Below are 812,024 nucleotides of genomic sequence, written 5' to 3'. Positions count from 1 at the left end.
CTCCTTCGAATCGGACGAAGCTTGCCTGTCAGGAATCAACCCGGTCTGAATTGTCAGGACTCAGCCCGGTTCATACCCCCGGAGACCCCCACCCCCGACCCCTCCCCGCAAGGGGGAGGGGAGCGCACCGTCGGTGCCGTGAGAGGGGGCCTCAAGCTACGCCAGCCGGTGGTGGCACATTCGCCGCGTACCAGTCGCGCAACGGCTCCAGCACAGGATGGACCAGCGCGCGGTGGAGATAGTCCCAGATGCGAGGCTGGTGCTTGAGGTAGTGCGGCTTGCCGTCACGGCGGTTGAGGCGGGCGAAGGTGCCCAGCAGGCGGGTGTTGCGCTGGGCCGACATGATCGCGTAGTGCGTGCCGAATTCGTCGGCGTCGAAGTCCGTCGACGCAGCTTGGCGCGCGGCGATGTAGCGCTCTCGGAGCGCCCGCTCGATCTCCGCCGACACGTCGATCCGGGCGTCCTGCGCCAGGGAGACCACGTCGTAAGCCGGCGGTCCCATCACCGCGTCCTGGAAGTCGATCACGCCCACGCGGGCGATGCCTTCGCGCGTGGGCAGCCAGAGCAGGTTGGGCGAGTGGTAGTCGCGGATCACCCAGGTCGGCTTAGATGCGAGCGGCGCCTCCAGCAACTCGCGCCATATTTCCAGGAATTCGGCGCGCAGCACCTGCGACAGCTCCACGCCACGGTCGGGCAGGTACCATTCGAGCATCAGGCCGATCTCGATCAGCATCGCATCGACGTCGAAGGTCGGGACCTTGTAGGTCACCTGCGGCGCCAGCGGCAGCACGGCGGGCACGTCCTGCCCATGCAGCGACGCCAGAACATCGACTGCGGCCTCGTAGCGCTCCACGACCGGCCGTGGCGGGTCGCCCTCGATCACGCCCTCGCGTCCGAGATCCTCGGTGATGAGAAAGCCGCGGCCGAGATCGGCGTCGTTGATCTTCGGCGCCGAGATGCCGCGTCCGCGCAAGGCGGCGGCGATCGCGACGAACGGGCGAACGTCCTCGGCGAGATGCACGGCGCCGCTATAGGGCTTGCCGTTGTAGATCGCCGGGCCGTCGGGCCGCTTCGGCGAGTTCATCAGGATGTAGACGCGCTCGCCCTTGTGGAGCCGCGCATAGGAGCGGGTCGAGGCGTCGCCGGCCATGTGCTCGCGGCGCGATCTGGCGTGCCCGGCCTCGGCGAGGAAGTCGCGCAGGGCTTTCAGCCGTGCAACCACCGCGGCTGCCTTGCCGCTGCCGGTGATCTCGGCGCTGCGCGCGGTGTCGCCCTGCGATGGATCGTGGCGCAGCGCGATGTCGACGCGGTCCAGCGGGAGAGTGCCGCCGGCGCGCTCCGGCCATTCGATCAGCACGACGGTCGCCTCCGGCAGCGGCGATAGGCCGATCTCCTCGAGCTCCGATGCATCGCTGATGCGATAGAGATCGGCATGCACCAGCGGGAAGCTCGGCAGGTCGTAGCTCTGCGCCAGAGTGAAGGTCGGACTCGGCACCTCCAGCTCGTCGTCGCCGGCGAGGTACCGGATCATCGCCCGCGCCGCCGCCGTCTTGCCGGCGCCGAGATCGCCCGTGAGCGTGATCAGTGCACCCGGGCCGATCAGCAGCGCGAGATCGGCCATCAGGGCGGCGGTGGCGGCTTCGTCCGCGAGCGCGATCGTGAATGTCAGCTGGTCCGTCATTCCGCGGCGTTGCGTTGCGCGACGTGGTCGGTCGGGAAGTCACAGGTGACCGTGGTGCCCTTGCCGACCACCGAATCCATCCGCACCCTGCCGCCATGCAGCTCGACGAAGGAGCGCACCAGCGACAGGCCGAGGCCGGCGCCGCGATGGCGCGAGCCCTGCGAATGGCTCTCGAACCATTCGAACACCTTGTCCTTCACCTCGGGCGGAATGCCGGGGCCGGAATCGGTGACCGCGAAGATGACGCTGTGATCGGTGCGGCGGGCGCTGACGGCGACGCTCGAATCCGGCGGCGAGAAGCCGACGGCATTGGCGAGCAGATTGTAGAGGACCTGAACGACGCGGCGCTCGTCGCCGACGAAGGAGCCGACATCGGGGTCCACCGCGATCGTCAATCGGATGCGATCCGTGGCGAGCCGGTCCTGCACGCCTTCGGCCGCGGCCTCGATCGCCTTGGCGGCATCGACCGGCCCGAGCTCGAGCTTCATGGCGCCGGCATCGATGGTGGCGAGGTCGAGAATGTTGTTGGTCAGCGCCAGCAGCGCGTTGGTGGATTTGGTGACGTAGTCGAGATACTCGGCCTGCTTCGGCGTCAGCGGCCCGGTCGACGGATCGGAAAGGAAATGCGCGAAGCCGATGATCGTCGTCAGCGGCGCGCGCAGCTCGTAGGACACGTGGTGGACGAAGTCGATCTTCATCTGGCCGGCGGCTTCGAGCGCCTCGTTGCTCTCGCGCAGGGCCCGTTCGACATTCTCGGTGTCGGTGATGTCCTGGAAGGTGAGCATGGTCGCGCCGTCGGGCAGCGGCCGGCTCATGCAGTCGAGCACGCTGCCGTCCTTGCGCTCGAGCTTCAGCGCAACGTCGAGCCGGTTCTCGATCGAGGTGATGGCCTCGCGGATGGTGCGCCAGGCGACCGCGTCGTCATAGAGCTGATGGCACCAGGATTCCACGGTGTCGATATGCGGATGCTCGCGCAGCTGATCCGGCGACAGCCGCCACATCTTGGCGAAGGCCGGATTGAACAGCTCGACCCGGCCGTTCGAGCCGAACACCGCGACGCCTTCGGCGAGGCTGTCGAGCGTCTCGCGCTGGACCCGGATCAGGCCGTCGAAGCGGCGCGCAAGCGCGAAGCTCTCGGTGACGTCGTCGAACAGATAGGTGACGCCGCCTTCCGGGTTCGGCGTGGTGACGACCGACAATGCGCGGCCGTCGGGCAGGAACCAGGTGTCCTTGGCGGCCTCGACGGCGCGATAGGCCTCGTGAAGCTTGGCCTTCCAGGCCCGGAAGTCGGCCTGCTCGGGCAGCTTGCGCGCGGCGCGGAGACGGTCGAGCACCGACGAGTCATCCGGCTGGCTGTCCAGGAAGGCGGGATCGAGACCCCACAGCCGGCGATAGGAGTCGTTGTAGAAGGCGAGCCGGCGCTGGCCGTCGAACACGGCCACGCCCGAGGACAACTGATCGAGCGTGCGCCGGTGTGCTTCCCGCATCCGCACCACGGCCGCATCCAGCGCCGCCGCCTCGCTGGCGTCGATGGCGACGCCGGCGCTGCCGTGGCCCAGCATGAAGGCGCGCACGTCGTACATGCGGCGCTCGCCGCCGGTCACGATCGGCAGCCGGCCCTCGAAACGGCCGTTGGCGCCGAGTGCGCGCTGCAGGTCGGTACGGTCGGCGGAGTCGAGCAGCTCGATGTTGCGGCCGATCGCGTCCGGCACGTCGCGGGCATCGACGGCACGGGCATAGGCGGCGTTGACGTAAGCGAGGGTGCCATTGGCCTGCCGTGCCCAGATCGGCCACGGCAGCGCCGATGCCAGCGCGCGCAGCGACTCCGTCTCCTCGCCGAGCGCCTTGAAGCGGAGCTGCGTCTCGGCGAGCTCGCGGCGCAGACCGGACAATTCGCGGATGCGCACGATGGCCTGGCCGCCGATGGCGCGGCCCATCGCCTCGATGGCATGGCCGTGCGAGGTGGTGAGATTGAGCATGAAGCCCTCGCCCGCCTCGCGCAGCGCGTCGACGGCGCGGTCGAGCTGCAGCGCGGGCTCCGGCGGCAGCCAGGTTCCGAAGGCGAGAATGCGCTGCGGCTGATCCTGCGGGACCAGCATCGCGGTGTCGCCGGAGATCTGCGGGCGGTGGCCGCCGGCCGGCCAGGCGATCAGGATCTGGGGCTCGGCGAACAGCAGCGCGCGGTAGCGATCGGCCTGCAATTGCAGCTCGGCGATGTCGGCGCGCAGCCGCGCTTCCTTCCGGCTGGCCGCCAGACGCGTGCGTACCAGCGCGACCGCGGCGACCACGGAGAAGCCGAGCAGCGCCAGCATCGCCGTCACCTCGGCGACATCAGGACGGCTCAGCTCGAACAGCGTCGTGATCGCATCCGCCGGCACGCCACCGCCTGCGAAGCCCGGCGTCGCCGGCGCAAGCGCAGTCGCAGCGAGACCCATCAGGCCCTTGCGCGCGAGTGACGTGCACGACAGCAGCGTCTGACGCATCACCACGATCACGCCCGACATATTTGCCCCAAACCGCACGAAGTTTCGGGCGGCGCCGATCGCGTCGCCCGCGCCGTCTCACGAATCAATCAACCATAACCGCTTCGGGACTCCAGCGGTAAGAGTCCAGACCGTGAACGATGGTTGCGCCTGAGGAAAATGCGTCCGCCGATCGACTCTTTCGAGTCGGAACAGTGGCAAGCCCGTAGTTCAACGGCCCGTCGAGCCGAAGCCGCCGCTGCCGCGCGCGGTGGTCGGCAAGGTTGTCGCGAGGCTGAGCTCGGCGCGTACCACGGAGGCGATCACCATCTGTGCGATGCGCTCGCCGCGGCGAATCGTAAACGGTTCCTTGCCGTGGTTGATCAGCAGCACGCAGATCTCGCCGCGGTAGTCTGCGTCCACCGTGCCCGGTGCGTTCAGCACCGTGACGCCGTGCCGCGCAGCGAGCCCCGAACGCGGCCGCACCTGGGCCTCGTAGCCGTCGGGCAGCGCGATCGACAGTCCCGTCGGCACCATCGCGTGGCTGCCTGACCCAAGGACGAGCGGCGCATCGGCCGGAACGGCGGCGAGCAGATCGAGCCCCGCGGCATGTGCGGTCTGATAGGCCGGCAGCGGCAGTCCCTCGCCATGCGGCAGGATCTGCACGTCGATCGCGATGGTCTGTGTCACGCAATGGGTCCCATGGTTCTGGCGATCTCGGCGACGAGCGCCGTCGCGACCTCGTCCTTGGTCATGATCGGCCAGGACGCGACATGGACGCCATCGGCATCCCTCGTCAAGAGATGCACGGTGTTGCGGTCGCCGCCCATCACGCCGGTCGAAGGCGAGACGTCGTTGGCGACGATCCAGTCGCAGCCCTTGCGCGCGAACTTGGCTTTGGCGTTGTCGATCAGATGTTCCGTCTCGGCGGCGAAGCCGATCACGAGTGCCGGCCGCTTCTCCTTCAGCTTCGAGATCGTGGCGAGGATGTCGGGGTTCTCGACCAGCGTCAGCGGCGGGATCGCCTTGTCCGTCTTCTTCAGCTTCTGGCCGCCCTCATTGGCGACGCGCCAGTCGGCCACCGCTGCGGCGAAGATCGCGACGTCGGCGGGCAGCTCGGCCTCGACGGCGTCGAGCATCTGCCGCGCCGATTCGACGTGGGTGACGCTGACGCCCTTGGGGTCGGCAAGCTCCACCGGTCCTGCGATCAGCCGCACGTCGGCGCCGGCGGCCTGCGCGGCGGCGGCGATCGCAAAGCCCTGCTTGCCGGAGGAGCGGTTGGCGATGTAGCGCACCGGGTCGATCGGCTCGTGGGTCGGGCCCGCGGTGATCAGCACGCGGCGGCCAGCGAGCGGGCGCGGCGTCGGCGGCTTGAGCATGGCGACGACGGCGTCCGCAATCTCGGTCGGCTCGGCCATGCGGCCGACACCGGCCTCGCCCTTCTCCGCCATCTCGCCGGCGTTCGGCCCGATCATCTGGACGCCGTCGCGCTGCAGGGTCGCGGCGTTGCGGCGCGTCGCCGGGTTGCTCCACATCATCGGGTTCATCGCCGGCGCCAGCAGGATCGGCCGGCTCGCCGCGAGCAGGATGGCGCTGGCGAGGTCGTCGGCGGCGCCGTGCGCCATCTTTGACATCAGGTCGGCGGTCGCCGGTGCCACCACGATCAGGTCGCAGTCGCGCGCGAGCCGGATATGGCCGACGTCGAACTCGCTGCGCGCGTCGAACAGATCGGTGAAGACACGATCTCCCGACAGCGCCGATGCGGCGAGCTCGGTCACGAATTGCGTTGCCGCCTTGGTCAGCACGCAGCGGACGTGGATGTGGCGCTCCTTCAGCCGCCGGATCAGGTCGAGCGATTTGTAGGCGGCGATGCCGCCGCTGATGATCAGGGTGACGCGGGCTTCGCGCACCTGGCCGGGCTGGGGGACGAGCGGGGCAGACGGGTTGGCTGGAGCTGGGGGCGCCATTGGCGGCTCGGACGGATCGACAGGCTCGATCAGCGCGCGCAGGATGACCCGGACTTCCTCCTCGACCGAGCGCCCGTTCTGCGCTGAGCGCAGGCGCAGATAAGTTTTGAGAGAGTCGTCCAGCTTGCGGATGGTCAGGCTCGCCATGACCGCCTCCCCAGCATTGTCGTTGTGAGTGCAATGCTAGCAGAAAATGACAGCAGTGCAATCAGGGTGGGCAAAGCGGCCGCCGCGGGCGGCAGCGTGCCCACCGTCGATGCGCATGCATCGGTAGGACGGTGGGCACGGCGCCACTGCGATCTCGCACGCGGAAACGGTACGGCTGCGCCTTTGCCCACCTCACAACCTGAGCACCGCGAACAGAATGCCGATGAAGGTCAGCGCGATGACCCACAGCGCGATGGCGCGCCAGCGGCTCTTCTTGCCTTCGGTGCGGCCCATGGCGGCGATGGTTTCCGGCGACAGGCGCAGGCCGTCGCGGGTCATGCTCTCCATGTGCTCGAGCACCGCGGCGGCGCGGGCGGCGAGCACCGGTAGGGTCGTGGTCAACCGCACCAGCTCGCCGACGCCGGTGACGGCGCCCTCGATCCGGCCGATCGGCCCGAGATTACGCTCGATCCATTCGCGGACCACGGGATCGGCGACCTTCCAGATGTCGAGCTTGGGATCGAAGCCGCGCGCGACGCCCTCGACCACCACCATGGTCTTCTGCAGCAGGATCAGCTCGGGTCGGGTGCGCATGTCGAACAGGCCGGTGACCTCGAGCAGCAGGGTCAGCAGCTTGGCCATCGAGATTTCTTCGGCCGTGCGGTTGTGGATCGGCTCGCCGATGGCGCGGATGGCTTGTGCGAAATTCTCCACCGAATGATGCGGCGGCACGTAGCCGGCCTCGAAATGCACCTCGGCGACGCGGCGATAGTCGCGGGTGATGAAGCCGAGCAGGATTTCGGCCAGGAAGCGCCGCTCCTTCATGCCGAGCCGGCCCATGATGCCGAAATCGACCGCGACCAGTCGTCCCTGCTGGTCCAGGAACAGGTTGCCCGGATGCATGTCGGCATGGAAGAAGCCGTCGCGCAGGGCGTGGCGCAGAAAGCTCTGGATCACCTTGCGGCCGACGTCGGGCAGATCGACATTCGCCTCCGCGAGCCGGGCGTGATCGTTCAGCGCGATGCCGTCGATCCACTCCATCGTCAGCACGGTGTTGGCGGTGCGATCCCAGTCGACCGCGGGCACGCGGAAGTCCGGATCGTCCTTGATGTTTTCCGCCATCTCCGAGAGCGCGGCGGCCTCCAGGCGAAGGTCCATCTCCATCGCGACCGAGCGCGACATCGTGTTGATGACCTCGACCAGCCGCAGCCGCCGCGCTTCCGACGAATGCGCCTCGGCCTTTTCGGCGACGAAGAAGAAATCGGAGAGGTCGCGGCGGAAGCGCGCGGCGACGTTGGGCCGAAGCACCTTCACCGCGACCGGACGACGAATGCCGTCGTGTTCGACCTCGCCGCGATGCACCTGCGCGATCGAGGCGGCGGCGACCGGCGGGCCGAGATGCGTGAACAGCTGGCTGATCGGACGTTCGAGGGCGGTGGCGATGACCGCCTCGGCCTCGGCCTGCGGGAATGGCGGCAGCCGGTCCTGCAGCGATTCGAGATCGCGCGCCATGATGACGCCGACGACATCGGGCCGGGTCGCCAGGAACTGGCCGAGCTTGAGATAGGCCGGGCCCATCCGCTCCAGCGCGCGCGACAATCTTGGTCCGGATTTGGCGCCGGGGCGCTCGACCAGCCGCGCCAGCTTGAGCGCGAGCTGGCCCGGCGGCGGCGCCAGGCTCGGATCGACAGCGCCGAACACGCCCTCGCGCGCGAACACGAAGGCGGCCCGGGCGAGCCGCGTAATGTGAGTGAGTGCGGAGATCACAAACGCCAGCCGGAATGAAGCGCGACGATGCCGCCGGAGAGAGTCTGCCAGGACACGCGGGAGAAGCCGGCGGCCGAGATCATCTCGGCGAAGGCGCTGGGGCGCGGAAACTGGCGGATCGATTCGACGAGGTAGCGGTAGGACTCGGCATCGCCGGTGACGGCGCGGCCGAGCTGCGGGATCACGTTGAAGGAGAACAGGTCGTAGAGCTTGTCGAGCCCGGGCACCTCGACGGTCGAGAACTCCAGGCACAGGAAGCGGCCGCCATGCTTGAGCACGCGATGGGCTTCTGCGAGCGCCAACTCGATCTGCGGCACGTTGCGGATGCCGAACGCGATCGTATAGGCGTCGAAGGAGCGGTCGGGGAAGGCGAGCTTCTCGGCATTGCCCTCGACGAACGAGACCTTGTCCTCGAGAGCCTGCTTCAGCGCCCGCTGGCGGCCGACCTCGAGCATGTCGCCATTGATGTCGCAGACCGTCGCATGGAAGCCTGAGCCGGCCTTCCTGGCGGCGCGGAAGGAGATGTCGCCGGTGCCGCCGGCGACATCGAGCAGCGCGAACGGCGCATCGCTCTTCGGCGGGTTGAGCGTGTTGATCATGATGTCCTTCCAGACGCGGTGCAGTCCGCCCGACATCAGGTCGTTCATCAGGTCATAGCGCGACGCCACGCTGTGAAACACGTCGTTCACCAGCGTCTGCTTCTCGCCCAGAGGCACATCCCTGAAGCCGAAATGAGTGGTTTGGTCCGGCTGATCCATCACCCTTACTCCGATACAGCACCATAGCGCCGATGCGGCCAAGGCGCTATCACGTCAGCCAGACAAGGTGAATGGTCGCGGATGCAAAAGGTGAAATGAACAGGAATGCCTGAGCTGCCCGAAGTCGAGACCGTCCGGCGCGGGCTGCAGCCGGTCATGGAAGGCGCCGTCATCGTCAAGGCCGAGGCCCGGCGTGGCGACCTGCGGTTTCCGTTCCAGCCCGATTTTGCGAAGCGCCTGCAGGGCCAGACCGTCAGGGGTCTCGGCCGGCGTGCCAAATATCTCCTGGCCGATCTCGGCTCCGGCGACGTGCTGCTGATGCATCTCGGCATGTCCGGCTCGTTCCGGGTGATCAAGCCGGAGCACGAGGAGACGCCGGGCGAGTTTCACACTCCGCGCGGCAAGGACAGCGTGCACGACCATGTCGTGTTTCACATGTCGTCAGGTGCCGACATCGTATTCAACGATCCGCGCCGCTTCGGCTTCATGAAGATCATCGCGCGCGGCGACATCGAGGCGGAGCCGCATCTCAAGGGTCTGGGGCCCGAGCCGCTCGGCAATGAATTCGATGCGGCGATGCTGGCGCACGCCTGCGCCAACAAGAAGACCAGCCTGAAGGCGGCGCTGCTCGACCAACGCGTCGTCGCCGGGCTCGGCAACATCTATGTCTGCGAGGCGCTGTTCCGTTCGCATCTGTCGCCGCGGCGTCTGGCCGCGACGCTGGCCACGAAGAAGGGGGAGCCCACCGACCACGCAAAGCGGTTGGTTGAAGCGATCCACACCGTGCTCAACGAGGCGATCCGCGCCGGTGGCTCATCGCTGCGCGATCACCGCCAGACATCAGGCGAGCTCGGCTATTTCCAGCATTCGTTCCAGGTCTATGACCGCGAAGGCGAGTCGTGCCGGACGGATGGCTGCAGCGGCGTGGTGAAGCGTTTCGTGCAGAACGGACGCTCGACCTTCTGGTGTCCGAAGTGCCAGAAGTGATGTAGCAGCCGACGCGCCGGCACGGCCGGCTGCGCGGGTCCGCTTGTGACGGACGAGGGTGGGCGTATACTGCGGCCATGGCTGTCAGTTCGCCCGATCTGAAAGCATTCCTGCTCGCGACGCCGTTCTTTGGCGGCCTGCCCGACGCGAGGCTCGATCTGCTGGTCTCGATGCTGGTGGAGCGCCGCTTCGACAGGGGCGCCGTGGTCGTCGCCGAAGGCGAGGCGGGCCGCTCGATGTTCGTCGTGCACAGCGGCACGCTGGAGGTGAGCGAGCGCCTGGAGACGGGCATTGCGATCCGCATGTCGTCTCTCGCGCCCGGCGATTTCTTCGGCGAGATGACCTTGCTCGAAATGCAGAACAGGTCGGCCACGGTGGTCGCGGAGACGCCGACCATCTTGTATGAGCTGACGGCACAGAATCTCTACGCGTTCTACAAGGCCGACATCCAGGCCTATGTGATCGTGATGCAAAACATCAATCGCGAGCTGTGCCGCCGCCTGCGTCGCGCCGATGCGCGGATCAAGGCGCTGGAGACGGGCGCGCGGTCGTCGGGTTTATGAACCTCTCCCAGCCTGCGGGGAGAGGGAGCGCACCGCCCGCGCCGTGAAAGCTCAGAGCAAATTCCAACTACAACCCAGCCTTCCAGTTGATGCCATTGTCGGCCCAGGTCGGGTAGGCCCGCGTCACCGGCAGCTTCGCCTCCTCGGCCTGCGGAGTCAGCATGATCGGGAATTCGACCTCGGCGTGCTCGCTCGCGTCCTTCAGCTCGCCCGCGTCGTGCATGACGTGGTCGCCGGCGAGCTTGCCCGCGGTCCAGCGCCACAGGCTGCGAATCTCCTGCGCCGACTTGCCGGCCGCGTCGAACTCGCTGACGCCGAGACCGGCGGCGAGCGCGTCCTGGTGGTCGTTGCGCATCATGATGAAGGGTTGCGCCAGCACCTCGGCGATGTCGCGCGGCGCGTCGGCGTCGAGTGCGGTCGTCGCGTCGGTGATGCGGTGGCCGCTGCGGATCGGGGCCTGGTTGAGCACGAAGGCGAACGGCTTGCGCCAGGCTTTGACGACGCTGAGCGTCGGCGCGGTGGCCTCGATGTCGGCGACGCTCGGACGCGCCGGGATCAGGCACAGGTCGCAGTGGCGGATCGCGGCCGTCGTGGACGCCGTGATGCCGGCCCCGGTGTCGATCATGCAGAGGGTGACGCCATCGCGCTCCAGCGCTTCGAGCCGCGGCTCGATCATCTTGGCATCGTAGACGGCTTCGACGATCGGCTCGCCCGCGGCGCGGCGCGCCTGCCATTTGGTCAGCGTGCCCTGACGGTCGGTTTCGATCACGCGCACCTTGTGGCCGGCCTGCTGGGCCGCCACGGCCAGACCAATCGCCAGCGTGCTCTTGCCGCTGCCGCCCTTCTGCGTGGCCAAAACGATCGTGTACATCGGGAGACAGTCCTTCGGATGTTGACGGAACTTATGAGAACGCCAAAGCTGAGTGCATCGCGATCGCGGTGCAGAGCTATTCTCGCTCAGGACAGTCCCGGCCCGATCCAACTCATGAAGAGCGATCGCGGTGGTCCGAATCAGCACGCCGACAAAACTGTTCGAACCATCTCACGCTCGGCCTGTGCCTGCACAGACCGGTTGACTACGGCGGGAGCCGTTCCGAGTTGATAGCAAGGTGCTAGGAAGTTGAGTGGCAGCGAGCCGCGGGCAAGCGATCGGCATCGCCGAGCATCATCCCATGCAGTCGCGATGCTGCACGTCCGATCCCCGCCGGCCGCCGTTGGGCCCTTAATTTTTTCTAAAACGACATGCTTAACATTGCGTAAACGCTGCCTCGCCGCAGTGCGCAGCGGCATGATCGCGATGCCGAACCGGTTTGGCGCAGGCTCTACTTCCGCACGCAGATCACGCGCACCGTCGCCGCCTTGGCGTCGAGCGAGGTTCCGTCCGGCTTGACGCCCTGCGCCGTGAGAAAGGCGCGCGTCGCATCGGCGCTCACCATCACGACCTGTGTGGACGGGATGAGCGCCGTGCCGGCCATGATTCCTGACTTGAGCAGGGTGACGCCGGCGAACTTGCCGTCGCCGTCGAGCGCCGCCGCGCCGGAGAAGCCGAGGCCGGGCGCCGGCGCCAGCGAGGCGTCACCGGCGCCGTTGGCGGCGAGCTGGGCCTTGACGGTGCTGATCGCGGCACCGCCGCCCTGGCTCTGCGGATCGGCGATGCCGACGATGTCGACCGACGATTTCGCACGGCCGCCCGACAGCGCCAGCGGCTTCAGGCCGCGCGCGCCGTAGATGCGCAGTAGCGCGAGCCCGCGCTCCTTGTCCTCGGCGACGCGCTCGGCATGGCCGAAGCCGGGAACGGTGATCGCGACGCAGCTGTCGGTGACCTCGCGATCGGCGATGATGGCGCCGTCCTGGCTCGCGATGATGCCGGTGCCGTAATCGACGCTGCGCCGTGGCGCGGGCTGCGCGGCCAATGTCGACGGAAACGCGGTGAATGCGCTCGACATCGCGATCACGACCGGCTCGACCGTGTTCTCGGTGGCCTGGTCGTAGAGGATGGTCAGGATACGCACCTCGTCGCCCCGAAAGGTGCCGCGGATGTAGAACTTCTTCAGGTTCTGCAGCCCGGACAGCACGAAGAAGTCGGGCTTCACCACGCTGTAGTCGACGGTGCGGCCAGGCTCCTTCTTCTCTCGGTCGGCAAGCGTCGCGGTAACCGGGTTGGCCTCCTTGCGGCGTGACAGGGCCACCTGCACGGTGCCGGTGGGCGAGGTCCATTTCGAGCCGGTGCCGTCGCTGGTCTGTTGCGGCACCAGCTTGGTGGGAATGCCGAGCCGTGCGCCGCTGACCGGTTCGGTCACGAGCTTCCAGCCGACGCCCTCCTGCTTGCGGCGCGCGGTGTCGGCGAGCACGGCGCGCTCCTGCGGGTTCAACACGCCGGTCGGCTTGCCGCCGGCGAGCTTCTGGTACTCCTTGATCGCGTTGACCATGCGCTCGCTGACGTCGCCGGTGATGGCGCCATTGTACTGGCCGACCCAGGCGAGATCGGATTGCAGCGCGAGCCGCTCGGCCTGGCTCATCGCATTGGCGGTGTCGGCGGGAGCCTGCACGCCCGGGCGCACCGGCTGGGTCGCGACCGGCTTGGGCTTGGCGCCCGGCAACGCGCCCTGCGGCGTCTGGGCCTGCGCCGATGCGCACGCGGCGATGGCGCAGATGAAGGTTGCCGTGGCCAGCCGTCTCATGACAAATCCCGATGCTCTTGCCGCTGACATAAATAAGCACATCTGCTTGGTCGGTCACAATCCGGCGAGGGTTCAGTGTGTTGCGCTTGGCGTTGTCGTGACGTTGAGTGCGATGATGGAGCGGCATCCGAGGTCCACCTCACCTCGTCGGGGAGAGGTGGAGCTTCCGTGCCGAACCACTCGGCCCGAGAGCGCAGTTGCGCGCCTGAGAGGATGTCGAACGTGGAATGGCAGACGAGATGATGCTGAGCGACGAGGAACTGGAGCGCTATGCCCGCCACATCGTGCTGCGCGACGTCGGTGGTCCGGGACAGGCGGCGCTGAAGCGCGCGTCGGTGCTGGTGATCGGCGCGGGCGGGCTCGGTGCGCCGGCGCTGATGTATCTCGCCGCTGCCGGCGTCGGCACGATCGGCGTGGTCGACGATGACGTGGTGTCGCTGTCGAATTTGCAGCGCCAGGTCATCCATGCGACGCCGGATATCGGCAGACCCAAAGTCGAGAGCGCCGCCGAGCGCATCAACGCGCTCAATCCGCATGTGAGCGTCATGGCGCATCGGACCTGGCTCAATGCCGACAACGCGCTCGATCTGATCGGCGCTTATGATCTCGTGCTCGACGGCTCCGACAATTTCGACACCCGCTATCTCGTCTCCGATGCCTGCTTCCTGGCCGCGCGGCCGCTGATCACCGGCGCGCTCGGCACCTTCGATGCGTCGCTGACGACGATCCGGGCGCATGAGCGGGATGAGAAGGGCCAGTTTAATCCGACCTATCGCTGCCTGTTCCCGGAGCCGCCGCCACCCGGCACCGTCCCGGCCTGCGCCGAGGCTGGCGTGATGGGGGCGCTCGCCGGCATGCTGGGGTCGATGATGGCGCTGGAGGCGATCCGCGAGATCGTCGGCTTCGGCGAGGGCCTGGTCGGCCGGCTGCTGATGCTGGACGCGCGGACGATGCGCTTCGAGACCCTGCGCTATGGCCGCGATCCGACGAATCCGCTGAACGGGGATGGGCCGGTGATTGCGGATTTGGGTGCGCATCAGAAGCCGTAATGCGGTGAGAACCGCGCCAAGTCCTCCGTTGTCGTCCCGGACAAGCCCGGCGACGCGAGAGCGTCGGCGGGCGCCGATCCGGAACCCATAGCCACCGCATTCGGTGATATGCGCGGAACGTGCGGCCTGCCTGTTTCAGATATCACGCGGTATGGGTCCCCACGTTCGCGGGGACGACACATGTGATGAGGTGCCGGGCTTGACACCCACTCCGCTGCCGTCGTGGACAAGGTGCAGCGCGATCGCGTCGGGGACACCGACTAAGAGGCTGGCGGATCGATCGGCCTACAGCATGCTCGGCAGCACGCGGTCCGGCGGGCGGTGGTTGTCGAGGAAGGTCTTGATGTTGATGATGACCTTCTCGCCCATCTCGACGCGGCCCTCGATGGTGGCCGAGCCCATGTGCGGCAGCAGCGTCACCTTGCCGGCCTTGGCGAGTCGGACCAGGCGCGGATTGACCGCGGGCTCGTGCTCGAACACGTCGAGACCGGCGCCGGCGATGTCGCCGGCCTCGATCTGCCGCGTCAGCGTCTCCTCGTCGATCACCTCGCCGCGCGCGGTGTTGACGATGTAGGCGTCCTTGCGGATCAGCTTCAGCCGACGCGCCGATAAGAGATGGAACGTCGCCGGCGTGTGCGGGCAGTTCACCGAGATGATGTCCATCCGCGCCAGCATCTGGTCGAGGCTTTCCCAGTAGGTGGCGCCGAGCTCGTCGGCGATCACCGGGGCGACCGGGCGGCGGTTGTGATAGTGGATCTGCAGGCCGAAGGCGCGGGCGCGCCGCGCCACGGCCTGGCCGATCCGGCCCATGCCGATGATGCCCAACCGCTTGCCGCCGATGCGGTGGCCGAGCATCCAGGTCGGCGACCAGCCCGCCCAGTTCTTGCCCTCGGTCAGGATCGAGGCGCCCTCGATCAGCCGCCGCGGCACCGCGAGGATCAGCGCCATGGTCATGTCGGCGGTGTCCTCGGTGAGGACCTTCGGCGTGTTGGTGACGGTGATGCCGCGCGCTACTGCCGCCGCAACGTCGATATTGTCGACGCCATTGCCGAAGTTGGCGATCATGCGCAGCTTGCAATCGGGCTGATTGAGAATGTCGGCGCTGATGTGGTCGGTGACGGTCGGAACCAGCACCTCGGCGGTGCGCACGGCGTCGGCGAGCTGTTCCTGGCTCAACGGCTCGTCGTCGAGATTGAGCCTGGCGTCGAACAGCTCGCGCATGCGGGTCTCGACCGAGTCCGGCAGCTTGCGTGTCACCACGACGAGGGGCTTTTTCCTACCTGACATGTGCTGCTCTCATGAGATCCTTCAGACCTCATTAACCGGGTTCGCCGAAACTACCGTCGTCGCCTGAGAGCGGCGCTTCCCTGGACTGGTCGTGTCGGATCTCGCAGGTGGGCCGATCCGTTCCTGACAGGGCTTCGCGAGCGATTCTCAGGCGCTTCCTGGCCGCTTGTGTTCGGTCCTGTCTAGCAGAAGGCCGGGCCAAGACAAGAAGCCAACGGGGGTCGGGACTGGCGCTTTCGGCAAGCCCTCTCTGTGCACGAAGGGGGGCAGCCGGGCAGTTCGATGGGGATCGGGCGAAGGATCGCAACGCAATCCGCTTTGATCGGAGCGCGCGTCGGTCCTTTCGAGGGAGAGTGAGTTGAGTAATTTGACGTTGTGGCGTTTCGGTGCAGTCGTGGTGCTGCTGGTCTGTCTGCTCGACGTTGCCGTCGGCAGAGGGGGCGTTGCGGCGAAGGACTCCGTTCTCACCACCAGCGGCCTGCCGGTGCCGCGCTATGTCAGCCTGAAGTCGGATCATGTGAACGTTCGCGCCGGTCCGACCAAGGACAACGACGTGGCCTGGGTCTATACGCGCTCCGGCCTGCCGGTCGAGATCACCGCGGAATATGAGAACTGGCGCCGCGTGCGCGATTCCGAGGGCTCGGAGGGGTGGGTCTATCATTCGTTGCTGTCGGGGCGCCGCACGGCGGTGGTCACGATGAAGAACAAGGACGATCTCGCCCCGATCTATGAGAGCGCCGACGCGGCGAGCGCGGTCACGGCGCGGCTGCAGGCCGGCGTCGTCGCGCAGGTGAAGAAATGCGGCAATGGCTGGTGCCGCGTGCTCGGCAATGGTTTCGAAGGCTGGATCCAGCAGCAGCGGCTGTGGGGCGTCTACGCCGACGAACAGGTCAATTGAAGGCCCAGGTCCGCGCAATGCGCTGACCTCTATCCTGACGCGCTCCCGACACAATAATGCCCGTAGCGGGCGCGGGCATGATGCCTCGATGAAGATGTTCCGGAGGCTCAGCGCTTCTTGCGCAGCCGGACGACCATGTCGATCCGGGCGATCTCGTAACCTTCGGGCGCCTCCGGCAGCTTCGACAACGCCAGATGCTGGTCAGGGATATCGACCAGCTCGTGGTTGTTCTCGAGATAGAAGTGATGGTGGGCCGTGACGTTGGTATCGAAATAGGTCTTGGTGCCGTCGACGCTGACCTGACGCAACAGGCCGGCATCGGTCAGCTGGTTCAACGTATTATAGACCGTGGCGAGCGAGACCGGAACCTTGGCCAGCGTCGCTTCCTCGTAGAGCATTTCCGCCGTCAGATGCCGCGCACCCTTGCCGAACAACAGCCAGCCAAGGGCCATGCGCTGGCGGGTCGGGCGCAGCCCGGCCGCCTGCAGCATCTCGTTGACGTCGTGCCATGGGCAGCCGTTGAGGGCTGGCTGCCGGCCGTTCCCGAGATCCGGGTTGCCGCGATCATGACCACTCATCGAGGCGTTGTTGCTGACATCCACTTCAAGCACCGCACAATTCGCTCTCATCTATAACCGATATAGGAAGAAACCCATTCAGATGCAAGCTTATCGCAACTAACGTATCTAGAACGCCCCTAAACTGCATTTACCGCCCGGTTCGGGCGCGGGCCCCGGTGCTGCGTCGATTTACCTGGATACGCGCATTGACGCCGCAATCCTCTATGTTAGAGAGCGCCCGGACCCGATTTGCCCTGCCATGGTGAGCGCCGGCGGCCGTGATGGCCATGTGCGCGAATCCAGGCGTCGTTAGGCCCGCCGCTGACAGCGGTCATGTTCGCCAGGTGCGATGGCCCAGCCTTCGTGCCGACGCGATGACCGGCCAGCGCGGCGCGGAGGGGGGCGGCGCGCGGGAAGGGTCCATGTCGCGCGGCACAAATTCCACCGGGGATCGTTGAGAAAGGCCACCAAGCATGCTGGATCGGCGCAGCGCATATGAATACGAGGACCTGCTGGCCTGCGGCCGCGGGGAGCTGTTCGGCCCCGGCAATGCGCAACTGCCGCTGCCGCCGATGCTGATGTTCGATCGGATCGTCGAGATCTCCGAGACCGGCGGCGAGTTCGGCAAGGGTGTCGTCCGCGCCGAGCTCGACGTGAAGCCGGATCTCTGGTTCTTCGGCTGCCACTTCAAGAATGATCCGGTGATGCCGGGCTGTCTCGGCCTCGATGCGATGTGGCAGATGGTGGGCTTCTACCTCGGCTGGACCGGCGGCGCCGGGCGCGGCCGTGCGCTGGGCCTCGGCGATCTCAAGTTCTCCGGCCAGGTTCTGCCGACCGCGCGCAAGGTTGTGTACAATGTCGACATCAAGCGCGTGATGCGCTCAAAGCTGGTGCTCGGTATTGCCGACGGGTGGCTTTCGATGGATGGCGAGATTATCTATCGCGCCAAGGACCTGAAGGTCGGCCTGTTCAAGCAGGACGCCGCGCCGACTTGAACCAGCGGGCTGCGACCACAGACAGTGCAGCAGGCACGGCTGCAACAGAACACACGAGCAAAGTGAGGCGGACATCATGAGGCGGGTTGTCATCACGGGCATGGGCATCGTCTCATCGATCGGCAACAACACCCAGGAGGTGCTCGCCAGCCTGTACGAGGCGAAGTCCGGCATCTCCCGTGCTGAGAAATATGCCGAGCTTGGTTTTCGTTCGCAGGTGCAAGGTGCGCCGACGCTGAATCCCGCCGACGTGGTCGACCGCCGCGCCATGCGCTTCCTCGGCGAGGGGGCGGCTTGGAATCATGTCGCCATGGAGCAGGCGATCCTCGATTCCGGGCTGGAGCCGACCGACGTCTCCAACGTCCGCACCGGCATCATCATGGGCTCAGGCGGGCCATCGACGCGCACGCTGGTGGAAGCGGCCGACATCACCCGCACCAAGGGCCCGAAGCGCGTCGGTCCGTTCGCCGTGCCGAAGGCGATGTCGTCGACGGCCTCGGCGACGCTGGCGACCTGGTTCAAGATCAAGGGCGTCAACTACTCGATCTCCTCGGCCTGCGCGACCTCCAATCATTGCATCGGCAATTCCTACGAGATGATCCAGTACGGCAAGCAGGACGTGATGTTCGCCGGCGGCTGTGAGGAGCTCGACTGGACGCTGTCGGTGCTGTTCGACGCGATGGGCGCGATGTCGTCCAAGCACAACGACACGCCGGCGACCGCGTCGCGGCCCTATGACGTCACGCGCGACGGCTTCGTGATCGCCGGCGGCGCCGGCGTCCTCGTGCTGGAAGAGCTCGAGCACGCCAAAGCGCGCGGCGCCAAGATCTACGGCGAGATCGTGGGCTACGGCGCAACGTCCGACGGCTACGACATGGTTGCGCCTTCCGGCGAGGGTGCCGAGCGCTGCATGCAGCTCGCGCTGTCGACCGTGAAGACCAAGATCGACTACATCAATCCGCATGCGACCTCGACACCTGCCGGAGATCCGCCGGAGATCGAGGCGATCCGGAAAGTGTTCGGCCGCGGCGAGAAGTGTCCGCCGATCGCCGCGACCAAGGCGCTGACTGGCCACTCGCTCGGCGCCACCGGCGTCCAGGAGGCGATCTATTCGCTGCTGATGATGAAGAACGGCTTCATCTGCGAGAGCGCCAACATCACCGAGCTCGACCCGGCCTTCGCCGACATGCCGATCGTCCGCAAGCGCATCGACAACGCCAAGCTCGGCACCGTGCTGTCGAACTCGTTCGGCTTCGGCGGCACCAACGCGACACTGGTGTTCAAGCAGCTCGACGCCTAAGATTTCCAACAGCACTGGTTTCGTCGGCATCATGGCCGGGCAGCAGCGCGAAGCTCATTCTTCGCACCGATGTCCGGCCATTGGCGTCTCGAAGGCGGAACGATCATCCTGGCTGGGCCGATCCCGGCATGACGAAGGAGAGACATCATGCAGGGTCTGATGGCAGGCAAGCGCGGCCTGGTCATGGGCATCGCCAACGACCATTCGATCGCCTGGGGCATCGCCAAGACGCTGGCGGCGCATGGCGCCGAGATGGCCTTCACCTATCAGGGCGACGCGCTCGGCAAGCGCGTCCGTCCGCTCGCCGACGAGCTCGGCGTCAAGCACGTGCTGTCCTGCGACGTCGAGGACATTGCCAGCGTCGACAGTGTATTCACGGCGCTTCGCGAGGCCTGGGGCGGGCTCGACTTCGTCGTCCACGCGGTCGCCTTCTCCGACAAGAACGAGCTCAAGGGCCGCTATGCCGACACCTCGCGCGAGAATTTTGCGCGCACGATGCTGATCTCCTGCTTCTCCTTCACCGAGATCGCCAAGCGCGCCGCCGAGCTGATGCCGGAGAGCGGCGGCAGCATGATCACCTTGACCTTCGACGGCTCCAACCGGGTGATGCCGAACTACAACGTGATGGGCGTTGCCAAGGCCGCGTTGGAAGCCTCGGTGCGCTATCTCGCCGCCGACTACGGCCGCCGCAGCATCCGTGTCAACGCGATCTCGGCCGGACCGGTGCGCACGCTGGCGGGCTCGGGCATCGGCGATGCCCGCTTCATGTTCGCCTTCCAGCAGAAGCACTCGCCGCTCGGTCGCGGCGTGACTCTGGAGGAGCTTGGCGGCTCGGCGCTCTATCTGCTGTCGGAGCTGTCCGGTGGCGTCACCGGCGAGATCCACTACGTCGATTCCGGCTACAACGTGATCTCGATGCCGCGCCCCGAGGATCTCAAGGCGGACTGACCTCCGCGCGCATCGGCGGTATCAGGGGAACGCGAGACTCCGTCCCCCCGATCGACCCAAATTTTCCCAGTTGAAGACAATGTTCCTGAACGGCTAATCAGGAAGCAATGGCGCAACTCTTGTTGGTTGTTGCGACGACGCTGCGATGCATCATGACCGGTGCATCGGCCGCGGCCGTCAGCCAGCCGCTCGCGCCGGCAGCAAGACAAGTCGTGGGGGCGATTGATGCTGCGTTCGAAGGCCCGCGTCATCGCTCTCTGCGCGATGACCGGCATTGTGCTTGCGGCGGGGAACGCCGGGCCGGCGCAGGCGCAATCGAGCGTCTGGGACTCCACGATCTCCAACACGAACTGGTATGTGCCGACGGCGCAACTGCTCGCCTACATGTCGCCGAAGACGGGCTTCTCCAACCCGATCCCGATCGGTGACCAGACGTTGTGGACCTTGGGCACCGCGACCAACGGCGCCTTCACCGGCACCAGCGTCGCGCAGCTCAGGATCGGCCTGGCGCTGCTGACGGACACCTCGACCATCCAGGGCTTCGTCACCACCAGCGGCCAGATCACCATGCTGTTCACGCCGACCGGCGGCGGCACCGTGACGGTCGGACTCGGCTATATGCGCAACGTCAACGGCGTGACCAGCATGGAAATGCAGATGATCACCGGCGACAGCCTGCTGGTGACGCATTGGGCCTACATGCTGCCCTATGATCCCGCGACCTTCACGCCGCCGCCGTCGGCGCCGGTGCCGGCCAATTCCGTGCCGCAATGGGCGTGGACCGCCGGCACGCCCTGGCGGATCGTCAGTCCGACATTGTTCGGCACGCAGGCGCCGGGCCGTTTCGTCATCACGAGCTATCAGAACGGCTATTTCTGGGGTGCGGGCGTCGCACCGCCCGGCAGCGCCGCGGCGGGCTTCACGCTGCTCGGCTCGGTGACGCCCGAGGGCAGCGTGCTGTTCAACACCCTCTCGCGCGGCACCCTGACCAGCCTCTATGGCACGGCGAGCGGCAACGCCGCGGGCGCGCAGATGCTGGTGTCGACCTACGATCTTACCGGGAGTTTGACGGGAGGACTGGCGACGATGTCGCTGATCCAGCCTTACGCGGAAACGCTGCGGTCTGCAGGCGGCCGCGTCGGCCTGGAAGCGGCTGACGTGTTGTACCGGCTGTCGATGACCTCGGCCGGCTGGACTGGATCGATGGTCTCGGGCTTTGCCGCGCTTGATAATCTCAGCGGTCCATCTCTCAGCGCCGCCGTGAAGCAGACGTTGCCGGTGCTGACCGGGGCGGCCTCGCAGGCGACCCATGTCAGCCAGCAGGTGTTCCGGCAGACGATGACCAACAGGCTCGATGATGTCAGCAGCATCGGCTGGGCCGCTGGTCGCAATGTCTGGATGCAGCCCCTCGGCGGCACCGCGCAGCAGGCGGGGCGCGATGGCGTTCCCGGCTATGACGCCTCCGGCGGCGGTCTGGCGTTGGGCGCCGACGTCGCAGTCTCGTCCCGCGCCATCATTGGCGGCGTTCTCGGTTATTCTCATCACACGATCACCGGAAGCGACGCCGCCGTGCCGAACCGTCTCGCTCTCGCCTCCTATCAGCTCGGGCTCTATGGGGCCTACGCGATCACCCGTGATGTCACCTTCGACTATCAGCTCGATGGCGGATCGAGCGATAACGGCGAAAACCGGTCGCTGAGCTTCATGGGTGCGTCCGCCGGCGGCAGCTATCGTTCCTATAGCGGCCATGCCGGCGCAGGCATCAAGACGCGCATTCCGCTGCAAGATGGCTTCGCCCTCGTTCCAGCACTGCGCCTGGACTACGGCACGGTTCGCAGCAATTCCTACGGCGAGAACGGTGCCGGCGGTTTCAGCCTCAACGTCGATCCTCAGATCTATCAGGAGCTCGTGACGACGGCGCAGCTGAAAGCTGTCTACGCGCCCACCAGGCAGATTCGTCTGACCAGCGATATCGGCGTCGGCTACAACGCGCTGAATCAGCCATTGCAGATCCGCGCGGCGTTCTCGGGCGGCGGTGAGAGCTTCGTCACCCACGGCCTCGGCCTGTCGCCATGGATCTATTCGGCCGGCCTTGGTCTTGTGGCCGCCGGCAACGACCGGCTCGACCTCAGCATCCGCTACGGCATCAACGCGACATCGTCCGGTCTCCTCCAGCAGTCGGGCCACGCGGTGCTGAAGATCAGGCTGTGACGCGCCTGGCTCGTCGTTCTATTCGCGCCCGAAATAGGCCGGCAAGCGCTGGTCGAGCCGGAACTTGAGCATCGAACGCGCCATGTCACGCAGCACATTGTTGTTCGCAGCCTCTGGCGGCGAGGCGGGGAATGCGGAGTTGTCGACGTCTCCGGCGTGAGACGGCGGGCCGACGCCGGAGGTCAGCCGTGAGAGCAGCGACTTCGAGCTCATGCCAGGCTCGCGCGTCTCGAACGTCGCCCCGTCGTAGAGCTGGATATCGAGCATGGTGAAGACGTGGCTGATCCGGCCAAATCCCTCGCCCCTGTTGATGACACCGACGCCGGTAACCTCGTCGTTTGTCGACGGTTCGCTGTCGGTCCGGCGCGTGATCACGAGGTAGCGAGCGCAACCCGCCGTGCCGGCCACCTTCCGGACGATGGGCGTGAGCTTCCCGTTCTCAGCCTTGATCGGGGGCGACTGATAGAACGGATCGAATGCGCCCTTGGGGACGCCGATGCGGCGGATTCCGGCATCACCCGCGGCTGCCTTCACACGCGCGTAGGCGATGTCGTCGAAGCCCCAGGGCACCGGCACTTCGGCGTACTCGTTGCCCAGGCGGGTCATGCCGTTCTTCTGCACCGTGAAGACATCGCCGAGCGCGGCGATCACCCCGATGTCGCACGGTCCGCCCTCGCGGACGGCCATCGCCGGCTTGGCGGCCTTGGCATTGCTGCCTGCTGGCTTCGCGGGCTTGGCATTCAGCGGCGCCGGGGCCGATTGCGCCAGGGCATTGGTGGAGGACCAGAGCATGGCAATGATGAGCGCAGCAAATCGGCGAGAGATGGTCACTGGGAGAGCTCGTCGCAGGGAGGAAAAGGATCAAGCCAAGGGAGTTCGAAGGGAGTTCGTTCGAGTCGTCCGAAGTCTGCGCCCGCATCATTCGATCTTCAGATAGCTCGGCAGGTCGCGATCGAGCTTCGCCGCGACCAAGGTGCGCAGCCGCTCGCGCAGGACGGTGCTGGAGGCCGCAGCCGCGAGAGGCTCGGGGAAGTCGGCATTGTCGAGCTTGTTGAGAGGGTCTTCGGTGAGCCTCATGGTCTCGGCAAGCCTGGCGCCGGTGTCGGCCGAGAACGAGCTGATCTTCTCGTAGGACTGGCCGTCGATGAGCGTGATGTTGACGTTCGCAAACAGATGCGAGTGCCTGAGGATCGATCCGACCCCCTGATTGTAGGCGCCGATGCCTCTGAGCCTCAGGGTGGTGTTGGGAATGGTCGTCTCGAACCTGGTGACGACGAGATAGCGCGCGCAGCTCGCATTCGTCGTGACGTTGCGCACGATCGCGTTCAGGCTCTCCTTCGGATCGGGCAGGAAGCGCGATGTCGGGTGGTAGTAGACCTCGAACGCGCCTTTCGGATAGCCGATCCTGCGCATGGTCGGATCGCCGCCGGTAGCCGCGCGCACGCGCGCCATGGCGAGGTCGTCCAGCCCCCATCCCGGCAACGTGACTTCGTCCTCTTCGGTTTCAAACACGGTGAGACCGAACTTGCTGACGGCGAGCTGGTCGCCGAGTGCGGAAATGACGCCAAGACGGCACGGACCGCTTTCGATGGCGCCTGGTTTCGCCATCGCCTTTGTCTTTCCGGAGGGTTTCTTGACCGCGGGCGCGGCCTTGGGCGCCGTTGTTGACGGAGCCTGGGCCCAAGCCCCGGTTGCGAAGGCAGCGGCGAGGGCGACGAGCGCAAGGCGGCGGATCGACAGGAGCGGCACGGACATGGGTACGGTTCGAGAATGCGAGGTCGTCGCGAACTCGAACTTAGTTCGCCTGCGAAGGCGCACGCAATGGTTTCCGGTCGCCACGCGTAAGATTTGCGCTTGCACGCCCTGCGATCAGGAGCCCGCCGCCTGACCGTCACGCTTCCATCGATAATATTTCATGATCCGGCCGTGCAGCGGGTCAGCTTCCTCCTTTTCCAGCACGAAGCCCTCGCGCTCATACCAGCGCCAAGCCTTGTCATTGCCCTTTGCGCAGCGCAGCCACACTTCGTCCGGCAGCAGCTCGCGGGTGAAGGTGAGCAGCCGGCGGCCGAGCGAGCGGCCCTGATGGGACGGGGCGATCATCAGCTGGTCGAGATAGAGCGTGGGGACGTTGATCGCGAGCATCGCCGCGAGGCCGCTGCGGTCGTCGGCGACATACAGGCTCCAACCGCCAGCGACTTCACGCGGCACGCGCTCCCTGAGGAGCGCGAGCAGCCTCTCGCTCGGGGTCTCCAATCCGGTCGAGCACCAGCTCTCCATCCAGAGCCTGGCGACGGCGTCGTATTCGTCCGGGCGGGCAGGGCGGATGATAGGATGGAGCATGTGTGGTGACCTGAAGCGAGGTGACGGCTTGGCCTCTGCATCCGCAGCCGTGACCTGGGACGCGTGAGGGTGCGCGACCAACAGGACAACAAAAAAGGGCGGCCCGAAAGCCGCCCTTTGTATTTCATTCGAAGGGTGCGCCGGCTTTACTCGCCGGCGGCTTCGCGCGCCTCGGCGGGCGTGTCCTTCTGCTTGGCCTCGAGATCCTCGCCGGTGGTCTGGTCGACCGCCTTCATCGACAGCCTGGTCTTGCCGCGGTCGTCGAAGCCGAGCAGCTTGACCTTGACCTTGTCGCCTTCCTTGACGACGTCGGAGGTCTTCTGCACGCGCTTGTCGGCGAGCTGCGAGATGTGCACGAGGCCGTCGCGGGTGCCGAAGAAGTTCACGAAGGCACCGAACTCCATCACCTTGACGACGGTGCCGTCATAGACCTGGCCGACCTCCGGATCGGAGGCGATCGACTTGATCCACTTGATGGCGGCCTTCATCGCCTCGCCGTCGTTGGAGGCGACCTTGACGGTGCCGTCGTCCTCGATGTTGACCTTGGCGCCGGTCTTCTCGACGATCTCGCGGATCACCTTGCCGCCGGTGCCGATCACTTCGCGGATCTTGTCGGTCGGGATCTTGAAGGTCTCGATGCGCGGCGCGTATTCGCCGAGCTCGGCACGCGCGGCGGTCAGCGCCTTGGACATCTCGCCCAGGATGTGGATGCGGCCGTCGCGGGCCTGGCCCAGCGCAACCCGCATGATCTCCTCGGTGATGCCCTCGATCTTGATATCCATCTGCAGCGAGGTGATGCCGCTCTCGGTGCCCGCGACCTTGAAGTCCATGTCGCCGAGATGGTCCTCGTCGCCGAGGATGTCGGAGAGAACCGCATAGCGGCTGCCTTCGAGGATCAGGCCCATCGCGATGCCCGCGGTCGGCCGCTTCAGCGGCACACCGGCATCCATCAGCGCCAGCGACGAGCCGCAGACGGTGGCCATCGACGACGAGCCATTCGACTCCGTCACCTCCGACACCACGCGCGTGGTGTAGGGGAACTCGTGGTGCGGCGGCAGCACCGGGTGGATGGCGCGCCAGGCGAGCTTGCCGTGGCCGATCTCGCGACGCTTGGTGCCGCCGAGACGGCCGGTCTCACCGACGGAGTAGGGAGGGAAGTTGTAGTGCAGCAGGAACGTCTCTTTGTACGTTCCCGACAGCGCGTCGATGTACTGCTCGTCCTCGCCGGTGCCGAGCGTGGTCACGACCAGCGCCTGGGTCTCACCGCGGGTGAACAGCGCCGAGCCGTGAGCGCGCGGGAGCACGCCGACTTCGCAGACGATGTTGCGCACGGTCTTGGCGTCGCGGCCGTCGATGCGCTTGCCGGTGTCCAGGATGTTCCAGCGAACGATCTTGGCTTCCAGCTCCTTGAACACGCCGGAGAGGCGGAGCTTGTCGTATTTCGGCTCCTGCCCTTCCGGGAAGAAGTGCGCCATCACCTTTTCCTTGACGGCGCCGACGGCGGCGTAGCGCTCCTGCTTCACGGGAATCGCATAGGCCTTGCGCAGGTCCTGCTCGGCGATCCCAAGCATCTCCTTCTCGATCGCGCCGTTGTCGATGATCGCGACGTCGCGCGGCTCCTTGGCGGCCTTCTCGGCGAGCTCGATGATCGCATTGATCACCGGCTGGAAGTGACGGTGACCGAACATCACCGCGCCGAGCATGATGTCCTCGTTGAGCTCCTTGGCCTCCGATTCCACCATCAGCACCGCGTCGGAGGTGCCGGCGACGACCAGGTCGAGCTGGGTGTCGGCCATCTCGTCGAGGGTGGGATTGAGGATGTATTCGTCATTGGCGAAGCCGACGCGGGCGGCGCCGATCGGGCCCTTGAACGGCACGCCCGACAAGGTCAGCGCGGCCGACGCGCCGACCAGCGCCACGATGTCCGGGTCGTTCTCCATGTCGTGCGACAGCACGGTCACGATGACCTGGGTCTCGTTGCGCCAGGCGTCGACGAACAGCGGGCGGATCGGGCGGTCGATCAGGCGGGAGACCAGCGTCTCCTTCTCGGTCGGACGGCCCTCGCGCTTGAAATAGCCGCCGGGAATGCGCCCCGCAGCGTAGGTCTTTTCCTGGTAGTCGACCGTCAGCGGCAGGAAGTCGACGCCTTCGCGCGGCGCCTTGGCGGCGACGACGGTGGCGAGCACGACGGTCTCGCCATAAGTGGCGACGACGGCGCCGTCGGCCTGGCGGGCGATCTTGCCGGTTTCAAGCTTGAGCGGACGCCCGCCCCAGTCGATCTCGACGGAATGCTTGGTAAACATGGGTATCTTCTTTCATGAGATGATCGAAGGCGGACCCCGCAGAAACAAAAAAACCATGCGCAAGATTGCAGGGCGCTGGATTGCGATCAGCGCCCTGCGATCCTGCCATGGTTTTCTTATTTCGGATGGCGTCCATCCTTCTCGTAAGTAACGGGCACCTTGCCCGTCACGCCCAGCGGCCGGATTGCTGCTGAGGCGTACTGCACGGTCCGGGCAGGATCAGTCGAAGGGCGTATCTGCCTCTTTCCAGATCCAGCCAGACCGCATGATCCCGGATTCGCGAACGCCGCGATCGAAGCGGCGTCCTCGGCATCATGCCATCAACGCGCGCAACACCGCGCGCGCTCATTCCCAGTCGAAGCTCAACGGCGAATGTTGTGCTTCTCGAGCAGCGCCTTGTAGCGCGCCTCGTCGTTCTTCTTCAGATAGTCCAGCAGCGAACGGCGGGTCGAGACCAGCTTCAGGAGGCCGCGGCGGGAGTGGTTGTCCTTGCCATGGGTCTTGAAGTGGCTGGTCAGGTTGTTGATGCGTTCCGAGAGGATCGCAACCTGCACCTCGGGAGAACCGGTATCACCGGCCTTGGTGGCATTCGCCTTGATGATTTCCGCCTTGCGCTCTGCGGTCACCGACATCGTCAGTCTCTTTCGTTGCGACCGGAGCTGGCAGTCAGTCCGGTCAGGTTGAACACGCGCTTGGGGATGAGTTCGCCATTGCCAATTTCGGCAAGCGCCAGAAGGCGGCCTGCGACCGTGACATAGACTGTGCCGCTACTATTGGGCGCATCCCGTCCGCGCAACAAGACGGCCTGACCCCTGTGGAGCCTTGCCGCATCAGCCCGAGTGACGGCCAGTGCCGGGATGTCGTCCAGCGCGGTCTCAACGGGCAAGAGTGCGTCGGCGAGGCTTCCCTCACCGGACGCGGCTCTATTGCACAAAGCCTCCAACTGTTCCAGCGGAATCATGTCGTTCTCGGTAAACGGACCCACCAGGGTCCGCCGGAGCGCGCTGATATGGCCGTAACAGCCGAGGATTCGGCCCATGTCGCGGGCCAGCGCCCGGACATAGGTTCCCTTGCCGCATTCCGCCTCGAACACCGAATGGTCCGGGTCGGGCTGGTCGACGAGGGTCAGTTCATGGATCTCGACCGGGCGCGGCTGGAGCTCGACGACCTCGCCGTCGCGGGCGAGATCATAGGCGCGCTCGCCCTGGACCTTGATCGCGGAATAGCGCGGCGGCGTCTGCTCGATCCGGCCGGTAAATTGCGGCAGCAGCGCCCGGATCGCCGCGGCATCCGGCCGGCTCTGGCTGGTCTCGACGACCCGTCCTTCGGTGTCGTCGGTATCGCGCTCCTCGCCCCAGGTCACGGTGAAGCGGTAGCGCTTGCGGCCGTCCATCACGAACGGGACGGTCTTGGTGGCTTCGCCGAGCGCGATCGGCAGGCCGCCGGAGGCGAGCGGATCGAGCGTGCCGGCATGGCCGGCGCGCTTGGCCTGGAACAGGCGCTTCACCACCGCCACGGCCTGGGTCGAGGTCATGCCGATCGGCTTGTCGAGCACGACCCAGCCATGGACGTCGCGGCGATCGCGGCGTGGCTGGTTGCCCTGACCGTTTCCTTGTCGCTGCTTGTTGCGCGGATCGTTGTTGTCGCGCGGCGGGCGTCCGTCGGCAGAATGGATCGTCTTGGCGGCGGTCGGTTCGGCGCTCGGCGCGTCGACAGTGCCGGTTTCGGGGGGAATGGTCATCAGCTCTCTTCCGAATCCGAATTGAGGTCTCTCTGCACCGCGGGTGTTCGCAGTAATTTCTCGATCCGTTCCGCTTCGTCGAATCGCTCGTCGACGCGGAAGCGGATGTCAGGTGCAAATTTCAGGTTAACGCGCCGCGCGATGTCGCCGCGCAGGAACTTCTTGTTGCGCTCCAGCGCAGCGAGCACGACGTCCGTATCCTGTCCGCCGAGCGGCATGATGTAGATCGTGGCGAGCTTCAGGTCGGGCGACATGCGGACTTCGGGCACCGTAATGATGTGTCCCTCCAGGTCCGGGTCGTGCACGTCACCGTGGCTGAGAATGTCGGCGACAGCGTGACGCACGGTCTCGGCCACGCGCAACTGACGCTGCGAGCCGCCGGAAGCGGCGCTTCCCCTCTGGTGATGGCGAGGCATTTTTCAAAAATCCAATGGATCGTCGCCCGGCGTGAGCACGGGCGAGAGGATCATTCTGATTGAGTTCAACGATGCTTCGTTAAGTTCAAGGGACGCAGCGATTCCGCATGCGCACGGAATCGCTGCTCACTCGAATTGCAGCGCGCTCTGTAGGATTCGGACTTACAGCGAGCGCTGGATGGTCTCCACGCGATAACACTCGATGACGTCGCCGACACGCATGTCGCCGTAGCTCTCGAAGGCCATGCCGCATTCCTGGCCGGCCTGCACTTCCTTCACTTCGTCCTTGAAGCGCTTCAGGGTCGACAGCTTGCCCTCGTGAACCACGACGTTGTCGCGGATCAGGCGGACATTGGCGCCGCGCTCCACGGTGCCGTCGGTGACGCGGCAGCCGGCGACCTTGCCGACCTTGGAGATGTTGAACACCTCCAGGATCTGCGCATTGCCGAGCATGGTTTCCCGAAGCGTGGGGGCCAGGAGACCGCTCATCGCCTTCTTCACGTCATCCACGAGGTCGTAGATGATGTTGTAGTAACGGATCTCGATGCCGTTGCGCTTGGCGAGCGCGGCCGCTTCCTTGTTGGCTCGTACCGAGAAGCCGATGATCGCGGCGTTGAAGCCTTCGGCCAGCGTCACGTCGGACTCGCTGATGCCGCCGACGCCGGCATGCAGGATGCGGGCGGCGACCTCCTCGGTGCCGAGCTTCTCCAGCGAGCCGAGAATGGCTTCCAGCGAGCCCTGCACGTCGGCCTTGATGACCAGCGGGAATTCCTTGCGGCCCGCAGTCTTCAATTGCGACATCATCTGTTCGAGCGAACCGCGCATGCCGGAGATCGAGGCTGCCGCGTTCTCGCGCTTCTGGTGCGCGCGATAGCTGGTGACCTGGCGGGCACGGGCTTCGTTCTCGACGACGGCGAGACGATCGCCGGCTTCCGGCGGACCGTTGAAGCCGAGCACCTCGACCGGCACCGACGGGCCTGCCTCCTGCAATGTCTCACCCTGATCCGAGATCAGCGCGCGGACGCGGCCCATCTCGGCGCCGGCGACGATGATGTCGCCGACCCGCAACGTGCCGCGCTGGACCAGCACGGTGGCGACCGGGCCGCGGCCACGATCGAGCTTGGCTTCGATCACGGTGCCTTCGGCCGGGCGATCCGAATTGGTCTTGAGGTCGAGAATGTCGGCCTGCAGCGCGATCATCTCGAGCAGACGATCGAGGTTGGTCTTGTTCTTGGCGGACACCTCGACGTCGACGACCTCGCCGCCGAGCGATTCGACCTGCACCTCGTGCTGGAGCAGCTCGGTGCGGACGCGCTCGGGACGGGCGTCGGGCTTGTCGATCTTGTTGATCGCGACGATCATCGGCACCTTCGCCGCCTTGGCGTGGTTGATGGCCTCGATCGTCTGCGGCATCACGCCGTCATCGGCCGCGACCACCAGCACCACGATGTCGGTGACCTTGGCGCCGCGGGCGCGCATCGCGGTGAACGCGGCGTGGCCGGGCGTGTCGATGAAGGTGATCTTCTTGCCGGAATCCGGCGCGGTCACCTGATAGGCGCCGATGTGCTGGGTGATGCCGCCGGCTTCGCCCGAGACCACGTTGGCGTGACGCAGCGCGTCGAGCAGCGAGGTCTTGCCGTGGTCGACGTGGCCCATCACGGTCACGACCGGCGAGCGCGGCTCGGTGTCGGTCGAATCGTCGACGACGTCGAACAAACCCTCTTCGACGTCGGACGCCGCGACGCGCTTGACGCTGTGGCCGAGCTCCTCGGCGATCAGCTGCGCGGTGTCGGCATCGATCACGTCGGTGATCTTGTGCATCGCGCCCTGGCGCATCAGCAGACGGATCACGTCGACCGCGCGCTCCGACATGCGGTTCGCCAGCTCCTGGATGGTGATGGCTTCCGGAATCGTCACCTCGCGGACGAGCTTCTCCTTCTGCTCGTTGGCGGCATGGCCCTTCAGGCGCTGCGTGCGGCGGCGGAACGAGGCGATCGAGCGCTCGCGCACATCGTCGGCCGTCAGTGCCGTGACCACCGTCAGGCGGCCGCGCTGCTTCTGCGGACCCGGCTTGTGCGTGGTCTTCGGCGGCGGTGCAGGACGTGCGGCTCCGCCGGGACCCCTGCGGATCTGGCGCGGACCCTCATCCTCGTCCGGACCGGCGGCAACCGCCGCTGGCGCGCGGCCGAGCGGACCGCCGGCGGCAGGACGGGCGCCTGCCGGGCGTGCGCCCGCCGGCTGAGCGCCGCCGGGCCGCGAGCTCGGACCACCAATCTGCTGCGGCCGGCTGCCCGGTGCGCCGACGGGCCTGCCGGGGGCGGGCGTCGAGCGGGCCGGTGCGGTCGCCGCGGGCTGCGGCGCGGATGTCGCCGGACGGGGCGCCTCGCCTTCGCCGAACCGCTTCTTGGCCTCGAGCTCGGCCTTGCGCTTGGCTTCCTCTTCGTGGCGGTGCCGCTCTTCCTCGGCCTTGCGGCGCGCCTCGGCAGCCTCGCGCTCGGCGCGTTCGGCGGCTTCGCGCTCGGCACGGCGGCGCGCTTCCTCTTCGGCCTGGCGGCGTTCCTCGATGTCGCGCACGCGGGCATCGGCCAACGCGCTGGCGCGCGCCGACCGCTCGTCCTCCGTCAGGGTGCGCAACACGACCCCGGATCCGCCGCGCTGCGACGAGCCGGATGGGCGCGGTCCGGATGAGCGCGGCGATGGCGGGGGCGGCGGCGCCTTGGCGACGGTCGGCTCCGGCGCATGCGGAGCATCGGGCCCCCCATCGCCGACGCGGCGCTTGCCGCGCTTCTCGACCACCACCTGCTTGCTCCGGCCATGTGGGAAGCTCTGGCGTACCGTGCCGGTCTCGACGCGCGGCTTCAGCGTCAAGGTCTTGCTCGGGACACTCAGTTTCTTGTCGCCCGGAGTGTTGTTGTCGGCCATTCAGTCGTCCTAATCTCGTTACCAGCGTGCGGGCTACCGCACCGTCTCATTCGTGCAATCGTCGCGATGTCTTCGTAGCTATGGCTTCAAAGTGCTATGTCTTCGAAGTCGAAGCAGATTTCGTGGCCGCGGTTCCGGCAATCTTGTCAGCGTCGGCCGACCGGTATCGGACCAGTGTCTGGCTGCGCGACAGGAATGTCCTGCTCGCCGGGCCTGCGAGCACGGCAGCATGTATCACATTTGAGCGCCCAAGTGCCAAATCCAATTCTGCCGAAGTGAGACAGCAGATGATCGGAATTGTCGGGGCTTGGCCCTGGTCCCCGTCGTTCGGCCGCACCAGCGCGTCGAGCTTGCGGATCCCGTCGGCTGCGCCATCCGCGGCATGGACGAGGGCAGCCAATGTCGACCGCGATTGCCGCTGCGACAGCGCCGCTTCCACCTTGGAGAAACCGGAGACGACCTGGCCGGCCTTGGCGGCAATCCCCAGCGCTTCGATCGCGCTGCGGGCCAGCAAGGCTTCCAGGTCTTCGGCAAGGGTCGGCGGGACGCGGACGTTGGTCTTGAAGCCTCGGCTGAAATGGTGACGCCGCACCGCCTCCGCAACCGCCTGGCGCGAGGCGGTGATCCACAATCCCCGACCGGGCAGCTTGCGCTTGATGTCGGGCACGACCTCGCCCGACGGGCCGACGACGAAGCGGATCAGCTCGCCGATCGGCCGCACGTCGCGGCTGACCGCGCACATGCGCATGGTCGCGGACTTCTCGGTCCGCGGTCCATTGTCGAGCTCGGGGTCGGCCAAAGCGAGCATGCGGTGATGCGGCTCCTCATCTCAAGCGAGCTGGGTCAGGGTGGGGGTCATCGTGCCGTCCATGGGGCGAGCCAAACGGGTCAGGCGGGCTGTCCTTCGGTCGCTTCGTCCTCATTCTCGGCTTCCGCTTCGGTCTTGGCGAGGTCGGCCTCACTGATCCAGCCGGCCTTGACGCGAGCCTGCATCACCATGGCTTCGGCGTCGTCGCGGGAGACATCGAGACCGTCGAGAATGCCGGCGAATTTGGTGGCTTCGCCGCCCTCCTTGCGCTCGGTCCAGCCGACCAGATCGTCGGTGGCGCAGCCCGCGAGATCCTCGACCGTCTTGATGTCGTTCTCGCCGAACTTGACCAGCATCTTGGTGGTCACGCCGGGCACATCCTTCACCGCGTCCTCGACGCCGAGCTCCTTGCGCTTGGCCTCGAGCTCGGCTTCCTGCTGCTCGAGGAATTCGCGGGCGCGGGTCTGCAGCTCGGTCGCGGTCTCCTCGTCGAAGCCCTCGATGCCGGCGAGATCCTTGAGGTCGACCAAAGCGAGCTCCTCGACCGAGGTGAAGCCTTCGGACGCCAGCAGCTGGCCGACGACCTCGTCGACGTTCAGCGATTCCATGAATACGCGGGTGGAATTCTCGAAGTCGGCCTGACGGCGCTCCGATTCCTCCTGCTCGGTCAGAATGTCGATGTCCCAGCCGGTCAGCTGCGAGGCGAGGCGGACGTTCTGGCCGCGGCGGCCGATGGCGAGCGAGAGCTGGTTGTTGGTGTCGGGCACCACGACCTCGATGCGCTCGCGGTCCTCGTCGATGACGACCTTGGCGACTTCAGCCGGCGCCAGCGCGTTGACCACGAAGGTCGCGATGTCGGGCGACCACGGGATGATGTCGATCTTCTCGCCCTGCAGCTCGTTCACCACGGCCTGCACGCGCGAGCCGCGCATGCCGACGCAGGCGCCGACCGGATCGACCGAGGAATCGCGCGACACGACGCCGATCTTGGCGCGCGAGCCGGGGTCGCGAGCGACCGCCTTGATCTCGACGATGCCGTCATAGATTTCCGGCACTTCCTGCGCGAAGAGCTTGGCCATGAACTGCGGATGGGTGCGCGACAGGAAGATCTGCGGGCCGCGGGTCTCGCGGCGGACGTCGAACACATAGGCGCGGACGCGGTCGCCGTTGCGGAACACCTCGCGCGGCAACATCTCGTCGCGGCGGATGATGGCCTCGCCGCGGCCGAGGTCGAGGATCACGCTGCCATATTCGACGCGCTTGACGACGCCGTTGACGATGTCGCCGATGCGGTCCTTGAACTCCTGATACTGCCGGTCGCGCTCGGCCTCGCGCACCTTCTGCACGATGACCTGCTTGGCCGACTGTGCGGCGATGCGGCCATATTCCAGCGGCGGCAGGGTGTCGGCGATGGTGTCGCCGATCTGCGCGCCCGGATTGGCGCGGCGGGCATCATCCAGCGAGATCTGGTTGGAGGGGTTCTCGACCTTCTCGACCACCAGCATGTGGCGCGACAGACGCAGCTCACCCTTCTTCGGATCGATCTCGGCATGAACGTCGGTCTCGCTGCCGTAGCGGGCGCGGGCGGCCTTGGCGATCGCGTCTTCCATGGCAGCGATCACGATGCCGCGGTCGATCGACTTTTCGCGTGCGACGGCGTCGGCGATCTGCAGCAGTTCCAACCGGTTGGCGCTGACGGCCATGGCTCAAATCTCCTCTAATCAGGATCGATCTCGCCTCTGCGCGCGCGGTCGGCGGCGAGGCGATGTTTCTTGGTGTTGGTCGGCAGCGGCTTCTTGACCGGCTGCTTGTCCTTCGATTTCGGTTTTGGCTTGGCCTGGGCCGCCGGCTTGGCGTGCGGCGCCAACGGTGGCGCCAGCCCGAGGTCGCGCTTCTTCTCGCGCTCGGCGGCCTTGCCGCGGCGCATGGATTCGGCGATCAGCTCGTCGGTCAGCACCAGCTTGGCGTCGCCGATGTCGGCCATCGGCAGCACGACGTCCGGCTCCTGGTCCTTGGCCACGTCGTCGCGGATGATGCGCACGCCATCGCCTTCGACGCCGGCGATGATGCCGCGGAAGCGTTTGCGGTTCTGATGTGCCACCGCCATCTCGATCTTGACCAGATGACCGGCGTGGCGGGCGAAATCGGAACGGCGGACCAGCGGCCGGTCGATGCCCGGCGAGGAGATCTCGAGCCGGTAGGCGCGGTCGATCGGGTCGGCGATGTCGAGCACCGGCGACAGCGCCCGCGACACGGCCTCGCAATCCTCGATCTGCATCGTGCCGTCGGGACGCTCGGCCATCACCTGGACCGTGCAACCACCTTCGCCCGAAATGCGGATCCGCACCAGGCGGTACCCCATTCCCTGCAGCACCGGGTCGGCCACCGCCGCCACGCGCGCCGCAACGCCCGGCTCGACGACGAGACGGGGCTCGGTCAGGAGGTCGGTGTCAGCGGCTGCGAACGTAGGTTCCGTCATCGAGGCGTCGATCGCGTGTCTTGCTTGGTTGGGCCGTGGGGCCTGTTCGATCGCGCTCACCGGACCGATCCCGCCCGCGGCGGAGCGATCCAGGTAACAAAAAAGAGCGGGTCCGGAAGGGCCCACCCTCACTACGCGATCGTATATGAGATGATGTTTGATGGCGCTCATATAGCCGCTTTGCCGCCTGACGGCAAGGGTCGTGTCGGCTCAAACGGGGCCTGGAACTGGGAATTCATTCCGCGCCGAGACCGCGGATCGGATCGTTTTCCCCGACCGGCAACGGCTGAATGCCGCAGGGTCTAACCCTTCATTCACCAAGATCGCTTAAAAATAAGCTGAGTTCGCGCTTTTCGCCCCGTCGTCATGCCGCAAGGAGCGGAGCGCACGGAAACGTGTCGTGTTGCGTATCGAGTAGACGTCATGACCCCCGCTACCGCGCTGATCCCCGGCCTCGGCGGGATCGTCAGGCATGGCAATGCTGAACGCGGCCTTGAGGCCACGCGCCGCATCGCCGACCTGTTCTTCGAGGATGCGACGAAGCTGCGTCCCGAGCACATCAATCTGTTCGACGGTCTCCTGATCGATCTGGTCCCGTTCGCGGATCTGCCGACGCGGATCGATCTGGCGGAGCGGTTGTCGCGGCTCCTCAGGGCGCCACGTGCCGTCGTCGGCCGGCTCGCGCGCGACGACGAGGTTGCGGTGGCGGGTCCGCTGTTGCGCCGCTCGCTCGTGCTCGACGATCCCGCGCTCATCACTATTGCGCGCGACAAGAGCCAGGGTCATCTGCTCGCGATGGCGGAGCGGCCGCGCCTGTCGGCTGATATGACGGACGTGCTGGTGCGCCGTGGTGATCGCGACGTGGTGCGGCGGACCGCTGCCAATGATGGCGCAGCGTTTTCCCCGCGCGGCTACGCCGCGCTGATCCACCGCGCGAGTTCCGACGGCGTGCTGACCCTCACGGTCGGTCGGCGCGACGATGTTTCCGACGATCATCTGAAACAACTGCTGGCCGGCTCGCTCGATGTCGTCAGGCGGCGGCTGTTCGATGTCGTGCGGCCGGACAAGCAGGCGAGGATCAAGCAGGCTCTCGCCGAGCTTGCCGATGCGGCGCGCGCAACGAACAGCACGCGCAATTTCGTGCCCGCGCAGCGGACCATCCTGTCGCTGTATGAAGCCGACGCCTTGGACCAGTCGGCGCTGTTCCGCTTCGCATCCGAGCACAAATACGAAGAGGTCATCGCGGCGCTCGCCGCAATGACCGGACTTAAGATCGCGACGCTCGACCGGCTGGTGTCGGGCGATCGTCACGATCCGCTTCTGATCCTGGGGCGCACGATCGGGCTCGACTGGCGCACCGTGCATGCACTGATCCTGCTGCGCCTCGGACCGAAACGCGTGCCGGCGCAGCGCGACATCGATGCGATCAGGGTCAACTACGCGCGCCTGCTGCCATCGACCGCCGAGCGTATCGTCGCGTTCTGGAAGACACGACATTGAACGACGTCGCCGGCATAGCGGTCAGCGCCGGCGGAAGATCAGATAGTTGGCGACGCGGCCTTCGCGCGTCGCCTTCCGTCCGTAGCGCGTCATGGTGTAGCCCGGCCAGGGCAGGCGCCAGTCGTCGGCGCGCTCGGCCGTCCAGGCGAAGTCGGGCGAACGCAGCAGATGCCACAGCGTCCAGGCGCAATAGTCGGCGATGTCGCTGACGAAGCGGAACTCGCCGCCGGGCTTCAGGACGCGCGCCATCGCGGCGACCGTTGCATCCTGCACGAAACGCCGCTTCCAGTGCCGCCGCTTCGGCCAGGGATCGGGATGGATCAGGTCGATCCGCTGCAGCGACTGCGGCGGCAGCCAGGCCAGCAGCTCGGCGGCATCGCCCGCCAGCAGCCTGATATTGCCGATGTTGTCGGCCTCGATGGCCGACAGGATCTTGGCCATGCCGTTGACATAGGGCTCGCAGCCGATGAAGCCGGTGGTCGGAAACGCCTTTGCTTCGGCGGCAAGATGCTCGCCGCCGCCAAACCCGATCTCCAGCCGCAGCGCGTCGACCGGCGGATGGTACAGCGTGGGCAGCACGGCTTCCGCGGGCGCGGCGAGATCGAGCGCGAGGTGCGGCAGCAGGTTGTCGACCAGGCCGGCCTGATGCGCCCGCAGCTTGTGGCCCTTGCGCCGGCCGAAGAACGAGCCCTGACCATGCAAGGCCTCGGTGCTGGCGTGATCGTCGTCGACAGGCATGTTGATCGTGGTGCTCATCGCAGGGTTTGATAGAGACGGTAGAGCAGCCTTGTCCGCGGCTCGATCGAGGAGATGTACATCTGCTCGTAATGCGTATGCGCGCCCTTGCCGTCGACGCCGAGCCCATCGAGCGTCGCCGTGAACGGTGCGGTGAAATTGCCGTCGGAACCGCCGCCCGTATAGGTGTCGATCAGCTCGAATCCTATCTCTTCGGCCAGTGATTTCGCATGCTCGAACAAGGCCGCGCCGGCGTTGCCCTTGACGTAAGGCGGCCGGTTCACCTCGCCGCTGACTTCAACCGTGACGCCATCGCTGCGCGAGGTCAGCCCCAGGATCTTGGGCAGGATTTCCTCTGCATCGGCTGGCGTCGGTAGCCGCGCATCCACCTCCGCATGGGCTTCCTCTGCGATGACGTTGGGACGTGTGCCGCCGCGCACCACGCCGACATTCACGGTAATGCCGCGCGCGGGGTCGTTGAGCGCTTCGAGCGCATGGATGACGTTGGCGAGTTCGCGGATCGCACTGCGTCCATCCTGTGGACGCGCGCCGGCATGCGCGGGCACGCCGCGGATGGCCACGTCGAACCGCGCCACGCCCTTGCGTCCGGTCACGATCTTGCCGCCGTCACGCGCCGGCTCGGTGACGAGGACGTATTTGGCCTTGCGGCCCTCATCCTCGATCAGCGCGCGCGAGGTCGGGCTGCCGATCTCTTCATCCGAGACGAACAAATGAGTAATGCCGAGCGGCGATTTTTCACCGCCTGCGCAGAGCTGACGAAAGGCGTGAAAGGCGAGATACGCGCCGCCCTTCATGTCGTAGATCCCCGGACCGTACGCGACGTCACCGTCGACCGAAAACGGCAGCCGCGCGATGAACCCGATCGGGTGCACCGTATCGAGATGGCTGAGGACCAGAATTCCGGGCTCGGCCTGTCCCCATGACGACCGCGCGATGAGATGGTCGCCGCAGCCGTCGCGTCCGGCGATCCGTTCGATCGTGGCATCAAGCCCGCGATAGCCATCCGCGACAAGGGAAGCCAGCTTGTTGACCTGATCAGGCGCCTCGGTTGGGGTCTCGATCTCGACCCATTGGCGGATGCCTTCGAGAATTGTGCGACTATCGAACGGGCTGATGCTGGTGGTCATAGCTTTGTAAATCGTTCTCGATGGTTACGAAGTGGTAGCAGGCGGTGGACGCGTTGGCGCGTCGCGGGGCGGGTTGGCGGCTGGGACGCCGGAGTTCCAGGCCACATGTGCATAAAACGATTTAGAGCGCGATAGCGTTTCCCGAAGGGGAGCCATCGCGCTCTATTGGTCGCAATCGAAGTTGTCTATCGGCCCATTCGTCCTGCGAAGCGTTGCATGCCCAGCGCGACGCTCGCAAAACGCGTTCTGCTAATGGCCCCCCGAGGCGCTGACATTCATATGAGAGGAAATCGCGATAGGAATGTCAGCGCCGGCGCATCAGCTAGCCTTCTTCCGGAGCTTCGCGATCAGCGATCTGCTCGACCAGGTCGACGATGCTGCGACGAAGCTTTGAATCGTGGATCCGCGTGAATGCGCGGGTCAACGCCAGTCCTTCTGAGGTTGCCAGGAAATCAGACACATAGGCGGGCGAAGCGCCTTCGCCGAAAGCTTCACCGTTGGTCCCGCCACTCGGGACCCCTTCGAACAGGAAGGAGACCGGGACCTGCAGAACCTCCGAGATCTGCTGAATCCGGCTGGCGCCGACTCGATTGGTGCCTTTTTCGTACTTCTGTATCTGCTGGAACGTGAGTCCGAGAGCCTCACCAAGTTTTTCCTGGCTCATGCCCAACATGATACGGCGCATCCGCACCCGGCTGCCGACATGCTTGTCAACAGGGTTGGGCGCTTTCGTCGACATCTCTCAACTCCTTAGAATGGGCCTCGGAACGAGGCGGTCGCAGTATGCCTCAGGCGCTCACACCGTCAATTTCTGTTCGCATGCGTACTAACGAAGACGGCCGAGCAACGATCTGGACGGCTCATGCTGCCGCGCGAGAATGCGAATTGCAGCAGCTATCTGTCAACACTTGGGGTTTTGCTTGTCAAAAAAAATCTTACGGACCCGGAAAGAATCGAGATCTTGCTGTCGTCAGGGAAGCTTTTGAGCAACACGTCTGCGAACGACGGTGCTCAGGGCGATCACTAACAGAATCGCAACCGGAATGTCGCCGAGCTTTGCATAGACTGTCGGCTGCAACGCAACAGGCAGCGCGGAATCCAGCACGCCCTCTGCACCGAGTGGCAATTGCTTAACGATACGGCCGACGGGATCGATCACTGCAGAGATGCCGGTGTTCGCAGATCGAACTAATGGAAGTCCTTGCTCGATCGCGCGCCACTGCGCCTGCTGCAGATGCTGATGAGGACCGGTCGAAATGCCGAACCATCCGTCGTTGGTCAAGTTGACGATCCAGCCCGGGCGTTCTTCGCTCGGCACGCTGTCACTCGGAAATATCGCCTCGTAGCAGATCAAAGGAAGAACACGCGGGGCGTGTGGCACGTCCAGGTTGCGTCGCGCCGTGCCCGGGATGAAACCGCCCTGCACCCGCGTCAGCTGCTCGAGCCCGATCCGCTCCAGCAGAGTCTGGAACGGCAGGAACTCGCCGAACGGGACCAGATGGAGCTTGTCGTAGACCGACAGCACGGTGCCGTCGTGGTCGATCACGTAGATCGAATTGTAGGCCCGGGTGATGGGAACGTTCCGAGGCTCGTCGGGGGCGCGGACCGAACCGGTGATCAGCACCGCGCCCGGCGACAGCAGGTCGGCGATCTGGCCCATCGCGTCCGCCTCGCGGGTCAGGAAGAACGGGAACGCCGATTCCGGCCAGATCAGGACATTGGTGTCGCGGACACCGGTGGCTGTCGGACCGGAGGCGCGATCCGACAGCGCCAGATAGCGGCGCATGACGTCGGCCTTGGCGCCATAGTTGAATTTGACGTCCTGCTGCAGGTTCGGCTGCATGATCCGCAGCTTGAGACCGGCGACGAAGGCGGTCGGATGCAGGCCGATCCGGATGACGCCGAACACGCCCATCACCACCAGCAAGGCGGCCGCTGCGGCCGGCACCCGCCAGCGCTCGCGCCAGGTCTTGCCGTCGATCAGCACCGCAGGGCTGGCAAAGATCGCGATCGCCAGGAACGTCATGCCCCAGATCCCGATCAGCGACGTCGCCTGCGCCAGCGCGAGCGGCTGCGACAGGGCATAGCCGAACGTGTTCCAGGGGAAGCCGGTCAGCGCGTGGCCGCGGAGCCATTCGCTCGCGGTCAGGCAGACGGCGAGCGCCAGGATACGGGTTGCACCACGCGTCCAGATCAACCGCGCCAATGCGAAGCCCAGGGCTGGAAACAGCGCGAGATACGCCGGCAGGCCCAGCACGGCGAACGGCATCAGCCAGGCGAAGGTGTCGGCATCGACCAGGAACGCGTTGCCGATCCAGTACAGGCCGGGCACGAAATAGCCCATGCCGAAGCAGAAGCCGCTGAAGGCGGCAGCCGGGATGCCGCGCCGCCGTCCCGCCGCCGCACCATCGATCAGCCAGACCAGCACCGGGAAGGTGATCGCAAGCACCGGCCAGGCGTTGAACGGAGCCATCGCAAGCGAGGAGAGCGCGCCGGCGGCGAGCGCGATCCCCGCGCGCTTCCAGCCCCAGGCCAGGACAACGCCGATGGCGAGGCCGCGAATCGTCGATGGGCGGATCACTGTGAGCTGGCTCCGTCGCCGCGTGGCGGGCTGCTATCGTCATGGCCCGGCGCCGGGCCGGCCTCTGCCGGCGGCGGCTCGGCCGGGACGTCCGTGTCCGGCGGGGTCGCTTCCGGCGCCATTTCGCGGCGCCGGCTCTCGCGCGGCGGGCGGGGTGTGGGACGCTCCTTGCGCGGCGCGATGCGCAGCCGCTTGACCCGGCGCGGATCGGCATCGAGCACCTCGACCTCGAAATTGCCGGGGCCGGAGATCAACTCGCCGCGCACCGGCAGCCGGCCGACATGATTGACGAGATATCCGCCGAGCGTCTCCACCCCTTCGCCTGCCTCTCCGGTCACGAACTCCTCGCCGATCACCCGGCGCACGTCGTCGAGGCTGGCGCGGGCGTCCGCGATGAAGGCGTTGTCGGCCTGCCGCACGATCGCCGGCGGCTCGTCGCTGTCGTGCTCGTCGTCGATCTCGCCGACGATCTGCTCGACGATGTCCTCGATCGAGACCAGCCCGTCGGTGCCGCCATATTCGTCGACGACCAGCGCCAGATGGATGCGCGAGGCCTGCATCTGCGCGAGCAGGTCGATCGCGCGCATCGACGGCGGCACATAGAGCAGCTTGCGGATGATGTTGGCCTCGAACAGCGGCATCGACAGGTCGACGGCCTTCAGGTCGAGACCGGCCGGCAGCGGCTTCTTGCGCCGCGCCTTCACCTCGTCCGAGACGCGCGCCTGCGCGGTGGTGAAGGCGAGCAGGTCGCGGATATGCACCATGCCCTCGGGATCATCGAGCGTGTCGTTGTAGACCACGAGCCGTGAATGCGAGGCGCTCTCGAACAGGCTCATCAGCTCGCCGAGCGTGATGTCGCGCCTGACCGCGACGATGTCGGCGCGATGCACCATGACGTCGGCGATCCGCCGCTCGTGCAGATCGAGGATGTTGCGCAGGAGCGTGCGCTCGACCGCGGAGAAGCCGATGTCGTCGGGTGTCGAGGCGTCGAGCACGACCTGCAGATCGTCGCGCACCGATCCGCCGCCCTTCCATCCGAACAGATTACGCAGCGCGCGCAGGAGCCAATTCTCGCTCGGCGAGCGGCCGAGCTCGGATGCCGGCACCACGGCCGGAAGATTGCGCGTGTTGCGCGGATTGTCGTGAATGGGTTCGGAGTCGGCCATGATCAATTCGTCCGCTCCCGGTCGGCATAGGGATCGGGGATGCCGAGATGGGCGAGGATCTCGCGCTCGAGCGCTTCCATCTCCTCGGCCTCGTCATCGGTCTCGTGATCGTAGCCGACGAGATGCAGGAATCCGTGTACGGTCAGATGGCTCAAATGGTGCGCGAACGGCTTCTGCTCCTCGTCGGCCTCGCGCCGCATCGTCTCGTAGGCGATGGCGATGTCGCCGAGCATGCGCGGTGCGTCGTCCTCGCCGCGCGGCCCGGTCGGCTGCAGCGCCGGAAACGACAGCACGTTGGTCGGCTTGTCGATGCCGCGCCAATTGCTGTTCAGGGTGCGGATGCCGTCGTCGTCCGTCAGCATCACCGCGATCTCGGCGTCTCCGACGTCCGCGTCGACCGTCTCAGCGGCGGCGACGATGGCGCGATGTATGACCTCCTCGGCGTCGGGCTGGTCCTGCCAGCAGTCGGCTGCGACGATCACCTCGGTGGTTGGAATGGGACTTTGTGGCATCCTGGTCGTTCTGTGCGGATGGCGCTCGGATCATGCGCCGATCGGCGAGCTTGCTCCGGGGGTCAGCGCGCCTTTGGGCTCTCATAGGCGGCGACGATACGCGCCACCAATTCGTGGCGAATGACGTCCTCGCCGGTGAACCTGACCTGTGCGATCCCTTCGACGCCGTCGAGCAGCCGCGCGGCCTCGGCAAGGCCCGACGTCTGGCCGTTCGGCAGATCGATCTGGGACGGATCGCCGGTGATGATCATGCGGCTGTTCTCGCCCAGACGCGTGAGGAACATCTTCATCTGCATCGACGTCGTGTTCTGCGCCTCGTCGAGAATGATCGCGGCATTGGTCAAGGTGCGCCCGCGCATGAAGGCGAGCGGCGCGATCTCGATCTCGCCGGCCTGCAGCGCGCGTTCGACGATGCGCGCATCCATCAGATCGTACAGCGCGTCGTAGATCGGACGCAGATAGGGATCGACCTTCTCGCGGAGGTCACCAGGCAGGAAGCCGAGCCGCTCGCCAGCTTCGACCGCCGGGCGCGAGAGGATGATGCGGTCGACTTCCTTGCGCTCGAACAGCTGCGCCGCATGCGCGACCGCAAGCCAGGTCTTGCCGGTGCCGGCCGGGCCGATGCCGAACACGAGCTCGTGGCGCTTCAGCGCGCGGATGTAGGAATCCTGCGCGGCGGTGCGGGCGCGCACCGGGCGCTTGCGCAGGTTGATGCTCTCGAACGCGTTCTTGGCGTTCTTGGCGTCGAACTCGAACAGCGAGCCTTGCGCCACCACGGCGCGGATCGCGCCCTCGACGTCGCCCTGCGCCAGATCCTGGCCCTTGACGGCCTGCGCATAGAGCGATTCGAGCACGCGCCGCGCGGCATCGCAGCCGTCGCGGCTGCCGCCGATGGTGATGTGGTTGCCGCGGGAATCGACGACGACGCCGAGCCTACGCTCCACCAGGGCCAGATTCTGGCCGTAGGGGCCGACCAGGGCGGAAGCGGCGCGGTTGTCGTCGAAATCGATGACGACCTGGGTCTCGGGAGGCATGGACATGTCGCGGTCGAACTTGCGGCTGGGAGCGAGGGAAGACGAATCCGATGCGCTCTTGGGCAAGTGCTCAGCCTCCGATGGATACAAGGGGCGTGGGGGAGATCGCTGCCGGCGCGGCCGTGACGAGCTCGCCGAGCAGGCTGTAGCGTTCGAGGCTGTCGATCCGCACCGGCAGAACCTGACCGATGATGTCGTCGGAGGCCATGACGTGGGCCGGCTGCAGATACGCGGTCCGTCCGACCAGCTGTCCGGGCTTGCGCGCCGCGCGCTCGAACAGCACGTCGACGACCTGGCCGATCGCGGCCTTGTTGAAGGCTGCTTGCTGGCTGTCGATCAAGCTCTGGAGGCGCTCCAATCGCTCGTCCATCTCGGTCGCTGACACCATCTCCTGCATGTCCGCTGCCGGGGTTCCCGGACGCGGCGAATACTTGAACGAATAGGCTGCAGCGTATCCGATTTGATCGATCAGCGCGAGGGTGGCGCGAAAATCTTCCTCGGTCTCGCCCGGGAACCCGACGATGAAATCCGAAGAGAATGCAATGTCGTGACGGGCGGCGCGAAAACGGTCGACGACATCCCGGTAATCGGACGCAGTGTGTTTGCGGTTCATGGCATTCAGGATTCGGTCGGATCCCGACTGAACCGGAAGATGCACGAACGGCATCACCGCTCCGAGATCGCGATGCGCCGCGATCAGGCTGTCGTCGACGTCGTTGGGATGGCTGGTCGAGTAGCGAAGCCGCGCCACGCCCGGAATCTCGGCGATCCTGTAGAGCAGCCGCCCCAGCGTCCAGGGCCGGCCGTCAGGGCCTTCGCCGTGATAGGCGTTGACGTTCTGGCCGATCAGGGTGATCTCGCGAACGCCGTTCTCGGCGAGCTGCGTCACGTCGTCGACAATGCGCGCCACTGCGCGCGACATCTCGCTGCCGCGTGTATACGGCACCACGCAGAAGGTGCAGAACTTGTCGCAGCCCTCCTGCACGGTGACGAAGGCCGAGACGCCGCGGGCGCGGATCGCCTCGCGGCTGGGCTTCGCCAGGAAGCCAAACTTGTCCTGGGCCGGGAATTCGGTCTCGATGGCGCGCTCGCCGCGGCGGGCCTGGGCCAGGAGCTGCGGCAGATGGTGGTAGCTCTGTGGGCCGACCACGACGTCGACGGTGGGGGCGCGGGCGATGATCTCCTCGCCTTCCGCCTGAGCCACGCAGCCGGCCACGGCGATCTGCATCGTCCGGCCGGCCCTTGCGGCGTCCTCCTTCGCGACCCGCAGCCGCCCGAGTTCCGAATAGACCTTCTCGGAGGCCTTCTCGCGGATGTGGCAGGTGTTGAGGATCACGAGATCGGCGTCGCCGGCCTCGGCGGTCTCGACGAAGCCCTCGGATCCCAGCGTGTCCACCATGCGCTGGGCATCGTAGACATTCATCTGGCAGCCATAGGACTTGATGTGCAGCTTGCGCGGCGGCGTCATGAACCCTTGCATGCAGTCGGAGGCGCGCCAACGCGGCGCCGCGCTCAAATATAGGCTAGGGGGCCGAAAATCCAGCGACCGCTGGCTTTTTCTCGGACAGCCGGCCCAGAATCGCCGGCAGCTGCCGCATGTCGTCGAAAACCAGGGTGGCGCCGGCCGCGCGCAGATTGTCGGCGTGCCCAGGCCGGCAGTGGCTTCCGCCATGGAACCCGAGCACCGTCATGCCGGCGGCGACACCGCCCCGGATGCCGGCCAAGCTATCCTCGACCACCACGCAGGCCCCGGGACGTGCCCTCATCTGCGCTGCGGCGAACAGGAACAGATCGGGCGCGGGCTTGCCGTTCTCGACCTGGGAGGACGAGAAGATGTGCGGGGCGAGGCGATCGTAGAGCCGGGTGGCGCCAAGGCTGACGCGCATGCGTTGGTGCGATCCGGAGGAGGCGACGCAGACCGGCACGTCGATGGTGTCGAGCGCCTCCGTGATCCCGTCGATCGCCGTGAGGTCCTGCTCGAAGGCGCGGAACAGGCGGTCCTGCAGTTTCGGGTTGAAATCGTCGGGCAGGCTGTGGCCGAGCTCGGCCTCGACCTCAAGCTTCGCCTGTTTCAGGGAGCGGCCCAGGAACCGCGCGAACACCTGCTCGGTCGTGATCGGATAGCCGCACAGGCTGAGCACGTCGGCGTGGGTCTGACAGGAGATCACCTCGCTGTCGACCAGCACGCCATCGCAATCGAAAATGACGAGATCGAAGCTGGAAGCCGGCGCTGCGTCAGCCATTCGTCTCTTCGTCGAGGGGCACGCAATACAGCTCCAGCCGGTGGTCGACCAGCTTGTAGCCGAGCTTGCGGGCGATCTCGGCCTGCAGCTTCTCGATTTCCTCGGAGGTGAACTCGATCACCTTGCCGTCGCGCAGATTGATCAGATGATCATGATGGCTGTCGCGCATCTGCTCGTAGCGGGCGCGGCCCTCGCGGAAATCGTGGCGCTCGATGATGCCGGCATCCTCGAACAGCTTCACGGTGCGATAGACCGTGGAGATCGAGATCTTGTCGTCGACGGCGACGCAGCGCCGGTACAACTCCTCGACGTCGGGATGGTCGCAGGCTTCCGCGAGCACGCGGGCAATGACGCGGCGCTGCTCGGTCATGCGCATGCCGGTGGCGGCACAGCGGGCCTCGATTCCCGTGGAATTGAGCGCTGGCGTGGTTTTCAAGGAGGTCATCGTGTCTCGCCTCAAGGATGCGCTTTCTGCCACCAAGCGCAGGTTACGACAAGTCCCGGCGCATCAGAAGCGCATTCAACTGTTCCCCGCCGGGCTGAAGGTAATAGCGTTCCCGACGGCCCACGGTCGCAAATCCGGCGCGTTCATAGAGTCGGCGGGCCGGCTGGTTGTTTTCCTCCACTTCGAGAAAGACCGTCCGGACCCCGCGCCCCGCGAGGTGCCCGAGATGCTGCAGCAGCAGATCACGAGAAAATCCGCGGCCGCGCTGATTTGGGTCAAGTGCAACCGACAATATTTCCGCTTCGTCCGCGCCGATTCGCGAGACGATGAGGCCGACGAGTTTCCGCCCGAGCCGCAGCCGATGGATCATGGTGTTGCGCTCGGCCAGCATGGCCTCGAACTCGCCTTCGCCCCAGCCGCGGTGAAACGAGGCGGCGTGGATCTGGGCGAGCCTGGCGGCGTCGCGCGGCGCGGCCGCTTCGATCAACGGTTTGGGGCTGCCGAGCCAGCGGAAGAACATGTTCATGACGAGACGGCCGTCTGCGCCGGCGCGCGCGCCGCGCCGGCAGGCGGCTTGACGTCGGGCGCGCGCAGATAGAACGGCCGCGCCGGCGCGTGCGCCGGGTCCGCGGCCGCGCCGAGCCAGGCAACCCAGGATATGTCGGGTCCGTTTTGCGAGTCGACCGCAACTGGCGCGGCGGCTTCCGGAGGCCACCGTTCGGCCAGCAGCGCTGCGGCGTTGCCGACGAGGTGCGGGGCGCCGAGCCGCGCGACCGCCAAGATGTCGTCGATCGCAGCGACCTGAGGCGCGACCAGCTCTTCGCCGCTGCCGCTCACGACTTGGTAGTAGACATGGTCGTGCCGGGCATCGATCGCCGAGATCACCGGGTTGGTACGGTCTTCGCTGACGATGGGTGCGGCGTAGGCCGAGAGCGTGGTGACGCCGACGACCGGCTTGTGCGCCGCCAATGCAATGCCGCGCGCGGCGGAGAGGCCGACGCGCAGCCCGGTGAAACTACCAGGACCCGTCGTTACCGCGATGCGGTCGAGCTCGTGGAAGCCGACGCCCGACTGGCGCATCACGCGCGCGATCAGCGGCATCAGCGCCTCGGCGTGGCCGCGCTTCATCGGCAGCGTTTCCTCGGCGCGCATCGCGGCCGAATCAGTGTCCAGAACGGCAGCCGCGCAATGGTCGAGGGCAGTATCGATGGCGAGGATCAACATCCGGTCAGATTCGCATTGAAGGGAGCGCCGAATACCTTTTTGGGGCTTTGATAAAGTCGGTTGCCGCTTTCTTACATCCTGATCGGGAAAAACGCATCAAGACGCACGACCGAGAACGCAAACTACTGAATTGGCGCTCATTTAAGCAAATCTTTCCGGGCTATCGGAATGATCGTTCCGTTCGACGTTCAGCCCGCCGCGCCATCCGGTCGCAAAGGCCATGCCCGACGGTCCAGGTCGAGGCGATCAATCGCTCGCAAGCCCGTGCTCAGGATCGGCACCGACGGCATGGCGCGCAGAGCGCGGTAACCAGCGAGGTATCGTGGAGCATTCGGCGGGCGGCGGCCGTGGCCGCCACCGTCGGCAACGCAGCGTGAGCAGAGGCAGATGGCGATTAGCGCGCAGATCTATTCGCCAACCCCGTTCGCCATTGGCTTGCTACATCGGCCGGACTTCGACCACCTCGGGCACGAAGTGCTTCAGCAGGTTCTGGATGCCGTGCTGCAGGGTCGCGGTCGATGACGGGCAGCCGGAGCAGGCGCCCTTCATGTTGAGATAGACGATGCCGTCCTTGAAGCCGCGGAAGGTGATGTCGCCGCCGTCATTGGCCACCGCCGGACGCACCCGGCTCTCGATCAGGTCCTTGATCATGCCGACCGTCTCGGTGTCGGCCTCGTCGTAGAACTCGTCGTCCTCGTCGGCGGATTCGTCATTGGCGGCGCTGCCATCGGCGAGCAGCGGCGCGCCCGACATGTAGTGCTCCATGATCGCGCCGAGGATCGCCGGCTTGAGGTGTTGCCATTCACCGTCGCTCTTGGTGACGGTGATGAAATCGGCGCCGTAGAACACGCCGGTGACGCCGTCGACGGCGAACAGGCGCTCGGCCAGCGGGGAGCGCGCGGCGGCGTCGCGGCTGCCGAACTCCATCGTGCCCGTGGGCAGTACGACGCGGCCCGGGATGAACTTCAAGGTGGCGGGATTGGGGGTGGCTTCGGTCTGGATGAACATGGTTTTCTCCGGCAGCGCCGGTTCAAGGCCGGCCTGTGGTGTCCTCATAGCAGATGGCGCGAACGCGCGCACGATCAAGGGGGCATGGCCGGCGTTTCCGATCTAAGCCTATGAAAGAGCGTCGAGATCGGCGTCACCGAGATCGCCCGGCACGATCACCAGCGGGATCGGGAAGGCGCCGCTCGTCTTGGTGACATGGGTGACCAGCGGGCCGGGGCCCTCGGGGCCGGAATGGGCGGCGAGCACCAGCAGCGCGATGTCGCTGTCGTGCTCGATCGTCTCCAGGATCTGCGCCGTCGGCTCACCCTCGCGGATCACCCGTTCCGGCGCGGTCACGCCGATCGCCGACAGCAGCGCCGCGGCCTGGTCGAGCTCGGCATGCGCCTGCTCCTGCGCCTCGGCCCGCATCAGGTCGGCGACCCCCAGCCATTGCTGGTTCTGGTCCTCCGTTTCGATGACGTGGAGCATGACGATGCGGCCGCCGGAACGGACCGCCCAGCGGCCGGCATAGCGGACCGCGCGGTCCCACTCCTCGCTGTCGTCGACCACGACCAGGCATTTCGGCGCATGGCCGGTCTGGTAGCTCTGCCGCTGCGCCGCCATCGCGTTCCCGCCTGCTGCTGCAAGTCGATCCGGCCGCGATGCTGCCACAGCCCGCCTCCGTTGGGGAGAGGGCTGCGGGTTCCATTGCGCCCGCAATGACAGCGGTGGTGCGGCTCCTAGTAGCCCGGATGTCGCTTCGCTCATCCTGGCTACGGCCGCAAGGCCGACTCCGGAGCGCGCGCCGTGCTGCTCAGGGCTTGCGGATGAAGCCGACGATGTCCTTGGCCGTCTTCATGGTCTCCGCGGCGATGGCCTGGGCGCGGTCGGCGCCGTCGACCAGGACGGACTCGACGTAGCCGGGATCGGCGGTCAGGCGCTTCATCTCGGCGGCGATCGGCCCGAGCTTGGTGACGCACAGCTCGACCAGCGCGTTCTTGAAGCTGGAGAACTGGCCGCCGCCGAAATCCCTGAGCACGTCGGCCTTGCTGCGGTCCGATAGCGCGGCGTAGATGCCGACGAGGTTGTCGGCCTCGGGACGTGCGTCCAGCCCCTTTTCCTCGGTCGGCAGCGGCTCCGGATCGGTCTTGGCCTTGCGGACCTTCTGCGCGATCGTATCGGCATCGTCCGTCAGGTTGATGCGCGAATAGTCCGAGGCATCGGACTTCGACATCTTCTTGGTCCCATCGCGCAGCGACATCACGCGCGTCGCGGGACCGGTGATGAAGGGTTCCGGAAGCGGGAAGAACAGGCCGTCGCCGAAGCCGTGGCTGCGGATCGAGTCGCCGTAGTCATTGTTGAACTTCTGCGCGATGTCGCGCGAGAGCTCGAGATGCTGCTTCTGGTCCTCGCCGACCGGAACATGGGTGGCGCGGTAGAGCAGGATGTCGGCGGCCATCAGCACCGGATAGTCGTAGAGGCCGACCGATGCGTTCTCGCGATCCTTGCCGGCCTTCTCCTTGAACTGCGTCATGCGGTTCAGCCAGCCGATGCGCGCGACGCAGTTGAAGATCCAGGCGAGCTCGGCATGCCCGGAGACCTGGCTCTGGTTGAACACGATGTGCTTCTTCGGATCGATGCCGGCCGCGATGAACGCCGCGGTGACCTCGCGGGTGTTGCGCGCCAGCTCGGCCGGGCCGCCCCAGACATCGATCGGCATGGTGATCGCGTGCATGTCGACGACGCAATAGATGCAGTTGTGCGTCTCCTGCATCTTCACGAAGTTGACGATCGCGCCGAGGTAGTTGCCGAGATGCAGGTTGCCGGTCGGCTGGACGCCCGAGAAAACCCGTTCCACGAAAGCCATGGTCACTGTTCCGGATGATGATTTTGGGGGGTCGTTTGGCACGTGCGCCTCAAAGGTGCAAGTCGCCGGCGGGCTTTTGCCGGATCGCCCGGACGGTTTCGCGCCAGCTCACGGCGCCCAGGGACAATAGAAGCACTCCGTAGAGGATGATGGCGCCGCTGATCAGGGCGGCGAGCAGCACGGCCGCGCCGAGATGGCTGCTGCTCCACGTGCCGGCGAAGCGTCCGGCGACGGTCCAGAGGACGGTGCCCATGATCGCGGCGGCCAGGGTGATGCGCGGCAGCCGGCGCCGCGAGACGGGAGGAAGCGCGAAGCCGAAGCTGGTGGCGCCACGCCGGATCAGGACCGCCGCATTGGCCCAGGCACCGAGCGCGAGCCCTGCCGCGATGCCACTTGCCGCAAACAATTGTGCGAGCAGGAACGCCAGCGCGATCGCGACACCGCATCCGATCAGCGTCGCGCGCAGCGGTGTCTGCGTGTCCTCGCGCGCGAAGAAGGCAGGCTGCAGCGCCTTGGTCAGTACTTGCGCCGGCAATGCCGCCGCGAGCCATGTCAGCACCTGCGCCGTCGCGGCGGCATCGTCCGAGCTGAACGCGCCATGTTCGAACAGCAAACGAATGATCGGCTCGTTCAGGATCATCAGTCCGAGCGCCGCAGGCAGCGCGAGCCCGATCGTCAGCTCGAGGCCGCGCGATTGCACCTCCGCCAGCGCCTGCTTGTTGCCTTCGTGCAGCGCACGCGTCAGCTCCGGCACCAGCACCGTGCCCATGGCAACGCCGACGAGCCCGAGTGGTAGCTCGATGAGGCGGTTGGCGAAATACAGCCACGAGACCGCGGAAGGCGAGGCGGAGGCGATGATCGCGCCGCCGACCGCGATCAGTTGCGGGCCGGCGCTGGCGACCATGCCGGGCAGCGCTTTGGCGAAGAAGCCGCGCATTTCCGCACGGAAGGTGACGCGCACCGGCGAGGCGAGGGGGCCATCGCGGCCTCGCCGCGCGAGGACGGCGAGCTGCAGCAGCCCGGCGACGCCGATCGTTGCGGCGAGCAGCAGCGCGGCGTTCGCAGGATCCGGATGTTGCATCAGCAGCACGATGGTCACGACGATCAGCGCGACGTTGAAGAGCAGCGGCGCAAACGCGGCCAGCGCGAAGCGGCCTCGTGCACTGGAGAGTGCGAGCAGCACGGTCGCGGGGCCGGCGAAGGCGAGATAGGGCAGCATCAGCCTGGCATCATTGACGGCCAGGGTGAGCGTCTCTTCACCGGCGAAGCCTGGTGCGAGCACCGTCATCGCGAACGGCATCAGCAGCGCCAGCACGAGCGTTGCCGCGAGCAGGCCGGCGCTGACCGTGCCGAGCACGCGCCCGGCAAAGGCTGCCGCCTGCATTGTGCCACCGTGCTGGTATATTCGCAGCCAGGCCGGCACCAAAGCTGCATTGAGCGCGCCCTCCGTCAGCAATCGCCTGATGACGTTGACGAGCTGAAACGCCGCGAGAAATGCGTCCGCGACCGGACCGGCGCCGAGCAGCGCGGCCATCAGCGCATCCCGGATGAAGCCGAGCAGGCGCGAGGCCAGTGTTCCTGACAACACAGTCACGAATGAGCGGATCATCAGGCTTCTATAGCAGCGCTGCTTGTGATAGGCCGCAGCGTTTGCAAAACGCCGTAAACGGGGCCAGTGGATGACTGACGCGAAATACGATGTTCTCGGGATCGGCAACGCGATCTTCGACGTGCTGGTGCATGCCGATGAAGCCTTTCTCGCCCGGCACGGCATGACCAAGGGCAGCATGGCGCTGATCGACGAGGCCCGTGCGGCCGCGATCTATGCCGATATGGGCCCGGCCACCGAGATGTCCGGCGGTTCGGGGGCCAACACCATCGCTGGCCTCGCCAGCCTGGGCGCGCGTGCCGCTTACGTGGGCAAGGTCAAGGACGACCAGATCGGCCGGATGTACAGGCATGATATCCGCGCCGCTGGCGTGACCTTCGATACCGCGCCCGCTGCCGACGGCCCGGCGACCGGCTGCTGCTACATCCTGGTGACCCCCGACGGCGAGCGCACCATGAACACCTATCTGGGCGCCGCGCAAAATCTCACCGCCGCGGACATCGATCCCGCGCAGATTGCGGCGGCGCGCTTCATCTATCTCGAAGGATATCTGTGGGACCCGAAGGACGCCAAGGATGCGTTCGTGAAGGCGGCGGCGATCGCGCATGACGCCGGACGCGAGGTCGCGCTGACCTTGTCGGATTCGTTCTGCGTCGATCGCTATCGCGAGGAGTTTCTCGACCTGATGCGCGGCGGCACCGTCGATCTCGTCTTCGCCAACGAGGCCGAGCTGCATTCGCTGTACCAGACCTCGGATTTCGACGGCGCCCTGAAGCAGTTGCGTGAGGACGCCACGCTCGGCATCGTCACCCGCAGCGAAAAGGGCTGCGTCGTGGTGTCGAACGACGGCGTGATCTCGGTGCCGGCGCATCCGATCGAGAGCCTGGTCGATACCACCGGCGCGGGCGATCTGTTCGCCGCCGGCTTCCTGTTCGGGCTGGTGCGCAAGACCGGTTACGAGATGGCCGGCCGCCTCGGCGGCCTTGCCGCGGCCGAGGTGATCCAGCACATCGGTGCAAGGCCGCAGGTGTCGCTGAAGGAATTGGCGGCCCAGAACGGACTGAAGGTGTAGGTCGAAGCTGTGGTCACGCGTTCTTTTTCACCGGAGACACAACTCTCTCCACCGTCATGGCCGGGCTTGACCCGGCCATCCACGTTCTATTGAGCTGCGGGACCGAAGACGTGGATGCCCGGGCCAAGCCCGGGCATGACGCCAACTAACTCATTCCGAGCTCACTCCGGTCAGTTGGCAGTCTGCTCACGCCGCCTTCTGTCCGCCCGCGGCATCGAGTCCGGCATAGACCCCGCGCTCGAAGCCTGCAAACGTCTCCAGGCACAGCCGGTCTGCGAACGGCAGGAGCTGCATCAGGATCACGCCGGTGACGTCGCGCGCCGGATCGATCCAGTAGTAGGTGTTGGCGAGGCCGGCCCAGGCGAGGCTGCCGGCACTGCGGCCTTCCGGCGTCTGCGCCGTCGTGATCATGAAGCTCAAGCCCCATTTCTTGACGATGTCGGGATAGAGATCGACGTCGTTGGTCACGCCGGGCACCGCCGCGGCCATCTTCGTCATCTCCAGCTCGCCGATATGGTTGTCGCGCATCGCCGCGACCGTCTCAGGCTTGAGTACCTGGTTGCCGTTGCCGCGGCCGTTGTTGAGGATCATCCGGGTGAAGCGGACGTAGTCGCCGGCGGTGCCGTAGAGCCCGCCGCCGCCCATGTGGAATTCCGGCTCCTGCTCGAGCTCGAACGGGATCGGCGCCAGGGTGCCGTCGTCGCCGCGGGCATGCATGCCGACCAGGCGGGCGCGCTGCGATGGACCGAGCTTGAAGCCGGTGTCGTCCATGCCGAGCGGCGCGAACAGATTGTCGCGCAGATAGGCGTCGAGCGTCTGGCCGCTCGCGGCCTCGACCGCCTTGCCGACGAAATCGATGTTGATGCCGTATTCCCAGCGCGTGCCGGGATCGGAGGCGAGCGGCAATTTGAGAGCGTCGTTCTTGCAGGTGATGATGCCCGGCGTGCCGGCCTTCTGTACATAGGTGGCCATGTCGCCGTTCCACATGTCGTAGCAGAAGCCGGCGGTGTGGGTCATCAGATGGCGCAGCGTGATCGCGGTCTTCGCCGGCCGCAGGATCGGCTCGCCATTGGCGTCGAAACCGTCGAGCACCTTGGGCGCGGCGAGGTCGGGCAGCACCGCGCCGATCGGGGCATCCAGCGACAACCGGCCCTGCTCGACCAGCTGCATCCCGGCCGCGCAGGTGATGGCCTTGGTCATCGAGGCGATCCAGAACACGCTGTCGGCGGTCATCGGATCGTCGCGGCCGAGGTCGCGCTTGCCGAAGGCGCCTTCATAGATGATGCCGTTGCTGTCAGCGGCGACGGCGACGACGCCGGGAATCTCTCCCGCCTCCGCCTTCTGCCGCAGCACGCCGTCGATGTCGGTCTTGTTCTGCATGGTCTCCTCCGTTCCGTTCTTGATGACGGTAGGCGATTGTTCCTCGGGCCGGCCCGGCCAGCAAGGACAGTCGGTCGAACGGCCGGTCGCGATCTCGTGATGATGCGGCGCGGACGAAGCAGGCGGGGACAACAGCGCCGCGGCAAGGCCACAGCGCTTCAATTTTTCGCCAGAATCATGATTAGTTCCACCCAGCCGCGAGGCCGACACATGGGGGCCATGTTCCCACCATGGGCTTGCGACTGTTGTGAGTTGCAACCATTTTTGCATTAAAGGGTTGAAGGACCGGCCTTTTCGAGCCGATGACGTGTTTTTGGCGGCAATGTCCGCCGTTGGGGGCGATATGATTTCGACGTGGAGCGAGTGGAGGCGGTATCCCCGCCCGGGGCGCGGTGACAATATCGAGGCACCGATCACGCCCGGCATCTATGAGGTGCGCATCGCTGCGACCGGTGCGCTGTATTCGTTCGGTGCGGTCGACAATGTGGCGCAGGCGCTGGCGCTCTTGCCCGTTGGCCACAAATCGTGGTTCGGGCGCCGCGATCCCGCCTCCTTGCCCGATCTCGAATACCGCACCTGCGCGACCTCGACCAAGGCCGACGCCAAGGCGGCGGCGGAGCGCATGATCGGCCGCCGCGAGACTTATTTGAGCGGCGCGGCCTGATCCTGGTCGACTCCTCATCATTCAGCATTTGGTGCCGTACAGGCACGGATCGCCGGATCGAATGTACCGTTGAGGAGGGGCACGAGCCGTGCGCCTCGGCCGGCGCGTGGCTATATTCGGGGGAAAGATCGCTCGTTTTCGAGGAGGAACCCGATGACACCGCCCGCCGCCCGCGCCTCCACTGCCGCTCCGAGCCTGCGTGACCGCCTGAAGGATCCGTCGCTGCTGCGCGAGCAGTGCTACATCGATGGTGCCTGGGTCGGCTCGCCGGTGTTCCCCGTCGTCAACCCAGCCACCGGCGCCGAGCTCGCCAAGGTGGCGCAGCTTGGTGCTGAAGAGACGACGCGGGCCGTCGATGCTGCCGCGCGCGCGTTCCCGGCCTGGGCCAGGCTGACCGCCAAGCAGCGCTCCAATACCTTGCGCAAATGGTTCGAGCTGATCACGGCCAACCGCGAGGACCTCGCGCTGATCCTCACCTCCGAGCAGGGCAAGCCGCTGACGGAGGCGCTCGGTGAGGTCGATATCGGCGCCGCCTATATCGAGTTCTTCGCCGAGGAGGCGCGCCGCGTCTATGGTGAGACCATCCCAACCCAGAAGCCGGATGCGCGCCTGTTGGCGTTGAAGCAGCCGATCGGCGTCTGCGGCGCCATCACGCCGTGGAATTTCCCGAACTCGATGATCACCCGCAAGGTGTCTCCCGCGCTCGCCGCCGGCTGCACCGTGGTGCTGAAGCCGGCCAACGAGACACCGCTATCAGCGCTGGCGCTCGCCGTGCTGGCCGAACGCGCCGGCTTGCCGAAGGGCGCGCTCAACATCATCACCGGCGATGCACCTGCGATCGGCAAGGTGCTGTGCGAGCATCCGTCCGTGCGCTTCGTCGGCTTCACCGGCTCGACCGAGGTCGGCAAGATCCTGTATCGCCAGTCCGCCGGCACGGTGAAGAAGCTCGGTCTCGAGCTCGGCGGCAACGCGCCGTTCGTGGTGTTCGACGATGCCGACGTCGATGCGGCTGTCGAAGGCGCCATGGTCTCGAAATATCGCAACATGGGCCAGACCTGCGTCTGCGCCAACCGCCTCTATGCGCAGGACGGCATCTACGACCAGTTCGTCGAGAGGCTCGCCGCCAAGGTCGCGGCGATGAAGATCGGCGACGGCACCGAGGCCGGCGTGACGCAGGGCCCGCTGATCAACGAGGAAGCGGTCGAGAAGGTCGAGCGCCACATCGCCGATGCGGTCAAAGGCGGGGCGAAGGTCGTCACCGGCGGCAAACGCCATGCGCTCGGCCGCACCTTCTTCGAGCCGACCGTGTTGTCGGACGTGAAGTCGGACGCGCTGGTCGCGCAGGAGGAGACGTTCGGCCCGCTCGCGCCGGTGATCCGGTTCAAGGACGAGGCCGACGTCATCGCGATGTGCAACGCCTCGCCGTTCGGTCTCGCCTCCTACTTCTACGCCCGCGATCTCGGCCGGGTCTGGCGGGTCGCGGAGGCGCTGGAGTCCGGCATGGTCGGCGTCAACACCGGCCTGATCACGACAGAGGTGGCGCCGTTCGGCGGCGTCAAGGAGAGCGGCCTCGGACGCGAGGGCTCGCACCACGGCATCGAGGAATATCTCGAGATCAAGTATGTGATGATGGCGGGGGTGTGAACTTTGGACGCCTGCGCTCAGGCCGTCTTGGGCAGCTTGTCCACCGGCACCATGTAGGACTTGTTGCCGACCTGGTAGATGACCTTGCCGGTCTTGCCGTCGTCGGTCGAGATCTGCGTCTGGCCGAACATGATGACGTTCTTGTAGACGATGCCGGTGCCCTGGCGCGTCACGCCATTGGCGGTGACGCTGACCTGCGCCTCCTTGCCGTTGACGGACAGCACGCGAAAGCTCGCGCTCATGCCGTTCTCGCCGGAATAGCCGGCCCAGCTCCCGGTCAAGTTGCTCTGTTCGGCGGGAGGCGCCTGCTTTTCCAGCATCGCCGTGGCCTTGCCGCCGCCGGCCGAGAACAGCAGCACCGCGTTCTTGCCGTTCTTGGTGCCGAGCGTGACGGACCCGAAGTCGATGGTCGAGCCGTTGACCTGGCCGATGCCGCGCTCGGTCCGTCCATTGTGGGTGTATTCCACCGTCGCCGCGGCGCCGCGAATGTTGACGACCTTGAAGCTCACCGCCTGGCCACTGGCAGTCCAGCTGCCTTTCCATTCGCCGAGCAGGTTGCTCTGGTGATAGACCCGCTCCATCGCGGGAGAGATCTGGCTGGTGCTTTGGACGATCGCCATGTGCTCTTCCGAAAAGTCTGAACGCTCTCTTCTCTATGTTTCTGATCGTTGCCGTCTGTTGCAAGAAGACGTAGGTCGATGAGGTTAACGGGTGATTAATGGCGCCTTGCCGGGCCGATGCGCCGCGCGCGACCTATCGCCTCAGTGCGGGATCTCCTTCAGGCTCAGCCGTCGCGCCGTCATGTCACCGCCGTATCCGGATGAACGCAAGCGCGCGCCGCCACGCGCCGTGCCCATCCAGGACAGCCGCTTGCCGAGAGCCGTCTGATCACCGACCATGCCGAATGTTTCCACTGACCTCGAGATTGCGAGCTCAACCATGACCGCGGCACCCGCGCGCACCGGCGTCGGCCGGCTTTCTGAAGCCGATGCGCATCGGCTGGAGGAGGACGGTTATCTGCTGCTGCGCGGTGCGATCCCGGCGGACTGGATCGCGCCACTGCGCGATGCGTTCGAGTCCGGCACGCTGCCCTCGGAGCAATGGCCGGTGCCGCGCGGCCGCGACTGGCGGCACGCCATGGTCGATCTCGATGCGACGGTGCAACAGGTCTGCCGCCTGCCGGTGATGCTTGCCGCCGTGCATCATGTCCTGAAGGCGCCGTTCTTCCTCGGCTAGGTCGAAGGGCGCGAGCCGTGTGCCGATGGCGGCGCGCAGCCGCTGCATCGCGACAGCGTCGAGCGTTGGCGCACCGACTCCGTCTCTGCGCTGGCCTTTCTCGATTCCTTCGGCCCCGACAATGGCGCCACGCAAGTGGCGTCAGGCTCGCATCGCCCCGACACGGACGATGCGCAGGCCGCGTCCTCGGCGTTCGTCACGGCGGGCGAGGCCGGCGACGTCCTGCTGTTCGACGTCAACATGCTGCACGGCGCCACGCGCAACCGCAGCGGCGCGCGCCGCCGCTCGCTGCTGATCACCTACGCCACCTCGGTGCAACTGGACGAGTGGCAACGGACCCGCGCCTTGCGCGCGGTGCGCATGGACCAGAACGAAATCTTCGGCGCGGAGTAGCCGCGCCATCCGCCGCACCTGCCAACCTTCCAGCCAAAATCCCGCAGAGAGGACGCTCATGAGGCTCTACGATTCCGCCACCGCGCCAAGCCCGCGCCGCGTGCGCATCTTCCTTGCGGAGAAGGGCCTCACGATTCCCACCGTCCAGTTCGACCTGCGCGCCGGCGAGCAGTTTCGGCCGGAATTTCGCGCGCTGAACCCGCAATGCACGGTTCCGGTCCTGGAGCTCGACAGCGGCGCTGCGATCACCGACATCATCGCGATCTGCCGCTACGTCGAGGAGCTGCATCCCGAGCCGGCTCTGATGGGACGCAATGCGGAGGAGCGCGCCGTGATCGAATGCTGGGTCCGGCGGATCGAGTGGGACGGCATCTATGCCATTCAGGAAGCGTTCCGAAACAGTGCGCCGGGGCTGGAGAGCCGCGCACTGCCCGGCCCGCTGCCGCTCGAGCAGATCCCGGCGCTCGCCGAGCGGGGGCGTCTGCGCGTCGCGCACTACTTCGCCTGGCTCGACGCGCGGCTGGCCGATCACGCCTTCGTCTGCGACTCCGACTTCACCATTGCCGACATCAGCGCCATGGTGACGGCGGATTTCGCGGCCCGCGCCAAGCTCGACCCACCGGATCATCTCCGCCATCTCAAGCGATGGTACGGCGAGGTGTCGAGCCGTCCGAGCGCAAAGGCTTAGGCCGGCTGTGCGGCGCGCGAGACCGCAGCGGCAGGTTCGCGCGCCGGGCCTTGAGGTTCCACAGCGCGATGTCGAGCGCCGACAGCGCCAGCACGGTCGGTCCGCCGCGTCCGCCAAAATGCAGGCCCCACCACACCCGGTGCCAGATCGCCTCGGTGTCGTCGGCCTCGTGACGCGTGATCAGTTCGGGAATCTCTCGTCCGAGGATATCGGCGACGGCGCCGCATGGCGGCCGGCCGTATCGGTATAGCCCACGCCCTCCGCGCCGTCGGCATCGCGCACGCGGCAGGTGATCAGCTCGAAGGCCGTCATCTCGCCATGCGTGCTGTCGGACGGCGTCACGCTGAGCGGAATGCGGTAGAGCCCGGTTTCCATCGTCGCGATCTGCGCCATCGGCGCGGGTCCTTCCCTGGAGTTACCTGCCAGGGTAGGCCTGCGGCGGACCGCGGGCAGTTGTTCATGCCATCGGCCTGATGCATCCGTTCGAGCGGCGGAGCCGATGCCTGCGTGAGCGCGGGGCGGAGCGGTCGTTTACGCTGCTCGCGGCCGCCGCTATGATTGGACATGTCTTCGGTTCACTCTGTCCTGCTCGACCTCGACGGCACCCTCATCGACTCCCAGCCCGGCATCGCCGCGAGCACCCTGGCCGCGTTGCGCGCGCTCGGGCATGCGCCGGACGAGACGCTCGATATCCGCAGTGTCATCGGGCCGCCGCTGCAGGACATGTTGCGGACGCTGCTGCTGGCCTATGACGACAACCGGGTCGACGAAGCGGTGACCGCCTATCGCCAGCATTACGGCGAGAGCGGGCTGTTCGGCAGCGAACTCTATCCCGGCATTCGCGACGCGCTGCACGAGATGCATGGCGCGGGCTTGCGGCTCTATCTCGCGACATCCAAACGGGAGGTGTTTGCGCGCCGCATCCTCGAGCATCTCGATCTTGCGTCGCTGTTCGACGCCATCCACGGCTCGGTGCCGTCAGGCATGCTGGACCACAAGCCGGAGCTGCTCACGCATATTCTCACTGAGCGGAATATCGCGCCGTCCCAGGGGATCATGGTCGGCGACCGCCGCCATGACATTGCTGGCGCCCACGCTGTCAGGATGCGCAGCCTGGGTGTGCTCTGGGGCTATGGCAGTCGCGACGAGCTCGAGACGGCCGGCGCCGACCGCCTCGTGGAAAGTCCCGCCGATCTCGCGCGCGTGGTTCTGGCGATACTGAAGGGATAGTTCTTTGGCCAAGCTTCCCGTCATTCCGGGGCAAGGCCGCAGGCCTTGAACCCGCAATCCCGACACGCAGGAGGATGAGTTGGGGACCGGGTCGAGTCTGCGGGACTTGCAATGGCCTCGACGGCCCGATTGGTCAATCTTGCACTGGAACCGGAAAGCCGAGAATATTCCTGGCAGCACAGCAGTCATCATAGGACTACCACGCACATGCAGTTCGACGACGTCATCCTCGGCCGCCGTAGCATCCGCGGCTACAAGCCAGATCCGGTGCCGCGGGCGCTGATCGAGGAAATCATTGCTCTGGCGATGCGCGCGCCGTCGTCGATGAACACCCAGCCGTGGAATTTCTACGTCATCACCGGCGAGCCGCTCAACCGCATCCGCGCCGGCAACACCGAGCGGATGCTGGCCGGCGTGCCGCAGTCGCGCGAGTTTCGCATCGGCCAGCCGTTCGACGGCGCGCACCGCGAGCGCCAGATCGGCGTCGCCAAGCAATTGTTCTCCGCGATGGGGATCGCGCGGGACGACAAGGAGAAGCGCCAGGACTGGGTGCTGCGCGGCTTCCGCCAGTTCGATGCGCCGGTCTGCATCATCGTCACCTATGACCGCGTGCTCGACGGCAGCGACGACACGCCGTTCGATTGCGGCGCCGTGACCACGGCGCTCGTCAACGCCGCCTGGTCGCGCGGCCTCGGCGCCGTCATCAACAGCCAGGGCATCATGCAATCGCCCGTGGTCCGCGAGCACGCCGGCATCGCCGACGATCAGGTCATCATGAAGAGCGTCGCGCTCGGCTGGCCCGATCATGATTTCCCGGCCAATGCCGTCGTGTCGGAGCGGAAGTCGGTGAAGGACGCGACGGTGTTCGTCGGGTTCGAGGACTAGACGGACATTTCGGGGACCGCAGGGGACAACAGACGCCGTGGCTTCGACAGCTCGAAAAATCACAGATGCCTTATTGGATCAGACGGATACTTCTCAAGTCTGGAGAGCTCGTTACCGAGAAGGAGCTCCGCCGGGATGAAAATTATTGCGAAGGTATCGCGCCGATCGTCGGAGAGGTTCTGACCGTGCACTGTCGCGGGCGGACGTTCCGCGCGGAAGTCGTCTGGGGAAACTGGCCCGGACGAGGTCATTCGGCCGATATGGTCGTGCCGCTCCGCGTCAAAGAGATCTAGCAGAAGAAACTCCGGCCAAAAAAGAACCTAGTCAGGGCGTCATTCGGCGCTGCCGATCGAGGCGAGGAGCACACGTCTTGCGTCAGCTATCGAAAAATTTGACGTCGAATTCCTCTTGCAGGATTTTGTTGTTGCTATTTTTCCGAAGTCGTGCTCTTGTCCGCGCATCCCGCCTCATGCAGAGGGACGTACGCGTCGTCACGATGCGTAGAGGCGGGGAGCGGTGGCCGTGTGCCTGTCAGGCGCTCTTGCGCTGACGAATGGCAGCGCGCGGACGGTCAAGCCGTGTGGTCCTGGCGCCCCGATGCTGGCGCCAAGCTCGCGATGACGTTCGTACGTCGTGGCGGGCGACGGGGGCAAATAAGCCGGTCCCCGAGGAGAGTACGGAGCAGCCGTTAAACCCATCGCGCAGGGAGGGCCGGGATGTCTCGGCTGAACCTTGTGGTACCTGCCGCCTGCATTTTTTGAGCAGGCGGGCCATGGGAGCAGCCAGCTCCCGGCCTTCCCTGTGCCCTCGGCATTTTCGAGGGTCTTGATGCGATCAACTCGGGCGCGATGGCGCCGCGGGATGTGTTGATGCGTCTGGGCGCATCATGATGGCCTCGCCGTGTGGGCCCCCACCCCCGACCCCTCCCCGCAAGGGGGAGGGGAGAAGAGAGAGCGAACCTCTCGCCAAATTCACTCGCAGAAGAGCGGAGAAGTATCGTGTCAGCGAAGAACGCGGCCGCGGATTGGCCCCTCCCCCTTGCGGGGAGGGGTCGGGGGTCCCCGAAGCACTCTGTTAGTTCTGAGCTCCTACGAGATAGCTCAAACCCAAGCGCGAACGTCGACGCGTGAACCTGCGATCCTCAGATCTTCAGCTCGCTTCCCGTCACCCGACGGAACGCTTCGAGATAGCGCTGGCTGGTGGCATCCACCACGCTCTGCGGCAAAGGCGGCGGCGGAGCCTCGCCATTCCAGCGGCCGGCCTTGCGTTCGCCGTCGAGATAGTCGCGCAGCGGCTGCTTGTCGAAGCTCGGCTGCGGCCGGCCCGGCTGATAGGCATCGACCGCCCAGAAGCGCGAACTATCAGGCGTCATCACCTCGTCGATCAGGATGATGTGGCCGTCCTTGTCGCGGCCGAACTCGAATTTTGTGTCGGCGATGATGATGCCCTGTTCGCGGGCCAGCGCCTCGCCGAGCGTATAGACCGCGCGCGTCATGCTCTCCAGCGTGTAGGCCGTCTCGTCGCCGACCGCCTCGCGCATCCGCGCGATCGTGATGTTCTCGTCATGGCCGGTCTCGGCCTTGGTCGCCGGGCTGAAGATCGCGGGCTCCAGCTTCTGACTCTCGACCAGGCCCGCAGGCAGCTGCTCGCCGGCGAGCGTGCCGCTCGCCGCGTATTCCTTCCACGCCGAGCCGGAGAGATAGCCGCGGATCACGCATTCGATCGGGAACACATTGGTGCGCTTGCACAGCATCGCCCGCCCGAGAATCTCCTGCCGGTGCGGCTTGAGCTCAGGCACTTGGTCGATGATCTCATCGGTGTCGGCCGAGATCATGTGGTGATGCACCACGCCTTCGAGCGCGTTGAACCAGTAGGCCGAGATCTGCGTCAGCACCGCGCCCTTCATCGGGATGGTTTCGTTCATCACCACGTCGAAGGCGGAGATGCGGTCGGTGGTGAGCAGCAGCACGCGGTCGTCACCGACGGCATAGATGTCGCGGACCTTGCCGCGGCCGATTTTCGGGAGCGGCAGATTGCTGGTGAGGAGCGTGGTCATCGTGCGGGGCTTTCGAAACGGGAGCGTTGCGCTCTCAATAGCCTATTCCGGCAGCGGAATGAACTCGTGCTCCTGGGGAACGGCGGCGAAGCGGCCGGTTTTCCAGTCCTGCTTGGCCTGCTCGATGCGCTCCTTGCTGGAGGAGACGAAATTCCACCACACGTGGCGCGGCCCTTCCAGCGCGTCGCCGCCGAGGAACATCATCCGGGTCGGCTTGACCGTGCGCACGCTGATGGCGTCTCCAGGGCGGAAGACCAGCAGCCGCGGTCCTTCGTGGCGTTCGCGCGCGATCTCGACCTCACCGTCGACGATATAGATCGCGCGCTCCTCGTGGTCGGGATCGAGCGGCACGACCGTGCCGGCCTGCGCGGTGACCTCGACATAGAACCAGGGCGAGACCATCGTCACCGGCGAGACCGCGCCGAACGCGCGGCCGGCGATGATGCGCGCGGAGAAGCCGGTGTCGCTGACCGTCGGCAGCGCGTCGGCCGCATAATGCTGGAAGCTCGGCGCGATCTCTTCGGATTCGACCGGCAGCGCGATCCAGCTCTGCAGGCCCAGCATCTTCTGCCCGTTCTGCCGCTGCAGGTCGGGCGTGCGCTCGGAATGCGCGATGCCGCGGCCCGCCGTCATCAGGTTCATCGCGCCGGGCTGGATCTCCCGCACGTTGCCCTCGCTGTCGCGATGCATGATGGCGCCGTCGAACAGATAGGTGACGGTGGCAAGGCCGATATGCGGATGTGGCCGCACGTCCATGCCCTTGCCGGACATGAACTGCACCGGGCCGAAATGATCGAAGAAGATGAACGGCCCGACCATCTGCCGGCGGCCATGCGGCAGCGCGCGACGCACCGCAAAGCCGTCGCCGAGATCGCGGGTGCGCGGCACGATGACGTGCTCCAGCGCGTCGCAGGATGTGGGATCGCCGAACTCGGGATCGATCGATGGCTGCCAGCTCATGGGGCGCTCCTGCAATGCGGTCGCGCGAGCTTAGCAGCTTTGCTGAGGCGACGGCAGGGCAGGAGGTCGCGGTGGCGGCGCGATTTGAACGAAGCGAAGCTCCGGCCTAGAGTTCCGGCGCTGACAACGGACCCATGACGATGACGCTCGAAAGCCTCGATCTCGCGCTTCGCGCCGCCGCTATCGCGCTGCTGGCCGTGCTCGCCGTCGCGCTGGGACGCGATCTCGGCAGGCAATGGCGCGGCCGGCTCGCGATCGCGCTGGCGCTGGGCTCGGCCGCGCATGCGGCGACCTTCAACATCGGCGGCACGGCTGCGCCATCGCTCGCTTCCGCGCCGCTGATTGCGCTGGCGACCGCCGATATCGTCGTGCTCTGGCTGTTCTGCCGCGCGCTGTTCGACGACGGCTTTGCGTTGCGTTGGCTGCACGGCCTGATCTGGCTCGCGGTGTTCGGCTTCAGCCTGCTGAGCTGTCTCGTGCTGGGGCCTGCCGGACATGGACGGCTCGTGATCGTCGCCAATAATGTGCTGGCTCTCGGCTTCCTTGGCCTGACCTTGGCGCAGACCATCCGCTCCTGGGCGGCGGATCTCGTCGAGGGGCGGCGGCGCATCCGCGCCTTCGTCGTCATCGCGGCGATGGCCTACGGCGGCGTCAACGCGCTGCTGCAGATCGCGTCCGCCGGCAGCGGGCCGTCGGAGCTCGCCAATGTCATCAATGCGGCGATGTTCTTGGGCGTGGTCGGCGCCGTTGCGTTGATGCTGCTCAAGGTCGGTGCCGGCGACGTGCTCGCGCCGGAGACCCCGCAGGTCGAGACGCCGAGCGTGGCAGCGGCTACCGTGGTCGTCCCAGGGGCGGAGACGGCGGCCAACCGCAAGCTGGTCGACGCACTGATGCGGCTGATGGCGAACGAGCGGATCTACCGCCAGGAGAACGTCACCATCGGCATGCTGGCGACGCGGCTCTCCATTCCTGAATACCGGCTGCGGCGGCTGATCAATGGCGAGCTCGGCTACCGCAATTTCAATACCTTCCTCAACGCCCACCGCATCGAGGAGGCCAAGGCCGCGCTGGCCGATCCCGCCCAGGCCGAGGTGCCCGTGATCACCATCGCGATGGACGCCGGGTTCCAGTCGCTCGGCCCGTTCAACCGCGCCTTCAAGGCGGTGACCGGGGTGACGCCGACCGAGTACCGGCGCATGAGGCTGTCGGCGGCGTGATCTGTTCAGCCTTGAAACTGCAGAGGAATTCCAAAATCGGCGAGATCCCGGCGATTCTCGGCTGGGATGATTTCCGAAATCGGCGAGCGTCCGGGCCGCAGCCGCAGTCCGGTCCGGCAGATCCAACTGCCGGAGCTCCTCATGACTCGCCGCCTGCTGATCGCTCTCGTTGCCACCACCGCGCTAGCCGCCCTGGCTGTCGGCAGCGCCCGGGCGCGCGACGTGCCCCAGGTGGCGACAGGCTTCATCGCCAGCGTGCTGTGCTCGGAGACCTTCGTCTCCGGTCTCGACCCGGACCGCACGCTCTCCGAGACGCGGGCCGCGATGCCCGGCGCCGGCCTGCTGAGCTGGGCGATGGATGTCCGCGTCGATCGCGCCGCCAAGGACGTCACCGTGACGCTGCTCGGGCTCGGTCGCAGCCATGCGGTGTTTCGCGACGGGCTCGGCTGCCATATGGATCATGGCGAGAGCCCGGACTGGCCGACCGTCCGGCTGTCCCAGCCGGCCTTGCTGCCCGGCACCGCTCCGCCGCATGGCGTGGCGCCGGCGACACCAGCGCTGACCGCGGCGCTCGATCGCGCCTTTGCCGAGCCGGAGGTGCCGCCGTTCCGGCGCACCCATGCCGTCGTGGTGATGAAGGACGGCAAGGTCATCGCCGAACGCTACGCGCCGGGCTTTGCGGTCGACACGCCGCTGCTCGGCTTCTCCGCGACCAAGTCGATGACCGCGACCTTGATCGGCATTCTCGTCCGCCAGGGCAAGCTCGCGCTGCATGCGCCCGCCCCGGTCGCGGCCTGGCAGAACGAGAGCGATCCGCGCCATGCCATCACCGTCGATCACCTCCTGCGCCACACCGCCGGGCTCGCGCTCGGCAGCTCGCTGCAGGCCTCGTTGGTGTCGGCGCTCGAGCCGGTCAACCGGATGAAGTTCGTCGAGCCCGACCGCGCCGCCTATGCCGAGTCCATCCAGCTCGAAACCACGCCGGGCGCGGCCTGGAACTATCACGATGGCAACACCATCATCCTTTCCCATCTCATCGGCGATGCCGCCGGCGGCAGCGCCGCGGACGTGCTGCGCTTTGCGCATCGCGAGCTGTTCGATCCGCTCGGCATGACCAGCGTCACCCTCGAATTCGATGCCGCCGGCACACCGGAGGGATCGAGCCAGATGCTGGCCTCGGCGCGCGACTGGGCGCGACTCGGCCAGCTGTATCTCGACGACGGCGTCGTGGCTGGCCGCCGCATCCTGCCCGCCGGCTGGGTCGCGTATGTCAGCGCGCCGACACCCGGCGCGTTTGTCGGCCTCGGCGCCGGCTTCTGGACCAACAGTGGCGACAGCTTTGGCGCCAACTACCGCATCTCCCACGGCTGGCCGCGCGACGCGGTCTTCGCCAAGGGCACGCTTGGCCAATATGTCATCGTCATCCCCTCCGAGCGTCTCGTCATTGCGCGCTTCGGGCGCACCGTGAACTGGCCGCCGGAGGCCGACGGCGTGGCGCAGCTTGTGAGCGACGTGATCGCGGCGACCCATGGGGAATGACGCATGCACTACGCTCTCCCCAGCGCGGTGGCCTGCGCGACACGGTCGAACCGCTCCAGCGACAGGATCGCATCGGCAAAGCTCTGCGCGCGGCTGCTCAGCACTGGCTGCGCGAGCGTCAGAAACTTGTCGCTCATCGCCTGCGCGGAGGGGAACGAGGTCGGCTCGCCCGAGGGATCGTCGTGCAGCCGCTCGTGCACGCCGTCTTCCGTGGTGATGGTGACGCGCGCGCCGAACGGATGGCTGCGGCCGACCTCCAGCCTGTCGTCCTGCACGACATCGAACTTGTCGGCGAGCGCATTGATCGCGGTGTCACCCAGCCTGACGTAGTCGTCCCAGCCGAAGCGGCCCTGGTCGAGCGCCAGCGCGCCGGTGAAGAACATCGAGAACTGGCCGCCGACGATCGAGGTCGGATGACGTTTGGTCGCGGCATCGCCCGTCAGCGTGATGCCGTTGCGATGCAGGCCGATCTCGATGCGCTTGACCTGGTCCGGCGTCAGATTGTGCTCGCGGCGCAGCGCGATGATGGCGTCGATCGCTGCATGGGTATAGCGGCAGCTCGGATACGGTTTCACGCCGATCTTCATTGTCTCATAGGTGGAGCCGAGCCCGGCGACCGCCTTGTCGTGATGCGGCGTGTCGGTGTAGCCGACCAGAAGGCCGTGCTTGCCCTCGACGGATTCGATCGCGCCGACGAAGTCGTTCTTGGCGAGCGTCGCCGCGATCACGCCGTTCATCGCCGACGCGCCGACCTGATAGCGCTTGTTCCAGGCGCCGTTGACGAGAAACTGCAGCGAGCCCGCGGCCTGGCTGCCGGACACGCCGAAGGCGTAGATCAACTGCTGCTCCGACAGGCCGAACAGCTTGCCGGCCGCGGCGGCCGCGCCATAGGTGCCGGCGGTCGCCGTCGGGTGGAAGCCGCGGGCATAATGCGAGGTCGGATCGAGCGCGTTGCCGAGCCGACAGCACACCTCGTAACCGGCGACGATCGCGGTCAGCACCTCGCGGCCCGACGCGCCGACCATCTCGCCGACGGCGAACGCGGCCGGCACCACCGGCGCGCTCGGATGCAGCGAGGAATCGGCGTGGGTGTCGTCGAAATCGAGCGAATGGCCCATCGTTCCGTTGAGCAGCGCCGCCACCGCCGGCGTCCAGGTTCTGTTGTCGCCGAATACGGTCGCCTCGCCCGCCGCATCGAGCTTCAGCGCCGCCAGCATCTTGACGATGGACGGCGTCGATTCCGCCTCGCGCCGGGCCCGGATGGCGCTACCGAGGAAGTCCAGCGTCAGCACCTTGGCGCGGTCGAGCACCTCGGGCGGGATATCGTCATATTTCAGCTCCGCGACATAGGCGGCGAGCGTTGCGGTTTCCTGGGCCATCGTGTTTCCTCGCATCGTTGCAATGACCGTAGGCAAGCCGATTCCGCCTTTCAAGCCGGTTCGGCCGGGTGGGGAGCTGCCATGTCGGGATCGCGCTGGTGCTGTTCGAGGTGAGCGACTGATGATGTCCTTGAAGCGGCTGTTTGGCCGGTTGCGCGCCCGCAAGGCGCCGATGTCGCTGGCGGTTCGCGGCACGGTGGCGGCGACGCTTGCCTTCGCCATCGCCACGGCTTTTCAATTGAAGCTGCCGCTGTGGGCGGTGCTGACGTCGCTGATCGTGACGCAAGGCAGCGTCGGGCGCTCGCTGAAGGCAACGCGCGACTACATGTTCGGTACCATCGGCGGTGCCATCTATGGCGGCGCCATCACGGTCTTCATCCCGCATTCGGGCGAGCTGCAACTGCTCGGCATGCTGATCCTGGCGGTGACGCCGCTCGCTTTCGTCGCCGCGATCAATCCCAGCCTCAACGCCGCCACCGTGACGGCGGTCATCGTGCTGCTGGTGCCGACGATGGGCCATCTCGATCCGCTCGGCTCGGCGATCGACCGCGTGTTCGAGGTCGCGGTCGGCGCGCTGACCGGCCTCGCCGTATCGTTCATCGTGTTGCCGTCGCGCGCGCATGTGCAGATGCGTGCCGCGGCGGGGCGTCTGCTCGAACTGATTGCAGCCGCCTTCACCGAGCTGCTGGCCGGCCTGTCGCGCGGCCGCGACAACGACGCGCTGCATCGGATTCAGGACGGCATCGGTACCGCGCTCACCGAATTGAATGCGACAGGAGCGGAGGCCGAGCGGGAGCGCTCGGCGCGGCTGTCCTCCGGCGCCGATACCGGCCCGCTGCTGCGGACGATCCTGCGCCTGCGCCACGACGTCGTGATGATCGGCCGTGCCAGCGTGGTGCCGCTGCCATCCGAGCTGCAGGCGCGCTTGTCGGGACCGGTGGCGCGCGTCAGCGATGCCATCGCGAGCTATCTGCGCGGCTGTGCCGCGGCCATCCGCAACGGCTCCGGTCCGCCGGCGATCTGGCCGATCCACGTCGCGGTGAAGGCCTATGCGGAAGAGGTCGCCGCCGTCCGCAGCGACGGTCTCACGCGGGGCCTGCCGGGTGACGCCGCCGAGCGCTTCTTCGCGCTCGGCTTCTCGCTGGAGCAGATGCGTCAGAACCTGATCGACCTCGAGCGCGTCGTTGCCGAATGGGCGGGCGCGTCGACCGGGAAGCCGCATCGACCGGAGCGCGACGAGACGCCGGATACAGCGGGGGCCTGATCTCCTCATCGCGACAACCGCAGGAAGCGCAGCACCAGCAGGGCCGCATAGATGGCGGTGCCGATCGACAGCCCGATCCAGATTCCGATCGCGCCGAGCTTGGTGTGCAGGCCAAGCACGTAGGATGCAGGAAAGCCGATCAGCCAATAGCCGAGCACGGCGAGCAGCAGCGGCACGCGCGTATCCTTGATGCCGCGCAGCGCGCCGACCGCGATGGTTTGCAGCGCATCGGTGATGAAGAAGGTCGTGCCGACCAGGAGCAGCGTGGCGGCGAGTGCCGCAGTCGCCGCGGCATCGGCGAGGCCGGCGCCAAGAAACAGCTGCACGATCTCGAACCGCGCAAGGATGATGCCGAGCGTGAACAGCATGGCAAGGACGAGGCCGAGCAGCATCGCCATCAGGCCGGCGCGGCGCACACCGTGCGCATCGTTGCGGCCGGCCGCATGACCGACGCGCACCGTCGCGGCCATGCTGATGCCGAACGGCACCATGAACAGGATCGCCGTGATCTGCAGTGCAATCTGATGCGCGGCGAGAGCGGCCGTGCTGATCAGTCCCATCAGGATCGCCGCCGCCGAGAACAAGCCATATTCGAGCAGGAACGACAGCGAGATCGGAGCGCCGATGATCAGGAGCTGCCGCATCAGCCGCCAGTCGATGCGCCCGAGCCGGGCCAGGACATGATAGTCGCGGAACGGCGGGCGCAACGCGGCGAACCACAGACCGGCAAGAAACGTTCCCAGGTTGACGGTCGAGGTGGCGAGGCCGACGCCGGTCAGGCCGAGCTGCGGAAAACCCCAGTGGCCGTAGAGCAGCGGATAGACCAGCAGCGCGTTGAGCGGGATCGCGGCCAAGGTGATCCAAAGCACGGGCTCAGGGCGGTTGACGGCGCCCATGAAGCTGCGCAGCGCCAGGAACCACAGCATCGGCGCAATGCCCCAGGCGAGACCGGCGAGATAGTCCTGCGCGAGATGCGCCACGACCGGCGCCTGTCCGAGTGCGAGCAGGATGACTTCGCCGTTCAGCGCGATCAGCATGATCGGCAACGCGATGAACAGCCCGGCCCACAGCCCGACGCGCAGCGCCCGCCGGACCAGCCCGGCATCGGCCGCGCCGAACGCCTGCGCGGCGAGCGGCGCCACCGCGGACATCAGACCCATGCCGAAGGTCGAGCCGACGAAGTAGACGGTGCCCGCTAACGCGGCCGCTGCAACGGCATCGCCGCCGAGACGGCCGATGAAGGCGAGATCAGTCGACATCATCGCGATCTGCGACAGCTGCGTCAGCGCCATCGGCGCGGCGAGGCGGACCGTCTCCCAGAGTTCGAGCGCGAGAGAAGGTGTCGGCGCCGCCGGCGGCGGCGCGTGGTCGGTTCCGGCTGTGGAGGTCATGATCGAGGCTATAGCAGTCCCCGCAGTATCGTGCACATCACGCCGTCGTCGTCATGGGCGGTGCGAGATGCGAGCGACGCGGCAACATCATCGTTAGAGCTTGGGTTCGCGACGTCGGCCATCGCGGACTGCTCTCGTGCCGAACCAGATCGGATCGGACGGCCACACACGTTCCCGCGGCACGGCATGCCCGGGTGATGCTCGATTTGCTCCCCTCGAACAGGAAGAGGGGCAGGGAAGGCCGGGTGCTTGACCACACCCATGGCCCGCCTGCAAAAGAAGTAGCAGGCGGCAGTCACCACAGGTGGGCCGCACATCCGGCCTTCCCTGCGCCATGGTTGGAACGGCTTATACGTACTCTCCCCGGGGACCGAGCTTGTTTGCCCCCGTCACCTTGCGGATCGCCCGCCGGCTTGACCTCAGCATCGGGAGGCCAGGACCATACGATTTCGCCGTACACGGCCGCTCCTTCGTCCACGCGCCAGCCTCGAGGAAACCTCAAGTGCGCGCTGTGAGCCGCCGCATCCATCGCATCCCACCCTCAACGTCCGTGACGATCGCGAAGCGCCCCTCTCATGAGGACGGGATGGCCGCAGTATTTCTGACTTTCGGAATAAAAGCAAGCGTAAAATTCGGAAAGGCGTGAATAGTGAAATCGCGGCTTGGCTGATAGCTCCGCAGTTCGATGTGTTCACCGTCATTGCGAGCGCAGCGAGGCCAGTCAGATTGCCTCCGCGGAGCTCCGGATTGCTTCGCTGTGCCCTCGCAATGGCGGCGGGAAGTGAGTGAAACGCTTGCGCGGAATCAGGCGGCCGTTGCGACCTGCCGGAGCATCGCTTTCACGACGAGGCGGTGAAACGGCTTGATGACGGTGAGATAGACGCGGCCGAGAACGTTGTGGGTCTGCACCAAAGTGGTCGCTGTCACCTGCGACGTTGCGCGATGAGAGGAGACGTCGACCAGGACGCGAAAGTCCAGATGCTTGTCGTCGAAGCCGAGCACGAGCCGTGCCGGCGTTTCGTCGACGACCGGAAACATCCCGATCAGAGGACGTGGGTTGTCTGGGTCCGCGCCCGAGGTCTTCAGACCGAAGGGCCTGACCAGCAGGTTGCGAAGCTTCAGGAGCGCCGCCATCCACCAAGGCGCGTGGCCGAGCATGCGCTCGGCCGCCGTGCGGGCATCGATGTCCGGCTCGTCAATCGTGATGCGAAAGGCATCGGCGAACTCCGCGCCCGCGAGCCATCTGGTACGGTCGATGTTGGGAGCGATCTCGCTGATGGCCATGTGCAGTGAGCCTCACATGTCACGGTTGTGCCCGCGCTGTGCGCGATGCGGAGCATCATCGCACGCTCATGTTCGCGAAGCCAGCGCGCGAAATGGCATAGCGCTACGGCCGGTCATTCGTCATTGCTTCGCTTCGCGCTTCGCTCGCAACGACGTCGGAGAAATGCTGCGTGAATGGCGCTACCGCCCGCGTTCCGGCACGCGCGTGATCTTGGCGCCGAGCGCGTTCAGCCGCTCGTCGATGCGCTCGTAGCCGCGCTCGATCTGGTCGGCATTGTCGATATACGAGGTACCCTCGGCGCAGAGCGCGGCCAGCAGCATGGCCATGCCGGCGCGGATGTCGGGGGAGACGACGCGGGCGCCGCGCAGGCGGCTCGGGCCGGCGACGATGGCGCGGTGCGGGTCGCACAGCACGATGCGCGCGCCCATCGAGATCAGCTTGTCGACGAAGAACATCCGCGACTCGAACATCTTCTCGAACATCAGGATCACGCCCTCGCATTGCGTGGCGGTGACGAGTGCGATCGACATCAGGTCGGCGGGAAAGGCCGGCCAGGGCTGGTCCTCCAGCTTCGGCACGTGGCCGCCGAAATCGTCCTTGATCCGCAGCGTCTGCTCCGAGGGCACGATGAGGTCGTCGCCGGCAACCTCGCAGACGATGCCGAGCCGCTCGAAGCCCATGCGGATCGAGCGTAGATGCTCGGTGCCGGCGCGCACGATGCGTAAGGGAGAGCGCGTCACGGCGGCAAGGCCGATCAGCGAGCCGACCTCGATGTGATCGGGCTGGATCGAGTAGCTCGCCTGGCCCAGCGTGCTGGCGCCATGGATCACCATCGTGTTGGTGCCGATGCCCTCGATGTTGGCCCCGAGCGCGACCAGGAAATGCGCAAGGTCCTGAACGTGCGGCTCGGAGGCGGCGTTGCGCAAGTAAGTCGTGCCGTGGGCGGCCACCGCGGCCACCAGCGCGTTCTCGGTCGCGGTGACACTGGGCTCGTCGAGGAAGACGTCGGCGCCCTTGAGGCCGGAGGCGCGCAGCTCGATCTTGTCGGTCGCGGTGACGGTGGCGCCGAGCTGCTCGAAGGCGAGGAAATGCGTGTCGAGGCGGCGGCGGCCGATGACGTCGCCGCCTGGCGGCGGCAGCGCCACTTCGCCGCAGCGGGCGAGCAGGGGCCCTGCCAGCAGGATCGACGCGCGGATGCGCGCGCAGAGGTCCGGATCGAGGTCCGCGGCGCGGATCTCCTTGGCATGGATCGTGAGCCTGTTCCGGCCGCGCCATTCGGCGGAGGCGCCGACCGAGCGCACCAGCTCGACCAGCGTCTCGGTGTCGCGGATGCGAGGCACGTTGTCGAGCGTGACCGGATGCTCGGTCAGCAGCGCGGCGGCGATGATCGGCAGGGCGGCGTTCTTGTTGCCGGACGGCTCGATCGCGCCCTTGAGCCGGTGACCCCCCTCGACGATGTATTGAATGGGCGCCATGCGCGAAAAGTCCGTTCTGAGATGGTGATTCGCCCGGGGACCGGCGAAAGCGGAACATCGATCTTCAACGGAATTAACACGGAAGGGACGGGCAGGCCACTGCTCCGCAGACTCAGGGTACGCCTGGTCGTCTATCGCGCCAGTGCGAGGTATCCTCGGGCTGGACGTCGCGACTACACGTCCACGTTCGCCGAAAGCGAGTTGTCCTGGATGAACTCGCGGCGCGGCTCGACCACGTCGCCCATCAGCTTGGTGAAGATGTCGTCGGCCTCGTCGACCTCCTTGACCTTCACCTGCAGCAGGGTGCGCGCGTCGGTGTCGAGCGTGGTCTCCCAGAGCTGTTGCGGGTTCATCTCGCCGAGGCCTTTGTAACGCTGCATGTTGATGCCCTTGCGGCCGGCATCGGTGACCGCCTCGAACAAATCGACCGGGCCATGGATCACGGTCTGGACGTCGCCACGGCGCAAGGCGCCGGGCTTCGCATAGGCCTCCTGCAGGCGGGCCGCATATTCGTCCAGCTTGCGGGCATCGACGGACGCGAGCAATGCGTCGTCGATGACTGCGACGTCCTTGACGCCCCGCACGGTGCGCTCGAAGGTGAAGCCTTGGCCCTCGACGAAGTGGCCGATCCAGCCGCGCTCGACCTCGTCGGCCAGCACGTCGAGCCGTTTTGCGATGTAGGCGGCCGCGGCGTCCGCCGTCGGGATATCGCGGGTGATGTCCGGGCGCAGGACGCCGGCGATCGCGGCCTGCTCGACGACCTTGCGGTCGTAGCGCGTGTGCAGGTTGCGCAGGATGTTGCGCACGAGACGCGCTTCCTCGACCAGCGCCAGGAGGTCACGACCCTTGCGCTCCTCGCCTTCCGCCGTCTTGAACACGCAATCGTCGAGACCGGTGCCGATCAAATAGTCCTCGAGCGCGCGCTCGTCCTTCAAATACTGCTCGGATTTGCCGCGCGTGACTTTGTAGAGCGGCGGCTGGGCGATGTAGAGGTGGCCGCGATCGATGATCTCGCGCATCTGCCGGTAGAAGAAGGTCAGCAGCAGCGTGCGGATGTGGGCGCCGTCGACGTCGGCGTCCGTCATTACGATGATCTTGTGATAGCGCAGCTTGTCGATCGAGAACTCGTCGCTGATGCCGGTGCCGAGCGCGGTGATCAGGGTGCCGATCTGCTCGCTCGACAGCATCTTGTCCGGGCGCACGCGCTCGACATTGAGGATCTTGCCGCGCAGCGGCAGCACCGCCTGGAACTCGCGGTTGCGGCCCTGCTTGGCGCTGCCGCCGGCCGAGTCGCCCTCGACGATGAACAGCTCCGACTTGGCCGGATCCTTCTCCTGGCAGTCGGCGAGCTTGCCGGGCAGCGAGGAGACGCTGAGCGGGCTCTTGCGGGTCAGCTCGCGCGCCTTGCGCGCGGCCTCGCGTGCCGCCGCGGCCTGGATCACCTTGCCGACGATCGTCTTGGCCTCGCCCGGATGCTCCTCGAACCAGGCGGCGAGCGCCTCGTTCAACACGTTCTCGACCACGGGCCGCACCTCCGAGGACACCAGCTTGTCCTTGGTCTGCGACGAGAATTTCGGATCCGGCACCTTCACGGAAAGAACGGCGGTGAGACCCTCGCGACAGTCGTCGCCGGTCAGCGCGATCTTTTCCTTCTTCGCATTGGCCTCGGCGTAGCCGTTGACCTGGCGCGTCAGCGCGCCGCGGAAACCGGCGAGATGCGTGCCGCCGTCACGCTGCGGAATGTTGTTGGTGAAGCACAGCACGTTCTCATGATAGCTGTCGTTCCACCACAGCGCCGCTTCCACGGTGATGCCGTTGACCTCCGAGCGCACCATGATCGGTGCCGGGACGATCGCTTTCTTGTTGCGGTCGAGATATTTGACGAACTCCTCGACGCCGCCGTCGTAGCGCATCTCTTCGCGCTTCTCGACCGCGTGGCGCATGTCGGAGAGCACGATGTTGACGCCGGAATTGAGGAAGGCGAGCTCGCGCAGGCGATGCTCGAGCGTGGCGTAGTCGTATTCGACGTTCTTGAACGTCTCCGTCGAGGCGAGGAACGTCACCTCGGTGCCGCGCTTGCCCTTGGCCTCGCCGACCACCTTCAGCGGCGCAATCGCGTCGCCATGGGCGAACTCGATGAGATGCTCCTTGTTGTCGCGCCAGACCCGAAGCTGCAGCTTGCTCGACAGCGCGTTGACCACGGAGACGCCGACGCCATGCAGACCGCCGGACACCTTGTAGGAGTTCTGGTCGAACTTTCCGCCGGCGTGCAGCTGGGTCATGATGACCTCGGCGGCGGACACACCTTCGCCCTTGTGAATGTCGACCGGAATGCCGCGGCCGTCGTCGCGTACGGTGACCGAATTGTCCGGATTGAGCACCACCTCGACCGCAGTGGCGTGACCGGCCAGCGCCTCGTCGATCGCGTTGTCGACGACCTCGTAGACCATGTGATGCAGGCCGGAGCCGTCATCGGTATCGCCGATATACATGCCCGGGCGCTTGCGCACGGCATCCAGGCCCTTCAACACCCGGATCGATTCTGCGCCGTACTCGTTCGCGGTTGCAGGCTCGTTGTCGGCGATGGTTTGCCGGGCGGGTTCGGTCATGTGGGGCCTTCGGAAGGGGTGGTCGAATCGGCATCGCAGATCGCATGCCGAGAGCGCTCTTTCTCTCACGAAAGAAGCCACGCGCCTAGCGCAAAGTGGTACTTCGTAAGACATTGAAGAGATAGCGCTTTTTAACGGTTTTTCAAGGCCTGGCGAGGGTCGTTTTCGTCCCCTCCGAAAGCCGGATTCAGGCCCTTCTCGCGGCTGGTTTTGAGGCGTGCAGCGGGGCGCTTTCGCGTGCGATTCAAGGCACGAGTCACGCGTGACGCGGCAGGCGCCTCCTCAGTAGAGCGGTAGCGGCAGGGCGGTGCCACCCGGGCCAACCATCAGGCCCGAGGCACGCCGGCGGCGAGCTCCAGCGTGTCGCTCACGGCGGGCCGCCGGGCGATCTTCAGTCGCCGACCTTGCCGAGCACGAGCGTCGCTCTGGGTCTCGGCAGGGATGTGGAGCTCGTCGCCGAGCCCTTGGGCGCCGGCAGGTGCCTGCCGTCCAACGACAGCTCCTTGAACCGGCGAACTGACAGGTTCAGCGGCGGAGCGAGTTACCGCCGCGCGCTGATCCGCCCCGCCTCGACGTCGAAGATCTCGCCGAGCTCGCGTAGTTCGGCGAACGCCGCGGGATCGGCGCCGGTCAGCCATACCTGGGCACCGAGCGTGCCGAGCTCGGCGAACAAAGCGGTGCGGCGGCCGGGATCGAGATGGGCGACGATCTCGTCGAGCAGCAGCATCGGCACGATGCCGGTAGTCTCGGCCACGAGCGTCGCATGCGCAAGGATGAGACCGATCAGCAGCGCCTTCTGCTCGCCGGTCGACGCGTCGCGCGCCGGCATGTTCTTCGGCGCATAGACGACATGGAGATCGGTGAGATGCGGGCCGTCGAGCGTGCGGCCGGCGGCGGCATCGCGCGCGCGATTGTCGCGCAGGACAGCGCGATAGCGGTCCTCCACCGCGAGCGCGGGTTCGGTCAGCAGCGCATTCTCCATCCAGCCGTCGAGCGCAATCTCGGCGGACGGGAACGCGGAGGCAGCACCGCGCTGACGCAGCATCGCAGCGAGCTTCACCGCGGTCTGGCCGCGGCTGGCAGCGACGGCGACCGCGAGCTCCGCAGTCTCGCGCTCGATGGCGTCACACCAATGGTCGTCGAAATTGCGCACCTCGAGCAGCCGGTTGCGCGAGCGCAACGAGCGCTCCAGCGCCGACACCCGGCTCGAATGCGCGCTGTCGATCGCCAGCACCAGGCGGTCGAAGAAGCGCCGTCGCTCCGATGCCGCGCCCATGAACAGGCCGTCCATCGCCGGCGTCAGCCACACCATGCGGATGTGGTCGCCGAAGGCGGCCGCCGAGCCGACCGGCTCGCGGTCGATGCGGCAGCGGCGCGTGGTGTTCGCATCGCTGCGCGGCGGCTCGATGCCGGTGCCGAAGGTCGTCAGCCCCAGCGCGCCCTCGACCTCCGCCGAGACCGCCCACGACCCGTCGCCCTGGTTGTCGGCGACGTCCTCCAGGGTGGCACGGCGCAGGCCGCGGCCCGGCGCGAAGAACGAGATCGCCTCCAGGCAATTGGTCTTGCCGGCGCCGTTGGCCCCGACCAGCGCGACCATGTCCGCCTGCACGCTGACGCTGGCAGCGCGATAGCTGCGGAAATGCGTCAGCGCGAGGCGGTTGATGCGGGAGGGGGTCATCGGGAGGAGCTGGGACCTTGATTCGTCATTGCCGGGCTTGACCCGGCAATCCATCGTCCGCGTCAGCGGACTATTTCATCATATAGATCGCGCCAGTCAGGACTGCTCGCGACGATCAGGTCGATCTTCCATTCACGCGACCAGTGCTTGATATTCTTCTCACGCTGCAGCGCCGCCGCGATTGTTTCATGCGTCTCGAAGTAGACGAGGCGCTTGATGCCATAGCGGCGCGTAAAGCTCTCGGCGAGACCTTCGCGGTGCTCATAGACGCGCCGGACGAGATCATTGGTCCCGCCGACATACAGCGTGCCGCTCGGCTTGCTCGCGAGAATGTAAACCCAGTAGGCCATTTGTAAGGATGGATGGCCGGGTCAAGCCCGGCCATGACGGGTTAAACTCGATCTCGCAGCAGTCTCGCCTCACACCCGCATCGGCATCAGCACATACAGCGCGTTGCGGTTGTCACGGTCCTGGATCAGGGTCGGCGAGCCCGGATCGGCGAGCCGGAGCACGGCGACCTCGCCCTCGATCTGCGCGGCGATGTCGAGCAGATAGCGCGAGTTGAAGCCGATATCGAGCGCGTCCGAGGCGTACTCGACCTCGAGCTCTTCGGTCGCGCTGCCGGAATCCGGGTTGGTGACGGAGAGCACCAGCTTGCCGGGGGAGAGGGCGAGCTTCACGGCGCGGCCGCGCTCGGAGGAAATGGTGGAGACGCGGTCGACGGCGGCGGCGAAATCGGCCTTGTCGACGACCAGCTCCTTGTCGTTGTTCTGCGGAATGACCCGGCCATAGTCCGGGAAGGTGCCGTCGATCAGCTTCGAGGTCAGCACCACCTGTCCCAGCGTGAAGCGGATCTTGCCTTGCGACAGCTCGATCCTGATCTCGCTGTCATTGTCCTCGATCAGCCGCTGCACTTCGCCGACGGTCTTGCGCGGCACGATCACGCCCGGCATCTCGGCGGCGCCGGCAGGCTGGGGCAGGTCGACCTGGGCGAGGCGGTGGCCGTCGGTTGCAACCGCGCGCAGGGTCGGCTGCTTGGCGGTGCCGCCGGCGTGCAGATAGATGCCGTTCAGGTAATAGCGCGTCTCCTCGGTGGAGATCGCGAACTGCGTGCGGTCGATCAGGCTCTTGACGTCCTTGGCGGGAACCCCGAACGCATGCGTCATGTCGCCCGCGGCGAGATCCGGGAAGTCGCTCTCCGGCAGGGTCTGCAAGGTGAACTTGGAGCGGCCGGCGCGGATCGCGAGCACTGCGCGCTCGCCGTCGCTCTCCAGCACGATCTGCGAGCCGTCCGGCAGCTTGCGGACGATGTCGTAGAACATGTGCGCCGGAACGGTGGTTGAGCCCGCGGTGGCAGTCTCGGCGGCCAGGGTTTCCGTCACTTCGAGATCGAGATCGGTCGCGCGCAGCGACAGCCGGGCATTCTCGGCGCGGACCAGCACGTTACCCAGGATCGGGATGGTGTTGCGCCGCTCGACCACACGATGGACGTGGCCCAGCGACTTCAGGAGCTGTGCGCGTTCGACGGTCACCTTCATTGCACTATACCCGCCCGTTCCAACTGAGCTTGTCCTGGAATGCCGGCGGGCTGAGCAGCGCCGCGGCCGATGGCACCTCGCGCCCGAACGGCGCTTGGCCAGCGTCCAGGAGCGTGAGGGGGAGGCGTAAAGTGGCGCGGATGAGGCCCGAGCGCAAGGGATGGCGGGCCGATTTCCCACGTTTCGGCAGGTGCTTCCGCGATCCGCAGGCCGGGTCCGAGAACGACGTCCGAGCATGACGTCCGAGGACAGCGTCGAAGGGCCGGGACAACGGCCCGGCTGGGGGCGAACCTTCTGTCCGCTCCCCTGGCCGTGCGTGCCGTCTAGTCCTGCAACTGGCGCTTGAGCGACTCGACCTCGTCGTTCAGCGCGATGTCCTTGCCGACCAGCGCTTCGATCTTGCGCACCGCATGCAGCACGGTGGTGTGATCGCGTCCACCGAAGCGGCGGCCGATCTCGGGCAGCGAGCGCAGGGTCAGCGTCTTGGCGAGGTACATCGCGACCTGGCGCGGACGCACCACGTTGGCGGTGCGGCGCGACGACAACAGGTCGGAGCGGCTGACGTTGTACTGCCGCGCCACGACGCGCTGGATGTCCTCGATCTTGATGCGCTTCGGTTCCTGCGGCCGCACCAGGTCGCGCACCTCGCGCTCGGCCATGTCGAGCGTGACCGGCTGGTTGTTGAGCTTGGAATGCGCCAGCAGGCGGTTGATCGCGCCTTCGAGATCGCGGCCGTTATGGGTGATGGAGCGGGCGAGATAGTCGAGCACCGGCTCCGGCACGTCGAAGCTCGCATGATGCGCGCGGGCCGCGGCGACGCGCGATTTGAGAATGCCGAGGCGCAGATCCTCGCCGAGCGAGCCCATCTCCACGACGAGGCCGCCGGCAAGCCGCGAGCGGACGCGATCATCGAGGCTTTCGAGGTCGGACGGCGGCCGGTCGGCGGCGATCACCACCTGACGCCCCGCGTCGATCAGCGCGTTCAGCGTGTGGCAGAACTCGGCCTGGGTCGATTTTCCCTGCAGGAACTGCAGGTCGTCGATCACGAGCACGTCGATGCCGCGCAGCGCTTCCTTGAAGGCCAGCGCGGTCTGCGATTTCAGCGCCGCGACGAAGCCGTACATGAATTTCTCGGCGGTGAGGTACAGCACCTTGCGCTCGCCGCCGGCATTGCCGGCCCAGGTGACGGCCTGCAGCAGATGCGTCTTGCCCAGCCCGACGCCGGCATGAATGTAGAGTGGGTTGAACATCACGGGGTCGCCGCGGCGGCCGTCCGCGACCTGGCGCGCTGCGGCATGGGCCAGCGTGTTGGCGCGGCCGACGACGAAGCTCGCGAAGGTCAGCCGCGGATCGAGCGGCGAGCCGCCGAGCGCGTCATGGCTCGTGGCGAGCGAAGCCGCAGCCGACGCAGTTCGCGTGTCGGCGCTCGTCGCCGGCCTGTTGTCGTTGCGCTCGGCCCGGCGGGCTTCGACGGCGACGGGGGCTTCCTTGACCGGCGTCGCGCAGCGCATTGCGGTGCGAACAGACAGATCGATGCGATGCACCTCCGGCATCTCGGCCTGCCAGCACGACAGCACGCGCTCGGCATAATGCGCCTGGATCCAGCTCTTCAGGAAACGCGTCGGCACCGACAGATGGACGCTTTCGTTCTGAACGGCCTCGAGGTCCATGCGGGCAAACCAGCTCGTATAGACGTCCTCGCCGACGGTCGAGCGCAGCCGCCCCTTCACGCGAGACCAGCGATCCTGTTCCGAATTTGTCATGGCAGTCGCAACTTTTCGAATTGAGTGGTGGTGTCGTGTGATCGCCGGGCAGACGTCCCGTGAAAGGACACGTGTGCCGCAGCGAGACCTCGAGCGGTGGCTCAACTCCAGACATGGCTCGCCGTTCGGCGCGGACGCCGTCGGGCCATCAATGCTGGTGGAAGAAGCTTCTCCGCGAGGTCAGCGCATACTCAGATGCGCGATGGACGCGGGAGGGCCGATTGCCGTGCTGGCAATGGCCGGGCTGGAGATGTCGATCACTTCAGTGTTGACCGCCAAGGGTGCGTTATCCGGAACCAGCCTATGGTGTGTGCCCGCAATGTGTCCGTAAAACATGCAACCTCCCCGCCCTGCCGTGATTGCTCACGGCAAGTTGTCATCCCAATGCCGCCGCGCCTGAACCCCAAGATTCAGCCGCACCGCCGTACATCCCGTCCAACTTGTCCACTCGGTGAGCGAAGCCGCCACGAGCTTCAGCCGGGTCGACCGATGTCGTATTTCTCTTGTTCAAAGCGGCGCAACGATGATGCTGCGCCCGAGAAATTTCGACAAAGTTCAGTCGCTCCCCATATTGCTATGGGTACAGATCCGGCCATCGCTTTGGAAAGCGTCGCCAACGCGCACACCGCCGCCGATTTGCACGTCCGCCCCGTTTCTAAAACCGCGCTGGTCTCAAGATCGTGGGCGCCGCGAGTGATTAAAGAAATACACGATGCGTCGGGACTCGCAATCCATAAGATCGGAGCACGCGTTACGAGTCTTCGCGGCGGTTGCGACGCGGTGTTGCGCGTTAAGAAAGCAACGTTTTGAATCATCGCGAGGAATCTCGGATGTGACAAACAACATCGTCTGCCCAAAATTTCTTCATAATTTTTTTATGTTTCGACCGGCCTCACCCGCTTTTCCAATCACTTGGTCGCGCTATGCACTTAAGTCATTTTCGAAACGATGTTTTTCGCGATTGCTCGAAGCGGGTAACTCCCGCGATGCGCGGTGCGCAAAGTGAGCGGCGCATCGCGCGCTCTTGACAGCGATGCGCAAGCGCGGCGCGCAGATTCGCAGCTGTTTCAGATGAGACAATATTGTCACTGCGTAAAAATACGGAACTTCACGTAGTTCCGACGGAACCTGTGTCAGGCGCGCACGATATCGCGCGGGTTCCACCACGCGCGAAGATCGTATTCGCGATGCGATATCACCATCAAGATGTGACCATCAAATGGAGAAGGCGCGGCGAGCGATGGAGGAATGCGCGACAGCGGAACGCGCAATTGAAGACGGCACAAAAGAAAAGCCCGGCGCGAGCCGGGCTGTTTGCATCTTGATAGTTCGTCAGCCGCGCGATCGCGTCACTTCGCGAGCTTGGCGATCTGATGCGTGAGCCGCGACACTTTGCGGCTCGCGTTGTTCTTGTGAATGATGTTGCGCTGCGCGGCGCGCATCAGCTGCGGCTCGGCGTTGGCCATCGCCTTCAGCGCAGCCTCGCGGTCGCCCTTCTTGATCGCGTCCTCGACGGAGCGAACCGCGCCGCGCATCTGGGTGCGGCGCGACTTGTTGATGATGGTGCGGCGGGCAATCTTGCGCGTCGCTTTCTTCGCGGAAGTCGTGTTGGCCATGCTCTCAAATATCCTTCGGCGGCGAGCAGTCGCCGCTCTTGCGGGTACGCGCGCGGCCCGCTTGACGCGGCCCCATCGACGCGGTGGGTTGTTCGGACGCCTCTCTGAGAATGCCATGACCGGAGCAGTTGCTCGGCGGATCGGCGCTGCTCAAAGAACAGCGGCGGCGGGATTGCGCCCACCGCCATTGGCGACCTTATAGGGGCAGGCCTGGCGAGCGTCAACGGTCTCGGAGCGCCCCGCCGCGGCTGGAATCGGCCAAAACCCGGTTCTAAGCCCCTGACGAGGTTGAATTTCTGCGGGGCCCCCGCTATGGCCTTGCTGCCCGAGAGGGCGTGCGAGAGAGGGCAGGTGAGGCATGATCCGCGGTTTTTTCCGTCTGGTGGGGCTGTTGCTGCTGGCCGGAAGCTTCATCTTCCTGGTCTATGACGGCGCGCGCTGGGTGGCCGACCAGACCCTGCAGTTCACCCGGTTCGGCCAGCTCTGGAACGACGTCCACCAGGCGAGCCAAGCCGCCTTCAAGGCCTGGATCGAGGCCAAGGCCCCGTTCTTGTGGGAGTGGATCGTCAAGGTGTTTTTGGACCAGCCGGTGTTTGCGGTGCTTGGCCTGCTCGGAATCCTGCTGATGCTGCTGTTCCGGCCGCGCAAGCCGCTGATCGGCTATGGACGCGACTGAGCGCGGCGGTTCGTCTCGCCGCGCCGGCAGCAGTACTGGATTCCGCTCGGAGCGTGACGCGGGAACCGCTGGCGCGGCGTAACGGCGCTACTGCTCGTCCCGTAGAGCCCTATATATTCCCCTGACAAGAGGTCATCGCGCCGTGGGCCGTCCCGCGGGCGCTGGCCATGAGCGGAGACATCCCATGTTCTTCATGCGCAAAGCCCCTGCCATGCCGTCTGCCGCCGAGGCGCTGCCCGGCCGCGCCCTGCCGATCCCGACCGCCGCGACGCATTTCGTCAACGGTCGCCGCCTGTTGCCGCCCTATCCGGACGGCCTCGAGCAGGCCGTGTTCGGGCTCGGCTGCTTCTGGGGCGCGGAGCGCAAGTTCTGGCAGCTCGGTGACGGCATCCACGTCACCGCCGTCGGCTATGCCGGAGGCCATACGCCGAACCCGACCTACGAGGAGGTGTGCTCGGGGCAGACGGCGCATACGGAGGTCGTGCTGGTGGTGTTCGATCCCAAGATCATGTCCTACGAGCGCCTCTTGAAGACGTTTTGGGAGAGCCACGACCCGACCCAGGGCATGCGTCAGGGCAACGACGTCGGCACGCAATATCGCTCAGCGATCTACACGTTCAGCGATGCGCAGCGCGAGGCGGCCGAGGCGTCGAAGGCGGCCTACGAGTCGGCGCTGCGCGCCAAGGGGCTCGGAGCGATTACGACCGAGATCGTCCCGGCGGGGCCGTTCTATTTCGCCGAGGATTATCACCAGCAGTACCTGGCCAAGAATCCGGCCGGATATTGCGGCCTCGGCGGCACTGGCGTCGCGTGCCCGATCGGTGTCGGCGTGAGCGCATAGGCCGGGCCGAGCGCGCCCGATCACCGTGAACATCGGATCCCTCTCCCACGCCGTGGGAGGTGGATTTTTTTCCGGGCCGCTTTCACCGCGGCCCGTTTGCGACGGGGGGACTACACGCGCCAACGGTTTGTTAACCTTAACCGCGCATGACTAGCGCACATCCTCATTCAAGGATTGTTCGAGTGCGCGCGTTGTTTGTTCCGGTCATTACCGTCCTGTCCGCGATCCTGTTGTCGGGCTGCATGCAGACGATCTCCCCCGTCGCTGCCGTCCAGCCGCAGAGCGATCTCGACGCGATGGCCTATGGAACGCCTTCCACTGGCCCGGTTGCCGCCACCGGGCAGGGTGGAGCGATCCCTACATTGCGCAACTCGTTCGCTGCCGCCACCCGCGCAGACGCCTATGTCGTTCCCGCCGGCTATGCGCCGACGCGCCGCGACTCCGCCTATCATCTCGATGCCGGCGACAAGCTGCGCGTCGTCGTCTACGGCCAGGAGGGTCTGACCAACACCTATGCGATTGATGCGTCCGGATCGATCACGATGCCGCTGATCGGCAGCGTGCCGGCGCGCGGCCGCACCACCGCCGGCCTCGCCGCCGAGATCACCGCCAAGCTGCGCAACGGCTACATCCGCGAGCCCTCGGTGGCGGTCGAGATCGAAGCCTATCGCCCGTTCTTCATCCTCGGCGAGGTGCAGGCGCCCGGCCAGTATCCTTACGTTCCCAACATGACGGTCGAGAGCGCGATCGCGATTGCCGGCGGCTTCTCGCCGCGGGCGCGGCGCGACGTCGTCACCCTGACCCACACCGATGCCTCCGGCGCCGCGCGCTACGAGGTGCCGCTCGGGACCTCGCTCAAGCCGGGCGACACCATCCAGGTCGGCGAGCGCTGGTTCTGACCTCCATAGGAATCGCTGCACGCTCGCGATGACGCGTGGCGCAGAACGATGCGCCCCCCTCTTCTTTCATCGTTGCGAGCGAGGCGAAGCAATCCAGAGTCGCACGCGACGCTCTGGATTGCTTCGTCGCTTCGCTCCTCGCAATGACGGTGGTGCGGTGATCAGCGCAGATGCTGGGCAAAGAACGCCAGGCTGCGCGTCCAGGCGAGGTCAGCGCTCGGCTGGTCGTAGCTGGCGCGCTCGTCACAGCCGAAGCCGTGCTGGGCGCCGGGGTAGATGAAGATCTCGACGTCCGGCCGCTTGGCCTTGATGGTCTCGACGTCGCTTAAGGGAATGCCCGCGTCCTTCTCGCCGAAATGCAGCTGAGTCGGCACCGTCGGCTTGTCGTCGGCGAACCGCGCGACAGCGCCGCCATAATAGCCGACGGCGGCGCGGAGGCCCGACAGCTTGGTCGCAGCCGCATAGGCGATGCTGCCGCCGAGGCAGAAGCCGATGATGCCGACCGGCCCGACATTCTTCACGACGTCGATTGCGGCCTGGGTGTCGCGCAAAAAGGCCGCCCAATCCGGATTGGCGACGAACTTGCGCGCGACCGCGATCTCGTCGGGCGAATAGCCTGAGGTGAAGCCGGGCTCGACGCGGTCGAAGATCGCCGGCGCGATCGCAACGTAACCCTCGGCGGCGAGGCGGTCGCAGACGTTGCGGATGTGATGGTTGACACCGAAGATCTCCTGGATGACGACCAGCGCGCCCTTTGCAGTTCCGGTCGGATCGGCGCGGTAGGCGCCGAGCTGGAAGCCATCAGATGCCGTCAGCTTGATGTCTTGTCCCACGTTCTGTCCTCTTTGCGGTCGTCAGGCGCGTGTCAGCGCCACATCCAGTTGGTGCCGTAGTCCTCTTTCCAGCCGGTCAGCCGTCCCCTGCGGAACTTCAGGTAGAGGCGGTGATGGTGCGAGACCAGTCCGCTGCCGCCGAGATTGCGCAGTGCCAGAAAGGCCTCGTTGCCGGGCGTGCCGTTCAGATAGATCAACGGCTGCTCCAGCACGCGCGATGTCTCACCGACATCCATGCCGAAGGCAAGCGGCGTGACGTTGGATGACGTCGCCGTGAAAGGCGCGTCGGCGACGCCCAGCGTCTGCCCTGCCGCGGCAGGGGGAACGGCCGACAGGCTCGGCAGCATGGCCGCAGCCAGGCACAGCGTCATACGTGCGGATGGTCTCATGGGCTGAAATCTCCTTTCGCTGTCGGCGTTGGCTGCACCTCTTCCTAGCGTGCCCGGCGCCATCAGCCCAGCATCGTTCGCGCTGCACAACGTAAAATGCCAATTCAATTCGCAAGCCGGCGGTCAAATCCCGTTGCGTCGTCGTGGCAACGCGATCATTCTTATGATGGCTGGCATCTATCCGGTGGGTCCCAGCGAATCGATAAAACCGAACTTCGCCCTAAGCGAAGTCGCACGCCGGGCGGGGAAGAAACCAAATGCCCAATCTCACCATCAACGGGCGGACCATGTCCGTCGACGCGGCGCATGACACGCCGCTGCTATGGGTCATCCGCGAGCAGTTGCAGATGACCGGCACCAAGTTCGGCTGCGGCGCCGGGCTGTGCGGAGCCTGCACCGTTCATGTCAACGGCGAGGCCGTGCGCTCGTGCCAGACCATGGTCGGCGACGTCGCGAACAAGAAGATCACCACCATCGAGGGGCTGTCGCAGAAGGGCGATCATCCGTTGCAGAAGGCGTGGATCGCCGAGCAGGTGCCGCAATGCGGCTACTGCCAGTCCGGCCAGATCATGCAGGCGGCCTCGCTGCTCGCCAAGACCACGAGCCCGACCAAGGAGGAGATCGTCGCGCATATGGACGGCAATCTCTGCCGCTGCATGACCTATTCGCGGATCCAGAAGGCGATCCAGCGCGCCGCGTCCGAGATGCGCACCGCGTCCAACACGAGCGACCGGAGGGCGACATGAACCAGCATGTGAAAGCATCGCCGACGATGGCCACCGATCTCAGCCGCCGCTCCTTCCTGGTCGGCACCGCCGCCACCGGCCTCGTGCTCGGCTATGCCGGGCTGCCTGATCACGCGCTCGCAGCAGCGGCACCTGCGAACTTCGAGCCCAGCGTGTGGTACGCGATTGCGCCGGATGGCATCGTGACCGTGACCTGCGGCAAGGCCGACATGGGCCAGCACATTGCGTCGACCATGGCGCAGATCGTCTGCGAGGAGCTCGGCGCCGCCTGGAAGGACATGCGGGTCCAACTCGCCTCCAACGATCCGAAGTTCAACGATCCCGTGCTCGGCGCCCAGATCACCGGCGGCAGCTGGAGCACGATGATGAACTTCGACGCGATGAGCCGGGCGGGCGCCGCGGGCCGCATCGCGCTCACGGAAGCAGCGGCAGCAGCGATGGGCGTGCCGGCAACGGAGCTCGTCGTGCGCGACTCGGTCGTGATGCATCCGAAGACCAAGAAGCAGATGACCTATGCCGAGATCGTCAAGAGCGGCAAGATCACCAAGAGCTTCACGCCGGACGAATTGAAGGCGCTGACTCTCAAGACGCCCGATCAGTACACGATGATCGGCGTCTCGGTGCCACAGCTCGACATCCCCTCCAAGACCAACGGCACGGCGAAATATGGCATCGATACGATGCTGCCGGGCATGGTCTACGGCAAGGTCGTCACCCCGCCGGTGCGCTTCGGCGCCACTGTCACAGCGGTCGACGACTCCGAAGCCAAGAAGGTGCCGGGCTTCATCAAGGCAGTGACGCTCGACGACAAGACCGGCTCGACCTCGGGCTGGGTGGTCGCGGTCGCCAATACCTATGCCAACGCCAGAAAGGCGGCGGACGCGCTCAAGATCAGCTACGACAAGGGCCCGTATGCCAATGTCAGCACCGACACCATCATCACCGAGGCGATGCGGCTGCAGGCGCAGGATGACGCCGGGCAGTTCTTCGTCAAGGACGGCGATGCCACGGCGGCTTTGTCGGGCGCGGCCAAGGTGCTGGAGGCGGAGTACACCACCAGCATCAACATCCATGCTCCGCTGGAGCCGATGAACGCGACCGCCGAGTTCAAGGGCGACATCCTGCACATCTACTCCGGCAATCAGTTCGCGACCCGCTCCGGCGCGATCGCGGCAGGTGCCGCCGGGATCGATCCGAAGTTCGTCGTGATGCACCAGGCCTGGCTCGGCGGCGGCTTCGGCCGCAGGCTCGATGCCGACATGATGGTGCCGGCGGTGCAGGCGGCCAAGGCCGTGGGCAAGCCGGTCAAGGTGATCTATTCTCGCGAAAACGACATGACGATGGACTACTCGCGGCCGCTCACCTACCAGAAGGTCAAGGTGGGCCTCGACAGCAATGGCAAGCTCATCGCCCTGAGCCATGACGTCGTCTCGGCGTGGCCGACGGCGCGCTGGGGCATCCCCGACTTCCTGTCGCCCTCGGTCGACAAGAAGGGGCCGCTCGACTCCTTCACGGTCAACGGCGCCGACTTCTTCTACACGGTGCCCAACCACCATGTGCGCGCGATCAAGAACGAGCTCGCCCACAATGCGACGCCGTCCGGGCAATTGCGCTCGGTGGCGCCGGGTTGGACGTTCTGGGCGGTCGAGAGCATGATCGACGAGATCGCGGTGGCCTCGGGGCAGGACCCGGCGCAGTTCCGCATCGCGCTGCTCGACGGCAAGGGCAAGAACGACGGCGGCGCGCAGCGGCTGCGCAACACGCTGCTGGCGGCGATGGGCCTGTCCGGCTACGGCGCCAAGAAGCTGCCGCCGGGCGAAGGCATGGGCGTGTCCTGCGTGTCGTCGCAGGAGCGCGCCACCGCGAGCTGGACGGCGTGCGTCGCCCATGTCGCGGTTGCCCCTTCGGGGGCGGTCACGGTGAAGAAGCTCACGGTGGCGACCGACGTCGGCACGCAGGTCCATCCCGACAACATCCGCGCCCAGGTCGAGGGCGCGGCGCTGTGGGGCTTGTCGCTCGCGATGTACGAGAAGGCGACCTTGAAGGACGGCGGCATCGAGCAGACCAACTTCGACAGCTACACGCCGCTGAGGATGAGCCAGGTGCCGGAGGTCGCGATCGCCGTGATCGCCAATGGGGAGAAGGCGACCGGCGTCGGCGAGCCCGCGGTGACCGTGGTCGCGCCGGCGCTCGGCAACGCCATCTACAACGCCTGCGGCGCGCGGCTGCGCTCGCTGCCGATCACCGCCGCAGCGGTCAAGGCGGCGATGAAGGCGTAGCGTCGTCGCGAGACCATCGCTGTATCTGGGAACCGCCGGAGCTCGTCTCCGGCGGTTGCTTTTTGCGCCGCAGTCACATCCCCGCGCCGCACGATTTGAACGATTCCCTTAACGTCTCGCTCACCTGAAACGATACAGCTTGAATGATCGGCTTAAGCCGCGACGAACCCGTATGCCGGTAACTTGCATGGGCAGCAAACCGCAGGGGGCGAGCACGTATGAGCGCGACAGCCAAGCAGACCGTGACCCAGACCGCGACCAGGCGCCATCTCCTGCTCGCGTCGGATCGCGGTGACCAGAGCAGCGAGCTGGCGCGCATCCTGCGCTCGGTCGGCGATGTCGACATGATGCCGACCACCGAGATCCCCGAGAACCCCGGCAACCGCTTCTCCGGCGTCATCGTCGACATCAACCTGCGCTCGCCGGAGAGCGTGCAGCGGGTGCGCAAGAAGCTCTCGTCGCGCGCCTATAGCGAGGTGCCCCGCCTGTTCGTGCTCGCCGAGGCGCTGCACCATGCCACCATGCAGGCATGGGCGCTGGGCGCCACCGACACCATTGCGCGTCCGTTCAGCCCCGCCGACGTGCTGCAGCGCATTCGCTCGGCGCTTCCCGCCGACGACGGCTATGACGAGACCGATCGCGGCAAGCTGCTCAATCGCGGCGTCGAGGCGGCGCAGGCCGTCATGGTCAAGATCTTCGAGAAGCTGCCCGCCGGCGTCCAGTTGACGATGGAGGACATCGTCGCGGCCGAGAACAAGATCCTGAAGGCGATCAAGCACTCCTCGCTGCGCGAGTGGATGACCGTGGTCGGCTGCCATCACAACGACACCTATCGGCATTGCCTGTTCGTGACCGGCCTCGCGGTCGGCTTCTCGATTCATCTGGGCATGCGCGACGACGATCAGCGCCGGCTGGTCCGCGCGGCGCTGCTGCACGACGTCGGCAAGGCGTTCATTCCGGTCGCCGTCCTCGACAAGCAGGGCAAGCTGACGGCGGAGGAGATCGCGCTGCTGCGCCAGCATCCGCGCCGCGGCTACGAGGCGCTGTGGCGGCAGGGCGGCTTCCCGCCGGAGATGCTCGACGTGATCCTGCATCACCACGAGTTCCTCGACGGCTCCGGCTATCCCGACGCGCTGCACAACGAGCAGATCAGCGACATCGTGCGCCTCACCACGATCGTCGACATCTACGCCGCGCTGATCGAGCACCGCGCCTATCGACCGGCCTTCACGCATGCGCGCGCGTTTCAGATCATGGAGAACATGGGCCCGAAGCTCGACCAGCAGCTGCTGCAGGCGTTTCGCCCGGTCGCGATGGGCGCGCATTAGGACCGCGTGTCGCAACCTCGGTTCAATCCAGCAACTTGCGCAGCTCGGCCTTTGCGACCTTCTCCAGGGTCGAGCGCGGCATCTCGTCGACCAGCTTCACCTCGCGCGGCACCTTGAAGTCGGCGAGGCCGGCGCGGCAGGCGGCCAGCACCTTCTCGGCTAGCTCCTCGCGCGCGACCCCGGCTTGCGGGATGACGAACGCAACCGGCACCTCGTCCAGCATCGGATGCTTCTTGGCGACGACGGCGGTCTCGCGCACGCCGGGCACGGTGATGATCACCTGCTCGATCTCGGACGCCGCGACGTTCTCGCCACCGACCTTGAGCATGTCCTTGGTGCGGTCGCCGAACTTGATGACGCCGTTTTCCAGCCGCGTGACGCGGTCGCCGGTGAGGAAGAAGCCGTCGGCATCGTAGCTCGTCCGCGTCGCCTCCTCATTGTAGAGATACTCCGCAAACAGCGACAGGCCGGGCACGCCCTTGATGGCGAGATTGCCGGTGGCGCCGACTTCGGTCGGCCGGCCGTCATCGTCGGTGATGCGGATGGTGTATTCCGGCGCGGCGCGGCCGATCGACATCGGCGTGTTCGGCTGGTCGACCTCGCCGACGATGCCGTGGGTGATGGTCTCGGTCATGCCCCACCAGCCGATGATCTTGATGCCAAACTTGGCGAAGGCGGGCGGCTCGGACATCGCCGTACCCCACAGCCGGAATTTGTGATGCTTCGGCACCTCCTGGTCGAGCAGCGCCTTCATGCAGAACGGAATGGTCGAGGTCCAGGTGCAGCCATGCTCGAGCGCCACGCTCCAGAACCGGCTCGCCGAGAAGCGCGGCTGAATCACGCAGGTCGCGCCGACCCAGAGCGTTGCCAGCATCGAGTAGGCCAGCGCGTTGGTGTGGAACAGCGGCAAATAGGTCTGGTGCACGTCGCCCTGATGCAGGTCCTCATGGACGGCGTTGACCTTGGCGCCCCACAGCGCGTTGGCATGCGTCCACAGCACCGCCTTCGGCCGAGACGTCGTGCCCGAGGTATATTGCACGCTGCATGGCGCCAGCGGATCGGCCGGACGGCGCGGTCGGTCGGCGCTGTCGGCAAACAGGGATTCGAAGCGCTCGCCTCGCCCGACGTCCGACGCCTCCGCCTGACCCGGATCGTGCGAGATCACGGCCATCCACTTGAGATCGCGGCAATGCGCCGAGATCATCTCGGCATAGGCCGGCTGGGTGATCGCGGCCACCGCACGGCAATGGTCGGCGAAGTAGCTCATCTCGGCGGCCGCCGAGCGCGTGTTGGTGGTGACGGCGAGCGCGCCCAGCTCGACGCAGGCAAACCAGGCAAGCATCGCCTCGATGCAATTGTCGAGATGGATCAGCACGGCATCGCCAGGCTTGACGCCGCGCTTGACCAGACCGGCCGCCAAGGCGCCGACACGTTCGTGAAACGCGCCGTAGGTCCAGCGGCGCGCCGGTGCATCGAACGGCGCGGAGATCAGGAACGGATGGTCGCGCCGGGTCTCGCTGCGCAGCTTCAACAGCCAGGGCACGTCCATGCCGTCGAACGGCGTCACGGTGCCCGCTGCCATCGTCGTTCCCTTCATCTTCGCTCCCGTCGTTCTTGAGTACGGCCTGTCTCCGGCCGCTTCGTTCTCGTCGTCATCTTCTGCCACCTTGCGTCGCTGCGATCAAATCGGGATTGAACCCGTCTCCGTTCGCGGGCGACCAATGGCGCGGCAAGACACGCCCGGAGGTTTGCATGCAGGCCGAGCCACGATCATGGCGGCTGCCCGATGCCCGCTATTTCCAGATCGCGGCATTGGCGACGTTGCTCGCGATCAATTTCGCCGTGATCGATTTCGGCACGCGTCCCGCAGCGAGCGTGATCGCGGTCGCGGCGGCGCTGCTCACGCAGGCGGCCTGCTGCCGCATCTCCGGCGCCCCGCTCGATCTCAAGTCACCATTGATCACCGGCCTGTCGCTCAGCCTGCTGTTGCGCGCCGATGCACTGTGGCTGCATGCGGCAGCGGCAATGATCGCGATCGGCTCGAAATTCGTGCTGCGCATCGACGGCAAGCACGTGTTCAACCCGGCGGGGCTGGCGATCGTGGTGCTGCTGTTCAACTCCAAGGGCGTGTGGATCTCGCCCGGCCAATGGGGCACGGAGATCTGGTTCGCGAGCCTCGCCGGCTTCTTCGCGATCCTGGTGCTCAGCGCCTCCCGGCGCGCCGACATCGCAGTCTATTTCTTCGCCAGCCATGCCGCACTGCTGCTGCTGCGCGCCGCCTGGCTCGGCGATCCCCTGGCGATCCCCGTGCATCAGCTGCAGAGCGGCTCGTTGCTGATCTTCACTTTCTTCATGATCTCCGACCCGCGCACCTCGCCGGACTCGCGCGTCGGCCGGCTGCTGTTCGCGCTGAGCGTTGCGGTCGCTGCGTACTACCTCACCTTCGTCCTGCAGATGCGGCCGGCGCTCTACGTGTCGCTGATCGCGCTGTCGCCGCTCACGCTGCTGCTCGACCGACTCGTCCCTGAGACCCGCTTTTCCTGGCGTTCGTCCGTTCCCGAAGGAGTGTCGACATGACCCTGCGTTACAGCAAGCTCTTCCGCACCGGCGTCGCGGCCACCGCGACCCTGGCGAACGCGGCGATGGCGCCGGCGAATGCGTTCTGCGGCTTCTATGTCGCCCAGGCGGATGCAAAACTGTTCAACCAGTCATCGAAGGTCGTGCTTGCCCGCGATGGCGAGCAGACTGCGATCACGATGGCCAGCGACTTCGAGGGCGACGTGAAGGAGTTCGCGGTGGTCGTCCCCGTGCCGATCTTCATCGAGCGCAAGCAGATCGGCGTGGTCGAGCCGAAGACGATCGACCATCTCGACAAATACACCGCGCCGCGGCTGGTCGAATATCATGACGCCGATCCATGCGCGCCGGTCGTCGTTGCGGCGCGGGCCATGCCGGCGGCGCCGATGATGGCAGGCGCTGTCTATGAGATGGCCCGGCGGAACTATGGCGTCACCGTCGAGGCCAGCTACGACGTCGCCGAATACGACGTGCTGATCCTGTCGGCGCAGGAGAGCGACGGGCTGACGCGCTGGCTGACCGACAACAATTATCGCATTCCGCAGGGCGCGGACGCGGTGCTCGGCAGCTATATCAGGCAGGGCATGCGATTCTTCGTCGCCAAGGTCAATGTCGAGCGGATGAAGAACATCGGCAACGGCACCCTGCGGCCGTTGCAGGTGCGGTACCAGAGTCTCAAGTTCATGGTGCCGCTGCGGCTCGGCACGGTCAACGCCAGGGGACCGCAGGACCTGATCATCTATGCACTCACCAGGAGTGGCCGCATCGAGGCGGCCAATTATCGCACGGTGAAGATCCCATCCGATATCGATGTCCCGCTCTATGTGAAGGACGAGTTCGGGCCGTTCTACAAGGCGCTGTTTGAGCGGGCCGTCGCGCGCGAGAACATGCAGGCGGTGTTCGTCGAATATGCCTGGGACATGGCGTGGTGCGATCCCTGCGCCGCCGATCCGATGAGCAACAAGGAGCTGGTCGAGCTCGGCGCGCGCTGGATCGGCAGCGACGATGACACCGCCTTCAGCCTCCGCCGGGGCACGGCCGGAGCCAACGCCTTCGTGACCCGGCTGCACGTGCGCTACGATGCGAAGTCCTTCCCCGAGGACATCGTCTTCGCCGAGACCAAGGACCGCAGCAATTTCCAGGGCCGCTATGTCCAGCACCATCCCTGGCGCGGCGAGGCGTCCTGTGCCGCTGCGAAGACCTACCGGGACAGTCTCGCCGCACGTTTCGCCACGCAGGCGACGGATCTCGCGCAACTGACCGGCTGGTCGCGCAGCGAGATCGTCGCGAAAATGGACAAGAGCGGCGAGACCGTGACGAAATGACCTCGGCGCGACCTCGGCTCAATCCTGATACGAGGAGATCTCGATCAGGCTGCCGTCGGGGTCGCGGCAATATACCGAGCGCAGGGTGCCGCGTGCGCCCTGCTTGGCGACCGGACCTTCCTCGACAGCGATGCCGAGCGCCGTGAGATGCGCCACCACCTCGTCTGGGGTGCTGGTGGTGAGGAAACAGAGGTCGTCGCTGCCGGCCGCCACATGGCCGGCCGTGAACCAGTCGACCTTGTCCGCGTCCTTCGGTCGCACGTTGATCTTCTGGTTCCCGAACAGCAACGACGTGCGCCTCACCTTGCCTTGTCCGGGATCGAACACCTGGACCGTCATGCCCAGCACCTGTTGGTACCACGCCGTCGTGCGGTCGACGTCGGCGACATTGATGACCAGATGATCGAGCGCATCGACCTTGATCGGCATGGGGCTCTTCCCTCCTGATTGGATATCGATCTCGCCGCCATCGCGGCACTCTGTTACATTCGATCCCGGCGGCTCGTTAGCCTCCGCTCAACGATAATGCCTGAGGAAACGCATGATTTCACGTCGTACCGCGCTTGGTCTGATCGCCTCCGCCGTTCCGTCCATCGCTGCCGTTGGCAAAGCGTCCGCGGCCGACTATCCCACCCGTCCGGTCCGCTTCGTGGTGGGTTATCCTCCGGGTGGCGCGACCGACATCCTGGCGCGGCTGATCGGCCAGCGGCTGTCCGAGACGCTCGGTCAGCAGTTCATCGTCGAGAACAAGCCGGGCGCCGGCAATAATATCGGCACCGATGCCGTCGTGAACGCGGCGGCCGACGGCCACACCGTGCTGCTGGTCAATCCGGCCAACTACATCAATGCGAGCCTCTACACCAACCTGAAGTTCAATTTCGTTCGCGATATCGCGCCGGTGGCCTCGCTCAACCGCGTCCCCAACGTGATGACCGTCAACAAGGACATCGGGGCCAAGAACGTCGCCGAGTTCATCGCCTACCTGAAGGAGAACCCCGGCAAGGTGAACATGGCCTCGTCCGGCAACGGCACCTCGGTGCATCTGTCGGGCGAGATGTTCATGGCGATGACCGGCACCAAGATGCAGCACGTGCCCTATCGCGGCGCGGCGCCCGCAATCACCGACATGCTCGGCGGCCAGGTGCAGGTCATCTTCGACAACATGCCCTCCATCATCCAGCACATCCGCTCCGGCTCGTTGCGGGCGCTCGGCGTCACCACCCAGCAGCGTTCGCCGCAATTGCCGGACGTCCAGGCCGTCGCCGAGACCGTGCCCGGCTACGAGGCGAGCGCGCTGTTCGGCATCGGCGCGCCGAAGAACACGCCCAAGGAGATCATCGAGAAGCTCAACAAGCAGGTCAACGTCATCCTGGCCGAGCCAGAGATCAAGGCGCGTCTGGTCGACCTCGGCGGCGAGCCGCTGATCCAGTCGCCGGAGCAGTTTGGCGCCCAGATCGTCGCCGAGACCGAGAAGTGGAAGAAGGTCGTCGAGTTCGCCGGCCTGAAGGTCGAATAGGACGACGAAGCGACGCAATCGCTGGTCGGCCGCCGCAACATGTTCTCGATGCGGCGCCGGCCCGCCAGACGGGAGGAGAGGGCTGAAGGCGGCGTGCCGCGCATGCGACACGTCACTGCCTTGGTTGGTGATCCGTTTCGCCGATTTGTCGTTTTTTGACCATGCCGGTGTGGTGCAACCCTCCGGCCAGAAGAGGAACAGATCATGCGCAAGGTGATGATGATGGCAGCCGGCCTCGTCGGCGTTGCACTTGGTGGCGGTATCGCGCCGGCCTCCGCAGGCGGTTACGACTATCCCTGGTGCGTGCAAGGCCGGGGCGTCGGCTATCCCGGCGACTGCTCCTATCACACCTTCGAGCAGTGCCGGGCGAGCGCCTCCGGGCGCAATGCAGGCTGTGGCATCAATCCGCGCGTCGCGTTCGATCCTGCCCGCCGCGGCCCTTCGGTCTATGTCGACATGCCGCCGCCGCGCCGCGTGCACCGCTATTCGTATTACTGACACCCTCGACCGAACTCGGCACGCGCGGCCGATTGGCTGACGCAGGCGCGCTCCGGGTTCGCGCGGGCTTGCATCGACTTTGCGTTCGTATATACTTTGTATTGCAAAGTTGAACGAGCCGGTCCCGGCTTCAGGTGAGACATGCGCGACCTCGACAAGGCGCTGGCGGACATCATTGCGATCCGCAGCCAGCTTGCGGCGGGCACGGCATTTCGCGGCTACGGGCCGGCGACGATGGCCGCGACCTCGGCCGTTGCGCTGGTCACGGCACTGCTTCAGCAGCTGTTTCTGCGCGACCCGACGGCGGACGCGTGGACGTTCCTGCTCGGATGGGCGGCGGCAGCCTGTGTCTCGCTGACGATGATATGGTTCGAGATGCGGGCGCGGTCGCGCCGGCATCATTCCGGCCTTGCGGACGCGATGATCCACCAGGCGGTCGAGCAGTTCCTGCCGGCGGGCATCGCTGGCGTGCTGCTCGCGGTGCTCTTGTGGAAGTTCGCGCCGGAGGCGCTGTGGATGCTGCCGGGTCTGTGGCAGATCCTGATGTCGCTCGGCGTGTTCGCGTCGGTGCGCTCGCTGCCGCGCACGGTGGCGCTGGCCGGCGCGTTCTATTTTCTGGCCGGCTTCGCGGTGCTGCTGGTGGGCAGCGCCACGCATGCGCTGTCGCCATGGACGATGGGGCTTCCGTTCGCGATCGGACAGGGGCTGATGGCGGGCATTCTGTATTTTGCGACCGGAGAGTCTGATGTCGAAGACTGACGGCAGCGCGCCGTTCTCCTATGACGGCCTCGATCGCGTCATCCACGAGAAGGCCCGGCTCGGCCTGCTCACCTCGCTGATGGCGCACCCCAAGGGTCTCGCTTTTGCCGACCTCAAGCAGCTCTGCGGACTGACCGACGGCAATCTGTCGCGGCATCTGCAGGTGCTGCAGGAGGCCGGCCTCGTCGAGGTCACCAAGGGCTATGAGGGCAATCGCCCTCACACCACTTGTCGGCTGACCAAGGCGGGACGCCGCCGCTTCCTCGATTATCTCGCCGTGCTCGAGCGCCTCGTCCGCGACGCTGCGGCCGCTGCCGGCAAGGAGCATACGCCATCGTCGGTCGGCCTGATCCCCGGCCGCGTCTGAATCGCGCATCGCATTTTTTTGACCTGGAGCTTTGCAATGCAAAGTAGTCTGCAACCGAAATCGCCTGCTGTGTCGGATGGCCTGCATGTCGGCATCATCATGGACGGCAACGGCCGCTGGGCGACGCGCAAGGGCCTGTCGCGGCTGCGCGGGCACGAGGCGGGCGTCGAGGCGATCCGTCGCGTCGTCGAAGCCGCGCCCGACCAGGGCATCGGGACGCTGACGCTGTATGCGTTCTCCAGCGACAATTGGCGACGCCCGCGGGCCGAGGTCGCCGCCTTGATGGCGCTGTTGCGGGTCTATCTCGCCAGCGAGGTGGAGTCGCTGGTGCGCAACGGCGTCCGCCTCACGGTGATCGGCCGCCGCGACCGACTGCCCGGCGGCATCGCCGACGCCATCGGCCGGGCCGAAGCGGCAACCCGCAATGGCAGCACCCTGCACCTGCGCATCGCCGTCGACTACTCGGCGCGCGACGCGATCCTCGAGGCCGCAACGAAAGCCCGCGAGATCGACGGCCTGACGCGTGCGGCGTTCTCCGACCTCGTGACGGGCGAAGCCGGCTTGCGCGACGTCGACCTGATCATCCGCACCTCCGGCGAGCAGCGCCTGTCCGATTTCCTGCTCTGGGAAGGCGCCTATGCCGAGCTGCATTTCACCCAGCGGATGTGGCCCGATTTCGATGCCGCAGATCTGGCGCAGGCGCTCGCCTCGTTCCGCGGCCGCGAGCGTCGCTTCGGCGGCCTCGAGGCGGTGCCGCTGGCGCCGGCACCGGTCTCCTGACGCCGACGCAATCTTTCCGCGCATCGGGGAATCATCTACCGCTTGCAGCACGAGCGCAGAGATCCCCTGATGAAGCACAAGCCGCGCCGGCCCGCCGGCAAGCCCCCGGTCAAATCCGGATCGATGGGCCACAGCGATACGCCTGATGCGCTGTGTGCCGCCGCCTTGCGGCTGCTGCGCGCCGGACAGCTCGAGCAGGCCGAGGATGCGTGCCGCCGCGCCCTGACGCTGGACGCGGCTTCCATCGACGCGCTACGTGCGATGGGCCGGGTCTGCCTGGCGCTCAAGCGCGCCGATGATGCGATCGAGTGGTTTGCCCGCGCCGTTCGGCAGGACGTTTCCGCAGCGGAGTCCTTCGTCGGCTTGGCGCAGGCGCTGCGGGACTCCGGCCGCGTCGATGAAGCGATCAAGGCCTATGATCGCGCGCTGCAGCTGCAGCCGGATGCGGTGGAGAGCTGGGATGCGCTTGGCGAACTGCTGCAACTGAGGGAGCGGCACGCCGAGGCGGCGCTGGCCTGCGATCGGCTGCTGCAGCTCGCGCCCGATCGTGCCGCGACGTGGTTTCGTCTCGGCGAGGTGCTCGAAGCCCAGGGCCGGCGTGACGAGGCGGCGCTGGCCTTCGATCAGATGGCACAGCTCAAGCCAGATCATGTCGAGGCGGCCAACAAGGCCGGAGCGCTTCATTTCGATGCTGGCCACTACGAGCAGGCCATCTCGCGCTTCGGGCAGTCGCTGGCGGTGATGCCGGATCAGGCGGGCGTGCTGTACCTGAAGGGCATCGCGCTGCGGCGGCTGCGCCGCTACCAGGAAGCCGAGACTCTCGGCCATCGCGCGCAGGTGCTGGCGCCTGACAATCCCGACTTCGCCAATGGCTATGGATGCATCCTGCAGAACCTCGGCCGTCATGATGACGCCGTCGCCATGTTCGACAAGGCGATCGCGCTCCGGCCGCAGACCGCGGATTTCCACAATCATCGCGGCACGTCGCTGGCCGAGCTGCATCGCTTCGCAGAGGCGTTCGAAAGCTTCGATCGCGCCGTCGCGTTGAAGCCTGATCTGGCCGATGCGCACTGGAACGCGGCGCTGTTCCGGCTGTTGACCGGCGACTTCGCCCGTGGCTGGGCGGCGCGCGAATGGGGACGAAAATGTCGCGCCGTCGGCTTCGTCGAGCGCAGCTTCGAGGCGCCGCTGTGGCTTGCGGATGCGCCCCTCGCCGGCAAGACGATCCTGCTCCATAGCGACGAGGGGCTCGGCGACACGATCCAGTTTTCGCGCTACGCCACAATGGTGGCCGCGCAGGGCGCGCGCGTCGTGCTCGAGGTCGACGCGCCGCTGCAGCCGCTTCTGTCCGGCCTGGATGGCGTGGCGCAGTGTCGTGCCCGCGGCATCGATGCGTTGCCTGCCATCGACTATCACTGTCCGCTGTCGAGCCTGCCGCTCGCGTTTGACACTCGGCTCGACACGATCCCTGCCGCGCCGTGCTATCTGCCGCGCCCTCCCGAGGCGCGCCGGGCGATCTGGGAACAGCGACTTGGTCCGCATGACCGCTTGCGGGTGGGCCTGGTCTGGTCCGGCAACCCCGCGCATCTCAACGATCACAACCGTTCGATGCCGTTGCCGACGCTCGCGCCGCTGTTCGAGATCGGCGCGCGGTTCGTCAGTCTGCAGAAGGAGCCTCGGCCGTCCGACAAGGCCGCACTCGCCGCGCGTGACGACATTCTCGATCTCACCGCTGACATCGGTGACTTCGTCGATACAGCGGCGCTGATCGATAATCTCGACCTCGTCATCACCGTCGATACCAGCGTGGCGCATCTGGCCGGCGCGCTGGGCAAGCCGACCTGGATCATGCTGCCCTTCACGCCGGACTATCGCTGGCTGCTCGGCCGTGACGACAGTCCGTGGTATCCGAGCGTGCGGCTGTTCCGCCAGGATGCGCGACGTGACTATGCCGACGTCGTCGCGCGCGTTCGCGAGGCGCTCGCCGCACAGCTCGCGACGTTCAGCCCCTGATGAACGCTTGAGCATCAACCAACGCCATAACTGAAATGTGATTGGCTGGCTGAGCCGCCGGCGCGTGCCGCCTGATGGCGATTGAGCTGCGTCAACGGATTTCTGCGTGCGTATGGCAAACGGAACGCCTGCTTCAGCGACGAAGGCGTTTTTGGAATGAATCAGCAGGAATCCGAGCTCGTCAGCGACATCCGGCCCGTTCAGGACGTGCGTGCTGAGCCCGGCGCTGTCGTTCCCGCGTCGGCGGTGCCTGTTCCCGTGTCCCATCAGCCGCGGCGCAGGTGGGCGTTGTGGCCGCTTCTGCTGCTCGTGCTCGCCGGCGGAGTCGCCGGCGGTGGCGGTTATGTCTGGTGGCAGCGGCTGCATCCGCCGCTGCCGCTCGGCATCAGCGTCAGCAACGGTCGCATCGAGGCTGACCAGATCGACATCGCGACCAAATTTGCCGGGCGCGTCGCCGAGCTGCGCGCCGATATCGGTGATCGCGTCGAGGCCGGGCAGATCGTGGCGCGGATGGACACGAAGGAGCTGCAGCAGTCGCTGTCGAAGGCGCAGGCCCAGGCCGAGCAGGCGCAGCACGTCGTCGATCAGGCCCGCGCCAATCTCGCGCAATTGCAGGCGCACAAGACGCTCGCCGAGCAGGAGATGGAGCGCACGCGCAGCCTGCTGCAGAACGGCTGGACCACACGCGAGCTGGCCGATCAGCGTCAGCAGGCGCTCGACAATGCCACCGCCGGCCTCGCCGGCGCGCAGGCGCGAATTTTCGAAGCCGAACGCGCGCTCGAAGCGGTTCGTCACGACGTCGCGCTCTACACCGTCCAGATCGCCGACAACTCCCTGATCGCGCCGAAGCCCGGCCGCATTCAATATCGTCTCGCCAACGTCGGCGAAGTCCTCGCCGTCGGAGGTAAGATCTTCACCATGCTCGACATCGGTTATGTCTACATGGACGTGTTCCTGCCGACCGAGGAGGTCGGCAAGGTCAAGATCGGCACCGAGGCGCGCATCGTGCTCGACGCCTATCCGGATCGTCCGATCCCGGCGAAAGTGTCGTTCGTGGCGAGCCAAGCGCAGTTCACGCCGAAGACGGTCGAGACCCGGAGCGAGCGCGACAAGCTGATGTTTCGCATCCGTGTGCGCGTCGATCAGGACAGATTGGCCGCGCACGCCGATGCCGTGAGGAGCGGGTTGCCGGGCGTGGCGTATGTCCGGTGGAATCCGGACGTCGCATGGCCGGCGCGTCTGCAAGTGTCGCCATGACGGCTGACACGATCGGCGATGCGCCTCCGGTCGCGATCGTCAGGAACGTCTCGCAGCGCTATCGAGACGTCGTCGCGCTCGACGATGTCTCGATCGATATTCCCGCCGGCCGCGTTGTCGGGCTCATCGGTCCCGATGGCGTCGGCAAGTCGTCGCTGCTGTCGATCCTGGCCGGCGCGCGCGCGATCCAGGACGGCCAAGCGCGCGTGCTCGGCGTCGACATGGCGGACCGGCGCGCCCGCACCCAGGTGTGTCCGCGGATCGCCTACATGCCGCAGGGCCTCGGCAAGAATCTCTATCCCGATCTCAGCGTGCGCGAGAACATCGCGTTCTTTGCCCGGCTGTTCGGCCAGTCGAGATCCGAGCGCGAGTGGCGCATCGCTGAGCTGATGGAAGCGACGGCGCTGTCCGATTTCGCCGACCGGCCGGCGAAAAAGCTGTCCGGCGGCATGAAGCAGAAGCTCGGCCTGTGCTGCTCGCTGATCCATGATCCCGATCTTCTCATCCTTGACGAGCCAACCACCGGCGTCGATCCGCTGTCGCGCCGGCAATTCTGGGACCTGATCGACCGCTTGCGCGCGCGCAGCGCGGCGGACATGAGCGTCATCGTCGCGACCGCCTATATGGAGGAGGCCGAGCGTTTCGACTGGCTGATCGCGATGAACGACGGGCGCATCCTCGCGACCGGCACGCCGGCGGAGCTCAAGGCGCAGACCAAGGCGGCGTCGATCGAGGACGCGTTCGTCGCGCTGCTGCCCGACCGCCCGGCGCGCGACCGGGCCGAGATGCCGGCGAAGTCCGAGCTCGACGGCAGCCAAGAGACCGTGATCGTCGCGCGCGACCTGACCTGCCGCTTCGGCGATTTCACCGCGGTCGACCGCGTGAATTTCCAGATCCGCAAGGGCGAGATCTTCGGCTTCGTCGGCTCGAACGGCTGCGGCAAGACCACGACGATGAAGATGCTGACGGGGCTGCTGCCGCCCACCGAAGGCGAGGCGCTGATCTTCGGCCGCTCCATGGAGGCCGGCAATCATGAATCGCGCAGCCGCGTCGGCTACATGTCACAGGCCTTCTCGCTCTATGGCGAGCTCACGGTGCGGCAGAACCTGGTGCTGCATGCGCGGCTGTTCCATCTGCCGCTGGCCGCTGCCGGGAAGCGGATTGCCGAACTGGTCGAGCGCTGCGACCTCACCGACCATATCGACAGCCTCGCGGCCGATCTTCCGCTCGGCATCCGCCAGCGCCTGTCGCTCGCGGTGGCGATCGTCCACGGACCCGATCTGCTGATCCTGGACGAGCCGACGTCGGGCGTCGATCCGGTCGCGCGCAATCAGTTCTGGCGCCTGCTGATCGAACTTTCGCGTCAGGATGAGATGACGATCTTCGTCTCCACGCATTTCATGAACGAGGCGGCGCGGTGCGACCGGCTGTCGCTGATGCATGAGGGGCGGGTGCTGGCGACCGATACGCCGGACGGGCTGATCCGCGCCAAGGGCGCGCAGACGCTGGAGCAGGCGTTCATCGCCTTCCTCGAGCAGGATGCCGGCGTCGCCGATCCGCCGGTCACGCTGACCCAGGCGAAGCCCGATCCGCGTCTCGTCGATCGGCCGCAGGACGACCGGGGGCAGGCCGCCCTCAGTCTGCGGCGGCTGCTCGCCTATACGATCCGCGAAGGTCTCGAGCTGATCCGAGACCCGATCCGGCTGATGTTCGCGCTGTTCGGAACGGCGTTCCTGATGATCGTGATCGGCTTCGGCATCTCCACGGACGTCAACAACCTGACCTTCGCCGCGCTCGATCGCGATCAGTCGCCGGAGAGCCGTGCCTATCTGTCGGAGCTCAGAGGCTCGCGCTATTTCGTCGAAAGGCCACCGCTCGCGGGCTATGCCGAGCTCGAACGGCGGATGAAGAGCGGCGACATCAAGGCCTCGATCGAAATCCCGCCGAACTTCGGTGTCGACATCAAGCGCGGCCGGCCGGCCTTCGTGTCGGCCTGGATCGACGGCGCGATGCCGTTCCGCGCCGAAACCATTCGCGGATATCTCGAGGGCACGCATCAGCTCTATCTCTCCGATCCCGCCGTCAAGACGACGCAGCCGTTGCCGGCCTCGTCGGTCAATGTCGAGATCAGGTTCAAATACAACCAATCCTTCGACAGCATCTACGCGATGGCCCCAAGCACGATCGCGCTGCTGCTCGCGCTGTTTCCGGCCATCCTGATGGCGCTCGCGGTCGTGCGCGAAAAGGAGCTGGGGTCGATCACCAATCTCTATGTCACGCCGGTGACGCGGCTCGAATTCCTGCTCGGCAAGCAGCTGCCTTACATCGCCGTTGCGCTGGTGAACTTCGTGCTGATGTATGTGATGGCGACGGTCCTGTTCCGCGTGCCCCTCAAGGGGGCCCTTCTGCCGCTGATGGTCGGTACGTTCGTCTATGTCGTCACCACCACCGGCTTCGGCATGCTGATCTCGACCTTCTGCCGCACTCAGATTGCGGCTCTGTTCGGGACCGCCATCCTCACCGTGCTGCCCGCCACGCAGTTCTCGGGCATGCTGGTCCCGGTGTCGTCGCTGTCCGGTGTGGCCAAGCTGATCGGCATGGTCTTCCCGATGACGTACTACCGCCCGATCGCGGTCGGCACCTTCACCAAGGGGCTGGGCTTTGCCGATGTCGGCGCCGACATCCTGATCCTTTTGATCTTCATTCCCGTCCTGACGGGGTTCAGCCTGGCGATGCTGCCGAAGCAGGAGGCGTGAGCCATGATGCGCTCGCTCTCCAACGTGTTCTGGCTCGGAACCAAGGAGCTGCGCAGCCTGTTCGGCGACGTCGTGCTGATCGGGCTCGTGATCTATTCGTTCACGGTGGCGGTGATCAGCCAGGCGCAGAGCAGCTCGCAGGAGCTGCATCGCGCCTCGATCGCCGTCGTCGATGAGGACAGCTCCGAGCTGTCGCGTCGGATCGCCAGCGTATTCCAGCTGCCTTACTTCCAGCCGCCTGTCTACATCAGCCAGGGCGAGGTGGAGCGGCTCATGAACAGCGGCCGCTTCACGTTCGTGCTCGACATCCCGCCGAACTTCCAGCGCGACGTCCTTGCCGGGCGGAGGCCGTCGGTGCAGCTGAACGTCGATGCGACCGCGATGATCCAGGCGGGAATCGGATCCGGCTATGCGCTGCAGATCATCAACACCGAGGTCGCCTGGTTCGTGGCCCGCTCCGAGACATCCTCGCCCTCCCCGGTCAATCTGGTGACGCGGATCGCGTTCAATCCCAATGTCACGACCGCCTGGTTCGAAGGCGTGATGGGCATCATCAACAGCGTCACCATGCTTGCGATCATCCTGGCCGGCGCGGCGCTGGTGCGCGAGCGCGAGCATGGCACCATGGATCATCTGCTGGTCATGCCGCTGTCGCCATTCGAGATCGCGATGTCGAAGATCTGGGCCAACGCGCTGGTGATCGCGGTCGCCGTCGCCATCGCGCTCTATGCCGTCGTGCGGTGGTACCTGCACGTGCCCATCATGGGCTCGATCCCGCTGTTCATGGTGGGCACCGTGCTCTATCTGTTCTTCGCGACCGCCGTCGGGTCGTTTCTCGGCACCATCGCGCGATCGATGCCCCAGCTGGGCCTGCTCTATATCCTCGTCGCCGTGCCGATGAACCTGTTGTCGGGCGGGATGACGCCAGTGGAAAGCCAGCCGGTGTGGCTCGCCACGATCATGAAGGCGTCGCCGTCGACGCATTTCGTGTCGTTCGCCCAGTCGATCCTCTATCGCGGCGCCGGCATCGATGTGGTGTGGCCGCAATTCGCTGCGGTCGCCGCCATCGGCGCCGTGGTCCTGGCGCTGACCTTGCGGCGCTTCCGGGCGGCGATCGCGGCGGCCTGACCCGCCCTAGACCCCAACAAAAAAGCCTCGGCACTGGGCCGAGGCTTTTCCTTGAATGGCGTCGCTATGGATGACGGCGATCAGTAACGCGCGGCCACCGGGCCACCAAACTTGTAGTTCACGCCGACCCGGACCGTGTGGAATGAGAAGTCCTGGGACAGGCGCTCGACGTAGTTCGAGCCGGGCGGGGCGAAGGTGCTGCCCGGGACGTAGGCCGAAGTGTAGTTGATGCTGCCGAGGTCGGTGTAGAGATATTCAGCCTTGACGGTCCAGTTCGGCGCAAACGCATGCTCGAAACCGGCGCCGACCGTCCAGCCGACCCGCGTCTCGTTGGCCGAGGCGGTCTTGGTGTAGCCGTTTGCCGAGGTCAGATCCCAGCTGCCCTTGACATTGCCGACCGCGAGACCGCCGGTGACGTAGAACAGCGTCGTATCGACCGCGTAGCCGGCGCGGCCGCGCAGGGTCATGAACCAGTCGTTCCGGATGCTCTCGTTGAAGGTGCGGGTCGTGGGCGGGTTGGCTGCCGTGTAGACCGTCCGTTTGTTGAGGTCCGATCCGTTGATGTCGGCCTCGATGCCGAAGACGCCGGCGCCGCTCTGCCAGTTGTAGCCGGCCTGCAGACCGCCGAGCACGCCGGCTGGATTGAGCCGGTTGTTGCTGATGTTGACGAACTGATTCTGGAAGGCGGCGCCTTCGACCGCCCAGCTGCTGGTCTGGTCCAGCGTCGTGTTCAAGTTCGACCGGCCCCAGCCGTAGCCGACGCTGCCGCCGAAGTAGAAGCCGGTCCAATTGTAGATCACGGCCGGGGGAGGAGCCTTGGTGTAGCGGGCCGGCAGATCCGCGGCGAATGCGCCGAGCGAGCTGGCGAGGAGCAAAGAGACGGCTGAGGCAAGGGTCTTCATCGGTCACAATCCTCAATGAATTTCAGCAACATTGAGACAAGCTTTTCTCACAATTCGGCCGACTAGGCTGTAGTCCAACTACAACACTCGTGATCGTAGGTGTCTGTGACGGCGTCACTTTCTGCGCGTATGGTCTTAACCTTAAATCATTGTAAATCCGGATGGGCGGTCAACTGATACCGACCTCTTTCCACGAACCGGACAATCCGCCGCAGTGCGTTAGGCAACGATTCGCCAACCATCCGGACACGCTGTCCCGCCCGCTAACGATTTCGCAAAGCGCGCACGTGCACCTTCGGCGCGTCCTGGAGGACGGAGAGGGGAGTGCATCATGAACGGGGAAGCGGTTCTCGAGAACGTAAGGCGCTATCGGACCATCGCCTCCTTGTACCGCCAGACCGCGGCATTTCGCCCGCATCAGCGCGACTCGCTGCTGACGCAGGCCGCCGAATGGGAAAGCCGTGCGGTCGCCGAGCTCGAGGATTATTTCGTCGCTCGCCAGGCGCCGTCGCAACCGCCGGCGAACATCAACTACAATATGAGCCATCACGGAGCCTCCTCCCGGCCGTCGCACCTGCAGATGGCGGCCGCGTAGTTCTTCGGACACAGCGCGTCATTCCCGCGGCGCGATCGGCGCCCGAGCTACAGCGAGGGAGTTGTCACAGCGCGTCTCCATATCATCTGCCGACCGGGGTCTGGCGCAGGACTTGCTGGGTCTGATTTCAGCCTCCGCCATGGATGGACCTGAATGATATCGCTCGGGCGCGACCGCGGCATGTGTGCCTGGGATGATTTCGCCCGGTCGTCGACCGATGCCCGGCTGTCGCTGGCGCAGGCGCGATCGGGGCAGATTCCGCCATTCCTGCTGCTCTCGGTGCCCGGCATGAGCGCCGGCGAGCATCGCCTTTGCTCCGAGTTGTGGACCCGCGACCGGATCGCCGCCAGCAGCGCCGAGCGGGCGCGGCTGGATTTTCGCTTCGATCTGACATTCCGCGACAAGCTTCGTGTCGGATACCTTTCAAACGACTTCCACGACCACGCCACGGCGCATCTGCTGATCGAAGCGCTCGAGGCGCATGACCGCGATCGCTGCGAGCTGCACGCCTTCTCATTCGGTGCCGACGATCGCGGCGCCATGCGGGGCCGGCTGCACGCCGTCTTCGACGGCTTCCATGACGTGACCGCGCTGAGCGACAGCGCCGCCGCAGCCGCGGTGCATGCCGCGCAGATCGATATTCTGGTCGACCTCAAGGGCTATACGCGCGGTGCCCGGACCGGAATCCTGATGCTGCATCCGGCGCCGGTCCAAGTGAATTTCCTCGGCTATCCCGGGACGCTGGGCGGCGGCATCTGCGACTACATGATCACCGATCCGTTCATGACACCGCTGGCCGTTGCGGCCGACTATTCGGAGAGTTTTGCCTACATGCCGCATTCGTACCAGCCGCACGGCCGGGCAGCGCTGGGCCCGGCGCCGACCCGTGCGGAGGTCGGCCTGCCGGACGCCGGCATCGTGTTCTGCTGCTTCAACCAGGCCTACAAGTTCACGCCCGCGGTGTTCGACCTGTGGTGCCGCCTGCTCGACGCGACGCCGGACAGCGTGCTGTGGCTGCTGGCGTCCGATCGGGCCGAGGGCAATCTGCGCGGCGAGGCGCTTCGGCGCGGCGTGGCGCCCGGTCGCCTGGTGTTCGCGCCGGAAACGACGCAAGGCGAGCATCTGCGCCGGCTCCAGCTCGCCGATCTCGTGCTCGACACCGCGCCCTATGGCGCCCACACCACGGCGAGCGACGCGCTGTGGGCTGGCGTGCCGATCGTGAGCTGCGCCGGGGACACGTTTGCCTCGCGGGTCGCCGGCAGCCTGTTACATGCGGTCGGATGTCCCGAGCTCATTGCATCGGACGAGGCCGACTATCTGGCGGTGGCGCTGACGCTCGCCGCCGAGCCGGATCTGCTGCAGGCGGCCAAGGCCAGGCTCTGGCGCAACCGGCTGGCCGCGCCGCTGTTCGACGCTGCCGCCTATGCCCGGTCGCTGCAGGATCTCTACGACCAGATGTGGCACCGCCGCCGCAGCGGCGGCGCGCCAGGGCCGATCTGGGCGTCGAAGTCTTGAGCAGGGACGAGGCGGGCTTGCTGCGCCTTACTGCGCCGCCATGCGTGCGGCAGCGAGGATCCCGATCAGGGCCGTCAGCGCGCCGACGCTGGTCGCGTTGATCGCGACGAGCGACGCGAAATTGGAGTCGGCGACCTTCATCAGCGGCTCGCCAAGGCGGGGATCGATCAGCAGATAGGACACGAATGGCAGTCCCAACAAAGGCAACGACATCAGGCGCTCCGCTGGCCGGAACAGCAGCGCGCCGAGCAGGGCGCAAGGCAGCAAGAACAGCTCGACGCCGCTCTGCACGCCGAACAGCTTGACGGAGAACACCGTGTTGACCGTGCCGGTCAGGACCATCAGGGCGTGGCCGGCGAACGGATTGCGCCGCGCGAGCATAGGCGCGCTGGCGAACAATGGCGCCGTGAGCAGCGTCAGCCAGGCCGGCCACGCCGCCGTGCCCACGGTGGCATGGAGATAGAGCGGATAGAACGGCTGGTTGGAGACGATGACCAACGCGACCTTGGCGGCGATGTCGGACTGCGGGTCATCGGCCGACGCATAGGCCTGCACGGCGGCCAGCCCGCGTGAAAACATCTCAGCCATTCAAGTCCCTCAGCTCCGCAAGAAGGTGCGCATCACCGCCCGGAAACGCGCGTGCCCGCAAGCCGGATCATGCGTCGCGCATCGCACGGTCAAGAGTTCAGTGCGGTCCGCAGCATGCGTGCGAGATCGGCGCTCTGATACGGCTTGGTGAGCAGCAGCAGGCCGGCATCGAGGCGGCCGTGGTGGACGATCGCATTCTCCGTATAGCCGGACGTGTACAGCACCTTGAGGCTGGGACGCCGCTTCAGCGCCTCGATCGCGAGCTGGCGGCCGTTCATGCCGCCGGGCATGATGATGTCGGTGAACAAAAGATCGATCCGCGCTGCGCTATCGATGAGCGCCAGCGCCTCGTCGGCCTTGCTGGCCGCGAGCGTGGTGTAGCCGAGCCGCTTGATCTGGGCGATGACATATTCGCGCACCAGCGAATCGTCCTCGACGATCAGGATCGTCTCGTCGCCGCGCTCCATGCCCTCGGCGCTGACGGTCGATAGTGCCGCATCCGCATCGGTATTGGCCTGCGGCAGGTACAGCTTGACCGAGGTGCCGTGCCCCGGCTCGCTGTAGATCTTGATGTGTCCGTTGGACTGCTTGACGAAGCCGTAGACCATGCTCAGCCCGAGGCCGACGCCCTTGCCGACATCCTTGGTGGTGAAGAACGGCTCGAACACCTTGTCGAGCAGGTTGGCGGGGATGCCCTCCCCGGTGTCGCTGACCGCGATCATCACGTAATTGCCGGGGATCACCTCCGGGTTCATGCGCGCATAGGCGGCGTCGAGCAGGACGTTCTTGGTTTCCAGGGTCAGCTTGCCGCCGTCCGGCATGGCATCGCGCGCGTTGAGCGCGAGGTTCAGGATCGCGGTCGACAGCTGGCTGGGGTCGATCATGGCCGGCGCCGAATCGTGCGCCAGCATGGATTCGATCTCGATCTGCTCGCCGAGCGTCCGGCGCAGCAGGCGGGCGGTGTCGACCACCATGCCGTTGATGTCGACGCTGCGCGGCTGCAGCGGCTGGCGCCGGGCGAAGGCCAGGAGGTGCTTCGTCAGATCGGCGCCGCGCGCCGCCGCCGAGTTGATCAGGCTGGTGATCTGCACCAGCTGCGGACGGTCCTTCACCGCGTCGGCCAGGATCTCGATGGTGCCGGTGATCACGGTCAGGATGTTGTTGAAGTCGTGGGCGACGCCGCCGGTGAGCTGACCGATCGCTTCCATCTTCTGTGCCTGCCGCACCTGCGCCTCGGTGGCCTCGATCTCCTGGAAGCGCTTGACCATGGCTTCGGCGGTGCGCCGCTGCCGCGTCTCCTCCTCGAGCTGCGCATAGGCGTTCCGCAACTCGGCGCGGGACGGCATCGTCAGCACCCGCGGCAGCATCAGCAGCAGCGCCGAGGCGATGCCGACCGACATGAAAGCCAGGAAGCCCTTGGTGGCCGCCTCCAGGCTGTAGGCCGGAACCCAGATCGTGAGCACCTCGATGAGGCGTGTCATCCCGCACACGGACACCCACAGCGCGAAGGCCCAGAAGATGTAGCTGAACTGAAAGTCGCGGCGGCGATAGACGATGAAGGCGAGCACGAACGCGATGGTGAAGAAGGCGAACGAGATGAGGATGTCGGAGACCGTGTTCACCCAGATCAGCTCAGGTGTCCACAGCAGGCACTCGCCGTGCGGCGTGAGCATCGACATGTCCGATATCCTCAAAAGTGTAGCCGGCGGACCGTGTCGCCCCCGCGGCGCGGTCGGTTCCCTTAGCAGAACATCGAATTTCCGCTGAGCACACAAGGGTTCTGACTGTCGCGGCGCGCGCATTCGGTAGAGGGGCACCGCAGGCATAGGCTTCGCGCGTTGACGCGGATTGCGTACGGCCGAGCTTGTGTCGGGCGCTCCGTTCGACATAAGCGGCTTGACGATCTGTACCAATCGGTACAGAGTATGCGAGTTGGTACACAAGGAGATGTCCCGTGAGCACTCTCGCCCCGCCGTTTACGCTGCAGACCGCGACCCAGAAGGTGCGCATGGCCGAGGATGGCTGGAACAGCCGCGACCCCGAGCGCGCGTCGCTGGTCTACACGCCCGACAGCCGGTGGCGGAACCGGGCCGAGTTCATCACCGGCCGCGCCGAGATCGTCGCCTTCCTCACCCGCAAATGGGCCAAGGAGCTCGACTACCGCCTGATCAAGGAGATCTGGGCCCACAGCGACGACCGGATCGCGGTGCGCTTCGCCTATGAGTGGCACGACGACAGCGGCAACTGGTTTCGCTCCTATGGCAACGAGAACTGGGAGTTCGATGCGCAGGGGCTGATGCAGCGCCGCTACGCCTGCATCAATGACCTGCCGATCAAGGCGGACGATCGCAAATTCCACTGGCCTCTCGGGCGCCGGCCGGACGATCATCCCGGCCTGACCGAATTGGGACTTTGAAGCAGGCAGAGCCATGCGGACGCTCAACGAGCGCGCTGACGTCATCCCGCTGATCGCCGAGGTGTTCCGCGAGTTCGGCTTCGAGGGCACCTCGCTCAGCCGGATCACCGAGACGACGGGACTGGGCAAAGGCAGCCTCTATCACTTCTTTCCAGGCGGGAAGGACGAGATGGGGCGCGCGGTGCTGGCGCATGTCGACGCCTGGTTCGAGCGCGAGATCTATGCGCCGCTGCGCGATGATCCGCCGGAGCAGTCGATCCCGCGGATGTGGCGCGGCGTCGACGGCTACTTCCGCTCCGGCCGCCGCGTCTGCCTCGTCGGGGCGTTTGCGCTCGACGAGACGCGGGATCGTTTCGCGGCCGCCATCGCCAGCTACTTCACGCGCTGGATCGAGGCCTTGCGCGAGGCGCTGGTCCGCGGCGGCTGGCCGGAGGCGCAGGCCGCCGATAGCGCCGAGGAGGTGGTGCTCGGTATCCAGGGCGCACTGGTGCTGGCGCGCGCGACCGGTGATGCGGCCGTTTTCGGCCGCGCGCTGACGCGGTTCCAAGCGCGTCTGCAACGATCATCCGTCATCTGACTCCCGAAACGCCGGCGGGGTATGCCTCCGCAAGCGGCAAATCGCGGGCTGAAATATCGGCGCGCGGCTCTCGTGAAATCGTGGTTGTCTTGGGCAACGTCTCGCGCAGCGGCGACATTCTGGGAGGTCCGGCATGAACGGCTTAGGCGGTCTCAACAAATCCGACAACGGCGTGGTCATCGGGCTGGTGCAGCTTCAGCTTCCCGTGGTCGCGACAAAAGAGGACCTCGCGCGGCAGACCGAGAAGATCGTCTGGATGGTCGGCAAGGCCCGGCGCAATCTCGGCACCATGGATCTCGTCGTCTTCCCCGAGTACTCGCTGCACGGCCTGTCGATGGACACCAATCCGGAGATCATGTGCCGGCGCGACGGGCCTGAGGTCGCAGCCTTCAGGCAGGCCTGCATCGACAACAGGATCTGGGGCTGCTTCTCCATCATGGAGCACAACCCCGACGGCAACCCCTACAATTCGGGTCTGATCATCGACGACCACGGCGACATCAAGCTGTATTACCGCAAGCTCCATCCGTGGATTCCGGTCGAGCCATGGGAGCCCGGCGATCTCGGCATCCCCGTGATCGAGGGACCGCGTGGCGCCAAGATCGCACTCATCATCTGCCATGACGGCATGTTCCCGGAGATGGCGCGGGAATGCGCCTACAAGGGCGCCGAGATCATGATCCGCACCGCCGGCTACACCGCGCCGATCCGCGACAGCTGGCGCTTCACCAACCAGGCCAACGCGTTCCAGAACCTGATGGTCACCGCCAATGTCTGCATGTGCGGCTCCGATGGCTCGTTCGATTCCATGGGCGAGGGCATGATCGTCAATTTCGACGGCAGCATTCTCGCGCACGGCACGACGGGGCGGCCCGACGAGATCATCACCGCCGAGGTGCGCCCCGATCTCGTGCGCGAGGCCCGCATCAATTGGGGCGTCGAGAACAACATCTACCAGCTCTGGCACCGCGGCTATGTCGCGGTGAAAGGCGGCGCGATGGACTGCCCTTACACCTTCATGCACGACATGGTCGCCGGCACCTATCGATTGCCGTGGGAGGATCAGGTCAAGATCACCGACGGCACGTCCTGCGGCTTCCCGGCGCCGACGCGCGTGTTCGGCAAGCTCGGCAAGGCGGCGGAGTGAAGCGCACCGGACGCGGCGGGTCGCGGATGACGCTGCCGGAACCTTGACAAGCCGATCGATCGCCAATTATTTTATACTTAAAATAATCTGGCGGACAGGTCCATCATGAGTGCATCGGCCAAGGTGATCCCCCGCGACTGGCTCGACTGGCCGTTCTTCGAGCCGCGGCATCATCGGCTGTGCGAGGCGCTCGATCACTTCGTCGGCTCGGGCAGCCTCAACGATGTCGATCACAGTGACGTCGATGCCGCCTGCCGCAAGATCGTGCGTGCGCTCGGCCTAGCCGGGCTGCTCGACAGCGCGGTCGTCGCGCCGGACGCGGACGCTACCGCGATCGACTCGCGCGCAATCTGCCTGTCGCGCGAAACCCTCGCTTATGCCGACGGCCTCGCCGATTTCGCCTTCGCCATGCAGGGCCTCGGCTCCGGCGCGATCGCGCTCGGCGGCTCGCCGGAGCTGCGTGCCAGCGTGCTGCCCAAGGTGCGCTCCGGCGAGTGGCTCGCGGCCTTCGCGCTGTCCGAGAAGGAGGCGGGCTCCGACGTCGCCGCGATGGCCTGCGCGGCGCGGCTGGACGGCGATACTTACGTGCTCGATGGCGAGAAAACCTGGATCTCCAATGGCGGCATCGCCGACGTCTACACGCTGTTCGCCCGCACCGGCGAGGCGCCCGGCGCACGCGGCATCTCCGCCTTCGTCGTTTTCCCGGACGACCCCGGCTTCTCCGTAGCCGAGCGCATCGAGGTGATCGCACCGCATCCCCTGGCGACGCTCCGCCTGCAGAATTGCCGCATCCCGGCCAGCCGCCGGCTCGGCGCGCCCGGCGGCGGCTTCAAGCTGGCGATGCAGACGCTCGACATCTTCCGTGCCTCGGTGGCGGCTGCGGCCCTCGGCTTCGGTCGCCGCGCCCTCGACGAGGCGCAGGCGCATGCCTCGAGCCGGCAGATCTTCGGCGGCGCGCTGGCCGACCTGCAGATGACGCAGGCCGCCTTCGGCGACATGGCGACCGAGACCGATGCCGCAGCGCTGCTGACCTACCGCGCGGCCTGGCGCCGCGACGTGCAGAAGCTGCCGACCACGCGCGAGGCGGCGATGGCCAAGCTCGCCGCCACCGAGACCGCCCAGCGCGTCATCGACCGCGCCTTGCAGATGTTCGGCGGCCGCGGCGTCCGCAAGGGCGAGATCGTGGAGAGCCTCTACCGCGAGATCCGCGCGCTGCGCATCTACGAAGGCGCGACCGAAGTGCAGAAGCTGATCGTTGCGCGCGAGTTTCTGAAGGCGCGGGCCGGCGTGGTGCGTGGCTGAGGCGCGCTGCGCGTCAGGCCCGCAGACGCAAGGGCGCCTGCCAGCCGGGATCCCTGTCGCACGCAGCCTCGCCCATGGTCACGCGGCGGCCTCGGTCGTCACGCAGCCGTTGGATTTCGATCTCGTCGAAGGCGAACCGAGCGATCACCTGCAATGGGTCGACCACCCGTTTTCCGAACGTCCACGGACCGGAGTTTCCGCGCGGCATGGGAAACGCGAAAGGACGCGAGGGGATGCGGAAGAGAAGGCGGCCATCCCAGGACTCGCGATCGCGCAGCTCAGGTTGCCGCATCAAGCCGACATGACTCAGATAGGCTTGGTAGGCCTGCTCTCGTAGCGAGACGGTCACCCTGAAGCCCGTGAAGTCGATGTCGCCGCGCATGTACTGATCGTAGACCAGTGCCTCCTTCACCTCGACGCTGCCCAGTGAGCTGCCGCTCTCGTCCGGCCGAAAAGAGAAGAAGCGGTCCGAACACATGTGATCGTAAGGGACGATGTCCTGGCGCGGCGGTCGCTGCGTCAAATCCCGATCCAGGCCGCTGCAAAAGCCGATGTCATCTATGTAGCCGCGGACAGGCTCGAAAAAGAGTCCTTTGGGGGGGGCGACGTTCCATCGAGACGACCGACCACGACCAGGAGCCAGCGTCCCTCGGCAGCGTCCGGCAGGATCAAGGGCGAGGTCGTCATCGTGTCGCTTTCTTGCAGGACTGCGGCGCGCCGGTCAACCTCTCGCCGCGCGTACTGGAGTCTGCACTACGGTTCTGAGCGCAACTTTGCGCTATCGCCGCTGCTCCAGGCCGTGAAGATCGAGATGGTTCGACGCGGCACATCTTCATGCCGCCCTAGGGCTGCTGCGATGGTGGCACGCGACGATCAGAATGCTCGCGCCAGCGAAAAGATACTTCCTGCACATACGTGTTCCCGGGGCAAGGCGATGACAATGCGTTCGGCAGCTTCCCAATCAATGGAAGCACATCTTTGAACACTCCCCGCTATGGGACATCACCCCGCACGTTCTACGTCATAGCTTCGCGAGTATCGCCAACGACCTCGGCTCTACCGAGGTAGCCATTGCTGCGCTCGTGGGCATGCCAAAGGTTCGGTGACCAGCAAGTACATCCATACGCTTGATACGGCGCTCACCATGGCGGCAGACACAATCTCTGGCTACATTCAAGGCCTCCTTGACGGAACGGATTTTAACTAAACGGCGCATGCTTTGGACCGAAGTTCTCGAAAAGCCGCTCTCGTCCGCTTCCTACAGAGGCTTCTTCGTGCAGTGAACTCGAAGAGACCGAGGGAGAGAGCGACTTAGCCGCGTAATCCAACACGTACAACTTGGCAGCTGAGCCAGCGCGCCGTGACGCTGCGACGTCGAGATCCGCTGTCTCGAACCCGACCGCGTCTTCACGTGGAAGTCGGAGGCGTACCTCCTCTGGATACTTCGCCCCCGACCTCTTTCGCAGGAAAATATTTGAGCTCTCCGAGGGCTTGCGATCAAGAAATCTGCGGATCAACGGCACCATCGCCTCCGCTTTATCCTTAAGCAACGTGCGACGCTGAGGTCTCTCCAGGTCGGAATGGCGACGGCTGAGCTCTCCGGTTTGAACAATCATTGCGCGGGATGAGCCGTGGTCTGCGGGTGGTCCTCGCCGGTTGGTTCGGCACGGGTTGGTTGCTCCCCGCGCAAATTCGCGACCGCGCGGGTGGCCGGTTCCCCTTCCGCGCGGCTGCGTCCTTTTCCGGCTTGAAGATCCTCCGGATCCGCAACCATGCCGCCAAGGGCCGCAGCCGTGCTGCAGCCGAGGGCCGGATCGGCAGTATTGTCGGCGAAGATGCCGCGATTGAAGCCATCCGACAGATGGCAGCGAACGGAGCTGATGAGCAGGCGATCGATGTGAACACGCGTCGCGTGGTGCATTGCCGAGGCAACGTCGTGCCTGACGTGGGAGCGATCCACGCCGGCTCGGATGATGGAATGCTCGATCGCCGCCGTGCATGGCCCCGGCGGTCCTTCGATCCAGGCACGGACGCTTTCAGGGCGGCCATTCGCCGTCGCGGCCACGAAGTGTTCGACGCCGGAACTCGCCGCAGAACAGCGTCCTGCAGGTACATCGTAGACGTAATGAACGGTTTCACCTGCGAGCTGCGGTGGCGGTGCCGTCCGGTCCACAGCGCAGCCTGCAGCCAGCACCGCGAGGGCGATGGCGAGGCCGCTTCTGATCGGTGCCATGTTTATCGCTCCTTGGAGGACCGTCATTCGATCAGGAAGCCGGCATCGCCACGCAATCTCCGGCCCGGCACCGGCACCTCGATCGGGCCTGCCCCGGGGCGTGTCGTTCCAAGACGGCCGAATATGATGCGCTCCAGCTCGGAAGGTGGTCCGACGAAGTCGGTCGGGACAGGTATGCGCGCCGACTCGCTGATCGGCCGAACGATCGTCGGCGTGACGATGATGATCAGTTCGGATTCGTTCTTCCGGAACTGTGTCGACCTGAACAGAGCCCCCAGTACCGGCAGGTCGCCCAGCCCCGGCAACATGTCCAGGCCGGTGTTGAACTTGTTCTGCAGCAGTCCGGCGATTACGAAGCTCTCCCCGCTGCCGAGCTCGACTGTGGTCTCCGCCCGCCGGGTAATCAGGCTCGGGACGCGGGCGCCGTTCATGATCAGGGCGCCTTCGTTCGAGAGCTCGCTGACCTCGGGCTTGACCTGCAGGTTGACCAGACGATCGGAAAGCACCGTCGGTGTGAACTCCAGTCCCACGCCGTAGCGACGAAAGTCGATCGAGATGCGGTCCAGCCCTTGGGCGACGGGGATCGGAAATTCGCCGCCTGCCAGGAAGTTCGCCTTCTGACCCGAAACAGCGGTGAGCGTCGGTTCTGCCAGGATTGAAACCAGTCCCTCCTGAGCGAGCGCATCCACGATGGCAGTCACGCTGTAGCTGCCATTTGCCGGCGTATTGATCCTCCCTGAGGCCGCCGACGAGAGCCCAAAGCTGAAGCCACCGGCCGAGCCTGCGGCCTCCCAGTTGACGCCGAGTTGCTTCACCGCGTTGCGCGAGACTTCGGCAATACGGACCCGCAGGTTCACCTGCGTGCTCCCGCCGATCTTCAACTGATTGAGCAGCACCTCGTCCTCGCCGAGGAACTGCGCGCAGGTGGAGCGGACCTTCTCGGCGATGTCGGCGTTGGGCACCAGCCCGCTCAGCACCGCGCCGCGCGGCGTCCGCGACAGCCTGACGTCGAGGTCTGCGAATTGAGCTCGCAGCAGCTGCCGTAGATCACTCTCGTCATAGGCAATCGCAATCCGGAACGTCGCGACGGTCGCGCCGGAATCGTCGAGCGCGAAGAGCGTCGTACGGCCGGGCTTTTTGCCGAAAACGAAGACGCGGTTGGCGGCCGCGACCTGGACGTCCGCAACAGCCGGCTCGGCGACGAAGACCTTGGAAGCCGGACGGGGCAAGGTCAGCATCTCGCCCTGAGACGCGTAGATCCGCACCTGTTGCCGCGCGTTGGATGACGCCGGCGCGCAATGAACCAGCATCATAAGGATCACCACGATCGAGGTCAGCCAGGCGGATGGCGAAATTCGAAACGGTCCCATCGTCAGCGCCGCATCGCCGTGAGCATCTCGAGATTGAGCCTCACGTCCTCTTCCCGAAGGTCGACCCGCGCAAGCTTGGCGGCGCCATCGCGATCTCCGCTCAGCGCCATAGCGATCACGAGGTTCTGGCGTGCACGAGGCGAGGCGCTCTCACCGAGCGCGATCGGCCGCAGAACCGTCATCGCGTCGGCGTACCGGCCCGTCAAGGTAAGCGATAGTCCCAGATTGTTGCTTGCGATCATGTCGGCGGGAGCGATTGCGAGCACCTGACGATAGGCTGTCTGAGCTTCGTCGTGGCGGCCGAGCATGTCGAGAGCCACTCCGAGACCGTTGAGCGCCGGAATGTTCTCGGGGTCCGAGGTGAGCACGCTGGTGAAGATTGCCAGGGCGGGCTCGGCTTGATGTCTGGCGAGCTCGCTTCGCGCTTTTCTGATTCGATCGTCCTTGTCTTCCATCCCGGCGACTTGGTTGGCGGGAGCTGCTGCGGCTGCCGTGGAGGCCGGGAGATTGCGACCCTCGACCGAGGCGCGTGCGGTCGTGGGCGTCGGCACCGGTCCGCCAATGTCTGGGCTCAGCGACGAACAGGCGCAGAGCAGACCGGCGATGCCGCCAGCCAGCGCCATTCGCCTGCAAACACCGGCACTTGGTTTCAGATGGTTGTTGAACGCGGTTTCCCGGCCTTCAGAGCTACGCATGTACTTCCTACGGATATTGCACTGTCTTATAGTTCAGGTCTCGAAACCTCGCAGGTGTCGTCGCGGGTTGACTGGTTCATTGCATCGCCGAGATCGGGGAAGGTTCAGTCTGCTCGCGTGATTCATCCAATCCAAGGACGGCGATCGGCTCGACCCGAAAGTCCTTTGAGATTTCCTGATAGGAGAGCACGACCACATTGAGACCGGACGGCGCAAGCAGCGTCCAGACCACCCGGCGCAGGTCGGCGGAGGCCAGTACAATACTCGGCGATGCGGCAAGATGATCGACGTCGGCAAGCTGCCGGGTCAACGCATCAAGCAGGCGCGTGCTGACGGCAGGATCGAGAGACGTCTGAGCGTTTTCATCGAGGGCGTGCACGGCCGTTCGGATCGCTTCCTCTGTCTGTCGATCAAGCACGAAGCAGCGCAAGGTCCGATCAAAGCCTGAGCTTTCGAAGCAGATCTGCCGGCGCAGCGCCAGCCGCACGTGCTCGACCAGCATGACGCTGCTCTGCTCCCGCATTCCCCACTCGGCCAGCGTCTCAAGAATCAGCCGCAGATTGCGGATGGAGACCCGCTCGTCGAGCAGCCGGCGAAGGACATCGGTGATGCGCTGTGTAGGGACCACACGCAAGGCCTCGCGCACCAAGTCGGCGTAGTCAGCCTCTAACTGGTTGAGCAGGCGCTTGGTCTCCTGTATGCCGAGGAACTCTGGCGCATAGCGGACAAGAACGCGCCGCAGCTCGGCATCGACTGCGGAGATGGCCGGTCCCCCCGCCGTTCGGGCTGCCGGCTGATCCAGTTCACCGGACGAGAGCAGAAGAGGCACGCCATGCAGCTCGATCCTGAAATGACCGGGCGCCAGGGCGCTGCTTTCATCGACTGCCGCTCCTGGACAGGCGCATCCGAGCCAGTCTGCCACGTCCTGTCGTGTCCGCCTGATCCGATCATGAATACCGGCTCTCCGCAGTTCATCGCACAAGGCGGCTTCCGCGAGGATCATGATCGGTGCAGACTTGGCCACCGGGATAGCGATCCGCGAACTTCTCGCGGGCTCTGACGGGTCGGACCGTTGCGCCGTGCCGGAGGTTCGTTGTGCGCGCCGCCGAGCCAAGAGCATCGCAACGCCGGAGCCGCCGAACACGGTGGCCATAAAAAGGAAAATCGGCGCCGGAAAACCCGGTACGAACGCCAGCCCGAGCATCATGAGACCGGCCAGTTGCAGGGATTGCGGCTGCGACGTGATCTGCTCCATGATCTCGGAACCAAGATTGCTCGGCGCTTCTGTCGCAACCCGGGTCACGACCGTTCCCGCCGCCATCGACACGAACAGCGCCGGGACTTGGGAGACCAGGCCGTCGCCGATCGTCAACAACGAGTAGAGCTGGATCGCTTCGCTGATACGCAGCCTGTGCTGCACGGTGCCGACAACGATGCCGCCAACGAGGTTGACGGCGATGATAATGAGACCGGCGATCGCATCACCTTTGACGAACTTCATGGCGCCGTCCATCGCTCCGTAGAGCTGGCTCTCGCGCTCCAGCCGGCGTCGGCGGCGCCGGGCCTCGGCCTGGTTGATGTCGCCGTTGCGAAGGTCGGCATCGATGCTCATCTGCTTACCTGGCAGCGCATCGAGCGTGAATCGGGCAGCAACTTCGGCGACCCGTTCAGATCCTTTGGTGATAACGACGAACTGGACGATCGTGATGATCAGGAACACCACGAGCCCAACCACGACATTGCTGGAAACGACGAACTCGCCAAAGGTCTGAACGATGGATCCGGCATCGGCCTGGCTGAGCACTAGGCGCGTAATGGTGATGGAAATCGAGAGCCGGAACACCGTGGATATGAGAATGATTGCCGGAAGTGCGGAGAACTCGACCGCGGCGTTCAAGTAGAACGCCACCATCAGCAACAGAATCGACGCGCCGATGTTGACGGACACCATGACGTCGACGAGCGCCGTCGGAATCGGCAGGATCATCGCCATGATCGTGGTGACGATCAGGATGACGACGAGAAGCTCGCGCTTGTCGTTCGACCAGCGGGTCAAGCTCTCGACAATGGCCGTCATAGTCTGCGGTTCCATCCAAGCGGGATCGAAACCTTCGTCACATTGATCGAAACGCAGAGCGGCATGGTCTTACAAGCTCACGGCGAGCAGGTCTGCGCCGCGACGCAATACGACCCGGTCTTGTTCGATTCGATCGACGATCCACCCTTCGCTGATAACGGCGCCTGCGAACAGTTTCTGACCGCGTCCATCAATGACATACGGCCCATTTCCGGCCCAAATCGCCTGAACGGTCAAAGGGGCGCTACGCTTTACAGATTTCGCCTCAACCTGGCTCGTCAACACGATGGCAATGCCGAACGTGCCGTCGAACCATCGCTCAATGTCGCGCCACCTGCCTAACGCCGCGGGTTCAATGTTTCCTCTCGCCGTGATGGCGTTTGAGTCGCTGACAATCTCGACGGTCGTGAGGCCTGCAGTCAGCAATCGCTGGCGCAGCGCGTCCGCCGCGCCGTTCAAATCCGCCACCGGCGCGCCGGGCTCCGCGCCGGCCCGTCCCGTTCTGTCTTGGCCGGGCAGTAATGCGGGGGTAAGGGTGGGGGCGGGCGAATTGGGCGCGTGCCTGCTCGGATATTTCGTCGAACAATCGGAGTCGCAGCGCGGGGATCTCAGCCGCTCAGCTGTGGCATAGCCGCCATCGCCGGGCACCTTGTCCGCACCAGCGGGAAATCCCTGCAGAAGCAGGGCTAGACAGACCAGGATCGCGGCGGTGCCGAGTCCATACCTCAAGAAGGTATAGCGGGTCGTTCTGCGCTTGCGGGTGCAGCGGAGCTGAATTCCATTCAGAACGACATCGGCCGGATAACGACTGATCCGTGCTTCTCCGGCACCGAGCAGGGTGCCGTTCAGCAGAACATTATCCGCGGTGCCTTCGATTTCGCAACAGTCCGCCTCTAGCGCGAACCGCGCGTGCAAAGGAGCCAGACAGTCATCCATGAGAACGACATCGGCGTCCATCGAGTGACCCACCAGATAGGTCCCGGCGTCGAGTTCTTGCCGGACGCCGGCATGAAGGCCCGATCGGATCGTGAGTTCGAATGGGGACGGTGATGCCGGCATTCTCTGCCTCTCCATCAGGACCTAGCAGCCATGTTGGCAGCGGAGCGCTCGGTACGAACGCCCCGTGCCGTAAGCGGTTGGTAGCTGTCCGAGGGCGATCGCTGGATCAGCCGACGTTCGGGCGCTGCTGCGCGACCGTCTCGATCGATCCCCAGTGCGTCTTCTTGGTCGTGATCTCGGCATTCGTCTTGATCGCTTCGTCGAAGGCACTCTTCATCTTCGCGATCGCGCTATCGATGCTCGAGTTCGATGACGTCGTCGAAGAAACGGAGCCTGTTGAGTGGGACATCGCTTTATCTCTCTATGCTTGTGTTGCGTTGAGGATTGGGCTGTCGGGGAATGCCCTCCAGCCGGGAAGTGATCGTTAGCGTTGTCTACGCTGATCACCTCTCGGCTGAAGCGGCGGCTTCGATCCCGTCCCGAGGCGCACCTTGCGAGGTGCGCCTCTCGCGGCTTCCTTCAACGTCCTGGTCTCATCGCCCTCGTCGCGTTGCGAGAATGAGGCCTCGTTGCTTTACTCAGCTCTGTCGGTGATATGGTTGTCGGCCGAGAGGTGTTCCGCGGAGCGGTCGCATGGCGATCCCGAGCTTGAATCTGCGAGTTGCAGAATGATCGAGGAAAGCTTGTCGAGGATGTTGTTCTTCGTCGCCTGGTCAAGGCCCTTTGCCTCTGAGACTTGGCTGACGAGCTGATTCAGCGTCTTGAGTATCGAGCTGTTCGCGCCGGGTTGATGGGATGGGCCGGACACGAGTTGCTTCAGGATCTTCGCGATCCCGTCGAGCAGCTGACCTTTGGCGGGATCGCTGGGCCCAGTGGAATTCGTGATCTGATGGGTCAGGTCACCAAGGATCTTGGCAACGCGGCCGTTGTTCCGCGCGTCGCACTGGCCCGGTCCGCCCCTCAGGATGCTGATGGCCGCCGAGATCAGAGCCGCCTTGTCTGCAGGTGTCTTTGCGTCCGCGACCAATCCAAGAACGTCCGATGCTATGGAAGACGTCCGCGGATCTTGCTGCTGCGAGGCGGGCGGCATCGACGACGGCCACCAATCCCCCGCATCACAGCGATGAGCCGGATGAGCTGACGACCCGCCGGACGTGGGCTGAAATCCTGCAAAGCCGGGCCAGGACGACGCGTGTCCGTGCGGACCCATCATGTGACCGGTGTGAGCTTCACGTGAGGATGATGCGTGGGAGCTGACCCTAGACATGCAACTCTCTCCTTGTTTGCGATCCGATGTCTTATCTGTCTTGTTCTGAGCAAAGGGTCTAACGAGGCGTCGGTCGGCATGCTCCGTCACGGATCCGGGGTTGCACTATTCTCGTCGCCGACGGATGCCATCTCCTGAATACCGTCCTGAGCAACAGTCATGAGCATGAACGCGGCCGCCTGCGGCATTGCGCTGAGAAACGCCTCCTCGAACTTTGCTTGATCCTCAGCCGAGACTGCCTCGCTGCTGCTCGGGGCGCTTGCCGTCGCGGTCGTCATGCTCGATGCTTCTACGGCCATTCTGACACTCCTTTGATCCGTCCGGTCGATCTGGCAGGACTTGCGAACCCGTTGATTTGCGTCATGGCACGTCGCCTGGGGCGTTGAGCTTGACCACTTGGACGTGCTCCCCGCGATAGACGGTGACTGACGATGGCTGGTCAGCTCGAGGCTGCAGTGCTGCGAGCGTACGCTCCACCGCTTGGATGTATTGCGGGGGACCCGAGACCAGGGCCATGTCGGCCTGCTTGATGGATCTGAGTGAGAATCGCGCGTCGGAGAGCGCGAGATCGCGAAGTGCGGCTTCGAGACGCTGGAGCGGCACGGCACCGAGTTGAACGAGCCTGCTCGAAGCTTCCTTGTTGCTGGTGACATAGATCCGAAAGCCGTCGAAATACCAGTCGAGTCCGTAGTTCCGGGATAGATGCTCGATGAATTCTCTGGCCTTGAGTTCAGGCAGAGGCCCGCGCACACGTCCCCGTACGTCCGGGCTCACCTCTAACCGCAGGCCGGTATTCCGTCCGAATTCCTGAAGAACGTTGCCAAGGTCTTGGTCGACGATGGTGTACCTGTAGGACTCGGTCGGCCAAGCAGGTTCACCCGCGTCTGCGGACGTGGTGTGGATTGCAGTCGCCGAGAGCGTCAGGCAGACGGTCGCGATCGCAGCCACGCTGCGCAATGGGACCAGAACCCGAGATGCCAAATGGTCGCATGGAAAAACGTGGCCTTCGTGCGACCTTGTCGCGGAACAATCGTGGCAATCGTGTAGTTGATCGCGCGTACCCACGAGCAGACTCACATGTACTTGTTGCTATCAGCTCGTCTCATTCAATCACAGCGGTCGCGGGTGCGTCGGAGAATATATTAGGAAAATATTATGCTCTGCCCCGCCGGGTGCTGTGCAAAGCTCTGTCTGATCTGTTGTGCAAGCCATGGCCCGGCTGTCCTTGTGAGTCATTATTTGTTTGGAGTGAGCAATGGCGAAAGCACGAGGAGTCCTGAGACGGCATGGAGCGGCGATATGACGACGGTTGCGCCGTTGGGTGGCGTCGCAGCTTCCGGAACAGTTGGTGTCAGTTTCGGAGCCGTTGAGCCCGGAGCGGCCGCCCAGCAGTCGTTTCAGGACGCTCTGCATAGATCGGTCACTAAACTGCCTATGGAGCCTGAGCACGCCGTCGACCAACTCGGCGGCAAGGTGATGGAGTGGATGGAGAGCTCGTACGAGCGGGTCCAGCGCAATGCCGCGCCCGAGCTCAATCTCATGCCGGAGCCGGCAGCATCCGGTCCAGCATCTTCCAACATTGGCGGAGCGGCCCTGGGAGTGGACAAGCCAGACGCGGGCCGTCAGGCCCTGCAAATGCTGGAGCACGCATTCTCGTTTGCCATTGAGGCGACGCTGATGTCGAAAATCTCGACCGAGTCGACCCGAATCTTCAACACGTTCTTGAAGGGACAATGAGAATGGTCGGTTGCGGCAAACAATGGCTGGCCGCTCGAGGGCACGGATTGAATTTGGCGCTGGTGCTGGGCTTGGCGTTCATGCTGAGCGGTTGCAAGGGCGAGCTCTATAGCCGCTTGAGCGAGAAGGAGGCTAATCTGATGATGGCCCTTCTGCTGCGCAACGGAATCGCCGCCGACCGACTCCAGGCAAAGGACGGTAGCAATACTGTCAGGGTCGAGCAGGAGCGATTTGCCGACGCTGTGACGCTGCTGAATGCGTCCGGGTTGCCGCATGCGAAGTTCGAAGACATGGGCAGCATATTCTCAAGCAATGGTCTGGTGTCGTCACCCACAGAGGAGCGAGTCAGGTTGATCCACGCGCTCAATCAAGAGTTGGCAAGGACGATCATGGAGATCGACGGAGTCATCTCTGCCCGAGTCCACGTGGTGCTGCCTAAGATAGACCCGTTGCGTCACGATCAGGTTCCGTCGTCGGCGGCATCGGTGTTCATCAAGCATGACGCGCGCGCCGAAATCGCCGTGCTCCTACCGCAGATCAAGACCCTCATTGCCAACAGTGTCGAAGGACTGACGTACGACAGGGTGGCCGTGGTTTTCGTGCGTGGCAGTTCGGATCCCGTCGAAGTCAGCCCTTCCACGTCGATCGAGACGACGGCATCCGTTCTATCTCACGACGGATCTGCCCTGCGTGACGGTCCGCTCATCCTGCAGGTGTCAGCCGCGGTAGGGGCGGGGCTGCTGGGATCGATCGGAATCTTCCAGCTCTGGCGCCGGGCACGCGTGGGATATGCGCAACGCAACGCGCCGCGTCGGGAGGCGCGAAGGCCGGCGCGTGATCCGCTGCGCGTCGTATCCTAGTGCGATTGAAGTGGGCGTGGCCGGCAAATGAGTAGGCTTGTGCAACCTGGAGCATCCCTTGGTTTGCGTGATCCGAAGGGCGGCGGCGGCTGCGAACCCGGCGCGCCGGTGGGGCATCGGCCGGTGATCGATATGGACACGTTTTGCCGATTGCCGGCACGCTACATCCACGTTGAACGATTTCTCGCGTGCGTACCGGGCGTTTCGCCCGGGCTTGCCGCACGGATACTCGCCTGCGACCGACTCCACCGAGATATCTCAGAGCGGATCGTTGTGCATTATGAGCTTGATTGCTGCACGGCAGCCGACGTCGCTGACACGCGCAGTCGCATTGCGCTTCTCGACTGCGAGCAGCTATGCCGCGTCGGTGAGCTGGCCGGCGGTGTTTGGCATGCCCACGCAATTCGTTCCACGGTCCTCAAGACTACGCTCCGGGAGCATCTCGGAGAATTCGATTCCCGACTCCACAAGGTCGCGCTCGCCAATATCGATCTGTCGCCCAAACCCGATCGCCCCCCGAATCCATCTGCGCTTGCGGACGTCATCCGAGGTGATGGGATGCAATGTCTCAATGCCGCAATCTGGCGACTCCCCGCCACCTTGCGCAGCCGCATCCTTCTTCGATTTCCGATTAACTCGCCGCTGGGCTCCTCGGTCTCGCGGCGACACCAACAGCTTGGTCCGGAGATTGTTGATCGCGTTCTAGCCGATGGGATGGTGCCGTGAAAGCCCCCGAGAGTGACAAGCCTGCCGGCACGTTCCATCCGCTCGGACCCGTGGTTCGAGCCGAAGAGGCGGAGACCTGGTTTTCCGCGGCTGCCTCTCTTGCCGACGCCCGGCGGCAATGCGAGCAGATCGCCGCGCAGGCCCGGCTCGCGTTCGAAGAGCAGCGCATGAGAGGCTTCGAGGATGGTCGTCTCGCGGGAGTTGAGGAGGCGGCCCGCCTGATTGCGGAAACGAAGGTCACGGTTGATGATTTCGTCGCCGAACTGCAAGACGAACTTATCACGCTCGTCGTCGAGATCATCAGGGAGATCCTCGGAGGTTTTGAGCCGGACGATCTCGCCGCGCGCGCCATCACCAGAGCACTCGAAGAGATGCGTTCCGGTACGGCCCTCGTGCTGATGACTGCGCCGCAGGAGATGGAGTCCATCCGTGTACGAGTGGCCACGCTGCTGGAGGATGGGGCCGACCAGCTCACCATCGTGTCGGACCCGCAGTTTGCGCCGGGGCGCTGTATGCTTTGGAGCGAGTTCGGGCAGATCGATGTTTCCGTTGACGCTCAACTGGAGCAGCTCGCCTTGGCGCTGCGTGCCGGTTTCGAGGGGGTGGAGCCATGATGCCGGCAGGCTCTGCCACGCACCGACTCGCGCGAATCCTGCCGCAGTTGCGTGAAGCTGCAGGCCGTTCGCAACTGCGCCCGATCCGAGGGCGCGTGGTTCAGGTGTCGGGGGCCCTCATCAGGGCGATCGTTCCCGATGCGCGTGTTGGCGATATCTGTTTGCTCCGTTCTGCCCACGCCTCGGCTGATCTGCAGGCCGAGATCGTGGGCATCGAAGGCGGTGTCGCGTTGCTGACGCCTCTCGGAGACGTGGCGGGTCTCTCAACAAGAACGGAAGTCGTCTCGACAAGGCAGGCCCTCGGCATCATGGTTGGGCCAGCGCTGCTCGGCCGCGTCGTCGACGGGCTCGGGCGCCCTCTCGACGTTCAGGAACGAGGATGGCCCGAGTTCGACCAGATTCGACGAGTCCGCGGAGCTGCGCCGGCGCCCTTGGCCCGGCGGCTCGTTGACGGCCCTTTGTCACTTGGCATCCGGGCGATCGATGGTCTGCTCAGCTGCGGCGAGGGGCAGCGGATCGGCATCTATGGCGAACCCGGCGCGGGCAAATCGTCGCTTGTCGCCCAGATCGTCCAGAACGCGGACGTCGACGTCTGCGTTGTCGCACTGATTGGCGAGCGTGGGCGCGAAGTTCGAGAAATGGTCGAGCGCTGCCTGGCCGGAGCGGCTCGGGCGCGATCAGTCGTGATTGTCGCAACCTCCGACCGGCCGCCGACGGAGCGCGTCACTGCTGCCTATGTCGCCGTGACGATCGCGGAGTACTTCCGGGATTGCAACGCACGCGTGCTCCTGGTGCAGGACAGTGTCACTCGCTTTGCGAGGGCATTGCGTGAGATCGGACTGGCCGCGGGCGAGCCGCCGACGCGCCGGGGCTTTCCGCCGTCGGTGTTTGCGGCATTGCCCGAGTTGCTCGAGCGGTCCGGTCCCGGAGTCGCCGGCTCAATCACTGCATTTTACACCGTGCTGGTTGAGGGGGATGGTACCGCGGATCCGATCGCGGAGGAGACGCGCAGCATTCTGGACGGGCACATCGCGTTGTCACCTAAGCTCGCACAGTCGGCGCATTTCCCTGCGATTGACATCGTGTCCAGCCTCAGCCGCGTCATGGATCAGGTCGTGACGAGCCGTCATCGCTCTGCAGCCAGGAGGATGCGTGAACTCATAGCTCGCTATGCAGAGCTTGAGTTCCTGCTGCAGGTTGGGGAGTACAAGGCCGGATCAGATCCGATCGCCGATGAGGCGATCGCCAAGCAGGATGCTATCAAGTCCTTTCTGCGGCAGGGCCTCGGCGAGGCCGTTCCGTGGGATCGCACGATCCATCAACTCGAGCAGCTCGCGTCATGAGGTACGATCCACTGCTCACGCGCATACGCAGGATGCGGATCGTTCTCGGAGAGAGGGAGCGGCGGGCGAATTCCGCGCTTCAGCGCGGCGTGGAGGCACAGGTCGAAGCGGCTGCAGAATTGACGCAGATCAATCATGCGGTTGCGTTGCAAGCAGCGGCGCGTGGCGCACGCGAACGTCAGATCTACCAGCAGATGGTAGGGCGTCCATTTTCCGCGCGGGAGATCACCCAACTTGACGCGCAACTCAGGCGCCTCGAGTCGCTGGCAATGGCGCTTGCCGAGCAGCGCCTTGCGAGCATCCGTACGCTCGACCAGGCGCGTAACGAAGTTCAGGGTCTACGCCTCGAATTCGTGAAGGCTCATCGGAGGCGTCGCAAGTGGGATGAGTTATCGCAGCAATCACGTCGCCGTCACGAGAGCCGTGAGACGTTGCTAGAGGAGATGGCTAATTCGGACGGCAGGGCGGCGGGGCGGCAAGCATGAACGCGCCATTCCCCGCTCGCGGGCGCGGAGCGCCTGACGGTGAGATCACCGAATTTCATCCGGACGTGCTATCCATTGCTGATGTTCTACGTGCCCGTCGTTGGTGTCGGCGACTGGCTGAACTCACCTGCGAGTTGGCGGGTCTGCCGCTGCGGATTTCCTTCTCGGGCGCCTCCTCGGGCGTTTCGAGTCGGCCGGCGTGTCGTCTGCATTTTACGATCGGCGGTGATCCATGCGCCGTAAGTCTGCCTGTCGAGGTGATCGATGCAACGCTGCAGGCGATTGATGGTCCGCCTCGAACGACGCTCGCCGAGCCCGATCTGCTGCTTCTGATCGAGTTCGCCTGCGCCGCCATACTTGATGCAATCGAGGAGACGCTCGGCCTCCCCGTCATCCTCACGCATGCTTCCTTCGATGGCAGCGTTCCGGACTCGATCGGAATCCCGTGTCGCGGCAGGTTTGGCGAACGATCGTTCAGTGCTTACCTGTCTTTAGCAGAGCCATACGAATCCCGTTTGGCAAATCAAGTTCAAGCATTGGGTCCGGCTGCTGCCGCCGGAGTTCCGATCTGCGCGGCCTTCCGGCTTGGTGCTACGCGCGTCAGCGCCCGCTTGCTTGCGAGCTTACGGCCGGGAGACGTCGTGATCATCGAACACGCGATGCCGGGTGGACGCGTCGCCGCCGTCTTCGGCGAGCGTCGTCTCACCTCATGCCGCTTCGAGGGAGGCGACGCGACAGTGGTGGACACGTTGCACCAGATCAGAGGCGATCTTCATCATCATTGGACGGCTGTGGACATGACGGCACATGAAAGCGTCGATACAGGCGCAGACGATGTGAGCCTGGACGACCTCCAGATCAAGCTCCTATTTGAGATCGGCCAGCTCGAGATACCTCTCGGCGAGTTGCGCATGATCGCGCCGGGCTATGTCTTCAATCTCGGTCGGGATCCGCGACATGCAATTGAGATTCACGCGGGGAATCGGCGGATCGGGCAGGGCGAGATCGTCAGGATCGGCGAGGCAATCGGCGTGCGGATCAACAGATTGTTCAATCACGAATGAGCTGAAGCCGTGACCCAGTTCAATTTGTTCGCTGTTCTCGCGGTCATCGCCGGACTTGGCCTTGTCATCTTTGTCGTCGTGACGATGACATCGTTCGTCAAGATCGCCGTGGTCCTGTTCCTGATCCGGAACGCGCTGGGAGTGCAGCAGACGCCTCCAAACCTCGTGCTCTATGCCATTGCGCTGGTTCTGACGGCCTATGTCAGCGCGCCGCTAGTGCAGACCGTGTATGAGCGCGTCAATGATCGTCCCAGCGAGTTTCAAACCTTTACCGACTGGAAAGATGCTGCTGAGCGGGCAGGCCAGCCAATTCGCGAACATCTGAGCCGGTTCACGACGGTCGCGGAGCGAGAGTTTTTCGTCACTGCCACCGGCAGCTTATGGCCCGATAGCAGCAGGGCCAAGCTGTCGAGCGAAGATCTCGTTATTCTCGTTCCCTCCTTCATGAGCTCGGAGCTCAAGCGCGCCTTCGAGATCGGCTTCCTGCTCTATCTGCCCTTCATCGCGATTGATCTCGTGGTGTCCGCGGTTTTGATGTCCCTTGGCATGTCGATGGTGCCGCCATCGACGATCTCCGTCCCATTCAAGTTGTTCTTGTTCGTGATGGTCGAGGGCTGGTCCAAGCTGATGCATGGCCTGGTGTTGAGTTACGGATAGCCTGCGAGATGGGTAGGGGAAGCAATGGGCCAAGCGACAATCGTCGATCATCTGGTCAGGGGTCTGACGGTCGTTCTCATCTTTGCCATGCCTCCCCTGGGTGTGGCGATGGTTGTTGGCCTCTTCGTCTCAATTCTTCAGGCCGCAACCCAGATTCAGGATCAGGTGCTGCCGCAGACGATCAAACTGATTGCCGTCGTGGCCACGCTGGCGGTGTTCGGCGCAGTGTTGGCGGCACCGCTGATCCAATATGCCGATCAGATCCTTGCGGATTTTCCTGCACTGACGCGTTGACGGGCCTTCCCTTCATCGTGCTCGGAGGGATATGGGCGACGCGGAGTGGCGATGGGGCTTGACCTCATGCCGTTGGACAGCATCGAGGCGGGGGCCAACCTCGTCTTCCGTCATCTTCTTTCGTTGGCGCTCGCCATCGCGCGTCCCAGCGCCTTCGTCATGACCTTTCCCGTGTTTGTTCGCCTCGGGCTGACCGGCTCGATTCGTGGTGCCTTCGTGGTCGCGATCTCGCTACCGGTCATGACCGGACTTGTTGAGGTGCTTCCTCCGATCGGCACGCAAACATTGCGATTGGTCGCGGTCGGGTTCAAGGAAGCGATCATCGGAGGGCTCCTTGGTCTGCTGCTTGGGATCCCGTTCTGGGCCGCCGAGGTCGCGGGCGACCTGCTCGACTACGAACGTCAGGCGCCCGATGCCCAGCTTCAGGATCCCAACGCCATGACCGAGTCCACCGCGTCTGGTACGCTTTTTATGCTCGCTGCGGTGGTTCTGTTCGTCGCAGCCGACGGCTTTCATAGCGTCGTCGAAGCCCTTTATGGCAGCTACAGGCTCTGGCCGGTCATTGAGCTCGCGCCTCTGCTGCGCGCGGAGAGCGGCCTATTGGCGCTGGAAATGCTCGTCCGCGTGCTGCAGTTGGCATTGATCCTGGCATTTCCAGTGCTGGCGGCCATGTTTGTTGCGATGTTCGCGCTGATGGTGATTGCCCGTTTCGCACCGCAGTTGAATGTGTTCGATCTTTCGATGGCGGCGCGCAACCTGGTCTATTTCCTGGTTCTGCCGCTCTATGCGGCCTTTCTGCTCGATCACTTCGGTACTCAGCTTGGAGAGTTGACCGGAATCTTGGACCAACTAGGGCAGTTCCTGCGATGAGTGAGGATGGCGGCACTGAGGAGCGGACGCTGCCTCCGAGCGAGCGGAAGTTACGTAAGGCGCGCGAAAAGGGACAGGTCTTTCGCAGCACCGATATGGTCGCCGGTGCATGCCTGTCGTCCATGCTGCTCTATCTCTGGCTGATCTTGCCGGAGCTTTTCGCGCGGTTACGGGGAGCCATGATGCTCGTGGGCGATGCGGGCGGGCAACCGTTTCGGGAAGCTGCGGGCACGATCGGAACGATGATGTACGAAGCCGCCGTGCCATACCTTGCAAGGGGGGCGGCCATCGTCGTCCTAATGTCCCTCGTCGTTAACGTCGCCGTCACCAAGGGGATCGTCTTCAGCCTTGACCCTATCAAGCCCCGCGCGGAGCGCTTGCATCCCGCAAAGGGTTTGAAGCGGATTTTCGCGCTCAAGAGCCTGATCGAGCTGGTGAAGAGTCTGGTCAAGACGACCCTCCTCGTCACGATCTCGGTTTTCGTCCTCGAGATGTCGCTCAACTCCTTGGTTCACACGCCAGGATGCGGTCTTTCGTGCCTCGTGCCAGTGACCGGGGCGGTCATGGCACCGCTCCTCGTCGCGGCAATAGTCATGCTGATGGTGGGCGGCCTTATCGACGTTCTGGTGCAGCGCGGACTGTTCATGCGCGAGATGCGGATGACACGAAGCGAGGCGAAGCGCGAGCGGAGAGACCAGGAAGGCCTGCCGGAGGTGCGCTCTGCGCAACGCCGTCAGCGGCAATCGCTGGCGCACGGTGGAGGGCGGGGAGGAATCGAAAGCGCAACAGTGGTCATCGAGGGCGACGATGTGATGGTCGGGCTGCGTTATGTTCCGGGCGAGACACAGGTCCCAAGGCTCGTGTGCAAAGGACGTTCCGTCCGTGCGCACAATCTCACCGAAGCTGCGGCTGAGCTTGGCATTCCTCGTTTCCGCAATCCAGACCTCGCAGAGGAACTCGATCGCCGTATCGCTCAGGACCATTACATCACCGAGGAGTTTTTCCAGCCGGTGGTGTCGGCCTTGCGCGCGTGCGGCATGTCCTGAGTGTAGCCGTGCTGCCCCACAGTATTTTCACAATATATTTCGGATCGGCCGCCGGCTGATGCCCTAAACTGTCGTTCGGACATGATCGCCGAGCGGGCTGCATGGCTGACGAACTGCGTCTGCCAGAGCAGAGCCGCCGCCGCTAACGGGGAGACGCACGAATGCGGATAGATGACGCAGGTGGCTCGGTTGTCGCCAGTCCGCCTCCTCCGCCTCCTCCGCCGCCGCCGCCGCCGCCGCCTCCACCCCCGCCACCGCCGCGGCCGAAGTCCGCGGCATCGTCGTCGGGCATGCTCGATCGCAATTCGGCGCTCTTTCAGCCCCCTCGGCCTTTCATAGGTCCGGTTCTGCAGCCGACGCCTGTGTTGCTTGGCCCGCCTGCTCCGCCGAAAGCGGCGGCGACATGTCCGGGAGTTCCCGCCCCGGCGCCGGCGGCGCCGGTCCCGGACGCCGTTTCGCAGGCAAAATCTGTTCAGACAAAAGCGCAGACCACTCTCGACGGTGATGCTGGAAAGCTGCATAAACTGCAGACCGAACTGAATGATGCACAGGGAACGAAGGCTCCGATCGGGTACGGTCGCGGCGCGGGCGCCGCGGTGGCTGCGCATCAAGCCCATATCAGCGATCTGAAGAAGCAGGTTGCGGCCGCTCAGCAGCAAGTCACCGCCGACCAGGCGGTGTTGAGTTCGGCCAAGAGCAATCTGAGTGCCGCACAACGCATCGACGCCGCCGCAGCGAACTACAAGCCGGCACCGCCGCCGGTCACCGTGAAAGATCCGGTCGCGCGGAAAGTTGTCCCGCTCGTCGACGCGGCCTCGGCCCAGGTTTCCGCGGGAAAGGCCAAGGTCACCGCCGATACGGCTGCTCTCGAACAGACCAAATCGCAGCTCGGCCGTCTGGACACCGAGATGGACCGGGGGATCAGCGCCGGAACATTGCACCGTCTGTCGTTGCTGAATCAGCAGCAGGATGCGCAGCAACACAAGCTGGCGACGGACCAGCGCAAGCTTGATGCCGCGAGCGCCGACCTTGCGGCAGGGAAAAGCGTCGTCTACGGGCAGCAGGCCGCGGCGGACAAGAAAGAGCTCGAGAGCGCTTCCACAGCGCTGAAGAAAGCCGGTGTCACGATCGACCAGAACGACAATCCGACCCAGGCGAATTTGACGCCATCGCAGCTGCGCGCCTATGACGACTTCACCGTCGCGCGGAGCAAGCTCAACGCCGATGTCGGCATGGTCGCGCAGGGCAAGGCCCAGCTCCAGTATTATGCTTCGAATTCCGAGAAATACGGGACGGTTGCGAAGGATGCCCAGGATCGGGTGAACGACGCTCTGCATCCATTGGGGTACACCATACGTGCAACGCGCGGCAGCGATCCGCAGCAGGCATCGCTCGATCTCAAGCTCGCGAACGGGAACGCTGATTACCAGAATGCAGGCTGGGCCGCAGCTCAGCACCGGGTGGCATTTGCGGCGGCAGCGCAGACCGATCTTGAGGCAGCGCAGGACTCCGATCTTGCCAAATTGTCCCCGCAAGCCCGGCAGACCGCTACCACGGCGAAGATCGAATACGATCAGGCAAGCGCCTATCAGAACAAAGTCGGGACCGACCTCGCCCTGATCAAGGGCCACCAGGCCGTCTCGGATGCGCAGGCCGCCTATATCAAGAATCCGACGGCCGCCACGGAGCTCAAGCTGAACCAAGCGCAGCATCAGTTGCGCGAGCTCTCGACAATGTCCGACATTGCGACGGCGGGCTTCAAGTCGGCAACCGGGCTTGCCTACGCCGACCAGCGCAATACGACATTGGCTAATCTGGAGCAGACCTATAGCCATGTTCCCTTGCCCTCAAACTCGCCGGTGTTGCAGCAGATTGCGCAGGCAAGAACTGATGCGGCATCGGCAGGCCTGATCACGAAAGAGCTGGCTGCAACGACCAACAGGCTGGTTCAGGATTATCGTGTCACACAGAGCGAGGCGGCGGTCGCAACCGCGCGGCAGTCCGCCAACACTGATTCGGTACAAGCTGGCAATGTACAGGCTGTGGGTTTCACCAAAGCGAGCAGCGCCCTGACGACGGCTCAGCAATCGCTTCAATATGCAAAGCTTCAACAGAAGCTGGCTCAATATCAGCTGCTGGACTCCCAGTTTCGGCTGACATTGCCGCAAAATCTACTTGATCCGCAAACGGCCTCTGACCAGAGCGCGCTCTCGCATGCGTACAATACATTCTTTGCGCAGCATCCGGGTGCCTTGAGCGATGGCGCGGTCGCTGAGCAGCTTGCGAGCCTCAAAGACGCGAACGCGCGAGTGGATATCGGTCAAGGGCTACATGAGCTGCAGGATGCCATCGACAGGGAAGACAAAGCGCTCGGCAACCGCAGCCTTCTGCAGAAGGGCGGCGATTGGGTCGGGGGACTGTTCGGTGCCAACCGGTCTGAGCTCGAGTCGGATTTGCAGGACAAGAAAGAGGCGCTCACGGCCCTGCAGAAAAATCAGGGAGGGATGACTGCCCAGGAGGTCAACGGCGAGTATCTGAACATCATGGGTAATCTGGCCACCCAGAATGACCGGATGTTCGAGAACGAGCGCAAGACCGACGCCAATTGGTCGAGTGCACAGGAAGTCGTGCGCGACGTCGCGATCGCCGCGGCTGCGACCGCGGTTACGATGGCCACGGCCGGAGCCGGCGCGCCAGTATTGGCCGCCCTTGCGGCGGGCACATTGGTGGGAACGGGAACGGCCGAAGCCATCGACACGGCCCAGAATGCAGCAACTGTGTTCGGTGGCGGCGACATTCACAGCGATCCTCACATCTCACTCGACGCAGCGCTGACCAACAACTTCTTCAAGGGTGGCGGCAGCTGGGATGAGGTGAAGCAGGCGGGCGTTGATGCGACCGTATCGGGCGTGCAATCCCTCGGCGCAGCAGGGGGGGCGTTGACGGGCGGAGCCACGGAGGCCTTCCTTACGCGCGGCCTCGACCAGGCTGCAAGCTCGGTCGTCTCGAAGCTCGCAACCGGATCAACGGTCATGGTTGCCAATCAGGGGGTGATGGGTCTCGGCAACGTGGCGGGGACGTATGTCGAGTCCCAATATCAGCTCTCGGAGGGACGGCTCACGCAGGACGAAGCCCAGGCGCAGATGAAGGATGCGTTCTCCGGATACTTCAAGAATCTCGCGGTGGCCGGCGTGACGGGAGGTCTGACGAAGTTTGTCGATGGCAAGGTCGCCGTGCGGACCGCAAGCGCGGCACGGCCGAATGGACTCGTGTCGAACCCGCTCTATCAGACGGCCTCCCAATTGGGCGCGAACACCATGTTGACTGCCGGCCCCGGGCTCCTTTCCGGCAAGGCGCCGACCGCCCAAGACTATCTGTCCATCGGTCTCAATACGGTTTCCGGTGTGGCTTCTCATCACTATCAGCAGAGCAGATCCCGCACCGTGGCCGAAACGGGCCTTGCCGGTCAGCCCGCCGCGTTCGACGCGGGAAGGAAGGTGTTTGACGCCTATCAAGGTCAGGCGAGCGGGACATCGCCGAATGGCATCCGGCTGCAGGCCATGGATCCCGCCGCTTTCGCCCGTGCATATCAAAAAGCCGGCGGCCAGCATGATCCGGTGGCGGTCGATGCTTTCAGCATCTCATCGGATCAGGGGCATCGCGTCTATGTACGGACCGATAGATTGAGCCCGGACGTGGTCGCACACGAGGCGGTGCATGCACTGACCTCGGAATCGTTCAAGAAGCTCGCAAGCACGTTGGTCATTGATTCAAGCCGGCCGCATTCGAACTTGAATGAAGGTGTGACCGAGCTTCTCGCCTCGCAGGTCGTGCCGCGCCGCGGCACATCGGCCTATGCGACGGAGGCAAAGATCGCGGAGGCCATTCGCGACCGGATGGGGGAGACCGACTTCCATAAGGCGGTTTTCGGAGGCGATCCAGCGGCACTCGCATCGTTCCGGCAGACCGCTTTGGCGTTGCACGAAAGACCTGTCAGCGAAGACTCGGCTGCAAATTGGGCCCTAGCCGCCTCGACGGCAGCCCAGCCCGCGGGTGGTGGCGGCGGCAAGCCGCCCGCGAGCGGCGGTGGTGCGGTCTCTCCGGCCTCGCCCCCGCCGGCCTCGAGCGGCTTGACTCTTGTGCTCAGCCCGAAGGCATTCGAACGATTTCAGGACCGGGTCGCTCTCCAACCCTCCAAATACGGCAGTAGCGCCGACAGGTATATCTACGTTGTGGAGACACGAGGAAACAAGCCAAGCCGACCGTTCGCCATGAACGACGCAAACATCAAACGGCGAGGAGTGATCGGAGCAACAGACCGCTTTGTTGACTGGGGCGGAAGTCCGCCGCAATCAGCCAAGACATACAGCCGACGCTACGATCTACCGAAAAAGGATTTTCGTGTCGTGGTCACGGATCAGCCCTACACGGGAGTGGGCGATCGACAAGTGGCACCGCGCAGGTCAGGCCTCCGACAGGCTCTGCCCGTTGCTGCAGGAGTGGCCTCCGATGCGGTTGCCCTTGCAGCAGCCGCGCGGTTCGGATCTCTAGGCATGCTGGCGGCCTGGAACGCCACAGTTCGTGGACCGCTGAACATCGTTCAGCTCAAGCCGAAATTGGCTGCCAAGTTGAGAATACCCGAAAAAGCAGCCCCGTATTTGCGAACCGCAACAGGTGTGAGCTTCATTGCCAACGGCATGGCAAACGACATCGTCAGTGTGACGAGCGGCCACCTGCTGAGCTTCCAATATGGTGGAGCAGCTGTCATCGGCTCCGCGCAAATCGTCTTGGGAGCGCGGAGCTATTTCAGTGGCTATGGCGCGCTTAGATCGCGTGGAGCTACCGATACGGTCCGGTCAACCGACACCAGTCTGAGCGAAATCGCGGACAGGAATAACGTACCGGACGAGGTGATCGGACGCGTCAATGCGAGAGATCCCGCGCATCCGCTTAAACTAATTAATCCAGATAAGTCGATCTCCATCAAGAGCAACGATGAGCAGCTCACTTTCCGCCAGATCGCCAGAAAGGAAAATAAGTCCGTCAGGAAGGTGCTCGAGGATGTCGGGCGTCGCGAGAAACTGGCAATTCCCGGGCGATTCACGTCTAAGGGGAGGCAGATCACCGCTCGGATCAAATCAGGCGAGGACCTGGATGCCTTTGCAGCGAGAAATGGCTCCTCCGCGCGGGCGATCATCAAGGCGCACCGGGATCGGATTCCAAGCACGTATACAAGCAATCCCGATTCGCATGCAGTTTGGACCGGCGCGGGGTTGAGGATTCCCGGGTCGTTTGACAACTCGCGAGGCCTATCTTGGACAGGAATTGCCTGGCGAACCGGCCGTTCTGCGCAGCAGTTGAAGTCCCTTAATGGGGCGGCCAGCGGAACCAACGTCAGAGAGACGGCTCCCGAAATCGTACATATCCCTCCAGCATCTTCCTGGGACACGACTCGACTGTCTCGCCGCATGCAGATAACCGGAAGTGCCGGTTTGATTGCTGGCAATGTTACTGAGCTTGTCTACGATATTCACGGTAATATCGGGGCTATCCCAGGCGCGGTCGGCGTCGCGGTTGGATCCGGCTTATCGATCTACGCGATGCTGCGCCGCAGAGCTCCGGCGAACTATCAAGTAGTAACGTCTGTTTCCTTCTCGCTGAAGGGGCTCAATCGCGCTTGGCCCGCTTTCGGGCACGTCAGCGATGTCGTTGTGACCTTCGTCAAGGATAAAGGGCTGGAAGGACTGAGTTGGTTACAGAGGTGACGGATCCCATGCGTCTCCTCTCTGCAGGGGGCGCCGAGTGGCGGGACGTCGTGGCGACAACGCGCCCTCGGCAACATTGACATACGTCGAGCACCCTCGGCCTAAGTAACCTCAAGCCGGCGACCCCGACGTCGGTGCAGACGCACGAGCAATTCGTCTGGCGCGCTCGAAGCGCCGCGATTCGCGTATATGGTTCTGTAGTGGGAGAGATGCGCAGTCCGCCCGGAGCGCCCAGCCCCGGCGGCTGGCAGGTTTCGATCGACCACACCTTGCCGGCGACCGCAGTACGTCGACGTGTGCCGCGCAGGGGAGCGACGCCCTCGTAAGATTGCTTTAGCCGACTCTCACCAAGCGTCGCAGTCGTATCCTCCCGGCAACCTTTCGGAACTTCACTTTGACAACAACAGCCATGATCGCATCTGCAGGCGAGGGCGCTAAATCTCGCCATAAACGCGAGACGCGAAGCAGGCATCGTCAAGAAAACAACTCGATGATGGTTCGAACCTCAGTTGAGTCGATTTATTGAAAATCGTAATGGTTGTGGACCTTCGGAGCAGGCAATCATTGGCTGAAGTTGACATGGAGATCGTCATCGATCTCGGTCCTTCGACTCTCGCTGGTCGCCATTGCGCGACAGTCTTCGCGAGATGAGCCCAATGTGCGCAGCGCAACATTGATTTGCCGCTTGGTATTATCGTGCCGAGCTGATATTTTCTCAACGCAATCTTAAGTTTCGTGGGCGGTTGAATCGCACAGGCGGCAGTGCGTCTTGCCGCAGCCATGAAAGAGTATCGTGTAGGTTGGCTATTGGTTAGCGCATGAGGGATAGCGGTGTTCCGCTTATAGGAAGGGACCAGGAGTCGATCCGGCTTCGCGGGCTTCTCCCGGACAAGAATGGACGCGCTGTTGGTGCGGTCCTGGTAGGAGAGGCTGGAATTGGCAAGAGCCGTCTGGTCGAGGCACTGGCCCAAACTGCGAAGCAGCGCGGCTTCTGTGTGGCGAGGGGGGCCGCCTACGAGATGGCCGAACCTCTGCCATATGGATTGTTTGCCGACACGTTCTCCCAATGGGCTCGCGAGCAGCCGACACTCCTCAACCATGCTCGCAATGACATGATTCGGCCGCTGTCTCGCGTGGTGCCGGCGTTCGCGGCCGCTGCGGATCTTCCTGCTCTCAAAGGACTCTCCGGACCGGACGAGCGGTTTCGACTGTTCGAATCCGCGGTTCATCTGCTTCATGCGGTTGCAGTCGAGTCTCCACTACTGCTCGTGCTCGAGGACCTGCACTGGGCCGATCGCGAATCCTGGTCGATGTTGCTGCATTGCTTACGCTCGACGCGATCTCTGCCGCTGCTGACCGTCATCACTCTCCGTCCCGACGAGACCGGCGGCGAGCCTCTGGAACTCAATGCGCTGATGCGCGAGAGCGAGCTTCATCGGATCGCGGTTCGCTCGCTCGAGCCGGCGGACACGATGCGCATGCTGGAGTCATTGGCAGACGAGCGGCTGCCTGCATCGCTTGCCACGGCAATTCACCGTGAGACTGGCGGCAATCCGTTCTATGTGCGCCAGCTCTTCAACCACCTTGTCGAAGAGGGAAAGCTTGCTGGGCGCCAGGGCCAATGGCCCGCCGATCTCGTGAACAACGGTATCGGCATCCCGGCCGGACTGCGTCCGTTGCTGTCGCGACGGTTCGCGCGGCTCTCGGGGCCGACCTTGGGAATGCTGCGGATCGCTGCGATATTTCCCGAAGGGTTCGATCTCGGCCGATTGCAGCTTCTGATATCGGATTCCGAAGAGACGATCCTGGACCATATCGACGAGGCGATGAGGGCTGGGGTCCTCGTCGTTCGCGGTGATGGCTACGTCTTTGCGCATGCGTTGTTGCGGCGCGCCTTGTACGACGAGCTGAACCCCGATCGGAGAGCGATTTTGCATCGACGCGCGGCGACGCGTCTCGCTGAGCTCGATGCCGATCCTGGAGAGATTGCGCATCAGTATCACGCTTCGCAGCGCATCCCGGGTGCTGAAATCGGCGAGGTCTTCGCATTGAACGCAGCCGAGCGCGCGAGAGCGAACTATATCAGCGAGCACGAAGCTGTATTCCTTCGGATCGCTTGCGATCTCGCAGGCGATGCTGTCTCGGACGAGATGCTCCGGGATCTCGCGCTTGCGCAGGCTGCATCACTCGACGTCGAAGCCGCCGATGCGACAACGCGCTTTCTGTTCAGCCGATGCTGGGAGCGGCGGCCATCATGGACCATGAGTTTCCTGGTGGCGATTGTCCGCAGGCTGCGGGACGCCGGCGCTCCCGCTGAGATGTGGCAGCCTCTGGTGGAGCGCGGACTGGAAGCCTGCGATGATCGCCGAGATTTGCACTGGGCCCGATTGGAGGTGCTCCGACAGGACTGGCGGTGCCGATGGAATGACGGGACGTTTGAGGCGATCTACCACGCGCCGGATCCGCGTGCGCTCGATCTCGTTCGTCAGCTTGGAGACGAAGAGGATCGTGCCTCGGCGCTCGACCTGTATGCTCCGCGATCCATCGAACAGACAGAGCAGGTGCAACGTTGGGCCGCCGAATGGCAGAATCCGGCGGCCATCATCCGGGCTCGAGAGGTCGTGACCCATGATTGGATCTATCGGCATGGGCAACTCGCCCTGGGGGTCGAAACTGCGCACGACCTGTTGCGGGATGCCAAGTGTTTCGGGTCGCTTCCCGGTCGGATCGAGGCGTTAACCTCTCTCGCGATTGCCGAGGCGAGCCTGGGTCATTTGGCAAGCTCAGACGCGGCGCTGCGCGACGCGCGTGCGCTGGCTGTCCGATTGGGACCGTGGCACCGGTTGCATCTTGCCCTGGAGCTTTCCGCGGTCGCATGGCGTGCCTATTTGTATGGTGGCGACTGGCCGGCGATTGGCCGAGTCGCTTCGCGTGCGCTACAGATCGTCAAGGATCATCCGGTGCGCCTTGGGCAAATCGTGCTCGGCTTCGCCGCTCTCACCGAAGCATTCCTGCCTGGCGAAAACGAATACGACGTTCGCATTGAGGCGTTGCTCCGATCCCTGGAGAACACAAATTCCGACAGACAGCTGTCGGATGATGCGCTTGGGCTCGGTGTCTGTGCCGCCTGGCAGCGTGAGGACGTCAAACGTGCCCGCCGGTTCGAAGCGTTGGTCCGCGCTCCAAAGCACGGGAGCACGATCGGTGCAGCCGGTGAATGCCGTGAATTCATCCTCGGACGCCTCGCGGCCCTTCAGGATCACACGGTTGCGGCACGCACACACTTCGCAAAGGCCCGCGGCGACCTTGACCGGGCAGGCCAAGTCTGCCTCCGAGCGCTCGTCGATCTTGATGAGGCGACCGTTGCGGGAACCTCAGGGGACAAGCCGTCATCGCGTGCGCTGCTGCAGCGGGGACGCGAGCAGTTCGTGGCACTCGGCATGCGAAGCTGGCAGGAGCGCGTTGATCGAGCACGGATAGAGGGAGTCGAGGCCGAGTCGCGCAACTTATACGCGCGAGGCCCTGATGATCTTTCACCACGAGAAATGGAGATCCTCAGCAAGCTCGCTGCCGGCAGCCGCTCCAAGGCCATTGCTGCGGAACTACGCCTCAGTGTGCCGACCGTCAATCGGCACATTGCGAACATATATATGAAGATCGGCGTGAGCTCGCGCGCCGCAGCAACCGCTTACGCGATGAGACACCGTCTCAGCATGCTCCAGTGAAGCAGTACACATCGATTGCATAGTTTTTATGATGGTGACGGCTGCAATGAGTGCGTAAGCTTACGGTGTGTAAAAAAATGAAAGTCATGGGCGGACAACGAGTAGCAGGGCAAGGAGTCGACGTCGGGCGTCGTCGAATCCCTTCGTGCGTGCTCGTCGGCGCTGTCGGAGCATTCCGGGAACAAGTTATACGCCTCTCGGGAGCTACGTCTGCGGCCGGCAAGTTGCGTCCGCCTAGGGTGGTTCAAGGGGACGTGGCATGCGTGATACAGACGGGGATATCAGCAAGGTAGACACCGCTTACACTAAGCTCAAGGACCTCGTCATCCACTATGATCTGGTCCCTGACGGCAAAGTCCGGGTGCTTCCGGGAGAGCATCTGCATATTGACGATCTGGCGGATCGCGTCAATGCGAGCGCCACGCCTGTGCGCCAAGCGCTGGAGCGCCTACAAGGCGAGGGGCTGATCGACAGCATCGCGAAGCGAGGCTTCTTCTCCAAGGTTCCGAACGCGTCCGAGCTGCAGGATCTGTATGAATTTGCCCGGCTGGTTCTTGAGCACAATATTACGAGGCCACTCGATCCGTCCTCGGTTGCGCGTCTCGGCCGGGGTTTGATGAAAGTGGAAGCCGTTGCAGTGGGCCACTCGGCAACGAAGTGCGTCAAGCATCATGCGATGACCATCGAGAGCGTCTTCGAGCAGATCACGCAGCTGTCGCGAAACGGGCAGATGCTGAGAATGATGCGGAACTTCAATGATCGCAGCCGGTATGTCCGATGCCTCTCGATCTTGCAAAGCCCGGATCACGGCGCGCAGGTACGAGAATGTCTCGAGCTGATCGAATTGCTCCGCGATCAAGATCCGAAAGGTGCAAGCGCTAAATTGGAAACGCACATGTGTCGGATGATCGTCGATCTGCCCGAGCTCATCAGGGACGCTAGGTCACGCTGGACGATGGCCGCGGCCATATAGATCTCGTTTGACGTTTGATTGTAATGCCCATGGGTACATCGACCTTCGACCTGTGAGAGGGTCCAAGACCCCGGTTGCGAGTGAAGCTCTGGATCCGGCATGCGCGGGGAGAATTCGCGGGGCGACCGAAGCCAAAATCAGGCCCATCATTTGAGCCCTGGCGTGAGCGAGAGGGTGGCGATGTCGGCGTGGTTTTCGAGCCGACTAGGCTTGCCGGGTGGGCTCTCAAGGGCTTGGCCGGCTATCGCCGCAATTGCTGTCCTGGCGATCGTGGGAGTCGCGCTGCTGTCCTACCGATTGGCCCTGAGCGCTGGCCTCGTGCAGATGAGCCGCGACTCCGATGATCGGCTTACGTTGATCGCCAGTACGTTCGATGCAACCGTTGCCCGCTTCCGATATCTGCCCACGGTTCTTTCACTCGCCGATCCGGTGCGCCGGCTGTTCCGGACACCGGGCGATGGGGCAGTTGTCGAAGCCGCCAACCGTTATCTTAAGTCGCTAAATCAGGCCGCGGGATCGGCCGAGCTCTACGTGCTGGACACGGCCGGGGTGACGCTGGCAGCAAGCAATTATGATGGAGCAAAGAGCTTCGTCGGGCATGCGTACGACTTTCGCCCCTATTTCCAAAGCGCAATCCGTGACGGGGAAGGGCAGCTCTATGCCGTTGGGGTGACGACCGGCTTGCCTGGTTACTTCTTGTCGCAACGGATCACCGAAGGCGAGCTTACGATCGGGGTCGCCGTCGTGAAGATCGATTTGACGCCGCTGGAAGCCGACTGGGTCAGGGCCGGTGATCTGGTGGCCATGGAAGATGAAGGAGGCGTGCTCATCCTAGCCAGCCGCGCGCAGTGGAAATATCATCCGTTGCGAAGGCTACCCTCGACCGCGGTCGCGCGTCTGAACGCGTCCCGGCAGTTCGGCGACACGATCGAGAATGCTCCGATCCTCGGTTCGTCGGCCGAATCGGGCGAGGTATCGGTCGAACTGGGCGACGACGATGGCGTCCACGAATATGCGCTGCGTGCGCGGCCTCTGCCGGCGCATGGATGGCAGCTGCTCATTTTTTCGGACATCGGGGAGGCTCGTCGGCATGCAATGACCATCGCGGTCACGGCCGGTTTTGCCGTTCTCACGGTACAGCTGCTTGGGCTTGTCGCTCATCAATGGCGGCAATCGATGAAAGCCAAGGGCGAAGCTAACGAGCTGCTGGAACGAAGTGTTGCGGAGCGCACGATGGAGCTGCGCGAAGCCAATCGTCAACTGACAAGTGAAGTCCTGGAACGAACGCGCACCGAGCAGGAATTGCGACAAACCCACGAGAGCCTGGTGCAGAGTGCGAAGCTTGCCAGTCTTGGACAAGCCCTGGCAGGGGTGGCGCATGAAATCAACCAGCCACTCGCGGCGCTCACCACTTACATCGCAAGCAGCCGAGTCTTGTTGCAACGCAACGAGATCGAACGAACGGCCTTGAACCTCGACCTGATGTCATCCATAGCCGAGCGAATGATGGCATTGATCGGTCACTTGCGCATGTTTGCCCGCAAGGAGACCGGTGCAACCAGCAGAGTCGATGTCGGTGTGACACTCGGCAATGCGATGCGGCTCCTGCAGTACCGGATCAGAAATGAAGGTATCGAGGTTGTCTTGGACTTGCCCGCGGAGCCGGCTCACGTTGAGGCGAATCCGATCCGTCTCGAGCAGGTCTTCGTCAACCTGCTCTCGAACGCGGTCCAGTCGATGCGTGATCGCCCGCGCCGGGTTCTCACGGTTTCCATCCGTCGTGCGGGTAGCACCGTTACGACCGAGGTCGCAGACACCGGGAGCGGAATCTCCGCGGATCACATGAAATCGCTGTTCGATCCGTTCTTCACCACCAAGGAAATCGGCGAAGGGCTCGGCCTCGGCCTTTCAATCAGCTATGGGATCGTGAGGGAGCTCGGAGGCACGATTTCGGTTGAGAGCGAACTGCAAATCGGAAGCCGGTTTCGGGTGACCTTGCCGACGCCGCCCGAGCCGGCCTAGACTTATCGGGGTGTGTGGATGAGCAAATCGATTCTTGTCGTTGACGACGAGGAGATCGTTCGCAGCTCGATCAGACAATGGCTGGAGCTGGGCGGCTTCGAAGCGCGCACAGCCCGAAATGCTGACGAGGCGCTGTCGATGCTTCAGGCCGAGCTGCCTGACGTGGTACTGACCGACTTCCGGATGCCGCATCGATCCGGCATCGAACTCATGCGCGACGTGCAGCGAATCGATCCCGACATTCCGGTCGTCCTGCTCACTGCTCACGGCGACGTTGCACTCGCGGTAGCGGCCATGCGCGAGGGTGTCTACGACTTTTTGCAGAAACCTGCCAACCCGGATCATATGTCTGCCGTGCTGGCACGGGCGGCAGAACAATCAGGATTGAAGCGTCAACTCAGGCAACTCACCAGCCGGCTCGGCGCCGAAGGTGAGCTGGAGCGACGTCTCCTGGGGACATCGCCCGCGATGGCGGGGCTGCGAAAGTCCGTTGGCGAGCTCGCCGAGCACGACCGGGATGTGATCCTCTTCGGCGAGAGCGGCACGGGAAAGGAGGTCGTCGCTCGCGCACTGCATGACCTCGGTCCGCGGGCACGAGCTCCATTCGTTGCGGTGAATTGCGCGGCTATACCCGCCGAACTGTTCGAGAGCGAGCTGCTGGGGCACGAGGCGGGCGCGTTCACTGGTGCACGCGGGGCTCGCATCGGGAAGTTCGAACATGCCAGCGGCGGAACTCTCCTGCTCGATGAAATTGAAAGCATGCCACACGCGTTCCAGGTAAAGATCCTACGCGTTCTGCAGGAGCGCGTGGTCGAGCGGGTGGGATCGAACCGGCTGATCCCGGTCGACGTCCGTGTGATCGCGGCCGCGAAAGCCGATCTCGCCGCGGACAGCCGCAGCGGCCGCTTTCGGGCCGATCTCTACTTCCGCCTGGCAGCGGCTGAGATCCGTCTCCCGCCGTTGCGCGAACGGGGCAACGACGTGCTGCTGCTATTCCAGCATTTTGCCGGGGAAGCTGCCCGGCGCAGCGGCCGTGACCTGACGCCACTCGGAGCCGAGGACTTCGATGCACTGCTGACCCATGACTGGCCTGGCAATGTTCGAGAACTGAAGAACGTGGCTGAACGCTACGCGCTCGGCTTGGCCGCAACGGGTCGCCGCGTCGCGGAAATTCTGCGGCGAGCCGAGGGAGCGGGCGCAAGGCGCTCGCTCTCTGAGCGTGTCGCAGCTTATGAGCGCATGCTGATCGAGGCGTCTTTGCTGGAGCACAGCTGGTCAGTTGCAGCGGTTATGGAAAGTCTCGGCGTGCCACGGCGGACGCTCAACGAAAAAATGGCAAGATACGGCTTGCTGCGACCCAGCCGAACCTCCTGCTAGGCACGAGGCGGATTCCCGCTCACGCTCCGACGCGGATCGGCGGAATTCCGCTTAGCGCGGCGAGCCCGTTTCACGCGAGGCGCATGCAACCATCTGAAATGGCTTTCTTTGGCGGCGCGATCGGCGGCCGCCGCCGGCTGGCACGCGGGTTGCTCAGGCATGAGCACGATTGGCCTTAGAGCCTAAGAAGACGTGCACTCGGAGGACGCCATGAAGTTTGAGCGAGCTATCAGCCCCACCCTCGTTGCGGCCGCCGATGAAGCACGCCGTGACGGCCTTGGGATGGGTCGCCGCTTGCGCGCGATCTTCGTCGGCTCGATCGGAAATCTGGTGGAATGGTACGACTTCTACGCCTATGCCGCGTTTGCGTTGTATTTCGCCAAATCGTTCTTTCCTGAGGGCGACGAGGTCGTGCAGCAGTTGAACGCCGCGCTGCTGTTTGCCGCCGGCTTTCTTGTCCGCCCACTCGGAGGCTGGCTATTCGGCCATTTTGCAGATCATCATGGCCGCCGTAATGCCTTGACCTTGTCGGTCTTGATGATGTGCTTCGGCTCGCTGATCATCGCCGTGACGCCCACCTATGCGTCAATCGGCTTTGCGGCGCCGGTCCTGCTTGGTTTCGCGCGAATCGTGCAGGGAATCAGCCTTGGCGGTGAATATGGCGCCAGCGCAACTTACCTGAGCGAGGTCGCGGACGAAAAGAACCGCGGATTCTATTCCAGCTTCCAATATGTGACGTTGATTGGCGGCCAGCTCTGCGCGATCGTCGTTCTGCTGGTCCTGCAGAAGGTGCTTCTGACGGAGGAGCAGCTTCGTGGATGGGGCTGGCGTATTCCGTTCGTCATCGGCGCGCTGCTGGCCGTCGTGGCCGCCGTCATGCGCCGCAACCTGCACGAAACGGATGTATTCACCCGCGCGAAGTCGGCAAGACAGGGGAGTTCGCTGCGCGCGCTGGGTCAGTTCCGACGCGAAGTCTTGCTTGTTGTTGGACTAACAATGGGGGGGACTGCGGCCTTCTACACCTATACCACCTACATGCAGAAATACCTGAAGCTCTCCGTCAAGCTGACCGATGATCAAACGACCATGGTCACGGCCTGTAGCCTGATCTTCGCAATGGTGCTGCAGCCGCTCTATGGCGCCCTTTCCGATCGCATCGGACGCAAATGGCTGTTGATCGGGTTCGGACTGGGCGGAACTCTGTTCACAATTCCGCTTCTGAACACGCTGCAGGGAGTCCACGACCCGTTCACCGCATTCCTCCTGATCGCGGCGGCGTGGTTGATCGTATCCGGCTATACCTCGATCAATGCGGTGGTCAAGGCCGAACTGTTCCCAACTGCAATTCGAGCAACGGGCGTAGCGCTGCCATATGCATTGACCGTTTCGATCTTCGGCGGCACGGCAGAGTCGATCGCGCTTTGGTTCAAGTCGATCGGTCACGAAAGCTGGTTCTATTTCTACCTCACCGGCTGCATTGCGACCTCTCTTGTCGTCTATCTCACCATGCGCGACACCCGGCGGCACTCGGCGATCGATCGTGAGCAGAAAGCGCGATGAGCGACGCGTCGCATGAGCGCGCGACGCGCCGCGCAGCCTTCGGCTCAAGCCCGCCGGATCAGCAATCCTCGCGCAGCAGGTATCGATATGGACAGCGAATTCAATCGAGTCGATGTTGCCTACGCCCGAATCAAGGAATTGGTCACACATTACGAGTTGACGTCGGAGTCGAAGATCATTTTGCCAGGCGAGCACCTGCGCATCGAACAGCTTGCTGATTATGTCAGGGCGAGCGCGACACCGGTGAGACAAGCTCTCGAGCGTCTTCATGGCGAGGGGCTGATTGATATCGTTCCGAAGCGAGGCTTCTTCTCGAGGGTCCCGGACGCAGCGGAGCTGCAGGACCTCTATGAGTTTGCTCGGCTGGTGCTCGCGCATAATCTCAGGAAGGCTTTGGAGCCATCGTCGGCCGTACGCTTTGGCCGAAGCGCGATGAGAATGGCGGCGCTTCCGCCCGCGAATTCGGCAAGGAATCGCGCCAAGCATTATGCTGCCGCCATCGAGGGTGTGTTCGAGCAGATCGCGCAGATATCGAGGAACGAGGAGATGCTGCGAATGATAAAAAACTTCAACGACCGCAGCCGGTATATTCGATGCCTCGTCATCTCCCGAGACGCCGATCCGGACTCCGAGCTCCGTGACTGTCTTGATATCGCGGACGGCGTCCGCAGCCAGAACGCCGCGCGCGCGTGCGCACGCCTGGAAGCCCACATGCACCGAACGATTGCAAATTTGCCAGAATTGATACGGGAAGCCAGATCGCGCTGGGCCATTGCCGCCGCTGCAGGCTGAACCATCCCACCTAATGGTCTCGCACTCACGGCGCCCGCGAAGTTCGATGGTCAATCGTTGCCATCGATCGAGCTGGTGGGTCGTTTGCGTTCGTGTGGACTGGCAAACTAGTCTTTAGCTGCAGTCTCGTGCCGACCTAACTCGACGTTTGCGGATGTGTGCAGCCGACCGCAAGGAGCCACTCCTGATAGTTGCGCTCGAACCGTTCACGGTCGGCGAGCAGCGGCCGCGGTTTTCCGCGAGCAAGGTAAGCGCCCGGCGACGGCCGCCTTGCGTCGGAGCTGACGCTTGTTGAAGCCATAGGACTAGTCCTGGAGCCAGTCCTATGGCTAAAGCGGAAGTGGAAGTGATCACGTCGGAGCGGCGACGGCGGCATTGGTCGCGGGCCGATAAGGAGCGTGTCGTTGCTGCAGCGTTAGAACCGGGAGCGACGATCCTGGAGGTGGCGCGAGCGTTCGGGGTGCATTCCAGCCAGGTGTTTCGCTGGCGCCAGCAGCTATGCGGCAAGGAGGCTGCCGCGCCGGGTTTCGCCGCCTTGACGATCGCAGCCGATCCTCACGCGGCGGCAGCTCCAACGCAGGGGCTGATCGAAGTAGAGCTCGGGGCGGAGGCCAAGATCCGGATCAGCGGCGCGGCGGATGTCGCGACGGTGACCGCGGTGATCGCGGCGCTCCAGGCGGGTTCGCGATGACGATCCCGATCCCCTCCGGCACCCGGGTCTGGCTTGCGACAGGCCATACCGACATGCGCAAGGGCTTCGACGGTCTGGCGCTCAGTGGAAGGTGATCCAGCATGTACGGGAGAAGTTCTCCTGCCGCGCCTGCGAGGCGATCACGCAGCCGCCGGCGCCGTTCCATCCGATCTCGCGCGGACGCGCGGGACCGCGCCTGTTGGCGCACATCCTGTTCGCCAAATACGGGCTGCACGGCTGCGCGCAAGCCGGGCCCGATCATTGAGGTCGGCTGCTGGGCGCATGCACGGCGCAAGTTCTTTGAGATCGCACGGCTGAAGAAGGCGCCGATCGCGATCGAAGCGATCGCGAAGATCGACGCGCGGTTTGCGATCGAACGCGAGATCAACGGTCTACCGGCCCACGAACGCAAAGCCGTGCGCGACGCACGCAGCCGCCCACTCGTCGACGAGCTCCACGGCTTCCTGCGCGAACGCCGTACCAAGCTGTCCGGCAAGAGCGAGACCGCAAAAGCAATCGACTACAGCCTCAAGCGCTGGGAGGTGTTCACAATACGGCCGAGCGCGAGCTGCGCGCCGTGGCCCTCGGCCGCAAGAATTGGACCTTCGCCGGCTCCGACGAAGGCGGCCGCCGCGCTGCCGCCATCTACACGCTGATCCAGACCGCCAAGCTCAACAACGTCGACCCGCAGGCTTGGCTCGCCGACGTCCTCGCCAAGCTACCCGACCATCCGGCCAGCAAGCTCGCCGATCTGCTTCCCTGGGGCTGGCAGGCCGCCCAGACATCGGCCGCCGCCTGATCGAGCCGCTCCAGACCGTCCAGAGCAGTCGCTCGGCCCGTGGCCTTCACCGGACGCCTACGCAATTCAAGCACATCACTTGGCTTCTGACGGCCAAATCCAATCGGGCGAAGGCGCCTTTGGCGCTGAACGCAAAATACGGTCAGTAGCTGCGGGGGGTGTGTCGCGGGCTCTTCCCGACTTCCGAGAGGGCTATTGATTGAGTGGCGCACCCGACACGATTCGAACGTGTGACCTTTGCCTTCGGAGGGCAACGCTCTATCCAGCTGAGCTACGGGTGCGTACGGCAAATCGTTTAGCCGATTGCCCCGGCGACGGCAACGGCCTTGGATGCTCCCGGACCGGGCGGACGGCCGCTCGCGCCGCGAGGCACGCGGGCAGTTCGGCGGGGGGCGCGGCCGGCCCGCTCCCGCCGACCGCCCTACGCCGGCACGATGGTCTTGCCGATCGGCCATAAGGCGAGCCCGGCGAGCTTCAGATGGGCCCAGGCGAAGGGCAGGCCGATGATGCTCACCGCGAGCACGATTGCGGTCAGGAGGTGGCCGAGCGCCAGCCACCAGCCGGCCAGCACGAGCCAGATGATGTTGCCGAGCAGGCCGAGAACGCCGGTTCCGACGTCCTCCATGCCGGTGAGCTCGTCGCGGCGGACCGCGCGCGAGCCGAACGGCAGCAGCGTATAGGCGGCGATGTTGAAGGCGGCGCGGGACCAGGGCAGGCCGACGATCGTGATCGCCATCACGACCGCGGCGACCAGCCAGCCGAACGCCATGTAGGCGCCGCCGCACAGGATCCAGAGGATGTTCAGAAGCATGGAAACCGGCTGCATGACGACCTGCCAACTCCGTTGTTGCCGCTCCGGATATAGGAACGCCGCGCCGAGGCCGGTAGCGGGCCGGTCGTCGAAATCTGCGTGGCCTCGCGCCGCAGCCTCGGCCGGGACGGCCGGGCGTGGACCGTGCCGGCGAGCCGGCTCAGCCGGCGACCTGCAGGCCCCCTGCCGCCGCCTCCAGGGCAAACAGCTTGCGCAGCTCGGCCGCCGGCTTCGGGGCGCTGAACAGATAGCCCTGCATTTCGGTGCAGCCGAGCTGGCGCAGCGCCGTCTGCTGCGCCCCGGTCTCGACGCCTTCGGCCGTGGTCGTCATGTTGCTGGCGGCGGCGATGCTCACCACCGCCTGGACGATCGCCGACGAGCTGCCGGCGCCGATGTCGCTGACGAAGCAGCGGTCGATCTTGATCTTGTCGAACGGGAACCGCTTCAGATAGCTCAGCGACGAATAGCCGGTGCCGAAATCGTCGAGCGCGATGCGCACGCCCATGTCGTGCAACTGGTGCAGGATGCCGAGCGCGGCGTCGTCGTCGCTGATCAGCACCGCCTCGGTGATCTCGATCTCGAGCCGTTCGGGTGCAAGGCCGGCCGCCGACAGCGCGCCTGCGATCCGCAGCGCCAGGGTCGGCGATTTGAGCTGCACGGGCGAGACGTTCACGGCGATGCGGATGTCGGCGGGCCAATGCGCGGCCTCGGCGCAGGCGGTGCGTAACACCCAGTCGCCGATCTCGTTGATGAGCCCGGTGTCCTCGGCGAGCGGAATGAAGTCGAGCGGCGGCACCATCCCCCGCTCCGGATGACGCCAGCGCAACAGCGCCTCGCAGCCGGTCATGACGTTCTCGCTGAAGCCGAGCAGCGGCTGGTAGTGCAGCTCGAACTGGCCTTCCGTGATCGCCCGGCGCAGGTCCTGCTGCAACTGCAGCCGCGCGCGCGCGTTTTCATCCATCGCCGGCTCGAAGAAACGGAAAGTGCGGCGGCCGCCGGCCTTGGCGGCATACATTGCGAGGTCGGCATTCTTGGTCAGCTGGTCGCGCTCGACGCCGTCCTGGGGCGCCAGCGCGATGCCGATGCTGGCGTCGGTCGACAATTGGTGGCCCAGGCATTTATAGGGCTCGCGGATCGCGTCGAGGATCTCCTTCACGGCCACGATGACCTCGTCCCGGTCCGCAACGGTGGTCAGCAGCACCGCGAATTCATCGCCGCCGAGCCGGGCCACCATATCCTCCGGCGCGAGGCAGCTTTCGATGCGGCGCGCGATCGTCTTCAACAGCTCGTCGCCGACATGATGGCCGAGCGAATCGTTGATGCCCTTGAACTCGTCGACATCGATGTAGAGCAGCGCGAAGAAGGTGCCGTGGCGCACGCGTTCCAGTTCCTCGTCGATGCGCTCCTGGAACAGCACGCGGTTCGGCAGCTCGGTCAACGCATCGAAATGTGCGAGATGGGCGATCTTCTCGTCGGCCAGCCGCCGCTCCGTGGTGTCCTCGATCACGTTGATCAGATAGCGCGGCCGCTGCGCATCATCCGCGACGGCGATGCGCCGCGATGTGATGTAGCGCAAGCCCAGCCCCGGACTCTGCCAGGGATGTTCGGCGAGAAACAGCCCGTCCGACTGCTCCAGAGCCCGGTCGTCGTCCGCCGTCACCTTTTCCGCGACCGGTCGCGGCAGCAGGTCGAACGCCGTCTTGCCGACGATCTCGTCGCGTGGCACGCCGAAGCGCTGCTCGGTCGACTGGTTGACCAGCACGTAGCGGCGGTCGCGGACGTCCTTGACCATGATGTGTGACGGGATGTGGTCGATGATCTCGCGCAGGAATGCGTAGTTGCGGTCGCGCTCCTGCTCGATCCTGCGATGCTCGCTGATGTCCTCGATCGTCGTGACCCATCCGCCCGACGCCAGCGGCTTGTCGATGATGTTGAAGAAGCGTCCGGCTCCGCCCTCCGCGATCATCTGCGAGGTGCCGCCTGCCGCGGCTCTGTCGATGATGTCGGCGCAGAAGTCGGTCACGTCGCCGTTGAAGGATCCGCGCGCCTTGCAGTGCGCGATGACCTCGCTGAGGTGGGCACCGGGCCTGATCGCGTCTCTGGACAGGCCGAGCAGGTCGATGAAGCGCTGATTGAACATCACGACGCATGCGTTCGCGTCGAACGAGATCAGCCCCTGCGTCATGTTGTCCAGCGCAGTCTCGACCCGTTGCTTCTCGGTCTCCAGTTGACGCGTTGCCGCACGCCCCTGTCGCACGATCTGCCGGATCATCAGGCTGAACGTCAGGGCGATGACCGCGATCGCAAGCATCGCCGCACCCACGAGCAGCACCATCTGCGATCGCCAGTCCGCGAGCGCATCGTCGACCAGCCTATTGGCCGAGATGACGAGCGGGAAGCGCCCGATCCTGGAGGCCGACGCGATCTTCTCCAGGTTGTCGACGGAGCTCCCGATCCTGGCGCCCATCAGGGATTCGGCGTGCGGGTAGCGCGCCAGCACGGCGCCGTCGGAATGGACCAGCATGATCGACGAGCCCTTCCCGAGAGCCATCGATTCCAGGAACGTCTCGTAGGTGTGCGGATCCACCCGGCGGGTCAGGAGGCCGAGGAATTCCCCGTTCGGGCCGTTCAGGCGATGCGCGACGATGGTCGCCCAGCCGCCGGTGACGCGGCTCATGACGGGCAGGATCACGAAGCTGTCCGGCCGCGATGCCGATTGCAGGTCCTTGAAGTAGGAGCGGTCCGCGACGTTGATGGCCGGCAGCGGGTCGTTGGACGACCAGTTCACGAAGTTGCCGTCGACGTCGATGATCGTGAGGTCTCCCATATAGGACAGGCCACTGACCTGAGACCGCAGCATCTCGCTGATCTCGGGTTTTGCCATCTCGGTCCGGAACGCCTCCGGCGAACCGATCGACCCGAGCTGCATGCGGTGGATCGCATGCGACACCGCGGTCTCGGCATCTTCGAACTGCTGCGCGAAATGCCGGCTCAACAGCAGCACGGTATTTTCGAGCTCGCGCTCGTTGTTGGCGATCGCACGTGTCCGAAAGCCGCTGGCCATGACGATCGTCCCGATGACGATCGCTGCGATCAGAAGCGCGCCGCACGCGATCAGCCATGGCACCGGACCGCGCCAGAGGGACGTGCCAATCCGTTCCGGCTCGCTACCGCCGGTCCCTGACGTGTCTGCTGCGCCCTGCATGCCTTGATCGACCCGGGGAGGAAATGACTTGTTGCAAGCAAGCTTGATAACAAGGCACTGGTGCCGGACCGGTTAGGAAATGCGGTTAGCCGTCGCTTAAGGGCGCGTCGAAACTTCGCGGCAAACGATAATTTCCGCATGCGAATACCGTGCGGCCAAAGCTGCGGCGGCGCCGCAGCGCGGAATTTTAAGGGTACTTGCAGCTCAGCGTGTCGCGCCCGGCTTGTTGCGGAGGCGCCCGACGACGCCGGTCGGAAAGAAATAGACGCTGGCGATGAACAGGAGGCCGAGCCACAGCAGCCAGCGATCGGGGTGCAGAAGGCCCGGCAGCAACGGCAGCCCGGCGTCCGCCGCCGCGGTCGAGGCGATGCCCATCAGGGCCTGGAGATAGTTCTGCGCCAGGATGAAGATCGCCGCGCCGATGATCGCGCCATAGATCGTGCCCATGCCGCCGATCACCACCATCAGCAGGATGTCGAGCATGATCGAGAAGGCGAGCGAGGTGTCGGGGCCGGCATAGCGCAGCCACAGCGCGTTCAGCATGCCCGCGCACGCCGCGATGACAGCGGCGATGCAGTTGGCATAGGTGAGATGGAAGACGGTGCGGTAGCCGAGCGCCTCGGCCCGAAAGCGGTTCTCGCGGATCGCCTGCAGCACGCGGCCGAACGGCGAGTTGACGACGCGCAGCAGCGCCAGGATCATCAGTGCGCAGACCGACAGCACCAGGTAATAGGTCAGGATGCGTCCGTTGATCGGGAAGCCGAACCAGTCCTTGCTGATGAACACGGTGCCCGGGCGCAGGAGCTCCGGCAGTTGGAAGCTGCGGCCGTCCTCGCCGCCCGTCAGCCACGACAATTGCGACGCCAGCACCAGGAAGGCCGAGGCGACCGCGAGCGTGATCATGGCAAAGAAGATCGCCTCGACCCGCAGGGAGAACAGGCCGATCGCGAGCGCCAGCAGCAATGCGAGCGGCAGCCCGGCCGCGACGGCGACCGCGACCGCGGTCCAATTGGGGCCGAGGCCATAGAGCGCGATCGCGATCGCATAGGAGCCGATGCCGTAGAACATCGTGTGCGCGAACGACACCGAGCCGGTGTAGCCCAGCAGCAGGTCGTAGGACGCGACCAGCGCGGCGAAGATGCAGATCTTGGCGGCGACGTTGAGCGCCTTGGCGCCAGGAAAGATGAAGGGTGTCGCCAGCAGTGCCAGGATGATGACGGTGAGCAGGATGGACAGCGCGCGGCTGCGCGGTGGGTCGCCGGACAGGATCATCATCGGCTGGTCACCGCATAGAAGCCGCGCGGCCGCCACATCAGCACGGCGACCATCAGCAGGATGTTGGAGACGAGGGCGAGCTTCGGCACCAGGAAGCCGCCATAGTTGGCAACCATCGCGACCAGCATCGCGCCGATGAAGCAGCCGGTGATCGAGCCGAGCCCGCCAATGATCACGACGATGAATACCAGCACGGTGAGCTCGTCGCCGATCGAGGCATGCACCTGCTCGCGATACAGCCCCCACATCACGCCGCCGACGCCGGCCAGCGCCGAGCCGGTCATGAACACGCCGAGGAACAGCCGGCGGATGCGATAGCCGAGCGCCTCGACCATCTCGCGGTTCTCGACGCCGGCGCGGATCAACAGGCCGATCTTGGTCCGGTTCAGCACCAGCTCGATGGCGACGAAGATCGCGAAGCCGACGAGCATGGCCAGCAACCGGTATTTCGAGATCGCGACGTCACCGATGATGAAGGATCCACGCAACGCCGTGGGCAGCGGCATGGGAATGATCTGCGGGCCGAACAACGCATACAGGGTCTGCTCGGCAACGATGAGGCCGCCGGTGGTCATCAGGATCTGCTTGAGGTGCTGGCCGTAGACCGGCAGCACCAGCACGCGCTCGACGACCAGGCCGAGCGCGCCGGTCACGCCCATCGACAGCAGCGCAGCCGGGACGAGGACGGCGAGATTGGTCAGCAGCGAGTCGGACTGGGCCCAGCCCGCCAATGGCAGCAGCACCAGGGTCGCAACGTAGGCGCCGACGGCGATGAAGGCACCGTGGCCGAAATTGAGCACGTCCATCAGGCCGAATACGAGCGTCAGGCCCGAGGCCATGATGAAGATCATCATGCCCATCGCGAGGCTCGCAACCGTCAGGGTAACCCAGGAGCTCGCTGACCCGACCAGCGGGATCATCAGGAGCGCCAGCACGACCGGCAGCAGCAGCGGCGCGATGTCGCGCTTCGGCTTGGGCAGCGCATCGGTTGCCGCGATCTCGCTCATTGATGCGCCTCCAGGCTGAGGCCGAGCAGGCGCTCCTGCAGCGGCACGTCGGCCGCGAGCGCGGCCATCTCGCCGCGATGGACGATGGTGCCGTTGTCCATCACCAGCACCTGGTCGCCGAGCTCGCGCGCGGCGTGAAAATTCTGCTCGACCAGCAGGATCGTGGCGCCACGGCGCTTGATCTCCTTGAGGCATTCGATCAGCGATACCACGATCGCCGGCGCCAGGCCCTTGGTCGGCTCGTCGATCAGCAGCAGCTTGCGCGGCTCGACGATCGCGCGCGCGATCGACAGCATCTGCTTCTGGCCGCCGGACAGGCTGCCGGCGCGGGACAACCAGAACTTCTTCAGGGCTGGAAAGAAGCCGAAGATCCAGGCGAGCTGGGCATCGTCGAGCGGACCGTTGCGCGCCGCCAGCACCAGGTTCTCCTTGACCGTCAGGTCGGAGAACACCGCCATGCTCTCGGGCACGTAGCCGACGCCGCGCTGTGCGATGTCGGGCGTCGCGAGCTTTTCGATCGCTTCGCCCGCGAGCGTGATGGTGCCGGTCTTCGCCTGCCACAGCCCCATGATGGTGCGCAAGGTCGTGGTCTTGCCGGCGCCGTTGCGGCCAAGCAGCATCGTGGTCTGGCCCTCGGGCACCTCGAAGTCGACGCCCTGCAGGATGTGATAGTGTCCGATATAGGTCTCGACGCCCGCAAGCTTCAGTAGCGTGCTCATGCCGCGCTCCGCGGCGCGACGCCGAGATAGGCTTCCTGCACGACGGGCGAGGCGATGACCTCCGCCGGCTCGCCGTCGGCGACCAGCTGGCCGTTATGCAGCACGATGATGCGGTCGGCGAGCGAGCGCACGACGTCCATCTTGTGCTCGACCAGCAGGATGATCCTGCTCTTGTCCTGCTTGAGCCTGCCGATCAGGTCGAGCACGACCGGCACCTCGTCGATGCTCATGCCGGCGGTCGGCTCGTCGAACATGAAAACCTTCGGCTCCAGCGCCATCATCAGCGCGACCTCGAGCTTGCGCTGGTCGCCATGCGACAGCGTCGTCGCGGTGACGCTGCGGCGGCCGCCGAGCGCGACCTGGTCGAGGATCGCGTCCGCGCGCGCAATCAGGTCGCGCCGCGCCATCCAGGGGCGGAGCAGGTCATAGTGCACGCCGCTCTGCGCCTGCACGGCGAGCCGCACGTTCTCCTCGACGCTAAGATTGGGAAACAGGTTGGTGAGCTGGAACGCACGTCCCAGCCCGGCGCGCGTGCGCAGCGGAGCCGAGAGAGTGGTGATGTCTTTGCCATCGAACAGGATGGAGCCGGAGGACGCACGCAGCTGCCCGGAGATCAGGTTGAAATAGGTCGTCTTGCCGGCGCCATTGGGCCCGACGATCGCGGTCAGCTCACCCGGGCGGAAAGTGCAGCTGACGCTGTTGACCGCCACATGGCCGCCGAAGCGGATGGTGAGATCGCGGGTTTCGAGGGTGAGGGCCATTTCGTCAGCTGTATGACTTCCAAAGTGGACGTGCCCGGCGCGAGGGCCGGGCACGGATGTCAGCGTCTAACGCTTGTTGCGGATCGGGACGGTCATCTCGTCGATCTTAATCTCGCGCACCGGCTCGTTGACGGCCCAGGCGAGGTTCGGATCGACCTTGACGCGGAAGTGATACATGCTTTGCAGCGCCTGGTGATCCTCTTTCCGGAAGATCATCTTGCCCTTCGGCGTATCGAACTCCATGCCTTCCATCGCCGCAATCAGCTTCTCGGTATCGGTCGACTTGGCCTTGGTCACGGCGGTGACGACCGCCATCGCCGCGGAGAAGCCGCCCGCGGTGAAGAAGTCCGGCGGTGCGTTGAAGCGCTTCTGGTGCTCTGCCACCAGCCAGTCGTTCACGGGGTTCTTGGGAATGTCATAATAATAGTAGGTGGCGCCTTCCATGCCGGGCAGCCGCTTGTAGGCGGCAAGCGCCGGCAGGATGTTGCCGCCGGTCGACAGCTCGATGCCGTAGCGCTTGGGATCCATGTCCTGCAGCTTGGTGAGCGGATCGCCGGCGCCGGCCCAGATCACCCAGATGATCTTCTTGCCGGGCTTGTCCTTCAGCGCGTCGAACAGGCGCTGGCCGACGGCGGTGAAGTCGGTGGTGCTGGTCGGCACATATTCCTCGGCGCCCAGCGTCGCGCCGGTCTTGGCCAGCGCCTCCTTGAAGGCGGCGACGCCGTCGCGTCCGAAGGCATAGTCCTGCGCCAGCGTGGCGACGGTGACGCCCGGCTTGCCGATCGCGACCGCGTTGGAGATTGCGTCCTGCGAGGAGTTGCGGCCGGTGCGGAAGATGTAGCGGTTCCACTTCTCGCCGGTGATCTGGTCGGCCACCGCCGGCTCGACGATCAGGATCTTCTTGTTCTCCTCGGCGACCGGCAGGTCCGCGAGCGCCGCCGCGGAGGAGGTCGTGCCGATCGCGATGTCGGCGCCGTCGTCCTGATAGGCTTCGGAGAGCGCGGCCTTCGACAAATCGGGCTTGCCCTGGTCGTCCTTGGTGATGATGACGATCTTGCGACCGTCGATCACGTTGGTGCCCTTGGTGGCATATTCGAAGCCGAGGCGAAGACCGGCCTCGGTCTGCTTGGCATAGGCCTCGAGCGGGCCGGTCTTGCCGTAGATGAGAGCGATTTTCAGATCGTCGGCCTGGGCGGCGGTGGCCAGCAGGGCCGCAGTCAGTGATGAAACAATGGCTTTGAGTATATATGACGTCTTCACGAGCCTTCCTCCCAGCTACCGGCGGCTGTTGTCTGCAACTGATAGTGTGCAGGCTCGGCCTGGGTCAAGGCGCTTTCGGCGGCACCCCGTGACGGCTCATTCCTCGGGCCGAGGGCTATTCCTCCTAAAACTCAGCGCCGATAGCGGCTGCTGCGCGCATAGGCCTGGCGATTTTCCTGCACAGGGCGACTGGCGAGACTGATGCGCGCTTCGCTTGCAAGCGGGGCCGCAGGCTTGAGCTCCTCGAGGAAGATCGGACGCGAGAAGTAGTAGCCCTGCGCATAGCGGATCTTGGTCGCGGCCTGCAGATAGGCGAGCTCCTCGAACGACTCGATGCCCTCCGCGATCACGGTCATGCCGAGCGCTTCGCTCAGGGATTCGATCGCACGCAGGATGCCCTGGCTGCGCGGCCGCTTATGAATGTCGGTGATGAAGGAACGGTCGATCTTGATCTCGTCCGCCGTGATGTCGGCGAGCGCCGACAGCGACGAATAGCCGATGCCGAAATCGTCGATCGAGATGCCGACGCCGATCCCGCGCAGCAGCGGCACGATCTCGTCCTGGAAATGGCTGCGGGTCACGAACGCGTCCTCGGTGACCTCGATCATGAACCGCTTGGGAAAGCCAGTTGCTGCAATCGCCCGGGCGAAGGGCTGCATGAATTCCGGATTCGACGCCTGTTTTGCCGCGACGTTGATGCTGATCGTCGCCTCGGGTCCAAACGCGTCGTTGATCAGATCGATCGACTTGACGATCTCGGCCAGCACGAGATGGGCGAGCTCGTCGATCAGGCCGAGCTCGACGGCGAGATTGATGAAGGAGCCGGGAGCCTGGATCACGCCTTCATTGTCGCGCAGGCGCACCAGCGCCTCGATGCCCTTGATCTCCTCGGTGCGGATGTCGACCTTGGCCTGGAACGCGCAGCAGAAGCGCTTTTCGAGGATCGCGAGCCGCAGCGACTGCTCGACCTTCATGCGCGCCAGCGCCTCGTGCTCCATTGCGCTCGAGAAGAAGGCCAGTGCGCCCTTGCCGCCGTTCTTGACGCGATACATCGCGAGATCGGCGTTCTGGCGCAGCACGTCGTAGCTCGCGCCGTGCTCGGGAAACAGGCTGACGCCAACGGACGCCGAGGCGAATACCTCGGCGCCGTCGATGAAGAAGGGCGCGTTCAGGCGGTTCACCATGTCCTGGAGGAATTCGGCGACCTCCTCGGCGCGCTCGATCGGATGCAGCAGCAGCAGGAACTCGTCGCCGCTGATACGCGACAGCAGGTCCGACTCGCGCAGGTCGCGGCTGATACGCTTGGCGAGCTCGACCAGCAGCGCATCGCCGGTGGCGTGGCCGTAATAGTCGTTGATGTATTTGAAATTATCGAGATCGAGAAAGGCGAGCGCGAAGCGTCCGTCGACCCGGCCGCGCCGGACCAGATGGTCGGCGCGATGCTCGACCACGCGGCGCATCGGCAGGCCGGTCAGCTCGTCGTAATAGGCGGCCCGAAACAGCTGGTCCTCGAACTCCTTCTGCTCGCTGATGTCGGCCGAGCTGGAGATGAGGACGACCTGGCCACCGATGCGGACCGGTCGATGCGCGGTCAGCAGGGTCTGCGCGCCGCGCTCGCCTGCCACTTTTTCCTCGCCGATCACCGTTCGCCCCCGGCCGAGGATCTCGCGGCAGGCGGTGCGCCGGTTATGGAGATGCGGCGCCGAGAGGCCGTCGATGCTGTTGGCGGCGGCGCCGAGCTGAACGGCGGCCGTATCGTTGACCAGCAGAAAGCGACCGTGCTCGTCCTGGACCGTGACGCCCGACGGCAGCTGGCTGAGGACGCTGCGCAGGAAGCGCAGCTCGGCCTCGGTCGAGCCCAGCCCCTCGTTCGGCCCGGGGGAAAAGTTGAATCGGTCGCTGCTGTACATGCGCCGATTGTGCAAAGTTCCCGCTTCATTTTAGTTAAGCGCTACGTAGAAACACGGAACGCGCGAGCCAAGTATTGGAAATGACGGAGCTTTGTGCCGCGGCGTCATTAACCGTTCGTGAATCGGAGCAGCGACGCGGCCGCACGCATGCGGCGAAAGTCGTAGGCAGCAATGGCCGCCCGGCGGCCGGTTCAGTTCGGTGGCACGCGACACTGCAAGGTGCAGTGAAGGCCGGATTCGAGAAACCTGGTCTCGGTCCTGCCATCGAACGACGACAGCACGGACTTCAGCAATTTGCTCCCGAAACCGGGCTTGCCGATCGGACCGATCGGCGGACCCCCGGCCTCGTCCCAGGTCAGATCGAGGCGGTCCTCCTGCATCGTCCACGACACCTGAAGGAAGCCGCGCGGCGAAGCAAAGGCACCGTACTTGCCGGCATTGGTCGCAAGCTCGTGAAAGATCAAAGCGAGGCTGACGGCGAGCTTGGCAGGCAGGAACAGCGGCGGGCCGTTGAGCTCGAAGCGGACATGGCCATATGGCCCGAGCTCCGAGACCAGCAGATCCTTCAGGTCGCAGCCCTGTCCGTCGGCGCGCGCGATCAGGTCGTCGGCGGTCGCGAGCGCGCGGATGCGCTGGTCGATGCGGCTCCACACCTGCGGCTGGTCGTACAGCACCTGATGCAGCACGGCGTGAATGGTCGAGGTCTTGTTCTTGAGCCGGTGATGCAGTTCGTCGACCAGGAGCTTGCGATACTGCTCCTCCTGGGCGAGGCGCCGGGCGATCTCGCGCTGTTTGCCGGCCAGGCGCCGGTAGTGATCGACGCCCCAGATCACCAGCATCGCCACGACCATATACATCGCCATCAGCGCGAGCCGGGCGCCATCGGCCGGACCGCCGCCAAAATCGAGCGTCAGGCCGAGCGCTGCGCCAGCGATCGCCGTTGCCAGGCCGACGCCCGATCCGCCCATCGCGGTGGCGAAGAAGACGGCCGCCATGTAGGGCGTGAAGAACACGTCGGGCCGCAGATGCGCCATGCCGTAGCGGATCGCCGTGGCTGCGAGCAGGCACATCGCTGCAAACATGCAGCTCCATGTCAGGGAAGGCTGCTGCTCGCCGCGCCAGATCCGCTTGATGTCGTCGATGAGTCGCGTCATGGACATCCATGAGCCTCAACTGCGCAACCAAATTAAGGCCGCCGTGGCGGTAATTTGTCCGGTTGATGGAAGCCGCCTTGCGTGTGTTGCAGGTTGGCGCGCACGATGATGGTTCCGCGGCGGAACTCAGGCGCTTATTATTCCGTCGCCAAGAATGAGCACGCAGCAACAACGGAAGGAGCAGGGAATGGGACGGTTGGAGGGCAAGGTCGCCGTGATCACGGGCGCGACCAGCGGGATCGGGCTGCGGACGGCGGAGATCTTCGTGGCGGAGGGGGCGAAGGTCGTCGTTGCAGGCCGGCGCAGCGCCGAGGGCGAAGCGCTGGCGCGTCGGCTCGGAGCGGACTGCGTCTTCCGGCAGACCGACGTCACCGTCGGCGAGCAGATGCGGGCATTGATCGATGGCGCGGCCGAGCGCTTCGGCCGGCTCGATTGCGTGTTCAACAATGCCGGCGGCCCGGCGCAGACCGGCGGCATCGAAGGGCTCGATGCCGATCGCTTCGACCAGGCCATGGCGGTGCTGGTGCGCAGCGTCATGCTCGGCATGAAATACGCCGCGCCCCACATGAAGCGGCAAGGCGCCGGCAGCATCATCAACAACGGCTCGATCGCCGGCCGGCTCGCGGGCTATTCGACCTCGGTGGTCTACAGCACGGCGAAGGCGGCCGTGATCCATCTGACGAAATGCGTGGCGATGGAGCTCGGCGAGTCCGGCGTGCGCGTCAACTCGATCTCGCCCGGACTGATCGCCACCGGAATCTTCGGCAAGGCGCTCGGTCTGTCGACCGAGGCCGCCGAGAAGACGCCGGAGACGATCCGCAACGCCTATGCCGCGGCGCAGCCGATTCCGCGTGCTGGCCTGCCCGACGACATCGCCTACGCGGCGCTGTTTCTCGCCAGCGACGAATCCGGCTTCATCAACGGCCATGATCTCGTCATCGACGGCGCCATCACCGGCGGCCGCAACTGGAGCCAGCAGCAGCAGGGCTATCAGGCGATGCGCAAGCTGCTGGGGGATGCGGTGGAGTAGGGGACGGCGAAGTATACATTTCGTCATGCCGGACATCCACGTCTCTCATCCGCGAGTTGCAGCAGGATGGATGGCCGGGTCAAGCCCGGCCATGACGAGGAGGAAGACGAGGAGGAAAGCGTCCGCAACAAACCAAGATCCTTGGCGCCCTTGCTGTATCAATGCGCGCCGGTCACACCACCTTCAGCATCACCTTCAGCCCGTCGCGCGGCTTCGGGATCGGCCAGACCTGCCAGCTCGGCTGATAGCCGGGGGCGAAGGAGACCTCGATGTTGGCGAGGAAGTGCCGGGCAAAGCACTTTACCTGCATGTAGGCGAAGTGCAGGCCGAGGCACATGTGGGCGCCGCCGCCGAACGGCACCCAGGCGAAGCGGTGGCGGCCGCGCTGGGCCTCGTCGGTGAAGCGCATCGGATCGAAGCGCTCGGGCTCGGGCCAGATCTCTGGCATGTGATGCGTGAACATCGGATTGATGCCGACGCCGGTGCCGGCGGGAATCGCATAGCCCTTGAAGGTGAAGTCCCGGACCGGGCGGCGCGGCAATGACGGCACCGGCGGCATCAGCCGCAAGGTCTCCTGGAACGCCATCTCGGTGAGCTTCATCTTCTCCAGATGCTCCGAGCTCATCGGATCGCCCTCTGCAAGGCCGAGGCTCGCGACCTCGTCGCGCAGCTTCTGCTGCCACTCTGGATGCGCGGCGAGCTGGGCGACGAACGAAGTGATCGACGAGGTCAGCGTGTCGTGCGCGGCCATCATCAGGAAGCTCATGTGATCGACGATGTCCTGCGTCGACAGCAGCGCGCCGCGGTCGTCGGTGGCGCGGCACAGATGCGAGAACAGGTCCTCGCCGTCGCCGCGCGCGCGGCGCAGCGGAATCTGCTCGGAGAAATAGGCGACGATGCGCTGGCGGCCCTTGACGCCGCGCGCCATCTGCGTGCCCGGCAGCGGCCGGCGGATCGGCGCCACCGCGGCCGCGACCATGTCGACGAAGGCGCGGTTGATCGCATCGACCTCGGGCCCGATCTCGCTCCCCAGGAAGGACGTCGCCGCGAGATCCAGCGTCAGCTGCTTGATCGCGGGATAGAACAGCATCTCGCCGGGATTTGCCTTCCACTGCGCGACGCGTGCGGCGATGCCGCGGTCGAGGCCGGCGAGATAGGACTTCATCGGCCCGGCCTTGAAGGCGACCGACAGCGCCTTACGGTGCATGCGATGCTCCTCGAAATCGAGCAGCATCAGGCCGCGCGGAAACAGCAGATTGAGGATGTGGCCCCAGCCATGCGCCGACGAGAACAGCTTGGCCTGGTCGAACAGCACGAGCTCATTGGCTTCGGGGCCGAGCAGCACGACGTTGACGTCGCCGAACATGTGGGTGCGGTAGACGGGGCCATACTTCCTGGCGTTGCGCTCGACGTGACCCTTGGGGTCGGCGAGCGTCTCGAATGTCTTGCCGATGATCGGCCAGCCTTCGTCGCCGGGGATATGGGTGAGTGAATTGCGCCGTGGCGGGGTCAGCCTGATCGCATCAGAGACCACATGCTGCATCGACATCGCGGGGCTTCCTCTCGTCTGATGGCGGTGTCTCGGATCTGACTTCGTTTCGGTCAGTGGCACAGTGGCAGACACCGTGGCCTGCATTGTCGGGCGGTTGCGGCCCTGATGCAATACGCTCCGGTGTCTCATGATCCGCCAGTTGTGCTGCGTCGCACGCGGCTGCGATCTCGCGGCGCGTTGATGCGTCCGAGGGATGGAATATTCCGCCCTCCTGCAGACAGAGGGCACGGGGAATGCCGGGCGCTGGCCGCACCCATGGCCCGCCTGCAGAAAAAAATGCAGGCGGCAGGTACCATAGGTTCAGCCGAGGCATCCCGGCATTCCCCGCGCGATGGTTTGAACGGCTGCTTCGCGTGCTCCCCGGTGCGCCGGGCTTGTTGGTCACCGTTGCCTGCGCGACGCGTGAGCGCCACCGCAAGCGTAACACCAGCATCGGGGTGCCAGGACCACGCGACTTGACCGTGCGCATCGCCGTCGTTCGTCCGCGCGGCATCAACCACGCTGCGACATCGACACGCCCACCGCATCCCGCCTCAACGTTCGTGACGACCGCGAAGCGCCCCTCTTATCGAGACGGGACGGTGGGAGAGAAGCATGAATTCTGATAAAGAGAAACAGGATTATTTTTGCGCGCAGGACTGGACAGGGGTGATGTGATTGAGGTGGTTCGCGAAATGAGTTTTTCGGCGCGCACCGTCTCGCGGCGATCGACCTGTGATCGGCAGGCCGGCGCGGTGGTGTTTCTTTTCTCAAGATGTTTTGCTGGAAGCGATTTGCCCGTCGGGCCCGACGGTCGCCATCAGCTTCCTGCTGTTGTCGCCGGTGGGCGACGCCGCGATATCGGCGATCGATCGCAGCAGGATCAGCGGATCATGTCTCGCTGCGAGGAGGTCCCGCCACCGCCGGAAGCTGCCACGCGTTCCGACGCGGGCGTCAGGATCATCAGCCGCCCGATTTGTTGATTTTCTTCACCTTGGCGTCGGTTGCCTCGATCGAGGCCGCCAGCTCCAGGATCGCCTTTGCCAGGAGGTCGGCGGCCTCCTTGGGGTCCTGCGACCGTTCGGCGCGCAGCGCGTAGTTCTTGGCTGAGGAGAGTGACATTGGCGATCTTTCCCACGGAAAAGCCCGCCGGGTCGAGACGGCGGGCTGCCTGACGCGTCCTACGCGCGAGCGGTCCCTTGCAAGGCCATGCTCGATTCGCAGTGAGCATGGCAGGCCCGGGTTAAGAAAATCCTCGTGGCGCCCAATCGCCGATGGCCGCCAGGTCGCCACCGACGGCTCGAGGTGTGGAGATCCACTGCTACCAAACGCTGGCGATCAGTCGACCTCAGAACTTGTAGGCGATGCCGACCGTTGCGGTGTGGGTGCGTGTCGTGACATGCGCGGTGAAGCGGTCGTCGAAGCCGACGCCGCCGGTGGTGAAGAAGGGCTGCGTCCAGGTGCCGAAATCGGCGGAGCGATAGTCGGCACGCACGATCCAGTTTCCGCCGACCACAACGGCGCAGCCATCCGCGGCTGCGCTTCGAGGGGCAGGTCGGCTGCCAGCGCCGATCCCGAGTGCCGCGCCTTGTGGACCACGGACGCGGATCATGCTTTCGCGCACGCGCTAGTAGGTCGATTAAAAGAAGATCTTCCAAACGTAGTTCAAGGCATCGCCAAAATGTGCCTTGGCAAAGTCGATTAGAGCCGCCCTCGCCGCCGCAATTGTCCCCTCTTTGATCGTTCCCGCAAACCGCTTGCCGAGCATCCCAAGCCGCTCAAGGGCGATCTTCACGTAGCCAGCGCTGACAATTCGGGATCGCAGCTTGTTGAGCGTCCCTTGGAGGCCTTCCAGAGCAAAGTCGCGTTCTTGGGAGTGCGTGGCGCTATATCCGTTATCAGAACGGACTTCTTCGATAACATTTTCAAGTGATGAGATCGCCTTCTTCGCTGTCGGGTCGTCTTCCTCTAATTGAATGGGCGCCCACTCGCCGTCCGGATTCTCAAAATCCAGGACCTTTATGTCCAAGTTGACGAAATGGTTTTCGAGAGAGATTAGCGCAGGTACAAGCCAATCATTGCTCCGTCCGGCTGCTTCGTAGGTGGAGAACGGAAGATCTTCGTCCTGGATGAGAGTATTCCATACGTCATCGAATTCGGGACTTGACGAAAAAATCGCGGGTCCGAATGGGTCGCGCTTAATCTTGATCATTTCACGTTTAACCAGCCATGCCACCGCACGGTCCCAGATCATCCAACGCTCGATGAGGCTTCCTCCTTCGGGGTTCGGATCATCTAAATCCGGATACCGGCCCTTTATTTTAAACTCCGGAAGAGGAGTGCTCGCTTCGTGCAATGCCACTGCAATCGCCAGGGCATAGTAAATTGGCGCTCGGGCCACGAACTCCGCCTTGTCCATTTCTTTTCCCTCAACCTAAACGACGTATACATTTGTGTTATAAATCGGCAAGAGTATTGGATGATTGCGCGGCTATGTCGGTGACGCGCTAGGACGTATGACGCCAAATATCGCGATAGCGGAGCGCTTAAGCTAGCGGCTATGAGTGCGGATGAGGGCGGTGTGTCATCCCTTTCCGCGGCTGCGAAGCTGTCGCCCAACTGTCGTCCAGACCGGAAGGATCCGCGCGGCCTGCTTGAGGTGCCGGTTTTCAAAGCGCGACGCCATAACGATAGGCGAGCTTGGCCCGGCCCTTTATCCGCATGCCTCGCCGCGAGACCTCGAGAGCGATTTGGTCGCGGTCGATTCGGGTCATCAGGACGCCGCAGCAGTCATAATGCGCAATTCCAATGTCGCGGCCTGTTTCGACGTGCAATTCCATGCGGGCCGGGTCTGGGCCGAAATTGCGCACGATCGCGTCGTCGCCATAAAAGCGCTTGATCGTGTCCTTGATGAAAATGACTTCATCAGCAGACAAGGGAGCGGGCGGCTGCGGAGGGCACTGGGGTTTGGCAGCGGGCATGGCGCTCAAAGTAGCGCCCGGGCAGTTTGGAGCCAAGCCTCGCCTGCCCCATGGTTTGACTGTTCTCACCGTCATCGGCGAGCGCAGGACCGCTCGCTTCAGGACTAGCCGCGCCTCAGAACTTGTAGCCGACGCCGACCGTCGCCGTATTCGTTCGCGTCGTCACATGCGCGGTGAAGCGGTCGTCGAAGCCGACACCGACGCCGCCGGCGACGAAGAATGTCCGCCTCGCCACCGTGCTCGGCCTCGTCGTCTACCCGCAATTCCAGAAGCCGGCCGACCTGCCGGCCCTGCGCGAGACGCTGAAGCAGATAGCGACCATCGCCGACTGCGAGAAGCTCGTTGCGGCGGTGAGGTAGTCACGCGCTCGACCGTTCGAGTTGCGCCTTGTCGCCATATTAGAGTCCAACCATTAAGGTCGTCATGGCCGGACTTGTCCCGGCGATCCACGTCGTTCGAGATGGTGGATGGACGTGGATGCCAGGGTCAAGCCCAGGCATGACGAGCAACTAATTAGCGGCATCGAATGCCGCGATATTGCGCGTGCCACGGAGCGGCTTCGCCCCACGCTCACCCTCGCTGTTTCGCCGCCGCCTCCTGCAGATCCGGGGCATTCACGGCCGGAATCGCGATCCGTCCTGGCCCCGTCTGCGACAGCGCGGCGGCGGCCTTGTCGTTGTCCATGATCTTGGCCATCACGGCCTGGCCGGCGCGGTCGAAGATGGCGCGGTTCTCGATGACGAATTTCTGCGAGCGGCGCAGGCCGTCGATGTAGCCGTTGATCTCCGGCACGACGTAGCGCGCGACCATGTCCCAGCTGCGCCGCGAAGCTTCCGGGTTGGCCCAGTCGTGCACGAAGCCGATGATGTGGCCGACGCCGCCCGACACCTGCATCAGGTTCTTGATCGTCTTGACGAGATCGTCCGGCGTGCCGATCGTCGACGCCGCGCCCTCGACGAAGGCGGTCTTGTCGACGGCCTCGTCCGGCGATGAGAAGGCCTTCAGGCCGGGCCGCATCAGGGTGCCGACGGTGTACTCGTTGTGCCAGCGCATCAGTCCCGCGCCGGCCTCGCGCCGTGCCTGCTCGCGCGTCTCGGCGATGTGCCAGGACAGCAGCACGCGCCAGTTCGCGCGGCTCACGGTCGTGCCGTGCTTCTTCGCCGCGTCCTCGGCAAACTCCCATTGCTGCGGCAGCGCCATCAGCCCCTGCGTCGACATCGAGCCGAGCGAGATGATGCCGATGCCGTATTTGCCGGCCAACGTCATGCCGGACGGCGAGATCTGCGAGGCCACGACGAACGGCATCTCCTCCTGCAACGGCAGGATCTGCAAGGCCGCATCGTTCATCGTGAACCAGTCGCTCTTGGCGGTGACGCGCTCGCCGTTGAACAGGCGGCGGATGATGGCGATCGCCTCGTCCTGACGGTCGCGCTGCGTCATCGGATCGATGCCCAGCGTGTGGGCATCGGAGGCGAGCGCGCCGGGGCCCGAGCCGAAGATGGCGCGGCCGCCGGTCATGTGATCGAGCTGCACCATCCGCTGCGCGACGTTGTAGGGATGATGGTAGGGCAGCGAGATCACGCCGGTGCCGAGCCTGATGCGCTTGGTGCGCTCGCCAGCGGCGGCGAGAAACATCTCGGGGGAAGCGATCATCTCCCAGCCGCTGGAATGATGCTCGCCGCACCAGAACTCATCGTAGCCGAGCTCGTCGAGCTGCGCGACCAGATCGAGGTCGCGGCGGAATTGCAGCATCGGATGCTCGCCGATCGGATGATGCGGAGCGAGGAACGCTCCGAATTTGAGCCGCGCCATGCGTTTTCTCCCAAGCGGAATTCGTTGTTGCTTGCCGATCAGGCTAGTTGGCGCATCGGTGTCAGGCAATCACCTTGGCCCGTATGCCGATCGGTGCATGGCTGCCATTTGTTTGTTTACTGATCGCCGATCGGTACGGCACACTTCACGTTGACATGGTCGATTCGCGATGTGGCTCGAATGATGATTTCCAAATCGCGGTCGTCGGCCTTTGCGGTTGCGGAGTCTGTCGCGTTCACGCCAACGGCGATATTCGTGGTGCTCGGTTCGCATTTCGGTGATTGCTGCGTGAAGCGCCGCGTCGGCGTGGCATTTAGATCGCAGCAAGACCGAAATTCGCAATCAAATTGCTGACGTCCGGGATGGTGTGGGCTTTTTCTTTTGCACTGCAGCAACCATCTGGGTGATGGTGGATTGTCTACCCGCTGCCGTGAATACGCGAATGCCTAAGGAGCTGCCGTTGTCTCTCGCCGAAAATGTTGAGTATTTGCGACGGCTGCGCGAGCTGAACAGTATTACCGGATTTGCCGATTTTCATCGTCAGCCGCGTCGCGCTCCAGAGAATCCCCTGATCGAGATCGAGCATTTCGGCACCAACCCTGGGCGCCTGAAGATGTTCGCCTATGTGCCGGCGCAGCGTCAGCCGCTGGCGCCGCTGGTCGTCGTGCTGCATGGCTGCGGGCAGGGCGCCGCCGACTACGATCTCGGCGCCGGCTGGTCGACGCTCGCCAAGCATTTCGGCTTCGCGCTGCTGTTGCCGGAGCAGCAGCGGGTCAACAATCCGCAGCGCTGCTTCAACTGGTTTCAGTCCGAGGACATCACGCGTGATCAGGGCGAGGTCGCCTCGATCCGCCAGATGATTGCGCGCATGGTGGCGGATTGTGCCATCGATCCCAGGCGCATCTACGTCACCGGCCTGTCGGCGGGCGGCGCGATGACCATGGCGCTGCTCTCGGCGCATCCCGAATTGTTCGCTGCCGGCGCCGTCATCGCCGGGCTGCCGTTCGGCACCGCGCGCAGCATGCGCGACGCGATCCTGCAGATGCGGATGCCGCCGGCGCGCCCCGCAGGCGAGCTCGGCGATCTCGTTCGTCGTGCCTCGAACCACCGCGGCAAGTGGCCGAAGCTGTCGGTGTGGCATGGCACAGCGGACTACACCGTGCATCCGGACAATGCCGGCGAGATCGTCAAGCAGTGGCTGGATCTGCACCATCTGCCGCTGGCGCCGATGGCCGCGGCCGAGGTGAACGGCTATCCGCATGAGCAATGGTGGAATGCCGACGGCGAGACCGTGGTGGAATCGTTCACGATCTCCAACATGGCGCATGGCACGCCGATCGGGATCGCGGCCAACGACAAGCGCTATGGCAAGGCCGGGCCGTTCCTGCTCGAGGCCGGCATCTCCTCGTCCTATCACATCGCGAAATTCTTCGGCGTCACCGATTGGATTCGTCCGCTCAAGGCGGCCACGACGTCGCCGAGCACGAAGCTGATCCCGCAGGTGTCGCCGATCTCGGCGGTGCCGGCCTTCACCAAGATCTTGCGACGCGCGGCGGACGCCCCGCCCGCTGCGGAACCGGTCGACGTCAAGCCAGCCGAGATCAAAGTGGTCGAGCCCAGAATGTCGCCGACCGGCATGCTGCTCTCTGCACCGGCATCCGCTGCGGTCCCGCAGTCAAAGGTCGAGCCCGAGTCGCCGGCATCCGAGTCGCGGAAAGCGGCCAAGCCCAAGGCGGACCAGAGGCCGGAGTCCAAGCCCGTGGCCGTCTCCAAGCCCGCGGAGCCGAAACGGCTGGAGTCGGCGACCGGCGACTCCTCGATCAACGGCAGTGGCGCGGCCGCCAGGCCGCGGCGCCGGACCATCGACGTCGCCGCCGTGATCGACCGCGCCCTGCAAGCGGCCGGCCTGAAGTAGACGGCCACAACCGCAGCCGTTCAGAGCTCGCTCGCGAGGGACGCGCGGGTCAGACGTCGCCGGTCAGGAATGGGTTGGTCATGCGCTCCTGGCCGAAGCTCGATCCGGCGCCATGGCCGCAGATGAAGCCGACGTCGTCGCCGAGCGGCAGCAGCTTGTCCTTGATCGATCTGATCAGCGTCTCATGGCTGCCGCCGGGCAAATCGGTGCGGCCGACCGAGCCGTTGAACAGCACATCGCCGACCTGGGCGAAGCGCATCTCCTTGTTGAAGAACACGACGCTGCCGGGCGAATGCCCCGGGCAATGCAGGATGTCGAAGACGAGCTCGCCGATCTCGACGCGGTCGCCCTCCTCGAGCCAGCGATCCGGTGTGAAATCGCGCACGCCTGTGATGCCGAAGCGTGCGCCGCTGGCGACGACGTTGTCGAGCAGGAACTTGTCGGCGACATGCGGGCCTTCGATCGGCACCTTCAGCGCGTCGCGCAGATCGGCCGCGCCGCCGACGTGATCGATATGGCCGTGCGTCAGCCAGATCTTCTCCACGGTGACCTTTGCCTGCGCGATCGCGGCCTGGATGTTGGGCACGTCGCCGCCGGGATCGATCACGATCGCCTTCCGGGTCGCCTCGCACCACAGGATGGTGCAGTTCTGCTCGAACGGCGTGACGGGCACGATCATCGCGCCGGCCTTCGCCTTGGTCTGGTCTCGCTCGCTCATGGCGCCAGCATGCCGATTTTTCGCAGTGCGCCAAGCAAAAAACACCGCGGTGCGGCGGCCTGACACTTCACCGGCATCGTCCATCGCCTACCACTCTCTTGACGCTCGATGTCGATGCGATCTGGCTGTCGCCGATCTTCACTTCGTCGGCCGCAAAGTACGGCTGACGGCCTGACGGCCGCCGCGACCACGATCAACACGCCGATGCCGGTCGGGATCGACGAGGCGACATTGTTGGCGTCTCTGAGGACGGAGATGTCCGACCCAAGGTGGCGCGTGCACGTGCAGGCGTTTTTCGCCGAGGTCGATGTCTCCGTGATCCATAGTCTTGTCGTCGGCCATGTCGTCACGTTCGCAGAGCTACGACGTCGACCTGGATTCGAGCGCCGCCCTGCGGGCGGCCGTCTGTTAAGCGGAAGGCTGGCGTCAGGTTCCGGTTCCCCGGTGATTAGCGTGCTTGGGCGACGCCCGGAATCGGCTATGCTGTGGCGCATGGAATCGTCAGCCGCCAGGATCAGCCTCGTTCCCATCGACCGCCGCCAATCCGAGACGGCGCTGGCGATCGCGCGCGGCACCTCGCGCTTGCTGCGCTCGCTCGGCTTTGCCACCATCAGCGAGCTGCCGCTGCCGTCGGGACGTCGCGCCGACCTGGTGGCGCTGAACGAGCGCGGCGAGATCTGGATCGTCGAGATCAAGTCGTCGGTCGAGGATCTGCGCGCGGATCACAAATGGGAGGACTACCGTGCCCATTGCGACCGGCTGTTCTTCGCCTTCACGCAGGATCTGCCGTGCGAGATCTTTCCGCAGGACACCGGCCTGATCGTGGCCGATGCCTATGGCGCCCACCTGCATTGCGAGGCGCCAGAGCACAGATTGCCGGCGCCGACGCGCAAGCTCATGACGGTGCGCTTCGGGCTCGCGGCGGCGCAGCGGATCAACCGGCTGATCGACCCGCAGGGCCACGCGGACCTCTAGAGAATCCTCAAATGCGGTCCACTGGACGGGGGTTCCCCGCCTAGGTAGGTGACAGAGGCTCCGTCAGGTCACGAGTCTCAAGATGAGAGACATCAGCATCGCTGAGAGCCGATCCGCATCACCACCAGCCTGGCCGATCGATCGCCAGGCATCGCCGTCAAAAATTGGCAGCGACGAGATCGTAGGATCCCCGGCTGCCGCGGACATAGACCCTGGCGGCGGCGGCGCAGATCCGCTCGCGGTTGGAATCGAACGCGGTCAGAAAGCCCGACTCGTCCGGACGGGTGTCGGGTTGAAGGCGTCTCAACGCGCCCTCGTCGACGAAGAACGACGCTTCCATCGCGCTGTCATAGCCCCAGAACCGTACGGCACGTCGCGTGCGGTCATAGGAGCGGCTGTGATTTGGAAACTCAATCATGTGTGTGTCCGATCAGGTTCGGAGGACGCCGCCGATAGGGCGGACGTCATCCAAGGGGCGTCGTTCGGCGGTGGTCGCCGGCGACAAAGGTTTGCGCGCATCTCAATCGAAAGCCGACGGCAACTCGCCGTGGCGGAAGAGGACCGTCGGCTCATCGTCATAGTCACCCATGTCGGGATCGCCCGAGGATGAGAAGGCGACGACGCCTGCCTTGCTCGACACCAGTCGTTCCGCAGTCCGGAGCGCGCTCGCTTCCGTCTTGCAGGCGATCGGCGTCTCGGCTTTCGCGCGTCCGCCCCGGCCGGCGCTGAACGCCTGAACGAAATAGATCGTTTCGCGCGCCATGTTCTGTCCTTTGGGCTGTCGAGTACGGTCGGCCGCGTCGCCGCATTGCGCGCGGCGTTGATTGCGCGCGGCCCTGCGGCCTTGCGGGAGAACCATCCAGACTGATGAGGACCGGAAATCTCCTAGCGCTTCTTCTTGTCGCTGGAAAAATCCGGCTGCCATGCTCCGGTCTTCTGGCTCGGCGCTGCGGCAATGCTCTTGGGCTTTTCCTTCTTGGGCTTCTTGGCTTCGCGATTGCCTTTTTGCTGACCTTTGGCCATGTCGATCTCCTCTCGGCTCGGGTTGGAGCTGGTTCAACGCATCGAAGGCGCCGCGTCGATCCTGCGTGCGCGGCGTCACTGCCTATCGGCCGGGTGGCCGTCGTCCACCGGCTGCCGACGGGGCGCACGGTGGTCTGATCTACGAATGCAGCGCGGCAGTTGCGAGCGCGAGAAGGATCAGCAGAAGCGGCACAATGATGGGTGGAACGATCCACTCGCTCAGACGAAACTGCGGCATTGGCTGTCCCTCGCGTGTTTGCGGCGGGAGCGCTCGTGACCCTCAGTCACCGATGAATGCCGTCGGAATGGCGGTGATCGCCATTGATACACCCTGGCTCCTGCAATAGCGAGCACCAAAGCGCAGCGACACGGTCCGATGACGCCCGGCCGCTCGTCACGTCGTGCTGATGAGAAAGCGGTGGCTATTGCCGGCCGTAAGGCGCATGCTCCGAAGAGCTCGAAGTTGCGACAAGCGACAGCGAGGCTGTCGCGAAAGGTAGGCGCAGATGAGCATCCGCTCGCGGCGCGAATTCGTCACCTTCAAACATCCGTTCCGGATCAGAAGCATCGAGCGTCTCTTGCCCGAGGGCACCTACGAGGTGGTCACGGACGAGGAGCTGATCGAAGGATTGTCCTTTGCTGCCTACCGTCGGGTTGCGACGATGATGATGCTGCCCGCCGCCGGCTCGCGCTCTGCGGCCGTCGAGATGGTGTCCGTCAGCTCGGTCGATCTTGCAGACGCGCAGCGTGTCGACGCGAGTGCGTCGGATGACTGACGAACCGCTCGATCTCGACAGACACCGCGGGATGAGCGCGCAGAAGGCCGTGGACCTGCGTCGCGCTCTGGCCGAGGCCGAAAGTCACGCGCGGGACCTGCGCGAGCGGCAGGCTGTTCTCGAGCAGCACTTGCTCGCCAACGCGGCTGCGTCGTGGCCGGAAGCCGCCGCGAAGGCGCGCTATCTCCTGAACATGTATGCCGCGAGCCTTGCGGAACAGGATACCAGGCACCGGGAGCTGATCGCCGCCGTCCTGGCCGACTTCTCCCGGCTGACGGGGGAGAGCTGACGCGAGCCGGGGCATCGGGGCGCCGCCCGGCCTTGGATCCCCCGCCCGATCCAAGACTGTTGCTGGCGCAACAACATTCGCTTGTCCCGCCCTCCCGGCAATTTCCCCTCTCTGCCCGATAAATGCCCCGCATGGGGCGCAACATCTCGGAACATTTTTAAGGCTCGAGCGGTATCCAGCCGAGGGGTGCGAACAGGGACGACAGATGCGACGGGTGCTCTTGGCGTTGACACTGCTCTACGCGACCGGAGTTCGCGCGGAGGAGATGGCGTTCTACGTCCTGGGCGTGGGCGCCGATTCCTGCGAGCGCTTCATCACCGCCGCCGAGGAGCAGCCGCCCGGCACCTACAAGGCGATCGGCAATGCCGACGGCCCCTACGTCAACGCCATCTCAAAGTATCAGCAGTGGATGATGGGCTACGTCTCCGCCATCAATGCGGACCGCGGCGACGAGGGCCGGCAGATCAAGCTCGATCTGACCGAGGTCGACAGCTGGATGCGCAATTGGTGCAGCCGCAATCCGCGGCGCACCGTCTTCCATGCGCTGCAGGCATTCGTGAAGTCGCACTGAGTGCGGACGAGCCGCAAAAGCCTACTTCGGCGCGCGCTTGGCGAGGATGCGCTGCAGGGTGCGGCGGTGCATGTTGAGCCGGCGGGCCGTTTCCGAGACGTTGCGGTTGCACATCTCATAGATGCGCTGGATGTGCTCCCAGCGGACACGGTCGGCCGACATCGGATTCTGCGGCAGCTCGGACTTTTCGCTGGTGGTCGACAGCAGCGCTGCAACGACGTCGTCGGCATCCGCCGGCTTGGCGAGATAGTCGACGGCGCCCATCTTCACCGCCGTCACGGCGGTGGCGATGTTGCCGTATCCGGTCAGCACGATGGCGCGGGCCTCGGGGCGCTTGCGCTTCAGCGCCGACACCACGTCGAGGCCGTTGCCGTCGCCCAGCCGGAGGTCGACCACGGCGAAGGCCGGCGCTGCCTTGCCGATCTGTGAAATACCTTCGGCGACGCTTTCGCAGGAGGTGACCGTGAAGCCGCGGGTCTCCATGGCGCGCGACAGGCGCTCCAGGAACGGCTTGTCGTCCTCCACGATGAGGAGAGAGCGGTCCGGGTGGTTCGTCAGTTCGGCGATGGCGCCCACGGTCATATCCTTGAGAAGAAGGCTCGATGGTTGCGAGACGTCTGGTCCATCCTCATATGGTCTGCCGACCGGCCGCTGCCAAGATCGCGGGTTGCCGCAGTCTGCGGCGTGACGCCGCGCGGGGCGGGTGTGCTGTATGCCAGGACCACGCCGGCGGCGGCTGCCGCCGAGGCTTCATTCCGGCTCCGCCTCGCCATCGTCGTCCTCGCTGGCCTCGAAGCGCCGTCGCGGCCACACGATCTGGACCACGGCGCCATGGTCGGGGAAGGTGCGATTGCTGAACGAGACCTTGGCCCCGGTCCGCTCCAGCAGGGTGCGGGCGATGAACACGCCGAGCCCGAGGCCGCCGCCCTGGTTACCTCCCGGGCCGTCCTCGGCGCTGGGCCGTCGCGACAGATAGGGCTCGCCGATCCGCTTCAGGATATCAGGTGCAAAGCCGGGGCCGTCGTCGGACACCACGATCTCGACCGTCTCATTGTTCCACCAGGCGTTCACCTCGACGGCGTTGCGCGCGAAGTCGACGGCATTCTCCAGGATGTTGCCGACGCCATAGAGGATCGCCGGGTTGCGCGAGCCGACCGGCTCCTTGGCCGCGGCCACGGCGACGCGCACCTTGATGTCGACGCCGAAGTCGCGATGCGGGGCCACCGTCTCCTCGATCAAGGTCGACAGCTTCATCCGGTCGTACATCGACCCGATCGAGGACAGCTGGGTGATCTTGCCGAGAATGTCGCGGCAGCGCTGCGCCTGCTCGCGCAGGGTCTTGATGTCGGAGGTGACCTGGCTGTTGTCCTGCAAGGCGCGCTCCAACTCGCGCGAGATCAGCACGATGGTCGCGAGCGGGGTGCCGAGCTCGTGCGCGGCGGCCGCCGCGAGACCGTCGAGCTGGGTGAGGTGCTGCTCGCGCGCCAGCACCAGCTCGGTCGCCGCCAGCGCGTCCGACAGCTTGCGCGCCTCCTCGGTCACCTGGAACGCATAGAGGCTGGTGACGCCGATCGCGAGCGCGATCGAGAGCCAGACGCCGAACAGATAGATCGGCGGGAAGATCAGCGGCTCCTCGCCTTCCCACGGCAGCGGCAGGTGCATGAAGAACAAGGCGGTTGCGCAGGCCACGGCGAGCAGGCCGAGCATGATCGTCAGGCGGACGGGGAGGGCGGTCGCCGAGATCAGCACCGGCGCCAGGAACATGTAGGAGAACGGATTCTCCAGCCCGCCCGTGAGATAGAGCAGCACCGTCAGCTCGACGATGTTGAGCGCGAGCAGGCCTCCGGCGTGGGCCGGCTCCAACAACTGCATCGGGTTGAAGGCGATCTGCAGGCCGAGATTGAGCAGCGCCGAGATGCTGATCACCGCGAGACAGGGCACCACCGGCAGGTCGAACTCCAGCCCCTGCACCACGATGAAGATCGCGCTCAACTGACCGAGCGCCGCCAGCCAGCGCAGCCGCAGGATGGTGTCGAGCCGGACGCGCTGTCGCGGATGGCGATAGTCGGTGTCGGGCGTGTCGATGATCAGGGCGTCGTCGGTCATGACGGGAACCTAATGCCGCGCAGGCGCGGCGACAAATCTGGCCGGCCGTTGGTGGCCTGTTGCGGTTTGCGGCACAATGCCTCAATGAACCCCTCCCATGACGCAAGATGACGCAGTGCCGACCCTCTCATCCGATTCCAGCTCGGTTTCGCCCGCGATTGCCGTGTCGCGGCTGACCAAGGTCTACAAGACGACGACCGCTGTCGACGGCATCTCCTTTGCGATCCGCCGCGGCAGCATCACCGGGCTGCTCGGCGGCAACGGCGCCGGCAAGACCACGACGATTGCGATGATCATGGGGCTGGTGCAGCCGACCTCGGGCGAGGTCGCCGTGCTCGGCCGCAGGATGCCGGACGAGGCTGCTGCCGTGCTGGGGCGGATGAATTTCGAGAGCCCCTATGTCGACATGCCGATGCGCCTCACGGTGCGGCAGAACCTCACCATCTTCGGCCGGCTCTATGCGGTGGACCACCTCAAGGAGCGGATCGCGGAGCTCGCCGCCCAGCTCGACCTGACCGACTTCATCGATCGTGCCAATGGTAAGCTCTCCGCCGGGCAGAAGACGCGCGTCGCGCTGGCCAAGGCGCTGATCAATGATCCCGAGCTGCTGCTCTTGGACGAGCCGACTGCCTCGCTCGATCCTGACACCGCCGATTGGGTGCGTGGCCATCTCGACAGCTACCGCAAGCGCCGTGGCGCCACCGTGCTGCTCGCCTCGCACAACATGCTGGAGGTCGAGCGTCTGTGCGACCGCGTCATCATCATGAAGCGCGGTCGCATCGAGGACGACGACAGCCCGGCGCAGATCATGGCGCGCTACAACCGCTCGACGCTCGAGGACGTATTCCTCGACGTCGCCCGCGGCCGCGACCGGGAGGCCGCGCAATGAACGATCTTTCGCTCCGCATCGCCCCGCACCGGATCGGCGCGATGATCCTGCGCTACTGGTATCTGCTGCTGTCGTCCTGGCCGCGGCTGCTGGAGCTGATGTACTGGCCGACCCTGCAGATCATCACCTGGGGGTTCCTGCAGACCTACATCACCGCCAATGCCGGCTTCTTCGCCCGCGCCGGCGGCACGCTGATCGGCGCCGTCATCCTGTGGGACATCCTGTTCCGCGGACAGCTCGGGTTCTCGATCTCCTTCCTCGAGGAGATGTGGGCGCGCAACATCGGCAACCTGATGATGAGTCCGCTGACGCCGATCGAATTCCTGCTGGCGCTGATGACGATGAGCCTGATCCGGTTGGCCATCGGCATCATTCCGATGACCCTGATCGCGGTCTGGTTCTTCGACTTCAACCTCTACAGCCTCGGCCTGCCGCTGATCGCCTTCTTCTGCAACCTGATCTTCACGTCCTGGGCGGTCGGCATCTTCGTGTCGGGGCTCGTGCTGCGCAACGGGCTCGGCGCCGAGAGCATCGTCTGGACGCTGATGTTCGCGCTGATGCCGCTCGCCTGCGTATACTATCCCGTTCAGGTGCTGCCGCATTGGCTGCAACTGGTCGCCTGGTCCCTGCCGCCGACCTACGTGTTCGAAGGCATGCGCGCGCTGCTGGCCGATCACGTCTTCCGATCGGACCTGATGCTGACGGCGCTCGGGCTCAATGCCGCCCTGCTGCTGGCGTCGTTTGCGGCATTCATTGCCCTTTTGCGTAGCGCGCGCCGCGCCGGCTCGTTGCTGGCGGCAGGGGAATAATTGCGCTTTTCCCGTGGATTTCCGGGCTCATTTCGTCGCTTTGCGGCGTTGACACGTACAACACCGCATTGACGCTTAATTGCGCATTCGGCAGTATGCTGCATTGCAGAGAGGTTGAACGAGAATGCCGATAGGTGAGTTTGGCGGTGCACCGCCCCTGGCGTCGGAAGGCAGTCCGGTCCTGACGACGCCGATGTACTGGATGTACGAAATGGCGCACGCCTCGCTCAATCCAGCGCGCGCTGTCACCGACGCCACCAAGATCCTGTTTCAGAACCCGCTCAATCCCTGGGCCCACACCCAGATGGGCAAATCGGTCGCGGCGGCCTGCGAGCTGTTCGAGCGCACCACGCGCCGCTACGGCAAGCCCGAATGGGGCCTCGACGAGACCGAGGTCAACGGCATCCGGACCCCCGTCGAGGTCCGCTCGATCTGGGAAAAGCCGTTCTGCCGGCTGCTCTATTTCGACCGCAAGCTGACCCGCCCGCTGCGCAGCCCCCAGCCCCGGCTGCTGATCGTGGCGCCGATGTCCGGCCATTACGCGACCCTGTTGCGCGGCACGGTGGAAGCGTTCCTGCCGACCCACGAGGTCTACATCACCGACTGGTCTGACGCGCGGATGGTCCCGCTGGCCGAAGGCCGCTTCGATCTCGACGACTACATCGACTATGTCATCGAGATGCTGCGCTTCCTCGGCACCAACATGCACGTCATGGCGGTGTGCCAGCCGGCGGTGCCGGTGCTGGCGGCGGTGTCTGTCATGGAGGCCGAGCGCGACCCGTTCGCACCGATCTCGATGACCCTGATGGGCGGCCCGATCGACACCAGGCGCAACCCGACCGGCGTGAACAATCTCGCCCAGGAGCGCGGCATCGACTGGTTCCGCAACCACGTCATCACCAAGGTGCCGTTCCCGCATCCAGGCGTCATGCGCGACGTCTATCCGGGCTTCCTGCAGTTGAACGGCTTCATCAGCATGAACCTCGACCGCCATGTCGACGCCCACAAGGCGCTGTTCGCCAACCTCGTGAAGGGTGACGGTGACCAGGTCGACAAGCACCGCGACTTCTACGACGAGTATCTCGCGGTCATGGACCTGGCTGCGGAATATTATTTGCAGACGGTGGAGACCGTGTTCGTCAAACATGCGCTGCCGAAGGGCGAGATGACCCATCGCGGCACGCTGGTCGATCCGTCGAAGGTCACGCGCGTGGCCTTGATGACAGTCGAAGGTGAGAAGGACGACATCTCCGGTCTCGGTCAGACCGAAGCGACGCACGGACTCTGCTCGTCGATCCCGGATCACCGCCGGGTTCACTACGTGCAACCGGGTGTCGGTCATTACGGCGTGTTCAACGGCTCGCGATTCAAGTCGGAGATCGTGCCGCGCATCAACGATTTCATGCTGTCGGCAGCCGATCCGAAGTCGCTGCTCGCCATTGCGGCTGAATGAGTGAAGACGATGGTCACCGCGCATCCGAATCCGGATGCGGGGTAACCCTTTGAAGGGACGCTAGAAACCGGAACTCAGGAGTGACTCAAGCAGTGAATGTGGCGTCGCTTCTTGAGCGATGCTTTTGAATCTGAATTCATGTTTTCGGGGGCGCGCGAGGCCCAACCGCTAGGGTGCGGAACCTTCCGAACCCCTGTATGTTGGGCAAATGATTTGTTTTTGCGCCGAGCGCTTTCCCTGGCGATGGATATGGCAAAATCCGGGCGAGTTCTTCCCTCCCGGACTGACAGAAATGGCCACTCGCGCGCTACTTTATCGGCGGCCCGCCGAACCTTCGCGTCTTCTCGTCAAGCATGGCTCGCAAATCTACTCGATTAGATTGCGGCGTCACCGTCGTGCGCGACGTTATACCCTGAGAATTCATCCGTCGGATCGCGAAGCGATCCTCACGATGCCTCCGCGCGGCACGATCATCGAAGCGAAAGACTTCGCGCAGCGTCACGGCGCGTGGATCGCGGCGCGTCTTGGCCGTCTGCCGAAGGCGGCGCCGTTCCTGCCGGGCACTTTGGTGCCGCTGCGCGGCGTGCCGCACAAGATCGTGCATCGCGCGGGCGAGCGCGGCACGGTGTGGACCGAGACGCGAGACAGTGGCGAGAAGATCCTGTGCGTGGCCGGCGGGATCGAGCACACCGAACGCCGGGTGCTCGACTTCCTGAAGCGCGAGGCGCGCCGTGACCTGCAGAAGGCCGCCGACGCCTATGCCGAGCAGCTCGGCGTCAAGGTTAAGCGGCTGTCGATCCGCGACCAGTCGAGCCGCTGGGGCTCATGCACCTCGGCCGGCTCGCTGTCGTTCTCGTGGCGCCTGATCCTGGCGCCGCCCTTCGTGCTCGATTATCTCGCCGCGCACGAGGTCGCTCATCTGATCGAGATGAACCACTCGCCGCGGTTCTGGAAGGTGTGTGGCAGGATCTGCTCCTCGGTCGAGCGCGCCAAGAAGTGGCTCGACACCTGCGGCAACGATCTGCATCGCTATGGCATCGACGACTGAGGTCTCGACGATAGAGCATCTCGACGATGCGAGTCCCAATGGCCCGGCCTTCTGGTCCGGGCCATTTCTTTGTCGGGTTCCAATCTGCATCGATGAACTCAGAACCCGCGTGCGGACTATCGAATTCTTAAGCCTTCTCGCCTGCAGTCGGAGGATATTGCCCAATTCGGCGGCGCCTTAACGCGGCCGTAACGCTGCGCTCGCCAGATTTACCGCGATCAACCCCAAGGTGACGTCCCAGCGAGCTGCCGGGTCGTTCGCTGCAACCAAAGCGCCGATCGTTTCTCTCGAAACGTGCAGCGCGCCTCGAATCGAACGATGCCTGCAAGCGAGTTCCAACCGGCCGCATCCACACAATTGCTCTCGGCCGCGCTCGACGGTGCCCCCGAGGCGATCCTGTTTCTCGACGCGCAGGGCCATGTCCAGCACGCCAACCAGGCGGCGTCGGTGCTGCTGCGGCGTGAGCCGGCCGCTCTGATCGGCGCCGACCTCGAAAGCCTGGGTCTCCCCGCGGATCTGATCCCGGCGCCCCCCTGCGACGAGACGACCGACGCGCAGCAGGACGCGGACCAGTCCGAAGCCCGCGAAATGACGATGCGCCATGCCGATGGCGGGCGGACCCGCCTCCGCCTGTCGCTGTGCGCTCTGCCGCCGGGCCGTGACGACGAGCCGGTCCGTTCGCTGCTGTTCATTCGTGACGTGACCACCGAAGTCGACATGCGCGAGCGCAATGCGCTGCTGACGTCGGTCGCCGACCGGACCAACCGGGCCGTCATCGTCACCGATCGCGAGCTCAACGTCCTCTATACCAACGCCGCCTTTGCCAGCCTGTTCGGCTACACGCCTGAACAGGCGATCGGGCGCCGGGCCGAGGAACTGCTGATCGGCCCCTGCACTGATCCCGCCATCGTCGACCGGCTGAGGCAATGCCTCGAGGACGATCGCGGCATCGAGGAGGACGTGCTGGTCTACGACAAGGACGGCCGCGAGATCTGGACGACCGCCTATGTCAAGGCGCACCGGACCAAGCGGGGCAAGGTCAGATATCTGTTCGGGCTGCTCACGGACATCCGGGAGACCAAGCAGTTGCGCTCGCTGCAGCAGCTGATCATGGCGTCGCTGGCATCCGACGTTTCGATCACGACCATCGCCGATCAGCTGTGCCGCCGGGTCGAAGAGCTCGCCCCGGACGTCGTCTGCTCGATCCTGCACGTCGATTCCGATGGCCGCATGCATCCGCTCGGCGGCCCCAGCCTTCCGTCCGCTTATTCGGCCAGCCTCGACGGCGTCGCGATCGGGCCGGACGTCGGCTCCTGCGGCACCGCCGCCCATCTCTGCGAGCCGGTGCTGTCGCACGACATCGACAATGATCCGCGCTGGCAACCCTACAAGGCCGGCCCGCTCGCCGCCGGCCTGCGCGCCTGCTGGTCGTCGCCCATCAAGGGCAAGGACGGCCGCGTCATCGGCACCTTTGCCTTCTACTTCCGTGAATGCCGCGGCCCCAGCCCCTGGCACGAGCAGATCGTGGCCGCCTGCGTCCAGCTCGGTGCGCTCGCCATCGAGCGCCAGGAGGTCCGCTCGACGATCTCACAGGTCGCCTATCATGACATGCTGACGGGCCTGCCCAACCGTGCCCGCATCCCGTCGCTGATCGCCGAAGCCATCAAGGCCTGTCCGGAAGGCGGACACGTCGCCGTCGCCTTCCTGGACGCCGACAATTTCAAGGACGTCAACGACACGCTGGGCCATGCCGCCGGCGACGAGTTCCTGGTCGGCTTCGCCAACCGCCTGCGAGCGCAGATCCGCAACGGCGACATGCTGGGCCGTCTCGGCGGCGACGAGTTCGTGATCGTGCTGCAGAACCGCGATGCCCTGGAAGCCTCGCTCGCGGCGGCGCGCATCACCGCCGCGCTGGCGATGCCGCTGACGATCGGCAAGCGCCAGGTGCCGATGTCGGCGAGCATGGGGCTCAGCCTCTATCCTGATAATGCCAAGGACATCGAGACCCTGATCAAGCAGGCCGACGCGGCGATGTACAAGGCCAAGCGCGGCGGCCGGGCGACCTACCGCTTCTTCAGCGCCGACATCGACAAGCTCGCCGAAGAACGGCTGATGCATTCGACCGCGCTGCGCGAGGCGATCGCCAGCGAGGCCCTGACGTTGCACTATCAGCCGCAGATCCGCACCCGCGACGGCGCGATCCACGGCGTGGAAGCGCTGGCGCGCTGGCACGATCCGGTGCTCGGCGAGGTCTCGCCCGCCAAGTTCATTCCGCTTGCCGAGGAATGCGGCCTGATCGAGCAGATCGGCGTGTGGTCGATCAAGCTGGCCTGCCAGCAGATGGCGTCGTGGCGGCGTGCCGGTCTCGACATCCCCTGCATCTCGGTGAACCTGTCGCCGATCAACTTCCAGAACGTCAATCTGGCGGCGATGGTGGCGCAGATCCTGGCCGCCAACGATCTGCCGGCGAAGATGCTGATGCTGGAGATCACCGAGGGCGTGATCCTCAACGAGCGCGCCACCGTGATCGCGACCATGAACGAGCTGCGCAACATGGGCGTCGGCCTGTCGTTGGACGATTTCGGCACCGGCTATTCGAGCCTCAGCCGGCTGGCCCAGCTACCGATCGACGAGTTGAAGATCGATCGCAGCTTCATGCGCGATTTCGAGAACGACAGCGGCACGCGGGCGATCGTGACCGCGGTCGTGCGCGTCGGCCAGAGCCTCGACGTGGCCGTGGTCGCCGAAGGTGTCGAGACCGAGCCGCAGCGCAAGCTACTGGCCGAGCTCGGCTGCGATGCGATGCAGGGCTTCCTGTTCGCGCGGCCGATGGCCGCCAGCGCCTTCAGCCGCTGGCTGCTGGACTACAGCGCCCATCGCGCGAGCCTGATGCTGCGGCTCGTCGGACGCGCGCTGGCGCAGGCCTCCGGTGATGCGAAAGGCGAGGGTGCTGCGAAAAGCGAGCCGTCATCGCGGCCCGTTGCGGCCGCCGCGGGCTGATCAGGCCGGACTCACTGTCTTCCCCTGACGAGCATCGCTCGTTGTGTCGCAACACGCAGCGCATTTGCGCTTCCGTCGTCATTCCGGGTTCAAGGCCTGCGGCCTTGCCCCGGAATGACGGTGGTCGTGGTGCAATCAGATCAGCGCCGGCCGCCGAACAACCGGTCCACCAGCCAGCCGTCGAGCCCGGCCGCGGGCTCCGGACGAACATTGCTGCGGCTCGGGCTCGGCGCCGCCGAGCGCGCCGAGTAGGCTGCATTGGGTGCGGGGGCCGACGGTGCTGAAATCTGCGAGGCGATCTGCGCCAGCGTCGGCACAAGGCCCGAGCCCTGCGCGTTCGGCAGCGCCGCCACCGGCACGCCCTGATGCGCCGCGCGCATGAAGCGGGTCCAGACCTCGACGGGTAGGCCGCCGCCGGTCGCCTTCCTGGTCGGCGAGTTGTCGTCATTGCCGAGCCAGACGCCGGTGACGAGGCGCGCGGTGTAGCCGATGAACCAGGCGTCGCGGAAATCCTGGCTGGTGCCGGTCTTGCCGGCGGCGATCCAGCCCGGGATCTCCGCCTTCTTCGCGGTGCCGGAGATCAGCGTCTCCTGCATCATCTGGTTCATCATCGCCGCGTTGCGCGGCTCGATCACCTGCACCGGCTGCTCGGCCTGGCGCATGTAGAGCAGCTTGCCGTCGAGCGTCCTGATCCGCGTCACCACATGCGGCGAGACGCTGACCCCGCCATTGGAGAACGGCGCGTAGGCGCCGACCAGCTCGATCATCGACACCTCGGAGGTGCCGAGCGCGATCGACGGGTTGGGATCGAGCTTGGAGGCGATGCCGAGCCGATGCGCGGTCCGCACCACGTTCTTCGGCCCGACCTCGAGGCCGACGCGCACCGCGACCGTGTTGAGCGACATCGCCAGCGCTTGGGTCAGCGTCACCGGGCCGAAATATTCGCGGGTGTAGTTCTCCGGCTTCCAGCCCTTCAGGTCGAGCGGCGCGTCCTGCCGCACCGTGTCCGGCGTCAGGCCCTGCTCGATGGCGGTGAGATAGACGAACGGCTTGAACGCCGAGCCGGGCTGGCGTTTGGCGGTCACGGCGCGGTTGAACTGGCTGTCCGCGTAGTTGCGGCCGCCGACCATCGCGCGCACGGCTCCATCCGGCGTCATCGCCACCAGCGCGCCCTGGCTGACGTTGAATTTCACGCTCTTGGCCGCGAGCTCGTCGATGATGGCGGCCTCGGCGACGGATTGCAGCTTCGGATCGATCGTGGTCTCCACGACGATCGACTCCTCGACCTGGCCGACGAGGTCGTCGAGCACCTCGCCGATCCAGTCGGCGACGTAGTTCACGGTGCCGGCGCCGGCCGGCTTCACCGCGACAGAAGGATGCGCGATCTGGGCCTGCGCCTGGGCGTCGGTGATGAACTTGGCCTCGGCCATCGCCGCAAGCACGGTCTGCGCGCGCTTGGCCGCGCCCTCCGGGTTGCGGTTCGGCGCCAGCCGCGACGGCGACTTGACGAGACCTGCGAGCATCGCGGCCTCGCCGATCGTCACCTGCCGCGCGGACTTGCCGAAATAGCGCTGCGCCGCCGCCTCGACGCCATAGGCGCCGGAGCCGAAATAGACCCGGTTGAGATACAGCTCGAGGATCTCGCGCTTGGAATATTTGCGCTCCAGCCACAGCGCCAGCTCGGCCTCCTGCAGCTTGCGCGCCAGCGTGCGCTCCTGGGTCAGGAACAGGTTCTTGGCGAGCTGCTGCGTCAGGGTCGAGCCGCCCTGCGATACGCCGCGATGCAGGATGTTGGCGACGACAGCGCGGGCGATGCCGATCGGGTCGATGCCGAAATGCTGATAGAAGCGGCGGTCCTCGATGGCGATGAAGGCCTTCGGCAGATAGGGCGGCAGATCCTTCAGCGCGACATTGGCGCCGGCCATCTCGCCGCGCTGCGCCAGCATGGTGCCGTCATAGCCCACGATCTCGATCGTCGGCGGCCGCTTCGGGATCTCCAGCGACTGGATCGGCGGCAGATGCGCGCCGGCCCAGATCACGATGCCGACCAGCGCGATCACGCCCCACAGGCCGCAGACCAGCGCCCAGTAGAACATGCGCCCGATCGACAATCCCCAGCGCGACCTGCCGCGGCTCGGCTTTGGTTTCGGTGTTGAGGTCTTCGGCTCGCGCGCCGGCACATCGTCCTCGTTGTCGGGCTCGACCGGCCTTTTCTTCGCAGCGGACTTCTTGGGCGCGTTGTTGCCGGAGGGGATACGATCCTTGGGGTCGAGGCGCAGATCGGCCATCGCGGCCGCAAGACCGAATCGCGGCTCCTTGCGTCCGCCGCTCTGTTTCCGTCCCCGCGCCATACGCAACCCGAGCCCGCGACCCCGCCGTCCGACCACGGTAATGTCCGGAGTTTAAGGGGCAGTTAGGAAGAGCTTAACGCGCGATTAGGAGTTTCGCGCCGCTAACGCCGCGTTATGGTTAAGCGAAGGTCAACAACAATCAGGCGAGGGAATTCATGGGCCATATCGATCCCACCAAGGAGGTGTTCGCGCAGTTCCGGGAGAATGACCGCCCGGGTCCGATCCACATGCTGAACCTGGTGCGGCTGCGCAAGGAGGCGGCCTATCCCGATGGACGCAAGGTCAGCGGCGCGCAAGCCTATGCCGCCTATGGCCGCGAGAGCGGCCCGGTGTTCGAGCGCCTCGGCGGCCGCGTCGTCTGGCAGGGTCGCTTCGAGCTGATGCTGATCGGTCCGCAGGAGGAATACTGGGATCACTGCTTCATCGCCGAATATCCGAGCGTGCAAGCCTTCGTCGAGATGATCCGCGATCCCGTCTATCGCGAGGCAGTGAAGCACCGCCAGGCTGCGGTCGAAGACTCGCGCCTGATCCGCCACGCTGTGCTGCCAGTGGGCAAGAACTTTGGCGAGGTGCCGGCGGGGCAAGTCTGACTACACCCGCAAGATTGGTAGTCGGCAGTCGACAAGCAAAAGGTACGTTCCCTCCCTCCTTGTGGGGGAGGGAGCGCGGCAGTGGGCTGGGTGAGAGCGAGTCCTGATCGAGAAGCGCCCAGGCGCGTCGCTCTACTCGACGACATCCGCGTTCTCAGCCTCCGTTGCCGCTTGCATGACACATAAGTTTATGCTTATGTGTTGGCATGATCGAGAGTGACATCTTCAGGGCCCTGGCTGATCCGACGCGATACGCGATCTTCGAGAAGCTGGCGAACGGCAGCTTGAATGCCAGCGCGCTTCGCGAGGGTCTGACGATCAGCCAGCCGGCGATGTCCCAGCACCTCGCGGTTCTCAGAAGCGCGGGATTGGTGAGGGAAGAACGGCAGGGTCGCTTCGTCAACTATGAGGTCGATCCGGAGGGCCTGGCGCAGATCGCGCGCTGGCTGGCGAAGTACCGCGCCTACTGGCCGTCGCGGGTCGATGCGTTGAAGGCCGTGCTGAAGGACATGGACCAATGACCGATATCAAGGCTGACCGGCAGAGCGACGATCTGGTGCTCGACTACGAGCTCGACGCTCCGCCGGAGAAGGTGTGGCGGGCGATCAGCATTCCCGCGCTGCGCGAGAACTGGCTGCCTTCAGGAGAATTGGCCGATGCCGCCCCGATCTCCTCGACGCCCGGCGAAGAAGTTCGCTACCGAATGCGCGACGACGAACCGCCGTATCTTGAGAGCATCGTGACGTTCCAGGTCATGCCCAATGCCGCAGGCGGGACCAGGCTGAGAATCATTCACGGACTGGTCGTCACGAAGCTGATGCGGCGGACGCCGCCGGCGGCGAACAGCAACCGGCGCAGCCTGATGCGCGCGGCTTGACGCTCTAGTTCACTAACAACCCACTGAAACCGGGAGCTCGCGCATGCGCGACACGATGCAACTCGTCCCTATGGTCATAGAGCAGTCCAGTCGGGGCGAACGATCCTTCGACATCTATTCGCGGCTGCTCCGTGAGCGGATCGTCTTCCTCAACGGCGAGGTCAACGACACGGTGTCCGCCCTGGTTTGCGCGCAACTGCTGTTTCTCGAGGCGGAGAACCCAAAGCGGCCGATCCATCTCTACATCAATTCACCCGGCGGCGTGATCACCAGCGGCCTCGCGATGTATGACACGATGCAATTCGTCAAAGCACCGGTACACACGCTCTGCATGGGAACGGCGCGTTCGATGGGGTCGTTTCTTCTGATGGCGGGCGAGCCGGGCGAGCGTACGGCGCTGCCCAATGCAAGCCTTCACGTGCATCAGCCGCTCGGTGGTTTTCAGGGCCAGGCGTCCGACATCCTGATTCACGCCAAGGAGATGGAGCTGACCAAGCGCCGCATGATCAGGCTCTACGCCGAGCATTGCGGGCGCAGCTATGAGGACGTCGAGCGCACCCTGGATCGCGATCACTTCATGACCGCGGACGAAGCCTTGCAGTGGGGCTTGATCGACCGGGTCGTCAAGCAACGAGACCTGGGTGACGTCATCAACGACTGATACTCCCTCGACGCGACGGCGGATCCTACCGCAACAGCCGTTGTCACCCGCGATGCGGTCGAATGGCCGTCGGCGAGCGCACGCAGCGACGAACGGGCGCAACCCGTGCCGCAATGCAGAACGGGGCCGCGCTATCCCGCAGCCCCGTCCCATCGATGTTGACCGCGTCATTCCGGGGCGATGCGCAGCATCGAATCCGGAATCTCGAGGGTCCGGGCTCGTCGCTATCGCACGCCCTGGAACGACGTCGAGTGCAGCTAGCCCGCCGCGCCCTTGTCCTCCAGGATCGGGCCGAACAGCTCCCAGCGCTCACCGTTGAACTTCATCATCTGTAGTTGCTTGTTGACGCGATAGTCGGTCGGCGAGGTGTTGATCTTCATGCCCGGCAGCGACAGGTCGCCGACGACGTCCTTCAGCGACGCCGCCTGCTTCATGACGTTCTCGCGCGTCAGGTTGTCGCCGCACATCTGCAGCACCGTCACCAGGAGCTGTGCGTTCCCGTAGCCATAGACGTTGAAATTGGAGTTCTTGTCGCCGTCCGGATAATACTTGGCCATGAAATCCAGATAGCGCTTCATGCCCGGATCGTCCTTCCAGGTCGGATCGAGCGGGTCCTTGCCGTAATTGACCGAGATCACGCCCTTGGAGGCTTCGAGGCCGGCCGGTTGCATCACTGCGCCGACAGACGTGGCATTGATATCGACGATGTGGACGGGGTGCCAGTCGAGCTCATGCAGCTTCTTGATGGCCTGAGCGGCCTGCTTCGGCGTCGCGGCGGAGAACAGCAGGTCGGCGCCGGCCGCCTTGATCTTGAGGATCTGCGAGTCGATGGTCGGATCGGACACCTCGTAGGAGGCATCGGCGACGATCATGGTCGATGCCTTGTCACCCAGGCCGGCCTTGATCCCGTTCAGATAGTCCTTGCCGAGATCATCGTTCTGATAGAGCACGCCGATCTTGGCGTTGGGATGCTCCTTCAGAATGTACTGGCCGTAGATGCGGCCCTCGGTGAAGTAGTTGGGATTGTACCCCATGGTCCAGGGGAAGTTCTTGGGGTCGGTGAACTTGGTGGCGCCGGTGGCGGCGAACAGCTGCGGCACCTTCTTCGCGTTGAGGTATTTCTGGACCGCGGCGTTGGACGGCGTGCCGATGATCTGGAAGGTCAGCAGCACCTCGTCGTCCTCGACCAGCTTGCGGACCTGCTCGACCGCCTTGGGCGGCGAATAGGCGTCGTCATACTGGATCAGCTTGATCTTGCGGCCATTGATGCCGCCCTGCTCGTTGATCATGTTGAAATAGGCAGCCTGGGTCTTGCCGATCGAGGCATAGGCCGAGGCGGGGCCCGAGAACGGCACGGTCTGACCGACCTTGATCTCGGTATCGGAGGCGCCGGGATCATACTTCTTCTGGGCCGAGGCTGACGTGACGGAGAGGGTGACGGCCAAAGCGGCCGCGCCTGCAAGACGGAAATATCCCTGTCGCATGGGGTCTGCATTCCTCCTGAATGTTGTTGTGCGGCTGGTCTGCCCGGACGGGCGCCATCGCTACAGGCAGTGTGGAGGAACGGCTTGGCGGACGCAAGGCGAGCCGCCACCGGGACTGCGGCGGTTCCGCGGGGCGAGGGCTTAGGATGCAAGCTCGATGATCGTGACTTCGCGCCATTGCGAGCCAAGCTGCCCCCTGACATTCAGTGTCGTCCCGGCCAAGCCCTGGCGTCGCGCAGCGACGTCAGGGCGCAGAGCCGGGATCCATAACCACAGGCCGCCCTGTGGCGAAGACTCGGAGTTGCGATCCTGCCTCGAACGTCGCCCGGGAGTATGGGTCCCGGGTCGGCGCACGCCGGCGCGTTGCGCCGCCGTGCTTGCCCGGGACGACATCTGTGGTCGCTGCTTCAAAACGGCTTCGCCATTTTGCGCGCGAATGTCCCGGAATGACGTCCTCATGGGCACCGACATCGTCCGCAGGCGTCTCGAAGGACGGCCGCGGACTCGGTGCTGATCAAGCCGCCAGCCAGACGAGCACCAGGCCGATTGCCGCCGGCACGCTCTGGATGAACAGGATCTTCCGGCTCGCCGTGGCGGCGCCATAGAGGCCCGCGACGAGCACGCAGAGCAGAAAGAACACCTTGATCTGAAAACCGAACACCGGCGCCGGATGCGCGAGGCCCCAGAACAGGCCGGCGGCGAGGAAGCCGTTGTAGAGGCCCTGGTTGGCGCCGAGCACCTTGGTCTGCTCCGCGCGCTCCGGCGTGTTGTTGAACGCCCTCAAGCCGGCCGGTTTGGTCCAGAGAAACATCTCGAGCACGAGAATGTAGACGTGAAGCAGGCCGATCAGTCCGACGACGATGTTTGCAATCAATGCCATGGTTCGGCTCCCCCAAGCCTGCCGGGACCGGCGGTGGTGCCGGCCCCCTCGTTCAAATCTTCTCCGAGCGGCTCAGGGCCGCGCGATGGTCTCTCATGCCGCCGGTTGGGCGGCCGCGTCGTCGTTCGCCAACAAATGCAGCAGCGCGCTCTTGATCGCCGCCTGCCGGGTCGGCGCGTTGATCTGCGCGCCCAGGAGGTCGGTGACGTAGAACACGTCGCGGGCGCGTTCGCCGAAGGTGGCGACATGGGCCGACGCGATGTTGAGATTCAGCTTCGAGATCGCCGTCGTCAGCTCGTACAGCAGGCCGGGGCGGTCGAGGCCGGAGACCTCGATGACGGTGTAGAGCTCCGACCATTGATTGTTGATGGTCACTTCCGGCTCGACCGAGAACGCCTTGTGCTGCTTGCCGCGCGTCGTCCGCCGCGCCACGGCGTCCGGCAGCCGCAGCTTGCCCTCCAGCACCTGCTCGATGGTCTCGCCGATCCGGGTCGCACGCCGGCCCTCGTCCTCATCGCGCTCATACTCGCGGGAGATCGCGATGGTATCGAGCGCGCGGCCGTCGGTCGTGGTATAGATCTGGGCATCGACGATGTTCGCCCCGGCGGAGGCGCAGGCGCCGGCGATGATCGACAGCAGCCACGGATGGTCCATCGCGAAGATCGTCAGCTCGGTCACGCCGCGCGCCGGATCGAAGCCGACATTGATCGCGAGCTTGTGGCCGGCATCCTCGCTCGATCGCACGAAGCGGGCATGGCGGATCTTGCGCGGCAGCTCGACCTTGAGCCAGTAGGCCGGATAATGCCGGCCGATATAGGTGTTGAGCTCGTCCTCGGGCCAATCGGTGAAGGCGTTGCGGAATTCAGCCTGCGCCGCGGTGATGCGCTTGGCGCGGTTGACCTCGGAGAAGCCGCCGGTCAGCACCGGCTCGGTCTCGTAGTAGAGCGTGCGCAGCAGTTGCGCCTTCCAGCCGTTCCAGACGCCGGGGCCGACGCCGCGGATGTCGGCGGTGGTCAGGATCGTCAGCAGCTTCATCTGCTCGACGGACTGCACCACGGCGGCGAAATTCTCGATCGTCTTGCGGTCCGACAGGTCGCGCGACTGCGCCACCGTCGACATCGTCAGATGCTCCTCGATCAGCCAGGCGACCAGCTCCGTGTCGGCATTGTTGAAGCCCAGCCGCGGGCACAGCCGGCGCGCGATCTTGGCGCCGGCGATGGAATGGTCCTCGGGCCGTCCCTTGGCGACGTCGTGCAGCAGCACGGTGATGTAGATGACGGCGCGGTGCTCGGGCCGGATCTTGCGCATCAGGTCGGAGGCCAGGGTGAACTCGTCGATGCCGCCGCGCTCGATCTCCTGCAGAAAGCCGATGCAGCGGATCAGGTGCTCGTCGACCGTGTAATGATGATACATGTTGAACTGCATCATCGACACGATGCGGCCGAAGGCGCGGATGAAGTGGCCGAGCACGCCGGTCTCGTTCATCCGCCGCAGCACGACCTCGGCATCGTTGGAGGTCAGGATCTCCATGAACAGCCGGTTGGCCTCGGGCTCGTCGCGCAGCTCGGTGTTGATCAGGTTCAAGGAGCGCGTGACCGCGCGCATCGCGTCGGGATGGAAGGCGAGGTTGTTCTTCTGCGCCAGCCGGAAGATGCGGATCAGATTGACCGGATCGTGCTTGAAGACGTCGGGCGCGGCGAGGTTGATGCGGTTGTTGTCGACGATGAAGTCGTCACTCTCCGGCACGCGCCGCCAGGTCGAGCCGGTGGTCAGGCGCGAGATCATCCGGCTCAGCACCGGCGCCGGCTTGGCCTGTTGGTCCTCGAGCTTGGCGCACAGGATGGCGGTAAGATTGCCGACCTCCTTGGCGACCAGGAAGTAGTGCTTCATGAAGCGCTCGACATCCTGCATGCCGGGATGGCTGGTGTAGCCCAGCCGCACCGCGATCTCGCGCTGCAGGTCGAATGACAGCCGTTCTTCCGGACGCCCGCTGACGAAATGCAGGTTGCAGCGCACCGACCATAGGAAGTCCGCGCAGCGCCGGAAGGTGCGGTATTCATGCGCGTCGAACACGCCGCGCTCGACCAATTCGGCGGTCTCGCGCACGCGATAGACGTATTTGGCGATCCAGAACAGCGTATGCAGGTCGCGCAGGCCGCCCTTGCCGTCCTTGACGTTGGGCTCGACGAGATAGCGCGACTGGCCGCCGCGGCGGTGCCGCTCCTCGCGCTCGGCTAGCTTGGCGGCGACGAACTCGGCGGCGGTGCCCTGCACCACCTCGTTGTCGAAGCGCGCGACCAGCTCGTCATAGAGCGGCCGGTCGCCGGCGAGATAGCGCGTCTCCAGGATCGCGGTGCGGATGGTCATGTCGCCGCGCGCCTGGCGGATCGACTCGTCGACCGAGCGGGTCGCATGGCCGACCTTCAGCCCCATATCCCACAGCGAGTAGAGAATGGCTTCGGCGACCTGCTCGCCCCAGGCGGTCTGCTTGTAGGGCAGGATGAACAGGAGATCGATGTCGGACTCCGGCGCCATCAGGCCGCGGCCATAGCCGCCGGTGGCGACCACCGCCATGCGCTCGGCGCCGCTCGGCACCTGCGAGCGGTAGAGGTGTTGGGTGGCCGCGGCGTAGAGGATGCGGATGATCTCGTCCTGCACGAAGCAGAGCTGCTCGGCGCAGCGCCGGCCGTGGCGGTCCTTCAGCAGTTGCGCCTGGGCCGCTGCGCGCGCCTTGACCAGCTCGGCCTTGAGGAATTGCACCACCGCCGCGCGGAACATGTCCTCGCGGCCCGAATGCTGCGCGGCCAACGTGTCGACCGCAACCGCGATGCCGGCGCTGTCGAAATCGGAAAGGCTATCGGGGTGGGAATTGGGGGCGACGCTGTCCATGGATGCAACCGGATATCGAACAAGGCCTGTGCTGTCACGAAACTTCCAATGCAACAATCGATCCATGCTGTCATCGGTGGTCACGGGATGATGATCGTTCTGAATGGTGCCGTCGAAAGGAAAAGCAATTCTCGCGCGCCCCTGGCATAACTCATTGAAACCACAGCAATGTTTCTTGAGGCTTGGAGGGGTGACGATGGGTGGATTGTCGAGGCGCGGATTTGCTGCGGTTGCGGCCGTGGTTCTCCTGGGATGCGGCGCTGCACGCGCGGCCGAGCCGGTGAAGGAGATCCGCTTGGACTGGGCGACCTACAATCCGGTGTCGCTGGTGCTGAAGCAGAAAGGACTTCTGGAGAAGGAGTTCGCCAAGGACGGCATCAGCATCGTCTGGGTGCAGTCGGCCGGCTCCAACAAGGCGCTCGAATTCCTCAACGCCGGCTCGCTCGATTTCGGCTCGACCGCCGGCTCGGCGGCGCTGGTCGCCAGGATCAACGGCAATCCGATCAAGTCGGTCTACGTCTATTCGCGGCCCGAATGGACCGCGCTGGTCACGGCCAAGGATTCCAAGATTGCCTCCGTGGCTGACCTCAAGGGCAAGCGGGTCGCGGTGACCCGTGGTACCGATCCGCACATCTTCCTGGTGCGCGCGCTGTTGTCAGCCGGCCTCACCGACAAGGACATCACGCCGGTATTGCTGCAGCACGCCGACGGCAAGGCGGCGCTGATCCGCGGCGACGTCGACGCCTGGGCCGGGCTCGATCCGATGATGGCGCAGGCCGAGGTCGAGGAGGGCGCCAGGCTGTTCTACCGCAAGGCCGACGCCAACACCTGGGGCATCCTCAACGTCCGTGAGCAGTTCCTGAAGGACAATCCCGAGATCGTCCGCCGCGTGCTCGCCACCTACGAGGTCGCACGCAAGGACGCGCTGGCTAATTACGACGACCTGAAGAAGACCTTCATCGCCGTGACCAAGCTGCCGGAGGCCGTCGTCGACAAGCAGCTCAAGGAGCGCACCGAGCTCACCCATAGCCGCATCGGCGCACCCCAGCGCGAGTCGATTTTGGCTGCTGGCCTCGCTTTGCAGCAGGCCGGTGTCGTCGATGCCAAGGTGGATGTGAAGGTGACGCTGGATGCCCTGATCGACGACCAGGTCCCGCTGCCGACGAACTAGAACGCACGAAGCACTGTTGCAGATACAACCAATGCTGCAGACAAAATAACGGTGTCGTCCCGGACAAGCCCGCCAGCGCGGAAGCGCTGGCGGGCGCAGATCCGGGACCCATACTCCGTGAAGGTCGTTGGGAGGTAGGCTGGAGCGGCATCTCGTCTCACCACGGCGGCCGCGGAGTATGGGTCCCGGTTCAAGGCCGGGACGACAGCAAGTTAGGAGCGCCGTCCTCGGCCCCATTACCATCCACCACCATCACCACGCCTTGCATTCCCGCGCGGGACACTGTTCTCACTATGACCATGACCGTCGAATTGCAGGCGCCGGCTGCCGCCATACCCCAGACTGCTCGCCAGCCATGGCTCACGCGGCTGACGCGCCCGCTGCTCGGCTTGCTGCTGCCGCTGTCGCTCGCACTCGCCTGGGAGCTTGCCGTCCGGGCCGGCTGGTCCAACGGCCGGCTGGTGCCGCCGCCCTCGAAGGTCTTCACCACCATCGGCGAGCTCGCCCGCTCCGGCGAACTCTCCCGCCACATCACGATGACCTTGACCCGCGTCGGCGTCGGTTTTGGCCTCGGCGTCATTGCCGGAACTGTCCTCGGCGGCATCTGCGGCTATTGGGGCCTCGCCCGGCGGCTGGTCGATCCCACCATCCAGGCGTTGCGCGCGATTCCCTCGATCGCCTGGGTGCCGTTGTTCATCCTGTGGCTCGGCATCTTCGAGACCTCCAAGGTGGCGCTGATCGCGGTCGGCGTATTCTTCCCGGTCTATCTCGGCCTGACCGGCGCGATCCTCTCGGTCGACCGCAAGATCGTCGAGGTCGGCCGCATCTTCCGTCTCTCCGGGCCGGCGATGATCCGCCGCATCCTGCTGCCCGCGGTGCTGCCGGCGTACGTCGTGTCGCTGCGCGTCGGCCTCGGCTTGGGGTGGATGTTCGTCGTCGCCGCCGAGTTCATGGGGGCGTCGGAAGGGCTCGGCTACCTCCTGATCGACGGCCAGCAGCTCGGCAAGCCGGCGCAGATCGTGGCGGCCATCGTGATCTTCGCCATCATCGGCAAGGCGACCGACTGGCTCCTGGAGATCGCCACCGCGCCGCTGTTGCGCTGGCAGGACAGCTTCGCACGCCAGAGCGGGGCCGCCTGATGTTGTCGTTGCAAGCCGTCACCAAGGTCTATCCCAACGGCGTCCACGCGCTGGAGCGGTTCTCGGCCGAGATCCAGCTCGGCGAGATCATCGCCATCATCGGCGGCTCCGGCTGCGGCAAGTCGACCTTGCTGCGCGCCGTCGCCGGGCTCGACCGCGCCAGCGCCGGCGCCGTGACGCTCGACGGCGAGGCGATCACGGCGCCGCATCCCAAGGTCGGCATCATCTTCCAGGAGCCGCGGCTGCTGCCGTGGCTCACGGTCGCCGACAACATCGGCTTCGGCCTGTCCGAGCTGCCGGCGGCCGAGCGCCGCGATCGCGTCGCGCGCGCGCTCGAACGTGTCGGCCTCGCCGACAAAGCGAAGGTCTGGCCGCGCGAATTGTCCGGCGGCCAGGCGCAACGCGTCGCGATCGCCCGCGCATTGGTGGCGCAGCCGGAGGTGCTCCTGCTCGACGAGCCGTTCTCTGCGCTCGATGCCTTCACCCGCAAGGACCTGCAGGACCATCTGCTCGATCTCTGGGCCGATACGCGCCCGACGCTGGTGCTCGTGACCCACGACGTCGAGGAAGCCGTGGTGCTGGCCGACCGCGTGCTGGTGATGCGGCCGCATCCGGGCCGGCTGTTCGAGGAGATCACCATCAATCTGTCGCGGCCGCGCGACCGCAACGCGCCCTTGTTCGAGCAGTTCAGGCGCCATGTGCTCACTGCACTGGACCGCTCGCTCGACCGGACGATGCCGGACACGCAGGGCAGGCGTGACGCCGGCGGCGGCCTGTGGTGGTGACTTTGGCGGCCCGGCCCGGTACATCTCGTCCGAAAGGACTCCGGGAGAGAACGACAATGGATGCTGCCGAGCTGCGCGCCATGCAGGCGCCGATCAAGGAACGCTACAAGGCCGATCCGTCCGCCGCCGTCATCACGCTGAAGGCCAAGGGCGAGGTCGGGCAGGAGGGGCTGACCTGCAAGCTCGAGACCGGGCGCGCGATGGCGGTGGCCGGCCTGCATCCGGGGACCGGCGGCTCCGGGCTCGAGCTGTGCTCCGGCGACATGCTGCTGGAGGCGCTGGTCGCCTGCGCCGGCGTGACCTTGAAATCGGTCGCGACCGCGGTCGAGGTGCCGCTCAAGAGCGGCCACGTGTTCGCCGAAGGCGATCTCGATTTCCGCGGCACGCTCGGCGTCGACAAGGAGGCCCCGGTCGGCTTCCAGGAGATCCGCCTGCGCTTCGAGGTCGACACGGATGCTCCGCAGGACAAGCTCGACCTGCTGCTCAAGCTCACCGAGCGCTATTGCGTGGTGTATCAGACCATCAAGAACGGGCCGAAGGTGTCGGTCAGCCTGAAGCGGGTGTGAGGTCGCCCTCGCCTTGCCGCTGATGACGACAAGCCACCGAGGCTTGCCCGGTCTGCGCCTCCCCCGCGTACGGGGGAGGTCGCCGTGCATCGCAGATGCGCGGCGGGTGGGGGAATTCTCTCCACACAACGCACCCATCATCACCACCCGAGCCGCGCCCCCACCCCGGCCCTCCCCCGCAGGCGGGGGAGGGAGATCACTGTCCGCGCAGCATGAGCTGATGTCCCTCGATCCCTCCTTCCTGCTGCTGCTGACCTTGCGCATGGCGATCGCGGCGTCGTTCGTGGTGTCGGCGTCGATGATCGCCGAGCGCACCGGGCCCGTCATCGGCGCGCTGGTCGCGACGCTGCCGATCTCGGCGGGGCCGACCTACGTGTTCCTGGCGCTGGATCACGATGCCGCCTTCATCGCGCAGGGCGCGCTGACCAGCCTGCCGATCAATGCCGCCACGATCTTCCTCAGCCTTGCCTATGCCGTGCTGGCGCAGCGCCGCAGCGTGCTGGTGGCAAGCGCCACCGCGGTGGCGGTGTGGCTCGGCCTCGCGGTGCTGATCAAGAGCGTGCAGTGGACGTTGTTGATGGGCATCGCCGCCAACGTCGTGACGTTCGCCATCTGCCTGCCGCTGCTGCAGCGCTATCGCCATGCCAAGATGCCGCTACTCACGCGGCGCTGGTACGACGTGCCGCTGCGTGCCTCGCTGGTCGCAACGCTCGTCGCCACCGTCACCTCGGTCTCCGGCTGGGCCGGCCCCAGCGTCTCCGGCATCCTGGCGCTGTTTCCGATCGTCTTCACCTCCATGATGCTGATCCTGCAGCCGCGCATCGGCGGTCCCGCCACCGCCGCCGTGCTGGCCAATGGCGCCTGGGGCCTGATCGGCTTCTCGCTCGCAGTCGTCGTGCTGCATCTCGGCAGCCTGCATCTCGGCGCTACAGTCGGATTGAGCGGTGCGCTCGCGACCTGCGTCGGCTGGAATCTCGGCCTGTGGTGGCTGGGGCGACGGAAGGCAGCTCGTCAGCTTGCGTAGGGTGGGCAAAGCGAAGCGTGCCCACCGAGTTGCATGTCACGCTGCAAATGGTGAGCACGACGCCTCGCGTCTTTGCCCACCCTACGGCACCGTGAACTCATCTCTCTGTCATTCCGGGGCGACGCCGCAGGCGGCGAGCCCGGAATCCATCTGGCTGCATGCGCTGACGAAGGATGGATTGCAGGTTCGCGCTGCGCGCGCCCCGGAATGACGGCAACTACTTGTTCGGCAGTTTCGACTTCAGTTGATACAGCGCGTCCATCGCCTCGCGCGGGGTCATCTCGTCCGGATGCAGCGCCTTCACGGCGGCGATCAGCTCCTCTGCCTCCTTCGACATCGCGGGCTCCGCAGCCGCGCGCGAGGGCACCGCGAACAGCGGCAGGTCGTCGACCAAAACGCGCGCGCTCTGGCCGCGGTCCTGGGCCTCCAGCTTCGCCAACACCGATTTGGCGCGGCTGATCACGGCCGGCGGCAGGCCGGCGAGCTTCGCGACCTGGATGCCGTAGGAGCGGTCGGCCGAGCCCGGCAGCACCTCGTGCAGGAACACGACGTCGCCCTGCCATTCCTTGACGCGGACCGTGGCGTTGAACAGCCGTGGCAGCTTGGCAGCGAGGGCTGTCAGCTCATGGTAATGCGTCGCGAACAGCGTGCGGCAGCGGTTGCTCTCGTGCAGGTGCTCGATCGCCGCCCAGGCGATGGAGAGGCCGTCGAAGGTCGCGGTGCCGCGCCCGATCTCGTCGAGGATCACCAGCGCGCGCTCGCCGGCCTGGTTGAGGATCGCCGCGGTCTCGACCATCTCGACCATGAAGGTCGAGCGTCCGCGCGCCAGATCGTCGGCGGCGCCGACGCGCGAGAACAGCCGGTCGACGATGCCGATGCGGGCACGGCTCGCCGGCACGAATGAGCCGATCTGGGCGAGCAGGGCAATCAGCGCGTTCTGGCGCAGGAAAGTGGATTTACCCGCCATGTTGGGGCCGGTGAGCAGCCAGAGCTGACCGCTCTTGTGCCCCGGCGTCGGCGACAGGTCGCAGGAATTGGCGATGAACGGCTGGCCTTCGCGCTTGAGTGCCTGCTCCACCACGGGATGGCGGCCGCCCTCGATGGCGAAGCCGAGCGAGCCGTCGACCTCCGGGCGGACGTAGTTGTCGTCGACCGCGAGCTTGGCCAGCGCGGTGGCGACATCGAGCATCGCAAAGCCGTGCGCGGCAGCGCGCAGATCATCGCCGATCGCAAGCGCCTGTGCGCAGAGCCGGTCGAAGATCTCGAGCTCGAGATTGAGCGCGCGTTCGCCGGCATTGGCGATCTTGGCCTCGATCTCGCCGAGCTCCGACGTGGTGAAGCGCACCTGGCCGGCGAGGGTCTGGCGGTGGATGAAGGTCGCGTTCAACGGCGCCGACATCAGCTTGTCGCCGTGCTGCGCGGTGACCTCGACGAAATAGCCGAGCACGTTGTTGTGCCGGATCTTTAAGCCTTTGACGCCGGTCTGGTCGGCGTAGCGCGCCTGCATCGACGCCACGACGAGCCGCGACGCGTCGCGCAGATTGCGCGTCTCGTCGAGCGTCGCGTCGTACCCGGCGCGGACGAAACCGCCGTCGCGCTTGATCAGCGGCAGCTGCTCGTCGAGTGCGCGGGCGAATTCCTCGGCGAGCGCCCGCGTGGGCCGTGCCAGCGCCGCCATCACGGACGTGACGTCTTGCGGCGGCTGCTCCAGCGCGGATAACCGCGCGAGCGCCTGGTCGGCGGCAAGGATGCCGTCGCGCAAGGCGGCGAGATCGCGCGGGCCGCCGCGGCCGACCGAGAGCCGCGCCATCGCCCGGGTCATGTCGGGCGCACCGCGCAAGATGGAGCGGATGTCCTCGCGTGCGGCGCCATCGGCAACGAACGTGGCGACTGCATCGAGGCGGCGGCCGATCTGCGCCGGCTCCGTCAGCGGCGCGGCGAGCCGCTGCGCCAGCAGCCGCGAGCCGGCGGATGTGACCGTGCAGTCGATGGCGTCCAGCAGCGAGCCGCGCCGCTCGCCGGCGAGCGTGCGCGTCAGCTCGAGATTGGCGCGGGTCGCCGGATCGATTGCCATGGTGCTGCCGGTCGCCTCGCGGGCCGGCGGCGCCAGCGGCGGGCGCTGGCCCACTTGGGTGCGCTCGACATAGGTGACGCAGGCAGCGGCGGCCGTCGCCTCCAGCCGCGACAGCACTGCGAGGCCGTCCATGGTGGCGACCGCGAAATAGTCGCACAGCCGCCGTTCGGCGGTAGCGCCGTCGAACACGTCGCGCGTCAGCGGTGTGACCGCGGCGAGTTCGCGCAGCACCGGCTCGAAGATCGCATCCGAATACAGCGCATCCGAGATGATCACCTCGTTCGGATTGATGCGGGCGAGCGTCGCGGTCAGCTCGGCGAACGCGCATTCGGTGACGATGAAGTCCGAGGTCGAGATGTCGATCCAGGCGAGCCCGAGCCGGTCGCCGCCGGAGGAGCCGCGGCTGCGCGCGATCGATAACAGATAGTTGTTGGCGCGCGCATCGAGCAGATTGTCTTCCGTCAGCGTGCCCGGCGTCACCACGCGCACCACGCCGCGCTTGACCACGCTCTTGTTGCCGCGCGCCCGCGCCGCCGCCGGATCCTCCATCTGCTCGCAGACCGCGACGCGGATGCCCTGCGCGATCAGCCGGTGCAGATAGTCCTCGGAGCGCTCGACCGGCACGCCGCACATCGGGATGTCCTGGCCCTGGTGCTTGCCGCGCTTGGTCAGCACGATGCCGAGTGCCTTCGATGCGACCTCGGCGTCCTCGAAGAACAGCTCGTAGAAGTCGCCCATCCGGTAGAACAGCATCAGGCCCGGATGCGCCGCCTTGATCTCGAGATACTGCTCCATCATCGGCGTGAGCTTGGCCGGCGCCTCGGCGGGCGCGGCGTCGGGCGGAACCGGGGCGGAGATGGGCTGCTGGATCGTCATGGCGCGGAAACTAGCCAATTTGCCCGGACGGTCCTACCGCTTTGCGGGCGATGTCCCGGTTTTCCACGATGAGCGGTGCCTGCTGTTGCACCTCCCCCGCTTGCGGGGGAGGTCGTATCGCATCGAAGATGCGATACGGGTGGGGGAAGTCTCTCCTCACGGGGATTCTCGCTTGGGGCTGCCCCCACCCCAGCCCTCCCCCGCAAGCGGGAGAGGGCGCCCACCGTTCGTGAGGCGAGAGCGTCGCATCCAGCAGCTTGAGCGCATGCCACCCCGCGCTCCCGTCATTTGACCTGCTCCCATCGCACTCCTAAAACCGCCGTCAATTCTGACCAGAAACACGAAAGTTCGGGAGAGAGCGATGCGAGACGTGTTTATTTGTGATGCGGTGCGGACCCCGATCGGCCGCTTCGGCGGCTCGCTGGCGAAAGTGCGCACCGACGATCTCGCGGCGACACCGCTGAAGGCGCTCAAGGCCAAGCATCCAAATCTCGACTGGGCGGCGGTCGACGAGGTGTTCTTCGGCTGCGCCAACCAGGCCGGCGAGGACAACCGCAACGTCGCGCGTATGGCGCTGCTGCTCGCGGGCCTGCCGGATTCAATTCCCGGCCAGACCTTGAACCGTCTCTGCGCCTCAGGTCTCGACGCGGTCGGCGCGGCGGGACGTGCGATCCGCGCCGGCGAGGTCGATCTCGCGATCGCCGGCGGCGTCGAATCGATGACGCGGGCGCCGTTCGTGCAGGGCAAGGCGACCGAGGCGTTCTCGCGCTCGGCCGAGATCTTCGACACCACGATCGGTTGGCGCTTCATCAATCCCTTGATGAAGCAGCAGTACGGCGTCGATTCGATGCCGGAGACCGGCGAGAACGTCGCCGAGGAATTCCAGGTGTCGCGCGCCGACCAGGACGCGTTCGCGATCCGCTCCCAGCAGCGCGCCGGAAAGGCCATCGCCTCGGGCTATTTCGCCGCCGAGATCACGCCGGTGTCGGTGCCCGGCGGCAAGGCAGGGCCCGTGACCGTCGACAAGGACGAGCATCCGCGCCCCGAGACCACGCTCGAAGGCCTCGCCAAGCTGAAGCCGATCGTGCGCAATCCGGGCACGGTGACCGCCGGCAACGCCTCCGGTGTCAATGACGGCGCGGCTGCGATGATTCTCGCGTCGGAGGCCGCCGTGAAGAAGCACGGCCTCACGCCGCGCGCGCGCGTTCTCGGCCTCGCCTCGGCCGGCGTGCCGCCCCGCATCATGGGCATCGGCCCGGTGCCGGCAGTGCGCAAGCTGATGGAGCGGCTCGGCCTGAAGATCACCGATTTCGACCTGATCGAGTTGAACGAGGCGTTCGCGTCTCAAGGCATCGCCTGCCTGCGCCAGCTCGGCGTCGCCGACGATGCCGATTTCGTCAACCCGCATGGCGGCGCCATCGCGTTGGGACATCCGCTCGGCATGAGCGGCGCGCGCATCGCGATGACCGCGGTGCACGGGCTCGAGGTCCGCGGCGGCAAGCGTGCGCTCGCCACGATGTGCGTCGGCGTCGGCCAGGGCGTCGCGCTGGCGGTCGAGACGATCAAATGACGAAGCGCTAAGCGCTTCGTCATTCCGGGGCAGCCCGCAGGGCTGAACCCGGAATCTGGAGATGAGTCCCAACAATTTCGAGATTCCGGGTTCGATGCTTTCGCATCGCCCCGGAATGACGGAGAATTGACCATGACCATCTCCCGCGAACAGGACGTCACGCTGGCCGTGCTGGCGGTGATGGAGCAGACCACCAATCCGCGGCTGCGCGAGATCATGGTGTCGCTGATCAAGCACCTGCACGGCTTCGTCCGCGATGTCAGGCTGACCGAGGCCGAATTCCGCGAGGCCGCCGCCCTCGTCGCCGAGCTCGGTCAGCGCACGAACGACACCCACAACGAGGTGGTGCTGATGGCCGGCTCGCTCGGCGTCTCGCCGCTGGTCTGCCTGCTCAACAATGGCGATGGCGGCAACACCGAGACCGCGCAGTCGCTGCTCGGTCCGTTTTGGCGGCTGAACTCGCCTGTTACCGCGAACGGCGGCTCGATCGTGCGCTCGGCGACACCAGGGCCGGCGTTGTTCGTCAATGGGCGCGTCGTCGATCCCCATGGCGCGTCGGTCGCGGGCGCCGAGGTCGACGTCTGGCACGCCTCCCCGGTCGGCACCTACGAGAACCAGGACCCGGAGCAGGCCGACATGAACCTGCGCGGCAAGCTCGCGACCGATGCCGATGGCCGCTTCTGGTTTCGCTCGGTGATGATGGTCGGCTATCCCATCCCGACCGACGGGGTCGTCGGCCGCCTTCTGAAGGCGCAGGGCCGCCATCCTTATCGGCCGGCGCATCTGCATGCGCTGATCGTCAAGCCGGGATTCAAGGTCCTGATCTCGCAGGTCTACGACCCCAACGACCCGCACATCGACAGCGACGTCCAGTTCGGCGTCACCAACGCGCTGCTCGGCAACTTCATTCGCCACGACACGCCGCACCCGACCGAGCCCGACGTCACCACGCCCTGGTATTCGCTCGATCACGTCTACCGGATGGAGATCGGCGACACCGTGCTGCCGCGCGCGCCGATCAAGTAGCGCTTCGGAATATCCATGCTAGTGTGGGCAAGCTGCAACCCTGAAGGGACGGCGCCCACATGTCCTCCACCGACTTGCCGTCCGTTGCCAAGCCTGCCGCGTTGACGGCGACGATGCGTGAGGCGGGTGTGCTCGAGTCCGGCGCGGTCTCGGACGTCGCCGTGATCAGCGACCGGCCGATGCTGGTGTCGCGCATCATCCGCCTTGGTTTGTCCTATAGCGGCGCGGCCCCGGACGCGCCCAGGACGCTGATCCTGAAAATCCCGATGCCGGCCTTCGCCAAGACGCTGTGGCGGGGCGGGCGCCACGAGGTCGACTTTTATCGCGGACTGGCGCGGCTCATGCCGACGGGCCTGGTGCCCGGCTCTTACGGCGGCGCGTGGGACGAAGCCGCGCTCACCTGGCACTTGTTGCTCGAGGATCTCACCGACACGCACCAGACGGCGACGCCATGGCCGCTGCCGCCCGCGCTGCCCCAGGCCGAGGGGATCGTGCGGGCGCTTGCGCGGCTGCATGCGGCGTGGTGGGACGATCCGCGGCTTGGCGTGTCCATCGGCAGCTTAGCGACCGCGGACGAGCGCGCCGAGCGCGGCAGGACCTTTGCCGGCCACTATCAGCGCTTCGCCGATCAGTTGGGAGACCGCCTGAGCGCGGACCGGCGCGCGGTCTACGAACGCCTGATGGCGGCGACGCCGCGGCTCTCGGAACGCTATCTGTCGCGGCGAAACCTCAGCATTGCGCATGGCGACGCGCATGTCTGGAATTTTCTGGTGCCGAAGGCCGCCGACAGCGACGACGTGCGCGCGTTTGATTTCGACCAGTGGCGGATCGGCGTGCCCGCGAACGATCTCGTCTACATGATCGCGCTGCAGATCTATCCCGACCGTCGGGCGCGGATCGAGCGGCCGTTGCTCGACAGCTATCATCAGACATTGGTCGCAGGCGGTGTGACCGGCTACGACAGGGCGTCGCTGGATCAGGACTATCGTCTCGCCGTGCTCTGGCACATCGCCCAGCCGGTCTGGCAATGGGCGATCCAGCTCCCGCCGGTGATCTGGTGGAATAATCTCGAGCGCATCTTCCTTGCGTTCGACGATCTCGGCTGCCGCGAATTGCTGGACTGACGGCGCCTCCCTCGAGACAGGGCCGCACGCGCGCGGCGAGGTCTTTGTCGGTACACGTCACTGCGGTGCATTTGCCGTCGTCGCTACCAGCGCCCTCAACGATTACCAGGGATTGTTCGCCGGCCTTAAACCGCCGGCTAGCATCGGCGCGACATATCGGCATGGGCATGGCGTCGAGGCGAAGTTCGTCGACGGCCTGCGCTCGGTCGCGGCGACGATGGAGCTGCTGGACCTGCAGGAGAAGCGCTCGGAGTTCGTCAAGCACGTCCAGGCCGCGGTCGAGGCCGACGTGCAGTCCAACGGCCTGGAGCTGGAATCGGTCTCGCTGACCAAGCTCGACCAGACCGACATCTCGTTCTTCAACGCCGAGAACTTCTTCGACGAGCGCGACATCGCCAACAAGACCGCGAGCACCCGTGCCGAGGTGGCGAGCGCGACGCAGACGGCGTGGCAGACGGGTCGGCGCCCGCTGACGCTCTGCGTCATCGGGCTTGCCCGGGACGACAGCGGAGGTTCTCGGTTCGGGATTCTTGATACCGTCAGCCCGCGACGCGAGCGACCAATTCCCCCGGGGCTGGGGGCGGCGCTGGAGGAGCCACCGCCCCCGCCCGGCACATCACGAGTGGGGCGCTCATGAAGTGCAGTCCCTGCGCGCAACTCATACGCAGAGAACCGAGTGGGGTGAGCAGAAGATAGCCGGAAACGCGCCGGATTGAAGTTACAAATCCATCACGTCGCGGTCACCTTTTTGCTATCCCGGTCCCGCTGCGTCTCAACAGCGCACGCTTTTTCCGTCGCGGGGAACGGTCACTCCATCACCGCGTGATCGGCCGGTGCCGCCTGCGCGCGCAGTGCCGTCCGAGTCGAGCCGATCATGACCGCGAGCGGGATCGAGACCAGGATGAACATCATGACCAGCTGGTAGTCGTGCGAGAAGGCGAGGATCTGCGCCTGCACCATCACCATCGCATCGGCCATCGCGCGGCCGGCATCCGTGGACAGGTTCAGGAGGCCGGCAACATTGGGCATCTGCAGCGCGTGATTGAACGGGTTGATGTGCTCGACCAGGATCGCATGGTTCCGCCGCGTTCCCTCGGTGAGCTGCGCGATCGCAATGGAGATGCCGATCGAGCTTGCGACATTTCGCACCAGGGTCAGCATCGAGGTTCCATCAGTCCGTAGCTCGCCTGGCAGCGTCAGGAACGCAACCGTCGACAGCGGCACGAAGACGAGGCCGAAGCCAAACCCCTGCATGATGCTGATGGTGATGATCTCGGGCACGCCGGTCTGGTCGGTCCACGCCGTCATCTGGAACAGCGACAGCGCCGTGAGCGCAAGCCCGACGACGATCAAGGTGCGGGCCTCGATATAGCGCAGCATCCGCCCGACCAGCATCATCGCGACGAACGTACCGCAGCCGCGCGTCGCCAACAGCACGCCGGCGGTGATGATGGGATAGCCGATGACGTTCTGCAGATAGGGCGAGGACAGCGCCATGGTCGAGAACAGCACGAGGCCCATCACCGTCATGAACACGCAGCCGCCGACGAAATTGCGGTCCTTGAACAGCGCGAACTGGATGAACGGGCGCTGCGTCGTCAGCGAATGCGCCAGGAAATAGTAGAAGCCGACGCCGGCGACGATGAACTCGATGATGATCTCGTTGCTCTCCAGCCAGCCCTGATCCTCGCCGCGGTCGAGTGCGATCTGCAGCGAGCCGATGCCGATGGCGAGCGCAGCGAACCCGAACCAGTCGAAGGTCAGTTCCGCGTTCGGCTTGGTCTCCTCCATGAACGCCATCAGGCCGAGCACGGTCACGGCGCCGAACGGCAGGTTGACGAAGAACACCCAATGCCAGGAATAGGTCTCGGTCAGCCAGGCGCCCAGCGACGGCCCCATGATCGGACCGAGCATCACGCCCATGCCCCAGATCGCCATCGCCTTGGCGCGCTCATGCAGCGCGTAGGAATCGAGCATGACGGCCTGCGACAGCGGTACCAGGGAGGCGCCGAACACGCCCTGCAACAGGCGGAACAGCACCATCTGGGTGATGTCCTGGGCAAGCCCGCACATCACGGACGCGATGGTGAAGCCGGCCGAGCAGACGATGAAGGTGCGCTTGCGGCCGAAGCGGTTGGCGATCCATCCCACCGGCGCGGTCATGATCGCGGCCGCGACGATGTAGGACGTCAGCACCCAGTTGATCTGGTCCTGCGAGGCCGACAGCGTGCCCTGCATGTAGGGCAGGGCGACGTTGGCGATGGTGGTGTCGAGCGCCTGCATGATCGTCGCCGTCATGGCGCAGATCGTTACCATGTTGCGGCGGAATCCCGGAACCGCCGATGATGAGGCCGCCGGCGCAGTCATGGCGCGCTACTCCTCCTTCTCCGCCGCATGCGCCGCTCCGAACAGCCCGGCCAGCGTACGCTCGTGGCCGGTGTCGATCGATACGTTGACGCTCATGCCGGCCTTCAGCCTGGCGACGAACCTGTCGGTCTTGTCGAAATGGATCCTGACAGGCACGCGCTGCACGACCTTGACGAAGTTTCCGCTCGCGTTCTGCGGCGGCAGGATCGCGAACTGCGCGCCGGTGCCCGGCGACAGCGAGCCGACCGTGCCCTTGAAGCGATGGTTCGGGAAGGCGTCGACGTCGAGTTCGACCGGCTGGCCGACCGCGACATAGGTGAAGTCGCTCTCCTTCGGATTGGCGTCGACCCAGGGATTGCCGACATCGATCACCGAGAACACCGGCGTGCCCGCGGTGACGAAGCGGCCGAGCTGGATCTGGTCGACCTGCGTGGCGATGCCGGGCATCGGCGCGCGCAAGGTGGTGTGGTCGAGATCGCGCTGGGCGTCCTCGAGCTTGGCCTTGGCCTGGATGTAGGGCGGGAACTGTTCCAGCGGCAGCTCGGGATTGCCGAGCAGCTGCGTTTTCGCGTTCGATAGCTGCTGCTTGATGTACTGCGCCTGCGCGCTCGCCGTCACCAGCGCATTCGCGGCGTTGTCGAGGTCGAGCTGCGAGCCGAATTTGTTCTTGGCGAGCGTCTGCTTGCGTTCGACGTCCTTCTGCTTCAGCTCGATGCCCTGCTGGGCCAGGTCGAGCATCTGGCCGTAGATCTTGATGTTGGCGGTGAGGTTGTCGTAGGTGGTCCGCGCCTGCTCCAGCGCCGCCTTGGTCTGGTCGACCGCGAGGCGGTAGGGCACGGGATCGATCTCGAACAGCTCGTCGCCCTTTTGCACCTGCTGGCCTTCCTTGACGACGACCTTGATGATCTTGCCGGAGATGTCGGGGGTGATGAGCACCTTCTGGGCGCCGACATAGGCGTCGTCTGTCGTCACGTAGCGGCCGCCGTTGAGATAGAGCACGAGGCCGCCGACGGCGGCGACGAGCGGCAGCACGACCAGCAGCAGCGTGCGACGGTAGCGGCGGACGAATCCGGGGCGCGCCGGCTTTTCGGCGTCGGCCGCCGCATCCGAGCCGGCTTTCTGTTCGGGGGCGAGTTTCAGGGCGGGCTCAGCCATAGTGCTGCTCCTTTCGCTGCTCGTCGCACAACGACTGCAGGGCGTTTCTCACGTTTTCTTTGATGGCCTCGAGGTGGGTCATCAGCCGCTCGGCGTCGTCGGCGCTGATGCCCTGAAGGGCGGTGTCGGTCAGATCGCCGCGCAGCACCGCGAGCTTCGCGAGCAGCGGACGCGCGGCCTTCTTCAGATAGAGCCGGTTGACGCGGCGGTCGGTGTCGTCGCCGCGCCGCTCGATCAGCCCAGCGTCGGCGAGCTTGTCGATCAGCCGCGTCAGCGTGATCGGCTGCATCTCCATCTGCTCGGCGAGCTCGGACTGCTTCATCCCCTCGTTGCGCTCCACCTTGGCGAGCACGGCCCATTGCGCGCGGGTCATGCCGAAGCGCGCCGCCTCCTTGTCGGCATAGGCGCGCACCAGGCGCTGCAGCTCGCCGAGCGTAAACAGGAAATTCACGTCCGCGGACGTGCGGGTCATGGCGGATCTCGATTCAGTGGCGGAAGAAATTGAGCTTTGGCTGTAATGAGCCTCCGATATAATAAGCAAGCTTATGAATATTTGATGGCCCCGCCGAGCGCACCGGCCCCGCCGAAGATGCATGGCTCGGCCGCGGCCTTTGGCGAGACCGGCCCGAGATGCTAGATTGTCGGCAATGACCCTCGCAAAGCCCACCTTCCCGGCGCCGGACCACGACCATGGCCGCTGCGCGGCCGATGCCCTGGACCATGCCGAGCGCATCTGCGCTCAGCGCGGCCAGAAGTTCACGTCGCAGCGCCGCCAGGTGTTGGAGGCGCTGCTGTCGAGCCACCGGCCGCTCGGGGCCTACGAGATCATCGAGGAACTTGCCAAGGTGACCGCGCGGCCCGCGCCGATCACCGTGTACCGCGCGCTCGAGTTCCTGATGGCGAACGGCCTGGTGCACCGCATCGAGAGCCGAAATGCCTTCCTCGCCTGCGCCCACGACCACGAGCAGACCGCGCTGGTGGCGTTCCTGATCTGCGAGAGCTGCGGCGCCGTTGGCGAGGTTCCGGCTGCGCCGATCGCGGAAAGCCTGAAGCTGGCCGCTGCGGCAACGGGCTTCACACCGAAGCTTTCCGTCGTCGAGATCACCGGGTTGTGCGCGCATTGCCAGAGGGTCGCGTGAGGTCCGTCACTGCGGCCGAAGCTATACACGTGTGAATGACTGTCGTATTCGAGGTTCAGCGCGAGAACGGTGCGCGCAGGGAGAGGCCAGCACCGCCGCCGCTCTACCTCCGCATCATCTCCGACCGACAAAGACAAAGCTGACCACACCTTGATGGCGGTCCGAATACAAAGAAGCGCGCCAGGGAGCCAACGTCCTCGTGTCCGCAACGTCAACCTCATCCGCCGCGACCCGGCCGCTCGGCCTGGGCGCGATCGCCGTCATCCTCGTGCTGTGCCTGTCCTGGGCGTTCAATCAGATCGCGGTGAAGCTCGCGCTGCCTGAAATTCCGCCGCTGCTGCAGGCCACCTTCCGTTCGCTCGGTGCGCTGCCGGTGCTGCTGGTGTTCGCGCGGGTGCGCGGCGTGAAGATGTTCGAGCGCGACGGCACGCTGGGGCTCGGCCTGGTGGCAGGCCTGCTGTTCGGCTTGGAATTCGTGCTGATCTATCAGGGCCTGCTGCTGACCTCGGCGTCGCGCGCCATCGTGTTCCTGTATACCGCGCCGTTCTTCGTCGCGCTCGGCTCGTTCCGCTTCCTCGGCGAGCGGATGGGGCCGGCGCAATGGGGCGGGCTGGCGCTCAGCTTCACCGGTGTGGCGCTGGCGATCGGCATTCCCCAGGCCGATGTCGACGGCCGCGTGCTGCTCGGCGATCTCCTGGTGGTCGGCGGCGGCCTGCTCTGGGGTGTGACCACGGTGTTCGTCAAAGGCACCCGGCTGCGCTTCATCGCGCCCGAGCGGGCATTGGGGTACCAGGTCGCGGTCTCTGTCCCGATCATGGCCGTGGCGGCGCTCATTGCCGGGGAGCGGTTGACCCAGGTTCCCAGCCCGTTCGTGATCGGCCTGATGGCCTACCAGTCGATCTGGGTGGTCGGGACCACGTTCACGATCTGGTTCGCCCTGATCAAGGCCTACTCGGCCAGCAAATTGTCGGCATTTACCTTCATCACCCCTTTATTCGGGGTGGTGGCGAGCTATTTCATCCTGCATGACGCCCTGACGCTGGCCTTTGGCCTGGCTGCCGTGCTTGTGATCGTTGGGCTTTTTCTCGTAAACCGCCCGAACCGCGTGGTCCTGGCCGCGACTGATCCATTGCTGAATGTCACCAAAACCTGATATCCGAGCGCCCATGAACAAGCCCGAGATCCTGACCGAGAACACCTCAGCGTCCGATGTCGCCGGACCCGCTCCCCGGCATCAGACCACCCGCGTCATGGTCGGCAACGTCGCCGTCGGCGGCGGCGCCCCGATCGTGGTGCAGTCGATGACCAACACCGACACCGCCGACGTCGACCAGACGGTGGCCCAGGTTGCAGCGCTGGCGCGCGCCGGGTCCGAGATGGTCCGCATCACGGTCGACCGCGAGGAGGCCGCCGCGGCCGTCCCGCAGATCCGCGAGCAACTCGACAAGCGCGGCATCACCACGCCCTTGATCGGCGACTTCCACTATATCGGCCACAAGCTGCTGACCGACTATCCGGCCTGCGCCGAGGCGCTGGCGAAGTACCGCATCAATCCCGGCAACGTCGGTTTCAAGGACAAGCGCGACACGCAGTTCTCGACCATCATCGAGCTCGCCAACAAATACGGCAAGCCGGTGCGCATCGGCGCCAATTGGGGCTCGCTCGATCAGGAGCTGCTCAGCAAGCTGATGGACGAGAACGCCGCCTCCGCGAACCCGCGCGATGCGCGCGCGGTGATGCGCGAAGCCATGGTGCAGTCGGCATTGCTGTCGGCCGCCCGGGCCCAGGAGCTCGGCATGCCGAAGGACCGCATCATCCTGTCGGCCAAGGTCTCGGCCGTGCAGGACCTGATCGCGGTCTATCAGGACCTCGCCGCACGCTCCGACTACGCCATCCATCTCGGCCTCACCGAGGCCGGCATGGGCTCGAAGGGCATCGTCGCCTCCTCGGCGGCGCTCGGCATCCTGCTGCAGCAGGGCATCGGCGACACCATCCGCATCTCGCTGACCCCGGAGCCCGGCGGCGACCGCACCCTCGAAGTGCAGGTCGCGCAGGAGCTGCTGCAGACCATGGGCTTCCGCACCTTCGTGCCGCTGGTTGCGGCGTGCCCGGGCTGCGGCCGCACCACCTCGACCACGTTCCAGGAGCTGGCGCGCTCGATCCAGGATTTCATCCGCGAGGAGATGCCGTCCTGGAAGACGCAATATCCCGGCGTGGAAGCGCTCAACGTCGCCGTCATGGGCTGCATCGTCAACGGCCCCGGCGAATCCAAGCATGCCAATATCGGCATCTCCCTGCCCGGCACCGGCGAAGCCCCGGCCGCGCCGGTCTTCGTCGACGGCAAGAAGTTCCGCACCCTGCGCGGGCCCACCATCGCCGCCGACTTCAAGGCGCTGGTCATCGACTACATCGACCAGCGATACGGCAGCGGCGCCAAGGCGCTTGAAAAGGCGCCGGAGAGTGTGACCGCGGCGGAGTAATAGGCTCCGCTCCGGCCCCGCCCCGGCCATCCCGCGAAGGCGCAGAGGGCCCGTTAGGCAGAACCCTCTTGGCCGTTCCTTCGAGACGACCGCCTGCGGCGGTCTCCCCAGGACGAGGACCGACGTCTCGGCGAACGAACCCTCATGGCGAGGAGCGCCGCTCGCGGCGCGTTCAGGCGATGCTCTCGCATCGCTTTGAGAACCATGAGGCCCGACTTCGCCGCGCCGACCGCGCTGCAATTGCAACCGGCGGCTGCTGGTCTCCAGCTACTCGTTCTGAAATTTTCCGCAGCGCGCGGCTGCTGCGACACGCGCCGTTGCCGTGACGACACGATCCGCCTCGCGCCGCCCCACTGCTGCCCGCATGATCGGCACCTTGAGGCCTGCTCAAGAGGACGCCTCGATGAATCTCGACATCCGCGAAATGGAACTCGCCGAGACCTCGATGGTCATCGACTACTTCTATTCGTCGAGCATCGAGCAGCTCGACGTGATGGGAATCGATCCGACGCGGATGCCGACCAGGCAGGTGTGGACCGGACTGTTCCAGACGCTCTACGACACGCCCTTGGCCGAGCGCGCGGCGCTGCTGGTGATCTGGCGGCTCGACGGCCGCCCGATCGGCTTCTCCAGTTGCGACCGCATCGTGTTCGGCAACCGCGCCCACATGCATCTGCACGTCACCGAGCCGGAGCTGCGCGGCCGCGGCCTCGGCACCGCATGCGTCCGCCGCAGTATCGATTTCTATTTTGAGCGGCTGCAGCTCAAGCAGTTGTTCTGCGAGCCGCACGCCTACAACACCGCCCCCAACCGCGCGCTGCAGAAGGCCGGCTTCCGCTACTTGAAGACCTACAAGACCGTGCCCGGCCCGATGAACTACCATCAGGCCGTGACGCGCTGGATGATCGAGCGGTGAGGGTGAGGCTCCCCTCGATAGCGGGGAGAGATGTGCGCGGCTCTATCCACGTCATTGCGAGTGCAAGCGAAGCAATCCAGGGCCGCGCAAGGATTTCTGGATTGCTTCGCTGCGCTCGCAATGACGGCGTTTGCCGCAACATCGCGTCCTACAACCCCGCCACCAGCCCTCAGCTCCTACAGCGGCACGTGCCCATATTCGCGATTGGCGAGGCTCGCCTCTTCCAGATCGAGATCGCGCTCGATGCGGCGGCGGGTTTCGTCGGTGATCTTGCCGTCGCGCAGCATCACATGGATGAATTTGCGTTCTGCCGTGATCAGCTCGCGGGTCAGCTCGATGCCGAGCGCGGATGCGTCGTTGTCCTCGGGCTTCAGACCTTCCGGGAGCTGGTTGGTCCGTACCTCGTGGCGCGCCCGCAGCAGCCGCACCACCTCGTCCGACAGCTCGCGATCGCTGGTCATCGTCTCCAGCGACCGCAAGGCGCTGTCGAGCGCCTCGCGCCGGGCCGCGATCTCCTGCTCATGCTCGCGCTGATGCTCGGCGCGACCCTGGTTGCCGACCCCGAGCCAGCGCACGACGGCCGGCAGGGTCAGGCCGAGACCGATCAGGGTGAAGAAGATCACGCCGAAGGCGATGAACAGGATCTGGTCGCGATAGGGAAACGCATCGCCGGTCGAGAGCGTCAGCGGCAGCGCCAGCGCGGTGGCGAGCGAGACCGTGCCGCGCACGCCGGTGAAGCCGATGATGAAGGTCTGCCGCCACGGCGGCAAGGGATCGCGGGCGCGCAGCGAAGAGCTCAAGAGACGCGGCAGGATGGTCGCCGGGAAGGTCCAGGCGAAGCGCGCGATCACGACGATGGCGAGCACCAGCGCGGTCGCGATCATGATGTCGTCGAGCGGAAAGACCTTCGACTTCTCGTAGATCAGCCGCATCTGGAAGCCGGTCAGCAGGAACAGCATGCCCTCGATGAGGTAGATCATCAGGTCCCAGAAGAAGATGCCCTGCAGGCGGGTTGCCGAGGAGATCCACAATGGGCCGTTCCAGCTCATGTAAAGGCCGCAGGCCACGGTCGCGATCACGCCGGAGCCGCCGACATGCTCGGGGATCCAGAACGCCAGATACGGCGTCAGCACCGACAGGGTGATCTCGACTTGCGGGTCGCGCGCGTGGTGACGGGCGCGCAGCATCAGCCAGCCGACGCCGATGCCGAAGGCGATCTCGCCAACCACGATCAGGCCGAACTCGCCGGCCGCGACCGGAAAGGAGAAGGCGCCGGTGGTGATGGCGGCCACCGCGAAGCGATAGAGGATCAGCGCTGTCGCGTCATTGGCGAGGCCCTCGCCTTCGAGGATCACCATGACCCGGCGCGGCAGATGCAGCCGGCGGGCGATGGCGAGCGGCGCCACGACGTCGGGCGGCGCCACGATGGCGCCGAGCAGGAAGCCGATGCTCCAGGGCAGGCCGAGAAGATAGTGGGTCGCCGTCGCCACAGCGGACGCCGTGAAGATCACGCAGCCGACCGCGAGCAGCACGATCGGCCGCAGATTGCGCTTGAACTCGCGCCAGCTCATCGCGACGCTCGACGAATAGATCAGCGGCGGCAGCACCACCAGCAGGACCAACTCCGGCGGCAGCGCGAACGCCGGCATCGTCGGCACGAAGGCGAGCGCGATGCCGGCGAGCATCAAGAGGATCGCCGGCGCGAGATTGGCGCGTCGCGCGATCAGGGCGGTTCCCGCCAACACGGCCAGCAGGATCAGGAATATCTGAAAGTGAGCTTCCATGGCTGGGGGCTTGGCGTCGTTGCGCCGGCGTCAATCCCGGAGGTCGTAGCGGTAGGACTTCGACACGATCTGCCAGCCGTCCTTCAGTTTCATCGCCACGAGATAATCGGTGAAATAGCGCGGCGGCAGCTGGCACCGCACCTTGATGAAGGCCGTCTTGTCGTCCGAACGGTCGATGGTGACGATGAAGTCCTCGCGCGGCTTGCCCTCGCCCTTCGCCGACGGGCGCTTGCGCACCCAGGCCAGCCAATCTGGCACGGTCAGGATCTTGAGCTCGCCATTCTCGACCCAGCGCAGGTCAGCGGTGGGGTGGAACACGGCACCGAGCTTGTCGGCCTCGCCCTCGTAGAGCGCATCGAAATAGCCCTGAACGACGGCCTCGACGGTGGAACGGTCTGTGCTCACGGCCAACTCCCTGGGAACCTGGACAAACAAGGATCGCATTTTCGATGCAAAACGGCGCTTGGCAAGGCATGAACTGGCGTCATTGCGCCAGCGACAGACTATAATGGCCGAGGCCAGGTCGATCGGGAATAAATCTGCGTGATCCCGGTCACAAGCCGAATGGGCTGAACTCTGATAGGCACGTCCCAGCAGGTCTCCCAGCGGTATGGGGTAGGTACGATGTCTTGGTCACTTCGATTGGGCGGTTACATCCTGACGGCAGCGCTGCTGCTGATCGGCCACCCCGCGCTCGCCGAGAAGCGGGTGGCGCTCGTCATCGGCAACTCCGCCTATCAGAACGTGCCGCAGCTCACGAACCCCGCCAATGACGGCGCGGTGATGACCGCGACCTTCAAGAGCGCCGGCTTCGACGTCGTCGATTACAGGCGCGATCTCACCGCCCGTGAGACCCGGCGGGCGCTGCGCGATTTTGCCGACGCCGCGCGCGATGCCGACATCGCCGTGGTCTACTATGCGGGCCACGGCATGGAGGTCGAAGGGGCCAACTACCTGATCCCGATCGATGCCCGGCTCGAGCGCGACACCGACGTCTATGACGAGACGCTGTCGCTCGACCGCATCCTGGTTGCCGTCGAGCCGGCCAAGAAGCTGCGGCTGGTCATTCTCGATGCCTGCCGCGACAATCCGTTCACCCGCAACATGCAGCGGACGGTGGCGACCCGCAGCCTCGGCCGCGGCCTCGCCAAGGTCGAGCCGACCAGCCCCAACACGCTGATCGCCTACTCCGCCAAGGCCGGCTCCACGGCGCAGGACGGCGACGGCAAGAACAGCCCCTTTACACTGGCGCTGTCGCGGCACATCGCGACCCCCGGCCTCGACGTCCGCAAGGCGTTCGGCTTCGTGCGCGACGAGGTGCTGAAATCGACCGGCAACCGCCAGGAACCGTTCGTCTATGGCTCGCTGGGCGGTGAGGACGTGCCGCTAGTCCCCGGCGTGCCGCGCGTCGTCACGCAGATGCCGGTCGCACCGCCCGCAAATCCGCAAGCCGACATCCGGCGCGACTACGAGCTCGCGATGCAGGTCGGCAACAAGGGCGCGCTGAACGCGTTCCTGGCGCAATATCCGGACGGCTTCTATGCGAGCCTGGCCAAGTTGCAGCTCGAAAAGCTCACCGCCGAGGAGAATCGCGCCGCCGCTTCCGAGAAGGCCCGCGCCACCGAGGCCGAGCGCGCGCGACTCGTCGCGGAGGGCGCCCGCAAGGATACCCTCGCCAAGGCGGAGGCCGAGGCCAAGGCGGCCGAGCAGGCGCGCATTGCTGCCGAGAAGGCCAATCAGCTGGCGCAGCAGCAGGCGGCCGACGCCGAGAAGAAGCGGCAGGAGCAGCAGCTCGCGGCGGCCGACAATCCGCGCGCGGCGACATCGCCGGGCGCGCCGGCGGCCGCAGCCCTGCAGCAGGGGCCGGAGGTCGCCTCGCTGACTCCCCCATCGCAGCCGGCTGATCTCGCCAAATCCGTTCAACTCGAGCTGCGCCGCGTCGGCTGCCTCACCGAGGACGCCGATGGCGACTGGGGCTCGGCCTCGCGCCGCTCGCTGTCGCAGTTCAACCGCTATGCCGGCACCAAGCTCGATACCCAGGCCGCCTCGGCCGATGCGCTGCAGGCGATCAAGCTCAAGCAGGCCCGCGTCTGCCCGCTGGTCTGCCAGCATGGCACCAAGTCGGACGGCGACCGCTGCACGCGCGTCGTTTGCGCCGAGGGCTCGTTCGTCAACGACGACAATGAATGCGAGAAGCGGCGCGAGAAGAAGCCGGTTGCCAGGCGCGGGCAGGACGACGGGGACGTGCCGTCGCGCCGTCGCGGCCGTGCTGCTCCCGAGCCCGGCCTGCCGCTTCCCAATGCCAGCGTCGGCATCGGGTCGGCCCCGGGCTATGCCAGGCCGCAGACCCAGGCCGCCCGGCCGCCGAAGTCCACCGGCCAGATCTATTGCGATGCCTATCTGTGCCGCGCCGTCAGGCCCGGCTGCCGTCTCGAATATCGTGGCGGCGGTGGTCCGGCCAACAACGCCAGCGTCGAGGTGTGCAACTGATCAGGACGAGATTACGCTGGCGGCGATGTTGACCATCAGGGCGACCAGCGCGGTGTTGTAGATGAACGAGATGATGCCGTGCACGGTCGCGGTGCGGCGGATGATCTTGTCGGTGATGCCGACGTCGGAGACCTGGGCGGTCATGCCGATGACGAAGGAGAAGTAGACGAAGTCCCAGTAGTCGGCGTGCTCGTCGGTGTCGCCGCTGGGGAATTGCAGGCCGCCGGGCTTGGCGCCGCGGTAGTAGTCATGAGCGTAGTGCAGGGCGAAGGTCGCATGCACCGCGGCCCAGGACAGCGAGACGGTGAGCAGCGCCAGCGTCAGCGCCGGCGCGTCGCGCTTGGAGGCGCCGAGCTCGAGCACGATCGCTGCGATGCTGGCAAAGGCGCCGAGCGCCGTGACCAGCAGGATCACGAAACGGCCGTCGTCCTGCATGATCGCCTTGCGGCGGATGTGATGATGCTCGCTGCGAAGCATCATCGCCGCGACCAGCACGAGGTAGAGCGCGGTGAAGATGTCCCAGGCGAGCAGCAGCCGCGTGATCAGGCGGAGCGCCTGCGGCAGCAAGAAGAACGCGATGATCGCGATGCCCAGCGAAACGAAGGTGCGCGGCCGCGCATAGATGACGCGCAACGCAGCCGGCATGCTTGCGAAGCGAGCGAGGTCCGGATCGTCGGGATGGACTCCGGCCAACGCCTCGCCTCAGCTCTTGCGCTCGGCGACGAAGTGGGCGGCGGCGCGCAGCACGTCGCCCTTGGCGCCGAAGATCGACAGCGCGGCATCGCCGCGGGCGAGGAGGTCGCGGACGCGCTGCCTGGCGCCCTCGACGCCGAGCTGGGTGACGAAGGTGGTCTTGCCGAGCTCGGCGTCGGCGCCGGCCGGCTTGCCGAGCGTCGCGGCATCGCCCTCGACATCGAGCAGGTCGTCGGCGATCTGGAAGGCTTCGCCGAGCGCGCGGCCGTAATCGTCGAGCGCCTGGTACTCGGCTGCCGACGCCTGGCCGAGCAGGGCGCCGGCGATGCAGCCGAAGCGGAGCAGGGCGCCGGTCTTCATCTGCTGCACGCGAGCGACGTCGACCGGGTCGCGGTCGCCGAACCGGCCTTCGCCGGCCAGATCGAGGATCTGGCCGCCGGCCATGCCGCCGACACCGGCGCAGCGGGCCAGCGCCCGGGTCAGCGCCAGCCGGACGCCGGCATCGGGATGGATCTCGTCGCGGGTGATGATGTCGAAGGCGATGGTCAGCAACGCGTCGCCGGCCAGGATCGCGGTAGCGTCGTCATAGGCCTTGTGCAGGGTCGGACGTCCCCGGCGCAGGTCGGAATTGTCCATCGCCGGCAGATCGTCATGGATCAGGGAATAGCAGTGGATGCATTCGAGCGCCGCGCCCGCCATCAGCGCGCCGCGCCGGGGCACGCCGAACACGGCGGCGCTCTCGACCACCAGGAACGGGCGCAGCCGCTTGCCGCCGTTGAGGCTCGAATAGCGCATCGACTCGATCAGCCGCTTCGGCCTGATGATCTCGTCCGCCAGCGGCGCATCGCCGAGGAGCTCGCCGAGCAGGGCTTCGGTCTCTTCCGCGGTCTTGTCCAGGCGTTGGGTGAAGTCGGTGAGGGCCGTCGCAGTCATTTAACAAGAGCTCCAGGGGCAAAATTCGCCGGACAATCGTTGATGGCGGCGACTTCGTCAATTGCCGGGGCGGTGGCGGCTTTCGGCCGCAACTGCGGAAAAAAGCAGGAAACCTCATGGAGATGTCGGATAATCCCGGCCAATTGTCTGCCGCCGCGGCGGTCCAACCCGAGCGACGCCTGCCCTTGCGTACCGTCAGAACCATCCTCCTGATCGTCGTGCTGGTGCTGCTCGTGCCCTACGCGCTGACGCCGTTCTATGCCGTGGGTCACCCCGTCTCGACCCTGATGCTGTGGCGGTCGGTGACGGGGCAGCCGGTAACGCGGCACTGGATCGACCTCTCGGCGATGTCGCCGTATTTGCCCCGCTCGGTGGTGGCCGCGGAGGATGCCAAATTCTGCGGCCATCACGGCATCGACTGGGGGGCGCTGCGGGAGGTCATGGACGACGCCGAGGACGGCGAGGTCAGCCGCGGCGGCTCGACCATCACCCAGCAGGTTGCCAAGAACCTGTTCCTCTGGCAGGGCCGCAGCTATGTCCGCAAGGCGCTGGAACTGCCGCTGGCGCTATGGATCGATCTCGTGCTCAGCAAGCGGCGCATTCTAGAGATCTATCTCAACATCGCCGAGCTTGGCCCATCCGGCCAGTTCGGCGTCGAGGCGGGCGCAAATTACGCCTTCAACCGCTCCGCCGCGGGGCTCGGCCCGCGCGAGGCGGCCCTGATGGCCTCGATTCTGCCGAACCCCGTCCGGCGCAGTGCCCGGGCTCCAGGGCCGGGCGTGCGGCGGCTGTCGGCGACCTACATGGTGCGGGCCCAGGCCTCCAGCCTGCAGACCTGCTGGGGGGAGCGGCGTTGAGACCCGAGCGGGCGCAATTTTGGCCAAAAATGCCTCGGAGAGCCCTAGCCATGCCGCACCCCTTCCTCTATAAGCGCGGCCTTGATCGGCATCCGGGCTCGCCAGCTTCATGGCTGCAGCCGTCCCTTTGCGGACGATGCCTTCCGAAATACCCCTAGAGGATACCGATATGGCCGTCCCCAGAAGAAAAACTTCGCCGTCGCGCCGCGGCATGCGCCGCTCGGCTGACGCCATCAAGAAGCCGACCTATGTCGAGGACAAGGATTCCGGCGAGCTGCGTCGTCCACACCACCTGGACCTGAAGACCGGCATGTACAAGGGCCGCCAGGTTCTGAAGAAGAAAGACGCCTGATTGTCCGCGCGGGCCGCTTTCCAAGCTGCCCGAATTCGGCCATCGATGGGGTTGAAAGCGGTCCCGTGCGACGTGATTCGCCGGGACCGTTGCGTATCTGTGTCGCGTGATCCCGTCTCGCTGTCATCATCTTCGCACCGATTGATTTTGCGCCGGGCCGCCGCCCGCGCCATCCAAGGCTTCAACCGATGTCCATGGTCGGTTTCCCGCTGCTGCTGATCCCGCTGGCGATCTACAACATGATCGTCTTCCTGATGCCGGGGGTCGCCTTCAGCGAGACGCTGCTGCGCCTTCAGCTTCCGTCCGGCGAGGTCTGGACGATCTCGCTCGGCGACATGCTGCTGGCCCTGGGCGTGCTGCTGCTGCTGCTCGAAATCATCAAGGCGGCGAAGCCGAACGGGAAATATCTGACCGATCATCTGCTGTCGCTGCTGGTCTTCGGCGGCGCCGCGGCGGAATTCGTGATGTGGCAGAAGTTCGGGAATTCGACCTTTCTGCTGCTGACCCTGCTGGCGATGGTCGATTTCTTCGGCGGCATCTCGCTGCGCACCAAGCGCGCCGCCCGCGCCGTCGTAGCCGCGCCTGCTCCCGCGCCGGTTCCTGCCGACGTGCCCATCTCTGATCCCGAGCCCGAGCTGATCGAAGAATCGGCCAAAGAACCGGCCAGGGCGGAGCTTCAGCCGGCGGATGCCGCTGCCCCTCCTGCACCCGACGAGGAGTCCACCGATGCCGTGCCGGCAGCGGCCTCGGTCGCCGAATCGGTGCTGCTCGATCGCTCGGTGCCCCGACCGGCTGCTGCGGAGCCGAAAGGCGCCGCCCCGGAGTTGCAGGCCGAGGTGACCGGCCCGGGGGCCCAAGAGCCGCCAAAAACCGACACGCCAAAGGCCTGACGCGCAGGCGAGCCGCGCTCAGATCACCTGCCGGGTCCGGCCGACGGCCCGCGTCACCGGTTGAAGCCTCGCCGCATAGGCGTTGTGCACGTCTGCCGGCGCGGCACGCCTCAGCGTGCGGGTCTGTGGCAGGTGCTCGGCGGTCGCGATCAGATGGGTGACGAAGCTGGCGTCGGGGCGGGAGGCGCGGACCATGCGCGCGCGATGCTCGTCGCTGGTGCCGGCCGGCAGCAGCACGACCGAGCGCGACGTCTCCTCCGTTCGGTCCAGGCAGCCCTCGTCCTGATCAATCGTTAACATTGCCCAACCATTACCGGCGCGCGTGTCACGTTATGGGACGCCGGAGCCTTTCGCCATTCCAACTCGCAAAGCCAATGCCGTTCCAAGCGCGTCGAGCGCTGTACGTTCCAAAGATGGTTGACGCGTCTCGGACACGCGCCCGTCGCCTCGGCATGCTCTCCGTTAACCAGAGATGCGTAGTCTGATTCGCGAAGTCGGCCGCCGCCGCTCGCGCTGATACGCGTCGGCCGTTCCCAAATCAGCGCCGGTCTTGCCGGCCTGTGCCGAAACGAGGCGATCTTGACATCCGAATTGCCACAGACCGCGATGATCCTGGCGTCCCTGGGCCAAGCTGCCTTCGTCTGGGATCTGGCGAGCGACGTGATCGTCTGGAGCGATCACGTCGGGGCGGTGTTTGCCGACGTTCCGCTGCCGCAACTCTGCAACGGCGCCGAATTCAGCAAGCTCATCGAGCCGGACCGCAGCATCCGCTCCGAGATCATGCACCAGGCGGCGCCGCTGCATGGCGCCGCCGGCACGCCGTACCGGATCGAATATGGCGTGCGCACCCACGCGGGTGCGCCGCTGATCTGGGTCGAGGAGACCGGCTGCTGGTTCGCCGGCCCCGATGGGCGGCCATCGCGTGCCCAGGGCATCGTGCGGATCAACAACGAGCGCCACGCCCGCGAGGAGCAACTGCTCAAGCTGTCACGCCACGATCCGCTGACCGGCGAGCTGAACCGGACGCACCTGTTGGCGACGCTTGCCGAGGTGATCGAGGAGTCGCAGCGGTTCCGCTTCTCCTGCGCCTTCATGCTGGTCGGCATCGATCATCTCGCGCGCATCAACGACGCCTTCGGCTTCGACGTCGCCGACGGCGTCGTGCTGGAGATCGCCCAGCGCATCCGGGGCCGGCTCCGCGGCGGCGACACGCTCGGGCGGTTCTCGGGCAACAAGTTCGGGTTGATCCTGAAGAACTGTACGATGGACGACATGAACACCGCCGCCGAACGCTTCCTCGCGACGGTGCGCGACGAGGTGGTGCCGACCAAGTCTGGTCCGGTCGCCGTCACCGCGACGATCGGCGCAGTCAGCGTTCCCCGTCACGCCCGCTCGGTCGAGGAGGCGGTCAACCGCGCCCATGAGACGCTCGACGCCGCCAAGCGCCGCCGCATCGGATCGTTCTCGACCTGGCGGCCGAACGTGGAGCGCGACGCGCAGCGCAAGGTCAACATCCGCGTCACCGATGAGATCGTGACCGCGCTCAATGAGCGGCGCATCGTCACGGCGTTCGAGCCGGTGGTGAATGCCAACACGCTTGCGCCCGCCTTCTATGAATGCCTGGTGCGGATGCGCCAGGATGACGGTCGGGCCCTCCTGGCGCCGGACGTGGTGCCGGTCGCCGAACGTCTCGGCCTGATCCGCCTGGTCGATCACCGCATTCTGGAGCTGGTGGTGGCGGAGCTTGCGAGCACGCCCGACGTCACCCTGAGCCTCAACATCTCGCCTGAGACCACCATGGATCCGGACTGGTGGGCCTCGATCGAGTCCATGATGCGCGCCCATCCGGGGGTCGCCGAACGGCTGATCGTCGAGATCACCGAGACGGTCGAGATCCAGGACGTCGACGATCTCCGCGGCTTCGTGACGCGGCTGAAAGATCTCGGCAGCCGAATTGCCATCGATGACTTCGGCGCCGGACACACCTCGTTCCGCAATCTGCGCAAGCTCGGCGTCGACATCGTCAAGATCGACGGCGCCTTCGTGCAGAATCTCGTGCGCTCGGCTGATGACCGCGCCTTCGTGCAGACGCTGGTCGAGCTGGCGCGACGGCTGCAGATCAAGACGGTCGCGGAATGGGTGCAGGACGAGGCGTCGGTCGCGCTGCTGCGCGACTGGGGCTGCGACTACATCCAGGGACGGGTGATCGGCCTCGCCTCGGTCGATCGGCCGTGGATCGGTAATGGCACGGTCGAGTTGCCGGCGGCGAGCTGATCGGCCGCCGGCCTTCGGCGTCAGCCTTGCTGCTCGTCCTTCTTCGGCTCGGACATGCGGTCGAGCCGATCCTGCATTTCCTTCATCTGACGACGCAGCTCATCGATGTTGTCGTCGGCGGCCGGGGTCGGCTCGGCCGCCTTTTCCTCCCCGCGGGCCGGCGGCGCGAACGGCTTGAACATCGAGAAGGTCTGCTGGAACAGCTCCATGTTGCGGCGCACCTGCTCCTCGAGCGGCGCGAATGGCGTCCCGCTGAAGGTGTCAGCGATCTGCTTGCGGAACTTTTCCTGCTCTCTGGTCAGGGTATCGATCGACTGCTCAAGGTATTTCGGTACCACCATCTGCATGCTGTCGCCGTAGAAGCGGATGAGCTGGCGCAGGAACGTGGTCGGCAGCAGGTTCTGGCCGGCCTTGTTCTCCTGTTCAAAGATGATCTGGGCGAGTACGGAGCGTGTGATGTCGTCGCCGGTCTTGGCGTCGTAGACCAGGAAATCCTCCCCGTTCTTAACCATCGAGGCAAGATCTTCGAGGGTCACGTAGGTACTCGTCCCGGTATTGTAGAGCCGCCGGTTCGCGTATTTCTTGATTGTGGTGGGTTGGTCAGATTTCGCCATGAGCTCACACATGCAAACCGAGAACAGGGAACCCGGCGGCGTCGCCGCAGGGCGAAGAGCTACGCAATGCAATAACGTAATCACTTTCGGGCGAGTTCGGCTACGGTTTTGTGCGGAACGGTTAATCCCGCAGCAGAAATCTTGCTCACGAAACGGCCAAGCATCCCAATTTGAATGCGCTGCAACAGGAATTGCTGATGCCGCCAATTGACATGTCGCAACGACGTTAACAGGATGAAGCGCGAAGGTTTCGCACTCGCCAATCCGGGGCTTGCGGACGGCCGGCACGACCGTGAACTGAAAAGATCATTTTCATTTCAAATACCCTCAAGTTCTCAAGCCCTCGCTTTCACGTCCAAGATCAAGAACCCCAGGAGATGCCCATGTCAGACGATGTCGTCATCGTCAGTGCCGCCCGTACCCCGGTTGGAAGCTTCAACGGTGCCTTTGCCAGTGTTCCGGCCCATGAGCTGGGCGCTGTCGCAATCAAGGCCGCACTGGAACGCGCCGGTATCGAGCCGGGCCGTGTGTCCGAAGTCATTCTGGGGCAGATCCTGACCGCAGCTCAGGGCCAGAACCCGGCCCGTCAGGCCTCGATCGCCGCCGGCATTCCGGTGGAAAGCCCGGCCTGGGGCATCAACCAGCTGTGCGGCTCGGGCCTGCGCTCCGTCGCGCTGGGCTACCAGGCGCTCGTCAATGGCGACTCCGACATCGTGGTTGCCGGCGGCCAGGAGTCGATGAGCATGGCGGCGCATGCGCAATACCTGCGCGCCGGCGTGAAGATGGGCTCGCTCGATCTGGTCGACACGATGATCAAGGACGGTCTGTGGGATGCCTTCAACGGCTATCACATGGGCAACACCGCCGAGAACGTTGCGAAGCAATATCAGATCACCCGCGCGCAGCAGGACGAGTTCGCCGTTGCATCGCAGAACAAGGCCGAGGCCGCTCAGAAATCCGGCAGGTTCAAGGACGAGATCGCGCCCGTGACGGTCAAGAGCCGCAAGGGCGACACCGTGGTCGACGCCGACGAATACCCGCGTCATGGCGCGACGGTCGAGGCCATGGCCAAGCTGCGTGCGGCCTTCGAGAAGGACGGCACGGTCACCGCCGGCAACGCGTCGGGCATCAATGACGGCGCAGCGGCCGTGGTGCTGATGACCGCCAAGCAGGCAGCCAAGGAAGGCAAGACCCCGCTCGCCCGGATCGTGTCCTGGGGACAGGCCGGCGTCGACCCGAAGATCATGGGCACCGGCCCGATCCCGGCGTCGCGCACGGCGCTGAAGAAGGCCGGCTGGAATATCGCCGACCTCGACCTGATCGAAGCCAACGAGGCGTTCGCCGCGCAGGCCTGTGCCGTGAACAAGGACCTCGGCTGGGATCCGGCCAAGGTCAACGTCAACGGCGGTGCGATCGCGATCGGCCATCCAATCGGTGCATCCGGCGCGCGCGTGCTCGTGACCCTGCTGCATGAGATGCAGAAGCGCGACGCCAAGAAGGGCCTCGCGACGCTGTGCATCGGCGGTGGCATGGGCATCGCGCTGTGCGTCGCACGCGACTAAAAAGCCGGCACTGACTGCGAACCGTTCAGTCTTCGCAATCGCGTCCAGCTCAACTAAAGATCAACGCCCGGCGATCTCGCCGGGCGTTTTGTTCTTGATGTCCGTCAAACACGTCGCATAATCGACCACTAAAAAAATGGAGTTGAGCGAGCATCGATGGTCATGCGGCAAGTTGATCGTCGCACGACGTTTCATGATCCAATAACAACGGTATGCACGGTGGCAGCCAGAGGTTGTCCTGTGCGATCAGTCATCGAGGGAAGGATTCGACATGGCACGTGTGGCGTTGGTGACCGGGGGGACGCGCGGTATCGGAGCGGCGATCAGCAAGGCGCTGAAGGCGGCGGGATACAAGGTCGCGGCGAATTACGGCGGCAACGATGCCGCTGCGGAGAAGTTCAAGAGCGAGACCGAGATCCCCGTCTACAAATGGGACGTCAGCTCGTTCGAGGCCTGCGGCGAAGGCATCAAGAAGGTCGAAGCCGATCTCGGTCCCATCGACGTGCTGATCAACAATGCCGGCATCACCCGTGACACGGCCTTCCACAAAATGACGCTCGAGCAGTGGAGCGCCGTCATCAACACCAATCTCGGCTCGCTGTTCAACATGACCCGCCCGGTCATCGAGGGCATGCGCGCGCGCAAGTTCGGCCGCATCATCAACATCTCCTCGATCAACGGCCAGAAGGGCCAGTTTGGCCAAGTCAACTACTCCGCGGCGAAGGCCGGCGACATCGGCTTCACCAAGGCGCTCGCGCTGGAGACGGCCAAGGCCGGCATTACCGTCAACGTGATCTGCCCGGGCTACATCAACACCGAGATGGTGCAGGCGGTGCCGAAGGATGTGCTCGAGAAAGCCATTCTGCCGCTGATTCCGGTGGGGCGCCTCGGCGAGCCCGAGGAGATCGCGCGCGCCGTGGTGTTCCTCGCGGCGGATGAGGCGGGAGCCATCACCGGCTCGACGCTGTCGGTCAATGGCGGCCAGTACATGGTGTGATCCGCGCCGGCGGCGTTGCCTCCGGCCGCCTTCTGCGGTTAAGGAAATCGAACGCCCGCGCTCGCCGCGGGCATTCACGTCTTGGACGCTTCCCGCACGGACGAAGGCGTGGTGGCCGGCATGAGCCGGCCGTGACGGAGCCTGCCGCCTGATGTCCCAGCGAACTGCGACCCTGATCGGTCTGACCGCGATCCTGATGTGGTCGCTGCTCGCCTTGTTGACGGTGGCGACGGGTACGATCCCCGCCTTCCAGCTTGCGGCAATGACCTTTGCTGTCGGCGGCGCGGTCGGCCTGCTCAGTGTGTTGCGTCGACCGGATGGGCTGCAGGTGTTGCGGCAGCCGGCGAGGGCGTGGGCCGTGGGCGTCGGCGGCCTGTTCGGCTATCACGCGCTGTATTTCCTGGCGCTGCGCTTCGCGCCGCCGGCGGAAGCCGGGCTGCTGAACTATCTCTGGCCGCTGCTGATCGTGCTGTTCTCGGCCTTCCTGCCTGGCGAGCGCCTGGCGGTCCATCACGTCATCGGCGCCGCGATCGGTCTCGTCGGAACCGCGCTGCTGTTGCTCGGCAACGGTGCGAGCTTCGCTGCGAGCCAGTTGCCGGGGCTTGCGGCCGCCTTCGTCGCGGCGTTCGTGTGGGCGATCTATTCGGTGCTCTCGCGTCGTCTGAAGGCGGTGCCGACCGATGCGGTCGCCGGCTTCTGCCTGGCGACGTCCGCGCTGGCGGCCCTGGTCCATGTTGCGGTCGAGCGAACGGTCTGGCCCGACAGCCCGACGCAGTGGCTCGCTGTTGCCGGTCTCGGCATCGGCCCGGTGGGTGCTGCGTTCTACGCCTGGGACATCGGCATGAAGCGGGGCGACATTCGGGTGCTCGGTGCGGCGTCCTATGCGACGCCGCTGCTGTCGACGGCGTTCCTGATCGTTGCCGGCTACGCGCGGCCGAGCGCGACCATCGCCGTGGCGGCGCTGCTGATCGCCGGCGGCGGTCTGGTCGCGGCCAAGGACATGTTCCTTCTGCGCAAGCGCTGACCGCGTCAGGTTGAGCGAAAGCCAGGCGGTGCCCGCTCGCATGCGGACTTCGGTACGGCGGCCCGAATCCGCCGGTTATCCTTGATGCGCACTTAACCGTGCGCAAAACCAGCGCGCCGGCCGGTAGCTCACAACCGCCGATTACGGTTTGGCGCGGTCTGCACCTAACCCGCCCTTTACCCGTCCCGCGCGATAGTTCGCGGCAAATGGTGCTGACAACGGGGCGGCGATGCCGGACGTGAGACGTTACATGGCCCGCGCGGGGGAGTTGTTTCGCGTCCCCGCCGACAATCCCGAGCTGACGCGCGCGCAGTTCCAGGCGTTCTCGAAGCAGGTGCCGCTGCTCTATTTCATTCTCATCACCAACAGCCTGGCGCTCGCCTACACCTTCCTGCCGCTGGCGCCGACGTGGCTCACGATTTCGGTGCCGGCCCTGCTATCGACGATTACCGGCGCGCGGATGCTGTGGTGGCTGCGGCAGGGCGAGGCCGCCAGCAACGACGCCGAGGTGCTGCGCAACCTGCGCGTCACCAACCGGATCGCCGGCCCGATCGGGGCGCTGTTCGTCGTCTGGTCATTCGCGTTGTTTCCCTATGGCGATCCGTTCGCCAAGGGGCAGGTCGCGTTCTACATGGCGGTCACGGTCATCGGCATCATCTTCTGCCTGATGCATTTGCGCTCCGCGGCGCTGATCGTGACCCTCGTGGTCATCGTCCCCTACGTCATCTTCTTCATGTCCACGGGCGTTCACGCGCTGCGTGCGATCGCGGTCAATCAGTTGCTCGTGTCCGGCGCCATGGTCACGGTGCTGTTCATCTACTATCGGGATTTCGCCGCGCTCGTCGCCAGCCGCAAATCGCTGCTCGCAGAGCAGGCCGCGACGCAAGCGCTGTCGGATGAAAACTTCCGCCTCGCCAATCTGGACGCGCTGACCGATCTGCCCAATCGCCGCCGCTTCTTCTCGGAGCTCACGCAGGCATTCGCCGAGGCCGAGCGGGACGGCACGCGGCTCGCCGTCGGCATCATCGATCTCGACGGCTTCAAGCCGATCAACGACACCTATGGACATACGGTCGGTGACCGCGTGCTGATGGAGGCCGCGCGCCGCGTCCGCGACGCCTGTGCCGGCCATGGCGGCCAGGTCCATCTCGCCCGGCTCGGCGGCGACGAGTTCGGACTGGTGGTCGCCGGCAACCCCACGGACGACGATCTGCTCAACCTCGGACGGCAGATCACCGAGCTGATCAAGCTGCCCTATCAGTTCGACACGACGCATACTGGCCTGTCGTGCTCGACCGGCTTTGCGCTATATCCGCGCTCGGCCATGGCCGCGGATGCGCTGTACGAATGCGCCGACTATGCGCTCTACCACGCCAAGCGCCGCGCCCGCGGCCAGGCCATCATCTTCTCGACCGAGCTCGAGGCGGAGATCCGCAGCCGCAGCGTGATCGAGCACCTGTTGCGCACGGCCGATTTCGAAGCCGAGATGGATCTGGCGTTTCAGCCGATCATGGACGCGACGAATTCGCGCACCACCGGATTCGAGGTGCTGGCGCGCTGGCACAGCCCCAAACTGGGCACGGTGTCGCCCGCAAGCTTCATCCCGGCGGCCGAGCGGATCGGCGTCATCCGCAGCCTGACGCGCTGTCTGCTGGTCAAGGCGCTCGCGGCGGCGCGGACCTGGCCGGACGACATTCGCGTGTCGTTCAATCTCTCCGCGCACGACATCTGTTCGCCGGACGGTGTTCTTCCGCTGCTGGCGGTCATTCATGCCAGCGGCGTTCCGCCGCGCCGAATCGAGTTCGAGATCACGGAGACCGCCGTCACCTTTGATTTCGCCCGCGCCGAGCAGTCGATCGCGGCGCTGAAGGCGATCGGTTGCGGTATCTCGCTGGACGATTTCGGCACCGGCTACTCGTCGCTCAGCCACGTTCACCGGCTGCCGCTCGACAAGCTCAAGGTTGACCGCAGTTTCGTGAGCGACGTCAATGCCAACCCGATCAGCCACAAGATTATCAAGTCGCTGACCGGCCTCTGCGCCGACATGGAAATCTCGTGTGTGGTCGAAGGTGTCGAGACCAAGGAGCAGCTCGACAGCCTCCGGCGTTTGGGCGCGGACTACATCCAGGGCTACTACTTCGCGAAGCCGATGCCGGCCGACGCGATTTCCGGCTTCCTCGCCCAGGAGCGCCAGCGCTTCGCCGAGCCCGCCGCGAAGGTCGCGGGCGCGAGCGCCTGACTCAGACCTCCGGCTCCCAGCCGGGCGGCGCGAGTTCGAATCCTTCGAACATGAAGCCCGGCGCCACCGTGCAGCCCACCAGCGTCCAATCGCCGGTGCTCTCGGCGGCTTGCCAGGCATGGGCAGGGACGATCGCCTGCGGTTGCTGGCCGGCTGCGAGGTCGATCCCCAGCGTCGTCATTTGCGACGCCTGGCCTTCGGCGGCGATCCGCAAGGTCAGCGGTGCCCCGGCATAGAAATGCCAGGTCTCGACCGCGTCGACCCGGTGCCAATGCGAACGCTCGCCGCGGGCGAGCAGGAAATAGATCAGGGTCGACGCGGCGCGGCCGGAGGCGTCCACGGCCGGATCGCGGAAGGTCTCGCGAAAATGTCCGCCCTCCGGATGCGGCTGCAGACCAAGGCGCGCGATGATGTCGGCAGCCGAGAGCGTGGTCATCGTCGTCCTCAGCCTTACGACTTGTTCTTGCGCTCACGCAGCTCGCCGAACACCTGCTCGGCGCTGGCGCCCTTCATGCGCAGCCGCAAAGCGACGGCCGGATCGTCGGCGCGCAGGAACACGTTGGCGGTCTTCTCGTCGCCGAGCAGCGACGGAATGGTCGGCCGGTTGGCGGCACGCAGCCGCGTGACCTCCTCGGCGCGGGTCTTCAGCGCCTCATTGTCTCCGTCGACGGTGAGCGCGAATTTGACGTTCGAGGCTGTGTATTCGTGGCCGCAATAGAGCCGGAAGTCGTCCGGCAGCGCGCGCAGCTTGAGAAGCGAGTCCCACATCATCGGATAGGTGCCTTCGAACACGCGGCCGCAGCCGACCGAGAACAGCGTGTCGGCCGCAAACAACGCCTTGTCGGCGTCGAACACGTAGGAGACGTGGTCGAGCGTATGGCCGGGCGTTTCCAGCACGCGCGCGAGCAGCTCGCCGATCTTCACGACATCGCCATGGGCGACGCGCAGGTCGACGTTGGCGATCGCCGTCGTCTTGTCGTGCGGCGCGACCACCCGGCAGCCATATTTCTGTTTGAGCTCGGCGACGCCGCCGACGTGGTCGTGATGGTGATGCGTGATCAGGATGTCGGTGAGCGTCCAGCCTTCGGCGTCCAATTGCCGGACGATCGGTCCGGCCTCGGGGGCGTCGATCGAGGCAGTCGCGCCGGTCGCGGGGTCATGGATCAGATAGCCGAAATTGTCGGACAGGCAGGTGAAGACGCGGATGTCGGCGGCCATGATGTCTCCGTCGGCGGGACCGGGCGAGGCACGATGGTAGCGCTCGCGATGCCAGAAGGTCGTGGAAGCGGAGCCCGGGCGCAGCGCTGCGGGGCGCCTCCGATGTCCCGGGCAGAGATATGGCGTTAACGCTGGAGGCGCAACGCAATATTCGGCGCGTGGCAGCGCGCGCCCGCATGATACATTGACGTCATGGACGTGATCGATCTGCGGAATTTCTATTCGGGTCGCCTCGGGATCGTCGCGCGGCTCTTGATCAACCGCGGCATCCGCGCGCGCTGGCCGAACGCGGCCGGGCAGCGGGTGCTCGGCATCGGCTATCCCACGCCCTATCTCGGCTTGTTCCGCGAGGATTCCGAACGCTGCATCGCCTTTATGCCGGCGGCGCAGGGGGTGCTGAAATGGCCGACGGCGCGGCCGACCCTGGCCTCGCTGGTGGACGAGTTCTCGCTGCCGCTGCCCGATGCGGCGGTCGACCGCATCCTGATCGTGCATGCGCTGGAGATGTCGGACGACCCGGCCGGGCTGCTGCGGGAGATGTGGCGGGTGCTGGCGCCGGCGGGACGCATGATCATCGTGATCCCGAACCGGCGCGGCGTCTGGACGCGGACCGACAACACGCCATTCGGCCATGGCCGGCCCTATTCCCGCTCGCAGATCACGCAGTTGCTGCGGCAGACCTGGTTCACGCCGACCGGCTGGGGCGAGGCGCTGTTCATGCCCCCGGTCGGTGGCTGGTTCCTGAAATCGGCGATGGCCTGGGAGCGCGTCGGCGCTGCGCTGTCGCTGCCGTTCGCCGGTGTCCACATCGTCGAGGCGACCAAGCAGGTCTACCGGGTGATCCCGGCGCGCCGCGAGCGCATCCGGCTGATCCCACGACTCGAACCCGTGCTGGCGCCGTCACCGTCGGCCCCAGGATCCGGTGGCTCCGGCCGCCGCGAGGTCGGTCTGCCGTCGCGTGACGGATGACACCGGGTCGCTCCCTGCGTGCCTCTCAGCGCAAAGAAAAACGGGTGGGCTCAGGGCCCACCCGTTTCGTCATGACGGAGCGAAATCGCTATTCGCCCGGATTGAGGTCCTCGCTCGGCGCCGGCGCAGCAGCGGCTGCTTCACCGCGCGGACCATGCGGACGCCGGCGGCGGCGCGGATAGCGCTCGGCAGCGCCCTCGAAGGCGGCCGGGGCATTGGCGATCTGCGGCTGCGGGCCGGTGATGAAGGACGGCAACCGATCGACCCCGCTGTCGGCGATGACGGGCTGGGGTTGCGGCTGGGGCTGGTACTGGACGGGCTGCGGACGCTCGCGGTGCTCGCGCGGCTCCCGCTCACGATGCTCACGCGGTTCACGGTGCTCCCGCGGCTCGCGGTGTTCGCGCGGCTCGCGATGCTCGCGCGGCTGCTGCTCGCGCTGATAGGGCTGGTTGTCGCCGCGCTCGCGCTGGCCGCCTTCGCGATCGCGCATGAAGGGTTGGGGTTGAGGCTGCGGCTGGGCCGGAACGAAGCCGGGCTCCTGGCCGAAATGCGAGAAGCTCTCGCCTTCATCATCGAGGTCGTCGACGGTCAGGTCATCGGCGTTGCGCGGTTGCTGCTGCGGCTGGTTCTGGCGGAACTGCTCCTGCGCGGCGGCAATCAGGCGGAAATAGTGCTCGGCGTGCTGGTAGTAGTTCTCGGCGGCAACGGGGTCACCCGAGGAGCGGGCGTCGCGGGCAAGCTGGACATATTTCTCGGCGACATGAGAGGCGGTACCGCGGATCTTGATGTCCGGTCCATTGGACTCGAACACCCTGGTCAGCGGATTCTGGCCGCGCCGGTTATTGTTGTTGTTACCGCCGCTGTTCCGGTTGCGCATCCGCTTGTTGTTCTGACCGTTTCTCATGTCCTGCCTTTATTCCAACCCTGCGTTAGGAGCACCGATTGCTGAGCACTGATAGTGAGCACTGATTGTTATCGGAATACCGAAAGCGTATTGAAATACCTTCGCCGGGCTCGGACGCCTCGTGCGCGGTCCAAATGGCCATCCGCCCCATGCCGGTTCCGACATGCCGGTTCGACCCATGCCGATGTGATCGACAGCCGATTCTCTCGACAAAAGCGCGTTCAAAACGCGTTCCCCACCCGCCAGCCCCCTGGGACCAGCGAACCACGTCATTCAGCCAGCCACGGCGAGATGCGCCACGACCGACCCAGTTTGCTTAGCGTAAGACCTCAAGTGCAAAGTCAGGCTTTCGTTCGCTTTGCAGTCGCGGGCTGCGCAGCCATCCGGCTCTCGCGCTCAGCAGATCTGCGTTCTGGAACCTATCGCCCGGCGCGGCTCTCTGGCATCTGACTGCTGCGGTGTTCCGTGAATACCGCTCGTCGTGGCCTGCGCCGGTGCTATGGGTGGAACGTAGTCGCTCCCGGGGGATATTCCAAGAGCTTTTTCTCTATCCCCCGACCTTTACCGGAGCTTTTTTAGGCCCATGACGGTTCGGGGAATACCGGCCAGATCGGCCCGGATCGTCGAGGAATCGGCCGTCAGGCCAGCCCTCACCATCAATGCAGCGACGTCGTCACTCTGGCCAAGCCCGACCTCCACGATGACAGCGCCGCCGGGCTGAAGCAGGGCCGCTGCCTGCGGGATCAGCGCGCGGTAGGCGTCGAGCCCGTCCTTGCCCCCGTCCAGTGCGCGTAGCGGATCATGAGCGCGCACCTCGGCGTCGAGCGCGCCGATCTCGGACGACGGGATGTAGGGCGGGTTCGACACGATCAGGTCGAAACCTACAGCCAGCGCTGCGGCGTAGGAGCAGGCAACGAAGCCAGCGCGGTCGGCCAATCCGAGCGCGCGCGCATTGTCCCGCGCGGTCGTCAGCGCGGCCAAGCTGATGTCGGTGCCCAGTCCAAAGGCCCACGGCAGCTCGGACAGCAGCGCCAGCAGGATCGCGCCGGAGCCCGTGCCGAGATCGGCGATGCGCAAGCGACGCTTCAGGTCGCCGCCGGCCGCGAGATGTTCCAGTGCCAGCTCGACCACGGTCTCAGTGTCCGGTCGCGGCACCAGCGTATCGGCCGACAATCGCAGGTCCAGGCCCCAGAACTCTTTGGTGCCGAGGATGCGGGCGACCGGTTCGCCGGCCAGCCGGCGCTGCATCAGCGTTTCCAGGCGCTGCGCGTCGTCATGGGAGAGCTGTCGTCTCCCGTGCATCACGAGCCCGGTGAGGTCGAGCTGCAGCGCATGGCCGATCAGCAGCCGCGCATCGAGCTCGGGCGAGTCGAGGCCCGCATCTGCAAAGCGTGCGGCCAGGGCACGGCGGGCGGCATCGATGGTCACGCCGGCGATGAGGCCGGTCATCGCGCAAGCTCCCTCCACGCGTCATCCCCGCGAACGCGGGGATCCATACGCCGTGCCGTTGCGGGACGGGCGGTCGGAGTTGCCTTCTGTGACAGCCACGAAGGCCGGTGGCTATGGGTCCCGGCGTTCGCCGGGACGACACCGTTTGTGTCGGGGCAGCGTCGCATCGCCTCCTGCAATGCGCCGGTGCGCATCACGCCGCCGCACCTTGCGCGGCGAGCTGGGCTGCCTGGTGCTCGGTCGTCAGCGCGTCGATCAGTTCGCTCAGCGCTTCGCCCGCGATCACCTGCGGCAGCTTGTAGAGCGTCAGGTTGATGCGGTGGTCGGTGACGCGCCCTTGCGGGAAATTATAGGTACGGATGCGCTCGGAGCGGTCGCCGGAGCCGACCTTCTCCTTGCGCTCGGCCGAGCGCGCCGCGTCGACCTTCTGCCGCTCGGCGTCGTAGATGCGCGAGCGCAGGATGTTCATCGCCGAGGCGCGGTTCTTGTGCTGCGAGCGGCTGTCCTGCATCATCACGACGATCCCGGTCGGGATGTGGGTGATGCGGATCGCCGATTCCGTCTTGTTGACGTGCTGGCCGCCGGCGCCTTGGGCGCGCATGGTCTCGATGCGCAGGTCGTCCGGCTTGATGTCGACATCGACCTCCTCGACCTCCGGCAGCACGGCAACCGTGGCGGCCGAGGTGTGGATGCGCCCCTGGGTCTCGGTATCGGGCACGCGCTGCACGCGGTGCACCCCGGATTCGAATTTCAGCTTGGCGAAGGCGCCGCGGCCCTGCACCTCGGCGATGATTTCCTTGTAGCCGCCGACGGTGCCTTCGGAGGCCGAGATCACCTCGACCTTCCAGCCCTGCAGGGCGGCGAAGCGCTCATACATCCGGAACAGGTCGCCGGCGAACAACGAGGCCTCGTCGCCGCCGGTGCCGGCGCGGATTTCGAGCACGACGTTGCGGTCGTCCATCGCATCCTTCGGCAGCAGCGCGACGCGGATCTGCTGCTCCAGCTCGCCGCGGCGCGCGATCAGCTCGTCGCGCTCGGCCTCGGCCATCGCGCGCATCTCGGCGTCGGTCGCGGGATCGGCGATGAGCGCCTCCGTCTCGGCGAGCTCCTTGACGCCGGCGCGATACGCCTTCACCGCGTCGATCAGCGGATTGAGCTCGGCGAGCTCACGGGTGATCTGCACGTAGCGGTCGGAATTGACCTGGCCTAGCAGCTCCGCCTCGAGCGAGGCGTGATGCGCGAGCAGGACATCCAGTTTGGCTTCGGGAAGCGACGACATGATGCAATCTGATCTAGGAGCAAACGATACGAACGGAAGACGCTTGGCGCGACGGGCCCGCTACAGCGCGAGGCCTTCGCTCTCGGCGAACTCGGTCAGCTTCTGCCGCATCGAGAAGCTGCCGGCCGGTGCGGCCAGCCATTCGGCCATCTTCGTCGCCGCCTTGCCGGCGTCGAGTTCGAGGATCATCGCCTTCACGGGGCCGTGCGCGGTGGCCGACAGCGACAGCGAGCGGTAGCCGAGCGAGATCAGCGCCAGCGCGCCGATCGGCTTGGAGGCCATCTCGCCGCACAGCGACACCGACCGCTTGGCCGCCTTGGCCTTGTGCACGATCTGCTGCAACGCCCGCAGGATCGGCGTCGACAGCGTGTCGAAGCGCTCGGAGACCTTGGCATTGCCGCGATCGACCGCGAACAGGAACTGGAACAGGTCGTTCGAGCCGACCGAGATGAAATCGACCTTCGAAAGCAGCTCGTCGAGCTGATACAGCAGCGCCGGGACCTCGAGCATGGTGCCGACGTCGACGCGCTCCGGCAGCGTGTGACCGTGCTGGCGCAAGTAAGTCAGCTCGCGCTCGACGATCGCCTTGGCCGTGTCGAACTCGGCGACTTCCGAGATCATCGGGAACATGATGCGCAGCGAGCGGCCGCCGCCGGCGCGCAGCAGCGCCCGGATCTGGCCGCGCAGCAGGCCCGGACGGTCGAGGCCGAGGCGGATCGCGCGCCAGCCGAGCGCCGGATTCTCCTCGATCACGGTCTCCATGTAGGGCAGCGCCTTGTCGCCGCCGATGTCCAAAGTGCGGAACGTGACGGGCTTGTGGCCGGCGGCGTCGAGAACCGTGCGATACAGCGCCAGCTGGTCGCTCGAGCGCGGCAGGCTGGCGGACACCATGAATTGCAGCTCGGTGCGGAACAGGCCGATGCCGGCGCTGCCGGTGTCCTCGATATGCGGCAGGTCGATGACCAGGCCCGCATTGATCATCAGCTCGATCGGCTGGCCGTCCTTGGTCACGCAGGGCTTGTTGCGCAGCTCGCCATATTGCGCCTGGCGGCGAGCGCGGAAGCGCACCCGCTCGGCATAGGCGGACTCGATCTCGGACGACGGCCGAACGTAGATCGAGCCCGACGTGCCATCGACGATGATGGCGTCGCCGGGATCGGCGATGCCCGGCGCGTTCGGCACCTCGCCGACGGCGGGAATGCCGAGCGCACGCGCCACGATCGCGACATGCGAGTTGGCAGTGCCTTCCTCGAGCACGAGGCCGCGCAGCCGCTTGCGGTCGTAGTCGAGCAGCGCCGCCGGGCCCATTGCGCGCGCGATCAGGATGGCATTGTCGGGCAGGTGCTCGCGCCGGGGCGCGTGGTCCTGGCCCACCAGTTGGCGCAGCAGCCGGTAGCCGAGGTCCTCGAGATCGTGCAGCCGCTCGCGCAAATACGGATCGGTGGAGCGCAGCATGCGGGCGCGGGTGTCGGACTGCACGCGCTCGACGGCGGCTTCCGCCGTGAGGCCGGTCGCGACCGCCTCGTGCAGCTTGTGCGACCAGCCCTGGTCGTTGGCGAACATGCGATAGGCTTCGAGCACCTCGCGGTGCTCGCCGCCATCGGCGACGTCACCGCGCTCCAGCATGCGGTCGAGGTCGGCCCGCAGCTTGAGCAGCGCGGCGTCGAGCCGCTTGATCTCCTTGGGCAGGTCCTCGGCGATGTAGTTGTTGATGACGACGCGCGGCTCGTGCAGCACGACGTGGCCGAGCGCGATGCCATCGGACAGCACGGTGCCGGTCTTGTGGATCGAGTGCCGCGCCGCCGGCTCGGCGCCGGGCTGGGCGAGCGCTGCGAGCTCGCCGGAGGCGATCATCTCGGCGAGCACCATCGCGGTGGTCTGCAGCGCCTCGACCTCTTCCTCGACATAGGTGCGCTTGGCGCGGTTCTGCACCACCAGCACGCCGAGCGTGTTGCCGGCGCGCAGGATCGGCACGCCAAGGAAGGAGTGGTAGATCTCTTCGCCGGTTTCCGGCCGATACGAGAAGGCGGGGTGGCTCTGCGCGTCGTTCAGATTGAGCGGCGTCGCCTCGCTCGCGACGAGGCCGACGAGGCCCTCATGCGCGCTCAGCACGGTCATGTGAACGGCGTCGCGGTTCAGACCTTCGGTGGCGTAGAGCTCGAGCGTGTTGTCGACGCGAAGCACATAGACCGAGCAGACCTCCGCGACCATGTTGGCCGCGATCAGCACCACGATCTTGTCGAGTCGCTCCTGTGCCGAGACCTGCTCCGCCATGGTCTCGCGAAGCCGTCTGAGCAGGACGCGGGGGCCTCCCGACGCGCTTCGCATGTGGCACAATCCCCCTTCCTGGGGCCAGCCCGGCACGCGGCCGGATCTGGCGCTAAACTCGCGGCATCGAACAGCTTTCTCGATTCGGCACTATCGCACGCTCAGAGTGCCGGCCCGAACCAGAACAACCATCACTGGAGCACAGTTTGCGGCTGCCATCCTGCGATGGCGTATAGCGAATTAGGGCTTGTTTTGCCAAGCAAAACGCCTGCCACCGCGGGCGGCGTCAACGGCTTTCGAACGACCTCCGGCCCGTCCCGCTGTCACATAACGGGACAGGTGTGGTCGCGGAGGAGGATTTTCTAGGCCTGGTCCAGTCCGTAGAGCGTGTGCAGCGTGCGGACGGCGAGCTCGGTATAGGCGGCGTCGATCAGCACCGAGAACTTGATCTCGGAGGTCGTGATCGCGCGAATGTTGATGTTGCGGGCGGCGAGCGCGGCAAATCCCTTGGCGGCGACGCCGGCATGGCTGCGCATGCCCGAGCCGATCACCGAGACCTTGGCGACGTCGGTTGCGGTATCCAAGCGCTGGTAGCCGATCTTGTCCTTGGCCGCGGTGATGGTCTCGCGCGCCCGGTTGTAGTCGGTCGCCGGCACCGTGAAGGTCAGATCGGTGGTCTTGCCATCTTCCGAGACGTTCTGGACGATCATGTCGACATTGATGTTGGCATCAGCCAGCGGTCCGAAGATCGACGCGGCAACGCCCGGCTTGTCCTCGATCTGGCGCACCGAGATCTGGGCCTCGTCCTTGGAGAAGGCGATGCCGGTCACGACGTGATTTTCCATGATTTGTTCCTCGCTGCAGATCAGCGTCCCCGGCGGCTGGTTGGCGTGCGGGTCGATATCCTCGGGCTTGTCGAATGAGGAGCGGACGAAGATCGGCATGTTGTGCACCATGCCCAGTTCCACCGAGCGGACCTGCAGCACCTTGGCGCCCTGGGACGCCAGCTCCAGCATGTCCTCGAAGGCGATCTTGTCGAGCCGCTTGGCCTTCGGCACCACCCGCGGGTCGGTGGTGTAGACGCCGTCGACGTCGGTATAGATGTCGCAGCGGTCGGCCTTGATGGCGGCCGCGATCGCCACCGCCGAAGTGTCCGAGCCGCCGCGGCCGAGCGTGGTGATTCGCCCGGTTTCGGCGTTGATGCCCTGGAAGCCGGCGATGACCGCAACTTCCTTGCGGTCGCGGAAGCGCTGGATCAGCTCGGAGCCGTCGATATCGACGATCCGCGCCGAGGCATGGGCGTCGCTGGTCTTGATCGGGATCTGCCAGCCCTGCCACGAGCGGGCCTGGATGCCCATGCTCTGCAGCACGATCGCCAGCAGGCCGGACGTGACCTGCTCGCCCGAGGCCACCACGGCGTCGTATTCGCGCGCATCATGCATCGGCGACGCCTCGGTGCACCAGGCGACCAGCTCGTTGGTCTTGCCCGACATCGCCGAGACGACCACGGCAACCTCATGACCGGCATCGACCTCGCGTTTGACGTGGCGCGCGACGTTGCGGATGCGGTCGATGTTGGCGACGGATGTGCCGCCGAATTTCAGCACGAGGCGACCCATGACGACGCGCTCATTCCCATCAGGAGGATAAGTTGACCGGCTTAGCGCGAAACCGGAGGCGCGCCAGCCGAAACGCGCGTATACATAGCGCCGCGGCTGGGGGCAAGACGGTTCCTTGTGGTGACAGGGTCAGGTTGGTGACAGGGTCAGGTGAGAGGCTTGGAATGGCGCGTTACATCGACGAAATCCTGCAACCCGGCGAGAAGGTGCTGTATTCGACCAATGCGCATTGGATGTTCTACCTGCCCGCGATCGGGGCCTGGATCGTCGTGTTTGGATTGCTCGTCCTCTCCCGCATGACCGTGAACGACAGTCTGGTCATGCTGTGCCTGGCCACCGCCGCCGTCATCGCCATTGTCGCCCTGTATTGGACGGTCCGGGCCTGGTTCCATCGCCTCACCACGGAGACGGACGTCACCAATCGTCGCGTCGTCCATAAAACCGGTTTCATCAAGCGCCGTACCTTCGAGATGGCCCTCGACAAGGTCGAGAGCGTCGACGTCAACCAGACCATCATGGGACGGGTTCTCAATTACGGCGACGTCACCATCTTGGGGGTGGGCGAGGGCAAGGAAACCATTTCGACCATCGCGGAGCCGCTGGCGTTCCGGAACGCCATCACGGCGCGTTAGCCCCGGTACGGCGCCGCAGCTTCGATCATTGAGTATTCAGCGATGACAATGCCTCAGGATTCCCGCAGCACTTCTGTTCCCTCCGGCTCGACCGTCGATCCGGCCGAGATCGCGAAGTTCTCGAAACTGTCCGAGACTTGGTGGGACCCCAAGGGGAAGATGGCGCCCCTGCACAAGATCAACCCGCTGCGCCTGACTTACATCCGCGATGCCGCCTGCCGGAAATTCGAGCGCAACGCCAAGAGCCTGAACTGCCTCTCGGGACTGCGCATGCTCGACATCGGCTGCGGCGCGGGATTGCTGTGCGAGCCGTTCACGCGGCTGGGCGCGCAGGTCGTCGGCGTCGATCCCTCGGTCAGCAACATTGCCGCTGCCAGGCTGCATGCGGAAAAGGGCCATCTGTCGATCGACTACCGCTGCACCACGATCGAGGAGATGGATCCGCGCGAGCGCTTCGACATCGTGCTGGCGATGGAGGTCGTCGAGCACGTCACCGATGTCGGTGCCTTCCTCGGCCGCTGTGCCGCCGTGCTGAAGCCGGGCGGCATGATGGTGGTCTCGACGCTGAACCGCAACTGGAAGAGCTTTGCGCTCGCCATCGTCGGTGCCGAATATGTGCTGCGCTGGCTGCCGCGCGGCACGCATGAGTGGAGCAAGTTCGTCACGCCGGACGAGCTGACGAAATACCTGCTCGACAATCGTCTGGTCATCACCGAGCAGAGCGGCGTCGTCTACAGCCCCTTCGCCGACCGCTGGAGCCTGTCGACCGACATGGACGTGAACTACATGATGGTTGCCGAGCAGATGGTGTAGCACGGCGTCGCGCTTCGGTTCGGCCGGGATGCTGCTCCACAACCGGTGTCGTCCCTGCGAACGCAGGGACCCATAACCACAGGGATTGGTTTGTGGCACGCTAGGAGATCAGGTTGCTGGCGGGCTTTCCGTGGCGCGACAGGTTCAACGTGCAGCCTGCCCCAAGACAGATCACGCGGTATGGGTCCCGGGTCTACGCCCGCTGATGCGTCGCGTCATCGGGCTTGCCCGGGACGACAGCTTTGCTCCCCCTCGCCAGCTTCATTCTCGGTTGTCGTCGGTCCAGCCAGATGCCGCTCGACCAAAGGTGTCGTCCCTGCGAACGCAGGGACCCATAACCCCAGGGAGTGGTTTGAGGCACGCTAGGAGATCAGGTTGCTGAGATCGCGCCATTCGAGGTTGTCGCGTTCGATCAGCTCGATCTTCCAGTCGCGTTTCCAGCGCTTGAGTTGCTCTTCGCGGGTGATTGCTTCTTCGGCGATATTGTAGGTCTCGATGTAGACCAGCCGAAAAACTCCGTATTTCTTCACAAAGACCGAGCCTTGGCCGTCGCGGTGCTGCTGAAGCCTTTTGTGGATCGAGTTGGTGACGCCGATATACAGCGTGCCGTGGCGACCGCTCGCCAGAATATAGACGTAGTACATTGCCGCACCATCGCTTGGATGGATTGTCCAACCTAGCTGAAGCTGGTGGTTATGGGTCCCTGCGTTCGCAGGGACGACACCGTCTTTGTGACGCGAGCTTACCACAAACTGCAGATAGTGGTTTGTCATCCCGCCGCGATCTGCAATCCTGACATGCGACTGAATTGCCGCCTGAGCTGTTGACCCGACGCCTCGCGCTGGTCACGGTGGCCGGCCTTCACAGCCGCTCCGTGCCCGCATGCTCTCCATCGCCTCGCTCTGGATTCCCTTCACGCTGGTGGCTGCGGCCGGTCAGGTCGCACGCAATGCGATGCAGCGGTCGCTGACGGCGAAGCTCGGCACCTGGGGCGCGACCAACATCCGCTTCCTGTTCGGCTTCCCGTTCTCGCTGGTGTTCCTGACCGCGGTGCTGCTGGCCACCGGCGACCACCTGCCGTGGCCGCCTTCTGTGTTCTGGCCGTGGCTGCTGCTCGGCGCGCTCAGCCAGATCATCGCCACCGGGCTGATGCTGCTGGCGATGACCGACCGCTCCTTCGTCGTTACCACGGCCTATCTGAAGACCGAAGCGATCCAGACCGCGATCTTCGGCTTCATCTTCCTCGGCGATCCGCTCTCGGTGCCGAAGGTAATCGCGATCCTGATCGCCACCATCGGCGTCGTCGTCACGGCGCTTCGGCCCGGTGGCGACAAGAGCTTTGCGGAGTTGAAGCCGACCGTGACCGGCCTCGTTGCGGCGGCGGCGTTCGCCCTGTCGGCGGTCGGCTTCCGCGGCGCCATCATCACCGTCGACGGCGTCTCCTTCGTGACCGCCGCATCGTACACGCTGGTCTGGGGCCTGTTCGTGCAAACCGCGATCCTGACCGTCTACCTGCTGGCGCGCGCGCCGGACATCCTGCGCGGAATCCTGTCGCTGTGGCGGCCGTCGATGATGGCCGGCTTCGTCGGCGCCTTCGCGTCACAATTCTGGTTCCTGGCTTTCGCGCTGACGGCGGCTGCCAACGTCCGCACGCTCGCGCTGATCGAGGTGCTGTTCGCGCAGGGCGTGTCGTACTACTCGTTCAAGCAGCCGGTTTCGCTGCGCGAGATCTGTGGCATCGTGCTGATCGTTGCCGGGGTAGCGCTGCTGATCGCAGTATAGTCAGCCCTTGATCGCGATCAGCACGGCGCCGGCCGCGATCAGGACGATGCCGATCCAGCCCTGCAGGCTCGGTCGTTCGCCGAGAAACACGACGCCGAACAAGGCGACCAGCACGACGCTGAGCTTGTCGATCGGCGCGACCAGCGTCGCGGGGCCGAGCTTCAGGGCACGGAAATAGCACAACCACGAGGCGCCGGTGCCAAGCGCCGACAGCGTCAGGAAGATCCAGCTCTTCATCGAGATCGGGCCGGGGCTCGTCAGTTGGCCCGTCGCGAATAGGATCAGGGCCAGCGTCACCAGCACGATCGCGGTGCGGATCAGCGTGGCGAGATCGGAGTTGAGACCTTCGACGCCGACCTTGGCGAAGATGGCGGTGAGGGCCGCAAACAGCGCGGAGAGAAGGGCCCAGAGCTGCCAGGACGAGGAGAGGGGGGACATGTCGTCACACCGGCGAAAGAGAGAGTGCAGGCCGAGATCTCTCCCCCGTCATTGCGAGCGAAGCGAAGCAATCCAGAATCTGTCCTCGACTCCTGGATTGCTTCGCTTCGCTCGCAATGACGAAGAGGCCTTCTCGATTGCTCAATTCCTATCGTCCGGCAGCACCGGGATCGGGGCGACCTCGATGCCTTCCTCGATCAGTTCGCGGGCCTCGTCGAGCGAGGCCTCGCCATAGATCGGCCGGTGCTCGGTCTCGCCGTAATGCATCTTGCGCGCTTCCGTCGGGAAACGCTCGCCGACGTCGTCGGCGTTCTTGACGATGTGGTCGCGCAGCTCCTTGAGCTTGGCGCGCAGCTCGCGCTCCTGCGCCATCATCAGCGCGGTCGATCCCGGCGGAATTACTTCCTGCGCTGGCGTTGGTGAGGCCGGCACTGGCACTGGAACGGCCTCGCGGCCCTTCTTGCTGACGATGCGCGGCGCCATGATCGCCTTCTCGACCTTGGTCGAGCCGCAGGTCGGGCATTCCACCAGCTTGCGCTTCACCTGCGAATCGTAGGTCGAGGAGCTCTGGAACCAGCTTTCGAACGTGTGGTCACGCTCGCAGCGCAGCGCATAGCGGATCATGCCGAGCCCCGCACCAGGTGCAGATAGTCCGGACCCGCGTTGGGGTCGGCGATGCCGAACCGGCGGCCGTGCTGCAGCGAAGGAATGGTCTGGCGCACGCTCTCGACCCGCGACGGATCGATGCGCGCCACGATCACGCCGGGCTCGACGCCGCCCTCGGCGAGAATCTCGCCCCATGGATCGATGATCAGCGAGTGGCCGAAGGTCTCGCGCTTGTTCTCGTGCAGGCCGCATTGGGCGGCGGCGAACACGAAGCAGCCGGTCTCGATGGCGCGGGCGCGCAGCAGCGTGTGCCAGTGCGCCTCGCCGGTCTTGCGCGTGAAGGCGGAGGGCACGCTGATGAACGAGGCGCCGCTCTCGGCCAGCGCACGATACAGCGCCGGGAAGCGCACGTCGTAGCAGATCGTCAGCCCCAGACGACCCCAGGGCAGATCCGAGATCACCGCCGTCTCGCCCGGCTGATAGTTGGCCGACTCGCGATAGCTCTCACCGCCCGGCAGGTCGATGTCGAACATGTGGATCTTGTCGTAGCTCGCCAGCACGTTGCCCTCGGGTCCGATCAGGAACGAGCGGTTCACGGCCTTGTCTGCCGAGAAGCGCAGCGCCAGCGATCCGATGTGCAGATGGATGCTCAGCTCCTTGGCGAGCGCCTGATAGGCTTTGAGAGAGGGATCGTCCGCCTCGCTCTTGAGCTGCTCGAACAGCGCCGTCCGGTTGAGCTGCATCATGTTGCTCACTTCCGGCGTCTGGACGTACTCCGCGCCCTGCGCGACCGCTTCCCGGATCAGCCTGGTGCCCTGCTCGAGGCTCGGCTCGGGCAGGAGCGAGGTGCGCATCTGCACCATGGCGGCGGTAAAGCTGCGGTCGTTGCTCATGATGTCGCCTTGTCTCCCGCCAGCATGGCGTCGAGTCTGCCCTCGCGATCGAGCGCATAGAGATCGTCGCAGCCGCCGACATGGGTGTGGCCGATGAAGATCTGCGGAAAGGTCGAGCCCGGGCCGACACGATCATACATCTTCTGCCGGATCGTCGGATCCTTGCCCGCGTCATGCTCGGTGAAGGGAACGTTCTTGCGGGTCAGAAGCGATTTGGCGGCCGTGCAGTAGCCGCACCCCGGACGGGTATAGATTTCGATCGCAGCGGTCATGTCGCGCTCAGCTGTTACGGAACGACAGATTATATGGGAGCGCGGGGGGCATCGACAACCCGGGCGAAAACCAGCACGCTGACCTCGGCCGCCTTGGCGCGCAGCAGAGCGCGGGCGCAGGCATCCACCGTCGCGCCGGTGGTCAGCACGTCGTCGACGATGACGATGCGGCGCCCCTGCACGTCATGCAGGCGGTCTGAAGATACCTGGAATGCGCCCTGCACATTGCTGGCGCGCTGGGCGCGCGACAGGCCGACCTGCTGCTCGGTCGCCCGCACGCGGCGCAGCGCATCGCCCTGCATTCGGACGCCGCTGGACCGGGCGATCACCCGCGCCAGCGCGCCGGACTGGTTGTAACGCCGGCTGAAGCCGCGCCGCCAGTGCAGCGGCACGGGCACCACGAGGTCGGCCTCGGCCAGCAGCTCGCGGCCGGCGCGAGCCATCCAGCGGCCCATGATCGGCGCCAGATCGGTGCGGTCCTGATATTTCAGCTGATGCACCAGGGTGCGCGCGACCTCGTCATAGCGCACGGCGGCGCGCGCCCGGGCATAGGCCGGCGGCGCCGCGATCGCCTCCATCGACAGCAGCTCGGGACCGGGATCGTAGACGAAGGGGATGCCGAGCTTCGGGCAATACGGCCGCTCGATGAACGACAATTTGCCCCAGCAGGCGGGACAGACGCCCTCGCCGTCGACCGGCTCGCGGCAGGCGATGCACAAGGTCGGCAGTGCAATGTCGAGCGCGAATTTCGCGACATGCGCGAGACCGCCGTGCAGCGCGCCTACGGCTGCACGAAGTCGTCCGACGCTGATTGGAGCAAACGTCACACCCATGTATTGAGGCTAGCGCCGCAACCCACGCTGCTCAAGCGGTGCATTGCCCGGCCGCGAGGATCGGCGTAACCAGACCCAATGATCCAGTCCGTCACCACTCCCGTTCTGTTCGATCGCAGCTTGCTCGCGCTCAGGCAGCGGCGGGCTGCAGCAGCGCCGGAGACCTTCCTGTTGGAGCGCGTTGCGGAGGACATCGAGGATCGGCTTGCGGCAGTGAACCGGTCCTTCACCGCGGCTGCCGACGTCTGGACGCCGGCCGCGGGCTTGAAGCCGTATCTTTCGGGACGCCTCTCGCAGCTCGCACATATCGCTGCGCCCGAAACGGCGGATGAGCGGCTGCCGCTGGCCGCGCAATCGCTCGATCTCGCGCTGTCGGCGCTGGCCTTTCAATTCGTCAACGATCTGCCCGGACTGCTGGTGCAGATTCGCCGGGCCTTGCGCCCCGATGGTCTGCTGCTGGCGGCGATGATCGGCGGCGATACGCTGACCGAGCTCCGGCAATCCTTCGCCGCCGCCGAGGCAGAGTGCGAGGGCGGCGTCTCACCGCGCGTCGCGCCGTTCGCCGATCTGCGCGACGTCGGCGGTCTGCTGCAGCGTGCAGGCTTCGCGCTACCCGTCACCGACGTCGACCGCGTCGTGGTCCGCTATGCCAGCGCGCTCGGCCTGATGCAGGATCTCCGCCGCATGGGCGCGACCAACAGCCTGGTCGAGCGCCGTCGCACGCCGACGCGCCGCGCCACCCTGCTCCGCATGGCCGAGATCTATGCCGAGCGCTTCGCCGATCCCGACGGCCGCATCCGCGCCACCTTCGACATCATCTGGCTGTCAGGCTGGGCCCCGCATGAGAGCCAGCAGAAGCCGCTGAAGCCGGGTTCGGCGACGGCGAGCCTAGAGGCGGCAGTGAAGCGGAGCCCTCGCGCGGGAGCGGATGAATAGCCACTCTCGTCATCGCCGGGCTTGACCCGGCGATCCATCCCTCTTGAAGAGTCCGAAATGTAGATGGATGCGCGGGTCAGGCCCGCGCATGACGCGTGAGCGTGAGGCTATCGCCGCGGCTCACATCAACAAGTCGATCAGATGCGGCAGCAGCGGGATGTCCGCGGGCGGCATCGGGTAGTCGCGCAGCTTGTTGGGCCGCACCCAGGCCAGTTGCTGGCCCTCGCGCGCGGTCACCAGGCCTTCCCAGCGCCGGCAGATGTAGAGCGGCATCAGCAGATGGAACGTCTCATAGGCGTGGCTGGCGAAGGTCAGCGGCGCGAGGCAGGCCTCGCGCACGGTGATGCCGAGCTCCTCGTCGAGCTCGCGGATCAGGCTGGCTTCCGGGCGCTCGCCGGGCTCGAGCTTGCCGCCGGGAAATTCCCAGAGGCCCGCGAGCGCCTTGCCGGGCGGCCGCTGCGCCAGCAGCACGCGATTGTCGGCGTCGACGAGCGCGCAGGCGACCACGAGCGTGAGTTTCAGGTCGGGCATGGTCCGATCGGGTTTCGAGAGGGATGGGCCGGTCCGAGAACCAGGCGCGCCTGTTGAGGGAGTTTTAACCTAGGCCGTTTTGAGCCCCGTTTCCACGGTTGAAATAAGCCAACCTTAATGGCCGCCCGCGTATTTTCACGGGTGAACGCCGTGACCCCCTCATGGCTCGTTAGGCATCATTCATGCGAATTGTATCCAGCCTGCTTGCCCGCCTTCGCCGCGACGTCAGCGGCAACGTCGCGGTGACGTTCGCCATCGTCTGCGTTCCGCTGATCACGGCGGTCGGCTGCGGTGTCGACTACAGCCGCGCCAACCAGATGCGCGCCAAGCTGCAGGCGGCGGTCGACGCCGCATCGGTCGGCGCGGTGTCCCGGACGGCGCCGGCCTTCATCGCCGCGGGCGCGATGACCTCGGACGGGGTGATCGCCGCCGGCAATGACGACGCGGCGAAGATCTTCAACGGCAACATGTCCGGCACATCGGGCTATACGCTGACCAGCCTGACGCCGGAGGTGAAGAAGGCCGGCTCGGTGCTGAGCGCCACCGTGTCGTTCTCGGCCACCGTGCCCATGATGTTCATGAACATCGTCGGGTTCAAGACCATGACCCTGAACGGCTCGTCGACGGCGAAGGCCTCGATGCCGCGATACATCGATTTCTACCTGCTGCTCGACAATTCGCCGTCGATGGGCGTGGCGGCGACGCCGGCGGACGTGACCAAGATGGTCAATGCGACCTCCGACAAATGCGCCTTCGCCTGCCACGACTACAACGACTCCAACAACTACTACAATCTCGCCAAGACGCTCAACGTGACCACCCGGATCGACGTGCTGCGCAGCGCCACCCAGCAGCTGATGGACACGGCGCAGCAGACGCAGACCTATACGAACCAGTTCCGCATGGCGATCTACGATTTCGGCGCGGCGTCGAAGACGATCGGATTGCGGGCGCTGTTTTCGCTGTCGTCGAGCCTGTCCAGCGCCAAGAGCGCCGCAGGCAACATCGACCTGATGGGCGTCTACGGCAACAACGACTCCTACACGGCCGACAAGGATACGCCATTCACCACGGTGTTCCCCGCCATCAACAACGAGATCTCGACGCCGGGCGACGGCACCACCGGCTCGCCGTTGAAATACCTGTTCTTCGTCTCCGATGGCGTCGCGGACGAGAGCAACGCCGCCTGCCTGAAGCCAAAGGCCAGCGGCAACCGCTGCCAGTCGCCGATCAATCCGGCGCTCTGCACCACGCTCAAGAACCGCGGCATCAAGATCGCGGTGCTCTACACCACCTATCTGCAGCTGCCGACCAACAGCTGGTACATGAGCTGGATCGATCCCTTCAACAAGGGGCCGTTCGGCCCGTCGCCGAACAGCGAGATCGCGCAGAAGATGCAGGCCTGCGCATCGGACGGGTTCTATTTCGAGGTGTCGCCGACGCAGGGCATCGCGGAGGCGATGAAGGCGCTGTTCCAGAAGGCGGTCGCCGACGCACGGATCGCGAGCTGATCAACTTGGCCCGGAAGCGCGCCGGCCTTGCGCGCTTCCCCGCCGCGGTCGGTTGCGGAATCAGGACCGGTAGTCGCCGTTGATCGCGACATACTCCTTGGTCAGGTCGCAGGTCAGCACGCGGTCGCGGCCCTTGCCGAGGCCGAGCGCCACCTTGATCTGCACCTTCTGCGCCTTCATCGCCTCGGAGACTTCCGTCTCGTCATAGGACGGATCGCGCGCGCCCTTCGATGCGACGCGGATGCCGTTGAAGGAGATCGAGAGCTTGTCGCGGTCGGCCGGCTCGCCGGCCTTGCCGACCGCCATCACGACGCGGCCCCAATTCGCGTCCTCGCCGGCGATCGCGGTCTTGACCAGCGGCGAGTTGGCGATCGACATCGCGATTCTGCGCGCCGACGGCTTGCTCTTGGCGCCCTCGACGATGATCTCGACCAGCTTGCGGGCGCCCTCGCCGTCGCGCGCGACCTGCTCGGCGAGGTCGGCCAGCACGGCATTGAACGCCTTCACGAACGCTTTCGCGCGCGGATCGCTGGCGCGGCTGATCTTCGGTGCGCCCTTCGCCGCGGCGGTCCCGGTGGCAAAGGCGAGCAGCGTGTCGGATGTCGAGGTGTCGCCGTCGATCGTCACCGCGTTGAAGGTGTCCTCGACGCCGGCCTTGAGCAGGGCCTGCAGCGCGGGTGCCGAAATCGGCGCATCGGTGAAGATGAACGACAGCATCGTCGCCATGTCGGGCGCGATCATGCCGGCGCCCTTGGCCATGCCGTTGATCGTCACCTTGGCCTTGCCGAGCTTGACGGTCGCGGTCGCGACCTTCGGGAAGGTGTCGGTGGTCATGATGGCGCGCGCCGCGCCCATCCAGTCCTCTGGGCTGGCGGTGCCGGCGAGCCCCTCGAGCACGCCGTCGAACTTGGTCGCATCCAGCGGCTCGCCGATCACGCCGGTCGAGGCGAGGAAGATCTCGTCCTGCTTGCAGCCGACCGCCTTGGCGGCGATCGCCGCCGTCAGCGCCGTCGACTGCTTGCCGGTCTTGCCGGTGAAGGCGTTGGCGTTGCCGGAGTTGACCACCAGCGCGCGCGCCTTGCCGCCCTTCAGCTTGGCCCGGCACCATTCGACCGGCGCCGACGGGCATTTCGACAGCGTGAACACGCCGGCGACGGCGGTGCCGGGATCGAGCAGCGCCAGCAGCACGTCGGTGCGGTTCTTGTAGCGGATGCCGGCCGCCGCGGTCGCGAGCTTGACGCCCGCAACGGCGGGCATGTCGGGGACATCGGTGGGGGCGAGCGGGGAGACGGCTGAGGACATCGAGAGCTTCCGGCAGAGGATGAGCGGGAAGCGCTCTGTATCATCTCGGTCGTCGTTGTGGGAGTGGATGTCACTGCACCCACTGCTGTCATCCCGGCGAACGCCGGGATCCATAACCACAGGGTCCAGTTGGGAGCCCCGGTATCGGCCACGTGCCTGTTTCAAACATCACGCGGTATGGGTCCCGGCTTTCGCCGGGACGACACCATTTATGACGCGACCATGTCGCGCCTCAAGCCAAGTAGCCGAGCCGCTTACTTCTTCGCCGGCTCGGCGGCCTTGGCATCAGCGGGCTTCGCCTCCGCCGGCTTGGCAGCGTCGCCAGCGGGCTTGTCCAGGCGCTCGATCTTGGCGGTCTCGCGCAGCTTGCCGACATAGTCGGCCTGGGCCTTGCGGGTGACGTAGGTCTCGATCTGGCTCTTGACCTGGTCGAACTCCGGCGGCTTGCGGCTGCGCTTTTCCTCGACCTTGATCACGTGCCAGCCGAACTGGGTCTTCACCGGGTCCGAGATCTTGCCCGGCTCCATCGCGAAGGCGACGTTGGCGAATTCCGGCACCATCTGCTCCTTGGTGAAGAAACCGAGATCGCCGCCGTCCGAGGCGCCGGGGTCCTTGGACTTCTTCTTGGCGAGTTCTGCGAAATCGGCGCCCTTGGCGAGCTCGGCCTTGACGGCCTTGGCCTCGTCCTCGGTCTCGACCAGGATGTGGCGGGCGTGCACCTCCTGCTCGCCGCCGATCTGCTTGGCGGCCTCCTCGTAGACCTTCTTCATCGCGTCCGGCGTGGTCGCGGCCTTGCCCTCGCTGGCAAGCAGGCTGTCCATCAGCAGCCGGTTGCGGGTGAAGGCGAGGCGCTTCTTGAACTCCTCGCTGTCGGCGACCTTCTTGTCCTCGGCCGCCTTGGCGACCAGCTTCATGTCGATCAGGAACGACAGGACGTTCTCGTCCTTGGTCGCCGGATCCATCTGCGCGAGGCTCTGTCCGAGCTCCTCCTCGGCGAGCGTCACGTCGCTCTTGCGGATCTCGGCGCCGTTCACCTTGGCCAGCACCGGGTTGGCATCGTCGGCGGCGCGTGCGGGCGCGGCAAGCAGGGACAACGCGAGACTTCCGGCGAGAGCGGTGGCAAGGCCGAAGCGCAGGCCGGTTTTCGTAACCGGGAACGACGTGGTCATGGAAAATCCTTGTTGAGAAGAGGGGGCTCGAGGGGGGAGGCCTCAGGGCGGCCGGGACACTCGCCCAATCGCCGTGCCTTGGCAACGCGAAAAGTCTGTCAATTTCGTGAAATCGGCGACAGGTGGGCGGCGACGGCCCGGCTGTCGGGCGCCGTTGACAACGTTCCCCCCCAGCCATATCTCTCCCCGGTCGCTTCAAGGGCGATAGCGCTTATTTTGCTGCGTTTTTGGCCGTTGAACCCTGGTTTGCCTGTCTCCCACTCATCTGGCGGACGCCGCCCGGCGCCGAAGGTCGAGGCTGGCGCGGGTGCTGCGGTGCATCACGTCGGGAACAGCAAACCCAAACCATGAGTTGCGGCTGCAACGCAGACCCATAGAGGCAGGATTTCAGCAATGATCGGCGCGCTCGCCCGTAAGCTATTCGGCTCCGCCAACGACCGTCGCGTCAAGGGCTATCAGTCCCGTGTCAACGCCATCAATGCGCTGGAGCCGGAGCTCGCAAACCTGACCGACGAGCAGCTCAAGGCGCGCACCGAGGAGTTCAAGAAGCAGCTCGCCGACGGCAAGACGCTCGACGACATCCTGGTCCCGGCCTTCGCCACCGTCCGCGAGGCCTCCAAGCGCACCCTCGGCCAGCGCCATTTCGACGTCCAGCTGATCGGCGGCATGGTGCTTCACGAGGGCGACATCGCCGAGATGAAGACCGGCGAAGGCAAGACGCTGGTGGCGACGCTCGCGGTTTACCTGAACGCGCTGGCCGGCAAGGGCGTCCACGTCGTGACGGTGAACGACTACCTTGCCCGCCGCGACGCCGGCTGGATGAGCCAGATCTACGGCTTCCTCGGCCTGACCACAGGTGTGATCGTGCACGGCCTCGACGATGCCGAGCGCAAGGCGGCCTATGCCTGCGACATCACCTACGGCACCAACAACGAATACGGCTTCGACTATCTGCGCGACAACATGAAGTACCGCCTGGAGGACATGGTCCAGCGCGGACACTTCTTCGCGATCGTCGACGAGGTGGACTCCATCCTGATCGATGAAGCGCGCACGCCGCTGATCATCTCCGGCCCGCTCGACGACCGCTCGGAGTTCTACAACACCATCGACACCTTCGTGCCGAAGCTCGACAAGACCGACTACGAGGTCGACGAGAAGCAGCGCACGGTGACGCTCACCGAAGCCGGCATGGAGAAGATCGAGACCCTGCTGCGCGATGCCGGCCAGCTCAAGGGCGAGTCGCTCTACGACGTCGAGAACGTCTCCGTCGTCCACCACATCAACCAGGCGCTGCGCGCGCACACGCTGTTCACGCGCGACAAGGACTACATCGTCCGCGACGGCGAGGTCGTGATCATCGACGAGTTCACCGGCCGCATGATGCCGGGCCGGCGCTATTCCGAAGGCCTGCACCAGGCGCTCGAGGCCAAGGAGCACCAGCCGGTGCAGCCCGAGAACCAGACGCTGGCCTCGATCACGTTCCAGAACTACTTCCGCATGTATGCCAAGCTCGCCGGCATGACCGGCACGGCCGCCACCGAGGCCGACGAGCTGTTCGACATCTACAAGCTCGAGGTGCTGGAGATCCCGACCAACCTGCCGGTCGCACGTCTTGACGAGGACGACGAGGTCTACCGCACCCAGCAGGAGAAATATGCCGCGATCCTGGCCGAGATCGAGCGGGCGAACTCCCGGTTGCAGCCGGTGCTGGTCGGCACCGCCTCGATCGAGAAGTCGGAAGTGCTGGCCGCCTATCTCAAGCAGCACGGCTACAAGCAGATCGACTTCGGCAGCGAGCGTGCGCTCGACAAGCTCTATGCGGCGGCCCGCGCCGGCAAGCCGGCCAAGCTGTTCGCGGTGCTGAACGCGCGCTTCCACGAGCAGGAGGCCTATATCGTGGCCGAAGCCGGCGTGCCCGGCGCGATCACGATCGCGACCAACATGGCCGGCCGCGGCACCGACATCAAGCTCGGCGGCTCGCTCGAGATGCGCCTGCAGCAGGAGACCGCCGGGATCACCGACGAGGCCGAGAAGGCCGCCAAGATCGAGCAGATCAAGGCCGACATCGCCCGCTTCCGCGAGATCGTGCTGAAGGCCGAGGAGACCGTCGAGATCGAGCCCGCCAAGGGCTCCAAGCCGGCCAAGACCGTGACCAAGCCCGGCGGCCTCTACATCATCGGCTCCGAGCGGCACGAATCGCGCCGCATCGACAACCAACTGCGCGGCCGCTCCGGTCGCCAGGGCGATCCCGGCCGCTCGAAGTTCTTCCTGTCGCTGGAAGACGACCTGATGCGGATCTTCGGCTCCGACCGGCTCGACAGCATGCTGACCCGCCTCGGCCTCAAGGAAGGCGAGGCCATCATCCACCCCTGGATCAACAAGGCGCTGGAGAAGGCGCAGCAGAAGGTCGAGGCGCGCAACTTCGACATCCGCAAGAACCTCCTGAAGTTCGACAACGTCCAGAACGACCAGCGCAAGGTGATCTTCGACCAGCGCGTCGAGCTGATGCAGGACGAGAGCGTGGTCGAGACGATCACCGACATGCGTCACGCCTTCATCGACGATCTCGTCGCCAAGCACGTTCCCGAGCACGCCTATGCCGAGCAGTGGGACGTCGCCGGCCTGAAGGAGGAGCTGAAGCGCGTGCTCGACATCGACCTGCCGGTCGACGAATGGGCCAAGGAAGAGGGCATCGCCGACGAGGAGCTGCTCAAGCGCATCGAGACCCATGCCGACGAGCGCATGGCCGCCAAGGTCGCGCAATGGGGCCCCGACGTGATGCGCTATGTCGAGAAGACCATCCTGCTGCAGACGCTCGACCACCTCTGGCGCGAGCACTTGGTGATGCTCGACCATCTGCGCCAGGTCATCGGCCTGCGAGGCTACGGCCAGCGCGATCCGCTGCAGGAGTACAAGTCGGAAGCCTTTACGCTGTTCGAGGCCATGATCGCGCATCTGCGCGAGGCGGTCACCGCGCAACTGATGCGCGTCGAGATCGTGCCGCCGGAGGAGCAGCAGCCGGTGCTGCCGCCGATGCAGGCGCACCACGTCGATCCGAACACCGGTGAGGACGAAATGGCCTTCGCCAACGTCTCCGTGGTGCCGTCCTCCGGCGTCGCTCCGGTCCCGGCCGAAGCGCGTAACCCGAACGACCCCACCACCTGGGGCAAGATCGGCCGCAACGAGGACTGCCCCTGCGGCTCGGGGAAGAAGTACAAGCACTGCCACGGCAGGTACGCTTAAGCGCGGACTGAGGCCGTCTCTCCATCGTCATTGCGAGCGCAAGCGAAGCAATCCAGGGCCCCGCGCACGACTCTGGATTGCTTCGCTTGCGCTCGCAATGACGCTGTTGGTCGAGCTGCCTGCCACACCACCACTGTCATCCCGGCGAGCGCCGGGATCCATAACCACAGGATGACGTGGTGACACGGGCTGGTCGCTCCAGCGTGCTTGCTAATTTCTGGGGGTCCCGGGACGACAGCGAGTTTGGATCAGGCAGCCTTGGCCTTACCGACTTGCGCGCCTTCCGCAATCGTCCGCGGCGCCGCGTTCAACTGCTCGATGGCGAATCCCGCGGCCTTCTTGTAACCGGCCATGAACGCCTCGCGCTCGGCCGGTGGGATGACGTCGTCGATGTTCGTGAACGTCCCGCCGCAGCGCTCGTCGACCAGGTTGAGCAGGCCGAACGGGCCGGCGCCGCGGTTGCGCAGGATGACTTGCGAGATCGGGCCGCACAGTCTCTCGTCGTAGGCGGCGAGTGCCGCCGGCGTCACGCCGTGCGCCAGCAGGCAGGCGCCGAGCACGCGGGCGTCGACGATGGCTTGGCTGGCGCCATTGGAGCCGGTCGGATACATCGCATGCGCGGCGTCGCCCATCAGCGCCACCGGGCCGTCGACCCAGGTCGGCACCGGATCGCGGTCGATCATCGGGTTCTCATAGGCGCCGTCGGCACCGGCGATCAGCGCGGGCACGTCGAGCCAGTCATAGGTCCAGCCGGCGAAATGATGCGCGAACTCGGCCACCGGCACCTGGCGGAACCAGCCGGTCTGCTTCCAGCCCTCGGTGTTGTCCATCGTCACTTCCGCGATCCAGTTGATCAGCGCCAGCCCCGTCTTCGGGTCGGGATGCGAGATCGGATACACCACGACGCGATGGCGATGGGTGCCGAGCCCGACGAAGGACGATCCGGTGCGCATCGGCTTCGCCCAGGTGACGCCGCGCCACATCACCGCGCCACCCCAATGGATCGGCGGCTGCGTGGGGTGCATCTGCGCGCGCACGGCCGAGTGGATGCCGTCGGCGCCGATCAGCAGCCGGCCGCGCGTCTCGATGCGCGATCCATCGGCATGCTCGATGCGGGCCGTTACCGATCCGTCCGAGTTCTTCTCGTAGCCCGCAACGCGGCTGGCGAGCCGCACGCTCCCAGCGCCGGCGCGTTCCACCAGCCGGCTGTACAGCAGCATGTGCAGCTTGCCGCGATGCACGGCATATTGCGGCCAGTCATAGCCGGCGAGCAGGCCGCGCGGCTCGGAATAGATGTCGTTGCCATTCAGCCCGACCAGCGCCCATTCGCGCGCGGGCACGCCGACCTGGTCGAGATCGTCGACCGAGATGCCGAGGTCATACAATTCCCGCACCGCGTTGGGCTGCAGATTGATGCCGACCCCGAGCGGCCGCATCTCGCGCACGCTCTCGTAGACGATGCAGGGCACGCCGATCTGCTGCAACGTGAGTGCGGTCGCGAGGCCGCCGATGCCGCCGCCGGCGATGAGGACAGGAAGGTCGGTCATGGGCATGGTCCGTCGCACGTGAACTCGAAAGCAGAACGCGAAAGGAGGGGCAAAGGGATGCAGGCACGGCGCTGCTGCGCGTGCGGATCGCCTCCCTTCGATCCGTCCTTGGCCAGCGTTGTCGGCTGGTCCGATGGTGAAAGGCCTAGTTCAGATGCCCGGCGGAGACAAGGGGAATGGGCATTCCGCGCTGCCGTGGTAGGCTGGTGCCATGCACCGTCCCACCCTGTTCCTCACCGCCGCTCTGTTGCTGCTCGGGCTTGCGAGCCCTGCCATGGCCTTTGACATCGAGGCCCATCGCGGCGGGCGCGCGCTGTATCCGGAGAACACGCTGCAGGCCTTCAAGATGTCTCTGGCCTTTCATGTCGACACGCTCGAGCTCGACGTCGGCGTCACGAAGGACGGCGTGCTGGTGGTCTCGCATGAGCGACGGCTCAATCCCGATCTCGCCCGCGCCCCCGATGGCAACTACGTTGCGCCGCCCGGGCCGCTGCTGATCGATCTGTCGCTTGCGGAGGTGCAGTCCTACGACGTCGGCCAGATCCGTCCGGGCAGCGACTACGCCAGGCAGTTTCCGGAGCAGCAGGTGATCTCCGGGGACGTCCCGCCGCCGCGCATTCCGACCCTGAAGCAGGTCATCGATCTCGTCAGGGGCTCGGGCAAGGATCGTGTGCGCCTCAACATCGAGACCAAGCTCGATCCAGCGCTCCCGAATGAAGCGCCGGACCCCGATCGGTTCGTATCCCTGCTGCTCGGCCTGATCGAGGCCGAGCACTTCACCGACCGGGTCATGATCCAGTCGTTCGACTGGCGCACCTTGCAACTGGTGCAGCAGCGCGCGCCAAGGATCTCCACCGTCTATCTGTCACGGCAAAGCGGCAAGACGCCCACGGTGTCGCCGACCGAGGCGACGCGCTGGACCGCGGGCTTCAACCCCGCCGATCACGGCGGCTCGCTGCCGCGGACGATTCACGCGGCCGGCGGCAAGGTGTGGTCGCCCTTTTTTACCGATGTCACGCCGGAGGTGATTGCCGAGGCGCATGCGCTTGGCCTGGAGGTCGTGGTCTGGACGGTCAATAGGCCCGCGGACATGGCGCAACTGATCGATGACGGCGTCGACGGCATCATCTCCGACCGGCCGGATGTGCTGCGCAAGGTTGCCGCCGACAAGGGGGTAGCAAATCCAACGGGTGAGCTGCGGATGCAACCGACGAAGCCAAAGGCGCATCCGGAGTAGCGAGCCGAGAGCTCTCACGCGTCGGGGTGAGGCGCCGCCGCCTGGGGGATACTTTGTCGTCCGACCTTTCGTCACTCCCCCTGACTGCACGTTCGATGCATCCGGACACCCAAGCACCGTTCGGGTCAGCCTGGTCAAGCCACCAGCCGTTTGGTCATGAACAGGCTGAGCGGATCGAGTCGGTAGATCCCGAACGGCCCGCAATCCTGATAGCCGGAGCTGCGATAGAGCTGGATCGCCTGCGGCTGTCTGATGCCCACTTCGAGGCTCACGCGGCCAAGCCCGCGACCTTGGGCCTCGTCTTCCAATGTCACGAGGAGCCTGCGTCCGAGCCCACAGCCGCGGGCGGTTTCGCGGACGAACAATCGCTTGATCTCGGCATGTCCTGGACCGATGAGCCGAAGGGCGATCGATCCGAGCAGCGTCCCGTCACGACGGGCGGCAAAAAATGCGGCTCCGGGCACCGAGAGCGCGTGGGCATCGACGGGATGATTGCTTTCAGCAGGGTATAGCGTCCGCAGATAGGCATTGGCCTCCGCGATGAGGTCGGCCACATCAGCCTGTCTGGCATCTTCGATCGCGATGGTGATGTCGGTTGGGTTCATCGTCTCCGGCCTGGCAAACGTGACGAAGCGCGTCAGCATCGTGCCAGAGCACCACCGTCCCGATCAAATGCCGAGACGGCTGTCTCACGCCGAATCGCGGCTCACCCCATCACCACCTCGTGCCGGATCACGAACGGCGCCAGCAAGGTGTGCACCTCGTTCTCGACCGCCTCGCGGGTCTCCGCAGGCACGTTGCGCAACGTCACCGTCGCGATGCTGCCGTGGCTGCCGTGCGGGCCGACCTTCACACTGCAATCGATGCCGCGGTCGGTGACCTGCGACAGCACCTTGGTGAACACGCGCGTCGCGGCGTCCCAGCGCAATTGCGGCTTGAACACCTTGCCGACGCCCGTGACCGGCATCGGGTCGATCGGGATGATCTGCACCGGCACCGCGGCGCGCTCGGGCGTGCGGGCGCGCACCCAGTCCTCCAGCTCGCCCGGTTGCACGGCAGCCCCCGGCTTGAGCTGGACGTAGCCGATCGGCAGCTCGCCGGCATAGGCGTCGGGCTGGCCGACCACGGCGGCGAAGCCGACCGAGGGATGCTGAAACAAAATCTCTTCGATCGGCGCCGGATCGATGTTGTGGCCGCCGCGGATCACGAGGTCCTTGGCGCGGCCGGTGATCCAGAGGAAGCCGTCAGCGTCGAGCCGGCCGAGATCGCCGGAATTGACCCAATGGCCGTCGACGAAGGCGCCCTTGTTGTGGGTGTCGTCGAGATACCCTGAGAACACGCCCGGCCCGGCCATGATGACGACGCCGATCTCATCCGCCGCGCAGTCGCGCTCGTAGCGCCCGTCGGCATCGAGCTTGACGATGCGCACCTGCGCATAGGGCAGCGGCAGGCCGACCGAGCCGAGCCGGATCGGCTGGTCCGGATAGGCCATGGTGTGCACGCTCGCAGTCTCGGTCATGCCATAGACTTCGATCACCGGCAGCTTCAGCTTGTCCATGATCGCCTGCCCCACGGCGACCGGAATCGCCGAGCCGCCGCCGGCGGCATAGCGCAGGCTGGAGATGTCGGCCGCGCCTTGCGGCACCGCCAGCGTCGCCGCCAGCACCGTCGGCACGCTCGACAGCGTCTCCGGCTTGAAGCGCTCGACCAGGCCCCAGATGTTGCGCACCGCATTCGGATTGCGCCAGCCGGCACCGGAGAGCACGACGAGGCTGCCGCCCGCGGAGAGGGTCTGCAGCGCCTGCGTCAGTGATCCCCCGACATGGAATAGCGGCATGCCGAACAGCAGCGTCCCGCCGGGCTTGGCTTTCAGGACCAGGTTGATGCCCCAGGCCTGGTAGACTTGGTTGCCGTGGCTGTGCCGCACCAGCTTCGGCGTGCCGGTGGTGCCGCCGGTGTGGAAATAGGCCGCGGTATCGCTGGCCTTGATCTGCCGGCCGCTGACCAGGTGATCGCCCGGCTGCGGCTTGATCAGGTCGTTGAAGGCGTGGATGCCGTTCGCCGGATCACCGCCGCCGCCATGCACCTGCACGATCGCCTTGAGGTGTTTGAGGCTGCCTCGGACCTTCTCGACCTTCTGCCAGATGTCGGTGCCGGGCAGGGGGCCCAGCGCCACCAGCACCTTGGTCTTGGCGGCATCGAGAATCTCGGCGATCTGGTGCGGCTCCAGCAGCGGATTGACCGGGTTGGCGATGCCGGCGGCTTCGGCGCCGAACAGCGTGACGAAGGCGTCGGGCACCAAGGGCAGCATGAAGCTGACGACGTCGTCGGGGCCGACGCCGAGCGCATGAAACATGTTGGCGGCCTGGGTGACCCTGGCGATGAAGTCGCGATAGGAGATCACGACCGGCGTATCGGCCGGATCGGCATTTTGCAGAAACTGGATCGCCGGCGCGTCGGGGTTGACCGAGGCGCCGCATTTGAGCGCCTCGTAGGTGCTCTGCGCGGCGATCCGTTCATTGTACGGCATCTGTTCGAAAGCGCGGATGTCAGCCGTGCTGGCGAATGTCGGATACTCGCTGCCGATGGCGCGATCGAGCAGATGAATGCCCATGGCCTGTCCTCCCTGTGTCGTGTCCTCGTCCGGCATGGCCGGGGATCGCGCGCGGGCTCTGTGGCCCGTTCGTCGCGATCGTCAGAGGACAGGATGAGGGAGGATTCGTCTTGCGTCTATCCCGGCGTTGCCGGGCCTGCCGCCACATTGCCGCAGGCGGGATGCGGTAGGGTGGGCAAAGGCGCGTCCACCGGTGCTGCTCCGCGGTATGCAGTCAACGCGCCGTGCCCACCGTCCATCGGCGTGCTCGGTGCGAGAGTCAGTCTTAGTCAAATCAGTAGCTCGGCGCGCCTTTGCCCACCCTACAGCAGCCGCTCAGCTCGCCGCGTCGATCAGATTCTCCAGCAGCCGCTTCAGCTCGCCGGTGGCCTTGTCGCCGTAATTCTCCAGGATGTGCGCCTCCTGGCTGGCGGCGAGCGAGTTCAGCCGCTTGCACAGCGCCTTGCCATGATCGCTGATGAACATCAGCACCTTGCGGCGGTCATGGGCGTCCTGGCGCCGGTAGACCAGCGAGTCCGACACCATGCGGTCGATCATCTTGGTCAGGGTCGGGTGGTTCAGCAGCACCGCGTCGGCGAGATCGCCCATCGAGTGCCCCTCGCCGTCCGAGAGCACCTTGAGGATGCGCCACTGCTCGACGGGCACGCCCTCGGTGCTCAGGCGCGACTCCAGCTGCCGGTTGATCTCCCGGTTGGCTTGCGCGAGCAGGTAGGCGAGATGTTCGGTGAGGGGGGTGTTGGGATGGGGCGGTTTGGCCACGGTGAATTTCGCTTGCGGTCCCGACTTGAATGAATGTCCGGCAGTTGCTGCCCGATCTATATGCATCCCAATTCTTGAACATTCAACATTTTCGAATAGGATATTTGCCGAACGCGTGCTGATTTTGACGGCGTATGACCGCCGGTCCACAATGGGCCAGACACGGTTGCGGCCAAGGAGTGGGTGTGCTCTCGACAGGATCTGTCACGGCCGGGCGTCTCAGTCTGCCGCCATCCCTGCTGTTCAGGAGCCCGCCCCGGCGGGCCGGCCTTCCCGCACTCGCCCCGTTCGATCCTGACCGTCTCCAGCGGCGCGGCTCCCAGAACCGGCTGCGCATCGGCAATTTCCTTACCTTCTCCGGGTCGCCCGGCATCTGGGGGCCGGCCGCGACCAACAGCGCGCTGCTCGCGGTGTCCGAGATCAACCGCCACGGTGGCATTCTCGGGCGCGAGATCGAGTTGTCGTTCTACGATTCCGGCGGGCCGGTGGACGAGGTGACCGATCGTGCCAGGGATGCGCTCGAATTCGACGACATCGACGTCGTGATGGGCTCGCATATCAGCGCCGTCAGGCTGGCGCTGCGCCGGCTCACGCGCGGCCGCACCCCTTATGTGTATACGCCGGTCTATGAAGGCGGCGAGCGCACGCCCGGCGTGATGGCGATCGGCGAGACGCCGCACAGCCAGACCCGCCCCGCGATCCACTGGCTGGCGGAGAACAAGCGCGCCCGGCGCTGGTATCTGATCGGCAGCGACTACGTCTGGCCCTGGCAGTCCCACCTTCAGACCAAGACCTATATCACCGAGGCCGGCGGCCAGGTGGTCGGCGAGGAGTTCGTGCCGGTCGGCGAGGATGATCACGAGGCGCATCTGGCGCGCATCTGCGCCGCCAGGCCCGATGTCGTGCTGATCTCGCTGATCGGCACCGACAGCATCACCTTCAATCGCGCGTTCGGCGAGTCGGGCCTCGCCGCGACCACCCTGCGTCTCGCCGGCGCGGTGGACGAAACGGTGCTGCTCGGCATCGGCGCCGACAACACCGAGAACCTGTATTCGGCCTCCGGCTATTTCAGTTGCATCGGCTCCAAGGCCAATGACGCGTTCATGAGCCGCTACACCGCGATGTTCGGCGCCGATGCGCCGCCGGTCGGATCGGTCGGCCAGTCGAACTACGAGGGCCTGCGCTTTCTCAAGGCGGCCGCCGAGCGCGCCGGCTCGCTATCCCTGCGACCGCTCGCCGCCGCCGGCCGCAACATCGTCTATTCCGGCGCGCGCGGCGAGGTGACGATCCGGCAGGGCCGGGCCGGCATGGCGATGCATCTCGCCGCGGCTGACGGACTCGATTTCAAGATCATCCGGACGTTCTGAGTAACGCTGCGCCGAGCTTGGCCGGGCTGCGTGCCGGGGTCACCCTCCCCCTCCAGGGGAGGGTGAGCCATCACATTCGCGGCCGCCTGTTCAGTTCAGCCGCAAGGCAATCACGATGACAAGATCTGCCGTCACGCGGCCGCAGCCTTCTTGGCCTGCACGTCGACGGCAGCCGCCGGCGTACCTCCGACCAAACGAATCATCCTGCTGATGGCCTCCTGCAGCATCGGCTTGCCGAAATCGTCCATCGCCACGGTGACGCCGATCGCCTTCGGGTTCCTGCAAGGAACTCGGGCAACTCCCGACGCCGGCCGCAGGGCTCGCCGGCACACGGCCTTTTGCGACCCTCCGTGGCCGGAACGGGTTGCCGCTCCGTGACGGAATTAATACGATCAAATGTCAGTCACATGAAAGTTGGAGTGCCCGGATGCGTGCGCAGTCGCGAGCCCTGTCGAACCCGGTCGGTCTGTGGTGGGCCATGCTGACGCTCGTCAGCCTCGCCAACATCGTGTTCTGGTTCATCCTGTACCGCCAGCTCAACGGCGGCAGCAATACCCTGGGCCAGGCTTCCCAGACCGGTTCGATGCTGGTGCTATCGGCGGCCTATGTGTTCGGCTGCGCCTTCCGCTCGGTGCTGCCGCGCGCCGACGTGCAGCGCATCTGTCTGGTCGACAGCTGGCTGTCGAGCGTGTTCGTCGGCCGCACCGTGGCGACCATCGCCGAGATCGCCTTCGCGGCGCAATGGGCCATCATCCTGGCGCAGCTCGGCGCGATCGCGGATGCCGAGACCGCGGTCAACATGGCCCGCATCATCGTGCCGCTGATCGTCGTTGCCGAGATCTGTTCCTGGTACGCGGTCGTCACCAGGAATTTCCTCTACAACGCGATCGAGAACTCGCTGTGGGCGGTGGCCTTCCTGTTCGTCGGCATCGGCCTCGGCCGGCTGCTGCCGGAGTTCGACGGTATGGTGCGCGGGCTTCTGATCGCTGGCCTCGTCGGCGTCGCCTGCTATCTCGCCTTCCTCGTCGTGATCGATGTCCCGATGTATGTGAAGCGCTGGCGCATCGAGCGCGCCGCCGGCACGCCGCTGCTGCATCCGCTCGTCGGCCTGCGCGACTCCGCGACGCGCTGGACCGTCACCCACGAGTTCGAGCACTGGAAGGAAGAGATCGCCTGGATGTCGCTGTATTTCAGCGCCGCTGTCTGGGGCTCGCTGGCGCTGTGTGCGCTCTCGGCGATGAACGATCAGCCGCATGATCGCGCGCAGGCGATCGGCGCGCCGCCGGCCATCGTCCAGCACGCCGCCGATCGGTCCTGACGCGACATCCCGCCGTGACGGTCACGGCGGGATGCCTGCCGGCTGAGCGCCGGTGTCTCAGCCATGCATCGCGAAGTGATGCGAATCGTCCATCTGGACGATGTGGCTGTAGTCGGCGTGCGGCGCGTCGTGCACGGCCACCGGCGCGTGGTCGAAATTCGGCGGCACGATGCCGGTGTTGCCCGCATGGCCATGGTCGCCGAAATTGTCGACGATGATCGGGTTGTGCGACGAGCCCTCGCCGTGCAACGGGCCGGGGAAGCCGGGGCCGGGGCCCTGGCCGCCCTGGACGTTGTCGCCGGACTGATGGATCGCCTGCGCGATCGAGTCCCAGAACCCGCCATGGCTGCCGCCGTCCTGTCCCGCATGAGCGATCTGGATGCTGCCGTCGCTGCGCAGGCCGTCCTGGGCCAGCTTGAAGATATCGCCGATCGCCGCGCCGAGATCGCCATGGCTGAGGTCGTTGACGAGCGAGCCCAGGTCGTGGCCGATCGCGTCGAGCTGCTGCCCCAGCGAGTGGCTCAAATCGCCGGCGGTCTGTGCCAGCCCGTTGAGACCCTCGCCGACGAAATGGCCGATGCCATCGACGATGCCGGTGCCGACCGCATCGGCGCCGTGGGCGATGCCGGAGATCGCCTCGCCGATCGGTCCGCCGACCAGGTGGCCCGCCGCCGACGCCGTGTCGGTGACCACGCCGATGGCGCCGTCGGCCACCGCCACGCCGGCGTCGAAGCCGCCCTTCACCACCGCGCCTGCGGCGTCGAGCGCGTCCATGCCGACCTCGCCGGCCGTTCCGACGATGGTGCCGGCCATGCCGAGCGCGCCGTGGCCGACCGCGCCGGCCGCCTCCAACCCGGCCTCGCCGAGGCCGACCGCGGTGTGTGCGAGGTCGCCAGCGACGTCGAGGGCGCCATGCGCCACGTCGCCCCCGACCTTGAGCCCGCCGTCGACGATGTCGCCGCCGATATGCTTCACGTCGTTGATGACGCCGTCGATGTCACCATGCACCAGATGGCCCACCCCGGACGCCACGTCGCCGGCGACGTTGATCCCGGTATGGAGGACGTCGCCGCCGACATGGACCACGGTCGAGGCCACGTCGCCTACGGTGTGAAGCAGGCCGCCGCCGATCGCCTCGGCACCGTGCCCGATCGCACCGAGCACGCCACCCACGGTATGGATGGCCTCGCCGCCGAGCGCGCCGATGCCGTGCACCACGCTGCCCACGGCATGGGCCGCATCGCCGGCGACGTGCTCGACCGTATGGACCACGGCGCCCGCCGCGCCGCCGACCGCACCCGCCACATCCTTCGCGACGTCCTTCACGTCGTCCACGGCGGAACTGACGGCATCTCCGATATCATCCCAAAAGCTCATGACCTGCTCCTCTCGGTTGCGTCACCTCGCCTCGGGTGACGGCGCCGTTTGTCGCAGATCGCGGCCCCGCGCTCCGTGCGCGACGTCACGCAAGCTGAGACGTGGCAGGGCTCCGGTGGAAGCCTGTCCGTAAGCCGCGTCATCCACCTCTTCGGGGGGCGCAGGGAGGGACATGCGCGGATGCCGGCGCAGGCCGGGCAACTAATTAGCAGGCCCTGATCGCGATCGTTCAGGGCGGCATCGGCGTGATGCTCGGCGGCGGTTCAGGCGTGGCCGATCCAGCCATGCCAGGTCAGCGCTGTGAAGAATGGACGAACATCGCGAAAGCCGCCGTCACGCAGGATGGCTTCATCCTCCCCTGGGCTCAGCATGTTGACGCTGGCATCGACGGTCGCGCGCATCGTCCTGGCCTGCTCGGGGTCTGTGCCGGACGCAACGGCATAGGCCGCGTACCGATCCAGCCACAGCGACCTTTCGACTGGCTCGTTGGGCAGGCAGCTATGGGCCACCACGAACGGCGCTCCAGGGCGGAGCCGGTCGTGCACGGCGCGGACTGTCCGCAACCGTTCCGGCGCTGCCAGAAAATGCAGCGTCAGCAGGCATGTCGCCGCGTGAAACGGGCCGGCCGGCGCGTCGTCGATGGTGCCCTCGATCAGTTCGACCCGGCTCGTCCGCGGGCCGAGCGTGCGTTCGGCGAGTCGCAGCATCTGCGGTGCCGGATCGACGCCGACGAAGGTCCACGATGGTTGCGCTTCCGCCAACGCATTGAGCTCGAGCCCGCCGCCCGCGCCCAGCACGAGCACCCTCGCGTGTTCGGGCGCCCGCTCGGCCAGCAGGACCGCCGTCATCCGGTGCAGCCCGTCGAGACCGGGCACGAAGCGCCGCGGACCATCCGTGTAGCGCGCGACGAACTCGGGATCGGAAAACGCGCGGATGAACTGCTGGGCGCCGTCGGCGATGTCAGCCGGCATGACAAATGTCTCCTTTGCGGGGTCGCTTCCGTCGTTCGAGGCGGTCGTGGAAATCAGCGCTCAGCGCCGCCAGCGTGATGGCGCCGAGACGGGACAGCAGCAAGGTCTCGGCGGCCCGGATGGAGGTGTCGAGCGCCGCATTGACCGCCTGCTCGACGAGGCAGTCGGGAGTCTCGCTCCGATGGCCGATGGCGAACAGCGACGGGCGCCCGAGTGAATCATAGACGTCGCGCAGGGTGACGGTCGCCAGATCGCAGGCGAGCGTCCAGCCGCCGCCATGGCCTTTCTCGGAGCGCACATAGCCGCTGTCCCGGAGGCCGGCCATGATCCTGCGGATCACGACCGGATTGGTCTGCATCATCGCTGCGAGCGCCTCGGACGTGACCGGACCGTCGTGCTCCGCCATGTGGAGCAGGACGTGCAGGATGCCGGACAACTGGCTGTTGGGTCTCATGTAACTTTTAATATGGCATGATATTCCAGCCGTCAACCGGCCGGCCCGGCCATGAAGGCTTGGGCGACGACGCCGGCGCCTCTGCCCGTCGGGCGATTCGGTCCTGCGTCCCGCGTGCGGCGGGCGGGTCCATGCCTCGCAGCGATGAGAAATGCGCTGCGCGCAAAAACTGAATTTTCCTGCGCGTTCAAGCTGATTTGGGCTGTCCAGTCCCCTTAGCAAAAATATGCCGCTTCTCGTTTTCGGAATTTCGTGATTTATTCCGTTCGTCCCGCCTCATCGACGAGGGGCGCTGCGCGGTCGTCACGAAGCGTGGAGTGCGGGATGCGATGGGCGGGCCGGTTTGCAGCGTGATCATTCGCGCGGACGAACAACATCGGCTCGCACGGTCAAGTCGCGTGGTCCTGGCCTCCCGATGCTGAGGTCAAGTCGGCTGATGATGCCCCGCGCATCTCGCCGGTGATGGGGGCAAGACAGCCCGGTCCCCAGGGAGATCGCGAAGCAGCCGTTAAGACTATCGCGCAGGGAGGGCCGGGTCGTCCGGCTGGACCTGTGGTACCTGCCGCCTGCATTTTTTTCGCAGGCGGGCCACGGGCCTCAGTCGAGGTCCGGCCTTCCCTGCACCCTCGCTTCGGAGGGTGAGATCGATGGATCACTCGGACGCCAGGGGCGCCGCGAGAACAGGAACGCATGTCTTCGTCATTGCGAGCGCAGCGAAGCAATCCAGGGCTCGGGTGGGACTCTGGATTGCTTCGCTGCGCTCGCAATGACGGCCGGGCAGGCAATTGGCCACTCAAATCGGTCACGCCTGGCCGCGCGACTGACGACGGCTTCGATAGTCGGGCTTACTTGAATCCTGCGAACCGGCTGTCGAACGAGTTCGACTGCAGCACCGGGACGGCGCCGGAGACCAGTGCGGTCTGGGTCTGTGCCGGCGCCGTGGTGGTAGGCGCGTCGCTGCTGGCGGGCTTGAACGGCGGCCGCGCGGCAGCCTGCCTGGCCTCGGCCGGCTTGGCCGCGACCGGCTTGGGCGCAGGTTTGATCTCGGCGGGCTTGATCTCCGAGGGCCTGGCCTCCGCGGTCCTGGTCTCGGGCTTCGCCGTCGCAGCCTTGGTGTCGGCCGCCGCATTGCCGCCGATCCCAACCTTGCGGGCGAGGCTCGACATGAAGCTCGGCTTCTCCGGCGCACTGACGGCTGCCACGCGGGTGGAGGGCGCCGCTGCGGGAGCCGGAGTCGCACTGGCCGGCATCGCGGCGACCTCGTCGGCGCCGGGCGCGCGCGGCGGGTTGACATGACCGGGGATCGTGCCTGGCGCCGGCGAGAAGTTGGCGAGCGACAGTCCCGGCGCTTCGCCGGCATCGGACAGGCCGGTGGAGGCGCCCGGCACGCGGCTGGCGAAGATCGGATTCATGCCGCCATCGATGCCGGTGTTGAGCTTCGCGACCGGCGTGCCCTTGGCGACGAGCTTGGCGTATTCCACCTCGTCCGCCTGCTGCTTGTCGCGCACGGCGGCGGTGATCTCGTCGGGAACGACATAGGCCGGGCACTTGGCGGCGGCGTCGAACACCGGATCATGCGTCGCGCCCGGCGGCTTCTGGGCGTCGAAGACGTACTTCTTTTCGCAGAAGTCGACCTTCGGCTCCTGCCGGGTGACTTCGAAATGGTCGTAGCCTTCCTTGATCATGCGCCAGAACGGCATGTTCGGATTGTTGCGGTGCCTGGCCATGTTCACCGGCGTCATCCGGAACGGATAGGCCTGGAACTGGAAGGCCCGCTGGCCGCCGAAGAACGACTCGCGCCCAAGCGCATAGATCTCGGCGATCTGCTCGTCGGTCATGGCGAAGCAGCCGCGCGAGGAGCAGTCGCCATGCACCATCAGCTGCGAGCCGCTGCGGCCCAGCGCCTTGTCGAAGGCGTTCGGATAGCCGGTGTTGAAGGACAGGTAGTAGGCCGACTGCGGATTCATCTGGCTCGGATTGATCGAGTAGAAACCCTCCGGCGCCTGGCGGTCGCCCTCGCGCACCTTGGGTCCGAGGTCGCCGGACCAGCGGCAGATCGGATAGGTCTTGAGCAGCGCGAACTTGCCGGAGCGGTCCTGCTTCCAGACCTCGAGCTCGGCCTCCTGCTTGAACACGCGGACCAGGATCGGCGACTGCAGATCCATGTCCTTCTCGCCCATGGTCGCGACGAGCTTCGGCGACACCGGCTGGTTGGCCTTGGCGTTGGTGGCGAGCGCGACCTGATCGCTGTTGCAACCCGTCAGCAGCGCACCGGCGGCCAACACCGCCGAGGTCATCAGAACCCGGACGAAAGCGCGGTTGATCAAGACAATGCTCCCCGCAAACCCGGCATGCCGCAACACCCCAGTCTCATCTCACCCGATCGGCCCGAAAGCTGGATAAATCACGGGTCGACCCTGCGTCATGCCGTCAAACCATTGATTAAAATTGTAGCCTTTGACCCCACGACCCGCAACCCGCGCTCCGGTGGAGCCGCGAGGCCCTGGCCGCTTTGGTCAACAACTTCTAAACAGCAGAGCCCGCCGGCGGGGCCGAAATGCGGCCAAACGGCTGGAAAGACTCACAAAACCGCGAGCGCCGAGCGCTCGGCTCCCGCCCGCTCAGCCGAGCTTACGGCCGATCTCGATGAACTTCTGCCGGCGCTGCTTGCGGATGGCGTCGGCGTCGAGGCCCTTCAGCTCGTCAAGCGCCTGGGCGATCGCCTCGCCGGTGGCCGCGATCATCGCCGCGGGATCGCGGTGGGCGCCGCCGACCGGCTCCTTCAGGATGGTGTCGACCACGCCGAAGCGCAGCATGTCCTGGGCGGTGATCTTCATGCTGTTGGCGGCTTCCTGCGCCTTGGTGCCGTCGCGCCAGAGGATCGAGGAGGCGGCTTCCGGCGAGATCACGCTGTAGATCGCATGCTCCAGCATCAGGACGCGGTTGGCGGTGGTCAGCGCGATGGCGCCGCCCGACATGCCCTCGCCGGTGATGATCGCGACGTTGGGAACGCCGAGCGCCAGGCAGGCATCGGTCGAGCGCGCGATGGCCTCGGCCTGGCCGCGCTCCTCGGCGCCGATGCCGGGATAGGCGCCGGCGGAATCCACCAGCGACAGCACGGCGATGCCGAACCGCTCGGCCATTTCCATCAGGCGGACCGCCTTGCGGTAGCCTTCCGGGCGGGCCATGCCGAAATTGTGCTTGAGGCGGGATTCGGTGGTGGCGCCCTTTTCCTGGCCCATGACGCAGATCGGCTCGCCGCGGAAGCGGCCGAAGCCGCCGAGCAAAGCGGCGTCTTCGCCGAACTTGCGGTCGCCGGCGAGCGGGGTGAACTCGGTGATCAGCCCGCCCACGAAGTCCGTGAAGTGCGGCCGCTGCGGATGGCGGGCCACCATGGTCTTCTGCCATGGCGTGAGCGTGGCGTAGAGCTCGGCCAGCGCCTGGCCGGCCTTCTCCTCGATCCGGCTGACCTCCTCGCCGATATCGGTGCCGGAGGCGGCCATCGCCCGGAGTTCGTCGACCTTGGAATCGAGCTCGGCAACAGGCTTTTCGAAATCGAGGTAGCTGCGCATGGGATCCGGCATGGAAGAGCTGAAGGAAGAGCGCTGGGAGACGAAATCGGTTCGGCCTTCGGACCTGAAGCCGAAGGACTTCAGGAGCTTAGGGTACGATCGGTGCCCAGCCTCCCGGCATCGCGCCGGGATCGCGGGCAGGATGGCGCTCTTTCGGGGCAGACGGGCGCGAAGTCAAGCCGGCCGGGCGTCACGCCGGCGGATTTGGTTTCGGGAAGGTGTGAAGCGACGTCAGGTCTCGGCCAGCGGGTGCAGGTCGCGCACCAGGCTCTTGAGCCGTTCCTCGACCACATGGGTGTAGATCTGGGTGGTCGAGATGTCGGTGTGGCCGAGCAGGGTCTGGACGATGCGCAGGTCGGCGCCGTTGTGCAGCAGATGGCTGGCGAAGGCATGGCGCAGCACGTGCGGCGACACCAGCCGGGCTGGCAGGCCGCTCGCCACCGCCAGCTCCTTGAGGTCGCGGGCGAAGTGCTGGCGGGTGAGGTGGCCGCTCTCGCCGAACGAGGGAAACAGCCATTTGCCGAACGTCGCGCTGGCCTTCTTCTCGGGCTTCAACGCATCCAGGGCGGCGAGATAGTCGGCCATCGCCTGGCGCGAGGCCTGGTTCAGCGGCACCAGCCGCTCCTTGTTGCCCTTGCCGCGCACTACGATCATGCGGGCATCGTTGCGGGCGGCCGTCCGCGGCAGCGCCACCAGCTCGGAGACGCGCAAGCCGGTCGCGTAGAGCACCTCGAGCAGGCAATACAGCCGCAGCGCGCGCAGCCGCTGCGCCGGCGAAGCGTCCGTGCCCTCGCTCAGCTCCTTCGCGCGGGTCAGCATCCGGTCGACATCGCCGATCGACAGTACCTTGGGCAGCGGCCGGCCGCGTTTCGGGCCGGACAGGATCGCGGCGGGATCGTCGCTGCGGATGCGCTCGCTCAGCAGGAAGCGAAACAGGTGTCGCATCGCCGACAACCGCCGCGCCACGCTGGAGGACTTGAAGCCCCTGGTGTCGAGATCGGCGAGATAGTCGCGCAATGCCTGGGTGTCGGCCGTGGCGAAGCCGTTGGCCTTGCCGCCGAGAAAGTCGGAGAGATCGGTGAGGTCGCGGCGATAGGCGTCCAGCGTGTTCTGACCGGCACCCTGCTCGGCGGCCATCATGTCGAGGAACAGGCTCATCAGCCTGGCGTCGGAGGCCTTGACCTTCATGTTGTGAAATCCGCTGCGTCCGAGGCGATCGAATCACTACGAGGTATTCGTGCCGGCACGGCGAGCGGTGACTGCAAATCTGGCCGATATCGCGGCGCCCGGCCGCCTCAGACAATCGTAAAATTCTTAATCAATGCCCTGTGGCTTTTCGGTTCGCCGCAGCGGTGCCGATCATCTCTTCTGGAACCTGTCCGGCGGGATCGTCACCGTCATCTCGCGCGGCTTCGGGTTGACGAAATTCGCCAGCGCGTAGATCGCGCCATAGACCACGCCGACGATGATGGCGATGACGGTCAGGAAGCGGAACAGGCTGGGCATGTCGGTCGCGCAGGCCACCAGAAAGGGAACGGTTTCATCCAACATGTTCGCATCGGCCTTGCAAGCCCGTCGGCAGACCGGGCAGCTCGCCTTGGCTCGGGGAGCGGAACAGGATGCCTTTGAAAGCAGCAGGGCCTGGGTTAGAAGCGGAGAAATGACCGAACCGACGCAACCAGCATCTGGACCTGTCGCCCAGGAGGCCGCGATTCTCGCAGGCCTCGGCAAGCGGCTGATCGTGCTGGTCGGCATGATGGGGGTCGGCAAATCGACCGTGGGCCGGCGGCTCGCGGCGCGGCTCCGGCTGCCGTTCGTCGATGCGGATACCGAGATCGAGACCGCAGCCGGCATGACCATACCGGAAATCTTCGAGTCGCGCGGCGAGGACTATTTCCGCAACGGCGAGGCGAGGGTGATCGCCCGCCTGCTCGAAAATGGTCCGGCGGTGCTGGCAACCGGTGGCGGCGCCTTCATGCGCGAGGATACACGGCGGCGCATCCAGGAGAAGGCGGTCTCGGTGTGGCTGAAGGCCGATGCCGACGTGATCATGCGCCGCGTCCGGCGGCGGGCCGACCGCCCGCTGCTGCAGACGGCTGATCCCGAAGGCACGGTCGCGCGGCTCCTGACCGAGCGCGAGCCGGTCTACCAGCTCGCCGACCTCACGATCTTCTCGCGCGACGTGCCGCACGACCGGGTCGTCGAGGACTGCCTGGAGGCGCTGCAGGCGTTCTTCTCTCCACCGGAGACCGCGGCGAGGCCCACCGGACCACAACCCGATCCAGTTCAATCCGATCCTCCGCAGGCGATGGGCGCGCTCCGATGACGGCACCACTGAAGCATTCCGATCCGATGATCGTCGACGTCGCGCTCGGCGAGCGCGCCTATGACATCGTCATCGGCCGTGGCGTGATCGCCTCGCTTGGCCAGCGCATCTCGGCGCTGCGGCCGGGTGTCCGGACGGCCATCGTCACCGACCGCACCGTGGCCGCGCACTGGCTGAAGCCGACCGAGGCGATCCTGGCGGAGGCGGGAATCCCGTCGTCCACGATCGTGGTCGAGGAGGGCGAGGGCTCCAAGACCTATGCCGGCCTCGAGAAGGTCAGCGAGGCACTGATCGCCGCCAAGATCGAGCGCAACGACCTCGTCGTCGCGCTCGGCGGCGGCGTGGTCGGCGATCTCGCCGGCTTCGCGGCCGCCATCCTGCGCCGCGGGGTCGACTTCGTGCAGGTCCCGACCTCGCTGCTGGCGCAGGTCGATTCCTCCGTCGGCGGCAAGACCGGCATCAACTCGCCGCAGGGCAAGAACCTGCTCGGCGCCTTCCACCAGCCGGTGCTGGTGATCGCCGACACCGCGGTGCTCGACACGTTGTCGCCGCGCCAGTTCCGCGCCGGCTATGCCGAGGTCGCCAAATACGGCCTGCTCGGCGATGCCAGCTTCTTCGCCTGGCTGGAAGCCAACCACGCCGACGTCGTCAAGGGCGGTGCGGCGCGCGAGCACGCGGTTGCAACCTCCTGCCGCGCCAAGGCGGCGATCGTCGCCCGCGACGAGCGCGAGACCGGTGATCGGGCGCTGCTCAATCTCGGCCACACCTTCGGCCATGCGCTGGAGGCCGTGACCGGCTTCTCCGACCGGCTGTTCCATGGCGAGGGCGTCGCGGTCGGCATGGTGCTGGCGGCGCAGTTCTCGGCCGAGCTCGGCATGCTGCCGCCCGACGACGTCACACGCATCGAGCGTCACCTTGCCGCGGTCGGTCTGCCGACCCATCTGCAGGATATCGCCGGCTTCGCCCAGGAGGGGATCGGCGACGCCGACCGGCTTTTGGCCTTGATGGCGCAGGACAAGAAGGTCAAGCGGGGCAAGCTCACCTTCATCCTGATGGAAGCCATCGGCCGCGCCGTCATCGCGAAGGACGTCGATCCGGCGCGCGTTCGCGACTTCCTGCAGGCCAAATTGCGCAGCAGAAGCTGATCCCGGGCTTTACGCCGTGTTGAGCAGTGCCAACGGATCATCGGCGGCCTCCCTACAGAGCGACATCGGCGTCATGGACTGGATCACACTCTCCGTCGTCATCATCCTCCTCGCCGCCTCTGCCTTCTTTGCGCTGAGCGAGACCGCGCTGACCGGTGCCTCCCGCGCCTCGATGCTGCGGCTGTCGAAGCAGGGCAATCGCGACGCCGACGTGGTGTCGAGCCTGTTCGACATGCGCGAGCGGCTGATCGGCGCGCTGCTGCTCGGCAACAACATCGCCAATATCGCCGCTTCCGCATTGGCGACCGGCATCTTCACCGCCTGGTTCGGCGAGGTCGGCGTGCTCTATGCGACCGGCGTGATGACCGCGCTGGTGGTGATCTTCGCCGAGGTGCTGCCGAAGACGATCGCGATCAATGCGCCCGATCGCGTCTCGCTCACGGTTGCCAGACCGATGCGGGCCGCCGTGATCGTGCTCGGTCCCGTGCTGGCCGTGATCGAAGCGATCGTGCGTGGGCTGATGCGGCTGATCGGCTTCAAGGTCGGGGCCAATCAGCCGATCCTGTCGCCGACCGAACGCCTGCGCGGCGCCGTCGATCTCCTACATCATGAAGGCAAGGTCGAGAAGCAGGACCGCGACATGCTCGGCGGCCTGCTCGACTTGCGCGAATTGCAGGTGTCCGACGTGATGGTCCATCGCACCGAGATGGTGATGGTGAATGCGGACCTGCCGCAGGAGGAACTGGTGCGCGAGGTGCTCGCCACCGAGTATACCCGCATCCCGCTATGGCGCGGGACGCCGGAGAACATCATCGGCGTGCTGCATGCGAAGGACCTGCTGCGTGCGATCCGCGCCGCCGAGGGCGATGTGTCGCACATCGACGTCGCCTCGCTGGCGCTGCCGCCTTGGTTCGTGCCGGAGATGCGTTCGGTGTCGGAACAGCTGAAAGCGTTCCGCCGCCGCAAGACGCATTTCGCGCTCGTGGTCGACGAGTATGGCGAGGTCGAAGGCATCGTCACGCTCGAGGACATCCTGGAAGAAATCGTCGGCGACATCTCCGACGAGCAGGACGTGCAGGTCGCCGGCGTGCGCGTGCAGCCAGACGGATCCGTCGTCGTCGACGGTTCGGTGCCGATCCGTGATCTCAATCGCGCGATGGACTGGACGCTGCCGGACGAGGAGGCGACCACTGTCGCAGGTCTCGTGATTCACGAGGCGCGCTCGATCCCCGAGCGCGGCCAGAGCTTCACGTTCTACGGCTTCCGCTTTCGCGTGCTGCGCCGGGAGCGCAATCGCATCACCGCGCTGCGCATCGTACCGGTGCCCCGCGGCGAAACCGAGGAGACGCGGCCGCGCCGTGCGGGCACGGCGTTCTAATTGGGGATCAAACCTCGCCCGGCGCCTTCGCATGCAGCGCGAGCGCGTGCACCGAGCCGGCAAGTTCCGCTGCCAATGCGGCGTTGATCAGGCGGTGGCGATCGACACGGCTCTTGCCGGCGAAGGCCTGCGACACAATATACACGCGGAAATGGGTCTCACCGCTCGGCTGATGGCCCATATGGCCTTCGTGCAGATGTGATTCGTCCTGAACATCGAGGCTTTCCGGCGAGAAAGCTTCGCGCAACTTTTCGATGATAGCATCTCGGGTCCGCATGGTCTCTGGAAATACGCATCAAATTATTTTTCGTCAATCGGCGGTCCCCGCCAGAGGTATTCGCAATGTCAAGACTTGAAGCTTTCGGCGTTGCGTAGTCAAAGTCCGCCATGCCGATCGATTCAAACAAATTCTTCGACTCCATCCGCATCAAGCCCAAGAAGCAGGCTGCGCGGCAGCCGGTGGTGCGCGAGGAGGCCCAGCCCTGTCAGTGGCCGGACTGCAAGAACAAGGGCTCGCACCGCGCGCCCAAGGGACGCGAGAACGTGCGCGAGTATTGGCACTTTTGCCTCGACCACGTGCGCGAGTACAACCAGTCCTATAATTTCTTCTCGGGGATGAACGCCGAGGCGGTCGCGCGCTATCAGAAGGATGCGCTGACCGGACATCGCCCGACCTGGAAGATGGGTGCCAACACGTCGGCCAAGCGCGGCACCGGCAGCGCCGAGGGCGATCTCGGCGATGCCGCCGATCCGTTCAGCGTCTTCGCCGAGATCAACGGCCGCGGCAGCTGGCGTCCGGATCCCCAGTCGGCCCCCAAGGCCGAGACGCGCAAGGTCTTCAACGCCGAGCGCAAGGCGCTGCAGGTGATGGGCCTCGGTCCCGATGCGACGCTCGAAGACGTCAAGGTCAAGTACAAGGCGCTGGTGAAGCAGCACCATCCCGACGCCAATGGCGGCGACCGCTCCACCGAGGATCGCCTGATCGAGATCATCAAGGCCTACAACTATCTGAAGACGGTGGTGAAGGGCTGATGCGCGACAGCGCGCGAGGCTGCCGCGCGTCGCGCTCGACGGTTCAGGGCTTCGGCCCGATATAGGCCGAGCTGGGCCGGATCAGCCGCCCCGTCCGCTGCTGCTCGCGGGCATGCGCCGTCCAGCCTGCCGCACGCGCCACCGCGAAGATCGGCGTGAACGCCTGCCGCGGAATCTTCAGTGCATCGAGCAGGATGGCGGTGAAGAACTCCACATTGGTGTCGAGCACGCGCTCCGGATTCTTCTGCCGCAGCGCTTGGCGGATGTAAGCCTCTACCTCGCTCGCAAACGGCAGATCAGCCCCGCTGCCCGCCAGCCGCTCGATCGCGCCCTTGAGCACGTCGGCGCGCGGATCGCGCACGCGATAGATCCGATGCCCGAACCCCATCAGCCGCTCTCCGCGGCCTAGCGCCGCGTCGACCCACGGCTTGATGTTGTCGCGCGTCCCGATCGCATTGAGCATCTCCAGCACCGGCTCCGGCGCTCCGCCATGCAGCGGGCCGGTGAGCGCGCAATAGCCGGCGGTCACCGACGCGAACAGGTCGGCCTGGGTCGAGGCCACGACCCGCGCGGCGAATGTCGAGGCGTTCATGCCGTGATCGCTGACGGTGACGAGATAGGTGTCCAAGGCCGCCACCTCCCCGCTCTCGGGCCTATCGCCACGCACCATCCGTAACGTATCGGCGGCGTGGCTGGCATCAGGGTCGGGGGCAATCGGCTGCGCTCCCTGCGCGCGCTGGACCAAGGCGCCGGCGATCACCGGGCAGGCGCCGACGATCGTGGCTTCGTCGTCGAGCCCGGGTTCGTGGCGCAGCGCCGCGACCGCGGCGCGGAAGCCGTCGATGATCGACAGGCCGGAGGTCGCGGCGAGCAGCTCGGGCAGCCGGGCAAAGGCACGCTCGCGGGCACGACCAAGGCTGGCGCGGACCTCGGCCTCGCCGACGGTGCGCTTCGTGGCCGCGCTCCATAGCCGGGCCGTCACGCCCTCGAAGCCGTTGGCAGCGGCGAGATCGGCCACACGGGCGCCGGCGATGATGAGCTCTCCCTGCTGGCCGTCGACGTGGCTGAGCACGGTCTCGGCGGCGGCGATGCCGTCGAGGCCGATCGGGGTCTTGCCGAGGTGGATGGTCATGGCGGGTCTCCTTCACGAGTGGTCACGCCGGCAAGATCCGCCCAGTCGACAACTTGATCAATCTTGATTAAGCTGATCAATATGAAAAAAGACAGCGGACTTTACCTATCTGCCCGTGAAGCTTCGGCCGAGCTCGCGATCTCGCCGGCCACCCTCTACGCCTATGTCAGCCGCGGCCTGGTCCGCTCCGAGCCGTCGCCGAACTCGCGCAGCAGCCGCTATCGCGCCGAGGACATCCGCGCCCTGAAGGAGCGTCGTGCGCCGGCCCCTGAGCCGCGCGCTTTCCGCAGCTTCGATGCGGATCTCCCCGTGTTCGATTCCGCTGTGTCGACGATCACCGAAGCCGGTCCGATCTATCGCGGCGTCAATTGCGTCGACCTGGCCGAGCGCGACACGCTGGAGCATGCCGCGACACTGTTGTGGGACGTGACCGCGCTCGATCCGTTTGCGCCAGACAACCTTCCGGCCGCGTCGGAGGAGATGAGTCTCATCGCCGATGCCGCGCGGCGCGCGGCGCCGATCGACCGCGCCATCGCGGTGCTGGCGCTGGCGACACATGCTGATCCCGCGGCCTTCAACCGCGCACCCGACGGTCGGGCGCTGGTCGGCGCCCGCATCGTTCGGCTTGTGGTCGCAACCATGCTGAACCAGCCCGCGTCAGCCGATCCGCTCCATGTTCAGGTCGCGCGGAGCTGGGCGCCCGGACACGAACATGCGCCGGACCTGATCCGCCGCACCTTGGTGCTGCTTGCCGATCATGAGCTGAACGCGTCGACCTTCACCGTCCGCTGTGCGGCGTCGACGGGCCTCAGCCTCTACGATGCCGTCATCGCGGGTCTTGTGGCGCTCAAAGGGCCGCAGCACGGCGGTGCCGGCGTGCTGGCGTCGCAACTGGTGAAGGCACTCATCGATCGCGATGTCGCGCCGCTGATCCGCGAGCGGGTGGCGCTGGGCGAGCGCTTCGCCGGGTTCGGGCATGGCGTCTACAAGCGCGGTGATCCGCGCGCGATCTCGCTGCTGGAGGCGCTGACGCGGGCCGGCGCGCCGCGCAAATTCACCCGCGAGGTGCCGGAGCGGATCGCAGAGGCGACCGGCGAGTTCGTTAACATCGACTACGCGCTTGCGGTGCTGGTGCATAGTCTGCGTCTGCCCGCCGGCAGCGAGCTGGCGCTGTTCGCGATGGCCCGCTGCGTCGGCTGGATCGCCCACGCCTGCGAGCAGCTGCAGCATGGCCGCCTGATCCGCCCGCGCGCCCGCTATATCGGACCCGCACCCGGCCGCGGCGCCATGTTGGATTCGCTGTAGCCGTTCTAATCCGCGGCGCCGGCCGCCAGCTGCGTCTCGCGCCGCTTCCGCGTCAATCTGAGGACCAGCCAGACCACGATCGTTCCGGCGATCGCCGCGATGATCCAGGTGGATTTGGCGATATGGCTATGATGCGGAATGCCGCCATAGCGGTGCAACAGCTGCACGGCGAATACTCCGGGCAGGACATGGGCGCAGGCCCACAGCACGATGGCAGGGATGTTCACGGCGTAGAAGCGCGGCGGAGGGATGTCGAGCGCGCCGGCCGTGATCGGCACGACGGCGCGGATCGGCGCGACAAAGCGGGCGAAGAAGATCGCCAGGGTGCCGAAACGGTGGAAGAAGGCCTCGCTCTGCGCCACCAGGCGCGGATAGTTCGAGAACGGCCAACTCGTCAGGATCTCGCGCTGCCTGCGATGGCCGACCCAGAACGCCCCGCCGTCCCCCAGCACCGCGCCCAGGATGGCCGCCGCCAGCACCCATTGCAGGGTCAGCTCGCCGCCCGGAATCAACGCGCTCAGCGCCAGGATGATGGTCGTGCCTGGAACCACCGAGCCCATGATCGGGATCGCCTCCAGCAGGGCGGCCAGAAACAGGGTGAGATAGGCCAGTCCCGCATGCGCTGAGACGAAGGCAATGAGGGGATCGAACAGATGGGCCACGCGGTTCCTGTTGGTGGAGAGGGTGGGCGGGAGCTCCTCGATAAGTAGGAACCCCGGCTCCGGGTGCCACGTCGAGATCCTGGGAAGAGCCGGTGGGCGAAAAGGTGGCACGATTCGCAGGGCAGCCTTTCGAAAACGGCCACTCATGCCTATCTCGATGATATAACGACGGAACTTTGATCAAGGCTTAGGCTTCTGCCCGCGCGTGCTCTCTGCTAGGCTGGCGTTGAAGCCCTTCAACCGCAGCCAAACATGAAATCTGGTTTCGGGAATGCCCGGGACCTCGGAGGATGAATGACGACCGCCGCTACGACCAATGCGCAGGAGATGACCGGTGTGCCCGACATGAAGGTGTCGGTGCGGCAGGTGTTTGGGATCGACAGCGACCTTGAGGTGCCGGCTTTTTCCGCAAGCGACCCGCATGTCCCCGAGGTCGACGCCGACTACCGCTTCGACCGCGCCACGACGCTGGCGATCCTGGCCGGCTTCGCCAAGAATCGCCGTGTGATGGTGACCGGATACCATGGCACCGGCAAGTCGACCCATATCGAGCAGGTCGCGGCGCGACTCAACTGGCCGTGCGTGCGCGTCAACCTCGACAGCCACATCAGCCGTATCGACCTCGTCGGCAAGGACGCGATCGTGGTCAGAGACGGCAAGCAGGTCACCGAGTTTCGGGATGGTATCCTGCCCTGGGCGCTGCAGCACAACGTCGCGCTGGTGTTCGACGAATATGATGCCGGCCGTCCGGACGTGATGTTCGTGATCCAGCGCGTGCTTGAAGTGTCGGGCCGGCTGACCCTGCTCGACCAGAACAAGGTGATCAAGCCGCACCCGGCGTTCCGTCTGTTCGCGACCGCCAACACCATCGGGCTCGGCGACACTTCGGGCCTCTATCACGGCACCCAGCAGATCAACCAGGGCCAGATGGACCGCTGGTCGATCGTCACCACGCTCAACTACCTCGCCCATGACGAGGAGGTCGAGATCGTGCTGGCCAAGGCCAAGCACTATCAGAACGCACAGGGCCGCGACACCGTCAACAAGATGGTGCGGCTCGCCGACCTCACGCGCAACGCCTTCGCCAATGGCGATCTGTCGACGGTGATGAGCCCGCGCACGGTGATCACCTGGGCCGAGAACTCCGAGATCTTCGGCGACATCGGCTTCGCCTTCCGTGTGACGTTCCTCAACAAGTGCGACGAGCTCGAGCGTCCGCTGGTCGCGGAATTCTATCAGCGCTGCTTCAATGCGGAGCTGCCGGAATCCTCCATCAACGTGGCGCTGAGCTGACACACCGGCGTCGTCCTGGCCTCGGGCCGGGACCCATACGCCGCGGCCTCTCTCGTCGGGTGATGCGGGAGAGCGAGTGCGAACAAACGAACGCCGGTGGTTATCGGGCCTGGCGTTCGCCGGGACGATAGCCGCAGGAATCAGATGACCACACCGAGCAACAAGCCCCGTCCTGGCGTCAAGGAAGCACCAACCGAACCTTTCAAGAGGTCGGTCACGGGGTGCCTGCGCGCGATCGCCAGGGCGCCCGAGCTCGAAGTCTCCTTCGCGGCCGAGCGTCCCGGCCTTGCGCCGGGCAAGGCCCGGCTGCCGGAGCCGGCGCGCAAGATGACCAAGCGCGACGCCGCCGTGGTGCGCGGCCATGCCGACTCGATCGCGCTGAAGCTCGCCTGTCATGATCCGAAAATCCATCGCAAGCTGATCCCGGGCAATCCGCAGGCGCGCGGCGTGTTCGAGGCGGTCGAGCAGGCCCGCGTCGAGGCGATCGGTGCAAAACGCATGGCCGGCGTCGCCAGGAATCTCACGGCGATGCTCGACGATCACTTCCATCGCGGCAAATATGACGAGATCACCGACCGCGCCGACGCGCCGCTGTCGGATGCGCTGGCCATGATGGTGCGCGAGCGCCTCACCGGCATGGCGCCGCCGAATGCGGCGCGCAAGGTGGTCGATCTCTGGCGTCCGTTCCTGGAGGACAGGATCGGCCAGCGTCTCGATGAGCTCGGCCGCTTCACCGAGGATCAGGCCAAGTTCGGCGACCTCGTCCACGATCTCTTGTCGGCGCTCGATCTCGGCGATGAGCGCAACGCCGATTCGGAAGAGGACGAGGACAACGACGACAACCGCGACGGCGACAATGAGCAGTCCGGCGCCGAGGGCTCGCCCGAATCCGACGCTGCGCAGGAGATGAGCGCAGACCAGGCGCAGACGACGTCGGACGAGATGTCGGAGAGCGCCATGGAGGCGGCACAGGCCTCGGCGTCCGACACGCTCGATGACGGCGAACTCGGCGACGACGAGACGCCGGGTGAGGCGACGCGTCCGAACCGAGGCGGTGCGAACGAGCCGCGCGGCCCCGAATATCACGCCTTCGCGCCGAAGTTCGACGAGATCATCGCGGCGGAGGACCTGTGCGACCACGACGAGCTGGAGCGCCTGCGCTCCTATCTCGACAAGCAGCTTGCGCACCTGCAAGGCATCGTGGCGCGGCTCGCCAACCGGCTGCAGCGCCGGCTGATGGCGCAGCAGAACCGCGCCTGGGAGTTCGATCTCGAGGAAGGCGTCCTCGATCCGGCGCGGCTGTCGCGCGTGGTCATCGATCCCTATCAGCCGCTGTCGTTCATGCGCGAGAAGGAGGCGACCTTCCGCGATACGGTCGTCACGCTGCTGCTCGACAATTCCGGCTCGATGCGCGGACGCCCGATCACGGTGGCCGCGACCTGCGCCGACATTCTCGCCCGCACGCTCGAGCGCTGCGGCGTCAAGGTCGAGATCCTCGGCTTCACGACGCGGGCCTGGAAGGGCGGGCAGTCGCGCGAGGCGTGGCTCGCCGCCGGCAAGCCGGCCAATCCCGGCCGCCTCAACGATCTCCGCCACATCATCTACAAGTCGGCCGATGCGCCGTGGCGGCGGGCGCGCAAGAATCTCGGCCTGATGATGCGCGAGGGGCTGCTGAAGGAGAACATCGACGGCGAGGCGCTCGACTGGGCGCACAAGCGCCTGCTCGGGCGTACCGAGCAGCGCAAGATCCTGATGATGATCTCGGACGGTGCGCCGGTCGATGACTCCACGCTGTCGGTCAATCCGGGCAACTATCTGGAGCGGCATCTGCGCCACATCATCGAGGAGATCGAGACTCGCTCGCCGGTCGAGCTGATCGCGATCGGCATCGGCCACGACGTCACGCGCTACTACCGTCGTGCGGTGACCATCGTCGATGCCGAGGAGCTCGGTGGCGCCATCACCGAGAAGCTCGCCGAATTGTTCACGGAGACCCACGCTGCGCCGCAGCCTGCGCCGGGGCAAAAGCGCAGGCTGCATTCGTAAGCGGCCGTCGGCCGGCTGCGTCCCTCCTCCGCTTCGGAGGAGGTGGGGGAGGGGGCTCCGCTGACGATGTCGCTGCAGGCGATTGCCGACCGCAGGCGCTTTCTCGCGCTGACCATCGGCGGAGTGTCGGCATTCGCATGGTCCACGACGGCTCGTGCGCAACTCGCTCCGACGCCTGTCCGCAGACGCGCAGCTTCCGACGAGCACTCCGTCACGTCGCCGGCGAAGATCGAGGTCAATGCGCGACCGCTGCCTGCGTTCGACCTCCGCGATAGGACCCATCTGCGCTTCGGGATGCTGCAGTATCGCAGCGGCGTGGCGCTGACCTCGTCCTATCCCGGCTTCGGCGGCCTGTCTGGCATCCGGCTCGATGCCAAGGGTGAACGCTTCCTCGCGGTCAGCGACAAGGGCGGTTGGTTCACCGGCCGCATTGCTTATTCCGGCCGCGAAATCGCGGGGCTCGCCGATGTCGAAGCGGCGCCGCTGCTCGGTCCGGACGGACGGCCCATCACCGATCGCGGCTGGTATGATTCCGAGTCGCTCGCTCGCGATGGCGACATCGTCTATGTCGGCCTCGAGCGCGTCAACCAGCTCTTGCGCTACGATTTCGCCAAGGGCGGAACCGGCGCGCGCGGCGAGATCGTGCCGCTGCCGCCGGCCGCCAAGCGGCTACCCCACAACAAGGGACTGGAAGCGTTGGTAGTCGTGCCGAAGGGCCTGCCGCTCGCCGGCGCCCTGATCGCGCTCTCCGAGCGCGGTCTGGACCCGAACGGCAATCTGCTCGCCTTCCTGATCGGCGGACCCGCGGCGGGACAGTTCAGCATCGTCCGCAGCAACGAGTTCGACGTCAGCGATGCCGTGCTGCTGCCGTCGGGCGATCTGCTGGTGCTCGAACGCAAGTTCTCGCTGTTCAACGGGGTCGGCATTCGAATCCGCCGGCTGATGCTTGCGCAGATCGCGCCGGGCGCGCTGGTCGATGGTCCGGCGATCTTCTCCGCCGATCTCGGGCAGGAGATCGACAATCTCGAGGGCATCGATGCGCATGTCACGCCGGAGGGCGAGACCGTGCTGACGCTGGTGTCCGACGACAATTTCTCGATGATCCAGCGCACGCTGCTGCTGCAGTTCACGCTGGTGGAGTGAGCCGCGGCGCCGCTGCGGCGCCTCGCGTTGACCGCGCCTCGTCCATGATCGACACTCGCCGCCATCAGATCATCGCGTCCACCGTCGCAACCTGGAACTCAGCATGAGCGCCCTGTTTTCTCCGATCAAGCTGCGCCACCTCGAACTCGCCAACCGCATCATGGTGTCGCCGATGTGCCAGTACTCGGCCGAGAATGGTGCGGCCAATGACTGGCACTTCACCCACATCAACACGCTGGCGCTGTCGGGCGCGGCGATGTTCTGCATCGAGGCGACGCATGTCGAGCCGATCGGGCGCATCACCCCCGGCTGCCTCGGGCTGTGGGACGATACGACGGAAGCTGCGCTGAAGCCCATCCTGACCTCGGTTCGCAAACATGCGAAGGCTGCGGTCGCGATGCAGCTCGCTCATGCCGGACGCAAGGGCTCCAGCCACAAGCCGTGGGATGGCGGACAGCAGATTCCGCTCGCGGACGGCGGATGGCAGACGGTCGCGCCCTCGGCCCTGCCGCACAAGGATGGCGAGCTCGCGCCGCAGGAGCTCGATGCAGCCGGACTGAAGCGGGTGTGCGATGCGTTCGTTTCCGCAGCCCAACGAGCCGCGCGCCTCGGCATCGACGCGATCGAGCTCCACGGCGCGCATGGCTATCTGCTGCATCAGTTTCTGTCGCCGATCGCCAACCAGCGCAGCGACGCCTATGGCGGCTCGCTCGAAAACCGCATGCGGTTTCCGCTCGACGTGTTCGATGCGGTGCGGGCGGTATTTCCGGCGGACAGACCGGTCGGCGTGCGCGTCTCGGCGACCGATTGGGTCGACGGCGGCTGGGATCTCGATCAGACCATCACGTTTGCGCAAGAGCTGAAGCGCCGCGGCGCCGATTGGATCGACGTCTCCTCGGGCGGCGTGTCGCCGTTGCAGAAGATCACGCTCGGACCCGGCTATCAGGTGCCGTTCGCCGCGGCCGTGAAACAGGCGACGGCGCTTCCCACCATTGCGGTCGGTCTCATCACGCAGGCGCAGCAAGCCGAGGAGATCGTGGCCTCGGGCAAGACCGACATGGTCGCGCTGGCCCGCGGCATGCTCTATGACCCGCGCTGGGGCTGGCACGCCGCAGCGGAGCTCGGCGGACAAGTCGCCGCACCTCCGCAATACTGGCGCTCGCAGCCGTCGACGCAGAAGGAGCTGTTCGGCAGGACGACGTTCGGCGCACGCTGACGTGCAATTGATGACCGCAATGTTGCGCATCAGCGTTGCAAAATTCTGCGGTCATCATTCCGCCCGCGACACGGCTGACGATTGTCGCTGTCGGACGAAGTGCTAGACTTCGCAGACCACGTGCGGCGATGCCGACTCGTCTGGTCGTGTTTCGTCTCGCGTGAAGATGAGCGCATCGCAAAGATGCGCCGCAATATAAACGCGAGAGGAAAGCGCCATGGAAATCGGATATTTCACGATGCCCTCGCATCCGCCGGAGTGCGGATTGAAGGAGGGGCAGGAGTGGGACCTGCAGGTCCTGCGGTGGCTCGACGAACTCGGCTATCAGGAAGCCTGGATCGGCGAGCATCACACCGCGCCGTGGGAGCCGCATCCGGCGCCCGACCTGATTCTGGCGCAGGCCTTCCGCGAAACCAAGAACATCCGGCTCGGGCCCGGCGGCTTCCTGCTGCCCTATCATCACCCGGCCGAGCTCGCCAATCGCGTCGCGATGCTCGATCACCTCTCCGACGGCCGCCTCAATTTCGGCATTGCCGCATCCGGCCTGCCGAGCGACTGGGCGATGTTCAACGTCGACGGCATGAGCGGCCAGAACCGCGAGATGACGCGCGAGGCGCTGGAGATCATCCTGAAGATGTGGTCCGAGGACGCGCCATGGACGTACAAGGGCAAGTACTGGACGGTGACCAAGCCCGATGTGATGTTCGACTTCCTCAAGCCACACATCAAGCCGATCCAGACGCCGCATCCGCCGATCGGCGTCGCCGGCCTGTCGAAGAACTCCGACACGCTGAAGCTCGCCGGTGAGCGCGGCTTCATCCCGATGAGCCTCAACCTCAACCCCGCCTATGTGTCGTCGCACTGGGACTCGGTCGAGGCCGGCGCCGCCAAGTCCGGTCGCAAGCCCAGCCGCAGCGATTGGCGGCTGGTGCGCGAGGTGTTCGTCGCCGATACGGACGAGGAAGCCTGGCGCTTGTCCTCCGGCGACATGATGGGACGGATGATGGGCGAATACTTCCTGCCCCTGCTCGGTCATTTCGGCTTCAAGGACTATCTGAAGCACTCACCCGATGTGCCCGATTCCGACGTGACGGTGGATTATTGCGCCAAGCGCAACTGGATCGTCGGCTCGCCGGCCACGGTGACCGAGAAGATCGAGAAGATCTGGCATGAGGTCGGCGGCTTCGGCACGCTGTGCGTGTTCGGCTTCGACTACAAGCACAGGCCGGAAGCCTGGCACAACTCGCTGCGCCTCTTGAAGCAGGAGGTCATGCCGAGGTTGAGCCACCTCAATGCCGACCTGACCAGGGCCGCCTAGTATATTGACGTCAGCATTCGCCCTCCCTTTCGGGCAGTGCTGGCGTCAAAAGAAGTGTAGCTAAAATCTTCGCGCGAGTGCAGCTTCAGATTTGACGTTTGGGTGACGGTCTTGCCGTTAGGACGGTCCAGGCGTCGAATCCGTTGCATGCGCGTGGCGGGTCTGACATTTGGGGGCGAGTCATGCGGTTTCGCGTCAGGAAGTTTGCCCATATCCTCGAACGCTCGGGTTTGGCTCTGGCGGGGGCCGCCTGCGGCGTCTTCGTCGGGGCCCATGTCGGCTCCAGCGTTCCGTTGCTGACCACGCAGGGCTTCCTGATCGTGATGATGCTATCTGGGGCACTGGGCTTCTATCTCGGCATCGACACGCCGCAACTCCCTTTTCATCCGCATGACGAGGACTCACCTGCGGAGACGAAGATCGATACGGCCGAATTCCTGAGCGCCGTCGGGACCTTTCTTGCGACCCTGACGGCGTTCTTCGCCGTCGCCATCATCATCCTGCGCGAAGATCCGCACATCGTCTGGACGTCGCTGATCATGGTCGGCTGGATCATTGGCGTGATCATGCAGATCGTTTCCGGCGCGATCGCGCGTCTGCGGCGCTGATTATCCCTGTTCAATTTTTGGGCTAACGCTGTCGCGAGTTTCATCTTGCGGCCGCGATCGCGATCGTGTGAGCCTTTGCATCAAGGGGCTCGACCTGTGAGCCGCGTCGTCCGGGGGCGCATTGCGCGACTGACACAGGTCCTGGCGACGTTTCCAAAGCGTTGCCCGCGGTCGTATTGGAGCCCGTTCTACGGCGCTGCGCGCGGACGATCCAACAGTCCATGCGCCCAGAGCAGGCATCACATCAGAAGCCGCATGGCGATATCGCGCACCTTGGCGCGCTTGATGCATCGCGGCCCGCAATGACATTTGGGAAGTTCATCATGTTGAAACGGGTGCTGCTGGGTGTAGTCATTGGCTGCGGACTGTCCGCGGCGCAAGCGGAGGAGCCGAAGGTCGGCGGCGTGGTCAACGCGGTGATTCAGCCCGAGCCGCCCGGCCTGATGCTCGCGATGGTCCAGAACGGCCCGACGCAGATGGTCGCCGGCAACATCTTCGAAGGCCTGCTGCGCTACAGCCCCAAGCTCGAACCGCTGCCCGGCCTCGCCGAGAGCTGGACCATCAGCCCGGATGCCAAGGTCTACACTTTCAAGCTGAAGCCCGGCGTGACCTGGCACGACGGCAAGCCGTTCACCTCGGCCGACGTGCTGTTCTCGATCGAGATGCTGAAGCAGACGCATGCGCGCGCCCGCAACAACCTCGTGATGGTCGAGAAAGTCGAGGCGCCGGATGATCTCACGGTGGTGTTCACGCTGAAGGAGCCGTTCGGTCCCTTCATCGGCATCTTCGAGGTCGGCTCGATGCCGATGGTGCCGAAGCACCTGTATGAGGGCACCGACTACAAGACCAATCCGAACAACAACGCGCCTGTCGGCACCGGCCCCTTCATGTTCAAGGAATGGCAGAAGGGCTCCTTCATCCGGATGGTGAAAAATCCGAACTACCATGAGAAGGGCAAGCCCTATCTCGACGAGGTCTACTGGCAGATCATTCCCGACGCTGCCGCGCGCGCGGTCGCCTTCGAGACCGGCAAGGTGGACGTGCTGCCGGGCGGCTCGATCGAGAATTTCGACGTGCCGCGCGTCTCCAAGCTGCCCGGCGCCTGCGTCACCGGCGCCGGCTGGGAGTTCTTCTCGCCGCTGGCCTGGATGTGGCTCAACAACCGCAATCCGATCCTGGCCAACAAGAAGGTGCGTCAGGCGATCATGTACGCCATCGACCGCGACTTCGCCAAGGACGTGATCTGGAACGGCCTCGGCAAGGTGGCCACCGGCCCGTCGGCGTCGACCATCAAGTTCTACAGCGACGACGTGCCGAAATATCCGTATGACCCGGCCAAGGCGAAGGCGCTGCTCAAGGAGGCCGGCTACAAGGGCGAGAAGATCCGCATGCTGCCGCTGGCCTATGGCGAGACCTGGCAGCGCTGGGGCGAGGCGGTGAAGCAGAACCTGCAGGATGTCGGCATGAACATCGAGACGATCGCGACTGACGTCCCGGGCGGCAACCAGAAGATCATGGAGTGGGACTACGACATCGCCTTCACTTATCTCTATCAGTACGGCGATCCCGCGCTCGGCGTCTCCCGCAACTACATCACCTCGGCGATCGCCAAGGGCCAGCTGTTCAACAACGTCGAGGGCTACTCCAACTCGGAGGTCGACAAGCTGTTTGCAGAGGGCGCCACGGCGCCGACCGACGCCAAGCGCAAGGAGGCCTATGACAAGGTGCAGAAGATATTGGCTGAGGACGTACCCGTTGCCTGGCTGCTCGAGCTGCAGTTCCCGACCATCACCAAGTGCAAGGTGAAGAACCTCATCACCACTGGCATCGGCGTCAACGACGGCTTTCGCGATGCCTGGCTCGACAAATAGCGGTGCACTCCGGGGCGCGGCCATGATCCCCGCGCTCCGGTGTTTCGCTGTCTTGCCGAGCTGACCTCCACGGACCTTTCATGCTCTCCTTCATCGCCCAGCGCGTCGTGAAAGGCGTCATCGTCCTTCTCGCCATCATCGTGCTGAATTTCTTCCTGATCCGGCTGGCGCCGGGCGATCCGGCCGTCGTCATGGCCGGCGAAGCCGGCGCCTCCGACCAGATTTTCGTGGCGCAGTTGCGCGAAAAATTCGGCCTCGACCGTCCGCTGCCGGAACAGCTTCTCATCTACGTCAAGGGCATTGCCAGCCTCGATCTCGGCTTCTCGTTTCGCCAGCAGGCGCCGGTCGCCAGGCTGATCGCCGAGCGGCTGCCGGCGACGCTGCTGCTGACGCTCACCGCGTTCGCGATCTCGCTCGGTCTCGGCATCCTGTTCGGCGCCCTCGCCGCGCGCTTCGCCGGCACGATCCTCGATACTGCAATTACTGTGCTCGCGCTGATCTTCTACGCGACGCCGCTGTTCTGGATCGCCCTGATCGCGATCCTGCTGTTCTCGGTCTGGGTCGATTGGTTGCCGAGCTTCGGCTATGAAACGGTCGGTGCCGGCTATACGGGAGTCCGCCATGCGCTCGACGTCGCCGCGCATCTCGCCATGCCGGCTGCCACGCTCGGCCTGTTCTTCATGGCGACCTACACTCGCATGACCCGCGCCTCGATGCTCGAGGTCAAGCGCCTCGACTTCGTCAAGACCGCGCGCGCGAAGGGGTTGCGCGATGGCGTCATCCTGCGCCGCCACGTGCTGCGCAACGCGCTGCTGCCGGTGGTGACCCTCGCCGGCGTTCACGCCGGCACCCTGGTTGGCGGCGCGGTGCTGACCGAGACGGTCTTCGCCTGGCCGGGCATCGGCCGGCTGATGTACGACGCGCTGATCCAGCGCGACTACAACCTGCTGCTCGGCGTGTTCGTGGTCTCCTCCGCCATGGTGCTGATCTTCAATCTCGTCACCGACCTCGTCTACCGACTGGTCGATCCGCGCATCGAGTACGCCTCATGAGGCAGTTCTGGCGCACCATGCTGCGCAGCCCGAGCGGCATCATCGGGCTGATCATTCTCGTTCTGGCGATCGTGATCGCGGTGGCCGGGCCGGTCTACTTCCCCAATTCACCATGGCGCATGGTGCAGCGGCCGTTCGTCCCGCCGTTCATGCTGTCGAAGGTCCCGCTCGGCACCGATGCGCTGGGACGCGACGTGCTCGCCGGCCTGATCTTCGGCGCCCGCGTCTCGTTGCTGGTCGGTCTCGTCTCGACACTCGTTGCGCTGATCGTCGGCGTGCCGCTCGGCGCCATCGCCGGCTATTTCGGCGGCCGCGTCGATGATGCGCTGATGCGCTTCACCGAGTTCTTCCAGACCATCCCGAGCTTCGCGCTCGCCATCGTGCTGGTCGCGATCCTGCAGCCGTCGATCTATTCGATCGTCGCCGCCATCGGCCTCGTCAGCTGGCCGCCGGTGGCGCGGCTGGTGCGTGGCGAGGTGCTGTCCTTGCGTACCCGCGAATATGTCCAGGCGGCCATCGTCACCGGACAGAGCAATGCCTGGATCATCTGGCGCGAGATCCTGCCCAACGCGCTGTCGCCGGTGATCGTGCTGGCCTCGCTGATGGTCGCGACCGCGATCCTCCTGGAATCCTCGCTGTCGTTCCTCGGCCTCGGCGATCCCAACCTGATCTCCTGGGGCTACATGGTCGGCGCCGGTCGCACCGTCATTCGTCAGGCGTGGTGGATCACGGTGTTTCCTGGCGTCGCGATCCTGCTGTCGGTGCTCGGCCTCAATCTGATCGGCGAGGGGCTGAACGATGCGCTCAACCCGCGCCTGTCGCGCGAGGGCAGGTGAGAAGATGGCCGATCCCGTCGTTGCCATCAGGAACCTCCGCATCGCCTTGCCGACGGGCGCAGAGCGCGCCCATGCGGTCGACGGCGTCTCGTTCGATCTCACCGCCGGCAAAATCGTCTGCGTGGTCGGCGAATCCGGCTCGGGCAAGTCGATGTGCGCGCATGCGCTGCTCGGCCTGCTGCCGGATACTGTCAGAGTCGAGAGCGGCGAGATCCGCTTCGAGGGACGCGACCTGCTTGCCGTCGATGCCGAAGGCTGGCGCGATCTGCGCGGCCGCCGCATCGCTATGGTGTTCCAGGAGCCGATGACCGCGCTCAATCCGCTAATGCGGATCGGCGAGCAACTGATGGAGGTGTTCGAAGCGCATGATCTGCTGAGCCCCCGGGAGCGCCGCGCCAAGGCGCTGGCGCTGGCGCGTGAGGTCGGGCTGCCAGATCCGGAGCGCATCATCCGCGCCTATCCGCATCAGCTCTCCGGCGGCCAGCGCCAGCGGGCGATGATCGCGATGGCACTCGCGCTCGAGCCGGCCGTGCTCGTCGCGGACGAGCCGACCACCGCGCTCGACGTCACGACCCAGGCGCAGATCCTCAAGCTGATCCGCAACCTGCAGGCCAGCCACAACATGGCGGTGATGTTCATCACCCATGATTTCGGCGTCGTCGCCGATATCGCCGACCAGGTCGTGGTGCTGCGCCATGGTAAGGTGGTGGAGGAGGGCACGGCCGCCGCCGTGCTCGGCCAGCCGCATCACGACTACACCAAGGCGCTGCTCGCGGCCGTGCCGTCGTTCGACCCGCCACCGCGTCAATCACGCGAGGCTGCTCCTCGGGCGGTGGAGGTGATCGGGCTCGACAAGACCTATGTGACGCCGACTGGCTGGTTCCGTCCGAAGCGTGAGACGCGCGCTGCGCATGCGGTCAATTTCGCAATCCATCAGGGCGAGACGCTCGGACTCGTCGGCGAGTCCGGCTCAGGAAAGTCGTCCGTTGCGCGTCTGGTGATGCGGCTGATCGAGGCCGATCGCGGCACGGTGCGGATCGGCGATGTCGATCTCACGGCGCTGGACGGCCGCGCATTGCGCGCGCAGCGTCATCGCATCCAGATGATTTTCCAGGATCCGTTCGCCTCGCTCAACCCGCGCCGCAAGGTCGGCCGCATCATCGCCGACGGCATGGTCGCCCGCGGCACCGCGCTCGACGCAGCGCTGAAACGCGCGCAGGAATTGCTCGGCATGGTCGGGCTCGACGCCGGCGCCATCGGCCGCTACCCGCATGAATTCTCCGGCGGCCAGCGTCAGCGCATCGGCATTGCGCGCGCGCTCGCGCTCGATCCGGAGATCATCGTCGCGGATGAAGCGGTGTCGGCGCTCGACGTGTCCGTCCAGGCGCAGGTGCTGCGGCTGCTGGAAGATTTGAAGGCGCGCCTTGGTCTGTCGATGCTGTTCATCACGCATGACCTGCGGGTGGCCGCGCAGATCTGCGATCGGATCGCTGTCATGCAGAAGGGCGAGATCGTCGAGCTGAAGCCGACCGCGGCGCTGTTCGCTAATCCCGAACACGCCTATACGCGCGAGTTGCTCGCTGCCGTGCCCGGCCGCAAGCACGGGATGGCGTGATTGTGCGTAAGCCGTCGGCCGGTCGGAACGATGGAGCACCGGGTCGGGTTCAATTCCTTGCAACATCTTCGGCGTATTTGGATTATAATAGAAAGGGCCCCGATGAGGCCGCAGGGTGGTCGTCCAAGCCGGTCCGCGCCAAGACAGCGGGCTCCGCCTACCCGAGGCCGTCATTGAACCGTGCCCATGCTATGCCAAGTCTCGACAGGATGTCGCAGCGGCGTTCACCATTCCAACGAGGACTGTCATCATGTCGGAGCGCAAGCCAACGGCCGCCGTGCGCGAGGCTCACAAGGCCTTCAAGCCGGCCGAGCCGCCGAGGAGCGACTATGAAAAGGCTCAGACCGCGTTCGATCAGAACCGCGAGCGACTGAAGGCCGAGCGCTTGGCGCGCGAAGCGGCCGACAACGCCGGTAAACAACCGAAAAAGCTGGCGTGAACGCCAGCCTCTTCCCGTCGGGTCCGTCGTTTTCGGCGGACATGCCGTCGTTCGCTCAGCTGCGCGGCGTTGCAGAGGTGAGTGGATCCCGCGGCCGATCACGATCGGGGCGCGTCGAGGTCGTGGAGGGCAGCATGCCCGGCCGCGACGCAGGTACCTTCTTGACCGGCGCAGGCAGCAAGCCTTCGCGGATGGCCAGCTTGCGCGCGACTTTGCGTTGGCGCCTGATCGCATCGGATTTCTCGCGCGTCTTGCGTTCCGATGGCTTCTCGTAGGATCTGCGGCGCTTCATCTCGCGGAATACGCCTTCGCGCTGCATCTTCCGCTTCAGGATGCGCAACGCCTTCTCGACGTCGTTGTCACGAACAAGAACCTGCAAAAGTGTCCTCCTTGTCTTCATCTCTATCGATGAAATTAGGTTGGCGAAGCCGATCAGCGCTGCGGCGGGGGAGCGGCGCGCTCAGCGGAGCGGCGTCAATGAAACGTGTTGCTCACAATGTGATGAGCACAATACGTGCGAGACACGATGATCCCCTTCGTCGGAAGGCGGGAGCACGAGTGTCTCTCAGCCATCGATGGCCAGGCCGTTACCGATGGTCCAGTGAAGATAAGGCCAATTTGCTGATATTGCCAGCGTGAGCCGACTCACGGTTCCGGCTCTCGGCAAACTATATTTGCCCCGTGGCCTTGTATTCCCCCAGAAAATCTCTACCTTGAGGTAGTTCGATTAGCCGCTGTGCCTTTCTGAATGTGCCTGTGGGCTATTTCCAAAAGTCATCGCTCAGTTGAATGAGGATCGCGTGATGGTCGCGCGATTAATGATTTGGAGATAGACATGCAGGGTACCGTCAAGTGGTTCAACGGCCAGAAGGGCTTTGGTTTCATTCAGCCGGAGGATGGCGGGAACGACGTGTTCGTTCACATCAGCGCGGTTGAACGCGCTGGTCTCGCTGGCTTGGCTGAAGGCCAGAAAGTCAGTTTTGAGGTCAAGACGGACAAGATGCGCGGTAAAACCAGCGCAGAAAATCTCGCGCTGGTCTGATCGTACTGATCTGACGTCTTGGGCCATTTCACGGATGTACTGAAATGGCTGGTTTGCCCGCTCGATCCTGTATTGAGCGGGCTTTCTGCGTCTCGACGGTAACCCGCATCTCCGGAAGGATCAGTCGATGGCCACCAAGAGGATGTCAGAACGCTCCCCCGAAAGCATTGCGCGGTCAGAGCGCCAGCGCGTCGCCGCCGAGGACGGGGCGAAGGCGCGCGCCGAATGGGACCAGCGCGCGATGGCGGTCCGCAAGAACATGGAGCGGCTGCGCGTGTTGCGGCTCGCCAAGGAAGCGGAAGCTGCGCAAGCGGGTCCTGTTGCTGCGCCTGCGCCGAAGCGGCGGAAGAAGGTCGCTCGCTAGGGCTGCTTCATCTCGCCTTCCGACGTCGGCTGCCCGGTGGAACTATCGGAACTTCAGATCCGTTGCTGGTGCTCGAACAGACGGGCGATCCATGCCTGATCATTACGCCTCAACCGCGTCCCGCGTACAGATCCGACCTTCGTACCGAGGAGGCTGACGTGGCCAAGTTGACAGCTACAGACGTTCGCATTGCAAAGGACGAGACGCAGCGTGGAGGCCAGACGATCGCATTTGCGCTCGCAATCGGCGCCACGCGGCAGGTCTGTCATCTCGAGACCTGCTTTTGCACGCGCAATCAGGCGTTCGCTTATCTGCAGCGAAACCGCACGGCGTTCGAGCAGATGGCGCGCGAGCAGTTCGCCCGTGGCGAGGTGACCGACGGCGTCATCCATCTGCGCATGATCTGAGGCGATCCGCCACGCGCGAGCCTCCGAAGACGCTGCTCGACCCGCAACGCGCTGTTGCTGCTACTCCGCCTTCTGTTTGACCGGAAGCGGTACGCGCTCATAGGACGCGGGCAGATTGACGGGCCGGTAGTCCTGCGATTCCGCGATCCGCATCAGCACGCTCTCGTGGATGAACGCGCCCTCGGGAATGAAGCGCGGCTCGCAATTCGGAATGTAGAATCCGAAACGCGCCTTGCGCTCCGGCCACTCCTTGTACGTCGCGCTCTTCGGCAGCCATTCGAGCAGCCGCCAGGCCGGCCTCATCGAATCGTGCAGGGGGCCCTGGATGCTCGGCGCCACATAGGAGAACGGGCTGTTCTTGCGCTGCACGCCCCAGGCGAGCTGGTTCACCGTGCGCGGATTGACCGCCAGCCCCGCCTCGACCGCCTCGTCGATCATCCACAGCAGCGGATACTTCGAGACCGCCGACTGCGCCTCGGGATAACCGCCGCCGACGTCGCAATGTACGCCGGCGAACCACACCTGCTTGGCGTCCTGCGGTCCCGCATGCGCCTTGTTGAAGCGGTTCGGCGTGAAGGTCTGCGGCATGTTCCACGGCTTCAGCCGGAACATGCAGCGCCGTTCGTCGATCGCAGCGGCCTGCCGGAAAATCTTCACGCTCGGGTTCTCGATCGAGAAGGCGAGCTCCTCGAGGCTGGGGAGGGCGAGGAACCGGTCGGTGCGCGGCACGATGACGCTGGCCACCGTGTCCCACACGCCGACGAAATGGATCGTTGGCCAGCGTGTCGAGGTGATGCGCGCGAATTGCGCGGCCTGGTCGTCGCGGCTCTCGGGAATCGGCCCTTCCTCCTCGGTGCTCTCGACCTCGGTGGTGATGCCGCGTCCGGCCTTCGGATTGTCGGAGGAGTACTTCTTGTAGGCGATCACGCCCGAGCCGGCGAGATTGATCTGATCGGGCGAGATCAGCCCGACCTTGTGGATCAGTCCGGCAAGCACGCGCACGGTGTAGGCGCCGCGTGAGAAGCCGAACATGAAGATGCGGTCGCCTTGCTGGTAATGCGTGGCGAGGAAGCAGTAGGCCCTGATGATGTTGTCGTCGAGGCCGTACCCGGTGGCGAGCCCCAGCACCATGTTGAAATTGGCCCTGAAGCGATGCCAGCTGTCCGGCTGTGTCAGGGTGCCGACGCCAGGATCGTAGAACACGGCCTGGAGTGGCGTCGTCTTGTCGGTCTTGCGCAGGCAGCGATAGAGCTTGAGCACGTTCGAGATGTTTTCGCTGATCTCGTTGCCGGTGCCGTCGCAGCAGATGACAATATTCTTCATGACAAAGGAATGTCCGCGATAATGCTACCGCAACGAGTGTAGAGCATCGGGCTGGTGTTGGGGAGGTCGGTTCCTATGGCACTTCGTCTGGGTCGCTGTTGCGCGCCGCGCGACGGACATAGCGAAGTGATCGAATGGCGCCGCCGTACGAACGGATGGTCACTCGACGTGTCCGGTCGCCCCGCGCCGGCTGCCGTGTCCAGAGTTGTCGGCTGGTCACGGCATCCGCAAGCAAAACGGCCGGATCTCTCGATCCGGCCGTTTCGATATCTCGCTTCGCTCGAAGCCCCGCCTGTGACGCGTCCGGCTTCTGCATCAATCGTGGATTTCGGCTTGCTCTCTCAGCTCGCCTTGGCGACCGGGGCAGCGTCCGCCGCTTTCTTCTCGATGGCGCGCTTCAGCTCCAGCGCGCGCGGCGACAGCGCCGCAGCGTTGGCCTTGAGCAGATAGGCGTCGAGGCCGCCATTGTGGTCGACGCTCTTGAGCGCGTTCGTCGAGACGCGCAGGCGCACGTTGCGGCCGAGTACGTCCGAGATGAAGGTCACGTTGCACAGGTTCGGCAGGAAGCGCCGCTTGGTCTTGATATTGGAGTGGCTGACCTTGTGGCCAACCTGGGGGCCCTTGGCCGTCAGTTCACAGCGCCGCGACATGGCAGTAAATCCTCTCTCATCCCCGCACCCTTCGTCCGCCTGTGTCGGCGGGCCGCGGGGGTCCAAAACTCGTCCAGCTCGTCTCTGGGAGATGCGGTCCTATAGGGGGGATGCGGCTTTTCGTCAAGGTTTTGAGGGATGGGGCCGGTGGCCCCTTAGCCACGCGCCGAATCGCAGGGCTGCCTCGCTTCACGGCGGCGGTATTTGCGCCCGCGGCACGGCGTCCGGCCATAGGCGTCCGCATGGCCGTTTTTCTCCGAAAGACGTCGTACAATCAACATCATAGCCGATCGCCGGAGACCACATAAAGGGCGTATTCGGGCGTGATGAGTGGACGTTCGCGCGATGGCGCGTCAAATCGGCCCGTCGAGCCCGGCGGATTGCAGGGGCTCACGGGGAGTTTGGGCCGCCCGATGCGGCTTCGCCGGAAGCGGAGCCGGACGTAAAGCGCTGGACAATCGGCCAGGATGTGACCGGTTCGCGTTGTTCAGGAGCGTTTTTGGCGTAAGTAACAGCAGTGGCGCGGCACAGGGGCCGGGGCCCGACAAGCGGATCGGCAGGACCATTTCGACGTGACCAACAGCACGGCCTTCTTCCGTTTCCGGCGCCTGGCGGTGGCCGGCTCCATCGCGGCGCTCCTGCTGCTGGCCCCCCACGGCGCCTGGGCACAGGCCCGGCTGGACGCCCAATATGAGGCTTCGCTGGCTGGCATCCCCGTCGGCAAGGGCACCTGGGCGGTCGAAATCGGGGATGATCAGTACGGCGCCGCAGCTCAGGGCGGCACCGCGGGCCTGCTCAAGAGCTTCTCCCAAGGATCGGGCACCGGGTCGGTGCAGGGGCGCGTCGTCAACGGCGCCCTGGTCGGGCAGAGCTACCAGGCCTCGACCACCACGGGAAAGAAGTCCGAGCAGATCCGCATCAATCTGCAGAACGGCACCGTGAAGGATTTCGCCATCGAGCCGACGCCGCCGGTCGATCCCGACCGCATTCCGGTAACGGATGCCCACAAGCGCGGCGTGCTCGATCCGATGACGGCCTCGCTGGTGCGGGTGCCGGGCAATGGCGAGCTGCTGTCGCCGGACTCGTGCCGCGGCGCTGCGCCCGTGTTCGACGGCCGCATGCGCTACGAGCTCAAGCTCGACTACAAGCGCATGGAGAACGTCAAGGCGGACAAAGGCTATCGCGGCCCGGCGCTGGTCTGCGCGGTCTACTTCACGCCGGTTGCGGGTTACATCCCGGACCGGCCGGTGATCAAATATCTCGCCCAGGCCCGCAACATGGAGATCTTCTTCGTGCCGCTCGCGGGCACGCGCATCCTGGTGCCGTTCCGGGTCGTGATTCCGACCTCTTTCGGCAAGGCGATGCTCGAGGCGACCTCCTTCATCACCCAGGCTTCGCCGCACGTCGCGAAAACGCAGTAGCGCGCGGCGGAATCCTCGTTGTCCGGCCGGCGCCGTCATTGCGAGGCCGTCCGGAAAGCCAGCATGTGTGATCCGGCGCGCGGCCTGAACGACGGCTCGCGTGAATCCGTTTGACTCTTCGCCGATTCTGATTCGACTCGGGCCTGCTCGAAACAGCGCCAGTTCCCTCGCGAAAGCGTTGCTTGTCGAGACCGTGAAAACTTGATCTAGTGCTGCCTTGATCGCGCGGCGCGAGATGTTGCGGTGAACGAAGCCGGAAAGGCGCTGGAGTCAGCGATTCGGGCGTGATTCGTTCTCAAGGCGTTCCGAAGCTTAAGCTGCGTCCCTATATGCGTAGCAATGTGACACAGGTGTGAGGATCGCAGCCTCTCAGAACGACGATAAATCCAGCATCCATCGCGCCTGACCCGCGCGCCTGCAACGCCGGCCTCGAGACCCAATTTAACGAATGGCTTTTTCGTCTTCTTCGGCAGCCTCGCCTTTCGAGCGCGCGTCCGACCGAGCTCCCGGAAGCGGCGTTACCGCCGTTCTCGGCCCCACCAACACCGGCAAGACGCATCTGGCGATCGAGCGCATGCTCGCGCATTCCTCCGGCATCATCGGACTGCCGCTGCGGCTGCTCGCGCGTGAGGTCTACAACAAGATCGCCGATCGCGTCGGCAGCGAGGCCGTTGCGCTGATCACCGGCGAGGAGAAGATCAAGCCGAAGAACCCGCGCTACTGGGTGTCGACCGTCGAGGCGATGCCCAGGGATCTCGACGTGTCGTTCCTCGCCGTCGACGAGATCCAGATCGCCGCCGATCTCGAGCGCGGCCACGTCTTCACCGACCGCATCCTCAACCGGCGGGGCCGCGACGAGACGCTGCTGCTCGGGGCTGCGACGATGCGCCCCATCATCGAGCGGCTGCTGCCGGGCGTATCGACCGTGACGCGGCCGCGGCTGTCGCAGCTCGAATTCGCCGGCGACCGCAAGATCACGCGACAGCCGCGCCGGACTGCCATCGTGGCCTTCTCGGCCGACGAGGTCTACGCCATCGCCGAGCTGATCCGCCGCCAGCATGGCGGCGCCGCTGTGGTCCTGGGATCGCTGTCGCCGCGAACCCGCAACGCGCAGGTGGCGATGTTCCAGAACGGCGACGTCGACTATCTCGTCGCCACCGACGCGATCGGCATGGGGCTCAACCTCGACGTCGACCACGTCGCCTTTGCGTCCGACCGCAAATATGACGGCTATCAGTTCCGCCGGCTCACGCCGTCGGAGTTTGCCCAGATCGCGGGCCGTGCCGGACGGGCGACGCGCAACGGCACGTTCGGCACCACCGGGCGTTGTGCGCCGTTCGAGCCCGAGCTGGTCAATGCGCTCCAGAACCACACCTTCGATACCGTGAAGGTGCTGCAATGGCGGAACTCCAGGCTTGATTTCGCGTCCTTGAGCGCGCTTCAGGTCTCATTGGCGATCGCGCCGGGGCATGAGGCGCTGACGCGCGCGCCGATCGCGGAGGATCTGCGCGTGCTCGATCATGCCGCGCGCGACGCCGAGGTGCGCGACATGGCGCATGGCGCGTCCGCGGTCGAGCGTCTCTGGGAGACCTGCCAGATCCCCGATTATCGCAGGCTGTCGCCGGCCGCCCATGCGGAGCTGGTGACCACCGTGTTCGGCTTCCTGATGCAGAAGGGGCGTATTCCGGACGCCTGGTACGCCGCACAGGTCGATCAGGCCGACCGCGTCGATGGCGACATCGACACGCTGTCGGGGCGGATTGCACAGATTCGTACCTGGACCTTCGTGGCCAACCGGCCAGACTGGCTGCGCGACCCTGATTATTGGCAGGGGATTACCCGCGAGCTCGAAAATAAATTGTCAGACGCCCTTCATGAACGGCTCACGGAGCGTTTCGTTGATCGTCGTACCAGTGTATTGATGCGGCGCCTGCGGGAGAACAGTGTTTTGAATACGGAAATCGGCAAGACCGGCGAAGTGATCGTTGAAGGGCACGCGATCGGCCGTCTGGATGGATTCACCTTCGCGCCCGACGCCGCCGAAGCCGGCTCGGAGGCCAAGGCCTTGCAGGCTGCTGCCCAGAAGGCGCTGGCCGGCGAGATCGAGGCGCGCGCCGAGAAGCTGTCCAGCGCGCCCGACGAGCACATCGTGCTCACCGCCGACGGCACGGTGCGCTGGACCGGCGACGCGGTCGCCAAGCTGGTCGCGGCCGACGACGCGTTGCATCCGCGCCTGCGCATCATCGCCGACGAGCGGCTGACGGGTGCTGCGCGCGACAAGGTGCAGGCGCGGCTCGATCTCTGGCTGAAGACGCATATCGAGAAGCTGCTCGGCCCGCTGTTCGAATTGTCCAAGGCCGAGGACATCACCGGCATCGGCCGCGGCATCGCGTTCCAACTGGTGGAGGCGCTCGGCGTCATCGAGCGCGCCAAGATCGCGGCCGAGATGAAGGATCTCGACCAGCCGTCGCGCGCCACGCTGCGCAAATATGGCGTGCGCTTCGGCGCCTATCACATCTACGTCCCGGCGCTGCTCAAGCCCGCGGCGCGCGCGCTCGCTGCGCTGCTGTGGGCCGAGAAGCAGGGCAATGTCGACATGTCCGCGCTGACCGGCGCGCAGCATCTGGCGAGCTCGGGCCGGACCTCGTTCCCGGTCGACAAGGCGCTGCCGCGCGATGCCTATCGCGTGCTCGGCTACAAGCAGGCGGGCGAGCGCGCGGTGCGCGTCGACATCCTGGAGCGGCTGGCCGACCTGATTCGTCCCGCCCTGGCCTGGCGCGACAATGCACCGGGCGAAAAGCCCGCCGGCGCCTTCGACGGCCGCGGCTTCGTGGTGACGCAGGCGATGACCTCGCTCACCGGTTCGGCCGGCGAGGACTTTGCCTCGATCCTGCGCGCGCTCGGCTATCGCATGGAGAAGCGTCCGCCGCTGCCGCCGAAGCCGGCTGAGAAGCCCGTCGAGGCTGCTGCTGCCGAGGCCGCTGCTGTGGAGACCGCCCCGGCTGAGCCGGCAGAAGCGCAGGCCGTGCCGGGCGAGGACCTCGCGCTTGTCGCCGGCGAGCCGGCCGACGAGCAGGTTCCCACCGTCGCGGAGGCCGCCGTCGCTCCGGTGACCGAGCAGACCATCGCCGTGCCCGCGGCGGTCGGCGAGGAGCAGGCGGAAACCGCGTCGGTGTCGGCCCTGGCATCGCTGCCGACCGTCGATTTCGTCACGCCCGATGCGGCGGACGACGCGTCCGTGGCCGAGACGGCTGCCGAAAGCGTCGTCGCCGAGGCGGAAGCCGCCGTTGCTGCGGATGCGCCGCAGCCAGAAGCCGCTGAGGCCGTCGCACACGAGGCAGCAAGCATCGGCGATGCTTCGGCTGAAGCTGCCGGGACTGAAGCTGCTGCTGGATCTACCGCGACCGCGGCTTCTCCGGCCGAGGCCGCTGCTGCCGCCGAGCCCGTCCTGGTCGAGGTCTGGCGGCCGGGCGGGCGCTCGGAGGAGCGCAGGCCGCGCCACGACCATCATCATCGCGGCCGGCCCAACCGTCCGCAGCACGAGCGCGGGCAGGGTGCCGGCGGCGGGCAGGCGCCTGCCGGGACGGCTCCGGCCGAGGGCGGCGAGGCGCGCGAGCGCCATCACCGCGGCCAGGGCCGACGCGACCGGATGAAGGAGTTCGGCAAGGACTTCCGCAAGGGCCCGCCGGAGGCTGGTGCGGCTCCAGCCGAGGGCGCATCGGCGCCGGCGCGCGAGGAGCGCGGGCCGCGCCGCGACCATGACGCCAAGGGGCGCGACCAGAACCGCGATCGCAACAAGGGCGGCAAGTTCGGTGGTGAGGGACGCGGCGGCCGCGACTTCGGCAAGGGCGGTCGCGACAAGCGCGACAGCGGTCCGGCGCTGCGGCCCTACGCCTCGAGTGGCGGCGGAGGCCGGGATCGCGACCGTCCGGTCGATCCCAACTCGCCGTTCGCCAAGCTTGCCGCGCTCAAGGAGCAGCTCGCGGCGAACAACCGCAAGGATTGAGCGGCAAGATCGGTTGGCAAGATAGGTTGGAAGGACAACGCCGACGTCCGACACCCCGTCAGAGCGCCAGCGCCTCGACAAATGGCTGTGGCATGCGCGGCTGGTGAAGGCGCGCACCAGCGCCGCGGCGCTGGTGTCGTCGGGCCATGTCCGGATCAATGGCGTGCGCGAGACGTCGCCCGGCCACGGGGTGAAGACCGGTGACGTGCTGACCATCGCGCTCGACCGCAGCGTGCGCGTGCTCAAGGTGACCGGCTTTGCCGAGCGCCGCGGCGATGCCGCCTCCGTGCGCGGGCTGTACGATGATCTGGATGGCGGACGATCCTGATGGATTGCGCCAGAGCAATATCCGGTTCAGTTCTTCGCCCCGCTTCACTTGCGGCACAACACGTCCTGCGCTAGTCCAAGCCAGCCGAATTGTCGATCCGTTCCGGAGCCTTGGATGACTTACGTCGTCACCGAAAACTGTATCAAGTGCAAATACACCGATTGCGTTGAGGTCTGCCCGGTAGACTGCTTCTACGAGGGTGACAACATGCTGGTCATTCATCCGGACGAATGCATCGATTGCGGCGTGTGCGAGCCGGAATGTCCGGCCGACGCGATCAAGCCGGATACCGAGCCGGGGCTGGAGAAGTGGCTGGGCGTGAACGCCGAATATGCCAAGTCCTGGCCCAACATCACCCAGAAGAAGGACCCGCCGGCCGACGCCAAGGAGCACGACGGCGAGGATGGAAAGTTCCAGAAATATTTTTCGTCGAAGCCCGGCGCCGGAGACTGACGGTCGTCTCGCGACCTGCGCGGTCACCAGCGCGCCCCGGCCTGCGGGGCGCCGTCGCGCCGATCGAAATCGTTACGCGGAAACAATGGCCTAGAACACCTCTTGCGGCGAGCGGGACGCGCTGCACGAGTTGTTCTATTCCGGCACGCTTCACTTAACCCTAACTTCGTGGATCCGTCACAATACCGCCCCTGCGGCCTCCAAATCATTGATTTTTGCGGCAAATGTGCTATATATAGCACATTCTCAGAGCCGAACCCGGCCATGCGTAACCTTTTTTGGCCGCCCTTTTAGGTTCCCGCAACATCAAACAGGGGCGTGGCAGTTCCGCGCGCAGGCTGTGTCACAGAAAACGCGTAAAAAGAGTGCTTCCAAGAGTACAAAAAAAGCCGCCGCGGCCAGCCGCAGCGTTTCCAAGGGCCGTGCCCGGACTCCTGTAAAGGAGATTCGGGCTGCCGCGAAGGCCTCGGCTGCCAAGTCCACTAAGAACAAAAGAAGCGCAATGCCTGAAAAGACTGCCAAGACTGCCGCGAAAGCATCCGCCGCGAAGACCACTCTTGCAAAGGACTCTGTTGCCAAGGCTGCGCCTGCCAAGGCCGCCGCTGCGCCCAAGGCTGCCACCAAGACCGCCGTTCCCGCAGCTGCTGCCCCTGTTGCCAAGCCCGCTGTCGCCGCCAAGCCGGCTGCTCCCGCCGCGGCCGCGCCGCGCGTCGAGGAAAAGAAGCTGCCGACCCAGCGCCAGGGCTTCAAGACCAACGAATTCGTCGTCTATCCGGCTCACGGCGTCGGCCAGATCCTGGCCATCGAGGAGCAGGAGATCGCGGGCGCCAAGCTCGAGCTGTTCGTCATCAACTTCATCAAGGACAAGATGACGCTGCGCGTGCCGACCGCCAAGGTCGCCAATGTCGGCATGCGCAAGCTGTCCGACCCGGCGCTGGTGAAGAAGGCGCTGGAGACCCTGAAGGGCCGTGCCCGCGTCAAGCGCACCATGTGGTCGCGTCGCGCCCAGGAATACGAAGCGAAGATCAATTCGGGCGACATCGTCGCGATCGCCGAGGTCGTGCGCGATCTCTACCGTTCGGAGTCGCAGCCCGAGCAGTCCTACAGCGAACGCCAGCTCTACGAAGCGGCGCTCGACCGTCTGTCGCGCGAGATCGCCGTCGTGCAGCACTCGACCGAGACCGAGGCCGTCAAGGAGATCGAGACGCAGCTCGCCAAGAGCCCGCGCCGCGGTGCCAAGACCGAAGCCGATGCGGTCGCCGAAGGTGATGCCGACGCCGAGGGCGATGATATCGATGGCGACGACACCGCCGTGGCCGACGAGGCCGCCTGATCGACCGTTAGCGCGTTTTCCAATTAGTTGCTTACGAAAGCCCGGCCGAAAGGTCGGGCTTTTTGTTTGGGATGCACGTCGACGGCACCGCTTCATGGCCATGGTGTAGACGTGCTCGCCGTTCGCGAGTTGGCGATGGACTGCGTGCGAAGGTGGGGCGCTGGTCGCACTTGCTCCGCTGTCGTCCCGGCGAACGCCGGGACCCATAATCCCGGCGCCTGCAAGGACGCGCGCTGGAGCTCCAGCGCTCCAGCCATTTGCACTTGCGGTTATGGATCCCGGGTCGGCGCCCGGCAACGCTGTCGCGTTGCCGGTCTTGCCCGGGACGACAGTTGTCGTGTGGCCGTCCTGGCATGGCATCAACCCGCCGGGGCAAGCGGGGAATCCGTCCCTCAGCCCGTCACTCCACCACGATCTTGACGCGGTCGCGGACCTTGACCTGGGCGCGGGCGTCGAGCCCGTTCAGCACCCGGAAGCGCTCGACCGGACGGTCGACGCCGGTCATGCGGTGCGCGAGCGACTCGACCGTGTCGCCCGGCTGCACGGTGATCACCTTGATGCGCAGCGGCCGCGCCGACTGGATCTCCTCCAGGCTGAGCCGGCGGAACGAGTTCACCGTCTCCCGCGCATTGCGCTCGCTCTCGGTGGTCTTCTGGCGAGAGGCGAAGATGAAGCGGTAGACGTCGCTGCCGACGCGCAGCGCGTAGACCTTGAACTGCCAGGGATCGCCGCTCGCCGAGGTCGAGGCCGCCGGGAAGCCGTTGATCGTCAGCTCCTCGGTCGCCGACTTGTCGACGTTCTCCATCCAGCCGGAATTGAGATAGTCGCCGAGCGTCTGCTGGGCAGGCACGCGCACCACGTCGAAGCGCATCGCCTGGGCGCCGCCTTCGCGCACGCCGATCACCGCCTGCGCGGTGTTGTCGAGCGTGAAGTTCTCCGGCGCCTGGAAGGTGAAGCCGAGCTTCGGATGCAGGAAGCGCCGCCCACGCACGAAGCCCTCGCTCGGGTCCTCGCCGTAGACGATGTTGTCGACCGCAGCCAAGTAGGTCTCGCGGTCATGCTCCCTGGCCTCGGGGGAGACGTATTGCTTGGCGATGGCGGCAGCGTTCTGCACCCGCTCCGGCGTCGCCGGATGCGACGACAGGAAGTCCTGCGCGCGCGGGTCGATCGCGACCTTGCCGGCCTTCAGCTCGGCGTTGCGCTCCATCGAGCTTAGGAAGCGCGCCGCGCCGTAGGGATCGAACTTCGCCTTGGCGGAGATGCCGACGCCGATGCCGTCGGCCTCGAACTCCTGGGTGCGAGAGAAACTCGCCATCGTCAGCTTGGTCTTGGCGAGCGCCAGCGCCGTCAGGTCCGGATCGTTGCCCATGTCGGAGACGACGCGGGTCACCACTGCGGCCTGCCGCGCCTGGTCCTCGCGAATCGCAGCATGGCGCGCCAGCACATGCGCCATCTCGTGGCTCAGCACCGACGACAATTCGGAGGTGTCGTTGGCGAGCGCGATCAGGCCGCGCGTCACGTAGAGCTGGCCGGTCGGCAGCGCGAAGGCGTTGACCGCACCGGAGTTCAGGATCGTGACCTTGTAGCCCTGGTCGGGCCGATCGGACACCGCCACCAGCCGGTCGACGATCTTGCCGATCAGGCCCTCGAGCTGGGGATCCTCATAGGCACCGCCATAAGTAGCAAGAATGCGCTCGTGCTCGCGATCGCTCGCCGGCGTCGTCTGCACCATCGCCGGCTTCGGCCGCGGCGTCGGCATCGGCGCCGTCGCCTGCTGCAACTTGCCCATGTCGCTGCAACCGGACAACGCCAGTCCCAGGCACAGCAACGCCGGTGCGATCCACGAACCGCAGTTCATCACCGTCATGCGCTTTCGAACAGACAGGCTCACGTCGCTACTCACGTACCTCAGCGGTCAATTCCCGCTCAAAATCTCGATCTGGGCGATCTGCGTCAGTTCCAGTCTCGGACCCGCATGCGCTTCGATCCAACCGCGCACGCGAACCTGTCGATTCGCAAGTGATTTGACGTCGATGCCGGCACCTTCCAATACCGCCATCATACGCTTTGGAATAGTCACCGCGAAGCCCCGTGTCCAGCTACGAGCGAAGTTCAGATAAGTTGTTGTCCCCGTCTGTCGTACGGACAACACCTTCCCTTCGACAACCGTAAATTGCCCTACGCGAGACAAAATATCGTCTGGACTTTCCGTGTTTTTTATGACGGTCCCAATCTTCCAGAGACCGCGTCCGGCGCTGCGTGCCTCGGCTTCCGCCGCACCCAGGCTGAGGGCGCAATCCCGGTCCGGCAGGTCGATCCCGCGCAGCACGGCGCCCTGCCGGAGCAGCTCGCTCTGCACCGGCTGGTCCGCACCGGCCACGAAGGCGAAGGCGCGCTGCCGGCCGTAGCGGTCCGGAGTGTCGTCCTCGCCGCGCAGCACGACGTCGCGGCCGCGCAGCAGCACGCGCAGCGTATCCATCGACGTCGCGCGCTGCTCGTCCGGCGGCGCCTCGATGCCGGCGAGCCTGACCTCTCGGCCGTCGTCGAGACGGAAGCCGCGCGCATCGATGATCTCGCTGACGTGTCCTTCGCCGAGCTCGGCGAACATGCACGGCGCGGCGTGACTCGCCGACATCATCGCGATGATCGCGACGCTCGCACCGAGCGCAATCAGCCTCCATCTGCTCCGCATCCTGCGCTCTCTCGTCATGCTGCATCATCGCACGAAATTTCCATTCCACTGAGCGGAAAGCGGCGACCGGCGACGCTTTTGCTGAGCGTGCTGAGCGCTTGCCGCATGCGAAAGCGTGCGCCATGATGCGAACTATCAACGAGGCCGTCGCCATGTAGCGACGTGCCCGGCAGGGAGGATATCGATGAGCAGAACCATCCGCGGCGCGGCGGCGTCGTTGTTCATGCTGGCGTCGGCGCTGACGTTCTCTGCGGGCGTGGCGCATGCGCAGAGCAAGCCGCCGCTGAAGATCGGCGGCATCCTGGACATGTCGAGCCTCTACGCCGACATCACCGGTCCCGGCAGCGAGACCGCGGCGAAGATGGCCGTCGAGGATTTCGGCGGCGAGGTGCTGGGCCGCAAGATCGAGGTGCTTGCGGCCGACCATCTCAACAAGGCCGATCTCGCCGCCAACATCGCCCGCGACATGCTCGACAACCAGGGCGTCGAGATGATCTGGGATGTCGCGGCCTCCGCCACCGCGCTGGCCGCCGGCGAGATCGCCAAGGCGCGCAACAAGATCATCATCTTCAACGGTCCCGGCTCTGTCAGGCTGTCCAACGAGGCCTGCGGCCCGTACACCGTGCACTACGTGTTCGACACCTTCGCGCAGGCCAATGTCACGGGATTGGCGGCGGTGAAGTCCGGCCTCGACAGCTGGTTCTTCCTGACCGCGGATTACGCCTTCGGCCAGGATCTGGAGAAGGACACCACCGCCGTGGTGGTGAAGTCGGGCGGCAAGGTGCTCGGCAGCGTGCGTCATCCGCTCAATACGTCGGACTTCTCGTCCTTCCTGCTGCAGGCGCAGGCCTCCAAGGCCAAGGTGATCGGCCTCGCCAATGCCGGCGGCGACACCATCAACGCGATCAAGCAGGCCGCGGAGTTCGGCCTCAGCAAAGGCGGCCAGAAGCTGTCGCCGCTGCTCGCCTTCGTCTCCGACATCGACAGCGTCGGGCTCGAGACGGCGCAGGGGCTTCTGGTCGCGGAAGCGTTCTATTGGGATCTCAACGACGACACCCGCGCCTTCACCAAACGCTTCATGGAGCGCACCAGGCGCGTGCCGACCTCGGCCCAGGCGGGGGTCTATTCCTCCGTCACGCACTATCTGAAAGCCGTGAAGACGGCCGGGACGACCGATGCGGACGCCGTCATGAAGGCGATGCGGGCCACACCCATCAACGACATGTTCGCCAAGGGCGGCCGCATCCGCGAGGATGGACGCATGGTGCATGACATGTACCTGTTCGAGGTCAAGAAGCCGTCGGAATCGAGGGGGAAGTCCGACGACTACAAGCTGCTCGCGACCGTGTCGGGCGACGAGGCATTCCAGCCGCTCGAGGCGTCGCGCTGCCCGCTTGTGAAGAAGTGACGGCCGGGGCCACGGCATTCCGGGGCGCGCCCGAGCAAGGCGCAAACTCTGCCGCGACATCCGTCGTTCCGGGGCAACGCGCAGCGTTGAACCCGGAACCTCGATGTGAGTCCATCAGCTCGGGATTCCGGGCTCGACGCCGCCGTGTCGCCCCGGAATGACGGGAGACATAACACCAGGAAACAACAAGGAGCGCCGGCCATGACCACCAACACGACAGTCCTGCAGCATCTCGACTCCGGCCTGCTCACGATCACGATGAACCGTCCGGAGCGACGCAACGCGCTCAACAGCGACCTGACCAAGGGCCTGGTCGAGGCGGCGCATCGCGCGGCCAATGATCCGGAGGTGCGTGCGGTGCTGCTCAAGGGCGCCGGCGGCACGTTCTGCGTCGGCGGCGACGTCAAGGCGATGGCCGAAGCCAAGACCGCGCCCTCGTTCGAGACCAAGGTGACGACCTTGCGCGAGCGCATGGAGGTGTCGCGGCTGCTGCACCAGATGCAGAAGCCGGTGGTGGCGCAGATCGACGGCGCGGCCGCCGGCGCCGGCCTGTCGATCGCGCTGGCCTGCGATCTGCGGGTGGCCGGCGAGTCGGCCAAGATCACGACGGCCTTCGCCAAGGTCGGGCTGTCGGGCGATTTCGGCGGCACCTACTTCCTCACGCAACTGCTCGGCAGCGCCAAGGCGCGGGAGCTGTATCTGACCTCGCCGGTCCTGACGGCGCAGGAGGCGCTCGCCCTGGGCATGGTCACCAAGGTGGTGCCCGACGCCGAGGTCGAAGCCGCCACGCGCGCGCTGGCGCTGTCGCTGGCGCAGGGGCCGAGCGTGACGCTCGGCTACATCAAGCGCAACATCAACAATGCCCAGACGATGACGCTGGAGGCCTGCTTCGACGCCGAGGCGATGCATCACTCGCGCTGCAGCGAAACAGAGGATCACAAGGAGGCGGCGAAAGCCTTCGTCGAGAAGCGCGCGCCGGTGTTTCAGGGTCGGTAGCTCCGCGTTCTCCGTCATTGCGAGCGAAGCGACGCAATCCAGGGTCATGGCCTGAGCTCTGGATTCCGTCGCGTCGCTCGCAATGACGCCGCGGGCTTGTGTGAACACGTGATTCCTCAAAGAGGGCTGCGATGCCTTACCTCCACCTCCGTCAGATCTGCCTGGTCGCGCCCCGGCTCGAGCCGGTGGTCTCGGACATCACCGCGATCATGGGGCTGGAGGTCTGCTACCGCGATCTGCATGTCGCCAAATACGGACTGGAGAATGCGCTGCTGCCGGTCGGGCCGATCCTGCTCGAGGTGATTGCGCCGACCCGCGAGGACACCGCGGCGGGACGCTTCCTCGACAAGACCGGCGGCCGCGGCGGCTACATGGCGATCTTTTCCTGCGATGATCCCGATGGCCGCGCCGCCCGCGCCAACGAGATGGGTGTGCGGACCGCCAACGTGATCGATCATCCGCCCTATCACGGTGTGCAACTGCATCCGCGTGACTGCCGCGCCGCCTTCATCGAGCTCAATCACACCGAGGGCAGCGACGATGTGCTTGGCGCCTATCCGCCCGCCGGGCCGGATTGGACGCGCGCGATCCGCAGCGACGTGACGACGGCGATGACCGAGGTGGTGCTGCGGAGCCCCGAGCCGACCTCGCTCGCCGCGCATTGGGGGCGGATTCTCGACGTGGTGCCGGCGGCCGGCAGCGATGGTGTTGAGCAGTTGTACTTGCCGAACGCCCGTATCCGTGTCGAACCCGGCGAGCGCGAACTCATGAGCGGCCTGACGTTCCGCGTCGCCGATGCTGCACGTGTGGCCGACGCCGCGCGCGCCCGTGGCTATGCGGTTTCAGGCGGTTGTTTCACGATTGGCGGCGTTGCCTTCGCGTTGCAGGGGGCGGTCGCCAGTTAGTTGCTCGTCATGGCCCGGCCATGACGACGTTGGAAGCTCGAGGCTCGTCACCGCCCCTTGAAGTTCGCGAAGCGCCGCTCCTCCGTTGCCTTGACGCCTTCCTTGAAATCCTCGGTCGCGCGCAGCCGGGTCTGTTCGGCGAGCTCGTGCTCGGTTGCTGCCATCACACGGTCGGCGAGGCTGGCGCGCATCGTCGCGCGGGTCGACAGCAGGCCGAGCGGCGAGCATTCGGCGATCTCGGCGGCGAGCTTCATCGCTGCTGTCCGCACCTGGTCCTGCGGCACGCATTCATTGGCGAGCCCCATCTTCAGCGCCTCTTCGCCGGTGACACGGCGGCTGGTGTAGAACATCAGCTCGGCGTTGTTCTTGCCGATCAGCTCGGGCAGCGTCACCGTCAGCCCGAAGCCGGGATGGAAGCCGAGCTTGGTGAAATTGGCGGAGAAGCGCGCTTCCGGACAGGTGACGCGGAAGTCGGCCGAGACGGCGAGGCCGAGCCCGCCACCGATTGCGGCGCCGTGCACGGCGGCGACCACCGGTTTCTTGCAGCGGAAGATCCGCACGGCCTGCATGTAGAGGTGGTTGATCGCCCCGAGGCTGTCGGCCGGATCGCCCTTTGCGCCGGCCGCTTCCTGCGCCTGGCGCGCCGGATCGGTGAAGTTGGCGCCGGCGCAGAACGCCTTGCCCTGGGCCGCCAGCACCGAGGCGCGGATCTCGATGTCGCGGTCGAAGCCTTCGAGCGCGTCGGCGATCTGGTTGATCAGCGAAATGTCGAAGAAGTTGAGCGGCGGCCGGCGAATCTCGATCAGGCCGACATGGCCGTGGATCTCGACCCCGATGTCAGGAAAGTGGGTCATGGTTGTGGTCTCCGATTCTGCTTTCCGGGCGTCGTTGCGAGCGAAGCGAAGCAATCCAGAATCTTGGCGCGGCTCTGAATCGCTTCGCTGCGCTCGCGACGACGGTTCATTGCCAGCGCTATCAGTTCGCGACCGCCGGAATGCTGTCTGCCTCACCTCAGTCCCAGCCCGCGGGCGATGATGCCGCGCAGCACCTCAGTGGTGCCGCCCTGGATCGTCAGCTTCGGCGCGGTCTGCATCGCAAATGTCAGCTGGTTCTCCAAGGTTTCGCGATTTCCTGCGTTCTCCTCGACGAAGGCGGCGAGGTCGCGGACGCGGTGCGGCAGCTGCTGCTCCCATACCGTGCCGACGTCCTTGACGATCGAGGCCTCGACCACCGGCTCCTTGCCGGCCTGCAGCATGCCGGCCACCGACACCGACATCCGCCGCATCGCATGCAGCTGCGCCACCAGCCGGCCGATGCCCTCGGCGCTGCGCGTGTCCGGATCGGGACCGACCGCGCGCACCAGCTCGGTCAGCACGTAATAGGTTTCGAGGAAACGCTCCGGCCCCGAGCGCTCATAGGCGAGCTCGGAGGTGGCCTGCTTCCAGGCGCCGTCGATCTCGCCGAGCTGATGATCGTCCGGCACGAAGGCGTCGGTGAAGACGACCTCGTTGAACTCCTTCTGCCCGGTGATCTGGCCAATCGGATTCACCTTGATGCCGGGCGATTTCATGTTCACCAGGAACTGCGTCAAGCCATGACGCCTGTTCTCCTTGGTCGACGGCGAGGTGCGGAAGATCGCGATCATGTAATCGGCCATGTGCGCCGACGTCGTCCAGATCTTCGAGCCGTTGATCAGCCAGCCGCCCTCGGTCTTGGTCGCGCGCGTCTTGGCGGCGAACAGGTCGGATCCCGAGTTCGGCTCGCTCATGCCGATCGCGAAGCACAATTCGCCGCGGCAGATGCGCGGCAGGATGTCCATCTTGATATGCTCGGGTGCGTAGCGCAGCAGGATCGGTCCGCTCTGCCGGTCGGCGACGAAGAAGCGCCTGACCGGCGCGTTGGCGACCCGCATCTCCTCGGTCACGACGTAGCGCTCCAGGAACGAGCGCTCGTGGCCGCCATATCGTTTCGGCCATGTCATGCCGATCCAGCCGCGCGCGCCGACGCGGGCCGCAAACTCACGTGCGTCGGCATCCTCGCGCTTGGGCTGGTACGGGTTGAAGGTGCCGGCCGCGATCTCATCAGCGAGGAAGGCGCGCACCTCCTTGCGGAGCTCCTCGCATTCCCTCGGCAGGCGGATCGGATCGAAACGAAGTGCGGTCATGCGGCAATCCCCTTCGTCGTCAGCGCGAGGCGACCAGCGGCCACAGCTCATCGGCGCCGCGCGCGGCGACGCGCCTGCCGAGCTCGACGGCCCAATGACTCTCGGAGCCGAAATCGTCGCGCCAGGCGAGCGCGCGCAGCGAGAAGCGATGCAGGATGTGCTCGGTGGTGAAGCCGATCGCGCCGTGGACCTGATGCGCGATCGCCGCGCCCTTTTCGGCGGCCTCGGCGCAGCGGATCTTGGCCGCGGCGGCTTCGAGAAACACCGCCTCGTCGAATGCGCCGGCACGCGCGATCGCATCCGCGGCGGATGTCGCGGCCGCGCTCGCGGCGGCGCTCTCACCGGCCAGCCGTGCCAGGTTGTGCTGCACCGCCTGGAATTTGCCGATCGGCTTCTCGAAGGCGACGCGCTCACCGGCATAGTTGACGCTGATCGCGAGCAGCCGATCCAGCGCGCCGGCGATCTGCAGTCCGCGGGCGACGCCGCCCATCAGCATCAAGGTCGTGGCGTCGAAGCCGGCCGGTGCTGGCCGGCGTGCCAGCGGCGTGATTGTGTCGAACGTCACCGTGTCGCTGGGATCGTTGGCGAGGTTGAGGCCCGCCTCGATGCGCAGGCGCGCGGTCTCGACCAGCGCGATCGACACGCCGTCTCCGCCCTGGGCGAGCACGGCAACATGCTGCGCCGTCCTGGCGAACGGCACGCCGCGGGCGCGGCCGGACAATGTGCCGTCGGTGTCGAGCGTGATCCGGTCCCTCGGATGAGCCGGCGCGATCGTCATGGGGCCGTCGGGCGAGGCAATGCCGCCTTGCTGCAGCAGCCAGCCCGCGAGCAGCGTCTCGGCCAGCGGCACCGCAATCGCAAAACGGCCGGCGGCATTGATGATCTCAAAGCCGTCGGCGAGGTCAGTGCCGGCGCCGCCGAACTCCTCGCCCACCCAGGCGAGCGGCAGGCCGGCCTCGCTCAGCGCCCGCCACAGCGGCGCCGTCCAGCGGCCGTCCTTGTCGTGATTGATCGTCTGCGGGTCGGCGAGATCGGCGAAGATCTTTTCCGCGGTCGCAACGACGATGTTCTCAGCTTCCGCCACAGCGCTCCTCGCCCTCGTTGTCGTCGGTCTCGGCGCGCCATGTCCTGCGCGCGCCGGCGATGTTTTGCCGGCATGATGAGCGCAAGCGACGGTCCTGACAAGCGTAGCCCGCTGCAGGGCCCCGTCCGCTCGCCGCATGGAGGCGAGCGATTTCCGCGCTGCGGAGATTTTGCCGATTTTGCAGATGCAGCGATGTTGGCTAAGAAGAAGCAAAGCAAACAGGGAGGTGCGGAATGGCTGAAGGTCTGTGCGCGATCGTGACGGGTTCGGCGTCCGGCCTCGGAGCCGCGACCGCGTTGCTGCTGGCGAAGGCCGGCATGCGCATCGTCGTGAACTATTCGAACAGCAAGAGTGAGGCCGAGCAGACTGCCGATCTCTGCCGCAAGGAAGGTGCCGAGGTCGTCGTCGTCCAAGGCGACGTGTCGCGCGACGAGGATTGCCGCAAGATCGTCGCCGCCGCTGCGGCCTGGGGCCGGCTGGATGCGCTCGTCAACAATGCCGGCACCACCAAGCACGTACCGCACGATCAGCTCGACGGCCTTTCGGCCGAGGATTTCCAACGCATCTTCGCGGTCAACACCATCGGCCCCTTCCAGATGGTGCGCGCTGCGCGGCCGCTGCTCGAAGCGGCGGCCAAGGCGACGGCGCGTGCGTCCGCGGTCGTCAACGTCTCGTCGGTGGCCGGCATCAGCGGCGTCGGCTCGTCGGTTGCCTACGCCGCCAGCAAGGGCGCGCTCAACACGATGACGCTGTCGCTGGCCCGCGCCCTGGCGCCCGCGATCCGCGTCAACACCGTCTGCCCCGGCTATATCGATACGCCCTGGTTCACCAAGGGCCGCGGCGAGGCCGGCGCCAAGCAGGTGCGCGATGCCGTGGTGGCGCGGGTGCCGCTGCGCGCGGCTTCATCCGCCGAGGATATCGCGCAGCTCGTGGCGTTCCTGGCGAGTCCGGCGTCAGGCCACATGACCGGCGAGGTCGTGCGCATGGATGCGGGGATGCATCTGTTGGGGTGAAATGGTCATGGCGAGCGGCCGCTGTGGTCGCTCGCAATGACGTGGCGTGAGGCGGTTACCGATTGAAATCGCGGATCGTGCCGCTGGCGACCAGCCTGTTCCAGATGAATAGCACCACGACCGCGCCGAGGGTCGCGGTCACGTAGCCCGCGCCCTGGTCGGGGCCGTAGCGGCCGATGGCCTGCCCGATGGCGGTGGCGAGGAACGCGCCGAGGATTCCGAGCACGATGGTCAGGATGAAGCCGGAGGGATTGTTGGGACCCGGCGATAGAAGCCGCGCCAGGAAGCCGGCGACCAGCCCGACGATCAGAATGTGCAGCATGAGTGTCGTCCTTCCCGTCAGCGATCGCGGAGCGTCAGATCCGGCCCGCCAACTCGTGCTCGGTCGGCAGCCGCCCGTCCGGCGTGAGCTGATCGATCACTTTCGGCAGGTACTGGCTCAGCCCGTTCAACAGCTCCTCGCGCGACAGCCCGCTCTGCGCGGTGAGCTGATCGATCTGATCGGCGCCGAGCGCATTGGCGAGATCGCCGGGCGAGATCGGCTTGTTCTCGCCGGGGGAGACCCAGGAGTTCGCGGTGTCGCCATGGCCCTTGTCCTGGAACTGGCGCAGGAGATCGCCGAGCCCGCCCGACAGCACGCTGCCGGCGGCACCGCCCGCAAGCAGGCCGCCGAGGCCGCCGGCGATGATGTTGCCGAGGCCGCCACTCAATCCGCCGCCGAGCGGTCCGCCTTGATTCCCGGTCGGCTGGGGCGGCGGGACCGGCGCTGGCGCCGCGTTCGGCTGCTGCCCATTCTGCGAGAAATGCTTCACCGCTTTCCACGCCAGCAAAGCGAGGATCGCCATCGTCATCGGCGACATGCCGCCGCTCTTCTGCGTGGTCGGATGACTCGGCCCGTTCGGGCCGTTCTGCATGCCGTTGAGGATATCGAGTAGACCCATGACCCTGCCTCCTGCGCCCCACGCCGACAAAACCTATGGGCTTGCACGCGGCGTTACAAGCCGCGTGCAGAATGGTCGCACAGGGGGAACGTGTCGCGCGCGGCTCAGTTCCTGGCTTCGGCCCGTTTCGGCGCCTTGGCTCCGGGCGGCGCGGCCGCGGTCTGGCTCGGGCCGGTGAACATCCGCTTCAGTTCGTCGAGCTTCTCGGACAGGACCGGAAAGTTGCACGAGAACGAATCGCGGCGCCAGCCGTCCTTGGCACATTGCGCCGCCTTGATGCGGGCGCGTGCCTCCACGTTCGACGTCGGCGGTGGCAATCCGCCTTGCGCGGACGAAGCCGGCGGCTTGCTCGGCCGTTGCGGCGGCGGGGCCGGCATGGCCGGCTTCGGCGGCTCGATCGCGGCCCGCGCCGTCATGTCCCTGAGCGAGGGCTGGAGGTCCTGCGTTTGCGGCCGCGACATCATCGCCGAGCTCATGTTGGCGTGGCGCTGGCGCTCGAGGTATTGCGTATACTGCTGGTCGATGAACTTCTGCTCTTCGGCCGTGGGATTGGGACCGGCAATGTCGAAGCTGCGATCCTGCATGAAGTCGTAATAGACATAGCCGCCGCCCGGCTTCCGTCTCCCGGCAAATTTAGCGTTGCACTGCGCCAGCGCCGCCGTCTTCTCCTCCTTGGAGGCCGACTTCTCGGCGGCGTCGGCGCATTCCTCGAAATCCGTCGGGGAGCGGCTCCACCACTCTGCGTGCGCGCGTGGAGGTTGCACGGCGGGCAAGCAGGTGATCGCTGCAAAGATCAGTACTGGCAGGCGGGGTGGGTACACGAACGGCAATCCTCAGCGGCTCCCCGCCTCAGATGACGGGAGATTGTCGCCATTTTGCGGCGAGGTGTGACTCCAATGCTGCGTAATTTGCGACTTTCTTCTTTATTTGCCGTGGTTCCGTGATCTGGTTGCCACAGTCGGGTCGGCATTGACGGCGGTGCCGCTCGTGAATCGCACCTTGCTGTGGCGCCGGAACGATACGCAGCATCTTTCCACCATTTTCATCCCGCCGTAGTTGACAAAACTAATCTTGACGTTGGAAAGATTGGTGTTGACGGAACCGGGCGAGCGCTCCTATGAATATCTTGACAATGGAAAGATAAACTGCGCGCGTCCGGCGCGGAGGAGGCGGCCATGAAAGTGTTCCTCACGGTCAAGCTGGCGCTGCTGCCGTTCGTCGTGTTCTGGGCGCTACTGGCCTGGCACCAGCCGGCATGGGCGGTGTGGTCCGCGCTGGGCCTGGCGCTGGCCGCCAATGTCTGGCGCGCCTCCCGGGGCCAGCTCGCGCCGCTGGAACTCGGAAGCCTCGCGCTGTTCGTCGTGCTGGCGATCGCCAACGACGTCGCGCCGAATTGGACGGCCGGCAATGCGCTGTGGCTGTCCTTCGCAGGGCTCGGCCTCATCAGCTTTGCTTCGCTCGCCGTCGGTCGTCCCTGGACCGCGGACTATTCCCGGTCGGCCTATGCCGACAGCGCCGCGACGCCCCAGTTCCACCTGATCAACATGATGATGACCGGGCTCTGGGGCGTCCTGTTCCTCGTGCTCGGCCTGTGCCGCTGGGCCGGCGTCGCCTCCTGGATCACGACGATGATCGTCGTCGGCGGCGCGCTGATCTCGATCTTCGGCCCGCGCTTCGCGATTCGCCAGGCCTTGCTGCGCATGCGGGCCGCGCGCGAGGAGTGCCAATGGCCGGCGCCGAGCTTCACCCAGGCGGCCGACACCGAGTGCGACGTCGCGGTGATCGGCGCGGGCATCGGCGGGCTGACGGCGGCAGCCCTGCTCGCGGAGTCCGGGCTGAAGGTGAAGGTGTTCGACCACCACGTCGTGCCCGGCGGCTTCTGCCACACTTATCTGCGCAAGGCCCACCACGACAACAAGCCCGTGCTGTATCGCTTCGATGCCGGGCCGCACGATTTCTCCGGCGTCTGGCTCGGCGGGCCGGTCGACAGCGTGCTGCGCCGGCTCGGCGTCGCCAACCGCATCCAGTGGAAGCGGGTCATTCACTCCTACCGTCTCGCCGGCCGCCGCATCGACGTGCCCGAGGACTGGCGCGCCTATGTCCGACTGCTCTGCGAGATGTTTCCGGCCAGCGCGGACGGGCTGACCCAGCTGTTCGACACCATCCATGCCATCTTCGAGAGCATGTATGCGACGGGGCAGGGCCGCAGCGGCATTCCCGGCATGCCGGCCACATTGGAGGAGATGCTGGCCTTCCCGCGCAAGCATCCGCAGGCGTACCGCTGGATGAACCGCCCGTTTGACGAGCTGGTCGCCGCCCATGTCTCCGATCCCGAGCTGATCGCCTATCTCAATGCGCTGTCGGGCTATCTCGGCGACGGCAGCGAGAAGCTGAGCTGCGCCCAGATGGTCCCGATCTTCGGCTACTACTTCAAGGGCGGCTTTTATCCGGTCGGCGGCTCCGGCCACCTCGCGGACGTGCTCGCCGAGGCGGTCACTGCCCGGGGCGGCGAGGTGCATCTGAAATCCAAGGTCGCGCGCATTCTGGTCGAGGACGGCCGTGCCGCCGGTGTCGTGCTCGGCAATGGCCGCACGGTCCGCGCGCAGGCGGTGGTCTCGAATGCCGATCTCGGCCGCACCTTGACCGAGCTTCTGAGGCCCGACGATCTGCCCGCCGTCTTTCGTGAGCGTGCCCGCACCCTCGCGCCGGCCACGTCGTGCTTCTCGGTGCATCTCGGCCTCGACATGGTGCCCGACATCGCGCCCACCACGCATCTCGACTCGCCGATGGGGATCGGCCTCGCGGTGATGTCCAAGCTCGATCCGTCGGCTGCGCCCGACGGACATGCGACGATGACGATCATCACCCTCGTTCCTCACGAGCAGGCCAAGGGCTGGTTTCCGGGCGAGGGCGGCGACGACTGGAAGGCGTGGCGCCGCTCGCCGGACTACGAGGCGCGCAAGCAGCAGCTCGGCGATGCCATGGTCGCGGCCGCCGAGACCATCATTCCCGGCCTGTCGCAGCACATCGTCTACCGCACCGACGCCAGCCCCGTGACCTATGCGCGCTACGACCTCGCCAGCGACGGTGCGATCTATGGCCTGGCCCGGTCGGGACGGCTGAAGGGCGCCAAGGCTCCGCTGCGCAACCTCGTCATCGCCGGCGGCGGCAATGCCGGAGCGGGCGTCGAGGCCGTGGTGATCTCGGGCGCTGAGGCGGCCGAAGCGCTCGTGCCCGGCCTGCTGGCGCGCGCATCAGAGGTCGCGTCGGATCCGCTGAAGGCACGGGCGCGGGCGGCGTGAGCGCGCCGCCTGCCGCAGCTCGGGCGCATCAAGGCGTATAGAGGTAGCGCAGCAGGGTGCGGCCGACGGTCTCCAGGCTCTGCGCCGAGCACTGCTCGATCGTATCCTGCGTGGTGTTGAAATAGGGCTCGTAGTCGAAGTCGATGACGAGGAAGCTCGGAATCCCGGCCTGCTGCAGCGCCGTGTGGTCGTCGCTGATCGGATACGCCGTGGGCTCCGGCGAGAACGCCGATGGCGCGATACGGCTGCCGATGCTCCAGAACCTCTTGACCTCGGGCAGCGCCGAGGCCAGCGACGAGGGCTCCGGCTGCAGCTTGAGATCCTTGTCGCAGACCATGTCGAAATCGACCGCCTTCTCCGGCTTGTGCGCCGGATAATAGGTCTTCAGATTGGCCGCGAAATGCGGCGAGCCCAGCGGACGCCAGGTCGGATCGCCGGCGCCGAGCGATTTCGGCCCCTCCTCGCCGTCGAAGAAGATCATGTCGATGCCGACGTCGGGCTTCGGCGACAGCGACAGCACGCGTGCGGTCTCCAGCAGCAGCGCGACCGCCGAGGCGGAGTTGTTGGCCCCCGGCATCGGTACGTCCGGCGATTTCGGGTCGCGATAGGCCTTGACGATGCTGTCGTAATGCGTCGCGACGATGATGCGGCGCGGGTTCTGCGCCTGGAAGCGGGCGATGATGTTGGTCAGCGGGATCGTCTTGCCGTCGTCGCCCTTGGCGGTGAAGCTCTGCGTCAGCACCGCGTCCGCCGCGCTCTTGGCCATCGCGGCCTTGATGTAGTCGATCGTCTTCTGATGGCCCGGCTCGCCCATCGAGCGCGGCGTGAATTTCAGCAGGTCCGCGATATGGGCCATCGCGCGCTGCCCGTCCCAGAGCTCGATCTGCGCCTCTGCGGCGCGTGCCGCGGGGGATGCAAACAGCAATGCCGCCATTGCCACCGTAGCGGTCAGGCGAGGCCAGAACTCAGTCATCGAGAAGCTCTTCAAAATGAAAATCAGGACGTCTTCTTGCCGAACGGAATGAACAGGATGCCGGCGCAGACAGCCAGCGCCACCGCGAAATAATAGGTGATCGCGCGCGAGCCGATCGTCGGGATCAGCGCGAAGGTCGTGACCAGCGTGCCGACGACGTTGCCGATGGTCGAGACGCCGTAGACCAATCCGGCGACGCGGCCGGCCTCGTCGGCCGAGCGCGTCAACAGGCTGACGGCGATCGGGGAGAAGGTGCCGAGCAGGGTCAGCGGCACCAGCAGCAGCGCGGTCGAGGCCATCAGCGTGGCCGCCGGACCGTCGCCGACCGTGTCGAGGATGTCGGCCATGACGATGTCGGCCGTCGCCGGCACGAGCGCCATGTAGGCGGCGGCGATCAGGATCATGGTGCCGATGGTGCGCGTCGTCGGCTGCCGGTCGACGATGGCGCTGCCGGCGAAATAGCCGATCGCGAGCGCGCACAGCACCGTCGAGATCAGGCTGGCCCAGGCGCCGATGCCGCTGCCGAAATACGGGTTGAGATAGCGGCTGCCGAGCATCTCGAAGCCCATCAGCACGCAGCCGACCAGGAACGAGCAGAGATAGATCGCCAGCAGGCCCGAGCGTGACACCGGCGCGCTCACGGCAGCTTCCTGTTGTGGCGCTCGATGCTCTTCAGCGCCTCGACCGGCGCGAAGTCGTCTGTCAGCACCTTGGCGTTTGCATCGATCACCTGGCCGCCGTCGATCTCGATGCGCTTGCGCTGCGCCAGCATCTCGGCAAGCTTGTAGCGGAAGCCGAACTCCTTGTCGCGCTCCTGCGCGATGGCGGCGAGATCCTCGGGCTTCCGCTCGTCGCCGAGATAGCCGACCATGACGATGTTGCCGCCGGCCTCGTAGAAGTCGACCTGCGGGAACACGCTGTGAATGGTCTTGACCGCGGCGTCGAACAGCATGGTCGACGGCTCGACGTTCTGCGCCACCACGCCGCCCTCGGCGAGATGGTCCTTGACGAGCTGGTAGAATTCCTTGGTCAGCAGATGGAACGGCACGAACGGCCCACGATAGGCGTCGATCAGGATGATGTCGTAGCGCTCCTTGGATTCCTGCACGAACAGCCGGCCGTCGCGGTTGGCGACGTGGAAGTTCGGCTCCTCCTTGATGCCGAAATATTTCTTGGCGAGCTCCAGCACGGTCGGATCGAGCTCGACCGAGGTCACCTGCACCTTGGGCAGGGAGCGGTGCAGGTACCAGGCGGTGCGGCCACCGCCGAAGCCGATCTCCAGGATCGAGCGGACGTCCTTGGCATACATCACGCTCGCGGTCATGAAGCGGGTATAGTCGACCGGCAGATCGAGCTCGTCGCGGGTGTTGTAGACGCTCTCGGTATAGATGCGCCGGTTGTGACCGAACGTCATGCTGCGGTAGGGCGCCTGCTCATAGACATAGATGTTGTTGTAGAGCGACTCCTTGGACTCCAGCAGATGGCGGGTATCCTGCGCGCTTGCGGCGGCGACGGAGAGCAGAGCTGCGAGCGCGCCTGAAATGACCGACCGGATGAGCATCGACTTGTCTGTTTCCCTCGGCTGAAATGGGCAGGCGCGCTGGATAAAGCGGATCTCGTCGCGCCGGACGGCTGGCCCGGCCACGTGACGCGCTCAGGCACGACCAATACGGCGATCCCAAGGCCGGGGTCCGGATCGGCGCCGTTCTCTTAGACCATCGGCTGCCTTCCGGATAGTCAAACCACCCCCTCCCTACGGGCCTGTGATCGGTAGGCGCCCCGCCTCAACCGGGATCACGCGGCCGCGTTCCCACCGTCTTCCCATCACTGGACCCGAGCGTCGTTGTGCCACGGCCGGCCGTCCGGTTCAGGCGACGACCGGAGAGGCTTCCGGTCGGTGGCCGGGTCTGCTATGGAGGCGGCGAAGCAGGTGCACTTCGGTGCAGGCTCCGGTCCCGTAGCTCAGCTGGATAGAGCGGCGGTTTCCTAAACCGTAGGTCGCATGTTCGAGTCATGCCGGGATCGCCAACTGCCGCAGCCTTGCGCGCGCAGACCTCTCCAGATCAAGCCCGGCGCACGCGTGATCCGGCCCGTTCGGGAATCGGGTGGAGCGCTTCGCTGCCATCGAGGAACTTCTCCGGGTGAGACGGCGGCCTGAGCCCCGTCCGTGCGGCGCGCAATCGCCGCCGAGATGCATCACCCTGGAGCGCTTTCCATGCATACGACCATCGAGCCGGGCATCCTTTATTTTGGGACGCCGGTCGTCCTCATCAGCACCGTCAATGAGGATGGCGGCTTCAATCTCGCGCCGATGTCGTCGGCATTCTGGCTCGGCTGGCGCTGCATGCTGGGCCTCGCCGCCGGATCGAAGACGCCGCAGAACATGCGCCGCACCGGCGAGTGCGTGCTGAACCTGCCGTCGGTCGATCTCGTCGCCGCCGTCGATCGCCTGGCGCAGACCACGGGATCGGACCCGGTGCCGGCGATGAAGCAGCGCAAGGGCTATCGCCACGTGTCCGACAAGTTCGCCGCCGCGGGGCTGACCGCAACGGCGTCGGAGACCGTTGCGGCTCCGCGCGTCGCCGAATGCGCGGTCCAGCTCGAAGCGCGCATCGAGTCGGTGCATGGCATCGCCGACGACGACGCGATCCTGAGGGGGCACATCCAGTGCTTCGAGGTGCGGGTGCAGCGGATCCATGTCGACGAGGCCATCCTGATGGACGGCACGCGTGACCGTATCGACCCGGACAAATGGCGGCCGCTGATCATGAGCTTCCAGCAGTTCTATGGCCTGGGCGCGCGCCTTCACGAGTCGCGGCTGGGCACCATTCCGGAGGCGGCCTATCGCACGCCCGACGTCGAGCGCGCCCGCAAGGCGGCCATGCGGATGGAGGTGGCGGCAGGCTGAGCCGGCTCGGCCCCGAGTCTCGCCTGGAATCGCGCTGCCACACGTTCAACTCTGCATCCGAGTGCGAGAGGTTGAGGACATCATGGGGGCTGTTGCCGTCGAGCGGCTGCTGATCGAGGCGGCTGATCACTACAATGCCGGGCGTGCCGGTTCGGCCAAGGCCCTGTGCAGCGACATCCTCCAGGCGGTGCCGGATCATCTGCCGGCGCTGCATCTGTCCGCGATCCTCGCCTTCGCCGATGGCCGCATGGCAGACGGCGCGGAGCTGCTGGCGTGCGTGTTCGCACGCGATCCCAACCATGCGCCGGCCTATGTGACGCTCGGCGACGCGCTGGCGGTGAAAGGTGAGCGCGACGGCGCTGCCGACGCCTTTGCGCGCGCCGCAGCGTTGAGGCCGCACGATGCCGCCATTCACAGCAAGCTCGGCAGCGCGCTGCTGGAGCTCGCCCGCTTCACCGAGGCCGAAGCCGCCTATCGCCACGCGCTGGCGCTTGATCCGGCGCTGTTGCGCGCGCGTTGGAATCTCGCGCTCGCCTTCAACCGGCAGGGGCGGCTTGCCGAGGCGGAAGCGGCCTATCGCGCGCTGCTCGAGCGCGATCCGTCCTTTCCCGGCACATGGCGGGCGCTGGCCCATGTGCTCGCCGACCAGGCCAGATACGACGAGGCCGTGCCCGCTTATCTGCATGCGCTGGCGGCGCAGCCGGCCGATGCTGGCCTCCACCTCGCCCTCGGCGACGTGCTCTACAAGCAGCGCGCCTACGCTGACGCCGCGATCCATTACGGCCGCGCCGGCGATCTTGCGCCGGGCGATGCCAAGGCCGCGCGATTGCTGGGGCACGCGCTGCACGAGGCCGGCCGCCCGGCCGAGGCCGTCGAGGCCTATCGCCGCGCCGCGGCGCTCGATCCCACCGATGTGGTCGTGCTCAGCAATCTCGCCGCCTGCCTGTGCGGGACAGGCCAGCTCGATGCGGCGATTGCCGCCTGCGAGCACGCGCTGGCGCTGCAGCCCGATCACGCCCCGGCGCATACCAACCTCGGCATCATCCATGAGCTGCGCGGCGAGATCGATGATGCCGTCGCGGCGCATCGCCGCGCCGTCGCCGCCGATCCGGCCTATGCCAAGGGCTACGCCAATCTCGCGGTGGCGCTGCGTAATGCCGGCGACATCGACGCCGCGCTGGCGGCCTCGCATCACGCGATTTCGCTCGCGCCCGACAACGCGCTCGCGCGCTACAATCACGCGCATTTCCTGCTGATGTGCGGCGACCTCGTGAACGGCTTCGCCGAGCATCGCTGGGGCCGCGACTGTCCTGATCTCTCCGCGGGCATGCCGCGTTTCGGCGCGCCGGAATGGCAGGGTGAGCCGCTTGAGGGACGCACGTTGCTGCTGTTCGCCGAATATGGCATCGGCGATGCGCTGCAATTCGTGCGCTATGTGGATCGCGTCAAGACGATGGGCGGCAATATCGTGCTGCAGGTGCAGCCGGCGATCGCGCCGCTGCTACGCTGTCTGGAGGGCGTGACCGTGGTGCCGCGCGGCGCGCCGCTGCCGCCATTCGACCTGCAGGCGCCGCTGATGGATCTGCCGCGCATCTTCGGTACCACGCTGGAGACGATTCCGGCCGAGGTGCCTTATCTTGCGGCCGATCCGATCAAGGTGACCGCGTGGCGCAACGTGCTCGGGCGCGCGCCGTCGTTGAAAGTCGGCGTCGTCTGGGCCGGCAATCCCAGGCACAAGGGCGACCGCCAGCGCTCGCTCACCGCGCAGGCGGTGCTGCCGCGGCTGGTGATGCCGGGCGTGCAGCTCTATTCCTTGCAGAAGGAGCCGCGACCGGACGATGCGCTAGGGCTCGCCGAGCTTGGCACCGACGTCATCGATCTCGCGCCGCTGCTGAGCGACTTCGCCGAGACCGCGGCCGCCGTTGCCGCGCTCGACCTCGTCATCTCCGTCGACACGTCGGTGGCGCATCTCGCCGGCGCGCTCGGCCGCCCGGTCTGGGTGCTCTTGCCCTATGCGCTCGACTGGCGCTGGCTGCGCGACCGCGCCGACACCCCGTGGTATCCGACCATGCGGTTGTTCAGGCAGGGGCAGCCGATGGCGTGGGATGGCGTGCTGGCGTGGGCGGCAGCAGAGCTGGCGCGTGTTGCGGCGGGGGAGCGGGAGTTGCTGCTGCCTGACTTGTTCGACGCATCCTGACGGAGCGCTGCGTTGTGGAGGGTGCTCTGTCCACCTCTCCGCTGTCGTCCCGGGCGTAGACCCGGGACCCATACCGCGTGATCTCTCGGTGGCGCGCGATGGTGGCGACGCGTGCAACAAATAACCAGATGGGGTTATGGGTCCCGGCTCGGAGGCCGGGACGACAGCAGTGGGTGTCGCGCGCGCAAAGAAACTCAAGGAGCCGGATCAACATCCAGCTTTAGGCGCGCTCGCTCGACGCTTAACGTCCTCAAGCCCACGTTCCGTCTGTCGAAGAGTGTCCATTGTGGATCGCCTTCAGCGGTCATGAATGACGAGACGTAAAGATCATCCGACAGAGCCACGACGATTTCAGGCAACCGACCGAAAATAGATAGGTCCGAAACAGCCTTCTTACGAATGCGATCAAACGTTGGCTCCCACAACGGCTCCTCGCTCCAACTTCCGCACATGATCGACTTCTTGTCTTCGATGCGCCAGCTCCACTGGATCATCAGTCCGAATTCGCCAAGCGGATTGGGGGAGGTCCCGTCCCGACGGAGATACGTACGTTCTGTCAGCCGTCCGAACTCCAAAAAAATAGCCGATCCGGCGCCACGCCAGAGATGAGACAGGGGCAGACCGATCAGCGGCTCGCGAAACGTCTGCAGAATATGAATATCGTCACTGATCAAACCTGCACCTCTGCACATCTGCCGGTGGACAAATTCTAACGCTGGGCTCACTCAGAACGGTTGTGCGTGGTCTCGCGCTCGTCCTTCTCCGCAGGATATCTTAACCCTCCCCCAGCAACTCCCGCACCCTCGGCACCACCACCCGCCCATACAGCTCGATGCTCCGCATCAGTTTCGCATGCGGCAGCGGACCGGCTGAGTATTTCAGCTGGAACCGCGACAGGCCGAGCGCCTTGATCGTCGCGGCGATCTTCTGCGCCACCGTCTCTGGCGAGCCGACATAGAGCGAGCCGTGATCGGCCTCCTGGACGAACTCGTCGCGGCCCATCGGCGGCCAGCCGCGCTCGCGGCCGATGCGGTCACGCATGGTCTTGTAGTCCGGCCACAGCTCCTCGCGGGCCACTTCGTCGGTGTCGGCGACATAGCCCGGCGAATGCACGCCGATCGGCTTCGTCTCGCGGCCGAACTGCTTGAGCGCGCGAAGGTACAGCTCGACATAGGGCGCGAACCGTTTCGGGTCGCCGCCGATGATCGCGAGCATCAGCGGCAGCTCGTAATGCGCGGCGCGCACCACGGACTCGGGACTGCCGCCGACGCCGATCCAGGCCTTCAGCCGCCCATGTTCGACGGGCGGATAGACCAGTTGATCCCTCAGCGGCGGGCGCAACTGGCCCTGCCAGGTCAGCGGCTGCTGCGGCAGCAGGCTGACGAACAGATCGAGCTTCTCCTCGAACAGCGCCTCGTAGTCCTTCAGATCGAAGCCGAACAGCGGGAAGGACTCGGTGAACGAGCCGCGGCCGAGGATGACCTCGGCGCGGCCGTTCGACACCGCGTCCAGCGTCGAGAACCGCTGGAACACGCGGATCGGGTCATCCGAGCTCAGCACCGTCACCGCCGAGCCGAGCTTGATCTTCGTGGTGCGCGCGGCGATCGCCGCCAACGCCACCTCCGGCGCCGAGATCGCGAAATCGCCGCGATGGTGCTCGCCGAGCCCGATGAAATCGAGCCCGAGCTGGTCGGCCAGCACCGCCTCCTCGACGACGTCGCGGATCACCTGGGCATGGGCGGCCATCGCGCCCTCCGCGTTGCGGGTGACGTCGCCGAACGTGTCTAGGCCGAATTCGATTGCTGCGTTCATGTCTCATTCCGTTGCGTCGGGCCGTCATACGGCCTCTGCTCGTCAGCTGGAAGGGGCGTAGCCGGATTGCAAGCGGCTGACGCGAAACACAAGGTTTCGATAAGCTCTTCGTGTCCACCGTCATTCCGGGGCAATCGTCGGCACGCAGGCGCAAGGCGCCTGCGTGTTGGCGATTGAACCCGGAATCTCGAAGTGAGGAAAGCAATGTCGAGATTCCGGGTTCAAGGCCGGCGGCCTTGCCCCGGAATGACCGGGGCTCAACTGGTCTGGAATGAGACACTTTCGGCGCTCGAATATTTTTCTTTCGTTTTTACCGAAAGTGTGCTCTACTGCGTCCATCCTGCCTCATCGATGAGGGGCGTACGCGCGGTCGTCACGAGACGCGAGGCAGGGATGCGGTGGCCGTAGCGGGTCGCAGCGCGGTGTCGCGCCGACGAACGATCCGTTGCGGACAGTCAAGTCGCGTGGTCCTGGCCTCCCGATGCTGAGGTCAAGCCGGATGATGGTGCGGAAGCGCATCACGCCGACGATGGGGGCAACACAGCCGGTCCCCAGGGAGAGCGCGAAGCAGCTGTTAAGACCATCGCGCAGGGAAGGCCGGGATGTCCCAGCCGAACCTGTGGTTCCTGCCGCCTGCACTTTTTTTCGCAGGCGGGCCATGGGGGCGGCGAGCTCCCGGTCTTCCCTGCGCCCTCACGTTTCAGAGGGCAGGCGATCCGGACAGAGCTCGGGCTGGAGCGGCCGCGAGGGTACGAACCCATGGCCTCGGCTGATGCGATTGCCGCCCGCGCCTCTTGCGCGGTCATGCCATGTCAAAAAATGGGCGTGTGGCCCGGCCGCGCATCACCTAGGCTCCGTTCATCGATCACACGGGATGACGTGCATGGCGGCGGGCAGCGACTATCAGATCTTCGAGGCGGGCGACGTCGTGCTGCAATCGGGCGTGACGTTCCCGTCGCTGCGGCTCGCCTACAAGACCTACGGCACGCTGAATGCGGCCAAGGACAACGTCATCCTCTATCCGACCTCGTTCGGTGCCCAGCATATCGACATCGAATGGATGATCGCGCCCGGCGGCGCGCTCGACCCCACCAAGTACTTCGTCATCATTCCGAACCTGTTCGGCAATGGGCTGTCGTCGTCGCCCTCGAATACGCGCGAGCTGTTCGGCGACGCGCCGTTCCCGTCCATCAGCTATCACGATGCGGTCGCGATGCAGCGGCGGCTCGTTGAGGAGCAGTTCGGGATTAGCCGGATCGCGCTGGTCTATGGCTGGTCGATGGGCGGCATGCAGGCCTATCACTGGGCCGCCTGTCATCCGGACATGGTGGAGCGTGCGGCGGTGGTGTGCGGCAGCGCGCGCTGCTCGCCCTACAATCACCTGTTTCTCGACGCGGTGAAGGCGGCGCTGATGGCCGATCCCGCGTTTCGCAACGGCCGCTTCGCCGAGAAGCCGGTGGCCGGCCTGCGCGCGATGGGGCGGATCTATGCGGGCTGGGCGATGTCCTACGAGTTCTATCGCGACGAGGTCTGGCGCGCGCAGGGCTTTGGCTCGCAGGAGGACTATCTCGCCGCCACCTGGGACTTGGCCTTCGCGCATCGCGACGCGAACAACCTGCTGACTCAGATCGCGATCTGGCAGGGCGGCGACATCAGCAATTGCGCGGCGTTCGGCGGCGATCTCGACCGAGCGCTCGGCGCGATCACCGCCCGCATGTTGCTGATGCCGGGCCAGACCGACCGCTACTTCGATTGGCGCGACAACGAGCGAGAACTTCCCAAGCTCGTGAACGCCCGCTCCGCGGCGCTGCGGCCGATCCCCTCGATCCACGGCCACCGCGCGGGCAATCCGATCCGCATCCCGGCGGACCGCGATTTCATCAACGCCAACGTCTCCGCCCTTCTCCAGAGCTGACACCCGAGTTCGACATGACCGACGTGCCCACCGACGAATTCGCGCCCCGTCCGAAGCTGCTGACACCGCCGGTGCTGCAGCAGCTCTGCACGCGCTCCAACCTGCAGGGCGCGCTACGCACGCTCAGCCATTACGGCGCGATCATCGGCGTGGGTGCGCTGATCGGAGCGATCGCATCGACGCATGGTGTGCTGTGGGCGCTGCCCTTGCTGCCGGTGCAGGGCGTGCTCATCGCGTTCCTGTTCATGGCGGTGCACGAGACCGCGCACAAGACCGCCTTCGACAGCCGCAGGCTCAACCTCGCGGTCGGCTATCTCTCCGGCTTCCTGATCGGACTGCCTTATGAATATTACTGCCTGTTCCATTGGGAGCATCACCGCCACACCCAGGATCCCCTGCGCGATCCGGAGCTGATCGTCGGCCCCAAGCCGCGTTCGGAGACGCAGCTCGCGATTGCCTATTCCGGCCTGGTCCAGATGGCCGGCCGGCTGCGACTGCTGCTGCAACATGCGATCACCGGCGAGGTGACGGTGCCATGGGTGCCTGCCGGCCGCCGCGCCACCATCGTGCGCGAGGCGCGCGCCTATGCCGCCGGCTACGCGCTGCTGCTGCTCGGCTCGCTCGCGCTGCAAAGCGCGCTGTTGCTGTGGGTCTGGGTGCTGCCGCTGCTGCTGGGGCAATTGGTGTTGCGACCCTATCTCTACGCCGAACACACCGGCTGCGACCATACCAGGAGCGCCTTCCAGAACACCCGCACCACCTTCACCACGCGCGCCGTGCACTGGCTCGCCTGGAACATGCCCTATCACGTCGAGCACCACGCCTATCCCGCGGTGCCGTTCCACGCATTGCCGAAACTGCATGCGATCGTCGACGGCGAGATCAAGTATCGCGGCGAGGGCTACATCGCGGTGACGCGGCAGACCTGGGCGTGGTTTCGGGCGCAGTGGAAGGAGAGGAAAGCCGAGACGTCATGAAATTAGATCCTGCGGCGAGCGCGGTGCTTACCTCGCCCCGCTTGCGCGGCGAGAGATCCCGCCAAACGACGCAAACTGCGCAAGCAGCAAGGGCCCAGTTCGTAGCAGGGAGGGCGAAGGATCCGCTCACCGCCAGCGCTCGCGCATGCGGGCACCGAGGTCGATGCGCGGACCCTGGCTTGCATACGCCGCGCCGGGCTGCGCCCGCGGCCAGCTGGTGCGTTCGAACAGCGGCACCAGCGCTTCCGGAATGAACCGCGTGCGTGAGGCATAGACATGACGATCGCCGCGCACCGGCTGGCCATGGACGAAGAAGCGCTGCGGCACCAGCAGATGCAGGTCGTCCTTGGCGCGGGTCATGGCGACGTAGAGCAGCCGGCGCTCCTCTTCCAGCTCGGCGCTCGTGCCGGCGCCGAGATCGGACGGCATGCAGCCGTCGACGACGTTGAGGATGTGCACGGAATTCCACTCCATGCCCTTGGCGGAATGGATGGTGGAGAGGATCAGATAGTCCTCGTCGAGCAAAGGCACGCCGGACTGATCGGAGGTGGCGTCGGGCGGGTCGAGCGTCAGCTCGGTGAGGAAACGCTCGCGCGATGGATAGCCGCTCGCGATCTGCTCGAGCTGCAGCAGGTCGGCGGTTCGCACCTCCGCATCTTCATGAACGCGCTCGAGATGCGGCTGATACCAGTGCCTGACGCGCTCGATATCCCCAGGCCATTCCGAGACGCGCAACTGCTCCAACGCACGCACGAACGCCGTCCAATCCTCGCCGGCGCGCGCCGGCGCGGGCTGCTCACACAACCGTGCGATCGGATCGGCACTGTCGCTGATGGCATCGAGCAGGCGCTGCGCCGACGCGGGTCCGATGCCGGGGATCAGATGCAGCACGCGGAAGCCGGCGATGCGGTCGCGCGGATTCGCGACGAAGCGCAAGCAGGCCAGCACGTCCTTGACATGGGCGGCATCGAGGAACTTCAACCCGCCGAACTTCACGAACGGGATGTTGCGGCGCGTGAGCTCGAATTCCAACGGGCCGCTGTGCGACGACGTTCGGAACAGGACGGCCTGCTGCTTCAGCACGATGCCTTCCTCGCGCTTCGCCAGCACCTGCTCGACGATGTAGCGCGCCTGGTCGGTCTCGTCGCTGATCGTCACGAGCTGCGGTTTGCGCGAGCTCGTGCGGTCCGTCCACAAATTCTTGGTGAAGCGCTCGCGCGCCAGCCCGATCACGCCGTTGGCCGCGGTGAGGATCGGCTGCGTCGATCGGTAGTTGCGGTCGAGCGTGACGATGTCGGCGCGCGGGCTGAACTGATCGGGAAAATCCAGGATGTTGCGCACGGTGGCGGCGCGGAAGGCATAGATCGATTGCGCGTCGTCGCCGACCACCGTCAGTCCCGCGCCGTCGGGCTTCAAGCCGAGCAGGATCTGCGACTGCAGCCGGTTGGTGTCCTGATATTCGTCGACCAGCACGTGGTCGAAGCGATCGCCGATCTCGCGCGCGATGGTTTCGTCCGCCATCATCTGCGCCCAGTACAGCAGCAGGTCGTCGTAGTCGAGCACGGCATTGGCCTGCTTGGCTTCGACATAGGCCGCGAACAGGCCCTTCAGCTCGCCGGCCCATTCCGCGCACCACGGAAAATGCCGCACCAGTGCCTCGTCGAGCGGCATGTCGGCGTTGACGCAGCGCGAGTAGATCGCAAGGCAGGTGCCTTTGGTCGGAAAGCGCCGCTGCGTGTTGGACAAGCCGCGCTCGTGCCGCGCCAGATTCATCAGGTCGGCGGAATCCTCGCGATCATGGATCGTGAACACGGGGTCGAGGCCGACGCGCTCAGCGTAGTCGCGCAGCATCCGCGCGCCCAGGCCATGAAACGTGCCGGCCCAGGTGAGCGCGGCCGTGATCGGCTCGGCCTTGCCGCCCAGCACCTTGCGGGCGATGCGCTCGACCCTGCGGCTCATCTCGCTCGCCGCGCGGCGCGAGAACGTCATCAACAGGATACGGCGCGGATCGGCACCATTGACGAGCAGATGTGCGACGCGATGCGCGAGCGTGTTGGTCTTGCCCGATCCCGCGCCGGCAATGATCAGCAGCGGCGGGCCCGGTGCGGCCAGCGCACCGCCATGCTCGACGGCGCGGCGCTGCTCCGGATTGAGATCGTCGAGATATGTCGCAGCCGTGGCCTGCACGAATCGTCCCTCAGCCTGCAAGAATCAGTGATTTGCGCCTCATGTGCAACGCGATGGCCCGGTCGCGGCAGCGTTTTACATGATTCGCAACCGGTCTTTTTTGTCACGGTTGCCCACAGAGCGTCCGCCAGCCGCTTGCGCTGGCGCGCGTGCACTCCTATCCAATCAGCCCCGTCACGAATCTCGGAAGAACACCGTGTCGAACTTTGCCTCCATCATCGCCGCTGAGCTCGCCGTCAGGGATGCCCAGGTCCAGGCCGCGATCGACCTGCTCGATGGCGGCGCGACCGTGCCGTTCATCGCGCGCTACCGCAAGGAAGCGACTGGCATGCTGGACGACACGCAGCTGCGCACGCTGGAGGAACGGCTGCGATATCTGCGCGAGATGGATGCACGGCGCACCGCGATCATCGAGAGCATCAAGGCACAGGGCAAGATGACGCCGGAGATCGAGCTGGCGCTGGCGACCGCCGACACCAAGGCCCGGCTCGAGGACATCTATCTGCCGTTCAAGGAGAAGCGCCGCACCAAGGCGCAGATCGCCAAGGAGGCCGGACTCGAGCCGCTCGCCGACATGCTGATCGGCGATCCGATGAAGGCGCCGGAAGTCGAGGCCAAGGCGTTCATCAAGAAGGACGGCGACAATCCGGTCAAGGACGTCAAGGCGGCGCTGGAAGGCGCACGCGCGATCCTGGTCGAGCGCTTCGCCGAGCATGCCGATCTCGTCGGCTCGCTACGCGAGGAGATGTGGACCCGCGGCGCCGTGAAGGCGACGGTGCGGCACGGCAAGAAGACCGAGGGCGCGAAATTCGCCGATTACTTCGACTTCTCCGAGCCGTTCACCAAGCTGCCGTCGCACCGCATCCTGGCGATGCTGCGCGGCGAGAAGGAAGAGGTGCTGCAGCTCGATTTCGGCGATGGCGAGCCGGAGGATTCGAAGGACCCGTCGCTGTATGAGAACCGCATCGCGGTGACCTTCGGCATCTCGCGCCAGGGCCGCCCGGCCGATCAGTTCCTGTCGGACTCCGTGCGCTGGGCCTGGCGCACCCGCATCAAGACCTCACTGGCGCTCGATATCCGGATGCGGCTGTGGCAGGAGGCGGAGAAGGAGGCGGTGCGCGTGTTCGCGGCGAACCTGCGTGATCTGCTGCTCGCTGCTCCCGCCGGCGGCCGCGCCACGCTCGGGCTCGATCCCGGCTTCCGCACCGGCGTCAAGGTCGCGGTGATCGACCGCACCGGCAAGTTCGTCGACCACGCCACGATCTATCCGCACGAGCCGCAGCGGCAGTGGAACGAGAGCATGCTGACGCTCGCGCAGCTCTGCATCAAGCATCGCATCGAGCTGGTCGCGATCGGCAACGGCACTGCGTCGCGTGAAACGGAGAAGCTGGTCAACGATTTGATGAAGCTGAAGCCGGATATCAAGCTGACCAAGGCGATCGTGTCGGAAGCTGGCGCGTCGGTCTATTCGGCCTCGGAGTTCGCCGCGAAGGAATTCCCCAATCTCGACGTGTCGATCCGCGGCGCCGTTTCGATCGCGCGCCGCCTGCAGGATCCGCTCGGCGAGCTCGTCAAGGTACCGCCGGCCTCGATCGGCGTCGGCCAGTATCAACACGACCTCAATCAGTATGAGCTGGCACGCGCGCTCGATGCCACCGTCGAGGACTGCGTGAATGCCGTCGGCGTCGACCTCAACACCGCCTCGGCGCCGCTGCTCGCGCGCGTGTCGGGCATCGGCGAGAGCCTCGCACAGAACATCGTCGCGCACCGTGACAGCAACGGCCCGTTCCCGAGCCGCGACAAGCTGAAGGAAGTGCCGCGGCTCGGACCGAAGGCGTTCGAGCAATGCGCCGGCTTCCTGCGCATCCGCGACGGCGACAATCCGCTCGACGCCTCCGGCGTGCATCCGGAATCCTATCCGATCGTGAAGAAGATCCTCGAGGCGACCAAGAGCGACATCAAGGCGCTGATCGGTGAGACCAAGGTGCTGAAGGCGTTGAGCCCGACGAAGTTCGCCGACGAGCGCTTCGGCGTGCCGACGGTCACCGACATCATCAAGGAGCTGGAGAAGCCCGGCCGCGATCCGCGTCCGGAGTTCAAGACGGCCACCTTCCAGGAGGGCGTCGAGAAGATCACCCATCTCAAGCCCGGCATGATCCTGGAGGCGACTATCACCAACGTCGCGGCGTTCGGCGCCTTCGCCGATATCGGCGTGCACCAGGACGGCCTGATCCACATCTCGGCGATGTCCGAGAAGCGCATCAATGATCCGCGCGAGGTGGTGAAGCCGGGGCAGGTCGTGAAGGTGAAGGTGCTCGACGTCGACGTGCCGCGCAACCGCATCTCGCTGACGCTTCGGCTGTCTGATCCGCTGCCGGCGAAGGGCGAGAAGCGGACCAGCGCACGGCCGCCAGCGGCCCGCATGACCACGCGTGAGGAGAAGTCGTCGGGCGGCGGCGCGCTTGCGGCGGCGATGGCCAAGGCGGCGGAGCGGCGCAAGGGCGCCTGAGGCGGATGGCGATGAGGCGCCGCGGAGGACATGCCCCCTCTGCGGCGTCATGTCTGCAGCGTCATGCCATTCGGCGGCGTGTCGGTCTTCCCTATCTGTGCGGTGATGCTTACCTTGCTCGGCGGGCCGCGAGTGGAGACCGAGCATGACGAACCGGACCGTGATCATTGCCGGCGCGACCGGGCTGGTGGGACGGGAGCTTCTTCGCGGCCTGCTTGCCGACCCGACCGTGGATCGCGTGCATGTCGTCGGCCGCCGCGCGCCGCCTGACCATTCGCCCAAGCTGACGGCGCATGTCGTGGATTTCACCGCGCTGCCGTCCCTGCCGCCGGCCGACGAGCTCTATCTGGCTCTCGGGACCACGATCAAGGTGGCCGGGAGCCAGGCCGCCTTCCGCGCCATCGATCACGACGCCAACCTCGCCGTCGCCAAGGCCGCGCTCGCGAGCGGCATGAGACGCGTTGGTCTGGTCAGCGCGATGGGCGCCGACAGCAGCTCGCCCGTCTTCTATAGCCGGGTGAAAGGCGAGCTCGAGGACGATCTGACCGCGCTGCCCTTCGAGGGCCTGGTGATCGCGCGGCCTTCGCTGCTGGTCGGCCCGCGGGCGGAGCTCGGACAGCCGAGTCGTCCGGGCGAGGAATGGGGCAACAGGCTGAACAGCATCATCGGCTTCCTGATTCCGGCGAACTACAAGCCCATCGCGGCGGCGGACGTCGCCAATGCACTGCGGATGGCTGTTCCTACGGTTGCCGGCACGCGAGTGATGCTGTCAGGGGCCATGCGCCGATGATCGAGCCTGCCGCTCTTGCGTAGCGGCTTGGTCTCACCATTTTCGATAAATCGAAATTAGGTATCGCGCCGCGCCTCAGGCTTTGGATCGACAGGTGAACTCGGCGATCTCCGTAGTTTTACGGCCGTATCGCATGTGACTATCAGGGAGTGAATGGCTGAAGCGGGCAAGACGGGAATCGCCTCTTAACATCTTAACCATATCTCGCTGGTAGTTGTGCATCGAGGAAAAACGAACCCGGTGTTTCATGCGCAGACAGCTGCTTGAAGTTTGTTTCTTGGCATTGGTGGGACCCCTGCTCGGAACCCAAGCGGCGACGGCGTCTCCGCGAATGGTGTCGCTGGTCTTCAACTCGCAGATTCAGAACCCGCAGCAGATCGGGTCGGACGAATTTCGCGTGAAGCTGCAGGCGTTGGCCGGCAAGCGGCTCATCATTGATGAGCGTGCGGGCAACGCATTCGGCAGCGAGGCGGCGGTGCTGGCTGCAACCCGGAGCGGCGCGGTGGACGTGGCCGTGGTGTCCGGCGGCATCGCCAGCGCGGTGGTCCCCGAGCTTGGCGTCTTCGACATCCCGTTCCTGTTCCGTGACACCGCGCATGCCAAGGCGGTGGCGCAGGGGCCGGTCGCCGCCGCGATCGGCGCCAAGTTCGCCGACAAGGGACTGGTGCTGCTGGCGCTGGGCAAGCAGGGCTTTCGCAATCTCACCAACTCGAAGCGTCCGGTCCGTACCGTCGATGACGTCAAGGGCCTCAAGATCCGCGTGATCCCCAATCCCGTCTACCAGATGACCTTCAAGGCGCTCGGCGCCGACGTGATGCCGATGGATTTTCCGCTGGTCTATGCAGCGCTCAAGGACGGTCGTCTGGACGGTCAGGAAAATCCGGTCGCCACCATCGCGGCCAATCGCTTCGACGAGGTGCAGAAATATCTGACGCTCACCGGCCATTTCTTCGCGCCGATCGCCTTCGTCGCCAACCGCGCGATGTTCGATCATCTCGATGCGGCGGACCGTGACGCGCTGGTTGCCGCCGCCAAGGCGGCTGCGGAGCTCACTTGGCAGGCCCAGCTCGATGCGCAGAAGCTCGATGAGCTGCGCAAGGGCGGCATGGAGGTGATCGAGACATTCGATCGCAAGACCTTCGTCGATGCGGTCAGGCCGCTCGATCCCGACTTCGAGAAGCGCTTCGGCAAGGAGCTGCTCGCCACTATCAGGTCCACTCCGTGAAACAGCCGGGCAAATCGATGAAATTATCTTCTCTGATGTCTTGGATCGGTGTCCGCCCGCGAATCTTCGGCGGCTTTGCCTTGATCCTGAGCTTCCTGGTGTTGCTCGGCGGCTTCGCCATGATCCAGGTCGGGCGCATCGGCGGCACCGTGGACGAACTCGTCACCAGCGCGGCCGGGGACGCCGGCATGTCGCAGGTGCGTGCCGCGCTGCTCGGTGCCAACGGCGCGGTCGAGAGATTCATCCGCACCTGGAACGTCGGTGACAAGGATGCGGCCAGCAAGGCCATCGACGCCGTCGGCGGTCTCGCCGATCAGGTCGAGAAGCAGTCCGGCGGGCTGAAGGTGCTGGCTGACGGCGTGGGGCCGGTACGGAACGCGCTGGCGGCCTATCGCTCGTCGTTCGCTGCCGCGGCGGAGGCCGTGGACCGCCTGCGGGCGGCGACGACCAAGACCGAAGCATTGGGCGCCGTTGCCGGAATCAACATGGGCGGCATCCAGGTTGCCCTCGCCAATCGTGCGGGCAGCGAGCCGCTGATGAATCCGTTACGTCTGGCCAGCGCCGTCGACGCGGTTCGCATCGCGGTGATGCGCTATACCAACACGTTGTCGAATGGCGATGCCGACGATGCCAGGCTCACCTTCGTCTATGCGAAGCTCGCGATTGCCGATACGGAGGCCGAGATCGCGGGTGTCGATGATGCCAAGCTGAAGGCGCTGGTTGCGGCGCTGAAAGAGGCCCTGACGGCGGATGCGGCTGCGCTCGAGGAGGTGATCAAGGTGGCCACTGACCTGCGCGCCAAGCAGGCGGAGCTCGCCAAGGCGAGCGCCTCGATCGATACCCAGGTCAGCCGGATCAACCAGCAGCTCGGTGCGGCGCGCGCAGAGCAGGCCGCGAGGACCGGCGTCGCGGTCGAAGATACCAAGCAGACCATCATCGTGACGGCAGCCGCAGCCGTGATATTCGGAGCGGTGCTTGCTTGGCTGATCGGCGCCAGCGTGTCGACCCCGATCCGCGGCATGACGGACCGCATGCAGTCGCTGGCGGCTGGCGAATTGGACCAGCCGATTCCTGGCGGCGAGCAGCGCGACGAGATCGGTCGGATGGCGCGCGCCGTGGAGATTTTCCGTGACAATGCGCTTGCTGTACGCCGCATGGAGCAGGAGGCCGCGGCACAGCGTGAGGCTGCGGAGGCCGAGCGCGCCCGCATGATGTCCGATCTGGCTGGTCGATTCGAGCAGGGTATGCAGGGCGTCATCACCGGCGTCGGCGGGCGTGCGACCGAGATGGGCGAAAGCGCCAGCGAGCTTGCACGCGTCGCAGAACGCGGCCGTGGCCTTGCGGAAGCGGTCGCCAGCCGGGCCGAGCAGGCGTCCGTCAATGTGCAGACGGTGGCCTCGGCGACCCAGGAGCTCGCGGCCTCGATCAGGGAGATCTCCTCCCAGGTCCAGCGTTCGGTCACGGTGTCGACCCGGGCGACGCACGAGACCCAGCGGACATCCGAGCTGATCGACGGGCTGTCCAGCGCGGCGGAGAGGATCGGCACCATCGTGCAGCTGATCCAGGCGATCGCGAGCCAGACCAACCTGCTGGCGCTCAACGCCACCATCGAGGCGGCGCGCGCCGGCGAGGCCGGCCGTGGATTTGCGATCGTCGCGAGCGAGGTGAAGAACCTCGCCTCGCAGACTGCGCAGGCGACGGAGCAGATCTCGAGCCAGATCGCGACCATCCAGAGCGCGACGCAGGAGACGGTCGGCGCGATTGCCCAGTTCGGTACGACCGTGCGGGAGATTGCCGAGATCTCCAATGCGATCGCCGCCGCGGTGGAGCAGCAGGGGGCTGCGACCAGCGAGATCGCCCGCAACGTCGAGCAGGCGGCCAGCGGCACGGCGGCGGTCACGCAGGAGATCGGCGACGTGCGTAATGTGGCCGGGCAGACCGATGCCGGCGCTGAAGCTGCGCTGGCGGCGGCCGCCGCGCTGCAGCAGCAGGCCGCTTCGCTGAAGAGCAATGTCGCCGACTTCCTGCAGACGATCCGGACCGCGGCCTGAGCTGCAAAGTCGGTGGCGACTGGAGTTGACGCAAGGAGCGCAGGCTCACACTCTGCGGCATGACCGAGCACCAGCCGCGTTCCCTCACACTTCCCATCGACGGCGCGGGCGTCGTGTCCGCGCTGTTCATGTCTCCGCCGCGGGCGCGCGCCTGCTTTGTGTTCGCCCATGGCGCGGGCGCCGGCATGACCCACGTCTTCATGAACCAGGCGGCCGCAAGCCTTGCTGCACGCGGCATCGCGACGCTGCGCTTTCAGTTTCCCTACATGGAGAAAGGCAGCAAGCGCCCTGATCCGCCCGCACTCGCCCACGCCGCGGTGCGGGCTGCCGTGGCGGAGGCCGCGCGGCTCTGTCCGGGGCTGCCGCTCGTCGCGGGCGGCAAGTCGTTCGGCGCGCGCATGACGTCGCAGGCGCAGAGTGCAGCGCCGCTGCCAGGCGTGACCGGGCTCGCCTTTCTCGGCTTTCCGCTTCACCCCGCCGGCAAGCCCTCCATTATGCGCGCCGATCATCTCGCTGCGATCGAGGTTCCGATGCTGTTCCTGCAGGGGACGCGCGACAAGCTTGCGGAGATGGAGCTGCTCGCGCCCGTCGTGAAGCGGCTGGGACCGCGCGCGACCGTGCATTGGATCGATCAGGCCGACCACGCCTTCCACGTGCCTGCGCGCTCCGGCCGGAATGATCGGGCCGTCATGGAGGACCTGACGGAGGCGTTTGCGGCGTGGCTGGAGACTCTGGAAGCGCGTGCCGGCTGACGCGCCGAGCGCCTCTTTCGGAGAAAAATGGCATGAGAACAAAAATAGAACTTCTCTGTCGCTGGAGGTTGAGGCATAGTCATATTGAACGGTAGGGGAGGGGAGTTCGATGAGGTCGGCAGTGTTGGCGGTGTCGGTGTGCGCGCTCGGCGTGCTGATGCTCTCTGCAGCTCCGTCGCGCGCCGATGCCAGGCTCACCGGCATGGTGGTAGTGAAGGGAACTTGCCAGAAGCTCATCGTCGCGGGAGAGGATCGCAGCTCCGAATGCAAGGGCGCGCTGCTCAATACCGACTATGACGATCAGCGCACCGGCTTCTACTTCACCTTGCTCGACGGCAGCGTGGTCACGTTCTCGAACCGCGGCGATCTGCAGGAGCAACCCGGACCGGACAAGTTCGTCACGCCGGTCGATATGATGATCATTGGCCAAAGTCGGAAGACGATCAACAAGGTGACGGCGAAGGGGCAATGCCGTCACGGCAATCCCTTCAAGGGACCCGACCTGATCGAATGCACGGCCGACAGCGAGATCGGCCGCTTTGAAGGGCTATTTCTGTCCAATGGCGAGAAGCCAGTGATGCAGACCTTCTGAGGCCGTCACCCCTGTGCGCAAGCAGGATGAGCCAGCAGGAGAGCTCGTCGCTGCGTCGCCGGTCGTCACTCGCCACCGTACGGTCCACGCGGCAAGTCCGGCCTGCTCGGCAATATCCACTCTGTCAGAGGATCGTGATGAGAAAGACAGCTTCATCCGTTTGGCTGCTGGCCCTCGGCGCGGCGAGCCTGCCGGCCAAGTCGGTCCGTGCAGAGGATGGATTGAAGGGGATCGAGACGTTTCACGGCGCCTGCAAGAAGCTCACGGTCGCGGAAGGACCGGACCGCCGACTGCAAGGGCGTTTAGCTCAACACGCGTTACCGTGATGGACGAGCCGGCTTGGAGCAAGACGCCCGTCCTCTGAGGCTGCGATCTCCCGACTCCTGAAAATTTGGCGCGACATCAGGCTCGAAATATTGCAACAAGTCGGCGTCGTCGTTGGGCCGGGTGTGCAGGTCGCCAGATCTTGGAGAGTGTGATGTTCCGATGCGTTGGCTTCGTCCTGGGGCTGCTCTGGAGCCTCGTATCGATCAGCACCGCGCTGGCCGACGATACCAAGCTCCGGATCGGCGTTCTCCGGCTGTCCTCGTCCGCGCCGGTGTTCATCGCGTTGGACAAGGGCTACTTCCGCGAAGCTGGCCTGGACGTCGAGCTGAAGTTTTTCGATGCAGCGCAACCGATCGCCGTGGCGACGGCCACCGGCGACGTCGATGTCGGGGTGACCGCCTTCACCGCAGGACTGTATAACCTCGCAGGCAAGGGCGCGTTGAAGATCATCGCCGGCATGAGCCGTGACCGCCCCGGGTTTCCGCTGATCGGCTACTTCGCCAGCAACAAGGCTTACGAGGCAGGTCTCAAGGCGCCGAAGGATATTGCCGGCAAGCGCGTGGCGATGACCCAGGTCGGGTCGAGCTTTCACTATTCGGTGGGGCTGCTGGCCGACAAATACGGCTTCAAGCTCGCCGACGTGAAGATCGTGCCGCTGCAATCGATGTCCAACACGTCGGCGGCAATCAAGGGTGAGACCGTCGACGCAGCGCTGATGCCGGTTTCCGTCGCACGCAAGCTGATGGAGGAGGGCGCCGTCAAGCATCTTGGCTGGGTTGGCGACGAGACGCCGTGGCAGGTCAGCGGCGTGTTCGCGGGGCCGAAAATCTTGGCCAACACGGCGCTGGTCGGCAAGCTGCTGGCGTCGCTTCAGCGCGCCGAGCGCGAGTATCATGATGTCGTGCTCGCCTCGGTCAAGGACGGCACTGCCGCGATCGACGTCAAGACCAGGCCATTGCTGGAAATCATCGGCAAGTACACCAACCTGCCGGTCGAGCAGGTGGTCGGCAATTGCGCCTATATCGATCCTGACGGCAAGCTCGATGTGAAGAACATCGACAGCCAGATCAAATGGCTGCAGGCGCAGGGGTTCGCGGACCAGGGCTATGATGCGGCCGCGATCATCGCCAAAGACCTTGTGAAGCCGGATTGATGAAGGCGGGCGCAGCGCGGAACTGCAGCGGGATCGCCTGACATGGACCTGATCGCCGAGACCATCAGCCATCGTTTCGACGCGCTCGAAGTGCTCGATGGCGTATCATTCACGGTCGGAGCCGGCGAGGTGGTCGCCGTCGTTGGGCCGTCCGGCTGCGGCAAGAGCACGCTGCTGGCGATCCTCGGAGGGTTGTTGCAGCCGAGCAAAGGTCAGGCGCTGCTGCGCGGAGCCCCGCCGCCCGGCAGCCTCAATCCCCTGACGTTCGTGTTCCAGGACTTCGCGCTGCTGCCGTGGGCAAGCGTCGCCGACAATGTTGCCTTTCCGCTCCTCCATACATCTCTGTCGGCGCAGCAGCGCGCCGCCGCCGTCGACGATGCGTTGCAGCGGACCGGGCTGGCAGACTTCCGGACCGTCTATCCCAAGCAGTTGTCGGGCGGCATGCGCCAGCGGGTCGGCATTGCCCGGGCGCTGGCGGTCCGCCCGGCGATCCTGCTGATGGATGAGCCGTTGTCGGCGCTCGACTCGCAGACCCGCGAGCTGCTGATGGAGGACTTCGTCGATCTGCTCGCCGACGGCACCATGGGCGCGGTCTATGTTACGCATAATCTCGAGGAGGCGGTGCGGCTCGCCGACCGCATCGTCGTGCTGTCGCGTCGTCCTGGCCGCATCCGGAAGGTCGTCAGCGTCCCGGCGACGCGGCGCAGCCGCGGCGATGCCGGAGTACGCGCGCAACTGCTGGACCTGCAGAACGAGCTCTGGGGGCTGATCCGGACCGAGGCAATCGATGCCGAGCGCGAGGTTCAGAATGCTTGAGCGCTCCCCGGCCGAACCGCCTGAGGTGGTCGGCACGCAGGCCCGGAAGGTGCCGTTCCGGGGCGGCGGCTTCACGCCGGCCGCAAACCGCTGGGCCGGCTGGCTCGCGCTCGCGGCGGCTCTCGGTCTGTGGCAACTGATCGGCAGCTTCGCCCTGGTCAATCCCTTGTTCCTGCCGACGCCGCTGATGATCCTGCGTGCCCTGTATCGATTGGCCGAAAGTGGCGCGCTCTGGCAGCATGTCTCGGCATCGTTCGTGCGCATCGTATCCGGCTGGGCGCTCGGCACCGCCACCGGCATCGTCGTCGGCTTCTCGATCGGCCTGTGGCGCATTGCGCGCAGCATCGGCATCACTTTCGTCTCGGCGCTGTTTCCGATTCCGAAGATCGCCGTGCTGCCGCTGCTGATTCTTTGGCTCGGCATCGGCGAGCAGCCGAAGATCGCGACGATCGCGCTCGGCGTGTTCTTCTCGACCACGATCTCGGTCTATAGCGGCGTCGATGCGGTGCCGCGCAACCTGATCCGCATGGCGCAGAGCTTCGACGTGCCGTTCCCGACCATCGTCCGCCGCGTGATCTGGCCCGGGGCGCTGCCGTCGATCCTCGCCGGTTTCCGCATCACCGCGTCGGTGGCGCTGATGCTGGTGGTCTCGGCGGAGATGATCGGCGCCGAGACCGGCATCGGCACCTTCGTACTGCAGGCCGGTAATCTGATGCAGACCGATCAGCTGATGGCGGGGATCCTGATCCTGTCGCTGTTCGGTCTCGCCGTCGGCCGGCTGATCAGCATGCTCGAAGCGCGGCTCCTGCGCTGGCGCTGATCCGGCGGTGTCAGGCGTTGCCGCGGTCTTCCCGGAACAGGTCGAGCTTCTCCTGCACCGGGCGATCCGAGAACGAGAACAGCACCGCATCCTCGTCCGCCTCGTGGCTCACCCATTGCCAGCTCGGCACGACGAACAGATCGCGCGGTCCCCATTCGAAGGTCTGGTCGCCGATGCGGCTGCGGCCCTTGCCTTCGATCGCGGTGAACACGGTCGCGTCGGTCGAGCGATAGCGCACAGTCTTGAAGCCCTTCGGCAGCAGCTGGATGAAGGTGCCGATCGTCGGCATGGCGAAGTCGCCGGTCTCCGGATTGGAGAACTTCAGCTTCAGCCCGTGGCACGCATCCCATTCCTCGCTTCGCTTGGCGCTCTCCAGCGCCTCGCGCGTGTAGGAATAGGGATAGTTGAAGATCGGCGAGGTCCGCGATCTGCGCTTGGCGTCGACCGGCAGCAGGTTGTGGCCATAGCGGGCGAAGCTGTCGCCTGAGGGGCGTGCGACCTTCTGCTGATCCTCCTGCGCACCTTGCGCGAAGGAGGCGTCGAGGAACTGCACCAGGGGAATGTCGAGGCCATCGAGCCAGAACATCGGCTCGGAGGTCTCGTTGCCGTGATCGTGCCAGGTCATCGACGGCGTGATGATGAAGTCGCCCGGCTTCATCAGGGTGCGCTCGCCCTCGACGGTCGTGAAGGCTCCCTTGCCTTCCAGCACGAAGCGCAATGCGGACTGGCTGTGCCGATGGGCGGGTGCAACGTCGCCGGGGATCACCATCTGAATGCCGGCATAGAGCGAGGTGGTGATCTTGGACTGCCCACGCAGGCCCGGATTCTCCAGGATCAGCACGCGCCGCTCGGCCTCCTTCGCCGTGATCAGACGCCCGGCCTCGACCATGTAGTCGCGTATCGCCGCGAACTGCCAAAGATGCGGACGGCAGGCGCTCTTCGGCTCGGGCGTGATGAGATCGCTCATCACGGTCCACAGCGCCGTCATGTTTTCGCCGTCGATCTTCTTGTAGAACGCCTCGCGTTCCGGGGTCGAAACTGCGGCCATGCGCGCCTCCCGATCAGATGTCGTTATTGATTGACAGTATACTGTCAATCCCGCTACCGTCAATTGCGACCAGAGCTATCAATTCGGGAGGACTGCCATGATGAAGCTGCACGGCTATTTCCGCAGCAGCGCATCCTATCGCGTGAGGATCGCGCTCAATCTCAAGGGTCTCACGGCCGAGCATCTGCCGCATCATCTCCGCAAGGGCGAGCAGCGCGCGCCCGACTATCTCGCGCTCAACCCGCAGGGCTTCGTCCCGACCCTCGAGGACGACAGCGGCGCCGCGTTGATCCAGTCGCTTGCGATCATCGAATGGCTCGATGAGACCCATCCCGAGCCGCCGCTGCTGCCGAAGGATCCGTTGCGCCGCGCCCAGGTCCGTGCCTTCGCGCAGGTGCTCGCCTGCGACACCCATCCGGTGCAGAACCTGAAGGTGCTGGCGCGGCTGCGTGAGCTCGGCCTGCCCGAGGACAAGGTCACGGCTTGGGCCGGCTGGGCCAACCGCGAGGGGCTCGCTGCGTGCGAAGCGCTGATCAGGCATGAGCCTGGCCCATTCTGCTTCGGCGCGACGCCAACCTTGGCCGATCTCTGCCTGGTGCCGCAGCTTGGCAATGCACGCCGCTTCGGCGTCGATGTCGCAGCGTTCCCGCGCCTGCTGCAGGCCGAAGCCGCGGCGAAGGCGTTGCCGGCTTTCGCCGATGCTGCTCCGGAGCGTCAGCCCGATGCCGAGTAGGCCGCCCGACATCACGATGGACGCAGTCTACACCAAGCCGGGCTATCTGTTCCGGCGGATGCAGCAGATTGCGGTGTCGATCTTCGTCGAGGAGTGCCGGGAGTTCGACCTGACGCCGGTGCAATATGCAGCGCTGGTCGCGATCCAGACGCACCCGGGCATCGATGCCACCAGGTTGTCGGCGGTGATCGCCTTCGACCGTTCGACGCTCGGCAGCGTGATCGAGCGGCTGGAGAGCAAGGGTCATATCGAGCGCAGGCCGTCGGCCGAGGATAAGCGCGTCAAGCTGCTTTATCTGACCAGGACAGGTGGCGCGCTGCTCCGAGCAATCATGCCTGCGGTCGATCGCGCCCAGGCCCGCATGCTGGCGCCGCTGAAGGCCGCGGATCGCAAGATGCTGATGGCGTTGCTGGCGCAGCTCGTCGATCTCAACAACGAGGTCTCGCGGGTGCCGCTGCGTGCCGAGGATGCGCTTGAGCATCTCGGCAAGACCGGCTGATCGCGGAAGTCCGCGGTTGTCGGGCGGAAGGCATAGGCTCACAGCCGCATCACCGCCTGACGGTCGATCTTGCCGGTGCCCGTTTTCGGTAATTCGTCGATGAAGACGATCTCACGCGGATATTTGTAAGGCAGCAGCTTCGCCTTTACGTAGTCCTGCAGCGCCTTCGTCATTGCCGACGCGTCGTGCGATCGGCCATTGGTCACCACCACGGCCTTCAGGCTCATCCGCCGATCCGATAGCTCATGCGCGAACACGGCGCATTCCCTGATATCGGGATGCTCGGCGAGGCAGAGCTCGACCTCGAGCGGATAGACCCATTGGCCCGAGATCTTGACCAGGTCGTCGGCGCGGCCGCGGAAGAAATGGAAGCCGTCGGCATCGCGCACGAAACGGTCGCCGGTGTAGATCCAGCCGCCGTCGCGGATCGTCTCCGCGGTCTTGTCCGGACGGTTCCAGTAGAGCGGCGTGTTGGAGTCGCCGCGCACCCAGAGAATGCCCTCTTCGCCGGTGGCGACCTCGCGTCCTTCGCCGTCGCGCAGCGCGATCTCGTAGCCGGGAACGCGCAGGCCGGCGGCGCCGAGCTTCTTGCGGTCCTCGCGGTTCGAGAGATAGACGTGAAGAACCTCGGTCGAGCCGAGACCTTCGACGATCTCCAGGCCGGTCAGGCTTTTCCAGCCGTTGAAGACCTCGGCCGAGAGCACCTCTGCCGCGGAGACCGCGAGCCGCAGTGACGAGAAGTCCGCCTCCTTCGCACCCTCAGCCTTGGTGAGCGCGGTGTAGAGCGTCGGCAGGCCGAAGAACACGGTCGGACGGAAGCGGCTGATCGCATCGAAGATGGCGGCGGGCTTCGGCTGGCCCGGCAGCAGCAGCGTCGTCGCTCCGGCCGAGAATGGAAAGGTGATCGCATTTCCGAAGCCGTAGGCGAAGAAGATCTTGGGCACCGAGAAGCAGACGTCGTCCGGCTTGAGCCGCAGCACGTTGCGGGCGAACGCCTGCTCGCTATAGGCCATGTCGTGCTGCAGATGGACGATGCCCTTGGGACGTCCGGTCGAGCCGGACGAATACATCCAGAAAGCCATCTCATCGCGGTGCGTGTCGGCCTCTGGCAGCTGATCGGTGAAGGCTGGCAGCCACGCATCGACCGCGACCGTCGTTGCGGCGGCGGTAGCCGGCACCGCGCCATTGACGACAACCAGCGTCTGCAGTGCGGTATCGGCGCAGGCCTGCGCGTCGAATCGTGCCGCAAACTCGGCATCGGCGACCGCGACCTTGGCGCCGGAATCAGCGAGATAGAATTGCAGCAGATCCGGCGGCGTCAATGTGTTGATCAGCAGCGGCACGAAGCCGGCGCGCACTGCGCCGAAGAACGCGGCCGGATAGGCCGGTGTATCGTCTAGGAACAGCAGGACACGGTCGCCGCGGCTGAGCCCGAGCGAGGTGAAACCGTTACCCCAGCGGCAGGCCTCGGCACACAGCTCGGCATAGCTGCGCTGACCGGCCGGGCCGATCAGCGCGGGCTTGTTCGCGTTGCCCTTTGCGAGATTGTCGAACAGCACGCGGCCGGCATTATAGCGAGCGGGAATCGCGAAGCCGATCTCACGCGCGCCGGCGCTGTCGCGTGGAACGTGGTCGGCGATCTCTCGCGTCATACGCGTGCTCCCGTGTTCCGAGACGCCTCGTAGCGGGCCATGAACTGCGGGGCCATGGCTCGCAGCCGCGTGTCGTCGATGCGGCCGGACCGGGTGATATAGCTGTAGGCAAATTCCATCAGGCCGAGCGTCATGTGCGCCGGGAAGGACTCGTACCACTCGGCGCTGGTCCGGGCCGCAGCCACCAGCTTCTTCACGATCGGCTGCCGCTCGGCCTGATAGCGGGCGAGGCCGTCCGAGAGGCTGGTCTCTGCATCGAGCGCCTTGGCGAGCGCGATCGCGTCCTCGATCGCCAGCCGCGTCCCGGAGCCGATCGAGAAGTGCGCCGTATGTAGCGCGTCGCCGATCAACACCATGTTCCGGTGCCACCAGTGCTCATTCCAGACCCAGGGAAAATTGCGCCATACCGATCGGTTGGAGACCAGCGCGTGGCCAACGAGCGTGGCGGCGAACACCTGCTCGCAGACGCGCCGGGATTCGTCGACCGACATCTCGGCGAAGCCATAGGCGTGCCACGTGGCGCGATCGCATTCCACCAGGAACGTGCTCATGTCCGGCGCATAGCGATAATGGTGCGCGTTGAAGCTGCCGCGGTCGGTCGCGACGAAGGTCTGCGACAGCGTGGCAAAGGTCTTCGACGTGCCGTACCAGGCGAACTTGTTGCTGGAGTAGGAGACGGAGAAGCCGAAATCGCCTTCGAAGCTGCGGCGAACCAGCGAGTTCAGTCCGTCGGCAGCGACGATGAGGTCGTAGCCTGCGAGCTGATCCAGCGACTGGATGATCGTGCCGTAACGGGCCACGACGCCGACGCTTTCGGTGCGCGCCTGCAGCAGCTTCAAGAGTTCGAGCCGGCCGATCGCAGAGAAGCCGACGCCGTCGATCTCGACGTTCTCGCCACGCAGATTGAGCGTGATGTTGCGCCAGCTCTCCATGCACGGCGCGATCGCATCCACGGTGTCGGGATCGTCGGCACGCAGGAATTCGAGCGCCTGGTCGGAGAACACGACGCCAAAGCCCCAGGTCGCCCCGGCCGGGTTCTGCTCGAACAGATCGACCACGGCGGCGGGGTGCCGCTTCTTGAAGAGATAGGCGAAATACAGCCCGCCAGGGCCGCCGCCGAGCACGGCGATGCGCAAGGGCGTCCTCCACATTGACAGTATACTGTTTAGTTTGGATCGGAGACTAATCCCTCATTTCGATCGAGGCCAGGGAAATCTTATTGCTGAAGATCGAGCCGGCGGCCGCAGGTCACCCCGACGGGCTTCTGCCAAAGATCGCGTCGAGTGCGGCGATATAGGTGCTTTCGACCAGCTCCGGCGCATGCCGGCCGAGCGCCTCCATCTTCACGCCCGAATTGATTTCGAGCACCTGCCAGCGCCCATCGGCCAGCACGAGGTCGACCGATGCGTAGCGGATGCCGATGACGCGTGCCGCCGCGGTCGCGAGCGCGGCACAGAGGTCCCGCTGCGCGCCTGGTTCGAGCAGCTCGGGGTGAGTTCCGAATTCGAGATTGTGCCGCCAGCTCAGCAGGCGCTGCTCGCCGCGCGGCACGATCGCGCGCAAGGCCGACGCGTCGAATTCCGCATCGAGGCGCCGCAGGAGCTGTGCGTGCCCCGTGGCCGGAGTCGCCGACAGCGCGAGATCGAGCAGCGGCTGCACGCCGTCGCCGGTCACGGTGGGGCGCTGCTTGCGGTAGACGATCATGGACGCGTCATCGAGCTGCACGACACGGACTTCGTCAACGATGTCCATGAGCGGTGCGATCGCAACGTTCGCGCCGGTCCCGAAGATGCGGTTCGCTGCGCGCAGCAGTTCATCCTTTCCCGTGACGCGGACCACCATCCGTCCAGAGGTACCCTCGTTGGGCTTGACCACCAGCCCGCGCGGATACGTTTCCAGCAGCGCCAGCGCGGCCTCGGCCGTCTGCCCGGGCTGGCCGCTAAGGGCCGGAGCAAGAAAGAACGCGTGTGGAACCGCGGCAATCCCGTCGGCTCTCAGCAGCGCCGAGGTCGCCGCTTTGTCACAGGCCAGTCTGTGCGCCACCGCACTGTTCAGGCCGAGATCATAGCCGAAGATCAGGTGACGCCGGTTGGCATCCTCGAGCACCAGCAGCCAGCCGTCCTCCCGCACGTCGAGCGCGATGCCTCGTTCGACGCAGTAGCGGGTGATGGCGGCGAGCTGGGTCTGCGGATGGTTAATCATTGCTCAAGGATTGGGCCAGGATGCGGAATTAAAGTGCTGGAAAATTGGAATCTCGGCAAGTAAATTACCCTTATCGTTTGTGTACGAACGAACGGCCGATCGAGGCGAATCCGGGCATCAGCCGGCATGCATTTGATCGTGATCAATGGTGCGTCCATGCGGGTTGATTATTCGCTGTTTTCACGTACATCAGGCGCCGAAATCGCTGGATCTATAGGGTTTTTGCGGTCCTGCCTCCGTCACGACTTGTTTCTTCCAACTTCAGCCCACGTGAAAAAACAAACGACATGAGCGCGTTCTATAAAGAGAAAGTTCTTTCCGTTCACCACTGGACGGACACCCTGTTCTCCTTCCGAGCCACCCGCGATGCGGGCTTCCGCTTCCAAAATGGTCAGTTCGCGATGATCGGCCTCGAGGTCGAGGGCCGCCCGCTGCTGCGTGCCTACAGCATGGCCAGCGCCAATCACGAGGAGGAACTGGAGTTCTTCAGCATCAAGGTGCAGGACGGCCCGCTGACCTCCCGGCTGCAGCAGATCAAGGAAGGCGACACCATCCTGGTCGGCCGCAAGGCGACCGGCACGCTGATCCCCGACAATTTGCTGCCCGGCAGCCGGCTGCTGCTGCTGTCGACCGGCACCGGCCTTGCCCCGTTCGCCAGCCTGATCAAGGACCCCGACGTCTACGAGCGGTTCGAGAGCATCGTGCTGGTCCATGGCTGCCGCCAGGTCGCCGAGCTCGCCTATGGCGAGAGCGTCGTCGCGAAGCTGCGCGAGGATGAGCTGTTCGGGCCGCTGCTCGACGGCAAGCTGCAGTATTATCCGACCGTCACCCGCGAGCCGTTCCGTAACCGCGGCCGCATCACCGACCTGATCTCGTCGCAGCAGCTCTTCAACGATATCGGCCAGCATGAGCTCGACATCGCCAAGGACCGCATCATGATGTGCGGCAGCCCGGCGATGCTGGAGGAGCTCAAGACCATGTTCGAGTCGCGCGGCTTCCTCGAAGGCAGCGGCAACCAGCCCGGACACTTCGTGATCGAGAAGGCCTTCGTTGAGCGCTGAGCCGCCGACCCTTCGTTTGCGACTTTTCTGAAAGAGCGCCTCGACGCAATCGGGGCGCTCTTTTCGTTGGCAATATCCTCCTTGCGCGCGTCCGAGCGGCCGTGCGATTTTCGGCGCCAAGACCGGGCCTTCAGACGTCCGGCGCGAAACAGGGAGGGGACTTGGATTGCCCGCGTGGCGGCCATCCCCGTGATGACAGAGGGGATGAGCATGGATTCCATCGTACGGCGACAGACGCTCGGTGATCTCCTGCGGCGGAGCGCGGCGCGGACACCGACCAAGACGGCCGTGATCTGCGGCGAGATCAGCTGGACCTACGCCGAGTTCAACGCCATCGTCGACCGCCTCGCGGCCGGCCTCGCCGCCCAGGGGGTCGGCAAGGGCGAGCGCGTCGCGATCCTCGCGCGCAACTCGCATGCCTTTGCCGCCCTGCGCTTCGCGCTGGCGCGGCTCGGCGCCGTGCTGGTGCCGATCAACTTCATGCTGAAGCCGGAGGAGGTCGCCTACATCCTCAAGCACGCCGGGGCGCGGCTGCTCGCGACCGACAGCGGCTTCGCCGGCGTGGCGCGCGCCGCCAAGGCACTGGTGCCGGCGGTCGAGCAGCTGATCTGGCTGCCGTCGGAAGGTCCGAGCGAGCGGCAGAGTGACATGATCGATTTTGCCGAGCTTGCGGCTTCGACGGCGCAGGTGCCCGCGGTCGAGATTGCAGGCGGCGATGTGGCGCAGATCGTCTACACCTCGGGCACGGAGTCGCTGCCGAAGGGCGCAATGCTGACCCATGATGCCGTGATCTGGCAGTATGTCAGCTGCATCGTCGACGCCGGCATCGCGGCCGAGGACGTCACCTTGCACGCGCTGCCGCTCTATCATTGCGCCCAGCTCGACGTGTTCTTCGGTCCCTCGATCTATGTCGGCGCCACCAACATCATCACGGCGTTTCCGACGCCCGACAATCTGCTGCCGCTGATCGCCAAATATCGCATCACCTCGTTCTTCGCGCCGCCGACGGTATGGATCTCGATCCTGCGCTCGCCGCTGTTCGAGACCACGGATGTGTCGACCTTGCGCAAAGGCTATTACGGCGCGTCGATCATGCCGGTCGAGGTGCTGCGCGAGCTGGCGCAGCGGTTGCCGAAGGTCCGGCTGTGGAATCTCTACGGCCAGACCGAGATCGCGCCGCTGGCGACGATGCTCGGACCGGAGGATCAACTGCGCAAGCCGGGGTCTTGCGGCCGCGCCGTGCTCAACGTCGAGACGCGGGTCGTCGATGACGACATGAACGACGTCGCGCCAGGCGAGGTCGGCGAGGTCGTGCATCGCTCGCCGCATCTGATGCTCGGCTATTTCCACGACGATGAGCGCACCACCGCCGCCTTCCAGGGCGACTGGTTTCACTCCGGCGATCTCGCGACCATCGACGAGGAGGGCTACATCACCATCGTCGATCGCAAGAAGGACATGATTAAGACCGGTGGTGAGAACGTCGCCAGCCGCGAGGTCGAGGAGGCGCTCTATTTGATCCCCGAAGTGTCCGAGGTCGCCGTCGTCGGCCTGCCGCATCCGCGCTGGGTTGAGGCGGTCGTCGCAATGGTCGTGGTCAAGTCCGGCTGCGAGCTGACCGAGGAGGCGGTGCTGAAGCAGGCCTCGAGCCGTCTCGCCACCTTCAAGACGCCGAAGCGGATCGTGTTCGTCGATGCGCTGCCCAAGAACCCCAGCGGCAAGCTGCTGAAGCGGCAGCTGCGCGAGGCGCATTCGGGGTTGTTCGCGCAGGGGTAAGCGGCTGCCGTCTTCGAACAGTGCATATCGGCGCCGGGAGTCTCGGAGGCCGGCCCGGCGCTGCGGCTCGATCTCGCAGCGCGGCTGTCGACAGAAGGCGGCTATCGACGTTGTGATATCATCGATGGCCGATTGCGCGCGCTTGTGTAACGATTGCTTCGCGATACGCGTAGTATGGTGACACCAGACCTTCCACGAGCCGCCTCGAGGCCTCCCCATGGATACGCTGCTGCTCCCGTTTTCGCCGCGCTTCATCGTGCTGACGATCTGCGCCACGGCGACCGCCCTGCTGCTGATCCTCGGCATCTACGACCGCAAAATCTTCGATCTCGTCCTCATCCCACTCTTGATCTTCGGCGCGCTGACCTTGCTCGGCGTCCGCGATCTCATGCAGAAGAGCCACGCGGTGTTGCGCAACTACCCGATCGCGGCGCATCTGCGTTTCCTGCTCGAGGAGATGCGGCCGGAGATGCGGCAGTATTTCTTCGAGAGCGAGAAGGACGGCATGCCGTTCTCGCGCGACACCCGTGCGGTGGTCTATCAGCGCGCCAAGATGGTGCTCGACAAGCGCCCGTTCGGCACCCAGGAGGATGTCTACCGCGAGGGCTATGAATGGATGCACCATTCGATATCGCCCAAGCCGCGTGCGGAGGAAAAATACCGCATCTCCATCGGCGGCCCCGATTGTGCAAAGCCCTATTCGGCCTCGGTGTTCAACATCTCGGCCATGAGTTTCGGGGCGCTGAGCCCGAATGCGGTGCGCGCGCTCAACGGTGGCGCCAAGCGCGGCGGCTTCGCGCACGACACCGGCGAGGGCGGCTTCAGCCCGTACCATGCCGAGATGGGCGGCGACATCATCTGGGAGATCGGCTCCGGCTATTTTGGCTGCCGCCGCCATGACGGCACGTTCGACGCCGACGCATTCGCGCGGGTCGCAGCCACCGAGCAGATCAAGATGGTCGAGCTCAAGATCAGCCAGGGCGCCAAGCCCGGTCACGGCGGCGTGCTGCCGGCGGCGAAGGTGTCCGAGGAGATCTCCAAGATCCGTGGCGTCGCGATGGGCGAGGACTGCATCTCGCCGGCGGCGCACCGCGCGTTCTCGACGCCTGTTGGCATGATGCAGTTCATCGGCGAGATGCGGCGGCTGTCGGGCGGCAAGCCGGCCGGCTTCAAGCTGTGCATCGGCCATCCCTGGGAGTTCCTGGCGATCTGCAAGGCGATGCTGGAGACCGGCATCTATCCCGACTTCATCGTGGTCGACGGCAATGAAGGCGGCACGGGTGCTGCGCCGCTCGAGTTCATGGACCATTTGGGCATGCCGATGCGCGAGGGCGTCAATTTCGTGCATAACGCGCTGGTCGGGATGAACATCCGCGACCGGATCAAGATCGGCGCCGCCGGCAAGATCGCCACTGCCTTCGACATGGCCCGCGCAATGTCGATTGGGGCCGACTGGTGCAACTCGGCGCGCGGGTTCATGTTCGCGCTCGGCTGCATCCAGTCCTTGAGCTGTCACACCGACCGCTGTCCGACCGGCGTTGCGACGCAGGATCCGACGCGCGCCCGCGCGCTGGTCGTTCCGCACAAGATCGATCGCGTCTACAACTATCATCACGCGACCCTGCATGCGCTGGCCGAGCTGCTCGCTGCCGCCGGCCTGGAACATCCGCAGGACCTGCGTCCCATCCACTTCTCACAGCGGACGTCGACCACCGAGGTCTCCTCCTTCGCAAAACTCTATCCGGCGCTGCGGCCGGGTGAGCTGCTCGAGGGTACGCAGGACATCCGCTTCCGTGATGCCTGGGCGCTGGCGCGGCCTGATACGTTCGCGGCGGTGCAGTGAAGCGTCTCGCGCAATCTTTTTTGGGAACCTTCGGGCTCGAATTCCATCTAAGCCATGCGTGCTCAGTTGGGATGATCGACAATGCCTTGGACCATAGCGACCACAGTCTCTGCGGCGACGACCGCCGAGGATGACCTGATCCGACGGGCAAAAGCCCGCGACGAGGCGGCCATTCGGGCCATCCTGCAGGCCAACAACCGCCGCCTGTTCCGGATCGCCCGCGGCATCCTGCGCAACGACAGCGAGGCGGAGGACGTCGTGCAGGAAACCTATGTCCGCGCACTCACCCATCTGGACGAGTTTCGCGGCCAGTCCAGCCTGTCGACGTGGCTGGTTCGCATCGCGATGAACGAAGCGATGGGGCGGCTGCGCGGACAGCGACCGGCATTGCAACTGGATGCGGAGCGAGAGAATAAACCTGGGGCCGAGGTGATCCAATTTCCCGCCACGTCGAGCGATCCGGAGAAGTCTGTGGCGCAGCGCCAGATCCAGGCCGTCGTCGAGCGGGCCATCGATGAACTGTCCGAGCCGTTTCGCCTCGTGTTCATCGCCCGCGTGATCGAGGAGATGAGCATCGACGAGACCGCGGACTTGCTGGGGTTGAAGCCCGAGACCGTCAAGACGCGCCTGCATCGCGCCCGCGGCATGTTGCGCGAGAACGTCGAAAAAGAGATCGGCCCCGTCCTTATGGACGCGTTTCCCTTCGCTGGTGCGCGTTGCGAGCGGCTGACGGATGCCGTGCTTGAGCGTCTGGCACGTCCGAGCTGAAGATTCTTGGGAACGTCGGCTCCCGTTTTTCATCCAATCCCTGTGCAGCCATTCATCCGCCGGCCACGAGGTCCGGCGGCACAGGAGATGAGAGCCATGTTCAAGCATATCGGCACGACGGTCGTCGTGCTCTGCCTCACGAGCAGTGTCGCGCTGTCGCAGGGCGCCAAGCTCAACGATCCGCAGATCGCCCATATCGCCTACACGGCCGGTGAAATCGACATCAAGGCGGCGAAGCAGGCCTTGGGCAAGTCCAGCAGCAAGGAGGTCAAGGAGTTCGCCCAAGGCATGGTGCGCGACCACGAGGCGGTCAACAAACAGGCCCTCGCCCTCGTCAAGAAGCTGAAGGTCACGCCTGAGGACAACGACACCAGCCGCGCGCTGTCGAAGCAGGCGAGCGAGAAGCTCGACGAACTCGGCAAACTCAAGGGCGCCGCGTTCGACAAGGCCTACATCGCCAACGAGGTCGCCTACCACAAGACGGTGAATGGCGCGCTGGAAACGCAGCTCATTCCGTCGGCGAGCAATTCCGAGCTGAAGGAGCTGCTGCAGACCGGCCTCAAGCTGTTTCAGGGGCACGAGCAGCACGCCGAGCATGTCGCGGCGGATCTGAAGTAGGATCAGCCGATGCTGTCGGGACGTCTCGCCTTCCTGAGTGCGGTCGTGCTTGCCGCGGTGAGCGTTCCGGCGCGCGCGGCCACGATCCGGATTACGATAGACAAGCTCGCGTTTTCGCCGGCCGTGGTTTCGGCCAGGGTCGGCGACACCGTCGAATGGGTCAACAAGGATGCGCTGGCTCATACGGCCACGGCGCGGGATGGCGCCTTCGATGTCACTTTGCCGCCGAGCAAGACGGTGAGCTCGGTCCTCAAGAAGGCGGGCACGCTCGACTACTACTGCCGCTTTCACCCGAACATGAAAGCGACCCTCACGATCGCGCCGTGACGCCGCAAGGCTCAATGCGGGTTCTCCAGGCTGAAGGTTTCGGACTGCTCGTCATAGGCGAACAGCTCGGCATAGCGGCCCCATGACACGATGGTGTGCAGCGTCTCGTCGGCATAGTGCTCGGACATGTAGTCCTCGAGCTCGATGCGGAAGCGCGCCGCTGGTGCTGCGTGCGCGGGGCGGTCGTCGAGCACGCGGCGGATCAGCCCCATCAGCGGCACGTTCTCCATCAAATGCTGCGCGAACAGCTTCTTGCGTTCGTCGGTATCGAGATGGGCGAACCGCCGTCCGGCCTCGGTCAAGGTCAGATCGCCTTCGCTGAGCTGGGCGAAGCGCAAGAGCTGCAGCGCCTCGGCCAACGGAAAGATCTCGTCGACCTCGAGCTGCAGATGGCCCGCCAGCACGGGCAAGTCGGCATGCCCATTATAGGGTTCGCCGGCAAGCGTCTCGACCAGGCCGGAGATCGAGTTCGAGGACACGTGGCTCAGCACCATGCCGACGCCGGCGCTCGCGGTGCTCGGCAGCTTCGGCTCGGGCCGCTGCGTCATGCGCGCGTAGAGGCTGTCGACCAATTGGCGGAACGCCGCATCGAGCCGGTTGCGCGGATGCGGCAGGTCGACCTTGAACTCGGCGGCGACGCGGCCGGGATTGGAGGAGAACACCAGGATGCGGTCGCACATCAGCACCGCCTCCTCGATGTTGTGCGTTACCATCAGCACCGATTTGATCGGCAGCCGGCCGTCGGTCCAGAGATCGATGAGGTCGGTACGGAGTGTTTCGGCGGTCAGCACGTCCAGCGCCGAGAACGGCTCGTCCATCAGCAGGAGGTCGGGATGCACCACCAGCGCGCGGGCGAAGCCGACGCGCTGGCGCATGCCGCCCGACAGCTCCTTGGGAAAAGCGGATTCGAAGCCGTCGAGGCCGATCAGATCGATCGCCGCGAGCGCGCGCTTGCGCCGCTCAGCGGCCTCGATGCCGAGCGCCTCCAGGCCGAGCTCGACGTTCTGCAGCACGGTGAGCCAGGGAAACAGCGCGAACGACTGAAACACCATGGCGACGCCGCGCGGGGGGCCGGCGATGATCTCGCCGCGGCAGCGCGCTTCGCCGGAGGAGGGTGACACCAGGCCGGCGATGATCCGCAGCAAGGTCGATTTGCCGGAGCCGGAGCGTCCGAGCAGGCCGACGATCTCGCCGGCGCGGATCGTGAGGTCGACCTTCTCGAGCACCACGAGATCCTCGCCGCTGCCCTTCGGAAACAGCCGGCTCAAGCTCTTGATCTCGATCAGCGATGTGTCTTTGACCTGGTCGCGCATGACAAATTCTCCCGGTCAGCCCAGCCGCAGCCGGCGTTCGCCGAAGGCGTAGAGCGGCCGCCACAGCAGCCGGTTGAACAGAGTGACGAGAATGCACATCACGGCAATGCCGAGCACGACGCGGGGGAAGTCACCACGCTCCGTGGCCGCGGCGATGTAGGCGCCGAGGCCGCTCGCGGTGAGATGGGTATCGCCCCAACTCGCGACCTCGGCGACAATCGCCGCGTTCCACGAGCCGCCGGAGGCGGTGATGGCGCCGGTGATGTAGTAGGGGAAGACGCCGGGCAGCACGACCTTGAACCACCAGCGCCAGCCGGTCAGCTGCAGGCTCGCGGCGGCCTCGCGCAGGTCGGTCGGGAAGGCGCTGGCGCCGGCGATGACGTTGAACAGGATGTACCACTGCGTGCCCAGGATCATCAGCGGGCTCAGCCAGACATTGGCGTCGAGGCCGTAGCGCACGATCAGCACGACGAACACCGGGAAGGCGAGGTTGGCCGGGAATGCGGCGAGGAATTGCGCCAGCGGCTGCATCCGTTCGGCGAGCTTCGGCCGCAGCCCGATCCAGACGCCGACGGGGACCCAGATCAGCGACGCCAGCGCGATCAGCACCACCACCCGCACCAGCGTGATCAGGCCGTAGCCGATCGCGCTGAGGACATCGGACGGTGCCAAGGTCGCCGAGAGATAGAGGGTAGTCTTCCAACCGGCATAGGCGCAGCCGAGGACGACCACTGCAAGCCAGAGACCGTCGACGAGCTGCGAGGGCGGCGCATGGCGGACAGGGCCGCTCCAGGCGTTCGGCCAGTTGATCCGCAGGTTCGAGAAGGTGCGGTTCAGCGCGGCGAAAGGCACGGACAGCCTGCGCAGCGCGCGGGTGCGCCGGAACAGATCGAGCATCCAGGAGGTCGGCGGATTGCCGGAGGCGGTCTGCTCGAAGCGGAACTTGTCGGCCCAGGCCACGATCGGACGGAATAGCAGCTGGTCATAGGCGGTGATCACCAGCAGCATCGTCAGCAGCGCGGCGGCAATTGCCGTGAGATCCTTCTGCTGGATTGCGAGTGCGACGTAGGAGCCGATGCCCGGCAGGGTGACCGTGGTGTTGCCGACGGTGATCGCCTCCGACGCCACGACGAAGAACCAGCCGCCGGACATCGACATCATCGCATTCCAGATCAGGCCGGGCATCGCGAAGGGCACGTCGAGCCGCCAGAAGCGCTGCCAGCCGGAGAGGTGGAAGCTGCGCGTCGCGTCCTCCAGATCCTTCGGCACGTTGCGCATCGACTGGTACATGCTGAAGGTCATGTTCCAGGCCTGGCTGGTGAAGATCGCGAACACGCAGGCGAGCTCGGCACCGAGCACCTTGCCGGGGAACAGGTTCATGAAGAACACGACGGTGAACGTCAGGAAGCCCAGGATCGGCACCGACTGCAGGATGTCGAGCAGCGGGATCAGCACGATCTCGGCGCGCCGGCTCTTGGCCGCCAGCGCGGCGTAGACGAAGGTGAACACCAGCGAGCAGGTGATTGCGAGCAGCATGCGCAAGGTGGTGCGCAGCGCGTAGAGCGGCAGGTTGGCCGGATCGAGCGAGACCGGGACCACGTCCAGCGCCGACAGCGGCTGCGTGGTCTGCTCGCCGCCATAGACGATCAGCACCATTGCGCCGACCACGATGATCAGCGCGACCACGTCCCAGACGTTGGGACGGACGGCGTCGCGCAGCACGGTGGTCCGGAGGTCCTGAAGCATCATCCGCGTGTCTCGTCTCGTCGTCCGCAGCCGACGGCTCCGGACGTCTCCTTGTCATGGCGCTGAGGGCTGGTTCGCGCCGGCGGGGCTGCCGGCCAAATCCGCACCCTAAGTGCCCTCTGTGATGGTTTGATTTCAAGCGGCGTCTGCCGGGATCCGGCCCCGTGGTCCGGCCTATCAAAGGATACGCAGGCCGCGTCTTCACGTTCCCGCGACATCGGATGTCCGGGGTGTGCTGGTCCGTCGGCCCTCGTTGAGCGTGAGGGCGCAGGGAAGGCCGGGCCTCGACTGAGGCCCGTGGCCCGCCTGCGAGAAAAATGCAGGCGGCAGGTACCACAGGTTCAGCCGGAACGACCCGGCCCTCCCTGCGCGATCGGTTTTAACGGCTTATACGTGATCTCCCCGGTGCGCCGGCTTTCTGGCCACCGTGGCGACAACGCGCGCATCACGCGCGCTGCCGCGGACCTCAGCGTCGGGAGGTCAGGACCACACGATTTCGCCGTCCGCGACGACAGCGCTCGTCCAGCGCCGCCGTCACGTCCATCGCATTGCCGGTCCAACGTTCGTGACGACGCGCGTACGCCCCTCATCAGGACCGGAATGGGAGGAGCATAGGACAGGAATTATGATTTTCGGAAGCTGTTTATTTTTCGCAGAGGCTCTTGAAGTGGGTCTTCATATTGAGGGCGCGGGGGAAATGAGTGTTTTGGCGCAGGCGACATGCGTGGCGCATCGGCCGTCCGCCGGCGTGTTGGAGATCGGCACTCCGCCCGACGGGCGAATCGGGGATTGCAAAGTTGTTTGTGGCACGCAGGCGCGGCGCGATCGGTCAGCGCCTCCCCCCGCGTGCGGGGGAGGTCGCATCGCATCGTCAGATGCGATGCGGGTGGGGGATTGCTCCGGAAAGACTGCCGCTGTGGCACCCCCACCCCAGCCCTCCCCCGCAAGCGGGAGAGGGGGCGCACCGCCGGTGCCGCGCCTGCGCGGGTCTCTCGATGATGCGGGCCGAGATACGCATCATGAAACGCCCTGGCGCAATTGAGTGAGCGCTACCCCACGTTCGGCTCGCCGCCCTCCGGGGCGAGCCTGGTCGCCAGGATCTTGTCGATGCGGCGGCCGTCGAGGTCGATGATCTCGAAGCGCCACCCTTGCAGCTCGAAGCTCTGGCCGACCGCGGGCACGCTGCCGAAATGCTGCAGCACCAGGCCGGCGACGGTGTGGTAGCCGCGATGTGGCGGCACCTCGATGGCGAGGACGTCGGCGAACTCGTCGAGTTGCATCCAGCCGGAGACGAGCAGCGATCCGTCGTCGCGGCGGAGGCAGGCCGGCTCCGGCGGACCTTCCTCCGAGGAGAACGCGCCGACGATCGACTCCAGAATATCCGCCGCGGTCACGACGCCTTCGAACGCGCCGTATTCGTCGTGGACGAGCCCCATATGCACGGGCGCCACCTTGAGAATCGCGATCACGTCGCGCGCATCGACGGTGGAGGGAATGATCGGCACCTCCCGCACCAGGCTGCGCAGGTCCGGCGTCTCGTCGCGCAGATAGGCGGCCAGCAGGTCCTTGGCCTGGAGCACGCCGATCGGACGGTCGCGCTCGCCGTCCGACACCGGCAGGCGCGAATGCGGGCTCTTGGCGAGCAGCTCGCGAATGGTCTTGGGATCGTCGTTGAGGTCGACGACGTCGACCTCGGGGCGCGGCGTCATGATGGCGCCGACCGGGCGGTCGCCGAGCCGCATCACGCCGGCGATCATCTCCTTCTCGCCGGGCTCGAGCACGCCTGCGGTCTCGGCCTCGCGCACCAGATGGTGGATCTCCGCCTCCGACACCTTCTCCTCGGCCTCGCCGGAGCGGCCGAGCAGCGTCAGGATCAACTTGCCGGAGAGATCGAGCAGCACCACGAGCGGCAGCGACACCTTGGCGAGCACCTGCATGGCCGGCGCGACGCGGACCGCCACGGCCTCGGGGTCGCGCAGCGCCAGCTGCTTCGGCACCAGCTCGCCGACGATCAGGGTCGCATAGGTGATGGTGGTGACGACCAGGCCGACGCCGATGATGTCGGCGACGGAGGCGGACAGGCCGAGCTCCAGCAGCCACTGCGTCAGGCGCTGGCCGAGGGTGGCGCCCGAGAACGCGCCAGAGAGCACGCCGACCAGGGTGATGCCGATCTGCACCGTCGACAGGAACCTCCCCGGATCGGACGCCAGCGTCAGCGCCCGACGGGCGCCGGCGATGCCCTTTTCGGCCAGCATGGCGAGGCGTGCCGGCCGCGACGAGACGATCGCGAGTTCGGACATCGACAACAGCCCGTTGACGACGATGAGGACGACGATGATGGCGAGTTCGACGGAGAGCATTTCGACCTGGTCTGGCGCCCGGAGGGGGCGGGATGGGGACAGGTCCTAGCATATGGGGATGGCAATCGCCCAATGCCGCGCTGCGGTGGGCGCATGGCTGGAGACGGGTGGGCGGTCAGATTGGGGCTTGCCGCGCCTGGACCTCCGCTGTCGTCCCGGCCTTGAGCCGGGATCCATAGCCACCGGCCGTCATGTGGCGGGCAATCGGCAGTGACGTCCCTCGATAGCTTCCGCGGTATGGGTCCCCGCGTTTGCGGGGACGACACCGAGTGAGGAGCTATGGCCTGCGCAAATAAAAACAGCCGCCGCTCAGAAATCCCCGTGCAGCCGCCCCGAGAAGATCGACACCGGACCGCGGTCGGCGTTGTAGGCGGGATTGCTGATGAACTGATAGTCCGCCGTGAAGGTCAGGTATTTGTTGATCGAGTAGGCGTAGTAGGCCTCGATGATGTTCTCGCGTCGGTAGTTCAGCGCGCCGTCGCCGATCAAGGGGCCAAGGCCACCGGCGGCGAGGAAGGCGCGGTGGTCGCGCGACAGCCCGTTGGTCACGCCGGCGAGGCCGATGGTGTCGTCGGGACGGCCCCAGCGCGCGCCCTTGATCGAGGTGCCGAACGACAGGCTGCTGTCGATGTCGGTGAACGCCATGATCTCGGTTTTGCCATCGTTCCAGCTCCAGCGGCCGAACAGGCCGACATCGTCCGACAGCGCCTGGTCGAAGCTGATCACGTAGCCGTATTTGCCGCGGCCGCGGCGGGTCTGGCCGATGTCGAGATTGAGCGCGGGATTGTCCAGCGTCTCGCGATAGCTGCCGGAGAAGGTGTTGTTGAACCAGCCGATGGTGCGCAGATGCCCGGGTTGCGAGAACAGCTGATAGCGCGTCTCCAGCTCGACGACGTAGCTGCCGCGTCTGAAAACCTTCGTGTCGAAATTGTTCGAGTTTGACTCGGCATCGACCAGGAAATAGCCGGCGCGCAGCGCCCAGTTCTTCTGGTTCAGCTCGGCGGTGGCGCCATAGGTCAGTCCGAGCTTGTCAGCGGCATAGTCGAAGGCGCCGGGCGCCCAGACCGACCAGTTCATGAAGTCCTTGCGTGCGTCCTTGGCGTAGGCGTTGCCGTCGAACACGTCGAGCACGGGGAATTTTCCGATCTGAAGCGTGAGACGCGAGATGTCCTGCTTGCCGGACAGCTGCAGCTGGCCGCTGCCGAGCTGCTCCTGCTCGCCGCCGAAGCCGAAGGTCTGGCGCAGGAACAGCCGCGAGGTGTTGTAGTGCGGATAGGGGAAGTCCGACTTCTGCGCTTCGCCATTGGGGAAGCCGCCGAGTCCGACGGTGTTGCTGAGGCCGAAGCCCTGCAGCAGCTCGGGATTGTAGTAGACCTCGCCGCCGTCCCACAGCCGCGCGTTGATGTACAGGCTGTTGCTCCAGGTCTCCTGGAATTGACGCGCGGGTGTCAGGCTGTTGGCGCCGGTGTAGGCGGCGCGGAACGCCGGATAGCCCTGGCCGATCACGGTCGCCTGGCCGTGGATCTCCCAGCGGTCGGATTCGGGATCGGACGGATCGCTCTTGAGCTTCAGGTCGGGACCGCCCACGAAATCGAGCTTGCGGTTGAGCCCGACCCGCAGGGTCTGGAAGTCGAGTTGCGAATTGTAGCTGGCGCCGTTGGAGAAGCGGACGCCGCCGTTCTCGAAATGGCTGTAGAGATATTCGAGGCGCCAGCTCCAATGCGGCGCAAAGCTGCGCTCGATGCCGGCGCCGGCGGCCCAGCCGAGCCGCGTCGTCAGCAGCTTCTCGGTGTCGCCGGCTGCCGTCGTGTTGATGAAGCGGCCGCCGGTCCAGGCGAGGCCGCCGGTGGCATAGACCAGCCAGTCGCCACGAGCGTAGCCGACCCGGCCGCGCGCGGTGGCGACATAGTCCCACAGCTCCGAGCCGTTCGATGCCGGCGTGCCGAGCATCGCGACGGTGTGGTTGGAGGTGAGATAGTTGGGGAAGCTGAAATCGCCCTCGAGCCCGAGCAGCAGGCCAGACCGGGTGACCCAGTTGTAGCCGGCCTGCACGCCGCCAGTGAGACCGCTGAACGGGCTACCGGCGCTGACCGTCCCGCTCGGGTCGGTCAGCGTCGCCTGGGCGCGGTCGCGGGTATAGCCGGCATGGACGCCGACATAGAGGCCGGTCCAGTCGAACACCGTCTGCGCCATCCGGGCCTTGACCGGCAGGTCGGCGGCAGCGGCGGGGGCAGCGAGCGCGGCGATCATGGCGCCGGCCGCGATCATCTCCCGGGTGCAGTTCGAACGGATCATGGCGGCGGATTCCCAAGGCGAGGCAAACGACACAGGCAAACGTCACAACTGATTGCCCGCGCACAGTCACGAGAAGATTACGGAGTCGTCGATGTTCGATCGGAAGTGTGGACGGCACGCGGTAATTTGTGGATGATTTATATTGCGATTAATTCGCAACAGCAAGCGTGAGGCGGTCTCATCCGGTTTCCGATTGAGGGTGTGGCGCCCACGCAACAATCAGCCCGCCCGGGCGGCCGGGCGGGACGCGACGAACGCCCGGCATCAATAGCCGCAGGCCCTGACGCGGCCGACATACTGGCCGTAGACGTTGTACTGCGGCACCCAGCGGCAGTACCGATAGCCACCGCCATAGGAGTAGCTGTCGTTGCTGGCGGCGATGGCGCTGCCGACGACGGCGGCTCCGACGAGGCCGGCACCGACGCCCCAGCCCCAATGGTGATGATGATGGAAGCCGTTGGCCGCCGCAGGCGTCGACGTTGCGGCGATGCTGCCGGTCACGGCGAGCGCGGTCAGCGCGAGGGTGGCAATCTTGGTTTTGATCGACATGGTGAAGGCTCCTGTTTGATGTTGCGGCGGCCGGCGTCGGCCGCTTGCCAAATTGGACGGAGCCTTTTCGAAACCGGTTCGAATCGCCTGATGGCGATCGACGCCATCCGGAGATTCATCAGAAGATCCAGAATGTTATCTTTGGCTCAGGAGCCCGGCAGCGGGCCGTGGCCGAGCGTGGTCACGTCGAAGTTATCGACGTCCTCCAGCAGCGCGCAGAACGCCCGCGCGCCGTGGTCCAGCACGCGCTCGCCCTTCTCCGCCGAGGCCTGCGTGGCATCGCCGACCGCGCCGCCCGCATTCAGGTCCTGCGTCTGCCAGGCCATCGGCGCCGGCCGCTGCGTCGAGAGCACCTCGTAGGTCGTTTCCATCTCAGCGCCGCGCGAGGGGAAAGCGGCGATGGCATCGCTGCGCACCAGCGTGGGATGGCGGGCCAGCATGATCGAGGTCTCGACGGCACCGCCATGGATGCCGTGACGCAGCTCGTCGGCGGAGAACAGGCCATCGGGCGCGCCGAAGCGCGACCATGACGTCGTCACCACCAGCATGCGGTGATCTGCGCGCAGATCCTGCGCGACCAGGGTCATCGCGGCGCTGTTGCCGCCATGGCTGGTGACAATCACGAGCTTCCTGATTCCGGCGCGCGCGACGCTGTCGCCGAGCGCGCGCCAGCTCCGCAGCGCGACCTCGGTCGGCACGGTCAGCGTGCCCGGATAATCGAGATGCTCGGTCGAGATCCCCACCGGCTGCACCGGCAGCACCGTCACCGGCAGCGCCGGCGGCAGCAGCGCGCGGACCCGGCTGAGATAGGCCTCGGCGATGTAGACGTCGGTGCCGAGGGGCAGATGCGGCCCGTGCTGCTCGGTGGCGGCGAGCGGCAGCACCGCGATCCAGCGCGCGGTCTCGGGCGTTCCCGAGTCGGGCGTTGCCAAAGCGGGCCAGGGCAGCTCGGTCCAGTCGCGGGGCGGAAGGGTCATCGCGCGGGCAGTTTCCTTCGTCCGTGGGGCAGGGTAGTTATCACCCGAACGATCTTAACATGTTCAGCCAGAAAGAACCGGGGAGACCAGACATGGCGCAGGCGCTTCTGCCGCGAACGTTAATGGCGGCATTGCTGGTCCTCGGCGGGACTTTGGGCGGGATGATCTCGGCGGCCCAGGCCCAGACCCTGGACAAGGTCTCGTTCGGCACCAACTGGGTCGCCGAGGCCGAGCATGGCGGCTTCTTCCAGGCGGTCGCCGACGGCACCTACAAGCGCTACGGTCTGGACGTGACGATCGTGCCGGGCGGTCCGAACGAGAACAACCGCATGCTGCTGATCTCCGGCAAGATCGAGTTCTTCATGGCCGCGAACACGCTGATGTCGTTCGACGCGGTGGCCAACAACGTGCCGGTGGTGTCGATCGCCGCGATGTTCCAGAAGGACCCGCAGGTGTTCCTGACGCATCCGGAGTCCAGGATCACCAAGCTCGAAGAGCTGAAGCCGCTGACCCTGTTCGTCTCCAAGGAAGGCATCTCCAGCTACTATCAGTGGCTGAAGTCCGAATACGGCTTCTCGGAGAAGAACGTGCGTCCCTACACGTTCAATCCGCAGCCGTTCATCGCCACCGCGCAGAGCGCGATGCAGGGCTACGTGACATCAGAGCCGTTCGCGGTCGAGCGCGCCGCCGGCTTCAAGCCCGGCGTGATCCTGCTCGCAGACAACGGCTTCAACACCTATTCGACCCTGATCGAGACGCGGCGCGACCTGATCGAGAGCAAGCCGGACCTGGTGCAGCGTTTCGTCGATGCCTCGATCGTCGGCTGGTACAATTACATCTACGGCGACAATTCCGCCGGCAATGCGCTGATCAAGAAGATGAACCCGGAGATGACCGACGACCTGCTGGCCTATTCGGTCGCCAAGATGAAGGAGTATGGCATCGTCGATTCCGGCGACAGCGTGGAGAAGGGCATCGGCGCCATGACGGAGGAGCGCATCGCCAGCTTCTTCGACAAGATGGTGCGGGCCGGCGTGGTCAAGTCGACGATCGACTATCGCAAGTCCTATACGCTGCGTTTCGTCAACAAGGGCGTCGGCATCGATCTCCGGCCGAAGAAGTAGGACGCTTGAGCGGCGCTTTCAGCACATGAGCTCACCTCCCTCGTCCGAGCGCGCCGTTGCGACCGCGGTACGCCTGCGCGGCGTCACCAAGGTGTACGAGTCCGGCGTCGCCGCGCTGGGGCCGATCGATCTGACGATTTCCAAAGGCGAGTTCGTCTCGCTGCTCGGCCCCTCCGGCTGCGGCAAGTCGACGGCGCTGCGGTTGATCGCCGGGCTTGCGAGCCCGAGCGGCGGTACGGTCGACGTCGCGGCGTCCGCGTCCGAGACGCATCCGGGCCATCGCATCGGCTTCGTGTTCCAGGAGCCGACCTTGATGCCCTGGACCAGCGTGCGCGACAATGTCGGCTTGCCGTTGAAGCTTGCGCATGTCCCGGCCACGGAGGCACGGCCGCGGATCGATGCCGCCTTGGCGCAGGTCGGCCTGCCGGATTTTGCCGATGCATTCCCGCGCGAATTGTCCGGCGGCATGAAGATGCGCGCCTCGCTGGCGCGAGCGCTGGTGACACGGCCCGACATCCTGCTGATGGACGAGCCGTTCGCGGCCCTCGACGAGATCACGCGCTTCCGCCTCAACAACGACCTGCTGGCGCTGTGGCGCAGCCTGAACATGACCGTCCTGTTCGTCACCCATTCGGTGTTCGAGTCGGTCTACCTGTCGCAGCGCGTGCTGGTGATGACGGCGCGGCCCGGCCGGCTCAGCGCCGAGATCCGGATCGACGTCGACGCGCGCGATGATGCGTTCCGCGCCTCGCCGGACTACGCCGCATATTGCCGCCGCGTCTCGGACGCGTTGGCGCCGGCCTACACCGGGGTGCATGCGCTGTGAGCGGCGTACGAGAGCAGAGAACGTTTGTCGCGGCAGCGCGGCTGGCGAGCCTCGCCTTTCCGGCCTTGGTTTTCGTCGCAGCGATGACGGCGTGGGAGTTGGTGGTGCGCGTCAACGGCATCCAGCCTTATGTGCTCCCGGGGCCGCTGCTCATCCTGAAGACCTTGGTTGCCGACTGGGACATTCTGGCGCAGTCGCTGCTGACGACACTGATCACGACGCTCGAAGGCTTCATCGCTGCCGCGCTGGGCGGCATAGCGCTGGCGCTGTTGTTCAACCAGTCGAGATGGCTGGAATGGGCGTTGTTTCCCTATGCCGTGGTGCTGCAGGTGACGCCCGTGATCGCGGTCGCGCCGCTGCTCCTGATCTATCTGCCGCAGCAGACCGCGGTGGTCGTGTGCGCCTGGATCGTCGGCTTCTTCCCCGTGCTGTCCAACACCGCGCTCGGGCTCAACTCGGTCGATCGCAATCTCGCTGGCCTGTTCCAGCTCTACGGCGCCTCGCGCTGGCAGACATTGCGCCACCTGAAATTGCCCGCCGCTCTGCCCTATATTCTCGGCGGCCTGCGCATCGCCGGCGGCCTGTCGCTGATCGGCGCCGTCGTCGCCGAGATCGCCGCGGGCAGCGCCGGCGCGGGATCAGGCCTCGCCTATCGCATCGCAGAATCCGGCTATCGTCTCAACATACCCCGCATGTTCGCCGCGCTGGTGCTGCTGTCGGTCGCCGGGATTGTCATCTATGGCTTGCTGGCGCTAGTTTCGCACCTCGTTTTGCGGCGCTGGCACGAAAGTGCTCTTGGAAAGGACAACTGATGGCGGCCACTTCGTCAGACAAGATCGATGTTCTGATCTATGGGCCGCTGCGGCCGATCCTGGAAAAGGGTTTCCCGGACAGCTTCACCGTGCACCATGCGACGACACAGGCCGATCTCGAAGCGCTGCCAGCGGACGTGAAAGGGCGGATCCGCGGCGTCGCCGTGACCTTCCACACCGTGAAGACCGATGCCGCCGTGATGGCGATGTTGCCGAAGCTGGAGATGATCGCAAGCTTCGGCGTCGGCTATGATCATATCGCGGCCGCCCATGCCGGTCAGCACGGCATCATCGTCACCAACACGCCCGATGTCCTGACCGAGGAGGTCGCCGACGTCGCGATGGGCCTGTTGATCGCCACCTGCCGCGAGTTCATCAAGGCCGACCGCTTCGTGCGCTCCGGCGAGTGGACGTCGAAGCCCTATCCGCTCAGCGTCGGCTCGCTGCGCGACCGCACCGTCGGCATGGTCGGCATGGGCCGCATCGGCCAGGCGATCGCGCGCCGACTCGAAGCCTCGCTGGTCCCCGTCGTCTATCACTCGCGCAATCCGGCGGCCGGTGTCGCCAACAAGCACTATCCCGACCTGCTCGCGATGGCGAAGGACGTCGACACGCTCATCGTGATCGTGCCCGGCGGCGCCGGCACCAACAGGATCGTCAATGCCGAGGTGCTGAAGGCGCTCGGACCGCGCGGCGTCGTCGTCAACGTCGCCCGCGGCTCGGTGATCGACGAACAGGCTTTGGTCGAGGCGCTGAAGTCCGGCACCATCCTGGCGGCTGGCCTCGACGTGTTCGAGAAGGAGCCGGCGGTGCCCGACGCGCTCAAGGCGATGGACAATGTCGTGCTGCTGCCACACATCGGCTCGGCTGCCATCGTAACCCGCAACGCGATGGATCAGCTGGTGGTCGACAATCTCAAGGTCTGGTTTGCCGGCAAGCCGCCGCTGACGCCCGTTCCGGAAACGCCGGTGAAAGGCCGCTGATGAAACGTTCGCTCCCAATGCTGATCGCGCTGCTGTCGTCAGTGGCGGGCGTCCCCGCCGTTGCGCAGGACGCCGCCGGCCTGAAGAAGGCGATGATCGGGCAGTGGGAGCTTGCGACCACCGAGCGCAGCAAGACCTGCGTCGTGACCTTGAAGCCGGACGCGGCGCCGCGTGGGCAGAAGCTCGAACTGGAGCCGGGCTGTGCCGCCGCGCTGCCCTTCACCAAGGACATCGCCGGCTGGAACGTGAAGGGCCTCGACATCGTCAGTCTCCAGGCAGCCAATGGCGAGGCGGTGATCGACTTCACCGAGGTCGAGGCCGGCATCTTCGAGGGCCTGCGCCAGGGCGAAGGCGTCTACATCCTGCAGAACCTGGCGGCGGCGCGGTCGCTGGCGAAATCCATGGACCAGATGATCGGCGACTGGGCCATGGTCCGCGGCAATGGCGCCACGATCTGCAGCCTGGTGCTGACCAACAACGACGCCGGCCACGACAATTTCCAGGTGTTCGTGAAGCCGAAATGCGACCCCATGATCGCAGCGTTCGCGCCGAGCCAGTGGCGGCTCGAGCACGGCCAGATGATGCTGATGTCGGATCGCGGCGAGACCTGGCGGTTCGAGGCGGACGACAATGCGCAGTGGCGGCTGGTGCCCGACAGCGCCAATCCGCTGATCATGCTCAGGCAGTAGGGCGAGACGCGCGCCGTTGAGCGCCCTTGCCGCGCGTCGGGCAAGCCTCTTCCGGCATCGGATTTGGTTAACGGTCGGTTACGTGCCTGTTCCACCAATTGGAACTTGTTGTTTACGCATCTTGCGTCTGATGGTTGTACTCCATCGAGGGGGCCCGCCATGCGTGAGTTGTTGCGCCGGTTCAACAGGTCGCTGCCGTCGTTCAGCCTCAACGACAAGATCTCTGCGGCTGCGGCCGCGTTCGCCGTCCTGGTGATGCTGTCGACACTGGGCGCGCTGTCGGCGCTGCGCGAGCAGCGCCTGTTCTACGACCGGCTCGAAGCGCTTTCCATTGCGGCCCGCAACATCGAGCGCACCAACGCGCTGATCTACGCGGTCGTGATGGAATCGCGCGGCATCTACATGTCGTTGGACCGCACCGTCGCGCGGCGCTACGCCGACTCGCAGCTTGCGAAGATTGCGCAGCTGAGCAAGGTGGTCGACGAATGGGAAAGCCGGGTCACAGATGACGACGCCGCGCTGTTCGCCCCGTTCAGGAAGCGGATCGATCAGTTCGTCGCATTCCGCACCGAGATGGCGCGGCAGACGATCTCGGTCGGTTCGTCGGCGGCGCGCGAGCTCGGCGACAATGACGAGAACCGCGCGGTGCGCACCGCGCTCAACGAGGACCTCGAGAAATTGTCGCGGCTCTATGCCGACCGCACCCGCGAGCTCGGCGAGGCGGCCGACGCGCGCGGTATGGCCGCGTTCTATCTGGGCGCGCTCGGGGCGGTGATCATCGTGCTGATCGCGGTCGCGGCGCTGGCGCTGCGCTGGGGCGTGCTGATGCCGCTGCTGGACATCGCCCGCGTCACCGATCGCATCGCCGCCGGCCGCATCAAGCTCAAGATTCCCCATGCGCGGCGCCATGACGAGATCGGACGAGTCGCCCATGCGGTGGAGACTTTCCAGAACGGCGCCTTCCGGATTCAGGAGCTCGAGCAGCACGAGGTCGAGATCGAGCGCCAGCACGCCGACATCCTGCGCGAGCACGAGCGGCTGGAGCAGGGCGCGCTCAGCAACCAGCAGCGTCTGGATGCCGCGGTCGCCAACATGGCCCAGGGCCTGATCATGCTCGACAGCTTCGGCTACGTGCTGATGGTCAACGAGCAGTACCGCGAGCTGTACGGCGTTCCTGCCTCGGTTGCGAAGCCCGGTGCGCATGTGCGCGAGATCCTCGCGCACCGCGCCAAGCTCGGCCTGCTGCGTGAGAAGCCGTCGGAGTTCCTCGCCGCGCTACGGGAGCGCATGAAGGAGCGAAGGGCCGAGGTCGTCGAGGTCGAGCTCGCCGACGGCCGCATCATCCGCATCTCGGAGCGTCCGATGGACGGCGGCGGCTGGATCGCGACGCATGAGGATTTCACCGCGCAGCGCCGTGCCGAGCGCAAGCTCGCGCGCGCCGAATATTTCCTCGCCGCATTGCTGGAGAACATCCCGCAGGCGGTGCTGGCCAAGGATGCGCAGTCGCTGCGCTACATGTTCGTCAATCGCGCCGCCGAGCGTCTGTTCGGCGTGCCACGCACCGACATCATCGGCCGCACGCCGGGCGAACTGTTCTCCGCGCCGACCGGCGCGATCCTCGAAGAAGCCGCCCGCGAACAGCTCGCAGGGCGCGGCGACGATGAGCCGCGAGCCCATAGCATCCTCACACCCGGAAATGGTCCGCGCGACATCGTCGTGCGCCGGCTGCCGGTCTCGATCGGCGAGGGCGAGCCGAAATATCTGCTCAGCATCATCGAGGACCGCACGCAGGATCAGCGCGTGGCGGCATGATGCGTCACGTGGCAACGCCGGGGATTGCCCTGCCTTGAGGTCGCCTTGATCTGCATCAAGAACGGCCACGCCGGGCGGACTAGCGTGCCCGGAACGGAGGCCTGTTCATGATCCGACGTCTGGGGATTCCCTTTGCTACCCGCCTTGGCGCTGCGGCGCTGCTCACGCTCGCCGTCGTCGCGCCGGTGCATCAGGCTGCTGCGCAGGACGTGCTCGGCGGAGCGATCCTCGGCGGCGCCGGCGGAGCGATCCTGGGCGGCGCAATCGGCGGCGGCCGGGGCGCTGCGATCGGCGCCGTGATCGGGGCCGGCACCGGAGCTGCAATTGCGGCCGATGGCGAGCGCCGTCGTGGCGGTTATTATTCCTATCGCAATGGCTGCTATTTGCAGCGCGGCGACGGGTCATGGGTCCGCGCACACCCGCGCTACTGCTACTAGGCCTTATCCGTCGGCCGAATTGGCTGCTTGGCGGCGCGACGAACGCGCGGCCGGTGGCTTGGTCGCGCGCTCCAGCGCGTGGATGACGCGCGGATCCTCGCAATGCGCGACGTTGAAGCGCATCATCGTCGCGGCGGATTGCGCCGCGCTGAAGACGTCGCCGGGCGCGAGCACCACATGTTCCTCGAGCGCGGCCTGGGCCACCTCGATCGCCGTACAGCCGTCCGGCAACCTGCACCACAGATGAAAGCCGCCGCGCGGCATCAGCCAGGGCGCGATGCCGATGCGCTGCAGCCGTGCTGCCACGCGTGGCCGCGCCCGCGCAAGCCGAGCGCGCAGCTCCTCGATGTGCTTGCGGTAGCTGCCGCTGGTCAGCACCTGGGTCAGTGTCTCCGCGGCGAACTGTCCGGGGCCGCCGAAGCCGGTCGCGATCTGCAGGTCGATCAGCGGCTCGATCCAGTCGGCGCGCGCGGCGATGTAGCCGCAGCGCACCGAGGCCGACAGCGTCTTGGAGAAGCTGCCGACCAGGATCACCCGCGTCAGCCCGTCGAGTGCGGCGAGCCGCGGCGACGGCTCGGGTTCGAAATCGCCGTAGATGTCGTCCTCGACGATGATCGTGTCATGCGCCACCGCGGCGTTGAGCAGCCGGTGCGCCGTCTGCAGCGACAGCGTCGCGCCGGTCGGATTGTGCAGGCCGGAATTGGTGATGTAGAGCCGCGGGTGCTCGGCTGCGAGCATCGCCTCGAACCGCGCGACGTCGGGTCCGCCCGGCGTCATCGGCACGCTGACGATCCGCGCCTGATGCGCGCGCAGCAACGCCAGGAAATTGAAGTAGCAGGGATCGTCGACAAGCACGGCGTCGCCGGGGCGCAGCAGCATGCGGCAGATCAGGTCGATCGCCTGCGTGCCGGACGAGGTCAGCACCAGCTGCTCGCTGAACGCGTCGATGCCGAGGCCGGCAAGGCGGCCCTGCAGCAGCCGTCGTAGCGCCGCCGATCCTCGCGCCGCGCCGTAGTCGCTCAGCACTGGGCCGCCGCCGCGCGCCAGCGCGCGGACCGCGCGCCGCAGCGCGTCCTGCGGCATCCACTCGGCCGGCAGCCAGCCGCAGCCGGGCGTCAGCGTTCCCGGCCCGGCGTCGAGCGACTGCCGCGACACCCAGAACGGATCGACCGCGCGCGGCCGGCGCGGCTCGCGATCGGCGAGGGCCAGCGGCGGCAGCGCCGTGTCGGCGACATAGAAGCCGGAGCCGCGCCGGGCCCGGATGACCCCCTCGGCGGCGAGCCGGTCATAGGCCTCGACGACGGTGGCCGGCGAGACGCCCATCGCCGCGGCGAAGGCGCGGATCGACGGCAGGCGCTGGCCGACGTCGAGCGCGCGCGTCGCCAGACGCTGCCGGATCGCATCGACCACGGCGGTGGTCCGCGTGCCGTCTCGGCGGGACTCGAGCGCCCTTGATTCCAAAGTGTATTGCCTCCTGCATCAATACAGAATGTCGAAATTGTATCGGTCTGTGACTGCCGCAACAAGCCCGATCCGGCTATGGGATCTGCGAGGAGGAGCGGTGCATGAAGGGATTGATCGAAGGTTGGGGGAGCGGCATCGTCGGCATGACGATCTTCAGCGGCTCGCTGCCGGCCACGCGGGCGGCGCTGGAGGGCTTTGCGCCGCTGTTCCTGACGGGCGCACGCGCGACGCTCGCGGCCGTGCTGGCTGCGCTTTGTCTTTTGCTGTTGCGGCAGCCGCTGCCCGGCCGGCGTGATCTGGTGTCGCTCGGGATCGTATCGCTCGGTGTGGTCATCGGCTTTCCGCTGCTCACGGCGCTCGCGCTCCAGCACATCACCTCGGCCCATGCGATCGTGTTCGTCGGTCTGCTGCCGCTGTCGACCGCCTTGTTCGGCGTGCTGCGCGGCGGCGAGCGGCCGCGGCCGTTGTTCTGGCTGTTCGCAGCCCTTGGCGCTGCGGCGGTCTCGGGCTTCGCCCTGTCGCAGGACGGCGTCGCGGCGCCGATCGGCGATCTCGCGATGATCGCCGCGATCATCGTCTGCGGCCTGGGCTATGCCGAGGGCGCCATGCTCACGCGCCGGCTCGGCGGCTGGCAGGTGATCTCGTGGGCGCTGCTGTTGTCCGCACCGCTGATGCTGTCGATGGCGGTGCTGACGCTACCCGGCGCGTCACATGACATCACGGCCGCGGCGTGGCTGGGCCTCGCCTATGTCTCCGTCTTCAGCATGTTCATCGGCTTCGCCTTCTGGTACCGCGGGCTCGCGCGCGGCGGCACTGCGACGGTGGGCCAGCTGCAATTGCTGCAGCCCTTCCTCGGCCTCGGTTTCGCGAGCCTGCTGCTGCATGAGCCGGTGTCGGCCACGATGATCGCCGCAGCCGGAATCGTCGTCGTCTGTGTGGCGATGGCGCGTCGCTGGGCGTAAGCCGTCAGCGGCTACTTGCGGTGATAGAGTCCGGTGAAGCTGACGCCGGCACCGCCGCAATCATTGTTGTCCTCGACCAGCAAAAGCGCGCCGATGCGCTGCAGACGCACGCGGCACTCGTCGCCGGCATTCGGCCGATCGAACGGCGTGCTGCCGTCGTCGACGAAGGCGATGAGGCCGCCCTTGGGCTCTGCCGTCGCGCCGAGCGATCCGTTGCGCAACTCGCGACCGGCCGGCAGCACCTGATCGCCTTCGATCCTGAACCGGTTGCCGGCCTCTTTCCTGATCGTCAGTCCCCCTCCCGGATGCTCCCAGCTTCCGGCCCAGTCGGACATTGCCGGCGCGGCCATTGGCGGGACGGTGGTGAGGGTTGCGCGCGGCAGCCAGCCGGTGGTCCAGATCTGGGCCTTCGCACGCGGCGCCTGGTAGCTGACGCAGACGAAATCGCCGTGGGTCCTGCCGACCAGCACGAGGTCGTCGCCGACGAGGTACGCCTTCTTCCGGCAGGCGTCGGTCGCAGCGGGACAGCCTGCGGCCTTGAAATCATCGTCATAGGGGCTCTTGACGAAATTCACGCGCGGCTGGCCGCTCACTTTGGCGACGACGAGCGGCCGCGCATCGTCCCAGCCGATGCCATTGCAATTGGCGGGATCGTTGGCGTCGTAGGCAGCCGCCGCCGTGACGGTCAGGACGCCAAGGATCAGTCCGATGAAGGCCGCGCGCATCCGTCATTCCTCTCCACGCTTCGCCAGCATTAGCCGACGTGGGAAGACGGCCGGTTCAACGCGGCCCGACGTTTCGTCTATCCCGCGGCGATCTTTTGGCGGCTCCGACCGCGGCACGCTGCATGCGTCGTCTCGTCGGCGTCGCGCCTTCACATCACCCCGATGCTCTTCAGGCTGGTGTGGCCGTTCTTGCCGACGATGATGTGATCGTGAACCGTGATGCCGAGCGGCTTGGCGATCTCCACGATCGTCTTGGTCATCCGGATGTCGGCCTGCGACGGCGTCGGATCGCCCGAAGGGTGATTGTGCACCAGGATGATCGCAGTGGCCGACAATTCGAGCGCGCGCTTGATCACCTCGCGCGGATAGACCGGCGTGTGATCGACGGTGCCGGTCTGCTGCACCTCGTCGGCGATCAGCTGGTTGCGCTTGTCGAGAAACAACAGCCTGAACTGCTCCTTGTCGGCGAACGCCATGCTGGTGCGGCAATAGGTGATGACGTCCTGCCATGACGCCAGCGCGTGCTTCTGCCGCACCTCGCCCTTGGCGATGCGGTGCGCGGCGGCGGCGATCAGCTTGAGCTGGGTGATCGAGGCGTCGCCGACGCCGTCGATCTCGCGCAGCCGCGGCTCCGGCGCGTGGATCACCTCGGCGAACGATCCGAACGTCTTCAGCAGCGCCTTCGCCAGCGGCTTGACGTCGCGCCGCGGCAGCGCGGCGAACAGCACCATCTCCAGCAGCTCGTAGTCGTTGAGCGCGTCGGGGCCGGCGCTGTGGAAGCGCTCGCGCAGCCGCTGCCGGTGGCCGTGATAGTGCGGCGTGTCCGGCGGCGTATCGTTGGGAGGAGGGGCTTTCTCGGGCATCGGCGTCAGCATGCCGTGATGCCGCATTTTTGCAACCTCGAAGTGCTCGCGCGCCGCAGGGCGCGCCTTGCTAGGCCGCGCGCCCGGTCAGCACGAGGATGAGGCCGATGATGAGCGAGAACGCTGTGGGGTAGAAGGTGAGCGCAACGCCGAAGGCGCGGCCCGCCGCGCCCCTGGCATAGCCGAGCCAGAACAGCAGCCGCCCGAGGCCGAACAGGATCACGAGCGTGAGCAGCACCGGACGACGTCCATCTCGTCCGGGCGATCCTGCTTATGGCTGCAGACTGCCGATAAAGGCTTCGATGCTGGCGAGGACGGGCCTCTGATCGCCGGCGAACATCCAATGGTCGGCGCCGTCGAGCTCGACGAAGCGCGCGTGACGGATATGGCTGGCGAGATGTCGCCCGGCCCCGACGAGTACGGCGCGGTCACGGCGTCGGTGCAGCACCAGGGTCGGTGCAGAGACCCGGGCGAGCAGGTGGCGGACGTCCATATCCCTGAAGGCTTCGAGCAGGCCCTTGATGGCGCCGGGGCTGGATGCCGCGCGAAGCAGTCCGGCCCACCAGGCCCGCGCCTGGGGATCGCCGGCCAGGCTCGGTGCGAACGTCTCGATGCCCGCCGGTCCGCCCCATTCGGCCACGAGCTGTCGCAGCCAGATGCCGTACTGGCCGGCCTGCAGCGCATGCGGATAGTCTGATGTCGCGCTGCCCTTGGCCAGCGAGGCGAACAGGATCAGCCCGGCGACACGCTCGGGATGGTCGGCCGCGAAGGTGATGCAGGCCGGTCCGCCCTCGGAGGCGCCGAGCAGCACCGTGCGCCGGCTGCCGGCGGCGTCGAGCACGGTCGCGATGTCGCGCGCCGTCGCCTCCACGCTGGGGCTGAAACCGACCCGGTCGGAGAGCCCGATGCCGCGGCGATCGAACAGGATCAGACGGCCGATTCTGGCGAGCGCGGACAGCAAGGCCCGACAGCGCGGCTCCTCCCAGATCCGCTCGACATGCGAGACGAAGCCGGGCAGTAGCAGGATGTCCAGAGGACCGGTGCCGTAGGTCTGATAGGCCAGATGAACGCCGTCGCCCAGGACATAGCGCGTCGGCGGCGCGCTCTCGCGTTGCGCCGCGACGCCCTGCGTCAGCAGCGCCAGCGTATCCGGTTCGGGGGAGACGCCGAGCTCGTCGCGCAGGCGCTGTGTCAGGGCGTCGAGATGACGCTCGGCGGCGGCGCGGTCGCCGGCCAGCAGCAGGCTGCGGATCAGGGCGCGGCCATAGACCTCGCTGAGCGGATCGAACGCGACGAGGCGCCGGGCGTGGGCCGCCGCCGCGGCATGGTCACCGGCCGCGCTGCGATCCTGCACCACGCGCTCCAGCGCCTGGACCGCCCGGCCGCGCAAGGCTTCGCGCCGGAAGAAGGCCCATTCCTCGAACTGCGGACAATCGCCGGGCGTGAAGCCGTCGAGGAAGTCACCTGCATAGAGGCGGCAGGCCAGCTCGAATTCGCCGCGGTCGCAGGCCGTTTCGAACAGCCCGGATTCGACCTCCAGCTCGACCGCGGCCGCCCACCGAATCGTCGCGCGATCGATGGTGAGGCAGCCGTCGCCGAGCGTGAGCTGGAGCCGGTGCAGCAGGCGGCGCAGTCGCGCCCGCGCCACCTCCTCGGAACTCTCGGGCCAGAGCATCGTCGCCAGAACGTCCCGCGCGACGGGGCCCTTGGCCTCCGCCAGATAGACCAGCAGAGCGAGGCCCTTGCGCAGCGACAGCGGGCATGGCTGGCCGTCGCGATGCAGCTCGGGAAAGCCGAATGTCCGGACGCGGAACTGAACCATTGTCGTGCGACCTGCATGGCTGCGTCCGGGGGACGCTCGGGGGACGGTCGATTGGTAAGGCTCAGGCTCGCGCGGGACGTGAACGATCCCAGGATGGGGCGTCTCGATCACGGCCATGCCGTCCTCGATGCAACAAGGAAACATTCATGTCCGGACGTCTCCTCATCATGCTCTACGCCATCACGAGCTATGCCGTCTTTCTTGGGTCGTTCGTCTGGGCGGTCGGTTTCGTCGGCAATTACAACTATCTCACGGCCAAGTCGATCGACGTGGGCGTGTCCGGCACCGTGACCGAGGCCGTCGTCGTCGACGTGCTGCTGCTGGCGCTGTTTGCGGCCCAGCACAGCGTGATGGCGCGTCCGGCTTTCAAACGGTGGTTCACGCGCATCATTCCGGCGGCGGCCGAGCGTAGCACCTATGTGCTGCTGTCCAGCGTGATCCTGCTGCTGCTGTTCTGGCAATGGCGTCCGATCCCGATCCCGGTCTGGCGCGTCGAGGGCGTCGCCGCGGCCGTGCTGACCGGCGTCCACTGGCTCGGCTGGCTCATCGCGCTCAGCTCGACCTACATGATCGATCATTTCGATCTGTTCGGCCTGCGGCAGGCCGTCCTTGCCCTCCGCGGCACCGATGCGACGGCGCAGCCGTTCAAGACCCCGCTGCTGTATCGCCTGGTGCGCCACCCGCTGATGCTGGGCTTCCTGCTCGCGTTCTGGGCCACGCCGGAGATGTCGGTCGGTCATTTGCTGTTCGCGGTCCTCAGCACGGCCTACATCCTGATCGGGCTGCAGCTCGAGGAGCGGGATCTGGTTGCGGAGTTCGGCGAGAGCTATCGGCGCTACCGCCAGCGGGTGCCGATGCTGCTGCCGCGGCTGATCGGCGGCCGGCGCACCGAAGAGACCGAAACGTCAGCGCGTGGCATGCGCTAGCGGCCTCGATTGCCTGCTCCCTCTGCTCCGGCTTGGGCGATGCAGCGCCCACGTAGACGTGAATTGGTGCGGGGGACCTCAGCACCTATGTCGGGCTTGAATGCTGCGATGCAAAATCACAGCTCGACAGCCTCTGTTCTCATAAGGCCCTATGGCCTGCCGTTTCCGCCCGAGAGAGATCCGCGTTGACCACCATCACGTCCGATTCCGGCGACTCGCTGTCGGCCTGGATCACGCTGTTATTGGCCTTTTCCTGCGGGCTGATCGTCGCCAACATCTATTACGCGCAGCCGTTGATCGGGCCGATCAGCGCCGACCTCGGGCTGCGGCCGCAGCTCGCGGGACTGCTGGTGACGATGAGCCAGATCGGCTACGGCGCAGGTCTCTTGTTCGTGGTGCCGCTCGGCGATCTCATCGAGAACCGCAAGCTCGTCATCACGACCATCATCGTCGGCGCCGCAGCACTCGGCTGTGCGGCCCTGGCGACGAGCCCATCGACATTCCTGCTCTCGGCGCTGCTGATCGGCTTCGGCTCGGTCGCGGTGCAGATCCTGATCCCCTATGCCGGCCATATGGCGCCGGAGGCGATCCGCGGCCGCGCCGTCGGCAATGTCACCACCGGTCTGATGCTCGGCATCATGCTGGCACGGCCGCTCGCGAGCTTCGTTGCGGCCCATGCCTCCTGGCACGTCATCTATATGGCCTCGGCGCTCGCCATGCTGATCCTTGCCGTCGTGCTGCGCCTGGCCCTGCCGCCGCGTGAGCCGCAGGCGCGGCTGAGCTATGGCCAGCTGCTCGGCTCGATGGTGGACCTCTATCGCGACACGCCGGCGCTGCGCCGCCGCGCGCTCTACCAGGCCGCGCTGTTCGGCGGCTTCAGCGTGTTCTGGACCACGTCACCGCTGCTGCTGGCCGGGTCCGATTTCCGGATGTCGCAGACCGGCATCGCCCTGTTCGCGCTGGCCGGCGTCGCCGGAGCGATCATGGCACCGGTCGCCGGCCGCATCGCCGACCGCGGCTGGACGAGGCCCGCGACGGTTGCGTCGATGGTGCTGTGCGCTGCCGGGTTCGCGCTGACACTGTTGGTCCCGCTCGGAACGAATTGGTCGTTGATCTCGCTGGTGATCGCCGCCATCGCGATCGATTGCGGCGCGCAGCTCAGCCTCATTCTCGGCTATCGCGTGCTGTTCGTGCTCGGCGCCGGCCAGCGCAGCCGACTCAACGGGCTCTACATGACCACCTTCTTCGTCGCGGGCGCTGCAGGGTCGGGCCTCGGCGCGTGGGCCTATGCGCATGGCGGCTGGACGGCCGCCGCCGCATTCGGCATGGCGCTGCCGCTCGCCGCGCTGGCCTATCAGTTCACCGAGCCGGATTGATCAGAACGGGCTGCGCCTCAGCCCGGGCACCAGCGCCGCCAGCCGGTCCTTGATCCACGGCGCCGGCGGCAGCTTGCCGGTGGGCATCTCGACCGCGGCGGCCGGGTTGCGGTCCACCGCGAGCGTCAGGGTCGCGAGATAATGGTCGCGCTCCTCCTTCACCGCGCAATGCGCGCGGTGATCGGGATCGGCCTCGGTCGCGACGCGGTCGTTGGCGTTGATGACGAGCCGCTGCTTAGGCCGTCCGGTGTAGTCGGGCACGTTGGTGTAGATGAACTCGTTCAGCGCCTCGGGAAAGAAGGTCTGTCCCGTCAACACCGTGGCCTCGTCGACAAACACCCTGAAGTGGATGTGGGTGGCGCGGCCGGCATACCAGCCGGGATAGATCGTCCTGAAGCCGGCCCAGCCGGCGGCATCGGCCATCTGGGTGCCGCGCAGGAACGTCTTGCCGCTCTGGTCGAGCTTGTGATTGTCGCTCTGGCCGGGATAGCCCGAATAGATGCCGCGGGCGTCGCAGTGCCAGACGTCGACCCGTGCGCCCGGGATCGGTGCGCAGGAGCCGGCCTCGATGACGCGAAGGCGCAGCCTGAGCGGGACGCCCGGCCGGTCCTCGGCGATCTCGGCGCGCACCAGCTTGGGATCGAGATAATAGGGGCCCGACTCCGACTGCGGCGTCAGGATGCAGGCATCGTCGGCATTCGCCGATGCAGGAACTGTCTCCGACGCGGCGCGCGCCGGCGGCGTCAGCAGCGCTGCGCCCGCGGAGAGAAGGCCGAGAACGCCACGGCGTGTTGCGATGGTCAGAGCTGCCTCCCGCAATCGCATGCGATGGAGGCGGCAGTCGATCAGCCGGACATGGCAACAATCGGACGCCCTGCGACCATTCGTCCAGGGAGCCCGCTCACACCTGCGTCAGCGGCTTCTCGCCATGGCGCTCGGACAGCGTGAAGATCTCGACGCCATCGGCGGTGACGCCGACCGAATGCTCGAACTGCGCCGACAGCGAGCGGTCCCGCGTCACCGCGGTCCAGCCATCGGACAGGATCTTCACATGCGGCTTGCCGAGATTGATCATCGGCTCGATGGTGAAGAACATGCCGGGCTTGAGCAGCACGCCCTCGCCGGGCCGGCCGACATGGATGATGTTCGGCTCGTCGTGGAACAGCCGGCCGAGGCCATGGCCGCAGAAGTCGCGCACCACGCTCATGCCCTGCGGCTCGACGAAGCTCTGGATCGCGTGGCCGATGTCGCCGGTGGTGGCGCCGGGCTTCACCGCGGCGATGCCGCGCATCATCGATTCGTAGGTGACCTCGATCAGCCGCTCGGCCTTGCGCGCGATCGGGCCGATCCCATACATGCGGCTCGAATCGCCGTACCAGCCGTCGACGATGAAGGTGACGTCGACGTTGATGATGTCGCCTTCCTTCAGCGGCCGGTCGTTCGGCATGCCGTGGCAGACCACGTGGTTGATCGACGTGCAGGTCGAGTAGCGATAGCCGCGATACATCAGCGTCGCCGGATAGGCGCCGTGGCTGAAGGCGAAGTCGCGGACGAAATCGTCGATCCGCGAGGTCGGCACGCCCGGCTTGACGATGTCGGTGAGCGCATCGAGGCACCTCGACACCAGCGCGCCGGCCTTGCGCATGCCGGCAAAGCCGCTCGGGCCGTGCAGCTTGATCTGGCCGTTCTTGCGCGCAGTGGTGTCGGTCGCTTCGATATAGTTCATGGGCCTGTTTCGTTCTCAGGGGTGTCGCGGGGTGATCGCCTAATTTAATGATCGTGCCGGCCGGTGCAAGCCGGGTGTGCACGGCCGGATCTGCCGCCTAGCCGGTCGGCACCTCCAGCGTGGTCTCCACCGGCAGCGCACCGCCGCGAACGCGAAGCTCTCGCACCGGATACGGCACCCTGATGCCCTCGCGCTTGAAGGCCTCCCACAGGGCCAGCATCACCTCGCTCTTGACGCTGTCCATGTAGCTGGGGTCGGCGATCCATGTGGTCAGCGAGAACTTCATGCCGGCCTCGGTGAACTCGGTCAGCAGGCAGTTCGGCGCCTTCGATTTCAAGGTGCGCGGCGTCTCGGCCGCGATCTCGGTGGCGAGCTTGCAGACGACCCTGGGATCGGCGTCGTAGTTGGTGCCGAAATTGACCTTCACCAGCGTGTTCTTGTCGGTGTAGGTCCAGTTGGTCACCTTCTGGGTGACAAGGTCCTCGTTCGGGATCAGGAACTCGCGGCCGTCGCCGGCGGCGACCGAGATGTAGCGCGTGTTCATCGCGCTGATGCGCCCCGAGCTGTCGCCGATGGTGACGAGATCGCCCGGCTTCACCGATTTGTCGGCCAGCAGGATGATGCCGGCGACGAAATTGGCGACGATGCGCTGCAGGCCGAGGCCGATACCGACACCGGCGGCGCCCGAGAAGATCGCGAGCGCCGACAGGTTGATGCCGACCGCGCTGATCGCAATCGCGACGCCGAGGATCATCAGGCCCATGCGGACCATCTTGATCAAGAGCACCTGGATGGACGGTGTCAGGTCGGTCGAGCGGGTGATGCGGCTCTCGACGAAATTGCTGGCGATGTTGGTCAGCCACAGCACCGCGAGCAGCAGCACGCCGAGCTTGATCACCAGCAGCGGCGTCAGCCTGAGGCCGCCGAGCACGACCGAGATGGAATCGAGCGCGTCGACCACGTTGTCGAGCTGGCCGATGATGCTGAGCGCGGCGACCAGCCAGGCCGAGATCGACACGATCTGCACGATGAAGGTGCTGCGGATCACCGAGGTGATCAGCCGGATCACGAGCCAAGCCAGCGCCAGCTTGAGCGCGACGGCGAGCAGGTAGCTGCGGCTCGGCCAGGTCCACAGCAACATGCCGGTGCGGGCGATCCGCATCAGGATCACGAACACGACCGTGGCGACGCTCTCCAGCAGCACCCGTAGCAGCTGCCGCAGCGGGCCCGGCCAGCCCATCGCCAGCGAAGTCATGTCGATGCGCGCGCGCACGGCGGCGCGTGCCGCAAAGGCAATGCCGGCGCCGCTCAGCACCAGCCCGAGTTGAAGATAGAACCACGGCGAGGTGACCTCGGCGCCGATCGAGCGGCCAACGGTCTGCAGGAATTCGAGAACGTCTTTCAGGTCGAGGTCCATCAGCGGGGTCTCGGAGGGGAACAGTGGCGCGGGTTGGCGGGGTCAGCGGGATTTAGTTCGTTTTCGTCACGGGCGATTGCCGCGAAATATACCCCGAACACGGCCGAGGATGGAAAAATGGGCATATCGCCGCGATAGGAGCAAATCCGGTTGGCGTGCAAGTGTGGCGACGATAAGGATGTAAAACTCGGATTCATCAGCGTTTTTTCATGACATCCCTTGACGCCGTCAGCATTGCCATCCTCCTCGGTGCGGTCCTCGTCATGGCCGGCATCCTGTCGAGCCTGCTGGCGCTGCGCTTCGGCGCACCGCTGCTGCTGGTGTTCCTGGTCATCGGCATGCTGGCGGGCGATTCCGGCCCTGGTCATATCGAATTTCAGGACGTCCGTACCACCTATCTGGTCGGCTCCGTCGCGCTGGCGCTGATCCTGTTCGACGGCGGCCTGCGCACGCGCTTCCAGAGCATCCGCACCGTGCTGGCGCCCTCGATGGTGCTCGCCACCGTGGGCGTGCTGATGACCGCGTTCATCACCGCGCCGGTGGCGAAATATGCCCTCGACCTCGGCTGGACCGAGGCGATGCTGGTCGGCGCCGTCATCGCCTCGACCGATGCGGCGGCCGTGTTCCTGCTGGTGCACGCCCAGGGCCTGCGGCTGCGGCCGCGCGTCGGCGCCACGCTGGAGGCGGAGTCCGGCAGCAACGATCCGTTCGCGGTGTTCCTCACGCTGATGCTGGTCGAGCTGATCTCGGTCGGTCAGGGCTCGTTCGGACATTTCGCGTTCGAGCTGGTCCGCGAAGCGGTGCTCGGCACGCTGTTCGGCATCGTCGGCGGGCGCCTCGTCGTCATCGGCCTCAACCGGGTGGCGCTGCCGCAGGGTCTGCACGCGCCGTTCGTGACCACGGCCGCGCTGGTCATCTTCGGCATGGCGCAGATCGCCCACGGCTCCGGCTTCCTCGCGGTCTATCTTGCCGGCCTCATCGTCGGCAACCGGCCGACCCGCGCGCACAACTCTGTCGTCACCTTCCTCGATGCCGCGACCTGGCTCGCCCAGATCGTGATGTTCGTGCTGCTCGGGCTCCTGGTGTCGCCGCAGCGGCTGCTCGACAGCCTGCTGCCGGCGATCGCTGTTGCGCTGATGCTGATGCTGGTGGCGCGACCTGTCGCGGTGTTTCTCTGCCTCTATCCGTTCCGCTTCAACTGGCGGGAGAAAGCGTTCATCGCCTGGACCGGCCTGCGCGGCGCGGTCGCGATCTTCCTCGCCTCGATCCCGCTGCTGGTCGGGCTGTCCAAGGCCTATCTCTATTTCGACGTCGCGTTCGTGGTCGTGATCATCTCGCTGCTCGCGCAGGGCTGGACGCTCGGCGTGGCCGCGCGCAAGCTGCACGTGGCGCTGCCGCGCACCGATCGGGGCCCGCGCCGCATCGAGCTCGATCTGCCCGGCCAGCTCGAGCAGCAGCTGGTCGGCTATTCGATTCGCTCCAAGAGCCTGTACTTCCGCCGCGGCCTGATCCCGTCCTGGTCGAAGCCGACGCTGGTGATCCGCAACGAGCAGATTCTGTCGCCGCCCGAGGCCGAGCCGATCGCGCCGGGCGACTATCTCTATCTGCTGGCACCGCCGGAAAAGGCCGAGTCGCTCGACCGCTTCTTCGTCGACATGCCGCCGTCGGCGGCGCCCGACCCGCATCTGCTCGGCGACTTCATGGTCTCGGCCGAGCATACGCTCGACGAGGTCGCCGGCATCTATGGCGTCAAGCTCGACGAGGGCGAGGACAAGCTGACGCTCGCCGACTATTTCGACATCCATCTCGACAACGCGCCGAAGGAAGGCGCGACCCTGGCGCTCGACACCATCGTGCTGGTCGCCCGCTCGATCTCCGGCGGCCGCGTCAACGTGGTCGGCCTGCGCCTGCCGGAGGACGAGGAGGATGTGCCGGTGCTGACGCGCAAGGAGCGGATGAAGCGCAGGCTGGCCAGTGTCTGGTCGTCGGTCGCGGGCGTCTGAGCTTCAATCCGCCGCCGGCAGCACGGCGATCGAGATCGTATTCTCCGGCGCGCCGCTGACCTGCAGCACGAGGGGCTGCGATCTCAGTTCGTACTTCATGGTCTTGCGGATGCCGTCGCAATCGGTGGCGCCGCTGAAGCCGGCCGGCTTGAGGATCTTGCCGTCCTGCACGACGTCGATCCAGGCCGCGGCCGACAGGCTGATCGTGTAGACGCCGGCCTTTGGCGCCGCGGTGATCCGCGCGAGGCCGGCGAAAGTGCCGTCCTTGGGCGCGCGTTCCGGCGGCATCGCCAGCTTGGCCTCAGCCGTCGGACGCAGCTCCAGCACGATGCCGGTCGCAGGAATGGCGGCGATCTCGGCGCCAGACGCAAGCTTCTGGCGGTCAGCCGCGGTCAGCGCGGCACGCTCGCGCGCGATGTCCCATTTGAACTTGTCGCAGCCGCTCGGTTCGGCGGCGAGCGCGACCGTGCTGGCGGCCAGCGTGAGGAGGAGGGCAGTCGCGGCGGGACGGATCAGGATCATGACGGACTCGCTACCGTTACGCCGCGTAGCGGCCCGCGGCATTTCGATACCGCGATAACAGGAGCTGGAGGGACCGTCATCCCCTTCGATCGTCGCGCTCACGGCGCGAGTGCCGTCATCCGAGAGCGATCCAGCCGCTCCTGCGACTCCTTCGTCGCGTCGTTCGGTCGCATCAATTCTTGGCGTCCGGCGCATGCAGCACCGCCCGGCAGCCAGGCGGCAGTTGCGCCATCGTGATCGGTTGCGGCGGCTTGGGCGGCTCTTTCGGCGGCGGCGGATGCAGCACCGCGTCCGAGAACCAATAGTCGAGGTCGCCGCAGCCGTCGCCGCCCTCCTGGTCGGTCTGGCCATGACAGTCCGGGTTGCCCGGCGGGCACACCATGCGGATGTGGAAATGATAGTCGTGGCCCCACCACGGCCGCACTTTGGTGAGCCAGCTGCGGTCCCCCCTAGCGTCACGGCACAGCGCCTTCTTGATCGCGGCGTTGACGAAGATGCGTTGCACCGACCGCTCCTGCGCGGCGGTGCGGATCACGGCGAGGTGACCCTTCGTGAACACGCGCGGATCGACGTCGAGGCGATCGGGCCGCACCATCATGACCGCCGACATCTCCTCGCGCTCGTTGCGCGACAGCCGATGGTCGGGCATGGGCGTCAGCCAGATGTCGGCGTCGAGCCCGATCTGATGGCTGGCATGGCCGCTCAGCGCCGGCCCGCCGCGCGGCTGGCTGATGTCGCCGACCAGGATGCCGGGCCAGCCGGCATCCTTGTGCGCGCGGGTCGCCAGCCGTTTCAGCAGCGCGATCAGGTTGGGATGACCGAAATTGCGGTTGCGCGACAGCCGCATCACCTGCCAGCCCTCGCCATTGATCGGCATTCGCTCGGCGCCGGCGATGCAGCCGCGATTATAGGTTCCAATCACCTTGGTCGGTTGCGCCGACGGCAGGATCCTGCGGGCGAACAGCTCCTTGGCCGGTGTATCCGGATCGTCCGGATGCGCCAAGGGCGGCAGAGCCTTCGGCTCGACGCTGCCCTTGTCCTGGGCATGGGCCGGAGCCGTCGCGGCAATGACGGCCGAACTGATGATGGCGACCAGAATCAGGCGGACATGCATGAAGCGAGTGTAGCGGCTGCCGACCGGTCGAGATGCCCAATTCTGCGTCAACGTCAGGCATTCGAGCCACTTTAACCTGACTTTAACCCTGCTGCCGGATTGGCGGAACCGGCTGAACACGGCTCAATTGCGTGAGTTCGTTCGGTAAATGAACACAATGTGCTGGGCCATTGCACGGTATGCGGGTCTTTTTTGGTCTGCGGCAACCGACATCACTTATCGCTGGTTGTACCGCAGCCCTTGGTTGATCCTCCGCGCAAGTCTCAGCTCTCCAAATACGCGAGTGCATCTGCCAATTCCCGTAACCAGTGGCTGTCGTGCTCCGCATCAAGATACCATTTTTTCAGAAACGTGGCCGAAAACTGCTCGTCGAGAAGGAGAGTGAGGCACGCAATGCGGCCCGTTCGGCCACCCACGGCAAAAAAGCGCAATCGCGTGCCAAGCGCCCGCGATGCAATTCACCCGGTCAAGCCGAGCCCGAAATTGCGGCGGCACAACCTGCGTAACCTCGGCCCCGTCGATGAGAGCGCGGGCAAGTGCGCCGAAGTGGCGATGGCGGAGGCGAAGAAGGCGCATGATCGTCTCATCGAAGCGATCGACATTCTTCCCGAGGGGATCGTGTTCCTCGACGCCGACGGCCGCTACATTCTCTGGAACAAGAAATACGCCGAAATCTACAACCGCAGCTCGGACCTGTTCGAAGCCGGCGCGCGGCTGCAGGACACCATCCGGGTCGGCGTGGCGCGGGGCGACTATCCGGAAGCCGCCGGGCGCGAGGAGGAATGGATCGCCGAGCGGCTGGAGAGGCTGTTCCAGCCGAGCGGCCGCCACGAGCAGAAATTGTCCGACGGCCGCACCATCCTGATCGAGGAGCGCCTGACCGGCGATGGCGGGATCGTCGGCCTGCGCGTCGACATCACCGAATTGAAGCAGCGCGAGGAATCGTTCCGCCTGCTGTTCGACGGCAATCCGGTGCCGATGATCGTCTGCGCGACGGATGATGGGCGCGTGCTCGGCGTCAACGAAGCGGCGGCCCAGCATTACGGCTACAGCCGCGCCGCCTTCGAGCGGCTCGGCATCCGCAACCTGCAGGCCTATGAGAGCGAGCCGCCCTGGGCCGGCGAACAGTCCGGCGAGGAGCAGGCGGCGCGCACCTGGAAGCATGTCCGCGCCGATGGCGCCCTGATCGATCTCGCGATCTATTCACGCCATCTCGTCCACAACAGCCAGCCCGCCGTGCTGCTGGCGCTGATGGACATCACCGAACGCAAGCGCGCCGAGGCGCGGCTCGCCTTCCTGGCCCAGCACGATGCACTGACCGGCCTGCCGAGCCGCAACCTGCTGCGCCAGAAGATCGATGACAAGCTCGCCCAGATGCGGCGCGGCTCCGAGAAAATCGCCGTGCTGGTGCTCGGCCTCGACAATTTCAAGTCGATCAACGACACGCTGGGCCACGCCGTCGGCGACCGGCTGCTGCGCGGGGTCGGCAAGCGGCTGCGCTCGATCCTGCGCCAGGAGGACATCGTCGCCCGTCTCAACTCCGACGAGTTCGCGGTGGTGCAAGGCGGGCAGGCACGGCCGGAGGATGCGGCCCAGCTCTGCCGCCGGCTGTTGCAGGCGATCGCCGATCCTTATCTCATCGACGGCAGCTCGGTGACGATCGGCGCCACGATCGGCATCGCCATGGCGCCGAACGACGGCGACGATGCCGAGAAGCTGCTCAAGAACGCCGACATGGCGCTGTCGCGTGCCAAGAACGAGACGCGCGGCACCTTCAGCTATTTCGAACCCGGCATGGATGCCCGCGCGCAGAGCCGGCGCAAGATCGAATCCGAGCTGCGCGAGGCCATCCAGCGCGACGTGCTGCAGCCGCATTATCAGCCGCTGATCGACCTCTCGACCGGACGCATCACCGGGTTCGAGGCGCTGGTGCGCTGGCCGCATCCCGAGCGCGGCATGATCCCGCCGTCGGAGTTCATCCCGGTCGCCGAGGACACCGGCCTGATCTCGGCGCTTGGCCGCGCGATGCTGCGCCAGGCCTGCAGCGACGCTGCAAAATGGCCGGACGACGTCCGCGTCGCCGTGAACATGTCGCCGCTGCAGTTTCGCGTCGGCAACGTGCTGTCGCTGGTGATGGACGTGCTGAAGCAGTCGGGCCTGCCACCGAGCCGGCTCGAGCTCGAGATCACTGAGACCCTGGTGCTTGAAAAGAGCGGCCAGGTGCTGGCGACCCTGCATGCGCTACGCGCGCTCGGCGTCCGCATCTCGATGGATGATTTCGGCACCGGCTATTCCAGCTTGAGTTATCTGCGCAGCTTTCCGTTCGACAAGATCAAGGTCGACCAATCCTTCATCCGCGATCTCGCCGCCAATCGCGAGGCGCAGGCGATCGTCCGCTCGATCGTCAGCCTCGGCAAGGGGCTCGGCGTCATCATCACGGCCGAGGGCGTCGAGACCGAGGCCGAGCTGCGCTGCCTGCGCGCCGAGGGCTGCCATGAAGGGCAGGGTTATCTGTTCAGCCGGCCCCGGCCCAATGTCGACATCGTCCGGCTGTTGCAGGCGCAGCGAGATGCCATGGACGGTGCCTCATCTGGCAACGCGCTGGTGGCTTGAGCGAGCGACGCTGGCTGATGTCGGGCGCGCCTCGAAGCGCCGGCGATACGCCGCGGGCGATGTTCCGACGATGCGACGGAAAGCGACGCGAAACGTTTCGAGCGACCGGTAGCCGCACTGCGCCGAGATGTCCGCCAGGGAGAGCGTCGCAGTCTCCAGCAGCTCCCGCGCCCGCGCCATGCGCTCCTGCTGCAGCCAGGCTGCAGGGCTCGCGCCAGTGCTGTCCTTGAACGACCGCAGCAAGGTCCGCTCGCTCATCCCGGCGCGTTTTGCCATCGCGCTGATCGCAATCGGCTGCGCCAGTCGCGCACGCGCCCAGTCCATGACCTCGCCGATCGTCCGTCCCGGGCGCGCCTGGACCGGTGCGACGACGTACTGCGCCTGCCCGCCGTCCCGGTGCGGCGGCATCACCAACCGCCGCGCAACGGTGTTCGCAACCTTGCTGCCGAAATCACGCCGGACCAGATGCAGGCAGGCGTCGATGCCCGCCGCGCTGCCGGCCGAGGTGATGACGTTGCCCTCGTCGACATAGAGCGTGTCCTCCTCGACCTGAATGCGGGGGTAGAGCCGCTTCAGGTCGGGGATGTGCCGCCAATGCGTCGTGGCGCGTTTGCCGTCCAGCAGGCCTGCGGCTGCGAGCACGAACACGCCGGAGCAGATCGACAGGCATCGCGCGCCGCGCGCAGCCGCCTGCGAGATGGCGCGCAGCAGGCGCTCGGGCGGCCGCTCGGTGCGATCGCGCCACCCCGGCACGATGATCGTGCGGGCGTCCTTCAGGCGCGCGAGCGGCGCGCCGGCCTCAACGACGATGCCGCCGATCGCGCGTGACCGCCGTCCCTCGGCCGAGACCACCTTGAACCGATACCAGGAGAAATCGAACTCCGGCCGCGGCAGTCCGAACACTTCGACCGCGATGCCGAACTCGAACGTGCACAGCCCGTCATAGGCAATGACGGCGACGAGGCCGGGATCCTGACGATGGCTGCTGGCTGCGGCTGGCGGCATTGGCGGAAACTTACCGGACTTTGTCGGATCCGTCACTTGGGGCGCCGGGCATCTCGGGCGAGATTCGGGTCTGTTTACATCACCGCATGGAGACCCAATGACCACGCATGTCACCGAAGTACCCGCCGCTCCCTCAGCGCTGGCGCTCCAGCATTTCGAGGCGATGCTCGGATTCGAGACCGATTGCTGGGACGTTCACGAGAGCCTCCGCGCGGCCGCTCCGGACTTCATCCTGGTCGACGTCCGCGGCCCGGCCTCGTTCGCGAAGGGCCACATCGCGGGCGCCATCAACATTCCGCACCGGACCATGACCGCGGAGCGGATGGCAGAGTATCCGAAGACCGAGCTTTTCGTCGTCTACTGCGCCGGTCCGCATTGCAACGGCGCCAACCGGGCGGCCATCCGCCTCGCGCAGCTCGGGCTGCCGGTCAAGATGATGATCGGCGGCATTGCCGGCTGGCTCGACGAGGGCTTTGCGCTCACGCCGGGCGGCTGAGCGCAAGCGGCCCGCCAGCTACGCGGCCTTGCGCAGGCCGGCGAGGAAGGTGTCGACGCTCTTGAACAGGTCGTTCGCACGCTTGCCGAGGTCGCGCGTGGCGACCATGACGTGGTCGGCGAGCTGGCGTGACTGCTCGGCTGCGTCGCTGGCGCCGACGACGTTCTGCGACACCTCGTTGGTGCCTGACGCCGCCTGCTGGACGCTGCGCGCGATCTCGCGCGTCGCCGAATCTTGCTGCTCGACGGCGGCGGCGATGGTCGCGGCAATGCCGCTGATCTCCTGGATCGTTGTGCTGATGCCGCCGATGGCGGTCACGCAGTCGGACGTCGCGGCCTGGATCGAGCTGACCTGGCCGGCGATCTCCTCCGTCGCCTTGGCGGTCTGTCCGGCCAGCTCCTTGACCTCGGCGGCCACGACCGCGAAGCCGCGGCCCGCCTCGCCGGCACGCGCCGCCTCGATGGTCGCGTTGAGCGCCAGCAGGTTGGTCTGGCTCGCGATCGCGTCGATCAGGCGCAACACGTCGCCGATCCTCTCGGCGGCTGCGGCGAGGCTGCCGACCATCTCGGTGGTCTGGCGCGCCTTGACGACCGCGGCATCGGCGACCTTGCTGGAATGCGCGACCTGGCGGCCGATCTCGGTCACCGAGGAGGCGAGTTCTTCGGAGGCCGCGGCGACGGTCGACACGCCGCTCGAGGCTTCCTCGGACGCGGCAGCGGCGGCCGCTGCGCGCTGCGAGGTGCCGTTGACGCTGACGGTGATCTCGTGGACGACGCGCTCCATGTCCGCCGTGGCCTTGGCAACCGAGGACACCACGCCCTTGACGTCGGCCTCGAACCGGTCGGCCATCTGCCGCTGCAGCGCCTGCTTCTCCTGCTCGGCGCGGTGTTGCGTCGCCTCCTGCGCCTCGCGCAGGCTGGCCGTCTCGATCATGTTGCGGCGGAACACGTCGACCGCCTGAGCCATCGTGCCGAGCTCGTCCTTGCGCTGGCCGCCGGGGATCGCGACCTCGGTGTCGCCGCTCGACAGCCGGTGCATGACGGCGGTGATCGCGACCAGCGGGCGCGAGATGCCGCGGGCGACGAACAGCGCGACGATGACGGCGAGCAGCAGGATCACGACCGTGCCGATGATCAGCTGCTGCTGCGCGCTGCTGGCTGCGGCCTCATAGGCCGTGGTGTCCTTGATCAGCTCGAGCACGGCGATCGGGTCGCCGGCGTAGTTCCTGATCTGGCCGGCATAGACCGCGGCGGGCTTGCCGGCCAGGGTGGCGTCGCGCAGCAGCGCCGTGCCCTTGAACACCGCGAGCACCTCGTCCGGGGTGGCGACGACATCGTCGCCGAACGTCGAGGACAGCCGCTTCGGCTGCCCGTTGTCGATCCAGTAGACCGCGAGATCGATGCCGAAGCGCTGCTTGGCGCGCTCGACGAATTCCTTGCCGAAGGCGGCGCCGACGTCGACGGTCGCGATCACCTTGCCGTCGCGCACGATCGGCGTCATGCCGAAGATGCCGAGCGACAGCCGGCTCTGCTCGACGCCGGCGATCAGGCGGCCGGTCTGGTTGGCCTGCACCACGGTGATGCGGCGCTTGGAGGTGTCGTCGCCGAACACCTTGGGCTCATGCACGCGATAGAAATTGGTGGCCGGCGGCGCCCATACGTTCACCAGCGGAATGCCTTGCGCCTTCAGCGACGTCATGGCGCCGCCGAGCAGGGCGCCCAGCGCGTCGCGGTCGCCCTTGAGGTAGGCATCGGCGATCGGCGGCAGCGCCGCCAGGGTGGAGCTGACCGCCAGCGCGGCGCGGCCTTCATAGTCGATGCCGGCCGACACGCTGTCGAACTGCAGCTTGAGTTGCTGCTCCAGCGCCAGCCGGGTCAGGGCGCGCTGCTGGATGACGGAGAAGGTGCCGAGCACGGCACAGGCGATGGCGACGGTGAGCGAGAGCGCGACGATGAGGCGGGCGGAGATGGACCGGAGGCGGGACATTCGGGGCATTCCTTGCTTTGCAGCAAGGGTCCCAGAATACCATTAAGGAACGAATACCGTAGTTGCACGGGAGCGCTGGTTCCGCTTTGGAATCCGGATTTTCTTCAGCCTATCGTGCTGATGAAACCGGAGAGGGGCAGAACCGCGCCTCAGCTATCCACCTTGAGCGCGGCGATGAAGGCTTCCTGCGGGATGTCGACCTTGCCGAACTGCCGCATCTTCTTCTTGCCTTCCTTCTGCTTCTCCAGAAGTTTTCTTTTACGCGTGATGTCGCCGCCATAGCACTTGGCGGTGACGTCCTTGCGCAGCGCGCGCACGGTCTCGCGCGCGATCACCTTGCCGCCGATCGCCGCCTGGATCGGGATCTGGAACATGTGCGGCGGGATCAGGTCCTTCATCTTCTCGACCATGGCGCGTCCCCGCCCTTCGGCGCGGGTCCGGTGCACCAGCATCGACAGCGCATCGACCGGCTCGTTGTTGACGAGGATCTGCATCTTGACGAGGTCGGCCGGCTTGTAGTCGGTCAGGTGATAGTCGAACGAGGCGTAGCCCTTGGAGACCGATTTCAGCCGGTCGTAGAAGTCGAACACCACCTCGTTGAGCGGCAGGTCGTATTTGACCATGGCGCGGCTGCCCACGTAAGTGAGCTCCTTCTGATTGCCGCGGCGGTCCTGGCAGAGCTTGAGCACGCTGCCGAGATATTCGTCAGGCGTCAGGATGGTGGCCTCGATCCACGGCTCCTGGATCTCGGCGATCTTGACCACGTCGGGCATGTCGACGGGGTTGTGGATCTCGATCTCCTCGCCGTCGGTCAGCTTCATCTTGTAGATGACGCTTGGCGCGGTCGCGATCAGGTTGAGATCGAACTCGCGGGAGAGGCGCTCCTGGATGATCTCGAGGTGCAACAGGCCGAGGAAGCCGCAGCGGAAGCCGAAGCCGAGCGCGGCCGACGTTTCCATCTCGAAGGAGAAGCTGGCGTCGTTGAGGCGGAGCTTGCCCATCGCGGCGCGCAGGGTCTCGAAATCATCGGCATCGACCGGGAACAGTCCGCAGAACACCACGGGGATTGCCGGCTTGAAGCCCGGCAACATCTCCGTCACCGGCTTGCGGTCGTCGGTGATGGTGTCGCCGACGCGGGTGTCCGCCACTTCCTTGATCGCGGCGGTGATGAAGCCGACCTCGCCAGGGCCGAGTTCGTCGACCTGGGTCATCTTCGGCGTGAAGAAGCCGACGCGCTCGACGTCATAGGCCGCACCCGTGCCCATCATGCGGATGCGCTGGCCCTTCTTCATCACGCCGTCGACGATGCGCACCAGCACGACGACGCCGAGATAGACGTCGTACCAGCTGTCGACCAGCAGCGCCTTCAGGGTGGCGTCGCGATCGCCCTTCGGCGGCGGCAGGCGGGTGACGATCGCCTCCAGCACGTCGGGAATGCCGAGGCCGGTCTTGGCCGAGATCATCACGGCATCGGAGGCATCGATGCCGATGACGTCCTCGATCTGCTGCTTGATCTTCTCGGGCTCCGCCGCCGGCAGGTCGATCTTGTTGAGGACCGGGACAATCTCGTGGTTGTTGTCGAGCGCCTGGTAGACGTTCGCGAGCGTCTGCGCCTCGACGCCCTGGCTGGCGTCGACCACCAGCAGCGAGCCCTCGCACGCCGCCAGCGACCGGGAGACTTCGTAGGCGAAGTCGACGTGGCCGGGCGTGTCCATCAGGTTGAAGATGTAGTCCTTGCCGTCCTTGGCGCGATAGCGCAGGCGCACGGTCTGCGCCTTGATGGTGATGCCGCGCTCGCGCTCGATGTCCATCGAATCGAGCACCTGCTCCTTGCCCGCCATCTCGCGGTCCGACAGCCCGCCCGTCATCTGGATCAGGCGGTCGGCGAGCGTGGACTTTCCATGGTCGATATGGGCGACGATGGAGAAGTTGCGGATGTTGGGAATGGGGGCGGTCGTCATGGGTCGCGCAGATAGCACCCCAAGCCCCCAACCAGCAACCATATTGCTGAATTTCCAGGGCCTTTCTTCACGGCAAGCTGATTCCCCGGGCGCTGAAAACAGGCTACCGAGGGCGGATGTCGAGTACCTCTCTCCCGCCTCTCGCGGCGCGCATGCGCGGCCGTTTCGGACCGCGGCGAATCTCCGCCTGGCTGGTGGCGTGCGCCACGGCGCCGGCAACGTCGCTCTGGGTCGTCGTCGCCTTCGCGATCGTCCATGCCGTGCTGTGGACGGCGATCCTGACCAATCTGAAGGCAGCGCAGGACGTCCACATGGACGTCGCCGAGGCCTATGCCTGGGGCAGCCGCTTCCTGCTCGGCTACGGCAAGCATCCGCCGCTGTCGGGCTGGATCGCCGGGCTGTGGTTCGCAGTGTTTCCGGTCAAGGACTGGGCGACCTATGCGCTGGCGATGGCCGTGAATGGCAGCGGCCTCGTGATCGTCTGGCTCGCGAGCCTCAAGGTGGTCGACCGCCGCCGCGCCTTCTTCGTCGTGGTGATGGTCGCGCTGTACCCGATCTTCAATTTCAAGGGCTTCAAGTACAACGCCGACCTGGTCCAGCTGCTGACCCTGCCGCTGTTGGTGCTGGCCTATCTCAACGCCTTCGAAAAGCGCAGCGTCGCCTCCGGCCTGTGGCTCGGCCTCGCCGGCGCGGCGGCGCTGATGACCAAATACTGGGTGCTGACCATGATCGGCGCCATCGGCCTTGCGGCGCTGCTGCACCCGGAACGGTTGCGCTTCCTGGCGTCGCCCGCGCCGTGGGTCGCCATCGTCACCATGCTGGTGGCGATGATCCCGCATCTGGTGTGGCTGTGGCGGGTCGATTTCGTCGCCATCACCTATGCCGGGGATGTCTATACGCTGTCGGACCGCGGCCGGGCCGCCGAGCTCGTGCTCGGCTATGTCGGCCACAATCTCGCACTGCTCGCTTTGCCGGTCGTGTTGGCGGCACTTGTGTTGGCCTGGCCGCCGCGCTTTGCGTTTCACAACTGGCGCGGCGGTCCCAATCCCGGCGTGAATGTGAGCCAGGCGATCAATGTCTGGCTGGTGCAGGCGATCGTCGCCGTCGGGCCGCCGCTCGGCGGGCTCGCTTTCACGATCTACATGAAGACCGATTGGGGCATCTCGCTGTTCTTCCTGGTGCCGCTGGCCCTGGTCGCGATCCCCGCGCTGCGGCTGCGGCGGGTCATGGTGCCGCGGCTGGCCGCCGTCTGGCTGGTGCTGTCGCTGCTGACGCTGGTGGCCTCGCCCTGGATTGCCCGGCGCGAGATGGCCGCCAATCCGAACGGCGCCACCGGCTATGGCGCCCGTTCGGAGCTGGCGCGGGAGCTGACCAAGGCCTGGCACGCCCGGTTCGGCTCGCCCTGGCCCCTCGTGGCCGGCTTTTCCGAGATGAACACGCCGATGACCTTCTATAGCCCGGACCACCCGCGGCCGTTCACGGTGCCCACCACGGCGGAGGAGACCTGGAGTTCCGGCCTGAGCACGCTGGAGGACCTCAAGCGCGAGGGATTCATCGGCATCTGCGACACCACCGACAACCGCATCGCGGCCTGCGAGGCCTGGATGGCCAAGGAGGCGCCGAAAGCCGAGCCGCTGGTGATGACCACCCAGCGCTTCTTCCACGGCCAGGCGGGCCCTGCAATCGTTTGGAAGGTGTATATTCAGGGACCGGGGAGATAGCTCCGCTGCCGTACCGGCCAAGCGCTCCTGCGCGCGAGGCCTCCCGATCACCGGAGCAGGGTATCGAGCTGGCGGATCAGCTCTCCGACCCGGCCTCCCCCGGGCGGTGCACCAGGATAACGTCTGAGGACGTCCACGACCTCTTGAGAAGCGAGAAGCCGTGATCGCGCGAGGTAGTCAGCGCCGACGGCGGGAACGTCTCCGGCTGAGATTTCGAAAGCTCGCGCCGCGTGGCCGGCAGCTCCGAGGATGTGCTTGACCTGGGAAGGGTTCGGGAGGGGATGAAGAAAGCCCGCGCCCGCCGCGGCGAGGGCAGCGCGAGCGGCCTCATAGGCCGCGCGCAACCCCTCATCGCGGGCCTCGATTGCCGCCCGCTGCGCCGCCCACGCGCTATCCCGTAGGGATTTGCTCCGATTCCCACCGCTCGCAAAGCTTCGGGCGGCCTGTATTGCGGCTCGTGCGCGAAGATCATCCGGTCGGTCGCGTTCGAAGATCGCCAGCGCCGGAAGTGCAGAGAGGGCTGCGTAATCAGCCACGGCTCGCAGGTCTGCCTCGCTCAGCCGAATAGCGCTATTGGACATGCCATCCTTACCGCGTCGCTATGCGAGGATAGGCGCACATCGGGTAGAATGCCCATTGCGGCAGGCAAAGCGAGGTTCGGGAGTCCCTCACACGCCTTCTTCGTGGAACTTGTCGTTCACCAGGTCGGTGATCGCCTGCAGCGCGGCCTCCGCCTCGGGCCCGGTGGCGGACACCAGGATCTTGGTTCCCGGCGCCGCCGCCAGCATCATCAGGCCCATGATCGAGCGGCCGCCGACGGTCTCGCCGCCGCGCGTCACCCAGACCTCGGCCTGGAACTTTTCGACCATCTGCACGAATTTCGCCGAGGCCCGCGCGTGCAGGCCGCGTTTGTTGGTGATCAGCAGCTCTCGCGAGAGGGCTCCGGCAGGGACCGCCGGGCCGGCGACGTTGTCCTGCGGGGCGTCCTCGTCGCTCATTTGCCGGCGAGCACGCGGCTGGCGATGGTGACGTATTTGCGTCCCGCCTCCTGCGCCATGGCGATGGCGTCGGGCAGCGAGCGCTCCTCGCGCACCTTGGCGAGCTTCACCAGCATGGGCAGGTTGATGCCCGCGAGCACCTCGACCTTGGGCCGGCTCATGCAGGAGATGGCGAGGTTCGAAGGCGTGCCGCCGAACATGTCGGTGAGAATGGCGACACCGTCGCCGGTGTCGACGCGGTTCACGGCTTCGATGATGTCGCTGCGACAGAGATCGGAATCATCGTCGGCGCCAATCGTGACTGCTTCGATTTGTTTTTGAGGGCCCATGACGTGTTCCAGCGCCGCCTTGAACTCGTCGGCGAGGCGCCCATGGGTCACCAGTACCAGGCCAATCATCGGATACTCCTCGCGGGCGCCTTGGGTGCACCGCACGAACGCGCCACTTTGACCATCCGGAGCCCCCGCGCAAGAGGGCATATTCGCGAGCCTCCCGGATTCTGGCATACAGAATGGGAGCTGGCGGCGGTCTAATCGGTCGCGATAGTGGGGCTGATATGGTTACCAATTTGCTCCACACAATCGGCCGAAAGATTACCGGAACATGAAAGTCGGAGTGGTAATAAGCTCCGCTACAACCAAAGGGAGGGGTGGAAAACCCGGCCCAACCGGTATGCGTGGCAATTTGATACCGTTGAGATGAATGCGAAGCGATTCGGCGTTCGGCAGGCGGGCGGCATCCTCGGCCATCAGGTCGACCACCAGCCCCAGTTTCGCCTCCGACACATGGTCGCAGGCGCGGATTCCAAGGCCGCGGATCTCGATCAGTCCGGCCAGAGCGGGTGCGGGACTTACCCACATTTCCCCGCCGCGTGTGGCGAGATGAACACGGTCGTCGCCCACCAGAACCGTCGGCGGCAGCTGTCCCGCGCGTCCGGCGAGCATCAGATCGAAGGCGAGACGGGATTTGCCGGACCCGGAGGGACCCCGGATCAGGACGGCCAGTTCCCCCACCTGGACGGCAGACGCATGGATGCTCGCCGCTTCGTTCGTCACGACGCCGGCAGCCGGACGATGAAGCGGGCCCCGGCCGAGGTCGGATGTCCGTCGGCGTCGACAGGGCCGGGCCGGTTCTCGGCCCAGATCCGCCCGCCATGGGCGTCGATGATCTGCTTGGAGATCGATAGGCCCAGGCCGGAATTCTGGCCAAAGCCTTGGTGCGGCCGGTCGGTATAGAACCGCTCGAAGATGCGCTGCAGGGCGTCCTCGCGAATGCCGGGACCGTCATCATCGACCGTGATCTCGATCTCCGAGCGCACGCGCCGGCAGGTGATGCGCACCTTGCCGCCGGCGGCGGAGAACGACTGCGCATTCGACAGCAGGTTGGAGATCACCTGGCCGAGCCGCGAATCATGACCGGGCACCGAGAACGTGTCGTTGGCGCCGCGGCCCTCGAACCGGACCTCGACGGCGACGTCGGTGCCGAGCTTGGTCTCGTTGGCGACCGAGGTCAGCGTGTTCAGGAGGCGGCGCAGATCGACCAGGGTCATGTCCTGGCGCTGCAGCTCGGCATCGAGCCGGCTGGCGTCGGAAATGTCGGAGATCAGCCGGTCGAGCCGCTTCACGTCGTGCTCGATCACGGCGAGCAGGCGGGCGCGGCTGTTGTCGTTGCGCGCCAGCGGCAGGGTCTCGACCGCCGAGCGCAGCGAGGTCAGCGGGTTCTTGAGCTCGTGGGCGACGTCGGCGGCGAACATCTCGATCGCCTCGATGCGGTTGTAGAGCGCGTCCGTCATGTCGCGCAGCGCGCCGGAGAGATGGCCGATCTCGTCGCGGCGGCGGGTGAAATCGGGAATCTCGACGCGGGTCTTGATGCGGCGGCGGACCCGCTCGGCACTGTCGGCGAGCCGGCGCACCGGCCCGGCGATGGTGCTGGCGAGCAAGAGCGACAGCACGATCATGACCGCGGAGGCAACACCGCCGACCTTCAGAATGGCGAGACGCTCGGCGGTGACCATCTGATCGATGTCGTCGCCCTGCGTCGACAGCATCAAGGCGCCGTGGATGGTGCGCGAGCGCTGCACCGACACCGCGACCGAGACGATGACTTCGCCGCGCGAATTGACCCGGACCATGCTGCGCTTCTGGCCCTTCAGCGCGTCGGCGACTTCCTCGTAGCCGTTGCCGTTCTCGGGGCCATATTCGCGGTACAGCGGCAGGTCGCCGCGATTGAGCCAGGTGCGTACCGAGATCAGCGCGCGCTCGACGAAGCCGGGCTTCTCGCTCGACGGCGGTGGCAGGTCGAAGCGCAGCACGTTCTCGAGATTGCGGCTATCGAGCAACAGGCCGCCATTCGGGTCATAGATGCGTGCGCGGGTCTTGGTCGGCGAGATCAGCGTGCGCAGCACCGGCGCGACGCGTTCCGGATTGATCGGGAAGTCGAGCGGCGAATATTCGTCCGGCGCGCCGTAGCTCTCGCCGGGCTTGAGATCGAGCAGGCGCTCGGGATCGATGGTGATGGTGTTGGTCTGCACGGTGGCCGAGGCGGCGATGGCGCCGGCGATGATCTCGGCCTGCACCAGAAGGCTCTGCGCGCGCGCATCGATCAGTCCGGCGCGGAACTGCGACAGGTACAGAATGCTTGCAACCAGTGCGAGCAGGCCGGCGATGTTCAGCGAGACGATGCGGCGGGTGAGGCTCGAGAACGACAGCGCGAACAGGAACTGTCCGGCGCGGCGCAGCCAGCTCAGCGGACGCTGCCAGCCGGAGACCTGCGGGGTCTCGTCCGCCGCCTCGGACGCGATCGTCGCCGCGGCGTCGTGGGCATTCACGGCTGGGTCAAGCTGCGTGCGATCGAGCAATGTGAGTGCTCCGATTCCGAATTTCGTAGGGGTCGTGCGGCGAATTCCCGTGAGAACTCGACTTGCCGCACCCGAATTCGCCGCAACAATGGCCCCGTTCCGGCATCTGCGCTCGGACAAACGCGCAGGAGGCGTAGCCTATCCAATCGAGACCGCGACGTCAGCGCGCAATTTCGCATGACGTCGCGCAAGGCAATGCTTCAGGTCCCTTGCTTCAGAGCTATCGTTTCAGGTTTCCTTGAAGCGATAGCCGACGCCGTAGAGGGTCTCGATCATCTCGAACTCCTCATCGACCATCTTGAACTTCTTGCGCAGCCGCTTGATGTGGCTGTCGATGGTGCGGTCGTCGACATAGACTTGGTCGTCATAGGCCGCGTCCATGAGCGCATTGCGGCTCTTGACCACGCCCGGACGCTGCGCCAGCGCCTGCAGGATCAGGAACTCGGTGACGGTCAGCGTGACCGGCTCGTTCTTCCAGGTGCAGGTGTGACGCTCCGGATCCATGCGCAGCAGGCCGCGATCGAGCGCCTTGGCGTCGTTCTCCTTCGGCAGCGCCGTCGGATCCTTCGGCTGCGAGCGACGGAGCACGGCCTTGACGCGCTCGACCAGCAGGCGCTGCGAGAACGGTTTGCGGATGAAGTCATCCGCACCCATCTTCAGGCCGAACAGCTCGTCGATCTCCTCGTCCTTGGAGGTGAGGAAGATCACGGGCAGGTCGGACTTCTGCCGCAGCCGCCGCAACGTCTCCATGCCGTCCATGCGCGGCATCTTGATGTCGAGGATGGCAAGGTCGGGTTGGCTGGTCCGGAATCCGTCGAGCGCCGATGCACCATCGGTATAGGTCATGATGCGATAGCCTTCGGCCTCGAGCGCGATCGAGACGGATGTCAGAATGTTGCGGTCGTCATCGACCAAGGCGATTGTGGGCATGAGCCTGCTTTCAGAGTCTGGTTAGCCGAGACACGAGAATCGAGCTAAGGGCCGCATAACTGGGCTTCGAACATGGTCAACGAGCAATGCAAGCTGGGCTGAAGTGTGACCGAGTTCCACAAATAGCATGGCAAAGTTTGTGCCCCGCCCAAGTTTGTGGTCCGTTTAGCCGAAAAAAGGCCTTCATTGCAACTGCTTGGACGAGGGAAAGATGATGTCTGCGAGCTTTAACCCTAACCGCGTGACGCATTCCCTGCTGCGCCGGAGCCGGCAGGGCGCACTTGCAACCTTGATGGTTGGCTCGGGCGATCCCTACTGCTCGCTGGTCAATGTCGCTACTGCGTCCGATGGTGCTCCGATCATCCTGATCTCGCGATTAGCCGTGCACACCAGGAATGTACTTGCCGATTCGCGCGTGTCGCTGATGCTCGATGAACGCGCGCCCGGCGATCCGCTCGAAGGTTCGCGCATCATGCTGTCGGGAAAAGCCGAGCAGGCCAGCGACGACAATCGCGAGATGCTGCGCCGTCGGTATCTCAATGCGCATCCGTCTGCTGCGGACTACGCGGATTTCGCCGACTTCTCGTTCTTCGTGATTCGCCCGTCAGGCACACATCTCGTCGCCGGATTCGGCCGCATCGTCGATCTCAAGCCCGAGCAGTTTCTCACGGATATATCCGATGCTGACGAACTGATTCTGGCAGAGCAGGGCGCCGTCGATCACATGAACGAAGATCATCGCGAGGCGCTCGCCCTCTACGCGACGACGCTGCTCGGCGCCGAAGCCGCGGAGTGGCGGTGTAGCGGCTGTGACCCGGAGGGATTGGATCTGATGGCCGACGGCAGGACGCTGCGGCTGGAGTTTCCCGAGCGCGTGACCACGCCCGGGGCATTGCGCAAGATGCTGGTGAGGCTTGCTGACGAGGCACGCGCGAAGTGAGGTGTAGTTCGAGCGGGCTTTGATGGCTGTGCTCATCGTCTCGTGACGAAAGACCGTGAAGTTCACCCATGAACGCAGTTTGTGGTGAAGCTCGATGTGCACGCTCCCTGCCCAGCAGAAGGTGAGCGCCGCGCAAACCCATGGCGTGGGCGCGAGTGAGCTCGTTGACGTCGCGGCCGGGAGAATCGGATTAAGTGATCCCGCAAGCGCGAGACAATCGTGAATGGAAGCTGGCTGATCGGGTGGGCGACGACACGGCTAATCACCGACGCATTTCGTCGCTCGGTCTTCGCTTGCCCACGCGAATTCGTCGATTTGAGCGTCGTTCGTCGTTCTCATGAAATCCAACCGCGCTGATATATCTGTTGCGTTGCAGCATCTCGGCGAAGCGCAGGCGGCTGCCGCTGGAATGTGCATGACGCGGCAAAACATGAGCTACGTGCATCACGGCTTGCCAATAACCAATTGGGCCGGATCGTCTTGGCAAGACCAGCGTTGATCAGTATTAGGTCGCCGACCGCGCTTCGATAAGGCGATGTAACGGCAACGGTCACCGCGCAACGCGCGCGACTGCGCGCAACAGATGCGGGCTCTCAGGAGGGATCTTCGTGCAAGAGACGGGTATTCGCAACGGCGCCTTCGGTGCCGACAAGTTCGGCTTAAAGAACCTCAAGCAGGTGCACTGGAATCTCGGCGCTCCTCAGCTCTATCAGTATTCGCTGGCGGCCGGCGAGGCTGTGCTGTCGGCCGATGGGGCGCTGTGCGCGGATACTGGCGAGTTCACCGGTCGCAGCCCGAAGGACAAGTTCACGGTGCGCGACGCCTCCACCGAAAAGATGTGGTGGGCGGGCAACCAGGCGATCACGCCCGAGCAGTTCGAGGCGCTGCATCAGGACTTCATCAAGCACGCCGAAGGCAAGACCCTGTACGCGCAGGACCTCTATGGCGGCGCCGATCCCACCTTCCGCATCAAGACGCGCGTCTTCACCGAGCTCGCCTGGCACTCGCTGTTCATCCGCACCCTTCTGATCCGCCCCGAGACCATCGAGCTCGACACCTTCGTGCCGGAGCTCACCATCATCGACATGCCGAGCTTCCGTGCCGATCCGAAACGTCATGGCGTGCGCTCCCAGAACGTCGTCGCGATCGATTTCACCCGCAAGATCGTCCTGATCGGCGGGTCTTATTATGCCGGCGAGATGAAGAAGAGCGTGTTCACGACGCTCAACTACTATCTGCCCGAGCGCGGCGTGATGCCGATGCACTGCTCGGCCAATGTCGGGCCGAAGGGCGACACCGCGGTCTTCTTCGGCCTGTCCGGCACCGGCAAGACCACGCTGTCGGCCGATCCGAACCGCACCCTGATCGGCGACGACGAGCATGGCTGGGGTCCGTCCGGCGTGTTCAATTTCGAGGGTGGCTGCTACGCCAAGTGCATCAAGCTGTCGAAGGAAGCCGAGCCGCAGATCTTCGCGGCGTCGACCCGCTTCGGCGCCGTGCTCGAGAACGTCGTGCTCGATGAGGATACGCGCGTTCCCGATTTCGACGACGGCTCCAAGACCGAGAACACCCGCTCGGCCTATCCGCTCGACTACATCCCGAACGCCTCGCGCACCGGCCGCGCGCCGCATCCGAAGAACGTCGTGATGCTCGCCGCCGACGCCTTCGGCGTGCTGCCGCCGATCGCAAAGCTCTCGCCGGCCCAGGCGATGTACCACTTCCTGTCGGGCTATACCGCCAAGGTCGCCGGCACCGAGCGCGGCTTGGGCTCCGAGCCGCAGCCGGAATTCTCGACCTGCTTCGGCTCGCCGTTCCTGCCGCTCGATCCGTCCGTCTACGGCAACATGCTGCGGCAACTGATCGCCGACCACAATGTCGACTGCTGGCTGGTCAACACCGGCTGGACCGGCGGCAAGTACGGCACAGGCTCGCGCATGCCGATCAAGGTGACGCGTGCGCTGCTGACGGCGGCGCTCGACGGCAGCTTGCGCAACGTCGAGTTCCGCACCGACAAATATTTCGGCTTCGCGGTGCCGACCGCGCTACCGGGCGTGCCGACCGAGATCCTCGACCCGGTCAACACCTGGAAGGACAAGGCCGAGTTCGACAAGACTGCGCGCGCCCTGGTCGGCATGTTCCAGAAGAACTTCGCCAAGTTCGAAGCCCAGGTCGACGCCGAGGTCCGTAACGCCGCGCCGGATCTGAAGCTGGCGGCGGAGTAGGGCTGCAAACGTCAAAGGGGGCGGTCGCGTTGCGGCTGACCCCACATCTTCCCGCTCCGCCCCGTTCAATGCACGAGAGGCGCGGGCTCAAGCCATACCCACAGCTGTCGTCCCGGCTCAAGGCCGGGACGACGCCGTTTTCTTGGCTTGCGTCCCGGCTTTCACGCCTTGAAATACGCGATCTGCGTCGTCGTCGCGAGCAGCCGGCCGGACGGCGACCATAGCTCGCCGTGCTGGTCCTGGTAGCTGCGGTTGAACACCTTGGCATCGGCCGTTGCGAGCACGTGCGTGATGTCCTCGGCCGCGAGCTCGTCCCGGCTGACGTGGAAATAGGTCGTCAGCGACACCGTGCCGAACGGCACCAGCTCGCCGCGGGCGTGGAAGACGCGGCCGAAGAAGGCGTCCGACATCGACAGCAGCGACAGGCAGTCGAGCTTGCGCGGCTTGCGGTCGGAGATCCAGAGCCGGGAATAGCTGCTGTGCGGCTCACCCGACGACGATGCGCCAAATGCCGGACGGCCCTCGATGAAGCGGAAATCGTACTGCTTGGTCCAGGACATGTTCGTGTCGGGATGACGCTTGACCTGGTCGAACGGCGGCGCCTCGGGCTTTGTGGCCGGCTGGTGCGACCAGGACGGCCGGCGCTCGGCGAACACGACGGTGGCGAGCGTCGCCGCGTCAGAGTCGCCCTGACTCAGCTCGACGCACCAATGTTGCGAGGAGCGGTTCGCTTTCACCAACCGCACGTCGAGATCGAACGGCCCTTCCGCGATCGGCGCGCAATAGTTCACCGTCACCGCCAGCGGATCGCCCTGGATTTGCGGGTGCTGGATCAACGCGCGCAGTACGGTCGCCGCCGTGACGCCGCCAAACGGGCCGACGAAAGCCCAGTAATCCGGGCTGGTCCGCCCCTGCCAGCGGCTGTCGCCGGCAGTGACCCGGGTCGCCTCGTCGAACAAGTGAACTGGCGGTTCGGTCATGCATTCCTCCCGACGGTCATCGTATGATGGCCGTCAGGTGAAAAGCAATCGAAGGCCTTTGCAATGACGTCATGGGTCATTGCTGAAGGCGGGAGGGAAGGGCCCTTCACGCCCGCTGCGCTTGCACCGGCGCCATCACCGGGCCGACCGGCACGTTCCAGATGTCGTCGGCATATTCGCGGATGGTGCGGTCGGAGGAGAACCACGCCATGCGCGCGACGTTCAGGATCGAGGCGCGGGTCCAGGCCGGCACGGTCTGCCAGCGTGCATCGATGCCGCGCTGGGCCTCGTAGTAGGAATCGAAATCGGCCGAGACCATATAGTGGTCGAGATGGCGCAGCGCATGCGCGATCGGCTCGAACCGGCCGGGCTCGTCCGGCGAGAACGCGCCGGTCGCGATCGCATCGATCGCGCGCGCCAGCCGCGGTGACCGGTGGATCACGTCGGACGCGTCCAGCCCCTGCTTGCGGCGGAGCATGACCTCGTCGGCCTCCATACCGAAGATCGCGATGTTGTCGGCGCCGACATTGTCGCGGATCTCGATATTGGCGCCGTCCAGCGTGCCGATGGTAAGGGCGCCGTTCAGCGCCAGCTTCATGTTGCCGGTGCCGGAGGCCTCCATGCCGGCGGTCGAGATCTGCTCGGACAGGTCGGCCGCGGGAATGATCGTTTCCGCCAGGCTGACATTGTAGTCGGCCATGAACACCACCTTCAGCTTGCCACCGATCGCGGGATCGTTGTTGACGGTGTCGGCGACGTCGTTGATCAGCTTGATGATCAGCTTGGCGTAGCGGTAGCTCGCCGCCGCCTTGCCGGCAAAGATTTTCACCCGCGGCACCCAGTCGCGTTGCGGGTCGTCCTTCATGTCCTGATATAGCGCGACGGCTTCGAGGATGTTCAAGAGCTGGCGCTTGTATTCGTGAATGCGCTTGATCTGCACGTCGAACAGCGCGCCCGGATCGAGACGCACGTTCATGCGCTCGACGATCAGACGCGTCAGCAGCACCTTGTTGTGATGCTTCACCGCGCGGAACTTCTGGTGGAAGCTGGCGTCGGCAACGTAGCTCTCGAGGCTCGACAGCAGCGTCGGATCGTCGACGACGGCGTCGCCGCAGGCCTCGCGCAAGAGGTTCGTCAGCTTGGGATTGGCCAGGGTCAGCCAGCGGCGGAAGGTGATGCCGTTGGTCTTGTTGGTGATGCGGCCGGGATAGAGATGGTTGAGATCGTGGAACACGGTCTCCTTCATCAGGTCGGAATGCATCGCCGAGACGCCGTTGATGCGGTGCGAGCCGACGAAGGCGAGCTGGCCCATGCGCACGCGACGGCCGCTCTTCTCGTCGATCAGGGACACCGAGGCGCGGTAGTCGATGTCACCCGGTGCGCGCTGCTCGGCGAGCGCGAGATGCTGCGCATTGATGTGGTAGATGATCTCGAGATGCCGCGGCAGCAGCCGCTCGAACAGCTCGACCGGCCAGGTCTCGAGCGCCTCCGGCAGCAGCGTGTGGTTGGTGTAGGACAAGGTCGCGATGGTGATCTTCCAGGCCTCGTCCCAGCGGAAATTGTGCAGGTCGACCAGGATCCGCATCAGCTCGGCCACGGCGAGCGAAGGATGCGTGTCGTTGAGCTGCACCGCGGCCTTCTGCGCCAGGCTGCGCAGCTGGCCGTCGGAGCCGAGATGGCGCTTGACGAGATCCTGCAGCGAGGCCGAGACGAAGAAATATTCCTGGCGCAGCCGCAGCTCGCGTCCTGCCGGGCTCTCGTCGTTCGGATAGAGGAACTTGCAGATCGCCTCGGCGCGCGCTTCTTCTGCTGAGGCGCCGAGATAGTCGCCGGAGTTGAAGACGTCGAGCTTCAGCGGGTCTGGCGAGCGAGCCGACCACAGCCTGAGCGCATTCACATGCTGGCCGCGCCAGCCGACGATCGGGGTGTCATAGGCGACCGCCTGCACGGTCTCGCCGGGGTGCCAGATCGCGCGGTCGCGGCCCTTGTCGTCGACATGCTCGACGCCGCCGCCGAAATGGACGTGATAGACCACCTCTGGGCGCTGGAATTCCCAGGGATTGCCGAACGACAGCCAGACGTCGGGATATTCGTGCTGCCAGCCGTCGACGATCACCTGGCGGAACAGGCCGAAATCATAGCGGATGCCGTAGCCGATCGCCGGGATCTGCAAGGTCGCCATGCTCTCCATGAAGCAGGCCGCGAGGCGGCCGAGGCCGCCATTGCCGAGCGCGGCGTCCGGCTCGCATTTGCGCAGGTCCGTCAGGCCGACGCCGAGATCGCCGAGCGCGGTCTCGAACACCTTCATCAGGCCCATGTTGTTGAGCGCGTCGGTGAACAGGCGGCCGATCAGGAATTCGAGGCTGAGATAATAGACGCGCTTGCGCCCGGCGTCGTAGCTCTCCTTGTCGGCGGTCAGCCAGCGATGCACGATGCGGTCGCGCAAGGTCAGCGCCGCGGCGTGGTACCAGTCCTGCTGCGTCGCCTGGCTCGCTTCCTTGCCGATGGCGAGGCGAAGCTTGGCCAGGATGTCGCTCTTGATCTCCGCGACCGCCAATTCGTCGACGGGCTGGCCGATGCTTACGAAGCTGCGCTGGGACGGCTGATCTGTCACCTTGGAAACCTGTGATGCTACGAGGAACCGGTAAAAGCATACGATGGTTGCGCGCGGTCCGAAACCCGGGGAAAGGCTGGTCCGCACAGCTAGGTGATGGAAAATGATGCAAAAACGGGGCCGGAGTTCCGGGGGCGGAACACGCTGGCGGCTGGTTGCATATGCGGTGATGTTGAAAGGACTCTCCACATCGTCATCCCGGCGAAAGCCGGGATCCAGACTCACCGGCCGAAGATGAGGCCCGACAAGTCACTCCAATCGGGGTTGTCCCTTTCAATCAGCTCGACCTTCCAGTCGCGGTGCCAGTTCTTGAGCTGCTTCTCGCGAGCGATCGCCTCGATCGGAGTCGGTAAGCTCTCGACGTGAACCAGGTGAAAAACCTTGTACCTGCTGACGAACTTGGCGCCTCGCCCGGCACGGTGGTCTTCGAGGCGCCTTCTGACATCATTGGTGATGCCGATGCACCGCGTGCCATGATGCCCGCTGGCAAGAATGTAGACCGTCCATGCGGCCTGGGTGCTTATCGGTCCGTGCAAACCAAAGGGCTGCGGTGGCTCTGGGTCCCGGCTCGGGGGCCGGGACGACGATAAATCAGCACTTCCTTTTTCCGCAAGAACAAATTAAGAACAATTCAGCAGGCGATCGTTTATCCTGATTGCGATTCGATCCGCCCCAGACAAACCGGCATCAGTGCATCCCGCGAGGACACCCATGTCCCATATCGCCTTCGATCCCCTGGCCCTGACCCGCATTGCCGATTTCGCGCGCAGCCTGACGCGGCTGCACAAGACGGCGCGGCGGCGGGCCGTCGACGACGACCAGATCGATCGCGCTTTCAACGCGGTGTGCATGTCGGTCTGGGGCTACACCATCGACGACATTTCCGACGACCTGTTCTCGGCCACCGACCACACCTTCCTCGATGGCCTCGACGAGGCGCGAGCGCGCATCTTCGCCGCGGAGCAGGGCTATGACCTGGTCGACGACGAGGGCATGCTGACCGATTGGTGGGGCTTCTGCTGGATGATCCTGGCCGAGAAGCGCGGCCTGCTGACGCCGGACAACCGCGCCGCCGCACGGGCAGCGATCGAGGAGAAATATCTGGAAGCGCCGAACGTCATCGGCGTGATCGTCGCGCGCTAGTCCTGGCCGTCAGTCCCGGCGGACGCAGTCCGCGCTCAAGCTCCAGAGGTCGCTGTGCCGAGCCGGCCTGCGCCGACGCCGGCGCTGCGCCTTGGCGCAGCGCGTGTTCAATTCACATCCGCCTGCTTCAGCCGGCTTGCGGCGGGCTTTGGCGCGATGCTCAGGGGCGGCGGTGCGGTGCTGACATTGACGTCCGCCGGCAGAGCCATGGCCTGCGCGTCTGCGCCGACCATGTCGGCGCGCACCGGCGCGACCTTCATCTCGCTCAGCTTGGCCCGCATGTCCGAGTTGAGCCCGGGATAGGACGCGACCGGCTTGAAGTCGGCCGGCTGGCCGCCGCTGCCGCGCGCGCCGGAATAGGCCACCAGCCCGTCGGCCGTGGCGACGACGTCCCCCTGGCGCAGCGAGGTGTCGAGCGACAGATCGACCGGCGCCAGCCCGGCCGGATCGCGGCCGTTGCAGGTGCAGTCGGCGCGCAGCGCCTGGCGATAGGCGAACGCGTTCTCGCTGTCGGCATAGCGTTCCCCGTTCGCCGCCGTGGCGTAGTCGATGTTGGAGCCGAAATAGATCTTGGTCGCACTGGCCGGGCAGAACGCCTGGCACATCTGCGCCGGCGAGGCGAGGCCGCGCGCCAGCGGAAAATAGCGGCCGTCGCAGGTGCGCACGCAGAACGCTGCGCCCGATCCGCCGCTCGCGGCGCGCGGCTGGGCGGGGGCCTGCGGGTTGGTGCCGAACGGATCGGCGAAGAGGCCGCCTTGCGCCGCCGGCCGCTGCGATTGCGGCTTGTTGAAGCCGCCGAACAGGAAGTCGAACAGGCCCTGGGCCGACGCCATCCGCGGCGCCAGCGCGCCGGCCGCGACGAGGCCGACCGTCGCCGCGACAGCGACGTGGCGGGACCTCCGCCGAAACGACAACACGCTACGCAACGCCCGCTCCATCGCCAGGATCTTCACCGCAAAGCCACGCCGTGACGCGGCAACCCGCGTCGCTCGATCATGTGCGATCGAACGCGCCTTGCCCAAGGCATGGCGCCATCAGCCTTGCGGTAACCTTAACGGGCGTTGGTAAATGAGCGGTATGCGCGGGCGGCGAATTGCGCCGCGCGCCAAGCGCCTCAGAGGAATTCGTGCGCCTTGAAGAGCGCCTGGAACGGCAGGCCGGCCTGGGCGAAGGTCTCGGCGGCGCCTTCCTCGCGGTCGACCATCGTGAACACCAGCGTCACCTCGGCGCCGGCCTCGCGCAGGGTTTCCACGGCCTTCATCGCCGAGCCGCCGGTGGTGGTGACGTCCTCGACCACGACGATGCGCTTGCCGGCCAGGGTCTCGTCGCGGGTTAGGCCCTCGATCGCGAGCCTGGCGCCATGCTCCTTCGGCTTCTTGCGGACGAAGAAGGCCGCGATCGGATGGCCCTTGATCCAGGAGATCTGGGCGATCGCGCCGGCGAGCGGCACCGCGCCCATCTCCAGGCCGCCGATATAATCGAAGCCCTCGTCCTTCAGCGCCTCATAGGTGAGCTCGGCGAGCAAGGTGGCGCCCTCCGGGTCCATCATGGTCGGCTTCAGGTTGAAATAGAAATCGCTCTTGCGGCCGGAGGCCAGCGTGACCTCGCCACGGCCGAACGAGCGCCTGCGGATGATCTCGAGGAGGCGGGCGCGGGAGGCGGATTTGGACACGGCGTTTTCCCCTGAGGGTGGATTCTTGGGTGGCGCAATCTATCGGGGGCGGGCGGCGGAGACCAGCCGCCACGATGTCCCATCAACAACGGTACGTTTGAAGCCGGATGCAGTTTCGAGCTAATGGGAGCCCGCGACCAAGCAAGGACGATTGGGAAGGATGCCCCGCATGACGATCGAGCTGTACACCTGGAACACCCCGAACGGGCGCAAAATCTCGGTCGCGCTGGAGGAGATGGGGCTGCGATACCGCGTCGTTCCGGTCGACATCACCAAGGGCGCCCAGATGGCGCCGGAGTTCCTGGCGATCAGCCCCAACAACAAGATTCCCGCCATCGTGGATCCGGACGGCCCCGACGGCAAGCCGGTCAGCGTATTCGAATCCGGCGCCATCCTGCTCTATCTGGCTGAGAAGACCGGGCAGTTCCTGCCGAGATCCCTCGCCGAGCGGATTCCGGTCTATGAATGGCTGATGTGGCAGATGGGCGGCTTCGGCCCGATGCCCGGCCAGGTGCACCATTTCATCGCGCTGACCAACGAGCAGGACCGCGCCTACGGCCTCAAGCGCTACATGGCCGAGACGGTCCGGCTCTATGGCGTGCTCGACCGCCGGCTGGCGCAGCAAGAGTTCGTCGCCGGCGCGCTCTCGATCGCCGACTTCGCCATCCTCGGCTGGGCCTGGCGCCACCCGCGCCACAAGGTCGATCTGGCCGACTTTCCCCACGTCGAGCGCTGGTACGATACCCTGATGGCCCGCCCCGCCGTGGAGCGCGGCATGGAGGCGAAGCTGGACTGAGAAGCTCATCGGCCGTTCTTTGCCGACGATGATTTCCGAGATCTTGCCGCACGCGCGGTGCCCCCTCTCCCGCTCTCGTCCGCCTTTGCCGGGAGGCTTCGGCGGACAAGGCGGGGGAGCCGATGCAAATCACCCCCGTCGTGCCTCCAGCGCCATGCGCACCGCAAGTCCCGCGAGCACCGTGCCCATCAGATAGCGCTGCACCAGCGCCCAACTCGGCCGTGTCGCCAGGAACAGGGCAATCGATCCCGCCGCCATGGCGATCATGGCGTTGACGCTGACGCTGATCACGATCTGGATCGCGCCGAGCACCACCGACTGCGTCAGCACGCCGCCAACAGCGGGATCGATGAACTGCGGCAGCAGCGCCAGATACAGCATCGCGATCTTCGGGTTCAGCAGGTTGGTGACGAGCCCCATCAGGAACAGCCGGCGCGGGCTGTCGATGGCGAGCTTCCTCACCTGGAATGGCGAGCGTCCGCCCGGCTTCACCGCCTGCCACGCCAGATAGAGCAGGTAGGCCGCGCCGGCGAGGCGCAGCGCGTCATAGGCGAACGGCACGGCAAACAGCAGCGCGGTGATGCCGAACGCCGCCGCCAGCATGTAGACCAGAAAGCCGACGGCAACGCCGCCGAGCGAGACCAGGCCGGCGGCGTGGCCCTGCGTGATCGAGCGCGAGATCAGATAGATCATGTTCGGCCCTGGTGTCAGCACCATGCCGAGCGAGACGAGGGCGAAAGCGAGCAGGGAGGATGTGTGCGGCATGACTGGTTCGATGATCGGGATCTCTGCCGCTGCTTTAGCGCGGACGATCACGCATCGTCATCCGGTCAATTGCACCGAGAGCAATCAGCCCGCCGCCGGCGGCGTCATGTTCAATGCAGGGGCGCGCCGGCTGGAGCGGTCGAACACACCGGCGATGCTCAACGCCAGCAGGACCAGCAGAATGGCCGCCGCGAGCGGCACGGAGTGCACGATCATGGCGAGCAGGCAGGCTCCCAGCGCGATCACGAGGCCGATCTCCAGCGGCGGGATCGGCTCGCCGGCGTCGCTCCGCGCCTTCCAGTGGATCGCAATCCCCGCCGCGACCATCGGCATGTCGTAGATCATCGCATAGGGCGTGGCGATGATGCTGCCGACCGCGACCAGCGCGATCGCCTGCTCCGTCATGCCGCGTCGCCAGGCATCCCAGACCATCACGACGATGGAGCAGGACAACAGGAGCTGAACCAGGTAGCCGATCGGCGGCGGCGCGCCGAGCGCGTGCAAGCCAGCGATGACCGTCGGCATCATGTGATCGAGGCTGGCCTGGTTGGCTTGCAATTGCGCCTGATAGCGCGGAAACTTCACGATCCATTCGAGCCAGATCCACGGATCGAGCGCAGCGCTGCTGACGACGGCGACGATCACGGTCGTGGCGATTGCCGAGAGGATGGCGCGCCAGTTGCGTGACGCCAGCAGCACGACCGGCATCAGCAGCACGAATTGTGGCTTGTAGGCGAGCAGGCCAAGCAGCGTGCCGGCAACGATCGGGTGGCGCGCGAGCAGGCGCAGTCCGCCGATCAGCAAGGCCGCCGAGAGAAAGCCGTTCTGGCCGGTGATCGCGTTGATCAGCGTCGTCGGCGCCGCGAGCAGCGCCAGAGAGGTTAACGAGCGCCAATCGCGCCCCAGCGTCGCCAGGCCATAAAGCGCGAAGGTGACCGAGATCCAGCAGACATAGGCCACCGGCAGCGCCAGCATGCCCAGGGGTATCAGCACCAGCAGGAAGGTCGGCGGATAGGGATAGGGAAAGCCGCCGCCGCCCAGCGTCGGATCCAGCGCCTGCTGATAGCGCGCGAGCGCAACCGGATCGTAGATGCTGGCGCCGGACAGCGCGGCAAATCTGCCGAACGACCATAGCCCGAAGAAGTCGCCAAACGCCGGCTGCGGCGACGACAGCGCCCAGCCGACGAGATAGGCGCCGTTGTAGAGCGCCATCGCGACCAGCAGGATCAGCACCGCGCGCCGGTCGCGCGTCTTGGGGTGAGCTGCGGATGAGATCGCGGTCATGGAGCTCTTCGTTCGCGCCCTCGGCGCAGTCGTGGCATGGGGATGATCGGAGCTGTCAGCGATCGCTCGCGTGCGGTGCCTCTCCAACCTTGCCAGGGTGCGCTGCACGCCGTGTTACCGTCCGTTCATCCGGCCAGGCGCGATCTCATCGTGCCTAACGAGGGGTAAAATCGCCGCGTTCCGAGTGACCGTGGACAGGGAACGGGGTCATCGCTCCGCATCGGGCAACGCTCGTCAAGATTTATATTGCTATTTTTCCGAAGTCGTGTTCTATTCAGCGCATCCCGTCCTCATGCAGAGGGGCGTACGCGTCGTCACGATACGTTGAGGCGGGGAGCGGTGGCCGTGGGCCTGTCAGGTGCTGATGCACTGGACGATTGGCAGCTCGCGGACGTTCAAGCCGTGTGGTCCTGGCGCCCCGAAGCTGGCGCCAAGCCTGCGTGACATCACGTGTCGCGCTGGTGACGGGGGCAAACAAGCCGGTCCCCGGGGAGAGCTCGGAGCAGACGTTAAGCCCATCGCGCAGGGAGGGCCGGGTCTTGTCCGGCTGGACCTGTGGTACCTGCCGCCTGCATTCTTTTGAGCAGGCGGGCCACGGGCCTCAGCCGAGGCCCGGCCTTCCCTGCGCCCTTTGCAAAATTCAGAGGGCGAACGACATGCATCCCTCGAGCAAATCATGCTGCGAGAAGGCTGAGGCATGTCTACGCCTCGCGTTGCAGCCAATGATCATCGTATCGGGGAGCATCAAACGGATGCGTATGAGGGCTGCGTTGCGAGGCACACTGCCCACCCTCCCCCTCCAGGGGAGGGTGGCATCTCGCTCGTGGACGGATTTCGGCGCTCGCGATGACGAAGCAGAGATCACCGCGATCAGCTCAATGCGCCTCGTCCCAATTGTCGGCGGCCCGCGCATCGACGTGCAGCGGCACCGAGAGCAGCACGGCGGGGAAGGGGGCGTCCTGCATGACGTGCTGCACCACCGGCAAGGTCGCGGCGACCTCGTCGTCCGGCACCTCGAAGATCAGTTCGTCATGCACCTGCAGCAGCATCTGAGCCGACAGCTTCTTTTGCGCCAGGGCCTCCTCGACGCGGGTCATGGCGCGCCGGATGATGTCGGCTGCGGTGCCCTGCAGCCGCGCGTTGATCGCGGCGCGCTCGTTGAAGGCGCGCACCGAGGCGTTCGATGCCTTGATCTCCGGGTAATGGCACTTGCGGCCGAACAGCGTGACGACATAGCCGTGCTTGCGGCAGAACTCCTTGGTCGCATCCATGTAGTCGCGAATGCCCGGGAAGCGCTCGAAATAGCGCTTGATGTAGGCCGAAGCCTCCTCGCGGGCGATGCCGAGCTGGTTGGCGAGGCCGAAGGCGGAGATGCCGTAGATGATGCCGAAATTGATCGCCTTGGCGCGGCGGCGGACTTCGCTCGGCATGTCCTTGATCGGCACGCCGAACATCTCGGACGCCGTCATCGCGTGAATGTCGAGCCCGTCCTTGAACGCCTGCTTCAGCACCGGGATGTCCGCGATCTCCGCCAACAGCCGCAACTCGATCTGCGAGTAGTCGGCCGACACCAGCTTGTGGCCGGGAGTCGCGATGAAGGCGCGGCGGATCTTGCGGCCATCTTCGGTCCGGACCGGGATGTTCTGCAGGTTCGGCTCGTTCGACGACAGCCGCCCCGTCGTGGTCGCGGCCAGCGCGTAGGTGGTGTGCACACGGTGCGTCTGTGGGTTCACGTAGGTCGGCAGCGCATCGGTATAGGTCGATTTCAGCTTCGAGACCTGGCGCCATTCCAGGATCTTGCGCGCGAACTCGTTGCCCTGCTCGGCAAGATCATCGAGGATGGAGGCAGAGGTCGACCAGGCGCCGGTCTTGGTCTTGGTGCCACCCGAAAGGCCCATCTTGCCGAACAGGATGTCGCCGATCTGCTTGGGGCTGCCGACATTGATCGGCTCGCCGGCCAGCTCCTGCAGCTCGGCCTCGACCCTAGCGGCAGTCTGGGCGAAATCGCCGGACAGACGGGACAGCACCTGGCGGTCGATCGAGATGCCGCGCCGCTCCATGCGCGCGAGCACCGGCACCAGCGGCCGCTCCAAGGTCTCGTAGACGGCGGTCATGCGCTCGGCCGTGAGGCGCGGCTTCAGCACGCGCCAGACGCGATGAATGACATCGGCCGCTTCGGCGGAATGCGCCGTGGCCCGGTCGATCGCGACCTGCTCGAACGTCAGCTTGTTCTTGCCGCTGCCGATCAGCTCGCTTTCGCCGAGCACGGCGTGGCCGAGCACGTGCTCGGCCAGAGACTCGAGCTTGTGCGAGCCGCGCCCGGCATCGAGCGCGTAGCTCATCAGCTGGATGTCGTCGACATTCGCCAGCGTGATGCCGTGCTGCGCCAGCAGCACGGCGATGAACTTGATGTTGTAGCCGATCTTGAGCAGCCCTGTGGATTCGAGGACCGGCTTCAGCGCGGCGAGCGCATCGCTCTCCTTGATTTGGTCCGGCGCGAGCCCGGCATCGAACAGGCCGCCGCCATCGCCGGCCTGGCGATGCGCCAGCGGGATGTAGCAGGCCTCATTCGGCGCAAGTGCCAGGGCGATGCCGCACAAGCTAGCCTGCATCGGATCGATCGAGCTGGCCTTGACCTCGAGAGTGACGCGGCCGAAGTCATGGATGCGCGCGAGCCAGGTGTTCAACTCTGGGAGGCTACGCAGCGTCTGGTACTTGTCGCGATCGATCCGCCCGCTCTTCGCCGCCTCCGCCCTGGATTCCGCGAGGCTCGCCGGCGTGCCCTTGCTCATCGCCGACTTGTCGGTACGCGGATCACCGGTGCGAGGGCTCCCTCCCCCCTTGTGGGGGAGGGCTGGGGAGAGGGGTGCTGCGGAGGCACCGTTGGTGGGGTGCCCCCCTCCCTGACCCTCCCCCACAAGGGGGGAGGGAACGGAGGCAGCAGTGCCCGCACCACTCTTCAACTGCTCATCCGCCGACACGTCGGCGGGATCGATGTGCGAATACTCTGCGACGCGGCGCGTCAGCGTCGTGAACTCCATCGCCTTCAGGAACGCGATCAGCTTGCGCGGATCCGGCTCGTGCACCGCGAGGTCGTCGAGCGGCACCTCGAGCGCGACCTTGTCGTCGAGCAGCACCAGTTGGCGCGAGATCCGCGCCTTCTCGGCGTTCTCGATCAGCGCCTCGCGCCGCTTCGGCTGCTTGATCTCGCCCGCGCGCGTCAGCAGCCCTTCGAGATCGCCATAGTCGGTGATCAGCTGCGCGGCGGTCTTGATGCCGATGCCGGGCACGCCCGGTACGTTGTCGGTGGAATCGCCGGCCAGCGCCTGCACCTCGACCACCTTCTCCGGCGGCACGCCGAACTTCTCGATGACTTCGGCGATGCCGATGCGGCGGTCCTTCATCGTGTCGTACATCGTGACGCAGTCGTTGACGAGCTGCATCAAATCCTTGTCGGAGGACACGATGGTGGTGGTGGCGCCGCGCTCGCAGGCAAGCCGCGCATAGGTCGCGATCAAATCGTCGGCCTCGTAGCCGGCCTGCTCCAGGCAGGGCAGCTCGAAGGCGCGGACCGCCTCGCGGATCAGCGCGAATTGGGGGATCAGATCGTCGGGCGCCGGCGGCCGGTGCGCCTTGTAGTCGGCATAGATCTTGTTGCGGAACGTGACCTCGGACTTGTCGAACACGATGGCCAGATGCGTGGGACGGTCAGTCTCGGGCATGTCGCGCAGCAGCTTCCACAGCATGTTGCAGAAGCCGAGCACGGCATTGACCTGCAGCCCGTCGGACTTGCGGTTGAGTGGCGGCAGCGCGTGATAGGCGCGGAAGATGTAGGACGAGCCGTCGACCAGGAACACATGGTCGCCCTTGGCCGCGCCCTTGGCGGCGGCAGGCGCGGGAACGGCGGGCGTGGCGGCGGCTTTCTGGGGAGCTTTGGGCATGGCCGCAATGTAGGGATTTTCGCTCGCATTGACAGCCGTGACGACGCCATGCGCACCGGATTTTTCCGCCCCTCAGTCCGGTCGGACGCAGCGGGTCAGGAACTCCATGACGGCGCGAATGAGGGGCGTGCGCCTGAGGTCGCGATGAACGATGAGCCAGATGTCCCTGCTGATGGCCGCGCCGGCTTCGAAGCGGGTGAGGTCGGGATCATGATCGCCGAGAAAATGCGGCAGGGCGGCGAGCCCCAGCCCTGCGCGCGCCGCTGCGGCCTGGCTCTCGAGATCGCTGCTCCGAAACACGATCGTGCGCTGCCCGGCGACCGCCTTCAGCCATTGCTGCTGGGGTGCCGAGTCCATGCTGGCATCATAGGCGATGAATCCGAGCGCATGCTGCGGCGTCTCCTTGAGATAGTGCGGCGCGCCGTAGAGGTTGAAGCCGAAGCTGCCGATCTTGCGTGCGATCAGGCCGGGCTCGTCGGGACGCGACAGTCGCAGAGCGATGTCGGCTTCCCGTCGGTTGAGCGAGGCGCTGCGCTTCTCGCCGATCAGCTTGATGATGATTGCAGGATGCCGTCGGTGCAGCTCGACCAGCCGTGGCGCGATCAGCCTGTTGGCGAGCGTCGGCGGCGCGCTGACCGAGACCTCACCGGCCAGACCGGGACGCGATGCGACCACGGCGCGCTCGATCGCGAACGCCGCCTGCTCCATCGGGCCGGCGGCCGCGGCGAGGCGGCGACCGTCCTCGGTCAGCTCATAGGCCCGCGCTCGGCGGTCGACCAGCTTCAGCCCGGTGACCCGTTCCAGGGCCGCGACCCGGCGGGCCACCGTGACATGATCGACGCCGAGACCACGTGCGGCGGCCGACAGCGTGCCCTCGCGGGCCAGCGTCACGAAGTGGTGAAGGTCGGTCCAGTCGATCCGCATGTTCGAATATTCACAATAGGGGAGCCAAATTGGGCAATTCCGCAGAATGCCAACGCTGACCACACTGTCCGGATCAAGGCAAGATGTGGAGACGGGCATGGCTGCTATCGTTCGACTGAAGTCACCGGGTGGCGCGGAGAATCTGGTGCTGGAGAATGTTGAGCTGCCGGCGCCGGGCGCCAACGAGATCCGGCTGCGCCACACCGCGATCGGCGTGAACTTCATCGATATCTACCAGCGCAGCGGCCTCTATCCGCTGCCCGATGGAGTTCCTGGCGTCGAAGGGGCGGGGATCGTGACCGCGAAAGGCGCGGACGTGACAGAGTTGTCCGTCGGCGACCGCGTCGCCTATGCCGGCGCCCCGGTCGGCGCCTATGCCTCGGAGCGAAATCTGCCCGCCTGGCGCGCGATGCCGCTGCCCGACGCCGTGTCTGAAGCGAGCGCTGCGTCGACCCTGCTGAAAGGCATCACCGCGGTGATGCTGCTCAATCGTACCTACGCCGTCGGGGCCGGAACGACGCTTTTGGTGCACAGTGCCGCCGGCGGGCTCGGCCAGGTGCTGACGCGACTGGCTCGGCTGCGCGGCGCGACCGTCATCGGCACGGTGAGCTCGGAGGCCAAGGCGGAGCTCGCGCGTGCCGCTGGCGCGCGCCATCTGATCGTCGGCCGGGATGCTGACTTTGTCGATGCCGTGAAGCGATTGACCGACGGGCGCGGCGTCGATGTCGCCTATGATGGCGTCGGCGGCAAGACGCTTGCGCAAACGCTCGCCTGCGTCAGGCCGTTCGGGACGGTCGCCAGCATCGGTCAGTCCGGCGGTCCAATTCCAAGCCTTGCCGTCGAGGAGCTGGGGCCGCGCCGCAGCCTGTCGCTGGCACGGCCGAGCGTGATGGCCCATGTCAACGATGTCGCCGACTATCGCAGGGATGCAGCGACGGTTCTCGCCGCGCTCGCCGATGGCGATCTCGTCGGCCACGGCACCGCGTATCCGCTGGCGCGGGTCGTCGAGGCCCATATCGATCTGGAGAGCGGCCGCAGCCGTGGCGCGCTGCTTCTGGTGCCCTGACGGTGAGGCTACTCCGCCGGCTGCAACACGGCTTTCGGCTTCGGCGGCGCGATCCAGAACGCGATGGGGCGTTCGAACAGGAAGCGGGCGCCGACGCGGAGCGCGAGGCGCCAGATCAGGAGCGCGCCGAGCACGCCGGCGATCGTGACCAGCAGCGAGATCGTTCCGATGTCCCCGATCACCCCGGTCTTCAGCAGGACTGTGCGTGTGGCTGCCATGGGCAGGAAGAAGGCGAGGTAGATCACGATCGAATGCTCGCCACAGAAGCGCAGCGCATTGAGGAGTTGCGCGCGCGCCAGCAGCGTGCCGGCGATGATGATGGCGACCGCGCCGGCATAGCCAAGCATGAGGGAGATAGCCGGCCATTCGCTGACACCGAGGTTCACCAGCGATTGGTTGATCACCGCCCAGGCGAGCAGGCCGACGATGGCGAGCATCGGCTGCGCCCGCGCGCGGTCCGACAGCGCGAAGATGGTGGTCGCGAACAGATAGCCGGAATAGATGTAGACGAAGCGGGCGCAGAATTCGTCGATCACGGTCCAGCCAGTGACGATATGCGACATTTCCAGGCCGGCCGCGATGCCCCAGATCACCGGCGCCGGCAGCTTTCGTGTCAGTTTGATGACGACGAAGAAGATCGGCAGCAGATAGATGAACCACAGCGTGCCGAACGGCTCGACGAAGGATTCGAGATACAGATAGCCGGCATGTTGCCAGCCGGAGGCCGCGGCGAAGCCGGGCGCCTTGAAGCCGAACTGGATGGTCACCCACAGCACGTAGAAATAGGCGAAATGCACGACCTTGCGGTCGATATAGGTGCGCCAATCCCGGTCGATCACCAGCGGCAGGAACAGGCCGGAAATCAGGAAGAAGTCGGGCATCCGGAACGGCTTGGCGAATGCGACGACGGCGTGCATGAAGCCGGTCTCGCCGGCGGCCAGCTCGACGCCGAGCACCGAGTGCATCATCACGACCATGATGATGCAGATACCCTTGGCGTAGTCGACCCAGTCGATGCGCGCCTCGGTTCCGGCCGATTTCGGCGTACCATTTGCGGTCATGCTGTCCCTCTTTGGCGCGGAGCTGCCGCATTGTCGGGCAGAGCCGTTAATACTCCTCCTTGTCATCCAAACGTCATGCCGTTTTCTAAATTCCCCTTGAACCGCAAATGGTTTAAGACGCGAAAGTATTAACCTTGAAGGATGGGTTTCGATGCGAATTGCGATGATCGGCACGGGCTATGTGGGGCTGGTGTCCGGTGCCTGCTTCGCCGATTTCGGCCACCAGGTGACCTGCGTGGACAAGGACGAGAGCAAGATCGCCGCGCTGCATCGCGGAGAAATCCCGATCTTCGAGCCCGGCCTGGATGCGCTGGTCGCGGCCAACGTCAAGGCCAAGCGGCTCGATTTCACCACGGACCTCAAGCAGCCGGTCGCGGAGGCCGATGCCGTGTTCATCGCGGTTGGTACGCCGTCGCGGCGCGGCGACGGTCACGCCGACCTCACCTACGTCTATGCCGCAGCGCGCGAGATCGCAGCCTCCCTCACCGGCTTCACCGTGGTCGTGACGAAGTCGACGGTGCCGGTCGGCACCGGCGACGAGGTCGAGCGCATCATCCGCGAGACCAATCCGACGGCCGATGTCGTCGTTGCCTCCAATCCGGAATTCCTGCGCGAAGGTGCCGCGATCCGCGATTTCAAATGGCCGGATCGCATCGTCGTCGGCACCGCGGACGAGCGCGGCCGCAAGGTGCTCGGCGACATCTATCGCCCGCTGTCGTTGAACCAGGCGCCGATGATGTACACCGAGCGCCGCACCGCCGAGCTGATCAAGTACGCCGCCAACGCGTTCCTCGCCACCAAGATCACCTTCATCAACGAGGTCGCCGATCTCGCCGAGAAGGTCGGTGCCGACGTGCAGGAGGTGGCGCGCGGCATCGGTCTCGACAACCGCATCGGCTCCAAGTTCCTGCATGCCGGTCCGGGCTTCGGCGGCTCGTGCTTTCCGAAGGATACGCGCGCGCTGATCAAGATCGCGCAGGACTACGACACGCAGCTGCGCATCGTCGAATCGGTGCTGGCCGTCAACGACAACCGCAAGCGAGCGATGGCGCGCAAGGTCGCGCATGCGGTCGGCGGCAATCTGCGCGGCAAGACGGTGGCGGTGCTCGGCCTCACCTTCAAGCCGGAGACCGACGACATGCGCGAGGCGCCGTCGATCCCGCTGGTGACCGGGCTGCTCGACATGGGCGCCAAGGTGCGCGCGCATGATCCGGTCGGCATTGAGCAGGCCAAGAAGGAGCTGCCGGAGATCGCCTATTTCGACGATCCCTATGAGTGCGCGACGGGCGCCGATGCGATCGTGCTGGTGACCGAATGGGTGCAGTACCGCGCCATGGATCTCGATCGCCTCAAGGAGGTGATGGCCCATCCGGTCGTCGTCGACCTGCGCAACGTCTACCGCCCCGACGAGATGGCCGCTCACGGCTTCGTCTACGAGAGCGTGGGCAGGCCGTCGGTGAAGGGCGCGTGATGTGAGGAGCGTGACATGACGTTGTCATACCCCGCGTAGGCGGGGTATCCAGTAGCCTCGATCTTCGTCATCCGCGAGATCTGCGTCTACTGGATTGTCCGCCTTCGCGGGCAATGACGGGTTCAACGATTGCCCCTTCGCTTCGACACACCGCTGCCCATCGACGCCGTGCTGGACGACCTGTCCGGCACGCTCGAACGCAGCAACACCGCCGTTCTGGTGGCGCCGCCCGGCGCCGGCAAGACCACGCGGGTGCCGCTGGCCTTGCGTGATGCGCCGTGGGTCGGAACTAAGAAGATCATCGTGCTGGAGCCCCGCCGGATCGCGGCCCGCGCCAGCGCCGAGCGGATGGCGAAGTCGCTCGGCGAGCGCGTAGGCGACACCGTCGGCTACCGCGTGCGCTTCGGCTCGAAGATCTCGCGCGCGACCCGCATCGAGGTCGTCACCGAGGGCATCTTCACGCGGCAGATCCTGGATGATCCCGAGCTGACCGGCGTCGCCGCCGTGCTGTTCGACGAATTCCACGAGCGCTCGCTCGATGCTGATCTCGGCCTCGCGTTGGCGCGCGACGCGCAGCAGGGGCTGCGCGAGGATCTCCGCATTCTCGTGATGTCGGCGACGCTCGACGGCGCCCGCGTCGCCAGCCTGCTCGGCAATGCACCGGTGGTCGAGAGCGAGGGCCGCGCCTATCCGGTCGAGACCCGCTATGTCGGCCGCAAGCCGGATGCGCCGGTCGAGCGCCAGATGGCCGAGACCATCGCCAGCGCGCTGCGCGCCGATGCCGGCTCCGTGCTCGCCTTCCTGCCAGGCGCCGCCGAAATCCGGCGCACCCAGACCATGCTCGCCGAGCGCGTCCACGATGCCAGCATCGAGATCGTGCCGCTGTTCGGTGCGCTCGATGCCGCCGTGCAGGATCGTGCCATCTCGCCCGCCCCAAAAGGGCAGCGCAAGGTGGTGCTGGCGACCTCGATTGCCGAGACTTCGCTGACCATCGAAGGCGTCCGCATCGTGGTCGATTCCGGGCTCGCCCGGGTGCCGCGCTACGAGCCGGACATCGGCCTGACCCGGCTGGAGACGGTGCGGGCTTCGCGCGCCGCCGTCGATCAGCGCCGCGGCCGCGCCGGCCGCACCGAGCCTGGTGTCTGCTACCGGTTATGGGACGAGCCGCAGACGGCCTCTCTGGCGGCCTATACGCAGCCGGAAATTCTCAGCGCCGACCTGTCCTCGCTGGTGCTCGATCTGGCGCAATGGGGTGTCAGTGACCCCTCCGCGCTGAGCTTCCTCGATCCGCCGCCGCAACCGGCTTGGAAGGAGGCGCGTGATCTGCTGCGCGAGATCGACGCTCTCGACGAAGAAGGTCGCCTCACCGACGACGGCCGCCGCCTGCGGGCACTGGCGCTGCCGCCGCGGCTCGCCCGCATGATCGTCGACGCCGCTGATTATGGCGCCGCCGCGCAGGCCGCCGACATCGCCGCCATTCTGACCGAGCGCGGGCTCGGCGGCGACAGCGTTGATCTCGAGGTCAGGCTCGATCAGTTCCGTCGCGACCGCTCGCAACGGGCGCAGAGTGCGCGTGACATGGCACGGCGCTGGGCGCAGCAGGTCAGGGCGGCCTTCTCCCCACAAGTGCAAGGGCAGCTCAGCACCGGCTTGATGCTCGCCTTTGCCTTTCCGGACCGGGTCGCGCGCAACCGCGGCAATGCCAGCTTCGTGCTCGCCAATGGCCGCGGCGCCGCCGTCGAGCCGACCTCGTCGCTGGCGCGCGTACCCTATATCGCGGTCGGTGAGCTGACGGGAACGGCGGCCAGCGGCCGCATCCTGCTGGCGGCGCCGCTGGCGATCGAGGATATCGATCGGCATTTTGCTGCGCATATCGAAGCGAGAGACGAGGTCAGCTTCGATCAAAACGCGATGGCGTTGCGGGCGCGGCGCCGGCGCAAGCTGCATGCGATCACCATGGCCGATGCGCCGGTCGCGCTGACGCCGTCGGAGGAGACCGCGCGCATCTTCGCCGACGGCATCTGCGCCGCGGGCCTTGACAGGCTGCCGTGGTCGAAGGCCGCCCTGCAATGGCGCGATCGCGTTACCTTCCTGCGCAAGGCGGAAGGCGACAGTTGGCCGGACCTGTCGGATGCGGGCCTCGCCGAGCGGCGCGAGGACTGGCTGGTGCCGCTGCTGGCCGACAAGACCTCGCTCAAGGATGTCTCGCCCGGCGACGTCTCGGATGCCGTCATGGCACTGCTCCCCTGGGATCTGCGGGCCCGGCTCGACCGGGAGGCGCCGACGCATTTCGAGGCGCCGACCGGCACCATGCTGGCGATCGACTACGAGGCCGAGCAGGGGCCCACCATCGCCGTCCGGCTACAAGAGCTGTTTGGGCTCAACGTCCACCCCTCGATTGCCAGAGGCGCGGTGCCGCTGGTGCTGGAGCTGCTGTCGCCGGCGCAGCGGCCGGTGCAGGTGACGCGCGATCTGCCCGGCTTCTGGCGCGGCTCCTATGCGGCCGTCCGCACCGATCTGCGCGGCCGCTATCCGCGCCATCCCTGGCCTGATGATCCGGCCCATGCCGAGCCGACCCGGCGGGCCAAGCCGCGGGGGACGTAGCTCATGCAAATTGTACCGCCGCTATCGTTGTCGTTAACGCTTCACTCATCGTTTTCGCCAAAATGGCGGCGGCAGCCGGTCGCTCGCAGTCGCCCGTCAGCGGCTTTGATGGTCAAATCGGTTGCGGGGTAAAGTCGGGCGTTTGCGTCATGCGTAACATAATGATCTTTGCGGCCGTTCTCGTCGGTCTCGGCACCTTCATGGCGCAACTGGCCGATCGCCTGACCCCCGCGTCGGCATCCGCGACACCGTCCGTGCGGGTTGCCACGGCGGAGCCGTCTGCCGCGGGCCAGCGCAGCCTGAGCATTCCGACCGACCGCCGCGGTCACTTCCGCGCCGACGGCCGCATCGACGGCCAGCGCATCAGCTTCATGGTCGATACCGGCGCCTCGATGGTCGCGCTGAACGAGAGCTCGGCCGCCCGTTTCGGCCTGCGTCCGGCGCGCGGCGAGTACACCGCCACCGTGACCACGGCCAACGGCACCGTGAAGGCCGCCCGGGCCAAGCTTGCGATGGTCGAGCTCGGCGAGCTCACCGTGCGTGACGTCGATGCCCTGGTGCTGCCCGATACGGCGCTGTCGGAGAATCTGCTTGGCCTGTCGTTCCTGTCCAAGCTGAAGCGTTTCGCCTACGCCAACGGCCAGATGGTGCTGGAGCAGTAGGCTGCACCGAAGCGGAATGTTGTTTCGCGCGTCACCGGCCCCCATATACCGGCAGGCAGGCCGATCCCGAGTCGCAGTCATTGAATAGTTCGTCTGGTGGCCTGCGCGAGCGGTCCTGCCCGATTGTTGCCTGCATTCCTCTGCCTTCTGACACTGTTGTCTGACGTCGTGCTAAGCATGAACGCCTTCTTCCATTGATGTGATATTGCCGAGGCCGTCTCCTGATGTTTCCGAAACCCAAGCCCGTCCTGGTTCCCAATACCTACGCCTTCGAATCCGAGCCAATGGTGAAGCCGACGGGCTTCCGCGAATATGACGCGCGCTGGCTGTTCAACAAGGAGATCAATTTGATGGGGGTGCAGGCGCTCGGCATGGGGCTGGGCGCGCTGATCGCCGAACGCGGCGTGAAGCAGGAGATCGTGACCGGGCACGATTTCCGCGGCTATTCCGCCTCGATCAAATACGCCCTGATTTCGGGCCTGATGGCCGCCGGCTGCAAGGTGCATGATGTCGGCCTCGCGGTGACGCCGATGGCCTATTTCGCGCAGTTCGATCTCGACGTGCCCTGCGTCGCCATGGTGACCGCCTCGCACAATGACAACGGCTGGACCGGCGTGAAGATGGGTGCCAACCGTCCGCTCACCTTCGGGCCCGAGGAGATGACCCGGCTGAAGGAGATCGTGCTCAACGCCGAGTTCAAGAACGGCGGTGGCGGCTCCTACCAATTTCACGAGAATTATCCGGCGCGCTACATCGCCGACCTCACCAGCCGACCCAAGCTCAAGCGCAGGCTCAAGGTGGTCGCGGCCTGCGGCAACGGCACCGCGGGCGCGTTCGCGCCGCAGGTGCTGGAGGCGATCGGCTGCGAGGTGATCCCGCTCGACACCGAGCTCGATCACACCTTCCCGAAATACAATCCCAATCCCGAAGACATGGAGATGCTGCACGCCATCCGCGATGCCGTGCTCGCGCACGAGGCCGATGTCGGTCTCGGATTTGATGGCGACGGCGACCGCTGCGGCGTGGTCGACAACACCGGCGAGGAGATTTTTGCCGACAAGGTCGGCGTGATGCTGGCGCGCGACATGTCGGCGATCCACAAGAATGCGCAGTTCGTCGTCGACGTGAAATCGACCGGCCTGTTCATGACCGATCCGGTGCTGCAGGCGCAGGGCGCGAAGACCGCCTACTGGAAGACCGGCCATTCCTACATGAAGCGCCGCACCAACGAGCTCGGCGCGCTCGCCGGCTTCGAGAAATCGGGCCACTTCTTCTTCAACAAGCCGTTCGGCCGCGGCTATGACGACGGTCTGGTCTCGGCGATCGCGATCTGCGAGATGCTCGATCGGGCGCCGGGCAAGTCGATGGCCGACCTGAAGGACGCGCTGCCGAAGACCTGGTCGTCGCCGACCATGTCGCCGCATTGTGGCGACGAGGTCAAATACGGCGTCGCCGACGCCGTCGTGAGGCACTTCCAGGCGCTGCAGCAGCAGGGCGGCAACGTGGCGGGCCAGCCGATCCGCGATCTCGTCACCGTCAACGGGGTCCGCGTCACGGTCGAGGACGGCAGCTGGGGTCTGGTGCGAGCGTCATCCAACAAGCCCGAGCTCGTGGTGGTAGTCGAAAGCCCGGTGTCCGAGCGGCGCATGCACGACATGTTCGAGGCGGTCAACGAGGTGCTGCGGACGCATCCCGAAGTCGGCGCCTACAACCAGACGATCTGAGGCCGCGTTGATGATGTCCCGCTAGGGCCGATGCTCGCGCTGATCCCATCCTATTCGATGGGATCAAGCGGCCCTCAGGGAGCTCAGGAACTGATCGACCTCGGATTTGAGCCGGGTCGATTGCGAGGTGAGTCCGTTCGCGGACTCCAGCAGGCGCGAGGCGGCGCTGCCGGTCTCGTCGGAGGCACGGGTCACGCTGCCCATGCTTTGGCTGACAAGCCGCGTGCCTTCGGCCGCCTGCTGCACGTTGCCGGAAATTTCTCCGGTGGCGAGGCCCTGCTGCTCGACCGCGGTGGCGATCTCCTTGGAGATTTCGTCGATCTCGGCAATCGTTCCCCCGATCGCCTGGATGGCGCTGACGGCGTCACCCGTGGCGCTCTGGATGCTCTGCACCTGGCTGGAAATTTCCTCGGTGGCCTTCGCGGTCTGGTTGGCGAGCGCCTTGACCTCGCTTGCCACGACGGCAAAGCCCTTGCCGTGCTCGCCAGCGCGCGCCGCCTCGATGGTGGCATTCAGCGCCAGCAGGTTGGTCTGGCTGGCGATCGTCTGGATCAGCGTCACCACCTCGCCGATCTTCTGGGTGCCGGCAGCCAGGCTCTCGACCACCGTGTTGGTGCGGCGAGCTTCGTCCGCCGCCTTCGCGGCGATCTCCGCCGAGCGCGTCACCTGCTGTGAGATATTGTTGATCGACGCCGTCAGCTCTTCCGTTGCTGCAGCGACCGTCTCGACATTGGTCGACGCCTGCTGCGAGGCGCCGGCCGCGGCCGACGTCTGGCGCGAGGACTCGGCGCTGCTCCGGCTCATCGACGAGGACAGGCTCTGCATCTCGTTTGCGGCGACGGCCACCGCCTCGACGATGCCGCCGATCTTGCGCTCGAAGCCCTCTGCCAGCTCGCGCCGGGCAAGATCGGCCTGCTGCTTGACGCGTTGCTCGGCCTCGAACCGCTCGGCGTTGGCGCGCGCCTCGGCAGCGATCGCCGATTCGGCTTCCGCGGTCTTGCGCGCGCTGGTTTCGAACAACTGCGTCAGCTTGAGCGCCAGGGCGATGAGAACGCCGGCCTCGATCAGCAGGATGACCGCATGCAGCACAACGCGGCCGAAATCAGCGCCGCCCGGGTAGATCGCTGCAGGAAAGACGAAGTTCAGGACCAGATGGTGAAGCGCGACGGCGACGGTGCCGGCCAGGATCGGCCGGTAGTCGCAATATGCGACCAGACAGGCCAGCGCCGCGAAGAAATACATGTGCATGTCGATCTGCCAGGCATGTCCGGACATCTGGTAGACGAGCACGGATACGCCGCCCATGACGGCGACTGCGACGGTGAGCTGGGTCGACAAAGTGTCGCCAGCGCTGCGCCAGGAAAGGGTTGCCACCACTGCCATGACGACCATGAGCATGGTCGGCATCAACCAGTCGCCGCGCGACAGCCCGATGATGAGGGAGAGCGGAACGTGAACCCAGAGCACCGCCAGCAGAAGCTTGCTGGTCGTGTGCCGGAGGGTTGCCAGATCGCTGGTCTCGACGGTCATTTCCTATTCCCCCAAAGAGATCATTTTGCAAAGCAGGCGGAGACCGCCTGCGGATCGATGACGAGCCAGGCTCCGGCCTCGCGCAGCCGCGCCAAGCCGTCGTGTTCGCCGGGACGGACGACCAGCAGCGATGAAACGGTTGTCGTGCGCACGAGAGCGGCGTCAGCCGAGGCCGCAGCGAGCATCGCCTGTTGCGCGCTCCACCAAGGTGGGAAAGCGACGGCCACGATTTCGCTCCCCATGCGCACCTGGAGTGACAGCGCAGCAACCGCGACAAAGCTCGCGATCAGGAGCGCCGTGGCATTGAGCCAGGCGCGCGAAGACTGAGGTATGGTTGCACCGGACGTCATCGCATCCAAGAATAGAGGGATGGAAATAACTTCCGGTAAACGTTCGTTAGGGATGACGACTGAGGTCCGGGACGCTGGCGCTGCAACGTCCAAGCGGCCCGGAATGCTCGGCTCAGACCGGCGGCACCGGCAGCGCCGTGACCGACTTGATCTTCTCCATGGCGAAGCGCGAGGTGACGTTCTTGAGGGGCACCGCGCTGATCAGCTTCTTGTAGAAGACATCGTAGCTCTGCATGTCCGCAACGACGACGCGCAGCATGTAGTCGACGTCGCCGGCCATCCGGTAGAACTCCATCACCTCCGGCATCGAGCTGACCGCTTCGGCGAATTTGCGCAGCCAGGCCTCGGAATGGTCGGCGCTCTCCACCGACACGAACACGGAGATGCCGAGCCCGATCTTGTTCTGATCGACCAGGGCCACCCGGCGCAGGATCACGCCATCGGCCTCCAGCCGCTGGATGCGCTTCCAGCACGGTGTCGACGACAGTCCGACCCGGTCGCCGATCTCGGCTACGGACAGCGAAGCGTCCTCCTGCAGGACCATCAGAATCTTGCGGTCGATGGCATCGAGCCGGCGATTGGCCTCGGAGCCCTGGGCGGCGACATCGGTCATGGAGAAACTTGTTCCATATGAAGGCTATAAAACCCTCATATAGAGAAAATCGTTCCAAGGCAAGGATCGGCCGTTCAGCCCTTTGCGGACGGGTCTGGCCGTTTCCGCGGAGGGATGGGCTGGTTTCCTGCTACCGCTCGTCGTTCTCTTTCAGCCAGCGACCGACCAGATGATGAGCAATGGCGAACGGATGCGGTCCCGCCAAGCCATCCGGATGCTGCCGCACCAGCATCTGCCGGGCCTCGTCGCGGCTGAACCAGCGCACGTCCTCGAGCTCGTTACGGTCGATGACGATGTCTTCGTTGAGCGCCCGGGCGCTGCAGCCGATCATCAGCGACGACGGGTAGGGCCAGGGCTGGGTCATGTAGTAAGTCACGTCGGTGCAGCGAATGCCGGATTCTTCGAACACCTCGCGCCGGACGGCGTCCTCGATCGTCTCGGCCGCCTCGACGAAGCCGGCGAGGCAGGAATACATGCCGGCCGGAAACTGCTTCTGCCGCCCGAGCAGGCACTTGTCGCCGGAAGCGACCAGCGAGATCACGACCGGATCGGTGCGCGGGAAATGCTCGGTCTTGCAGCTCGGGCATTCGCGCTTCCAGCCGCCCTCGCGCATCGCGGTCTTGGCGCCGCAATTGGCGCAGAAGCCGTGACGCTGATGCCAGGACACCAGGGATTTCGCCATCGCGATCGTCGCCAGCTGGTCGACCGGGGGCGCACCCTGCATCGCCATCCCGCGCAGCTCGGCGACCGACACATCGTCGCGCCCGGCGAGCTTTTCGACGGCGGCCGGCGAGATGCCCATGCCGAACACGGCCGCGCCGTCCTGCAGCCCGAGGAAGATCGTTCCCGGATTGGCGCCGAACTTCAGCGCCTCGTCGATCGACAGCAGCGCGCGCAGTTGGTCGCCGTCGCGCTTCAGCACCAGCGAATCGCGGTGCACGACATAGGCGCGCGTCGAGGGATTGCTCTCGAAGGCGATCAGCTTGTCATCATGGAAGCGCAGATGGGCGGCGCGATCGATTGGATGGCTGACGAAGGCCGGCTTTCCGAGCGGAAACAAGTCGAATGGCGACATCTCTTACCCTAACCAGATCTTGCGCCTGACAGCGCTGATGAACTGCTGCACCTCCTGCGCATCGTGAGGCACGGGCGGCGCGGCGCCCCACACCGGTCGCGGCCAGGCCACGTCACTTGTGCGTCGCGCGATGATGTGGACGTGCAACTGCGGCACCATGTTGCCGAGCGCGGCGACGTTGAGTTTGTCGCATTTGGTGATCTCCTTGAGCGCGCGCGACACCCGCGTGATCTCGGTCATCAGCTGCGCCTGCGCGACCTCGTCGAGATCGATGATCTCGACCGCGCCCTCGCGGCGCGGCACCACCAGCAGCCAAGGATAGTTCGCGTCCTTGATCACCAGCACGCGGGACAGCGGCAGGTCGCCAATGTCGATCGTATCCTTCGCAAGTTGCGGATGCAGCGACCAGGCTGATTCGGGCATGCGGCGGTTCCTGGCGGACGGTCTGGCGGGGAATTCGACGGCACCTAAAGCCTTTCCGAGCTGCGGCACAAGCCCGCGGGGCGGTGGGTCGCCCTGGCGAAGCTCGCGCTTGCTTTCCGGACCGTTTGGCCCCAAATAGGCAGCGGGAGATTGGCGGTGGACGAGCCACTCGCCAACCGGGTCAGGTCCGGAAGGAAGCAGCCCTAACGAGGTCCGGATCGGGTCGCTCGTCAGTCTCCTACCTGTTTTCTCGAGCGAATCGCGCAAAGATGGCGGGGACCCCGCGCAGGGCGGGCGCTCGACCGCGCTCCGGCTGATTGCGTCGACGACCCGCGATCGATGCCGGCCTGGAATACTCACTTGCGGATCGCTCGATGACCGACGCTGGCGCCCCACCTGTTCCGCCTGACAGCGCCGACGCTCCCGCCAAGCCCTACCGGGTGCTGGCGCGCAAATACCGCCCCTCCAGCTTCGCAGATCTGATCGGCCAGGAGGCCGTGGTGCGCACGGTCTCGAACGCGTTCGAGACCGGCCGGATTCCGCAGGCCTGGATTCTGACCGGCGTCCGCGGCGTCGGCAAAACCACGACGGCCCGCATCCTCGCGCGCGCCCTGAATTACGAGCTGCCCGACGGCTCGGTGAAGGGCCCGACCATCCACATGCCGGTGCTCGGCACCCATTGCCAGGCGATCATGGAAAGCCGGCACATGGACATCCTGGAGATGGACGCGGCGTCCCATACCGGCGTCGACGACGTCCGCCAGATCAATGACAGCGTGCGCTATGCTCCGGCCAGCGCGCGCTACAAGGTCTACATCATCGACGAAGTCCACATGCTGTCGACGGCGGCGTTCAACGCCTTCCTGAAGACGCTGGAGGAGCCGCCGGAGCACGCCAAGTTCGTGTTCGCCACCACCGAGATCCGCAAGGTGCCGGTCACGGTGCTGTCGCGCTGTCAGCGCTTCGATCTGCGCCGGGTCGAGGCCGAGGTGCTGATGAAGCATCTCCAGGGCATCGCGACCATGGAAGGCGTGACGATCGAGCCCGAGGCGCTCGGTATCATCGCGCGCGCCGCCGAAGGCTCGGTGCGCGATTCGTTGTCGCTGCTCGATCAGGCGATCGCGCACAGCGCCGGCGAGGTGCGCGCCGATGATGTCCGGCAGATGCTGGGCCTCGCCGACCGCACCCGCGTGATCGACCTGTTCCACCATCTCGCCAGCGGCGACATTGCCGCCGCCTTCAAGGAATTCCGCGAGCAGTATGACGTCGGCGCCGACCCCGTGGTCGTGCTGTCGGATCTGGCCGAGTTCGTGAACTTCGTCACCCGGGTGAAGGTCGTGCCGGCGACGGCCGACAACGTCGCCTTCAGCGAGACCGAGCGGCTGCGCGCGCGCGACTTCGCCACCAAGCTGTCGATGCGGGTGCTGTCGCGGATGTGGCAGATGCTGCTCAAGGGCATTGCGGAGACGCAAGGCGCGACGCGCCCGGCTGCAGCGGCGGAAATGGTGCTGGTGCGCATCGCCTACGCGGCCGATCTGCCGACGCCCGACGAAGCCATTCGTATGATCGAGCAGAGCGGTGGTGGCTCGCCGATCGTCACGAACGGCGGCGGGGCGCGTCCTGCGCCGGCATCCGGCATGAGCGCGGGGGCGCCGCCTGTGATGACGTCGGCGCCAATGCAGGCGCCGCGGGCGCAAGGCCCGACGCTCGCCGCGGTCGGCGGTTCGATGCGCCCGCAGGCGATGTCATCGCAGCCGTCGCCGGCATTACAGGACCAGCCCGCACTGCGCATAGGGAGCTTTCAGGAACTCGTCGCGCTGGCCGGCAAGAACCGTGACCTGATCACCAAGAGCGCGCTCGAGATGGACGTGCGGCTGGTCCGCTTCGAAGAGGGACGGCTGGAGATCGCGCTGGAACGGACGGCGCAGCGCTCGCTTGTCTCGGACCTCGGGCGCAAGCTGGAGGACTGGACCGGCCGGCGCTGGACGGTGATCGTTTCCAACGAGCCGGGCCAGGCGACCTTGCGCGAGCAGAATCTGCGCGCCAAGAGCGAGCGCGAGGCGGCGGCGGAGGCCGATCCGCGCGTGCAGGAGATCCTGGCGCGGTTCCCGGGCACCAAGGTGGTCGAAGTGCGCCGGCTCGCCCCCGAGCCGCCCGAATCGGACGCCAGTGCTGTCGAGCCGCCCGACGAGTCCGACGATGATGATTTCTAGAGCATGATCCGGAAAAGTGGAAACCGGTTTTCCTCGCGACAAACGCCAAAGGCGTTTGCGCGGAGATCATGCTCAACAAGATGACTGATGATGAGGTGCTCCGATGGCTGACTTTCTCGGCATGATGAAACAGGCGGCGCAGTTGCAGACGAAGATGCAGGAGATGCAGGAGGAACTCGGCAACGTCGAGGTCGAGGGCATCTCGGGCGGCGGTCTGGTTGCCGTGCGCATGACCGCCAAAATGGACGTGAAGAGCATCAAGATCGATCCGTCGCTGCTCAAGCCGGAGGAGGCCGAGATCCTGGAGGACCTGCTGGTCACCGCGCATGGCGATGCGCGCCGCAAGGCTGAAGCCGCGATGCAGGAGAAGATGCAGGCCATCACCGGCAAGCTCGGCCTGCCGCCAGGCTTCGGTTTTGGTTAGTTGACCTGATGACATTCGTGAACTGATGGCCGTCGCCGGTCCCGAGATCGAACGCCTGATCCAATTGCTTGCGCGCCTGCCCGGCCTCGGACCGCGCTCGGCGCGGCGCGCCGCGCTGCATCTGATCAAGAAGCGCGAGGCGCTGATGGTGCCGCTTGCCTCGGCGCTGCAGGTCGCGATCGATCGCATCCAGGTCTGCAAGACCTGCGGCAATATCGATACGCAAAGCCCGTGCACTGTGTGCACCGATCCGCGTCGAGATCCGGCGATGATCGTCGTCGTCGCCGACGTCGCCGACCTCTGGGCGCTGGAGCGCGCCAAGGCCTCCAACGGCCGCTATCACGTGCTCGGCGGCACGCTGTCGCCGCTCGATGGCGTCGGCCCGCAGGATCTCACCATCGATGCGCTGGTGCAGCGCGCGCATGCGCCCGAGGTGTCCGAGATCATCCTCGCTTTGAATGCGACGGTCGACGGCCAGACCACCGCGCACTACATCACCGACCTCCTGCAGGAGGCGAACGTCAAGGTCACGCGGCTGGCACATGGCGTGCCGGTCGGCGGCGAGCTCGATTATCTCGACGAAGGCACGCTTTCGGCCGCGATGCGGCAGCGGACCTTGTTCTAAGCACAGACGGAAGTGGAATGATGACGAAACGCGGATTCGGCAAACGGCTGGCTTTGGGCGCGATTCTGGCGGCGCTCTCGGCGCCGTCAGTGCTGGCGCAGCAAAGCGAGGCGCCGCAGAAGGCGGGCAAGCCGCTCAATGCCGGTGACGTGCTGTCGGGAGAGCTGAACGCGCTCAAGCTCAAAGGCGCCAAGCCGGGCCAGCCGTCCGCCGCCTATCAGATCACGAGCGAGCCGCGCCGCCTGCCGCCGCCGAGCGGGCTGTGCAACCTGGAGACCGGCCCGGAGACGTTCCAGCTCGTCACCGCGAACACGGCGCAGGCGTCGCAGCTCAAGGGTCTGCTCGGCAAGCAGATCGCGGTCAAGGTCGACGAGATCGCCTGCGCCCAGGATGCGGGACAGATGAGCGAGGCGGTCGTGACCAAGTGGAGCTTGGTGAAGCGGTGAGACCTGATCGGGGCGTCCACGCTAACGCGGCGTCCTGGCTTTCCGCTGTCGTCGCTCGGCTCGACCGGGCGATCCAGTACGCCGCGGCTGCTCGCTCGATGGCTGAGGTCTCTGGAATACTGGGTCACCCGTCGGAGCCTGTCATCGGGCTCGTCGAAGACGACACCCGGTGGCTGGCGACGACGGTTGAATGTAAGGCGGCAGCTACACCTTCACTGGCCCCAACTGGTCGAAATGTCCGCGCCGCTGCAGCCAGGCGAGCAGCACGAGGCTCGGGATCGCGACCAGCACGCAGATCACGAAGAACAGCGGCCAGCCGGTCGCCTTCGCCACGTAGCCGGCGCCTGACGACAAATAGGTGCGCCCGACCGCGGCGAGCGCGGTCAGCAGTGCATATTGGGTGGCGGTGTGCAGCGGGTTCTGACACAGCGCGGAGAGATAGGCGACGAAGATCACGGTGCCGACCGCGCTGGTGAAGTTTTCCGCCGAGATCGCCAGCGCCAGTGCCCATTGATTGACTCCGACGATCGCAAGCCAGGAGAACGAGAGGTTCGCCATCGCCTGCACCACGCCGCCGATCCAGAGACTCGTCGCGAGCGAATAGCGCCGCGCGACGAAACCGCCGGCAAAGCCGCCGGCGAGCGTGGCGGCGAGGCCGACGCCTTTCACGATCGCGGCGTAGTCGACCTTGCTGAAGCCGAGATCGATCACGAACGGCGCGGTCATCGTGCCGGAGAAGGCGTCGGTGAACTTGAACAGCACGACGAAGGCGAGCGCCGTGAGCGCATCACGTCGGCCGAGGAACTCGACGAAGGCTCCGGCAGCCGCATGCATCACGCGGGTGAGCGCGGTGTCGGCGCCCATCGCGGCCTCCGCCTGCTGCGACTGTGCCGGCTCGGTCGCCGCGAGGGCCGTGATCGTGCCGATCAGCACCAGTCCGGCCATCGCGACATAGCCCCACATCCAGGACGATGGCCGCGACAGTCCGCTGGTTTCGAACGCACTTACTACCACCAGCGCGCCGGCGGTCGAGACCAGCATGCCGATGCGATAGGCGGCGACATACGCCGCCATGCCCGCGGCCTGCTCGCTCTCCGGCAGGCTCTCGACGCGGAAGGCATCGACCACGATGTCCTGGGTCGCCGACATCGCGGCGACCAGCAGCGCGGCCAGCGCCACCATGAACGGCGCATGTGCCGGATCAGTGAGCGCCAGCAGCAGGATGGCGCCGATCAAGAGCAGCTGTGCGAACACCAGCCAGCCGCGCCGCCGTCCGAACGCGCGCGTTAGCAGCGGCACGTGCAGCGCGTCCACCAGCGGCGCCCAAAGGAATTTCAGCGTGTACGGCGTCCCGACGAGGGCGAACAGCCCGATCGTGCCGAGATCGACGCCGAGCTCACGCATCCAGATCTGAAGCGTCGAGCCGGACAACGCCAGCGGCAGGCCCGACGAGAAGCCGAGGAACAGCACCACGAGCACGCGCGGCTGCAAGTAGACGGCCATGCTCTCGCGCCAGGTGGGGGCGGGTTTGGCGGCGCCGGGGCTTGGAGCGGCAGCAGGGATCTCGGAAGCGGCGTCAGGTGCGGTCATGGGCGGGTGGTAGCAGATTTGAACGGCCTTCGCGACGCCACCATCACTCCCCCACCTGCACGCGTCCCGCCAGCGGAAACAGATCCGGCGTCGTGCCGGTAACCGGCGCGATGCGTGGTGAGTCCACCGGCGAATCCTGCTTGCTGAAATCGAGCTCCTCGATGCGGGCGGCGCGCTTCTCGATCTTGTCGGCGGAAATGAGGATCTGGCGGATGTCCTCGCCGACATCGCCGAAATGCTTCTGCAGTTTGAGCACGCGCTCGCGCAGGCGGCCGAGATCGTCGCCGAGATGGATCACCTCGTTGCGGATCTGGTCGGCGGCGTCGCGGATGCGCGCATCCTTCATGATCTGCTGCATGACCTGGATCGCGAGCATCAGCAGCGATGGCGACACCAGCACGACGCGCGCGCGATAGGCTCGCTGGATCACGTCATCGAAGCCGTCATGGATCTCGGCATAGACCGATTCCGACGGCACGAACATCAGCGCCGTGTCCTGCGTCTCGCCGACCACGAGGTACTTCTCGGCAATGTCATTGACGTGGCGGAGCACGTCGGTGCGCAGCCGCTGCGCCGCGGCGCGCTTCTCCTCCTCGGTCACGGCGTCGTGCAGTGCGGTCACGGCTTCCAGCGGAAACTTGGCGTCGATGCACAGCGGTCGCGAATCGGGCAGGAACACGACGCAGTCGGGCCGCTTGCCGCTGGCGAGCGTGTGCTGAAACGCGTAGCTGCCCTTCGGAAGCCCGTCCTGGACGATCGCCTCCATGCGCGCCTGGCCGAAGGCGCCGCGCGACTGTTTGTTGGCGAGGACGTCGCGCAAGGTCGTCACTTGCGTCGTCAGCTCGCTGAGATCACGGTGGGCGTTGTCGATGATGCCGAGGCGCTCGTGCAGCACGCGCAGACTATCCATTGTGTGGCGCGTGCTCTGCTCCATCGACTGTCCGACGCGGTGGGTGACCGCATCGAGCCGTTCGTTCACGCTGCGGGCCAGGTCCACCTGACGGCCGGCGAGCAGCTGGGCCATCGCGTCGACCCGGCCGGAGGCCTCGCTCTGGACGCGGATCATCTCGCCGAACCGTTGTTCGAGCTCGTCAGCCCGCATCGCCTGCTGGGCGGCGAGCTCCGCGCCGCGCCGTCCGGAGCGGGCCACGGCGGCCACGATGATCACGAGCAGCAGCAGCACCAGTACGCCGAATCCGATCAGCGCATCGCTCGCCCTGATGGGCAGGTCGCCGATGATGACGACGACAGGATTGAGGGATTGGCTGACGGTCATCACCCCCGTCTATCCGATTCGCGCAAGCTCGCGAACGAAGAGAGAACAATTATGGTTAAGGGCACGTTAAGAATCATGGTTAACGAAACGTTGAAATTCATGGTTAGTGAAGTCTTAACCGCGAGCCATCACATTGACCCCGCCGGTTCCGCGGCTTAAATCGCGCGCCATGTCCCTAAGAGAAATCATCATCCTGCCGGACCGGCAGTTGCGGCTGGTGTCCAAGCCGGTCGAGAAGGTCACGCTGGAGATCCGGCAGCTGGTCGACGACATGTTCCAGACCATGTATGACGCGCCGGGCATCGGGCTCGCAGCGATCCAGGTCGCGCAGCCGCTGCGCGTCATCACCATGGATCTGGCCAAGCCCGACGTGAACGGGGAAGGCAAGCGCGAGCCGCGCGTCTTCATCAATCCGGAGATCGTCGCCAAGTCGGACGAGCTGTCGGTCTACGAGGAAGGCTGCCTGTCGATCCCCGAATATTACGAGGAGGTCGAGCGGCCGGCGCGCGTGCGCGTGCGGTTCATCGATCTCGACGGGGTGGTCCGCGAGGAGGATGCCGAGGGGCTCTACGCCACCTGCATCCAGCATGAGATCGATCATCTCAACGGCGTGCTGTTCATCGACTATCTGTCGAAGCTGAAGCGCGACCGCGTGATGAAGAAGTTCACCAAGGCCGCCAAGCGCGCCAGCGAGTAACGATCAACTCTCTCCTCCGTCATGCCCGGGCTTGACCCGGGCATCCACGTCTCGCCGCGCGTTACAGGCAGCTCGACGTGGATGGCCGGGACAAGCCCGGCCATGACGCGGAGGATTCGGCAATGCAGGATCTTCCACCAGATGCCGCTTCGCCTGATCTTCATGGGCACGCCGGATTTCGCCGTGCCGACCCTGCTCGAACTCGCCGGCCACGGCCACGAGATCGCGGCGGTCTATACGCGCGCGCCGAAACCCGGCGGCCGCCGCGGCCTCGCGCTGCAGCCGACGCCGGTCGAGACCGAGGCGCGCCGGCTCGGCATTGCCGTGTTCACGCCGAAGACGCTGAAGACCGAGGAGGCCTTGGCCGAGTTTCAGGCTCATCAGGCCGATGCGGCCGTGGTCGTCGCCTACGGCATGATCCTTCCCCAAGCCATTCTCGATGCGCCCAAGCTCGGCTGCTACAATCTCCACGCTTCCCTGCTGCCGCGCTGGCGCGGTGCCGCGCCTATCAACCGCGCGATCATGGCGGGTGATGCCGAGTCCGGCGTCATGGTGATGAAGATGGATGTCGGGCTCGACACCGGCGATGTCGCGATGGCCGAGCGCCTTGCGATCACCGACGCGATGACGGCGTCCGATCTGCACGACCGCCTGTCGCGGATCGGCGCCGATCTCATGGTGCGCGCGATGGCGGCGCTAGAGCGCGGCGGGCTGACGCTGACGAAGCAGGCAGAGGAAGGCGTCACCTACGCCGCCAAGATCGAGAAGGCCGAGGCGCGGATCGACTGGACGAAGCCGGCCCACGCGGTGCTGCGGCACATCCACGGCCTGTCGCCATTTCCTGGCGCCTGGAGTGAGTTCACGCTTGATGGCGAAGCGGTCCGCTTGAAGATCCTGCGCTGCGCGCTTGCCGACGGCGGGGGCGAGCCGGGCGCCGTTCTTGACGAGCAGCTCACCATCGCCTGCGCCGACGGCGCCATCCGCGTCACCGAGCTACAGCGCGCCGGCAAGGGTCCCATGAAGGCCGCGGATTTCCTGCGCGGCACCCGTATCGCGCCGGGCCTGCGTTTCGGCTGACCACCTCATCTCGTCATGCGCGGGCTTGACCCGCGCATCCATCTCAAGAACAAGCTTCGTCCAGGGATGGATTGCCGGGTCGAGCCCGGCAATGACGGCAAAACTCGATCGGGTCAGATGCCCCGCTACAAGCTCACCATCGAATATGACGGCGCGCCGTACTGCGGCTGGCAACTGCAGGCGACCTTGCCGTCGGTGCAGGGCGCGCTCGAAGCGGCGGTGCAGGCGACCTGTGGCGTGCCGACCCGGGTGCATGGCTCGGGGCGCACCGATGCCGGCGTCCACGCCACCGGTCAGGTCGCGCATTGCGACGTTGAGAAAGAATTCCGGCCCGACAAATTGCGCGACGCGCTCAACGCGCATCTGCGGCCCAACCCGATCGCGGTGCTCGACGCCGAGATCGTTCCCGACACCTTCGAAGCACGCTTCTCCGCCCGCAGGCGGCACTATCGCTATCGCATCGTCAACCGCCGCTCCAATCTCGCGCTCGAGGTCGGCCGCGTCTGGCGCGTGCCGCAGCGGCTCGACTCGGACGCGATGCACGCGGCGGCCCAGCGGCTGATCGGCAAGCATGATTTCACGACTTTCCGCGACACGGAATGTCAGGCAAAATCGCCGGAGAAGACGCTCGATCAGCTCGACGTCGTCAGGGACGGCGATGCCATCACCATCCTCACCTCCGCACGCTCCTATCTGCACAGCCAGGTGCGCTCGATGGTTGGCTCGCTGGTGTGGGTCGGGCAGGGCCGCTGGAGCGCCGATGATCTCGCTGCCGCGCTCGCCGCGCGCAATCGCGCCGCCTGTGGCGTCGTCGCGCCGCCGGAAGGCCTCTATCTCGTGAAAGTCGACTATTGAGATCGTTCTGCAGTGGAACCCGCGAATCGCTATTAGCTGCCAATGATTATCCTAATGAGTAGTCGTTTCGGGAGTAAGGGACAGGATTCATTAACTCCAAATTGAAGCCCTCGCTGCTATCCGGACCTCAGGCTGCTGTCCAGCGAGGTCGATCGTGCGCATTCGTCAAGTCTTCCTGCTCTCTTTGCTGCTCGGGGCCGTCATCGGCCTGCTCGCAACCATGTTGTTCGCCTGGCAGCAGCTGACCTCGCTGCAGGCCGCGAGGACGGCAGGCCGTGATACGCAGCTGCTGGCCGCCATGCTGCGGCTGCCGGAAAAGCTGAACCTCGAGCGCGCCATGGTCAATCCACGCCTGGCGTCGCCGAATCCGGCGAACTCGGACGAGCTGGCCGCGCTGCAGAAGATACTTCAAGGCTCTGACGACGCCTTCGCCAAGGCGCGCAGCCTGGCGCTGCTGAGTGAAGACACCGCCGCGCTGGACTCGATCCAGCAGAAATTGCGTGCGACGCGCGGGGCCGCTCTCGATGCCGTCGCGCAGGCCAAGGCGGCGCGATCCGAAGCAATCGTCCGTGATTACGTGCCGCAGATGTTCACGATCCAGGAAACGACCGGCAGCCATGTCGACGTGATCGTGCGCCGGATCAATGCGGCCAATCCAGCGGTCGGCCAGGCCGCGCGTCTTGCCGTGATCGGCTGGGATTTGCGCGACTGGGCCGGTCGCGCCACGACGACGTTCGTTCGCATGATCGCGACCAAGCAGCCGATGGCGGGTGAACCGGCCGAGGCGCTCGCGACGTTCAAGGGACGCATCGAGCGCATCTGGACGACGGCCAAGCTCGCTGCCGCAGAGATCAACCAGAAGCCGATCTTCGCGGCCCTGACCGAGGTCGAGAATGGCTATTGGGCCCGCGGCGGCGAGTTCTATTCGTCGCAGGTGGCGCCGAACCGGGGCAAGGTGCTCGAGCTCGATCCCGACCAGTTCCTGCGGTCCGTATTCCCGATCCTCGATACGATCCTGCCGCTGCGGGATGCAGCCCTCGCCGAGGCGCTGAGCCAGAGCGAGGTCGCGATTGCCGAGTCGCAGACCCGTTTTGCCCTGGCGCTGGTCCTGTTGCTGATCAACGTCGCGGCCGCCGCACTGGGAACGGTCTGGTTCAATGCCCGCGTGATCAAGCCGCTGTCGAATCTGACCGAAATGATCCGTCGGATCGCCGGTGGCGAGCGCAGCGTCGAGATCGGATATGGCGATCGGACCGACGAAATCGGCACGCTCGCCAACGCCATCGGCGTTCTGCAGGAGAAGTCGGCGGAGGCCGACCGGCTGTCGCTGCAGGGCGCCGATGCCGAGGCGCGGCGCGATGCGCGCCGGCAGAAGATCGAGGCGCTCACCCGGCGGTTCGGCGAGGTCATCGACACGCTGTGCGGTCGGCTGAGCGATGCCGCGAGCGGCCTGAAGCAATCGGCCGAGACGCTCGACGGCTCGGCCAGCACCACCGCGTCCCGTGCCACCGCCGTGGCCGAAGCGGCGGCGCAGGCGACCTCTGGCGTCAATACGGTGGCGGCTGCCTCCGAGGAGCTCGACGCGTCGATGAAGGAGATCACCCGACAGATCGCGGAAGCCGCGTCGGAATCCTCGAACGCGACCAGCCAGGCGCTCGACACCACCGACAAGGTGCGCACGCTCGCCGGCAGCGCCACCCGCATCGGCGACGTCGTGCAACTGATCCGCGCCATCGCCTCGCAGACCAATCTGCTCGCGCTCAACGCCACGATCGAATCCGCGCGTGCGGGTGAGGCGGGCAAGGGGTTTGCCGTGGTCGCGTCAGAGGTGAAGAGTCTCGCATCCCAGACCAGCAAGGCCACCGAGGAGATCGAAAGCCAGATCGCCGCGATCCAGAACGAGACCGGCAGCACGGTGGCCGCGATCGAGAAGATCGCCGCCGTCGTCAACACCATCAGCGGCGTCACCGGTGCGGTGGCGAGCGCGGTGGCCGAGCAGAGCGCCACGACCCGCGAGATCGCCCGCAGTGTGCAGCAGACCGCGAGCGGCACCAACGACGTCTCGTCGTCGATCGCGCTGGTCAGCGCGGCCGCCGCGGACACCCGCGGATCGGCGCGCTCGCTGCTCGACTCCGCGGCGAGCCTTGCCGGCCAGGCCACCGACCTGCGTCGCGAGGTCGATCAGTTCCTGGCGGAGGTGAAGGCCGCCTGATCAGGATCAGGCGGGCCGCTCAGGCGAAATATCTTTCGAGAATGCCGCGATAGATCTTCGTCAGGGTCGCGATGTCGGCGACCGAGGCGCGCTCGTCGATCTGGTGCATGGTCTGGCCGACCAGGCCGAACTCGATCACCGGGCAGTAGCTCGATATGAAGCGCGCGTCCGAGGTGCCGCCGGTGGTCGACAGCTCCGGCTTGCGCCCCGTCACGCTCTCGATCGCGGCGACGGCGAGGTCGGTGAACGGTCCGGGCTTGGTCAGGAACACGTTGGAGTTCGACGGCAGCCAGTCGATGTGGGCGCGGATGCGGTTGCCACAGGCCTTGGCGAGCCGCTCTTCCACCAGCGCGCGCAGCGTCTCCTGCGTATGGCAGTCATTGTAGCGGATGTTGAACTTCGCCCGCGCCAGGCCCGGGATGACGTTGGTTGCGGTGTTGCCGACATCGACGGTGGTGAATTCGAGATTCGACGGCTGGAACTGCGCGCTGCCATGATCGAGCGGCTCGTCCGACAGTGCGACGATCAGGCGCGAGATGTCCGGCACCGGGTTGGAGGCACGGTGCGGATAGGCGACGTGGCCCTGCTTGCCCTCGACGATCAGGGTGCCGGACTGCGAGCCGCGGCGGCCGATCTTGATGCAGTCGCCCATGACCTCTTGATTGGACGGCTCGCCGAGCACGCAATGGTCGAATCGCTCGCCGCGCTCGGCCGCCCACTTCAGCAGCTTGATGGTGCCGTTGACCGAGACGTCCTCTTCGTCGCCAGTGATCAGGAACGAGATCGAGCCTTTTGGCTGTCCGCCGTGATCGCGTAGATAGTCGAGCACGGCCGCAACGCTGCAGGCGATGCCGCCCTTCATGTCGACGGCGCCGCGGCCATAGATGTAGCCGTCCTTCACCTCGCCGGAGAATGCAGGCAGGCTCCACGCCGCCTCGTCGCCGGGGGGCACAACGTCGGTATGACCGGCGAAGGTGATGTGCGGCCCCTCGGTGCCGATACGGGCGTAGAGATTGTCGATGTCGGCCGTGCCTGCTTCCGAGAAGGTCACGCGATGGGTCGTGAAGCCGGCCTGCTTCAGCAGGGCCTCGAGCACGCCGAGCGCCCCGGCATCGGCGGGGGTCACTGAGGGACAGCGGATCAGGTCGCGGGTGATGGCGAGGGCATCGGTCATGCCCTCGCTTAACATGGGCGCTCGGGCGGCGGCTAGTGCGGCCGCCCGAGCGCGGACGATCAGTCGCGCAAGAGCTCGTTGATCGAGGTCTTGGAGCGGGTGCGCTCGTCGACCCGCTTGACGATGACGGCGCAGGCGGTGGAGGGGCCGATCTGGCCGTTCTTCATCGGCTTGCCCGGCAGTGCGCCCGGCACAACGACGGCGTATTCCGGCACCTCGCCGACGAACACCTCGCCGGTCTCGCGGTCGACGATCTTGGTCGACGCGCCCAGGAACACGCCCATCGACAGCACCGCACCCTTGCGCACGACCACGCCCTCGGCAACCTCCGATCGCGCGCCGATGAAACAGTCATCCTCGATGATCACAGGACCGGCCTGCAGCGGCTCCAGCACGCCGCCGATGCCGACGCCGCCGGAGATGTGCACACGCTTGCCGATCTGGGCGCAGGAGCCGACCGTCGACCAGGTGTCGACCATGGTGGCTTCGTCGACATAGGCGCCGAGATTGACGAAGGACGGCATCAGCACGACGTTCTTAGCGATGTAGGCCGAGCGGCGCACGATCGCGCCGGGCACGGCGCGGAAGCCGGCATCGCGAAAACGGTTCTCGCCCCAGCCTTCGAACTTCGACGGCACCTTGTCCCACCACGACGCCTGGCCAGGGCCGCCTGGGATCACGCTCATGTCGTTGAGGCGGAACGACAGCAGCACGGCCTTCTTGAGCCACTGGTTGACGCTCCACTTGCCGTCCGATCCGCGCTCGGCGACGCGCGCCTCGCCCTTGTCGAGCAGCTCCAGCGCGCTCTCCACGGCGTCGCGGACCTCGCCCTTGGTCGTGGTCGAGACGCCGTCACGGGCATCGAAGGCGCTGTTGATGGTGGATTCCAGGGCGGACAGTGACATCGGTCGATCCTCGCTTGGTCCCTGGGCAGAAAGCCGGGGACGGCCGTGTACGAGCATGGTGGGCAGGGCGGCTTTTTCGGGATTTGGACCCGGAGAGTCAAGGACGCATCGGTGGCGTGGCCGTCCGCGCGGGAGGTGCAGCTTATCGCGCTCCGTCATTCCGGGATGGTCCGAAGGACCAGACCCGAAATCTCGAGATTCCGGGTTCGATGCATCGCATCGCCCCGGAATGACAGTTCAATGCGTGGCGGGTTTCACCCCGCCAGCCGCTGCAAGAATCCGGTCAGATCGTCCGTGACATGATCGACATGCGGGTCGTCGCGACCCGCCAGCTCCCAGTCCTCGCGCACCACCTCCTTGGTGCCGTCCGGCACCACGAGCACCGTGGTCATGCCGAGGTCGTGCGGCACCACGAGGTTGCGGGAAAGGTCCTCGAACATCGCCGCCCGTGTCGGATCGACGGCATGCAGCTTGAGGAATTTGTCGTAGGTCTCGCGCGCCGGCTTCGGCGTCAGCTCGGCCGCGATGATGTCGAACACGCCATGGAAATGCCCGGCAATGTCGAGCCGCGCCAGCACGGCATCGACATGGTCGACCGAGCCGTTGGTCAGGATCAGCTTGCGTCCGGGCAGCTTCTCGATCGCCGCGCCCATCGCCGGATTCGGCTCCAGCGGCGAGTGGTCGATCTTGTGCACATAGGCCAGGAAGTCGTCGGCGTGTACGCCGTGCTCGGTCATCATGCCGCGCATCGTCGTGCCATAGCGGCGGTAGTAGTCCTTCTGGATCCGGCGCGCCTCATCCGCGTCGACCTTGAGCCAGTTGGAGACGAACTCGCCGATCCGCGCATCGACCTGCTGCCACAGATTGACGTGATGCGGATATAGCGTGTTGTCGAGATCGAACACCCAGGTGTCGACGTGATCGAAGGCGCGGGGGGATTCTGTCATGTGGGCGTCGGTCCATCCTGCCTTCGGTCATCATGCCCGGCTAGGGCGGCATATTCCGCTGTCGTTCCGGCGAACGCCGGGACCCATACCGCGGAAGCTATCTTGCGGCATGATGGCTGATGCCGATGGCCCAAACCTCGGCCGGTGGTTATGGATCCCGGCGTTCGCCGGGATGACAGCTGTGGGTGTGGTGGCAACGTGGGCAACATCGATATGCCTATCAAGGCAGTGCAAATCGCAGCGTCTTGCCGCCGCGGGTGATGTCGACGGCGGTGAAGCCGGTGGCGGTGAAGCCGCGGCTCGGACAGTCGCCCTGCTCGGATGTCTCGAACTTGTTCTCGCGGGTGCAGAGCTGCACCAGCCCGCCCCAGTTCAGCGGCTTGTTCTTCACTTTGATGGTGCGGTTCTCATCGTCGACCGCTTCGGCGAAGCTGTAGACCTTCTTCGGCTGTCCGGTGATGTCCGGATGCAGGCATTTGCCGGCATCGATCCGGTACCAGCCGCGGCTGACCACGGTGCGGCCGTCGTCCGTCGCCACCGCCGCCATCACCTTGTGCGGTGTGTCGTTGCACCAGGTCAGCCCGGTGGGTGAGGGCGTCTGCACGGCGTCCACCATCGTGGCAAAGAACGTCGGCTGCGACACGACATCGGACCCAAGCCCGCGGCTTTTCAGGAACGCAGCGAGCGCCGCTTGCGTCTTCGGCCCCTCGACGCCGTCGATCGGCGAGGCGTCATAGCCGGCGATGCCGAGCAGCCGCTGGATGCCGGCGAGCCGCGCCTGCTCGTCGTCATATTCGGCGCTCTCGGCGAGGTAGGCGATCAGGGTGCCGTCGTCGGTCTTGCTCGGTGTCACCTGCGTGAACGCTGCCGGCGTCTGCCCGGTGCGGCACTGGCGGGCGGCTGCGATGACGAAATTGTCCGGCGCCACGCATAGCTGGTCGTTGCCATTCTCGGCGAGCGGCGAAGCGCCGTAGAGGCTCAACGCGCGCGCATGCAGCAGGATGCGGTCGGCGGTCATGGTCCCCTGCAGCACCACACGGCAGGTCGCCGGATCGAGCCGGAACCAGCCGCGCGTCGCGGTCGCTGCTTTCTCGTCGATGCCGATCGCGGCCTCGACGACATAGCTCATGCGGTTGCATAGCTTGAGGTCGGCGAGGGCGGGGGTGATGGTGGTGAGGAGAGGAAGAAGTAAAGCGGATAGAGCGAGAGCGATGCGAGTTTTGGTGGACGTTTTATCCGCGGATATTTCCGTAGCGTCATGGCCGGGCTTGACCCGGCCATCCACGTCTTTGCAACCACCGGAAAGGAAATCGTGGAAGCCCGGGCCTTCGCCGCGCCGAAGCGGCTTCGGCCGCGCAGGCGGGTCAAGCCCGGGTACGACGAGTCCTGACTGCGTGGCGACCGTGTCCATCACTTATGAATCAGTGTGCCCGTGCCTTGGTTGGTGAACAGCTCGAGCAGCACGGCGTGCTGCACCTTGCCGTCCAGGATGACGACGCCCTGCACGCCCTGCTCGAGTGCGTAGATGCAGGTCTCGACCTTCGGGATCATGCCGCCGGAGATGGTGCCATCGGCGATCAGCTTGCGCGCGTCCTTCACCGACAATTCCGGGATCAGCTTCTTCGACTTGTCGAGCACGCCGGGCACGTCGGTGAGCAGCAAGAGGCGCTTGGCCTTCAGCGCACCGGCCACAGCCCCGGCGAACGTATCGGCATTCACGTTGAAGGTCTGGCCTTCCTTCGAGGTCGCCAGCGGCGCGAGGATCGGGATCAGCTCGTAGCCGATCAGCTGATTCAGCAGCGTCAGATCGACCTTGTCCGGCTCGCCGACGAAGCCGAGATCGACCACCTTCTCGATGTGACTGTCGGGATCGACCATGGTGCGGGTCGCCTTGACCGCGCGCACCATGTTGCCGTCCTTGCCGCACAGCCCGACGGCCTTGCCGCCGGCCTCGTTGATGTAGCCGACCAGCTGCTTGTTGATGGAGCCGGCCAGCACCATCTCGACGATCTCGATGGTTGCGGCATCGGTGATGCGCAGGCCGGCGGCGAATTCGGAGACGATGCCGAGGCGCTTGAGCATGGTCGCGATCTGCGGTCCGCCGCCGTGCACCACCACCGGATTGATGGCGGTCTGCTCGAGCAGCACGATGTCGCGCGCGAACGCTTTCGCGGTGTCCTCGTCACCCATGGCGTGGCCGCCATATTTGATGACGATGGTCTCGTCGTCATACTCCTGCATGTGCGGGAGCGCTTCGGACAGGATGCGGGCCTGATCGAGCGGGCTGATGGTGGTCGCGTCGGTCATGTCTGGGAGGTCTCGGCTGTCGGGGGCGTCGCGCCGCGTTCTAGCCGATTGCCGCCCGCGGCGCAAAGCGCCGGATCACGCCCGCCGCGGCCACAGCGCGCAGACCGCGAGTGCGAGCCAGCTCGCGATCTGCAAGCTACCGCCGATCGGCGCCGCGAACGGAAACAGCCGATCGCCGGTGAACTGCCGCATCAGGAGGTCGCCGGCGAACAGGGCCGGGCCGAGCACGAAGCCGATCGCCGTGATCAGGCCGATGCGCCGATGAACCACGCCGCGCTCTGCCAGCGCGATGGTGCCGAGCAGGGCGCAGGCGTGGAACAGCAGCATGGTGGAGGCGGTCGCGAGCCGCGATGCGTCAGGCTCGTGCGCGGCCTTGGCCGCCAGCGCGACGCCGGCGGCGCCCATCAGCCCGGCCATCGCGACCAGGATTCGCCACGGCGTCATCATGTGCTCCGCTCTTCCAGCAGCCGCACCATGGCGGCACGCAGCTCCGGCATGCCGGCGCCGGATCGTGACGACGTCGCCAGCACCTGAGGAAACGCCGCCGGATGCTTGGCGAGCGCGGCCTCGGTCTCGGCGATCCGGCTTGCGAGCTCAGCCGGCTTGATCTGGTCGGCCTTGGTCAGGACGAGCTGATAGCTGACGGCGGACCTGTCGAGCGTTTTGAGAATCTCCTGATCGACCTCCTTCAGCCCATGACGGGCATCGATCAGCACATAGACGCGGGCGAGCGAGGCGCGGCCGAGCAGGAATTTGTGGATCAGCTCGGTCCAGGACGCGACCTTGGTCTTCGCCGCGGCGGCATATCCATAGCCGGGCATGTCGACCAGCCGCAGCGGCGCATGCTCGGGCCCCTCGAAGAAGATCAGCTCCTGGGTGCGGCCCGGCGTATGCGAGGTGCGCGCCAGCGCGTTCTGGCCGGTCAGTGCGTTGATCAGGCTGGACTTGCCGACATTGGAGCGGCCGGCGAAGGCGACTTCGAGGCTTCCCATCGGCGGCAGGCTCTCGATCGAGGGCGAGGCGTGGGTGAAGCGCCACGATTGAGCGAACAGCTTGCGGCCTTTTTCGATCAGGCGCTCGTCAGTGTCGTGGCTGGTGGTCATGACAAGGCCTCGCTCTTCGTCATGCCCGGGCCTGACCCGGGCATCCACGCCCATTGCGCGGGATATCAAAACGTGGATGGCCGGGACAAGCCCGGCCATGACGGTAGATGGTTTGTTGCTTCAGCGGCTCACGCCGCCTTACTCGTCACGCCGCTTTTTTTTTGAACGTGCCGCGGATGTTGTCGAACAGCTCCACCTTCACGCCGTTGCGGCGCATGATGAAGCCCTGCTGCAACACCGACAGCGTGTTGTTCCAGGCCCAATAGATCACGAGGCCGGCCGGGAAGCCCGCGAGCATGAAGGTGAAGATCAGCGGCATCCAGTTGAAGATCATCGCCTGCGTCGGATCCGGCGGCGTCGGGTTCAGCTTCATCTGGAACCACATCGTGATGCCCATGATGATCGGCCAGATGCCGAGCGCCAGGTAGTGGCCGAACAGCGGCAGCTGGGTCGGGTCGAACGGGATCAGGCCGAACAGCGTGAACAGATTGGTCGGATCCGGCGCCGACAGGTCCTTGATCCAGCCATAGAACGGCGCATGCCGCATCTCGATGGTGACGAACAGCACCTTGTAGAGCGAGAAGAACACCGGGATCTGCAGCACGACCGGAAGACAGCCGGCGACCGGGTTGATCTTCTCCTTCTTGTAGATCTCCATCATCTCCTGCTGCTGCTTCATCCGGTCGTCCGGATAGCGCTCCTTGAGCGCCTGGAGCTGCGGCTGGATCGCCTTCATCTTCGCCATCGAGGCGTAGGACTTGTTGGCGAGCGGGAAGAACAGGAGCTTCACCAGCACCGTCACCAGCAGGATCGAGATGCCGAAATTGCCGAAGAAGCGGAAGAAGAAATCCAGCGCCAGGAACATCGGCTTGGTCAGGAAGTAGAACCAGCCCCAGTCGATCAGGAGATCGAAATGGTTCAGCCCGAGCTGCTGGTTGTAGCCGCCGAGGCCGCCGATCGGGAAGTTGATGCCGACGACGCCGGCCTCCTTGGCGCCGGCGAACAGCCGCGTGGAGACGCTGGCCGAGCCGCCGGCCGGTACCGTCTGCGGGGTCTCGACATAGTCCGTCTGGTAGCGATGCTGGTTGTCGACCAGCTTCGACGAATAGTTCGCCTGCAGGCGGGCATCCGTCATCGGCAGCAGCGCGGCCGCCCAATATTTGTCGGTGATGCCGAGCCAGCCATTGGTGACGTCGAACTTCGCCGCCTTCTCGTCGTCCATCTTCTTGTAGGTGAATTCCTGCAGGCCCTTTTCGCCGAGATAGCCGATCAGGCCTTCATGCAGGATGTAATAGCCCGAGACTTGCGGCGTGCCATGACGCGAGATCAGGCCGTAGGGATACAGCGTCACCGGCGCATTGCCGGCGTTGGTGACGTCGTCCTTGATGGTGAAGAGATAGTGGTCGTCCACGGAAATGGTGCGCTGGAAGGTCAGGCCGTCGCCGTTGGTGAAGGTCAGCTTCACCGGGGTCGAGGGCGTCAGCGCGTTGGAGCCGTCCTGCTGCCACATCGTGCTCTGGTCCGGCACCTGCACCTTGGCGCCGGCGGCGTTGACCCAGCCGAACTCGGCGTAATAGGGCTCGGCGGTGTTGGACGGCGAGAACAGCACGATCGCCGGCGATTTCGGATCGACCGTCTCGCGGTACTTCACGAAAGCCAGATCGTCGATGCGCGCGCCCTTCAGCGAGATGCTGCCGGTCAGCCGCGGCGTGTCGATCTTGACGCGCGGGGTGGCGGCGATGGCGGTGTCGCGCGGCATCACGCCTGTGCTGATCACGGCCCCGCCCGGTGCGCTCGGGCTGCCGGTTGCGGAAGCGCCCGGCTGCGGGGTGGCAGACGGAGCGGTGCTGTCGGGCTGCGTTGCCGGCGCCTGCTTCTTGGCGAGCTCGGCCTGCAGTTGGGCCTGCGCGCGCTGCTTCTCCATCTGCGGTCCGTTGTAGAAGACCTGCCACAGGATCAGCACGAGGCCGGACAGAATGACGGCGAGGATGGTGTTGCGATTGTCGGTCATCGTTTTCTTATCGTCTCGTCGTTCAATCCGGTTTGCGGGAATGCGCGTCCGGTGCGGGAGCGTTTGGCTGATCCGCATCCGACGGCTTGCGCGGCTGCGGCTTGGCCTGCGGCCGGTCGAGGCGGCGGAGCGTCGCCTGGAGGTCGGCGAGCATGGTCGAGAAGTCGCGTGACAGGGCATCCCGCCGGCCGACCAGCACGTAGTCACTGTGCGGCCGCATCGACAGGGGATCGAGCCGTTTCACAAGCTCGCGCAACCGCCGACGGATGCGATTACGCTCCGTGGCGGTGCCATTCTTCTTGGTGACGGTAAAGCCGATCCGGATCGGGCCCTGGTCCGGCCGTTCCCGGCGCTGGACTCCGAAGGCAGGACTGTTCGCCCGCACGCCATCGGCAACGGCGAGGAAGTCCGCCCGCTGCCGTAGCCGATCCATGATGGAAATCTCCGGGACAGACGCCCTGGCTTCAGGCGCTGAGACGCTTGCGGCCCCGGGCGCGACGCGCGGCAAGGACCTTGCGGCCGCCGGTGGTGGCGAGACGGGCGCGGAAGCCGTGACGGCGCTTGCGCACCAGTTTGCTGGGTTGATAAGTCCGCTTCACGGGTCGTTCTCCGCTGCCGGGCAATTTGCCAGTTGACAACTTGCCTGCTTGAAATGTCGATTGATGTCCGGTGATGCTTCCGGGCCCGAAATGGACCGCTGCCGGCCCTGAAATCGAGCCGCTCCCGGGCGGGCCGGGTCATCGCGGACGGTTGGCGCGGCTTATAAGGGAGCGTCCCGCCTTCGTCAATCGCGGCAAGGCGTCCTAGGCGGTGCAGGCGATCGACGGCGCCGAGATCTCGTAAAGACCTTCGTCACCGGCCGTGCGTCGGCGTGGCGAATGAGACGAAGCAAGACGAGAAACGCAAGACCCTGGGCGCAAGACGAGGGCAAGAATAGCCTCGGCACGGCGGGGTTGAAGACGTCAGAGGTCGTGCAGTTTTGGGTTCCATTATGAACGATTTGGAAACCGGAACATGAGCGATCCGTAATTTGACCGGACTCCGGTGCAGTCCCATCTTGCGGTCCCGTAAGGGTGGGGGTGTCTCTTACAAGGGCGATACGTGACCGAGAGCGACAACCAGCCAATCCTGGAGCGCCTGCGACCGAAAAGGTCGCGCCGGCTCGGCTTGTCTGGAAAGCTGCTGCTGTTGACCATTCCGCTGGTGATGATCGCGGAGGTGCTGATCTACGTGCCGGCGATCGCCAATTTCTGGACCAACCGGCTCAACGATCGCCTGGCGGCCGCCAATACCGCTGCGCTGGTGCTCGATGCCGCGCCGTCCGGCATGGTGCCGGATTCGCTGGCGCGGCAGATCCTCACCTCCATCAACGCGCGCGGCGTCGCCATCAAGATGGGCCAGCAGCGCCGCCTGCTCGCCAGCGCCGACCTGCCCGCCTCGATCGACCACGACTTCGACATGCGCGACATGACGGTGTGGTCGTCGATCGTGAACTCGCTGACGATGATGACAGAGACCGGCGATCACACCATGCGCGTGATCGGGCCGTCGCCGGGCCGCGCCCAGTTCATCGAGGTCGTGACCGACGAGAAGCCGTTGCGCAAGGCGATGTATCGCTTCTCGCGCAATCTGCTCGGCGTGTCGCTGCTGCTGGCGGTGCTGACCGCGGCGCTGGTCTATCTTGCTCTGCATTTCCTGTTCGTGCGGCCAATGCGGCGCCTCACCGCGAGCCTCGTCGGCTTCCACGAAAATCCGGAGAGCGTGGCGCGAATCATCGTGCCGAGCCAGCGTTCCGACGAGATCGGCGTCGCCGAGCGCGAGCTCGCCGACATGCAGCGCGACCTCGTCTCGATGCTGCATCAGAAGAGCCGGCTCGCCGCCCTCGGCCTCGCCGTGTCCAAGATCAACCATGACCTCCGCAACCTGCTGGCCTCGTCGCAACTGCTGTCGGACCAGCTCGCCAGCGTTCCCGATCCGCGGGTGCAGCGCTTCGCGCCGAAGCTGATGCGCTCGCTGGAGCGCGCCATCGCGTTCTGCCAGTCGACGCTGTCCTACGGCAAGGTGCAGGAGCCGGCGCCGGACCGCCGCATGGTGGCGGTCGAGCAGGTGGTGGCGGAGGTGCGGGAGACCGCTGGCCTGTCGCCGGATGCCTCGATCACGTGGATCGCGGCGATCGAGCGCGGGCTGAAGATCGATGCTGATCCGGACCAGCTGTTCCGCGTGCTGCTCAACCTGGTGCGCAATGCCGCCCAGGCCTTGGACAGCCTCGCGGCGGATGCCGGCGTGCGCCAGATCCGCATCACCGGCCGCCGCGAGGGCGGGGTGGCGATCCTGGAGGTCTCGGACACGGGTCCCGGCGTCCCGGCGAAGGTGCGAGAGCACCTGTTCGAGGCCTTCCGTGGTGCCGGTCGTCCGGGCGGCTCGGGGCTGGGCCTTGCGATCGCGGCCGAGCTGGTCCGGGCCCACGATGGCGACATCCAGCTGGTCGAAGGCACCCTGGGGGCCACCTTCCGAATCACGATTCCCGACCGCCCTGTCGAGCTGCAGACCTTCTGGACCGAGCGCGCCAGCGCCTGAACCGGACCGGCCTCACCTGCCATTCCGGGGCGATGCCGCAGGCGTCGAGCCCGGAACTCCGGGCGTGCCGGAACGAAGCCCGTCCGCTCCGGCCCCTACCGAACCGCGCCAGCGCGTCTGCGGAAAAATGGTCGCAAAATGTCCCGCTCCAGCCTTGCCAAGCGGTCTCCGAGCCGTTAGTCAGGGGCCCTTCGCGAGGCCTGCCGGCATTTGCCGCCCCGGCCTTCCGGGATCCGGCCCCTGGCCCGGAGCCTGCCAAACGCGAAAAACGCGCCCGTAGCTCAGCTGGATAGAGCATCAGACTACGAATCTGAGGGTCGGACGTTCGAATCGTTCCGGGCGCGCCATTTAGATCAATGACTTAGCTAAAATCACCGTTTGAGATTTGAAAACTGAAACGGTTTTTCAAACGGTTTTGGTGTGCGACATGCATGCTTGTGGACGGTGCCGCTCCTGGCAAAGGATTGCATCCTGATCGGAGAATTAACGGGAGTTCGAATTCCACTCTCTCCGCCAGTGCCTCTGAGGTCCTATAAATCATCGAAGCCGTCGAGATGGCTATGGCGTGGCCGAAGCCACGCGTTCGAGAAGAGCCAGTAGCCCGCGGAGAATTTCGAGCGGAGCGGGCGGGCACCCCGGGACATGCAGATCGACCGGCACGACCTCTCCCACGCCCCCCACCACGGCATAGCTGCCGGCGAAGCACCCGCCGTCGCGGGCGCAGTCGCCCACGGCCACGACCCACTTCGGATTTGGCGTTGCGTTGTAGGTCCGCTCCAGCGCCATGCGCATGTTCTTCGTCACCGGCCCAGTCACCAGCAGCACGTCCGCGTGGCGCGGTGAGGCGACGAAGCGGAGGCCGAAGCGTTCGAGATCGTAATAGGCGTTGTTGAGCGCATGAATTTCCAGCTCGCAGCCGTTGCAGGAGCCGGCGTCGACCTCGCGGATCGACAGCGACCGGCCAAGGCGCCGGCGGGCCGCCCGCTCCAGCGCAGCGCCCACTTCTGCAAGTGCCCGGTCGTCGGCCGACGGCGCCGGCTCCGTCAACGGCATCTGCACGAGACTCTGGAACAGCAGCTTTCTCATCTGGATGGACGTCCCTAGAGGTCGTGGCCCGAGTAGGAGCAGTTGAACGATTTGTTGCAGAGCGGGAAATCGGCAACGATGTTGTCTTGGATCGCGGCCTCCAGCAGCGGCCATTGGAACCAGGAAGGGTCACGCAGATGGCAGTGCGCAATGCTGTTGTCGGCATTGAGCCTGAGCCAGACCAGGATGTCGCCGCGAAAACCCTCCACCAGCGCCATGCCCTCGCGAACCTCGCCGGCCATGGGCAGATCGATCCGCAACTCGCCCTGCGGCATCCGCTCCAGCAATTGGGTGACGAGCCCTAGACTCTGCTCGATCTCGCGAACGCGAATCCACACCCGCGCGTTGACGTCGCCGGCCTCAAGCACAGGAATCTCGAAGGCGAGCTTGTCATAGGGCGCGTAGGCAAGATGCTTGCGTGCGTCGAAGGCGCGGCCCGATGCACGGCCGATGAAGCCGCCGGGCGCGTATTGACGGGCGAGATCGGCCTTCACCGTGCCCGTGGTGACGGTGCGATCCTGGAGCGAGGCCGTGTTGTCGTAGAGTTCGACCAGGGCTGGGAAGCGTGCCTGGATATCGCTCACCAGCAATCGGATCGCCTGGATGCCATCCTGGTTGATATCGGTCGCCACGCCGCCGGGCAGGATCAAGTCGCGCATCAGGCGGTGCCCGAAAACATTGCCCGCGCCGCGCAGCACCTTCTCGCGCAACACGCCGCAATGGGCCAGCATCAGGGCGAAGGAAGCATCGTTGCAGATTGCGCCGAAATCGCCGAGATGATTGGCGAGACGTTCCAGCTCCGCCATCAGCGCGCGCAGATGGTGCGCACGCAGCGGAACTTCCACCCCCAACGCGGCCTCCACCGCGCGCGCGAAGGCCAGTCCGTAGGCGACCGTGCTGTCACCGGAGGCGCGAGCTGCGAGCTTGCCCGCCTTCGCAAGGTTCGCGCCCGTAATCAGGCCCTCGATACCCTTGTGCACATAGCCGAGCCGAGGCTCTAACCGCACAACGGTCTCGCCGTTGGCTGTGAAGCGGAAGTGGCCGGGCTCGATGATGCCGGCATGGACCGGGCCGACCGGAATCTGATGCAGGCCGTCGCCTTCGACGGGAAGGAACGCATAGGTCTTGTCGATCGGCGTCGGCTCGGGCTTCGCAGCGAGCGGATGCCGCAGGCCCCAATTGCCGTGGTCGAGCCAGGCGCGCGGGTCCGGCAGGCCCTGCGGCTCCAGGCCGCGGAGATCGCGGATGGTCCGTTCCAGCCGAAGTGCCGGTGGGTGGTGCAGACCGACCGACGGATAGCGGCGGGTCGGGCAATCGAGCGTGATGATGCCGACCACAGTCTTCGGCGCATCGAGCAGCGCCATGTGAACGCGATCCGCCTCGCCCCAAAGGCCGAGCAGTTCCCAGTCGGCGCCGGCAAGTCCCGCGATCGCCTCGTTCCAGGTCGCGACGCCGACGACGGCGCGCGGCCAGGGACGGGGGCTCGATGCAAGCTCGCCTTGGCGCAGGAGTTCGTCGAGGCCCATTGCGATTACCCCAGAATATCGGCGACGTGCCGGAACCACGTGACCAGCGTGGGCGGGAGGAAGATTCCGGCGATCAGCACGAGACCGAAATGCACGATCATCGGCATGTAGGAGGCATCCGATGGTGCAGTGCTTCCGGTCGGCACGCCAAAGGCGATACCGTTGAGATGATAGAACAGCGCGCCGAGCGCGAGCAGGATGCCGAACACGAGCGGGATGGCAAGCAGCGGCTCGCGCGCGAAGGTCGAGGTCACGACCAGGAATTCGCTCATGAAGACGCCGAACGGCGGCAATCCGGCGATGGCCACGACACCGATCACGAGGCTCCAGCCGAGCGCCGGATGGGTCGCGGTCAGGCCGCGGATATCGGCGATCTTCTGCGTGTCCTTGATCTGCGCGACATGGCCAACGGCAAAGAAGATTCCCGACTTGGTAAGGCTGTGCATCACCATGTGCAGCAGCCCGGCAAAATTGGCGACCGGGCCGCCCATCCCGAAGGCAAAGGTGATGATCCCCATGTGCTCGATCGAGGAATAGGCGAACAGGCGTTTGATGTCGCGCCGCCGGTAGAGCATGAAGGCGGCGAACACCAGCGATACCAGACCGAGTGTCACCATCAGGGGTCCAGGAGCCACCGCGCTCGGATTGGCTGCCAGCACGATCTTGAAACGAAGCACTGCGTAGAGTGCGACGTTGAGCAGGAGGCCGGACAACACCGCGGAGATCGGCGTCGGCCCTTCCGCATGCGCATCCGGCAGCCAGGCGTGCAGCGGCGCCAACCCCACCTTGGTGCCGTAGCCGAGCAGCAGGAATATGAAGGCGACGTTGATCAGCGCCGGATCGAACTGCGAGGCATGCGCGACCAGCACCGTCCAGACCATGCCGTTGATGCCTTCGCCCACCACGGGGAGCGCAGCCATGTAGACCAGGATGGTACCGAACAGCGCGAGCCCGATGCCGACGCTGCCGAGAATGAAATATTTCCAGGCGGCTTCGAGCGCTTCATGGGTGCGGTAGATGCCGACCATCAGCACGGTCGTCAGCGTCGCCAGTTCGATGCCGACCCACATCAAGCCGATATTGTTGGCGGTCAGCGCGAGATTCATCCCGCCCATCATGACCTGGAACATGGCGTGGTAGAAACGCAAGTATGCAGGCGTCAGCCGCCCGGTCGCCAGCTCGTGGCCGATATAGCTTGCCGAAAACACGCTGGTGGTGAAGCCGACGAAGGTATTGAGCACGATGAACGCGATGTTGAGTTCATCGACGAACAGGTAAGAGCCGGGCTGGATGTGATCGGCGAAGAACATCGAGAGCGAGGCCGCGAAGGTCAACCCCGACGCCAGCACGTTGAGGCGCGCGGACAGCCGATAGCCGGGAAGCAGGGCCAGCACAGCGGCCGAGACGACCGGAATGACGGTGACGAGGACGACGCCCTCGTTGGTGGACAACATCATCGGCGCTCTCCGCGAAAGCGATCCAGCGCCTGGACATCGACGGTGTCGAAGCGCTCGCGGATCCGGAACAGGAAGACGCCGATCACGAAGAAGGCGATCAGGATCGAGAAGGCGACGCTGATCTCGACCACCAGCGGCATGCCGCGCGCGCCGGTGCCTGCGAGCACCAACCCGTTTTCAAGCGACATGAAGCCGACCACCTGGCTCACGGCGTTACGCCGGCTCACCATCATCAACAGACCGAGCAGTACGACCGACAGCGCGAAGGCGAGGTCCTCGCGCGCGAGCGGATCGGCGGCGGGGGTGACCTTCAGCATGACCGTCATCGAGAGCGCGACCAGTCCCATGCCGGTCAGCATGGTCGTTCCGGAACCGATCACGGTTTCGATCTCGCGATGGATGCCGAGCCGCTGGATGATGCGATGCAGCCCGACCGGCACGACCACGGCCTTGAAGACCAGCGCGATCATGGCGGTGACATAGAGATGCGGCGCGCTCTGGACGTGGGCCTGCCAGGCGACCGACATCGCGAGCAGCACGGCCTGGAGCGCAAAGGCGTTGAGCAGGGCATAGAGCCGGTGCTGTGTGATCATCAGGAAGCTGACCAGCAACAGGCTGCCCGCCAACAGGTGCGCGACGTCGAATGTCAGTCCGTGCGCCATTGCTAGAGGCTCCTCGATACGAACAACAGCAGCGTGCCGAGCAGGCCGAGCATCAAGGCAGCGCCGACGAAATCCGGTAGGCGGAACACCCTCATCTTCGCAATGGCGGTCTCGAACACGCCGAGCAGAAAGCCGAACACAGTGAGCTTGGCGAGATAGCCGGCGAATCCGGTCAGATGGCTTGCGGTGCTCGCGCTGGGCGCAGCCAGCGTCCACGGCACGAAGATGCAGCCGATCAGCGAGATGTAGAGCAGCAGCTTGACCGCGGCGGCGAGTTCGATCATGGCGAGGTGGCGACCTGAATATTCCAGCACCATGGCTTCATGCACCATGGTGAGTTCGAGATGGGTCGCCGGGTTGTCGACCGGAACGCGGCCGTTTTCGGCGATGGCGACGATGATCAGCCCGACCATCGCAAGGCCCAGCGAGACACGCAGGCCGACGCCCAAGGCGAACAGATCGGCCACGGCCGAGAGCTGCGTCGAGTGCGCAACCAGCGCCATGGTGAAGACGACCAGCAGCATGGCCGGCTCGGCGAGCGAGGCGATCATCATTTCCCGGCTCGCCCCGATGCCGCCGAAGGCGGTGCCGATATCCATGCCGGCGAGCGCGAGGAAAAACCGCGCGCTGGCGAGCAGCGCGATGATGGCGATGAGGTCCGCGGACCAGCTGAACAGCAAACCCTTGGCGAAGGTCGGCACCAGCGCGGCGGCGACCCAGGTCGCCGCGAAGATCAGATAGGGCGCGACGCGGAATATCCACGAGGCATTGTCCGCGACCACGACCTCCTTCTTCAGGAGCCGTAGGATATCGCGATAGGGCTGCACGATCGGCGGGCCGCGGCGGCGCTGGAGGCGCGCCTTCACCTTGCGGATGAAGCCGGTCAGCAGCGGCGCCGCCAGCAGCACCAGCATCATCTGCGAGACCTGAACGAGAAGGGCGGAGATCAGCTCCATATCGCCAGCACCAGCAAGAGCAGCACGAGGGAGAGGAAGACAAGGCTGAGGTAGCGGCGGATGGTGAGGAATTGCAGTTTGTTGAGCTGGAGCGCGGCGCGTTCGACGGCGCCGGCAAACGGCTCGTAGAGCCAGTCCCACACCGGATCGGCGATCGTCAGCGTGAAGCGGGCGGCGCGTGTGTCGCCGGGCGCGGGCATGGTGACCTCTTCACTCGTGACAGGAGTCCGCGCTAGGAACACGCGGCGGATAGGCTGGGCAAAGCTCGAGCCGGAATATTGCGTCAGCGGACTGGGATCGGGAAAGCCGCAATCCCATGCCGGGCCGCGGCGGATCGCGTGCGAGGCGAAGCGGTGGATGGCCCACACCGCCAGCAGCGCGGACGTGGTGATGAAGAGAAAGACGAGCAAGCCGTTATAGGAGCTGCCGGTTTCGGCCTCCGGCACGATCGTGAGCCAGGGCCGGCTCCCCTGCGGCGTCAGCGCCGTGCCGGCAAGCTGGTGCGTGATCGGGGCGATGGCATCGATGACGAAGCCCGGAACGATGCCGGTGATCAGGCAGAGCAAGGCAAGTGTCGCCATGGCCGAGAGCGAGAAGCGGTCCACCTCCGTTGCTTGTCCCGCTTCCGTGCTGCGTGGACGGCCGAGGAAGGTGATACCGAAGGCCTTGACGAAGGTCGCGCCCGCCAGCGCTGCTGCGAGCGCGAGCAGGCCGCCTGCCGCCGGGACCATGACCTTCAGCAACCATCGCGCCAGGTCGGGACTCTGAAGCACGGCCTGGAAGGTTAGCCATTCCGATACGAAACCGTTCAGTGGCGGCAGCGCCGAGATCGCCATGCAGCCGACCAGGAACAGGAAGCTCGTCACCGGCATGCGGTGGATCAATCCGCCGAGACGATCCATGTCGCGCTCGCCGGTTGCGGTCAGCACCGCGCCGGCGCCGAAGAACAGCAGGCTCTTGAAGAGGGAATGGTTGAGCACGTGCAACAAGGCCGCCGTTATGGCCAGCGCGGCCGCCGCATTCATGCCGTCGGCTCGGAACGACAGCGCGAGGCCGAGCCCGATGAAGACGATGCCGATATTTTCTATGGTCGAATAGGCGAGCAGCCGCTTGGCGTCGTCCTGCATCAGGGCCTGCAACACGCCGAGGACTGCGCTCAGGCTGCCGATCGCGAGCAGCAGCGCGCCCGACCACCAGGGCAGGTCGCCGGCAAGATCGAACACGATGCGGATGAAGGCGTAGATCGCGACCTTCGTCATCACGCCGCTCATCAGAGCCGAAACGTGACTTGGCGCCGCCGGATGCGCAAGCGGCAGCCAGGCATGCAGCGGCACCAGCCCGGCCTTGGATCCTGCACCGATCAGGACCAGCACGAGGACCATCGCAGCCGTCAGCGGCGTTCGCACGCCATGTCTGATCGTCTCGAAGTCGTAATTGCCGCCCGGCCCGGCGAGCAGGCCGAGGGCGAGCAGGAGCGCGAGCGTGCCGAGGCTCGCCATGATCAGATACACGTAGCCGGCGCGCATGTTCTCGGGATCGCGATGATGCGCGATTACGAGCGCCCAGGAGGCCAGTGACATGAACTCCCAGGACAACAGATAGCTGAAGGCATCAGCCGCCAGCAGGACCAGATTCATTCCGGCGAGGAAGGCCGGAAAGAACGGCAGCACGCGATGCGGCTCCTCCGCGTGCGCGCCGTAGCCGAGCGCGTAGAGACTTGCCACGGCGCCGCCGATATTCACGACAACGAGAAAAAAGGCCGCGAGCGCATCGATCGCGAAGTGTGCGCCGATCCAGGGCAGGCCGAGCGGCAGAACGAGGTCAGTCGGGGCGCCGGCATGGCCGGCAAGCGCGAGAAGCGAAAAAACCGTCGCCGCGCTGCACAGCGCCAGCATGGTGCCGTAGATGATGCGAGTCGCCGCATACGCGCGCGCGATGGCTACCGCCAACAGCGCAACCCCCAACATCGCCGCTGCGCAGAGCATGAGGAATGCAACGACACTCATCTGAATTGGATCCTATGCCCTCTTCGCCATACCCTTCACGTGGCGCGAGTCGGAGAGTGCGGGCTCCTTGAGCCTGACTCCGCGGCCTCCGGTCTGACTGGCTGCTCCGTCGCCGATCAGTTCGATACCGCTCTGGTTCAGCGCCTCGATCAATTTCATCAAGGAATCGACGTTGCCGCGCACGACGCCTTCGCTCGCTTCCATACGCTGGATCGTGGGGACCGAAAGGCCAGACAGTTCGGCAAGCTGGCGCTGGTCGATGTCAAGAAGCGCCCTGGCCGCGCGGAGCTGTGCTGCGGTGATCATCGTCGAGATGCCAGTACTGATATTTTGTGCATCAATACTGCACGTAAAAGTGCTAGCTGTTCGATCAATTATACCAATGAAGTTGTTTTGTATAGCTATATTGATGTTCGAGACCTCATTTGCCGAGGACTTTGTCCCAGGCATCAACGCATTGGAGGGTGCGTATTGCAGGCCGGCCATTGATCGACTCGCTTGATGGACTTTCGGCGATGACGGATTATTGGCGGAACAGGTCGTTGTCGGGGGCGAAACCCTATTCTCCGGCCGTAGCTCAATCGGTGGGTTTGGGTCGGGGAAGAACGAAAATGCGTTCTCTTTCAATGGAGATTGACTGATACTCTCTCCGCCACAGGGGAGCTTGTGCCGTCATCTATGCAGAAGAGCGGATCGCTACACGCGTTTCGCGCGTCTAGGAGCCGACACTAAGCACCTCTCTCCCACGGAGCGCGCTCTTGCTATTCCGCGATCGCTGACTTCAGCCCTTGTTGCCCGCGAATGTCGTCAGCGATAACATGGGCATGTGGGTTGAGAAGTTGCGAGTTGGTGGATTTTGGCCACCGACGGATACTTGGGCTATTCGCATTCAATGCCGCAAATACCGTACTGCTGATCGCTTGTTGTTGGCGTCGTAGGTGATCCTCCAGCAGCTTGGGGCAAGTGATGTAGCCTGCGTTCACGCCGGGAATTGCGTGGTTCATCAGCAGCTTCGCATCGAACTCCGACACGCCGGCTGCGGCGGCGATGGTGCGAAAGCTCTGCCGTAGATCGTTACCCCATTTCGACAGCGTGGCCCGATCTTCTATCTGCTCGACGATGTGCCCCGACACGCTGTCGGCCGGGAATATCCATTGGCGGGCATGCGACGGATGCATCTGATGTCCGAAGCGCATGACTCGGATCAGGCAGCGGATCATTTCCCGAGATAGAGGAATGTCGAAGGCCCGCTTCGCGCCGCCCTTGGGCTTCGGAATGTGCAGGATCCGTCTCTTGAAATCGATATTGCCCGGAGTGGTTTCCTGCAACGCGGTGGGCCGACATCCCGAAAGCAGCGTGAAGAGATGGAATTCACGGCGGATCGGATTGTCCAAAGCCGGCAATTCGGAAAACCAGGCCCTCAGATCACCGGGCCCCATTCCGGTGTCGCGTCGCTTCTCTCCATTCCAGTCGATAGCCCCGACGGGATTATCGGGCGGCAAGGTCTTGTTCGCTTTGCGGGCGTGGGAATAGATGGCCCGGAGAGTGCGCATGCTTCCATTCGCAATATATGGCCCGTTCTCCTTGGTGATTTCGTCATGTCTCTCGACCACCTTTGCAGGGTGGCGGCCCAAATCTTCCAATGGCGTATCGAGCCATTTGATGAAGATTCGTTCCACGTGATCCCGATAGCTCTCGATTGTGCGCTCGCTACGGCCTTTCCTAATCATGTGGGCGTCGCGATATCGCTCCCACGCTTGCCTGAGCGTGATGCCGCCGGATTGATGCGCGGTCGGGCTATCCCCGCTGGCCGCGACGCGACTCGGTTTCGACCCGGCCTTGGGATGCTGACCCCGGCTTATCTGAGCAAGATATTCCTTGGCAGTCGCTCGGGCCGTCCTTGTCGAGAGTTCTTTGACGTCGCCGATTGCGACCCGGATCGACGTCGCTCGCTTGCCGTCCTCGCGAAGGTCGCCTTGGACGGTAAAGGCTCGTTTCCGCTTTCCGACGACGACGAAGAAGCCCTTCAGTTCGGTGTCGCGCGCCAGATACCAGCCCTTCCTCGGGGTCGGCAGGCGAGCGATTTCTTTGTCGGTCAGCAGGAGGCGGACATCGGCCATCGGAGCGCTCCGAAACAAAAACGGTTTTTCAAACGGTTTTGGAAAATCGGGGAGTTCGACGGCTCGACCCTGACCTTGTAGGAGGATGTGCGATAAAAGGCTCGAAATTAAGGACTTTTGCGTCTATCGTTGCGCTGTGGCGTACAGTCGGATAGCGTGGCGAAGCAATGTTTTTGAACTACGAATCTGAGGGTCGGACGTTCGAATCGTTCCGGGCGCGCCATTCGCCGATGAACCACAGCACGTTCAATTCGCACGTCCATCACTTCCGGTCGATGCGTCGATTGGCGGATCTCGGGTGCGCAGGAGAACAATCTTGAGTCGCTTCTGGTCAGAGCTCGTTCATGGGCTGTCGCCCTATGTGCCTGGCGAGCAGCCGCAGATCCCGGGCCTGGTCAAGCTCAACACCAATGAGAGCCCGTTCGGGCCGTCGCCGAAGGCGATCGAGGCCATACGGGCCGCCGCTGCCGACACCTTGCGGCTCTATCCAGATCCCCAGGCAACGCGGCTGCGCGAGGTGCTCGCGGCCTATCACAAGGTCTCACCCGAGCAGGTGTTCGTCGGCAACGGCTCGGACGAGGTGCTCGCGCATGCCTTTGCGGCGCTCCTGAAGCAACCTGCGCCGCTGCTGTTCCCCGACGTGACCTACAGCTTCTATCCGGTCTACTGTCGGCTGCTCGGAATCGATTACGCGACCGTTCCGCTCGATGCCGAGATGCGCGTGCGCGTCGACGATTATCTCGACCGCGACGGGCCGGTGATCGTGGCCAATCCGAATGCGCCGACCGGAATTGCGCTGTCGCGTGCCGAGATCGCACGGCTGGCTGCTGCCCGCAGCGATGTGGCCGTCGTCGTCGACGAGGCCTATGTCGATTTTGGCGCCGAGACTGCGATCCCTTTGATCTCCGAGCATCCCAACCTGCTGGTGGTGCAGACGATGTCGAAATCGCGCGCGCTGGCCGGGCTGCGGGTCGGCTACGCGATCGGCGCCGCCGGCCTGATCGAAGGCCTGACGCGGGTCAAGGACAGCTTCAACTCCTACCCGCTCGGTCGGCTTGCCCAGGCCGGCGCGATCGCCTCGATCGAGGACGACGCCCATTTCCAGCAGGCGCGCTCGGTCATCATGAAGAACCGCGCCGACCTCACCGCCGCGCTGGCCCGTCTCGGCTTCGAGGTCCTGCCGTCCAGCGCCAATTTCGTCTTCGTCCGTCATCCTGATCATTCCGGCCAGGCGCTGGCCACGGCCTTGCGTCAGCGCGCCGTGCTCGTCCGCCATTTCACCGCCCCGCGGATCGCGGACTATCTGCGTATCACCATCGGCTCGGAGACGGAGCTCGCGCGGCTGACGGACGCGCTGCGCGAGGTGCTGGCGCAGAATGGTTGAGAGTTGTGGCTGAGATGACGATCGGTCGGAGCCGATCCGCCACGACCGGCACACTCTGCGAAGCCTGGATGCCATTGGTCCCAGACATCAGACCCGAAGCACGCGCGCGATCGCCAGCAGCCGCGGCACCTGCGCGTGAATGGCTGCAGCCACGTCGCGGTCGAGCCTGTCGCGCCAGCGCGCAGGAATCGCCGCCAGCCCATAGGTGGCGCCGGCCAGCATGCCCGCGAGAGCGCCCGTCGTGTCGGCGTCGCCGCCCTGGTTGACGGTCTGCACCAGGCATTCTGTGAACGAGTCGATGGCGAGATAGTGGTGCAGCACGGTCTGCATGGTGTCGACGATGAAGGCCGAGCTCTGCCCGGGGTAGGGGACGAAGCTGAAGGCGCGGTGCTTGCCGATCAGAGCTTCGGCTTCGCGGCGGACGGCGTCCTGGCCCTCACCCTGCAGCAAGGCATGAGTCATGCGCACCAGCGCAACGCAGGCGTCGTCCGACAACGGATGATGGTGCGTGGCGCGCGCCTGCGCCAGCGTCCACGTCTCGGCGTTGTCCGGTGCCTCGAGCGTCGCGAGCGCCACGGGCAGTACGCGCATCGCCGCGCCATTGCCAGCGTCGCCTTCGGCGTAGACACCTTCGACCGTGCCGCGCATGACGTAACGGCGGATGCCGCGGCGGCAGGTGTTGCCGACATCGGCCGGCCCGGTCCGAAGCCATGCCGCGAACTCCTCGCAGACGTCGCGTGCGTCGAAGCCGCCATTGCGGATCAGCGAGCGTCCCAGCGCCAGCGACATCTCGGTGTCGTCGGTGACCTCGCCCGGCTTCAGCTTCAGCCAGCCGCCGCCGATGATGTCGCGATGCACGCCATATTGCGCGGCGATCTCGTCTCGGGTCATGAACTCGACGGTGGCGCCGAGCGCATCGCCGATGGCAAAGCCGAGATAGGCCGCGAGCGCGCGTTCCTCGACATCGAGTGCGGTCATGCTGCGATCCGCTCACACATAGTCGACGCTCACGCGGTAGTCGCCGCCGATCACGAGGTATTCGCCTTCGCCCTTCAGCGCATGTGACGACAGCAGGCCGTTGAAGAACACGATCTTGCTGACGGGGACGCGCGCGGTGAGGATCATGTCGCCGAAGCAGCCGGCGGTGTCGCGGTCGGAGGAGAACGAGACGAGATTGTTGAGCCGGACCACCGCCTCGCGCCGCGTCGTTCGCTCCACGATCCAATGCTCGTCGAACGAATTGACGCCGCGATGCAGCGTCAGATGTGTCTGGTCGGGGAAGGTGAAGCGGCGCATGGCCCATTGGCAGAATTCGAACAGCAGATCGAGCTGCACCCAGATCGCATTGTTGTGGAAGCGGCTCGACATCTTCTCCTCGACATAGGTCGTCCAGGCCCGGCTTGCCACGGCTTCGATAGCCTCCTTGTGGAACGATGGGCCGAGGCCGAACCGGCTCTCGACCCAGCCCTTGAGCACGGCGCCTTCCGGGCCGTTGCTGTCGAAGCCCCAGCCCTGGATCAGCCGCAGGAAGGACGAGCGGAAACGCCGCTGGCCGCCGGACGTCGCGGCGCGTTGCTCGGGATCGAGGCCGAACATCGCCATCATGTAGGTGGTGAAGGCTTCGCCGGCTTCGGCGAGATGTTCGGCCTGATCGAGCATCATGAACAGGCTGGGGTTCATCTCGGTGACGCCCCAGATGTGCAGCGGCACCGCCGCCTCGTTGAAGGCAGCGCTCGCCAGCCACTCGGAAGGACGCCCCACGAGGTTGGTCGAATGGCCGATGCCGCGGCGGGCGCGCTGTGCTGCGTCGTTCATGGTCGGCATGATGCCGGGTCGCGCAGTGTAAGGGAAGCCGTCGGTACTGACATGGCGGAGAGCTTCTGATTGTCAGCTGCAGCCGCCCCAGCCGGTGCTACCATGACCACCGCAACCCCGCCGCTTGGAGCCTTCGAAATCGCCCGCAGGCAACTGCGTCGCCGTTGCGCTGTCGGAGCGGTTCGTCTGTGAAGTGCATCGAGCGCGCCTGCCGAGAGCGTTGTCTTCGATCCATTCGAAGCCGGCTGCTCGATCGCGCGCAGTGTGTCAGCACGGAGGGCAATCAGCACGATCGCGTTGAATTCTTCCCGGCCGTCCACTGGTGAGATGCCCGCGTCATCTGCGTCTACTGTAATGCTGCGGTAAGGCCGTGACGCTAGCTTCGACGCGTCCTTACGACCGACATCACATCGGTTTCGCCATCGACGGCGTGTCATGATGAGCCATGGCTCGCCGTCTCTCGATGTGGTGTTCGATCGGAAGGACATTGGAGCGCCGCCGCAGACCCGAAAGCCCGGCCTGATCAGGTCGGCTCCGTCCCACCTGCGGCACCTTCCATCATGATCTGGCGCCGCATGGCTTCGAACGTCGTCGGAGTCCAGTGAGCGGGCCGTTCGGTTTGTGTCCCAGCCCCACACGTCCGAACGGCCTGCAATGATGGACCTCGTGGTGACACTCGCGCTCACATGTTGATCGCATCGTCTTGCGTCTGTAATGATACGGTAAGCCGCGGCCGCGAGTCTCCCGCAGCGACGGCTGAGCTGATCGCAAGGAGAACCCAATGAAACGAATTTGCGCGCTTATGATCGTGGCCTCGACCATCGCAGGCGCGATCGCGACGCCGGCCAATGCCGGTGGCAACCGCGGAGCGGCGGTGGCGGCCGGCGTCGTCGGAGGTCTGGCGATCGGAGCCCTGATCGGGTCTGCGGCAACCGCCCGTTCCGCGCCCACCTATGTCTACAGCTACGAGGATTATCCGCCGCCGCGGGTCGTCCATCGTCGTCACCGCGTCTATGAGTACGACGCGGAATACGGCAACTATGGCGACGGCTATGTGTCCGGCTACCGGGACGGCTATTCCGACGGATCCTGGGACAACGACTGAGACCGCCGCCCAAGGACAAGGTCCCGCCGACGCGGGACCTTGTCCTTGATCCGAATGTTCGGATCCGCTGACGAGGCTGCCGCGTCCAGCGTTGCCTCGACCTATGGTTCCTTCGGCCGTGTCACCAGGAATGCCACCACCGTTCGTGTGCATCCTGTCCAGCCGAGCAGCCGGGCCTGCACCGCGAACTCGCGCTTGACGTAGTTGCCGGATCCGGCGGCCGCCGCTTCCGCGGCGGCGATGCAATCCGCCTGGTCGCGGAAGCACAGCGAAATCCAGCCTCCGCTGCCAGAGTCCGCACCGGTCTGGTGGGCTGTGGTGGGCAGACCGTAAGCGGGATGATCGGCACTGTAGAAGGTGGTTGCGAGCGCAAGGCTCTCGGTGCCGCCGACATGCTCGAGCGGCTTCCCCGTCAACTCCCGCCATTGTCGCGTCGCTTCCCGCGCGGTCTGCTGGTAGAAGGTACGGCCTTCCTCATAGCCGTGCTTGTTGCGATAGAAGGCGTGGAGCGGCGCCGCAACGATCGCAGCCAGGACGGCGATCCCGGCCGTCAGCACCGCGATGTTGACGGTATGAAAGCGCGCGATCGGATAGCTGGTGGCGCAGGCGACGACCACGACGAACAGGAACAGTCCCTGCAGCGCCCATAGCGACGGCAGGTCGGTGCCCATGACCAGCGCGTTGATGACGGGCAGGCCGAGCGTGCCGATGGCGATATATGACAACAGCCGGAGGCCGTCGTTCAGCGCGGCCATCTCCGTGGAGAAAGACCTGATCCTGGCGCCGGCGACGATCAGCCAGGTCGCGGCCGGCACGGCCATCGCGGCCGCGAGCCCCAGCAGGAAGAACAGGGAATCCCGTAACGACGTGGACAGGTTGGACCTGGCGTGCAGCAGCGCGTACTGAATGGGGGCCGCATCGTTGGCGACGAGCCAGTCGAGATGCATCGACAGCGCGGCGAGGCCCACGACGCCGGAGATCCACGGCGATGCCGATGTGAAGTAGGCGCGTCGCTGCGGATGCGCCATGGCGGCGAATGCGAAGCTCATCACCAGAAAGATCGAGTAGTACTTGCCGAGCAGCGCGAGCGCGGCCGTCAGGCCGGCGGCCGCCGCCCAGGGCAGTGTTCGCGTTTCGAACGCGCGCAGGAAGCAGTAGGTGGCGAGCGGCCACGTCGCGAGCTGCACCGAGTTGGCGTTGAAGCGCTGTGCGTGAAACTGATAGGCCGGCGTCAGCATCAGCAGCAGCAGCACGATCACCCGCTTGTCCCCAGTGACGAAACGGCGCGAGACGAGATCGACGCACCACAGCGCCAGCGCCGCATTGGTCATCGCCATCAGGTGGAATGACCAGTCGGAGAGAGGGAAGACGGCGGTCCAGGCGCCGGCGATCCAGCCCATCAGCGGCGGATGCTTGTCGTAGCCCCAGGCGAACTGCCGTCCGAATGTCCAGGTCTCGAGAACGTCGGGATGCAGGCCGGCGCCGGCATAGGCGATCGAGAGATAGGCCGTCCACACGGCCACGAAGCACGTCAGCAGCAGCGGCACCGCCCAGCCGGCCTCGATGCCGTCCAGCCAGCGCAGGAATGGAATGCGCCAGGCCGCCGGATGGCTGTCCGACCGTTCAGCGACGGTCGAGAACGCAAACTCGTGGAACATGCCGGTGTGCATCAAAAATGGTGCGTCGAACGGGACGTTCGGTGAGCGGCCGCGGCCGATAATTGGGGGCGGACCGTCCGGTGTGTCCGGTCGATCATGCGGCAGGCTCCATGCGAGCGAATCCTCGGCGTTTGTTTGAGTGTGCCAGTCTCGGCCAAGACGATTACGAAAGGCTGACGCCGCCGGCTTGCCGGCCGATGGAAAAACGGATCATCGCGGCGGGGCACGTCATACGACCGCAATCGCGCCAGCCGAGAAGCGGTTCAGCTTGCAATCGGAGATGTCGCGATAGGGCCAGTGCCCGCCAGCAGCGTGGAGTATATGAGCTGCGCGCGATCGGCGCTGGCAGAACGAGTCAACTTCGCTTGCGCGATCGAAACAAAGGTATCAGAACGCCGCCGACGTAATCCTATTGTAATCCCTCCGTAATGATAGGAACAGCCGATTGTCGATGATGCGGGAGAATCGCGTGCGCGTTCTGGTCGTTGAGGATGACCCCCAGCTGGGGATCTGGCTGCGGGATGCGCTCGCGACGGCGTTCGGCTCGTCGGACATCGTCACGACGCTCGACGAAGGGCGTGCGGCGATCGCCGTGCGCAATTTTGAGCTCGTGGTGATCGACCGCGGCCTCCCGGACGGCGACGGGCTGGCGCTGTTGCCGGACCTGCGGCAGCAGAAGCCGAGCCCGGCGACGGTCGTGCTGACCGCGCTCGATGACCCCGCCGACATCGCGCGTGCGCTCGACGAAGGCGCCGACGACTACGTCGCCAAGCCGTTCGAGCCGATCGAGCTGGTGGCACGGGCGAGGGCGGTGCTGCGCCGGCTGTTTCTCGACCGCGGCGCGACGGTCTCCATCGCCAATCTGAGCTACGACATCGTCAATCGCGCCGTCTGCGTCGAGGACGTGCCCATCGTGGTGCCGCGGCGCGAGCTGGCAATCCTTGAGGCGCTGGTCCGCCGCAGCGGGCGGGTGGTCCTGCGCGAGACGCTCGAAGCCGCGGCCTACGGCTTTGAGGACGAGATCCAGTCGAATGCCATCGAGGCCCACGTCTCGCGGTTGCGCCGCCGGCTGCGCGAGGCCAATTGCAAGGCCGCCATCAGGCCGGTGCGCGGCCTCGGCTATCTCCTCAGCGGCGAGTGACGCAGGTGAGGTGGCAGAAGCTCAGCCGTATCCGCCGCTCGATCACGTTGCTCTCGGCGACGCTGATCGGGGTGGTCACCACCATCATGCTGATCTGCGCGGCCGCCCTGCTGATCCGGTTCGGCGGCGACGATGACGGCACATGGGGCGCCGCCGACGTCGCCGATGCGCTGAAGGAGGCCGTATCCCGCGATGCCGGCGGCCACCTGCTCATCAAGCAGACGTCGCGTCTCGACAAGATCATCCAGGATTTCCCGACATTCTGGTACGTCGTCTCCGACAAGAGCGGCGAGGTCAGCTACGGGCCGATTCCGAAATGGCGTCCGCACAAGCCTCCGTCGTCGCAGGACGGCACCAGCTTTCTGGCCTATGCGATCGATGGCGAGACGCGGAATTTCAAACGCATGACGGCCGTTCGGAATACGCCGGTCGGTGAGGTCTGGATCGAGACCGGCGGCGTCGCCTATACGTCGACGCAGCTGATGCTGGGCACGCTGACCGACGCGACGGTCGTTGCGCTTCCAATCATCCTGGTGCTGGTCGTGACGGTATTCGCGGCCCTGGTGTTCGTGCCGACGCTGATCGCGCGCCCGGTTCGTGCGGTGGCGCGCGCGGCCGAGATGATCGACGGCGTGCCGGACGGCCGACGGCTGCCCGAGCGGGACGCGCCGGCGGAATTGCTGCCGCTGGTCACCGCGTTCAATCGCGCCCTGTCGCGCATCGATCATGCCGCGGAGGCGCAGCGCAACTTCCTGTCCAACGCGGCGCATGAGCTGCGGACGCCGCTGACCAATGCGCGGACCATGCTCGAGGCAATCCCGGATGCTGGCTTGCGGGCACGTCTCGTCGGCGAGAACCAGAAGCTGTCGTCGATCGTCACCATGCTGCTGCAACTGGCGCGCATTTCGATGGAGCCGGTCGAGCTGACCGAGATCGATCTGGTGGCGCTGGCCCGGCGCGTCACGGCCGAGCATGTGCCGATGGCGCTGAAGGCCGGCCTCGAGATCGGCTTCGCCGGATGCGATGCGCCGGTCTCGATCCTCGGCTCGGAGCCCGCGTTGGCGGTCGCGCTCTCCAACCTGATCAGGAACGCCGTCATGCATGCCGGCGCCGGCGGTCCGATTCTCGTCGAGGTCGACGCGTCGGCGCGCCTGAGCGTGATCGATTCGGGGCCGGGCCTGCAGGCCGATCAGCCCGAGCGCCTGCTGCAGCCGTTCGAGCGCGGCCGCGCCCATGGCGACGGCATGGGGCTCGGGCTCTCGATCGTGTCGCAGGTCATGGCGACGCATCACGGCCGCGTGGCGTTGCGTGAGACGCCAGGTGGCGGCACCACGGTCGAGCTCAGCTTCGCGCCTGCCGCGCCTCAGCCGGGCGGTGCACCGGCGGCGGCCGAGGCGGCAATCCCGGCGGTCCGCCGCACAGCCGAGAAGGCCGCGCCGCCGCCGCGCTCCGTTTAACGATTCCGCGCCCCGACCTCGCGAGCCTCGCGCGGCCCGCGCTCAGCGCGGCTCCCTGCTCCGCTGCCACTTCAGGAAGTCGCTGTAGAGTCTCGCGGCCTCGTCCGGCGACATCCGCGCCTGCGCCTTGCGCTCGTCGAGAAACTTGCGGAATTCGGCCGGGTTGGCATCCTGGCCCGGCGACTGCATCGTGCGGGCGCCGTCGAGCCATTCCTGCGCCGCCTTGAAGCGGACCAGGCCCTGCACCGGCGCCGACAGCACGGTGTCGCGCCATTTCGGATGCCGCGGCGGCGATTGCAGCACCTGGATCTTGCCGAACAGCGCGTCGACGAACCGCGCCGTGCGGCGATAGCGCTCGCTGTTCTCCGGCCAATTGTAGACCATCAGCACGGTCGAGGCGGCGACGGTCTCGACCTTGGTGCCGGGCGGCACCAGGTTCGGATATTCCTCGGACGAGAACGACGACGGCAGATAGATGTCCTGCAGCGCGTGGTCATAGGGGATCGTCAGGAGATGCAGCCGGCCGCCCTCGTTCTTGATGCCCTTGATGATCGGCGCGTCCTTCGACACCGAGGCGATCCAGGCATCGCCCTGGCCGTCGATCAGCTTCTGCAGCCCGCCGGTCGGATCAGTCTGGGAGTCGATGTCGGCGCGGATGCCGAGCCGGCGGAAGATCGTGCGCGCCGCCGGCAGGCCGATCGAGCGCTCGGCGAACACCCGCCGTCCATTGAGATCCTCCAGCGAGCGGATCTCGCGCCGCGCGACGATGTGGACGTCGTTGTGGAAGAGCTGCGCGATGTAGCGCACGCGCTGCGCAATGTCTGGAATGTTGTATTCCGTCTTCACGAATTCCAGCGCGTCGGTGGTGACGAAGCCCATGTCGATGTTCTTCAACATGATGATGTCGATGAGGTTCTGCGCCGAGCCCCTGCCGAGGATCGGCAGCACACGCAGGCTCTCGCCCTCGTCGAGCACTGCGGCCATGTCGGAGCCCATGACCGACATCGGCCCGCCGATCGGCGCGGTGATCACGGTGACGGTGCCGGAGTTCAGCGCCTCGCGGTCCGGCAGCGTACCGACGGCGCCGCCGGTCGGCGGGCGCGGCGGCAATTGCTGCGCTCGGGCGCTGCCAGCCAGCGCCACGAGGGATGACAGAACACATGCAAATACGAATGCGCCAACAGCTACGCGCGCGACACGATTCACCGAACGCTTCCTCGATACATTCTAACTTGACAGTGGACTTAGCAGTTCGATCCCGGCCGAAGTTTGGCCGTGAGGTGGCGATCCGCGAGATGCTGCAAAGTCGCCCGGCCTGCTTCACGGCTGTGCTGAAAATGCGGTGCAGGAGCAGCGTGATCAAGTGTCGCGATCAAGGACCGGCGCTGAGCGCGCCGAATCCTCGATCACAGGCCGTGTTCGGTGGAGAACGATCGCACTGCGTGCGTGTCGAAACGTCGCATGCTCGGCGCTGAATGATGGCGCCGCGCGCCGGCGCTCACGCGCTGGCCGCGTCGAGCCGCGCGACCTGATCCGCAGTCAGCGCGAGCTGCGTCGCCGCCACCAGGGTGTCGACGTGCTCGGGCCTGGTGGCGCTGGCGATCGGCGCCGTCACCGACGGCTTCGCCAGCAGCCACGCCAGCGCGATCGAGGCCTGTTGCGCTCCGGTCTCCCTTGCGACCGCGTCCAGCGCGGCGAGGATGCGCATGCCGCGCTCGTTCATGTATTTCGGGATGCCGCGCTGTCCGCGCGGGCTCTTGCCGAAATCGGCCTCCGAGCGATACTTGCCGGTGAGGAAGCCGGCGGCCAGCGAGAAGAAGGTGATGACGCCGACGCCGTAGCTCTCGCAGACGCGTTGCAGCGCGCCTTCGTAGGATGCGCGCTCGGCGAGGCTGTATTCCGGCTGCAGGCTCTCATAGCGCGGCAAGCCGCTCTTCGCCGCCAGCTCGAGCGCGGCCTGCAGCCGCTCTGCCGAGAAGTTCGAGGCGCCGATCACGCGCACCTTGCCGGCCTTGATCAGCCTGTCATAGGCCGCCAGCGTCTCCTCCTGCGGCGTCGTCTCGTCGTCCTTGTGCGACTGATAGAGATCGATCACGTCGGTCTGCAGCCGGCGCAGGCTGTCCTCCACCGCGCGCGCGATGTAGTCGGCCTTCAGCCCGACCTTGCCGTCACCCATGTCCATGCCGACCTTGGTGGCGAGGATGATGCGATCGCGGTTGCCGCGCAGCTTCATCCACTTGCCGATGATGGTCTCGGACTCGCCGCCGCTGTGGCCGGGCACCCAGCGCGAATAGACGTCCGCCGTGTCGAGGAAGTTGATCCCGGACTCCAGCACCTTGTCGAGCAGGCGGAACGAGGCCGCCTCGTCCACCGTCCAGCCGAACACGTTGCAGCCGAAGCAGAGGGGCGGAACGTTGAGGCCGGAACGGCCGAGCGGGCGCATCTTCATGGGAGGCTCTCGATCTGAATGATGTTGGCTGCATCCATCGCGGACGCCTGCCGCAGATTGCCGTCATTCGTCGCGCGAGACCAGCGCGGCAGGAGCATGGCGGGCCCGCCCGGCCGCATCCAAACCGTGGCGCGGCTGCCCCGAAGAGGTTCCGGCAGCGTCAGACTTTTCACTCACTTGCCGACGATGGTTGCGGCCTGCGAACGCCTCGCAGCTGGAGACGCGAGGCCATGAGTGAGGAGTCCGTCTGATGAACACGCTGACCTATGACCAGCTCGGGCTGAGCTCAGATGGCCTCATGATGCCCGATCCGGCCGCGGCGGCGAAGAACACGACGACCAATATGGCTGCGGCCGCCCCGCCGGTCGTGCTGCCGCCCGGCGCGGTGTCGGATCCGGTGGTGCATGCCGACGGCTCCGAGACCGTCTCGGTTCACACCGGCGGTCTCACCTTCAACCTCACCTTCGATGCCGCCGCTGCTGCCGCGCCCGAAAGCTTCCGCGCCGGCGTCGAGCAGGCTGCGGCGATTCTGTCCTCGGCGATCACCGATCAGGCCACGGTCAACCTCGCGATCGATTTCGCCGGCACCGGCGGCGGCGCCGGCGCCAATGTCTCCAATGGCGTCCTCGCCAGCTACGCGCAGCTCCGAACCGATCTGCAGGACCACGCGGCGGCTGGCGACACGGTGTTCGACAACCTGCCGACGGGGCGGGCAGTGCAGGGCCATTCCCAGGTGTTCGTCGCCAACGCCCAGGCCAAGGTGCTCGGGCTCATCGATCCAAACAGCACGACGACGGAGGACGGCTTCGCCGTCTTCAACACCGACATCCCGACGCAGTCGCTGGTCGGCGTCGCACTGCACGAGCTGTCGCATGCGCTGGGACGCGTGCCGTCGCCGGGCAATCTCGACATCTTCGACCTGTTCGACTTCACCAAGCCGGGACAGCATCTGATCAACAACAGCATCAGCTCGGCGCCTCCCGCGTATTTCTCGCTCGACGGCGGGCTCACCAAGATCGCCGATTACGGCCAGATGTCGGACCCGGCCGACTTCCTCAACACCGGCATCCAGGGCGCCCGCGATCCCTTGAACGAGTTCTACAATCCGACCACGTCGCAGACGCTGTCGCCGATCGATCTCGTGGTGCTGGAGACGCTCGGCTACAATATCGCGACCCCCGACACGCAGGCGCTGCTCGCCCAGATCCCGCACGCCGCCGGGGTCGCCGCACCGGTGCAGACGCCGCAGCAGGCCGTCGCGATCGCCTCCGCCGTGGCCGCCGAGACGGCCGCCAGCCTCACCAAGCTGGGCGATGCCGCCGGCGCCGCGCAGGTGCTGGCGAATGCCCAGGCCGATGCTGCTGCGCTGAATGGCACCGATGCCGGCGCGAACCATGACCACGCAACGGCCTATGCGTCCTATTCCGCCGAGCCGCACCACGATCCGATGATGCTCGCGATGCATCTGCACGCGATCAGTGCGAACTGAGGCGGTCGCTACCAGCAGAGGATTGATTGGGCGCGAGAAGGTCATCGCGTAGTCGATCTAGGTCATGCCCGCCATTTCATCGTCGTCATGGCCGGGCTTGCCCCGGCCATCTCCGTCACACTCGCCTGAACTGAAAGGCGTGATGTAGCCAAGCGATCGGGCGGATCGGAGGTGCGGTCCGCTCACGATCAATCGCCATGTGTCCGACGCGACAGGTCAGGATCGCTCGCGGTCGCGTTGTCGGTTGAGTTGACGCAAATAGCTCAAACCGCAGACGGTCAGCCGGCCGGGATCATCCACGCCCTGATCGGCCATCCCGCGCATGTGCCGCGCCGGCGCGCGCCGCGTCGCCTGGTCCAGATCGTGTCTGGCCATGCGGCGATAGATCTGCATCGCTCGCGAGAGCGGCTTGGCAAGTTCGATCCGAGGCATCGAAGTCAACGGAAGCCGGCGGCGATCGTTCCGAATGCCGGCCCATCATCGGAGCCAACTGGTGCGCCGCTGATTTCGCTCACGCGCAAACGATGCGGATGGTCCCCGCGTTCGGCTCCTACCGATAGACGACGATCGCTGCTGGCGGGTTGACCTCAACCTCAGTCTCCGACCGCCATGTCAAGACATCTCCGGGGCAAAAGCACCAAGTCTGGACGCGTCGCATATTGCATGGTTCACGGGAACTCGCGTATCCTTCAGGTAGCGTGAAGACGACGGTGATCACTCGGGGCGAGGCGATCGTTGGGCGCTGGGGGACGGTTCATGGGAATGAAGTTCGCTTTGCGTGCGGCGCTGACGGCGGCTGCCATGGCGCTGCTCGGTGGATGTGCGACGTCGCCGGAGGGCCTGAATTCGCGCGACGTTGCCGATAGCAGAAGCTTTTCCGAAAGCTACGAGGAAATCTACCGCCGCTTGATCGAGACCGGCAAGCGCTGCAATCCGCCCGTCCCGGTCTTCAGTCCAGGCAACCCGGCCCAGGGACAGATCGAAGCCGAAGGCGAACTGCACCGCGACCGCGGCTTCGCGGAGTTTCGCCTGGTCGCCGGCAGCTATGGGATCCGGATGAACTACTTCGTCGCGGCGCGCATCGAAAAATCCGGCTCTGGATCCCGCGTGACCATCAAGGTCAGCAACCCGATGGGAGCAGGCCCCCTGAGCAGCCGCATCTATCGCTGGGCCGGTGGGGACTCGAGCTGCTAGCGCGGGCGGCGTGCCTTGATCAGGATCGTTATCAGGATCGTTCGCGGCCGCGTTGGCGGTCGAGCTTGCGCAGATAGCTGAGGCCGCAGACGGTCAGCCGGCCGGGATCATGCACGCCTTGTTCGGCCAGCCCGCGGATATGCCGCGCGAGGGCGCGTCGCGTTCCCTGGTCGAGATCGTGTCCGGCCACGCGGCGATAGATCTGCATCGCGCGAGAGAGCGGCTTTACAAGTTCGATCTGAGGCATCGGGTCCAACGGACGGCGACGGCGATCGTTCCGATACATCAGGGCACAGCCGCCGGCTTGGCTGGGCGCAGCGTGAGAACGATGGGAACGGCGATCGCGTAGATGGCGACGACCGACAGCCAGATCGCCCCGGGCCAATCGTCCCTGACGACGAAGTACAGACTCGAGAAGCCGAGCGGCGCAACGATCGATGCGAGGCTGACCGTGGAGGCGAGCACGCCCTGGAGTTGCCCCTGCAAATCCTCGTCCACCTGCCGGGTGGCGATCGACTGCAGGGCCGGCATGCCCATGCCGCCGAGCGCGAACAGCGGCATGGCGCCAAACACCATCCAGCTCTGGTTGGCGAACGCCATGGCGGTGAGGGCCGTGCAGACACAGGTCACTCCGGTCAGGATGGCGCCGCGCTCGGTCAGCAACCTCACGGCCGGACCGGGAAGGAATATTTGGGCCAGCATCTGGCACACCCCGAAGGTGCCGAGCGACAGGCCGATCCAAAGACCGCTCCAGTGGAAGGTGTCGCCGCCCCACAGCGCCCAGCAGACGCCATAGGCCTCGCCGGTCGCGCTGAACAGGAAGAAGAGGAGAACGACCGGAAGCAGGCTCTTGACGGCGAACACCCAGCGCAGTGGCCGCAGCGGGTTCAGAACTGCGATCTCGATCTTGCTAGGGTCCGGTGGTCGCGATTCCGGCAGCATCAGCAACGCCAGCAGGACGTTGCATCCGTTCAAGGCCGCCGCCACGACGAACGGCAGCCGCAGCCAATGGTCGCCGAGCGCGCCGCCAAGCACGGGCCCGATGATGAATCCCATGCCGAACATCGCATTGAGAAGGCCGAAGCGGCGGGCCCGCTCGTCCTCGCGCGAGACGTCGGTGATGTAGGCCGTGGCCACCGAGACGTTGGCGCTGGTGACGCCGGCGATGGCGCGGCCGAGCAGGAGCATCCAGAGATCGGGTGCAGCGGCCAGGAACAGGTAGTTGACGATGGCGCCGGCCAGCGAGACCAGCAGCAGCGGGCGCCGGCCGAGCCGATCGCTCAGCGAGCCCAGCACCGGGGCGCAGATGAACTGCATCGCGGCGTAGAGCGCCGTCATGACGCCGAGAAGGAACGCCACGTCGCCGGCGTGGGTCACGTCGTGCAGCAGCGACGGCAGGATCGGAAAGATCAGCCCAATGCCGACGGCATCGAGCACGATGGTGAGATAGATGACGGCAACAGCCCTGGTCATGGCGCGCTCCGGTTCACGCGAGCCGATGGCGCAAACACGCGCGACCGCTCGCTGGAGCCTGACGATCTGTCAGGCGATCGATGTGTGGGAGACGCTGGGCCGGTCCATGCCAAAAGGCAGATGGACGGCTTGTACTCGGCCGCAGGCAACGACCGCTTTTCGCGACAGGCGCCGTCTACACGCCGAGATCGGGCGGCGCAAGCCGCTTTTTCCGAACGACGATCGGTGCATTCAATGCATATTCATCGATCCATCGCCGGAGCTCTGGCTCAATCTGCAGACCGACTACGACGTCAGATCGCGAGGCGCGATCTCGGCAAGATTCTCGATCGCATCGAGACGGTGAACAAGCCGCTGGCGGTTTGAGCGGACAGGTCGGGCGATGGCAGGCGGACGTGGATGGGCTGCGCGGGACGTCTCGTGATTCGCCCAGCAATGCGCCGTATCTTCACTGCACTCCTGGCCGGTCATCGAGAGTCCCCGTCCTGCCACCATGCGGCTGCGCGTCGTCACGCGTCCTCGGCTGGACGTCGCGTTGGATCAACGGGGTGAGCAGGTGCTCGGCGAGGTAGAGGGACGCAAGCGGTCGCAGGTGCGCATTATCGAAGCTCACGAGACCCTCGCGCCGGTTGCGATCGAGATAGATGAGGCAGCCTTCTCGATTGCAGAAGAAATCATAAAGGCTCTGGTACTCGAACGGTTCGTTGGCCTGGAGCTCGTTTCGAAACGCCTTGTCGATGCCAAGCGCATGCTGGTCGAGGTGCGTCGAGATTCGTGCCGGTGTGAACTGCCAATAGTGCTGCATGACCACCTTGAAGAGGAACGGCTCCCAATGAGGCGCCAGTCCGAGCACGATCACCCGTTTCACGCCGATCCGTTTGATGTCCCGAGATACCTCGCGCAGGTACTCCGTATCGAAGGAGTTGTTGAATGAGATGACCACGACATCAGGAACGACCTTTTTGATTGTCGACAGCGCAAAGGAGTTGGACATCTCGCAGTAGTCGGTCGTCAGTCGAGTCAGATCGATTGGGTGTGGACGGCACCCCGACGCATAAACGAGCAGCAGGGATGTATCGGACGGAAGCGTCTTCCGTAAGCCGTGGAAGAGATGCGCCGAATGAGAGTCGCCCCAGAGCAGCACCGTTCTGCGAGAGTGGCTGGTGTAGCAGTCCGGGCTGATGCCGTCCCGAGGGACGCGCGTGGGAAGCGCACTCTCGAAGTTGTAGAAGTTGCATTGGTTCTGGTTGATTTCCACCAGCTCTTCCCGAGCCGGCGACACGCCCGTGCGGAATGAGTCGAAATAGGCTGCGTAGCTGTTCAGATCGCCCGGCTTGAAGGTCCAGCCGTAGGTCATGGTCAGGGCGCCGATTCCTGCGAGCGTCGCCGAGGCACCGCAGAGCAGTGGGACCGACCGCAAGGGCGATTGCCCAAACCGGATCGGACGTTCCAGAAATCGATAGGTGATCCAGGCCAAACCGGCGCTTAGCGCGATGACGCCGGATCGAAGCGGTGCGGAACCCGCCTCGCGCATCCAGGCGCGAGTAAGGACGAGCAGAGGCCAATGCCAGAGATAAAGCGGGTAGCTGATCAGCCCGATTCCGACCAGGAAAGGATGCGAAAGAACGTGTCGGGCGACCCAGCTATACGGTCCGGCGCCGACGAGCATGCAGGTCGCTGCGACAGGCAGCAGGGCTGCCCACCCGGGAAATGGAGTACTTCTCGAAATCAGGATCAGGCTCGCCGCCAATAGGACCATTCCTGACGCCGCGAGCCGATCGGAAACGGGTGATCGATGCCCCGTGTCAGGGACAGCGCCTAAGAGCGGCCGGGTGTATGGGGACGACGCGATCGCCAGCAGGCCGCCTGCAAACAGCTCCCATGCTCGCGTAAGCGGGGAGTAGAAGGCCTCGGTCGGGCTGGTGCCCATGGCTTTGATGTTCAGCAGAAATGACCCGACGAGCAGCAGCCCCACGAGGTACGGCAGGGCGCGCTTCCTCGTCCGCCAGCACAGCCACAGCAGCACCGGCCAGAGGATGTAATATTGCTCTTCGATGCCCAGCGACCAGAGGTGAAGCAGCGGCTTCGTTTCCGCGGCCAGGTCGAAATAGTTGGCCTCCTTCCAGAACAGCAGGTTCGCGGCAAATCCGGCGCTCGCCGCAACTTGCTTGCCGAGCTCCTTGTATTCGTCGGTGTAAAGAAGAATGCATCCGAGCAGGAGGGTGACGAGAAGAACCGCGATGAGGGCGGGGAAGATGCGCTTGACGCGACGCGCGTAGAAGGTCCGAAGACGAAATGATCCGTTCGCCAGATCCGCAACGATGATCGAGGTGATCAAGAACCCGGATATGACGAAGAAGATGTCGACTCCGATGAATCCGCCGCGAAGCACATGCGGAAAGGCGTGGAAGGCGACGACGGACATGACTGCGACAGCTCTCAGTCCGTCGATATCCGGCCTGTAGGCCGTGCCGACCACGGGAACCGGTTTCGAGCCGGCCACTGGCGCGTGCATGTGCGCTCTCTCCCCAAAAGAACGTTCGGCTTCTAATCGTCTTGGCTGCAGTCAATTTCGCGAAAATGTCTGTTGTACAATTATGGCGGACAGCGCGTGGCAAACGCAATCATGAATGAGCGTCGTGAGGAGGCGGTCGCCATCGGTGGCGAACGTCGGCCTGTCGGTGCTCATCAGTTCTCTGACGGCCCGACGGGCAATTCCCGCATCCCCATCATGCGCAAATTGCCCGTCGAGCCAGTTTGTCGCACGTCGTTCGGCTTGCATCGTCGGGCAAATCGCGACGATCCTCTCGGCCATCCCGCTCGCGATGAAGAGGGGCGTTTCGGCCGATCGTCACGGAGCGTAGCAGCGGGGAGCGTTGGACGTGTCGGGTTCGGGGCTCTGCGCAAGCGGGCCGACGAATGAACCCGGTGCGTACGGTCAAGTCGCGTGGTCCTGGCCTCCCGATGCTGAGGTCAAGCCGGTTGATGAAGCGGAGACGCGTCTCGCCGGTGATGGGGGCAAGACAGCCCGGTCCCCAGGGAGATCGCGAAGCAGCCGTTAAAACCAGCGCGCGGGGAAGGCCGGGTCGTCCGGCTGAACCGTGGTACCTGCCGCCTGCATTTTTTTCCGCAGGCGGGCCACGGACCTCAGTCGAGGTCCGGTCTTCCCCGCGCCCTCTCGTTTCTCGAGGGCGATGTCGGCAGCATGACCTGGGCGCGAATGGCGTCGCGGGACTGCGGTGGGCTGTTTGGAGAAATCGTGCAGTGGATGTGGTGCGTGGGCGCGGATACGTCGCGCTCGCGATGCTCATCACGCCTGTGAGGTGGAACGGCCATGCGACACACTCAGTGTCGTCCCGGCCTTGAGCCGGGACCCATCACCACCGGCGGATGTGTGAGGCACGCTGGTGGCTCAGGATGTGCCCAACACGTCTCCCTGTGGTTATGGATCCCGGATCTTCGCGCGCGATGCGCGCTCGTCCGGGACGACGGGGGAGTGTGGGGCGCGGGCTTGCCCTTGACGCCGAGATCGGAGGTCGTCCAGCGCGGACTACTTCCTGATCCGCACACCCTTCGTCGTGAAACGCTGCGGTCGCTGCTCCGGGCGCACCGGCCGCCGTGTCGTTGCGGCCTTGCCGGTGCCCGGCGGCTGATGCGCCGGCACCAGTTGCTCGGGGCGCGAGCCGATCAGGTCGCTGCGGCCCATCGCCCTGAGCGCATCGCGCAGCACCGGCCAATTGTCGGGGTCGTGATAGCGCAGGAATGCCTTGTGCAGCCTTCGCTGCCGCAGGCCCTTGATGGCTTCGACCTTGTCACTACCGCCGTGACGCACGCCGCGCAGCGGGTTGACGCCGGTGTGGTACATCGCCGTTGCGGTCGCCATCGGCGACGGCAGGAAGGTCTGGACCTGATCGGCGCGGTAGCGGTTCTTCTTCAGCCACAGCGCGAGGTTCATCATGTCCTCGTCGCTGGTGCCGGGATGGGCGGCGATGAAATACGGGATCAGGTAGTACTTCTTGCCGGCCTCCTTGGCGGCGGCGTCGAACATCTGCTTGAAGCGGTCATAGCTGCCGATGCCCGGCTTCATCATCTTGTCGAGCGGGCCGCGCTCGGTATGCTCCGGCGCGATCTTGAGATAGCCGCCGACGTGATGCGTGACCAGCTCCTTGATGTAGGCCGGGCTCTCGACCGCGAGGTCGTAGCGCACGCCGGAGGCGACCATCACGCGCTTCACGCCCTTGACCTCGCGCACCTTGCGATAGAGCCGGATGAGGTCGTCATGCGAGGTGTTGAGGTTCGGGCAGATCTCGGGGAACACGCAGGACGGCCTGCGGCAGGCGGCTTCGACCTTGGGGTCCTTGCACGCCATCCGGTACATGTTGGCGGTGGGGCCGCCGATGTCGGAGATCACGCCGGTGAAGCCCGGCGTCTTGTCCCTGATACGTTCGATTTCCTGCAGGATCGAGCCTTCCGAACGGCTCTGGATGATGCGGCCCTCATGCTCGGTGATCGAGCAGAAGGTGCAGCCGCCGAAGCAGCCGCGCATGATCGTCACCGAGAACTTGATCATGTCCCAGGCCGGGATCTTGGCATCGCCATAGGACGGGTGTGGCGCGCGGGCGTAGGGCAGATCGTAGACGCTATCCATCTCCGCCATGGTCAGCGGGATCGGCGGCGGGTTGAGCCAGAGGTCGCGGTCGCCATGACGCTGCACCAGTGGACGCGCATTGCCCGGATTGCTCTCCCGGTGCAGCACGCGCGAGGCGCGGGCATAGGCTTCCTTGTCGGCCTCGACCTGCTCGCAGGACGGCAGCCGGACGACGACGTCGCCCTTCTCGCGCGCAGCGCCTTCGTCGGCGGAGTCGAGATCGTCGGCATGCAGCTCGACAAAGCCCTCGGGCACCTTGCGGAACAGCGCGGTGCCGCGCACCGACTGGATGTCCTTCGGCGCTTCACCGCCGGCGATCCGGTGCGCGACCTCGATCACGGCGCGCTCGGCATTGCCGTAGATCAGGATGTCGGCCTTGGCGTCGGCGAGCACCGAGCGGCGAACCTTGTCGGACCAGTAGTCGTAATGCGCGATGCGGCGCAGCGACGCCTCGATGCCGCCGAGCACGACGGGCACGTCCTTGAACGCCTCGCGGCAGCGCTGGGCGTAGACCAGCGTGCAGCGGTCCGGCCGCTTGCCGCCTTCGCCGCCGGGCGTATAGGCGTCGTCGCTGCGGATGCGGCGGTCGGCGGTGTAGCGGTTGACCATGGAGTCCATGTTGCCGCCGGTGACGCCGAAGAACACGCGCGGCCTACCGAGCGCCTTGAACGGCTCGGCGGAGTGCCAGTCGGGCTGCGAGATGATGCCGACGCGAAAGCCCTGGGCCTCGAGCAGCCGGCCGATGATCGCCATGCCGAAGGAAGGATGGTCGACATAGGCGTCGCCGGTCACCAGCACGATGTCGCACGCGTCCCAGCCGAGCGCGTCCATCTCCTTGCGGCTCATCGGCAGGAACGGCGCAGGCTTCAGGTCCGCGCGATGGCGCGGCCAGGAACTCAGCGGTGGGGCGGTGAGGGCGATGTTCATCGCCCACGCATAGAGCCGCGGCGCTGCGAGTTCAACCGAAGCCCCGGTCGCAGGCGAGGGCAGGTGGTCAATTTGTCCGGAATGGTTCCCGCGGCGTTGCGCGGCCGACCTGACGTCGCAGTTCCTGCCGTCTCAGTTGAGGTGATGCGACGCGCCGTTGCGGCGCTTGAGCCAGCCGTGCCCGAAATAGGCCAGCAGCGCGGCTGCCGCGAGCATGATCCAGATCGAGGGCATCTTCGAGCGCGGGCTGCCGCCGGCCTCGCCGACCGTGACGGGCTCGGTCACCGACACCAGCCGCAGGCCGGCGGCGTCGGTCGCGCGGCGCATGTCGGCGATGGCGGAGTGGGGCAGCGGGTCGGCGGCGAACAGCCGACCTGTCGCCGGCCCCGGCTCGTCCGACGCGGCGAGGTCGCTCGGTGGCGGCTCGATCGAAGACTGCGCGGCCTGGCTGCCGGAGGGCAGCTGGGCGAAGGAGTTCAGGTTGGCCGGCCGATGCGGCTTCGGTCCGTGCTGCGCCATCCGGTCCGGCTTCTCGGCCCTGTCCATTTTCTTGGGCGTCATGCTCTGCGGCACCGCGACCCGCACCTGAGGCCGCGAATAGGACGCCGGCTGGGTGACGGCCAGCATGCGGTTGGACCAGGCCATATAGGCCTTGCAGAGATCGTTGCAGTACTGGCCGTTGACCATGTCGCCGTTGGCGGATCCGGCCTGCGCGGCGCCGGGCGCGGCAATGCAGATGACGGAGACCAGCGCGGCGACCGCTCCGAGCCTCGACGATGTCAAAACAGGCAATGCGCTCAACTGGCCGATCATCGCAATTTCCCCCGTCGCGGTTTCACGCCGTTTGGGGAATAACGACAGGCGGAATGGTCGAGAGTTGGATCAGATCGCGTCAACATCCGGATGAGTTGAGGTCAATTTGCTGATGCGAGGCGTTATCAATAATGGGCGGGCTTTGCTGTTCGACATCGACGGCACGCTCGCCGACACCGATGCGCTGCATCTGCAGGCCTTCAACGCGGTGTTTGGGCCGTATGGCCACGTGTTCGACCGCGCGCGGGCGGCCCGCGAACTGCTCGGCCGATCCAATTTGTCGATCTCCGCCCAATTTCTGCCGGATGAGGCGCCCGAGCGGCGCGCGGCGGTCATGGCGCAGAAGGAGGAGGTGTTTCGCAGCCTCGCCGCCGGCGCGCTGCAGCCGTTGCCGGGCCTGACGGCGCTGCTCGATCGGGCCGCGGCGGCGGCGATTCCGGTGGTGGCCGTGACCAACGCGCCGCGGGCCAATGCCGAGCTGATCCTGCACGGCCTCGGGCTGATGGACCGGTTTCGCGCCGTGATCATCGGCGACGAGTTGCCGCACGGCAAGCCGCACCCGCTGCCCTATCTGGAAGGCCTGCGTGCGATCGATGCCGTGCCGGAAAGGTCGGTCGCCTTCGAGGATTCCCGCGCCGGCATCGCGGCGGCGACGGCGGCCGGCATCGCGACCGTCGGCATGCGCACCAACCTTGGTCACGACGAACTGATCGCGGCGGGCGCGGCGCTCACTGCGGCGGCGTTCGACGAGGCCGACGTCCTGGATCTGGTGATGGCGCGGCTGGGAGAGAGAATGTGAGCCATGACCCGCTTCCGGCGACGATACCGCCGGCGGCGGAGCTGACATGTCGCTGACATCGGGCAACAGCTTGCGGTCACCGTCCTTGCGCGATGGTCTCGACGAACGTGGCCGCCGGGTTGGCCGTCACGAGATCAAGGTGAGACGCATGCGCAAGTTGTTGATCGCGGCTGGTCCCTCGGAACTGTCGTTCCGGCTGATGCTGCAGGTCGATGAGGAGGGATCCGCGTCCAGTCAGCGCGGCCGGCGCGGCAGCGGAGCCGGGCGAGCCAAGCGCGCCGATGGCCGCGCCAAGCGGTCGGCCCGGCGGTTTCGCTGGGCGCGGCCGTCGCGCGCAATGGCCGCCATCATTCGCGGCTTGCGGGCGACGCTGCAGGCTCTCTCTCCCGTGGAGATCCCGAGCGATGGGAGCGTACGGCAGGAGAGCTTGCGGGACATGTCGCCGGTTGCGCCGCGGCTTCGCGTCGTCAGAGGCTGCGGAGGAGCGCGCGAGGCCGCCGCCGTGCCGGCCGCCGCGCCCAATGCGATCTTCTGCGCTGCGGCCACGCCCCGCCATCACGTCCGGTCGATGGACACGCCACGCGCCCAGCGCCGGCGGCTGCGCGCGCGCTGATCGCGTCACCGCATGCGTGCCCTGCATGCTCTGTCCGTCGCACCTTGCTTGTCCGCAGCCCGATGCCGTGATTGAAACGGACGGTGCGCGCCAGGCTCGCTGTGCTCGCCTCGCAGGAGGACGGATCGATCATGTTCGTGGCGCGTGTCCTGTCGGTGGCTGCCGCCCTGCTGCTCGTGACCGCTTGCCTCGCGGCCGACACGCCCGGCGAGACCAGGGGCACGGTGCTGGAGCCGTCGTCGGCGAATCTCGCGCTGACCTGGAGCTTGGCCCATGTGGTGTTGCCGGCGGCGCTCGTCGGCGGACGGCGCTGGGAGGGGCATGCGGAGGACGCGCCCGACGTGATCGGGATCGCGCCGCTCGTGATCGTGATGCACGGGTCGAGCGGCGTCGCGCCGGCGGTGAAGGAGTTCCAGGCCTGGCTCGCCGATGAGCTCGGCGTGGCGTCGGTGGCGCCCGACAGCCTCGCGATTCCCGACCGGCTGACCTACGCCTCGCCGGTCGACGTCGCGATCTATGAGCGCGTCCACGCCTTGCGGCTGGCCGAACTGGAGAACGCGCTGAAGGCGTCGCGCGATTGGAGCTGGGTGGACCGGCTGCGGATCGTGCTGGCAGGCACCAGCGAGGGCGCGGTGGCGGTCGGCCGCTACGCCGGCAAGGATGTGGCGGCGCGGCTGATCTATTCGTGGTCGTGCGAGGACAACTACTTCGTCACCGCGCCCAGGCTCGGCATCGGCCCAAAGGAGCCGGTGCTGAACGCGATCTCGGCGCGCGATCCGTATTTCTCCGCGGCCAATCCCTGGAACAAGGACCGCGCCGTCACCGGCTCCTGCGCCGCCGCGCTCAAAGACGATGCGAAGGCGGAGGTGATGGTGATCGATGCCGACGTGCACACGATCCTGAACCGGCCGGAGGTGCGCGAGCGGAGCGCTCGATTCCTGCGCGGCGTGCTGGAGCCCTGATCGGGCGGGCGGAGGATTGACGAGTGCTGAGACTGCTCGTGCTCGAAGGCAACTCGCTGGACGGCCGGCGCCGCTGGGCCGAGGTCGCCGGCGCCACGCCGTCGGAGAGCTACGCGGCCGTGCTGCGCGCGCTGGCGCCGGACGCGGTGATCGACATCGCCACACCCGCCGATGCCGATGCGCGCCTGCCGCAGCCGATCGAGGCCTATCAGGGCATCGTCATCACGGGATCAGCGCTCAACATCTATCAGCGCGAGCCGGAAGCGCTGCGCCAGATCGAGCTGGTGCGGACGATCTTCGCGCGGGGCGTGCCGATGTTCGGCTCATGCTGGGGACTCCAGCTCGCGACCGTGGCGGCCGGCGGCGAGGTGTCGCTCAATCCGGCCGGCCGCGAGGTCGGCTTTGCGCGCAAGATCGCGCTGACGGATGCGGGCCGCGATCACCCGATGCATGCGGCGCGGGGTGCCGTGTTCGATGCACCGGCGATCCACAGCGACATCGTCACCCGGCTGCCGCCGGATGCGACGGTCACCGCGCACAATGCCATGAGCGAGGTGCAGGCCGCGGAGATCCGCAGCGGCCCCGGCCGGTTCTGGGGCGTCCAATATCATCCGGAATTCAGCCTGCAGGACGTCGCCTGGGTGATTCGCCGCATCGGCCAGCCGCTGGTCGAGGAGGGCTTCTTCGTCGATCCGGCGGAGCTCGAGCGCTACGCAGCCGATCTCGCCACCCTGCATCACGACCGCGCCCGGCGCGACATTCTGTGGCGGCTCGGGCTCGACCAGGACGTCGCGAATGACGGGGTCCGGCAGGCCGAGATCAGCAACTGGATCGCCTCGCTCGCGTGACGCTGAGAACGCTACCGCATGAACTGAATGATGAGCGGCGCCAGCGCCACGTTCATCAGCCCGACCAGCACCATCACGAGGCCGGCGATCGCGCCTTCCTCGCGGCCGATCTGGTGGGCGCGCGCGGTGCCCGCGCCATGCGCGCCGACGCCAAACAGCGCGCCCTTGGCGAGCGTCGAGCGCAGTGGCAGCCGCGCCAGCACGACGTCGCCGACGGCGGCGCCGATGATGCCGGTGAGCACGACGAACACGGCGGTGAGATCGGGGATGCCGCCGATCTCGCCTGAGACTTCCATCGCGAACGGCGTGCTCATCGAGCGCGGCAACAGGCTCAGACGCAGCTCGCCATCGATGCCGAGGACATAGGCCAGTGCCCAACTGGTCGCCACGGCGGTGAGGCTGCCCGCGACCATGCCGGCCAACAGCAGCGGCCAGCGGCGGCGGATCAGCGCGCGTTGCTCATAGATCGGCACGGCGAAGGCGACGGTCGCCGGGCCGAGCAGCGCCACCAGCCAATGCGTGCCGCGGATGTAGTCGCGATAGGAGACGTTGAGCGCGAGCGCCGCGATCATCAGCAGCGCGGGCGCCACCGCGAGCGGCATCAGCCACCAGCGCGGCCAGCGCCGGTGCATGCGCTTCGCCAGCAGATAGAGCAGGATCGTCGCGAGCGACCAGACCGCCGCCTGGATCAGCGGCTCACGCCACAGCGCGGCGAGGGTCATGACGCTCGGTCCAACGGTAGCAGAGGTCGACGGTGAGCGCAGTCACGCACATCACGGCGGTGGTGCTGACGACGATCAAGGCGAAGATCTTCAGGCCGAGCAGGCCGAACAGCTCGCGATGGTCGAGCAGCGCCAGCACCGCCGGCACGAAGAACAGCAGCATCTCGGCCAGCATCCAATTTGCGCCGCGCTTGATGCTGGCGACCTTCAATCCGCCTGCCAGGACCAGAGTGAGCGCCAGCGCCATTCCGATGATGCCGCCTGGCAGCGGCAGGCCGGTCGCCCGGGCCAGCGCCTCGCCGGCAGCCCAGAACAGGCCGAGCAGACCGATCTGCACCAGCCGGTTGCGGCGGAGCAGGCGATGAGCCCCAATGGAAATGCTGCGATGCATCATGTGGCGGCGTCCGTAAGTGATTGCGCGATCAAGGTATGCCGCATCGCAACATGTAGAAAGCGAATTGAATGAATGATATCAAGTCGAAAATCGAATACTGAGCCTGATTATGGAACTTCGAACCCTCAGGACCTTCGTCGAGGTCGTCCGCCAAGGCGGCTTCTCGCAGGCTGCCAAGGTGGTGTTTGCGACCCAGTCGACCGTGAGCAAGGCCGTAAAGCAGCTCGAGGACGAGCTCGGCCTGCCGCTTCTGGACCGGCTCGGCCACAAGAGCCGCATGACCGCGGCCGGCGAGATCGTCTATCGCCGCGCGATCCGGCTGCTGGCGGAGCGTGACGACCTGCAGGCAGAGCTCGCCGAACTGCGCGGCCTGAAGCGCGGCGTGCTGCGCCTCGGCCTGCCGCCGATCGGGTCGAGCACGCTGTTCGCGCCGTTGTTCGCGCTCTACCGCCAGCTCTATCCCGAGATCGAGATCCGCCTGGTGGAGCACGGCAGCGACCGGCTCAGCGAATTGCTGGCTGCAGGCGACATCGATTTTGCCGGCCTGCTGCCGCCCATCGCCGATGAGTTTGCCGCGCAGATCGTGCGCCGCGAGCCGCTGATGGCGCTCGTCTCTGTCAATCATTCGCTGGCCCGCCGCAAAACGATCACGCTCGCCGAGCTGCGCGACACGCCGTTCGTGCTGTTCGAAGCCGGCTTCGCGCTCAATCGTATTCTCCGCGAGGCCTGCCGCCGCAATGGCTTCGAGCCGGTGGTTGCTGCACGCAGCACGCAGATCGATTTCATTGCCGAGCTCGCCGGCGCCGGTCTCGGGGTTGCCTTCCTGCCGCGCATGATCGCGACCCAGCGCACGCAGGTGCCGATCAGTCTCGTCCTGCTTGACGAGCCCGGCACCGAATGGACGTTGGCGATGGCCTGGCGTCGTGGCGCCTATCTGTCGCCGGCCGCGGCGGCTTGGCTCCGGTTGGTGCGCGAGCGCGGCGAGGCGTGAGCATGAGTGCGGCGATGTCGCTTCATCTGCGAGGAACGTGCGGCGAGACGGTCGGTGTCGCCATGACGATTGGCGAGGACCTGAGCTCCACGCGTAGCTCGCAATGATCGAGCACTTGTCGCAACGACGCGAAAGCGGAGCCCGGAGAGGCGATCTCGGACGTGCGGACGGGAACGGCAAGAGCTGACGAAGGTTGCCTTCGCGCGCTGACTCGTTGATCTGCGCGAGTGGACAATCGATGAGTGAGGAAGATCACGAGCACCCAGATCGCAAACCGCGAGATCGCAGGGAGCTGCGCGACGCGGACGCTCCCGCGACGAAGCGGCCAGGCCCGGAAAGCATGCCTTCGGCTGGCCCGCATGCGCGGCCCGACCTGACCGACAAGGACAAGACTCCCGGCACTGGCATGTTGCCGGAGCCGGGCGACGCCAATCCCAGTCCCACAGGCTGACGTCCCGTGCGTGACTGAGTGCGCGGGAACCAGGGGTGCTTTGACGCGTTTCCGCCTGCTCCGAAAGAACGTGACACGCGCAGGCGTGCCGCGCGCTCATTGATTGAACCGGAGGGCAAGGATGTGCCGCTGGATCGCGTACCGCGGTGAGACGACCGCCTTCGAGCACTATGAGACCGAGCCGGAACACTCGCTGGTGACGCAGAGCATCCGCGCGCTGGAATCCACCGCAGGCACAAATGGCGATGGTTTCGGTCTCGGCTGGTACGGCGATCATCCCGAGCCCGGCCTGTATCGCGAGACACGTCCGGCGTGGTCCGATGAGAATCTCCGCTATCTTTGCCGGCACCTGCATTCACATCTGTTCTTCGCGCATGTGCGCGCCGCGACCGGCACGGCCGTGACCCGTCAGAACTGCCATCCGTTTGCCTGCGGCCGCTGGCTGTTCATGCACAACGGCTTCGTCGGGAGCTGGAACAGGCTGCGCCGCAAGATCGAGGCTATGATTCCGGACGCGCTGTATCCATCGCGGCTCGGCACCACTGATTCCGAAGCCGTGTTCCTCGCCATCGTCGGCGCCGGCATCGATCAGGACCCGATCGGTGCGACATCGAACGTGCTGCGCGCGCTCCGCCAGCTGGTCAACGAGGACGGCCTGCGTGAGCACCTGCGCTTCACGTCCGCCCTGTCGAATGGCCACGATCTCTACGCGTTTCGCTTCGCTGAGAATGATCGCGCCAACTCGCTCTACTACCGGGAAGATGGCGATCAAGTGATCGTCGTCTCCGAGCCTTTTGACAAGGAGCCGGACTGGATCGAGGTTCCGCCCGATCACGTGCTGGTCGCGCGCGCGTCCAGACCCGCCGAAATCGTTCCGCTATTTGCCACGGACTCTGCCGGTTTCGTCGCGGAACGCAAACGATCACAGAGGGTTGTCGGCGGCACATAACACAACAGAAACTGGATGATCCGCGATGTGCGGCATTTGTGGTGAAGTCAGGACTTCCGGACAGCCCGCGCTCGCGGCGCTCGGCCGAGTCAACGATGCGATGCAGGCGCGCGGTCCCGACGCCGCCGGCCTCTACGTGCAGGGCGGAATCGCGCTCGGCCACCGTCGTCTCAGCATTCTCGATCTATCAGCCGCCGCGCAGCAGCCGATGATCGATGCCGCGCTCGGCCTCGGCATCGTGTTCAATGGGTGCATCTATAATTTCCGCGAGCTGCGCGCCGAGCTGCAGGCGAAGGGCTATCGCTTCTTCTCCGACGGCGATACCGAGGTGATCCTCAAGGCCTATCATGCCTGGGGCAAGACCTGTGTTCAGCGCTTCAAGGGCATGTTCGCCTTCGCGCTGTGGGAGCGCGACAGCGGGCGCGTCGTGATCGCGCGCGACCGTCTCGGCATCAAGCCGCTGTACTACACCGAGGGGCCGGGCTTCCTCCGCTTTGCCTCGTCCCTGCCGGCGCTGCTCGCCGGTGGTGATGTCGACACCTCGATCGACCGAACGGCGCTGCATCATTTCTTCAGTTTTCACGCCGCCGTTCCGGCGCCCCGTACGATCCTCAATGGCGTGAAGAAGCTCGAGCCGGCGACGTTGCTGACGATCGAGCCCGATGGAGCGCAGCGCCGCGAAAGGTACTGGCAGTTCAGCGTCGGCGCGTCGCGCTCCACCGATCGCGCCATGAGTCAGGAAGAATGGTCGGATGCAATACTGGACGCGATGACATCGGCGGTGGACCGTCGCCGTGTCGCTGACGTGCCCGTCGGTGTGCTGTTGTCGGGCGGGCTGGATTCGTCGCTGCTGGTCGCGCTGCTGTCCAAGCTGGGACACGAGGACATCCGCACCTTCTCGATCGGTTTTGACGCGGTGGGCAAGCACACCGGCGATGAATTCCACTACTCCGACATCATTGCACGGACGTTCGGCACCAACCACGAGCAGATCAGGATCGGCGGCAACCGCGCGCTCGACGCCTTGCCCGATGCCATCGCCGCCATGTCTGAGCCGATGGTCAGCCACGACGCGGTCGCGTTCCATCTCCTGTCGTCGGAGGTCGCCAAGCGCGTCAAGGTGGTGCAGAGCGGGCAGGGCGCCGACGAGGTGTTCGGTGGCTACAGCTGGTATCCAGGCTTCCTCTCGGCCAACGATCCCGTTCAGCAATATCAGAATGCCTATTTCGACTGGACGCATTCGGATCTGCAGCGGCTGCTGGCGCCGGAGTTGCTCGGCGACGACGTGAGCCTGGCATTCGTGGAGCGCTTCTTCGGAGATCATGCCGGCGCCTCGGCGGCGGACAAGGTGCTGCAGATCGATGCCGAGATCATGCTGGTCGACGATCCCGTGAAGCGGGTCGACAACATGACGATGGCGTTCGGGCTGGAGGCCCGCGTGCCGTTCCTCGATCACGACGTGGTGGAGCTCGCCGCGCGCATGCCCGCCGAGCTGAAGGTGAAGAACGGCGGCAAGCACATTCTCAAGGAGGCGGCACGCCGCTGCGTGCCGGCGGAGGTGATCGACCGTCCCAAGGGATACTTTCCGGTGCCGTCGCTGCGCTATCTGCGCGGCCCGTTCCTCGACTATGTCCGCGACGTTCTCAACGACGAGAAGGCGCGCGCACGCGGCCTCTACCAGCGCGACCTTATCGACCACATGCTGCAAAACCCCGAAGCCGAGATGAGCCCCAAGGGACATTCGCGGCTGTGGCAGGCGGCCCTGCTCGAGGCATGGCTGCAGACTCACGGCATTTGACGTCTGACAGGATTGATCACATGGGATTGGATCCACGCATCTTGGAGAAGCTGCGGCTCGGCCTGAGCGATGACGAGCGTCGTCTGGTGATCCGCTCGGCCAGCGGCAGCGAGGAAGTCACGGAATATTCGTTCGGCATCGAGGAGGAGTACTTTCTCGTCGATGCGCAGACGCACGATGTCGCGATCCAGACCCCGGACGATCTGTTCGAGGCCGCCAACTGGTCGACCGGCGGACAGGCCATGCGCGAGATGCTGCAGGCGCAGCTCGAGGTCGCCACCAACGTGCATGTCGATGTCGGCGACGCGCGCGAGGAGATGAAATTCCTGCGGCGCGAGGTTGCCAGCGTGGCGAGTCAGTATGGCCTGACGATCCTGGCCTGCTCCACGCATCCGACCGCGAGGTGGCGCAGCTCACAGCCGAGTCCCAAGCCGCGCTACGCGGAGATGATGGAGGACCTTCGGATCGTCGGCCAGCGTAACATGCTGTGCGGCATGCACGTGCACGTCCAATTGCCGGACCCCGAGCGGCGGTTCGCGGTCATGCGGGCGATGATCCCGCATATCCCGGTGTTCGTCGCGCTATCTGCGTCCTCGCCGTTCTGGAATTCGCGCGAGACGGGCCTGAAGGGCTATCGGCTTGCCGCCTATGACGAGCTGCCGCGCAGCGGCCTGCCCGAGCTGTTCACCTCGAAGCAGCAATATGATCGCTATGTCGCGGCGCTGACGAAGTCCGGCGTGATGCCGGACGAGAGTCATGTCTGGTGGGCGATGCGGCCGTCGCTGCGGCATCCGACCTTGGAGTTGCGTGCGCCCGACGTCTGCACGTCGGTGGATGACGCCGTGGCGATTGCCTCGCTCTATCGCGTCCTGGCCCGCTACCTCTATCTCAATCCCGATCTTGCGGAGGCCGTCGGCAATGTCGAGCGCGCGATCGCGGTCGAGAACAAGTGGCGGGCGCAGCGCTATGGCACTGACTGTCTGTTCGTGACCGAGGACGGTCCGGTGACGGGCCAGGAGATCCTCAATCGCATGATCGCGGACGTCGCGCCGCATGCGGAGGCCCTGGGATGTCTCACCGAGGTCGAGCACTGCCGCATCATCATGCAGTTCGGCAGCTCGGCCGACTATCAGCTGCAGGCCTATCGCGAGTCCGGCGGACAGTTGTCGGCCGTGACGCGCTGGATCGAGGCGGCGACGGTGTCGCGCGCCGAGCCGCCGCGCTCACAGGCACCGGTCGAGCCGGCACAATGACGCGGGCCTAGGTCGGCTGCCTGATCACATGGCCGTCGCGCGCGATGAGGCGGCCGTCCTTGTAGACTGAGCGGCCCTTTGGCACGGCGACGACAGCCTGCGGAACGTGCTCGGCATCGAGGGTGACAAAGTCGGCCCGCGCACCGACGCGCAGGCCGTAGTCCGCAAGCCTCAAGGCCTTGGCGCCGGCCTCGGTGACGAGGTCAAAGGCCATCCGCAGCTCGTCATCGACATAGAAGCCGGAGCGATAGCCGACCATCATGGCGCGGTTCAACAGATCGCCGTCGCCATAGGGCCACCAGGAGTCGCGGATGTTGTCGTTGCCGCTGAACACGGTGACCCCCGCCGCACGCAACAGCGCCACGGGCGGGAAGGGCCGCGCGCCCGGCGCGTTGGTCATGATGGCGACGCCAGACGCCGCCAGGACGTCGGCAATCTTCTTCAGCGGGTCAGCAGGCACGTCGCCGAGGGCGTAGGCGTGGCTGACCGCGACGCGGCCTTGCATGCCGAGGGCGCGCGTGCGCGCCGCGATCTGCTCCAGCTCGAACAGGCCGAGCATGCCCGGATCGTGCAGATGGATATCGACATCGACGCCGTGCTTGTGGGCTGTGCCGAACACGACGTCGAGATGCCTTTCGACGTCGCGGTCGAAGCTGGCGGGATCGAGCCCGCCGACGAGGTTGGCGCCGAGCCTGATGGCCTCGTCGAGCAGCTCGGGTGTGCCCGGGCTCTTGAGGATGCCGCTCTGCGGAAAGGCGACGAGCTGGATCTCGATCAGCTCGCGATACTCGTCGCGGACGCGCAGGATCGTTTCCAGCGATGTGAGGCCGACGGAGCCGTCCACCATCACGTGGCTGCGCATCCGTGTCGTGCCGTGGCCGATACAAAGATCGAGCTGGTTGCGGGCGCGCACGTCCATCGGTGCAGCCGCGGCCATGTTCTGCGCCTGGAACGTGACGCGCTCATGCACGTCGAAGCCGTTGGTGCAGGGCTTGTGCGGCTTCCAGGCATCGCCGTAGAAGCTGGTGTCGAGATGGATGTGGCCCTCGACGAAGCCGGGCACGACCAGTGCGCCGCCGAGATCGATCACCTCGCGCGCCTCGGGGCGCTCGGTCTCAGCGAGAAGCCCGCTGATGCGGCCGCCGTCGACCGTAATCGCATGGCGCGCGCTGCGGTCGAGCCGCGCATTGATGAACAGCTTGTCGACGGCCATGCACAATCCTTCCCATCTATCCGCCAGCATCGGAGCCGCCGGAGGGCGGTCCGATGCTGGTGCCGATGAGACCACATTCTTGGCCAGGAGCCGCGACAGCCGCAAGCGTCTTCAGGCGGCGATCGCCTGCGGCAGTCCGGCGAGCCAGTCGCGCGCCAGCGTCACGTCCGCCTGCGACAACTGGTGCCCCGCCGGAAGCGTCGTGTGGGTCACGTCGGCGCCGGCCTCGGTGAGCTGCGTGCACAGCTTCGCCGAATTGCTGACGGGTACGATCGGATCAGCGAGCCCCGATAGCATCAGCACCGGCCGGCGCGCGAGCCTGGCGGCCGGAGGATGCGCCAGCGGCACCATGGCGCGGAACAGCACTGCACCGGTCAGCGCTTCCGGCTGCAGTAGCAGCAGCGCGGCGGCGATGTTGGCGCCGTTGGAGTAGCCGACCGCGAGCGGCGCTCCGATCCCGTAGTGCTGCCGCGCCGCGTCGATGAAGGCGCCGAGCTCCAGAGCGCGCCGGCGGACGTCGTCCTCGTCGAACACGCCCTCGGCAAGCCGGCGGAAGAAGCGCGGCATGCCATGTTCGAGCACCTGGCCGCGTGGCGACAGCAGGGCGGCGCCGGGCGACAGCGTAGTGCCGAGCGGCAGCAGATCGTTCTCGTCGCCGCCGGTGCCGTGCAGGAGCAGCAGTGGGGCTGCTCCCGGCGTGGTTGCGGGCTGGAAGCGGTGAGTGAAGGACAATGCCACGGTCATGATGCGGCCTCTTCGAGGTTGGGCAGCACGCCTTCGATCTGCTTGCGGTGCGATTCGAGGAAAGCGGGCAGCTTGAGGTTTCGTCCGAGCTCGGCGACCGGCTCGTCGACCGCGAAGCCCGGGATATCGGTCGCGATCTCGAACAGCACCCCGCCCGGCTCGCGGAAGTAGATCGAGCGGAAGTAGTTGCGGTCCTTCTGCTCGGTCGGATGCAGGCCGTGGCGATCGACCAGCCGCTGCGCCATCACGCCCTGTGCGGCGTCATCGGCGGCGCGGAAGGCGATGTGATGCACCGACCCGGCGCCCTGCGCGCCGCGGAGAAAGCCCCTGGCCTCGTAGATGTCGACCACGCTGCCCTCGGCGTCGCCCGGCGCCTTGAAGCGGATCACCGAGCCTTCGCGGCCCGTCTCTTCGAAGCCGAACACGTCGGTCAGCACGGCGGCAGTCCTCTCGGCGGAGTCGAGCAGCAGGGTCACGCCGTGGAAGCCGCGGATCGCGTGCTCGGCCGGAATGTCGCCATTGCTGTAGCCGGGCTCGTTCTCTGCGCCGGGGACGCCGACCAGCGCCAGCGCCATGCCATCCGGATCGGCGAACGGCAGCACCGACTCGCCAAAGCGCTTCTCCAGCGCCTCATAGGCGATGCCCTTCTCGGTGAGGCGCTGCGTCCAGTAGCTAAGGGAGCGCTGCGGCACCCGGAACGCGGTCTGGTGGGTCTCGCCGACGCCGCGGCGGCCCGGCCGCACGCCGGCCCAGGGGAAGAAGGTCAGGATGGTGCCGGGGCGGCCGGTCTCATCGCCGTAGTAGAAGTGATAGGTGCCGGGATCGTCGAAATTGACCGTCTTCTTGACGAAGCGCAGCCCGAGGTCGCGGGTGTAGAAGCCGAAATTGCGGATCGGATCGCCGGCAATCGCAGTCACGTGGTGCAGTCCGGGCATGTGGGTCTCCTGTCGATGGGCCGCCGAAAGGGCCGTTGAATTCCTGGGCGCAATATTGGCCGGCTTTGATTTGGAGACAATCCGTGCTCTTGTGACGTCTCTGTCTACGATTTGGCGACAATGGCAGGCCTATGGACAAGCTGAGCAGCCTGCGGGCCTTCGTGAAGGTGGTCGAGAGCGGCAGCTTCGCCGAGGCCGGCCGGCAGCTGCGGCTGTCGCGCTCGGCGATCTCGAAATATATCGGCGAGCTTGAGCAGAGCCTCGGCGTCCAGCTGATCGTCCGGACCACCCGCCATGCCAGCCCGACCGAGACCGGCCAGCTCTATTTCGAGCGCGCAGTCTCGATTCTCGCCGAGCTCGACGCCGCCGATCAGGCCGTCAGCCAGTCGCAGGCCGCGCCGCGCGGGCTCTTGCGCGTCAACGCGCCGATGTCGTTCGGCACCATGCGGCTCGGTCCCGTCGTCGCCGATTTCATGGCCCGCTATCCCGAGCTGCAGTTGCAGATCGTGCTGAGCGACGATCTGCTGGATCCCGTGCAGGACGGCTTCGACGTGACGTTGCGGATCGCCGAGCTGGAATCGTCGAGCCTAGTGGCGCGGCGGATCATGCCGGTGGAGCGCGTGATCTGCGCCGCGCCGGCCTATCTCGCGCGGCACGGCACGCCTGGCAGCCCGGAGGAGCTGCGTCGCCACACCTCTCTCACCTACGGTTTCCTGCTGACCGGCAATCAGTGGAAGCTCACCGGCCGCGACGGCGACCACTGGGTCCAGCCGGCGTGGTCGTTGTGCGTCAACAATGCCGAGGTGCTGCGCGACGTCGCCATCAAGGGACAGGGCATTGCGCTGATCCCGCGCTTCATCGCGGCGGACGCGCTCGAGAGCGGCGCGCTGACCGCGATCCTCGCCGATTACGCCGCGCCGCCGCTCGCGCTCTATGCGATCTATCCGCCGACGCGGCACCTCTCGGTGAAGGTGCGGCTGTTCATCGACTTCCTGGTCGAGCGCTTCGGCAAGGAGCGCGACGTGACCAGACCGTAGGCTGCAACTGAACTGGAAATCGCCTCGAACCTTTAACCGGGCGCTGATAGTGTTCCGAGCCGGCAGCAGAGAGGTAACGATGCATGGGGCGGCTGAGCACGCATATTCTGGATACGGTCAGGGGCAAGCCCGCGGCCGGCGTCGCGATCGATCTCGATGTCCTCGAACCGGACGGCTCCTGGCGCCGCGTCAAGCAGGTCCGGAGCAATGCCGACGGGCGCACCGACCAGCCGATGCTGGCGGACGATGACTTCGCCATCGGCACCTACATGCTGACCTTCCATATGGGCGCTTATTTCAGGACCCACGGCCTCGCCTCGGGCGACCCGCTGTTTCTCGATCTGATCCCGCTCCGCTTTTCCGTCGCCGATGCCAGCGCGCACTACCATGTGCCGCTGCTCGCGACGCCCTGGAGCTACCAGACTTATCGCGGGAGCTGAGCCGGATGAGTGCTGACGTCTATCCCCGCGATATGGTCGGCTACGGCCGCACGCCGCCGCATCCGCGCTGGCCGGGCGATGCCCGCGTCGCGGTGCAGTTCGTGATCAACTACGAGGAGGGCGGCGAGAACAACATCCTCCACGGTGACGCCGCCTCCGAAGCCTTCCTGTCCGAGATCGTCGGCGCCCAGCCCTGGCCGGGCCAGCGCCACATGAACATGGAGTCGATCTACGAGTTCGGCTCGCGCGCCGGCTTCTGGCGGCTGTGGCGGATGTTCACCGCGCGCAAGCTGCCGGTGACGGTGTTCGCGATCGCCACCGCGATGGCCCGCAGTCCAGACGCCGTGGCCGCGATGAAGGAAGCCGGCTGGGAGATCGCCTCCCACGGCCTGAAATGGATCGACTACCGCGATGTCCCCGAGGCCGACGAGCGCGCCGATATCGAGGAGGCGATCCGGCTCCATACCGAGCTGACGGGCGAGCGGCCGCTCGGCTTCTACCAGGGCCGCACGTCGGAGCGCACGCTCGACATCGTGTTGAATGAGCAGGGCTTCGTCTACAGCGCCGATTCCTATGCCGACGAATTGCCGTACTGGATCTCGGGGCCGCACGGCCCGCAACTGATCGTGCCCTATACGCTCGATGCCAACGACATGCGCTTCGCCACCCCCCAGGGCTTCAATTCCGGCGACCAGTTCTTCGCCTATCTGAAGGACAGTTTCGATACGCTCTACGCAGAGGGTGCGGAGAGCCCGCGCATGATGTCCATCGGGTTGCACTGCCGGCTGGTCGGCCGCCCCGGGCGCGCGGCCGCGCTGGCCCGTTTCCTCGACTATATCACGGGTCATGACAAGGTCTGGGTCGCGACCCGGCTCGACATCGCCCGGCACTGGATCCGGACGCATCCGCCGGCCGGCGCGTGGCGGCCGTCGCAGATGTCGCGCGTGCTGTTCGTCGAGCGCTATGGCGACATCTTCGAGCATTCGCCTGAAATCGCCGACCGCGCCTATCGCGCCGGCCTGTCCGCCTTCGACGACGCCGCGGATGCGCTGCATACGACGCTCATGAACGTCGTTCGCGCCATGAGCCGCGACGAGAAGCTGAAGCTGATCCGCGCCCATCCGGAGCTCGCCGGCCGCGAGGCGCTGGCGGGTGAGATGACGAACGACTCGATCGGCGAGCAGGGTCGGCTCGGCTTCACCTCGCTCTCGCGCGCCGAGTTCGAGCGCGTCGCCGACATCAACCGCCGCTATCGCGACAAGTTCGGCATGCCGCTGATCGTCGCTCTGGCGCTGCACGCCGACCGCCCCTCGGTCATCGCCGAGATGGAGCGTCGCATCGGCAACGACCCGGACACCGAGATCGTCAACGCCATCGACCAGATCGGTCACATCACGCGGGCGAGGTTGGCGAAGAAGTTCGATCAGGACTGAGCGAGGATCCGTTCGGCGTCGGCCGCGACATCGAGCAGCAGGCGGTCGCGGCCGCGGGCCGCGATGAGTTGCAGACCGAATGGCAGTCCGTGAACGTTGGTGCCGCAGGGGATCGAGATCGCCGGCACGCCGGCGTGATTGGCGTAAGGCGTGAACACCGCATGCGCGCGCGGGCTCGCCGGCTTGCCGCCGATCTTGGATGGGCCGAGCTGCGTGAATGGCCAGGCGACGCAGGGCACGGTCGGCGCCAGCAGCACGTCGGCCTGCGTGAAGAAGCTTGCGAAGGCCCGCGCGATCTGCGCGCTTGCCTCGAGCGCACGCGCGACATCGGCGCCGCTCAGGCCGAGCCCGCGCTCGATCTGCTTGGCGATATCGGGATCGAATTGCGCCGGATCATTGTGGAAGGCGTCGCCGTAGAGCGCGGCCAGCCCGGCATGCTGGAGCGGCATCACCGCGTCCTCGGCAAGGCCGGCCGGCCAGACGGGATCCTTGTCGACAATCGGCATGCCGCCGGCGCGGAGGCGGTCGACCGCCCGCTGCAGGCCAGCGCTGGTGTCGCCATCGACCGCGACGTCCAGCCCGAGCCGCGGCGAGAACGCCACGCGCAGCGGCGTTGCATGATCCGCCACGGCCACGTCGAACGTATCGGGATCGCGCGGGTCGGCGCCGGCCATGATCTCGAACGCAAGCCTGGCATCGCCGACATCGGTCGCGATCGGCGCGATCACCGAGATGCGCCAGAATGGCTCGGGGAATCCCGGCCCGTAGGGAATGGCACCGAACGACGGCTTGAAGCCGACCACGCCGACATGGGCCGGCGGCCGGCGGCTCGAGCCGCCGGCATCGGTGCCGATCGCGAGCGGCACGAGCCCAGCCGCCACCGCAACGGCGGGACCGCCCGACGAGCCGCCGGGCGTGAGCTGCGGGTCCTGCGGATGAACAGTCGGTCCGAACAGCTGCGAGGTCGTCACGCCCTTGCAGGCGAACTCGGAGGTTGCGCCGATGCCAACGATCACGGCGCCAGCGCGGCGCAACCGCGCGATCGCGATCGCATCCTCGGGCGCGATGAAATCAGCGAACAGCCGCGAGCCCTGCGTGATGCGCCAGCCGCCGACCCAGATATTGTCCTTGACCACGACCGGCACGCCGGCGAGCGGCATTGCTTCGCCGGTGGCCACGCGCGCATCGACGGCATCGGCCTCGGCGCGCGTTCGCGCCGGATCTGTCGTGACGACGGCGTTGAGGTCACGGGCCGCGGCGATGCGCGCCAGCGCCTGCTCGGCCATCTCTCTGGCCGTGCTCCGCCGCGCCATGACGGCGCCTGCGATGTCACTCGCGCGCATGGGATCGCTCCATCAGCAGTACGGCTGTGCCTGCGGCGGCCGTCAATCCGAGTGCGACGAAGCTGCCGCCGAGGCCGACGCGGGGCGTCAGCAAGGCGACGAGCAGCGGCGCGGCGACGAGGCCGAGAAACGAGGCGGTGAGCACCGCACCTGTCGCCTCGGCGACGCGTCCGGGCTTGGCGAGATTGGCGATCTCGGCGATGAACACGCCGTTCCAGCCGCTCGCCGTCAGCCCGAACACGATCGTGAGCAGGACCAGGATCGACCGGCTCAGCAGCGGCCCCCAGAGACCGAGCAGCAGCGCGCAGACCGCCATGCCGACGCCTGCCATCACCAGCACGGCCCGCGCCGAGCGCAGGCGTGTCGCGACAACGCCCCAGCCCAGCCGTCCCATCAGGCCGGCGCCTTGCGCCGAGGCCAGCACCCAGCCGGCCTCGACATGGCTGAGCGCGAGCTCTGACGTGCCGAAGCTGACGAAGCAGGTGTTGAGGATGACCTGCATGCCACTGAACGGAATCGAGGCGACCGCGAGCGCGGCCATGCGGCGGTCGGCGCTGATCAGTCGCAGCCGATCGGACAGGCCGAGCCGCGGCATGGCCGGCGGCGTGATCGCATAGGCCGGCCGCAGACGCTCGAAGCCGGCGAAGGCGATGGCGGCGCAGACGATCACGGCGGCATAAGCGGAACTCGGTGCCAGCAGCACGGCGATCGGCGGCAGCAGCAGCGAGCCGACGACGGCGCCGATTTGGCTGCCGGTCTGCCGGATCGAAAACACCATCGCGCGCTTCTCGGCCGGCACGAGACGTCCGAGCAGCGCTGAGCTTGCCGGTGTCTCCGGTCCGACCGCGAGCCCCAGCATCAGCCCGGCGCCGAGCAGGGCCCATCCACCCTCGAACAGGGCCAGCGACATGCCGGCGCAGACGGCGACCGCGCACAGCGCTGCGACGCGCAGCGAGCCGACGCGTTGGACCAGCGTGCCGCCCCAGAACGAGGAGACGAGGCTGATGGTGAAGGCTGCGGTGGAGAACAGCGACAGTTGCTCGATGCTCAGTCCAGCGCGCGGCGCGACGACGCCCGGCGCGAATAGCGCCAGCGACACCAGGGCCTGCAGCGCGGTCATCGCAGCGACCGCAGGCCACAGTGGCGCCGCTGGCGCTGACGCTTGCTTCGCGGCTATCATGCCGCGACAACCTGATGGCGGAGCACGAAATGGCCGGTGGAATCTCGGTTCATGCGGTTGATGTGGCGAACGGGCGCCCCGCGCGTGGCCTGCGCGTCGCGATCTGGCGCGTGACGCCGGATCGCACGCTGCTCGCGGAGGGACAGCTCGGCGCCGACGGCACCTTGCAGGCGCCGGTCGTCAAGGGCGACGGCGTCATCGCCGGCGAGTATGAGGTGCTGTTTCATGTCGGCGAGTTCTTCGGGGCTGGCGCTCAGACGAAATTCCTCACCACAGTGCCGCTTCGCTTCGCGATCGACAAGGTCGAGGAGCATTTTCACCTGCCGCTGAAATTCACCCCCTGGGGCTATTCGATCTTCCGTGGCGCTTAGAGCGTGTGGCCGTCCTTCGAGACGCCCGCCTGCGGCGGGCTCGTCGCAGCGAGCGGATGAATCCTACTACGCCATGACCACCGTCATTCCGGGTTCAATCGTCAACGCGCCGCCGCTTCGCTCCGTCGCATTGGCGATTGCCCCGGAATGACGGCCAAATCGCAACTATTCAGCTCCTTGCGACGCTGTCGGATTGATCAACCCGTCAGCCGCTTCGACAGGCCGGTGGCGCGCTCCATGATCGCCATCAGCGCGATGGTGGCGATGATCAGCACGCTCGACAGCGCGGCGATGGTGACGTCGAGCTTGCCTTCGAGGTCCTGCCACATCCGGATCGGCAGCATGTCGGTGGCGGCATCGCGCAGGAACAGCGACACCGGCACGTTGTCGAACGACGACATGAAGGCGATGAACGCACCGGAGATGATGCCGGGGCGGATCAGCGGCAAGACGATGCGGCGGAACGTGTAGAGCCTGGAGGCACCGAGGATCGCCGAGCTTTCCAGCAAGGTTGGCTCGAGCTGCGCCAGCGCCGCCACGGTGTTGCGGACCACATAGGGCACGCAGACGATGGTATGGCCGATCACCAGCGTGAGCAGCGAGACCGGCAGGCCGATCAGCGAGAAGAACATCAGCGCCGCCAGGCCGAAGGCGAGTGCCGGCAGCACCAGCGGCGACATGAACAACGAGTCCAGGAGCTTCGCCGTGAGCGTCTTCGAGCGCGAGATCGCCAGTGCCGCGGCGACCCCGAGCACGACCGACAGGCCCGTCGACCACAGTGCGACGACGACGCTGTTGCGTGCTGCGAACTGCAGCTGCCAAGCGTTCCACAATTCGACATACCATCGCGTCGAATAGCCCGGTGGCGGGAATTTCAGCGAGAAGCCCGAGGTGAACGAGACGATCACCACGACCAGCGACGGCGACACGATCAGGATGAGCGCCAGCACGGCGATGACCGTCATCACGATCTGGAAGCTCAGCGCTTCCCAGTTCCGCTGCCGGCCGCTCATCTGGCGTCTCCATAGCCGCGAGCACGGCGGCCGAGTGTCGAGAACAGCGCAACGATGGCGAGCACCGCGAACAGGAAGATGATCGAGATCGCCGCGGCGAACGGCCAGTTTTGCAGGGTCGAGGCCTGCTGGTAGAGATACATCGGCATGAACAGCATCTGCCCGCCGCCGACCAGGGACTGCGTGATGAAGGCGGTGATCGCGGCGGCATAAGTCAGGGTGCAGCCGGCGATGATGCCGGGCATCGACAGCGGCAGCATCACCTTGACGAAGGTGCGCCAGCTTCCGGCGCCGAGTGAGGCTGAGGCGTCGGAAAGATTGGGATCGATGCGGCCGATCGCGGTGATCAGTGGCAGCACCATCAGCGGCATCTGCACCTGCGCCAGCGCCGCGATCAGTCCGCCCTGGGTGTAGATCATGCGCAGCGGCGTGCCGATCAGGCCGAGCGATTGCAGCACGGAGTTGATGATGCCCTGCCGGCCCAGGATCACGATCCAGGCGAAGGTGCGGACGACGACGCTGGTGAGCAACGGCAGCAGGACGATCATGATGATCAGGGTCTGCACCCGGCTGCCCGAGCGCTGATACAGCCAGGCGATGGGATAGCCGAGCACGAGGCAGGCGAGCGTCACCTCGGCGCCGAGCAGCAAGGTCGAGCCGAGCACGGCGAGGCTGAAGGGGTCGGTCAGGAACTTGATGTACTGGCCGAGCCCCCACACCGTCGCCGCGGTGTCGTTGTGCAGCGAGAGATAGAGCAGTTGCGCCAGCGGCAGCACGAAGAAGATCGCGAACACCAGGCCCAGGGGCAGCGCAAGCCCCAGGCTGAAGCTGGTCACGTCTCCAGGTGCTGTCGTGGCGCTCTTCATCGCGTCAGATCTTGATGTCGCGGTTGAACTTCTCGATCCAGGACGCGCGCTGCTCGTTGATCTTCTTCCAGTCCTGGAACACGAACTTCTTCTTCAGCTCCGCGGTGTCCTTGGCCAGCACCTTGGCGATCTCGCCGGTCATGGCCACCTTGGTGTTGGTCGGCACGATCAGATAGGGCGAGTTCATCAGCGTGGTCTGCACTTCCGGCGACAGCGCCGCCTCGATCAGCTTGAAGGCGAGCTCCTTGTTCGGCGAGTTCTTGACGATGTGGATCGTGGTCTTGAAGGCGATGGCGCCTTCCTTGGGCGCCACGAACTCGACCGGCACGCCACGCGCTTTCAGGATCTGGATGGCGTTGAAATTGCCGGGCGAGATGTCGATCTGGCCTTGCTGGAACAGGGTCGCCAGGGCGCCGGGATTGGCGGCGACCGCGGCGAGGTTCGGCTTCAGCTCCTCCAGCGCCTTGAAGCCCTCGTCGACATTGGCCTCGGAGCCGCCGCGCATGCGCGCGATCTCGACCAGCCAACCGGTGCCGAGCGTCGAGTTCAGATTGGTGATGCCGACCTTGCCCTTGAACTCGGGCTTCCACAGGTCGGCCCAGGAAGTTGGCGGCGTCTTCACCGTCTCTGGATTGTAGGTGAGGCCGACGACCTGGAAGAACGGCGCCGGGCCCATCGCGTCCTGCGCTTCCGGAATCAGGTCCTTGAAATAGGTGCTCTTGTCGGCCGGGAACGGATCGACGAGATCCTGGCCGATCGCCACCAGCGCCGGACCCGGATCGTGCAGCATGACGTCGATCGGCGGATTGGCCTTGGCCGCATTGACCTTGGCGATCTGATCGACCGACAGCATCGGGTCGAGCACGATGGCGGCATCGGCATTGGCCTTGCGGAACGCCGGCACGAGGACCGCCTTGTGCGCCTCCTCCCAACTGCCGGTGAAGGTCGCGAACACCAGCGGCCGCGCCTGCGCGAGGCTCAGGCCAGGGAAGGCGTGCATGGCTCCCAGCGTCAAGGCGCTGGTCAGGAGCCGGCGGCGATCAAGCATCATGTTTCACTCCGATGTGTCTGTTGGTCTATTGCGGGAAGACGGTGGCGAGGCCGGGTGCGATCGGTGCGACCCGCACCGGCGCGCCGGCATCGCGCAGTGGCGTGTCGCCGGTGCGGGCCTGCGAAATCTTGATGCTCGAGCCGTCGCTGGCCTTGATCTCATGGACCACGGTCGCGCCGAGCGGCAGCGCCATGCCGATCTCGCCGGCAAAGCCCGTGTCGTCGCTGACGAAGGTGAGATGCTCGGGACGCAGGCACACGGTGACCTTGTCTGAGGCACGTACCGGGGTGGGCGCGCGCGCGATGATCTCGCCGCCGGCCTCGAGGCCGACCTTGACGCTATCAGCGTCGGTCGCGATCACCGTCCCCTTCATCTTGTTCGCGGTGCCGACGAAGCTGTTCACGAACAGCGTCTGTGGCTGATCGTAGATCTCGGAGGGCGTGCCGAACTGCTCGAGATGGCCGTGACTCAGCACGGCGACGCGGTCGGCCATCGACAGCGCCTCCTCCTGGTCGTGGGTCACGATCAAAGTTGTGATCCCGGCCATGCGCTGCAGCCGCTTGACCTCGATCTGCATGTCCAACCGCAAATTCTTGTCGAGCGCGGCGAACGGCTCGTCGAGCAGCAGGATCGACGGTTTGATCGCGAGCGCGCGAGCCAGGGCCACGCGCTGTTGCTGGCCGCCCGACAATTGCCGCGGCAGCCGCTCACCGAACGGGCCGAGCTGCACCATGTCGAGCAGCCGCTGCGCCTCCCTGTTGCGCGTGGCCTTGTCGACGCCGCGCGCGGCGAGGCCGTAGCCGACATTCTCGGTGATCGAGAGATGCGGAAACAGCGCGTAGTTCTGGAACACGATGCCGACCGCGCGCCGGTTGGGCGGCAGCGCATCGACGACGTCGTTGCCGATGATGACGCGCCCCTCGCTCTGGCCGATGAAGCCGGCGATGATGCGCAGCAAGGTGGTCTTGCCGCAGCCCGAGGGCCCAAGCAGGGCGATGATCTCGCCGCCTTTCACGTCGAGATTGATATCGGATACGGCCATCGTGCCGCTGGCGAAGCGGTGGGTGATCCGATCCAGAACGAGCGACTTGGCTTCCGATACGCTGGCCATGGGCTTCCTGCTCAACTGATCTGAAAAAGCAAGAAGCGTGCCGCCTTTTCAGGCAACGAAGGCGGCTTGTGTACAGAAGACGAAGTGGGGGTATGGGAGTATGATGGGTTTCGCCCGAGCTCGCAGCTAACAAGATCTGGCTCGCTCTCTCCCCACGTCATTCCGGGCTCGCGCCGACAGCGTCCCGGAATGACGTGGGGGGAGAGCGTTGCGACTCACACGGCCCAACTACCCGTCGCGATGCTCCAGCCGGGCGGCCAGCGCCTCGGGCAAGCCCGTCGTCGGCTTCGCGGCCGGGCGGCGGAAGGTGCCGGCGGTGGCTTTGCGCATCTTCAAGGCGAGCAGTGCTTCGGCTTGCTTCACCGCGGCGATCACCTGATCGACCACGGGGACGGGAATGCGATGCGCGACCCGGGCGGCGAGCCCCGACAGTGGCGCGCCGGCGAAGATCAGCACGTCTGCGTCGTTCTCCTCGACCGCGCGCAGCGCCAGCTCGACCAGCAGCTCCTCCTTCTCGTGCTGCACGTCGGAGATCTGCTTGAAGCTGCCGTCGAGCATGCGGATGCCGGCGCAGCGCTCCATCAGGCCGTGCATGCGCACGCACTCCTCGTACCAGGGACCCAGCGCCTGCGCGAAGGTGACGATGGCGAAGCGGCGTCCGGCCATGCAGGCGGTCAGCATCGCCGCCTCGGCAAGTCCGATCACCGGCACGTCGAACAGCTCGCGGGCCGCGAACAGGCCGGGATCGCCGAATGCGGCGATGATCGCGGCGTCGAAGCTGCCGTTGCGCTCCGCCAGCATCTCCAGCGCGACGGCGCCGCCGATCTGCGCCTCCGCGCGGGTCGCGATATAGGGCACACCGCGCGGCGCAGTGCAGGGGATCAGGGTCGTGCCGGGCGCGGCGGCGTCGCGGCCGACCTGCAGCATCAGGTCGGTGATGTCGGTGCGGATGTTGGGATTGAGCAGCAGGATGTTCATCGGGCGCGCCTGATGGTCGGAAATGCAAGATTGCCGGAAATGCGAGCGCCTTGTCCACGCCCGGCGCAGCCTATCATGTCATCAGGATCAGGCGCGTGGGTCGCTCACTTGCTGGTCACATGCACGGCCGGCGTCGCGCCGCCGTTCCATTGACCGCCGATCGCGCGCTCGATCTGGGCCGCGAGCTGCAGCAGCAGGCCGTCATCGGCCTGCTTGCCGATCGCCTGGATGCCGAGCGGCAGGCCGTGCTCATTGGTGGCGAGCGGCAGCGAGATCGCCGGGACGCCGCAGAGGTTGGCGAGGGGCGTGAAGGCGAAGTTGCGCCACAGATTCTCGAACCAGTCGAGCACGTCGGGATTGTCGCTGATGGTCAGGTATTCGGTGGTGCCGATCTTCGGCGTCGGCAGTGCCGTGACCGGCGTCAGGATGATGTCCCAGTCCTCGAAGAACGCGCCGAAGGCGCGCGACGTCGTATTGAACACCGCCTGCATCGCCGCACGCTCGGCAAAGCTGGTGCCCTTGCCCGCTTCCCAGATCCGGATGTTGATCGGCTCGATCAGGTCGGCTGGCGGCCGCCCGAGCTTGCGTGATGCGAGCAGGTTGTTGATGACGATCGCGAAGTTCGAGATGTAGCAGGTGGTTTGTGCCGCGAACGCCTGGCGGTAATCGACGTCGGGCAGCGCGTAGCCGATGTGGTGGCCGAGGCCCTCGAGGATTTTGCCCACACGCTCCAGCTCAGAAGCAATATGCGGCGTGGCGCGGTAGTCGCCCCATTGATGCGACAGCGCGATCCTGAGTTTGCCGGGATCGCGCTTGATCAACTCGACATAGGGCTCCGGCGTGGTCCAATACGGCATGAACTCGCCGGGCGCGCCGCCGCGGCAATGATCGACGAATGCCGCGGTGTCGCGCACGCTGCGCGACTGGCAGCCCTGGATCGAGACCAGGCCGCTTAGATCCGACAGATGCGGCGCGATCGAAAACACGCCGCGCGAGACCTTCAGCCCGATATTGCCGTTGACGCCGGCGGGAATGCGGATCGAGCCGCCGCCGTCGGTCGCATGGGCGATCGGCACGACGCCGGCGGCGACCATCGCCGCGCTGCCCGCCGACGAGCCGCAGGTCGTGTAGTCGGTATTCCACGGGTTGCGCGTGACGTAGACGGCCGGGTTCTCGGCCGAGCTGCAGACGCCGAACTCCGGCGTCGTGGTGCGGCCCATCAGATTGAGGCCGGCCTTGCGCATCTTCGCCGTCAGGTGCGTGTCGGCGGCGGGACGGTTGCCGCGCATGAACAGCGAGCCCTGCTCCTGCAGCCGTCCGGCCATCGTCGGCCCGAGATCCTTCATCAGGAACGGCAGGCCGGCGAAGGGGCCTGCGAGATCGGCGCCGGCCTTGCCCGGATCTTCCACGGCATCGGCGAAGACTTCGACCACGCCGGACAGCGCGGGATCGACTTTTGCGATTGCCTCGGCGGCCTGCCTTGCCAGCTCCGCCGCCGTCAGCTCGCCGCTGCGAACGCGCGCCGCCAGCGCCATGCCATCATGCCGGGCCCACTCGTCCCAGCTCATCGCCAACGTCATCTGTCTTCCGATCCTTGCGCGCCGACCATCAAAGCTACGCGTTCGAACGGTGCGATGATCAGGCGCTGTTCCACTTCCGGCGCCGCGAACCTTAGTTTGCACGAGAGCCAAGTCAATCAGTCGCCCTGCATGCTGCCATACGATCCTATCATGCGGCGCGGCCGACCACCGTCCGCAATGAAGCCGACATACGAGCCGTTCCGGAAAACGGGACCGCAGCCCGCGGCGCCGGACGTTGACGCGCGTCAAGGCCAGCGCATGGCGCGCGTGCTTGATGCGGTCATGGATATCCTGACCTTCGGTGCGGCGGGCGCAGCGCTGCTCGTTACGCCCGGCCCAACGAATACGCTGCTCGCCACTGCCGGTGCGAGTCGTGGCGTGCGCGCCTCCGTTCATCTGCTGCTCGCCGAGCTTGCCGGCTATCTGCTCGCGATCGCGACGCTGCGCATCACGCTCGGTCCGCTCGTCGCGACCGCGCCGCTGGTCGGACAGGCTCTCCGTGTCGTGGTCGTGCTCTATCTGCTGCGCCTCGCTGCCGCGCTCTGGCGCCACGGCAGCGGCAGCAGCGCAAGCGATGCGGCGCCGGTCACCCTGCGCGGCGTGTTCATCACGACGCTGTTCAATCCAAAGGCCATCATCTTCGCTTTCACCTTGCTGCCGCTGGAAGGCGATGCGGCGAGCCTATGGCCGTTCTTGGTCGTGCTCGGACTCTCGACTGCGACGATCGGAGGAGCCTGGATCGTGCTCGGCGCGACGCTGCGCTGCGGCCTCGGGCATGTCGTGCCGGCGTCGCTCGGCTATCGCTGCAGCGCTGCGGCCCTGGCGCTGCTGGCCTGTGTGATCCTGGCGCCCGCCCTTGGCGCTCTGTGAACGGTTCCGCTTGTTACTGGTGCTGCCAGCGGGCGCGCGCGCAGGCTAGACGACGCGGCCTGCAGCATTCGATTCGGATGCCGCAGGCCGCGTCGCGAAGCTATCAAGGACCTAGTTGAAGGCCATCGGCGCCGCGCTGGCCATCCAGCCGTCCGGCCGCGTGTTGCGGGCGAGCCGCTGGTAGCTCGGCGCACGGGCCTCGCGCGTGACACGAGCCGCCGCGCCGAACATCGCGGAACCGCCATTCGGGTTCACGATCGTGTAGCCGGCGATCGAGCGGGGATGTTCGCGGGTGACGTGGCCGCCGGAATTGCCGTCATGCACATACCAGATGTTGCCGGCGACCTGTTGCTGCAGGATCATGACGTGGCCGGACCGGACGGCAGCCATTCCCGGTGCGGGAGCTGCGCGCGGAAAGCGACGCCAGTTCGATGCGAGATTCAGCTCGGGAACGACCCGGCCGAACGTGTAGAGCGACGCTTCGCAGCCGCAAAAGGCATGCGGACATCCCGATGGGCGGCCGCCGACGACGCGACCTTCGCCGGGAATCGAGGCCATCGCGTTCATGTAGGAGTGGTGACGGTGCGAGTAGTGATGATGATGGTGACGAGGACGCGCCTCGGCTTGAACGGAGAGAGCCAGCAATGCGGCGACGACAATAACAACGCGGTACATTCGGAGGACTCCTGTACGCTGTGAAATCCCCCTGCCGCGCGCCAATCAACGTCTAAACATGTCTTCAAGGTGACCGAATCACCCCTGAGCCATGCAAATGCGGGACGGCGCTGCCCGCTCAGACTGGTTCCAAATCATTCGGAATGATTGACTCTCGACGTCGAGGATGACTCACAACAAATGAATGTTCCGCTTTGGGAAGGTCAGACTACCGACTAACAGCGCGGCGACCGCAACTGGCCTTCAGTCGTCCTGATAGCTGCAAGGATGCAATCAGGATAAGCAATCATGGCAAGTAACATCCTCCACGCGTGCAGCGCTCTTGGACATTCCGTTCCAGACCACGACAGGAGATCGTCATGACCACGTTCCGCGGCAGCTGCCTCTGCGGCCAGGTCGGCTTCGAGGTCGACGGGCCGTTCGACAAATTCCTCAATTGCCATTGCTCGCGCTGTCGCAAGGCCAGCGGCACGGCGCACTCCTGTGAGGTCATCGTCAAGGCGGCGGCGCTGCGCTGGCTGCGTGGCGAGGCGAACGTCACGCGGTTCGACTTGCCCCGGGCGCGCAGTTTCGCCACCGCCTTCTGCAGCACTTGCGGCAGCCCGATGCCACATCTGACGCGCAGCGGCCGCGAGGCGATCATTCCCGCCGGAGGCTTCGATGAGCCGCTCGGCGCCGTTCCCGATCGCCACGTGCATTGGGCGTCCCGCGCCGACTGGTACGTCGATGGTGACGGGCTGGGCGTCGAGGACTGACACGATCAAGAATGCCGCTCGTCGGGCGACTCATGCCCCTCGTGCCGAGATCGGACAAGCCTGTCGAGGCGTCAGATACGCCCGATCGCCGCTGCGTCCGGAATCCGATTTCACGAGCAAGTTCAGGCTGATTTGGGCTGTCCAGTCCCGGCAGAAAAAATATCCCGCTTGGCAATTTCGGAAAATCATGATTTTTTGTCGCTGTCCCGCCTCATCGACGAGGGGCGCTGCGCGGTCGTCACGAAGCGTGGAGGTGGGATGTGATGGGCGGGCCGGTTTGCAGCGTGGTCATTCGCGCGGACGAACAACATCGGCTCGCACGGTCAAGTCGCGTGGTCCTGATACTCCGATGCCAGTATCAAGCCTGCGCCGGCGCCAACGGCGCCGCGTGGGTGACGGTGACCAGAAAGCCCGGCGCACCGGGGAGAATGCGAAGCAGCCGTTAAAGCCATCGCGCAGGGAGGGCCGGATCGTCCGGCTGGACCTGTGGTACCTGCCGCCTGCATTTTTTGAGCAGGCGGGCCACGGGCCTCAGTCGAGGTCCGGCCTTCCCTGCACCCTCGCTTTGGAGAGGGTGACTGCAAGAGCAATACTCGGACGCGAAAGCGGGTGCGAGGATGAGCTGCCACGCCGGCAAACTTCGTGGCCATCCCGCGCAGCGATGACGCAGTGATAAGGTGACAGGCCCACCGAATACTCCCGTGTCGTCCCCGCGAAAGCGGGAACCCATAAACACCGAAGCCTGCGCTGGACCGAGCTGGAGCCACAGCCGCGCATCATCACAGACGCCGCGGAGTATGGATCCCGGCGTTCGCCGGGAAGACAGCGGAGGATACGGCGAGCGATGACAACGCGGCACGGAAGCCCCTTTCCCATTGACCCCCTTCTCGATTGGCCTATCTCTTCAACACCGCAAAGAAACGGAACTGGATACCCTGATGACCGCACATCCGCGCAACTTCGATGCCGCCATCGATCCCGTCAAGCTCGACCGCCTGGCCGAGGTGGCGGTGAAGGTTGGCCTGCAATTGCAGCCGGGTCAGGATCTGCTGCTGACCGCGCCGTCGGTGGCGCTGCCGCTGGTGCGCAAGGTCGCCGAGCACGCCTACAAGGCCGGTGCGGGAATCGTGACCTCGTTCTTCTCCGACGAGGAGCTGACCTTGGCGCGCTACCGTTTCGGTCATGACAACAGCTTCGATCGCGCCGCCGACTGGCTCTACCAGGGCATGGCCAAGGCATTCTCGGAGAACACCGCGCGGCTCGCCATCGTCGGCGACAATCCGATGCTGCTGTCGGGACAGGATCCGGCCAAGGTGGCACGTGCCAGCAAGGCGAACTCCAAGGCCTACCAGCCGGCGCTGGAGAAGATCACCAATTTCGAGACCAACTGGAACATCATCGCCTATCCGAGCCCGTCCTGGGCCAAGCTGGTTTTCCCGGACGTGCCAGAGGAGGTCGCGGTGGCGAAGCTCGCCGATGCGATCTTCGCCGCGTCGCGCGTCGATCGCGAGGATGCCGTGTCCGCCTGGGAGCGCCACAACGCGGTGCTGCGCGAGCGCACCGGGTGGCTCAACGGCCAGCGCTTCAGCGCGCTGCATTACACCGGACCCGGCATGGACCTGACGATCGGTCTCGCCGACGACCACGAATGGGAGGGCGGCGCCTCGACCGCCAAGAACGGCATCACCTGCAATGCCAACATTCCGACCGAGGAAGTGTTCACGACGCCGCATTGCCGCCGTGTGTCGGGTCACGTCGTCAGCTCCAAGCCGCTGTCCTATCAGGGCACGCTGATCGACAACATCCAGGTCAGGTTCGAGGAGGGCCGCATCGTCGAGGCCAGGGCCTCGAAGGGCGAGGAGGTCCTGAACAAGGTGCTCGACACCGACGAGGGCGCGCGCCGGCTCGGCGAGGTCGCGCTGGTGCCGCACTCCTCGCCGATCTCCAAGAGCGGCCTGTTGTTCTACAACACGCTGTTCGACGAGAACGCCGCCTCGCACATCGCGCTCGGCCAGTGCTACTCGAAATGCTTCATCAACGGCACCTCGCTGTCGCCGGAGCAGATCGCCGCCCAGGGCGGCAACCGAAGCCTGATCCACATCGACTGGATGATCGGCGCGGCCGACACCGACATCGACGGCCTCCATGAAGATGGCCGTCGCGTGCCGGTGTTCCGCAAGGGCGAGTGGGCCTGATGCATGACGGGCCGGCGTCACGCGTGCACCGGCCCGAAACGAGCCGCGAGCGATGCTCGCGGCGGTGTCGTCGTCGGTCGAACGTGCCTACTGCTTGGCGCTGCCGGTGGTGGCCTGCACGTCGATCGTGATCCGCTCCGACATGACCGGCTTGTTGTGCGGGATGTGGCTCCAGTCGCCGAGCACGAGCTGCAAGGTGTGCTTGCCCGGCGTGAGATTGACCGAGGCTTCGGTCTGGCCCTTGCCGAAATGCACGTGGCCGGCATCGACCGGGATCGCCTCGTTGAGCGAGTCGCCCTCGAGCGCGGGCGCGTCGATCAGCAGGTGGTGGTGGCCGGTGTTGGGGGCCTCGGTGCCGGACGGGGCAACGCCCATGCCGGACAGGCCGAAACGGATCAGGACCGGCGAGGAGACGGTGTCGCCGTCCTTCAGGTTGATGAAGTAGGCCTTGGCGTTGTCGGGGGCGGGCGTTTCGCCCGCCATGACGAGGCTGGCGGTTGCAAGGGTGGCGGCGGACAGCGTGAGGGCGAGTGCGAGGCTCAGTCGGCGCATCCTGGGAAATCCTTATCTCTGCGAAGGCGGCAAATCTTTAAAGGCGACGGCACAACTCAGGATGGGCAGGGCGACCAGAGGGAAGCCTGTCCGCATCTTGCAGTGCGGTCAAAGAGTAGATCAGCAGGTTTGGCGAGGCCGCGAACAAATTGCGGCGTTCGCGTGGAGTTTATAGCGCTTGCGTGTTTGTGATGCGACGGCTGGTCGCGGCGATCGGTTCAAATCTTAACGACTTCGGAAAGCAGCCATTAGGTGCAATCGGCTACGGTCGCGGGCTCACGCCGCCGTTCAGCCGGTCATTTCAATCCGATGCATTTGAGGTCCAAGATGTCCCCGTCCTTGATCGAAACCGCCAATCTCGCCGTCGACCTGGCGCCCGCTCCGATCGAGCCGTCCTGGATCATCGAGGGCAGTCCGACCGCGACCTCCTGCACCATCGCACGCAGCAGCGACGGGCTGGGCTCGACCATCGTCTGGCATTGCACCGAGGGCAAGTTCAACTGGTACTACGATTTCGACGAGACGATCCTGATCCTCGAAGGCGCGATCGTGCTGGAGAGCGAGGGCATGCCGGCGAAGCGCTATGGGCCGGGCGACGTGATCTTCTTCCGCGACGGCGCCCATGCCAAATGGCATGTCGAGGGCCACGTCAAGAAGCTCGCCTTCTGCCTGAAGACGCAGCCCTACCTGCTCGGCCTCGCGGTGCGCGTGATCAACAAGCTCAAGCGCATGTTCCTGACGCCGGAAGGCCGCCGCGGCACCAGCCTCGCGGGCGCTTAGACCCCGTCGAGGATGATCACGGTCGGGACCTGTGGCAGCAGCTCGCGCGACATCTTCAAGCTGCGCTCGGCGCGGCGGTCGATCTCGAACTGCTGGCCGATCTTGCGCATGAACGCGTCGAGCGGCGTCGCGAAGCGGTGCATCGGCAGCACCACGGAGGCGCGCAGCCGCTTGGTGATCTCCGAGATGCCGTCGAGCGACATCGTGTAGGTGCCGTCGATCGGCACCATCACCACGTCGAGCCGGCCGATGGCGGCGAAATGCGTCTCGTCCAGCTTGACGTGCAAATGGCCGAGATGGCCGATGCACAGGCCGGCAACCTCGAAGATGAAGATCGAGTTGCCGTCCTTGATCATGTCGGCGCCGATGGAATCGCTGAAGTAGCGGCGGATGTCGGTGGTGATGTTGCGGATCAGCACGTCGCCGATCCGCTCGAAGATCTGGGCCGGCTTGCCGTCGTCGCCCCAGCCGCGCAGCACATGCGGGATGCGCGGATCGGGCGCCAGCGTGTAATGCGTCGAGTGCGCCCGGTTCATGGTGATCACGTCGGGCAGCCGTCCGACTTGATAAGCGCCGCTGTAGTCGGTGGCGATGCGGATGCCCATCGGCGTGTCGATGAAGTAGGTCGAGTGGCCGGCATAGGTGATGGTCACCTCGTTGCCGGCCGCCGCCGCCCGGCGCAAGCTGACAGGCGTGGCGCGCGGCGGGGCGCTGGCCATCGCCAGGCACTCGCTGGTGCGCGGCCCCGATTGCGCCACAGCGGGCGATGCGAACGAGACCAGGACGGCAAGCAGCGAGACCAGCGGGCGCAGCATGGCGGTTCCTCTTCAACAGCGCGTGTGAGTGTAGCGAGGAATCCGGATCAGAACTATCCTCGGCGCGACGTCCGGCTGGACAGGGCGGCGCAACGATGCGGGAGCATGGCATGACGGATCGGGTGTTGCGGCCGCTGCGGGAGATCGATGCAGGCGTGCTCCGCATCGCCCATTTCGAGAGCGGGCCGGCCGACGGCCCCGTCGTCATCTTGCTGCACGGCTATCCCTACGACATCCACTCCTACGTCGAGGTCGCGCCGCGCCTTGCAGCTCATGGCTGCCGCGTCATCGTCCCCTATGTGCGCGGCTATGGCCCGACGCGGTTCCGCGACGCATCGACGCCGCGCTCGGGGCAGCAGGCTGCGATTGGCGCCGACCTGATCGCGCTGATGGATGCGCTGGCGATCCCGCGCGCGGTGTTCGCCGGCTATGATTGGGGGGGCCGCGCGGCTTGCGTCGGCGCGGCGCTGTGGCCCGAGCGCTGCACGGGCCTGGTCTCCGTGAACGGCTACCTGATCCAGGACATTGCGCGGGCATTGGAGCCGGCGCCGGTGCCGCGCGAGTTCGCGTTCTGGTATCAATGGTACTTCCAGACCGAGCGCGGCCGCGCCGGGCTTGCCGCCAACCGCGCCGAGATCGCCAGGCTGCTGTGGCAGCAATGGTCGCCGCACTGGCGCTTCGACGATGCGACCTTCGCGCGCTCTGCTGCGGCGTTCGACAATCCAGATCACGTCGACGTCGTGATCCACAGCTATCGCCATCGCTACGGGCTGGCCGATGGGGATCCGCGCTATCAGGAGCTGGAGCGGCGATTGGCGAGCCAGCCCGTCGTCACCGTGCCCACGATCACGCTCGATGGCGACGCCGACGGCGTGATCCCGGCAACGGACGGTCAGGCGCATGCTGCGAAGTTCAGCAACCGGATCGGCCATCGCGTGATCGCGCGGGCCGGCCACAATTTGCCGCAGGAAGAGCCGGCGGCGTTCGCCGCTGCCGTGATGGAGGTGCTGCGCTGAACGCTTCAGGTTCGTGCCGGCCTCAGCTTCCAGGCTGCGAGCAAGAGGCCCGCGGTCATCAGGCCGCAGACGATGGCAGCCTCGGGCAGCGCGAGCGCCAGTGCAGCGGTCGCCGCCCAGCCGATCGAGGAGAACGCCTCGGCAAAGGTCGCCAGCCGCGACGAGGTCTGGCGGCGGCGGAACTGGCTGCGCCGCGCCTGGATCCGGAACCAGAGCTGGATGGCCGTGGAGGAGACGGTCGCGACCAGAACGGCAACGGCCGTGATCACCGCCTGCGCCGGCGCGACCCAGCCGAGCGCGAGCACGAGAGGCGCGAAGATCACCGCGATCGTGATCAGCACGACCTCGACCTTGGCGCGCACGATGCGCGTCGCCGGCAGCGGCGCCGTCGCCACCAGTTCGGGCGCGTCCTCGCCGGAGATGGTGAGCCAGGCGAGGCCGCCCGCGAGCTGGCCCGCCGCCATCACGACGACCGGCGTGATCAGGAACACCGCCTGCGAGCTGTCGGAGTAGCTGCGCCACAGCAGCAGCGCCGGAGGCACCAGATAGAGCAGTTGCATCAGCGTCTGCGAGATCAGCCAGGGATCGCGCCGCAGCAGCATGAACTCCTTGCGCCGCAGCGCCTGCTGCCGCGAGCCGCCCCGAAACGACCTGACGCGTGCGCCGGCGCGGCTGGAGATGCCCTGGGCCGCGGCGCTGATCGCGGTGTCGGCGAAGCGCGGCGAGAACACCATCATGACGACGCCGAGCAACAGCAGGCCTGCGGCCAGCAGGATCAGCAGCGCCTGGCCGTCGCCGAGCGCCGCGCGGGCCGGCAGCCAAAGGATGCTGTCGGGATCGGGCGCGATGGCGGCTGCGGCATCCGAGGTGAGCACGGCGAAGCGCGACAGCGTGCCGTAGGACACGATCGCGGCGATCTGCAGCACGATGACGAAGCCGGCGCCGATCACGGCGGCCAGGATCTGGGCGACCAGCCGCGTTCGCGCCGGGCCGATCAGGCGGAACAGGACGATCGTGATGGCAATGGCGATCGCCGCCGCCGACAGGCCGACGGCCGCGACCACGACGAACGCCGCGAGCCAGCGTGCGCCGCCCTCGATCAGCAGCACGTCGACGAACGGTGTCGCGAGCAGCAGCGCCATGCTGGTCACGGAGAGCGCGATGGCCGCGATCCGGACCGAAAAGATCTCGGCCAACCGCACCGGCGACGACATGATGAGATCGAGGTCGGCGCGCGCGTAGAACACGCGGGTGACGGATTCGATCGCCTGCGACAGCATCAGCGCCCAGGACAGCATGATGGTCGCGGTGATGACGATCAGCGCGGTCTTGTCGAGCGGCAGCTCGAGATCGGCGTAGCGACCGACCACGATCCAGGCCGGCAGATGCATGAGGGCGCCGAACAGCACGAGACCGATGACGGCGGCCCGCGTGCGGCGGCGCCTGCCGGCCGTGATCATGCCGAGCCATTCCCGCCAGGCGAGCCTGAGCTCGTGACGGGCGAACCAGGCGAGCGTCGCCGCCCGCGTCATGCCGCGGACTCGACGTCGACCAGCGCGATGAACAGCTCCTCCAGGCTGGTGTCGGTGCGACCGTTCTGCTGGCGCAGCTCGGCCAGAGTGCCTTCGGCGACGACGCGCCCGGCGGCGATGACCCCGATCCGGTCGGCCATGCGCTCGGCGACTTCGAGAATGTGCGTGGTCATGATCACCGTGTCGCCGCGGCGGACGCGCTCGGCGAGCAGGCCCTTGACGTGCCGCGCCGACACCGCGTCCAGGCCCGTCAGCGGCTCGTCCAGGATGATCAGCCGCGGGTCGTGGATCAGCGCGCCGGCGAGCGCCACCTTCTGGCGCATGCCCTTGGAAAAGCCTTCGCAGCGCTCGTGCAGATGCGGCTCCAGCCCGAGCGAGACCAGAAGTTCGGTTGCCGCGTTACTCGAGGTCGCGGGATCGATGCCCCACAGTCCGGCGACGAACTCGAGATATTCGAGCGGCGTGAGCTTGTCGTAGATCATGGGCTCGTCGGAGACCCAGGCCATCACCTGCTTGGCCGCGATCGGGTCGCGCAGCGCATCGATGCCGAAGATCTCGATCCGCCCGGCATCCGGGCGCAGCAGGCCCGCGACCATGCGCAGCGTCGTCGTCTTGCCGGCGCCGTTCGGGCCGACCAGTGCATAGAATTCGCCCGAGCGCACCACGAGGTCGAGTGCATCGACCGCCGGCCGTTCGAAACACTTCGTCAATCCTCGCACGGCGAGGGCGGGGCTGCCTGGGGTCATGACGGCACTATCGCCTCGATCGGTTCGCGTCTGCAATGTGGATGCAACTCGTTGCGGCGCGGTGAACGAGCCGCCGCATCGTGTCCTTCGGCGCCGGCCGGTTCCGTCGGCGCACAGTCCGCATTCCCGCCGTGCTCGTCCCGCGAACTCCCGGCCACGTCTCAAGTTGTGGGCGCGCGGCAACGATGCGCGATCGTCAATGGTTTACGGAAGCCGTCCCCTCAGGCGACAGCGCTTGGACCTCCGCCATCAGGGGCAAGGCCTGATACCGGGAGATGCCGGTCTCGTCGATCACGAACAACGGCCGCACCTGCCGCGCATCGCTGTCCTGGATCATCGCCATGCGCTGATTGTCGAGCATGAGCCAATGCCCGTCGAGGCGCGCCGCCGCGACGGCATGATCCTCGCCCCGGACGACATCGTGCAGGATCACGATCCGCAGATCGTCGGAGGCAATGCCAGCCATCCGAAGTGCGACGAACTTGGCGATCGCGTAGTCCTCGCAGTCGCCGGCACGGCGTTCGAACGTAGCGAGAGGGGAGGCCCACACGTCCACCTGGCCATATTGAGCGAGATCACTGGCCGGCCGGATGGCCAGATTGACCGCGCGATTGATCTCGCCGAGCCTGGCCCGTCCCGCGCGGATACGGCCCTGATCGATGATCGCCAGCAGGCTGAGGGCGGTGGGGGAGACGCAGCGCTCGCGGTCGCCATCGCACAGCGCAAGCTGCACGCGCTCGTCTTCGAGTTTGCGCGCGAGCGTCAACCACTTGTCGCGCAACGCGCCGGCCTCCAGGCCGACCCGCGGCAGGCCGAATGGTTCCGCCGTATCCTCGATGGCGGTTGCGAACCCCAATGGCTGCGCGACAGGACCGGCGCTCGCTGGGCTGCCGATCCATATGGCGGCGCTGGCGGCCGCGGCCGCCAGCGAGGCGCGCATCAGCGCGAGAAAATTCATGTGACGCCCCGTGCCCGGATCTCGGCCGGCGCGACGCAGCGCCTGACGGAACCGGATGCTTGTTGGGGGTCAGCATGGGTGCGGAGGCTTGGCCTCTGCTTAAAACCGGCAATCCGGCGACCAAATCGCAGGATTTACGCTGAACGTTGTGTTGCTCCGATGCGACAAATCCTAGCGAAAGCTGAGCGAGGGTCGCGAAGGTCAGGAGGGTTCGCGGTGAAGTTGTGCTTCGAACTCAGCTGCAGCTCCTGCCAAATTGATGCAATTCGCCGATTCTTGTTCTCCCACCCGCAGTCCTCCACTTGAAATCCGTTGTCAGGGGTAAGCCGGTGCGGATGTTGATGTCGGCAAAGGTATTGGATGGTCTATGAATACTTGGAATTACTTTTGTTTTCTGAAACGATGTGAATTTTGACTTGGCAGACCTCGGCCGGCGCCAACTTTAAAGAGAGCGAAAACTCGACAACATCGTAGCGATCCCGCGGAAGTCGTCGTTTTTGGCCACCTGAAGCACAAGCTGAAGGTGGTTCCGCCAGACACTTGCCAGTGATATGCACGCCTTGAACACTCATTCTTATGTATTCATTAACCATAGTCGGTAGCCCCGTGAATTACGCTGGCAATTCTGACGCCGCGCTTTTCTCCGAAGGCCGGGGCGCCTCTTCGCACGGTCACGTGCGGCTGGAGGCCCCGCATGCCCATGCACCGACGGACGCCATCGTCGTTCCGGACGCGCATTTTCTGTTCAATGCCGATTTCAAGCGGTCTGGCCTCGACCTGATCCTCTCGTCCGATGGGCGCGAAATGGTGCTGCCGGACTATTTCAAGGGCGAGAAACGGGCGCCGCTGGCGTCACCGGATGGCGCGCATCTGACCGGCGACCTCGTCAATGCGCTCTCCGGCGCGGTGCAGGTCAGCCAGGCCGGGGCGGCTGCGAGCGTGAGCAAGGTCATCGGCCATGTGACCAAGCTGCAGGGCACCGCGACCGTCATCCGCAACGGCGTTTCGATCCTCCTTCACAACGGCGACAACGTCGAGAAGGGCGACGTGGTCCAGTCCGGCTCGGATTCGACGCTCGGCATCACCTTCATCGACGGCACCGTGTTCGGCCTGTCGTCCAATGCGCGGATGGTGCTGAATGAAATGGTGTACGATCCCAACGGGTCGAACAATTCCTCGCTGATCAGCCTCGTTGCCGGCACGATCTCGTTCGTGGCCGGCGAGACCGCCAAGCACGGCGACATGAAGGTCGACACGCCCGTGGCGACCATGGGCATTCGCGGCACCGCCGTGCTGGTCGAGATCGACTTCACGGTGCCGGGGCAGGGCGGTCTGCCCGATGCCAAGTTCCAGGTGCTGGTCGAGCCCGATGGCCGCACCGGCTCCTACGTGCTGTTCGACAAGACGACGCTGCAGCCGATCGCTGTGGTGAATCAGGCCGGACAGCAGATCCAGATCAGCAACGGAATCGTGAATCAGAGCGCTGTGCCGCTCACGCCGGACATCCAGAAGCTCATCAACGACGTCTTCACGCTGAAGTTCACCGACAACACCAATCCGAAGTCGACAACCCATTTCACCGACATCGGGGTGCCGCAGACGCTGACGCCGTTGACCTTGCCCAATGGCACCAGCGCGACGCCGACCTATCAGGTGACCGACAATACGGGCTCGACACCCACGACGAGCTCGACGTCCGAGCAGCCGTCGCACATTCCGGGTGCGCCGGAGGTCAGGATTCTCGATGCCGGCGGCCGGCTGACCACGACCTTCGGTCTGGCCGAGCGGGCCGGTCAGACGGGCAACGGCGCCGACCTCGACACCGTCCTCACCCGCGTCAATTTCCTCGACGTCAATAACATCGACCGGCCGACGGTCTCGGTGAGCTTCAAGTCCTATGCGTTCAAGAGCGCGCAGCAGGCCGACGTCACGGCATCGCTGAACGCCCTGCAGTTGCAGGATGTCATGGCGACGGCCGTGAAGATCACGGTGGTGCCGGATCCGACCAACAAGAATTTCGGCTCGGCAATGCTGAGCTACAGTGTTCCCGACAACTACTTCGATTTTCTGGCCGCGGGCGAGACGCTGACGCTGACCTACGTCGTGCGCGTCGACAACAATTTCGCGCCGTCGAACGAGTATACCGAGGTGCCGATCACGATCACGGTGACCGGCACCAACGACAAGCCCGAGATCACGGCGAACGTCCCGGCCATCGCGTTCGAGGGCGGCACCAGCGTGCCCGGCGGGCCGCTCACCTCCGAGGACCCGACCTCCGGCACGCTGACGTTCAAGGATGTTGACCTCACCGACACCCATAGCGTGTCGGCCAAGCTGACCGGCGCGGTTCTTGAAAGCGGCGGCAGCATTCCGCCAGCGCCACTGGCGCTGTTCGAGCAGGCGCTGACGGCATCCCTGGCCTCCGACAGCACCGGCAGCGGCACCGGCAAGATCAACTGGAGCTTCGCCAACCTACCGGTCTATGTCGCCGATTTCATTCCCGCGGGTCAGAAGGTGACGCTCACCTACACGGTGACCGTGACGGACTCGCATGGCGCGACGTCGACCCAGACGATCACGGTGACGATCACCGGCACCGACGATCCGGCCGTGGTCTGGATCGCCACGACCCAGCCCGGCGAAAGCAGCGGCGGCCAGGTTCATTTGTGGAGCGACGGCGCGAACTGGGCAACCGGCCTGGCTCCGACCACCGATGATGACGTCATCATCATCACCGATCAGCTGCACGGCCTGACGCCGGCCTTTCCGGTGACGATCGATGACGACGCCTACGCCTACGCCAAATCGGTCACGCTGAATGATTTCGGCGGCGGCGCCGTTCCGGAGCTCGACAATAACGGCACGCTGACGATCAGCGGCGCACTGACGGCCAAGGCCGACTCGCGCATCTACAACTTCTCGGGTGCGACGATCACCGTCGGCGGCTCGGCGCAGATTCTCGAGCAAAGCGAGCTGCACAATGCCGGCACCGTGCTGCTGGCTGGCGGCGGCGTCTTCGGGGCGAACGCCGGCATCGTCAACACCGGAATGATCGAGCTGTCCGGCGGCACGCTGACCGTGCATGGTGACGTTGCGAACGCCGATGAGGACAGCTCCGGTCTCATCGAGGTCGACCTCGGCGCGACGCTGACTCTGGATGGCGGCAGCATCGATGGCGGCGCCATCGTCATCCAGGGCGCGCCGATCGTTCAGAACTTCGGAACGTTGGAGAGCGGCGGGGAGACACCCCAACCTGCCAACGGCCTGCTCGTTCTGAAGGGCGGAGCCGCGATCAGTGATGGCGAGCTGAAAAATTTTGGCTCGATCGAGGTCTCCGGCAGCGGCAACACCCTCTCGGACGAAGCCGTCACGAATGCCGGCCTGATCGATGTCGAGGCCGATGGTGAGCTTACGCTAAACGGCGGCACCAGCATCGATAATGCGGGTGGCAATATCACGGTCGAGGGCTCCGCGACCCTGACGCTATCGCATGCGGATATTACTGGCGGCACGCTGACCAACGAGTCCGGCGGAACGATAGCCCTGATCGGCCACGCCACGCTGAGCGGCGGCACGCTCGACAATTTCGAGACGATCGCCGTGTCCGGCAGCGGCAATGCGTTCGAGGACGAGACGATCACGAATGCGAACGCTGCCGCGATCACCATTGCGCTGAGCGGTGCACTCTCGCTGAGCGGCACGAGTATCGCCGGCGGCGCTGTCAGCAACGAAGGGACGATCTCCGTCGACGGCGACAGCACGATCGAGGGCAGCGCCGTCGCGGGTGGTACGCTGCTGATCGGCGAGACCGGCGCGTTCGCGGAGATCACGGCCATCCTGACGGTCAAGGGCAGCGCGTCATTGACCGACGTCGATATCGCCATCGGCGACGGCTCGATGCTTCAGGTCGCTGCAGAGGAGAGCGCAACACTGATCGGCGTCAGCGTCGACAACGGCGGCACTGTCCAGGTGGACGACGGCGCGCTGCTGCTGATCGAGGACAGCACGATCACCGGCGGCGATCTCGTCAACCACGGCATCGTGCATGTCGAGACCGCGGCTGCGACCACCTTCGACAACGTTACTATCGATAACACGGACGGTCAGATCATCATCGATAAGGATGGTGAGATGCCGGTGGAATCGATCCTGGTGCTCGACGGGAGCACGACGCTCACCGGCGGCACGTTGGAAATTCGGAGCGTCGGCACGCTGGAGATCGCCGGCAACGATGTGACCCTGTCCGGAATGGACGTCTGGAATTTCGGCGTCTGCACCGTCGACCTCGGTGCGATCCTCGACCTTGCCGATACCAAGGTGAGTCATGACGGCACGCTCTACATCTACGGCACGATCTCCGCGAGCGGGCTGAGCGGCATCGGCGGAACGATCTTCAACTATGGCACGATCGAGATCACGGCGGGCAAGTTCGAGATCGCCGGCGACGTCGAAGGCTCCGGGATCATCAAGGTCGATGCCGGCGCAACGCTGACGGTCGATGGTCACGTGGACCAGACGATCGACTTCGGCAGCGAGGGGAGCAGCGAACTCGTCATCGATGATGCCGGCTTCTCCGCCAAGATCGCCGGCCTCGGCGTCGACGACAAGATCGATCTGCAGACGATCAAGTGGAGCGAGGCGACAACGGCGTCTTACGATGCCGAGACGGGCGTGCTCACCGTCATCGACGGCGAAGGGCACAGCATTGCCCTGACGCTCGAAGGCGACTTCAGCGACTTGCATTTCGCGGGCAGCAATGACGGGCATGACGGAACGCTGATCACGCTGACGGCCGAAGACACGGCGCCTGTGATCGCGGATTCCGGCCGGCCCGGTACAATCACCGAAGCGGCCGCTCAAACAGGGGCGTCCGATCAGCACAGCGTCGCCGGCAGCGTCAAGTTCACCGATGTCGACCTGACCGATCGGCCAACCGCATCGATCGGGGCGCAGAGCGTGACTTGGACTGCGGCCGATCAGCAGAAAGATTTGTCGAGTCAGCTGACGCCGGACCAGATCGCAGCGCTGGAACAGGCGCTGCACTTGAGCCAGGGCGGCAACGCCAACAATGGCAAGGTCGACTGGACTTATGCCATCACCGACGGCTCGCTCGATTTCCTCGGCGCCGGCCAGACCGTCACGGTCACCACCACGGTGACGCTCGACGACCATCAGGGCAAGAGCGCGACCTCGACGATCGTCGTCAACATCACCGGGACCAACGACCTGCCGGTCGTGACGAGCGAGGTGCAGTCGGCCGAAATCGCCGAGCGCGCGGCGATGTCCGGCTCGGATCTGCTCGACACTGTAAGCGGCACGATCGCTTTCGAGGATGCGGACATCACCGATGCGCATGTCTTGAAGGTGACCGGCGTCGCGACCTCCGGCAACGACCACGGGCTGCCGTCGGATCTGTCCGTGCTCAAGAGCTGGCTGTCGCTCGGCTCGCTCACAGAATCCGGCAGTGGTGCGGGATCGCAGGCCTGGACCTTCGCTGCCAATGACAAGGTGTTCGACTATCTCGGTGTCGACGAGCATGTCACGCTGACCTACACGGTCGCGATCGACGACGGTCACGGCGTCGTGGTCGATGTGCCCGTCACCATCACGGTCAACGGCGCAGAGGATGCGCCCGTCATCACAGGTGAAACGAACCCGACGGTCCAGACCGTTATCCTGGCCGAGCAGGCGAGGGTGCTCGCAAGCACCGCCAGCACCAATGCCGAGGGCCTGCCGACCGAAACGTTCGATCGCGTGTCGGCCGGCAACATCTCCGATAACGGGCGCGGCCATGGCAGCTTCTACAGCCAGGCGCTGCACGCGACGTTCACGGCCAGCGGCAATGCGGGGATCGTGCACGGCTCCTCGCCGGTGTCGGCAGCGCCCTACATGGTCGACGGTGTGGACAAGACCAACTATCTCAGCATCGGCAGCCACGCCCAGGAGACCATCACCTTCGACAGCGTCAAGAACAGCTTCGGGCTGTATTGGGGCTCGGTCGACAGCTACAACAGCATCTCCTTCTACAACGGCAACAAGCTGGTCGCCTCCTACTCGGGCAGCGACGTCGCGCCGCTGCTCGCCAATGGCGGACAGACTTCGCTGGCCTCGAATGGCTATGTCGAGTTCCTCGGCCTGTCCCCGTTCAACAAGGTGGTGCTTGCCAGCAGCCAGAATGCGTTCGAGCTCGACAACGTCTCGGCGGGCTACATCCCGGATCAGCCGGTGAAATTGGCGAGCGGCATGTCCGGTACCTTGACGGTGCTCGACAGGGATGTCGGCAACACGCTGACCGCTTCGGTGGTCGAAAATGGCGTGATCAAATACAATGGCTCTCTGAGCCTGCCTTCGAATGCCCACGTCCAGGCGCTGGCCGATGCCCACGCGATCACCTTCGACAGCACGAGCTCCGATGGCGGCTCCGATGTCCTGCACTGGACATATCATCCGGTCGACGTGAACCTGGATTTCCTCAATTCCGGCGACGCGCTGACCATCACCTATCAGGCGAAGGTCAGCGACGGCCACGGCGGCACGGCGACCAAGGCACTGACCGTCACCTTGGCGGGCAATGGTGCATCGACGGTCAACGGCACGGACCAGAGCGACAATTTCGTCAATGTCGGCGGTGGCGTGACGATCTTCGGCAAGGACGGCAACGACACCTTCGTCTTCAACCCGCATTTCGGCAGCGCCACGATCGGCGATTTCAACGTCAACAAGGACATCGTCGAGATCGATCACTCGCTGTTCGCCAGCGTTGCTGCGCTCGTGGCCTCGGCGCAGTCCGCCAATGGCGGCCACGACACGATCATCACCGACGCAGCCCACGATACGCTCACCCTCAAGGGGGTGACGCTTGAGCAGTTCAAGGCGCATCACGACGGTTTTCACCTCGTCTGAGCCCGCGCGTCCGCCGCGCGATGCGGACGGCGGCGTCGCCGAGCGGAACGCGGTCCGGATAACCGGACGACTCGGATCGCCGGCTTCGGCGTGATATCGGATGCTGCATGAAACGATTGAGAGCAGTACCTCGGTGGTTCGCGCGCAAGTTCGGCTATGCGCGCATGATCTGCCTGCTGCTGCTGATCGGCTTCGCGGCGCTACGCGTCGCAGACCCTGCCCTGGTGCAGGAGCTGCGCGTCCGGACCTTCGATAATTTCCAGGTGCTGAGTCCGCGGATCAAGACGCTGCGGCCGGTGACCATCGTCGATATCGACGAGAAGAGTCTCGCGAATCCCAAGCTCGGTCAGTGGCCCTGGCCGCGCACGCGGATCGCCGAGATCATCGACACTCTGACCCGACTCGGCGCCGTGGTAATTGCCTTCGACGTCGTGTTTGCCGAGCCGGACCGGCTCAATCCCGGGCTCGCGGCCGAGACTTTTTCAAATCTCGACGAGCCGACGCGCGAGAAGCTGAGGAAATTGCCATCCAATGACCAGGTGCTCGCCGACGCGCTGAAGCGGTCGCGCGTAGTGCTCGGCGAATCCGGTGGTCCTGAGGCTCGTGCAGGCCTCGACAAGACTTTGCCTGTGACAGGCATCGCGACGCTGGGCCACAGCCAGGATGCAACGCCATTCATGTGGAATTTTCCCGGGCTGCTGCGCAACGTCCCCGTGATCGAGCATGCGGCCGCTGGTCGCGGCCTGTTCACCATCAAACCGGAGCGCGATGGCATCATTCGCCGGGTGCCGATGATCATGCTGGCTCAGGGGGATATCATGCCTTCCCTGAGCTTCGAGATGCTGCGGGTCGCGACCCGCACGGATACGATTCGGATCAGGACTGACAAGAGTGGCATCATCGGTCTTGGTCTGGGTGCTGTACAGATTCCGACCGACGCGAATGGGCAGCTCTGGCTGCACTATGCCGAGAGTGACCCATCGATCTACGTGTCGGCCATTGACGTTCTGGAGGGTCGGGTGCCGCCGGAGAAGATCGCCGGCAAACTGGTGCTGATCGGGCCATCGGCCACCGGCCTGAACGACATCAAGACCACGCCGATTTCTCCGGCCATGCCGGGCGTTGAGGTGCATGCTCAGGTGCTCGAGAGTGCTCTGACCGGTGCGATTCTGACGCCGCCCTATTGGGGACTCCCGGCCGAGTTCTTCGGTGCGCTCCTTCTCGGCCTGCTCGTGATCGTCTTCGCGCCGCAACTCGGCGCCGTCGCTCTAGTGGTGGTCGGGGCGCTGTTCGCGGCCGCTCTGCTCGGGATTTCCTGGTACTTCTACACCCAGCATCGGCTGCTGATCGACTTCACCTATCCGATGCTGTCGACGACGGCGATCTATCTGACGCTGATCTTCGCTAACTTCGTCCGCGAGCAGAACCAGCGTCGGCAGATGCGCTCGGTGTTCGGACAATATCTGTCGCCGGTGCTGGTCGAGCAGCTTGCCCAATCACCGCCGACGCTGGGCGGCGAGGAGCGCGAGATCACGGTGATGTTCTCGGACGTGCGCGGCTTCACCACGATCTCGGAGAGCTACAAGCACGATCCGCAGGGCCTGACACAGCTGATGAACCGCTTCCTCACGCCGCTGACCAACGCGATCATCGCTCGCAAGGGCTATGTCGACAAATACATGGGCGACGCCATCATGGCGTTCTGGAACGCGCCGCTCGCCGACAAGGATCATCAGATAAATGCCTGCGAAGCGGCGCTCGACATGCTCGAGCGGATCGATCAGGTGAACGGCGAACGCGAGCAGGAGGCCGAGCATGGCGGCCACGTCTACATTCCGCTCAAGGTCGGAATCGGCCTCAACACCGGCATCGGCGTGGTCGGCAACATGGGCTCCGACCTGAAGTTCAACTATTCGGCGCTTGGCGACAGCGTAAACCTCGCCTCGCGCCTGGAGGGCCAGACCAAGGAGTACGGCTTTCCGATCATCGTCGGCTCGGCGACTGCGATGGCCGTGAAGGACCAGTTCGCGATTCTCGAGCTCGACTTCATCATGGTCAAGGGTAAGACCGAGCCGGAGGTGATCTACGCCATCGCCGGCCGCGAGGACGTGATGTATTCCGAGCGCTTCCAGTTGCTCCGCAACCTCACCATCGAGATGCTGGCGAGCTATCGCAGCCGCGATTGGGAAGGGGCGCTGGCCGCGATCGAGCGCGGCCGCAAGAGCGACCAGGGACAAGACTTGGCCAAGCTCTATGATCTCTATGACGCACGCATCCGCAACTATCAGGTCAATCCGCCGCCCGAGGATTGGAACGGGGCGTACGCACTGCTGACGAAGTAGCCGGTGCCCCGTTCCCGAGTTCGCATCATATCGCGGCGGCCTCGTTGGCCAGGTTCGGTGCCCGCGCGATGAGTATGCTCATCACTTGCAGACCACATAAGCCGAATAGGGCGGGCAACGCTTGCTGCGCTCTTCCGTGCCGGGGACGGGGCGGGTGGAATGCCGTGGCGGGAGGCTTCGCTTGGCACGCGGCAGCTTGCCCGCATCGTGCTTCGATGACGATGGGACGAAGCGGGTTCCAGGCCCATTGGATGATGTCTGGGCGTCCACCGCCGCGAGCTTGCCGATGAATGCGAGCGACAGGATGACGAGCTTGACCGAACGATAGCGCGCTCCAGTCTGCGGGACTGGTACAAGGATAGCGCAATCGAGCAGGCGTCGAGCGCATTGCGTTTGTTGCGAGGTTGCAACAGGGGGATAAGAAGCAACTTGTGTCATGTGACGTCGATTGCATGAATCTGCGCGAACTTGTAGCATGTCTCTACCGAAGATAGAAAGTGCTGCAGATGGGGGGCATCGATGCAGTCTTCTGAGGACAGGAGTGCGGCTGGTTTGACGCAGGGCAGGCCGGCACGGGGTGCGATCAAGCGTTTCACTCTACCAGTTGCGGGCAGCCTCATCGCTGCTGTGGCTTGTGTGCTCGGGGCCGGCGCGGTGTCGGCCGCGGATCTCCCGGTCAAGGCGCCGCCTCCGCCGGTCTCGCTGTGGGAGTTCGAGGTCGGCGCCCGCTATTTCTACAGTTCGGGCCGCACCCGCTACACGTTGGGCGATCCTTTCGTCGCTGGCCAAACCAATTCTCTGCTGACCTACAAGAATCTCAACAGCCATGCCGGCGAGGGGTTCGCCAGGGCCGATCACAGTCTGGGTTTCTTCGCCAAGGGCTTTGCGGGCGGTGGCAACATCTTCAGCGGCAGGCTCAACGACGAAGACTTCCCGCCAGCCGTCATTCCGTACTCGAATACGGACAGCAGCGTGAACAGCGGCAGGCTTTGGTACGGCACGATCGACGCCGGCTACAATTTCTGGAGGGGGCCGGCGTTCAAGGTCGGCGGCTTCATCGGCTACAACCATTTCTACGAAACCGTCAACGCATACGGATGTATCCAGGTCGCGACCAATCCGTTTATCTGTGGTCTCGATCCTGTTGCGGGGGGCGTGCTGGTGCTCAGCAAGACCGAGAACTGGGATTCGCTCCGTGTCGGGTTGAACGGCGTCTTCAAGCTCGGCCAGAACTGGAACGTCACCCTCGATGGCGCCGTTCTGCCCTACGTCCGGCTGAGCGGATTCGACAATCACTGGCTGCGGCCCGACATCAATCCGCTTCCGCAATCTGGAAATGGCTGGGGCTACCAGCTCGAGGGCATTGTGTCATACGACGTGACGAGAAATTTCAGCGTCGGCGTCGGTGGCCGCTATTGGTACGCCCGGACGACCAGTGGGACCACCCAATTTCCTGGAGTCCCGGGGTCGCCCACGACCTTCAGCTACGAGCGGTACGGCGGCTTTCTCCAGGCCTCCTACAAATTTGACTCGGGCGCCTTCGGGAAATGAAATATTGGCTATCGTGCTGAAGAGAAAGCCCGGCAAAACGCCGGGCTTCCTTCTTTGCGAGCACGACAGCCGCCGGCCCGGTCAGTTATTCCGCCCCGATCGTCGTCAGGTCCTGGAACCAGTGTTGCGCCTGCACGAACTTCTTGACCTTCGGCGATAGCGCGTGCGGATTGGTGTCGTGCACGACCCAGACCAGCACCGCATCGTCGACCACAGCCGCATGCGCCTGCGCGATCAACTCGTCCTGCTTGGCCGGATCGAACGTCTGCTTGGCTTCAGCAATCAGCGCATCGACCTTGGGATTCTTGTAGCCGCCCCAGTTGACGCCAACGGGCGCGATCTGGTCGGAGGCGAAGAAGCGGACGATCGCGTAGAGCGGGTCCGATGTGACATAGGCGATGTTGTTGGCGGTGATGCCGGCGTTCATCTCGTCCGCCGCGCCCTTGCGCCAATGCGTGTACAGCGTCTCCAACTCGACGACCTTGAAGTCGATGTCGATGCCGATCTCCTTGAAGCTCTGCTGCAGATATTCGTTCATCGGCAGCGACAGCATCTGGCCGGTGCCGCCCTGCGCGATGATGAAGGTGGTCTTGAGCGGCTTGTCCTTGGAGTAGCCGGCCTCCTCGACCAGCTTCTTGGCGGCGGCGACATCATATTTCAGCTCGAAGCTCGGCTTGCCGAACCACGGGCTCGACGGGTCGACCTGGCCCTTGGCCGGCTTGGCGAGGCCGTTCATCAGCCCGACGACCTCGTCGCGGTTGATGGCGAGGTTGAGCGCCCTGCGCAGCCGGATGTCGGTCCAGGGCGATCCCGGCAGCACGCTGAGGTGGTAGTTCCAGACATGCGGCGTGACGTTGTCGACGAGCTTCATGCCGGCCGCCTTGAGCTGCGGCACGGCGTCCGGCGCCGGCGTCTCGATCAGGTCGACCTGGCCGGCGAGCAGCGCATTGGTGCGGGTCAGCGCCTCCGGCATCGGCACCAGCACCAGCTTGTCCGTCCTCGGCAGCCGGTCCTTGTTCCAATATTCGGAATTCTTCGTCAGCTCGGCGAGCTCGCGCGGCACCAGCTTGGTCAGCTTGAACGGCCCGGTGCCGGAGGGCTGGCTGGCGAACTTGTCCCAGTCCTTGCCGAGCTTCTCATACTGCGCCGGGCTCGAAATCAGGAACCACAGCATCTGATAGGGAAAGAACGAGTCGACCGTCTTGGTGGTGATCTCGACCGTGGAGTCGTCGATCTTGGCGTAGCTCGCCACCGACGGAAGGCGCGTCTTGACCTGCGCGCTCTGCCGCTTGTCGAACTGCGGTGCCTTATCGTTGAGCACCTTGTCCAGATTCCAGATCACCGCGTCGGCATTGAAGTCGCTGCCGTCGTGGAACTTGACGCCCTTGCGCAGGGTGAAGCGCCACTTGGTCTTGTCGGCGTCATCGACCTTCCACTCGCTGGCGAGGCCCGGGATCAGCTTGCCGGGCTTGTCGGCTGTGCTCATGTCCCACGCGACCAGCGGATCATAGATCGTATAGCCGGTAAACTGATAGGCGCCGGCGCCGCGATCGGGCTGGCCGGTCGTCAGCGGGATGTCGGCCATCGAGATGCCGTAGCGTAGAACGGTTTCGGCCCGCGCCGCGCCGGCCGAGAGGCCGAGCACAAGCGCGGTGGCAAGCAGTGAGTTGAGGATACGCATGCGGGTGAAGCTCCGTGGCAATCGGATCAATTCGATCCGCGAAACCTGCAATCCGGGTGCCAAGCCCCGGTCGTGATCATTTGAGTACAAACGGTTGTGACCTCGCGTCGCAGGGCCGTGCGCGAAGGCACCGCTGGCATAGCCGTTGCATAACGATGCACAGAATTTAGCCAGCTTGATCGGAGATGTTGATCGTGCTTTCGCGTATTGCGACCTCAATGAAGGAACGTGCGGCTGTTGCGGCTGCCATGATGACGACGGTCTCGGCCCTCGCGCTGCCGGCGCAAGCCAGCGCGGAATCCGTGCTGCGCATCGGCATGACTGCGGCGGACATTCCGCGCACGCTCGGCCAGCCCGACCAGGGCTTCGAGGGTAACCGCTTCACCGGCCTCACCATGTATGACGCGTTGACGGCGTGGGACCTGTCGTCGGCGGACAAGCCGAGCGTCGTCATTCCCGGCCTTGCCACCGAATGGAAGGTCGACGACGCCGACAAGACCAAATGGACGTTCAAGCTGCGTCCCGGCGTCACCTTCCATGACGGCGCGCCGTTCAACGCCGATGCCGTGGTGTGGAACGTCGAGAAGGTGCTGAAGCAAGACGCGCCGCAGTTCGATCCGAGCCAGGTCGGCGTCACCGCCTCGCGCATGCCGACGCTGGCGTCTGCGCGCAAGATCGACGACCTCACGGTGGAGCTGACGACCAAGGAGCCGGACAGCTTCCTGCCGATCAACCTCACCAACCTGTTCATGGCGAGCCCGACCAAGTGGCAGAAGCTCTATGAGGCCGCGACCGGCGCCGACGACAAGGCGAAGTCGCAAGCCGCCTGGGCCGCCTTCGCCAAGGACGCCTCTGGCACCGGCCCGTGGAAGATGACCAAGTTCACGCCGCGCGAGCGGCTCGAGCTGTCGAAGAACGAGGCCTATTGGGACAAGGCGCGCGTGCCGAAGTCCGACAAGATGATCCTGCTGCCGATGCCGGAAGCCAATGCGCGCACCGCGGCGCTGCTGTCCGGTCAGGTCGACTGGGTCGAGGCGCCGGCGCCGGATGCGCTGCCCGAGATCAACCAGCGCGGCTTCAAGCTCTACGCCAATGAGCAGCCGCATGTCTGGCCCTGGCAGTTCTCGCGCGTCGACGGCTCGCCGTGGAACGACATCCGCGTCCGCAAGGCCGCCAATCTCTGCATCGATCGCGAAGGCCTGAAGGATGGTCTGCTCGCCGGACTGATGGTGCCGGCGACCGGCACCTTCGAGAAGGGCCATCCCTGGCGCGGCAACGTCACCTTCGAGATCAAGTACGACAAGGCGGCCGCACAGAAGCTGATGCAGGAGGCCGGCTACGGCCCGAACAAGAAGCTCGAGGTCAAGACGCAGACCTCGGCGTCGGGCTCGGGCCAGATGCAACCGCTGCCGATGAACGAATATCTGCAGCAGGCGCTGGCCGAGTGCTATTTCGACGTCAAGCTCGACGTCATCGAGTGGAACACGCTGTTCACCAACTGGCGCCGCGGCGCCAAGGATCCCTCCGCCAACGGCGCCAACGCCACCAACGTCACCTACGCGGCGATGGATCCGTTCTTCGCGCTGGTGCGCTTCCTGCAGTCCTCGATGGCGCCGCCGGTGTCCAACAATTGGGGCTTCATCAATAATCCGAAGTTCGACGAGCTGGTGAAGAAGGCGCGCCAGACCTTCGATCCCACCGAGCGCGACAAGGCGCTCGCGGAGCTGCATGCGGCCTCGGTCGATGATGCGGCGTTCCTTTACGTCGCCCACGACGTCGGCCCGCGCGCCATGAGCCCGAAGGTCAAGGGCGTGGTGCAGCCGAAGAGCTGGTTCATCGACTTCTCGCCGATCTCGGTGGAGCCGTGATCTTGATAGAGGGGTAGTCTCTGCACGTGCGCCGTTGCGCTCCCTCCCCCCTTGTGGGGGAGGGGCGGGGAGGGGGGCCTCCGGCGGCAGTCTTCGCGTGGACCCCCACCCCCGACCCCTCCCCGCAAGGGGGAGGGGAGTCTTCCATCACCACCTTCTCCCGTATGGGTGAAGGAAGAAACAGGTGACTCGTGCTCTCTTATGCTGCCAGGCGGATGGTCTATGCGATTCCGATCATCATCGGCGTCGCGCTCGTCTGCTTCATGCTCGTTCACATCACGCCCGGCGATCCCTTGGTCGCGGTGCTGCCGGCCGACGCGTCGCAGGAGCTGGCACAGCAGCTGCGCGTGGCCTATGGCTTCGACAAGCCGCTGCCTGTGCAGTTCGGATTGTGGCTGTGGCGCGCGGTCAATGGCGACCTCGGCAACTCCATCGCCACCGGCCGTCCCGTGCTCGCCGAGGTGCTGCGCGCGGTGTCCAACACTGTCACGCTCGCGATCGCGGCCGCCATCATCGGCTTCTCGCTCGGCCTGTTCTTCGGCCTCGTCGCCGGTTATTTCCGCGATAGCTGGATCGACAAGGTCGCGACCTCGATCGCGATCGCCGGCGTCTCGGTGCCGCATTACTGGCTCGGCATGGTCCTGGTGATCATCTTCTCGGTCGAGCTGAACTGGCTGCCCGCGGTGGGCGCGGGTCCGTCCGGCTCGGGCGCGTGGTCATGGGGCTGGGCGCATATCCGCTTCCTCATATTGCCGGCGATCACCACGTCGGTGATCCCGATGGGCATCATCACCCGCACGGTGCGCGCGCTGACCGGCGACATCCTGAGCCAGGACTTTGTCGAGGCGCTGCGCGCGAAAGGCCTGCGCGAGACCCAGGTGTTCCGCCATGTCCTGAAGAACGCCGCACCGACGGCGCTGGCGATCATGGGGCTGCAGCTCGGCTACATGCTCGGCGGCTCGATCCTGATCGAGACCGTGTTCTCATGGCCCGGCTCTGGGCTGTTGTTGAACTCGGCGATCTTCCAGCGCGATCTGCCGCTCTTGCAGGGCACGATCCTGGTGCTCGCGATGTTCTTCGTCATCCTCAACCTCGTGGTCGACATCGCGCAGGCCGCGATCGATCCGCGCATCAAGCGAGGCTAGTGCGGTGAGCGTCAGTCCCACGAGCACGATGAACGACGCCTCGCTGCAGGCCGCACCGGTCGCGAACGCACGCGGCTATTGGGCGACCGTCGGCCGCCGCATCGTCAGGGACAAGGTCAGCATGGTCTGCGTCGCGGTCCTGATGCTGATCCTGCTCTCCGCTTTGCTCGCGCCCTATCTGCATCTCGCCGATCCCTATCAGGGCTCGATGATCCGCCGCCTGCGCCACATCGGCACGCCGAGCTATCCGCTCGGCACCGACGAGCTCGGACGCGATATGCTGGCGCGGCTGATCTATGGCGGCCGGCTGTCGCTGCTGATCGGCATCTCGCCGGTGATCCTCGCCTTCGGCATCGGCACGCTGCTCGGCCTCGTCGCCGGCTATGTCGGCGGCTGGGTCAACACCGCGATCATGCGCACCATCGACGTGTTCTACGCCTTCCCCTCGGTGCTGCTGGCGATCGCGATCTCGGGCGCGCTCGGCGCCGGCATCACCAACTCCATCGTCTCCTTGACCATCGTGTTCGTGCCGCAGATCACCCGCGTCGCCGAGAGCGTCACCACGGGTGTGCGCAACCGCGATTTCGTCGAGGCGGCGCGGGCCTCCGGTGCCTCATCGTTCACGATCATGCGCGCGCACATGCTCGGCAACGTGCTCGGGCCGATCTTCGTCTACGCCACCGGCCTGATCTCGGTATCGATGATCCTCGCTGCGGGCCTCTCGTTCCTTGGTCTCGGCACCAAGCCGCCGGAGCCGGAATGGGGCCTGATGCTGAACACGCTCCGCACCGCGATCTACGTCAATCCGTGGGTGGCGGCGCTGCCGGGCGTGATGATTTTTGCTGTCTCCATCTGCTTCAACCTGCTCAGCGACGGCCTGCGCAGCGCCATGGACATCCGGAGCTGATGATCATGAGTGAAGCAACGGCAGTCACCGGCCTGGAGCCGATCGAGGACCTCGGCGGCAAGGCGCAGCCGCTGCTGCGGGTCGATCGTCTGACGAAACACTTCCCCGTCCGTGGCGGGCTGTTCGGTGCGCGCAAGACGGTGCGCGCGGTCGACGATGTCTCGTTTGCCATTGGCAAGGGCGAGACCGTCGGCATCGTCGGCGAATCCGGCTGCGGCAAGTCGACGACGGCGCGGCTCTTGATGCACCTGATGGAGCGGGATGCCGGCGAGATCATCTTCGACGGCCGCCAGGTCGGGCATGAGATGTCACTGCGCGAGCTGCGTCGCGGCATGCAGATGGTGTTCCAGGATTCCTATGCCTCGCTCAATCCGCGGCTGACGATCGAGGAGTCGATCGCGTTCGGGCCGAAGGTGCACGGCATGACCGACATCGCGGCACGGGCGCTCGCCCGCGAGCTGCTCGGCAAGGTCGGCCTGAGGCCCGAAACCTTCGCCAACCGTTATCCGCACGAGATCTCCGGTGGTCAGCGCCAGCGCGTCAACATCGCCCGCGCGCTCGCGCTGTCGCCGCGCCTGGTGATCCTCGACGAGGCGGTGTCGGCGCTCGACAAGTCGGTCGAGGCGCAGGTGCTGAACCTGCTGATGGACCTGAAGCGCGAGTTCGGCCTGACCTATCTGTTCATCAGCCACGACCTCAACGTCATCAACTACATCTCCGATCGCGTATTGGTGATGTATCTCGGCGAGGTCGTCGAGCTCGGTCCGGTCGAGCAGGTCTGGGCCAAGCCGGCGCACCCGTATACGCGGGCGCTGCTGGCGGCGATGCCGTCATCCGATCCGGACCGGCGCACCGAGACGCCGCCGCTCTCGGGCGATCCGCCGAACCCGATCGATCCGCCGGCCGGCTGCCGTTTCCACACCCGCTGCCCGTTTGCGGAAGCGCCCTGCTCGAATGTCGCGCCAAGATTGACGGAGCTGGATACAATGGGCCATCAGGCCGCCTGCCACATGGCGATCCCAGGTTCGGGACACAGCCGGGCGCCGGCCGCCTGACGGGCAGACACCAGCAGCGAGAAGCGGAATGACCAGACCCACGCCCCAACAAGTCAGTGCCATCGCGGAGGCCTCCGGGCTGCCCGTCGACAAGGAGGTTGCGACCCGCATCGCCGACTCGATCGGACCGGCCTTCGACAACTTCGCCGCGGTCGCCGGCACCCTGCCGTTCGACCTGGAGCCTGCGAGCTACGTCGTGGCGCAGACGCTGAAGGTGGGCCGATGAGCACCGAACCTTCCTTGATGACCCTGACCGACGTCGCGAAGGCGATCGCGGACAGGAAGCTCTCTTCGGTCGAGGTGACGCGCTCCTGCCTGCACCGCATCGCGCAATGGCAGCCGAAGCTGAACGCCTTCATGGCGATCGAGTCCGAGCCGGCGTTGAAGGCGGCCGCCGAGGCCGATTCCGCCCTGGCCAAGGACGGCCAGAAGGGCCCGCTGCATGGCGTGCCGCTCGCCCACAAGGACATGTACTACGAGGCCGGCCACATCTCGACCTGCGGCTCGCTGATCCGGCGCGACTTCGTGGCGACGACGACGTCGACCGCGCTGCAGCGGCTGAAGGATGCCGGATCGATCCGGCTCGGCACCTTGCAGATGGCCGAGTTCGCCTATGGCCCGACCGGCCACAACGCGCATTACGGTCCGGTGCACAATCCCTGGAAGCTCGGCTACGTCACCGGCGGCTCGTCGTCCGGCTCCGGCTCGGCGGTCGGCGCGCGTCTCACCTTTGCGGCGCTCGGCTCCGACACCGGCGGCTCGATCCGCATGCCCGCGAATTTCTGCGGCGTCACCGGCCTGAAGGTCACCTGGGGCCGCGTCAGCCGCGCCGGTGCGATGCCGCTGTCGCAGTCGCTCGACACGGTCGGACCTCTTGCTCAGACTGCCGAGGATTGCGCGTTGCTGCTCGGGCTGATGGCCGGTCCTGATCCCGAGGATCCGACCGCCAGCTCCGCGACCGTGCCGGACTATGTCGCGGCCACCCAGGCCTCGATCAAGGGTCTCAGGATCGGCGTGCCCAAGGCGTTCTATGTCGACGACCTCGATCCTGAGGTGGCGCACTGTCTCGATGCGACGATCGCGGTCCTGAAGACCGAGGGCGCCGATGTGGTTCAGGTCGAGCTGCCGGATCAGCGCCAGCTCACCGCGGCCTGCCAGCTCGTGCTAGCGGTCGAGGCGGCCGCCTTCCACAAGCGCTGGATGATCGAGCGGCCGCAGGACTACGGCCCCCAGGTGCTGATGCGGCTGCAGAACGCGCTGGCCGTCTCCGGCGTCGCCTATCTCGAAGCGCTGCGTTGGCGCGGTGCTGCCCTGGCGGCGCATGTCGCAGCGACGTCAGGCGTCGATGCGGTGGTCGCACCGGTGTCGCCGCTGGTGACACCTTCGATCGTCGAGAGCGACGTTGGCGGCGCGCCGGGTGCGGAGGCCGTGATCCAGCGCATCACCCGCTTCACCCGCCCGGTGAACTATCTCGGCCTGCCATCGCTGGCGATCCCGACCGGCTTCACGTCGACGGGTCTTCCGGTCGGCATGCAACTGATCGGCCGCTCGTTCGATGAGGCGACGATCCTGACCATCGGCGCCGCCTTCCAGCGCGCGACTGATTTCCACGCCAGGGTGCCGACGCTGCCATGAGGGAGACCTGTGCATACCGTCCGACGATCTCACCCTCCCCTGGAGGGGGAGGGTCGATTGCGCATGGCATGCGCAATCGGGGTGGGGTGACGGCCTCTCCCCTTGGAAGCGAGTCCATGGAGGGGCTGTCACCCCACCCCGTCTCGCATTCCCGCTGCGCTTCGTGCGAGCCGACCCTCCCCCTCCAGGGGAGGGTGGCAGCTCACTTCGCAATTGGCCACGGCGTTCCTGACGGCAAGGTGAGATAGCCTCCCCATGACCAACCTCGTCGAGATCGACAATCTCACCATCCGCTTCACCGGCGAGCGCACCGTGCATGCGGTGAACGACGTCAGCCTGTCGCTCGGCGACGGCGAGGTGCTCGGCCTGCTCGGCGAGTCCGGCTCGGGCAAGAGCGTGACGATGCGCGCGCTGATGCGGCTGCTGCCGAACAAGCGGACGCAGATCTCAGGCAGTGTCAAGGCGCTGGGCCGCGACGTGCTGGCGATGAACGACGAGGAGCTGTCGCAGTTTCGCGGCCGCTCCGTGTCGATGATCTTCCAGGAGCCGGGGCTTGCACTCGATCCGGTCTATACCATCGGCCGGCAGATCGCCGAGACCGTCATGCGGCACGAGGGCAAGAGTTTTGCAGAAGCGCAGGCGCGGGCGCTGGAGATGCTCGACGTCGTCAGGATTCCCTCGGCGAAGCGTCGCCTGGAGTCCTATCCGCACGAGATGTCCGGCGGCATGCGCCAGCGGGCGATGATCGCGCTGGCGCTGGCGTGCCGGCCGAAAGTGTTGCTGGCGGACGAGCCCACCACCGCACTCGACGCCACCGTGCAGATCCAGATCCTGCTGCTGCTGCGCGAACTGCAGCGCGAGTTCGGCATGTCCGTCATCTTCGTCACCCACGACATCGGCGTCGCGATCGAGATCTGCGACCGCCTCGCCGTGATGTATGCCGGAGAGATCGTGGAGCAGGGCAGCTTGCGCGAGATCGTGCGCCAACCCGTGCACCCCTACGCGCGCGGCCTACTGGCTTCGACGATCCACGGTGCCAAGCGCGGCGAGCGGCTGCAGACCATTCCCGGCACGCCACCCTCGCTCGACCGGGCGCCGCGGAGCTGCTCGTTCGCACCGCGCTGCAGCCTGGCGCAGCCGCGCTGCTCGGAGGCGATGCCGCCGAACATTGCGCTCGGGCCGCAGCGGCTGGCGCGCTGTATCCTGGCCGAGGCGCCGGCAAGTGTGGCGGCGACGTAACGGTTCGCCCGAAACGCGCTACTCACCGGCCGAAACCGTGCATCGCGTGTCGAAGCGTCGCGGCGGCCTCGCTAAGGTGCTGGCACGCGTGGGACCGATCGTCCGCGCCGGATGAGGACGCGCCATGCACGTATCGAACGAAGGTATCCTGGTCATTCTGTTCGTTGGCCTGGTTGCAGGCTGGCTCGCGGGCAAGATCGTGCGCGGCACCGGCTTCGGGCTGGTCGGCGACATCGTGATCGGCGTGCTCGGCGCTTTGGTCGCGAGCCTGATCTTCCCGCGGCTTGGCGTCCGGATCGGGACCGGCCTCGTGTCGGAAATCGTCTATTCCGCGCTCGGCGCCATCATTCTTCTGTTGGTGGTGCGGCTCGTGCGGACCGGCGGGCGGCTCTAGGGCTTGCGATCCGGCGTGGCTGAACGTTTGCACTGCGCCACGCGACATACCCAAGCACATAGCTAATTTACGCTAAAGTGAGCATCGTTGGACGCTCACCGCAGGAATCAGTATATTTCGCCTTGTTTGCCGCCAGTTTGTGCTTTTGATCGGCGGTCATGCAGCTCATTTGATCAATTGAAGAGATGGTGGTGATGGCGGCCGCACCTCACGTGAGGCAATCCGAGCTCAGCGATGCCTTGCGCGGTTGCCGCAGCGCCTTCATCGGCGTTGGGGCGATGAGCTGCATCATCAACCTGCTCTACCTTACCGGCTCGATCTTCATGCTCGAGGTCTACGACCGGGTGCTGCCCAGCCGGTCCGTGCCGACCCTGATCGGCCTGATCATCATCGCCGCCGGGCTTTACGCCGCTCAGGGCGCGCTCGACATGATCCGTAGCCGTATTCTCGGCCGCATCGGCACCGCCCTGGATGAGAGCCTGAACGCGCGGGTGTTCGACACCGTGGTGCGGTTGCCGCTGGCGGCCGGCGGTCGCAACGAAGGGCTGCAGCCGTTGCGCGACCTCGACAACATCAGGAGCTTTCTCGGCAGCCAGGGGCCGGGCGCGTTCTTCGATCTGCCGTGGCTGCCGCTGTATCTGGCGATCTGCTTCGCCTTTCACGTGATGCTCGGCGTCACCGCGCTGGCCGGCGCCATCATCCTCGTCACCCTGACGCTGATCACCGAATTCCTCACCCGCACTCCCGCCAAGGAGGCGATGGGGCTCGCCGCCCGCCGCAATGATCTCGCCACCGCAAGCCGGCGCAACGCGGAGGTGCTGGTCGCGATGGGCATGACCGGGCGCATGCTGTCGCGCTGGAGCGAGACCAACGAAAAGTATCTCGCCGGCAACCAGCGCGCCAGCGACGTCGCCGGCGGTCTCGGCGCCATCGCCAAGGTGCTGCGCATGATGCTGCAGTCCGCGGTGCTCGCGGTCGGCGCCTATCTCGTGATCCATCAGGAGGCGACCGCGGGCATCATCATCGCCGGCTCGATCCTGAGCGCGCGGGCGCTGGCGCCGGTCGATCTCGCGATCGCGCATTGGAAGAGCTTCGTTGCCGCGCGTCAGAGCTGGCGCCGTCTCAGCCATCTGTTGCAGACGATGCCGCAGCGACCGGCGCCGACCCTGTTGCAGCCGCCGGTCGGCAAGCTCTCGGTCGAGGCCATCTCGATCGTCGCGCCCGGCGATCAGAAGGCGATCGTGCAGGACGTGAGCTTCGCGCTGTCCGCCGGCAACGGCCTTGGCATCATCGGCCCGAGCGCGTCGGGCAAGTCGTCGCTGGTCCGCGCGCTGGTCGGCGTCTGGCGTCCGGTGCGCGGCCATGTCCGGCTCGACGGCGCGGCGCTCGACCAATGGTCGACGGACGAGCTCGGCCGCCACATCGGCTATCTGCCGCAGGATGTCGAACTGTTCGGCGGCACCGTGGCGCAGAACATCTGCCGCTTCGATCCGAAAGCCTCCGCTGACGGCATCATCGCCGCCGCCAAGGAGGCCGGCGTGCACGACATGATCATCAAGATGCGCGACGGCTACGATACAGAGATCGGCGAGCAGGGCGCCGCGCTCTCGGCGGGCCAGGCGCAGCGCGTGGCGTTGGCGCGCGCGCTCTATGGCAATCCGTTCCTGATCGTGCTCGACGAGCCCAACTCCAATCTCGACACCGAAGGCGACGAGGCGTTGTCGCGCGCGGTGCGCTCGGCGCGGGCGCGCGGCGCGATCGTCGTCATCGTCGCACACCGGCCGATCGGCATCGAGGCGGTGGACCAGGTCCTGGTCATGAAGGACGGCCGCGCGCAGGCCTTCGGTCCGAAGGAGACGGTGCTGGCGCAGGTGCTTCAGCCGCGCCCGCCGGCACCGATCAAGATCGTCTCGGAGGCCGGAGTGACGAAGTCATGAGCAGTCAAGTCGTCGCAGGTCCTCTTCCGAGGGCGCGCAAGCCGGAGAGCGTGCGCGAGTCGATAAGGCGTCACCTGCTGGTCGGCATGGGCGTCGTCGTTGCAGTCGCCGGCGGGCTCGGCGGCTGGGCCGCGACGCAGCAGATCTCCGGCGCGCTGATCGCGCCGGGCCAGATCGTGGTCGAATCCAACGTCAAGAAGGTGCAGCATCCGACCGGCGGCGTGGTCGGCGAGCTCAGGGCGCGCGACGGCGACGTCGTCAAGTCCGGCGACATCGTTGTCAGGTTGGACGACACCGTGACCAAGGCGAGCCTCGCCATCGTCACCAAGAATCTCGACGCGCTGCAGGCGCGCGCCGCCCGGCTCGAGGCGGAGCAGCGCGGCTGGGCCAAGATCCTGTTCCCGCCGCAGCTGCTGCAGCGGTTGAGCGATCCCGACGTCAACAGCCTGCTCGCCTCCGAGACCAAGCTGTTCGAGGTCCGCGTCAACGGCCGCGTCGGGCAGAAGGCGCAGCTGCGCGAGCGCGTCACCCAGCTGAACGAGGAGATCGAGGGCCTCTCGGCGCAGGTCAGCGCCAAGGACCAGGAGATCGCGCTGGTGCAGAAGGAGCTCGATGGCGTGCGCCAGCTGTATGAGCAGCATCTGGTGCAGCTGTCGCGCCTGACCGCCCTGGAGCGCGACGCCGCCCGCCTCAATGGCGAGCGCGCGCAGTTCATCGCGGCCCGCGCCCAGGCCAAGGGCAAGATCAGCGAGACCGAGCTGCAGATCATCCAGGTCGACAAGGACATGGTGAGCGAGGTGTCCAAGGACCTGCGCGAGACCACCGACAAGATCGGCGAGTTTGTCGAGCGCAAGGTCACCGCCGAGGACCAGCTGCGCCGCGTCGACATCCGCGCGCCGCAGGACGGCATGGTGCTGCAGTCGACCGTCCACACCGTGGGCGGCGTCATCACCGCGGGCGACGCCATCATGCTGATCGTGCCGCAGAGCGACGACCTCCAGGTCGAAGCCAAGGTCAATCCGCAGGACATCGACAAGCTGCAGGTCGGCCAGAAGACTTTGCTGCGGCTCTCCGCCTTCAACCAGCGCACCACGCCGGAATTGAATGGCGTCGTCAGCCGCGTCTCGCCCGACGTCACCACCGACCAGCGCACCGGCCAGAGCTATTACACCATCCGCGTCTCAATGCCGCCGGAGGAGATCGCCCGGCTCGGCGACGTCAAGCTGATTCCGGGCATGCCGGTCGAAGCCTTCGTCCAGACCGGCGACCGCACCGTGATCTCCTACCTGATGAAGCCGCTGCACGACCAGCTGATGCGTGCGTTCCGGGAGAAGTGAGGCAAGGGCGATCACGCCGCTGCTTCGAGACCATTGGCGCTGCCCCAAACTCAGTGTCATCCCCGCGAACGCGGGGATCCATAGCCACCGGCGGACATTGGCTTGCCCGAGGGCTCAACGTGTGGCCTGCCTCAAGCGAGATCACGCGGTATGGGTCCCGGGTCTGCGCCCGCTGACGCTTTGCGTCACCGGGCTTGCCCGGGACGACACCGATTTTATTGGTCGAGCTTCGTCAGCAACAGCTCCAGCGCGCTTTTCGCGAACAGCTGCATGTTGGCAAAGCGGTCGCTGCGGCCGCTCTCCAGGGTGACTACAGCGGTCGCGGGGCCGGCCACCGCGAAACAGGCATGGCCAGCGGCGTCGCCATAGCGGTTACCGGTCGGGCCGGCCGCGCCGGTCTCCGACAAGCCCCAATCGGTCGCAAACCGTGTCCTGATCTGCCGCGCCAGCAGCTCCGCATAAGGCTCCGACGCCGAGCGAATGCCCTTCATCGCCTCGTCCGGAATGTCCATCAGCACGCGGCGGGCGTCGCGCGTATAGACCACGGCGCCGCCGAGGAAATAGGCGGAGGCGCCGGGCACCGCGAGCAGCGCCGCCGCGATCAGGCCGCCGGCGGAGGACTCCGCAACGGCAATGGTCTGCTTGTTGGCGATCAGCCGCGCCGCGACCTTCTCGGCGACAGCGATGAGGTGCTGCATGGCGGTCATCCTTCGGCAGCGTCGACACCCGCTGCCGCCGGCTGCTGTTCATTCCCCACCATCATGCGCCGAAAGCGCGCGCCAAGGAAGGCGCTGCCCCTCGCAGCGATCACGCAATGACCGGCTCGCGCGCCGCGACGGCCTGGCGGCCGCCGCGATAGACGGTCATCGCTGCGATGATACCGAGCACGGCGGCGCACATCAGCCAGTAGCCGGGCGAGGCCTTGTCGCCGGTCTTGTTGATGAGCCAGGTCGAGACCGTCGGCGTCGCGGTGCCGAACAGCCCAGCCGCCAGCGCAAAGGCGATCGAGAAGCAGGTGGTGCGGACATGCGCAGGCACGATCTCGACCAGGCAGCCCAGCATGGTGCCGCTGTAGACGCCGAAATAGAACGAGAACAGCATTTCGACCGCGAGCAGCTTGCCGAAGCTCGGCGCCGCCGCGAGCCAGTGCAAGGCGGGATAGGCGGTCAGCAACGCCAGAGCCGCGATGGTCACCAGCACCGGCTTGCGTCCGATCCGATCCGACACCGCGCCGCCAACCGGATTCCATAAGAAGTTGGTTACGGCGACCAGCAAAGTGACGAGCAGTGAATCCGCCGCCGACAGCTTCAGCTCCTTGCCGAAACCGGGACCGTAGACGGTGATGAAGTAGAACATCGTCGTGGTCAGCACTGCGATCATCATGCCGAGGATCACGATGCGCCAGTTCTCCAGCGCCGAGGCGAATACTTCGCGCGCGGTCGGGTGCTTCTTCATCGCGAGGAAGGCCGGCGTCTCCTCCAGCGTGCGGCGCAGGAAGAAGATCAGCGGAATGATCAGGCAACCGATGAAGAACGGGATGCGCCAGCCCCAGGCCGCCACCATGTCCGCCGGCATGGCCTGGTTGAGCACATAGCCGATGACCGACGCGACGAAGATCGCGACCTGCTGGCTGGACGACTGGAACGAGGTGTAGAGGCCGCGATTGCCGGGCGTGGAGATCTCGGACAGATAGACCGACACGCCGCCGAGCTCGACGCCGGCCGAGAAGCCCTGCAACAGCCGCCCGAGCAGCACGATGATCGGGGCCGCGATGCCGATCGTCGCATAGGTCGGGCAGAACGCGATGACAACGGTGCCGACCGCCATGATGCCGAGCGTCACGATCAGGCCCTGGCGCCGGCCGATCTTGTCGACATAGGCACCGAGCACGATCGCGCCGACCGGCCGCATCAGGGCGCCGAGCCAGAACACGCCATAGGCGTTCAGCAGAGATGCAGTCTCGTTCTCCGATGGGAAGAACGCCTTGGCGATGATCGGGGCATAGAACCCGAACAGGAAGAAGTCGAACTGCTCGAGGAAATTGCCGCTGGTGGCGCGCAGGATCGCGCCGATGCGCGAATGGATCGTAGCCGGCTGCGGGATTGACGTTGAGGACACGCGGGGAAACTCCTACCGTCGAGAGGCTCGTGCGGAGGATTTCTACGCCGGCCGAAGGGAAAGGTGCGACAATCTGCCACACCAAGCCATGGCGGCCAATAGCTTTGCGCTCAAGGCGCCCTAGGCCTGAACAGAATTGCCGGCGGCCGACTTCTGCTGCGTTGCATCCTTCAGCCATTGCCGGAACGCCTTCAGCTTCGGCGGATCGGTTCGTCCCTCCGGGGTCACCAGATAGAACCCGGCGTCGCTCGGCAGCGCCATCTTGAACGGCACCACCAGCCGGCCCTTGGCGATGTCGTCCTGGACGTAGGCTGTGCGGCCGATCGCGACGCCGAGCCCGTCGATCGCAGCCTGGACGGTCATCAGCGACAGGTCGAAGCTCAGCCGGCCCTGCCTCGACATCTCCACCGGCAGACCCGCCGCGGTCAGCCAGAGCCGCCAGTCGTCGTCATAGCCGCCGCTGGCCTGCAGCAGCGTGTGATGCGCGAGGTCCTCCGGACAGCGTAGCGGCTTGTCGCCCTGCAGCAGCGCCGGACTGCACACCGGAAACAGCTCGTCGGCCATCAGCCATTCGGCCCGGACGCCCGGCCAGTGGCCGCGGCCATAGCGGATCGCAGCGTCGACGTCGTCCTTGCGGAAGTCGACCAGGGTGGTCGAGGTCGTGATCCGCACGTCGATGCCGGGATGGGCTTCCTGGAATGCCGTCAGCCGCGGCAGCAGCCATTTGGCGGCCAGCGAGGCGATGGTGGAGACCGTCAGCACCTTGGCGTTGTCCTTGCGCACCAGCCGCTCGGTCGCCAGCCGGAGATCGTCGAACGCCGCCCGCACCAGCGGGAGATAGTCGCGGGCCTGCGGCGTCAACGCCAAGCTACGGTTCTGGCGGACGAAAAGGCGCAGCCCGAGCTCATCCTCCAAGCGCTTGATCTGATGGCTGATCGCGGTCTGCGTCACGTTCAGTTCGGAGGCCGCGCGGGTGAAGCTCAGATGCCGCGCCGCGGCCTCGAACGCCCGCAATCCATTCAGCGACGGCAGCCGGGTCACTCAGGGTCTCCCGTTTGCATGACGTTATATCATCCGAAGCGGTAGTAAATGTCGTTTGTAGATGAAAGGCAAGCCTCCGATAGTGCAGGTTCAGTGCAATACAGGAGGCTTTCATGTCTTTCTACGTCTCCTCGTCAATGACGAAACATCATACTCCCGGCTTCTGGTCGGGGGTGGCCGAGCTACTCGCCGCCTGGCGCCTCCGCTACCGCACACGGCACGAGCTGGCGCAATGGTCGGAGCGCGACCTGCACGACCTCGGCCTGTCCCGTAGCGATATCGCCGCCGAGATCGACAAGCCGTTCTGGCGGGGTTGAGCCCCTCACTCGTCCCGTCGCGCCGGCGCCGCTCCGCAAAGGAGGGCGCCGGCAATTTGATCTCCGCCGGAGTCCGTCATGCCGACGTCCGCCGTTGCCGATTTCGCCGCCGCGTCCAACGCCATTCACACCCGGCGTGGCGACGAGGTGCGGCTGCGCTTCGTGACATCGGCTGATGCCGAGGCGCTGCAGACCTATGTGCGCTCCTTGAGCCCGCGCTCGCGTCACAAGCGTTTCCTCGGCGCGCTGAGCGAACTGCCTCCGGCTGTGCTCGACGATTTCGTCGCGCTCGGCCGCAACGACCGTTACAGCCTGATCGGCGTGATGGATCACGACGGCGTCGAGAGCATCGTGGCCGAAGCGCGCTACGCGCTCGACCGCGATACCGGCCGCGTCGAGTTCGGCCTGTCGGTGCAGGACCGCTGGCAGGGCCACGGCATCGGCCCGGCGCTGATCGCGAATCTCGAGCGCCGCGCGGTTGCGCTCGGCGGCGTCACGCTATCGGGCGATGCGCTGCGTACCAACGACGTGATGATTGCGCTCGCCAGGAAGTCCGGCTTCGATCTTCGCCAGTATCCCGATGACTGGACCTTGGTGCGATTCGAGAAGGAGCTGAGGCACCGGTCTACGGAATCGCCAAGCGGCGGCCTGAGGGTAGTGGACCGTGAGCCGCGCATCATAGCACATTCATGATATGACGTCCGTCATGCCACGCGCAGGCGGAGTATCCCATGCGCTGCGGTCTGTCCACGTTCCTCTCCGCGAGCTGCGCGTACTGGATCGCCCGGTCAAGCCGGGCGATGACAGTCGTTGTGAGGCGAGCATCGGCAATCGAATGACTACGCCGCGCCTCAAAACATCTCCACCCACGGCCTGAGCTCGATCTCCCAGCTCCAGGCGCTGCGCGGCTGCTGAAGCACGCTCCAATAGCTGGCAGCGATGGCGTCCGGGTCGAGCATCGAGTCCGGGCGCTCGGCGGGCTCCTGCCTTGCCGCACTCCTGATCCCGCCGTCGATGACGAAGTGCGCGACGTGGATGCCCTGCGGCGACAGTTCGCGCGCCATGCTCTGGGCGAGGCCGCGCAGCGCGAACTTGCCCATCGCGAACGGCGCCGACTGGGCGTAGCCCTTCACGCTGGCGGAGGCGCCGGTGAACAGGATGGCGCCGTGCTTGTTCGGCAGCATGCGCTGTGCCGCCTGCTGCGCCACCAAGAAGCCGCCGAAGGCGCTGACGGCAATCGACTGCTGCACGTCGGCCGGCACGAGATCGGTGAGCGCTCCGCGCGCCCGCGCGCTGGCATTGTAGACCACGAGATCAGGCGCGCCGATCTCGCGCTCGACGATGCCGAACAGCCGCTCGACCTCCTCCGGATTGGTCGCATCGCAGGGGTAGGCGCGGGCGCCGGTCTCGTTGCAGAGCGCGCCGAGCTTCTCGATCTTGCGCGCAGCCAGCGCCACGCGGATCTTCTCGCGCGCGAACAGCCGCGCCAGCGAGGCCGAGAGCCCTTCGCCGGCACCGACGATGAGGGCGATCTTGTAGGCTGGGATATCCATGGGCAGGTCCTTGGGCCAAAGCGTCCGCAGGAATCAAGCTAATGCACCGGCGGCCGACTTCCTACGGCTCGTCCCCACATTTTTGCCACGCGCCCTCAGGTGGGGCGCGGCTGCAATCCGGCGAGGCAACCAATCTCCTCCAGCACGACGTCGAGTCGGCTTCGATCGTGCAGGAACGCGTATTTGCCGCGGAGCATGGCCAACGAGCGCGCATGATATTTCTGCGGCTTCTGTGTCCACGTGAAGTCACCCAGCTGCACGCTGAAGACGTCGCGCTGTCCCGCCAGTGCCTGCTCGTTGGCGAGCGTCCACGGCATGAACAGCGCGCCGACTTGGCGGGTCAGGATCGGCATCAAGGTCAGTGACAGTTCCGGCCACAGCTCGAACTCGCCTTCGGCGCGCGGCCATAGCATGCGGTGGATCCAGGCCAGCACATGCGGCGCGCGGCCTTCGATCAGGGCGCCGGCGGTCGGATCGGTCCACAGCTCGTAGAGCTGGCCCCACAGTCCGAAATCGCCGTAGGCCGGACGGTGGCCGAACAGATACGGCCTGACCGAGAGATGTCGTTCGAGCAGGTCGAGCATTTCGGCAAAGCCCTGCTCGATCTGCGGCGCGTTGATCTCGTTCGAGCCGACATACCAGAGCCGCTCGACCATGCGGGCGCGGACTTTATCCGCCACTTCGCCGCACTCGGCCTCGTCCGCCCTGGGGGCGCGGATGCGGGCGATGCGTCCGGCCGAGGCGCGCTGATCGAGATCACGGGCCCAGCGATAATGGAACATCCACTTGTTGCCCCACTCGTCGCCGAACTCCTCGATCAAGGCCGAGATGAAGCTCGTCAGCGCGTCGCCGGGATGAATCGTGGGTTGCGGAAAGTCGAGCTCCAGCGCGTCGATGATCGGCGTCGAATCCTGCATCGGCACCTCGCCGGGGCCGACCACCAGCGGAATGATCGGCAGCTTGGCGTGCCGCGCGAACTCCGCCTCGCTTTCCGCATTGCGCAATATCCATTGATGCGGAATGCCCTTGTAACGCAGATACGATCGCACCTTGACCGAATAGGGCGACATCTCCGCCCCGAAGATGCGATAAACCTCCGTCGGCTGATTGGTCATGGATCTGCTCCCGGTTCGGCGCACGCCGCTGCTTGTTGTGTATCCCATCAGGCGCAACCTGTCGAAGAGTCCATCAGAGACTTGCGGAAACGAACGAGGGCTTAACGATCATGCATCAGTTCCTGAAACGCGATGACGTGATGACCGGCGGCGCGAGGCCGGAGTTGCTGGCGCCCGATACCACGGGGCTGAACTTCTATCGCGCGGATCCGGCGCTCACCGATCTCCTGCGCATCCATCTGCCCGAGACGCTGTTTCGGCACCTCGTGCCGCATCTCGACCGTCTCGGCGAGCTCGCCGGCTCCTATCTCGACGAATGCGCCCGCTTGGCTGACCGTCATGGCCCCGTGCTGCACCAGCGCGACCGCTTCGGCCGCGACGTGCAGTGGGTCGAGTATCATCCCGCGTATCGCGAGCTGGAGCGCGCCGCCTTTAGCGAGTTCGGCATTCATGCGATGTCGATCCGCAAGGGCATTCTCGGCTGGCCGAGCAAATATCCCGTCGCGGCAAAGCACGCCTTCACCTTCCTGTTCAACCAGGCGGAGTTCGGTCTGGGCTGTCCGATCAATGTCACCGATGGCTGCGCCAAGCTGCTGGCGAGCTTCGGCAGCGACGGGCTCAAGGCCAAGTACCTCGATGGCCTGACGCAGACCGACATGAGAAAGCTGACCCAGGGTGGCCAGTTCATGACCGAGAAGGAGGGCGGCTCCGATGTCGGCACTTTGACGACGGTCGCCGTCCCGGAGGGCGACCATTGGCGCCTGCATGGCGAGAAATGGTTCTGCTCCAATGCCGATGCGAAAGTGGTGATGCTGCTGGCGCGGCCGCAAGATGCCGAAGCGGGAACGCGCGGCGTCGGCCTGTTCTTGATGCCGCGCTTCCTCGATGACGGCAGCCAGAACCACTATCGGATCGTGCGCCTCAAGGACAAGCTCGGCACCCGCTCGATGGCCTCGGGCGAGATCAAGCTGGAGGGCGCGATCGCCTATGCGGTCGGGCGGCTCGATCGCGGCTTCGTGCAGATGGCCGAGATGGTCAACTCGTCGCGTCTCTCCAACGGCGTCAAGTCGACTGCGCTGATGCGGCGGGCTTGGCACGACGCGATCACGGTCGCGCGCAACCGCGTGGTGTTCGGAAAACGCATCGTCGACCTGCCGCTCGGGCGGCGGCAACTGCTGAAGATCCTGCTCGCGACCGAGCAGGCGCTGTCGATGAGCTTCCTCACCGCCGACGCGCTCGACCGTGCCGAGGCCGGCAGCCAGGAGGCCGCGGCGCTGCTGCGCATCCTGACGCCGACATTGAAGTTCCGTGCCACGCGCGACGCGCGCAAGGTCTGCGGCGATGCCTTGGAGATGCGCGGCGGCATCGGCTATGTCGAGGAGTTCGTCACCGCGCGGCTGCTGCGCGACGCCCATCTCGGCTCGATCTGGGAGGGCACCGGCAACATCGTCGCGCTCGATGCGCTGAAGCGCGCCGTGGGCCGGCACGGTGCGGAGGCCGCGCTGGCAGCCGACCTGCATGCGCGGCTCGACGACAGCGCCGCCGTGCCGCAGGCCTGGCGCGATCAGCTGCATCGACTCGTGGATCGTGCCGTGGGCTTTGCGCGCGAGGTCGCGGGACGCGCCGACAATGAGTCCGAAGCGCGCCGCGCCACCAGCCTGCTGTATCACGTGGCGAGCGCCGTCTCGACGACCTGGGAAAGCGCGCGCATCCACGCGATGCGCGGTGACGCGCGCAGGCTGTTGCTGGCGAAGCTCATCGTCGCGCACCGGCTGACGCCGTCCGATCCGTTCCGGCTCGCGGAAAATAGGATGGATGATGCCATCGCGACACTGCTGCTCGGCGAACGTACCGCTGATATGGAGGAGGTTGGCGAACTGCTGTCAGCGGCGTAGGCTTGCCGCGACCAACAACAAACAAGATCGGGAGAACGCCAATGAAAGCCGCCGTGCTGATGGAGGTCAACAAGCCGCTGGTGATCGAGGACATCAGTGTGCCCAAGCCGGGGCCGCGGGAAGTGCTCATCCGCACGGCGGTGGCCGGTCTCTGCCATTCCGACCTGCACTTCATCGAAGGCCTGTATCCGCATCCGCTGCCCGCCGTGCTCGGCCATGAATCGGCTGGGATCGTCGAGCAGGTCGGCGCCGACGTAACCTATGTGAAGCCGGGCGATCATGTCGTCACGTGTTTGTCCGTGTTCTGCGGCACCTGCGACAACTGCACGACGGGCCGCCCGGTGCTGTGCACCGATACGACGGTGAAGATGCCGCCCGGCGCCTCCAACCGGCTGTCATGGGGACGAAGTGAGAAGCTGCACCAGTTTCTCAACCTCTCGTCCTTCGCCGAGCAGATGCTGGTGCACGAGAATGCGATCGTGAAGATCCGCCCGGACATGCCGCTCGACCTCGCGGCGCTGATCGGCTGCGGCGTCATCACCGGCTATGGCGCCGTCGTCAACACGGCGCGGGTGCAGGCCGGCGAGACCGTGGCCGTGATCGGCTGCGGCGGCGTCGGCATGGCTGCGATCAACGGCGCCGAGATCGCGGGCGCGGGCCGTATCATCGCCATCGACACCAATCCGGCCAAGCTGCAGCTTGCGACGAAACTGGGTGCGACTGACATCATCAATCCCGCTGAGGGCGACGTCGTGGCGCAGGTGCGCGAGCTCACCAAGGGCGGCGTGCATCACGCCTTCGAGGTGCTCGGGCGCAAGGAGACCGCCGAGCAGGCTTTCGCGATGCTGGCGCCTGGCGGCACCGCGACCATCGTCGGCATGATCCCGTTCGGCCAGAAGATCGAGCTGCACGGCTTCGACTTCCTGCGCGAGCGCCGCATCCAGGGCTCGTCGATGGGCTCGAACCACTTCCGCGTCGACATGCCCCGTCTCGTTGAGTTCTATCTGCGCGGCAAGCTGCATCTGGAGGACTGGATCTCCGCCAAGCTGAAGCTGTCCGAGATCAACGAGGGCTTTGCCAACATGAAAGCCGGCAAGACGCTGCGCAGCGTGATCATGTTCGACGCGTGAGGTGGGTGGTCGGGTGTGAGGCAGGTGATGAGGTTCGGCGGGTCTGCCTATTAGTTACCCGTCATGCCCGGGCTTGACCCGGGCATCCAGCCTCTCTGGAAGATGGATGGCCGGCCTGGCCATGACGATGTAGGACGACGGCGGAATTTGGCTAGGCGTTGTTGAAGAAGCCCGATCGCGAACTAGTCCGCAAACAGCGGCGGCGGGACGAAGCCGCCGAACTCGCGCTCGATCAGCTCGGCGAGCTTGAGCGGCGTGCGATCCTCGAAGAACGGGCCGACGATCTGCACCCCGACCGGCAGGCCGTCGGCAAGCCCAAGCGGAATCGCGGTGGCGGGCAGTCCGGGCAAGGTGGCGATGCCCGGCCAGGCGAGCTGATCGGTGTAGCAGTGCTCGACGCCGTCGATGCTGATGCGGCGCTGCTCCTGGTCGGGCGAATGGTCGTGCGGATAGGCCGGCGTCGGCATGATCGGGCAAATCACGGCATCGAAATGCTCGAACAGCGTTCGCCATTGCGCGCGCAGCCGCGCCCGCGCCCCGCCGGCCTGCACCCAGTCGCGATGGCTGAGCGCGATGCCGCGCAGCCGCTCGGCCGCGAGGCTCGCTGCCTCCTTCGGCAATTGCGCGGCCGCGTGGCTGGCGCCGGCGTGGACCTCCGCCGGCATGGTGGCGCCGATGAAGCCGAGCAGCATGCGCATGTAGAGCCGGCTCGATGCGGCGAAGTCCGGCAGCAGCGGGCTCTCCGTCGTGACGCTGACGCCGGCCCGCGCGAGGTCGGCCGCCAGCCGCTCGATCGCGCCGCGCACGGCGCTGTTGGTCGGCAGCAGCGGATCGCTCGCGACCACCAGCACGCGGAAATCCTGCAGGCGACCGTGACGCGGCGGAGGCAGGTCGAGGCGAAACGCCTTGCCGGCTTCGAGCGGGTCGGGGCCCGCGATCACATCGAGCAGCAGCGACAGATCAGCGGCCGAGCGGGCCATCGGGCCGACGACGGCGAGGTCCGCCTCGCCCGGCAGCGGCTGAAACGGCGGTGGCGTGTGGCCGCGCGAGGCCGCGAGGCCGTAGGTCGGCTTGTGCGCGGTGACGCCGCAATGAAACGCGGGGACCCGGAGCGAGCCGCCGATATCGGAGCCGAGCGACAGCGAGCCGTAGCCGGCCGCCAGTGCCGCGGCCGATCCGCCGGACGAACCGCCTGGCGTGCGGCCGAGATCGTAGGGATTGTTGGTGGTGCCGTAGATGTCGTTGTAGCTCTGCCAGTCGCCGAGCCCGAGCGGCACGTTGGTCTTGCCGAGCACGATGCCGCCGGCATCCTTCACGCGCGTCACCGTCAGCGCATCCTCGGCCGCGATGAAATCCCTATGCTGCGGAAAACCCCAGGTCGTCGGCAGGCCGGCGACGTTGTAGGATTCCTTCACCGTGAGCGGAAGGCCGAGCAGGGGCCGCCGTTCGCCGCGCGCCAGCGCCGCGTCGGCGACGTCAGCGGCAGCGAGCGCGCGCTCGAAATCGCGCACGCAGACGGCGTTGATCTCGGAGTCATGACGTTCGATGCGGTCGATGGCGAGCTTGGTCAGCTCCACCGACGAGATCTGACGATCTGCCAATGCCTTCGCCGTGTCGACGGCGGTTGCGAACGTCCATTGCGGTGCGGCCAAGGTCGATCCTCCCGGTGCGATGTTTGCCGGGAGTCTTAACCGATGCGGATGGCGATCGCTTGACCAAAATTGCGGACTATCCTCTAGCCCGGCAGCATCCGCTGCATGACGCGGTCGCGATAGATGAAGACGTGCGCGATCGCGGCGGCGACGTGAACGACGATCAGGATCAGCAGCAGCCATTCGGATGCCTGGTGCAGCCCGTCGATGGCGCGGTTACCGGCCGGGTTGCGCGCGGCCAGCATAGGCACCGGAAGCAGGAAGAAGAACGACACGCTCCAGCCGCGGAACGAGGCGAACAGCCAGCCGGTGATGGTGCTCGCCAGCACCATCACATAGAGCATCCAGTGCACGACCTCCGAGCTCAGCCGCTGCCAGGGCGGCAGTGAGCTCTCCGGTGCGACGGGGTGGGTGAGCCGCCAGAAGAAGCGCACCAGGATCAGCGCGAGGATGGTGAGACCGAACGAGATGTGCAGGATCATCGGCGCGCCGGGGGGTGTGTTCGCGTGCAGGTCCGGCATCAGCCAGCCGATCGGATACTGGATGGCGAGCAGCGCCACCGCCAGCCAGTGCAGGATCTTCGCGGGCGTGCCGTAATGCAAGCGTGGCGTCATAACGAGTTTTCCGTTGTGATCGGTCTGGCGCCATCAGCCTCGCGGCTGGACGTTTCGCAAGACGCCGGGGTGCGGATGCTAGGCCGCTCCTATGAGAATTCCGACGCCGAGCACGATGATGCCGCCGAGCACGATCTGGAACACCGCCTGCAGGAACGGCGTGTCCATGTAGCGCGCGCGGATGTAGGCGATCGCCCACAGCTCGAAGAATACGACGAGACTGGCGATCGCGGTCGCAATCCAGAACGCGTTGGTCCAGGAGTCCGGGACGAGATAGGGCATCGTGTGCCCCAATCCGCCGAGCGTGGTCATCGCGCCGCACACGGCGCCGCGCAGCCACGGCGAGCCGCGGCCCGTCAGCGAGCCGTCGTCGGACAGCGCCTCGGCAAAGCCCATGCTGATGCCGGCACCGATCGAGGCGGCGAGACCGACCAGGAAGGTCTGGAAGTTCTGATGTGTGGCGAAGGCGGCGGCGAACAGCGGCGCCAGCGTCGAGACCGAGCCGTCCATCAGGCCGGCGAGACCGGGCTGGACATATTGCAGCACGAACACGCGCCGCCGCGTCTCGTCCTCCTTGTGCCGGACGTCCGGGCTGAGGATCTTGTCGGTCAGTTTCGCCGCGACCTTCTCGTGGCCCTTCTCGGCCTCGGCGAGATCGCCGAGCAGCCGGCGCACGCCGACGTCCTTGGCCTGCTCGGCGGCCTTGGCGTAGAAGCGCTCGGCCTCGAACTCCATCGTGCCGACCTCGCGGCGGATGGCGTCGAGCGACAGGTTCTTGGTCAGCCAGATCGGCCGGCGCTGCATGAAGCCCTTGACGTTCTCGCGCCGGATCGGCGGCAGGTTCTTGCCGAAGCGCTCCTCATAGAGCTCGAGCAGCATGTGGCGGTGGCCCTTCTCCTCCTCGGCCATCTGCTCGAACAGCTTGGCCGAATCCGGATAACGTTCCGCCAGATCCTCCGCGAAGCTCATATAGATGCGGCCGTCTTCCTCTTCGGCCGAGATCGCGATTGCCAGGATCTCGCGCTCGGTGAGGTCGGCGAAGTTCTTCATTCCAAGGTCCCCGGATCTCTCGCTCTCAACATTCGAGTGTTTAGAACGTTTCTAAAGTCTATATGGATTTGCCGCACCGCGGTCAAACTCCGGCCGCTGATTGGTCGCGAAACCCTTTCGTGACGTCGCATTCAAGCTCCAGTCATGGAACTGCGAGGATAGTCCGTCGTTCGCGTTCCGCTCAGCCACCTAAGGAGTTCCAATGGATAGCGTCAAATATCGGCTCAACGATCCAGGGTTGGCGCCGCGCCGCACCCGGATGGACATCCCGGGCTGGGCGGGCGAACGCCAGCCACGCGCGAATGGCTCGCATGAGCAGGTCTGGCATTGCGTACCATTCTCGGAAGGTGCGCAATATGGCATCGAGCTGTTTTATCCCTACGACTTCGAGCTGCAGGTCACCACGCGCGACGGCAAGCTGGAGCTGTCCGGCGACTGGGGCGAGCCGCCGAGCCCGAGCCTGCAATGGCCGCCATTCCGCAATTTCGGCGATGCCTTCTACACCTACCAGATCCTGCTCGATCTCAAGGTGCCCAACGGCTTTGCGATCCGGACCGAGCCGCATCCGCGATTCTACACCGACCGCACCGACACCTGCCCGATCGCGGTGCCGGCGCTGGTGCGCAGTTTCTGGCCGATGCTGTTCTTTTGTGTGTTCAAGGCGCCTGCCGAGGGCCGGACCCACGTCTTCCGCCCCGGCGAGCCGTTCGCGCAGGTGATCGTGATTCCCGAGGAGGCGAACTTCACCGTCGAGCCGATGAGCCCCGACGAAGCGGCGGAACGCGAGCTGCAGTCACGCCGGATCCATGCCAGCCGGCCGGTGCTCGCCAAGGACACCGAATGGGTGTCGAGCACCGATACGGTGTTCGACGGCACCTACCGCCACCTGCATCGCGCCGCGAAGGAGAAGGCGCGCAAATCGTGAGGACGCTCTGCTGACATGAAAGAGGCGCCGACCTCGCGGCCGGCGCCCCGTCAAACCATCATCGCGATGCGATCAGTAGCGATCGTAGTACCAGTGATGGTGGTGATGATGGTGATGGTGGTGATACCAGCGCCGCGGCGGCACCACGTAGACGCGCGGACCATAGCCGTAGCCATAGCCATAGCCGCGCCAGTAGCCATGGTGGTGATGGTGATGATGATGGTGGTGATGGTACCATTGCGCGAGCTGAACCTTCGGCTCGGCCGTCGGCGGTCCCTGCTCGTCGAGTGCTTGAAGCACCTTGGCGGCGTTCGGAATCGGCTCGAGCAGGTCGGCGTAGGAATTGGCCTTCAGGACATCGGTCGGGGCGGGAGCCGCCGACGCCTGCGCCGTGCCGAGCGCGCCGACAGCGGCGACCGCGCCCAACAAGCCTGCGATCTTCTTATCCATAAATCATCTCCTGATGCGCATCGCCCGGATGCAGAAACGTCAACCCCGAATGTTCGTTCCTCGATTCGCCTGATAGTTCGAAACGGCGTCCGAAATCAGGCTGTCAGTCTGTTCAGGAACGTTAACAGGAGCTCATTGACTCGTTCATGTTGCTCCTGCTGCACCCAATGACCGGCGCGATCGATCAGCTCGCACAGCATCATGTTGGTGCACACTCGGGATTGCATCGCCTCAAACACGCCGGGCCGTTGGTAGATGCCCCAGTCTTGCAGGCCCGAGATGAATGCAGACGGAACGTCGATGGTGAGATCCGACCACGTCTGCAATTCAGCGTCGAATAGGCCGGACGTGCCGCAGCGGTACCACTGCAGTCCGCCCTGGAAGCCGTTTCGTTCATATTCGGCGGTGTAGACAGCGAGTTCATGGTCCGGCAGCCAGCGATTCGCCGCGATCGCCGCCGCATCTGGCATCTCCTCGGCGACGGTCCCGGCCATCGTCTTGCCGAGGTCCATTACGTAGTAGGTCGGTAGCTTCGCGAGCTCGCTCGCGCTCCACGCCTGCAGCGGGTAAGGGGCGTTGCCCGCCCAGTCCGCGCTCTTGTGATGGTAATAGGCGCGCAGGAAGTCATGCAGTCCCTGCGGCGCCCGATGCATGTCCGTATTGGCCTGCCGCGTCGCGTAGTACCATTGATAGTGCTTGCGCGGCCGCGGCAGCGCGGCCAGTTCGCGATGCACGGGATCCTCCTGCGGCGCGAGCGGATGACCGGCGATGTCGAACGGTGCTGCCGGTGGCCCCGGGAACGGTGCGCTCATCATCACGACCGATCGAAAGACATCGGGGCGGATCACCGCGCACCACGCCGCGACGGGGCTGCCGAAGTCGTGGCCGATGACAGAAGCGACATGGCGATGGCCGAATGCATAGACCACGCCAAGCGCATCACGCACCAGATTGGTGAATCGAAACGGCGCGAGATCGTCGTCATAGTCGGCGCTCCACCCCGTGGTGCGGCCATAGCCGCGCTGGTCCGGCGCCAGCACGTGATATCCGGCGGCGGCCAACGCCGGCATCACCTTGCGCCAGCTATAGGCCAGCTCGGGAAAGCCGTGTAGCAGCAGCATACAGGGGCGGCCGGGCGTCTCGAAGCCGGCTTCCAGCACGTGCATGCGCAGGCCGTTGATGCCGTCGACGAAGCGCGAGCGGATCGTGGATGGGAGGGGAAGCGGGGGAAGGGACTGGGACATGGCGTGCACTCTCCTCGCGTCGTCCCGGCCAAGCGAGCGAAGCGAGCGCGAGCCGGGATCCAGGGATCCATAACCACAGGCGCTCATGTGGCGCCAAGCTGGAGCTTATACCCTTCGCATCATCGGCTGCGGTGGCTATGGTTCCCGGCGCAAGGCCGGGACGACAGCTACCGTTATTGGAGCTATGCCGCGCCCTTCTTCGGCCAGTAGCGCTCGCGCAGGTGGCGCTTGACCAGCTTGCCGGTCGGCGTGCGCGGCAGTTCCGGCTCGAAGTCGATCGAGCGCGGGCACTTGATCGGCGACAGATGCTGGCGGCAGAACAGGATCAATTGCTCTTCGAGCGCCTTGCCGGCGCGCGCCATGTCGTGCGGCTGCACCACCGCCTTGACCTCCTCGCCCATCTCCTCGTTGGGAACGCCGAACACCGCGACGTCGGCCACCTCCGGGTGGGTGATGAGGACGTCCTCGGTCTCCTGCGGGTAGATGTTCACGCCGCCGGAGATGATCATGTAGGACTTGCGGTCGGTGAGATAGAGGAAGCCGTCGGCATCGAGATAGCCGACATCGCCGAGGGTCGACCAGCCCTTGTCATTATAGGCGCGCTTCGTCTTCTCCGGATCGTTGTGATAGGAGAACACAGGTGCGTCGGCAAAGTAGACCGAGCCGATCTCCCCGATGGGCAGCTCCTGGTCGTCCTCGCCGAGGATCTTGATCTTGCCGACGACGGCACGGCCGACGCTGCCGCGGTGCTCCAGCCACTGCTTCGAGGTGCAGACGGTGACGCCGTTGCCTTCGGAGCCGGCATAATATTCAATCAGGATCGGACCCCACCATTCGATCATCCTGGCCTTGACGTCGACCGGGCAGGGCGCTGCGGCGTGGATCGCACCCTTCAAGGTCGAGACGTCGTAGCGCTTGCGGACGTCCTCCGGCAGCTTGAGCATGCGCACGAACATGGTCGGCACAAGCTGTGACTGCGTGACCTTGTATGTCTCGACGAGCTTCAGGAACTCCTCGGCGTCGAAATGCTCCATGATGATCGAGGTGCCGCCGAGCACGGATACCATCATGTTGAAGCGCAGCGGCGCAGCGTGATAGAGCGGTGCCGGCGACAGGTAGATGCTGTCGGCGTTCATGCCGCACATGTCGGCGCAGAGCACGCGCAGGAACTGGTTCGGCTGATCGATCGGATTGCCTTCGAAGTCCTTCTTGATGCCCTTCGGCCGTCCCGTCGTGCCCGACGAGTACAGCATGTCATAGCCGGCGACCTGGTCGGCAATCGGCGTCGTCGGCTGGGCACCAGCCTCCTTGTCCCAGGAGCGGAAGCCGGGCTCGGGCTCGTCGACCATGAAGAACAGCGGGCCGTCCGTGCCGCTCACGAGATCGCGGACCTGCTCGGCGCATTTCGGCGAGGTGATGAAGACCTTGGCGCCGCAATCCTTGATGATGTAGGCGATCTCGTCCTTGGTGAGATAGCGGCTGATCGCGGTATAGTAGAGACCGGAACGCTGCGCGGCCCAGGCGATCTCCATGAAGGCCAGCCGGTTCTCCATCAGGAAGGCGATATGGTCGCCGGCTTTCAGGCCCAGCGCACGAAAAAGCTGCGCGCCCTGATTGGAGAGCTCGTCGAGCTCGCGATAGGTGATGGCCTTGCCGCTGCCGGCCATCTGATAGGCGATCTTGTCGGGATGGCTTCGGGCGTGGATGGAGGGGTGGGTCATGAGGGCACACCGCTTGATCAGGATGGCTGTCGTCCCCGCGAAAGCGGAGACCCATAACCACCGAATGAAATTGGGAAGCGAGCTGGAGCTCCAGCTCAGCTCGACCACGAACACGTGGGAGTATGGGGCCCGGCGCAAGGCCGGGACGACACCATTGCTGTAGCGAGGACTACAGCCGCTCCACGATCGTCACGTTCGCCATGCCGCCGCCTTCGCACATCGTCTGCAACCCATAGCGCTTGTTGCGGGCCTTCAGCGCATGCAGCAGCGTGGTCATCAGCTTGGTGCCGGAGCCGCCGAGCGGATGGCCGAGCGCGATGGCGCCGCCATTGACGTTGAGCCTGTCAGGATCGGCGCGGGTTGCCTTCAGCCACGCGGTCGGCACCGATGCGAAGGCCTCGTTGACCTCGTAAAGATCGATGTCGTCGATCGACATGCCCGCCTTCTGCAGCGCGCGCTGCGTCGCCGGCAGCGGCGCCTCCAGCATGATCACGGGGTCGCCGCCCATCATGGTCATGTGGTGGACGCGGGCCAGCGGCTTGACGCCGAGCGACTTCAGGCCGCGCTCGTTGACGACCATGACGCCGGACGCGCCGTCGCAGATCTGGCTGGCCGTGGCCGCCGTCAGCCTGCCGTTCTCGGCGATCAGCTTGACGTTTCTGATGCCGTCGAGGCTGACGTCGAAGCGGATGCCCTCGTCGATGTGGTGGGTGTCGGTCGAGCCGTCGGTACGGGTGATCTGGAGCGGGATGATCTCGTCCTTGAAGTGCCCTGCTTGCGTGGCGGCAATCGCGCGCTGATGGCTGTTATAGGCGTATTCGTCGAGCTCATCCTTGGAGAGACCGTACTTCTCCGCCATCATTTCCGCGCCGGTGAACTGGCTGAACTGGATGTTCGGATAGCGGCTCTCGATGCCAGGGCTCTTGTAGTGCCCGAAGCCGTTCTTCGCCGGCAGGGTCGATGACAGGCCCATCGGCACCCGGGTCATCGACTCCACGCCGGCGGCGATCACGACATCCATCGCGCCGGACATCACCGCCTGCGCAGCGAAGTGCAGCGCCTGCTGCGACGAGCCGCACTGCCGGTCGATCGAGGTGCCCGGCACGCTCTCCGGCAGCTTCGAGGCCATCACCGCATTGCGCGCGATGTTGTTCGATTGCTCGCCGGTCTGCATGACGCAGCCCATGATCACGTCCTCGACCTGGTCCGGCGCGGCGCCGGAGCGATCGACCAGCGTATCCAGCACCTTCGCAGCGAGATCGGCCGGATGCCAGCCGGCCAGACGGCCACCCTTGCGGCCGCCGGCCGTGCGTGCGGCCGCGACGATGTAGGCTTCCGCCATGACGTGTCCTCCCTAGACTTGGTGTTCGTGATTGCGCGCGATTTAAATGCTCCAATGTCGGTTAGTCAATCGATCAATTAACTCTTGAGATCAACTCCGGCTTCGGCTTATCTGCCGCGATCAATTGCGAGATGCGTCTTGGGACCTCAGCTCCAGAACAGCGTGCCGGAAAAGCTTCCCGCGGGACGGAATGCCACCGCGGAGAAGCTGCTGGACGCAGCGAGCGAGCTGATGATTCAGAGGTCCTCGATCGAAATTTCGCTCAGCGACATCGCCCAGAAGTCCGGCGCCAACGCCGCCCTGGTCAAATATCATTTCGGCAACAAGGACGGGCTGCTGTTGGCGCTGCTCGCCCGCGATGCTGCGACCGAGGTCGCCAATCTCGATTATCTGCTGGCGCAGCCGCTTGCGCCGACGGCCAAGCTCAAGCTGCACATCAGCGGCATCATCCGCGCCTATCACCGGTTTCCCTACATGAACCGGCTGATCCACTATCTGCTGCACGAGAGCAGCGCCGAAGCCGCGGATGAAGTGTCGAAGTTCTTCGTCGCGCCGCTGTTGGATTTCCATCGCCGGCTGATCGAGGAGGGCGTCGCCAAGGGCGAGTTCCGCGCCGTGGATCCGGTGCTGTTCTATACCAGCCTGATCGGCGCCTGCGATCATCTGTTCTTCGGCCGCCACGCGATGTCGCGCGCGATCGGCGTCGGCCCGGTCACCGATGATGTCTGCCGTCAGTACATCGCCCACATGGAGGCGCTGATCTGCGGCGGAATGTTGAAGAGGGCGAATGGCGAATAGGGAGTAGCGAATAGAGGTTCGCCCTATTCGCTACTCCCCATTCGCTATTCGCAAACAAAAAACGTCCAAGGAGGAAGCGTATTATGCAGTTGAACAACGTTGCCGTTCTCATCACCGGCGGTGGCTCGGGCCTGGGCGCCGCCACGGCGCGCGCCATGGCTGCCAAGGGCGCCAAGATCGCCGTGCTCGACCAGAGCAAGGAGAATGCGGAGAAGGTTGCCGCCGAGTTGAAGGGCGTCGCCATTCATGCCGACGTCACCGACGAGGAGCAGGTCAAGGCCGGCATCGCCAAGGCGGAAGCGGCGCATGGCGTCGCCCGCGTGCTGGTCAACTGCGCCGGCATCGGCGGCTCGCAGCGCATCGTCGGCAAGGACGGCGTCTATCCGCTCGCGAAGTTCGCCCGCATCATCAACGTCAACCTGATCGGCACCTTCAACGTGCTGCGGCTGTTCGCCGAGCGCCTCGTCACCGCCGAGCCGATCGGCGAGGAGCGTGGCGTCATCATCAACACGGCCAGCGTTGCCGCGTTCGAGGGCCAGATCGGACAGATCGCGTATTCGGCCTCGAAGGGCGGTGTCGTCGGTCTGACGTTGCCGGCGGCGCGCGATCTCGCCAGCCAGAAGATCCGCGTCAACACCATCGCGCCCGGCCTGTTCCTGACGCCGCTGCTGATGGGACTGAACGAAGAGGCGCGCAAGAGCCTGGGCGCCCAGGTGCCACATCCGGCCCGGCTCGGCGACGCCTCCGAGTACGGTAACCTCGCCGTCCACATCGTCGAGAATCCGATGCTGAACGGCGAGACCATCCGCCTCGACGGTGCCATCCGCATGGCGCCGCGCTAGCGGCAAGCTCCGCTGTCGTCCCGGCCTTGCGCCGGGACCCATACGCCGCGGCGTCTGAAACAGGCAATCTGACAGACGCCGTAGGTACAACACAAGCCGGTGGCTATGGATCCCGGCGTTCGCCGGGATGTTACTAAGGGTGGAGCGCGCGTCATGTCCCAACCGCTGCTGATCGAGCACGACAATGGTGTCGACCGGGTGACGCTCAATCGTCCGGACAGCCTCAACGCGCTCGATCCGGCGCTGATCGACGCGCTCAATGCCTATTTCGAAAGCCTGCAGCGCAATCGCACCACGCGGGTCGTCGTGCTGAAGGGCGCCGGCAAGAACTTCTGCGCCGGGCTCGATCTGAAAGCCGCGATGCAGCGTCGCGGCGGTGTCAATGAGCCCCCTGGCGTCACCGAGTCGTTGGATTCGCAGCGGCGCATCGCCGATATCGTGATGCTGATGCGGCGTTGTCCGCAGCCGATCATTGCGCTGGTGCAGGGCGCAGCCGCCGGCGGCGGCTTCGCCCTGGCGCTCGCGGCCGACATCCGCATCGCGTCGCGCTCGGCGCGGATGAACTGCGCCTTCATCAAGCTTGGCTTAGGGGGCTGCGACATCGGCACCAGCTACTTCCTGCCGCGCCTCGTCGGCGTCTCCGTCGCGTCTGAGCTCATTCTCACCGGCCGCTTCATCGGCGCCGAGCGCGCGCTGATGGTCGGGCTGGTGTCGGAGATCGTCGAGGACGACATGCTCGACAGCGCGGCCGCGCCCTTCGTCGATGCGATGATGACGGCCTCGCCGGTCGGACTTCGACTCTCGAAGGAATGCCTCAACATGAGCGTCGATGCGTCGTCGATCGAGGCCGTCATCGCCATGGAGGATCGCAACCAGGTGCTGTGCAGCCGCTCCGAAGATTTCAAGGAAGGTATTCAAGCCTTTCTTGAGAAGCGAAAGCCGGTCTATACCAACCGGTAGATATCAAGATCCGCAAAGGACGATATTTCGGGAGACGCAAAATGGACGGGACGGCAGCGAAGGTGCTGGAGAAGCCGGCATTCCGCAAGGTCAACTGGCTGGCGCGCGACATCGATGTCATCAGGCGCGGTGACGGCGTCATCGTCATCAAGTCGCGCATTCCGCTGCAGGCCTATGAGCCGCATTTGGCGGCGCCGCTCGCCCGCTGGGCCAAGGAGACGCCGACGCGGACCTGGCTCGCGCAACGTGGCGGCCCCGATCGTCGGTGGCGCAAGCTGTCCTATGCCGAGGCGAAACGGACCGTCGACGGGCTGACGCAGGGCCTGCTCAATCTGAAACTCGACGGCCGCCCGGTCGCGATCCTCTCCGGCAATTCAATCGAGCATGCGCTCATCACCATGGCCGCGATGCAGGCCCGTTCGCCGGCCGCTCCGGTGTCGCCGGCCTATTCGTTGATGAGCCATGATCATCTCAAGCTCAAATATCTGTTCGGGCTGGTGAAGCCGGGCGTTGTCATGGTGCAGGACGGCCCGACCTTCGAGAAGGCGTTGAAGGCGCTCGATCTCGACGGCGTCACCGTCATTCATGTCACGCGTCCGTGCGAGGGCATCCCCAGCGTCAGCTTCGCCGATCTCGCCGCGACGCCGGTCACCGGCGAGGTCGATGCCTCGATCGCGCAGATCACGCCGGATACCGTCGGCAAGCTCTTGTTCACCTCCGGCTCGACCGGCATGCCCAAGGCGGTCATCAACACCCAGCGCATGATGTGCGCCAATGCGGCGATGATGATGCAGACGCGGCCCCGCGGGCCTGATGCGCCGGTCTCTACCGTGCTCGACTGGATGCCGTGGAATCACACCATGGGCGGCAACGCGCTGTTCAATCCGCTCTTGATCGAGGGCGGCACGCTCTACATCGATGACGGCCGGCCGATGCCCGGCATGTTCGACGAAACCATCCGGAACCTGCGCGAGGTCTCGCCGACCTATTACGCCAACGTCCCCGCCGGCTATGCGGCGCTCGCGGCGGCGATGGAAAAGGACGACGCGCTGTGCCGCTCCTTCTTCAAGGATCTGGGCATCATGGCCTATGGCGGCGCGCGGCTGCCGGACGATCTGTACGAGCGCATGCAGGCGCTGGCGGTCAAGACCACCGGCGAGCGCATCGTGTTCTACACCGGCTGGGGCTCGACCGAGACGGCGCCGACCTCGACCGGCACCTATTGGAACACGGAGCGGGTCGGGCTCATCGGCCTGCCGTTCCCCGGCGTCGAGCTGAAGATGGTGCCGACCGGCGACAAGTACGAGCTGCGCCTGCGCGGCATCAACGTGATGCCCGGCTATTTCGGCCAGCCCGAGCTGACGAAGAAGGCGTTCGACGAGGAAGGGTTCTACTGCATCGGCGATGCCGGCGTGTTCGTCGATCCCAATGACCCGGCGCAAGGAATCATCTTCGCCGGCCGCGTGGTCGAAGATTTCAAGCTCACGACAGGCACCTTCGTCCATGTCGGCTCGCTTCGCACCGATGCGATCGCAGCCGCAACGCCGGCGATCCACGATGCGCTGGTGACGGGGCAGGACCGCGAATATGTCGGTCTCCTGGCCTGGCCCAATCTGCACGCCTGCCGCCAGTTGGTCGGTGATCCCAATGCGACGTTCGAGGATGTGGTGAAGCATCCTGCCGTCATCGACTGCGTCCGCCGTGGTCTCGAAGCCCATAATAAAGAGTGCGAGGGCGCGACCAGCCGGCGCATCGGCCGCGCCATGTTGATGGTCGAGCCGCCCTCGATCGATGGCCATGAGCTGACCGACAAGGGCTACATCAACCAGCGCGCCGGTCTCGAACGCCGCGCCGCGCTGGTCGAGCGGCTCTACGCGGCCGAGCCCGACAGCGACGTGATCGTGCTGTGATGACGCATTTTGAAACCGTCATTCCGGGGCACTCGCGCAGCGAGTGAACCCGGAATCCAGAGATAAATCAGATCGAGATTCCGGGTTCGATGCTGCGCATCGCCCCGGAATGACGATCAGGAAGCAGGTGAGGCCATGAACTTCGATTTCTCCGACGACCAGAAGCAGCTGCGGGACCAGGCGCGGAAGTTCCTCGCCGAGAAGTGTCCGCCCAAGGCGGTGCGTGTCGTGCTCGACGGCAAGGAGCCATACGACCGCGCGCTGTGGAAGGGCTTTGCCGAGATGGGCTTCCTCGGCGTGGCCATTCCGGAAGAATATGGCGGCGCGGGCGCCGGCCATCTCGAGCTCTGCGTGATCGCCGAGGAGGTCGGCCGCGCGCTGGCGCCGGTGCCGTTCTCGTCCACGGTCTATCTCGCCGCCGAAGCGCTGATGCTGGCTGGCAGCGATGCGCAGAAGCAGACCTGGCTGCCGAAAATAGCGAGCGGCGAGGCAATCGGCACGCTGGCGCTGTTCGAGGGCACCGGTAATCCGTCGCCGAAAGCGATCAAGTGTGAGGCCGCCAACGGCGTGCTCAACGGCACCAAGAAGCCGGTCGCCGACGGCGCCATCGCCGATCTCATCATCGTTGCCGCGCGTACCGGCTCGACCGGCCGCGACAGCGACATCTCGCTGTTCCTGGTCGACACCAGGGCGGGCGGTGTCGAAGCGAAGGCGCTGACCAATCTCGATCCGACCCGCGGCCAGGCCGAGCTCACCTTCAAGAACTGCAGGGCGGAGCCGCTCGGCGCCGCCGGCGAGGGCTGGAGCATCATCACCCAGGTGCTCGATCGCGCCGCGGTGCTCACCGCCTTCGAGCAGGTCGGCGGCTCCGACCGCGCGTTGGAGATGGGCCGCGACTACGCGCTCGACCGCATCGCCTTCGGCCGGCCGATCGGCTCGTTCCAGGCGGTCAAGCACATGCTCGCGGACATGTACGTGTCCGCGACCTTGGCGCGCTCGAATTCCTATTACGGCGCCTGGGCGCTCTCGACCAACGCTCCTGAGCTGCCGGAGGCCGCGGCCTCAGCGCGCATCAGCGCGACGCAAGCCTTTCAACACTGCGCCAAGAACAACATCCAGGTCCATGGCGGCATGGGTTTCACCTGGGAGTTCGACTGCCACATGTACTACCGCCGCGCCAACGCGCTCGCGCTCGGTCTCGGCAGTCTGTCCTATTGGGAGGACCAGCTGATCGACCGCATGCGCAAGCGCAATGCGGCGTGAGGTAAGGTGAGAACTCGTAGGGTGGGCAAAGCGAAGCGTGCCCACCATCGCGTCATGTGATTGCAACGGTGGGCACGGCGCGCTGCGCCTTTGCCCACCCTACGAAAGCAGGGTTTGACCATGAACTTCGATGACACCCCGCAGGAGGCTGCATTTCGCAGCCAGGCCCGCGTCTGGATCGCCGCCAATGCGCCCAAGCAGTATGAGGACGAGCTGCGCGCGACCTCGCTCGGCCGCGTCGCGCTGAAGAACGCTGACATTCTCGACGTCGCCAAGGCTTGGCAGAAGAAGAAGGCGGAGGCCGGCTGGGCCTGCCTGCATTGGCCGAAAGACTATGGCGGCCGCGGCGCCTCGCCGATCGAGCGCGTGATCTGGCAGCAGGAGGAGGGGCCCTACGGCAAGCTCTCCGGCATGTTCATCATCGGCCACGGCATGTGCGGCCCGACCATGATGGCCTACGCCTCCGAGGCGCATAAGCGGCAGTATCTGCCGCCGCTGGCCTCGGGCGAGAAGGTCTGGTGCCAGCTGTTCTCCGAGCCGGCCGGCGGTTCCGACGTCGCCGGCCTGCGCACCCGCGCCGAGAAGCGTGGCGACGACTGGATGATCAACGGCCAGAAGATCTGGACCTCGGGCGCGCATTATTCCGACTACGGCATCCTGCTGACGCGCACCGATCCGACGGTGCCGAAACACAAGGGGCTCACCATGTTCTTCCTGGACATGAAGAGTCCGGGCGTCGAGATCAGGCCGATCAAGCAGGCCAGCGGTCACTCCGATTTCAATGAGGTCTATTTCACCGACGTCGTGATCCCGGACTCGCAACGGCTCGGCGCCGTCAATGACGGCTGGAACGTCGCGCTGACAACGCTGATGAACGAGCGCATGTCGATCGGCGCCGGTGTCTCCACCGGTTTCCCGGAGCTGTTCGACTTCTGCTCGAACGTCATGCTCGATGATCGGCCCGCGATCGAGGACCGCAACGTTCGCTCAAAGCTGGCGAACTGGGCGGTGAAGGCGAGCGGACTGAAATACACCAGCATCCGTGCCATCTCGGCGCTGTCGAAGGGCGAGCGGCCGGGACCTGAGAACTCGATCGGCAAGCTGGTGGCGGGGCCGATGATCCAGGACGTCGCGGCTTACGCGCTGGACCTGCAGGGTGCCGCCGGCGTGCTGAGCGGCCCGGAGGCTGAGCTCGCCGGAAAATTCCAGGCGATGCTGTTGCGCGCGCCCGGCACCCGCGTCGAAGGCGGCACCGACGAGATCATGCGCAACATCATCGCCGAGCGCGTGCTCGGGTTGCCGGGTGACATCCGTGTCGACAAGGACGTGCCGTTCAATCAGGTGCCGACCCGGGGACGAAACTAACACGTGCAGTCGTAGGGCGGGTTAGCGCAGCGTAACCCGCCGTCAGCTCGTACAACGCTGATCAAGTGGCGGGTTACGCCTTCGGCCAACCCGCCCTACGCATCGGGAGTGAGGGTTAGACCATGAACTTCGACGACACCCCGCAGGAAGCCGCCTTTCGCGACACCGCGCGCGCCTGGGTCGCGGCCAACGCGCCGAAGGAGCTGGAGGAGGAGCTGGCGAGCTCCTCGCTCGGGCGTATCCGGCTCAAGCATGCCGACATCGTCGAGGTCGGCAAGGCCTGGCAGAAGAAGAAGTCCGATGCCGGTTGGGCCTGCCTGCACTGGCCGAAGGAGTATGGCGGCCGCGGTGCGACGCCGATCGAGCGCGTGATCTGGCAGCAGGAGGAGGGCGTGTACGGCAAGCTGACGCAGCCGTTCCAGATCGGCGAGGGCATGTGCGGCCCGACCGTGATGGCCTATGGCAGCGAAGAGCACAAGCGGCGCTATCTGCCCAAGCTCGCCTCCGGCGAGGAGATCTGGTGCCAGCTGTTCTCCGAGCCGGCGGGCGGCTCCGACGTCGCGGGTCTGCGCACCCGCGCCGAGAAGCGCGGCGACGACTGGCTCATCAACGGTCAGAAGATCTGGACGTCGGGCGCGCACTACTCGGATTACGGCCTGCTGATCACGCGCACCGATCCCAACGTGCCCAAGCACAAGGGCCTGACGATGTTCTTCCTGGACATGAAGAGCCCGGGCGTCGAGGTCCGCCCGATCAAGCAGGCCAATGGGATGCAGGAGTTCAACGAGGTCTATTTCACCGACGTGGTGATCCCGGACAGCCAGCGGCTCGGCGCGGTCGGCGACGGCTGGAACGTGTCGCTGACCACCTTGATGAACGAGCGCATGTCGATCGGCGCGCGGCTCGCCACCGGCTTCCCGGAGATGTTCGAGTTCTGCGCCAATCTGATGACCGAGAGCGGACTCGCCATCGACGATCGCGCCACGCGCTCGAAACTGGCGTCGTGGGCGGTCAAGGCCAGCGGGCTGAAATACACGAGCTATCGCGCGATCTCGGCGCTGTCCAAGGGCGAGCGGCCGGGACCTGAGAATTCCATCGGCAAGCTGGTCGCCGGCGTCATGCTGCAGGATATCGCAACCTACGCGATGGATCTCGAAGGCGGCGCCGGCGTGCTGACCGGCGCGGACGAGGCGGTGACGCAGGGCCAGTTTCAGCAGATGCTGCTGACCTCGCCCTCGATGCGCATCGCCGGCGGCACCGACGAGATCCTGCGCAACATCATCGCCGAGCGCGTGCTCGGCCTGCCCGGCGATATCCGTGTCGACAAGGACGTGCCGTTCAACAAGGTGCCGACCAAGGGGCGGAGCTAATCCCACGGCATCACGACGACTGTCATTCCGGGGCAAGGCCGCAGGCCTTGAAGCCGGAATCTCGATGTCGGCTTGGGCTTATTCTGAACAATGTCGAGATTCCGGGGGCGGCCGCCGCGGCGACCGCCCCGGAATGACGGGGGGTGGAGGGCGAGCACAACGCGAGCGCCTCCGGTCGAACTGTATGGAAGGTTGTCATGTCATCAGCGGCGCCAAAGTCAGAGCAAGATCCCATCACCATTCTCGAAGAGCTGATGGCCTCGCGCTTCTCCTGCCGCAGCTTCCGCGCGGAGCCCGTGCCGCGCGCCACCATCGAGCGCATCCTGGCGGCGGCGCAGAAAACCGCGTCCTGGTGCAACAGCCAGCCCTGGCTGGTCGAGATCACGTCGGGCCCGGCGACTGAGGCTTTCCGGAAGGTGATGTATGCGGCGGCCTCCAGCGGCAAGCCGGCGTCAGGCGACTTCCCGTTTCCGCGCGAATACACCGGCGTCTATCTGGACCGGCGGCGCGAGAGTGGTTTCCAGCTCTACAACGCGCTCGACATCCCGCGCGGCGACAAGGCCGGCTATGCCCGGCAGGCGCTGGAGAACTACAACTTCTTCGGCGCGCCGCATGTGGCGATCATCCACAGCGACGAGGCGCTCGGCACCTACGGCGCGATCGACTGTGGTGGCTACGTCACGAGCTTCATGCTGGCGGCGCAGGCGCTCGGCATCGCCACCGTGCCGCAGGCGGCGCTGGCATTTCATTCCGACGTGGTGCGGCAGCATTTCGGATTAGGTGACGACCGCAAGGTGGTCTGCGGCATCTCGTTCGGTTATCCCGATCTCGGTCACAAGGCGAACTCCTACCGCACCAGCCGCGCCGCGGTTGCCGAGACGGTCCGATTTCACGACGAATAACTTCGCGTCCGTAAGTCGTGCGCGCGTATTTGTTGCCGGCGGAGTTCCGTTTTGCGGGACTCCGGACGGGGCAAGACGACCCACGAGTCCCTTTTTGTAAACCGAGTTTGCTGAACAGGGAGCAGCTCGGGCGGCGGTGCCATGATTTTGCCGAGCTGTCGTCCACGTTCGGCGAGCGCGTTTCGGCAACGATGCTCGCGCTCTCCTGCCCGACCTTCACATCGAAAGCCGCTCTGAAATCAACAGTTTGTCCGCGATCCGCCAATCGAGGCTCACTGCTGCAGGGACCGGAGGGGTGGCGAGGGTCGGTGCAGGAGCGCTAGTGGTTGCTGTTGCCCGATTTGGGCGCGCATTTTTCCCTGAGCTCGTGGGCTTCAAGCAATGATATTGACAAAATCCTCTCCAACATTTTGAGTTGCATTGCCCGAGCGTCAACGATGCAAAATTGTAGTAGCTCGATGATCTTCTCGATTGAAGGTTCAGTCACGGCTCAAAACCTGAAGTGTCAGCGATGGATTCCATGAATACGCCCTCCAACCTTTACGTCCTCGAGGTGGATGAGGCGACGCTCCTTGGTCACCGCCTCTTGAAGGCTTTCCATAAGCTCAGGCTGAAGCGGCACCGGGAACAGCTCATTGCGCTGGCTGAGCGGCTCGTGGAAGATGAAGAAAGATATCCGGCAGGGCCTGGCGGCTGACGTCTTCGAGTCCTTGCCACGTCAGCGTCGGCCGCGTCAGGCCGATCTGCTTGCAGAGTGACTTCCACGTCGTTTCATCGCAGTCGACGAGCACGGCCATTACCGACATCCCATCCATCATGTGAGGTACGCCGAGCGGCCGCGCCTTCCAGCCGCACTTCTCGAACCGCGGCAGCCACCAGGTTTCAAGCACGATCGAAAAGCCGGTCAACCCGATCGAGATGCCGTACTCCATGATCGCAGTCAGCAGCAGCATGTCGATCCGCGGGCCCGCATGCTCGCCGCGGCGCTCGGGGATCACGAAGATGCGCGACAGCTCGTAGACGTCCGGGCGCTGGATCGTGCCGCGCAGATTCAGATACGGGAAGATGTCGCTCATCAGCGTCGGCATCAGCGTTGGCACCGCGCGCATCGAGCCGATCAACTGGCCGTTGTCGATGCAGAACAGATAGACCGAATCCTCGGTGTCGAACTGATCGATCTCGCGCCCGTCGGGACGATCGAGCGCCGTCCACTTGCGCTGCTTGACGTAAATCTCGTGGCGCAGCCGGTAATACGGATCGAAATATTTCTCGTACAGAGCGCGATTATCTTTTCGAACGACATGAATCTCAGGCATCGAAACCCCCGGTCGTCTGAATCAAATTGGGGTTTGCAGATTGCCGATGCGCTCGAATTGATCCAGTGGGAGAAACGCCAGATCAGATCGAGATCTCGCCGTTGACAAGAGCGGTCGCAACCGTCGCCGTCTTGTTCTTGGTCGAAAGCTTGCGCTGCGCCTCCTCCAGATGCCAACGGACGTTGCGTTCGGAGACGCCGAGGATGCGCGCCGTCTCCCACGCGGTCTTGCCGCGCGCCGCCCAGCTCAGCACCTCGGCCTCGATCCGCGACAGGCGTCGGCTTTGGTTGCTCGCGGCGGAGCGCGCCAATGCGCGCAGCCTGCTGTGCGTGAAGATGCTGATCAGGTGCAGCGCGCCCCGCGCATCGGGGGCGAGATTCGGATTTTCGCCTGCAAGGCTGACGGCGCCCACGGCATCGTCGTAGTGGATGGGAACGCAGAAGCCTTCGTTCAACCGGAAGTCCTTCGCGCGCATCATCACCTCATGCGCGCCGGGCTCGTCCTCGCGGTTGTAGGGCACCTCCGTCCACGCGAATGGATTCAATGTCGAGATGCAGTGCCGCGGAATCGGATCGCAGCGGTGGAATTGCTCGCGCGCATACATGTCGAACCATTCCCGCGGCCAGCCGTTGGCGAGAATGGTCTGCTGCAGCGATTGGCCCGAGGTCGGCACGCCGGCCATGATGTAGGCGTGAAAGCCCAGGTCGCTGATCATCTTCTCGAACTGGGAGAGCACGCTTGCGCTGGTCTTCGACGCCTCGATCGCATCGACGTACTCCAGAGCTCGTCGTCCCCAATACGCGTCCATCACTTGCATGTGAAAGTCTCCGCCCGCGGTTCAAGCTAGCCACGGACAAAAAGCTGTCAACCGCAAATTGGAGGTTTAGGTCGATAGTTCGTTGAGCGTGTGTCAGAACACCGGCTGGATACAGACGTTTGCATGCAAAATTTATCAGTTCGGGGCGCGGCTGCGCTCAGAATGTCGGCGTTCTCTTCTCTGCAAACGATCTCATGCCCTCCTGGATTTCTGCGCCGCTCATGCTGTCCCGATGCCTGCGGCGAGCCGCCGCATCGTCGAGGGCTCCGCGCGCAAACTCGTTGATGGCGCGCTTCATGCCGCGCATGGCCTGCGGGGCGTTGCCGGCCAGAATGGCCGCCAGCCGGTCGACCTCCGCGTCGAGCGCATCGGCCGTCGCCACACCGGTGAGATAGCCGATGCGCAGCATCTCAGCCGCGTTGATCTTCTCCGCCGTCAGGAACAGACGCTTGGCATTGTCGATACCAAGGCGGGACACGTAGCGCTTGATGCCATTCGGGTAGTAGTGCAGCCCGAGCCGCGCCGCCGGCATGAACATCTCGCTGGTATCGACCCCGATCCGGAAATCGCAGGCCAGTGCCAGATCGGTCGAACCGCCGTAGACCCCGCCGTTGAGCCGGCAGATCGTTGGCAGAGCGAGGTCTTCCAGCCGGTCGACGACCTCTTCGAATGCCGGGCTGGAAGCCTCGGCCGTATCCGCCGGCGTTGCGCCGATGGCGCCAAGGTCGAAGCCGGCGCTGAAGGCGCGTCCGGTGCCGGTCAAGACCAGCACGCGCAAGGCGGGGTCGGCCTCGACCTGGTCGAACAGCGCCAGCAGCGCGCCGAGATCCTCCGGCTGCAGCCGGTTGAGATGGCGCGGACGGTTGAGCCGAATGGTGGCGCGGGCGCCGTCGATGGTCAGGAGCGGCTTGCTCGGCGCGTCATCGGCCTGGGTGGTCCGTCCGGTCGTCATGTCCTGTTCTCCATGGTTCGGCGCTTGGCCTCGGCATCGATGCTCTGCGCCAGATCGGGGTGGCGTGCCATCAGCACGCGGAAATCGACGAGGTCGAGGACCAGCAGCTTCGACAGCCCGGTCGTGCTGATGTCGGCCGAGCGCAGGTTGTTCCCGAGCAGCGCCATCTCGCCAAAGAACGCGCCCTCGCCGAGCCGGACCTTCTTGCCGGGAAGGTCGACCTCGACCTCGCCGGAGGCGATGAAATACATGCAGCCGCCCGGCTCGCCCTTGCGGATCACGGTGGCGCGCGGCGGCACGTCGATGGTGCGCAGCATCTGCGCAACGTCGGCGATCGTGGAGGGCCCGAGGCTGGCGAAGAACGGTACCCTGCTGACCGATTCCCAGGTCTTCAGAAAGTTGTCGCGCCGGGTTTCCGCGGCGAAGGCGGTGGGCAGGATGCCGGTCCACAGGCCGAACACGCCGAGGCCGGAGATCATCACCGTGGCGGCGACCACCCGCCCGAGCGGCGTGATCGGCACCACGTCGCCATAGCCCGTGGTGGTGAGGGTCGCGACGGCCCACCATAGCGCGGACGGGATGGTGCCGAAGGTGGCCGGCTGCTCGTCGTGCTCGAGCGCGTATTCGGCGACCGATCCGAGAAACAGCACCAGCAGGAACAGCACCAGCACCGACAGCAGCGGGCGTGCTTCGACCACGAGCACCCGGCGGAGTTGGCGTAGGCCCGGGACGCCGGGGATCACCTTGAGCACCCAGATGACCGCCAGCAGCCACGCGGTGCGTACCTCCATGCCCGAGGCCAGCGCGACCGGAACGGCAAGGACGGAGAGCGTGTCCAGCAGCCCCCGGCCCGACATCAGGTAGGCGGCGGCGCGATACGCCCGCGCCGCCTGCTGAACCCGAACGGCCCATTCGACGACGAAAAAGACAAGGCATCCCCACAGCAGGGCGATGATCCAGCGCCGTCCAGCCTCGTAGGCCGGGTCCATCGTCAACAGCACCGTGGCGCTCATGCCGAGCGCCACGGCCACATAGGCCGCTCTGGTCATGTTGCGTCCGGCCAACGCGGTGACGAATGCCGCCAGGGCAGGGTGCTGCGGTTTGGTCATGGGCGGCGGGCGTCAGTCGCTGGTCTCAGAGCCGCAGGAGATCGCGGCGGCGTCAAGGTGCCCCGATCGGGGAAATCCCGTCAACGATGCGGGTCGGTCGGTTGGGCAGCGTCATCCGGCAGGTCTAGCCGTTCTACTTCGAGCGGGGAATTTTTCCGTGCCGGCTCAAATACCGGTTCAAACGTCGTCTGATCGCCGTATATCAGAGGCCGGCATGGACACGCTAAATTAGGCAAAAGGAGGCCGGAACCGAGCGTCCGCCCTCCTGCGTCCCAAGAGTCTGGTTGATCCCGATGGATACCTCACACCTGGTCGAACATGCGGGCGCCGCCGGCAGCCTCTTCGCCTCGATCTTCGTGGTCGCCACGCTGTCGATGCGGACGATGATTCCGCTGCGGGTTTTCGCCATCCTCACCAACATCGTCCTGATCGCGACTGCGGTGCCGATGCACAACTATCCGGTCCTGATCCTGCACGGGGTGCTGCTGCCACTCAACAGCTACCGGCTCCACCAGATGCTGCAGCTGGTCCGCGACGTGAAGCAGTCGGTCAACAGCGACCTCTCCATGGAATGGCTGAAGCCGTTCATGACCGAGCGCAAATGCGGTCCCGGCGAGGTGCTGTTCTACAAGGACGAGAAGGCCGACAGCATGTACTACATCGTCAGCGGCCGCTTCCGCCTGGTCGAATCCGGTATCGAGCTGCCGGTCGGTGCGATCGTCGGCGAGTTCGGCATGATCTCGCCGTCCAATACGCGCACGCAGACACTGGAATGCGTCGAGGGCGGCCTGATCCTGTCGGTCTCCTACGACCAGGTCGAGCAGCTCTACGTCCAGAACCCCGCCTTCGCCTTCTACTTCCTGCGCCTCGCCAGCGCCCGGCTGTTCCAGAACATCGAAACGCTCGAGCGGCGTCTGGCGCAACAGACCACCGCGCCGGCGCCCGTCGCCAAGCCGGCGTGATCCGGGAGCCTGAAGCCCAGTGAAAAGCGTCCGGTCCTCGCTGCGATATCTCTTCGCTGACGTCATCGGCGGCGACGATGGCGAGCCGCCTTTTCTGCCTCAGGGCCTTCCTGACGCCGCCGTGCCGGCGGTGAGCGATGGCATCCATCTGCTGATGGAGTATCAGGGCGCGAGCTACGCGCAGCTCTATGTCGATCGCATCAAGCGGTTCGTGCGCAGATCGAACGTCGATGCCGGCATGCTGTCCGAGATCGCGCAGCTGCTGGCCGCCCGCATGGCCTATGAGGATCCGATCCGGATCGCCCAGCTCAGATTGATCAGCCTCGACATGGGGCGGCGCCCGGGGGGGCGCGAGAGCGACGACGTCAGGAGGTTCCGCCTCGACGAGCTGATCGGTGCGCTGCCGCAAGCCGTGGCGGAATCGTTGCTGGCAGTCTTCGAGCAGATCGGCTGGCTGGGTCGGCGCCGGGTCAAGGTCCGCTTTTCGGTCCGATCGCGGCTCGCCGTTCGCCGCCTCAAGCTGATGGCCGGCCTGCGGCGCTGGCGGCTGCAGTCGGTGCGCTATGGCGAGGAGCGCGCCTGGGCCGAGCGGTGGCTGCACATGATCGCGCGCGCGCTGGACAAGCAGCCTGCGGCGGCGCCCGCCGTGATCGCGACGGCGACCATGATCCAGGGGCAGGGCGACGGCTACCGGCAGGGTCTCGCCGATTGGCATGCCATCATCGATGGCCTGGCCAAGCCCACCTTCGATGGCGTCCTGCCGATCTCGGATCTTGCCTCCGCCATCGCCGAGGCGCGCGCCGTTGCGCTGGCAGAGCCGGGACAGGGGGCGCTGAAGCGGACCATCGCGCAGATCCGGGCGAGGGCGCTCTCAGTGCCGAAGGCCAACGCCGCGGAATGACGCCGCCGCAGCGACGGTTGCCGCGGCGTGGGTAACCTTACCCCCGGCGGGATTGCCGCGAAGAGTAGCAGGGTGCGATTTGAAGTTCCCTTTCGCGTGCAATTCGCTACCGGAGATGTCATAAGCGTCGCATACGCGTCGAATTGGCCGGGTATTCTCATCAGATTGCGCTGAACGCCTCCAGTTCCCCGTGCGTCCAAGGTTGGGTTCCAAGGGTCAGTCGTAGCGAGAGCGTCAGCTTTGTCTTTTCCCTCTTTGTCGTCGCAGGTTCCGGTTGGTGCGCTGGTCGGCTGGATGCTGCTGCTGACCTTCAAGCACATCATTGGCGACTTCGTGCTGCAGAACGCCTGGATGGCCTATGGCAAGGACCAGCGGAAGGGCTGGGCGCTGCCGCTGTTGGTGCACTGCCTGATCCATCTCGCCGTCGCCATGGTCCTGATCCTGATCGTCGCGCCGAGATTCTGGTTCGTCGCCGTGATCGACTTCGCCATTCACATCACCATCGATCGCCTGAAGGGCATCTGCTCGTCGCGGTTCGGCATGAATACCGAGCACCCCTGGTTCTGGACCCTGATCGGCGTCGATCAGGCGCTGCATCACCTCACCGGCTTCGGGCTCTCGATCTTCATGGCCGCGAACGGCTGAGCCCGGCCACGGCGCGTCTCGGCGCACCGGCCGCGGCAGCCCCCGTGTCAAGCCGGGGGTGGGACGACCGTTCGGTTTGGTTAACCGACCGTTAGCGATTCGCGCTGCATCGTCGCGGCATGGCAATCAAACCGATGCTTCAAAGCCGCGATGCGTTCGAGAGCGATTCGTGCCCGGTCGGCGACGAGCTGCTCGGCGAGCTCTACCGTGCCGACGCCAACGGGCTGCCCGCGCTGGTCGAGAGCGTGTCCGCCGATGTGAGGGCCATGCTGGCGCTGTTCTGCTACAGGCGCACGCATCTTCACCCGCTGGCGCTTGCGATTGCATCCACCTGCAGCGAGCAGGACCTGTCGCAGTTCGGCGGCCGGGTCGGATCGGCGCTGTATGCGCAATCCCGCGGGGGCCGGGCGGGTCCGGCCAGCACGACCTCGAGCCGCAAGCCGATCTCGCTGTCGACCAAGCCGCTCTCGGTGATGAAGCCGTTCGAGGACGATCTCGACGACAGCCCCGAGCCGGTCATGGCCTGACTTCCCGTCTTCCTCGCCTTTGGCTCAGGCGAGCACTTGCAGCCCGAACTTGCGTCGGGCCATCGCGCATTCGGCGTCACCGGGCATGCAGGTCCGGCACACCTCGGGGCGGATCGCGTAGATCCGGCACGCGACGGAACGCGCGATTTCGCCATCGAGCGCGCAGCAGCGGTCGCCGTCGCAGCGCATGCCCGACAGCCGCTCGTTGACCAGCTCCGCCGGGATGAGGTCGAGCGCGGCATCTTCCTCGATGGTGAAGCGCGGCCAGTTCGACGAATAGGCGCAGCACGCGCCGCAGCTCTGACAGGGGCTGACGTCAAGGTCATCGGGCATCGGTTCAGACATCCTTGGGAACCTCCCACACCAGGCTGCGCCGCCATTTGGCGCGCAGCGCCTCGCGCCTTTCCGGATATTTGTCGTCGAGATAGTCCGCCTCGACGACACGGTCGGTCCTGAAGCTGCGGAAGTCGTGGCGCAGCTCGCACCAGGCGGCGAGGATGCGGACGGCGTCATGATAGCCGATCGCGATCGGCCAGATCACGCGCTCGCTGTCGCGGCCCTGCTCGTCGCGATAGCGCAGCCTGATCTTGCGGCCCTCGTGGATCTGCGAGCGTGTGCGCGCCATGTCGATGTGGTCCGGCTCGCGCATCCACGGCCGCGGGGCGCGACTCGCCGGCTCCAGCACGAACGGCCGCAGCCGCTCCGGCACGGTGTCGGCGATCTTGGCCATCAGGTCCTCCGCCGCGCGCGCCAGCACCGGGTCGGCATTGACCGCGACCCATTGCGCCCCGAGCACCGCCGCCTCGATCTCGTCCGGCGTCAGCATCAAGGGCGGCAGATCGAAACCTTTCTCCAGGATGTAGCCCATGCCGGCCTCGCCGCGGATCGGCACGCGCTGGCCGATCAGGGTGGCGATGTCGCGATAGATCGTGCGCTTCGACGTCTCGAGCTCGGCCGCGATCGCATCCGCCGTCAAGGGGCGGCGCGTGCGTCTCAGCACCTGGATGATCTGGAATAGCCGGTCGGCGCGTCTCATGGTGTGTCCTGCATGGGCGAGCACCCCCGCCGATGCTGACAGGATGCTGGCAGCAGCCTGTCCTTATACCGGGTCAACAACGAGATTGAAGGGGTGATGTCGATGATGATGTTTTATGGCCTTGGCCTTGCCACCACGCTACTGCCGCTGCTGACACCATGGTGGCAGCAGCATGTTCGTAGCGTCCGGCGTCTGCTCAGGAAGTCGGGAGTGCTGTCATGATCACATTGTTCGGTTTGGGCGCGGGCTTCGGCCTGCCGGAGATCAGCCCCTTCGTCACCAAGACGGAGGTGCAATTGAAGATGGCGGGCCTCGCTTTTCGGAAGCAGCGGGCGATGCCGCCGGCCTCGCCGAAGGGGCAACTGCCCTTCATCGACGACGGCGGCGAGCTGATCGCCGATTCGACCTTCATCCGCGCCCATGTCGAGCGCAAATATGGCTTCGACTTCGATCATGGACTCGACGTGCGCGCGCGGGCGCAGGCCTGGGGGTTCGAGCGCATGATCGAGCATCACCTGTATTTCGCGCTGGTCGGAGCGCGCTGGGTCGATCCGGTCAACTTCGCCAAGGGGCCGGCGCATTTCTTCGACGGCGTGCCGGCCGACAAGCGCGAGAAGCTGCGCGAGGACGCGCAGTTTCGCGTCGCCGAGAACTATCTGATCTCCGGGCTCGGCCGCCATGCGCCGGACGAGGACGTCGATCTCGCAGCGCGCTCGCTGCGCGCGCTGTCGGTGCAGCTCGGCGACCGGCCCTATCTGATGGGCGACCGTCCGTGCGGCACCGATGCGACGGCGTTCGCCGTCATCGCCGGCATTCTCACCCCGTTCTTCGAATCCGAGCTGCGCCGGCGCACCGAAGGCTTTGCCAACCTCGTCGCCTATGCCGACCGGATGATGGCGCAGTATTACCCCGAGTTCGAGTGGGGCGGGGCAGCCGAGGCGGCGTGAGCTGATCAGTCGAGTCCGACTCACCGTCATTCCGGGGCAAGGCCGCAGGCCCTGAACCCGGAATCTCGATGTCGTCTTGCGTTCGTTGTTAACAATCTCGAGATTCCGGGTTCAATCGCCAGTGCGCCGCTGCGCACTGACGATTGCCCCGGAATGACTAACAAGCCAAAGGCGCGGCCCGCAGCGCGCAGGACCTAGGCGGAGGGCTTGCTCTCGCCCTTCAACTTCGCGAGCTCGGCCTCGAGCTCCGCGATGCGAGCATCGCGAACCGCCAGCGCTTCCGCGACGTCGGCCGCGTCGAACTTCTGCGGGATGTGCTGGGGGCAGTTGGTGTCCCACGCGCTGATCGTGAACAGGATGACCTGCTCGGGCCGCGCCTTGTAGCCTCCCGGCATCAGCGAGGCCGTCAGCGCGGCATCGTCCTCCACCACCCGCGCCGTCCCCCAGATCTTCACCCGGCGGCGATGCGCGTAGTCCATGATGAAGATGTAGGCGTGCGGGTTCTCCGACAGATTGCCCTGCGTGATGTATTGCCGATTGCCGCTGAAGTCGGCGAAGGCCAGCGTGTGGCTGTCCAGCACCTTGAGAAAGCCTTTCGGTCCGCCGCGATGCTGGATGTAGGGCTGGCCGTCGGCCGAGGCGGTCGCGAGATAGAAGCTCGTGGCCTCGGCGAGGCGGCCGGCGAGATCGGCGTCGACCTGGTAGCGCCAGCCGCGGCTCTGCTCCAGATGCGCGTAGCTGTCGCGCGACCCCTTGCGCGCCTGGATCGCCTTCGCGGCGGGTGAGAACATGACATCTGCGGGCGCTTGGGCGGCCGTCTGGGTCATGGCGATGACTCCCTATCCATGTGGCGGCAACTGCCGCCGTCCCGACTATATGGCCCGGAACGCCCACGGAAATAATCGGGGCAGTTGACACTTGATCATTGCAAATGCTGCAATGATCGGATGGACCGCATCGACGCCATGCAGGCCTTCGTCACTGTTGCCGAGCTCAACGGCTTTGCGCCCGCGGCGCGCCGGCTCAAGCTGTCGCCGTCTGCCGTGACTCGCCTGGTCGCCGGCCTCGAGGCGCATCTCGGCGTCCGTCTGCTGCAGCGGACGACGCGGTCGGTGACGCTGACCGATTCCGGGCGGCGCTATCTCGAGCGCGCCCGGCGCATCTTGGCCGATTTGGAGGAGGCGGAGCTGGCCGCCGAGAGCGAACGGCTGCAGCCGGTCGGACGCCTCGTGGTCTCGGCGCCGGTTGGCTTCGGTCGCCTCCATGTCGGTCCGGTCATGTCGGCCTATCTGAGCCGCTACGGCGACGTCTCGGGCGAGCTGCGTCTCGATGACCGCACGATCAACCTGGTCGAGGACGGAATCGATTGCGCCGTTCGCATCGGCCATCTCGGCGATTCCTCGCTGGTGGCCCGCCAGGTCGGGAGCATGCGACGGATCGTGGTCGGCGCGCCGGCCTACTTCAAAGCACATGGTGAGCCACGGACGCCGGAGGTGCTGGCCAAGCACCAGACCATCCAGTTCGGGCCGGCGGCGGACTGGCGCTTCGTGAAGGACGACAAGGAGCTGCGGATCGCAATCAGCCCGCGTCTCGTCACCAACAATGCCGATGCGGCGATCCAATATGCCGAGGCCGGGGGCGGGGTGACGCGGGTGCTGGCCTATCAGGCCGCGGACGCGCTGCGCGGCGGCCGTCTCAAGCGCGTGCTGGGGAAATACGAGCCGCCGCCGCTGCCGATCCACATCGTGTTTCCGAGCTCGCGCCTGCTCTCCGCCAAGGTCCGCGCCTTCATCGATCTGGTGACGGAAAGCTGCGACTGGCGCTTCGGCTGAGGCGCGTTGCCGTCACTCCTTCTTCGGCACCACGCGGAAGGTCGCGTTCGCACGCGCGATCACGGCGTCGTCGGCCAGCACCAGGCTCTGGACGAAGCAGACGGTGCGGCCGCTCTTGATGACATCGCTCTCGACGCAGAGCCACTGCCCTGTCCCGGCGCTGCCGATGTAGTCGACCGCGAGGTTGATCGTCACCAGCGACGCCTCCCAGCCCAGCGCCTGGGCGCAGCTATAGCCCATCGCATTGTCCGCCAGCGATGCGATCAGCCCGCCATGGATCAGCCCGCGCGAATTGGTGTGCGGCGTGGCGAGCCGCAGGCCGAGGATGACGGCCTTGTCGGTTTTCTTGGCGTAGAGCGGCTCCCAGGGATCGGTGAACGGGCTCTTGCGGAAATGCGGTTCGAATCCGGCGGGGACGCTGCTCATGCGTGTCTCGATCGTTGCTGGCGATGTCCGCAGTCAACGACATCAGCGCGGATTTTGCACCGCCTACAAAGTTTCAAACGTCTTTTGCGCGGGCGTTTGACACGTTGCGCATCGGATGCACGGGATGGGCCGCGCGCGATGTCGCAGGGCGTCCGGTGCGGCCCTGCGGCAATTTCGTGGTGCGATGCTCCCGCCGTGCAATTTCGGGTGCAGGCGAGATCCTTAACGTGTTAATGAAATGGCCATGTGCCTGCAACTTTCGTCTGCCAGACTTGCGCTGGCGGGCGCGATAGGCTCCGCTTGGCGCGTGCACTGGTGGCCAACCTGCCGCCGTGCTTGCAATGATGCTTATATGCTATAACAATGAAGCAAAGGGCCCTCGAAGGCCCCCTGATGGAGGAGACGATCCCGATGAGGAAGACGCTTCTGGCGTTGGCTCTGGCCGCCGGTGTGACCCCCGCGCTCGCGCAGGACAAGACATTCGAATTGAAGATCTCGCACTGGGTGCCGGCGAGCCATCCGCTGCAGAAGGCGCTGGAGGACTGGGCCGCGTCGGTCGAAAAGGCCTCGGGTGGCACCATCAAGGGCAAGGTGTTCCCGGCCCAGCAGCTCGGCAAGGCCTTCGACCATTACGACATGGCGCGCGACGGCATCGCCGATGTCACTTATGTGAATCCCGGCTATCAGCCCGGCCGTTTCCCGATCATCGGCGCCGGCGAGTTGCCGTTCCTGATTTCCGACGCCAAGGGGGGCTCGGAAGGTTTGGACGCGTGGTATCGCAAATATGCCGAGAAGGAGATGAAGGACGTCAAGTACTGCCTCGCCTTCGTCCACACGCCGTCGGCTTTCCACACCCGCACCAAGAAGGTCGTCGTGCCCGACGACGTCAAGGGCATGAAGATCCGCCCGGCCGATGCGACGATCGCCAATTTCGTCACCCTGCTCGGCGGCACCAATGTGCAGTCGTCGGCACCGGAAGTGCGCGACATCATCGAGCGCGGCGTCGCTGATGGCGTCACCTTTCCGGCGGGCTCGCTGGTGCTGTTCGGCGTCGACAAGGTCACGAAGTACCACATGGATGCGCCGTTCTACGTGACGACCTTCGTCTTCGTCATGAACAAGGACAAGTACAACCAGATGTCGGCGACGCAGAAGAAGGCGATCGACGACAACTGCAACACGGAAGCCGCCGGCCGGGTCGGCGAGCCCTGGGGCAAGTTCGAGGACGCCGGCGTCGACAAGATCAAGGCCGAGTCCGGCCAGGAGGTCTACAAGCTGTCGCCGGAGCAGACCGCCTTGTGGAAAAAGGCCTCCGAGCCGCTGTTCAAGACCTGGGCCGATGGCGTCAAGAAGACCGGCGTCGACGCCGAGGCCGCCATGACCGAGCTGAAGGCCTCGCTCGCCAAGTACAAGGCGCTGGCGCAGTAGCGATCGAGATCATCGCAGATGCCGCGCCTCCCGCCTCATTCCGATGGATGCGGCAACAGGCGCGCCCTCGACGCGCGCTCCTCACCCCAACTCTCTCCCCGCATCCGCCTTCGCTCTTCGAGCTACGGCGGACAAGAGCGGGGCGAGGGGGCCCACCGCCTGCTGAGCAACAGCTCGCGCTCAATCTTCAGGTTTACGACTAAGATCAAACGGGGACGCCATGCAGCGCGCCTTCATGGACCGGATCATCGACGGGATCGAGTGGATCGCCGCGTTCTTCGTCGGCATCGTCGCGCTCGACATCTTCCTGTCGGTGCTGCTCCGCAACACGCTGAACTATTCGATCCCCGATTCCTTCGACATCGGGCGGATGCTGCTCGGCATCCTGATCTTCTGGGGCATCGCCGCGACATCGTACCGCGGCACCCACATCACCGTGGATCTGATCTGGGGCAATGTCGGCCCGCGCTATCAGCGCTGGATCGACATCTTCGCAACGCTGGTGCTGCTGTTCGTCGTCACGGTGCAGACCTGGACCCTGTTCGACAAGGTGCGCGGCACCTATGAGGACAACGTCCTCACCTTCGATCTGCACATGCCGACCTGGCCGTTCTTCGCCATCGCCTGGATCGGCGACGTCTCGGCGGTGCTCCTGATCGCGATCCGGACCTATCGTCTGATCTTCCATCCCGAGGAGATTCATGACCCTCACATCAAGCCCACGGAGTAGCGCCGCATGAGCACGGATGCGGTTGCCGTCATCGGCTTCGTTGCGCTGTTTGCGCTGATGCTGCTGCGCGTGCCGGTGGGCATGGCGATGGGACTCGTCGGCGTGTCGGGCTTCGCCTATCTCGTCAACGGCACGGCCGCGTTGAAGCTGGTCGGCCAGACCTCGATGCGCACGGTCACGGACTACACGTTCGGCGTGATCCCGATGTTCCTGCTGATGGGAACGTTCGTGTCCAACTCGGGCATGAGCCGCGAGCTGTTCCGCGCCGCCAACGGCTTCGTCGGCCATCTGCGCGGCGGGCTCGGCATCGCCACGGTCGCGGCCTGCGGCGGCTTCGCCGCGATCTGCGGCTCGTCGGTGGCGACCGCCGCGACGTTCTCGGCCGTGGCCTATCCGGAGATGCGCCGCTTCGGCTATCCGCAATCCTTCGCCACCGGCGTCATCGCCGCCGGCGGCACGCTCGGCGCGATGCTGCCGCCCTCCACCGTGCTCGCCGTCTACGGCATCATCACCGAGCAGGACATCGGCAAGCTGTTCATCGCCGGCATCATCCCCGGCCTGCTCGCCATGACCATGTACATGATCACCATCACGGTGATCGGCCGCGTCCGGCCGGATTTCCTGCCCAAGGGCGAGGCGCTGCCCTGGAGCGAGCGTATCAAGGGCCTCAAGGGCATCTGGGCGCCGATGCTGCTGTTCCTGTTCGTGATCGGCGGCCTCTACGGTCTCCCCTTCCTGCCGCGCTTCACGCCGACCGAGGCCGGCGGCGTCGGCGCCACCGGCGCGTTCCTGATCGGCGTGTTCACGGGACGGCTGAACAAGGACAAGATCCTGGCCTCGCTGCTGCAGGCCACGCGCACCGCGGCGGCCGTGTTCACGGTGCTGATCGGCGCCTTGATCTTCGGCTACTTCCTGACGGTGACGCAGACGCCGCAGAAGGTGACCGAATTCCTCACCGGTCTAGGCCTCGGGCCCTACGGGGTGCTGGCGCTGATCATGGTGATGTATCTCGTCCTCGGCTGCCTGATGGACGCGATGGCGATGATCATCCTGACCGTGCCGATCATCTTCCCCGTCATCTCCCATCTCGGCTTCGATCCGATCTGGTTCGGCGTTATCATTGTGATGACCGTCGAGCTCGGCCTGATCCATCCGCCGGTCGGCATGAACGTGTTCGTGATCAAGAGCGTGGTGAAGGACGTGTCGTTCTCGACGATCTTCAAGGGCGTGCTGCCGTTCGTCGCGACCGACCTGATCCGGCTGGTGATCCTGATCGCCTTCCCGCTGCTCGCCACCTGGCTGCCGCAACAGATGATGAACCGCTGATGACAGCGCCCATCCTCGACACCCGCTACGTCTTCACCCTCACCGTCATGATCGGCGAGGTGACCTCCGCCGGCGAGACCGGCATCGGCGTGCGCCGGATCATTCCGATCCATGGCGGCGAGGTGAAGGGGCCGGGCCTCGCGGGTGAAGGCATCAGCGGCAAAATCTGCAACTTCGGTGCCGACTTCCAGATCATCCGTCCCAACGAGCTGATCGATCTCGAAGCGAAGTATGCGTTCGAGACCGACGATGGCGCCACCATCTACGTCGAGAACCGCGGCATCCGCTTCGGGCCGGTCGAGCTGCTGCAGAAGCTCAAGCGCGGCGAGCCTGTCGATCCCAAGCTGATCTACTTCCGCACCCACCCGCGGTTCGAGACAGGCCATCAGAAATATCGCTGGCTGACGGAGCGCATCTTCGTCGGCTCCGCCGCGCGGCATCTGGACCGCGTCATCGTCGACGTGCACATGGTGTCGTAGGCGACGCTCTGCCGTGGAAGGACTGTGGGCCGCTCTTCTGTGCGGCGCGATCACGTACGGGGTGGCGCCGCTTGGGGCCTCATGGTTCGAGACGCGCCGCGAGCGGCGCTCCTCACCATGAGGGTTGAGATCTCGCGACGAAATCAGCCCTCGTCCTGAGGAGCCCGCCGGAGGCGGGCGTCTCGAAGGACGGTGGAGGGCACACTGCCGCTGCACGCGATCGTTAAATGCGATCGCCCCCCTCTTGCGGAAGAGGGGGGCTGAGATGTGAAGGCAACGATGTCCAGGCGAGACGAAATGCTTAGTCCTCGTCGTCCCAATCCGAAGCCCTGCGGTAGCCGTGGTCGCAATTGCGATCGCGGTGAGCCGGCACGTAACTGTAGCCCTCGTCGCCGTAGCCGTCATACGCCGCATCGCGATAGTGGGAGCGGTATTGGTAGTGGGGCCGGTATTGGTATTGGGAGCGGTAGACCGGCGCAGGCTCATACGCTTGCGCTTCCGACGCCAGCGCGCCGCCGATGAGAGCTCCGACGAGCAGGCCGCCGATCAGCGCCCCATTGCGTCCGTCGTGCGCCTGGGCTGGCGCCGAACCGGCGAACAGGGTTGCGGTCACGGCGAGAGCGGCGATGCCGCCTGCGAGAGATGTCTTCAGCGAAACCATGGTCCCCTCCATTGGGAAGTGTGGTGACGTTCTACATGGCGCGCTTTGAAGCCGTGCTGAATGCGACGTTGTCGGCCGTTCATCTGCGAAGCCGCCAGCCTTTGCGGGCCGGAGCGCCCCTTGCGAGCATCAGCAGCCGTTTGGCGTTGGATGACGATGGGACGTCGCCACGGAGAGCGAAGCACTGTCTGGCGATGCCATACGGCGCTTCAGGAAGTCAGAAAAATACTTGCGCATTTCCGAAAAACGTGATTGTATCACCCCATCCCGTCCCAAGCCGAGGGGCGTTGCGCGCGATCGTCACGACACGCGGGGCGGGGAGCGGTGGCCGCGATGATGCCGCAGCGTGTCTTCGGATGCGTGGACGAACGGCATGGCGCGGACGCGAAGTCGTGTGGTCCTGACCTCCCGGTGCCGAGGTCAAGCGCGCGACGAGGGCGTTGCCCTCGCGCGGGCGACGGGGTCAAGTCAGCCGGTCCCCGGGGAGAGCACGAAGCAAGCGTGAGAACCATCGCGCAGGGAAGGCCGGGTGAGTCCGGCTGCACCTGTGGTACCTGCCGCCTGCATTTTTTTTCGCAGGCGGGCCGCAGGCGTCAGTCGGCGCCTGGCCTTCCCTGCGCCCTCTGCACAAGAGGGGGATGACCATCAGCAAGCCCCGGGCGTGATTCCGCCGCGGGAATGCCGCATCATGTCATTTGCCTTTGCACCGACCCGCCTTACGATGAGCCGCGCACCGCATCGGATAGTTCATGCCGGCGCCACTCATTTTGCATCGCACAACACGATGTTCGGCGCCGCTTATTGACTCCCGTCGAGATCGTTATAAAACATAACTATTCTGAACAGGACACAATCAAGCGATGGGAAACGCCGACACCGCCACGCCAGCGGGCGATCCGTCTCTGCTGCAGATCGAGCAGCAGGGCGCCGTCCTGACGATCGGGCTCAACCGCCCGGCCAAGCGCAATGCGCTGAATGACGGCATCATCCTCGCCATCGGCGATTGCTTCACCAGCCTGCCTGAAGACGTCCGCTGCGTCGTGATCCACGGCATCGGCGACAATTTCTCCTCCGGCCTCGATCTCTCCGAATTGCGCGAGCGCGACGCGACCGAGGGCCTGGTGCATTCGCAGATGTGGCATCGCGTGTTCGACCGCATCCAGTACTGCCGGGTGCCGGTGATCGCCGCGCTGAAGGGCGCCGTCATCGGCGGCGGCCTCGAACTCGCCTGCGCCGCGCATATCCGTGTCGCCGAGCCGTCAGCTTACTTCGCGCTGCCCGAAGGCCAGCGCGGCATCTTCGTCGGCGGCGGCGGCTCCGTCAGGTTGCCGCGCCTGATCGGCGTCGCCCGCATGATGGACATGATGCTGACCGGACGGGTCTATTCGGCGACCGAAGGCTCGTCCTACGGCTTCGCGCAATATCTCGTCGAGGTCGGCGCCTCGATGACCAAGGCGATGGAGCTGGCGGCGAAGATCGCGAACAACGCGCCGCTGACGAATTTCGCGGTGCTGCAGGCGCTGCCGATGATCGCGGAGGCCAATCCGCAGACCGGCCTGCTGATGGAATCGCTGATGGCAACCGTCGCGCAGAGCGACAAGGAGGCCAAAAATCGCATCCGCGCCTTCCTCGATCACAAGACCGCAAAAGTGAAGCCGACGTGACATGACCGCACAAACAATAACAAGCACACAGGGAGGAACGGACAACACGGCGCGCACCGCCAGTGTTCATCCGTTGCGCGCGATCTCGTTCAACGACCCTGCCGTCACGGTCGACCGCCGCGACGACGGCACCATCTATCTCCGGCCGAAGCAGCCGCTCGGCGACTATCCGCAGCGGATCACCGACCGGCTGCATCACTTCGCCAAAGCCACGCCTGAGCGCGTGTTCATGGCCGAGCGCGTCGGGCCCGAGGGCTGGCGCGAGCTGACCTATGCCACGCTGCTGGCGGCGAGCCGGCACATCGCGTCGGGGCTGCTCGCGCGCGGGCTGTCGCCGGACCGGCCGGTGATGATCCTGTCGGGCAATTCGATCGACCATGCGCTGGTCGCGTTCGGCGCGCTCTATGCCGGCGTCCCGTTCTGCCCGGTGTCGCCAGCCTATTCGCTGGTGTCACGCGACTATGGCAAGCTCGCTTATCTGATGAAGCTGCTGACGCCTGGCCTCGTCTTCGTCGACGACGCCGACAAGTTCGCCGACGCGCTCGTCGCCAACGTGCCCGAGGGCACCGAGATCGTAGCGTCGTTCGGCTCGGTGCCGGGCCGCAAGATCACGATGCTCGCCGATCTGATCGCATCGCCGCTGTTCGGAGGCCTCGACGCCGCCCATGACAAGATCGGCCCCGACACGATCGCGAAGTTCCTGCTGACCTCGGGCTCGACCGGCAACCCGAAGGCCGTGATCAACACCCAGCGCATGATCTGCGCCAACCAGGTGATGATCCGCGAGACGCTGGCGTTCCTGAAGGACGAGCCGCCCGTCATCATCGACTGGCTGCCCTGGAATCACACCTTCGGCGGCAACCACAACATCGGGCTGACGCTGTTCAATGGCGGCTCGATGTATCTCGACCAGGGCAAGCCGGTGCCGGGCGGGATCGAGGAGACCGTGCGAAACCTGCGCGAGATCTCGCCGACGGTCTATTTCAACGTCCCCAAGGGCTACGAGTCGCTGCTGCCCTATTTCCGCGAGGACGCGGCGTTGCGGAAGTCCTTCTTCCAGCGGCTGCATGCGATGTTCTTCTCCGGCGCCGCGCTGGCGCCGCATGTCTGGAACGAGCTCGACGAGCTCTCGGTGGCCGAGACCGGCACCCGCGTGCCGATGCTGACGGGCCTCGGCTCGACCGAGACCGCACCGTTCTTCATGTCGGTCAATCCGCGCACCAGCCGCTCCGGCCATGTCGGCCTGCCGGTGTCGGGCAACGAGGCCAAGCTCGTGCCCAACAACGGCAAGATGGAGGTGCGGGCCAAGGGGCCGAACGTGACGCCGGGCTATTGGCGCCTGCCTGAGGTCTCGGCCGCGGCCTTCGATGACGAAGGCTACTACAAGATGGGCGACGCGCTGAAGCCCGTCGATCCCGACGACTTCAATGCCGGCTTCGACTTCGACGGCCGTGTCGCCGAGGACTTCAAGCTGGCGTCCGGCACCTGGGTCTCGGTCGGCCCGTTGCGGGCGCGCTTCGTCGCGGCCTGCGCGCCGCTGGCGCGCGACGTGATCATCGCCGGCATCAACCGCGACGAGATCGCTGCCATCGTCGTGCTCGATCCCGACGGCTGCCGGCTGATCAACGCGACCTTGCCGTTCGACGATCTCGCCGCCACGGCGGCCGATCCGCTGATCATCGAGGCCTTCCGTGAGCGCTTCGCAAAATTCCTGCAGACCGCGACCGGCTCGTCGACGCGCATCACGCGCGCCGTCCTGCTCGGCGTGCCGCTGTCGATCGACAAGGGCGAGGTCACCGACAAGGGATCGATCAACCAGCGCGCCGTGCTGGAGCACCGCAAGGACCTGATCGAACGCATCTACGCCGCGACGCCGGACGACGACATCATCATCGCCGGTTGATCGACGCATCCAAGGGAGAAAACGACATGTTGTTGAAGGATCAGGCCGCCATCGTCACCGGCGGCGCTTCCGGCCTCGGGGCCGCCACCGCCCGCAAGCTCGCTGCCCAGGGCGCCAAGGTCGCCGTGTTCGATCTCAATGCCAAGCTGGCCGAGGAGGTCGCCGCCGAGATCAAGGGCGTGGCCGTGGTCTGCGACGTGTCCGATGCCGCCGGCGCGGAAGCCGCCGTCGCCAAGGCGGTCGAGGCGCTCGGCCAGCAGCCGCGCGTGCTGGTGAACTGCGCCGGCATCGGCGTCGCCAAGCGCGTCGTCGGCCGCGACGGTCCGATGCCGCTGGCCGATTTCGAGAAGGTCATCAAGGTCAACCTGATCGGCTCGTTCAACATGCTGCGTCTGGTCACCAACGGCATGACCAAGCTGGAGCCACAGGCGACCGGCGAGCGTGGTGTCGTCATCAACACCGCCTCGGTCGCGGCCTATGACGGCCAGATCGGACAGTCCGCCTATTCGGCCTCGAAGGGCGGCATTGTCGGCATGACCCTGCCGATCGCGCGTGAGCTCGCACAGTTCGGCATCCGCGTGCTGACCATTGCGCCCGGCCTGTTCCTGACGCCGCTGCTCGCCAACCTGCCGCAGGAGGCCCAGGACTCGCTCGCCGCCGCGATCCCGTTCCCTCGCCGCCTCGGTCACGCCGATGAGTTCGCAGCACTTGCGCTGCACATGGTCGAGAACGCCTATCTGAACGGCGAGGTCGTCCGCCTCGACGGCTCGCTGCGCATGGCGCCGAAGTAAGTGCATCGTCATTGCGAGAAGCGAAGCGACGACGTGTCCGCCGAAGCCCATCGGGCGAAGGCGGAAGCAATCCAGAGTCCCGACCCGGCCCTGGATTGCGTCGCTTCGCTCGCAATGACGGAGAGAATCGTAGGGTGGGCAAAGCGCAGTGTGCCCACCGATCGCGACAACGGTGGGCACGGCGCTGCACGCCCTTGCCAACCCTACCGGCCGCCATTCGCGCTGTAGCGAGGTTCACACTCGATGTTCGTTCACCGCCGCGACGTGCAGATCCAGTGGGGCGACTGCGATCCCGCCAACATCGTCTACTACCCGCGCTATTTCGCGATGTTCGACGATGCGACCTCTGTCATGTTCGAGGCGGCCGGGTTTTCCAAGCAGGACATCGTCCGCCGCTACGGCCTGGTCGGGATCCCCATGGTCGACACCCGCGCCAAGTTCTACATCCCCTCCACCTATGGCGACTGGATCACGATCGAGAGCCGGATCGAGAGCATCAAGCGCTCCTCGTTCGACGTCACCCACAAGGTGTTCAAGGGCGAGGCGCTGGCGCTCGAGGGGTTCGAGACCCGGGTGCTGGTCGGGCGCGATCCGGTTGACCCGGACAAGCTGAAATCGGCGCCTTTTCCAGAGGAGATGCGGGCCAAGTTTCTCGAGGACTGACGCGCGGCATTGGGTGCGACATGCGGCCGTCTTAAGGATGAATCGTCGTCGTGCTTTGGTCGACTGGTGAGAGGTGATCTTCTCGTGTTCAATGCTATGATCACGTTTGGACACGCATCGGCCGGCCGAGATGGAAGACGCCCCTGTCGGGGCGGGACTGCAAACAGGATCGGCGGATCACGAGCTGAACCGAAAAGATTGAGGGAGGATTTTATGAGGAAGGCCTATCTGGCGGCGGCTGGCGTCATCGCGATGCTGGCATCAGCGCCGGCGCTGGCGCAGACCAGCGAGATCACCATCGGCATCACCACGACCACGACGGGGCCGGGCGCGGCGCTCGGCATCCCCGAGCGCAATGCGCTCGAGTTCGTGCCGAAGGAGATCGGCGGCGTGCCGCTCAAGGTGATCGTGCTCGACGACGGCGGCGATCCGACCACGGCGACGACGAATGCGCGGCGCTTCGTGACGGAGTCGAAAGCCGACATCATCATGGGCTCGGCGCTGACGCCGCCGACCATCGCGGTCTCCAACGTCGCCAATGAAGCCGGCATTCCGCATTTCGGCCTGGCGCCGTTCCCGGTCACGCCCGAGCGCACCAAATGGTCGGTGGTGATGCCGCAGCCGGTGCCGATCATGGGCAAGGTGCTCTACGAGCACATGAAGGCGCACAACATCAAGACCGTCGGCTACATCGGCTATTCCGATTCCTACGGTGACCTCTGGTTCAACGACCTGAAGAACCAGGCGGTGCCGATGGGCATCACCATCGCCGACGAGGAGCGTTTTGCACGTCCGGACACGTCGGTCACCGGCCAGGTGCTGAAGCTGGTCGCTGCCAATCCGGATGCCATCCTGGTCGGCGCCTCCGGCACCGCGGCGGCGCTGCCGCAGACCGAGTTGCGCGAGCGCGGCTATACCGGCCTGATCTATCAGACCCATGGTGCTGCGAGCATGGACTTCATCCGCATCGCCGGCAAGGCAGCGGAAGGCGTGATCATGGCCTCGGGTCCGGTGATGTCGCCGGAGACGCAGGACGACAGCGCGCTCACCAAGAAGCCGGGCATGGAGCTCAACAAGGCCTATGAGGGCAAATATGGCCCGAACAGCCGCAGCCAGTTCGCCGGCCACTCGTTCGACGCGTTCGAGATCCTCAAGCGCGTGATTCCGGTGGCGCTGAAGACCGCCAAGCCCGGCACGCCGGAGTTCCGCGAGGCCATCCGCCAGGCGCTGCTGACCGAGAAGGACCTGGCGGCCTCGCAGGGCGTCTACAACTTCACCGAAAAGGACCGCTCCGGCCTCGACGACCGCGCCCGCATCATCCTGACCGTGAAGGACGGAAAATACGTCCCGGCGAAGTGAGATCGCGGACCATAGCAAGATCAGGAAAGGCCGGCTCGGTGAGCCGGCCTTTCGGCCATCAGGAGCATGACTTTTAGAGTTTTTGCCGGAAAGCCCGCCATGATCCCTGCGCCCACTGGAGCCACCCGGCTGCACATCATCATCGGCGATCCCATCGCTCAGGTGCGCGCCCCGGCGGGCGTCAGCCAGGCCTTTGCCGATCGCGGCAGCGATGCGATCTTGGTCGCGGTGCAGGTTGCGCCGGCTGATCTCGCCGACTTTCTGGCGACGATGACCCGCGTGAAGAATCTCGACGGCATCGTCGCGACCATTCCGCACAAATTCGCCTGCTATCGCGCCTGTGCAACCGCAACCGAGCGCGCGCGTTTCATCGGCGCCGTGAACCTGATGCGCCGCAGCCCGGACGGCGGCTGGCATGGCGACATGGTCGACGGTCTCGGCTTTGTCGGTGCTGCGAAAGCTGGGGGATTTGATCCCAATGGTGCGCGTGCCCTGCAAATCGGCGCGGGTGGTGCCGGCTCGGCGATTGCGCTCGCACTGATCGATTCCGGCGTGCGCGAGCTTGCCATTCACGACAGCGATGCCGGACGCCGCGATGTGCTGATCGCGCGCCTCAACGAGCGGGGCAAAGGCCGCGCCGTTGTCGGCTCGATGAACGCAACAGGCTTCGACATGGTTGCCAACGCCACGCCGGCAGGCATGCAGCCCGGCGATCCTCTGCCGGTCGATATGACGACCGTCAGCCCGTCGGCCTATTGCGGCTGTGTCATCACCCGGCCCGAGGTCTCGCCCTTCATCGCCGCTGCGCGCCAGCGCGGCTGCCTGACGGCGACCGGCACCGACATGTACCGGGCGCTGGAGCGCGTGATGGTCGATTTCCTGCTGTCGAAGGAGGCGCCCTCCTGAAGCAGCGCCTCACCCCATCGACATCAGGCTCAGCTCGCGGCCGTCTCGGCAAAGCCGAGATAGCTCGCCGCCACGCGCTCGTCGGTGGCGATCTCGCTGGCCTTGCCGTTGAGCACGAACTCGCCCAGCTCCATGACATAGGCGCGATCGGCGACGTTCAGCGCGGCCTTGGCGTTCTGCTCGACCAGCAGCACCGAGACGCCTTCCTGGCGCAGCTTGGCGACGATCTCGAAGATGCCGGCGACGATGATCGGCGCGAGGCCCAGGCTCGGCTCGTCCAGCATCAGCATCTTCGGCGCGCCCATCAAGGCACGGCCCATCGCCAGCATCTGCTGCTCGCCGCCGGAGAGCGTGCCGGCGAGCTGCTTGCGCCGCTCCTTCAGCTTCGGAAACAGCGTGTAGACGTGCTCGAAGCCGCGTGCGGCGTGCGCCTTCGACATTCTGAAAGCGCCGAGCTGCAGATTATCCTCGACGTTCATGGTGGCGAACAGCTCGCGATGCTCCGGCACCAGACAGAGACCGCGCGCGACGCGGTCCTCGATCTCCAGCCGGGCCATGTCCTCGCCGAGGAACGCGACGCGGCCCTTCAGCGGAAACACGCCCATGATGGCACTGAGCAGCGTGGTCTTGCCGGCGCCGTTGGCGCCGATGATGGTGACGATCTCGTTCTCGGCGACGGTGAGCGAGACCGAGCGGACCGCCTCGACCTTGCCGTAGGAGACGTGGGCGTCGGTGACTTCCAGCAGCGTGCTCATGCGGTGGCTCCGAGATACGCCTTGATGACCTCGGGATTGGTCTTGATCGCGGCTGGTGTGCCCTCGGCGATCTTGGTGCCGAAATCGAGCACCACGATGCGGTCGGCGAGGTCCATGACAAATCCCATGTCGTGTTCGACCAGCAGCACCGACATGCCGCCGGCGCGGAGGTCGCGCAGCAGCGCGCCGAGGCGCTGCTTCTCCATGTGGCGCAGGCCCGCGGCCGGTTCGTCGAGCAAGAGCAGCATCGGATCGACGCACAGCGCGCGGGCGATCTCGACGATGCGCTGCTGGCCCAGCGACAACGAGCCGGCGAGCTGGTGCATCTGGTCGCCGAGCTCGACGCGCTCGATCTGGCGCGCGGCCTCGGCGAGCAGCTTGGCTTCGTCGCCGCGGTCGAGCCGGAACATGCTGGAGAGCGCGCCGGAGTGGCCGCGCAGATGCGCGCCGATCGCGACGTTCTCCAGCACCGTCATGTCCGGCACCAGCTTGACGTGCTGGAAGGTGCGGGAAATGCCGAGCTTGACGACGTCCTGCGGCGGGGCGTTGCCGATGGCCTTGCCGAGCACCGCGATGTTGCCGGAGGTCGGCGGCAGCACGCCGGTGATCAGGTTGAAGGTCGTGCTCTTGCCGGCGCCGTTGGGACCGATCAGCGCCACGATTTCGCGGGCCTGGACGTCGAACGAGACGTTGTTGACCGCGACCACGCCGCCGAACTGTTTGCGCGCGTTGTCGACCTGCAGCAGCACGCTGGGGGACGTTGCGGCGCGCACGCGGGCCGGCAGCTTGATCGTGGTGTCCGGCTTCTTGGCGACAGGCTTGAACGGCAGCCGCGCGGTCAACCACGGCCACAGGCCGGTCGGTGCGAGCTGCAGCAGGGCGACGAGGAGGATGCCGAACACGATGGTCTCGAGCTGGCCTTCGCCATGCAGCAGCAGCGGGAGGTAGCTCTGCAGCACCTCCTTCAGGATCACGACGATCGCCGCGCCGAGCACGCCGCCCCAGACATAGCCGGCGCCGCCGACCACGGCGACGAACAGATATTCGATGCCGGCCTGGGCGCCGAACGGCGTCGGGTTCACGGCGCGGGTGAAGTGCGCATAGAGCCAGCCGGACAGGCCGGCGAGCACGGCCGCGTAGATGAACACCAGGAGCTTGGCGCGCGGGGCGTAGACGCCGAAGGCCTCGGCGGCGATGTGGCCGCGGCGCAGCGCGCGGATGGCGCGGCCGGTGCGCGAGTCCAGCAGGTTCATGGTCAGCAGCGCCGAGATCAGCACGGCCGCCCAGATCGCGAAATAGATCGTGCCGGGATCGAGCATTCTGAGGCTCCCGATCGACAGCGGCGGGATGCCGGAAATGCCGTCATTGCGGCCGAGGAAGGCGAGCTTGCTGAACAGATAGAACAGGCCGAGGCCCCAGGCGAGCGTGCCAAGCGGCAGATAGTGGCCGGACAGCCTGACGGTGACGAGGCCGAGCAGAACGGCGGCGAGGCCGGACACCAGCAGCGACAGCGGCAGGGTCAGCCACGGCGATACGCCGTAATTGGCCGACAGCACCGCAGTGGTGTAGGCGCCGAAGCCCACGAAGGCGGCCTGGCCGAACGAGGTGAGACCGCCGACGCCGGTCAGCAGCACCAGGCCCATCGCGACCAGCGCGGAAAGACCGATATTGTCGAGCAGCACGATCCAGAACGGGGGCACGCCCGGGATGAACGGGATCGCCGCGACGAGGACGGCAAAGACGATGAGAGGCCAACGCTCGCGCACGGCTCAATCCTTCTCTTCTTCGACCGCGGGCGCGGCGAGCGAACGCAGCAGCAGAACCGGGATCAGCAGCGTGAAGACGATCACTTCCTTGAAGTTCGAGGCATAGAACGAGGAGAATGCCTCGACGATGCCGACCACCAGCGCGGCGACCGCGGTCAGGGGATAGCTGATCAGGCCGCCGATGATCGCGGCGATGAAGCCCTTGAGGCCGATCAGGAAGCCGGTGTCGTAATAGAGCGTCGTGATCGGGACGATCAGGATGCCCGAGAGCGCGCCGATGGTGGAGGCCAGGAGGAACGCGATCTGGCCGGAGAGCGTGGTGCGGATGCCGACGAGGCGGGCGCCGAGCCGGTTGACGGCGGTGGCGCGCAGCGCCTTGCCGTAAAGGGTCAGGCCGAAGAACAGCCAGAGGCCGACGATGAAGGCGACGGTGATGCCGTAGACCGCCATGCCCTGGCCGGTGAAGCGCAGCGAGCCGAGCGTGGCGCTGGCCGTGAGCAGCGTCGGGCCGCGCTGGCCCTCGGCGCCGAAGAACAGCAGGCCGAGGCCCTGCAGCGCCAGATGCACGCCGACCGAGGCGATCAGCAGCACCAGCACCGAGGTGTGGGCGAGCGGCTGGAACACGATCCGATACAACGACAGGCCGATGCTGGCGACGATCAGCAGCGACAGCACGAGGCTGACGCCGGCCGGCATGCGCTGATCGGCGGCCCACATCGTGGCGAGCATGACGACCACCGGGAAGGCGACATTGAGGCCGAAGGTGCGAAGGATCTTCGGCATGTGCAGCGTCTTGCGCATCGCATAGAGGTCGAAGGCAAAGGCCACCAGGCCGATCACGACGGCAAGCTTCGCGGTCCCCGGCGTGCGGCCGGCGGCGAGCGAGGCGTAGGTGAGGGCACCATAGGTGACGAATTCGCCCTGCGGGATCAGGATCACCCGGGTGACGGCAAACACCAGCACGAGCGCCAGCCCGAGCAGCGCGTAGATCGCGCCATTGGTAATGCCGTCCTGCAACAGGAACAGCAAGATCGTTGTGTTCAAGACAGGACGCTCCCCCTCTGTGGTGACCGGGCGCGGCCGGCGCCCTGCGCCATCCACCGGTCTTGGGCAGTTGAATTCGGCTGCCCGTGTTTGATATAGTGGATAACAATTATCGATTATAATCTCAAGGCCGCTGTTCCGGCTGCGGCATTCGGGACCGGGGATGGAAGCCACTGTGATGAATTCGGCGGATCGTGATGGCCGATAGCGCCAAGCCCGTCGGCAAGAGGGAAGGCCGGAAGGAAGCTGCCGTAGCCGTCGAGGAGACGCAAGCGGTCCAGCTCGGCGAGCTGTCGGATCTGCTTGGCTATGTGCTGAAACGGGCGCAGTTGAAGGTGTTCGAGGACTTCCTGCGCTGCGTCGCGCCGCTGCAACTGACGCCGGCCCAGTTTTCGGTGCTGCTGCTGCTCGACGCCAATCCGGGCCGGAACCAGACCGAGATCGCCAACACCCTGGGCATCCTGCGGCCCAACTTCGTGTCCTTGCTGGACAGCCTGGAGAGCCGCGACCTGTGCGCGCGGGTGCGTTCGGCCAACGACCGGCGCTCGCACATCCTGATGCTGACCGAGAAGGGCCGCGCCGTGCTGGCCCGCGCCAAGAAGCTGGTGGTGTCGAAGCACGAGGCGCGGCTCAACGAGCTGCTCGGACCGGATGGGCGCGAGGCGCTGCTGGCGATGCTGACCAAGATCGCGGAGGAGTTCTGAAGGACGCAGTCGCGCCCCTCAATCGACCAGGATGACCCTGACGTCGTTGACGTTGGTGAGCGTCGGTCCCGTCTGCAGCAGGCCACCGGTCGCGGCGAAGAACGCGGTGGCGTCGTTGTTGGCGAGATAGGCCTGCGGATCCAGCCCCTGCGCCCGCATCGCGGCGATGACCTCGGCATCAACGAGCGCACCGGCCGGATCGGAGGCGCTGCCGCCGCCGCCATCGGCGCCGTCGGTGTCGCCGGCGAGCGCCGCGACGCCCTCCATGTCCTTGAGCAGGTCGGCGAGCGCGAGCGCATATTCCTGGTTCGGGCCGCCGCGGCCCTGGCCGCGCACCGTCACGGTGAGCTCGCCACCGGAGATGATCGCCATGCGGCGGCCGAGCGCGCGGGCCTCCCGCGCCAGCTTGGCGTGATCGGTCGCGACCTCGCGCGCCTCACCTTCGAGGTCGGCGCCGAGATCGAGCACGTCGTAGCCGGCGGCCTTGACACTGGCCACGGCGGCTTTGAGCGAGCTCGCGGGACGCGCGATCAGCTCGAACGAGGCGCGGGCAAAGGCGGCATCGCCGGGCTTGCAGCTCTCGTTGGCAGCATCATCGAGCGCCCGGGCGATGGCCGGGTCGACCTCGAGCTTGTACTTCGCAACGATCGCGCGGGCATCGGCCAGCGTGGTCGGATCCGGCACCGTCGGCCCCGATGCGATGGCCGAGGGATCATCATGCGGCACGTCCGAGATTGCGAGCGTGACGATCTCGGCCTTCTGCCCGGCCCTTGCGAGCCGGCCGCCCTTGATGCGCGACAGATGCTTGCGGACGGTGTTCATCTCGCCGATCGGCGCGCCCGAGCGCAGCAGCGCATGGGTCAGCTGCTGCTTCTGCGCGAAGCTCACGCCATGGGCCGGCGCAATCCAGTTGGCGGAGCCACCGCCGGAGATCAGCACCAGCATCAGGTCGTCGGCTTCGGCCGTCGCCGCCAGCTGCAATGTGTCGTCTGCCGCTTTCAGCCCGGCCTCGTCCGGCATCGGGTGGCCGGCTTCGATCACCTTGACCCGCCGGGTCGGCACGCCATGACCGTGACGGGTGGTCGCAATTCCGGTCAGCCTCGCCGGATCGAACCCGAGCGTGTCCAGGTAATGCCGCTCGGCGGCCACCGCCATGGCCGCGGCGCCCTTGCCTGCGGCGAGGCAGATGATCCGCCCCCGGGGTGCCACCGGCAGATGCGCCGGAAGCACCACGTTGGGATGCGCCGCGGCGACCGCGGCATCGAAAATGGCGCGCAACAGCGGACGGCGGCCGGTCATGCGGCGCCGCCCGTCTGACGTGCAAAGCCTATTTGAGCTCGCCGCTCATCACGTCGCCGAACAGCTGCCAGCGCTCGCCCTTGAACTGCATCAGCTGCAGCTGCTCGATCGGCTGGAAATCGTCGGGACCCGTGGTCAGCGTGATGCCGGGCAGCAGCCCGCCTTGCGCAAACTGCTTCAGGCTTGCCGCCTGCTTCATGACATTTGCGCGGGTCAGTTCGTCGCCGCATCGCTTCAGCACCTCGACCATCGTGGTGGCGATGTTGTAGCCGGTCAGCGCCGACGAATCCACGGGGTTGATTTCCGGCAGATATTTGGCGAGCAGCTCCCTGAACGCGCCGAGGCCCGGGTCGTTGGCCCATTGCGGATCGGACGCGTCCTTGGCATAGGCCGCCGAGATCACCCCTTGCGAGTTCTCGACGCCGGCCGGCCGCATCACGGCCGCGGTGGAGGCACTGACGTTCGAGATGATGGTCAGCGGCTTCCAGTTCATCTCGCCGAGCTTCTTGATCGCCTGCGCTCCGGACTTCGGCGTGGTGAACAGCACGACGATGTCGGGGTTGGCCGACTTCATCTTGACGATGTGCGATTCAACCGTGGGTTCGGCGATCTCGTAGCTCTCTTCCAGCACCAGGCGCGACGCATCACCGAGCCCGTCCTTGAGGCCCTTCAGGTAGTCCTTGCCCATGTCGTCGTTCTGGTAGAGCACGGCGATCTTGCCGGCGGGCTGCTGCGCGGTGAGATACTTCGCGTAGATGCGCGCCTCGGACTGGTAGCTCGGCAGCCAGCCCATGGTCCATGGAAATGTCTTGGGCTCATTCCACTTGGTGGCGCCGGTCGCGACGAACAGCTGCGGCACCTTCTTGGAGTTGAGATATTTCTGGATCGCCGTATTGGGCGCGGTTCCGAGCACGCCGAACAGGAACAGCACCTCGTCGCTCTCGACGAGCTTGCGCGCCTGCTCGACCGTCTTCGGCGGCGAATAGGCGTCGTCATAGGAGATGAAGTTGATCTTGCGGCCGTTGATGCCGCCGTCGTCATTGACCTTCTTGAACACGGCCGTCATCGCCTTGCCGACCGAGCCATAGGCCGACGCCGGGCCGCTATAGGGCACGATATTGCCGATCTTGATCTCGGTGTCGCTCGCGCCGGTGTCGTATTTCTTGTCGGCATGGGCGCTGCCGGCAACTGCGCCGGCCAGGGCGAGACCGAGCATGCTGGAGACGGTGCGGCGGGTGAGGGCAGTGGTCACGTGGGGACTCCTTCTCGGCCCTGGAGCTTGGCCTTGTTGTTGGATCCGCCCGCAACGCGGGCGACTCGTTTCACTCCGGACGAGTCCCCATAGCGCAGCCGCGCGCTCGGCGTAACCGCCGCCGCTGCATGACCGCCTCTCTTTCAACTCCTAGCTTAAGAAATTCTTGGCAAAGACAGCAAAGATGCTTGGAGAGAGCGCCGCCTGCGGCGGGAGGCCGCAGGAGGCGGTTTCAACTGCGTTCCGTCGTTAGCCGCCGACGTCGGCGGAGATCACGTCGCCGAACAGCTCCCACTTCTCGCCCTTGAAGCGCATCAGCTGCAACTGGCTGACGGGTGCGAAGTCGGTCGCCGAGGTGTTGATCGTGATGCCAGGCAGCAGCATCTCGGTGCGGAAGTTGCGCAGGGATGCGGCCTGCTTCATGACGTTCTCGCGGGTGAGGTTGTCGCCGCACTGCTTCAGCACTTGGACCAGCGTCTGCGCGACGCTGTAGCCGACGACCGTTCCGCCGTCGAGCTTGTCGCCATCGGGAAAATCCTTGGACATGAAGTCGAGGAATTGCTTCATCCCGGCATCGTCCTTCCATTGCGGATCGGAGACGTCCTTCAGATAGGCCGCCGAGATGATGTCCTGCGAATTCTCATAGCCAGCCGGCTTCAGGACGCTGCCGACGGAGGCGGAGACGTTGTTGAGGATATGCAGCGTCTTCCAGTCGATCTCCTTGACCTTCTTGATTGCCTGCGCCGCAAATTTCGGCGTGGTGATGTTCACGAATACGTCGGCGCCCGTGGACTTGAGTTTGACAATGTGATTGTCGATCGAGGGTTCGGCGGTCTCGTAGCTCTCCTCCATGACGATCATTGAGGCGGCCTTGGCGCCAAGCCCGTCCTTCAGCCCTTTCAGATAGTCCTTGCCGTAATCATCGTTCTGATACAGCACAGCGATCTTGGCGTCCGGCTTTTCCTTCAGCAGATATTTTGCGTAGATTCGGGATTCGCTCTGGTAGTTGGGCTGCCAGCCCATGGTCCAGGGGAAATCCTTCGGGTCGTTCCACTTGGTGGCGCCGGTGGCGACGAACAGCTGCGGGACCTTCTTCGAGTTCATGTATTTGTGGATTGCCGAGTTCGGCGGCGTGCCCAGCGAATTGAAGATGAACAGCACCTCATCGCTCTCGACCAGCTTGCGTGCCTGTTCGACCGTCTTTGGCGGCGAATAGGCGTCGTCATAAGAGATGAAGTTGATCTTGCGACCGTTGATGCCTCCCTCGGCGTTGATCTTCTTGAAGTAGGCCGCTTCCGTCTTGCCGATGATGCCGTAGGCCGAGGCCGGCCCGCTATAGGGCATGATGTTGCCGATCTTGATCTCGGCGTCGGAGGCGCCGGTGTCGTACTTCTTGTCGGCGGCGATTGCGGAGCTCGAGGCGAGGACGATGGCGGCGGCCGAGGCGAGGGCGGCCCTTCGCGTGATCATCATGGTGCGTTTCTCCCGTGTTGGTTTGGTTGACGTGTCGCGGCCGCCTTGATGGAGGCTCTTGTTACGCCCGGAACTATAGCAGAGCTGCACCGGGGTGGTTGCGACATCACGGCACGGTCCGTGTTTTCGCGGTGCCTGGGCGGTCCATGTCATGTGCAACTGCGAGAGATCGGCGCAATCTCCGCGAGTGAGTGCTCTGCAAGAACAGCCTGAGATAAATGGCTCGATGCCGATCCAGATATGAAAAAGCCCTCCGCGCCGATAGCGCGGCGGGCCAGTGGAGATCGGCACCGCTTTCTGCGGCGATGCGCGATTACTCGATGGCGCCGCTGATCGCCTCGCCGAACAGCTCCCACTTCTCGCCTTTGAACCGCATCATCTGCAATTGCTCGATCGGCGCGAAGTCGGTGGCCGAGGTGTTGATCTTGACGCCCGGCAGCAGCGTGTCGGGCGCGAAGTCCTTCAGGCTCGCGGCCTGCTTCATCACATTGGCGCGGGTGAGGTCGTCACCGCACATCTGCAGCACCTTCACCAGCGTCTGCGCGGCGCCGTAGCCATAGACCGTCGAGCTGTCGAGCTTGTTGGCGTCGGGATAATGCTGCGCGAGGAAGTCGAAGAACTTCTTCATGCCGGGATCATCGTTCCACTGCGGATCCGCAGCATCCTTGGCATAGGCGGCCGAAAGAATCCCTTGCGAGTTCTCGAAGCCGGCCGGCTTGATCACGCTGCCGACGGAGGCCGACACGTTGACGACGAGATGGGTCGGATGCCAGTCGATCTCGGCGAGCTTCTTGATCGCCTGTGCAGCGAATTTGGGCGTCGTGACGCTAAAGAACACGTCGGCGCCCGAGGCCTTGAGCTTGACGATGTGGCCGTCGATCGAGGGCTCTGAGGTCTCGTAGCTCTCTTCCATGACGATCATGGACGCGGCCTTGTCGCCCAGGCCGTCCTTGAGGCCCTTGAGATAGTCCTTGCCGAAATCGTCGTTCTGGAACAGCACCCCGATCTTGGCGCCGGGCTTGTCCTTGAGCAGGTACTTCGCATAGATGCGGCCCTCGCTCTGGTAGCTCGGCTGCCAGCCCATGGTCCAGGGGAAGTTCTTCGGGTCGTTCCACTTGGTGGCGCCGGTGGCGACGAACAGTTGCGGGATCTTCTTGCCGTTGAGATATTTCTGGATCGCCGAGTTCGAGGGCGTGCCGAGCGGGTTGAAGACGAACAGGACCTCATCGCTCTCGACCAGCTTGCGCACCTGCTCGACCGCCTTGGGCGGCGAGTACGCGTCGTCATAGCTGACGAAGTTGATCTTGCGGCCGTTGATGCCGCCCTCGGCATTGATCTTCTTGAAATACGCCTCCTCGGTCTTTCCGATCACGCCGTAGGCGGACGCCGGCCCGCTATAAGGCATGATGTTGCCGATCTTGATCTCGGTGTCGGAGGCGCCGGTGTCGTATTTCTTCTGGGCGAATGCTCCGCCCGAGGTGAGGGCGATGACCGCCGTCGCGAGCGCGGCGATTCGTAGTTGTTGAATGAGCTGCAAGAGTTCCTCCTTAGTTCTTTCTGAGTTTGCCGAGCAGCTGCTGCGCCACCATCGCCACTTGCCGCGAGCCGTGCGGTACGAGGAAGATGACGAGGAACAGCAGCACGCCGAACACCGCGCCGGACAGGCCCTTCGAAATGCTTTCGGCGATATTGGGGACGAAGATGATGAAGGCGGCGCCGACGAACGAGCCGGGCAGCCAGCCGACGCCGCCGACCACCATGCCGAGGAACAGCGATATCGCGAGCACGATCGTGTAGCTGTCGGGCGCCACGAACTGCACCGCGATGGCGCCGAGACCGCCGGCGACGCCGGTGATGCCGGCGCTGACGCCGAACGCCAGCGTCTTGTAGGTCGCGACGTCGATGCCCATGGCGGAGGCCGCGATCTCGTTGTCGCGGATCGCCATGAAGGCGCGGCCGGAGCGCGAGCGCAGCAAGTTGACCGAGAACACGTAGATCGCGATCGTGATCGCCAGCGTGAAGTAATACAGCCACATGTCCTGCGACATCGGCAGGCCGAACGGCGCGTCCGGCTTGGTGACGACGAGGCCCTGCACGCCGCCGGTCCATTGCTCGAAGAAGCCGAGCTTGAGGATCTGCGGCATGGCGGTGGCGAGCGCGAACGTGGCGAGCGCGAGATAGACGCCTGACAGCCGCAGCGCCGGCTGGCCGAACAGGAAGCCGAAGCCGAAGCAGATGACGCCGGCGACCGGCAGGGTCAGCGCGTAGTTGACGTTGTACTGCTCCATCAGGATCGCCGAAGTATAGGCGCCGACGGCATAAAACGCGCTGTTGCCGAGCGAGAACTGGCCGGAGCCGCCGGTCAGGATGTTCAGCGCCAGCACGGCTAGCCCGTAGATCAGGAGCATCGTCATCTGGAAGATGATGAAGTTCTTGACGAACAGCGGCGCCACCAGGAGCAGCAGCACGATCACGAAGGCCGTACCGGAGCTCAAGGTCATGGCCCGCTTCGGAATGGCCTCGACCGCGGGCGCCTGGGATGAGATGTCCTCGATTGCGCTCATGATCAGACTCGCTTCACGATGTTGCGGCCGAACAGGCCGGCGGGCTTGATGACCAGGACGGAGATGATGAGGGCCAGCGCGATCGGCAGCTTCATCTCGTTGCCGACATGCGGGATGTAGGTTCCGGCGAGATTCTCGAAGATGCCGACCAGGAAGCCGCCGAGCACCGCGCCGAACGGGCTGGTGAGGCCGCCGAGCACGGCCGCGGCGAACCCGTAGATCAGGACGCCGCCCATCATGTTGGGCTCGAGGAAGACCACCGGCGCGATCAGCATGCCGGCGATCGAGCCGATCGCCGCCGCCATGCCCCAGCCGAGCGCGATCATCCAGGACGTGTTGATGCCGACCAGCCGCGCCGACTCGGGCACCGCCGCCGCCGCGCGCATCGCAAGCCCGACCCTGGTGTACTGGAAGAAGAAGTACAGGCCGATCAGCAGCAGCAAGGTGATGCCGATCATGCCGGCCTGATGCGTCGAGATCAGCTGGCTGCCCAGGAACGGCGACGATCCGAACGGTGTCGGATACTGCTTGATGGTGAAGTCCCAGGTCAGTCCGGCAAAGGAGTTGATGATCGAGTACAGCGCGATGAAGCCCGCGACCTGGGTCAGGATCGGCGCCTTGGTGAGCGGCTTGAACAGCACGCGCTCGATCGCGATGCCGCCGGCAAAGGAGAAGGCCAGCGTCACCACGAAGGCAACCCAGTAGGGCAGGCCCCATTGCATCAGCTGCCAGGAGATGAAGGTCGAAAACATCGCCATCTCGCCTTGCGCGAAGTTGAGATGGTCGATCGCCTGGTAGATCATCACGACCGCGAGCGCCATGCAGGCGTAGATCGCACCCGTCGCAATGCCGGCCAGGACCTGGTTGGTGAACAGCTCCATTGTCCCGCCTCCGTTAGTAGCCCAGATAGGATTTGCGGACGTTCTCGTCGTTCGCGATGTCCGAGGCGACACCCGACATGACGATGCGGCCGGTCTCGATCACATAGGCCTGGTCGGCGAGCTCCAGCGCGAGCTGCGCGTTCTGCTCGACGACGAGGATCGATACCTTTTCCTCGCGGTTGATCTTGCCGAGGATGCCGAAGAGGTCGCGGACCACCAGCGGCGCGAGGCCGAACGACGGCTCGTCGAGCAGCATCAACCTGGGACGCAGCATCAACGCCCGCGCCACCGCCAGCATCTGCTGCTCGCCGCCGGACAGGGTGCCGGCCTGCTGGGTGTGGCGCTCCTTCAGCTTCGGGAAGTAGGTATACATCCGCTCGATGTCGGCAACGATGCCGGCCTTGTCGCTGCGCGTGATGGCGCCGAGCTGCAGGTTTTCTTCCACCGTCATGTTGGTGAAGGTGCCGCGGCCCTGCGGCACATGGGCAATGCCGAAGCGCACGATGCTCTCGGTCGATTTGTTGTTGAGCGGCTTGCCCTCGAACTCGATCGCGCCGGTCGAGCGCACCATGTTGCAGATGGCGCGCAGGGTGGTGGTCTTGCCCGCGCCGTTGGCGCCGAGCAGGGTCGTCAGCGAGCCTTCGTTGAGGGAGAAGGAGAGGCCGTGCAGGGCCTGGACCTGGCCGTAATAGGCGCGCAGGTCCTTGACGTTGAGCAGCGGCGTCATTGATCCTTGCTCCCGAGATAGGCCTTGATGACGTCGGGATCGGCCTGCACCTGGGCGGGCGTGCCCTCGGCGAGCTTGCGGCCGAAATTCAGCGCCACGACGTGGTCGGCGATCGACATCACCAGTCCCATGTGATGCTCGACCAGCAGCACGGTCACCTTGCGGTCGTCGCGGATGCGCCGGATCAGATCGCCCAGCACATGGACCTCCTCGTGATTGAGGCCGCCGGCGGGCTCGTCGAGCAGCAGGATCTTCGGGTCGGCGGCGAGCGCGCGCGCCAGCTCGACGCGCTTCTGGGTGCCGAACGGCAGCCCGGACACGGTCTTGTGCGCGACCTCCTCGAGGTCGAGATAGGCGAGAATCTCGTGAACCTTGGTGTTGACGGAATTCTCGCTGCGCCGGACCCAGGCCAGACGCAGCGAATCCGAGATGATGTCGCTGGAGGTGCGCGCGTGGGTGCCGACGCGGACGTTGTCGAGCACGGAGAGATTGGGAAACAGCGCGACGTTCTGGAAGGTGCGGCCGATGCCGATCTCGGCGATGCGGTGCGGCGGTCGCTTCAGGATGCTGCGGCCTTCCATCAGGATGTCGCCGGAGCTCGGCTGATAGAGGCGGCTGAGGCAGTTGAACAGGGTGGTCTTGCCGGCGCCGTTCGGGCCGATGAGGCCGAGGATCTGGCCCTGGCGCATGTCGAACGAGACGCCGTTCAGCGCCACGATGCCGCCGAACACGACGCTGACGTCGCGGACGGCGAGCAGCGGATCGTTGGTCTGGGCGAGTTGTGCCTGCGTCATCTCGTCTCGCCCCTCCCGAATTCGTTCAGGTCAGGACGCGGCGCCAGCCGACCGCGATGATGCAGGCTATCTGATACCCTCGGCAACACGGGCAACTTTTCCTCCTGGCTTCGGCTTCTTATTGAGTTCTTTGTTTGATGGGCTGCTTGTTTGATTAGTTGACAGCGCGAGGCCGCCGAGCGCCGCTTCGATGTTTCTTACCATCGCGACGAGACGAGGTCCAATGTCGGTCCGCAAACGCTCTTCCGTGAAGCGGAATGCCGGTGCTCCGCAATTCACGGCGTAGGGACCGGTTCCGTCGTTCAGCCGCAACGCGACGCCGACCGCATGAACGTCGTCCTGCCATTCGCCGGCCGAGATCGTGAAGCCATATTTCGCGACGGTCTCGCCGGCGCGTTCGATGCCGTCGCGGATCTTCGGCCAACGGCTGCCATAATGCTCGCGCATCTCCCGCATCAACGCGGCGCGGTCCTCGTCCGGCAGCGCCCAGATGTAGGCGCGGCCCATTGCTGTCGTTGCAATCGGAATGCGCGATCCGACGTCGAGTTGAACGTTGACGACGCCGTGACGGCTCTGGCCGAAATAGATCATGCTGAGCCGGTCGCGGCCGCCGATCGCGACCGCGCCGCCGGTCTCGCGCATCAGCTGCTCGCGGAATGGCTCGGAAAGATGGCGGATGCCGAGGTTGGCGAGCGCGGCATAGCCCAGCGCCAGCGCCGATGGCGCCAACTGGTATTTCTCGAAGCGCGGCACCGGGGTGAGATAGCCGAGCTTGGTGAGCGTGTAAGTCAGGCGCGAGACCGTGGCCTTCGGCAGGTTGGTGCGCGCGGCGATTTCCTGATTGCCCAGCAGGCCGTCATTCGGCCGGAATGCCCGCAGCACGTCCAGGCCGCGCGCCAGCGCGACGACGAAGCTCCGATCGGTCGCTGGTTTCTTCCCTGGGCGTTTCATGTCATCGGCTGTTGATTGATGAGCCTCGTTGACAACGCTCGTGCTTCAAAATAACCCTGGATGTCAAGATGTGGAATTAGATTTCGCACTGCGGAATTGACGTTCAGCAGCGGGTAGACGCAAGCAAGGCTGATACTCTGCGCAAATGAAAAGCCAAGAATTGGCCGGCACGTTAACCGGCCGCAAAGAAACGACATCCCAAGGAGCTTACGCGTGAGCGAAGTGGCAAAGCTTGATCGTCATGACATCATCGGCATCGTCACCATCGACAGTCCGCCCGTCAATGCGCTGAGTGCCGCAGTGCGCGGCGGCATCCTGGACAACGTCAAGGCGGCGATCGCCGATCCCGCGATCAAGGCGATCGTGCTCACCTGCGGCGGGCGCACGTTCATCGCCGGCGCCGATATCACCGAATTCGGCAAGCCGCCGAAGCCGCCGGCGCTCAACGACGTCTTGAGCACGATCGAGAACAGCCCCAAGCCGGTGATTGCCGCCATTCATGGAACGGCCCTGGGCGGTGGTCTCGAAGTGGCGCTCGCCTGTCATTATCGTGTCGCCACCAAGGAGGCGAAGCTCGGCCTGCCCGAGGTGAAGCTCGGCCTGCTGCCGGGCGCGGGCGGCACCCAGCGCCTGCCGCGCGCCGTAGGCCCCGAACTCGCGGTCAAGATGATCGTCGGCGGCGATCCGATCGGTGCGGCGGAGGCGCACAAGGCGGGCCTGATCGAGGAGATCGTCGAGGGGCCGGCATCGGGCGGCGAGGCCTTCGCGCGCAAGGTGGTGGCGGAGAACCGTCCGCTGCGCAAGTTGCGTGACGACGATTCCAAACTGGCGGCCGCCAAGGCCGATCGCTCGATCTTCACCAGTGCAGTGGCGGCGATCACCAGGAAGTCGCGCGGCCTCGAGGCGCCGTTCGCGGCCGCCGACGCGGTCGGCTACGCGATCGACCTGCCGTTCGACGAGGGCCTGAAGAAGGAGCGCGAAGGCTTCCTCAAGCTCCTCACCAGCGATCAGTCCAAGGCGCAGCGCTACGCGTTCTTCGCCGAGCGCGAGGCGGCCAAGATCGCCGGCGTGCCGGAGGGCACCAAGGGCCGCAAGGTCGAGCGTGTCGCCATCATCGGCGCCGGCACCATGGGCGGCGGCATCGCGATGTCGTTCGCCAATGCCGGCATCCCGGTCACGCTGATCGAGACCGCCGAGGAACAGCTCAAGCGCGGCATGGGCATCATGCAGAAGAACTGGGAGGCGACCGCCGCGCGGGGCGGCATCCCGGCCGATGCGCCGGCCAAGCGCATGGCGCTGATTGATGGCAAGGTCGGACTCGAGAACGTCAAGGATGCCGATCTCGTGATCGAGGCGGTGTTCGAGACCATGGCCGTCAAGAAGGAAGTGTTCGGCAAGCTCGATCAATACGCCAAGCCCGGCGCCGTGCTCGCCTCGAACACGTCCTATCTGAACATCGACGCCATCGCCGCAGAGACCAGCCGCCCGCAGGACGTGCTCGGCATGCACTTCTTCTCACCCGCCAACGTGATGAAGCTGTGCGAGATCGTGCGCGCGGAGAAAACCGCGCCGGACGCGCTCGTCACGGCAGTATCGATCGCGCGCAAGATCGCCAAGGTGCCGGCGGTGGTCGGTGTCTGCGACGGCTTCGTCGGCAACCGCATGCTGGCGCAGCGCGGCAAGCAGGCCGAGAAGCTGTTGTTCGAAGGCGCGCTGCCGCAGCAGGTCGACGCCGTCGTCACCAAGTTCGGCATGCCGATGGGCCCGTTCGCGATGGGCGATCTCGCCGGCCTCGACATCGGCTGGCGCTCGCGCAAGGACCGCGGCATCAAGAGCGAGATCGCGGACGCGCTGTGCGAGGCCGGCCGCTTCGGCCAGAAGACCGGCAAGGGCTATTACAAATACGAGGCCGGCTCGCGTGCGCCGCTGCCGGATCCCGATGTCGAGAAGCTGATCGACGAGACACTCGCCAAGCTCGGCCTCAGGCGGCGCGCGGTCAGCGACGAGGAGATCCTCGAGCGCATGATGTATCCGATGATCAACGAGGGCGCGAAGATCCTCGCCGAGGGCATCGCCGCGCGGCCGTCGGATATCGATGTCGTCTGGCTCTATGGCTATGGCTGGCCGATCTATCGCGGCGGGCCGATGTACTGGGCCGACAGCGTCGGTCTGAAGCACATCGCCGAGCGGCTGGCCTACTACGCCAAGGAGACCAATGACCCGTCGCTGGAGCCGGCGCCGCTTTTGAAGAAGCTCGCCGACGAAGGCAAGACCTTCGCGTCGCTGGCACAGGGGAAGGCCGCTTGAGGCTTCGCTCTAGCTCCGCGCTCAACTGCGCCCCCCTCCCCCTTGCGGGGAGGGGGCGGGGGTGGGGGTCCACAACGGCGGTCTCGCCTGGGGCCACCCCCCTCCCTGGCCCTCCCCCACAAGGGGGGAGGGAACGGAGAGAGCGGGGCCGCCTTACGGCAAGAAATACAGAGTCCTCATGACCCATCCCGGCGAACAATACTATCCACAAGGCGTCCGCTGGGACGCGCCGATCGCGCGCGGCACCTTGCCGGACCTGTTGGCGCAGGCGGTGAGCGAGTTCGGCGATCGCGACGCGCTCGAATTCCGCGACCGCCCCATCACATTCAAGCAGCTCGAAGCGCTTGCCAACCAGGCCGCCGCGGCCTTCCTGCGTGCGGGCTTTGGCAAGGGTGCCTCGATCGCGCTGTTCCTCGGCAACACGCCGGATCATCCGATCAACTTCTTCGGCGCGCTCAAGGCCGGCGCCCGCGTGGTGCACCTGTCGCCGCTCGATGGCGAGATCGCGCTGTCGCACAAGCTCAGCGATTCCGGCGCGCGCATCCTGGTGACGTCGAACCTCAGCGCGCTGCTGCCGACGGCGTTGAAGTTCCTGGAGAAGGGCCTGCTCGATCGGCTGATCGTCTGCGAGGACGACCATTGGGGCAAGGTCGGCACGCCGCAAACGCCGCTGCCGGACAACCCTGCGGTCGTCACGCACCGCGCCTTCGTCGATGGCGCGGTGGTGCCCGCGAAATGGCCGGCCATCTCGCCCGACGACATCGCCCTGCTGCAATATACCGGCGGCACCACCGGCCTGCCCAAGGGCGCGATGCTGACGCATGGCAATCTCACCTCGGCGGTGTCGATCGCCGCAATCTGGGGGCGCGCGACGCGCGCGAACGGCAATGGTTCCGACCGGGTGATCTGCGTCTTGCCGCTGTTCCACATCTATGCGCTGACGGTGGTGCTGCTGACCTCGCTGCGCCTCGGCAGCCTGATCTCGCTGCACCAGCGCTTCGATCTCGACGCCGTGATGCGCGACATCGAGGTCAAGCGCGCGACCTATTTCCCGGGCGTGCCGACGATGTGGATCGCGATCGCCAACCTGCCCGACCTCGACACGCGCGATCTGTCGTCGCTGACCAGCGTCGGCTCCGGCGGCGCGCCGCTTCCGGTCGAGGTCGCGCGCATCCTCGAGCGCCGCGTCGGCATGAAGCTGAAGAGCGGCTGGGGCATGACCGAGACCTGCTCGCCCGGCACCGCCCACCCCAAGGGCGGCCCGGACAAGCCGGGCTCGATCGGGATCACGCTGCCCGGCATCGAGATGGACGTCGTGTCGCTCGAGGATCCCTCAAAGGTGCTTGGCGTGAACGAGGTCGGCGAGATCCGGATCAAGGGGCCAAACGTCACCAAGGGCTATTGGAACCGGCCGGAGGAAACGGCGCAGTCGTTCGTCGGCGATCATTTCCTGACTGGCGACATCGGCTATGTCGACGCCGACGGTTTCTACTTCCTGGTCGACCGCAAGAAGGACATGATCATCTCCGGCGGCTTCAACGTCTATCCGCAGATGATCGAGCAGGCGATCTACACCCATCCGGCGGTGCAGGAGGTCATCGTGATCGGCATTCCCGACGCCTATCGCGGCGAGGCCGCCAAGGCCTTCATCAAGCTGCGCGACGGCGCAGCACCGTTCCCGGTCGAGGATCTCCGCGCCTTCCTCACCGGCAAACTCGGCAAGCACGAGCTGCCGGCGGCGGTCGAGTTTGTCGACGAGCTGCCGCGCACGCCGGTCGGCAAGCTGTCGCGTCACGAACTGCGCCAGCAGCAATCACCCACGTCTCACAGCAAACATCAGTAACAACAACAGGAGGTCGCCCATGACCGATGCCGTCATCGTTTCCACCGCCCGCACGCCGATCGGCAAGGCCTATCGCGGCGCGCTCAACGCCACTGGCGGCGCCACCTTGCTCGGCCACGCCATCGGCGAGGCGGTCAAGCGCGCCAAGGTCGATCCGGCCGAGGTCGAGGATGTCGTGATGGGCGCGGCCCTGCAGCAGGGCTCGACCGGCGGCAACATCGCGCGCAAGGCGCTGCTGCGCGCCGGCCTGCCGGTGTCGGTCGGCGGCACCACGATCGACCGCCAATGCGCCTCCGGCCTGCAGGCGATCGCGCTCGCGGCGCGCTCGGTGATCTTCGACGGCGTCGAGATCGCCGTCGGCGGCGGCGGCGAGTCGATCTCGCTGGTCCAGAACGACAAGATGAACGCCTTCCAGGCGACCGATCCGGCGCTGCTCGAGATCAAGGGCGACGTCTACATGCCGATGATCGACACCGCCGAGATCGTCGCCAAACGCTACGGCATCTCGCGCGAGCGGCAGGACGAATATGCGCTGGAGAGCCAGCGCCGCACAGCGGCCGCGCAGCAGGGCGGCAAGTTCAACGACGAGCTGGCGCCGATCACCACCAAGATGGCGGTGACCGACAAGGCCACCGGCAACATCTCGTTCAAGGACGTGACCTTCTCGCAGGACGAAGGCCCGCGTCCGGAGACGACCGCCGAAGGTCTCGCCGGCCTCAAGGCCGTGCGCGGCGACGGCTTCTCGATCACCGCCGGCAATGCCAGCCAGCTGTCCGATGGCGCCTCGGCCTGCGTGATCATGAGCGACGCCAACGCGGCCAAGCGCGGCCTGCAGCCGCTCGGCATCTTCCGCGGCTTCGTTGCGCATGGCTGCGAGCCCGACGAGATGGGCATCGGCCCGGTGTTCGCGGTGCCGCGCCTCTTGAAGCGCCACGGCCTCACCGTCGACGACATCGGCCTGTGGGAGCTCAACGAGGCGTTCGCGGTGCAGGTGCTGTACTGCCGCGACAAGCTCGGCATCGACCCCGACAAGATCAACGTCAATGGCGGCGCCATCGCGGTCGGCCATCCCTACGGCATGTCGGGCGCGCGGCTCACGGGCCATGCGCTGATCGAAGGCCGCCGCCGCAAGGCCAAATACGCCGTCGTCACCATGTGCGTCGGCGGCGGCATGGGCGCCGCCGGCCTGTTCGAGGTGCTGCAGTAGCTTGATTGTCGTCCCGCGCGAATCTCGCGCGGGATTTTAACAGGTGTCGTCCCGGGCAAGCTTGCGAGCGCGCGAGCGCTCGCAAGTGCAGACCCGGGACCCATACCGCGTGATATCGCTTGAGGCATTCTGGCAGACGCCTTTGCCTCCAACGTCCGCCGGTGGATATGGGTCCCTGCGTTCGCAGGGACGACAGCGGAGCAAGACGAACTGACCGCAGGTCGATTTGAATACCTAAAGGGAGGATCCGATGGATCTTGCATTTACGAAGGAAGAGCAGGCGTTCCGCGAGGAAGTGCGGCAGTTCTTCAGGGACAATGTGCCGCCGGAGACGCGGCGGAAGATGATCGAAGGCCGCCATCTGTCGAAGGACGAGATGGTGACCTGGTGGCGCATCCTCAACAAGAAGGGTTGGGGTGTCTCGCACTGGCCGGAGGAATATGGCGGCACCGGCTGGACCTCCGTGCAGCACTACATCTTCAACGAGGAGCTGCAGGCCTATCCAGCGCCGCAGCCGCTCGCCTTCGGCGTCAGCATGGTTGGCCCCGTCATCTACACCTTCGGCAACGAGGAGCAGAAGAAGAAGTATCTGCCGCGCATCGCCAATGTCGACGACTGGTGGTGCCAGGGCTTCTCCGAGCCGGGCTCGGGCTCCGACCTCGCCTCGCTGAAGACCAAGGCCGAGCGCCGCGGCGACAAGTGGATCATCAACGGCCAGAAGACCTGGACCACCTTGGCTCAGCACGCCGACATGATCTTCTGCCTGTGCCGTACCGATCCCGCGGCGAAGAAGCAGATGGGCATCTCCTTCATCGTCTTCAGCATGAAGTCGAAGGGCGTGACGGTGCGTCCGATCCAGACCATCGACGGCGGCCACGAGGTCAACGAGGTGTTCTTCGACGACGTCGAGGTGCCCATCGAGAACCTGATCGGCGAGGAGAACAAGGGCTGGGACTACGCCAAGTTCCTGCTCGGCAATGAGCGCACGGGGATTGCCCGCGTCGGCGTCTCCAAGGAGCGCATCCGCCGCATCAAGGAGCTCGCCGGCAAGATCGAATCCGGCGGCCGTCCCGTGCTGGAAGACCCGTCGTTCCGCGAGAAGCTCACGGCGTGTGAGGTCGAGCTCAAGGCGCTGGAGCTGACGCAGCTGCGCGTCGTCGCCGACGAAGGCAAGCACGGCAAGGGCAAGCCCAATCCGGCGTCCTCGGTGCTGAAGATCAAGGGCTCCGAGATCCAGCAGACCACGACCGAGCTGCTGATGGAGGTGATCGGCCCGTTCGCCGCGCCGTATGACGTGCACGGCGACGACGACAGCAACGAGACCATGGATTGGACCGCCCAGATCGCGCCGAGCTACTTCAACAACCGCAAGGTCTCGATCTACGGCGGCTCCAACGAGATCCAGCGCAACATCATCGCCAAGGCGGTGCTGGGGCTCTGACATGTGAGCCGCAGCGCCTCGACGACGCACGCTGTCATGGCCGGGCTTGACCCGGCCATCCACGCCGCCCGCATAACGGCACGACGTGGATGCCCGCGACAAGCGCGGGCATGACGGAGAATGGGGATACTGGAGAGTCAACCAATGGATTTTGATCTCACCGAGGAGCAACGCCTCCTCAAGGACAGCATCGACGGCCTGCTGGCGGATGCCTATGATTTCGACAAGCGCAAGCTTTACATGAAGGAGAAGGGCGGCTGGAGCCAGGCGATGTGGTCCAAGCTCGCCGAGCAGGGCCTGCTCGGTCTGCCGTTCTCCGAGGACGATGGCGGCTTCGGCGCCGGCGGTGTCGAGACCATGATCGTGATGGAGGCGATGGGCCGCGCGCTGGTGCTCGAGCCGTATCTGGCGACCGTGGTGCTCGCTGGCGGCTTCCTGCGTCATGGAGCCTCGGCAGCGCAGAAGGCGGCGCATCTTCCCGGCATCATCGACGGCAGCAAGACGTTCGCCTTCGCCCAGCTCGAGAAGCAGTCGCGCTACGACCTGTTCGATGTCGCCGCCTCGGCGAAGAAGAAGGGCGACGGCTATGTCATCGACGGCGAAAAGTTCGTCGTCCTCAACGGCGAGAACGCCGACACCCTGATCGTGACCGCGCGCACCTCGGGCGGCCAGCGCGACAAGTCCGGCATCGGCGTGTTCATCGTGCCGGCGGATGCCAAGGGCGTCACCCGCAAGGGCTATCCGACGCAGGACGGCCTGCACGCGGCCGACATCACCTTCACCGGCGTGGAAGTGGGGGCTGACGCCGTGATCGGCGATTCCGCCAACGGCCTGCCGCTGATCGAGCGCGTCGTCGACGAAGCCCGCATCGCGCTGTGCGCGGAAGCCGTCGGCCTGATGGACGAGTCGCTCAAGACCACGGTCGAGTACATCAAGACGCGCAAGCAGTTCGGCGTCGCGATCGGCTCGTTCCAGTCGCTGCAGCACCGCGCCTCCGACATGTTCGTCGCGCTGGAGCAGGCCCGCTCGATGTCGATGTTCGCGACCATGGCCGCCGAGTTCGACGACGCCAAGGAGCGCACCACATCGATTGCCGCAGCCAAGGTCCAGATCGGCAAATCGGCCAAGTTCGTCGGCCAGCAGTCGATCCAACTCCATGGCGGCATCGGCATGACCATGGAGGCCAAGATCGGCCACTACTTCAAGCGGCTGTCGATGATCGAGACGACGTTCGGCGACACCGACTACCACATGCGCCGCGTCAGCGAGGCCGGCGGGTTGATCTAAGCGAATGCGTCGTTGCCGGGCTTGCCCCGGCAACCCATCGCTCTCTGAGATGGATGCGCGGGCCTTCGCCGCGCCGAAGGGGCTTCGGCCCCGCAGGCGGGTCAAGCCCGCGCATGACGGATTTGAGAGAGCTACGTTGCCGGCGTCGACTGGCTCCGGAGCAATTTGATCGTCGAGCCGTCATTGCGAGCGGAGCGAAGCAATCCAGGGCGTCACGCGCAACTCTGGATTGCTTCGTCGCTTCACTCCTCGCAATGACGCGGAGGAAGCAGATATGACCCCCAATCCCTTCGACCTCACCGGACAGGTCGCCGTCGTCACCGGCTCCAGCCGCGGCATCGGCCGCGCCTCGGCGGAGCTGCTCGCGCAGCTCGGCGCCAAGGTGGTGATCTCCAGCCGCAAGCTTGACGCCTGCGAGGAGGTCGCGAGCGGCATCCGCGCCAACGGCGGCGACGCCCATGTCATCCCCTGCAACATCTCGCGTCGCGCCGAAGTCGATGCGCTGATCGACGGCGCCGTGACGCATTACGGCCAGGTCGACATCCTCGTCTGCAACGCGGCGGTGAACCCGTATTACGGTCCGCTGCTCGACATCACCGACGAGGCCTTCGACAAGATCATGGCCTCCAACGTGAAGAGCAACCTCTGGCTCTGCGCCAAGGCGATCCCGCCGATGGCCGCGCGCGGCAAGGGCTCGGTCATCATCGTCTCCTCGATCGGCGGCCTGCGCGGCTCGACCGTGATCGGCGCCTACGGCATCTCCAAGGCTGCCGACTTTGCGCTGTGCCGCAGTCTCGCCGGCGAATGGGGCCCGCAGGGTGTCCGCATCAATTGCGTCGCGCCCGGCCTGATCAAGACCGACTTCGCCCGCGCGCTGTGGGAGGACGAAGCCCGCCTGAAACAGCGCTGCGCCACCACCCCGCTCCGCCGCATCGGTGAGCCACACGAGATCGCCGGCGCGGTCGCCTACCTCGCTTCGGATGCGTCGACCTTCATGACCGGCCAGACCATCGTCGTGGATGGCGGTGTGACCACGGCGGCGGTGTAGCGGGCTCCTACCTAACCGAGCAGCAGCGATCGATTTCTTCACCCTCCCCTGGAGGGGGAGGGTCGCCTCACGACGAGCGAAGCGAGACGTGAGGCGGGGTGGGGTGATCTCTCCACAAGCACCAGCATCCGTGGCCTCACCCCACCCCGCTCGCCCGCTGCGCGGTCGATCGACCCTCCCCCTCCAGGGGAGGGTGGACAGGGCACGTGCCGCTCCACCTTGACCTCGCCCGCCTGATCCGCTTGCTTGTCGACCCAACGTCGTCAACCTCCCGGGAAGAAACTCCATGTCCTTCGTGCTGGCCATCGATCAGGGCACCACGTCCTCGCGCGCGATCGTGTTCCGCTCCGACATCTCGATCGCCGCGGTGGCGCAGCAGGAATTCCCGCAGCATTTCCCGGCGTCGGGCTGGGTCGAGCACGAGCCGGAGGACATCTGGACCTCGACCGTGATGACCTGCCGCGACGCGCTGACAAAGGCGGGCCTAGCTGCAAAGGACATCGCCGCGATCGGCATCACCAACCAGCGCGAGACCACCGTGGTATGGGACCGCGCCACCGGCCAGGCGGTGCACCGCGCCATCGTCTGGCAGGACCGCCGCACCGCCGACATCTGCGCGCGGCTCAAGGCGGACGGCCATGAGCCGGATGTCAGCGCCAAAACCGGCCTGATCATCGATCCCTATTTCTCCGGCACCAAGGTCGCCTGGATTCTCGACCACGTGCCGGGCGCGCGCGAGCGGGCGGACCGCGGCGAGCTGATGTTCGGCACCGTCGACTGCTACCTGCTGTGGCGCCTGACCGGCGGCAAGGTGCACGCCACCGACGCCACCAACGCGTCGCGCACGCTGCTGTTCAACATCCACACCGGGCAGTGGGACGAGACGCTGTTGAAGCTGCTGCGCGTGCCGCGCTCGATGCTGCCCGAGGTGAAGGACTCCTCCGCCGATTTCGGCACCACCACGCCCGACCTGTTCGGCGGTCCGATCAAGGTCGCGGGCATTGCCGGCGACCAGCAGGCCGCGACGATCGGACAAGCCTGCTTCACGGCGGGCATGATGAAGTCGACCTATGGCACCGGCTGCTTCGCGCTGCTCAACACCGGCGCCACGCCGGTGAAGTCGAACAACAAGCTGCTGACGACCATCGCCTATCAGTTGGGTGGCGTCCGCACCTACGCGCTCGAAGGCTCGATCTTCGTCGCCGGCTCGGCGGTGCAATGGCTGCGCGACGGGCTCGGCATCATCAAGCATGCCGCCGAGACCGGCCCGCTCGCCGACAAGTCCGACTCCATGCAGTCGGTCTATCTGGTGCCCGCCTTCGTCGGCCTTGGCGCGCCGTATTGGAATCCGCGCGTGCGCGGCGCGCTGTTCGGCTTGACCCGCAACACCGGCCCGGCCGAGCTCGCGCATGCGACGCTGGAAAGCGTCTGCTATCAGACCTACGATCTGTGGGCGGCGATGCGCGCCGACTGGCCCGATGCGTCCGCGGCCACGATCGTGCTGCGCGTCGATGGCGGCATGACCGCCTCGGACTGGACCATGCAGCGTCTCGCCGACCTGCTCGACGCACCGGTCGACCGTCCCATGATCCAGGAGACCACCGCGCTCGGCGCCGCCTATCTCGCCGGCCTGAATGCGGGCGTCTATCCGGAGCCGGAGAAGTTCGCCGACAATTGGCGGCTCGAGCACCGCTTCCGGCCGGCGATGAGCGCGGCGACCCGGCAGCGCAAGCTCGCCGGCTGGGCGCGCGCCGTGAAGGGCGTGCTGGCGAGCGACGAGGGCGAGTAGGACGCTCACGTCCCACAGCAGCTAAGCCAGGAACGCAGCAAGGTCGGCATTGACCTGCTTCATGTGGGTCACGAACAGCCCATGCGGGCCGCCGGGATAGACCTTCAGCTCGGCGCCCTTGATGCCCTTGGCGGTCGGCCGTCCCGTCATGTCGAGCGGCGCCGAGACGTCCTTGTCGCCGTGCAGGATCAGCACGGGACGGTCGATCTTCGCAAGCACCGGCCGCAGGTCGGTCGCGATCAGCGCGCGGTTGGTGGCGACCGCGACGGGAATGGGCATCTGGCGCATCATCGCCGCGACCCATTCCATCATCTGCGGCGAGGCGTCCTTCGTGAAGAACGGCAGCTTGTTGTCCTCGATCCATTTCGGAAAGTCGCTCTGCCACGCGGCCCAGCACTGCTCGAAATAGCCGTGGGGCGCGCCGAGCGCATTGTCCGCGGTCTGCAGCGGAAACGGCGTCGTCGGTCCGAGCATCGCGATGCGCGAGATGCGTCCCGTGCCGTGCCGCGCGACGTAGTTGAGGATCTCGTTGCAGCCCATGGACATGCCGACCAGCGCGACGTCATCAAGGTCGAGCTGCGCGATGACCTCGGCGATGTCGTCGGCCAGGCGGTCGAGCTCGTAGCCGCTGCCCGGCACGTCGGAGCGTCCATGGCCGCGGCGGTCGAAGGCAATGCAGCGCAGCCCGCGCTGGCTGAGATCGGAGATCTGGTAGGTCCACATCGCGCTGGTCAGCGCCCAGGCATGTACGAACAGCACCGGCCGGCCGCTGCCCCACTCCTCGTGATAGAGCGTCACGCCGTCGCTGCAGCGGATACGCGGGCGCGCCGCGGTCGGTGCGGCGGCGAGGCTCGCTCCCGTCGCCGCGAAGCTGGCTGCTGCCGCGGTCAGCAGCACGTCTCGTCGTTGCATGGGCATGGCTCCTGATGTTGAATGCGCCGACCATGCCGGGACCGCTGTGCGGTTCCAATTACGTCCGGGGTAAGCAAGTTGCCGATCACTCTTCAATCAGGTCGTCTAGAGTGACCATTCCCGACGGATATTTCGACGTCCCACCCGGCAAGGTCGCGGCCGTGGTGACCTCGTTGGAAATGCTGGCACCGCCAGTGCTGCCGCCCGATCCGATCGGCGACTGGAGCATTCGCCGCGTCGCGCAGCCCGATCTCGCTTGGTACCGCGACCTCTATGCCCGCGTCGGCTGGGAGTGGCTGTGGTCGCAGCGCACGCGTATGAGCGATGCGGAGCTTGCCAAGACGATTCGCGCTGACGGAGTCGAGATCTACACGCTCGTCCATGATGGCGGCGACGAGGGCCTGCTGGAGCTCGACTTCCGCACCAAGAACGATTGCGAGCTGGTGCTGTTCGGCGTCACGTCGAAGCTGATCGGCACCAGCGCCGGCCGCCTGCTGATGAATCACGCACTGCGCCGCGCCTGGGCGCAGCCGCTGACGCGGCTCTGGGTCCACACCTGCAGCTTCGATCATCCGCGCGCGCTCGCCTTCTACCAGCGCTCCGGCTTCCGGCCCTATCGCCGCCAGATCGAGATCGCCCCCGATCCGCGCCTCGACGGCACGCTGCCGTGCGATGTCGCACCGCATGTGCCGCTGCTCGCCTGAACATGGGAGCTGACAACGGCGCCGAACGGCGCTTCAATGCGCCGCACAGGAGGATAACCGATGTTCCTGATCGGCCAATACGACTCGCCTTTCGTCCGTCGCACCGCGATTGCGCTCAGGCTCTACAGCCTGCCGTTCGAGCACAAGCCGTGGTCGACCTTCGGCGATGCCGACAAGATCGCGCCGTACAATCCGCTGCTGCGCGTGCCGGTGCTGGTGCTCGACGACGGCGAGGCGCTGATCGATTCGGTCGCGATCCTCGACCATCTCGACGAGACCGTCGGGCCCGAGCGCGCGATGCTGGCGCGGAGCGGCGCGCTGCGCCGCAGGCAGCTGCATACGATCGCGCTCGCGACTGGCTTGGGCGACAAGGCCGTCAGCCTGATCTATGAGCGCGTGCTGCGCAAGGACCGCCTGGCCCTGTGGGTCGCGCGTTGCGAGACGCAGATCTCGGGCGTGCTGGCGATGCTAGAGGCGGAGCGCGCCGCAATCACGACAGACTACTGGTATGGCGAGCGAATCGGCCATGCCGACATTGCCGTCGCCTGCGTGCTGCGCTTCACACGCGAGGCGCATCCGCATCTGTTCGACGCCACGCGCTATCCGGCGCTGGCCGCGCATGCCGCAAGGTGCGAGGCGCTGCCGCCATTCCAGGAGATCGTCCAGCCGCTGGCCCCGCCGAGCGGGGATTGATGGAGTCCATCGAGACGTCAGACCGTGCCGCTTGCTCGGTGCTCACCCTCCCCTGGAGGGGGAGGGTCGCCTCACGATGAGCGAAGCGAAACGTGAGGCGCGGTGGGGTGATCTCTCCATCAGCAGCAGTGCTCGTGGCTTCACCCCACCCCGCACGCCCGCTGCGCGTGCGAGCGACCCTCCTCCTCCAGGGGAGGGTGGGCAGCAGCGCGCGAGGCGTGGGCCGCACGGCGCGCCCCTCACGGCCGGAAATACACGTCCACCTTCATGCCCACCGCGAACGGGCCCGGCTCGGCCAGATCGACCAGCACCTCGACGACATCGACATCGGTCATGTTGCGCTGGCTGAGCGCAGCAGCGCGGCTGCTCTCGACCAGGGGGGCGATGGCGGCGACCTTGCCGGCGACGTCGCGGCCGCGGAAGGCGTCGGAGCGGACCACGGCCTGCTGGCCGACCTTGATTTTGTCAAGGTCGCGCTGGTCGAGCTCGGCGCGCACGCGCAGCGACGACGTGTCGCCGAGCAGCACCATCGGCTGGGTCGCCTGCGGCGAGGCGATCTCGCCGGTGCGCGCATTGACCTGCAGCACCGTGCCGTCGAGCGGTGCGCGGATGGTGAGCTTTTCCAACGTGGCGCGGGCGCCCTGCAGTTCGCTGCGGGCGACGTTGAGCTGGCCCTCGGCGCTGATCGGCAGTGGCGCATCAGCGGTGACCTTGCGCAGCTCGTCGGCCTGCTGCTCCAGCTTCGCCTGCGCGACTGTCAGTTGCGTGCGTGCGGTGTCGACATCGGCATCGGCGCCGTGCCCTGCGCGCCGCTCGGCCACCGCCTTGTCGAGCGCAGCACGCGCGTCGAACACGGCCGCCTGCGCGTCGGCGACGCCGTCTTCGGCCCGGCGCCGCGGACCCGCGCCAGACGGTGTCGACTCCTTGTTGCGCACGCGCTTGCGCATCGCGACCTGCGCCTCGGCGCTGGCGAGCTGCGCGCGGGCTTCGGCGTCGCCGAGCCGCACCAGGGCCTGGCCGGTGAACACGGTCTCGTTCGGCTTGACCAGCACCTCCTGGATCGGCCCGACCACGGGGGCGCCGAGCTTGATCAGGCCGGATGCCGGCTCGACCCGGCCGGGCGCGACGGCCAGCCAGCGTTCCTCCTGGGCATTGGCGGCGCGCGCTGTCGGTGGAATCGAGGTCGGCGTGACGGTGATAGCAAGTGCGGCCGCTGCGACGAGCCCGAGCAGGTGAGCGCGTTCTGGAATTCCCGATATCATGCGTGCGAGACTTTCTTCATGGACTCGCCGCCGCTCTCCTCGCGGACGATGCGGCCGTCCTCGATGTGAATGACGCGATTGGCGAACGGCAGGATGCGCGGATCGTGCGTGACCACCAGCACTGCGCGTGAGGGATCCTTGGCGATGTCCGCGAGCAGGGTCATGATCGCATGGCCATTGGCCGTATCGAGCGCGCCGGTCGGCTCGTCGGCGAGAATGACCTGCGCTTTGCCGACGATGGCGCGGGCGATCGCGACGCGCTGCTGCTCGCCGCCCGAGAGCTCGCGCGGGAACGACCGCTTCTTCGGACCGAGGCCGACCCTGTCGAGCACCTCGCGCGCCGCCTTCTTCGCAGACCCCGCGCGTTCGCTGCGCACATCGAGCGCGAGCCGCACATTGTCCTCGGCGTTCAGCGTCGGAAACAGATGATAGGATTGGAAGATGAAGCCGATGCGCTCGCGGCGCAGCTTCGCCAGCGCCTCGGGATCGAGCCCCGCGACCGGCTGGTTGGCAACCCGCACGGCACCGCCATCCGGCGTCATCAGGCAACCCAGGATCGACAGCAGCGTCGTCTTGCCGCTGCCCGAGGGGCCCATCAGCAGCGCCAGCTCGCCGCCCTTCAGCGACAGGCTCACGCCCTTCAGTGCCTGCACCCTGCCGGCCCCCTGGCCGAGGTGATGCACGAGATCGGTGGCCTCGAGCACGGTGTCGGTCATCGCGAGAATACCAGGGTCGGGTCGATGCGCATGACCTTGAGGATCGCCGCGATCGCCGAGCCGACGCACATCGTCACCGTCAGCACGAACAGCGCGACCGTCAGCGTTGGTGTCATGATGACCGGCAGCGCCGATTCCGCGGTCGCCGCCGCCACGATCTTGCCGATCGCCGCAGCGCCGGCGAAGCCGACGATGGCGCTGAGCAGCGCCTGCCAGATGATGACGGTGTAGATGTAGCGGCTGGACGAGCCGATCGCGCGCAGGGTCGCGAACTCGTTGATGTGATCCTTGGTGCTGGAATAGAGCGTCTGCGCCACGATCACGGTGCCGACGATGAGGCCGAGCAGGGCGCCGGCGAACAGCGCGGCACCGGCGCCGGTGCCGAACAGCCAGAACGAGCGGCTGCGGCTCGCGAACTCGGCTGCGGTCAGCACCTCGACATTGGACAGGCTGTCGCGCAGCGCCCGCTGCACGGTCCAGAGGTCGGCCTCGGCCGCCAGCTTGACCACCAGATAGGACGCCTTGTTCGAGGCGATGCCGGTATAGGCGCGGGCGCGGTCGACGTCGGTGAACACGTAAGGCGTTGTCGTGAACGAGCGGATGCCTTTGGTGACAGCCATCACCTGCACCTTCTGGTCGCGGAGCTCCGCAGCCTGGCCGGCGCCGCCGACGCCGAGCCGCTCGAAATAGGTCTGGTCGATGGCGACCGCGCCCGGCACGGACAGGTCGTCCAGCCGTCCCTCCACCACGTTCCAGGGATGCAGCCCGAGCCCGCGCAGCTCCGAGCCGACCACGAAGACCGGCGTCGTGGTGCCCTGCGGCAGCCGCCATTGCGCATAGCCGATCACCAGCGGCGTCGCCTCCGCCACTCCAGGAACCGCCAGCGCCCGGAACCGCTGCCGCTCGTCGAGCAGCGAGGGATCCTCGAAGCATTTGGTGCCGACCGGCATGATCCACAGCTCGGCCGGGGAATGGTCGATCATGGTCGTGACCATGCGGCGGAAGCCGACATAGAGGCCCATCTGCACGGTCACCAGCACGATCGAGAAGATGATGCCGATGATGGTGGCAATGAAACGAAGCCTGTCATGGAACAGGTTTCGGGACGCAAGCCTGAACTGCAACGACATGAACGAAAAACCACCCGGAGGCCCCGGCGGCATTTCAGCCGGTTAGCGGGGATAAGTCCACGCTGCATCGCATGGCGCCGGCTGTGGCGCTTTGTCATTCGCGGCGGCCGTGGCGCGGGGGACACGGGGAGGGGTCACATGCGGTGCTGCCCCTGCGAACGCATATGGGAGGCGACGGCGGTCCGCCATAACTGGTGTCGTCCCGGCGAACGCCGGGATCCATAACCACAGGGAGGTGTCGTGCGCTCGGTATCGACCACGGCGGCCGACAGATGCATCACGCGGTATGGGTCCCGGCGCGAGGCCGGGACGACAGTTTGGGGTGGGAGACTGCGCGCCGGCTACTTTGCGCCGACCGCCTTCTTGCGCCAGGCGAGATGAACGGCACAGGTGCAGCCCACCGGATGGCTCGCGAGCTCGGCGGGTGCGGCGTCGTTGGCCGGAGCGGGCGAAGCGACGGCGCGCGCTGCCGCGTCCGCCTGCTGTCCACTCCTTGCCGGAATGTAGTTCAGGATCGGCGCCAGCCAGCGCTCGGCTTCGGCGACGGTCATGCCCTTGCGCGCGGCGTAGTCCTCGACCTGGTCGCGCTCGATCTTGCCGACGCCGAAATAGAAGCTCTCCGGCGAGGCGAAATAGAGGCCCGACACCGACGAGCCCGGCCACATCGCAAAGCTTTCGGTCAGCCGCACGCCGGCATTCTTCTCGGCGTCGAGCAGCTCGAACAAGGTCGCCTTCTCGGTGTGGTCGGGCTGCGCCGGATAGCCGGGCGCGGGACGGATGCCGTGATACTTCTCCAGGATCAGATCGTCTGGTGAGAGCGCCTCGTCCGGAGCGTAGGCCCAGAACTCGCGGCGGACGCGGGCATGCAGGCGCTCGGCGAACGCCTCGGCGAGCCGGTCGGCCAGCGCCTTCACCAGGATCGAGGAGTAGTCGTCATTGGCGTTCTTGAAGCGGTCGGCGACGGCATCCTCGCCGAGGCCTGTCGTGACGACGAAGCCGCCGACATAGTCCGGCACGCCGGAACCCACAGGCGCGATGAAGTCGGAGAGTGCGGTGTTGAAGCGACCCTCGCGCTTCTCGAGCTGCTGGCGCAGGGTGTGCAGGGTCGCGACCGCCGTGGTGCGGCTGTCGTCGGCATAGAGCACGATGTCGTCGCCCTTGGCATTGGCCGGCCAGAAGCCGATCGCGGCGCGCGCCGTGAACCACTTCTCGGCGACGATGCGCTTCAGCATCTTCAGCGCGTCGTCATAGAGCGCCCGTGCGGCTTCGCCGACCTTGGCGTCGTCGAGAATCGCAGGGAAACGGCCGGCGAGCTCCCAGGTCTGGAAGAACGGCGTCCAGTCGATATAGGGCACCAGCTCGGCGAGGTCGTAATCAACGAAGGTCTTGACGCCGAGGAAGGTCGGCTTCACCGGCTTCGCCTTGGCGAAGTCGATCTTCGGCGCGTTGGCGCGGGCGTCCGCGAGCTTCAGCCGCTTCTTGTCGGCCTGGCCGCGCAGATGCGCAGCGGCGATCTTCTGATACTCGCTGCGAATCTCCGTGGCGTAGGTATCCTTGCGCTCCGGCGACAGCAGCGAGGAGGCGACGCCGACGGCGCGGCTGGCGTCGTTGACATGAACGACCGGGCCATTCCGGTAGTTCGGATCGATCTTGACCGCGGTGTGGACGCGGCTCGTCGTGGCGCCGCCGATCAGGAGCGGCACGTTCAGGCCCTGGCGCTCCATCTCGGTAGCGAGATAGGCCATCTCGTCGAGCGACGGCGTGATCAGGCCGGAGAGCCCGACGATGTCGGCGTTCTCGGCCTTGGCGGTCTCGATGATCTTGGCGGCGGGCACCATGACGCCGAGGTCGATGACCTCGAAATTGTTGCACTGGAGCACGATGCCGACGATGTTCTTGCCGATGTCGTGGACGTCGCCCTTGACGGTGGCGAGCACGATCTTGCCGGCGTTGGAGCGCTCGTTGGCGCGGCCCTTGTTGGCGGCCTTCTCCGCCTCCATGAACGGCATCAGATAGGCCACCGCCTGCTTCATCACGCGTGCGGACTTCACGACTTGCGGCAGGAACATCTTGCCGTCGCCGAAGAGGTCGCCGACCACGTTCATGCCGGCCATCAGCGGGCCTTCGATGACGTCGAGCGGCCGCGTCGAGGCGGCTCGGGCTTCCTCGGTGTCCTGCTCGATGAACTCGGTGATGCCGTGCACCAGCGCGTGGGAGAGCCGCTTGCCGACCGGCCATTCGCGCCAGGCGAGATCGGCCTCCTTGGTCTGCTTGCCCTGGCCACGGAACTTCTCGGCCAGCGCCAGCAGCCGCTCGGACGCGCCGGGGTCGCGGTTCAGCACCACGTCCTCGCACACCTGGCGCAGCTCGGGATCGATGTCGTCATAGACGATCATCTGGCCGGCATTGACGATGCCCATGTCCATGCCGGCCTTGATGGCGTGATACAGGAACACCGAGTGCATCGCCTCGCGCACCGGCTCATTGCCGCGGAACGAGAACGACAGATTCGAGACGCCGCCGGAAACGTGGGCATGCGGCAGGTTCTGCCGGATCCAACGTGTCGCTTCGATGAAGTCGACGCCGTAATTGTTGTGTTCCTCAAGTCCGGTCGCGATGGCGAAGATGTTGGGATCGAAGATGATGTCCTCAGGCGGGAAGCCGATCTGCTCGACCAGGATCTTGTAGGCGCGGGCGCAGATCTCGGTCTTGCGCTTGTAGGTGTCGGCCTGGCCGGTCTCGTCGAACGCCATCACGACGACGGCGGCGCCGTGGCGGCGCGCGATCTTCGCTTCATGGATGAACTTCTCCTCGCCTTCCTTCAGCGAGATCGAGTTCACCACCGGCTTGCCCTGCACGCATTTCAGGCCGGCCTCGATGACATGGAATTTCGAGGAGTCGACCATCACGGGCACGCGGGCGATGTCCGGCTCGGCAGCGACGAGGTTGAGGAAGGTCCGCATCGCGGCTTCCGAATCCAGCAGGCCCTCGTCCATATTGACGTCGATGACCTGGGCGCCGTTCTCGACCTGGTCGCGTGCGACCTGCAGTGCAGCCGTGTAGTCGCCGGCGGTGATCAGCTTGCGGAATTTGGCGGAGCCCGTGACGTTGGTGCGTTCGCCGACGTTGACGAACGGAATGGCGGGCGTCAGCTCGAACGGCTCCAGGCCCGACAGCCGCAGCCGCGGCGCGATCTCCGGCACGGCGCGCGGCTTGTGCGGGGCCACCGCGGCGGCGATCGCGGCGATATGGTCCGGCGTGGTGCCGCAGCAGCCGCCGACGATGTTGACGAGGCCGGCGCTCGCGAACTCGCCGATCAGCCGCGCCATATAGGCCGGCGTCTCGTCATACTGGCCGAACTCGTTGGGCAGGCCGGCGTTGGGATAGGCGCAGACCAGCGTGTCGGCGACACGGCCGATGTCGGCGACATGGGCGCGCAGATCCTCGGCGCCGAGCGCGCAGTTGAAGCCGATCGTCAGCGGCTTGGCGTGACGCACCGAATTCCAGAACGCCTCTGGCATCTGGCCGGACAGCAGCCGGCCGGACTTGTCGGTGATGGTGCCGGAGATCATGACGGGCACGTCGATGCCGCGCTCCTCGGCGAGCTCAGCGATGGCATAGAGCGCCGCCTTGGCGTTGAGCGTGTCGAAGATGGTTTCGAGCAGCAGGATGTCGGCGCCGCCGTCCAGCAGCCCGCGCGCCTGCTCGCCATAGGCAAGCCTGAGATCGTCGAAGGTCACGGCGCGGTAGCCGGGATTGGACACGTCAGGCGAGATCGAGGCGGTGCGGTTGGTCGGGCCCATCGCGCCGGCGACGAAGCGCTGTTTGCCGTCCTCGGCCGCAACACGCGTGGCCGCATTGCGGGCGAGCCGGGCGCCCTCGCGGTTGAGCTCGTAGATGATGTCGGACAGGTCGTAGTCGGCCTGCGCGATCGATGTCGCCGAGAAGGTGTTGGTGGCGACGATGTCGGCCCCGGCGCGCAGATATTGCGCGTGGATGTCCTCGATCGCTTCGGGCTGGGTGAGGATCAAGAGATCGTTGTTGCCGCGGAGGTCGCGATGGAAGTCCTTGAACCGCTCGCTGCGGAACGCGGCCTCGTCGAGCTGCAGCGCCTGGATCATCGTGCCCATGGCGCCGTCGAGAATCAGGATGCGCTTAGCTGCAGCGGCAAGGAAGGCGGTACGCGCTGGGGATACGGGGACGAGCATCAGGCAGCAGCCTTGTTGGCGGACTTCGGACGGATGCCGAGCAGATGGCTGATCGCGAACACGAGGTCGGCGCGGTTCATGGTGTAGAAATGGAAGGTGTCGACGCCATGCTTGGCGAGCTTTTGCACCTGGCCCGCGGCGACGGTCGCCGCGACTAGCTTGCGGGTCTCTGGATCGTCGTCGAGACCGTCGAACTTCTCCGCGAGCCAGTGCGGCACCGTGGTGCCGGCGCGGGTGACGAACCCGCGCGCCTGCTTGAAATTGTGCATCGGCATGATCCCTGGCACGATCGGAATGTCGATGCCGCGGGCGCGGACGCGGTCGAGGTAGCGGAAGTAGAGGTCGTTGTCGAAGAACACCTGGGTGATGGCGCGGGTGGCGCCGGCGTCGACCTTGGCCTTGAGCATGTCGATGTCGGCGTCGAAGTCGCGGCTCTCGGGGTGCTTCTCCGGATAAGCGGAGACCGAGATCTCGATGTCGGGATGGCGCTTCTTGATGCCGGCGATCAGCTCGGGCGAGGTCTGGTAGCCGTCGGCACGGGTGGAGTAGGGCGTGCCGATGCCGCCGGGCGGATCGCCGCGAAGTGCTACGATGTGGCGGACGCCGACCTCATGATAGCGGTCGACGACCTCGTCGATCTCCCGGCGCGAGGCGCCGACGCAGGTGAGATGCGCCGCCGGCAGCAGCGCGGTCTCCTTCAGGATGCGCGCGATCGTGGCGTGGGTGCGCTCGCGGGTCGAGCCGCCGGCACCATAGGTCACCGAGACGAAGCTCGGCTCCAGCGGCGCGAGGCGCTTGATCGAGGCCCACAGCGTCCGGTCCATCTCCTCGGTCTTCGGCGGAAAGAACTCGAACGAGATCTTCGGCCTGGGAATCGCGGTGTGGCCGTCGGCGATGGCGGTGGCGAGGTCGGTCATGGCAACGCAGGTTCCGAATGGGGCGTAAATTTCAACTCAAGAGGGGCGTCCCCCTCGTGATGTGCCAAGATAAGGGAAGTGCGTCGCAAGTGACAGCCCACCGTAAATGGGATTTGGCCCACCGGGCCGCGAATATTGCTGTTTTTGTCGCTGAGCCTGGCTTGATTGTGGGCGAAGAAACATGAGTTATATCAAAGGGTGTCTGTGTGTCCCGGACGGCTCTCGCTGAAATATCCAGTGGGAGATGCCAGATATCATCCTGTATACAGGCGGAATGTCCCAACTTCGTTGCGGTCGATCTCTGCATTCGCGGCAGGTCACGGTCGCGGTCAGCCCATTGTGGCGCGACGCGCAGGCATTAGGTTGGGCCAATGATCCCGCTTTCCGTCCTCGACCTCTCCGTCACCACCACGGCCACCAGGCCGTCGGTGGCGTTGCGCAACAGCATCGATCTGGCCCGCCATGTCGATCAGCTCGGCTACGTCCGCTATTGGCTGGCCGAGCATCACAGCCTGCCGTCGGTGGCGAGCCCGTCGCCCGACATCATGATCGGGCAGATCGCGGCGGTGACGCAGCACATCCGCGTCGGCTCCGGCGGCGTGATGCTGCCCAACCACGCGCCGCTGGTGGTCGCCGAGCGCTTCAAGATGCTGGAGGCGCTGTTTCCCGGCCGGATCGATCTCGGTCTGGGACGCGCGCCCGGCACCGACGGCACCACGGCCTATGCGCTGCGGAGCCGGCTCGACCGCCGCGAGGGCGACGACTTCCTGGAGCGGCTGCATGAGCTGATGCTGTGGGAGACCCGCGAGTTCCCTGCCGGTCATCCCTACAACAACGTCATCGCCATGCCCGACGATGCGCCGCTGCCGCCAATCTGGCTGCTCGGCTCCAGCGACTATTCCAGCGAGCTGTCGGCGCAACTCGGCATGGGGTTTGGCTTCGCGCATCATTTCGCCAGCCACGATGCCGTCGACGCGATGCGAACCTACCGCGCGCATTTTACGCCGTCGCGCTGGCGCTCGCAGCCGCATGCGATCCTGGCGGTCGCGGTGGTGACGGCCGAGACCGACGCCGAGGCTGAGCGGCTGGCGTCGTCGATGGACCTCAACCGCCTGCGGCGCGACCGCGGCCAGTTCCTGCCGCTGCCGAGCCCCGAGGAGGCGGCGGCCACCATGTATACAGACGCGGACCGCGCCTCGATCGCACGCAACCGGTCGCGGCTGTTCGTGGGTAGCCCGGCGACGGTGCGAGCCAAGCTCGATCCGATGATCGCGGCAAGCCAGGCCGACGAGCTGATGGTGATCACGGCGACCTTCGACCACGACGCCCGCAAGCGCTCCTACAGCCTGCTTGCCGACGCCTTCGGCCTGGAGCGGAAGGCGGCGGCGTGAGCATCGACGCCGCGCGTCGCTGGTCTCACCACGTGATCAGGGGCGAGCGATGCAGGAAGCTGTCGTCGCTCACCTGATCCAGGACGAAGCGCGCGACGTCGGCCCGCGCGATCGTGCCGCCATGAAAGTCGGTGAGATCCGTCAGCGCGCGCACTGTGTGTCCGCCCGGCTTGTCGTTCAGCACCGAGGGACGAACGACCACCCAGTCGAGCCCGCTATTGCCGATGATCGCCTCCTGCCGATTCTTATCGGCGTAGACCTTGCGCAGCAGCAGCGGAAAGATCAGCCGGTCGAACAGAAAGCCGCCGTGCCCGGCGCTGTCGCCGGCGCCAATTCCGGTGATGGCAACCAGCCGCGAGACGCGCTCAGCCCGCATTGCGTCGAGCAGCGAGCGCGTCACGGTCGAGAGCAGCGTCACCTCCCGGAATGGACCGGCCGGCGTGCCCAAGGCACTGATGACGGCGTCCTGACCCTTCAGCGCCTTCCGCAACGTCGCTTCGTCGCGGGCGTCACCGACGATCAGATGCGCGCCTTGCAGATCGCCGGCCTTCTCCGGCGAGCGCACCAGCGCGGTGACATTGTCGCCGCGCGCCAGCGCCTCGCGCACGATCAGCCGGCCGGTGCCGCCGGTCGCGCCGAGAACCAGGATGTTCGGCTTCGCGCCATTGGCGCTATCGCGTGTGGAATGAGTCATGATGACCTCCTGAGACTTGGCATGGGACGCGTCCGCGGAGGCGCCCCACAGTTTGGCTTTGGTGGATGATCAGGGCTTGTTGCCGTCAGGCGGCGGTCGCGATGTCAGCGACGAAGTCGCGATAGGAGCGCAGGGGACGACCCAGCAGCGCCGTCAGGCGCGCGACGTCGCCGGCCTCAGGCACCATGCCGTCGGTGAGGAAGCGCTCGGCCATCAGCCGCATGTCGAACGCCATCCAGCTCGGCATGATCTGCCGGAGGTTGGTCTCGAACTGCCTGGCGTTGTCGCCGCCATAGGCGATCGTGCGGCCCAGCACGTCAGACCAGATCGCAGCGGCATCAGCGCCGGTCAGCGTGTCCGGACCGACCAGGTTGATGCGATCGAGCGGCAGCGGCACGGCTGACTGCTCGCGGCGGATCAGCTCGATCGCTGCGATCTCGCCGATGTCGCTGACGTCGATCATGGCAAGGCCCTTGGCTCCGATCGGCATCGGGTAGATGCTGTAGCCGAGCACGACGTCCTTGATCGTGAGATCGTTGGTCATGAAGTAGGCCGGGCGCAGGATGGTGGCGTTCAGGCCCATCTGCTCGATCATCCGCTCGACGGCGAACTTGCCGGCGAAGTGCGGCACGTTGACGTAGACGTCGCTGTGGATCACCGAGAGATAGACGATCCGCGCGATGCCGGCCTCGCGGGCGACGTTGAGTGCGACCAGTGCCTGGGTGAATTCATCGGGCGCGACGGCGTTCAGCAGGAACAAGGTCGAGACGCCCGAAAAGGCAGAGCGCAGCGAATCGACGTCGAGCAGGTCGCCCTGCGCGACCGCGACGCCCGCCGGAAACCTCGCCTTGGCAGGATCGCGGACGAGGGCACGGACGTCGGCGCCGCGCTTGACGAGCTGGTCGACGACGTGACGGCCGACGGTTCCAGTGGCGCCGGTGACGAGGATGGTCATGGGATCACTCCGGGTTGGTTGTTGAGACACCCCGAAAATAGCGATCCATATGCGAGCCAATAGACGCTATAAATGGACAGGTCGTCTCATTGGTGGAACAGATGGATCTGCTGCCGCTCGCCGATTTCACACTGGTCGCCCGTCACGGCGGCTTTGGCCGCGCCGCCCGCGCCAGCGGTCGCCCCAAGGCGACGCTGTCGCGCCGGGTCGCCGAGCTGGAGGCGAGCCTCGACATCAGGCTGATCGAGCGCGGCGGGCGCGCGCTGAAGCTGACCGAGGAGGGGCGGGCGCTGTTCGAGCGGGCGGGCGCGCTGCTCACCGAGCTCGACGAGACCGTGGCTGCGATCTCCTCGGGCGGCGACACGCCGCGCGGCCGCCTGCGGATCAGCGCGCCGCTGCTGTTCTCGCAAACCGCGATGGGCAGGCTCGCCGCGTCGTTCGCGCTTCGATATCCCGAGGTCCGGCTCGACGTGACGACCGACGACCGGGCCGTCGACATGGTCGAGGAGGGCTATGATCTGGTGATCCGGGTCAATCCCGATCCCGATGACAGCCTGGTCGGGCGCATCTTCCTGCGCGACCAGATGGTGGTCGTGGCGAGCCCAGCCCTGACGAGGCCGGCGGACGGCGCGCGCGTTCCTGCTGTCGTTCGCAGCACCGAGCAGATCGCAGCGTGGGACGTCACGGCTGCAAAGGGACGATCGCGCATCGCAATCGATCCGATCCTGCGGCTGTCATCGCTGATCATGGTGCGCGATGCGGTCCGTGCCGGGGTCGGCGCCGCATGCCTGCCGCTCTCGCTCGCCAGCCACGACCTCGCTGCAGGCCGGCTCGTGCAGTGGGCGGATCTCGACGCGCCAGCGGTTGCGCTGTGGGCGCTGTATCCGTCGCGGCGGCTGTTGAGCGCGCGCGTCTCCGCCTTTCTCGACCATCTGAAGCAGGCGTTCCCGATGGGAACGCCGGCCGAGCTGGCGGCCTATCTGGAGCCGCGAGATGACGGTCCGATCACTCCATCCGCTCGCTGAATGTCGCGCGGAACGGGTGCGCCGGATAGACGCCGACGATGCGCAGCTCGCGGGAGAAGAACTTCAGCTCCTCCAGTGCGAAAGCGAGGCCCTTGTCGTTCGGGTGGCCGTCGACATCGGCATAGAATTGCGTGGCGAAGAAGTTGCCGTCGACCATGTAGCTTTCGAGCTTGGTCATGTTGACGCCGTTGGTGGCGAAGCCGCCGAGCGCCTTGTAGAGCGCAGCCGGCAGGTTGCGCACGCGGAACACGAAGCTCGTGACCAGCGGCCCGGAATTCTGCTCGGCCCACTGCTCCTGGCGCGCCAGCACCACGAAACGCGTGGTGTTGTGGGCCTCGTCCTCGATGTCCTCGGCGAGGATGTCCAAGCCGTAGATCTCCGCGGCGAGACGCGAGGCGATCGCCGCGACGCTCCTGTCGCCGCGCTGGGACACGTCCCGCGCGCTGCCCGCGGTGTCGCCGGCCACGATCGGCCGGACGCCGAGCTGGCGGATGATGCGGCGGCACTGGCCGAGCGCGTGAACGTGGCTTTCGACGGTCTTGATGTCGGCGAGCTTGGTGCCCTTCAGCGCCATCAACTGGTGGCGGACCGGCAGGAACCACTCGCCAATGATGTAGAGGCCGGAGGCCGGCAGCAGATGGTGGATGTCGGCGACGCGGCCGGCGACCGAGTTCTCGATCGGAATCATGCCGAGATCGGCCTCGCCGGAGGAGATCGCGCTCAGCGCATCCTCGAAGGTCGCGCAGGGCATGGCCTCGGCGGTTGGATAGGCCTCGGAGATGGCGATGTGGGAATTGGCTCCCGGCTCGCCCTGGAATGCGATTTTCAAGATCTTGCTCATGTGGGGCCTTGTAGCAGCTTAGGTCTTGGACAGCAGCCGGCGTGCGGTTTCGAGATCGGCCGGGGTGTCGACGCCGCGGGGCACGGCGTCGACGACCATCACGTCGATGCGCATGCCGGCTTCCAGCGCCCGCAGCTGTTCCAGCTTCTCCTGCTGCTCCAGCGGCGACGGCGGCAGGCTGACGAAGCGCTCCAGCGCCGCCCGGCGGTAGGCGTAGAGGCCGATATGATGGTAGCGCGGTCCGTCGCCATGCGGCGCCGTGGCCCGGGTGAAGTACAGCGCGCGCATGCGCCGCCCGCCGAGAGGCGACCCGACCGCCTTGACGACGTTCGGATTGAGGCTCTCCTCCTCGGTGTGGATCTGCGCGGCAAGGGTCGCGATGTCGACGGCGGGATCCTCGAGCGGGGGCAGCACGTCGCTGATGTTCTGCGGGTCGATGGTCGGGAAGTCGCCCTGCAGATTGACCACGATCTCCGCCTCGCGGGCCGGGTCGAGCTTACACATGGCCTCGTAGATGCGGTCTGACCCGGAGGGATGATCCGGCCTGGTCATGACCACTTCGCCACCCGCGGCCGTGACGGCCGCGGCAATCTCGGGCGTGTCGGTTGCCACGGCCACCCGGCCGATCGCGGCCTCCTGCGCGCGGCGGAGCACCTGCACGATCATCGGCTGGCCGGCGATGTCGAGCAGCGGCTTGCCCGGCAGGCGGGTCGACGCCATGCGGGCGGGGATCAGCACGAGAATTCGGGATTTGGTCATCCGGGAACGGCAGGTCGGAGCCGGTCGCAACAGCGCGGGCCGGACTGGATGGGGACAGCGAAAGCCGCCCGCTTATACGGGTTGCCAGAGCACGGGCAAACCGATATCTCACTTCTGCCGCAGGGGGAGGCGCGACGGCTCGATTCCGCTCGATGCCTTGACGAGTCCTTATCTCGAGTCCTGGGGCGATTCGCGGTCGCGGCCTCGCGGCCTCCGACAGAACAATGAAATCCGCCCTCGGAGCCTGATTCCAAAATGGACTCCTTCGAACTGAACAAAATCATCGGCGCCGTGCTGGCTGCCTGTCTGGTCGTGCTGGTCACGAGCTTCTCCGCTGGCGCGATCTTCGCGCCGAAAATGCCGGAGAAGCCGGGTTTTGAGATCGCCGTGAAGGAGGCCGAGGGCGCCGCCAAGGGTGGCGCGGCGCCGGCCGCGGCCGAGCCGATCGAGAAGCTGCTGCAGACCGCCTCGGTCGAGAAGGGCGCCGCCGCCGCCAAGAAGTGCGCGGCCTGCCACACCTTCGCGAAGGGCGAGAAGAACGGCGTCGGCCCCAACCTCTACGGCATCGTCGGCGACAAGATCGGCGAAGGCCGCGGCTTCAACTTCTCGGCGGCGATGAAGGCCAAGGGCGGCACCTGGACGATCGACGACCTCAACAAGTTCATCGCCAATCCGAAGGGCTACATCCCGGGCACCGCGATGGGCTTCGCCGGTATCCAGAAGGACTCGGAGCGGGCCGACGTGCTGGCCTATCTGAACTCGCTGGCCGACAGCCCGGCGCCGCTGCCCACCGCAGCCAAGTGATCGGCTGCTGACCCACCAGTTTTCGACGGCCGGGCCCCAAGCCCGGCCGTTTTGCTTTGCGGGGCGAATTTCGCCGCATTTGGGACCTTTGGTCGCATCCACCTCGTTCACAACCCGGTATCATGAGGAAAAAGCAAGGTTATTGGTCGAAACCTTGCCGTATATTGGTCCCCTGAATGGAACGGGTTCGCGGGCCGGAGCACCTCGCTGAGGCCGGCGAAACCTGCCCTTGCGAATTGGGTTACGATCAGACGTTGGATCTGGGAGCAGCAGCGGCCACGGCTACCACCTGCTTCAAGCGGTCTTATTCAGAGGAAGTCTCATTTGACGATTACCCGACGACAGCTCCTGCAGAGCAGCGTGCTCGCTGCGATGACCCCGGCGCTCGGCACGGCGGCCAGCCTCGCCCCTCTCGACGCCGCCCGGGCGCAGGCCGGCGAGCAGCTGGTCTGGCGCCACGGCCTGTCGCTGTTCGGCGAGATCAAGTATCCGGCGGACTTCAAGCGCTTCGACTACGTGAATGCGGATGCGCCGAAAGGCGGCGTCGCGCGGATGATCTCGCTCGGGACCTTCGACAATTTCAACATCGTCGTGATGTATGTGAAGGGCAACATCGCGTCCGCGGCGGGGCTGGTTTACGAGACCTTGATGACGCGGTCGCAGGACGAGGTGTCGACCGAATACGGCCTGCTCGCCGAGTCGGCGGCCTATCCGGACGACTACTCCTGGGTCATCTACCGCCTGCGCAAGGAAGCGCGCTGGAACGACGGCAAGCCGGTGACGCCCGAGGACGTCATCTTCTCGCTCGAGTCCCTGAAGAAGAACAGCCCGCACTACTCATCCTACTATCGTCATGTGGTGAAGGCCGAGAAGACCGGCGATCTCGAGGTCAAGTTCACCTTCGATGGTCCGGGCAATCGCGAGCTGCCGCACATCGTCGGCGAGCTGCTGGTGCTGCCGAAGCACTGGTGGGAAGGCACCGACGCGCAGGGCCGCAAGCGCGACGTCACCGCGACCACCCTGGAGCCGCCGCTCGGGTCGAGCCCGTATCGCATCAAGGAGTTCGTGCCCGGACGCTCGATCAAGATGGAGCGCGTCAAGGACTATTGGGGCGCCAACCTGCCGGTCCAGATCGGCCAGAACAATTTCGACGAGCTGCAGTTCGAATACTTCCGCGACAACATCGTCGCCCTCGAAGCCTTCAAGGCCGACCAGGCCGACTGGATCAACGAGAACTCGGCCAAGCAGTGGGCCACGGCCTACGACTTCCCGGCCATCAACGACAAGCGCGTGGTCAAGGACGAATTCCCGATCAGCGACTCCGGCCGCATGCAGGGCTTCGCCTTCAACCTGCGGCGTCCGCAATTCCAGGATGCGCGGCTGCGGCGCGCCTTCAACTACGCCTTCGATTTCGAGGAGATGAACAAGCAGCTGTTCTACGGCCAGTACAAGCGCATCAACAGCTACTTCGAAGGCACGGATCTGGCCTGCTCCGGGCTGCCGCAGGGCCAGGAGCTGCAGATCCTCGAGGGCCTGCGCGACAAGGTGCCGCCGGACGTGTTCACCACGGTCTACCAAGCCCCGGTGGGCGGCAATCCCGAGAACGTTCGCGCCAATCTGCGCGAGGCCACCAAGCTGCTGAAGGACGCAGGCTTCGAGATCAAGGACCGCAAGCTCGTCGATCCCGCCGGCAAGCCGGTCACGGTCGAGCTGCTGGTCCAGGACCCGTCGTCCGAGCGCATCGTGCTGTTCTACAAGCCGTCGCTGGAGCGCCTCGGCGTCGCGGTGACGGTACGCCAGGTCGACAACGTCCAGTATGAGAACCGGGTGCGCACCTTCGACTACGACATGATCATCGATGTCTGGGGGCAGTCGCTGTCGCCCGGCAACGAGCAGCGCGATTTCTGGGGCTCCAAGGCCGCCGACGAGTCCGGCTCGAAGAACACGATTGGCATCAAGAACCCCGCTGTCGACGCGCTGATCGAGAAGATCATCTACGCCAAGGATCGCGCCTCTCTCGAAGCGGCAACGCATGCGCTCGACCGGGTGCTGCTTTGGAATTTCTACGTCGTTCCGCAGTTCACCTATCCATTTGCCCGCAGCGCACGCTGGGACCGCTTCAGCCATTTCACGCCGTTCCCGAAATATGCGCGGTCCGGCTGGCCGAATCTGTGGTGGTACGACGCCGACAAGGCTGCCAAGGTGAAGCGCTCTTGAGCACGCTCCATCACCTGTCGCGCCGCGGCGTGCTCGGGCTTGGGTTCGGCGCGCTCAGCGTCCCCCTCCTGAAGCCGGCCATGGCCGCGGAGTTCGGCGCAGACTCGCACGGCACGTCGGCGTTCGGAGACCTGAAATACCCGGCCGATTTCCACCATTTCGATTACGTCAATCCGGATGCGCCGAAGGGCGGGATGTTCTCGCTGATCCCGTCGGTGCGCGCCTACAACCAGTCCTATCAGACCTTCAACTCGTTCAATGCCTACGTCCTGAAAGGTGAGGGCGCGCAGGGCATGGACATGACCTTCGCGTCGCTGATGGTGCGCGCCAGCGACGAGCCGGATGCGGTCTATGGCCTGGTCGCGAAGTCCGTCGCGATATCAGCGGACAAGCTGACCTATCGCTTCACGCTGCGTCCCGAGGCGCGCTTTCACGACGGGTCCAAGATCACGGCGCACGACGTCGCCTTCTCGCTGAATACCTTGAAGGAGAAGGGCCATCCGCTGATCGTGGTGCAGCTGCGCGATTTCGTGAAGGCCGAGGTGCTCGACGATGCGACGGTCGTGGTGACCTTCGTCGAGAAGCGCGCGCGCGACGTGCCGCTCTACGTCGTGACCCTGCCGATCTTCTCGAAGGCCTGGTATGCGAACCGTGCGTTCGACGAGGGGCCGCTCGACGTGCCGCTCGGCTCGGGGCCGTACAAGGTCGGCAAATACGAGATCAACCGCTACGTCGAGTTCGAGCGCGTCAAGGACTGGTGGGCGGCCGACCTGCCGGTCAGCCGCGGCCTCTACAATTTCGACATCGTGCGCTACGAGTTCTACCGCGACCGCGACGTCGCATTCGAGGGCTTCACCGCCAAGAGCTATCTCTATCGCGAGGAGTTCACCTCGCGCATCTGGGCGACGCGCTACGATTTCCCGGCGATCAAGGACGGCCGCGTCAAGCGCGAGCTCTTGCCGGACGAGACGCCGTCGGGCGGGCAGGGCTGGTTCATCAACACCCGCCGCGATAAGTTTCGGGATCCGCGCGTCCGCCAGGCGTTGACCTATGCGTTCGACTTCGAATGGACCAACAAGACCATCATGTACGGCGCCTATGCGCGCACCGTGTCGCCGTTCCAGAATTCCGACATGGTCGCGGTCGGACCGCCGTCGGCGGAAGAGCTGAAGCTGCTCGAGCCGTTCCGCGGCCAGGTGCCTGACGATGTGTTCGGCGAGCCGTTCGTGCCGCCGGTCTCGGACGGCTCCGGCCAGGATCGCGCGCTGCTGCGCAAGGCCATGCAGCTCTTGCAGCGGGCCGGCCTGCCGGTCAAGGACGGCAAGCGACTGCTGCCGTCCGGCGAGGTGTTCGCGATCGAGTTCCTGATCGACGAGGTCTCGTTCAAGCCGCACCACGGCACCCTGATCAAGAACCTGCAGACGCTCGGCATCGACGCCGAGTTGCGCATCGTCGACGCCGTGCAATATCGCGCGCGGGTCGAGGACTTCGACTTCGACATCGCCATTCAACGCATGTCGATGTCGCCGACCCCCGGCGACGGCCTCAGGGCTTACTTCACCTCGGACACGGCAAAGACCAAGGGCTCCTACAATCTCGCAGGGATCAGCAATCCCGCGATCGACGCGCTGGTCGCCAAGGCGATCGCCGCGGAAAGCCGCAGCGAGCTGACCTTGGCCTGCCGGGCGCTCGACCGCGTGTTCCGCGCCGGCCACTACTGGATACCGCAATGGTATCGCCAGACCCACCCGATCGCCTATTGGGATCAGTTCAATCACCCGCCGAAGCCGCCGAAATACGCCTCGGGCGTCGGCGCCCCCGACATCTGGTGGTACGATGCCGCCAAGGCCGTAAAGCTGGAGCAGGCGAAGTAGTTCATGGCCGCCTATATTGCCCGTCGCATCTTGCTGATGCTCCCGACCCTGCTCGGGATCCTCTTCATCTCCTTCGTCGTGGTGCAGTTCGCGCCGGGCGGTCCGGTGGAGCGCGTCATCGCGCAATTGACCGGCGCCGACACCGGCGGCACCTCGCGCATTTCTGGCGGCAGCGGTTCGGATTTCGGCGCGCGTCCGCCGGGACAGGTCGGATCCGGCGGCGAGCTGAACTCGAAATATCGCGGCGCGCAGGGGCTCGATCCCGCCTTCATCAAGCAGCTCGAAAAGCAGTTCGGCTTCGACAAGCCGGCGCCGGAGCGGTTCGCGCTGATGGTCTGGAACTTCGCGCGCTTCGATTTCGGCAAGAGCTATTTCCGTGACACCAGCGTGCTGCAGCTCATCAAGGAGAAGCTGCCGGTGTCGATGTCGCTCGGCCTCTGGATGACCCTGCTGACCTATTTGATCTCGATTCCCCTGGGGATTCGCAAGGCGGTGCAGGACGGCTCGCGCTTCGACGTCTGGACCTCCGCCGTGATCATCGTCGGCTACGCCATTCCGGGCTTCCTGTTCGCGATCCTTCTGATCATCCTGTTCGCTGGCGGCTCGTTCCTCAACATCTTCCCGCTGCGCGGGCTGACCTCGGATGGCTGGTCGGACTTCCCGTGGTATTGGAAGATCATCGACTATTTCTGGCATCTCACTTTGCCGCTGGTGTCGATGGCGCTCGGCGCCTTCGCGACCATGACGCTGCTGACCAAGAACTCCTTCCTCGACGAGATCCGCAAGCAATATGTCATGACGGCGCGCGCCAAGGGCTGCAGCGAGAACCAGGTGCTGTACGGCCACGTCTTCCGTAACGCCATGCTGATTGTGATCGCCGGCTTTCCCGGCACCTTCATCCACGCGTTCTTTTCCGGCTCGCTGCTGATCGAGACGATCTTCTCGCTGGATGGGCTCGGCCTGCTCTCGTTCGAGAGCATTCTCAATCGTGATTATCCTGTCGTGTTCGGCAATCTCTTCATCTTTTCGCTGCTCGGCCTCGCGATCAACCTGGTCTCGGATCTGACCTACATGTGGATCGATCCGCGGATCGACTTCGAGGCGCGGGAGGTCTGATGACGATCACGGCCCCCCCTCCGGTCGAGACCACGGCGCAGGCTCCGCTCGGCGAGGCTGTGCCGCCGACGCGGCATCGTTTCCGGCCGTCGCCGCTGAATCAGCGCCGCTGGCAGAACTTCAAGGCCAACGGCCGCGGCTACTGGTCGCTGTGGCTGTTTCTGTTTCTGTTCATCGTCTCGATGTTCGCCGAGCTGATCGCCAACGACCGGCCGTTCCTGATCAGGTTCGACGGCCACCTTTATTTCCCGGCGTTCGTCACCTATCCGGAAACGGCATTCGGCGGCGACTTCGAGACCGCCGCGGACTATCGTGATCCGTATTTGCAGAAGCTGATTGCGGACAAGGGCGGCACGGTGGTCTGGCCGCTGGTCCGCTACTCCTACGCCACGCACAATCTCGATCTGCCGACGCCGGCGCCATCGCCGCCGACCTGGATGCTGACGGAGGCACAGTGCAAACCCGTGGTCGAGAAGAAGGGGCTGAAGAGCTGCCGGGATCTCGAATACAACTGGCTCGGCACCGACGACCAGGGCCGCGACGTCGTCGCACGGCTGATCTACGGCTTCCGCATCTCGGTGTTGTTCGGCCTGTCGCTGACGTTCTTCTCCTCGATCATCGGCATCGCCGCCGGCGGCGTGCAGGGCTATTTCGGCGGCTGGGTCGATCTTCTGTTCCAGCGCTTCATCGAGATCTGGAACGCCATTCCCTATCTCTATCTGCTCCTGATCCTGTCCGCGGTGCTGGTGCCCGGCTTCTTCACGCTGCTCGGGATCATGCTGCTGTTCTCATGGGTCTCGCTGGTCGGCCTGGTGCGGGCTGAATTCCTGCGCGGCCGCAATTTCGAGTACATCCAGGCGGCGCGCGCGCTCGGCGTCTCCAATGCCGTGATCATGGTCCGCCATCTCCTGCCGAACGCGATGGTCGCGACCATGACGTTCCTGCCCTTCATCGTGTCGAGCTCGGTGATGACCTTGACCGCGCTCGACTTTCTCGGCTTCGGCCTGCCGCCGGGATCGCCGTCGCTGGGCGAGATGCTGTCGCAGGCCAAGTCCAACGTGCAGGCGCCGTGGCTCGGTCTCACAGGCTTCTTCTCCGTCGCGATCATGCTGTCGCTGCTGATCTTCATCGGCGAGGCCGTGCGCGACGCGTTCGACCCGCGCAAGACGTTCAGGTGACCGACATGGATGCGATCAGCCAGCCGCTGCTCTCGGTCAGCGATCTCTCGGTGGCCTTTCATCAGCAGGGCCGCCTGTCGACCGCCGTCGACCATGTCTCGTTCGAGATCAAGCGCGGCGAGTGCGTCGCCCTGGTCGGCGAGTCCGGCTCGGGCAAGTCGGTCAGCGCGCTGTCGGTGCTGAAGCTGCTGCCCTATCCGGTCGCCTCACATCCGTCGGGCAGCATCCATTTCAAGGGCCGCGATCTCCTGCCGTTGTCCGAACGCGAGATGCGCGAGATCCGCGGCAGCGACATCTCCATCATCTTCCAGGAGCCGATGACCTCGCTCAATCCGCTGCACACGATCGAGCGGCAGATCGGCGAGATCCTGCAACTGCATCGGCCGATCTCGAACAGTGCGGCGCGGACGCGCACGCTCGAGCTCTTGACCCAGGTCGGCATTCCCGAGCCGGAGACGCGGCTCGGCAGCTATCCGCATCAGCTCTCCGGCGGCCAGCGCCAGCGCGTGATGATCGCGATGGCGCTCGCCAACGAGCCGGCCCTGCTGATCGCCGACGAGCCGACCACAGCGCTCGACGTCACCGTGCAGGCGCAGATCCTGGCGCTGCTCGCCGATATCCGGGCACGCCTCGGCATGAGCCTTCTGTTCATCACCCACGATCTCGGCATCGTCCGCCGCATCGCCGATCGGGTCTGCGTCATGAACGGCGGCAAGATCGTCGAGCAGGGCCCGGTCGAGCAGGTGTTCACCGCGCCGGCTCATCCCTACACCAAGGCGCTGCTCGCCGCCGAGCCGAAGCCGGACCCGGCGCCGCCGCGACCCGATTCGCCGGTGGTCATGCAGGCCAAGGATCTCAAGGTCTGGTTTCCGATCAAGCGCGGCTTTTTTCGCTCGACCGTCGGTCACATCAAGGCCGTGGACGGCGTCAGCCTTGCCGTGCGCAAGGGCGAGACGCTCGGCGTCGTCGGCGAATCCGGCTCGGGCAAGACCACGCTCGGGCTGGCGCTGCTGCGGCTGATTTCCTCCGACGGCCTCATCGTCTTCCTCGGGAAGGAGCTGCAGGGGCTGTCCTTCAAGGAGGTCCGCCCGTTCCGCCGCGACATGCAGATCGTGTTTCAGGATCCGTTCGGCGCCTTGAGCCCGCGCATGTCGGTCGGCGACATCATCGCCGAGGGACTGAGCGTGCATCAGCCGAAACTGACGGATGAGGAGCGCGAGGCCAAGGTCGTCAAGGCGCTCAAGGAGGTCGGGCTCGATCCGGAGACGCGCTTCCGCTATCCGCACGAATTCTCCGGCGGCCAGCGCCAGCGCATCTCGGTGGCCCGCGCGGTCGTGCTCGAGCCGAGCTTCGTCGTGCTGGACGAGCCGACCTCGGCGCTCGACATGCTGTTCCAGTCGCAGATGGTCGATCTCCTGCGCGATCTGCAGCGCAAGCGCGAGCTGACCTACATGTTCATCTCGCACGATCTGCGCGTGGTCGCCGCCCTCGCCTCCCATCTGATCGTGATGCGCAACGGCAAGGTCGTGGAGGAGGGGCCGGCGGTCGAGCTGTTCAAGGCGCCGAAGACCGACTACACCCTCGCGCTGTTCGCAGCGGCGTTCAGGAACGAGACGGCGGGGAATGGGACGGCGACGAGCTAGATGTCGCTTGTCGGCAGCCACTCTGCTGCAACTGATGGCGCGAATCCGGAGAGCGTGCCGTGACTGATGCTCCAGGACGTCCAGAATGGATTTCTGGAACCACGCATAAGGATTGGCTGCGTGACGGCTATCGCGTCACCGAAGAACAATGGGCTGATCTCGATTGGAATCGCGCCTGGGTCGATATGGGTCCGTCGCCGGCAGGCAACCTTGGCCCCTACTGGCACGTCCCGCTCAAGAGCGGAGAGACCGTGCACCGGCTCTATCCGAGGCTCCTGCCGCACCAGTCCTGCCCACCATGCGCGGTTTCCTCCTTTGGAGGCTTTCGGACGCCGGCCGCCCGAATGTGCCGCGCCGTCAATCATGCTGCCGGCATCCGAAGCCCTTCACAGCAGCGGACTCGCGCGCCGCACAAATCGAGACCTCGGGCGTCGATGCATATCTTCGCTATCGGAGCGTACTACTGGCGAGCCTGCTGAATTCTGGCCTTCAGCGTGGCAAGTCCGACCGCGCCGACGATGACATTGCCGCCGATGACATAGCTCGGCGTCCCGTTCAATCCCAATTTCTGCGCAAGATTGCCGCTCTCATCGAGGCTTTGGCGCACCTCCACGCTGTCCATGTCCTTTTCAAGCTGAGCAACGTCGAGACCGATCGTCTGCGCGATGGCCAGCGCGCGCGCCTTGTCGGCGGGTCCGCTGCTTTGGAGAAGCCGCTGATGAAAGTCGAGGTATTTCGCGCCCGTCGGGTCTTGCATGCGTACCGCTACCGCGACGCGCGCCGCCTCCAGCGAACCGGGGCCGAGGATCGGAAATTCCTTGAGCACGATCTTGAGCTTGGGGTCGCTCTTCAACAATTCGAGTATATCGCCGAGCGCACGCTTGCAGTAGCCGCAGCTGTAATCGAAGAACTCGACCAGGGTGACATCACCCAGCGGGTTGCCGAGCGTGACCTGGTGCGCTGACGCGAACAAGGCCGGCGCATTTTGCTTCACCAGTGCAGTCTTGTCGGAACCGGGCGCTGCCGCCGGTGTCGCGGCTTGCCGCTTCTTGATCAGGTCGGAGATGGCCTGTTGCACGGCCTCGGGGTGCTTGGCGAGGTAGTCCTTCACGACCTGCTCGATTTCTTCGGGATGGGTCGCTATATAGTCCTTGACGATCGCCTCGATGTCGCTGCGCGAACTCTCCGCTCGGCCGGGCTGCACGCAAAGCAAAGACAGCGTGAAGACGGCAGCCGCCGTGGCAACGCTACGGATCAAATTGGTCATCGGTCATCCTCCATATGGCTGCCGACTTCCGCAGTTGGCGTGCAGTAATGATTTGCGAATTCGTGTCCTCGTGCATCGCTGCTTCCTTCATCGTCGCGGCATCATCGTGCCTGGCGGGGGGACCGGTCTGAACCCCGGCATGCGCGGCGCAAATCGGCCGGCCGGCCGGCAGCGCGCGCCAAGCGGCCCCGGAATCCAACCGGGGGGGCAGACGATCGGGCGACCGACATCCGGCGCCCGCCGGTCCCGCGTCACCCCCGGTTTGCGTGCCACGCACACGCCGTTGGCATTGCGCCGCTCACCAGGTTGGCACGTCGTCGGCAGCTTCGGAATCACGGGGACGACCGTGGTGGACTTCTTCTCGATCTTCTTGGAGCACTGGCTTCGATCCTTTGGGTCGACCGGGGCCGCGCAGCACTCGCCGCTCGTCGTCAGATTCGCGGGCGCGCAGCATTTGCCATTCGCAGTCGGCAAGAAGCCCGAGGCGCAACACTGTGAAAGTCTCGGCAGCCAGTGCAGCGGTATGCATAGCGTGCCGTCGGGGCTCGCAATCTGGCCGGCCGGGCAGCACTGTCCCTTCGACGTCGCCTGGCTCTTGAGACAGCACTTGCCGGCGATCTTCACATAGCCGGGCGCACAGCAGCTGGGGCATTTCCAGTCCGGAATTTTCGGCTTCAACGGATCGCACACGCCGTTCACCACGGTCGTCCCGCAGCAAAGTTGTTGGCCAATCGGGCCGGAATAGATCTGGCTGTTCTCGCAGCATTCATTGTTCGGGCCGATCGCCGTCTGGTTGACGCCGCACATCGGCTTGGCGATATCAGTCGACGGATTGTTGTTCGAACAGATGCCCCTCGGCTGTAGGTCTTTGGGCGAGCAGCATTGGCCATTGACCAGAACATTGGGCGGGGCGCAGCTCGACGCGCAGCTCTTGGTCTTGATGATCCAGATCTGATTGGGCGGACAAACCGATCCGTCCGAACCGCAGACATGGGTCTTGCAGGTCTGCAGACCCGGCGGCTTCGGCATGCCGGCGGGAGGCGGCGCGCCGGCTGGACGCGGCGCAAGCCGTATCTGTGCGGCTTCCCTCGTACACGCGCGCAAGATGGCGATATCTCCCATGTGCCCGCGAGCTGATAGATCGGGCGGCGCGTCGGCATAGTCGATGAAGTAACTGAGCAGCGGTGGCTCATCGCCGCGGCGGATGCGCCAGATCGGATTCCCCTGCAGTCCGTCGATCGCAAGCGCGTCGTTCTGGCCGAGTTGAGCCACGAGCTTGGGATCGGTGGCGTGGCGCAATTGTTCGCCGGTGGTCCAGACGAAGCCGCCGCAGGAGGCCGGATTCATGGTACCGCCCATGTCGTAGCTGTAGCCGATCGCGACGCCGCCATTGCCATTGCGGAAACGTTCGGGGAATCCCACCGCATATTCGTCCGGCAAGGGCTGCCAGATCGGCTGCTTGATCTCAGTGACACCGATCAGCGTATAGCGCAGCACGCGGCCGATCGACGGCGCGGACAAGGCCTCGAAATCCTGCGCCCCGGTCGGCGCCGGCCGCTCGGCCAAAAACATCCGTCCCTCATCGTCGAAAGTAATCCTGGAGATCTCGGTGGGGCCGGCGGCGGACGGCGCGACGACTTCGATTCTGGCGTCCGCACCGAACGAGCCGTTCGCGTTGAGCCCGACCGACCACACCCGCAAGCCCTCGGCGACCGCGTAGTAGAGCCGGCGGTCGCGAATGGCGAGGCCGAACACTCGCCGATCCGGTGCCGCGTAGCCCCAGGTCTCGGGCTGCGCGCTGTCGAATTGAGGATTCGTAATATCGACGCCTGGCCCGGCCGGCGCCGGCGTCGTCGGAAGTCCCGCGGCTGCGTTGCCGGCGACGCCGTGATCATAGACACCGAGGTCGACGCCGTTCGGGCCGAAGCGATGGATCAGCCCGGTCTCACGGTCGGCGACGAACAGAGACTTGGTCGCCGGATCATAGGCCAATCCCCCGAGCGCCGCGCCCGAATTGGCCTTGTCGCCCGTGGTGACATTCGCGAACAGCGTCACCGCGCCGGTGGCGCCATTGATCTTCCAGATCGATCCCGGGCCGCCGCCCGGACCCCATTGTGCCGGCATGAAGGTCGCGCCGCTAGTCCCGAGCCTGACATGTTGCGGTCGACCTTCAGGTCCCGGCGCGACGATCGAGAGACCATAGGCGGATGTCGCCGCGACGTAAATGTTGGCGGGGGAACTGTCGTCCAGAGCGACGCCAAACACCTGCCCGATCGACTTCGCGCTGACGGTGAACGGCTTCGGCGCACCGACCAATTGCGCCTGGGGCGGACCGCCCATGCGTCTTAGATCGACGATGCGCAGCGACGGCCCTCCAGGATCGATGATGGTCCGAACGTCGGGATCCTGACCGGGCTCGATCTCGAACGGGCGAATAGCCCCGGAGAATCCGGTGACTGCAGCATCGCCGGGGGTGTAAACGCCGGGCGGCGTTTGCGCCGACGCGGGCCCCCCGAGTGCGAGAGGCAGGATCAGCAGCCAGGCGAGGCGCCGCATCGCACGGACGGCGGCTGTCAAGGACGTCTGTCGGCCAAGCTCGATCATGTCGGTCCGCCTCATTTCGGCTGCTTGGGCCGTGGCTCGCAGGAGCCGGTCTTGACGTTGGGCACGGTGTCCGGTGGGCAACATTCTCCACAATTGGTCATCTGCGCGGGATTGCAGCAGCTCCCGTCAAAGGCCATTCCCTGGCTCTTGTCGGAGCAGGGCGTGACACAGGGGCTGTTCTTGTCGCCGCCGAGTCTTGTTTGTCCGGCCGGGCAGGCCGCGGGCGGACACATGCCGTAGGGCGCAAAGCCGAAAACCGCCACCTGGTTGGTGTCGTCGCACAGGCACTCGGAGAGCCCGTCCGACTTCAACGCGCCGGGATGGGTGTCCTTCGGGCAATCGCACGAGAACACGTACTTGCTATCGCCGGATCCGGGGTTGGGGACCTGTTGCCAGTGCGGCACCATCGGTTTCGGACAGGTGCAGTAACTGCTCCCTGTGTGGCAGGCATAGGCGCCGGGATCCGTGACCACCAGCGTCCCGTCGCCGGTTTCCACCATGCCCACGCCATATCGATCGTATTGATCCTGATAGACGCCTTTGCTGGAAGGGCTGAAGATCGAGCCGGGGCCGCCGATGCCTTGACATTCCGGGTACCTCCACCACTCCATGTAATGTACTTTTTCGCACGTCGCGTTGATCGCGGCGCATGTGGCTTGAACAGGCGGAAGGACCTCGCAATCGCCGCAGGACTGCATGCCAAGCTTTTCCTGCCCCCAGCACAGCGCCTCCTGAAGACATGAGCCGACTTCGGAACCCAATCCAACGGTGCTCTGCTCGCTCTTGCAGGCGCATTTCACGACGTCTGCGGCCGCGCCAACGGCTGCGAGCTCCTTGGAAAGATCGCCGAGAACATTTTCTGCGATCGCGTTGCCAAAGATCGTGTTCAGCTTGCTGACGACTTGGTCGGCGTTGCCCTGCGCCTCTGCGCAGAATTGATTGACCAGGGCTTGCCCTTTCCCCGTGTCCGACCCTGACAAGGCGACGCCGCTGAGTGCTGCGGTCAGTGCAATCGCTGCGTAGCGGCTTGCGTCATTCTCATAGACCGACTTGCACACATATGCGGCGGACAGCGTCCCGATAAAGGCATCCGCGATGTCTTCTGGACTGCAGCCCGCCCGCGCCGGCGACGCCAGCAGAATCATCGCGGCGACGATGGCCGCTCCTTGAACCCGCCAGCGTCCTGCGCGCCCCATGATCCGCCCCTCTGTCGCATCAACGTGGCCCTTCTTCTCAATGTGGCCGTTCTTCTCAATTCCAGCCTTGCGCTAGATCAACAGAGGCGACGGCAGCCGCGCCATCAGCCGACTGCGCCAACCAGCGCCATCAGGATCGACACCTCGTGACCGTACAACCGCCATTCTGCAAAGCTGCTCGTCGTGCCCGCCGCTCATCGAGCGGCCCGGTGGAATGCGCCTCCGCACCAGTCCTGCCCACCATGCGCGGGTTCCTCCCTTGGAGGTTTTCGGACGCCGGCCGCCCGAATATGCCGCGCCGTCAATCATGCGGCCGGCATCCGAAACCCTTCACAGAAGCGGCAATCGTCTGCCGGGCACCAATCTGTCGCTATACTCTCGAGACCGGGCGAATTACCAAAAGCGCCGACAGTCAGAATCTCAGATCTCTTGGGCTGCGGCGAGAACCCACGCGATTGCGGGTGATTTGGCCGACGGGCGCGGTCCGCGAACGCCTGTCCAGTCCTCTCGCGAAAAATATTCATATTTCTTTTTTCCGGAAATCGTGCATACTCTGCCCCGTCCTGCCCCACGAGAGGGACGTACGCGTCGTCACGGACGTCGGGTGCGGGATGCGATGGCCGCGATGATGTTGCAGTGTGCATTCGCGCACCGACGAACGGTGTCATGCGGACGGCGAAGTCGTGTGGTCCTGGCGCCCCGATGCTGGCGTCAAGGTCGCGGGAGCCGATGAGGCCTGCGGCCGGCAGGGGCAAGAAAGCCGGTCCCTGGGGAGATCACGAAGTAAGTCGCAAAACATCGCGCAGGGAAGGCCGGATGTTCGGCCCGTACCTGTGGTGACTACCGCGTGCTTGTTGCACGCAACCACGGGTGCGGTCGGCACCCGGCCTTCCCTGCGCCCTCTCATGTTTTCGAGGGCGGATGATTGCGCAAAGCTCGGGCCCATGAGGCCGCGAGAATGCGGATGCTTGCCCTGCTGTTTGGCGCGGCCTGTTGCTGTTTGATAGGTATATCGGACTCTTGCGCCGCTCTCTCCGCGTCATTGCGAGCGCAGCGAAGCAATCCAGAGTCGAGGGCGGGACTCTGGATTGCTTCGCTTACGCTCGCAATGACGGAGGAGGGAGCCTGCGTCTCAAAACCTCATCGGGAGGACGCGCCAGCGCGATGAGGCGAGTCAATCCAGCCGCTTGATCGCGAGCACATCGCTCCCGCTCGCCTTGATACGGGCAATCGCTTCGCCGATCGGCTCGATCTGCGTGGCCATATGAAACGCGTTGGCGTGGACGATCGTGTCAGCATCGCGCACGATGGCGACGTGGCCCCTCCAGAACATCAGATCGCCGCGGCGAAGCGGCTCTCCCCCGTCGAGCAAGCGCCCCAGCGCGGCGAGCTGCATGTCGCTGTCGCGCGGGCACGGCACACCCGCAGCATTCAACGACACCTGCACCAGGCCGGAGCAGTCGATGCCGAGGCTGCTCTTGCCGCCCCACAGATAGGGCGTGCCGACGAAGCGTTCGGCGACCGCGACATAATCGGGCTCGATGGCACCGAGCAGCGCCACGTGCGGCTTCGGCACGAACCAGCCATCGGCCGTCACGGCGAAGCTCGCGTCCTCGCGCGCGACCGCGATGGTCGAGCCCATCAGCAGCGTCGCGACCGGCGGCAGTTTGATCGACGGTCCGGGGAACGCGAAGCTGCGCACGGCGCTGATCTTGTGCGTCGGTGCTACGGCGGGCGCCGCCAGCGCGGCCTCCGGCAGCCAGCCGACATAGCCGTCGGCCGCGAGCTGGCCCCAGGCCCAGCCCTCGCCGTTGCGATCATAGATCGTGACGCGCTCGCCCCTCAGCGCCTGCGTCGCCAGCTCGGCGCCGGAGAACGGCTGCTGGCGCAGCGGGGCGATGGAATCGGCGACCACCAGCATCTCGCCCTCGACGAAGCGCGCGGCCGTGACCTGGCCTTCGAGATGCTTCGCAGCGATGTCGCCGCGCGCAGGCGTGAGGCGCGGATCAGCCATAGCGCTCGCTCAGGAGCTTGTAGAGCGCACGCGCCGCCTGGCATTCGCCGCCCTCGGGCCGGCCCGGCTTGGCGGACGGCGTCCAGGCGAAGATGTCGAGATGCAGCCAGCTCTTCGCGTGCTCGACGAAGCGCTGCAGGAACAGCGCGCAGGTGATCGAGCCGGCGAAGCCGCCCGAGGGCGCGTTGTTGATGGTCGCGACCTTGGAGTCGAGCCACGAGTCGTACGGTGCCCACAGCGGCATGCGCCACAGCGGATCGTTCTCGGCGGCAGCGCAGCGCGCGACATCGGCTGCGAGCGCCTCGTCCTGGGTGTAGAATGGCGGCAAATCGGGACCGAGCGCGACGCGCGCCGCGCCGGTCAGCGTGCCCATGTCGATCAGCAGGTCGGGCTTGTCCTCGTCGGCCAGCGCCAGCGCGTCAGCCAGGACCAGCCGGCCCTCGGCATCGGTGTTGCCGATCTCGACCGTGATGCCCTTGCGCGAGGGAAACACGTCGAGCGGACGGAAGGCGTTGCCGGCGACCGCGTTCTCGACCGCTGGAATCAGCACGCGCAGATGCAGCTTGAGCTTGGCATCCATCACCATCTGCGCCAGCGCCAGCACGTTGGCGGCGCCGCCCATGTCCTTCTTCATCAGGAGCATGCTGCTCGACGGCTTCAGGTCGAGCCCGCCGGTGTCGAAGCAGACGCCCTTGCCGACCAGGGTCACCTTGGGATGTGATGGATCGCCCCAGACGAGCTCGATCAGGCGCGGCGCGCGGGTCGAGGCGCGGCCGACGGCATGGATCAGCGGATGGTTCGCTTGCAGCAGGTCGTCGCCGACGATGCTGGTGAAGCGGGCGCCGAAGCGGTCGGCGAGCTGCTTTGCAGCGGCCTCGAGCTCCTCGGGCCCCATGTCGTTGGACGGCGTGTTGACGAGGTCGCGCGCCAATGTCGCCGCGTCGGCAAGTCGGTTCAGCTCGGCGGCGTCGACGCCATCCGGCGGAACGAGGCGAACCTCCGGCGTCTCGGTCTTGCGGTAGCGGCCGAAGCGGTAGCTGCCGAGCGCGAAGGCGAGCGCCGCCAGCCGCGCATCATGGGGAGCATTGGCAAAGCGGTAGGTGCCCGCAGGCAGCAGGCCGGGCAGGGCGCCGGGCCGGAACAGATCGCGGTGCCCGGCGTCGTCGTCCTCGATGCCGAACAGGACCTGCGCGATGCGGCCGTCGGCGGCTGGCAGCGCCAGATAGCTGCCGGGCTTGGCGGTGTAGACGTTGGCCTCGGCGAAGTTGCGCGCTTCAACCGACAGGCTCTCCTTGATCCCCGGCCAGTTCGCCTTCGTCACGAAGGTGATCGGGATGGCGGACGTTGTGGAGGCGGTCTCGAACATCGACGGCATGCCTAATGGTTCCCTAACTGGCGCGCGGCAGCCAGACTTCGCAGAGTTTGGAGGCCGCTGCAATCGCGCCGGCCGCATCGCCTGCAAGCCGACGCAAATGTGACGGCTGCGCCTGGAACACGCCATTAACCGGCTGTTAGCGTTAACAGTTTATTGCTGGCGCGTTCAATTCGCCCGTTCGAGTCCAAGTGACATGCGTCAAGCGCCTCCCATTCCCCGGCTCCTCGCGTCCGTTGCCCTCGCCGCGCTCGCCGCTGCGGGCCTCGGCGGCTGCCAGACTATGTCCGACGTCACGGGCTCGCTGCGCAGCCGGGCCGAGCCGCCGCCGCCCGCGACCCCGCAGCGCGCGGTCGAGGTCTATGGCGAGCGCTACCGCGCCAACCCGAAGGATGCGGCCATCGCGCTCGCCTACGGCCAGGCGCTGCGCAACAACGGCCAGCGCGAGCAGGCGGTCGCCGTGCTCGAGCAGGCCACGCTCGCCAACGCCGGCAACAAGACCGTGCTCGCGGCCTACGGACGGGCGCTCGCCGACAACGGCAATTTCAAGCTGGCGTTCGACGTGCTGTCGCGCGCGCACTCGCCCGACAATCCCGATTGGAAGCTGCTGTCGGTGCAGGGCACCGTCTTGGACCAGATGGGCCGCCACGACGAGGCGCGGCGCTATTACGACAGCGCGCTGAAGATCGTGCCGGGCGAGCCCTCGGTGCTGTCCAATCTCGGCCTATCCTACATGCTGACACGGGAGCTGCCGAAGGCCGAGGAGGTGCTGCGCCAGGCCTACGGCTCGCAGCGGGCGGACGCGCGGGTGCGCCAGAACCTCGCGCTCGTCGTCGGCCTGCAGGGACGCTTCGCGGAGGCCGAGCAGATCGCACGGGCCGATCTGCCGCCGGACGAGGCCGCCGCCAACGTCGCCTATCTCAAGCAGATGATTCAGGGGCAGAGCCAGGGCAAGGGCAAGGCGCGCAACGCGGCGCCGATGGCCGCGCTCAACCCGCCGGACTGACGGCGTGCCCTATCGTGTCGCGCCTGTGAGCAGGCGGCGGCATGTGTCGACGAACACGTCGGCGCCGGTGACGATGTCGGCGTCGGCCGTGTTCTCGGTCCAGTGATGGCTGATGCCGCCGATCGACGGCACGAACAGCATGCCGGCCGGCATGATGGTGGCCAGCACCTGCGCGTCGTGTCCGGCGCCGCTCGGCATCCGCAGCGACTTGCCGCCGGCGAGATCGCGGCTGGCGGCCTCGATCGCATCCTGGAACGTGCCGTCCATCATGGCCGGCGCGCCGGTACGGATGCGTTCGACGGCGACATGGCAGGGACCTGCGTCTGACGCCTGCGCAGCCATCTCACGCAGCAGCTCCTCGAGCCGGTCGACCACGGCGGCATTGTCGTCGCGGATCTGGAACAGCATCTCGGCCTGGCCGGGGATGATGCTCGGTGCGCCCGGATCGAGCGTGATGCGTCCCGTGGTCCACACCGTGCGCGGGCCGCAGGCGGCCGGAAAGCGCGCATCGATCGCGACACAGAACTTGGCGAGCGCGAGCCCGGCATCCTTGCGCACCGCCATCCGCGTCGTGCCGGCATGGTTCTGCTCGCCGGTGAAGGTGATGCGGTATTGCCAGATGCCGACGATCGAGGTGACGACACCGATCTTGAGCCCGCTCGCCTCGAGCGTGTCGCCCTGCTCGATATGAGCTTCGAGATAGCCGATATGCCGGCCGCGCTCGGCCTGCAGGCGCGGCCGTCCGGCGAGGCCCATCTCGGCAAGCGCCTCGCGCATCGTGCGCGGGCTGCTGCGGTCGCGGGCAGCATCGATGTCGGCCTCGCTGACGTCGCCGACATAGGACCGGCTGCCGAGCATGCTGCCGAAGTGGCCCTCCTCGTCGCACCAGGAGGCGACCTCCACCGCACCGTTGATGGACGGGTCTGGATTGAGCACGCGCGCCGCCTCCAGCGCGTAGATGACGCCGAGCGGGCCGTCGAGCCAGCCGGCCCGATTCTGGCTCTCGAGATGCGATCCGGCCAGCAGCTTGGGGCCCGGCTTGGCGCTGGTGCCGAGCACATTGCCGATGCCGTCGATATCAGGCGTGAGCTGCGCGTCGGGCAGGCGCTCGGCGAGCCAGGCCAGCGACTGCCGGTGGGCGTTGGAGAAGGTCGGCCGGTGCACGCCGGTCTTGTAGGTGCCGAAGGCACGCAGCGCGTTCAGATCGGCCAGAACGCGGGCGCCATCGGCGCGGCGGAGCTTGTCGGACATCAGGCGGAGACCTCGATCATGCTCAGCCTAGCTTCCAGGGTAGAGCCGCGACCGCAAGCGAAATTTCTCGCGAGCGGTCTACGTCTACTGCATGGCCGCGACCTTGATGCCGGTCGGTCCCAGAATGACCACGAACAGCACCGGCAGGAAGAACAGGATCATCGGCACCGTCAGCTTCGGCGGCAGCGCCGCGGCCTTCTTCTCGGCCTCGTTCATGCGCATGTCGCGATTTTCCTGCGCCATCACGCGCAGCGACTGCCCAAGCGGCGTGCCGTATCGCTCCGATTGCTGGAGCGCGAGGCAGACCGACTTCACGCCCTCCAGGCCGGTGCGGCGGGCGAGGTTCTCATAGGCGACCTTGCGGTCCTGCAGGTAGGAGAGCTCGGCGGTGGTCAGCGTGAACTCCTCCGACAACGCGATCGACTGGCTCGAGATCTCGATCGCCACCCGGCGGAAGGCGGCCTCGATCGACATGCCGGACTCGATGCAGATCAGCAGCAGGTCGAGCGCGTCGGGAAAAGCGCGCTTGATCGACAACTGGCGCTTGGAGATCGCATTGCTGAGGAACAGCATCGGCGCCTGCAGGCCGAGATAGGCCATGCCGACGCAGATGCCGATCTTGACCGGCATCGACTTCTGCAGATTGGCGATCACGAAGACGTACAGCACGGAGCCGACGAACAGCACCAGCGGTGTCACCATGCGCGCGAACAGGAAAGTGATGTAGGGCGCCTGGCCGCGGTAGCCCGCCATGATGAGCTTCTCGCGGGCCGCTTCCTGGGCGAGCCATTTGGTGAGGTTGAAATCCTCCACGACACGAGAGATGAGCTGCTTCGGCGTCTGCCGCAGCGAGACCTTCTCGCCGGCGTTCAACCGCTCGCGCTCACGCTGCTTGATCCGCTCGCGTTCGCTGGCGACCGCCTTCATGCGCTTGTTCAGGTTTTCGCCCGCGAACAGCGGCATGATCAGCGTATAGACGGTGGCCGTCGCCGCGATGGCGGCGAAGAACATCGTCATGAAGTGCGGGTCGTGCAGCTTGGTGACCAGAAAGTCGACCATGGTCCACCTCAGAAATCGAAATTGATCATCTTCTTCATGACCAGGATGCCCATCGACATCCAGATCACGCAGCCGACCAGCATCAGCTGGCCGGTCGGATGGGTCCAGAGCAGCGAGATGTAGTCGGGCGTGCTCAGATAGACCAGCAGCATCACGATCGGCGGCAGCGATCCGATGATGCCCGCGGAGGCCTTGGCTTCCATCGACATCGCCTGGATCTTCTCGCTCATCTTCTTGCGGTCGCGCAGCACCTTCGAGAGGTTGCCGAGAGCCTCGGAGAGATTGCCGCCCGACTTCTGCTGGATCGCGATGACGATGCCGAAGAAGTTGGCTTCCGGCAGCGGCATACGCTCATACAGCCGCGCACAGGCCTCGCCGAGCGGCATGCCGATCGCCTGGGTCTCGATGATCGCGAGGAACTCGCTGCGCAAGGGCTCCGGCGCATCGGCGGCGACGACCTTGATCGATTCGAACAGCGGCAGGCCCGCCTTGATGCCGCGCACGATCACGTCGACGGCGTCCGGCAATGCTGCCAGGAATTTCTTCTCGCGCCGCTTCTTGAGGTAGCCGAGGATCCAGCGCGGCAAACCGAGACCTGCAGCGAAGCCGAGCCCGAGCGCGCCGAGCGGGCCGCCACCGGCGAAGAAGGCGACCGCGCAGACGACGAAGCCGAGGACGCCGGAAACGATCCAGAACTTCTGCACGGTCCAGTCGAGCCCAGCCTGCGAAATCCGCATATTCAGCGGGACTTTGCTCTGCTTCTGGGCCTTCGCCTCGAGATCCTTCAGCGACGACTCGACCTGCTCGCGGCGCGAGCGCTGACTGCGTTCGGCCTGGCGGACCACCGGCTCGGACTTGGCGACGGTGCTGCGCCGCTGCTCGGCCTTCCGCTCACCCGACAGCAGGGGATAAAGGAACACCCAGGCGATGCCGCCGATGGCGGTGGCGGCGAGGAAGGCAAGGGCGAGAGCCTGAAGCTTCATGGGGTCTCTCCTCAGTCCTTGCTCGCGACTTCGGCGGCGTCGAGTGCAGCCGCAAGCCGCTTCTCTTCGCCGTAGTAGCGCGCACGCTCCCAGAACCGCGGCCGACCGATTCCGGTCGAGCGGTGGCGCCCGATGATCTTGCCGTTCGCGTCCTCGCCGATCATGTCGTAGAGGAAGATGTCCTGGGTGATGATGGTGTCGCCTTCCATGCCCATCACCTCGGTGATGTGCGTGATGCGGCGGGAGCCGTCGCGCAGGCGCGCCGCCTGGACGATGACGTCGATCGAGGCGCAGATCATCTCACGGATGGTCCGCGACGGCAGCGAGAAGCCGCCCATCGTGATCATGGATTCGCAGCGGGACAAGGCTTCGCGCGGGTTGTTGGCGTGCAGCGTGCCCATCGATCCGTCGTGACCGGTGTTCATGGCCTGCAGCAGGTCGAAGGCCTCGGGTCCGCGGACCTCGCCGACGATGATGCGTTCGGGTCGCATACGCAGGCAGTTTCTCACCAGCTCGCGCATCGTCACCTGGCCTTCGCCTTCGATGTTGGGCGGCCGGGTTTCGAGGCGCACCACGTGTGGCTGCTGCAGCTGGAGCTCGGCGGCGTCCTCGCAGGTGATGACGCGCTCGTCGTGATCGATATAGTTGGTCAGGCAGTTCAACAGCGTGGTCTTGCCCGAACCGGTACCGCCGGAGATCAGCACGTTGCAGCGGACGCGGCCGATGATCTGCAGGATTTCTGCGCCCTCCGGCGAGATCGCGCCGAACTTGACCAGCTGATCGAGGGTCAGCTTGTCCTTCTTGAACTTTCGAATGGTGAGCGCGGGGCCGTCGATCGCAAGCGGCGGAACGATGGCGTTGACGCGCGAGCCGTCGGCGAGACGCGCGTCGCAGATCGGCGAGGATTCGTCGACGCGGCGGCCGACCTGGCTGACGATGCGCTGGCAGATGTTCAGGAGCTGCTGGTTGTCGCGGAACCGGATGCCCGTGCGCTGGATCTTGCCGTTGACTTCGATAAAGACCGTACCGGCGCCGTTGACCATGATGTCGGCGATGTCGTCGCGCGACAGCAGCGGCTCCAGCGGGCCATAGCCGAGGACGTCGTTGCAGATATCGTCGAGCAGCTCTTCCTGCTCGGCGATCGACATCACGATATTCTTGATCGCGATGATCTCGTTGACGATGTCGCGGATTTCCTCGCGCGCGGATTCGCCGTCGAGCTTGGCCAGCTGAGCGAGATCGATCGCTTCGATCAGCGCCCCGAAGATCGTCGCCTTGACCTGATAGTAACTGTCCGAACGCCGGGCCTCGACAACCGGTGGCGGCGGCGGCGGAGCCTGCCGGGTCGGAGCCAGAGGTGGCGACGGCACGGCCGGAGACGCCGCGCGTGGTGCGGCCGGCGCCGGCTCGGGCGCTGGCGCAGCCGGCCTGAGGGTCCTGGTATCGTTGTCCAATCCGCTACGCTTACCAAACACGACTTAGAACTCCACGCGTGCCTACTTCGCCCTCAGCTTGTCCAGCAGAGGCGACAGGAAGGAGCCTTTCGGCTTCTTGGTCTCGCTGCGGCCGGTGAGCCGCTGCGCAATCTGGAGAAACATCTCCGTCGTCCGATGACTGGGAGACATTTCCGCAATCATCTGGCCGTTGTTGGCGGCGGCGCCGAAGATCTGCGGCTCGAACGGGATCGTGGCGATCGGCGGGCTTTCGATCGCCTTGGCGAACTCGCTCGCATTGATCTCGGGCCGCTTGGGAACGCCGACCTGGTTCAGGCAGTAGAGCGGCATGCGATCGTTCGGCCGAGCGGCCTTGAGGAGATCGAACATGTTCTTGGTGTTGCGCAGCGAGGCGAGATCCGGCGCCGCCACGATCAGGATGTCGTCCGCGGAGATCAGCGCCCGCTTGGTCCAGCCTGCCCATTGATGCGGAACGTCGAGCACGATGCAGGGCATCGAGGCCCGCAGCGTGTCGAAGACCGCATCGAATGCCTCGGCGCCGAAATCGTAGACCCGGTCGAGCGTCGCGGGCGCGGCCAGCAGGCTCAGATGATCGGTGCATTTCGACAACAGCCGGTCCATGAAGGCGATGTCGATCCGGTCCGGCGAGAACACCGCGTCCGCGATGCCCTGCGCGGGATCCTGGTTGTAGTCGAGGCCGGCGGTGCCGAACGCCAAATCAAGGTCGGCCACGACGGAATCCATCGACAGGTTGCGCGCGATCGCCCAGGCGATGTTATGGGCGAGGGTCGAAGCTCCGACGCCACCCTTGGCGCCGACGACGGCAATGATGCGCCCGACGGCCTTGGCCTCTGGCGCCGAGAACAGGTTGCAGATCGAGCGGACGACGTCGATCGGCGTCACCGGCGACAGCACATAGTCGCTGACGCCGCGCCGCACCAGCTCGCGATACAGCGTGACGTCGTTGACGCGGCCGATCACGACGACGCGCGTGCCCGGGTCGCAAACCGTGGCGAGCTGATCCAGGCCTGCCAGGATGTCGGTGCGCGCATCCGTCTCCAGGATGATGACGTTCGGGGTCGGTGCCGACCGGTAGGCCTCGATCGCCGCCGCCATGCCGCCCATCTGAACCTTCAGATGCGCCTTGCCGAGGCGCCGGTCCTCACCGGCGGCCTGAACCGTCGCGGCGGTTTCCACCGTCTCACAGAACGCCTGCACGGACACGCGCGGCGCGGGCGCGATGTGATCGTCGGCCGGCGGCGGCACGACGTCAGGCTGCTCCTCTTGGGTCTGTCGGGCGTAGCTGATCATTTGCCTGTGTCGCTGAGTTTGGCCTTGTCGGCCTCTGGATACGTGATCGCGGTTGATTGTCCCTTGCGATATTTGTCGAACAACGCCGTGCGCCGGGTGGTATAGGACGGCGTTTCGGATCGCGGCTGCACGAGATCAGACGGGTTTGCGACCATTGCCGCCATGTTGCGCTGGTAGGCGCAGCCGTAGTTCCAGTCAGGCTTGTTGTCGAACCAGTTCTTGTTCTTGATCGACGGCCCGAGGTCGTCCGGCCAGACGCCGCAGGGCCCGACCGTGGCCGACATTTTAGGATAGCTCAGCCGGATCGCGGCCATCTGGCGCGGGTCCTTCGGCTGATAATTGCGTACGGTGATGCCGTGCGGCGGAACGCCGGCGGCGGCAAGCAGGGAGTGGATCTCCCGCATCGAGTCGGCGGCCGCCCGTGCATTGGGGGTGCCGCTCGGCACGTCGGCGCTGATCGCGCCCGTGCCTTGGCGAATCCAGCCCTGGGCCAGTCCCATCACGTCGGCGCGCTGCTCGGCGGTCAGGCCGCCACGGCCCTGGCCGACGAAGACCACCAGGGAGTCCGGGGCCTCCTGGATCGCAATCGGGTGGCGCAGCCGGTAGTCGTCCGGGATGCTCGCCGTGGTGGCAGCGTCTCTGGTGTAGTTGCAGGCGCCGAGCAGGGCTGCGGCTCCGGCGAGCGCTGCGGCAAGGGGCAGGCGGCGGTATCGAGCGGGGCTGGATGTGATGGTCATCGTTGCAGGTCCTTGTCCCGGCTCAGTCCGTGATGAAGCCATAGGTGCCGCGATAGTTGCGTCCGGGTTCGGCCCGGCCGGGTACGCCGTAGATGCGGTTGATGCTGCCCAGGAGATCGGCCTGGGGGTCGGACGCGGCCGCGAAGCCGTCGTCTGGGCGGGAGAGATCCTTCTGTGCCACGGCGCGGACGACGAACGGCGTCACCAGAACCATCAATTCGGTCTGGTTGTTGACGTAGTCGCGGCTGCGGAACAGCGCGCCGAGGACCGGCAGCTGCATCAGGCCCGGCATGCCGCTGATCGCCTGCTTGGTCTGCTGCTGGATCAGGCCGGCCATCGCCATGGCGCCGCCGGAGGGAATTTCCAGCGTGGTCTCGGCGCGCCGGGTCTTGATCGAAGGAACCGTCAACGAGTTGACCGTCGTCGAGCTGACGGCTTGCGACAGCGTGATCGAGTTCTCGTTTGAGAGCTCCGAGACCTCGGTCATCACCCGCATCGAGATCCGGCCCTCGCTGAGCACGACGGGCGTGAAGTTGAGCGAGATGCCGAACTTCTTGAAGCTGATCTGCGTCGTACAGACATGGGTCGTCGGATCGCAGGAGTAGCCGGCAGGAACCGGAAACTCGCCGCCGGCGATGAAGGTCGCGGACTCGCCCGAGATGGCGGTCAGATTGGGTTCCGCGAGGGTACGGATCACGCCCGCGTTCTCCATCGCGCGCAGCGTCGCCTGCACCGTCGGGGCCGCTCCGAACGCTGCGCTCACGGCATTGTTCGAGACCAGATTGCTGCCATAGGCCGTGAACGGATTGGAGTTGGCGAATTTGACGACGGCCGTTCCATAGTTGAGCTGGCCGGAGAGATCGATGCCGAGCTGCTTGACGATCGAGCGCTGCACCTCGGCGACCGTCACCTTCAGCATGACCTGGTCGCGGCCGCGCACGGTGATCGAGTTGACGACCTTGTCGGCGCCGCCGGCGAGCCGGGCGGCGAGTTCGCCGGCCTGCTGGGCTTCGATCTGGCTCGACGCCGAGCCGGTCAGCACGATGCTGTCGGCGAGGCCTTCGATCTGGATATCGGCATTCGGCAGCAACTGCTTCAGCGCCGCCCGCGCGCCGTTCAGGTCGCGCTTGACCGCGATGTCGTAGGCCGCGATCTGCTGGCCCTGCGCGTCGAAGAAGACGATATTGGTCTGGCCGATCGCCGCACCGATGATGTAAGCGCGCTGGGCGGAGCGCACGACGGCATTCGCGATCTTCGGATCGGCGACGAGAACGTCCTTGATGTCGCGCGGCAGATCGATGACGACGGACTTGCCGATGCCGAGCGCAAGGAAGCGTGCATTGATCTGGCCGTCCGCGGCGGCTGCGGTCGCCGGGCGGTAGTCTGCCGCGATCACCGGCGCGATCGCCGGATTGAGGGTCAGCGCAGCGGCGGCCGAAAACGACAGCGCGCGGACCAACAGGGTCCGCATCTTCCGCTGATTTTCGCTGCAGGTCATCTTGGTGGTCCTCTTGCTCACTTCTGCGTCGTCATCGTGCTGGGAATGCCGAAGCGGACGACGGCAACGCTGTCGCTGCGCTTGCGGCTGGTCTCGTCCGTGCGGTGCTCGGCCACGTTGACGTCGGCGATGCTGCGGAGCGCCAGGGACAGCGTTCCGGTTTGACGGGCACGCGCGAGCGTCTCGGCCTGTTCCGGCTTCAGCTCCAGCGTGACGGTCTTGCCGACCACCGTGGTCTGGCCGTCTTTTTCCTTCGGAGCCTGATCGATCGCCAGCACGCGGATGTTCGACAGGATGATATCGGAGCTGACGACGTCGCCCGCGTTGGGCTGATCCGGATTGCGCTCGCGCTTGGACAGGATCACGTCGACGCGGTCGTTCGGCAGGATGAAGCCGCCGGCGCCGGTCTCCGGAGAAATCTCGGTGGAAACGGCGCGCATGCCGGCCGGCAGGATCGCGGCCATGAAGCCCGAGCCGTCGGCCTTGACGAGCTTCTGTTCGCGGATGGGCTCGCCGGCAATGAACGGAGCCCGCGCGATCGTGCCCGTTATCTGCGTCTGTCCTTCGGGCCGCTCGCTGCGCCGGATGAAGCTGGAGCTGGCCGTGGCCGCCGGCCAGCTCTGCCACTGCAGATCTTCGGGCTTGAGCGATTGGCCGAGGGCGATGTCGCCCTTGGCGACGAGAACGTCGACGGTGGGCATCTGCGGCGCGGGCGCGGCAACTTGAGCCGGCCGGTCGTCGGACCCGCTCGCGAGATATGCGGCCACGCCGCCAGCGCCTACAGCGATGGTCAGAACCACAATGCGTGCGGTATTCATACGCTTCACTTTCCACATGACGCCGCGACGTTTCCGCCGCCGTGATGGGAGTTGAGCAGTTATTCGTCAAAGCATGGTTAATGAGGCGTATCTAAATCGCCTTAACACCGCGTTGACACGGTGCTTTCAGAGCAATGCAAGACGCGCAGCGTCGATCGCCTTCACCCAATCGGTCTCCGGATAGACCATCAGAGCGCCCAGGGCGAGCGCGATGCCATAGGGCACGCCGCTCTCCTTGGCGTGCAGGCGTGCAAGCCAGGGTTGCCCCGCCAGCATGTAGGGCAACGGCCATTGCCGGAACTGCATGAGGGCGAGAGTGAGCACGCCGCCGAAGATCGAGGCGTACAACAGGTAGTTCATCAGGTGGGCGAAGCCGAACCACAGCGCGGCGGCGGATGCGACCTTGGCGTCACCGCCGCCGATCCAGCCGAATGCAAAGCAGGTGAAAGCAATCACCAGCAGGGTCGCGCCGGCGCCGAGGTGCATCAGCATGTCAGCCATGCTCATGCCGCTCAGCGGCGCCAGAACCAGAAAGCCGGCGACGAGCGCAAGGGAGACCCGGTTCGAAATGGTCATCGTGAACAAATCGCTCGCCGCGGCAAAGGCCATCAGGGCCGGAAACAGCAGAAGGCGCGCGAGATCGAGGGTCATGGGCTCTCAATGGCATCGACGCGGCGCGTGGGTGCGCCGCTGCGCCAGAGTCTAGCTGCAAGAAATAAACGATCGGGAAACAGCCGGAATGGCCGGTTGGCTGTCGATCTCACCAGACGCTGACGATGCGGGCCGCGAGAGCGAGGATGGACAGGCCGAGGCCGCCGCAGATCCAACGCAAGGCGACGTCGGCCGCCCTGGGCGGGGGCCGGGACGCGGCTGCGGACAAAACGTGGTTACGCATCACTGAACGCCGCGAAGCTGAATGTGGAAATGATAAAGGCCCCGGATGTCCGGGGCCTTCTTTGCTCGGCCGTGACGACCGCTTACTTCAGCGAGGTGTTGATCGCGCCGAACTTGGAGCTCAGGCTGGAGCCGAGACCGTTCACCGCGGCAATGATCGCGAGCGAGATGCCGGCGGCGATCAGACCGTATTCGATCGCGGTCGCGCCGGATTCATCCTTCACGAAGCGAGCAAGAAGATTCTTCATAGGTAACTCCATGTACACGTGGCTGGTCGAACAAACTCTGGTCGTTGCGGCGTTCTCAGCACCGTGACCATGCGGCCACCCTAGGGGGCAGGAATTTCGGCGTAGTTAATTCGGTCGCCGAAACACGGCGACAAATGGCTGTTATTGTGCAGAGTAAACATAGGATGAAGCGCGGCGCGATCATTCGAAATGATGCATGGTCGCGCCGCGGTCGGTCTCGTTGAAAAGATGAGCGCAGGGTTTCGGCGATCATGCCCGACCGGTCCATCGCGGGGCCTGCTCCGCATTCCGCACTATATGCATATGGCCGTGTCGACCTGGCTGGCGGAGCATGTGGCTCGATGTCGATCGCGCTGGGCCGATAGGCAGAGCGGTTTTGCCGGCGCCGAGGTTCACGGCTCCTTAAGCGCCAAGGAGTACCCCTCGGAACAGTTCATGAGATGAGGAATGTGATGTCCGGTCTGCCATGGGAAGTCGCGCTGATGCTCGGCCAGACCATCGAGAAGGTGTTGCCGATCACCTTGGTGCTGGCGGTGGTGTTCTCGGTGCTCAGTCACTTCTGGGCCTGCAATCCCGGCAAGCCGTGGTGGCAGAAGCGCGAGCTCGTCACCGACGTGGTCTACTGGTTCTTCGTGCCGGTGTTCGCCCGGGTGCTCCGCATCGGCTTTCTCGTGCTCGGCGCCAGCGTTCTCTTCAAGATCCGCGACGCCGACGAGTTGATCGCCTTCTATGAGAACGGGCACGGCCCGCTGGCGCAGCTTCCCGAATGGCTGCAGGGGATGCTCTTCCTCGTGCTCTCCGACTTCATGCTGTACTGGACGCATCGTCTGTTCCATGGCGGCGAGTTCTGGAAATACCACGCGGTTCACCACTCGTCGGAGGATCTGGAGTGGATTTCGGCTGCCCGCTTCCATCCGATCAACTTGATCCTCGGCACGATCGCGGTCGACGTCATCCTCTTGATGGCCGGCATCTCGCCCAATGTCATGATCTGGGTCGGACCATTCACCACGTTCCATTCGGCCTTCGTGCACGCCAATCTCAACTGGACGCTGGGCCCGCTGAAATATGTCCTCGCCACGCCCATCTTCCACCGCTGGCACCACACGTCGATGGAGCAGGGCGGCAATACCAACTTCGCCGGCACGTTCCCGATCTGGGACATCCTGTTCGGCACGTTCCGGATGCCGGCGGGGCAGTTGCCCATGGCCTACGGCAAGGACGAGGCGACGATGCCCGGTGAGTTCGGCGGCCAGCTCGCGTTTCCGTTCCGGCGATGAGGGGTTTTGCAACCGCCCCAGACCAAATGGCGACGTTTGCAGATCATTCACCAATTGAGCGCAGATTTGCCGCGTCGGGCGCCGTCACCGCTGCGTATCGCTTGAGACGGCTCGTCAATGTCCCGGGGTTTGAGTATGTCGTTCTGTGTATCGCGTCGTCCTAGTGTTTCCTTCGCATTGCGGGCAGCTGTCGCCGCGGTGCTGCTGTGGCCGGCTGCCGCCTTGGCGGAGCCTGATCCCGCCATCGCCGTGAATGTCGACCAGGCCAAGCTGGTCAAGCTGCCCGACCGGGTCGCGACCCTCGTCGTCGGCAATCCGATGATCGCCGATGTGACCTTGCAGAGCGGCGGCATCATCGTCGTCACCGGCAAGAGCTATGGCGCCACCAACTTCATTGCGATGGATCGTGGCGGACAGGTGCTGATCGATCGCCAGATCCAGGTCGCCGGGCCCACCGACCAGCTCGTGACGGTGTATCGCGGCGTCGACCGTGAGACCTATAGCTGCATGCCGATCTGCCAGCGCCGGGTGACCTTGGGCGACGGCGACAACTACTTCAAATCGGTGCTCGACCAGGCTGGAACGATGTCCAGCACGGCGAGCGGTAACGCGGCGGCGGCCTCGAAGACCAACTGAGCGCTGGCCTTGCCACGCCTGCCCGGGTCGATGGCAGCGCCTGACCGCCTCTCCACGCGTGTCCGCGCCGACGATGCGGCGAGCCTTGCCGCTGGTGCTGCGGCTGGGTCGCCCGATTCGTTTGGTTTCTCGTTTGGTTTCGATGATCGGATCGGGCGGTGACGCGCTGTCTCGAAGGGCTGGCTGCGTGCGAACCCCCAAGCACGGTTAGCGGGACGTTGATGCGGCAGGCCATACTGTCCGCATCGTGGGAAACCCTTTCCCAAGGAGTTTCCGCTATTCCTTTCGCTCAGATTGATGTGCCTTTCCAGTCCGGATGAACCCATGCAAGCCCCCGTCTCCTCGACCGCTTCGATGCGCCGGATGCTGCGCCGCTTCCGACGCAACCGGCGGGCGTCGGCCGCGCTCGAATTCGCGCTGGTCGCGCCGGTCTTCTTCGCGCTGCTGTTCGCGATCATCGAAACGGCGCTGATGTTCTTTGCCGGGCAGGTGCTCGAGACGATCACGCAGGACTCGGCGCGCATGATCCTGACCGGACAGGCGCAACAGGGCGCCTATACGCAGGCGCAGTTCGCGAGCTACGTCTGCACCCAGGTTCCCGCGCTGTTCGACTGCAACAAGATCTATATCGACGTGAAGAGCTACTCCTCGTTCGGGAGCGTCTCGATCAGCAACCAGATCGACAACAGCGGCAACTTCGTCAACAACATGACCTACAGCCCGGGTGCCGCCGGAGACATCGTCGTCGTCAGGCTGTTCTATCAATGGCCGATCTTCGTGACGGGGCTCGGCTACAACATCGCCAACCTGAGCGGCAGCAAGCGGCTGCTGGTGGGCACGGCCGCATTCAAGAACGAGCCGTATTCATAAACACGGCTCTCACGACAAGGCTCTCGCGAGCTCCTTCAGAGGGACACCAGGAATTCATCATGCCGTTGGGAAGAATGCCGGGTATGTCTTCGAGCCTGCACCTGTGGCGTCGCATCGACGCCTTTGTCGCCGATCGACGCGGTGTCGCGGCCACCGAATTCGCATTCATCGTGCCGCTGATGCTGGTGATGTTCTTCGGCACGGTCGAATTCTGCTCGGCGATCGCCGTCGACCGCAAGGTCACCTTGATGGCGCGAACCCTGTCGGATCTGACATCGCAATCGACCACGGTCGGCGATAGCGACATGTCGAACTTCTTCGCCGCCTCGACCGGCATCATGTACCCCTATTCCACCACGCCGGTGAATGCGACGATCACCGAGCTCTATGTCGATCCCACCACCAAGCAGGCGACGGTGAAGTGGAGCAAGGGGTCGACACCGCGAACCGTCGGCATGACGGTCGGCGTGCCGGCTGAATTGCTGGTGTCCGGCACCTATCTGATCTTCAGCGAGGTGAACTACCAGTACGTTCCGACGATCGGCTACGTCATGGGCAAGACGGGCGTCAATCTCAGCGACGTCGCCTATACCCGCCCGCGGCAGTCGACCTGTGTGATGTATAGCCCGGCGACCTACTGCTGAGGTGAGGGCTGCCGCAACGGAGCCCGCCCGCGCCGGGGCTGCGGTCGCACGCGCCTGCGAACCGGCGCGACATGCGGTCTTTCGGGCGAGCGGAGCGCGGCGATGGGCATTCAGGCAGCGAAAAGCAGGCAATAAAAAAGGCCGCGCAAGGCGGCCTTTCGTTGTCCAGGCGGGCAATCGCGCAGGCGATTACCCTGGCGTCGCTCAATTGGCGGCGCGGAGATTATCGGCCGACGACTTGCCCGAACGGCGGTCCGCCACGATCTCGTAGGAGATCTTCTGGCCTTCGCGCAGCGTGCCGAGACCAGCGCGCTCGACGGCGCTGATGTGCACGAACACGTCGTTGCCGCCGTCATCCGGCTGAATGAAGCCATAGCCCTTGGTTGCGTTAAACCACTTCACGGTTCCCATGCTCACGGGGGTAGTTCCCTTCTCAGATATCAAATGCGTAACCCAGATTCCTGGGCTGGTTAGATCGAATTTTTGGAAGGGTCGTCAGCGTCTGAACCGGCTGTACCGGTAATAGCTAATCTCGTCCGGCCGAAAATCGATTGCGGGATATACTATTGGAAATGCCCGCGCAAAACAATCCTGAGCTGCGCGAGGGCGCATGATTTTTTGACGCGCCGGCTCGAGGCCGACGCGCTGAATTGTCGCTGATTGCGCAAGAGTTGATCAATTCGCTGGGTTGGGCGGAACCATTGCTCCGCCCAAGGCTCTAGCGCCGCCGGAACTGGCCGCCGCGCTGCGCTGCGCCACGCGGAGGTCCGCCGGTCGAGCTGGGGCGCTCGTCCTTGTGGCGGAAGATCAGCCGGCCCTTTTCCAGATCATAGGGCGACATCTCGACGGTCACGCGGTCTCCCGCGAGCGTCTTGATGCGATTCTTTTTCATCTTGCCGGCGGTGTAGGCGACGATTTCGTGCCCCGCATCGAGTTGTACCCGGTAGCGCGCGTCGGGAAGGATTTCGGTGACCAGCCCTTCGAACTGGATCAGCTCTTCCTTAGCCATGTCTCTCTCCAGATCGATAGACGTCTAGTTTGGCCGTTGGTTGCGGTTGTGAGCGTGGTTTTTGGGTCTGCCCTCGCGATGCAGGAAAGCAACGCCTTGAATCGACCCGGCCTTGCCGCCGCCTTGCGACGGCCGCTGGGGCTCCTGACGATTGCCTGGCAGAGGCGCCATCTTAGCATTGGAACGACGGCGACGGCGAGGGCCTTTTGCGGCGGTGCCACCCTCGTTGGTCCGCGCATTCTGCATGCCAGGACGGCCGCCACGCTGAGGCGGTTTGGCCGGTGCCGCGGCCTCGCGGAGGCCCGGCGTGCGGCGATCGTCGCGCGGCAGCGAGATCTTGATCAGCCGCTCGATGTCGCGAAGGTAGGACAGCTCGTCCGCTCCGGCGACGAGCGAAATCGCGATGCCTTCAGCGCCGGCGCGTGCCGTGCGGCCGATGCGGTGGACGTAGGTCTCCGGCACGTTGGGCAGGTCGAAATTCACGACATGGCTGACGCCGTCGACGTCGATGCCGCGGGCCGCGATGTCGGTTGCGACCAGGGTTCGGATCTCGCCGGTGCGGAACGCTGCGAGGGTGCGCTCGCGGTGGTTCTGTGACTTGTTGCCGTGAATCGCCTGGGCGGGGATGCCGGCCTTTTCCAGGCTCTTCACGACCTTGTCGGCACCGTGCTTGGTACGGGTGAACACCAGCGCGCGGTTGACCGGCTCCTGCTTGAGCAACTGAGCCAGAAGGTTCGGCTTGGCCGAGTGGTCGACGTGGATCACGCGCTGGGCAATGCGCTCGACCGTCGAGGAAACGGGGGTCACCGCGACCCGCGCGGGGTCGCGCAGCATGGCGTCCGCGAGCTCGGCGATGTCCTTCGGCATGGTGGCCGAGAAGAACAGCGTCTGCCGCTTGATCGGCAGCTTGGCGACGATCTTCCGGATGTCGTTGATGAAGCCCATGTCGAGCATGCGGTCGGCTTCGTCGAGCACCAGGAACTCGACCTGGTTCAGCTTCACGGCGTTGCCCTGGACGAGGTCGAGCAGCCGGCCAGGCGTGGCGACCAGCACCTCGAGGCCCGGCATGAGCGCGCGGACCTGGCGTCCCATCGGCACGCCGCCGATCGCGAGCGCCGAGGTCAGGCGGATGTGGCGGCCATAGGTGTTGAAGCTGTCGAGGATCTGGCCGGACAGTTCGCGGGTCGGGCTCAGAACGAGCACGCGCGCCGTCTTCGGCTGCGGCTTGATCCGGTTCTGCAGCAGGCGGTGCAGGATCGGCAGGGCGAACGAGGCGGTCTTGCCGGTTCCCGTCTGGGCGATGCCGATCACGTCGCGGCCTTCGAGGGCGAGCGGGATGGTCTGTGCCTGGATCGGGGTGGGGGTGGTGTAGTTCTCTTCCTTCAGCGCGCGCGTCAGCGCGTCGGCGAGGTTAAAATCCTGAAAGGATGTCAAAAGATTGGGCTTTCCATAAGAGGATGAGGCCCGTGTCGGCAGCCAGCCGGACGCGGGTGGGTGGTTGAAGAGACACCCGCGTGTTTGGAGCGTCGAGATTGGATGGGTGAGAATGCGAAGCCAGAAGCTCTGAACGAGCTAAAGAACACGCGGCTTGCAAAGATCCGGCCGATTCGCCTCGATCTATCAGATATATGGAACAGACTGGCGGCACTTTCAAGGCCGGTGCGCAACGGATCGGCGATTGAGCCGGTACTCTGCTGCTTTAATTTTAGCCATTCAAAACAAAGTGCATAAATCGTGTGCTCGATGCCAGCCGAATGATCACCGTGCCTGCCTAAACCGGCGGCACGAGATTGCGACCTTCCGTCGCGATTGGCCCAAGTTCCAGATTGGGATCAATGGCTTACGAGATGTGAACGGCATGGCATGCTTCTTGCGATTCTTCCGCCGCAGACCGCCGGCCGCCTTGGCTGTGAAGCACGTCTGCGTCAGGGAGATATTACCTCATGCTTACTCGACTCACTCAGGAATTAACGGCGCCATTCAGCCGCCGTCGCTGGCTGGCTGCTGCTGCCGGCCTGGCGCTCGGCGTCGCCGGCTTCGGCCCGGCCATGGCTGCCGACGACACCATCAAGATTGGTGTTCTGCATTCTCTGTCCGGCACCATGGCCATCAGCGAAACCACGCTGAAGGATACGATCCTGTTTCTGATCGACGAACAGAACAAGAAGGGCGGCGTGCTCGGCAAGAAGCTCGAGGCCGTCGTCGTCGATCCCGCGTCGAACTGGCCGCTGTTCGCCGAGAAGGCGCGCGAGCTGATCACCAAGAACAAGGTCGCGGTCGTGTTCGGCTGCTGGACCTCGGTGTCGCGCAAGTCGGTGCTGCCGGTGTTCAAGGAACTCAACAGCATCCTGTTCTACCCGGTCCAGTACGAGGGCGAGGAGAGCGAGCGCAACGTGTTCTACACCGGTGCGGCGCCGAACCAGCAGGCGATCCCGGCGGTCGACTACCTGATGAAGGAAGAGAAGGTGAAGCGTTGGGTGCTGGCCGGCACCGACTACGTCTATCCGCGCACCACCAACAAGATCCTGGAAGCCTACCTGAAGTCGAAGGGCGTGGCTCAGGACGACATCATGATCAACTACACGCCGTTCGGTCACTCCGACTGGCAGACGATCGTGGCCGACATCAAGAAGTTCGGTTCGGCCGGCAAGAAGACCGCGGTGGTCTCGACCATCAACGGCGACGCCAACGTTCCGTTCTACAAGGAGCTCGGCAACCAGGGCATCAAGGCCAAGGACATCCCGGTCGTCGCGTTCTCGGTGGGTGAGGAAGAGCTCGCCGGCATCGACACCAAGCCGCTGATCGGCCATCTCGCCGCCTGGAACTACTTCGAGTCGATCAAGACCCCGGCCAACGAGAAGTTCATCAAGGATTGGCAGGCCTATACCAAGAACCCGAAGCGCGTGACCAACGACCCGATGGAAGCGCACGTCATCGGCTTCAACATGTGGGTGAAGGCGGTCGAGAAGGTGAAGTCGACAGATGCGGACAAGGTCATCGACGCCCTCCCTGGCACCGAGGCCCCGAACCTGACCGGCGGCGTGTCGAAGATGCTGCCGAACCACCACATCACCAAGCCGGTGTTCATCGGCGAGATCAAGGGCGATGGCCAGTTCAGCGTCGTCTACAAGACCAAGGATCTCGTCCCGGGCGACGCCTGGTCGAAGGAGCTCGAGGGCTCCAAGGACCTGATCGGCGACTGGGTCGGCAAGAAGTGCGGCAACTTCAACGTCAAGACCAACAAGTGCCTGGGCTCGGGCAGTTGAGATCGATCTGACGTCCAAGTCACGACTGGAGAAGGCGGTGGATAGCGCCGCCTTCTCACTTCCTCCTGCCGGGGTTGTCCAGTGCCTGCAATTGTTCGCGCGATTCTTCGTCGCATTCTTCTTTCTATTGTCCTGATTGCCGTGGCCGCGCCTGCATTCGCGGCCAGCTTCGAAGAGTCCGTCGCCAAGTTCGCCAATGACGATTTCTCCGACACCGATGATGCGGTGGGCGAGATCGCCGTGTCGGGCAATCCGCTGGCCTATCCGATCATCAGCGCGCTGCAGGATGAGCGGCTGATGTTCGATGCCGACACCAAGAAGGTCTATGTCAAGCAGACCGACGGCAAGATCATCGATGCCGCCACCGGCGCCGCCGTCGACAGGCTGCCCGACAACGCCGCGGCGGTCAGCCTCAACAACCGCCTGCGCCGCAGCGTCGACGCCGCGTTGGGCGGCCTGACCCTGCTGTCGCCGGACGTGAACACGCGCCTGTCGGCCGCCAAGTCGGTGTTCAAATCGCATGACGAGGCGACGCTGCCGACGGTGGAAACGGCGCTCGCCAAGGAAGCCAATCGTTCGGTCAAGCAGGCGCTCGCCGAAGCCCGCGCCGCAATTCTCCTGTTCAAGTCCGATGCCAGCGAGGTCGACAAGCTCGAAGCGGTAGCCACCGTGAAGGCGCGCGGCGACCAGGAGGCGCTGGCGCTGCTCACCGAGATCAGCAGTGGCGATCAGCCCGCAAGCGTCGCCAAGGCCGCGGCAGGTGCCATCGCTTCGATCCAGAGCTCGCTCGCGATCTGGTCCGGCGTGCAGAATGCCTGGTACGGCCTGTCGCTCGGCTCGGTGCTGCTGCTGGCCGCCATCGGGCTTGCCATCACCTTCGGCGTCATGGGCGTCATCAACATGGCCCATGGCGAGATGGTGATGCTCGGCGCCTACACCACCTTCGTGGTCCAGGAGGTCATCCGCACCAGCTATCCGGCGCTGTTCGACTACTCGCTCTTGATTGCCGCGCCGCTCGCCTTCCTGGTGGCCGGAGCCATCGGCGTGCTGATCGAGCGCACCATCATCCGCTTCCTCTACGGGCGGCCGCTCGAGACGCTGCTCGCGACCTGGGGCCTCTCGCTCATCCTGCAGCAGGCGGTGCGCTCCGCGTTTGGCCCGACCAACCGCGAGGTCGGCAATCCCTCCTGGATGAGCGGTGCGTTCGAGCTCGGCCAGATCACCATCACCTATAACCGGCTCTGGATCCTCTGCTTCACGATGGCCGTGTTCGCGATCCTGCTCGCGATGCTGCGCTACACCGCGCTCGGTCTGGAAATGCGCGCCGTGACGCAGAACCGGCGCATGGCGGCGTCGATGGGCATCGCCACCTCGCGCGTCGATGCGCTGACCTTCGGGCTGGGGTCGGGCATCGCCGGCATCGCCGGCGTGGCGCTGTCGCAGATCGACAATGTCAGCCCCAACCTCGGCCAGAGCTACATCATCGATTCCTTCATGGTCGTGGTGTTCGGCGGGGTCGGCAATCTCTGGGGCACCCTGGTCGGCGCCTTCACGCTCGGCATCGCCAACAAGTTCCTGGAGCCGGTGGCAGGCGCCGTGCTCGGCAAGATCGCGATCCTGGTCCTGATCATCCTGTTCATTCAGAAGCGCCCGCGCGGCCTGTTCGCGCTCAAGGGCCGGGCGGTGGAAGCATGATGCCGCATATGCTGACGAGGTCGCTGGACCGCGCCGCGACCATCTTCGTGCTGATCGTTGCCGCCTGCGGCATCCTGATCCCGCTGTCCAACCTGCTGCTGCCGGCCGGCTCGGCGCTGCAGGTGCCGACCTATCTGGTCGCGCTGTGGGGCAAATATGTCTGCTACGCGATCCTGGCGCTCTCCATCGACCTGATCTGGGGCTATTGCGGCATCCTCTCGCTCGGTCACGGCGCGTTCTTCGCGCTCGGGGGCTACGCGATGGGCATGTATCTGATGCGCCAGATCGGCACCCGGGGCGTCTATGGCAATCCGATCCTGCCGGACTTCATGGTGTTCCTGAATTATTCCAAGCTGCCCTGGTACTGGCACGGCTTCGACATGTTCTGGTTCGCAGCTTTGATGGTGCTCGTGGTGCCCGGCCTGCTCGCCTTCTGCTTCGGCTGGCTCGCCTTCCGCTCGCGCGTCACCGGCGTGTATCTGTCGATCATCACCCAGGCGATGACCTACGCGCTGCTGCTCGCCTTCTTCCGCAATGATTTCGGCTTCGGCGGCAACAACGGCCTGACCGACTTCAAGGACATCCTCGGCTTCAACGTCCAGGCGGAAGGCACCCGCGCCGCGGTGTTCGCACTGAGCTGTCTCGCGCTCATTCTCGCGTTCCTGATCTGCCGGGCCGTCGTGTCGTCGAAACTCGGCAAGGTGCTGATCGCGATCCGCGACGCCGAGTCGCGGACGCGCTTCCTCGGCTATCGCGTCGAGTCCTACAAGCTGTTCGTGTTCACGCTGTCCGCATGCATGGCCGGCGTCGCCGGTGCGCTGTATGTCCCGCAGGTGGGCATCATTAATCCGAGCGAGTTCGCTCCGGGCAACTCGATCGAGGCCGTGATCTGGGTCGCAGTCGGCGGCCGCGGCACGCTGGTCGGCGCTGCGCTCGGCGCCGTCGTCGTGAACTACGCCAAGACGTTCTTCACCTCGGGCGTGCTGGCACCGTACTGGCTGTTCATGCTCGGCGCATTGTTCGTGCTCGTCACCCTGCTGCTGCCCAAGGGCATCATCGGCACGTTCAATACGTGGTGGGATCAACTCAGCACCAAGACGCCCAACGCCGAGAGCGCCGCCCGCGAGGACGGCGTCACCGAACCCAAGATGGCGGAGTGAGCGCATGAACGTGATGGATACCCGCGCGACGTCGTCGCTGCTCTATCTCGACGGCGTGCACGTCTCCTTCGACGGCTTCCACGCCATCAACAATCTCTCGCTGACGCTCGAGCCCGGCGAGATGCGCGCCATCATCGGCCCGAACGGCGCCGGCAAGACCACGATGATGGACATCATCACCGGCAAGACCAAGCCCGACGAGGGCACGGTGCTGTTCGACGGCAAGACGGATCTCACCCGCCTCGACGAGACCCGCATCGCCGAGCTCGGGATCGGCCGCAAGTTCCAGAAGCCGACGGTGTTCGAGAGCCAGTCGGTCGAGCACAATTTGCTGCTCGCCCTCAACGTCGACCACAGCGTCAAGGGCACGCTGTTCTGGCGCGGATCGAGAAGCGAAGCCGAGCAGATCGACAAGGTGCTCGAAACCGTGCGGCTCAAGGACCTCAGGCGCAAGCTCGCCGGCAGCCTGTCGCATGGCCAGAAGCAGTGGCTGGAGATCGGCATGCTCTTGGCGCAGGACCCGAAGCTCCTGCTGGTCGACGAGCCGGTGGCCGGCATGACGGACGTCGAGACGCATCAGACCGCCGAGCTGCTCAAGGAAATCAACAAGGATCATACCGTCATGGTCGTCGAGCACGACATGACCTTCGTTCGCGAGCTCGGCGTCAAGGTCACCTGCCTGCACGAGGGCACGGTGCTGGCCGAGGGCACCATCGATCAGGTGTCGTCGAACGAGCGGGTGATCGAGGTCTATCTGGGCCGTTAGTCGGCCGGCGAATAGCGAATGACGAGTAGCGAATAGGGCAAGGGACGATGACGCAGAGAATTCAATCTATTCGCCATTCGCCATTCGCCATTCGCCCATCAGCGGCCGGAGGTCGCTGATGCTCACCGTCGACAACATTAACCTCTATTACGGCGCCGCCCAGGCGCTGCGCGGCGTCTCGATCGCGGCGGAGCCCGGCAAGGTCACCTGCGTGCTCGGCCGCAACGGCGTCGGCAAGACCTCGCTGCTTCGGGCGCTGGTCGGGCAGTATCCGCTGGCCTCCGGCACCATCACCTTCGACGGCGCCGACATCACCCATCTCAAGCCCTATGAGCGGGCGCGCAAGGGCATCGGCTTCGTGCCGCAGGGCCGCGAGATCTTCCCGCTGCTGACGGTCGAGGAGAACCTCAAGACCGGCTTCGGCCCCCTGAAGCGCGCCGACCGCAGCATCCCCGATGACGTGTTCTCGCTGTTTCCGGTGCTCGAATCGATGCTCGGTCGGCGCGGCGGCGATCTCTCCGGCGGCCAGCAGCAGCAGCTCGCGATCGGCCGCGCCATGGTGATGAGGCCAAAGGTCCTGCTGCTGGACGAGCCGACCGAGGGCATCCAGCCCTCGATCATCAAGGACATCGGCCGGGCGATTTCGTATCTGCGCAATCTCGGCAACATCGCGATCGTGCTGGTCGAGCAGTATCTCGACTTTGCCTGCGAACTCGGCGACAACTTCGCGGTCATGGATCGCGGCGCGGTAAAATTTACCTGCACCCGCGCCAACCTCGATCCAGCCGAGATCAGCCGCCAGATGGCGCTCTGATCATCACGTAGCTTCTCGACGCGGACTCGCCCCGCGTCTGGTCCCAGGGGGAGGGGATCGATGCGGGCCGATCCCGCCAACGCCGCCGCCGACATCTTCGAGGCCAACCGCGCCCGCGGCGCGGTGCGCTTCGACGTGCGGCTGCAGGACGGCATGACGCGGCGTCATCATCTGCATGAATCCGGCTCGCTGCGGGTGCGCTTTCCCTCGCCCGAGGACGACGGCCTCTCGGCGATGTTCGTCAACACCGCCGGTGGCATCGCCGGCGGCGATCGTTTCGCAATCGAGGTCGCGGCCGGCGAAGGCAGCCGCGTGACGCTCTCGAGCGCCGCAGCGGAAAAGGTCTACCGCGCGGCCGGAAAGCCGGCGGACCTCGACATTGCGCTGACGGCCGCGGCGAACGCGCACATCTCCTGGCTGCCGCAGGAGACCATCCTGTTCGACCGCGCCCGTATCCATCGCCGGATCGACATCGACCTTGCCGATACCGCCTCCCTCCTGCTCTGCGAGATCGTCGTGTTCGGGCGCACAGCCATGGGGGAGACGATGCGGGAGGGCGAGTTCGTCGATCGCTGGCGGGTGCGGCGCGGCGGTAAGCTCGTGTTCGCCGAAACGATCCGCCTCGACGGCGACATCGGCGCAAAGCTTGCGCAGCCCGCCATCGCCAAGGGCGCCGCGGCGATCGGGACCGCGCTGATCGTGCCCGGGGACGCCGCGCTGGTCGAGCGCATCAGGGAGAGCCTGCTGGCCTTCCGGGGAGAGGCCGGGCTGTCGGCCTGGAATGGATTTGCAATGGCGCGCCTCTGTGCCCAAGATGCCGCGAGTCTGCGCGCCGACATGATGGCGGTGCTCGGCTGTGCTTCGAATAAACCGCTGCCGCGGCTGTGGCTCAACTAGACGTTTACAAACCGACGATTACCAGAAGACGATCACCAGAGAGTCCGCATGAACCTGTCTCCCCGCGAAAAGGACAAGCTCTTGATCTCGATGGCGGCCATCGTGGCCCGCCGCAGACTCGAGCGCGGCGTCAAGCTGAACCATCCCGAGGCGGTCGCGATCATCTCCGATTTCATCCTGGAAGGCGCGCGCGACGGCCGCACCGTGGCCGATTTGATGCAGGCCGGCGCCCAGGTCCTGACCCGCGACCAGGTGATGCTCGGCATCCCCGAGATGATCCATGACATCCAGGTCGAGGCGACGTTTCCGGACGGCACCAAGCTCGTCACGGTGCACGAGCCGATCCGGTGAAGCGAGCCCAACTCTTTCGGTCGTCATGCCCGGGCTTGACCCGGGCATCCACGCTGTTCGATCTGAATGGAAAAACGTGGATGGCCGGGACAAGCCCGGCCATGACGCAGTGGAAACCTGCGAGGTAAATCATGATCCCCGGCGAACTCTTCATTCAGGACGGCGACATCGAGCTCAATGCCGGCCGCAAGACCGTGACCCTTTCGGTTGCCAACACCGGCGACCGGCCGATCCAGGTCGGCTCGCACTACCACTTCTTCGAGACCAATCCGGCGCTGAAATTCGACCGGAAAAAAGCGCGCGGCATGCGCCTCGACATAGCGGCCGGCACGGCCGTGCGTTTCGAGCCAGGCCAGACCCGCGACGTGCACCTGGTCGCGCTCGCCGGCAAGCGCACCGTCTACGGCTTCCGCGGCGACGTCATGGGCAAGCTGTAGACGATGCTGACCGGATTACGCCTCGTCTCCGAAGCCGCCGAACTGGCGGCGCGCCGTCACGCCGGCCAGCAGCGCAAGGGCCGCGACGAGGAGCCTTACATCAATCATCTCGCCGAGGTCGCAAACATCCTGTCGGCGGTCTGCTACGGCGAGGACGCCGAGCTCGTCGCGGCCGGCTGGCTGCACGACACCATCGAGGACACCGACACCACCCACGACGAGCTGACGCAGCGCTTCGGCCCGCGCGTCGCCGGGCTGGTGGAGGAGGTCACCGACGACATGACCCTGCCGAAGAGCGAGCGGCGCGCGGTCCAGGTCATCGCGGCTCCCGGCAAATCGGCTGGTGCCAAGCAGATCAAGATCGCCGACAAGATCAGCAATATCCGCGCGCGCATCTTCTTCGAGCCGGACCTCGAGCAGCAGCTGGAGCTGCTGGAGTATCTCGGCTGGGCCGAGCAGGTCGTCGCCGGCTGCCGCGGCGTGAACGCGCGGCTCGATGCGCTGTTCGACGAGACGGTTGCCAACGCGCGGGGGACGCTGTGAGCGGTTCGCCAGCGTCTCGAAATCAAGACAAGCAGAGCTGAGTGGGGGCCATCGATGTCCGTCAAGATCAAGCGTTCCGTCTATGCCGACATGTTCGGCCCGACCACCGGCGACAAGGTCCGGCTCGCCGACACGGACCTGATCATCGAGGTCGAGAAGGACTTCACCACCTACGGCGAGGAGGTGAAGTTCGGCGGCGGCAAGGTGATCCGCGACGGCATGGGCCAGTCGCAGGCGACCAACAAGCAGGGCGCCGCCGACACGGTCATCACCAATGCGCTGATCGTGGATCACTGGGGTGTCGTGAAGGCCGACGTCGCGATCAAGGAAGGCATGATCTCTGCGATCGGCAAGGCCGGCAATCCGGACATCCAGCCCGGCGTGACCATCGTGATCGGCCCGGGCACCGACGTGATCGCAGGCGAGGGCAAGATCCTCACCGCCGGCGGCTTCGACAGCCACATCCACTTCATCTGCCCGCAGCAGATCGAGCACGCGCTGATGTCTGGCGTCACCTCGCTGCTCGGCGGCGGCACCGGCCCGTCGCACGGGACCTTCGCGACCACCTGCACGCCCGGCCCGTGGCACATCGGGCGGATGATGCAGTCGTTCGATGCCTTTCCGGTGAATCTCGGCATCTCCGGCAAGGGCAATGCGTCGCGCCCGGCCGCGCTGGTCGAGATGGTCAAGGCCGGCGCCTGTGCGCTGAAGCTGCACGAGGACTGGGGCACGACGCCGGCGGCGATCGACAATTGTCTCTCGGTCGCCGACGACTACGACGTCCAGGTGATGCTGCATTCGGACACGCTCAACGAATCCGGCTTCGTCGAGGACACCATCAAGGCCTTCAAGGGCCGCACCATCCACGCCTTCCACACCGAAGGCGCGGGCGGCGGTCATGCGCCCGATATCATCAAGGTTGCCGCCCTGAAGAACGTGCTGCCGTCGTCGACCAATCCGACGCGGCCGTTCACGCGCAACACCATCGACGAGCATTTGGACATGCTGATGGTCTGCCACCATCTCGATCCGTCGATCGCGGAGGACCTCGCTTTTGCCGAGAGCCGCATCCGCAAGGAGACGATCGCGGCGGAAGACATCCTGCACGATCTCGGCGCGCTCTCGATGATGTCATCGGATTCGCAGGCGATGGGCCGGCTCGGCGAGGTCATCATCCGGACGTGGCAGACCGCCGACAAGATGAAGAAGCAGCGCGGCGCGCTGCCGCAGGACAAGGGCAAGGACAACGACAATTTCCGCGTCAAGCGCTACATCGCCAAATACACGATCAACCCGGCGATCGCGCATGGCGTGTCGAAGCTGATCGGGTCGGTCGAAAAGGGCAAGCTCGCCGACCTCGTGCTGTGGTCGCCCGCCTTCTTCGGCGTCAAGCCGGACTGTGTCATCAAGGGCGGCACCATCGTCGCGGCGCCGATGGGCGATCCCAACGCCTCGATCCCGACGCCGCAGCCGGTGCACTACCAGCCGATGTTCGGCGCCTTCGGCAAGTCGCTGACGGCATCGTCCGTGATCTTCACCTCGAAGGCGGCCATCACCGGCGGGCTCGCCCGCAAGCTCGGCCTTTCGAAGAAGCTCTACGCGGTGCAGAACACCCGCGGCAGGATCTCGAAGAAGAGCATGATCCACAATGACGCGACACCCAACATCGAGGTCGATCCGGAGACCTATGAGGTGCGCGCCGACGGCGAGCTCCTGACCTGCGAGCCGGCCGAGGTGCTGCCCATGGCGCAGCGCTACTTCATGTACTAAGCTTCCGCCCGGTACCAGAACCAGAAAAGTACCGGGAGGACGTGTTCGTGATCTATGTCGTTGCCACCTTGACCATCAAGCCCGAAACCCGTGCGGAATTCATCGCCGCTGCGACCGCCTGCATTGCGGGGACCCGCAAAGAACCCGGCAATATCGCCTATGATTTGCATGAGAGCGTCACCGATCCGAGCAAGATGGTGTTCGTCGAGCAGTGGGAGAACGCCGAGGCCTTGGTGCCGCACCGCGCGACCGAGCACATGAAGACGTTCGGGCGCGTCGCGGTCAAATGCATGTCGGCCCCGCCGAAGATCGAGATCATCACGCCTGAGAAGGTCGATGTCCGCTGAGCGGAAAAAGAGAATGAGGGTTTCAGCATGATCCGCGCGACACGCGTGTTTGGGCAGCATCGTTGGAACGAGGCTGCCGCCGATTCCGTCCTGCTCGATTTCGACGACCGGCATCGGCGGCGGCTGGCCATGACCGGAACGCGCGGGTTGGAGTTCCTGCTCGACCTCGAGCACGCCACCGCACTGCGCGGTGGCGATGCGCTGGTGCTGGAGGACGGCCGGCTGATCGAGGTCGTCGCGGCGGCCGAGCCGCTGCTCGAGATCCGCGCCGCCGATCCGCATCACCTGGTGCGGCTGGCCTGGCACCTCGGCAACCGGCACCTGCCGACGCAGATCCTGGCCAAGAGCCTGCGCATCCGCCGCGACCACGTGATCGAGGCCATGGTCAAGGGTCTCGGCGCGCGTGTCATCGAGATCGAGGCGCCGTTCGATCCGGAAGGCGGTGCCTACGCCGAGCCGAGCCATGCGCACGGCCATGATGATCATGATCACCACGGCCACGATCATCATCACGATCATGCCGGGCACGATCATGCGCATCACGGCCACGACCACGGCCACGCGCATGATCATCACGTGCATGACGAGCACTGCGGCCATGACCATCACGATCACGGTCATTCCCATGCTCACGAGCACAAATGAGCCAGAGCTTCGGCCGGCCTCGATCAGCGCCGCGGATTCGGCCGCGCTGTATCGGCTGCTGACGTGGCTGTCGCCGGCGTTTCCGATCGGCGGCTTCTCCTATTCGAGCGGCATCGAATGGGCCGTCGAGGCGGGCGACATTGGCGATGCGGCGGGGCTGCGCGGCTGGCTTGCGACGATGCTGACCAATGGCTCCGGCTTCTGCGATGCGGCTTTCCTCGCGCACGCGTATCGCGCGGTCGAGCGGGACGACAGGACCAGCCTCCGCGAGGTGGCCGAGTTCGCGGCGGCTTTCGTACCGTCGCGCGAACGTCAGCTCGAAACCACCGCGCAGGGCCGTGCCTTCGTCGAGATCGCGCGGTCAGCTTGGAACAGCGCAGGTCTCGACGAGGCGGTGGCGCAATGCGAGACCATCGTCTACCCGGTCGCCGTGGGGCTGGTCGGCGCGCTTCATGGCGTTCCTCTGGCAGCCCTGCTGTACGGCTTTCTGCACGCGGTCACGTCGAACTGGATTTCCGCCGGCAGCCGTCTCGTACCGTTGGGGCAGACCGACAGCCAGCGCGTGCTCGCCGCATTGGAACCTGTCGTCGCCGCGACGGCGGACCGCGCTCTGCTCGCCTCGCTCGACGACATCGGCGGCGCAACATTCCGCGCCGATCTCGCAAGCCTTCATCACGAGACGCAATATACAAGGCTGTTTCGGTCGTGATGAAGCGGGGCAAGGGTTGCTCCGATCACGGCCCCGCGCGGTCGCGCGAACGATAGAAGGGTAGATGACATGGCATCGTCTCACGGTCCGCTCCGCGTCGGCGTCGGTGGCCCAGTCGGGTCCGGCAAGACTGCGCTGATGGATCTCCTGTGCAAATCGATGCGGGAGAACTACGACATCGCCGCGATCACCAACGACATCTACACCAAGTGGGACGCGGAGTTTCTCGTTCGCTCGGGATCGCTGACCCCGGATCGTATTGCCGGCGTGGAGACCGGCGGCTGTCCGCACACCGCGATCCGCGAGGACGCGTCCATGAACCTCGCAGCCGTGGCCGACATGCGCGCGAAGTTTCCTGGGCTCGACTTGGTGTTGATCGAATCCGGCGGCGACAACCTCGCGGCAACGTTCTCGCCGGAACTGGCCGACATCACGATCTATGTCATTGACGTTGCGGCGGGCGACAAGATCCCGTCAAAGGGCGGGCCGGGTATCACCCGCTCCGACCTTCTGGTGATCAACAAGATTGACTTGGCGCCCCATGTGGGCGCTTCTCTGGAGAAGATGGAGACGGATGCCAAGCGCATGCGCGGCGCACGGCCCTTCGTCATGACCAACCTGAAGAAGAGCCAGGGGCTTGATCGGATCATCGGCTTCATCGAAGGCAAGGGTGGTCTCAAGCCGTCGGCGTGAGCGCGGGGACTGATCTGCGTCGCACCGTTCTTCGTTGCGCGAGGTATCTGCTGCAATGGCAGACGCAAAAAAGCCTCAACCGGCCGGAACAACTTGAGCCCCTGGGTGTTGCCTCGGCCCGGGGTGCGCCTTGCTCAAGGCGTCTCGGCGGCCGATGGACGGCCGGTATCCTGGGATCGCTTTCCGCTGATCGCTCCGATCGCTCCCGTCGCCCCGAGGTGCGTCCTTGAGTTGCAGGCCCGGTTATTGGATGACTCGTCTCCTTCGCCACCAACCCTTTACCTCAGAGTAAACGAGTGCTCCGGCTGGGTGTCATCATCGGCTTGATCGCGCTGCTCGGGACGGCGCTATCCGGCTTGGCTGCCTACCGCGTACACGACCAGGAGCTGGCGCTCGATCGCATTGCGCTGGCTCGCGCCATCGACGTCCATGCCAGCCTGGTGCAGGACCGGCTGACCGAACGTGAGCTGCTGGCCCGGGTGGCCTCCGGGCTGTTCCGCGCTCCCTCCGTGATCAAGGCCAATATGCTGGAGCCGCTGCGATCGTCGATCTACGCGTTCAAGACCGACTTCGTGGTGGCGTCGTGGATCGCACGGCTGCGGCCGGATGAGTTTTCCATTGCGCAAGCCGAGCTGCGCCAGGCCGGCTTCCCGAATCCGACCATTCGCAATTTCGATGACACGCCGCTGGGGCCGAACGTCGATCGTCCGTTGGACGTTCTGATGGATCTCGAGCCACGCAATGCCGAGACCTCCAAGCTTCCCGGTATTGCCCTCGACCGGCAGCCGATTGTCGGACCGATGCTCGCGCGGGCCATGGCTGAGGGCAAGCCGGTTGCGTCCGATCCCACTCCGCTGGTGCGGAGCGATGGTCCGATCGGGATCGTGCTGGCAGCCCCGGTCGTCCCGCAAGGCGCCACTGCACCGGCGGGCTTCGTGACCTTTTCGTACGAGATCGGGCCGCTGCTGCTTACCAATGACGATCTGTCGTTGTTCTCGGTGGCGTTGAAGGACCCGCGCAACGCGTCGGACGAGCTGGTTGCCAATGATCAGGGGGCGGTGACGAGCCGGACCCGCGGGCCGGACGATCCTGCTCCGTCGTCGACCCGCACCGTGGCCTTCGGCAATCACGACTGGTCGTTGGTCTATTACGCCAAGAGCAATGCGGTCCGGCGTGCGCAACAGACCGCGGCGATCGTCGGCGTCATCGGGATGGCGCTCACCGGCATCATCTGCGGCCTGTTCGGCTACGTCGCCTACAACAATCTGCGCCTGAGTCGCGAAATCCAGGTGCGGATCGGCTTCGAGCGCCGACTGACCGCGGTCATCGACGAGCTGAACCACCGGGTCAAGAACATCCTGGCGGTGATCCAGTCCATCGTGACGCGAACGCTGCGTCATGGCAGCGACATGGACGTCGCGCGCGAGCTGCTGATCGGGCGGATCCATGCGATGTCGAACGTCGTCACGCTGCTCAGCGAGAGCCAGTGGCAAGGCGTGCAGCTGCGCGGGCTGTTCGAAGCTCGCGCCATCCCGCATGCCGAGAGGATTGCGGTCAACGGACCCGACATCACCGTGAGCGCGCGTGCCGCGCAGAGCCTGTCGCTGCTGTTCTTCGAACTCGCCTCGCACTCGGACGAGGGCCTCTCGCTGGTGGGAAAGCACCCGCACATCACCGCCAGATGGGAGGTGACGGGCGAAGAGCCGAATGCCGTCTTCCACTTCCGTTGGGAGGAATTGAATACCAGTGAAGCGACGCGGCGGCCCGACAGCGATTTCGGACTGATCCTGCTCGATCGCGTTGCGCCGGAAGCACTCGGTGGCACGTCAAAACGCTTCTTCACCGAGGCGAGCTATGTCTATGAGCTGACCGCTCCGATGGAGACCGTCATCGACATGACCGAGCGCGATCGCACCGAGCAGTTCTCCGCGCCGGTGCATCCGCCGCGATAGCTCGCCGGGCTCGTCAGTGAACAGGATATCAAGGCGCACGATGCCCGGCGCAAGTGTTCAACAACAACAAGTTCAACAACAAGAAGAGGCGGCTCTTTCGGGAGCCGCCTCTTTGCTGGCTTGTTTGCGACGGCTTGGCTGATCAGCCGCCGCTGCCGCCGATCACCGCCCGCACGGTCTCGTCGGGGCCGAAATCCTCGGCGCCTTCGACATAGAGCAGCGCTGCCAGCTTCGAGCGCGCGCGGTTCACGCGGCTCTTGATGGTGCCCACCGCGCAGCCGCAGATCGCTGCCGCATCCTCGTAGGAGAAGCCCGATGCACCGACCAGGATCAGTGCCTCGCGCTGGTCCTGAGGCAGCTTCTCGAGTGCCGCACGGAACTCCTCGAACTCAAGATGCGCGCCCTGCGAGGGGTGCGTCTTGAGCGTCTTGGCGTAGTTGCCTTCGGCATCTTCCACTTCGCGCCGGCGTTTGCGGTAGTCGGAGCGGAACAGGTTGCGCAGGATCGTGAACAGCCAGGCAGGCAGATTCGATCCCGGTTGGAACGAGTCGATGTTGGCCAGCGCCCGGAGCAGGGTTTCCTGCACCAAGTCGTCGGCGCGATCGCTGTTACCACTTAAGGAAATCGCAAATGCGCGAAGGCTGGGGACGGCCGCGAGGATATCGTCCCGCAAGGAATCAGTGAGAGGCATTCACTCCCTCCCGTCGGTTTGGTCGTTGGATCCCCCGCCGTTTTCCACGTGGGACTGTGCTGCCGGCGCATCAAGCTTCCGCACCAACTCCGCGAAGCGGTCCGGCACTCCCTGACGGACGACGTCGTCGTACATCGCGCGGAGTTGATGACCGATCCTGGATTGAATTTCCGCGTTCAGTCCGCCGGGCTTGCGCGGTGCCGCATTCTTGCTGGCTTGAGACTTTACATCTTTCATGACCTTTTCCACGTTTCCCCGAGAGTTAAGTCCCTGAAGCTTCAAGAATTATTCTCGCCACCGAGAGGGTCTGCCGGGAACTAATGCGACGGGGCGACAAAAGTTCCACGCGTTTGGGGAACTTTTCGTCGGTTCGGGCGTAATCAGCCCATGATGGAACCCGGGCGGGAAGCCCAGATGACCGAATGGAGTGGGGATGAGCCGATCACAGCTTGTTGCTGAACATTTGCCGCTGTTGCGCCGGTATGCGAGGGCCCTCACCGGTAGCCAGGGTTCCGGAGACGCCTATGTCGGAGCGATGCTCGAGGCCCTGATTCAGGATCCGGCTCTGCTGGACGAGCGCTATGGACCGCGGGCTGCGCTGTTCCGGCTGTTCACGCAGATCTGGAACTCGGTGGCCCTCAACGACGACGCCGAAGTGGCGACCCTGCCGATGCCGCCGGAGCGGCGGCTCTCCAACATCACGCCCTTGCCACGCCAGGCCTTCCTGCTGCTCTCGCTCGAGGGTTTTCCCGAGGAGGAAGTGGCCTTCATCCTCGATATCGACGTTGCCGAAACCCGCCGGCTGGCGGATGCCGCCGGACGGGAGCTCGCCGCCGAAATCGCTACCGATGTGCTGATCATCGAGGACGAGACTTTCATCGCGATGGACCTCGAGAGCCTGGTCAAGAATCTCGGCCACAACGTCATCGGCGTGGCGCGAACCCATGCCGACGCGGTGGCTCTCGCCAAGAACAAGAAGCCCGGTCTGATCCTGGCTGATATTCAGCTCGCCGATGGTTCGTCCGGCCTGGATGCCGTGAACGAGCTGCTGCGCACCTTCGAGGTTCCGGTGGTCTTCATCACCGCCTATCCGGAGCGCTTCCTCACCGGTGAGCGGCCCGAGCCGGCGTTCCTGATCTCCAAGCCGTTCCAGCCGGCCATGGTGTCGGCAGTCGCCAGCCAGGCTCTTTTCTTCCAGCGCAACTCGCGCAACCGGATGCCGAAGCCGGCGGCCTGATCAGGTCACGGTGTACGATGTCGTCCCGGCGCGTTCGTCATGGAGCGCGCCGGCTTCGTTTGTAGCCCCAACAACAAAGGGCGAGATCAGCAGCCGCGGCAGACGCCGTCGAGCCGTGCCTTTAGCACCGCGTCGTTCGGCTTGGTCTCTCGGAACTTCAACCTGTTCTCGTCGAGCTGGAAGATTTCAGACGTCCGCCGCGGCGCGAAGACGATTGGCACGAGAAAGGTCAGATCACCATCCGCCAGCTCCGGCGGCGGTGGAGCAAATGGCTGGGCTCGCTCGACCATGGCGACCGCTTCCCGGTCGAGCGCCGGATCGCCAGTCGTTTCCGCCAGCACGGCCGAGATGAGATGACCCTCGCGGTCGATGTGAAACAGGACCTTGGCTGTTCCGCCCTCGCCCGAGGCCTGCAACGGGTAGCGGCGCTGAATCTTCAATTGCGCGACCAGGCTCTTGATCCAATTGTCCCTGGCGCTTTCGGCAGCTCCAATCGCAGGAAGGAGGCCTACGAGAGCCAGAGCCAATCCAATCCCCCGCCATACGCCGACGCTATCCAACGTGCTCAGCATTTCGTCCCCACGCGCGGACCATGAAGTCAGCCGCGCTGCTCCAACATATACCTCAGACGAAATGGGGATAAAGCGCCGCGACGGGTGGGCGGAGATCTGACCGGTAGTGCTGGATCAGAAAAGAATGCGGGGCACCGCCGGCATCACCACGGCAGTGCCCCGCGTCGCCGGTCAATGGGGCAGGGGGAATAACCGGCTGCCGAGATGACGCGTGACCCGAAAAGTCGTTCCGTGTGAGACCGAATTTTTTGACGCCATAAAGCTGAAGAATGTCGCCGCAGTTTACACACGGTTAAGTGATTTGCCCAACCGAGAACCCGGTTCCTGCGACTTACGTTGGTATGCCGATCGCCTTGCGGCGAGGGGAGCAGAGACATGTCGCAGACCAAGAAAGTTGTCGTTTTGGGTTCGCTTGCGGCTTCCGCCATGCTCGTAGGCGCAATGCAACTGGCTTCCGGCCATGATCTTGGCGCCGGCCTGGCGGTTCAGAACACCACTCGCGAGACGATCGTCGCAACAGCGAATGACGTGAACCGGGCCGCCAAGTCTGACCGCGCCAACCAAAACGGTACTGCGGCGCCGTCACAGACTGTGTCGATCAAGCTGGCTGCTTTCGCGGAGACCTCCTTCCTGGTGCGGCTCCCCGTCAACCCCACGGGTGTAAGCGCGGGCTCCCCGCCGTCGCCGCAGGGATCGCAGCTCATCACCACCGGCAACGAGAGGGCCGCCAAGCACCCGGTGGCGTGCGAGCCGTCGGTGTCGGTACTGACGGAGATCGCCAAGCGCCTGCAACCGGGACGGTGTGTGACTTAGCTACAGCAGCGCCGCACCCGGTCCGAGGCGTAAGCAGTCGATCAACGCCGGGCAATGACGGTCAGGGCAGCCCTCACTCCGCAGGCGTTTGCTCCTCCGCCGCTTGGCGGCTGACCATGAATCCGAGCGCCAGACCGCCGACAGCCAGAATGGGAATCAGCCGTTTGATGCCGATCATGCGGACGATCTGCAGGCTGCTCGCCAGCAACATCGGGTCTGCAAAAGCGGACTGGACCGCGGACCGCGCCGTTTCCGCGGTCCGCGCGGCACGGATCGCGATCGCGCGCTTGCGCGCCATGTAGCTGATTGCGGCGATCAACGTCACCACGAAGAAGATGGCGGCACCGGTGAGGCACGCGGCCACGAGCCCGTATCGATTCAGGACGGCGACGAAAGCTGCGGCGCACAGAAAGCTCGTGGTGACGAACAGTCCGACCGCTGCAGCGATCGTGAGCGACGTGAGCCGAACGGCATGCCCGGTCGATTCCTGGAAGTCCGCAATCAGGCGCTGCAGCATGTCATTACCCTCGGCGTCTCATTCATCTGCGCAACAAACTCAAATCGGCGCCGAAGACGCGGCGCCGAAACAAGACAAGCCTCTGGATTTCAGGGGCCGCCGCTTAGCGTCTCCAAGCGGCGCCGATGAGGAATCCAAGTCCGAGCGCAAGACCCACGGTGGCAAGTGGGCGATGGGAGATCACGTCCTCGAGGCGCTCCTCGAGTGAGTTTGCGGCATCCTGGGCTGCACCAAACATCGCGGTGCCCCGCTCGGACATGTCGTCGAACGTCTGGTCCACGTTGTCGCGTGCCTGGCGATAGCCGCTGCGGGCCTGCTTGCTGGCCTGCCCGGCGAAAGCATTGAGCGCATCGGTGATCTGTTCGGTGAGGGCTGCGATATCGTTTTTCACGGCGTGGACATCCTTCTGCAGGCGTTCGTAGTTCGCTTTGTCGACGAGATCCTTCAGGGCGGTCTCACCGTCAGTCGGTGGCATGGCAAGCTCCCGGAGCAAGGTGATTGCGTCTGCTCGACAAACGCTGGGTCTCGGCCGAAGTTCCGACGGTGGAAACCGAATTAGTCTGCCGGCAGTTGCGGCGAATCGTCCGGAAGCAGGTGCTCCTTCACGATGAGGGCGACGATCAGGAGCGGCGAGGCGAGGAAGGCTCCCATCGGGCCCCACAGCCAGGTCCAGAATGCCAGCGCGATGAACACCGCGAGTGCGTTGAGCGCAAGGCGCCTGCCGATGATGGTCGGCGTGACGAAGTGGCCTTCCATGAAGGTGATCACGGCGAAGATGGCGGGCGCGACCATGCCGGCGCTCAAGGTCGGGAATGCGATTGCGCCGACCAGGACGAGCACCGCGAACATGGCGATGGGCCCGATGATGGGGATGAAGTTCAGCGTCGCCGCAAGCGCCCCGAGGCCGGCGGGATTGGGCATGCCGGCGATGGCGCAGGCGAGACCGGCCGCAATGCCGACACCGGTGTTGATGAGCGTCACCGTCAGGAGATAGTTGCCGAGGTGCAGCTCGAGCTCGTTGAGGATGCGGAGCGTCCGCAGCCGGACCTCGTGATCACCAAAGGTCATGATCAGCGCCCGCCGTAGATCGCGCCAGCTTGCGATGAACAGCACGAGCGTGGCGAAGAACAGTAGGAATTCGGTGAAGGTCGGCGACAGGAATTCGATCGTCGGCTGAACCCAATCGAATTTGGGCAGCTCGAGGCTGGCCGAGGCCGGTGCGCTTCCGCCGCCGATGGCCGCCTGCATTTCGTGCCACAGCGCCAGCGGCCGATCGAAGACGTGCAGCTTCGACTTGAGCGCGGCGGCAAGCTCGGGAAGGCGATTGGTCCAGTCGAGCACCGGCGCCGAGATCAGGCCGATGATGAAGGCAAGCCCCGCCGCAACCGCGAGCACGATCAGCACGGCGCCGACGCCGCGCGGCACGTGGAAGCGTTCGAGAAAGTTGGCGGCCGGCGACAGCATGGTGCCGACCACGAACGCCATCACGATCGGGAGAAAAAATCCCCGGGCGACATAGAGGACACCCGTCACGCAGACGGCCGTGAGGATGATGAGAGCGATGGCGACGACGTCAACCCGTCTGATCACGGGAGGTAATTCTTGGCGACTTTCATTCGGGGCTGAATCGTCGTTCCCGCTGGCGAGCAGCCGCTCGGTGGGAAGTACACGCACATGAATCTCCCGATCGAGTCGTTCGCGCACAGCTCGCGTGGCTTGTCATCTAACCGCCGGGTAACAGCCGGGGGGCCATCCAGTTCCGTCGCGCAAACGTGAGAGCTCACATGCTTGACTGACGCAGGGCGACCACACGGGGGCCGGAACTACGACGAGACGTTCGGCGTTTGGAAGGTAATCTCGCATCGCACCGCGATGCTCGCATGACAGGGGCATTCCATGACACAGCTCGCTTCCGGCCATCGCCGCAATTCGCGGCGGACGGCTTCGCTGATCGCCGGCGTCGCGGTCCTCTTGCTCGCAGGTGCGACTGTATCTCACGCCCAGATTCTCGGATATGCGCCGGTCGAGCAGCAGGCATTTCCGCCGGACGAGGCGACGGCATCTGCGGTGCAGGATGAGGACAGCCGGCTGCCGGACCGTCTGCGCCGCACGATCGTCAACCTCGATACGCGGGAAGCGCCGGGGACGACCATCATCGATACGAGCAACACCTATCTGTACTACGTGCTCGGCGGCGGCCGTGCGTTGCGCTACGGCGTCGGCGTCGGGCGCGAAGGCTTCACCTGGGCCGGCGTGCAGACCGTGACACGCAAGGCGGAGTGGCCGGACTGGCATCCGCCGGCGCAGATGATCGCGCGCCAGCCCTATCTGCCGCGCTTCATGGCCGGTGGCCCGGGCAATCCGCTCGGCGCGCGGGCCATGTATCTCGGCTCCAGCGAGTATCGCATCCACGGCACCAACGATCCCACGACAATCGGCAAATTCGTGTCGTCGGGCTGCATCCGCCTGACCAATGAGGACGTCTCCGACCTGTTCAGCCGGGTGCAGGTGGGGACGAAGGTCGTCGTGCTGCCGAAAGCCGCCTCGCTGCAGGCGCGCACCAATGCCGGCCGTGCGCCGCGCGTGACGTCGCTGCCGTCGGGGCGGCAGGCGATGTCGCTGCCGGTTGCGGCCGTCAATTAAGCGGGGAGTTGGGTCATGAACGGCCGACGTGCCCTCGCTGCCATCGCAGTGGCAACCATGGCAACCGCGGGCGCGTTGGCAGCGCCGACCACGGCGGGAGCGCAGGATTTTATCTCCGCGCTGTTCGGCGGCTTCAACGCGCCGCAACGCCAGACGCCCTATATTCGGATGCCGTTCGCCGACGAGGCGCCGCCGGTGCAGCGTCCAGCGCCGCGCAGCCAGCCGGTCTATTCCGGTGGCGGCAGCACCGCGTGGTGCGTGCGCACCTGTGATGGCCGCTATTTCCCGCTCGGCGCCACCGGTGACCAGAGCAAGGAGGCCGCCTGCAACAGCTTCTGCCCGGCGGCCAAGACCGAGATCGTCTATGGCAGCTCGATCGACGGCGCCGAGACGGATGGCGGCAAGCCGTATTCGGCGCTGCCCAACGCATTCAAGTATCGCACCGAAATCGTCGACGGCTGCACCTGCAACGGCAAGGACCATTTCGGCCTCGCCAAGGTGTCGATCGCCAACGATCCGACCTTGCGCAAGGGTGACGTCGTTGCCAGCGACGACGGCCTCAAGGTCACCAACCGGACCAGCAGCGGCAAGCGCGCCGAGCTGAACTTCTCGCCGGCGCCCGCGGCGCTGCGCGCGAAGTATGAGCGCGCGCCGGTGATGGCGTCCGACTGATCCTGCGAGACCGTCAGGCGGCGCGGATCTTGCTGAGGAAGTCCCTGACCAGATGACCAAGATTTCTGCTCTGGCTCTCCAGCGTCTCTGAGGCATTGCGCACGTTGTCGGCGGCGGCCGCAGCCGCGTCTGCGTCCGACTTCACGCCGGTGATGTTGTCGGAGACGTTCTTGGTGCCATCTGCAGCGAACTGGGTGCTGCGCGAGATCTCCTGTGTCGCCGCGCCTTGCTCCTGCACGGCAGCGGCGATCGCGGTCGCCACCTCGTTGACCTCGCCGATGATGCCGCCGATCCGCTTGATGGCGTCGATCGCGTCATTGGCGACACGTTGAATGTCGGCGATCTGCTCGGAAATCTCGTCGGTCGCCTTCGCGGTCTGGCTCGCGAGCGTCTTCACCTCGGAGGCGACGACGGCGAAGCCCTTGCCGGCCTCGCCGGCGCGCGCCGCCTCGATGGTGGCATTCAGCGCCAGCAGATTGGTCTGCGAGGCGATGCTGTTGATCAGCCCGACAACCTCGCCGATCCGGTTCGCCGATTGCGCCAGCCCCTGCACCGTGTCGTCGGTCATGCGGGCCTGTTCGACCGCGCGGCTGGCGATGCCGGCGGCATGGGAAGCCTGCTTGGAGATGTCCGCGATCGACGCATTCAGCTCCTCCGCCGCGGAGGCGACCGTCTGCACGCTCATCGAGGCGTCGTTCGAAGCCCTCGCGGCGACCTCGGCGCGGGTGTTGGTTTGCCGCGACACGTTGGTGAGGCCGGCCGACGTGGCCTGCATGTCGGTGGAGGCCTGGCCGAGCTGCTCCAGCGACCCGCGCACCAGACTTTCGAACTCCGCGACGTAGGACTCGATCGCGCGCTGGCGCGCAACTGTCGCGGCGTTGCGCTCGCGCTCCTGGGCCTCGATCGCGAGCTTGTCCTTGGCCTGCTGCTTGAAGGTCTCGAGCGCGTTGGCAAGCGCGCCGATCTCGTCCTGCCGCTGGGTGTAGCCGGTGTCGACGCCGAGATCGCCGCCTGCAACCGCGAGCATGGCATCGCGCATCCGGTGCAGCGGCCGGATCACCCGGCCGCTCACGGCGGCGATCGCCGCGCCGCCCAGTGCGACGGCCAGGAGCAGCAGCGTCAGCTGGAGCATCAGAGACTCCATCGCCGTGCTTTGCTGCGCGCTGGAATGGTCCTTGGCCGCGTCGAGCGCCGCCTCGGCCAGGGCGACCGCGCTCGTCATCTTGTTCACGGAGAACGGACTCCACTGATATGGCGTCAGCTCAGGCTTCTCGCCCTTTTGCACCGCTGCCAGCAGACGCTCGCGCAGGCCGGCATACTCCGGCGTGAAATAGGCCTGCTCCGTGCCCGACATCGCTGCGGAGAGCGCCGGCGGCAAGCTCATGCCGGAGGTGGCGAGCTGGACCGCCTTCCATGCGGCATCGACGCCGCCGACCTGCTTGGTGTAGGCCAGCACCGCTTCGGGCGACACCTTGCCGGCCGTCAGCGCATTGCTGACGACGAGCGATGCTTCACCAGCCGTGTTGCGCATCAGCCAGGCCATCTGCTTGATCATCAATAGCTGATCGACGGTCGCACTCTGATGATTGACGCTGGCGGCGATATTGACCGTGATCTTGTCGAGCAGGACCAGTAGCGCGTCGAACGTCTCGCCATACTCCTTGGGCAGGCCGGCGCGGCGGGCCGCCTTCGGCTTGACGATCTCGGTCCAGAACTCGCTGTGCTCCGCGGTCAGCGTCTTGTTGAGCCGGTCGAGGTCGGCAACCAGGCTCTGGTTCTGTTGGAAGTCGATGCCTTGCAGCAGATCGAGACTGCGGTCCAGCGCAGGGACGTAGATGCCACGGGCGGAGCGCAGGAATTTCTCGGTGTCGGCATCCATGGCCTGATCGGCATTCAGCACGCGGATCGTGGTCGAACGATCGCTGCGCATGCTGTTCATGGCCTTGAACAAGACGCCCGAGACTTCGGCAACGCGTGCGATCCGCTGGGCAGATTGCAGCCTGCTCCAGGAATTCCAGGCGTTCAGCGAGAAGAGGGCGACGACGGCGAGGGCGGCGGTGGCGATGACCGTCTTCAGCAATGAAGAAATGGTCAGGCGATTCAACATTTTGATCTCCGGTTCCCGGCATTCGACCGCAAACCGGTAAAGAACTGAATGCGAGGTGGGTCCGTGGAACTACGGAGAAAACGGAGTGGCCAAAGTTCCGACCCGGGAACTGCAAGCCGCCGAGCGGGTTAGCTCCACAGCGCCAGCGCATTCTTCATCTCCCAGGGGACTCCCATGCTCATCAGTGCTCTCGTCACCTTCCTCGTCGTCATCCTCATTCTGTATTTGATCAATCTGTTGCCGATCGACGGCCGCGCCAAGCAGATCTGCCGCGTCGTCGTGATCGTGCTCGGCGTGATCTCGCTGCTTCGCTACATCGCGGTCATATGATCTGAGGATCATGTTACCTCTCGCCTGATCAAAAAAAGCCCCGGCGGATCGCCGGGGCTTTGTGACGTCTGGCCTAAGCCTTCTCGTTCTGCTTGGCCTCGCGGCGCCGGGCGGTGAGGATGTACTCGGTGTAGCCGTTCGGCTGGGTGCGGCCTTCGAACACGAGGTCGCAGGCTGCCTTGAAGGCGACGCCGTCGAACGACGGCGCCATCGGCTGATACAGCGCGTCGCCGACGTTCTGCTTGTCGACCACGACGGCCATGCGCTTCAGCGAATCCATCACCTGCTCCTTGGTGACGACCCCATGGTGAAGCCAGTTGGCGAGATGCTGGCTGGAGATCCGCAAGGTGGCGCGGTCCTCCATCAGGCCGACGTCGTGGATATCAGGCACCTTGGAGCAGCCGACGCCCTGGTCGATCCAGCGTACGACATAGCCGAGGATGCCCTGGCAGTTGTTGTCGATCTCCTGGCGCACGTCGTCCGGTGCCCAGTTCGACTGCGACACCGGAATGGTGAGGATGTCGCCGAGCTTGGCGCGCGGTCCGCCCTTGGCGAGCTCGTCCTGGCGGGCGTGCACGTTGACCTGGTGATAGTGCAAGGCGTGCAGCGTCGCTGCCGTCGGCGACGGCACCCAGGCGGTGGTGGCGCCGGCTTGCGGGTGGCCGATCTTCTGCGCCAGCATGTCGGCCATCTTGTCCGGCGCGGCCCACATGCCCTTGCCGATCTGGGCATGGCCGGGCAGGCCACAGGTCAAGCCGTTGTCGACGTTCCAATCCTCATAGGCCTTGATCCAGGGCTGCGCCTTCATCTCGTTCTTGCGGATCATTGGACCCGCTTCCATCGAGGTGTGGATCTCGTCGCCGGTGCGGTCGAGGAAGCCGGTGTTGATGAAGACGATGCGCTTGGACGCCTGCTGGATGCAGGCCTTGAGGTTCACCGTGGTGCGGCGCTCCTCGTCCATAATGCCGACCTTCATGCTGTTTTCCGGCAGGCCGAGCAGCTTCTCGACGCGCGAAAACAGCTCGACCGTGAGCGCCACCTCGTCCGGGCCGTGCATCTTCGGCTTGACGATGTAGATCGAGCCGGTGCGGCTGTTCTTAACCTTGGAGTTGCTCTTGAGGTCGTGGATCGCCAGGAGGCCGGTGACGGCGGCATCGAGAATGCCCTCCGGCACCTCCTCACCCTTGGCGTCGAGCACGGCGTCGGTGAACATGTGGTGCCCGCAATTGCGGATCAGCAGCAGGCTGCGGCCGTGCAAGGTGAGCGTCCCGCCGGACGGCGTGGTGTAGCTGCGGTCGCTGTTCAGCGCGCGGGTGAGCGTCTTGCCGCCCTTCTCGAAATCGGCCGACAGCGTGCCGTTCATCAGGCCGAGCGTGTTGCGGTAGACCAGCACCTTGTCCTCGGCGTCGACGGCGGCGACCGAGTCCTCCATGTCGAGGATGGTCGAGACTGCGGCCTCCAGGATCATGTCGGAGACGCCGGCCGGATCGTCCTTGCCGATGATGTGGCTGCGGTCGATCACGACCTCGACGTGGAGGCCGTTGTTGGCGAGCAGGATCACGGAGGGGGCGTCGGCCGAGCCCTGGTAGCCGGCGAACTGGTCGGCGTTCTTGAGCGCGGTGGCGTTGCCGCTCTTCAGCTTGGCGGAGAGCTGGCCGGCGATCACGCTGTAGGCGGTCACGTCGGTGTGGCTGCCGGTGGCGAGCGGTACGGCGGCGTCGAGGAACGCCTTGGCCTTGGCGATCACCTTGTCGCCGCGGGCCTTGTTGTAGCCCTTGCCGGACTCGCTCGGATCGTGCGGGATGGCGTCGGTGCCGTAGAACGCGTCATACAGCGAGCCCCAGCGCGCATTCGCCGCGTTGAGCGCGTAGCGGGCATTGGTCAGCGGCACCACCAGCTGCGGGCCGCAGATCTTGCCGATCTCCTCGTCCACATTGGCGGTCTCGACCTTGTGGGTCGCGGGCTCCGGCAGCAGGTAGCCGATCTCCTTCAGGAACGCGGTGTAGGCGCCGAGGTCGAAGGCCTTGCCCTTGTTGGCGAGGTGCCAAGCGTCGATCTTGTCCTGCAGGGCATTGCGGAGGGCGAGCAACTCGCGGTTCTTCGGGGCGAGATCGCGCAGGATCGCGCTGAGGCCGGCCCAGAACGCGTCCGGATCGATCCCGGTCTTCGGCGCGGCCTCCTTGGCGATGAAGTCGAACAAAACGGGGGCGATCTTCAGTCCATGGACGTCGATACGGGTCATGATGAGACGTTTCTCTCGAATAAGGGCGACGTTGCGCGTGTCTTGGCGTGCTGAAATGGCCGCCTCGAAGGCGGCGTGTGCAGTGCATTTAGCGCCAAAGCGGGGGCCACGAAAGGGGGGAGGGGTATCGCAGTTGGTCGGGGGGCAGCGGACAGGCGGGCTGGTTCCGGGCGGAGTGATGCCAAGTAATTTCGCAGGACCGCCTCAGAGTTCGGCCGCGAGCCCACAACCGTGCGGAGCTCTCGGATCGGGCACGCTGCCACCCTCCCCTGGAGGGGGAGGGTCGACTCGCAACGAGCGAAGCGAGATGCGAGGCGGGGTGGGGTGATCTCTCCACGAGCGCCGGTGCGCGTGGCATCACCCCACCCCGCCGCGCATCGCTGCCGCGACGCGCGCCGACCCTCCCCCTCCAGGGGAGGGTGACAACGCAAAGCGTGCCGCAAATGGCGTTCCGAGGTACACCAAACGGCTGCGGACAACTCAACGAAGGTGATCGCTCGTGGAGGTGATGGCTCATGCGACTTCGTCCTCGCGGCGCGTGATCGCGTCCGAGCTTTGCTGACGTGCCGCCCCTCGATGACGAGAGGCGCAGGGAAGGCCGGGTGCAGGCTGCACCCATGGCCCGCCTGCAGAAAAAAATGCAGGCGGCAGGAACCACAGGTACGAGCCGGACATCCGGCCTTCCCTGCGCGATGGCTCTACGGTTGCTCCGTGGTCTCCCCGGTGCGCCGGGCTTTCTGGTCACCGTTGCCCGCGCGACGCATTGGCGTCATCGCAAGCGTGGCATCAGCATCGGGATGCCAGGACCCCACGGCTTGGCCGTGCGCCTCGGGACTGTCCGTCGACATGATTGCTCACGCCGCAGCCCAAAGCGCCCACCGCATCCCGCACCCGACGTCCGTGACGGTCGCGAACTGTCCCTCGTGTGGGACGGGATGCGCAGAGATAAGCATGAATTCGGAAAAAAGGAAAGAGGAATATTTTTGGGCCGAGGACTGGATAGGGCAAATCAGCTTGGCCGGACGAGGGAAACAGGCTTTTCCGTGCGAGAGGTACGCGTTGAAATCTGTAGCACCTGGTGCTATATAAAGCCATGGCTGGCCAATTCAAGCGAGTTTTCAAAACCGCATGGTTCTCGAAGGCGGCACGCAAGGCTCGTATCAGGGACATCGAGCTCTGCGAGGCCGTCGAGGCAGTCATCAAGGGCCAGGCTGACGATCTGGGAGGTGGGGTCTTCAAGAAGCGTCTGAACAAGAACATGCACCGGAGCATCATCCTCGCCAAGAGCGGTCGATACTGGATCTACGAATATCTATTCGCCAAGAAGGATAGAGCGAACATCGACGATGATGAGCTGGAAGACTTCCGAACTCTCGCAAAGAGCTATGCCGCATTGAATAGCGCACAACTCGCGCAACTCCTGGCGGACGAAGACTTGGTGGAGATCTGTCATGACGAAAAAAAATAGGTTCAAGAGCGACCTCTCGGAAGCGCTTCATTCGTCCGCCACGATGCTTCACAAAGTCGGCGCGCTCGACAAGGCGACGATGCGGGACTTCGATTCCCGTCATCTAGCCGTCGCCAGTGAAATGAAGCCTGCTCAGATCAAGCGGCTCCGTGAGGCCAACAATGTCAGTCAGCCGGTGTTCGCCCGATATCTCAATACGAGCGAAAGCACCATCGAGAAATGGGAGACTGGAGCCAAGCGGCCGAGCGGCATGGCGCTCAAGCTGCTGACAATCGTCCAGAAGCACGGGTTGAAGATCCTCGCCTGATGCAGTCAGTACCTCGTGGCGGGCGGCTAAACCAGCGTGAACGGGGCGATATATAGGTCTGGCCTTCGGTATCGCTGTTGCTGATACGGAGCTACACGTGTTCCGCACTTTCCGAGCCTGCCTTGCGAGCCTCCGGCGGCGGAAGCGGCTGTTCAGGGAGTACGACGTCGTTCGTCTTCGGAGGTTGGTGCCAACCATACCTCTTCCGATCGGCGCGCAAGGTACCATCGTGATCGATCATCGTTCCAGGCCGCCGGCATATCTGGTCGAGTTCTTTTCTGACGGAGAGCATGCCGGGCTTTATGACGTCGTGCCTGAGGACATCGAGTTGATGATCCCATACGAAGGATGGTTCGTGAAAGGGAGCCCGCGTGAGCTCTCGCGACACGCGGTGCCTGCTCGAAGTGATTGGCGACTGAAATGATCGGCGCGCGTCGTCTCGCCGGCTCTACGGTCTGTGGAGTTTGCAGCGCAATCTTGCTTACTCAAGCGGGCCTCAAATAGAGTATTCTCGCAGCAGACTCGATAAATCGTAGAAATTGACAATGCGCGCCAGAATCTCGAGTGAAATAAAGAGACTTGCGGAGGCTAACGGCGGTCAGGCTCCAGGTGTTCGCGCGTTCGAGAGCGCAACCGGCATTACCGAGGGGACTTGGCGCGGCCTGTATTGGGCTCGTTGGAGTGATGCCCTAGCCGAGGCTGGCTACGCGGCGAACAAGTTTCAAGGTAAGTCTGAGGCCGATCATATTCTGGCGAGCTTCGTGGAAGCGGCCCGATACTATAAGCGGCTGCCGACCATTATGGAAATTCGGATGTTCAGGCGGCAGCGCGAGGACTTCCCGAACGAGAAGACAATCCACTCTTATTTTGGATCAAAAGAGGGATTGATCTCGAACCTCAGGGCATGGTTGGAGGGCAGGCCGGGATACGACGATATCGTCCAGATGCTCGGCCAGAAAGTGGAGGCCGAAACTCCGACCAACTCGAGGGAAGGTCTAGTTTATCTCATAAAATCCAGTACCCACTACAAAATTGGCCGCAACGATGAATTGGAACGCCGAGTCAAAGAAATTCGTATCGCTCTTCCCGAAGCCGCAACGCTTGTTCACTCGATCCGCACCGATGATCCCGCAGGCATCGAGGCATATTGGCATCGTCGCTTCGTAGACAAGCGAGCGAACGGTGAGTGGTTTAAGCTGACTAACGCGGACGTAGCGGCGTTTAAGAAGCGAAGATACCAGTAGCGCATCATCGTCAGGCACTGGATGTCGCCCCGTTCATCCCGGCTACGCGCCGTTGTGAGGCCACCGCCTGAGCCGTGCCGCCTCGACCGGCATTCCGATCGTCAAGGGCTGCCGTAGGTGGCGCAAGCTGAGAAGCCGTAGGACAAACCCGGTCAACGTGAAGCCCTCCGGTCCAAAATGACGGTCGAACGCGAAGTCGGGCAGGTCGACTTCGAACTGCCGTTGAAATGCAAGCAGGAATTCGCGCGCATCCTCGCCGTCCACGCCGAGGTCGCGGGCGACGTCGGTCTCGTCGAAGAGCGGCCTGCGCGTCGCCGTCTGCGCCGCGACGAACTGCAGGACGGATTGACGGAGCAGGTCTGTTGTCTGTTGCATCATCTCGTGCCTGACTCTGCATGCTGCCACGCGCCGACTGCCAAAGTCGCTTTTGCCCTCCTACGCAACAATGGATCTATGCCCACGCCATCCCAATCACGATGGCCGGACCGTCGCTTTCCTTGTTGGATCCCTTGGTCACGGGCCTCCGGACGCTTGTGCCGCGCTCGCGCCGATGCCGGCCATCCAAGCGGCGCGCCGCTGTCGCCAGGCTGTTCGCCAGGCGTCCGATCGACGCGGTCGCCTGCTTGATGAGAAACAGGATCGTCGTGAGGCGGCTGAGGATGCCGACCAGGAGCAGGACGGAGAAGACATCGATATAGGCCAGGATATCGCCGACCAGCATCAATTCGGGCGGGATCGGAATGCTGTGATAATACGCCACAACGAGGATGATGACCGGCAGGAAGGCGATGATCCGCCGCAGCGTCAGCCGGTCCAGGAAGGCCGCGAGCTGGACGACAAAGACGTCCCACAACCAGTCACCCAGGAGGGCGGGTCTGTCGATCGTCCATGTCCGCCAAAGCGCCTTCCACATCGAGCGACTCCATATGCGAGATAGGGCAAGCACTCGCAAGATAGCATGCGTTGCGATGCGCGGATATTTCCGGGATGTCGCATGTCCAACCGGCGGGCGGTGTGAATCGCCGTTGCTGTGGCTACAACGCGCCGAAGGTGACGAGCCGGAGCTTCAACCAATCCGAGGGCGGCACATCGCTGGCTTGTCCGATCGGCCCAGTTGCGATCGACGGCCGTATGCTTCCGTCCTGCTCCCCTCATGCCCTTGACGGCGCCAGGCGGAATTCGACCACGTCCTCGGCCGTGGACAGGTCGCGGGCCATCTGGGCGGTCTCGAACCGGCCGGCGGCCTGCAGCACGAGCTCGAAATGGAATTGCCGCTTCGCCTCGCTGTATTCGTAGCACCAGTCCAGCACGTCGAAGCCATAGGCCCGCATGCATTCGCGCAGTTCGGCCTCGCTCGGTTGCAGGCCATGGCGATAGACGACCGACAGCGACAGCGTGGTCTGATGCGGCAGCCATTGTTCGACCTTGCCGAGCAGGGTCATCGCGGCCAGGGACAAAGCCGTGGCGCAAAGCGCAGTGCCGTAGAAGCCGATGCCGATGATGATGCCGATCGCCGACGTCATCCAGATCGAGGCGGCCGTCGACACGCCGCGGATGGTGAAGCCGTCCTTGATGATGACGCCGGCGCCGAGGAAGCCGATGCCGGTCATCAGGCCCTGGATCACGCGCGTCGGATCGGAGACGGTCGGCGACACCGCCATGCCGCCATACCAGCTGCCGGGAAAGCCGTTGATCGCCGTCAGCAAGGTCGATGCGACGCAAACCAGCGCGTAGGTCCGCATGCCGGCCGCGCGTCCGTGATAGGTGCGCTCGTAGCCCAGCAGCAGGCCGACGGCCGCTGCACCCATCAGGTGCAGCAGCAGAATCCCGTTCGTCTCCAGTTCTGCCCTCGACCAATAGGCCGCCAGATGCTCCATCCTGCGCCTCGACCGCGTTGCTGCGCGTGCCGTGAACTGTGCGGATCAAGTGCTAATTTCTGCTTGCAGATCGTACGGCGGCCCCATGGGTAGGCTTGGCGTCCAAGAGCGAATCGGCGCACTCCCCCGTAGTTCTTCGGGGAGAAGGTGACCACGCTTGGCTGCGGCTGTCGCTCTGCTCGCCGATGTCGCGCGTGACGTCACGAGGCCGAATTTGAGCCAGGCTGCGGGCGGCACCTCGGGTGAGGTGTGTGCGGTCGACGATGTCGATCAAGCCGGGGTCGATGTCCCTCTCGCGCAAGATAGCGCGACCTGCTCACCATGAGACATGGTCAGGCCGGCACGATGCTGTCGCTCAATCCCGCGCGCGCCGATTCATTGCCCCCGCACAGTCCCACTTCGGACGCAAAAGCTATCGATAACTACTTGCATCTAGGGGGGAGGCGCATCATGTCGTTCACTGGGCTGCGGTCGATCATCCTGTGCCTCGGCCTGCTCGCCTTGCCCGCCCTCGCAGCCGACAAGTCGACAGCACCGTACCTGCACGCGGCTGAGAGAAACGCGGCTCCGTACAAGCCGACCCTGCTGCAGATGCTGGTGGCCGCGTTGAAGCCGAGATCCGTCCACGCGGCCGAGCCCGCCCACAAGCCCAGGGTCAGGCACGCTGCAACCACAGCAAGGAGGCCGAAGGCCCCGCCCGCCGCTGCAGCGACGGAGCCGCCCGTGGCGCCGCCCACCACGGTCGGCGCCGCCGCGACTCCACCTGCACCCCTCTCCGAGGCGGACCCCGCCGCTAAGGGGCTGGCGCTGTTCAACGACGTGAGCCTGTCGGACGGTGGCAAGGCGTCCTGCGCCACCTGCCACTTCTCGACCGGGCATACCAACAACAAGACCTATGTCGGGCTCGACGTCGTCGCCGACGGCGACCCCAACGGCAGGAATACGCCGACCCTGTGGGGCGTCGGCGAGCGCTCGGTGTTCGGCTGGGCCGGGCAGGCGGCGACGCTGGAGGACAGCATTCGCGGCATCATCGTCAACCGCATGAAGGGGCCGGAGCCGTCGAAGGAGAAGCTGGCGGCGCTGGTCGCCTATGTGCGGACGCTGAACTATCCGGCGAACTGGCAGGTCAAGGACGACGGCACGCCGAGGGAGGATGCCAGCGCGGCCGTGAAGCGCGGCTATGAGCTCTATGTCGGCGATGGCGGCTGCGGCACCTGCCACGTGCTGCCGAGCTTCGACAAGAAGAGCCGCGACGACATCGGCACCGGCGGCAAGTTCAAGGTGCCGACCCTGCACGCGGTGGCGTCGACGGCGCCGTATTTCCACGACGGCCGCACCGCCTCGCTGCGCGACGCCGTCAAGCTGATGTGGGAGGTCTATGCCAAGAAGATGGATTCGCGACTGCCGACCGACGCCGAGCTCGACGATCTCACCGCCTATGTCGGCGCGCTGTAGCGTGGCACGGACAAGAAGCTGGCGGTCGTGTCTTCACCGTCATTCCGGGCGATTGGCAATGCGGAGGCGCGAAGCGGTTTCGCATTGACGATCGAACCCGGAATCTCGAGCTTGTCAAGAATGGACGCAAGACAATGTCGAGATTCCGGGTTCAAGGCCTGCGGCCTTGCCCCGGAATGACAGTGCGTATCACGAGCCTGACAGGCAAACGTGAGAGGCTTGATTATCTGCCAACCCTGTCATGGACCGCGCGTGCGCGGTCCATGATCATGCAGTGACGACGCAATCAGATGTTGGCGCCGAGATCCGCGATATCGTCGAACAGCACACCTGTCCGCGACAGCAGCGCCTCGAGCTCGTCGGTGGCGTCCGCAATCCCGCGCGTCGCGGTGTCGATCACCAGCTCCGCATCGAGCGGCGGCTCGTAGTCGGTGCCGATGCCGGTGAAGTTCTGCAGATTGCCGGCACGGGCCTTGGCGTAGTGGCCTTTGGGATCGCGGCTCTCGCAGATCTCGGCGGCCGTCGCGACATAGACCTCACGGAACAGGTCGCCGGCGACGCGACGGGCGGCCGCGCGGTCCTCGCGCGCGGGCGACACGGCGGCCACGATCGCGATGTGGCCGTTGCGAGCGAGATGGGTCGCGACCTCGGCGAGGCGACGGATGTTCTCGGCGCGGTCCTCCGGCGTGAAGCCGAGATCCTTGTTGAGGCCGGCGCGGACGGTGTCGCCGTCGAGCAGCACGGGCGCGCCGCCGCGGCCGAACAGCCGCCGCTCCAGGGCGCGGGCGAGCGTCGACTTGCCGGCGCCGGGCAGGCCGGTCATCCACACCACCGCGCCCTTGTGGCGGTAGCGGTCGGCGCGCTCCTGCGGCTGCAGCGCCGATTCCACCGGCATGATGTCGACCGGCGCGGCGCGCTTGCCGGCGTCGACCGTGAGCACCAGACCGCCGCCTGCAATGCGGCCCTGGACCTCGATGACGAGGCGGCCGGTGCGCGCGTTCTCGGCGTAGGGATCGATGGCGACCGGCTGGGTCAGCGCGATCTCGATCTCGCCGACATGGTTGCGCGCGATCGCGGCATTCTGCTCGTTGGAGAGCGAGCCCGGATCGACCGCCTTCTCGATCGCGACCACGCTGCCGCGCGCCTCGCGGGTGCCGAGCCGCACCAGGATGCTGTCCCCCTTGGCGAGCGGCTGGTCGTGCAGCCAGAAGATGCGCGCGTGCAGGCGTCGAGCCGCCTGCGGCTCGCGGCCGACATGGGCGATGACGTCGCCGCGCTCGATGAACAGCTCGCGGTCGAGCGTGATGCCGACCGAGCGGCCGGCGCCCTGCGGCGCCGTCACCGGCGTCTGCGGCCAGCCCTCGACGGTCTTGATCTTGGCGATCTTGCCGGCCGGCATGATCACGATCTCGTCGCCGGTCTTGAGCTCGCCAGCCTCGACGCGGCCGGCGACGATGCGACGGTCGTCGAATTTGTAGATCGCCTGCACCGGCAGGCGCAGCGGCAGGCTCGACAGCGGCCGTGCCGGCTCCAGGCCGTCGAGGGCCTCGACCACGGTCGGGCCGCCATACCAGCCGATCCGCGAGGTCAGCTGGGCGACGCCGTCGCCGTCGCGCGCCGAGATCGGAATGATCGCGACCGGCTCGACGCCGAGGCCCTCGAGATGCGCGGAGATCTCGGCCTTGATCGTGTCGAAGCGCTCCTCGCTGAAATCGACGCGGTCCATCTTGTTGACGACGACCGCCACCTGCTTCACGCCGAGCAGATGCAGCAGATAGCCGTGGCGCCGGGTCTGGTCGCGCACGCCTTCGAGCGCGTCGATGATCAGCACTGCGCCGTCGGCCTGCGAGGCGCCGGTGATCATGTTGCGCAGGAATTCGGCATGGCCGGGCGCGTCGATCAGCACGACCTCGCGCGCATTGGTGCGGAAGCGGATCTGCGTGGTGTCGATGGTGATGCCCTGGTCGCGCTCGGTCTGCAGCGCATCGAGCAGGAACGACCATTCGAACGGCATGCCGCGGCGGGCGGAGACCGCCTGCAGCATTTCGAGCTTGCCCTCGGGCAGGCTGCCGGTCTCATGCAGCAGGCGGCCGACCAGCGTCGACTTGCCGTGGTCGACGTGGCCCACGATCACGATGCGGACCTGCGGACGGGTGGTGCCGTTCGGCGTGGCGGGGGCGGCTGACGGGACTCGCATGTTCATGGCCTCGTCCCCGCTCACAGATAGCCGGCGACGCGCAGGCGCTCGAAGGCGTCCTCGGTCTCGTGGTCGAGCGCGCGGCCGGCGCGCTCCGGCACCTTGGTGCTTTCGAGCTCGGCGAGAATCTCGGGGATGTTGGAGGCGTTGGATGCCACGGGGAACGTGATGTCCTGATCGCCGAGCGAGCGATAGCGCTTGCCGTTCCTGGACAGATACAGCGGAATGATCGGGATGTTCTCCCGCGCCGTGTAGGCCCAGATGTCGGCCTCGGTCCAATGCAGGATCGGATGGATGCGCAAGTGAGCGCCCTGCGGCGGCGAGGCGTTGAAGTGATCCCAGAACTCAGGTGGCTGATCGCGCACGTCCCAATGGCCTTCGGCGCCGCGCGGCGAGAACACGCGCTCCTTGGCGCGCGTCGCTTCCTCGTCGCGGCGGATGCCGGCGATCAGGCCGTCGAAGCCGTGCTTGGCGAGCGCCATCTTCAGGCCTTCGGTTTTCCGCGCAGCCGAGCGCGCCGCGGGGGGCAGGGTCGGATCCACCGCGTCGATCGGCGGGCACGGCTCGACCTTGAGATCGAGGCCCCATTCCTTCGCGTAGGTGTCGCGGAAGGCGTACATCTCCGGAAACTTCTTGGCCGTGTCGACATGCATGGCCGGAAACGGCACGCGGCCGAAGAACGCCTTGCGCGCCAGCCAGATCATGACGTTGGAATCTTTTCCGAGCGACCAGAGCAGCGCCAGCTTCTTCAGCCGTGCAAAGGCCTCGCGGAGAATGTAAATGCTCTGCGCCTCGAGCTGATCGAGATGATCCATGGTCGGTGCGGCGCTGAGGACGCGCGGCATGGAAGATGCTTGCTCGATCTCGGAAGAGGGCAACCGATCTCTGGAAACGTCGTTGGTGAGAATGTGCATGCTATCAGCCATCGCCTGCTTGGGAGAAAATTCTATGGCGAAGCCAAGGAATAATTTTCTCTTTACGTGTGCGGCGTGACACTTATATAGAAAATAATTCCAGTCAACCCCGAAGAGTCGAAACCGAAGAGCGCGATGCAATATCTGCCGGTGTTTCTCGATCTGAAGACCGGCCCCGTGCTGCTGATCGGCGCGGGCGAGCTCGTGCGCGCCAAGCTGCGCGTGTTGCTGTCGGCCGGCGCGCAGATCCGCTGGTTCGCGACCGACGGCGACTTCGATCTCGCGGGTTTGCGCGATGAGCACGGCCAGATCGAGCGCGCCGAAGGCGACCCGCTGAGCGCCGATCTCACTGGCGTCATCGCCGTGCTGTGCGCGGGCGCCGGCGACATCGGCGTTGCGATGTCGGCGCGGGCACGCAGCGTTGGTCTGCCCGTCAACGTGATGGACGACCTCGCGCATTCCAGCTTCATCTTTCCGGCGATCGTCGATCGCGGCGACGTCGTGGTGGCGATCGGCACCGGCGGCTCCTCGCCCGTGGTGGCACGCCGCGTGCGCGAGCGCATCGAGGCGCTGCTGCCGGCGCGGATCGGCGAGCTCGCGAGCTTCATCGGCGACTTCCGCAGGACCATCAATCCGCTGATCACCGAGATGCCGCTGCGCCGCCGCTTCTGGGAGCGCATCGTCGACGGCCCGATCGGCGCGCTGGTACTGGCGGGGCGCAAGCACGAGGCCGCGGCGGCGCTGCATGGCATCGCCGATCCGACCGCGTTCGCGGGCGCGGATCATGCGGGCCGCAGCGAAGGCCATGTGACCCTGGTCGGTGCGGGCCCCGGTGATCCGGACCTGCTGACGATCAAGGCGCTGCGCGCGCTGCAGGATGCCGACGTCGTGTTCTATGACGAGCTGGTCACGCCCGAGATTCTCGATCGCATTCGCCGCGATGCCGCGCGCGTGCCGGTCGGCCGCCGCGTCGGCAAGCCCGGCATCGGCCAGGACGCCGTCAACAAGCTCTTGATCGAGGCGGCGCGCGAGGGCAAGCGCGCGGTGCGTCTCAAGGGTGGCGATGCCTACGTGTTCGGCCGCGGCGGCGAGGAGGTCGACGCGCTGCGCAACGCCGGCGTGTCCTACACGATCGTGCCCGGTATCACCGCCGGCCTCGGCGCCGCCGCGCAGTTCGAGGTGCCGCTGACCTTCCGCAGCAAGGCGCTGCGCATCACCTTCCTCACCGCGCACAAGGAGCGCGACGCCGAGGCGGTGGACTGGTCGGCGCTGACGGACACCAAGATGACGGTCGTGGTCTACATGGGCATGACGGCCGCGCCTGCCGTGCGCACCGGGCTCCTCGCCGCCGGCCGCTCGCCGCAGACGCCGGTCGGTGTGTTCGCCAAGGTCACGCGCCCCGACGCGCAGGCCGTGGTCGGCACCTTGGATCAACTGCCTGACCTCGTGGCCAAGATCGATGGCGGTCCGGCCATTCTCATCATCGGTGATGTCGTGGCGCATTCGGCGCCGTGGCGTCAGCAGAACCTCAGTGGCGTGATCGCAAAACTCCTGGAACCCGTCTGAATGACCTCTCCGCTGCAACAGAAGATCAAGATCACCGGTCCCTCGATCATCACCGCGAACCGGACCTGGGACGGCGCGGTGATCTACCGCACCGGCACCAAGAGCTGGTCGGATGAGCTGAGCGATGCTGCGATCGTGCGCACCGCCGACGAGGCACGTACGCTGTTGTCGGAAGCGGTGGCCGACGATCTCGGCGCGATCGGTCCCTATATCGCGCCGGTCGAGGTTGGCACCGACGGTGCGGTCAAGCCCGGCAATATGCGCGAACACATCCGGCTGACGGGCGCCACCATCGCGCTCCCGGCTCAAGCCTGAAGGCTCTCTCATGTACGCTTATGACGAAATCGATCGGACCCTGGTCAACGAGCGCGTCGCCGAATTCCGCGACCAGGTGAAGCGGCGCCTGTCGGGCGAGCTCTCCGAGGACGAGTTCAAGATGCTGCGGCTGCAGAACGGCGTCTATCTGCAGCTCCACGCCTACATGTACCGCATCGCCATTCCCTACGGCACGCTGTCGTCGAACCAGTTGCGCCGGCTGGCCCATGTCGCGCGCCGCTATGACCGCGGCTACGGCCACTTCACGACGCGGCAGAACATCCAGTTCAACTGGATCAAGCTCGCCGAGCTGCCCGACGCGATGGCCGACCTTGCGGAAGTGGGCATCCAGTCGATGCAGACCTCCGGCAACAACATGCGCAACGTCACCTCCGACCAGTGGGCCGGCGTGGCGCCGGGCGAGATCGAGGATCCGCGCATCTGGGCCGAGCTCTTGCGCCAGTTCACGACCCTGCATCCGGAGTTCTCGTTCCTGCCGCGCAAGTTCAAGATCGCGATCACGGCGTCCGAGCATGACCGCGCCGCGATCAAGATCCACGACATCGGCCTGCGTCTGCTCAAGAACGCGCAGGGCGAGACCGGCTTCGAGGTGCTGGTCGGCGGCGGTCTCGGCCGCTCGCCCTTCATCGCCAAGACCATCAAGCCTTTCGTCCACGGCCACGACATCCTGAGCTATGTCGAGGCCATCCTGCGCGTCTACAACCAGTACGGCCGCCGCGACAACATCTACAAGGCGCGCATCAAGATCCTGGTGCACGAGCTCGGCATCGAGAAGTTCGCGTCCGAGGTCGAGGAGGAGTGGCAGCAGATCCGCGACGGCGTGCTCAAGCTCGATCAGGGGATCATCGAGGATATCCGCTCGCGCTTCTTCTATCCGGCCTACGAGACGCTGCCGCACATGCCGGAGGAGCTGAAGCAGGCCGCGCACGATCAGAAGTTCGAGGCTTGGCGCAAGAACGCGGTCTTCCCGCACAAGGCGCAGGGCTATGCGATCGTGGTCGTGTCGCTGAAGCCGGTTGGCAAGCCGCCGGGCGATGCGACCGCCGACCAGATGGATGCGCTTGCCGAGATCGCCGACAAATATTCGTTCGGCGAAATCCGTGTCGGGCATGAGCAGAATCTGGCGCTGCCGCATGTGCGCAAGCGTGATCTACCCGCGGTGTGGAAGGCGCTCGAGGCGATCGGCCTCGCCATCCCCAACGTCAATCTCGTTTCCGACATCATTGCGTGCCCGGGGCTGGACTACTGCTCGCTGGCGAACGCGCGCTCGATCCCGATCGCGCAGGAGATCACGCGCCGCTTCGCCAATCACGACACGGCCAACCTGATCGGCCGGCTGCACATCAACATCTCCGGCTGCATCAATGCCTGCGGCCACCACCATGTCGGCCACATCGGCATCCTCGGCGTCGAGAAGAACAACGAGGAATTCTATCAGATCACGATCGGCGGCCGCGCCGATGAGGGCGCCGTGCTCGGCACCCTGATCGGACCCGCGGTGCCCTATGCCGAGGTCGCCGACGTCGTCGAGGACATCGTCGAGGCCTATCTTGCGCTGCGCGCGAGCCCTGAGGAGCTGTTCGTCGATACGGTGAAGCGGCTCGGGGTCGAACCATTCAGGGAGCGGGTTTATGCCACTCGTTAAGGGCGGACACATCATCGCGGACGCGTTCGTCCGCCTCACCGACGATGCCGAGCTGCCGGCGCAGGGGGCCGTCCTGGTCTCGGAGACGCGCTTCCTCGCCGGCCCTGACGCGCTGGTCAGCCGCAGCGGTGGCAAGCTCGGCGTGATCTGGCCGAACAATCGCGATGTCGACGATCTCGTGCCGTATCTCGACCGGCTCGCGCTGGTCGCGCTGGTGTTTCCGAGCTTCCGCGACGGCCGCGCCTATACCCAGGCGCGTCTCTTGCGTGAGCGCTACGGCTATCGCGGCGAGTTGCGCGCGACCGGGCAGGTGCTGCGTGACCAGTTCGTGTTCATGCTGCGCGCCGGCTTCGATGCCTTCGAGGTCAAGAAGCAGGCGGATGCCGAGGCCTTCACCGAGACCGTGAAACGCTATTCGGTGTTCTACCAGCCGACCGGCGACGGTCGTATCTCGGCGCTGCATCAGCGCCTGCAACTGCGCCATTCGGAGAGTGCCGGGCTGTGAGCACGCTGGCTGCATCGCCTTCGGTTGCGGAGATCCCGGTCGCGGCGCTCGACGCCGCGCTGCGCACGGCCGCGCCGCGTGAGGTCATTGCCGCTGCTCTCGAGGCGATCGGTCGCGAGCGGCTGGCGGTGGTGTCGTCGTTCGGAACGGAGTCGGCGGCGCTGCTGAAGGTGACGGCCGACGTTGATCCGGCGATCCCGGTGATCTTCCTCGACACCGGGCACATGTTCGCGGAGACGCTGGCCTATCGCGACCAGCTCATCGAGATTCTCGGCCTGCGGGACGTACGCTCGATCAAGCCCGACGACGCCGCGCTGGCGCGCGAGGATGCCGACAACGAGTTGTGGTTCTCTGATCCCGATGCCTGCTGCCGCATCCGCAAAGTCGAGCCGCTGGCACGCGCGCTGGCGCCGTTCGCGGCCTGGATCAATGGCCGCAAGCGTTTCCAGGGCGGACTACGTGCGGCCATCCCGGTCGTCGAGCAGGACGGCGCGCGCGTGAAGTTCAATCCGTTTGCGAACGTGACGCGAGAGGACATCGCCGAAATCTACCGCTCGGCCAACCTGCCGCAGCATCCGCTGGTCGCCTCCGGCTTCCGCTCGATCGGCTGCATGCCCTGCACCAGCCGCTCGGATTCAGCCGAGGACGAGCGCGCCGGCCGCTGGCGCGGCCGCGGCAAGACAGAGTGCGGCATCCACACGGTGGCGACGTCGTCGGTGTAGGCTGCATGCGGCCATGAACATCGTGTTCGTGAAGAGGGACAGCGCGGATATCGAACGACGTCCTTGGCCTCGCGGACTGCTTCACCCCTCATCCTGAGGAGCCCGCCCCGAGGCGGGTGTCTCGAAGGATGAGGCCCGGACCACCTCCGCCGACGGCACTCCAGCCGTGCGTCTTCAACACCGCCACACGCTCCCACTCAGGGTGTGCATTCCGTGGTGAGAACAAGCGATGAACAAAGTCAAGCGCGATCGGGTGTCATGCGAGTTGGATCACGCCCATTCGCTGTGCTTCGCGCCCTCACGACGACAATGTGTCGCGGCGAAGAACAGCCATCCCATTGCGCCCCGCTTCGTAGCACAATGCCCATGTCCGGCCGGAAACAAGAGAATCCGGTTTCGTTGACTCTGAACCGCACATCCGGCGATCTGCAGTGCGCGCCTGCAGCATTGCGGGCTTTGGTCAAGGGAATGGAGAGCTTGGATGATGCGGCGTGTTCTGGCTGTTGTCGCGGGCCTGGCATGGGCGGGGTCGGCCGTTGCTGCCGACGTAAACCTGCTCAACGTGTCCTACGACCCGACCCGCGAACTCTATGTCGAGTTCAACAAGGCGTTTTCAGCCGCCTACCAGAAGGAGACCGGCAAGAGCGTCGAGGTCAAGCAGTCCCATGGCGGCTCCGGTGCGCAGGCCCGCAGCGTGATCGACGGCCTGCAGGCCGATGTCGTGACGCTGGCGCTCGCCTATGACATCGACGCGATCGCGGGCAAGGGTCTGCTCGACAAGGAGTGGCAGAAGCGGCTGCCGCAGAATGCCTCGCCCTATACGTCGACCATTGTCTTCCTGGTCCGGAAGGGCAATCCCAAGGGCATCAAGGATTGGGACGATCTGCTCAAGAAGGGCGTCGAGGTGATCACGCCCAATCCGAAGACGTCCGGCGGCGCGCGCTGGAACTATCTCGCCGCCTGGGGCTATGCGCTGAAGAAGTTCGGCTCGGTCGACAAGGCCAAGCAGTTCGTCGGCGACCTCTACCAGCACGTCCCTGTGCTCGACACCGGCGCCCGCGGCGCCACCGTGACCTTCGTGGAGCGCGGTGTCGGCGATGTCCTGCTCGCCTGGGAGAACGAGGCCTATCTGGCGCTGCGCGAGTTTGGCAAGGACAAGTTCGAGATCGTCGCCCCGCAGCTGTCGATCCTGGCCGAACCACCAGTTGCGGTGGTCGATTCGGTGGCCGATAGGAAGGGCACGCGGAGTGTGGCTGAATCCTACCTGAAATACTGGTATACAAAGGAAGGTCAGGAAATTGCCGCACGCAACTCCTACCGTCCGCGGGATCCTGAGGTCGCCAAGAAGTACGAGGCGGCCTTCGCCAAGGTCGAGCTGTTCACCATCGACGAGGTGTTCGGCGGCTGGACCAAGGCCCAGAAGGAGCATTTTGCGGAAGGCGGTATCTTCGATCAAATCTACAAGAATTGATCGAATCGGAAGGAACGAGTTGGTGGCAGCCGGTCTGATACGGCTTCGAGACAGTAAGGCAACAAGCTGGCGTTGCGGCGATCTGCGACATTGCGCATGAGACGCTGTCCCCGGTCTCGATTTGCCGAGACGAGGCTGGGGGCGGCGGGCGGACACCACAATCGATTCAAGCCCATCGACACCGATCATCAACGGACCAGGCCTTTTTTTGAACGTACTTGCACCACGTCGCAGCACCTTGCCGGGCTTTGGTCTCACCATGGGACTGACGCTGACCTGGCTGTCTCTGATCGTCCTGATTCCGCTTGCGGGGCTGTTCGTCCGCTCGACCGATCTCAGCCTCGACCAGTTCTGGGACATCGTCACCAGCCGGCGCACGTTGAGCGCACTCAAGATCTCGTTCGGCCTCGCCTTCGCCGCAGCCTGCGTGAATCTCGTGATGGGCACCATCGTCGTGTGGGCGCTGGTGCGCTACCGCTTTCCGGGACGCCGACTGTTCGACGCGATCGTCGACGTTCCGTTCGCGCTGCCGACGGCAGTGGCCGGCGTGGCACTGACTGCGCTGTTCACCCAGAAGGGCTGGCTCGGCGCGCCGCTCGCCGCGATGGGGATCAAGGTGGCGTTCACGCCGCTCGGCATCTTCGTCGCGATGATCTTCATCGGCATCCCCTTCGTCGTCCGCACGGTGCAGCCGGTGCTGATCGATCTCGATCCGGAGATCGAGGAGGCGGCGGCGAGCCTCGGCGCCGGGCGCTGGCAGATCGTGACCCGCGTGATCCTGCCGAGCCTGACGCCGGCGCTGCTCACAGGCTTCGCACTCGCCTTTGCGCGCGCGGTCGGCGAGTACGGATCGGTGATCTTCATTGCCGGCAATCTGCCGAACGTCTCCGAGATCGCGCCGCTGCTGATCGTGATCCGGCTGTCCGAATTCCGCTACGCCGATGCCACCGCGATCGCGGTGGTCATGCTGGTCGTGGCGTTCCTGATCATCTTTGCCGTGAACCGGTTGCAGCGCTGGGCGCAGAGCCGGGCGCCCTTGAACTAGGACCCGACATGAGCGTGGAGATGACCCTGCAGGCGCCGTCCGTGGCATCGTCCGCGACCAGCCCGCGCCTGGCGCAGGCCGGCCGCCCCGATCCGCGCACCGAGCCGCGCCTGGTCCGCATCGTCATCACGACGCTGGCATTGGCGTTCCTGTCGGTGTTCGTGGTGCTGCCGCTGATCGTCGTGTTCGTGGAAGCGTTCGGCAAGGGCGTCGCTGCCTATTTTACCGCGCTTGCCGACGCCGAGGCGTGGGACGCGATCCGCCTGACGCTGCTGGTGGCGCTGGTCTCGGTCGGCACCAATCTCGTGTTCGGCCTGTGCGCCGCCTGGTCGATCGCCAAGTTCGACTTTCCGGGCAAGACGTTCCTGATCACCCTGATCGATCTGCCGTTCTCGGTGAGCCCGGTGATATCGGGCCTCGTGTTCGTGCTGCTGTTCGGCGCGCAGGGGTTCTTCGGTCCGTGGATGCAGAGCCATGGCCTGCAGATCCTGTTCGCCTTTCCCGGCATAGCGCTGGCCACCGTGTTCGTGACCTTTCCGTTCGTCGCGCGCGCGCTGATCCCGCTGATGCAGGAGCAGGGCACGCAGGAGGAGGAGGCGGCGATTTCGCTCGGCGCGTCCGGCCTGCAGACGTTCTTCCGCGTCACCTTGCCGAACATCAAATGGGGTGTGCTGTATGGCGTGCTGCTCTGCAACGCGCGCGCGATGGGCGAGTTCGGCGCCGTCTCGGTGGTGTCCGGCCATATCCGCGGCGAGACCAATACGATGCCACTGCTGGTCGAGATCCTCTACAACGAATACCAGATGGTCGCCTCGTTCGCGATCGCCTCGCTATTGGCGATGCTCGCGCTGATCACGCTGGTCGTCAAAACCGTCCTCGAACGGCAACTCGATGAGGGAGGTCAGCATGACCATTGAAGTCAGGGGTGTCGTCAAGACATTCGGCACGTTCAAGGCGCTCGACGGCGTCGATCTCAAGGTCGCCGACGGCGAATTGCTGGCGCTGCTGGGCCCGTCCGGGTCGGGCAAGACGACCTTGCTGCGGATCATCGCCGGGCTGGATTGGCCTGATGCCGGCGAGATCCTGTTCGACGGCGAGAGCGCGCTCGATCGCGGCGCGCGCGAGCGCCATGTCGGCTTCGTGTTTCAGCACTACGCGCTGTTCCGGCACATGAACGTGTTCGAGAACGTCGCCTTCGGCCTGCGCGTGCAGCCGCGCCGCGTCCGCAAGAGCGAGGCGGAGATCCGCGCGCGCGTGAAGGAGCTGCTGGATCTCGTCCAGCTCGACTGGCTCGCCGATCGCTATCCGAGCCAGCTCTCCGGCGGCCAGCGCCAGCGCATCGCGCTGGCGCGTGCGCTCGCCATCGAGCCGCGCATCCTCTTGCTCGACGAGCCGTTCGGCGCGCTCGACGCCAAGGTGCGCAAGGAGCTGCGGCAATGGCTGCGCACCTTGCATCACTCCATCAACGTCACCTCGATCTTCGTCACCCACGACCAGGAGGAGGCGCTCGAGGTGGCGCATCGCGTGGTGGTGATGGACAAGGGCCGGATCGAGCAGGTCGGCTCGCCGAGCGACGTCTACGACGCGCCGGCGACGGCGTTCGTCCACGGCTTCATCGGCGAGTCGATCATGCTGCCGGTCGAGATCACCGGCGGCGCGGTGCATCTCAAGGGACGCCCGCTCGATCTCGCGGCCGAGGGCGCGGCGGCCGGGGCCTCCACCTTGTTCGTGCGCCGCCACGACATGGTGATCGGTCCGGCCGGCAGCGGAACGCTGGACGGCGACATCACTCATGTCCGCAGCTTCGGCCCGGTGCAGCGCGCCGAAATCGCGCTGGCGGAGGGCGTCGCGACGATCGAGATCGACGCCCCGCGTGACCGCGAGCTCAGGATCGGCGAGCGGGTCGGACTGAAGCCGCGGCATTATCGGATCTTTGCGGGGTGAGGGCACGTGGCCGCGTGGGTCGCGGCCAGCTCGATCCGGCGATGTATGCCGCGAGCTCCGAGCACTTGCAGCTCTGAGCCGTAGACCTCAACCAAAAAAACAGTGTCGTCCCGGACAAGCCCGACAACGCGTAGCGTTGGCGGGCGCCGATCCGGGACCCATACGCCGTGACGCCCGTTGTTGAGCCCGCTCGACCGGCATCGCGTCTCGCCACGACCGCCACGGCGTCTGGGTCCCGGTGCGACACTAAAGTTGTGGCGCCGTCCTTGGCTTGATCACTCGGAGGGTCCGCGCCCCACAGCGCTTGACCGGGCGGACGTTATGGTTGACGAACCGTTGCCGGCAGGAATGGCCGCAATTGTCGCGATGGAACTTACCTCCGATTCACCTTTCAGCCACGGTTGATGTGCAACAACCCGCCTCTCTCGTCGGCATAGGGACTGGTTCATTGAAGCATCTGGCACTCGCTCTCTCCGTTGCATTCCTGCTCGCCGGCTGCGCGGCCGAGACGCCGGTGGTGCAGGCGCCGACCATGTATGCCGACATGGCGGTCGCGGGCGCGAAGCTCGATGCTGTCGCTGCCGCGACGATGATCTCGCAATACCGCCAGAATAACGGGCTCGGCATGGTCGAGGTCGATCCCGAGCTGATGCGGCTCGCGGAATCGCAGTCGCAGGCCATGGCAGACAAGAACAAGCTCGATCATGACGTGCGCGCCCCGCTGGCGAAGCGCCTGACCGGTGCCGGCTATGACGCTGTCGTCGCGGTCGAGAACGTGTCGGCCGGCTATCACACGCTGGCGGAAGCGTTTTCCGGCTGGCGCGACTCGCCGCCGCATCGCGCCAACATGCTGAAGAATGGTGTCACAAAAATAGGCATCGCAGCGAGCTATGCTCCGAATACCAAGTACAAAGTGTTCTGGACCATGATCCTGGCCGCGCCGGACGGCAAGAAGCCCTCCTGACAGGCAGGGCTGCCGCTGCCTTGCGCAGGCCGCGTGCGCGGCGCTCGCGCGCGAGTCAGGACCGACCTAGCCCTTGGGGTGGATTGACGTCACCGCGAAGTGACGCCACGTTGGCGCCTTGCTTTGCTAATGACCGCAGTAATGACGCAACATCCATTTCCCCCGCTGCCTGCAACCCCCAGCGAATCGCAACGTGTCCTCGTCCTGCAGGGCGGCGGCGCGCTCGGCTCCTATCAGGCCGGCGCCTATCAGGCGCTGTGTCATTTCGATTTCGAGCCGGAATGGGTCGCCGGTATCTCGATCGGCGCCATCAACGCCGCGATCATCGCCGGCAACGACCGGGACAAACGCATCGGCCGTCTCAAGGAATTCTGGGAGATGGTGTCGTCGCCGGTGCCGTGGAAGCCGCTGCTCAATGGCGATCATCACCGCTCGGCCTTCAATGAGGTCAGCGCCGGGCTGATCGCTGCCTTCGGCGTGCCCGGCTTCTTCACGCCGCGCTTTCCGCCGGCGCCGCTGTGGCCGTCCGGCACGCCGCAATCGGTCAGCTATTACGACACCGCGCCGCTCAAGCGGACCCTGGAGCGGCTGGTCGATTTCGACCGCATCAACGATCTGAAGACACGCCTCTCCGTCGGCGCCGTCGGCGTCACCACCGGCAATTTCACCTATTTCGACAATGTCGAATTCAAGAAGCAGGGCAAGCGGATCGGACCCGAGCACATCATGGCGTCTGGCGCGCTGCCGCCGGGCTTCCCGCCGGTCGAGATCGACGGCGAGCATTATTGGGACGGCGGCATCGCCTCCAATACGCCGCTGGACTACGTGCTCGACACCGAGACCGATCGTGATCTCCTGATCTTCCAGGTCGATCTGTTCTCCGCACGCGGCGATCTGCCGAGGACGCTGCTGGAGGCCGCCGAGCGCGAGAAGGACATCCGCTATTCCAGCCGGACGCGGATGAACACGGACAAGAACCGCATGATCCACAACACGCGCAAAGCGCTGCGCGAGCTCTATGCCAGGCTGCCGGACGAGCTGCGCAACGATCCGTCGCTCGAGATCCTGTGCAAGGCAGCACAGGAGAACACCGTCACGGTGGTGCACCTGATCTACCGCAGCAAGAGCTACGAGAGCTCGTCGAAGGACTACGACTTCTCCCATGTTGCGATGGTCGAGCATTGGGAGGCGGGCGTTCGCGACGTCCACCAGTCGATGCATCATAAGGACTGGCTGGAGCGGCCGCAGTCCGGCGAGACCATGGTCACCTACGATCTCACGCAGGACGGCAGTCTCGCTGCCGCCAAGAAGGAGTGAAGCAATGACGACGAACCTCAAAGGCAAGACCGCGGTCGTGACCGGCTCCACCAGCGGCATCGGGCTCGCTTATGCCCGCGCCTTCGCGTCGGCCGGCGCCAACATCGTCCTCAACGGATTCGGCGCCCCCGCCGACATCGAGAAGGAGCGCGCGGCGATCGAGAGCGACTACAAGATCAAGGCCGTGCACTCGCCGGCCGACATGAGCAAGCCGGCCGAGATCGCCGGCATGATCGCGCTCGGCGAGACCACGTTCGGCTCGGTCGACATCCTCGTCAACAATGCCGGCATCCAGTTCGTCTCGCCGGTCGAGGATTTTCCGCCGGAGAAGTGGGAGCAGATCATCGCGATCAATCTGTCGTCCGCGTTCTACGGCATCCGTGCCGCCGTGCCCGGCATGAAGAAGCGCGGCTGGGGCCGCATCATCAACACCGCCTCGGCACACTCGCTGGTCGCATCTCCGTTCAAGTCGGCCTATGTCTCGGCCAAGCACGGCATCGCCGGCCTCACCAAGACCGTGGCGCTCGAGCTCGCGACCTTCAAGATCACCTGCAACTGCATCTCGCCGGGCTATGTCTGGACGCCGCTGGTGGAGAAGCAGATTCCGGACACCATGAAGGCGCGCAACCTCACCAAGGAGCAGGTCATCAACGATGTGCTGCTGGCGGCGCAGCCGACCAAGGAGTTCGTGACCTCCGAGCAGGTCGCGGCGCTGGCGCTGTTCCTGTGCGGCGACGATGCGGCGCAGATCACCGGCACCAACCTCTCGATCGACGGCGGTTGGACTGCGGCGTAACGATCGCAGAGAGCGCTGAACGAGGCACCAGTTTCGCGCCGAGGCGGGTTTCGCTTCGGCGCGGTCCATTCTACAAGCGTGCGTTTCCACGACCAGCGCACGGACCCCTGACCTTGCTGACCACGATCATCGGCCTCGGCGCCGCCATCTGCACCACGAGCTCGTTCCTGCCCCAGGTCATCAAGGCCTGGCGGTCGCGCTCGACCCATGACATCTCGATGGGCATGTTCGTGCTGCAGACCACCGGCAACTCGATGTGGCTGCTCTACGGCGCGCTGATCAGCGACTTGCCGCTGGTCGTCGCCAACGCCATCACGCTGGGCCTGGTGGGGGCGATCCTCGGCCTGAAACTGCGCTACGGCTAAGGGACTTCAGCCGATCAGCTGCGGCGCGCGAACACGCTCGCGGTGGTGGACGCGACGCTCTGTCCCGGCGGCAGCACGACCACGGTCGATCCGAGCTGGACGTGGTTGTAGAGGTCGGCGACGTCGGTGTTGGTCATGCGGATGCAGCCGGATGAGATCGCCTGGCCGATATATTCGGGCTGGTTGGTGCCGTGGATGCGGTACAGGGTGTCCTTGTTGCCCTCGTAGAGATAGATCGCGCGGGCGCCGAGCGGATTGGCCGGGCCGCCGGCGACGCGCTTCGGATACGGCCCGAGGCGCGCCTGGATGTCGGCGGTCGGAACCCAGTCCGGCCATTCCGCGAGCTTGCCGACCGTGGCGACGCCGGAGAAGGCCATCGCCTCCTCGCCGACGGCGACGCCGTAGCGGACCGCCTTGCGGTCGGGCAGCACGTAGTACAGGAACCGCGCGTCGGTATCGACGACGATCGTGCCCGGCTGTTCCTGCCGGGTGTATTCGACGATGTGGCGCTGGAACTGTTGCGGGATCTGCGCCTCGGCATAGGGGGCGTGCGCAAGCAACTGGCGGTCGCGCGGCGTCAACGCCGCATCGGTCGATGGCGACAGCGTCGCTTCCATGCAGCCGGCCAGCATCAGGGTTCCGGCCAGCGAGAGTGCGACCCCCAGTCTCGACATCTCATTCTCCCCCAGCGCGCGATCAAGTCACCTGCCCGGAGGATCGCGCCAATATCAAGGCGTTGCACCCAACACTTGCGTGATCGCCGCGCGGGACGAGATGGGGCGGCATTGCGCTCGCAGTTCCGCCAAGGCGAGGCCAAGATGACGCAACAGATGCGTCAACATGGTTCCCTCAAGATGCCTTGCCGAAGGCGAGGACGTGCAGCCCGAGCCGCTGCTTGACGATGCGGAACAGCAGCACGGTCTCGAAGGCCAGCGACAGCGAGGTCGCGGCCGCGGCGCCGTAGCCGCCGAACTGCGGAACCAGCAGGATGCAGAGCACGAGGTTCATGACGAAGGCCGCCGCATAGGCCATGGCGCAGGCGCGCTGCTGGCCCAGCATGTTCAACAGTCGCTCCACCGGACCGATCGCCGACCGCACGACGAGGCCGATCGCGGCGATGAACATGATGTCGTAGCCGGCGGTGAACTGCGCGCCGAACAGAAACAGCAGCGGCTTGCCGAGCGCGAGCAGCACCAGGGTCGCCGCGAGCGACGGCCAGAATGTCCACTTGATCGCATGCGCGACATAGGCCGACAGCCGCGCCTTGTCGCCGAGCGCGTGGTACTCGGCGAAGCGATGCGCCGTCGTCGCCGACATCGCGTAGTGGATGAACGACACCAGCGCGAGCGTCTTCACCACGGCGAAATAGATCCCGACCTCCTCCGAGGAGCGGAATTGCTGCAGCACCAGCACGTCGGTGTAGGACAGCAGCAGGTAGAAGCTCTCGACCAGGAGGATCGGCAGCGAGATCGCGAGCCAGCCGCGGAGATCATATTGTCTGGGGCCCGGCTCGATGTGGCGGCCGAGCCTGTTGTTCAGCACCAGCATCTGGCCGAGCATCGCGAGCCACACCGCGGCCGCGCTCGCGGCCATCGCCGCGGTCGCGCCGAGATCGAGGCCGAGCACGAAGGCGCCCGCCGTGAAGCCGATGATCAGCGTCTGGCGGATGATGAATTGCGGCATCAGCCCGAGCGTCATCCAGTCGTGCGAGCGGGCGATGCCGTCCTGGGTGTTGGCAACGACGAAGGCGGGCAGGGTCAGGCAGCCGAGATAGAGCGGCACGCGCTCGCTGGCGTCGATCCAAGGCGACAGCAGCGCGATCAGGCCTGCAAGCAGCAGCGCCGCTGCAGTGGACGTCGCCAGCGTCAGCCAGCGTCCGCCGGAGAGGAAGCCGCGCAGCAGCGCCTGCTGGCCCGCGGTGCGGTAGTCCGGAATGATCTTCTGCGCCGAGGAGGCGATGCCGACATCCAGCATGCTGCCGAGCAGCAGCACCCAGGTCCAGACATAGACGTAGGTGCCGTAGTCCGAGCCGCCCATCCAGCGCGCGAGCAGGATCTGGCTGAGATAGGCGAGGCCCGCGCTGAGCACGCGGATCAGGAAGATGGTGCCGGCCAGGCGGCGCGTCAGCGACGCCTCGCCGCTGCCGCCGAGCGCAGCCAAGCGCGCCTTCAGCCGGCCTGCGAGGCCGGTCGATGCGGGGGCGTTGCGGGCATCCATCACGGCCACGGCGGGGTCCGTCTCCACGGCCGCGCGGATGGCGGCGATGCTGCTTCCCTATCAACGCAACGTTAAGATTGAGTTGGACCGGCCCCGCGTCGCTCGCCCGGCGCAGCCGCCGTCAGGGCAGATTGAAGTTGAACTCGTAGGCCCTGTCGGGGCCGACCAGCGTGAATTTCAGGGCCGCGCCGTCCGGCTTCACGCCGGGCGGAACGCCGTCGAGCTCGAAGGCGAAGCGCTTGATGCCCGGCATGCCGCTGTCGCGCACGGTCGGGATCGGCAGCGCCCAGTCCGGCGTCGGCCCCTCGACATAGAGCTGGACACCGCGCGGATCGGCGACGGCCACGTCGACGATGACGTCCTTCTGGCCGTCGCGCTTGACGTCGCGGATCGTCAAGGGATTGGCATCGCCGACGGTGGCCGGCTTCGGCACCGTGTCGAGGGCCGCCGAGAGCGCCGTATCCTCGGTGCTGGCGACGCTGGTGAAGGCGAGCTCGGCCTTCGCTTCGACGGGAATGCAGATCTTCTCGCAGACCGCGTAGCTGATGTCGGCGCGCAGGGTCATCGGCTTGTCGGCGTTCTTGGCGACGATGCGCAGCGGCAGCACGACCTGATCATGATAGCCGAGCGAGTGTCCGCCGGCGCCGTCGTCGAACTTTGTCGGCGCGGGCCACAGAACCGTCACCGCTTCGACGTTCTCCGACTTGGAAAAGTCGAACCGCGGCGGCACGCCTGAATCGCCGGGCGTTCGCCAATAGGTCTTCCATCCCGGCTGCAGCGCAAGGGCGATGCCGCCCAGCATGACCGGACCGCTGCGCGAGCCCGCGAGCAGGCGCACCGCGGAGTGGCTGTCGCGCTGCCAGGGCGAGGAATCCTGCGCCTGCGCACCGAACGCAAGGCAGGATGATACGACGGTCGCGACGAGCAGTGTGGCAGAGTGGTGAGGAACCAAGGCGGACATGAGACGTCTTTAGAGTGCGGTTCGGGCGCAAACCATTGAAATGCTTGTGAGCAGATTTCCTCGCGAGGACCTGAACCTTGATTGACAGATGCGCATCCCAATATCAGGATATCAATGATCATGAGAGTCCTTGCGGATGAATCCTGAGGCAAAAAGGCTGGGCGACATTCGCCGCAAAGTGACAGGGATCGGGGATCACACCTCTCACGGTGGTTACCTCGACGGCCAGCTGCTGGTTGCAATGCCCGTGATGGGCGATTCCCGTTTCGAGCGCTCGGTGATCTATCTCTGCGCGCACTCGGCTGAGGGCGCCATGGGTATCATGGTGAACCGGCCGGCGGGCAGCATCGACTTCCCTCAGCTGTTGATGCAACTGAATATCATCGAGAAGAGCGATCAGATCAGCCTGCCCGACAGCGCCGAGACCATGAAGGTGCTGAGCGGCGGCCCGGTCGATACCGGACGCGGCTTCGTGCTGCATTCGAGCGACTACTTCATCGCCAACGCGACCTTGAAGATCAACGACGGCGTCTGCCTGACGACGACGATCGACATTCTCAAGGCGATCGCCAAGGGCGACGGTCCGAAGCACGCCATCCTCGCCCTCGGCTATGCCGGCTGGCGCGCGGGCCAGCTGGAGGAAGAGATCCAGGACAATGGCTGGCTGCATTGCGACGCCGATCCGGAGCTGATCTTCGGCGACAATGTCGACGCCAAATACGATCTCGCGCTGCGCAAGATCGGCATCGATCCGGGCATGCTGTCCAACGCCGCGGGGCACGCATAGGCCTTATCGTCCGGCAGGAGTCCCCGCGCTCGCTGGGATCAGAGAAGACTCTCGATGGGGCGCTCTGCCTCTACACCGTCATTGCGAGCGCAGCGTAGCAATCCAGAATGCCCACCGCGGATGCAGTCTGGATTGCCTCTGCGCTTCGCTCCTCGCAATGACGACATGGAGAGGGATGAGGCCGCGCATCTCTGCTGAAGGCAGAACTACTCCGCCGCCTGCTGCGCCACCGTCGGCTCGGTGCCGGCCACGGTGGCGCGGCGCATGTCGCGCGGTTGCGACTGATCGTAGCGGCGCACGCGGTGCATGGTCTGCCTGTTGTCCCACATGATCAGATCGTGCAGCGTCCATTTGTGGACGTAGACGAACTCGGGCTGTGTGGCATGCTCGGTGAGGTCGCGCAACAGCAGCCGCCCTTCCGGCATGCTCATGCCGAGCACGGCGCCGGCATGCGACGACAGATACAGCGACTTGCGGCCGTGCGCCGGATGGGTGCGGACCAGCCGCTGCCTGACCGGCTTGAACATCTCCTTCTCCTCACCGGTGTAGTCGAGGAAGCCGAGCGAGCCGCGCGAATACATCAGCGAATGTTCGCAGACGAGATCCTCGATCTCGTCCTTGGTCTCCCGGTCGAGCGCGTCATAGGCGGCGCGCATGTCGGCGAATTCGGTGTTGCCGCCCTTCGGGTTCACGATTCGCGCCGACAGGATCGAGTACTTCGCCGGGATCGGCCGGAACGAGCTGTCGGAGTGCCACAGGCAGTTGCCGAGATTGAACAGATGCGTGCGATGGTCCGGTGGCAGCGGCTTGCCATCCTTGCCGAGATTGGAGACGTCGTTGAGGCCGGTGGTGAGGCGGTAATCCTCCTTCTTGGTGACGGTGCCGCCGCGCGCCTGCTCGCGGTCGCCGAAACTGAGCGCAAAGGCGAGCTGCTGCTCGTCGGTGATGTCCTGATCGTGAAATACGAGAACGGCGTAGTGGTCGATCGCGGCCTGCAATTGCGCGACCTCGTCCCGAGCGAGAGGCTTGCGCAGATCGACACCGGACACTTCGCCGACGAAATGCGGATGCAGCTGCCGGATGGCGATCGCCATGGTGTCCTCCTCGCGTCCTCATGACGGCGGACTCCTGTCCGCTTCTACTGAAGCAAGAGGCTACGCCGGCGATGTGCGAAGTCAACGCAAGGCGCGGAGCGCCGCGCGCACGGCTGTCATGCCGGCGCGTCAGACGTCATGCGTTGCGGGCCATCAGCCCGCCGTCCACGGGGATCACCGCTCCGGTGAGGAACGAGGCGGCCGGCAGGCACAGGCTCAAGGTTATGTGCGCGACTTCTTCGGGATCGCCATAGCGGCCAAGCGCGGTGCGGCGCCGCGCATAGACCGCCTTCTGCTCGTCGGGAATGCGCGCGGTCATCGCCGTGGTGATCGGGCCCGGACAGATGCAGTTGACGGTGATGCGATCGCGGCCGAGCTCAACCGCGAGCGAGCGCGTCAATCCGGTCACCCCGGCCTTTGCAGCCGAATAGGCGCTGTGCAGCGCCGTTGCGCCGAGCGCCTCGGTCGAGGCGATGTTGACGATGCGCGGGCTGGATGAGCGGCGCAGATGCGGCAGCGCGGCGCGGATGACGCGCTGCTGCGCCGTCAGCATGATCGCAAGCCCTCTCGCCCAGGCCTCGTCGTAAGCCTCGTCGTCGATCGCGACACGGACCGAGATGCCGGCATTGTTGACGAGGATGTCGAGCCCGCCGAAATGCGCCGCGGCCTCGCCGACGACGGCGCTGATGGCGTCGCGGTCGGCGAGGTCGAGCCGCCATGCACGCGCTGTTCCGCCGCAGGCCAGGATATCCGCCGCCACGGCGCCGGCCCCGTCCTCATCGATATCGGTGACTGCGACGCTGGCGCCTTCATCGGCGAACACGCGCGCGGTCGCGCGCCCCATCCCCGACGCCGCGCCGGTGATCAGGACGGTCAATCCCTTGACCGAGCGGTTGAGTTGCCTGTGCTGGTGCATATTTGCGGCTCACGGAAAAATGCGCATCGCATGCGCGCCGTCGGGATTAACACTGATCGGACGCATTCGGTAGGCACTCATCCGGCGTGGCCGAATTTGCGTTGCCTACGACAGGGATCAACAAACCGGAGTGATCATGGCGCTCTCCAAGATCTTCATGCGCTTGGCGTTGGTGGTGGGACTGATAGCAACCACGGCAGCGCATGCCGACGGCATCAATTCCGGCGGCCGCAAGGCCAGCGCGTTGCGGCCGTTCGACGCGCGGAGCGTTGCCGAGTTCGATACGCCCTGGGCCATCGCCTTCTTGCCCGATGGGCGGATGCTGGTCACGGAGAAGCCGGGTCGGATCTTTCTGGTCACGCAAGGTGGGAAGAAGATCCAGATCGGCAACGTGCCCGCGGTCGCTGCGCGCGGACAGAACGGTCTCCTCGATATCGCGGTGTCGCCGAGCTTCGCGACGACGTCGCAGATCTATCTCACCTACACCGAGCCGAGCGGCGAGGGCAGCCGACTCGTACTGACCCGCGCCGAGTTGTCGGTTTCGAATGACAACGCCACGCTGACCGACCCCACCGTCATCTGGCGCCAGACGCCCGCCGGCGGCGGCGGGCAGCCCGGCGGCATCATCGCGTTCGATCCGTCGGGAACGCATCTGTTCCTGACGGTCGGCGACCGCATGCAGCCGAACAGCGCCCAGGATCCGCGGCAGGCGCGCGGCAAGGTGCTCAGGCTCAATCTCGACGGCGCGACTCCGTCGGACAATCCCATGGCCGAGGACAAGGGCGTGCCGGCCCAGACGTGGACCACCGGCCACCGCAATCCCTACGGGCTCGCCTTCGCATCAGATGGCAAGCTCTGGCTGCACGAGATGGGACCGCGCGGCGGCGACGAGCTGAACCTGATCGAGCCGGGCAAGAACTACGGCTGGCCGCTGGTGTCGAACGGCGACAATTACAACGGCACGCCGATCCCGCGGCATGCGACGCGGCCCGACCTCGCGCCGCCGCCGCTCTATTGGGATCCTGTGATCGCGCCGGCCGGCTTGGTCTTCTATGATGGTCCGATGTTTCCGCAATGGAAGGGATCGGCGCTGATCGGGGGCTTGCGGGTTCAAGCGCTGGTCCGCGTCGCCTTCCGGCCCGATGGTCAGCCTGACGAGGCCGAGCGCTGGGACATGGGCGAGCGCATCCGCGATGTCGCCGTGGCGCCGGACGGCGCCGTCTGGGTGATCGAGGACGACTCGCCCGGCCGCCTGCTGCGGCTGACACCGATGAAGTAGCTGCGCAGCAGCATTGATGCGAAGGCGCCGATGCCGGTGTCGCCACAGCCGCGATGCCGTTGACAGGGCCTGCGCTGATCTCCACACCATCCGACAAATAACAATAGAAGGAGTGGGGAGATGAACGCGCTCGATTTCACGGGACGCTCGGTGCTGGTGATCGGCGGCTCGAGCGGCATCGGCAACGGCATTGCGCAGGCGTTTCGCGCGCAGGGCGCGCGCGTCGATATCAGCGGCACGCGACCGAGTGCTGCCGATTATGCCGCAGACGAGGGCTCCGATCTCGTGGGGTTGAACTACCATCAGCTCGATGTGAGCGATCCCGGCGCGATCGAGAGCTTCGCACCGCAACTCGATCGTCTCGACGTGCTCGTGCTGGCGCAAGGCGCGGTGCTCTACCGGCGCGGCGAGTTCGCCATGGACGGCTTCCGCAAGGTGGTCGAGGTCAACCTCATCAGCCTGATGGCCTGTGCGACGAAATTTCACGGCCGGCTGCGCGATGCCAAGGGCGCGCTCATCATCGTCTCGTCGACCGCGGCCTATCATTCCACCATGGGCAACCCGGCCTACAACGCCTCGAAGACCGGTGCGATGGGATTGACGCGAACCCTGGCGGAGGCGTGGGCGGAGGACGGCATCCGCGTCAACGGGATCGCGCCCGGTCTCGTCGACACCAAGATGACCAAGGTGACGACCGCCAATCCGAAGCGTCTCGAGAGCGCGCTGCAGCGCATCCCGCTGCGGCGGTTGGGCACGCCGCAGGACATGGCCGGTGCGGCGCTGTTCCTGGCCTCGCCGCTGTCGTCCTACATCATCGGCCAGACCCTCGTCGTCGACGGCGGCCTGATTTTGTAGTGGTCCGGAACCTGCGCCGTGCTGGCCGGTTAGCAGGCCAGCAATCCCGCACAATGCAGAGAAGGAGAGCGGCAATGGATCAGGATCGGCTGACCGGTACGGCCAAGGATGTCGCAGGCAAGATCGAAGGCGGCGTCGGCGAGATGTTGGGCGACAAGAGCACGCAGGCGTCGGGCCGTGCACGCGAGGCTTCGGGCGTCGTGCAGAACATGTATGGCCAGGCCAAGGACGCGGCGCGCGAGGCCGGCGATGCGGCGATGGATTTCGCCAAGGATACGTTCGGCAACGGCTCCGAAACGCTCCGTGACGGCACGCAGGCCCTGACCAAGCGGGTTCAGAACAATCCGATAGGTGCACTCCTGGTCGCCGGCGGCATCGGCTTCCTGCTGGCGATGCTGATGCGCTCGCCGAGCCGGCCGCAGCCGCCGCAGCGCTGGCGCTACTGAGGCTGCAACAGCCCCGCTGACGGACGATCAGATGAAAATCGGCCCGCATTCGTTCTCGAATGCGGGCCGATTTGTCATGGTCATCTTGTTCCGGAATGATCCGCGTCGATCGCCCCCAGCGCCGAAATGCGGTCACGATCAGCGGCCCTGGGTCTCCAGCGCTGCTGCCGAGCGGCCGACCAATCCTGGCGGCCGCGGCGGCGCGTTCGGATTGCGCGCGGCGGGCGGCCGCGCCGGCTGCTGTTGCTGCTGAGGCGCGCCGAAGCCAAAGAAGTCGCGGACGCCCTGATTCGGCTGCTGCGTTTGGGCTGGCGGCTGCTGAGCGGGCGCCGCCGGCGTGGTCAGCCGCTTCTGCCTCGGCTGCGGCGGCACCGGTCCCTGCGCGGCCGGAGTTGCTTCCGCCGGCGAGGTCGCGGCCATTGGCGCCTCCGGCCGGGTGAACTCCTTCGGCGGCTCCTTGGCCTGCTCGCGCCCAACCTCGCGGCGGGGCCAGGCGAAATCGTCGGCGCGGCCGGCGGGCGGGCTCAACGCCTCGCCCTTGACCAGGGTCCGGGCCGCCAGCGCATCGACCGCCGCAGGTCGGGAGCCGGGGCCGCCCAGCAACTGGTCGGTGCCGACGGATGACGCCACCAGTGGCAGGATCGGGCCGGCGACCGGCCGCGGCGCCGGCTGGCCGGGCACGGCATTGGCGTCCGGCGTCGCCGGCTCGTTCGGCAATTCGAGCGGCGCGGAACGGGCCGCGAGCAGCCGGTTGATCTCACGCTCGGCATAGTGGGCGAGCTTGCGTGCGCCCGGCTTGGTGAAATAGACGCCGTCATAGGAGCGCAGCTGCCGGATCTGGCCTTCGAAGTCCGGCCCCTTCTGCAGGAAGCGGCCGGACTCGTCGACAAAGCCATCCCAGACGTCGACATAGGTGATGCCGGCCTTGCCGGCCGCATCGCGATACAGCGAGTCGAGGAACAGCGTGTCCGCCGTGCCCTTGGGACCGCGAACCGCGGGCAGGCCGACCCAGAGCACGGGCACGCCCTTGCTCTTGGCGATCGCGATCATCTCCTCGATCTTCTTCGTATACAGCTCGACCCAGCGCTCGTCCCGGAACTCATAGAGGCCGCCTGGCGAGCGGGCGGCCTTCTCCGGTGCCGCGACCACAGGCGTGTCGTTGTCGGCCTCGTCCTGCGGCAGATCGGTATCGGCAGCCTTGTCGTCGGGCTTGGCCGCCGTGTCGGCCTTGCCATCCGGCTTGGCTTCGCCCGGCTTGGCCTCACCGGGCTTTGTCTCACCCGGCTTGGCCTTGGCATCCTTCTTGGCCTTGTCGCCCTTCTTGTCGTCGGGCTTCTCGGTCTTCTCCATCGCGGGCTCGCGCAGCGAGATGCGGTCGTTGAGGCCGAGCATGATGACGATGGCGTCGGCGCGCTCGGTCGCCAGGATGCCCTTGGCGGCGGCGGCCCAGTCGGCCGGCTCGCCCTTGGGCTGGTACTTGATGAGGCCCGAAGTGGTCCTGATCTTGCGGGTCACGCCCATGTCGGGCTGCTCGGAATAGGCCTCTTCCAGGCCATAGGCGAGCCAGTCGGCCATGGCGTCGCCGAGCACCAGCACATAGCGGTCCGGCGCGCCGTCACGCTTCTCCGGCGGCGGCGCCTTGGAATAGTCCTGGATCACCCTCTTCGGCTGTTGCTGCGGGAACGGAGTAAAGAAGTCGCCGCCGAACCAACCTCCGCCACCTCCACCGCCGCGCGGCGCCGGGCGGGGCGAGGCGAACGGGTTGAAGTTGAAGAACTGGGCCGAGGCGGGGCCGGCGATGCCGACGAGCATGGCGATGACGACCGCCAGCACGACCAGCGGGCCGGGCTCGTTCAACAGCTTGAGGATGGACTTCAGCTTTGACATGCGCACCCGTCGCGCGGCGAGATCGTGACAATCCATATAATAGGACGCGAATCAGGCCGCAAACGGGCATTCACCGGATGGTGTTGATGGCATCGGCAATCGCCCCACACGGTTACCGGCAGGGCAGATTGGGCTGTGATCAGCGCGCCCGCAGCCGTTCGAGCACGTCCGAGGTGGCAAATCCGTCCGCCGGCGCCCCGATCGAGGCCTGGAAGTTCCGCAGCGCCTCGCGCGTCTGGCCACCGAACTGGCCGTCCGGCGTTCCGCGGTAAAATCCGCGCTCGGCGAGCAATTGCTGCAGCTCCAGCCGCTCGCCGCGCGACAGCGTTCGTTCCTCGCGCGGCCAGGACTGAACGAACGGCGGTCCGCCCCGCAGACGGTCGGCGAAGTGGCCAATCGCCAGCGCATAGGCTTCCGCCGGGTTGTATTTCATGATGACGCGGAAGTTCTGCAGCATCAGGAAGCCGGGGCCCTGGGCGCCGGCCGGTGCCAGCAGATAGGCCTTTTCGGCGCTGGCCGGGAACGGCTGACCGTTGGCTCGCCGCAGGCCGAGCTGTTCCCACTGGCCGAAGCTCATGCTCTTGGCGCGGTCAGCGAGCATGTAGTTGAAGCCCTGGGGCACCACGACCTCGTAGCCCCAGCTCTGGCCGCTCTGCCAGCCGTCCTTCTTCAGATTGTTGGCGGTCGAGGCGATCAGGTCGGCCGGATTGTCGACGACGTCGCGGCGGCCATCGCCGTCGGCATCGACGGCGAAGCGCTTGAACGCGGTCGGCATGAACTGGGTCGGGCCGAAGGCGCCTGCCCACGAGCCGCGCATCTGCTCGGGGCGCAAATCGCCGCGATTGAGGATCTCCAGGGCGGAGAGGAACTCGTCCTTGAAATAGGCCTGGCGGCGGCCGATGCAGGCGAGCGTCGCGGTCGACTGAAGCACGCTGCGGTCGCCGATCTGGGTCGAGTAGTTGGACTCGATGCCCCAGATCGAAGCGATAATGTAACGGTCGACGCCATAGGCGCGCTCGGCCGCATCGAACTGCGGCTTGTACGTCGCCAGCACCTCGCGGCCTTTCGCCAGCCGGTTGTCGTTCACCAGGATGTCGAGATAGTCCCAGATCGACTTGGTGAATTCGGGCTGCGCGTCGAGCAGGTCCATGATGCGCAGGTCCGGCGACAGGCCGGCGGTGAAGCGCTGGAAATTGTCCTGCGTGATGTTGCGCCGTGCGGCATCTGGCCACATGCCGGCGACGCAATTGTCGAAATTGCCGGCGGCTTCGCGGATCGCGGCCGCCGTCATCAGCGGATGGCCGGAGGCGCCGTCCTCGCCGCTCCACGGCTGCGGCCCGCCGGCGGCGGGAGGCTGGTTGGGGGCGGGGTTGCCCTTGGTCGGGGTGCCCGTGAACAGGCCGTCGAGAAAGTTCAGCGGCCCGCCGCCGGATTGCGCGACAGCGGAACCAGACACCACCGTCAACGCCGTGACCAGAACCGCCGCGCCAGCACCGGCCTTCAGAGCTGTCAGCATCACGTTCCGTCGCATCATGTCTCGATCCAGATCGCATGGAAGATCGGGCTCCACGAGGCCCGGTCCTGCTTAACGGGAGATTAACAAGGTTAACGATTTCCGCAGCGAAATTTAGCCGTTCGGTTCGTGTCGAGCGGAACACTGGACCCAACATCCGCCTTTGTTCTCGGCTGCAAACGAGCTACCTAAAATGCGATCGATTTCGCATTCATATCGCCACAAGGTCTAGTCATCCCCATGAAGATCCGCAAAGCCGTTTTTCCGGTCGCCGGTCTCGGCACCCGCGTCCTTCCCGCCACCAAGGCGATGCCGAAGGAAATGCTGACGATCGTCGACAGGCCTCTCATTCAATACGTCTTCGACGAAGCCAAGGAGGCGGGCATCGAGCATTTCGTGTTCGTGACCGGGCGCAACAAGACCGCGATCGAGGATCATTTCGACCGCATGTACGAGCTCGACGCGACGCTCGCGGCGCGCGGCAAGAAGACCGAGATCGAGATCCTGGCGCGCGACCAGCCGGAGGCCGGCGCGGTCAGCTTCACCCGTCAGCAGGCGCCGCTCGGCCTCGGCCATGCCGTGTGGTGCGCGCGCGACATCGTCGGTGACGAGCCGTTCGCGGTGGTGCTGCCGGACGAGCTGGTGCTGAACTCGCCGGGGTGCCTGGCGCAGATGATCGCGGCGGCGAGCAAGCTTCCGGAGAAGAGCAACGTGCTGGCGGTGCAGGAAGTGCCCGCCGACCAGACCCATCAATACGGCATCTGCGGCGTCGGCAAGCGCGACGGCAAGATCTTCGAGGTCGACGGCATGGTCGAGAAGCCGGCCAAGGGCACCGCGCCGTCGAACTTCTCGATCACCGGGCGCTACATCCTGCAGCCTGAGATCTTCCAGATCCTGGCGACGCAGGAGCGCGGCGCCGGCGGCGAGATCCAGCTCACCGACGCGATGATCGGATTGTCGAAGACACAGAAATTCTATGGCGTGGATTTCGACGGCGAGCGGCACGATTGCGGCTCGAAGTCCGGCTTCCTGCGCGCCAACATCGCCTTCGGCATGGCGCGGGCCGACCTGCGCGATGGCCTGCGCGAGGACATGAAGCGCTATCTCGAAGGCAAGGGCTGAGGCCAAGCCGGCGAGAAATGCCGCGCCTTCGAGGCGGTTGGCGGCATCACGCCGCCAGCGAGGCCGCGGGTGACGGGTGACGCACCACTGCGCTGGCGCAGCGGTTACGGCCCGCGGCCTTGGCCATGTAGAGGGCGCGGTCGGCGGCGTTCAGCAGGCCGCTCCAATCGGTGTCGCGCGACGGCGTGACGCTGGCGGCGCCGATGCTGATCGAGGTGGTGCACGCTTCTCCCGCCCACAGCTTGACCTTGCTGCGGATCGTCTCCGCGACGCGCAGCGCATCCGCTTCCGAGGTCCCCGGCAGCAGCACCGCGAACTCCTCGCCGCCATAGCGCGCGGCGCAGTCGCCGGCGCGCCGCACCGAATCGGAGATGCACACGGCAATGCCGACCAGCACCTGATCGCCGGCCTGGTGCCCATGGGTGTCGTTGTAGCTCTTGAAGTGATCGGCATCGATCATCAGCAGCCCCAGCGGCGCGCCGGTGCGCTGCGCCCGCCACCATTCGAGCTCGATCGTCTCGTCGAACTTGCGCCGATTCTTCAGGCCCGTCAGCGGATCCGTGGTCGCGAGCTGCTCCAGCCTGGATTCGATCTTCGCCCGGAGCTGGATCTCGCGCGCGGCGACCTGCGTCGCGGCCAGGACGAACACGATCAGCGCCAGCATCATCGCCCCGATCTCTGCAGCCTCATTGCGCCAGTATGCGTAGACGCTGTCCCACGACTTGCTGGCGATCACGACCAGCGGCTCATTGCCGTTGCGCCAGACCAGGAGCCGCGGCAGATCGTCCAGTGCGCCATAGCTGCTCGACCAGCCGGACGGCTCGGTGAGCGCGCGGGTCACGGCCGGCGCCCGCGCCAGATTGCGGCCGATCGCGGCGGAATCGAACGGCGCGCCGACGACGACGGTGCCGTCGCGCCGGAGCACCGTGATGTTGCCGCCCGACCCGAGCGTGAGCCGTGCGAACAGGTCGCGGAAATAGCCGAGGCGGATCGAGCCGGCGACGACGCCGGCGAAGCGTCCGTCCGGCGTCGAGATGCGGCGGCTGAGAACGATGGAGTATTGGCCATGATGCTGGGCGGGCCGCCCGACATAGAGTCCGGTGTCGGGCCGGTCGCGATGCACCTGGAAGAAATCGGCGTCGCTGCGGTCCTCCGGCAGCGGGTCGAGCGTCGACGACTCGAGCGACAGCCGTCCGCGGGCATCGAACACCTGGATGGTGCCGAAATTCTTCGCGGTGGACGAACGGTCGAACAGGATCAGTTGGCGGACCGGCTTGCTGACCTCGTTGATTTCGGGCAGCAACATGTTGCTGGCCACCGCCCGCAGCGAGAGATCGTAGAGCTCGACGTTGCGGCTGATGTCGGCGCCGATGCTGGCGGCCATGTTCTCCAGCGCCTGGCGGGCGCGGACCTCCTCGCTCCGGCGCAGGTCGATCATGACGCTGGCGCAGATGGCGGAGAAACCGATGATGGTCGAGATGGAGCAGGTGATCAGCGTGCGCGCCGAGACCCGCCAAGGCTGCGTCGCCCGGCCCGTTCGGCGTTTCCAGCGCATCGGATCGTCCCGTCCCCGTGGAGTCCCGTCCGTAGACTGACGGATAAAGCCGAAGTAACGCATGTTAGATTAACGAGTCGTTGCGTTCGCCGCGCCTGTCGTCAAGGCGGCCGCACACGCGCTGGTACGATGGAGTCGAGACTTGCCGGACTATGATGCGCTTCGAGACTATCTCAAGCGGCAGACCCGCCCCGAGCTGGTGCTCAGCCTCGACGAGATCGAGGAGTTGATCGGCGACAGCCTGCCGCGCGCGGCGCAGCGCGCCTCGTGGTGGGACAGCCTGCGGAGCCCGCAGGAGAAAATGCCGCAGCGCGAGGCCTGCCTGGCGGCAGGCTATGTCGCGACCCGACTGCCGGATGGCAAGGGTGTCCGCTTCCGCAAGCTGAAGCCGGAGCGCTGAGCTGCATCCGTGCCCGTGGCAATTGGCCTGCATCCTGCTCTCCAGGCGGTGACGCGCTTCGAGTTCAACGTCGACGAGGCGATCGAGATTTTGGAGAACGCCGGCTGGAAGGAGGGCGCGAGCGGCATTCGCGAGAAGGGCGGCAAGCCGCTCGAGCTCGTAGTCCAGACCTCCACCAACGTCCCGCGGCCGAAGAACCATGTCATCGTCACGCAGGCCTGCCAGAAGGCGGCCATCGAGCTCGAGCCGAAGTCGGTGGTGGCTCGGCGTTCTTCTCCAGCGACGTCGCCAATTCCGACACCTACACGTACGTCTACTGCGACATGGAGATGCTGATGATCACGATGGCGTCGCCGGGTACGCGCGTCAGCGGCATCCGCAAAGGTTTGTAGAGCCGTTCCTCGGAATGGGACAACGACCTCTGGCAGTTGCCGAACTGGTGTCGCGAGAGCTGAGCGCACATCGAGAGCGTTCATGCCGAAGCAGAACATTCCGGTGTGTGGCGACCGTCGCCAGCGACGTAGTTCCATTTTCCGGGATGTGACTCGCAGTCAATCTTTCCGCATCTGCGAAGTGCGACAATCGATCCGTTCTTTATTGCAGAATTGGCCCGGATTCTGCTTTGACAGTCGCTTCGAAGGCTGATCCAATTTTATGCAGTTCCCGATCGATGCAAGACGGGGACGCGTTTTTTGGCATTCAGCACCACCTTTGGAGTCGATTGATGAACGAGCGTGACCTCCGTAGCCAGATCGCTGATGTCAAAGCAGGACGCCTGTCACGGCGCGAATTTGTGCAGCGGATGATTGCCGTGGGGCTGACCGCGCCGATGGCCGGCGCGATGCTCGCCCATTCCGGCGTCGCCGTGGCCGCCCAAGCCATCGCCTACAAGCCGACCAAGGCCGGTGGCGGCGGTCCGCTCAAGCTGCTGCTCTGGCAGGCGCCGACGCTGCTCAATCCGCATTTCGCCATCGGCACCAAGGACCAGGAGGCCAGCCGCCTGTTCTACGAACCGCTGGCCGGATGGGACAAGGGCGGCAATCTGGTGCCGATTCTCGCCGCGGAGATTCCGAGCAAGGAGAATGGCGGTCTTGCGGCCGACGGTTTGTCGGTGACCTGGAAGCTGAAGAAGGGCGTCAAATGGCACGACGGCAAGCCGTTCACCGCCGACGACGTCATCTTCAATTGGGAATACGCCAACAACCCCGAGACCTCGGCGGTCTCGATCGGCAGCTACAAGAACGTCAAGTCGATCGAGAAGATCGACGATCTGACCGTGAAGCTGATCTTTCCGCAGCCGACGCCGTTCTGGGCCGATGCCTTCGTCGCCTCGTTCGGCTGCATCATCCCCAAGCATCACTTTGCGGATTATATCGGCGCGAAGTCGCGCGAGGCGCCGGCGAACCTGAAGCCGGTCGGTACCGGTCCCTACATGTTCGTGGACTTCAAGCCGGGCGACACCGTCGCCGGCAAGCGCTTCCCGGACTATCACGTGCCGACGCAGCCCTATTTCGACACGGTCGAGATCAAGGGCGGCGGCGATGCCGTCTCCGCTGCGCGCGCGGTGCTGCAGACCGGTGAATACGATTACGCCTACAATCTGCAGGTCGAGGACGAGATCCTGACCAAGCTCGAGGCGGGCGGCCAGGGCAAGACCGAGCTGACGCTGACCGGCCACATCGAATATATCGGCCTCAACGTCACCGATCCCAATGTCGAGGTCGACGGCGAGCGCGCCAGCCTGAAGACCAAGCACCCGCTGTTCTCCGATCCCGAGGTGCGCAAGGCGATCAATCTGCTGATCGACCGTGCGTCGGTGCAGAAGTTCATCTATGGACGCGCCGGCGTCGCGACGCCGAACTTCCTCAACAATCCCGAACGCTTCCGTTCGAAGAACAACAGCTTCGAGTTCTCGATCGAAAAGGCCAGCCAGATCCTCGATGCGGCCGGCTGGAAGAAGGGCGCCTCCGGCATCCGCGAGAAGGACGGCAAGCCGCTCAAATTCGTATTCCAGACCTCGATCAACGGCCCGCGCCAGAAGAACCAGGCGATCATCAAGCAGGCGTTCCAGAAGGCCGGCATCGAGGTCGAGCTGAAGTCGGTGGTCGCGTCGGTGTTCTTCTCCTCGGACGTCGCGAACCCCGACACCTACTCGCATTTCTACTGCGACATGCAGATGTATCAGACCACGATGCCGCAGGCGGATCCGCAGTTCTTCATGAACCAGTTCGTGTCCACCGAGGCCGCGACCAAGGAGAACAAGTGGCAGGGCCGCAACATCTGCCGCTGGCAGAACAAGGAGTATGACGAGACCTACAAGCTGGCCCAGAGCGAGCTCGATCCGGTCAAGCGCGCCGCGCTGTTCATTAAGCTCAACGATCTCGTCGTGCGCGACAACTACGTCCTGCCGGAGATCAACCGGCTCAATGCGATCGGCGTGAAGAACGGCATGGTGCTGTACAAGAGCGGCTGGGACAACGATCTGGCGTTCATCGCCACCTGGTATCGGGCGAGCTGACGCGCGGCCAGCATGACCAGCCAGACATCGTAGGGGTGAAGCGATGGGAAACTATCTTCTCAGGCGCCTCATCGTCGCTGTGCCGAGCCTGCTCGGCATCAGTCTCATTCTGTTCGTGCTGCTCGCGCTGGCACCGGGCGATCCATTCGGCGAGCTCGCGAGCAACCCGAACGTGCCGCCCGAGGTGCGCGAGGCGCTGCGCATCAAGTTCGGGATGAACGATCCCGTGCTGTTGCGCTATGTCCACTGGCTGGTCGCCATGTTCCAGGGCGACTGGGGCTTCTCCTTCGCCAGTCGCGTCAACGTCGACACGCTGATCCTGCAGCGGATACCGACCACGCTCTACGTGGTCGGCACCGCGCAGATCCTGGCGCTGGCGGTGGCGCTGCCGGTGGGCGTGCTCGCGGCGCGGCGGCCCTATTCGATCTTCGACCAGATCGCCAACACCTTCGCCTTCATCGGCTTCTCGCTGCCGACCTTCTTCACCGGCCTGTTGCTGATCCTGATCTTCAGCGTCAATCTCGGCTGGCTGCCGTTCGTCTATCGCGCCGACCTCAGCGCTACCGGATGGCAATGGTGGTGGGAGAGCATCAAGCAGGCGATCATGCCGGTCACGGTGCTCGGCCTCTACCAGGCGGCATCCTATACGCGCTATGTCCGCTCCGCCGTGCTCGACGTCATCAAGCTCGACTACGTCACGACCGCGCGTTCCAAGGGTCTCGACGAGCGCAAGGTGATCGTCAAGCACGTCGTGCGCAATGCGCTGATCCCGGTGGTGACGTTGGTGGCGCTGCAGATGCCGACGGTGTTCGGCGGCGCCATCGTCACCGAGCAGATCTTCCGCATTCCCGGCATCGGCTCGCTCCTGATCAGCGCGATCCTCGCCAACGATACGCCGGTCATCATGGCGGTGACCTTCGTGTTCGCCTGCCTCGTCGTCCTCTTCAACCTCATCGCAGACATTCTGTATGGCTGGCTTGACCCACGCATCTCCTTCCGTTGAGACGGCGCCGGTCGCCGCATCGCCCAAACGGCGTTTCTCGCCGGGCCGCGACGCGCTCCGCCGCTTCCTCCGTCACCGCCTCGCGGCCGCCAGCATCGTCGTGCTGCTGCTGCTCGCGCTCTCGATCCTGCTCGGCCCGTGGCTGTGGCGGATTCCGATCAACGAGATCGACTTCACGGCACGCCTCGCGCCGCCGTCCTGGGAGCATCCGTTCGGCACGGACGATCTCGGCCAGGATCTGCTGGCGCGCATGATCTATGGCGGCCGCATCTCGCTTGCGGTCGGCTTTGCCGCGATGGGCGTGGCGCTGTTCGTCGGCATTCTCGTCGGTGCGATCGCCGGCTCGGCCAAGGGACCGGTGGATGCCGCGCTGATGTGGCTGACCGATCTGTTCCTGTCGCTGCCGCAGCTGCCGCTGCTGCTCCTGATCATCTATTTGTTCCGCGATTTCCTGAAGGGCTGGCTCGGCCCGGAAGGCGGCGTCTTCGTGCTCATCGTGCTCGTGATCGGCGGCTTTCGCTGGATGCATGTGGCGCGTCTGGTCCGCGCGCAGTTCCTGTCGCTGCGCGAGAAGGAGTTTGTCGAGGCGGCGCGCGCGCTCGGCGCCTCCAACGCCCGTCTCGTCGTCCGCCACATCCTGCCGAACGCGCTGGGGCCGGTGATCGTCGCCGGCACCATCGACGTCGCGGCGGCGATCATCGCGGAGTCGACGCTGTCGTTCCTCGGTCTCGGCTTCCCGCCGGACATTCCGACCTGGGGCCGGCTGCTGTTCGACGCCAAGGACTATCTCGACATCGCGCCGCATTGGGCGCTGTTCGCCGGCGGCGCGATCTTCCTTACCGTGATCGCGATCAACTTCATCGGCGACGGCCTGCGTGATGCGCTCGATCCGCGGAAGGTGATGTGATGGATGCCCGCGTAGCTCCGCTCCTCGAGATCAAGGGGCTGAAGACCTATTTCAACAGCGACGAGGGCGAGGTCCAGGCCGTCGACGGCGTCGACATCTCGATCGGCAGCGGCGAGACCCTGTGCGTGGTCGGCGAGTCCGGCTCCGGCAAGACCGTGACGGCCATGTCGGTGCTGAAGCTGATCGCGATGCCGCCCGGTCGCATCGCCGGCGGCCAGATCCTGTGGCGGGGCCGTGACCTGATACCGCTCGGCTCGTCCGAGATGAACAAGATCCGCGCCAGCGAGATCGCGATCGTGTTCCAGGAGCCGATGACCTCGCTCAACCCGGTCTACACCGTCGGCGACCAGATCGCCGAGGTGATCCGGCTGCATCAGGGCTTGTCGAAGAAGGCGGCGATGGATCGGGCGGCCGAGATGCTGGCGCTGGTGCAGATCCCCAATCCGAAAGCCCGCGTGAACGACTATCCGCATCATTTCTCTGGCGGCATGCGCCAGCGCGTGATGATTGCGATGGCGCTGTCGTGCAATCCCAAGCTCCTGATCGCCGACGAGCCGACGACCGCCCTCGACGTCACGATCCAGGCGCAGATCCTCGATCTGCTGCTCGATATGAAGGAGCGGCTCGGCATGTCGATCATGCTGATCACCCACGCGATGGGCGTGGTGGCCGAGGTCGCCCAGCGGGTCGTGGTGATGTATGCCGGCCGGGTAGCGGAGGAGGCGCCGGTCGATCGCCTGTTCGCCAATCCGCGCCATCCCTATACCCAGGGCCTGATCCGCTCGATCCCGCGTATCGATCTCGCGGCGGTCAGGAAGAGCCGGCTGGAGAGCATCCCCGGCAGCGTGCCGAAGCTGGTCAATCCGCCGGAGGGCTGCCGCTTCGCTTCCCGCTGCCGCTTCGCCATTCCCGATTGCAAGCGCGCGCAGCCGGAGCTGCGCGAGATCGAGCCCGGCCACAAGGTGGCGTGCATCCGCGCCGAAGAGACATTGCTGTGATGACCGAAGCTGCGATTGCCACGCCCGCCGCCCCCGCGCCGCTGCTCAGCGTGCGCAACCTGACCAAGGCGTTTCCGATCCGCGGTGGACTATTGAAGCGCCAGATCGGCAGCGTGCGCGCGGTCGACGGCGTCAACTTCCACATCGAGCCGAGCGAGACCTTCGGCCTCGTCGGCGAGTCCGGCTGCGGCAAGTCGACCACCGGGCGCTGCGTGCTCAGGCTGATCGAGCCGAGCTCGGGCGAGCTGAGCTTCGAGGGCAGGGACGTCATCGCGCTGTCCGGCGACAGGCTGCGCGCGTTGCGCCGCGACATCCAGATCATCTTCCAGGATCCCTACGCCTCGCTCAATCCGCGCATGACCATCGGCGCCATCATCGGCGAGGCGCTGACGATCCATGGGCTGGCGACCTCACGCCAGCAATATGAGGCGCGCATCGTTCATCTCCTGGAGACCGTCGGCCTGCAGGCCGACCACATGACGCGCTATCCGCATGAGTTCTCCGGCGGCCAGCGCCAGCGCATCGGCATTGCGCGGGCCATCGCGGTCGAGCCCAAGCTGATCATCTGCGACGAGCCGGTATCGGCGCTCGACGTGTCGATCCAGGCCCAGGTCATCAACCTGCTCGAGGATCTGCAGCAGAAGTTCGGCATCGCCTATCTGTTCGTCGCCCACGACCTCTCGGTCGTCGAGCACATCAGTCGCCGCGTCGCGGTGATGTATCTTGGCCGCATTGTCGAGACCGCGCCGTCACGCCAGCTCTATTCGACGCCGAAGCATCCCTACACCGAGGCGCTGCTGTCGGCGGTGCCGATCCCGGATCCGAGCGTCAAGCGCAAGCGCGTGCGGCTCAAGGGCGAGGTGCCGAGCCCGATCAATCCACCATCGGGCTGTCACTTTCACACCCGCTGCCCGATCGCCAAGGACGTCTGCAGCAAGGAAGTGCCGCCATTGAAGGCAAGCGCCGAGGGGCATCTCGTCGCCTGCCATTTCCGTTGAGGCAGGGGGCGGCGCGTTACGCCGCCTGACGGTTCGAGACCAGCGCCGTCAGCCGCACCGATTGCTCTGGGTTCAGTGCGAACTGGACCAACACGGTGCGGTCGCCGACGCGGGTCAGGGTCCCCGGCAGATCGGACACCATGCCGGTGATGGCAAGCGTCACCGACGTGTTGATCGTCAGACGAACCGGAACGGCTTCGAGCAGGGCGCCGCCGAGCGAGAGGTTGCGCACGGTGACAGGGATCGCTTCGCCATTCACCTGCAGCGTGCCCTGGCGGTTGATGTTGAGCCGCGTCGACAGCCGGCGATCGACGTCGGCAGTCGAGGTCCGGATCACCCGCACCAGTTCGGTGCGCAGTCGCTGCACCTTGTCGGCGACAACAGTCGAGCCGTCGCGGATGTCGGTCGAGCGCCGGCCGGCCTCGCTGGCCTCGCGAGAGACCTCAACTGAGCCATGGGGCGGTCCGGACATGTGAGGAATCTAGATGCGAGCCATTTTAAGGATTCGCAGTTGATGCCCGGTTAAGTGCGGATGGCAACTAGTTGCCGTACGCGCGGGGGCGTTTCCGTAGTTGTACGGACGCCATTTTGTGAGTGTTGAGTAGTTGCGTAGTTCTGGGTCAGGACATGTCAGGCCTGATCAGCTCGGTCGCGGTTTCATCCTTCAGTCGTGCGACCAGATCAGCGCGGCGGGTGAGCACCGCGCGCTGGTTGACATAGCCCTTGTCAGTGATCTCGCCGGCATCGAGCAAGGGCGGCTCCGCCATCAATAGCGCACGGGTCGCATAGCGCGACGAGCCGACCGCCTCAGTGCGAAGCTTGGCCAATCCTCGCGCGATGGCAGTGCGCACCGATGGATGCGCCAGAACGTCGCTGGCCGGGGCCGTCTCGGTCAGCCCAGCGGCGCCGCGGCACGCTGCGATGTTGGGCACGATGAGAAAGTGCACCTCGTCGGTGCCGTGGCCTGCGATCACGATATCCTGCGCCAACGGCGCCAACGCCGCGATGCCGGCAATGCGCAGCGCGCCGACGTTCACCCATGTCCCGGAGCTGAGCTTGAAATCCTCGGTGATGCGGCCGTCGAAGAACAGGCCGCGCTCCGGATGCTCGGGATCTGCGAGCTTCACGGCGTCGCCGATCTTGTAGAAGCCCTCCTCGTCGAAAGCCGCGGCCGTGAGCTCGGGCGCCTTCCAATAGCCCGGCATCACGTTCGGCCCGCGCACGCGGACCTCGAGCTTCTCGCCGGTCGGCACCAGCTTGAGTTCGGTGCCGGGGATCGGCACGCCGATGTTGCCGGCGCGCTCGGCGAAGAAGTGGCAGTCGGTCGCGAGCGGCGATGTCTCGGTGGCGCCCCACGCCGACACCAGCGGTGCAGGACGGCCGATCGTGGCCCGGCTCATCTCGTTGAGCGCATCCCACAGATTTTGCGGCAGGGCCGCGGCCGCATAGAGGATGCACCTGACGCCAGAGAAAAATCTGCGGCGCAGATCGTCATCGGCCCTGAGTGCCGCGACCAGCATGTCGAAGCCGCGCGGCACGTTGAAATAGATCGTCGGCACCAGGCTGCGTAGATTGGCGAGCGAGGTCTCGAACAGGCCGGGCGCCGGCTTGCCGCCGTCGATGTAGATCGACCCGCCGTGGCTCAGCACCAGGTTGAAATTGTGGTTGGCGCCGAAGGTGTGACTCCATGGCAGCCAGTCGACGATGACGGGGCCGCCCTCGACCTCGCGCAGGAAGGTCCACAACTGCGCCTTGGCCTGCTGGCTCATGGTCAGCATCCGGTGCGTGTTGATCACCGCTTTCGGCTGCCCGGTCGAGCCGGAGGTGAACAGCAGCTTGGCCACCGTGTCCGGCGTGACCGCGGCGAAGGCGCGGTCGACCTCGGCGCCGGGCTTCGTCGCGAGCAGGGTCTGCAGCGGCACCGCGCTCGTTCCATCGCCGTCGCCGGCAATGATCGTTGCCCGATGCAGGCCGTCGACGGCCGCGAGCGCGCGCGCGAACGGCTCGCGCTGCGCGACGAAGATGGCGCCCGGATCGAGCAGACGGATCATCGCGCGCAGCTTCTCGTGATCCGTCGACATCAGCGAATAGGCCGGCGAGATCGCGCAGACGGGGATGCCGACATGCTGCGCTGCGAGCGCCAGCACGGCATGGGCGATGCTGTTGTCGGACAGGATCGCGAGCGGACGCTCCGGACCAAGGCCCTGCGCGAGCATCCAGGCCGCGGCGGCGCGGACCTGCATCAATGTTTCGCCGTAGGTCAGCCAGGTCCAGTTGTCGCCACGGCGTTCGGCCAGGAACGTGCGATCCGGGAAATGGTGGCCCCAATGCTCCAGCCATTCGCCGGTGCATCGCGCGGCCGGCTGCAACGGCATGCGCGAGCGCAGGATGATCGCGCCGTCGTCACGCCTGACGGCCTCGATCGACGGCTCGGCGAACATCGCAGGCCCGGATGGGCGGCGTTCTGCATCAACCATGGCGCGTCTCCGCGCTGCGGGCCGTGATTGCGGACGATGCAATGCGGGAGGGAGTGGGGAAGGAGAATGCTGCGCAACAGGCGCTGCGATCGGGTGCAATGTGCCGCCGCATTGCGGTCGCAATGCAGGCAGCCGTCGCCATGAATGACGGCATGCGTCTCCCTCCCATGTTGTAGTCGTTGATCGCGAGACTAACAGAATGGTTGTATTTTGCAATTATTGTGGATGTGACCAATTGCGGCGGCTTGCCCTTGCGACGGCATCGGTCTAGGCAGGGATGCTTCATGTCAGCGAGCCAGCATGCCCAAGAGCGCGAGCGCCGGAGCGCAGCGAGACTCAGCCAGCCGGGTTTCCGGGATCGGTCTCGGTGAGCTCGAGAGCCATCTCGGCTATTTCGTCCGCCGCCTGCAGCACTGGATCTTCCGCGACGTCAACGCCGCGCTCGCGGCCGTCGACCTCGACGTCATCCTCTATTCGATCCTGGAGACGATCGCGGCCAATCCCGGCGCCACGCAGATCGCGATCGCGGGCGCGCTGGGCATCGAGCGCGCGCGCATGGTCGCGCTGCTCGACGACCTGCAGCAGGCCGGGCTGATCGTGCGCGAACGCTCCGAGCACGACCGCAGGGCCCATGCGCTCGGCCTGACGCCGCGTGGCCGCATGATTCTCAAGAAGGCCAATGCACTGGTCGCCGCGCACGAGAAGCGGGTGGCACGCCGGCTCGGGGGCGACAATTATCGCCGCGCGCTCACGGCGCTGTCGCAGTTCGAGACGGACTAGGCTCGTCGCGAACGGGCCATGTCGCGAGCCTTCTGCCCCGCAAGCACGCATTGGTCATCACTCACACGGCACCCTTTACGCGGTACCGCGGTAACTCTACCTCAAACGAAGCAAAATGAAAGATGCATCCTGAGGCTGCTGCCATGCTGGATGCATTGCAGCTCTCAGCTCGCCGCTTCCAGCCGCTCTTCCGTGAGAAGCCGCATCGCGGCGTCGGCGTCCATCGGCTCGCCGAAGGCGTAGCCCTGGGCGTATTCGCAGCCGAGCTGATAGAGCTCGACGGCATCGGAGTCGGTCTCCGCGCCTTCCGCCACCACGTCCATGCCGAGATCGTGCGCCAGCGCGATGATCGATTTGAGGATCACCGGCCGCGTGCCGCGCGCGGTGGTGCGCACGAACGACTGGTCGATCTTCAAGGTGTCGAACGGGAAGCGCTGCAGATAGGCGAGCGAGGAATGGCCGGTGCCGAAATCGTCGATCGACAGGCCGACGCCGAGCTCGCGGATGCGCGTCAGCATCTGCGCGGCGTGCTCCGGGTTCTCCATCACCAGCGATTCCGTCAGCTCGATCTTGAGCGAGCCGCGCGCGACCGAGGAGCGGGCCAGCACCGAGCGGATGTCGTGGATCAGGTCGTGGCGCAGGAGCTGGCGCGAGGAGACGTTGACGCTGGCGAAGATCGGCTCGCGCAGCCGCGTCGCGCGCTGCCACACCGAGAGCTGGCGCGCGGTCTGGTCGAGTACGAAGGTGCCGAGATCGACGATCAGGCCGATCTCCTCGGCGATGGTGATGAACTCGATCGGTGACATCCGCCCGAGCTTCGGATGATCCCAGCGCGCCAAGGCCTCGAAGCCGGCGATCGAGCGATCCTCCAGCCGCACGATCGGCTGGTACAGGATCGTGATCTCCTGGCGCTCGATCGAGCGGCGCAGCTCGCTCTCCAAGGTCAGGCGGTCGTTCTTGCGCGCCCGCATCGCCGGCTTGTAGACGTCGATGCGGTCGCCGCCGATGCGCTTGGAGTGATACATCGCAAGCTCCGCATCCTTGATGATGTCCTCCGACAGCTGCGTCTGCGGGTCGGACAGAGCAAGGCCGATCGAGGCGGTCAGGAAGATCTCGCGCTCGTTGAAGGCGATCGGCGCGCGGATGGTCTTGCGGATGGTCTCGGCGAAGGCGGTGATGCGGGCGGGGTCCTGCTCGGACAGCAGGATCAGGCCGAACTGATCGCCTGCGAGCCGGGCCAACGTATCCTGGGGCTTGAGGATGCGCGACAGCCGCCGCGCCAGGGTCAGCAGGATGGAATCGCCGACCGCGATGCCGACAGAGTCGTTGACCTGCTTGAAGCGGTCGAGATCGATCACCATCAGGGTCGGCCGCATCGCCGGCATCGACTTGGCGAAATTGGCGACGGCGGCGAGACGGTCGATGAACAGCTTGCGGTTGGGCAGGCCGGTCAGATTGTCGTGCACGGAATCGTGGAGCAGGCGCTCCTCGGCATTCTTGAACTCGGTCACGTCGGTGAGCGTGCCGACCACGCGCGAGACCTCGCCGTCCGAGCCGACCACGGGGCGCGCCTTCAGCGCGAACCACATGAAATGGCCGTCGGGCGTGCGCAGCCGGAAGTCCTGCACCAGGCGGCCGCGGCGTTGGTCGAGGACACTGTCGAGCGCGGCGCGGAAGCGGTCCTGATCGAGCGGATGCAGCACCTCGAGCCATTTCGCGGCCGGGCCTTCCAGCGTGCCGCGCTTCAGGCCGAGCAGGCTCTCGGTCTCCGGGCTGGTGAACACCTTGTCGGCGGAGACGTCCCAGTCCCAGATCAGGTCGCCGGAGCCGGCCAGGGCCAGCGCGCGGCGCTCGACGTCGGAGACGATGCCGGTGGTGGCGCCGCCGCCGGCGAAGGCGTGCTGCATCACGGTGAAGCCGATCAGCATCACGATCAGCACGAGGCCGCCGAGCAGGGCCGGGCCGACGATGTCGTTGGTGACCTGACCTGCGACCGTCATGCCGGCGGCGGCGACCCACACCGTGAGCAGGAACCAGGTCGGGATCAGCAGCACCGCGCGGTCGAAGCCGTGGCTGGAGAGATAGACGATCAGCGCGAAGCCGAGCACGGCGATCAAGAGCAGCGACATCCGCGCAATGCCCGAGGCCACCGCCGGGTCGAACAGCGCTACGGCGACCAGCGAGCCCAGGAAAAATAGCCAGCCCAGCGTGATGTGCGAATAGCGGACGTGCCAGCGCGACAGATTGAGATAGGCGAACAGGAACACCAGCAGGGTCGCCGCCAGGATCGCCTCGCCAGCGGCGCGCCAGACGCGCTCGGCATTGTTCGACATGTCCAGGACCTTGCCCCAGAAGCCGAAGTCGACGCCGATATAGACCAGCACCGCCCAGGCCAGCGCCGCGGCCGCCGGGAACATGATGCTGCCCTTGACCACGAACAGGATCGTGAGCACGAGCGCGAGAAGCCCGGAGATGCCGATCACGATGCCCTGGTACAGCGTGAACGAGTTGACCTTGTCCTTGTAGGCCTCGGGCTCCCACAGATAGAGCTGCGGCAGCTTGTCCGTGCGCAGCTCGGCCACGAAGGTGACGACCGAGCCGGGATCGAGGGTGACGCGGAAGACGTCGGCGGTCGGGCTCTCCTGCCGCTCCGGCAGGTCGCCGACCGAGGGCGTGATGGTGGCGATGCGCGACAGGCCGAGATCGGGCCACAGCACGCCGGAGCCGACCACGCGGTAGTGCGGTGCCACGATCAGGCGATCGAGCTGGTCGTCGGTGTTGTTGGCCAGTGCGAACACGATCCAGTTCTGGCCGCCCTCGCGCGCCCGCACCTCGATGCGGCGGACGATGCCGTCGGTGCCGGGCGCGGTCGAGACCTGGATGCGGTCGTTCTCGCTGCGCTGATGATCGAGGATGCCCGTGAGGTCGATCGCAGGCGCGTCGCTGCGAACGCTGACGGCGTCAACGGCCTGAGCGGGGGCAGCGGCACCACACATCACGAGGCCCAGCGCCGCCAACGACGCGAGGCACCTGATCAGACGCAATGTCAAATCTCCGCGTTCGACACCAATTCAAAGCGAAACAAGCCAAATCGAAAGAGGTCGTCGCCGGGCTAATTGGAGCCGTTCCAGGCACGGTTCAGATGTGCGCGATCATTGGCACGAAAGCGAGGAAAATCAAAGAGTTTCCAAACACGCTCTGTTTAGACTGCACCTAGATTTCCAACACAATTTTGCCAATATGTTGGCTCGTCTCCATGCGTGCGTGCGCTTTCGCTGCGTCGACGAGGGGAAAGGTCGAGTCCATCAGCGGCTTGATGCGGCCCTCGCGCAGGAACGGCATCACCTTGGCCTCGATCGCCGCCACCATCGCCGCCTTGTCGGCGTTGCTGCGCGGGCGCAGCGTGGATCCGGTATGGGTCAGGCGCTTGACCATCAGCTTGACGAAATTGACGGTCGCCTTCGGGCTACCCAGGAAGGCGATCTGGACGATGCGGCCATCGGTCGCCGCGGCGTCGTAGTTGCGCTCGATATAGTCGCCGCCGACCATGTCGAGGATGACGTTGGCGCCCTTGCCGCCGGTCGCCTCCTTGACCACGGCGACGAAATCCTCGGTCTTGTAGTTGACGGCTCTGATGGCGCCGAGCTTGACGCAGGCGTCGGCCTTGTCCTGCGAGCCGACGGTGACCAGCACCTTGGCGCCGAACGCCTTGCCGAGCTGAATCGCCATGGTGCCGATGCCGGAAGAGCCGCCATGGACCAGCAGGGTCTCGCCCTGCTTGAGGCCGCCGCGCTCGAACACGTTGTGCCAGACCGTCATCAGGGTCTCGGGCAGAGCGCCGGCTTCCAGAATTGAGAGCGCGGAGGGGACCGCCATCGCCTGCGCATCTTGTGCGATGCAATATTGCGCGTAGCCGCCGCCGGCGACCAGGGACATCACGGTGTCGCCGAGCTTGTGCCGGACGGCGCCCTCGCCGAGGGCCACGACCTCCCCGGCCACTTCCAGCCCCGGCAGGTCGCTGGCGCCGGGCGGCGGCGGATAGCTCCCGGAGCGCTGGGCGACGTCGGGACGGTTAACGCCGGCGGCCTTCACCTTGATCAGGATCTCGCCGGGGCCGGGCTTGGGCACGGGCCGGGTTTCCGGCTTGAGCACCTCGGGTCCGCCCGGCTGGCTGATGGCGACCACGGTCATTTGCGCGGGCAGCTGTTCCATGAGAAATCCTTCGGCGAGGGCTGAAAGCGGGTGCTGCCGCGTGCTTAAGCCAGCCGGGGCATGGCTGGCAACCGGGAGGAGGGTGAGATGGCGAACGAGGACGACGATCGGCCGCGCAAGGCCGTTTCGCACGAGATCGGGCAGGATCTGTCGATGCTGTCGGTCGAGGAGCTGACCAGCCGGGTGGCGCTGCTCCGCGCCGAGATCGAGCGCATCGAGCAGGCGGTGGCGAAAAAGCGCGCCTCGCGTGATGCCGCCGCCAGCATCTTCAAGTCGTGAACCTCGCGGCCGTAGAAACACGGTCGGCCAGTGGCCGACATGGCTAACGAAGATTGAAAAATTTTCGCCATTTACGGTTGATTAAGCTTTCGCGTTTACAACCGAAACCGTCCTCGTTTGGACACCGAGTGGCTCCTGTCCACTCTGTTTGACGCCTCCCTGTTATCAACTTCAAAGCCGCCGGAAACGGCGGCTCTTTTTTTGCGCCCGCGCCGAGCCGGGCGAACCGGGCGGTCGTCCTTGGCGCGCTCCCCCATGCGCAGGCGGCGATCGTGGAACGAACGTCGTGTCTGCTCATTGCGCCCGTGCCGGTCTTCGGTCGCCAGCAGGTCGCGCGCGAAAATCCTGTGCGCCGCGGCAGGCGTGACGACCCTCGTTCGACGACTGCAAACTATTGCCGTGATCATGGTTGCTAGTTGAGCTGATCGTGCGACTCGGCCGCGATCGGCCGTGTTGCAGTCGCAAATGGTACGAGGGCACGGCATGGCCCACGCCGTGGAAACCATAAAAGGCGTTGCTGCTGGACTCTCGAAACCGGCCGCGCAATGATTTGTTCATCATACCGGCGTCGTTGCCGGGTTGCGTAAACAGTCGCGTTTAAGAGGCGTTAACCATGTCGGACCGTTTGCTGGGCGATGGCGCTCTGGTTCAGTTCAACGAGCGGCTCACCAATTCTGCTGCATTCGGCGCGCTGTTCCGGGAAGGCATGGATCTGGTCGAGGAGACCGCCGCCTATCTCGATGGCGACGGCCGCAACGAGGCCAAGGCGCTCGACCGCGCCGTCAGCCTGACCTACGCGACCGAGAGCATGCGTCTCACCACCCGCCTGATGCAACTGGCGTCCTGGCTGCTCCTGCACCGCGCGGTGAAGGAGGGCGAGATGACCCTGAGCCAGGCCAACCGCGAGAAGACCAAGGTCAAGCTGACCGCTGCAGATCCCGGGCCGGATGATCTGCTGGAGAAGCTGCCGCAGCAGCTGCAGAGCCTGATCTCGCGCTCGATGAGCCTGCAGGTGCGGGTCCGCCGGCTCGACTCGACCATTCATTCCCCGCCGCCGGACCAGAGCGCGATCGGCAATCCGCTGGTGCCGCATCTCAACCGGCTGAAGGCCGCGTTCGAGCAGTAGGCCCCGGCATCGGGCGGCCCCGCCGGGCCGCTCCCCCAGCCGAAGGTCTCGTTGCGACCAGCCCAGAAACAAAAACGCCCCCGTCTCCGGGGGCGTTTTGCTGTGAGCAGTCCATCAGGCGCAGGCCAGGAAGGCCGGTACCGGGGCAAGAAGGCATCAATCCTTCTTGAGGAAGCCCTGGAACTTCTTCTGGAAGCGGGAGACGCGGCCGCCGCGATCCATCAGCTGCTGGGTGCCGCCGGTCCACGCCGGGTGCGACTTGGGGTCGATGTCGAGGTTGAGCTTGTCGCCCTCTTTGCCCCAGGTCGAGCGGGTCTGGTACTCGGTGCCATCGGTCATCACGACCGTAATCGTATGATAATTCGGGTGAATGTCGGCTTTCATGGCTGATCCTACGGCACGATGCGAAGACATGATGCGGCGCGGCCGCGCCTGATCCTGTCGTCACTGAAGGGGGACAATTGCCGGGCTCTATAGCCCAAGGTTCTGCCCAAAACAAGCCAAGGTCGCGGATGAACACCTTGGTACGTTTCCGGATTTGCCAAGCCCGGCCCGGCAGGCCTATCAGGACGGCAGATCGGTATTTGGAAGAATTCTCAGGTGGCCCATGAGCGTAGTGGAACGGCTTGACGAGCGGCAGGGCGCTGCCCCAGGGCAGGATCCGGTCGGAGATGCCGTTGCGGCCGTCGAGGCATTGGCCGAGCCGGCAAGCCCTGTGCGGCGCTCGAAGCTGCGCCCGCTGCTGGCGCTGTCTCCCTATGTCCTGCGCTATCGCGGCCGCGCCCTCCTGGCGCTGATCGCGCTCACGGTCGCGGCGCTGACCACGCTGCTGGTGCCGATCGCGGTCCGCCGCATGATCGATTTCGGCTTCACGCCGAAAGGCATCGAACTGATCAACAGCTATTTCAGCGTCATGATCGCCGTCGTGGCGGTGCTCGCGCTGGCAAGCGCGGCCCGCTACTACCTCGTCATGACGATCGGCGAGCGCATCGTCGCCGATCTCCGGCGCGACGTGTTCGCGCATCTGATGTCGCTGTCGCCGTCGTTCTTCGATTCCGCGCGCTCCGGCGAGTTGGTGTCGCGGCTCACCGCCGACACCACCCAGATCAAATCGGCGGCGGGCGCCTCCGTGTCCATCGCGCTGCGCAATCTGCTGCTGTTCATCGGCGCCACCGCAATGATGGTGATCACGAGCCCTAAGCTGTCCGGCTTCGTGCTGCTGGCGATCCCGCTGATCGTGCTGCCGCTGGTGGCGTTCGGGCGCTGGGTCCGGCGGCTGTCACGCAACGCCCAGGACACGCTCGCCGACGCCTCGGCCTATGCGTCCGAGCTGATCGGTTCGATCAGGACGGTGCAGGCCTATACCAGCGAGAGGCTCGCGGCGGCGCGTTTCGGCGGCGAGGTCGAGCAGGCCTATGAGGCGGCGCGGGTCTCGACCCAGGCGCGCGGCGTGCTCACCGCGATCATCATCTTCATCGTGTTCTCCAGCGTCGTCGCGATCCTCTGGGTCGGCTCGCACGACGTGCTGACCGGTGCCATCAGCGCCGGCCGGCTCGGTCAGTTCGTGCTCTACGCGGCCTTCGCGGCCGCCGGGCTCGGCCAGCTCTCGGAGGTCTGGGGCGAAGTGTCGGCGGCGTCCGGCGCGGCCGAGCGGCTGTTCGAGCTGTTGCACGTGCAGCCGGAAATCACGGCGCCCGCGCAGCCGCGCCCGATGCCGGAGCCGGCGCGTGGCGACCTCGGCTTCGAGCGGGTCAGCTTCGCCTATCCGGGTCGCCCAGACGTCCGCGTTCTCGAGGACGTGTCGTTCTCCATTCGCGCCGGTGAGAAGGTCGCAATCGTCGGCCCCTCCGGCGCCGGCAAGAGCACGCTGTTCCATCTGCTTCTGCGCTTCTACGATCCCGCGTCCGGCTCGATCTCATTCGACGGTGTGCCGGTGCGCGCGGCCGACCCGCGCAAGATGCGCGAGCGCATCGCGCTGGTGCCGCAGGAATCCGTGGTGTTCGCCGCCAGTGCGCGTGAGAACATCCGCTTCGGCCGGCCCGAGGCGACCGACGCCGAGGTCGAGCGCGCCGCCGATCTCGCTCATGCCAGCGAATTCATCCGCCGCTTGCCGAACGGCTTCGACACCTCGCTCGGCGAGCGCGGCGTCACGCTCTCGGGCGGCCAGCGCCAGCGCATCGCCATCGCGCGCGCCATCCTGCGCGATGCGCCGCTGCTGCTGCTCGACGAGGCGACCTCGGCGCTCGACGCCGAGAGCGAGACGCTGGTACAGACTGCGCTCGAGGGGCTGATGAAGGACCGCACCACCCTGGTGATCGCGCATCGCCTCGCCACGGTGCTGTCCTGCGACCGCATCCTGGTCATGGACCGCGGCCGCATCGTCGAGCAGGGCACCCACACGTCGCTGGTTGCGGCCAACGGTCTCTATGCGCGGCTGGCCCGGCTGCAGTTCGAGGGCGTGTAGTTCCTGCAACACCGTGGACGGCCGGGAACACCCTCGAATTCTCGTTCCCGACCCTGCAACCTTTCTCCCGCCTTGTACGTTCCCTGCCGGAACAGATGGCGCGCCGCTCGTAGCAGGCGTGCCTGGTCCTAACAGGAGCAACGGACATGCCTTATCGTCGTGGCAGTTTTGCCCTCACGCCGCCCTCCTTTGTGATCTTCGCAATCGCGCTGGTGCTCGCCCTCGTCGCGATGCTCGCGCACTACATGCACGCTTCGGTGCCGCTGCTGTCGGCCGCGCACGCCTTCGATGCGCTGGCGATTGCGTTCGTGGTGTTGACGATCGGCGTGCTGTTTCGCGGCGTGTAGTTGCTGATCGCTGCACCCTCGGTGTCGCCCCTGCGAACGCAGGGGCCCATAACCACAGACCGATGTTTGGCGCCCGAATGCCAGGGACACCCACTCGTCGCAAAACCTCTGCCGCGGCGTATGGATCCCGGATCTGCCCTCGCTGCGCTCGGTTGTCCGGGACGACAGCGGTGGATATGGCCCGCGATCCGGGGTGGCAGTGCCTAAGGCGTCCACGCCATCCGCAGCACCGGACGCCCTGAGGTCGGATTGACGTCCTCGCCGGCCTCCAGGAAGCCGTTGCGCTTGTAGAAGCTGATCGCGCGGGCGTTGTCCTTGTTCACCAGCAGCGTGATGCCGCCCGGAGAGCGCCGCTTGGCGGCGTCGACCAGCTGCGTGGCGAGCGGCGAGCCCCAGTGCCGGGGCGAGAGCACGAGCTGATCGAGATAGCCTGACGCATCGATCGTGACAAAGCCGGCAAGCGCCCCCTCCGTCTCGGCGACGATCACGTCCGCCTTCGGCACCAGCTCATTTCGCCAGCGCTCACGCCACCATGGAACGCGCGCGGCAAAATCGATGGCGGGATAGGCGAGCTGCCACGTCTCCTCCCACAACGCGATCGCCGCGTCCTCGTCCTCGGCGCGATAGGGGCGCAGGGTGGAGGTCGACGTCACCGCTCCGTCAGCTTCAGCTCGATGCGCCGGTTGCGGCGGAAGGCATCCTCGGTATTCGCGGGGTCGAGCGGCTGGAATTCGGCGAAGCCGGCCGCGACCAGGCGCTGGGCAGGCACGCCGAGCGAGATCAGATACTGTACCACCGAGATGGCGCGCGCCGAGGACAATTCCCAGTTCGACTTGAACACCGGGCTGTTGATCGGACGAACGTCGGTGTGGCCATCGACCCGCAGCACCCAGGAGATCTCGGCGGGGATCTGCTTGTCGAGATCGACCAGCGCCGTTGCCACCGAGTTCAGCTCCTGCTGGCCCTCGGGCAGCAGGGTGGCTTGCCCCGTGTCGAAGAACACCTCGGACTGGAACACGAAGCGGTCGCCGACGACGCGAATGTCGGGACGGTTGCCGAGGATGGCGCGCAGCCGGCCGAAGAACTCCGAGCGGTAGCGGGTCAGCTCTTGCACCCGCTGTGCCAGCGCGACGTTGAGGCGCGAGCCGAGATCGGCGATGCGGCTCTGCGATTCCTTGTCGCGCTTCTCCGAGGCATCGAGCGCATCCTCGAGCGCGGCGAGCTGGCGGCGCAGTGCGCTGATCTGCTGGTTGAGCACCTCGATCTGGGCCAGCGCCCGCGCCGTGACCTGCTTCTCGGAGTCGAGTGCCCGGTTGAGCTCGTTGGCGCGGCCGGCGGCATTGCTGCCGGCATTGGCGAGCCCGTCATAGAGGCCCTTGACGCGGTCGCGCTCGGCTTCGGCGCTTGCGAGCCCGGCGCGCAGTTGCGCAACTTGGTCGTCCAGCGAGAGCTTGCCGAGCTTCTCCAGGGACAGCATCTCGTTGAGCTGCGCGATCTTGGCGTTGAGCTGCTCCAGCGCCTTGTCCTTGCCGGTGACCTCCTGCGACAGGAAGAACTGCACCACCAGGAACACGGTCAGCAGGAACACGATCGACAGCACCAGCGTCGACAGCGCGTCGACGAAGCCCGGCCAGTAGTTGAGGCCGGAATCTCCACGGCGGGTACGGGCAAGCGCCATTCAGCGTCTCCTAGTTCGTCTTCGGCAGGCCGGTGGAGCAGCTCAACTCTTCTCGGTCTGCCGCGCGAGCCGCTCCAGCAGCCGCTTGATCTCGCGGTTCTGCTCGCCCTGGCCGTCGGCCCATTCGCGGATCATCTGCTGCTCGGTGCGCATGTGCCCGACCAGCCCCTGGATCGCCTCGGCGAGGTTGGCCATCGCCGCGGTGGCGCCGCGGTTCGAGCCGTCCTCCATGGCGGTGCGCAGCCGCTCGATGGCGACCGAGAGATCGGCCCCGGTATCGCCCGTCCCGCCATATTCGCGCACGGTGCCCGCGAGCCAGTCTTCCAGGTCGGTATAGAAGCGGTTCTGCGCCTGGCTCGACTGCAGGTCGAGGAAGCCGAGGATCAGCGAGCCGGCGAGGCCGAACAGCGAGGACGAGAACGAGATGCCCATGCCGCCCAGCGGCGCGGCAAGGCCGCCCTTCAGCGTATCGAACAGCGCGCCGGCGTCGCCGCCGACCTTGAGGCCCTCGATCACCTTGCCGACCGAGCCGACCGTCTCGATCAGGCCCCAGAACGTGCCGAGCAGGCCGAGGAACACCAGCAGGCCGGTCATGTAGCGGGAGATGTCGCGGGCCTCGTCCAGGCGCGTAGCGATCGAGTCGAGCAGATGGCGCATGGTCTGCTGTGAGATCGACATCCGCCCCGAGCGCTCGCGGCCGAGGATGGCGGCCATCGGCGCCAGCAGGACCGGGTGACGAGGCACCGCCAGGCCGGGATCGGCGATGCGGAAATTGTTGACCCAGGACACTTCCGGATAGAGCCGGACCACCTGTCGGAACGACAGGATGACGCCGATCAGCAGCACCGCCCCGATCAGGGCGTTGAGGCCGGGATTGGCGAAGAACGCCATGATGATCTGCTTGTAGAGCACGACGCCGACCAGCGCGCACAGCACCAGGAAGACCAGCATCCGCACCAGGAAGATCCGGGGCGAGGACAATTTGGTCATTTCGACGTCCATCGCGGAGCGGGAAGGGGAGCCTTGAGGCATTGTCGATGACATCCGTTGCGGGGACCGGTCCCTGAAATCCACTATGGCACAGCAGCAGCGGGAAAAAAGCCGCGATCGGCGCAATCCCCGTCCCCTGCGCGGAACTATGGCTGAAACCGGCGGGCATCCGCGGCGTAGTTAGTCCCGTGGCTCATATCTAGCGGGAACGCCCTGGCTTTGTCATGACCGTCGTTGAATATCTGCAAGCGCTCCTGGCGATGGCCGCGGCGATGTCGGTGCTGATGGGGCTCGCCTGGGTCGTGCAGCAGCGCAGCGGCAACTCCGGCTGGGTCGACACGATCTGGACATTTTCCGTCGGGCTGGTCGGCGCCGCCGGCGCGATCTGGCCCGCCGGCGGCGCGGCCCCCAACGCACGGCAGTGGCTGGTCGCGGTGCTGGTGGCGGTCTGGTCGCTGCGGCTCGGCGGCCATGTCGCGGCACGCAGCCGCGGCATGTCCGACGACCCGCGCTATGCGGAGTTTGCCCGGCAATGGGGCGCGGCCGCACCGCGGCGCATGTTCCTGTTCCTGCAGCAGCAGGCCTGGGGCTCGATCCCGCTGGTGTTCGCGATGTTCGTCGCGGCCCATGCGCCGGCCGCCGAGCTGCGTCTGCAGGACTATCTCGGCATCTTCGTGCTGTTCGCAGGCATCGCCGGCGAGGGCGTCGCCGACGCTCAGCTCAAGGCGTTCCGCGCCGATCCCGCCAACAAGGGCAAGGTGTGCGACGTCGGCCTGTGGCGCTGGTCGCGCCATCCCAACTATTTCTTCGAATGGGTGTGCTGGCTGTCCTACCCGGTCATCGCGCTGTCATTCGATCATCCGTGGGGCTTCGCCAGCCTGCTCGCGCCGCTGTTCATGTACTGGATCCTGGTCCACGTCACCGGCATCCCGCCGCTGGAACAGCAGATGCTGCGCTCGCGCGGCGATCGCTACCGGGCCTACCAGGCGCGCACCAGCGCGTTCTTTCCCCTGCCGCCAAATCCTTTTACGAAGTAACGGAGCCACTGCATGAGCTTCATCTCGACCATCATCGGCGCCGCCGAGCGTGTGCCGCTGCCTGACGCCGTCGTCCGCTCAGCGATCTCCGAATTGTGCGCACGCACCGCGGCGCGGCTGGGCGGGGCCGATGCAATGGGTGATGCAGAGTTCGCCCGCGTGCTGACGATGCGCCCGATCGCCGAGCATACCGACGCGGCGAACAGCCAGCACTACGAGGTGCCGGCGGCGTTCTTCGCCCGCGTGCTCGGGCCGAACCGCAAATATTCCTGCTGCTTCTACAAGGAGCCGGTCTCCACCCTGCAGGAGGCGGAGGAGGAGGCGCTGCGCCAGACCGTCGCCAATGCCGATCTGCAGGACGGCCAGAGCATTCTCGAGCTCGGCTGCGGCTGGGGCTCGCTGTCGCTGTTCATGGCCCGGCAGTTCCCGCATGCGAAGATCACGGCGGTGTCGAACTCCCATTCGCAGCGCCGCGCGATCGAGGAGATGGCGGCCGCGCGCGGCCTGCTCAATTTGCGGGTCATCACCGCCGACATGAACGGGTTCGCTCCCGACGCGCAGTTCGATCGCATCGTCTCGGTGGAGATGTTCGAGCACATGATGAACTGGCGCGAGCTGCTGTCGCGGGTCAGATCGTGGCTCGCGCCGGACGGCCGCCTGTTCATGCACATCTTCACCCACCGCACCGGATCCTACCTGTTCGACCGCAACGATCGCGAGGACTGGATCGCGCGGCACTTCTTCACCGGCGGCATCATGCCGAGCCACACCTTGATCCGGCAGTACGCGGATCTGTTCGCGGTCGAGAAGGAATGGTGCTGGAGCGGCACGCATTATCAGCGCACGGCACGGGACTGGCTCGCCAATTTCGATGCCGACTACAACCGCATCCTGCAGGTGCTGCAGCCCGTCTATGGCGACGACACGGCGCTGTGGATGCGCCGCTGGCGCTGGTTCTTCCTCGCCACCGCGGGTCTGTTCGGGCACGACGAAGGCCGTGAATGGGGCGTCAGTCACTACCGCCTGCGGCCGGCGAACTAATTTGTTCGCTGCGGCGGGATGCCGCAGCTCCGAAGGAGATTCGCGTTTCGCTGTGCGGATTCTGCGGGGAACCTGCTGCCACAAAGCACTCACAATTAGGTGAGTCCAAAAAAATCTTGATCTATCAGTCACGTAGTTCGTGTGACATCAAGCCGCCCGGGTTCCGCGTTGCGTCGCAGCAGCTCTTTTCTATGTTGCAGGCAAGGCGAGCGCCAGAATGGCGCCATGACTGGGCCATCCGGTCGACCGGTTTTCATCATCATTGAGGGGCTCCTCCACCCATGTCTCGTTTTCGCGCGTCGCTGGTCAGCAGTGCATTGATGCTCGCGGCCGCCGCGCCGCTGCTGGCCGGCTGTAACGACCCCATCCAGGCTCAGGCCTCCGCCAATGAGCAGATCGTCATCCCCGACGTCGGCATCGTGACCGTCGAGCAGAAGGCGCGAGCGATCGTGCGCGAGCTGCCCGGCCGCATCGCGCCGACCCGCGTCTCCGACGTCCGTCCGCGCGTCTCGGGCATCATCGTCGAGCGGCTGTTCCGCCAGGGCAGCGAGGTCAAGGCGGGCGATCCGCTCTATCGCATCGATCCGAAACCGTTCGAGGTGGAGATCCTGTCGAGCCGGGCGGCGCTGGCCAAGGCCGAGGCGGTGCATGAGCGCGCGGTGCAGCAGGCGCGCCGCATCGCCCTGCTGTTCAAGGAGCGCGCTGCGCCCGAGGTCGAGCAGGAGAAGGCGGTCGCGAGCGAGCGCGAAGCCGCGGCCGACATCGAGGCCCGCAAGGCCGATCTCGCGCGTGCCCAGCTCAATCTCGACTATGCGACCGTGCGCGCGCCGATCGACGGCATCGTCGGCGCGGCCCAGGTCAGCGAGGGCGCCATCGCGGTCCAGAACGAGACCTCGCTGGTCACGATCCAGCAGCTCGATCCGATCTATGCCGACTTCACCCAGTCGGTGAGCGAGCTCAACCGCCTGCGCCGGGCGTTCGAGTCGGGCGACCTCGACCAGATCTCGCCCGACGCGATCAAGGTCCGTCTCGTGCTCGACGACGGCACGCCGTATTCGATCCCGGGCAAGCTCTTGTTCTCCGACGCCAAGGTCGATGCCGCCACCGGTCAGGTCACGCTGCGCGGCGAGTTCGCCAATCCGAAGCGCGAGCTCCTGCCGGGCATGTATGTCCGCGTCCGCATCGAGCAGGGCATCGACAGCGACTCCGTCGGCGTGCCGCAGCAGGCGGTGCAGCGCAACGCGGCCGGGGGGTCCGAGGTCTACGTCATCCGCGACGACAACCGCGCGATCGCCAGGCCGGTCCGCACCGGTCCGACCCAGGATGGCCTGGTGCTGATCACCGACGGTCTGCGCGCCGGCGACAAGGTCGTGGTCGACGGCTTCCAGAAGTTCGCCGCCGGCGACAGGGTCGCGCCGCAGGTCTGGACCGAGGTCAGCGCCGCGACGCAGCTCGAATCGAAGTCGGCGACGCGGTAAGTCGCATGCCGAGCTTCTTCATCGACCGGCCTATCTTCGCCTGGGTCGTCGCGCTGTTCATCTGCCTGATCGGCGCGATCGCGATTCCGCTGCTGGCGGTGGCGCAATATCCGATCATCGCGCCGCCCTCGATCTCGATCTCGACGAGCTATCCCGGCGCATCGCCGGAGAACCTCTACAACAGCGTGACGCGGCTCATCGAGGAGGAGCTCAACGGCGCTTCCGGCATTCTCAATTTCGAATCCACCAGCGATTCGCTAGGCCAGGTCGAGATCACCGCGAACTTCGTGCCGGGCACGTCGACCAACGACGCCTCGGTCGAGGTGCAGAACCGCCTCAAGCGTGTCGAGGCGCGGCTGCCGCGCGCCGTCATCCAGCAGGGCATCCTGGTCGAGGAAGCCTCCGCCGCGGTGCTGCAGATCATCACGCTGCAGTCGACCGACGGCAGCCTCGACGAGGTCGGCCTCGGCGACTTCATGATCCGCAACGTGCTCGGCGAAATCCGGCGCATTCCCGGCGTCGGCCGCGCCACGCTGTATTCGACCGAGCGCTCGCTGCGCGTCTGGCTCGATCCGGCCAAGCTGGTCGGCTACGGCCTCACCGCCGACGACGTCACCAAGGCGATCGGCGCGCAGAACGCGCAGGTCGCCTCGGGCAGCATCGGCGCCGAGCCCGCGACGACCTCGCAGCGCACCTCGGCGCTGGTGCTGGTCAAGGGCCAGCTCGATTCGCCCGACGAGTTCGGATCGATCATCCTGCGCGCCAATGCCGACGGCTCGACGGTCCGGCTGCGCGACGTCGCCCGCATCGAGATCGGGGGCCTGAGCTATCAGTTCAACACCCGCCTCAACGGCAAGCCGACCGCGGGTCTCTCGGTGCTGCTGTCGCCGACCGGCAATGCGCTGGCGACCGCGAGCGCGGTCGAGGCCAAGATGAAGGAGCTGTCGCGCTTCTTCCCGTCCAACATCAGCTATGAAATCCCCTACGACATCACGCCGGTCGTCAAAGCCTCGATCAAGCGGGTGCTGATGACCCTGGTCGAAGCCGTGGTGCTGGTGTTCGTGGTGATGTTCCTGTTCCTGCAGAACATCCGCTACACCATCATCCCGACCATCGTCGTCCCCGTGGCGCTGCTCGGCACCTGCGCGACGCTGATGCTGGTCGGCTACTCCATCAACATGCTGACGATGTTCGGCATGGTGCTCGCGGTCGGCATCCTCGTCGACGATGCCATCGTCGTGGTCGAGAACGTCGAGCGCATCATGACCGAGGAGGGGCTGTCGCCGAAGGAGGCGACGCGCAAGGCGATGGGCCAGATCACCGGCGCCATCATCGGCATCACCCTGGTGCTGATGGCGGTGTTCGTGCCGATGGCGTTCTTCCCCGGCTCGGTCGGCATCATCTACCGGCAGTTCTCGGTCACCATGGTCGCCGCGATCGGCTTCTCGGCGCTGCTGGCGCTGTCGCTGACCCCGGCGCTGTGCGCGACCCTGCTGAAGCCCGTCGCGGCCGGCCACGGCCATGCGAAGAAGGGCGTGTTCGGCTGGTTCAACCGCTTCATGGACAACAGCCGCAACCGCTACGCCGGCGTGGTCGGCGGTGCGCTGAAGCGCACCGGACGGTTGATGCTGATCTATGCGATCTTCCTGGTCGGGTTGACCTTCGCCTTCATCCGGCTGCCGGGCGGCTTCCTGCCGGTCGATGACCAGGGCTTCATCACCACCGACGTGCAGACGCCGGCGGACTCCTCCTATGCGCGGACGCAGGCGGCCGTCGAGGCGGTCGAGAAGTATCTCGCCAAGCGCGAAGGGATCGAGAACGTCACCTTCCTGACCGGCTTCAGCTATGCCGGCCAGGGCGTCAACACCGCCCAGGCCTTCATCTCGCTGAAGGACTGGTCGGAGCGCGGCAAGCGTGACGGCGCCGCGGCGCTGGTCGCCGACATCAACCGCGATCTCGCCGGCTTGCGCGACGCCAAGATCACGGCGCTGCAGCCGCCGCCGATCGACAATCTCGGCAACTCCTCGGGCTTCAGCTTCCGCCTGCAGGACCGCGGCCAGAAGGGCTATGCCGCGCTGACCGCCGCCGCCGACCAGCTGATCGCGGAGGCCAATGCCAGCCCGGTGCTGCAGAAGGTCTATGTCGAAGGCCTGCCGCCGGGACCCCAGGTCAATCTGATGATCGACCGCGAGAAGGCCGGCGCCTTCGGCGTCACCTTCGAGGACATCAACAACACGATCTCGACCAATCTCGGCTCGACTTACGTGAACGACTTCCCCAACCGCGGCCGCATGCAGCGCGTCGTGGTGCAGGCCGATCGCATCAGCCGCATGAACGCAGACGATATCCTCAACTACAGCGTCAAGAACGCCAAGGGACAGCTGGTGCCGTTCTCGTCGTTCGCGACGATCCAATGGGCCAGGGGACCGAGCCAGATCGCCGGCTTCAACTACTATCCGGCGATCCGCATCTCCGGCGAGGCCAAGCCGGGCTACACCTCGGGCGATGCCCTCAAGGAGATGGAGCGGCTCGCCGGCAAGCTGCCGCGCGGCTTCGGCTATGAATGGACCGGACAGTCGCTGCAGGAGAAGCTGTCGGGCTCGCAGGCGCCGCTGCTGCTGGGCCTGTCGGCACTGGTGGTGTTCCTGTGCCTGGCCGCGCTCTACGAAAGCTGGACGATCCCGCTCGCGGTGCTCTTGACCGTGCCGCTCGGCATCCTCGGCGCCGTCGTCGCCGCCAATCTGCGCGGCCTGTCCAACGACGTGTACTTCACGGTGGCGCTGATCACCATCATCGGACTCGCCGCCAAGGACGCGATCCTGATCATCGAGTTCGCCAAGGACCTGCGCGCCCACGGCAAGCCGCTGGTCGCGGCGACGATCGAGGCCTGCTCCTTGCGCTTCCGCCCGATCATCATGACCGGCCTCGCCTTCGTCTGCGGCGTGCTGCCGATGTCGATGGCGACGGGCGCCGGCGGCGCCAGCCAGCAGGCGCTCGGCACCAACGTGATGGGCGGCATGATCGCGGTGGTGATCCTGGCGCTGCTGATGGTGCCGGTGTTCTTCGTCTCGGTGCAGCGCGTGCTCGCAGGCGATCGGGAGAAGACGGAGCCGGTGGCGGAGCGTGAGGCCTATGGGCCACCGGCGCCGGCGAAGTCGTAGGCGATCATGAATGGTCTGTCCGGAGGATTGTGCCGACATCCTGCCGCGCGGCCGGTCTGCTCCCCTCCCCCTCGCGGGGAGGGGTTGGGGGTGGGGGGCGCCGAACGCCGAACGTCGTGGCATGCTCCGTTCAAGAGTCAGTCAGCGGACATCGGTGCGAAGCGCACGATCTGTAGCGGACCGACTGCGCACACATGAATTGGGCGGTGGGTCATCACATCGAGCGTGACTCGTGGACCCCCACCCCCGACCCCTCCCCGCAAGGGGGAGGGGAGCGCACCGGCTTCGCGGCCGCGCTCGAAATCCCCTCTCTGTCTGGAGTTCGCCACTCTCCGCGTGTATGATCCGCCGACGTGAAGCGGTAACGGCATGTCGATGTTCCCACGCAAATTGGCTTTCGCGTTTCTGCTGGCTGGCCTCTGCCTCGGCGCTCCCGGGGCTCACGCCCAGTCTGGCCCCGTGAAATACTGGCTGCCGGGCTGGCCGGTCGGCTTCAGCGATGCCGGCAGCCTCGACTCCTACGGCAACTTTCCGAGCTTCACGACGAACGGCAGCGACAGCGGCTTCTTCGCGCGGCGCTACAGCGTGGCGAACAACTGGTCGGCGCTCACTGGCGTCGGCCTGAGCTCGAACATCGTCAATCGCTACGGCTCGCTCGGCTCGTACACGACCGAAGGCGCGCAATACGGCTACACCTTCAAGAGCGGCGTCAGTGTCTACGGCGGCTTCGAGGCGCTGAAATACAATCCCGGCCTCGGCGGCCCGTTCGCCACGTTCGATTCGCGCTCGACCTCGACTCCGGCCTACGCCATCAATGGCGGCGTCGAGTTCAAGCCGACGTCCAATGTCAGCCTGTCGCTCGGCTTCAGCTATGCCGGCCAGTCGTCCGACCGCATCGACAGCGACATCAATTCGCCGGCGCTGCCGGGCGCAACGCCCCAGGCGTTCACCAGCGGGCGGCGGTAGAGCCCGGCAACCAAACGACACCCCCGGTGTCGTCCCGGACAAGCGCGCGGCACGCGCGCGCCGATCCGGGACCCATACCCCCAGGGAGAGGTTTGAGGCACGCTGGTCGACCGGTCTTGCTCAGGCACGAGAGCCGGTGGCTGATGGTGTGGACGGCCCCCTACGGCATCAGTTGTGCCAGAATGAGGTTGTCGAAGTCTCATACTTGGGAGCCGTCCGTGAGCCAGATTATCCGCATTGGGCTGGATACGTCGAAGTATATTTTTCAACTGCATGGAGTGGACGCGTCGGAGAGCGTGGTTCTGCGCAAGCGGCTGACGCGCAAGGCAATGCTGGACTTTTTTGCCAAGTTGCCGCCGACGGTGGTGGTGATGGAGGCGTGCGGCGCAGCCCACCATCTGGCGCGTGAGCTCGGCAAGCTGGGCCATACCGTCAAGCTGATCGCGCCGCAGCTGGTGAAGCCCTATGTCACTCGCAACAAGAACGATGGGCGAGACGCAGAGGGATTGTGCGAGGCGTCGAGCCGACCGCGGATGCGTTATGTGCCGGTCAAGACGGCGGAGCAGCAGGCCGCCTTGATGCTGCTGGGTGTGCGCGAGCAACTGGTCGCCCGTCGCACCCAGCTGAGCAACATGATCCGTGGTTATGCGGCGGAGTTCGGCCTGACTGTGGCCAGAGGGCTCGACAAGCTCGCCTCGTTGCTGACCAGCATCGAACAGGACGACAGCGTACCAGAGCAGGCGCGGGAGCTGTTTGCGATGCAGGCTCGCGAATATGCACGGGTGCAGGAGGAACTGAAGACGATCGAGGCCAAGCTTCTGGCCTGGCACCGCGCCAATGCCTTGAGCCGGCGTCTGGCACAGATTCCGGGTGTTGGCCCCGTCACCGCCGCTGCGCTGGTGATGAAGGCGCCCGATCCTCATGCCTTCCGCTCTGGTCGGCTGTTCGCAGCCTGGATGGGCCTCACGCCCAGGGATCATTCGACCGGAGGAAAGACCCGGCTCGGTAAGATCACACGTGCCGGTGACGAGCGATTGCGTCAGCTGCTCGTGGTGGGCGCAACCTCGGTGGTCAAGGTGGCCAAGACGAAGGGACAGGGGCCCGCCTGGCTCATTGAGCTGTTGAAGCGCAAATCGGCCAAGCTTGCCGCGGTTGCGCTCGCCAACAAGATCGCCCGTATCGCGTGGAAGCTGATGACGACGGGAGAGACCTTTGATGGCGCGCGACTGGTTGGCTTGGCGAAGGCCCCCGTAGCGGCCGCCGCGTAACAAACAAAAGGATTCGGCCGACCGGAGGTCTATCCCACCGGCCGAACCGGAGCTGCAAGAGCAGAGGAGATGGTGCGATCGATCGAACCGAGATGCGGGCAAATCCGTGGGACCCATTGGCCGAGAAGGTCGCGTGGCTGATTGGAACTCGTGTCGCGGAAACCATCTTGGCCAGCGGCCCCACAGGCCGCACCCGAAGGCCGAACATATGGATGCAAGCGATCTGGTCGAACCTCAACGAAACTCTTGTGCCACGGAGGCCGTCCACATATGGGTCCCGGCTCAAGGCCGGGACGGACACGATGTGTGAGGCCAGAGCTCGCGCCAGGCCCGCAGAGTGCAGACTGAGACCCGATCGTAGGCTCGAACTACGCCGCCGCCTTCAGCACCTTCACCAGCTCGCGGTGAATGACCTCGTTGCCGCACACGACGTGGCCGGTGGCCAGCGCGTCCTCCTTGCCGTCGATACCGGAAACGGTGCCACCGGCCTCACGCACCATGATCAAGCCGGCGGCGATGTCCCAGGGTTGCAGATCGCGCTCCCAATAGGCGTCGAAGCGCCCCGCCGCGACGAAGGCGAGGTCGAGCGAGGCGGCGCCGAAGCGGCGGAGACCGGCGACCTTGACCTGCAGCGAGGTCATCTCGCGCAGGAACAGCTGGTGGTCGCCGCGGCCGATATGCGGCAGGCCGCAGGCGATGACGCATTCGTGGAGCTGGCGCCGTGCGGCGACGCGCAGCCGCTGGTCGTTGAGGAACGCGCCCTTGCCACGCTCGGCGATGTAGAGCTCGTCATTGGCGGGATTGTAGATCACACCGGCGATCACGGTGTCCTCGCGCTGAAGCGCGATCGAGATCGCGAATTGCGGGATGCCGTGCAGGAAATTGGTGGTGCCGTCGAGCGGGTCGACGATCCAGGTGTGCGACTTGTCGCTGCCTTCCCGCTTGCCGCCTTCCTCGCCGATGAAGCCGTAGCCGGGACGGGCCTTGGAGAGATCCTCGTACAGCATCTCCTCGGCCTTCTTGTCGGCGCGCGAGACGAAGTTCGCTGGCCCCTTCAGCGACACCTGCAGGTGCTCGATCTCACCGAGATCGCGCTTGAGGTTGCGACCGGCGCGGCGCGCGGCCTTGACCATGACGTTGATGAGGGCGGAATGGATCATGAGCTCGATGCGCTGGGCTGACCGCACCTTGCGGTGCGCGCCTTCCCCGGAAGCGGACGAAGGCGGGTGAAATGGCTGGCTGTGGGTGCCCTGCCGGGGCCGCCGCGTCAAGGCCGGATCAGCGGCCGATCACTTGATGGTGCCCAGCCAGCGCTTGGCGGCCTGCTCGCCCTTGGCACGGTCCTCAGGGGGCATGTCGGCGAATTTCTCGTCGAGCTTGGGATCGCCCTTGCCGGCCGTCTTGGCCACCAGGTGCCATTTGTAGGCCTCGACCTTGTCCATCTGGGTGGCGATTCCATACAGCAGCACCCATGCCAGCCGGTTCTGGGCGAGCGGGCTGTTCTGCCGCGCGGCCCGGCGCAGCAGCGCGATGGCCGCGGGCTGGTCCTTCGGCACGCCGGTGCCGTTGAACAGCGCGATGGCGTATTCGACCTCGGCGTCGACATTGTCGGCGATCGCGGCGGCCTGCAGCAGGCGGGCGGCCTTCTCCGGGTCCTGCGGGACGCCGGTGCCCGATTTGTAGAACGTCGCCAGCGCATATTGCGCCTCGGGACTGCCGGCGTCGGCCGCCATGCGCAGCAGTTCGGCCGAGCGCTTGAGGTCCTGGGGCAGGGTCTGGCCGTCGAGATAGAGCAAAGCGAGATTGTAGGCGGCCTTGGGCTCACCGAGCTTGGCGGCGGAAGCGAGCAGCTTCACCGCGTCCGGCTTGTCGATCGGGCCGCCGCGCCCCGCCAGCCGCATCATCGCCAGCGCGAACATCGCCTCGCGGTCGCCGGCCTCGGCGGCGCGCTTGTACCAGATCGCCGCCTTGTCGTAGTCGCGGCGGATGCCCATGGCGTTTTCGTAGAGCTGGCCGAGCATCGCCATGGCCTTGGGATCGCCGGCCTGGGCGCGCGGCGACGCCAGGTCGAAGGCGGTCTTGTACTGGCCGCGCTGATAGGCGCCGTAGACCAGGTCGACATTGGGATCATTGGCGGCGGGCTGCGGCGTCGTGGCCGGTGCAGGAGCCGCCGGCTTGCCGGAGGGGGAAGGGGCCGGCTTCTTTGCCGCGGGCGGTGCCGGCGGCCTGGGCTTCTCAGCCGCCTTCTCCGCCGGCCGTTCGATCGGCTTGGGCTTTTCCGTCGGCGGCTGCAGAGCCGGCGGCGTCAACGAGATCTGCGCGGCCGCGCCCGTCATCGCCATGGCGAGCGCAGCAACAACACATGTCAGGCGCAGGATCGTCATCGGCCCCGTTCAGCTCTGTCCCGGCGCGTCGGCCGGCGCGGCCGCATATGCGCTCCTGATCGCGGTGCTGACCTCTGCAAGCGCCGCGGCGGGACCGCGGGCGTCGTTCCAGACGAGGTCGTCGACCAGCACGAAATCGGCTCCGGCCGCGACGAAGTCGGTGGCTTCCTTGAGCGAGATCGCATAGCCGACGCAGGGCGGCTCGAACAGCTCCGCCCACCAGGCGAGGCGCTCGTTGACGGCATCCGGCGAGGGCCGCCGTCCCTGCGCATCGCGCTCGCCGAACAGCACATAGTCGGCGCCGAGTTCGCCGGCACGCATCGAATCATGGCGTGTCGACAGGCCGCCGCCGCCGGCGATGCGGTCCGGCTTCAGCCCCGGCAGCGCCTCCTCCAGCGCAGCGACGCCGGTCAGATGCGCGCCATCGGCGCCGGCGCGGGCGACGATGTCGGGATGTCCGTCGATCAGCAGCGCCGCACCGGCGCCCTGGATCGCCGGCGCCAGCGTCTTGACCGCCGTGATCATGCTGCGCGGATCGCTCTCCTTCAGCCGCACCAGCACCGCCGCGACATCGGCGTTGGCGAGGATCGCCGGCAGGCCGGCGGCCAGCGCCGCCGCATCGGTCACGACCGGCGTTGCCAGATAGAGGCGCGGTGCGGGCCGCGCGGAAGTCGTCTTGCCGGACACTATGCGGCCTCTTTCTCGAGCGCTGCGGTCCACTGGCCGCGGCTTGCAAGCGCATTCATGCGAGCGCGGTGGGTGAAGGCCCGCTGGCCGGCGGGGACGTTCGCCGCCTTGCCGGCCCATGCCTGTTGCGGCGCCGCCTGCAGCGCGCGGCCATAGGAGAAGGTCAGCCTCCAGGGCAGCGGCCCGAGCCGGTTCATCGCGTCGAGATGCGCGGTGGCACTCTCGTCCGATTGTCCGCCGGACAGGAAGGCGATGCCGGGCACCGCCGCGGGCACGCATTCCTTCAGCAGTTGGACGGTCCTTTCGGCGACCTCCTGCACCCCGGCCTGGTCCGGCGACTGCTTGCCGGGGACCGCCATGTTGGGCTTCAGGATCATGCCCTCCAACGCGACGCGCTGGATGCGCAATTCACGAAACACCTCGTTCAGGACGCGGCGCGTGACGTCGAAGCAGCGACCGATGTCATGATCGCCGTCCATCAGCACCTCCGGTTCGACGATCGGCACGATGTTCGCGGCCTGGCACAGGGCGGCATAGCGGCCGAGCGCATGCGCGTTGACATGGATCGCTGTCATCGAAGGGATATTGTCCTTGTCGATATCGATCACGGCCCGCCATTTGGCGAAGCGCGCACCCAGCGCGTAGTACGTCGCCAGCCGATCCGCAAGCCTGTCGAGGCCGACCGTGACCCGCTCGCCGGGGCAGCCGGGCAGCGGCTGCGTTCCCTCATCGACCTTGATGCCCGGAATGCCGCCGGCCGCCTCGATCAGCTTCACCAGCGGGGTGCCGTCGGCGGCGTTCTGGCGGATGGTTTCGTCATAGAGGATGACGCCGGAGATGAACGACATGCCTGCGCTGCGAAACAGCATCTCGCGATAGTCGCGGCGGTTCTGTTCGGTCGATTCCACCTTGATGGCATCGAAGCGCTTCTTGATCGTCCCGGTCGATTCATCGGCGGCGAGGATGCCCTTGCCCGGCGTGACCATGGCAAGGGCCGTGCTGTTCAGTGCGGAGAGATTCATGCTTGGCTCCAGACGCACCTGCCCTGCCCATCAAAATAGACGGTTCTCGGGCGGATGCCGAGCAAACATTGGCCACAGCCAAGGCAGGCTCTCGCAGAGGTGAAGGAGAGATTGCTGATCAGACGACCTGTCGCGTCAAAGGCAGCCGACTCCCCTTGCGGGGAGGGGTTGGGGGTGGGGGTCCACGCGCGCTGAATTCAGTGAGTTGCGTCTACAATCGTCCCTCGTCAATCGCTATGGGGGTGCGCGCGGTCAGGCCTTCGCTGTGTCGCTCATAACTCATAACTGCAAGATCGCCGACACGTGCTATCGAGCCCATCACTGATAGGATCACTCGGAGACCCCCACCCCCGACCCCTCCCCGCAAGGGGGAGGGGAGCTCACTGCCGTCGCGGCTAAGATTGCGTGTCGAACGATGCCGTGCGGAGCGAGCTGCTCGCTCACGCCACCTTCGGATCGAGCTCGCCCTTGGCGTAGCGCTTGGCCATCTCGGCGGTCGTCAGCACGCGCTTGATCTTGGAAGCCTGACCGGCGGTGTTGAACTCCTGCAGGCGCTGCTTGCACAGCTTGGCCATCGCCTCCATCGCCGGCTTCAGGTACTTGCGCGGATCGAACTCTTCCGGGTGCTCCGAGAGCACCTTGCGGATCTGGCCGGTCATCGCCATGCGGTTGTCGGTGTCGATGTTGATCTTGCGCACGCCGTTCTTGATGCCGCGCTGGATTTCGCTGACCGGCACGCCCCAGGTCGGCTTCATCTTACCGCCGAAGGAATTGATGATCTCCTGAAGGTCCTGCGGCACCGACGATGAGCCGTGCATCACCAGATGCGTGTTCGGCAGCTTGCGGTGGATCTCCTCGATCACGTTCATGGCGAGGATGTCGCCGTCCGGCTTGCGCGTGAACTTGTAGGCGCCATGCGAGGTGCCCATCGCGATCGCGAGCGCGTCGACCTTGGTCTCACGCACGAACTTCACCGCCTCGTCGGGATTGGTCAGCAGCTGATCGTGCGACAGCTTGCCCTCGGCGCCGTGGCCATCCTCCTTGTCGCCCATGCCGGTCTCGAGCGAGCCGAGCACGCCGAGCTCGCCCTCGACCGAGATGCCGCCGAGATGCGCCATGTTGGTGACGGCCTTGGTCACCCCGACATTGTAGTCCCAGTCGCCGGGGGTCTTGCCGTCGGCCTTCAGCGAGCCGTCCATCATGACGGAGGTGAAGCCGGCCTGGATCGCGGTCATGCAGGTCGCGGGCTCGTTGCCATGGTCGAGATGCACGCAGACCGGAATGTGCGGATAGATCTCGGCGACCGCGTCCATCATGTGCTTGAGCATGACGTCGTTGGCGTAGGAGCGGGCGCCGCGCGAGGCCTGGATGATGACGGGCGCGTCGACCGCATTGGCCGCCTCCATGATCGCCAGCGCCTGCTCCATGTTGTTGATGTTGAAGGCCGGGACGCCGTAGTCATTTTCCGCCGCGTGGTCGAGCAATTGACGCAACGTGATACGAGCCATGGCTGGAACTCCCTGAGATTAAGGATTGGACCGTGCGGCGGCTGACGCACGCGTCGAAACTGCTGCACCGTGCATAACGCGGTGGTGGGCGGATTCCAAGGGCAGTGGCGACGCAGCCCGGAGGAGGAGGCGGTCAGGATATGTCTAGGGTTAGCGCGTAGGGCTGGCGCGTTGCCGGTAGCTCAACGATGGGAGATCAGGTCTTCCTGGCTTCAAGAGCAGCGGTGCGCTCCTCGACCTCGGTGACACGCTCGTCGAAGTCACTGGCGGCCGCGCGCATCATCACCAGCATGCCGGCAGAGTCCCGACGCTGCTTGCGGATCAAGGCTTCCATGCGCTCGTGCTCGGTTCGATTATCCAGCCTGAACTGTCCGACCTCTGTCCGGAGCGCAGCAATGCTCTCCTGGATCTTGATCAGGATCGAATGGACAGCTTCTGTCGGAGTCTCGACCATGGATGGAACATAACAGAAACATCCATGGCCGACAAGGGCCGGCAGATCAGGCCTTCAGCACCTCGACGCCCGGCAGCGGCTTGCCTTCCATCCACTCCAGGAAGGCGCCGCCGGCGGTCGAGACATAGGTGAAGTCCGAGGCAACTCCGGCCTGGTTGAGCGCCGCGACGGTATCGCCGCCGCCGGCCACCGAGACCAGCTTCTTGGCCTTGGTGCGCTCGGCCGCGTGCTTGGCGGCGACCATCGTGCCGCGGTCGAACGGGTTCAGCTCAAAGGCGCCGAGCGGGCCGTTCCAGACCAGCGTCGCCGCGTCGTCGATCGCGGCATGGATGCGCGCGGTCGATTGCGGGCCGACGTCGAGGATCATGCTGTCCGGCGGAATGGCGTCGAGCCCATAGGCGAAGGACGGCGAGTTCGCCGCGAAGTGATAGGAGACGGTGGCATCCACCGGCAGGATGATGGCGCAGTTGGCGGCTTCCGCCTTCTCCATGATCCTGAGAGCCGTGGCCGCCAGATCCTTTTCAGCCAGGGACTTGCCGATCTGCACGCCCTGCGCATGCAGGAAGGTGTTGGCCATGCCGCCGCCGATCACCAGCGCATCGACCTTGGTGACGAGGTTTTCCAACAGGTCGATCTTGGTCGAGACCTTGGCGCCGCCGACGATCGCGATGACCGGCTTGGCCGGCCGGCCCAGCGCCTTGTCGAGCGCGTCGAGTTCGGCCTGCATGGTGCGGCCGGCATAGGCCGGCAGCTTGTGGCCGAGGCCCTCGGTCGAGGCATGGGCGCGGTGCGCGGCGGAGAAGGCGTCGTTGACCCAGATGTCGCCGAGCTTGGCGAGCTCGGCGACGAAGGCCGGATCGTTCTTCTCTTCCTCCTTGTGGAAGCGCGTGTTCTCCAGGCACAGCACGTCGCCGTCCTTCATCGCGGCGATCGGGGTCGCGGCCGGCTCGCCGATGCAGTCGTCGGCAAAGGCGACGGGACGCTTGATCACTTGCGACAGCGCAGTGGCGACCGGCTTCAGCGAGTCCTTGGCATCGCGCCCCTTCGGCCGGCCGAAATGCGCGAGCAGGATGACCTTGCCGCCCTTGGTCGCGATCTCATTGATGGTCGGCGCGACGCGCTCCAGGCGCGTGGCGTCGGTGACGTGGCCATTTTCCATGGGGACGTTGAGGTCGACGCGCAGCAGCACGCGCTTGCCTTTGACGTCGACGTCGTCGAGGGTGCGGAATTGTTTCATTGAAGCCACCGTAAAACGAGGGACTAATCAGTGGTGATTATATCCGTCGGTGTTTTCCGGCGGATTGCCTTCCTGCTTCGCCGTCACCCGCATGCCTTGGCGGAAGCCATAAGCGATCAGGCCGATCAGCAACATCGCACCGGGGATACCGAGCCAGTTGGGAAGGGTCATGACGCTTCCTCAGTCGTCATTCCGGGGCGGTCCGCCGGACCGAACCCGGAACTCGAGATTCCGGGGGCTTCTCTGCGAGGCGCCCCGGAATGACTGGGAGATAGTTACAGCAGCTTGCCCATCGCCACGGCGGTGTCGGCCATGCGGTTGGAGAAGCCCCACTCGTTGTCGTACCAGGACATCACGCGCACGAGGTTGCCGTTCATGACCTTGGTCTGGTCCATGTGGAACGTCGAGGAGTGCGGATCGTGGTTGAAGTCGATCGAGACGTTTGGCGCGGTGGTGTAGCCGAGGATGCCCTTGAGCTCCTGCTCGGACGCGCGCTTCATCGCCTCGTTGATCTCCTTCGGATCGGTGTTGCGCTTGGCGACGATCTTGAGATCCACCACCGAAACGTTCGGCGTCGGCACCCGGATCGCGACGCCGTCGAGCTTGCCCTTGAGCTCGGGCAGCACCAGGCCGATCGCCTTGGCCGCACCGGTCGAGGTCGGGATCATCGACATCGCCGCCGCGCGGCCGCGATAGAGATCCTTGTGCATGGTGTCCAGCGTCGGCTGGTCGCCGGTGTAGGCGTGGATCGTGGTCATGAAGCCGGTCTCGATGCCGACCGTGTCGTTCAAGACCTTGGCGATCGGGGCCAGGCAGTTGGTGGTGCAGGAGCCGTTGGAGACGACCAGGTGCTCCTTCGTCAGCGCGGTGTGGTTGACGCCGTAGACGATGGTGGCGTCGGCGCCGTCGGCCGGCGCGGAGACCAGCACGCGCTTGGCGCCGGCGGTCAGGTGCGCCGAGGCCTTGTCCTTTGAGGTGAAGATGCCGGTGCATTCCAGCGCGATGTCGACGCCGAGATCCTTCCAGGGCAGCTTCGACGGATCACGCTCGGCCGTCACCTTGATCTTGCCGTTGCCGATGTCGATGCTGTCACCGTCGACGGTCACGGTGTGGGGGAAGCGGCCGTGCACGCTGTCGAAGCGCAGCAAATGGGCATTGGTCTCGACCGGGCCGAGATCGTTGATGCCGACCACCACGATGTCCTTGCGGCCCGATTCCGCGATGGCACGCAGAACGTTGCGGCCGATGCGGCCAAACCCGTTGATCCCGACCCGGACTGCCATTTTCGTCTCCTTCAATGACGTTTCTCATCCCCGTCGGCAGCCTTCTCACGGGCCCCACGAGGGTTTTGGAACTGTTGCCGCCCGGTTCTGCCGGGCGGGAGCGGACGATATGGTCCTTTCGTAGTCCTTTTTTTGCGATCGCTCAACCGTCGCGAATCACGTTCGTGCGGCGCTCCTGATTTGGTGAACCGCCGCGCGGGGTCGAGCGGGCCTTTACGCCAGCCGCTGTACGGCCGCCGCGACAGCCGCCTCGGCGGTGATGCCGAAATGCTTGTAGAGCTCCTTGGCCGGGCCGCTTTCGCCGAACGAATGCATGCCGATGAAGATGCCGTCCTGGCCGATGACCGCGTCCCAGCCCCAGCGCACTGCGGCTTCGACGGCGATCTTGACCGGCGCGTTGCCGATGATCTTGGCCCTGGTCTCGGCCGGCTGCTCCAGCAGCAGCTCCAGAGACGGCACCGAGACGACGCGGGCTGGGATGCCACGCTCGGCGAGCTGCTTCTGCGCCGCCACCGCGATCTCGACCTCGGAGCCGGTCGCGAACAGCGACACCTTGGCCTCGCCTTGCGCGGCGACGAGCTCGTAGCCGCCCCGGCTGCACGGATTGTCCGACGGCGCTGAGGTGCGCAGCTGCGGCAGGTTCTGCCGCGTCAGCGCCAGCACGGTCGGACCGTTGGTGCGGTTCAGCGCCAGCTCCCAGCATTCGGCGGTCTCGACCGCATCGCACGGCCGGAACACCCGCATGTTGGGGATCGCGCGCAGCGCGGCCAGATGCTCGACCGGCTGGTGCGTCGGGCCGTCCTCGCCGAGGCCGATCGAATCATGCGTCAGCACGTAGACGACGCCGGCGCCCATCAGCGCCGACAGCCTGATAGCGCCGCGCGCATAGTCCGAGAACACCAGGAAGGTGGCGCCGTTGGGCGCGAAGCCGCCATGCAGGAAGATGCCGTTCATGCAGGCGGCCATGCCGTGCTCACGGATGCCGTAATGGATGAAGCGCCCCTTCGGCGTCTTGGCCGAGAACGAGACAGCCGACTTCGCCTTGTTGTTGTTGGAGCCGGTGAGGTCGGCCGAGCCGGCCACGAACTCGAACGGCATTGCGGCTGCGATCACCTCGATCGCGGCCTCCGACGATTTGCGGGTGGCGACGTTGAGCGGGGTCTCCAGCAGCGCCTTCTTGTGGTCCTTCAGCGCCTTCGCCAGCGCGGCGGGCCGCTCGTGGCGCAGCCGGCGCTCGAACTCGGCGCGCTTGCGCGGGCCCATCTCGCCAAGCCGGGTCTCCCATTCGCCGCGCGCAGCCGCGCCGCGGCGGCCGGCCTCGCGCCAGGCGGCGAGCACGTCGTCGGGCACCGAGAACGGCTCCTGCGAAATGCCGAGCTTCTCCTTGGCGCCCTTCAGCTCCTCTGCCCCGAGCGCCTCGCCATGCACCTTGGAGGTCCCGGCCTTGGTCGGCGCGCCGTAGCCGATCGTGGTCTTGCAGGCGATCAGCGACGGCTTCGACGACTTCTGCGCCCGCGCGATCGCGGCCGCAATGGCCTCGGGATCATGGCCGTCGATCAGCTCGGCGGCCCAGCCGCACGCCTTGAAGCGCTTCACCTGGTCGACCGAGTCGGCAATCGACAGCGGGCCGTCGATCGAGATGCCGTTGTCGTCCCACAGCACGATCAGCTTGTTGAGCTTCCAGTGCCCGGCCATCGCGATCGCTTCCTGGGAGATGCCCTCCATCAGGTCGCCGTCGGAGGCCAGCACATAGGTGTGGTGGTCGACGATCTTCTTGCCGTATTCGGCCTGCAGCATCTTCTCGGCCAGCGCCATGCCGACCGCCGTGGAGATGCCCTGGCCGAGCGGGCCGGTGGTGGTCTCGATGCCCTTGGTGCGGAAATTCTCCGGGTGGCCGGGGGTGAGCGAATCGACCTGGCGGAAGCGCTTGATCTGGTCGAGCGTCATCTCCTCGTTGCCGGTCAAGTACAACAGCGCATAGAGCAGCATCGAGCCGTGGCCGGCGGAGAGCACGAAGCGGTCGCGGTCCGGCCAGGCGGGCGCTGCGGCATCGTATTTCAGCACGCGGGTGAACAGCACGGTGGCGACGTCCGCCGCGCCCATCGGCAGGCCCGGATGGCCCGATTTGGCCTTCTCGACGGCGTCCATTGCGAGCCCGCGGATGGCGTTGGCCATGCGGGAATGATCGACATGCGTCATGCTGGAATCCGTCCAAACGTGAAATGCTGATGACAGGAGCGCCGCCGGTATTGCTGGCGGGCCGGGATTTTGCGGGCTGATTAGCACCTCGGTTCCGGGAATCAAAGGTTCTGCAACGCCGGGAACCTCCCAAAAGTTGCTTAGTAGTGCATAGTTTCGGCCGAGCGTTGCGCTTGGCTCGCCCAGCACGTAAGATTTTGCCCGTAACCGCTTGCCGGACAGCGCTTTTGTCGCATCCCGCTGGCTCCGAGGGCCTCGCATCCGTGCCATGAACGATCACCCTGCCAATCTTACCGGCCAGGTGGAACCCGGCGCCGCCGATCTCGAGGCGGCGACGCGGCGACTGATGACGGCCCTCGACGCGCTGGAGAGCGCGGTCGAGCGGCGGCGCGAGGCGGATCGTGACGAGGACGAGCTCGCCACGCGCATCCAGGCGCTCGGCGCCGACCGCTCGCGTCTCGCCGACGAGCTCGACGGCTCGTTGATGAAGACGCGACGGCTCGAGCGCACCAATCGCGAGATCGCCGAACGTCTGGACACCGCGATCGGCACCATCCGCACCGTGCTCGCTGGCGGCGACGGGCAGGACGCCGCTGAAGACGATGAGGACGAGGAATGAGCCACATCAACGTCACCATCAACGGCCGCCAATATCGCATGGCCTGCGAGGAAGGCCAGGAGCTCAGGCTGCTCAAGCTCGCCGAGAGTCTCGAGCAGCGCATCACCAATCTGCGCGGCAAGTTCGGCGAGATCGGCGACGCCCGGCTCACGGTGATGGCCGCGCTCACCGTGTGCGATGAGCTGATCGATGCCAATCAGCGCGTGCAGGTGCTGGAGCAGGAGCTCGAAGGCCTGCGCAACGTGCGCAACCAGTCCGCCGACCGCGCTCGTGCGACGCAGGTCGCGGTGGCGAAAGCGCTGAACGCCGCCGCCGAGCGCATCGAGCGCACCACGCAGGTGCTGAACCGCACGATCGGCGGTGGTGTGGCGATCGGGTGAGCGTGTATCGTGTCCGCCGGGCGTGACGACGACCTTCGCACTTTACTGCCACAGGTGCTCGCACGGCTCGCGCGCGATGAAGATCAATTGGACTGCGATATCGAAAAGTCCTTATTTGATGCCTTGTCGGATCTCGGCTGCGCTCCTTTTCTGACCGAAAAGCTCGTCGATTATATCCCATCGGCGTGCGGCCGCGCTTTTTTGCGTGAGGTTGGCGCCGTTCCCTCGGATCGCTACACCCGTCCTAATCTCGATGGAAGTCGTGGCCGGCCTCTTCGCTTTGCAGATGATCCGATTTGGATGATCGTCGAGGAGTTCGTTGAGACTTTGCGCACGTCGCCGGAGACGAGAAAGCAGTTCGCTCTGGCTGCACGACACAGCGCCGAAGTCGTTGTCCTCAACAAGGCTCTCAACGCGGGAATTAGACTAGAAGACATCAAGGGCAGTCGGGTAGCGACAGCGTTCATAGCACCCTTGCGTTTCGAGGTGCCCGGACATTCAGGGCGTGCCTCGCCATGGCGACGCTTGAAGCGGTGGCTGTCGAACGCCGGCGAGTGACAGGAGCCGACGCCGACGACGTCGCGCGAGCTGCCGTAGGGTGGGCAAAGGCGCGCCCGTGACGCTGCTGAGTCATACGCTGATGCCTCGCGCGCCGTGCCCACCGCGCTCACGCATGTCGGCGCCATTGCTGTCAGGCGGCGTCGCCGCGCAGACCGGCGCAGGCACAGCTCCTTCCATCTGCAACGGGATCGGCGACAACGGGGCAGGGGACCGGGAAGCGGCCTGCCTACGCGAGCTGCGCGGCCGGGTCACGCGCAAGGGCGAGCTGCTGACCATCCGGTTCGAAACCGGCAAGCGGCAGACATACAAGAATGATCAGACGGCGTGCCAGAATGACGATGCGCAGCATTGCGTCAGCTACGTCCTGTTGGGCTATCACGCGGAGGCGCGCGTCTATGCCATCGGCATTTCCTACTACGAAGGCTGGCCCTCGCTCAAAGACCCTCCAACAGCGTCGCGATTGTCTGCAGCGGGAAAGCCGCTGCCAAGCCGCCGATGCCGAGGCCGACGACGCCAAGGACAATGGCGCCGATCCAGCCATGATAGTGAAAGCCGACGGCTGCGCCGACGAAGGCTCCGGTCCCAAGCGTACAAATGGCCCAGAGCGTGTGAAGGATGAGTCCGATCGTCCTCAGCATGCGTGATCTCGCGTGTCAGCGGTCTCACCCGTCCCCCTCCGATTGGTCGCGCGGATACGCCGTTGTGCGGCAGCGAAGCCGATCACGTCATCGCGATGCGATCGTGTTGCGAGCGCTTGTCGTTCGCTACGGGCTGCCTTACTCCTTCCTGAAGCGGACTTGTCGAATCCTGCGAGACAAGCGGGATCGTCCGCATATCAGGGAGGTACACTTGAACAAGCTGATCCTCGCGGCAGCGGCCGTCGCGCTCACAACGATCATTGCGCCGGTCGCTGCCGCGCCCTTGCCGGAAGCCAAGCCCGACGAGGTCGGCTTCTCGCCGGCGGGTCTTGCACGCATGGATGATTTCTTCGCCCGCGAGATCGCCGCCAAGCGCGTGCCCGGCGCGGTCGTGGCGATCGCGCGTGACGGCAAGCTCGTGCATTACAAGGCCTACGGCCAGCTCGATCCGGTCAAGGGCACGCCGATGCCGCTCGACGCGATATTCGCCCTGGCCTCGATGACCAAGCCAATGACTGCGGTCGGCGGACTGATGCTGATGGAGCAGGGGAGGCTGCCGCTGCAGGCCAGGCTCGCCGACTACTATCCGGCCTTCGCCGACATGAAGGTCGGCGTCACCCAGGAGAACGGCGCGCTGCTGCTGGTGCCGCAGGCCCGCCCCATCCTGATCCATGATCTCTACCGCCACACCTCGGGCCTGATGTATGGCGGACGCCCCGACAGCTCGAGCGCGGTGGCGCGGCTCTATCCCGACGGCACCGCGCCCGCGATCGAAGGCGACACCCAGGCGTTCATCGAGCGCATCACCAAGCTGCCGCTGGCGCATCAGCCCGGCACGCAGTTCGAATACGGCTTCTCCATCGACGTGCTCGGCGCCGTGATCGAGAAGGTCAGCGAGCAGCGGCTCGGGGAATATCTTTCAACCAATGTCTGGAAGCCGCTCGGCATGGCCGATGCGACGTTCGCGCCGACCGACGCACAGCGCCCGCGGCTGGCGCATCCGTTTCCGAACAATCCGCTGACCGGCAAGCCGCAGGCGATCAAGCTCCTGGACACGCCGACGAAGTCGGACTGCGGCGGCGCCTGCTCGTTTGCCACCATCGGCGACTACGTCCGCTTCGGCCAGATGTTGCTCGATGGCGGCGAGCTCGACGGCGCGCGGATCCTGAGTCCGAAGACGGTGCACCACATGACCTCCAACCATCTCGGGCCCGAGATCAAGAACACCGTCGCCAATGTGGAGCCGCATCGCGCCGGATTCAGCTTCGGGCTCGGCGTCGCCGTGCGCGTCAGCGAGGGCCTGTCGGCGGTGCCCGGCAATCCCGGCGAGTTCAGCTGGAACGGCGCCTATGGCACGCAGTTCTTCTGCGATCCCAGGGAGCGTCTCGTCGTCGTGGTCGGCACGGCGGCGCCTGGGGACTTGCGCAAATATTATCGGGAGCAGGTGCAGGACATCGTCTATGGCGCGATGGTGAAATAGCGCATGCTCACGGTTCATCACCTCGGCAAGTCGCAGTCCGAACGTATCGTCTGGCTCTGCGAGGAGCTGGAAATTTCGTACGAACTGAAATGCTACACGCGCGACGCCCGGACGATGCTGGCGCCGCCCGAGTACAAGGCGCTGCATCCGATCGGCGCGGCGCCCGTGATCACCGACGGCGAGCTGGTGCTCGCCGAGTCCGGCGCGGTCGTCGAGTACATCATCGCCAAATACGGCCACGGTCGGTTGCGGCCCGGGCCGGACGATCCGAGCTTCGCGCCGTTCCTCTATTGGCTTCATTTCGCCAACGGCACCCTGCAGGCCGCGATGGGCCGGCTCATGATCCTCAACCGGCTCAATCTGCCGGACGAGAATCCCGTGCTCGGCGCTATCAGGGGGCGGCTCGACCGCGCCTTTGCAGCCGTCGAGACGCGCTGCGGCGAGGCGGACTATCTGGCAGGCGGCGCGCTTACCGCCGCCGACATCATGACGGTGTTTTCACTCACCACCATGCGCTACTTCCTGCCCTACGACCTCGCGCCGTTCCCGAACATCCGCGCCTACCTCGCGCGCATCGGCGCCCGCCCGGCCTATCAGCGCGCCATGGCCAAGGGGGACCCGGGCATGGCGTTGTTGTTGAGCTGATCCCGCTCAGCCTGCGTGCCACCACGCAATGACGTCATCCGGCGTAGAGGCGATCGCTGTGAGCCCGATCGCCTCACTTCCCCTGCCGCTTGCGGCTCCAGTCCAAGAACGAGCGATACAGCTCCTCCTTCTCCGCCTTCGACGTCGGCGCCTTGGCCTGCGATTCGAGAAAGGCCTCGAAGCGCTCCTGCTGCGACAGACTGCCGGTCGCGGCGGGCGGCAGGCCGACATTGGCCTCGTTCTTCATCCGCTCCAGCACGGCGTCGACATAGGGATAGCGCTGCCAGCCCGGCACCTGGGCCTCGAGATTGAGATCCTTCCAGCCCGGATGGAACGGCGGCTGCTGCAGCCGCGCGAGGTTGGTGAACAGCGCATCGACGAAGCGATTGACGCGGTCGGCGCGGTCGCTGCCCGGCTTCCAGTTGTAGACGGCCAGCACCGACGGCACGGCGATGGTTTCCACGGCGGTGTCAGGTGCGACCAGCCCCGGATAGGTGTCGGCCTTGATGCTGGTCGGATAGTAGAAATCCGAGAATTGCTGCGTGTACGGCACCGGCACGAAGTGGAATCCAGGATCCGCCTTCTTGCCGCTGAACAGCTCGCCGGGCTTGGAGGCGACATAGACCATCGCGGCGATCTCGCCCTTGTGCAGCTTCTCCAGCGCAACAGGACCACCGATGGCGACAGGCTCGATGTCGATGCCGAGGCGCCGGAAGATCAGCGGCCCCGTATGCGCGGCGGCAACGCCGGCCGTTCCAACCGCGATCTTCTGGCCCTTCAGATCCTGCAGCGACTTGAACTCCTCGCGCGCATAGATGTGCACGTCGGAGATGAAGAAGCGCAGCACGTAGCGGATGCGGTCGTTGATGTTGGAAAGGCCGGCCTGCTTGGCGTAGAAGTCGAACGCATCGGCGTAGGTGACGGCGACGTCGACGCCGCGCAGATACAGGAGATCGGCGATGTTCGAGGTGGTGCCGCGCGTCACCATCGGGATCAGGCGCATGTTGTCGCCATCGTCCATCGTCCGCGCCATCTCGCTGGCGAGGCGGACGAAGCCGCCGTCGGGCAGGCCCGCGGCCAGGCCGACGGTCCATTGGTTCATACGCGTCTTGATGGCGGCTTCATCCGAGGTGCTCCGTGGCTCGGGCGCGCGGGTCTCGGAGACCCGACGCTGGACGGCCCGCCGTTCGGACGCGCGCGCAGGCTTGATCGAGAGCGGAGCGGCGGACTGCTCTTGCGCCCGCACCGCGCCGACGGGGGTGAGCAAGGCAGCCGAAAGCGTTGCCAGCACCAGCAGCGCTGGCCGGGCGAGTACTCTGTGCATGTGACTAGTCCCCGATCGCGTCTGCTCGCCATTCCCCCGAGCAGACTGATGACACAGATCAATCCAAGATCGTATCTCAATGAGCCCTAAACCTGGCAGTTTTGGGGCAAAAACTACCTAAGGTTTCAGGTAGCTCCAGCCGCTCTCCTGCAATTCCATCAGCCTCACTGCGCCCGAGGGCACCAGGCTCGCTTCGGCGACGATCGCAATCGGATGTCCTTCGCGTTTCTCCATGCCGCGTTTGGTGATGTTGCAGGCGGAGAACCTGATCTTGGCGGTAAAGCTGAGCTCTGCGATCTGCTTGAGCCGGTCCTTCACCGGCGAGGTATCCTCGCGCAGCATGTTCAGCCCGGGTCCATAGGTGACGAGCTCGATCTCGACCTCCTCGCCCTTCTCCTTGAACGTCTCCATGATGTTGGTGACGTTGTTCAGCGCCAGATTCATGATCGCCGGATCGTTCTGATCGACCTGGATCGAGACGCGATGAATCTTGACGTCGGCGGCGAGGCTCGCGGCAGCCGACGCGATCAGCAGCGCGCAGGCGGCCGTGACAGTTTTGAGATCGAAGCGCATGCCAGGACTCCAATGTACGATACACGGCATTGGGATGTGGGCATGATCTGCCACAACCTCAGCCTCGACCGATGAGCCCCAATCGTGGCGACACTATGCGCTGCCGACACGGCGCTGCCGCGGGAGCGCCGTCATCGCCACGGCGTCATTGCGAGCGCAGCGAAGCAATCAAGACTGCATCTGCGGAGAGATCCTGGATTGCTTCGGCGCAAGGGCGCGCTAGTCCGGGACGACGGCGGAATGCTGGGCTGGCGGCACGCGAGCAGATGCACGTCGTAAACTGCATGACGGGCAATCCGCACATATCCATCATGCGCAAACTGCCCGTCGCGTTACGATGTCGCAGGCTGCGCGGCTTGTCACGTCGGGCAAATCAGGTCGATCTTTCCGCCCGTCCTGCTGCCGCATGAGGGGCGTTTCGCGACCGTCACGGACCGTTGGCAGTGGGATGCGATGGGCGTGAATTGCCGCAGCGTGAGCTACTTCACGCGGACGAACGGCGATGCACGTACGGTCAAGTCGCGTGGTCCTGACACCCCGATGCTGGTGTCCCGCGCAATGCGCGCAAGCGCGTTGTCGCGCATGGTGGCCAACAAGCCCGGCGCACCAAGGAGATCGCGAAGCAGCCGTTCAAACCGTCGCGCAGGGAAGGCCGGGTGTTTCCGGCTGCACCTGTGGTACCTGCCGCCTGCATTTTTTTGAGCAGGCGGGCCACGGGCGTCAGCCGACGCCCGGCCTTCCCTGTGCCCTCTGTCTTGAGGGGGGCGATCGAGATCAACAGCTCGGACGCAACGCGTCGCGAGGACGCGAGCCCATGCCATGTTCTGTTGTGTTGCCGCCGCCCCATCGCTGTCATCGCCGGCGCAGTGTGCGCCGCGGTCCCTCGATTTCGCCATCGCCGTCACGGCGTACTGCGCGCCCGGTCGGGCCGGGCGACGACGCCGAATGTTGGCAACCGTGTCGCGCCTCGACCCGCTTCCACCGCTGGCAAAATCATCCCGTGATGGTTACATTGCAACTGCGAGGCTGCGACGCGCGTCCGGAACCAACATATCCCCGGGGCCTTATCGATCCTTTAGGGAACTGTCCCTGGCCAGGTCTGTGGACCTGGACATATGGTGCCCACCTACTTTCGTAGGGAACTCCGGGATCGAGCGTTTCAACGGCGATTGCGGCTTCGCGCTTGTTTTCCGTCTCTCCTCTCCCCTTCGGTTGCCGACCTGCTGCGTTTCTGCAACGTTTGCGTGCCCGCGTCCGCCCGCCCGTCACGGAGGTCACGTCGCATGCCGATGAAGGCCGCTCAGCACACCAAGCAGCAGCTCCGAGCCGCAGCCCTTGTCGCGCGCGACGCGTTGAGCGACGAGACGCGGAGCGCGGCCGCGCAGGCGATCGCCGCGCGCGGGCTCCCCTTCGCATTCGAGCCCGGCACGGTCGTCTCCGGCTATGCGCCGGTCCGCAACGAGCTCGATCCGATGCCGTTGCTGCGTGAGCTGGCGGGGCAGGGGGCGCGGCTGGCGCTGCCGGTCGTGCTGGCGCGCGGCCATTCGCTCTCGTTCCGCGCCTTCGCGCCGGGCGACCGGCTGACGCTCGGGTCGCTCGGCATCCCCGAGCCGTCGCCGGCAGCCGCCGAGCTGGTGCCCGATGTGATGCTGGTGCCGCTCGCCGCCTTCGACCGCACCGGCCACCGCATCGGTTACGGCGGGGGCTACTACGACTACACCTTTTCGCACCTGCGGAAGATGCATCACGTCATCGGCGTCGGCCTCGGCTTCGCCATTCAGGAAACCGAGGCCATCCCGGCCTTGGCCCACGACGCGGCGCTGGATTATGTGCTAACCGAGCGCGAGACCTTGGATTTCCGGAGCAATTGAGTTGCGAATTCTCTTCGTCGGCGACGTCGTCGGCCGGGCCGGCCGCAGCGCCGTCTCGGACCACCTTCCAGGCTTGATCCGCGATTGGGCGCTCGATCTCGTCATCGTCAATGGCGAGAACGCGGCCGGCGGATTCGGCATCACCGAGGCGATCTATCAGGAGCTCGTCGATGCCGGCGCCGACGCGGTCACGCTCGGCAACCACTCCTGGGATCAGCGCGAGGCACTGGTGTTCATCGAGCGCGCGCCGCGCCTGGTGCGCCCTGCGAACTATCCGGCAGGCACGCCCGGCCGTGGCGCCGCGCTGATCGACGCCAAGAACGGCGCCCGCGCGCTGGTGGTCAACGTGCTCGGGCGCGTGTTCATGACGCCGTTCGACGATCCGTTCGCGGCGGTCGGCCGCGAGCTCGGCGCCTGTCCGCTGCGAGAGGCGGCGGATGCGATCGTGGTCGACGTGCATTGCGAGGCCTCCAGCGAGAAGCAGGGCCTGGGCTATTTTTGCGACGGCCGCGCCAGCCTTGTCGTCGGCACCCATACGCATGTGCCGACGGCCGATCACCGGATCCTGCCCGGCGGCACCGCCTACATGACCGATGCCGGCATGACCGGCGATTATGACTCCATCATCGGCATGCAGAAGGACGAGCCGCTGCGCCGCTTCCAGTCGGGCATCCCGTCGGCGCGCTTCGAGCCGGCCTCCGGCGAGGCGACGTTGAGCGGCGTGGCGGTCGAGACCGACAACGGCACCGGGCTTGCGATCAAGGTCGCGCCGGTGCGCATCGGCGGCCGGCTGTCGCCGACGAGGCCGGCGTTCTGGGGAGGATGAGAGCCTGCGTCAGGCCTTGAGGCGAAAACCCATCCGGAACGCGCCCCAATGCCGGCCCTTGATGACAATCGGCGCGGACAGGTCCTTCATCAGCACGAACTGCCCGCCGCCCATGTCGCGGCGGTAGGTCTGGAGCAGAAACGGCTTGTTGCTGGCGGCGGCCACCTTCTTCACCGCGCGGTCGTCGAACAGCCGGCGGTTGCGGCAGTTGGCGTTGTTCCAGACCGGATCGGGCCCCTGCGGCTTGCGGTAGTTCGGATTGTGCGTCGGCAGATAGCCGCCGCGCGCCCAGGCGACGCAGAACACGATGCGCGGGTCGCTGCCCTGGATCGGGTCCTGGATTGCCGGCAGGACGCGGTCGGTGAACTCGACGTAGCGCGTCATGTACTGCTTGGGATTGGTGCCGGGGATCTCGCGATAGCTCTCGTCCATCAGGTCGGCGAGCGTGATCTCGCCGCGGTCGATCGCCCCCTCGAAGGTCGCCGAGATCTGCCGGGCGGTGTCGACGACGGTCCTGATCAGCGGCGCGTCCGTGGTCTGTACGCCGCTCTCGGCGATCAGCCCGATCAGCGCCTCGGAATGATCGAGCAGCTTGGCGATCCGGCTGTCGGCTTGTTTGAGCTCGACCGAGGACTGGTCGACGCCCTTGGCGAGCTCGTTGAGCTCGCTGATCACGGCGTCGCAATGCGCGAGGTTGGAGGTCGCGGCCTTCGCCACGCCGTCGATCTCCTGGCCGACGCTGGTGAAGCCGTCCTGGACGCGGACGATGATGCCGCCGATCTGCTGGGCGCCTTCACCCGCCGTCTTGGCGCGCGACGAGGCTTGGCCGCTCTCGCCGAGCAGGCTCTTCACCTGCGAGTCGAGCCCGCGCAGGGTGTCGCCGATCTGCTGCGTGGCCTGGCGAGTCGCCTCGGCGAGCGACTTCACCTCGCTGGCGACGACAGCGAAGCCCCGGCCGGCGCTGCCGGCACGGGCGGCCTCGATGGTGGCGTTCAGCGCCAGCAGGTTGGTCTGCTTGGCGATCGCCTCGATCGCGACCGAGACCTTGGCGACCTGCGACAGCGCATCGCCGACCGAGCCGAGCCGCTGCTCGATCCGCTCCACGGAGTCGACCAATTCGGCGATGTGCCGCACCGCGGTGTCGACCACGTTGCGCGACTGGGCGATGTCGCCCACTGCGGCGGTCGTGGCCGATTGCACCGCCTGCGAGGCGGTGGCGATGTCGTGATTGGCCGCGACCATGGTCTTGGCGGTGGCCTGCAGATGCCCGAACCGCTGCGACTGGTAGCTGACGCGAGCGGCGACCTCCTGGACGTTGCCGGCGACGTCGGCAAGCTCGACGCCAAGGCCGCCGATGCGGTCGGCGATCTCGTCGATCAGCCGCTCGGCGCCGGTGCGCGCGTCGTGACTTTCCAGAATGGCGCGTTGCGCGACCGACATGTCCAGGCTCCAGGGCTTGAAAGGATCAGAAAATCACCGCTCGACTCACAATTTGTAGGCGGTGCGGAAGCCGCCCCAGTGCCGGCCGCGGACCCGGATCGGCACGTCGATTTCGCGCATCATGACGGTATTGCCATTGCCCATGTCGCGCGCGTAGCTCTGGATCAGATAGGGCCGCTGGTTGCGGCCGGCGGCGAGCCCGGCCGGATCGTTGAAGATGCGGCGGTTGCGGCTGTTGGCGGTGTTGAAGGCTGCGTCGCCCGGCCGCTGCGGATGCGAATAGATCCGGTTGTGCACCGGCAGATAGCCGTTGCGATCGATCGCGACGCAGAACGCCATGCGCTGGTCCTTGACGAGGAAGGCCTCCTGGAACGAAGGCAGCACGCGCTCGGCCCAGTCGAGAATCCGGCTGCGGTGCTGCTGCGGATTGGTGCCGGGGATCTCGACATAGTTGGTATCGAACATGTCCTCGAGCGTGATCTCGCCGCGCGCGACGGCGCTTTCGAACATCCGGTTCAGCTCGGTGCCGGCTTCCATGGCGCGGGTGACGAACTCATTGTTCTCCTCGTGCAGCGCCCAGAGCTTGTCCTCGATCTTCTCGCGCAGCTCGGCATTGGGCGCATCGAACCGCGCCTGGGCGCCGGCCTTCACCTGCTCGGTGACGCGCAGGCGGCACGGGCCGACGTCCTCCAGCACGGCGTCGAACCCCTCGTTCACGGCGAGACGGCTCGCGTCGGGGCCGGTGATCAGCACGCCGTCGTTGGCAATCTCGTAGACCGCGGCCGTGATCGTGCGGGCGCCGGATTTGATCTCGAGCTTGAGATGGCAAGGCAGGCGCTCGCTGCCGCTGCGCACGGGCCGATCGCCCTGGCGCAGCAGCACGGCACAGCGCGCCTTCAGCTTCTGGGCGTACATGGTTACGGCGCGCCCGGCGTTCGTGACGCGCTCGCCATAGCTCTCGGCCTGCTGGGTGGCGCTGCTGATGTCAGCGGCGCTGTCGACCACCGAGGATATGAACTGCGAGGCCTGCGCCGCATTGTTCGACATCTCGCCGGTGGTCTGGTTCTGCTCGGCGACGGCGCCGTTGACGTTGGTGAAGACCGGGCGGATCGCCTCGATCGCCTGGGCGATGCGGTGGACGGCGTCGGCCGAGCCGGCGGCGTCCTTCTGCAGTGCCTCGATCTTGCGGGTGATCTCCTCGGTCGCGTTCTGGGTCTGGACGGCAAGCGCCTTGACCTCGGTCGCCACCACCGCGAAGCCGCGGCCGGCGTCGCCGGCGCGAGCGGCCTCGATGGTCGAGTTGAGCGCGAGCAGGGTTGTCTGGCGCGCGATCTGGGAGATCAGGTTGACGACGTTGCCGATCGCCGCCGAGGACTCGCGCAGGCGGTCGACGTTGGCCCGGGCTTCCGTGGCGGCGGCGCTGGCCTGGTCGGCGAGCTGGCCGCCGTCCTGGACCTGGGCACGGATACCGTGGGCGGACTGGGTCACCTTCTCTGCGGCGTGGGCGAACGTCGCCGCCGTTCCTTGCGCGGCGCTGCTGCGGCCGCTCAGCGAATCGGCGCGCTGGCGAATGTCCGTCAGCGTCCCCGCCGTCGCCTCGGCGCCGCTGGCGACCGCATCGGCGGCGCGCTCGAGCTGGCGAATCATGCCGCCGAGTTCCAGCTCCAGCAGGTCGAGGATGGCCTTGGCCGAATCGGCATCCGACGACGCCGGCGGCTCCGGCGCGGCCACCGGTTTCGGTTCAGCCACCGGATCGGGCGCAGAGGGTCGTCTTGCAAGGAAACCAAACGCCATGGGGCGGCCCCGGTGCGGTGAAAAGGTGCAGAGGGGCGGCATCGTTGCACTTGACTGTGAAGCCGTGGTTAACATTTGGCTTATGGTGCAGGGCAGCCAACCGGCTCTTCGAAGGGGGCGGCCACCCTGAATCCACCTCAAATCTTTGATTTTGACGATTCCCGGCCTATAAGGCCGCGCTTCCCCCACCTGATCCCTACGATTTCAAGAGACCTCGCATGGCCGGCCATTCCCAATTCAAGAACATCATGCATCGCAAGGGCCGGCAGGATGCGATGAAGTCCAAGCTGTTCGGCAAGCTGGCGCGCGAAATCACCGTCGCCGCCAAGCTCGGCACGCCGGACCCGGCGATGAACCCGCGGCTGCGGGCCGCCGTGGTCGCCGCCCGGGCCGAGAACATGCCCAAGGACAACATCGAGCGCGCCATCAAGAAGGCGCTCGGCGGCGAAGGCGACAATTACGACGAGATCCGCTACGAGGGCTATGGCCCGGGCGGCGTCGCCGTCATCGTCGAGGCGCTGACCGACAACCGCAACCGCGCCGCCTCCGACATCCGCTCCTACTTCACCAAATCCGGCGGCAATCTCGGCGAGACCGGCTCGGTGTCGTTCATGTTCGACCGCGTCGGCATCATCGAATACGACCGCAGCGTCGCCTCGGATGACGCGGTGCTGGACGCCGCCATCGAGGCTGGCGCCGACGACGTGATCTCGGGCGAGGGGGGGCACGAGATCTATGCCTCGCCGGAGAGCCTGCGCGAGGTCGCCAAGAATCTCGAGGCCAAGTTCGGCGAGCCGCGCAAGGCGGCGCTGACCTGGAAGCCGCAGAACACCGTGGCGGTCGACGACGAGACCGCCGAGAAGCTGCTGAAGCTGATGGATCTGCTGAACGAGCACGACGACGTCCAGAACGTCTATGCCAATTTCGAGATCTCGGACGCGCTGATGGCGAAGATGGGCGGTTGACGGACGCTTAACCACGTCGTTCGTCCGTTCCGTTTATGTTTCCATCGGTGTGGCGCAAGGCTATCTCTATCCCATGAAAGCCCAGCCGATTCGCGCAGCCGTCCGTATCATTGGGATCGATCCCGGCCTCCGCCGCACCGGCTGGGGGGTGATCGAGAGCGAGGGCAACCGGCTGATCTATGTCGGTTGCGGCTCGGTGGAGCCGCCCGACGACCTGCCGCTGGCGAGCCGGCTGCTGGCGATCCACGAGGGGCTTTCCGCGGTGCTTGGCCGCTACACCCCGATGGAAGCTGCGGTCGAGCAGACCTTCGTCAACAAGGATGGTGTTGCGACCCTGAAGCTCGGCCAGGCCCGCGGCATCGCCATGCTGGCGCCGGCCATGTTCGGGATTTCGGTCGCCGAATACGCCCCCAACCAGGTCAAGAAGACCGTGGTCGGCGCCGGCCATGCCGACAAGGGCCAGATCGCGGTGATGCTGAAGATCCTGCTGCCCAAGGCCGAGCCGCCGTCGGCCGACGCGGCGGACGCGCTCGCCATCGCCATCACCCACGCCCATCACCGCCAGGGCCAGGCGCTGCGCATGAAGGTGGCGGGGCTATGATCGGCAAGCTCAAGGGGCTGATCGATTCCTACGCTGAGGATTTCGTCATCCTCGACGTCGGCGGCGTCGGCTATCAGGTGCACTGCTCGGCGCGGACGTTGCAGGCCTTGCCGTCGCCGGGTGAAGCCGCCACATTGTCGATCGAGACCTATGTGCGCGAGGACCAGATCAAGCTGTTCGGTTTTCGCTCGGATGTCGAACGGGAATGGTTTCGCCTTTTGCAGACGGTGCAGGGCGTCGGCGCCAAGGTCGCCCTCGCCGTGCTCGGCACGTTGCCGCCGGCCGATCTCGCCAACGCCATCGCGCTGCGCGACAAGGCGGCGGTGGCGCGCACGCCGGGCGTCGGCCCCAAGGTCGCCGAGCGCATCGTGACCGAGCTGAAGGACAAGGCGCCGGCCTTCGCCGATGTCGATCCCGGCGTGGTCAGGCTGTCCGGTGCGATCGAGGAGCAGCGCGCGCCGCGGCCCATCGCGGATGCCATCTCCGCGCTCATCAATCTCGGCTATGGCCAGCCGCAGGCGGCCGCCGCGATCGCGGCCGCATCTCGCGCGGCCGGCGACAAGGCCGAGACCGCGCAACTCATTCGCCTCGGTCTCAAGGAGCTGGCGAAATAGGCTATCGTCGCCCGGCCGGGCGAGCAGAAGGACAATCGTTTCCCCCATGGTGAGCAAGAAGGACAAGGAGCTGATCGAGGCGGCGGCGTCAGCGGTGAAGAGCCGCTACCGCAACGACTGGCAGGAGGTCGGCGCGGCCGTGCGCACCCGCGACGGCCGCATCATCACCGGCGTCAACATCGACGCCTATCTCGGCCGCAACGCCGTCTGCGCCGAGGCGATCGCGATCGGCCGCGCCATCACCGAGCACGGCGATCACGGCATCGAGACCATCGTCGCGGTGCGTCATCCCAAGCCGGGTGAGCCGGGCGAGGTCGCCGTGGTCTCGCCCTGCGGCACCTGCCGCGAGCTGATCCATGACTACGATGCGAAGGCGCGCGTCATCGTGCCGTCGAACGGTAAGGGGCCTGCGGCGGTGACGATCGGCGAGCTGCTGCCGAACAAATACAGGCGCGGCAACGAATGAAGCCGCCTGCGCGCATGGTCAGTCCGGAGCGGCGCTCCGACGATGTCGGTGACACCGCGCTGCGTCCGCAGCAGCTCTCCGAGTTCGTCGGCCAGCAGCAGGCGCGTGCCAATCTGTCGATCTTCATCGAGGCGGCGCGCAAGCGCGGCGAGGCGCTCGACCATGTGCTGTTCGTCGGTCCTCCTGGTCTTGGCAAAACCACCTTGGCCCAGATCGTCGCGCGCGAGCTCGGCGTCGGCTTCCGCGCCACATCGGGCCCGGTCATCGCCAAGGCCGGCGATCTGGCGGCGCTGTTGACGAACCTCGAAGAGCGCGACGTGTTGTTCATCGACGAGATCCATCGTCTCAGCCCGGCGGTCGAGGAGGTGCTCTATCCTGCGATGGAGGATTTTCAGCTCGACCTCATCATCGGCGAGGGACCGGCGGCCCGCTCGGTGAAGATCGACTTGTCGAAGTTCACGCTGGTCGGCGCGACGACGCGCGCAGGCCTGCTGACAAATCCGCTGCGTGATCGTTTCGGCATCCCGATCCGGCTGAACTTCTACACGGTCGAGGAGCTGGAGGGCATCGTGACGCGCGGTGCCCGCGTGCTCGGCGTTGGCATGACCGCCGACGGCGCCAACGAGATCGCGCGCCGCGCCCGCGGCACCCCGCGGATCGCCGGCCGGCTCTTGCGCCGGGTGCGTGACTTCGCCTCGGCGGCGAATGCCAGCGCGATCGATCGCGCCATCGCTGATCATGCCTTGAGCGCGCTGGAGGTCGATGCCGCCGGGCTCGATGCAATGGACCGGCGCTATCTCTCGACCATCGCCCTGAACTACGGCGGCGGGCCGGTCGGCGTCGAGACCATGGCGGCGGCGCTGTCGGAGCCGCGCGACGCGATCGAGGACATCATCGAGCCCTATCTGATCCAGTGCGGCTATCTGCAGCGCACGCCGCGCGGCCGGCTGTTGACCTCGCATGCGTTCCGGCATCTCGGCATGTCCGAGCCGAACCGCGATCCCAGCCAGTTCGGCCTGTTCGGCAGTGAGGACGATGCTTAACGAATCTGCTGACAATCTGCACGGACGCACCCGAAATCGGTTGCAATGATCGAAGAAGGATTGCGTGCGAGGAGTTCGTCCATGCTGTCACGCCGTCGCTTTCTGTCATTCTCAGGCGGTCTTGCCGCGACCGGTTTTTCGACTGCGACCTATGGCGTCGGCGTCGAGCCGCTCCGCCTGGGCGTCACCGACTATCACATCCATCCACGCAACTGGCCGGCTGGGCTAAGACTGAAGATCGCTGCGATCGCCGACATCCACGCTTGCGATCCCTGGATGTCGCTGGCGCATATCGACGGGATCGTCCAGCGGACCAACGCGCTGCAGCCGGATTTGATCGTCCTGCTCGGCGACTACGTCGCCGGCCATCGTCATCACATCGGACGCATCGACGCTTCGGAGTGGGCGCCGGTGCTCGGCGGCCTGAAGGCGCCGCTGGGCGTGCACGCCATCCTGGGCAATCATGATTACTGGGATGATCGAACCGTGCAGCGCGATGGCCGCGGCGCGCCGTATGCCCAGAAGGCGCTCGAGGCCGCCGGCATTCCCGTCTATGAGAACGATGTGGTGCGGCTCAGCAAGAATGGTCATGCCTTCTGGCTCGCCGGCCTCGGCGATCAGCTGGCCTACATGCCGGCCAGGCGCTTCCGGTCCGTGCCGCGGATCGGCATCGATGATCTCGCGAGCACACTGCGCAAGGTGACGGACAGCGCGCCGGTGATCCTGCTGGCGCATGAGCCCGACGTTGCGCTCCGGGTGCCGTCGCGGGTGGCGCTGCAGCTCTCCGGGCATACGCATGGCGGGCAGGTTCGTGTGCTCGGCTGGTCGCCGGCCGTTCCCGCGCGCAATGGCGTCAATCTGGCCTACGGCCACATCCGCACCCAATGCGACGTGATCGTTTCCGGCGGCCTCGGCTGCAGCATCATGCCGGTCCGGATCGGCATGCCGCCGGAGATCGTGCTGGTCACCGTCGGCAGGGAACCTGTGGAGGTGACGTCGTAGCCCGCTCTTGCTAGCCTGCTCTTGCGCTGGCCGTTGAACTGGGCGAAACGATCGCCATTTCCGACGATCGAGGGCTTCCCTTGACCCACCAACATCTCGACGGCGAGATCCGCGACGGCCGCCACCACATGCAGGTGCGGGTCTACTACGAGGACACGGATTTCTCCGGAATCGTCTATCACGCCAACTACCTCCGCTTCATGGAGCGCGGCCGCACCAATCATCTGCGGCTGATGGGCGCCGAGCAGCACGCGCTGTTCGCAGAGGCAGAAAGCGAGATGCCGGGCTTCGCTTTCGTCGTGCGCTCGATGACGCTCGATTTCCTGCGGCCGGCGCGCATGGACGACGTGCTCGACGTCGTCACTTGGCCCGTGGCGGTGAAGGGGGCGTCGATCACGCTGGCGCAGGAGGTCAGGCGCGGCGAGGAGGTGCTCGTCAAGGCCGACGTGAGAGTCGCGTTCATCAGCGGCGGCAGGGCGCAGCCGATACCGAGAGCGCTGCGCGACCTGATGAAGGCGGACCTCGCCTAAACTGGTGCTGACGGCCGGACGAGTGGAGGGATGAAGATGTGCCCGCCAGCGATCGCCACCTCGCCGCCGTCCAGTCGGTCACGCCATTTGCGCAGCGGATGCGGCGCGTGGCGGCGGATCACGCTGCGCTGATCCGCCCTACGGACTGCCGTTCCATCAAACCTTGGCCGGGGGCAATCGCGCGTCGAAGCCGTCAGTATCGCCCGCCGCTGCGCTCTTGTTGCTTGATCCAATCCGACAGGGTTCGGGGCGTCGATCCCTGTCCGGGGCGCGATGGTTTCGCGGTGGCAGCCCTGTTGCTCCGGTTCGTCGTCTCCGTCGGCCCGCGCGGACGCGTCGCGGCATGGGCGCCCGAGACGCCTCTCGGCGCCGTGGCGAGCTTCTCCGCTTCCTCCTTCTCCAGCCGCAGCTTGCGCAGCCGCTCCATCTTCTCGCGCTCCGGATCGACGGGCGGCGGTGGCAGCTCGCGTTGGCGGGCTTCCTCGGCGGAGATCAGCAGACCCATGATGGCGCTTTCGCCGAGGGCCTTGCAGGCTTCGAGGCGGTGCAGACCTTCGATCAGGACAAAATGGTCCTTGTCGCGGCGGACGAGGATCGGCTCGCGCTGGCCGACCTCCAAAATGCTTTCGGCCAGCGCGTCGACCGCGTCCTGCTTCAGCGCCTTGCGCTTCTTGTCGGGGACGTGGATCTTGTCGATGGGGAAGCTTTCCGGTGCGGACACAGTCGAAACTCCGTCGTGGGCGCGCGCCGTCCGGCGCCAGGGTCGGAGGGGCACGATCTCCCGATCCGCACGGCAGCGCGGAGCGGAGGCAGACCGGGCACGCGCGGCTACAATAGAGACATTCGCCATCTCGCCGCAAGGAGCGGGTGACGGGGCGCGATGTCTCCTGTCAGACGGCAAGGTGAATCATGCGACTGTGATGGGCGCCCCATCGGTCGCGCACGAAAGTCGCTCGCGCGTCAATTCATGCTGCTATGCTGCATCGCTCATACAGGAGGACACCGCTCATGACGACACGCACGCTCGTTGCCGCGCTGGCCGGGATTGCCCTCGCGTTGCCCGCCGCTGCCCTCGCGCAGGAACCGCCGGTCGAGGAGCAGCTCGTCAATGCAATGAACAAGGTGTTCGGCGTGCACGCCGGCTTTCGCGCCAATCACGCCAAGGGCGTCGTGGTCGAGGGCAAGTTCAAGCCGTCGACCGAGGCGGCGACCTTGAGCAAGGCTTCGCTGTTCAGCGGTGGCGAGATTCCGGTGACGGTGCGGTTCTCGGACTCCACCGGCGTGCCGAACCTGCCGGACGGCTCCGGCGACGCCAATCCGCACGGCATGGCGGTGAAGTTTCATCTCGCCGACGGCAGCGACATGGACCTCGTGATCAACTCGCTGAAATTCTTCCCCGTCTCGACCGCTGCGGAGCTGCGCGATTTGTTCCTGGCGATCGCGGACTCCGGACCGAACGCGGCCAAGCCGACCAGGCTCGAGCAGTTCATCGCCAGCCATCCCTCGGTGCCGGCGGCGCTCGGTACCATCGCGACGCCGGACAGTCTTGCCGACGAGGCCTATTTCGGCGTCAACGCCTTCGTGCTCGTCAACAAGGCCGGCGAAAAGCAGGCGGTGCGCTGGCAGATGCTGCCGGAGAAGGTCGTGCATATCGACAAGGAGGACGCGGCGAAACGCGCGCCGGACTTCCTGATGGCCGAGCTGCCGGCGCGGCTGAAGCAGGGGCCGGTGACGTTCCGCTTCAAGGCGCAGCTCGCTGCGGCCGGCGACGACACCAAGGATCCGGCCAAGCCGTGGCCTGACGATCGCAAGCTGGTCGAGCTCGGCGTGCTGACGATCGACAAGGCGGTCGAAGACAGCGACGGGGTGCAGAAGAAGCTGCTGTTCCTGCCCGGCCAGCTCACCGACGGCGTCGAGGCGTCGGATGATCCGATGATCGACATCCGCAACGGCGCCTACGCCATCTCGTTCTCCCGGCGCAATCCGTGATGATGACGTGACGCGCGACGCGCGGTGCGGCGGATCAGGCTGCGCTGATCCGCCCGACGGGCCTCAGTCTGTCGTCGTGGCCGAGGCGAGCCCAGCCATGATGCTGCGCGCTGCGGGCGGCGCTTGTGCCGATGACCGGACGATTTGGCGGCGAGCTCAAATCCGTATTTCCGGTCGCGATCGGCCGTGACCTAGCTTCGTTCCATCCTGATCGCGATCCAGAACGAGCGGGAATGGGGTGCATCTGTGCGGAGTGCAGGATCGGATCGATGGATACGGTCGGGCCTTCGAGCCCGGCGAGCGAGCACGACACAACCGGCCGCAATTGTGGATGCTTCGCGGCGCGCGATCCCGATGAGTTGCCGCAACGTTGACGAGGCCCTGCCTCATTCAGCGCGATTGCGACGGCATTCGCCGCTTTCTCTCCCGATCGATGACGTCGCACAAGCCGCGCGATAACGGCGAAACCAAGAGCAGGGGTTGTCGACACGCGTGGACAGCCGAGCGTCGGCGCGTCGAAGGCGGTGGCGGCCGTGCAGCCGATGTGCCGCCATGTTCGACGTGATGCAATCAGGGCGTGTTGTCGACGCGAAGGCCGACGATCGCGAGGTGCGCGCGATCAGGAAGCATGCCGTCGAGCGCGGCGCCGACGCGCAGCGCATCCAGTGAGTTCGGTGCGCACATTCGTCTACTAATGAACTCATGAGCCGCGGCGGCATCGCGCATTGCGCTGTTTGTCGCAATCGTGTCGCGCTGCTTCTTTTCGCCGGAATCCTGCATCTTGCGTGCAACAGTCAAAGCTGAACTTCGATCGCGTCGGCGTCGCGATCTGCATTCCTTCCGAATGACATTTTTCAATTCAGTTCGCGACACAATCTCACCCTCCTGATGCGGCCGCCGTTTGTTGCGGCACGTGTTCAGGAGTTGTGAGTTCGATGCGTCGCGTATTTGGCGTATGCCTTTGCCTATCTACTTTCGCAGGAAGTACGACATCGGTCTGGGCGACTGATCTCGCCCTGCCTCCCCCGCTCCCGCCGCCTGACGTCTTCGCCTACAGGTGGAGTGGCTGCCATGCCGGCGCGAACGCCGGGATGGCTTGGTCACGCCAGCAGCAGACGTGGACCCAGGTCGCCAATGCCGCCGCCGCGCCCGTTCAGCCTGTGCAGCAGCCGGTCGGCAATGCAAACAACCCGCCTGTGGTCAAGCCGCCCGTGGTCGCAAATCCAGCGCCAAACCCGCCGCCGCCGAACAACCCCGGCGGGAACAACGGCGGATGGAAGCCGCCGCCGCATAAGCCGCCGGGCAAGCCCCCGATCTGTGAGCGCAACGACAAGGGCTGGTGGCAGCCCGGCAAGCAGTATCATGGCGACAAGGATCACGGCTGGCCGCACGACAAGCCGTCCTACAAGCCCGATCACGACGGCGGTCATCATTGGCCACAGGTTGGATCGAAAGGCGGCGACAACAAGTCTTCCTGGCCGTCGGCGCCATCCAAGACCAAGGACGACAACTACAACGACGTCAAATATGGCAGCGGCTGGTTCGACAAGCCTCACGACGATGACCATGGCAAGTCGAGCGGCTGGTCGCAGCTCCATTCGAACGGTTACTCCGACAAATATACTTGGCTGCGACATGACCAGCAGAACGATCATGACAAGCCGGCCACCGGCTGGGGCGCGAAGAAGGACGACGGCTACGACAAGCCGCTTGGCTTCGGGTGGTCGAAGCAGCCGCTGAAGAGCGAACGTGACAGCTACGCCTGGCTGAAGCCGGATGACCGGAACGACGACAAGCATGGCGGCTACGGCTGGGGCGGCAAGCCGCACGACAATGATGACGGCAAGGGCGGCTATGGCGACAAGCAGCCCGACAAGGACCACTGGCAGCAGCAGCACGGCGGCAACTACAATCATGGCGGATGGCCGCATCATCCGGACAAGCCCGGCTGGCCGCCGAAAAATCCACCCCCGAACAATGGCGGCGGCCAGCCGAACCCGCCGCCGCAGGGCAACAATGGCAATCCGCCGGCGCAGAACCCGCCGCCGGTGACCGGCGGCGGCAACGTGGCGCCGCTGCCCGTCGCGGCCGTGCAGATTCCGACCGCCGTCTCCAGCAATGGCAGCGACGTCGTCGGCGGCCTGCAGCTCGGTTGCGATTACCAGATGGACCGCTTCGTCGTCGGCATCCAGGCGATGGCCGATCTCGGCATCATCAACGCGTCGAGTCCGCTGGGGCCGGCGCTGACGATGAACACGCGGACCAGCAACCTCTACACCGCCACGGTGCGCGCAGGCTATCTGGTGACGCCTGAGATCCTGGCCTATGTGCGCGGTGGCGCGGCGTGGACGCGGACCAACGTTTCGGTCGTCAACACCGCCACCGGACAGTCCGCCAGCGTGGCGTTCAACCGTAGCGGCTGGACGGTCGGCGCCGGCGTCGAGTGGATGTTCGCCCGCAACTGGTCGGCCTTCGCCGAATATGACTACGCCGATTTCGGCACCGCGACCGGCACGCTGCCGGGCGCCGCCGCGATCACAGGAGGACCGAACGTCGTCAGCCAGAAGACCCAGCTCCACACGGCGATGATCGGTGTCAACTACCGCTTCGAGATGCTGTCGCGCGGCGCCCGCTGAGGCCCGCGGCGGACGCCACGCCGCCGGTCACGCAACACGGCAAGGCCGCCTGGTTCGTCCAGGCGGCCTTTTCGGTTTTGTGGGCTGGTGCTCAGCTCGCGCGCACCGAGCTGAGGAACTTGCCGACGTCCTCCCTCAGGCGGCTACTGTCACGCGACAGGTGGGTGACCGATGACAGCTTGGTCAGCGTTCCTTGACGCCGGTCAAACCGCGGTGCTGTAGTTGCGCTAGTCTAGCAACAAGCCGCGCCAACGCGGGCAAAGCCGGGAGGAGGGACATGGGGCGTTCGCCCGGGAATGCCCATTCGGATCGCGTCCTGGAGGCCTTGGCCAAGGGGGATGCCAAGGCTGACGCTGACGGCAGAGCCGATAGCCGAGGCGCGCCGGCGGTCTCGGCGCTGGCGGCATCATGGCGCCGCTCCGGCCATCTCCATGCGCTCGATCCCGCCACGCCGAAGCTGCCAGCCCGCCTGACGGCCGCCGAGATCGCGGACGCGCGCGCCCGGCTCGGGCGGCTGCTCGCGATCGCACAGGCGAGCCTCGACCGGCTGTTCCTGGCGGTTGGGGGCGTCGGCTGCTCGGTGCTGCTGGCCGATGCCGAGGGCACGGTGCTCGAGCGCCGCGGCGCCCGCGGGGACGACGCCACCTTCGAATCCTGGGGCCTGTGGACCGGCGCGGTGTGGAGCGAGCGGCACGAGGGCACCAATGCCATCGGCACCTGCCTGGTCGAGAAGCGGCCGCTGACCATCGACCGCGATCAGCACTACCTGTCACGCAACGCGCGGCTGTTCTGCACCACGGCGCCGATCTTCGACGAGCACGGCCAGCTCAAGGCCGCGCTCGACGTCTCCTCCTGTCGCGCCGATCTGACCGAGGGTTTCAGTCGGCTGATCGCGACCACCGTCGCGGATGCCGCGCGCCTGATCGAGGCGGAGAATTTCCGCCAGGCCTTTCCGCACGCCCGCATCGTGCTCACGCCGGACAGCGAGCGCGAGATCAACTCGTTGCTGGCGGTCGATCGCAACGACCTCGTCGTCGGTGCCACACGGGCGGCGCGCCGTGCGCTCAACCTCTCTCCGTCCGCGCTGGCGCGTCCGGTGCCGGCCGGCGACCTGATCAAGGATGCAACCACCGGGGGCGACGACATTGACGCCGCCGAGCGTGCCGTTCTGAAGCGCGCGCTGGCGCGCGCCGGCGGCAACGTCTCGAAGGCGGCGAAGGAGCTCGACATGTCGCGCGCCACCCTGCACCGGAAGATGAAGCGGCTCGGGCTCGAGCGGTGAACGCGCCGCGGCTGTCGAATCGCAGCCAACATGTCGCAGAACTGCGACACTTCCTCGGACGCGCTCGTTGCGGCCTCTGGTCTGTCGCGCCGGTTTGATCGAGCCTCTCTCCAACGCCGTGTGCATCGGCGTGAATGGGAGAGAGAGATGACCAAGGTTGACGTCAATGCGGCGTTCAAGCCGCCTTTCGCTGCGCGTTACGACAACTTCATCGGCGGTGCCTGGAAGGCCCCCAACGCCGGCAAATATTTCGACAACATCTCGCCGATCACCGGCCAGCCGGTGTGCGAGATCGCGCGCTCCGATGCCTCCGATATCGAGGCCGCGCTCGACGCCGCGCATGCCGCCAAGGAGGGCTGGGCGCGCACTAGCGTCACCGAGCGCGCGATGGTCCTCAACAGGATCGCCGACCGCATGGAGGCCAATCTCGATAGGCTGGCGCTCGCCGAGACCTGGGACAACGGCAAGCCGATCCGCGAGACCACCGCGGCCGACATCCCGCTCGCCATCGACCACTTCCGCTATTTCGCCGGCGTGATCCGCGCGCAGGAAGGCTCGATCGCCGAGATCGACCACGACACCATCGCTTATCACTTCCACGAGCCGCTCGGCGTCGTCGGTCAGATCATTCCGTGGAATTTCCCGATCCTGATGGCGGCGTGGAAGCTCGCGCCCGCGCTCGCCGCGGGCAACTGCGTCGTGCTCAAGCCGGCCGAGCAGACCCCGGCCTCGATCCTCGTGCTGATGGAGATCGTCGGCGACCTGCTGCCGCCGGGCGTGCTCAACGTCGTCAACGGGTTCGGCTTAGAGGCGGGCAAGCCGCTGGCCTCCTCCAACCGCATCGCCAAGATCGCCTTCACCGGTGAGACCTCGACGGGGCGGCTGATCATGCAATACGCCTCGCAGAACCTGATCCCGGTCACGCTCGAGCTCGGCGGCAAGTCGCCCAACATCTTCTTCAAGGACGTCTGCGCCGAGGACGACGACTTCCTCGACAAGGCGATCGAGGGCTTCGTGATGTTCGCGCTCAACCAGGGCGAGGTCTGCACCTGCCCGAGCCGCGCGCTGATCCACGAATCGATCTATGAGCGCTTCATGGAGCGCGCGCTGCAGCGTGTCGGCGCGATCGTGCAGGGCAGCCCGCTCGATCCGGCGACCATGATCGGCGCGCAGGCCTCCGCCGAGCAGATGTCCAAGATCCTGTCCTACATCGACATCGGCAAGAACGAGGGCGCTCAGCTCCTGATCGGTGGCGAGCGCAACGTGCTCGGCGGCGATCTCGCCGGCGGCTACTACGTCAAGCCGACGGTGTTCAAGGGGCACAACAAGATGCGCGTGTTCCAGGAGGAGATCTTCGGCCCCGTGGTCTCGGTCACGACCTTCAAGACCGAGGACGAGGCGCTGGCGATCGCCAACGACACGCTCTACGGCCTCGGCGCCGGCGTGTGGAGCCGCGACGCCAACACCTGCTACCGCTTCGGCCGCAATATCCAGGCGGGGCGTGTCTGGACCAATTGCTATCACGCCTATCCGGCGCATGCGGCGTTCGGCGGCTACAAGCAGTCCGGCGTCGGTCGCGAGACCCACAAGGTCATGCTCGACCACTATCAGCAGACCAAGAACATGCTGGTCAGCTACAGCCCGAAGAAGCTCGGCTTCTTCTAAAGGCTGGGAGCCGGGCCGGTCGGGCATGAGCGCCCCGACCGGCTTGCTCTTTTGACGGCATGTCAGCCGGTCGCACGAGAGCGTCCGGCTGGCTCGGGCGCCGGCTCGGATCCCGCTCCTGGTTCGCTCCGCTTGGTCATTTCGTGGCTGTCGGTCACGTCCTCGCTCGCGATCGTCACTCCAACCGCGCCAGCAGCGCATCGCGTGCCTCGGAAATGCGTCGATAAAGTTCATTGCTGCCGCCGGCGTCGGGATGCGCGGACTTGGCCAGCCGGCGGAACGCAGCTTTGATGTGTGTAGCCGTCAGCATACCCTGCAGGGGTAGTTCGAGGATTGCGCGAAAGGCGTCGTCGTTCTGGTCGCGCGCGAGCCGATCCCACAGGGCGCGACGCGCGGCCCGCGCCTCGATCCGCAACGCATCCTGATCCTCGCGCCAGCGTCGTTGCGACATGACGAGGCAGGAGCCGAAGACGATGCGGCCGTGGGTCTCCAATTCGTCGAGGCTGAACGGCCCGACGACGTCATAGGGTGGCGCGAGCCGTGCGAGCCGTCCCGTTGCGCCGTCGGTGATGGAGCCGAGCCGGACCGTGTCGACGATCCCTATCGACCCATTCCAGATCACCCATTCGGCGGCGCCCGTCATGCTGCTGAACTCGTCGATACGGCCTCCCTCCGCAGCGCGGACAGGGGAGTGCCCGGCGTTTGTTCCCATCTTCGATGGGCCGATCAAGCCGGCGACCGGGCCTGCTTGACAGGACCGACGTCGACCTGAATCTCGCCGCCTTCGACCTGCAGCGGGTAGCCGTGCAGCGCGTTGCGGACGAGATGCGTGACGCACTTGCCGTTCACGCCGTCGAAGCCCCATTGATGGTGCGGGCAGGTGATGGTCTTGCCGTCGAACGTCGCCTCGGTCAGCGGCACGTCGGCATGCGGGCAGCGGCCGCGATAGGCCTTCAGCTCGCCGCCGTGAGGCCAGAGCAGCAGCACGCTCTTCTTGCCGACCTGGTACAGGCCCATGCCGCCTTCGGTCATGGCGCTTGTCGGACAGACTGCGGTGAAAGCCATGGGATCGCCTGCTGATTGGTGCCGTCAGGCAGGCTCACGCAAATTCCGGACCAGCGAAAAGCAGCAACAAACAGCGGGTCGTTGTCGCAAACGCGACACGCCGGTGGACGGCGCGGGCCTATTTGCGGCCGAGCGCGGCGAGGAATTCCGCTTGGGGAATGAACAGACCCTGGGCGCGCACCAGGCCGCGGCCGAGGTCGCACAGCAGGTCGCCCTTGCCGAACAGGCGCTCTGCGCCGGGCTCGCCGAGCATTCACCGCATTGGCGACCTTGAGACGGACTTTCAAGGGCAGGTTCGTCGTTCCGGCCTTGATGTCGTCGCCGAGTTTGGCGACGGCCTGCGCCGTTCAGAACCTGATAGAGCGCGTCCAGCGGTTCGTTCCAAGAAGAACGCCGCCCGTGAGGGCGGCGTTGCCGGGGGGCTTGGTAGAAGCGAAGCGGCCGATTTCTACTCCTTGCGCTCGGAGGTCCAGCCCTTGTACTCGCCGACATTGTCGCGCGTGATCAGCTTGGACGGCAGCAGTTCGACGGTCGAGGCCGGCTTCTGGCCGTTGAGGATGTTGACGCCGATCTGCACGGCACGGCGCGCCATGAAGAACGGGTCCTGCGAGGCCGAGGCCTGGATCTGCTGCGAGGCCGGATCCTTCAGCGCGGCTTCGATGTCCGGGGCGCCGTCGACCGCGGTGATGATGATGCCGGTGCGCTGCTGCTGACGCGCGGCGAGATCAGTGCCGATCGCCTGGGGATCGTTGATGGCGAAGATGGCGTCGATCTTCGGGAAGCGGGTGAGATAGCCCTGCGTCACCGTGAGGCCGCCCTCGCGCGAGCCCTTGCCGTCCTGGTCGCTGGAGAGAACCTTGATGCCGGGAGCCTTGGCGAACACGCTCTTGCAGCCGTTGACGCGGTCGATCACCGCCGATACCTGCGGCCCGTTCTCGATGATGACGTCGCCTTTGCCGCCGAGCTTGTCGACGATGTACTGGCACGAGATCTCGCCGGCCTGCACGTTGTTGGTCGTCACGGTGGCGTCGGCGCCCTCGGCCGCCGTGTCGACCGCGACGACGAGGATGCCGGCCGCCTGCGCCTTCTTGATGGCGGGGCCGATCGCCTTGGGATCTCCCGGGTTGAGCAGGATCATGTCGACGCCGGCGGCGATGAAATTGTCGATCTGGGTGACCTGCTTGCCGAGATCATATTCGAAGCCGACCGCGGTGATCTTGACGTTGGGATTGGTCTTCTTGGCCTCGAACTCGGCGCCCTTCGACAACGCGACGAAGAACGGGTTGCCGAGCGAGCCCAGCGACACGCCGATCGATTTCAGCTCCTTGGCCGATGACGGCGCGGAGCTCATCACGAGCGCCAGCGCGGCACCGGCTGATAACATCGACTTGACCATGTGTTTCCTCCCTGGTCCTTCCTGTTCGTCTACGCACGGCGGACCAGTGGCCGTGGAAGAATCCGTTGCGGCGGGCTCTGGTGATGCCCGCCATGTTGTCTCAGGTGCGGGCCGAGCCCTGCAGCCGGTAGCGGTCGAGCGCGACGGCGCCGATGATCACGAGGCCCTTGATGACGTATTGCCAGATGTCGGACACGCCGACCAAGATGAGCCCGTTCGACAACACCGCGATGATGAGGGCGCCGACCAAGGTGCCCCAGATCGAGCCGATGCCGCCGACGAACGACGTGCCGCCGAGAATGACCGCGGTGATGGCGTCGAGCTCGTAGGACTGGCCGAGCTGCAGGCCGTTCGCCGCATAGAGCCGCGCCGCCTGCATGCCGCCGCCGAGGCCGGCGAGCAGGCCGGACATGCCGTAGACGAAGATCAGGACGGCCCAGACCTTGATGCCGGCGAGCCGCGCCGCGCTTTCATTGCCGCCGACGGCATAGATGTGCACGCCGAGCACGGTCCGGCGCAGGATCAGCCAGGAGCCCAGGATCACCAGCAGCGCAATCACCGACAGCCAGGGGATCGAGACGACGCCGGGGATGATCGTCAGCGAGGCGTTGCCGATGAAGGCGTAGGGAATCGATGGGTTGAACACGGTGGTGTCGCCACCCATCAGGCGGGCGAGACCGCGCACCGCCGTGAGCGAGCCGAGTGTCACGATGAAGGGCGGCAGCCGCAACAGCGCGATCAGCGCGCCATTGACGACGCCGAAGGCGAGGCCCGTCAGCACCGCGGCCGGCAGCCACAGCGCGCCGAGATCGGGCATCTTCGACAGTGTCAGGCCGGCCATTGCAGCCGCGGCGAGGATCGAGCCGACCGACAAATCGATGCCGCCGGTCAGGATGACGAAGGTCATGCCGGCGGCGAGCACGGTATTCACCGCGGCCTGCTGCAGCACGATTCCGAGATTCTGTCCGGTGAAGAAGCGTCCTTCGGACAGCATATGGAAGCCGACGCAAAGGATGAGCAGCACCGGCAGCATGCCGGCGGCGCGGATCATCAGCCGCAGCCGCTGCTGCTTGTTGTCCGATGCCGCGAGGCTCGGTGCCGGCGCGGCCTTCATCTGCGCTGGCGCGGGCTTGGCTTGAGCTTGGCTGTTGTCAGGCATCGACGTGCTCCGTCCCGGTGGCCAGCGCCATGATGTCTTCCTGGGTGATGGGTGATGTCGTGCTCTGCTGCAGGTCGCCGACCAGATGTCCCTCGCGCATCACCAGCACGCGGTCGCAGATGCCGAGAATCTCCGGCAGGTCGGACGAGATCACCAGGATTGCGGTGCCGGACTTGGCGAGATTGTCGATGATCGAGTAGATCTCGGACTTGGCGCCGACATCGACGCCGCGGGTCGGCTCGTCGAGGATCAGGACCTTCGGCGCGGTCGCGAGCAGGCGTGACAGCAGCACCTTCTGCTGATTGCCGCCCGACAGGCCGCCGACGGTGACGCCCGGATTGGGGGCGCGAATGCCCAGCGCACTGAACGCCTCGTCGGCGCGTGCGCGCGCCTTGTCGCGGTCGAGAAGGCCGCCGAGCTTCGCGTCACGCCCGATCACGGCAAGGTTGATGTTGTCGGCGCAGGACATGTCGAGGAACAGCCCGAGCGCCTTCCTGTCCTCGGTCAGATAGGCGATGCCCGCATCGAGCGCATCGCGCGGCGTGTCGATGCTGACCTCCTCGCCGTCGAGCTCGATGTGTCCCGTCGTCTTCGGCGCAGCCCCGATGATGAGATGCGCGAGCTCGGTGCGCCCGGCGCCGATCAGCCCGGCGAGGCCGACGACCTCGCCGGCGTGAACGGTCAGCGAGCAGTTCTTGACGCGATGGCCGTCCCCGAGATCGACGGCGCTGAGCACCGCGCGGTCGCGCTTGGCGTGCGGGTCGTGGTCTTTCTTGTAGAATGATGACACGTCGCGGCCGACCATCATGCGGACGATGCTGTCGGCGCGGATCTCCGGCTTGTCGAGCGAGCCGACCAGCCGGCCATCGCGCAGCACGGTGACGCGGTCGCCGAGCGCATAGACCTCGTCCATGCGATGCGAGATGTAGATGATGGCGAGCCCTTCGGCGCGGAGCTGGCGGATCAGCGCGAACAGCTTCTCGCTTTCGCCGGCTGACAGCGAGGTGGTCGGCTCGTCCATGATCAGGATCTTGGATCGTGCATGCAGCGCGCGGGCGATCTCCACCAGCTGGCGCTGGCCCATCGACAACTCGGCCACCAAGGAGGAGGCTGTGAAATCGGCGCCGAGCCGGTCCAGGATCGGCCCGGCGCCCTCGCGCATGGTGCCGCGCGCGAGCAGGCCGCTCTGCGACAGCTCGCGCCCGAGATAGATGTTTTCGGCGACCGTCAGGTTCGGCGCCAGCGACAACTCCTGGTAGATGATCGAAATGCCGGCGTTGCGGCCGCCCATCGGCCCTTCGATGCGCACCGGCCGGCCCTCGATGCGGATCTCGCCGCCGGGATCCGGGCGATAGGCGCCGGAGAGAATCTTCATCAGCGTGGATTTGCCGGCACCGTTTTCGCCCATCAGCGCATGGACTTCGCCGGCGTAGACGGTGAGGTCGACCTTGTGCAGGGCCTTGATGGTGAAGAATGACTTCGACACCCCGCGCATCTCGAGGATCGGACCGCTCATCGTGCCTCCCAATGCACGTCGTCTAGTCGTCCGCGGCTCGTTGATCGCTGGCGCGGGAAGCCATTAAACTAGAGGCTGTTGCCGAATACAATATGAAAGAGACGCCGCTGCAACACGTCGCCGCGACGGTGGCCTTTCGGAGATGCGTTCAGCTCGGCCGACGATAGAGCTGTCGCCAGCGCGGCCGCCGCTCGGCATAGGCTGCCGACAGCGCGATGTCCGGAGCGAAGGTCTGCACGCGCGCCGGCGGCGTGCAGACGGCACCGATGTCCTCGCCGGTGACGGCAAGACGTGCCAGCCGCGCTGCGCCGAAGGCGGCGCCGGTCTCGCCCTCGGCCAGCCGATGAATGGGGATGTCGAGGACATTCGCCAGGATCGCGAGCCAAAGGTCGGAGCGCGATCCGCCGCCGATCGCATCCGCTTCGGCAATCACGAGCCCGGTTTCCGTCAGCGCGTCGCGGCAGTCGGCCAGGGCGAAGGCAACGCCCTCGAGCACCGCCTGAACGATGGCGTTGCGGTCGGTGGCATGGCTCAGGCCGTCGAGCAGGCCGCGGACATGGGGATCGTCATGCGGTGTCCGCTCGCCTGCGAGGTAGGGCAGGAAGCTGACCGGCGATGGCATGGCGGGCCGGGTGCCCAGCGGCGCAAGCAGCTCGGTCTCGCTCGCGCCGAGCAGCCGCGCGACCCAGGCGAGGCATGAGGCTGCCGACAGCATCGCGCCGGCCTGCAGCCACATCGCAGGGACGGCGTGGCAGAAGGTGTGAACGACCCGCTCGGGATTGGCCGTGACGGTGTCGACCGCCGTGATCACGGCGCCGGACGTGCCGAGCGTGATGAACGTGGCGCCCGGTCTGACAGCACCGATGCCGACGGCGCCGGCCGGGTTGTCGCCGGCGCCGCCCGCGATGGTTGGGCGCTTCGTCATGCCCCAGCGTTCCGCGAGGTCGCTGCGCAACCGACCTGCCGGTGCGCAGCCTTCGACGAGGCGCGGCATCTGCGCACGCGTGAGGCGCGTGGCGGCAAGGCCCTCGTCCGACCAGTCGCGCCTGGTGACATCGAGCCAGAGCGAGCCGGACGCATCGGACATGTCCTCGATCGCCTCGCCCGACAGCACCAGCCGGACATAGGCCTTCGGCAGCAGAACCAGCCGTGTGGCCGCGAAAATCTCCGGCTCGTGCGCCTCGATCCACATGAGCTTCGGCGCGGCGAAGCCGGGCATCGCCTTGTTGCCGGTGATCTTGCGCAAAGCGGGCCAGCGCTGCTCCAGCGCGACGCATTCGCGCTCCGACCGGCCATCGTTCCAGAGAATGCACGGCCGCAACGGATTCATGGCGGTATCGAGCAGTACCGGGCCATGCATCTGGCCCGACAGGCCGATGGCTTCCACCGCCGCCACCGCGCCGGGATGATCGACCTTGAGCGCATCGAGCGTGGCGAACACCGCGGCGATCCATGCGGCGGGGTCCTGCTCGGCCCAGCCCGGTCGCGGCACGTCCATCGTCAAGGCGTGGCTGCGGCTCGTAACGACGCGCTGCGCAGCATCGACGATGATCGTCTTGACCGCGGATGTTCCAAGATCGATGCCGAGATACATGACGCCTCACGCCTGCGTGCGCAATGACGGATACGGAGTGGAGCGATACCAGACTCCTGATAGCCTTGTCATCCGAACGCGAGTCATCGCAGCGTGCCGAGGCGAGATCATTTTCAAGGAGTCGAGACATGGAGCCATCTGATCAACCAGCCGAACGGGCGTCGCGTCTCGTCGGACACTACGCGCTGGTGACGGGCGCAACGCAAGGCATCGGCCGCGCGATCGCGGTGCGGTTCGCCGAGGAGGGCGCGCATGTTGCGATCAATTTCGGCGGTCCGTCGCCGTCCGGCGACGAAACCCTGGCGCTGGTGCAGGCGGTCTCCGCCGCGCACGGTCACGGCGCACGTGATCATTTCGCCGTGAAGGCCGACATCGGCGTCGAGGCCGAGATCGCCGAGATGTTCGAGACGGTGCTCAAGCGCTGGCCCAGGCTCGACTGCCTGGTCAACAATGCCGGCTTCCAGCGGGAATCGCCCAGCGAGGCGCTCGACGTCGACACGTATCGCAAGATTCTCGAGGTCAATCTCAACGGCGCCGTGCTCTGCGCGCGTCACGCGCTGGCGCATTTCGTCGCGCGCGGCGGCGGCAACATCATCAACACCTCGAGCGTGCACCAGATCATTCCGAAGCCGGGCTATCTCGCTTATTCGATCAGCAAGAGCGCGATGGCGGGCCTCACGCGGACCTTGGCGCTCGAATTCGCCGGGCGCGGCATCCGCGTCAATTCGGTCGGGCCCGGTGCGGTCGACACGCCGATCAACGCGGCCTGGACCGGGGACCCGGTGAAGCGCGCCGCGGTCGAGTCTCATATTCCGATGGGGCGGGTGGCGAGCCCGGAAGAGATCGCCGGCGTGTTCGCCTTTCTCGCCTCGGCCGAGGCGAGCTACATCACCGGGCAGACGATCTATGCGTGCGGCGGCATTACGCTGTTCGGCGAATTCCGAGACAATTGGGCGAGCTGATCCGGCGCCAGCATCGGTCTTGCGCGCCGTGCGCCTGCCATCATTCGCATTGTCGTCGTCGTGGTGAGGTTCTCTTAAGCATCCGCCGCGCATGGCAGCCCTTCGCGGGTGCAGCGAGATTTCGTTAAGGCGTGGGTACGAGAGTGCGCGCGCCTGGCGAACTGGAATTGCGATGCATCGATTGGACCCGGACATTCGTCGCGATCTCGCGCATCTGCTGTACAGCTCGATGCCGTTGGTCGGGACGATCTCGGCCGCCGCCGTCGTGATCGGCAGCGTGATGGCCTGGGTTGCGCGCGATCCGGGCTACGCCGCGATCACGGTGGTGCTGCTGGTGATCGGTGCCCTTCGTGTGATCAAGCTGCGGATGTTCGCGGCGCGCTTCGATCGGCTCGATCACGATGGCATCATTCGCTGGGAACGCCTCTACGGCCTCGGCGCTGCCGCCTTCGGTCTGGCCGTCGGTGCGTTGTCGGCACGCGCGTTTCAGATCGGCGACGGGCCCGGCATTTGGATGTGCTTCGGCCTGTCGATGGCCTTCTGCGTCGGCATCGTGTCGCGTGTCAGCCCATGGATCGTCATGACCTCCTCGGCGGTGCTGCTGATTCCGACCGTGGTGGCCTGCCTGATGCAGCCCGAGCCGGTGTACCGGATGGGCGCCGGCATGGTGGTGCTGTTCTGGATCACACTGCGCGGAACGTCCTATCGACTCACGGCTGCCTTCACCGAGCGGATCACGGCGCAGCAGGCCTTGGCGCGGCAGGCGCTGTGCGATTTCCTCACCGGCCTGCCGAACCGCGCCGCGTTCATCGCCGCACTCGGCCGTTGCGATCGCCCCGTCGCCATCATCGCGGTCGATCTCGACGGTTTCAAGCTCGTCAACGACCAGTTCGGCCATCAGGCCGGTGACGAGCTGCTGCGTCAGGTCGGCGCACGCCTGCAGGACTGTCTCGGGGACGCCGGCCTTGCGGCGCGGTTCGGCGGTGACGAATTCGTGCTGCTGCTGCCTGCGGTGGGACGCGACGCCGCGCTCGTGCTGGCGCAAGCCGCGGTGACGGCACTGTCGCAACCGTTTGTCTTGACCGGAATGCGCGTTCAGATCAGTGCCAGCGCCGGCATTCTGGTTACCGATGATCGGCAGGCCGACACGGAGTCTCTGCTCGACCAGGCCGATCGCGCGCTCTATGCGGCCAAGCGCGCCGGCGGCCAGCGATGGTGCTGGGCTGACGAGCACATCGCCGTTGCCGTCACATGCACGGCAAGCAGCGAGGCGCCGACGCTGGCGCTCGCGGACTAGCAGCATGCCTGACCGTTCCATGCGGACGCTGGCAAGCTCGGACCGCGGCCGCTAGTGTGATCGGCAGAAGCCGACGAACGGCATGATGTCAGGAGGAGCGGCCGATGCGGAGCATCAGGATCGGCGCCGGAGCGGGCTATTCCGGTGACCGGATCGAGCCGGCCGTGGAGCTCGCGGCGAAGGGCGGCCTGGACTATCTCGTGTTCGAGTGCCTGGCGGAGCGCACGATCGCGCTGGCGCAGCAGGTGCGCATGAAGGATCCGGCTGCCGGCTATGATCCGCTGCTGGCGGCGCGCATGCAGGCCGTGCTGCCGATCTGCCGCGCCAACAACGTCCGTATCGTCACCAACATGGGCGCGGCAAATCCAATCGCCGCGGCCGAAGCCACCCGCACCATCGCGCGCCGGCTTGGACTGACGGGGCTGAAGATCGCGGCCGTGACCGGCGACGATGTTCTGGAGCCGTTGAAGACAGCGGATGTCGTGCTCGACACCGGCGACACGATCCGGGCCCTCGGCAATCGGGTCGTCTCGGCCAACGCCTATGTCGGGGCGGGCGCGATCGCGGAGGCGCTCGCGGCCGGCGCGGATGTCGTGATCACCGGGCGCGCCGCCGACCCGGCGCTCTTTCTCGGACCTCTGATCCACGAGTTCGGCTGGGCCCTGGATGATTGGGACCGGCTCGGGCAGGGCACCGTCGTCGGTCATCTGCTCGAATGTGCCGGCCAGATCACCGGCGGCTATTTTGCTGATCCCGGACTCAAGGACGTTCCCGATCTCGCCCGGCTCGGATTCCCGATCGGCGAGGTGCGCGAGGATGGCGAATTGATCGTGACCAAGGTCGCGGGCTCCGGCGGCTGCGTCACGCCGGCGACCGTGAAGGAGCAGCTGCTGTACGAGATCCATGATCCCCAGCAATATTTCCAACCCGACGTCGTGGCGGATTTCTCGCAGGTGACCGTCGAGGAGCTTGGTCCGGACCGGGTCAGGGTGGTCGGCGGCCGCGGCCGGCCGAAGACGGGACTGTTGAAGACCTCGGTGGGCTATCTCGATAGCTATGTCGGCGAGGGGCAGATCTCCTATGCCGGCCCTGGCGCAGTCGCGCGTGGCCGCCTCGCGCTCGATATCGTCCGTGAGCGCCTCGCACTCATCGGCGTGGCGACGAGCGAGCTGCGCTGCGACCTGATCGGGATGAATGCGCTGCATGGCGACGATCGCGGACAAGTCGCCGAGCCCTACGAGGTGCGCGTTCGCGTCGCCGGGCGGACCGAGACGATGGCGGAGGCGGTCCGCATCGGCAACGAGGTCGAGACGCTCTACACCAATGGCCCGGCCGGCGGCGGCGGCGCCTGGA

At 65.7% G+C, this 812,024-nt stretch carries 725 protein-coding genes, 3 tRNA genes, 2 other RNA genes and 6 pseudogenes (1 of these 736 cut by a window edge); 371 read left to right on the top strand and 365 right to left on the bottom strand.

Going from position 1 to position 812,024, the window contains the following annotated elements; genetic code table 11:
• Positions 1 to 151: 151 nt before the first annotated feature.
• The 6 genes from tsaE to ubiE form a co-directional block, all read right to left on the bottom strand.
• Positions 152 to 1,681 (bottom strand): tRNA (adenosine(37)-N6)-threonylcarbamoyltransferase complex ATPase subunit type 1 TsaE, encoded by a 1,530-nt coding sequence (gene tsaE, locus QX070_RS05605; protein ID WP_315735634.1) that lies wholly within the window; start codon positions 1,679 to 1,681, stop codon positions 152 to 154.
• Positions 1,678 to 4,185, bottom strand: a complete 2,508-nt coding sequence (locus QX070_RS05600; RefSeq protein WP_315735632.1) for a PAS-domain containing protein — start codon at positions 4,183 to 4,185, stop codon at positions 1,678 to 1,680. The genes tsaE and QX070_RS05600 overlap by 4 nt, the downstream gene beginning before the upstream one ends.
• Positions 4,186 to 4,374: 189 nt before the next feature.
• Positions 4,375 to 4,833, bottom strand: a complete 459-nt coding sequence (gene dut / locus QX070_RS05595; protein WP_315735630.1) for a dUTP diphosphatase — start codon at positions 4,831 to 4,833, stop codon at positions 4,375 to 4,377.
• Positions 4,830 to 6,257, bottom strand: coding sequence for a bifunctional phosphopantothenoylcysteine decarboxylase/phosphopantothenate--cysteine ligase CoaBC (gene coaBC, locus QX070_RS05590; RefSeq protein ID WP_315735628.1), 1,428 nt, complete (start codon positions 6,255 to 6,257; stop codon positions 4,830 to 4,832). The genes dut and coaBC overlap by 4 nt, the downstream gene beginning before the upstream one ends.
• 192 nt (positions 6,258 to 6,449) lie before the next feature.
• On the bottom strand, positions 6,450 to 8,024 hold the full coding sequence (ubiB, locus tag QX070_RS05585) for a 2-polyprenylphenol 6-hydroxylase (RefSeq protein ID WP_315735626.1): 1,575 nt from the start codon (positions 8,022 to 8,024) through the stop codon (positions 6,450 to 6,452).
• Positions 8,021 to 8,782: a bifunctional demethylmenaquinone methyltransferase/2-methoxy-6-polyprenyl-1,4-benzoquinol methylase UbiE gene (gene ubiE / locus QX070_RS05580; protein WP_315735623.1), complete on the bottom strand. Its 762-nt coding sequence runs from the start codon at positions 8,780 to 8,782 to the stop codon at positions 8,021 to 8,023. The genes ubiB and ubiE overlap by 4 nt, the downstream gene beginning before the upstream one ends.
• A 105-nt stretch (positions 8,783 to 8,887) precedes the next feature.
• On the opposite strand from ubiE, the gene mutM reads away from it, so the two are divergent.
• Both mutM and QX070_RS05570 read left to right on the top strand, forming a co-directional pair.
• On the top strand, positions 8,888 to 9,769 hold the full coding sequence (gene mutM, locus QX070_RS05575) for a bifunctional DNA-formamidopyrimidine glycosylase/DNA-(apurinic or apyrimidinic site) lyase (protein ID WP_315735621.1): 882 nt from the start codon (positions 8,888 to 8,890) through the stop codon (positions 9,767 to 9,769).
• A gap of 77 nt (positions 9,770 to 9,846) precedes the next feature.
• Positions 9,847 to 10,332, top strand: a complete 486-nt coding sequence (locus tag QX070_RS05570; RefSeq protein ID WP_315735619.1) for a cyclic nucleotide-binding domain-containing protein — start codon at positions 9,847 to 9,849, stop codon at positions 10,330 to 10,332.
• A 67-nt stretch (positions 10,333 to 10,399) separates the two neighbouring features.
• Here QX070_RS05570 and QX070_RS05565 read toward each other — a convergent pair whose 3' ends face one another.
• Together QX070_RS05565 and QX070_RS05560 are read right to left on the bottom strand one after the other, a co-directional pair.
• Positions 10,400 to 11,203, bottom strand: coding sequence for a ParA family protein (locus tag QX070_RS05565; protein WP_315735618.1), 804 nt, complete (start codon positions 11,201 to 11,203; stop codon positions 10,400 to 10,402).
• Positions 11,204 to 11,654: 451 nt separating this feature from the next.
• Entirely contained in the window at positions 11,655 to 13,013 is a 1,359-nt protein-coding gene (locus QX070_RS05560; RefSeq protein ID WP_315735616.1) for a peptidoglycan-binding protein, read from the bottom strand.
• A 242-nt stretch (positions 13,014 to 13,255) separates the two neighbouring features.
• Between QX070_RS05560 and QX070_RS05555 the strand changes: the two genes are divergently transcribed.
• The gene (locus QX070_RS05555; RefSeq protein ID WP_315735752.1) at positions 13,256 to 14,062 is read left to right on the top strand and encodes a molybdopterin-synthase adenylyltransferase MoeB; all 807 of its coding nucleotides are present in this window, start codon (positions 13,256 to 13,258) and stop codon (positions 14,060 to 14,062) included.
• A 285-nt stretch (positions 14,063 to 14,347) separates the two neighbouring features.
• Here the strand turns inward: QX070_RS05555 and QX070_RS05550 are convergent, their stop codons facing one another.
• Complete coding sequence (locus QX070_RS05550; RefSeq protein WP_315735614.1) at positions 14,348 to 15,349, bottom strand: D-glycerate dehydrogenase; 1,002 nt, start codon at positions 15,347 to 15,349, stop codon at positions 14,348 to 14,350.
• Positions 15,350 to 15,761: 412 nt separating this feature from the next.
• Here QX070_RS05550 and QX070_RS05545 point away from each other — a divergent pair, with 412 nt between their 5' ends.
• On the top strand, positions 15,762 to 16,247 hold the full coding sequence (locus tag QX070_RS05545; RefSeq protein WP_315735750.1) for an SH3 domain-containing protein: 486 nt from the start codon (positions 15,762 to 15,764) through the stop codon (positions 16,245 to 16,247).
• A gap of 107 nt (positions 16,248 to 16,354) precedes the next feature.
• Here the strand turns inward: QX070_RS05545 and irrA are convergent, their stop codons facing one another.
• Entirely contained in the window at positions 16,355 to 16,825 is a 471-nt protein-coding gene (irrA, locus tag QX070_RS05540) for an iron response transcriptional regulator IrrA (protein ID WP_315716966.1), read from the bottom strand.
• A gap of 455 nt (positions 16,826 to 17,280) precedes the next feature.
• Here irrA and fabA point away from each other — a divergent pair, with 455 nt between their 5' ends.
• The 4 genes from fabA (at position 17,281) to QX070_RS05520 (ending at position 22,261) form a co-directional block, all read left to right on the top strand.
• Positions 17,281 to 17,802 (top strand): 3-hydroxyacyl-[acyl-carrier-protein] dehydratase FabA, encoded by a 522-nt coding sequence (fabA, locus tag QX070_RS05535; protein WP_315735612.1) that lies wholly within the window; start codon positions 17,281 to 17,283, stop codon positions 17,800 to 17,802.
• A 76-nt stretch (positions 17,803 to 17,878) separates the two neighbouring features.
• Positions 17,879 to 19,102, top strand: a complete 1,224-nt coding sequence (gene fabB, locus QX070_RS05530) for a beta-ketoacyl-ACP synthase I (RefSeq protein ID WP_315735610.1) — start codon at positions 17,879 to 17,881, stop codon at positions 19,100 to 19,102.
• A 147-nt stretch (positions 19,103 to 19,249) separates the two neighbouring features.
• A complete protein-coding gene (gene fabI, locus QX070_RS05525; RefSeq protein ID WP_315735608.1) occupies positions 19,250 to 20,050 on the top strand; it encodes an enoyl-ACP reductase FabI in 801 nt (266 codons plus the stop codon).
• Positions 20,051 to 20,275: 225 nt separating this feature from the next.
• On the top strand, positions 20,276 to 22,261 hold the full coding sequence (locus QX070_RS05520) for an autotransporter domain-containing protein (RefSeq protein ID WP_315735607.1): 1,986 nt from the start codon (positions 20,276 to 20,278) through the stop codon (positions 22,259 to 22,261).
• 18 nt (positions 22,262 to 22,279) lie between these two features.
• Here QX070_RS05520 and QX070_RS05515 read toward each other — a convergent pair whose 3' ends face one another.
• The 11 genes from QX070_RS05515 to rimP form a co-directional block, all read right to left on the bottom strand.
• Positions 22,280 to 22,948, bottom strand: a complete 669-nt coding sequence (locus QX070_RS05515) for a hypothetical protein (RefSeq protein WP_315735606.1) — start codon at positions 22,946 to 22,948, stop codon at positions 22,280 to 22,282.
• A 231-nt stretch (positions 22,949 to 23,179) separates the two neighbouring features.
• Complete coding sequence (locus QX070_RS05510; RefSeq protein ID WP_315735605.1) at positions 23,180 to 24,016, bottom strand: hypothetical protein; 837 nt, start codon at positions 24,014 to 24,016, stop codon at positions 23,180 to 23,182.
• Between the two features lie 114 nt (positions 24,017 to 24,130).
• Entirely contained in the window at positions 24,131 to 24,601 is a 471-nt protein-coding gene (locus QX070_RS05505; protein ID WP_315735604.1) for a GNAT family N-acetyltransferase, read from the bottom strand.
• Between the two features lie 146 nt (positions 24,602 to 24,747).
• Positions 24,748 to 26,904, bottom strand: a complete 2,157-nt coding sequence (pnp, locus tag QX070_RS05500; RefSeq protein ID WP_315735603.1) for a polyribonucleotide nucleotidyltransferase — start codon at positions 26,902 to 26,904, stop codon at positions 24,748 to 24,750.
• 362 nt (positions 26,905 to 27,266) lie between these two features.
• Positions 27,267 to 27,536: a 30S ribosomal protein S15 gene (gene rpsO / locus QX070_RS05495; RefSeq protein ID WP_009025947.1), complete on the bottom strand. Its 270-nt coding sequence runs from the start codon at positions 27,534 to 27,536 to the stop codon at positions 27,267 to 27,269.
• A gap of 2 nt (positions 27,537 to 27,538) precedes the next feature.
• Entirely contained in the window at positions 27,539 to 28,645 is a 1,107-nt protein-coding gene (gene truB, locus QX070_RS05490) for a tRNA pseudouridine(55) synthase TruB (RefSeq protein WP_315735602.1), read from the bottom strand.
• Positions 28,645 to 29,061, bottom strand: coding sequence for a 30S ribosome-binding factor RbfA (rbfA, locus tag QX070_RS05485; protein WP_315735600.1), 417 nt, complete (start codon positions 29,059 to 29,061; stop codon positions 28,645 to 28,647). Before rbfA ends, truB begins: the two co-directional genes overlap by 1 nt.
• Before the next feature lie 162 nt (positions 29,062 to 29,223).
• Positions 29,224 to 31,983, bottom strand: coding sequence for a translation initiation factor IF-2 (gene infB / locus QX070_RS05480; protein ID WP_315735598.1), 2,760 nt, complete (start codon positions 31,981 to 31,983; stop codon positions 29,224 to 29,226).
• A gap of 94 nt (positions 31,984 to 32,077) precedes the next feature.
• Entirely contained in the window at positions 32,078 to 32,791 is a 714-nt protein-coding gene (locus QX070_RS05475; RefSeq protein ID WP_315735596.1) for an RNA-binding protein, read from the bottom strand.
• Positions 32,792 to 32,871: 80 nt separating this feature from the next.
• Positions 32,872 to 34,494, bottom strand: coding sequence for a transcription termination factor NusA (nusA, locus tag QX070_RS05470; protein WP_315735594.1), 1,623 nt, complete (start codon positions 34,492 to 34,494; stop codon positions 32,872 to 32,874).
• 14 nt (positions 34,495 to 34,508) lie between these two features.
• Positions 34,509 to 35,270 carry a ribosome maturation factor RimP gene (rimP, locus tag QX070_RS05465; protein ID WP_315735592.1) on the bottom strand — a complete coding sequence of 254 codons (762 nt, stop codon included), beginning with the start codon at positions 35,268 to 35,270 and terminating at the stop codon, positions 34,509 to 34,511.
• A gap of 423 nt (positions 35,271 to 35,693) precedes the next feature.
• Here rimP and QX070_RS05460 point away from each other — a divergent pair, with 423 nt between their 5' ends.
• Positions 35,694 to 36,770: a DUF2336 domain-containing protein gene (locus QX070_RS05460; protein WP_315735590.1), complete on the top strand. Its 1,077-nt coding sequence runs from the start codon at positions 35,694 to 35,696 to the stop codon at positions 36,768 to 36,770.
• Positions 36,771 to 36,791: 21 nt separating this feature from the next.
• Here QX070_RS05460 and QX070_RS05455 read toward each other — a convergent pair whose 3' ends face one another.
• The 16 genes from QX070_RS05455 to murJ form a co-directional block, all read right to left on the bottom strand.
• Complete coding sequence (locus QX070_RS05455) at positions 36,792 to 37,526, bottom strand: tRNA (guanine(46)-N(7))-methyltransferase TrmB (protein ID WP_315735588.1); 735 nt, start codon at positions 37,524 to 37,526, stop codon at positions 36,792 to 36,794.
• The gene (locus tag QX070_RS05450; protein WP_315735586.1) at positions 37,523 to 38,653 is read right to left on the bottom strand and encodes a M20 family metallopeptidase; all 1,131 of its coding nucleotides are present in this window, start codon (positions 38,651 to 38,653) and stop codon (positions 37,523 to 37,525) included. The genes QX070_RS05455 and QX070_RS05450 overlap by 4 nt, the downstream gene beginning before the upstream one ends.
• 322 nt (positions 38,654 to 38,975) lie before the next feature.
• Complete coding sequence (locus tag QX070_RS05445; protein ID WP_006615449.1) at positions 38,976 to 39,392, bottom strand: helix-turn-helix domain-containing protein; 417 nt, start codon at positions 39,390 to 39,392, stop codon at positions 38,976 to 38,978.
• A 231-nt stretch (positions 39,393 to 39,623) separates the two neighbouring features.
• Complete coding sequence (gene lnt / locus QX070_RS05440) at positions 39,624 to 41,234, bottom strand: apolipoprotein N-acyltransferase (protein WP_315735584.1); 1,611 nt, start codon at positions 41,232 to 41,234, stop codon at positions 39,624 to 39,626.
• Positions 41,231 to 42,400 (bottom strand): hemolysin family protein, encoded by a 1,170-nt coding sequence (locus QX070_RS05435; protein WP_315735582.1) that lies wholly within the window; start codon positions 42,398 to 42,400, stop codon positions 41,231 to 41,233. Before QX070_RS05435 ends, lnt begins: the two co-directional genes overlap by 4 nt.
• 2 nt (positions 42,401 to 42,402) lie before the next feature.
• On the bottom strand, positions 42,403 to 42,912 hold the full coding sequence (ybeY, locus tag QX070_RS05430) for an rRNA maturation RNase YbeY (RefSeq protein WP_315735580.1): 510 nt from the start codon (positions 42,910 to 42,912) through the stop codon (positions 42,403 to 42,405).
• A gap of 62 nt (positions 42,913 to 42,974) precedes the next feature.
• Complete coding sequence (locus tag QX070_RS05425) at positions 42,975 to 43,952, bottom strand: PhoH family protein (protein WP_315735578.1); 978 nt, start codon at positions 43,950 to 43,952, stop codon at positions 42,975 to 42,977.
• A 64-nt stretch (positions 43,953 to 44,016) separates the two neighbouring features.
• Positions 44,017 to 45,414, bottom strand: coding sequence for a tRNA (N6-isopentenyl adenosine(37)-C2)-methylthiotransferase MiaB (gene miaB, locus QX070_RS05420; protein WP_315735576.1), 1,398 nt, complete (start codon positions 45,412 to 45,414; stop codon positions 44,017 to 44,019).
• Between the two features lie 55 nt (positions 45,415 to 45,469).
• On the bottom strand, positions 45,470 to 46,189 hold the full coding sequence (locus tag QX070_RS05415; protein ID WP_315735574.1) for an HAD family hydrolase: 720 nt from the start codon (positions 46,187 to 46,189) through the stop codon (positions 45,470 to 45,472).
• A complete protein-coding gene (locus tag QX070_RS05410) occupies positions 46,182 to 46,634 on the bottom strand; it encodes a Fur family transcriptional regulator (RefSeq protein WP_315716937.1) in 453 nt (150 codons plus the stop codon). Before QX070_RS05410 ends, QX070_RS05415 begins: the two co-directional genes overlap by 8 nt.
• A gap of 43 nt (positions 46,635 to 46,677) precedes the next feature.
• Positions 46,678 to 47,160 (bottom strand): ribosomal protein S18-alanine N-acetyltransferase, encoded by a 483-nt coding sequence (rimI, locus tag QX070_RS05405; RefSeq protein ID WP_315735571.1) that lies wholly within the window; start codon positions 47,158 to 47,160, stop codon positions 46,678 to 46,680.
• On the bottom strand, positions 47,157 to 47,858 hold the full coding sequence (gene tsaB, locus QX070_RS05400; RefSeq protein WP_315735569.1) for a tRNA (adenosine(37)-N6)-threonylcarbamoyltransferase complex dimerization subunit type 1 TsaB: 702 nt from the start codon (positions 47,856 to 47,858) through the stop codon (positions 47,157 to 47,159). The genes rimI and tsaB overlap by 4 nt, the downstream gene beginning before the upstream one ends.
• Positions 47,859 to 48,296: 438 nt before the next feature.
• Entirely contained in the window at positions 48,297 to 48,866 is a 570-nt protein-coding gene (locus QX070_RS05395) for a NifU family protein (protein WP_315735567.1), read from the bottom strand.
• Between the two features lie 108 nt (positions 48,867 to 48,974).
• Positions 48,975 to 49,469 carry a universal stress protein gene (locus QX070_RS05390; protein WP_315716941.1) on the bottom strand — a complete coding sequence of 165 codons (495 nt, stop codon included), beginning with the start codon at positions 49,467 to 49,469 and terminating at the stop codon, positions 48,975 to 48,977.
• Positions 49,470 to 49,659: 190 nt separating this feature from the next.
• A complete protein-coding gene (gene trpS, locus QX070_RS05385; protein ID WP_015663202.1) occupies positions 49,660 to 50,712 on the bottom strand; it encodes a tryptophan--tRNA ligase in 1,053 nt (350 codons plus the stop codon).
• A 49-nt stretch (positions 50,713 to 50,761) separates the two neighbouring features.
• Entirely contained in the window at positions 50,762 to 52,321 is a 1,560-nt protein-coding gene (murJ, locus tag QX070_RS05380; protein ID WP_315735564.1) for a murein biosynthesis integral membrane protein MurJ, read from the bottom strand.
• A 70-nt stretch (positions 52,322 to 52,391) separates the two neighbouring features.
• Here murJ and QX070_RS05375 point away from each other — a divergent pair, with 70 nt between their 5' ends.
• The gene (locus QX070_RS05375) at positions 52,392 to 53,393 is read left to right on the top strand and encodes an adenosine kinase (RefSeq protein WP_315735562.1); all 1,002 of its coding nucleotides are present in this window, start codon (positions 52,392 to 52,394) and stop codon (positions 53,391 to 53,393) included.
• Positions 53,394 to 53,579: 186 nt separating this feature from the next.
• On the opposite strand, the gene QX070_RS05370 is transcribed toward QX070_RS05375, so the two are convergent.
• Positions 53,580 to 54,773, bottom strand: coding sequence for a serine hydrolase domain-containing protein (locus QX070_RS05370; RefSeq protein ID WP_315735560.1), 1,194 nt, complete (start codon positions 54,771 to 54,773; stop codon positions 53,580 to 53,582).
• Positions 54,774 to 55,116: 343 nt separating this feature from the next.
• Here QX070_RS05370 and QX070_RS05365 point away from each other — a divergent pair, with 343 nt between their 5' ends.
• Entirely contained in the window at positions 55,117 to 55,437 is a 321-nt protein-coding gene (locus QX070_RS05365) for a hypothetical protein (RefSeq protein WP_315735558.1), read from the top strand.
• 153 nt (positions 55,438 to 55,590) lie between these two features.
• Positions 55,591 to 57,081: an NAD-dependent succinate-semialdehyde dehydrogenase gene (locus QX070_RS05360; protein ID WP_315735556.1), complete on the top strand. Its 1,491-nt coding sequence runs from the start codon at positions 55,591 to 55,593 to the stop codon at positions 57,079 to 57,081.
• A gap of 17 nt (positions 57,082 to 57,098) precedes the next feature.
• Here the strand turns inward: QX070_RS05360 and QX070_RS05355 are convergent, their stop codons facing one another.
• Together QX070_RS05355 and QX070_RS05350 are read right to left on the bottom strand one after the other, a co-directional pair.
• Complete coding sequence (locus QX070_RS05355; RefSeq protein ID WP_315735555.1) at positions 57,099 to 57,701, bottom strand: hypothetical protein; 603 nt, start codon at positions 57,699 to 57,701, stop codon at positions 57,099 to 57,101.
• A 141-nt stretch (positions 57,702 to 57,842) separates the two neighbouring features.
• Positions 57,843 to 57,980 (bottom strand): hypothetical protein, encoded by a 138-nt coding sequence (locus tag QX070_RS05350; RefSeq protein ID WP_315735553.1) that lies wholly within the window; start codon positions 57,978 to 57,980, stop codon positions 57,843 to 57,845.
• Positions 57,981 to 58,020: 40 nt separating this feature from the next.
• Between QX070_RS05350 and QX070_RS05345 the strand changes: the two genes are divergently transcribed.
• The 3 genes and pseudogenes from QX070_RS05345 to QX070_RS05335 all read left to right on the top strand — a co-directional run bounded on the left by QX070_RS05345 (position 58,021) and on the right by QX070_RS05335 (position 59,398).
• On the top strand, positions 58,021 to 58,317 hold the full coding sequence (locus QX070_RS05345) for a hypothetical protein (protein WP_315735551.1): 297 nt from the start codon (positions 58,021 to 58,023) through the stop codon (positions 58,315 to 58,317).
• A gap of 39 nt (positions 58,318 to 58,356) precedes the next feature.
• Positions 58,357 to 58,710 (top strand): annotated as a pseudogene (locus QX070_RS05340) (phytanoyl-CoA dioxygenase family protein); the annotation flags it as partial.
• Positions 58,711 to 58,768: 58 nt separating this feature from the next.
• A complete protein-coding gene (locus QX070_RS05335) occupies positions 58,769 to 59,398 on the top strand; it encodes a glutathione S-transferase (RefSeq protein WP_315735548.1) in 630 nt (209 codons plus the stop codon).
• Between the two features lie 25 nt (positions 59,399 to 59,423).
• Here the strand turns inward: QX070_RS05335 and QX070_RS05330 are convergent.
• Positions 59,424 to 59,791: pseudogene (locus tag QX070_RS05330) on the bottom strand (uroporphyrinogen decarboxylase); the annotation flags it as partial.
• A 171-nt stretch (positions 59,792 to 59,962) separates the two neighbouring features.
• Between QX070_RS05330 and QX070_RS05325 the strand changes: the two are divergent.
• Entirely contained in the window at positions 59,963 to 60,628 is a 666-nt protein-coding gene (locus QX070_RS05325) for an HAD hydrolase-like protein (protein WP_315735545.1), read from the top strand.
• 207 nt (positions 60,629 to 60,835) lie between these two features.
• Positions 60,836 to 61,513: a nitroreductase gene (locus tag QX070_RS05320; protein ID WP_315735543.1), complete on the top strand. Its 678-nt coding sequence runs from the start codon at positions 60,836 to 60,838 to the stop codon at positions 61,511 to 61,513.
• Positions 61,514 to 62,654: 1,141 nt separating this feature from the next.
• On the opposite strand, the gene QX070_RS05315 is transcribed toward QX070_RS05320, so the two are convergent.
• Together QX070_RS05315 and QX070_RS05310 are read right to left on the bottom strand one after the other, a co-directional pair.
• Entirely contained in the window at positions 62,655 to 63,569 is a 915-nt protein-coding gene (locus tag QX070_RS05315; protein ID WP_315735541.1) for a phosphoribosylaminoimidazolesuccinocarboxamide synthase, read from the bottom strand.
• A gap of 42 nt (positions 63,570 to 63,611) precedes the next feature.
• Positions 63,612 to 64,529 (bottom strand): pirin family protein, encoded by a 918-nt coding sequence (locus tag QX070_RS05310; RefSeq protein WP_315735540.1) that lies wholly within the window; start codon positions 64,527 to 64,529, stop codon positions 63,612 to 63,614.
• A 140-nt stretch (positions 64,530 to 64,669) separates the two neighbouring features.
• Here QX070_RS05310 and QX070_RS05305 point away from each other — a divergent pair, with 140 nt between their 5' ends.
• On the top strand, positions 64,670 to 65,746 hold the full coding sequence (locus QX070_RS05305; RefSeq protein WP_315735748.1) for a helix-turn-helix domain-containing protein: 1,077 nt from the start codon (positions 64,670 to 64,672) through the stop codon (positions 65,744 to 65,746).
• A 141-nt stretch (positions 65,747 to 65,887) separates the two neighbouring features.
• Positions 65,888 to 67,285: a serine hydrolase gene (locus tag QX070_RS05300; protein ID WP_315735538.1), complete on the top strand. Its 1,398-nt coding sequence runs from the start codon at positions 65,888 to 65,890 to the stop codon at positions 67,283 to 67,285.
• 8 nt (positions 67,286 to 67,293) lie between these two features.
• Here the strand turns inward: QX070_RS05300 and QX070_RS05295 are convergent, their stop codons facing one another.
• Positions 67,294 to 68,664, bottom strand: coding sequence for an MmgE/PrpD family protein (locus tag QX070_RS05295; RefSeq protein ID WP_315735536.1), 1,371 nt, complete (start codon positions 68,662 to 68,664; stop codon positions 67,294 to 67,296).
• 121 nt (positions 68,665 to 68,785) lie between these two features.
• On the opposite strand from QX070_RS05295, the gene QX070_RS05290 reads away from it, so the two are divergent.
• Positions 68,786 to 69,928, top strand: a complete 1,143-nt coding sequence (locus QX070_RS05290; protein ID WP_315735534.1) for an FUSC family protein — start codon at positions 68,786 to 68,788, stop codon at positions 69,926 to 69,928.
• Between the two features lie 5 nt (positions 69,929 to 69,933).
• On the opposite strand, the gene QX070_RS05285 is transcribed toward QX070_RS05290, so the two are convergent.
• The 8 genes from QX070_RS05285 to dnaA all read right to left on the bottom strand — a co-directional run bounded on the left by QX070_RS05285 (position 69,934) and on the right by dnaA (position 81,667).
• Positions 69,934 to 71,319, bottom strand: a complete 1,386-nt coding sequence (locus tag QX070_RS05285) for an MATE family efflux transporter (RefSeq protein ID WP_315735532.1) — start codon at positions 71,317 to 71,319, stop codon at positions 69,934 to 69,936.
• An 804-nt stretch (positions 71,320 to 72,123) separates the two neighbouring features.
• Positions 72,124 to 72,603: a DUF2867 domain-containing protein gene (locus QX070_RS05280; protein WP_315735530.1), complete on the bottom strand. Its 480-nt coding sequence runs from the start codon at positions 72,601 to 72,603 to the stop codon at positions 72,124 to 72,126.
• Between the two features lie 180 nt (positions 72,604 to 72,783).
• A complete protein-coding gene (gene murA, locus QX070_RS05275) occupies positions 72,784 to 74,079 on the bottom strand; it encodes a UDP-N-acetylglucosamine 1-carboxyvinyltransferase (RefSeq protein WP_315715017.1) in 1,296 nt (431 codons plus the stop codon).
• 173 nt (positions 74,080 to 74,252) lie between these two features.
• On the bottom strand, positions 74,253 to 76,688 hold the full coding sequence (gene gyrB / locus QX070_RS05270; RefSeq protein ID WP_315735528.1) for a DNA topoisomerase (ATP-hydrolyzing) subunit B: 2,436 nt from the start codon (positions 76,686 to 76,688) through the stop codon (positions 74,253 to 74,255).
• Between the two features lie 541 nt (positions 76,689 to 77,229).
• The gene (recF, locus tag QX070_RS05265) at positions 77,230 to 78,366 is read right to left on the bottom strand and encodes a DNA replication/repair protein RecF (RefSeq protein ID WP_315735526.1); all 1,137 of its coding nucleotides are present in this window, start codon (positions 78,364 to 78,366) and stop codon (positions 77,230 to 77,232) included.
• A 62-nt stretch (positions 78,367 to 78,428) separates the two neighbouring features.
• Positions 78,429 to 78,716, bottom strand: a complete 288-nt coding sequence (locus QX070_RS05260) for a GIY-YIG nuclease family protein (RefSeq protein ID WP_315735524.1) — start codon at positions 78,714 to 78,716, stop codon at positions 78,429 to 78,431.
• A 69-nt stretch (positions 78,717 to 78,785) separates the two neighbouring features.
• Positions 78,786 to 79,904 (bottom strand): DNA polymerase III subunit beta, encoded by a 1,119-nt coding sequence (dnaN, locus tag QX070_RS05255; RefSeq protein WP_315735522.1) that lies wholly within the window; start codon positions 79,902 to 79,904, stop codon positions 78,786 to 78,788.
• A 323-nt stretch (positions 79,905 to 80,227) separates the two neighbouring features.
• A complete protein-coding gene (gene dnaA, locus QX070_RS05250; protein WP_315735520.1) occupies positions 80,228 to 81,667 on the bottom strand; it encodes a chromosomal replication initiator protein DnaA in 1,440 nt (479 codons plus the stop codon).
• Positions 81,668 to 82,156: 489 nt separating this feature from the next.
• Between dnaA and QX070_RS05245 the strand changes: the two genes are divergently transcribed.
• Positions 82,157 to 82,477 (top strand): hypothetical protein, encoded by a 321-nt coding sequence (locus tag QX070_RS05245; RefSeq protein WP_315735518.1) that lies wholly within the window; start codon positions 82,157 to 82,159, stop codon positions 82,475 to 82,477.
• Positions 82,478 to 83,016: 539 nt separating this feature from the next.
• Here QX070_RS05245 and rpsT read toward each other — a convergent pair.
• Positions 83,017 to 83,283, bottom strand: a complete 267-nt coding sequence (rpsT, locus tag QX070_RS05240) for a 30S ribosomal protein S20 (protein ID WP_012047584.1) — start codon at positions 83,281 to 83,283, stop codon at positions 83,017 to 83,019.
• A 358-nt stretch (positions 83,284 to 83,641) separates the two neighbouring features.
• Here rpsT and QX070_RS05235 point away from each other — a divergent pair, with 358 nt between their 5' ends.
• From QX070_RS05235 to QX070_RS05225, 3 genes are all read left to right on the top strand, one after another.
• Positions 83,642 to 83,959, top strand: coding sequence for a hypothetical protein (locus QX070_RS05235; protein ID WP_315715027.1), 318 nt, complete (start codon positions 83,642 to 83,644; stop codon positions 83,957 to 83,959).
• Positions 83,960 to 84,143: 184 nt separating this feature from the next.
• Positions 84,144 to 84,800: a peptide-methionine (S)-S-oxide reductase MsrA gene (gene msrA / locus QX070_RS05230; protein WP_315735512.1), complete on the top strand. Its 657-nt coding sequence runs from the start codon at positions 84,144 to 84,146 to the stop codon at positions 84,798 to 84,800.
• Between the two features lie 182 nt (positions 84,801 to 84,982).
• Entirely contained in the window at positions 84,983 to 85,699 is a 717-nt protein-coding gene (locus QX070_RS05225; RefSeq protein ID WP_315735510.1) for a polysaccharide biosynthesis/export family protein, read from the top strand.
• Positions 85,700 to 85,860: 161 nt separating this feature from the next.
• Here QX070_RS05225 and QX070_RS05220 read toward each other — a convergent pair whose 3' ends face one another.
• Both QX070_RS05220 and QX070_RS05215 read right to left on the bottom strand, forming a co-directional pair.
• Positions 85,861 to 86,532 carry a dienelactone hydrolase family protein gene (locus tag QX070_RS05220; RefSeq protein ID WP_315735508.1) on the bottom strand — a complete coding sequence of 224 codons (672 nt, stop codon included), beginning with the start codon at positions 86,530 to 86,532 and terminating at the stop codon, positions 85,861 to 85,863.
• Positions 86,533 to 86,564: 32 nt separating this feature from the next.
• Positions 86,565 to 86,879 (bottom strand): hypothetical protein, encoded by a 315-nt coding sequence (locus tag QX070_RS05215; protein WP_409998078.1) that lies wholly within the window; start codon positions 86,877 to 86,879, stop codon positions 86,565 to 86,567.
• 299 nt (positions 86,880 to 87,178) lie between these two features.
• Between QX070_RS05215 and QX070_RS05210 the strand changes: the two genes are divergently transcribed.
• The 3 genes from QX070_RS05210 (at position 87,179) to QX070_RS05200 (ending at position 91,274) form a co-directional block, all read left to right on the top strand.
• Complete coding sequence (locus tag QX070_RS05210; protein WP_315735504.1) at positions 87,179 to 87,667, top strand: (2Fe-2S)-binding protein; 489 nt, start codon at positions 87,179 to 87,181, stop codon at positions 87,665 to 87,667.
• Positions 87,664 to 89,946 (top strand): xanthine dehydrogenase family protein molybdopterin-binding subunit, encoded by a 2,283-nt coding sequence (locus tag QX070_RS05205; protein ID WP_315735502.1) that lies wholly within the window; start codon positions 87,664 to 87,666, stop codon positions 89,944 to 89,946. Before QX070_RS05210 ends, QX070_RS05205 begins: the two co-directional genes overlap by 4 nt.
• 218 nt (positions 89,947 to 90,164) lie before the next feature.
• A complete protein-coding gene (locus QX070_RS05200) occupies positions 90,165 to 91,274 on the top strand; it encodes an HD-GYP domain-containing protein (protein ID WP_315735500.1) in 1,110 nt (369 codons plus the stop codon).
• Between the two features lie 22 nt (positions 91,275 to 91,296).
• Here the strand turns inward: QX070_RS05200 and QX070_RS05195 are convergent, their stop codons facing one another.
• On the bottom strand, positions 91,297 to 92,871 hold the full coding sequence (locus tag QX070_RS05195; protein WP_315735498.1) for an AMP-binding protein: 1,575 nt from the start codon (positions 92,869 to 92,871) through the stop codon (positions 91,297 to 91,299).
• 155 nt (positions 92,872 to 93,026) lie between these two features.
• Here QX070_RS05195 and QX070_RS05190 point away from each other — a divergent pair, with 155 nt between their 5' ends.
• Both QX070_RS05190 and QX070_RS05185 read left to right on the top strand, forming a co-directional pair.
• Entirely contained in the window at positions 93,027 to 93,851 is an 825-nt protein-coding gene (locus tag QX070_RS05190) for an RnfABCDGE type electron transport complex subunit D (protein WP_315735496.1), read from the top strand.
• Positions 93,848 to 95,176 carry a DUF2330 domain-containing protein gene (locus tag QX070_RS05185; protein WP_315735494.1) on the top strand — a complete coding sequence of 443 codons (1,329 nt, stop codon included), beginning with the start codon at positions 93,848 to 93,850 and terminating at the stop codon, positions 95,174 to 95,176. Before QX070_RS05190 ends, QX070_RS05185 begins: the two co-directional genes overlap by 4 nt.
• Before the next feature lie 18 nt (positions 95,177 to 95,194).
• On the opposite strand, the gene QX070_RS05180 is transcribed toward QX070_RS05185, so the two are convergent.
• The gene (locus QX070_RS05180; protein WP_315735492.1) at positions 95,195 to 95,605 is read right to left on the bottom strand and encodes a VOC family protein; all 411 of its coding nucleotides are present in this window, start codon (positions 95,603 to 95,605) and stop codon (positions 95,195 to 95,197) included.
• A gap of 112 nt (positions 95,606 to 95,717) precedes the next feature.
• Here QX070_RS05180 and QX070_RS05175 point away from each other — a divergent pair, with 112 nt between their 5' ends.
• From QX070_RS05175 to QX070_RS05135, 9 genes are all read left to right on the top strand, one after another.
• Complete coding sequence (locus QX070_RS05175) at positions 95,718 to 96,692, top strand: tripartite tricarboxylate transporter substrate binding protein (RefSeq protein ID WP_315735490.1); 975 nt, start codon at positions 95,718 to 95,720, stop codon at positions 96,690 to 96,692.
• Positions 96,693 to 96,896: 204 nt separating this feature from the next.
• Positions 96,897 to 97,190, top strand: a complete 294-nt coding sequence (locus QX070_RS05170; RefSeq protein ID WP_315735488.1) for a DUF3551 domain-containing protein — start codon at positions 96,897 to 96,899, stop codon at positions 97,188 to 97,190.
• Between the two features lie 141 nt (positions 97,191 to 97,331).
• Positions 97,332 to 97,949 carry a hypothetical protein gene (locus QX070_RS05165; protein WP_315735485.1) on the top strand — a complete coding sequence of 206 codons (618 nt, stop codon included), beginning with the start codon at positions 97,332 to 97,334 and terminating at the stop codon, positions 97,947 to 97,949.
• Complete coding sequence (locus tag QX070_RS05160) at positions 97,936 to 98,316, top strand: transcriptional regulator (RefSeq protein WP_315735483.1); 381 nt, start codon at positions 97,936 to 97,938, stop codon at positions 98,314 to 98,316. The genes QX070_RS05165 and QX070_RS05160 overlap by 14 nt, the downstream gene beginning before the upstream one ends.
• Before the next feature lie 36 nt (positions 98,317 to 98,352).
• The gene (locus tag QX070_RS05155) at positions 98,353 to 99,096 is read left to right on the top strand and encodes a di-trans,poly-cis-decaprenylcistransferase (RefSeq protein WP_315735481.1); all 744 of its coding nucleotides are present in this window, start codon (positions 98,353 to 98,355) and stop codon (positions 99,094 to 99,096) included.
• Positions 99,097 to 99,165: 69 nt separating this feature from the next.
• Complete coding sequence (locus QX070_RS05150; protein WP_315735479.1) at positions 99,166 to 101,109, top strand: tetratricopeptide repeat protein; 1,944 nt, start codon at positions 99,166 to 99,168, stop codon at positions 101,107 to 101,109.
• Positions 101,110 to 101,265: 156 nt separating this feature from the next.
• The gene (locus tag QX070_RS05145; protein ID WP_315735477.1) at positions 101,266 to 102,366 is read left to right on the top strand and encodes an HlyD family secretion protein; all 1,101 of its coding nucleotides are present in this window, start codon (positions 101,266 to 101,268) and stop codon (positions 102,364 to 102,366) included.
• Positions 102,363 to 105,122, top strand: coding sequence for a ribosome-associated ATPase/putative transporter RbbA (gene rbbA / locus QX070_RS05140; RefSeq protein WP_315735474.1), 2,760 nt, complete (start codon positions 102,363 to 102,365; stop codon positions 105,120 to 105,122). The genes QX070_RS05145 and rbbA overlap by 4 nt, the downstream gene beginning before the upstream one ends.
• Positions 105,123 to 105,125: 3 nt before the next feature.
• Positions 105,126 to 106,250 (top strand): ABC transporter permease, encoded by a 1,125-nt coding sequence (locus QX070_RS05135; protein ID WP_315735472.1) that lies wholly within the window; start codon positions 105,126 to 105,128, stop codon positions 106,248 to 106,250.
• 80 nt (positions 106,251 to 106,330) lie between these two features.
• Here the strand turns inward: QX070_RS05135 and QX070_RS05130 are convergent, their stop codons facing one another.
• Entirely contained in the window at positions 106,331 to 107,152 is an 822-nt protein-coding gene (locus tag QX070_RS05130) for a porin family protein (protein ID WP_315735470.1), read from the bottom strand.
• A 331-nt stretch (positions 107,153 to 107,483) separates the two neighbouring features.
• Between QX070_RS05130 and QX070_RS05125 the strand changes: the two genes are divergently transcribed.
• Together QX070_RS05125 and QX070_RS05120 are read left to right on the top strand one after the other, a co-directional pair.
• On the top strand, positions 107,484 to 107,747 hold the full coding sequence (locus QX070_RS05125; protein ID WP_315735469.1) for a hypothetical protein: 264 nt from the start codon (positions 107,484 to 107,486) through the stop codon (positions 107,745 to 107,747).
• A gap of 153 nt (positions 107,748 to 107,900) precedes the next feature.
• The gene (locus tag QX070_RS05120; protein WP_315735467.1) at positions 107,901 to 109,262 is read left to right on the top strand and encodes a UDP-N-acetylglucosamine-peptide N-acetylglucosaminyltransferase; all 1,362 of its coding nucleotides are present in this window, start codon (positions 107,901 to 107,903) and stop codon (positions 109,260 to 109,262) included.
• 27 nt (positions 109,263 to 109,289) lie between these two features.
• Here QX070_RS05120 and QX070_RS05115 read toward each other — a convergent pair whose 3' ends face one another.
• Both QX070_RS05115 and QX070_RS05110 read right to left on the bottom strand, forming a co-directional pair.
• Complete coding sequence (locus QX070_RS05115; RefSeq protein WP_315735465.1) at positions 109,290 to 109,850, bottom strand: hypothetical protein; 561 nt, start codon at positions 109,848 to 109,850, stop codon at positions 109,290 to 109,292.
• Positions 109,851 to 109,939: 89 nt separating this feature from the next.
• Positions 109,940 to 111,529, bottom strand: a complete 1,590-nt coding sequence (locus QX070_RS05110; protein ID WP_315735463.1) for an ATP-binding protein — start codon at positions 111,527 to 111,529, stop codon at positions 109,940 to 109,942.
• A 275-nt stretch (positions 111,530 to 111,804) separates the two neighbouring features.
• Between QX070_RS05110 and QX070_RS05105 the strand changes: the two genes are divergently transcribed.
• The 4 genes from QX070_RS05105 (at position 111,805) to QX070_RS05090 (ending at position 115,292) form a co-directional block, all read left to right on the top strand.
• A complete protein-coding gene (locus QX070_RS05105) occupies positions 111,805 to 112,266 on the top strand; it encodes a nuclear transport factor 2 family protein (protein WP_315735461.1) in 462 nt (153 codons plus the stop codon).
• A gap of 13 nt (positions 112,267 to 112,279) precedes the next feature.
• Entirely contained in the window at positions 112,280 to 112,843 is a 564-nt protein-coding gene (locus QX070_RS05100; RefSeq protein ID WP_315735459.1) for a TetR/AcrR family transcriptional regulator, read from the top strand.
• A 133-nt stretch (positions 112,844 to 112,976) separates the two neighbouring features.
• Entirely contained in the window at positions 112,977 to 113,990 is a 1,014-nt protein-coding gene (locus tag QX070_RS05095; protein WP_315735457.1) for a formamidase, read from the top strand.
• Positions 113,991 to 114,095: 105 nt separating this feature from the next.
• On the top strand, positions 114,096 to 115,292 hold the full coding sequence (locus QX070_RS05090; RefSeq protein WP_315735455.1) for an acyl-CoA dehydrogenase family protein: 1,197 nt from the start codon (positions 114,096 to 114,098) through the stop codon (positions 115,290 to 115,292).
• A gap of 13 nt (positions 115,293 to 115,305) precedes the next feature.
• Here QX070_RS05090 and QX070_RS05085 read toward each other — a convergent pair whose 3' ends face one another.
• Positions 115,306 to 115,815: a hypothetical protein gene (locus QX070_RS05085; RefSeq protein ID WP_315735453.1), complete on the bottom strand. Its 510-nt coding sequence runs from the start codon at positions 115,813 to 115,815 to the stop codon at positions 115,306 to 115,308.
• 377 nt (positions 115,816 to 116,192) lie between these two features.
• Between QX070_RS05085 and QX070_RS05080 the strand changes: the two are divergent.
• Positions 116,193 to 116,607: pseudogene (locus QX070_RS05080) on the top strand (tyrosine-type recombinase/integrase); the annotation flags it as partial.
• A 297-nt stretch (positions 116,608 to 116,904) separates the two neighbouring features.
• On the opposite strand, the gene QX070_RS05075 reads toward QX070_RS05080, so the two are convergent.
• From QX070_RS05075 to QX070_RS05040, 8 genes are all read right to left on the bottom strand, one after another.
• Positions 116,905 to 117,552 (bottom strand): hypothetical protein, encoded by a 648-nt coding sequence (locus tag QX070_RS05075; RefSeq protein ID WP_315735451.1) that lies wholly within the window; start codon positions 117,550 to 117,552, stop codon positions 116,905 to 116,907.
• The gene (locus QX070_RS05070; RefSeq protein WP_315735449.1) at positions 117,549 to 118,895 is read right to left on the bottom strand and encodes a type II and III secretion system protein family protein; all 1,347 of its coding nucleotides are present in this window, start codon (positions 118,893 to 118,895) and stop codon (positions 117,549 to 117,551) included. Before QX070_RS05070 ends, QX070_RS05075 begins: the two co-directional genes overlap by 4 nt.
• Positions 118,896 to 118,897: 2 nt before the next feature.
• Entirely contained in the window at positions 118,898 to 119,590 is a 693-nt protein-coding gene (locus tag QX070_RS05065) for a tetratricopeptide repeat protein (RefSeq protein ID WP_315735447.1), read from the bottom strand.
• Positions 119,591 to 119,666: 76 nt separating this feature from the next.
• The gene (locus QX070_RS05060) at positions 119,667 to 121,667 is read right to left on the bottom strand and encodes a flagellar biosynthesis protein FlhA (protein WP_315735445.1); all 2,001 of its coding nucleotides are present in this window, start codon (positions 121,665 to 121,667) and stop codon (positions 119,667 to 119,669) included.
• Positions 121,668 to 121,736: 69 nt separating this feature from the next.
• Positions 121,737 to 122,726, bottom strand: a complete 990-nt coding sequence (locus tag QX070_RS05055; RefSeq protein WP_315735442.1) for an FHA domain-containing protein — start codon at positions 122,724 to 122,726, stop codon at positions 121,737 to 121,739.
• A 514-nt stretch (positions 122,727 to 123,240) separates the two neighbouring features.
• A complete protein-coding gene (locus QX070_RS05050) occupies positions 123,241 to 123,693 on the bottom strand; it encodes a hypothetical protein (protein ID WP_315735440.1) in 453 nt (150 codons plus the stop codon).
• Positions 123,694 to 124,019: 326 nt separating this feature from the next.
• The gene (locus QX070_RS05045; RefSeq protein ID WP_315715064.1) at positions 124,020 to 124,232 is read right to left on the bottom strand and encodes a hypothetical protein; all 213 of its coding nucleotides are present in this window, start codon (positions 124,230 to 124,232) and stop codon (positions 124,020 to 124,022) included.
• A 61-nt stretch (positions 124,233 to 124,293) separates the two neighbouring features.
• Positions 124,294 to 124,881: a nodulation protein NolW gene (locus QX070_RS05040; protein WP_315735438.1), complete on the bottom strand. Its 588-nt coding sequence runs from the start codon at positions 124,879 to 124,881 to the stop codon at positions 124,294 to 124,296.
• Positions 124,882 to 125,232: 351 nt separating this feature from the next.
• Between QX070_RS05040 and QX070_RS05035 the strand changes: the two genes are divergently transcribed.
• The 20 genes and pseudogenes from QX070_RS05035 to QX070_RS04940 form a co-directional block, all read left to right on the top strand.
• Positions 125,233 to 125,670 carry a hypothetical protein gene (locus QX070_RS05035; RefSeq protein WP_315735436.1) on the top strand — a complete coding sequence of 146 codons (438 nt, stop codon included), beginning with the start codon at positions 125,233 to 125,235 and terminating at the stop codon, positions 125,668 to 125,670.
• A complete protein-coding gene (sctJ, locus tag QX070_RS05030) occupies positions 125,667 to 126,530 on the top strand; it encodes a type III secretion system inner membrane ring lipoprotein SctJ (RefSeq protein ID WP_315735434.1) in 864 nt (287 codons plus the stop codon). Before QX070_RS05035 ends, sctJ begins: the two co-directional genes overlap by 4 nt.
• A 63-nt stretch (positions 126,531 to 126,593) precedes the next feature.
• Positions 126,594 to 127,256 carry a SctK family type III secretion system sorting platform protein gene (locus QX070_RS05025; protein WP_315735432.1) on the top strand — a complete coding sequence of 221 codons (663 nt, stop codon included), beginning with the start codon at positions 126,594 to 126,596 and terminating at the stop codon, positions 127,254 to 127,256.
• Positions 127,253 to 127,870 (top strand): type III secretion system stator protein SctL, encoded by a 618-nt coding sequence (gene sctL / locus QX070_RS05020; RefSeq protein ID WP_315735430.1) that lies wholly within the window; start codon positions 127,253 to 127,255, stop codon positions 127,868 to 127,870. Before QX070_RS05025 ends, sctL begins: the two co-directional genes overlap by 4 nt.
• Positions 127,870 to 129,213 (top strand): FliI/YscN family ATPase, encoded by a 1,344-nt coding sequence (locus QX070_RS05015; protein ID WP_409999121.1) that lies wholly within the window; start codon positions 127,870 to 127,872, stop codon positions 129,211 to 129,213. Before sctL ends, QX070_RS05015 begins: the two co-directional genes overlap by 1 nt.
• A 32-nt stretch (positions 129,214 to 129,245) precedes the next feature.
• The gene (locus QX070_RS05010) at positions 129,246 to 129,698 is read left to right on the top strand and encodes a hypothetical protein (protein WP_315735426.1); all 453 of its coding nucleotides are present in this window, start codon (positions 129,246 to 129,248) and stop codon (positions 129,696 to 129,698) included.
• Complete coding sequence (gene sctQ / locus QX070_RS05005; protein WP_315735423.1) at positions 129,695 to 130,762, top strand: type III secretion system cytoplasmic ring protein SctQ; 1,068 nt, start codon at positions 129,695 to 129,697, stop codon at positions 130,760 to 130,762. The genes QX070_RS05010 and sctQ overlap by 4 nt, the downstream gene beginning before the upstream one ends.
• Before the next feature lie 9 nt (positions 130,763 to 130,771).
• A complete protein-coding gene (gene sctR / locus QX070_RS05000) occupies positions 130,772 to 131,419 on the top strand; it encodes a type III secretion system export apparatus subunit SctR (protein WP_315735421.1) in 648 nt (215 codons plus the stop codon).
• A gap of 24 nt (positions 131,420 to 131,443) precedes the next feature.
• Positions 131,444 to 131,713 carry a type III secretion system export apparatus subunit SctS gene (sctS, locus tag QX070_RS04995; RefSeq protein WP_315715074.1) on the top strand — a complete coding sequence of 90 codons (270 nt, stop codon included), beginning with the start codon at positions 131,444 to 131,446 and terminating at the stop codon, positions 131,711 to 131,713.
• Between the two features lie 51 nt (positions 131,714 to 131,764).
• Entirely contained in the window at positions 131,765 to 132,583 is an 819-nt protein-coding gene (gene sctT, locus QX070_RS04990; protein WP_315735419.1) for a type III secretion system export apparatus subunit SctT, read from the top strand.
• Positions 132,580 to 133,629, top strand: coding sequence for an EscU/YscU/HrcU family type III secretion system export apparatus switch protein (locus tag QX070_RS04985; protein WP_315735417.1), 1,050 nt, complete (start codon positions 132,580 to 132,582; stop codon positions 133,627 to 133,629). The genes sctT and QX070_RS04985 overlap by 4 nt, the downstream gene beginning before the upstream one ends.
• 290 nt (positions 133,630 to 133,919) lie before the next feature.
• Positions 133,920 to 139,394 carry a hypothetical protein gene (locus tag QX070_RS04980; protein WP_315735415.1) on the top strand — a complete coding sequence of 1,825 codons (5,475 nt, stop codon included), beginning with the start codon at positions 133,920 to 133,922 and terminating at the stop codon, positions 139,392 to 139,394.
• An 818-nt stretch (positions 139,395 to 140,212) separates the two neighbouring features.
• A complete protein-coding gene (locus tag QX070_RS04975) occupies positions 140,213 to 143,119 on the top strand; it encodes a helix-turn-helix transcriptional regulator (RefSeq protein ID WP_315735413.1) in 2,907 nt (968 codons plus the stop codon).
• A 259-nt stretch (positions 143,120 to 143,378) separates the two neighbouring features.
• Positions 143,379 to 144,092, top strand: coding sequence for a GntR family transcriptional regulator (locus tag QX070_RS04970; protein ID WP_315735411.1), 714 nt, complete (start codon positions 143,379 to 143,381; stop codon positions 144,090 to 144,092).
• A gap of 162 nt (positions 144,093 to 144,254) precedes the next feature.
• A complete protein-coding gene (locus tag QX070_RS04965; protein WP_315735409.1) occupies positions 144,255 to 146,114 on the top strand; it encodes an ATP-binding protein in 1,860 nt (619 codons plus the stop codon).
• An 18-nt stretch (positions 146,115 to 146,132) separates the two neighbouring features.
• Entirely contained in the window at positions 146,133 to 147,491 is a 1,359-nt protein-coding gene (locus QX070_RS04960; RefSeq protein WP_315735407.1) for a sigma-54 dependent transcriptional regulator, read from the top strand.
• A 282-nt stretch (positions 147,492 to 147,773) separates the two neighbouring features.
• Entirely contained in the window at positions 147,774 to 149,051 is a 1,278-nt protein-coding gene (locus tag QX070_RS04955) for an MFS transporter (protein ID WP_315735746.1), read from the top strand.
• 12 nt (positions 149,052 to 149,063) lie between these two features.
• Positions 149,064 to 149,843, top strand: a complete 780-nt coding sequence (locus QX070_RS04950) for a GntR family transcriptional regulator (RefSeq protein ID WP_315735405.1) — start codon at positions 149,064 to 149,066, stop codon at positions 149,841 to 149,843.
• Positions 149,844 to 150,183: 340 nt separating this feature from the next.
• Positions 150,184 to 150,534 carry an IS66-like element accessory protein TnpA gene (tnpA, locus tag QX070_RS04945; protein WP_315735402.1) on the top strand — a complete coding sequence of 117 codons (351 nt, stop codon included), beginning with the start codon at positions 150,184 to 150,186 and terminating at the stop codon, positions 150,532 to 150,534.
• Between the two features lie 82 nt (positions 150,535 to 150,616).
• A pseudogene (locus QX070_RS04940) lies at positions 150,617 to 151,333 on the top strand (transposase); the annotation flags it as partial.
• A gap of 204 nt (positions 151,334 to 151,537) precedes the next feature.
• Here the strand turns inward: QX070_RS04940 and QX070_RS04935 are convergent.
• From QX070_RS04935 to QX070_RS04890, 10 genes are all read right to left on the bottom strand, one after another.
• Positions 151,538 to 151,614: transfer RNA gene (locus tag QX070_RS04935), tRNA-Arg, on the bottom strand.
• 140 nt (positions 151,615 to 151,754) lie between these two features.
• Positions 151,755 to 152,159, bottom strand: coding sequence for a YccF domain-containing protein (locus QX070_RS04930; protein ID WP_315735400.1), 405 nt, complete (start codon positions 152,157 to 152,159; stop codon positions 151,755 to 151,757).
• Positions 152,160 to 152,304: 145 nt separating this feature from the next.
• On the bottom strand, positions 152,305 to 155,349 hold the full coding sequence (locus QX070_RS04925) for an EAL domain-containing protein (protein ID WP_315735397.1): 3,045 nt from the start codon (positions 155,347 to 155,349) through the stop codon (positions 152,305 to 152,307).
• Positions 155,350 to 155,553: 204 nt separating this feature from the next.
• Positions 155,554 to 156,624 (bottom strand): branched-chain amino acid ABC transporter permease, encoded by a 1,071-nt coding sequence (locus QX070_RS04920; protein WP_315735395.1) that lies wholly within the window; start codon positions 156,622 to 156,624, stop codon positions 155,554 to 155,556.
• Positions 156,621 to 157,631 (bottom strand): branched-chain amino acid ABC transporter permease, encoded by a 1,011-nt coding sequence (locus QX070_RS04915; protein WP_315735392.1) that lies wholly within the window; start codon positions 157,629 to 157,631, stop codon positions 156,621 to 156,623. The genes QX070_RS04920 and QX070_RS04915 overlap by 4 nt, the downstream gene beginning before the upstream one ends.
• Positions 157,628 to 158,350, bottom strand: coding sequence for an ABC transporter ATP-binding protein (locus tag QX070_RS04910; RefSeq protein ID WP_315735390.1), 723 nt, complete (start codon positions 158,348 to 158,350; stop codon positions 157,628 to 157,630). Before QX070_RS04910 ends, QX070_RS04915 begins: the two co-directional genes overlap by 4 nt.
• The gene (locus QX070_RS04905) at positions 158,347 to 159,111 is read right to left on the bottom strand and encodes an ABC transporter ATP-binding protein (protein WP_315735388.1); all 765 of its coding nucleotides are present in this window, start codon (positions 159,109 to 159,111) and stop codon (positions 158,347 to 158,349) included. Before QX070_RS04905 ends, QX070_RS04910 begins: the two co-directional genes overlap by 4 nt.
• 66 nt (positions 159,112 to 159,177) lie before the next feature.
• Complete coding sequence (locus QX070_RS04900; protein WP_315735386.1) at positions 159,178 to 160,371, bottom strand: substrate-binding domain-containing protein; 1,194 nt, start codon at positions 160,369 to 160,371, stop codon at positions 159,178 to 159,180.
• A gap of 131 nt (positions 160,372 to 160,502) precedes the next feature.
• Positions 160,503 to 162,281 (bottom strand): putative bifunctional diguanylate cyclase/phosphodiesterase, encoded by a 1,779-nt coding sequence (locus QX070_RS04895; protein WP_315735384.1) that lies wholly within the window; start codon positions 162,279 to 162,281, stop codon positions 160,503 to 160,505.
• Positions 162,282 to 162,472: 191 nt separating this feature from the next.
• Complete coding sequence (locus QX070_RS04890; protein WP_315735382.1) at positions 162,473 to 163,441, bottom strand: sensor histidine kinase; 969 nt, start codon at positions 163,439 to 163,441, stop codon at positions 162,473 to 162,475.
• A 181-nt stretch (positions 163,442 to 163,622) separates the two neighbouring features.
• Here QX070_RS04890 and QX070_RS04885 point away from each other — a divergent pair, with 181 nt between their 5' ends.
• Positions 163,623 to 164,465 (top strand): SDR family oxidoreductase, encoded by an 843-nt coding sequence (locus QX070_RS04885; protein ID WP_315735379.1) that lies wholly within the window; start codon positions 163,623 to 163,625, stop codon positions 164,463 to 164,465.
• Positions 164,466 to 164,637: 172 nt separating this feature from the next.
• On the opposite strand, the gene QX070_RS04880 is transcribed toward QX070_RS04885, so the two are convergent.
• The 5 genes from QX070_RS04880 to QX070_RS04860 all read right to left on the bottom strand — a co-directional run bounded on the left by QX070_RS04880 (position 164,638) and on the right by QX070_RS04860 (position 168,977).
• Positions 164,638 to 166,014, bottom strand: a complete 1,377-nt coding sequence (locus tag QX070_RS04880) for a cytochrome P450 (RefSeq protein ID WP_315735376.1) — start codon at positions 166,012 to 166,014, stop codon at positions 164,638 to 164,640.
• A gap of 945 nt (positions 166,015 to 166,959) precedes the next feature.
• Positions 166,960 to 167,118: a hypothetical protein gene (locus QX070_RS04875; RefSeq protein ID WP_213737209.1), complete on the bottom strand. Its 159-nt coding sequence runs from the start codon at positions 167,116 to 167,118 to the stop codon at positions 166,960 to 166,962.
• 226 nt (positions 167,119 to 167,344) lie between these two features.
• Positions 167,345 to 167,491, bottom strand: a complete 147-nt coding sequence (locus tag QX070_RS04870) for a hypothetical protein (RefSeq protein WP_315735374.1) — start codon at positions 167,489 to 167,491, stop codon at positions 167,345 to 167,347.
• Between the two features lie 144 nt (positions 167,492 to 167,635).
• On the bottom strand, positions 167,636 to 168,415 hold the full coding sequence (locus QX070_RS04865; RefSeq protein WP_315735372.1) for a hypothetical protein: 780 nt from the start codon (positions 168,413 to 168,415) through the stop codon (positions 167,636 to 167,638).
• 250 nt (positions 168,416 to 168,665) lie between these two features.
• Entirely contained in the window at positions 168,666 to 168,977 is a 312-nt protein-coding gene (locus QX070_RS04860; RefSeq protein ID WP_315735370.1) for a hypothetical protein, read from the bottom strand.
• Positions 168,978 to 169,150: 173 nt separating this feature from the next.
• Between QX070_RS04860 and QX070_RS04855 the strand changes: the two genes are divergently transcribed.
• Entirely contained in the window at positions 169,151 to 169,336 is a 186-nt protein-coding gene (locus tag QX070_RS04855; protein ID WP_315735368.1) for a hypothetical protein, read from the top strand.
• A gap of 211 nt (positions 169,337 to 169,547) precedes the next feature.
• On the opposite strand, the gene QX070_RS04850 is transcribed toward QX070_RS04855, so the two are convergent.
• Positions 169,548 to 170,789 carry an LLM class flavin-dependent oxidoreductase gene (locus QX070_RS04850; protein ID WP_315735365.1) on the bottom strand — a complete coding sequence of 414 codons (1,242 nt, stop codon included), beginning with the start codon at positions 170,787 to 170,789 and terminating at the stop codon, positions 169,548 to 169,550.
• A 442-nt stretch (positions 170,790 to 171,231) separates the two neighbouring features.
• Here QX070_RS04850 and QX070_RS04845 point away from each other — a divergent pair, with 442 nt between their 5' ends.
• On the top strand, positions 171,232 to 172,704 hold the full coding sequence (locus QX070_RS04845; protein WP_315735363.1) for a PHB depolymerase family esterase: 1,473 nt from the start codon (positions 171,232 to 171,234) through the stop codon (positions 172,702 to 172,704).
• A 49-nt stretch (positions 172,705 to 172,753) separates the two neighbouring features.
• Here the strand turns inward: QX070_RS04845 and QX070_RS04840 are convergent, their stop codons facing one another.
• Complete coding sequence (locus tag QX070_RS04840) at positions 172,754 to 173,422, bottom strand: MBL fold metallo-hydrolase (RefSeq protein ID WP_315735361.1); 669 nt, start codon at positions 173,420 to 173,422, stop codon at positions 172,754 to 172,756.
• Between the two features lie 492 nt (positions 173,423 to 173,914).
• Here QX070_RS04840 and QX070_RS04835 point away from each other — a divergent pair, with 492 nt between their 5' ends.
• Positions 173,915 to 174,397, top strand: coding sequence for an MmcB family DNA repair protein (locus QX070_RS04835; protein WP_315735358.1), 483 nt, complete (start codon positions 173,915 to 173,917; stop codon positions 174,395 to 174,397).
• 157 nt (positions 174,398 to 174,554) lie between these two features.
• Here the strand turns inward: QX070_RS04835 and QX070_RS04830 are convergent, their stop codons facing one another.
• From QX070_RS04830 to QX070_RS04820, 3 genes are all read right to left on the bottom strand, one after another.
• Complete coding sequence (locus QX070_RS04830) at positions 174,555 to 174,815, bottom strand: DUF1488 domain-containing protein (protein WP_315735356.1); 261 nt, start codon at positions 174,813 to 174,815, stop codon at positions 174,555 to 174,557.
• Positions 174,816 to 174,917: 102 nt separating this feature from the next.
• Positions 174,918 to 175,322, bottom strand: a complete 405-nt coding sequence (locus tag QX070_RS04825) for a hypothetical protein (protein WP_315735354.1) — start codon at positions 175,320 to 175,322, stop codon at positions 174,918 to 174,920.
• Entirely contained in the window at positions 175,283 to 175,420 is a 138-nt protein-coding gene (locus tag QX070_RS04820; protein ID WP_315735351.1) for a hypothetical protein, read from the bottom strand. Before QX070_RS04820 ends, QX070_RS04825 begins: the two co-directional genes overlap by 40 nt.
• 506 nt (positions 175,421 to 175,926) lie before the next feature.
• On the opposite strand from QX070_RS04820, the gene QX070_RS04815 reads away from it, so the two are divergent.
• The 3 genes from QX070_RS04815 (at position 175,927) to QX070_RS04805 (ending at position 177,056) form a co-directional block, all read left to right on the top strand.
• Positions 175,927 to 176,196 carry a hypothetical protein gene (locus tag QX070_RS04815; RefSeq protein WP_315735348.1) on the top strand — a complete coding sequence of 90 codons (270 nt, stop codon included), beginning with the start codon at positions 175,927 to 175,929 and terminating at the stop codon, positions 176,194 to 176,196.
• Positions 176,189 to 176,485 carry a hypothetical protein gene (locus tag QX070_RS04810; RefSeq protein WP_315735346.1) on the top strand — a complete coding sequence of 99 codons (297 nt, stop codon included), beginning with the start codon at positions 176,189 to 176,191 and terminating at the stop codon, positions 176,483 to 176,485. The genes QX070_RS04815 and QX070_RS04810 overlap by 8 nt, the downstream gene beginning before the upstream one ends.
• 205 nt (positions 176,486 to 176,690) lie before the next feature.
• Positions 176,691 to 177,056 carry a hypothetical protein gene (locus tag QX070_RS04805; protein ID WP_315735343.1) on the top strand — a complete coding sequence of 122 codons (366 nt, stop codon included), beginning with the start codon at positions 176,691 to 176,693 and terminating at the stop codon, positions 177,054 to 177,056.
• Positions 177,057 to 177,077: 21 nt separating this feature from the next.
• Here QX070_RS04805 and QX070_RS04800 read toward each other — a convergent pair whose 3' ends face one another.
• On the bottom strand, positions 177,078 to 177,632 hold the full coding sequence (locus tag QX070_RS04800) for an ActR/PrrA/RegA family redox response regulator transcription factor (RefSeq protein ID WP_315715137.1): 555 nt from the start codon (positions 177,630 to 177,632) through the stop codon (positions 177,078 to 177,080).
• 174 nt (positions 177,633 to 177,806) lie between these two features.
• Complete coding sequence (locus QX070_RS04795) at positions 177,807 to 179,162, bottom strand: ActS/PrrB/RegB family redox-sensitive histidine kinase (protein ID WP_315735341.1); 1,356 nt, start codon at positions 179,160 to 179,162, stop codon at positions 177,807 to 177,809.
• A gap of 97 nt (positions 179,163 to 179,259) precedes the next feature.
• Here QX070_RS04795 and QX070_RS04790 point away from each other — a divergent pair, with 97 nt between their 5' ends.
• The 5 genes from QX070_RS04790 (at position 179,260) to QX070_RS04770 (ending at position 186,361) form a co-directional block, all read left to right on the top strand.
• Positions 179,260 to 180,051, top strand: a complete 792-nt coding sequence (locus QX070_RS04790; protein ID WP_315735339.1) for an ABC transporter ATP-binding protein — start codon at positions 179,260 to 179,262, stop codon at positions 180,049 to 180,051.
• Positions 180,048 to 180,860: an ABC transporter permease gene (locus QX070_RS04785; protein ID WP_315735337.1), complete on the top strand. Its 813-nt coding sequence runs from the start codon at positions 180,048 to 180,050 to the stop codon at positions 180,858 to 180,860. The genes QX070_RS04790 and QX070_RS04785 overlap by 4 nt, the downstream gene beginning before the upstream one ends.
• A 124-nt stretch (positions 180,861 to 180,984) precedes the next feature.
• Positions 180,985 to 182,313: a polyhydroxyalkanoate depolymerase gene (locus QX070_RS04780; RefSeq protein WP_315735335.1), complete on the top strand. Its 1,329-nt coding sequence runs from the start codon at positions 180,985 to 180,987 to the stop codon at positions 182,311 to 182,313.
• A 208-nt stretch (positions 182,314 to 182,521) separates the two neighbouring features.
• Complete coding sequence (locus QX070_RS04775; RefSeq protein WP_315735333.1) at positions 182,522 to 183,361, top strand: SprT family zinc-dependent metalloprotease; 840 nt, start codon at positions 182,522 to 182,524, stop codon at positions 183,359 to 183,361.
• 318 nt (positions 183,362 to 183,679) lie between these two features.
• A complete protein-coding gene (locus QX070_RS04770; RefSeq protein ID WP_315735331.1) occupies positions 183,680 to 186,361 on the top strand; it encodes an EAL domain-containing protein in 2,682 nt (893 codons plus the stop codon).
• Positions 186,362 to 186,501: 140 nt separating this feature from the next.
• Here the strand turns inward: QX070_RS04770 and QX070_RS04765 are convergent, their stop codons facing one another.
• Positions 186,502 to 188,712: a penicillin-binding protein 1A gene (locus QX070_RS04765; protein ID WP_315735329.1), complete on the bottom strand. Its 2,211-nt coding sequence runs from the start codon at positions 188,710 to 188,712 to the stop codon at positions 186,502 to 186,504.
• Positions 188,713 to 188,867: 155 nt separating this feature from the next.
• On the opposite strand from QX070_RS04765, the gene QX070_RS04760 reads away from it, so the two are divergent.
• From QX070_RS04760 to QX070_RS04745, 4 genes are all read left to right on the top strand, one after another.
• Positions 188,868 to 189,302, top strand: coding sequence for a DUF1330 domain-containing protein (locus tag QX070_RS04760; RefSeq protein ID WP_315735327.1), 435 nt, complete (start codon positions 188,868 to 188,870; stop codon positions 189,300 to 189,302).
• Between the two features lie 206 nt (positions 189,303 to 189,508).
• The gene (locus tag QX070_RS04755; protein ID WP_315735325.1) at positions 189,509 to 189,823 is read left to right on the top strand and encodes a metalloregulator ArsR/SmtB family transcription factor; all 315 of its coding nucleotides are present in this window, start codon (positions 189,509 to 189,511) and stop codon (positions 189,821 to 189,823) included.
• Positions 189,820 to 190,179 (top strand): polyketide cyclase, encoded by a 360-nt coding sequence (locus tag QX070_RS04750; protein ID WP_315735323.1) that lies wholly within the window; start codon positions 189,820 to 189,822, stop codon positions 190,177 to 190,179. The genes QX070_RS04755 and QX070_RS04750 overlap by 4 nt, the downstream gene beginning before the upstream one ends.
• 43 nt (positions 190,180 to 190,222) lie before the next feature.
• Complete coding sequence (locus QX070_RS04745; RefSeq protein ID WP_315735320.1) at positions 190,223 to 190,840, top strand: ATP-dependent Clp protease proteolytic subunit; 618 nt, start codon at positions 190,223 to 190,225, stop codon at positions 190,838 to 190,840.
• A 257-nt stretch (positions 190,841 to 191,097) separates the two neighbouring features.
• Here QX070_RS04745 and QX070_RS04740 read toward each other — a convergent pair whose 3' ends face one another.
• The 3 genes from QX070_RS04740 to QX070_RS04730 all read right to left on the bottom strand — a co-directional run bounded on the left by QX070_RS04740 (position 191,098) and on the right by QX070_RS04730 (position 196,093).
• Complete coding sequence (locus tag QX070_RS04740) at positions 191,098 to 192,324, bottom strand: ABC transporter substrate-binding protein (RefSeq protein ID WP_315735318.1); 1,227 nt, start codon at positions 192,322 to 192,324, stop codon at positions 191,098 to 191,100.
• Between the two features lie 514 nt (positions 192,325 to 192,838).
• Positions 192,839 to 193,204 carry a DUF1304 domain-containing protein gene (locus QX070_RS04735; protein WP_315735316.1) on the bottom strand — a complete coding sequence of 122 codons (366 nt, stop codon included), beginning with the start codon at positions 193,202 to 193,204 and terminating at the stop codon, positions 192,839 to 192,841.
• 93 nt (positions 193,205 to 193,297) lie between these two features.
• A complete protein-coding gene (locus QX070_RS04730; protein WP_315735314.1) occupies positions 193,298 to 196,093 on the bottom strand; it encodes a [protein-PII] uridylyltransferase in 2,796 nt (931 codons plus the stop codon).
• Between the two features lie 196 nt (positions 196,094 to 196,289).
• On the opposite strand from QX070_RS04730, the gene QX070_RS04725 reads away from it, so the two are divergent.
• From QX070_RS04725 to QX070_RS04705, 5 genes are all read left to right on the top strand, one after another.
• On the top strand, positions 196,290 to 197,264 hold the full coding sequence (locus tag QX070_RS04725; RefSeq protein ID WP_315735312.1) for an aliphatic sulfonate ABC transporter substrate-binding protein: 975 nt from the start codon (positions 196,290 to 196,292) through the stop codon (positions 197,262 to 197,264).
• Positions 197,265 to 197,557: 293 nt separating this feature from the next.
• A complete protein-coding gene (locus tag QX070_RS04720) occupies positions 197,558 to 198,403 on the top strand; it encodes an ABC transporter permease (RefSeq protein ID WP_315735310.1) in 846 nt (281 codons plus the stop codon).
• On the top strand, positions 198,403 to 199,188 hold the full coding sequence (locus QX070_RS04715; protein WP_315735308.1) for an ABC transporter ATP-binding protein: 786 nt from the start codon (positions 198,403 to 198,405) through the stop codon (positions 199,186 to 199,188). The genes QX070_RS04720 and QX070_RS04715 overlap by 1 nt, the downstream gene beginning before the upstream one ends.
• A 56-nt stretch (positions 199,189 to 199,244) precedes the next feature.
• Entirely contained in the window at positions 199,245 to 199,754 is a 510-nt protein-coding gene (locus tag QX070_RS04710) for an OsmC family protein (RefSeq protein ID WP_315715155.1), read from the top strand.
• 220 nt (positions 199,755 to 199,974) lie between these two features.
• Entirely contained in the window at positions 199,975 to 200,778 is an 804-nt protein-coding gene (locus tag QX070_RS04705; protein ID WP_315735306.1) for a hypothetical protein, read from the top strand.
• A 217-nt stretch (positions 200,779 to 200,995) separates the two neighbouring features.
• Here QX070_RS04705 and mutS read toward each other — a convergent pair whose 3' ends face one another.
• A complete protein-coding gene (mutS, locus tag QX070_RS04700) occupies positions 200,996 to 203,728 on the bottom strand; it encodes a DNA mismatch repair protein MutS (protein ID WP_315735305.1) in 2,733 nt (910 codons plus the stop codon).
• 361 nt (positions 203,729 to 204,089) lie between these two features.
• Here mutS and pcaF point away from each other — a divergent pair, with 361 nt between their 5' ends.
• The 4 genes and pseudogenes from pcaF to QX070_RS04680 form a co-directional block, all read left to right on the top strand.
• Positions 204,090 to 205,298 carry a 3-oxoadipyl-CoA thiolase gene (gene pcaF / locus QX070_RS04695; protein WP_315735304.1) on the top strand — a complete coding sequence of 403 codons (1,209 nt, stop codon included), beginning with the start codon at positions 204,090 to 204,092 and terminating at the stop codon, positions 205,296 to 205,298.
• A gap of 132 nt (positions 205,299 to 205,430) precedes the next feature.
• Complete coding sequence (locus tag QX070_RS04690; protein ID WP_315735303.1) at positions 205,431 to 206,324, top strand: dioxygenase; 894 nt, start codon at positions 205,431 to 205,433, stop codon at positions 206,322 to 206,324.
• A 59-nt stretch (positions 206,325 to 206,383) separates the two neighbouring features.
• On the top strand, positions 206,384 to 207,448 hold the full coding sequence (locus tag QX070_RS04685) for a phosphotransferase (protein WP_315735302.1): 1,065 nt from the start codon (positions 206,384 to 206,386) through the stop codon (positions 207,446 to 207,448).
• A gap of 172 nt (positions 207,449 to 207,620) precedes the next feature.
• A pseudogene (locus QX070_RS04680) lies at positions 207,621 to 207,896 on the top strand (SPFH domain-containing protein); the annotation flags it as partial.
• A gap of 359 nt (positions 207,897 to 208,255) precedes the next feature.
• Here QX070_RS04680 and QX070_RS04675 read toward each other — a convergent pair.
• Genes QX070_RS04675 through QX070_RS04665 form a run of 3 tightly spaced genes read right to left on the bottom strand, consistent with a single transcriptional unit; the run spans position 208,256 to position 211,442 of the window.
• Entirely contained in the window at positions 208,256 to 209,815 is a 1,560-nt protein-coding gene (locus tag QX070_RS04675; protein WP_315735301.1) for a DHA2 family efflux MFS transporter permease subunit, read from the bottom strand.
• A gap of 6 nt (positions 209,816 to 209,821) precedes the next feature.
• Complete coding sequence (locus QX070_RS04670; RefSeq protein WP_315735300.1) at positions 209,822 to 210,970, bottom strand: HlyD family secretion protein; 1,149 nt, start codon at positions 210,968 to 210,970, stop codon at positions 209,822 to 209,824.
• Entirely contained in the window at positions 210,963 to 211,442 is a 480-nt protein-coding gene (locus QX070_RS04665) for a MarR family transcriptional regulator (protein ID WP_315735298.1), read from the bottom strand. The genes QX070_RS04670 and QX070_RS04665 overlap by 8 nt, the downstream gene beginning before the upstream one ends.
• Before the next feature lie 175 nt (positions 211,443 to 211,617).
• Here QX070_RS04665 and QX070_RS04660 point away from each other — a divergent pair, with 175 nt between their 5' ends.
• The 4 genes from QX070_RS04660 (at position 211,618) to QX070_RS04645 (ending at position 215,505) form a co-directional block, all read left to right on the top strand.
• Positions 211,618 to 212,109, top strand: a complete 492-nt coding sequence (locus QX070_RS04660) for a Fur family transcriptional regulator (RefSeq protein ID WP_315735296.1) — start codon at positions 211,618 to 211,620, stop codon at positions 212,107 to 212,109.
• Positions 212,110 to 212,308: 199 nt separating this feature from the next.
• Positions 212,309 to 213,262: a DMT family transporter gene (locus tag QX070_RS04655; RefSeq protein ID WP_315735294.1), complete on the top strand. Its 954-nt coding sequence runs from the start codon at positions 212,309 to 212,311 to the stop codon at positions 213,260 to 213,262.
• A gap of 13 nt (positions 213,263 to 213,275) precedes the next feature.
• A complete protein-coding gene (gene ispG / locus QX070_RS04650) occupies positions 213,276 to 214,589 on the top strand; it encodes a flavodoxin-dependent (E)-4-hydroxy-3-methylbut-2-enyl-diphosphate synthase (RefSeq protein ID WP_315735292.1) in 1,314 nt (437 codons plus the stop codon).
• A gap of 403 nt (positions 214,590 to 214,992) precedes the next feature.
• Positions 214,993 to 215,505, top strand: a complete 513-nt coding sequence (locus QX070_RS04645) for a GNAT family protein (RefSeq protein ID WP_315735290.1) — start codon at positions 214,993 to 214,995, stop codon at positions 215,503 to 215,505.
• A gap of 176 nt (positions 215,506 to 215,681) precedes the next feature.
• On the opposite strand, the gene QX070_RS04640 is transcribed toward QX070_RS04645, so the two are convergent.
• Positions 215,682 to 217,289 carry a Na+/H+ antiporter gene (locus tag QX070_RS04640; RefSeq protein WP_315735288.1) on the bottom strand — a complete coding sequence of 536 codons (1,608 nt, stop codon included), beginning with the start codon at positions 217,287 to 217,289 and terminating at the stop codon, positions 215,682 to 215,684.
• 30 nt (positions 217,290 to 217,319) lie between these two features.
• Positions 217,320 to 217,694, bottom strand: coding sequence for a nuclear transport factor 2 family protein (locus tag QX070_RS04635; RefSeq protein ID WP_315735286.1), 375 nt, complete (start codon positions 217,692 to 217,694; stop codon positions 217,320 to 217,322).
• Positions 217,695 to 217,913: 219 nt separating this feature from the next.
• Here QX070_RS04635 and QX070_RS04630 point away from each other — a divergent pair, with 219 nt between their 5' ends.
• Entirely contained in the window at positions 217,914 to 219,779 is a 1,866-nt protein-coding gene (locus tag QX070_RS04630) for a caspase domain-containing protein (RefSeq protein ID WP_315735284.1), read from the top strand.
• On the opposite strand, the gene QX070_RS04625 is transcribed toward QX070_RS04630, so the two are convergent.
• Entirely contained in the window at positions 219,780 to 220,472 is a 693-nt protein-coding gene (locus QX070_RS04625; RefSeq protein WP_315735282.1) for a DUF1345 domain-containing protein, read from the bottom strand.
• A gap of 9 nt (positions 220,473 to 220,481) precedes the next feature.
• On the bottom strand, positions 220,482 to 221,405 hold the full coding sequence (locus QX070_RS04620; RefSeq protein ID WP_315735280.1) for a farnesyl diphosphate synthase: 924 nt from the start codon (positions 221,403 to 221,405) through the stop codon (positions 220,482 to 220,484).
• 185 nt (positions 221,406 to 221,590) lie between these two features.
• Between QX070_RS04620 and QX070_RS04615 the strand changes: the two genes are divergently transcribed.
• The 3 genes from QX070_RS04615 to QX070_RS04605 all read left to right on the top strand — a co-directional run bounded on the left by QX070_RS04615 (position 221,591) and on the right by QX070_RS04605 (position 223,504).
• Positions 221,591 to 222,262 (top strand): biosynthetic peptidoglycan transglycosylase, encoded by a 672-nt coding sequence (locus QX070_RS04615; RefSeq protein WP_315735744.1) that lies wholly within the window; start codon positions 221,591 to 221,593, stop codon positions 222,260 to 222,262.
• Positions 222,263 to 222,431: 169 nt separating this feature from the next.
• Positions 222,432 to 222,614 carry a 50S ribosomal protein L32 gene (gene rpmF, locus QX070_RS04610; RefSeq protein ID WP_006610266.1) on the top strand — a complete coding sequence of 61 codons (183 nt, stop codon included), beginning with the start codon at positions 222,432 to 222,434 and terminating at the stop codon, positions 222,612 to 222,614.
• Positions 222,615 to 222,802: 188 nt separating this feature from the next.
• Positions 222,803 to 223,504: a hypothetical protein gene (locus QX070_RS04605; RefSeq protein WP_315735278.1), complete on the top strand. Its 702-nt coding sequence runs from the start codon at positions 222,803 to 222,805 to the stop codon at positions 223,502 to 223,504.
• Positions 223,505 to 223,522: 18 nt separating this feature from the next.
• Here QX070_RS04605 and QX070_RS04600 read toward each other — a convergent pair whose 3' ends face one another.
• Positions 223,523 to 223,804 carry a hypothetical protein gene (locus tag QX070_RS04600; protein WP_315735276.1) on the bottom strand — a complete coding sequence of 94 codons (282 nt, stop codon included), beginning with the start codon at positions 223,802 to 223,804 and terminating at the stop codon, positions 223,523 to 223,525.
• A 306-nt stretch (positions 223,805 to 224,110) separates the two neighbouring features.
• On the opposite strand from QX070_RS04600, the gene QX070_RS04595 reads away from it, so the two are divergent.
• Positions 224,111 to 225,778, top strand: coding sequence for a bifunctional diguanylate cyclase/phosphodiesterase (locus QX070_RS04595; protein WP_315735742.1), 1,668 nt, complete (start codon positions 224,111 to 224,113; stop codon positions 225,776 to 225,778).
• A gap of 20 nt (positions 225,779 to 225,798) precedes the next feature.
• On the opposite strand, the gene phaR is transcribed toward QX070_RS04595, so the two are convergent.
• The gene (gene phaR, locus QX070_RS04590) at positions 225,799 to 226,392 is read right to left on the bottom strand and encodes a polyhydroxyalkanoate synthesis repressor PhaR (protein WP_315735740.1); all 594 of its coding nucleotides are present in this window, start codon (positions 226,390 to 226,392) and stop codon (positions 225,799 to 225,801) included.
• 383 nt (positions 226,393 to 226,775) lie between these two features.
• Between phaR and QX070_RS04585 the strand changes: the two genes are divergently transcribed.
• The 4 genes from QX070_RS04585 to QX070_RS04570 all read left to right on the top strand — a co-directional run bounded on the left by QX070_RS04585 (position 226,776) and on the right by QX070_RS04570 (position 232,214).
• Positions 226,776 to 227,954, top strand: coding sequence for an acetyl-CoA C-acetyltransferase (locus tag QX070_RS04585; RefSeq protein WP_315735274.1), 1,179 nt, complete (start codon positions 226,776 to 226,778; stop codon positions 227,952 to 227,954).
• A gap of 271 nt (positions 227,955 to 228,225) precedes the next feature.
• Positions 228,226 to 228,951: a beta-ketoacyl-ACP reductase gene (locus tag QX070_RS04580; RefSeq protein WP_315715178.1), complete on the top strand. Its 726-nt coding sequence runs from the start codon at positions 228,226 to 228,228 to the stop codon at positions 228,949 to 228,951.
• A gap of 151 nt (positions 228,952 to 229,102) precedes the next feature.
• On the top strand, positions 229,103 to 229,975 hold the full coding sequence (locus QX070_RS04575; RefSeq protein WP_315735272.1) for a DMT family transporter: 873 nt from the start codon (positions 229,103 to 229,105) through the stop codon (positions 229,973 to 229,975).
• 229 nt (positions 229,976 to 230,204) lie between these two features.
• A complete protein-coding gene (locus QX070_RS04570; RefSeq protein WP_315735270.1) occupies positions 230,205 to 232,214 on the top strand; it encodes a putative bifunctional diguanylate cyclase/phosphodiesterase in 2,010 nt (669 codons plus the stop codon).
• 1 nt (position 232,215) lies between these two features.
• On the opposite strand, the gene QX070_RS04565 is transcribed toward QX070_RS04570, so the two are convergent.
• Positions 232,216 to 232,650, bottom strand: coding sequence for a cupin domain-containing protein (locus QX070_RS04565; RefSeq protein WP_315735268.1), 435 nt, complete (start codon positions 232,648 to 232,650; stop codon positions 232,216 to 232,218).
• A 14-nt stretch (positions 232,651 to 232,664) separates the two neighbouring features.
• Complete coding sequence (gene gloB, locus QX070_RS04560) at positions 232,665 to 233,432, bottom strand: hydroxyacylglutathione hydrolase (RefSeq protein ID WP_315735266.1); 768 nt, start codon at positions 233,430 to 233,432, stop codon at positions 232,665 to 232,667.
• A gap of 192 nt (positions 233,433 to 233,624) precedes the next feature.
• Here gloB and QX070_RS04555 point away from each other — a divergent pair, with 192 nt between their 5' ends.
• Positions 233,625 to 234,401 carry a class I SAM-dependent methyltransferase gene (locus tag QX070_RS04555; protein ID WP_315735264.1) on the top strand — a complete coding sequence of 259 codons (777 nt, stop codon included), beginning with the start codon at positions 233,625 to 233,627 and terminating at the stop codon, positions 234,399 to 234,401.
• 88 nt (positions 234,402 to 234,489) lie between these two features.
• Here the strand turns inward: QX070_RS04555 and QX070_RS04550 are convergent, their stop codons facing one another.
• The 5 genes from QX070_RS04550 to QX070_RS04530 all read right to left on the bottom strand — a co-directional run bounded on the left by QX070_RS04550 (position 234,490) and on the right by QX070_RS04530 (position 241,920).
• Positions 234,490 to 235,305 carry a DUF4167 domain-containing protein gene (locus QX070_RS04550; RefSeq protein ID WP_315735262.1) on the bottom strand — a complete coding sequence of 272 codons (816 nt, stop codon included), beginning with the start codon at positions 235,303 to 235,305 and terminating at the stop codon, positions 234,490 to 234,492.
• Between the two features lie 561 nt (positions 235,306 to 235,866).
• Positions 235,867 to 236,754 (bottom strand): peptide chain release factor N(5)-glutamine methyltransferase, encoded by an 888-nt coding sequence (gene prmC / locus QX070_RS04545; RefSeq protein WP_315735260.1) that lies wholly within the window; start codon positions 236,752 to 236,754, stop codon positions 235,867 to 235,869.
• A 193-nt stretch (positions 236,755 to 236,947) separates the two neighbouring features.
• Entirely contained in the window at positions 236,948 to 238,033 is a 1,086-nt protein-coding gene (prfA, locus tag QX070_RS04540) for a peptide chain release factor 1 (RefSeq protein WP_315735257.1), read from the bottom strand.
• Positions 238,034 to 238,093: 60 nt separating this feature from the next.
• On the bottom strand, positions 238,094 to 240,361 hold the full coding sequence (gene ptsP, locus QX070_RS04535; RefSeq protein WP_315735256.1) for a phosphoenolpyruvate--protein phosphotransferase: 2,268 nt from the start codon (positions 240,359 to 240,361) through the stop codon (positions 238,094 to 238,096).
• 302 nt (positions 240,362 to 240,663) lie between these two features.
• The gene (locus QX070_RS04530; RefSeq protein ID WP_315735254.1) at positions 240,664 to 241,920 is read right to left on the bottom strand and encodes an aspartate kinase; all 1,257 of its coding nucleotides are present in this window, start codon (positions 241,918 to 241,920) and stop codon (positions 240,664 to 240,666) included.
• A 164-nt stretch (positions 241,921 to 242,084) separates the two neighbouring features.
• Between QX070_RS04530 and QX070_RS04525 the strand changes: the two genes are divergently transcribed.
• Both QX070_RS04525 and ubiG read left to right on the top strand, forming a co-directional pair.
• Entirely contained in the window at positions 242,085 to 242,552 is a 468-nt protein-coding gene (locus tag QX070_RS04525; protein WP_315735252.1) for a PH domain-containing protein, read from the top strand.
• Positions 242,553 to 242,600: 48 nt separating this feature from the next.
• Positions 242,601 to 243,365, top strand: a complete 765-nt coding sequence (ubiG, locus tag QX070_RS04520; RefSeq protein ID WP_409999154.1) for a bifunctional 2-polyprenyl-6-hydroxyphenol methylase/3-demethylubiquinol 3-O-methyltransferase UbiG — start codon at positions 242,601 to 242,603, stop codon at positions 243,363 to 243,365.
• 362 nt (positions 243,366 to 243,727) lie between these two features.
• Here ubiG and QX070_RS04515 read toward each other — a convergent pair whose 3' ends face one another.
• Complete coding sequence (locus QX070_RS04515; RefSeq protein ID WP_315735248.1) at positions 243,728 to 244,009, bottom strand: GIY-YIG nuclease family protein; 282 nt, start codon at positions 244,007 to 244,009, stop codon at positions 243,728 to 243,730.
• Positions 244,010 to 244,247: 238 nt separating this feature from the next.
• On the opposite strand from QX070_RS04515, the gene QX070_RS04510 reads away from it, so the two are divergent.
• Positions 244,248 to 245,147: an EamA family transporter gene (locus QX070_RS04510; protein ID WP_315735246.1), complete on the top strand. Its 900-nt coding sequence runs from the start codon at positions 244,248 to 244,250 to the stop codon at positions 245,145 to 245,147.
• Here the strand turns inward: QX070_RS04510 and QX070_RS04505 are convergent, their stop codons facing one another.
• The 5 genes from QX070_RS04505 to QX070_RS04485 form a co-directional block, all read right to left on the bottom strand.
• Positions 245,148 to 245,585, bottom strand: a complete 438-nt coding sequence (locus tag QX070_RS04505) for an EamA family transporter (RefSeq protein ID WP_315735244.1) — start codon at positions 245,583 to 245,585, stop codon at positions 245,148 to 245,150.
• 141 nt (positions 245,586 to 245,726) lie between these two features.
• On the bottom strand, positions 245,727 to 246,209 hold the full coding sequence (locus QX070_RS04500) for a DUF1178 family protein (protein ID WP_315735242.1): 483 nt from the start codon (positions 246,207 to 246,209) through the stop codon (positions 245,727 to 245,729).
• Positions 246,206 to 247,084, bottom strand: a complete 879-nt coding sequence (locus tag QX070_RS04495) for a carbon-nitrogen hydrolase family protein (protein WP_315735240.1) — start codon at positions 247,082 to 247,084, stop codon at positions 246,206 to 246,208. Before QX070_RS04495 ends, QX070_RS04500 begins: the two co-directional genes overlap by 4 nt.
• Entirely contained in the window at positions 247,081 to 247,356 is a 276-nt protein-coding gene (gene grxC, locus QX070_RS04490) for a glutaredoxin 3 (protein WP_315735238.1), read from the bottom strand. The genes QX070_RS04495 and grxC overlap by 4 nt, the downstream gene beginning before the upstream one ends.
• A gap of 29 nt (positions 247,357 to 247,385) precedes the next feature.
• Positions 247,386 to 248,189, bottom strand: coding sequence for a ComF family protein (locus tag QX070_RS04485; RefSeq protein WP_315735236.1), 804 nt, complete (start codon positions 248,187 to 248,189; stop codon positions 247,386 to 247,388).
• A 78-nt stretch (positions 248,190 to 248,267) separates the two neighbouring features.
• Between QX070_RS04485 and QX070_RS04480 the strand changes: the two genes are divergently transcribed.
• Positions 248,268 to 249,125: a methyltransferase domain-containing protein gene (locus tag QX070_RS04480; protein ID WP_315735234.1), complete on the top strand. Its 858-nt coding sequence runs from the start codon at positions 248,268 to 248,270 to the stop codon at positions 249,123 to 249,125.
• Between the two features lie 120 nt (positions 249,126 to 249,245).
• Here the strand turns inward: QX070_RS04480 and QX070_RS04475 are convergent, their stop codons facing one another.
• Positions 249,246 to 249,656, bottom strand: a complete 411-nt coding sequence (locus QX070_RS04475; protein WP_315735232.1) for a (deoxy)nucleoside triphosphate pyrophosphohydrolase — start codon at positions 249,654 to 249,656, stop codon at positions 249,246 to 249,248.
• Between the two features lie 182 nt (positions 249,657 to 249,838).
• Between QX070_RS04475 and QX070_RS04470 the strand changes: the two genes are divergently transcribed.
• On the top strand, positions 249,839 to 251,167 hold the full coding sequence (locus QX070_RS04470; RefSeq protein WP_315735230.1) for a TadE/TadG family type IV pilus assembly protein: 1,329 nt from the start codon (positions 249,839 to 249,841) through the stop codon (positions 251,165 to 251,167).
• A 60-nt stretch (positions 251,168 to 251,227) separates the two neighbouring features.
• Here QX070_RS04470 and argJ read toward each other — a convergent pair whose 3' ends face one another.
• Together argJ and QX070_RS04460 are read right to left on the bottom strand one after the other, a co-directional pair.
• Complete coding sequence (argJ, locus tag QX070_RS04465) at positions 251,228 to 252,469, bottom strand: bifunctional glutamate N-acetyltransferase/amino-acid acetyltransferase ArgJ (protein WP_315735228.1); 1,242 nt, start codon at positions 252,467 to 252,469, stop codon at positions 251,228 to 251,230.
• Between the two features lie 254 nt (positions 252,470 to 252,723).
• A complete protein-coding gene (locus QX070_RS04460; protein ID WP_315735226.1) occupies positions 252,724 to 253,638 on the bottom strand; it encodes a peptidylprolyl isomerase in 915 nt (304 codons plus the stop codon).
• Positions 253,639 to 254,031: 393 nt separating this feature from the next.
• On the opposite strand from QX070_RS04460, the gene secA reads away from it, so the two are divergent.
• Positions 254,032 to 256,884 carry a preprotein translocase subunit SecA gene (gene secA / locus QX070_RS04455; protein ID WP_315735224.1) on the top strand — a complete coding sequence of 951 codons (2,853 nt, stop codon included), beginning with the start codon at positions 254,032 to 254,034 and terminating at the stop codon, positions 256,882 to 256,884.
• 248 nt (positions 256,885 to 257,132) lie between these two features.
• Here the strand turns inward: secA and QX070_RS04450 are convergent, their stop codons facing one another.
• The gene (locus QX070_RS04450) at positions 257,133 to 258,431 is read right to left on the bottom strand and encodes a flavin-dependent oxidoreductase (RefSeq protein WP_315735222.1); all 1,299 of its coding nucleotides are present in this window, start codon (positions 258,429 to 258,431) and stop codon (positions 257,133 to 257,135) included.
• A 211-nt stretch (positions 258,432 to 258,642) separates the two neighbouring features.
• Here QX070_RS04450 and QX070_RS04445 point away from each other — a divergent pair, with 211 nt between their 5' ends.
• A complete protein-coding gene (locus tag QX070_RS04445) occupies positions 258,643 to 259,668 on the top strand; it encodes a glycerophosphodiester phosphodiesterase (protein ID WP_315735220.1) in 1,026 nt (341 codons plus the stop codon).
• Between the two features lie 134 nt (positions 259,669 to 259,802).
• On the opposite strand, the gene QX070_RS04440 is transcribed toward QX070_RS04445, so the two are convergent.
• The 3 genes from QX070_RS04440 to QX070_RS04430 form a co-directional block, all read right to left on the bottom strand.
• Entirely contained in the window at positions 259,803 to 260,312 is a 510-nt protein-coding gene (locus tag QX070_RS04440) for a GNAT family N-acetyltransferase (protein WP_315735218.1), read from the bottom strand.
• A 62-nt stretch (positions 260,313 to 260,374) separates the two neighbouring features.
• Positions 260,375 to 262,282, bottom strand: a complete 1,908-nt coding sequence (locus QX070_RS04435; protein WP_315735216.1) for an acyl-CoA synthetase — start codon at positions 262,280 to 262,282, stop codon at positions 260,375 to 260,377.
• Positions 262,283 to 262,597: 315 nt separating this feature from the next.
• On the bottom strand, positions 262,598 to 263,041 hold the full coding sequence (locus QX070_RS04430) for a MarR family winged helix-turn-helix transcriptional regulator (protein ID WP_315735215.1): 444 nt from the start codon (positions 263,039 to 263,041) through the stop codon (positions 262,598 to 262,600).
• Between the two features lie 185 nt (positions 263,042 to 263,226).
• Between QX070_RS04430 and QX070_RS04425 the strand changes: the two genes are divergently transcribed.
• Positions 263,227 to 264,408, top strand: a complete 1,182-nt coding sequence (locus QX070_RS04425; protein WP_315735212.1) for a substrate-binding domain-containing protein — start codon at positions 263,227 to 263,229, stop codon at positions 264,406 to 264,408.
• Between the two features lie 131 nt (positions 264,409 to 264,539).
• Here the strand turns inward: QX070_RS04425 and QX070_RS04420 are convergent, their stop codons facing one another.
• Positions 264,540 to 264,662, bottom strand: coding sequence for a hypothetical protein (locus tag QX070_RS04420; RefSeq protein WP_315735210.1), 123 nt, complete (start codon positions 264,660 to 264,662; stop codon positions 264,540 to 264,542).
• Positions 264,663 to 264,835: 173 nt separating this feature from the next.
• Here QX070_RS04420 and QX070_RS04415 point away from each other — a divergent pair, with 173 nt between their 5' ends.
• Entirely contained in the window at positions 264,836 to 265,726 is an 891-nt protein-coding gene (locus QX070_RS04415) for a hypothetical protein (RefSeq protein WP_315735208.1), read from the top strand.
• Between the two features lie 57 nt (positions 265,727 to 265,783).
• On the opposite strand, the gene QX070_RS04410 is transcribed toward QX070_RS04415, so the two are convergent.
• The 7 genes from QX070_RS04410 to QX070_RS04380 form a co-directional block, all read right to left on the bottom strand.
• Complete coding sequence (locus QX070_RS04410) at positions 265,784 to 267,103, bottom strand: hypothetical protein (RefSeq protein WP_315735206.1); 1,320 nt, start codon at positions 267,101 to 267,103, stop codon at positions 265,784 to 265,786.
• Positions 267,104 to 267,366: 263 nt separating this feature from the next.
• On the bottom strand, positions 267,367 to 268,074 hold the full coding sequence (locus tag QX070_RS04405; RefSeq protein WP_315735204.1) for a class I SAM-dependent methyltransferase: 708 nt from the start codon (positions 268,072 to 268,074) through the stop codon (positions 267,367 to 267,369).
• A complete protein-coding gene (locus QX070_RS04400) occupies positions 268,064 to 268,528 on the bottom strand; it encodes an Rrf2 family transcriptional regulator (RefSeq protein ID WP_315735202.1) in 465 nt (154 codons plus the stop codon). The genes QX070_RS04405 and QX070_RS04400 overlap by 11 nt, the downstream gene beginning before the upstream one ends.
• 845 nt (positions 268,529 to 269,373) lie before the next feature.
• Positions 269,374 to 270,855: a L,D-transpeptidase family protein gene (locus tag QX070_RS04395; RefSeq protein ID WP_315735200.1), complete on the bottom strand. Its 1,482-nt coding sequence runs from the start codon at positions 270,853 to 270,855 to the stop codon at positions 269,374 to 269,376.
• Between the two features lie 294 nt (positions 270,856 to 271,149).
• Positions 271,150 to 272,112, bottom strand: a complete 963-nt coding sequence (locus QX070_RS04390; protein ID WP_315735198.1) for an acetyl-CoA carboxylase carboxyltransferase subunit alpha — start codon at positions 272,110 to 272,112, stop codon at positions 271,150 to 271,152.
• 219 nt (positions 272,113 to 272,331) lie between these two features.
• A complete protein-coding gene (gene xerD / locus QX070_RS04385; protein WP_315735196.1) occupies positions 272,332 to 273,288 on the bottom strand; it encodes a site-specific tyrosine recombinase XerD in 957 nt (318 codons plus the stop codon).
• A 171-nt stretch (positions 273,289 to 273,459) separates the two neighbouring features.
• The gene (locus tag QX070_RS04380) at positions 273,460 to 273,606 is read right to left on the bottom strand and encodes a histidine kinase (protein WP_315735738.1); all 147 of its coding nucleotides are present in this window, start codon (positions 273,604 to 273,606) and stop codon (positions 273,460 to 273,462) included.
• 154 nt (positions 273,607 to 273,760) lie between these two features.
• Between QX070_RS04380 and QX070_RS04375 the strand changes: the two genes are divergently transcribed.
• From QX070_RS04375 to QX070_RS04365, 3 genes are all read left to right on the top strand, one after another.
• Complete coding sequence (locus QX070_RS04375; protein WP_315735194.1) at positions 273,761 to 274,426, top strand: shikimate kinase; 666 nt, start codon at positions 273,761 to 273,763, stop codon at positions 274,424 to 274,426.
• The gene (gene aroB / locus QX070_RS04370; protein ID WP_315735192.1) at positions 274,423 to 275,571 is read left to right on the top strand and encodes a 3-dehydroquinate synthase; all 1,149 of its coding nucleotides are present in this window, start codon (positions 274,423 to 274,425) and stop codon (positions 275,569 to 275,571) included. Before QX070_RS04375 ends, aroB begins: the two co-directional genes overlap by 4 nt.
• Before the next feature lie 73 nt (positions 275,572 to 275,644).
• A complete protein-coding gene (locus QX070_RS04365) occupies positions 275,645 to 276,949 on the top strand; it encodes an HlyC/CorC family transporter (protein WP_315735190.1) in 1,305 nt (434 codons plus the stop codon).
• 7 nt (positions 276,950 to 276,956) lie between these two features.
• Here QX070_RS04365 and QX070_RS04360 read toward each other — a convergent pair whose 3' ends face one another.
• Positions 276,957 to 277,226: a BolA family protein gene (locus QX070_RS04360; protein WP_315735188.1), complete on the bottom strand. Its 270-nt coding sequence runs from the start codon at positions 277,224 to 277,226 to the stop codon at positions 276,957 to 276,959.
• 110 nt (positions 277,227 to 277,336) lie between these two features.
• Here QX070_RS04360 and QX070_RS04355 point away from each other — a divergent pair, with 110 nt between their 5' ends.
• Positions 277,337 to 277,981, top strand: coding sequence for a J domain-containing protein (locus QX070_RS04355; RefSeq protein ID WP_315735186.1), 645 nt, complete (start codon positions 277,337 to 277,339; stop codon positions 277,979 to 277,981).
• Between the two features lie 43 nt (positions 277,982 to 278,024).
• Here the strand turns inward: QX070_RS04355 and QX070_RS04350 are convergent, their stop codons facing one another.
• A complete protein-coding gene (locus QX070_RS04350) occupies positions 278,025 to 279,113 on the bottom strand; it encodes a citrate synthase/methylcitrate synthase (protein ID WP_315735184.1) in 1,089 nt (362 codons plus the stop codon).
• An 81-nt stretch (positions 279,114 to 279,194) separates the two neighbouring features.
• On the opposite strand from QX070_RS04350, the gene QX070_RS04345 reads away from it, so the two are divergent.
• Positions 279,195 to 280,418, top strand: a complete 1,224-nt coding sequence (locus QX070_RS04345) for a citrate synthase family protein (RefSeq protein WP_315735182.1) — start codon at positions 279,195 to 279,197, stop codon at positions 280,416 to 280,418.
• Positions 280,419 to 280,423: 5 nt separating this feature from the next.
• Here the strand turns inward: QX070_RS04345 and QX070_RS04340 are convergent, their stop codons facing one another.
• Positions 280,424 to 281,080, bottom strand: a complete 657-nt coding sequence (locus QX070_RS04340) for a DedA family protein (protein ID WP_315735180.1) — start codon at positions 281,078 to 281,080, stop codon at positions 280,424 to 280,426.
• Positions 281,081 to 281,374: 294 nt separating this feature from the next.
• Between QX070_RS04340 and cobS the strand changes: the two genes are divergently transcribed.
• The 11 genes from cobS (at position 281,375) to QX070_RS04285 (ending at position 294,517) form a co-directional block, all read left to right on the top strand.
• Positions 281,375 to 282,373 (top strand): cobaltochelatase subunit CobS, encoded by a 999-nt coding sequence (gene cobS / locus QX070_RS04335; RefSeq protein WP_315735178.1) that lies wholly within the window; start codon positions 281,375 to 281,377, stop codon positions 282,371 to 282,373.
• Between the two features lie 144 nt (positions 282,374 to 282,517).
• Positions 282,518 to 284,419: a cobaltochelatase subunit CobT gene (cobT, locus tag QX070_RS04330; RefSeq protein ID WP_315735175.1), complete on the top strand. Its 1,902-nt coding sequence runs from the start codon at positions 282,518 to 282,520 to the stop codon at positions 284,417 to 284,419.
• 66 nt (positions 284,420 to 284,485) lie between these two features.
• On the top strand, positions 284,486 to 285,562 hold the full coding sequence (locus tag QX070_RS04325) for an esterase-like activity of phytase family protein (RefSeq protein ID WP_315735173.1): 1,077 nt from the start codon (positions 284,486 to 284,488) through the stop codon (positions 285,560 to 285,562).
• A gap of 103 nt (positions 285,563 to 285,665) precedes the next feature.
• A complete protein-coding gene (locus QX070_RS04320; RefSeq protein ID WP_315735171.1) occupies positions 285,666 to 286,778 on the top strand; it encodes an NADH:flavin oxidoreductase/NADH oxidase in 1,113 nt (370 codons plus the stop codon).
• 217 nt (positions 286,779 to 286,995) lie between these two features.
• Positions 286,996 to 288,096, top strand: a complete 1,101-nt coding sequence (locus QX070_RS04315) for an LLM class flavin-dependent oxidoreductase (RefSeq protein WP_315735169.1) — start codon at positions 286,996 to 286,998, stop codon at positions 288,094 to 288,096.
• 182 nt (positions 288,097 to 288,278) lie between these two features.
• Positions 288,279 to 288,704, top strand: a complete 426-nt coding sequence (locus QX070_RS04310; protein ID WP_315735167.1) for a hypothetical protein — start codon at positions 288,279 to 288,281, stop codon at positions 288,702 to 288,704.
• 323 nt (positions 288,705 to 289,027) lie between these two features.
• Complete coding sequence (locus QX070_RS04305; protein ID WP_315735165.1) at positions 289,028 to 290,575, top strand: ABC transporter substrate-binding protein; 1,548 nt, start codon at positions 289,028 to 289,030, stop codon at positions 290,573 to 290,575.
• 80 nt (positions 290,576 to 290,655) lie between these two features.
• Entirely contained in the window at positions 290,656 to 291,627 is a 972-nt protein-coding gene (locus tag QX070_RS04300) for an ABC transporter permease (protein WP_315735163.1), read from the top strand.
• Entirely contained in the window at positions 291,624 to 292,463 is an 840-nt protein-coding gene (locus tag QX070_RS04295) for an ABC transporter permease (RefSeq protein ID WP_315735161.1), read from the top strand. Before QX070_RS04300 ends, QX070_RS04295 begins: the two co-directional genes overlap by 4 nt.
• A 4-nt stretch (positions 292,464 to 292,467) precedes the next feature.
• The gene (locus tag QX070_RS04290) at positions 292,468 to 294,078 is read left to right on the top strand and encodes an ABC transporter ATP-binding protein (protein WP_315735159.1); all 1,611 of its coding nucleotides are present in this window, start codon (positions 292,468 to 292,470) and stop codon (positions 294,076 to 294,078) included.
• Positions 294,079 to 294,328: 250 nt separating this feature from the next.
• The gene (locus QX070_RS04285; RefSeq protein ID WP_315735157.1) at positions 294,329 to 294,517 is read left to right on the top strand and encodes a hypothetical protein; all 189 of its coding nucleotides are present in this window, start codon (positions 294,329 to 294,331) and stop codon (positions 294,515 to 294,517) included.
• A gap of 55 nt (positions 294,518 to 294,572) precedes the next feature.
• On the opposite strand, the gene rpsU is transcribed toward QX070_RS04285, so the two are convergent.
• Positions 294,573 to 294,896 carry a 30S ribosomal protein S21 gene (gene rpsU / locus QX070_RS04280; RefSeq protein ID WP_315735155.1) on the bottom strand — a complete coding sequence of 108 codons (324 nt, stop codon included), beginning with the start codon at positions 294,894 to 294,896 and terminating at the stop codon, positions 294,573 to 294,575.
• Positions 294,897 to 295,352: 456 nt separating this feature from the next.
• On the opposite strand from rpsU, the gene QX070_RS04275 reads away from it, so the two are divergent.
• The 3 genes from QX070_RS04275 (at position 295,353) to QX070_RS04265 (ending at position 296,330) form a co-directional block, all read left to right on the top strand.
• The gene (locus tag QX070_RS04275) at positions 295,353 to 295,559 is read left to right on the top strand and encodes a cold-shock protein (RefSeq protein WP_315735153.1); all 207 of its coding nucleotides are present in this window, start codon (positions 295,353 to 295,355) and stop codon (positions 295,557 to 295,559) included.
• Positions 295,560 to 295,686: 127 nt separating this feature from the next.
• Positions 295,687 to 295,923 (top strand): transcriptional regulator, encoded by a 237-nt coding sequence (locus QX070_RS04270; protein WP_315735151.1) that lies wholly within the window; start codon positions 295,687 to 295,689, stop codon positions 295,921 to 295,923.
• 62 nt (positions 295,924 to 295,985) lie between these two features.
• Positions 295,986 to 296,330 carry a hypothetical protein gene (locus QX070_RS04265; RefSeq protein ID WP_315735150.1) on the top strand — a complete coding sequence of 115 codons (345 nt, stop codon included), beginning with the start codon at positions 295,986 to 295,988 and terminating at the stop codon, positions 296,328 to 296,330.
• Positions 296,331 to 296,390: 60 nt separating this feature from the next.
• On the opposite strand, the gene QX070_RS04260 is transcribed toward QX070_RS04265, so the two are convergent.
• Complete coding sequence (locus QX070_RS04260) at positions 296,391 to 297,653, bottom strand: DUF2235 domain-containing protein (protein ID WP_315735148.1); 1,263 nt, start codon at positions 297,651 to 297,653, stop codon at positions 296,391 to 296,393.
• Positions 297,654 to 297,994: 341 nt separating this feature from the next.
• Positions 297,995 to 298,303 carry a 50S ribosomal protein L28 gene (rpmB, locus tag QX070_RS04255; RefSeq protein WP_315735146.1) on the bottom strand — a complete coding sequence of 103 codons (309 nt, stop codon included), beginning with the start codon at positions 298,301 to 298,303 and terminating at the stop codon, positions 297,995 to 297,997.
• A 641-nt stretch (positions 298,304 to 298,944) separates the two neighbouring features.
• Here rpmB and QX070_RS04250 point away from each other — a divergent pair.
• The 5 genes and pseudogenes from QX070_RS04250 to QX070_RS04230 all read left to right on the top strand — a co-directional run bounded on the left by QX070_RS04250 (position 298,945) and on the right by QX070_RS04230 (position 305,844).
• The gene (locus QX070_RS04250; RefSeq protein ID WP_315735736.1) at positions 298,945 to 299,724 is read left to right on the top strand and encodes a DUF3108 domain-containing protein; all 780 of its coding nucleotides are present in this window, start codon (positions 298,945 to 298,947) and stop codon (positions 299,722 to 299,724) included.
• 448 nt (positions 299,725 to 300,172) lie between these two features.
• Positions 300,173 to 303,730, top strand: coding sequence for a helicase-related protein (locus QX070_RS04245; RefSeq protein WP_315735144.1), 3,558 nt, complete (start codon positions 300,173 to 300,175; stop codon positions 303,728 to 303,730).
• 61 nt (positions 303,731 to 303,791) lie between these two features.
• Positions 303,792 to 304,058 (top strand): annotated as a pseudogene (locus QX070_RS04240) (RNA-binding S4 domain-containing protein); the annotation flags it as partial.
• Positions 304,059 to 304,172: 114 nt separating this feature from the next.
• Complete coding sequence (gene fdxA, locus QX070_RS04235; protein ID WP_315715248.1) at positions 304,173 to 304,511, top strand: ferredoxin FdxA; 339 nt, start codon at positions 304,173 to 304,175, stop codon at positions 304,509 to 304,511.
• A 502-nt stretch (positions 304,512 to 305,013) separates the two neighbouring features.
• Positions 305,014 to 305,844, top strand: coding sequence for a CarD family transcriptional regulator (locus QX070_RS04230; protein ID WP_315715249.1), 831 nt, complete (start codon positions 305,014 to 305,016; stop codon positions 305,842 to 305,844).
• A 400-nt stretch (positions 305,845 to 306,244) separates the two neighbouring features.
• Here QX070_RS04230 and QX070_RS04225 read toward each other — a convergent pair whose 3' ends face one another.
• Both QX070_RS04225 and QX070_RS04220 read right to left on the bottom strand, forming a co-directional pair.
• A complete protein-coding gene (locus QX070_RS04225) occupies positions 306,245 to 307,711 on the bottom strand; it encodes a M48 family metalloprotease (protein WP_315735734.1) in 1,467 nt (488 codons plus the stop codon).
• 48 nt (positions 307,712 to 307,759) lie between these two features.
• Positions 307,760 to 308,554 (bottom strand): thermonuclease family protein, encoded by a 795-nt coding sequence (locus QX070_RS04220; RefSeq protein WP_409998907.1) that lies wholly within the window; start codon positions 308,552 to 308,554, stop codon positions 307,760 to 307,762.
• Between the two features lie 205 nt (positions 308,555 to 308,759).
• Between QX070_RS04220 and QX070_RS04215 the strand changes: the two genes are divergently transcribed.
• The 3 genes from QX070_RS04215 (at position 308,760) to QX070_RS04205 (ending at position 311,845) form a co-directional block, all read left to right on the top strand.
• Positions 308,760 to 309,944: an ABC transporter substrate-binding protein gene (locus QX070_RS04215; protein ID WP_315735730.1), complete on the top strand. Its 1,185-nt coding sequence runs from the start codon at positions 308,760 to 308,762 to the stop codon at positions 309,942 to 309,944.
• A gap of 201 nt (positions 309,945 to 310,145) precedes the next feature.
• A complete protein-coding gene (locus QX070_RS04210) occupies positions 310,146 to 310,940 on the top strand; it encodes an enoyl-CoA hydratase (protein WP_315735142.1) in 795 nt (264 codons plus the stop codon).
• Positions 310,941 to 311,071: 131 nt separating this feature from the next.
• The gene (locus tag QX070_RS04205; protein ID WP_315735140.1) at positions 311,072 to 311,845 is read left to right on the top strand and encodes a hypothetical protein; all 774 of its coding nucleotides are present in this window, start codon (positions 311,072 to 311,074) and stop codon (positions 311,843 to 311,845) included.
• Positions 311,846 to 311,892: 47 nt separating this feature from the next.
• On the opposite strand, the gene QX070_RS04200 is transcribed toward QX070_RS04205, so the two are convergent.
• From QX070_RS04200 to QX070_RS04190, 3 genes are all read right to left on the bottom strand, one after another.
• Positions 311,893 to 312,699, bottom strand: coding sequence for an enoyl-CoA hydratase/isomerase family protein (locus tag QX070_RS04200; RefSeq protein WP_315735138.1), 807 nt, complete (start codon positions 312,697 to 312,699; stop codon positions 311,893 to 311,895).
• A 152-nt stretch (positions 312,700 to 312,851) separates the two neighbouring features.
• Positions 312,852 to 314,009, bottom strand: a complete 1,158-nt coding sequence (locus QX070_RS04195; protein WP_315735136.1) for an acyl-CoA dehydrogenase family protein — start codon at positions 314,007 to 314,009, stop codon at positions 312,852 to 312,854.
• Between the two features lie 19 nt (positions 314,010 to 314,028).
• On the bottom strand, positions 314,029 to 315,093 hold the full coding sequence (locus tag QX070_RS04190; RefSeq protein ID WP_315735133.1) for an acyl-CoA dehydrogenase family protein: 1,065 nt from the start codon (positions 315,091 to 315,093) through the stop codon (positions 314,029 to 314,031).
• 233 nt (positions 315,094 to 315,326) lie between these two features.
• Here QX070_RS04190 and QX070_RS04185 point away from each other — a divergent pair, with 233 nt between their 5' ends.
• Positions 315,327 to 316,106 (top strand): SDR family oxidoreductase, encoded by a 780-nt coding sequence (locus QX070_RS04185; RefSeq protein WP_315735132.1) that lies wholly within the window; start codon positions 315,327 to 315,329, stop codon positions 316,104 to 316,106.
• Positions 316,107 to 316,161: 55 nt separating this feature from the next.
• Here QX070_RS04185 and QX070_RS04180 read toward each other — a convergent pair whose 3' ends face one another.
• The 3 genes from QX070_RS04180 to QX070_RS04170 form a co-directional block, all read right to left on the bottom strand.
• The gene (locus QX070_RS04180) at positions 316,162 to 316,428 is read right to left on the bottom strand and encodes a GlsB/YeaQ/YmgE family stress response membrane protein (protein WP_315735131.1); all 267 of its coding nucleotides are present in this window, start codon (positions 316,426 to 316,428) and stop codon (positions 316,162 to 316,164) included.
• A gap of 34 nt (positions 316,429 to 316,462) precedes the next feature.
• On the bottom strand, positions 316,463 to 317,047 hold the full coding sequence (locus QX070_RS04175) for a YidB family protein (protein WP_315735129.1): 585 nt from the start codon (positions 317,045 to 317,047) through the stop codon (positions 316,463 to 316,465).
• A gap of 104 nt (positions 317,048 to 317,151) precedes the next feature.
• On the bottom strand, positions 317,152 to 317,868 hold the full coding sequence (locus tag QX070_RS04170) for a hypothetical protein (RefSeq protein ID WP_315735127.1): 717 nt from the start codon (positions 317,866 to 317,868) through the stop codon (positions 317,152 to 317,154).
• 354 nt (positions 317,869 to 318,222) lie between these two features.
• On the opposite strand from QX070_RS04170, the gene QX070_RS04165 reads away from it, so the two are divergent.
• Positions 318,223 to 320,349 carry an FAD-dependent oxidoreductase gene (locus QX070_RS04165; RefSeq protein WP_315735125.1) on the top strand — a complete coding sequence of 709 codons (2,127 nt, stop codon included), beginning with the start codon at positions 318,223 to 318,225 and terminating at the stop codon, positions 320,347 to 320,349.
• 28 nt (positions 320,350 to 320,377) lie between these two features.
• On the opposite strand, the gene QX070_RS04160 is transcribed toward QX070_RS04165, so the two are convergent.
• From QX070_RS04160 to QX070_RS04150, 3 genes are read right to left on the bottom strand one after another with little or no spacing between them, the layout of a single operon-like run.
• Entirely contained in the window at positions 320,378 to 321,322 is a 945-nt protein-coding gene (locus QX070_RS04160; RefSeq protein ID WP_315735123.1) for a M28 family peptidase, read from the bottom strand.
• A gap of 23 nt (positions 321,323 to 321,345) precedes the next feature.
• Complete coding sequence (locus tag QX070_RS04155) at positions 321,346 to 321,963, bottom strand: fused MFS/spermidine synthase (protein ID WP_315735121.1); 618 nt, start codon at positions 321,961 to 321,963, stop codon at positions 321,346 to 321,348.
• Complete coding sequence (locus tag QX070_RS04150; protein ID WP_315735118.1) at positions 321,960 to 322,883, bottom strand: fused MFS/spermidine synthase; 924 nt, start codon at positions 322,881 to 322,883, stop codon at positions 321,960 to 321,962. The genes QX070_RS04155 and QX070_RS04150 overlap by 4 nt, the downstream gene beginning before the upstream one ends.
• A 390-nt stretch (positions 322,884 to 323,273) precedes the next feature.
• Between QX070_RS04150 and QX070_RS04145 the strand changes: the two genes are divergently transcribed.
• The 3 genes from QX070_RS04145 to QX070_RS04135 all read left to right on the top strand — a co-directional run bounded on the left by QX070_RS04145 (position 323,274) and on the right by QX070_RS04135 (position 326,427).
• A tRNA-Arg gene (locus QX070_RS04145) sits at positions 323,274 to 323,350 on the top strand.
• A 187-nt stretch (positions 323,351 to 323,537) separates the two neighbouring features.
• Complete coding sequence (locus QX070_RS04140; protein WP_315735116.1) at positions 323,538 to 324,230, top strand: flavin reductase family protein; 693 nt, start codon at positions 323,538 to 323,540, stop codon at positions 324,228 to 324,230.
• 82 nt (positions 324,231 to 324,312) lie between these two features.
• Positions 324,313 to 326,427 carry a tetratricopeptide repeat protein gene (locus QX070_RS04135; RefSeq protein ID WP_315735114.1) on the top strand — a complete coding sequence of 705 codons (2,115 nt, stop codon included), beginning with the start codon at positions 324,313 to 324,315 and terminating at the stop codon, positions 326,425 to 326,427.
• Positions 326,428 to 326,621: 194 nt separating this feature from the next.
• Here QX070_RS04135 and QX070_RS04130 read toward each other — a convergent pair whose 3' ends face one another.
• Together QX070_RS04130 and QX070_RS04125 are read right to left on the bottom strand one after the other, a co-directional pair.
• Complete coding sequence (locus tag QX070_RS04130; protein WP_315735111.1) at positions 326,622 to 327,101, bottom strand: hypothetical protein; 480 nt, start codon at positions 327,099 to 327,101, stop codon at positions 326,622 to 326,624.
• 100 nt (positions 327,102 to 327,201) lie between these two features.
• On the bottom strand, positions 327,202 to 328,239 hold the full coding sequence (locus tag QX070_RS04125) for an LLM class flavin-dependent oxidoreductase (protein ID WP_315735109.1): 1,038 nt from the start codon (positions 328,237 to 328,239) through the stop codon (positions 327,202 to 327,204).
• 883 nt (positions 328,240 to 329,122) lie between these two features.
• On the opposite strand from QX070_RS04125, the gene QX070_RS04120 reads away from it, so the two are divergent.
• A complete protein-coding gene (locus tag QX070_RS04120) occupies positions 329,123 to 330,154 on the top strand; it encodes an alpha/beta fold hydrolase (RefSeq protein WP_315735107.1) in 1,032 nt (343 codons plus the stop codon).
• A 14-nt stretch (positions 330,155 to 330,168) separates the two neighbouring features.
• Positions 330,169 to 331,131 carry a fatty acid desaturase gene (locus QX070_RS04115; protein WP_315735105.1) on the top strand — a complete coding sequence of 321 codons (963 nt, stop codon included), beginning with the start codon at positions 330,169 to 330,171 and terminating at the stop codon, positions 331,129 to 331,131.
• A 126-nt stretch (positions 331,132 to 331,257) separates the two neighbouring features.
• On the opposite strand, the gene QX070_RS04110 is transcribed toward QX070_RS04115, so the two are convergent.
• Positions 331,258 to 333,318, bottom strand: coding sequence for an ATP-dependent helicase (locus QX070_RS04110; protein WP_315735103.1), 2,061 nt, complete (start codon positions 333,316 to 333,318; stop codon positions 331,258 to 331,260).
• A 196-nt stretch (positions 333,319 to 333,514) separates the two neighbouring features.
• Here QX070_RS04110 and QX070_RS04105 point away from each other — a divergent pair, with 196 nt between their 5' ends.
• The 10 genes from QX070_RS04105 (at position 333,515) to QX070_RS04060 (ending at position 344,353) form a co-directional block, all read left to right on the top strand.
• Complete coding sequence (locus QX070_RS04105) at positions 333,515 to 335,827, top strand: Tex family protein (protein WP_315735101.1); 2,313 nt, start codon at positions 333,515 to 333,517, stop codon at positions 335,825 to 335,827.
• Between the two features lie 145 nt (positions 335,828 to 335,972).
• Positions 335,973 to 336,617 carry an NAD(P)H-binding protein gene (locus tag QX070_RS04100; RefSeq protein ID WP_315735099.1) on the top strand — a complete coding sequence of 215 codons (645 nt, stop codon included), beginning with the start codon at positions 335,973 to 335,975 and terminating at the stop codon, positions 336,615 to 336,617.
• A 331-nt stretch (positions 336,618 to 336,948) separates the two neighbouring features.
• A complete protein-coding gene (locus QX070_RS04095; protein ID WP_315735097.1) occupies positions 336,949 to 337,842 on the top strand; it encodes a TRAP transporter substrate-binding protein in 894 nt (297 codons plus the stop codon).
• Between the two features lie 35 nt (positions 337,843 to 337,877).
• Positions 337,878 to 339,893, top strand: coding sequence for a HAMP domain-containing methyl-accepting chemotaxis protein (locus QX070_RS04090; RefSeq protein ID WP_315735095.1), 2,016 nt, complete (start codon positions 337,878 to 337,880; stop codon positions 339,891 to 339,893).
• A 59-nt stretch (positions 339,894 to 339,952) separates the two neighbouring features.
• Positions 339,953 to 340,645, top strand: a complete 693-nt coding sequence (locus QX070_RS04085) for an alpha/beta family hydrolase (protein ID WP_315735093.1) — start codon at positions 339,953 to 339,955, stop codon at positions 340,643 to 340,645.
• A 109-nt stretch (positions 340,646 to 340,754) separates the two neighbouring features.
• On the top strand, positions 340,755 to 341,237 hold the full coding sequence (locus QX070_RS04080) for a hypothetical protein (RefSeq protein ID WP_315735090.1): 483 nt from the start codon (positions 340,755 to 340,757) through the stop codon (positions 341,235 to 341,237).
• 137 nt (positions 341,238 to 341,374) lie between these two features.
• On the top strand, positions 341,375 to 341,563 hold the full coding sequence (locus QX070_RS04075; RefSeq protein WP_315735088.1) for a hypothetical protein: 189 nt from the start codon (positions 341,375 to 341,377) through the stop codon (positions 341,561 to 341,563).
• Between the two features lie 152 nt (positions 341,564 to 341,715).
• A complete protein-coding gene (locus tag QX070_RS04070) occupies positions 341,716 to 342,717 on the top strand; it encodes an ABC transporter substrate-binding protein (protein WP_315735086.1) in 1,002 nt (333 codons plus the stop codon).
• 42 nt (positions 342,718 to 342,759) lie between these two features.
• On the top strand, positions 342,760 to 343,533 hold the full coding sequence (locus QX070_RS04065) for an ABC transporter ATP-binding protein (protein ID WP_315735083.1): 774 nt from the start codon (positions 342,760 to 342,762) through the stop codon (positions 343,531 to 343,533).
• Positions 343,526 to 344,353: an ABC transporter permease gene (locus QX070_RS04060; protein WP_315735081.1), complete on the top strand. Its 828-nt coding sequence runs from the start codon at positions 343,526 to 343,528 to the stop codon at positions 344,351 to 344,353. The genes QX070_RS04065 and QX070_RS04060 overlap by 8 nt, the downstream gene beginning before the upstream one ends.
• Before the next feature lie 10 nt (positions 344,354 to 344,363).
• Here the strand turns inward: QX070_RS04060 and gtdA are convergent, their stop codons facing one another.
• A complete protein-coding gene (gtdA, locus tag QX070_RS04055) occupies positions 344,364 to 345,401 on the bottom strand; it encodes a gentisate 1,2-dioxygenase (protein WP_315735079.1) in 1,038 nt (345 codons plus the stop codon).
• Between the two features lie 100 nt (positions 345,402 to 345,501).
• Between gtdA and maiA the strand changes: the two genes are divergently transcribed.
• Positions 345,502 to 346,134, top strand: a complete 633-nt coding sequence (gene maiA / locus QX070_RS04050) for a maleylacetoacetate isomerase (RefSeq protein ID WP_315735728.1) — start codon at positions 345,502 to 345,504, stop codon at positions 346,132 to 346,134.
• Positions 346,124 to 346,633 carry a MarR family transcriptional regulator gene (locus QX070_RS04045; protein WP_315735076.1) on the top strand — a complete coding sequence of 170 codons (510 nt, stop codon included), beginning with the start codon at positions 346,124 to 346,126 and terminating at the stop codon, positions 346,631 to 346,633. The genes maiA and QX070_RS04045 overlap by 11 nt, the downstream gene beginning before the upstream one ends.
• Positions 346,634 to 346,671: 38 nt before the next feature.
• Here the strand turns inward: QX070_RS04045 and QX070_RS04040 are convergent, their stop codons facing one another.
• The 3 genes from QX070_RS04040 to QX070_RS04030 form a co-directional block, all read right to left on the bottom strand.
• A complete protein-coding gene (locus QX070_RS04040; RefSeq protein WP_315735074.1) occupies positions 346,672 to 348,285 on the bottom strand; it encodes a benzoate-CoA ligase family protein in 1,614 nt (537 codons plus the stop codon).
• Entirely contained in the window at positions 348,282 to 349,421 is a 1,140-nt protein-coding gene (locus QX070_RS04035; RefSeq protein WP_315735071.1) for an FAD-dependent monooxygenase, read from the bottom strand. The genes QX070_RS04040 and QX070_RS04035 overlap by 4 nt, the downstream gene beginning before the upstream one ends.
• A 112-nt stretch (positions 349,422 to 349,533) precedes the next feature.
• Positions 349,534 to 350,487 carry a RimK-like protein gene (locus tag QX070_RS04030; RefSeq protein ID WP_315735069.1) on the bottom strand — a complete coding sequence of 318 codons (954 nt, stop codon included), beginning with the start codon at positions 350,485 to 350,487 and terminating at the stop codon, positions 349,534 to 349,536.
• Positions 350,488 to 350,774: 287 nt separating this feature from the next.
• Between QX070_RS04030 and QX070_RS04025 the strand changes: the two genes are divergently transcribed.
• The 6 genes from QX070_RS04025 to QX070_RS04000 all read left to right on the top strand — a co-directional run bounded on the left by QX070_RS04025 (position 350,775) and on the right by QX070_RS04000 (position 356,880).
• A complete protein-coding gene (locus tag QX070_RS04025) occupies positions 350,775 to 351,548 on the top strand; it encodes a ferredoxin--NADP reductase (RefSeq protein ID WP_315735067.1) in 774 nt (257 codons plus the stop codon).
• 210 nt (positions 351,549 to 351,758) lie between these two features.
• Positions 351,759 to 353,324 carry an acyl-CoA synthetase gene (locus tag QX070_RS04020; RefSeq protein WP_315735065.1) on the top strand — a complete coding sequence of 522 codons (1,566 nt, stop codon included), beginning with the start codon at positions 351,759 to 351,761 and terminating at the stop codon, positions 353,322 to 353,324.
• Positions 353,325 to 353,541: 217 nt separating this feature from the next.
• Positions 353,542 to 355,167, top strand: a complete 1,626-nt coding sequence (locus tag QX070_RS04015) for an FMN-binding glutamate synthase family protein (RefSeq protein ID WP_315735062.1) — start codon at positions 353,542 to 353,544, stop codon at positions 355,165 to 355,167.
• An 81-nt stretch (positions 355,168 to 355,248) separates the two neighbouring features.
• Entirely contained in the window at positions 355,249 to 355,935 is a 687-nt protein-coding gene (locus QX070_RS04010) for an RNA polymerase sigma factor (RefSeq protein ID WP_315735060.1), read from the top strand.
• Positions 355,936 to 356,031: 96 nt separating this feature from the next.
• Entirely contained in the window at positions 356,032 to 356,553 is a 522-nt protein-coding gene (locus tag QX070_RS04005) for a DUF4142 domain-containing protein (RefSeq protein WP_315735058.1), read from the top strand.
• Between the two features lie 9 nt (positions 356,554 to 356,562).
• Complete coding sequence (locus QX070_RS04000) at positions 356,563 to 356,880, top strand: cupredoxin family copper-binding protein (protein WP_315735056.1); 318 nt, start codon at positions 356,563 to 356,565, stop codon at positions 356,878 to 356,880.
• A gap of 11 nt (positions 356,881 to 356,891) precedes the next feature.
• Here QX070_RS04000 and QX070_RS03995 read toward each other — a convergent pair whose 3' ends face one another.
• The 6 genes from QX070_RS03995 to QX070_RS03970 form a co-directional block, all read right to left on the bottom strand.
• Positions 356,892 to 358,193 carry a nitrate/sulfonate/bicarbonate ABC transporter ATP-binding protein gene (locus QX070_RS03995; protein WP_315735054.1) on the bottom strand — a complete coding sequence of 434 codons (1,302 nt, stop codon included), beginning with the start codon at positions 358,191 to 358,193 and terminating at the stop codon, positions 356,892 to 356,894.
• Between the two features lie 15 nt (positions 358,194 to 358,208).
• The gene (locus QX070_RS03990) at positions 358,209 to 359,942 is read right to left on the bottom strand and encodes an ABC transporter permease subunit (RefSeq protein WP_315735052.1); all 1,734 of its coding nucleotides are present in this window, start codon (positions 359,940 to 359,942) and stop codon (positions 358,209 to 358,211) included.
• 1,046 nt (positions 359,943 to 360,988) lie between these two features.
• A complete protein-coding gene (locus QX070_RS03985) occupies positions 360,989 to 362,299 on the bottom strand; it encodes a hemolysin family protein (protein ID WP_315735049.1) in 1,311 nt (436 codons plus the stop codon).
• Positions 362,300 to 362,608: 309 nt separating this feature from the next.
• On the bottom strand, positions 362,609 to 364,594 hold the full coding sequence (locus QX070_RS03980) for a carbohydrate porin (RefSeq protein ID WP_315735047.1): 1,986 nt from the start codon (positions 364,592 to 364,594) through the stop codon (positions 362,609 to 362,611).
• 264 nt (positions 364,595 to 364,858) lie between these two features.
• Entirely contained in the window at positions 364,859 to 365,143 is a 285-nt protein-coding gene (locus QX070_RS03975) for a hypothetical protein (protein WP_315735045.1), read from the bottom strand.
• Between the two features lie 146 nt (positions 365,144 to 365,289).
• On the bottom strand, positions 365,290 to 366,120 hold the full coding sequence (locus tag QX070_RS03970) for a creatininase family protein (protein WP_315735042.1): 831 nt from the start codon (positions 366,118 to 366,120) through the stop codon (positions 365,290 to 365,292).
• 122 nt (positions 366,121 to 366,242) lie between these two features.
• Between QX070_RS03970 and QX070_RS03965 the strand changes: the two genes are divergently transcribed.
• The 7 genes from QX070_RS03965 to QX070_RS03935 all read left to right on the top strand — a co-directional run bounded on the left by QX070_RS03965 (position 366,243) and on the right by QX070_RS03935 (position 372,803).
• Positions 366,243 to 367,244, top strand: coding sequence for an ABC transporter substrate-binding protein (locus QX070_RS03965; RefSeq protein ID WP_315735726.1), 1,002 nt, complete (start codon positions 366,243 to 366,245; stop codon positions 367,242 to 367,244).
• A gap of 25 nt (positions 367,245 to 367,269) precedes the next feature.
• Positions 367,270 to 368,070 carry an ABC transporter ATP-binding protein gene (locus tag QX070_RS03960; protein WP_315735040.1) on the top strand — a complete coding sequence of 267 codons (801 nt, stop codon included), beginning with the start codon at positions 367,270 to 367,272 and terminating at the stop codon, positions 368,068 to 368,070.
• Between the two features lie 83 nt (positions 368,071 to 368,153).
• Positions 368,154 to 368,882 (top strand): ABC transporter permease, encoded by a 729-nt coding sequence (locus QX070_RS03955; protein WP_409997693.1) that lies wholly within the window; start codon positions 368,154 to 368,156, stop codon positions 368,880 to 368,882.
• Complete coding sequence (locus QX070_RS03950; RefSeq protein ID WP_315735036.1) at positions 368,882 to 369,865, top strand: 2-hydroxyacid dehydrogenase; 984 nt, start codon at positions 368,882 to 368,884, stop codon at positions 369,863 to 369,865. The genes QX070_RS03955 and QX070_RS03950 overlap by 1 nt, the downstream gene beginning before the upstream one ends.
• A gap of 92 nt (positions 369,866 to 369,957) precedes the next feature.
• Positions 369,958 to 370,554 (top strand): AprI/Inh family metalloprotease inhibitor, encoded by a 597-nt coding sequence (locus tag QX070_RS03945; RefSeq protein ID WP_315735724.1) that lies wholly within the window; start codon positions 369,958 to 369,960, stop codon positions 370,552 to 370,554.
• Between the two features lie 159 nt (positions 370,555 to 370,713).
• Positions 370,714 to 372,366, top strand: a complete 1,653-nt coding sequence (locus tag QX070_RS03940) for a PAS-domain containing protein (RefSeq protein ID WP_315735034.1) — start codon at positions 370,714 to 370,716, stop codon at positions 372,364 to 372,366.
• Positions 372,367 to 372,473: 107 nt separating this feature from the next.
• On the top strand, positions 372,474 to 372,803 hold the full coding sequence (locus QX070_RS03935; RefSeq protein ID WP_315715302.1) for a hypothetical protein: 330 nt from the start codon (positions 372,474 to 372,476) through the stop codon (positions 372,801 to 372,803).
• A 3-nt stretch (positions 372,804 to 372,806) separates the two neighbouring features.
• On the opposite strand, the gene QX070_RS03930 is transcribed toward QX070_RS03935, so the two are convergent.
• Positions 372,807 to 374,213: a PLP-dependent aminotransferase family protein gene (locus QX070_RS03930; RefSeq protein ID WP_315735032.1), complete on the bottom strand. Its 1,407-nt coding sequence runs from the start codon at positions 374,211 to 374,213 to the stop codon at positions 372,807 to 372,809.
• 155 nt (positions 374,214 to 374,368) lie between these two features.
• Here QX070_RS03930 and QX070_RS03925 point away from each other — a divergent pair, with 155 nt between their 5' ends.
• Complete coding sequence (locus QX070_RS03925; RefSeq protein WP_315735030.1) at positions 374,369 to 375,229, top strand: DMT family transporter; 861 nt, start codon at positions 374,369 to 374,371, stop codon at positions 375,227 to 375,229.
• Positions 375,230 to 375,240: 11 nt separating this feature from the next.
• On the opposite strand, the gene QX070_RS03920 is transcribed toward QX070_RS03925, so the two are convergent.
• The 4 genes from QX070_RS03920 to QX070_RS03905 form a co-directional block, all read right to left on the bottom strand.
• On the bottom strand, positions 375,241 to 375,954 hold the full coding sequence (locus QX070_RS03920; protein WP_315735028.1) for a hypothetical protein: 714 nt from the start codon (positions 375,952 to 375,954) through the stop codon (positions 375,241 to 375,243).
• A gap of 149 nt (positions 375,955 to 376,103) precedes the next feature.
• Positions 376,104 to 376,817 carry a RadC family protein gene (radC, locus tag QX070_RS03915; protein ID WP_315735722.1) on the bottom strand — a complete coding sequence of 238 codons (714 nt, stop codon included), beginning with the start codon at positions 376,815 to 376,817 and terminating at the stop codon, positions 376,104 to 376,106.
• Positions 376,818 to 376,887: 70 nt separating this feature from the next.
• Positions 376,888 to 377,055: a hypothetical protein gene (locus QX070_RS03910; protein ID WP_315735026.1), complete on the bottom strand. Its 168-nt coding sequence runs from the start codon at positions 377,053 to 377,055 to the stop codon at positions 376,888 to 376,890.
• A gap of 33 nt (positions 377,056 to 377,088) precedes the next feature.
• Positions 377,089 to 378,639 (bottom strand): alpha/beta fold hydrolase, encoded by a 1,551-nt coding sequence (locus QX070_RS03905; protein WP_315735024.1) that lies wholly within the window; start codon positions 378,637 to 378,639, stop codon positions 377,089 to 377,091.
• 146 nt (positions 378,640 to 378,785) lie between these two features.
• Between QX070_RS03905 and mddA the strand changes: the two genes are divergently transcribed.
• A complete protein-coding gene (gene mddA / locus QX070_RS03900) occupies positions 378,786 to 379,565 on the top strand; it encodes a methanethiol S-methyltransferase (RefSeq protein ID WP_315735022.1) in 780 nt (259 codons plus the stop codon).
• Between the two features lie 185 nt (positions 379,566 to 379,750).
• Positions 379,751 to 380,941, top strand: coding sequence for an MFS transporter (locus QX070_RS03895; RefSeq protein ID WP_315735020.1), 1,191 nt, complete (start codon positions 379,751 to 379,753; stop codon positions 380,939 to 380,941).
• Here the strand turns inward: QX070_RS03895 and QX070_RS03890 are convergent, their stop codons facing one another.
• From QX070_RS03890 to QX070_RS03880, 3 genes are all read right to left on the bottom strand, one after another.
• A complete protein-coding gene (locus QX070_RS03890) occupies positions 380,942 to 381,745 on the bottom strand; it encodes an intradiol ring-cleavage dioxygenase (RefSeq protein WP_315735720.1) in 804 nt (267 codons plus the stop codon).
• Positions 381,746 to 381,842: 97 nt separating this feature from the next.
• Positions 381,843 to 382,667, bottom strand: coding sequence for a type I methionyl aminopeptidase (gene map, locus QX070_RS03885; protein ID WP_315735018.1), 825 nt, complete (start codon positions 382,665 to 382,667; stop codon positions 381,843 to 381,845).
• Between the two features lie 97 nt (positions 382,668 to 382,764).
• Complete coding sequence (locus tag QX070_RS03880; RefSeq protein WP_315735015.1) at positions 382,765 to 384,084, bottom strand: mechanosensitive ion channel family protein; 1,320 nt, start codon at positions 384,082 to 384,084, stop codon at positions 382,765 to 382,767.
• Positions 384,085 to 384,293: 209 nt separating this feature from the next.
• Here QX070_RS03880 and QX070_RS03875 point away from each other — a divergent pair, with 209 nt between their 5' ends.
• Positions 384,294 to 386,087, top strand: a complete 1,794-nt coding sequence (locus QX070_RS03875; RefSeq protein ID WP_315735013.1) for a potassium/proton antiporter — start codon at positions 384,294 to 384,296, stop codon at positions 386,085 to 386,087.
• A 3-nt stretch (positions 386,088 to 386,090) separates the two neighbouring features.
• Here QX070_RS03875 and QX070_RS03870 read toward each other — a convergent pair whose 3' ends face one another.
• A complete protein-coding gene (locus QX070_RS03870) occupies positions 386,091 to 386,609 on the bottom strand; it encodes a hypothetical protein (protein WP_315735011.1) in 519 nt (172 codons plus the stop codon).
• 172 nt (positions 386,610 to 386,781) lie between these two features.
• Positions 386,782 to 387,723: a penicillin-insensitive murein endopeptidase gene (mepA, locus tag QX070_RS03865; protein WP_315735718.1), complete on the bottom strand. Its 942-nt coding sequence runs from the start codon at positions 387,721 to 387,723 to the stop codon at positions 386,782 to 386,784.
• Positions 387,724 to 388,116: 393 nt separating this feature from the next.
• On the opposite strand from mepA, the gene QX070_RS03860 reads away from it, so the two are divergent.
• Positions 388,117 to 390,336 carry a putative bifunctional diguanylate cyclase/phosphodiesterase gene (locus QX070_RS03860; RefSeq protein WP_315735009.1) on the top strand — a complete coding sequence of 740 codons (2,220 nt, stop codon included), beginning with the start codon at positions 388,117 to 388,119 and terminating at the stop codon, positions 390,334 to 390,336.
• Here QX070_RS03860 and ftrA read toward each other — a convergent pair.
• Entirely contained in the window at positions 390,310 to 391,341 is a 1,032-nt protein-coding gene (gene ftrA, locus QX070_RS03855) for a transcriptional regulator FtrA (RefSeq protein ID WP_315735007.1), read from the bottom strand. The genes QX070_RS03860 and ftrA overlap by 27 nt on opposite strands.
• A gap of 97 nt (positions 391,342 to 391,438) precedes the next feature.
• On the opposite strand from ftrA, the gene QX070_RS03850 reads away from it, so the two are divergent.
• A complete protein-coding gene (locus QX070_RS03850; protein ID WP_315735005.1) occupies positions 391,439 to 391,837 on the top strand; it encodes a rhodanese-like domain-containing protein in 399 nt (132 codons plus the stop codon).
• 18 nt (positions 391,838 to 391,855) lie between these two features.
• Here the strand turns inward: QX070_RS03850 and QX070_RS03845 are convergent, their stop codons facing one another.
• On the bottom strand, positions 391,856 to 393,823 hold the full coding sequence (locus QX070_RS03845) for a methyl-accepting chemotaxis protein (RefSeq protein WP_315735003.1): 1,968 nt from the start codon (positions 393,821 to 393,823) through the stop codon (positions 391,856 to 391,858).
• 149 nt (positions 393,824 to 393,972) lie between these two features.
• A complete protein-coding gene (gene lepA, locus QX070_RS03840; RefSeq protein WP_315735001.1) occupies positions 393,973 to 395,784 on the bottom strand; it encodes a translation elongation factor 4 in 1,812 nt (603 codons plus the stop codon).
• Between the two features lie 116 nt (positions 395,785 to 395,900).
• Between lepA and QX070_RS03835 the strand changes: the two genes are divergently transcribed.
• Entirely contained in the window at positions 395,901 to 397,505 is a 1,605-nt protein-coding gene (locus QX070_RS03835) for a glycosyltransferase family 39 protein (protein WP_315734999.1), read from the top strand.
• A gap of 47 nt (positions 397,506 to 397,552) precedes the next feature.
• Here QX070_RS03835 and QX070_RS33010 read toward each other — a convergent pair whose 3' ends face one another.
• From QX070_RS33010 to QX070_RS03810, 6 genes are all read right to left on the bottom strand, one after another.
• Positions 397,553 to 398,086, bottom strand: coding sequence for a putative immunity protein (locus QX070_RS33010; protein WP_409999151.1), 534 nt, complete (start codon positions 398,084 to 398,086; stop codon positions 397,553 to 397,555).
• Positions 398,087 to 398,173: 87 nt separating this feature from the next.
• A complete protein-coding gene (locus QX070_RS03830) occupies positions 398,174 to 398,503 on the bottom strand; it encodes an HPr family phosphocarrier protein (RefSeq protein ID WP_315734997.1) in 330 nt (109 codons plus the stop codon).
• A complete protein-coding gene (locus tag QX070_RS03825; RefSeq protein ID WP_315734995.1) occupies positions 398,500 to 398,901 on the bottom strand; it encodes a PTS sugar transporter subunit IIA in 402 nt (133 codons plus the stop codon). Before QX070_RS03825 ends, QX070_RS03830 begins: the two co-directional genes overlap by 4 nt.
• A 195-nt stretch (positions 398,902 to 399,096) precedes the next feature.
• Positions 399,097 to 399,558 carry an HPr kinase/phosphatase C-terminal domain-containing protein gene (locus tag QX070_RS03820; protein WP_315734992.1) on the bottom strand — a complete coding sequence of 154 codons (462 nt, stop codon included), beginning with the start codon at positions 399,556 to 399,558 and terminating at the stop codon, positions 399,097 to 399,099.
• The gene (locus tag QX070_RS03815) at positions 399,555 to 401,360 is read right to left on the bottom strand and encodes a sensor histidine kinase (protein ID WP_315734990.1); all 1,806 of its coding nucleotides are present in this window, start codon (positions 401,358 to 401,360) and stop codon (positions 399,555 to 399,557) included. The genes QX070_RS03820 and QX070_RS03815 overlap by 4 nt, the downstream gene beginning before the upstream one ends.
• 228 nt (positions 401,361 to 401,588) lie before the next feature.
• Positions 401,589 to 402,290: a response regulator transcription factor gene (locus QX070_RS03810; RefSeq protein ID WP_006611449.1), complete on the bottom strand. Its 702-nt coding sequence runs from the start codon at positions 402,288 to 402,290 to the stop codon at positions 401,589 to 401,591.
• Positions 402,291 to 402,504: 214 nt separating this feature from the next.
• Between QX070_RS03810 and QX070_RS03805 the strand changes: the two genes are divergently transcribed.
• Together QX070_RS03805 and QX070_RS03800 are read left to right on the top strand one after the other, a co-directional pair.
• Positions 402,505 to 403,230: a HugZ family protein gene (locus tag QX070_RS03805; protein WP_315735716.1), complete on the top strand. Its 726-nt coding sequence runs from the start codon at positions 402,505 to 402,507 to the stop codon at positions 403,228 to 403,230.
• A gap of 608 nt (positions 403,231 to 403,838) precedes the next feature.
• Positions 403,839 to 405,452 (top strand): phosphoenolpyruvate carboxykinase, encoded by a 1,614-nt coding sequence (locus QX070_RS03800; protein ID WP_315734988.1) that lies wholly within the window; start codon positions 403,839 to 403,841, stop codon positions 405,450 to 405,452.
• A 161-nt stretch (positions 405,453 to 405,613) separates the two neighbouring features.
• Here the strand turns inward: QX070_RS03800 and QX070_RS03795 are convergent, their stop codons facing one another.
• From QX070_RS03795 to QX070_RS03785, 3 genes are all read right to left on the bottom strand, one after another.
• Positions 405,614 to 406,432, bottom strand: a complete 819-nt coding sequence (locus QX070_RS03795; RefSeq protein ID WP_315734986.1) for a thioesterase family protein — start codon at positions 406,430 to 406,432, stop codon at positions 405,614 to 405,616.
• 106 nt (positions 406,433 to 406,538) lie between these two features.
• Positions 406,539 to 409,046, bottom strand: coding sequence for a glycogen/starch/alpha-glucan phosphorylase (locus tag QX070_RS03790; RefSeq protein ID WP_315734984.1), 2,508 nt, complete (start codon positions 409,044 to 409,046; stop codon positions 406,539 to 406,541).
• A gap of 221 nt (positions 409,047 to 409,267) precedes the next feature.
• The gene (locus tag QX070_RS03785; protein ID WP_315735714.1) at positions 409,268 to 409,570 is read right to left on the bottom strand and encodes a GIY-YIG nuclease family protein; all 303 of its coding nucleotides are present in this window, start codon (positions 409,568 to 409,570) and stop codon (positions 409,268 to 409,270) included.
• A 187-nt stretch (positions 409,571 to 409,757) separates the two neighbouring features.
• Between QX070_RS03785 and QX070_RS03780 the strand changes: the two genes are divergently transcribed.
• Positions 409,758 to 410,189 carry a hypothetical protein gene (locus QX070_RS03780; RefSeq protein WP_315734982.1) on the top strand — a complete coding sequence of 144 codons (432 nt, stop codon included), beginning with the start codon at positions 409,758 to 409,760 and terminating at the stop codon, positions 410,187 to 410,189.
• A gap of 107 nt (positions 410,190 to 410,296) precedes the next feature.
• On the opposite strand, the gene QX070_RS03775 is transcribed toward QX070_RS03780, so the two are convergent.
• Positions 410,297 to 411,115 (bottom strand): DUF2865 domain-containing protein, encoded by an 819-nt coding sequence (locus QX070_RS03775; protein ID WP_315734980.1) that lies wholly within the window; start codon positions 411,113 to 411,115, stop codon positions 410,297 to 410,299.
• Between the two features lie 188 nt (positions 411,116 to 411,303).
• Positions 411,304 to 411,861, bottom strand: coding sequence for an orotate phosphoribosyltransferase (gene pyrE, locus QX070_RS03770; protein ID WP_315734978.1), 558 nt, complete (start codon positions 411,859 to 411,861; stop codon positions 411,304 to 411,306).
• Positions 411,862 to 412,030: 169 nt separating this feature from the next.
• Here pyrE and QX070_RS03765 point away from each other — a divergent pair, with 169 nt between their 5' ends.
• Positions 412,031 to 412,657, top strand: coding sequence for a glutathione S-transferase family protein (locus tag QX070_RS03765; protein ID WP_315734975.1), 627 nt, complete (start codon positions 412,031 to 412,033; stop codon positions 412,655 to 412,657).
• Positions 412,658 to 412,786: 129 nt separating this feature from the next.
• On the opposite strand, the gene QX070_RS03760 is transcribed toward QX070_RS03765, so the two are convergent.
• The 4 genes from QX070_RS03760 to QX070_RS03745 form a co-directional block, all read right to left on the bottom strand.
• Positions 412,787 to 413,422, bottom strand: coding sequence for a LysE family translocator (locus QX070_RS03760; RefSeq protein WP_315734973.1), 636 nt, complete (start codon positions 413,420 to 413,422; stop codon positions 412,787 to 412,789).
• An 84-nt stretch (positions 413,423 to 413,506) separates the two neighbouring features.
• On the bottom strand, positions 413,507 to 414,706 hold the full coding sequence (locus QX070_RS03755; RefSeq protein WP_315734971.1) for a glycosyltransferase family 87 protein: 1,200 nt from the start codon (positions 414,704 to 414,706) through the stop codon (positions 413,507 to 413,509).
• Between the two features lie 875 nt (positions 414,707 to 415,581).
• Positions 415,582 to 418,647, bottom strand: coding sequence for a DNA polymerase I (polA, locus tag QX070_RS03750; protein ID WP_315734969.1), 3,066 nt, complete (start codon positions 418,645 to 418,647; stop codon positions 415,582 to 415,584).
• Between the two features lie 72 nt (positions 418,648 to 418,719).
• A complete protein-coding gene (locus tag QX070_RS03745; protein ID WP_315734967.1) occupies positions 418,720 to 419,571 on the bottom strand; it encodes a LysR family transcriptional regulator in 852 nt (283 codons plus the stop codon).
• A gap of 97 nt (positions 419,572 to 419,668) precedes the next feature.
• On the opposite strand from QX070_RS03745, the gene QX070_RS03740 reads away from it, so the two are divergent.
• Entirely contained in the window at positions 419,669 to 420,637 is a 969-nt protein-coding gene (locus QX070_RS03740; RefSeq protein WP_315734965.1) for a quinone oxidoreductase, read from the top strand.
• Between the two features lie 8 nt (positions 420,638 to 420,645).
• Here the strand turns inward: QX070_RS03740 and QX070_RS03735 are convergent, their stop codons facing one another.
• Positions 420,646 to 421,698 carry an acyltransferase family protein gene (locus QX070_RS03735; protein WP_315734963.1) on the bottom strand — a complete coding sequence of 351 codons (1,053 nt, stop codon included), beginning with the start codon at positions 421,696 to 421,698 and terminating at the stop codon, positions 420,646 to 420,648.
• Between the two features lie 151 nt (positions 421,699 to 421,849).
• Between QX070_RS03735 and QX070_RS03730 the strand changes: the two genes are divergently transcribed.
• The 4 genes from QX070_RS03730 (at position 421,850) to QX070_RS03715 (ending at position 428,159) form a co-directional block, all read left to right on the top strand.
• On the top strand, positions 421,850 to 423,169 hold the full coding sequence (locus QX070_RS03730) for a UDP-glucose/GDP-mannose dehydrogenase family protein (protein ID WP_315734961.1): 1,320 nt from the start codon (positions 421,850 to 421,852) through the stop codon (positions 423,167 to 423,169).
• A gap of 129 nt (positions 423,170 to 423,298) precedes the next feature.
• Positions 423,299 to 425,773: an ATP-dependent helicase HrpB gene (gene hrpB / locus QX070_RS03725; protein WP_315734959.1), complete on the top strand. Its 2,475-nt coding sequence runs from the start codon at positions 423,299 to 423,301 to the stop codon at positions 425,771 to 425,773.
• Positions 425,774 to 425,934: 161 nt separating this feature from the next.
• Positions 425,935 to 426,435: a TIGR02281 family clan AA aspartic protease gene (locus QX070_RS03720; RefSeq protein WP_315735711.1), complete on the top strand. Its 501-nt coding sequence runs from the start codon at positions 425,935 to 425,937 to the stop codon at positions 426,433 to 426,435.
• Positions 426,436 to 426,659: 224 nt separating this feature from the next.
• Positions 426,660 to 428,159, top strand: a complete 1,500-nt coding sequence (locus tag QX070_RS03715; RefSeq protein WP_315734957.1) for a phosphomannomutase/phosphoglucomutase — start codon at positions 426,660 to 426,662, stop codon at positions 428,157 to 428,159.
• A 63-nt stretch (positions 428,160 to 428,222) separates the two neighbouring features.
• Here the strand turns inward: QX070_RS03715 and QX070_RS03710 are convergent, their stop codons facing one another.
• The 5 genes from QX070_RS03710 to QX070_RS03690 form a co-directional block, all read right to left on the bottom strand.
• Positions 428,223 to 429,689 (bottom strand): methyl-accepting chemotaxis protein, encoded by a 1,467-nt coding sequence (locus QX070_RS03710; RefSeq protein WP_315734955.1) that lies wholly within the window; start codon positions 429,687 to 429,689, stop codon positions 428,223 to 428,225.
• A gap of 20 nt (positions 429,690 to 429,709) precedes the next feature.
• Positions 429,710 to 430,039, bottom strand: a complete 330-nt coding sequence (locus QX070_RS03705; protein ID WP_315735709.1) for a hypothetical protein — start codon at positions 430,037 to 430,039, stop codon at positions 429,710 to 429,712.
• A 112-nt stretch (positions 430,040 to 430,151) separates the two neighbouring features.
• Positions 430,152 to 430,652 (bottom strand): Lrp/AsnC family transcriptional regulator, encoded by a 501-nt coding sequence (locus QX070_RS03700; protein WP_315715344.1) that lies wholly within the window; start codon positions 430,650 to 430,652, stop codon positions 430,152 to 430,154.
• Between the two features lie 130 nt (positions 430,653 to 430,782).
• On the bottom strand, positions 430,783 to 431,727 hold the full coding sequence (gene nudC, locus QX070_RS03695) for an NAD(+) diphosphatase (RefSeq protein ID WP_315734953.1): 945 nt from the start codon (positions 431,725 to 431,727) through the stop codon (positions 430,783 to 430,785).
• 3 nt (positions 431,728 to 431,730) lie between these two features.
• A complete protein-coding gene (locus QX070_RS03690; RefSeq protein WP_315734951.1) occupies positions 431,731 to 432,150 on the bottom strand; it encodes an HIT family protein in 420 nt (139 codons plus the stop codon).
• 145 nt (positions 432,151 to 432,295) lie between these two features.
• On the opposite strand from QX070_RS03690, the gene ffs reads away from it, so the two are divergent.
• The 5 genes from ffs to QX070_RS03665 all read left to right on the top strand — a co-directional run bounded on the left by ffs (position 432,296) and on the right by QX070_RS03665 (position 435,858).
• Positions 432,296 to 432,392: signal recognition particle sRNA small type (ffs, locus tag QX070_RS03685), an RNA gene on the top strand.
• Positions 432,393 to 432,524: 132 nt separating this feature from the next.
• Positions 432,525 to 434,363 (top strand): DNA polymerase III subunit gamma/tau, encoded by a 1,839-nt coding sequence (locus QX070_RS03680; protein ID WP_315734950.1) that lies wholly within the window; start codon positions 432,525 to 432,527, stop codon positions 434,361 to 434,363.
• Between the two features lie 103 nt (positions 434,364 to 434,466).
• Positions 434,467 to 434,787, top strand: a complete 321-nt coding sequence (locus tag QX070_RS03675) for a YbaB/EbfC family nucleoid-associated protein (protein ID WP_315715348.1) — start codon at positions 434,467 to 434,469, stop codon at positions 434,785 to 434,787.
• Positions 434,788 to 434,812: 25 nt separating this feature from the next.
• Positions 434,813 to 435,412 (top strand): recombination mediator RecR, encoded by a 600-nt coding sequence (recR, locus tag QX070_RS03670; protein ID WP_008964175.1) that lies wholly within the window; start codon positions 434,813 to 434,815, stop codon positions 435,410 to 435,412.
• Between the two features lie 20 nt (positions 435,413 to 435,432).
• On the top strand, positions 435,433 to 435,858 hold the full coding sequence (locus QX070_RS03665) for a hypothetical protein (RefSeq protein ID WP_315734946.1): 426 nt from the start codon (positions 435,433 to 435,435) through the stop codon (positions 435,856 to 435,858).
• Positions 435,859 to 436,062: 204 nt separating this feature from the next.
• On the opposite strand, the gene QX070_RS03660 is transcribed toward QX070_RS03665, so the two are convergent.
• Positions 436,063 to 437,448 (bottom strand): AmpG family muropeptide MFS transporter, encoded by a 1,386-nt coding sequence (locus tag QX070_RS03660; protein ID WP_315734944.1) that lies wholly within the window; start codon positions 437,446 to 437,448, stop codon positions 436,063 to 436,065.
• A 43-nt stretch (positions 437,449 to 437,491) separates the two neighbouring features.
• Positions 437,492 to 438,724 (bottom strand): DNA recombination protein RmuC, encoded by a 1,233-nt coding sequence (locus QX070_RS03655; RefSeq protein ID WP_315734942.1) that lies wholly within the window; start codon positions 438,722 to 438,724, stop codon positions 437,492 to 437,494.
• Positions 438,725 to 438,893: 169 nt separating this feature from the next.
• Here QX070_RS03655 and def point away from each other — a divergent pair, with 169 nt between their 5' ends.
• From def to QX070_RS03635, 4 genes are all read left to right on the top strand, one after another.
• The gene (gene def, locus QX070_RS03650; protein WP_315734940.1) at positions 438,894 to 439,421 is read left to right on the top strand and encodes a peptide deformylase; all 528 of its coding nucleotides are present in this window, start codon (positions 438,894 to 438,896) and stop codon (positions 439,419 to 439,421) included.
• A 141-nt stretch (positions 439,422 to 439,562) separates the two neighbouring features.
• Positions 439,563 to 440,498, top strand: a complete 936-nt coding sequence (gene fmt / locus QX070_RS03645) for a methionyl-tRNA formyltransferase (RefSeq protein WP_315734937.1) — start codon at positions 439,563 to 439,565, stop codon at positions 440,496 to 440,498.
• A 117-nt stretch (positions 440,499 to 440,615) separates the two neighbouring features.
• A complete protein-coding gene (truA, locus tag QX070_RS03640) occupies positions 440,616 to 441,353 on the top strand; it encodes a tRNA pseudouridine(38-40) synthase TruA (RefSeq protein ID WP_315734935.1) in 738 nt (245 codons plus the stop codon).
• A gap of 154 nt (positions 441,354 to 441,507) precedes the next feature.
• On the top strand, positions 441,508 to 443,565 hold the full coding sequence (locus QX070_RS03635; RefSeq protein ID WP_315734933.1) for a methyl-accepting chemotaxis protein: 2,058 nt from the start codon (positions 441,508 to 441,510) through the stop codon (positions 443,563 to 443,565).
• Between the two features lie 19 nt (positions 443,566 to 443,584).
• On the opposite strand, the gene dapE is transcribed toward QX070_RS03635, so the two are convergent.
• From dapE to rpmH, 10 genes are all read right to left on the bottom strand, one after another.
• Positions 443,585 to 444,739, bottom strand: coding sequence for a succinyl-diaminopimelate desuccinylase (gene dapE, locus QX070_RS03630; protein ID WP_315734931.1), 1,155 nt, complete (start codon positions 444,737 to 444,739; stop codon positions 443,585 to 443,587).
• 59 nt (positions 444,740 to 444,798) lie between these two features.
• The gene (dapD, locus tag QX070_RS03625; protein WP_315734929.1) at positions 444,799 to 445,644 is read right to left on the bottom strand and encodes a 2,3,4,5-tetrahydropyridine-2,6-dicarboxylate N-succinyltransferase; all 846 of its coding nucleotides are present in this window, start codon (positions 445,642 to 445,644) and stop codon (positions 444,799 to 444,801) included.
• Positions 445,645 to 445,898: 254 nt separating this feature from the next.
• Positions 445,899 to 446,591: a pyrimidine 5'-nucleotidase gene (locus tag QX070_RS03620; RefSeq protein WP_315734927.1), complete on the bottom strand. Its 693-nt coding sequence runs from the start codon at positions 446,589 to 446,591 to the stop codon at positions 445,899 to 445,901.
• Between the two features lie 220 nt (positions 446,592 to 446,811).
• Complete coding sequence (locus QX070_RS03615) at positions 446,812 to 447,876, bottom strand: DUF1036 domain-containing protein (protein ID WP_315734925.1); 1,065 nt, start codon at positions 447,874 to 447,876, stop codon at positions 446,812 to 446,814.
• A 125-nt stretch (positions 447,877 to 448,001) separates the two neighbouring features.
• Positions 448,002 to 448,898: an acetylglutamate kinase gene (argB, locus tag QX070_RS03610; protein ID WP_012047096.1), complete on the bottom strand. Its 897-nt coding sequence runs from the start codon at positions 448,896 to 448,898 to the stop codon at positions 448,002 to 448,004.
• A 75-nt stretch (positions 448,899 to 448,973) separates the two neighbouring features.
• Positions 448,974 to 449,345: a DUF423 domain-containing protein gene (locus QX070_RS03605; protein WP_315734924.1), complete on the bottom strand. Its 372-nt coding sequence runs from the start codon at positions 449,343 to 449,345 to the stop codon at positions 448,974 to 448,976.
• Entirely contained in the window at positions 449,342 to 450,001 is a 660-nt protein-coding gene (gene yihA, locus QX070_RS03600; protein WP_315734923.1) for a ribosome biogenesis GTP-binding protein YihA/YsxC, read from the bottom strand. The genes QX070_RS03605 and yihA overlap by 4 nt, the downstream gene beginning before the upstream one ends.
• 145 nt (positions 450,002 to 450,146) lie before the next feature.
• Positions 450,147 to 452,012: a membrane protein insertase YidC gene (yidC, locus tag QX070_RS03595; RefSeq protein WP_315734922.1), complete on the bottom strand. Its 1,866-nt coding sequence runs from the start codon at positions 452,010 to 452,012 to the stop codon at positions 450,147 to 450,149.
• A 22-nt stretch (positions 452,013 to 452,034) separates the two neighbouring features.
• Positions 452,035 to 452,445 (bottom strand): ribonuclease P protein component, encoded by a 411-nt coding sequence (rnpA, locus tag QX070_RS03590; protein ID WP_315734921.1) that lies wholly within the window; start codon positions 452,443 to 452,445, stop codon positions 452,035 to 452,037.
• A gap of 31 nt (positions 452,446 to 452,476) precedes the next feature.
• Complete coding sequence (gene rpmH / locus QX070_RS03585; RefSeq protein WP_006609582.1) at positions 452,477 to 452,611, bottom strand: 50S ribosomal protein L34; 135 nt, start codon at positions 452,609 to 452,611, stop codon at positions 452,477 to 452,479.
• Between the two features lie 502 nt (positions 452,612 to 453,113).
• Here rpmH and QX070_RS03580 point away from each other — a divergent pair.
• Both QX070_RS03580 and QX070_RS03575 read left to right on the top strand, forming a co-directional pair.
• Positions 453,114 to 454,589, top strand: coding sequence for a HAMP domain-containing sensor histidine kinase (locus QX070_RS03580; protein ID WP_315734920.1), 1,476 nt, complete (start codon positions 453,114 to 453,116; stop codon positions 454,587 to 454,589).
• Positions 454,590 to 454,859: 270 nt separating this feature from the next.
• Positions 454,860 to 454,936, top strand: a tRNA-Arg gene (locus QX070_RS03575).
• 211 nt (positions 454,937 to 455,147) lie between these two features.
• Here QX070_RS03575 and QX070_RS03570 read toward each other — a convergent pair.
• The 8 genes from QX070_RS03570 to QX070_RS03535 all read right to left on the bottom strand — a co-directional run bounded on the left by QX070_RS03570 (position 455,148) and on the right by QX070_RS03535 (position 464,402).
• Complete coding sequence (locus tag QX070_RS03570) at positions 455,148 to 455,675, bottom strand: NADH-quinone oxidoreductase subunit NuoB (RefSeq protein ID WP_315734919.1); 528 nt, start codon at positions 455,673 to 455,675, stop codon at positions 455,148 to 455,150.
• A gap of 14 nt (positions 455,676 to 455,689) precedes the next feature.
• Positions 455,690 to 457,201 carry an NADH-quinone oxidoreductase subunit C gene (locus QX070_RS03565; protein ID WP_315734918.1) on the bottom strand — a complete coding sequence of 504 codons (1,512 nt, stop codon included), beginning with the start codon at positions 457,199 to 457,201 and terminating at the stop codon, positions 455,690 to 455,692.
• Positions 457,202 to 457,206: 5 nt separating this feature from the next.
• Complete coding sequence (locus QX070_RS03560; RefSeq protein ID WP_315735705.1) at positions 457,207 to 458,655, bottom strand: hydrogenase 4 subunit F; 1,449 nt, start codon at positions 458,653 to 458,655, stop codon at positions 457,207 to 457,209.
• A complete protein-coding gene (locus QX070_RS03555; protein WP_315734917.1) occupies positions 458,655 to 459,320 on the bottom strand; it encodes a hydrogenase-4 component E in 666 nt (221 codons plus the stop codon). The genes QX070_RS03560 and QX070_RS03555 overlap by 1 nt, the downstream gene beginning before the upstream one ends.
• A gap of 2 nt (positions 459,321 to 459,322) precedes the next feature.
• Positions 459,323 to 460,276 (bottom strand): respiratory chain complex I subunit 1 family protein, encoded by a 954-nt coding sequence (locus QX070_RS03550; protein WP_315734916.1) that lies wholly within the window; start codon positions 460,274 to 460,276, stop codon positions 459,323 to 459,325.
• Entirely contained in the window at positions 460,267 to 462,282 is a 2,016-nt protein-coding gene (gene hyfB / locus QX070_RS03545) for a hydrogenase 4 subunit B (protein WP_315734915.1), read from the bottom strand. Before hyfB ends, QX070_RS03550 begins: the two co-directional genes overlap by 10 nt.
• Before the next feature lie 12 nt (positions 462,283 to 462,294).
• Positions 462,295 to 462,768, bottom strand: coding sequence for a helix-turn-helix transcriptional regulator (locus QX070_RS03540; protein ID WP_315734914.1), 474 nt, complete (start codon positions 462,766 to 462,768; stop codon positions 462,295 to 462,297).
• 275 nt (positions 462,769 to 463,043) lie between these two features.
• Positions 463,044 to 464,402 carry a tyrosine-type recombinase/integrase gene (locus QX070_RS03535; protein WP_315734913.1) on the bottom strand — a complete coding sequence of 453 codons (1,359 nt, stop codon included), beginning with the start codon at positions 464,400 to 464,402 and terminating at the stop codon, positions 463,044 to 463,046.
• 316 nt (positions 464,403 to 464,718) lie between these two features.
• On the opposite strand from QX070_RS03535, the gene hisC reads away from it, so the two are divergent.
• Positions 464,719 to 465,786, top strand: coding sequence for a histidinol-phosphate transaminase (gene hisC / locus QX070_RS03530; RefSeq protein WP_315734912.1), 1,068 nt, complete (start codon positions 464,719 to 464,721; stop codon positions 465,784 to 465,786).
• An 87-nt stretch (positions 465,787 to 465,873) separates the two neighbouring features.
• On the opposite strand, the gene draG is transcribed toward hisC, so the two are convergent.
• Entirely contained in the window at positions 465,874 to 466,764 is an 891-nt protein-coding gene (gene draG, locus QX070_RS03525; protein ID WP_315734911.1) for an ADP-ribosyl-[dinitrogen reductase] hydrolase, read from the bottom strand.
• A 12-nt stretch (positions 466,765 to 466,776) separates the two neighbouring features.
• The gene (locus QX070_RS03520) at positions 466,777 to 467,601 is read right to left on the bottom strand and encodes an NAD(+)--dinitrogen-reductase ADP-D-ribosyltransferase (protein ID WP_315734910.1); all 825 of its coding nucleotides are present in this window, start codon (positions 467,599 to 467,601) and stop codon (positions 466,777 to 466,779) included.
• A 781-nt stretch (positions 467,602 to 468,382) separates the two neighbouring features.
• Here QX070_RS03520 and QX070_RS03515 point away from each other — a divergent pair.
• Positions 468,383 to 468,706: a hypothetical protein gene (locus QX070_RS03515; RefSeq protein WP_315734909.1), complete on the top strand. Its 324-nt coding sequence runs from the start codon at positions 468,383 to 468,385 to the stop codon at positions 468,704 to 468,706.
• A 101-nt stretch (positions 468,707 to 468,807) separates the two neighbouring features.
• Here the strand turns inward: QX070_RS03515 and QX070_RS03510 are convergent, their stop codons facing one another.
• Complete coding sequence (locus QX070_RS03510) at positions 468,808 to 470,364, bottom strand: glycosyltransferase family 39 protein (protein WP_315734908.1); 1,557 nt, start codon at positions 470,362 to 470,364, stop codon at positions 468,808 to 468,810.
• 469 nt (positions 470,365 to 470,833) lie between these two features.
• Between QX070_RS03510 and QX070_RS03505 the strand changes: the two genes are divergently transcribed.
• Positions 470,834 to 471,505, top strand: a complete 672-nt coding sequence (locus QX070_RS03505; protein WP_315734907.1) for a response regulator transcription factor — start codon at positions 470,834 to 470,836, stop codon at positions 471,503 to 471,505.
• 5 nt (positions 471,506 to 471,510) lie between these two features.
• Positions 471,511 to 472,962 carry a HAMP domain-containing sensor histidine kinase gene (locus QX070_RS03500; protein WP_315734906.1) on the top strand — a complete coding sequence of 484 codons (1,452 nt, stop codon included), beginning with the start codon at positions 471,511 to 471,513 and terminating at the stop codon, positions 472,960 to 472,962.
• A gap of 42 nt (positions 472,963 to 473,004) precedes the next feature.
• On the opposite strand, the gene QX070_RS03495 is transcribed toward QX070_RS03500, so the two are convergent.
• Complete coding sequence (locus tag QX070_RS03495) at positions 473,005 to 474,168, bottom strand: hypothetical protein (protein WP_315734905.1); 1,164 nt, start codon at positions 474,166 to 474,168, stop codon at positions 473,005 to 473,007.
• Between the two features lie 292 nt (positions 474,169 to 474,460).
• A complete protein-coding gene (locus QX070_RS03490) occupies positions 474,461 to 475,411 on the bottom strand; it encodes an aldo/keto reductase (protein ID WP_315734904.1) in 951 nt (316 codons plus the stop codon).
• Between the two features lie 250 nt (positions 475,412 to 475,661).
• Here QX070_RS03490 and QX070_RS03485 point away from each other — a divergent pair, with 250 nt between their 5' ends.
• On the top strand, positions 475,662 to 476,900 hold the full coding sequence (locus tag QX070_RS03485) for an NF038122 family metalloprotease (protein ID WP_315734903.1): 1,239 nt from the start codon (positions 475,662 to 475,664) through the stop codon (positions 476,898 to 476,900).
• A 216-nt stretch (positions 476,901 to 477,116) separates the two neighbouring features.
• Here QX070_RS03485 and QX070_RS03480 read toward each other — a convergent pair whose 3' ends face one another.
• Positions 477,117 to 477,293 (bottom strand): hypothetical protein, encoded by a 177-nt coding sequence (locus QX070_RS03480; protein ID WP_315734902.1) that lies wholly within the window; start codon positions 477,291 to 477,293, stop codon positions 477,117 to 477,119.
• A 408-nt stretch (positions 477,294 to 477,701) separates the two neighbouring features.
• On the opposite strand from QX070_RS03480, the gene QX070_RS03475 reads away from it, so the two are divergent.
• Positions 477,702 to 478,094, top strand: a complete 393-nt coding sequence (locus QX070_RS03475) for a hypothetical protein (protein WP_315734901.1) — start codon at positions 477,702 to 477,704, stop codon at positions 478,092 to 478,094.
• Positions 478,095 to 478,125: 31 nt separating this feature from the next.
• Here the strand turns inward: QX070_RS03475 and QX070_RS03470 are convergent, their stop codons facing one another.
• Both QX070_RS03470 and QX070_RS03465 read right to left on the bottom strand, forming a co-directional pair.
• A complete protein-coding gene (locus QX070_RS03470; RefSeq protein WP_315734900.1) occupies positions 478,126 to 478,341 on the bottom strand; it encodes a hypothetical protein in 216 nt (71 codons plus the stop codon).
• 38 nt (positions 478,342 to 478,379) lie between these two features.
• Positions 478,380 to 479,567, bottom strand: a complete 1,188-nt coding sequence (locus tag QX070_RS03465; protein WP_315734899.1) for a TCR/Tet family MFS transporter — start codon at positions 479,565 to 479,567, stop codon at positions 478,380 to 478,382.
• Between QX070_RS03465 and QX070_RS03460 the strand changes: the two genes are divergently transcribed.
• A complete protein-coding gene (locus tag QX070_RS03460; RefSeq protein ID WP_315734898.1) occupies positions 479,545 to 479,913 on the top strand; it encodes a hypothetical protein in 369 nt (122 codons plus the stop codon). The two genes, QX070_RS03465 and QX070_RS03460, sit on opposite strands and share 23 nt — an antisense overlap.
• Before the next feature lie 102 nt (positions 479,914 to 480,015).
• Here QX070_RS03460 and QX070_RS03455 read toward each other — a convergent pair whose 3' ends face one another.
• From QX070_RS03455 to QX070_RS03440, 4 genes are all read right to left on the bottom strand, one after another.
• Positions 480,016 to 482,082, bottom strand: coding sequence for an acyltransferase family protein (locus QX070_RS03455; RefSeq protein ID WP_315734897.1), 2,067 nt, complete (start codon positions 482,080 to 482,082; stop codon positions 480,016 to 480,018).
• A 51-nt stretch (positions 482,083 to 482,133) separates the two neighbouring features.
• Complete coding sequence (locus tag QX070_RS03450) at positions 482,134 to 482,382, bottom strand: hypothetical protein (RefSeq protein ID WP_315734896.1); 249 nt, start codon at positions 482,380 to 482,382, stop codon at positions 482,134 to 482,136.
• A 735-nt stretch (positions 482,383 to 483,117) separates the two neighbouring features.
• Positions 483,118 to 485,142, bottom strand: coding sequence for a YgiQ family radical SAM protein (locus tag QX070_RS03445; protein WP_315734895.1), 2,025 nt, complete (start codon positions 485,140 to 485,142; stop codon positions 483,118 to 483,120).
• A gap of 132 nt (positions 485,143 to 485,274) precedes the next feature.
• Positions 485,275 to 485,955, bottom strand: a complete 681-nt coding sequence (locus tag QX070_RS03440; RefSeq protein WP_315734894.1) for a hypothetical protein — start codon at positions 485,953 to 485,955, stop codon at positions 485,275 to 485,277.
• Between the two features lie 106 nt (positions 485,956 to 486,061).
• On the opposite strand from QX070_RS03440, the gene QX070_RS03435 reads away from it, so the two are divergent.
• The 4 genes from QX070_RS03435 to QX070_RS03420 all read left to right on the top strand — a co-directional run bounded on the left by QX070_RS03435 (position 486,062) and on the right by QX070_RS03420 (position 489,177).
• Positions 486,062 to 486,754, top strand: coding sequence for an HAD-IA family hydrolase (locus tag QX070_RS03435; protein ID WP_315734893.1), 693 nt, complete (start codon positions 486,062 to 486,064; stop codon positions 486,752 to 486,754).
• Between the two features lie 148 nt (positions 486,755 to 486,902).
• Positions 486,903 to 487,367 (top strand): hypothetical protein, encoded by a 465-nt coding sequence (locus tag QX070_RS03430; protein WP_315734892.1) that lies wholly within the window; start codon positions 486,903 to 486,905, stop codon positions 487,365 to 487,367.
• Between the two features lie 131 nt (positions 487,368 to 487,498).
• Complete coding sequence (locus tag QX070_RS03425) at positions 487,499 to 488,329, top strand: hypothetical protein (RefSeq protein ID WP_315735703.1); 831 nt, start codon at positions 487,499 to 487,501, stop codon at positions 488,327 to 488,329.
• Between the two features lie 23 nt (positions 488,330 to 488,352).
• Positions 488,353 to 489,177 carry a type 1 glutamine amidotransferase gene (locus QX070_RS03420; RefSeq protein WP_315734891.1) on the top strand — a complete coding sequence of 275 codons (825 nt, stop codon included), beginning with the start codon at positions 488,353 to 488,355 and terminating at the stop codon, positions 489,175 to 489,177.
• Between the two features lie 11 nt (positions 489,178 to 489,188).
• Here QX070_RS03420 and QX070_RS03415 read toward each other — a convergent pair whose 3' ends face one another.
• Both QX070_RS03415 and QX070_RS03410 read right to left on the bottom strand, forming a co-directional pair.
• Positions 489,189 to 489,899, bottom strand: a complete 711-nt coding sequence (locus tag QX070_RS03415) for an LrgB family protein (RefSeq protein ID WP_315734890.1) — start codon at positions 489,897 to 489,899, stop codon at positions 489,189 to 489,191.
• The gene (locus QX070_RS03410) at positions 489,874 to 490,293 is read right to left on the bottom strand and encodes a CidA/LrgA family protein (RefSeq protein ID WP_315734889.1); all 420 of its coding nucleotides are present in this window, start codon (positions 490,291 to 490,293) and stop codon (positions 489,874 to 489,876) included. The genes QX070_RS03415 and QX070_RS03410 overlap by 26 nt, the downstream gene beginning before the upstream one ends.
• A 109-nt stretch (positions 490,294 to 490,402) precedes the next feature.
• Between QX070_RS03410 and QX070_RS03405 the strand changes: the two genes are divergently transcribed.
• The 4 genes from QX070_RS03405 (at position 490,403) to QX070_RS03390 (ending at position 495,735) form a co-directional block, all read left to right on the top strand.
• Positions 490,403 to 491,284 (top strand): LysR family transcriptional regulator, encoded by an 882-nt coding sequence (locus tag QX070_RS03405; RefSeq protein ID WP_315734888.1) that lies wholly within the window; start codon positions 490,403 to 490,405, stop codon positions 491,282 to 491,284.
• 572 nt (positions 491,285 to 491,856) lie between these two features.
• Positions 491,857 to 492,684, top strand: a complete 828-nt coding sequence (locus QX070_RS03400) for a class II glutamine amidotransferase (protein WP_315734887.1) — start codon at positions 491,857 to 491,859, stop codon at positions 492,682 to 492,684.
• Positions 492,685 to 492,709: 25 nt separating this feature from the next.
• Positions 492,710 to 494,482 (top strand): N-acetylglutaminylglutamine amidotransferase, encoded by a 1,773-nt coding sequence (locus QX070_RS03395; protein ID WP_315734886.1) that lies wholly within the window; start codon positions 492,710 to 492,712, stop codon positions 494,480 to 494,482.
• Positions 494,483 to 494,502: 20 nt separating this feature from the next.
• A complete protein-coding gene (locus QX070_RS03390) occupies positions 494,503 to 495,735 on the top strand; it encodes a carboxylate-amine ligase (protein ID WP_315734885.1) in 1,233 nt (410 codons plus the stop codon).
• Between the two features lie 7 nt (positions 495,736 to 495,742).
• Here QX070_RS03390 and QX070_RS03385 read toward each other — a convergent pair whose 3' ends face one another.
• From QX070_RS03385 to QX070_RS03375, 3 genes are all read right to left on the bottom strand, one after another.
• A complete protein-coding gene (locus QX070_RS03385) occupies positions 495,743 to 496,948 on the bottom strand; it encodes an amidohydrolase family protein (protein ID WP_315734884.1) in 1,206 nt (401 codons plus the stop codon).
• Between the two features lie 111 nt (positions 496,949 to 497,059).
• Positions 497,060 to 497,692 (bottom strand): alpha/beta hydrolase, encoded by a 633-nt coding sequence (locus QX070_RS03380; protein WP_315734883.1) that lies wholly within the window; start codon positions 497,690 to 497,692, stop codon positions 497,060 to 497,062.
• Positions 497,689 to 498,627 carry a ring-cleaving dioxygenase gene (locus QX070_RS03375; protein ID WP_315734882.1) on the bottom strand — a complete coding sequence of 313 codons (939 nt, stop codon included), beginning with the start codon at positions 498,625 to 498,627 and terminating at the stop codon, positions 497,689 to 497,691. Before QX070_RS03375 ends, QX070_RS03380 begins: the two co-directional genes overlap by 4 nt.
• Before the next feature lie 131 nt (positions 498,628 to 498,758).
• Here QX070_RS03375 and QX070_RS03370 point away from each other — a divergent pair, with 131 nt between their 5' ends.
• The 3 genes from QX070_RS03370 to puuE all read left to right on the top strand — a co-directional run bounded on the left by QX070_RS03370 (position 498,759) and on the right by puuE (position 501,537).
• Positions 498,759 to 499,664 (top strand): LysR family transcriptional regulator, encoded by a 906-nt coding sequence (locus tag QX070_RS03370; protein ID WP_315734881.1) that lies wholly within the window; start codon positions 498,759 to 498,761, stop codon positions 499,662 to 499,664.
• Between the two features lie 83 nt (positions 499,665 to 499,747).
• Positions 499,748 to 500,104, top strand: a complete 357-nt coding sequence (uraH, locus tag QX070_RS03365) for a hydroxyisourate hydrolase (protein WP_315734880.1) — start codon at positions 499,748 to 499,750, stop codon at positions 500,102 to 500,104.
• Positions 500,105 to 500,109: 5 nt separating this feature from the next.
• The gene (gene puuE / locus QX070_RS03360; protein ID WP_315734879.1) at positions 500,110 to 501,537 is read left to right on the top strand and encodes an allantoinase PuuE; all 1,428 of its coding nucleotides are present in this window, start codon (positions 500,110 to 500,112) and stop codon (positions 501,535 to 501,537) included.
• On the opposite strand, the gene QX070_RS03355 is transcribed toward puuE, so the two are convergent.
• Positions 501,528 to 502,880 carry an amidase gene (locus tag QX070_RS03355; protein WP_315734878.1) on the bottom strand — a complete coding sequence of 451 codons (1,353 nt, stop codon included), beginning with the start codon at positions 502,878 to 502,880 and terminating at the stop codon, positions 501,528 to 501,530. The genes puuE and QX070_RS03355 overlap by 10 nt on opposite strands.
• Complete coding sequence (locus QX070_RS03350; protein ID WP_315734876.1) at positions 502,867 to 504,060, bottom strand: MFS transporter; 1,194 nt, start codon at positions 504,058 to 504,060, stop codon at positions 502,867 to 502,869. The genes QX070_RS03355 and QX070_RS03350 overlap by 14 nt, the downstream gene beginning before the upstream one ends.
• Before the next feature lie 29 nt (positions 504,061 to 504,089).
• Here QX070_RS03350 and uraH (QX070_RS03345) point away from each other — a divergent pair, with 29 nt between their 5' ends.
• Entirely contained in the window at positions 504,090 to 504,431 is a 342-nt protein-coding gene (gene uraH / locus QX070_RS03345; protein WP_315735701.1) for a hydroxyisourate hydrolase, read from the top strand.
• 197 nt (positions 504,432 to 504,628) lie between these two features.
• On the opposite strand, the gene QX070_RS03340 is transcribed toward uraH (QX070_RS03345), so the two are convergent.
• The 6 genes from QX070_RS03340 to QX070_RS03315 form a co-directional block, all read right to left on the bottom strand.
• Positions 504,629 to 505,444, bottom strand: coding sequence for an ABC transporter permease (locus QX070_RS03340; protein WP_315734874.1), 816 nt, complete (start codon positions 505,442 to 505,444; stop codon positions 504,629 to 504,631).
• Positions 505,441 to 506,310: an ABC transporter permease gene (locus tag QX070_RS03335; RefSeq protein ID WP_172131291.1), complete on the bottom strand. Its 870-nt coding sequence runs from the start codon at positions 506,308 to 506,310 to the stop codon at positions 505,441 to 505,443. The genes QX070_RS03340 and QX070_RS03335 overlap by 4 nt, the downstream gene beginning before the upstream one ends.
• Positions 506,311 to 506,314: 4 nt before the next feature.
• Positions 506,315 to 507,361 carry a polyamine ABC transporter substrate-binding protein gene (locus QX070_RS03330; protein WP_315734871.1) on the bottom strand — a complete coding sequence of 349 codons (1,047 nt, stop codon included), beginning with the start codon at positions 507,359 to 507,361 and terminating at the stop codon, positions 506,315 to 506,317.
• A 25-nt stretch (positions 507,362 to 507,386) separates the two neighbouring features.
• On the bottom strand, positions 507,387 to 508,472 hold the full coding sequence (locus QX070_RS03325) for an ABC transporter ATP-binding protein (RefSeq protein WP_315734869.1): 1,086 nt from the start codon (positions 508,470 to 508,472) through the stop codon (positions 507,387 to 507,389).
• Between the two features lie 228 nt (positions 508,473 to 508,700).
• A complete protein-coding gene (locus tag QX070_RS03320; protein WP_315734867.1) occupies positions 508,701 to 509,450 on the bottom strand; it encodes an aspartate/glutamate racemase family protein in 750 nt (249 codons plus the stop codon).
• Positions 509,451 to 509,554: 104 nt separating this feature from the next.
• Positions 509,555 to 511,030 carry an amidase gene (locus QX070_RS03315; RefSeq protein WP_315734865.1) on the bottom strand — a complete coding sequence of 492 codons (1,476 nt, stop codon included), beginning with the start codon at positions 511,028 to 511,030 and terminating at the stop codon, positions 509,555 to 509,557.
• Between the two features lie 258 nt (positions 511,031 to 511,288).
• Between QX070_RS03315 and QX070_RS03310 the strand changes: the two genes are divergently transcribed.
• Positions 511,289 to 511,900: a LysE family transporter gene (locus QX070_RS03310; RefSeq protein WP_315734863.1), complete on the top strand. Its 612-nt coding sequence runs from the start codon at positions 511,289 to 511,291 to the stop codon at positions 511,898 to 511,900.
• 111 nt (positions 511,901 to 512,011) lie between these two features.
• On the opposite strand, the gene QX070_RS03305 is transcribed toward QX070_RS03310, so the two are convergent.
• Complete coding sequence (locus tag QX070_RS03305; RefSeq protein ID WP_315734861.1) at positions 512,012 to 512,575, bottom strand: hypothetical protein; 564 nt, start codon at positions 512,573 to 512,575, stop codon at positions 512,012 to 512,014.
• Between the two features lie 359 nt (positions 512,576 to 512,934).
• Between QX070_RS03305 and QX070_RS03300 the strand changes: the two genes are divergently transcribed.
• The gene (locus QX070_RS03300) at positions 512,935 to 513,330 is read left to right on the top strand and encodes a GFA family protein (protein ID WP_315734859.1); all 396 of its coding nucleotides are present in this window, start codon (positions 512,935 to 512,937) and stop codon (positions 513,328 to 513,330) included.
• 938 nt (positions 513,331 to 514,268) lie between these two features.
• On the top strand, positions 514,269 to 515,525 hold the full coding sequence (locus QX070_RS03295) for an aminopeptidase (protein WP_315734857.1): 1,257 nt from the start codon (positions 514,269 to 514,271) through the stop codon (positions 515,523 to 515,525).
• 87 nt (positions 515,526 to 515,612) lie between these two features.
• Here the strand turns inward: QX070_RS03295 and QX070_RS03290 are convergent, their stop codons facing one another.
• On the bottom strand, positions 515,613 to 516,077 hold the full coding sequence (locus QX070_RS03290; RefSeq protein WP_315734855.1) for a DUF4399 domain-containing protein: 465 nt from the start codon (positions 516,075 to 516,077) through the stop codon (positions 515,613 to 515,615).
• Between the two features lie 327 nt (positions 516,078 to 516,404).
• Between QX070_RS03290 and QX070_RS03285 the strand changes: the two genes are divergently transcribed.
• Positions 516,405 to 516,857: a cupin domain-containing protein gene (locus QX070_RS03285; protein ID WP_315734852.1), complete on the top strand. Its 453-nt coding sequence runs from the start codon at positions 516,405 to 516,407 to the stop codon at positions 516,855 to 516,857.
• On the opposite strand, the gene QX070_RS03280 is transcribed toward QX070_RS03285, so the two are convergent.
• Positions 516,854 to 517,672, bottom strand: a complete 819-nt coding sequence (locus QX070_RS03280; protein ID WP_315734850.1) for an MBL fold metallo-hydrolase — start codon at positions 517,670 to 517,672, stop codon at positions 516,854 to 516,856. The genes QX070_RS03285 and QX070_RS03280 overlap by 4 nt on opposite strands.
• A gap of 110 nt (positions 517,673 to 517,782) precedes the next feature.
• Here QX070_RS03280 and QX070_RS03275 point away from each other — a divergent pair, with 110 nt between their 5' ends.
• The gene (locus tag QX070_RS03275) at positions 517,783 to 518,688 is read left to right on the top strand and encodes an alpha/beta hydrolase (RefSeq protein WP_315734848.1); all 906 of its coding nucleotides are present in this window, start codon (positions 517,783 to 517,785) and stop codon (positions 518,686 to 518,688) included.
• Positions 518,689 to 518,693: 5 nt separating this feature from the next.
• Here the strand turns inward: QX070_RS03275 and QX070_RS03270 are convergent, their stop codons facing one another.
• From QX070_RS03270 to QX070_RS03260, 3 genes are all read right to left on the bottom strand, one after another.
• Positions 518,694 to 520,220, bottom strand: coding sequence for a permease (locus tag QX070_RS03270; RefSeq protein WP_315734845.1), 1,527 nt, complete (start codon positions 520,218 to 520,220; stop codon positions 518,694 to 518,696).
• Positions 520,217 to 520,966 carry an ABC transporter ATP-binding protein gene (locus tag QX070_RS03265; RefSeq protein ID WP_315734843.1) on the bottom strand — a complete coding sequence of 250 codons (750 nt, stop codon included), beginning with the start codon at positions 520,964 to 520,966 and terminating at the stop codon, positions 520,217 to 520,219. The genes QX070_RS03270 and QX070_RS03265 overlap by 4 nt, the downstream gene beginning before the upstream one ends.
• Positions 520,967 to 521,162: 196 nt before the next feature.
• On the bottom strand, positions 521,163 to 521,924 hold the full coding sequence (locus QX070_RS03260; RefSeq protein ID WP_409999150.1) for a transglutaminase-like cysteine peptidase: 762 nt from the start codon (positions 521,922 to 521,924) through the stop codon (positions 521,163 to 521,165).
• A gap of 606 nt (positions 521,925 to 522,530) precedes the next feature.
• On the opposite strand from QX070_RS03260, the gene QX070_RS03255 reads away from it, so the two are divergent.
• Positions 522,531 to 528,827 (top strand): VCBS domain-containing protein, encoded by a 6,297-nt coding sequence (locus tag QX070_RS03255; protein WP_315734838.1) that lies wholly within the window; start codon positions 522,531 to 522,533, stop codon positions 528,825 to 528,827.
• A gap of 107 nt (positions 528,828 to 528,934) precedes the next feature.
• Positions 528,935 to 531,169, top strand: a complete 2,235-nt coding sequence (locus QX070_RS03250) for an adenylate/guanylate cyclase domain-containing protein (RefSeq protein WP_315734836.1) — start codon at positions 528,935 to 528,937, stop codon at positions 531,167 to 531,169.
• Positions 531,170 to 531,250: 81 nt separating this feature from the next.
• Here QX070_RS03250 and QX070_RS03245 read toward each other — a convergent pair whose 3' ends face one another.
• Positions 531,251 to 531,607: a hypothetical protein gene (locus QX070_RS03245; RefSeq protein ID WP_315734834.1), complete on the bottom strand. Its 357-nt coding sequence runs from the start codon at positions 531,605 to 531,607 to the stop codon at positions 531,251 to 531,253.
• Positions 531,608 to 531,688: 81 nt separating this feature from the next.
• Here QX070_RS03245 and QX070_RS03240 point away from each other — a divergent pair, with 81 nt between their 5' ends.
• A complete protein-coding gene (locus QX070_RS03240) occupies positions 531,689 to 532,720 on the top strand; it encodes a hypothetical protein (RefSeq protein ID WP_315734832.1) in 1,032 nt (343 codons plus the stop codon).
• Between the two features lie 85 nt (positions 532,721 to 532,805).
• Here the strand turns inward: QX070_RS03240 and QX070_RS03235 are convergent, their stop codons facing one another.
• Positions 532,806 to 534,401, bottom strand: a complete 1,596-nt coding sequence (locus QX070_RS03235) for an ABC transporter substrate-binding protein (RefSeq protein WP_315734830.1) — start codon at positions 534,399 to 534,401, stop codon at positions 532,806 to 532,808.
• Between the two features lie 218 nt (positions 534,402 to 534,619).
• On the opposite strand from QX070_RS03235, the gene QX070_RS03230 reads away from it, so the two are divergent.
• From QX070_RS03230 to QX070_RS03185, 10 genes are all read left to right on the top strand, one after another.
• On the top strand, positions 534,620 to 536,269 hold the full coding sequence (locus QX070_RS03230; protein WP_409997683.1) for an ABC transporter substrate-binding protein: 1,650 nt from the start codon (positions 534,620 to 534,622) through the stop codon (positions 536,267 to 536,269).
• 191 nt (positions 536,270 to 536,460) lie between these two features.
• Positions 536,461 to 537,414 (top strand): ABC transporter permease, encoded by a 954-nt coding sequence (locus QX070_RS03225; RefSeq protein ID WP_315734828.1) that lies wholly within the window; start codon positions 536,461 to 536,463, stop codon positions 537,412 to 537,414.
• A gap of 28 nt (positions 537,415 to 537,442) precedes the next feature.
• Entirely contained in the window at positions 537,443 to 538,321 is an 879-nt protein-coding gene (locus QX070_RS03220) for an ABC transporter permease (RefSeq protein ID WP_315735697.1), read from the top strand.
• Positions 538,322 to 538,326: 5 nt separating this feature from the next.
• Positions 538,327 to 539,376 (top strand): oligopeptide/dipeptide ABC transporter ATP-binding protein, encoded by a 1,050-nt coding sequence (locus tag QX070_RS03215; protein ID WP_315734826.1) that lies wholly within the window; start codon positions 538,327 to 538,329, stop codon positions 539,374 to 539,376.
• A 28-nt stretch (positions 539,377 to 539,404) separates the two neighbouring features.
• Complete coding sequence (locus QX070_RS03210; RefSeq protein WP_006611297.1) at positions 539,405 to 539,602, top strand: hypothetical protein; 198 nt, start codon at positions 539,405 to 539,407, stop codon at positions 539,600 to 539,602.
• Positions 539,599 to 541,011, top strand: a complete 1,413-nt coding sequence (locus QX070_RS03205; RefSeq protein ID WP_315734823.1) for an amidase — start codon at positions 539,599 to 539,601, stop codon at positions 541,009 to 541,011. The genes QX070_RS03210 and QX070_RS03205 overlap by 4 nt, the downstream gene beginning before the upstream one ends.
• Positions 541,012 to 541,266: 255 nt before the next feature.
• Complete coding sequence (locus QX070_RS03200; RefSeq protein ID WP_315734818.1) at positions 541,267 to 542,250, top strand: ABC transporter ATP-binding protein; 984 nt, start codon at positions 541,267 to 541,269, stop codon at positions 542,248 to 542,250.
• 124 nt (positions 542,251 to 542,374) lie between these two features.
• Positions 542,375 to 542,644: a GlsB/YeaQ/YmgE family stress response membrane protein gene (locus QX070_RS03195; protein WP_315713716.1), complete on the top strand. Its 270-nt coding sequence runs from the start codon at positions 542,375 to 542,377 to the stop codon at positions 542,642 to 542,644.
• Between the two features lie 194 nt (positions 542,645 to 542,838).
• A complete protein-coding gene (locus tag QX070_RS03190; protein WP_315734816.1) occupies positions 542,839 to 544,581 on the top strand; it encodes a type I secretion system permease/ATPase in 1,743 nt (580 codons plus the stop codon).
• Positions 544,578 to 545,918, top strand: a complete 1,341-nt coding sequence (locus QX070_RS03185) for an HlyD family type I secretion periplasmic adaptor subunit (protein WP_315734814.1) — start codon at positions 544,578 to 544,580, stop codon at positions 545,916 to 545,918. Before QX070_RS03190 ends, QX070_RS03185 begins: the two co-directional genes overlap by 4 nt.
• Positions 545,919 to 546,133: 215 nt before the next feature.
• Here the strand turns inward: QX070_RS03185 and QX070_RS03180 are convergent, their stop codons facing one another.
• From QX070_RS03180 to QX070_RS03170, 3 genes are all read right to left on the bottom strand, one after another.
• Positions 546,134 to 546,616, bottom strand: coding sequence for a CinA family protein (locus QX070_RS03180; RefSeq protein ID WP_315734812.1), 483 nt, complete (start codon positions 546,614 to 546,616; stop codon positions 546,134 to 546,136).
• Positions 546,617 to 546,725: 109 nt separating this feature from the next.
• A complete protein-coding gene (locus QX070_RS03175) occupies positions 546,726 to 548,036 on the bottom strand; it encodes an MFS transporter (protein WP_315734810.1) in 1,311 nt (436 codons plus the stop codon).
• 120 nt (positions 548,037 to 548,156) lie between these two features.
• Positions 548,157 to 549,077, bottom strand: coding sequence for a transcriptional regulator GcvA (locus tag QX070_RS03170; RefSeq protein WP_315734808.1), 921 nt, complete (start codon positions 549,075 to 549,077; stop codon positions 548,157 to 548,159).
• A 113-nt stretch (positions 549,078 to 549,190) separates the two neighbouring features.
• Between QX070_RS03170 and QX070_RS03165 the strand changes: the two genes are divergently transcribed.
• Complete coding sequence (locus QX070_RS03165) at positions 549,191 to 549,394, top strand: DUF1127 domain-containing protein (RefSeq protein ID WP_315734806.1); 204 nt, start codon at positions 549,191 to 549,193, stop codon at positions 549,392 to 549,394.
• Positions 549,395 to 549,472: 78 nt separating this feature from the next.
• Positions 549,473 to 550,087: a GNAT family N-acetyltransferase gene (locus tag QX070_RS03160; protein ID WP_315734804.1), complete on the top strand. Its 615-nt coding sequence runs from the start codon at positions 549,473 to 549,475 to the stop codon at positions 550,085 to 550,087.
• 158 nt (positions 550,088 to 550,245) lie between these two features.
• On the opposite strand, the gene QX070_RS03155 is transcribed toward QX070_RS03160, so the two are convergent.
• Positions 550,246 to 550,947, bottom strand: coding sequence for an SDR family NAD(P)-dependent oxidoreductase (locus QX070_RS03155; RefSeq protein ID WP_315734802.1), 702 nt, complete (start codon positions 550,945 to 550,947; stop codon positions 550,246 to 550,248).
• A gap of 95 nt (positions 550,948 to 551,042) precedes the next feature.
• Positions 551,043 to 552,062, bottom strand: coding sequence for a glutathione S-transferase family protein (locus QX070_RS03150; protein WP_315734800.1), 1,020 nt, complete (start codon positions 552,060 to 552,062; stop codon positions 551,043 to 551,045).
• A gap of 110 nt (positions 552,063 to 552,172) precedes the next feature.
• Here QX070_RS03150 and QX070_RS03145 point away from each other — a divergent pair, with 110 nt between their 5' ends.
• Positions 552,173 to 553,957 (top strand): acyl-CoA dehydrogenase family protein, encoded by a 1,785-nt coding sequence (locus tag QX070_RS03145; RefSeq protein ID WP_315734798.1) that lies wholly within the window; start codon positions 552,173 to 552,175, stop codon positions 553,955 to 553,957.
• Positions 553,958 to 553,998: 41 nt separating this feature from the next.
• A complete protein-coding gene (locus tag QX070_RS03140) occupies positions 553,999 to 555,087 on the top strand; it encodes a Zn-dependent alcohol dehydrogenase (RefSeq protein WP_315734796.1) in 1,089 nt (362 codons plus the stop codon).
• Between the two features lie 182 nt (positions 555,088 to 555,269).
• On the opposite strand, the gene QX070_RS03135 is transcribed toward QX070_RS03140, so the two are convergent.
• The 3 genes from QX070_RS03135 to mbfA form a co-directional block, all read right to left on the bottom strand.
• A complete protein-coding gene (locus QX070_RS03135) occupies positions 555,270 to 556,739 on the bottom strand; it encodes an amidase (protein ID WP_315734794.1) in 1,470 nt (489 codons plus the stop codon).
• 83 nt (positions 556,740 to 556,822) lie between these two features.
• Positions 556,823 to 557,353 carry a cytochrome b gene (locus QX070_RS03130; RefSeq protein WP_315734792.1) on the bottom strand — a complete coding sequence of 177 codons (531 nt, stop codon included), beginning with the start codon at positions 557,351 to 557,353 and terminating at the stop codon, positions 556,823 to 556,825.
• Positions 557,354 to 557,431: 78 nt separating this feature from the next.
• Positions 557,432 to 558,403 (bottom strand): iron exporter MbfA, encoded by a 972-nt coding sequence (mbfA, locus tag QX070_RS03125; RefSeq protein WP_315713729.1) that lies wholly within the window; start codon positions 558,401 to 558,403, stop codon positions 557,432 to 557,434.
• A gap of 202 nt (positions 558,404 to 558,605) precedes the next feature.
• On the opposite strand from mbfA, the gene QX070_RS03120 reads away from it, so the two are divergent.
• Positions 558,606 to 559,328: a hypothetical protein gene (locus tag QX070_RS03120; RefSeq protein WP_315734790.1), complete on the top strand. Its 723-nt coding sequence runs from the start codon at positions 558,606 to 558,608 to the stop codon at positions 559,326 to 559,328.
• 72 nt (positions 559,329 to 559,400) lie between these two features.
• Here QX070_RS03120 and QX070_RS03115 read toward each other — a convergent pair whose 3' ends face one another.
• The 4 genes from QX070_RS03115 to QX070_RS03100 form a co-directional block, all read right to left on the bottom strand.
• The gene (locus tag QX070_RS03115) at positions 559,401 to 559,778 is read right to left on the bottom strand and encodes a hypothetical protein (protein ID WP_315734788.1); all 378 of its coding nucleotides are present in this window, start codon (positions 559,776 to 559,778) and stop codon (positions 559,401 to 559,403) included.
• 95 nt (positions 559,779 to 559,873) lie between these two features.
• Entirely contained in the window at positions 559,874 to 560,944 is a 1,071-nt protein-coding gene (locus tag QX070_RS03110; protein WP_315735695.1) for an alpha/beta hydrolase, read from the bottom strand.
• 260 nt (positions 560,945 to 561,204) lie between these two features.
• Positions 561,205 to 562,743, bottom strand: a complete 1,539-nt coding sequence (locus QX070_RS03105; RefSeq protein WP_315734786.1) for an acyl-CoA synthetase — start codon at positions 562,741 to 562,743, stop codon at positions 561,205 to 561,207.
• Positions 562,744 to 562,912: 169 nt separating this feature from the next.
• Complete coding sequence (locus QX070_RS03100; protein WP_315734784.1) at positions 562,913 to 564,085, bottom strand: acetyl-CoA C-acetyltransferase; 1,173 nt, start codon at positions 564,083 to 564,085, stop codon at positions 562,913 to 562,915.
• Between the two features lie 138 nt (positions 564,086 to 564,223).
• Here QX070_RS03100 and QX070_RS03095 point away from each other — a divergent pair, with 138 nt between their 5' ends.
• The 8 genes from QX070_RS03095 to QX070_RS03060 all read left to right on the top strand — a co-directional run bounded on the left by QX070_RS03095 (position 564,224) and on the right by QX070_RS03060 (position 573,495).
• Positions 564,224 to 564,883 carry a TetR family transcriptional regulator gene (locus QX070_RS03095; RefSeq protein ID WP_315734782.1) on the top strand — a complete coding sequence of 220 codons (660 nt, stop codon included), beginning with the start codon at positions 564,224 to 564,226 and terminating at the stop codon, positions 564,881 to 564,883.
• Positions 564,884 to 564,966: 83 nt separating this feature from the next.
• Positions 564,967 to 565,725, top strand: a complete 759-nt coding sequence (locus QX070_RS03090; RefSeq protein WP_315734780.1) for an SDR family NAD(P)-dependent oxidoreductase — start codon at positions 564,967 to 564,969, stop codon at positions 565,723 to 565,725.
• A gap of 153 nt (positions 565,726 to 565,878) precedes the next feature.
• Positions 565,879 to 566,685, top strand: a complete 807-nt coding sequence (locus QX070_RS03085; RefSeq protein WP_315734778.1) for an enoyl-CoA hydratase/isomerase family protein — start codon at positions 565,879 to 565,881, stop codon at positions 566,683 to 566,685.
• Between the two features lie 41 nt (positions 566,686 to 566,726).
• Positions 566,727 to 568,595 (top strand): AMP-binding protein, encoded by a 1,869-nt coding sequence (locus tag QX070_RS03080; protein WP_315734776.1) that lies wholly within the window; start codon positions 566,727 to 566,729, stop codon positions 568,593 to 568,595.
• Positions 568,596 to 568,730: 135 nt separating this feature from the next.
• The gene (locus QX070_RS03075) at positions 568,731 to 569,858 is read left to right on the top strand and encodes an acyl-CoA dehydrogenase family protein (RefSeq protein WP_315734774.1); all 1,128 of its coding nucleotides are present in this window, start codon (positions 568,731 to 568,733) and stop codon (positions 569,856 to 569,858) included.
• A 120-nt stretch (positions 569,859 to 569,978) separates the two neighbouring features.
• A complete protein-coding gene (locus tag QX070_RS03070) occupies positions 569,979 to 571,223 on the top strand; it encodes an acyl-CoA dehydrogenase (protein ID WP_315734772.1) in 1,245 nt (414 codons plus the stop codon).
• Between the two features lie 122 nt (positions 571,224 to 571,345).
• Positions 571,346 to 572,593, top strand: a complete 1,248-nt coding sequence (locus tag QX070_RS03065) for an acyl-CoA dehydrogenase (protein WP_315734770.1) — start codon at positions 571,346 to 571,348, stop codon at positions 572,591 to 572,593.
• 254 nt (positions 572,594 to 572,847) lie between these two features.
• Positions 572,848 to 573,495 (top strand): nitroreductase, encoded by a 648-nt coding sequence (locus QX070_RS03060; RefSeq protein WP_315735693.1) that lies wholly within the window; start codon positions 572,848 to 572,850, stop codon positions 573,493 to 573,495.
• Positions 573,496 to 574,127: 632 nt separating this feature from the next.
• Here the strand turns inward: QX070_RS03060 and QX070_RS03055 are convergent.
• From QX070_RS03055 to QX070_RS03040, 4 genes are all read right to left on the bottom strand, one after another.
• Positions 574,128 to 574,811: an acyl-homoserine-lactone synthase gene (locus tag QX070_RS03055; protein WP_315734768.1), complete on the bottom strand. Its 684-nt coding sequence runs from the start codon at positions 574,809 to 574,811 to the stop codon at positions 574,128 to 574,130.
• Between the two features lie 82 nt (positions 574,812 to 574,893).
• Positions 574,894 to 575,628 carry a LuxR family transcriptional regulator gene (locus QX070_RS03050; protein ID WP_315734766.1) on the bottom strand — a complete coding sequence of 245 codons (735 nt, stop codon included), beginning with the start codon at positions 575,626 to 575,628 and terminating at the stop codon, positions 574,894 to 574,896.
• Positions 575,629 to 575,785: 157 nt separating this feature from the next.
• Positions 575,786 to 576,580 carry an enoyl-CoA hydratase/isomerase family protein gene (locus QX070_RS03045; RefSeq protein WP_315734764.1) on the bottom strand — a complete coding sequence of 265 codons (795 nt, stop codon included), beginning with the start codon at positions 576,578 to 576,580 and terminating at the stop codon, positions 575,786 to 575,788.
• The gene (locus tag QX070_RS03040; RefSeq protein WP_315734761.1) at positions 576,577 to 577,689 is read right to left on the bottom strand and encodes a cyclic nucleotide-gated ion channel; all 1,113 of its coding nucleotides are present in this window, start codon (positions 577,687 to 577,689) and stop codon (positions 576,577 to 576,579) included. The genes QX070_RS03045 and QX070_RS03040 overlap by 4 nt, the downstream gene beginning before the upstream one ends.
• Before the next feature lie 293 nt (positions 577,690 to 577,982).
• Between QX070_RS03040 and QX070_RS03035 the strand changes: the two genes are divergently transcribed.
• The 4 genes from QX070_RS03035 (at position 577,983) to QX070_RS03020 (ending at position 580,724) form a co-directional block, all read left to right on the top strand.
• Positions 577,983 to 578,651 carry a cyclic nucleotide-binding domain-containing protein gene (locus tag QX070_RS03035; protein WP_315713745.1) on the top strand — a complete coding sequence of 223 codons (669 nt, stop codon included), beginning with the start codon at positions 577,983 to 577,985 and terminating at the stop codon, positions 578,649 to 578,651.
• Positions 578,652 to 578,670: 19 nt separating this feature from the next.
• Positions 578,671 to 579,552: a DUF6537 domain-containing protein gene (locus QX070_RS03030; RefSeq protein ID WP_315734759.1), complete on the top strand. Its 882-nt coding sequence runs from the start codon at positions 578,671 to 578,673 to the stop codon at positions 579,550 to 579,552.
• Positions 579,553 to 579,846: 294 nt separating this feature from the next.
• The gene (locus QX070_RS03025) at positions 579,847 to 580,197 is read left to right on the top strand and encodes a DUF3307 domain-containing protein (protein ID WP_315735691.1); all 351 of its coding nucleotides are present in this window, start codon (positions 579,847 to 579,849) and stop codon (positions 580,195 to 580,197) included.
• A 134-nt stretch (positions 580,198 to 580,331) separates the two neighbouring features.
• Complete coding sequence (locus QX070_RS03020) at positions 580,332 to 580,724, top strand: hypothetical protein (protein WP_315735689.1); 393 nt, start codon at positions 580,332 to 580,334, stop codon at positions 580,722 to 580,724.
• Between the two features lie 24 nt (positions 580,725 to 580,748).
• Here the strand turns inward: QX070_RS03020 and QX070_RS03015 are convergent, their stop codons facing one another.
• Both QX070_RS03015 and QX070_RS03010 read right to left on the bottom strand, forming a co-directional pair.
• Positions 580,749 to 581,069: a YkgJ family cysteine cluster protein gene (locus QX070_RS03015; RefSeq protein ID WP_315734757.1), complete on the bottom strand. Its 321-nt coding sequence runs from the start codon at positions 581,067 to 581,069 to the stop codon at positions 580,749 to 580,751.
• Positions 581,062 to 581,760, bottom strand: a complete 699-nt coding sequence (locus QX070_RS03010; RefSeq protein WP_315734755.1) for a YafY family protein — start codon at positions 581,758 to 581,760, stop codon at positions 581,062 to 581,064. The genes QX070_RS03015 and QX070_RS03010 overlap by 8 nt, the downstream gene beginning before the upstream one ends.
• Positions 581,761 to 581,978: 218 nt before the next feature.
• Between QX070_RS03010 and QX070_RS03005 the strand changes: the two genes are divergently transcribed.
• Positions 581,979 to 582,707: a glutathione S-transferase family protein gene (locus tag QX070_RS03005; protein WP_315734752.1), complete on the top strand. Its 729-nt coding sequence runs from the start codon at positions 581,979 to 581,981 to the stop codon at positions 582,705 to 582,707.
• A gap of 194 nt (positions 582,708 to 582,901) precedes the next feature.
• Here QX070_RS03005 and QX070_RS03000 read toward each other — a convergent pair whose 3' ends face one another.
• Complete coding sequence (locus tag QX070_RS03000; protein WP_315734750.1) at positions 582,902 to 583,534, bottom strand: pyridoxamine 5'-phosphate oxidase family protein; 633 nt, start codon at positions 583,532 to 583,534, stop codon at positions 582,902 to 582,904.
• A 120-nt stretch (positions 583,535 to 583,654) separates the two neighbouring features.
• On the opposite strand from QX070_RS03000, the gene QX070_RS02995 reads away from it, so the two are divergent.
• Positions 583,655 to 584,539, top strand: coding sequence for a LysR family transcriptional regulator (locus tag QX070_RS02995; protein ID WP_315734748.1), 885 nt, complete (start codon positions 583,655 to 583,657; stop codon positions 584,537 to 584,539).
• Between the two features lie 12 nt (positions 584,540 to 584,551).
• Here QX070_RS02995 and QX070_RS02990 read toward each other — a convergent pair whose 3' ends face one another.
• Positions 584,552 to 584,965 (bottom strand): PaaI family thioesterase, encoded by a 414-nt coding sequence (locus tag QX070_RS02990; protein ID WP_315734746.1) that lies wholly within the window; start codon positions 584,963 to 584,965, stop codon positions 584,552 to 584,554.
• Positions 584,966 to 585,376: 411 nt separating this feature from the next.
• On the opposite strand from QX070_RS02990, the gene QX070_RS02985 reads away from it, so the two are divergent.
• The 4 genes from QX070_RS02985 (at position 585,377) to QX070_RS02970 (ending at position 588,928) form a co-directional block, all read left to right on the top strand.
• The gene (locus QX070_RS02985; RefSeq protein ID WP_315734744.1) at positions 585,377 to 586,393 is read left to right on the top strand and encodes a TRAP transporter substrate-binding protein; all 1,017 of its coding nucleotides are present in this window, start codon (positions 585,377 to 585,379) and stop codon (positions 586,391 to 586,393) included.
• A gap of 220 nt (positions 586,394 to 586,613) precedes the next feature.
• A complete protein-coding gene (locus QX070_RS02980; protein ID WP_315734741.1) occupies positions 586,614 to 587,123 on the top strand; it encodes a TRAP transporter small permease in 510 nt (169 codons plus the stop codon).
• 6 nt (positions 587,124 to 587,129) lie between these two features.
• The gene (locus QX070_RS02975; protein ID WP_315734739.1) at positions 587,130 to 588,449 is read left to right on the top strand and encodes a TRAP transporter permease; all 1,320 of its coding nucleotides are present in this window, start codon (positions 587,130 to 587,132) and stop codon (positions 588,447 to 588,449) included.
• The gene (locus QX070_RS02970) at positions 588,449 to 588,928 is read left to right on the top strand and encodes a DUF3237 domain-containing protein (protein ID WP_315734737.1); all 480 of its coding nucleotides are present in this window, start codon (positions 588,449 to 588,451) and stop codon (positions 588,926 to 588,928) included. The genes QX070_RS02975 and QX070_RS02970 overlap by 1 nt, the downstream gene beginning before the upstream one ends.
• 301 nt (positions 588,929 to 589,229) lie before the next feature.
• Here the strand turns inward: QX070_RS02970 and QX070_RS02965 are convergent, their stop codons facing one another.
• The gene (locus tag QX070_RS02965; RefSeq protein WP_315734735.1) at positions 589,230 to 589,589 is read right to left on the bottom strand and encodes a hypothetical protein; all 360 of its coding nucleotides are present in this window, start codon (positions 589,587 to 589,589) and stop codon (positions 589,230 to 589,232) included.
• Between the two features lie 860 nt (positions 589,590 to 590,449).
• Here QX070_RS02965 and QX070_RS02960 point away from each other — a divergent pair.
• The 6 genes from QX070_RS02960 (at position 590,450) to QX070_RS02935 (ending at position 596,875) form a co-directional block, all read left to right on the top strand.
• Complete coding sequence (locus QX070_RS02960; RefSeq protein ID WP_315734732.1) at positions 590,450 to 591,253, top strand: crotonase/enoyl-CoA hydratase family protein; 804 nt, start codon at positions 590,450 to 590,452, stop codon at positions 591,251 to 591,253.
• Between the two features lies 1 nt (position 591,254).
• A complete protein-coding gene (locus QX070_RS02955) occupies positions 591,255 to 593,156 on the top strand; it encodes a feruloyl-CoA synthase (protein WP_315734730.1) in 1,902 nt (633 codons plus the stop codon).
• A 26-nt stretch (positions 593,157 to 593,182) separates the two neighbouring features.
• Entirely contained in the window at positions 593,183 to 593,947 is a 765-nt protein-coding gene (locus QX070_RS02950) for an SDR family NAD(P)-dependent oxidoreductase (RefSeq protein ID WP_315734728.1), read from the top strand.
• A gap of 243 nt (positions 593,948 to 594,190) precedes the next feature.
• Positions 594,191 to 594,610, top strand: a complete 420-nt coding sequence (locus tag QX070_RS02945; RefSeq protein ID WP_315734726.1) for a thioesterase family protein — start codon at positions 594,191 to 594,193, stop codon at positions 594,608 to 594,610.
• 213 nt (positions 594,611 to 594,823) lie between these two features.
• Positions 594,824 to 595,969, top strand: a complete 1,146-nt coding sequence (locus QX070_RS02940; RefSeq protein WP_315734724.1) for an ABC transporter substrate-binding protein — start codon at positions 594,824 to 594,826, stop codon at positions 595,967 to 595,969.
• A gap of 99 nt (positions 595,970 to 596,068) precedes the next feature.
• Positions 596,069 to 596,875, top strand: coding sequence for a shikimate dehydrogenase (locus QX070_RS02935; protein ID WP_315734722.1), 807 nt, complete (start codon positions 596,069 to 596,071; stop codon positions 596,873 to 596,875).
• A 29-nt stretch (positions 596,876 to 596,904) separates the two neighbouring features.
• Here QX070_RS02935 and QX070_RS02930 read toward each other — a convergent pair whose 3' ends face one another.
• The 3 genes from QX070_RS02930 to QX070_RS02920 are packed head-to-tail and all read right to left on the bottom strand — an operon-like array spanning position 596,905 to position 600,440.
• A complete protein-coding gene (locus QX070_RS02930; protein WP_315734720.1) occupies positions 596,905 to 597,630 on the bottom strand; it encodes an ABC transporter ATP-binding protein in 726 nt (241 codons plus the stop codon).
• Entirely contained in the window at positions 597,627 to 599,396 is a 1,770-nt protein-coding gene (locus QX070_RS02925; protein WP_315734718.1) for a branched-chain amino acid ABC transporter ATP-binding protein/permease, read from the bottom strand. The genes QX070_RS02930 and QX070_RS02925 overlap by 4 nt, the downstream gene beginning before the upstream one ends.
• A 3-nt stretch (positions 599,397 to 599,399) precedes the next feature.
• Entirely contained in the window at positions 599,400 to 600,440 is a 1,041-nt protein-coding gene (locus QX070_RS02920) for a branched-chain amino acid ABC transporter permease (protein WP_315734716.1), read from the bottom strand.
• A 197-nt stretch (positions 600,441 to 600,637) separates the two neighbouring features.
• Between QX070_RS02920 and QX070_RS02915 the strand changes: the two genes are divergently transcribed.
• Positions 600,638 to 601,144, top strand: coding sequence for a MarR family winged helix-turn-helix transcriptional regulator (locus tag QX070_RS02915; protein ID WP_315734713.1), 507 nt, complete (start codon positions 600,638 to 600,640; stop codon positions 601,142 to 601,144).
• Between the two features lie 18 nt (positions 601,145 to 601,162).
• Here the strand turns inward: QX070_RS02915 and QX070_RS02910 are convergent, their stop codons facing one another.
• The 9 genes from QX070_RS02910 to QX070_RS02870 form a co-directional block, all read right to left on the bottom strand.
• Positions 601,163 to 602,443, bottom strand: coding sequence for a glycerate kinase (locus QX070_RS02910; protein WP_315734711.1), 1,281 nt, complete (start codon positions 602,441 to 602,443; stop codon positions 601,163 to 601,165).
• A gap of 28 nt (positions 602,444 to 602,471) precedes the next feature.
• A complete protein-coding gene (locus QX070_RS02905; protein WP_315734709.1) occupies positions 602,472 to 603,695 on the bottom strand; it encodes an ABC transporter substrate-binding protein in 1,224 nt (407 codons plus the stop codon).
• 249 nt (positions 603,696 to 603,944) lie between these two features.
• Entirely contained in the window at positions 603,945 to 605,168 is a 1,224-nt protein-coding gene (locus QX070_RS02900; protein WP_315734707.1) for an ABC transporter substrate-binding protein, read from the bottom strand.
• A gap of 313 nt (positions 605,169 to 605,481) precedes the next feature.
• Positions 605,482 to 606,705 carry an ABC transporter substrate-binding protein gene (locus QX070_RS02895; protein ID WP_315734705.1) on the bottom strand — a complete coding sequence of 408 codons (1,224 nt, stop codon included), beginning with the start codon at positions 606,703 to 606,705 and terminating at the stop codon, positions 605,482 to 605,484.
• A 10-nt stretch (positions 606,706 to 606,715) separates the two neighbouring features.
• Complete coding sequence (locus QX070_RS02890) at positions 606,716 to 607,732, bottom strand: branched-chain amino acid ABC transporter permease (protein ID WP_315734703.1); 1,017 nt, start codon at positions 607,730 to 607,732, stop codon at positions 606,716 to 606,718.
• A 2-nt stretch (positions 607,733 to 607,734) separates the two neighbouring features.
• On the bottom strand, positions 607,735 to 608,613 hold the full coding sequence (locus tag QX070_RS02885) for a branched-chain amino acid ABC transporter permease (protein ID WP_315734701.1): 879 nt from the start codon (positions 608,611 to 608,613) through the stop codon (positions 607,735 to 607,737).
• Between the two features lie 13 nt (positions 608,614 to 608,626).
• A complete protein-coding gene (locus QX070_RS02880; RefSeq protein WP_315734699.1) occupies positions 608,627 to 609,340 on the bottom strand; it encodes an ABC transporter ATP-binding protein in 714 nt (237 codons plus the stop codon).
• Positions 609,337 to 610,134: an ABC transporter ATP-binding protein gene (locus QX070_RS02875; RefSeq protein ID WP_315734696.1), complete on the bottom strand. Its 798-nt coding sequence runs from the start codon at positions 610,132 to 610,134 to the stop codon at positions 609,337 to 609,339. The genes QX070_RS02880 and QX070_RS02875 overlap by 4 nt, the downstream gene beginning before the upstream one ends.
• A 66-nt stretch (positions 610,135 to 610,200) precedes the next feature.
• Positions 610,201 to 611,085: an IclR family transcriptional regulator gene (locus tag QX070_RS02870; protein WP_315734694.1), complete on the bottom strand. Its 885-nt coding sequence runs from the start codon at positions 611,083 to 611,085 to the stop codon at positions 610,201 to 610,203.
• A gap of 213 nt (positions 611,086 to 611,298) precedes the next feature.
• Between QX070_RS02870 and QX070_RS02865 the strand changes: the two genes are divergently transcribed.
• The 7 genes from QX070_RS02865 to glpK all read left to right on the top strand — a co-directional run bounded on the left by QX070_RS02865 (position 611,299) and on the right by glpK (position 622,007).
• Positions 611,299 to 613,392, top strand: coding sequence for a 3-hydroxyacyl-CoA dehydrogenase NAD-binding domain-containing protein (locus QX070_RS02865; RefSeq protein ID WP_315734692.1), 2,094 nt, complete (start codon positions 611,299 to 611,301; stop codon positions 613,390 to 613,392).
• Between the two features lie 178 nt (positions 613,393 to 613,570).
• A complete protein-coding gene (pimA, locus tag QX070_RS02860; RefSeq protein ID WP_315734691.1) occupies positions 613,571 to 615,235 on the top strand; it encodes a dicarboxylate--CoA ligase PimA in 1,665 nt (554 codons plus the stop codon).
• A 19-nt stretch (positions 615,236 to 615,254) separates the two neighbouring features.
• Complete coding sequence (locus QX070_RS02855) at positions 615,255 to 616,442, top strand: acetyl-CoA C-acyltransferase (protein ID WP_315734690.1); 1,188 nt, start codon at positions 615,255 to 615,257, stop codon at positions 616,440 to 616,442.
• A gap of 250 nt (positions 616,443 to 616,692) precedes the next feature.
• Entirely contained in the window at positions 616,693 to 617,883 is a 1,191-nt protein-coding gene (gene pimC / locus QX070_RS02850; RefSeq protein WP_315734688.1) for a pimeloyl-CoA dehydrogenase large subunit, read from the top strand.
• 144 nt (positions 617,884 to 618,027) lie between these two features.
• Entirely contained in the window at positions 618,028 to 619,170 is a 1,143-nt protein-coding gene (gene pimD, locus QX070_RS02845) for a pimeloyl-CoA dehydrogenase small subunit (RefSeq protein ID WP_315734685.1), read from the top strand.
• A 274-nt stretch (positions 619,171 to 619,444) separates the two neighbouring features.
• Positions 619,445 to 620,218, top strand: coding sequence for an SDR family oxidoreductase (locus QX070_RS02840; RefSeq protein WP_315734683.1), 774 nt, complete (start codon positions 619,445 to 619,447; stop codon positions 620,216 to 620,218).
• 286 nt (positions 620,219 to 620,504) lie between these two features.
• Positions 620,505 to 622,007 (top strand): glycerol kinase GlpK, encoded by a 1,503-nt coding sequence (glpK, locus tag QX070_RS02835; protein ID WP_315734681.1) that lies wholly within the window; start codon positions 620,505 to 620,507, stop codon positions 622,005 to 622,007.
• A gap of 21 nt (positions 622,008 to 622,028) precedes the next feature.
• Here glpK and QX070_RS02830 read toward each other — a convergent pair whose 3' ends face one another.
• On the bottom strand, positions 622,029 to 622,919 hold the full coding sequence (locus QX070_RS02830) for an alpha/beta hydrolase (protein ID WP_315734679.1): 891 nt from the start codon (positions 622,917 to 622,919) through the stop codon (positions 622,029 to 622,031).
• A gap of 110 nt (positions 622,920 to 623,029) precedes the next feature.
• Between QX070_RS02830 and QX070_RS02825 the strand changes: the two genes are divergently transcribed.
• Together QX070_RS02825 and QX070_RS02820 are read left to right on the top strand one after the other, a co-directional pair.
• Positions 623,030 to 623,623 (top strand): GNAT family N-acetyltransferase, encoded by a 594-nt coding sequence (locus QX070_RS02825; RefSeq protein WP_315734677.1) that lies wholly within the window; start codon positions 623,030 to 623,032, stop codon positions 623,621 to 623,623.
• Between the two features lie 60 nt (positions 623,624 to 623,683).
• Positions 623,684 to 624,316, top strand: coding sequence for a glutathione S-transferase family protein (locus QX070_RS02820; RefSeq protein WP_315734674.1), 633 nt, complete (start codon positions 623,684 to 623,686; stop codon positions 624,314 to 624,316).
• A gap of 239 nt (positions 624,317 to 624,555) precedes the next feature.
• Here the strand turns inward: QX070_RS02820 and QX070_RS02815 are convergent, their stop codons facing one another.
• From QX070_RS02815 to metF, 5 genes are all read right to left on the bottom strand, one after another.
• Positions 624,556 to 625,578: an HlyD family secretion protein gene (locus tag QX070_RS02815; RefSeq protein WP_315734672.1), complete on the bottom strand. Its 1,023-nt coding sequence runs from the start codon at positions 625,576 to 625,578 to the stop codon at positions 624,556 to 624,558.
• Positions 625,575 to 626,294: an ABC transporter ATP-binding protein gene (locus QX070_RS02810; RefSeq protein ID WP_315734670.1), complete on the bottom strand. Its 720-nt coding sequence runs from the start codon at positions 626,292 to 626,294 to the stop codon at positions 625,575 to 625,577. The genes QX070_RS02815 and QX070_RS02810 overlap by 4 nt, the downstream gene beginning before the upstream one ends.
• Positions 626,291 to 627,424 carry an ABC transporter permease gene (locus QX070_RS02805; RefSeq protein WP_315734668.1) on the bottom strand — a complete coding sequence of 378 codons (1,134 nt, stop codon included), beginning with the start codon at positions 627,422 to 627,424 and terminating at the stop codon, positions 626,291 to 626,293. The genes QX070_RS02810 and QX070_RS02805 overlap by 4 nt, the downstream gene beginning before the upstream one ends.
• Positions 627,425 to 627,765: 341 nt before the next feature.
• Positions 627,766 to 631,632 (bottom strand): methionine synthase, encoded by a 3,867-nt coding sequence (gene metH / locus QX070_RS02800; protein ID WP_315734666.1) that lies wholly within the window; start codon positions 631,630 to 631,632, stop codon positions 627,766 to 627,768.
• Entirely contained in the window at positions 631,632 to 632,549 is a 918-nt protein-coding gene (gene metF / locus QX070_RS02795) for a methylenetetrahydrofolate reductase [NAD(P)H] (protein WP_315734664.1), read from the bottom strand. Before metF ends, metH begins: the two co-directional genes overlap by 1 nt.
• Positions 632,550 to 632,920: 371 nt before the next feature.
• Here metF and QX070_RS02790 point away from each other — a divergent pair, with 371 nt between their 5' ends.
• Positions 632,921 to 633,940, top strand: a complete 1,020-nt coding sequence (locus QX070_RS02790; RefSeq protein WP_315734662.1) for an LLM class flavin-dependent oxidoreductase — start codon at positions 632,921 to 632,923, stop codon at positions 633,938 to 633,940.
• A gap of 25 nt (positions 633,941 to 633,965) precedes the next feature.
• On the opposite strand, the gene QX070_RS02785 is transcribed toward QX070_RS02790, so the two are convergent.
• Positions 633,966 to 634,634, bottom strand: coding sequence for an SDR family oxidoreductase (locus tag QX070_RS02785; RefSeq protein ID WP_315734660.1), 669 nt, complete (start codon positions 634,632 to 634,634; stop codon positions 633,966 to 633,968).
• Positions 634,635 to 634,719: 85 nt separating this feature from the next.
• Positions 634,720 to 635,589 carry an NmrA/HSCARG family protein gene (locus tag QX070_RS02780; protein ID WP_315734658.1) on the bottom strand — a complete coding sequence of 290 codons (870 nt, stop codon included), beginning with the start codon at positions 635,587 to 635,589 and terminating at the stop codon, positions 634,720 to 634,722.
• 101 nt (positions 635,590 to 635,690) lie between these two features.
• Here QX070_RS02780 and QX070_RS02775 point away from each other — a divergent pair, with 101 nt between their 5' ends.
• The gene (locus QX070_RS02775) at positions 635,691 to 636,614 is read left to right on the top strand and encodes a LysR family transcriptional regulator (RefSeq protein ID WP_315734656.1); all 924 of its coding nucleotides are present in this window, start codon (positions 635,691 to 635,693) and stop codon (positions 636,612 to 636,614) included.
• Here the strand turns inward: QX070_RS02775 and QX070_RS02770 are convergent.
• Both QX070_RS02770 and QX070_RS02765 read right to left on the bottom strand, forming a co-directional pair.
• Positions 636,595 to 637,455 (bottom strand): prephenate dehydratase, encoded by an 861-nt coding sequence (locus tag QX070_RS02770; RefSeq protein WP_315734654.1) that lies wholly within the window; start codon positions 637,453 to 637,455, stop codon positions 636,595 to 636,597. The genes QX070_RS02775 and QX070_RS02770 overlap by 20 nt on opposite strands.
• An 18-nt stretch (positions 637,456 to 637,473) precedes the next feature.
• Positions 637,474 to 638,214 (bottom strand): 3-deoxy-manno-octulosonate cytidylyltransferase, encoded by a 741-nt coding sequence (locus tag QX070_RS02765; RefSeq protein WP_315734652.1) that lies wholly within the window; start codon positions 638,212 to 638,214, stop codon positions 637,474 to 637,476.
• A gap of 255 nt (positions 638,215 to 638,469) precedes the next feature.
• Between QX070_RS02765 and QX070_RS02760 the strand changes: the two genes are divergently transcribed.
• From QX070_RS02760 to QX070_RS02735, 6 genes are all read left to right on the top strand, one after another.
• The gene (locus tag QX070_RS02760; protein WP_315734650.1) at positions 638,470 to 639,018 is read left to right on the top strand and encodes a c-type cytochrome; all 549 of its coding nucleotides are present in this window, start codon (positions 638,470 to 638,472) and stop codon (positions 639,016 to 639,018) included.
• Positions 639,019 to 639,390: 372 nt separating this feature from the next.
• Positions 639,391 to 641,235 (top strand): extracellular solute-binding protein, encoded by a 1,845-nt coding sequence (locus tag QX070_RS02755; RefSeq protein WP_315735687.1) that lies wholly within the window; start codon positions 639,391 to 639,393, stop codon positions 641,233 to 641,235.
• Complete coding sequence (locus tag QX070_RS02750; RefSeq protein ID WP_315734648.1) at positions 641,232 to 643,109, top strand: extracellular solute-binding protein; 1,878 nt, start codon at positions 641,232 to 641,234, stop codon at positions 643,107 to 643,109. The genes QX070_RS02755 and QX070_RS02750 overlap by 4 nt, the downstream gene beginning before the upstream one ends.
• A 3-nt stretch (positions 643,110 to 643,112) precedes the next feature.
• Positions 643,113 to 644,225 (top strand): microcin C ABC transporter permease YejB, encoded by a 1,113-nt coding sequence (locus QX070_RS02745; RefSeq protein WP_315734646.1) that lies wholly within the window; start codon positions 643,113 to 643,115, stop codon positions 644,223 to 644,225.
• Positions 644,225 to 645,403 (top strand): ABC transporter permease, encoded by a 1,179-nt coding sequence (locus QX070_RS02740; protein WP_315734644.1) that lies wholly within the window; start codon positions 644,225 to 644,227, stop codon positions 645,401 to 645,403. Before QX070_RS02745 ends, QX070_RS02740 begins: the two co-directional genes overlap by 1 nt.
• A gap of 5 nt (positions 645,404 to 645,408) precedes the next feature.
• On the top strand, positions 645,409 to 647,046 hold the full coding sequence (locus QX070_RS02735) for an ABC transporter ATP-binding protein (protein WP_315735685.1): 1,638 nt from the start codon (positions 645,409 to 645,411) through the stop codon (positions 647,044 to 647,046).
• 460 nt (positions 647,047 to 647,506) lie between these two features.
• Here the strand turns inward: QX070_RS02735 and QX070_RS02730 are convergent, their stop codons facing one another.
• The 5 genes from QX070_RS02730 to QX070_RS02710 form a co-directional block, all read right to left on the bottom strand.
• On the bottom strand, positions 647,507 to 648,313 hold the full coding sequence (locus QX070_RS02730; RefSeq protein WP_315734642.1) for a DsbA family protein: 807 nt from the start codon (positions 648,311 to 648,313) through the stop codon (positions 647,507 to 647,509).
• An 87-nt stretch (positions 648,314 to 648,400) separates the two neighbouring features.
• A complete protein-coding gene (locus QX070_RS02725) occupies positions 648,401 to 650,932 on the bottom strand; it encodes a hypothetical protein (RefSeq protein ID WP_315734641.1) in 2,532 nt (843 codons plus the stop codon).
• Positions 650,929 to 652,113, bottom strand: a complete 1,185-nt coding sequence (locus tag QX070_RS02720) for a hypothetical protein (RefSeq protein WP_315734640.1) — start codon at positions 652,111 to 652,113, stop codon at positions 650,929 to 650,931. Before QX070_RS02720 ends, QX070_RS02725 begins: the two co-directional genes overlap by 4 nt.
• 1,174 nt (positions 652,114 to 653,287) lie before the next feature.
• Positions 653,288 to 654,127, bottom strand: coding sequence for an NlpC/P60 family protein (locus QX070_RS02715; protein ID WP_315734638.1), 840 nt, complete (start codon positions 654,125 to 654,127; stop codon positions 653,288 to 653,290).
• Entirely contained in the window at positions 654,120 to 655,502 is a 1,383-nt protein-coding gene (locus tag QX070_RS02710) for a leucyl aminopeptidase family protein (RefSeq protein ID WP_315734636.1), read from the bottom strand. Before QX070_RS02710 ends, QX070_RS02715 begins: the two co-directional genes overlap by 8 nt.
• A gap of 193 nt (positions 655,503 to 655,695) precedes the next feature.
• On the opposite strand from QX070_RS02710, the gene QX070_RS02705 reads away from it, so the two are divergent.
• The gene (locus QX070_RS02705) at positions 655,696 to 656,505 is read left to right on the top strand and encodes a tetratricopeptide repeat protein (RefSeq protein ID WP_315734634.1); all 810 of its coding nucleotides are present in this window, start codon (positions 655,696 to 655,698) and stop codon (positions 656,503 to 656,505) included.
• 9 nt (positions 656,506 to 656,514) lie between these two features.
• Here the strand turns inward: QX070_RS02705 and QX070_RS02700 are convergent, their stop codons facing one another.
• The 10 genes from QX070_RS02700 to QX070_RS02655 all read right to left on the bottom strand — a co-directional run bounded on the left by QX070_RS02700 (position 656,515) and on the right by QX070_RS02655 (position 666,758).
• Positions 656,515 to 657,756 carry a Zn-dependent hydrolase gene (locus QX070_RS02700; protein WP_315734632.1) on the bottom strand — a complete coding sequence of 414 codons (1,242 nt, stop codon included), beginning with the start codon at positions 657,754 to 657,756 and terminating at the stop codon, positions 656,515 to 656,517.
• Positions 657,757 to 657,840: 84 nt separating this feature from the next.
• On the bottom strand, positions 657,841 to 658,815 hold the full coding sequence (locus tag QX070_RS02695; RefSeq protein ID WP_315734630.1) for a type II secretion system F family protein: 975 nt from the start codon (positions 658,813 to 658,815) through the stop codon (positions 657,841 to 657,843).
• A gap of 8 nt (positions 658,816 to 658,823) precedes the next feature.
• A complete protein-coding gene (locus QX070_RS02690; protein ID WP_315734628.1) occupies positions 658,824 to 659,798 on the bottom strand; it encodes a type II secretion system F family protein in 975 nt (324 codons plus the stop codon).
• A gap of 11 nt (positions 659,799 to 659,809) precedes the next feature.
• On the bottom strand, positions 659,810 to 661,273 hold the full coding sequence (locus QX070_RS02685) for a CpaF family protein (RefSeq protein WP_315734626.1): 1,464 nt from the start codon (positions 661,271 to 661,273) through the stop codon (positions 659,810 to 659,812).
• A 21-nt stretch (positions 661,274 to 661,294) separates the two neighbouring features.
• Positions 661,295 to 662,563 carry a CpaE family protein gene (locus QX070_RS02680; RefSeq protein WP_315734624.1) on the bottom strand — a complete coding sequence of 423 codons (1,269 nt, stop codon included), beginning with the start codon at positions 662,561 to 662,563 and terminating at the stop codon, positions 661,295 to 661,297.
• A complete protein-coding gene (locus QX070_RS02675; RefSeq protein WP_315734622.1) occupies positions 662,560 to 663,300 on the bottom strand; it encodes a CpaD family pilus assembly protein in 741 nt (246 codons plus the stop codon). The genes QX070_RS02680 and QX070_RS02675 overlap by 4 nt, the downstream gene beginning before the upstream one ends.
• Positions 663,301 to 663,322: 22 nt before the next feature.
• Positions 663,323 to 664,798, bottom strand: a complete 1,476-nt coding sequence (locus QX070_RS02670) for a type II and III secretion system protein family protein (RefSeq protein WP_315735683.1) — start codon at positions 664,796 to 664,798, stop codon at positions 663,323 to 663,325.
• A 17-nt stretch (positions 664,799 to 664,815) separates the two neighbouring features.
• Positions 664,816 to 665,616, bottom strand: a complete 801-nt coding sequence (gene cpaB / locus QX070_RS02665; protein ID WP_315734619.1) for a Flp pilus assembly protein CpaB — start codon at positions 665,614 to 665,616, stop codon at positions 664,816 to 664,818.
• 126 nt (positions 665,617 to 665,742) lie between these two features.
• Positions 665,743 to 666,267, bottom strand: coding sequence for a prepilin peptidase (locus QX070_RS02660; protein ID WP_315734617.1), 525 nt, complete (start codon positions 666,265 to 666,267; stop codon positions 665,743 to 665,745).
• 326 nt (positions 666,268 to 666,593) lie between these two features.
• Complete coding sequence (locus QX070_RS02655) at positions 666,594 to 666,758, bottom strand: Flp family type IVb pilin (protein WP_231317342.1); 165 nt, start codon at positions 666,756 to 666,758, stop codon at positions 666,594 to 666,596.
• A 452-nt stretch (positions 666,759 to 667,210) separates the two neighbouring features.
• Here QX070_RS02655 and QX070_RS02650 point away from each other — a divergent pair, with 452 nt between their 5' ends.
• The 4 genes from QX070_RS02650 to QX070_RS02635 all read left to right on the top strand — a co-directional run bounded on the left by QX070_RS02650 (position 667,211) and on the right by QX070_RS02635 (position 670,188).
• On the top strand, positions 667,211 to 668,038 hold the full coding sequence (locus QX070_RS02650) for a sterol desaturase family protein (RefSeq protein ID WP_315734615.1): 828 nt from the start codon (positions 667,211 to 667,213) through the stop codon (positions 668,036 to 668,038).
• A 135-nt stretch (positions 668,039 to 668,173) separates the two neighbouring features.
• A complete protein-coding gene (locus tag QX070_RS02645; protein WP_315734613.1) occupies positions 668,174 to 668,674 on the top strand; it encodes a pilus assembly protein N-terminal domain-containing protein in 501 nt (166 codons plus the stop codon).
• A gap of 324 nt (positions 668,675 to 668,998) precedes the next feature.
• Positions 668,999 to 669,544 (top strand): TadE/TadG family type IV pilus assembly protein, encoded by a 546-nt coding sequence (locus QX070_RS02640; RefSeq protein WP_315734610.1) that lies wholly within the window; start codon positions 668,999 to 669,001, stop codon positions 669,542 to 669,544.
• A gap of 83 nt (positions 669,545 to 669,627) precedes the next feature.
• Positions 669,628 to 670,188, top strand: coding sequence for a TadE/TadG family type IV pilus assembly protein (locus tag QX070_RS02635; protein ID WP_315734609.1), 561 nt, complete (start codon positions 669,628 to 669,630; stop codon positions 670,186 to 670,188).
• 204 nt (positions 670,189 to 670,392) lie between these two features.
• Here the strand turns inward: QX070_RS02635 and QX070_RS02630 are convergent, their stop codons facing one another.
• The 3 genes from QX070_RS02630 to QX070_RS02620 form a co-directional block, all read right to left on the bottom strand.
• Positions 670,393 to 670,605 carry a cold-shock protein gene (locus QX070_RS02630; protein ID WP_006612155.1) on the bottom strand — a complete coding sequence of 71 codons (213 nt, stop codon included), beginning with the start codon at positions 670,603 to 670,605 and terminating at the stop codon, positions 670,393 to 670,395.
• A 301-nt stretch (positions 670,606 to 670,906) separates the two neighbouring features.
• Positions 670,907 to 671,197 (bottom strand): translation initiation factor IF-1, encoded by a 291-nt coding sequence (gene infA / locus QX070_RS02625; RefSeq protein ID WP_315734606.1) that lies wholly within the window; start codon positions 671,195 to 671,197, stop codon positions 670,907 to 670,909.
• A gap of 24 nt (positions 671,198 to 671,221) precedes the next feature.
• The gene (locus QX070_RS02620; RefSeq protein WP_315734604.1) at positions 671,222 to 672,631 is read right to left on the bottom strand and encodes a DEAD/DEAH box helicase; all 1,410 of its coding nucleotides are present in this window, start codon (positions 672,629 to 672,631) and stop codon (positions 671,222 to 671,224) included.
• Positions 672,632 to 673,140: 509 nt separating this feature from the next.
• Here QX070_RS02620 and urtA point away from each other — a divergent pair.
• The 15 genes from urtA (at position 673,141) to QX070_RS02545 (ending at position 687,242) form a co-directional block, all read left to right on the top strand.
• On the top strand, positions 673,141 to 674,463 hold the full coding sequence (gene urtA, locus QX070_RS02615; protein ID WP_315734602.1) for an urea ABC transporter substrate-binding protein: 1,323 nt from the start codon (positions 673,141 to 673,143) through the stop codon (positions 674,461 to 674,463).
• A gap of 132 nt (positions 674,464 to 674,595) precedes the next feature.
• Positions 674,596 to 676,158 carry an urea ABC transporter permease subunit UrtB gene (gene urtB, locus QX070_RS02610; RefSeq protein ID WP_409998892.1) on the top strand — a complete coding sequence of 521 codons (1,563 nt, stop codon included), beginning with the start codon at positions 674,596 to 674,598 and terminating at the stop codon, positions 676,156 to 676,158.
• Positions 676,155 to 677,318 (top strand): urea ABC transporter permease subunit UrtC, encoded by a 1,164-nt coding sequence (gene urtC, locus QX070_RS02605; RefSeq protein WP_315734598.1) that lies wholly within the window; start codon positions 676,155 to 676,157, stop codon positions 677,316 to 677,318. Before urtB ends, urtC begins: the two co-directional genes overlap by 4 nt.
• 4 nt (positions 677,319 to 677,322) lie before the next feature.
• Entirely contained in the window at positions 677,323 to 678,084 is a 762-nt protein-coding gene (gene urtD, locus QX070_RS02600) for an urea ABC transporter ATP-binding protein UrtD (RefSeq protein WP_315734596.1), read from the top strand.
• Positions 678,085 to 678,202: 118 nt separating this feature from the next.
• The gene (gene urtE / locus QX070_RS02595) at positions 678,203 to 678,898 is read left to right on the top strand and encodes an urea ABC transporter ATP-binding subunit UrtE (RefSeq protein WP_315734594.1); all 696 of its coding nucleotides are present in this window, start codon (positions 678,203 to 678,205) and stop codon (positions 678,896 to 678,898) included.
• Positions 678,899 to 678,958: 60 nt separating this feature from the next.
• Positions 678,959 to 679,795, top strand: coding sequence for an urease accessory protein UreD (locus QX070_RS02590; RefSeq protein ID WP_315734591.1), 837 nt, complete (start codon positions 678,959 to 678,961; stop codon positions 679,793 to 679,795).
• A 48-nt stretch (positions 679,796 to 679,843) separates the two neighbouring features.
• On the top strand, positions 679,844 to 680,146 hold the full coding sequence (locus QX070_RS02585) for an urease subunit gamma (protein WP_315734589.1): 303 nt from the start codon (positions 679,844 to 679,846) through the stop codon (positions 680,144 to 680,146).
• 131 nt (positions 680,147 to 680,277) lie between these two features.
• Positions 680,278 to 680,583: an urease subunit beta gene (locus QX070_RS02580; protein WP_315734586.1), complete on the top strand. Its 306-nt coding sequence runs from the start codon at positions 680,278 to 680,280 to the stop codon at positions 680,581 to 680,583.
• A gap of 3 nt (positions 680,584 to 680,586) precedes the next feature.
• A complete protein-coding gene (locus QX070_RS02575) occupies positions 680,587 to 681,126 on the top strand; it encodes an HD domain-containing protein (protein WP_315734584.1) in 540 nt (179 codons plus the stop codon).
• 54 nt (positions 681,127 to 681,180) lie between these two features.
• Positions 681,181 to 682,896, top strand: a complete 1,716-nt coding sequence (gene ureC, locus QX070_RS02570) for an urease subunit alpha (protein ID WP_315734582.1) — start codon at positions 681,181 to 681,183, stop codon at positions 682,894 to 682,896.
• A gap of 47 nt (positions 682,897 to 682,943) precedes the next feature.
• On the top strand, positions 682,944 to 683,243 hold the full coding sequence (locus tag QX070_RS02565; protein ID WP_315734580.1) for a putative quinol monooxygenase: 300 nt from the start codon (positions 682,944 to 682,946) through the stop codon (positions 683,241 to 683,243).
• Between the two features lie 27 nt (positions 683,244 to 683,270).
• The gene (locus QX070_RS02560) at positions 683,271 to 683,888 is read left to right on the top strand and encodes an urease accessory protein UreE (protein ID WP_315734578.1); all 618 of its coding nucleotides are present in this window, start codon (positions 683,271 to 683,273) and stop codon (positions 683,886 to 683,888) included.
• The gene (locus QX070_RS02555; RefSeq protein ID WP_409999153.1) at positions 683,869 to 684,597 is read left to right on the top strand and encodes an urease accessory protein UreF; all 729 of its coding nucleotides are present in this window, start codon (positions 683,869 to 683,871) and stop codon (positions 684,595 to 684,597) included. Before QX070_RS02560 ends, QX070_RS02555 begins: the two co-directional genes overlap by 20 nt.
• A gap of 69 nt (positions 684,598 to 684,666) precedes the next feature.
• Positions 684,667 to 685,290: an urease accessory protein UreG gene (ureG, locus tag QX070_RS02550; protein WP_315734574.1), complete on the top strand. Its 624-nt coding sequence runs from the start codon at positions 684,667 to 684,669 to the stop codon at positions 685,288 to 685,290.
• A gap of 296 nt (positions 685,291 to 685,586) precedes the next feature.
• Positions 685,587 to 687,242 (top strand): HWE histidine kinase domain-containing protein, encoded by a 1,656-nt coding sequence (locus QX070_RS02545; protein WP_315734572.1) that lies wholly within the window; start codon positions 685,587 to 685,589, stop codon positions 687,240 to 687,242.
• A 142-nt stretch (positions 687,243 to 687,384) separates the two neighbouring features.
• On the opposite strand, the gene QX070_RS02540 is transcribed toward QX070_RS02545, so the two are convergent.
• Complete coding sequence (locus tag QX070_RS02540; RefSeq protein WP_006612137.1) at positions 687,385 to 687,933, bottom strand: sigma-70 family RNA polymerase sigma factor; 549 nt, start codon at positions 687,931 to 687,933, stop codon at positions 687,385 to 687,387.
• A complete protein-coding gene (locus tag QX070_RS02535; protein WP_315734569.1) occupies positions 687,934 to 688,170 on the bottom strand; it encodes a NepR family anti-sigma factor in 237 nt (78 codons plus the stop codon).
• Positions 688,171 to 688,366: 196 nt separating this feature from the next.
• Here QX070_RS02535 and QX070_RS02530 point away from each other — a divergent pair, with 196 nt between their 5' ends.
• The gene (locus QX070_RS02530; RefSeq protein WP_315713838.1) at positions 688,367 to 689,170 is read left to right on the top strand and encodes a response regulator; all 804 of its coding nucleotides are present in this window, start codon (positions 688,367 to 688,369) and stop codon (positions 689,168 to 689,170) included.
• 86 nt (positions 689,171 to 689,256) lie between these two features.
• Here QX070_RS02530 and QX070_RS02525 read toward each other — a convergent pair whose 3' ends face one another.
• Positions 689,257 to 689,697 (bottom strand): energy transducer TonB, encoded by a 441-nt coding sequence (locus tag QX070_RS02525; RefSeq protein ID WP_315734567.1) that lies wholly within the window; start codon positions 689,695 to 689,697, stop codon positions 689,257 to 689,259.
• Between the two features lie 420 nt (positions 689,698 to 690,117).
• On the opposite strand from QX070_RS02525, the gene QX070_RS02520 reads away from it, so the two are divergent.
• Entirely contained in the window at positions 690,118 to 690,555 is a 438-nt protein-coding gene (locus QX070_RS02520; protein WP_315734565.1) for a hypothetical protein, read from the top strand.
• Positions 690,556 to 690,628: 73 nt separating this feature from the next.
• On the opposite strand, the gene QX070_RS02515 is transcribed toward QX070_RS02520, so the two are convergent.
• The 3 genes from QX070_RS02515 to QX070_RS02505 all read right to left on the bottom strand — a co-directional run bounded on the left by QX070_RS02515 (position 690,629) and on the right by QX070_RS02505 (position 692,746).
• Complete coding sequence (locus QX070_RS02515; protein ID WP_315734563.1) at positions 690,629 to 691,072, bottom strand: hypothetical protein; 444 nt, start codon at positions 691,070 to 691,072, stop codon at positions 690,629 to 690,631.
• Between the two features lie 103 nt (positions 691,073 to 691,175).
• Positions 691,176 to 691,547, bottom strand: coding sequence for a YqjD family protein (locus QX070_RS02510; protein ID WP_315734561.1), 372 nt, complete (start codon positions 691,545 to 691,547; stop codon positions 691,176 to 691,178).
• A gap of 80 nt (positions 691,548 to 691,627) precedes the next feature.
• Positions 691,628 to 692,746, bottom strand: a complete 1,119-nt coding sequence (locus QX070_RS02505; protein WP_315734559.1) for an AI-2E family transporter — start codon at positions 692,744 to 692,746, stop codon at positions 691,628 to 691,630.
• 222 nt (positions 692,747 to 692,968) lie between these two features.
• Here QX070_RS02505 and QX070_RS02500 point away from each other — a divergent pair, with 222 nt between their 5' ends.
• Positions 692,969 to 693,715 carry a L,D-transpeptidase gene (locus QX070_RS02500; protein WP_315734557.1) on the top strand — a complete coding sequence of 249 codons (747 nt, stop codon included), beginning with the start codon at positions 692,969 to 692,971 and terminating at the stop codon, positions 693,713 to 693,715.
• Between the two features lie 15 nt (positions 693,716 to 693,730).
• Entirely contained in the window at positions 693,731 to 694,387 is a 657-nt protein-coding gene (locus tag QX070_RS02495; RefSeq protein ID WP_315734555.1) for a DUF2865 domain-containing protein, read from the top strand.
• Between the two features lie 13 nt (positions 694,388 to 694,400).
• On the opposite strand, the gene QX070_RS02490 is transcribed toward QX070_RS02495, so the two are convergent.
• On the bottom strand, positions 694,401 to 696,494 hold the full coding sequence (locus QX070_RS02490) for a HAMP domain-containing methyl-accepting chemotaxis protein (RefSeq protein WP_315734553.1): 2,094 nt from the start codon (positions 696,492 to 696,494) through the stop codon (positions 694,401 to 694,403).
• 174 nt (positions 696,495 to 696,668) lie between these two features.
• On the opposite strand from QX070_RS02490, the gene QX070_RS02485 reads away from it, so the two are divergent.
• Positions 696,669 to 696,824: a Thivi_2564 family membrane protein gene (locus QX070_RS02485; RefSeq protein ID WP_315734551.1), complete on the top strand. Its 156-nt coding sequence runs from the start codon at positions 696,669 to 696,671 to the stop codon at positions 696,822 to 696,824.
• 73 nt (positions 696,825 to 696,897) lie between these two features.
• Here the strand turns inward: QX070_RS02485 and QX070_RS02480 are convergent, their stop codons facing one another.
• Positions 696,898 to 699,066 (bottom strand): malate synthase G, encoded by a 2,169-nt coding sequence (locus tag QX070_RS02480; protein WP_315734549.1) that lies wholly within the window; start codon positions 699,064 to 699,066, stop codon positions 696,898 to 696,900.
• 1,093 nt (positions 699,067 to 700,159) lie between these two features.
• Between QX070_RS02480 and QX070_RS02475 the strand changes: the two genes are divergently transcribed.
• From QX070_RS02475 to QX070_RS02465, 4 genes are all read left to right on the top strand, one after another.
• Positions 700,160 to 700,534, top strand: a complete 375-nt coding sequence (locus QX070_RS02475; RefSeq protein WP_315734547.1) for a type II toxin-antitoxin system RelE/ParE family toxin — start codon at positions 700,160 to 700,162, stop codon at positions 700,532 to 700,534.
• A complete protein-coding gene (locus QX070_RS02470; protein ID WP_315734545.1) occupies positions 700,518 to 700,841 on the top strand; it encodes a DNA-binding transcriptional regulator in 324 nt (107 codons plus the stop codon). Before QX070_RS02475 ends, QX070_RS02470 begins: the two co-directional genes overlap by 17 nt.
• Positions 700,842 to 700,938: 97 nt before the next feature.
• Positions 700,939 to 701,265 carry a DUF4926 domain-containing protein gene (locus QX070_RS33005; protein WP_409997682.1) on the top strand — a complete coding sequence of 109 codons (327 nt, stop codon included), beginning with the start codon at positions 700,939 to 700,941 and terminating at the stop codon, positions 701,263 to 701,265.
• 121 nt (positions 701,266 to 701,386) lie between these two features.
• A complete protein-coding gene (locus QX070_RS02465) occupies positions 701,387 to 702,085 on the top strand; it encodes a GIY-YIG nuclease family protein (protein WP_315734543.1) in 699 nt (232 codons plus the stop codon).
• A 42-nt stretch (positions 702,086 to 702,127) separates the two neighbouring features.
• On the opposite strand, the gene QX070_RS02460 is transcribed toward QX070_RS02465, so the two are convergent.
• From QX070_RS02460 to QX070_RS02450, 3 genes are all read right to left on the bottom strand, one after another.
• On the bottom strand, positions 702,128 to 702,463 hold the full coding sequence (locus QX070_RS02460) for a DUF1493 family protein (protein WP_315734541.1): 336 nt from the start codon (positions 702,461 to 702,463) through the stop codon (positions 702,128 to 702,130).
• A 73-nt stretch (positions 702,464 to 702,536) separates the two neighbouring features.
• Entirely contained in the window at positions 702,537 to 702,998 is a 462-nt protein-coding gene (locus QX070_RS02455) for a hypothetical protein (RefSeq protein WP_315734538.1), read from the bottom strand.
• A gap of 238 nt (positions 702,999 to 703,236) precedes the next feature.
• Positions 703,237 to 703,962 (bottom strand): MgtC/SapB family protein, encoded by a 726-nt coding sequence (locus QX070_RS02450; RefSeq protein WP_315734536.1) that lies wholly within the window; start codon positions 703,960 to 703,962, stop codon positions 703,237 to 703,239.
• Positions 703,963 to 704,412: 450 nt separating this feature from the next.
• Here QX070_RS02450 and QX070_RS02445 point away from each other — a divergent pair, with 450 nt between their 5' ends.
• Positions 704,413 to 705,417, top strand: a complete 1,005-nt coding sequence (locus QX070_RS02445) for a cytochrome-c peroxidase (protein ID WP_315734534.1) — start codon at positions 704,413 to 704,415, stop codon at positions 705,415 to 705,417.
• Positions 705,418 to 705,703: 286 nt separating this feature from the next.
• On the opposite strand, the gene cysC is transcribed toward QX070_RS02445, so the two are convergent.
• Both cysC and cysD read right to left on the bottom strand, forming a co-directional pair.
• Positions 705,704 to 707,620 carry an adenylyl-sulfate kinase gene (gene cysC, locus QX070_RS02440; RefSeq protein ID WP_315734532.1) on the bottom strand — a complete coding sequence of 639 codons (1,917 nt, stop codon included), beginning with the start codon at positions 707,618 to 707,620 and terminating at the stop codon, positions 705,704 to 705,706.
• A 14-nt stretch (positions 707,621 to 707,634) separates the two neighbouring features.
• Positions 707,635 to 708,429: a sulfate adenylyltransferase subunit CysD gene (cysD, locus tag QX070_RS02435; protein WP_315735681.1), complete on the bottom strand. Its 795-nt coding sequence runs from the start codon at positions 708,427 to 708,429 to the stop codon at positions 707,635 to 707,637.
• A gap of 234 nt (positions 708,430 to 708,663) precedes the next feature.
• Here cysD and cysG point away from each other — a divergent pair, with 234 nt between their 5' ends.
• The 13 genes from cysG (at position 708,664) to QX070_RS02370 (ending at position 721,204) form a co-directional block, all read left to right on the top strand.
• On the top strand, positions 708,664 to 710,094 hold the full coding sequence (cysG, locus tag QX070_RS02430) for a siroheme synthase CysG (RefSeq protein WP_315734530.1): 1,431 nt from the start codon (positions 708,664 to 708,666) through the stop codon (positions 710,092 to 710,094).
• Positions 710,095 to 710,409, top strand: coding sequence for a DUF2849 domain-containing protein (locus QX070_RS02425; RefSeq protein ID WP_315734528.1), 315 nt, complete (start codon positions 710,095 to 710,097; stop codon positions 710,407 to 710,409). It abuts the gene before it with no gap.
• A 10-nt stretch (positions 710,410 to 710,419) separates the two neighbouring features.
• Positions 710,420 to 712,075 (top strand): nitrite/sulfite reductase, encoded by a 1,656-nt coding sequence (locus tag QX070_RS02420; RefSeq protein WP_315734525.1) that lies wholly within the window; start codon positions 710,420 to 710,422, stop codon positions 712,073 to 712,075.
• Positions 712,062 to 712,580 (top strand): DUF934 domain-containing protein, encoded by a 519-nt coding sequence (locus QX070_RS02415; protein ID WP_315734522.1) that lies wholly within the window; start codon positions 712,062 to 712,064, stop codon positions 712,578 to 712,580. Before QX070_RS02420 ends, QX070_RS02415 begins: the two co-directional genes overlap by 14 nt.
• A complete protein-coding gene (locus tag QX070_RS02410) occupies positions 712,577 to 713,302 on the top strand; it encodes a phosphoadenylyl-sulfate reductase (protein ID WP_315734520.1) in 726 nt (241 codons plus the stop codon). Before QX070_RS02415 ends, QX070_RS02410 begins: the two co-directional genes overlap by 4 nt.
• Before the next feature lie 481 nt (positions 713,303 to 713,783).
• The gene (locus QX070_RS02405; protein ID WP_315734518.1) at positions 713,784 to 714,773 is read left to right on the top strand and encodes a sulfate ABC transporter substrate-binding protein; all 990 of its coding nucleotides are present in this window, start codon (positions 713,784 to 713,786) and stop codon (positions 714,771 to 714,773) included.
• 208 nt (positions 714,774 to 714,981) lie between these two features.
• A complete protein-coding gene (gene cysT, locus QX070_RS02400; protein WP_315734516.1) occupies positions 714,982 to 715,818 on the top strand; it encodes a sulfate ABC transporter permease subunit CysT in 837 nt (278 codons plus the stop codon).
• Between the two features lie 8 nt (positions 715,819 to 715,826).
• Positions 715,827 to 716,735, top strand: coding sequence for a sulfate ABC transporter permease subunit CysW (cysW, locus tag QX070_RS02395; protein ID WP_315734514.1), 909 nt, complete (start codon positions 715,827 to 715,829; stop codon positions 716,733 to 716,735).
• The gene (locus tag QX070_RS02390) at positions 716,725 to 717,762 is read left to right on the top strand and encodes a sulfate ABC transporter ATP-binding protein (RefSeq protein WP_315734512.1); all 1,038 of its coding nucleotides are present in this window, start codon (positions 716,725 to 716,727) and stop codon (positions 717,760 to 717,762) included. Before cysW ends, QX070_RS02390 begins: the two co-directional genes overlap by 11 nt.
• A gap of 448 nt (positions 717,763 to 718,210) precedes the next feature.
• Entirely contained in the window at positions 718,211 to 718,726 is a 516-nt protein-coding gene (locus QX070_RS02385; RefSeq protein WP_315734510.1) for a CAP domain-containing protein, read from the top strand.
• A 141-nt stretch (positions 718,727 to 718,867) separates the two neighbouring features.
• Positions 718,868 to 720,043 (top strand): patatin-like phospholipase family protein, encoded by a 1,176-nt coding sequence (locus QX070_RS02380; protein ID WP_315734508.1) that lies wholly within the window; start codon positions 718,868 to 718,870, stop codon positions 720,041 to 720,043.
• Positions 720,044 to 720,047: 4 nt separating this feature from the next.
• On the top strand, positions 720,048 to 720,839 hold the full coding sequence (locus tag QX070_RS02375; RefSeq protein ID WP_315734506.1) for a 3-hydroxybutyrate dehydrogenase: 792 nt from the start codon (positions 720,048 to 720,050) through the stop codon (positions 720,837 to 720,839).
• 113 nt (positions 720,840 to 720,952) lie between these two features.
• On the top strand, positions 720,953 to 721,204 hold the full coding sequence (locus tag QX070_RS02370) for a SemiSWEET transporter (protein ID WP_315734504.1): 252 nt from the start codon (positions 720,953 to 720,955) through the stop codon (positions 721,202 to 721,204).
• Between the two features lie 14 nt (positions 721,205 to 721,218).
• On the opposite strand, the gene QX070_RS02365 is transcribed toward QX070_RS02370, so the two are convergent.
• The 3 genes from QX070_RS02365 to QX070_RS02355 form a co-directional block, all read right to left on the bottom strand.
• Positions 721,219 to 721,878, bottom strand: a complete 660-nt coding sequence (locus QX070_RS02365; RefSeq protein ID WP_315734502.1) for a L,D-transpeptidase — start codon at positions 721,876 to 721,878, stop codon at positions 721,219 to 721,221.
• Between the two features lie 175 nt (positions 721,879 to 722,053).
• Complete coding sequence (locus tag QX070_RS02360; RefSeq protein ID WP_315734500.1) at positions 722,054 to 723,430, bottom strand: lipopolysaccharide biosynthesis protein; 1,377 nt, start codon at positions 723,428 to 723,430, stop codon at positions 722,054 to 722,056.
• A 112-nt stretch (positions 723,431 to 723,542) separates the two neighbouring features.
• Positions 723,543 to 724,382 carry a protein-disulfide reductase DsbD domain-containing protein gene (locus tag QX070_RS02355; RefSeq protein WP_315734498.1) on the bottom strand — a complete coding sequence of 280 codons (840 nt, stop codon included), beginning with the start codon at positions 724,380 to 724,382 and terminating at the stop codon, positions 723,543 to 723,545.
• Positions 724,383 to 724,518: 136 nt separating this feature from the next.
• Here QX070_RS02355 and QX070_RS02350 point away from each other — a divergent pair, with 136 nt between their 5' ends.
• Positions 724,519 to 725,169, top strand: a complete 651-nt coding sequence (locus QX070_RS02350) for a YqgE/AlgH family protein (protein ID WP_315713870.1) — start codon at positions 724,519 to 724,521, stop codon at positions 725,167 to 725,169.
• Between the two features lie 206 nt (positions 725,170 to 725,375).
• On the opposite strand, the gene QX070_RS02345 is transcribed toward QX070_RS02350, so the two are convergent.
• Entirely contained in the window at positions 725,376 to 726,263 is an 888-nt protein-coding gene (locus QX070_RS02345; protein WP_315734496.1) for a TauD/TfdA family dioxygenase, read from the bottom strand.
• A gap of 136 nt (positions 726,264 to 726,399) precedes the next feature.
• Complete coding sequence (locus QX070_RS02340; RefSeq protein WP_315734495.1) at positions 726,400 to 727,179, bottom strand: SDR family NAD(P)-dependent oxidoreductase; 780 nt, start codon at positions 727,177 to 727,179, stop codon at positions 726,400 to 726,402.
• Between the two features lie 136 nt (positions 727,180 to 727,315).
• Here QX070_RS02340 and QX070_RS02335 point away from each other — a divergent pair, with 136 nt between their 5' ends.
• The 3 genes from QX070_RS02335 (at position 727,316) to QX070_RS02325 (ending at position 729,759) form a co-directional block, all read left to right on the top strand.
• On the top strand, positions 727,316 to 728,458 hold the full coding sequence (locus QX070_RS02335) for a PQQ-dependent sugar dehydrogenase (protein WP_315734493.1): 1,143 nt from the start codon (positions 727,316 to 727,318) through the stop codon (positions 728,456 to 728,458).
• A 120-nt stretch (positions 728,459 to 728,578) separates the two neighbouring features.
• A complete protein-coding gene (locus tag QX070_RS02330; RefSeq protein ID WP_315734491.1) occupies positions 728,579 to 729,313 on the top strand; it encodes an SDR family oxidoreductase in 735 nt (244 codons plus the stop codon).
• A 74-nt stretch (positions 729,314 to 729,387) separates the two neighbouring features.
• Positions 729,388 to 729,759 (top strand): CsbD family protein, encoded by a 372-nt coding sequence (locus tag QX070_RS02325; RefSeq protein ID WP_315734489.1) that lies wholly within the window; start codon positions 729,388 to 729,390, stop codon positions 729,757 to 729,759.
• 138 nt (positions 729,760 to 729,897) lie between these two features.
• Here the strand turns inward: QX070_RS02325 and QX070_RS02320 are convergent, their stop codons facing one another.
• Together QX070_RS02320 and QX070_RS02315 are read right to left on the bottom strand one after the other, a co-directional pair.
• Positions 729,898 to 731,646 (bottom strand): DUF459 domain-containing protein, encoded by a 1,749-nt coding sequence (locus tag QX070_RS02320; RefSeq protein WP_315734486.1) that lies wholly within the window; start codon positions 731,644 to 731,646, stop codon positions 729,898 to 729,900.
• A gap of 139 nt (positions 731,647 to 731,785) precedes the next feature.
• Positions 731,786 to 733,180 (bottom strand): lytic murein transglycosylase, encoded by a 1,395-nt coding sequence (locus tag QX070_RS02315; protein WP_315734484.1) that lies wholly within the window; start codon positions 733,178 to 733,180, stop codon positions 731,786 to 731,788.
• Positions 733,181 to 733,399: 219 nt separating this feature from the next.
• Here QX070_RS02315 and QX070_RS02310 point away from each other — a divergent pair, with 219 nt between their 5' ends.
• On the top strand, positions 733,400 to 734,281 hold the full coding sequence (locus tag QX070_RS02310; protein WP_315734482.1) for a UTP--glucose-1-phosphate uridylyltransferase: 882 nt from the start codon (positions 733,400 to 733,402) through the stop codon (positions 734,279 to 734,281).
• Positions 734,282 to 734,327: 46 nt separating this feature from the next.
• Here QX070_RS02310 and QX070_RS02305 read toward each other — a convergent pair whose 3' ends face one another.
• Positions 734,328 to 735,836: a diguanylate cyclase gene (locus QX070_RS02305; protein WP_315734479.1), complete on the bottom strand. Its 1,509-nt coding sequence runs from the start codon at positions 735,834 to 735,836 to the stop codon at positions 734,328 to 734,330.
• 142 nt (positions 735,837 to 735,978) lie between these two features.
• On the opposite strand from QX070_RS02305, the gene QX070_RS02300 reads away from it, so the two are divergent.
• The 7 genes from QX070_RS02300 (at position 735,979) to QX070_RS02270 (ending at position 742,660) form a co-directional block, all read left to right on the top strand.
• Positions 735,979 to 736,236 carry a hypothetical protein gene (locus QX070_RS02300; protein WP_315734477.1) on the top strand — a complete coding sequence of 86 codons (258 nt, stop codon included), beginning with the start codon at positions 735,979 to 735,981 and terminating at the stop codon, positions 736,234 to 736,236.
• Between the two features lie 9 nt (positions 736,237 to 736,245).
• Positions 736,246 to 736,572 (top strand): hypothetical protein, encoded by a 327-nt coding sequence (locus QX070_RS02295; protein WP_409998938.1) that lies wholly within the window; start codon positions 736,246 to 736,248, stop codon positions 736,570 to 736,572.
• A gap of 388 nt (positions 736,573 to 736,960) precedes the next feature.
• The gene (locus tag QX070_RS02290; RefSeq protein ID WP_315734475.1) at positions 736,961 to 738,754 is read left to right on the top strand and encodes a peptide ABC transporter substrate-binding protein; all 1,794 of its coding nucleotides are present in this window, start codon (positions 736,961 to 736,963) and stop codon (positions 738,752 to 738,754) included.
• A gap of 43 nt (positions 738,755 to 738,797) precedes the next feature.
• Complete coding sequence (locus QX070_RS02285) at positions 738,798 to 739,757, top strand: ABC transporter permease (protein ID WP_315734473.1); 960 nt, start codon at positions 738,798 to 738,800, stop codon at positions 739,755 to 739,757.
• The gene (locus tag QX070_RS02280) at positions 739,723 to 740,664 is read left to right on the top strand and encodes an ABC transporter permease (RefSeq protein WP_315734470.1); all 942 of its coding nucleotides are present in this window, start codon (positions 739,723 to 739,725) and stop codon (positions 740,662 to 740,664) included. The genes QX070_RS02285 and QX070_RS02280 overlap by 35 nt, the downstream gene beginning before the upstream one ends.
• A complete protein-coding gene (locus tag QX070_RS02275) occupies positions 740,664 to 741,662 on the top strand; it encodes an ABC transporter ATP-binding protein (RefSeq protein ID WP_315734467.1) in 999 nt (332 codons plus the stop codon). The genes QX070_RS02280 and QX070_RS02275 overlap by 1 nt, the downstream gene beginning before the upstream one ends.
• A complete protein-coding gene (locus tag QX070_RS02270; protein ID WP_315734464.1) occupies positions 741,662 to 742,660 on the top strand; it encodes a dipeptide ABC transporter ATP-binding protein in 999 nt (332 codons plus the stop codon). The genes QX070_RS02275 and QX070_RS02270 overlap by 1 nt, the downstream gene beginning before the upstream one ends.
• 16 nt (positions 742,661 to 742,676) lie before the next feature.
• Here QX070_RS02270 and QX070_RS02265 read toward each other — a convergent pair whose 3' ends face one another.
• Positions 742,677 to 743,132 (bottom strand): PilZ domain-containing protein, encoded by a 456-nt coding sequence (locus tag QX070_RS02265; RefSeq protein ID WP_315734462.1) that lies wholly within the window; start codon positions 743,130 to 743,132, stop codon positions 742,677 to 742,679.
• Between the two features lie 148 nt (positions 743,133 to 743,280).
• Complete coding sequence (locus tag QX070_RS02260; protein ID WP_315734460.1) at positions 743,281 to 745,137, bottom strand: feruloyl-CoA synthase; 1,857 nt, start codon at positions 745,135 to 745,137, stop codon at positions 743,281 to 743,283.
• A gap of 300 nt (positions 745,138 to 745,437) precedes the next feature.
• On the opposite strand from QX070_RS02260, the gene QX070_RS02255 reads away from it, so the two are divergent.
• Entirely contained in the window at positions 745,438 to 745,917 is a 480-nt protein-coding gene (locus tag QX070_RS02255; protein ID WP_315734458.1) for a MarR family winged helix-turn-helix transcriptional regulator, read from the top strand.
• A gap of 164 nt (positions 745,918 to 746,081) precedes the next feature.
• Here the strand turns inward: QX070_RS02255 and QX070_RS02250 are convergent, their stop codons facing one another.
• Positions 746,082 to 748,961, bottom strand: a complete 2,880-nt coding sequence (locus QX070_RS02250) for an EAL domain-containing protein (protein ID WP_315734456.1) — start codon at positions 748,959 to 748,961, stop codon at positions 746,082 to 746,084.
• Between the two features lie 169 nt (positions 748,962 to 749,130).
• Entirely contained in the window at positions 749,131 to 750,129 is a 999-nt protein-coding gene (locus QX070_RS02245; protein WP_315734454.1) for an NAD(P)H-quinone oxidoreductase, read from the bottom strand.
• An 87-nt stretch (positions 750,130 to 750,216) separates the two neighbouring features.
• Between QX070_RS02245 and QX070_RS02240 the strand changes: the two genes are divergently transcribed.
• Together QX070_RS02240 and QX070_RS02235 are read left to right on the top strand one after the other, a co-directional pair.
• Positions 750,217 to 750,408 (top strand): DUF1192 domain-containing protein, encoded by a 192-nt coding sequence (locus QX070_RS02240; RefSeq protein ID WP_315713892.1) that lies wholly within the window; start codon positions 750,217 to 750,219, stop codon positions 750,406 to 750,408.
• A gap of 613 nt (positions 750,409 to 751,021) precedes the next feature.
• Positions 751,022 to 751,534 (top strand): DUF1465 family protein, encoded by a 513-nt coding sequence (locus tag QX070_RS02235; protein WP_315713893.1) that lies wholly within the window; start codon positions 751,022 to 751,024, stop codon positions 751,532 to 751,534.
• Positions 751,535 to 751,690: 156 nt separating this feature from the next.
• Here the strand turns inward: QX070_RS02235 and rpmE are convergent, their stop codons facing one another.
• The gene (gene rpmE / locus QX070_RS02230) at positions 751,691 to 751,918 is read right to left on the bottom strand and encodes a 50S ribosomal protein L31 (RefSeq protein ID WP_015664357.1); all 228 of its coding nucleotides are present in this window, start codon (positions 751,916 to 751,918) and stop codon (positions 751,691 to 751,693) included.
• A gap of 223 nt (positions 751,919 to 752,141) precedes the next feature.
• Between rpmE and QX070_RS02225 the strand changes: the two genes are divergently transcribed.
• Positions 752,142 to 753,998: an ABC transporter ATP-binding protein/permease gene (locus QX070_RS02225; RefSeq protein ID WP_315734450.1), complete on the top strand. Its 1,857-nt coding sequence runs from the start codon at positions 752,142 to 752,144 to the stop codon at positions 753,996 to 753,998.
• A 146-nt stretch (positions 753,999 to 754,144) separates the two neighbouring features.
• Complete coding sequence (locus tag QX070_RS02220) at positions 754,145 to 754,345, top strand: hypothetical protein (RefSeq protein WP_006614616.1); 201 nt, start codon at positions 754,145 to 754,147, stop codon at positions 754,343 to 754,345.
• 203 nt (positions 754,346 to 754,548) lie between these two features.
• On the opposite strand, the gene QX070_RS02215 is transcribed toward QX070_RS02220, so the two are convergent.
• Genes QX070_RS02215 through QX070_RS02205 form a run of 3 tightly spaced genes read right to left on the bottom strand, consistent with a single transcriptional unit; the run spans position 754,549 to position 757,055 of the window.
• A complete protein-coding gene (locus QX070_RS02215; protein WP_315734447.1) occupies positions 754,549 to 754,998 on the bottom strand; it encodes a GNAT family N-acetyltransferase in 450 nt (149 codons plus the stop codon).
• Positions 754,995 to 756,023 (bottom strand): peptidoglycan -binding protein, encoded by a 1,029-nt coding sequence (locus QX070_RS02210; RefSeq protein ID WP_315734445.1) that lies wholly within the window; start codon positions 756,021 to 756,023, stop codon positions 754,995 to 754,997. Before QX070_RS02210 ends, QX070_RS02215 begins: the two co-directional genes overlap by 4 nt.
• A gap of 42 nt (positions 756,024 to 756,065) precedes the next feature.
• The gene (locus tag QX070_RS02205) at positions 756,066 to 757,055 is read right to left on the bottom strand and encodes a flagellar motor protein MotA (protein ID WP_315734443.1); all 990 of its coding nucleotides are present in this window, start codon (positions 757,053 to 757,055) and stop codon (positions 756,066 to 756,068) included.
• Between the two features lie 182 nt (positions 757,056 to 757,237).
• Between QX070_RS02205 and QX070_RS02200 the strand changes: the two genes are divergently transcribed.
• From QX070_RS02200 to QX070_RS02175, 6 genes are all read left to right on the top strand, one after another.
• On the top strand, positions 757,238 to 758,050 hold the full coding sequence (locus tag QX070_RS02200; RefSeq protein WP_315734441.1) for a DUF1295 domain-containing protein: 813 nt from the start codon (positions 757,238 to 757,240) through the stop codon (positions 758,048 to 758,050).
• Between the two features lie 12 nt (positions 758,051 to 758,062).
• Positions 758,063 to 759,091, top strand: a complete 1,029-nt coding sequence (locus QX070_RS02195) for a cyclopropane-fatty-acyl-phospholipid synthase family protein (protein WP_315734438.1) — start codon at positions 758,063 to 758,065, stop codon at positions 759,089 to 759,091.
• A 281-nt stretch (positions 759,092 to 759,372) separates the two neighbouring features.
• Positions 759,373 to 760,569 (top strand): efflux RND transporter periplasmic adaptor subunit, encoded by a 1,197-nt coding sequence (locus QX070_RS02190; protein WP_315734436.1) that lies wholly within the window; start codon positions 759,373 to 759,375, stop codon positions 760,567 to 760,569.
• 5 nt (positions 760,570 to 760,574) lie between these two features.
• Positions 760,575 to 763,730: a multidrug efflux RND transporter permease subunit gene (locus QX070_RS02185; protein ID WP_315734434.1), complete on the top strand. Its 3,156-nt coding sequence runs from the start codon at positions 760,575 to 760,577 to the stop codon at positions 763,728 to 763,730.
• A gap of 369 nt (positions 763,731 to 764,099) precedes the next feature.
• Positions 764,100 to 764,696, top strand: coding sequence for a hypothetical protein (locus QX070_RS02180; RefSeq protein WP_315734432.1), 597 nt, complete (start codon positions 764,100 to 764,102; stop codon positions 764,694 to 764,696).
• Between the two features lie 218 nt (positions 764,697 to 764,914).
• Positions 764,915 to 765,964 (top strand): IS110 family transposase, encoded by a 1,050-nt coding sequence (locus QX070_RS02175; RefSeq protein ID WP_315734430.1) that lies wholly within the window; start codon positions 764,915 to 764,917, stop codon positions 765,962 to 765,964.
• 368 nt (positions 765,965 to 766,332) lie between these two features.
• Here QX070_RS02175 and QX070_RS02170 read toward each other — a convergent pair whose 3' ends face one another.
• The 10 genes from QX070_RS02170 to tkt form a co-directional block, all read right to left on the bottom strand.
• The gene (locus QX070_RS02170; RefSeq protein ID WP_315734428.1) at positions 766,333 to 767,124 is read right to left on the bottom strand and encodes an inositol monophosphatase family protein; all 792 of its coding nucleotides are present in this window, start codon (positions 767,122 to 767,124) and stop codon (positions 766,333 to 766,335) included.
• 129 nt (positions 767,125 to 767,253) lie between these two features.
• Positions 767,254 to 768,348: a tetratricopeptide repeat protein gene (locus QX070_RS02165; RefSeq protein WP_315734425.1), complete on the bottom strand. Its 1,095-nt coding sequence runs from the start codon at positions 768,346 to 768,348 to the stop codon at positions 767,254 to 767,256.
• Between the two features lie 9 nt (positions 768,349 to 768,357).
• Positions 768,358 to 769,035, bottom strand: coding sequence for a thiamine phosphate synthase (locus QX070_RS02160; protein ID WP_315734423.1), 678 nt, complete (start codon positions 769,033 to 769,035; stop codon positions 768,358 to 768,360).
• On the bottom strand, positions 769,035 to 770,057 hold the full coding sequence (locus QX070_RS02155; protein ID WP_315734421.1) for a class I fructose-bisphosphate aldolase: 1,023 nt from the start codon (positions 770,055 to 770,057) through the stop codon (positions 769,035 to 769,037). The genes QX070_RS02160 and QX070_RS02155 overlap by 1 nt, the downstream gene beginning before the upstream one ends.
• 440 nt (positions 770,058 to 770,497) lie before the next feature.
• Positions 770,498 to 771,565, bottom strand: a complete 1,068-nt coding sequence (gene fba / locus QX070_RS02150; RefSeq protein ID WP_315734419.1) for a class II fructose-bisphosphate aldolase — start codon at positions 771,563 to 771,565, stop codon at positions 770,498 to 770,500.
• 196 nt (positions 771,566 to 771,761) lie between these two features.
• Entirely contained in the window at positions 771,762 to 772,019 is a 258-nt protein-coding gene (locus QX070_RS02145; protein ID WP_315734417.1) for a hypothetical protein, read from the bottom strand.
• Positions 772,020 to 772,065: 46 nt separating this feature from the next.
• Positions 772,066 to 773,256, bottom strand: coding sequence for a phosphoglycerate kinase (locus QX070_RS02140; RefSeq protein WP_315734415.1), 1,191 nt, complete (start codon positions 773,254 to 773,256; stop codon positions 772,066 to 772,068).
• 27 nt (positions 773,257 to 773,283) lie between these two features.
• Positions 773,284 to 773,427, bottom strand: a complete 144-nt coding sequence (locus tag QX070_RS02135; protein WP_315734412.1) for a hypothetical protein — start codon at positions 773,425 to 773,427, stop codon at positions 773,284 to 773,286.
• 104 nt (positions 773,428 to 773,531) lie between these two features.
• Complete coding sequence (gap, locus tag QX070_RS02130) at positions 773,532 to 774,539, bottom strand: type I glyceraldehyde-3-phosphate dehydrogenase (RefSeq protein WP_315734410.1); 1,008 nt, start codon at positions 774,537 to 774,539, stop codon at positions 773,532 to 773,534.
• 213 nt (positions 774,540 to 774,752) lie between these two features.
• Positions 774,753 to 776,738: a transketolase gene (gene tkt, locus QX070_RS02125; RefSeq protein ID WP_315734408.1), complete on the bottom strand. Its 1,986-nt coding sequence runs from the start codon at positions 776,736 to 776,738 to the stop codon at positions 774,753 to 774,755.
• A 268-nt stretch (positions 776,739 to 777,006) separates the two neighbouring features.
• Here tkt and QX070_RS02120 point away from each other — a divergent pair, with 268 nt between their 5' ends.
• Genes QX070_RS02120 through QX070_RS02110 form a run of 3 tightly spaced genes read left to right on the top strand, consistent with a single transcriptional unit; the run spans position 777,007 to position 778,295 of the window.
• Positions 777,007 to 777,357, top strand: coding sequence for a DUF4164 domain-containing protein (locus QX070_RS02120; RefSeq protein ID WP_315734406.1), 351 nt, complete (start codon positions 777,007 to 777,009; stop codon positions 777,355 to 777,357).
• A complete protein-coding gene (locus tag QX070_RS02115; RefSeq protein WP_315734404.1) occupies positions 777,354 to 777,737 on the top strand; it encodes a cell division protein ZapA in 384 nt (127 codons plus the stop codon). Before QX070_RS02120 ends, QX070_RS02115 begins: the two co-directional genes overlap by 4 nt.
• A 9-nt stretch (positions 777,738 to 777,746) precedes the next feature.
• Entirely contained in the window at positions 777,747 to 778,295 is a 549-nt protein-coding gene (locus QX070_RS02110; protein WP_315734402.1) for a hypothetical protein, read from the top strand.
• Between the two features lie 229 nt (positions 778,296 to 778,524).
• Here QX070_RS02110 and QX070_RS02105 read toward each other — a convergent pair whose 3' ends face one another.
• Together QX070_RS02105 and QX070_RS02100 are read right to left on the bottom strand one after the other, a co-directional pair.
• Complete coding sequence (locus QX070_RS02105; RefSeq protein WP_315734399.1) at positions 778,525 to 778,647, bottom strand: hypothetical protein; 123 nt, start codon at positions 778,645 to 778,647, stop codon at positions 778,525 to 778,527.
• A gap of 85 nt (positions 778,648 to 778,732) precedes the next feature.
• Positions 778,733 to 778,936 carry a hypothetical protein gene (locus QX070_RS02100; protein WP_315734396.1) on the bottom strand — a complete coding sequence of 68 codons (204 nt, stop codon included), beginning with the start codon at positions 778,934 to 778,936 and terminating at the stop codon, positions 778,733 to 778,735.
• Positions 778,937 to 779,147: 211 nt separating this feature from the next.
• On the opposite strand from QX070_RS02100, the gene QX070_RS02095 reads away from it, so the two are divergent.
• Positions 779,148 to 780,416 (top strand): serine hydrolase domain-containing protein, encoded by a 1,269-nt coding sequence (locus QX070_RS02095; RefSeq protein WP_409999149.1) that lies wholly within the window; start codon positions 779,148 to 779,150, stop codon positions 780,414 to 780,416.
• A 3-nt stretch (positions 780,417 to 780,419) separates the two neighbouring features.
• Positions 780,420 to 781,061, top strand: coding sequence for a glutathione S-transferase family protein (locus QX070_RS02090; protein WP_315734394.1), 642 nt, complete (start codon positions 780,420 to 780,422; stop codon positions 781,059 to 781,061).
• A 73-nt stretch (positions 781,062 to 781,134) separates the two neighbouring features.
• Here QX070_RS02090 and QX070_RS02085 read toward each other — a convergent pair whose 3' ends face one another.
• Together QX070_RS02085 and QX070_RS02080 are read right to left on the bottom strand one after the other, a co-directional pair.
• Positions 781,135 to 782,385 carry a TAXI family TRAP transporter solute-binding subunit gene (locus QX070_RS02085; protein ID WP_315734392.1) on the bottom strand — a complete coding sequence of 417 codons (1,251 nt, stop codon included), beginning with the start codon at positions 782,383 to 782,385 and terminating at the stop codon, positions 781,135 to 781,137.
• A gap of 117 nt (positions 782,386 to 782,502) precedes the next feature.
• Positions 782,503 to 782,958 carry a DsrE family protein gene (locus tag QX070_RS02080; RefSeq protein WP_315734390.1) on the bottom strand — a complete coding sequence of 152 codons (456 nt, stop codon included), beginning with the start codon at positions 782,956 to 782,958 and terminating at the stop codon, positions 782,503 to 782,505.
• Positions 782,959 to 783,978: 1,020 nt separating this feature from the next.
• Here QX070_RS02080 and ssrS point away from each other — a divergent pair.
• From ssrS to QX070_RS02065, 3 genes are all read left to right on the top strand, one after another.
• Positions 783,979 to 784,140, top strand: a non-coding RNA gene (gene ssrS, locus QX070_RS02075) — 6S RNA.
• 107 nt (positions 784,141 to 784,247) lie between these two features.
• Positions 784,248 to 784,829 carry a 5-formyltetrahydrofolate cyclo-ligase gene (locus tag QX070_RS02070; protein WP_315735678.1) on the top strand — a complete coding sequence of 194 codons (582 nt, stop codon included), beginning with the start codon at positions 784,248 to 784,250 and terminating at the stop codon, positions 784,827 to 784,829.
• Position 784,830: 1 nt separating this feature from the next.
• The gene (locus QX070_RS02065; protein ID WP_315734388.1) at positions 784,831 to 785,655 is read left to right on the top strand and encodes a TIGR00282 family metallophosphoesterase; all 825 of its coding nucleotides are present in this window, start codon (positions 784,831 to 784,833) and stop codon (positions 785,653 to 785,655) included.
• A 9-nt stretch (positions 785,656 to 785,664) separates the two neighbouring features.
• Here the strand turns inward: QX070_RS02065 and QX070_RS02060 are convergent, their stop codons facing one another.
• Both QX070_RS02060 and QX070_RS02055 read right to left on the bottom strand, forming a co-directional pair.
• Entirely contained in the window at positions 785,665 to 787,095 is a 1,431-nt protein-coding gene (locus QX070_RS02060) for a methyl-accepting chemotaxis protein (RefSeq protein ID WP_315734386.1), read from the bottom strand.
• 45 nt (positions 787,096 to 787,140) lie between these two features.
• Complete coding sequence (locus tag QX070_RS02055) at positions 787,141 to 788,889, bottom strand: methyl-accepting chemotaxis protein (protein WP_315734383.1); 1,749 nt, start codon at positions 788,887 to 788,889, stop codon at positions 787,141 to 787,143.
• 218 nt (positions 788,890 to 789,107) lie between these two features.
• Here QX070_RS02055 and QX070_RS02050 point away from each other — a divergent pair, with 218 nt between their 5' ends.
• The 7 genes from QX070_RS02050 to ybgC all read left to right on the top strand — a co-directional run bounded on the left by QX070_RS02050 (position 789,108) and on the right by ybgC (position 794,110).
• Positions 789,108 to 789,854, top strand: coding sequence for a YebC/PmpR family DNA-binding transcriptional regulator (locus QX070_RS02050; RefSeq protein WP_315734381.1), 747 nt, complete (start codon positions 789,108 to 789,110; stop codon positions 789,852 to 789,854).
• 73 nt (positions 789,855 to 789,927) lie between these two features.
• Positions 789,928 to 790,455 carry a crossover junction endodeoxyribonuclease RuvC gene (ruvC, locus tag QX070_RS02045; RefSeq protein ID WP_315734379.1) on the top strand — a complete coding sequence of 176 codons (528 nt, stop codon included), beginning with the start codon at positions 789,928 to 789,930 and terminating at the stop codon, positions 790,453 to 790,455.
• Complete coding sequence (ruvA, locus tag QX070_RS02040) at positions 790,452 to 791,069, top strand: Holliday junction branch migration protein RuvA (RefSeq protein WP_315734377.1); 618 nt, start codon at positions 790,452 to 790,454, stop codon at positions 791,067 to 791,069. Before ruvC ends, ruvA begins: the two co-directional genes overlap by 4 nt.
• Before the next feature lie 46 nt (positions 791,070 to 791,115).
• Positions 791,116 to 791,535 (top strand): cytidine deaminase, encoded by a 420-nt coding sequence (locus QX070_RS02035; RefSeq protein ID WP_315734375.1) that lies wholly within the window; start codon positions 791,116 to 791,118, stop codon positions 791,533 to 791,535.
• The gene (ruvB, locus tag QX070_RS02030) at positions 791,532 to 792,578 is read left to right on the top strand and encodes a Holliday junction branch migration DNA helicase RuvB (protein WP_315734373.1); all 1,047 of its coding nucleotides are present in this window, start codon (positions 791,532 to 791,534) and stop codon (positions 792,576 to 792,578) included. Before QX070_RS02035 ends, ruvB begins: the two co-directional genes overlap by 4 nt.
• Positions 792,579 to 792,659: 81 nt before the next feature.
• Positions 792,660 to 793,580, top strand: a complete 921-nt coding sequence (locus QX070_RS02025; protein ID WP_315734371.1) for a metallophosphoesterase — start codon at positions 792,660 to 792,662, stop codon at positions 793,578 to 793,580.
• An 80-nt stretch (positions 793,581 to 793,660) separates the two neighbouring features.
• Positions 793,661 to 794,110 carry a tol-pal system-associated acyl-CoA thioesterase gene (gene ybgC, locus QX070_RS02020; protein ID WP_315734369.1) on the top strand — a complete coding sequence of 150 codons (450 nt, stop codon included), beginning with the start codon at positions 793,661 to 793,663 and terminating at the stop codon, positions 794,108 to 794,110.
• Between the two features lie 193 nt (positions 794,111 to 794,303).
• Here the strand turns inward: ybgC and QX070_RS02015 are convergent, their stop codons facing one another.
• The gene (locus QX070_RS02015) at positions 794,304 to 794,831 is read right to left on the bottom strand and encodes a ParB N-terminal domain-containing protein (protein ID WP_315734367.1); all 528 of its coding nucleotides are present in this window, start codon (positions 794,829 to 794,831) and stop codon (positions 794,304 to 794,306) included.
• 287 nt (positions 794,832 to 795,118) lie between these two features.
• On the opposite strand from QX070_RS02015, the gene QX070_RS02010 reads away from it, so the two are divergent.
• On the top strand, positions 795,119 to 796,099 hold the full coding sequence (locus tag QX070_RS02010; protein ID WP_315734365.1) for a catalase family peroxidase: 981 nt from the start codon (positions 795,119 to 795,121) through the stop codon (positions 796,097 to 796,099).
• 570 nt (positions 796,100 to 796,669) lie between these two features.
• Here QX070_RS02010 and QX070_RS02005 read toward each other — a convergent pair.
• Positions 796,670 to 796,879: a hypothetical protein gene (locus QX070_RS02005; RefSeq protein WP_315734363.1), complete on the bottom strand. Its 210-nt coding sequence runs from the start codon at positions 796,877 to 796,879 to the stop codon at positions 796,670 to 796,672.
• Positions 796,880 to 797,190: 311 nt separating this feature from the next.
• Between QX070_RS02005 and QX070_RS02000 the strand changes: the two genes are divergently transcribed.
• The 3 genes from QX070_RS02000 to adh all read left to right on the top strand — a co-directional run bounded on the left by QX070_RS02000 (position 797,191) and on the right by adh (position 801,682).
• The gene (locus tag QX070_RS02000) at positions 797,191 to 798,735 is read left to right on the top strand and encodes an outer membrane protein (protein ID WP_315734361.1); all 1,545 of its coding nucleotides are present in this window, start codon (positions 797,191 to 797,193) and stop codon (positions 798,733 to 798,735) included.
• 277 nt (positions 798,736 to 799,012) lie between these two features.
• The gene (locus tag QX070_RS01995; RefSeq protein ID WP_315734359.1) at positions 799,013 to 800,017 is read left to right on the top strand and encodes a helix-turn-helix domain-containing protein; all 1,005 of its coding nucleotides are present in this window, start codon (positions 799,013 to 799,015) and stop codon (positions 800,015 to 800,017) included.
• Positions 800,018 to 800,164: 147 nt separating this feature from the next.
• Positions 800,165 to 801,682, top strand: a complete 1,518-nt coding sequence (gene adh / locus QX070_RS01990; RefSeq protein ID WP_315734357.1) for an aldehyde dehydrogenase — start codon at positions 800,165 to 800,167, stop codon at positions 801,680 to 801,682.
• 175 nt (positions 801,683 to 801,857) lie between these two features.
• Here adh and QX070_RS01985 read toward each other — a convergent pair whose 3' ends face one another.
• From QX070_RS01985 to xylB, 7 genes are all read right to left on the bottom strand, one after another.
• On the bottom strand, positions 801,858 to 802,325 hold the full coding sequence (locus QX070_RS01985; RefSeq protein WP_315734355.1) for a J domain-containing protein: 468 nt from the start codon (positions 802,323 to 802,325) through the stop codon (positions 801,858 to 801,860).
• 83 nt (positions 802,326 to 802,408) lie between these two features.
• Positions 802,409 to 802,747 carry a Rieske 2Fe-2S domain-containing protein gene (locus QX070_RS01980; RefSeq protein ID WP_315734353.1) on the bottom strand — a complete coding sequence of 113 codons (339 nt, stop codon included), beginning with the start codon at positions 802,745 to 802,747 and terminating at the stop codon, positions 802,409 to 802,411.
• 118 nt (positions 802,748 to 802,865) lie between these two features.
• Positions 802,866 to 803,000 carry a hypothetical protein gene (locus QX070_RS01975; protein WP_315734351.1) on the bottom strand — a complete coding sequence of 45 codons (135 nt, stop codon included), beginning with the start codon at positions 802,998 to 803,000 and terminating at the stop codon, positions 802,866 to 802,868.
• A 195-nt stretch (positions 803,001 to 803,195) separates the two neighbouring features.
• Positions 803,196 to 804,143, bottom strand: a complete 948-nt coding sequence (locus QX070_RS01970) for an ABC transporter substrate-binding protein (RefSeq protein WP_315734349.1) — start codon at positions 804,141 to 804,143, stop codon at positions 803,196 to 803,198.
• A gap of 100 nt (positions 804,144 to 804,243) precedes the next feature.
• A complete protein-coding gene (locus QX070_RS01965) occupies positions 804,244 to 805,302 on the bottom strand; it encodes an ABC transporter permease subunit (RefSeq protein ID WP_315734347.1) in 1,059 nt (352 codons plus the stop codon).
• Positions 805,295 to 806,818, bottom strand: coding sequence for a sugar ABC transporter ATP-binding protein (locus QX070_RS01960; protein WP_315734344.1), 1,524 nt, complete (start codon positions 806,816 to 806,818; stop codon positions 805,295 to 805,297). The genes QX070_RS01965 and QX070_RS01960 overlap by 8 nt, the downstream gene beginning before the upstream one ends.
• A 148-nt stretch (positions 806,819 to 806,966) precedes the next feature.
• Positions 806,967 to 808,412, bottom strand: coding sequence for a xylulokinase (gene xylB / locus QX070_RS01955; protein WP_315734342.1), 1,446 nt, complete (start codon positions 808,410 to 808,412; stop codon positions 806,967 to 806,969).
• A 128-nt stretch (positions 808,413 to 808,540) separates the two neighbouring features.
• Here xylB and QX070_RS01950 point away from each other — a divergent pair, with 128 nt between their 5' ends.
• The 3 genes from QX070_RS01950 to QX070_RS01940 all read left to right on the top strand — a co-directional run.
• On the top strand, positions 808,541 to 809,374 hold the full coding sequence (locus tag QX070_RS01950) for an SDR family oxidoreductase (RefSeq protein WP_315734340.1): 834 nt from the start codon (positions 808,541 to 808,543) through the stop codon (positions 809,372 to 809,374).
• A gap of 172 nt (positions 809,375 to 809,546) precedes the next feature.
• Positions 809,547 to 810,671 (top strand): GGDEF domain-containing protein, encoded by a 1,125-nt coding sequence (locus QX070_RS01945; protein WP_315734338.1) that lies wholly within the window; start codon positions 809,547 to 809,549, stop codon positions 810,669 to 810,671.
• Between the two features lie 104 nt (positions 810,672 to 810,775).
• Positions 810,776 to 812,024, top strand: the 5' portion of a protein-coding gene (locus QX070_RS01940; protein WP_315734336.1) for an acyclic terpene utilization AtuA family protein. It continues 86 nt past the right edge of the window; 1,249 of the gene's 1,335 nt are visible here — the first part of the coding sequence; the start codon lies at positions 810,776 to 810,778; its stop codon lies off the right edge, out of view.

The organism is Bradyrhizobium sp. SZCCHNR1093, from assembly GCF_032381175.1.
In the GTDB taxonomy this organism is placed as follows: Bacteria; Pseudomonadota; Alphaproteobacteria; order Rhizobiales; family Xanthobacteraceae; genus Bradyrhizobium.
This window is presented reverse-complemented; position numbering and strand designations above follow the sequence as displayed.

Excerpts from the sequence above, each read along its gene's own strand:
- xerD (WP_315735196.1), bottom strand. The coding sequence starts at position 273,288 with ATGAAGGTCAAGGCCTCCGACGCCAGGCTGATGAGCCTGTTCCTCGAC.
- cysW (WP_315734514.1), top strand. The coding sequence starts at position 715,827 with ATGAGCGTGGAGATGACCCTGCAGGCGCCGTCCGTGGCATCGTCCGCG.
- QX070_RS03715 (WP_315734957.1), top strand. The coding sequence starts at position 426,660 with ATGTTTCCGAAACCCAAGCCCGTCCTGGTTCCCAATACCTACGCCTTC.
- phaR (WP_315735740.1), bottom strand. The coding sequence starts at position 226,392 with ATGGCGAAATCTGACCAACCCACCACAATCAAGAAATACGCGAACCGG.
- QX070_RS02675 (WP_315734622.1), bottom strand. The coding sequence starts at position 663,300 with ATGACCATCACATCCAGCCCCGCTCGATACCGCCGCCTGCCCCTTGCC.
- QX070_RS04380 (WP_315735738.1), bottom strand. The coding sequence starts at position 273,606 with ATGCCCAGCCTGTTCCGCTTCCTGACCGTCATCGCCATCATCGTCGGC.
- QX070_RS02380 (WP_315734508.1), top strand. The coding sequence starts at position 718,868 with ATGACGCAACATCCATTTCCCCCGCTGCCTGCAACCCCCAGCGAATCG.
- QX070_RS03805 (WP_315735716.1), top strand. The coding sequence starts at position 402,505 with ATGTCTGCGAGCTTTAACCCTAACCGCGTGACGCATTCCCTGCTGCGC.
- QX070_RS04750 (WP_315735323.1), top strand. The coding sequence starts at position 189,820 with ATGACCGATATCAAGGCTGACCGGCAGAGCGACGATCTGGTGCTCGAC.
- QX070_RS03935 (WP_315715302.1), top strand. The coding sequence starts at position 372,474 with ATGATCCGACGTCTGGGGATTCCCTTTGCTACCCGCCTTGGCGCTGCG.
- QX070_RS02820 (WP_315734674.1), top strand. The coding sequence starts at position 623,684 with ATGTTCCTGATCGGCCAATACGACTCGCCTTTCGTCCGTCGCACCGCG.
- QX070_RS03675 (WP_315715348.1), top strand. The coding sequence starts at position 434,467 with ATGGCTGACTTTCTCGGCATGATGAAACAGGCGGCGCAGTTGCAGACG.
- QX070_RS04355 (WP_315735186.1), top strand. The coding sequence starts at position 277,337 with ATGCCGATCGATTCAAACAAATTCTTCGACTCCATCCGCATCAAGCCC.
- QX070_RS03395 (WP_315734886.1), top strand. The coding sequence starts at position 492,710 with ATGTGCGGCATTTGTGGTGAAGTCAGGACTTCCGGACAGCCCGCGCTC.
- QX070_RS02420 (WP_315734525.1), top strand. The coding sequence starts at position 710,420 with ATGTACGCTTATGACGAAATCGATCGGACCCTGGTCAACGAGCGCGTC.
- QX070_RS02650 (WP_315734615.1), top strand. The coding sequence starts at position 667,211 with ATGTCCGGTCTGCCATGGGAAGTCGCGCTGATGCTCGGCCAGACCATC.
- QX070_RS02165 (WP_315734425.1), bottom strand. The coding sequence starts at position 768,348 with ATGACGATCCTGCGCCTGACATGTGTTGTTGCTGCGCTCGCCATGGCG.
- QX070_RS04475 (WP_315735232.1), bottom strand. The coding sequence starts at position 249,656 with ATGCCCGACCTGAAACTCACGCTCGTGGTCGCCTGCGCGCTCGTCGAC.
- QX070_RS04860 (WP_315735370.1), bottom strand. The coding sequence starts at position 168,977 with ATGCCCGCTGCCAAACCCCAGTGCCCTCCGCAGCCGCCCGCTCCCTTG.
- QX070_RS03405 (WP_315734888.1), top strand. The coding sequence starts at position 490,403 with ATGGAACTTCGAACCCTCAGGACCTTCGTCGAGGTCGTCCGCCAAGGC.
- QX070_RS01975 (WP_315734351.1), bottom strand. The coding sequence starts at position 803,000 with ATGCTCGGCGAGCCCGGCGCAGAGCGCCTGTTCGGCAAGGGCGACCTG.
- fabB (WP_315735610.1), top strand. The coding sequence starts at position 17,879 with ATGAGGCGGGTTGTCATCACGGGCATGGGCATCGTCTCATCGATCGGC.
- ybeY (WP_315735580.1), bottom strand. The coding sequence starts at position 42,912 with ATGCCACAAAGTCCCATTCCAACCACCGAGGTGATCGTCGCAGCCGAC.
- recF (WP_315735526.1), bottom strand. The coding sequence starts at position 78,366 with ATGACCCCCTCCCGCATCAACCGCCTCGCGCTGACGCATTTCCGCAGC.
- QX070_RS02070 (WP_315735678.1), top strand. The coding sequence starts at position 784,248 with ATGAAGGCCGCTCAGCACACCAAGCAGCAGCTCCGAGCCGCAGCCCTT.
- QX070_RS03000 (WP_315734750.1), bottom strand. The coding sequence starts at position 583,534 with ATGACCCAGACGGCCGCCCAAGCGCCCGCAGATGTCATGTTCTCACCC.
- metH (WP_315734666.1), bottom strand. The coding sequence starts at position 631,632 with ATGCTCGTCCCCGTATCCCCAGCGCGTACCGCCTTCCTTGCCGCTGCA.
- grxC (WP_315735238.1), bottom strand. The coding sequence starts at position 247,356 with ATGACCGCTGCGATCGAAATCTATACCCGTCCGGGGTGCGGCTACTGC.
- QX070_RS01950 (WP_315734340.1), top strand. The coding sequence starts at position 808,541 with ATGGAGCCATCTGATCAACCAGCCGAACGGGCGTCGCGTCTCGTCGGA.
- QX070_RS04230 (WP_315715249.1), top strand. The coding sequence starts at position 305,014 with ATGCCTGAAAAGACTGCCAAGACTGCCGCGAAAGCATCCGCCGCGAAG.
- QX070_RS04665 (WP_315735298.1), bottom strand. The coding sequence starts at position 211,442 with ATGACCCGCACGTCCGCGGACGTGAATTTCCTGTTTACGCTCGGCGAG.
- QX070_RS04435 (WP_315735216.1), bottom strand. The coding sequence starts at position 262,282 with ATGGGCATTCATCTGCTCGATCGCGCCATCGGCAGCGAGTATCCGACA.
- QX070_RS03315 (WP_315734865.1), bottom strand. The coding sequence starts at position 511,030 with ATGACGTTGGCGATGAGCTGGGACGAGTGGGCCCGGCATGATGGCATG.
- QX070_RS02260 (WP_315734460.1), bottom strand. The coding sequence starts at position 745,137 with ATGGTTGATGCAGAACGCCGCCCATCCGGGCCTGCGATGTTCGCCGAG.
- urtD (WP_315734596.1), top strand. The coding sequence starts at position 677,323 with ATGAACGTGATGGATACCCGCGCGACGTCGTCGCTGCTCTATCTCGAC.
- fba (WP_315734419.1), bottom strand. The coding sequence starts at position 771,565 with ATGGCTCGTATCACGTTGCGTCAATTGCTCGACCACGCGGCGGAAAAT.
- QX070_RS04720 (WP_315735310.1), top strand. The coding sequence starts at position 197,558 with ATGACCATGACCGTCGAATTGCAGGCGCCGGCTGCCGCCATACCCCAG.
- QX070_RS04840 (WP_315735361.1), bottom strand. The coding sequence starts at position 173,422 with ATGAGCGAGCGAGACCAGACCAAGGCGAAGGCCGGCGCGATGATCGTG.
- QX070_RS03370 (WP_315734881.1), top strand. The coding sequence starts at position 498,759 with ATGGACAAGCTGAGCAGCCTGCGGGCCTTCGTGAAGGTGGTCGAGAGC.
- QX070_RS03140 (WP_315734796.1), top strand. The coding sequence starts at position 553,999 with ATGAAAGCCGCCGTGCTGATGGAGGTCAACAAGCCGCTGGTGATCGAG.
- QX070_RS03350 (WP_315734876.1), bottom strand. The coding sequence starts at position 504,060 with ATGATAGCCGCGAAGCAAGCGTCAGCGCCAGCGGCGCCACTGTGGCCT.
- QX070_RS03460 (WP_315734898.1), top strand. The coding sequence starts at position 479,545 with ATGACGGCAACAGCCCTGGTCATGGCGCGCTCCGGTTCACGCGAGCCG.
- QX070_RS04740 (WP_315735318.1), bottom strand. The coding sequence starts at position 192,324 with ATGCGACAGGGATATTTCCGTCTTGCAGGCGCGGCCGCTTTGGCCGTC.
- ureG (WP_315734574.1), top strand. The coding sequence starts at position 684,667 with ATGGCATCGTCTCACGGTCCGCTCCGCGTCGGCGTCGGTGGCCCAGTC.
- QX070_RS05155 (WP_315735481.1), top strand. The coding sequence starts at position 98,353 with ATGCAAAGTAGTCTGCAACCGAAATCGCCTGCTGTGTCGGATGGCCTG.
- QX070_RS04630 (WP_315735284.1), top strand. The coding sequence starts at position 217,914 with ATGTCTTGGTCACTTCGATTGGGCGGTTACATCCTGACGGCAGCGCTG.
- argB (WP_012047096.1), bottom strand. The coding sequence starts at position 448,898 with ATGACCGACGCGACCACCATCAGCCCGCTCGATCAGGCCCGCATCCTG.
- QX070_RS04010 (WP_315735060.1), top strand. The coding sequence starts at position 355,249 with ATGCCTTGGACCATAGCGACCACAGTCTCTGCGGCGACGACCGCCGAG.
- QX070_RS04690 (WP_315735303.1), top strand. The coding sequence starts at position 205,431 with ATGACCATCTCCCGCGAACAGGACGTCACGCTGGCCGTGCTGGCGGTG.
- QX070_RS05445 (WP_006615449.1), bottom strand. The coding sequence starts at position 39,392 with ATGTCGACGAAAGCGCCCAACCCTGTTGACAAGCATGTCGGCAGCCGG.
- QX070_RS04500 (WP_315735242.1), bottom strand. The coding sequence starts at position 246,209 with ATGATCCGCTATGCGCTGCGCTGCGAGCGTGACCACACGTTCGAAAGC.
- QX070_RS02455 (WP_315734538.1), bottom strand. The coding sequence starts at position 702,998 with ATGTGGAAGGCGCTTTGGCGGACATGGACGATCGACAGACCCGCCCTC.
- QX070_RS02055 (WP_315734383.1), bottom strand. The coding sequence starts at position 788,889 with ATGGCGTTTGGTTTCCTTGCAAGACGACCCTCTGCGCCCGATCCGGTG.
- pimD (WP_315734685.1), top strand. The coding sequence starts at position 618,028 with ATGGATTTTGATCTCACCGAGGAGCAACGCCTCCTCAAGGACAGCATC.
- QX070_RS02950 (WP_315734728.1), top strand. The coding sequence starts at position 593,183 with ATGTTGTTGAAGGATCAGGCCGCCATCGTCACCGGCGGCGCTTCCGGC.
- QX070_RS04390 (WP_315735198.1), bottom strand. The coding sequence starts at position 272,112 with ATGCCGGATCCCATGCGCAGCTACCTCGATTTCGAAAAGCCTGTTGCC.
- QX070_RS04285 (WP_315735157.1), top strand. The coding sequence starts at position 294,329 with ATGTCGGAGCGCAAGCCAACGGCCGCCGTGCGCGAGGCTCACAAGGCC.
- QX070_RS02005 (WP_315734363.1), bottom strand. The coding sequence starts at position 796,879 with ATGCAGGATTCCGGCGAAAAGAAGCAGCGCGACACGATTGCGACAAAC.
- QX070_RS04715 (WP_315735308.1), top strand. The coding sequence starts at position 198,403 with ATGTTGTCGTTGCAAGCCGTCACCAAGGTCTATCCCAACGGCGTCCAC.
- tkt (WP_315734408.1), bottom strand. The coding sequence starts at position 776,738 with ATGACGCATGTCGATCATTCCCGCATGGCCAACGCCATCCGCGGGCTC.
- QX070_RS04440 (WP_315735218.1), bottom strand. The coding sequence starts at position 260,312 with ATGCTGACGCGCTTCGTCACGTTTGCCAGGCCGGAGACGATGAACCCA.
- truB (WP_315735602.1), bottom strand. The coding sequence starts at position 28,645 with ATGACCATTCCCCCCGAAACCGGCACTGTCGACGCGCCGAGCGCCGAA.
- ruvA (WP_315734377.1), top strand. The coding sequence starts at position 790,452 with ATGATCGGCAAGCTCAAGGGGCTGATCGATTCCTACGCTGAGGATTTC.
- hyfB (WP_315734915.1), bottom strand. The coding sequence starts at position 462,282 with ATGAGTGTCGTTGCATTCCTCATGCTCTGCGCAGCGGCGATGTTGGGG.
- QX070_RS02530 (WP_315713838.1), top strand. The coding sequence starts at position 688,367 with ATGAGCCGATCACAGCTTGTTGCTGAACATTTGCCGCTGTTGCGCCGG.
- QX070_RS03480 (WP_315734902.1), bottom strand. The coding sequence starts at position 477,293 with ATGCAGATCTATCGCCGCATGGCCAGACACGATCTGGACCAGGCGACG.
- QX070_RS01960 (WP_315734344.1), bottom strand. The coding sequence starts at position 806,818 with ATGAGCGGTCCGATCCTCGAGATGCGCGGGGTGTCGAAGTCATTCTTC.
- QX070_RS03755 (WP_315734971.1), bottom strand. The coding sequence starts at position 414,706 with ATGACCGCGATCTCATCCGCAGCTCACCCCAAGACGCGCGACCGGCGC.
- QX070_RS04275 (WP_315735153.1), top strand. The coding sequence starts at position 295,353 with ATGCAGGGTACCGTCAAGTGGTTCAACGGCCAGAAGGGCTTTGGTTTC.
- QX070_RS04310 (WP_315735167.1), top strand. The coding sequence starts at position 288,279 with ATGCGGTTTCGCGTCAGGAAGTTTGCCCATATCCTCGAACGCTCGGGT.
- QX070_RS04825 (WP_315735354.1), bottom strand. The coding sequence starts at position 175,322 with ATGGCAGCCGGATTTTTCCAGCGACAAGAAGAAGCGCTAGGAGATTTC.
- QX070_RS02955 (WP_315734730.1), top strand. The coding sequence starts at position 591,255 with ATGACCGCACAAACAATAACAAGCACACAGGGAGGAACGGACAACACG.
- QX070_RS03070 (WP_315734772.1), top strand. The coding sequence starts at position 569,979 with ATGAACTTCGATGACACCCCGCAGGAGGCTGCATTTCGCAGCCAGGCC.
- QX070_RS03965 (WP_315735726.1), top strand. The coding sequence starts at position 366,243 with ATGGCGGCATTGCTGGTCCTCGGCGGGACTTTGGGCGGGATGATCTCG.
- pcaF (WP_315735304.1), top strand. The coding sequence starts at position 204,090 with ATGCGAGACGTGTTTATTTGTGATGCGGTGCGGACCCCGATCGGCCGC.
- QX070_RS02855 (WP_315734690.1), top strand. The coding sequence starts at position 615,255 with ATGACCGATGCCGTCATCGTTTCCACCGCCCGCACGCCGATCGGCAAG.
- QX070_RS02330 (WP_315734491.1), top strand. The coding sequence starts at position 728,579 with ATGAACGCGCTCGATTTCACGGGACGCTCGGTGCTGGTGATCGGCGGC.
- QX070_RS04070 (WP_315735086.1), top strand. The coding sequence starts at position 341,716 with ATGTTCCGATGCGTTGGCTTCGTCCTGGGGCTGCTCTGGAGCCTCGTA.
- QX070_RS02460 (WP_315734541.1), bottom strand. The coding sequence starts at position 702,463 with ATGATGCAACAGACAACAGACCTGCTCCGTCAATCCGTCCTGCAGTTC.
- QX070_RS02885 (WP_315734701.1), bottom strand. The coding sequence starts at position 608,613 with ATGGAGCTGTTCACCAACCAGGTCCTGGCCGGCATTGCGACGGGTGCG.
- QX070_RS04845 (WP_315735363.1), top strand. The coding sequence starts at position 171,232 with ATGCCTAAGGAGCTGCCGTTGTCTCTCGCCGAAAATGTTGAGTATTTG.
- QX070_RS04175 (WP_315735129.1), bottom strand. The coding sequence starts at position 317,047 with ATGGGTCTACTCGATATCCTCAACGGCATGCAGAACGGCCCGAACGGG.
- mutM (WP_315735621.1), top strand. The coding sequence starts at position 8,888 with ATGCCTGAGCTGCCCGAAGTCGAGACCGTCCGGCGCGGGCTGCAGCCG.
- dnaA (WP_315735520.1), bottom strand. The coding sequence starts at position 81,667 with ATGACAAATTCGGAACAGGATCGCTGGTCTCGCGTGAAGGGGCGGCTG.
- QX070_RS03680 (WP_315734950.1), top strand. The coding sequence starts at position 432,525 with ATGACCGACGCTGGCGCCCCACCTGTTCCGCCTGACAGCGCCGACGCT.
- QX070_RS02195 (WP_315734438.1), top strand. The coding sequence starts at position 758,063 with ATGAGCTTCATCTCGACCATCATCGGCGCCGCCGAGCGTGTGCCGCTG.
- QX070_RS02960 (WP_315734732.1), top strand. The coding sequence starts at position 590,450 with ATGGGAAACGCCGACACCGCCACGCCAGCGGGCGATCCGTCTCTGCTG.
- QX070_RS04555 (WP_315735264.1), top strand. The coding sequence starts at position 233,625 with ATGGACGTGATCGATCTGCGGAATTTCTATTCGGGTCGCCTCGGGATC.
- QX070_RS02105 (WP_315734399.1), bottom strand. The coding sequence starts at position 778,647 with ATGCTGCGCATCGTCATTCTGGCACGCCGTCTGATCATTCTTGTATGT.
- QX070_RS04020 (WP_315735065.1), top strand. The coding sequence starts at position 351,759 with ATGGATTCCATCGTACGGCGACAGACGCTCGGTGATCTCCTGCGGCGG.
- QX070_RS03230 (WP_409997683.1), top strand. The coding sequence starts at position 534,620 with ATGAAGGAACGTGCGGCTGTTGCGGCTGCCATGATGACGACGGTCTCG.
- QX070_RS04375 (WP_315735194.1), top strand. The coding sequence starts at position 273,761 with ATGACCGAACCGACGCAACCAGCATCTGGACCTGTCGCCCAGGAGGCC.
- QX070_RS05165 (WP_315735485.1), top strand. The coding sequence starts at position 97,332 with ATGCGCGACCTCGACAAGGCGCTGGCGGACATCATTGCGATCCGCAGC.
- QX070_RS02025 (WP_315734371.1), top strand. The coding sequence starts at position 792,660 with ATGCTGTCACGCCGTCGCTTTCTGTCATTCTCAGGCGGTCTTGCCGCG.
- QX070_RS04685 (WP_315735302.1), top strand. The coding sequence starts at position 206,384 with ATGTCCTCCACCGACTTGCCGTCCGTTGCCAAGCCTGCCGCGTTGACG.
- QX070_RS05060 (WP_315735445.1), bottom strand. The coding sequence starts at position 121,667 with ATGACGGCCATTGTCGAGAGCTTGACCCGCTGGTCGAACGACAAGCGC.
- QX070_RS02705 (WP_315734634.1), top strand. The coding sequence starts at position 655,696 with ATGCGTCAAGCGCCTCCCATTCCCCGGCTCCTCGCGTCCGTTGCCCTC.
- QX070_RS04640 (WP_315735288.1), bottom strand. The coding sequence starts at position 217,289 with ATGGAAGCTCACTTTCAGATATTCCTGATCCTGCTGGCCGTGTTGGCG.
- QX070_RS03040 (WP_315734761.1), bottom strand. The coding sequence starts at position 577,689 with ATGACCAAACCGCAGCACCCTGCCCTGGCGGCATTCGTCACCGCGTTG.
- QX070_RS03880 (WP_315735015.1), bottom strand. The coding sequence starts at position 384,084 with ATGGACCTCGACCTGAAAGACGTTCTCGAATTCCTGCAGACCGTTGGC.
- ruvC (WP_315734379.1), top strand. The coding sequence starts at position 789,928 with ATGAAAGCCCAGCCGATTCGCGCAGCCGTCCGTATCATTGGGATCGAT.
- QX070_RS04530 (WP_315735254.1), bottom strand. The coding sequence starts at position 241,920 with ATGGGTCGCCTCGTGCTGAAATTCGGCGGCACATCCGTCGCCAACATC.
- QX070_RS03440 (WP_315734894.1), bottom strand. The coding sequence starts at position 485,955 with ATGATCGGCCAGTTGAGCGCATTGCCTGTTTTGACATCGTCGAGGCTC.
- QX070_RS02205 (WP_315734443.1), bottom strand. The coding sequence starts at position 757,055 with ATGCCTCAAGGCTCCCCTTCCCGCTCCGCGATGGACGTCGAAATGACC.
- QX070_RS03115 (WP_315734788.1), bottom strand. The coding sequence starts at position 559,778 with ATGGATAAGAAGATCGCAGGCTTGTTGGGCGCGGTCGCCGCTGTCGGC.
- QX070_RS04210 (WP_315735142.1), top strand. The coding sequence starts at position 310,146 with ATGACCACCAACACGACAGTCCTGCAGCATCTCGACTCCGGCCTGCTC.
- rnpA (WP_315734921.1), bottom strand. The coding sequence starts at position 452,445 with ATGGATCGGCTACGGCAGCGGGCGGACTTCCTCGCCGTTGCCGATGGC.
- QX070_RS02730 (WP_315734642.1), bottom strand. The coding sequence starts at position 648,313 with ATGACCAATTTGATCCGTAGCGTTGCCACGGCGGCTGCCGTCTTCACG.
- rbfA (WP_315735600.1), bottom strand. The coding sequence starts at position 29,061 with ATGCCTCGCCATCACCAGAGGGGAAGCGCCGCTTCCGGCGGCTCGCAG.
- QX070_RS05010 (WP_315735426.1), top strand. The coding sequence starts at position 129,246 with ATGCGGATCGTTCTCGGAGAGAGGGAGCGGCGGGCGAATTCCGCGCTT.
- QX070_RS05015 (WP_409999121.1), top strand. The coding sequence starts at position 127,870 with ATGCCGGCAGGCTCTGCCACGCACCGACTCGCGCGAATCCTGCCGCAG.
- QX070_RS04735 (WP_315735316.1), bottom strand. The coding sequence starts at position 193,204 with ATGGCATTGATTGCAAACATCGTCGTCGGACTGATCGGCCTGCTTCAC.
- QX070_RS05355 (WP_315735555.1), bottom strand. The coding sequence starts at position 57,701 with ATGGCGATCGTCCAAAGCACCAGCCAGATCTCTCCCGCGATGGAGCGG.
- QX070_RS04905 (WP_315735388.1), bottom strand. The coding sequence starts at position 159,111 with ATGGCCCTCACCCTCGAAACCCGCGATCTCACCATCCGCTTCGGCGGC.
- QX070_RS03730 (WP_315734961.1), top strand. The coding sequence starts at position 421,850 with ATGCGAATTGCGATGATCGGCACGGGCTATGTGGGGCTGGTGTCCGGT.
- QX070_RS04205 (WP_315735140.1), top strand. The coding sequence starts at position 311,072 with ATGCCTTACCTCCACCTCCGTCAGATCTGCCTGGTCGCGCCCCGGCTC.
- QX070_RS02725 (WP_315734641.1), bottom strand. The coding sequence starts at position 650,932 with ATGAGGCGGACCGACATGATCGAGCTTGGCCGACAGACGTCCTTGACA.
- argJ (WP_315735228.1), bottom strand. The coding sequence starts at position 252,469 with ATGTCCTCAGCCGTCTCCCCGCTCGCCCCCACCGATGTCCCCGACATG.
- QX070_RS05415 (WP_315735574.1), bottom strand. The coding sequence starts at position 46,189 with ATGGCTGACGCAGCGCCGGCTTCCAGCTTCGATCTCGTCATTTTCGAT.
- sctQ (WP_315735423.1), top strand. The coding sequence starts at position 129,695 with ATGAACGCGCCATTCCCCGCTCGCGGGCGCGGAGCGCCTGACGGTGAG.
- ftrA (WP_315735007.1), bottom strand. The coding sequence starts at position 391,341 with ATGCCGCCAGCCGCAGCCAGCAGCCATCGTCAGGATCCCGGCCTCGTC.
- QX070_RS04100 (WP_315735099.1), top strand. The coding sequence starts at position 335,973 with ATGACGAACCGGACCGTGATCATTGCCGGCGCGACCGGGCTGGTGGGA.
- QX070_RS02945 (WP_315734726.1), top strand. The coding sequence starts at position 594,191 with ATGTTCGTTCACCGCCGCGACGTGCAGATCCAGTGGGGCGACTGCGAT.
- QX070_RS04730 (WP_315735314.1), bottom strand. The coding sequence starts at position 196,093 with ATGGACAGCGTCGCCCCCAATTCCCACCCCGATAGCCTTTCCGATTTC.
- QX070_RS05370 (WP_315735560.1), bottom strand. The coding sequence starts at position 54,773 with ATGCAGAACAAGACCGACATCGACGGCGTGCTGCGGCAGAAGGCGGAG.
- puuE (WP_315734879.1), top strand. The coding sequence starts at position 500,110 with ATGAGTGCTGACGTCTATCCCCGCGATATGGTCGGCTACGGCCGCACG.
- QX070_RS05210 (WP_315735504.1), top strand. The coding sequence starts at position 87,179 with ATGCCCAATCTCACCATCAACGGGCGGACCATGTCCGTCGACGCGGCG.
- QX070_RS02660 (WP_315734617.1), bottom strand. The coding sequence starts at position 666,267 with ATGACCCTCGATCTCGCGCGCCTTCTGCTGTTTCCGGCCCTGATGGCC.
- QX070_RS03100 (WP_315734784.1), bottom strand. The coding sequence starts at position 564,085 with ATGGCGGAAGCCTACATCGTCGCGGCCGCACGCACGGCCGGCGGCCGC.
- QX070_RS02590 (WP_315734591.1), top strand. The coding sequence starts at position 678,959 with ATGCGGGCCGATCCCGCCAACGCCGCCGCCGACATCTTCGAGGCCAAC.
- QX070_RS03970 (WP_315735042.1), bottom strand. The coding sequence starts at position 366,120 with ATGACCCTTCCGCCCCGCGACTGGACCGAGCTGCCCTGGCCCGCTTTG.
- QX070_RS03445 (WP_315734895.1), bottom strand. The coding sequence starts at position 485,142 with ATGAACATCGCCCTCACCGCCCCACCGCTGAGTTCCTGGCCGCGCCAT.
- QX070_RS03470 (WP_315734900.1), bottom strand. The coding sequence starts at position 478,341 with ATGCCTCAGATCGAACTTGTAAAGCCGCTCTCTCGCGCGATGCAGATC.
- QX070_RS05190 (WP_315735496.1), top strand. The coding sequence starts at position 93,027 with ATGCAGGCCGAGCCACGATCATGGCGGCTGCCCGATGCCCGCTATTTC.
- QX070_RS03045 (WP_315734764.1), bottom strand. The coding sequence starts at position 576,580 with ATGACGACCGGACGGACCACCCAGGCCGATGACGCGCCGAGCAAGCCG.
- QX070_RS05095 (WP_315735457.1), top strand. The coding sequence starts at position 112,977 with ATGAACGGCTTAGGCGGTCTCAACAAATCCGACAACGGCGTGGTCATC.
- QX070_RS03835 (WP_315734999.1), top strand. The coding sequence starts at position 395,901 with ATGTCGAGTACCTCTCTCCCGCCTCTCGCGGCGCGCATGCGCGGCCGT.
- aroB (WP_315735192.1), top strand. The coding sequence starts at position 274,423 with ATGACGGCACCACTGAAGCATTCCGATCCGATGATCGTCGACGTCGCG.
- QX070_RS04300 (WP_315735163.1), top strand. The coding sequence starts at position 290,656 with ATGCTCTCCTTCATCGCCCAGCGCGTCGTGAAAGGCGTCATCGTCCTT.
- QX070_RS03780 (WP_315734982.1), top strand. The coding sequence starts at position 409,758 with ATGTCCCATATCGCCTTCGATCCCCTGGCCCTGACCCGCATTGCCGAT.
- miaB (WP_315735576.1), bottom strand. The coding sequence starts at position 45,414 with ATGACGCCGCCGCGCAAGCTGCACATCAAGTCCTATGGCTGCCAGATG.
- QX070_RS04325 (WP_315735173.1), top strand. The coding sequence starts at position 284,486 with ATGTCGCTGCAGGCGATTGCCGACCGCAGGCGCTTTCTCGCGCTGACC.
- sctJ (WP_315735434.1), top strand. The coding sequence starts at position 125,667 with ATGAGAATGGTCGGTTGCGGCAAACAATGGCTGGCCGCTCGAGGGCAC.
- QX070_RS03305 (WP_315734861.1), bottom strand. The coding sequence starts at position 512,575 with ATGTACCGCGTTGTTATTGTCGTCGCCGCATTGCTGGCTCTCTCCGTT.
- QX070_RS04575 (WP_315735272.1), top strand. The coding sequence starts at position 229,103 with ATGTCCCAGCGAACTGCGACCCTGATCGGTCTGACCGCGATCCTGATG.
- QX070_RS04180 (WP_315735131.1), bottom strand. The coding sequence starts at position 316,428 with ATGCTGCACATTCTGATCGTCGGGCTGGTCGCCGGCTTCCTGGCGCGG.
- QX070_RS03150 (WP_315734800.1), bottom strand. The coding sequence starts at position 552,062 with ATGACCAATCAGCCGACGGAGGTTTATCGCATCTTCGGGGCGGAGATG.
- QX070_RS02010 (WP_315734365.1), top strand. The coding sequence starts at position 795,119 with ATGACGACACGCACGCTCGTTGCCGCGCTGGCCGGGATTGCCCTCGCG.
- QX070_RS03270 (WP_315734845.1), bottom strand. The coding sequence starts at position 520,220 with ATGACGCGGGCGGCGACGCTCGCCTGGTTCGCCCGTCACGAGCTCAGG.
- QX070_RS05200 (WP_315735500.1), top strand. The coding sequence starts at position 90,165 with ATGAGCGCGACAGCCAAGCAGACCGTGACCCAGACCGCGACCAGGCGC.
- QX070_RS03390 (WP_315734885.1), top strand. The coding sequence starts at position 494,503 with ATGGGATTGGATCCACGCATCTTGGAGAAGCTGCGGCTCGGCCTGAGC.
- cysC (WP_315734532.1), bottom strand. The coding sequence starts at position 707,620 with ATGAACATGCGAGTCCCGTCAGCCGCCCCCGCCACGCCGAACGGCACC.
- QX070_RS02135 (WP_315734412.1), bottom strand. The coding sequence starts at position 773,427 with ATGACCCTTCCCAACTGGCTCGGTATCCCCGGTGCGATGTTGCTGATC.
- QX070_RS03765 (WP_315734975.1), top strand. The coding sequence starts at position 412,031 with ATGACGATCGAGCTGTACACCTGGAACACCCCGAACGGGCGCAAAATC.
- QX070_RS03565 (WP_315734918.1), bottom strand. The coding sequence starts at position 457,201 with ATGGGCCTCGACGAACTCCTGCGCCAAGGCGAGCTTGCATCGAGCCCC.
- QX070_RS04040 (WP_315735074.1), bottom strand. The coding sequence starts at position 348,285 with ATGACGCGAGAGATCGCCGACCACGTTCCACGCGACAGCGCCGGCGCG.
- QX070_RS02155 (WP_315734421.1), bottom strand. The coding sequence starts at position 770,057 with ATGAATCTCTCCGCACTGAACAGCACGGCCCTTGCCATGGTCACGCCG.
- QX070_RS03760 (WP_315734973.1), bottom strand. The coding sequence starts at position 413,422 with ATGCCGCACACATCCTCCCTGCTCGCTTTCGCCCTCGTCTCGCTCGGC.
- QX070_RS05455 (WP_315735588.1), bottom strand. The coding sequence starts at position 37,526 with ATGAGCACCACGATCAACATGCCTGTCGACGACGATCACGCCAGCACC.
- QX070_RS02405 (WP_315734518.1), top strand. The coding sequence starts at position 713,784 with ATGATGCGGCGTGTTCTGGCTGTTGTCGCGGGCCTGGCATGGGCGGGG.
- QX070_RS05365 (WP_315735558.1), top strand. The coding sequence starts at position 55,117 with ATGATTTCGACGTGGAGCGAGTGGAGGCGGTATCCCCGCCCGGGGCGC.
- QX070_RS03960 (WP_315735040.1), top strand. The coding sequence starts at position 367,270 with ATGAGCTCACCTCCCTCGTCCGAGCGCGCCGTTGCGACCGCGGTACGC.
- rpmB (WP_315735146.1), bottom strand. The coding sequence starts at position 298,303 with ATGTCGCGGCGCTGTGAACTGACGGCCAAGGGCCCCCAGGTTGGCCAC.
- QX070_RS03155 (WP_315734802.1), bottom strand. The coding sequence starts at position 550,947 with ATGGATATCCCAGCCTACAAGATCGCCCTCATCGTCGGTGCCGGCGAA.
- QX070_RS02475 (WP_315734547.1), top strand. The coding sequence starts at position 700,160 with ATGGCTGGCCAATTCAAGCGAGTTTTCAAAACCGCATGGTTCTCGAAG.
- QX070_RS02655 (WP_231317342.1), bottom strand. The coding sequence starts at position 666,758 with ATGAAGAATCTTCTTGCTCGCTTCGTGAAGGATGAATCCGGCGCGACC.
- QX070_RS03165 (WP_315734806.1), top strand. The coding sequence starts at position 549,191 with ATGTCTTTCTACGTCTCCTCGTCAATGACGAAACATCATACTCCCGGC.
- QX070_RS03430 (WP_315734892.1), top strand. The coding sequence starts at position 486,903 with ATGCGCAAGTTGTTGATCGCGGCTGGTCCCTCGGAACTGTCGTTCCGG.
- QX070_RS03745 (WP_315734967.1), bottom strand. The coding sequence starts at position 419,571 with ATGCGGATCGACTGGACCGACCTTCACCACTTCGTGACGCTGGCCCGC.
- QX070_RS02270 (WP_315734464.1), top strand. The coding sequence starts at position 741,662 with ATGACCGAAGCTGCGATTGCCACGCCCGCCGCCCCCGCGCCGCTGCTC.
- QX070_RS05130 (WP_315735470.1), bottom strand. The coding sequence starts at position 107,152 with ATGAAGACCCTTGCCTCAGCCGTCTCTTTGCTCCTCGCCAGCTCGCTC.
- QX070_RS03520 (WP_315734910.1), bottom strand. The coding sequence starts at position 467,601 with ATGAACGACGCAGCACAGCGCGCCCGCCGCGGCATCGGCCATTCGACC.
- QX070_RS02940 (WP_315734724.1), top strand. The coding sequence starts at position 594,824 with ATGAGGAAGGCCTATCTGGCGGCGGCTGGCGTCATCGCGATGCTGGCA.
- QX070_RS03065 (WP_315734770.1), top strand. The coding sequence starts at position 571,346 with ATGAACTTCGACGACACCCCGCAGGAAGCCGCCTTTCGCGACACCGCG.
- QX070_RS02185 (WP_315734434.1), top strand. The coding sequence starts at position 760,575 with ATGCCGAGCTTCTTCATCGACCGGCCTATCTTCGCCTGGGTCGTCGCG.
- QX070_RS03355 (WP_315734878.1), bottom strand. The coding sequence starts at position 502,880 with ATGCGCGCGAGTGACATCGCAGGCGCCGTCATGGCGCGGCGGAGCACG.
- QX070_RS03515 (WP_315734909.1), top strand. The coding sequence starts at position 468,383 with ATGAAACGAATTTGCGCGCTTATGATCGTGGCCTCGACCATCGCAGGC.
- QX070_RS03550 (WP_315734916.1), bottom strand. The coding sequence starts at position 460,276 with ATGGAGCTGATCTCCGCCCTTCTCGTTCAGGTCTCGCAGATGATGCTG.
- QX070_RS04780 (WP_315735335.1), top strand. The coding sequence starts at position 180,985 with ATGCCGATAGGTGAGTTTGGCGGTGCACCGCCCCTGGCGTCGGAAGGC.
- QX070_RS03275 (WP_315734848.1), top strand. The coding sequence starts at position 517,783 with ATGACGGATCGGGTGTTGCGGCCGCTGCGGGAGATCGATGCAGGCGTG.
- urtE (WP_315734594.1), top strand. The coding sequence starts at position 678,203 with ATGCTCACCGTCGACAACATTAACCTCTATTACGGCGCCGCCCAGGCG.
- QX070_RS33010 (WP_409999151.1), bottom strand. The coding sequence starts at position 398,086 with ATGTCCAATAGCGCTATTCGGCTGAGCGAGGCAGACCTGCGAGCCGTG.
- QX070_RS05570 (WP_315735619.1), top strand. The coding sequence starts at position 9,847 with ATGGCTGTCAGTTCGCCCGATCTGAAAGCATTCCTGCTCGCGACGCCG.
- cobS (WP_315735178.1), top strand. The coding sequence starts at position 281,375 with ATGACGACCGCCGCTACGACCAATGCGCAGGAGATGACCGGTGTGCCC.
- QX070_RS03410 (WP_315734889.1), bottom strand. The coding sequence starts at position 490,293 with ATGATGCATCGCAGCATTTCCATTGGGGCTCATCGCCTGCTCCGCCGC.
- urtC (WP_315734598.1), top strand. The coding sequence starts at position 676,155 with ATGATGCCGCATATGCTGACGAGGTCGCTGGACCGCGCCGCGACCATC.
- QX070_RS04090 (WP_315735095.1), top strand. The coding sequence starts at position 337,878 with ATGTCTTGGATCGGTGTCCGCCCGCGAATCTTCGGCGGCTTTGCCTTG.
- QX070_RS03465 (WP_315734899.1), bottom strand. The coding sequence starts at position 479,567 with ATGACCAGGGCTGTTGCCGTCATCTATCTCACCATCGTGCTCGATGCC.
- QX070_RS02915 (WP_315734713.1), top strand. The coding sequence starts at position 600,638 with ATGGCCGATAGCGCCAAGCCCGTCGGCAAGAGGGAAGGCCGGAAGGAA.
- glpK (WP_315734681.1), top strand. The coding sequence starts at position 620,505 with ATGTCCTTCGTGCTGGCCATCGATCAGGGCACCACGTCCTCGCGCGCG.
- QX070_RS05285 (WP_315735532.1), bottom strand. The coding sequence starts at position 71,319 with ATGACCTCCACAGCCGGAACCGACCACGCGCCGCCGCCGGCGGCGCCG.
- map (WP_315735018.1), bottom strand. The coding sequence starts at position 382,667 with ATGAACTATATCGAAGCGACCGACACCACTGCGCGCAAGAACGGCCAG.
- pnp (WP_315735603.1), bottom strand. The coding sequence starts at position 26,904 with ATGTTTACCAAGCATTCCGTCGAGATCGACTGGGGCGGGCGTCCGCTC.
- draG (WP_315734911.1), bottom strand. The coding sequence starts at position 466,764 with ATGACCGCACTCGATGTCGAGGAACGCGCGCTCGCGGCCTATCTCGGC.
- QX070_RS03090 (WP_315734780.1), top strand. The coding sequence starts at position 564,967 with ATGCAGTTGAACAACGTTGCCGTTCTCATCACCGGCGGTGGCTCGGGC.
- QX070_RS02365 (WP_315734502.1), bottom strand. The coding sequence starts at position 721,878 with ATGTCGAGACTGGGGGTCGCACTCTCGCTGGCCGGAACCCTGATGCTG.
- QX070_RS02100 (WP_315734396.1), bottom strand. The coding sequence starts at position 778,936 with ATGCTGAGGACGATCGGACTCATCCTTCACACGCTCTGGGCCATTTGT.
- cpaB (WP_315734619.1), bottom strand. The coding sequence starts at position 665,616 with ATGAATACCGCACGCATTGTGGTTCTGACCATCGCTGTAGGCGCTGGC.
- QX070_RS03905 (WP_315735024.1), bottom strand. The coding sequence starts at position 378,639 with ATGGTTCAGTTCCGCGTCCGGACATTCGGCTTTCCCGAGCTGCATCGC.
- QX070_RS04760 (WP_315735327.1), top strand. The coding sequence starts at position 188,868 with ATGGGCCATATCGATCCCACCAAGGAGGTGTTCGCGCAGTTCCGGGAG.
- QX070_RS04030 (WP_315735069.1), bottom strand. The coding sequence starts at position 350,487 with ATGATTAACCATCCGCAGACCCAGCTCGCCGCCATCACCCGCTACTGC.
- QX070_RS02975 (WP_315734739.1), top strand. The coding sequence starts at position 587,130 with ATGAGCACGGATGCGGTTGCCGTCATCGGCTTCGTTGCGCTGTTTGCG.
- QX070_RS02770 (WP_315734654.1), bottom strand. The coding sequence starts at position 637,455 with ATGAGCAAGATCTTGAAAATCGCATTCCAGGGCGAGCCGGGAGCCAAT.
- QX070_RS05045 (WP_315715064.1), bottom strand. The coding sequence starts at position 124,232 with ATGGCCGTAGAAGCATCGAGCATGACGACCGCGACGGCAAGCGCCCCG.
- QX070_RS04605 (WP_315735278.1), top strand. The coding sequence starts at position 222,803 with ATGTCCATGGTCGGTTTCCCGCTGCTGCTGATCCCGCTGGCGATCTAC.
- uraH (WP_315735701.1), top strand. The coding sequence starts at position 504,090 with ATGGCCGGTGGAATCTCGGTTCATGCGGTTGATGTGGCGAACGGGCGC.
- cysD (WP_315735681.1), bottom strand. The coding sequence starts at position 708,429 with ATGGATCATCTCGATCAGCTCGAGGCGCAGAGCATTTACATTCTCCGC.
- QX070_RS03690 (WP_315734951.1), bottom strand. The coding sequence starts at position 432,150 with ATGCCCGAATCAGCCTGGTCGCTGCATCCGCAACTTGCGAAGGATACG.
- QX070_RS04830 (WP_315735356.1), bottom strand. The coding sequence starts at position 174,815 with ATGATTGAGTTTCCAAATCACAGCCGCTCCTATGACCGCACGCGACGT.
- radC (WP_315735722.1), bottom strand. The coding sequence starts at position 376,817 with ATGCCCGAGAAAGCCCCTCCTCCCAACGATACGCCGCCGGACACGCCG.
- QX070_RS04000 (WP_315735056.1), top strand. The coding sequence starts at position 356,563 with ATGCTGTCGGGACGTCTCGCCTTCCTGAGTGCGGTCGTGCTTGCCGCG.
- QX070_RS05555 (WP_315735752.1), top strand. The coding sequence starts at position 13,256 with ATGCTGAGCGACGAGGAACTGGAGCGCTATGCCCGCCACATCGTGCTG.
- QX070_RS03870 (WP_315735011.1), bottom strand. The coding sequence starts at position 386,609 with ATGATCCTGATCCGTCCCGCCGCGACTGCCCTCCTCCTCACGCTGGCC.
- QX070_RS02220 (WP_006614616.1), top strand. The coding sequence starts at position 754,145 with ATGCCTTATCGTCGTGGCAGTTTTGCCCTCACGCCGCCCTCCTTTGTG.
- QX070_RS02935 (WP_315734722.1), top strand. The coding sequence starts at position 596,069 with ATGATCCCTGCGCCCACTGGAGCCACCCGGCTGCACATCATCATCGGC.
- QX070_RS05185 (WP_315735494.1), top strand. The coding sequence starts at position 93,848 with ATGACCCTGCGTTACAGCAAGCTCTTCCGCACCGGCGTCGCGGCCACC.
- QX070_RS02350 (WP_315713870.1), top strand. The coding sequence starts at position 724,519 with ATGAATCCTGAGGCAAAAAGGCTGGGCGACATTCGCCGCAAAGTGACA.
- QX070_RS03075 (WP_315734774.1), top strand. The coding sequence starts at position 568,731 with ATGAACTTCGATTTCTCCGACGACCAGAAGCAGCTGCGGGACCAGGCG.
- QX070_RS05055 (WP_315735442.1), bottom strand. The coding sequence starts at position 122,726 with ATGCCGGCATCACCGTCCCCATTCGAACTCACGATCCGATCGGGCCTT.
- lepA (WP_315735001.1), bottom strand. The coding sequence starts at position 395,784 with ATGACGACCGCCCCCATTCCCAACATCCGCAACTTCTCCATCGTCGCC.
- QX070_RS02760 (WP_315734650.1), top strand. The coding sequence starts at position 638,470 with ATGGACTCCTTCGAACTGAACAAAATCATCGGCGCCGTGCTGGCTGCC.
- QX070_RS03980 (WP_315735047.1), bottom strand. The coding sequence starts at position 364,594 with ATGATCCGTTCGAACTGCACCCGGGAGATGATCGCGGCCGGCGCCATG.
- rpmF (WP_006610266.1), top strand. The coding sequence starts at position 222,432 with ATGGCCGTCCCCAGAAGAAAAACTTCGCCGTCGCGCCGCGGCATGCGC.
- QX070_RS03215 (WP_315734826.1), top strand. The coding sequence starts at position 538,327 with ATGAGTGAAGCAACGGCAGTCACCGGCCTGGAGCCGATCGAGGACCTC.
- QX070_RS03875 (WP_315735013.1), top strand. The coding sequence starts at position 384,294 with ATGACATCCCTTGACGCCGTCAGCATTGCCATCCTCCTCGGTGCGGTC.
- QX070_RS02840 (WP_315734683.1), top strand. The coding sequence starts at position 619,445 with ATGACCCCCAATCCCTTCGACCTCACCGGACAGGTCGCCGTCGTCACC.
- QX070_RS03620 (WP_315734927.1), bottom strand. The coding sequence starts at position 446,591 with ATGACAGAATCCCCCCGCGCCTTCGATCACGTCGACACCTGGGTGTTC.
- QX070_RS04725 (WP_315735312.1), top strand. The coding sequence starts at position 196,290 with ATGGGTGGATTGTCGAGGCGCGGATTTGCTGCGGTTGCGGCCGTGGTT.
- QX070_RS04975 (WP_315735413.1), top strand. The coding sequence starts at position 140,213 with ATGAGGGATAGCGGTGTTCCGCTTATAGGAAGGGACCAGGAGTCGATC.
- QX070_RS02445 (WP_315734534.1), top strand. The coding sequence starts at position 704,413 with ATGTCGTTCACTGGGCTGCGGTCGATCATCCTGTGCCTCGGCCTGCTC.
- QX070_RS03830 (WP_315734997.1), bottom strand. The coding sequence starts at position 398,503 with ATGAGCGACGAGGACGCCCCGCAGGACAACGTCGCCGGCCCGGCGGTC.
- QX070_RS02680 (WP_315734624.1), bottom strand. The coding sequence starts at position 662,563 with ATGATCAGCTACGCCCGACAGACCCAAGAGGAGCAGCCTGACGTCGTG.
- QX070_RS05110 (WP_315735463.1), bottom strand. The coding sequence starts at position 111,529 with ATGTCGATGCTCACGCCGCACGGCGAGTGCCTGCTGTGGACACCTGAG.
- gloB (WP_315735266.1), bottom strand. The coding sequence starts at position 233,432 with ATGGCCGCCGACATCCGCGTCTTCACCTGCCTGTCCGACAATTTCGGC.
- QX070_RS02555 (WP_409999153.1), top strand. The coding sequence starts at position 683,869 with ATGCTCACGAGCACAAATGAGCCAGAGCTTCGGCCGGCCTCGATCAGC.
- QX070_RS05235 (WP_315715027.1), top strand. The coding sequence starts at position 83,642 with ATGATCCGCGGTTTTTTCCGTCTGGTGGGGCTGTTGCTGCTGGCCGGA.
- rimP (WP_315735592.1), bottom strand. The coding sequence starts at position 35,270 with ATGACGGAACCTACGTTCGCAGCCGCTGACACCGACCTCCTGACCGAG.
- ispG (WP_315735292.1), top strand. The coding sequence starts at position 213,276 with ATGAACAAGCCCGAGATCCTGACCGAGAACACCTCAGCGTCCGATGTC.
- secA (WP_315735224.1), top strand. The coding sequence starts at position 254,032 with ATGATCGGCGCGCTCGCCCGTAAGCTATTCGGCTCCGCCAACGACCGT.
- QX070_RS02710 (WP_315734636.1), bottom strand. The coding sequence starts at position 655,502 with ATGCCGTCGATGTTCGAGACCGCCTCCACAACGTCCGCCATCCCGATC.
- QX070_RS04400 (WP_315735202.1), bottom strand. The coding sequence starts at position 268,528 with ATGAGACCCAACAGCCAGTTGTCCGGCATCCTGCACGTCCTGCTCCAC.
- QX070_RS03605 (WP_315734924.1), bottom strand. The coding sequence starts at position 449,345 with ATGATGACGCCGTGGCGAATCCTGGTCGCGATGGCCGGGCTGATGGGC.
- QX070_RS02995 (WP_315734748.1), top strand. The coding sequence starts at position 583,655 with ATGGACCGCATCGACGCCATGCAGGCCTTCGTCACTGTTGCCGAGCTC.
- QX070_RS02290 (WP_315734475.1), top strand. The coding sequence starts at position 736,961 with ATGAACGAGCGTGACCTCCGTAGCCAGATCGCTGATGTCAAAGCAGGA.
- tsaB (WP_315735569.1), bottom strand. The coding sequence starts at position 47,858 with ATGTTGATCCTCGCCATCGATACTGCCCTCGACCATTGCGCGGCTGCC.
- irrA (WP_315716966.1), bottom strand. The coding sequence starts at position 16,825 with ATGAGTGGTCATGATCGCGGCAACCCGGATCTCGGGAACGGCCGGCAG.
- QX070_RS02540 (WP_006612137.1), bottom strand. The coding sequence starts at position 687,933 with ATGCCTCTCACTGATTCCTTGCGGGACGATATCCTCGCGGCCGTCCCC.
- QX070_RS03295 (WP_315734857.1), top strand. The coding sequence starts at position 514,269 with ATGACCGCACATCCGCGCAACTTCGATGCCGCCATCGATCCCGTCAAG.
- QX070_RS04910 (WP_315735390.1), bottom strand. The coding sequence starts at position 158,350 with ATGAGCACGCTACTGAAGCTTGCGGGCGTCGAGACCTATATCGGACAC.
- QX070_RS03335 (WP_172131291.1), bottom strand. The coding sequence starts at position 506,310 with ATGAAGAGCGCCACGACAGCACCTGGAGACGTGACCAGCTTCAGCCTG.
- QX070_RS02670 (WP_315735683.1), bottom strand. The coding sequence starts at position 664,798 with ATGACCTGCAGCGAAAATCAGCGGAAGATGCGGACCCTGTTGGTCCGC.
- urtA (WP_315734602.1), top strand. The coding sequence starts at position 673,141 with ATGCTTACTCGACTCACTCAGGAATTAACGGCGCCATTCAGCCGCCGT.
- fabA (WP_315735612.1), top strand. The coding sequence starts at position 17,281 with ATGCTGGATCGGCGCAGCGCATATGAATACGAGGACCTGCTGGCCTGC.
- infA (WP_315734606.1), bottom strand. The coding sequence starts at position 671,197 with ATGGCTAAGGAAGAGCTGATCCAGTTCGAAGGGCTGGTCACCGAAATC.
- QX070_RS02495 (WP_315734555.1), top strand. The coding sequence starts at position 693,731 with ATGAACGGCCGACGTGCCCTCGCTGCCATCGCAGTGGCAACCATGGCA.
- rbbA (WP_315735474.1), top strand. The coding sequence starts at position 102,363 with ATGACGGCTGACACGATCGGCGATGCGCCTCCGGTCGCGATCGTCAGG.
- QX070_RS04670 (WP_315735300.1), bottom strand. The coding sequence starts at position 210,970 with ATGGCTGAGCCCGCCCTGAAACTCGCCCCCGAACAGAAAGCCGGCTCG.
- QX070_RS03940 (WP_315735034.1), top strand. The coding sequence starts at position 370,714 with ATGCGTGAGTTGTTGCGCCGGTTCAACAGGTCGCTGCCGTCGTTCAGC.
- QX070_RS04865 (WP_315735372.1), bottom strand. The coding sequence starts at position 168,415 with ATGGACAAGGCGGAGTTCGTGGCCCGAGCGCCAATTTACTATGCCCTG.
- QX070_RS04660 (WP_315735296.1), top strand. The coding sequence starts at position 211,618 with ATGACCCTCGCAAAGCCCACCTTCCCGGCGCCGGACCACGACCATGGC.
- QX070_RS04125 (WP_315735109.1), bottom strand. The coding sequence starts at position 328,239 with ATGAACGCAGCAATCGAATTCGGCCTAGACACGTTCGGCGACGTCACC.
- QX070_RS04810 (WP_315735346.1), top strand. The coding sequence starts at position 176,189 with ATGACTGACGAACCGCTCGATCTCGACAGACACCGCGGGATGAGCGCG.
- QX070_RS05510 (WP_315735605.1), bottom strand. The coding sequence starts at position 24,016 with ATGTCCGTGCCGCTCCTGTCGATCCGCCGCCTTGCGCTCGTCGCCCTC.
- QX070_RS03265 (WP_315734843.1), bottom strand. The coding sequence starts at position 520,966 with ATGACCCCAGGCAGCCCCGCCCTCGCCGTGCGAGGATTGACGAAGTGT.
- QX070_RS03995 (WP_315735054.1), bottom strand. The coding sequence starts at position 358,193 with ATGCGCGACCAGGTCAAAGACACATCGCTGATCGAGATCAAGAGCTTG.
- QX070_RS04245 (WP_315735144.1), top strand. The coding sequence starts at position 300,173 with ATGGCTTTTTCGTCTTCTTCGGCAGCCTCGCCTTTCGAGCGCGCGTCC.
- QX070_RS03475 (WP_315734901.1), top strand. The coding sequence starts at position 477,702 with ATGGCGCTGCTCGGTGGATGTGCGACGTCGCCGGAGGGCCTGAATTCG.
- QX070_RS04320 (WP_315735171.1), top strand. The coding sequence starts at position 285,666 with ATGAGCGCCCTGTTTTCTCCGATCAAGCTGCGCCACCTCGAACTCGCC.
- QX070_RS04785 (WP_315735337.1), top strand. The coding sequence starts at position 180,048 with ATGAACGATCTTTCGCTCCGCATCGCCCCGCACCGGATCGGCGCGATG.
- QX070_RS05515 (WP_315735606.1), bottom strand. The coding sequence starts at position 22,948 with ATGGCCGTCCGCGAGGGCGGACCGTGCGACATCGGGGTGATCGCCGCG.
- QX070_RS02310 (WP_315734482.1), top strand. The coding sequence starts at position 733,400 with ATGAAGATCCGCAAAGCCGTTTTTCCGGTCGCCGGTCTCGGCACCCGC.
- QX070_RS02720 (WP_315734640.1), bottom strand. The coding sequence starts at position 652,113 with ATGGGGCGCGCAGGACGCTGGCGGGTTCAAGGAGCGGCCATCGTCGCC.
- QX070_RS02265 (WP_315734462.1), bottom strand. The coding sequence starts at position 743,132 with ATGTCCGGACCGCCCCATGGCTCAGTTGAGGTCTCTCGCGAGGCCAGC.
- pimC (WP_315734688.1), top strand. The coding sequence starts at position 616,693 with ATGGATCTTGCATTTACGAAGGAAGAGCAGGCGTTCCGCGAGGAAGTG.
- QX070_RS03400 (WP_315734887.1), top strand. The coding sequence starts at position 491,857 with ATGTGCCGCTGGATCGCGTACCGCGGTGAGACGACCGCCTTCGAGCAC.
- QX070_RS04550 (WP_315735262.1), bottom strand. The coding sequence starts at position 235,305 with ATGAGAAACGGTCAGAACAACAAGCGGATGCGCAACCGGAACAGCGGC.
- gyrB (WP_315735528.1), bottom strand. The coding sequence starts at position 76,688 with ATGACCGAACCCGCCCGGCAAACCATCGCCGACAACGAGCCTGCAACC.
- fmt (WP_315734937.1), top strand. The coding sequence starts at position 439,563 with ATGCCGCTTCGCCTGATCTTCATGGGCACGCCGGATTTCGCCGTGCCG.
- QX070_RS01985 (WP_315734355.1), bottom strand. The coding sequence starts at position 802,325 with ATGACGGGCGCCGCCGAATGGGTGATCTGGAATGGGTCGATAGGGATC.
- QX070_RS04770 (WP_315735331.1), top strand. The coding sequence starts at position 183,680 with ATGCCTGCAAGCGAGTTCCAACCGGCCGCATCCACACAATTGCTCTCG.
- QX070_RS05160 (WP_315735483.1), top strand. The coding sequence starts at position 97,936 with ATGTCGAAGACTGACGGCAGCGCGCCGTTCTCCTATGACGGCCTCGAT.
- QX070_RS04675 (WP_315735301.1), bottom strand. The coding sequence starts at position 209,815 with ATGACTGCGCCGGCGGCCTCATCATCGGCGGTTCCGGGATTCCGCCGC.
- QX070_RS03325 (WP_315734869.1), bottom strand. The coding sequence starts at position 508,472 with ATGGCCAGCGTATCGGAAGCCAAGTCGCTCGTTCTGGATCGGATCACC.
- QX070_RS04195 (WP_315735136.1), bottom strand. The coding sequence starts at position 314,009 with ATGACCGCACTTCGTTTCGATCCGATCCGCCTGCCGAGGGAATGCGAG.
- QX070_RS04345 (WP_315735182.1), top strand. The coding sequence starts at position 279,195 with ATGAAAAAAGACAGCGGACTTTACCTATCTGCCCGTGAAGCTTCGGCC.
- QX070_RS04815 (WP_315735348.1), top strand. The coding sequence starts at position 175,927 with ATGAGCATCCGCTCGCGGCGCGAATTCGTCACCTTCAAACATCCGTTC.
- QX070_RS05560 (WP_315735616.1), bottom strand. The coding sequence starts at position 13,013 with ATGAGACGGCTGGCCACGGCAACCTTCATCTGCGCCATCGCCGCGTGC.
- QX070_RS05350 (WP_315735553.1), bottom strand. The coding sequence starts at position 57,980 with ATGGTCGGTGATCAGACGGCTCTCGGCAAGCGGCTGTCCTGGATGGGC.
- nudC (WP_315734953.1), bottom strand. The coding sequence starts at position 431,727 with ATGTCGCCATTCGACTTGTTTCCGCTCGGAAAGCCGGCCTTCGTCAGC.
- QX070_RS04595 (WP_315735742.1), top strand. The coding sequence starts at position 224,111 with ATGATCCTGGCGTCCCTGGGCCAAGCTGCCTTCGTCTGGGATCTGGCG.
- QX070_RS04295 (WP_315735161.1), top strand. The coding sequence starts at position 291,624 with ATGAGGCAGTTCTGGCGCACCATGCTGCGCAGCCCGAGCGGCATCATC.
- metF (WP_315734664.1), bottom strand. The coding sequence starts at position 632,549 with ATGACCGACCTCGCCACCGCCATCGCCGACGGCCACACCGCGATTCCC.
- mepA (WP_315735718.1), bottom strand. The coding sequence starts at position 387,723 with ATGCATGTCCGCCTGATTCTGGTCGCCATCATCAGTTCGGCCGTCATT.
- QX070_RS03825 (WP_315734995.1), bottom strand. The coding sequence starts at position 398,901 with ATGATTGGCCTGGTACTGGTGACCCATGGGCGCCTCGCCGACGAGTTC.
- QX070_RS04510 (WP_315735246.1), top strand. The coding sequence starts at position 244,248 with ATGCTCTCCATCGCCTCGCTCTGGATTCCCTTCACGCTGGTGGCTGCG.
- QX070_RS03035 (WP_315713745.1), top strand. The coding sequence starts at position 577,983 with ATGGATACCTCACACCTGGTCGAACATGCGGGCGCCGCCGGCAGCCTC.
- QX070_RS04890 (WP_315735382.1), bottom strand. The coding sequence starts at position 163,441 with ATGTCCATGACGCGACTCATCGACGACATCAAGCGGATCTGGCGCGGC.
- QX070_RS03080 (WP_315734776.1), top strand. The coding sequence starts at position 566,727 with ATGGACGGGACGGCAGCGAAGGTGCTGGAGAAGCCGGCATTCCGCAAG.
- QX070_RS05065 (WP_315735447.1), bottom strand. The coding sequence starts at position 119,590 with ATGCGTAGCTCTGAAGGCCGGGAAACCGCGTTCAACAACCATCTGAAA.
- QX070_RS03180 (WP_315734812.1), bottom strand. The coding sequence starts at position 546,616 with ATGCAGCACCTCATCGCTGTCGCCGAGAAGGTCGCGGCGCGGCTGATC.
- QX070_RS02320 (WP_315734486.1), bottom strand. The coding sequence starts at position 731,646 with ATGTCAAAGCTGAAGTCCATCCTCAAGCTGTTGAACGAGCCCGGCCCG.
- fabI (WP_315735608.1), top strand. The coding sequence starts at position 19,250 with ATGCAGGGTCTGATGGCAGGCAAGCGCGGCCTGGTCATGGGCATCGCC.
- QX070_RS05180 (WP_315735492.1), bottom strand. The coding sequence starts at position 95,605 with ATGCCGATCAAGGTCGATGCGCTCGATCATCTGGTCATCAATGTCGCC.
- QX070_RS04795 (WP_315735341.1), bottom strand. The coding sequence starts at position 179,162 with ATGACCGACGACGCCCTGATCATCGACACGCCCGACACCGACTATCGC.
- ruvB (WP_315734373.1), top strand. The coding sequence starts at position 791,532 with ATGAAGCCGCCTGCGCGCATGGTCAGTCCGGAGCGGCGCTCCGACGAT.
- QX070_RS02790 (WP_315734662.1), top strand. The coding sequence starts at position 632,921 with ATGATCCCGCTTTCCGTCCTCGACCTCTCCGTCACCACCACGGCCACC.
- QX070_RS05505 (WP_315735604.1), bottom strand. The coding sequence starts at position 24,601 with ATGCTCCATCCTATCATCCGCCCTGCCCGCCCGGACGAATACGACGCC.
- QX070_RS02035 (WP_315734375.1), top strand. The coding sequence starts at position 791,116 with ATGGTGAGCAAGAAGGACAAGGAGCTGATCGAGGCGGCGGCGTCAGCG.
- QX070_RS05075 (WP_315735451.1), bottom strand. The coding sequence starts at position 117,552 with ATGACGGTCCTCCAAGGAGCGATAAACATGGCACCGATCAGAAGCGGC.
- QX070_RS03810 (WP_006611449.1), bottom strand. The coding sequence starts at position 402,290 with ATGCCCACAATCGCCTTGGTCGATGACGACCGCAACATTCTGACATCC.
- QX070_RS05295 (WP_315735536.1), bottom strand. The coding sequence starts at position 68,664 with ATGGCCCAGGAAACCGCAACGCTCGCCGCCTATGTCGCGGAGCTGAAA.
- QX070_RS02560 (WP_315734578.1), top strand. The coding sequence starts at position 683,271 with ATGATCCGCGCGACACGCGTGTTTGGGCAGCATCGTTGGAACGAGGCT.
- QX070_RS03320 (WP_315734867.1), bottom strand. The coding sequence starts at position 509,450 with ATGAACATCCTGCTGCTCAATCCCAACATCCGCACCGACATCACCGAC.
- recR (WP_008964175.1), top strand. The coding sequence starts at position 434,813 with ATGGCCGTCGCCGGTCCCGAGATCGAACGCCTGATCCAATTGCTTGCG.
- QX070_RS05345 (WP_315735551.1), top strand. The coding sequence starts at position 58,021 with ATGACCGCGGCACCCGCGCGCACCGGCGTCGGCCGGCTTTCTGAAGCC.
- QX070_RS04755 (WP_315735325.1), top strand. The coding sequence starts at position 189,509 with ATGATCGAGAGTGACATCTTCAGGGCCCTGGCTGATCCGACGCGATAC.
- QX070_RS04705 (WP_315735306.1), top strand. The coding sequence starts at position 199,975 with ATGTCCCTCGATCCCTCCTTCCTGCTGCTGCTGACCTTGCGCATGGCG.
- QX070_RS04875 (WP_213737209.1), bottom strand. The coding sequence starts at position 167,118 with ATGTCACTCTCCTCAGCCAAGAACTACGCGCTGCGCGCCGAACGGTCG.
- QX070_RS05070 (WP_315735449.1), bottom strand. The coding sequence starts at position 118,895 with ATGGGACCGTTTCGAATTTCGCCATCCGCCTGGCTGACCTCGATCGTG.
- QX070_RS02740 (WP_315734644.1), top strand. The coding sequence starts at position 644,225 with ATGACGATCACGGCCCCCCCTCCGGTCGAGACCACGGCGCAGGCTCCG.
- QX070_RS02890 (WP_315734703.1), bottom strand. The coding sequence starts at position 607,732 with ATGAGCGCAATCGAGGACATCTCATCCCAGGCGCCCGCGGTCGAGGCC.
- QX070_RS04045 (WP_315735076.1), top strand. The coding sequence starts at position 346,124 with ATGCCGAGTAGGCCGCCCGACATCACGATGGACGCAGTCTACACCAAG.
- QX070_RS04270 (WP_315735151.1), top strand. The coding sequence starts at position 295,687 with ATGGCCACCAAGAGGATGTCAGAACGCTCCCCCGAAAGCATTGCGCGG.
- QX070_RS03005 (WP_315734752.1), top strand. The coding sequence starts at position 581,979 with ATGATCACATTGTTCGGTTTGGGCGCGGGCTTCGGCCTGCCGGAGATC.
- QX070_RS04260 (WP_315735148.1), bottom strand. The coding sequence starts at position 297,653 with ATGAAGAATATTGTCATCTGCTGCGACGGCACCGGCAACGAGATCAGC.
- QX070_RS04350 (WP_315735184.1), bottom strand. The coding sequence starts at position 279,113 with ATGACCATCCACCTCGGCAAGACCCCGATCGGCCTCGACGGCATCGCC.
- ptsP (WP_315735256.1), bottom strand. The coding sequence starts at position 240,361 with ATGCGAAGCGCGTCGGGAGGCCCCCGCGTCCTGCTCAGACGGCTTCGC.
- QX070_RS03490 (WP_315734904.1), bottom strand. The coding sequence starts at position 475,411 with ATGAAGATGCGCCCGCTCGGCCGTTCCGGCCTCAACGTTCCGCCCCTC.
- QX070_RS02765 (WP_315734652.1), bottom strand. The coding sequence starts at position 638,214 with ATGACCAAATCCCGAATTCTCGTGCTGATCCCCGCCCGCATGGCGTCG.
- QX070_RS02375 (WP_315734506.1), top strand. The coding sequence starts at position 720,048 with ATGACGACGAACCTCAAAGGCAAGACCGCGGTCGTGACCGGCTCCACC.
- QX070_RS05600 (WP_315735632.1), bottom strand. The coding sequence starts at position 4,185 with ATGTCGGGCGTGATCGTGGTGATGCGTCAGACGCTGCTGTCGTGCACG.
- QX070_RS02805 (WP_315734668.1), bottom strand. The coding sequence starts at position 627,424 with ATGTCGTTGCAGTTCAGGCTTGCGTCCCGAAACCTGTTCCATGACAGG.
- QX070_RS03205 (WP_315734823.1), top strand. The coding sequence starts at position 539,599 with ATGAGCACCGAACCTTCCTTGATGACCCTGACCGACGTCGCGAAGGCG.
- QX070_RS04140 (WP_315735116.1), top strand. The coding sequence starts at position 323,538 with ATGCATACGACCATCGAGCCGGGCATCCTTTATTTTGGGACGCCGGTC.
- QX070_RS03570 (WP_315734919.1), bottom strand. The coding sequence starts at position 455,675 with ATGAGAAAGCTGCTGTTCCAGAGTCTCGTGCAGATGCCGTTGACGGAG.
- QX070_RS04470 (WP_315735230.1), top strand. The coding sequence starts at position 249,839 with ATGCGAATTGTATCCAGCCTGCTTGCCCGCCTTCGCCGCGACGTCAGC.
- QX070_RS01945 (WP_315734338.1), top strand. The coding sequence starts at position 809,547 with ATGCATCGATTGGACCCGGACATTCGTCGCGATCTCGCGCATCTGCTG.
- QX070_RS02780 (WP_315734658.1), bottom strand. The coding sequence starts at position 635,589 with ATGACCATCCTCGTCACCGGCGCCACTGGAACCGTCGGCCGTCACGTC.
- QX070_RS04915 (WP_315735392.1), bottom strand. The coding sequence starts at position 157,631 with ATGAGCGAGATCGCGGCAACCGATGCGCTGCCCAAGCCGAAGCGCGAC.
- QX070_RS04790 (WP_315735339.1), top strand. The coding sequence starts at position 179,260 with ATGACGCAAGATGACGCAGTGCCGACCCTCTCATCCGATTCCAGCTCG.
- QX070_RS04895 (WP_315735384.1), bottom strand. The coding sequence starts at position 162,281 with ATGTACAGCAGCGACCGATTCAACTTTTCCCCCGGGCCGAACGAGGGG.
- QX070_RS04095 (WP_315735097.1), top strand. The coding sequence starts at position 336,949 with ATGGTGTCGCTGGTCTTCAACTCGCAGATTCAGAACCCGCAGCAGATC.
- QX070_RS02520 (WP_315734565.1), top strand. The coding sequence starts at position 690,118 with ATGTCGCAGACCAAGAAAGTTGTCGTTTTGGGTTCGCTTGCGGCTTCC.
- QX070_RS01980 (WP_315734353.1), bottom strand. The coding sequence starts at position 802,747 with ATGGCTTTCACCGCAGTCTGTCCGACAAGCGCCATGACCGAAGGCGGC.
- QX070_RS04480 (WP_315735234.1), top strand. The coding sequence starts at position 248,268 with ATGATCCAGTCCGTCACCACTCCCGTTCTGTTCGATCGCAGCTTGCTC.
- QX070_RS02060 (WP_315734386.1), bottom strand. The coding sequence starts at position 787,095 with ATGTCGGTCGCGCAACGCGCCATTCTGGAAAGTCACGACGCGCGCACC.
- QX070_RS02305 (WP_315734479.1), bottom strand. The coding sequence starts at position 735,836 with ATGCGCTGGAAACGCCGAACGGGCCGGGCGACGCAGCCTTGGCGGGTC.
- QX070_RS04405 (WP_315735204.1), bottom strand. The coding sequence starts at position 268,074 with ATGCCGGCTGACATCGCCGACGGCGCCCAGCAGTTCATCCGCGCGTTT.
- QX070_RS04960 (WP_315735407.1), top strand. The coding sequence starts at position 146,133 with ATGAGCAAATCGATTCTTGTCGTTGACGACGAGGAGATCGTTCGCAGC.
- yidC (WP_315734922.1), bottom strand. The coding sequence starts at position 452,012 with ATGACCGACAATCGCAACACCATCCTCGCCGTCATTCTGTCCGGCCTC.
- QX070_RS02580 (WP_315734586.1), top strand. The coding sequence starts at position 680,278 with ATGATCCCCGGCGAACTCTTCATTCAGGACGGCGACATCGAGCTCAAT.
- QX070_RS04885 (WP_315735379.1), top strand. The coding sequence starts at position 163,623 with ATGGGACGGTTGGAGGGCAAGGTCGCCGTGATCACGGGCGCGACCAGC.
- QX070_RS05300 (WP_315735538.1), top strand. The coding sequence starts at position 65,888 with ATGACTCGCCGCCTGCTGATCGCTCTCGTTGCCACCACCGCGCTAGCC.
- QX070_RS01995 (WP_315734359.1), top strand. The coding sequence starts at position 799,013 with ATGGGGCGTTCGCCCGGGAATGCCCATTCGGATCGCGTCCTGGAGGCC.
- QX070_RS05390 (WP_315716941.1), bottom strand. The coding sequence starts at position 49,469 with ATGGCGGCGCAGCGGCAGAGCTACCAGACCGGCCATGCGCCGAAATGC.
- QX070_RS02085 (WP_315734392.1), bottom strand. The coding sequence starts at position 782,385 with ATGCACAGAGTACTCGCCCGGCCAGCGCTGCTGGTGCTGGCAACGCTT.
- QX070_RS04920 (WP_315735395.1), bottom strand. The coding sequence starts at position 156,624 with ATGATGATCCTGTCCGGCGACCCACCGCGCAGCCGCGCGCTGTCCATC.
- QX070_RS04710 (WP_315715155.1), top strand. The coding sequence starts at position 199,245 with ATGGATGCTGCCGAGCTGCGCGCCATGCAGGCGCCGATCAAGGAACGC.
- dapE (WP_315734931.1), bottom strand. The coding sequence starts at position 444,739 with ATGACCGATGCCCTCGCCATCACCCGCGACCTGATCCGCTGTCCCTCA.
- QX070_RS05475 (WP_315735596.1), bottom strand. The coding sequence starts at position 32,791 with ATGCTCGCTTTGGCCGACCCCGAGCTCGACAATGGACCGCGGACCGAG.
- QX070_RS04485 (WP_315735236.1), bottom strand. The coding sequence starts at position 248,189 with ATGGGTGTGACGTTTGCTCCAATCAGCGTCGGACGACTTCGTGCAGCC.
- QX070_RS03310 (WP_315734863.1), top strand. The coding sequence starts at position 511,289 with ATGGCGCGCGTGCTTGATGCGGTCATGGATATCCTGACCTTCGGTGCG.
- QX070_RS02910 (WP_315734711.1), bottom strand. The coding sequence starts at position 602,443 with ATGACCGGCCGCCGTCCGCTGTTGCGCGCCATTTTCGATGCCGCGGTC.
- QX070_RS04005 (WP_315735058.1), top strand. The coding sequence starts at position 356,032 with ATGTTCAAGCATATCGGCACGACGGTCGTCGTGCTCTGCCTCACGAGC.
- QX070_RS01970 (WP_315734349.1), bottom strand. The coding sequence starts at position 804,143 with ATGGTCAAGTCGATGTTATCAGCCGGTGCCGCGCTGGCGCTCGTGATG.
- QX070_RS03950 (WP_315735036.1), top strand. The coding sequence starts at position 368,882 with ATGGCGGCCACTTCGTCAGACAAGATCGATGTTCTGATCTATGGGCCG.
- QX070_RS04135 (WP_315735114.1), top strand. The coding sequence starts at position 324,313 with ATGGGGGCTGTTGCCGTCGAGCGGCTGCTGATCGAGGCGGCTGATCAC.
- QX070_RS02480 (WP_315734549.1), bottom strand. The coding sequence starts at position 699,066 with ATGACCCGTATCGACGTCCATGGACTGAAGATCGCCCCCGTTTTGTTC.
- QX070_RS02900 (WP_315734707.1), bottom strand. The coding sequence starts at position 605,168 with ATGATGATCACGCGAAGGGCCGCCCTCGCCTCGGCCGCCGCCATCGTC.
- QX070_RS03285 (WP_315734852.1), top strand. The coding sequence starts at position 516,405 with ATGTCCCCGTCCTTGATCGAAACCGCCAATCTCGCCGTCGACCTGGCG.
- QX070_RS04525 (WP_315735252.1), top strand. The coding sequence starts at position 242,085 with ATGGCGCGTTACATCGACGAAATCCTGCAACCCGGCGAGAAGGTGCTG.
- prmC (WP_315735260.1), bottom strand. The coding sequence starts at position 236,754 with ATGACCGGCCTCATCGCCGGCGTGACCATCGATGCCGCCCGCCGTGCC.
- QX070_RS04115 (WP_315735105.1), top strand. The coding sequence starts at position 330,169 with ATGACCGACGTGCCCACCGACGAATTCGCGCCCCGTCCGAAGCTGCTG.
- QX070_RS04620 (WP_315735280.1), bottom strand. The coding sequence starts at position 221,405 with ATGACTGCGACGGCCCTCACCGACTTCACCCAACGCCTGGACAAGACC.
- QX070_RS03380 (WP_315734883.1), bottom strand. The coding sequence starts at position 497,692 with ATGACCGTGGCATTGTCCTTCACTCACCGCTTCCAGCCCGCAACCACG.
- QX070_RS02245 (WP_315734454.1), bottom strand. The coding sequence starts at position 750,129 with ATGGAACAGCTGCCCGCGCAAATGACCGTGGTCGCCATCAGCCAGCCG.
- QX070_RS01965 (WP_315734347.1), bottom strand. The coding sequence starts at position 805,302 with ATGCCTGACAACAGCCAAGCTCAAGCCAAGCCCGCGCCAGCGCAGATG.
- QX070_RS04200 (WP_315735138.1), bottom strand. The coding sequence starts at position 312,699 with ATGACCCACTTTCCTGACATCGGGGTCGAGATCCACGGCCATGTCGGC.
- QX070_RS03085 (WP_315734778.1), top strand. The coding sequence starts at position 565,879 with ATGTCCCAACCGCTGCTGATCGAGCACGACAATGGTGTCGACCGGGTG.
- QX070_RS04120 (WP_315735107.1), top strand. The coding sequence starts at position 329,123 with ATGGCGGCGGGCAGCGACTATCAGATCTTCGAGGCGGGCGACGTCGTG.
- def (WP_315734940.1), top strand. The coding sequence starts at position 438,894 with ATGTCCCTAAGAGAAATCATCATCCTGCCGGACCGGCAGTTGCGGCTG.
- QX070_RS02585 (WP_315734589.1), top strand. The coding sequence starts at position 679,844 with ATGAACCTGTCTCCCCGCGAAAAGGACAAGCTCTTGATCTCGATGGCG.
- QX070_RS02340 (WP_315734495.1), bottom strand. The coding sequence starts at position 727,179 with ATGCACCAGCACAGGCAACTCAACCGCTCGGTCAAGGGATTGACCGTC.
- QX070_RS04065 (WP_315735083.1), top strand. The coding sequence starts at position 342,760 with ATGGACCTGATCGCCGAGACCATCAGCCATCGTTTCGACGCGCTCGAA.
- QX070_RS03060 (WP_315735693.1), top strand. The coding sequence starts at position 572,848 with ATGGCCTCGCGCTTCTCCTGCCGCAGCTTCCGCGCGGAGCCCGTGCCG.
- QX070_RS04775 (WP_315735333.1), top strand. The coding sequence starts at position 182,522 with ATGATTTGTTTTTGCGCCGAGCGCTTTCCCTGGCGATGGATATGGCAA.
- QX070_RS02080 (WP_315734390.1), bottom strand. The coding sequence starts at position 782,958 with ATGCGCTTCGATCTCAAAACTGTCACGGCCGCCTGCGCGCTGCTGATC.
- QX070_RS05320 (WP_315735543.1), top strand. The coding sequence starts at position 60,836 with ATGCAGTTCGACGACGTCATCCTCGGCCGCCGTAGCATCCGCGGCTAC.
- gtdA (WP_315735079.1), bottom strand. The coding sequence starts at position 345,401 with ATGGCCGCAGTTTCGACCCCGGAACGCGAGGCGTTCTACAAGAAGATC.
- QX070_RS02785 (WP_315734660.1), bottom strand. The coding sequence starts at position 634,634 with ATGACTCATTCCACACGCGATAGCGCCAATGGCGCGAAGCCGAACATC.
- QX070_RS02345 (WP_315734496.1), bottom strand. The coding sequence starts at position 726,263 with ATGGCGATCGCCATCCGGCAGCTGCATCCGCATTTCGTCGGCGAAGTG.
- truA (WP_315734935.1), top strand. The coding sequence starts at position 440,616 with ATGCCCCGCTACAAGCTCACCATCGAATATGACGGCGCGCCGTACTGC.
- QX070_RS05395 (WP_315735567.1), bottom strand. The coding sequence starts at position 48,866 with ATGTTCATCCAGACCGAAGCCACCCCCAATCCCGCCACCTTGAAGTTC.
- mddA (WP_315735022.1), top strand. The coding sequence starts at position 378,786 with ATGTCCGGACGTCTCCTCATCATGCTCTACGCCATCACGAGCTATGCC.
- QX070_RS02575 (WP_315734584.1), top strand. The coding sequence starts at position 680,587 with ATGCTGACCGGATTACGCCTCGTCTCCGAAGCCGCCGAACTGGCGGCG.
- QX070_RS02115 (WP_315734404.1), top strand. The coding sequence starts at position 777,354 with ATGAGCCACATCAACGTCACCATCAACGGCCGCCAATATCGCATGGCC.
- xylB (WP_315734342.1), bottom strand. The coding sequence starts at position 808,412 with ATGTATCTCGGCATCGATCTTGGAACATCCGCGGTCAAGACGATCATC.
- QX070_RS05435 (WP_315735582.1), bottom strand. The coding sequence starts at position 42,400 with ATGGCCGACTCCGAACCCATTCACGACAATCCGCGCAACACGCGCAAT.
- QX070_RS02880 (WP_315734699.1), bottom strand. The coding sequence starts at position 609,340 with ATGACGCCGCTGCTCAACGTCAAGGACCTGCGCGCCTATTACGGCCAG.
- QX070_RS03340 (WP_315734874.1), bottom strand. The coding sequence starts at position 505,444 with ATGAGCGGCCGGCAGCGGAACTGGGAAGCGCTGAGCTTCCAGATCGTG.
- QX070_RS04080 (WP_315735090.1), top strand. The coding sequence starts at position 340,755 with ATGAGGTCGGCAGTGTTGGCGGTGTCGGTGTGCGCGCTCGGCGTGCTG.
- QX070_RS05360 (WP_315735556.1), top strand. The coding sequence starts at position 55,591 with ATGACACCGCCCGCCGCCCGCGCCTCCACTGCCGCTCCGAGCCTGCGT.
- QX070_RS04215 (WP_315735730.1), top strand. The coding sequence starts at position 308,760 with ATGCTGGCGTCGGCGCTGACGTTCTCTGCGGGCGTGGCGCATGCGCAG.
- QX070_RS04880 (WP_315735376.1), bottom strand. The coding sequence starts at position 166,014 with ATGTCGATGCAGCATGTGGTCTCTGATGCGATCAGGCTGACCCCGCCA.
- QX070_RS04805 (WP_315735343.1), top strand. The coding sequence starts at position 176,691 with ATGCGACGGGTGCTCTTGGCGTTGACACTGCTCTACGCGACCGGAGTT.
- QX070_RS02235 (WP_315713893.1), top strand. The coding sequence starts at position 751,022 with ATGTCGGACCGTTTGCTGGGCGATGGCGCTCTGGTTCAGTTCAACGAG.
- QX070_RS03655 (WP_315734942.1), bottom strand. The coding sequence starts at position 438,724 with ATGACCGTCAGCCAATCCCTCAATCCTGTCGTCGTCATCATCGGCGAC.
- QX070_RS02990 (WP_315734746.1), bottom strand. The coding sequence starts at position 584,965 with ATGAGCAGCGTCCCCGCCGGATTCGAACCGCATTTCCGCAAGAGCCCG.
- QX070_RS02985 (WP_315734744.1), top strand. The coding sequence starts at position 585,377 with ATGAGGAAGACGCTTCTGGCGTTGGCTCTGGCCGCCGGTGTGACCCCC.
- QX070_RS02700 (WP_315734632.1), bottom strand. The coding sequence starts at position 657,756 with ATGTCCGACAAGCTCCGCCGCGCCGATGGCGCCCGCGTTCTGGCCGAT.
- QX070_RS03720 (WP_315735711.1), top strand. The coding sequence starts at position 425,935 with ATGATCTTTGCGGCCGTTCTCGTCGGTCTCGGCACCTTCATGGCGCAA.
- maiA (WP_315735728.1), top strand. The coding sequence starts at position 345,502 with ATGAAGCTGCACGGCTATTTCCGCAGCAGCGCATCCTATCGCGTGAGG.
- QX070_RS02715 (WP_315734638.1), bottom strand. The coding sequence starts at position 654,127 with ATGGCTGATCCGCGCCTCACGCCTGCGCGCGGCGACATCGCTGCGAAG.
- QX070_RS04570 (WP_315735270.1), top strand. The coding sequence starts at position 230,205 with ATGCCGGACGTGAGACGTTACATGGCCCGCGCGGGGGAGTTGTTTCGC.
- mbfA (WP_315713729.1), bottom strand. The coding sequence starts at position 558,403 with ATGAAGAACTTCGCCGACCTCACCGAGCGCGAGATCCTGGCAATCGCG.
- QX070_RS02210 (WP_315734445.1), bottom strand. The coding sequence starts at position 756,023 with ATGGCGCTTGCCCGTACCCGCCGTGGAGATTCCGGCCTCAACTACTGG.
- QX070_RS02390 (WP_315734512.1), top strand. The coding sequence starts at position 716,725 with ATGACCATTGAAGTCAGGGGTGTCGTCAAGACATTCGGCACGTTCAAG.
- QX070_RS03560 (WP_315735705.1), bottom strand. The coding sequence starts at position 458,655 with ATGTTGTCCACCAACGAGGGCGTCGTCCTCGTCACCGTCATTCCGGTC.
- QX070_RS04580 (WP_315715178.1), top strand. The coding sequence starts at position 228,226 with ATGGCACGTGTGGCGTTGGTGACCGGGGGGACGCGCGGTATCGGAGCG.
- QX070_RS03955 (WP_409997693.1), top strand. The coding sequence starts at position 368,154 with ATGACGGCGTGGGAGTTGGTGGTGCGCGTCAACGGCATCCAGCCTTAT.
- QX070_RS04820 (WP_315735351.1), bottom strand. The coding sequence starts at position 175,420 with ATGGCCAAAGGTCAGCAAAAAGGCAATCGCGAAGCCAAGAAGCCCAAG.
- QX070_RS05150 (WP_315735479.1), top strand. The coding sequence starts at position 99,166 with ATGAAGCACAAGCCGCGCCGGCCCGCCGGCAAGCCCCCGGTCAAATCC.
- QX070_RS02535 (WP_315734569.1), bottom strand. The coding sequence starts at position 688,170 with ATGAAAGATGTAAAGTCTCAAGCCAGCAAGAATGCGGCACCGCGCAAG.
- QX070_RS02145 (WP_315734417.1), bottom strand. The coding sequence starts at position 772,019 with ATGGTCGAGACTCCGACAGAAGCTGTCCATTCGATCCTGATCAAGATC.
- tsaE (WP_315735634.1), bottom strand. The coding sequence starts at position 1,681 with ATGACGGACCAGCTGACATTCACGATCGCGCTCGCGGACGAAGCCGCC.
- QX070_RS05175 (WP_315735490.1), top strand. The coding sequence starts at position 95,718 with ATGATTTCACGTCGTACCGCGCTTGGTCTGATCGCCTCCGCCGTTCCG.
- adh (WP_315734357.1), top strand. The coding sequence starts at position 800,165 with ATGACCAAGGTTGACGTCAATGCGGCGTTCAAGCCGCCTTTCGCTGCG.
- QX070_RS05305 (WP_315735748.1), top strand. The coding sequence starts at position 64,670 with ATGACGCTCGAAAGCCTCGATCTCGCGCTTCGCGCCGCCGCTATCGCG.
- QX070_RS04445 (WP_315735220.1), top strand. The coding sequence starts at position 258,643 with ATGCACCGTCCCACCCTGTTCCTCACCGCCGCTCTGTTGCTGCTCGGG.
- QX070_RS05425 (WP_315735578.1), bottom strand. The coding sequence starts at position 43,952 with ATGTCCATGCCTCCCGAGACCCAGGTCGTCATCGATTTCGACGACAAC.
- QX070_RS03660 (WP_315734944.1), bottom strand. The coding sequence starts at position 437,448 with ATGACCGCACCTGACGCCGCTTCCGAGATCCCTGCTGCCGCTCCAAGC.
- QX070_RS04565 (WP_315735268.1), bottom strand. The coding sequence starts at position 232,650 with ATGACCACGCTCTCGGCTGCCGACATCATCGCGCGCCTTGGTCTGCAG.
- QX070_RS02335 (WP_315734493.1), top strand. The coding sequence starts at position 727,316 with ATGGCGCTCTCCAAGATCTTCATGCGCTTGGCGTTGGTGGTGGGACTG.
- QX070_RS04015 (WP_315735062.1), top strand. The coding sequence starts at position 353,542 with ATGGATACGCTGCTGCTCCCGTTTTCGCCGCGCTTCATCGTGCTGACG.
- QX070_RS02635 (WP_315734609.1), top strand. The coding sequence starts at position 669,628 with ATGTCTTCGAGCCTGCACCTGTGGCGTCGCATCGACGCCTTTGTCGCC.
- QX070_RS03455 (WP_315734897.1), bottom strand. The coding sequence starts at position 482,082 with ATGCACGCGCCAGTGGCCGGCTCGAAACCGGTTCCCGTGGTCGGCACG.
- QX070_RS03110 (WP_315735695.1), bottom strand. The coding sequence starts at position 560,944 with ATGCACGTGCTGGAAGCCGGCTTCGAGACGCCCGGCCGCCCCTGTATG.
- QX070_RS04025 (WP_315735067.1), top strand. The coding sequence starts at position 350,775 with ATGAGCGCGTTCTATAAAGAGAAAGTTCTTTCCGTTCACCACTGGACG.
- QX070_RS03280 (WP_315734850.1), bottom strand. The coding sequence starts at position 517,672 with ATGCTGCGCCCGCTGGTCTCGCTGCTTGCCGTCCTGGTCTCGTTCGCA.
- QX070_RS02170 (WP_315734428.1), bottom strand. The coding sequence starts at position 767,124 with ATGATCCATTCCGCCCTCATCAACGTCATGGTCAAGGCCGCGCGCCGC.
- QX070_RS03850 (WP_315735005.1), top strand. The coding sequence starts at position 391,439 with ATGACCACGCATGTCACCGAAGTACCCGCCGCTCCCTCAGCGCTGGCG.
- QX070_RS02515 (WP_315734563.1), bottom strand. The coding sequence starts at position 691,072 with ATGCTGCAGCGCCTGATTGCGGACTTCCAGGAATCGACCGGGCATGCC.
- QX070_RS03975 (WP_315735045.1), bottom strand. The coding sequence starts at position 365,143 with ATGTCGATCAAAACCAAGATTGCCACCCTCGCGCTGACCGCGCTCGCC.
- QX070_RS04160 (WP_315735123.1), bottom strand. The coding sequence starts at position 321,322 with ATGACTGAGTTCTGGCCTCGCCTGACCGCTACGGTGGCAATGGCGGCA.
- QX070_RS05170 (WP_315735488.1), top strand. The coding sequence starts at position 96,897 with ATGCGCAAGGTGATGATGATGGCAGCCGGCCTCGTCGGCGTTGCACTT.
- QX070_RS05260 (WP_315735524.1), bottom strand. The coding sequence starts at position 78,716 with ATGGCCTACTGGGTTTACATTCTCGCGAGCAAGCCGAGCGGCACGCTG.
- QX070_RS04305 (WP_315735165.1), top strand. The coding sequence starts at position 289,028 with ATGTTGAAACGGGTGCTGCTGGGTGTAGTCATTGGCTGCGGACTGTCC.
- QX070_RS05550 (WP_315735614.1), bottom strand. The coding sequence starts at position 15,349 with ATGTCAGGTAGGAAAAAGCCCCTCGTCGTGGTGACACGCAAGCTGCCG.
- QX070_RS03050 (WP_315734766.1), bottom strand. The coding sequence starts at position 575,628 with ATGCAAGTGATGGACGCGTATTGGGGACGACGAGCTCTGGAGTACGTC.
- QX070_RS02810 (WP_315734670.1), bottom strand. The coding sequence starts at position 626,294 with ATGACCGACACCGTGCTCGAGGCCACCGATCTCGTGCATCACCTCGGC.
- fdxA (WP_315715248.1), top strand. The coding sequence starts at position 304,173 with ATGACTTACGTCGTCACCGAAAACTGTATCAAGTGCAAATACACCGAT.
- QX070_RS04765 (WP_315735329.1), bottom strand. The coding sequence starts at position 188,712 with ATGGCGCGGGGACGGAAACAGAGCGGCGGACGCAAGGAGCCGCGATTC.
- QX070_RS02325 (WP_315734489.1), top strand. The coding sequence starts at position 729,388 with ATGGATCAGGATCGGCTGACCGGTACGGCCAAGGATGTCGCAGGCAAG.
- QX070_RS04950 (WP_315735405.1), top strand. The coding sequence starts at position 149,064 with ATGAGCGCGCGACGCGCCGCGCAGCCTTCGGCTCAAGCCCGCCGGATC.
- QX070_RS02815 (WP_315734672.1), bottom strand. The coding sequence starts at position 625,578 with ATGATATCGGGAATTCCAGAACGCGCTCACCTGCTCGGGCTCGTCGCA.
- rpmE (WP_015664357.1), bottom strand. The coding sequence starts at position 751,918 with ATGAAAGCCGACATTCACCCGAATTATCATACGATTACGGTCGTGATG.
- QX070_RS05215 (WP_409998078.1), bottom strand. The coding sequence starts at position 86,879 with ATGCTGCCGAGCCTGTCGGCCGTTCCCCCTGCCGCGGCAGGGCAGACG.
- QX070_RS03665 (WP_315734946.1), top strand. The coding sequence starts at position 435,433 with ATGACGAAACGCGGATTCGGCAAACGGCTGGCTTTGGGCGCGATTCTG.
- QX070_RS04925 (WP_315735397.1), bottom strand. The coding sequence starts at position 155,349 with ATGCAGGGCGCAGCAGACACGTCAGGGACCGGCGGTAGCGAGCCGGAA.
- QX070_RS03945 (WP_315735724.1), top strand. The coding sequence starts at position 369,958 with ATGATCGGGCAGTGGGAGCTTGCGACCACCGAGCGCAGCAAGACCTGC.
- QX070_RS04450 (WP_315735222.1), bottom strand. The coding sequence starts at position 258,431 with ATGACCGACCTTCCTGTCCTCATCGCCGGCGGCGGCATCGGCGGCCTC.
- cobT (WP_315735175.1), top strand. The coding sequence starts at position 282,518 with ATGACCACACCGAGCAACAAGCCCCGTCCTGGCGTCAAGGAAGCACCA.
- QX070_RS03510 (WP_315734908.1), bottom strand. The coding sequence starts at position 470,364 with ATGTTCCACGAGTTTGCGTTCTCGACCGTCGCTGAACGGTCGGACAGC.
- QX070_RS02690 (WP_315734628.1), bottom strand. The coding sequence starts at position 659,798 with ATGAAGCTTCAGGCTCTCGCCCTTGCCTTCCTCGCCGCCACCGCCATC.
- QX070_RS02275 (WP_315734467.1), top strand. The coding sequence starts at position 740,664 with ATGGATGCCCGCGTAGCTCCGCTCCTCGAGATCAAGGGGCTGAAGACC.
- dnaN (WP_315735522.1), bottom strand. The coding sequence starts at position 79,904 with ATGAAGGTGACCGTCGAACGCGCACAGCTCCTGAAGTCGCTGGGCCAC.
- QX070_RS04955 (WP_315735746.1), top strand. The coding sequence starts at position 147,774 with ATGGGTCGCCGCTTGCGCGCGATCTTCGTCGGCTCGATCGGAAATCTG.
- QX070_RS03540 (WP_315734914.1), bottom strand. The coding sequence starts at position 462,768 with ATGGCCGGCCTGCAATACGCACCCTCCAATGCGTTGATGCCTGGGACA.
- QX070_RS05325 (WP_315735545.1), top strand. The coding sequence starts at position 59,963 with ATGTCTTCGGTTCACTCTGTCCTGCTCGACCTCGACGGCACCCTCATC.
- QX070_RS04360 (WP_315735188.1), bottom strand. The coding sequence starts at position 277,226 with ATGCGGACCCGAGATGCTATCATCGAAAAGTTGCGCGAAGCTTTCTCG.
- QX070_RS02140 (WP_315734415.1), bottom strand. The coding sequence starts at position 773,256 with ATGAAACAATTCCGCACCCTCGACGACGTCGACGTCAAAGGCAAGCGC.
- QX070_RS03990 (WP_315735052.1), bottom strand. The coding sequence starts at position 359,942 with ATGATGCTTCAGGACCTCCGGACCACCGTGCTGCGCGACGCCGTCCGT.
- QX070_RS04415 (WP_315735208.1), top strand. The coding sequence starts at position 264,836 with ATGCGTGCGCAGTCGCGAGCCCTGTCGAACCCGGTCGGTCTGTGGTGG.
- QX070_RS04290 (WP_315735159.1), top strand. The coding sequence starts at position 292,468 with ATGGCCGATCCCGTCGTTGCCATCAGGAACCTCCGCATCGCCTTGCCG.
- QX070_RS04220 (WP_409998907.1), bottom strand. The coding sequence starts at position 308,554 with ATGACGAGAGAGCGCAGGATGCGGAGCAGATGGAGGCTGATTGCGCTC.
- murJ (WP_315735564.1), bottom strand. The coding sequence starts at position 52,321 with ATGATCCGCTCATTCGTGACTGTGTTGTCAGGAACACTGGCCTCGCGC.
- QX070_RS05115 (WP_315735465.1), bottom strand. The coding sequence starts at position 109,850 with ATGGCTGAGATGTTTTCACGCGGGCTGGCCGCCGTGCAGGCCTATGCG.
- QX070_RS03185 (WP_315734814.1), top strand. The coding sequence starts at position 544,578 with ATGAGCAGTCAAGTCGTCGCAGGTCCTCTTCCGAGGGCGCGCAAGCCG.
- QX070_RS02500 (WP_315734557.1), top strand. The coding sequence starts at position 692,969 with ATGACACAGCTCGCTTCCGGCCATCGCCGCAATTCGCGGCGGACGGCT.
- QX070_RS05335 (WP_315735548.1), top strand. The coding sequence starts at position 58,769 with ATGAGGCTCTACGATTCCGCCACCGCGCCAAGCCCGCGCCGCGTGCGC.
- QX070_RS02180 (WP_315734432.1), top strand. The coding sequence starts at position 764,100 with ATGTCGATGTTCCCACGCAAATTGGCTTTCGCGTTTCTGCTGGCTGGC.
- QX070_RS03260 (WP_409999150.1), bottom strand. The coding sequence starts at position 521,924 with ATGAATTTTCTCGCGCTGATGCGCGCCTCGCTGGCGGCCGCGGCCGCC.
- QX070_RS03055 (WP_315734768.1), bottom strand. The coding sequence starts at position 574,811 with ATGCCTGAGATTCATGTCGTTCGAAAAGATAATCGCGCTCTGTACGAG.
- QX070_RS04315 (WP_315735169.1), top strand. The coding sequence starts at position 286,996 with ATGGAAATCGGATATTTCACGATGCCCTCGCATCCGCCGGAGTGCGGA.
- QX070_RS03385 (WP_315734884.1), bottom strand. The coding sequence starts at position 496,948 with ATGGCCGTCGACAAGCTGTTCATCAATGCGCGGCTCGACCGCAGCGCG.
- QX070_RS02755 (WP_315735687.1), top strand. The coding sequence starts at position 639,391 with ATGACCCCGGCGCTCGGCACGGCGGCCAGCCTCGCCCCTCTCGACGCC.
- QX070_RS03740 (WP_315734965.1), top strand. The coding sequence starts at position 419,669 with ATGGCTGCTATCGTTCGACTGAAGTCACCGGGTGGCGCGGAGAATCTG.
- QX070_RS03795 (WP_315734986.1), bottom strand. The coding sequence starts at position 406,432 with ATGACCGAACCGCCAGTTCACTTGTTCGACGAGGCGACCCGGGTCACT.
- QX070_RS04085 (WP_315735093.1), top strand. The coding sequence starts at position 339,953 with ATGACCGAGCACCAGCCGCGTTCCCTCACACTTCCCATCGACGGCGCG.
- QX070_RS03200 (WP_315734818.1), top strand. The coding sequence starts at position 541,267 with ATGACCAACCTCGTCGAGATCGACAATCTCACCATCCGCTTCACCGGC.
- QX070_RS02190 (WP_315734436.1), top strand. The coding sequence starts at position 759,373 with ATGTCTCGTTTTCGCGCGTCGCTGGTCAGCAGTGCATTGATGCTCGCG.
- QX070_RS03450 (WP_315734896.1), bottom strand. The coding sequence starts at position 482,382 with ATGGCCGAGAGGATCGTCGCGATTTGCCCGACGATGCAAGCCGAACGA.
- QX070_RS02425 (WP_315734528.1), top strand. The coding sequence starts at position 710,095 with ATGACCTCTCCGCTGCAACAGAAGATCAAGATCACCGGTCCCTCGATC.
- QX070_RS02745 (WP_315734646.1), top strand. The coding sequence starts at position 643,113 with ATGGCCGCCTATATTGCCCGTCGCATCTTGCTGATGCTCCCGACCCTG.
- QX070_RS02465 (WP_315734543.1), top strand. The coding sequence starts at position 701,387 with ATGCGCGCCAGAATCTCGAGTGAAATAAAGAGACTTGCGGAGGCTAAC.
- QX070_RS03190 (WP_315734816.1), top strand. The coding sequence starts at position 542,839 with ATGGCGGCCGCACCTCACGTGAGGCAATCCGAGCTCAGCGATGCCTTG.
- QX070_RS05090 (WP_315735455.1), top strand. The coding sequence starts at position 114,096 with ATGAGTGCATCGGCCAAGGTGATCCCCCGCGACTGGCTCGACTGGCCG.
- rimI (WP_315735571.1), bottom strand. The coding sequence starts at position 47,160 with ATGAACATGTTCTTCCGCTGGCTCGGCAGCCCCAAACCGTTGATCGAA.
- QX070_RS03485 (WP_315734903.1), top strand. The coding sequence starts at position 475,662 with ATGAACACGCTGACCTATGACCAGCTCGGGCTGAGCTCAGATGGCCTC.
- QX070_RS02875 (WP_315734696.1), bottom strand. The coding sequence starts at position 610,134 with ATGACGCAGGCACAACTCGCCCAGACCAACGATCCGCTGCTCGCCGTC.
- ureC (WP_315734582.1), top strand. The coding sequence starts at position 681,181 with ATGTCCGTCAAGATCAAGCGTTCCGTCTATGCCGACATGTTCGGCCCG.
- QX070_RS03020 (WP_315735689.1), top strand. The coding sequence starts at position 580,332 with ATGCTTCAAAGCCGCGATGCGTTCGAGAGCGATTCGTGCCCGGTCGGC.
- trpS (WP_015663202.1), bottom strand. The coding sequence starts at position 50,712 with ATGGCTTTCGTGGAACGGGTTTTCTCGGGCGTCCAGCCGACCGGCAAC.
- QX070_RS04600 (WP_315735276.1), bottom strand. The coding sequence starts at position 223,804 with ATGTTAACGATTGATCAGGACGAGGGCTGCCTGGACCGAACGGAGGAG.
- gap (WP_315734410.1), bottom strand. The coding sequence starts at position 774,539 with ATGGCAGTCCGGGTCGGGATCAACGGGTTTGGCCGCATCGGCCGCAAC.
- QX070_RS02930 (WP_315734720.1), bottom strand. The coding sequence starts at position 597,630 with ATGAGCACGCTGCTGGAAGTCACCGACGCCCACGTCTCCTACGGCAAG.
- QX070_RS02225 (WP_315734450.1), top strand. The coding sequence starts at position 752,142 with ATGAGCGTAGTGGAACGGCTTGACGAGCGGCAGGGCGCTGCCCCAGGG.
- QX070_RS04225 (WP_315735734.1), bottom strand. The coding sequence starts at position 307,711 with ATGACGGTGATGAACTGCGGTTCGTGGATCGCACCGGCGTTGCTGTGC.
- QX070_RS02775 (WP_315734656.1), top strand. The coding sequence starts at position 635,691 with ATGGATCTGCTGCCGCTCGCCGATTTCACACTGGTCGCCCGTCACGGC.
- QX070_RS03120 (WP_315734790.1), top strand. The coding sequence starts at position 558,606 with ATGGATAGCGTCAAATATCGGCTCAACGATCCAGGGTTGGCGCCGCGC.
- QX070_RS02200 (WP_315734441.1), top strand. The coding sequence starts at position 757,238 with ATGACCGTCGTTGAATATCTGCAAGCGCTCCTGGCGATGGCCGCGGCG.
- QX070_RS02485 (WP_315734551.1), top strand. The coding sequence starts at position 696,669 with ATGCTCATCAGTGCTCTCGTCACCTTCCTCGTCGTCATCCTCATTCTG.
- QX070_RS03925 (WP_315735030.1), top strand. The coding sequence starts at position 374,369 with ATGAAGGGATTGATCGAAGGTTGGGGGAGCGGCATCGTCGGCATGACG.
- QX070_RS02640 (WP_315734610.1), top strand. The coding sequence starts at position 668,999 with ATGCAAGCCCCCGTCTCCTCGACCGCTTCGATGCGCCGGATGCTGCGC.
- QX070_RS02315 (WP_315734484.1), bottom strand. The coding sequence starts at position 733,180 with ATGATGCGACGGAACGTGATGCTGACAGCTCTGAAGGCCGGTGCTGGC.
- mutS (WP_315735305.1), bottom strand. The coding sequence starts at position 203,728 with ATGACGATCCAGCAGCCCATCTCCGCCCCGGTTCCGCCCGACGCCGCG.
- QX070_RS04645 (WP_315735290.1), top strand. The coding sequence starts at position 214,993 with ATGAATCTCGACATCCGCGAAATGGAACTCGCCGAGACCTCGATGGTC.
- QX070_RS05565 (WP_315735618.1), bottom strand. The coding sequence starts at position 11,203 with ATGTACACGATCGTTTTGGCCACGCAGAAGGGCGGCAGCGGCAAGAGC.
- QX070_RS03985 (WP_315735049.1), bottom strand. The coding sequence starts at position 362,299 with ATGCTCTCCGTCGAACTCGCCATCATCGTCGTCCTCATCGTCGTCAAC.
- QX070_RS05310 (WP_315735540.1), bottom strand. The coding sequence starts at position 64,529 with ATGAGCTGGCAGCCATCGATCGATCCCGAGTTCGGCGATCCCACATCC.
- QX070_RS02090 (WP_315734394.1), top strand. The coding sequence starts at position 780,420 with ATGCTCACGGTTCATCACCTCGGCAAGTCGCAGTCCGAACGTATCGTC.
- QX070_RS04505 (WP_315735244.1), bottom strand. The coding sequence starts at position 245,585 with ATGTCCCCCCTCTCCTCGTCCTGGCAGCTCTGGGCCCTTCTCTCCGCG.
- QX070_RS02510 (WP_315734561.1), bottom strand. The coding sequence starts at position 691,547 with ATGCCACCGACTGACGGTGAGACCGCCCTGAAGGATCTCGTCGACAAA.
- QX070_RS03700 (WP_315715344.1), bottom strand. The coding sequence starts at position 430,652 with ATGACCGATGTCGCCGCCCAGGGCTCCGAGGCCAATCGCCGGCTCGAT.
- QX070_RS04460 (WP_315735226.1), bottom strand. The coding sequence starts at position 253,638 with ATGACCACGTCGTTCCCGGTTACGAAAACCGGCCTGCGCTTCGGCCTT.
- QX070_RS03235 (WP_315734830.1), bottom strand. The coding sequence starts at position 534,401 with ATGCGTATCCTCAACTCACTGCTTGCCACCGCGCTTGTGCTCGGCCTC.
- QX070_RS03300 (WP_315734859.1), top strand. The coding sequence starts at position 512,935 with ATGACCACGTTCCGCGGCAGCTGCCTCTGCGGCCAGGTCGGCTTCGAG.
- QX070_RS03710 (WP_315734955.1), bottom strand. The coding sequence starts at position 429,689 with ATGACCGTCGAGACCAGCGATCTGGCAACCCTCCGGCACACGACCAGC.
- QX070_RS03145 (WP_315734798.1), top strand. The coding sequence starts at position 552,173 with ATGCATCAGTTCCTGAAACGCGATGACGTGATGACCGGCGGCGCGAGG.
- QX070_RS03210 (WP_006611297.1), top strand. The coding sequence starts at position 539,405 with ATGACCAGACCCACGCCCCAACAAGTCAGTGCCATCGCGGAGGCCTCC.
- QX070_RS02735 (WP_315735685.1), top strand. The coding sequence starts at position 645,409 with ATGGATGCGATCAGCCAGCCGCTGCTCTCGGTCAGCGATCTCTCGGTG.
- QX070_RS05450 (WP_315735586.1), bottom strand. The coding sequence starts at position 38,653 with ATGACCACCAGCATCAGCCCGTTCGATAGTCGCACAATTCTCGAAGGC.
- QX070_RS02645 (WP_315734613.1), top strand. The coding sequence starts at position 668,174 with ATGTCGTTCTGTGTATCGCGTCGTCCTAGTGTTTCCTTCGCATTGCGG.
- QX070_RS04410 (WP_315735206.1), bottom strand. The coding sequence starts at position 267,103 with ATGAGCTTTTGGGATGATATCGGAGATGCCGTCAGTTCCGCCGTGGAC.
- sctS (WP_315715074.1), top strand. The coding sequence starts at position 131,444 with ATGGGCCAAGCGACAATCGTCGATCATCTGGTCAGGGGTCTGACGGTC.
- QX070_RS02280 (WP_315734470.1), top strand. The coding sequence starts at position 739,723 with ATGGCTGGCTTGACCCACGCATCTCCTTCCGTTGAGACGGCGCCGGTC.
- QX070_RS03015 (WP_315734757.1), bottom strand. The coding sequence starts at position 581,069 with ATGTCTGAACCGATGCCCGATGACCTTGACGTCAGCCCCTGTCAGAGC.
- QX070_RS04165 (WP_315735125.1), top strand. The coding sequence starts at position 318,223 with ATGAAAGTGTTCCTCACGGTCAAGCTGGCGCTGCTGCCGTTCGTCGTG.
- QX070_RS03240 (WP_315734832.1), top strand. The coding sequence starts at position 531,689 with ATGCAGTCTTCTGAGGACAGGAGTGCGGCTGGTTTGACGCAGGGCAGG.
- QX070_RS02000 (WP_315734361.1), top strand. The coding sequence starts at position 797,191 with ATGGCTTGGTCACGCCAGCAGCAGACGTGGACCCAGGTCGCCAATGCC.
- QX070_RS05100 (WP_315735459.1), top strand. The coding sequence starts at position 112,280 with ATGCGGACGCTCAACGAGCGCGCTGACGTCATCCCGCTGATCGCCGAG.
- QX070_RS05375 (WP_315735562.1), top strand. The coding sequence starts at position 52,392 with ATGACTGACGCGAAATACGATGTTCTCGGGATCGGCAACGCGATCTTC.
- QX070_RS03735 (WP_315734963.1), bottom strand. The coding sequence starts at position 421,698 with ATGACCGCAAATGGTACGCCGAAATCGGCCGGAACCGAGGCGCGCATC.
- pimA (WP_315734691.1), top strand. The coding sequence starts at position 613,571 with ATGACCCATCCCGGCGAACAATACTATCCACAAGGCGTCCGCTGGGAC.
- QX070_RS03160 (WP_315734804.1), top strand. The coding sequence starts at position 549,473 with ATGCCGACGTCCGCCGTTGCCGATTTCGCCGCCGCGTCCAACGCCATT.
- QX070_RS03860 (WP_315735009.1), top strand. The coding sequence starts at position 388,117 with ATGCGGCCCGTTCGGCCACCCACGGCAAAAAAGCGCAATCGCGTGCCA.
- QX070_RS05315 (WP_315735541.1), bottom strand. The coding sequence starts at position 63,569 with ATGACCACGCTCCTCACCAGCAATCTGCCGCTCCCGAAAATCGGCCGC.
- prfA (WP_315735257.1), bottom strand. The coding sequence starts at position 238,033 with ATGTCGTCGCTTCCCGAAGCCAAACTGGATGTCCTGCTCGCGCATCAC.
- QX070_RS03195 (WP_315713716.1), top strand. The coding sequence starts at position 542,375 with ATGCACGTATCGAACGAAGGTATCCTGGTCATTCTGTTCGTTGGCCTG.
- QX070_RS03130 (WP_315734792.1), bottom strand. The coding sequence starts at position 557,353 with ATGACGCCACGCTTGCATTACGGCACGCCCGCGAAGATCCTGCACTGG.
- cysG (WP_315734530.1), top strand. The coding sequence starts at position 708,664 with ATGCAATATCTGCCGGTGTTTCTCGATCTGAAGACCGGCCCCGTGCTG.
- QX070_RS05460 (WP_315735590.1), top strand. The coding sequence starts at position 35,694 with ATGACCCCCGCTACCGCGCTGATCCCCGGCCTCGGCGGGATCGTCAGG.
- rpsT (WP_012047584.1), bottom strand. The coding sequence starts at position 83,283 with ATGGCCAACACGACTTCCGCGAAGAAAGCGACGCGCAAGATTGCCCGC.
- ubiG (WP_409999154.1), top strand. The coding sequence starts at position 242,601 with ATGCCTCAGGATTCCCGCAGCACTTCTGTTCCCTCCGGCTCGACCGTC.
- QX070_RS02970 (WP_315734737.1), top strand. The coding sequence starts at position 588,449 with ATGACAGCGCCCATCCTCGACACCCGCTACGTCTTCACCCTCACCGTC.
- QX070_RS04365 (WP_315735190.1), top strand. The coding sequence starts at position 275,645 with ATGGACTGGATCACACTCTCCGTCGTCATCATCCTCCTCGCCGCCTCT.
- QX070_RS03025 (WP_315735691.1), top strand. The coding sequence starts at position 579,847 with ATGCTGCTGCTGACCTTCAAGCACATCATTGGCGACTTCGTGCTGCAG.
- QX070_RS04185 (WP_315735132.1), top strand. The coding sequence starts at position 315,327 with ATGGCTGAAGGTCTGTGCGCGATCGTGACGGGTTCGGCGTCCGGCCTC.
- QX070_RS04495 (WP_315735240.1), bottom strand. The coding sequence starts at position 247,084 with ATGAGCAACGACCGCAGCTTTACCGCCGCCATGGTGCAGATGCGCACC.
- QX070_RS02830 (WP_315734679.1), bottom strand. The coding sequence starts at position 622,919 with ATGCAACGACGAGACGTGCTGCTGACCGCGGCAGCAGCCAGCTTCGCG.
- QX070_RS05145 (WP_315735477.1), top strand. The coding sequence starts at position 101,266 with ATGAATCAGCAGGAATCCGAGCTCGTCAGCGACATCCGGCCCGTTCAG.
- QX070_RS03920 (WP_315735028.1), bottom strand. The coding sequence starts at position 375,954 with ATGCGCGCGGCCTTCATCGGACTGATCCTTGGCGTCCTGACCGTCACG.
- rpsO (WP_009025947.1), bottom strand. The coding sequence starts at position 27,536 with ATGTCGGTGACCGCAGAGCGCAAGGCGGAAATCATCAAGGCGAATGCC.
- msrA (WP_315735512.1), top strand. The coding sequence starts at position 84,144 with ATGTTCTTCATGCGCAAAGCCCCTGCCATGCCGTCTGCCGCCGAGGCG.
- QX070_RS02255 (WP_315734458.1), top strand. The coding sequence starts at position 745,438 with ATGCCCAAGAGCGCGAGCGCCGGAGCGCAGCGAGACTCAGCCAGCCGG.
- QX070_RS04150 (WP_315735118.1), bottom strand. The coding sequence starts at position 322,883 with ATGCTCATCCGGTCGGTCATTTCAGGCGCGCTCGCAGCTCTGCTCTCC.
- QX070_RS03245 (WP_315734834.1), bottom strand. The coding sequence starts at position 531,607 with ATGACACAAGTTGCTTCTTATCCCCCTGTTGCAACCTCGCAACAAACG.
- QX070_RS03555 (WP_315734917.1), bottom strand. The coding sequence starts at position 459,320 with ATGGCGCACGGACTGACATTCGACGTCGCGCACCTGTTGGCGGGCAGC.
- QX070_RS04745 (WP_315735320.1), top strand. The coding sequence starts at position 190,223 with ATGCGCGACACGATGCAACTCGTCCCTATGGTCATAGAGCAGTCCAGT.
- QX070_RS02870 (WP_315734694.1), bottom strand. The coding sequence starts at position 611,085 with ATGAAACGCCCAGGGAAGAAACCAGCGACCGATCGGAGCTTCGTCGTC.
- QX070_RS04060 (WP_315735081.1), top strand. The coding sequence starts at position 343,526 with ATGCTTGAGCGCTCCCCGGCCGAACCGCCTGAGGTGGTCGGCACGCAG.
- QX070_RS02980 (WP_315734741.1), top strand. The coding sequence starts at position 586,614 with ATGCAGCGCGCCTTCATGGACCGGATCATCGACGGGATCGAGTGGATC.
- QX070_RS02470 (WP_315734545.1), top strand. The coding sequence starts at position 700,518 with ATGACGAAAAAAAATAGGTTCAAGAGCGACCTCTCGGAAGCGCTTCAT.
- QX070_RS02415 (WP_315734522.1), top strand. The coding sequence starts at position 712,062 with ATGCCACTCGTTAAGGGCGGACACATCATCGCGGACGCGTTCGTCCGC.
- QX070_RS05195 (WP_315735498.1), bottom strand. The coding sequence starts at position 92,871 with ATGAAGGGAACGACGATGGCAGCGGGCACCGTGACGCCGTTCGACGGC.
- QX070_RS04930 (WP_315735400.1), bottom strand. The coding sequence starts at position 152,159 with ATGCAGCCGGTTTCCATGCTTCTGAACATCCTCTGGATCCTGTGCGGC.
- QX070_RS05290 (WP_315735534.1), top strand. The coding sequence starts at position 68,786 with ATGATGTCCTTGAAGCGGCTGTTTGGCCGGTTGCGCGCCCGCAAGGCG.
- QX070_RS05135 (WP_315735472.1), top strand. The coding sequence starts at position 105,126 with ATGATGCGCTCGCTCTCCAACGTGTTCTGGCTCGGAACCAAGGAGCTG.
- dapD (WP_315734929.1), bottom strand. The coding sequence starts at position 445,644 with ATGTCACTGTCCGCCCTGGAATCCACCATCAACAGCGCCTTCGATGCC.
- QX070_RS03375 (WP_315734882.1), bottom strand. The coding sequence starts at position 498,627 with ATGCCCGGACTGCACCACGTGACTGCGATTGCCGGCGATCCGATCCGC.
- QX070_RS03330 (WP_315734871.1), bottom strand. The coding sequence starts at position 507,361 with ATGATGCTTGATCGCCGCCGGCTCCTGACCAGCGCCTTGACGCTGGGA.
- infB (WP_315735598.1), bottom strand. The coding sequence starts at position 31,983 with ATGGCCGACAACAACACTCCGGGCGACAAGAAACTGAGTGTCCCGAGC.
- QX070_RS03250 (WP_315734836.1), top strand. The coding sequence starts at position 528,935 with ATGAAACGATTGAGAGCAGTACCTCGGTGGTTCGCGCGCAAGTTCGGC.
- QX070_RS04970 (WP_315735411.1), top strand. The coding sequence starts at position 143,379 with ATGCGTGATACAGACGGGGATATCAGCAAGGTAGACACCGCTTACACT.
- QX070_RS03220 (WP_315735697.1), top strand. The coding sequence starts at position 537,443 with ATGAACGACGCCTCGCTGCAGGCCGCACCGGTCGCGAACGCACGCGGC.
- QX070_RS03705 (WP_315735709.1), bottom strand. The coding sequence starts at position 430,039 with ATGACGTCCGGTGCAACCATACCTCAGTCTTCGCGCGCCTGGCTCAAT.
- QX070_RS03425 (WP_315735703.1), top strand. The coding sequence starts at position 487,499 with ATGTTCGTGGCGCGTGTCCTGTCGGTGGCTGCCGCCCTGCTGCTCGTG.
- QX070_RS04515 (WP_315735248.1), bottom strand. The coding sequence starts at position 244,009 with ATGTACTACGTCTATATTCTGGCGAGCGGTCGCCACGGCACGCTGTAT.
- QX070_RS02050 (WP_315734381.1), top strand. The coding sequence starts at position 789,108 with ATGGCCGGCCATTCCCAATTCAAGAACATCATGCATCGCAAGGGCCGG.
- QX070_RS02965 (WP_315734735.1), bottom strand. The coding sequence starts at position 589,589 with ATGGTTTCGCTGAAGACATCTCTCGCAGGCGGCATCGCCGCTCTCGCC.
- QX070_RS03290 (WP_315734855.1), bottom strand. The coding sequence starts at position 516,077 with ATGCGCCGACTGAGCCTCGCACTCGCCCTCACGCTGTCCGCCGCCACC.
- coaBC (WP_315735628.1), bottom strand. The coding sequence starts at position 6,257 with ATGGCGAGCCTGACCATCCGCAAGCTGGACGACTCTCTCAAAACTTAT.
- QX070_RS02240 (WP_315713892.1), top strand. The coding sequence starts at position 750,217 with ATGGCGAACGAGGACGACGATCGGCCGCGCAAGGCCGTTTCGCACGAG.
- uraH (WP_315734880.1), top strand. The coding sequence starts at position 499,748 with ATGGGGCGGCTGAGCACGCATATTCTGGATACGGTCAGGGGCAAGCCC.
- QX070_RS02355 (WP_315734498.1), bottom strand. The coding sequence starts at position 724,382 with ATGTCCGCCTTGGTTCCTCACCACTCTGCCACACTGCTCGTCGCGACC.
- QX070_RS02285 (WP_315734473.1), top strand. The coding sequence starts at position 738,798 with ATGGGAAACTATCTTCTCAGGCGCCTCATCGTCGCTGTGCCGAGCCTG.
- QX070_RS05120 (WP_315735467.1), top strand. The coding sequence starts at position 107,901 with ATGATATCGCTCGGGCGCGACCGCGGCATGTGTGCCTGGGATGATTTC.
- QX070_RS02450 (WP_315734536.1), bottom strand. The coding sequence starts at position 703,962 with ATGGAGCATCTGGCGGCCTATTGGTCGAGGGCAGAACTGGAGACGAAC.
- QX070_RS03845 (WP_315735003.1), bottom strand. The coding sequence starts at position 393,823 with ATGTCCCGCCTCCGGTCCATCTCCGCCCGCCTCATCGTCGCGCTCTCG.
- QX070_RS05125 (WP_315735469.1), top strand. The coding sequence starts at position 107,484 with ATGAACGGGGAAGCGGTTCTCGAGAACGTAAGGCGCTATCGGACCATC.
- QX070_RS04835 (WP_315735358.1), top strand. The coding sequence starts at position 173,915 with ATGGAATCGTCAGCCGCCAGGATCAGCCTCGTTCCCATCGACCGCCGC.
- QX070_RS05205 (WP_315735502.1), top strand. The coding sequence starts at position 87,664 with ATGAACCAGCATGTGAAAGCATCGCCGACGATGGCCACCGATCTCAGC.
- QX070_RS04980 (WP_315735415.1), top strand. The coding sequence starts at position 133,920 with ATGCTCGATCGCAATTCGGCGCTCTTTCAGCCCCCTCGGCCTTTCATA.
- QX070_RS02695 (WP_315734630.1), bottom strand. The coding sequence starts at position 658,815 with ATGGTCGACTTTCTGGTCACCAAGCTGCACGACCCGCACTTCATGACG.
- murA (WP_315715017.1), bottom strand. The coding sequence starts at position 74,079 with ATGGCGCCCATTCAATACATCGTCGAGGGGGGTCACCGGCTCAAGGGC.
- QX070_RS03415 (WP_315734890.1), bottom strand. The coding sequence starts at position 489,899 with ATGACCCTCGCCGCGCTGTGGCGTGAGCCGCTGATCCAGGCGGCGGTC.
- QX070_RS05410 (WP_315716937.1), bottom strand. The coding sequence starts at position 46,634 with ATGACCTCCTTGAAAACCACGCCAGCGCTCAATTCCACGGGAATCGAG.
- QX070_RS02120 (WP_315734406.1), top strand. The coding sequence starts at position 777,007 with ATGAACGATCACCCTGCCAATCTTACCGGCCAGGTGGAACCCGGCGCC.
- QX070_RS05035 (WP_315735436.1), top strand. The coding sequence starts at position 125,233 with ATGACGACGGTTGCGCCGTTGGGTGGCGTCGCAGCTTCCGGAACAGTT.
- QX070_RS05280 (WP_315735530.1), bottom strand. The coding sequence starts at position 72,603 with ATGGCCATCAGCGAGATCGCTCCCAACATCGACCGTACCAGATGGCTC.
- polA (WP_315734969.1), bottom strand. The coding sequence starts at position 418,647 with ATGCCCAAAGCTCCCCAGAAAGCCGCCGCCACGCCCGCCGTTCCCGCG.
- QX070_RS04985 (WP_315735417.1), top strand. The coding sequence starts at position 132,580 with ATGAGTGAGGATGGCGGCACTGAGGAGCGGACGCTGCCTCCGAGCGAG.
- QX070_RS03010 (WP_315734755.1), bottom strand. The coding sequence starts at position 581,760 with ATGAGACGCGCCGACCGGCTATTCCAGATCATCCAGGTGCTGAGACGC.
- QX070_RS04850 (WP_315735365.1), bottom strand. The coding sequence starts at position 170,789 with ATGGCGCGGCTCAAATTCGGAGCGTTCCTCGCTCCGCATCATCCGATC.
- QX070_RS04585 (WP_315735274.1), top strand. The coding sequence starts at position 226,776 with ATGTCAGACGATGTCGTCATCGTCAGTGCCGCCCGTACCCCGGTTGGA.
- QX070_RS05520 (WP_315735607.1), top strand. The coding sequence starts at position 20,276 with ATGCTGCGTTCGAAGGCCCGCGTCATCGCTCTCTGCGCGATGACCGGC.
- yihA (WP_315734923.1), bottom strand. The coding sequence starts at position 450,001 with ATGACCACCAGCCACGACACTGACGAGCGCCTGATCGAAAAAGGCCGC.
- ubiE (WP_315735623.1), bottom strand. The coding sequence starts at position 8,782 with ATGGATCAGCCGGACCAAACCACTCATTTCGGCTTCAGGGATGTGCCT.
- nusA (WP_315735594.1), bottom strand. The coding sequence starts at position 34,494 with ATGGCCGTCAGCGCCAACCGGTTGGAACTGCTGCAGATCGCCGACGCC.
- QX070_RS04075 (WP_315735088.1), top strand. The coding sequence starts at position 341,375 with ATGAGAAAGACAGCTTCATCCGTTTGGCTGCTGGCCCTCGGCGCGGCG.
- QX070_RS03105 (WP_315734786.1), bottom strand. The coding sequence starts at position 562,743 with ATGACCCACCCCTCCATCCACGCCCGAAGCCATCCCGACAAGATCGCC.
- QX070_RS02490 (WP_315734553.1), bottom strand. The coding sequence starts at position 696,494 with ATGTTGAATCGCCTGACCATTTCTTCATTGCTGAAGACGGTCATCGCC.
- QX070_RS03535 (WP_315734913.1), bottom strand. The coding sequence starts at position 464,402 with ATGGCCGATGTCCGCCTCCTGCTGACCGACAAAGAAATCGCTCGCCTG.
- QX070_RS05245 (WP_315735518.1), top strand. The coding sequence starts at position 82,157 with ATGTCGTATTTCTCTTGTTCAAAGCGGCGCAACGATGATGCTGCGCCC.
- sctT (WP_315735419.1), top strand. The coding sequence starts at position 131,765 with ATGGGGCTTGACCTCATGCCGTTGGACAGCATCGAGGCGGGGGCCAAC.